At 39.3% G+C, this 922,746-nt stretch carries 815 protein-coding genes, 22 tRNA genes, 2 rRNA genes, 1 other RNA gene, 27 pseudogenes, 2 CRISPR repeat arrays, 11 riboswitches and 2 other annotated features (2 of these 882 running past the window's edge); of the genes and pseudogenes, 219 read left to right on the top strand and 648 right to left on the bottom strand.

Features of this window, described 5'->3' with window-relative positions:
• On the top strand, nucleotides 1–606 hold the end of the coding sequence (locus tag NSU02_RS07890) for an IS110 family transposase (protein WP_027725928.1). Its footprint begins 624 nt before the window's first position; the window shows 606 of its 1,230 coding nt (coding positions 625–1,230); the start codon falls outside the window, past its left edge; the stop codon is at nucleotides 604–606.
• Between the two features lie 271 nt (nucleotides 607–877).
• Here the strand turns inward: NSU02_RS07890 and NSU02_RS07885 are convergent, their stop codons facing one another.
• From NSU02_RS07885 to allC, 4 genes are all read right to left on the bottom strand, one after another.
• A complete protein-coding gene (locus NSU02_RS07885; RefSeq protein ID WP_339195139.1) occupies nucleotides 878–1,723 on the bottom strand; it encodes an ABC transporter permease in 846 nt (281 codons plus the stop codon).
• A gap of 14 nt (nucleotides 1,724–1,737) precedes the next feature.
• Nucleotides 1,738–2,460 carry an ABC transporter ATP-binding protein gene (locus NSU02_RS07880; RefSeq protein ID WP_066249032.1) on the bottom strand — a complete coding sequence of 241 codons (723 nt, stop codon included), beginning with the start codon at nucleotides 2,458–2,460 and terminating at the stop codon, nucleotides 1,738–1,740.
• 201 nt (nucleotides 2,461–2,661) lie between these two features.
• Nucleotides 2,662–3,906 (bottom strand): alanine--glyoxylate aminotransferase family protein, encoded by a 1,245-nt coding sequence (locus tag NSU02_RS07875; protein WP_339195136.1) that lies wholly within the window; start codon nucleotides 3,904–3,906, stop codon nucleotides 2,662–2,664.
• Between the two features lie 20 nt (nucleotides 3,907–3,926).
• Nucleotides 3,927–5,174 (bottom strand): allantoate deiminase, encoded by a 1,248-nt coding sequence (gene allC / locus NSU02_RS07870; protein WP_066249038.1) that lies wholly within the window; start codon nucleotides 5,172–5,174, stop codon nucleotides 3,927–3,929.
• A gap of 178 nt (nucleotides 5,175–5,352) precedes the next feature.
• On the opposite strand from allC, the gene NSU02_RS07865 reads away from it, so the two are divergent.
• The 4 genes from NSU02_RS07865 to uraH all read left to right on the top strand — a co-directional run bounded on the left by NSU02_RS07865 (nucleotide 5,353) and on the right by uraH (nucleotide 9,642).
• Nucleotides 5,353–6,969: a PucR family transcriptional regulator gene (locus NSU02_RS07865; RefSeq protein ID WP_094245587.1), complete on the top strand. Its 1,617-nt coding sequence runs from the start codon at nucleotides 5,353–5,355 to the stop codon at nucleotides 6,967–6,969.
• A 246-nt stretch (nucleotides 6,970–7,215) separates the two neighbouring features.
• Complete coding sequence (locus NSU02_RS07860; protein ID WP_339195720.1) at nucleotides 7,216–8,478, top strand: nucleobase:cation symporter-2 family protein; 1,263 nt, start codon at nucleotides 7,216–7,218, stop codon at nucleotides 8,476–8,478.
• 20 nt (nucleotides 8,479–8,498) lie between these two features.
• Nucleotides 8,499–9,008, top strand: a complete 510-nt coding sequence (uraD, locus tag NSU02_RS07855; protein WP_339195131.1) for a 2-oxo-4-hydroxy-4-carboxy-5-ureidoimidazoline decarboxylase — start codon at nucleotides 8,499–8,501, stop codon at nucleotides 9,006–9,008.
• Nucleotides 9,009–9,279: 271 nt separating this feature from the next.
• Entirely contained in the window at nucleotides 9,280–9,642 is a 363-nt protein-coding gene (gene uraH, locus NSU02_RS07850) for a hydroxyisourate hydrolase (RefSeq protein ID WP_094245585.1), read from the top strand.
• A gap of 870 nt (nucleotides 9,643–10,512) precedes the next feature.
• Here uraH and NSU02_RS07845 read toward each other — a convergent pair.
• Nucleotides 10,513–10,752 (bottom strand): hypothetical protein, encoded by a 240-nt coding sequence (locus NSU02_RS07845; RefSeq protein WP_339195129.1) that lies wholly within the window; start codon nucleotides 10,750–10,752, stop codon nucleotides 10,513–10,515.
• Nucleotides 10,753–10,788: 36 nt separating this feature from the next.
• Here NSU02_RS07845 and NSU02_RS07840 point away from each other — a divergent pair, with 36 nt between their 5' ends.
• Entirely contained in the window at nucleotides 10,789–11,037 is a 249-nt protein-coding gene (locus tag NSU02_RS07840; protein WP_339195127.1) for a hypothetical protein, read from the top strand.
• A gap of 1,220 nt (nucleotides 11,038–12,257) precedes the next feature.
• On the opposite strand, the gene NSU02_RS07835 is transcribed toward NSU02_RS07840, so the two are convergent.
• From NSU02_RS07835 to NSU02_RS07785, 11 genes are all read right to left on the bottom strand, one after another.
• The gene (locus NSU02_RS07835; RefSeq protein ID WP_082829479.1) at nucleotides 12,258–12,788 is read right to left on the bottom strand and encodes a (2Fe-2S)-binding protein; all 531 of its coding nucleotides are present in this window, start codon (nucleotides 12,786–12,788) and stop codon (nucleotides 12,258–12,260) included.
• Nucleotides 12,770–15,025 carry a xanthine dehydrogenase subunit D gene (pucD, locus tag NSU02_RS07830; RefSeq protein ID WP_339195124.1) on the bottom strand — a complete coding sequence of 752 codons (2,256 nt, stop codon included), beginning with the start codon at nucleotides 15,023–15,025 and terminating at the stop codon, nucleotides 12,770–12,772. Before pucD ends, NSU02_RS07835 begins: the two co-directional genes overlap by 19 nt.
• Before the next feature lie 50 nt (nucleotides 15,026–15,075).
• Nucleotides 15,076–15,945 carry an FAD binding domain-containing protein gene (locus NSU02_RS07825; protein ID WP_339195122.1) on the bottom strand — a complete coding sequence of 290 codons (870 nt, stop codon included), beginning with the start codon at nucleotides 15,943–15,945 and terminating at the stop codon, nucleotides 15,076–15,078.
• 443 nt (nucleotides 15,946–16,388) lie between these two features.
• Complete coding sequence (locus NSU02_RS07820) at nucleotides 16,389–17,414, bottom strand: XdhC family protein (RefSeq protein ID WP_339195120.1); 1,026 nt, start codon at nucleotides 17,412–17,414, stop codon at nucleotides 16,389–16,391.
• Between the two features lie 61 nt (nucleotides 17,415–17,475).
• Entirely contained in the window at nucleotides 17,476–18,174 is a 699-nt protein-coding gene (gene wrbA, locus NSU02_RS07815) for an NAD(P)H:quinone oxidoreductase (RefSeq protein WP_063386893.1), read from the bottom strand.
• A gap of 93 nt (nucleotides 18,175–18,267) precedes the next feature.
• Nucleotides 18,268–19,503: an amidohydrolase family protein gene (locus tag NSU02_RS07810; protein ID WP_339195117.1), complete on the bottom strand. Its 1,236-nt coding sequence runs from the start codon at nucleotides 19,501–19,503 to the stop codon at nucleotides 18,268–18,270.
• Nucleotides 19,496–20,854, bottom strand: coding sequence for an amidohydrolase family protein (locus NSU02_RS07805; RefSeq protein ID WP_339195114.1), 1,359 nt, complete (start codon nucleotides 20,852–20,854; stop codon nucleotides 19,496–19,498). Before NSU02_RS07805 ends, NSU02_RS07810 begins: the two co-directional genes overlap by 8 nt.
• Nucleotides 20,855–20,896: 42 nt before the next feature.
• Nucleotides 20,897–21,907, bottom strand: coding sequence for an ABC transporter substrate-binding protein (locus NSU02_RS07800; protein WP_311067179.1), 1,011 nt, complete (start codon nucleotides 21,905–21,907; stop codon nucleotides 20,897–20,899).
• Between the two features lie 123 nt (nucleotides 21,908–22,030).
• Entirely contained in the window at nucleotides 22,031–23,371 is a 1,341-nt protein-coding gene (locus NSU02_RS07795; protein WP_339195110.1) for an FAD-binding oxidoreductase, read from the bottom strand.
• 52 nt (nucleotides 23,372–23,423) lie between these two features.
• Nucleotides 23,424–24,266, bottom strand: a complete 843-nt coding sequence (locus NSU02_RS07790) for a creatininase family protein (protein ID WP_130158033.1) — start codon at nucleotides 24,264–24,266, stop codon at nucleotides 23,424–23,426.
• A gap of 164 nt (nucleotides 24,267–24,430) precedes the next feature.
• A complete protein-coding gene (locus NSU02_RS07785; RefSeq protein WP_063386888.1) occupies nucleotides 24,431–24,799 on the bottom strand; it encodes a Na-translocating system protein MpsC family protein in 369 nt (122 codons plus the stop codon).
• A gap of 176 nt (nucleotides 24,800–24,975) precedes the next feature.
• Here NSU02_RS07785 and NSU02_RS07780 point away from each other — a divergent pair, with 176 nt between their 5' ends.
• On the top strand, nucleotides 24,976–26,313 hold the full coding sequence (locus NSU02_RS07780) for a 5'-deoxyadenosine deaminase (RefSeq protein WP_063386887.1): 1,338 nt from the start codon (nucleotides 24,976–24,978) through the stop codon (nucleotides 26,311–26,313).
• A gap of 138 nt (nucleotides 26,314–26,451) precedes the next feature.
• Here NSU02_RS07780 and NSU02_RS07775 read toward each other — a convergent pair whose 3' ends face one another.
• Entirely contained in the window at nucleotides 26,452–27,249 is a 798-nt protein-coding gene (locus tag NSU02_RS07775) for an ABC transporter ATP-binding protein (RefSeq protein WP_339195106.1), read from the bottom strand.
• 220 nt (nucleotides 27,250–27,469) lie between these two features.
• On the opposite strand from NSU02_RS07775, the gene NSU02_RS07770 reads away from it, so the two are divergent.
• A complete protein-coding gene (locus NSU02_RS07770) occupies nucleotides 27,470–28,213 on the top strand; it encodes a DUF3784 domain-containing protein (RefSeq protein WP_242009367.1) in 744 nt (247 codons plus the stop codon).
• Nucleotides 28,214–28,393: 180 nt separating this feature from the next.
• On the opposite strand, the pseudogene NSU02_RS07765 reads toward NSU02_RS07770, so the two are convergent.
• The 11 genes and pseudogenes from NSU02_RS07765 to urtD form a co-directional block, all read right to left on the bottom strand.
• A pseudogene (locus NSU02_RS07765) lies at nucleotides 28,394–29,248 on the bottom strand (ABC transporter substrate-binding protein); the annotation flags it as partial.
• 91 nt (nucleotides 29,249–29,339) lie between these two features.
• Nucleotides 29,340–29,972 (bottom strand): urease accessory protein UreH, encoded by a 633-nt coding sequence (locus NSU02_RS07760; protein WP_339195103.1) that lies wholly within the window; start codon nucleotides 29,970–29,972, stop codon nucleotides 29,340–29,342.
• Nucleotides 29,973–29,998: 26 nt separating this feature from the next.
• Nucleotides 29,999–30,808, bottom strand: a complete 810-nt coding sequence (locus NSU02_RS07755; RefSeq protein WP_066248729.1) for an urease accessory protein UreD — start codon at nucleotides 30,806–30,808, stop codon at nucleotides 29,999–30,001.
• A gap of 2 nt (nucleotides 30,809–30,810) precedes the next feature.
• Nucleotides 30,811–31,419 carry an urease accessory protein UreG gene (ureG, locus tag NSU02_RS07750; RefSeq protein ID WP_063386865.1) on the bottom strand — a complete coding sequence of 203 codons (609 nt, stop codon included), beginning with the start codon at nucleotides 31,417–31,419 and terminating at the stop codon, nucleotides 30,811–30,813.
• A gap of 167 nt (nucleotides 31,420–31,586) precedes the next feature.
• Complete coding sequence (locus tag NSU02_RS07745) at nucleotides 31,587–32,270, bottom strand: urease accessory protein UreF (RefSeq protein ID WP_339195099.1); 684 nt, start codon at nucleotides 32,268–32,270, stop codon at nucleotides 31,587–31,589.
• On the bottom strand, nucleotides 32,263–32,712 hold the full coding sequence (ureE, locus tag NSU02_RS07740; protein WP_063386864.1) for an urease accessory protein UreE: 450 nt from the start codon (nucleotides 32,710–32,712) through the stop codon (nucleotides 32,263–32,265). Before ureE ends, NSU02_RS07745 begins: the two co-directional genes overlap by 8 nt.
• Before the next feature lie 11 nt (nucleotides 32,713–32,723).
• A complete protein-coding gene (gene ureC / locus NSU02_RS07735) occupies nucleotides 32,724–34,433 on the bottom strand; it encodes an urease subunit alpha (protein WP_339195096.1) in 1,710 nt (569 codons plus the stop codon).
• The gene (locus NSU02_RS07730) at nucleotides 34,430–34,753 is read right to left on the bottom strand and encodes an urease subunit beta (protein WP_063386862.1); all 324 of its coding nucleotides are present in this window, start codon (nucleotides 34,751–34,753) and stop codon (nucleotides 34,430–34,432) included. The genes ureC and NSU02_RS07730 overlap by 4 nt, the downstream gene beginning before the upstream one ends.
• A 13-nt stretch (nucleotides 34,754–34,766) precedes the next feature.
• Nucleotides 34,767–35,069: an urease subunit gamma gene (locus NSU02_RS07725; protein ID WP_063386861.1), complete on the bottom strand. Its 303-nt coding sequence runs from the start codon at nucleotides 35,067–35,069 to the stop codon at nucleotides 34,767–34,769.
• Nucleotides 35,070–35,275: 206 nt separating this feature from the next.
• The gene (urtE, locus tag NSU02_RS07720; RefSeq protein ID WP_066248741.1) at nucleotides 35,276–35,977 is read right to left on the bottom strand and encodes an urea ABC transporter ATP-binding subunit UrtE; all 702 of its coding nucleotides are present in this window, start codon (nucleotides 35,975–35,977) and stop codon (nucleotides 35,276–35,278) included.
• Entirely contained in the window at nucleotides 35,971–36,720 is a 750-nt protein-coding gene (gene urtD, locus NSU02_RS07715) for an urea ABC transporter ATP-binding protein UrtD (protein WP_094245566.1), read from the bottom strand. The genes urtE and urtD overlap by 7 nt, the downstream gene beginning before the upstream one ends.
• A gap of 433 nt (nucleotides 36,721–37,153) precedes the next feature.
• Between urtD and NSU02_RS07710 the strand changes: the two genes are divergently transcribed.
• Entirely contained in the window at nucleotides 37,154–38,383 is a 1,230-nt protein-coding gene (locus tag NSU02_RS07710; protein WP_027725928.1) for an IS110 family transposase, read from the top strand.
• Nucleotides 38,384–38,523: 140 nt separating this feature from the next.
• On the opposite strand, the gene urtC is transcribed toward NSU02_RS07710, so the two are convergent.
• The 12 genes from urtC to NSU02_RS07650 all read right to left on the bottom strand — a co-directional run bounded on the left by urtC (nucleotide 38,524) and on the right by NSU02_RS07650 (nucleotide 49,910).
• Nucleotides 38,524–39,561 (bottom strand): urea ABC transporter permease subunit UrtC, encoded by a 1,038-nt coding sequence (gene urtC / locus NSU02_RS07705; RefSeq protein WP_339195093.1) that lies wholly within the window; start codon nucleotides 39,559–39,561, stop codon nucleotides 38,524–38,526.
• 11 nt (nucleotides 39,562–39,572) lie between these two features.
• Nucleotides 39,573–40,475, bottom strand: coding sequence for an urea ABC transporter permease subunit UrtB (gene urtB, locus NSU02_RS07700; RefSeq protein WP_063386857.1), 903 nt, complete (start codon nucleotides 40,473–40,475; stop codon nucleotides 39,573–39,575).
• A 24-nt stretch (nucleotides 40,476–40,499) separates the two neighbouring features.
• Complete coding sequence (urtA, locus tag NSU02_RS07695) at nucleotides 40,500–41,747, bottom strand: urea ABC transporter substrate-binding protein (RefSeq protein WP_339195090.1); 1,248 nt, start codon at nucleotides 41,745–41,747, stop codon at nucleotides 40,500–40,502.
• 335 nt (nucleotides 41,748–42,082) lie between these two features.
• Nucleotides 42,083–42,880 (bottom strand): energy-coupling factor transporter transmembrane component T, encoded by a 798-nt coding sequence (locus tag NSU02_RS07690; protein WP_066248752.1) that lies wholly within the window; start codon nucleotides 42,878–42,880, stop codon nucleotides 42,083–42,085.
• 11 nt (nucleotides 42,881–42,891) lie between these two features.
• Nucleotides 42,892–44,349: an ATP-binding cassette domain-containing protein gene (locus tag NSU02_RS07685; protein WP_339195087.1), complete on the bottom strand. Its 1,458-nt coding sequence runs from the start codon at nucleotides 44,347–44,349 to the stop codon at nucleotides 42,892–42,894.
• Nucleotides 44,350–44,360: 11 nt separating this feature from the next.
• A complete protein-coding gene (locus tag NSU02_RS07680) occupies nucleotides 44,361–44,936 on the bottom strand; it encodes an ECF transporter S component (protein WP_063386853.1) in 576 nt (191 codons plus the stop codon).
• A gap of 15 nt (nucleotides 44,937–44,951) precedes the next feature.
• Nucleotides 44,952–45,632, bottom strand: coding sequence for a thiaminase II (gene tenA, locus NSU02_RS07675; RefSeq protein WP_063386852.1), 681 nt, complete (start codon nucleotides 45,630–45,632; stop codon nucleotides 44,952–44,954).
• A 17-nt stretch (nucleotides 45,633–45,649) separates the two neighbouring features.
• A complete protein-coding gene (tenA, locus tag NSU02_RS07670; protein ID WP_063386916.1) occupies nucleotides 45,650–46,327 on the bottom strand; it encodes a thiaminase II in 678 nt (225 codons plus the stop codon).
• Nucleotides 46,328–46,359: 32 nt separating this feature from the next.
• Nucleotides 46,360–47,625 carry an acetylornithine deacetylase gene (locus NSU02_RS07665; RefSeq protein ID WP_311067163.1) on the bottom strand — a complete coding sequence of 422 codons (1,266 nt, stop codon included), beginning with the start codon at nucleotides 47,623–47,625 and terminating at the stop codon, nucleotides 46,360–46,362.
• Nucleotides 47,626–47,749: 124 nt separating this feature from the next.
• Nucleotides 47,750–47,850: riboswitch (TPP riboswitch) on the bottom strand.
• Between the two features lie 65 nt (nucleotides 47,851–47,915).
• A complete protein-coding gene (locus tag NSU02_RS07660) occupies nucleotides 47,916–48,584 on the bottom strand; it encodes a DUF4149 domain-containing protein (protein WP_339195082.1) in 669 nt (222 codons plus the stop codon).
• Nucleotides 48,585–48,813: 229 nt separating this feature from the next.
• Complete coding sequence (locus tag NSU02_RS07655; RefSeq protein ID WP_063386849.1) at nucleotides 48,814–49,269, bottom strand: TlpA disulfide reductase family protein; 456 nt, start codon at nucleotides 49,267–49,269, stop codon at nucleotides 48,814–48,816.
• A 92-nt stretch (nucleotides 49,270–49,361) separates the two neighbouring features.
• Nucleotides 49,362–49,910, bottom strand: coding sequence for a peroxiredoxin (locus NSU02_RS07650; RefSeq protein ID WP_063386848.1), 549 nt, complete (start codon nucleotides 49,908–49,910; stop codon nucleotides 49,362–49,364).
• Nucleotides 49,911–50,260: 350 nt separating this feature from the next.
• Here NSU02_RS07650 and NSU02_RS07645 point away from each other — a divergent pair, with 350 nt between their 5' ends.
• Nucleotides 50,261–51,118: a mechanosensitive ion channel family protein gene (locus NSU02_RS07645; protein WP_063386847.1), complete on the top strand. Its 858-nt coding sequence runs from the start codon at nucleotides 50,261–50,263 to the stop codon at nucleotides 51,116–51,118.
• 98 nt (nucleotides 51,119–51,216) lie between these two features.
• Here the strand turns inward: NSU02_RS07645 and NSU02_RS07640 are convergent, their stop codons facing one another.
• The 12 genes and pseudogenes from NSU02_RS07640 to NSU02_RS07585 form a co-directional block, all read right to left on the bottom strand.
• Nucleotides 51,217–52,344 carry an N-acetyldiaminopimelate deacetylase gene (locus tag NSU02_RS07640; protein WP_063386846.1) on the bottom strand — a complete coding sequence of 376 codons (1,128 nt, stop codon included), beginning with the start codon at nucleotides 52,342–52,344 and terminating at the stop codon, nucleotides 51,217–51,219.
• 49 nt (nucleotides 52,345–52,393) lie between these two features.
• Nucleotides 52,394–53,104, bottom strand: coding sequence for a 2,3,4,5-tetrahydropyridine-2,6-dicarboxylate N-acetyltransferase (gene dapD / locus NSU02_RS07635; RefSeq protein ID WP_063386845.1), 711 nt, complete (start codon nucleotides 53,102–53,104; stop codon nucleotides 52,394–52,396).
• 74 nt (nucleotides 53,105–53,178) lie between these two features.
• Nucleotides 53,179–54,051: a LysR family transcriptional regulator gene (locus NSU02_RS07630; protein ID WP_063386844.1), complete on the bottom strand. Its 873-nt coding sequence runs from the start codon at nucleotides 54,049–54,051 to the stop codon at nucleotides 53,179–53,181.
• A 90-nt stretch (nucleotides 54,052–54,141) separates the two neighbouring features.
• A complete protein-coding gene (locus NSU02_RS07625; RefSeq protein ID WP_063386843.1) occupies nucleotides 54,142–55,647 on the bottom strand; it encodes an MDR family MFS transporter in 1,506 nt (501 codons plus the stop codon).
• A gap of 182 nt (nucleotides 55,648–55,829) precedes the next feature.
• A complete protein-coding gene (gene cbpB, locus NSU02_RS07620; RefSeq protein WP_063386842.1) occupies nucleotides 55,830–56,285 on the bottom strand; it encodes a cyclic-di-AMP-binding protein CbpB in 456 nt (151 codons plus the stop codon).
• Between the two features lie 218 nt (nucleotides 56,286–56,503).
• The gene (gene abbA / locus NSU02_RS07615) at nucleotides 56,504–56,695 is read right to left on the bottom strand and encodes an antirepressor AbbA (protein WP_066247994.1); all 192 of its coding nucleotides are present in this window, start codon (nucleotides 56,693–56,695) and stop codon (nucleotides 56,504–56,506) included.
• 1,051 nt (nucleotides 56,696–57,746) lie between these two features.
• Nucleotides 57,747–58,760, bottom strand: a complete 1,014-nt coding sequence (locus NSU02_RS07610) for an iron ABC transporter permease (protein WP_063389452.1) — start codon at nucleotides 58,758–58,760, stop codon at nucleotides 57,747–57,749.
• Nucleotides 58,760–59,764, bottom strand: a complete 1,005-nt coding sequence (locus NSU02_RS07605; protein WP_339195075.1) for an iron ABC transporter permease — start codon at nucleotides 59,762–59,764, stop codon at nucleotides 58,760–58,762. The genes NSU02_RS07610 and NSU02_RS07605 overlap by 1 nt, the downstream gene beginning before the upstream one ends.
• A gap of 83 nt (nucleotides 59,765–59,847) precedes the next feature.
• The gene (locus NSU02_RS07600) at nucleotides 59,848–60,765 is read right to left on the bottom strand and encodes an iron-hydroxamate ABC transporter substrate-binding protein (protein WP_066247990.1); all 918 of its coding nucleotides are present in this window, start codon (nucleotides 60,763–60,765) and stop codon (nucleotides 59,848–59,850) included.
• Nucleotides 60,716–61,561 (bottom strand): ABC transporter ATP-binding protein, encoded by an 846-nt coding sequence (locus NSU02_RS07595; protein WP_066247988.1) that lies wholly within the window; start codon nucleotides 61,559–61,561, stop codon nucleotides 60,716–60,718. The genes NSU02_RS07600 and NSU02_RS07595 overlap by 50 nt, the downstream gene beginning before the upstream one ends.
• 515 nt (nucleotides 61,562–62,076) lie before the next feature.
• Nucleotides 62,077–63,120 (bottom strand): annotated as a pseudogene (locus tag NSU02_RS07590) (IS30 family transposase).
• Between the two features lie 271 nt (nucleotides 63,121–63,391).
• Nucleotides 63,392–63,646, bottom strand: coding sequence for a hypothetical protein (locus NSU02_RS07585; RefSeq protein WP_339195072.1), 255 nt, complete (start codon nucleotides 63,644–63,646; stop codon nucleotides 63,392–63,394).
• A 709-nt stretch (nucleotides 63,647–64,355) separates the two neighbouring features.
• Between NSU02_RS07585 and NSU02_RS07580 the strand changes: the two genes are divergently transcribed.
• Entirely contained in the window at nucleotides 64,356–64,784 is a 429-nt protein-coding gene (locus NSU02_RS07580) for a hypothetical protein (RefSeq protein ID WP_311067160.1), read from the top strand.
• 843 nt (nucleotides 64,785–65,627) lie between these two features.
• Here NSU02_RS07580 and NSU02_RS07575 read toward each other — a convergent pair.
• Nucleotides 65,628–66,491 carry an SAR2788 family putative toxin gene (locus tag NSU02_RS07575; protein WP_311067159.1) on the bottom strand — a complete coding sequence of 288 codons (864 nt, stop codon included), beginning with the start codon at nucleotides 66,489–66,491 and terminating at the stop codon, nucleotides 65,628–65,630.
• An 18-nt stretch (nucleotides 66,492–66,509) separates the two neighbouring features.
• Complete coding sequence (locus NSU02_RS07570; RefSeq protein WP_339195068.1) at nucleotides 66,510–67,487, bottom strand: S8 family serine peptidase; 978 nt, start codon at nucleotides 67,485–67,487, stop codon at nucleotides 66,510–66,512.
• Nucleotides 67,488–68,711: 1,224 nt separating this feature from the next.
• Between NSU02_RS07570 and NSU02_RS07565 the strand changes: the two genes are divergently transcribed.
• Nucleotides 68,712–68,969 carry a hypothetical protein gene (locus NSU02_RS07565; RefSeq protein WP_339195065.1) on the top strand — a complete coding sequence of 86 codons (258 nt, stop codon included), beginning with the start codon at nucleotides 68,712–68,714 and terminating at the stop codon, nucleotides 68,967–68,969.
• Between the two features lie 516 nt (nucleotides 68,970–69,485).
• Here the strand turns inward: NSU02_RS07565 and NSU02_RS07560 are convergent.
• Both NSU02_RS07560 and NSU02_RS07555 read right to left on the bottom strand, forming a co-directional pair.
• A complete protein-coding gene (locus NSU02_RS07560; protein ID WP_117016837.1) occupies nucleotides 69,486–69,725 on the bottom strand; it encodes a hypothetical protein in 240 nt (79 codons plus the stop codon).
• Nucleotides 69,726–69,772: 47 nt separating this feature from the next.
• Complete coding sequence (locus tag NSU02_RS07555) at nucleotides 69,773–70,996, bottom strand: EAL-associated domain-containing protein (RefSeq protein WP_066247984.1); 1,224 nt, start codon at nucleotides 70,994–70,996, stop codon at nucleotides 69,773–69,775.
• 1,256 nt (nucleotides 70,997–72,252) lie between these two features.
• Between NSU02_RS07555 and NSU02_RS07550 the strand changes: the two genes are divergently transcribed.
• Both NSU02_RS07550 and NSU02_RS07545 read left to right on the top strand, forming a co-directional pair.
• Nucleotides 72,253–73,110, top strand: a complete 858-nt coding sequence (locus NSU02_RS07550) for a metallophosphoesterase (RefSeq protein ID WP_144598129.1) — start codon at nucleotides 72,253–72,255, stop codon at nucleotides 73,108–73,110.
• A 128-nt stretch (nucleotides 73,111–73,238) separates the two neighbouring features.
• Entirely contained in the window at nucleotides 73,239–74,510 is a 1,272-nt protein-coding gene (locus NSU02_RS07545) for an MFS transporter (protein WP_311067157.1), read from the top strand.
• Nucleotides 74,511–75,017: 507 nt separating this feature from the next.
• On the opposite strand, the gene NSU02_RS07540 is transcribed toward NSU02_RS07545, so the two are convergent.
• Complete coding sequence (locus NSU02_RS07540; RefSeq protein WP_063389325.1) at nucleotides 75,018–75,332, bottom strand: metalloregulator ArsR/SmtB family transcription factor; 315 nt, start codon at nucleotides 75,330–75,332, stop codon at nucleotides 75,018–75,020.
• 140 nt (nucleotides 75,333–75,472) lie between these two features.
• Here NSU02_RS07540 and NSU02_RS07535 point away from each other — a divergent pair, with 140 nt between their 5' ends.
• Nucleotides 75,473–75,949, top strand: a complete 477-nt coding sequence (locus NSU02_RS07535) for a YkyB family protein (protein WP_063389326.1) — start codon at nucleotides 75,473–75,475, stop codon at nucleotides 75,947–75,949.
• Between the two features lie 14 nt (nucleotides 75,950–75,963).
• On the opposite strand, the gene NSU02_RS07530 is transcribed toward NSU02_RS07535, so the two are convergent.
• Complete coding sequence (locus NSU02_RS07530; RefSeq protein WP_339195058.1) at nucleotides 75,964–76,905, bottom strand: chemotaxis protein; 942 nt, start codon at nucleotides 76,903–76,905, stop codon at nucleotides 75,964–75,966.
• Nucleotides 76,906–77,163: 258 nt separating this feature from the next.
• On the opposite strand from NSU02_RS07530, the gene NSU02_RS07525 reads away from it, so the two are divergent.
• A complete protein-coding gene (locus tag NSU02_RS07525) occupies nucleotides 77,164–77,604 on the top strand; it encodes a transporter (RefSeq protein ID WP_311067156.1) in 441 nt (146 codons plus the stop codon).
• A gap of 114 nt (nucleotides 77,605–77,718) precedes the next feature.
• Here the strand turns inward: NSU02_RS07525 and NSU02_RS07520 are convergent, their stop codons facing one another.
• Both NSU02_RS07520 and corA read right to left on the bottom strand, forming a co-directional pair.
• The gene (locus NSU02_RS07520) at nucleotides 77,719–78,276 is read right to left on the bottom strand and encodes a TIGR00725 family protein (RefSeq protein ID WP_232515513.1); all 558 of its coding nucleotides are present in this window, start codon (nucleotides 78,274–78,276) and stop codon (nucleotides 77,719–77,721) included.
• Between the two features lie 348 nt (nucleotides 78,277–78,624).
• Entirely contained in the window at nucleotides 78,625–79,593 is a 969-nt protein-coding gene (corA, locus tag NSU02_RS07515) for a magnesium/cobalt transporter CorA (protein ID WP_198318521.1), read from the bottom strand.
• 109 nt (nucleotides 79,594–79,702) lie between these two features.
• Here corA and NSU02_RS07510 point away from each other — a divergent pair, with 109 nt between their 5' ends.
• Nucleotides 79,703–80,857, top strand: coding sequence for an aminotransferase A (locus NSU02_RS07510; RefSeq protein ID WP_339195054.1), 1,155 nt, complete (start codon nucleotides 79,703–79,705; stop codon nucleotides 80,855–80,857).
• A 15-nt stretch (nucleotides 80,858–80,872) separates the two neighbouring features.
• Here the strand turns inward: NSU02_RS07510 and NSU02_RS07505 are convergent, their stop codons facing one another.
• Together NSU02_RS07505 and NSU02_RS07500 are read right to left on the bottom strand one after the other, a co-directional pair.
• Entirely contained in the window at nucleotides 80,873–82,666 is a 1,794-nt protein-coding gene (locus NSU02_RS07505) for a PAS domain S-box protein (protein WP_339195051.1), read from the bottom strand.
• A gap of 566 nt (nucleotides 82,667–83,232) precedes the next feature.
• Nucleotides 83,233–85,242: a penicillin-binding protein 2 gene (locus NSU02_RS07500; protein ID WP_082830406.1), complete on the bottom strand. Its 2,010-nt coding sequence runs from the start codon at nucleotides 85,240–85,242 to the stop codon at nucleotides 83,233–83,235.
• 411 nt (nucleotides 85,243–85,653) lie between these two features.
• Between NSU02_RS07500 and NSU02_RS07495 the strand changes: the two genes are divergently transcribed.
• A complete protein-coding gene (locus tag NSU02_RS07495; protein ID WP_339195049.1) occupies nucleotides 85,654–86,439 on the top strand; it encodes a CAP domain-containing protein in 786 nt (261 codons plus the stop codon).
• A gap of 136 nt (nucleotides 86,440–86,575) precedes the next feature.
• Here the strand turns inward: NSU02_RS07495 and NSU02_RS07490 are convergent, their stop codons facing one another.
• From NSU02_RS07490 to NSU02_RS07425, 14 genes are all read right to left on the bottom strand, one after another.
• Nucleotides 86,576–87,445 carry an NAD(P)-dependent oxidoreductase gene (locus tag NSU02_RS07490; RefSeq protein ID WP_339195047.1) on the bottom strand — a complete coding sequence of 290 codons (870 nt, stop codon included), beginning with the start codon at nucleotides 87,443–87,445 and terminating at the stop codon, nucleotides 86,576–86,578.
• A gap of 96 nt (nucleotides 87,446–87,541) precedes the next feature.
• The gene (locus NSU02_RS07485; protein WP_130158864.1) at nucleotides 87,542–88,327 is read right to left on the bottom strand and encodes an SDR family oxidoreductase; all 786 of its coding nucleotides are present in this window, start codon (nucleotides 88,325–88,327) and stop codon (nucleotides 87,542–87,544) included.
• Between the two features lie 433 nt (nucleotides 88,328–88,760).
• A complete protein-coding gene (locus tag NSU02_RS07480) occupies nucleotides 88,761–90,743 on the bottom strand; it encodes a methyl-accepting chemotaxis protein (protein ID WP_066247963.1) in 1,983 nt (660 codons plus the stop codon).
• Between the two features lie 640 nt (nucleotides 90,744–91,383).
• Nucleotides 91,384–93,099: a phosphoenolpyruvate--protein phosphotransferase gene (ptsP, locus tag NSU02_RS07475; RefSeq protein ID WP_066247962.1), complete on the bottom strand. Its 1,716-nt coding sequence runs from the start codon at nucleotides 93,097–93,099 to the stop codon at nucleotides 91,384–91,386.
• Nucleotides 93,099–93,365, bottom strand: coding sequence for a phosphocarrier protein HPr (locus tag NSU02_RS07470; protein WP_063389338.1), 267 nt, complete (start codon nucleotides 93,363–93,365; stop codon nucleotides 93,099–93,101). Before NSU02_RS07470 ends, ptsP begins: the two co-directional genes overlap by 1 nt.
• Nucleotides 93,366–93,492: 127 nt before the next feature.
• A complete protein-coding gene (ptsG, locus tag NSU02_RS07465; protein ID WP_066247960.1) occupies nucleotides 93,493–95,562 on the bottom strand; it encodes a glucose-specific PTS transporter subunit IIBC in 2,070 nt (689 codons plus the stop codon).
• Nucleotides 95,563–95,732: 170 nt separating this feature from the next.
• Nucleotides 95,733–96,572 carry a PRD domain-containing protein gene (locus NSU02_RS07460; protein ID WP_063389340.1) on the bottom strand — a complete coding sequence of 280 codons (840 nt, stop codon included), beginning with the start codon at nucleotides 96,570–96,572 and terminating at the stop codon, nucleotides 95,733–95,735.
• 216 nt (nucleotides 96,573–96,788) lie between these two features.
• Nucleotides 96,789–97,664: a cation diffusion facilitator family transporter gene (locus NSU02_RS07455; protein ID WP_063389341.1), complete on the bottom strand. Its 876-nt coding sequence runs from the start codon at nucleotides 97,662–97,664 to the stop codon at nucleotides 96,789–96,791.
• A gap of 382 nt (nucleotides 97,665–98,046) precedes the next feature.
• A complete protein-coding gene (locus NSU02_RS07450; RefSeq protein WP_044899598.1) occupies nucleotides 98,047–99,420 on the bottom strand; it encodes an IS1380-like element ISGsp2 family transposase in 1,374 nt (457 codons plus the stop codon).
• 179 nt (nucleotides 99,421–99,599) lie between these two features.
• Nucleotides 99,600–99,746 carry a YvrJ family protein gene (locus NSU02_RS07445; RefSeq protein ID WP_063389342.1) on the bottom strand — a complete coding sequence of 49 codons (147 nt, stop codon included), beginning with the start codon at nucleotides 99,744–99,746 and terminating at the stop codon, nucleotides 99,600–99,602.
• A 66-nt stretch (nucleotides 99,747–99,812) separates the two neighbouring features.
• Nucleotides 99,813–100,031 carry a DUF2922 domain-containing protein gene (locus tag NSU02_RS07440; protein WP_063389343.1) on the bottom strand — a complete coding sequence of 73 codons (219 nt, stop codon included), beginning with the start codon at nucleotides 100,029–100,031 and terminating at the stop codon, nucleotides 99,813–99,815.
• A gap of 19 nt (nucleotides 100,032–100,050) precedes the next feature.
• Nucleotides 100,051–100,269, bottom strand: coding sequence for a DUF1659 domain-containing protein (locus NSU02_RS07435; RefSeq protein WP_063389344.1), 219 nt, complete (start codon nucleotides 100,267–100,269; stop codon nucleotides 100,051–100,053).
• A 360-nt stretch (nucleotides 100,270–100,629) separates the two neighbouring features.
• Entirely contained in the window at nucleotides 100,630–101,589 is a 960-nt protein-coding gene (pfkA, locus tag NSU02_RS07430) for a 6-phosphofructokinase (protein WP_066247956.1), read from the bottom strand.
• Nucleotides 101,590–101,685: 96 nt separating this feature from the next.
• On the bottom strand, nucleotides 101,686–102,381 hold the full coding sequence (locus tag NSU02_RS07425; protein WP_063389346.1) for a thermonuclease family protein: 696 nt from the start codon (nucleotides 102,379–102,381) through the stop codon (nucleotides 101,686–101,688).
• Between the two features lie 208 nt (nucleotides 102,382–102,589).
• Between NSU02_RS07425 and NSU02_RS07420 the strand changes: the two genes are divergently transcribed.
• A complete protein-coding gene (locus NSU02_RS07420; RefSeq protein ID WP_082829436.1) occupies nucleotides 102,590–102,811 on the top strand; it encodes a hypothetical protein in 222 nt (73 codons plus the stop codon).
• A 27-nt stretch (nucleotides 102,812–102,838) separates the two neighbouring features.
• Here NSU02_RS07420 and NSU02_RS07415 read toward each other — a convergent pair whose 3' ends face one another.
• From NSU02_RS07415 to NSU02_RS07390, 6 genes are all read right to left on the bottom strand, one after another.
• A complete protein-coding gene (locus NSU02_RS07415) occupies nucleotides 102,839–104,737 on the bottom strand; it encodes a heavy metal translocating P-type ATPase (protein ID WP_063389348.1) in 1,899 nt (632 codons plus the stop codon).
• A gap of 313 nt (nucleotides 104,738–105,050) precedes the next feature.
• Entirely contained in the window at nucleotides 105,051–105,599 is a 549-nt protein-coding gene (locus NSU02_RS07410) for a TlpA disulfide reductase family protein (RefSeq protein ID WP_339195041.1), read from the bottom strand.
• Nucleotides 105,600–105,718: 119 nt separating this feature from the next.
• Nucleotides 105,719–107,044: an oligosaccharide flippase family protein gene (locus NSU02_RS07405; RefSeq protein WP_066247952.1), complete on the bottom strand. Its 1,326-nt coding sequence runs from the start codon at nucleotides 107,042–107,044 to the stop codon at nucleotides 105,719–105,721.
• A gap of 147 nt (nucleotides 107,045–107,191) precedes the next feature.
• A complete protein-coding gene (locus NSU02_RS07400; RefSeq protein ID WP_339195039.1) occupies nucleotides 107,192–108,259 on the bottom strand; it encodes a Ger(x)C family spore germination protein in 1,068 nt (355 codons plus the stop codon).
• Nucleotides 108,260–108,261: 2 nt separating this feature from the next.
• Nucleotides 108,262–109,356: a GerAB/ArcD/ProY family transporter gene (locus NSU02_RS07395; RefSeq protein ID WP_158640195.1), complete on the bottom strand. Its 1,095-nt coding sequence runs from the start codon at nucleotides 109,354–109,356 to the stop codon at nucleotides 108,262–108,264.
• A gap of 23 nt (nucleotides 109,357–109,379) precedes the next feature.
• Nucleotides 109,380–110,855: a spore germination protein gene (locus NSU02_RS07390; RefSeq protein ID WP_066248007.1), complete on the bottom strand. Its 1,476-nt coding sequence runs from the start codon at nucleotides 110,853–110,855 to the stop codon at nucleotides 109,380–109,382.
• Nucleotides 110,856–111,127: 272 nt separating this feature from the next.
• Between NSU02_RS07390 and NSU02_RS07385 the strand changes: the two genes are divergently transcribed.
• On the top strand, nucleotides 111,128–111,637 hold the full coding sequence (locus NSU02_RS07385) for a sigma-70 family RNA polymerase sigma factor (RefSeq protein ID WP_063389353.1): 510 nt from the start codon (nucleotides 111,128–111,130) through the stop codon (nucleotides 111,635–111,637).
• A 61-nt stretch (nucleotides 111,638–111,698) separates the two neighbouring features.
• Here the strand turns inward: NSU02_RS07385 and NSU02_RS07380 are convergent, their stop codons facing one another.
• Nucleotides 111,699–111,902 carry a hypothetical protein gene (locus NSU02_RS07380; protein WP_063389456.1) on the bottom strand — a complete coding sequence of 68 codons (204 nt, stop codon included), beginning with the start codon at nucleotides 111,900–111,902 and terminating at the stop codon, nucleotides 111,699–111,701.
• Nucleotides 111,903–112,037: 135 nt separating this feature from the next.
• Here NSU02_RS07380 and NSU02_RS07375 point away from each other — a divergent pair, with 135 nt between their 5' ends.
• Nucleotides 112,038–112,217, top strand: coding sequence for a DUF2187 family protein (locus NSU02_RS07375; RefSeq protein WP_063389354.1), 180 nt, complete (start codon nucleotides 112,038–112,040; stop codon nucleotides 112,215–112,217).
• Between the two features lie 130 nt (nucleotides 112,218–112,347).
• Here NSU02_RS07375 and queF read toward each other — a convergent pair.
• From queF to NSU02_RS07340, 7 genes and pseudogenes are all read right to left on the bottom strand, one after another.
• Nucleotides 112,348–112,671 (bottom strand): annotated as a pseudogene (queF, locus tag NSU02_RS07370) (preQ(1) synthase); the annotation flags it as partial.
• Nucleotides 112,672–113,054: 383 nt separating this feature from the next.
• Nucleotides 113,055–113,222: pseudogene (locus NSU02_RS07365) on the bottom strand (NADPH-dependent 7-cyano-7-deazaguanine reductase QueF); the annotation flags it as partial.
• 24 nt (nucleotides 113,223–113,246) lie between these two features.
• Nucleotides 113,247–113,975 (bottom strand): 7-carboxy-7-deazaguanine synthase QueE, encoded by a 729-nt coding sequence (queE, locus tag NSU02_RS07360; RefSeq protein WP_066247946.1) that lies wholly within the window; start codon nucleotides 113,973–113,975, stop codon nucleotides 113,247–113,249.
• Nucleotides 113,975–114,412, bottom strand: coding sequence for a 6-carboxytetrahydropterin synthase QueD (gene queD, locus NSU02_RS07355; RefSeq protein WP_066247944.1), 438 nt, complete (start codon nucleotides 114,410–114,412; stop codon nucleotides 113,975–113,977). Before queD ends, queE begins: the two co-directional genes overlap by 1 nt.
• Nucleotides 114,412–115,071 carry a 7-cyano-7-deazaguanine synthase QueC gene (gene queC / locus NSU02_RS07350; protein ID WP_063389357.1) on the bottom strand — a complete coding sequence of 220 codons (660 nt, stop codon included), beginning with the start codon at nucleotides 115,069–115,071 and terminating at the stop codon, nucleotides 114,412–114,414. The genes queD and queC overlap by 1 nt, the downstream gene beginning before the upstream one ends.
• A 185-nt stretch (nucleotides 115,072–115,256) precedes the next feature.
• Nucleotides 115,257–115,300, bottom strand: a riboswitch (PreQ1 riboswitch).
• Nucleotides 115,301–115,676: 376 nt separating this feature from the next.
• Nucleotides 115,677–116,414 (bottom strand): metallophosphoesterase family protein, encoded by a 738-nt coding sequence (locus tag NSU02_RS07345; protein ID WP_063389358.1) that lies wholly within the window; start codon nucleotides 116,412–116,414, stop codon nucleotides 115,677–115,679.
• A gap of 32 nt (nucleotides 116,415–116,446) precedes the next feature.
• A complete protein-coding gene (locus NSU02_RS07340; RefSeq protein ID WP_066247941.1) occupies nucleotides 116,447–117,481 on the bottom strand; it encodes a hypothetical protein in 1,035 nt (344 codons plus the stop codon).
• A 243-nt stretch (nucleotides 117,482–117,724) separates the two neighbouring features.
• Here NSU02_RS07340 and NSU02_RS07335 point away from each other — a divergent pair, with 243 nt between their 5' ends.
• The 3 genes from NSU02_RS07335 to motB all read left to right on the top strand — a co-directional run bounded on the left by NSU02_RS07335 (nucleotide 117,725) and on the right by motB (nucleotide 121,576).
• Nucleotides 117,725–119,845 carry an ATP-dependent Clp protease ATP-binding subunit gene (locus NSU02_RS07335; protein WP_339195035.1) on the top strand — a complete coding sequence of 707 codons (2,121 nt, stop codon included), beginning with the start codon at nucleotides 117,725–117,727 and terminating at the stop codon, nucleotides 119,843–119,845.
• A 164-nt stretch (nucleotides 119,846–120,009) separates the two neighbouring features.
• Entirely contained in the window at nucleotides 120,010–120,804 is a 795-nt protein-coding gene (gene motA, locus NSU02_RS07330; RefSeq protein ID WP_063389457.1) for a flagellar motor stator protein MotA, read from the top strand.
• The gene (motB, locus tag NSU02_RS07325; RefSeq protein ID WP_063389361.1) at nucleotides 120,797–121,576 is read left to right on the top strand and encodes a flagellar motor protein MotB; all 780 of its coding nucleotides are present in this window, start codon (nucleotides 120,797–120,799) and stop codon (nucleotides 121,574–121,576) included. The genes motA and motB overlap by 8 nt, the downstream gene beginning before the upstream one ends.
• Before the next feature lie 13 nt (nucleotides 121,577–121,589).
• On the opposite strand, the gene NSU02_RS07320 is transcribed toward motB, so the two are convergent.
• Nucleotides 121,590–122,036 carry a MarR family transcriptional regulator gene (locus tag NSU02_RS07320; protein WP_063389362.1) on the bottom strand — a complete coding sequence of 149 codons (447 nt, stop codon included), beginning with the start codon at nucleotides 122,034–122,036 and terminating at the stop codon, nucleotides 121,590–121,592.
• Between the two features lie 173 nt (nucleotides 122,037–122,209).
• Here NSU02_RS07320 and NSU02_RS07315 point away from each other — a divergent pair, with 173 nt between their 5' ends.
• Entirely contained in the window at nucleotides 122,210–123,697 is a 1,488-nt protein-coding gene (locus NSU02_RS07315; protein ID WP_339195032.1) for an ATP-binding protein, read from the top strand.
• A gap of 205 nt (nucleotides 123,698–123,902) precedes the next feature.
• On the opposite strand, the gene NSU02_RS07310 is transcribed toward NSU02_RS07315, so the two are convergent.
• A complete protein-coding gene (locus NSU02_RS07310) occupies nucleotides 123,903–124,355 on the bottom strand; it encodes a hypothetical protein (protein ID WP_094245532.1) in 453 nt (150 codons plus the stop codon).
• An 88-nt stretch (nucleotides 124,356–124,443) separates the two neighbouring features.
• On the opposite strand from NSU02_RS07310, the gene NSU02_RS07305 reads away from it, so the two are divergent.
• Nucleotides 124,444–125,175: a ZIP family metal transporter gene (locus NSU02_RS07305; RefSeq protein ID WP_063389365.1), complete on the top strand. Its 732-nt coding sequence runs from the start codon at nucleotides 124,444–124,446 to the stop codon at nucleotides 125,173–125,175.
• Nucleotides 125,176–125,197: 22 nt separating this feature from the next.
• Here NSU02_RS07305 and NSU02_RS07300 read toward each other — a convergent pair whose 3' ends face one another.
• The gene (locus tag NSU02_RS07300; RefSeq protein WP_066247934.1) at nucleotides 125,198–125,446 is read right to left on the bottom strand and encodes an aspartyl-phosphate phosphatase Spo0E family protein; all 249 of its coding nucleotides are present in this window, start codon (nucleotides 125,444–125,446) and stop codon (nucleotides 125,198–125,200) included.
• Between the two features lie 418 nt (nucleotides 125,447–125,864).
• Nucleotides 125,865–126,179: a YbjQ family protein gene (locus tag NSU02_RS07295; protein ID WP_094245531.1), complete on the bottom strand. Its 315-nt coding sequence runs from the start codon at nucleotides 126,177–126,179 to the stop codon at nucleotides 125,865–125,867.
• A gap of 179 nt (nucleotides 126,180–126,358) precedes the next feature.
• Between NSU02_RS07295 and NSU02_RS07290 the strand changes: the two genes are divergently transcribed.
• On the top strand, nucleotides 126,359–126,985 hold the full coding sequence (locus NSU02_RS07290; RefSeq protein WP_063389368.1) for a 5-bromo-4-chloroindolyl phosphate hydrolysis family protein: 627 nt from the start codon (nucleotides 126,359–126,361) through the stop codon (nucleotides 126,983–126,985).
• Between the two features lie 5 nt (nucleotides 126,986–126,990).
• Entirely contained in the window at nucleotides 126,991–128,151 is a 1,161-nt protein-coding gene (locus NSU02_RS07285; RefSeq protein ID WP_339195029.1) for a toxic anion resistance protein, read from the top strand.
• Between the two features lie 181 nt (nucleotides 128,152–128,332).
• On the opposite strand, the gene NSU02_RS07280 is transcribed toward NSU02_RS07285, so the two are convergent.
• From NSU02_RS07280 to NSU02_RS07265, 4 genes are all read right to left on the bottom strand, one after another.
• On the bottom strand, nucleotides 128,333–128,827 hold the full coding sequence (locus NSU02_RS07280) for a methylated-DNA--[protein]-cysteine S-methyltransferase (RefSeq protein ID WP_063389369.1): 495 nt from the start codon (nucleotides 128,825–128,827) through the stop codon (nucleotides 128,333–128,335).
• Between the two features lies 1 nt (nucleotide 128,828).
• On the bottom strand, nucleotides 128,829–130,685 hold the full coding sequence (locus NSU02_RS07275; RefSeq protein WP_339195025.1) for a PAS domain S-box protein: 1,857 nt from the start codon (nucleotides 130,683–130,685) through the stop codon (nucleotides 128,829–128,831).
• A gap of 298 nt (nucleotides 130,686–130,983) precedes the next feature.
• Complete coding sequence (locus NSU02_RS07270; RefSeq protein ID WP_044899598.1) at nucleotides 130,984–132,357, bottom strand: IS1380-like element ISGsp2 family transposase; 1,374 nt, start codon at nucleotides 132,355–132,357, stop codon at nucleotides 130,984–130,986.
• Nucleotides 132,358–132,440: 83 nt separating this feature from the next.
• A complete protein-coding gene (locus NSU02_RS07265) occupies nucleotides 132,441–132,668 on the bottom strand; it encodes a PAS domain-containing protein (protein ID WP_339195023.1) in 228 nt (75 codons plus the stop codon).
• Between the two features lie 174 nt (nucleotides 132,669–132,842).
• On the opposite strand from NSU02_RS07265, the gene NSU02_RS07260 reads away from it, so the two are divergent.
• Nucleotides 132,843–133,844 (top strand): acyltransferase family protein, encoded by a 1,002-nt coding sequence (locus tag NSU02_RS07260; protein ID WP_066247926.1) that lies wholly within the window; start codon nucleotides 132,843–132,845, stop codon nucleotides 133,842–133,844.
• Between the two features lie 284 nt (nucleotides 133,845–134,128).
• Here the strand turns inward: NSU02_RS07260 and NSU02_RS07255 are convergent, their stop codons facing one another.
• The 4 genes from NSU02_RS07255 to NSU02_RS07240 all read right to left on the bottom strand — a co-directional run bounded on the left by NSU02_RS07255 (nucleotide 134,129) and on the right by NSU02_RS07240 (nucleotide 138,062).
• The gene (locus NSU02_RS07255; protein ID WP_339195020.1) at nucleotides 134,129–134,848 is read right to left on the bottom strand and encodes a lactate utilization protein C; all 720 of its coding nucleotides are present in this window, start codon (nucleotides 134,846–134,848) and stop codon (nucleotides 134,129–134,131) included.
• On the bottom strand, nucleotides 134,845–136,278 hold the full coding sequence (locus NSU02_RS07250) for a LutB/LldF family L-lactate oxidation iron-sulfur protein (protein ID WP_063389373.1): 1,434 nt from the start codon (nucleotides 136,276–136,278) through the stop codon (nucleotides 134,845–134,847). Before NSU02_RS07250 ends, NSU02_RS07255 begins: the two co-directional genes overlap by 4 nt.
• Nucleotides 136,279–136,296: 18 nt before the next feature.
• Nucleotides 136,297–137,016, bottom strand: coding sequence for a (Fe-S)-binding protein (locus NSU02_RS07245; RefSeq protein WP_063389374.1), 720 nt, complete (start codon nucleotides 137,014–137,016; stop codon nucleotides 136,297–136,299).
• Nucleotides 137,017–137,315: 299 nt separating this feature from the next.
• Nucleotides 137,316–138,062, bottom strand: a complete 747-nt coding sequence (locus NSU02_RS07240; RefSeq protein WP_063389375.1) for a FadR/GntR family transcriptional regulator — start codon at nucleotides 138,060–138,062, stop codon at nucleotides 137,316–137,318.
• 491 nt (nucleotides 138,063–138,553) lie between these two features.
• Here NSU02_RS07240 and NSU02_RS07235 point away from each other — a divergent pair, with 491 nt between their 5' ends.
• Both NSU02_RS07235 and NSU02_RS07230 read left to right on the top strand, forming a co-directional pair.
• Nucleotides 138,554–140,332: a DUF4080 domain-containing protein gene (locus NSU02_RS07235; protein WP_339195017.1), complete on the top strand. Its 1,779-nt coding sequence runs from the start codon at nucleotides 138,554–138,556 to the stop codon at nucleotides 140,330–140,332.
• 112 nt (nucleotides 140,333–140,444) lie between these two features.
• On the top strand, nucleotides 140,445–142,262 hold the full coding sequence (locus tag NSU02_RS07230) for an IS1182 family transposase (protein WP_339195015.1): 1,818 nt from the start codon (nucleotides 140,445–140,447) through the stop codon (nucleotides 142,260–142,262).
• Here the strand turns inward: NSU02_RS07230 and NSU02_RS07225 are convergent.
• The 4 genes from NSU02_RS07225 to NSU02_RS07210 all read right to left on the bottom strand — a co-directional run bounded on the left by NSU02_RS07225 (nucleotide 142,215) and on the right by NSU02_RS07210 (nucleotide 146,295).
• A complete protein-coding gene (locus NSU02_RS07225) occupies nucleotides 142,215–142,364 on the bottom strand; it encodes a hypothetical protein (RefSeq protein WP_339195013.1) in 150 nt (49 codons plus the stop codon). The genes NSU02_RS07230 and NSU02_RS07225 overlap by 48 nt on opposite strands.
• Nucleotides 142,354–142,509: a hypothetical protein gene (locus tag NSU02_RS07220; RefSeq protein ID WP_094245525.1), complete on the bottom strand. Its 156-nt coding sequence runs from the start codon at nucleotides 142,507–142,509 to the stop codon at nucleotides 142,354–142,356. Before NSU02_RS07220 ends, NSU02_RS07225 begins: the two co-directional genes overlap by 11 nt.
• Nucleotides 142,510–142,905: 396 nt before the next feature.
• Nucleotides 142,906–144,891: a penicillin-binding transpeptidase domain-containing protein gene (locus NSU02_RS07215; RefSeq protein WP_339195716.1), complete on the bottom strand. Its 1,986-nt coding sequence runs from the start codon at nucleotides 144,889–144,891 to the stop codon at nucleotides 142,906–142,908.
• A gap of 48 nt (nucleotides 144,892–144,939) precedes the next feature.
• Nucleotides 144,940–146,295, bottom strand: coding sequence for a TrkH family potassium uptake protein (locus tag NSU02_RS07210; protein WP_063389377.1), 1,356 nt, complete (start codon nucleotides 146,293–146,295; stop codon nucleotides 144,940–144,942).
• Between the two features lie 234 nt (nucleotides 146,296–146,529).
• On the opposite strand from NSU02_RS07210, the gene NSU02_RS07205 reads away from it, so the two are divergent.
• Nucleotides 146,530–147,228, top strand: a complete 699-nt coding sequence (locus NSU02_RS07205; RefSeq protein ID WP_339195010.1) for a DUF1836 domain-containing protein — start codon at nucleotides 146,530–146,532, stop codon at nucleotides 147,226–147,228.
• Nucleotides 147,229–147,273: 45 nt separating this feature from the next.
• Here the strand turns inward: NSU02_RS07205 and NSU02_RS07200 are convergent, their stop codons facing one another.
• Nucleotides 147,274–147,498 (bottom strand): hypothetical protein, encoded by a 225-nt coding sequence (locus NSU02_RS07200; protein ID WP_063389379.1) that lies wholly within the window; start codon nucleotides 147,496–147,498, stop codon nucleotides 147,274–147,276.
• A gap of 89 nt (nucleotides 147,499–147,587) precedes the next feature.
• Between NSU02_RS07200 and NSU02_RS07195 the strand changes: the two are divergent.
• Nucleotides 147,588–148,070, top strand: a pseudogene (locus NSU02_RS07195) (IS1595 family transposase); the annotation flags it as partial.
• On the opposite strand, the gene NSU02_RS07190 reads toward NSU02_RS07195, so the two are convergent.
• The 4 genes from NSU02_RS07190 to NSU02_RS07175 all read right to left on the bottom strand — a co-directional run bounded on the left by NSU02_RS07190 (nucleotide 148,062) and on the right by NSU02_RS07175 (nucleotide 151,615).
• Nucleotides 148,062–148,277, bottom strand: coding sequence for a DUF6366 family protein (locus NSU02_RS07190; RefSeq protein WP_339195006.1), 216 nt, complete (start codon nucleotides 148,275–148,277; stop codon nucleotides 148,062–148,064). The pseudogene NSU02_RS07195 and the gene NSU02_RS07190 sit on opposite strands and share 9 nt — an antisense overlap.
• A gap of 344 nt (nucleotides 148,278–148,621) precedes the next feature.
• A complete protein-coding gene (locus NSU02_RS07185; protein WP_066250827.1) occupies nucleotides 148,622–149,512 on the bottom strand; it encodes a glycine betaine ABC transporter substrate-binding protein in 891 nt (296 codons plus the stop codon).
• A gap of 50 nt (nucleotides 149,513–149,562) precedes the next feature.
• Nucleotides 149,563–150,423 carry a proline/glycine betaine ABC transporter permease gene (locus tag NSU02_RS07180; protein WP_277986810.1) on the bottom strand — a complete coding sequence of 287 codons (861 nt, stop codon included), beginning with the start codon at nucleotides 150,421–150,423 and terminating at the stop codon, nucleotides 149,563–149,565.
• A complete protein-coding gene (locus tag NSU02_RS07175; protein WP_339195000.1) occupies nucleotides 150,413–151,615 on the bottom strand; it encodes a glycine betaine/L-proline ABC transporter ATP-binding protein in 1,203 nt (400 codons plus the stop codon). The genes NSU02_RS07180 and NSU02_RS07175 overlap by 11 nt, the downstream gene beginning before the upstream one ends.
• A gap of 373 nt (nucleotides 151,616–151,988) precedes the next feature.
• Here NSU02_RS07175 and NSU02_RS07170 point away from each other — a divergent pair, with 373 nt between their 5' ends.
• The 3 genes from NSU02_RS07170 to NSU02_RS07160 all read left to right on the top strand — a co-directional run bounded on the left by NSU02_RS07170 (nucleotide 151,989) and on the right by NSU02_RS07160 (nucleotide 153,534).
• On the top strand, nucleotides 151,989–152,183 hold the full coding sequence (locus NSU02_RS07170; RefSeq protein ID WP_063389383.1) for an alpha/beta-type small acid-soluble spore protein: 195 nt from the start codon (nucleotides 151,989–151,991) through the stop codon (nucleotides 152,181–152,183).
• Between the two features lie 175 nt (nucleotides 152,184–152,358).
• On the top strand, nucleotides 152,359–152,526 hold the full coding sequence (locus NSU02_RS07165; RefSeq protein WP_063389384.1) for a twin-arginine translocase TatA/TatE family subunit: 168 nt from the start codon (nucleotides 152,359–152,361) through the stop codon (nucleotides 152,524–152,526).
• A 165-nt stretch (nucleotides 152,527–152,691) separates the two neighbouring features.
• Nucleotides 152,692–153,534, top strand: a complete 843-nt coding sequence (locus NSU02_RS07160) for a Ku protein (protein ID WP_066250830.1) — start codon at nucleotides 152,692–152,694, stop codon at nucleotides 153,532–153,534.
• On the opposite strand, the gene NSU02_RS07155 is transcribed toward NSU02_RS07160, so the two are convergent.
• Nucleotides 153,531–154,058: an HAD family hydrolase gene (locus tag NSU02_RS07155; protein WP_063389386.1), complete on the bottom strand. Its 528-nt coding sequence runs from the start codon at nucleotides 154,056–154,058 to the stop codon at nucleotides 153,531–153,533. The two genes, NSU02_RS07160 and NSU02_RS07155, sit on opposite strands and share 4 nt — an antisense overlap.
• A gap of 33 nt (nucleotides 154,059–154,091) precedes the next feature.
• Here NSU02_RS07155 and NSU02_RS07150 point away from each other — a divergent pair, with 33 nt between their 5' ends.
• Together NSU02_RS07150 and NSU02_RS07145 are read left to right on the top strand one after the other, a co-directional pair.
• Nucleotides 154,092–155,891, top strand: coding sequence for a DNA ligase D (locus NSU02_RS07150; protein WP_339194996.1), 1,800 nt, complete (start codon nucleotides 154,092–154,094; stop codon nucleotides 155,889–155,891).
• Between the two features lie 75 nt (nucleotides 155,892–155,966).
• The gene (locus NSU02_RS07145) at nucleotides 155,967–156,065 is read left to right on the top strand and encodes a YjcZ family sporulation protein (RefSeq protein WP_063389388.1); all 99 of its coding nucleotides are present in this window, start codon (nucleotides 155,967–155,969) and stop codon (nucleotides 156,063–156,065) included.
• 133 nt (nucleotides 156,066–156,198) lie between these two features.
• Here NSU02_RS07145 and NSU02_RS07140 read toward each other — a convergent pair whose 3' ends face one another.
• From NSU02_RS07140 to NSU02_RS07120, 5 genes are all read right to left on the bottom strand, one after another.
• Nucleotides 156,199–157,851 carry a bifunctional diguanylate cyclase/phosphodiesterase gene (locus NSU02_RS07140; RefSeq protein WP_339194993.1) on the bottom strand — a complete coding sequence of 551 codons (1,653 nt, stop codon included), beginning with the start codon at nucleotides 157,849–157,851 and terminating at the stop codon, nucleotides 156,199–156,201.
• A gap of 94 nt (nucleotides 157,852–157,945) precedes the next feature.
• Nucleotides 157,946–158,407 (bottom strand): MarR family transcriptional regulator, encoded by a 462-nt coding sequence (locus NSU02_RS07135; protein WP_063389390.1) that lies wholly within the window; start codon nucleotides 158,405–158,407, stop codon nucleotides 157,946–157,948.
• A gap of 210 nt (nucleotides 158,408–158,617) precedes the next feature.
• The gene (locus NSU02_RS07130; RefSeq protein WP_339194990.1) at nucleotides 158,618–160,345 is read right to left on the bottom strand and encodes a methyl-accepting chemotaxis protein; all 1,728 of its coding nucleotides are present in this window, start codon (nucleotides 160,343–160,345) and stop codon (nucleotides 158,618–158,620) included.
• A 419-nt stretch (nucleotides 160,346–160,764) separates the two neighbouring features.
• The gene (locus NSU02_RS07125) at nucleotides 160,765–162,120 is read right to left on the bottom strand and encodes an aspartate kinase (protein ID WP_339194988.1); all 1,356 of its coding nucleotides are present in this window, start codon (nucleotides 162,118–162,120) and stop codon (nucleotides 160,765–160,767) included.
• A 469-nt stretch (nucleotides 162,121–162,589) separates the two neighbouring features.
• Entirely contained in the window at nucleotides 162,590–163,882 is a 1,293-nt protein-coding gene (locus tag NSU02_RS07120) for a hemolysin family protein (protein ID WP_144598471.1), read from the bottom strand.
• 768 nt (nucleotides 163,883–164,650) lie between these two features.
• Between NSU02_RS07120 and NSU02_RS07115 the strand changes: the two genes are divergently transcribed.
• Complete coding sequence (locus NSU02_RS07115; RefSeq protein ID WP_066250848.1) at nucleotides 164,651–165,232, top strand: carbonic anhydrase; 582 nt, start codon at nucleotides 164,651–164,653, stop codon at nucleotides 165,230–165,232.
• A gap of 300 nt (nucleotides 165,233–165,532) precedes the next feature.
• On the opposite strand, the pseudogene NSU02_RS07110 reads toward NSU02_RS07115, so the two are convergent.
• A pseudogene (locus tag NSU02_RS07110) lies at nucleotides 165,533–165,946 on the bottom strand (transposase); the annotation flags it as partial.
• Nucleotides 165,947–166,040: 94 nt separating this feature from the next.
• Between NSU02_RS07110 and NSU02_RS07105 the strand changes: the two are divergent.
• The gene (locus NSU02_RS07105) at nucleotides 166,041–166,616 is read left to right on the top strand and encodes a hypothetical protein (protein WP_339194985.1); all 576 of its coding nucleotides are present in this window, start codon (nucleotides 166,041–166,043) and stop codon (nucleotides 166,614–166,616) included.
• Nucleotides 166,617–167,449: 833 nt separating this feature from the next.
• Here NSU02_RS07105 and NSU02_RS07100 read toward each other — a convergent pair.
• Nucleotides 167,450–168,565 (bottom strand): IS4 family transposase, encoded by a 1,116-nt coding sequence (locus tag NSU02_RS07100; RefSeq protein ID WP_339193538.1) that lies wholly within the window; start codon nucleotides 168,563–168,565, stop codon nucleotides 167,450–167,452.
• A gap of 189 nt (nucleotides 168,566–168,754) precedes the next feature.
• On the opposite strand from NSU02_RS07100, the gene NSU02_RS07095 reads away from it, so the two are divergent.
• Together NSU02_RS07095 and NSU02_RS07090 are read left to right on the top strand one after the other, a co-directional pair.
• On the top strand, nucleotides 168,755–168,925 hold the full coding sequence (locus NSU02_RS07095; protein WP_339194982.1) for an NAD-dependent epimerase/dehydratase family protein: 171 nt from the start codon (nucleotides 168,755–168,757) through the stop codon (nucleotides 168,923–168,925).
• A 131-nt stretch (nucleotides 168,926–169,056) separates the two neighbouring features.
• Nucleotides 169,057–169,287, top strand: coding sequence for a hypothetical protein (locus tag NSU02_RS07090; protein WP_339194980.1), 231 nt, complete (start codon nucleotides 169,057–169,059; stop codon nucleotides 169,285–169,287).
• 231 nt (nucleotides 169,288–169,518) lie between these two features.
• Here the strand turns inward: NSU02_RS07090 and NSU02_RS07085 are convergent, their stop codons facing one another.
• From NSU02_RS07085 to NSU02_RS07030, 12 genes are all read right to left on the bottom strand, one after another.
• Nucleotides 169,519–169,725, bottom strand: coding sequence for a hypothetical protein (locus tag NSU02_RS07085; protein ID WP_066251081.1), 207 nt, complete (start codon nucleotides 169,723–169,725; stop codon nucleotides 169,519–169,521).
• A gap of 241 nt (nucleotides 169,726–169,966) precedes the next feature.
• The gene (locus NSU02_RS07080) at nucleotides 169,967–170,689 is read right to left on the bottom strand and encodes an AIR synthase related protein (RefSeq protein WP_339194978.1); all 723 of its coding nucleotides are present in this window, start codon (nucleotides 170,687–170,689) and stop codon (nucleotides 169,967–169,969) included.
• 158 nt (nucleotides 170,690–170,847) lie between these two features.
• Entirely contained in the window at nucleotides 170,848–171,282 is a 435-nt protein-coding gene (locus NSU02_RS07075; protein ID WP_339194976.1) for a bifunctional adenosylcobinamide kinase/adenosylcobinamide-phosphate guanylyltransferase, read from the bottom strand.
• Nucleotides 171,234–171,857: a histidine phosphatase family protein gene (locus NSU02_RS07070; protein ID WP_339194974.1), complete on the bottom strand. Its 624-nt coding sequence runs from the start codon at nucleotides 171,855–171,857 to the stop codon at nucleotides 171,234–171,236. The genes NSU02_RS07075 and NSU02_RS07070 overlap by 49 nt, the downstream gene beginning before the upstream one ends.
• Nucleotides 171,815–172,612 (bottom strand): adenosylcobinamide-GDP ribazoletransferase, encoded by a 798-nt coding sequence (cobS, locus tag NSU02_RS07065; protein WP_339194972.1) that lies wholly within the window; start codon nucleotides 172,610–172,612, stop codon nucleotides 171,815–171,817. Before cobS ends, NSU02_RS07070 begins: the two co-directional genes overlap by 43 nt.
• 1 nt (nucleotide 172,613) lies before the next feature.
• Complete coding sequence (locus NSU02_RS07060; RefSeq protein WP_339194970.1) at nucleotides 172,614–174,116, bottom strand: cobyric acid synthase; 1,503 nt, start codon at nucleotides 174,114–174,116, stop codon at nucleotides 172,614–172,616.
• Nucleotides 174,113–174,682 (bottom strand): bifunctional adenosylcobinamide kinase/adenosylcobinamide-phosphate guanylyltransferase, encoded by a 570-nt coding sequence (locus NSU02_RS07055; RefSeq protein WP_339194967.1) that lies wholly within the window; start codon nucleotides 174,680–174,682, stop codon nucleotides 174,113–174,115. The genes NSU02_RS07060 and NSU02_RS07055 overlap by 4 nt, the downstream gene beginning before the upstream one ends.
• Nucleotides 174,676–175,755: a threonine-phosphate decarboxylase CobD gene (cobD, locus tag NSU02_RS07050; RefSeq protein ID WP_339194965.1), complete on the bottom strand. Its 1,080-nt coding sequence runs from the start codon at nucleotides 175,753–175,755 to the stop codon at nucleotides 174,676–174,678. The genes NSU02_RS07055 and cobD overlap by 7 nt, the downstream gene beginning before the upstream one ends.
• The gene (cbiB, locus tag NSU02_RS07045) at nucleotides 175,715–176,698 is read right to left on the bottom strand and encodes an adenosylcobinamide-phosphate synthase CbiB (RefSeq protein ID WP_339194962.1); all 984 of its coding nucleotides are present in this window, start codon (nucleotides 176,696–176,698) and stop codon (nucleotides 175,715–175,717) included. The genes cobD and cbiB overlap by 41 nt, the downstream gene beginning before the upstream one ends.
• The gene (locus NSU02_RS07040; RefSeq protein WP_339194960.1) at nucleotides 176,695–178,158 is read right to left on the bottom strand and encodes an adenosylcobinamide amidohydrolase; all 1,464 of its coding nucleotides are present in this window, start codon (nucleotides 178,156–178,158) and stop codon (nucleotides 176,695–176,697) included. The genes cbiB and NSU02_RS07040 overlap by 4 nt, the downstream gene beginning before the upstream one ends.
• Before the next feature lies 1 nt (nucleotide 178,159).
• Nucleotides 178,160–179,221: an iron ABC transporter permease gene (locus NSU02_RS07035; RefSeq protein WP_339194959.1), complete on the bottom strand. Its 1,062-nt coding sequence runs from the start codon at nucleotides 179,219–179,221 to the stop codon at nucleotides 178,160–178,162.
• Nucleotides 179,184–180,158 carry an ABC transporter substrate-binding protein gene (locus tag NSU02_RS07030; RefSeq protein WP_339195713.1) on the bottom strand — a complete coding sequence of 325 codons (975 nt, stop codon included), beginning with the start codon at nucleotides 180,156–180,158 and terminating at the stop codon, nucleotides 179,184–179,186. Before NSU02_RS07030 ends, NSU02_RS07035 begins: the two co-directional genes overlap by 38 nt.
• A 103-nt stretch (nucleotides 180,159–180,261) precedes the next feature.
• Nucleotides 180,262–180,441, bottom strand: a riboswitch (cobalamin riboswitch).
• A gap of 195 nt (nucleotides 180,442–180,636) precedes the next feature.
• Between NSU02_RS07030 and NSU02_RS07025 the strand changes: the two genes are divergently transcribed.
• Nucleotides 180,637–182,082, top strand: a complete 1,446-nt coding sequence (locus tag NSU02_RS07025; protein WP_094245500.1) for an N-acetylmuramoyl-L-alanine amidase — start codon at nucleotides 180,637–180,639, stop codon at nucleotides 182,080–182,082.
• Between the two features lie 98 nt (nucleotides 182,083–182,180).
• Here NSU02_RS07025 and NSU02_RS07020 read toward each other — a convergent pair whose 3' ends face one another.
• Complete coding sequence (locus NSU02_RS07020) at nucleotides 182,181–182,339, bottom strand: DUF1540 domain-containing protein (protein ID WP_130156947.1); 159 nt, start codon at nucleotides 182,337–182,339, stop codon at nucleotides 182,181–182,183.
• 741 nt (nucleotides 182,340–183,080) lie between these two features.
• Nucleotides 183,081–183,642, bottom strand: a pseudogene (locus NSU02_RS07015) (FAD-dependent oxidoreductase).
• 233 nt (nucleotides 183,643–183,875) lie between these two features.
• Between NSU02_RS07015 and splB the strand changes: the two are divergent.
• Both splB and NSU02_RS07005 read left to right on the top strand, forming a co-directional pair.
• Entirely contained in the window at nucleotides 183,876–184,892 is a 1,017-nt protein-coding gene (gene splB / locus NSU02_RS07010; RefSeq protein ID WP_339194957.1) for a spore photoproduct lyase, read from the top strand.
• 139 nt (nucleotides 184,893–185,031) lie between these two features.
• Nucleotides 185,032–185,322 (top strand): DUF4183 domain-containing protein, encoded by a 291-nt coding sequence (locus tag NSU02_RS07005; RefSeq protein ID WP_339194955.1) that lies wholly within the window; start codon nucleotides 185,032–185,034, stop codon nucleotides 185,320–185,322.
• 146 nt (nucleotides 185,323–185,468) lie between these two features.
• Here the strand turns inward: NSU02_RS07005 and NSU02_RS07000 are convergent, their stop codons facing one another.
• The 3 genes from NSU02_RS07000 to NSU02_RS06990 all read right to left on the bottom strand — a co-directional run bounded on the left by NSU02_RS07000 (nucleotide 185,469) and on the right by NSU02_RS06990 (nucleotide 188,182).
• Nucleotides 185,469–185,852, bottom strand: a complete 384-nt coding sequence (locus NSU02_RS07000) for a DUF4183 domain-containing protein (protein WP_311067116.1) — start codon at nucleotides 185,850–185,852, stop codon at nucleotides 185,469–185,471.
• An 880-nt stretch (nucleotides 185,853–186,732) separates the two neighbouring features.
• The gene (locus NSU02_RS06995; RefSeq protein ID WP_063389409.1) at nucleotides 186,733–187,314 is read right to left on the bottom strand and encodes a cell wall hydrolase; all 582 of its coding nucleotides are present in this window, start codon (nucleotides 187,312–187,314) and stop codon (nucleotides 186,733–186,735) included.
• A gap of 304 nt (nucleotides 187,315–187,618) precedes the next feature.
• On the bottom strand, nucleotides 187,619–188,182 hold the full coding sequence (locus tag NSU02_RS06990; protein ID WP_063389410.1) for an FAD-dependent oxidoreductase: 564 nt from the start codon (nucleotides 188,180–188,182) through the stop codon (nucleotides 187,619–187,621).
• Nucleotides 188,183–189,182: 1,000 nt separating this feature from the next.
• On the opposite strand from NSU02_RS06990, the gene NSU02_RS06985 reads away from it, so the two are divergent.
• Nucleotides 189,183–190,574, top strand: a complete 1,392-nt coding sequence (locus NSU02_RS06985) for a polysaccharide deacetylase family protein (RefSeq protein WP_063389411.1) — start codon at nucleotides 189,183–189,185, stop codon at nucleotides 190,572–190,574.
• Nucleotides 190,575–191,278: 704 nt separating this feature from the next.
• On the opposite strand, the gene NSU02_RS06980 is transcribed toward NSU02_RS06985, so the two are convergent.
• Nucleotides 191,279–191,695, bottom strand: a complete 417-nt coding sequence (locus NSU02_RS06980; RefSeq protein WP_063389413.1) for a universal stress protein — start codon at nucleotides 191,693–191,695, stop codon at nucleotides 191,279–191,281.
• 170 nt (nucleotides 191,696–191,865) lie between these two features.
• On the opposite strand from NSU02_RS06980, the gene NSU02_RS06975 reads away from it, so the two are divergent.
• Nucleotides 191,866–192,423 carry a DUF420 domain-containing protein gene (locus tag NSU02_RS06975; protein ID WP_063389414.1) on the top strand — a complete coding sequence of 186 codons (558 nt, stop codon included), beginning with the start codon at nucleotides 191,866–191,868 and terminating at the stop codon, nucleotides 192,421–192,423.
• Between the two features lie 59 nt (nucleotides 192,424–192,482).
• On the opposite strand, the gene NSU02_RS06970 is transcribed toward NSU02_RS06975, so the two are convergent.
• The 3 genes from NSU02_RS06970 to dat all read right to left on the bottom strand — a co-directional run bounded on the left by NSU02_RS06970 (nucleotide 192,483) and on the right by dat (nucleotide 195,261).
• Nucleotides 192,483–193,295, bottom strand: a complete 813-nt coding sequence (locus tag NSU02_RS06970) for an alpha/beta fold hydrolase (protein ID WP_066251057.1) — start codon at nucleotides 193,293–193,295, stop codon at nucleotides 192,483–192,485.
• Between the two features lie 122 nt (nucleotides 193,296–193,417).
• Nucleotides 193,418–194,344: a dipeptidase gene (locus NSU02_RS06965; protein ID WP_063389416.1), complete on the bottom strand. Its 927-nt coding sequence runs from the start codon at nucleotides 194,342–194,344 to the stop codon at nucleotides 193,418–193,420.
• Between the two features lie 77 nt (nucleotides 194,345–194,421).
• On the bottom strand, nucleotides 194,422–195,261 hold the full coding sequence (dat, locus tag NSU02_RS06960) for a D-amino-acid transaminase (RefSeq protein WP_339194949.1): 840 nt from the start codon (nucleotides 195,259–195,261) through the stop codon (nucleotides 194,422–194,424).
• 147 nt (nucleotides 195,262–195,408) lie between these two features.
• Between dat and NSU02_RS06955 the strand changes: the two genes are divergently transcribed.
• Nucleotides 195,409–195,825 (top strand): DUF4395 domain-containing protein, encoded by a 417-nt coding sequence (locus tag NSU02_RS06955; protein WP_063389418.1) that lies wholly within the window; start codon nucleotides 195,409–195,411, stop codon nucleotides 195,823–195,825.
• 63 nt (nucleotides 195,826–195,888) lie between these two features.
• On the opposite strand, the gene NSU02_RS06950 is transcribed toward NSU02_RS06955, so the two are convergent.
• Genes NSU02_RS06950 through NSU02_RS06935 form a run of 4 tightly spaced genes read right to left on the bottom strand, consistent with a single transcriptional unit; the run spans nucleotide 195,889 to nucleotide 199,627 of the window.
• Nucleotides 195,889–196,395, bottom strand: coding sequence for a sigma-70 family RNA polymerase sigma factor (locus tag NSU02_RS06950; RefSeq protein ID WP_063389419.1), 507 nt, complete (start codon nucleotides 196,393–196,395; stop codon nucleotides 195,889–195,891).
• Between the two features lie 17 nt (nucleotides 196,396–196,412).
• Entirely contained in the window at nucleotides 196,413–198,371 is a 1,959-nt protein-coding gene (locus tag NSU02_RS06945; RefSeq protein ID WP_339194946.1) for a DUF6449 domain-containing protein, read from the bottom strand.
• Nucleotides 198,346–199,245 (bottom strand): ATP-binding cassette domain-containing protein, encoded by a 900-nt coding sequence (locus NSU02_RS06940; RefSeq protein WP_063389421.1) that lies wholly within the window; start codon nucleotides 199,243–199,245, stop codon nucleotides 198,346–198,348. The genes NSU02_RS06945 and NSU02_RS06940 overlap by 26 nt, the downstream gene beginning before the upstream one ends.
• On the bottom strand, nucleotides 199,238–199,627 hold the full coding sequence (locus tag NSU02_RS06935; RefSeq protein ID WP_063389422.1) for a GntR family transcriptional regulator: 390 nt from the start codon (nucleotides 199,625–199,627) through the stop codon (nucleotides 199,238–199,240). Before NSU02_RS06935 ends, NSU02_RS06940 begins: the two co-directional genes overlap by 8 nt.
• A gap of 847 nt (nucleotides 199,628–200,474) precedes the next feature.
• Here NSU02_RS06935 and NSU02_RS06930 point away from each other — a divergent pair.
• Nucleotides 200,475–200,687 (top strand): annotated as a pseudogene (locus NSU02_RS06930) (hypothetical protein); the annotation flags it as partial.
• A gap of 458 nt (nucleotides 200,688–201,145) precedes the next feature.
• Here the strand turns inward: NSU02_RS06930 and NSU02_RS06925 are convergent.
• The 10 genes from NSU02_RS06925 to NSU02_RS06880 form a co-directional block, all read right to left on the bottom strand.
• Nucleotides 201,146–202,924 carry an adenine deaminase C-terminal domain-containing protein gene (locus tag NSU02_RS06925; protein WP_339194945.1) on the bottom strand — a complete coding sequence of 593 codons (1,779 nt, stop codon included), beginning with the start codon at nucleotides 202,922–202,924 and terminating at the stop codon, nucleotides 201,146–201,148.
• Nucleotides 202,925–203,066: 142 nt separating this feature from the next.
• Complete coding sequence (locus NSU02_RS06920; protein WP_240326789.1) at nucleotides 203,067–204,635, bottom strand: long-chain-fatty-acid--CoA ligase; 1,569 nt, start codon at nucleotides 204,633–204,635, stop codon at nucleotides 203,067–203,069.
• A gap of 35 nt (nucleotides 204,636–204,670) precedes the next feature.
• Nucleotides 204,671–205,120, bottom strand: a complete 450-nt coding sequence (locus tag NSU02_RS06915; protein WP_063389426.1) for a thioesterase family protein — start codon at nucleotides 205,118–205,120, stop codon at nucleotides 204,671–204,673.
• Between the two features lie 33 nt (nucleotides 205,121–205,153).
• Nucleotides 205,154–206,737, bottom strand: a complete 1,584-nt coding sequence (locus NSU02_RS06910) for a benzoate-CoA ligase family protein (RefSeq protein WP_339194942.1) — start codon at nucleotides 206,735–206,737, stop codon at nucleotides 205,154–205,156.
• A 109-nt stretch (nucleotides 206,738–206,846) separates the two neighbouring features.
• Nucleotides 206,847–207,647: an enoyl-CoA hydratase/isomerase family protein gene (locus NSU02_RS06905; RefSeq protein WP_144598246.1), complete on the bottom strand. Its 801-nt coding sequence runs from the start codon at nucleotides 207,645–207,647 to the stop codon at nucleotides 206,847–206,849.
• A 17-nt stretch (nucleotides 207,648–207,664) separates the two neighbouring features.
• The gene (locus NSU02_RS06900) at nucleotides 207,665–208,450 is read right to left on the bottom strand and encodes an enoyl-CoA hydratase-related protein (protein ID WP_339194940.1); all 786 of its coding nucleotides are present in this window, start codon (nucleotides 208,448–208,450) and stop codon (nucleotides 207,665–207,667) included.
• A gap of 9 nt (nucleotides 208,451–208,459) precedes the next feature.
• Nucleotides 208,460–209,095: a Phenylacetic acid catabolic protein gene (locus NSU02_RS06895; RefSeq protein ID WP_066251115.1), complete on the bottom strand. Its 636-nt coding sequence runs from the start codon at nucleotides 209,093–209,095 to the stop codon at nucleotides 208,460–208,462.
• Between the two features lie 5 nt (nucleotides 209,096–209,100).
• Entirely contained in the window at nucleotides 209,101–209,331 is a 231-nt protein-coding gene (locus tag NSU02_RS06890) for a hypothetical protein (RefSeq protein WP_063388948.1), read from the bottom strand.
• Nucleotides 209,328–209,654 carry a metal-sulfur cluster assembly factor gene (locus NSU02_RS06885; protein WP_066251029.1) on the bottom strand — a complete coding sequence of 109 codons (327 nt, stop codon included), beginning with the start codon at nucleotides 209,652–209,654 and terminating at the stop codon, nucleotides 209,328–209,330. The genes NSU02_RS06890 and NSU02_RS06885 overlap by 4 nt, the downstream gene beginning before the upstream one ends.
• Nucleotides 209,654–210,589 (bottom strand): Phenylacetic acid catabolic protein, encoded by a 936-nt coding sequence (locus tag NSU02_RS06880; RefSeq protein WP_066251026.1) that lies wholly within the window; start codon nucleotides 210,587–210,589, stop codon nucleotides 209,654–209,656. The genes NSU02_RS06885 and NSU02_RS06880 overlap by 1 nt, the downstream gene beginning before the upstream one ends.
• Nucleotides 210,590–210,841: 252 nt before the next feature.
• Here NSU02_RS06880 and NSU02_RS06875 point away from each other — a divergent pair, with 252 nt between their 5' ends.
• The gene (locus tag NSU02_RS06875) at nucleotides 210,842–212,092 is read left to right on the top strand and encodes an IS4 family transposase (protein WP_339192832.1); all 1,251 of its coding nucleotides are present in this window, start codon (nucleotides 210,842–210,844) and stop codon (nucleotides 212,090–212,092) included.
• Between the two features lie 257 nt (nucleotides 212,093–212,349).
• Here the strand turns inward: NSU02_RS06875 and NSU02_RS06870 are convergent, their stop codons facing one another.
• From NSU02_RS06870 to NSU02_RS06835, 8 genes are all read right to left on the bottom strand, one after another.
• Nucleotides 212,350–213,324, bottom strand: coding sequence for an MBL fold metallo-hydrolase (locus tag NSU02_RS06870; RefSeq protein ID WP_339194938.1), 975 nt, complete (start codon nucleotides 213,322–213,324; stop codon nucleotides 212,350–212,352).
• A gap of 22 nt (nucleotides 213,325–213,346) precedes the next feature.
• On the bottom strand, nucleotides 213,347–214,222 hold the full coding sequence (locus tag NSU02_RS06865; RefSeq protein WP_066251023.1) for a PaaX family transcriptional regulator C-terminal domain-containing protein: 876 nt from the start codon (nucleotides 214,220–214,222) through the stop codon (nucleotides 213,347–213,349).
• Between the two features lie 265 nt (nucleotides 214,223–214,487).
• A complete protein-coding gene (locus NSU02_RS06860; protein ID WP_339194935.1) occupies nucleotides 214,488–215,288 on the bottom strand; it encodes an enoyl-CoA hydratase/isomerase family protein in 801 nt (266 codons plus the stop codon).
• Nucleotides 215,289–215,410: 122 nt separating this feature from the next.
• The gene (locus tag NSU02_RS06855) at nucleotides 215,411–216,895 is read right to left on the bottom strand and encodes an aldehyde dehydrogenase family protein (protein ID WP_339194933.1); all 1,485 of its coding nucleotides are present in this window, start codon (nucleotides 216,893–216,895) and stop codon (nucleotides 215,411–215,413) included.
• 6 nt (nucleotides 216,896–216,901) lie between these two features.
• On the bottom strand, nucleotides 216,902–218,101 hold the full coding sequence (locus tag NSU02_RS06850; protein WP_063389429.1) for a thiolase family protein: 1,200 nt from the start codon (nucleotides 218,099–218,101) through the stop codon (nucleotides 216,902–216,904).
• 85 nt (nucleotides 218,102–218,186) lie between these two features.
• The gene (locus tag NSU02_RS06845) at nucleotides 218,187–218,912 is read right to left on the bottom strand and encodes a 3-hydroxyacyl-CoA dehydrogenase family protein (protein WP_066251107.1); all 726 of its coding nucleotides are present in this window, start codon (nucleotides 218,910–218,912) and stop codon (nucleotides 218,187–218,189) included.
• Nucleotides 218,902–219,759 (bottom strand): 3-hydroxyacyl-CoA dehydrogenase NAD-binding domain-containing protein, encoded by an 858-nt coding sequence (locus NSU02_RS06840; protein WP_130156789.1) that lies wholly within the window; start codon nucleotides 219,757–219,759, stop codon nucleotides 218,902–218,904. The genes NSU02_RS06845 and NSU02_RS06840 overlap by 11 nt, the downstream gene beginning before the upstream one ends.
• Before the next feature lie 1,277 nt (nucleotides 219,760–221,036).
• The gene (locus NSU02_RS06835) at nucleotides 221,037–222,329 is read right to left on the bottom strand and encodes a homocysteine synthase (RefSeq protein ID WP_339194931.1); all 1,293 of its coding nucleotides are present in this window, start codon (nucleotides 222,327–222,329) and stop codon (nucleotides 221,037–221,039) included.
• Nucleotides 222,330–222,931: 602 nt separating this feature from the next.
• On the opposite strand from NSU02_RS06835, the gene NSU02_RS06830 reads away from it, so the two are divergent.
• Nucleotides 222,932–223,696 carry an IclR family transcriptional regulator gene (locus NSU02_RS06830; RefSeq protein WP_339194926.1) on the top strand — a complete coding sequence of 255 codons (765 nt, stop codon included), beginning with the start codon at nucleotides 222,932–222,934 and terminating at the stop codon, nucleotides 223,694–223,696.
• 418 nt (nucleotides 223,697–224,114) lie between these two features.
• On the opposite strand, the gene NSU02_RS06825 is transcribed toward NSU02_RS06830, so the two are convergent.
• The 7 genes from NSU02_RS06825 to NSU02_RS06795 form a co-directional block, all read right to left on the bottom strand.
• A complete protein-coding gene (locus NSU02_RS06825; protein ID WP_063389434.1) occupies nucleotides 224,115–224,366 on the bottom strand; it encodes a hypothetical protein in 252 nt (83 codons plus the stop codon).
• A 32-nt stretch (nucleotides 224,367–224,398) separates the two neighbouring features.
• Nucleotides 224,399–225,718 carry a hypothetical protein gene (locus tag NSU02_RS06820; protein ID WP_339194924.1) on the bottom strand — a complete coding sequence of 440 codons (1,320 nt, stop codon included), beginning with the start codon at nucleotides 225,716–225,718 and terminating at the stop codon, nucleotides 224,399–224,401.
• A 71-nt stretch (nucleotides 225,719–225,789) separates the two neighbouring features.
• Nucleotides 225,790–226,377, bottom strand: coding sequence for a dimethylamine monooxygenase subunit DmmA family protein (locus tag NSU02_RS06815; RefSeq protein WP_094245467.1), 588 nt, complete (start codon nucleotides 226,375–226,377; stop codon nucleotides 225,790–225,792).
• Nucleotides 226,378–226,545: 168 nt separating this feature from the next.
• A complete protein-coding gene (locus tag NSU02_RS06810) occupies nucleotides 226,546–227,277 on the bottom strand; it encodes a hypothetical protein (protein ID WP_339194922.1) in 732 nt (243 codons plus the stop codon).
• Nucleotides 227,278–227,306: 29 nt separating this feature from the next.
• The gene (locus tag NSU02_RS06805) at nucleotides 227,307–228,263 is read right to left on the bottom strand and encodes a PDR/VanB family oxidoreductase (protein ID WP_339194919.1); all 957 of its coding nucleotides are present in this window, start codon (nucleotides 228,261–228,263) and stop codon (nucleotides 227,307–227,309) included.
• A gap of 71 nt (nucleotides 228,264–228,334) precedes the next feature.
• Nucleotides 228,335–229,309 carry a DUF3445 domain-containing protein gene (locus tag NSU02_RS06800; protein WP_235600511.1) on the bottom strand — a complete coding sequence of 325 codons (975 nt, stop codon included), beginning with the start codon at nucleotides 229,307–229,309 and terminating at the stop codon, nucleotides 228,335–228,337.
• 87 nt (nucleotides 229,310–229,396) lie between these two features.
• Nucleotides 229,397–229,813 carry a hypothetical protein gene (locus NSU02_RS06795; RefSeq protein ID WP_066251087.1) on the bottom strand — a complete coding sequence of 139 codons (417 nt, stop codon included), beginning with the start codon at nucleotides 229,811–229,813 and terminating at the stop codon, nucleotides 229,397–229,399.
• 476 nt (nucleotides 229,814–230,289) lie between these two features.
• Here NSU02_RS06795 and NSU02_RS06790 point away from each other — a divergent pair, with 476 nt between their 5' ends.
• Complete coding sequence (locus NSU02_RS06790; protein WP_082830405.1) at nucleotides 230,290–231,510, top strand: acyl-CoA dehydrogenase family protein; 1,221 nt, start codon at nucleotides 230,290–230,292, stop codon at nucleotides 231,508–231,510.
• A 431-nt stretch (nucleotides 231,511–231,941) separates the two neighbouring features.
• On the opposite strand, the gene NSU02_RS06785 is transcribed toward NSU02_RS06790, so the two are convergent.
• From NSU02_RS06785 to NSU02_RS06755, 7 genes are all read right to left on the bottom strand, one after another.
• On the bottom strand, nucleotides 231,942–233,324 hold the full coding sequence (locus NSU02_RS06785; protein WP_339194913.1) for an ammonium transporter: 1,383 nt from the start codon (nucleotides 233,322–233,324) through the stop codon (nucleotides 231,942–231,944).
• A 31-nt stretch (nucleotides 233,325–233,355) separates the two neighbouring features.
• Complete coding sequence (solA, locus tag NSU02_RS06780) at nucleotides 233,356–234,513, bottom strand: N-methyl-L-tryptophan oxidase (protein ID WP_339194910.1); 1,158 nt, start codon at nucleotides 234,511–234,513, stop codon at nucleotides 233,356–233,358.
• Nucleotides 234,514–234,548: 35 nt separating this feature from the next.
• Nucleotides 234,549–235,907: a type III glutamate--ammonia ligase gene (glnT, locus tag NSU02_RS06775; protein ID WP_339194907.1), complete on the bottom strand. Its 1,359-nt coding sequence runs from the start codon at nucleotides 235,905–235,907 to the stop codon at nucleotides 234,549–234,551.
• 23 nt (nucleotides 235,908–235,930) lie between these two features.
• Nucleotides 235,931–237,289 carry an FMN-binding glutamate synthase family protein gene (locus NSU02_RS06770; RefSeq protein WP_339194904.1) on the bottom strand — a complete coding sequence of 453 codons (1,359 nt, stop codon included), beginning with the start codon at nucleotides 237,287–237,289 and terminating at the stop codon, nucleotides 235,931–235,933.
• A complete protein-coding gene (locus NSU02_RS06765) occupies nucleotides 237,271–237,978 on the bottom strand; it encodes a hypothetical protein (RefSeq protein ID WP_063389443.1) in 708 nt (235 codons plus the stop codon). The genes NSU02_RS06770 and NSU02_RS06765 overlap by 19 nt, the downstream gene beginning before the upstream one ends.
• Nucleotides 237,966–238,862 carry a class II glutamine amidotransferase gene (locus tag NSU02_RS06760; RefSeq protein WP_063389444.1) on the bottom strand — a complete coding sequence of 299 codons (897 nt, stop codon included), beginning with the start codon at nucleotides 238,860–238,862 and terminating at the stop codon, nucleotides 237,966–237,968. Before NSU02_RS06760 ends, NSU02_RS06765 begins: the two co-directional genes overlap by 13 nt.
• 172 nt (nucleotides 238,863–239,034) lie before the next feature.
• Complete coding sequence (locus tag NSU02_RS06755; protein ID WP_094245465.1) at nucleotides 239,035–239,787, bottom strand: IclR family transcriptional regulator; 753 nt, start codon at nucleotides 239,785–239,787, stop codon at nucleotides 239,035–239,037.
• A gap of 750 nt (nucleotides 239,788–240,537) precedes the next feature.
• Between NSU02_RS06755 and NSU02_RS06750 the strand changes: the two genes are divergently transcribed.
• The 5 genes from NSU02_RS06750 to NSU02_RS06730 all read left to right on the top strand — a co-directional run bounded on the left by NSU02_RS06750 (nucleotide 240,538) and on the right by NSU02_RS06730 (nucleotide 243,821).
• A complete protein-coding gene (locus NSU02_RS06750) occupies nucleotides 240,538–240,786 on the top strand; it encodes a S8 family serine peptidase (RefSeq protein WP_339195709.1) in 249 nt (82 codons plus the stop codon).
• Nucleotides 240,767–241,351, top strand: coding sequence for an SAR2788 family putative toxin (locus NSU02_RS06745; RefSeq protein WP_339194900.1), 585 nt, complete (start codon nucleotides 240,767–240,769; stop codon nucleotides 241,349–241,351). The genes NSU02_RS06750 and NSU02_RS06745 overlap by 20 nt, the downstream gene beginning before the upstream one ends.
• Nucleotides 241,352–241,434: 83 nt before the next feature.
• Entirely contained in the window at nucleotides 241,435–242,808 is a 1,374-nt protein-coding gene (locus NSU02_RS06740; RefSeq protein WP_044899598.1) for an IS1380-like element ISGsp2 family transposase, read from the top strand.
• Nucleotides 242,809–242,949: 141 nt separating this feature from the next.
• Nucleotides 242,950–243,354 (top strand): hypothetical protein, encoded by a 405-nt coding sequence (locus NSU02_RS06735; RefSeq protein ID WP_339194897.1) that lies wholly within the window; start codon nucleotides 242,950–242,952, stop codon nucleotides 243,352–243,354.
• Nucleotides 243,330–243,821 carry a hypothetical protein gene (locus NSU02_RS06730; protein WP_066246766.1) on the top strand — a complete coding sequence of 164 codons (492 nt, stop codon included), beginning with the start codon at nucleotides 243,330–243,332 and terminating at the stop codon, nucleotides 243,819–243,821. Before NSU02_RS06735 ends, NSU02_RS06730 begins: the two co-directional genes overlap by 25 nt.
• 211 nt (nucleotides 243,822–244,032) lie before the next feature.
• Here NSU02_RS06730 and NSU02_RS06725 read toward each other — a convergent pair whose 3' ends face one another.
• Entirely contained in the window at nucleotides 244,033–244,377 is a 345-nt protein-coding gene (locus tag NSU02_RS06725; RefSeq protein ID WP_311067100.1) for a DUF1653 domain-containing protein, read from the bottom strand.
• Between NSU02_RS06725 and NSU02_RS06720 the strand changes: the two genes are divergently transcribed.
• Both NSU02_RS06720 and NSU02_RS06715 read left to right on the top strand, forming a co-directional pair.
• Entirely contained in the window at nucleotides 244,378–244,950 is a 573-nt protein-coding gene (locus NSU02_RS06720) for an ABC transporter ATP-binding protein (RefSeq protein ID WP_339194893.1), read from the top strand.
• Entirely contained in the window at nucleotides 244,940–245,221 is a 282-nt protein-coding gene (locus tag NSU02_RS06715) for a hypothetical protein (protein WP_339194891.1), read from the top strand. Before NSU02_RS06720 ends, NSU02_RS06715 begins: the two co-directional genes overlap by 11 nt.
• A gap of 372 nt (nucleotides 245,222–245,593) precedes the next feature.
• Here NSU02_RS06715 and NSU02_RS06710 read toward each other — a convergent pair whose 3' ends face one another.
• The 8 genes from NSU02_RS06710 to NSU02_RS06675 form a co-directional block, all read right to left on the bottom strand.
• Entirely contained in the window at nucleotides 245,594–247,183 is a 1,590-nt protein-coding gene (locus NSU02_RS06710; protein ID WP_339194888.1) for a class I adenylate-forming enzyme family protein, read from the bottom strand.
• 102 nt (nucleotides 247,184–247,285) lie between these two features.
• Nucleotides 247,286–247,687 (bottom strand): thioesterase family protein, encoded by a 402-nt coding sequence (locus NSU02_RS06705; RefSeq protein ID WP_063386378.1) that lies wholly within the window; start codon nucleotides 247,685–247,687, stop codon nucleotides 247,286–247,288.
• An 11-nt stretch (nucleotides 247,688–247,698) separates the two neighbouring features.
• The gene (locus NSU02_RS06700; RefSeq protein WP_063386379.1) at nucleotides 247,699–248,547 is read right to left on the bottom strand and encodes a fumarylacetoacetate hydrolase family protein; all 849 of its coding nucleotides are present in this window, start codon (nucleotides 248,545–248,547) and stop codon (nucleotides 247,699–247,701) included.
• A gap of 46 nt (nucleotides 248,548–248,593) precedes the next feature.
• Nucleotides 248,594–249,709, bottom strand: coding sequence for a cupin domain-containing protein (locus NSU02_RS06695; protein WP_063386380.1), 1,116 nt, complete (start codon nucleotides 249,707–249,709; stop codon nucleotides 248,594–248,596).
• Nucleotides 249,710–250,479: 770 nt separating this feature from the next.
• Nucleotides 250,480–251,754 (bottom strand): TRAP transporter large permease, encoded by a 1,275-nt coding sequence (locus tag NSU02_RS06690; protein WP_063386382.1) that lies wholly within the window; start codon nucleotides 251,752–251,754, stop codon nucleotides 250,480–250,482.
• Between the two features lies 1 nt (nucleotide 251,755).
• Complete coding sequence (locus NSU02_RS06685) at nucleotides 251,756–252,247, bottom strand: TRAP transporter small permease (protein WP_063386383.1); 492 nt, start codon at nucleotides 252,245–252,247, stop codon at nucleotides 251,756–251,758.
• Between the two features lie 13 nt (nucleotides 252,248–252,260).
• Nucleotides 252,261–253,286, bottom strand: a complete 1,026-nt coding sequence (locus NSU02_RS06680) for a TRAP transporter substrate-binding protein (protein ID WP_063386384.1) — start codon at nucleotides 253,284–253,286, stop codon at nucleotides 252,261–252,263.
• 219 nt (nucleotides 253,287–253,505) lie between these two features.
• A complete protein-coding gene (locus tag NSU02_RS06675) occupies nucleotides 253,506–254,279 on the bottom strand; it encodes an IclR family transcriptional regulator (protein ID WP_063386385.1) in 774 nt (257 codons plus the stop codon).
• 357 nt (nucleotides 254,280–254,636) lie between these two features.
• Between NSU02_RS06675 and NSU02_RS06670 the strand changes: the two are divergent.
• The 3 genes and pseudogenes from NSU02_RS06670 to NSU02_RS06660 form a co-directional block, all read left to right on the top strand.
• Nucleotides 254,637–254,908: pseudogene (locus NSU02_RS06670) on the top strand (cupin); the annotation flags it as partial.
• A gap of 95 nt (nucleotides 254,909–255,003) precedes the next feature.
• Entirely contained in the window at nucleotides 255,004–256,194 is a 1,191-nt protein-coding gene (locus tag NSU02_RS06665; protein ID WP_339194882.1) for an FAD-dependent monooxygenase, read from the top strand.
• Between the two features lie 207 nt (nucleotides 256,195–256,401).
• Complete coding sequence (locus tag NSU02_RS06660) at nucleotides 256,402–257,622, top strand: MFS transporter (protein ID WP_339194880.1); 1,221 nt, start codon at nucleotides 256,402–256,404, stop codon at nucleotides 257,620–257,622.
• A gap of 130 nt (nucleotides 257,623–257,752) precedes the next feature.
• On the opposite strand, the gene NSU02_RS06655 is transcribed toward NSU02_RS06660, so the two are convergent.
• From NSU02_RS06655 to NSU02_RS06610, 10 genes are all read right to left on the bottom strand, one after another.
• Nucleotides 257,753–258,247 carry a hypothetical protein gene (locus tag NSU02_RS06655; RefSeq protein ID WP_339194877.1) on the bottom strand — a complete coding sequence of 165 codons (495 nt, stop codon included), beginning with the start codon at nucleotides 258,245–258,247 and terminating at the stop codon, nucleotides 257,753–257,755.
• A gap of 761 nt (nucleotides 258,248–259,008) precedes the next feature.
• Nucleotides 259,009–259,824 (bottom strand): metallophosphoesterase, encoded by an 816-nt coding sequence (locus NSU02_RS06650; RefSeq protein ID WP_327874004.1) that lies wholly within the window; start codon nucleotides 259,822–259,824, stop codon nucleotides 259,009–259,011.
• A gap of 385 nt (nucleotides 259,825–260,209) precedes the next feature.
• Complete coding sequence (gene htpG, locus NSU02_RS06645) at nucleotides 260,210–262,084, bottom strand: molecular chaperone HtpG (protein WP_339194874.1); 1,875 nt, start codon at nucleotides 262,082–262,084, stop codon at nucleotides 260,210–260,212.
• A gap of 304 nt (nucleotides 262,085–262,388) precedes the next feature.
• The gene (locus NSU02_RS06640; protein WP_063386390.1) at nucleotides 262,389–262,859 is read right to left on the bottom strand and encodes a DUF1641 domain-containing protein; all 471 of its coding nucleotides are present in this window, start codon (nucleotides 262,857–262,859) and stop codon (nucleotides 262,389–262,391) included.
• Nucleotides 262,852–265,797: a formate dehydrogenase subunit alpha gene (fdhF, locus tag NSU02_RS06635; protein ID WP_094245451.1), complete on the bottom strand. Its 2,946-nt coding sequence runs from the start codon at nucleotides 265,795–265,797 to the stop codon at nucleotides 262,852–262,854. Before fdhF ends, NSU02_RS06640 begins: the two co-directional genes overlap by 8 nt.
• A 12-nt stretch (nucleotides 265,798–265,809) precedes the next feature.
• Nucleotides 265,810–266,598, bottom strand: coding sequence for a formate dehydrogenase accessory sulfurtransferase FdhD (fdhD, locus tag NSU02_RS06630; protein ID WP_339194869.1), 789 nt, complete (start codon nucleotides 266,596–266,598; stop codon nucleotides 265,810–265,812).
• 402 nt (nucleotides 266,599–267,000) lie between these two features.
• Nucleotides 267,001–267,789, bottom strand: coding sequence for an ABC-2 family transporter protein (locus NSU02_RS06625; RefSeq protein ID WP_327863096.1), 789 nt, complete (start codon nucleotides 267,787–267,789; stop codon nucleotides 267,001–267,003).
• Nucleotide 267,790: 1 nt separating this feature from the next.
• Nucleotides 267,791–268,567, bottom strand: coding sequence for an ABC-2 family transporter protein (locus tag NSU02_RS06620; protein WP_094245449.1), 777 nt, complete (start codon nucleotides 268,565–268,567; stop codon nucleotides 267,791–267,793).
• On the bottom strand, nucleotides 268,557–269,537 hold the full coding sequence (locus NSU02_RS06615; RefSeq protein WP_063386395.1) for an ATP-binding cassette domain-containing protein: 981 nt from the start codon (nucleotides 269,535–269,537) through the stop codon (nucleotides 268,557–268,559). The genes NSU02_RS06620 and NSU02_RS06615 overlap by 11 nt, the downstream gene beginning before the upstream one ends.
• Nucleotides 269,538–269,594: 57 nt before the next feature.
• Nucleotides 269,595–269,891 carry a DUF3219 family protein gene (locus NSU02_RS06610; protein ID WP_094245447.1) on the bottom strand — a complete coding sequence of 99 codons (297 nt, stop codon included), beginning with the start codon at nucleotides 269,889–269,891 and terminating at the stop codon, nucleotides 269,595–269,597.
• 163 nt (nucleotides 269,892–270,054) lie between these two features.
• Between NSU02_RS06610 and NSU02_RS06605 the strand changes: the two genes are divergently transcribed.
• The 3 genes from NSU02_RS06605 (at nucleotide 270,055) to NSU02_RS06595 (ending at nucleotide 272,977) form a co-directional block, all read left to right on the top strand.
• Complete coding sequence (locus NSU02_RS06605; protein ID WP_311067088.1) at nucleotides 270,055–270,240, top strand: hypothetical protein; 186 nt, start codon at nucleotides 270,055–270,057, stop codon at nucleotides 270,238–270,240.
• 380 nt (nucleotides 270,241–270,620) lie between these two features.
• Nucleotides 270,621–271,961 (top strand): cytochrome ubiquinol oxidase subunit I, encoded by a 1,341-nt coding sequence (locus tag NSU02_RS06600; RefSeq protein ID WP_144597509.1) that lies wholly within the window; start codon nucleotides 270,621–270,623, stop codon nucleotides 271,959–271,961.
• Nucleotides 271,958–272,977, top strand: coding sequence for a cytochrome d ubiquinol oxidase subunit II (locus tag NSU02_RS06595; RefSeq protein ID WP_063386398.1), 1,020 nt, complete (start codon nucleotides 271,958–271,960; stop codon nucleotides 272,975–272,977). The genes NSU02_RS06600 and NSU02_RS06595 overlap by 4 nt, the downstream gene beginning before the upstream one ends.
• A 185-nt stretch (nucleotides 272,978–273,162) precedes the next feature.
• Here the strand turns inward: NSU02_RS06595 and cydC are convergent, their stop codons facing one another.
• Entirely contained in the window at nucleotides 273,163–274,884 is a 1,722-nt protein-coding gene (gene cydC, locus NSU02_RS06590; RefSeq protein WP_339194860.1) for a thiol reductant ABC exporter subunit CydC, read from the bottom strand.
• Entirely contained in the window at nucleotides 274,881–276,614 is a 1,734-nt protein-coding gene (gene cydD / locus NSU02_RS06585; protein ID WP_339194857.1) for a thiol reductant ABC exporter subunit CydD, read from the bottom strand. Before cydD ends, cydC begins: the two co-directional genes overlap by 4 nt.
• Nucleotides 276,615–276,963: 349 nt before the next feature.
• Between cydD and NSU02_RS06580 the strand changes: the two genes are divergently transcribed.
• Both NSU02_RS06580 and NSU02_RS06575 read left to right on the top strand, forming a co-directional pair.
• Complete coding sequence (locus tag NSU02_RS06580) at nucleotides 276,964–277,398, top strand: hypothetical protein (protein WP_063386401.1); 435 nt, start codon at nucleotides 276,964–276,966, stop codon at nucleotides 277,396–277,398.
• Nucleotides 277,386–277,679 carry a YxcD family protein gene (locus NSU02_RS06575; protein WP_063386402.1) on the top strand — a complete coding sequence of 98 codons (294 nt, stop codon included), beginning with the start codon at nucleotides 277,386–277,388 and terminating at the stop codon, nucleotides 277,677–277,679. The genes NSU02_RS06580 and NSU02_RS06575 overlap by 13 nt, the downstream gene beginning before the upstream one ends.
• A gap of 132 nt (nucleotides 277,680–277,811) precedes the next feature.
• Here NSU02_RS06575 and NSU02_RS06570 read toward each other — a convergent pair whose 3' ends face one another.
• The 5 genes from NSU02_RS06570 to NSU02_RS06550 all read right to left on the bottom strand — a co-directional run bounded on the left by NSU02_RS06570 (nucleotide 277,812) and on the right by NSU02_RS06550 (nucleotide 283,251).
• Nucleotides 277,812–278,450 (bottom strand): hypothetical protein, encoded by a 639-nt coding sequence (locus NSU02_RS06570; protein WP_339194853.1) that lies wholly within the window; start codon nucleotides 278,448–278,450, stop codon nucleotides 277,812–277,814.
• A 244-nt stretch (nucleotides 278,451–278,694) separates the two neighbouring features.
• Entirely contained in the window at nucleotides 278,695–280,272 is a 1,578-nt protein-coding gene (locus tag NSU02_RS06565) for a class I SAM-dependent DNA methyltransferase (RefSeq protein WP_339194850.1), read from the bottom strand.
• A 616-nt stretch (nucleotides 280,273–280,888) separates the two neighbouring features.
• On the bottom strand, nucleotides 280,889–281,197 hold the full coding sequence (locus tag NSU02_RS06560) for a hypothetical protein (RefSeq protein WP_063386406.1): 309 nt from the start codon (nucleotides 281,195–281,197) through the stop codon (nucleotides 280,889–280,891).
• Between the two features lie 218 nt (nucleotides 281,198–281,415).
• Nucleotides 281,416–281,553, bottom strand: coding sequence for a hypothetical protein (locus NSU02_RS06555; protein ID WP_311067083.1), 138 nt, complete (start codon nucleotides 281,551–281,553; stop codon nucleotides 281,416–281,418).
• A 426-nt stretch (nucleotides 281,554–281,979) separates the two neighbouring features.
• The gene (locus NSU02_RS06550; RefSeq protein ID WP_063386409.1) at nucleotides 281,980–283,251 is read right to left on the bottom strand and encodes a HAMP domain-containing methyl-accepting chemotaxis protein; all 1,272 of its coding nucleotides are present in this window, start codon (nucleotides 283,249–283,251) and stop codon (nucleotides 281,980–281,982) included.
• Between the two features lie 515 nt (nucleotides 283,252–283,766).
• Nucleotides 283,767–283,855: riboswitch (cyclic di-GMP riboswitch) on the bottom strand.
• 822 nt (nucleotides 283,856–284,677) lie between these two features.
• On the opposite strand from NSU02_RS06550, the pseudogene NSU02_RS06545 reads away from it, so the two are divergent.
• Nucleotides 284,678–284,806 (top strand): annotated as a pseudogene (locus tag NSU02_RS06545) (ATP-binding cassette domain-containing protein); the annotation flags it as partial.
• Nucleotides 284,807–284,891: 85 nt separating this feature from the next.
• Here NSU02_RS06545 and NSU02_RS06540 read toward each other — a convergent pair.
• Entirely contained in the window at nucleotides 284,892–285,086 is a 195-nt protein-coding gene (locus tag NSU02_RS06540; RefSeq protein WP_063386410.1) for a hypothetical protein, read from the bottom strand.
• A gap of 578 nt (nucleotides 285,087–285,664) precedes the next feature.
• Between NSU02_RS06540 and NSU02_RS06535 the strand changes: the two genes are divergently transcribed.
• Nucleotides 285,665–286,708 (top strand): LLM class flavin-dependent oxidoreductase, encoded by a 1,044-nt coding sequence (locus NSU02_RS06535; protein ID WP_063386411.1) that lies wholly within the window; start codon nucleotides 285,665–285,667, stop codon nucleotides 286,706–286,708.
• A 65-nt stretch (nucleotides 286,709–286,773) separates the two neighbouring features.
• Here NSU02_RS06535 and NSU02_RS06530 read toward each other — a convergent pair whose 3' ends face one another.
• Genes NSU02_RS06530 through NSU02_RS06520 form a run of 3 tightly spaced genes read right to left on the bottom strand, consistent with a single transcriptional unit; the run spans nucleotide 286,774 to nucleotide 287,760 of the window.
• Nucleotides 286,774–287,154 carry a VOC family protein gene (locus NSU02_RS06530; RefSeq protein ID WP_066249966.1) on the bottom strand — a complete coding sequence of 127 codons (381 nt, stop codon included), beginning with the start codon at nucleotides 287,152–287,154 and terminating at the stop codon, nucleotides 286,774–286,776.
• Nucleotides 287,147–287,608: an SRPBCC domain-containing protein gene (locus NSU02_RS06525; protein ID WP_066249963.1), complete on the bottom strand. Its 462-nt coding sequence runs from the start codon at nucleotides 287,606–287,608 to the stop codon at nucleotides 287,147–287,149. The genes NSU02_RS06530 and NSU02_RS06525 overlap by 8 nt, the downstream gene beginning before the upstream one ends.
• Nucleotides 287,593–287,760, bottom strand: a complete 168-nt coding sequence (locus NSU02_RS06520; protein WP_235600397.1) for a hypothetical protein — start codon at nucleotides 287,758–287,760, stop codon at nucleotides 287,593–287,595. Before NSU02_RS06520 ends, NSU02_RS06525 begins: the two co-directional genes overlap by 16 nt.
• A 1,281-nt stretch (nucleotides 287,761–289,041) precedes the next feature.
• On the opposite strand from NSU02_RS06520, the gene NSU02_RS06515 reads away from it, so the two are divergent.
• Nucleotides 289,042–289,905: an SDR family oxidoreductase gene (locus NSU02_RS06515; RefSeq protein WP_339194844.1), complete on the top strand. Its 864-nt coding sequence runs from the start codon at nucleotides 289,042–289,044 to the stop codon at nucleotides 289,903–289,905.
• 485 nt (nucleotides 289,906–290,390) lie between these two features.
• On the opposite strand, the gene NSU02_RS06510 is transcribed toward NSU02_RS06515, so the two are convergent.
• From NSU02_RS06510 to NSU02_RS06460, 11 genes are all read right to left on the bottom strand, one after another.
• Nucleotides 290,391–290,777: a retropepsin-like aspartic protease gene (locus NSU02_RS06510; RefSeq protein WP_339194842.1), complete on the bottom strand. Its 387-nt coding sequence runs from the start codon at nucleotides 290,775–290,777 to the stop codon at nucleotides 290,391–290,393.
• Nucleotides 290,767–291,021 carry a hypothetical protein gene (locus NSU02_RS06505; protein ID WP_327848799.1) on the bottom strand — a complete coding sequence of 85 codons (255 nt, stop codon included), beginning with the start codon at nucleotides 291,019–291,021 and terminating at the stop codon, nucleotides 290,767–290,769. Before NSU02_RS06505 ends, NSU02_RS06510 begins: the two co-directional genes overlap by 11 nt.
• A 914-nt stretch (nucleotides 291,022–291,935) precedes the next feature.
• Nucleotides 291,936–293,333: a restriction endonuclease subunit S gene (locus tag NSU02_RS06500; RefSeq protein ID WP_339194838.1), complete on the bottom strand. Its 1,398-nt coding sequence runs from the start codon at nucleotides 293,331–293,333 to the stop codon at nucleotides 291,936–291,938.
• Nucleotides 293,330–294,811 (bottom strand): N-6 DNA methylase, encoded by a 1,482-nt coding sequence (locus NSU02_RS06495; protein WP_339194835.1) that lies wholly within the window; start codon nucleotides 294,809–294,811, stop codon nucleotides 293,330–293,332. The genes NSU02_RS06500 and NSU02_RS06495 overlap by 4 nt, the downstream gene beginning before the upstream one ends.
• Nucleotides 294,812–298,057 (bottom strand): type I restriction-modification system endonuclease, encoded by a 3,246-nt coding sequence (hsdR, locus tag NSU02_RS06490; protein ID WP_339194833.1) that lies wholly within the window; start codon nucleotides 298,055–298,057, stop codon nucleotides 294,812–294,814.
• 449 nt (nucleotides 298,058–298,506) lie between these two features.
• Nucleotides 298,507–298,596, bottom strand: coding sequence for an ImmA/IrrE family metallo-endopeptidase (locus NSU02_RS06485; protein WP_339195707.1), 90 nt, complete (start codon nucleotides 298,594–298,596; stop codon nucleotides 298,507–298,509).
• 252 nt (nucleotides 298,597–298,848) lie between these two features.
• On the bottom strand, nucleotides 298,849–300,141 hold the full coding sequence (locus NSU02_RS06480) for a TIGR02679 family protein (RefSeq protein WP_339194830.1): 1,293 nt from the start codon (nucleotides 300,139–300,141) through the stop codon (nucleotides 298,849–298,851).
• A gap of 12 nt (nucleotides 300,142–300,153) precedes the next feature.
• The gene (locus tag NSU02_RS06475; protein ID WP_339194827.1) at nucleotides 300,154–304,305 is read right to left on the bottom strand and encodes a TIGR02680 family protein; all 4,152 of its coding nucleotides are present in this window, start codon (nucleotides 304,303–304,305) and stop codon (nucleotides 300,154–300,156) included.
• Nucleotides 304,295–305,425: a TIGR02678 family protein gene (locus NSU02_RS06470; RefSeq protein WP_117017513.1), complete on the bottom strand. Its 1,131-nt coding sequence runs from the start codon at nucleotides 305,423–305,425 to the stop codon at nucleotides 304,295–304,297. Before NSU02_RS06470 ends, NSU02_RS06475 begins: the two co-directional genes overlap by 11 nt.
• A gap of 47 nt (nucleotides 305,426–305,472) precedes the next feature.
• Nucleotides 305,473–306,969 (bottom strand): TIGR02677 family protein, encoded by a 1,497-nt coding sequence (locus tag NSU02_RS06465; protein WP_339194824.1) that lies wholly within the window; start codon nucleotides 306,967–306,969, stop codon nucleotides 305,473–305,475.
• A 926-nt stretch (nucleotides 306,970–307,895) separates the two neighbouring features.
• On the bottom strand, nucleotides 307,896–308,018 hold the full coding sequence (locus tag NSU02_RS06460; RefSeq protein ID WP_261308773.1) for a hypothetical protein: 123 nt from the start codon (nucleotides 308,016–308,018) through the stop codon (nucleotides 307,896–307,898).
• A gap of 409 nt (nucleotides 308,019–308,427) precedes the next feature.
• Here NSU02_RS06460 and NSU02_RS06455 point away from each other — a divergent pair.
• A pseudogene (locus NSU02_RS06455) lies at nucleotides 308,428–308,948 on the top strand (type II toxin-antitoxin system PemK/MazF family toxin).
• 870 nt (nucleotides 308,949–309,818) lie between these two features.
• Nucleotides 309,819–310,157 carry a thioredoxin family protein gene (locus tag NSU02_RS06450; protein WP_144597540.1) on the top strand — a complete coding sequence of 113 codons (339 nt, stop codon included), beginning with the start codon at nucleotides 309,819–309,821 and terminating at the stop codon, nucleotides 310,155–310,157.
• Between the two features lie 648 nt (nucleotides 310,158–310,805).
• Here the strand turns inward: NSU02_RS06450 and NSU02_RS06445 are convergent.
• Both NSU02_RS06445 and glcD read right to left on the bottom strand, forming a co-directional pair.
• Nucleotides 310,806–312,122: a (Fe-S)-binding protein gene (locus NSU02_RS06445; RefSeq protein ID WP_339195704.1), complete on the bottom strand. Its 1,317-nt coding sequence runs from the start codon at nucleotides 312,120–312,122 to the stop codon at nucleotides 310,806–310,808.
• Nucleotides 312,122–313,534, bottom strand: coding sequence for a glycolate oxidase subunit GlcD (gene glcD / locus NSU02_RS06440; RefSeq protein ID WP_063386437.1), 1,413 nt, complete (start codon nucleotides 313,532–313,534; stop codon nucleotides 312,122–312,124). The genes NSU02_RS06445 and glcD overlap by 1 nt, the downstream gene beginning before the upstream one ends.
• Nucleotides 313,535–313,668: 134 nt before the next feature.
• Here glcD and NSU02_RS06435 point away from each other — a divergent pair, with 134 nt between their 5' ends.
• Nucleotides 313,669–314,799 (top strand): sugar diacid recognition domain-containing protein, encoded by a 1,131-nt coding sequence (locus NSU02_RS06435; protein ID WP_339194820.1) that lies wholly within the window; start codon nucleotides 313,669–313,671, stop codon nucleotides 314,797–314,799.
• 397 nt (nucleotides 314,800–315,196) lie between these two features.
• Here NSU02_RS06435 and NSU02_RS06430 read toward each other — a convergent pair whose 3' ends face one another.
• The 4 genes and pseudogenes from NSU02_RS06430 to NSU02_RS06415 form a co-directional block, all read right to left on the bottom strand.
• On the bottom strand, nucleotides 315,197–315,769 hold the full coding sequence (locus tag NSU02_RS06430) for a DJ-1/PfpI family protein (protein WP_063386439.1): 573 nt from the start codon (nucleotides 315,767–315,769) through the stop codon (nucleotides 315,197–315,199).
• Between the two features lie 56 nt (nucleotides 315,770–315,825).
• Nucleotides 315,826–316,536: an iron-sulfur cluster assembly protein gene (locus NSU02_RS06425; protein WP_339194818.1), complete on the bottom strand. Its 711-nt coding sequence runs from the start codon at nucleotides 316,534–316,536 to the stop codon at nucleotides 315,826–315,828.
• Nucleotides 316,537–316,588: 52 nt separating this feature from the next.
• Nucleotides 316,589–317,617, bottom strand: coding sequence for an amidohydrolase family protein (locus NSU02_RS06420; protein WP_235600398.1), 1,029 nt, complete (start codon nucleotides 317,615–317,617; stop codon nucleotides 316,589–316,591).
• Between the two features lie 266 nt (nucleotides 317,618–317,883).
• Nucleotides 317,884–318,054, bottom strand: a pseudogene (locus NSU02_RS06415) (NAD(P)-binding domain-containing protein); the annotation flags it as partial.
• 408 nt (nucleotides 318,055–318,462) lie between these two features.
• Between NSU02_RS06415 and NSU02_RS06410 the strand changes: the two are divergent.
• The 6 genes and pseudogenes from NSU02_RS06410 (at nucleotide 318,463) to bioA (ending at nucleotide 323,271) form a co-directional block, all read left to right on the top strand.
• Nucleotides 318,463–319,663, top strand: a pseudogene (locus NSU02_RS06410) (GTP-binding protein).
• Nucleotides 319,664–319,683: 20 nt separating this feature from the next.
• On the top strand, nucleotides 319,684–320,226 hold the full coding sequence (gene dcd, locus NSU02_RS06405; RefSeq protein WP_094245416.1) for a dCTP deaminase: 543 nt from the start codon (nucleotides 319,684–319,686) through the stop codon (nucleotides 320,224–320,226).
• Between the two features lie 44 nt (nucleotides 320,227–320,270).
• A pseudogene (locus NSU02_RS06400) lies at nucleotides 320,271–320,485 on the top strand (30S ribosomal protein S14).
• A gap of 137 nt (nucleotides 320,486–320,622) precedes the next feature.
• Nucleotides 320,623–321,186 (top strand): biotin transporter BioY, encoded by a 564-nt coding sequence (locus tag NSU02_RS06395; RefSeq protein ID WP_063386449.1) that lies wholly within the window; start codon nucleotides 320,623–320,625, stop codon nucleotides 321,184–321,186.
• A complete protein-coding gene (bioD, locus tag NSU02_RS06390) occupies nucleotides 321,186–321,908 on the top strand; it encodes a dethiobiotin synthase (RefSeq protein WP_066249880.1) in 723 nt (240 codons plus the stop codon). The genes NSU02_RS06395 and bioD overlap by 1 nt, the downstream gene beginning before the upstream one ends.
• Nucleotides 321,898–323,271 (top strand): adenosylmethionine--8-amino-7-oxononanoate transaminase, encoded by a 1,374-nt coding sequence (gene bioA, locus NSU02_RS06385; RefSeq protein WP_339194815.1) that lies wholly within the window; start codon nucleotides 321,898–321,900, stop codon nucleotides 323,269–323,271. Before bioD ends, bioA begins: the two co-directional genes overlap by 11 nt.
• A gap of 319 nt (nucleotides 323,272–323,590) precedes the next feature.
• Here the strand turns inward: bioA and NSU02_RS06380 are convergent.
• The 6 genes and pseudogenes from NSU02_RS06380 to NSU02_RS06355 all read right to left on the bottom strand — a co-directional run.
• A pseudogene (locus tag NSU02_RS06380) lies at nucleotides 323,591–323,692 on the bottom strand (IS110 family transposase); the annotation flags it as partial.
• A gap of 235 nt (nucleotides 323,693–323,927) precedes the next feature.
• On the bottom strand, nucleotides 323,928–324,899 hold the full coding sequence (locus NSU02_RS06375; RefSeq protein WP_339194814.1) for a carbohydrate kinase: 972 nt from the start codon (nucleotides 324,897–324,899) through the stop codon (nucleotides 323,928–323,930).
• A 16-nt stretch (nucleotides 324,900–324,915) separates the two neighbouring features.
• On the bottom strand, nucleotides 324,916–326,397 hold the full coding sequence (locus tag NSU02_RS06370) for a sucrose-6-phosphate hydrolase (RefSeq protein WP_339194812.1): 1,482 nt from the start codon (nucleotides 326,395–326,397) through the stop codon (nucleotides 324,916–324,918).
• A 79-nt stretch (nucleotides 326,398–326,476) separates the two neighbouring features.
• Nucleotides 326,477–327,919 (bottom strand): sucrose-specific PTS transporter subunit IIBC, encoded by a 1,443-nt coding sequence (locus tag NSU02_RS06365; RefSeq protein WP_339194810.1) that lies wholly within the window; start codon nucleotides 327,917–327,919, stop codon nucleotides 326,477–326,479.
• A gap of 96 nt (nucleotides 327,920–328,015) precedes the next feature.
• Nucleotides 328,016–329,014, bottom strand: coding sequence for a LacI family DNA-binding transcriptional regulator (locus NSU02_RS06360; protein WP_066249868.1), 999 nt, complete (start codon nucleotides 329,012–329,014; stop codon nucleotides 328,016–328,018).
• 951 nt (nucleotides 329,015–329,965) lie between these two features.
• Nucleotides 329,966–331,339: an IS1380-like element ISGsp2 family transposase gene (locus NSU02_RS06355; RefSeq protein WP_044899598.1), complete on the bottom strand. Its 1,374-nt coding sequence runs from the start codon at nucleotides 331,337–331,339 to the stop codon at nucleotides 329,966–329,968.
• Nucleotides 331,340–331,521: 182 nt separating this feature from the next.
• Between NSU02_RS06355 and NSU02_RS06350 the strand changes: the two genes are divergently transcribed.
• Both NSU02_RS06350 and NSU02_RS06345 read left to right on the top strand, forming a co-directional pair.
• Complete coding sequence (locus NSU02_RS06350; protein WP_339194806.1) at nucleotides 331,522–333,117, top strand: hypothetical protein; 1,596 nt, start codon at nucleotides 331,522–331,524, stop codon at nucleotides 333,115–333,117.
• A gap of 12 nt (nucleotides 333,118–333,129) precedes the next feature.
• Nucleotides 333,130–333,525, top strand: coding sequence for a hypothetical protein (locus tag NSU02_RS06345; protein WP_063386457.1), 396 nt, complete (start codon nucleotides 333,130–333,132; stop codon nucleotides 333,523–333,525).
• Nucleotides 333,526–334,250: 725 nt separating this feature from the next.
• Here the strand turns inward: NSU02_RS06345 and NSU02_RS06340 are convergent.
• The 7 genes and pseudogenes from NSU02_RS06340 to NSU02_RS06310 all read right to left on the bottom strand — a co-directional run bounded on the left by NSU02_RS06340 (nucleotide 334,251) and on the right by NSU02_RS06310 (nucleotide 341,053).
• Nucleotides 334,251–335,078 (bottom strand): hypothetical protein, encoded by an 828-nt coding sequence (locus NSU02_RS06340; RefSeq protein WP_339194804.1) that lies wholly within the window; start codon nucleotides 335,076–335,078, stop codon nucleotides 334,251–334,253.
• Nucleotides 335,079–335,340: 262 nt separating this feature from the next.
• Nucleotides 335,341–335,844: pseudogene (locus NSU02_RS06335) on the bottom strand (transposase).
• A 71-nt stretch (nucleotides 335,845–335,915) separates the two neighbouring features.
• On the bottom strand, nucleotides 335,916–336,233 hold the full coding sequence (locus NSU02_RS06330; RefSeq protein WP_339194802.1) for a hypothetical protein: 318 nt from the start codon (nucleotides 336,231–336,233) through the stop codon (nucleotides 335,916–335,918).
• A 311-nt stretch (nucleotides 336,234–336,544) separates the two neighbouring features.
• Nucleotides 336,545–337,291 carry a trehalose operon repressor gene (gene treR, locus NSU02_RS06325; protein WP_063386458.1) on the bottom strand — a complete coding sequence of 249 codons (747 nt, stop codon included), beginning with the start codon at nucleotides 337,289–337,291 and terminating at the stop codon, nucleotides 336,545–336,547.
• Nucleotides 337,292–337,314: 23 nt separating this feature from the next.
• Nucleotides 337,315–339,000, bottom strand: a complete 1,686-nt coding sequence (gene treC / locus NSU02_RS06320) for an alpha,alpha-phosphotrehalase (protein WP_339194799.1) — start codon at nucleotides 338,998–339,000, stop codon at nucleotides 337,315–337,317.
• A 117-nt stretch (nucleotides 339,001–339,117) separates the two neighbouring features.
• Nucleotides 339,118–340,533, bottom strand: coding sequence for a PTS system trehalose-specific EIIBC component (gene treP / locus NSU02_RS06315; RefSeq protein WP_339194797.1), 1,416 nt, complete (start codon nucleotides 340,531–340,533; stop codon nucleotides 339,118–339,120).
• A 34-nt stretch (nucleotides 340,534–340,567) separates the two neighbouring features.
• Nucleotides 340,568–341,053, bottom strand: coding sequence for a PTS glucose transporter subunit IIA (locus tag NSU02_RS06310; RefSeq protein ID WP_063386461.1), 486 nt, complete (start codon nucleotides 341,051–341,053; stop codon nucleotides 340,568–340,570).
• A 417-nt stretch (nucleotides 341,054–341,470) separates the two neighbouring features.
• Here NSU02_RS06310 and NSU02_RS06305 point away from each other — a divergent pair, with 417 nt between their 5' ends.
• The 7 genes from NSU02_RS06305 to NSU02_RS06275 all read left to right on the top strand — a co-directional run bounded on the left by NSU02_RS06305 (nucleotide 341,471) and on the right by NSU02_RS06275 (nucleotide 346,376).
• A complete protein-coding gene (locus tag NSU02_RS06305) occupies nucleotides 341,471–343,207 on the top strand; it encodes a hypothetical protein (RefSeq protein ID WP_339194794.1) in 1,737 nt (578 codons plus the stop codon).
• An 11-nt stretch (nucleotides 343,208–343,218) separates the two neighbouring features.
• Nucleotides 343,219–343,512, top strand: coding sequence for a hypothetical protein (locus NSU02_RS06300; protein ID WP_066249852.1), 294 nt, complete (start codon nucleotides 343,219–343,221; stop codon nucleotides 343,510–343,512).
• A gap of 336 nt (nucleotides 343,513–343,848) precedes the next feature.
• Nucleotides 343,849–344,286, top strand: coding sequence for a hypothetical protein (locus NSU02_RS06295; RefSeq protein WP_232515500.1), 438 nt, complete (start codon nucleotides 343,849–343,851; stop codon nucleotides 344,284–344,286).
• A gap of 7 nt (nucleotides 344,287–344,293) precedes the next feature.
• On the top strand, nucleotides 344,294–344,575 hold the full coding sequence (locus NSU02_RS06290) for a hypothetical protein (RefSeq protein ID WP_094245393.1): 282 nt from the start codon (nucleotides 344,294–344,296) through the stop codon (nucleotides 344,573–344,575).
• A gap of 84 nt (nucleotides 344,576–344,659) precedes the next feature.
• On the top strand, nucleotides 344,660–345,121 hold the full coding sequence (locus NSU02_RS06285; RefSeq protein WP_011886783.1) for an Imm30 family immunity protein: 462 nt from the start codon (nucleotides 344,660–344,662) through the stop codon (nucleotides 345,119–345,121).
• Nucleotides 345,122–345,737: 616 nt separating this feature from the next.
• Nucleotides 345,738–346,040: a contact-dependent growth inhibition system immunity protein gene (locus tag NSU02_RS06280; protein ID WP_063389303.1), complete on the top strand. Its 303-nt coding sequence runs from the start codon at nucleotides 345,738–345,740 to the stop codon at nucleotides 346,038–346,040.
• A gap of 90 nt (nucleotides 346,041–346,130) precedes the next feature.
• Nucleotides 346,131–346,376, top strand: coding sequence for a DNA-binding protein (locus NSU02_RS06275; protein ID WP_117017593.1), 246 nt, complete (start codon nucleotides 346,131–346,133; stop codon nucleotides 346,374–346,376).
• Nucleotides 346,377–346,467: 91 nt separating this feature from the next.
• Here NSU02_RS06275 and NSU02_RS06270 read toward each other — a convergent pair whose 3' ends face one another.
• Nucleotides 346,468–346,692, bottom strand: a complete 225-nt coding sequence (locus NSU02_RS06270; protein WP_339194789.1) for a hypothetical protein — start codon at nucleotides 346,690–346,692, stop codon at nucleotides 346,468–346,470.
• A 421-nt stretch (nucleotides 346,693–347,113) separates the two neighbouring features.
• On the bottom strand, nucleotides 347,114–349,015 hold the full coding sequence (asnB, locus tag NSU02_RS06265; RefSeq protein ID WP_339194787.1) for an asparagine synthase (glutamine-hydrolyzing): 1,902 nt from the start codon (nucleotides 349,013–349,015) through the stop codon (nucleotides 347,114–347,116).
• Between the two features lie 331 nt (nucleotides 349,016–349,346).
• Here asnB (NSU02_RS06265) and NSU02_RS06260 point away from each other — a divergent pair.
• Nucleotides 349,347–350,217, top strand: a pseudogene (locus tag NSU02_RS06260) (C39 family peptidase).
• A gap of 161 nt (nucleotides 350,218–350,378) precedes the next feature.
• Here the strand turns inward: NSU02_RS06260 and NSU02_RS06255 are convergent.
• Nucleotides 350,379–351,560, bottom strand: a complete 1,182-nt coding sequence (locus tag NSU02_RS06255) for an IS701 family transposase (protein WP_063388773.1) — start codon at nucleotides 351,558–351,560, stop codon at nucleotides 350,379–350,381.
• 187 nt (nucleotides 351,561–351,747) lie between these two features.
• Here NSU02_RS06255 and NSU02_RS06250 point away from each other — a divergent pair.
• Nucleotides 351,748–352,341 (top strand): annotated as a pseudogene (locus NSU02_RS06250) (multicopper oxidase domain-containing protein); the annotation flags it as partial.
• 272 nt (nucleotides 352,342–352,613) lie between these two features.
• Here the strand turns inward: NSU02_RS06250 and NSU02_RS06245 are convergent.
• The 13 genes from NSU02_RS06245 to moaA all read right to left on the bottom strand — a co-directional run bounded on the left by NSU02_RS06245 (nucleotide 352,614) and on the right by moaA (nucleotide 368,689).
• Nucleotides 352,614–353,189 carry an HXXEE domain-containing protein gene (locus NSU02_RS06245; protein ID WP_186439287.1) on the bottom strand — a complete coding sequence of 192 codons (576 nt, stop codon included), beginning with the start codon at nucleotides 353,187–353,189 and terminating at the stop codon, nucleotides 352,614–352,616.
• A 1,037-nt stretch (nucleotides 353,190–354,226) separates the two neighbouring features.
• Nucleotides 354,227–354,604: a hypothetical protein gene (locus tag NSU02_RS06240; RefSeq protein ID WP_339194785.1), complete on the bottom strand. Its 378-nt coding sequence runs from the start codon at nucleotides 354,602–354,604 to the stop codon at nucleotides 354,227–354,229.
• Between the two features lie 684 nt (nucleotides 354,605–355,288).
• Nucleotides 355,289–355,540: a hypothetical protein gene (locus NSU02_RS06235; protein ID WP_117017505.1), complete on the bottom strand. Its 252-nt coding sequence runs from the start codon at nucleotides 355,538–355,540 to the stop codon at nucleotides 355,289–355,291.
• Between the two features lie 970 nt (nucleotides 355,541–356,510).
• Complete coding sequence (locus NSU02_RS06230) at nucleotides 356,511–357,848, bottom strand: MFS transporter (RefSeq protein ID WP_082830280.1); 1,338 nt, start codon at nucleotides 357,846–357,848, stop codon at nucleotides 356,511–356,513.
• 92 nt (nucleotides 357,849–357,940) lie between these two features.
• Nucleotides 357,941–358,729 (bottom strand): enoyl-CoA hydratase-related protein, encoded by a 789-nt coding sequence (locus tag NSU02_RS06225; RefSeq protein WP_063387541.1) that lies wholly within the window; start codon nucleotides 358,727–358,729, stop codon nucleotides 357,941–357,943.
• Nucleotides 358,730–358,759: 30 nt separating this feature from the next.
• Nucleotides 358,760–360,319, bottom strand: a complete 1,560-nt coding sequence (locus tag NSU02_RS06220; protein ID WP_339194782.1) for an AMP-binding protein — start codon at nucleotides 360,317–360,319, stop codon at nucleotides 358,760–358,762.
• A 7-nt stretch (nucleotides 360,320–360,326) separates the two neighbouring features.
• Entirely contained in the window at nucleotides 360,327–360,818 is a 492-nt protein-coding gene (locus NSU02_RS06215; RefSeq protein ID WP_063387539.1) for a (2Fe-2S)-binding protein, read from the bottom strand.
• Entirely contained in the window at nucleotides 360,805–361,692 is an 888-nt protein-coding gene (locus NSU02_RS06210) for a xanthine dehydrogenase family protein subunit M (protein ID WP_339194780.1), read from the bottom strand. The genes NSU02_RS06215 and NSU02_RS06210 overlap by 14 nt, the downstream gene beginning before the upstream one ends.
• A 586-nt stretch (nucleotides 361,693–362,278) precedes the next feature.
• On the bottom strand, nucleotides 362,279–362,734 hold the full coding sequence (locus NSU02_RS06205; protein WP_063387537.1) for a carbon monoxide dehydrogenase subunit G: 456 nt from the start codon (nucleotides 362,732–362,734) through the stop codon (nucleotides 362,279–362,281).
• Nucleotides 362,731–365,148, bottom strand: a complete 2,418-nt coding sequence (locus NSU02_RS06200) for a xanthine dehydrogenase family protein molybdopterin-binding subunit (protein ID WP_339194778.1) — start codon at nucleotides 365,146–365,148, stop codon at nucleotides 362,731–362,733. Before NSU02_RS06200 ends, NSU02_RS06205 begins: the two co-directional genes overlap by 4 nt.
• Before the next feature lie 520 nt (nucleotides 365,149–365,668).
• Nucleotides 365,669–366,757: an XdhC/CoxI family protein gene (locus NSU02_RS06195; RefSeq protein ID WP_339194776.1), complete on the bottom strand. Its 1,089-nt coding sequence runs from the start codon at nucleotides 366,755–366,757 to the stop codon at nucleotides 365,669–365,671.
• 11 nt (nucleotides 366,758–366,768) lie between these two features.
• The gene (locus tag NSU02_RS06190) at nucleotides 366,769–367,521 is read right to left on the bottom strand and encodes a helix-turn-helix domain-containing protein (RefSeq protein ID WP_063387533.1); all 753 of its coding nucleotides are present in this window, start codon (nucleotides 367,519–367,521) and stop codon (nucleotides 366,769–366,771) included.
• A gap of 148 nt (nucleotides 367,522–367,669) precedes the next feature.
• Nucleotides 367,670–368,689 carry a GTP 3',8-cyclase MoaA gene (moaA, locus tag NSU02_RS06185; RefSeq protein ID WP_339194774.1) on the bottom strand — a complete coding sequence of 340 codons (1,020 nt, stop codon included), beginning with the start codon at nucleotides 368,687–368,689 and terminating at the stop codon, nucleotides 367,670–367,672.
• Between the two features lie 460 nt (nucleotides 368,690–369,149).
• Between moaA and NSU02_RS06180 the strand changes: the two genes are divergently transcribed.
• The 3 genes and pseudogenes from NSU02_RS06180 to NSU02_RS06170 all read left to right on the top strand — a co-directional run bounded on the left by NSU02_RS06180 (nucleotide 369,150) and on the right by NSU02_RS06170 (nucleotide 371,288).
• A tRNA-Val gene (locus tag NSU02_RS06180) sits at nucleotides 369,150–369,222 on the top strand.
• A gap of 699 nt (nucleotides 369,223–369,921) precedes the next feature.
• A pseudogene (locus NSU02_RS06175) lies at nucleotides 369,922–370,749 on the top strand (ComEC/Rec2 family competence protein); the annotation flags it as partial.
• Between the two features lie 323 nt (nucleotides 370,750–371,072).
• Nucleotides 371,073–371,288 carry a DUF3006 domain-containing protein gene (locus NSU02_RS06170; protein ID WP_327847680.1) on the top strand — a complete coding sequence of 72 codons (216 nt, stop codon included), beginning with the start codon at nucleotides 371,073–371,075 and terminating at the stop codon, nucleotides 371,286–371,288.
• 818 nt (nucleotides 371,289–372,106) lie between these two features.
• Here NSU02_RS06170 and NSU02_RS06165 read toward each other — a convergent pair.
• From NSU02_RS06165 to NSU02_RS06130, 8 genes are all read right to left on the bottom strand, one after another.
• Nucleotides 372,107–374,032 (bottom strand): TRAP transporter permease, encoded by a 1,926-nt coding sequence (locus tag NSU02_RS06165; protein WP_339195701.1) that lies wholly within the window; start codon nucleotides 374,030–374,032, stop codon nucleotides 372,107–372,109.
• Nucleotides 374,033–374,069: 37 nt separating this feature from the next.
• Nucleotides 374,070–374,588 carry a DUF1850 domain-containing protein gene (locus NSU02_RS06160; RefSeq protein ID WP_339194771.1) on the bottom strand — a complete coding sequence of 173 codons (519 nt, stop codon included), beginning with the start codon at nucleotides 374,586–374,588 and terminating at the stop codon, nucleotides 374,070–374,072.
• A 74-nt stretch (nucleotides 374,589–374,662) separates the two neighbouring features.
• The gene (locus tag NSU02_RS06155) at nucleotides 374,663–375,670 is read right to left on the bottom strand and encodes a TAXI family TRAP transporter solute-binding subunit (protein ID WP_339194769.1); all 1,008 of its coding nucleotides are present in this window, start codon (nucleotides 375,668–375,670) and stop codon (nucleotides 374,663–374,665) included.
• Between the two features lie 808 nt (nucleotides 375,671–376,478).
• A complete protein-coding gene (metC, locus tag NSU02_RS06150) occupies nucleotides 376,479–377,642 on the bottom strand; it encodes a cystathionine beta-lyase (protein ID WP_339194768.1) in 1,164 nt (387 codons plus the stop codon).
• On the bottom strand, nucleotides 377,635–378,750 hold the full coding sequence (locus tag NSU02_RS06145) for a methionine biosynthesis PLP-dependent protein (protein ID WP_063387527.1): 1,116 nt from the start codon (nucleotides 378,748–378,750) through the stop codon (nucleotides 377,635–377,637). Before NSU02_RS06145 ends, metC begins: the two co-directional genes overlap by 8 nt.
• Before the next feature lie 116 nt (nucleotides 378,751–378,866).
• Nucleotides 378,867–379,004, bottom strand: a riboswitch (SAM riboswitch).
• A 1,335-nt stretch (nucleotides 379,005–380,339) separates the two neighbouring features.
• A complete protein-coding gene (locus NSU02_RS06140) occupies nucleotides 380,340–381,350 on the bottom strand; it encodes an aliphatic sulfonate ABC transporter substrate-binding protein (RefSeq protein ID WP_063387525.1) in 1,011 nt (336 codons plus the stop codon).
• 17 nt (nucleotides 381,351–381,367) lie between these two features.
• A complete protein-coding gene (locus NSU02_RS06135; RefSeq protein ID WP_094245366.1) occupies nucleotides 381,368–382,126 on the bottom strand; it encodes an ABC transporter permease in 759 nt (252 codons plus the stop codon).
• Entirely contained in the window at nucleotides 382,110–382,895 is a 786-nt protein-coding gene (locus NSU02_RS06130) for an ABC transporter ATP-binding protein (protein ID WP_339194765.1), read from the bottom strand. Before NSU02_RS06130 ends, NSU02_RS06135 begins: the two co-directional genes overlap by 17 nt.
• Nucleotides 382,896–383,070: 175 nt before the next feature.
• On the opposite strand from NSU02_RS06130, the gene NSU02_RS06125 reads away from it, so the two are divergent.
• The 4 genes from NSU02_RS06125 (at nucleotide 383,071) to NSU02_RS06110 (ending at nucleotide 385,713) form a co-directional block, all read left to right on the top strand.
• Nucleotides 383,071–383,802: an esterase family protein gene (locus NSU02_RS06125; RefSeq protein WP_339194763.1), complete on the top strand. Its 732-nt coding sequence runs from the start codon at nucleotides 383,071–383,073 to the stop codon at nucleotides 383,800–383,802.
• A 61-nt stretch (nucleotides 383,803–383,863) separates the two neighbouring features.
• Entirely contained in the window at nucleotides 383,864–384,382 is a 519-nt protein-coding gene (locus NSU02_RS06120) for a YjcG family protein (protein ID WP_094245364.1), read from the top strand.
• A complete protein-coding gene (locus tag NSU02_RS06115) occupies nucleotides 384,382–384,816 on the top strand; it encodes a GNAT family N-acetyltransferase (protein ID WP_327856660.1) in 435 nt (144 codons plus the stop codon). The genes NSU02_RS06120 and NSU02_RS06115 overlap by 1 nt, the downstream gene beginning before the upstream one ends.
• A gap of 222 nt (nucleotides 384,817–385,038) precedes the next feature.
• Complete coding sequence (locus NSU02_RS06110; protein WP_311067052.1) at nucleotides 385,039–385,713, top strand: DUF421 domain-containing protein; 675 nt, start codon at nucleotides 385,039–385,041, stop codon at nucleotides 385,711–385,713.
• Between the two features lie 7 nt (nucleotides 385,714–385,720).
• Here the strand turns inward: NSU02_RS06110 and NSU02_RS06105 are convergent, their stop codons facing one another.
• From NSU02_RS06105 to NSU02_RS06080, 6 genes are all read right to left on the bottom strand, one after another.
• The gene (locus NSU02_RS06105; protein ID WP_327874061.1) at nucleotides 385,721–385,921 is read right to left on the bottom strand and encodes a hypothetical protein; all 201 of its coding nucleotides are present in this window, start codon (nucleotides 385,919–385,921) and stop codon (nucleotides 385,721–385,723) included.
• A gap of 129 nt (nucleotides 385,922–386,050) precedes the next feature.
• A complete protein-coding gene (locus NSU02_RS06100) occupies nucleotides 386,051–386,308 on the bottom strand; it encodes a stage VI sporulation protein F (protein WP_327874060.1) in 258 nt (85 codons plus the stop codon).
• Nucleotides 386,309–387,117: 809 nt separating this feature from the next.
• Nucleotides 387,118–387,249, bottom strand: a complete 132-nt coding sequence (locus tag NSU02_RS06095; protein ID WP_063387516.1) for a YjcZ family sporulation protein — start codon at nucleotides 387,247–387,249, stop codon at nucleotides 387,118–387,120.
• A gap of 136 nt (nucleotides 387,250–387,385) precedes the next feature.
• On the bottom strand, nucleotides 387,386–387,592 hold the full coding sequence (locus tag NSU02_RS06090) for a hypothetical protein (RefSeq protein ID WP_339194759.1): 207 nt from the start codon (nucleotides 387,590–387,592) through the stop codon (nucleotides 387,386–387,388).
• Entirely contained in the window at nucleotides 387,573–387,725 is a 153-nt protein-coding gene (locus NSU02_RS06085) for a hypothetical protein (RefSeq protein WP_161939805.1), read from the bottom strand. The genes NSU02_RS06090 and NSU02_RS06085 overlap by 20 nt, the downstream gene beginning before the upstream one ends.
• 73 nt (nucleotides 387,726–387,798) lie before the next feature.
• The gene (locus NSU02_RS06080) at nucleotides 387,799–388,266 is read right to left on the bottom strand and encodes a hypothetical protein (protein ID WP_063387514.1); all 468 of its coding nucleotides are present in this window, start codon (nucleotides 388,264–388,266) and stop codon (nucleotides 387,799–387,801) included.
• Nucleotides 388,267–388,518: 252 nt separating this feature from the next.
• On the opposite strand from NSU02_RS06080, the gene NSU02_RS06075 reads away from it, so the two are divergent.
• Nucleotides 388,519–389,238, top strand: a complete 720-nt coding sequence (locus NSU02_RS06075; RefSeq protein ID WP_339194757.1) for a hypothetical protein — start codon at nucleotides 388,519–388,521, stop codon at nucleotides 389,236–389,238.
• Between the two features lie 336 nt (nucleotides 389,239–389,574).
• Entirely contained in the window at nucleotides 389,575–390,609 is a 1,035-nt protein-coding gene (locus tag NSU02_RS06070; protein WP_066248311.1) for a hypothetical protein, read from the top strand.
• Nucleotides 390,610–391,637: 1,028 nt separating this feature from the next.
• Here the strand turns inward: NSU02_RS06070 and NSU02_RS06065 are convergent.
• The 15 genes from NSU02_RS06065 to NSU02_RS05995 form a co-directional block, all read right to left on the bottom strand.
• On the bottom strand, nucleotides 391,638–391,979 hold the full coding sequence (locus NSU02_RS06065) for a DUF1360 domain-containing protein (RefSeq protein ID WP_339194754.1): 342 nt from the start codon (nucleotides 391,977–391,979) through the stop codon (nucleotides 391,638–391,640).
• Nucleotides 391,980–392,066: 87 nt separating this feature from the next.
• Entirely contained in the window at nucleotides 392,067–392,453 is a 387-nt protein-coding gene (locus NSU02_RS06060; protein WP_339194752.1) for a CotO family spore coat protein, read from the bottom strand.
• 278 nt (nucleotides 392,454–392,731) lie between these two features.
• Nucleotides 392,732–393,508, bottom strand: a complete 777-nt coding sequence (fabI, locus tag NSU02_RS06055) for an enoyl-ACP reductase FabI (protein ID WP_063387507.1) — start codon at nucleotides 393,506–393,508, stop codon at nucleotides 392,732–392,734.
• Nucleotides 393,509–393,606: 98 nt separating this feature from the next.
• The gene (gene thiD / locus NSU02_RS06050; RefSeq protein ID WP_339194750.1) at nucleotides 393,607–394,419 is read right to left on the bottom strand and encodes a bifunctional hydroxymethylpyrimidine kinase/phosphomethylpyrimidine kinase; all 813 of its coding nucleotides are present in this window, start codon (nucleotides 394,417–394,419) and stop codon (nucleotides 393,607–393,609) included.
• A gap of 14 nt (nucleotides 394,420–394,433) precedes the next feature.
• Nucleotides 394,434–395,447, bottom strand: coding sequence for a ThiF family adenylyltransferase (locus NSU02_RS06045; protein WP_339195698.1), 1,014 nt, complete (start codon nucleotides 395,445–395,447; stop codon nucleotides 394,434–394,436).
• Nucleotides 395,444–396,211, bottom strand: coding sequence for a thiazole synthase (locus tag NSU02_RS06040; protein ID WP_339194748.1), 768 nt, complete (start codon nucleotides 396,209–396,211; stop codon nucleotides 395,444–395,446). Before NSU02_RS06040 ends, NSU02_RS06045 begins: the two co-directional genes overlap by 4 nt.
• A gap of 6 nt (nucleotides 396,212–396,217) precedes the next feature.
• The gene (gene thiS, locus NSU02_RS06035) at nucleotides 396,218–396,421 is read right to left on the bottom strand and encodes a sulfur carrier protein ThiS (RefSeq protein ID WP_063387503.1); all 204 of its coding nucleotides are present in this window, start codon (nucleotides 396,419–396,421) and stop codon (nucleotides 396,218–396,220) included.
• Between the two features lie 7 nt (nucleotides 396,422–396,428).
• The gene (gene thiO / locus NSU02_RS06030; protein ID WP_339194746.1) at nucleotides 396,429–397,541 is read right to left on the bottom strand and encodes a glycine oxidase ThiO; all 1,113 of its coding nucleotides are present in this window, start codon (nucleotides 397,539–397,541) and stop codon (nucleotides 396,429–396,431) included.
• The gene (gene tenI, locus NSU02_RS06025) at nucleotides 397,528–398,142 is read right to left on the bottom strand and encodes a thiazole tautomerase TenI (protein ID WP_339194744.1); all 615 of its coding nucleotides are present in this window, start codon (nucleotides 398,140–398,142) and stop codon (nucleotides 397,528–397,530) included. Before tenI ends, thiO begins: the two co-directional genes overlap by 14 nt.
• 139 nt (nucleotides 398,143–398,281) lie before the next feature.
• Nucleotides 398,282–398,390, bottom strand: a riboswitch (TPP riboswitch).
• Nucleotides 398,391–398,444: 54 nt separating this feature from the next.
• Complete coding sequence (locus NSU02_RS06020; protein WP_339194742.1) at nucleotides 398,445–400,298, bottom strand: monovalent cation:proton antiporter family protein; 1,854 nt, start codon at nucleotides 400,296–400,298, stop codon at nucleotides 398,445–398,447.
• A gap of 25 nt (nucleotides 400,299–400,323) precedes the next feature.
• Nucleotides 400,324–401,688, bottom strand: a complete 1,365-nt coding sequence (mgtE, locus tag NSU02_RS06015; protein WP_339194740.1) for a magnesium transporter — start codon at nucleotides 401,686–401,688, stop codon at nucleotides 400,324–400,326.
• Nucleotides 401,689–401,792: 104 nt separating this feature from the next.
• On the bottom strand, nucleotides 401,793–402,692 hold the full coding sequence (locus NSU02_RS06010; RefSeq protein ID WP_066248327.1) for an RluA family pseudouridine synthase: 900 nt from the start codon (nucleotides 402,690–402,692) through the stop codon (nucleotides 401,793–401,795).
• A gap of 15 nt (nucleotides 402,693–402,707) precedes the next feature.
• Nucleotides 402,708–403,502, bottom strand: coding sequence for an NAD kinase (locus NSU02_RS06005; protein WP_066248330.1), 795 nt, complete (start codon nucleotides 403,500–403,502; stop codon nucleotides 402,708–402,710).
• Nucleotides 403,503–403,522: 20 nt separating this feature from the next.
• A complete protein-coding gene (locus tag NSU02_RS06000) occupies nucleotides 403,523–404,152 on the bottom strand; it encodes a GTP pyrophosphokinase family protein (RefSeq protein WP_066248332.1) in 630 nt (209 codons plus the stop codon).
• Nucleotides 404,153–404,165: 13 nt separating this feature from the next.
• On the bottom strand, nucleotides 404,166–404,534 hold the full coding sequence (locus NSU02_RS05995; RefSeq protein ID WP_066248334.1) for a hypothetical protein: 369 nt from the start codon (nucleotides 404,532–404,534) through the stop codon (nucleotides 404,166–404,168).
• Between the two features lie 112 nt (nucleotides 404,535–404,646).
• On the opposite strand from NSU02_RS05995, the gene NSU02_RS05990 reads away from it, so the two are divergent.
• The 5 genes from NSU02_RS05990 (at nucleotide 404,647) to NSU02_RS05970 (ending at nucleotide 407,965) form a co-directional block, all read left to right on the top strand.
• On the top strand, nucleotides 404,647–405,237 hold the full coding sequence (locus NSU02_RS05990; RefSeq protein WP_339194736.1) for a CYTH domain-containing protein: 591 nt from the start codon (nucleotides 404,647–404,649) through the stop codon (nucleotides 405,235–405,237).
• A complete protein-coding gene (locus NSU02_RS05985; protein ID WP_082829459.1) occupies nucleotides 405,237–405,839 on the top strand; it encodes a lytic transglycosylase domain-containing protein in 603 nt (200 codons plus the stop codon). Before NSU02_RS05990 ends, NSU02_RS05985 begins: the two co-directional genes overlap by 1 nt.
• 297 nt (nucleotides 405,840–406,136) lie before the next feature.
• On the top strand, nucleotides 406,137–406,547 hold the full coding sequence (locus tag NSU02_RS05980; RefSeq protein WP_063387493.1) for a hypothetical protein: 411 nt from the start codon (nucleotides 406,137–406,139) through the stop codon (nucleotides 406,545–406,547).
• 13 nt (nucleotides 406,548–406,560) lie between these two features.
• Nucleotides 406,561–407,421 carry a ClpXP adapter SpxH family protein gene (locus NSU02_RS05975; RefSeq protein ID WP_232515740.1) on the top strand — a complete coding sequence of 287 codons (861 nt, stop codon included), beginning with the start codon at nucleotides 406,561–406,563 and terminating at the stop codon, nucleotides 407,419–407,421.
• 370 nt (nucleotides 407,422–407,791) lie between these two features.
• The gene (locus NSU02_RS05970; RefSeq protein WP_162536160.1) at nucleotides 407,792–407,965 is read left to right on the top strand and encodes a hypothetical protein; all 174 of its coding nucleotides are present in this window, start codon (nucleotides 407,792–407,794) and stop codon (nucleotides 407,963–407,965) included.
• A gap of 170 nt (nucleotides 407,966–408,135) precedes the next feature.
• Here NSU02_RS05970 and pepF read toward each other — a convergent pair whose 3' ends face one another.
• From pepF to mecA, 4 genes are all read right to left on the bottom strand, one after another.
• Complete coding sequence (gene pepF / locus NSU02_RS05965; RefSeq protein WP_339194733.1) at nucleotides 408,136–409,953, bottom strand: oligoendopeptidase F; 1,818 nt, start codon at nucleotides 409,951–409,953, stop codon at nucleotides 408,136–408,138.
• Between the two features lie 84 nt (nucleotides 409,954–410,037).
• The gene (locus NSU02_RS05960) at nucleotides 410,038–411,231 is read right to left on the bottom strand and encodes a competence protein CoiA family protein (RefSeq protein WP_339194731.1); all 1,194 of its coding nucleotides are present in this window, start codon (nucleotides 411,229–411,231) and stop codon (nucleotides 410,038–410,040) included.
• Between the two features lie 291 nt (nucleotides 411,232–411,522).
• Entirely contained in the window at nucleotides 411,523–413,028 is a 1,506-nt protein-coding gene (gene cls, locus NSU02_RS05955) for a cardiolipin synthase (protein ID WP_339194729.1), read from the bottom strand.
• Between the two features lie 118 nt (nucleotides 413,029–413,146).
• Nucleotides 413,147–413,809 (bottom strand): adaptor protein MecA, encoded by a 663-nt coding sequence (mecA, locus tag NSU02_RS05950; protein ID WP_063387000.1) that lies wholly within the window; start codon nucleotides 413,807–413,809, stop codon nucleotides 413,147–413,149.
• Between the two features lie 268 nt (nucleotides 413,810–414,077).
• Between mecA and NSU02_RS05945 the strand changes: the two genes are divergently transcribed.
• Nucleotides 414,078–414,734, top strand: coding sequence for a TerC family protein (locus NSU02_RS05945; RefSeq protein WP_144596613.1), 657 nt, complete (start codon nucleotides 414,078–414,080; stop codon nucleotides 414,732–414,734).
• A 50-nt stretch (nucleotides 414,735–414,784) separates the two neighbouring features.
• On the opposite strand, the gene spxA is transcribed toward NSU02_RS05945, so the two are convergent.
• Nucleotides 414,785–415,180, bottom strand: a complete 396-nt coding sequence (gene spxA, locus NSU02_RS05940; protein WP_063387002.1) for a transcriptional regulator SpxA — start codon at nucleotides 415,178–415,180, stop codon at nucleotides 414,785–414,787.
• 340 nt (nucleotides 415,181–415,520) lie between these two features.
• Nucleotides 415,521–415,739 (top strand) — a binding site (T-box leader).
• A gap of 47 nt (nucleotides 415,740–415,786) precedes the next feature.
• Between spxA and trpS the strand changes: the two genes are divergently transcribed.
• Entirely contained in the window at nucleotides 415,787–416,779 is a 993-nt protein-coding gene (trpS, locus tag NSU02_RS05935) for a tryptophan--tRNA ligase (protein WP_066248353.1), read from the top strand.
• 115 nt (nucleotides 416,780–416,894) lie between these two features.
• Here trpS and NSU02_RS05930 read toward each other — a convergent pair whose 3' ends face one another.
• The 5 genes from NSU02_RS05930 to NSU02_RS05910 all read right to left on the bottom strand — a co-directional run bounded on the left by NSU02_RS05930 (nucleotide 416,895) and on the right by NSU02_RS05910 (nucleotide 423,961).
• Nucleotides 416,895–417,647 (bottom strand): YjbA family protein, encoded by a 753-nt coding sequence (locus tag NSU02_RS05930; protein ID WP_066248356.1) that lies wholly within the window; start codon nucleotides 417,645–417,647, stop codon nucleotides 416,895–416,897.
• Nucleotides 417,648–417,783: 136 nt separating this feature from the next.
• A complete protein-coding gene (locus NSU02_RS05925; protein ID WP_327847688.1) occupies nucleotides 417,784–419,430 on the bottom strand; it encodes a peptide-binding protein in 1,647 nt (548 codons plus the stop codon).
• Nucleotides 419,431–419,521: 91 nt separating this feature from the next.
• Nucleotides 419,522–420,301 carry a DUF2268 domain-containing protein gene (locus NSU02_RS05920; protein ID WP_339194727.1) on the bottom strand — a complete coding sequence of 260 codons (780 nt, stop codon included), beginning with the start codon at nucleotides 420,299–420,301 and terminating at the stop codon, nucleotides 419,522–419,524.
• Between the two features lie 1,413 nt (nucleotides 420,302–421,714).
• Nucleotides 421,715–422,959 (bottom strand): beta-ketoacyl-ACP synthase II, encoded by a 1,245-nt coding sequence (gene fabF, locus NSU02_RS05915; RefSeq protein ID WP_339194724.1) that lies wholly within the window; start codon nucleotides 422,957–422,959, stop codon nucleotides 421,715–421,717.
• Between the two features lie 69 nt (nucleotides 422,960–423,028).
• Complete coding sequence (locus tag NSU02_RS05910) at nucleotides 423,029–423,961, bottom strand: beta-ketoacyl-ACP synthase III (RefSeq protein ID WP_063387008.1); 933 nt, start codon at nucleotides 423,959–423,961, stop codon at nucleotides 423,029–423,031.
• 213 nt (nucleotides 423,962–424,174) lie between these two features.
• Here NSU02_RS05910 and NSU02_RS05905 point away from each other — a divergent pair, with 213 nt between their 5' ends.
• A complete protein-coding gene (locus tag NSU02_RS05905; protein ID WP_063387009.1) occupies nucleotides 424,175–424,447 on the top strand; it encodes a hypothetical protein in 273 nt (90 codons plus the stop codon).
• Nucleotides 424,448–424,502: 55 nt separating this feature from the next.
• Here NSU02_RS05905 and NSU02_RS05900 read toward each other — a convergent pair whose 3' ends face one another.
• From NSU02_RS05900 to NSU02_RS05890, 3 genes are all read right to left on the bottom strand, one after another.
• Nucleotides 424,503–425,453, bottom strand: a complete 951-nt coding sequence (locus NSU02_RS05900; protein WP_066248363.1) for a BMP family ABC transporter substrate-binding protein — start codon at nucleotides 425,451–425,453, stop codon at nucleotides 424,503–424,505.
• A gap of 274 nt (nucleotides 425,454–425,727) precedes the next feature.
• Nucleotides 425,728–426,576: a hypothetical protein gene (locus NSU02_RS05895; RefSeq protein ID WP_339194721.1), complete on the bottom strand. Its 849-nt coding sequence runs from the start codon at nucleotides 426,574–426,576 to the stop codon at nucleotides 425,728–425,730.
• 139 nt (nucleotides 426,577–426,715) lie between these two features.
• Complete coding sequence (locus NSU02_RS05890) at nucleotides 426,716–427,453, bottom strand: hypothetical protein (RefSeq protein ID WP_063387012.1); 738 nt, start codon at nucleotides 427,451–427,453, stop codon at nucleotides 426,716–426,718.
• A gap of 146 nt (nucleotides 427,454–427,599) precedes the next feature.
• On the opposite strand from NSU02_RS05890, the gene NSU02_RS05885 reads away from it, so the two are divergent.
• Complete coding sequence (locus NSU02_RS05885; protein ID WP_063387013.1) at nucleotides 427,600–427,782, top strand: YjzD family protein; 183 nt, start codon at nucleotides 427,600–427,602, stop codon at nucleotides 427,780–427,782.
• A gap of 544 nt (nucleotides 427,783–428,326) precedes the next feature.
• Here NSU02_RS05885 and clpB read toward each other — a convergent pair.
• The 11 genes from clpB to NSU02_RS05830 all read right to left on the bottom strand — a co-directional run bounded on the left by clpB (nucleotide 428,327) and on the right by NSU02_RS05830 (nucleotide 442,381).
• The gene (clpB, locus tag NSU02_RS05880; RefSeq protein WP_094245340.1) at nucleotides 428,327–430,966 is read right to left on the bottom strand and encodes an ATP-dependent chaperone ClpB; all 2,640 of its coding nucleotides are present in this window, start codon (nucleotides 430,964–430,966) and stop codon (nucleotides 428,327–428,329) included.
• A 109-nt stretch (nucleotides 430,967–431,075) separates the two neighbouring features.
• Nucleotides 431,076–431,255, bottom strand: a complete 180-nt coding sequence (locus tag NSU02_RS05875; protein ID WP_063387015.1) for a YjzC family protein — start codon at nucleotides 431,253–431,255, stop codon at nucleotides 431,076–431,078.
• A gap of 358 nt (nucleotides 431,256–431,613) precedes the next feature.
• Complete coding sequence (gene argF, locus NSU02_RS05870) at nucleotides 431,614–432,534, bottom strand: ornithine carbamoyltransferase (protein ID WP_066248375.1); 921 nt, start codon at nucleotides 432,532–432,534, stop codon at nucleotides 431,614–431,616.
• Nucleotides 432,531–435,608 (bottom strand): carbamoyl phosphate synthase large subunit, encoded by a 3,078-nt coding sequence (locus NSU02_RS05865; RefSeq protein ID WP_144596630.1) that lies wholly within the window; start codon nucleotides 435,606–435,608, stop codon nucleotides 432,531–432,533. The genes argF and NSU02_RS05865 overlap by 4 nt, the downstream gene beginning before the upstream one ends.
• Complete coding sequence (locus NSU02_RS05860; protein ID WP_063387018.1) at nucleotides 435,601–436,665, bottom strand: carbamoyl phosphate synthase small subunit; 1,065 nt, start codon at nucleotides 436,663–436,665, stop codon at nucleotides 435,601–435,603. The genes NSU02_RS05865 and NSU02_RS05860 overlap by 8 nt, the downstream gene beginning before the upstream one ends.
• A 57-nt stretch (nucleotides 436,666–436,722) precedes the next feature.
• Nucleotides 436,723–437,880, bottom strand: coding sequence for an acetylornithine transaminase (locus tag NSU02_RS05855; RefSeq protein ID WP_339194717.1), 1,158 nt, complete (start codon nucleotides 437,878–437,880; stop codon nucleotides 436,723–436,725).
• Nucleotides 437,877–438,689, bottom strand: a complete 813-nt coding sequence (argB, locus tag NSU02_RS05850) for an acetylglutamate kinase (RefSeq protein ID WP_339194715.1) — start codon at nucleotides 438,687–438,689, stop codon at nucleotides 437,877–437,879. The genes NSU02_RS05855 and argB overlap by 4 nt, the downstream gene beginning before the upstream one ends.
• The gene (gene argJ / locus NSU02_RS05845) at nucleotides 438,652–439,872 is read right to left on the bottom strand and encodes a bifunctional ornithine acetyltransferase/N-acetylglutamate synthase (protein ID WP_063387020.1); all 1,221 of its coding nucleotides are present in this window, start codon (nucleotides 439,870–439,872) and stop codon (nucleotides 438,652–438,654) included. Before argJ ends, argB begins: the two co-directional genes overlap by 38 nt.
• Before the next feature lie 18 nt (nucleotides 439,873–439,890).
• Complete coding sequence (gene argC, locus NSU02_RS05840; RefSeq protein WP_339194713.1) at nucleotides 439,891–440,928, bottom strand: N-acetyl-gamma-glutamyl-phosphate reductase; 1,038 nt, start codon at nucleotides 440,926–440,928, stop codon at nucleotides 439,891–439,893.
• A gap of 328 nt (nucleotides 440,929–441,256) precedes the next feature.
• Nucleotides 441,257–441,565, bottom strand: a complete 309-nt coding sequence (locus NSU02_RS05835) for a metal-sulfur cluster assembly factor (RefSeq protein ID WP_063387022.1) — start codon at nucleotides 441,563–441,565, stop codon at nucleotides 441,257–441,259.
• A 66-nt stretch (nucleotides 441,566–441,631) separates the two neighbouring features.
• The gene (locus NSU02_RS05830) at nucleotides 441,632–442,381 is read right to left on the bottom strand and encodes an alpha/beta fold hydrolase (protein WP_066248429.1); all 750 of its coding nucleotides are present in this window, start codon (nucleotides 442,379–442,381) and stop codon (nucleotides 441,632–441,634) included.
• Between the two features lie 129 nt (nucleotides 442,382–442,510).
• On the opposite strand from NSU02_RS05830, the gene NSU02_RS05825 reads away from it, so the two are divergent.
• The 8 genes from NSU02_RS05825 (at nucleotide 442,511) to metH (ending at nucleotide 451,825) form a co-directional block, all read left to right on the top strand.
• Nucleotides 442,511–443,320 carry a Cof-type HAD-IIB family hydrolase gene (locus NSU02_RS05825; protein WP_066248385.1) on the top strand — a complete coding sequence of 270 codons (810 nt, stop codon included), beginning with the start codon at nucleotides 442,511–442,513 and terminating at the stop codon, nucleotides 443,318–443,320.
• Between the two features lie 132 nt (nucleotides 443,321–443,452).
• Entirely contained in the window at nucleotides 443,453–443,593 is a 141-nt protein-coding gene (locus NSU02_RS05820) for a hypothetical protein (protein ID WP_063387024.1), read from the top strand.
• A 313-nt stretch (nucleotides 443,594–443,906) separates the two neighbouring features.
• Entirely contained in the window at nucleotides 443,907–444,785 is an 879-nt protein-coding gene (locus NSU02_RS05815; protein WP_339194711.1) for a DegV family protein, read from the top strand.
• Between the two features lie 31 nt (nucleotides 444,786–444,816).
• Entirely contained in the window at nucleotides 444,817–444,948 is a 132-nt protein-coding gene (locus tag NSU02_RS05810; protein WP_082829462.1) for a DUF3941 domain-containing protein, read from the top strand.
• Nucleotides 444,949–445,289: 341 nt separating this feature from the next.
• Nucleotides 445,290–445,568, top strand: coding sequence for an HPr family phosphocarrier protein (locus NSU02_RS05805; protein ID WP_339194709.1), 279 nt, complete (start codon nucleotides 445,290–445,292; stop codon nucleotides 445,566–445,568).
• Between the two features lie 161 nt (nucleotides 445,569–445,729).
• Complete coding sequence (locus NSU02_RS05800) at nucleotides 445,730–446,221, top strand: YajQ family cyclic di-GMP-binding protein (RefSeq protein WP_339194707.1); 492 nt, start codon at nucleotides 445,730–445,732, stop codon at nucleotides 446,219–446,221.
• Nucleotides 446,222–446,320: 99 nt separating this feature from the next.
• Nucleotides 446,321–446,442, top strand: a riboswitch (SAM riboswitch).
• A 108-nt stretch (nucleotides 446,443–446,550) separates the two neighbouring features.
• Complete coding sequence (locus NSU02_RS05795) at nucleotides 446,551–448,410, top strand: bifunctional homocysteine S-methyltransferase/methylenetetrahydrofolate reductase (protein ID WP_339194704.1); 1,860 nt, start codon at nucleotides 446,551–446,553, stop codon at nucleotides 448,408–448,410.
• Nucleotides 448,403–451,825, top strand: coding sequence for a methionine synthase (gene metH, locus NSU02_RS05790; RefSeq protein WP_339194702.1), 3,423 nt, complete (start codon nucleotides 448,403–448,405; stop codon nucleotides 451,823–451,825). Before NSU02_RS05795 ends, metH begins: the two co-directional genes overlap by 8 nt.
• Nucleotides 451,826–452,057: 232 nt before the next feature.
• On the opposite strand, the gene NSU02_RS05785 is transcribed toward metH, so the two are convergent.
• A complete protein-coding gene (locus NSU02_RS05785) occupies nucleotides 452,058–452,240 on the bottom strand; it encodes a hypothetical protein (protein WP_339194700.1) in 183 nt (60 codons plus the stop codon).
• A gap of 387 nt (nucleotides 452,241–452,627) precedes the next feature.
• Nucleotides 452,628–453,139 (bottom strand): annotated as a pseudogene (locus tag NSU02_RS05780) (ATP-binding cassette domain-containing protein); the annotation flags it as partial.
• A 160-nt stretch (nucleotides 453,140–453,299) separates the two neighbouring features.
• Between NSU02_RS05780 and NSU02_RS05775 the strand changes: the two are divergent.
• The 4 genes from NSU02_RS05775 to NSU02_RS05760 all read left to right on the top strand — a co-directional run bounded on the left by NSU02_RS05775 (nucleotide 453,300) and on the right by NSU02_RS05760 (nucleotide 457,901).
• The gene (locus tag NSU02_RS05775; RefSeq protein WP_158640141.1) at nucleotides 453,300–453,428 is read left to right on the top strand and encodes a huazacin family RiPP peptide; all 129 of its coding nucleotides are present in this window, start codon (nucleotides 453,300–453,302) and stop codon (nucleotides 453,426–453,428) included.
• A 74-nt stretch (nucleotides 453,429–453,502) separates the two neighbouring features.
• Entirely contained in the window at nucleotides 453,503–454,963 is a 1,461-nt protein-coding gene (locus NSU02_RS05770; RefSeq protein WP_327856681.1) for a radical SAM protein, read from the top strand.
• A 13-nt stretch (nucleotides 454,964–454,976) separates the two neighbouring features.
• Complete coding sequence (locus NSU02_RS05765) at nucleotides 454,977–456,215, top strand: radical SAM protein (protein WP_066248394.1); 1,239 nt, start codon at nucleotides 454,977–454,979, stop codon at nucleotides 456,213–456,215.
• Between the two features lie 15 nt (nucleotides 456,216–456,230).
• On the top strand, nucleotides 456,231–457,901 hold the full coding sequence (locus NSU02_RS05760; RefSeq protein ID WP_339194696.1) for an ABC transporter ATP-binding protein: 1,671 nt from the start codon (nucleotides 456,231–456,233) through the stop codon (nucleotides 457,899–457,901).
• Between the two features lie 199 nt (nucleotides 457,902–458,100).
• Here the strand turns inward: NSU02_RS05760 and NSU02_RS05755 are convergent, their stop codons facing one another.
• Entirely contained in the window at nucleotides 458,101–458,319 is a 219-nt protein-coding gene (locus NSU02_RS05755) for a GH36 C-terminal domain-containing protein (RefSeq protein ID WP_339194693.1), read from the bottom strand.
• A 584-nt stretch (nucleotides 458,320–458,903) separates the two neighbouring features.
• Here NSU02_RS05755 and NSU02_RS05750 point away from each other — a divergent pair.
• The gene (locus NSU02_RS05750; RefSeq protein WP_339194691.1) at nucleotides 458,904–459,773 is read left to right on the top strand and encodes an SDR family oxidoreductase; all 870 of its coding nucleotides are present in this window, start codon (nucleotides 458,904–458,906) and stop codon (nucleotides 459,771–459,773) included.
• Nucleotides 459,774–460,684: 911 nt separating this feature from the next.
• Here NSU02_RS05750 and NSU02_RS05745 read toward each other — a convergent pair.
• The 3 genes from NSU02_RS05745 to NSU02_RS05735 form a co-directional block, all read right to left on the bottom strand.
• Nucleotides 460,685–461,581, bottom strand: a complete 897-nt coding sequence (locus tag NSU02_RS05745; RefSeq protein ID WP_327855892.1) for a hypothetical protein — start codon at nucleotides 461,579–461,581, stop codon at nucleotides 460,685–460,687.
• 445 nt (nucleotides 461,582–462,026) lie between these two features.
• The gene (locus NSU02_RS05740; protein ID WP_066248413.1) at nucleotides 462,027–462,824 is read right to left on the bottom strand and encodes an ABC transporter ATP-binding protein; all 798 of its coding nucleotides are present in this window, start codon (nucleotides 462,822–462,824) and stop codon (nucleotides 462,027–462,029) included.
• A 604-nt stretch (nucleotides 462,825–463,428) separates the two neighbouring features.
• Complete coding sequence (locus NSU02_RS05735; protein ID WP_339194686.1) at nucleotides 463,429–468,897, bottom strand: lamin tail domain-containing protein; 5,469 nt, start codon at nucleotides 468,895–468,897, stop codon at nucleotides 463,429–463,431.
• 171 nt (nucleotides 468,898–469,068) lie between these two features.
• Between NSU02_RS05735 and NSU02_RS05730 the strand changes: the two genes are divergently transcribed.
• The gene (locus tag NSU02_RS05730) at nucleotides 469,069–470,124 is read left to right on the top strand and encodes a lactonase family protein (protein WP_066251560.1); all 1,056 of its coding nucleotides are present in this window, start codon (nucleotides 469,069–469,071) and stop codon (nucleotides 470,122–470,124) included.
• A 107-nt stretch (nucleotides 470,125–470,231) separates the two neighbouring features.
• On the opposite strand, the gene ltrA (NSU02_RS05725) is transcribed toward NSU02_RS05730, so the two are convergent.
• The 4 genes from ltrA (NSU02_RS05725) to asnB (NSU02_RS05710) all read right to left on the bottom strand — a co-directional run bounded on the left by ltrA (NSU02_RS05725) (nucleotide 470,232) and on the right by asnB (NSU02_RS05710) (nucleotide 477,717).
• Nucleotides 470,232–471,491 carry a group II intron reverse transcriptase/maturase gene (ltrA, locus tag NSU02_RS05725; RefSeq protein WP_094245397.1) on the bottom strand — a complete coding sequence of 420 codons (1,260 nt, stop codon included), beginning with the start codon at nucleotides 471,489–471,491 and terminating at the stop codon, nucleotides 470,232–470,234.
• 1,234 nt (nucleotides 471,492–472,725) lie between these two features.
• Complete coding sequence (locus tag NSU02_RS05720; RefSeq protein ID WP_130158619.1) at nucleotides 472,726–473,169, bottom strand: DUF1284 domain-containing protein; 444 nt, start codon at nucleotides 473,167–473,169, stop codon at nucleotides 472,726–472,728.
• A gap of 472 nt (nucleotides 473,170–473,641) precedes the next feature.
• Complete coding sequence (locus NSU02_RS05715) at nucleotides 473,642–475,072, bottom strand: alpha-amylase family glycosyl hydrolase (protein ID WP_144596648.1); 1,431 nt, start codon at nucleotides 475,070–475,072, stop codon at nucleotides 473,642–473,644.
• Nucleotides 475,073–475,872: 800 nt separating this feature from the next.
• Nucleotides 475,873–477,717, bottom strand: a complete 1,845-nt coding sequence (asnB, locus tag NSU02_RS05710; RefSeq protein WP_339194681.1) for an asparagine synthase (glutamine-hydrolyzing) — start codon at nucleotides 477,715–477,717, stop codon at nucleotides 475,873–475,875.
• A 137-nt stretch (nucleotides 477,718–477,854) separates the two neighbouring features.
• On the opposite strand from asnB (NSU02_RS05710), the gene NSU02_RS05705 reads away from it, so the two are divergent.
• Nucleotides 477,855–478,388 (top strand): DUF2777 family protein, encoded by a 534-nt coding sequence (locus NSU02_RS05705; protein WP_339194677.1) that lies wholly within the window; start codon nucleotides 477,855–477,857, stop codon nucleotides 478,386–478,388.
• A 756-nt stretch (nucleotides 478,389–479,144) separates the two neighbouring features.
• On the opposite strand, the pseudogene NSU02_RS05700 reads toward NSU02_RS05705, so the two are convergent.
• From NSU02_RS05700 to NSU02_RS05625, 16 genes and pseudogenes are all read right to left on the bottom strand, one after another.
• Nucleotides 479,145–479,378: pseudogene (locus NSU02_RS05700) on the bottom strand (ATP-binding cassette domain-containing protein); the annotation flags it as partial.
• 255 nt (nucleotides 479,379–479,633) lie between these two features.
• Nucleotides 479,634–479,975, bottom strand: coding sequence for a YisL family protein (locus NSU02_RS05695; RefSeq protein ID WP_063386645.1), 342 nt, complete (start codon nucleotides 479,973–479,975; stop codon nucleotides 479,634–479,636).
• Nucleotides 479,976–480,138: 163 nt separating this feature from the next.
• Nucleotides 480,139–481,047, bottom strand: coding sequence for a fumarylacetoacetate hydrolase family protein (locus tag NSU02_RS05690; RefSeq protein ID WP_063386644.1), 909 nt, complete (start codon nucleotides 481,045–481,047; stop codon nucleotides 480,139–480,141).
• Between the two features lie 3 nt (nucleotides 481,048–481,050).
• Nucleotides 481,051–481,824, bottom strand: a complete 774-nt coding sequence (locus tag NSU02_RS05685; RefSeq protein WP_339194674.1) for a TatD family hydrolase — start codon at nucleotides 481,822–481,824, stop codon at nucleotides 481,051–481,053.
• Nucleotides 481,821–482,654: a radical SAM protein gene (locus NSU02_RS05680; protein WP_339194671.1), complete on the bottom strand. Its 834-nt coding sequence runs from the start codon at nucleotides 482,652–482,654 to the stop codon at nucleotides 481,821–481,823. The genes NSU02_RS05685 and NSU02_RS05680 overlap by 4 nt, the downstream gene beginning before the upstream one ends.
• Nucleotides 482,655–482,947: 293 nt before the next feature.
• Nucleotides 482,948–483,946: an aliphatic sulfonate ABC transporter substrate-binding protein gene (locus tag NSU02_RS05675; RefSeq protein WP_186439323.1), complete on the bottom strand. Its 999-nt coding sequence runs from the start codon at nucleotides 483,944–483,946 to the stop codon at nucleotides 482,948–482,950.
• A gap of 39 nt (nucleotides 483,947–483,985) precedes the next feature.
• A complete protein-coding gene (locus NSU02_RS05670; protein ID WP_339194667.1) occupies nucleotides 483,986–484,753 on the bottom strand; it encodes an ATP-binding cassette domain-containing protein in 768 nt (255 codons plus the stop codon).
• Nucleotides 484,754–484,770: 17 nt separating this feature from the next.
• Nucleotides 484,771–485,556 carry an aliphatic sulfonate ABC transporter permease SsuC gene (gene ssuC, locus NSU02_RS05665; RefSeq protein WP_066250605.1) on the bottom strand — a complete coding sequence of 262 codons (786 nt, stop codon included), beginning with the start codon at nucleotides 485,554–485,556 and terminating at the stop codon, nucleotides 484,771–484,773.
• Entirely contained in the window at nucleotides 485,553–486,701 is a 1,149-nt protein-coding gene (ssuD, locus tag NSU02_RS05660; RefSeq protein WP_066250608.1) for an FMNH2-dependent alkanesulfonate monooxygenase, read from the bottom strand. Before ssuD ends, ssuC begins: the two co-directional genes overlap by 4 nt.
• A gap of 136 nt (nucleotides 486,702–486,837) precedes the next feature.
• The gene (locus NSU02_RS05655) at nucleotides 486,838–487,848 is read right to left on the bottom strand and encodes a sulfonate ABC transporter substrate-binding protein (protein ID WP_066250610.1); all 1,011 of its coding nucleotides are present in this window, start codon (nucleotides 487,846–487,848) and stop codon (nucleotides 486,838–486,840) included.
• Nucleotides 487,849–487,953: 105 nt separating this feature from the next.
• Complete coding sequence (locus tag NSU02_RS05650) at nucleotides 487,954–489,024, bottom strand: sulfate ABC transporter ATP-binding protein (RefSeq protein WP_339194662.1); 1,071 nt, start codon at nucleotides 489,022–489,024, stop codon at nucleotides 487,954–487,956.
• Between the two features lie 12 nt (nucleotides 489,025–489,036).
• Nucleotides 489,037–489,891, bottom strand: coding sequence for a sulfate ABC transporter permease subunit CysW (cysW, locus tag NSU02_RS05645; protein WP_063386655.1), 855 nt, complete (start codon nucleotides 489,889–489,891; stop codon nucleotides 489,037–489,039).
• A gap of 26 nt (nucleotides 489,892–489,917) precedes the next feature.
• Complete coding sequence (gene cysT / locus NSU02_RS05640) at nucleotides 489,918–490,703, bottom strand: sulfate ABC transporter permease subunit CysT (RefSeq protein ID WP_235600405.1); 786 nt, start codon at nucleotides 490,701–490,703, stop codon at nucleotides 489,918–489,920.
• Between the two features lie 87 nt (nucleotides 490,704–490,790).
• Nucleotides 490,791–491,858, bottom strand: coding sequence for a sulfate ABC transporter substrate-binding protein (locus NSU02_RS05635; protein ID WP_339194658.1), 1,068 nt, complete (start codon nucleotides 491,856–491,858; stop codon nucleotides 490,791–490,793).
• A 140-nt stretch (nucleotides 491,859–491,998) separates the two neighbouring features.
• Complete coding sequence (locus NSU02_RS05630) at nucleotides 491,999–492,178, bottom strand: YezD family protein (RefSeq protein WP_094245314.1); 180 nt, start codon at nucleotides 492,176–492,178, stop codon at nucleotides 491,999–492,001.
• The gene (locus NSU02_RS05625; protein WP_063386634.1) at nucleotides 492,159–492,611 is read right to left on the bottom strand and encodes an Rrf2 family transcriptional regulator; all 453 of its coding nucleotides are present in this window, start codon (nucleotides 492,609–492,611) and stop codon (nucleotides 492,159–492,161) included. The genes NSU02_RS05630 and NSU02_RS05625 overlap by 20 nt, the downstream gene beginning before the upstream one ends.
• Nucleotides 492,612–493,037: 426 nt before the next feature.
• Between NSU02_RS05625 and NSU02_RS05620 the strand changes: the two genes are divergently transcribed.
• From NSU02_RS05620 to NSU02_RS05595, 6 genes are all read left to right on the top strand, one after another.
• Nucleotides 493,038–493,259 carry a spore germination protein gene (locus NSU02_RS05620; protein WP_063386633.1) on the top strand — a complete coding sequence of 74 codons (222 nt, stop codon included), beginning with the start codon at nucleotides 493,038–493,040 and terminating at the stop codon, nucleotides 493,257–493,259.
• A gap of 11 nt (nucleotides 493,260–493,270) precedes the next feature.
• Entirely contained in the window at nucleotides 493,271–493,480 is a 210-nt protein-coding gene (locus NSU02_RS05615) for a spore germination protein GerPB (RefSeq protein WP_063386632.1), read from the top strand.
• 69 nt (nucleotides 493,481–493,549) lie between these two features.
• Nucleotides 493,550–494,173, top strand: coding sequence for a spore germination protein GerPC (gene gerPC / locus NSU02_RS05610; RefSeq protein WP_339194652.1), 624 nt, complete (start codon nucleotides 493,550–493,552; stop codon nucleotides 494,171–494,173).
• Nucleotides 494,170–494,346, top strand: a complete 177-nt coding sequence (locus NSU02_RS05605; protein WP_339194649.1) for a spore gernimation protein GerPD — start codon at nucleotides 494,170–494,172, stop codon at nucleotides 494,344–494,346. The genes gerPC and NSU02_RS05605 overlap by 4 nt, the downstream gene beginning before the upstream one ends.
• Nucleotides 494,347–494,351: 5 nt before the next feature.
• On the top strand, nucleotides 494,352–494,744 hold the full coding sequence (locus NSU02_RS05600; protein WP_161939795.1) for a spore germination protein GerPE: 393 nt from the start codon (nucleotides 494,352–494,354) through the stop codon (nucleotides 494,742–494,744).
• Nucleotides 494,745–494,835: 91 nt separating this feature from the next.
• Nucleotides 494,836–495,054 (top strand): spore germination protein, encoded by a 219-nt coding sequence (locus tag NSU02_RS05595; RefSeq protein WP_063386628.1) that lies wholly within the window; start codon nucleotides 494,836–494,838, stop codon nucleotides 495,052–495,054.
• Between the two features lie 841 nt (nucleotides 495,055–495,895).
• Here the strand turns inward: NSU02_RS05595 and NSU02_RS05590 are convergent.
• From NSU02_RS05590 to NSU02_RS05565, 6 genes are all read right to left on the bottom strand, one after another.
• Complete coding sequence (locus NSU02_RS05590; protein WP_339194644.1) at nucleotides 495,896–499,303, bottom strand: SMC family ATPase; 3,408 nt, start codon at nucleotides 499,301–499,303, stop codon at nucleotides 495,896–495,898.
• Entirely contained in the window at nucleotides 499,300–500,481 is a 1,182-nt protein-coding gene (locus tag NSU02_RS05585) for an exonuclease SbcCD subunit D (RefSeq protein ID WP_130157162.1), read from the bottom strand. Before NSU02_RS05585 ends, NSU02_RS05590 begins: the two co-directional genes overlap by 4 nt.
• Nucleotides 500,482–500,510: 29 nt before the next feature.
• Nucleotides 500,511–504,242 carry a helicase-exonuclease AddAB subunit AddA gene (gene addA / locus NSU02_RS05580; RefSeq protein ID WP_339194641.1) on the bottom strand — a complete coding sequence of 1,244 codons (3,732 nt, stop codon included), beginning with the start codon at nucleotides 504,240–504,242 and terminating at the stop codon, nucleotides 500,511–500,513.
• On the bottom strand, nucleotides 504,232–507,735 hold the full coding sequence (gene addB / locus NSU02_RS05575; RefSeq protein WP_339194637.1) for a helicase-exonuclease AddAB subunit AddB: 3,504 nt from the start codon (nucleotides 507,733–507,735) through the stop codon (nucleotides 504,232–504,234). Before addB ends, addA begins: the two co-directional genes overlap by 11 nt.
• A 158-nt stretch (nucleotides 507,736–507,893) precedes the next feature.
• Nucleotides 507,894–508,400 carry a signal peptidase I gene (gene lepB / locus NSU02_RS05570; RefSeq protein ID WP_063386623.1) on the bottom strand — a complete coding sequence of 169 codons (507 nt, stop codon included), beginning with the start codon at nucleotides 508,398–508,400 and terminating at the stop codon, nucleotides 507,894–507,896.
• Between the two features lie 10 nt (nucleotides 508,401–508,410).
• Nucleotides 508,411–509,028: a TVP38/TMEM64 family protein gene (locus NSU02_RS05565; protein ID WP_063386622.1), complete on the bottom strand. Its 618-nt coding sequence runs from the start codon at nucleotides 509,026–509,028 to the stop codon at nucleotides 508,411–508,413.
• Between the two features lie 152 nt (nucleotides 509,029–509,180).
• Between NSU02_RS05565 and NSU02_RS05560 the strand changes: the two genes are divergently transcribed.
• Nucleotides 509,181–509,561, top strand: coding sequence for a hypothetical protein (locus NSU02_RS05560; RefSeq protein WP_063386621.1), 381 nt, complete (start codon nucleotides 509,181–509,183; stop codon nucleotides 509,559–509,561).
• Nucleotides 509,562–509,741: 180 nt separating this feature from the next.
• On the opposite strand, the gene NSU02_RS05555 is transcribed toward NSU02_RS05560, so the two are convergent.
• Nucleotides 509,742–510,314, bottom strand: a complete 573-nt coding sequence (locus NSU02_RS05555; protein ID WP_082829581.1) for a competence protein ComK — start codon at nucleotides 510,312–510,314, stop codon at nucleotides 509,742–509,744.
• 230 nt (nucleotides 510,315–510,544) lie between these two features.
• Between NSU02_RS05555 and NSU02_RS05550 the strand changes: the two genes are divergently transcribed.
• Complete coding sequence (locus NSU02_RS05550; RefSeq protein WP_063386620.1) at nucleotides 510,545–510,766, top strand: IDEAL domain-containing protein; 222 nt, start codon at nucleotides 510,545–510,547, stop codon at nucleotides 510,764–510,766.
• A 68-nt stretch (nucleotides 510,767–510,834) separates the two neighbouring features.
• Here NSU02_RS05550 and aceA read toward each other — a convergent pair whose 3' ends face one another.
• Together aceA and aceB are read right to left on the bottom strand one after the other, a co-directional pair.
• Nucleotides 510,835–512,118: an isocitrate lyase gene (aceA, locus tag NSU02_RS05545; protein WP_339194632.1), complete on the bottom strand. Its 1,284-nt coding sequence runs from the start codon at nucleotides 512,116–512,118 to the stop codon at nucleotides 510,835–510,837.
• Nucleotides 512,119–512,147: 29 nt separating this feature from the next.
• Nucleotides 512,148–513,740 carry a malate synthase A gene (aceB, locus tag NSU02_RS05540; protein WP_063386618.1) on the bottom strand — a complete coding sequence of 531 codons (1,593 nt, stop codon included), beginning with the start codon at nucleotides 513,738–513,740 and terminating at the stop codon, nucleotides 512,148–512,150.
• Between the two features lie 388 nt (nucleotides 513,741–514,128).
• Between aceB and NSU02_RS05535 the strand changes: the two genes are divergently transcribed.
• On the top strand, nucleotides 514,129–515,580 hold the full coding sequence (locus NSU02_RS05535) for an AbgT family transporter (RefSeq protein ID WP_339194629.1): 1,452 nt from the start codon (nucleotides 514,129–514,131) through the stop codon (nucleotides 515,578–515,580).
• Between the two features lie 234 nt (nucleotides 515,581–515,814).
• The gene (locus tag NSU02_RS05530; protein ID WP_339192838.1) at nucleotides 515,815–517,017 is read left to right on the top strand and encodes a transposase; all 1,203 of its coding nucleotides are present in this window, start codon (nucleotides 515,815–515,817) and stop codon (nucleotides 517,015–517,017) included.
• A gap of 141 nt (nucleotides 517,018–517,158) precedes the next feature.
• Here the strand turns inward: NSU02_RS05530 and ytpR are convergent, their stop codons facing one another.
• From ytpR to NSU02_RS05505, 5 genes are all read right to left on the bottom strand, one after another.
• Complete coding sequence (gene ytpR / locus NSU02_RS05525; RefSeq protein WP_063386617.1) at nucleotides 517,159–517,764, bottom strand: YtpR family tRNA-binding protein; 606 nt, start codon at nucleotides 517,762–517,764, stop codon at nucleotides 517,159–517,161.
• Entirely contained in the window at nucleotides 517,761–518,579 is an 819-nt protein-coding gene (locus NSU02_RS05520; RefSeq protein WP_063386616.1) for a DUF1444 domain-containing protein, read from the bottom strand. The genes ytpR and NSU02_RS05520 overlap by 4 nt, the downstream gene beginning before the upstream one ends.
• 33 nt (nucleotides 518,580–518,612) lie before the next feature.
• Complete coding sequence (locus NSU02_RS05515; protein ID WP_063386615.1) at nucleotides 518,613–518,930, bottom strand: thioredoxin family protein; 318 nt, start codon at nucleotides 518,928–518,930, stop codon at nucleotides 518,613–518,615.
• 91 nt (nucleotides 518,931–519,021) lie between these two features.
• Complete coding sequence (locus NSU02_RS05510; protein WP_327855821.1) at nucleotides 519,022–519,543, bottom strand: DUF84 family protein; 522 nt, start codon at nucleotides 519,541–519,543, stop codon at nucleotides 519,022–519,024.
• A 24-nt stretch (nucleotides 519,544–519,567) separates the two neighbouring features.
• Nucleotides 519,568–520,641 (bottom strand): M42 family metallopeptidase, encoded by a 1,074-nt coding sequence (locus NSU02_RS05505; protein ID WP_063386613.1) that lies wholly within the window; start codon nucleotides 520,639–520,641, stop codon nucleotides 519,568–519,570.
• Nucleotides 520,642–520,786: 145 nt separating this feature from the next.
• On the opposite strand from NSU02_RS05505, the gene NSU02_RS05500 reads away from it, so the two are divergent.
• Nucleotides 520,787–521,101 (top strand): PepSY domain-containing protein, encoded by a 315-nt coding sequence (locus NSU02_RS05500; RefSeq protein ID WP_063386612.1) that lies wholly within the window; start codon nucleotides 520,787–520,789, stop codon nucleotides 521,099–521,101.
• 49 nt (nucleotides 521,102–521,150) lie between these two features.
• Nucleotides 521,151–521,933 (top strand): arginase family protein, encoded by a 783-nt coding sequence (locus NSU02_RS05495; protein WP_339194622.1) that lies wholly within the window; start codon nucleotides 521,151–521,153, stop codon nucleotides 521,931–521,933.
• 119 nt (nucleotides 521,934–522,052) lie between these two features.
• Here the strand turns inward: NSU02_RS05495 and trmB are convergent, their stop codons facing one another.
• Nucleotides 522,053–522,694, bottom strand: coding sequence for a tRNA (guanosine(46)-N7)-methyltransferase TrmB (trmB, locus tag NSU02_RS05490; RefSeq protein WP_339194619.1), 642 nt, complete (start codon nucleotides 522,692–522,694; stop codon nucleotides 522,053–522,055).
• Between the two features lie 118 nt (nucleotides 522,695–522,812).
• Between trmB and NSU02_RS05485 the strand changes: the two genes are divergently transcribed.
• The gene (locus NSU02_RS05485) at nucleotides 522,813–523,091 is read left to right on the top strand and encodes a YtzH-like family protein (protein WP_339194616.1); all 279 of its coding nucleotides are present in this window, start codon (nucleotides 522,813–522,815) and stop codon (nucleotides 523,089–523,091) included.
• Here the strand turns inward: NSU02_RS05485 and NSU02_RS05480 are convergent.
• The 5 genes from NSU02_RS05480 to thpR all read right to left on the bottom strand — a co-directional run bounded on the left by NSU02_RS05480 (nucleotide 523,075) and on the right by thpR (nucleotide 526,509).
• Nucleotides 523,075–523,869 (bottom strand): phosphotransferase family protein, encoded by a 795-nt coding sequence (locus NSU02_RS05480; RefSeq protein ID WP_082829584.1) that lies wholly within the window; start codon nucleotides 523,867–523,869, stop codon nucleotides 523,075–523,077. The two genes, NSU02_RS05485 and NSU02_RS05480, sit on opposite strands and share 17 nt — an antisense overlap.
• A gap of 198 nt (nucleotides 523,870–524,067) precedes the next feature.
• A complete protein-coding gene (locus NSU02_RS05475) occupies nucleotides 524,068–524,832 on the bottom strand; it encodes an NERD domain-containing protein (RefSeq protein ID WP_339194614.1) in 765 nt (254 codons plus the stop codon).
• A 24-nt stretch (nucleotides 524,833–524,856) separates the two neighbouring features.
• Nucleotides 524,857–525,543 carry an LrgB family protein gene (locus NSU02_RS05470; RefSeq protein ID WP_327863502.1) on the bottom strand — a complete coding sequence of 229 codons (687 nt, stop codon included), beginning with the start codon at nucleotides 525,541–525,543 and terminating at the stop codon, nucleotides 524,857–524,859.
• A 9-nt stretch (nucleotides 525,544–525,552) separates the two neighbouring features.
• Complete coding sequence (locus tag NSU02_RS05465) at nucleotides 525,553–525,930, bottom strand: CidA/LrgA family protein (RefSeq protein ID WP_311067008.1); 378 nt, start codon at nucleotides 525,928–525,930, stop codon at nucleotides 525,553–525,555.
• Between the two features lie 24 nt (nucleotides 525,931–525,954).
• Complete coding sequence (thpR, locus tag NSU02_RS05460) at nucleotides 525,955–526,509, bottom strand: RNA 2',3'-cyclic phosphodiesterase (protein WP_063386605.1); 555 nt, start codon at nucleotides 526,507–526,509, stop codon at nucleotides 525,955–525,957.
• 126 nt (nucleotides 526,510–526,635) lie between these two features.
• Between thpR and cysK the strand changes: the two genes are divergently transcribed.
• The 3 genes from cysK to NSU02_RS05445 all read left to right on the top strand — a co-directional run bounded on the left by cysK (nucleotide 526,636) and on the right by NSU02_RS05445 (nucleotide 528,428).
• Nucleotides 526,636–527,568 carry a cysteine synthase A gene (gene cysK, locus NSU02_RS05455; RefSeq protein ID WP_063386604.1) on the top strand — a complete coding sequence of 311 codons (933 nt, stop codon included), beginning with the start codon at nucleotides 526,636–526,638 and terminating at the stop codon, nucleotides 527,566–527,568.
• A 52-nt stretch (nucleotides 527,569–527,620) separates the two neighbouring features.
• Nucleotides 527,621–527,721: riboswitch (guanidine-I (ykkC/yxkD leader) on the top strand.
• A gap of 57 nt (nucleotides 527,722–527,778) precedes the next feature.
• A complete protein-coding gene (locus NSU02_RS05450; protein WP_339194609.1) occupies nucleotides 527,779–528,117 on the top strand; it encodes a multidrug efflux SMR transporter in 339 nt (112 codons plus the stop codon).
• The gene (locus NSU02_RS05445; RefSeq protein ID WP_130157144.1) at nucleotides 528,114–528,428 is read left to right on the top strand and encodes a multidrug efflux SMR transporter; all 315 of its coding nucleotides are present in this window, start codon (nucleotides 528,114–528,116) and stop codon (nucleotides 528,426–528,428) included. The genes NSU02_RS05450 and NSU02_RS05445 overlap by 4 nt, the downstream gene beginning before the upstream one ends.
• 7 nt (nucleotides 528,429–528,435) lie before the next feature.
• Here the strand turns inward: NSU02_RS05445 and pepV are convergent, their stop codons facing one another.
• The gene (gene pepV, locus NSU02_RS05440; RefSeq protein ID WP_339194605.1) at nucleotides 528,436–529,830 is read right to left on the bottom strand and encodes a dipeptidase PepV; all 1,395 of its coding nucleotides are present in this window, start codon (nucleotides 529,828–529,830) and stop codon (nucleotides 528,436–528,438) included.
• Nucleotides 529,831–529,990: 160 nt separating this feature from the next.
• On the opposite strand from pepV, the gene NSU02_RS05435 reads away from it, so the two are divergent.
• The gene (locus NSU02_RS05435; protein ID WP_063386600.1) at nucleotides 529,991–531,292 is read left to right on the top strand and encodes an NCS2 family permease; all 1,302 of its coding nucleotides are present in this window, start codon (nucleotides 529,991–529,993) and stop codon (nucleotides 531,290–531,292) included.
• Between the two features lie 455 nt (nucleotides 531,293–531,747).
• Here the strand turns inward: NSU02_RS05435 and ltrA (NSU02_RS05430) are convergent, their stop codons facing one another.
• From ltrA (NSU02_RS05430) to NSU02_RS05375, 12 genes are all read right to left on the bottom strand, one after another.
• On the bottom strand, nucleotides 531,748–533,007 hold the full coding sequence (gene ltrA, locus NSU02_RS05430; protein WP_339195682.1) for a group II intron reverse transcriptase/maturase: 1,260 nt from the start codon (nucleotides 533,005–533,007) through the stop codon (nucleotides 531,748–531,750).
• A 610-nt stretch (nucleotides 533,008–533,617) separates the two neighbouring features.
• A complete protein-coding gene (gene nhaC, locus NSU02_RS05425; protein ID WP_162877033.1) occupies nucleotides 533,618–535,048 on the bottom strand; it encodes a Na+/H+ antiporter NhaC in 1,431 nt (476 codons plus the stop codon).
• A gap of 275 nt (nucleotides 535,049–535,323) precedes the next feature.
• A complete protein-coding gene (locus NSU02_RS05420; RefSeq protein WP_339194601.1) occupies nucleotides 535,324–535,833 on the bottom strand; it encodes a methyl-accepting chemotaxis protein in 510 nt (169 codons plus the stop codon).
• Nucleotides 535,821–537,053: a HAMP domain-containing protein gene (locus NSU02_RS05415; RefSeq protein ID WP_339194598.1), complete on the bottom strand. Its 1,233-nt coding sequence runs from the start codon at nucleotides 537,051–537,053 to the stop codon at nucleotides 535,821–535,823. The genes NSU02_RS05420 and NSU02_RS05415 overlap by 13 nt, the downstream gene beginning before the upstream one ends.
• 122 nt (nucleotides 537,054–537,175) lie before the next feature.
• Nucleotides 537,176–538,612, bottom strand: coding sequence for an NAD-dependent succinate-semialdehyde dehydrogenase (locus NSU02_RS05410; protein WP_327855850.1), 1,437 nt, complete (start codon nucleotides 538,610–538,612; stop codon nucleotides 537,176–537,178).
• A 22-nt stretch (nucleotides 538,613–538,634) separates the two neighbouring features.
• Nucleotides 538,635–539,984 carry a 4-aminobutyrate--2-oxoglutarate transaminase gene (gene gabT / locus NSU02_RS05405; protein ID WP_130157138.1) on the bottom strand — a complete coding sequence of 450 codons (1,350 nt, stop codon included), beginning with the start codon at nucleotides 539,982–539,984 and terminating at the stop codon, nucleotides 538,635–538,637.
• 104 nt (nucleotides 539,985–540,088) lie between these two features.
• A complete protein-coding gene (locus NSU02_RS05400; RefSeq protein WP_339194594.1) occupies nucleotides 540,089–541,465 on the bottom strand; it encodes a putrescine aminotransferase in 1,377 nt (458 codons plus the stop codon).
• A gap of 24 nt (nucleotides 541,466–541,489) precedes the next feature.
• The gene (locus tag NSU02_RS05395; protein WP_130157134.1) at nucleotides 541,490–542,962 is read right to left on the bottom strand and encodes an aldehyde dehydrogenase family protein; all 1,473 of its coding nucleotides are present in this window, start codon (nucleotides 542,960–542,962) and stop codon (nucleotides 541,490–541,492) included.
• A gap of 218 nt (nucleotides 542,963–543,180) precedes the next feature.
• On the bottom strand, nucleotides 543,181–545,319 hold the full coding sequence (locus NSU02_RS05390) for a sigma 54-interacting transcriptional regulator (protein ID WP_339194590.1): 2,139 nt from the start codon (nucleotides 545,317–545,319) through the stop codon (nucleotides 543,181–543,183).
• 204 nt (nucleotides 545,320–545,523) lie between these two features.
• Entirely contained in the window at nucleotides 545,524–545,778 is a 255-nt protein-coding gene (locus tag NSU02_RS05385; RefSeq protein WP_082830222.1) for a hypothetical protein, read from the bottom strand.
• A 17-nt stretch (nucleotides 545,779–545,795) separates the two neighbouring features.
• Nucleotides 545,796–546,029 (bottom strand): SAV0927 family protein, encoded by a 234-nt coding sequence (locus NSU02_RS05380; RefSeq protein WP_339195691.1) that lies wholly within the window; start codon nucleotides 546,027–546,029, stop codon nucleotides 545,796–545,798.
• A gap of 66 nt (nucleotides 546,030–546,095) precedes the next feature.
• Nucleotides 546,096–547,349: a Glu/Leu/Phe/Val dehydrogenase gene (locus tag NSU02_RS05375; RefSeq protein ID WP_339195688.1), complete on the bottom strand. Its 1,254-nt coding sequence runs from the start codon at nucleotides 547,347–547,349 to the stop codon at nucleotides 546,096–546,098.
• Nucleotides 547,350–547,884: 535 nt separating this feature from the next.
• On the opposite strand from NSU02_RS05375, the gene NSU02_RS05370 reads away from it, so the two are divergent.
• From NSU02_RS05370 to NSU02_RS05360, 3 genes are all read left to right on the top strand, one after another.
• On the top strand, nucleotides 547,885–548,043 hold the full coding sequence (locus NSU02_RS05370; protein WP_165381917.1) for a hypothetical protein: 159 nt from the start codon (nucleotides 547,885–547,887) through the stop codon (nucleotides 548,041–548,043).
• Between the two features lie 296 nt (nucleotides 548,044–548,339).
• Complete coding sequence (locus tag NSU02_RS05365) at nucleotides 548,340–548,492, top strand: hypothetical protein (RefSeq protein WP_165381916.1); 153 nt, start codon at nucleotides 548,340–548,342, stop codon at nucleotides 548,490–548,492.
• A gap of 336 nt (nucleotides 548,493–548,828) precedes the next feature.
• The gene (locus tag NSU02_RS05360; protein ID WP_327855809.1) at nucleotides 548,829–549,050 is read left to right on the top strand and encodes a DeoR family transcriptional regulator; all 222 of its coding nucleotides are present in this window, start codon (nucleotides 548,829–548,831) and stop codon (nucleotides 549,048–549,050) included.
• A 179-nt stretch (nucleotides 549,051–549,229) separates the two neighbouring features.
• Here NSU02_RS05360 and NSU02_RS05355 read toward each other — a convergent pair whose 3' ends face one another.
• Both NSU02_RS05355 and NSU02_RS05350 read right to left on the bottom strand, forming a co-directional pair.
• Nucleotides 549,230–549,976 carry a pseudouridine synthase gene (locus NSU02_RS05355; protein WP_339194583.1) on the bottom strand — a complete coding sequence of 249 codons (747 nt, stop codon included), beginning with the start codon at nucleotides 549,974–549,976 and terminating at the stop codon, nucleotides 549,230–549,232.
• Between the two features lie 5 nt (nucleotides 549,977–549,981).
• Nucleotides 549,982–551,595 (bottom strand): polysaccharide biosynthesis protein, encoded by a 1,614-nt coding sequence (locus NSU02_RS05350; protein WP_066249479.1) that lies wholly within the window; start codon nucleotides 551,593–551,595, stop codon nucleotides 549,982–549,984.
• Nucleotides 551,596–551,792: 197 nt separating this feature from the next.
• Here NSU02_RS05350 and NSU02_RS05345 point away from each other — a divergent pair, with 197 nt between their 5' ends.
• The gene (locus tag NSU02_RS05345; protein ID WP_339194579.1) at nucleotides 551,793–553,067 is read left to right on the top strand and encodes an NAD(P)/FAD-dependent oxidoreductase; all 1,275 of its coding nucleotides are present in this window, start codon (nucleotides 551,793–551,795) and stop codon (nucleotides 553,065–553,067) included.
• Nucleotides 553,068–554,579: 1,512 nt separating this feature from the next.
• Here the strand turns inward: NSU02_RS05345 and NSU02_RS05340 are convergent.
• From NSU02_RS05340 to NSU02_RS05305, 8 genes are all read right to left on the bottom strand, one after another.
• On the bottom strand, nucleotides 554,580–555,206 hold the full coding sequence (locus tag NSU02_RS05340; protein ID WP_339194576.1) for an NAD(P)-binding protein: 627 nt from the start codon (nucleotides 555,204–555,206) through the stop codon (nucleotides 554,580–554,582).
• 504 nt (nucleotides 555,207–555,710) lie between these two features.
• The gene (locus tag NSU02_RS05335) at nucleotides 555,711–555,896 is read right to left on the bottom strand and encodes a sporulation protein Cse60 (RefSeq protein ID WP_063386586.1); all 186 of its coding nucleotides are present in this window, start codon (nucleotides 555,894–555,896) and stop codon (nucleotides 555,711–555,713) included.
• A 265-nt stretch (nucleotides 555,897–556,161) separates the two neighbouring features.
• Nucleotides 556,162–556,482: a rhodanese-like domain-containing protein gene (locus tag NSU02_RS05330; protein WP_339194573.1), complete on the bottom strand. Its 321-nt coding sequence runs from the start codon at nucleotides 556,480–556,482 to the stop codon at nucleotides 556,162–556,164.
• Nucleotides 556,483–556,512: 30 nt separating this feature from the next.
• A complete protein-coding gene (gene leuS / locus NSU02_RS05325) occupies nucleotides 556,513–558,927 on the bottom strand; it encodes a leucine--tRNA ligase (protein WP_339194570.1) in 2,415 nt (804 codons plus the stop codon).
• A gap of 67 nt (nucleotides 558,928–558,994) precedes the next feature.
• Nucleotides 558,995–559,215, bottom strand: a binding site (T-box leader).
• Nucleotides 559,216–559,304: 89 nt separating this feature from the next.
• Entirely contained in the window at nucleotides 559,305–560,456 is a 1,152-nt protein-coding gene (locus tag NSU02_RS05320; protein ID WP_063386583.1) for a diglucosyl diacylglycerol synthase, read from the bottom strand.
• Between the two features lie 477 nt (nucleotides 560,457–560,933).
• On the bottom strand, nucleotides 560,934–561,323 hold the full coding sequence (locus NSU02_RS05315) for a GntR family transcriptional regulator (RefSeq protein ID WP_311067003.1): 390 nt from the start codon (nucleotides 561,321–561,323) through the stop codon (nucleotides 560,934–560,936).
• A 453-nt stretch (nucleotides 561,324–561,776) separates the two neighbouring features.
• Nucleotides 561,777–562,040, bottom strand: a complete 264-nt coding sequence (locus NSU02_RS05310; RefSeq protein ID WP_063386581.1) for a YtzC family protein — start codon at nucleotides 562,038–562,040, stop codon at nucleotides 561,777–561,779.
• Nucleotides 562,030–562,155: a hypothetical protein gene (locus tag NSU02_RS05305; RefSeq protein WP_339194565.1), complete on the bottom strand. Its 126-nt coding sequence runs from the start codon at nucleotides 562,153–562,155 to the stop codon at nucleotides 562,030–562,032. Before NSU02_RS05305 ends, NSU02_RS05310 begins: the two co-directional genes overlap by 11 nt.
• 43 nt (nucleotides 562,156–562,198) lie before the next feature.
• On the opposite strand from NSU02_RS05305, the gene NSU02_RS05300 reads away from it, so the two are divergent.
• Together NSU02_RS05300 and NSU02_RS05295 are read left to right on the top strand one after the other, a co-directional pair.
• Nucleotides 562,199–563,164, top strand: a complete 966-nt coding sequence (locus NSU02_RS05300) for a TIGR01212 family radical SAM protein (protein WP_066249458.1) — start codon at nucleotides 562,199–562,201, stop codon at nucleotides 563,162–563,164.
• Nucleotides 563,161–563,748 (top strand): class I SAM-dependent methyltransferase, encoded by a 588-nt coding sequence (locus NSU02_RS05295; protein ID WP_094245288.1) that lies wholly within the window; start codon nucleotides 563,161–563,163, stop codon nucleotides 563,746–563,748. Before NSU02_RS05300 ends, NSU02_RS05295 begins: the two co-directional genes overlap by 4 nt.
• Before the next feature lie 659 nt (nucleotides 563,749–564,407).
• Here NSU02_RS05295 and NSU02_RS05290 read toward each other — a convergent pair.
• Both NSU02_RS05290 and NSU02_RS05285 read right to left on the bottom strand, forming a co-directional pair.
• Nucleotides 564,408–565,487: a tetraprenyl-beta-curcumene synthase family protein gene (locus NSU02_RS05290; RefSeq protein WP_063386578.1), complete on the bottom strand. Its 1,080-nt coding sequence runs from the start codon at nucleotides 565,485–565,487 to the stop codon at nucleotides 564,408–564,410.
• A gap of 36 nt (nucleotides 565,488–565,523) precedes the next feature.
• The gene (locus NSU02_RS05285) at nucleotides 565,524–566,303 is read right to left on the bottom strand and encodes an alpha/beta hydrolase (RefSeq protein WP_339194559.1); all 780 of its coding nucleotides are present in this window, start codon (nucleotides 566,301–566,303) and stop codon (nucleotides 565,524–565,526) included.
• A 67-nt stretch (nucleotides 566,304–566,370) separates the two neighbouring features.
• Between NSU02_RS05285 and NSU02_RS05280 the strand changes: the two genes are divergently transcribed.
• A complete protein-coding gene (locus NSU02_RS05280) occupies nucleotides 566,371–566,898 on the top strand; it encodes a gamma carbonic anhydrase family protein (RefSeq protein ID WP_094245285.1) in 528 nt (175 codons plus the stop codon).
• 172 nt (nucleotides 566,899–567,070) lie between these two features.
• Nucleotides 567,071–567,601, top strand: a complete 531-nt coding sequence (locus tag NSU02_RS05275) for a phosphatase PAP2 family protein (RefSeq protein WP_339194555.1) — start codon at nucleotides 567,071–567,073, stop codon at nucleotides 567,599–567,601.
• Nucleotides 567,602–567,650: 49 nt separating this feature from the next.
• On the opposite strand, the gene metK is transcribed toward NSU02_RS05275, so the two are convergent.
• Nucleotides 567,651–568,856, bottom strand: coding sequence for a methionine adenosyltransferase (gene metK, locus NSU02_RS05270; protein WP_311067002.1), 1,206 nt, complete (start codon nucleotides 568,854–568,856; stop codon nucleotides 567,651–567,653).
• Nucleotides 568,857–569,063: 207 nt separating this feature from the next.
• Nucleotides 569,064–569,255, bottom strand: a riboswitch (SAM riboswitch).
• 268 nt (nucleotides 569,256–569,523) lie between these two features.
• On the opposite strand from metK, the gene pckA reads away from it, so the two are divergent.
• On the top strand, nucleotides 569,524–571,113 hold the full coding sequence (pckA, locus tag NSU02_RS05265) for a phosphoenolpyruvate carboxykinase (ATP) (RefSeq protein ID WP_063386648.1): 1,590 nt from the start codon (nucleotides 569,524–569,526) through the stop codon (nucleotides 571,111–571,113).
• Between the two features lie 75 nt (nucleotides 571,114–571,188).
• On the opposite strand, the pseudogene NSU02_RS05260 reads toward pckA, so the two are convergent.
• From NSU02_RS05260 to NSU02_RS05245, 4 genes and pseudogenes are all read right to left on the bottom strand, one after another.
• Nucleotides 571,189–572,002, bottom strand: a pseudogene (locus NSU02_RS05260) (IS3 family transposase); the annotation flags it as partial.
• A gap of 411 nt (nucleotides 572,003–572,413) precedes the next feature.
• Nucleotides 572,414–572,656, bottom strand: a complete 243-nt coding sequence (locus NSU02_RS05255) for a DUF2584 domain-containing protein (protein ID WP_063386573.1) — start codon at nucleotides 572,654–572,656, stop codon at nucleotides 572,414–572,416.
• A 64-nt stretch (nucleotides 572,657–572,720) separates the two neighbouring features.
• Nucleotides 572,721–573,503: a prolyl oligopeptidase family serine peptidase gene (locus NSU02_RS05250; protein ID WP_066249449.1), complete on the bottom strand. Its 783-nt coding sequence runs from the start codon at nucleotides 573,501–573,503 to the stop codon at nucleotides 572,721–572,723.
• Between the two features lie 222 nt (nucleotides 573,504–573,725).
• On the bottom strand, nucleotides 573,726–574,976 hold the full coding sequence (locus NSU02_RS05245; protein WP_339192832.1) for an IS4 family transposase: 1,251 nt from the start codon (nucleotides 574,974–574,976) through the stop codon (nucleotides 573,726–573,728).
• Nucleotides 574,977–575,176: 200 nt separating this feature from the next.
• On the opposite strand from NSU02_RS05245, the gene NSU02_RS05240 reads away from it, so the two are divergent.
• The 3 genes from NSU02_RS05240 to NSU02_RS05230 are packed head-to-tail and all read left to right on the top strand — an operon-like array spanning nucleotide 575,177 to nucleotide 577,769.
• Entirely contained in the window at nucleotides 575,177–576,160 is a 984-nt protein-coding gene (locus NSU02_RS05240; RefSeq protein WP_063386571.1) for an ABC transporter substrate-binding protein, read from the top strand.
• Between the two features lie 45 nt (nucleotides 576,161–576,205).
• Complete coding sequence (locus NSU02_RS05235; RefSeq protein ID WP_063386570.1) at nucleotides 576,206–576,985, top strand: ABC transporter ATP-binding protein; 780 nt, start codon at nucleotides 576,206–576,208, stop codon at nucleotides 576,983–576,985.
• The gene (locus tag NSU02_RS05230) at nucleotides 576,963–577,769 is read left to right on the top strand and encodes an ABC transporter permease (protein WP_063386569.1); all 807 of its coding nucleotides are present in this window, start codon (nucleotides 576,963–576,965) and stop codon (nucleotides 577,767–577,769) included. Before NSU02_RS05235 ends, NSU02_RS05230 begins: the two co-directional genes overlap by 23 nt.
• Nucleotides 577,770–577,930: 161 nt before the next feature.
• On the opposite strand, the gene ytkD is transcribed toward NSU02_RS05230, so the two are convergent.
• The 4 genes from ytkD to NSU02_RS05210 form a co-directional block, all read right to left on the bottom strand.
• A complete protein-coding gene (gene ytkD / locus NSU02_RS05225; RefSeq protein WP_094245279.1) occupies nucleotides 577,931–578,404 on the bottom strand; it encodes an RNA deprotection pyrophosphohydrolase in 474 nt (157 codons plus the stop codon).
• A gap of 65 nt (nucleotides 578,405–578,469) precedes the next feature.
• Nucleotides 578,470–578,796 (bottom strand): hypothetical protein, encoded by a 327-nt coding sequence (locus NSU02_RS05220; protein ID WP_063386567.1) that lies wholly within the window; start codon nucleotides 578,794–578,796, stop codon nucleotides 578,470–578,472.
• A gap of 94 nt (nucleotides 578,797–578,890) precedes the next feature.
• Nucleotides 578,891–579,334: a Dps family protein gene (locus NSU02_RS05215; RefSeq protein ID WP_063386566.1), complete on the bottom strand. Its 444-nt coding sequence runs from the start codon at nucleotides 579,332–579,334 to the stop codon at nucleotides 578,891–578,893.
• A 96-nt stretch (nucleotides 579,335–579,430) separates the two neighbouring features.
• On the bottom strand, nucleotides 579,431–579,904 hold the full coding sequence (locus NSU02_RS05210) for an S-ribosylhomocysteine lyase (RefSeq protein ID WP_063386565.1): 474 nt from the start codon (nucleotides 579,902–579,904) through the stop codon (nucleotides 579,431–579,433).
• Between the two features lie 106 nt (nucleotides 579,905–580,010).
• On the opposite strand from NSU02_RS05210, the gene yidD reads away from it, so the two are divergent.
• Nucleotides 580,011–580,256 carry a membrane protein insertion efficiency factor YidD gene (yidD, locus tag NSU02_RS05205; protein WP_063386564.1) on the top strand — a complete coding sequence of 82 codons (246 nt, stop codon included), beginning with the start codon at nucleotides 580,011–580,013 and terminating at the stop codon, nucleotides 580,254–580,256.
• A gap of 58 nt (nucleotides 580,257–580,314) precedes the next feature.
• Nucleotides 580,315–580,503, top strand: coding sequence for a hypothetical protein (locus NSU02_RS05200; protein ID WP_063386563.1), 189 nt, complete (start codon nucleotides 580,315–580,317; stop codon nucleotides 580,501–580,503).
• 7 nt (nucleotides 580,504–580,510) lie between these two features.
• Here NSU02_RS05200 and NSU02_RS05195 read toward each other — a convergent pair whose 3' ends face one another.
• From NSU02_RS05195 to NSU02_RS05175, 5 genes are all read right to left on the bottom strand, one after another.
• Nucleotides 580,511–581,965: an o-succinylbenzoate--CoA ligase gene (locus NSU02_RS05195; RefSeq protein ID WP_339194546.1), complete on the bottom strand. Its 1,455-nt coding sequence runs from the start codon at nucleotides 581,963–581,965 to the stop codon at nucleotides 580,511–580,513.
• Between the two features lie 67 nt (nucleotides 581,966–582,032).
• A complete protein-coding gene (gene menB, locus NSU02_RS05190; RefSeq protein WP_063386561.1) occupies nucleotides 582,033–582,851 on the bottom strand; it encodes a 1,4-dihydroxy-2-naphthoyl-CoA synthase in 819 nt (272 codons plus the stop codon).
• Nucleotides 582,852–582,863: 12 nt separating this feature from the next.
• On the bottom strand, nucleotides 582,864–583,682 hold the full coding sequence (menH, locus tag NSU02_RS05185) for a 2-succinyl-6-hydroxy-2,4-cyclohexadiene-1-carboxylate synthase (RefSeq protein ID WP_339195685.1): 819 nt from the start codon (nucleotides 583,680–583,682) through the stop codon (nucleotides 582,864–582,866).
• Complete coding sequence (gene menD, locus NSU02_RS05180; RefSeq protein ID WP_144596700.1) at nucleotides 583,682–585,412, bottom strand: 2-succinyl-5-enolpyruvyl-6-hydroxy-3-cyclohexene-1-carboxylic-acid synthase; 1,731 nt, start codon at nucleotides 585,410–585,412, stop codon at nucleotides 583,682–583,684. The genes menH and menD overlap by 1 nt, the downstream gene beginning before the upstream one ends.
• Complete coding sequence (locus NSU02_RS05175) at nucleotides 585,402–586,823, bottom strand: isochorismate synthase (protein ID WP_339194542.1); 1,422 nt, start codon at nucleotides 586,821–586,823, stop codon at nucleotides 585,402–585,404. Before NSU02_RS05175 ends, menD begins: the two co-directional genes overlap by 11 nt.
• A gap of 241 nt (nucleotides 586,824–587,064) precedes the next feature.
• On the opposite strand from NSU02_RS05175, the gene NSU02_RS05170 reads away from it, so the two are divergent.
• Together NSU02_RS05170 and NSU02_RS05165 are read left to right on the top strand one after the other, a co-directional pair.
• Nucleotides 587,065–588,006 (top strand): 1,4-dihydroxy-2-naphthoate polyprenyltransferase, encoded by a 942-nt coding sequence (locus NSU02_RS05170; RefSeq protein ID WP_063386558.1) that lies wholly within the window; start codon nucleotides 587,065–587,067, stop codon nucleotides 588,004–588,006.
• A gap of 374 nt (nucleotides 588,007–588,380) precedes the next feature.
• Complete coding sequence (locus NSU02_RS05165) at nucleotides 588,381–589,133, top strand: TraR/DksA C4-type zinc finger protein (protein WP_339194539.1); 753 nt, start codon at nucleotides 588,381–588,383, stop codon at nucleotides 589,131–589,133.
• 82 nt (nucleotides 589,134–589,215) lie between these two features.
• On the opposite strand, the gene ltrA (NSU02_RS05160) is transcribed toward NSU02_RS05165, so the two are convergent.
• The 22 genes from ltrA (NSU02_RS05160) to NSU02_RS05055 form a co-directional block, all read right to left on the bottom strand.
• Nucleotides 589,216–590,475 (bottom strand): group II intron reverse transcriptase/maturase, encoded by a 1,260-nt coding sequence (ltrA, locus tag NSU02_RS05160; RefSeq protein WP_339195682.1) that lies wholly within the window; start codon nucleotides 590,473–590,475, stop codon nucleotides 589,216–589,218.
• Nucleotides 590,476–591,080: 605 nt separating this feature from the next.
• Nucleotides 591,081–591,152 (bottom strand) — tRNA-Asn (locus tag NSU02_RS05155).
• A 99-nt stretch (nucleotides 591,153–591,251) separates the two neighbouring features.
• Nucleotides 591,252–591,325 (bottom strand) — tRNA-Ile (locus NSU02_RS05150).
• Nucleotides 591,326–591,331: 6 nt separating this feature from the next.
• Nucleotides 591,332–591,402, bottom strand: a tRNA-Gly gene (locus tag NSU02_RS05145).
• Nucleotides 591,403–591,630: 228 nt separating this feature from the next.
• Nucleotides 591,631–591,706, bottom strand: a tRNA-His gene (locus NSU02_RS05140).
• Nucleotides 591,707–591,723: 17 nt separating this feature from the next.
• Nucleotides 591,724–591,796 (bottom strand) — tRNA-Phe (locus NSU02_RS05135).
• 110 nt (nucleotides 591,797–591,906) lie between these two features.
• Nucleotides 591,907–591,982, bottom strand: a tRNA-Asp gene (locus NSU02_RS05130).
• Nucleotides 591,983–591,984: 2 nt separating this feature from the next.
• Nucleotides 591,985–592,061 (bottom strand) — tRNA-Met (locus NSU02_RS05125).
• A 10-nt stretch (nucleotides 592,062–592,071) separates the two neighbouring features.
• Nucleotides 592,072–592,161: transfer RNA gene (locus NSU02_RS05120), tRNA-Ser, on the bottom strand.
• A gap of 12 nt (nucleotides 592,162–592,173) precedes the next feature.
• Nucleotides 592,174–592,250 (bottom strand) — tRNA-Ile (locus NSU02_RS05115).
• A 6-nt stretch (nucleotides 592,251–592,256) separates the two neighbouring features.
• Nucleotides 592,257–592,330, bottom strand: a tRNA-Met gene (locus NSU02_RS05110).
• Nucleotides 592,331–592,340: 10 nt separating this feature from the next.
• Nucleotides 592,341–592,413, bottom strand: a tRNA-Ala gene (locus NSU02_RS05105).
• A gap of 11 nt (nucleotides 592,414–592,424) precedes the next feature.
• Nucleotides 592,425–592,501: transfer RNA gene (locus NSU02_RS05100), tRNA-Pro, on the bottom strand.
• A 3-nt stretch (nucleotides 592,502–592,504) separates the two neighbouring features.
• Nucleotides 592,505–592,581, bottom strand: a tRNA-Arg gene (locus NSU02_RS05095).
• Between the two features lie 5 nt (nucleotides 592,582–592,586).
• Nucleotides 592,587–592,675, bottom strand: a tRNA-Leu gene (locus tag NSU02_RS05090).
• 7 nt (nucleotides 592,676–592,682) lie between these two features.
• Nucleotides 592,683–592,754: transfer RNA gene (locus NSU02_RS05085), tRNA-Gly, on the bottom strand.
• Nucleotides 592,755–592,760: 6 nt separating this feature from the next.
• Nucleotides 592,761–592,842, bottom strand: a tRNA-Leu gene (locus tag NSU02_RS05080).
• A 7-nt stretch (nucleotides 592,843–592,849) separates the two neighbouring features.
• Nucleotides 592,850–592,925 (bottom strand) — tRNA-Lys (locus NSU02_RS05075).
• A gap of 317 nt (nucleotides 592,926–593,242) precedes the next feature.
• A tRNA-Thr gene (locus NSU02_RS05070) sits at nucleotides 593,243–593,315 on the bottom strand.
• A gap of 159 nt (nucleotides 593,316–593,474) precedes the next feature.
• Nucleotides 593,475–593,550: transfer RNA gene (locus NSU02_RS05065), tRNA-Val, on the bottom strand.
• 96 nt (nucleotides 593,551–593,646) lie between these two features.
• Nucleotides 593,647–596,579: ribosomal RNA gene (locus NSU02_RS05060) — 23S ribosomal RNA — on the bottom strand.
• Nucleotides 596,580–596,717: 138 nt separating this feature from the next.
• Nucleotides 596,718–598,271: ribosomal RNA gene (locus NSU02_RS05055) — 16S ribosomal RNA — on the bottom strand.
• The 16S and 23S rRNA genes sit together here with 19 tRNA genes alongside, the layout of an rRNA operon.
• Before the next feature lie 656 nt (nucleotides 598,272–598,927).
• Between NSU02_RS05055 and NSU02_RS05050 the strand changes: the two genes are divergently transcribed.
• Nucleotides 598,928–599,116 (top strand): hypothetical protein, encoded by a 189-nt coding sequence (locus NSU02_RS05050; RefSeq protein WP_063387041.1) that lies wholly within the window; start codon nucleotides 598,928–598,930, stop codon nucleotides 599,114–599,116.
• A 136-nt stretch (nucleotides 599,117–599,252) separates the two neighbouring features.
• On the opposite strand, the gene NSU02_RS05045 is transcribed toward NSU02_RS05050, so the two are convergent.
• Nucleotides 599,253–599,325, bottom strand: a tRNA-Ala gene (locus NSU02_RS05045).
• A gap of 204 nt (nucleotides 599,326–599,529) precedes the next feature.
• Here NSU02_RS05045 and NSU02_RS05040 point away from each other — a divergent pair.
• Nucleotides 599,530–600,333: a protein-glutamine gamma-glutamyltransferase gene (locus NSU02_RS05040; RefSeq protein ID WP_063387042.1), complete on the top strand. Its 804-nt coding sequence runs from the start codon at nucleotides 599,530–599,532 to the stop codon at nucleotides 600,331–600,333.
• 7 nt (nucleotides 600,334–600,340) lie between these two features.
• On the opposite strand, the gene NSU02_RS05035 is transcribed toward NSU02_RS05040, so the two are convergent.
• Nucleotides 600,341–600,742 carry a secondary thiamine-phosphate synthase enzyme YjbQ gene (locus NSU02_RS05035; RefSeq protein WP_063387043.1) on the bottom strand — a complete coding sequence of 134 codons (402 nt, stop codon included), beginning with the start codon at nucleotides 600,740–600,742 and terminating at the stop codon, nucleotides 600,341–600,343.
• An 80-nt stretch (nucleotides 600,743–600,822) separates the two neighbouring features.
• Nucleotides 600,823–601,506: a zinc metallopeptidase gene (locus NSU02_RS05030; RefSeq protein WP_063387044.1), complete on the bottom strand. Its 684-nt coding sequence runs from the start codon at nucleotides 601,504–601,506 to the stop codon at nucleotides 600,823–600,825.
• Between the two features lie 263 nt (nucleotides 601,507–601,769).
• Here NSU02_RS05030 and NSU02_RS05025 point away from each other — a divergent pair, with 263 nt between their 5' ends.
• Nucleotides 601,770–602,024 (top strand): hypothetical protein, encoded by a 255-nt coding sequence (locus tag NSU02_RS05025; protein WP_063387045.1) that lies wholly within the window; start codon nucleotides 601,770–601,772, stop codon nucleotides 602,022–602,024.
• Nucleotides 602,021–603,016: a potassium channel family protein gene (locus tag NSU02_RS05020; protein ID WP_339194534.1), complete on the top strand. Its 996-nt coding sequence runs from the start codon at nucleotides 602,021–602,023 to the stop codon at nucleotides 603,014–603,016. Before NSU02_RS05025 ends, NSU02_RS05020 begins: the two co-directional genes overlap by 4 nt.
• Here NSU02_RS05020 and NSU02_RS05015 read toward each other — a convergent pair.
• A complete protein-coding gene (locus NSU02_RS05015) occupies nucleotides 603,013–603,414 on the bottom strand; it encodes a YugN-like family protein (RefSeq protein ID WP_063387047.1) in 402 nt (133 codons plus the stop codon). The two genes, NSU02_RS05020 and NSU02_RS05015, sit on opposite strands and share 4 nt — an antisense overlap.
• 509 nt (nucleotides 603,415–603,923) lie before the next feature.
• Entirely contained in the window at nucleotides 603,924–605,273 is a 1,350-nt protein-coding gene (locus NSU02_RS05010; protein ID WP_063387048.1) for a glucose-6-phosphate isomerase, read from the bottom strand.
• 180 nt (nucleotides 605,274–605,453) lie between these two features.
• Between NSU02_RS05010 and NSU02_RS05005 the strand changes: the two genes are divergently transcribed.
• On the top strand, nucleotides 605,454–605,687 hold the full coding sequence (locus NSU02_RS05005) for a DUF378 domain-containing protein (protein ID WP_063387049.1): 234 nt from the start codon (nucleotides 605,454–605,456) through the stop codon (nucleotides 605,685–605,687).
• A gap of 338 nt (nucleotides 605,688–606,025) precedes the next feature.
• Here NSU02_RS05005 and yugI read toward each other — a convergent pair whose 3' ends face one another.
• The 3 genes from yugI to NSU02_RS04990 all read right to left on the bottom strand — a co-directional run bounded on the left by yugI (nucleotide 606,026) and on the right by NSU02_RS04990 (nucleotide 608,186).
• The gene (yugI, locus tag NSU02_RS05000; RefSeq protein WP_063387050.1) at nucleotides 606,026–606,391 is read right to left on the bottom strand and encodes a S1 domain-containing post-transcriptional regulator GSP13; all 366 of its coding nucleotides are present in this window, start codon (nucleotides 606,389–606,391) and stop codon (nucleotides 606,026–606,028) included.
• Nucleotides 606,392–606,519: 128 nt separating this feature from the next.
• Nucleotides 606,520–607,689, bottom strand: a complete 1,170-nt coding sequence (locus NSU02_RS04995) for an aminotransferase (RefSeq protein WP_186439307.1) — start codon at nucleotides 607,687–607,689, stop codon at nucleotides 606,520–606,522.
• Complete coding sequence (locus NSU02_RS04990; protein WP_063387051.1) at nucleotides 607,686–608,186, bottom strand: Lrp/AsnC family transcriptional regulator; 501 nt, start codon at nucleotides 608,184–608,186, stop codon at nucleotides 607,686–607,688. Before NSU02_RS04990 ends, NSU02_RS04995 begins: the two co-directional genes overlap by 4 nt.
• A gap of 159 nt (nucleotides 608,187–608,345) precedes the next feature.
• On the opposite strand from NSU02_RS04990, the gene NSU02_RS04985 reads away from it, so the two are divergent.
• A complete protein-coding gene (locus tag NSU02_RS04985; RefSeq protein WP_063387100.1) occupies nucleotides 608,346–609,146 on the top strand; it encodes an alpha/beta hydrolase in 801 nt (266 codons plus the stop codon).
• 14 nt (nucleotides 609,147–609,160) lie between these two features.
• Here NSU02_RS04985 and NSU02_RS04980 read toward each other — a convergent pair whose 3' ends face one another.
• Nucleotides 609,161–609,424, bottom strand: a complete 264-nt coding sequence (locus tag NSU02_RS04980) for a DUF1871 family protein (RefSeq protein ID WP_339194527.1) — start codon at nucleotides 609,422–609,424, stop codon at nucleotides 609,161–609,163.
• A 75-nt stretch (nucleotides 609,425–609,499) separates the two neighbouring features.
• Between NSU02_RS04980 and NSU02_RS04975 the strand changes: the two genes are divergently transcribed.
• Nucleotides 609,500–610,666 (top strand): MalY/PatB family protein, encoded by a 1,167-nt coding sequence (locus NSU02_RS04975; protein WP_339194524.1) that lies wholly within the window; start codon nucleotides 609,500–609,502, stop codon nucleotides 610,664–610,666.
• 29 nt (nucleotides 610,667–610,695) lie between these two features.
• Here NSU02_RS04975 and NSU02_RS04970 read toward each other — a convergent pair whose 3' ends face one another.
• Nucleotides 610,696–610,893, bottom strand: coding sequence for a hypothetical protein (locus NSU02_RS04970; RefSeq protein WP_063387054.1), 198 nt, complete (start codon nucleotides 610,891–610,893; stop codon nucleotides 610,696–610,698).
• Between the two features lie 127 nt (nucleotides 610,894–611,020).
• On the opposite strand from NSU02_RS04970, the gene NSU02_RS04965 reads away from it, so the two are divergent.
• Nucleotides 611,021–611,404, top strand: a complete 384-nt coding sequence (locus NSU02_RS04965; protein WP_063387055.1) for a kinase-associated lipoprotein B — start codon at nucleotides 611,021–611,023, stop codon at nucleotides 611,402–611,404.
• 95 nt (nucleotides 611,405–611,499) lie between these two features.
• On the opposite strand, the gene kapD is transcribed toward NSU02_RS04965, so the two are convergent.
• Nucleotides 611,500–612,120, bottom strand: coding sequence for a 3'-5' exonuclease KapD (gene kapD / locus NSU02_RS04960; protein ID WP_063387101.1), 621 nt, complete (start codon nucleotides 612,118–612,120; stop codon nucleotides 611,500–611,502).
• A gap of 140 nt (nucleotides 612,121–612,260) precedes the next feature.
• Here kapD and NSU02_RS04955 point away from each other — a divergent pair, with 140 nt between their 5' ends.
• On the top strand, nucleotides 612,261–612,668 hold the full coding sequence (locus tag NSU02_RS04955; RefSeq protein WP_232515738.1) for a thiol-disulfide oxidoreductase DCC family protein: 408 nt from the start codon (nucleotides 612,261–612,263) through the stop codon (nucleotides 612,666–612,668).
• 134 nt (nucleotides 612,669–612,802) lie between these two features.
• Here NSU02_RS04955 and NSU02_RS04950 read toward each other — a convergent pair whose 3' ends face one another.
• Nucleotides 612,803–613,003, bottom strand: coding sequence for a hypothetical protein (locus NSU02_RS04950; protein WP_157727911.1), 201 nt, complete (start codon nucleotides 613,001–613,003; stop codon nucleotides 612,803–612,805).
• 170 nt (nucleotides 613,004–613,173) lie between these two features.
• Here NSU02_RS04950 and NSU02_RS04945 point away from each other — a divergent pair, with 170 nt between their 5' ends.
• The 7 genes from NSU02_RS04945 to mnhG are packed head-to-tail and all read left to right on the top strand — an operon-like array spanning nucleotide 613,174 to nucleotide 618,937.
• A complete protein-coding gene (locus NSU02_RS04945) occupies nucleotides 613,174–615,594 on the top strand; it encodes a Na+/H+ antiporter subunit A (RefSeq protein WP_339194520.1) in 2,421 nt (806 codons plus the stop codon).
• A complete protein-coding gene (locus tag NSU02_RS04940; protein ID WP_130157063.1) occupies nucleotides 615,566–616,003 on the top strand; it encodes a Na(+)/H(+) antiporter subunit B in 438 nt (145 codons plus the stop codon). Before NSU02_RS04945 ends, NSU02_RS04940 begins: the two co-directional genes overlap by 29 nt.
• Nucleotides 616,003–616,341: a Na(+)/H(+) antiporter subunit C gene (locus NSU02_RS04935; protein ID WP_066249252.1), complete on the top strand. Its 339-nt coding sequence runs from the start codon at nucleotides 616,003–616,005 to the stop codon at nucleotides 616,339–616,341. Before NSU02_RS04940 ends, NSU02_RS04935 begins: the two co-directional genes overlap by 1 nt.
• Entirely contained in the window at nucleotides 616,338–617,822 is a 1,485-nt protein-coding gene (locus NSU02_RS04930; protein ID WP_339194516.1) for a Na+/H+ antiporter subunit D, read from the top strand. The genes NSU02_RS04935 and NSU02_RS04930 overlap by 4 nt, the downstream gene beginning before the upstream one ends.
• A 5-nt stretch (nucleotides 617,823–617,827) precedes the next feature.
• Nucleotides 617,828–618,304 (top strand): Na+/H+ antiporter subunit E, encoded by a 477-nt coding sequence (locus NSU02_RS04925; protein ID WP_339194515.1) that lies wholly within the window; start codon nucleotides 617,828–617,830, stop codon nucleotides 618,302–618,304.
• Complete coding sequence (locus NSU02_RS04920) at nucleotides 618,304–618,591, top strand: Na(+)/H(+) antiporter subunit F1 (protein WP_066249245.1); 288 nt, start codon at nucleotides 618,304–618,306, stop codon at nucleotides 618,589–618,591. Before NSU02_RS04925 ends, NSU02_RS04920 begins: the two co-directional genes overlap by 1 nt.
• Complete coding sequence (mnhG, locus tag NSU02_RS04915; protein WP_063387064.1) at nucleotides 618,572–618,937, top strand: monovalent cation/H(+) antiporter subunit G; 366 nt, start codon at nucleotides 618,572–618,574, stop codon at nucleotides 618,935–618,937. The genes NSU02_RS04920 and mnhG overlap by 20 nt, the downstream gene beginning before the upstream one ends.
• A 42-nt stretch (nucleotides 618,938–618,979) precedes the next feature.
• Here mnhG and NSU02_RS04910 read toward each other — a convergent pair whose 3' ends face one another.
• The 5 genes from NSU02_RS04910 to NSU02_RS04890 form a co-directional block, all read right to left on the bottom strand.
• Nucleotides 618,980–619,618, bottom strand: a complete 639-nt coding sequence (locus NSU02_RS04910; RefSeq protein ID WP_066249242.1) for a response regulator transcription factor — start codon at nucleotides 619,616–619,618, stop codon at nucleotides 618,980–618,982.
• 66 nt (nucleotides 619,619–619,684) lie between these two features.
• Nucleotides 619,685–621,982 carry a histidine kinase gene (locus NSU02_RS04905; protein ID WP_339194512.1) on the bottom strand — a complete coding sequence of 766 codons (2,298 nt, stop codon included), beginning with the start codon at nucleotides 621,980–621,982 and terminating at the stop codon, nucleotides 619,685–619,687.
• 27 nt (nucleotides 621,983–622,009) lie between these two features.
• A complete protein-coding gene (gene comX / locus NSU02_RS04900; protein ID WP_082830253.1) occupies nucleotides 622,010–622,171 on the bottom strand; it encodes a competence pheromone ComX in 162 nt (53 codons plus the stop codon).
• 16 nt (nucleotides 622,172–622,187) lie between these two features.
• Nucleotides 622,188–623,120, bottom strand: a complete 933-nt coding sequence (locus NSU02_RS04895) for a polyprenyl synthetase family protein (RefSeq protein ID WP_339194508.1) — start codon at nucleotides 623,118–623,120, stop codon at nucleotides 622,188–622,190.
• A 117-nt stretch (nucleotides 623,121–623,237) separates the two neighbouring features.
• Nucleotides 623,238–623,378: a DegQ family regulator gene (locus NSU02_RS04890; RefSeq protein WP_063387066.1), complete on the bottom strand. Its 141-nt coding sequence runs from the start codon at nucleotides 623,376–623,378 to the stop codon at nucleotides 623,238–623,240.
• A 339-nt stretch (nucleotides 623,379–623,717) separates the two neighbouring features.
• On the opposite strand from NSU02_RS04890, the gene NSU02_RS04885 reads away from it, so the two are divergent.
• Complete coding sequence (locus NSU02_RS04885; RefSeq protein WP_232515690.1) at nucleotides 623,718–623,957, top strand: helix-turn-helix transcriptional regulator; 240 nt, start codon at nucleotides 623,718–623,720, stop codon at nucleotides 623,955–623,957.
• Between the two features lie 49 nt (nucleotides 623,958–624,006).
• Here the strand turns inward: NSU02_RS04885 and NSU02_RS04880 are convergent, their stop codons facing one another.
• The 3 genes from NSU02_RS04880 to NSU02_RS04870 form a co-directional block, all read right to left on the bottom strand.
• Complete coding sequence (locus tag NSU02_RS04880) at nucleotides 624,007–624,255, bottom strand: YueH family protein (RefSeq protein WP_327873263.1); 249 nt, start codon at nucleotides 624,253–624,255, stop codon at nucleotides 624,007–624,009.
• Between the two features lie 79 nt (nucleotides 624,256–624,334).
• Complete coding sequence (locus NSU02_RS04875) at nucleotides 624,335–624,553, bottom strand: spore germination protein (protein ID WP_063387068.1); 219 nt, start codon at nucleotides 624,551–624,553, stop codon at nucleotides 624,335–624,337.
• Between the two features lie 63 nt (nucleotides 624,554–624,616).
• A complete protein-coding gene (locus NSU02_RS04870; RefSeq protein WP_063387069.1) occupies nucleotides 624,617–625,147 on the bottom strand; it encodes an HD domain-containing protein in 531 nt (176 codons plus the stop codon).
• Nucleotides 625,148–625,426: 279 nt separating this feature from the next.
• On the opposite strand from NSU02_RS04870, the gene ald reads away from it, so the two are divergent.
• Nucleotides 625,427–626,569, top strand: a complete 1,143-nt coding sequence (gene ald, locus NSU02_RS04865; RefSeq protein WP_063387070.1) for an alanine dehydrogenase — start codon at nucleotides 625,427–625,429, stop codon at nucleotides 626,567–626,569.
• A 427-nt stretch (nucleotides 626,570–626,996) separates the two neighbouring features.
• Here the strand turns inward: ald and NSU02_RS04860 are convergent, their stop codons facing one another.
• The 4 genes from NSU02_RS04860 to NSU02_RS04845 form a co-directional block, all read right to left on the bottom strand.
• Nucleotides 626,997–628,490, bottom strand: coding sequence for a leucyl aminopeptidase (locus NSU02_RS04860; RefSeq protein ID WP_339194504.1), 1,494 nt, complete (start codon nucleotides 628,488–628,490; stop codon nucleotides 626,997–626,999).
• 90 nt (nucleotides 628,491–628,580) lie between these two features.
• Nucleotides 628,581–629,198 (bottom strand): 3D domain-containing protein, encoded by a 618-nt coding sequence (locus tag NSU02_RS04855; RefSeq protein ID WP_063387072.1) that lies wholly within the window; start codon nucleotides 629,196–629,198, stop codon nucleotides 628,581–628,583.
• Between the two features lie 222 nt (nucleotides 629,199–629,420).
• A complete protein-coding gene (locus NSU02_RS04850) occupies nucleotides 629,421–629,738 on the bottom strand; it encodes a YuiB family protein (RefSeq protein WP_063387105.1) in 318 nt (105 codons plus the stop codon).
• A gap of 827 nt (nucleotides 629,739–630,565) precedes the next feature.
• A complete protein-coding gene (locus tag NSU02_RS04845; RefSeq protein WP_327856005.1) occupies nucleotides 630,566–631,789 on the bottom strand; it encodes an NAD(P)/FAD-dependent oxidoreductase in 1,224 nt (407 codons plus the stop codon).
• A 284-nt stretch (nucleotides 631,790–632,073) separates the two neighbouring features.
• Between NSU02_RS04845 and NSU02_RS04840 the strand changes: the two genes are divergently transcribed.
• Nucleotides 632,074–633,066, top strand: coding sequence for an NAD(P)/FAD-dependent oxidoreductase (locus NSU02_RS04840; RefSeq protein ID WP_063387074.1), 993 nt, complete (start codon nucleotides 632,074–632,076; stop codon nucleotides 633,064–633,066).
• A 780-nt stretch (nucleotides 633,067–633,846) separates the two neighbouring features.
• Here NSU02_RS04840 and NSU02_RS04835 read toward each other — a convergent pair.
• The 3 genes from NSU02_RS04835 to NSU02_RS04825 all read right to left on the bottom strand — a co-directional run bounded on the left by NSU02_RS04835 (nucleotide 633,847) and on the right by NSU02_RS04825 (nucleotide 635,733).
• Nucleotides 633,847–634,209 (bottom strand): iron-sulfur cluster assembly accessory protein, encoded by a 363-nt coding sequence (locus NSU02_RS04835; RefSeq protein ID WP_063387075.1) that lies wholly within the window; start codon nucleotides 634,207–634,209, stop codon nucleotides 633,847–633,849.
• A gap of 63 nt (nucleotides 634,210–634,272) precedes the next feature.
• Nucleotides 634,273–635,145 carry a diaminopimelate epimerase gene (dapF, locus tag NSU02_RS04830; protein WP_339194502.1) on the bottom strand — a complete coding sequence of 291 codons (873 nt, stop codon included), beginning with the start codon at nucleotides 635,143–635,145 and terminating at the stop codon, nucleotides 634,273–634,275.
• A gap of 351 nt (nucleotides 635,146–635,496) precedes the next feature.
• Complete coding sequence (locus tag NSU02_RS04825) at nucleotides 635,497–635,733, bottom strand: YuzB family protein (protein ID WP_094245256.1); 237 nt, start codon at nucleotides 635,731–635,733, stop codon at nucleotides 635,497–635,499.
• 223 nt (nucleotides 635,734–635,956) lie between these two features.
• Between NSU02_RS04825 and NSU02_RS04820 the strand changes: the two genes are divergently transcribed.
• A complete protein-coding gene (locus NSU02_RS04820; RefSeq protein WP_339194500.1) occupies nucleotides 635,957–637,027 on the top strand; it encodes an NAD(P)/FAD-dependent oxidoreductase in 1,071 nt (356 codons plus the stop codon).
• A 212-nt stretch (nucleotides 637,028–637,239) separates the two neighbouring features.
• Here the strand turns inward: NSU02_RS04820 and NSU02_RS04815 are convergent, their stop codons facing one another.
• Entirely contained in the window at nucleotides 637,240–637,563 is a 324-nt protein-coding gene (locus NSU02_RS04815; RefSeq protein ID WP_066249224.1) for a YuzD family protein, read from the bottom strand.
• Between the two features lie 124 nt (nucleotides 637,564–637,687).
• On the opposite strand from NSU02_RS04815, the gene NSU02_RS04810 reads away from it, so the two are divergent.
• Nucleotides 637,688–637,948: a NifU family protein gene (locus NSU02_RS04810; protein WP_232515736.1), complete on the top strand. Its 261-nt coding sequence runs from the start codon at nucleotides 637,688–637,690 to the stop codon at nucleotides 637,946–637,948.
• 33 nt (nucleotides 637,949–637,981) lie between these two features.
• On the opposite strand, the gene thrB is transcribed toward NSU02_RS04810, so the two are convergent.
• From thrB to yutH, 5 genes are all read right to left on the bottom strand, one after another.
• A complete protein-coding gene (gene thrB, locus NSU02_RS04805; RefSeq protein WP_063387081.1) occupies nucleotides 637,982–638,902 on the bottom strand; it encodes a homoserine kinase in 921 nt (306 codons plus the stop codon).
• Nucleotides 638,899–639,960 (bottom strand): threonine synthase, encoded by a 1,062-nt coding sequence (gene thrC, locus NSU02_RS04800; protein WP_063387082.1) that lies wholly within the window; start codon nucleotides 639,958–639,960, stop codon nucleotides 638,899–638,901. The genes thrB and thrC overlap by 4 nt, the downstream gene beginning before the upstream one ends.
• Nucleotides 639,957–641,255, bottom strand: a complete 1,299-nt coding sequence (locus NSU02_RS04795; RefSeq protein WP_186439305.1) for a homoserine dehydrogenase — start codon at nucleotides 641,253–641,255, stop codon at nucleotides 639,957–639,959. Before NSU02_RS04795 ends, thrC begins: the two co-directional genes overlap by 4 nt.
• A gap of 147 nt (nucleotides 641,256–641,402) precedes the next feature.
• Complete coding sequence (locus tag NSU02_RS04790) at nucleotides 641,403–642,362, bottom strand: D-glycerate dehydrogenase (RefSeq protein ID WP_066249221.1); 960 nt, start codon at nucleotides 642,360–642,362, stop codon at nucleotides 641,403–641,405.
• A 138-nt stretch (nucleotides 642,363–642,500) separates the two neighbouring features.
• On the bottom strand, nucleotides 642,501–643,484 hold the full coding sequence (yutH, locus tag NSU02_RS04785; RefSeq protein WP_339194496.1) for a spore coat putative kinase YutH: 984 nt from the start codon (nucleotides 643,482–643,484) through the stop codon (nucleotides 642,501–642,503).
• A gap of 213 nt (nucleotides 643,485–643,697) precedes the next feature.
• Here yutH and NSU02_RS04780 point away from each other — a divergent pair, with 213 nt between their 5' ends.
• Nucleotides 643,698–644,180 carry a phosphatidylglycerophosphatase A gene (locus NSU02_RS04780; protein ID WP_063387086.1) on the top strand — a complete coding sequence of 161 codons (483 nt, stop codon included), beginning with the start codon at nucleotides 643,698–643,700 and terminating at the stop codon, nucleotides 644,178–644,180.
• A 50-nt stretch (nucleotides 644,181–644,230) separates the two neighbouring features.
• Here the strand turns inward: NSU02_RS04780 and NSU02_RS04775 are convergent, their stop codons facing one another.
• Both NSU02_RS04775 and NSU02_RS04770 read right to left on the bottom strand, forming a co-directional pair.
• Nucleotides 644,231–644,998, bottom strand: coding sequence for a TIGR01457 family HAD-type hydrolase (locus NSU02_RS04775; protein ID WP_094245253.1), 768 nt, complete (start codon nucleotides 644,996–644,998; stop codon nucleotides 644,231–644,233).
• A 27-nt stretch (nucleotides 644,999–645,025) separates the two neighbouring features.
• Nucleotides 645,026–645,463 carry a DUF86 domain-containing protein gene (locus NSU02_RS04770; RefSeq protein WP_094245252.1) on the bottom strand — a complete coding sequence of 146 codons (438 nt, stop codon included), beginning with the start codon at nucleotides 645,461–645,463 and terminating at the stop codon, nucleotides 645,026–645,028.
• A 583-nt stretch (nucleotides 645,464–646,046) separates the two neighbouring features.
• Here NSU02_RS04770 and NSU02_RS04765 point away from each other — a divergent pair.
• Together NSU02_RS04765 and NSU02_RS04760 are read left to right on the top strand one after the other, a co-directional pair.
• The gene (locus NSU02_RS04765; protein ID WP_063387089.1) at nucleotides 646,047–646,313 is read left to right on the top strand and encodes a DUF3055 domain-containing protein; all 267 of its coding nucleotides are present in this window, start codon (nucleotides 646,047–646,049) and stop codon (nucleotides 646,311–646,313) included.
• 58 nt (nucleotides 646,314–646,371) lie between these two features.
• A complete protein-coding gene (locus NSU02_RS04760) occupies nucleotides 646,372–646,653 on the top strand; it encodes a hypothetical protein (protein WP_063387090.1) in 282 nt (93 codons plus the stop codon).
• Between the two features lie 62 nt (nucleotides 646,654–646,715).
• On the opposite strand, the gene NSU02_RS04755 is transcribed toward NSU02_RS04760, so the two are convergent.
• The gene (locus NSU02_RS04755) at nucleotides 646,716–646,991 is read right to left on the bottom strand and encodes a YutD family protein (protein WP_063387091.1); all 276 of its coding nucleotides are present in this window, start codon (nucleotides 646,989–646,991) and stop codon (nucleotides 646,716–646,718) included.
• A 114-nt stretch (nucleotides 646,992–647,105) separates the two neighbouring features.
• Between NSU02_RS04755 and NSU02_RS04750 the strand changes: the two genes are divergently transcribed.
• Nucleotides 647,106–647,738 carry a YhcN/YlaJ family sporulation lipoprotein gene (locus NSU02_RS04750; protein ID WP_094245251.1) on the top strand — a complete coding sequence of 211 codons (633 nt, stop codon included), beginning with the start codon at nucleotides 647,106–647,108 and terminating at the stop codon, nucleotides 647,736–647,738.
• 93 nt (nucleotides 647,739–647,831) lie between these two features.
• Here NSU02_RS04750 and lipA read toward each other — a convergent pair whose 3' ends face one another.
• On the bottom strand, nucleotides 647,832–648,728 hold the full coding sequence (gene lipA, locus NSU02_RS04745) for a lipoyl synthase (protein ID WP_063387093.1): 897 nt from the start codon (nucleotides 648,726–648,728) through the stop codon (nucleotides 647,832–647,834).
• Between the two features lie 196 nt (nucleotides 648,729–648,924).
• Here lipA and NSU02_RS04740 point away from each other — a divergent pair, with 196 nt between their 5' ends.
• The gene (locus NSU02_RS04740; RefSeq protein ID WP_130157080.1) at nucleotides 648,925–649,902 is read left to right on the top strand and encodes a M23 family metallopeptidase; all 978 of its coding nucleotides are present in this window, start codon (nucleotides 648,925–648,927) and stop codon (nucleotides 649,900–649,902) included.
• Between the two features lie 252 nt (nucleotides 649,903–650,154).
• On the opposite strand, the gene NSU02_RS04735 is transcribed toward NSU02_RS04740, so the two are convergent.
• The 5 genes from NSU02_RS04735 to NSU02_RS04715 all read right to left on the bottom strand — a co-directional run bounded on the left by NSU02_RS04735 (nucleotide 650,155) and on the right by NSU02_RS04715 (nucleotide 656,947).
• The gene (locus NSU02_RS04735) at nucleotides 650,155–650,463 is read right to left on the bottom strand and encodes a DUF1805 domain-containing protein (RefSeq protein WP_063387095.1); all 309 of its coding nucleotides are present in this window, start codon (nucleotides 650,461–650,463) and stop codon (nucleotides 650,155–650,157) included.
• Nucleotides 650,464–650,520: 57 nt separating this feature from the next.
• Nucleotides 650,521–651,930 (bottom strand): bifunctional UDP-sugar hydrolase/5'-nucleotidase, encoded by a 1,410-nt coding sequence (locus NSU02_RS04730; protein WP_066249209.1) that lies wholly within the window; start codon nucleotides 651,928–651,930, stop codon nucleotides 650,521–650,523.
• On the bottom strand, nucleotides 651,923–652,813 hold the full coding sequence (locus NSU02_RS04725) for a DUF72 domain-containing protein (protein ID WP_066249206.1): 891 nt from the start codon (nucleotides 652,811–652,813) through the stop codon (nucleotides 651,923–651,925). The genes NSU02_RS04730 and NSU02_RS04725 overlap by 8 nt, the downstream gene beginning before the upstream one ends.
• A gap of 641 nt (nucleotides 652,814–653,454) precedes the next feature.
• Nucleotides 653,455–655,314: an IS1182 family transposase gene (locus NSU02_RS04720; RefSeq protein WP_339194490.1), complete on the bottom strand. Its 1,860-nt coding sequence runs from the start codon at nucleotides 655,312–655,314 to the stop codon at nucleotides 653,455–653,457.
• A gap of 463 nt (nucleotides 655,315–655,777) precedes the next feature.
• Nucleotides 655,778–656,947: an ISL3 family transposase gene (locus tag NSU02_RS04715; RefSeq protein WP_021292746.1), complete on the bottom strand. Its 1,170-nt coding sequence runs from the start codon at nucleotides 656,945–656,947 to the stop codon at nucleotides 655,778–655,780.
• Nucleotides 656,948–657,163: 216 nt separating this feature from the next.
• Between NSU02_RS04715 and NSU02_RS04710 the strand changes: the two genes are divergently transcribed.
• Complete coding sequence (locus tag NSU02_RS04710; protein ID WP_339192832.1) at nucleotides 657,164–658,414, top strand: IS4 family transposase; 1,251 nt, start codon at nucleotides 657,164–657,166, stop codon at nucleotides 658,412–658,414.
• A gap of 1,020 nt (nucleotides 658,415–659,434) precedes the next feature.
• Here the strand turns inward: NSU02_RS04710 and sufB are convergent.
• The 14 genes from sufB to NSU02_RS04640 all read right to left on the bottom strand — a co-directional run bounded on the left by sufB (nucleotide 659,435) and on the right by NSU02_RS04640 (nucleotide 671,173).
• Entirely contained in the window at nucleotides 659,435–660,832 is a 1,398-nt protein-coding gene (sufB, locus tag NSU02_RS04705) for a Fe-S cluster assembly protein SufB (protein ID WP_063386926.1), read from the bottom strand.
• Nucleotides 660,833–660,863: 31 nt separating this feature from the next.
• Complete coding sequence (sufU, locus tag NSU02_RS04700) at nucleotides 660,864–661,298, bottom strand: Fe-S cluster assembly sulfur transfer protein SufU (protein ID WP_063386927.1); 435 nt, start codon at nucleotides 661,296–661,298, stop codon at nucleotides 660,864–660,866.
• Nucleotides 661,288–662,508 carry a cysteine desulfurase gene (locus tag NSU02_RS04695; protein ID WP_339194488.1) on the bottom strand — a complete coding sequence of 407 codons (1,221 nt, stop codon included), beginning with the start codon at nucleotides 662,506–662,508 and terminating at the stop codon, nucleotides 661,288–661,290. The genes sufU and NSU02_RS04695 overlap by 11 nt, the downstream gene beginning before the upstream one ends.
• Complete coding sequence (sufD, locus tag NSU02_RS04690) at nucleotides 662,508–663,818, bottom strand: Fe-S cluster assembly protein SufD (protein WP_063386929.1); 1,311 nt, start codon at nucleotides 663,816–663,818, stop codon at nucleotides 662,508–662,510. The genes NSU02_RS04695 and sufD overlap by 1 nt, the downstream gene beginning before the upstream one ends.
• 17 nt (nucleotides 663,819–663,835) lie before the next feature.
• On the bottom strand, nucleotides 663,836–664,621 hold the full coding sequence (sufC, locus tag NSU02_RS04685; RefSeq protein WP_063386930.1) for a Fe-S cluster assembly ATPase SufC: 786 nt from the start codon (nucleotides 664,619–664,621) through the stop codon (nucleotides 663,836–663,838).
• Nucleotides 664,622–665,195: 574 nt separating this feature from the next.
• On the bottom strand, nucleotides 665,196–665,402 hold the full coding sequence (locus NSU02_RS04680; protein ID WP_339194485.1) for a hypothetical protein: 207 nt from the start codon (nucleotides 665,400–665,402) through the stop codon (nucleotides 665,196–665,198).
• A gap of 251 nt (nucleotides 665,403–665,653) precedes the next feature.
• Nucleotides 665,654–666,499 carry a MetQ/NlpA family ABC transporter substrate-binding protein gene (locus NSU02_RS04675; RefSeq protein ID WP_339194483.1) on the bottom strand — a complete coding sequence of 282 codons (846 nt, stop codon included), beginning with the start codon at nucleotides 666,497–666,499 and terminating at the stop codon, nucleotides 665,654–665,656.
• 18 nt (nucleotides 666,500–666,517) lie between these two features.
• A complete protein-coding gene (locus NSU02_RS04670; protein ID WP_066249196.1) occupies nucleotides 666,518–667,186 on the bottom strand; it encodes a methionine ABC transporter permease in 669 nt (222 codons plus the stop codon).
• The gene (locus NSU02_RS04665) at nucleotides 667,179–668,204 is read right to left on the bottom strand and encodes a methionine ABC transporter ATP-binding protein (RefSeq protein ID WP_063386934.1); all 1,026 of its coding nucleotides are present in this window, start codon (nucleotides 668,202–668,204) and stop codon (nucleotides 667,179–667,181) included. Before NSU02_RS04665 ends, NSU02_RS04670 begins: the two co-directional genes overlap by 8 nt.
• A gap of 265 nt (nucleotides 668,205–668,469) precedes the next feature.
• The gene (locus NSU02_RS04660) at nucleotides 668,470–668,784 is read right to left on the bottom strand and encodes an SCP2 sterol-binding domain-containing protein (protein WP_339194480.1); all 315 of its coding nucleotides are present in this window, start codon (nucleotides 668,782–668,784) and stop codon (nucleotides 668,470–668,472) included.
• Nucleotides 668,785–668,898: 114 nt separating this feature from the next.
• Nucleotides 668,899–669,210 (bottom strand): thioredoxin family protein, encoded by a 312-nt coding sequence (locus NSU02_RS04655; RefSeq protein ID WP_327862665.1) that lies wholly within the window; start codon nucleotides 669,208–669,210, stop codon nucleotides 668,899–668,901.
• A 16-nt stretch (nucleotides 669,211–669,226) separates the two neighbouring features.
• Nucleotides 669,227–669,577: a toprim domain-containing protein gene (locus NSU02_RS04650; RefSeq protein WP_063386937.1), complete on the bottom strand. Its 351-nt coding sequence runs from the start codon at nucleotides 669,575–669,577 to the stop codon at nucleotides 669,227–669,229.
• A gap of 789 nt (nucleotides 669,578–670,366) precedes the next feature.
• On the bottom strand, nucleotides 670,367–670,750 hold the full coding sequence (gene gcvH, locus NSU02_RS04645; RefSeq protein WP_063386938.1) for a glycine cleavage system protein GcvH: 384 nt from the start codon (nucleotides 670,748–670,750) through the stop codon (nucleotides 670,367–670,369).
• A 63-nt stretch (nucleotides 670,751–670,813) separates the two neighbouring features.
• Nucleotides 670,814–671,173: an arsenate reductase family protein gene (locus NSU02_RS04640; protein ID WP_066249190.1), complete on the bottom strand. Its 360-nt coding sequence runs from the start codon at nucleotides 671,171–671,173 to the stop codon at nucleotides 670,814–670,816.
• A 196-nt stretch (nucleotides 671,174–671,369) separates the two neighbouring features.
• Between NSU02_RS04640 and NSU02_RS04635 the strand changes: the two genes are divergently transcribed.
• Complete coding sequence (locus NSU02_RS04635) at nucleotides 671,370–672,551, top strand: IS701 family transposase (protein WP_311066339.1); 1,182 nt, start codon at nucleotides 671,370–671,372, stop codon at nucleotides 672,549–672,551.
• Nucleotides 672,552–672,764: 213 nt separating this feature from the next.
• Here the strand turns inward: NSU02_RS04635 and NSU02_RS04630 are convergent, their stop codons facing one another.
• The 3 genes from NSU02_RS04630 to NSU02_RS04620 all read right to left on the bottom strand — a co-directional run bounded on the left by NSU02_RS04630 (nucleotide 672,765) and on the right by NSU02_RS04620 (nucleotide 678,213).
• Complete coding sequence (locus NSU02_RS04630; RefSeq protein WP_063386989.1) at nucleotides 672,765–674,504, bottom strand: acyl-CoA dehydrogenase family protein; 1,740 nt, start codon at nucleotides 674,502–674,504, stop codon at nucleotides 672,765–672,767.
• A gap of 133 nt (nucleotides 674,505–674,637) precedes the next feature.
• Entirely contained in the window at nucleotides 674,638–675,813 is a 1,176-nt protein-coding gene (locus NSU02_RS04625) for an acetyl-CoA C-acetyltransferase (RefSeq protein ID WP_339194476.1), read from the bottom strand.
• An 18-nt stretch (nucleotides 675,814–675,831) separates the two neighbouring features.
• Nucleotides 675,832–678,213: a 3-hydroxyacyl-CoA dehydrogenase/enoyl-CoA hydratase family protein gene (locus NSU02_RS04620; RefSeq protein WP_205419943.1), complete on the bottom strand. Its 2,382-nt coding sequence runs from the start codon at nucleotides 678,211–678,213 to the stop codon at nucleotides 675,832–675,834.
• Nucleotides 678,214–678,385: 172 nt separating this feature from the next.
• On the opposite strand from NSU02_RS04620, the gene NSU02_RS04615 reads away from it, so the two are divergent.
• Together NSU02_RS04615 and NSU02_RS04610 are read left to right on the top strand one after the other, a co-directional pair.
• Nucleotides 678,386–678,649, top strand: a complete 264-nt coding sequence (locus tag NSU02_RS04615; RefSeq protein WP_198318588.1) for a hypothetical protein — start codon at nucleotides 678,386–678,388, stop codon at nucleotides 678,647–678,649.
• A 14-nt stretch (nucleotides 678,650–678,663) separates the two neighbouring features.
• Nucleotides 678,664–679,014 carry a spore coat protein gene (locus tag NSU02_RS04610; protein ID WP_063386942.1) on the top strand — a complete coding sequence of 117 codons (351 nt, stop codon included), beginning with the start codon at nucleotides 678,664–678,666 and terminating at the stop codon, nucleotides 679,012–679,014.
• A 361-nt stretch (nucleotides 679,015–679,375) separates the two neighbouring features.
• Here NSU02_RS04610 and NSU02_RS04605 read toward each other — a convergent pair whose 3' ends face one another.
• The 5 genes from NSU02_RS04605 to NSU02_RS04585 are packed head-to-tail and all read right to left on the bottom strand — an operon-like array spanning nucleotide 679,376 to nucleotide 683,278.
• Nucleotides 679,376–679,627, bottom strand: coding sequence for a DUF2573 family protein (locus NSU02_RS04605; protein ID WP_063386943.1), 252 nt, complete (start codon nucleotides 679,625–679,627; stop codon nucleotides 679,376–679,378).
• A 15-nt stretch (nucleotides 679,628–679,642) separates the two neighbouring features.
• Entirely contained in the window at nucleotides 679,643–680,407 is a 765-nt protein-coding gene (locus NSU02_RS04600) for an IucA/IucC family C-terminal-domain containing protein (protein WP_082829501.1), read from the bottom strand.
• Nucleotides 680,395–681,216, bottom strand: coding sequence for an ABC transporter ATP-binding protein (locus NSU02_RS04595; protein ID WP_063386944.1), 822 nt, complete (start codon nucleotides 681,214–681,216; stop codon nucleotides 680,395–680,397). Before NSU02_RS04595 ends, NSU02_RS04600 begins: the two co-directional genes overlap by 13 nt.
• An 11-nt stretch (nucleotides 681,217–681,227) precedes the next feature.
• On the bottom strand, nucleotides 681,228–682,280 hold the full coding sequence (locus tag NSU02_RS04590; RefSeq protein ID WP_339194470.1) for an iron ABC transporter permease: 1,053 nt from the start codon (nucleotides 682,278–682,280) through the stop codon (nucleotides 681,228–681,230).
• A complete protein-coding gene (locus NSU02_RS04585; protein ID WP_235600414.1) occupies nucleotides 682,277–683,278 on the bottom strand; it encodes an iron ABC transporter permease in 1,002 nt (333 codons plus the stop codon). Before NSU02_RS04585 ends, NSU02_RS04590 begins: the two co-directional genes overlap by 4 nt.
• A gap of 161 nt (nucleotides 683,279–683,439) precedes the next feature.
• Here NSU02_RS04585 and NSU02_RS04580 point away from each other — a divergent pair, with 161 nt between their 5' ends.
• On the top strand, nucleotides 683,440–684,432 hold the full coding sequence (locus NSU02_RS04580; RefSeq protein ID WP_066249177.1) for an iron-siderophore ABC transporter substrate-binding protein: 993 nt from the start codon (nucleotides 683,440–683,442) through the stop codon (nucleotides 684,430–684,432).
• Nucleotides 684,433–684,946: 514 nt separating this feature from the next.
• Here NSU02_RS04580 and NSU02_RS04575 read toward each other — a convergent pair.
• From NSU02_RS04575 to NSU02_RS04565, 3 genes are all read right to left on the bottom strand, one after another.
• A complete protein-coding gene (locus tag NSU02_RS04575) occupies nucleotides 684,947–685,708 on the bottom strand; it encodes a FixH family protein (protein WP_130156801.1) in 762 nt (253 codons plus the stop codon).
• Between the two features lie 589 nt (nucleotides 685,709–686,297).
• Nucleotides 686,298–687,677: a class II fumarate hydratase gene (fumC, locus tag NSU02_RS04570; RefSeq protein ID WP_130156803.1), complete on the bottom strand. Its 1,380-nt coding sequence runs from the start codon at nucleotides 687,675–687,677 to the stop codon at nucleotides 686,298–686,300.
• Nucleotides 687,678–687,820: 143 nt separating this feature from the next.
• Nucleotides 687,821–688,138, bottom strand: a complete 318-nt coding sequence (locus NSU02_RS04565) for a MerR family transcriptional regulator (RefSeq protein ID WP_063386951.1) — start codon at nucleotides 688,136–688,138, stop codon at nucleotides 687,821–687,823.
• 215 nt (nucleotides 688,139–688,353) lie between these two features.
• Between NSU02_RS04565 and purU the strand changes: the two genes are divergently transcribed.
• The gene (gene purU / locus NSU02_RS04560) at nucleotides 688,354–689,253 is read left to right on the top strand and encodes a formyltetrahydrofolate deformylase (protein WP_339194467.1); all 900 of its coding nucleotides are present in this window, start codon (nucleotides 688,354–688,356) and stop codon (nucleotides 689,251–689,253) included.
• 95 nt (nucleotides 689,254–689,348) lie between these two features.
• Nucleotides 689,349–689,621 carry a phosphoethanolamine transferase CptA gene (locus NSU02_RS04555; protein ID WP_232515686.1) on the top strand — a complete coding sequence of 91 codons (273 nt, stop codon included), beginning with the start codon at nucleotides 689,349–689,351 and terminating at the stop codon, nucleotides 689,619–689,621.
• A gap of 414 nt (nucleotides 689,622–690,035) precedes the next feature.
• On the opposite strand, the gene ssrA is transcribed toward NSU02_RS04555, so the two are convergent.
• From ssrA to rpoN, 14 genes are all read right to left on the bottom strand, one after another.
• Nucleotides 690,036–690,366, bottom strand: a transfer-messenger RNA (tmRNA) gene (ssrA, locus tag NSU02_RS04550).
• Between the two features lie 109 nt (nucleotides 690,367–690,475).
• Nucleotides 690,476–690,949 carry an SsrA-binding protein SmpB gene (gene smpB / locus NSU02_RS04545; protein WP_063386953.1) on the bottom strand — a complete coding sequence of 158 codons (474 nt, stop codon included), beginning with the start codon at nucleotides 690,947–690,949 and terminating at the stop codon, nucleotides 690,476–690,478.
• Nucleotides 690,950–691,084: 135 nt separating this feature from the next.
• A complete protein-coding gene (gene rnr / locus NSU02_RS04540) occupies nucleotides 691,085–693,367 on the bottom strand; it encodes a ribonuclease R (RefSeq protein ID WP_066249291.1) in 2,283 nt (760 codons plus the stop codon).
• 30 nt (nucleotides 693,368–693,397) lie between these two features.
• Nucleotides 693,398–694,144, bottom strand: a complete 747-nt coding sequence (locus NSU02_RS04535; protein ID WP_066249166.1) for a carboxylesterase — start codon at nucleotides 694,142–694,144, stop codon at nucleotides 693,398–693,400.
• A 154-nt stretch (nucleotides 694,145–694,298) separates the two neighbouring features.
• Entirely contained in the window at nucleotides 694,299–694,532 is a 234-nt protein-coding gene (secG, locus tag NSU02_RS04530; protein WP_063386955.1) for a preprotein translocase subunit SecG, read from the bottom strand.
• Nucleotides 694,533–694,664: 132 nt separating this feature from the next.
• Entirely contained in the window at nucleotides 694,665–695,075 is a 411-nt protein-coding gene (locus tag NSU02_RS04525) for a YjdF family protein (protein WP_066249163.1), read from the bottom strand.
• A 255-nt stretch (nucleotides 695,076–695,330) separates the two neighbouring features.
• A complete protein-coding gene (gene eno, locus NSU02_RS04520; RefSeq protein WP_066249160.1) occupies nucleotides 695,331–696,623 on the bottom strand; it encodes a phosphopyruvate hydratase in 1,293 nt (430 codons plus the stop codon).
• Between the two features lie 19 nt (nucleotides 696,624–696,642).
• On the bottom strand, nucleotides 696,643–698,178 hold the full coding sequence (gene gpmI, locus NSU02_RS04515; RefSeq protein ID WP_066249157.1) for a 2,3-bisphosphoglycerate-independent phosphoglycerate mutase: 1,536 nt from the start codon (nucleotides 698,176–698,178) through the stop codon (nucleotides 696,643–696,645).
• The gene (gene tpiA / locus NSU02_RS04510; RefSeq protein ID WP_339194463.1) at nucleotides 698,171–698,932 is read right to left on the bottom strand and encodes a triose-phosphate isomerase; all 762 of its coding nucleotides are present in this window, start codon (nucleotides 698,930–698,932) and stop codon (nucleotides 698,171–698,173) included. Before tpiA ends, gpmI begins: the two co-directional genes overlap by 8 nt.
• A 34-nt stretch (nucleotides 698,933–698,966) precedes the next feature.
• Complete coding sequence (locus NSU02_RS04505; RefSeq protein WP_130156827.1) at nucleotides 698,967–700,151, bottom strand: phosphoglycerate kinase; 1,185 nt, start codon at nucleotides 700,149–700,151, stop codon at nucleotides 698,967–698,969.
• A gap of 146 nt (nucleotides 700,152–700,297) precedes the next feature.
• Nucleotides 700,298–701,305, bottom strand: coding sequence for a type I glyceraldehyde-3-phosphate dehydrogenase (gene gap, locus NSU02_RS04500; RefSeq protein ID WP_063386960.1), 1,008 nt, complete (start codon nucleotides 701,303–701,305; stop codon nucleotides 700,298–700,300).
• Between the two features lie 49 nt (nucleotides 701,306–701,354).
• Nucleotides 701,355–702,377, bottom strand: a complete 1,023-nt coding sequence (locus tag NSU02_RS04495) for a sugar-binding transcriptional regulator (RefSeq protein WP_063386961.1) — start codon at nucleotides 702,375–702,377, stop codon at nucleotides 701,355–701,357.
• 124 nt (nucleotides 702,378–702,501) lie between these two features.
• Nucleotides 702,502–702,753 (bottom strand): glutaredoxin family protein, encoded by a 252-nt coding sequence (locus tag NSU02_RS04490; RefSeq protein WP_339194460.1) that lies wholly within the window; start codon nucleotides 702,751–702,753, stop codon nucleotides 702,502–702,504.
• 15 nt (nucleotides 702,754–702,768) lie between these two features.
• Nucleotides 702,769–704,073: an RNA polymerase factor sigma-54 gene (rpoN, locus tag NSU02_RS04485; protein WP_339194458.1), complete on the bottom strand. Its 1,305-nt coding sequence runs from the start codon at nucleotides 704,071–704,073 to the stop codon at nucleotides 702,769–702,771.
• A gap of 74 nt (nucleotides 704,074–704,147) precedes the next feature.
• Here rpoN and yvfG point away from each other — a divergent pair, with 74 nt between their 5' ends.
• Nucleotides 704,148–704,363: a protein YvfG gene (yvfG, locus tag NSU02_RS04480; RefSeq protein ID WP_063386963.1), complete on the top strand. Its 216-nt coding sequence runs from the start codon at nucleotides 704,148–704,150 to the stop codon at nucleotides 704,361–704,363.
• A 136-nt stretch (nucleotides 704,364–704,499) separates the two neighbouring features.
• On the opposite strand, the gene NSU02_RS04475 is transcribed toward yvfG, so the two are convergent.
• From NSU02_RS04475 to NSU02_RS04410, 14 genes are all read right to left on the bottom strand, one after another.
• On the bottom strand, nucleotides 704,500–705,531 hold the full coding sequence (locus NSU02_RS04475; RefSeq protein ID WP_327862679.1) for an ABC transporter substrate-binding protein: 1,032 nt from the start codon (nucleotides 705,529–705,531) through the stop codon (nucleotides 704,500–704,502).
• A gap of 296 nt (nucleotides 705,532–705,827) precedes the next feature.
• The gene (locus tag NSU02_RS04470) at nucleotides 705,828–707,201 is read right to left on the bottom strand and encodes an IS1380-like element ISGsp2 family transposase (protein WP_044899598.1); all 1,374 of its coding nucleotides are present in this window, start codon (nucleotides 707,199–707,201) and stop codon (nucleotides 705,828–705,830) included.
• 162 nt (nucleotides 707,202–707,363) lie between these two features.
• Nucleotides 707,364–708,224, bottom strand: coding sequence for an ABC transporter permease (locus NSU02_RS04465; protein WP_063386965.1), 861 nt, complete (start codon nucleotides 708,222–708,224; stop codon nucleotides 707,364–707,366).
• Complete coding sequence (locus NSU02_RS04460; protein ID WP_066249138.1) at nucleotides 708,225–709,007, bottom strand: ABC transporter ATP-binding protein; 783 nt, start codon at nucleotides 709,005–709,007, stop codon at nucleotides 708,225–708,227. It abuts the gene before it with no gap.
• Nucleotides 709,008–709,024: 17 nt separating this feature from the next.
• Nucleotides 709,025–710,449, bottom strand: coding sequence for an 8-oxoguanine deaminase (locus NSU02_RS04455; RefSeq protein WP_339194456.1), 1,425 nt, complete (start codon nucleotides 710,447–710,449; stop codon nucleotides 709,025–709,027).
• 704 nt (nucleotides 710,450–711,153) lie between these two features.
• A complete protein-coding gene (locus NSU02_RS04450) occupies nucleotides 711,154–711,285 on the bottom strand; it encodes a hypothetical protein (protein ID WP_339194454.1) in 132 nt (43 codons plus the stop codon).
• Nucleotides 711,286–711,608: 323 nt separating this feature from the next.
• Nucleotides 711,609–712,637: direct repeats of the CRISPR family, unit length 30 nt; unit sequence GTTTCAATTCCTCATAGTTAAGATAAAAAC.
• Between the two features lie 277 nt (nucleotides 712,638–712,914).
• Nucleotides 712,915–713,916: a histidinol phosphate phosphatase domain-containing protein gene (locus tag NSU02_RS04445; protein ID WP_339195674.1), complete on the bottom strand. Its 1,002-nt coding sequence runs from the start codon at nucleotides 713,914–713,916 to the stop codon at nucleotides 712,915–712,917.
• A gap of 21 nt (nucleotides 713,917–713,937) precedes the next feature.
• A complete protein-coding gene (locus tag NSU02_RS04440; protein ID WP_339194451.1) occupies nucleotides 713,938–714,723 on the bottom strand; it encodes a DeoR/GlpR family DNA-binding transcription regulator in 786 nt (261 codons plus the stop codon).
• A gap of 18 nt (nucleotides 714,724–714,741) precedes the next feature.
• On the bottom strand, nucleotides 714,742–715,761 hold the full coding sequence (locus tag NSU02_RS04435) for an ABC transporter ATP-binding protein (RefSeq protein WP_339194449.1): 1,020 nt from the start codon (nucleotides 715,759–715,761) through the stop codon (nucleotides 714,742–714,744).
• Nucleotides 715,758–716,624, bottom strand: coding sequence for an ABC transporter permease subunit (locus tag NSU02_RS04430; RefSeq protein WP_063386972.1), 867 nt, complete (start codon nucleotides 716,622–716,624; stop codon nucleotides 715,758–715,760). Before NSU02_RS04430 ends, NSU02_RS04435 begins: the two co-directional genes overlap by 4 nt.
• Nucleotides 716,621–717,475 carry an ABC transporter permease subunit gene (locus NSU02_RS04425; RefSeq protein WP_339194447.1) on the bottom strand — a complete coding sequence of 285 codons (855 nt, stop codon included), beginning with the start codon at nucleotides 717,473–717,475 and terminating at the stop codon, nucleotides 716,621–716,623. The genes NSU02_RS04430 and NSU02_RS04425 overlap by 4 nt, the downstream gene beginning before the upstream one ends.
• 97 nt (nucleotides 717,476–717,572) lie before the next feature.
• Nucleotides 717,573–718,409: an alkaline phosphatase family protein gene (locus NSU02_RS04420; protein WP_339194445.1), complete on the bottom strand. Its 837-nt coding sequence runs from the start codon at nucleotides 718,407–718,409 to the stop codon at nucleotides 717,573–717,575.
• Nucleotides 718,399–719,514 (bottom strand): extracellular solute-binding protein, encoded by a 1,116-nt coding sequence (locus NSU02_RS04415; RefSeq protein WP_339194443.1) that lies wholly within the window; start codon nucleotides 719,512–719,514, stop codon nucleotides 718,399–718,401. The genes NSU02_RS04420 and NSU02_RS04415 overlap by 11 nt, the downstream gene beginning before the upstream one ends.
• 707 nt (nucleotides 719,515–720,221) lie before the next feature.
• On the bottom strand, nucleotides 720,222–720,998 hold the full coding sequence (locus tag NSU02_RS04410; RefSeq protein WP_339194441.1) for a TM1812 family CRISPR-associated protein: 777 nt from the start codon (nucleotides 720,996–720,998) through the stop codon (nucleotides 720,222–720,224).
• On the opposite strand from NSU02_RS04410, the gene NSU02_RS04405 reads away from it, so the two are divergent.
• On the top strand, nucleotides 720,946–721,428 hold the full coding sequence (locus tag NSU02_RS04405) for a hypothetical protein (RefSeq protein ID WP_339195869.1): 483 nt from the start codon (nucleotides 720,946–720,948) through the stop codon (nucleotides 721,426–721,428). The two genes, NSU02_RS04410 and NSU02_RS04405, sit on opposite strands and share 53 nt — an antisense overlap.
• Nucleotides 721,429–721,588: 160 nt before the next feature.
• Here the strand turns inward: NSU02_RS04405 and NSU02_RS04400 are convergent, their stop codons facing one another.
• The 8 genes and pseudogenes from NSU02_RS04400 to NSU02_RS04365 all read right to left on the bottom strand — a co-directional run.
• Complete coding sequence (locus NSU02_RS04400) at nucleotides 721,589–722,386, bottom strand: inositol monophosphatase family protein (RefSeq protein WP_339194439.1); 798 nt, start codon at nucleotides 722,384–722,386, stop codon at nucleotides 721,589–721,591.
• A gap of 49 nt (nucleotides 722,387–722,435) precedes the next feature.
• Nucleotides 722,436–723,509, bottom strand: coding sequence for an ABC transporter ATP-binding protein (locus NSU02_RS04395; RefSeq protein WP_339194437.1), 1,074 nt, complete (start codon nucleotides 723,507–723,509; stop codon nucleotides 722,436–722,438).
• Nucleotides 723,506–724,405, bottom strand: a complete 900-nt coding sequence (locus tag NSU02_RS04390) for a carbohydrate ABC transporter permease (RefSeq protein WP_339194435.1) — start codon at nucleotides 724,403–724,405, stop codon at nucleotides 723,506–723,508. Before NSU02_RS04390 ends, NSU02_RS04395 begins: the two co-directional genes overlap by 4 nt.
• A 16-nt stretch (nucleotides 724,406–724,421) precedes the next feature.
• Nucleotides 724,422–725,309 (bottom strand): sugar ABC transporter permease, encoded by an 888-nt coding sequence (locus NSU02_RS04385; protein ID WP_339194433.1) that lies wholly within the window; start codon nucleotides 725,307–725,309, stop codon nucleotides 724,422–724,424.
• A 160-nt stretch (nucleotides 725,310–725,469) separates the two neighbouring features.
• Nucleotides 725,470–726,852 (bottom strand): extracellular solute-binding protein, encoded by a 1,383-nt coding sequence (locus NSU02_RS04380; protein WP_339194431.1) that lies wholly within the window; start codon nucleotides 726,850–726,852, stop codon nucleotides 725,470–725,472.
• A 6-nt stretch (nucleotides 726,853–726,858) separates the two neighbouring features.
• Nucleotides 726,859–727,764 (bottom strand): tetratricopeptide repeat protein, encoded by a 906-nt coding sequence (locus tag NSU02_RS04375; protein ID WP_339194429.1) that lies wholly within the window; start codon nucleotides 727,762–727,764, stop codon nucleotides 726,859–726,861.
• Nucleotides 727,765–727,786: 22 nt separating this feature from the next.
• Nucleotides 727,787–728,779, bottom strand: coding sequence for a LacI family DNA-binding transcriptional regulator (locus NSU02_RS04370; protein ID WP_339194427.1), 993 nt, complete (start codon nucleotides 728,777–728,779; stop codon nucleotides 727,787–727,789).
• Between the two features lie 310 nt (nucleotides 728,780–729,089).
• Nucleotides 729,090–730,265 (bottom strand): annotated as a pseudogene (locus NSU02_RS04365) (DUF2075 domain-containing protein); the annotation flags it as partial.
• A 122-nt stretch (nucleotides 730,266–730,387) separates the two neighbouring features.
• Here NSU02_RS04365 and NSU02_RS04360 point away from each other — a divergent pair.
• The gene (locus NSU02_RS04360) at nucleotides 730,388–731,569 is read left to right on the top strand and encodes an IS701 family transposase (RefSeq protein WP_339194425.1); all 1,182 of its coding nucleotides are present in this window, start codon (nucleotides 730,388–730,390) and stop codon (nucleotides 731,567–731,569) included.
• Between the two features lie 631 nt (nucleotides 731,570–732,200).
• Here NSU02_RS04360 and csx2 read toward each other — a convergent pair.
• The 13 genes from csx2 to cas1b form a co-directional block, all read right to left on the bottom strand.
• Nucleotides 732,201–733,532: a TIGR02221 family CRISPR-associated protein gene (gene csx2, locus NSU02_RS04355; protein ID WP_339194423.1), complete on the bottom strand. Its 1,332-nt coding sequence runs from the start codon at nucleotides 733,530–733,532 to the stop codon at nucleotides 732,201–732,203.
• A gap of 17 nt (nucleotides 733,533–733,549) precedes the next feature.
• Nucleotides 733,550–734,734: a CRISPR-associated protein gene (locus tag NSU02_RS04350; protein ID WP_339194420.1), complete on the bottom strand. Its 1,185-nt coding sequence runs from the start codon at nucleotides 734,732–734,734 to the stop codon at nucleotides 733,550–733,552.
• A 211-nt stretch (nucleotides 734,735–734,945) separates the two neighbouring features.
• Nucleotides 734,946–735,332: a CRISPR-associated protein Csx20 gene (csx20, locus tag NSU02_RS04345; RefSeq protein WP_339194417.1), complete on the bottom strand. Its 387-nt coding sequence runs from the start codon at nucleotides 735,330–735,332 to the stop codon at nucleotides 734,946–734,948.
• A gap of 25 nt (nucleotides 735,333–735,357) precedes the next feature.
• Entirely contained in the window at nucleotides 735,358–736,455 is a 1,098-nt protein-coding gene (gene csm5 / locus NSU02_RS04340) for a type III-A CRISPR-associated RAMP protein Csm5 (protein WP_339194414.1), read from the bottom strand.
• Nucleotides 736,452–737,504 (bottom strand): type III-A CRISPR-associated RAMP protein Csm4, encoded by a 1,053-nt coding sequence (csm4, locus tag NSU02_RS04335; RefSeq protein ID WP_339194412.1) that lies wholly within the window; start codon nucleotides 737,502–737,504, stop codon nucleotides 736,452–736,454. The genes csm5 and csm4 overlap by 4 nt, the downstream gene beginning before the upstream one ends.
• Nucleotides 737,501–738,268, bottom strand: coding sequence for a type III-A CRISPR-associated RAMP protein Csm3 (gene csm3, locus NSU02_RS04330; RefSeq protein ID WP_339194409.1), 768 nt, complete (start codon nucleotides 738,266–738,268; stop codon nucleotides 737,501–737,503). Before csm3 ends, csm4 begins: the two co-directional genes overlap by 4 nt.
• A 16-nt stretch (nucleotides 738,269–738,284) precedes the next feature.
• Nucleotides 738,285–738,869, bottom strand: a complete 585-nt coding sequence (gene csm2, locus NSU02_RS04325) for a type III-A CRISPR-associated protein Csm2 (RefSeq protein WP_339194405.1) — start codon at nucleotides 738,867–738,869, stop codon at nucleotides 738,285–738,287.
• The gene (gene cas10, locus NSU02_RS04320; RefSeq protein ID WP_339194403.1) at nucleotides 738,866–741,253 is read right to left on the bottom strand and encodes a type III-A CRISPR-associated protein Cas10/Csm1; all 2,388 of its coding nucleotides are present in this window, start codon (nucleotides 741,251–741,253) and stop codon (nucleotides 738,866–738,868) included. The genes csm2 and cas10 overlap by 4 nt, the downstream gene beginning before the upstream one ends.
• A 131-nt stretch (nucleotides 741,254–741,384) precedes the next feature.
• The gene (locus NSU02_RS04315; protein ID WP_021292746.1) at nucleotides 741,385–742,554 is read right to left on the bottom strand and encodes an ISL3 family transposase; all 1,170 of its coding nucleotides are present in this window, start codon (nucleotides 742,552–742,554) and stop codon (nucleotides 741,385–741,387) included.
• 663 nt (nucleotides 742,555–743,217) lie between these two features.
• The gene (locus NSU02_RS04310; RefSeq protein WP_339194399.1) at nucleotides 743,218–744,087 is read right to left on the bottom strand and encodes a DUF4097 domain-containing protein; all 870 of its coding nucleotides are present in this window, start codon (nucleotides 744,085–744,087) and stop codon (nucleotides 743,218–743,220) included.
• 723 nt (nucleotides 744,088–744,810) lie between these two features.
• Nucleotides 744,811–745,106: direct repeats of the CRISPR family, unit length 31 nt; unit sequence TGTTTCAATTCCTCATAGTTAAGATAAAAAC.
• A gap of 183 nt (nucleotides 745,107–745,289) precedes the next feature.
• Nucleotides 745,290–746,039: a CRISPR-associated endoribonuclease Cas6 gene (gene cas6 / locus NSU02_RS04305; RefSeq protein WP_339194396.1), complete on the bottom strand. Its 750-nt coding sequence runs from the start codon at nucleotides 746,037–746,039 to the stop codon at nucleotides 745,290–745,292.
• Nucleotides 746,040–746,054: 15 nt separating this feature from the next.
• Nucleotides 746,055–746,318, bottom strand: a complete 264-nt coding sequence (cas2, locus tag NSU02_RS04300; RefSeq protein ID WP_063386986.1) for a CRISPR-associated endonuclease Cas2 — start codon at nucleotides 746,316–746,318, stop codon at nucleotides 746,055–746,057.
• 9 nt (nucleotides 746,319–746,327) lie between these two features.
• A complete protein-coding gene (gene cas1b / locus NSU02_RS04295) occupies nucleotides 746,328–747,164 on the bottom strand; it encodes a type I-B CRISPR-associated endonuclease Cas1b (RefSeq protein ID WP_339194391.1) in 837 nt (278 codons plus the stop codon).
• A 40-nt stretch (nucleotides 747,165–747,204) separates the two neighbouring features.
• Between cas1b and NSU02_RS04290 the strand changes: the two genes are divergently transcribed.
• The 4 genes from NSU02_RS04290 (at nucleotide 747,205) to NSU02_RS04275 (ending at nucleotide 751,266) form a co-directional block, all read left to right on the top strand.
• Nucleotides 747,205–747,525 carry a hypothetical protein gene (locus tag NSU02_RS04290; protein ID WP_003352856.1) on the top strand — a complete coding sequence of 107 codons (321 nt, stop codon included), beginning with the start codon at nucleotides 747,205–747,207 and terminating at the stop codon, nucleotides 747,523–747,525.
• Nucleotides 747,519–747,875, top strand: coding sequence for an IS66 family insertion sequence element accessory protein TnpB (tnpB, locus tag NSU02_RS04285; RefSeq protein WP_339194389.1), 357 nt, complete (start codon nucleotides 747,519–747,521; stop codon nucleotides 747,873–747,875). Before NSU02_RS04290 ends, tnpB begins: the two co-directional genes overlap by 7 nt.
• Nucleotides 747,876–747,936: 61 nt before the next feature.
• Nucleotides 747,937–749,514, top strand: coding sequence for an IS66 family transposase (locus NSU02_RS04280; protein WP_094245431.1), 1,578 nt, complete (start codon nucleotides 747,937–747,939; stop codon nucleotides 749,512–749,514).
• Between the two features lie 636 nt (nucleotides 749,515–750,150).
• Nucleotides 750,151–751,266, top strand: a complete 1,116-nt coding sequence (locus NSU02_RS04275; protein ID WP_339194386.1) for an IS4 family transposase — start codon at nucleotides 750,151–750,153, stop codon at nucleotides 751,264–751,266.
• A gap of 448 nt (nucleotides 751,267–751,714) precedes the next feature.
• Here NSU02_RS04275 and NSU02_RS04270 read toward each other — a convergent pair whose 3' ends face one another.
• The 3 genes from NSU02_RS04270 to NSU02_RS04260 all read right to left on the bottom strand — a co-directional run bounded on the left by NSU02_RS04270 (nucleotide 751,715) and on the right by NSU02_RS04260 (nucleotide 755,196).
• Nucleotides 751,715–753,553: a glucose PTS transporter subunit IIA gene (locus NSU02_RS04270; protein ID WP_339194384.1), complete on the bottom strand. Its 1,839-nt coding sequence runs from the start codon at nucleotides 753,551–753,553 to the stop codon at nucleotides 751,715–751,717.
• 5 nt (nucleotides 753,554–753,558) lie between these two features.
• On the bottom strand, nucleotides 753,559–753,774 hold the full coding sequence (locus NSU02_RS04265; protein WP_339194381.1) for a hypothetical protein: 216 nt from the start codon (nucleotides 753,772–753,774) through the stop codon (nucleotides 753,559–753,561).
• A 96-nt stretch (nucleotides 753,775–753,870) separates the two neighbouring features.
• Nucleotides 753,871–755,196: a 6-phospho-alpha-glucosidase gene (locus NSU02_RS04260; protein ID WP_339194379.1), complete on the bottom strand. Its 1,326-nt coding sequence runs from the start codon at nucleotides 755,194–755,196 to the stop codon at nucleotides 753,871–753,873.
• A 157-nt stretch (nucleotides 755,197–755,353) separates the two neighbouring features.
• Here NSU02_RS04260 and NSU02_RS04255 point away from each other — a divergent pair, with 157 nt between their 5' ends.
• On the top strand, nucleotides 755,354–756,184 hold the full coding sequence (locus NSU02_RS04255; protein ID WP_242009295.1) for a MurR/RpiR family transcriptional regulator: 831 nt from the start codon (nucleotides 755,354–755,356) through the stop codon (nucleotides 756,182–756,184).
• 1 nt (nucleotide 756,185) lies between these two features.
• Nucleotides 756,186–757,313 (top strand): glycerate kinase, encoded by a 1,128-nt coding sequence (locus NSU02_RS04250; protein WP_327856537.1) that lies wholly within the window; start codon nucleotides 756,186–756,188, stop codon nucleotides 757,311–757,313.
• Between the two features lie 224 nt (nucleotides 757,314–757,537).
• On the opposite strand, the gene NSU02_RS04245 is transcribed toward NSU02_RS04250, so the two are convergent.
• The 5 genes from NSU02_RS04245 to NSU02_RS04225 all read right to left on the bottom strand — a co-directional run bounded on the left by NSU02_RS04245 (nucleotide 757,538) and on the right by NSU02_RS04225 (nucleotide 761,514).
• Nucleotides 757,538–757,666, bottom strand: coding sequence for a hypothetical protein (locus NSU02_RS04245; protein WP_261308757.1), 129 nt, complete (start codon nucleotides 757,664–757,666; stop codon nucleotides 757,538–757,540).
• A 697-nt stretch (nucleotides 757,667–758,363) separates the two neighbouring features.
• Nucleotides 758,364–759,878, bottom strand: a complete 1,515-nt coding sequence (locus NSU02_RS04240) for an acetyl-CoA hydrolase/transferase family protein (RefSeq protein WP_339194375.1) — start codon at nucleotides 759,876–759,878, stop codon at nucleotides 758,364–758,366.
• 133 nt (nucleotides 759,879–760,011) lie between these two features.
• A complete protein-coding gene (locus NSU02_RS04235; protein WP_066249117.1) occupies nucleotides 760,012–760,656 on the bottom strand; it encodes a LytTR family DNA-binding domain-containing protein in 645 nt (214 codons plus the stop codon).
• Nucleotides 760,657–761,118: 462 nt separating this feature from the next.
• Complete coding sequence (locus NSU02_RS04230) at nucleotides 761,119–761,310, bottom strand: hypothetical protein (protein ID WP_339194373.1); 192 nt, start codon at nucleotides 761,308–761,310, stop codon at nucleotides 761,119–761,121.
• 128 nt (nucleotides 761,311–761,438) lie between these two features.
• Nucleotides 761,439–761,514 (bottom strand) — tRNA-Arg (locus tag NSU02_RS04225).
• 264 nt (nucleotides 761,515–761,778) lie between these two features.
• On the opposite strand from NSU02_RS04225, the gene clpP reads away from it, so the two are divergent.
• Entirely contained in the window at nucleotides 761,779–762,357 is a 579-nt protein-coding gene (clpP, locus tag NSU02_RS04220; RefSeq protein WP_063389160.1) for an ATP-dependent Clp endopeptidase proteolytic subunit ClpP, read from the top strand.
• A gap of 732 nt (nucleotides 762,358–763,089) precedes the next feature.
• Here clpP and NSU02_RS04215 read toward each other — a convergent pair.
• From NSU02_RS04215 to NSU02_RS04110, 22 genes are all read right to left on the bottom strand, one after another.
• Nucleotides 763,090–763,347: an HPr family phosphocarrier protein gene (locus NSU02_RS04215; protein WP_063389161.1), complete on the bottom strand. Its 258-nt coding sequence runs from the start codon at nucleotides 763,345–763,347 to the stop codon at nucleotides 763,090–763,092.
• A gap of 24 nt (nucleotides 763,348–763,371) precedes the next feature.
• On the bottom strand, nucleotides 763,372–764,322 hold the full coding sequence (gene whiA, locus NSU02_RS04210; RefSeq protein ID WP_063389162.1) for a DNA-binding protein WhiA: 951 nt from the start codon (nucleotides 764,320–764,322) through the stop codon (nucleotides 763,372–763,374).
• Nucleotides 764,323–764,345: 23 nt separating this feature from the next.
• Nucleotides 764,346–765,302 carry a YvcK family protein gene (locus tag NSU02_RS04205; RefSeq protein ID WP_339194370.1) on the bottom strand — a complete coding sequence of 319 codons (957 nt, stop codon included), beginning with the start codon at nucleotides 765,300–765,302 and terminating at the stop codon, nucleotides 764,346–764,348.
• A 2-nt stretch (nucleotides 765,303–765,304) separates the two neighbouring features.
• On the bottom strand, nucleotides 765,305–766,189 hold the full coding sequence (gene rapZ, locus NSU02_RS04200) for an RNase adapter RapZ (protein WP_186439301.1): 885 nt from the start codon (nucleotides 766,187–766,189) through the stop codon (nucleotides 765,305–765,307).
• A gap of 207 nt (nucleotides 766,190–766,396) precedes the next feature.
• On the bottom strand, nucleotides 766,397–766,855 hold the full coding sequence (locus tag NSU02_RS04195) for an 8-oxo-dGTP diphosphatase (RefSeq protein WP_063389164.1): 459 nt from the start codon (nucleotides 766,853–766,855) through the stop codon (nucleotides 766,397–766,399).
• A gap of 289 nt (nucleotides 766,856–767,144) precedes the next feature.
• Nucleotides 767,145–768,092 carry a thioredoxin-disulfide reductase gene (gene trxB / locus NSU02_RS04190; RefSeq protein ID WP_339194369.1) on the bottom strand — a complete coding sequence of 316 codons (948 nt, stop codon included), beginning with the start codon at nucleotides 768,090–768,092 and terminating at the stop codon, nucleotides 767,145–767,147.
• Nucleotides 768,093–768,191: 99 nt separating this feature from the next.
• On the bottom strand, nucleotides 768,192–769,622 hold the full coding sequence (locus tag NSU02_RS04185; protein ID WP_339194367.1) for a tetratricopeptide repeat protein: 1,431 nt from the start codon (nucleotides 769,620–769,622) through the stop codon (nucleotides 768,192–768,194).
• A gap of 81 nt (nucleotides 769,623–769,703) precedes the next feature.
• Nucleotides 769,704–770,321 (bottom strand): bifunctional phosphoribosyl-AMP cyclohydrolase/phosphoribosyl-ATP diphosphatase HisIE, encoded by a 618-nt coding sequence (gene hisIE, locus NSU02_RS04180; RefSeq protein ID WP_339194365.1) that lies wholly within the window; start codon nucleotides 770,319–770,321, stop codon nucleotides 769,704–769,706.
• Nucleotides 770,318–771,076, bottom strand: a complete 759-nt coding sequence (hisF, locus tag NSU02_RS04175; protein ID WP_339194364.1) for an imidazole glycerol phosphate synthase subunit HisF — start codon at nucleotides 771,074–771,076, stop codon at nucleotides 770,318–770,320. Before hisF ends, hisIE begins: the two co-directional genes overlap by 4 nt.
• The gene (gene hisA / locus NSU02_RS04170) at nucleotides 771,073–771,810 is read right to left on the bottom strand and encodes a 1-(5-phosphoribosyl)-5-[(5-phosphoribosylamino)methylideneamino]imidazole-4-carboxamide isomerase (protein WP_066249069.1); all 738 of its coding nucleotides are present in this window, start codon (nucleotides 771,808–771,810) and stop codon (nucleotides 771,073–771,075) included. Before hisA ends, hisF begins: the two co-directional genes overlap by 4 nt.
• 4 nt (nucleotides 771,811–771,814) lie before the next feature.
• Entirely contained in the window at nucleotides 771,815–772,426 is a 612-nt protein-coding gene (gene hisH, locus NSU02_RS04165) for an imidazole glycerol phosphate synthase subunit HisH (RefSeq protein ID WP_063389170.1), read from the bottom strand.
• A gap of 2 nt (nucleotides 772,427–772,428) precedes the next feature.
• Nucleotides 772,429–773,016: an imidazoleglycerol-phosphate dehydratase HisB gene (gene hisB / locus NSU02_RS04160; protein ID WP_063389171.1), complete on the bottom strand. Its 588-nt coding sequence runs from the start codon at nucleotides 773,014–773,016 to the stop codon at nucleotides 772,429–772,431.
• On the bottom strand, nucleotides 773,009–774,304 hold the full coding sequence (gene hisD, locus NSU02_RS04155; protein ID WP_339194363.1) for a histidinol dehydrogenase: 1,296 nt from the start codon (nucleotides 774,302–774,304) through the stop codon (nucleotides 773,009–773,011). The genes hisB and hisD overlap by 8 nt, the downstream gene beginning before the upstream one ends.
• Nucleotides 774,301–774,948 (bottom strand): ATP phosphoribosyltransferase, encoded by a 648-nt coding sequence (gene hisG, locus NSU02_RS04150; RefSeq protein WP_186439300.1) that lies wholly within the window; start codon nucleotides 774,946–774,948, stop codon nucleotides 774,301–774,303. Before hisG ends, hisD begins: the two co-directional genes overlap by 4 nt.
• Nucleotides 774,945–776,117 (bottom strand): ATP phosphoribosyltransferase regulatory subunit, encoded by a 1,173-nt coding sequence (locus tag NSU02_RS04145; RefSeq protein ID WP_327847914.1) that lies wholly within the window; start codon nucleotides 776,115–776,117, stop codon nucleotides 774,945–774,947. Before NSU02_RS04145 ends, hisG begins: the two co-directional genes overlap by 4 nt.
• Before the next feature lie 176 nt (nucleotides 776,118–776,293).
• Nucleotides 776,294–776,800: an acyltransferase gene (locus tag NSU02_RS04140; RefSeq protein WP_066249061.1), complete on the bottom strand. Its 507-nt coding sequence runs from the start codon at nucleotides 776,798–776,800 to the stop codon at nucleotides 776,294–776,296.
• A 5-nt stretch (nucleotides 776,801–776,805) separates the two neighbouring features.
• A complete protein-coding gene (ppaX, locus tag NSU02_RS04135; protein ID WP_339194361.1) occupies nucleotides 776,806–777,444 on the bottom strand; it encodes a pyrophosphatase PpaX in 639 nt (212 codons plus the stop codon).
• Nucleotides 777,434–778,378, bottom strand: a complete 945-nt coding sequence (locus NSU02_RS04130; RefSeq protein WP_339194360.1) for a nucleoside recognition domain-containing protein — start codon at nucleotides 778,376–778,378, stop codon at nucleotides 777,434–777,436. The genes ppaX and NSU02_RS04130 overlap by 11 nt, the downstream gene beginning before the upstream one ends.
• Before the next feature lie 26 nt (nucleotides 778,379–778,404).
• Nucleotides 778,405–779,214, bottom strand: a complete 810-nt coding sequence (lgt, locus tag NSU02_RS04125; RefSeq protein WP_339194359.1) for a prolipoprotein diacylglyceryl transferase — start codon at nucleotides 779,212–779,214, stop codon at nucleotides 778,405–778,407.
• Nucleotides 779,215–779,239: 25 nt separating this feature from the next.
• Nucleotides 779,240–780,175, bottom strand: a complete 936-nt coding sequence (hprK, locus tag NSU02_RS04120) for an HPr(Ser) kinase/phosphatase (RefSeq protein ID WP_066249051.1) — start codon at nucleotides 780,173–780,175, stop codon at nucleotides 779,240–779,242.
• 138 nt (nucleotides 780,176–780,313) lie between these two features.
• Complete coding sequence (locus NSU02_RS04115) at nucleotides 780,314–781,231, bottom strand: metallophosphoesterase (protein ID WP_066249048.1); 918 nt, start codon at nucleotides 781,229–781,231, stop codon at nucleotides 780,314–780,316.
• 63 nt (nucleotides 781,232–781,294) lie between these two features.
• Complete coding sequence (locus NSU02_RS04110; protein WP_063389178.1) at nucleotides 781,295–781,654, bottom strand: phage holin family protein; 360 nt, start codon at nucleotides 781,652–781,654, stop codon at nucleotides 781,295–781,297.
• Nucleotides 781,655–781,891: 237 nt separating this feature from the next.
• Here NSU02_RS04110 and sda point away from each other — a divergent pair, with 237 nt between their 5' ends.
• Together sda and NSU02_RS04100 are read left to right on the top strand one after the other, a co-directional pair.
• On the top strand, nucleotides 781,892–782,047 hold the full coding sequence (sda, locus tag NSU02_RS04105; RefSeq protein ID WP_094245206.1) for a sporulation histidine kinase inhibitor Sda: 156 nt from the start codon (nucleotides 781,892–781,894) through the stop codon (nucleotides 782,045–782,047).
• A gap of 450 nt (nucleotides 782,048–782,497) precedes the next feature.
• A complete protein-coding gene (locus NSU02_RS04100; RefSeq protein ID WP_339194358.1) occupies nucleotides 782,498–784,357 on the top strand; it encodes an IS1182 family transposase in 1,860 nt (619 codons plus the stop codon).
• A 262-nt stretch (nucleotides 784,358–784,619) separates the two neighbouring features.
• Here the strand turns inward: NSU02_RS04100 and NSU02_RS04095 are convergent, their stop codons facing one another.
• The 4 genes and pseudogenes from NSU02_RS04095 to NSU02_RS04080 all read right to left on the bottom strand — a co-directional run bounded on the left by NSU02_RS04095 (nucleotide 784,620) and on the right by NSU02_RS04080 (nucleotide 787,773).
• Nucleotides 784,620–785,348 carry an amino acid ABC transporter permease gene (locus tag NSU02_RS04095; protein WP_339194356.1) on the bottom strand — a complete coding sequence of 243 codons (729 nt, stop codon included), beginning with the start codon at nucleotides 785,346–785,348 and terminating at the stop codon, nucleotides 784,620–784,622.
• Nucleotides 785,349–785,374: 26 nt separating this feature from the next.
• Complete coding sequence (locus NSU02_RS04090; protein ID WP_235600504.1) at nucleotides 785,375–786,073, bottom strand: amino acid ABC transporter permease; 699 nt, start codon at nucleotides 786,071–786,073, stop codon at nucleotides 785,375–785,377.
• Between the two features lie 86 nt (nucleotides 786,074–786,159).
• On the bottom strand, nucleotides 786,160–787,014 hold the full coding sequence (locus tag NSU02_RS04085) for an amino acid ABC transporter substrate-binding protein (RefSeq protein WP_094245202.1): 855 nt from the start codon (nucleotides 787,012–787,014) through the stop codon (nucleotides 786,160–786,162).
• Between the two features lie 63 nt (nucleotides 787,015–787,077).
• Nucleotides 787,078–787,773, bottom strand: a pseudogene (locus tag NSU02_RS04080) (amino acid ABC transporter ATP-binding protein).
• 193 nt (nucleotides 787,774–787,966) lie between these two features.
• Between NSU02_RS04080 and NSU02_RS04075 the strand changes: the two are divergent.
• Nucleotides 787,967–789,130, top strand: coding sequence for an acyl-CoA dehydrogenase family protein (locus tag NSU02_RS04075; protein ID WP_339194354.1), 1,164 nt, complete (start codon nucleotides 787,967–787,969; stop codon nucleotides 789,128–789,130).
• Nucleotides 789,131–789,976: 846 nt separating this feature from the next.
• On the opposite strand, the gene NSU02_RS04070 is transcribed toward NSU02_RS04075, so the two are convergent.
• From NSU02_RS04070 to NSU02_RS04045, 6 genes and pseudogenes are all read right to left on the bottom strand, one after another.
• Entirely contained in the window at nucleotides 789,977–791,770 is a 1,794-nt protein-coding gene (locus NSU02_RS04070) for an IS1182 family transposase (protein WP_339194352.1), read from the bottom strand.
• Between the two features lie 313 nt (nucleotides 791,771–792,083).
• On the bottom strand, nucleotides 792,084–794,960 hold the full coding sequence (gene uvrA / locus NSU02_RS04065; protein WP_094245200.1) for an excinuclease ABC subunit UvrA: 2,877 nt from the start codon (nucleotides 794,958–794,960) through the stop codon (nucleotides 792,084–792,086).
• 6 nt (nucleotides 794,961–794,966) lie between these two features.
• Nucleotides 794,967–796,949, bottom strand: coding sequence for an excinuclease ABC subunit UvrB (uvrB, locus tag NSU02_RS04060; protein WP_094245199.1), 1,983 nt, complete (start codon nucleotides 796,947–796,949; stop codon nucleotides 794,967–794,969).
• A 125-nt stretch (nucleotides 796,950–797,074) separates the two neighbouring features.
• Nucleotides 797,075–797,305, bottom strand: a complete 231-nt coding sequence (locus tag NSU02_RS04055; protein ID WP_063389185.1) for a DUF2198 family protein — start codon at nucleotides 797,303–797,305, stop codon at nucleotides 797,075–797,077.
• Nucleotides 797,306–797,442: 137 nt separating this feature from the next.
• Nucleotides 797,443–798,338, bottom strand: a pseudogene (locus tag NSU02_RS04050) (ROK family protein).
• A gap of 146 nt (nucleotides 798,339–798,484) precedes the next feature.
• Nucleotides 798,485–800,563 (bottom strand): heavy metal translocating P-type ATPase, encoded by a 2,079-nt coding sequence (locus NSU02_RS04045; protein WP_327847712.1) that lies wholly within the window; start codon nucleotides 800,561–800,563, stop codon nucleotides 798,485–798,487.
• Between the two features lie 213 nt (nucleotides 800,564–800,776).
• Between NSU02_RS04045 and NSU02_RS04040 the strand changes: the two genes are divergently transcribed.
• From NSU02_RS04040 to NSU02_RS04020, 5 genes are all read left to right on the top strand, one after another.
• Nucleotides 800,777–801,097: a PadR family transcriptional regulator gene (locus tag NSU02_RS04040; protein ID WP_063389188.1), complete on the top strand. Its 321-nt coding sequence runs from the start codon at nucleotides 800,777–800,779 to the stop codon at nucleotides 801,095–801,097.
• A 1-nt stretch (nucleotide 801,098) separates the two neighbouring features.
• The gene (chrA, locus tag NSU02_RS04035) at nucleotides 801,099–802,271 is read left to right on the top strand and encodes a chromate efflux transporter (RefSeq protein WP_339194351.1); all 1,173 of its coding nucleotides are present in this window, start codon (nucleotides 801,099–801,101) and stop codon (nucleotides 802,269–802,271) included.
• Nucleotides 802,272–802,931: 660 nt separating this feature from the next.
• Entirely contained in the window at nucleotides 802,932–803,240 is a 309-nt protein-coding gene (locus tag NSU02_RS04030; protein ID WP_339194350.1) for a metalloregulator ArsR/SmtB family transcription factor, read from the top strand.
• Nucleotides 803,241–803,254: 14 nt separating this feature from the next.
• The gene (locus NSU02_RS04025) at nucleotides 803,255–804,166 is read left to right on the top strand and encodes a cation diffusion facilitator family transporter (protein ID WP_339194349.1); all 912 of its coding nucleotides are present in this window, start codon (nucleotides 803,255–803,257) and stop codon (nucleotides 804,164–804,166) included.
• 21 nt (nucleotides 804,167–804,187) lie between these two features.
• On the top strand, nucleotides 804,188–805,234 hold the full coding sequence (locus tag NSU02_RS04020; RefSeq protein ID WP_339194348.1) for an NAD(P)/FAD-dependent oxidoreductase: 1,047 nt from the start codon (nucleotides 804,188–804,190) through the stop codon (nucleotides 805,232–805,234).
• Between the two features lie 315 nt (nucleotides 805,235–805,549).
• Here the strand turns inward: NSU02_RS04020 and NSU02_RS04015 are convergent, their stop codons facing one another.
• From NSU02_RS04015 to NSU02_RS03920, 20 genes are all read right to left on the bottom strand, one after another.
• Nucleotides 805,550–806,740, bottom strand: coding sequence for a PDZ domain-containing protein (locus NSU02_RS04015; RefSeq protein ID WP_066249828.1), 1,191 nt, complete (start codon nucleotides 806,738–806,740; stop codon nucleotides 805,550–805,552).
• Nucleotides 806,741–806,915: 175 nt separating this feature from the next.
• The gene (locus tag NSU02_RS04010) at nucleotides 806,916–808,028 is read right to left on the bottom strand and encodes an RNA-guided endonuclease TnpB family protein (RefSeq protein ID WP_003353586.1); all 1,113 of its coding nucleotides are present in this window, start codon (nucleotides 808,026–808,028) and stop codon (nucleotides 806,916–806,918) included.
• 11 nt (nucleotides 808,029–808,039) lie between these two features.
• On the bottom strand, nucleotides 808,040–808,438 hold the full coding sequence (gene tnpA, locus NSU02_RS04005; protein ID WP_094245197.1) for an IS200/IS605 family transposase: 399 nt from the start codon (nucleotides 808,436–808,438) through the stop codon (nucleotides 808,040–808,042).
• 1,287 nt (nucleotides 808,439–809,725) lie between these two features.
• The gene (locus NSU02_RS04000; protein WP_339194344.1) at nucleotides 809,726–811,171 is read right to left on the bottom strand and encodes a S41 family peptidase; all 1,446 of its coding nucleotides are present in this window, start codon (nucleotides 811,169–811,171) and stop codon (nucleotides 809,726–809,728) included.
• Between the two features lie 500 nt (nucleotides 811,172–811,671).
• Nucleotides 811,672–812,958: a peptidoglycan DD-metalloendopeptidase family protein gene (locus NSU02_RS03995; protein ID WP_339194343.1), complete on the bottom strand. Its 1,287-nt coding sequence runs from the start codon at nucleotides 812,956–812,958 to the stop codon at nucleotides 811,672–811,674.
• Nucleotides 812,959–813,030: 72 nt separating this feature from the next.
• Nucleotides 813,031–813,921, bottom strand: a complete 891-nt coding sequence (ftsX, locus tag NSU02_RS03990) for a permease-like cell division protein FtsX (RefSeq protein ID WP_094245189.1) — start codon at nucleotides 813,919–813,921, stop codon at nucleotides 813,031–813,033.
• A complete protein-coding gene (gene ftsE / locus NSU02_RS03985; RefSeq protein WP_327847704.1) occupies nucleotides 813,914–814,600 on the bottom strand; it encodes a cell division ATP-binding protein FtsE in 687 nt (228 codons plus the stop codon). Before ftsE ends, ftsX begins: the two co-directional genes overlap by 8 nt.
• Nucleotides 814,601–814,914: 314 nt before the next feature.
• Complete coding sequence (cccB, locus tag NSU02_RS03980) at nucleotides 814,915–815,247, bottom strand: cytochrome c551 (protein WP_063389198.1); 333 nt, start codon at nucleotides 815,245–815,247, stop codon at nucleotides 814,915–814,917.
• A 359-nt stretch (nucleotides 815,248–815,606) separates the two neighbouring features.
• Nucleotides 815,607–816,708, bottom strand: a protein-coding gene (gene prfB / locus NSU02_RS03975; protein WP_130158800.1) for a peptide chain release factor 2 whose coding sequence is annotated in 2 segments (ribosomal slippage) — nucleotides 815,607–816,635 and nucleotides 816,637–816,708 — 1,101 coding nt in all. Because the reading frame shifts where the segments join, the coding sequence is not laid out codon by codon here.
• Nucleotides 816,709–816,845: 137 nt separating this feature from the next.
• Complete coding sequence (secA, locus tag NSU02_RS03970; protein ID WP_063389200.1) at nucleotides 816,846–819,356, bottom strand: preprotein translocase subunit SecA; 2,511 nt, start codon at nucleotides 819,354–819,356, stop codon at nucleotides 816,846–816,848.
• Between the two features lie 189 nt (nucleotides 819,357–819,545).
• Nucleotides 819,546–820,097 (bottom strand): ribosome-associated translation inhibitor RaiA, encoded by a 552-nt coding sequence (raiA, locus tag NSU02_RS03965; protein ID WP_063389201.1) that lies wholly within the window; start codon nucleotides 820,095–820,097, stop codon nucleotides 819,546–819,548.
• Between the two features lie 172 nt (nucleotides 820,098–820,269).
• The gene (locus NSU02_RS03960) at nucleotides 820,270–820,623 is read right to left on the bottom strand and encodes a flagellar protein FliT (RefSeq protein ID WP_339194342.1); all 354 of its coding nucleotides are present in this window, start codon (nucleotides 820,621–820,623) and stop codon (nucleotides 820,270–820,272) included.
• Nucleotides 820,623–821,024, bottom strand: coding sequence for a flagellar export chaperone FliS (fliS, locus tag NSU02_RS03955; RefSeq protein WP_339194341.1), 402 nt, complete (start codon nucleotides 821,022–821,024; stop codon nucleotides 820,623–820,625). The genes NSU02_RS03960 and fliS overlap by 1 nt, the downstream gene beginning before the upstream one ends.
• Nucleotides 821,025–821,077: 53 nt before the next feature.
• Nucleotides 821,078–822,556, bottom strand: a complete 1,479-nt coding sequence (locus tag NSU02_RS03950; protein WP_339194340.1) for a flagellar hook-associated protein 2 — start codon at nucleotides 822,554–822,556, stop codon at nucleotides 821,078–821,080.
• A 15-nt stretch (nucleotides 822,557–822,571) separates the two neighbouring features.
• Complete coding sequence (gene flaG / locus NSU02_RS03945; RefSeq protein ID WP_339194339.1) at nucleotides 822,572–822,916, bottom strand: flagellar protein FlaG; 345 nt, start codon at nucleotides 822,914–822,916, stop codon at nucleotides 822,572–822,574.
• Between the two features lie 366 nt (nucleotides 822,917–823,282).
• Nucleotides 823,283–823,510 (bottom strand): group II intron maturase-specific domain-containing protein, encoded by a 228-nt coding sequence (locus NSU02_RS03940; protein WP_066249848.1) that lies wholly within the window; start codon nucleotides 823,508–823,510, stop codon nucleotides 823,283–823,285.
• Between the two features lie 149 nt (nucleotides 823,511–823,659).
• Nucleotides 823,660–823,950 (bottom strand): hypothetical protein, encoded by a 291-nt coding sequence (locus tag NSU02_RS03935; protein ID WP_242513866.1) that lies wholly within the window; start codon nucleotides 823,948–823,950, stop codon nucleotides 823,660–823,662.
• Nucleotides 823,951–824,086: 136 nt separating this feature from the next.
• The gene (locus NSU02_RS03930) at nucleotides 824,087–825,199 is read right to left on the bottom strand and encodes a cupin domain-containing protein (RefSeq protein WP_063389206.1); all 1,113 of its coding nucleotides are present in this window, start codon (nucleotides 825,197–825,199) and stop codon (nucleotides 824,087–824,089) included.
• Nucleotides 825,200–825,223: 24 nt separating this feature from the next.
• Entirely contained in the window at nucleotides 825,224–825,703 is a 480-nt protein-coding gene (locus tag NSU02_RS03925; RefSeq protein WP_339194338.1) for a DinB family protein, read from the bottom strand.
• Nucleotides 825,700–826,650, bottom strand: a complete 951-nt coding sequence (locus tag NSU02_RS03920) for a fumarylacetoacetate hydrolase family protein (RefSeq protein ID WP_094245184.1) — start codon at nucleotides 826,648–826,650, stop codon at nucleotides 825,700–825,702. Before NSU02_RS03920 ends, NSU02_RS03925 begins: the two co-directional genes overlap by 4 nt.
• Before the next feature lie 138 nt (nucleotides 826,651–826,788).
• On the opposite strand from NSU02_RS03920, the gene NSU02_RS03915 reads away from it, so the two are divergent.
• The 3 genes from NSU02_RS03915 (at nucleotide 826,789) to NSU02_RS03905 (ending at nucleotide 829,761) form a co-directional block, all read left to right on the top strand.
• Nucleotides 826,789–827,589 carry an IclR family transcriptional regulator gene (locus NSU02_RS03915; protein WP_339194337.1) on the top strand — a complete coding sequence of 267 codons (801 nt, stop codon included), beginning with the start codon at nucleotides 826,789–826,791 and terminating at the stop codon, nucleotides 827,587–827,589.
• Nucleotides 827,590–827,603: 14 nt separating this feature from the next.
• Entirely contained in the window at nucleotides 827,604–828,374 is a 771-nt protein-coding gene (locus NSU02_RS03910) for an IclR family transcriptional regulator (protein ID WP_339194336.1), read from the top strand.
• A 118-nt stretch (nucleotides 828,375–828,492) separates the two neighbouring features.
• On the top strand, nucleotides 828,493–829,761 hold the full coding sequence (locus tag NSU02_RS03905; RefSeq protein WP_339194335.1) for an AMP-binding protein: 1,269 nt from the start codon (nucleotides 828,493–828,495) through the stop codon (nucleotides 829,759–829,761).
• 283 nt (nucleotides 829,762–830,044) lie between these two features.
• On the opposite strand, the gene NSU02_RS03900 is transcribed toward NSU02_RS03905, so the two are convergent.
• The 8 genes from NSU02_RS03900 to NSU02_RS03865 form a co-directional block, all read right to left on the bottom strand.
• Nucleotides 830,045–830,617, bottom strand: coding sequence for a hypothetical protein (locus tag NSU02_RS03900; protein WP_339194334.1), 573 nt, complete (start codon nucleotides 830,615–830,617; stop codon nucleotides 830,045–830,047).
• 33 nt (nucleotides 830,618–830,650) lie between these two features.
• Complete coding sequence (locus NSU02_RS03895; protein ID WP_066248852.1) at nucleotides 830,651–831,874, bottom strand: NAD(P)/FAD-dependent oxidoreductase; 1,224 nt, start codon at nucleotides 831,872–831,874, stop codon at nucleotides 830,651–830,653.
• 759 nt (nucleotides 831,875–832,633) lie between these two features.
• Complete coding sequence (locus tag NSU02_RS03890; protein ID WP_327873236.1) at nucleotides 832,634–834,352, bottom strand: acyl-CoA dehydrogenase family protein; 1,719 nt, start codon at nucleotides 834,350–834,352, stop codon at nucleotides 832,634–832,636.
• 710 nt (nucleotides 834,353–835,062) lie between these two features.
• Complete coding sequence (locus tag NSU02_RS03885; RefSeq protein WP_044899598.1) at nucleotides 835,063–836,436, bottom strand: IS1380-like element ISGsp2 family transposase; 1,374 nt, start codon at nucleotides 836,434–836,436, stop codon at nucleotides 835,063–835,065.
• Between the two features lie 410 nt (nucleotides 836,437–836,846).
• Nucleotides 836,847–838,400: a class I adenylate-forming enzyme family protein gene (locus NSU02_RS03880; protein ID WP_066248842.1), complete on the bottom strand. Its 1,554-nt coding sequence runs from the start codon at nucleotides 838,398–838,400 to the stop codon at nucleotides 836,847–836,849.
• A gap of 164 nt (nucleotides 838,401–838,564) precedes the next feature.
• A complete protein-coding gene (locus NSU02_RS03875; RefSeq protein ID WP_063389217.1) occupies nucleotides 838,565–839,344 on the bottom strand; it encodes an enoyl-CoA hydratase-related protein in 780 nt (259 codons plus the stop codon).
• A 22-nt stretch (nucleotides 839,345–839,366) separates the two neighbouring features.
• Nucleotides 839,367–840,221: a 3-hydroxyacyl-CoA dehydrogenase family protein gene (locus NSU02_RS03870; RefSeq protein WP_063389218.1), complete on the bottom strand. Its 855-nt coding sequence runs from the start codon at nucleotides 840,219–840,221 to the stop codon at nucleotides 839,367–839,369.
• A 142-nt stretch (nucleotides 840,222–840,363) separates the two neighbouring features.
• Entirely contained in the window at nucleotides 840,364–842,583 is a 2,220-nt protein-coding gene (locus NSU02_RS03865) for a helix-turn-helix domain-containing protein (RefSeq protein ID WP_339194330.1), read from the bottom strand.
• Nucleotides 842,584–842,784: 201 nt separating this feature from the next.
• Between NSU02_RS03865 and NSU02_RS03860 the strand changes: the two genes are divergently transcribed.
• Nucleotides 842,785–843,591: a glycosyltransferase family 8 protein gene (locus tag NSU02_RS03860; RefSeq protein WP_339194328.1), complete on the top strand. Its 807-nt coding sequence runs from the start codon at nucleotides 842,785–842,787 to the stop codon at nucleotides 843,589–843,591.
• 222 nt (nucleotides 843,592–843,813) lie between these two features.
• Here NSU02_RS03860 and NSU02_RS03855 read toward each other — a convergent pair whose 3' ends face one another.
• The 5 genes from NSU02_RS03855 to NSU02_RS03835 all read right to left on the bottom strand — a co-directional run bounded on the left by NSU02_RS03855 (nucleotide 843,814) and on the right by NSU02_RS03835 (nucleotide 848,145).
• A complete protein-coding gene (locus NSU02_RS03855) occupies nucleotides 843,814–845,493 on the bottom strand; it encodes an AarF/UbiB family protein (RefSeq protein WP_339194326.1) in 1,680 nt (559 codons plus the stop codon).
• Nucleotides 845,494–845,538: 45 nt separating this feature from the next.
• On the bottom strand, nucleotides 845,539–845,829 hold the full coding sequence (locus NSU02_RS03850; protein ID WP_339194324.1) for a polyhydroxyalkanoate synthesis regulator: 291 nt from the start codon (nucleotides 845,827–845,829) through the stop codon (nucleotides 845,539–845,541).
• Nucleotides 845,830–845,977: 148 nt separating this feature from the next.
• Complete coding sequence (gene ybaK / locus NSU02_RS03845) at nucleotides 845,978–846,451, bottom strand: Cys-tRNA(Pro) deacylase (RefSeq protein ID WP_339194322.1); 474 nt, start codon at nucleotides 846,449–846,451, stop codon at nucleotides 845,978–845,980.
• A 92-nt stretch (nucleotides 846,452–846,543) separates the two neighbouring features.
• Complete coding sequence (locus tag NSU02_RS03840; RefSeq protein WP_339194320.1) at nucleotides 846,544–847,254, bottom strand: AAA family ATPase; 711 nt, start codon at nucleotides 847,252–847,254, stop codon at nucleotides 846,544–846,546.
• A gap of 351 nt (nucleotides 847,255–847,605) precedes the next feature.
• Nucleotides 847,606–848,145, bottom strand: a complete 540-nt coding sequence (locus tag NSU02_RS03835) for an O-acetyl-ADP-ribose deacetylase (RefSeq protein ID WP_339194318.1) — start codon at nucleotides 848,143–848,145, stop codon at nucleotides 847,606–847,608.
• A 334-nt stretch (nucleotides 848,146–848,479) separates the two neighbouring features.
• On the opposite strand from NSU02_RS03835, the gene NSU02_RS03830 reads away from it, so the two are divergent.
• Nucleotides 848,480–848,923: a ferritin-like domain-containing protein gene (locus NSU02_RS03830; RefSeq protein ID WP_327847693.1), complete on the top strand. Its 444-nt coding sequence runs from the start codon at nucleotides 848,480–848,482 to the stop codon at nucleotides 848,921–848,923.
• A gap of 202 nt (nucleotides 848,924–849,125) precedes the next feature.
• On the opposite strand, the gene NSU02_RS03825 is transcribed toward NSU02_RS03830, so the two are convergent.
• From NSU02_RS03825 to rraA, 4 genes and pseudogenes are all read right to left on the bottom strand, one after another.
• Nucleotides 849,126–850,730, bottom strand: a complete 1,605-nt coding sequence (locus NSU02_RS03825; protein ID WP_327847713.1) for an MFS transporter — start codon at nucleotides 850,728–850,730, stop codon at nucleotides 849,126–849,128.
• Nucleotides 850,731–850,827: 97 nt separating this feature from the next.
• A pseudogene (locus tag NSU02_RS03820) lies at nucleotides 850,828–851,962 on the bottom strand (transposase).
• A 485-nt stretch (nucleotides 851,963–852,447) separates the two neighbouring features.
• Nucleotides 852,448–853,668: an IS110 family transposase gene (locus NSU02_RS03815; protein WP_339194315.1), complete on the bottom strand. Its 1,221-nt coding sequence runs from the start codon at nucleotides 853,666–853,668 to the stop codon at nucleotides 852,448–852,450.
• A 1,100-nt stretch (nucleotides 853,669–854,768) separates the two neighbouring features.
• Nucleotides 854,769–855,257 (bottom strand): ribonuclease E activity regulator RraA, encoded by a 489-nt coding sequence (gene rraA, locus NSU02_RS03810; RefSeq protein ID WP_339194313.1) that lies wholly within the window; start codon nucleotides 855,255–855,257, stop codon nucleotides 854,769–854,771.
• A gap of 533 nt (nucleotides 855,258–855,790) precedes the next feature.
• On the opposite strand from rraA, the gene NSU02_RS03805 reads away from it, so the two are divergent.
• Nucleotides 855,791–857,488, top strand: a complete 1,698-nt coding sequence (locus NSU02_RS03805; protein ID WP_339195670.1) for an ABC transporter ATP-binding protein — start codon at nucleotides 855,791–855,793, stop codon at nucleotides 857,486–857,488.
• A gap of 40 nt (nucleotides 857,489–857,528) precedes the next feature.
• Here the strand turns inward: NSU02_RS03805 and NSU02_RS03800 are convergent, their stop codons facing one another.
• From NSU02_RS03800 to NSU02_RS03745, 12 genes are all read right to left on the bottom strand, one after another.
• The gene (locus tag NSU02_RS03800; protein ID WP_327856558.1) at nucleotides 857,529–858,644 is read right to left on the bottom strand and encodes an ABC transporter permease; all 1,116 of its coding nucleotides are present in this window, start codon (nucleotides 858,642–858,644) and stop codon (nucleotides 857,529–857,531) included.
• Nucleotides 858,641–859,906: an ABC transporter permease gene (locus NSU02_RS03795; RefSeq protein ID WP_144597369.1), complete on the bottom strand. Its 1,266-nt coding sequence runs from the start codon at nucleotides 859,904–859,906 to the stop codon at nucleotides 858,641–858,643. The genes NSU02_RS03800 and NSU02_RS03795 overlap by 4 nt, the downstream gene beginning before the upstream one ends.
• A gap of 13 nt (nucleotides 859,907–859,919) precedes the next feature.
• The gene (locus NSU02_RS03790; RefSeq protein WP_063389232.1) at nucleotides 859,920–860,852 is read right to left on the bottom strand and encodes an ABC transporter ATP-binding protein; all 933 of its coding nucleotides are present in this window, start codon (nucleotides 860,850–860,852) and stop codon (nucleotides 859,920–859,922) included.
• A 272-nt stretch (nucleotides 860,853–861,124) separates the two neighbouring features.
• Nucleotides 861,125–861,763: a response regulator transcription factor gene (locus NSU02_RS03785; protein ID WP_339194310.1), complete on the bottom strand. Its 639-nt coding sequence runs from the start codon at nucleotides 861,761–861,763 to the stop codon at nucleotides 861,125–861,127.
• Nucleotides 861,760–862,860: a sensor histidine kinase gene (locus NSU02_RS03780; RefSeq protein WP_130156720.1), complete on the bottom strand. Its 1,101-nt coding sequence runs from the start codon at nucleotides 862,858–862,860 to the stop codon at nucleotides 861,760–861,762. The genes NSU02_RS03785 and NSU02_RS03780 overlap by 4 nt, the downstream gene beginning before the upstream one ends.
• 147 nt (nucleotides 862,861–863,007) lie before the next feature.
• Entirely contained in the window at nucleotides 863,008–864,822 is a 1,815-nt protein-coding gene (locus tag NSU02_RS03775) for an IS1182 family transposase (RefSeq protein ID WP_339194308.1), read from the bottom strand.
• Nucleotides 864,823–865,185: 363 nt separating this feature from the next.
• Nucleotides 865,186–865,614 carry a DUF2935 domain-containing protein gene (locus NSU02_RS03770; protein WP_339195668.1) on the bottom strand — a complete coding sequence of 143 codons (429 nt, stop codon included), beginning with the start codon at nucleotides 865,612–865,614 and terminating at the stop codon, nucleotides 865,186–865,188.
• Nucleotides 865,615–865,846: 232 nt separating this feature from the next.
• Nucleotides 865,847–867,835 (bottom strand): sigma-54-dependent Fis family transcriptional regulator, encoded by a 1,989-nt coding sequence (locus tag NSU02_RS03765; RefSeq protein ID WP_311066882.1) that lies wholly within the window; start codon nucleotides 867,833–867,835, stop codon nucleotides 865,847–865,849.
• 518 nt (nucleotides 867,836–868,353) lie between these two features.
• Complete coding sequence (locus NSU02_RS03760) at nucleotides 868,354–868,854, bottom strand: acetone carboxylase subunit gamma (RefSeq protein ID WP_144598056.1); 501 nt, start codon at nucleotides 868,852–868,854, stop codon at nucleotides 868,354–868,356.
• Between the two features lie 4 nt (nucleotides 868,855–868,858).
• The gene (locus tag NSU02_RS03755; RefSeq protein ID WP_339194305.1) at nucleotides 868,859–871,138 is read right to left on the bottom strand and encodes a hydantoinase B/oxoprolinase family protein; all 2,280 of its coding nucleotides are present in this window, start codon (nucleotides 871,136–871,138) and stop codon (nucleotides 868,859–868,861) included.
• A 22-nt stretch (nucleotides 871,139–871,160) separates the two neighbouring features.
• A complete protein-coding gene (locus NSU02_RS03750) occupies nucleotides 871,161–873,308 on the bottom strand; it encodes a hydantoinase/oxoprolinase family protein (protein ID WP_339194303.1) in 2,148 nt (715 codons plus the stop codon).
• Between the two features lie 553 nt (nucleotides 873,309–873,861).
• Complete coding sequence (locus NSU02_RS03745) at nucleotides 873,862–874,743, bottom strand: LysR family transcriptional regulator (protein ID WP_339195665.1); 882 nt, start codon at nucleotides 874,741–874,743, stop codon at nucleotides 873,862–873,864.
• A gap of 110 nt (nucleotides 874,744–874,853) precedes the next feature.
• Here NSU02_RS03745 and NSU02_RS03740 point away from each other — a divergent pair, with 110 nt between their 5' ends.
• Genes NSU02_RS03740 through NSU02_RS03730 form a run of 3 tightly spaced genes read left to right on the top strand, consistent with a single transcriptional unit; the run spans nucleotide 874,854 to nucleotide 877,408 of the window.
• Entirely contained in the window at nucleotides 874,854–875,555 is a 702-nt protein-coding gene (locus tag NSU02_RS03740; RefSeq protein WP_063389240.1) for a CoA transferase subunit A, read from the top strand.
• Nucleotides 875,556–875,572: 17 nt separating this feature from the next.
• Nucleotides 875,573–876,226, top strand: coding sequence for a CoA transferase subunit B (locus NSU02_RS03735; RefSeq protein WP_063389241.1), 654 nt, complete (start codon nucleotides 875,573–875,575; stop codon nucleotides 876,224–876,226).
• Complete coding sequence (locus NSU02_RS03730) at nucleotides 876,227–877,408, top strand: acetyl-CoA C-acetyltransferase (protein WP_063389242.1); 1,182 nt, start codon at nucleotides 876,227–876,229, stop codon at nucleotides 877,406–877,408.
• Between the two features lie 290 nt (nucleotides 877,409–877,698).
• On the opposite strand, the gene NSU02_RS03725 is transcribed toward NSU02_RS03730, so the two are convergent.
• The 12 genes from NSU02_RS03725 to NSU02_RS03670 form a co-directional block, all read right to left on the bottom strand.
• Complete coding sequence (locus NSU02_RS03725; RefSeq protein ID WP_130156712.1) at nucleotides 877,699–879,348, bottom strand: ribulokinase; 1,650 nt, start codon at nucleotides 879,346–879,348, stop codon at nucleotides 877,699–877,701.
• 25 nt (nucleotides 879,349–879,373) lie between these two features.
• On the bottom strand, nucleotides 879,374–881,161 hold the full coding sequence (locus tag NSU02_RS03720; protein WP_094245159.1) for an L-fucose isomerase: 1,788 nt from the start codon (nucleotides 881,159–881,161) through the stop codon (nucleotides 879,374–879,376).
• 23 nt (nucleotides 881,162–881,184) lie between these two features.
• Nucleotides 881,185–882,657 carry a rhamnulokinase family protein gene (locus NSU02_RS03715; RefSeq protein WP_339194299.1) on the bottom strand — a complete coding sequence of 491 codons (1,473 nt, stop codon included), beginning with the start codon at nucleotides 882,655–882,657 and terminating at the stop codon, nucleotides 881,185–881,187.
• 30 nt (nucleotides 882,658–882,687) lie between these two features.
• A complete protein-coding gene (locus NSU02_RS03710) occupies nucleotides 882,688–883,338 on the bottom strand; it encodes a class II aldolase/adducin family protein (protein WP_339194297.1) in 651 nt (216 codons plus the stop codon).
• 146 nt (nucleotides 883,339–883,484) lie between these two features.
• The gene (locus NSU02_RS03705; RefSeq protein WP_339195662.1) at nucleotides 883,485–884,441 is read right to left on the bottom strand and encodes an ABC transporter substrate-binding protein; all 957 of its coding nucleotides are present in this window, start codon (nucleotides 884,439–884,441) and stop codon (nucleotides 883,485–883,487) included.
• A 104-nt stretch (nucleotides 884,442–884,545) separates the two neighbouring features.
• Nucleotides 884,546–885,544 (bottom strand): ABC transporter permease, encoded by a 999-nt coding sequence (locus NSU02_RS03700; RefSeq protein ID WP_063389247.1) that lies wholly within the window; start codon nucleotides 885,542–885,544, stop codon nucleotides 884,546–884,548.
• Nucleotides 885,545–885,610: 66 nt separating this feature from the next.
• Complete coding sequence (locus tag NSU02_RS03695; protein ID WP_327873231.1) at nucleotides 885,611–887,116, bottom strand: sugar ABC transporter ATP-binding protein; 1,506 nt, start codon at nucleotides 887,114–887,116, stop codon at nucleotides 885,611–885,613.
• Nucleotides 887,117–887,176: 60 nt separating this feature from the next.
• Nucleotides 887,177–887,845, bottom strand: coding sequence for a transaldolase family protein (locus NSU02_RS03690; protein ID WP_066246789.1), 669 nt, complete (start codon nucleotides 887,843–887,845; stop codon nucleotides 887,177–887,179).
• A 35-nt stretch (nucleotides 887,846–887,880) separates the two neighbouring features.
• Complete coding sequence (gene xylB, locus NSU02_RS03685; RefSeq protein WP_339194294.1) at nucleotides 887,881–889,410, bottom strand: xylulokinase; 1,530 nt, start codon at nucleotides 889,408–889,410, stop codon at nucleotides 887,881–887,883.
• Between the two features lie 66 nt (nucleotides 889,411–889,476).
• Nucleotides 889,477–889,905, bottom strand: a complete 429-nt coding sequence (locus NSU02_RS03680) for an RbsD/FucU family protein (RefSeq protein ID WP_063389250.1) — start codon at nucleotides 889,903–889,905, stop codon at nucleotides 889,477–889,479.
• A 126-nt stretch (nucleotides 889,906–890,031) separates the two neighbouring features.
• Complete coding sequence (locus NSU02_RS03675) at nucleotides 890,032–890,802, bottom strand: DeoR/GlpR family DNA-binding transcription regulator (RefSeq protein WP_066246791.1); 771 nt, start codon at nucleotides 890,800–890,802, stop codon at nucleotides 890,032–890,034.
• Between the two features lie 415 nt (nucleotides 890,803–891,217).
• On the bottom strand, nucleotides 891,218–893,287 hold the full coding sequence (locus NSU02_RS03670; protein WP_339194291.1) for a bifunctional aldolase/short-chain dehydrogenase: 2,070 nt from the start codon (nucleotides 893,285–893,287) through the stop codon (nucleotides 891,218–891,220).
• Between the two features lie 291 nt (nucleotides 893,288–893,578).
• Here NSU02_RS03670 and NSU02_RS03665 point away from each other — a divergent pair, with 291 nt between their 5' ends.
• Both NSU02_RS03665 and NSU02_RS03660 read left to right on the top strand, forming a co-directional pair.
• Complete coding sequence (locus tag NSU02_RS03665) at nucleotides 893,579–893,749, top strand: hypothetical protein (RefSeq protein WP_157727905.1); 171 nt, start codon at nucleotides 893,579–893,581, stop codon at nucleotides 893,747–893,749.
• A 257-nt stretch (nucleotides 893,750–894,006) separates the two neighbouring features.
• Nucleotides 894,007–895,632, top strand: a complete 1,626-nt coding sequence (locus NSU02_RS03660; protein ID WP_327862557.1) for a methyl-accepting chemotaxis protein — start codon at nucleotides 894,007–894,009, stop codon at nucleotides 895,630–895,632.
• Nucleotides 895,633–895,906: 274 nt separating this feature from the next.
• Here NSU02_RS03660 and NSU02_RS03655 read toward each other — a convergent pair whose 3' ends face one another.
• From NSU02_RS03655 to NSU02_RS03565, 19 genes and pseudogenes are all read right to left on the bottom strand, one after another.
• Nucleotides 895,907–897,160: an ABC transporter permease gene (locus tag NSU02_RS03655; RefSeq protein ID WP_339194287.1), complete on the bottom strand. Its 1,254-nt coding sequence runs from the start codon at nucleotides 897,158–897,160 to the stop codon at nucleotides 895,907–895,909.
• On the bottom strand, nucleotides 897,153–898,052 hold the full coding sequence (locus tag NSU02_RS03650) for an ABC transporter ATP-binding protein (protein ID WP_339194285.1): 900 nt from the start codon (nucleotides 898,050–898,052) through the stop codon (nucleotides 897,153–897,155). The genes NSU02_RS03655 and NSU02_RS03650 overlap by 8 nt, the downstream gene beginning before the upstream one ends.
• Before the next feature lie 786 nt (nucleotides 898,053–898,838).
• On the bottom strand, nucleotides 898,839–899,357 hold the full coding sequence (locus tag NSU02_RS03645; RefSeq protein ID WP_339194283.1) for a hypothetical protein: 519 nt from the start codon (nucleotides 899,355–899,357) through the stop codon (nucleotides 898,839–898,841).
• Nucleotides 899,333–899,460 (bottom strand): annotated as a pseudogene (locus NSU02_RS03640) (SAR2788 family putative toxin); the annotation flags it as partial. The gene NSU02_RS03645 and the pseudogene NSU02_RS03640, both read right to left, overlap by 25 nt.
• Before the next feature lie 187 nt (nucleotides 899,461–899,647).
• Complete coding sequence (locus NSU02_RS03635) at nucleotides 899,648–900,172, bottom strand: hypothetical protein (RefSeq protein WP_339194281.1); 525 nt, start codon at nucleotides 900,170–900,172, stop codon at nucleotides 899,648–899,650.
• Complete coding sequence (locus NSU02_RS03630; protein WP_339194280.1) at nucleotides 900,148–900,750, bottom strand: SAR2788 family putative toxin; 603 nt, start codon at nucleotides 900,748–900,750, stop codon at nucleotides 900,148–900,150. Before NSU02_RS03630 ends, NSU02_RS03635 begins: the two co-directional genes overlap by 25 nt.
• A 644-nt stretch (nucleotides 900,751–901,394) precedes the next feature.
• Nucleotides 901,395–903,167 (bottom strand): allophanate hydrolase, encoded by a 1,773-nt coding sequence (gene atzF, locus NSU02_RS03625; protein ID WP_144598064.1) that lies wholly within the window; start codon nucleotides 903,165–903,167, stop codon nucleotides 901,395–901,397.
• The gene (gene uca, locus NSU02_RS03620) at nucleotides 903,164–906,802 is read right to left on the bottom strand and encodes an urea carboxylase (protein ID WP_339194279.1); all 3,639 of its coding nucleotides are present in this window, start codon (nucleotides 906,800–906,802) and stop codon (nucleotides 903,164–903,166) included. Before uca ends, atzF begins: the two co-directional genes overlap by 4 nt.
• 43 nt (nucleotides 906,803–906,845) lie before the next feature.
• Nucleotides 906,846–907,496 carry an urea amidolyase associated protein UAAP2 gene (locus tag NSU02_RS03615; protein ID WP_094245131.1) on the bottom strand — a complete coding sequence of 217 codons (651 nt, stop codon included), beginning with the start codon at nucleotides 907,494–907,496 and terminating at the stop codon, nucleotides 906,846–906,848.
• 100 nt (nucleotides 907,497–907,596) lie between these two features.
• A complete protein-coding gene (locus NSU02_RS03610; protein WP_339194277.1) occupies nucleotides 907,597–908,310 on the bottom strand; it encodes an urea amidolyase associated protein UAAP1 in 714 nt (237 codons plus the stop codon).
• 62 nt (nucleotides 908,311–908,372) lie between these two features.
• Nucleotides 908,373–908,495, bottom strand: a riboswitch (guanidine-I (ykkC/yxkD leader).
• A gap of 136 nt (nucleotides 908,496–908,631) precedes the next feature.
• Complete coding sequence (locus NSU02_RS03605) at nucleotides 908,632–910,323, bottom strand: methyl-accepting chemotaxis protein (RefSeq protein ID WP_339194275.1); 1,692 nt, start codon at nucleotides 910,321–910,323, stop codon at nucleotides 908,632–908,634.
• Between the two features lie 34 nt (nucleotides 910,324–910,357).
• Nucleotides 910,358–911,152, bottom strand: a complete 795-nt coding sequence (locus tag NSU02_RS03600; RefSeq protein ID WP_094245128.1) for an ABC transporter ATP-binding protein — start codon at nucleotides 911,150–911,152, stop codon at nucleotides 910,358–910,360.
• Nucleotides 911,153–911,971: an ABC transporter permease gene (locus NSU02_RS03595; RefSeq protein ID WP_130156694.1), complete on the bottom strand. Its 819-nt coding sequence runs from the start codon at nucleotides 911,969–911,971 to the stop codon at nucleotides 911,153–911,155.
• 13 nt (nucleotides 911,972–911,984) lie between these two features.
• Nucleotides 911,985–913,010 (bottom strand): ABC transporter substrate-binding protein, encoded by a 1,026-nt coding sequence (locus tag NSU02_RS03590; RefSeq protein WP_339194272.1) that lies wholly within the window; start codon nucleotides 913,008–913,010, stop codon nucleotides 911,985–911,987.
• A 140-nt stretch (nucleotides 913,011–913,150) separates the two neighbouring features.
• Nucleotides 913,151–913,283: riboswitch (guanidine-I (ykkC/yxkD leader) on the bottom strand.
• A gap of 353 nt (nucleotides 913,284–913,636) precedes the next feature.
• On the bottom strand, nucleotides 913,637–915,574 hold the full coding sequence (locus NSU02_RS03585; protein WP_339194270.1) for a beta-glucoside-specific PTS transporter subunit IIABC: 1,938 nt from the start codon (nucleotides 915,572–915,574) through the stop codon (nucleotides 913,637–913,639).
• 175 nt (nucleotides 915,575–915,749) lie between these two features.
• Nucleotides 915,750–917,162 carry a glycoside hydrolase family 1 protein gene (locus NSU02_RS03580; protein WP_339194268.1) on the bottom strand — a complete coding sequence of 471 codons (1,413 nt, stop codon included), beginning with the start codon at nucleotides 917,160–917,162 and terminating at the stop codon, nucleotides 915,750–915,752.
• A gap of 56 nt (nucleotides 917,163–917,218) precedes the next feature.
• On the bottom strand, nucleotides 917,219–918,682 hold the full coding sequence (gene ascB, locus NSU02_RS03575; RefSeq protein ID WP_339194266.1) for a 6-phospho-beta-glucosidase: 1,464 nt from the start codon (nucleotides 918,680–918,682) through the stop codon (nucleotides 917,219–917,221).
• 255 nt (nucleotides 918,683–918,937) lie between these two features.
• Nucleotides 918,938–919,768, bottom strand: coding sequence for a PRD domain-containing protein (locus NSU02_RS03570; protein ID WP_339194264.1), 831 nt, complete (start codon nucleotides 919,766–919,768; stop codon nucleotides 918,938–918,940).
• Nucleotides 919,769–920,079: 311 nt separating this feature from the next.
• Nucleotides 920,080–921,072, bottom strand: coding sequence for a Gfo/Idh/MocA family oxidoreductase (locus tag NSU02_RS03565; protein ID WP_130156686.1), 993 nt, complete (start codon nucleotides 921,070–921,072; stop codon nucleotides 920,080–920,082).
• A gap of 603 nt (nucleotides 921,073–921,675) precedes the next feature.
• Between NSU02_RS03565 and NSU02_RS03560 the strand changes: the two genes are divergently transcribed.
• A protein-coding gene (locus NSU02_RS03560; protein WP_261308702.1) for an MFS transporter crosses the window boundary here: on the top strand, nucleotides 921,676–922,746 show its 5' portion. The gene runs 108 nt beyond the window's last position; the window shows 1,071 of its 1,179 coding nt (coding positions 1–1,071); the start codon lies at nucleotides 921,676–921,678; the stop codon falls past the right edge of the window.

Here is a 922,746-nt window from a genome sequence, read left to right as displayed (position 1 = left end):
CTGCGCCAAAAAGGGCGCAATCGCTTTGCCGATCCGGAATGCATCGCCAAGTCGATTCAAAAGGCGGCCCGTTCGTCGTATCGGTTGTCCAAGTGTGTCGAGGATTCCATCGACTTGCTGTTAGGGCTGTCGATTCAATCAATCCGCAGCCTGCAATCGCAGCTCAAAGAGCTCGATAAAGCCATTACCCGCCATCTTGAAGGCATTCCGAACACACTGCAAACCATCCCAGGCATCGGACCGGTTTATACCGCAGGCATCCTGGCCGAAATCGGGCAAATCGAGCGGTTTCACAACCAGGCCGCCTTGGCAAAATATGCCGGCTTGACATGGTCCAAGCACCAATCGGGCCGTTTTCAAGCCGAGGACACCTCCCTCATTCGTTCCGGCAATCGCTATCTCCGTTACTACCTAGTGGAGGCTGCCAACTCGGTGCAACGGCATGATGCGACGTTTCGTGCGTACTACCGGAAGAAGTATGAGGAAGTGCCCAAACACCAACATAAACGAGCCCTCGTCCTCACCGCTAGAAAACTCGTGCGTGTGATCGATGCGCTGCTACGCAACGGTCAAATCTACACGCCAAGAAAGGGGGAAGATCGATAAGAGGATCGATCTGGTATACCAATATCAACCTTTAGACCCAGTTTATTACATGTACCAATACTGGGTTTCTTCAGTATTGCCTTTTTTCGGATCATCGGACAAGGGAATTTCCAATTTCTATGATTTTTCACCTTGACATATTACCGCAGGACTTTATTACTATTTTCACTAGTTGTTGTCGAACTGTTTGAGCCGCACGCAACGATTGCAAACATTGTCAAAAAAACTAGGCAAAAAAGAAAAATTTTTCTCATTTATAATTCCTCCCTTATTATTTTTCTACAGCATTTTCAAATCCGCCTGTTCTCCATTTCAATAGTTTTTTCTCAATCACTTTTAATAACAAGGAAAAAAGACTATATTCAATACCTATTAAAATAATAGCTACATACATATTTAAAATTTTCATATAGTTTCGAGCGTCCACAATAATATACCCTAAACCACTTTTTGCACCCATCATTTCTGAAACCACTAATGCTGAAAAAGCCAATCCTAAACTTATTTGACATCCAGTAAAAATATTTGGTAATGTTGACGGAATAATAATTTTCTTAAATATTTGTCTATCATTTGCGCCTAAGCTTAATGCAGAACGAATATAAGAAGAATGAACACTTTTAATTCCATCAATTGTATTCGTCATAACTGGAAAAAATGTTGTCCAAGCAATTAATATAATTTTTGGAATTTCGCCAATTCCGAACCAAATAATAAATAAAGGCAGCAACGCTAAAGCTGGAATAGGACCGATCATGTTAAAGACAGGCATAAACCAAAATTCAATCTTCTCTACCCTTCCTATCAATAATGCGGCAATCACCCCGAGAAGAACTCCGATTGCAAAGCCAATTACTATTCGGATCGTACTCGACACAATACTGTCTATAATTAATCCTGAATGAAATAGTTCTACACCATTTAGAAATATAAGTGAAGGCGGTGGAAAAAAAACGGGATTTACTATGGAAAAATTTATATTTAATCTTGTAATGACTTCCCATAAAACAAAAAAAGCAATTATTGGAATAGCATGTAAATATTTTTTATTTCTAACCTTGCCCACTTTTTTCGTATAGACAGAAACTGCTTCTTGTCTGGCCGCCATATTTTTCATAAGCTTCCTCCTAACTAGCTGACAAAATGCTCTTCTAAATTCTCCATCAAAATACTAAATTCAGGATCACGATAATTTCGAGGACGGGGTAAATGAATCTCTAATTCTGTAGCAATCATTCCATTTTTCATGACAATCACTCTATCTGCAAGATAGACAGCTTCAGCTAAATCATGGGTAATAAATATAATAGTAGGCTTTACTTCTTTCCATATACGAATTAGTTCAGTTCTCATATTTTCACGGGTAAACATATCTAACGCTCCAAAAGGCTCGTCCATTAACAAAATTTCAGGTTCTCCGGCTAAAGCTCTTGCAATGCCGACGCGTTGTTTCATACCTCCTGAAAGTTGTTCAGGATAATGGTTTGCATAGTCTGATAAACCAATTAATTCTATATAACGTAATGCTTTTTCCAATGCTTTCTTTTTTGGCATCCCTTGCACGATTGGTCCAAAAGCGATATTTTCTAAAACAGTGAACCAAGGGTATAGTGCATGATCTTGAAAAACGACTCCTCTTTCCTTGGAAGGTTTTGTTACAAAAGATCCGTTTACCTTAATCACTCCTTCATCTGGTTTAATAAATCCCGCAATCAAATTTAATAGAGTTGATTTTCCGCCGCCACTGCTTCCCAATACACAAATAAATTCATGCGGTTGAACAGTAAGGTTTATCCCTTTTAAAACAAGATGATCATTATAAAACTTTTTTACATTTTCAACTATCAATGTCATATTTCTCATCCCTTTATGTAACTTTTATTAACGCAAAATGAAACTATATTGGTATATTATACGTAATTCTTTGATTTATCCACTGTCAAAATAAATAAAAATTAAAAAAGATTTTGTGTAAAATATCAAAAATTAAAAAAATCGAACAACTGTTTTTGGTAACAATTGTTCGATCAACATGTTAAAAAGTATCATAAATATCTAAGATGATACTTTACTTTTTTGTTTCCCATACATATTCAGCGCTGCTTGTGCTCCTTCACCTCTGTTTATGCGAACACCGTGATAGATGAGAACTGCCTCCAATGCTGTCAGCAGCTTGAGAATATTTTCTTTGCGGCAGCTGTAGCCCATTGTACCGATCCTCCAGATTTTTCCGTGGAGCGGGCCAAACGAGCTGGCAATTTCAATCCCGAATTCATCCAGCAGCATGCGGCGCACGGATTCTCCATCGACGCCCTGCGGTATGTTGACGCATGTGACGGTCGGCAGTTTAAAGCGTTTATCGCCGAACAATGTGAGTCCCATTGCTTCCAGCCCGGCCATTAATGCCCGTTCATGGAGGCGGTGGCGTGCAAATCGATTATCCAATCCTTCCTCCATAATAAGCCTCAAGCCTTCACGCAATGCGTAAAGCATTGATGTAGCTTCCGTATGATGATTTAATCGCCGCGGGCTCCAATAATCTTGAAGCTGGCTTAAATCAAAATAGTTGCTAATAATTGTTTGACCTGTGGCCATTTGCTGATCCAATTCCGTCCGAATTCCTCTTTCTACCTTTTTACGCGACAAAACGATTTTTTCAATTCTGTCATTATATGTGATGGGAGCCATCCCTGATGGAACCGATAAGCATTTTTGCGTCCCGCCGATCACGCCGTCAAGCTGCCATTCGTCGACATTCACGTCCGTTCCTCCAATTGTCGCAACCGCATCGACTACAAGAATTACATCCATCTCCCGGCAAGCTTTCCCGATCTCCTCAAGCGGCTGCATGCACCCCGTTGAGGTTTCCCCATGGACGATCGCGACTATTTTCGGCTGAACCTTCTTTATTTCTCTAATTACATCCTCCGGGTCAAACACCGTTCCCCATTCACGCTCAATTGTAGTGACATCAGCCCCGTAACGTTCGCATATTTCGGTTAATAAATAGCCGAACCGGCCGTATATCGGGATCAGCACTTTATCGCCCTGTTCGATAATGCTCGCCAGCATCGCTTCAATGCCCGATCTGGAGGTTCCATCGATAGGGAACGCCCATTGGTTGTCCGTACGAAATAAATAGCGAAGCATTTCCATTACTTCATTCATGATCGAAGTAAATGCAGGATCAAATTGGCCTAAAATCGGCGTACTCATCGCCTGCAAAACTCTCGGATCGACTTCAACAGGCCCCGGTGTCATGATCGTTCTATTAGGTGTCTGTAGAGGCAGAAATTTCATTTCGTCCACAATCCTTTCTTTTAATATGCCAATCTATATAAATAATGGATTAAAAACTTAACGCCGCTTTCTAAATGAGCCGCTGCGGTATATTCCTTCGGCGAGTGGCTGATTCCGTTATGACTCGGGACAAAAAAAAGCGCAGTCGGACAATAGGTTCCGAACATTTGCGAATCATGTCCCGCTCCGCTAACCAAGATTTCATGAGACAGATTTTGCTCTTCTGCAATTTCTTTTGACAGTCTCAGCAATTGTTGATCCATTTTGACCGGCTTGACGTTCAGCCATTCATTTAACAAAATATCGACATTGTATTGTGCGCTCACATTTTTAAAATGACGTGAAAATGTTGAACAAAATTGCTCCAATAGTTCTTCTTCGTGATGACGGATATCGATCGTAAAAACGACTTCACCTGCAATCACATTCGGAACGTTAGGTTCAACCTTTATTTTGCCGACGGTCACTCTTAGTTGGTCGCACACCTGTTTGGCTTGTTTCATTAAATAGGTAATCAGTTCAGAGGCAATGGCCACCGCATCTTTCCGGCAGGACATCGGGGTTGTTCCTGCATGGTTGCTTTCACCGACAACCTTTACTTGATAGCGGCGTTGACCAACAATGTCGCTGACAATGCCCAACGATTTTTTCTTTTTTTCTAACACAGAGCCCTGTTCGATGTGCAGCTCAATAAAGCATTGAATATCGTTTCGAAATGGCTGGCGAAATCTTTCCTGTCCAAAACCGCATTCATTCATTGCTTGCACAAACGAAATCCCTTTAGAATCAACAATTTTTTGTATATGTTTAAAAGAGCGCCTCCCCGTTACAGAGCCTGACCCCCAAAATGTAAGCGGAAACCGGCTGCCTTCCTCTTCACATAAGGATACGACCTCAATCGTTTTTTTTGGTGTTCCAAAACGCTTTAATAAATAATGAGTCGCCAACAAGCCGGCAATAATGCCGTATGCGCCGTCATATTTTCCTCCTTCAATAACCGTATCGATATGCGAACCAGTTAAGATTGTTTTGGAGGATGGAGATGATCCTTCTGCTCGGCCGAACAAGTTGCCGACGTCATCAAAATATGGAGCTAATCCGCATTCCTCCATTTTCTCCTTCAACGCTTCCTGCGCTGACAGCCATTGTTCGCTATATAACAGCCGGGTAACTCCGCCTTTTTCCGTTTTACCGAATGTTGCAAGCCATTCGATCAGCCTTTCAACTTCCTCTTCAAGCTGAATGGGCCCAAGTAAATGAACTGTCATATCTCTTCCCTCTTTTCTATTCAAAATGAGCAAATATCCTTGTTACATTTTGTTCCATAAAATGTGAATTTACTTTATTTTATCGTTATTCTTTTTCATATACATTGGCAATTTTGATATAAATTTCACCATCTTTTGTGCATGTTCACTAAAATTTGAAGACAAAGGGGCTGAAAAAATGAAAATTTCCGAAATATTAAAAATTCCCGTTATGAAAAATGCCAAGCTCATCGCCGGCCATAACGGAAAAGATCGAGAAGTTTTCAGCGTCAATATGATGGATGCACCGGATATCATCGATTTCCTTAAAGCGAATGAACTGCTTGTAACAACTGCCTTTCATTTAAAAGACAATCCGAATGATCTGCTCGCACTCATCAAAAATATGGCGGATCAGCAATGTGCAGGGTTGGCAATTAAAATGAAGCGATTTTTGGAAGAAATTCCGGAGGCTTGCCTGAAGTATGCAAATGAAAAAAATTTCCCAATTATTGAATTGCCGATTGAGGTTACGTTAGGGGAAGTTGTGAACCAGACATTAAGCTATATATTGGACAAACGGACAAACGAATTGCTCAATGCGATTGAAATCCATCAGCAATTTACAAACCATATTTTAAGAGGAAAAGGGCTCGTCTCATTACTGGAAAATTTGGCAAACTTGATCGGCTGTCCAATTTTACTGTTGGATCAGCACTTTCAAATGATTGCTTCTTCATCTTCCGTTACATCGAGTCTGCCGGAAATCGAGGAAATGTACACAGACGGATTTCGCTTTTTCTTACAGCCAAGCTCTTACACTTGTTTTTCCATTATTTCTAGTAAACGAACTGTTTCCGTTTTTCCCATTTACACTCATGAAAGCAACAGCGGATGTTTAATTGTTTTTGATGCCATTCCTTTTCACAGTCCTTCGCTTGTGTTGACGATTGAACAAGCGACAAATGTCATTTCATTTGAATTGATGAAAAAAAATGCTCTTAAACAACATAAACGAAAAGTTCAAAATGAATTTTTTATCAATTTTACAGATGGCGCCTTTCAATCAAAAGAAGAGATTGTCATTAAAGCAAAAGAATTTAAAATTCGCAATGATCAATCGTATTTTTGTGCAGCAGGAAAATTGGATGAAAGAAAAAAATCATTAACGTTTACACAATTCCATAAAGAAAATGAACGGATTTTTGAATTTATGGAAAAAGAAGCTGATGCGTTCCCAAATCCTGTTCATTTTTTTGTGAAGGGGAACGTAGGCATTTTGCTCTTCCCGATTCAAAAATCATGGCTGGAGCTTCATTCTTCCATCATGCCGTTTTTAAAGGAATTGCAAGCGAAAATTAGAAGCAGGTTCCAACGGACTGTCTCATTCGGCATCGGCAGTCTTTGCCAACAATTTTTAGATGTAAAAAAAGGCTATAAAGAAGCGTTGGAAGTGCTGGAAGAAGAACAGTATTCCGGAAATCAAGAATTCATTCAAATTCATAAGAAAAAAGATATTTATACGTTATTGAAAATGATTCCAAAAGAAGAGCTGATTGATTTTTACGAACAGATTTTGACAAACCTTTCAGACCCGGCAGACACTGAAAAACAGGCTCTGCTGCAAACGTTGTTTTTATTTTTGGAAAATCATTGTCAAATTTCTGAAACAGCCAAAAAGCTTTTCGTTCATCGCAATACGGTGATCTATCGATTAGAAAAATGCGAGGAGCTCATCGGAAAAAGCTTAAAGGATCCAGAAGCCACTATTAGCCTCCGCTTGGCATTCCGCATAAAAAATTTGCTTCAATTATAAAAAAATTGAGGCAAGAGCTTTAGTAAATGAAAATGTAATTTGTCTATAAAGTTTTAGATACATTAACTAAATTTTGCAAAAACGATTATGTAATTCAACCAATGACTTCACTACATCGTTCTTTTATTATGAAAAACAAATAACATCTAATGTTAGATTTTTTTACACAAGAGGAGGAGAGGTCACTTGACAAATAAAAATGGAGGAATTCATCTTTTTTCACTTGGTTTGCAGCATGTACTGGCGATGTATGCAGGCGCCATTGTTGTTCCTCTTGTTGTCGGAGGAGCGTTAAACCTTTCGACGCAGGAGCTGTCATATCTAGTTGCGATTGATTTATTGACATGCGGAATCGCCACCCTGCTGCAGGCGTTCAAAACAAAATATTTCGGCATTGGTTTACCTGCCATATTAGGTGCTTCATTTGTTGCTGTTACACCGATGATCGGGATCGGAAAAGAGTACGGCATCAATGCAATCTATGGATCGATCATTGCCGCAGGAATATTCATTATTCTTTTTGCTCCGCTCTTTGGCAAAATAACAAGATTATTGTTCCCGCCGGTCGTGACAGGTACAGTTGTCACCCTTATAGGACTGTCCTTAATACCGGTCGGGATTAAAAACATGGCGGGCGGTGCAGGAAGTCCGAAATTTGGCGATCCGGAAAATTTGCTCCTTTCATTTGGGGTTTTTCTTTTGATTTTGTTTATGAATCGATTTTTCACAGGCTTTTTTCGGGCAATCTCTGTGCTTATCGGGATTATCGCGGGTACGATCGCCGCGGCTTTTATGGGAGAGGTTGATGTGAAAGAAGTAATGCAAGCTTCATGGATTCATTCTCCGAAATTTTTGTATTTCGGTACACCTACTTTTGAGCTTGTGCCGATCTTAACAATGACATTAGTGGGCATTGTCATCATGATTGAATCGACTGGCGCCTTTTTAGCCCTAAGCAAAATTTGCGGAAAAGATCTTAGCGACCAAGATCTTGCGCGCGGATATCGTGCCGAAGGATTGGCTTTCATCATCGGCGGTTTTTTGAACGCTTTCCCGTACAACACGTTCGCTCAAAACGTCGGACTTGTGCAGCTGACAAATATAAAAACGAGAAGCGTTGCGATCGTTGCCGGCTTTATACTTGTCACCCTTGGATTTATTCCGAAAATTGCTGCTTTTGCTACGATGATCCCAACATCTGTATTAGGGGGAGCAATGGTGATCATGTTTGGCATGGTCGTTTCTTCAGGCATTAAAATGTTAAGCACTGTTGATTTTCAACAGCAAAGCAATTTGTTAGTAATTGCCTGCTCCATTTCCCTCGGATTGGGTTCCACAGTTGTTCCTGATTTGTTTGCACAGCTGCCGCCTATACTGCGAATTCTTTTTAGTGATGGGATTATAACAGGCAGTCTTACAGCCATCTTTTTAAACTTATTTTTTCACCATTTCTCACTGAAAAAATCTTCTGTTGCCGAACAGTTAAAACCGACAACGATCAAATTTTAAAAACGAAAGGAGAAAGGCGAATGGACATAGAACAAGTTAACCAACTCAGTGCGGCTGAATTTATTGAGAAGCTAGGCGGGATATTTGAAGATTCAACATGGGTGGCAGAAAAAGCAGAAAAATTCCGCCCGTTTTCTTCCGTGCAATCGCTTTTTTCCAAAATGGCTGAGATCGTGGATCAAGCTGACGAACCCGAAAAATTGGCGCTTATTCGCAATCACCCTGCTTTAGGCGCAAGAACAAAAATGACCCGATTTTCGCAAATAGAACAACAAAAAGCGGGACTGCAAAAACTGACAGATGAAGAATACGATCGATTGTTAAAATTGAACGAAACGTATATGGAAAAATTTCAATTCCCGTTTATTTTGGCTGTGCGCGGCAAAACAAAGCAGGAAATATTTGCATCGATTGAACAGCGAATCAAAAACAATGCGGAAGCAGAGATAGAGCAAGCAATAGCAGAAATTAAAAAAATTGCCTATTTTCGACTGAAGGATATAGTGAAAGAAGAGAGAAACCTATGCTGACACGTACATTCCATTTTGATAGAACAAATTGACTTTCGTTATTTTTGATCTTTTGCACAGTACGAAGCCATATTCTTTTTAAGCGCCATAAATGGCGGTACAACTGAATCTGCTGAGAAATAATAACCAAAGAAATTACACGCTTGTTAAATAGTGAAAGAAAGCCGTGATTCAAATGCCATGCCCCGTCAGACAAGCGCTTCCAAAGTAACAAAACGGGCTTCCAAAATGAAAAACGAGGCAAATAAAAAGGTCAATAAGGAGATGGAATATGAAAGGATTAACAACACATATTTTAGATTTAACTCACGGTACGCCTGCACAAAACGTCAAAATCGAGCTGTTTTCTGTTACAGATCAAAACGAAACGGAAAAACAGCTGCTCAAAACCGCATTCACAAACGAAAACGGTCGGGTTGACGAACCGCTCATCACTGAGCAGCAATTAACACCGGGAACTTATGAACTTCTGTTTTACATTGGAGATTATTTTAAAAACAAAGGTTTATCCTTGAAGGAACCGCTGTTTCTTAATCACGTCGTCGTCCGCTTCGGCATTTCTGATGCAAATGCCCATTACCATGTTCCATTGCTTATTTCACCGTGGGGGTATCAAGTGTATCGGGGAAGTTAATCGGATACAAATACTTTCTTCAACAACGTCATGAAAAAACGGGGCCTTCCAAAAGTCAGCGTTACTGACTTTTGGGAGACCCCCTTTATTTAAAAAAGCAAAAAAAATCGTCCCTTCTAGTAAAAGAAAGTTGCCTCACAATATTTCAGAAAGGACGATTTTATGAGCAACAATTGGAAGCTGGAGCGAAACAAAAGAAAAACAATCAATACAGATAAAGATGAGAACCAAACCTAGAGGAAGCCGCTAAGAAATTAGAAGAAAAAGTGGAAAAGTTATCAGAAGAAATCGAAAAGGAAACAGATACAAACATACATAAGGACAAGCAACATAAGCGCAGTCAATGAAAGAAATTTGTGAAGCAAATTCGAGAAGATTTTATCCTACGGCAGGTTAAATACAAGGAACAAAAAGAAATCTTTGGCAACCGTAACAGCTATTCTAAAACGGATAAAGTCGCAACCTTCATGCGCATGAAAGAAGACCATATGAAAACGGAACTCATCAATATATATTCAAATTTACTATTTACGTTCATCTCCTCTATAAAATACATCAGGCTATCAGCAAACAGGCTTACGCCCATAATAATGCGGTTCGCTACTTTTATTTTACATTCAACAAACACTTTGGATATGAGGATAAATTTTTTAATATTGTAAAAATGGAAAAAAGACTAGTAAATGTGTTAATATTTTAAAAAATCAGAAATAAGTAGGATTTTAAAATGCTTAAGAAAATAGGTTTATGTAATTGCATTTTTATTTTCCCTAAATTTAGTAGAATTTGCTGCAGAAAACGATGCAAATGTTAATGAAGAAAGTCTTACACAAGAAGAATTAAACTATCTGTAAATGAAGTTGGCAACACTCAAGAAGAAGCTGATGCTCTGCCCATTGAAGTTGCTAGACAATTAATTGAAGAGGAAGCTAAAGTTATAGATTCTGGATCAGAAATTATTACTATATATGAACCAAAAGATGTTAAACCAGGACAAATTAGTACTATGGGAACTATTGCTTCTTCAACTTTAAAATTAGGTGGAACAGTATATAAAGTAACTAGTGATCGTTCAAAAGAAGATAATTTTATATATATGGTAACTTTCAATGGTTAAAAACACCTTCTTTTCATTTAGTTGATAAAATGTCTATTGGTTTCCCTTCAAATTCAGGATTATATCTACCAACTAGCGGAGGAAAAGTAAAACAGCACCCACATAGATATTCTCAAGATCCTCAAGGAAATGGACGTTGGATTGATTATTCAATTAAGTATTCTCCGAGTAATTGGGAGCCAAGTGCTGGTGTGGCTGGCTCATATGATTTAAAACCTTCTACTAGTCATACAAAACACAAAGGGCATATTGGTCAATATGTATATGTTCCCAAATAAATATAAAAATAGTCATCAAAGAATTGCTGGAACACCTACTATATCAGTTTATCCAGCAGGTTTATCAATCACGCTAACTTCCACAACAGATACAAAATCATACGCATTAACTTTATCTTATTAATCTAGTTGGAGTGGTAAGTCTATGATACAAACGATTGCCAACTTTATTCTTATTCTAGTTGTATCGGTCATTTTATTTTATATACTTAATTATGATACTTCTTTAGATAGTGAATTAATACTATCTCTTTTAATTATCATTTCTCTACAAACATCATTGATATTAGCTATTTTATTAAAAAGAAAATAACTTTCTTAAAGGGATTGTCCAAAAGTTGAACTGTCCCCTGTCAAGCAGACAGTGGACATCATAAAATTGCTTTAAACGGCTTGAGCTCTAAAATCTAATGGGCTTAAGCCGTTTAATTTTTCTTGATCGCGTTTGTTATTATAAAACTCTTAATCGCTTGTTGTAACGCTTTAAACGTTTCATATCGTTTCAGATCATACCTTTCACACGTTCAGGTTGCCCAAAAAGATTCCATTGGGTCGTTTTCCATGCAGCGTCCCACTCTTGACATACTATGTGTTCGCTTTGCTTCGATTATTCGCTTCTCAAGCCCATGAGATGTACTATAAATCAAAAGTTGTTTATGTTCTTTTAAACTTGTGATAGATTAAGCCCTGAATGTTGTGTAAAAAAAAAGCGGTGATTTGCCAGGAATCTAGGTTCTGGGCAGGGAGTGTGATGTTTTACACATCATTTGGACTTGACCCTTGCGATAGCGTGATCAACTGTTTGAAACACAAGTTGATGATTGTTCGAATGCCCTAATACATAACTATACAGATCTAGAATTGCACTCAAATACGCTTTTTTACCGTTTCCTATCTTGAATTCCGTGACATCCGTCAGCCATTTTTCATTTGGCTTACTTGCTAAAAAATTTGCGATTTAATACATTCTCAGCCACATGCACCGCTGATGATGAAACGTAACGGTTCTTTTTACAACGAATTACAGATTGAATACCGGCTGTTTTCATCAGGCATACATTCGTTTATGGGTCACTTATTTTCGATGTATGACGAATTTCATTCGGCGATAGCCATAAATTTTTAACGCTGCAGACAAGGAAACAAGCCGAAAAACGCTAAAATCTATAATTTCTTTCAACTGATCATGTTAAAAAAAATCGCCGAACTGCTCCGCCTTCTTAACATTTGCTGTCTAAGCGAGATGTTTCTTTTTCAGCAAGCTTTTGAACTGCTCTAATAATACCGGAGTAGCCTGTGCATCGGCAAAGATTTCCTGATAAACCGTCAACTATTTGCTGACTAGTTGGATTCGGATATTGATCCAAAATCGCTTTGACAGCCATAATCATTCCTGGGGTGCAATATCCGCATTGGAAACCTCCCTCTTCCAAAAACGCCTGCTGAATCGGATGAAGCCCTTTTTCCGCAAGTCCTTCAATTGTAACAATTTCTTTTTCATTTGCTTGATAAGCTCTAACTAAACAGGCATTCACTAGCCTGCCGTTCATGATGACAGAGCAGGCGCCGCAGCGGCCAATTCCGCAGGAAATCTTTGTGCCAGTCAGATGCAGCTGCTCTCTTAAAATGTCAACTAGCCGAGCGGCCGGATGAATCTCAAGCTCTTTCTTTTTGCCATTCACAAAAATCGACATGCGCATTCGTTCTTCAGACGGTAATTTTATGCTTGCGCTCATTTGCTTGTCAGCCATTTGCTCATCTCCGTTTCCATCATCTTATTGACGATTTCTTCCCTTGATACCGGCAGCCTATTCACCCAGATGCCAGTCGCATCATAAATGGCCATTGCGATGGCAGGGGCAACAGCAACCGTGCCAATTTCCCCGACGCCTCTTGGCCCATAATCATCCTCTTCGCACAGTTCCTCGATTGCGGTGATGTCAATCGAAAGGGGGACATCTTTTATCGTCGGAATTAAATACGTATCAAAGTTTTCCGTTACATATGTTCCTTTTTCTATCAGCGCTTCTTCCGTTAATGTATAGCCTAACGCCATCACGGATCCGCCTTCAATTTGTCCCAAATATCCTTGCGGAAAAATAACAGGACCAGCGGCAATGGCTTGCTCTAATTGTTTTACACGAACAAATCCAGTTGCCAGATCCACTTCCACCTTAACGGCACAAGCTGCAAACGAATATAAAAAATGTCCGCCTGGTATGGAGCAAGGGGTTGCAGGAAAGTCAAATCGAGTTTCAATGATCAGCGGCTTGTCTATCGTTTGTTTTGCCAGTTCTTTGTATGAAATCAGCAGCTCATCTTGGTGCCAAACACCTTTTTCGCCTATTTTTAATTGACTGACGGGCACATCCGTACATTGTGTGGCTCTTTCCAACAGGCTGTTTTGAAACGGAGCTTTCATCCGTTGAATGGCTTGCCAAACCATGCTCGTACCCCTTGAAGCAGTTGATGATCCTGAACGCGGGACTTTGTCCGTATCGCCGATGACAATGTGTAAATCCTCTCGGGAGCAGCCTATTGCTTGAATGGCAATTTGTTCAATCACTGCGAGCAAGCCTTGGCCAAATTCTTCAAACCCAAAAGCAATTTCGATTTTTCCTTCCTCGTTCAATGAAATTCTCCCGCCAGCCGGATCTAAACGTCCATAGCCCAGCCCTCCGCCGTGCATGGTGATTGCCACCCCGACGCCTGTCTTAATCAAGCCGTTATGATCTTGTTTTCGGCGGCTGTTTAATAGTTTCGATTGGCTGATCTGTTTTAAAACTTGTTGAGCGCCGTCAGTTGGGGCGATTTTTTGCCCGACAGGCCCGGGATCATGTGCCTTGCGCAGATTTTTTTGTCTGAGTTCAAGCGGACTCATTCCAAGCGTGACCGCCAAGCGATCGATTTGCCCTTCCAATGCGAAGGTTACTTGGTTTCCACCAAAGCCTCTAAATTCACCGGCAACGCCGTTATTCGTAAAAACCGAATAGCCTTCAACTTGAATATTCGGGATCATGTATGGGCCTGCTGCATGTTCAACCGCAAAATCCAATACTGCGGGGCCTAACGTTGCATATGCGCCGGTATCCGCTATAATTCGCACTTGATGGGCGATGATTTTGCCGTTTTTTTTCGCACCTGTTTTCATTTTAATTTTCATCGGATGCCTTTTGATACCTGACCGCACCGATTCCCTTCTCGTTTGATGAATTTTTACAGGAAATCCCGTTTTCAGCGCCAATAAGGCTCCGTACGGCTGGATGTTTAATTCGTCTTTTCCGCCAAAAGAGCCGCCAAGCGGGCTTGAGACGACGCGGATGTCTTCTTCCGGCATATTTAAAATGCGGGCTAATTGATATCGGTCTTTATATCCATGCTGAGTGCCGGCATACACCGTCAAAGTGCCGTCTTTTTCCGGAACAAACACCCCGCCCTCTGTTTCCATGTACGCATGCATTTGCCTTGGAAGTTGATACGTTTCCTCTACAATACAGTCGCATGATTGAAATGCTTCTTCCACATTGCCGCTTTGATAAGATGCTTGGTGTAGGATATTCCCGTTCGGATGGAGCTGCGGAGAAGAAGGGAGCATAGCCTGTTCCGGATCATCAACAACCGGCAGCGGCTCATATTCCACTTCGATCAGCTGAAGCGCCGCTTCGGCGATTTCCTCTGTTTCCGCAGCAACAGCCGCGACAGCATCGCCGACAAAACGAACTTTATCTTTGCATAAAACAGGCTGATCAGGAAAGATTAAGCCAAACCCGTTTAAACCTAAAACATCCTTGCTTGTAATGACAGCCCGAACTCCCGGCAATTCCTCCGCTTTTTCCGTTGAGATCGAAACGATATTGGCATGCGGATATTCGCTTCGCAAAATTTTTGCAAACAGCATATTCGGAAACGAAAGATCTGTTAAAAACTTTAAATGTCCAGTTACTTTTTCTACTCCGTCCGGTCTGATGCACACTTGTTTCAATCTCAATCCCTTCCCTTCTTCATAATCCAAATTGAAAAAGCTCGTATTTGAATATATTAATCTTTCTCCTCTAATTTTTTTAGCTCTGCTATGACTATGTTGGCGGCGACCCGCCTGCGGTAATCCGCTGAAAAAAAAGCATCTCTGGCAGGTTGAAATTCAGAAAAGACCGCCTCATGCACCTTTTTTAGTAAAGCGGACTCAACCTTGCGTCCGGCCAGCAATTGCTCCGTTATTCTTAATCGCCTTGGACGATTCTCGCCTCCGCCTGCTGCCAACCGCGCAAAGTCAATTGTTCCGTTGTCATTTTGGCCGATTATCCCTGCAATGGTGACGACAGAGCCTGAAAACGCCTCTCTCCTCCCAATTTTTTGATAAAAATGGACATATGATGGCGGAGCTGAAATTTCCGGCACCACTATTTCCGTTATAAGATCATCCTTGAATTCTTCATTCAACCAATGATCTAAATCGATTTTTTTTATGTCGTCCCCATCAAAACAACCGATTTTCGCTTCCATCACTAACAGGGCGGGGATGGCATCACCAATTGTTGAGGCGACGTTTCCGCCGATCGTTCCAAGATTGCGCACGGCTGGTGCAGCAATGGTCTTGACAGCTTTGGTCAATAAAGGCCATTTCGCTTTTATAATGGGATGGCGGAGGCAGTCAGCCAATCGGATAAGCGCCCCCAAGTGAAGAAAGTTTTGGCCGCCATCTTCTTTTTCATATATCGCTTCTAAAATTTTTATGTTCTCAAGGCTGATTAAATGAGATGGCTGCGGTGCTCCTTTTTCCCATTTTGTTTGCCATAATGTTCCGCCGGCTATAAAGTGTGATTCTAATTGCAATAGCTGCCGCAATCGCCATGCTTCTCTTAAATCTGTTGGCATCCATATTTTTGAGGACAATGTTTTCAACTTCATCCCCCTTCCTTTGATAGTAAAATAACGTGCTTTTGCAACCATATTGCGATTAGAAACGGAAATGCCTTGTGGACGTCCGCATTTGACCGATTGTGCACCATTATCGCCTGTCCGCTTCCTTAAATAGGGATAACAAAATCGGCGTACTCGGCAAGCGATCCAGCTTGGCAGCATCCTCATCAAACAACTTATTGCTGCGTATCAAGTTTCGTATTGAAAAATGAGATCGTTGATGATTTCCAGTTGAATAAACGGCTGTTTTGTGCAATTGCACCGCTTGCTCTGCTATCGACTTTTCCAAGCCGACTTTAAAAGAACTCTAAAAAGGGGCTTGACAAGTTTAGATACCGCGTCGGTACATAACCATCGGTTCGTCTATTGGTCAAGTGACTTTGGCATTCCGATTAGCGCCTGGCTTTTTGTGAAATGTGATTGCGGCTTCATTATGCACGCACCTTCTGAGGAGATCGAAGCTTTGTCAATTGAATTAATTCTGCTAAAATGCTGATCGCGATTTCTTCAGGGCCTTCTGCCCCAATAGACAAGCCGACAGGTGAATGAACGTGCGGGGGAATTTCCTGGTCTCCCAGCAAGCGTTTTGTCCGTTCTTTTGAACCGATGACCCCGATATATCGCGGGTTTTGCTGCAACAACAGCTTTAAAAGCTCTTGATCCTGTTGAAATTGGTGTGTCAGCAGCACAACAAAATCGCGGGGGGAAAAAGATATTTTCGTTGCCGCTTCCCGCGGGAAAGCGATGATAAGCTGATCGGCATCAGGAAAACGCCATCTATTGCACAACGCTTCTCTCCAATCACTAACGATAACCGAAAAACCGGTCCGCGAAGCGAAATGCGACAGTGGTACAGCATCCGAACCGGCACCGAAAATAATCAATCTCGGTTTAGGCTCAAATCGCTGAACATAAACATATGAGGACAGTTCATTGACCCAAACTAATCCGCTTTTCTCTTGCTCAGCTATGGCATCGATTTGTTTCGGCACCGCACCAGCCCATTCCCCGAACGTTTCCGTGTCTTCTGTAAAAAATAAATAATTGCTTACGGAAAAATTTTTGCCGAGTTGTTTTACGATGAAAACGTCCTTGCCGTTTTGAAGCAAATCATGCAGCCGGGATAAATGCTTTCGCAAACGGTCATCGATGCACTCCAACAGGATGCGTATGACGCCGTTGCAGCCGGCGCCTTTTCCCCACGACAAGTCATCTTCGCTTTTCAAGTCATATACGATACATTGCGACTCGCCCTCAAGCAAAAGCTTCGCCCTTTCTTGCAGGTCATTTTCAAGGCAACCGCCGCTTATTACGCCGATTGTTTCCCCATCCTCCTGAATCAGCATTGCTGCTCCTTCTTTTCGGTAAGCGGAGCCTTCCACATCAATAATAGTAGTAAGCACAGCTTTTTTTGGCTCAGTTGTTGCAATCTTTAAAATTTCATGGATATAGTCCATAACAATTCCCCTCTTATGAAAGAAAAGTAATGAGAATGATTGTTTTGTTCAAACGCAATCATCAACTGTTTCTTTCTCTTTGCATACACAATGCGTTGGCAATATACGCCACGTTTCTCCCCAGGCGACCGGCCATTTTTAATTCTTCATCAGACGGCTTTCGCGAACCATCAGGGCCGGCTAAAACTGTTGGTCCATACGGAGTTCCGCCAATGGGGGCGTCCGTTAAATATTCCGGATTTTGAGTATAAGGTAATCCGATAATGATCATTCCGAAATGGAGAAGCGGTACGATGGATGTTAAGATGGCCGCTTCATGCCCGGAATGAATGGAACCAGCGCTTGTAAAGATGCCCGCGGGCTTTCCCTCCAGTACGCCTTCCACACAAAGGTCGCCGATAGTTTCTAAAAAATATTTAACTTGGGACGGCATCGATCCAAAATACGTCGGAAATCCCCATATCACTCCATCTGCCCAGTGGAAATCTTCTATTTCCGCTGTTTTAAATATTTTCTGCTTTTCGCTTTCACGCTCATAATTTTCTTTTCTTTTTCCAATTTGAAATGTTGCGGAAATTCCTTTTTTATCAATCATCAACGGATTTTCTCTAATAGCCGGAATTAAACGATCAGTAAATTCGGGAATTTTTACACATCGTACATCTGTTTTCTCAATCGCCTTTGCTCCTTCGCAAACTGATTGCGCCATTTGTCTTATATGTCCGAAAGCACTATAAAAAACAACTAAAATATTTGCCATAAAGCTTTCTGCTCCTAACCTTTTAAAATTACAAATAAAAACCGATTTGAATATTTCTATATCAGTATTGGGACAGAATCAAAGCCTTTTAAATTACATATAAAAAACGGTTTCCATCGGATTGGTGTGAAGCAAAACTCTGCCCTTCTTTATCACATAGCGGCAATGGGGCTGAAGGCGAATCAAATCAATAGCATGATCAACCGGGAACGTAATGATATTTGCTTCATTTCCTACCTTTATTCCGTAATCGTTGATTTGCAGAGCTTTAGCTCCGTTTATCGATATCATGCTAATCAATTCCTCCAATTCCTTCATTCCCGTTAAATGACCTGCATGAGCAGCCATATGTGCAGCCTGCAATATATTCCCGTTACCTAACGGATAAAACGGGGTCATGATATCGTCATGGGCGATGCAAACATTGATATTTTTTTGCAGCATCTCTTTTATTCTCGTAATCCCTCGCCCTTTAGGATAGGAATCATATCTTCCTTGCATTGCCGTGTTGATCAGAGGACAAGCTACAATATGAATTTTGGAACTCGCAATCAAATCTAATAATTTGGCAGCATAATTATCCGGATAATAGGCCATTGCACACGCATGACTTGCAGTCACTTTGTCCTCCAGTCCTGATGAAATCGCCAATGATGCAACTGTTTCAATAAACCTCGATTGCGGATCATCGATTTCGTCACAAAAGAAATGAAGAAATAGGCCGTATTTTTCAGCCAAAGAAAAGCAGAATCGAATGGATTCGATCCCTTCCTCCCTCGTTCGCTCCAAGTGAGGAACAGCACTGACCCCGTCAGCGCCCAGCTTGATTGCTTCAAGCATCCGTTCCTGATTTTCCGGACATGAGAATAAACCATTTTGAGGAAAAGCAATGATTTGCAAATGGATGATATCCTGCAAGTCTGATTTCAGCTTCAGCAATGTTTTTAAAGCAACGAGACGTTCATCGGAAATATCTGCGATCGCTCTTACATATAAAACACCGAATTTCATTAACTGATTCAGCGCCTTCCTGGCTCGCTCGTAGACATCTTCCATCGTCAAAGTTTGCTTCCGTTCGTTCCATAATAAAATTCCTTCTAATATCGAGCCGCTTTGATTCCAGCTCGGCTCTCCGGCAGTAAATGCCGTATCAAGATGAATATGTGGTTCGACAAATGGCGGCATGGCTAAATCTCCACAGCCGTCTATCACTGCTTTTCCTTGCAGGGGATAAGGGGAAATTTCAGCAATGATCCCGTTTTGAATCCCGATAAAATGATGCCTTTCTTGATTGGGCAGTCTGATATTTTCTAATACAAGGTCATACATATTGTAAATTCCTTTCAAATTTTGCATATTGGCTTTCCGTCTCGTGCTGATACATCAACAACTGGCGATCGTTCCAATGTTCAGCTTTTTTAGATTGATACAGCAGTTTTCCGTTTCGGAACACATATCTTTCAACAGGCAGATTCGTAAAGATGTCTTCTACTGATCTAGCTTTTAATAGAACGAAGCTTGCCTTCGCTCCGCATCTTACACCGTAATTATTTAAATTTAATAATTTTGCCGGATATTCGGTAATCATCCGAATAATTTGTTTTAGGCCTTCACCGCTTCCTAAATGGGCAACATATGCAGTTAGCAAACCGATTTGCAGCAAATCCGCCTTCCCGAATGGATGAAATGGATCATGAACATTATCGGAAGCAGTTGCAAGCGTCGCCCCGCTTTGCAAAATTTCATGAATTCTTGTGACGCCGCGGCGGACAATCCCTTGATCAAATCGACCTTGCAAGTACATATTGGCACCCGGCAGCGTCACCGCTCCAATTTGTGCCGCCGCCATCCGTTTAATTAAAGAAAGAGCTTTTTCTTGTTCCATTGGCGCCAAAGAGCAAAGGTGGCCGGCTACAACGCGATTGTGATATTGCCGCTCCATTGTTTTTTGGATAATATAATCCAGTGTGCATACGTTCGGATCATCACTTTCATCTACATGCAAATCAATCGGTTTGTCGTACTTTTCCGCCAATGAAAATAAACCGTCAATTTGCTTCTCAGGGTTTTCAGCTAAATGAGGAGCTCCGCCAATTCCATCAGCCCCCATTTTGATCGCTTGTTCAATCCATTCCAGCTCTCGTTTCGAATCGTCGTCAGGCAGTAAAAACATTGGAATGACTTGAATCGTAATGTATTGTTTTAATTTTTCTTTTACGTTTAAAACAGCTGTCAACGCCCGGAACACGACGTCTTCCCCTAAAGGCAATTCAAAATTGACATGTGTGCGAATGGCTGTTGTACCATGGCTTAGTGCATTCAGTGCAGTTTTCATCGCCCGATACTCAATTTCTTCCACCGTGAAATGGGGAGATTGCTTCCGGTAATTTATTACTGCTTCTTGAAGCGTCCCGCTTGCGTTCGGAACTTTCCTGAGAGAATAGGCTTTATCTAAATGCATATGAGCATCAACAAAGCCGGGCAGCAACACATATCCTTGACAATCAATGAATGAATCGGAGGATGAGTTAAGGGCCTCTAAAGTTTTAAAGTCTTCGCGCTGAAGATAAGAAGGCTGCTTTGTGATTTTTTCATATCGATCATCGTTAATGATGATTTCAAAGAGAGAACCAGGATCTTCAAGCGGCAGACAAACATTCAGCAAATGCAGTTGACTCATAGCTTTCTCCCCTTTTTGCCCAACTTGCTCCGAGGCGCATTTTTAATTTTTCGCCAAAAACTCGTTTGTGTAGGCATTGGCGATATCTTCTTTCTTTTTAATTAAACCTAGTTCATAGAGTTGATTTTGCAAGGTGTTCCACCGTTCTTGAGACATATAGCCGAAGCCGTGGTCTTTCGCATCGTGCCCGAAAATTAAGTTCAGCTGCTGTTCAGCCCCATATTTGAGCGCCTCCATTGATAAATCAGGATTATATTCATGTATAAATGGATTTACTTCATCCGAATGATCTTTATAATACTCCCACCCTTTCGTTGTCGCTTCCATAAACCGTTTGACGAGTTCAGGTTTTTCTTTGACCATTTTTTCGGTTGTAAATATTACATTGCCATAAGGCTGGTAGCCGGAATCGTGAATCAGTAAATATTTCGTTTCGATTCCTTGCTGCTTTAAAGCGAAAGGCTCCGCCGTAATGTAGCATTGGGTAACTGACTCTTTATTCTCTATAAATGGAGTCAGCTGTCCGCTATATGCCATTTCTTTCGCATTGTCGAGCTGATAAGCCTTTTTTATATATGCCCAGTACCCTGTTCCAGGTGCCGTGTACACCGTTCGCCCATTCAAATCGGAAAAATCTTTAATATTTTGATCAGCATGGTACAACAACGCCTGCGGATTCACTTGAAAAATGGCTCCGATCGCCACAATGGGTATTCCTTTATCGCGAGCTAATAAAATATCGTCAGCTTGAGTGATTCCAAAATCGGCTTCCCCAGATGCCACTATTTGAATGGGGGAAACTTGCGGCCCGCCTGGCTCTATTGTCATATCAATGCCTGCTTCTTTATAAAAGCCTTTCATCAAAGCTGCATAGTTGCCTCCATGTTCCGGTTCGGCAAACCAGTTCGTGACTTGCTTCACTTTTTCCAATTTTTCTGAGTCCTCTTTGACTTCTTCGTTATTAGTTGAAGCTGATTGGCTGCCGCATCCAGCTAAAAGAACGAGTAGAAATAAAATGAAGATTTTTGTATATCCCTTCCCTTTTGCCTGCATACGAATCCTCCTGCTATTTTTGATATTTTTCTAGTTACATTTCTGCTTCATGCCAAGAACCTAGTGCCGATAATAAGAACTTTTTTCGGTATATTTCAGCCGTTTCAATTCATTTTCCCATCGTTACACTTGTGCATAAGAGGTGACGTCCGCTATTTTTCCTGGATTCAGCAAATGAAACGGATCATTTTTTTGCTTGGTTTTTATGATTTCATCCATTCGTAAACTCCAACCGCCGAATCCCAACAAATAAGTATGCGGATCATGCACTTTAGCTCCTATATTCAGGAAAAATTGTATGATTTCATACAGCCGTTTCTCGCTTGTAAAGCGAACGACCGGCAAGGCCGTTGGAATAATTGCTCCGTTTCTTTTTATAAATTCAAAATGAAGAAGGACTTCTTCACCAAATTCCTTTTTTAACAAATGGACTTGATGATAAAGGTGTTGAATATCAAACTCAACTTGCAAGTAAGTAATATTGTCTTCATTTTTGCAGGCCCACAGCGTGGAGTGGTTCCAAGTAAAATCCGAAAGGCGGACCCCTTTTCGATACTGCTTGGCAGGAATGGTATGTGCCAATATTCCTTTATGTTCGGCAACGAGTTCGACAAATTCACTTTTTGCTTTTTCATCGACCTCAATCATCGTTAACGTTTTTTCAGGCAAAATATATTGTTTTAAAGGAGCGAAATGCTTTGTCAAAGCTCCTTCACATACTGATAAGAGCCTTTTTTTCATAGTTTCTATGCCCGAAAATTGATGGGCGAAATTTATCGCTTCATCTAAATGGTCATGAAAAACCATTGCTTGCATCCAATCTGTTTTCTCCTCGATCGGCAATTGCAGCTCTGTCATGACACCTAAAGTTCCGTAATTGTGAATATATTGCTCGAGTTTATCGCCTGAAACAACAATTTTTCTCGGCTTTTCCTCAATTGTGTAAACCGAAGCGCTGTGCACATTGCCATCCCACAAATTGCCCCATGTAATGGAGCCGATTCCTCCCGATCCTCCCGCCACAAAACCGCCAATCGTTGCTTGAATATATGTGCTCGGCATAATTCGCAGCTCTTTTCCGTTTCGCTCTAATATCCGTTCAAGCTTGCCGATTCTTATTCCCGCTTGTACCGTTACAGCGTTTTCGCCGATTTCAAGTACTTGATGAAACCTCGTCATGTTGATCACAATACCGCCTTGAAGAGGTACGGCCTGACCATAATTTCCTGTTCCAGCACCTCTGACCGTAATCGGAATTTTTCTTTTTACGGCGAATGATATTAACGAAACTAATTCCTCTTCTGACTCCGGAAAGGCGATACAATCGGCCAGTTTATCCTTTAGCTTTTGTGTGAGAATGGGTGAATACCAATAATAATCTTTAGAAAATTTTCCTCTTGAAGCTGCATCGAACAGAACTTTTTCCTTCCCTAAAAGCTGCTGTATTTCTTTTTTCCAAGCCATACTTCCACACCTCCAAAGTTTTCTTTATGTTTGAAACAATTGATCATCCTTTCTATGTCAAAGGACTGTACTGCTTTTCGGTAGAAATGTTGATGAGATCATCCATTTCGAATTCCGCCATTTCCCGCAAAACAACCGCCAGCTTTTCACCCAAACGGTTGGCGATGATTTCTCCCGTTTCTTTTGAAGCTTTTTTTGCATTTCCTAAAACCCCGGATTTCGAAATATCTTCCATCCTCCAAGCAACATAATGGCTGCCTTTTAATTGAAGATGCTTTGCGCTTTCCGGAAACTGGATGAACTCATCGGGACAAAGCTCTTTTTTCACCCAATCGGTTTTGAAGGAAAGAATGAAGGATGTTTCGATTTCTCCCCCGTGGATTCCGTATGCAGCCTCTTTTTCCTCAATGAGATCCTCTGAGACATTGAAGTCATAGCTGTTCAACCGGAAAGTCATCAAACCTGTTTCAATGCGGATATCGCGGGCAACGGAATTGAGTAAATCATGGTTTCCTCCATGTGAATTAAATAAGACAAATTTTCTAAATCCGCTTTTTTTCAGACTTGCGGCAATATCCTTGATCATTGCCTCTAAAGTGCTCCCAGATAATGAGATGGTTCCTGCATATCCGAGATGTTCGATGCTTTTGCTGTACGCAATTGGAGGCAAAATCCAAATATTATCTTCTTCTTTTAAATGTTTGCAAGCTGAATGCAAAATCCCCTCCGCTATTAAAGAATCAGTAAATACCGGTAAATGAGGCCCATGTTGTTCAACTGCACCAACCGGCAAAATGATTAAAGCATTTTGCTTTGGCAATTCAGCAATTTCCTTACTCGTTAGTCTTGCAAAAAATTTCTGTTCAAATGCTTCTCCCTGGTAGCGAAATTCCATGCCGTTTCCCCTCCGAACAAATGATTACTTTTGTGAAAAAAGAAAAGCCGCAGGAAAAGAAAAACAATAAGTTTTTTCTTTCCTACGGCTTGTTTCCATCCCGTAAACAGGATCAAAACAATACCGAATGATCTATGGATAGCCTAAAGGACGGAAAACGTCCTTCAAGCTAACTCATTTTTTTTAAGAATAATTGTCATGCATGCTGAGCCAGTGGAAGGATCATAATCTTTTAAAACCGAAAAAACGTTTAGTCCGACAATTGTTTCCATTTTATATTTAAATCGCTTTTTAAATTCATCAATTAATAACGAATCTGCCCACATTGTCAAAGCTCCATCTACTTTTTCAAGAATTTGCAAAGCAGGATCCCGTTTATGCAACCCGAAAATTAAAATTTTTTCATCCGTTACTTCAACTCGCAGTTGAATCACACCTGTTTGAAAAATTTCTTTATTTACTTCGTTGTAAATTCTCGCAATATCTTTTTTTAATGATTGCCTCTGTTCTGTCAAAAGGCTTTTGTCTTTCAAAAAACCACCTCTTTTCTTAAAAATGATTTTACAATTTTTCAAAATGTTTGATTATTTCTTTGTTAAGTTTTTTTCCACATTTTTTTATTTTTGTCATAAATTCTTACACTTTTATTGAATTTACCTGCATACATTCTTAGAATGAATTTCAATACTTATAGCAAGGAGAAAGGAATATGAAGAGCCTGTTGATCAAAAACGCACAAATTATTACGATGAATCATGCGGATGAAATTTTCACGGGAGATATTTTCATCGAAAATGGCATCATAAGCAACATAGGGAAAAATCTTGCATGTGACGCCGATCAAATCATCAATGCAGAAAATCGGACCGTCATTCCGGGCTTCATTCAAACCCATGTTCACCTATGTCAGACACTTTTCCGCTCACGGGCGGATGACTTAGAATTGTTAGATTGGCTGAAAAAACGAATTTGGCCATTGGAAGCAGCACATGATGAGGAATCGATCTATTATTCTGCATTGCTCGGCATTGGAGAATTGATTGAAAGCGGGACCACAACGATTGTCGATATGGAAACCGTTCACCATACAGAAGCAGCGTTTCAAGCGATTGCAGGAAGCGGAATCAGAGCTTTATCAGGCAAGGTGATGATGGATCGTGGCGACGATGTGCCAATGGAGCTTCGCGAAAAAACAGCTGATTCTCTCCAAGAAAGCGTTGATTTGCTTGAAAAATGGCATATGTTTGCAAACGGAAGAATTCAATATGCCTTTTCTCCCCGATTTGTCCTTTCATGTACAGAAGAACTGTTAAAAGAAGTTCAACGGCTTTCTGAAATATATCAAGTAAAAGTTCATACTCATGCAGCGGAAAATCAGGAAGAAATCATGCTGGTTGAACAGCAGACAGGGATGCGAAATATCGAATATCTTGACTATCTTGGACTTGCCAATAAACGATTGATTTTGGCGCACTGCATCTGGCTGGATGAAAAAGAAAAGAAAATCATTAAAGACAGAGGAGTAAATGTTAGCCATTGCCCCGGGTCTAATTTAAAATTAGCTTCAGGAATTGCGGATATTCCCGGGCTGATGGAAATGGGAGTTTCGTTAAGCTTAGGCGCAGACGGAGCGCCTTGCAACAATAATTTAAATATGTTTCAGGAAATGAAGCTTGCTGCCCTCATCCAAAAGCCGAAACACGGCCCTTCCGCAATGAAAGCAAAAGAGGTATTTAAAATGGCGACCATCGGCGGGGCAAAAGCGGTCGGATTGGAAAAAGAGATTGGCAGTATTGAAATCGGCAAAAAGGCAGATTTAGTGATTCTAAATTTACATCATTTTCATACTTTCCCTTCCTTTGAGGCTGATCCGATTTCGCGGATCGTTTATTCTGCTTCAAGGGATAATGTAGAAACAACCATTATAAATGGGGAGATTATAATGGAAAACAAAAAAATAAAAACACTCGACAAAGAAATTGTTTTAAGAGAAGCAGACCGCTCGATCAAAAGAATGCTCAAAAAAGAAAAAGCAGTTTTCCACTGAAATCCGAAAAAGGGTGTCTTAGAAAGTCAAAATCCATTGAAAACGAAACATCATAAACATTGATATATCAACATTTCTAAACCATTAAAGGGACGTCTATAAGCCGGAAAATCGACTTATTAGACAGCCCCACTCTCCCTATAACAATCTATTATGATTGTTTTGCAAAAGCTTCGCATAATATCGGCCATGAAAATTTTCCACCACGATGCCTGCTTCAAAAAAGTCTGACAATCGTTCACTTGAAAGCAGCTCTTCTGTTCTTCCCTCAGCAAAAACCTTTCCTTCCTTTAATAACAGGGAATTGGTGAAGCAAGGCAAAATTTCTTCAACATGATGCGTCACGTACAGGATCGTTGGCGCATTTGGCCTTTTGGCAATTGTTTCAATCAGCCCTAAAAGTTCTTCTCTCGCCAATATATCAAGACCATTGCACGGCTCATCTAAAATAAGGAGCTTCGGCTGAGGCATAAGCGCCCGCAAAATCAGCACTTTTTGCTTTTCACCTTGGGAAAGGCTGTCATATGTACGCCCGCTTAGTTTTTCCACCCCGAATAGCGTCATCAATGACCCCATCTCTTCTAAATCGTGTTCATCCGGTGTTTCATATAAGCCGATTGACGCGAATTTTCCGCTCAAAATAACTTCTTCAACAAGATCATGTCCGTAAATTTTTTCTTGGAGCGATGAGCTGACAAGGCCTATTTTTTTTCGAACCTCGCGAAAATCTGCCTTTCCAAAAGTAAATCCAATGACGGAAACCGTTCCTTTTGAAGGAAACAAATAGCCGTTTAACAAATTAAGCAATGCTGTTTTCCCCGCTCCATTTCTTCCTAAAATACACCAATGCTCGCCTTCATCAACATTCCAATTTATATTCTCCAAAATATATTTTTTGTTGCGAATGAGCGAAACATTTTCAAGTGCAATCACCATACGCTTGCTCCTCTCCATACGTTACATTATAATTATTATTCCAAAAATTTCTGTTGAAGGGAAGAGAGGATCATTGAAAAATCTGATTTTTCCATCAAAAGTGTTTTCTTCTTTCTTCAGATTGGTTTAGTTCCATTAGGTATTTATGCGAGTGAAACATTTGTAAGATAAAACCGTAGAAATAATCAAAATGTTTTGTAAAGCGTAAGGGGGAACCATTGTGTCAACAGATACGATCGTTTTTTTAATCACTATGGGGTTCACACTTATCATACACGGGGGCCTGACGTATTTAGTCGTAAAGAAGCAAGATTACAGCTTAATATCGGGCTTCTACAACAGACCAGAAGAAGAACAGCAGCAATTAATTGAAAATGGTTATCCGCAGGCAATTGGTAGATTGCTGTTTTATACGTTCATCATTTTGTTCATTTCGGTCATTTTAGCACTTTTTCAAATCCCATATGGATTTGAAATAGGCATGCTGCTGTTTCTCATCGTACTGCTCGGCGGTTCGATCTATGTACAAAAATATGAACTAAAGCATAAACGGAAAAAATATTATTGGATTACCGGAATTGTTGCGGCTATTGTGATCACATTCGTTATCGTTTTAGGCTATTTGGGACTTAAGGAGCATGATGTGATCATAAATGACCGACAGTTGAAGGTAACGGGTTTATATGGGGTGGAATGGCCGATTGATGAGATTGACCGTGTGAAGCTGTTGGATGAACTTCCCGAGGTCGTTGCCAAAAGTAATGGCTTTGCGGCTTTTGATCGTTTGAAAGGATCTTTTCGGCTAAAAGAGCCATACGGTGGAGGAGGAAAATTGTTTGTTTACAAAGGGCGTGCACCGTATGTATATATCGAAAAAGATGATGATTATATCATTTTGAATCAAAAAGACAGGGACGAAACGCAAAAGCTGTATGACCAATTACTGGAAAAGATAAGCGAATGATAATAGTGCACATGGAACCCTGATCTACAAATATATAACTGGAAACTTTACAGCAATTCTCTTTTTCATGCCCGATATCCGAATATTCATTAACAGTGCATTGGAAAATGTATTTAGAGGCTCCCCATTCAGGAAGCCTCTTAAATTTTCAATCATTGCTCAATCCGATCGGAAAACCTATTAATCTACTACCTTTAAAACAATTTGACCATCCTCTACTACCGCGATTTTTCGTTTCACTTCCAATCTTCCGTCATCACCGATTGATGGAATCTCGTATGCGCGTTTGTCTTTTGGCAGATTATCCAGTCCATCTTGCATATGTTTGCGAATAGCTTCCGCATCGTCAACAGTTTTTGCCGCTTTCATCGCTTCAACGAAAATATACGTAGCGATATAGTTGAGCCCTGATTCAGAGCTAGGTTCATCTTTAAACTTTGCTCGATAGTTTTCGGCAAATGCCGGCGCTCCCGGATCATTAGATTTTACGAGCGGCAGCACTCCAACAGAACCTTCTAATACGTCATAGGAACCTGTTATTTTTTCCATAAAATCCAGTTTTGCCTGATCCATGAATCCGCCTTTAAATCCTAGCTCTCTAGCTTGCTTTGCCACTTTTGCGGTAGGTTCTGAAGCTCCGCCTATAAATAGAACATCCGGTTTTTCTTTAAGAGCATTTGTGACAATGGTGAAAAAGTCGGTTTCCTTTGAAAAATCAATGGATGAATGATATACAACCTTTCCGCCCTTCTTTTCCCATTGTGGAAGCAAAGTTTTTGCCCAGTCTTTCCCATATTGTGTAGACGGCGGAAGAGCGGCTAATTTTTTGCCAAACCGTTTCATAGCATAATCTGTAAAAGGTTCCACGTAGCCGTCATAACGCGGCGGTATGCCGATCGTAAGGGAGTTCCCGGCATCAGTTACATCCGGTTCACTCGTATAGGCACCAATCAAAAACTTTTCAGTCTCATTAAATACTTGAAGCGCCATCACTCCACCGCTGTGCGGCGTAAAAATAATAGGTGTTTTAATAATACTTTAATAATTTTGTAAATAATCCCAATACACATGAAAAAACCCCATTTGGATGGAGTGATCCAAACGAGGTTTTAAGCAATTAATCGATTTATATAAACAATCCGTCTTTAAAGCCGATTTCATAAATATAAAAGATGCCGTATAATATACTAATTGCTCCGGCAAGCGAGCAAATGAACGGAACATATTCTTTCACTTTGCTTCCGAGAATAAACGGCAGGCCGAGAATGGTTGTAAAACAAAACATGCCGATGATCGTCCCGACTCCGAAAATGCAGATGTATAAAAACGCTTGAAAATAGCTTTCAACAGTTGTCATCGTTAACAGCACCATTGCCGCGCTTCCTGCCAAACCGTGAATAAAACCGATGATCAATGATTTAATATTTGTAAATTCCGTTTCATCGTTTCGCGCCAGTTTGTGCCTGCCATCGCGAAGACTTAAAATTCCTAAAATCACTAACATAATCCCGACGAATAATTCCAATGTCAATGAAACCTTCTCCGGAATAGCTGTTTTTAATCCGATCACGATCATCCCGATCAACAAAAGGGTAGCGGTGTGTCCAATTCCCCAATATACTCCTGTTAAACTGGATTTCTTTAAAGTTTTTGTCCTGCTGGCAATTGTGGACACAGCAATCACATGATCCGGTTCAGTTGCATGTTTCATCCCGAGAATCAATCCGAAAAAAAGCACGGATAAAAAATTGACTGACACATTTTTCACCTCTTCTATTTATCTCTTTAATATTTTCGTAATAGGATTGGAGGTTCTTTTAATAGATAAGCTCTCGCCAATCGGTGAACTTCCAAAAACAGCCCCTCAATGTGATCGGTATGGTTTCCTAAAATTCTAATCATAAAGGCAGATGGCAAAAATCTTGAAATGCCGATCCGTCCATCAAACGGTCCTCCCTGCAACTGGCATGAAATCTTTTCCATTAATTTATCATCCACTTCGTCAGAAATAACGAGGAACGAACCGTAATGTGTATAGCCTTCCATATTCAATAATTGATCAATTCCCCGATCCCCTTGTTGATAAAAATGATCGAACAAAATCAATCGATTTTCCTTATAAACTTTTAATTTTAGCCGAATTGCATCGAAACAGAACGGCTGCCCGGTTTCAGACCAGCCCGGCGTAATAATTTCTTTGTACAAAAAGGCTGCACCCTTTTCCATATGGACGATGGTTTCCTGCTCAAAGCGAGCCTGTTCATAAACGATCAACGGATCTGACAAACATTCCAGCACGCTGTCTTTTTGCAATGTAAACAAGAATTTCTGCTTGACAGGTTTTTTCGGTGTTTTATAAATTTTCGTTGAAGATTGGGACGTCACCGCAAGCCTTGCCTTTTCACCTAAGGAAATTTCTTGTGCGTATTCATCCCCGTCTACACATCCGCCGCCGACATGAATCACATAAACGATCGGTATCGACGATTCCGTATAGACCGGCTTTGTCATTTTCAAAGCTCCTTGAAAAAAGTGATCCGTAATTACGGTCCGCTCCCCTTTTTGCTCCGCGCGAATCTGCAAAATTCCTTCCATTTCTACAACCCTGCCAGCAGCGCATTTCGTTTAATCCAATTGATCACATTATCTAAACCAATTTCTTCCTTTAAATTAGTAAAAAAGAACGGTCGCTCCCCCCGCATCATTTTCGTATCTTGTTCCATGATTTCAAGACTTGCACCGACATAAGGAGCGAGGTCGATTTTATTGATGATAAACAAATCAGACTTAATCATCCCTTGTCCCCCTTTTCTTGGGATTTTTTCCCCTTGGGCAACATCAATGATATAAATGGAGAAATCGACTAATTCCGGGCTGAAGGTTGCCGCTAAGTTATCTCCACCGCTTTCAACAAAAATCATATCTAAATCCTCGTGTCTTTCTTTTAACTCATCAATTGCCGCAAAATTCATCGATGCATCCTCACGAATGGCCGTATGGGGACAGCCGCCTGTTTCGACGCCGATAATCCGATCCTCCGGAAGAACGCTGTTTTTTATTAAAAATAAGGCATCCTCTTTTGTATAAATATCATTAGTGACAACGGCAACACTGAATTCCTTTGACAAATAGCGAGTCAATTTTTCCACTAGCAGCGTTTTGCCGGCTCCTACCGGCCCTCCAATTCCGATTCGTATAGGTTCCATTATGACTGATTCGGGATTAGCCCCAAATCTTTCCCCCCTTATCTTTTGATCAAGCTTTGCAGTTTTTTTTGAAAAGAAGCAGATCGCTTCTTTCGCTTTCCAGCCTTTTCGCTTCAGCCAAGCAAGCAGAGAGTTTGTAAAAATAATGAAACTCTGAAAACAGTCTGTTAAGACATAAAAAGTCTTACATGCAATTGCTCATGCCTCATTTGTGCAATTTCAAGGCCAGGTGATTGCGCACCTAAATCGTCGATCGATAGTTTGCCAATTTTTAAAACAGCTCTCCTCACATCCTCCTGCAAATCTTTTAATAGCAGCTGCCCTTCTTTTTGACCGATCGGAATGCCGCGGACTCCGTTTTGTACAAGCGTTTGAATAGTGGAATACAAATACGTTACAAGCGTTGTTTTTTCATCCGCTCCTATTTTTATCCCGACAATGGCAAAAACGAGAGCCGCATGTCCGTAAAGCTCCTTCGCTTTTATTTTTTGAGCATATTGTTGCAGTGTTGGATGAGGGTAAATATTTAAACAAAGCTTCAGCATTTGCTCGCCAATTCTTCGGTTCCCTTCTTTCGTTTCTTTAGCCATTGAGCTGGCGTAAAGAATCTCATCCAGCTTCCAAAGCTCCTCTTGTTTCCCTTCTTTTTCAAATTGATATGCAAGCCGGCAAGCCAGTCCGTCCGTATAGACGAGCTGCTTGTCAATGTACGTTTTTAAAAAACTTTTAAATGTACTTGCATCTTTTATTTTCTGCTCAACAATATATGTTTCGAATCCGAACGAGTGGGAGAAGGCTCCGGAAGGAAAGTTTGAATCGCTTATCTGCAATAAAGGCAGCCAATCAATCATGGTGATGATGTCCGACATATCGAAAAGGTTGTTTTATTTTTCGTTTCTCCCGTTTGCAAGGAATGTTCAGCTCGTTTGCAAGTTGTTCTACAAGATGATCGTATTGCACGATCATTTCATTTCCTTCAAACTGAGCCGGCAAATGTCTGTTGCCGATTTGATGTGCAATTTCTCCCATCTCTTTCAGCGTAGCCGGACAAATGACAAGGACATCTTCTGGCAGGACAGAAATAATGATCATATTGTTTTCATCTTCATATAAAATGTCACCATCTGCCAGCTTCTTTTCCTCCTTTAAACGAATCCCTATTTCGTTCCCGTGGTCTGTTTTCACTCGTTGAATTCTTTTGAGCAGATCATCGCTTCTTAAATAGACGCGCTCCACATGTTTTTCCTTTACTGCTTTTGCATAAATATTTCCAAGTGTTTCTTTAATAATCATCCGTCTTCACCTCAAAACAGAAAATATCTTTGCGCCATCGGAACAACTTCAACCGGCTCACAATTGATCAATTCACCGTCCACCTTTACCTCATACGTTTGTGGATCGACATCGATAGAAGGAGTTTCACCATTAAAAACCATGTCCTTTTTCGTCAATGTACGAACTCCTTTGACGGGTTTCACGATTTTTTGCAACTTTAACTTTTCGGGAATGCCGGCTTCTATTGCTGCTTTTGACAAAAATGTGATCGATGTTTGAGAAACAGCTTTGCCAAATGATCCGAACATCGGACGGTAATAAACAGGCTGCGGAGTTGGAATGGATGCATTTGGGTCTCCCATCAAACTATAGGCAATCATTCCGCCCTTGATGATCATTTCCGGCTTCACCCCAAAAAAGGCCGGATTCCAAACAACTAAATCCGCCAATTTGCCGACTTCTACAGAGCCGACATATTCAGATATTCCGTGGGCAATCGCAGGATTGATCGTATATTTTGCCACATATCTTTTCACTCTGAAATTGTCATGATCTTGGCCGTCTCCCTTTAAGGAGCCCCGCTGCTTTTTCATTTTATCTGCGGTTTGCCATGTCCGCGTAATCACTTCGCCGACCCTTCCCATCGCTTGCGAGTCGGAACTGATCATGCTGAATACGCCAAGGTCATGAAGAATATCTTCCGCCGCAATCGTTTCTTTGCGAATGCGGGAATCGGCGAAGGCGATATCTTCAGGAATAGCCGGATCCAAATGATGGCAAACCATCAGCATATCTAAATGTTCCTCGAGCGTGTTGACTGTAAACGGTCTTGTCGGATTTGTCGAAGAAGGCAAAACGTTTGGCAGGCTGGCCATTTTCATAATGTCCGGGGCGTGTCCCCCACCTGCGCCTTCCGTATGGTATGTATGAATGACCCGGTCTTTAATCGCTGCAATGGTGTCTTCTACAAAACCGGCTTCATTTAGCGTATCTGTATGGATGGCAACTTGCACATCATACTCGTCAGCTACGGATAAACACTGATCGATCGCCGCTGGTGTTGAACCCCAGTCCTCATGCAGTTTTAAACCAACTGCACCTGCTTTGATTTGCTCCTCTAACGCTTTTTTTCCGGATGAATTTCCTTTCCCTAAAAAGCCGAAATTCATAGGAAAATGTTCAACTGACTCCAGCATTCTATAAATATTCCATTCACCCGGTGTACAAGTCGTTGCATTTGTCCCTGTTGCAGGCCCCGTTCCTCCTCCTATCATTGTTGTAATTCCAGATGTCAAAGCTGTTTCAATTTGCTGAGGGCATATAAAATGAATATGGGTATCGATTCCGCCTGCCGTAACAATCATTCCTTCTGCCGCAACGATTTCGGTTGAAGCTCCGATTACCATTGTGACGCCATCCATTAATAATGGATTTCCCGCCTTTCCGATCGCGGCAATTTTCCCATCCTTTATGCCGATATCCGCTTTATAAATACCTGTATAATCAATAATAATGGCGTTTGTGAGAACAAGATCCATCACGTCTTTCCTTTCGGCAAATGGATGCTGTCCCATTCCGTCGCGAATCACTTTCCCACCGCCGAATTTTACTTCATCTCCGTATACGGTAAAATCTTTTTCGATTTGAATGAAGAGTTCCGTATCAGCCAATCTAATGCTGTCTCCAGTTGTCGGGCCGAACATATCGGCATATTGTTTGCGCGGCATTTGAAAACTCATTTGTCCGCCTCCTTTGTCAACGGTCCGTTCGTCAAATTATTTAGACCGTACACTTCTTTTTTTCCCGAAAATTCAACGAGCTCTACGATTTTCGCATCGCCCGGCTCAAACCTTACCGCCGTTCCGGACGGAATGTTTAAATGCCTGCCGAACGCCAGCTGCCGGTCAAATTCGAGCGCCCTGTTTACTTCAAAAAAATGAAAATGCGAACCGACTTGTACTGGACGGTCCCCTCTATTGACAACATTGAGCTTGATCGCCTCTTTCCCTTTATTGCAAACAATCGGAGCTGATTTTAATCGATATTCCCCTGGAATCATTTTTTCACCTCTTTTACCGGATCGGATCATGGACGGTTACAAGCTTCGTTCCGTCTGGAAATGTTGCCTCCACCTGGATATTTTCGATCATTTCCGGAACGCCTTCCATCACATCATCTCTAGTTAAAATTTTTGTGCCATATTGCATCAACTCCGAAACCGTCCGTCCTTCCCTTGCGCCCTCCATAATCTCATATGTGATGATGGCCACTGCTTCCGCATAGTTCAGCTTCAAGCCTTTTCTCTGCCTTCTGCGCGCTAAATCTGCAGCAACAACGACCATCAATTTTTCCTGCTCTCGGGCTGTCAGCTTCATAACACCCTTCCTTTCTAACAGACAATCAAAAATAACACGATTTTCTTACATTCCATTTCCCTCAATGGGTTGAAGATAAAAGGTGTTTTTATGTTATTTTTTATTACAAATATAATTCACACTATGTGAAACACCAAGTGTTATGTTATATTTTTTAACATGGAAAATTTAAAAAAATTTTTCTAGGGGGAGGAGGAAGTTTTAAATTAAACTACTAAATATTGTTGAATGTCTTCAATATTTGTGTTTTTTACTACACCCTTTGATACAACAGTTCTTTTGTCCAAAATATAGTATTCATCAGAACAGGCAAATGCTGAATCTATGCTGTGCTCAACTAAAACGACGCCAATTCCTTTTTTGGACGCAATTTTTACAATGACCTCCTGTATTTGCTCTACTATAGATGGTTGAATCCCTTCCATCGGTTCGTCCAGCAATAATAGCTCGGGCTGCCCGGCAAGAGCCCTCGCAATGGCCAATTGCTGCTGCTGCCCGCCGCTTAAATCTCCTCCTTTTCTCTTCAACATTTCCTTTAAAACAGGAAAAAGCTCGAAAATTTCCTCTAAAACAAGCGTTTTTTCTATCTTTTTCGAAACAGCTTCAAAGCCTAAAATGAGATTTTCTTCCACAGTCAGCGAAGAGAAAATCTCCCTGCCTTGGGGAACATATCCGATTCCTTTTTTTGCCCTCCTTTCCGGAAGCTCATGTGTAATTTCCTGATCATTCCAATAAATAGTCCCGTCCATCGGCTTTAACAATCCAATAATCGTTTTGATCAATGTTGTTTTTCCCGCCCCGTTTCTTCCAAGAATGGAAACGACCTTTCCTTTTTCAACTTCAAGATGGACATTATTCAACACCATCGTTTCATCATATCCTGCTTTCAAACTAGATATTTTTAGCACACCTTTGCCTCCCTTCCTAAATAAACCTCTGCAACAAGCTCATTTTGCTGCACTTCCTCCATGGAACCTTCACACAAAATTTTCCCTTCATGCATAACTGTTACCTGTTCAGCAAAATTCCGAACAAAATCCATATCATGTTCAACAATCAGCACTGCGCATTTCTCAGCTATTTCTTGAATAAACAAGCCGGTTTTCTCCCTTTCCGCCCCAGTCATGCCGGCAATCGGTTCATCAAGAAGTAAAACTTCCGGTTTTTGCAGCAGCTGCATGCCGATTTCAAGCCATTGTTTCTGGCCGTGGGACAGCAAGCCTGCTGGGTCATAAGCTCGATCTAAAAGATCGGTTCTCTCAAGCATTGCCGTAATTTCGTCTTTTTCATCCGCGGTTAATTTCGCCTTCATAACGGAAACAAGATTTCTATTTTGTTTGATCGATAACTCCATGTTTTCAAATACGGTTAATTCAGTAAAAACGGACGGATTTTGAAATTTTCTAGCGATTCCATGCCGAACGATTTCGTGCTCTCTCCGCTTTGTCAAATCTACTCCTTGAAACATCACTTTTCCATCTGCTGCTTTTGTTTTGCCGCAGATGACATCAAGAAGAGTCGTTTTGCCCGCACCATTCGGACCAATTAAAAAACGAATTTCTCCGTGATGAACATCTAAATTGACACCTTGAAGCGCTTTAAAGCCGTCAAAATCAACAATAATATCATGACACGACAGAATCGGATTCACCTTTTTTCACACCTCGTATACTAAGTTTCAGAAAGTTTTTTTATCGAATTTCCAGTCCGATACGCTCCTTGACAATCGCATATCTTGGGTGGTTGCCTTTGTGGGAGGGGCGCGCCCCTCCCACAAAGGGTTCAGCGTACCGGGGTTGGACTTTTCGCAATGTTCCTGGATAATGGTCTTAGGATCATCGGGGATACTCTTCTCACTCCTGTAGCTTTGACTACTTGTAAAGTCTGTCTCCTCGGCCCCTGTTTGGACGTCTAACCCGCAGGCTGTTCCCGTTGGTTTTCCCCATGCTGGAAGGAGCAGCTTCCAGGGCAGCCCATGGTCCAACGTGAGTTCTCATATGCGAGGGTGACTGGTCAACAGGCGCGATCCGGGGGCATCCCGAAGAGTCCTACCCCTCGATCCTACAACAATAGGAGGTGATCTCATGAAACTCTACGTCGGGATCGACGTGAGCTCACGCGACTTAGCCACCTGCATTATGGATCATGAAGGAAATACGTGCGCACGCTTCAAAGTGGATAATCATCTTCTGGGCGCCACCTTCCTTCGGGATCAAATCCTCCTGTGGGCTAACAAGCGAAAGCCAACCGAAATTCTGATCGGGATGGAAGCCACCTCGGTCTACAGTTGGCATCCAGCTATGTTTTTCCACCAGCAGGAGGCCTTGCAGGCTTGGAACGTCAAGGTGTTTACGATCAATCCAAAGCTCATTCGCAAGTTTAAAGAAGCCTATGTCGACTTGGAGAAAACGGATGACATCGATGCTTGGATCATTGCGGATCGGCTTCGCTTCGGCCGTCTGAAGATGACGGCTGTCCTCAAGGAGCAGTTTCTCGCGCTTCAGCGACTGACACGCATGCGATATCATCTCGTCCACCAGTTAACCCGTGAGAAACAGTATTTTCTCCAGCACTTGTTTTACAAATGCAGTTCCTTTACCCAAGAGGTGGACAGTTCGATCTTCGGACATGCCATTCTCGAACTGCTGCTTGAGTCGTGGAGCCTCGATGACATCTGCCAAATGGATGTCAAGCAGTTGGCCGACTTCCTGCGCCAAAAAGGGCGCAATCGCTTTGCCGATCCGGAATGCATCGCCAAGTCGATTCAAAAGGCGGCCCGTTCGTCGTATCGGTTGTCCAAGTGTGTCGAGGATTCCATCGACTTGCTGTTAGGGCTGTCGATTCAATCAATCCGCAGCCTGCAATCGCAGCTCAAAGAGCTCGATAAAGCCATTACCCGCCATCTTGAAGGCATTCCGAACACACTGCAAACCATCCCAGGCATCGGACCGGTTTATACCGCAGGCATCCTGGCCGAAATCGGGCAAATCGAGCGGTTTCACAACCAGGCCGCCTTGGCAAAATATGCCGGCTTGACATGGTCCAAGCACCAATCGGGCCGTTTTCAAGCCGAGGACACCTCCCTCATTCGTTCCGGCAATCGCTATCTCCGTTACTACCTAGTGGAGGCTGCCAACTCGGTGCAACGGCATGATGCGACGTTTCGTGCGTACTACCGGAAGAAGTATGAGGAAGTGCCCAAACACCAACATAAACGAGCCCTCGTCCTCACCGCTAGAAAACTCGTGCGTGTGATCGATGCGCTGCTACGCAACGGTCAAATCTACACGCCAAGAAAGGGGGAAGATCGATAAGAGGATCGATCTGGTATACCAATATCAACCTTTAGACCCAGTTTATTACATGTACCAATACTGGGTTTCTTCAGTATTGCCTTTTTTCGGATCATCGGACAAGGGAATTTCCAATTTCTATGATTTTTCACCTTGACATATTACCGCAGGACTTTTTCAAAAAATTTCGCAATACGCTTTGGAAAAGCTTCGAACAACCCGGCAATTCCTTTCGGGAAAAAAACAACGATCAAAATGAATAGAATGCCTAAGCAGAAAAGCCAAACATCCGGATATGTTTCACTGAAAAAGCTTTTGGCTCCGTTTGTTAAAATCGCTCCAATTATGGCGCCGAATAACGAATGACGGCCGCCGATGGCTACCCATAAAACCATTTCAATTGAAGGGATAATATCCATCATCGAAGGAGAAATGAGACCGACCTGCAAAACAAACAACGCGCCAGCTATTCCGGCAAACGAAGCCGATAAACTGTAAATAAACACTTTAAAAACAGCCGGATCAAATCCTAAAAACCGAAGTCGGTTTTCGCCGTCCCGAATGGCAATTAATACATGGCCAAGTCTGCTTTTGGTAATCCAAACAGATAACATAAAAATGGCAAACAAAGCGAAAACGGTAATAGCATATAAAACAATTTGTACCATTGGTGAGGATAAAGAAAACCCAAAAACGGTGCTAAAATTGGTTAATCCGTTTGTACCGCCTGTCAAATCCTGTTTGGCAATTAAAAGTGTGACGACGACAACAACGACTGCCTGTGACAAAAGAGAAAAATAGACGCCTTTGATCCGGTTTTTAAACGTAAGCATGCCCAAAACCACTGCCAGCATTGCTGGTATGAAAATTGCTGCCATTATGGAAAAGAAAGGATTAAAGAAGGGCTTCCAAAACCACGGAAGCTCCTGCACTCCGTTCCATTCCATAAAATCCGGCAACGCTCCTTTTGAAGCCTCCAATTTTAAATACATCGCCATGCAATAAGCTCCAATCCCAAAATACACGCCGTGACCTAAGCTTAATATCCCGGTGTACCCCCAAATAAGACAGATTCCTACTGCAATGATCGCATAGCAAAGAAATTTTCCGAGCAACGCTAAGCGGAATTCGGTTAAATAAAACGGGGCCAGAAGTAAAATCAGGAAAAATAACAGATAAATCATTTGTTTTCTGCGCATAATCCGTCCTCCTAATCCAATGCCCTTGTGCGATAAGAGAAAATACCTAACGGTTTCCACTGCAAAAATAAAATGATCACTGCAAATACAATGACTTTTGCCATCGTGGCGCCGAAGGAATATTCAACAACAGTGCTAAGCATTCCAATGCCAAATGCGCCGATAATCGTCCCTTTCAATCCGCCAATTCCTCCTAAAATGACAACCATAAACGCATCGACAATATAGTACGTTCCAATTGTAGGGCCGATCGGTCCTAATAAAGTTAAGCTACAGCCAGCGATTCCGGCTAATCCAGCTCCGAGAGCAAAGCCTAGAGAATCTATTTTTCTTGTAAAAATTCCTAAACAAGAGGCCATATTTCTATTCATCGTGACCGCTCTTATTCTCAAACCGGTAGACGTTTTGTTTAAATAATAATAAAGCAAAGCGATACAAACGATTGACAGAGATAAAATTAACAACCTTTTATAAGGCAATGTAATGCCAAATATTTGCCAGCCTCCATCCATCCAAGCAGGTGCAACAACCGCAACATTCGGAGCGCCAAATATGGATCTGGCAATCTGCTGCAAAATCAAACTAATTCCCCAAGTGGCCAAAAGACTGTCTGTTGGTCGATTATATAGAAAACGAATGATTCCTTTTTCAAGCAGATAACCGATAAACGAAGCAACGAGAAATGAAATCGGTATAGCAATAAAGTAGTAATAATTAAACAAGCTTTCCGGCAAATATTTAGAAAAAATGAGCTGCATTACATAGGTTGCATACGCACCGACCATAATTAATTCACCGTGGGCCATGTTGATGACATTCATTAAGCCAAACGTTATAGCTAAGCCAAGGGCGATCAATAACATGATCGATCCAAGGCTCAACCCGTTAAACAGTTGACTGATGAAAATTGACAAGCTGTTCACTCCTATCAATTTAGATTATTCGTTATTTTTAGATAATTTTCCCGCCCAAGAATAGCTTTTTAAATACGGATCCGGCTTCACCGGCTCACCAGAATTCCAAATTTCTTTAAATTGGCCGGCCGGTTGAATTTCGCCGATTCTTACTGTTTTCCACAGATGCTGATTCTCCCCTTCTATTTTTACCGTGCCGCCCGGAGCTTTGTACTCGATTCCCTTCGCAGCTTCCTTGACCTTTTCAACCTCAAAAGATCCCGCTTTTTTTACTGCTTCTGCCCATAAATGAACAGCTATGTAAGCCGCCTCAATCGGATCATCCGTTACACGCTCTTCACCATAAGCTTCTTTATATTTTTCAACAAACGCTTTGTTTTCTGGTGTATCCGTTGTCTGGAAATAATTCCATACCGCTAAGTGGCCGGCTAATACTTCACCGCCGATTCCTCGAATTTCTTCTTCAGCAATGCTGACCGACATCACAGTAACATCCTTCGATGTGATTCCGGCATCCTTCAATTGTTTGAAAAAGGCGACATTGCTGTCTCCATTTAATGTATTAAAGACTACGTCAGGTTTCACTTTTTTCATTTTATTGATGACCGTGCTGTAATCAGTATGTCCTAAAGGTGTATATTCTTCGACAACTACCTCTCCGCCTTCAGCTTTTAATTGTGCTTTAATAATACTGTTTGCCGTGCGCGGAAACACATAATCCGAGCCAATTAAAAAAAACTTCTTCCCTTTATTGTTTAACAGCCAGCTGACAGCAGGCACAATTTGTTGATTGGTGGTCGCCCCCGTATAAAAAATGTTCGGAGAAGATTCCATTCCTTCATATTGAACGGGGTACCAAAGCAAGCCTTTATTTTGTTCGACTACCGGCAGCATGGCCTTTCTGCTTGCGGAAGTCCAGCCGCCAAAAATCGTCGCTACCTTATCCTGTTGCAGTAATTTCTTTGCTTTCTCAGCAAAAGTCGGCCAGTCAGATGCGCCGTCTTCAATAACCGGTTCAATTTTCTTCCCTAAAAGCCCGCCTGAGTTGTTAATTTCTTCAATCGCCATTAATTCTGCGTCCTTTAAAGAAACTTCACTGATCGCCATCGTGCCGCTTAATGAATGGAGAATACCGACTTTCACAACATCCGTTTCATTTTGTTCGCTATTCTGTCCATCGCTTGATTCCTTTTCCTCTAAAGCAGAAGACATGGCACATCCACTTGCGAAAATTACAGAGAAAATCGTTAGAAATAAAAAAATTTTTTTCATTATTGTCCCCCTTTTTAACACTTTATGTAATTTTATATAACAAAAATACCGATTCCCTTTCCTTCATACAACAAATACGGAAAAAATGTTAACATGATTTTTCAAAAAAATACCTCTAGGTGTTTCCCCTAGAGGCTCTTTTTCATCAAACAAACTCATTCACTTTTTGCTTCAAAATGGTTTACTTCTTGTTCCTTTTCAGAAAAAATTGTTTGACACTGTCCATCGTTTCGTAAGTTGGGACAATCACTTTACTTGGATGCTTTCGGGACTATTCAATCATTTAAATCTACCATGCAGCAATTATGAAAAAGCATTTTGCAGCCGGCTGCCATTTATTCAATATACCTTACATCTGTAACCGGGAAAAACGGAAGCATCTTAGCTGCATAGTAGCTTAACAAAATAGCGATTATAAAATAAAGGACAAAGCAAAGATCGTATTTGGAAAACCCGATTTCGTAGTAAAACGTTCTTTTTGTGTCATTCGAAAATCTTTTCGCCTCCATCGCTACAGCAATTCTGTGCGCTCTGCGAATGCTTTGCGATAGCAGCGGAATCGAGTATGCTTTCAATTTATGAAAAAAATTCGCTAAGCCTTTTCTTTGTTCAACACCTCTTACAATCATCGCTTGCCGTATTGTTTGAAACTCTTCGATCATAATAGGGATTAAACGAATGCCTGCCATAAAGCTGTAAGCATATTTAGGCTTCAACTTTAATTGCTGCATTAACGAATAAAATAAAAAAACCGGTCTTGTCGTTAACGAAAACATTAACCCAAGCAGAGCGAAGATAAGGGCACGAAATCCTAAATGAAGACCGCGATAAAAGCTTTCTTCTGTAATATGGATCAGCCCCCATTTCCACCATGTTGTCTCACCTTTTCCAAAAAAGATCATGGAGGTAGCAGTCGACACAAAAATAAGCACGAATGGAATCAGCAATAAAAGTATGCGCTTCATCGGATGACCGGTAAAAAAAGCAAATAAAAGAAAGGCGGAAACTGTGTAGTTGATTAAAAAATTAATGTTGTGAATAAACAGAACACTAATAAATAAAACGATCAGAAACAATAGCTTTAAGCTCGGGTTGATTTTATGCAGCCATGTTTCTTTTATGTCAAAATCCATTGTAGATCCCCCTATATCTGAACATACATCTGCTCATCCTCACAAGAATGAATTTCATCCTCTACGAGCTTCCCGCCTTCGATCCGCCAAACTCTTGTCGCCATATGCTTTGCTATTTGTTCATCATGTGTCACCATCAAAATGGTAGACCCTTGTTTGCGATAATGTTCTAAAAGCTCCAAGAGCTGAAACGTATTTGATGAGTCTTGCCCAAAAGTCGGTTCATCTAAAAGCATGATCGGCTGTTTTTTAATGATTGAAGCGGCAACACTCAATCTTCTTTTTTGTCCCATTGAAAGCTGATAAGGGTGTTGATGGCGGTGCTTCTGTAAATGAAATAATTCGAGCATTTCTTCTACTTTTGTTCGAATTTCTTCTTCTTTCATCCGTTCAATCCTCAACGAATAAGCAATTTCATCGTAAACTGAATTGGTGACAAATTGAAATTCCGGATTTTGAAAAACGAACGACAGCATGTTGGAAAGCTTTTTTATTTTCTTTGCTTCTTTTTCTAACAGCAAATAAGTGCCGGTCGTTTGTATAAACTGCATCAATGAATGTAACAAAGTGCTCTTTCCGGCGCCGTTTTTCCCCACTATCGCAATCCATTCACCTGCATGAACCTTTCCATATGGTACATCGATTTTGACTTCCTTCTTTCGATATCCTTTAAATTGCTCAAGCTCAATTACGACCTGTTCTTTTAAAGGGGTCTTTTTGTAATACCCCTGCTTATCACGAAGATAATCCTCCCATACACCGGGATACCAAATGCCGTCTTCGCGAATTTCTTTCCGATACCGAGAAAAAATTTGTTCTTTCGGACCGTCTGCGACGATTTGTCCTTTTTGATTAAATAAAAGTATGCGGTCGACAAAGTCAAGAACATGATCAATTTTATGTTCAACGATGATAACTGTTTTATCTTGAGCTGCTTGTTTCATCGTGTCCCATACCGCTTTTGTCCCTTCCGGATCCAGCATTGCAGTCGGCTCGTCCAAAAATAACACGTCTGGATGCAATGCTAAAACAGTGGCGATCGCCAGCCGTTGCTTCATGCCGCCTGATAATGATTGAATGCTGATATGAAGATCATCAAAATGAAGGCCGACCATTTCCAGGTAAACTCGCATTTTTTCATGCATTTGTTCTCTTTTCACTTGCAAATTTTCCATAACAAAAGCCATTTCTTCATCTACATACGGCATGCAAAATTGCGTGTCAGGATCTTGAAACACATATCCCCAAGATGACGGAGTCAAGATTTTTTCTGCTTTCATCGGAACTTCAATAGATTTTGGAATTAAACCGCTTAGCACCTGCAAAAACGTCGATTTCCCACAGCCGGAAGGACCAAGAAGCAAGACTTTTTCTCCCTTATAGAAAGAAGAGGATACATCCTTAAAAAGCAAGGATTCCTCTCCAGGATATTTTAATCGTAAATTTTTCACTTCGCATACTAGATCCATGTTTGCCACCTCTAGTTCAGTGCGTCATAATCTTCATGCGACGCAGGTCTTACTAAATTAGTCACTCCTGTTGCTTCCAAAGATTTCACTAGATAATAGGCAAACGCGCCGGCAATAATGATTGAGCCAATCAATCGAGCTCCAATGAATAATAGCAAGTTCCAAAATACTAAGTCATCTATATAGCCTTTATAAAGATCCATAATTAGCGAACCAGCTGCTGAAGCGGCTGCAGCCAACATGACAACACCGATATTAAACTTTTTATATCGAAAAATCGCAAAAATGATCTCTGCAAATAGTCCTTGGACGATTCCGTAAAGAAGAACCTCTATGCCGAATTCAGAGCCGGTTATAAATTCTGCAGATGCCGCTGCTGTTTCCGCTATCAGCGCTACTCCAGGCTTGCGAATAATAAGAAAGGCGACCGTCGCAGCAATAAACCACATACCGTATATGAGCTGGTCGACATGCAGCCCGATCGGCTTGACCGCATAGTAAAGCGGTCCCCATAGTTTATAAACAATTCCAAAAACGATCGAAATAACAATTGTTACTAGAATGTCTGTCAGTTTTAATCCTTTCATTATGATCAAACTCCTTTATTGACTGATTTTTGGTTCCACTTCCCATTTTTCTAAACGGTAAGCCATTTCCCAAAACGCTAATTCATATTGACTGCTGATGATAAAATGCTCTTCCATTCTTTTTAGATCGGCTTCTATCGTTTGTTGTGCGATTTCATCCAGCCTGTCAATTTGTTCTTCGACAAGCTGCTTAAACCAATCGCCCCCATAAGCCGCAATCCATTGTTGATAAATCGGTTCTTTTGGCTTCGCATCTTTTAATTTTTCGCCAATTTCGTAATATAGCCAATAGCACGGAAGTATTGCAGCAATAATATCGCCTAAGTGACCGTTGATCGCCGCGCGATATAAATGGGAAGTATAGGCGTACGCCGTTGGGGCCGGCTTAAAATTCGCCTTCTCCTCCTCTGTGATTCCCAGCTGTTTGGCAAATGTTTCATGAAGAGATAATTCCGCTTCAAATGTTCCTTGTGCATGCTGAGCCATTCGCGATGTCGTATATAAATCGTTTGCTTTTGCCGCTCCATACGATTGCACTTTTGCAAAATGGCTTAAATAATACGAATCTTGTAAAACGTAATAACGAAAACATTCAAGCGGCAAACTCCCATCAGCAATACCTTTTACAAATGGATGATCGAAGCTGGCCTGCCATATCGGATCTGCTTTTGTTCGAATTTTTTCAGTAAATTTCATGTTCATTCTCTCCTATATTAAGAATTGATTTCGATTGGCCACATTTCTTTTCGTTCAGACATTTCCCAAAACATATATTCGTATTTGCTCGTTGTAACAAAAATATCCTCCAGCCATTTCAATTCTTCTTCCCGTTTTCCTTCTGCAAGCTCATTCATTAAATCTTTCAGCCATTTTGCCAATTCACCGAATTCTGTTGATGCGTACATTTTTACCCACTCGCCGTAAAACTCATGTTCACTGGCACCAGGAATCTCATGTAAGCGTGTGCCGATTTCATAATAGCTCCATGTACATGGAAGGACTGCGGCAACCAGTTCTGCCAATGATCCTCGCTGCGACACATTTAACATGTAGCTTGTATATGCAACGGTTGTAGCAGCAGGCTGAACTTGTTCTAATTTTTCCTTCTCTATTCCTATTCTTTCAGCGTATTGACGATGCAAATCCATTTCCACTTTTAACGTCGAATGTAGAAGATCAGCAAAAACTGTCATTGTTTGAAGATTGTGAGCCTTTAAGCTTCCAAGGGCAAACAGGCGGCAGTATTCGATTAAATAAAGATAATCCTGCTCCATAAAAAAGCGAAATTTGTCGATATCCAGCGTCCCATTGCCGATTCCTTGAACAAACGGATGATGGTAACTCGCTTCCCAAATCGGTTTTGCAGTTTTATACAATCGGTCTGTAAACATTTGAATTACCCCTTTCGCAGCTTTTGTAATTGTCATCGTTTTTTCTGATACCAATCAAATAAAAACGCGATCAGCGATTTTGTAAATGTTTTTAATTGGGGGATGGACAGCTTTTCATTCACCGAATGTGCATCTTCAAGCGTGCCCGGTCCATATAAAACGACGGGAATTCCCGCTTCACTCAGCCAGCCGCCGTCTGTCACAGTAGGGGACATCGTCAGCTTTGCTTCCTCATTAAATGCCAGTTTATGTGCTTTTTGTAATGTTTTCACTCCGAGTGAATGTTCGTCATATGAAAAAGCTGGGAAAATTTCTCCTCGATCTTCAATCATCGATGTGCCGCCCCATTTAAATTTCGGAGGATATTTCCGAAGCCATGGATCAGCCATTGCAACATGATGGATATGTTCTTCAATTTCCCGGATCACCTCTACATAATGCTCTTCCGGGTAATAGTGAACGGTAATCCAAAGGGAACATTTATCGGCCACAAAAGCGGCGTGCCTTCCACCTTCAATCACTGCAGGATTAATTGTGGCAGAACCAGGCGGAAAGCCTTTGCTCGTTTTCATCACTGCCCAATGCTGTTCAAGCTCTCGCAGTCCTTCAATAATTTTCATCATTTTTTCAATCGCGCTTGCCCCAAAAAGCTTCCCGCCGGCATGAATCATTTGTCTTCTCGTGCCATCGTGAAATGTCTCGGGGCTTTCAATCGTAATCCAGCCCGTGATCACCCCGCCTTGCCCTTGTATTTCACAGTTACTTGAATCGACAACGATGGCAAAATCAGCTCGATATCCCCGGTCGCAGCACGATTTTGTTCCTGCTTCGCCTACTTCTTCTCCGACGACGGACTGAAAAATGATATCCCCTCCCGGCTCAATGCCGTTTTCTTGCAGCAGCTTTAATGCAAACAGACTGGCAGCCATTCCCCCTTTCATATCCGCTACACCGCGTCCGTATATGTAATCCCCTTTAACCGTTGCCTCAAAAGGAGGCGTTAGCCATTCTTCTCCCTCTTCGATTGAAGCGACATCAATATGCCCGTTAATAATTAAACTGTGGTAATTTTCTGGATCTTTTCCTTTTTTCGTTCCTACTACGACTGGATCTTGTTCATATAAATCCCATTGATCAATGGAAAAGCCGATGTCTTCCAAATATGAGGCGACATACTTTTGAGCCTCTTTTGCATTTCTTGCCGGAGGGCTCGGCGTTTCAAACGATACGAGTGTTTTTAGAAGATTCAGAAGTTCTTCTTCCCTTTCATCAATTTGCTGAAATAGCGTTTGTAACACGTTGTCTCCCCTTTCTTAACATTTTGTTTTGAAAAATGGTTTGCCAACCAGCCATGTAATGCAAAAAGCCCGTTCCCAATATAAGGGAACGGGCAAGTATATACAAAACCCATAGACAGGTTTCGATATTACTGCACCACTTCCCTACGCTAGTATGATCTAGATCAGGTTCAAAGGGTCAAGGCACACGCCTTTCTCAGCCTTTCGGCTCCCCTAGTGGTATGTTAATATTATGAAATTTTCATTTAATTTCATTAAATCATAAAATATAGAAAAATACAAGCTAACGGTTAATTGATCCTTTTTGCTGTCTTTAATAATTCACGATAACCAATTCGAGTAAATTGCAAATGTTGATCAATATAATTAGCCTTTTTCAAATGCTCGATGGATTGTTCAGAAAAACTGCCGCTAATTTCCTGAAACCTTTGATTAATTTCCACTAACGAATGATTTAATATAAAATCTGCATCAAGCAGCAGGACAATCCGCTCGATCTCAGGATCTCTTTTTAAAATCAAGTTGGCAATCCGGCCTTTCATGAATGCCAGCTCTTGTTGAAGCTTTGAAGCTTCATCCTCTTTTTCTCTAATTTTGGCTCGGTACTTTTGTTTTTCTTCCTCTTCGATACCGGCTTTTGTTAATAGCTCCTCCAACAATTGCGTTTTATCAAGCTCAAGTTTATTTAATTGCTGTTCTTTTCGCGCCATTTCTGTTTCATCAGGCAGCTTTTCGGTTTGAATAGGCTCTTTTCGATCTTCTTTCATCTTTATCATATAGTCTATTTTCCGATAGACAAGGAAGGCGAGAACAACTAAACATCCATTTAATAGCAGAGATATAAAACGCACGACGACGTCGTTAAACGCAAGCAAATAAAATAGGAAAAGGATAACGATGACAGCCAAAAGCACCTTTAATAGATTCATAATGGAAAAAATTTGTGATTGTTTTGCCATCCACCTATGCTCCTTTTTGTTCAAACTAGCATCATTTATTATAGCATGTTGTGATTTGGAATGTGAATCATTTCTTTAGGATTGAGAGCTGGAAAAAGGATGCCGGATGAATGGTAAATGGAGATGCTTATCTTTTGAAAGCTTCGAAGCAATAAAAACAAGTCCTTTCAAAGCCGGAAAGGTATTTCTAAAATGAAAAACCACCTGCAATGTTTTGCAGATGGTTGAATCATTCAGCGTTTTCTGTTTCCGCTAACACCCGATTAACACGTTTTTCCAGCATTTTCATTCCGCTTCCTCCTGCTTGGAAGTGGCGAAGAATGCCGTTTTTGTCAAAAACATAATATGCAGGTACATATTGATTTTCAAAAGCATCGGTTAATTTATGTTCGTTGTCAACAAAGATCGGTTGCGTAATCCCGTGTTCTTCCGCTACTTTTTTAATATCATCAATATCTAAATCCTTTTCGGAGCGAGGCATATGAACAGCTACTACGTTCAGTTTATCTTTATATTGATCGCGGAACTCATTTACTTTCGGCATTGCTTCTTTACACAAATGGCAGCTGATTGACCAAAAATGGATTAATGTTGGTTTTTCACCGATTAATTGCTCTTTCGTTACTTCGCCATTCAGCCAAGTTGTTGCTCCGACTAATTCAGGCATTGGCTCACGTAATTTCATTTGCGTTTCCTCCTTGAAGAATGAATATCAAAAAAATAATCGTTTGAAAAAAGGCCTAACGTACTGCTAGGCCCTTTGAATGAAAAGCTTCATTATACTTTAAGCGTTTCTTGACCAGGCTTCCAGTTTGCTGGGCAAAGTCCGCCAGTTTGAAGCGCTTGAAGTACACGCAATGTTTCATCAACATCGCGGCCAATGTTGTTATGGAATACTGTTTGATATTGAAGTTCGCCTTCTGGATTGATGATGAACAATCCGCGAAGAGCAACTCCTTCTTCTTCGATTAAAACGCCGTAGTCTCTTGATACTTGATGATTTGTATCTGCTGCAAGCGGATATTTAATATCGCCTAAACCGTTCTCTTCGCGAGGAGTTTTAATCCAAGCTAAGTGTGTGTGAATTGTGTCAGTTGATACACCAATCACTTCTGCATCAAGATCTTCAAATTCTTCATAACGGTCAGAAATAGCTGTGATTTCAGTTGGACAAACGAAAGTGAAGTCCATTGGATAAAAGAAAAGAACTGTCCATTTTCCTTGTTTCATGATTTCTTCCAAGCTTACTTTACCAAACTCTTTGTTTGGCAAAACGGCATCCATTTCAAAACGTGGAGCTTGTTTACCAACCAAACGCTCTGCCATTATGTAACCCTCCATTTTAAAATTTTATTTTAAAGGAAACTTTTTGATCGTTTCCTTCAAAAACAAATGAGAATGAATTGAGTATTTTCTCAATATCCTTCCTCCGATTACTATTATATATAACAACAAAATTTTAGTCAATTTTAAATAATAATTAATTTAAATAATCTGTTTTACATTTTCATTGCGGTGAAGAGAACAATAATACTATTTCCAATTTTCGCCGCTATCATTAAAAAAATGTAACAATCATTGAAAATTCCTTTTTCTATGCTAAACTTTCAACTGTACATTCAGTTTAACACGATCCCGTCAAATAACCAAATGATTGGCTTGAAAAGAAAGGGGAAATGGTTTTGAACTTTTTTGAATCTATTGATTGGGCTGATCTGGCTTTAAAATCAGGAGAAGTTTTGGCCAAGCTTATTGGAATTTACATTGCATATATTATCGTCAAATCAATCGGCAATAAAATTATTCACAAAATGTTTGAGGGGCTTGAGAATCGGAAGGAAATTTCCACCACGCGGGCTAAAACGCTGCAAACATTAGTTTTGAATTTCTTTCATTATGCCCTGTTTTTCATTTTTATTGTTACCGTTTTTCAAGTGTTTGGCTACAATGTCACAGCGCTTTTAGCCGGGGCTGGGGTTGTTGGTCTTGCGATCGGCTTTGGAGCTCAAGGGCTCGTCAGCGATGTTGTGACAGGATTTTTCCTTCTCCTAGAAAAACAACTTGATGTTGGAGATTATGTCACTACAGGCAATTATTCAGGCATTGTGGAAGCTGTCGGTTTACGAACGACGCAAATCCGAGGCTTTGACGGCACATTGCATTATGTTCCAAACAGGCAGATTGTCGGCCTTTCCAATCATTCTAGAGGAAATATGCAAGCCCTCGTTGATATCAGCATATCGTATAATGAAGACTTAAATCGGGTCATGTCCATTCTTCAAGAAGCTTGCGACCAATTTGCAAAAGAAACTGAAGAAGTTGTGGAAGGTCCGGACGTTTTAGGCGTGCAAAATTTCGGCTCGTCTGATGTGATTATCCGCATCATCGCCAAAACGAAAAACATGGAGCAGTGGGCTGTTGAAAGAAAACTCCGGAAATGGCTAAAAGAAGTGCTTGATGAAAACGGCATCGAAATTCCGTTCCCTCATCAAGTGATGATTCATAAGAACGAGCATCAAAAGGAAAGAGGATGATATCTCATCCCCTTTCCTTTTTAATTATGACTTCGTGTTTGTATAGAACGTATTGCTAATTTTTTTGCTCCTGCTTTATGCAGGAGGCTATGAATCTTCTATTTATTACCTTTCCATTCAAAATATTGACAAATAAGATCGACCGCTTTAAAGATTGCTTGTTCATTTGGTGAAAGCTTCGCATGATGAAGGCCGTAAGGAGAATCAACTCCAAGCCAAAACATAAATCCTGGAATTTTCGCCAGCATATAGCCGAAATCTTCCCCAGTCATCGCTTCTTTGCATACGTGGAGTTGAATTTCTGTTTCATTCTGGACAAACTCCATAAATTCTTTTGATAACGCTTCATCATTCCACACTTGATAATACATCGAACCCCAGTCAATTTCTGCTTTGCATTGGTAGCCGATTTCTATACCTTTGACCATGTCTTCAATCCGCTTTTTCACTTTTTCCATCGATTCGACAGAAAATGTGCGAATCGTTCCTTCCAATCTGGCGTGATCCGCAATTATATTTTGTATCGTGCCGCTTGCAATTTTTCCAATGGTAATTACAGCACTATCCAAAGGATCTATATTGCGGCTAACGATGGATTGCAGCTGGGTGACAAGGGAGCAAGCAGCGACGACCATATCATGTGTCGTGTGCGGAAAAGCGGCATGGCCTCCCTTCCCGGTTAAATCGATAAACAACTCGGACGTATTTGCAAAAAGTAGTCCAGGCTTCATTCCGATAGTTCCAACCGGAAGCTCTGGAGCAATGTGAAGCGCAGTGATCATATCCGGCATCCATTGTTGCATAATCTCGCTGTTTAGCATCGGCTCTGCACCGCCGGGCCCTTCTTCTGCCGGCTGAAAGATGAATAGCAGATCATCTTGAATCGGATGATAGGCGAAATGAGTTAAAACCCCCAAAGCGATCGTCATATGAAAGTCGTGACCGCAAGCATGCATCAAGCCTGGATGTTCTGATTGAAATGAAAGCCCCGTTTTTTCTTCAATCGGCAATCCGTCAATATCTGTCCGGTAGGCTATCATTTTTCGAGGATTTGTTCCATGGACCTTCACGAAAATACCTGTTCTCCATGTTTTCACTTCAAGCCTTTCGTTCGGCAGCGAATGAATATAATCTAATAAATATTTTTGTGTTTTATGTTCTTGAAATCCGAGTTCAGGTATTTTATGCAAATCACGGCGAATGGCAATAAGCGCATCCTTATTCATATGAGTCCCCTCCTAAAGGATAAGCGTGGACGCTGTCCACGCTTCGAATTTAGAGCTGCCGCAATTCTTGCTTAATTTCAATTTTCGCTTTCGTTTTTTCGTCAATATCTTTAATTTTTTTCGCAGGAACACCTGCAACAACTGTGTACGGTTCAACATCTTCCACTACAACAGCACCAGCTGCAACAACCGCGCCTTTTCCTACCCTTACACCTTCTAAAATGACGGCGTTTGCTCCGATCAAAACATCATCTTCGATTACGACAGGTTTTGCAGAAGGCGGCTCAATTACACCAGCTAAAACCGCTCCGGCACCAATGTGGCAGTTTTTACCAACCGTTGCACGACCGCCCAATGTTGCATTCATGTCAATCATCGTTCCTTCACCAATGACGGCGCCGATATTGATCACTGCCCCCATCATGATGACCGCATTATCTCCGATTTCCACTTGATCACGGATGATTGCACCTGGTTCAATTCTCGCTTTTACGCCTTTTAAATCAAGAAGCGGGATCGCTGAGTTCCGGCGGTCATTTTCAACAACATAGTCTTCAATTTTATCTTTGTTTTCTGCTAGTGCTTGTTCAATTTCAGACCATTCTCCAAAGATGATGCCTGTGTTTCCAGTAATAAATGTTTTGGACTGTTCTCCAAAGTTGATTCCTTCTAATTGACCTTTTACATAAACTTTTACAGGAGTCGTTTTTTTACTGTTTTGTATAAATGAAATAATTTCGTTTGCATCCATCATTTTCATCGCAATACTCCTCTCTGTTTTTCTGTACCCCCATTACTGTATCAAAGAAAAGAATCAATTGACAAGCAAATTTATCATTCATTAATAAATTGATGGACGATTTCCATAAACGCCTGCACTTGTTTAAGCTTTAACGATGATTCATGCCCGATCAACCAAGTATCCCTTTTAATCGGCTTTCCTTCATGATCAATGAGTGGCAGTCGAAAGATCGAACCATCCTTTTCATCAATGCTGACAGAAGGCAAAATCGCAAAGCCGATACCATGATACGCCATTTGCTTGCACGTCTCGATCTGATCAACGACAATTGTCCTTTTTGGCGGGTTTTTAAATTGCCTGTGCCACCATTCTTGTATTTCTTGATAGTATGTAGAATCACTTTTAAATTGAATAAAAGGCCGCTCTGTGTGTACTAAATCATCGATGCTTTGAATTTCTGTGTCAACTAAATACAAAGTATCTTCCAGCAAATGCTGTTTAAACCCTTTCCAATCAGGGTTTCCGCGTATGATTCCGATATGAATATCATCTTCATATAAACATTTTAATATTTCGCTTGACCACCCGGTTATAAGTGAAATTTCCGCCTGAGGGTATTTTTGTACATATTTTTTCAAAACTTTTGGAAGCCAGTGCTGGCCGATTATAGATGCCACTGCAAGCTTTAACGTCCCGTACACTTCTCCTTCCAAAACAGAGATTTCCTCTCTTACCTTCTCTTCCTTTTCAATCATTTCTTTTGCAAACTGGACAACTTTTTCTCCTGCCGGTGTAAGAGTCAATCCCTTTTGTGAGCGCAAAAAAATTTTAAATCCCCATGCTTTTTCGATCGACTGAAGACGCTGCGACAAAGCAGGCTGGGAAACAAAAAGTCGGTCAGCCGCTTTTCTCATATTTTTTTCTTCAGACAAAGTCACAAGGATTTGCAATTCCGAAATTTGCATCGCTAAACCCTTTCCTTAGTGGATTCAATAGTTCAAAAACATTATAAAATATTTTTGCTTTTCCGTCATAACAAGTTTAGCAAAAAACATTCATTTTAATTCTCTCTTCGGAAGAAAGAAAATAAAAAGAACGCTCAAAATTGCTAATAAAAAGACGACGAAATAAACATGGTGAAGAGCAATGCTCAAACCAGACTCAAGAACCTCTTTTATAGGACCGGAAAGATCTGATTCTGGATTCAATAGGTTGTTGGCCGAATCAATGTTTAAGTTTTTTCCAGCACTATGCTCCTCCAAATATGTTTGCAGCTTGCTGTTTAAAATCCCGCCGAGCAAAGCGGCGCCGACGGTGTTACCGAGATTTCGCATAAACATATTGGTGGCGGTGGCAATTCCGCGTTCTTTCCAATCAACCGCCGATTGAATCGATACAATGAACGAGGTCGATGTCAGCCCCATTCCGACGCCGAGTAAAAAAGAGCCGATCATAGCATGAACAGGTCCGTCATCTGCTGAAAGCATAACAAAGACAAGACTGCCGGCCAATAAAAAAATGCCTCCTAAAATTGATGTGGCACGAAAGCCGGCTTTTAAATAAATCCTCCCCGCTACTGTTGAAGCAATCGGCCATCCGATTGACATCGTTGTCAGCGTGAATCCAGCCACCATTGCCGATTTTCCCATAACACCTTGCACAAATGTCGGCAAAAAGGTGGAAATGCCCATAAGCATCATCCCGGTCGTCAAGGACGTTACATTCGCAAGCAAAATGGAGCGATTTTTCCAAAGCGAAAGCGGCATCATCGGATCATCGGCCCGATTTTCCTGAAAAATAAACAATATAAAGAAGCAGCATGCAACAGCTAATAACGCCGCAACCTCCCAGGAAGTCCAAGACCAGCGGACTCCTCCTTCGACAAGGACGATCATCAACAAGCTGATCGCAATAAGCATGAACATGGCGCCTGCATAATCAATGCTCGACTTTTTCTTATCAATGCGTTCATTCAAAAACAGACCGATTCCTGCCATTGATAAAATGCCTAAAGGAACATTCACCCAAAATACAAACTTCCAGCTTATGTACTCAACGAACAAGCCACCTAAAACGGGACCGATTATTGCAGAAATTCCCCATACACTGGACAAATATCCTTGTATTTTGGCTCTTTCTTCTACAGTATAAATATCGCCGACAATTGTTGTGGCGACTGGCATCACAGCTCCGGCTCCAATCCCTTGTATAAAACGGTATATAATTAAAGTTTCCATCGAATCGGCGAGACCGCAAAGCACAGAGCCAATTAAAAAAATAATGATGCCAAAAGCAAAAATCGGTTTTCTTCCAAACAAATCCGCCAATTTACCATATATTAAAATCGTTACGGAATTCATTAATAAATAGGAAGAAAAAATCCAGCTATATTTTGAAAAACCGCCAATTTCTGCGACAATGGCAGGCATTGCTGTGGAAACGATCGTTGCCTCAACTGCAGCCATAAACATCGCCAGCATGACGGCAGCTAAAACGAACGGACGCTTTGTTTCTTTATGGTCTAGTTTTCCCCTATCTTTGTCAATAAGCGCCTCTTTCATCACGATCACCTCATTTGAAAATCACTTTCAATCGTTTGTAAGCATGAATTCATTTTGCCATAGCATTCGCATTCGTTCAATTGCTTTCCAAAAAAACAATATCTATATTTTCATTATTTGAAGGTTGGATGGATTCGAAACTATTGAGCCAATATGAAATAAAAACGCCGGCAAGGGCGTTTTTATTTGGGAAACCTGGAATTTAATATCATTAGTTGTTTATGGAGCTTTTTTAAGATGACCCTTCTTGTAAAAATCCCCTCTAAAACACCGTCCTCATTCGTTATACATACAAACGTATGATTAATAACGAGCTTCAGCGCCTTCATCCAATCATCCGATACATTCAATCTGGAAACATCTTTGTTCATTACTTCTTCTACTTTCATATTTTGCAAACGCTCAAATTCGATTCGTTCCAATCCTAAAATTGAATCCATGATCAAATTCGTCGTAATCAGCCCGTGCAAGCGATATTGAGCATCCAAAACCGGAACAGCTGTATAGCCTGTTTTCGTCAACACTAATAATGCATGCTCTAAGTTATTTCCCATTTGGACATGAGCCACTTTATCTGCAGGTATCATCAAATCTTTAATCGAAATATTTGTAAATTCTTCAGAAAAAACTTTTGTCATTCGTTTCTTCCTCTCACTTTGACATTTCATTTTAATCATAACATATGATCTGGAAAATGTGTTCCATTTACCAAAAAGAAACTTCCTATTTTATGATATCATTATGTAAGCGTTTTATCACGCGATAAACTTACATTTCTGCGAAAAGCGATGCTCTTGCAAAGAGCATCGTTCAGATGCCTCTCATACTCAAAAACTGGTCCTCACAAGGATACAGGTTACGTATGCGAACGGATTTTGTCATAAAGCTCCACTAATTTTTTGTATGTACATAAATCAAACTCTTTTTTTCCGCATTCAATATCATTGATTTCGCTCACAACCAATTCAATCGCAAAATGGTTGCGAAACAAAATTGCGACAAGCAATTGCTTTTCTTCTAGAGACAATACCGGTTGAACAGCTCGCATCGTTATTCATCCTCCAGTGCCTTCATTTTAAAAAACATCCTAACCATAACATATAATGAGCAGCTTTAAAATTATGTCGAAATTTGCTTACATCATGAAAAATAATATTCCTTTTTTCGCAGCTTTCAATTACAAGAAGCTGGAAATCGAATCAGAAGCCCGAAGCTGGAGCATGTGCAGATTGTTTTTTGTTTAATTAACCAAGTCGATTAAATGACATCACCGTTCGAACCGCTGCATTCAGTTCCTCTGGCTCCGGCAATTGTGTTTATTTACACTGATTCTAAATGATAGATACGTTTCTTCGCCAATAAAGGTTGGAACTGATGCGAGGGCTTCTCCCCTTTGAAACCGTATGCTCTCTCTGTTATATGAAAAGATTTGATTGAAATGAAATGGGAAACATGGACCCATTGCTCAATAAATCGCATGAACTTAAGAGCATCTTTGAGACGGAAGCGAACAATGAAGCCAGCCAAACTTTCTCAAAAATAGTTGAGCTAGAGCAAAAGATCATGTAGAGCTGTATTTCCGTTCATTCTCTACGTCAGACAGCTCGAATTAGGACAAAGAGTTGAAAGATGCTAATCAATGCGTCATTAGGTGGGAAAAATGTTCAATTTCCAATCATCACAGTTGAAGCTCTTGGAGACAAAAATACTCTTTATGAAAGGCTGCACATAAAACGAAGAAGAAAAAGAAGCTGTCATTACCTTCAGTAAAATGTTCGATCAACTGCCAAACTTCTTGAATTCTGCTAAAAAATGAGCATTTAAAGAGAGTCTATGAGGCAAACTTTTTCACACTGACAAAGGCAGGAACGGCGGAGGGAGATTTCAGCCCTCCTGCCGCCCAATTTTTATTAAATAAGGCATCAATTTGTCTTACTTCCAGCCAGATGTATTACGAGTATCATGTAAGCAAATTAGATGCCGTCTAGCTAAAAAAGGATGAACAGCCAGCCGACACATAGGAGTAATGGAAGATTTCTAAATTACTATCAGCTATTTTATTCCTTTCCTCATTCTTTTCTAAACGAAATGTGCCTCGATTATGATGATTTTTTCAATAAAATATAGATAAAGTAGGGCGCCCCGATTAAAGCTGTCATAATGCCCGCTGGGATGCCGTCGGGAAGTGCGATGTTTCGCCCGATTGTATCGGCCAGTAGTAGAAGCCACCCTCCCAACAAAATCGCAATCGGAAGATAAAGTTGATTGCGGGGACCAATCAGTGACCGTGCTAAATGGGGTGCCAAAAGACCGATAAACGCTACACCTCCCGTTACAGAAACCGCAGCTGCGGCAAGCCCGACAGCAGCCAATAGAAGCGTAATTCGCTCCCTCTCAATCTTCAAGCCAACCCCGACAGCAGAAGGATCGTTTAAACTTAATAAATTTAATTGTTGAGCTCTGAAAGCAATAAACGAAATCAAAATGACAATCCAAGGTAAAATTGCCAAAATAAACGGCCAATCTGCCCCCCAAACGTTCCCTGCCAGCCATTTGGCGATAAAATCAACTTTTTGCCGTTCTGCAGAAGAAATAATGACGATCATGGTTCCTGATAAAGCCATGGCGAAGCCGACACCGATAAGGACTAATCGAACGGGGTTTAAACCGGCATTTCGATCATAAGAAAAAACGTAAATAGCCCCTGCCGTTAAAAGAGCGCCGATAAAAGCTGCGACTGGCAGTAAATACACAAATGAGCCGACATCAATTGGAAAAAATAAAAAGAACACTGCAATAGCTACTCCTGCTCCGGCATTAATCCCAATGATCCCCGGCTCAGCCAAATCGTTTCTAGTAATATCTTGAAAGATCGCCCCGGAAACCGCCAAAGCCATTCCTGCCAATAAGGTCACAATGATCCGCGGCAAGCGGACGGAAAATAAAACGAACTCCTCTTTAAACGTCCCGTGGCCGAGAATAGTTGGAAGCAGACGATTCATCGAGACGGAGGAGGTGCCTAATCCCATTCCGATGATGGCCGTTGCAGCAATTAAAAGAATCAGAACAAGTATGATCAGCCGCTGCTTTTTTACAATTGCCGGATGTATGATCATGTGATAGCTTTCCCCCTTTTTTGCACAATGAACAGGAAGAAAGGCAAACCTAAAAAGGAAACAATGGCCGCCACTGGTGTTTCGTAAGGAGCATTAATCGTTCTGGCAAGCGTATCAGCGATTAATAAAAAGCAGGCGCCGAATATCGCAGACATTGGGAGAATATAACGATAATCGGCCCCTACGACCGAACGGACGATATGCGGAACCATTAAACCGATAAATGCCATATTCCCAACAAGGGCTACAGATGCACCAGTAAGCAATATAATGATGATAAACAGCACCATTTTTATTTGTGCCGTTTTTTGTCCTAACCCGACTGCCACTTCTTCATTTAAACTTACAATGGTCAGCTGCCTTGAGAAAAAAAGAGAAATGGTGATCCCAACGAGAGCAATCGGTATGAGGATCTTGAGCTGTTTCCATGTTGCACCGATAAGTCCTCCAGCTGTCCACATCGAAACATTTTTGTAAATATTAAAATATAAGCTGATTCCTTCCGCGACGGCAAAAAGAAAAGCAGACACAGCAGCCCCCGCTAAAACGATTTGAAAAGGAGAAATCCTTCCTTTTTTTACCGCACCGATTCCAAAAACTAAAAAGGCGCCAGCTGCTGCTCCAATAAAGCACGCAATGGTCATACTAAAGTAATTTGCGTTTGGAAAAAGGGCAATTGTCAAAGCGAGTGCAGCATTTGCTCCGGCTGTCAGCCCTAATAATCCTGGATCTGCTAATGGATTGCGAGTCAATCCTTGCATGATTGCTCCGGCTACTGATAAAGAAGCGCCGACAAAAATAGCACCGACTTCGCGCGGAAGACGAATTTCCCGAATCATATCAATCGTCTTACCAGCCGCATCTGTCGTTAGCGCCAGCCAAACATCTTTTACACTAGTGTCTGCCGCTCCAAACACCATCGCTAGAAAAAACGAACCAATCAGCAAAATGACTGCGAATATGAATTTAAAGAAAAATGAAGCGGAATCGTTTTTTAGCATACATCTCATCTCTTCTATTTTTCTATTTTATAGATGGAAAGAAGAGAAATTCATGCCTGCTGAATTTCTCTTCTTCTAATTACTTATTTTTTTCCAAGAAATTTTTCTCGAAAGAATTCAAGCTGATATTCCAATGTCAGTCGATCATTGAAATAAAATTCATTAGCATTTACTTCAAACACGCGATTGTTTTTGACAGCCGGTATGTTTTTATAAGTATCTGTTTCTTGGAAAGAGTTATCAGCATCCGAATACTTACTGACGATCAAATAATCCCCTGCAAAATCCGGAAGCACTTCAGTCGATAAAGCATAATAACCTTGTTTTAAAGCTTTCTCTTCCACTTTTTTAGGCATTTTTAGCTTCATGGCTTGGTATAAAATTTCTGTTCCTCTTCCCCAGTTGTTCCCAAACACATATAATTGCTTATCAAAACTTTCAATGACTGAAACAGTTGCATCTTCCCCAATTTTCGCGCGAATTTCTTCTCCTGTTTCTTCAGCTCTTTTTTTGAAATCCTCGACCCACTCTCTTGCTTCTTTTTCCTTATTTAAAAGCTTGCCGATTTCTATATGCTGTGTTAAATAATCGACTTTTCCATAAGTAAACGTAACAGTAGGCGCTATCTTTTTCAGTTTATCTACATTTTTAATCGTCGATAATCCGATGATTAAATCCGGATTTAGTTCAATGATTTTTTCTAAATCTTCATCAGATACTTCTGCAACATCTTTCAATTTGTCTTTCCAGCGCGGATTCATTTTTGACCAAGAATCAACACCAACGAGATTTACTCCTAAAGACATCACATCTCCGGCAAATGACGAGAGAACAACGACTCTTTTAGGATTAGCCGGGACTTCAACAGGACCGTTTTCCGATTGATATGTAATCGTTTCAGGTTTTTCTTCTTTCTTTTCAGCGCTGTCTTCCTTTTTATTACCACAAGCGCTAACTATGAGAACCAACAAGAACAGAATTGGAATAAGACGTTTTTTCATGTTTTTCTTCTCCTTTTATTAGATTGTACGTGATGCATATTGGTTTATCTGTTCGGGGATCCCGTCCTATTACAGCATCAATTTGAAATACTTCTTTCAGCACGTTGCAGTCGATTACTTCGTCACTCGTCCCGGCTTTGATAATTTGTCCGTCTTTCAACGCTATAATATAATCGGCAAAACGAGCTGCTTGATTGATATCATGAAGCACCATGACGATTGTCCGCCCCTGCTCTTTGTTTAACTGCTGTAGAAGCTCTAGTACTTCAAGCTGATGCGCCATATCTAAATAAGTGGTCGGTTCATCCAAAAAGATGATGTCCGTTTCTTGAGCAAGCGCCATCGCTATCCAGACACGCTGTCTTTGACCGCCTGACAGCGCATTGACTGGCTGGTGTTTAAAATCGGCCGTTTTCGTAACTTCTAAAGCCCAGTTTATGACCTCAAGATCTTTTTTTGTTAATCTGCCGAAGCCTTTTTGATATGGGTAGCGGCCGTAAGATACAAGCTCTCCAACGGTAAGGCCGGCTGGACTTTCTGGTGATTGAGGAAGTATGGCCATTTTTTTCGCCAGTTCTTTCGTATCCTGCTTTAAAATACTCTCGCCATCAAGAATAATTCGACCGGATTGGTGCGGAATAATCCGAGTTATCGCTTTCAACAAAGTGGATTTTCCACAGCCGTTGGAACCGATTATCGTTGTAATTTTTTTATCTGGAATTTCAATTTTCATATCTTTCACAATCAGTCGATTGCCATAGGAAATTTGTAAACGATCTGTGTATAGGCGGATCATGGAAAACCTCCAATTTATTCCATATTGATAATGATTATCATTTTCTTACACAAATATAATATAATACCACCCTTTCTCCTTGTCAATTATCATTTTTTTAAGAGAAAGAAGAAACCCGGCCTCCAAAGCCGGGTTTCTCGTCCGAATGTGTAACAAAGGGGGAGCGGGGGTTTAGCCGCGATGTTTCACTTCAAGACGTCTGTGAACTACTTCGTCTTACATTTATAATGATAATGATTATCAATATCGATGTCAACACTTTTTATAAAAAAATTTTTCAAAACAAAATTTCCGTAAATTGCAATATTAAATGCAACACTTAATAAAAAGCCAGAAAACCTATGATTAAATAAAATGGGGAACTTCGGGCAACATCACTTGGAGTGGCGGGCATGATAGCCTTGTTAGGCGATGCCGATGTTGTGACATCTGGCTTCTCGGCTAAGGAATCATGCCCGCAGAGGCTCCATGTCAAGTTGCTAACCACTTTCCTATCGGATCCCCCTGTTTAAATATCAAGAGGCCAACAGAGCCAACTCCTCCTCCAAGCATTCTTGAGGTGTTTTATATCCTAGAATCCGCCGTGGAAGTTGATTACACCATGTTTCTGCATAGGAAATGGTTTGATCGGAAACAGCGGAAATGGCTTTCCCATTTGGAATGAAACGGCGTATTAGTGCATTGTGGCGCTCATTCGTACCCCTTTCACAGGAGGTATGGGGTGGGTGAAATAGATTTTTAGTCTCATCTTTTTCAACGATTTTACTAAGGTCGGCGAATTCAGAGCCATTGTCAGCCGTAATGGTTTTGAATATCTTTGTGAACTGCTCACCATACTTCTTCTTCAAATCGTAAACGGCCCCACGGATGGATGGAGCATCTTTGGCATTGATTCTTATGATGATCTCAGGCGTGTTTTGCGCTCCGTAAGAGTCAATAGGGCTTGATCATTTGATTTTTTGCCAATGACCGTATCGATCTCCCAGTGACCGAATTCCTGGCGATCAGCCACTTCAGCCGGGGACGTTCTTCAATACTCTTGCCTAGAACCTTTTGGTTTTGACGGGAACGCTGCTTCTTGGTGTTTAGCCGGACTTTCATGGGCAAGTCAATATTTTTAACGCCCAGAAGGTTCATATCAATATAGTTGTCAAGGGTTTTGGTGCAAACGCTGTTTCCTTCAAATAGTCCATGGTGTTTGGCATAACCAGAGACGCCATCGGGTGACCATCCTTCTTGAAGGATCTTTGCCTCGACAAACTGGATGAATTCCATAGTGTTATCTAATTTATACTTGGCACCACAGGATTTCCTATTTTTCTCGTAGATTACTGGCCTGTATCTGGAAAATAAGCTTCAAACTTTTTACCATCTGTTTTCATTTGGGTAACCGTGCCTCGCTTCAATTCCCGGGAGATCGTGCTTTTATGGCAGCCTACTGCATCAACAATGGCTTGCATGGACTTTCCCTCTGCACGCAGCGCAGCGATCTTTCCGCGGTCAAAGGATGTCAGATGTTTAAAACGTGATAGAATGGAAACTTTTGTTCTCCTTTGCATTATTTCATTTTTAGTGTACTTTGAATATTTTTTATACTTATCCTTAATTTTTTGGGAAATTGCATAAATCGTAGTAATATGCTGTTTGCACAAGATGATGTATAAAAGTTTGTGTAAAATATTTTGCTAGACCTAAAGAAAAAAGGTAGGGTATTCTCTGATTTGACCAACAACACATTCCAGAGAAAGGAGAACCCTACCTATGTCTAAAAGTATACCGAATGTAGACTGGCTCAATCAACTCGAAAGTGCGATTCGCCAAATTGTTTAGTCATTCAACAATGGCCTCTGGTCCTTCTGATATAACATTATAAGGCAGACTTTCAATAGCAGAAAGAACTTTTAAAGCGTCTTCAAGACCTTCCTCAACATCTGAATCGTTAATAAACTCTTGATCTAATTCAGAAGTTAATCCCAATTCACTCTTCGTGTCATTAGCTTTGGCTTCTGCAAAGCTTGATCGGCTCATAGATGTAAATAATGTTAAACATAGAAGTGAAACTACTAACTTGGTATAAAACTTCATTTGAATAACCCCCCTTTTTTATCTAATCAAAATAACATAATTAACCTAATTTGTAAATATTTATATTTTGTGTTATAATAGATAATGAGAGGGTTATTATGACTAAATATTCAATTATTGTTGCCCTATTTTATTAATAGCAATTAGTGGTATTTTCAATACGTTTGGAGACAATGAAATTATAAACAATGTCGTTACTTTTACTAGTTTATTCTTATGTGTAATTTTACTTCTGGTAACTAGAATATCTCGTAAGAATTTAATGAATATCTCAAGAAATTAAAAGGAAAGCAAGAGGGACTCAATTATTGAAGGTGTTGCAAAACGCATAATCCATGCATAAATGACGCAAAAAATCCACCATCTTGGAAATCATATACAGTGACTAGAAAACACATTTCCAAGGGGTGGACACTATCATGATTTCCAATATTGTCATCAAACATGCACTGTCTAGAGAAATCGATCCTCTTTTACAGGCTTTATTTCAGTACATTGACCAACTTTCTTTACCAGAAGCACCTTATGTTGTTTAGTGCAAAATAAAAATACAGAGTTCTGCAACGAAAAGTGCAGAGCTTAATGGCATAAAAAAGGCTTGCCAGCTCCTAAAATACCTTCTACTGTTTAAGGTTGTGGACGTTTTGCGACCCGAATTAATTTATCTAGCGCAAATACAGATGAAGTCATTAAATGAGAGGGGTTTTCTATGACATATTATTATTACCTTGCCTCAGATATTAAACTACCATCAGGTATATACTCTAAAAGTGGTTTTATTAATTTAAATGAGAGTAAAATAGCTCTTGATCAAACTCTTGACTTAACAGAAAGTGATGAAAAAGTAGATGGATTCGATTATCCCGTGCAAATTGAAATTGTTTATGGTTTGTGTGATCCTGAAACTTTAGAAGCATATGATGATTTTGGATTGCCACTGCTTCATAAATATATTATCGACGTATGCAGTTACTATAAGACATGTACCATTCAAATTGCTCACATTTTAAATACACACCGACACCCTTTAAAAATTGTAGAACGGAGAAAACTCTTATTGAATCAATTATCGAATCCTAAACAACTCGCTCTACATCATGGTGAATTGCTGACGATCAAGAAGATTCCGGAGTTCTAAGTTGATTAGACCGATGAATTTACGAACAGTTGCATTTTGTTATTATGGGTAAAATGAATTTTAGTTTACTTATTCCTAGTGTGTAGATCTTCCATCAAAAAACTTGGATGTCTTATCCGTTGCTAACGACAAGGGATCGATCTCCCAAGTATTCTTTGTATAATCAAAACCCTGAGAGGGGACCTAATATGTGTCTAGTTGGGATACAAATTTGAAAGAGAAATGTTCTTATTATAAAAACTGCTCCTGAGCTTTGGCCGTTACCAAGCTTAGGAGCAGTACAATCTAAATTTTATTCAGTTCTTGAAGTAATTCTAAATACTTTTGAAATTCTGGACTGTTTGGGGCTGAACTTTCTACACCTAAAAGGATAACAAGTTCCTTAATCAAAAATCAAACGCTGACATTCTCTTTGAAGCGTACATCCACTCATGGACTTTTTAAAATTTTTTCTTGTAAATTATGATGTTGATTCTTTCTCCTTCTTCAATATCATTCCACATCTTAATGATTTGATGGTCACTTTCCGGATATAATTCTATATGATCATCTGACTTTTCTTTATTGTATTTAATTTAAGCTAGATGTTCATTTTTTTCCGCACTAGTGTAGATAGAGTTTAGTATTTTCTCATCTTCAATTACAAATACCTTCTAAATCTTCTTCCTATCTTAGATATTCGGGTCTAGTTTGAAGAACTCAGGAAGTGGAATTTCCTTTTCTTTATAAGCAGATAGAAAAGTTTCTTTTATTTCTTCTAAAGAATACTTTGTTGGTAACCCACTCTGTACAAAGTCTGGTATTGGCTATTCTGAGTCAAATATTAATCCCTCCTTGATTAACTTATTGAGGATTCCCATAGAATGCATGCACACTTGGAGATCTACCATAAGGGTGATAATGATAAAACTTTCCTTTTCGGTTACTATCTATTTCAGGCCCCACAGGTTTTAAACCATTTCTCACACCTCTGGCAACTTTTTTAGCAGCCGATTTAGATGTAGACCAAGTATCATGACCTTTGCCTTTTTTAGACCAATTAACGGCAGAAGCATATCCTACCCCATTACCTATATATAACTTACCGTTATAGATAGTGGCTTTAAAGTGCTCGAATTTTCTAGACTTCTTTGCCTTAGTAAATAAAATAAATGTTGTCCCTAATATTGTTATAGCAGCACCAATAGAAATCAAGTGGGATAATAGCCAACTGCCAATACCGATACCTATTGGAATGGCCGGTGCAAATGAAGCACTGACTTCTCCAAAATTATCAAGGGTATAAGTCTCTCCTGTTGTTAAATCTGTAAATTCAACTTTCAGCAGATTATTATCTTCGACTAAAATTTCTGCGGAGTATGTAGTATCTTCAATGATTGTATTTCCCTCAACGGTTTTTTCGTGAAGTAAAATGTTATCAGTACCTTGTTGAACTTCCAATTTAACCTCTGTTGATACTTCTTCCGTCACTTCAACGATTGTTTCAAAGGTAGTTGTATCTTCTTCATGAATAACTTTTATCTTTGCGTTCTCAAATAATTCTCCGTTAACTTCAATGTCTTCAGGTATATTTTTCACAATATTTTCTAAATTATCAGTAACTTGTCTAGGCTCTTCTGCAGACACAGGTGATATAGCAAAAGATAATACCAAGTTTAATATCATAAATAATATTAAAAGTTTGGAGAAATATCTAGTCTTTATCATTAATCCTAACCCCTTTACTTATTTTTTAAATTTCACAATTCCATTTCCATAAAATTTACTAACGTTTTCAGTTTGCGAAGGCAATACAGACATAGATTTCAAATCTGAATATACTTGAGTGAACTTTGTTTTATTATCAGGATAAGAATTTTGGGAAAGTAGATTAGCTACAACCCCTGTAACAAATGCTGTTGAAAATGAAGTTCCGCTATATAACACGTATTCTCCATTATTATCTATTGATTTAATATCCTCACCAGGTGCAACAAAGTCAACTTTTCCAGAAACCCCAAATACAGATTTTTTTAAGTCCTCACCAATGGAACCAACAGAAATGACGGAATCATATTTTGCAGGGTAGTCAGCACTCAGACCGTATTTATTTCCGCTAGATGCAATAATAATAATTCCCTTTTTATTTGCTTCATTTACAGCCTTTTCTAATTTCGGATTAGACTCAGACGTTCCCACACTAATGTTAATAATATCAACATCTTGTTCTATAGCCCATTCCAATCCTTCAACAAGATTATCAACATTCCCATTTCCGTTTTTATCCAGAATTCTCACATCATATATTAAAGCTGTAGGAAAAATGCCACAAATACCTTTCTCTTTATTTTCACCTGCAATAATGGCTGCTACTGCTGTTCCGTGATTCAAAAAATCTTCATGATTTTCACTTTCAACCGTGTTGAAAGAATCTATAATTTTTCCTTGTAATTCTATGTGAGTTTGATTAATGCCGCTATCGAGGATAGCTATTGATACTTTTTTTTGATCCTTTTCTGCTGGAGAATGGCCATTCATGATTAATTCATATCCCCAATTACAACTTTTTTCATTATGTTGAGAGGGATTACCAGTAGAATTGGGTAAACTCAAAACTTCAGTGGAATTATTATGTACTTCTTCTTTGGAGCTATTTGAATTTAAAACACAACCGGTCAAGAGAAAGGCTAATAAAAAAATTAAAAAACATTTTTTTTTAGCCATATATACCCTCCTTTCAAGTTGTTTAGTATTCTACTTATCTTTCAACAATTCATTCTTTATAAAGCTGACGATATAAAAAATAATATAACCAGCGAATAATATGAAAGATATATTAATAAAACTTGGTAATTCTTCATGTCTAAATAAAACTATTAATCCCATTCCAAAAAAAGGGACGATCATATATCCATGGTAATTTTTCCACCACAAAGAAAATTTTTCTATAACAATCAAACCTTCCATTTTAAATTTTAATTTTCTTTAAATTCTCACGTTTTCTCTAAATTTTCCTAACATCTGATATTCTTTCAGATTCAGTGAAATGGTCGTGGAATCCACAATTTTCAAGCCATTCACCTGACTGGAGGAGTTCGTGGACATCTGACGGATTTGATTCACTAAATCCAGAAAGATTTCTGCAGTCATTCGGGTTTTATTTGGCGATGTTTTCGGGAAAGTTGTGAAGCATTAATAGAAGTCAATCCTAATTCTCGCTGAAAATCATCCAGTAACGCATCATCGGTGATGGCGCACAGTCCTTCTCGTTGTTAAAGTTGAGCATGTAAAAACAAAAGTAAATGCGATTTTATGGTTATTTTTTTCGTCTCTTCAATTATTTGTGTAAATTTGACAGAATTGAGAGGAGTGACCCATTTACCAAATGAAGAAAATATTGTATCCATGTCCATAGGCTTCATCCTTTATATTGGATTTGGACAGGGGCCACCTGTACCATCCATTATAAAGGATTTTTTATGATTTTTTTCAATTCGGAATTTTCGAATTAAATTTATGTAACGCTAGTGATTTATTTTATTTTTGAGATTGATCTTTCACAAATAAAGATATTTATATTAAATTACAATATTGTCATTTATTTATATATTATGTTTAAATTTACATATTTTCCAATTCTATTTTAATAACGAGTAGAAAAAAATGTCAATATAAACATATCAAAGAAAGAGAACGAAACAGGAGAGAACCCCCTTCATGAGCAAAAGGTTCTTATGGATCGTGTACTTTCCGAGTATGGAGTCCCTTACGATCCAAAAATGGAAATTGGTAGTGATGATAAAATTTCTACCCGTCCAGTATTCCAATTGATGTTAGTCCAGATTATAGACACAACGAATAGAGAAATGTACAGTAAATCTATCAATCATAGGGAGTGTCTATAATGGCTAGACGTTTTGATAAAGAATTCAAAATACATGCAGTAATGTGCAAATCGGGACAGAGAATCAGTTTATCTTGTTTTATCCCATTCATCATCAACTACCAACCGATACGCGTTGCTTTATCTCACATTTGGAGAAGCTAGCGTCCACTTCATTACCGATGCCCCAAACAGTTATTGCGGATGCAGGATATGGTAGTGAAGAAAACTATGTATATGCAGTTGGTGATGAGAAAGAGCCCCGGTTTGAATTTCTGATTCCTTATGAAAGAACAAACACGTACATACAAAAAAGACATTAAAAATGCCAAAAACGAGGCCTATTGTGAAGAGGATGATTGTTTTATCTACCCAAATGGAAGAAAAGTGACATTTAAAAAATATCAAAACAAAAGAATCCGTCTGGTTATGAACAAAGCTTCAAAAAATACGAATGTGAAGATTGTACCGATTGCCCATTAAAAGCAAAGTGCACAAAAGTAAAAGGCAACCGACAAGCTCAATGGAATATGATTTTCGAAGAAATGAAAGCAAAGGCCAAAGCAGTCCTTGAATGTGAAGAGAAAGCGATCTACGCTCGGAGCAAAGTCGTAGCAGAAAGTGCGTTCGGTCACATCAAGGGCAATTGATCTTTCCACAGATATTTTTTGGGGGGCTCGACAAAGTACATGTCGAGTTTGGGATTGCGCTTTAGCCCACAACATACTGAAAATCCGACAGCTACTTTCAGATAAAATCGAAAAAATATAAAAGCAAGTGGAGAGAAACGCATTGTTTTTCTCCACTTGCTTCATTTTAGGGACTTATCGAACAGCCCCCTACCAAGTAGTTGAAAAGCTAATATAAAAAATATAAAAAAGCGCGAATGCAATCAGCACGATATAAGCAATAAAAATCGGATTTCGAATATACGGGCGCTTTTCAACTTTTTCGCTTACTTCTGTATCATACTCGCTTTGCCTTTTTTCCATCTGGCTGCCCACTTGTAACGTATAAAACAGGCCGACAAGCAAAACTAACAAAAAAACACCGCCGATGATCAAATTAGTAAATTGCATAAAAACCCCCCTTTTTCTCTATTATTTGAGAAAAAAGGGGGGTTTATTCAAAGGAGACCGTCTTGTTCATATAAATAAGAATATGGAATATCGATAAACAAATAATGATCGTCATCAAGCGGATAGGAAAACGTGCGGATCGTCTCCCCTGTTTCGATATCACTATACAAATCACTTAAAAACCCTTTTTTGTTGACGCGCATGCGAATAATATTTTCTAAAAAGTACGGGCGCCAGCTCCAATTTTTCATATAATATTCTTTTTGAAAAATCCATCGGTCTTCTTTTCGGAAAATATTTCCTGACTTTTGAAACCCGTTTTCATCACAAATATAAATACGAAAGCTCATGTCGCCAAGCTCTTCTGCTAAATGGGTAATTAATTCGTCAAATTGGCTGACAGCTTTTTTATATTTGTTCACTAGTTGTGACACCCGCTGATGAAACTGGTCAGAATATGAATAAAGTGTTTCAAGCTTTTTCTTTTCAAATTGAATGAAATGGTTGAATTCCTGCTGCAGTCTTTCTTTTAGAACACATCGATCAATAAATTCTCTTTCCGGATAATGAAGATAATATCCTTGATAATATCTTCCGCCATTTTTCCACGCATATTGCAATTGAAAGTTTGCCTCGATGTCTTCATATAAAAGCGTCGCACCGATTTTGCGCGCAAGTAGTGAAATCGAAAATAAAACATCGAAATACGATTGGCTGGGTGAAGCTAATTTTAATGGCTGCAAATCGATTTTCAAAATATCAGGAGATAATAACCCAATGCGGTCCAAATTGCTCGATTCTTTCCCAATATTGTCAATCGCAATTTTGATTCCGTAAGTCCGGTAATAAGTGAGCAAATGATGGAGCTGTTCGATATCTCCTAAATAATTGTGTTCCGTAATTTCCAGAACAATCCGGTTTAAATCAAGCCCTTTCTCTTTTTCTTCCAGCAGCAAATTTAAAAAGCTTTCGCCGTGATCGATCATAAGCAGATTTGGATCCCTGTTTATAAAAATGAGAAGATCATCATCCAGTTCTTTCATTTCCTCCAATGCTTTTTTGACGACTGTATCATCTACTTCCATTCGGTATTCTTCAGGGATCGAATCATCATGGAAAAAAAAGCCTAAGCTTTTGTATTCCCCTTCCATATGAATTCTGCCTAAAATTTCGTAGCCAATCACCTTTTGTTCATCTGCGCTAAAAATCGCCTGATAATAAGGCACAATTTTTTCGGTATTGGTTATGACATCTAGTGGGTCCATGGGCATCTCCCCGCTTCTTGTACTCTCATATGATACATGATTATAGCATTATTTGGAACATTAGAAAATGTTGAAGAACCGTTTTTGCGCATTTGCTACATTCCCATTTTTACATAATTGGAATGAGGCCCATCCTGGATGCAACGGTTGGCCTCTCAATTGATTTTATGTTTTGCGCCCGCTTCCACAATCAACAAAGTAGTTTGTTTTTTCAATGACCATACAAGCAGAAAACCGAGCAATAAAAGAACAGAGAGCAGAAACATTCCGTTTGCAAATGAAAAATAGCCGAAAATCATCGGACCGAAGGAAAACAAAGAAATTTGAGTGTTCTGGCTAAAATACCGATAGAGATATACAGGAATGAACGAAAAACAATTAACGGCATTAATCTCAACAATTTACAATCTGTTTGAACGAGTTTCATCAAGGCTTCAGCACTGCTGCTCCGATCTACGACTTTGCAAATGAAGTGATTGCTTCCATAAGTATGACGGGTCCAGATAAAAATATTCATCAAAATGACTTTTTTCTACACGGAGAAAATCGTCTAAGCAGAAAATATATTCAAAAGGATGGAGTTTTTCTCTTGCTGATTCGAATAGGGGATTTTGAGGTGTCCTCTAAAATTATTTGAATTAGTTATTCAACATAAACGAATTTACTTTTTCTTTTTATCAATTTCAAAACTAGACTGTTGATTTTTATTGGTTTTAAATGAATCAGTATCATCATTTCATTAATAATCATTGACTCATTATTATTTTTTTCCATATCTTTTCATTCAATAGGTTTTATGAAGATATTTGTCATTACTAATACCTTCTCTTTGCAAATTTTTTATTTTATTTTTTGCTCTATCTTTCAAATGCCTGTTATTAATTTTGCTTTATTAATAAATCTTTTTGCATCATTTCCTCTTACAATAGGTTCTTCCCTTAAAGTGACACCATTTTAATCCTCCTTCCTTAATAGCAATTTTACTAGAAATTTAAATCATTACATAGCTGCCCTTTATGTTTTATGAAAATTACACCATTCATTTCTCAATTCCTAAAGACTTTCTCGCTCCAGCAGAAGAGTTAAACCTTTTTCATCATATTTTCCAAATGATTGTTTTAATGTTGTCCATAGATGATAACAAAATAGTTAATCAGAAAAAACGTGCATGTGAAGATTTGTCAAAAAACATTAAACAAGATGTTGAAAGTTTTATGTTATAATTTTTTCGATTGCTATAAAAACTGAAATGGTTGGTAAGAATGAATAAGTTGACAAGAAGACAATTTTTAAAGCATTTTTTCTGGACGGCTGCGTGCAGTTTATTCGCGAGCAGCGGTTTATACATCTACTCAAGATATATTGAACCGAGAAGACTAGAAATAAAAAAAATAAATGTTTCTCATCCAAAAATACCAAAAGGTTTTGATGGTTTGAAAATTGTTCAATTCAGCGACACACATCTAAATAACGACTTTACAATTGCAAATCTGGAACGGATCGTCAATCAAATCAATCGTCTAAACCCGGATATAATTGTTTTTACTGGTGATTTAATCGATGAGCCGAACAGTTATCCCGCTGTGCATCAGATTGCCCCGATTTTAAAACGCCTCCGTGCCGACTTCGGAAAATTTGCAATTTATGGAAATCATGATCACGGCGGATACGGCACTGATGTTTATCGCAATATATTACAAAATGCAGAGTTTCATTTACTGCAAAATGAAAAAAAAGAGATACAGCTGATTGACGGAAGCAAATTGATTGTCGCCGGCCTTGATGATGTCATGCTTGGAAGACCTGATTTTCATCAAACAATGGGCAATATTGACAAAAACTATTTTACTATTCTTTTAGTCCATGAACCTGATACAGTGCTTCAAGCAAAAAATTACAATGTTGATCTCCAATTATCTGGACACAGCCATGGAGGACAAGTAAAAATCCCTTTTATAGGTCCGCTTTACACGCCTCCTTATGCAAAATCCTTTTCGGAGGGCTTTTATACTGTTGATCATACGAAGCTTTATGTCAATCGCGGGTTGGGCACAACTAGACTGCCCTTTCGTTTTTTGGCAGTTCCAGAAATCACCTTGTTTACATTATATTCCAAATAATCCTCTCTTTTAACCGGCTTAAAAGTACTTGGCTTTCATTTCTCTAACCAAAATATGAAAAAAAGATGTTCATATTGAATTAGGTAAATTATAATAGCTACTGTAAGTGTCAGTTAAGGGGAGTCGCAATGGATATTTTTAAAAACCGCAATTTTGTCAAATTGTTTTTTGCAGCGCTTGCTTCACAAATGGGTTCAACAGTTGGCAATATGGCGTTTGCTTTTTATTTGTTGGAGCATTTTAGCAGCAAACCTTATTACGCAACTATTGCTGAGCTGATGTATTCTTTGCCGACTGTATTTGTTTTTGTCATTGTCGGTGTAGTAGCAGACCGCTTCGATCGAAAAAAGGTGGCAGAGAACTGCGACTGGATTCGTGCAATTATGACTGCATGTTTGTTTTTCGCCTTATTTACAAATTCGATTCCGCTCATTTTTTTCATCTTGTTTTTGCGGAGTGCTGTCACGAAATTTTTTTATCCAGCCGAATCTAGTTTAGTACAAGCTATTTTGCGAAAAGATCAATATGCGCAAGCTTCAGGTTTGAATCAAGTACTTTTCAGCATTTTTTTAGTGTTTGGTGTCGGATTAGGGGCATTGGCTTATCGAACAGTTGGAATTCATGGGGCCGTATTGGTTGATTTAATAAGCTTCGTTCTTTCTGCCTTGCTCATTCGCTCGTGTAAAATCCCTAAATCAGCAAGGCTACCAAACGGTCGAGTGTCATGGAAAGGTTTACATATATCATCCGCTGTTTCCGACTTTTTGGAAGGTATTCGGTACATTTTACATAATCGGCTTTTATCGCTCATTATTTTTGGTTTTTTCATTTTCGGCTTTGTTCAAGGAAGTTTTGCCGTTCTTCCGTTATTTACAATGAAATATGAGCTGGCACCGAATTCTTATGAAATGTATTCATCCTTATTTGCCATTTTTCTCGGTGCGGGTCTTTTAGTCGGCAGCACAGTTTCAACATTTTTTGCTAAAAAAATAAAACCGTTTCCAATGTTTGTTACACCGATATTTTTGACAAGCATTTTTGTTTTTCTCCTTGGTTTTGTGGATGAAGTAGAATTTTACTTGTCGATTATTTTTTTGATCGGCATGTGCATCGGTCCTGTGAACGTAGCAATTGGCGGTTGGATTCCGAATATCGTTCATCCAAAGCTAATGGGACGTGTCAGCGGATGGATCGACCCGTTAATGATGTTTGCGCAGTCTGCTACGCTTTTATGTATTGCACTATTGTTTCCAAACATCATTCGAAACATCGATTTACTTTATTACGGTATGGCTCTTATCATTCTTTTCGTCTTTTTCTTTTATATGATCTTGATGCCGAAATATTTAAACGAAAAACGGCATCGGCTAGGTAAAAACACAATCAAATCGGTTTTATAACAAAAATGTGTTTGACAGTCAGACTTATACTCCCAATCATGTGGATCATAGTGGATGAGAATTCACCCTACAACCGCATTGATTGGGAGTTTTTTTGTGATATTCGTTTGAAGGAAAGTGATAATAATAAACTTTACCGAAAAAATTCATCATTAGTTTTGCTTCTACCCTCAAGAAAACTTCTACTAAACGTATAACAAGCAAAAAAGGGGGTTCTAATAAGTCGTTTTTACGGCTTATTGACACCCCCATTAATGTTTTAGAAACGTTGATATATCGGTGTTTATGATTTTTTGTTTTCAATGGCGATTTGACTTTCTGGACACCCCCTCCCTATCATGCTCCGAAAGAAATTCGAATCTTTTACAGAATGTGAAATAAATAAATAAATAAATGAATGAAATCAGCCCCGCTGCCAATAAATTATAAAAGATGACCCCGGCTCCATACCGAGATCATCTCTTAACCGTTTAGTCCCCTGATCAAACTGCCCACTCGACGCCCATTTTAATTATGCCGAGCATGGTCAATGGTTTGCTCTAGTATTTTTTTTACATGCTCATCATCATGTGAATAGTAAACGGTCGTTCCTTCCCTTCTAAATTTGACTAAACGCAAATTTTTTAGAAACCTCAATTGATGGGACACGGTTGATTGCAAAAGCTCAAGCTCGGCAGCTATTTCATTCACAGAACATTCTTGTTTTTCCGCTAGTAAATGTAAAATCCGAATTCTAGTCGGATCCGATAACGCTTTAAACGTTTGCGACACGATAAAAAGCGTTTCTTCGTCTATATCTAGAAATTCCTCTTTTCCGCTCATGACCCACCCTGCTTTCTAAAATATTTCATAATAACTATTATAGGCATATTTAATAGACTGTAAAAACTGGTTGCATTTTCTATTCATGAAAGTATAATGTAAATAAAGATTACGGAAAATAATGAAAAAGGAGAGACATCATGGACGATATCAGTCATTATAAGCTACGGGATGAGACGCCGGAAAATATAGCACGAGCCATCTATGTTGTCAATCGGCATGCAAAAACAGCGCCAAATCCTAAATATTTATATTATTTAAAAAAGAAGGCGCTGCAAAAACTGATCGCTGAAGGAAAAGCAACAAAGAAAGGACTGCATTATTCAAAAAATCCAAAATTAAGCAAACAGCAGTCAGATGTTCTGGTGTTGGCAGGAAATTATTATTTTCATATGCCTCCTACAAAAGAAGACTTCCAAAACCTTCCTCACTTAGGTTCCTTAAATAATTCATACCGAAACCCGAAAACAAATCTATCATTGTCAAAGGCAAAAAATTTATTGGAGTATTATATCGGTATGGATAAAGCGAATCGACCGCTTTCTTCTCCCAAACGGTTCCATCGTCATACATATCAAAAACCGGTGTTTAAACGATTAGGCGAACGGTATGATTGAGTAAAAAGAGAGGCTTATTCAGCCTCGTCTTTTAATTCATCTTCTTCTTCATTTTTAAATAACAATTCATCGATTTGCTCAATCAAGTGATGGACCTCAGGTTTGCTAATTTGGGCATTTGCACCTACCTGTTGTCCTTTATGTTTTAAATCATTCGTAATCAATGAGGAAAAAATAACAACCGGAATATGATCCAGCTCTGGATTTTCCTTAATTCGCTTCGTCAAATGCAATCCGTCAAGCTGCGGCATTTCGATGTCCGTAATGACTAAATCAACACGCTTCTTAACCGGTTCGCCTTCATTTACAATATTCTCTAAATAGTCCAGTGCATCCTTGCCGTTTTCAAAAAACTCAATCTGTTGAAATCCCGCCTCCGTCAATGTGTCGTTCAACAATCTGCGCAACAGCGGGGAATCCTCGGCAACGACAATTTTTTTATCAGATCTGTCCCTCTTTTCCAGTTTTTTCGCTTTTTCCTGCTGGATTCCGGACTCAGGATTAATTTCAACAACGATTTTTTCAAAATCAAGCATTAAAATCATTTCGTCTCCCATTTTGACAACGCCGGTAATTTGAGTTTCCAATCCTTGATACATTTCAGAAGGCTTTTCAATTTGCGACCAAGACACACGATGAATTTGGGTTACTTGATGGACGCGAAACACAACTTTTTGTTGGTTAAATTCCGTTACTATCAGCTTATCTTTTTCGCTGGGCTCGCAATTCGGATCGCCGATCGCCTTCGGTACGTTAACTACCGGGAGCACTTCTCCTCTTAATTCAATAATTCCTTCAACGTATGGATGGACGTGAGGCACGCTCGTTACAGGAAGAGGCTGAATGATTTCTTTTACTTTCATCACATTTATACCGAATTTATTCGAGCCGACGAGAAACTCTACAAATTCCAACTCGTTCGTACCGCTTTCAAGCAAAATTCCCTTTTCGTTCATATCTTTCTTCCTTCCGTCTAATATTTGCGAACGTTTCTTCTTCACTTTTTTATATCGGTTTTATTCTTTGTTCATTTAATACAAATTGGGAAATAAGTCTGAACAGCGTTACTCACAAAAACGTAAATGATACATTTTATTTCGACAAAGACGACTTGATTTCCTTTTTTTATAAAAAACTTTTATGTAGGTCAAACACCTTAAAAGTGAAGTTGCATATGTTATGGTGAACAACTGAAAAGTGAAAGGAGCATGAACGTGTATCCATTCTATCGACAAATCCTCCCGGGAGTTCAACAGCCAGAATTTTTTCCGGGATTTCCAGGGATGGGTGGAGGATTTCCTTCGTTTCCTCCTACGGGGACTGGTCCCGGTTTCCCTCCATTCGGCCCTCCTGGAATCGGCGGAAGTCCGAGTGACGGTTTTGGACAGCAGCAAGGACCGCCTTCAGGACCGCCTCCAAGTTTTATTCCTCAAGAATCACCCGGAGTCGGAACATTTGCAGTTGATCCCGGAGGCATTAGAAGATGTTTACATCGTTTTACATTTATCCGATTAACAAACGGCAGAAGCTTCTGGTATTTCCCTGTGTTTGTAGGACAAAGGTCCATTGCCGGGTGGCGCTGGAGACCTCGCCAAAATCGATGGGAATATTTCGGCATTGATTTAAACAGAATCTCTTCCTTCTCATGTTTTTAAGATGACACTCGGGGCAGTCTAATAAGTCGTTTTTGGCTTATGGACGCCCCTTTACTATTTTAGAAACGTTGATATATTGTTTTCAACCGATTGGACTTTTTAAACATCCGCATGCTAGTCACCTATTAAACCGGTATTTTTATCGGGATCAACAGGGTTGTAAATGGATTGAAAAGCAAGATCTACAGCTGATTTAGCCGTTTTAGCGAACTGAATTTCGACTGTTCTCCGCTCATCTAAATAACAGCCTTCAAAGGCGATTTGCTTCACGGTGTTCGACCATCCTCCTGAATTTTCAACGATGATGACACGTTTTTTGTTCATATATGCGGCAGACAATTCTCCAAGCGTTCCATTTCCTCCTCCAATCATAATGATGGCATCTGCGGAATGAACAAGCAAAACGCTTCTGTAATCAAAACCTAATCCAGTATTAATCGGAATATCAATAAATTCGTTTGCTGCCTGTTTGTCGTCTCCAGCCAAAATACCTACGACAAGGCCGTTTGCTTGTTTGGCCCCTCGTGAAACTGCCTCCATCACTCCGCTTCCGCCGCCTGTCAAAAGAACAGCTCCTCTTTTAGCAATTTCTGAACCGATTTCTTCAGCCAGGAGGCGGACATGTTCCGGAATCAAGCCGGATTGACCAATTACTGCAATTCTCTCCATCATAAGCCTCCATTTCAAATTTTTTGCTGTTTTATATTATAGAACGAAGCTTGTGAACAGCTTGTATTGCTGTCACTGTTTAGCCTTTTATAAAAAGAGTTCCTTTTGATTGTTTACCTTACAAAAGAATTTGAGGGGGCGCATACTGAATTTTTTCTTACTCTCGCCTTTGTTTTCCTTTTTAGCTTCTATGTATGCTTGTCAAGTCTTTCAAAACCGCTGTATCGATAAATTGAAAGAGCAATTTTACGCCTTTCATTGTTAAATTTTGCGCTCTTCAAGTTTCTTTTTTATAATGTGCAAAAACTTACCCATCCTATTATTTACGAAGCAGGCCGCATTTTTTGCCCGCTACAATTTTGGACCTTTATGAAACCGGAACCAACCCATTTTATAAAAAATATAAAGCATTCCTGTTCCGATGAGAGCCATGACTCCTAATACAATATAATAGCCATACTTCATTTTCAGCTCGGGCATATATTCAAAATTCATTCCATAAATTCCTGCGATAAACGTAAGAGGCATAAAAATAGACGAAATAACCGTCAATGTCATCATAATCGTATTCATCCGGTTTGAGTTGTAAGATAAATAGCTGTCCCTTATATCAGCCGCAAGCTCCCGATTTGCCTCCGTCATCTCGACAAGCTTGAGTAAATGGTCATAAACATCATAAAAATACAAATCTTCCTCCTTCATTTCGTTCAGCCTGTTGGACGAGATGATCCGGTACATCAAATCCCGCATCGGAATGATTGTTCTTCTTATTTTTGATAATTGAGACCTGATGGAAAAAAGCTCTTTCATTAACTCATTGATCGATTTGTTTTTATTGTTTTCCTCAATTTGATTTAATAAATCTTCCAAATGGTACACGGGCGGAAAAAAATCATCAACGAGCTTATCAGTCAATTGATGCATGATTTTCATAGGCCCTTTTTTTAAAGAATCGTCTTTTTTGATTCTCAGCCAAATGTTGTTTAGATCTCGAATGGCATTTTTGTGAAATGTGACGATTCCTTTTTCGTTTACAAATAAGTCAAGCTCTTCCGGTTCCAGCGTCTGTTGATGAATTCCGTGCAACACAACAAACATATAAGAGTCATAAAAATCTATTTTCGGCCGTTCAACATTTTCGACACAATCCTCAATGGACAAAGGATGAAAATGAAAAAATTTCCCTAGCAATCTAATTTCATCTTCCGTCGCCTTGTAAAAATCGACCCAGTACCAAAGAACTTCCTTTTTTCGAATCTCTTTTAATGCCACATCATATTTAGCTTCCAAATCAGTTGTAATGACTAATGTTCGTATCATAGACATCACACTTTCTAAATTTTTTTGGACATAAATTTAGTTTACCAATAAAAGCTTGGGACAAACATGATAAAATATAAGACGACACTTATTAAAGCAGGTGATTTGTATGGAACATTTGATTAACCAAAATGTAAAAAACATTGCGATTTCCGGCATTCGAGCTTTTTTTAACATCGTTTCCAACTATGACGATGTCGTTTCGCTAACGATTGGCCAGCCTGACTTCCCAACGCCTTCACATATAAAAGAAGCGGCAAAACAGGCAATTGATGACAACTATACAACGTATACGCATAATGCAGGATTGATCGATGTAAGAGAAGCAGCATGCCAATTTGTACATAAAAAATATCATCTCTCCTATGATCCTGGTTCGGAAGTGATTGTTACAATCGGGGCCAGCCAGGCGATTGATATAGCGCTTCGAACGATTTTGGAGCCCGGGACGGAGGTAATGCTGCCAGGTCCTGTTTATCCGGGGTATGAGCCAATTATTCAATTGTGCGGAGCAATACCCGTTTATGTTGATACGACAAAAAACAAATTTAAATTAACTGCGGATTTGATTAAACAAAATATAACAGAAAAAACCCGATGCATAATTTTGCCTTACCCGTCCAATCCGACAGGCGTTACATTCACTGCAGAGGAGCTGATAGAAATTGCCGATGCCGTTCGCGGGAAGGATATTTTTATTTTAGCGGATGAAATTTACAGTGAATTAACGTATGATGCACCTCATACCTCGATCGCTTCTTTTTTGCGGGAGCAGACGATCGTCGTCAATGGACTTTCCAAATCGCATAGCATGACTGGATGGCGGATCGGATTTCTTTTTGCGCCGAAAGATATCACAAAACATATGTTAAAAGTGCATCAATATAATGTTTCATGCGCTTCGTCGATCTCTCAAAAAGCTGCTTACAACGCTTTAACGGAAGGGTTTCATGATGGTCAAATAATGAAAAAAGAATATGAAAAAAGATTGGAGTACGTATACGGTCGTCTCGTTGCAATGGGATTTGAGGTTGTTAAACCAAGCGGAGCCTTTTATTTGTTTCCTTCGATTCAATCATTTGGACAAAGCTCTTTTGATTTTGCTTTGGAGCTGGTTGAGAAGGCTGGTGTAGCGGTCGTCCCGGGGAGCGCTTTTTCCAAATTTGGAGAAGGGTTTATCCGCATCTCTTACGCTTACTCGACAAAAGAGCTGGAAAAAGCTTTGGACAGGCTTGAGCATTTTGTGCAACTGAAAAGAAAATAGAAAAACAGTGCGCTTTTAAAGCACTGTTTTTTGTTTTGGCAACTTAATTGTGAAAACGGTGCCTTTTTCGCTGCTCGACACATCGATCGTGCCTTTATGATTTTCAACAATTTTATATGTGATCATTAATCCTAGACCTGTTCCTTTTTCTTTTGTCGTTAAAAAAGGCTCCCCTAATCTTTCTAGCAGCTCTTTCGGTATCCCCTCTCCTTCATCTTTTATTTCAATCACAATGGAAAAATTTTCCGATTTAGTAGAAATTGTCACTGTTCCTCCATTTGGCATTGCTTCAATTGCATTCTTAATGAGATTAATAAAAACTTGCTTCAATTGGTTTTTATCGCAAACAACTTCTTGATTCTCATCAGAAAATTTTTTCTCAATCACAATATTTCTTAATATTGCTTCCGTTTCCAGCAGTGTAACAACTTCGAGTAAAATCGTTTTGACATTTGCTTTTTCAAAAACCGTTTCTTGCGGTTTCGCAAGCATCAGCAATTCACTCAAAATCATTTCAATTCGATTCAGCTCTGAAAAAATGATTTCAAAATATTGATTATCTTTTTCGATTTCACCATGCATCAGCTGTAAAAAACCTTTTATTGCTGTTAACGGATTGCGTATTTCGTGGGCGATACCTGCTGCCAGCTGCCCTGCAACAGAAAGCTTTTCAGAGCGAATCATCAATTCTTCCGCATGTTTATGTTCAGACAAATCTCGTAAAATTATTTGAACCGCCGGTTCGCCAAAATATGTTGTCGGAATGCAAACCATTTCGGTATGGACAATTTTTTTCGAATATGTATACCAGCTTTGCTTGGTCACGATTGTTTCCGTTCTTCCGTTCGTTATGTCATCTAATTGATCTTTGACATGCTGATGATATTCCGGGTGTAAAAAATGATAGATGCTTTTGCCCAATACGTCCGGATAATCTTGCGCACCGAAAAGCTTGATCCCCGACTCATTCATAAAAACCCATTTATCATTATGAATCACTGCAATTGTATCGATGGAATTTTGAATCAGCCTTTGATACTTTTCACTGCTTTGCTGCAAAATGCTTTGGTATATTTTTTTGGATGAAATATCGGTAATGACAAGCAGTTCTGCTTGTTCGCCTTTATATGATATAAGCACGCTCTTCAACTCAACATAGATCTTGTTCCCGTCCAAAGATGTCCAAATTTGTTCTAAAATTCCGCTATCAATTCCTTTGTGAAGATTTTCAATCGTTTCATGGACAGATTCGTGAAACATTTTGTCAATAAATTGGAAAACCATTTTTCCAACAATATCTTCACTGCTAGTCGCCACAAGCAGCTTAACAGCAGCCGTATTAGCATATTGAACTTTCCCTTTTTTTGAAATTATGAGCGGGCACGGAAGCTCGTGCACAAAATCAAGAGCACCGTCAGCACGTATCGGATTTACTTCTTTGGGAACTTCATCTATCTTGTCATCCGCCGAAGTGACAGCAAACTTTAAGACAAATTCTCTTTGATCCTTGTTCAAATGATTGTATATAACATCAACTGACGTTTTCATCCAAATATAGGATCCATTTTTCTGCAAAAAACGGAAGGAACAAGGAAAGATATCATCTCCATGATATAAAAAGCTTTCAAATATATTTATATCTTCTACATGCAAGTATTCTGAAAGATTGGAACCGATTAGTTCTTTTTGTTTATATCCGAGCACTTTCAAACAATTTGAGGAGATGTATTCAAAATAGCCTTCATTAGAAATAACCGAATAAATGATTTCTGTTTGATTGTGCACACCCTTTTGTATTTGTTGACTCATCCCTGGCCCCCCTATTACTACCCTTTCCAGAAAGAAAAAGTCTATCTTGTTCATTGACCTGCTACTTTTTGTCCACCTAAAATTTTAATATAGTTTTACAAAATAAACATCTAAAAATGTGTCAATCTTACTATTTAAAATGTTTTTTCGACTTTTTCCACTGCATTTCCTTCCCTATAAAAAATATGTATGTATCAACATTTTAAAAAATACTGGCCAAAAAAGGGCTAGTTTTTTTTGTCTTATGCGGATTTTTCGGTTATTTTGCGGTTTTTGCGCTTCCCTCAGGTTTAACAACGCACCGGAGGCATGCAAGAGGTGGTATGAGCTTTACCGATTTTGCGGCCATGTGCTGTTTTTGCGCTTTCTTCGGGTTTCACACCATTCGGAGATATGCAGATAGGACAAAAGTTTGCGGTTTTTGCGGCATGTGCGAATTTCGAACCGTTTATCGAAAAATCTTTATGCGAATGCGGCATCGTTCAATTTATATGAATGGTTTTCGATAACTAATAGAAAAGCCATCGCTCGTTAAAAAGCGACGGCCCTTCTATATAATTTATTTTTTATTGCTCGTCATCATTTGATTTTGCATTGGAATTTCCGGCGTATTCTTTCTGTAAATCGATGTATGCTTTTACAATATCTCTCGCTATACGTTTATTCACATCTTCGCTTCCGGTTCTTTTTGTCCAAGGGACGACAACACTGAAAGCAACCTGCGGATCTTTAGCAGGATAATAGCCGATAAATGTTAAATTATAAACGTCTGTCCCCCAGTATTGGCGCTTCGTACCATAATAAGTCGTTTCCGCTGTTCCGGTTTTGCCCGCAACATTTAATCCATGTAACTGAGCGTAAGCTGTTCCGCGTCGAGTATTCGTCACTAGATAAAAGCCTTGTTGGACGCGTTGAATATCCTCTTCCGTATTGTTTATTCGGTTTAACACTTTTACCGGCATTTCTTGAGCAATCGGTCCGAGCCCATCGTCAGTCGGTTCAAGAATTTCTGTTACAAGCCGCGGCTTGACACGGTATCCGCCATTTGCAATCGTTGAAACATATTGGGCCATTTGCAGCGGTGTGTACGTATCAAACTGACCAATGGCAAGGTCAAGCAATTTCCCTCTGTCAATTCCAGGATCAGATTGCTGCCCTGCAGACTCCTGCGGGAGATCAATCCCTGTCGGAACCCCTAAACCAAATTGGGCATAGTAATTCCGCATCTTTTGAAAATCTTCATCTTTAGCTGGAAAACTTCTTCCCGGATAATATTGTATACCAGCAATTTTCATAGCGATATGGAACATATAAACGTTTGAACTTCTTTGCAACGCTGTTAGGTCAGATACAGCCCCCATATTTTGATAAGAAGATTTTTCCGGAGTCCCTTTTAAACGAATTGGTGCGTCATAAAAGACGGTTCCGTGTCTAAGACCAAATTGATATCCTGCTAAAACTGTCGCACCTTTAACGGTAGAACCCATTTCATATTGCGTCCCAAATGCACCGTAATCAAAGTTCAACATCTCTCCTGAATCGTACATTCGTCCGACCATCGCCAAAACGTCTCCTTTATACGGATCCATCATGACAACGAAAGCGCGGTCAACTAAATAATTTCCACGTCCTCTTGCTGCTTTGATCTGCTGATCAACAATTTTTTCAATTCTTTTTTGCAGTTCGATATCGATGGAAAGTTTTAAATCGAATCCTCTTCTGCCGTCATCAATTTCCTTTTGTGAAATCGTATTTCCATCTTTATCAGATATATATTGAACTTTTGCTTTTCTTGGGTTTAGATAATCCTCATATTGCTGCTCCAAATAGCTTTTTCCAACTCGTTCATTTCGGGCATAGCCTCGAGCTACAAAAAATGATTTATTGTCTTCTGGTATCCCTTCTTTTGGAGATGAGATTTTCCCTAAAATCGTTTTAAATACGTCATCATAAGGGTACACCCTTTCCCAATCTGTGATGACATCGACACCCGGAAGATTTTCCAGCTGTTCCGCAACCCTTGAAACTTCTTCTTGGCTTAAGTTCGTTGCGACAATCTGCGGCTCATACGCATATCCGGATGAAAATTTCGTATATAGAGCGGCAAGCTCCAATTCTTTTGGATCCTTCTCGATTTTTTTAATTTCTTCTTCCGGAACCCGTTCAACCTGAAGTGGATATGTTTCCTTAGGTTCTAATTTTTTCTCTTTTTCCGTCAATAAGTTTTCTGCCTTTTTTGGATTTTTGGCTATCCAATAATCCCGCAAATCTCTTTCTCTTAGAAAAGATGTGTCGAGATCAATCAGCTGTGCTAATTTTTTTGCTGTTTCCAGCTTGTCTTTCGTTTTGGTCGTCTTCTCCACCGTATAGGTCACAGCAGGAACATTTTTGTTGTCTACAACGATTCTCCCGTTTCGGTCAAACATTTTTCCTCTTGGTGCAGGATATTGCGCAACATTCACTTCTGTCCGGCTGACTTCTTTCGCATATTCTTCACCCTGAACAATTTGAACGATGCCAAGGCGGACGACAAGTGCGGCAAATAAAAGAAAAACGATAAAAAAGAAAAAATTGATACGAAAAATTCTCGCTTTCCTTTGCCGTTTTGTCTCAGAAGGAGTTGTTTCCGCTTCTTTTTTCACGAAGGAATCTTCCTTTCTTTTCTAATATAAATCATGTTTCAGTCGACTCATGAACTTGTAAATATATTGTAACATACATTACAAAGTTTTGTTTTCTATACAGATTGTCAACCCCTAATTCTTATCAATTTATAGACATTTTGCTTAATTTTGTCACTTCTTGAAGGAAGTATATCATATATTCGCTCGGTTGGAACCCTATAATTTCAACAATTACATGATAATGTTTATAAACTTAAAATCTATTATTTGTCAATGGAAGGAATAGACAAAAATATGACAAAAAACGCATGTTATGATAGTTTCGTAAATTACATGAACAAATTTCAAGGAGGTAGAAAACGCATGAAGAAATCTATTATTGCTTCTATTGCAGCAGCTGCCGCCATTTTCACTGCAGGCGCCGGCACAAATGCCAATGCAGCTGAAATTCAAAACCAACCAGTTCAAATCAAAAGCTACGTACAAACTTTCGGACCTTATCATATAAACGAAGATCAATTGAAACAGCTCATTCAATCAGCTGATTCAAAAGAATTGCAAAATCTATTAAACAACTGTTTACAAAATTCAAGCATAGAAGCAAATAATGCTATAAAAGAAGCAATTAAAAGAAACATAAACCAGCCTGCGAACAAGCAAGCTGTGAAAAAACCAGCCCAAACTACTCAAAAAACAACTCAGCCAGCACCATCTGCCAATGACAAAGCAACCAACAACCAAACACCAAAACAATCACAAACCGCTTCATCCGTAAATGCATTTGAGAAAAAAGTAGTTGAACTAACAAATGCTGAGCGGCAAAAACAAGGTTTAAAGCCTCTTGTTTTAGATGAAGCTTTAAGCAAGGTAGCTCGTGAAAAATCTTTAGATATGCAAAGAAACAAATATTTTTCCCACACAAGCCCGACTTACGGATCTCCGTTTGACATGATGAAAAAGTTCGGCATTTCCTTCAGAACAGCAGGGGAAAATATTGCAATGGGGCAGCGTACTCCTGAAGAAGTTGTTAATGCTTGGATGAACAGCTCTGGCCACAGACAAAACATTTTAAATCCTAACTTTACTCATATCGGCGTTGGTTACGTAGAAAATGGAAATTACTGGACACAAATGTTTATTGGAAAATAATAGATCGGATAGTTCACTCATTTCAACTGTTCAAAAGGTGTGGGGGACATGCCCCCACATTTTTTTTGAAAATTAATTGCTGAGAAAAAGAAGAAGCTGACTAAAATTGTGTGACTTGAAAGAATGATGTGCGTTTTTATTTTTTCCACAGCTTATATAATGCATGTATTCCGCTATTTTCTTCTCCCATTTCAGCCAGTTTTTCATACAAGCTTCTCGCAAGCTCAAGCCCTGGTACGTCTAATTCCATTCTTCTTGCTTCCTCTAAAGCAATGTCCATATCTTTTATAAAGTGCTTGACATAAAATCCAGGCTCAAATTGATTCGAAAGCATTCTCGGCGCATAGTTCGACAAAGACCAGCTTCCAGCAGCCCCGGAGGAAATGCTTTTCAACACCTTATCTGGATCCAGCCCCGCCCGAACAGCGTAGGCAAGCGATTCACAAACACTAATGATGCCGGCAGCAATCGCAATTTGGTTGCACATTTTTGTATGCTGCCCCGCACCAGCTTTTCCTTGATAAACAATATTTTTTCCCATTTTCTCAAAAATTTCAAAACATTCATCGAACGTCTCTTGATCTCCTCCGACCATAATCGATAGCGTTCCATTTTTTGCGCCGACATCTCCTCCTGAAACAGGCGCATCTAAAAAGGAAATGCCTTTTTCCTTTGATTTTTCGTATATTTTTTCGGCAAGCGATGGTTTTGTCGTTGTCATGTCAATACATATAGCTCCTGGATAGGCATTGGCTAAAATTCCATGTTCACTAAAATAAACTTCTTCAACATCTTTCGGGAAACCAACCATCGTGATAATAACATTAACATCTTTTGCGAGATCTTTGATCGATTCTTTCCAAACAGCACCTTGATTGATCAAATCTTCGGCCTTTTCTTTCGTCCGGGTATAAACCGTAAGCGGATAACCCGCTTCAAGCAAATGACGTGCCATGCTTTTTCCCATTACTCCAAGCCCAATAAAACCGATTGTTTTTTTTGACATATTGTTCACCCTTTCCCCATTTCAGTGTATACGGCTTAGTAATGAAACTGTTCTGCTATGAAACGCTTGCACTTTCAGCTTTCAGTGCACACCCGATTAAATGGACTTTACTAAACCGCCGTCAATCAAAAAGGTTTGTCCAGTCATATATGTATTCAAGTCAGACAGAAGAAACAGCACATAGTTCGCAAATTCATTCGGTTCTCCGTAGCGATTGAGGGGAATCGCTTCCAAATATTTGTTCTTGATCTCTTCTTTCGGAATACCGAGTTTCGCTGCATTCCATTCTTCCAATTGATCAATCCGTTCTGTTGCAATTCTGCCGGGTGATGCCGTGTTAATTAAAATATTGTACTTTGCAAATTCTGTTGCTAACGTTTTCGTCAGCCCCACAATTCCTAAGCGAAACGTGTTGGATAAAATTAAACCCGGGATCGGCTCCTTCACGGAAGAAGAAGCAATATTTACGATTTTCCCTCCTCTTTGTTTCATATGCGGAAGAACCTCGCGAATGGTACGGATATAGCTGAGCAAGTTTAATTCAAAAGCATTTTGCCAATCTTCATCAGTCATTTGCTCAAATCCTCCTGCAGGGGGACCGCCAGCGTTGTTAACGAGTAAATCAATTTTGCCAAACTCTTTTATTGTCTGATTAATTAGCCTGCTAATTTCCTCTTTTGAAGTAATGTCTGTTTTAATAAAGGCTGCTTTTCCTTTTCCAAGCGCATTTAATTGATTTGCCACGTCTATTAGCTTTTCTTCATTTCGGCTTGTGATCATCACGTCGGCTCCTTCTTCCACAAGCCTTGTTGCAATCGCTTTACCTAATCCTTGACTTGATGCCAAAACAAGTGCTGTTTTACCTTTGAAACCGAAATCCATTGACATTCCATCCTTTCACCTTTTCTTTCATCTTATCATGATCTTATCAAAATGTGGGAACTTTCGTTTTACTCCCATTCTGAATTTTTAAACGGCATAGAGCTTCTTTTGTTTGCTCAACACTGTCAAAGGCGGCTTGCGAAGGTGCGTTTAAGCTTGTCTTCTTTCACGCAGTAGTATGTCCAAAATTCAAATTTCAAAGGGAGCTTTAAACCCATGCTTTTTCTTGACATCAACTGTTATGATTTTCTTATCTGCCTGCTCATCTAGGTGAATTGCATTCAAATCAAAAATGAAGAAGGAGCTGTCCAGAAAGTCAAATCCCTATTGAAAACAAAAAATCATAAACACCGATATATCAACGTTTCTAAAACATTAATGGGGGCGTCAATAAGCCGTAAAAACGACTTATTAGACACCCCCTGCATATTTTTTATAACTTAAAGCGTTCTACTAAGCCTTTTAAGCGGTTGCTTTCTTCGCTTAACGATTCCGCTTTTTCCGCAACCATTGAGAATGCTTTGACTTGCTCGTTCGTTGTTGCACTGACTTCTTCCGCAGAGGCAGCTAGCTGCTGGGTTACTGCAGAAATATTTTCAATCGATTCGACGACTGTTTCTTTTTGCTCATTCATCCGATCGATCGCATTTAATGTTGATTTAATGGCATTAAGCAAATCTTCCATTTTAATTGCAATTTCATGAAACGCATTGCCCGTCACTTGAACAGCTTTGTTTTGTTCTTCATGAATTTTCTTCGAACGACTCATTGCATCGTAGGCATTTTTCGTTTCAATTTGGATTCCTTCAATCATATTTTTAATGTTTTCTGTCGCTTTTGCCGATTGTTCAGCAAGGTTTCTTACTTCCTCAGCGACAACGGCAAATCCTTTACCTGATTCACCTGCTCTTGCTGCTTCAATACTTGCATTTAAAGCGAGCAAGTTCGTCTGATCTGAAATTTTGGAAATGGTCGACACGATATCAGAAATTTTTTCAACTCGATCTACAAGATTTTGTAGTACGGATTGGACCATCTCAGATTCTTTGTCAGCCTCATTTGATTTTATTTGAAGCTCATTTAGCTTTTCTAAACCATTATAGCTGGCATTTTGTGATTCGTAAGATAAATTTTCGACATTTTTTACATCATTGTTTACTTGTTGAATACAATCTTCTAATTGTTTGATTTGTCCGTTTATAATTTCCGTACTGTTTGCCTGCTCACCTGAGCCTTTTGCAATTTCCTCAATTGCAACGGAAATTTCCTCACTTGACGCAGTAGCTTCTTCCGAAACCACGTTTAATGTTTGAGCAGATTGCTGCAGCTCCTTCACGGATCCGTCCAGATCGAGGAGAATTTGTCGGATGTTATCGGTCATCTTCGTAAAGCTATTAGCCAATTTCCCGATTTCATCTTTATTTTTCACTGTTAATGTTCCGGATAAATCCCCTTCAGCCATTTTGTCGGCGTTTTTAGCCAAAAGCAAAATCGGCTTTGAAATGCTTCTCGAAACAAAACTAGTGATGAAAAATGCCACAATCAATGCAGCAATAATAATGGAAACGTTAATGCTCCGGATTGTGCGGGCTGTTTGCTCCAGATTTGCATCCGAATAGACTACACCGATTTTCCAATTTAGTTCCGTGATCGTTTCAAAAATAATGGTTGAATCTTTTCCATTTTCTTTTATAGAAGCTATACCACGTTTTTGGTTTTTAATCGCTGCCATAAGACCGTTGTTTTTATATAAATTTTTTCCGGTCATTTTCGGATGAGCGATGGCAACTCCATTTCTATCAAGCAGGAATGTATACCCTCCAAAGCCAGCTTCCACTTGCTTAACAAATTCATTAAACGTTGTTAAATTAATATCAATTCCAATAACGCCAAGCAACACCCCATCCTTTGTAATGGCCTTTGAGGCGGTAACAACATATTCTCCTTTTTCCCCATCACGATAAGGCTCTGACCACGAAACAAAGTTTGGACTTGTTACAGCGCTTTTATACCAAGGTCGTGAATTGATTATCAAATCTTCCTTTAAGTTTAACTCAGGTTCTGCAGCAACAAGAGTCTTAGTGTTGGCTACATAGACAGACCGGACCAATTGATTAGCGCTTAAAAACGATTGAAACGTTTCCTTTACGGACTGTAAAGATTGATCGTCATTTTTTTCAAGCAGCTGTGCGATTTCCGGTTCATTGCTGAAAAGCAGCAAAATTCTTTCATATTCCTGCATCTGTAAAAGCAGGTTCTTTTTCGCTTGCTTAACAATCGATTGCCCCGTATGAAACGCATCTGATTTAATGTTCTTTTGAACAAAATAATCAGACGTGAAAAAAACAACCAAAAGTGAAAAAATTAACAATATGGTGATGAGCGCTGTCAATTTCCACTGAAGCTTTTTAAACATTTGTTCCATCTCCTACATAAATCTTTATTTAATAAAAATAATTAAGAAAACTTATACGTTTTCTAATGTATATATCGGCAATCTGATTTATCTTTTTACAAAATGAAACTAATTATCTTTTTCATATTTCCAATTGGCTTTGTTTTTGGGAGCGATCTTGCATAAAAAAAAGCATAGGCTGCATGTGTTTCTTCTAAAAAAAGATACAGCCGTAGCGGTGCCGGCTGTGAAAAAGAAAAAAAGTTTTAGCAAATTGGAGGAAAGTAACAAGAAGAGATTCGGATATCGAGGGCTTCAAATTTTTGCATTTGCAAACTTATCCTAATTTATATCGTGATACCCCGTCGTTTTAGTTGCTCAAACTGCAAAAAGCTTTTTATGAACTGCAGCTGCTGTGTTTTGCTTTCTATCGTTTGCATCAAATTAGCTATACGCTCGCTGCAAATCATTTTTATATTTTGATGGACTTTATCGGGATAATAAAGCGGATGTAAAAATCAAAAAATGCTGATGCTCTGCGTTTTTCATACTCCATTTTACTTAGAGCCGAAATTCTTTTATATTCACCTTCCGTAAATAAATCGGCTCTTGCATCAAAAAAAGGAGCCGATTCAGATTAAACTGATCGGCTCCGTACCTTTTATATTTGGAACGTTTTTTTAACAAAAGAAACGACTTCTTCCGTTGTTTGCATAGAAAGAACTTTTTCTTTAAAGCTTTCTGCTTCCTGTTTTGAAAGCTTTTTAATTTGTGAACGCGCAGGCAAAATAGATGTTGCGCTCATGGAAAATTCATCTAATCCAAGTCCAAGCAGAAGCGGTATAGCAATCGGGTCTCCTGCCATTTCTCCGCACATTCCAACCCATTTTCCTTCTTTATGAGCTGCATCGATCACAATGGAAATTAATCGAAGGATGGCCGGATTATACGGTTGATACAAATATGAAACCCGTTCATTCATCCGGTCTGCTGCCATTGTATATTGAATTAAATCATTTGTTCCAATGCTGAAGAAATCAACCACTTTGGCAAATTGATCCGCCATAACAGCAGTTGATGGAATTTCAACCATTATTCCAACTTCGATATCATCAGCTACTTCAATACCTGCTTGAACAAGTTTTTCTTTTTCTTCGAGCAGAATAGCTTTCGCTTGATGGAATTCATCGATTGTCGCAATCATTGGAAACATGATTTTTAAGTTTCCATATTTGCTTGCGCGAAGCAGCGCTTTAAGCTGTGTCCGAAAAATATCTTGCTTTTCTAAACAAAGGCGGATGGCGCGGAATCCAAGAAAAGGATTCAGCTCCTTTGGAAGATTCAAGTAAGGAAGCTCTTTGTCCCCGCCGATATCCAATGTACGGACAACAACAGGTTTTCCTTCCATTCTCTCAAGAACTGTTTTATATGCTTCAAATTGTTCTTCTTCTGTAGGCATTTGGTCTCGTCCCATGTATAAAAATTCCGTACGGTAGAGACCTATTCCTTCACCGCCGTTGTCAAGAACACCTTGTACGTCATTAGGCGTGCCAATATTAGCGGCAAGCTCGACACGATGTCCATCCTTCGACAACGTCGGCTCGTCTTTTAATTTAGCCCATTCCGCTTTTTGTTCTTCATATTTTTCTCTTTTCTTTTCATATTCGGCAATACAATCTTCACTTGGATTTATGATTACTTGTCCTTCAATCCCATCAACAATGACTAAAGCACCGTTTTCAATTTTGGCGGTAGCTTCCTTTGTTCCGACAACAGCAGGGATTTCCATAGAACGAGCCATGATCGCAGAATGGGATGTTCTTCCTCCAATATCAGTTGTAAATGCTTTAACAAAATTTTTGTTTAATTGCGCAGTATCAGAGGGTGTTAAATCTTCTGCAACAATAATGACTTCTTCATTAATTAAACTTGGATTTGGGATTTGAACGCCTAATAAATGGGCTATAACCCTTTTCGTGACATCCCGAATATCCGCTGCTCGCTCGCGCATATACTCATTTTCCATCGCTTCGAACATCGCAATAAATTGATCAGCTGTTTCCCTCATCGCAAATTCAGCGTTTACAGCTTCGTTTTCGATTTTCTCTTTGACTGGATTTAACAGCTCAGGATCGTTCAAAACGAGCAAATGCGCTTCAAAAATCGCTGCTTTATCCGCACCAAGCCTTTCTTCTGTGCTGTTTTTAATTACCTCGAGCTCTGCTTTGGCGCTTTCGACAGATTGTTCAAAACGCTCAATTTCTGCTCGAATATTTTGTATTTCTTTTTTTGATACGGTTAAATCCGGCTCTTCTAGACGGTATGCCTTCGCAATAGCGATACCGTTTGATGCTGCAATCCCAGATAGCTGTATCATTATTCGCCTAACCCTTCTTTTTTGATTGTCTCTTCAATCGCTTGAAGTGCATCATTTTCATCAGCACCTGATGCTGTAACTTTAATGGTTGCTCCTTTTGGAATACCTAATGACATAACTCCCATAATAGATTTTAAGTTTACTGTTTTTCCATTGTATTCCAAATTAATGTCGGCTTCAAATTTGCTTGCCGTTTGCACTAATATAGTCGCAGGTCTTGCGTGAATTCCTGTGTCAGCGGTAATGTTGAATGTTTTTTCAGCCATTTGCATCAAATCCTTTCTGCTATTTTCTTTAAAAATTTTATCAGTGCATGTCGAGTTGTGCAAGCTGATAATCAATTATTTGTGAAACCAGCCTTGTCCGATTTAAACAAGGCCGGTTTACTAACTGCTACCGAATGGCAATAATGTTTTCTTCGCCCTTGTTTACTTTGCCTACTTTTTTCAATTCAATTGCTTCACCTTCTTTTAAATTAGTGAAGACAATCGGCGTCATAATAGAAGGAGAATGATTTTTAACATATTCAAGATCCACTTCAAGAAGTTTGTCACCCAATTTTACAGTATCGCCTTCTGAAACGAAAATGTCAAATCCTTTTCCTTTCAATTTTACTGTATCAATACCAAAATGGATCAATATTTCATGGCCAGAATCAGACTGCAAGCTAATAGCATGTTTCGTTGGAAATACATTTAACACTTTACCGTTAACAGGAGAGACGACGATACCTTCTTCAGGTACAATAGCAATCCCATCTCCCATCATTTTTCCAGAGAATACTTGATCCGGTACTTCTGTAATCGGATGAAGAGTACCTGTCATAGGCGATGAAAATGTTAAGCTTTCGCTTTGTAATTCTTCCGGCATAACATTTTCCACTTGTTCTTTAACTTCCTGCTCTGGAGAATGAACTTTTTCTGCTCTTGGAGTTCTTCCATTCATGATGTCTTGTATTTGAGTTTTTAAATTGTCCGATTTAGGGCCAAAAATTGCCTGGATGTTGTTGCCCACTTCTAAAACACCTGAAGCGCCGAGCTTTTTCAAGCGTTCTTTATCAACTTTCTTTTGATCATGAACAGATACGCGCAGCCTTGTGATACATGCATCAAGGTGCTGAATATTTTCATTTCCGCCAAGCGCCTCTAAAATGTTATATGGAAGATCTCCGGCTTTTTCGCTCTCCTGCTCATCATCAGACGTTTCAACACTTGCATCTTCCCGTCCAGGAGTTTTCAGGTTGAATTTTCGGATGGCAAATCGGAAACCGAAATAGTAAATGACCGCAAATACAAGCCCAACTGGGATAACGAGCCACCAAGCTGTTCGATTCGGAAGGACGCCAAATAATATAAAGTCGATCACTCCGCCTGAAAAAGTCATTCCAATTTTAACATGTAAAATATGCATGACCATAAAGGATAGTCCTGCAAATATCGCATGAATCGCAAACAAAAGCGGTGCTACAAACAAAAAGCTGAATTCAATCGGTTCTGTAATTCCTGTTAAAAACGATGTCAACGCGGCAGAACCCATAATCCCTGCGACCACTTTTTTATTCTCGGGTTTGGCTTCGTGATAAATAGCGAGTGCTGCGGCAGGGAGACCGAACATCATAAACGGAAATTTACCTGTCATAAACGTTCCAGCTGTCAATTCCACACCGTCCTTGATTTGGGCAAAGAAAATGGCCTGATCGCCGCGAACAACGTGCCCTGCTTCGTTTACATAAGAACCAAATTCATACCAAAAAGGAGCATAGAAAATATGATGTAATCCAAACGGAATCAATGAACGTTCAATCACACCGAAAATAAAAGCGGCGAGCGTTTTGTTCGTCTCAAGTATTCCTTGAGAAAACTGGTTTAATGCCCCTTGGATCGGCGGCCAAATAAAGTACATCGCAATCCCTAATAGAACAGCGGACGCAGCTGTCACAATTGGAACAAACCGCTTTCCGGCAAAAAATCCTAAATATTGCGGAAGCTCAATTTTATAATATTTGTTGTACATATAAGCAGCTATGATACCTACTATGATCCCGCCAAACACACCTGTTTGCAAAGTCTCAATTCCGAGAACGTTTGCAAACGCTGGATCAGAACTAATATCTTTAGGCATTTGACCCAAACCTGTTAAAATACCGTTCATTGTAACATTCATAATTAAGTAGCCGATGACTGCTGCAATCCCTGCAACTCCATCGCCGTTTGCAAGACCGATCGCAACGCCGACTGCAAATAACAACGGCAGGTTGGTGAATACAATTTGCCCAGCTTGCTCCATGACGCTTGCGATAAGCACGATCCAGTCGTTCGTTAAAGCAGGAATTCTATCTGTTAAATCCGGATTTTGCATAGCATTACCAAATGCAAGCAAAATACCTGCTGCAGGAAGAAGCGCTACCGGCAGCATAAGCGCGCGTCCTATTTTTTGTAAAACACCGAAAATTGATTTAAACATAACATGACCTCCTTATAATTATCATTTGACAAATGCAGCAAGAATAATCGATGTTTAGAAAAAACAAAAAAGGCATGGTGAAACAAGGCGTCAACTGTACGAAAACAAATCCCTATACAGTACACCTTGCTCACTCATGCCTGATCGAATCAGTAATACGTGCGCAAAATTTATTCTTTTTTTGCTATTCGATATAAATGCATCGTTAAATAAACAGCTTCTGCTTCATCAATTTGTTTTTTCAATACTTGCTGCATCATTTTAATCATTTTCCATGCAACATTATAGCATAGAGGATATTTTTTTTTCAACAATAAAGCTAATTCTTCTGGTTCTTCCGTTTTTTCCTCTTTGAGAACCCTTTCAATTGTTGCCTGAAGATGCCTTACAAGCCGCAAATAATTAAAGCTTTCTTTATCAAGCTGGATGTTTAAGGAATCTTCTGCAACTTCGATTAACTGAGCAATAAGCTGAGAATGGCGGTTCACTTCAGAAATTGATTTATGCGTTATGGCGCTGTGAATGTGGAGAGCGATGAAACCGATCTCACCTTTGGGCAGCTTGATTTTCAGCTTATCTTCAATAATGGACACCACTTCACTAGCAATATTATATTCTTTCGGATAAAGCACTTCAGTCTCTGATAAAAAAGGGTTTTTGATGTCCATCCCCTGCTCGATCCTCTTAATTGCGAACGTAATATGGTCTGTTAAAGCTATATGAATATGTTCATTCAGAGGAAGTCCGACTTTCTTTGAAATGTGGGCAATACAGTCTGAAACAACTTCTATCATCTTCTCGTTTGTATAAGGAAGAAGTTTTTTATATTGTTCCTGTTCTTGTTCGTTTTTCAGCACAAATATCTTTTCAACTGTTTCGTTGGAAATCAGCTCCCCCCTTTTTTTTCCGAAACCGATTCCTTTTCCAATCAAGACGACTTCCTGAAAGGTGTCGTGGCCAGCTATTAATACATTATTATTCAACACCTTTTTTACTTTAAAGGACCCCATGTTTAAAAAGACGCTCCTTTACCAGAAATCTATATAATCGTACAAAAAAAGAACGGGGAGGTCAATGCATTTTGCACTCAGCAAAAGCAAGAAAAAATTTACAATCGAACACCTAAGACTGGTGGTGAGGCATCTAAAATGGAAATAGAAAATTTAGTTTTTTCATCTTTCTCGGCAGTTCATACTTTCCTTTCCAAAAATGAAGAGTCCGTTTTTTCAACTGTCGCCTTTTAAAGGTTCTATATGTACATGTACGTTCGTAATATTAAATTCTTCCGTCAGCCTTCTTTCCACTTCATCACAAATCGCATGGCTTTCAACGACATTTAAATTAGAATGAACTTTAATGACAACATCAACATATACGGTGCTTCCGACATATCTGGCTTTAATATCTTCAAGCGATTGAACCCCGGGTATATTGTTAATTGTTTCTTTATATTTGTCTAACTCCTTCTCTGAAAATCCGTCCGTTAAGGAATGAACCGCTTCTTTGAAGATATCCCAAGCAGTTTTGCAAATAAGCACTCCGATGATCATCGCAACAACTGTGTCCATCCATGCGATATGAAATTGCGCCGCCAAAATCCCTAGGAATGTTCCGACACTGACATATGCATCGGATCGATTGTCCATAGCTGCTGCCATGAGCGCTTGACTTTTTATTTTTTTCGCAAGTCTTACATTAAATAAATAAACGGAAAACATGACGATTGCTGAGCCGATAGCCGTCCATGCCGCGATCAAATCAGGTGATTCTGTTTTCGGGTTTATGATTGATTTTGCTCCTTCAGTAAGAACTTCAAAACCAACCATGACCATAATCAATGATGCAATTAAAGACGCAATGGTTTCTGCCCGAAAATGTCCATAGTGATGATCTTGGTCAGGAGGACGCTGCGATATTTTTAATCCGACTAAAACCGCGATCGAAGCAATTACATCAGTCCCGTTGTTCAGTCCGTCAGCCATTAAAGCTTCCGAATGAAAAAAATATCCGACCGCTATCTTTACAACGGTCAACAAAATATAGGCTGCAATGCTAATCCATGCTCCCCGTTCACCCTTTTTTAAATTTTGATAAACTTCCACCTTCCACTAACTCCATTCGTTTAGTCTGCCATTTATACTATCAAAAAAACATGTAAAGGTCTATACATACAGATTATTTCCTTGTTACAAAAGGTTTAATATCAAAAGGTTTTTCTGAAATCAAAGCGATCATTCCAATATGGAGATTAGTAAAATAAGGAAAAATATAAAATTACCTGAATCCGTGATGAATTGAAATCGACTTTGATTTTGTTGTAATTTTGATGGATTGATAATCCATAAAACCCCTTTTATGCTTATGACCTATGTCATCTCTATTTCCGAAAATGGAACAAATCTCTTTTTTAGGTATACGAACCAAAAAAATAGACAAAAAAGCACAGGGAGTGACGTTGGACATCAGTGCCCGAACATTCGTTCGTTATCTTGCCTCTCTCCATTTCTGATAGACGTTCAGTAGGGGCTCGCTATAGCCACTCCTTCGCGTCAGTTTCATCCAGATCTGTCGTGATCGACGGACGAGTCGCCCTGCCATCGTGATCACCGTCTGAATAATCGTCTTGATGCGGCGGCGTTTCACTTTGTGGTGCAACGGATGTCTCGGATCGCTTAATAGATCTTGTCCAATCAGACGAAGAAGATTGTAAACGAAGGCTCCCATGACCAACACGAGCGCATTCGTTTTCATCTTCCCAGATGGAAGCCGCTCTAAATCTAAGTCGCTCTTCAGTTCGCTATGAAACTGTTCGCATGTCGCATGGTCATGATACAACGCGAGCACATCGCTCATTCGAACATGCTCGTATCCTTTGAGCCGCACCCAATAGCTTTCCACTTCATAATCAGGAACGAGCATCAGCTGTCCATTGCGTTCCATCGTCCGTTCCGTCACTTGGGTGACTTGAACGTACGTATACGTGTTTCCATCGATCGCTGCCTTCTGTGGAAGGCATAGCTCATAGGTTTGTACTCCTTCGCTTTGTCCATCATCGACACGTTTGCCCTTTTGCGAAGCGATCTGGAACCAAAGCGCTTTCGATTCTCGGCGTAAGTTTCGCTTGATGACAAAGTCCACGTCTTCCTTTAGGCATACGTGCACATTCGCTTCTGCATCGTTTCCTGCATCCATGCGAACAAGCAGACGAGATGAAGTCAGTTGACGAGCTCGACGGATAGCGGTGACTAAAAACGAGGGCATGTTGTCTTGCACATGTTGTTTCCCTGGACGCAACTCGGCATGAACGAGATACCCTTCCTTCCCTGCATACGCAAACAACGGTGTAAAACCGTCAAATCCTTTATACGTTCGACTGACTCCTTCTTTTTTCGTATCGGAGTTGTCAAATGGGGAACCATCTATATCAAGGGGAAGCCATGTCGTCTTTCCTTTGGTCCAACAAGGGGACAAAGTGGCATGTCGTTGAATCAACAGACGTATGGACTCCTCCCAAAGAATCGTTTCGGTCATCGGAAGACAAGCGAGCTGATCGAGTCGTTGTCGCAAGGTTGGAGAGGAAGGCACGTGCTGAATCCCCATCGATGCCGAAAAGATATCGTCCTGACGATACGCTTCGATATGATCGAAATCCGTTTTTCCTGTGGCAAGCAAGCCAATCATCGAGCGAATGACATCGCTATGGGAAATGTGCACTTCTCGACGAACCGTTGGAAGCCGAAGTGCGTTTACCCGTTTATCCAGTTTCGTTCGATGGAGTAAGTAGCCAACGAGAGCAAGCCCAGCACTTGGGGTAATCGCTTCATCTGTCAATACAAACCGAATCGGGAAATCTTTCATCACATCACCTACTTGATGAAGAATCGTCAACGTCGTTTTCCCTTATCGTATCAACGGTTTGCGACCATTGTAAAGATGTTTTGTCACGGATTCAGGAAATTATTTCATTTTTTTACATTACATTAAAAAAATATAGCAACCAAACTTTTTACAGTTTGATTGCTATCAATCGAGAGAGATTAATTTTCTTTTTGTGTCAAATAAACCGGGATCATTTGAATCGAATGGTTTAGGTCATCAAGCTTGCCTTCAATCCGGTGAAGCAAATAGAGCGTCACAACAATAGGAAAACCGACATCGCTGATAAACGACAGCCAATCGTGCAAACCAATCCCTCCCTTTATGGCATCTGAAATCCGGCCTGTTCCCGAACCGGAAACAGGCCGCTTCCGTCAGCTCATCGTATATTCTGTCACCGTTTGCTCAATAATTCTGGCTCCTTTTTTTGAAACGAGCGAACCCCCAGAAGAAGTAAAAACATTTGATTGAATGATTGTTTCCATAGCTTGACCAATTTGCTCTGCTGTTAATGAATCCTTAGGTTCATCAACATTGATTCTGACTGTCTTTCCTTCCGTATTGGCAAAAAGAAGATCGAGCGATTTAGACATTTTTTCACCCCCAGATTACTTATGCATTAATTTGATGCGTATCGTTTCGTTCCACTTTGGCAAGCGGCATTTTTTGAAGACTGGCAATTGCTTGGGCTGCTCTAAGCAAATCATCTGCACTAGCTGACGTTTTAATATTGCTGTAATTTTTATAGCGATACAGCGGCTTGCCGGAATGATCAAAACCTTCTTCAAAAACAAGACGCAATTGTGATTTGACCGGTTGAACCTCAGCCATTTGCTCGCACCTCCTTTCACCTTCTTTATATAAAGAAATGAAAAAAAAGGGGCAGCAAATATGTAAAAAGGTGAAAAAAGAAATGAAAACGGAGCCCTGTCGTTGCAGACAACGGCTGTTGATGCCGTTTTGACCATTTCCAATAAACGGAATCTCTTTGGTTTCGTCAATATTTTATTTGGATAAAACTAAATTTTAGAGTAATGAATTTCATCAAAATTAAAAAAGCATTTACGAAGTGCTCTCTTTTATTATGAAAGTGGTCAAACCCCATTAAAAAAGGAGACTTCGTAAATGCAAAACTATTGTGTATCACAAAACGGAACGGATGAAAAAATAAAAGAGCGGTGTCCGCTCTTTTTAAATAGAAAGCTGTTTTGACAACGTATATAATTCTCCGATTGGTTCGCTCTTTTCTTTCAATATCTCTTCAATATCATGATCAACGATTTGGTTTTTCTGTATTCCGACTGCTCTTCCGCCTTTTCCTTCTAACAGAAGCTCAACTGCTCTCGCTCCCATTCTGGAAGCAAGAACTCTATCAAATCCAGTTGGAGAGCCGCCGCGCTGAATATGTCCTAATACCGATACTCGCGTCTCAATGCCGTATTTTTCCTTTAAAATATCGGCAAGTTTTGATGCGCTCATAACTCCTTCAGCTAACGCAATAATGGAATGTTTTTTCCCGCGTTCAACACCATGCTCCAACCGCTTGACAATATCATCTAAGTCAAACGATCTTTCAGGGATTAAGATCGTTTCAGCGCCTCCAGCTACTCCTGCCCAAAGCGCTATATCACCAGCATGCCGCCCCATCACTTCGATTATAAAAATCCGCTCATGGGATTGCGCTGTGTCCCTAATTTGGTCCATTGCCCTTACAACCGTATTCAGTGCTGTATCAAATCCGATCGTGAAATCTGTTCCTGGAATATCGTTATCGATCGTTCCAGGCAATCCAATGCAAGGGAAGCCTTTTTCCGTCAGCTTCAAAGCCCCTCGGTATGATCCGTCTCCGCCAATTACAACAAGACCTTCAATTTCAAATGATTTTAATTGTTGAATCGCAAGAAGCTGTCCTTCTTCTGTTTTAAATTGTTCAGAGCGCGACGATTGGAGAATCGTGCCGCCGCGGTGAATAATGTCCCCTACAGAGCCAAGCTCTAATTTTTTTATGTCACCGTTAATTAATCCTTGATATCCATGGTATACTCCATAAACTTCCAACCCATGAAATATCCCTTTTCTTACAACTGCACGTATTCCAGCATTCATCCCCGGAGAATCTCCGCCAGACGTTAATACAGCTATTCGTTTCATTCCATCACCTCATTATGCAGTTCAATAATTGCTGCCATCTCATGTTTTATAAAATGTATTATATCAAAAAATTTTCCCGCTTAAATGATTTTCTCGTTATTCAGCTTTTCGAAATCCGGCTTCTTTTGCTTCCTCCTCTGTACAAAACATCATTTCTGGTTTTGTTATATAATAGTGCCTGCTGCCAGGCATATGGTATATTTTTTCACCTTTTGAATTAATGTTTCCTTTTATGTCGCAGCCCTCTTTTTTGTCGTCTTGTCCAATCTTATCATTAAATCCATCGTTTGTAACATAGTTTTCTATACTCCAGATTCCGATTTCTTTGTGCTGGGCTTTTTTTTGAACATCCAAAAAACGGTCTACATATTTTGTATTTGGCTGATGAACGTATGCGACGCGGGCTAGCCCGTTTTCAAGCAGCATTTCATTAAACATTTGTCCGTTTATATATAAATAAACAAGTAATCTTCCATACTTGTCACGTTCTCTAACGCCAAGCTCTAATTCAACTTTTTTGTCTGACAGCATTTCTTTTGCAAAATTGCTTGCTTCGATTGCAAATGGCTGCACAGGCTTCGTTGGGTGTACAGATTCAGGAGTATCGACAAGAAGAAGTCGGATTGTTTCTTTTTTATTGTTGACGATGACTTTCATCGTATCACCATCGACGACATCAATTACTTTGGCTTCCAACCGATTGTTTACGGCTGAATCATCTTTTTGCCAAAGCTCCCATCCGAAAAATAATGCAAGCAAACCAAAAAATAAAACAATCCATTTTCTCCACATGATGTTCTTCCTCTCTATTGTGTCCATTCAATGAAATATCATTTTAAGCGAAAAGAACATTCATATCAATAAGAAATGTGGAGGATTTTTCACCTTCAAAGTTATTTTAAATGTTGTTTACATTTTTCTCGGAATATTTTATAAATAAAACCATTCTAGTATAATAATAATGGTAAAGCAATCGGGGGAGTTAAGGAGTGTATTTTTTGTGACATTTATCAAAAGAAATATCGTCCCGATCCTCTGCTTGGCGGCATTTTCGTCACCCATAATCGGCATGATGTTAATTGATGTGTATTATTACAGTTCGGTAATCGGGTGGGTGGTTGGATTCATTTTTATTGTAGCTGCATACATAATTGTAACGAAACGACCCGATGACTCTGAACCAAATGACTTTTTAAAAGAAAATAAAAGGCGGATCATATAGCTTAATCCGCCTTGTTATTCTTCTTATTTATGATCTTAATAGCCGCAATCCATTTAAAATGACAAGTATGGTGCTTCCTTCGTGGCCAATGACTCCGAACGGCAAGTCAATGACTTGAAGGAAATTAGCACATATGAGAAGGGCGATGACCGATAGAGAAAAGGCAATATTTTGTTTCACAATTTTGTTCATTTTTTGCGACAATTCGATCGCTTTGATCAATTTCGTTAAATCGTTTTTCATTAATACAACATCTGCTGTTTCCAAAGCAACATCCGTTCCCTCCCCCATTGCTATACCGACAGATGCTGTTTTTAAAGCTGGTGCGTCATTGATACCGTCGCCGATCATCGCCGTTACGCCGAATTGTTTATTCAACTGCTTTATTCGGTCAACTTTGCTTTCAGGCAGACATTCACCGTGAAATTCATCAACGGATGCCTCTTTAGCAATGGCTTCAGCTGACGCTTTCGTATCGCCCGTCAGCATCACCGTATAGATGCCTTTGCTTTTCAATTCATCCATCAAATTTTTCATATCAGGTCTAAGTACATCTTTTAAAGCGATGCTTGCGGCAATTCCTTTTTCGTCTTTAACATAAACAACCGTTTTCCCTTGTTTGTATAATTTCTTGGAAACAGAGTTTTGAAATTGTTCAGCCTCTTCTTTTCCGACAAACGCAGCTTTCCCAACGAATATTTTCTGCCCGTTCCAAGAAGCAGAAACTCCAAACCCTGAATGTTCATCCACTGATACCCATTCATCTTTCAGTCCTTTTACATTTTCCTGAATATAAGCTGTAATAGCTTTGGCAAGAGGATGGGAGGATTGCCGCTCAATATTATAAACTGCTTGTAACAGCTCTGTTTTTTCGATGTCTGGGCGTACGATTACGTCCGTGACGATCGGCTCGCCTTTTGTCAAAGTTCCCGTTTTATCAAACGCGACCGCCCGAATTTTATTAAGACGCTCTAAATGTACGCCCCCTTTAAACAAAATGCCGTTTCTTGCCCCGTTAGAAATAGCGGATAACGTCGCCGGCATGATCGAGGCGACGAGCGCGCACGGGGAAGCCACTACCATAAACACCATCGATCTGTAAAAAGCTTCCTGAAAGCTCCAGCCTAATAAAAATGGAGGAGCAAACATCAAAACAGCCACTGCAATAAGCACACCTTTTACATACGTTCCTTCAAATTTTTCAATAAATTGCTGGGACGGAGATTTTTCAGATTGGGCGTTTTGCACCAGTTCAATAATTTTTTGAAAAAGCGTTTCCGATGCTTTTTTCGTTACGCGAACGGTGATCGATCCATTTACGTTTACAGTCCCTGCATACACTTCACTTCCAGGCTCTTTCTCAACCGGGATGGATTCGCCCGTTATAGCTGATTCATCCACTGTCGTATGACCATTTATGAGCTGGCCATCCACCGGAATGCGGTCCCCGGGCTTCACAATGATCAAATCTCCAATCGATAAAGTGGAAACATGCACTTTTTCTTCCCGTCCATCTACTAAAAGCAGCGCTTCTTCAGGCTGCAATTCCATCAATGAAGAGATCTCCTTGTTTGTTTTGTTCATTGTATACGTTTCTAATGCGCCGCTTAGGGCAAAAATAAAAATTAAAATCGCTCCTTCAAGCCAATGGCCGATTATTGCCGAACCGATAGCAGCAAAAACCATCAGCAGCTCTACATTCAACTTGCCTTCGCGGATCGTTTCTTCAATTCCCTCTTTAGCTTTGGCAAATCCCCCAATAACAAATGCGAAAATAAATAAAATCGTTGATATGATGTTGAAATCATCTATGCTAAGCAGCCAAGCGAAAAAAATGAGAACACCTGACACAATGGCCGCAATCATTTCAACATGCTGTTTCAACCCTTGAAATAATTCCGTATTATGAAACATCTTTGCTTCCATTCTCACTTACAACCTCCTAACTGAGAATAAAATTCAGCTTCACTTCTATTGAATTCCATATGCTATTCTTGGCGACTAGTAAAAAAACTATTAAAATATCAACATCTATATGTATATTATATATCAACAATTATTTTTTTCAAGTAATAATTATATTAATTTTAAATTAATAATTAATATTAATAATTATTATCATTCTCAATCACGGTTTTTTACAGATCAAAAACGTTGGTTGGAAAATCGGTCGATTCATATGTTAAGCATTAAAATTCTATTTTTTAAAAAAGAAAAAGCACAGAAGCTTCGCTGTGCTTTACAAATCGGTTAAACGTTTTAATTGTTCGGTTGTTACGGGACCAATGATTTTTTTAAACACCTGTCCTTGTTCATCGATTATAAAAGTAGTGGGAATGACCATAACCTTGTATAATTTCATGACTTCGCCTTTTTCATCAAAAAGCACAGGAAAATCAAATCCGCTCTTTGATAAAAAAGACTTTACTTCTTCTTTCCCCCCTTCTTCTGAAGTAATGTTAATTCCTAAAAACGCGACGTGCTCAGAATCCGCTTGTTCATAAAAACGTTGAAGCTCAGGCAATTCTTCCTTACATGGAGGGCACCACGTCGTCCAAAAATTGATCACGACCTTTTTCCCTTTAAAATCCGAAAGTTTTACCATCTTGCCGTCAGTTGTTGGCAAAACAAAATTGTTAGCGGGCACTTTCGAATCTTCTTTCGTTATTATTTCTTTCATAGTTGTTTTGCTCGGTGCATTTTCTTGTTTCAAATCGCTCTCTTGACATCCAAAAAACACACATGATATAAGCAGAAAATGAAAAAGCAAGGCAGCTGTTTTTTTCAAAACGCTTCCCCCTTCATGAGAGCACTAATTTTTTCCATTCAATGATGGAAAAATGATGACTTTCGCTATTTCATACTTTATTGCTGCGATAGATCACAGTAGAGACAACCCGGAAAATCTTAATGAACACGTTTTTCCTTCAGCGACCAATAGCCAATGCCGATTTTTTGGCATATTGTCATATAATGCATTAACAATTGCAGCAATCCTCCTGCATTGAGCCCGATAATAACTCCTGACATTTGCCATTCTGGCTGCGATCCAAGCAAAAAGATGACGACAAACGAGATAAAATGCGCCCAAACCGTATGAAACAAAGCATCCTTTATTAAGTTCAGACCGATCAAATACGCTTGCAGCGGAATGATCAAAAAGTGGGTAAAAAAGTACGGCCATAAAAGCTTTAAAAAAAGTGTTGCAGTAGTTCCGTTGACAAACAAACTTGTAAGCGGCTCAGCAAAAGCAAACATAATCACAATCGCAGGTATTCCGTAAAGCATTGTCATTCCGAGCGATTGCTGCAAAAGCTTCTTTAAAAGTTCCTGGTTTCCTTTAGCAAACGCTTCTGATACAGTTGGGATCAAAATCGTTAACAGTGCATGAGCGATAAACGCGGGAAAAAAGCCGATCGTCATCGCAACTCCGGAAAGCAGACCGAACTGTTCTGTCGCTCCAACCTCCGAAACACCTGCTGCCATTAATGCATATTTGATTAAAAACGGCTGAATCGCATGTGTCATAGAATGAAAAATGCGCAAAATTGTCGTCGGAACAGAGACACGAAATAAACTCCGCCGGATCAAAGCTGTTTTGGATGAAGCGAGCGTGCTTTTTTTTAGTTCTTGCGCCTGATAGACATAAACGGTAAGCAAATAAAGAACAATAACGGCTTCGCTTGCAATAAATGAGCTTAACCCTGCAATGACAGACATTTCAGGAGAAAATTCAAACAGGTTGAACAGCAAAATGAGCAGAATAAGCTGAACAAGCTTGCGAAATCCATTTGCAAATGCAATTTTCCCCATTTGCTGCGTGCCCATTAAATAGCCTCTAGCAATAGAGGAAAAAGAAATCATCGGAACAAGCAGTACAAATAAAACCGTAACGGAAGGATGATAGCTTTTTAGCGGCGGAAGAGCAGGAAACAGCAAAAAAACAATTAAGCTGAAGCAAATGCTGATCCACAAAGTTAGGCGAAAAGCATATTTCAACATTGGCCAATGGTACGGCTTTTCAGTTTCCGCCACATATTTTGAAATAGATATCGGCAATTCAAAGCTTGCTAACACGATAATGAAAAACATAATAGGCATGATCGACATATAGTGGCCGATGCCTTCTTCACCAAGTTCCCGCGTCAATACCATGTTAATCATAAAATCAAAGCATTCCCCTAGAAACGAAGCAACGATTAAAAGCAGAGCTCCCTTAAAAAATGTTTTCATTTTTCCTCCCTCTTTTCTTATTTCATGCATATGAGACAAGTTCAAAAACATGACAGAGGATCGGAAGAGGGAGGAAAATTTTTAGTCAGCCTTTGTTATTTCGGTTTCTCGTTTCATTGGCAAAACTAAGCAATCAAATATTTAGAATTATTGCACCACACCAGTTTCAGTAATTTTTACATCCGCATGCACATCGACTTCCATCTTGGAATAAATATCCCTCCAATTTTTCACATTTCTTAAACCTCTCGAATGGCTTAAAATTTCTTCCCCTAATCCAACCGGATCAATGTTTTTCTCTTTAAACATATCGATCATCTCCATACTGTTCTTCACAATTTCCTTTTCAAACGCTTTTTCAGCTTTTTTTAAGATTTCCGGACGAACAGTCCCTTCCGAATATTCGCGTAGATACCCTTCAATTTCCAGCTCTATCGTTAAATGGAACGGATTTTTTTCATCGATGTTCGCTCTTCTTTTCGAACGGATGCTTTCTATAGATGCTTTATTTCCATCATCCATTGTGATCGTATGAATTCCTTTAACATATCGATCGGAAAGAAGCTTAAAATAAAAAAGCTGATCATTTTCGATTTCGCCAACCATTTTGTCCTTTTGAAACAAGGCAAGTCCAGTTATTTTGACATGGTCGTTTTTCTTTTCTAATAAAGGTAAAGAAGGGTCTTTTCCTTTCATGCGAAAGTTGCGCAAATATGTGTGTAAATTGATAATCGGCAAATTTTCCCGGTGCATATTATGCTCCACTAAATTACGAAAGTACGTGGCAGTCCCCTGTTGTCCATATTTTCCTTCCAGCAAATTTTTCGCTTCACCTTTGCAGACCGCTAAAATGACCTTTGAACCGACGCTTGCATCTCGTTCAAGCGAGTCGACATATTTTTCAATTCCCTGTTTTGCTACGTCTTCACTGTAAAGAGCAAATTGCAATTTTCCATAAACTAGAGGGGCTGGCGACTCCTTTTGCAAATCGGAAATCAGATCCCTGCTTAAATCTGATTCGACCGTCATCACCTTGCTGTCGACCGGCTGCTCCTTTTTATATTCAGGAGCAACAATGGTTCCTTTAATTTTATTGCCTTCGCCGACATCGTATCCAATAACCATCACTAAATTGACATCATCAATAATTTCTTTATCCAGACATCCATAAAGCATCAGCATGAACAACATAATGAAGGAGAGAATTTTCCACATGTTTATGTTCTCCTTTTCCATAAATCCCGTACAAACGTAATGAGGTATAAAACCGGAATATAGCAAAATACAATACCAAGAGCATACGTATTGATGATCTTATTTAATAATTGAATATCTTCTTTATCAACAATGACATTGACTATAAAAAACATGACGACCAGAACAGAAATGATTGCCTTCTTTTCTGTTATTCCAAAAATTTCTGTTATACCTCTTTTGGCGCTCCACAACATGACGCAAATATTCGGCAAGATGACGAGAGACCAGGAAGCAATGCCGATATATTCGAATCTTTCAACAAAAGGAAGTTCAACAATTTTCCACATCGCTAGCGTCGCCCATTTATTGCGCAATATTTCTTCTTCCGCAGAATAATAAACGATCGAAACAATCATGATGATGATATATGAACAGGTTGTAAATAAATTTCCAATATGAGCCCATTTTTGGGATTTGTCAATATTTTTGACAAAGGGGTAATACAAAAAAAGAGTTTCAAACCCAATAACAGTTATGACCATCTGCATCGTTCCCATGAAAATTTCCTGAGGTGAATGATCCATGATTGGCAAGAGGTGCTGAAGATCTGCAAAACGAGTCGGGAAAATTAAAAATGTAAGAAAAATCCAAAGCGGCAGAACCACTCCAAAAAAAGCAAATCCGGTTACTACCCGAAATCCACCGTTAAAAATGTAATAAAGCAATCCCATAAAAATCGCGGTATAAATCCAAATATTTAAATCTTCAAACATCCACACCTTCAAAATTTCAATATATCCTATTAATATGGCGCAGCTTCCAAGAAAAAAATAGATGATCCAAACAATGTTCAATCCATTGCCGACCCATTTTCCAAACAAATCGTGCTGCAGTGTCATTAAGCTTCCGCTTGAACGTTTCAAAATTTGATAGATCATCCAAATGTACAGATGAACAATAAGACCGATCAAAATAACTGAAATCCATGAATCATGTCCCGCATACTTGACGACATTTTTTTGAAAACCTAATACACCGATGCCGAATTGAGTGCTGTGCACTAAATAAAAAACGAGCGGTGCGGAAACTTTATGACGTTCTGCTATTTGCGCCAAGTTGGATTCCTCCTCTTCCGCTGTTATTCATCAATATCTTTATTTTCCCTCGATTTCTCTTCATCCATTCGTTTCGGCTGCTCCGTCCGCAGCTGTTTCGGACGTTCATTCATCATTGAAAACGGCATACGCAGGAATGCATCCTTTAAATCGGAAATTCTCGGAGGATAGATTGGCTCCAAAAAAGGACGTCCGAGAGAAGTTAAACGTAAAAGATGGGTCGCTAAAAAACAAAAGCATAAAACGATTCCTAAAAGACCGTACATTTCGGCAAACATGAGAAAAGGAAAACGCAAAAGCCTGATCGTATTGCCCATTTTATAGACAGGTGTTGTAAATGATGCTAATGCAGCAAGCGCTACAATGATGAGCAAAATATTGCTTGTTAAACCTGCTTCCACACTAGCTGTTCCGATTACAATCCCCCCGACGATGCCGATCGTTTGTCCAACCTTTGTCGGCAGCCGGGCGCCCGCCTCACGCAGCAATTCGATCGTTCCTTCCAAAAACAGCGCCTCTAAAAAAGGCGGAACTGGGACCTCCCTTCTGGATGTGACAAAATTGTTTAGTAAATCAGTTGGAATTAACTCATAATGATAATTTAAAACAGCTACATAAATCGGTGTTGCCAATATGGAAAAGGAGACAGCAAACAGGCGGATAATACGGAAAAAGGAAGACAAAATCCAATTTAAAAAATAATCTTCAAACGATGCGAAAAATTCGACAAGAGTTGTCGGACCGATTAATACATGGGGAGAGCCGTCCACAATGACCGCTATTTTCCCTTCCGCCAAAATGGAAACTACACGGTCCGGTCTTTCCGTATCCAACAGCTGAGGAAAGGGAGAATTATGATTGTCAGAGATCATTTCCGTAATGTACGAACTATCATTCACTTGATCAATTTGGATATTAGAAATTCTTTGCCAAACCGTAAATACATTTTCCTCATCCGCTATGCCTTCTATATAGATGATCGCTAATCTCGTTTGCGTCAGCCTGCCAATTTTTAAAGTCCGAATGCGCAGTTCTTCAATCGGCAATCGTTTTCGAATTAAATTAATATTGGATTCAATGGACTCAACAAACGCCTCTTTCGGACCGATGACCGTAAATTCCACTTCCGGGAGTGTAACTTCTCTAGCTTTGTTTAATTTTGCATTAACGAGCAAGCACGGAGATCCATATTCGCTTAGCGAAATCATAACAAAGCCTTCCAAAAGCTTTTCCTTCATTAAATCCGTATCAATGGTTAAAAAAATATCTTTGACCGGTAAAATGTTTTTTAGTTCTTCTAATGACTGCCAATATTTTGAGTGAATCGGCTTTAAAATGTTTTCATTTAATATATTTACATCCACTAACGTTTCAAAATATGAAATCCAATATTTGATATGGCTTGTATTGACGTCATATTGAATAAAATCAGTAGAACTGCGGAAGACAGCAAACAATTTTTCAATTGAATCTTTTCTTTTCCAATTTTGCTTATACATTCGGCTCATTCATCCCACCTCTTTCCATTATTTTTTCAAGCCATCTTTTTATTTATTCAATTAAATTTCTTCTATAGAAATAATGAGAAAAATGGTGAAAACGGAGGAGGCTGAAACGAAATAATTGCATTTTCCTATATAGAAAATTGAATTTCCCAGACAATTGGACGCGTATCATCTTAATCATGATGATTCGCTCAAATGATTTACACCGTTTACGATTGTATTACCGCGGAAAAAAAAGAGCGCGCTCTTTGAAAGGATGCGCACACGTGGAAAAGAATCAATCATTTGAGGAGATGCTAACTGCTTTTCGCCCTTTAATTTTTCACATTATGAAAACTTTAAATATTTATACAGACCAAGACGAGTTTTTTCAAATAGCAGCGATCGCCCTCTGGAAAGCAAGCATCAATTATGACGAACAGAAAGGACGGTTTGCCACTTATGCTTATGCAACGATAAAAGGCTCGCTCATGACAGAATTAAGGAAAAAACAAACATATAAAGAAAGGCATGTTCTTCATGCGAATGACATAATAGCTGCAAAATTGGAATTTTTTCCATATACAGACATTGAAGCAAGAGATTTATATGAACGGATTGCCCCCGCTTTATCAGATGCTCAACGAATTTGGTTTACCATGTATTTTTTTGAAGGAAAAACTCAGAAGGAAATTGCAGAGGAGCTAAATGTCACAGTCAATAAAGTAAAAAATTGGAGAAAAGGAGCATTAAAAAAATTGAAGAAATATGCCGTAAAGGCACGGGAAGAACAGTGAACAGTCTTTAATAGCAGTTTTTAAGAGGAAGATGTGCCAAAAATTAAGAAGCTGACATCGGTCAGCTTCTTGGATCTTTTGTATATCGGTAAACAATGCTGCCACCGCGTTTTGCTGTTCCATGAAAATGTTTAAAATCTTCCCTTTCGATCAGCACTTTGCGAAACGCCATAAAATCTTCCTTTGATACACAATATTCTTCCAGTTCTCCATCACGAAGCTTGTTTAAAATGTCTTGTATCTCTTGATTTGTCAACTCGACCATCTCCTTTTCTATGAAAAACAGTCTACCGAGCAATGGAAACTTTTTACCTATTTTTTTGCGATTGTCCAAAAAAACTTTACAATTCTAAAGAAATCATGCAAAATATTTGAAAATCCATAAAAAAGGAGAGAACAAATGAAAATTGCTGAAGTTGGAGATGTTATTGAATTTAAAGACGGTCTCAAAGGAATTGTCGAAAAAGTAAATGAAAATTCCGTCATCGTCGATCTTACGTACATGGAAAACTTTCGGGAAATGGATCTGGAACAAAAAACAGTAGTTAATCATAAAAACTATAAAATTGTCGGAAAGTAAAACGGAGAATTGAATGCTCCGTTTTACTTTTTCTTATATTAAAGAGTTTAGTGCCATTTCAAGAATTTTTTACAATTAACGCAAGTTTCGGCAGGTTCTTTTATCAAAAAAACGCCTCAAGCGACTTGCTTTATCGGTTGTCCACTTTTTCCGGGTACAAATCATGGTTCATCATACGATACTCCGCCATTTTCTCGTATTTTGTTCCAGGACGTCCCCAATTGACATAAGGATCAATAGAAATACCGCCGCGCGGCGTAAATTTTCCCCATACTTCGATGTAGCGGGGCTCCATGATCTTGATTAAATCATTCATGATAATATTAACACAATCTTCATGGAAATCGCCGTGGTTGCGGAAGCTGAACAAATAAAGCTTCAGCGACTTGCTTTCCACACATTTTTTGTCTGGAATATAGCTGATATAAATGGTCGCGAAGTCCGGTTGTCCGGTGATTGGCCTCTGTTTTTCACAAACAGGTGGACTATATCATATTCTTATTCAACTGCGATATTGAATAAGAACCCTTGCGCTTCCACCAAGATAATATATGCTGTCATCTTGGTGTACTCTACTCTCTTCCTCCAACACTACTCTTACTCGCTTCATGCTGGAGTGATTTCGATAGTCTCTGCACCTTCCTCAAATTTAAGAAGAAGATTCCCTTAAATTTGAGGCTTGGCTCAGGGTTGGAAAGATAATGGGAATAAGAGACAAGAACATGTTTTTCTTTTATTCGATTACAATTGCCATTTTCGCTTTTTACTCCATTATCCTCTTCCCCTGAATTCACAAGGTTTATCCGACAGTGTCGCCACTGAAGTGTGCCCTTATTGACACAAGCTGGTAAACTCCGGACAATTGAACTTCACGAAATAATCGCGGTCTGGATGTTTATTATCGAATACTTCCAACACTTCTGGGCTGTATTCAAATAAATATTTTGTATTTTTGTTGCCTAACAGCGTCAGATCTTTCAATTCATCATCTTTTCTTCCAGCCATCTTTTTTCATCCTTTCCTATTAATTTACACTCCGCGCTTGTTTCCCCAAACAAGTGCATGAAGCTGCGGCAAAACTCGAGCATCGTTCATTTCTTTTGATTGAACAGTCAATTCGATCAGCCATTCTAATTTTTCTAAAAGCTGATTTCTCAGGAGGTGATCATTTTGTTCGTTTACTTGATCATTTCCAGGCTGCAAATAAAATGAAATATTTGGATAGCGAAGGTGGACGTTTTTCGCGTAATCAAAATCTTCCTCATTAAAAACAACAACTTTTAGACTAACATTGTCTTTCCGTCCGCCATCGATCAGCCGCTTCATAATGTCATCAAGCACAGTAAAGTTCGTTTTCATCCCTGAACTAGGAGGCTTGGGAGAAAGAGTTAAATCATCGATTAGTAAAAACCAATCTTGATAACGGCTTCCCTGTGTCTCCAGTGCAGTGCGAAATCCTTGCTCCCTTAAAAGGATAATCAATTCATCCAATCCTCTAATCAATGCCGGATTTCCGCCCGAAATGGTGACGTGATTGAAGCGATCGCCGCCAAGCTCAATAAGATCGTCCAAAATTTCCGCTGCTGTCATTTGTTTAATTTCATCTTTTGCTGAACCGTTCCACGTAAAAGCTGAATCACACCAGCTGCATGAATAGTCGCAACCGGCCGTTCGGACAAACATTGTTTTTTGTCCGATCACCATTCCTTCCCCTTGAATGGTCGGTCCAAAAATCTCGATGACCGGTATTTTTTTCATTATTTCATCTCCCTTTTCGGACGGTACACAACATAGCTTGTCGGCGTTTCTCTGACAAACACCTGCAAGCATTTCGGTTTATTCGGGAGTACATTTAAATGATCCTGGACAATTTCCCAAATTTTCCGCGCAACCACTTCTGTCGTTGGAAAGTCTTCGCTGTTTTGACCATTGAATACATCCGTATGGTCATTGAGCAGCGTATGGTCAAATCGATCATGAACCCATTTTTTTAAATGCTGAAAATTCACAAGGAATCCTGAATCATCAAGCTGATCACCGCAAATAGTGAGATTGACGAAATACGTGTGGCCATGTACACGGGCGCATTTCCCCGCTTTTTCATGCGGGATGTAGTGTGCAGCAGATATTTGCATATCTTTATTCAGCTCATAACTATAATTATGAAAAACTTGCGGATAAAATTGATGAAGCATCACGTATTAGCTCCTTTTTCAGCCAAATATTGTTCCAATCCCCTTTTTCTCAATAAGCAAGCAGGACATTCGCCGCATCCGTCGCCAATAATGCCGTTATAGCACGTCAACGTTTTTTCGCGAATGATATCGAACACCCCTAACTCATCGGCAAACTTCCACGTTTCCGCTTTATTGATCCACATAAGCGGCGTGTGAATCACAAAATCCTCTTCCATCGCTAAATTAATCGTTACATTGCAGGATTTTACGAACACGTCCCGGCAGTCAGGATAGCCGCTGAAATCCGTTTCACATACACCTGTCACAATATGTTTCGCTCCCAGTTGTTTCGCCAAAATGGCGGCAAATGTCAAAAAAACTAAATTCCTCCCCGGAACAAAAGTGTTGGGAAGCTCTCCTTCCTTTTGTTCAATTTCCATATTTGAACGCGTTAATGCATTCGGCGCCATTTGATTTAATAAGGACATGTCCAGCACATAATGAGGTATGCCGGCTTCGTTCGCAATGTTTTTCGCTGCTTCAATTTCCTGTGCATGCCGCTGATTATAATGAAACGTGACAGCGGTCACCTCATCAAATTGTTTCTTCGCCCAAAACAAACAAGTTGTACTGTCTTGTCCTCCGCTAAACACAACGACCGCTTTCTTATTATCCATTTGAAAACGCTCCTTTCTGAAAAAAGAAAGCCATTCACACTGCCTAGCTTAAACAGAAACTGATGCTTCTTTTTCTGCTACAGTGGCGGAAGCAAGTTGTTCAGAAGCCTTTCGAGCTCATCATAAATCTATTCAACTTCTAAACCTTTCGCAAACATTGAAAAAACTATATCCCAAGGATATAGTTTTCCTTAGTTTTTTATAGAGGGTGTGCTAAAACCTCTCCCGTTTTTTCGAAACGGATTTTTATTCAAGTTGTATCTTATTATATCATACAGAATTGTTTATGCAAACGGCATGCTCCGACTGGAGTCACTCAAGACTTTGTGGGCCACTTTTTTAATCGCTATTTTTTGATAGCGAAATCACTTTTTTCAGGGTACTCTCTTGGTAAAAAAATCTTCTTTTTTTAAAAAACAGGATTGAGCCGAGCGTTTGTGGGCAATTTTTTATCCTCTAAATGTAGTCCATGATCATTCTACCAGGAGCAGCCGCACTTTCTCATATTACTGCCACACTTTCCCTTTCATTTAATGAGCAATCAGAATTCTCATTAAATGAAGGCGCTAATTTTTGCCTACAATAATTTTACTTTTATCTCCGCATCATGCCTTTTCCAAGCCTCTATAGCGCGAGGTCGTTAATTCCTGAATATACTCTTTTAGTTCCGGCATTTCTTTTTTTCTAGCTAATTGAATGGCAAGGTCAATATCATATGGAACACGTATGTGCTGAATCGAAAAAGGAGCCCTTTTCTCCGAGTTGAACATGCCTTCCAAAATGCAGTAGGATGCTTCGGGCAGGTCCAGCGGATTACCGACACTGCCTGCATTGAAAAGCGTTTTGCCGGATAAATGCTGTATAAAGGCATTATGAACATCACCGTATCCGACAACATCCGGCTCCTTCGTTCCCAAACCGGTTTCAACGCTGTTTTCAAACATGGACAATCTTTTTTCAATCGAATCCCAAGGCTGTACCCTTATCCAGACGCTGAAAGGGGATGCATGAAAAAGCCGCAGCCGGCGGCCGCTCATATAAAAATCAATGGAAAACGGGAGGCTACGCAAATATTCTATGTCTTCTTGCGACAACTGATTTTGATGCCAGCGAACGACATCGTTTACATCTTCCCTTGTAATCAGCTCGTCCCAGTTTCCTTTTAAAACAAAATCGCAGGAGCTGCGGACGATATCGATCGCTTCTTTTGATTCAGGTCCTTTTCCGACAAGATCTCCTAAACAAAAAATTCGATCTACATTTCGCAAGCTTATATCTTTCAATACAGACGACAACGCTGGAATATTCCCATGTATATCAGAAATGACCGCGATTTTATCCAAATAAACTCCTCCTTCATTTCCCTACTATTTTATCATGATTTGTTATCGTCTGGAATTTTTTTGAACATTAATAATATGAAAAAGGCAATGCTCATATACCCGAACAGCGGATAAAGCGTGGAAATGAGCTTTCCGTATCCTATCAGGCTGACTAAATAACATAATAATAGGATGAAAATGACACCAGCGATTTTTGCCAAAGGCTTTTCCGATGATAATTGACGTTCCAAACCATACAGATTGCCGATCAACGATGAAAATATTTCTCCAAAAATAACAAGGATGTATATGTAATAAAAGCCTGAAAACAGCTGCTTGACAATTTCAGCCATTGGGATTTCAAAAAGCCCGGCGTCCGGCAAATGCAGAAGGGAGAAATAGCTGGAAAATAAAATGAAGCTTAATCCGAGACCGCCTACAACTCCGCCCAATTTAATGGCGCTTTCATCCTTTATTGCGTTTGCGAGCGGAACAAGTACAGCCTGAGCAAGAGAGAGATTAAAAGAAACATATAAAAAGCTTGATTTGACTGGTTGAAACACTCCATCCAACGATAAATCGATAAAATCACCCCTTATGATGGCTTCAATGGAGATGATCAGGCTAAACAAAATAAAAAGCGGAACAACCAATAGATTGACGGAAGACAGCCCTTTGACTCCAAACGAAATCACAGCAATGGAAAGCACAATCGTTAAAAAAATTCCAAATTGCTTTGAAAGCGACAGTTGCTCTTCAAAAATCGCCCCCGCCCCCGACAGCATGACCGATGTGATGCCAATCAGCATCATAAACATCAAGCCGTTGACTACATAAGCTGACAACGTCCCAAACAAAAATTGGTTCAACTGCAAATACGAAGATGCATTAATGCGTCTTCCGATCAACATCATTTTCGTTCCCAGCCAAACAAATAAAACGGCAGAACAAATAATTCCAACAATTCCTCCGGCGCCGTATTTTGAAAAAAACTCAACGATCTCTTTTCCCGTTGCAAACCCTGCACCGATGACAGTGCCGATATAGACAGAAGCTATTTGAAGTGCCAATACCCATTTATTGCTCATGTTTCACCCACCTTACTTTATCAACAATATATGGACAAGAAGGGAAAAAAAGACGAAAAAAATTTGTAAAAAAGACTTGAAAGTCAAAAAAGGTCAAAGTATAATAAAGTCAGAAAAGGTCAAACAGTGAATCTAACTATTGAATGATTGAGATTGTCTCTTTGATTCCAAAAGGTCAAAGAAAGTCAAAGAAGTTTCTTCTTTTGGTCAAAGTTAATCAAAGTCAAAAAGGAGGAATGTTATATGTTGTGTGAAAATTGCCAAGCAAGAAAAGCCAATGTTTTATTAAATGTACAAATCAATCACAACAAACAAGAAATGCGTCTCTGTCAAGAATGCTATCAACAATATAAACAAAAAATCCCAAGTGGTTTTTACGGATTTAGCGGTTTCGATGAATTATTTCAATCATTTATGCCAAACTCTTTTGAGAGCTTTGACCAAGCTGTTCAAGCACAACCGAAATCAGGGGGCGGAAAACAGAACGGCTTCCTCGATCAATTCGGCCGAAATTTAACGGATGCTGCAAAAGCTGGGTTGATTGATCCTGTCATCGGCCGCGATGATGAGGTAAGACGAGTGATTGAAATTTTAAATCGACGCAACAAAAATAACCCGGTTTTAATCGGAGAACCAGGCGTAGGGAAAACAGCTATTGTGGAAGGACTAGCCTTAAAAATTTCTCAAGGAGACGTTCCGCAAAAATTAAAAAATAAAGAAGTTTATTTGCTGGATGTTTCATCACTTGTCGCCAACACGGGAATTCGCGGACAATTTGAACAGCGGATGAAGCAGCTAATTCAAGAATTGCAAGCCCGGAAAAACATCATCCTGTTTATCGATGAAATTCATCTTTTAGTCGGCGCCGGTTCTGCGGAAGGTTCTATGGATGCCGGCAACATATTAAAGCCAGCGCTCGCCCGCGGTGAGCTTCAAGTTGTCGGAGCAACAACTCTAAAAGAATACCGGCAAATCGAAAAAGATGCAGCCCTTGAACGACGCTTCCAGCCGGTTATTGTGAAAGAACCTTCCATTGAAGAAGCGATCAGCATTTTAAAAGGAATTCAAGAAAAATATGAACAATACCATCAAGTCAAATATTCAGAAGATGCGATTAAAGCTTGCGTCACACTATCTCATCGATATATTCAAGACCGCTTTTTGCCTGACAAAGCCATCGATTTAATGGATGAAGCTGGTTCAAGATTAAACTTAAAAGCCGAGCCGGCTAATGAAGCAGACATCCACGAGCGGCTTAAACAAATTGCCCGTGAAAAAGAAAAAGCGCTAAAAGAAGAACGATACGAACTTGCAGCTAAGCTTCGCGATGAAGAAGCTGCCCTTGAAAAGCAGCTTGAACAAGGAAAGGACAAACAGCAAGCAATCGTTCAAGTAGAAGACATTCAAAAAATCATCGAAGAAAAAACCGGCATACCAGTCGGCAAGCTGCAAGAGGATGAGCAAGCAAAAATGAAACATTTAGAAGAAAACTTGGCGAAAAAAATTATCGGCCAAGAGGATGCTGTCCGGAAAGTGGCAAAAGCCATTCGCCGCAGCCGCGCTGGATTGAAAGCAAAAAACCGACCGATCGGATCCTTCCTGTTCGTCGGCCCGACTGGCGTTGGAAAAACGGAATTGTCGAAAACATTAGCTTTGGAGCTGTTCGGTTCAAAAGATGCCATGATTCGCTTGGATATGAGTGAATATATGGAAAAACATTCCGTTTCAAAATTAATCGGCTCGCCTCCAGGCTATGTCGGACATGAAGAAGCAGGACAATTAACGGAAAAGGTTCGTCGCAACCCTTACTGCATTATCCTGCTGGATGAAATTGAAAAAGCTCATCCAGATGTACAGCATATTTTCTTGCAAATATTAGAAGACGGACGCTTGACAGACAGCCAAGGCCGCACCGTCAGCTTCAAAGATACGGTCATTATTATGACCTCTAACGCTGGAGCAGGTGCAAAACAAGTTCACGTCGGTTTTAACAGCACGGTGGAAAAAGAATCAAGCATCCTTGAATCTCTCGGTTCATTCTTTAAGCCTGAATTTTTAAACCGTTTCGATGCCATTATCGAATTTAAGCCGCTTGATAAAGAAGATTATTTGAAAATAGTTGATTTGATGCTTGAAGAAGTTCGGAACACGTTGAAAGAACAAAACATTTCATTGGACGTAACAGAAAAAGCAAAAGAAAAATTGGTAGAAATCGGCTATCATCCATCCTTCGGCGCTCGTCCGCTTCGCCGCGTCATTCAAGAACATATTGAAGACAAAATTGCAGACATCCTTTTAGACGGTGAAGTGCACAATCATTTAATCGCCGACGTGGAAAATGAAGAAATTGTTATTCGTTCATAACAGCTGCCCTAACAGTCCATTAGGGCAGTTTTTTTATTCGGGAACAGCATCGCAAAAATCGATTCCGATGAATGTGTCGTTTATTTTTTTTATCAAATATAAAATTTTCGTCTTTCTTTGTCGATATAATAATTGAATATAGAAAGAAGAAGGATTTGATGAACATGGACAAAACATCAATTATCGGCATTTTTTTAGGAATTATGGCAATTATTGTCGGCATGGTTTTAAAAGGTGTCAGTCTTTCCGTTTTAATCAATCCGGCAGCTATCGTCATTATTATCATCGGAACGATTGCTGCGGTCGTTATTGCCTTTCCGACAAATGAAATTAAAAGAGTACCGAAATTATTCCGCGTCTTATTTAAAGACACACAAACTTATACGATTCAAGAGTTGATTGTCCTTTTCTCTGAATGGGCGCAAATCGCAAGGAAAGAAGGATTGTTGGCGCTGGAAGCTAAGCTTCAGGAAATAGATGACCCATTTTTAAAGACCGGTTTAAGCATGGCTGTGGACGGTCAGTCTGCCGAGTTCATCCGAGATGTTATGACAGAAGAAATCAATGCAATGGAAGAGCGGCATGAAGCAGGCGCCGCCATTTTTTCTCAGGCCGGCACGTATGCTCCGACTCTTGGCGTATTAGGGGCTGTATTAGGTTTGATTGCCGCACTAGCCAATTTGGAAAATATTGAGGAGCTCGGACATTCGATCAGCGCCGCGTTCGTTGCTACTTTGCTCGGAATTTTTACAGGTTATGTTTTATGGCACCCGTTTGCGAACAAACTGAAACGGAAATCCCAGCAGGAGGTGCTCGTCCGCCAAGTGATGATCGAAGGCATTCTTTCCATTTTAGAAGGACAGGCACCGCGGACGATCCAGCAAAAATTGGCATTTTATCTTCCTGAAAAAGAGCGGGCAAAGATTTCTGATGAAGGAAGTGTTGCGTCCGATGCGTAGTCGAAAAAAAAACCGCAATGATCATCATACAGATGAAAGCTGGCTTATTCCCTATGCCGATATTTTAACCCTTTTGCTTGCGCTCTTTATCGTCCTATTTGCTCTCAGTTCGATAGATGCCCAAAAATTTGAACGTTTGGCAAGAGCTTTCAATTCCAATTTTGACGGAGGCATAAGCGTTTTAGAATATCCGAGCCCTCTACCACAACAAGAAATGGAAAACATCGAAGAAAACAAACAAAATGGAAAAGTGCAAAATGAGCCTCATGACAATGATGAATCGGGAAACAGCGATCAAGAGGAATTAGCGGAAGTTCAAAATCGGTTTAATCAATACATTGAAGAAAACAACTTGAAAAACAATATTAAAACATCACTAAACGAAGAGGGTTTGTTAATCACGATTCGGGACGATATATTGTTTGATTCGGGCAGCGCCAAAGTGAGAAAAAAAGATGAAATTTTGGCTACTGACATTGCCAAAATGCTCGCCATGGGCAGTGCCCGCAACGTGGTTATCAGCGGACATACAGACAATGTACCGATTCATAATTCAAACTTTGATTCAAACTGGCATTTAAGTGTTATGAGAGCCGTAAATGTGATGAAAATTATTTTAGAAAACAAAAATCTCGACCCAAGCAAGTTCAGTGCTAAAGGATACGGCGAATACAAACCCGTCGCTTCCAATGATACAGCAGAAGGAAGACAAAAAAACAGACGGGTGGAAATTCTAATTCTTCCAAACAATAAAAAAGCGGAGCCGAATTAAGCCGGTTCCGCTTTCATTTTTCTTTCGCATGGTACCCTACTTTTTTTAATAGATTAATCGCTGTTTCCTTCTCATCTTCTGTCAAAATATTCACGATCGAATCAATCATCTCTTGATGAGAAGGAAAGATTTCTTCAATCCATTTTCTCCCCTTTTCCGTTATTGCCGCATATGTGACACGACGGTCTTTAGGGCATGCTTTTCGAACTAACAGCCCTTTTTGCTCTAATTTATCAATAACATACGTAATGCTGCCGCTAGCTAAAAGAATTTTTCCGCCGATTTGTTGAAGTGGCTGATCTCCTTTATGATACAAAAGCTCTAAAACGGCAAATTCCGTTAAGTTTAATCCATATGATTGAATGTGCTTGCTAACTTGATCATTCATTGCGCGATAAGCACGTGAAAGAACGATAAAAAATTTTAGAGATTTTTCAATACTGCTGTTTTCCTTAGCCAACTTTCATCATTCCTTTAGTATTTCAATGTCTTGAATTATAATAGTGAAACTTCTCATTATTGTCAATCACTGCATAGAAAATTTCAGAATAAAAAAACTTTTTTTAACCCGATCTTCTTTCAAAAGATCATGCTATAATAAAAAGGTTGATGAAAAAGAAGGAGTTTAAAGAAATGCTGGACTTAACACATCGCCATAAGGTTTTGCTTTACATTTTGATCGTAATCCTGCCCACTTTTCTGATTTCGTTTATCATATGGGAAAAACAAAAAAATATTCTCTTTTCGAAACATGAAAAAGAAGCCGTATATATGCTAGACATTCATCAAAGTCAAATTGACCGCTTAATCTCGGAAACAAAAACGAGAATGGAAACAATGGCGTTATTCATAGATCAAGAAAATAATCCAAACCAAATTCAAAGAGCTCTAAAAGAAACCCTACAACAAGAACCCCGCTTTACCGGCCTGTATATCGCAAATGCAGACGGAACAATAAAAATCGGCACTCAACCCGTTTCATTACATCATGACATCTCTTCGGAAAAATGTTTTCAATCTGCGCTCGCAACAAAAAAGACTGCTATTTCAGAAGTTCACGATAAAAAGCTTATCACGATCTGCACCCCGATTGTAAATCAGCAAAAAGATGTAAATGGCGTTTTATACGCCACATTAAGCATAAACTATATACAAAATATTATGAACGTACTGAGCCCAGATTTATATATCGTGGTGAGCGACACGAAGAACAACTTTCTTTTCAGTGCAGGCGAAAAAGAAAAGGACTCTTCCGAAAAATCTGTTCAAACTGATATTACCCAGCTTCCATGGGTGCTGAAAGCGTCGGTCGCTCCGGTCAAGCCGTTGGAAATCTCTCAAGTTGTTTTAACTTATGCCGCCATTGTATACATTTTTTTTAATATTATTTTTTTGTTGATCCAATATTATTTGCTGAAACGTAAAGCAAGATTGGAAGAAGAAAAAATTAAAGCGCAAAAGCTTGAACTGGTCGGTACTCTCGCTGCCAGCACAGCGCATGAAATTCGGAATCCTTTAACTGGAATTAGCGGGTTTATTCAACTGTTAAAGAAAAAATATCAATCAGAAGAAGATCAGCATTATTTTTCCGTCATAGAAAAAGAGATCGACCGAATCAATGAGATTGTGAGCGAATTTCTCGTTCTCGGGAAACCAACTGCTCATCAACACAAGCCTTATGACTTAAATCAAATTATAGACGAAGTCATGCCAATCATTAAATCGGAAATCAATCTCCATCGAACAAATTTTCAAGTTCATATGGATCGTCGCGACCCTATTCGAATTTATTGTACAAAAGACCATATTAAGCAAGTTCTGTTAAATTTAACGAAAAATGCTTTAGAAGCAATGGACATGAACGGATCATTAGAATTGATTGTCAAAAAAGAAGCAAATCTTGCAGTTATCAAAGTGATCGATACAGGGAAGGGGATTCCTGAAAAAATGATGGAAAAAATTTTTGATCCATTTTTTACGATGAAAGACAGCGGCACCGGACTTGGACTGGCAATATGCAAACGCATTGTCGATATGTATGACGGCACCATTGAGATTGAAAGCAAATTGAATGTCGGCACAACCGTGACGATAAAGCTGCCGCTATCAAATAAAAGCTGAAGCTCGATGTGATTCGTAACTAGGCGAAAAACAGCCTTCTTGTTCTAATGTAAGCCGCATCTAAAAATGCTTGATGATGCATTTGATGCAGGATTGGTAGAAACCGATGAAAGCGACGGTTTCTACCTTCTTTTATCTATTTTTGAATCAAAAACCGATTAGAGGATCGGGGCTAAAAAATGCTGAGTCGTACCCAATCATTTTCTTATGATGAATGATATCTTGACATGCGGCTTCCGCTTTTTCCTTTTCTTCCTTTTTGAGAACGTGTTTTTCCCATTATTTTTACTGCACCTTTATAAACGATATAAATGCTCAAAAAAGCGAAGAACAGAGCGAGAAATCCCCATAGTCCTTGCACAATATCTTCAAATTCCATATTTCCTCTATTCGTTATTTTTTGTTGAATCTCAATGGCAAACACTATGACAACTAGTACGGTCATTGTATAAATAAACGATATACATAAAATGCCGAATTTTGCTATATATTTAAATACCACATGTGTAATGAAAAAGATAACCATGCCGAAAATGCCGATGATCCAAAAATGCAGCTGTTTATCTGTTAATTGAAAACCAGCCATTTCTACCAAATGGATAATATTATCATGAAAATCATTAATCAGTTCTACAATAAACAAGAGCGCTTCTTTCATATAAAATCTCCTTCTATTGATAAAATAACAAATCTATTATAAAACATTATTATCAAAATTTATTTTTTCTGAAAAGGGGTACGATTTTATGTACGACGTATATATTGGGAGTTTTTTATCAGCAATGTCTACAGGTTTAGGGGCTGTCCCGATTCTTTTTTTGCAAAAAACGATTAAACATAGAGGAAGAGATTTATTATTAGCATTCAGCGCTGGAATTATGATGGCTGCTTCCATGAGGGGGTTGATACCTGAAGCATTAGCAAACGGAAATATAATGAAAATGTGCATCGGATTAATACTTGGAGTGCTTATATTAACAATTTTAGAGAAAAATATTCCTCACATTGAACTGGAGCATACGAAAGAAGGAATACAATTTGACGAAAAAGCATTGCTCATTATCTCGGCGATCACCTTACATAATCTCCCGGAGGGTCTATCTGTTGGAGTAAGTTATGCCTCAGAGAAACAAGATTTAGGTCATCTAATTGCTCTTGCAATCGGGCTGCAAAATGCACCAGAAGGCTTATTAGTTGCGCTTTTTTTAATCAATCAGAACATTTCCCGCATCAAAGCCTTTTTCATTGCAACGTTGACAGGAGCGATCGAGATTGTCACATCTCTAATAGGGTTTTATTTAACAACATTTGTTGAATCTTTAGTTTCTTACGGTCTTGCTTTTGCTGCAGGAGCAATGCTTTTTATCATTTATAAAGAATTGATTCCGGAAAGCCACGGCGATGGTCATGAATTGACTTCGACATATTCTTTTATTTTCGGAATTTTATTTATGATTGTGCTGACTGAACTTTTTTAAGCTTGTCAAATATGTGTTTTCTTTATTTTTCAACCGTTGCAACAAAAGGATTTGTTAATGTCCATTTCATAGGGTGGAAAATCGATTGATTTTTCTCATCGCTGCTTACCATTTGCTGGTATTTGTTTAAAAGCTTGTCCAGTTCTTGGCTCAGCTCAATCGTCTCTTTGCTGTTCATACCGTTTATTTGAGCCATTTCAATCATTTTTTGCCTTTTTATTATGATTTCTATGAACAGCTTTTCTTTGCGCAGCTCTTCTTCCGTTGCCATTTCTCATATCCTCCTTCCAAATCTCGCGGTCTAAAGACACGCACTCGGTTATTATTACAGATTCTACTATTTTTGTAAATAGATTCGCAAATTTAGACAATATTTTTACACAAGTATTTGACAATCCTCTTTAATATTTACGTAAGGAGGATTGTCAAAACATTCATACAGTCATAAAAAGCTTATCCAAAAGCCTTTTTAAAAGAAAAAATTCGACTTCTTTTTTACTTGCTGACAGCAGACCAAAGCTTATTGCCTCAATAACCGCTGCCGTTTTATAGGTCGGAGGACAATATTTGAGCAATGATAAGATGCTTGTTTTCTATTTAAAATATTGTCGGAAATTTCTTTCCTTTCATTAAGAAAAGCTGCGCTTATTTCTATCATCACAACGACAAGCCTAAAAAACAGCGCAATTTTATCGGATTTTTACAGCTGTTCCAGTTGCTACAACCATCATCATCCCATCTCGTAATGTTTCAAAGTCAAGATCCACTCCAATCACAGCATTGGCTCCCAGATTTTTAGCTTTCGCTGTCATTTCTTCAATAGCTACTTCCCTTCCTTCTGAAAGCTTGCTTTCATATGCGCCGCTCCTGCCGCCGACAATATCCGTAATGCCTGCCAAAAAATCGCGGACAATGTTTGCCCCAAGAATGGTTGTACCGCTGACAATCCCCAAGTATTCTTCAATTTCCTTTCCTTGCAAAGAATTGGTTGTTGTAATAATCATGGATTTCCCTCCATTATTTATTTTTGTACTTTATTACGTTTGAAAAAACGTTTCGTTCCATTCCGATTCACAAATCATTCTACTTTTTCTCTAAATTGTAGTAAAATTGTAGTAAAAAGCGAAACCTTGCTTTCCGTTTGTTCGTAAATTTATTAAACAATGCTGACAGGGGTAGGATCATGAAATCGATATTCTTGTTTTTCATAAGAAGTTTTATTGCTGTTTGTTCGATGTCTGTTCTTTGGTTTGCCTTGTTTTTAGGATTTGACCAAGCTTTCATTCAATCGTCTTTGTATGCTGTTGCAGGCGGTATTATCGTCTATTATATCACCAAATGGCTGCAAAAAAGAAATTGGCTGAAGCAAAACGGATTGACAGCCAGTGAATACAAATATGTACAGGAAAATTTAAAAGAAGCAAGACAAAAAATTGCCCGACTGCAGCGCACCTTATTTAGAGCCCGATCGCTCGGAACGATTCAGCAGCTAGTCGAAGCAATCAGACTTTCCAAACGTATATATCATGTCGTTGAAAAGGAGCCGAAACGCTTCTATCAAGGCGAATCATTCTTTTTCTATCATTTAGATTCTTGCGTGGAGCTTGCAGAAAAGTATACGTTTCTTTCCGCCCAGCCGATCCGCGATCAGAACGTTAAATCATCATTGGAAGAAACGAAACAGATGTTGAATCAAATTTGCGAATCATTGGAGAAAGATTTAATCACCGTTTTATCGAATGATATCGAACATCTTCAATTTGAATTAAATGTTGCGAAAAAACAAACAACGAAATGGAAAGATAGGTGATTACGTTGGAAGAAAAGAAAGAGTTGGATCTATTAGATGATCTATTAAAGGACCCATTTGGAGAAAAAGAAGATAAGCCCGCATCACCTTTAGCAGTCGGCGAAGAAGAACAGCCGAAAAAATTTATCGACATGCTCTCACAGGAGCATAAAGCAAAGGCTGCACAGCTGGCAGCTCAAATTGATTACAAAAACCGGCATTCGATCGTCCAATTTGGGGCTTCCGCTCAGCAAAAGCTCTCCAGTTTTTCCCACGAAATGCTGGACTATGTTCAAAAAAAGGATATCGGGCCTATAGGCGATATTTTAAAAGAGCTGATGAGCAAACTCGAACAAGTAAACCCGGAAGAATTAAAACCGGAAAAACGAAACTTCTTCTCTCGTCTTTTCAAGAAAATATCTAGTTCGATCAATGAAATTTTATCCAAATACCAAAAAATCGGGGCACAAATCGAACGCATTACAGTCCGGCTGGAAAATTCAAAAAAAGCGCTGATGTCCGATATTCAATTGCTCGATCGTTTATATGAGCATAATAAGGAATACTTTCACGCGCTAAACATTTACATCGCTGCTGGTGAATTAAAATTGGAGGAACTCCATACAAAAGTAATACCGGAATTGCAAAAAAAAGCGGAAGCAACTGGAGATCAAATGGCGGTTCAAGAAGTAAACGACATGCTTCAATTTGCTGATCGGTTGGAAAAACGGATCCATGATTTAAAGCTATCTAGGCAAATTACAATCCAAACGGCTCCGCAAATCCGGATGATTCAAAATATGAATCAAACATTAGCGGAAAAAATCCAATCCTCCATTTTGACGTCTATTCCTTTATGGAAAAACCAAATTGCGATCGCTCTCACCTTATATCGGCAAAAAGGAGCACTGGAGGCCCAAAAGCAAGTGACGAAAACGACGAACGAGCTGCTTTTGAAAAATGCAGAAATGCTGAAAGCAAACACAATTGAAACAGCCAAGGAAAATGAACGAGGCATCGTCGATATTGAAACGTTGAAAAAAACACAGGACGACCTAATTTCAACAATCGAAGAAACGCTCAGGATCCAACAGGAAGGACGTCTAAAAAGGCAGCAGGCTGAGCAAGAACTAATGCAGCTCGAGAAAGACTTAAAAACGAGACTATTGCAATTTAAACAAGAATAAAAAAGACAAACCGGGATGATTTTTATAGAGGAAAGATTTTACACATATACAGCTGTTGAGTGATTTCGTCCAAGCTTTTTTAAATGCTCATGCAGAACCGGCACGGCATTTACATCATATAAACAGCAAATTTTTTAAAAACTCTGCGCAGGCATCGCAGAGTTTTTCATTTTGAAAGGTTCTATGATGCCCAATTTTTGCATTGCTCTAATTGCAGCAAAAAAGCTTTTTTATCCGTTTGATTGCCTGCATAGCCTACAAGTGCTCCGTTTTTGCCAATCACCCGATGGCAAGGAATTATGATCGGGATAGGATTCGCTTTATTGGCTTGTCCAACTGCCCGAACAGCTTTCGGATTTCCGATCCCATCTGCAACATATTGATAGCTTCTAGCTTCACCGTATGGAATGTTCATCAACTCTTTCCATACTTTTTGCTGAAATGAAGTGCCTTTTGGAAAAATGGGAAGGGAAAATATTTTTCGTTTCCTTTGAAAATATTCCTTAAGCTGTTTCGCTGCCTCTTCCAATAGATCCGTTTTATGTTCCACAACTTTTGAAGATGCCAGAAGCTCTGTAAGCTCCTGCTCGTCCATCAACAAAGAGACAATTCGATTCTTTTCCTCTATAATCCCGATCGTTCCAATAGGGCTGTTCATTGTATGCAAAAAGTACATCCTACACACCTTCTTGACCATTGATAGGGAGCGAAATATAAAATGTCGTTCCATACCCTACTTTGCTTTTGACATCAATTTTCCCATTGTGCTCTTTAATAATTTTGTAGCTTACCATAAGACCTAGACCTGTTCCCCGCTCTTTCGTTGTATAAAACGGCTCCCCAAGCCGCTTCAGTTTATTTTTTGGAATGCCTGGCCCTTCATCTTGAATGGAAATTTGAACCCGGTGATCATCTTCTTTTGTGATCGAAACATAAATATTGCCTCCATTTGGCATCACTTCGATTGCATTTTTTAATATGTTAATAAAAACTTGTTTTAATTGATTGGGTTCGCAAAATATATCCGGCACTTCCCCGTAGTCTAAATGAATTTGCACATTTACTAGAATAGCCTGTGCATTTAATAATTCTATCGTATCTTTCATGATTTTCACAATATTTTTTTGTTCAAATCGAACAGCTTGAGGCTTCGCCAAAATAAGAAATTCATCAATGATTGATTCAATTCGCTTCAGCTCAGAAGTAATGACATTGAAATACATGGAATAATCTTCTTTTATGCTTCCTTGCAGCAGCTGGATAAATCCTTTTAACGCTGTCATTGGATTGCGGATTTCATGGGCTATTCCGGCTGCCAATTCCCCAACAATATTGAGAGTGTCCGATTTTCTCAGCCGCTCTTCGATTTCTTTTCTTTCAGTGATATCGCGAAATATAACTAAATTCATATTTTCAATAATGTGGCGTTTAAATGAACATTCGAGAATTCTTTCCTGCTTATTTTTCACCGTAATCGCAAATTCTTTCGTCAACCCATCCATTTTCCAATCACTTTTAAAATGAATGGGAAAAAATCGGAATATGCAATCACGTCCAATTTGGTCTTGTGTTAATCCTAAAATTTGCATTGCAGCAGGATTGGCATCAACAATCAACCAATCATCATTAAACAGAAGAATGCCGTCCATCGCTCCGTTAAACACATTCCGGAATTTTTGTTCACTTTCACGCAATTCTTTTTCCATTCGTTTCCGGTCGCTGATATTTCGCAATATGGTCATATGGGTTTTTTCCTTCGGGTTGTATTTTGATGTGAATTCGAGCTGCTTCTTTTGTCCGTTCGGCATGTAAAACATTAATTCTTCCCGGATGGCACCGGATTTTAAATATTCATCTTTCACCTGCAAAAACTTTGGATCATTTGCATTGATAAATCGCATTAAATTGCTTTTCAACAGTTCATCAAAGGGGAGTTCAAATATGCGGCAAGCCCATCGATTCGCGCGTATAATATTTCCAAAATGATCCCAAATAAGGATGGCATCAAGAGCATTTTCAAAAATTTCTCTAAACCTTTCTTCACTCTTCAAAATTTGCTGTTCCATAAGCCTCTTCTCTGTAATATCGCGCAATATCGACATGTAAAATCCGTGTAAAATGTTTGACGTGGTCGTAAATTCAAAAATTTTTCGCGTTCCGTCTTTTAATCGGACAGGCATTTCTCCTTTCATTTTTCCTTTTTCAAACAATACTTCATAAAAATATTTTTTCATTTTCTCATCTTCGATAAAATCTGAAAATTTATAGTTTTTGAGTTCATCACTCGGAATGCAAAAGCTTGTACAAAATGATTGATTGGCATCTATAATAAATCCTTCGTAATCAAAAATGACAATGCCGTCAACAGCACGGTCAAATAAATCCGGAAACAGCTGTTCATTGATCGATCGTTCCTGTTCAAGAATTTTTTTCGAAGAAACATCCCGAAAAATAGCAAGATTGTATGTGCCGTAAATGTTCTCAATGATGCTGTATTCAACATATTTGATTCGGCCGTTTTCCAGTTTTAACATGAGTTCCGCATATTGCTGTTTTTCATGATCAGAAAAATTTTTTATAAATTCGTTTCCTGGCAGAGCTGCTACAAAATCATCTATCGACTTCCCTGAATCCGTGATGAATTGAAATCGACTTTGATTTTGTTGTAATTTTGATGGATTGATAATCCATAAAACCCCTTTTATGCTTATGACCTATGTCATCTCTATTTCCGAAAATGGAACAAATCTCTTTTTTAGGTATACGAACCAAAAAAATAGACAAAAAAGCACAGGGAGTGACGTTGGACATCAGTGCCCGAACATTCGTTCGTTATCTTGCCTCTCTCCATTTCTGATAGACGTTCAGTAGGGGCTCGCTATAGCCACTCCTTCGCGTCAGTTTCATCCAGATCTGTCGTGATCGACGGACGAGTCGCCCTGCCATCGTGATCACCGTCTGAATAATCGTCTTGATGCGGCGGCGTTTCACTTTGTGGTGCAACGGATGTCTCGGATCGCTTAATAGATCTTGTCCAATCAGACGAAGAAGATTGTAAACGAAGGCTCCCATGACCAACACGAGCGCATTCGTTTTCATCTTCCCAGATGGAAGCCGCTCTAAATCTAAGTCGCTCTTCAGTTCGCTATGAAACTGTTCGCATGTCGCATGGTCATGATACAACGCGAGCACATCGCTCATTCGAACATGCTCGTATCCTTTGAGCCGCACCCAATAGCTTTCCACTTCATAATCAGGAACGAGCATCAGCTGTCCATTGCGTTCCATCGTCCGTTCCGTCACTTGGGTGACTTGAACGTACGTATACGTGTTTCCATCGATCGCTGCCTTCTGTGGAAGGCATAGCTCATAGGTTTGTACTCCTTCGCTTTGTCCATCATCGACACGTTTGCCCTTTTGCGAAGCGATCTGGAACCAAAGCGCTTTCGATTCTCGGCGTAAGTTTCGCTTGATGACAAAGTCCACGTCTTCCTTTAGGCATACGTGCACATTCGCTTCTGCATCGTTTCCTGCATCCATGCGAACAAGCAGACGAGATGAAGTCAGTTGACGAGCTCGACGGATAGCGGTGACTAAAAACGAGGGCATGTTGTCTTGCACATGTTGTTTCCCTGGACGCAACTCGGCATGAACGAGATACCCTTCCTTCCCTGCATACGCAAACAACGGTGTAAAACCGTCAAATCCTTTATACGTTCGACTGACTCCTTCTTTTTTCGTATCGGAGTTGTCAAATGGGGAACCATCTATATCAAGGGGAAGCCATGTCGTCTTTCCTTTGGTCCAACAAGGGGACAAAGTGGCATGTCGTTGAATCAACAGACGTATGGACTCCTCCCAAAGAATCGTTTCGGTCATCGGAAGACAAGCGAGCTGATCGAGTCGTTGTCGCAAGGTTGGAGAGGAAGGCACGTGCTGAATCCCCATCGATGCCGAAAAGATATCGTCCTGACGATACGCTTCGATATGATCGAAATCCGTTTTTCCTGTGGCAAGCAAGCCAATCATCGAGCGAATGACATCGCTATGGGAAATGTGCACTTCTCGACGAACCGTTGGAAGCCGAAGTGCGTTTACCCGTTTATCCAGTTTCGTTCGATGGAGTAAGTAGCCAACGAGAGCAAGCCCAGCACTTGGGGTAATCGCTTCATCTGTCAATACAAACCGAATCGGGAAATCTTTCATCACATCACCTACTTGATGAAGAATCGTCAACGTCGTTTTCCCTTATCGTATCAACGGTTTGCGACCATTGTAAAGATGTTTTGTCACGGATTCAGGGACTTCTCTAGTATGACTTCTTTTTCCATTTCAAAAAGGCGGCATGCTGACTGATTTACTTGAAAAAACTTGCCGTGATGATCTAAAAGCACCATAGCATCTACTGATCGATCGAAAATTTCGTAATATTTTTTTAATTTTTCATTTTCTTGTTGCGCTTTTTTTAAAGGCTTTGCCAACAAATCTTCTTCAATGGCTGCAATGTTTTGCTTCAAACTTCCCACCTCTCATTTTAACACTCTCAATATATTTACATTTTCTACAAATTACGTTAGAATCCTTCATGCACTGTCAATTTAGTCAATTCGATGTACCTTTCAGTACGACTGTTTACAAAATGTTGAATTTGTCTTATATTTTAAATCGAAACTTTTTTTGAAGGTGATAACATGAATGAGAGGAACAGCTACTTTGATAACGCCAAGTTTATATTAATTCTTCTTGTCGTGTTCGGCCATTTTATTCGATCGATGATTGAAGACAATTACATTATGATGAACATATACAAATTTATTTACACGTTTCATATGCCTGCGTTCATTTTAATTTCCGGCTTTTTTGCCAAAGGGTTTAACAAACAGGGATACGTTAAAAAAATAGCCAAAAAACTCATTTTGCCATATTTCATTTTTCATGGCATCTATACAGTTTATTATGTTTTGATTAAAGGCGACAATCTGCTCCATTCAATTGATCCTTTGAATCCGCACTGGTCCCTCTGGTTTTTAATAAGTTTGTTTTTCTGGAACGTCATGCTGATCCCGTTTTCTAAATTGAATAAATTGGTCGCTTTAGGACTTTCGTTCTTTATCGGTATTGCAGCTGGATATTTTGATTTCATCAGCAACTATTTGAGCTTGTCACGTACACTAGTCTTTTTTCCTATTTTTTTAATAGGTTTTTATTTAAAGAAAGAACATTTTGCCATGATGACGAAGCTGCCTGCAAGATCTTTAGGGGCAAGTGCTCTGTTGCTTACATTTGTGACGTATTTCTATTTGCCTTTTGAGTATGAGTGGCTGTTCGGTTCCATGCCTTATTCAGCTTTTGGCGAAACGGATATCTTTTCAGGGCTGGTGCGGCTCGGATTTTATTTTCTTACTTTGATTACGACGTTCGGATTTTTCTCGTTAATACCGAAAAAGCGTCAATTTTTCACTGAATGGGGCACAAGAACTTTTTACGTTTATTTATTGCACGGATTTATCATTCAATCGTTCAGAGACAGCGAACTTGAAAGCTGGCTTACAGAAATAGAAAGCATCACGGTATTCGCCATTGTTTCAATTGTCGTTACATTCTTGCTGTCGAGCCGCTTTGTCAAAACGATCGCACAGCCAATCATTGAACTTCGAGCGACAATGCTAAAAAAAATAGTAAAAGGCTTATAAGACCGGGGCTGACGCACACAGACAGTCACATCACATAAATAGAACGGCTTCTAATAGCTTTTCAGAAATAGGTCTTTTCTACAGTCCGAGATGCTGAAACAACAATCTAGAGTAGTTAGAGAAATAACTTCAAAGGCGTCGCAGTTCCTAAACTTTCTAACTTTAAAAACAAGTCATAAGTCAGAGGTCCTAGCGGGGTATGGAAAATTCGAACATTTGCCAAAAAAATCTGGCGAGGCCCCTCGATGGACTTCGCCAGATGTTCAATTTTTTAGTCAATCCATTCAGCAATCTTCAATAATGAGATAGGCTGTTTTAATTGGCCCATGTAAGCCAACCACTAAGTTCATTTCAATATCCGCTGAATTGCTCGGTCCTGTAATAAAATTAATGCAGGAAGAAATCGTTTCGCCTTTTTCCACCATTTGATGAAATTTTCTGGCGGCCTGTGTCATTCTAGGGAGGATCGTGCTTTTCGGAATAATGGAAATATACGTTGTCGGCAAAAGGCTGACCGCCCTTCCTTTCCCTCCCCCATTCAACAAGACAACCGTTCCGGATTCAGCCAGTGTATAATCGCTGAACGTAATTCCGATATTTGCTCTTTCCGCAATTTGAATATTTTCTTTTCCAAGCTCAGGATCCCATATATGCACGTCTGTTCCTTCGTTTGGCAATTCCTCCAATAAAAAAGGCATCAGCCCGAATGCTTCAAACCGATGATCGTCCCACGTCACAATCGGACCGCCTCCATAAAAAGCAATCACCTCTTTCAGCGTATTTTTCAATGATTTGGAAGTCGTTCTGTATACATCGACATGAACATTTTTACATTGTTTTATAAATGCATCAACCAGTTCGTCGGAAGAATAACCAGCAAGTGTTTTTTCTTGAGGGTGAAATGACCAGCTGGGCCGTTCCACCCCTTCCTTCCGGGAATTTCGTCCTAACCTTTGAGCTATCATCTGCAAAAACGAATCTCGATTTTGAATCGTTCCGTTCATGAACGATCACCACTTTCTTTTTTACGATTGTGAAACCATTCGCGAAAGCTGTTTTTTTCCGGTGCCGGGAAATCACGTATGGACGTCCAATTTTTCAAAGGACCTGGTCCATTGGAAATTTTCCCGTCTTTCGAAAACGGTTTGAGGGCTGCTGGCGCCAGTTTTGTTCCCCACTGATACAGTTTTTGATTCGATGCTCCTATTCCAAATGCCTTCATCGCCAGCTTCTCGCTTATTGGCGCTCGTCCTTCCCGCTCGACAATTACTTGCCGATGCTTATGGAGAAGTTCATGAAGCGGAATTTTTACGGGGCATGCTTCCGTACAAGCGGCACATAGTGTGGAAGCATAAGGCAATTCCTTAAAATCATCATAACCACCAAAAAGCGGCGTCAATACAGCGCCAATCGGACCTGGGTAAATCGATCCGTACGAGTGGCCGCCTATATGCCGATATACAGGACAGACGTTAATGCACGCTGCACAACGAATGCATTGAAGAACAGGCTGGAATTCAGTTCCTAAAATTTTGCTTCGTCCGTTATCAACAATCACCAAATGGAATTCTTCCGGTCCGTCAACATCCTCTTTTTGTTTCGGACCAGTTAAAACCGTTATATAGCTCGTTAATTTTTGACCGACTGCACTCCTTGTCAAAAGACTGACAAGCACATCAAGTTCTTCGAATGTTGGAACTATTCTTTCCATCCCCATGACAGTTATTTGTGTTTTCGGAATGGTCGTCACCATGCGGGCATTTCCCTCATTTGTCACTAAACAAAACGATCCGGACTCGGCAATGGCAAAATTGCATCCTGTGATGCCGACATCCGCTGTTAAAAATTCCTCCCTAAGCATTTTTCTCGCATGGAGTGCAAGCTCCTCAGGCTTTTCTGTTTTCTCATACCCAAGTTTTCGCTGAAACACATCTCGAATTTGTTCCTTATTTTTATGCAGGGCTGGGGCTACAATGTGCGAAGGCGGATCATGATCATCAATCTGCAATATATATTCGCCTAGATCCGTTTCAATAACTTCACAGCCCGCTTCCTCCAAACATTGATTCATATGAATTTCTTCCGTCACCATCGATTTCGATTTGACAATTTTGCGAGCCTTTTTTTTCTTGATAACGCTTTGGATGTAATCGTTCGCTTCCTCCGCTGTTTGAGCAAAAAAAACATGTCCGCCCCTTTTTGCAACATTTTCGCTTAACTGGTGTAAATAATAGTCCAAATTTTCCAATGTATGCTTTCTGATTTGTTCACCGAGCGATCTCCATTCTTCCCAATTGCCAAGCTCTTCAGCAGCTTCCAGACGTCTTTTTCTCAGCCTTTCTTGAGCATCTTGGACTGCATTTCTCATAAAATCGTTTTCAATATTTTTTTGCACCCTTTGATCAAACGGCTGATCCGAAATTTTCATTGCCATCCTGCTTTCCCCCCTCCATTATTCGATACTGTTTAACACCTCAGCAATGTGCATGACCTTCACTTGTTTATTTTTCCGGCTTATTCTCCCCCCGATATTCATTAAGCAGCCGCAGTCTGCCCCGATTAAATAGTCGGCATCGGTTTCCTCAATATGCCGAACTTTTTCATCAACCATTTGTTCAGATATTTGTTCCATTTTGACGGAAAACGTTCCGCCAAAGCCGCAGCAATCATATGCATTTGGAAGCGGAACCAATTCAAGCCCCTTCACGTTTGCCAGCAATTTAAATGGTGCCTCCTGAACTCCAAGAAGACGGGTCATATGACATGATGTATGATAGGTTGCTTTTCCTTTTAATGTTGCGCCCACATCTTCCAAATTTAAAACATCTACAATAAACTGTGTTAATTCATACGTCTTATTTGCAAGCTTTTGCGCCTTTTCTTTCCAAACCGGATCTTCATCAAAAATGTGCGGATATTCCTTAAACATCGTGGCACATGATCCGGAAGGTGTGACAACATAATCGGCATGTTCAAAGGTGAGAATCATATTTTTCATCGCTTCTTTTGCCGCTTGAACATATCCGCTGTTATAGGCAGGCTGTCCGCAGCAAATTTGACTTTCCGGAAATTCTACTTCGCATCCAAGTCTTTCTAAAAGCTCAACTGTTGCTTTGCCTACTGAACCGTTAAATACATCCACTAAACATGTGACAAATAATGAAACTTTCAATTTGCTCCCCCCGCCTTGTGAAACAGTTTCAACTAAGATGTAACCCTTTTCTTTTCACTTTATCGCTTTTTTTATCTTTAGTCAACAGGTCATCTGATGACTAGAAAGGAATATGCTTGCTTTATTCATAAAAAAAGCCGCCAACATCTTTGAGATGTCAGCAGCTATCCTTTGTCGAAGCGGGCCAAACGGGTTTCTCCCGAAAAATTTTTTATTGCCGCAAAAAACAATAGTTCTTTTGTCAGTTCAAGTCAGAGATGGCATGTGTAAAAACGCTTGCATCATATGTCAATTCCTAGTTAAAAAGACTCTGTTTTAGCCCCTGTTTTTATATGGGCTTTATGATGTTTTTTCAAAACCTTTTCAACATTTGTCAGGTGTGCGAGCATTAAATGCTGTGCTTCTTCCGCGTTTTGTTGTTCAATTGCTGTAAAGATGGCTTTATGCTCTTGAAAAATTCGTTCTGCGGTTACTTGCTCTGAATAAAGCCAAATTTTTCGTGTTTCCCGCATCGTTTCAACAATCATGTCGGCTACATTGTTCATTAAGCTTAATAAAATGGGGTTTTGCGTAGCGGCTGCGATCGCTTTATGAAACTTCCAATCCGCTTTTTCTCCTAATTCTTCATCGTTTATATGGATAAGCATTTCGTCAAGCGCAGCTTTCATATCATGGAGATTTTGCTCCGTCCGCTTTGCTGCAGCAGTAAATGCAGCACCGACTTCTAATATTTTTCTAACCTCTAATAAATGTTCAATATCTTTCATATTCATTAACGCCGCTGTCGAAAGAGAAAACGTGAATGACATGGGATCAAACTCTTTTACAAACGTTCCTTCCCCTTGTTTCATTTCAACAATCCCCATTGCTCTTAATGCGCTTAATGCTTCACGAATCGCTGCACGGCCGACTTGAAAATTTTCAGCAAGCTGATGAACGGATTCCAATTTTTCTCCTGGTTTTATTTCTCCTTTTTTAATCATATCTAAAAGGGCTTCCGCCACTTCTTCATAAAGCTTTCTCGGTTTGATTTGTTTATATTCCATTTGCTTCACCCCAAAGTTCAACTAAACAAAATGAAGTCCAAAATATCGGTACATTTATTTTACTGGAAAAGACTTATAAAAATCAAAGTGTTGGCGAAAAAATAACAACGTCTAACCATAAACTTTTTCTTTTTTGACAACTTTTTTGGAAGGAATCATAGACCTGTGTCTCCGAAATCGCGCAAATGACTGAATGAAACTTCATCATAAAAAAAGAGAAATTTGTCTAAACTCTTAAACAATGCTTCATCCGTTACGAACGTCTAATATGTAACTCACTTTTACTGTACCAGTTAAAATGACAAAAACACTCGACGAATATGCTTTATAGCTGTAGACTTGTTAAGGTGATTGATAGAAACGGAAAAGAACGCGTACGAAAAACTTATCAAAAGGGTGAATCCCTGCTTCTTCTTATTTGAAAAGAATATGTTACAATAATGTAGAAAATCGCTACTTCTCAATATCCATTATGAAAAAGGTGTGGAAATATGAACATCATTGTCAGTTCATTAAATGCCAAATACATTCATATGAACTTGGCTATACGTTATTTAAAAGCATATGCCGAGCCAGAATTTCAAGTTCAAATGGCAGAATATACGATAAAAGATCCCGCGATGAACATTGTAACAGATTTGTTTCGAAAAAAACCGGACATAATCGGTTTTAGCTGTTACATATGGAACATTGCAGAAACAATCAAAGTGGCGAAAATACTGAAAAAAATAAAGCCGGAAACCATCATTGTCTTTGGTGGGCCTGAAGTATCATATGATACGAAAGAATGGCTTGAAAAAATCCCAGAGATTGATTTTATTATCGTAGGAGAAGGGGAAGAAACGTTTAAGCAGTTTTTGCGGGAAGCACATGGAAACCAAGAATGGGAAAACGTGAGCGGTTTAGCTTTTCGAAAAGACGGAGCAGTCATTGTAAATCCGCAGAGGAACAAAATTGATCTGCGAATGATGCCGTCGCCTTTTCGATTTGAAGAAGATGTGCCACATCTTAGCAAACGGATTGTTTATATTGAAACGAGCCGCGGCTGCCCCTTCAACTGCCAATTTTGCTTATCTTCCATTGAGGTTGGGGTTCGTTATTTTGATCGGGAGAAAATCAAGGAAGATATTCGCTATTTAATGAAAAACGGTGCGAAAACAATTAAATTTGTCGACCGAACGTTTAACATCAGCCGGAAATATGCGATGGACATGTTTCAATTTTTAATTGATGAACATGTTCCGGGCGTCGTGTTCCAGTTCGAAATAACTGGCGACATTATGCGCCCGGAAGTGATTCAATTTTTAAATGACAACGCACCGAAAGGACTTTTCCGATTCGAGATCGGCGTTCAATCAACAAACGATTTCACAAACGAATTAGTGAAACGGAAGCAAAACTTCGCAAAACTGTCCAGAACGGTGACGATGATCAAACAAGGCGGAAAAATAGATCAGCACCTTGATTTAATTGCCGGACTTCCTGAAGAAGACTACAACTCTTTTCGCAAAACTTTTAACGATGTGTTTGCATTAAGACCTGAAGAACTGCAGCTTGGTTTTTTAAAATTGCTCAGAGGGACTGGTCTTCGAATTGGAGCTAAACATTTTGGCTACGTGTATATGGATGAACCGCCATACGAAATTTTAAGCAACAACGTTCTCTCTTTTGAAGATATTCTCAAAATTAAACAGGTGGAAGATGTTCTTGAGAAATTTTGGAACGACCATCGAATGGACGCGACAGTAGAATATTTAGTAGAAGAAGTGTTTGAGACGCCTTTTGATTTCTTTCAAGAATTTGGCGCCTACTGGGATGAACGCGGATGGGCAAGAATTGGTCATCAGCTCGAAGATTTGTTTCGAAGATTATTTTCGTTTATTCAAGAACGCAAACGAGAACATTTGCCAATTGTTGAAGGGTTTCTGAAATACGATTATTTGCGCAATCAGAAGCAAAAGCCGCGAAAGCCATGGTGGGATGAAAAGCTTAAAAAACAGGAGCAATCAGCAATCTATCAATTTATCCTGTCCAACCCTGAAATGCTTGGAAAAACCTTTTTAAATCTGTCTCTTTCGGAAAAAGATTTATATAAGCATACGGTTTTAGAAATTCTTCCATTTAATCCTGAGCTGTATTTGCAAAAAAAGATATTAGTAAAAGAGCCGGCAATTTTGTTAGTTTATTACAACTATTGCGATCACCAGCCGCATATGTTTTCTTTTCCGTATACTGCGCTGAAAAAGGGGCTGTCCAAAAAGTCAGGGTAACTGACTTTTTGGAGCCCCTCATTTTTTCACTTTTTAAAAAAAATGCACAAAAAAATCGTCCTTTCTAGTAAAATGAAGTTACCACACAACATTACAGAAAGGACGATTTTTTATGAGCAATCAAATGATTACTCGTGAAAATTATAACACACAAATGACACTTCCTCTAGATGGAAAAGAAGAAAAAACTCCTGCCAAAAGAAATTTAGCCCCTACTTTCAAACCATATGACAACCGTCAAGTTCAAATGATTTATGATATTGAATCTCTTATACCCGAACATCACGTGGCACGTGTCGTGGACGAAATGGTGGAGGCGATACCAGATAAACAATTGTTTTCTCATTATAAAGGCGGCGGCAGAAGTTCCTATCATCCCAAAATGATGCTGAAAATCATTCTGTATGCTTATTCTCAAAAGGTTTATTCCTGCCGAGGAATCGAAAAACTCGTTAAAGAAAATATTCCTGCCATGTGGCTTTCAGCGATGCAACAACCAGATTTTCGCACCATTAATGAGTTCCGAGGGGAACGGATGAAAGCTTTCATGGATGAGCTCTTTGAAGTCATGATTCTCAAATTGATAAAAGAACATTACATCACAATGGAAAACTACTTTTTGGATGGCACTAAGATCGAAGCCAATGCCAATAAGTATTCTTTTGTGTGGAAAAAATCCACTTTGAAATTCGAAGAGAAATTAAAAGAAAAAATCCAAGAAACACTAAAGCACATTCATGAATTAACCCAATTAGAAGCCGGAACAGGGCAAAAGGAAAGCGATCAACATACAGAGATCACCGAACAAAACATGGAGGAAATCGCAAAAGAAATAGAAGAAAAAGTTGAAACGCTAACGGAAGAAATCGAAAAGGAGACCGATACATCCATTCGGAAAGAGAAGCGAAAAAAACGCAGTCAATTAAAGAAATCGGTGAAACAAATTCGGGAAGATTTCCTGCCCCGAATGGCAAGATACAAGGAACAAAAGGAAATGTTCGGTGACCGTAACAGCTACTCGAAAACAGACAAAGACGCAACCTTCATGCGCATGAAAGAAGACCATATGAAAAACGGTCAGCTCAAGCCCGGATACAACGTGCAAATGGGGACAGAGAATCAGTTTATCTTGTTTTATACCATTCATCAACGACCGACCGATACACGTTGCTTTATCCCACATATGGAGAAGCTAGCCTCCAGTTCATTACCGATGCCCAAAACGGTCATTGCGGATGCAGGCTATGGTAGTGAAGAAAACTATGTATATGCAGTTGGTGATGAGAAAGAGCCCCGTTTTGAGTTTCTAATTCCTTATGGGAGCTATGTAAAAGAACAAACACGTACATACAAAAAAGACATTAAAAATGCCAAAAACTGGACCTATTGTGAAGAGGATGATTGTTTTATTTGCCCGAATGGAAGGAGAGTAACGTTTAAAAAATACCAAAACAAAAAGAATCCATCTGGCTATGAACAAAGCTTCAAAATATACGAATGTGAAGATTGTACCGATTGCCCATTGAAAGCGAAATGCACAAAAGCGAAGGGAAATCGTCAAGTTCACTGGAATCCCATCTTCGAAGAAATGAAAGCAAAGGCCAAAACAGCCCTTGAATGTGAAGAGAAAGCCGCCATCTACGCTCGACGCAAAGTCGAGGCAGAAAGTGTGTTCGGTCACATCAAGGGCAATCGGTCGTTCCGCAGATTTTCTTTGCGGGGCCTCGACAAGGTACATGTTGAGTTTGGGATTGTGGCATTAGCCCACAACATACTGAAAGTAGCCGGTATCCGCCAGCTACTTTCAGATAAAAATCGAAAAAATATAAAAGCAAGTGGAGAGAAACGAATTGTTTTTCTCCACTTGCTTCATTTTAGGGACTTATCGGACAGCCCCTTTTGTTTTTGTTTTTCTTTTGTTTTCTTCTAAAATATCGTAAATTTTCGCAGCATTAAAATCTCCCAGTTCATTGCCAAATTCCAAATCTTGTTTCACATCTTTTTTGTTCTTTACGTTTTTATTATGATCCATGTGCTTTCCCCTTTTTTGAATTTCGGTTAGCCCCTTTCATCGGGTCTTCATCTGTATAGGATGCTGAAAATTCTTTTTCAGGAAGGCTTTCTGTTGGTGTTTTGCTCGTTTTTTCTGCTTGATTATATGCTTGTTTCCTCTTCAATCTGCATCCTCCTTTCTTTTTTATCTTTTTCAGAAACAAACCATTTATTCAGCTGTTTCTATAAAAGATGGAAAAAGGGATGTGCTTCCATATGGATGCCCAATCGTCAATGTTTTAGAAGTTTTTTCGATTACTCCGCAAGGGTATTTTGTGCTTCTTTTATAACGGGTTATGCGGCAATTTTGATGTTTTATACTTCAAGCTATTCGGCAATTTTGGACCGTTTTCTGTTTTGCAGCTAAAAAAAGTGATGATTTAGCACTTTGTTTACATAAAAAAAGAACCGCTCTTATTTGGCGTAATTTCGAAAAACTGCCAAACAATGAAAGAAGCGATTCATGACATCACTGAAATTCGTTTATTCTATTCATCTTCGCAATGGATGGTTGACCTTTTTTACTTTCTAGCTTTGAAAATATTTTTTACTTTCGAAACCACGTAATGGCTTCCTCCGCGATCTTCAACACGTTCAATCATCATCGTTATTAAAAGATCTTTTTTATCCGCATCAACAGCAACAAACCAACCGTTTTCCTGACCTTTTTCTCCTTTTGCCGCTTTCAGCTCTGCCGTTCCTGTTTTTCCAGCCAGCTTCAATCCTGGAGTTCGAGGTTTATACGCCGTTCCGTTCGGATCCTCCACCACTTGAATCAAATCTTGAAAAATCAAATTCGCATGTTCCTTTGAAACAACATGGCTTTTCCAATTGGATGGTGTCTTCTCTTCTTCTTTTATTAATACGGGCTTAATCATGTTTCCGCCATTGATAAATACTGTAAAGGTGTATGATAAATGAAGAGGAGTGATTTGAATTTGTCCCTGTCCATATCCAGAATCGGCTAAAAGCACTTCATTATCCATACCGTTATTTGCAATTTTCGATGTTTCAACAGGAAACGGAAAATCAATTTTTTCATTAAATGCAAAGGACTCTAGTCCTTTTATAAATTTTTCGGCTCCAATATTTAAAGCAGCCTGAGCGAAGTAAATATTATCTGAATAGGCAAGAGCAGCGCGCAAATCAACTTGTGTTGCAGGGGATGGAACCCGCTTAATATAATAATTGCCCCAGCTCCCGTCTTTTTGCCAAGTATCTTTTGGAATGGAAATCTTTTTATTCGGATCAATCGTTCCGGTATTGAGCCCAATCGCTGCTGTGAGCGGCTTTAAAACAGAACCAGGTGTATACAAATTTTTGAACTTAGCCATAAACGGTTTATTCGGATCATCTTTTTTCTTCTTGTATTCCGTCAAAAAATCGTTCGGATCATAGGACGGTGCACTGACCATAGCCAGAGTTTCTCCGGTTTTTGGATTGATTGCGACACTTGCACCGGAATCAGTTGATAATTCTTTGTAAATATTTTGCTGAAGATCAGCATCAATTGTAAGGTAAATATCGTTTCCGTTCTCAGCTTCTTTTTTGGCGATCACTTCATCTGTTCCTTTTACTTTGATGATCCAGCCTGTCGTTCCGTGCAGCTCATCTTCAAAAACTTGCTCCAATCCAGCTGCGCCAATTTGCTCAGAAGAGCTGTACCCTTTTTCCTCATATTTCTCAAGCTCTTCTTTATACATTGACCGCAAATAGCCAGTCAAGTGGGCAGCGCTCTCGCCAAAAGGATACATTCTTCCCGTTACATTTTTTTTCTTAACGGAAGGAATGGCTAAAAGTTTGTTGACAAGCTCTGTGTCAGCCGGATTTACGATTTTCAGCGGGACGAATGAGTCCTCCTTCACCCAGCCTTGGGATAATTTTTTCTCAATTTCCTCCTTGGAAACTTCAAGAAGCTTCGCTGTTTGTTCCAAAATGGTTTCTTTTTGCTCCTTCATTTCTCCCGGTACTACACCGATTTCAAACAACAGGCCATTGATGGCAAGTCCTTTTCCATTTCGGTCAAAAATCTCCCCTCTTTCCGGCGCGATCGGCTGGATGGAAATTTCTTCTTCTTCATCAAGCTGAGGAAAAATAAAGGAAGGATTCCATTCAATTCGCCAATCGTTTCCATTATCTGTTTCTTCTTTTTTTAAAACGGCTTTGTTTTCAAAGCTTATTTTCCCCGCTAATGTTTCCATTGAAACAGCAAATGGGAATGTAATATTTCCGTTTTTATCAGGCTTTATTTCTTCTTTCGGTTTCTTAAAGTCGATTTTCAGCTGTTTCACACCTGAATCTTGATAAATTTTTTCATAGCGGGAAACAAATTCGTCTTTTTTGATATTTTTTTTCACATTGGCAGTCAATTGGTCATACATTTCCGAAAAATTTTGGTCTCTCCAATTGGCAACAAAGTCTGCAAAACGATCCTCCGGCTTTGGATCTTTAGAACATCCCGAAAAAAGCACCAGCACGACAAAAACACTAAAAAAAAGCTTTCGAATCCGCACAAAAATTCCCCCTCTCCCCTATGATTTTATCACAATTCTTTTTTATCCAATAATTACCCGTTCTTTCGGATAATGATAATTGGCTTCCTTCCTCTGTTTTCCAATTAAAAAGATAAACGATAAAATGCCGATCCGACCAATAAACATCATGATCATGATTATGATTTTTCCGATCGGACTAAGTTCAGGTGTAATGCCAAGCGAAAGCCCTGTTGTTCCAAAGGCTGAACAAACTTCAAAGATAATTTCCATTAACGTAAACCGTTCTGTTGCAGATAATATGACAATCGAAGTTAAGCACAAAATAACAGAAACTGTCATAACGGCAATTGATTTTTTTATATCATCTGGGTGTATTTCCCGTTTAAATACTTTCACCGTGCTGGAACCTTTCGCAAAATGAAAGGCAACTAGCAAAATGACTGCAACGGTAGTCGTTCGAACCCCGCCACCCACAGAGCTTGGCGAAGCACCTATAAACATAAATATGGACATAATCAGCAAAGTCGTCTCGCTGAACATGCTGACATCCATTGTATAAAGCCCTGTGCTCCTTGTGGTAGCTGATTGAAACAGAGCATAGAAGAAAGATTCGAGAAAACTTTTATCAGATAAATAATTGCCTGATTCTATTAGATAGATCAGGATTGTTCCAATAACGACCAATGCGAAAAATGTCACAGTTGTCAATTTTGTGTACAAAGAAAACCGGTATGTCCTTTTTGTTCCAATTGTCAAAATAAAGTTTTTTGTCTCAATCAAAACTGGAAATCCGATAGCTCCCAGCGTCATTAAAATAATATGAACCATTTGGACAAAATAATCATGTGCAAAAGGTACGAGCGACGAACCGCTTATATCAAAGCCGGCATTCGTTGTGGCGCTGATGGCAGAAAACATGCCATGCAAATAAGCTTCCTTCCATTCCGGAAAATATTTTAAATAATATGTGCCTAATATGATGGTTCCGATCAGTTCAATAATCAAAATCATCAACATAATTTGCCTCATTAAATTTACAATGCCGGACAAATTCAATTGATTTTGATCAACCATGATCAACTGACGTTCCCTTAAGCCTATTTTTTTGCCTAAAACGAGCCAAAACAATGTGCCCAACGTCATGATGCCGATGCCGCCAATTTGGAGAACAATCATTAAAATAAAAATCCCCGGAACGGTAAACGTATCAATAATTGAAACAGTTGTCAGCCCTGTTACACTTACTGCACTAACAGCAGTAAACAATGCATCCAAAAACGTCCATTCGGCATCCGGTTTGTGAACAAACGGCAAACTGAGCAAAATGACCGCAACTGTGATAGCTAAAAAATAAAAAATAGCAAGCATCTGAGCTGGTGATAGTGAAACTAATCGATTACGAATATTTACTAGCATCCTTGTTCAATCCTTTTTTTTACTGCTCATACTATCATAAAGAAAGTACAAGTTTTTTTAAAGAGGTTTTTCCAATTTTGATCATCGAAACTGAAAAATTTGTTATTGTGTCAATTTCTACAAATTCATACTCAAGAAAAATTTATCTGAACTTATTAATTCCATATAAAATGCTTGTTTTTTTATATCTTTTTATTAAAAATAAGGGTAGGCTGTTTAATAAAGGGGGATGTTATGGGAAAAATTCAATTGCGCCGTTCCGTTATGGTTCAATTATTACTATCTTTAAAAGGAATACACGAATTATCCCCTGAAGAAGTGATGAAACAACAATTGCCCTCTGATCAAACAAACCAAATACCTGGCTTCATCAAAAAATTGAGCAAACAAAGAGACAAAGGAGAGCTTGGACTGTCAACGAATGAAATCGTCATCTTAGGAAATTTTTGCGAACTAACTTCCTTGAAATCAACTTCCGTTCAAAATTGGGTCAAGCGTGATATAAAAGAAATCATCGGTCCTCCTGAACTTGGAAAAAAATATTCGGTCGAACAAGCTGCTTTATTGTTAATTGTAAAAGATTTAAAAACCATATTCGACTTTGAAACTGTCCGTTCCTTATTGATGAAAGTTTTTAATACGATTTCCGACCGGAATGATGATTTAATCAGTCCGTTAATGTTTTATAAATTATATACAGATGTGTTGGAACAAGTAAAAAATGTCGAGATCGACAACAACCGGCAGTTTGAAAAAAAACTTTTCGTACAAACAAAAAGGCTTCTTCAAAAGCAAACTTCTTTATCGGATGCTCAAATCGACAGCATTTGCCATGTGACGGTTGCTGCGGTATTGGCTGTTTTAACGTATCATTTTCAAACAAGGGCAAAAGCGTTCATTGATAAAGAAAGCGAATCGACAAAAAATAGATAATAACTAACTTTTAGATCGGGAATTGCGGTTGTGCAATTCCCGAAGTTATTTTCGGGCTTGACTACTTTTAGCCGAACCTTTTATGTAAAATTCGAGAGCCCTCATGTCTTCAAGCAATTCCTTTTTCATTCGTTCAAAAGCTGTATAACGCTCGTATGTAAAATCCATTTTTTCTTCCATCATCTTGACCATTTCATGAAAATGGTTTGAAATTCTTTGTAAGCTATTTTCCATCATGTTAAGATAAACATCATTTTTTTGATGATTCAAATAAGTCCCCTCCTTATAGCAGCCAATACCTATATAATAACAAAGAAACGGCAAAGGGCAACATTTTTAAGGGAGCGTAAAATCACATAGAAAAGGCGTGAAAGAAAAGAGGGATTTCTCATTTTACAATCGCAGTTGTCGCAGCACAAGATAGAAATGGCAATATGATTGCTCGAAAAACAGGAACAGGGCGTGTTAAAGCCGAAGAAATTGAACTGTGATAAGTGAGTTTATTCACCTTTCCGCTTTGCTATGCACTGATACAGCAACGAATTATAAAAAGCTTGCCAAATTGAAGGGGATGTTGGTCAATGAACGCCAAAAGCAACGTGTTAAGGAAGAAATTTATCTTATTCAACACGTTAACAATTTCCACAATCGTTTGAAAGGTTGGGTGGAAAGGTTCTAAAGGGTTGGAACTCGTTATTTGGATCACTGCCTTTATTAGTTCCGTTGATTAATAAAGAAAGGATTTAACATTTGATAAACGTGTTATTTCAGCTTGTCAAAAATCAAATTATACAACTAAGAAGTGCATAATAAAAGACCTCAAAGCACTCTCCTTACTTTAAGAATATTGATGCGGCTATAGAACCTATTATGATCGCAAGAATAGGTATTCCAGTACCCTTCCAACCTAAACTACCTACTAAATCAGCAAGGTTTCCAGTTTCAGCTCTATTAAACGCATCGTTTATATTTCCAGTTGGGTTTCGTATTAATTCTTCTCGTCTTAGTCTTTCTCTTCTTCTTCCAGGTGTTTCTTTGTCTTCGCTCATTATCACACCCCCATTTTTGTAATGCTAACATATGTTCTTCATACTCTTTACATAAATTTTACCTTAAGGTTTATAACATAATTTTAACACATTATGGTAATTTAACAAATTTTCATATAAAAAATCTTTTAGAGAACAGCCTTTACTAAAAATAAACAATGAAATGATCAAAACTAAAGACGCTCCGGACCATGTAAAAATGATAAAAGGGGGTGTCTAATAAGTCGTTTTTACGGCTTATTGACGCCCCCCATTAATGTGTTAGAAACGTTGATATATCGGTGTTTATGATTTTTTGTTTTCAATGGCGATTTGACTTTCTGTATAGCCCCTCTTAAAATAGATCATTCCACACCTTTTGTCCATTCTGCCACTTTACCTTGATTTGCTTCGACCCAATCTTCTGCTGCTTTAGCAGGATCACTGCCTTCTGAAATTTCCAACATGACTTGTTCAATATCTTCAGCAGTCCATGAGAATTGATCCAAAATTTTATATGCTTTCGGCATATCTTCTTTTAATCCCTTTCGAACGATTGTTGATATATGTTCTTCTTTCCCAAAGGAGCCTTTCGGATCTTCCAAAAATTTTAAGTCATATGCAGCAAATTTCCAATGCGGGGACCAGCCTGTCACGACAATTGGTTCTTTATTTTTATAAGCTTCCCCTAAAGCCGTTGCCATAGCTCCGCTTGAAGATGTTTGGACTTGCCAGCCTTTTAGGCTTTCATATGTTTTAACAGCGTTTTCCGCTGATTTTACAACGCCCGCTCCAGGTTCAATGCCTGTAATCGTTTTGTTTAATTTGCCAGCATATTGATCGAGCTCTTCAATTGATTGAATGTCCATATATTTCGGAACGACGAGCCCGATTTTCGCACCCTCCAAGTTTGGACCTAAATCCTCCAGCTGATCTTTATATTCTTCATATAAATCTCCGTGAGTAGCCGGCAGCCAGGCGGCAACCATGCCGTCTGCCTCACCTTTTGCAACAGATTCCCACATAACAGCATTATCAACAGGTGTAATGTCCACATCGAATCCTTGATCTTCTAAAACTTTTTTGATGACATGGGCGGAGGCGACTTCCGTATCCCATTCCACGTAAACCAATTTTATTTTTCCTTCATCTGCCGCCCCGCCTTCAGATCCCCCGTTTGATCCGCAGCCAGCCACTAAAAGCGACAAGGAAATTCCGGCAACAAGTCCTAGGCGTTTCCAAATTCGTTTAAACATAAATATCAAAACTCCTTTTTAATTTTTCAATTCGAAAAGAGACCAACTTGCTATACATGATCATGCTTCTTGTTCATGCTTTGAGTGAAGCGGTCGATAATGATGGCTAATATGACAATACCGATACCTGCAACAAATCCGGGACCAATTTGAGCGCGCTGCAAAGCGGATAACACGTTTCTTCCAAGTCCCGGCGCTCCAATCATCGAGGCAATGACAACCATTGATAATGCCAGCATGACGGTTTGATTGATTCCGGCCATAATTGTGGCTCTCGCCATCGGCAGTTCTACTTTAAATAGTTTTTGAACTGCTGTGCTACCGAATGCATCAGAAGCTTCAATCAATTCTTTCGGCACCTGGCGAATTCCTAAATTCGTAAAACGAACGGTAGGAGGTGTCGCGAAAATTAATGATGCAAACACTCCCGGCACCATGCCGATGCCAAAAAAAGCAACGGCAGGTATTAAGTAGACAAATGCAGGCATCGTTTGCATAAAATCCAAGATAGGAGTAATCATTGCTTCCGCTGTTCTGCTTTTAGACATTAAAATACCTATTGGAATACCGATGATGACGGATAATAAACTTGCGATCAAAACTAAAGTAAATGTACTTATTAAATGATCCCAAAGCTCTTGGTTGTAAATAAACCAAAGGCCGACGATGGAAAATGCCGGCAGGCCAAACTTTTTTCCGCTTATAAAAAAGGCAATAACGGCAACGATCAATATGACTAGAACAGGCGGCACAGCCCCCAACAAATCCGCCACATATTCCATTAAATCCTCAAAATATTTTTTTAACGGATCAAACAAAAACGAAAAAGAATTTGTCACCCAGTCCGTAAATTGTTTGATCTTTTCCGCAACTGGAATTTTCGGAACAAAATCCAACACATTATTCAGCACTGTTTGTGCTCACCTCGCTTTCACCTGCAAGAGCCGCGATGACTGACCCGCGAACGATAATCCCTATTAATTTTTCCTTTTCGACCACTGCTACTGGTATCGGCGAGTCGTGGATGACCGTAAAAATATCATACATTGGTGTGTCCTTTTCAACCTTCGGAACATTTGTCCGCAATATTTCTTCAATATCACGAACATCTTTTTTTCTTGCTTCTGATGCATCATCAGCTGTTACATAACCTTTTAAATTCCGTTTGCTGTCAACAACGAAAATGGTGGATATCCCTTCTTCTCTCATTCTTTCCAATGCAACACGCGGTCCATGCTTTTCAATATTGATCGTTTCGGGCCGTTTCATAATATGCTGCGCCGTCAATATTTTCGATCTGTCTACATCTTCAACGAATTTTTCGACATAGTCGTTTGCCGGATTCATTAAAATCTCTTCGGGCGTACCGATTTGAACAATCGCTCCGTCTTTCATTAAGGCAATCCGGTCTCCAAGCCGCAAAGCCTCATCTAAATCATGTGTAATAAATATAATGGTTTTCTTCATCGTCCCTTGAAGATCGAGCAATTCATCCTGCATTTCTTTTCGGATAAGCGGATCCAAGGCTGAAAAGGCCTCATCCATTAACAGCACTTCAGGATCATTTGCCAATGCTCTCGCAAGTCCTACGCGCTGCTGCATTCCGCCTGACAGCTGATTAGGCTTTTGCTCCAAATATTGTCCTAATCCGACCATTTCAAGCGCTTTGATTGCCTTCTCCCTTCGTTCTTCTTTTGGGACCTTTTGAATTTCAAGTCCGAATTCTGCATTTTCTAAAACCGTTCGGTGCGGAAATAGGGCAAATCGTTGAAAAACCATGCTGATTTTTTTTCTCCGCACCTCTCGCAATGATTTTTTATCCATTTTTGATAAATTGTCCCCGTCGATAAAAATGCTTCCTTTAGTCGGTTCAATCAACCGGTTGAGCAATCTTATCAATGTGGATTTGCCGCTTCCAGACAACCCCATAATGACGAAAATTTCTCCAGCCTCAACGGAAAAGGAAGCGCGATTCACTCCCACTGTATGTCCGGTTTTTTGTAAAATTTCATGCTTTGAAAATCCTTCATCTAATAGCTTCAATGCTTGAGCGGGGTTTTTACCAAAAATTTTTGTTAAATTTTTCACCTCAATGATCGGCATTTTTTCACCCCTTTTTATAAAATTCAATATTTTCAAAATAATACGCCGATAAAATTGTCATACTAAGCTTTAATAGCTCATAATAAAAATATGTAAACCCGAACGATTCGTTGCTTTATAAGTATAACTAATTTTTCTTGATGGATACAAACGCGGTATATAGCGGATATCTCTTATATTTAATGGTCAGCTTGTACTGAATAGTTTTTTTATATAGTTTTCTTACATTTCCTTTTATATGCTGGTAAATTCATACCAATATCAACATTTTACGGTCAACTACATTGTTTATTTTTAACCAACAAGTTCCACACATCAGATCACTTCTTTTTTGCAAACTATGCGTAAACAGGCAAAAAGGAGTTGAATTCGAATGGCAAGGCGAAATCAATTAATTGTTCCAGGAGTTGAACAAGCTCTTGAACAATTTAAAATGGAAATCGCGCAAGAGTTTGGTGTCCACCTTGGTTCAAATACTACCTCACGCGCAAACGGATCTGTTGGAGGAGAAATGACAAAGCGTTTAATTGCACAAGCTCAGGCTGATTTTAGCGGAAAACAGCCTTAAAATAGACTTTTGTAAATAATACAAACATTTTATCCTTTCCCATGTTCGTCCAAATGCTTCATTTTTCATATTGTTTAGGGTAAAATGATGTTGGATGATGTTTCATAAGTTTTATTTGTTCATGTTCCGATTGCATAACGGCATGAAATGGAACATTTTTTAGGAGGAATAGAACATGGGAATTGGTTGGACAGAATTTATTTTAATCATTTTCGTTGCACTTTTGCTTTTTGGACCGAGCAAGCTTCCGGAGCTTGGAAAAGCAGCAGGAAAAACGCTGCGGGAATTCAAGCTGGCTACAAAAGGAATTCTTGACGAAGAAGAAAAAAATGAAAAAAAATAATTGGTTCAACCGTAAAATCGGCAAATTGCCGATTTTTTCTTTTTTCGGAATTTGTATGAACCGTTTTTCGAGTATGTAACTTACATTTTTTAACACAAATCATTCTGATCCTTTCGCTAAAAATAAAGAGAAAGAAAAGGTAACTTACGGAAAGGCGGAATGAATATGCATACGATGTGGAAAGGTTCCATATCCTTCGGGCTCGTCAACATCCCGGTCAAACTGTTTTCTGCTACAGAAGACAAGGATATGAAATTTCGTCAGCTTCACAAAAAATGCCATACCCCAATTCAATACGCAAAACGTTGTCCAAACTGCGACGAAGAAGTTGGCAACGATGACATTGTGAAAGGGTTCGAATATGTACAAGGCAAATTCATTATTTTAACAGATGAGGAATTAGCAGCTCTGAAGGAAGAAAATGAAGACAAAACGGTTGAAATCGTCGATTTCGTGAATTTGCCGGAAATTGATCCGATTTATTTTAACCGGTCATATTATATCGGTCCAGGCGAAAACGGACAAAAAGTGTATGCATTGCTTCGTGAAGCATTGAAACAATCAGGGAAGATTGGAATTGGAAAGATTTCAATGCGCTCTAAACAACAATTGGCTGTCATCCGGACATATGAGGACGTCATTTTAATGGAAACAATTCATTATCCAGATGAAGTGCGAAACGCCCGTGACGTTCCCGGGGTTCCTCAAAATACCAATATTGAAAAAAAAGAGCTGGACGCTGCCATGCTGCTTATCGATCAGCTGACAACAACGTTCCAACCGGAGAAATATCAAGATGAATACCGTTTACGGATTCAAGAAAAAATTGAAGAAAAAGTACAGCAAAACGAAACAAAAACGGCTGAACCGTCTCCAAAAAAGAACGTGGTCGATTTAATGAGTGCGCTTGAGGCAAGCATCGAACGCTCAAAATCATTAAATAAAAAGGGAGAAGAAAAAAGCGGTGCAGCAGGCAAAAAAACGAAAACGACCCGCAAAAAAGCTTAGCTTTGCCGGACAATAAAGCGGGCGGCCGACAGCAAATCCGGAAAATGAAAATCAGCTATTTTTTCTTGATGGCGGCTGCCTACTAATATCGTTTTAGCTCCTGCAGCCTTTCCGGCAGCGATATCTACTTCACGATCGCCAATCATATAACTGTTCTCTATATTGATGTTATATTTCTTTGCCAAATCAACAATCATCTTCGGCTCCGGCTTACGGCAGGCGCAGCCTTCTTTAGGTGCGTGGGGACAATAGGCAACCTCTTTAATCGTTCCGCCTTTTTTTTCAATTTCACGAACCATTTTTTCATGGATTTTGTGGAGCATTTTTTCTGACATGTATCCTAATCCGATTCCGCCCTGATTTGTGACGACGAAAACGTCAAAATTGGATCTGTTCAAAAGCGCAACAGCTTCAGCTGCTCCTTTTAGCAAATAAAAATCTTCAGGCTTATTTACGAAACGGACACGATTGGTCATCACTTCATTTACAACGCCGTCTCTGTCTAAAAAAACTGCATTTTTCACAAATCTATCCTCCAATCTTTAAGGGTGAACACTATGCAACCGATGATGCCGACATTATCTTTCCATATTCCGGAAGGGGAGCAATGGCTATATGAGCCAAAATATGATGGTTTTCGCGCGATATTGCAAGCGGACGAAGACCGTATTTCTCTCATGAGCCGAAATGGAAACGATTTATCCCCATCGTTCCCGGAAATTAAACATTTTATCGAAAGACAAATAGAAAAATGGCGTCCTTTTTTTCCGCTTGTTTTGGACGGAGAGCTTGTTATGCTCAAAACAGCTTTTTCCGCTGATGTTGCCTCTTTAAAAAGAAAATGGAAAAGAAAAAGCGATGAAACGACCGAAGCATATCAGCTTCTCGTTTTCGATATACTTTTGCTGCAAGGAGAGGATATAACAAAAAAACCCCTTTCCAGCCGAAAAGAACTACTATCCTCCGTATTTCAACAACTCGGTTTACCGCTGCATGTTAGTCCAGAGAATCCGGTCCCGATCCAAATGATTCAAGCATATCATCAGTTTTCCCAATTATGGGAAAAAATTGTCCAGCATGAAGGAGAAGGCGTTGTTTGCAAACATATGTTAAGCACATATGAGAACAAGAAAAGAACATCACAATGGCTGAAAATCAAAAACTTTAAAGAAGCGCTCTTTTTTGTCACTGGATTTGATTCAAACAACGGCTACATGCATATTTCTGTTCATCATAAAGGAGCAATTGTGCAAGCCGGCGTTTTTTCTCACGGTATGCCTGACAACCAAAAACAAGCGTTGTTGGAGATTATAAAAAAGAAAGGAAAAAAGGAAAACCACCTATATACTATAGAGCCGGCCATTTGCATGAAAGTACGGTTTCTTTCCATTGACAGCGGCAGTTTAAGAGAACCTTCTTTCCATTCCTTTGCATTGGAACATGATTGGACAGACTGCACTTTTTTGCAGCTGAAAATGGCTGAAGCCAATGTCAAAGATGTTGCTGTCACACATATTGAAAAACCTCTTTGGCCGAAACATGATATACAAAAACAAGATTTTTTGCTTTATTTATTGGAAATATCCGATTATATGCTTCCATTTTTAAAAGACCGCCCCTTAACGGTGATCCGCTATCCGCACGGTTTGTTGGGAGAAGCATTTTTTCAAAAAAATTGTCCTGATTATGCCCCGGAATTTATTCAGACAAAAACAATCGACGGGATTCATTATATCATTTGCAATGATAAAAAAACGCTTATGTGGCTTGGCAACCAGCTCGCAATTGAATTTCATATCCCCTTTAATACGTGGAAGGAGAAACAGCCGGCAGAAATTGTATTTGATTTAGATCCGCCGTCGAAAAACGAATTTCATTTGGCTGTTTATGCTGCAAACAAGCTGAAGGAATGTTTAGATCGGTTTGAGATTGCCTCCTTTCCAAAGCTTTCCGGAAACAAAGGAATTCAAGTTCATATTCCGATCGGCACCAACATTTTCTCATATGAGGAAACGAGGCGGTTTACGTCTTTTTTCGCTAATTATTTAGCCGAACAGCATCCGAACGAATTTACGATTGAACGCTTGAAGAAAAACCGGGGCAGCCGCCTTTATATTGACTTTTTACAGCATGCAGAGGGAAAAACGATCATTTCACCTTATTCCGTCAGAGGAGTCGAAAATGGAACGGTTGCCGCTCCGCTTCATTGGAATGAAGTCAATGAACAGCTTGATGCTGAATCTTTTACAATGGACTACTGCATCAACAGGGTAAAATCAGGTATTTGTCCAATGAAACATTATTTTTCCATCGATCAGCATGAAAAAATTAAGGCCATCGTCGAGCATTTATTATGAAAACCGCCTATACAACTTGAGCTTCTTCAGCATAGTTTATAACTGAAATAAAACATTTCACAAGGAGGTTTTCATATGTCTGGAGTATCTGGAGGATACGGCGGAGGCTTTGCGTTAATCGTCGTTCTGTTCATTCTTCTCATTATTGTCGGAGCATCTTGGTGGGGATGGTAAATATTACATTTCGGCTTTTTCAAAAAAGCCAGAGCTAATTCGTTCGTTGAAACCGGCAAAATTGCCGGTTTCACCTGTTAAAAGCAGAATGTTTTTTTAAGAGCAATCAATCGAAATCCGACGATCAAGATTTTCAAATGAACAATTGCTTTTTCTTTTCAGGCCAATTTTGCAAAAGTTGGAATGCTTCATCAGATGAAACAGGCTTGCTGAAATAAAAACCTTGCATTTGAAAACAATGGTGGCGATTCAGAAAAAATACTTGTTCTTTTTTTTCGACGCCTTCCGCTACGATGGAAAGCTTCAAATTTTGCGCTAGAGCAATGATCGTTTTTACAACGACATTGTGGTCGTGCTCTAAATAAATGTTTTGAATAAAAGAACGGTCAATTTTAATTTTATCCAGCTTCAGCTTCGTTAAATAGCTGAGCGAACTATAGCCTGTTCCGAAATCATCGATGCTCAGACCTATATTTAGTTTCTTTAACTTGCGGATGATTTCCAAAAACCATTCAAAATTGTACATTGGGACGGTTTCGGTAAATTCAAGCTCAAAGCATTCAGGCGGAATTTCATACATCGTCAAGTAATCCGTAATCATTTTCACAACATCATGCTGGTAAAATTGTTTAATAGATAAATTGACACTGATTTTCAAGTCACGGAAGCCCTTATCTCTCCATTCCTTTAATTGCTGGCAAGCTTTTTCCATGCTCCATTTGCCGATTTCTACGATAAGCCCTGTATCTTCCGCAATCGGTATAAATTCTGAAGGGGGAATCATCCCAAGCTCTTTATGTTTCCATCTGAGCAGCATTTCAAAGCCGGTAATTTTTTTTTCTTTTGTATCGACGATCGGTTGATAATATAAACATAATTCTCTTTTTTTCACAGCTTTGTAAAGCTCATTTTCTATAAAAATTCTTCGTTCGATCGATTTGCTGTTATGATTATTAAATTGGGCAATGCGCTCGTTTTTTTCTTTCCCCATTTTGATAGCAATTTCACTATTTTTAATTAAAGTTTTCGGCGTTCTTCCATGTACCGGGTAAAACACGATGCCAATGCTGTAGTCGTAATAAATTTCCAAATCGTTGATGACAAGTATATCTTCCAGCTTATTGATACGATGCACAATATCACGAATCATCTCATCTTTATTTACAACATTGTAAACAATAACTAAAAACTCGTCATTTGACAGTCGACCTATAAAGTATGTATCGGGAAAAATATTTCTCAACTGCCTTGCAAATGACTTAATCACTTCATTACTAATATCTTTCCCAAAAATTTCGTTTATGTATTTATAGCGGTTAATTTGAAACTTCACAACTGCAGCAGGATTTTTTTCTGTTTGGCATAAATACTCTAAACGGTTGAAAGTAGCTTGTTCATTTGGCAGCTTTGTCAAATCGTCAAATTGCGTTAAATATTGAATCTTTTCATCCGCTTCCTTTACTTTTGAAATATCTCTTATAATCAGCGCATAACCATAAAAAAAATTATTGCTATATAAAGGAAGGCATAAGATGGACGAAGGCGTTTCCTCAACAACTGCCTCAAAAGTTGCAGGTTCGCCGGTTATCCTCACCTGTTCAAAAAGATGCTGAATCTCTTTTCTGGATGAAGAATGAAAAAAATGATAAATCGAACCTTTCTTTTGCAAAAAATGCGCAGCCATTCTGTTGCCTTCCTTGACCAATCCGCTTGGATCACAAAAAACGATCATATCAGGGTGAAATTGAAAAATGAGGTCATAAAATTGTTGAAAAAGGCGATCCATTATTTTAACACTTCCTCAACTATGGGTTCTCATTTTTTATATCGGTATAAACATAGCTTTATTCAATAATTACATAGAATTTCATTCATAAAAATTATCGAAACAGCACACTATTGCTGGAGTCTGCAGCTTTTTTTAACAGTTCAATCAATTGCACTTGTTCTTCTTCGGATAGGCCGGAAAAAACTCTCGCCATCCTTAAGGCGCGGATCGGATATATTTCATCAAAATATTGGCGCCCCTTCTCCGATAAATTTGCATAAACTGACCGTTTATCTTTCGGATTTTTTTCCCGATAAATCCATCCGTTTTTTTCAAGCTTGTCAATAACATAAGTTACATTACCGCTGACAAGCAATAGTTTTGACCCGATTTGCTGAAGTTTTTGCGGACCCTTTATGTACAGAAGCTCCAATACAGCATATTCGGTTGGATTCAAACCATGCTCCTTGCTGTCTCGATTGGCGTGATCCGAAACGTTTTTATACGCTTTTGCAAGCGTATGAAACAAGTTTAAAGCCCTCTCCATTTCTTCTTGAGTATAGGAAAAAAACATTTCCAATCCCCTTTTCCTTTTTTTATTTTATAATGCTCATTTTAATGGAAAAAACAGTTTATGTAAACGCTGTCATTTTAAAAGTGCGCTCTACCAAACAGTCATTCAAAATCTTTTCTTATCGAAAAAAATAAAAGCGTGCAGCAATATGCTTGCACGCTTTACAGTCCATTCATCCTTTTATTTTGTCATACGGTTCGTAAAAATTGATTATTGAACTTGAAACCTTTTCACTAAAGATTGCAAATCTCCAGCCAGATTTGACATGGATTCGGCATGTGAAGCAATGGTTGCCGCTGACTCATTTGCCGTTGCTGCTGAAGCTGATGTTTGTTCAATACCTGCAGCCGCCTCTTCCGAAATCGATGCGATGTTGGAAATCGAATCATTAATCGATTCGCTCGTTGATAACATGTCAGTTAAATCATTTTGAGCATTGTTGATTCTTTCGGAAATTTCTTTAATCGTTTCTTTAATTTGTTGAAATGCGGCACTCGTTTCGTTCATTGAATCCATTCCCGATTCTACTTGTTGAAATCCTAATTCAAAGCTTTTCGTCACTTTATTCGTCTCGCTATGGACTTCTTCCACGATTTTTTGAATATCCACAACGGAACTGGAAACTTGTTCAGCCAATTTTCTGACCTCGTCTGCAACTACTGCAAATCCTTTTCCATGTTCCCCCGCTCGAGCCGCTTCAATCGCTGCATTTAGCGCGAGCAAATTTGTTTGATCAGCTATAGATTGAATAACTTCAACGAGTTTGGAAATTTGTTTTGAGCGTTCATCAAGTTTTTTAATTTTTTTCATATTGCTTTGCATGCCTGTAAACATATAATCAAAAAGTTTTTTCGATTGATTCATCAGCTTGCTGCCATTGTCCGTCAACTCCAGCACTTCTCTCGATTTATCAAACATTTCTTTTCCATTCCTATGTATTTGATAAATCTTATCCATGTACATACCCATTGCTTCAGAAAGCTCTGAGGCAGAATTAGCTTGCGATTCTGCTCCAGCCGACAGCTCTTGCATTGTCGCAGCGATTTGGTTGCTTCCTTCTTTTAGCTCTTTAGAGGAAGAAAGCAAATCGCTGCTTTGTTTTGACATAGTATCTGAAGCATGATGAATGTCTTGCACGATCTTTCGAAGCTGATTCCCCATTTCGTTGACAGCTTCCATCAATTCGCCGATTTCATCCTTCGACTTTATTGATAACGGTTCCAACATTAGATTTCCCTTAGATATTTGCTCCATTTGGCCGGCGATTTTGATCAAAGGATTTGTAATGGAACGAGCCATTTTAAAGGACATGATGAAACCGATTAAAAGTATGGAGGCCAAAACAGCTAATATGACGATGATAGATAGATTGCTAAGTTGAATCATATTATTTCCGCTTTTGATTACATCGTTTTGTCGATCTGACGTCACTTTTTCAAATTCTTGAATAATCGTTTCCCCAAGCGGTTGTACACTTTCTTTCATTTGCTTTAAAGCATCATTCTTTTTCCCCATATCATAGTCGAATAAAACCTCGTGTCGGACAAGCAATTCCCATTGGTGGCATTTCGCAACTAAATCCTTCATTTGCTGTGAAGAATTCAATTTCAATAACTGCTTTTGAATCTCGCTGCTCTGTTTTGCCAATTCTTCGTATTTTTGACGAATGTCTCGGTCCCCATATAGAAGAAACTGGTTTATTAATGAAATGCGTTCTGCAATATTGTATCGCATTTTCTCGTTTTGGATCAGTCCTTCTACATCTTCCTTCATGATGCTTTCCGTATGATTTGTTAAATTTTTTATTACCCCAAAATTAATAACGGCCATTAAACATGTTAGCAGCATTAATATTCCAAAGCTTCTGAGCAGCCTTCTTCTCAATCCGCCTTGCTTTTTGGAAGTAGTGATCCTTGTCACTGTTTTATTCTTTTTCATATGATCTACGATCCCCTTCCCAAACCCCTTTTTTATTTATATCGGTGCAAAATTATCATTTTTAAAGAATAGTAAAATCGACCTAGTTTCATCATCAATGCTTCAGACCACTAGTTTTTTAAGAGGCATACGTCCGTTTACCATAACTTTTTCTGCAAAATCTTTTTTAATCCGCTTGAAACCGCATATGTAAAGCCGCCATATGTTTTTCAATAAATAGACTGCCCTTTTAGAAAGCAAAAAGTAAAATCGCTCGTTTTTGAAATGGAGAATGAACTTGCTATTTTCAAAGAAAAAGCCACTCATTCATCAGAAAAAAAGTCCCGGATCTCCATAAATACCTTATCTGTTCCAACAAAAAAAACAGCCTGCAGACAGAAAATACATTTTGTCTGCAGGCGTGGACAATTTTGATTAAGTTATTTAGTCCCAAAAAACTCTTCATATAACGCTTTTACGGCTTTCTTTTCATCCGTTCCTTTTACGCCAAACATCATGCTCACTTCTGATGACCCTTGATTGATCATTTCAAGGTTCACACCGCTGTTTGCAAGCGCTGTTGCAGCTCTGGCCATCGTTCCGACATTTTTCCGCATTCCTTCGCCAACAATCATGATTACCGCTAAATCATAAGCAACTTCTATATTATCGACTTCCAGTTCCTTTTTGATCCGCTCTACAACTTTCCGTTCTGTTTCCGAATCAAACTGATCCTGGCGCAAAATGACAGAAATGTCATCAATTCCAGAAGGTGTATGTTCATATGACAGCCCAAAATCTTCTAAAATTTGCATCAATCTTCGGCCAAAACCGATTTCTCTGTTCATTAAATATTTATTGACATAAATGCTGCAAAAACCGGTATCACTAGCGATACCTACGACAGGACCGTTAGAATCTGTTCGTTCATGCACGATTTTTGTACCAGGAGCCGATGGATTATTGGTGTTTTTAATATTTACCGGGATTCCTGCACGGAATGCCGGAATAAGTGCTTCGTCATGAAATACTGCAAAGCCAGCGTAAGATAACTCACGCATTTCTTTATATGTAAGCTCCCGAATTTCTTTTGGATTTTCAACAAAATTTGGATTTACAGAATAGACCGCATCTACGTCCGTAAAGTTTTCATATATTTCCGCTCCGACCCCGTTGGCCAAAATAGAACCGGTTATATCGGAACCGCCACGTGAAAAGGTGACGAGCTTTCCGTCTTTTGAATAGCCGAAAAATCCAGGAAAAATCAGAATTCCTGAGCGATCACGAAGCTTTTTTAAATTTTCATAGGCTTCCGGCAGCACTTGTGCATTGCCTGGTTCATCGCTCACAATAAGCCCTGCTTCTTTAGGATTCACATAATGGGCTTCAACTCCGCGCGATTGAAAATACGCAGTGATCAGTTTTGCATTATTATCTTCACCGCTGGCCTTCACCGCATCCATAAAACGGGCAGGATTTGATTTGTCCCCATGTAAAATTTCTTGCAAATCAGCAGAAATTCGATCAATAATATCATTAGATAATCCTAATTCTTTAGCAATTTCAACATATCTGTTCACAACAGCTTCATATGTTTCCTTTACGCTGCCATTGTTCAAATATTCTTCCCCGCACTTTATTAATAAGTCGGTCACTTTCACATCTTCTTTAAATCTTTTGCCAGGAGCCGAAACAACGACAATTTTTCTTTTCGGATCAGATGTGACGATGTCGAACACTTTTTTAATTTGTTGTCCTGATGCAACGGACGTTCCACCAAATTTTACAACTTTCATATTTACTACAACCCCTACCAATAATCTAGCAAAATTTTAAAATTTTATAAATCTTATTATCTCTTTTATACATCATTGTTGCAAGCTTTTTTTCCATTATAGCATTGAACCATGTCAAAAAAATTTTACAATACAATGCCCTTTCCGAATACATGTAAACAAATAAAGTTGTGATGCTTTACCGCCTTTATGCTTTGGCAGATAAGATTCACTTTTTATACACCCTTTAATTATGATATTCGAGCTCCTTATCCGTATTCATTAGCAGGAATGCCATCCGTATATATAGACGGCAATAAGGAAAGATTCCAAATTGCCCAAACTCGTGCACAATCGAGCAAGCGTTCCTGTAATTGATCATGAAATTTTTCTTGCGTTTTATCATAAAATTGATGGACCATTCGAATGCAAAAAACCGACCTCCTCCTTTATATAAGAGAAGATCGGTACACATCTAAGTTATTTTACATTACTTTCTTTCAGCAATTTCAACTGTTTTGACATGAAACCCATCCATGTCTAAAATTTTAAATGAATATTGATCAAAATCAATTTCATCTCCAACTTTCGCATCCATTTTCTGTGTCAAAATCCATCCGCCGATCGTGTCAACATCGGTTTCTTTAATCTGGAGACCAAAAATATCATTTACTTCCTCTATCAAAACTTTTCCATCCACAACTGTTTTGGAATCATTAATTTTCTTAATTTGCGGTACTTCATCAGCATCAAATTCATCGCGAATTTCCCCAACGATTTCTTCCAAAATATCTTCGACTGTTACTAAACCTGCTGTACCGCCATATTCATCAATCAAAATGGCCATATGGATGCGTTCCATTTGCATTTTGACTAACAGATCATGGATAGGGATCGTTTCAATAACATGAATGACTGGCCGAACATATTCGCTGACAGTTTTCTCTTCATCAATTCCTTTGACATAATCGGCGAGTACTTCTTTCATGTTCACAATTCCGATCATATTGTCTTTATCGCCATTAAATACGGGATAGCGCGTGTAATGCTCCTCCATCACAATGGGAATGCAATCTTTTAATTTCATGTCTTTATCAAAAGCGACAATTTCTGTTCTTGGAACCATGATTTCTTTAGCAATTCGATTGTCAAACTCAAAAATATTGTTGACATATTTATATTCAGATTGGTTTATTTCACCGCTCTTATAGCTTTCGGACAAAATAATGCGAAGCTCCTCCTCTGAGTGGGCAATGTCATGCTCCTTAGCTGGTTGTAATCCAAATAATCCTGTCAGCAATCGAGCGGATCCATTTAACGTTTTGATAAACGGTTTCATGATTTTGTCAAAAAGAATGAGCGGGCGGGCAAACCTTAATGTAATTTTTTCCGCCATTTGAATCGCGAAAGTTTTTGGCGCTAATTCCCCAACAACTACATGCAAAAATGTAACTACTGAAAACGCTACAACAAAGGATAATAAGGCTGTTACCGATTCAGGCAGGTTGAAGTATTCAAAAACTGGATGCAATAAATGTTCGACCGTCGGTTCGCCAATCCAGCCTAATCCTAATGCAGTAATCGTAATCCCTAGCTGACAAGCTGATAAATATTCATCTAAATTAGCGATCACCTTTTTAGCTGCAATCGCTTTTTTATTTCCTTCCATCACCAGCTGATCAATTCTAGAAGTACGGACTTTCACGATTGCGAATTCAGAAGCAACAAAAAATGCTGTAAGAGCAATTAAAAGCGCCACAAGCACTAAATTCAATATTTCCAAATATTCTCCTTACTGGTTAAAATCAGTAAGGAATACACCTCCTATTTTCTGTTCTTATTATTCTTTTCTATAGAAAAATTATATGATAAATGAAAAATGAACAGAAGCACCTTTACGAGTTTGACACTTTGTTTTGACAACTTTTTCATCACGTTTTTGTGCGCAACAAAGTAAAACTCACGCTGTTTTAGCTGTTTATGAATCATTTTCATTATTATGAAAAATTTTCCATATAAGCAAAATGATATTCTTTACTTACGTCTTAACCAGCCAATTTACAATGAATTTCTTGCATTGATTGCTTCCATTGATCAGCTGGAAAGTTTAGAATTTGTCTTTTTTATGAACAGCCAGCCTTTCATTTTTGACAATACTGTTTTATTTTTTTAAGAAAATTTCTTATGTTTTCCATTTCCCATTCATTTGTTCGTTTCCAAACTTCAAAGATGGATGTTCAGAGGCAGGAGAGTATGCAGATTTCATTGTGGCAAAAGACCTCCTAATCTAGCCCTAAATTTTCCATCATGTAGTCACTCCTAATCATTAAATTATTTTTAATGTACTAAATAAAAACTATGTAGTCAACGTTTTCGTATAGAGAAAATCGTTAAACTCCTGCAAATCATGTATAATAAATGTCAAGGACCTCGGCTCGTCTTTATAGTTAAATGCCAGAAATCTCTGAAAAACGGCTAGACAGCCGAATTCTGACTTGCCAAACATAAAAAAATTTTATACTTTAGTCAATAAAAAGAAAGGGTTGAAAACATGAGTGTATTAAACGATATTTTATCCTTCAACGAAAATTTTGTTAAAAATAAAGAGTATATACCATATGAAACATCTAACATTCCCAATAAACATCTTGTCATTTTCACTTGCATGGACACAAGGCTTGTTGAATTACTGCCAAAAGCTTTGAACATTAAAAATGGGGATGTCAAAATGGTAAAAAATGCAGGTGCCGTGTTGACACACCCTTTCGGTTCAACAATGCGTTCCATTTTAGTGGCCGTCTATGAACTTCAAGCAGATGAAGTAATGGTTATCGGCCATCATCAATGCGGCATGTCGTCAATAAATCCAGAAGAGCTAATTGCCAAGCTGAAAGAACGCGGCGTAGATGAAAACACAATTAAAACATTAGAAAATGCAGGCATCGAACTGAAAACATGGTTTAAAGGGTTTGACAAGGTAGAGGACAGTGTCGCAAAAAGCGTTGAGATCATTAAAAACCATCCGCTCATGCCGAAAAATATTCCGGTACACGGACTCGTTATTGATCCTAATACTGGAAAACTAGACCTTATTGTCAATGGTTATGAAAACGAAACCGTTGATCAACGATAATCTGCTTTGAGGGGGATGTTGAATAAGTCGTTTTTACGGCTTATAGACGCCCCATTAATGTTATAGAAACGTTGATATATCGGTGTTTATGATTTTTTGTTTTCAATGGCGATTTGACTTTCTAAGACAGCCCCTTCTTACGATTAGTCAAGAGGTTTATCAATAGTTATTTGAGATAATGAATCTTTTTTTGGCGGAAGGGGTACCCCCTCCGCCAAAAAAAGATTTTCGCATACCAAATAAACCTAATGATTTTTACTTTTTTCGCTAGATCAAACATGTTATACTTTTCCTATACAATTACGAAGATACTGAAGCGATTTCGTAATTGTAAGTTAAATTGTGTGTAATAAGGTGGAAGAGGCACTTCAATAACTTATTCACACATGCGATGGACGCAACTTTATGACATTTGTTATAGGGTTGCGTTTTTAATTTGTCGTAGTATTCTACAAAATGATTGTGTCCAAAGCGTCGCTTTTGGATCATATTTTGAATCGTAAAATAAAGGATTTTGCGCAGATGACTGTTGCCACGCTTATTGATTTTATCTTTGTAAAACAATGTGCCTGATTGAAAACGCCTTATATCAATTCCTGCATAGGCATTGAGTTGCTTATGATTTTCGAAGCGTGTCATGTCGCCTATTTCTCCAATCAAACGAACAGCTGTATTTTTCCCTATACCAAGAATACTGATTAATATTTGATATTCATTCTACAAGGGGAAATTCACCGTGTGGATCAGAACCGGTCACGTTTAGAGCGCGCAGAAGGTTATCTAAGTAATTACGAAAAGCAGCAAGCCATTGGAGCATAACCCGTTCCTAAAAGGGAAGATGCTTTTCTCAAAGTCCATCAAACAAGAGTATGAAGATGCCGTTGCTGCCCGTGACCGTTATAAATTCTACATGGAGAATGAAGGCGTTTCTAGAAGAACGGACTTTGAAAAACAAGTGGATCAGCTCGGCAAAATGGAAGCGAGAGTTCCTGAATTTAAAGGACAAATCGAATCTTTTGAAAAATGGGTCGATCCTATTAATCTTCAAGTTAATAAAGTAGAAACCGAGATGACATTTAATTATAATGGTAGTTCCGTAACTTCCTACACTGCAAGAGATAGAAGAGAATGGCTTACAGCAACTGGATGGAGTGAAAGCAGCCACAATCTTTCACATGCTTTTGTTGGTGGCAGAAATGCACAGGCAAAAACCAAATCAACTATGCGTAATAGTGCATTTTGCGTAGGTCAACCGACTACCTATGTATATTACAATACGAATAACATAACTGTTTATTACAATGGCAGTGCATCCGGTAATGTTTCAACCTATGCAAGTGGTGGATGTTCAAGTTGGTTAAGTTATAGTACTGCTCTAATTTAAGAAAATTAACCTCTTGTCAGGTAAAAAAATCGCCTTGTTAATATCAATGTCACGGTGACAGGGCGATTTTTTATTATTTTATTTATGAAATCTAAAGATGATTGTTATTTATTTCCATTTAACTTGCTAATCCATAGTTTCTTTTTTTAGATTGATAATTGCTATGATTAACTCAATTACAGCTAATAGTAACAAGATGATTCCAATTGAAAAGATTGTTGGAAACACGACGAATAAATGAGTTGCAGAAGCAATGATCTGACCAGGAACATATTTTTTGTATAGACAGAATATCTCGATTACAAGACCTAGAATGATTAAAGACCAGAAAAACCAAGCTGGAATATTAGAAAAGATATTGGTGTTCCTAAGGTAGTTAACAAAAAAGGTTAGCATTGCTACAAGCAATACCCCATTTAAAATAAGAAATAACAAAGGAAGCGAATCTTCTTTTCTTTCTTCCACTCAGGATAAAAAAAGTGGCAAATCCAATCAATAATACGGATAAAATGGGAATGATCTCTAATACCATGATTTTACCTCTTTAAAGTAAATAATTTTTATTTTTATCCTAATAATACCATATATTTGTCTTAAAATTTTGGTGATTAAGGAAACAGGCTATAATAAGATTTAAATATTTCCATAAAAAGTAAGAGAATTAGATTTTTTTACTTTAAATTATTTCATTAGCATTGCATAAATATAGTTAGAATTTTCTGTTAATTAATTTTTGTGAATTTGTGCCAAAAAGACAAAACCTAAAGAAAGGTGGCACTGCCCATTTGGTAAATATATACAGTTAAACCAGAGCGACAACGACAAAAGGGAGATTATGGACTGGCTCGCCCATCAAATTTTCGCAACCAAACATAAGCTGGTTTCCACAGAGCTCTCTTTAACCAACGAGTAATTCGAAGTAGGGATTTCTTACTTTTCATCTCCAATTGAATGAGAACATGTAAGCAATACGTGATCAGGGCTAAGAAAATTTGATTTTGAATAGCTGTTTCACTCATTCCATAAAAGTGCTTAATTTCTACGTGTTGCTTGAGCCATTTGAAAAAGAGTTCAATAGCCCAGCGAGATCGGTAAATATCACTTATCTCTTCTGGTTTTAAATCAAATCGGTTGGTGATGAAACGAAGTAAGTTCCCTTTTGTGTCCATAACTTCTAGTAGACGAAAGACATTTTCAGTACGATTTTGTGTGGTACCAATGTAGACCATTTTATCGGATAGAACGTGACAATCATCAGGAAGTGAAAATGTATAGACTTCACGAATGACTGCGTTTTTCTTCAGTCTTGAAACGAAGAAATAGCCATCATCTGTCATCCGATCAAAACGTTCATAGTCCACATAACCGCGGTCAAACACATACATGGCTTCTTGATCATCCACTAGGACTTCGAGTTGATTTCGGTCATGTTCTTTTGCTGTCGTAATCACTGCTTTTTCAGGATAGACGGTGTCTTTATCCATGAAAACGAGCCGTAAGTGTAGCTTTACACCAGCTTTTGTTTTACGGAATTTTGCCCATTTATAATGGGTCAAATTCAACGGGAGTGTACTTGAATCAATGATTTTCAGTGGCATATTCTTTCCGTTTTGATAATGGTACCGTTGAATTTTCCAAACAAGATCCAAGAACAAATTTGCAAGAATTAGTGGGTTGATCTGATTGTTTTTTCGGGATAGCTGAGAGGCACTTATCGATTCAAATCCGAGTGCTTTTTGAAGATCTTCGTCTACAAGTGCATCACTCATTTCCTCTAAGCTCTTAAATTCGAGCAGCTGGGCTACCAATAAAAGTTTAATATAGGCTTCTGTTGTCAGCTTTTTTGTGTAATAGTCCTGTTTCAATTCTTTGACTTGTTCGCTAAGTTTTTGAATATTTATGGGTGAAACCCATTTACCAAATGATGAAATTAGTGTATTCTTGTCCATAACAGTTATCCTTTACGATTGGATTTGGACAGGAACCACCTGTACTTCCATTGTAAAGGATTTTTTTGTTTCGAAATCAATAAAAAATTGAACATTCTTAGTATTTTGAATCATCAGATTTAATTACTGCAATGCTAGTGAAATTATTTAAATAATTTTGAAAAGAACATTTATAGAGGGAGGGATAAAATGAAGATCGTTATTGCTGGTGGTTCAGGATTTATCGGACAGAAATTGACTGAGTTCCTTCTTAATGAAGGACATAAAATTATTATCTTAACTAGGAAGGCAAAAAAACTTCAGGGAATGTTTATTATATACAATGGCTTGAAGAAGGGATTTCTCCTGAAAATGAAATAAGAGATGCCAATGTATTTATTAATTTAGCAGGGGTTTCAATAAACGATGGAAGATGGAATACGAACCATAAGAAAAAAATTTATAACAGTCGTCTGGTAGCAACAGATGAGTTAATACGAATAATCTCACTATTGCCTAAAAAACCAGCCATATTTATCAATGCAAGTGCAATCGGTATTTATCCACCATCAATAAATGATGTATATACGGAAGATTCGTTAGAAACATCAAATGATTTTTTAGGTAAGACTGTATATGACTGGGAAAACAAAGCTAAACAAGTAGAAGCATATGGCATTCGTACAGTGCTTATCGGATTTTTGTGTGAACAGCGATTCCATTTCTGGGAAAGTCAGTTGTAGTAAAGTGTGCATTCTACTTCGAAGCATCGCTAGTTCTTCGTCTAATTCATGATAGTATCGGGAAAGCGCACGCATTTGGTCGAAGTAGTGGTCCTGCGGTTTTTTTATGCGCCGTTCGGTTGTGGGCATCACTTTTATCGGTTTTATGAATGCGCATAGTAGCCGTTTGAATCTTTGATTCAAGGGGATTTAACAGACAGTACGGAAAACCGTGATCATTCATAAAGCGCTCTAATGGGAATACACGCCTGTTGCTTCAAATACAATGGCTGGAACTTGTCCATCTTTTTGTACTAAATCGATGATTCGTTTATTTAGCTGTTCAAAATGGGGGCGATTATGCAAAATTTCCCCCTCAAAAATACAAGAACGTGCAGCGTTATAAATCATCATATAACTTTTTCCCATACTGACATCAAAAGCAATGACGCTTTGCATATACATTCCTCCCGATTTTTATGTAGAAGTCTTCACTTCACCTTATCGATTCCCTTTTCTTATACACGATCTCAAAGATCCAACATACTGAAACTGATTCTTATAAGGGCAGTGAAGTAGGCCAGTTTTTTCATTACGAACTTAAGGTTCTGGGGCTGTCACGACCTATTCTCCACTTCTACTATAAAAAATAGTAGCACAGACCATGGCCGTGGTCTGTGCTACTTATCTTAGTATGTTTTTAATCACCTGTATACAAACGATAAAAATGCCTGCCTGCAATGGCTGCAATTTCCTTTTCCCCTGCTGGATCATAAGAGAGCAAAAAACATGTCGCAGGTCCAGCTGATTTGTTTATATCAATTTTTTTTGAAACAATCATTGAGTGATTGAGTCCATTTTCTTGACATAATTCATTCCATTCGAATTGAATTCCTTTGGAGCCGACGGGAACGATTTCATACACAGATTTATGGTCTAAAAGTTTCTGAATAAGGGAAAGCGGAGCGATTTCCTCCTTATTCTTGATGACCTCTTCCCCTACAAGCGGTCTGCCAATGCAAGCAAATTTTGCAGCTTTGGTCGTTCTTTTTATCTTCATTTCATCTTTTTTCACTTTCCCGATGACGATAATTCCAACTGCGGATTGAACCATAGAAAAATTGCTTTCTGTACTGCCCGTTATCGGGATCGGCTCCATGTCACATTCTGAAAAAATTTTGCAGCAGCCTTTTTTTAACCGATCCCATTCTTCATCACCGATAAAATTTTGGATTACAAGCGCAATCGGTGTTGCGCCTACTGCTAAACATTCTGATAAAGCAACACGCAATCCAAAATATGCAACGGTCTCGTAATCGACCTGTACGACATCGAAATCTTTTTCCCCTACTCCAGCAGAATTATCAGCCGCAATGACAAGATACTCATCGCTGACATTAGGCAGAAAAATCACATCCCGCATGATAAAAAATCTCCTTTTTTTGAATTAAAGATGTGCGATCTAACGGTCACGTGAAGTTGAAGCAGTAAGATGATAAACAAAAACGTATGCTTTTCCTAAAAAATATATGTTCAAAGAACTTTCACTACTAAATTCAGGATGGCGCGTTCAGAGCGGTTTTACTTCAGCCTTTCGTTTAATCCGTACCAGATAATGTCAAAGCGATCAGCTTTTTTGACTAAATCTTGAAAGCAAAAACCGCATGCATCTCTCCAAAGTCTTTCTTGTTGGTCAACCGGTACAATTCCTTTTGTTATATCATTGCCGATGACGACGATTGTCCCCTTCCCTTCTTTTTCCCATCCACGCCATGCCTCGACCATCATATCCCAATAGTTCCGCCATTCTGCAAATTGATTCATAATCTGAAAGATATACTGTTCAATTCCTTCAATGACCGTTATTTTTTGAAAATGCTCCGTCTCATAAATTTCAGACATTTTGGCATTATTCACGTAGCCGCAAAACCATTTGCAAGCGCCGGATTGCAGCCGGTAATGCTCTTTCACCCATTTTCTTTTTCCGTTGAACGCTCCGCCGACAACAACATGCACCGCTTTCCCCTCCTTACATCTGTTCGCTTTCCTGTCAATGAACAATACGCTCCATGATCCAAGCGCCATTGCCAATATGATGATCCTTCGGGTCCATACCGATAAAGGATCTCGCGAATGACGCCGCCATGAGTGATCATTGCAATGTGGGAAATGGTTTCATCAAAAAAATAGGTGACCGTCTTTTCCCAGCCTCTTTTGACCCTTTCTGAAAAGGTTGGATACGATTCTCCGTTTGGCACTTCAAGATGCAGCATATCGCGAAGCCAGCTTTGATAGCGGGCATCTCCTTTCAGTTCGGAATAGGTTTTCTGTTCCCAATCGCCGAAATTCATTTCCCTGAGTTCTTTTAAGGCAACGAATTTTTGTTTTGGGTAAATGATGCCGGCCGTTTCTGCGGCGCGTTGCAAATCGCTTGCTATTACCAGATCAGGAGCTTTTGGATAATGGCTTTTTTCCAAAGCTTTTTTTCCTTCTTCACACAGTGCTTCATCCGTCCAGCCGATATAGCGTTTTTGTCTATTTGCTTCTGTCAACCCATGACGTATAAGAGTAACAACCACGTTACCATCCATAAAACTGTCTCACTCCCTTCAATCACTGCTCCAAAGGAATCTCCTGTTAAGCCGCCGAACGATTGAAGGAAAAACCGGCGGGCGTACAAATAAAGGAAAATAGACGATAAGGCCATCAAAAGATAAACGGCTGGTAAACCCGGGATCATGGGGACGGCGATGAAAAAACATAACAAATAACCGATCAGAACGGCGAAATCTTTTTTGGCAAGCGTTTTAGCAAACAAGTACCCAAGCCCTTCCCGTTTCGCCATTCCCGGACCATCAATCATTAGGGCGCAAACGATGAGACGGGAAAAAAACGGAATGAACACAGCAAACCAAAAATTGTCGATTGCGCCGATGATTTCCGCCATAAACAAAAAGCGAAAAGCTAACAAAAACAGCAGCGCCAACACCCCAAACGTTCCCACTCTGGGATCTTCCATAATCTTCAGCCTTTTTTCCTTGTCGCGATAAGAAAAATAGGCATCCGCTGTATCTGTAAAACCGTCAAGATGAATGCCGCCCGTTATCGCCACAAAATAGAATAAAAGAAAAAGAGCGCAAGCCCAATTGGACAATGGTGTCCAAAATTTTGCCATATAGATGATCAAACTGCCTATCAAACCGATGAAAGCCCCGATCATCGGCATACTTAACACCGCAAATTTGAGCCGTTTCTCATCTATTGCAAACTCCTTTTGAACCGGAATGATCGTGAAAAACTGGAGCGCAAGAAAAAAACCCTCCATTATTTGTCTGGCCGTTCTCATTTCATTTCCCCCACGATTGAATGATGTTGAGCAAATCATCCATATGAATATGGTTTTGGACATGTCGGGCAATCTGTTCATACTTTTTTGTTTTTTCCTTTTTCAACCATTTTACTTGCTTTTTTTCAAGTCCTTTCCGTTCTCGAATCCTGTTGAGCCATTCCGTGCGGAATTCGTCATTGAAAAAAATATGGTGGAAATATGTGCCAATCACCCTTCCAGAGTCGATCACTGCGCCATCCGTCCCGTCCGAAAGCTTGATAAAAGGCCGCACTGCTTGCGGAACAATCGGTTCGGTTACGCCTAAATGAATTTCATACCCTTCCACGAAAAACTGGGGAAAACCTGATTGCGGATGAATAATTCCTTTGTTCCGCACCGTTTTTTTCTCATGATAAAAAGTTGTGCCCACTGGGAGGATGTTGAATCCTTCTTCATAACGTCCTTTCACCCCTGTATCCGATCCGGCTTTATCATACAAGTATCTTGAAAGCATTTGATAACCGCCGCAAATGCCGATGATCGTTCCGCCCGTTTGGTTGTATGCTTTAATCTTTTGAGCCAAGCCGCTATTTTTCAATTGTTGCAGATCGTGAATCGTGCTTCTCGTTCCCGGAATCACGAGGGCATCCGGTTCGCCGAATTCATCCGGGCCGGACACAAGTCGGATGGAAACATCTTCTTCAAATAAAAACGGCTCAACGTCCGTATAATTGGATATATAGGGGAGCTTTACCACCGCAATGTCAATTTCTCTCCTGTTTTGGTTGGCAAATCGTTCGGTGAGCGACAAAGAATCTTCGCCTTCGATCATATGTCCGGAAACATAAGGAACCACCCCTAATACTTTGATGCCCGTCCGTTCCTCCAGCCATTGCACACCGGGTTGAAACAAGCTGAGATCCCCTCGGAATTTGTTGATGATAATCCCCTTTACCCGGCTACGTTCTTCTTCGGAAAAAAGTTCAAGCGTCCCGATAATGCTGGCAAACACGCCGCCCCGATCGATATCTGCTACCAGTATCACCGGAACGTCGGCCAGTTCGGCCACTTTCATGTTGACAAGTTCCCTGTCTTTCAAGTTGATTTCAACAGGACTTCCTGCCCCTTCCATCACGAGAAAATCATATTGTTCCGACAGCTTTTCCAGTGAAAGCTGAATCGCTTCCAGCCCTTTTAGATAAAATTTTTCCCGGTAATCTTGGCCGCCTAATGTTTCATAGCTTTTGCCAAGCAAGACGATTTCCGAAGTGCAATCGTTTTTCGGTTTCAATAAAATCGGATTCATATAGACGGAGGCCGCCGTGCCGGCGGCTTCTGCCTGAATTCCTTGAGCCCTGCCGATCTCCCTTCCATCCAATGTGACATATGAGTTGTTTGACATATTTTGTGATTTAAACGGAGCAACCTTGTAGCCAAGTTTGTGAAAAATAGCACAAAATGCCGTGGCAATGAAACTTTTGCCAACATCAGAAGCCGTTCCCTGAATCATGATCCCTTTCATTGTAGTTCTCCCTTCATAGCAACTGGAATGCCGAATTCCATTCTGACCGCCAAATCCGCACGTTCAACGATTTGTTGATGGAGATGGCCGAGAAGGCGAACATATTGGAACACTGCATTTGACCGCGCTGGAAATTCCCAGTTGACCTCATTGGAGACGATGCAAAATAGCTCGCAGCTTTTTTGCAGCTCAGAAAGACCACGGATGATTTTTTCCAACACATATTGGCGAAAAGAAGCGGTCTGCCATCGTTCACCATGTTGTTCATGAAAAAAAAGTTCGTTTGTCAACAATGTTGTTAAACAGTCCAACAGCACAAAATCATTTTTTTGCAGTTTTTCCGACAACTTGCCGACATCATTTGTCTGTTCAATTGCCAGCCATTTTTCTCTGCCTTGGGCTCTTTTTAGCTGGTGTTGCAATATTCGTTTTTTCATTTCTTCATCTGATGGAAATGAGGTTGCAATATAAACAAGGCGGTTTGCCTGATTCTTTTTAGCCGTCAAATAATATTCGGCCCACGAACTTTTCCCGCTTCTCACCCCGCCGGTCACAAAGATCAACACTTGTCCTTCCACTCCTTAAGCGCTAAAAGAAGCCGGTCGTTTTCTTCTTTTCTCTTAACCGCCAAACGAATGTATTTGCCGGACAGCCCGTTGAAATTGTATGTATGTCTAGGCACTATACCTCTTTCCAATAAAAAGCGGATCAAAGGCAGCATATCTTTTTTTGGCTGCTCTCTTAACAAATAAAAGTTGACAGAGCTGTCCGCCACCACAAAACCAAGTTCATGGAGTTGTTCAAACATTCGCTTCCGTTCTTGAGAGATCATTCTTTTTGTTTTTTTAACATAGTCTTCGTCCTTTAATGCTTCTATTCCCGCCCTCTGTCCAATGGCGTTGACGCTCCAATGCACCTGAAATTTTTTTAGTCTCTGGATGACCGTCTCATCGGCAAACAAAAAGCCAAGTCTTAAACCTGCAATGGCATACATTTTGGTCAAAGAACGCAAAATGATCACATTGGAAAAAGATGATAAACAATTCAGAATTGATACGTTTTCCAAGGCGAAATCATAGAATGCTTCGTCCAGAACGACAAACGCATGCTTCTTTTTGGCATCACGAATGATTTCCAATAATGCTTCCCGGTTAAATACTTTGCCTGTCGGATTGTTGGGGTGGCAGAGGAAAACCGCTTTTTTCCCGGAAAGAGCCGTTTTTAGCTCCTCAACGTTCAACTCCCAATTGTCTTCCTCTTTTAAAACATAGGATGAAATCCTCTTTGAGAACGGTTCGCATGCTTTTCGGTATTCTGAAAATGCCGGTTCCACGATCAATACGTCTTCATTTTGCAGCAAGGCGGCTGCAATGATAAAAATAAGTTCTGCGGCACCGTTTCCAATTAATATATTTTCAGGCGAAACATTTTCCTTTCCGGCAATTACCGCTCGCAATTCCCTTATATCAGGGTCTGGATAATCGGAAACAAATGAAAAAAAGCGATGCCAATTTTTGCGGATGCATTCAGGCGGGCCGAAAGGATTGATGTTGACGCTGAAATCGATGATGTTTTCCGGCATCCGGATGTTCAATGATTTATAAAGATAAGATGGATTGGCTCCATGTGATGGCAGCATCGAAGCATACACCTCCGATCATGAAAAATAGCAAGAAAAACCTGTCTGTTTTCTTCATAATATCAATGGCCTCCGGAATATGTTTTGCTTCTAGCGAATAAACCCCGTCTCCCAATTTAGGGCGATTAGAAATTTTCCCTTGATAACGGTTGATTCCCCCTAATGATACACCCAGCAAAGCAGCCATGGCGCTTTCAAGAAATCCGCTGTTGGGGCTGGGGTGTTTGCGCGCATCCCTTTTCAGAATGGAAAAGCATTCCCGCTTTTGAATCCCTTTTGCCGGATGATTGACAAGTACCATGATGAAAGCTGTCAGACGGCTCGGAAGGTAATTCAACAAATCGTCCAGCTTGGCGGAAGCAAACCCGAATTCAGCGAACTTCTCGTTTTGATAGCCTACCATCGAATCCGCAGTATTGACGACCCTGTACAAAACCGCAAAAGGAGCTCCGCCGAACAGCGCCCAAAAAAGCGGAGCGGTAATGCCATCGCTCGTATTTTCCGCTACCGTTTCCACCGTTCCCCGAACGATTTCCGATTCTGGCAAATCTGCTGTATCGCGGCCGACAATCCATGACAGCTTTTCTCTTGCCGAAACGAGATTTTTTTGGCAAAGTGGTTCATAAACTGCCAAAGCTGCTTCCCGCAAACTTTTTTCCGCTATCATAAAAGAAATGATCACCGCTTCCGCAAAAATGCCCGCTGCTGGGTGAAGCCTAGAGAAAAATGACACAATTGAAAAAGCGGCCAGCATAAAAAATAAACCGACCAGCATGATCATCGCCATACCTTTTTCTTTCTTAAAGCGCCCTTTGTTGAGGCGCTTTTCGCAAAACGCAATAGACCAGCCAAACAAGCGGACGGGATGGGGGGCATTTTTCGGATCCCCGATGACTTGATCGATCACAAACGCCAGCATGATCGCAATTACATGTTCTGTCATGTCCTTCCCCTTCTTTTTTTATTTAGCTGAATCGCTTGAATTGTACTCTCATATACCCCCCTGCCGATCAATCTTCCAAGTGTTGTGATCGTGCCAGCGTGCTGATGAAAAATGCCCTTTTGCGTGGCCGCCACCAATATGCTGTCTGTGGAAGTGCCTGTTGCAATCGTATTGGAGACAGGATCCAACACTTTTTCATCAGCCAGAGCCTTCGTTTTGGCTTCCGTTGCCGTCATCACACTTTCAATAAATGCTTGATCAGATAACCGTCCGTTTATCAAAATCCATGTATTGATCGTCCCTGAAGCTATGCCATTCCGTTTTATACTATTTGCTGCATCCACTGCATTGGAAAGTCCTGCTGTCACAACAATGACAACGGAGACTCCTTCTGCTTCAAGCTCGCTGACTACCCCATCTTCCAAACAAGCCGCGGTCATCATGGCGACTGTTGCATGTTGATCAAACCCGTTTTTCAGCAGAAAATCGGCCATTTCCGAACGGCTGTCTTGACAATTGTAGCTTTTATCGACATGACGGTTGACAAAAGTGCTGTGCCAGCCAAATCCTCCGCCAATAATGGCAGATGAAAGGGTTTTGAGCGGCGATGCCGCTTTTAAATAGATGAGTTCCTTCGTCTGAACAATGTCCCTTTTTGTCACTTTATATGTTTCTTCCTGTTTCTGTTCGGGTAAAAGCAGCATTTGCGGGCGGGCAAGCTCCGGATGTGATTGTTTGACAATCGAAACACCATACACCTGTTCAATCGTTTTTTCGTTCATCACGACAGATGAATTATCAACGGCAACCGCTTTTCCATCTTTTAATAACAGCAGTTTGTCACAATAAAGGCTTGCTAAATTCAAATCATGAAAAATTGAGACAACCGTTAATCCATTTGATTGTGTCCAATTTTTCAACTGATCAAGCATGATTTTTTGATGGGAAATATCAAGATGGTTCGTGGGTTCATCTAATAAAAGCAAAACGGGGTTTTGTGCAAGAGCCTGCGCTAAAAAAACCCTCTGTTTTTCCCCGCCGCTTAATTCATTGATCGCTTTATTTTTTAAGTGGGAAATATTCGTCTGCTCCATGGTCTTTTGGATGATTTGTTCATCTTCTCCCGTCAACCGCTTGAAGAAACCCGTTTGAAAAGGATAACGGCCGAGCGCCACTGTCTCCCAAACGGTATAATCAAACATTTGCGTTGGGATTTGCGGCAATGAAGCGATGTTTTGCGCCAATTTTTTCGGAGAATAAGCAGAAAGAGGTTTGCCGGCAAGCTCGATCGTGCCGCTTTTAACCGGAAGAATCCCGCTGATCATTTTTAATAGTGTCGTCTTTCCACTCCCGTTTGGCCCCAAAATGCCAAATATTTCCCCTTTTTTTACTGAGAAGGAAAGGTTTTCGATAATCTTTCGCTCTTGATAGCCTCCCGAAATGTTCTTGACTTGCAGCATGTTACCCTCTTCTTTCCATTCTTTGTTTCATTAAAATAAAGGCAAAGCTGGGAGCGCCGATTAAAGCCGTGATCACACCGATCGGAAGTTCTGTCGGCGACACGATCGTTCTTGAAACGAGATCCGCCAAAATTAAAAAAGCGGCGCCAAAAATGGCGGACAGAGGGAGAAGATGGCGATAATCACTTCCCCAAAGCAGCCTGTTTACATGCGGGATGACAAGACCGACAAACCCAATCGTTCCGCTGATGGCAACGGCCGCACCGGCTAAACAAGAGGATGATGCTAAAATAAACAGCTTTCTCCTTTTTACATGGACCCCAAGCTGCTTCGCCTTTTCTTCGCCAAAGGACAGAGCGTTTAATTCTGTTCCGTTTACAAAAATCAAAATGGACCCGATTAAAAAAAACGGCAAAAGCATCAATACGTATCCCCAGCCGCGCATCGCAACGCTTCCTAACAACCAGTTGACAATTTGTCGCAATTCTTCGCCTGTCAGGGCAATCATTAATGAAATGAAAGCACTTAAAAAGGAACTTAAAATAATTCCGGTCAGCACAATCGTTTCAATCCTCATCGTTTTTTCAATGAAATTGGCGAACAAAATCACAGCCAAAATCGTTAAAAAACCCGTAAAAATGCTGACAACCGGCAAAGTGAATGAGCCGAAAAAAGGAATTTGAATGCCGAAAAAAAGAACAAGTACAGCACCTAAAGAAGAACCTGATGAAACACCGAGCGTATAAGGATCTGCCAAAGGGTTTTGCAAAAGCCCTTGATAACAAGCCCCCGCCATTGCAAGCGAGGCTCCGACAAGTCCGGCTAAAACGACACGAGGAAGTCGAATATCAAGCACAATGCTTTTCATGCTTTCATCAATGTCCGGCGCCAAACCGGTATAGAACAGTTGATTGAAAATTATTTGGAAAATATCCTTAAACGTGATGTGAAACGTTCCGATAGAAATTCCTAAAAAGACGGAAAAAATAAGAAAACAAGCGGTCGCCGTATAGGCGACCACATGTTTATTTTTTGTAGACATCCGGATAAATTGCTTTCGCAAGTTCTTCTACTCCTTCAACCAATCTTGGGCCTGGGCGGCTCACCAAGTCGGAATGCACATCGTAAACCCGTTTATTTTTCACCGCTGATACATTTTCCCATCCTTTGCGTGCCAACACCTGGTCAACAGCTTTATCGACGTAATAGCCGTATGTCGTCACAATGACGTCTGGGTTCAGTTTTACAACGGCTTCTTCCGTCATTTGCGGCCAGCCTTCTTGATCGCCCGCTGCATTTTTTGCTCCAATGATCGTTAGCATTTCATCCATAAACGTTCCTTTTCCCGTCGTATAGATTTGTGGTGCGGGATTCACTTCGACAAAAACAGACACTTTTTGATCATCCGGAATCGTTTTTCCTTTTTCTTGAATATCCGCCAGTTTCGTTTTCATCTCAGCCACAATATCTTCGGCTTTGTCACTTGTCCCTGTAATTTTGCCGATTGTTTGGATGGAGTCATACACTTTATCAAATGATTGGGCATCTTCGACTACAAAAACATTTATTCCCGCATCTTTCAGCTGCTTCAGCCCTTCCTGCGAGTTATGGGCGCTGGAAGCATGCGCTAAAACAAGATCCGGTTTTAAAGAAATAATTTTTTCAACATTAAATTCCATCCCGCCAACCTTTTCTTTGTTTTGAACATCTTCCGGATAGTTGTCATTATCACTTACACCGACAATTTGTTCACCCAACCCTAAAGCATAGGCAATTTCAGTATTGCTTGGAATTAGCGAAACAATCCGCTCCGGTTTTTCGCTTACCGTCACCTCATTTCCTAAACCGTCCTTGACCTTCACCGGAAATTGTGAAGCCGTCTCTTCCGTCTTTTGATTGCTTTTGTTTTCAGACGGCTCTGATGTATTTTGTTGGCCGCATCCAGCCGCAATTCCAAATAGAAGTAATAAGGCTAAAAATAGTGCAGATAATTTTTTCATCATTTTCCTCCTCCAATAAAAAACATCTTCTTGAATTCGATAAGAAGATGTCTGAAAACGTACATATGTATTGTTTTCAAACACCTCCCTATCCGCGTAGGGTTTTAGGTGTGCTCAAACAGGCAGGTCTCCTGGCTCATGGTCATCGCTCCCTGAACCTTCCCGTAGACACAGTGGCATTTTCAGGTTGCTCCCATTCACAGTGGCGGGACCGCGTTGGATTTTCACCAAACTTCCCTTTTAAGCGGACAAAAGTGTCCGCACCTGTTTGCTTTTGAATGAAATTGTCGACGAATGTAATTATACATCATTCAAATCCGTTCTGGTAGAAAAAATGTGAAAATGCTATGTCAAGTTTTATATTGGACTTTTTATAAGGTTTTCAATTCAACCGTGTTGATTTGAACCGATTACCGTAAAAATGAATAAAATTTTAATGGATGGGTAATTGATTTTAGGAACGAAGGAGGATCCATAAGTGACAGTCGTTCTTTTAGACCCAGGCCACGGTGGAAGTGATCCTGGTGCAACATTTAGAAGCTATGAAGAAGAAGACTTTACGCTGACTATTGCCTTAATAGCCAGAGACCATTTGCTAGAAAACTTTCAAGTAGATGTCGTGATGACACGAACGAACGATCGCACTGTCAGTTTAGAAGAAAGAACGAGTTTGGCAAACAGACTAAATGTCGATTTTTTCTGCTCCATCCATGTCAATTCAGGGGGCGGAACAGGATTTGAAAGCTATATTTACAACCGCGGTGCATCCAATAAAACGATTCAATACCGTTCCATCATTCATAATCATATTATGAGCGTAATCGGGCCAAAATATAACGTACAAGACCGCGGAAAAAAAAGCGCCAATTTTTTTGTGTTGAGAGAAACGAAAATGCCCGCGGTTCTATTGGAAACATTATTTATCGATAATCCTAACGATATCAAATTGTTAACCTCTTCTGCTTTTATAAGTGATTTTGCCGCCAGTGTGGCGGAAGGGATAGGAAAAGCCCTTAATTTAAAGAGAAAGACAAGCACAACAAAAAAGCCGTCGACAAAACCGTCGGCTCCTGCTTCAAACAACACGCTTTACAAAGTGATTGCCGGTTCCTTCAAAGAGCGTAAAAATGCAGAACAACGCGTAAAGGAACTGAAGGGAAAAAACGTGGACAGTTTTATTTCACCTGCTAATGTTAACGGCACAAGTTTTTACCGTGTTCAAGCAGGGGCTTTTCAACATTTGGAAAATGCGAAGGAGCAACTGGCAAAACTTGTGCAGCTGGGCTATAAAGATGCTTTTATTTTAACTCCCGAAGAGCAGCGAGCAAATCCGCCAAGGCAAAATCAACTAGCCAGCTTGCTGTCTACATCAGAGCCGCAAGCATCCGCTACAGAAGACATTTCTATTTTAGGAGAACCGCTTTTATCAGGAACATTGTTGGATCAGTTCGTAAAAAATACGAATCCAGATGCACCTCAACTGGGCGATTTATATATCCAATTAAGCAAACTATACGGAATACGCGGTGATATCGCTTACGCACAAGCCATTCATGAGACGAACTATTTTCGCTTCACCGGGGTTGTCGACCGCAGCCAAAACAATTTTGCCGGAATTGGAGCGACAGGCCCGAATGTCCGAGGAGCAAGCTTCTCCACACCAAGAGAAGGAGTTCTCGCTCATTTGCAGCACTTGTTTGCTTATGCGACAACAAAGCCTCTTCCAGGTGATGAGCCGCTTGTAGATCCAAGATTTCATTATGTGAAGCGCGGATCAGCTACCACTTGGAAAGAATTAAATGGAAAGTGGGCGGTTCCTGGAGATCGTTACGGAGAAATGATTTTATCGATTTACCGTTCCAACCTTCAATTCGCTGTTCAACAGCTTTCCTCCATGATTGCGGAATTAAACAAACATGTATGATCATTTTTTTAATCTATTTTCCAATAAACGTGAATAAAATTGAAAATCATTATCAATAATAAAAGAGAGCCGAAATGGAATTCGGCCCTCTCCATTATTTAGACAGTTTCCGGTTCAAATGTTTTGCAATCCGTTTCCTTTTGATCTTTGGCGGTTTTCCCCGAATGGCTGACAACATAAATGGAATCAGCTGAACATCTATTTCCATCCGCCCAATATTTGCAGTTGTTTACTTCACATAAAACGTCTTGTGCCATCGCATGTCACCTCCCAGTTATATATTTTCCTTTGGAAAGTGATTTGATACTTGTTGGTTGTGAAATGTCCATGGCAATATTTCGAACCGCAAAGACAATCGTTTTTGCATGTTTTGTTGGCTGTTTAATGAATTCATGATTATCATGTCATTGTAAGCCAAAATTCGATTTATTTTGTCGATGGACAAGCAAGGTGATCTGCTCCATACCAAAAGGTGCCTCAGAAAAAGAAAATGCAAACATTTGTAAACGCCTCAAGTCCTCCAATTGCTATGCAATTTCACTCATCCGTAACTTTCATTTAGTGATTTGGAATGACAAAAGCCGCCATTTGCGGCGGCTTTCTTTTATTTGGCAAAAATGTGATTACCGATCACTACATGTTGTTTTTGCCGGAAAACGATTCCATTTGGCAAGATCCATAAAGCTTTATTATCTTTTCGACAATCCGTCTTCTGTCCATCATGCAGCAGAAAGCTCTATTTTTCAAGAAAATCGAGGCAAAAAACAGGTTTCATCAATTTGGCAATTGTGCCGCCTCCGCTTTTGCTGCAAGCATTCGGGCTCCCTTTTCAGTACACAATTTCCTTATTTTTGCTGCTTTCTTCGCTGGTTGGCTGTTGTATCCATTTGTTTGTTCTTTTGTTGAGAAAGAAGAATCGCTTTGGTAGGTAAGTTCGCTTTTGCAATGAAATAAAAAAGGACATAGTCGCTTGATGCCTTGTCCTCATTCCTTTTTATTCATTTTTTCAAAACATCATGGTCGACGTAACGCTCGCCGTTCAGCTCACTAATAACATTGATCGCAACTTTGGCGCCGTCGCCGGCAGTGATGATCGTATGTACGCTGACACCTGCAGCTGTACCCGCAGCCCAAATTTCCGTCAACGTTTGTCTTTCCTAGTGCATCGACATCAAATATTGTTTTAATGCGGGGTTCAGTCCCGTCTTTTGTCTTTAATCCGACTTTGTCGGCCAAATCTGTCAGAACTCCTGTAGCTAATATGACGTGTTTTGTTTCATAGGATCCTTTATCCGTCTTGAATACAAGCTCTTCCGCTTGTTTTTCAATTGTCTCCACATTTTCTGCCACAATCTCCGCGCCGAATTTTTCCGCTTGTTTTTCCCTGTTTCAATTAAATCAGACCCAGAAATTTCCATAACCCATATGGTTTTCAATCCAAGCTCGTTTCGTCACGGATTTATCGTTGTCCAACACAAGCGTTTTTTTACCGGCTTTTGCCGTGAACAAAGCGGCGCTTGCACCCGCCGGACCAGCCCCGACAATGACTACATCATACATGTTGCAATTCCCCCTTTTAGGAAAACAATTGTACTTCCATCGTAAGCGCAATTAAAACGAATTGTAAAGATCTTCATCTGCCTTTTCCTTGCAAGGGGAACCGCTTTTGTAGGAATCGTCCTCTCAACATTTTATTATTTCCGCAAGCAGTTTGAAAAGAGGACGGGATAAAATCTCATGAAAATCAATAAAACGGAAGGAATATCGGCATAATAACATAGAGGTGATTGATCATGAAGCCGTTTATTCCACAACTCGTATACATTGAACCAAGAGCCCTTGAATACCCGCTTGGAGTGGAATGGAAAGAAAAATTCGAAAAAATGGGAATCGACATTCGCTATACAACTTCCCACAATCAAGTGCGTAATATCCCCGGAGAAACACCTCTCCAGAAATACCGCAATGCGAAGTCGACTTTAGTCATCGGGGTTCGAAAAACATTGAAATTTGATACGAGCAAGCCTTCTGCCGAATACGCCATTCCACTGGCAACCGGTTGCATGGGGCATTGCCATTACTGCTATTTGCAAACAACGTTAGGAAGCAAACCCTACATTCGCGTTTATGTAAATTTAGAGGAAATTTTTCAGCAAGCTAAACAGTATATAGAAGAGAGAGTTCCAGAAATAACCAGATTTGAAGCTTCGTGTACGTCTGATATCGTCGGGATAGATCATTTAACACATTCACTCAAAAAAGCGATCGAATTTATTGGAGAAACAAAGCTGGGGAGATTGCGGTTTACAACGAAATATCATTACGTAGACCATTTATTGGATGCCAAACATAACGGCAACACCCGCTTCCGATTCAGCATCAACAGCGATTGGGTCATTCGTCATCTGGAGCCGGGAACATCAAGATTGGATGAAAGAATCAGCGCCGCTTTGAAAGTCGCAAAAGCAGGATATCCTATCGGTTTTGTTGTTGCTCCGCTATATCGGCATGATGGATGGAAAGAAGGATATAGAAAATTATTCAAAAAACTGGGTGACGTAATCGAAGACGATAACTTAACATTTGAATTGATTCAACACAGATTCACGAAACCTGCCAAAAAAGTTATCGAAGCAAGGTATCCAAAAACGAAACTGGAAATGGATGAGAAAAAAAGAAAATACAAGTGGGGGCGGTATGGAATTGGCAAATATGTTTATCAAACAGAAGAGGAAAGGGAGCTGAAAGAGACGATGGAACAATATATTCACTATTATTTTCCTAACGCCATCATCGAATACTTTACGTAAAACTGTAAGGAATACAAACCTTTTCAAAATCGACGGTCAGAAATGGTTAATTCAACAAAAACATTTTCTTTTGCTAGCTCACCTTTTCTTGAACCAACATATGATAAAACAAACAGTTTACGGTAAAGGTGATACAAAAATGAAGGAAAATCACACAATCGATGTTCCCTTTTTATATGATTGGGTCCGTTCCGCCTCCCGCCTCCATATGAATGTTCGGCTTCATACGAAACGGAAACCTTTAAAAGCTGAAACATTTTACTATTATGCTTTAGCTGATGGAAAAAAGACGATCTATACGGACGCCGATCAAATCAAAGAATTTACGAATAAAGGGATCTTGGATCCAAAAGATGTATCCTATATCCGGCTTTTCATTAACGGTGTTTTACAACCGCCGAACATTTATGAAGTGAAAAAGGAATGTTAAGATTAAAATCAAGCGATGTCCCGCAAAAAGGTGTTCCTATTATTTTGGAATTTATTTCCATATATTTATAATTGAGGAAATAGGTGATGCCTGCACGGGATAAAAAAATCAGGATCCAAAAGAAGGACTTTCGGATCCTGATTTTGTTAAGCTGACACAACAGTTGTCGATTGAGGTGAATAATTGACCACTTCCAGTACAATTGGCGTGTCAGCTAAAATTGGATCTCCACCTGCAGGCACATTGATCGCAAGCGAACCGACCGTCGTTGCTCCCGGCGTATACGTACTTAGTCCGCCCATTTGAAGCACTCCGTTGACATAAACATTATAATAACTGTTGTTAGCTGCCAGTGCAGGCAATTCTGTAACAGCTGAACCATCATCTTGAAAAAAGCTGGCTGCATCAATGGTGAGCGTACTTCCCGGAGCAGTCTCTGCAGTCGTGACGTAGAAAAATCTTTGATCTTGAGGAACGACATTCGTTGTTGTGGACGCAGTGACAACCAATTTCATTAATTGCAGAGCCAATCAAACCCCTCCCTTCATACGATCTATTTCATCGTATGTAAAAATGCGGCGGAAGCTATAGACAAATACATAAATTCTATGTATAGCCGATTCCCTATTTTTAAGGGCTCCAATGGAAAATTCAAGGGCTTTTTTATTAATTGCTCTTGCTTCAGCGAATGGCAATAGTGATTATAAAGCAGCAAAATATTTCAGTTTTAGATTCGTCAAAACATTGTCACTTTTTCCGAACTTTTCTTCATATAAAATAAAACGCCAGGAGATTCTCCCGTGACAAAATCATGTCCATCAACATAGATATCCTCTCCACGTGAACGAATTCTTCTATTTGTGCCATTTTCTGCTCCCCCCTCTTGAAGTCCCCCGTGGGACTCACCACTTCCTCCTTCAAGTAAGTCCTGTCGGATTGTCTGCTTCCACACAGAAGATGAACGCCTAGTGTTTCGTTCTCCCTAATTGTTCAGTCCTTCCTCTTTCGTCTCGAGTTCGAAAGAGTACTATGACCTCTGCTGACTTCTGACTGTTCAGCTATCGATTACTCGATAGGTTACCAAGGTTACTTGGCGTGCCAGCCAGACCTCCCCGGGTAAGAGTGTAATCTTTCCTTCCATCTATCTGCTTCATGTACTCTGTATCACCTTCGGCAGAAAGCACTTCGTTTTGTTGTGCAAACTCACCCAGTGATACCTAGCCTCATATGAAGTTCGTGTTCCGAGAGACCCAAAGTTTGCCGCTCGCTTCCTTCAGATTCCGCGTCACCACGGACACCCTTGCGTTAAGCTAACTGCTACTTCTGCCTTCGCAGCTCGGGACTTTCACCCTAGATTACACATATGCCGGGCGCACCAAAAAAGAAAGCTGCCTATCTGCGGCAGCTTCCTTATTTCGCAAAGACGTGATCGCCTATCACAATTGTTGTGTTTTTAGTTCGAACCCATTGGTCGTCCGTCTTTTTCGGATTATAAAAATATAGGGAGCCTTGACCTAAACCGTGGAATGCCAAAGCTTCATTTACTGCTCTTTTGGATTCCTCACTTGCAGGCTTGTTAATCTCTCCATTTGCTACAGGAGTAAATTGGCGATCTTGATAAATAACCTCTGTAATTGTATCAGGATATAAAGGGCTGTCTACGCGATTTAATACAACAGTGGCAACCGCAACTTTTCCTTCGTATGGTTCTCCTTTTGCTTCTGCTTCTACTAATCTAGCCAATAAATCTTTTTCACTTGCTGAGATCGTTGGTGGGATCGTCAACTCTTCTCCAACATATAGTTCATCAGTTGTTTTATTGTTAACGGATTTTAGTTTTTGAACTGAAACCCCGTATTTTAGACCAATTTTCCAGAGTGTATCTCCTTCTTTCACCGAATAGGCAGCGCTTGCCTCACTTCCTTGTCCGGTGAAAACAATGGCAGCAAGAGCAATAAATGAGGAGAAGATGAATTTTTTTATTTTCTTCATAAATCCTACCTCCTTTTTTTCGCTCTCTATTACCCTAACATCTTCTAATCTAGAATTCATTAAAAAATCTTTTCATATTATTCATAAATATTCCAGCAAAGGTTCGGCGTTTACATATGTCTTTTGGAAACATTTTGCTGAATACACTGTACTTTGTTCTTTTAGAAACTCCCTGCACAAGAGATATTTTTCCATAACAATTTCCCATTGGTATAAAGTTTTACATATTTTGGACTTACACCTATATTCGAGTTTTAAATCATAAAAAAAGACAAGACAAATGAATGTCCTGTCTTTTTTGAAATTAATTTTTCAATATATCATGATCGACGTACCGTTCGCCATTCAGCTCGCTGATGACATTGATGGCCACTTTTGCACCGTCACCTGCGGTAATGATTGTATGTACACTTACGCCAGCAGCTGTACCTGCTGCCCAAATTCCGTCAATATTTGTTTTTCCATTTGAATCCACATCGAATATTGTTTTGATGCGAGGCTCTGTTCCGTCTTTTGTTTTTAATCCAATTTTCTCGGCTAAATCCGTCAATACTCCTGTCGCTAAAATGACATGCTTCGCTTCATACGAACCGCCATCGGTTTTGACGACGTGTCCATCCTGTTTTGTTTCAATTGTTTCCACTTGCTCGTTTTTTATTTCTGCTCCAAACTTTTCCGCCTGTTTTTTCCCAATATCGATTAAATCAGGACCTGTAATTTCTAAAACACCATAGTGGTTTTCGATCCATGCCCTTTTCGTCATTGATTTATCGTGATCTAAAACTAATGTTTTCTTTCCAGCCTTCGCCGTAAACAACGCAGCACTTGCCCCCGCAGGACCGGCACCAACAATAATCACATCGTACATCTTAACTCCTCCTTTGCAAAAAATGTTTATAATTTCATTGTAAGCACAATCGAAAAAAAATGTAAAGAAACTTGCTTACCAATTCTGAAAATTAAAAAATTCATATATAATCTCCCTTCTCCAGCTGAACATAAAACCTTTTGTAGGCTGGAGTTCCAAAGTAAAAACCGCTTATTCCCAACTGATCTATTTTCAGAATACAGAAAAAAAAGCTATTAAAATTCGCTATGCGGCTTCCGACACCCCAATGTGCAATGTTCCACAAAACTGCTACATAAGTTCGCCGGAGGAAGAAAAACATGAAAGTCAGTATATGACACTCCTTTGGCGATTGACATTACAAACGAAACTAAGTCGTAATCCATATTATGCAAATTCAGGTGAATTTTTTCAGCAGACTGAACCATATATTAAAGAAAGAGCGTCTAAATATATTAGTTGGAAACTTCTAGAATGGAATAAATCATCATTTACTTGAAAAAAATAGGGAAGCTTTCGTTTAGCAACAAATAATTTATTTATGAAATGAACATTACAACGGCTCTGATAGCAGCAACTCGACCATTCAACATCTTGAATATTTGATAAATATTTTACGCATTCTCTCGGCTTCTTTATTCACCGCTAGATCGTCACGAAACAGGTTGAGATAAAGGTTTCGAACGACAACTAACATTTACACTAGATCCATACCTCTTTACGAAGCTTTCAAAAAAGATTGGTGAAGCGCATATCCAAACCGAAGCAAGAATGAAATGACAAGAAGATAAAGAATCATCAAGTATATGAATCAAGCTCAAGAAAACGGACTGAAACAATATATTTATGATGATATTTCGAATTTCACAAGGATCGTAGAAATGGATGGATATAAAGGCCAATTTTAAAAAAAAATTTATTAAAAATGGAAAACGGCTTTGACATCTTTTCATCCTGATAGTACTCTATATTCGTTGACATTTTACATACGGCATTTATTTAAAGAAGGCAGTGAACATTAGTGAAATCGTTTGTATGGAAAATAAGCGGCATCGTTTTCATTTCGATCATTTTCATTTTTTTAATGTCTTTTTATTACAAAACATTAAGGGTACAGTCTGTCCCAGCAAATGGAAGCAAACAAATAGAAAAATCGCAATATGATGGAGTTGACTTAATTTCAGATATTGAGGATAAAAAAGAGTTCCATTCCGCCATACACTATCCGAGATTTCAAAGCAGCAAACTGAATGCATCCATCCAGTCTTACGTCAAAGAAGAGAAAAGACGGTTTCACGAACAAATTCAATCCCAAAAATGGCGCTTGTTTAAAGATCCGTCGAATTTTTCTCTGACTTTTCGCCTCTATCCGGTCACAGACAGCGTCTATTCTTTTGTTTTTACTTCGGAAAGCCATTCAGATGGGGAAAAAGAAAGTAAAGACTTTAAAATCTTCATAGTCGATTTGGCAGCAGAACGTTTTATAAACAGCCAAGACATTCTTGAAATCGATGAAAAAACAAAAGAAAAGCTGCATGTTCAATTGACTGACCAGTTTCTTCAATCAAAAAAATATAAAAAAAGCTTTAGCAAAAAGAAGCTTAACAAGTGGCTCAATCACCCATATAACGATTTTTCCAATATTTATTTGACAAACAAATTCATTGTTTTCAAGTTTCATAGCAATGAAGTAACAGAAGGTGCTGAAAGTCCTGAAATTTCCATTCCTTTAACGAAAGGAAAAGAGTTATTGACAGAGGAGTGGCGGAAGCGATTATGGATGGAAGAAAACAAACCAAAAAAAGCAGAACCATTGCCGAAAAAACCTCCCATCCAAAAAGACGAGCCGATCAAAAGCAAAAAAATAGTTGCTCTAACATTTGATGACGGCCCTCACCCAAAATATACAACAGAAATTTTGGATTTATTAAAATCGTATCATGCAAAAGCCACTTTTTTTGTGATTGGTCAAAGAGTTAATTTTTATCCTAATATTGTAAAAAGAATAGGTTCGGAAGGACATGAAATTTGCAACCACAGCTTTAGCCATAAAGATTTTACAACTATAAAAAAAGAGAAAATACTTGAAGAAATAAATATGACCGATCAAGAAATTTTCAAGGCATCGGGCTTAAAAGCGAATTGCGTCCGCCCTCCATATGGGGCTGTTAATCAAAAGGTCAGATCAGCTATTGAAAAGCCTATCATTCTATGGACTGTAGATACATTAGATTGGAAAACGGATGACCCAAAAAAAGTACTTAAAATCGTTCAAGCCAAGACAAAAAACGGTTCCATCATTTTAATGCACGATATTCATTCATCCACAGTAGAGGCATTGAAGCTAATCTTGCCATATTTAAAACAACAAGGTTATGAGTTTGTAACTGTATCAGAGATATCAAAAAAATGAAATCCTCGTCACATGCAGTTGGCGACCGAAATATTAAATGCATACAATGCCTATTCTTATAGTGTTGAATGCGATCCGATTCCCAAATCTATGGAAACGTTCAACAGAAATTTTGAAAGCTGAAACGTTTGATGCCTATTTTAATGAAAAAAATGATCTGTCCTGCTAAAGAAGCTTTGCAGTGGAAATGTGTGAAAAGGAAAAGGGATTTTAAAGCGATTCCCATAAAAAGATGTTCCAGTATTTTAACGTTTGCACTCATTTTTGGCCATAAAAGCAGGGATCCAAAAAGGTCAGCATTTTGGGTCCCTTTCTTTTGTCAAGTTGTAACAGCTGGTGCCGATTGATGTACACAATAGAGCAATTGATTTGCTTTTCCTTGCAGAAAGTTGATTGCTTATAAACCAGACGTCGTTGCTCTACGTTTTTCATTTAATGCACAAATACGTTTATACTGCTGTTATTCATGGGCAGTGCATGCCGCAAACCGCCTTTCTTGCCACAGCAATTGTAAAGTATTCCCAAAACAGCTTCTGCTGTAATTTAAGGCATATTGTTATTCTCTGCAGTGCCCATCCCCTCTTCATTTCATCCTATCCAGTAATGATCAAAAGCTTTGAACAATTTCTCCCTTTCACTTTATAGCAAACAAAAAAAGCCCATTTTAGCTCGTATGTAAACTAAAATGGACAAATTTCTTATTTTTATTTAATGATTAAGACTGGACAGTGAGCCTCTTGAGCTACTTTTCGGCTGACGCTTCCCAACAACGTTGCTTTCAGTGCGCCTTTTCCTGCACTCCCCATTACAATGATGGAATAGTCATGTTCTTTTGCATAATCCGTAATAATTGTTGCTGGCTCTCCTTGGAAAATATGTGTTTCATGCGGGACGTTGCTTTCAGTAAGGAATTCAATCGCTGGTTTTAAAATCGCTTCGTTCTCTTCATCAATTAATTTGGAAATATCAACAAAATAATACTGCTCTGTAAATCTTAAATTATTGACATGCAAAATCGTGATTTTTTCAGACCCAACTGTTTTGGCAAGTTTTACAGCATGCTCAAGCGCGCGTGTAGAATGGGCAGATCCATCCATAGGAACTAATATTTTTTTGTACATCCTCATCCCCTCCAAAAGAACTATTTTTTCTTTATTTCCATTTTATCAAAATTTTTCTAGAATTTAAGTAGAGATTTGTCAAAATTTCGATTTTCACCACTTTGTCACTTTTAAATCCATTTTAAAATGATAAAATATACAATGAGAAAATTTATGTTAGGAGGAAAAAAATGGACTCCATTCAAAACTATGAACAGCCTCACAACAAAAAAAATTACACCGGCATTGTTGTGACACTCTCAGTTATTATAAATGCCGTTATTTTACTGTTATTTTTCTCTCCACTCGGATATCGAGGCGAAGTCCATTTTGATTTGACGATTTTCCCAAGACTTAATGCGATTTTTAACAGCTTTACGTTCGTCTTTCTGCTCGCTGCTCTTTATGCAATTAAAAAGAAAAATATCAAAGTACACCGGAACTTTATCATCGCAGCGTTTACAACGACCACCTTATTTTGTATTTCTTATTTAACCTATCATTTTTTGCAATCTGAACCGACCCGTTATGGCGGTGAAGGATTTATGAAAACATTTTATTTATTTATTCTTACTTCCCATAGTATATTAGCAGCCGTCATTGTTCCGCTTGCATTGTTTGCCTTTTTCTGGGGAATGTCAAGACAGGTAGAAAAACACCGGAAAATTGTTCGCTGGGCGATGCCGATTTGGCTATACGTCTCATTTACTGGTGTTCTTGTATACATCTTGATTTCTCCTTATTATTAAAAAAAGAAGGTTGACCGAGCTGTCCGGTCAACCTTCTTTTTCGTTTAGAAACTCTTTCATTAAATAATCTTTTTTTTTCGATCATCGTTTAACTTTCTTTGCCGTTCAAGCCATTCTCCTGTTTGTTGAAACAATTCGGTTGAATGACAAATAGACGAAAATGTATGGTTTCCGCCGATAATGAGTGATTTTTCAACGCTGTTAGCCCTTTTTTTGAAGCTTTTTTCATACAGGCAAGCATAAGAAGGAGAAATGACTTCATCTTCTGTTCCGTGGGCAACGAATACGTCACCTGTAAACGATTTTGCCTCTTGTAAAGGAGTGTACTGTTCAAGCGAGCGGAAAAATGTTTTCGTTAAGGAATAGCCTTCATAATCAACATATTGGCTTGATTCTGCTTCTTCTAAGCCTTCCTTTCCAACTATGGCCGCTATATCTTCAAATGGCCGACCGACCGCTCCCCAAATCGCCAAATTCTTCACGCGGTCATCCCGTACAGCTGTGAGTGTCGCCACTGCTCCTCCTAAACTATGGCCAAGCAAATATAATTCATGTTTGTCGATGAAAGGAAGCTTTTCAACAAAATCGATGACATGAATCGTTTGTTCAATAAAGCGGTCGAGGCCATAAGTTCCGTAAATACCGCTGCTTTCGCCGCAGCCTTCGTAATCAAACCGCAAAACGGCAAATCCGAGCGAAGCAAAATGGTTGGCTGCTTTGACGAACAATCGGTTGACACCTATTCGGCTTCCTATAAAACCGTGACAAATAACAACAACCGGAAATTTTTCGTTTTTAGCTGGAGCGTTCGGTATATGCAATGTGGCAGCTAACGATGCCTGTTGGCTCGGAATATAGTACATTTTTTCCATAAAATTAACCACCTTTAATCGTTCGTTTTTTTTATTATAATGTTTATAATTCCGATAAGTCAAGTATGTTTTTGGGGATTTAAACCCAAAAAAAAAGCAATCTTAACAGTTTGCTTTTGCACCTATTTCGGTAAATGATTGAGAAAATTTTGATACGCAAATCCTTTCACTTCGTCCTCATTATAATATTTCAGCAGTTCATTGATCAAGTTTTGTGTTTTTGCCGCATTTTCCAATCCTATTACTTTTTGCTCAATTCCGTCAAAATCAGAGCCAAGTCCGATTTGTTTCACTCCGCCTAGCATGCAAAAATGGTCGATATGTTTGATTACATCTTTGATTGCTGCCTGATCATTAGTTGTTAAAAATTGGGGGGCGTACACGATGTGAATGGTACCGCCTTTTTGAAACATTGCCCTTGCCTGTTCATCGGTTAAATTGCGCTGATGATCACATAAGGCGCGGGCGTTTGAATGGGTCGCAATCGGATAATCCGCAAGCTCGATTACATCCCAAAACGCACGCTCGCATAAATGGGAGACATCAGTGAAAACGCGATGCTCATTGTTTGCTTTTATGATTTCCTTGCCAAATGCTGTTACACCAGCGCCTCGTTCTTCAAGTGCTCCATCAGCTGCCAGATTGGCATAATTCCATGTCAATCCAACCGATCGAACTCCCAGCTGATAAAGAAGTCGAAGTTTGTAGAGATCTCCGCCAATCGCATCAACACCTTCGAGAGTCAGCATCGCCCCAATTTCATGTTCCTCAAGCTTATAAAAATCAGACCAATCCTTTATTTGCTTCATTTCCGGATTGTTTCCAAGCACTTCTGTAAAAAACAGATCGATTTGTTCAAGCGCCGCTTGGAATTTGTATTCAGTTTTTATTTTTTGATCGATAAAAACGGCAAAGCATTGAACCTTAATTTTACCTTTGATCAATCTTTGTTTATTCGTATCCAAATACGAGGCGTTAGCAAACTTCAGCTTTCCTTTAGCATTCGCCAGCTTCATCAGCGCATCACAATGAAGATCAATAATATTCATGTTTTCCCCCTGTTTTTTATGATAAAAAAAGCCTGGCAGGAAAGATTTCTTGCAGGCTTTTACAATCAATAGGCTCGTTATTCGTTTGCGATGTTTTCTTGGAATTTTTGATAAAGTGTTGTCGCGATCTCACCCGGTTTTCCCGTGCCAATTTTTTGCCCGTCTACGGTTACGATTGGTAAAATTTCAGAAGTTGTGCTCGTAATGAAGACTTCATCGCTTTCAAGTACATCCTCTTTCGTAAACTTTTCTTCTACTAATGTTAAACCTTCTGTTTCAATGATCGATTTTACCGCCATTCTTGTAATTCCTGACAATATATGCTTTGATAGCGGCGTCGTATAAATTGTTCCGTTTTTGACGATGAATACGTTGGAGCTCGACCCTTCCGTCACATATTCATCACGGACTAAAATCGCTTCATAGCTTCCTTTTTCATGGGCGGTTTGTTTAGCTAAAATATTCGGCAATAAGTTAAGCGATTTAATATAGCAATTGGCCCACCGCTCATCGTCATGGAATATAGCAGAAACGCCGTTCTCCCGCAAATGATGGGGCAATTGCTTTGCAGGTCTTACGGTCATCGTTGTTGAAACAGAAACATCTGGAAACAAATGATTTCGAACGGCCACTCCGCGCGTAATTTGCAAATAGACGTCGCAATCTGTTAATGCTGATTTTTCAATTGCTTCTTTTATCAGCTGTTCATATTGCTCCAATGTTTGATCGAGTTTTAATTTAATCGCTTCAGCACTTGTCTGTAACCGCTCTAAATGCTCGCGCAGCATAAACGGCTTTTTGTTATAAACGCGGATCACCTCATACACTCCGTCGCCAAACTGGTGTCCTCTTTCATCAATCGGGATCACCGGTTCATTGAGGTCAACAAAGCGACCATTTACATAACCGATTGACATTTTCATATCCCCCTAATTTCCATAATATCTACCAACCATTGTAACATAATTATATGAATGGAGGTTTGATCAAAATCAAAAAAGATGCAATGCCTGCACATTTATGATATAAATATCATAAAACATATATGGAAAGGTGGGATTTCCATGGACGGCATCCCTCGTCCTCTAGTTAGAACGAATCAATGGACAATTGTTTTGTCTGTTTTGATCACTTGGATCACAAACGAGCCGCTTTTTCTTCTTATTCCGCTTATTGCTGGCTTGATTGGACTCATTTTTGGTGTCAATCCGATTATGGCGGCCGCTAAAACGTTTTTACGAAAACCACATTCGTCCTATCATTTAGAAGACAGATCTGATCAGCAATTCAATCAAATCATTGCCTGCACATGCTTGCTGCTAGCTTTTATCGGATTTTCTTTTCATATTGATGTTTTAGGATATATTTTTTCGATTTTAGTTTTTTCAGCGGCTTTCATTGCGATTTTAGGATTTTGCATCGGCTGCTTTATCCGGTTCCAATGGAAGCAGTATCAATATCGAAAAGCGAAAAATTCATAAGCTTCTCCCCTGATTTTAAAAATCTGGGAAAAGACGTAAAAAAGGGGCAAGAGCACCCGAACTTTACATCGCATCTTTCAACGACACTTTCAGCGTGCGTCTTGCCCTGTGAAGCCTAGTTTTAACTGTTCCTTTCGAAAGCTTTAGCTGTTGAGCTAATTCCTGTTCTTTTAAATCATAATACAATTTCAATTCTAAAATTTCGCGGTATTTCGGTTTTAGTTTCCGAATTTCTTGAGAAATGGTCTCTTTCAGCCATTCATATTCTGCTGTTTGTTCCACATTGCCCCCTTGACTGATAGATAATTCATCAAGGGGGCACGGCGTTTTCTGTTCCTTCCGAAGAAAATCTATCGCAGTTCTCGCTGCTACTGTACCGAGCCAACCAGAGATTTTTTCCATATCCTCAATTTGTTCAGCCTTTTGATAAAATTTCAAAAATGTTTCCTGCAATACATCTTCTGCCAAATGTACATCTTTCGTTATGGAAAAAGCAATCCGGTACACTTTTTTATAAAACATACAATAGATGTCTTGAAAGCTCTCTTGAGCGGATATTATATCATCCATAATTCTCCAATCCTTTTTTATTTTTTTGCCTGTTTCTTGATCGATTCAGCTATTTCTGGATGAACAAAGCTGCCAACCTCATAATTTCCATTTTTATAAACAATGAACATAATATTTTTTCCTGAAGTCGATTCTGTTTCATCTTGCAAGCATTGCTCAATCAACTGTTTATCTACAATTTTGACCGTTTGCGGATCTTGTTCAATTTCTTTCAGCATATTTTTATAATCCAAATCGTGATTGATGTTATTCCCCGTTATGAGTACATATTGGACATCATCAGCTGTCACTCTTGCGTTTTTAACCGTTCCGTTATTCTTCATCCACTCATCGAACTCTTTAAAGCTTTTTTTCCATGGAATGAATAATTGCTTATTATTTTTTAAAATGATTTCAATTTCTCCCCAGTCTTTTCTTTCATCGGTCATATCTTCATATGTAAGATTCTTGATGTCATTTTTTAATGCTTTTAATGCTTTTGCTAGTTGATCAGAATTATTGACAATATCCACTTTTTCAACATAGTAGTTTGGATAGTTAGAATGAAATACTATTTGTTCAACATCTTGATCGTTTACGTCTAGAACTTCATAATTTGCTTTTTTATATTCCTTCGATTCATAGATCTCCTTCAAATATCGTTCGAACGACTTCCGATCAACTTCATATTGGCGGATCGATTTGCTTCCATTTTTTAAATAATAGACGATAAACAACGGTTCAGGTTCGGAAACATCTTTGGATCTATTTTCGGCAACGATTTCTGTATGCAGCTTTTGAATTGCTTCGATTATTTTCGGTTCCTTGTAAATGAATCTATTAGTCATCTTGTCATCGAAGTACCAAAAGTTGCTGAAAAATACCGACTGTATTTCTGCAACTCTCGGAACCTTTTTCTCATATCCTCCCGCACCAGAACCGATCAAAATGAATACGAGTATCACTGCAATAGAATAAATAAACAATCCTTTTAATTTAGGCTTGATTCGCCACGTCTGCTGCAAGATCATTTCAGCTATAAAGTAACCGATAAGTGCACCTACTACATATCCGGTACAAATCCATAATAAGCTTCCTCTATAGTCAATAATGCCAAAATACATTCCGCCGAGAAGCATCGTACAAAAAGTGGCGCCATATTTAAAAACCGGTTTAAGCTTCCAGTAAATAACAGCTTGTGACACATATTCGACTGGCCGCCGTGTGTACAGAAGCAAGGAAATACAGCAAAACAAGGCTGCTAGCAATAAATAAATGGCGATCTCCCACCAAGAGAAAGGCTGGAATTCGAGGGAAATCAGCCTCGTAAGCGGTGAAAAAAATTCGATCCAAAGATTATTATTCAAATAATAGCCGCTCGGAAATCCAAACAAAATGTATTGCAAATTGTACACTATAAGTTGATAAACCCCGAAAGGAAACAATAAAATAATCAATGTCAATATGGCTTGAATCGTACTAATTCCTGTCAGCATGGCAGAGAAGGTGCCGATAGAAAACAATAATAGCGTATATGCTAAATAAGTACAAAACCATCTAACAAGGTTCAAATCACGAAAATAGCTCGACAAATCAAACACCTGTATAAAAACGGCCAATATTAGAGAAGTAATCATGACAGGTACGATTAAAAACACAACACCTGTCAGCCAGTGATGCCAAAAAAGCATTTTCCGATTCATCGGAAGACTATGAAGAAAATCGCTGGATTGCTTTACATGCAGGAACCGAAACAAAAAAATGGACATAAGCACAGGTATCACGATTAACATGAGTAATTGAAGTTCTTGTGCAATGGAAAACAAACTTTCATATATGTGCTCTTCATTATAATTCTCTCTCCCGGAAAACAACACCGCAATTTCCATCGGTACTGATAGAATTAGACCGATCAAAAACGCAAGTCCTACCCAACCGACAGAACGGAAATTTTGAATTAACAGCTCTTTTTTAAATAAGGATGTTTTCGATTGCATATCCTTTTTCCCCCATTTCATAAATAAAAATTTCCTCCAATGTAAGCGGGAGCAAATCGAATAAAAGAGGCTTAAAGCTTTTTATATAGCTGGAAAATTCATCCGCATTTCCTTTTACAATGAATAAATGCACGCTGCCTCTTTGTTCCTGATAGACAATTTGAAGCTGCTGCAGCATTTCCGAAGGAACGCTTCCTTGAAAGGCAATTTGCACTTTGTGTATATTCGACTTTAGGTCATCCAAATTCCGTTTTATTAGCAGTTCACCTTTATGCAAAATGCCGATATGGTCGCTTATATCCTCTACTTCCTGCAAGTTGTGGGAAGAGACGATCACAGTCATTTCTCTCGCTGCCACATCTTGGATGATTATATTTTTCATTTTTTTCCTCATGACCGGATCTAAACCGTCAAACGGCTCGTCTAAAATGAGCAGTTCAGGCATTGCGGAAAAAGCGAGCCAAAATGCCACTTGACGCTGAACTCCTTTTGACAGGCGATAAATTTTTTGCTTAAGATCTAGATCAAATACATCCTGCAATGTTTGAAATCGTTCTCTGCTGAAGGATGGATATATGTTTTCATAAAAATTCGCCATCTGTTTGATCGTATAATGAGGGAAAAAATAAGGAATATCTGTAAGGAATATGAATCTTTGCTTAATGTCTTCATTTTCAAATACAGGTTTTTTATCAATTAAAATGTCTCCCCTATCTTGTTTATACAAACCTGCGATCAGCTTCAACAGCGTCGTTTTTCCAGCGCCGTTTGAACCTAGAAGCCCGAAGATGGATCCTTTTTCAATTTGTAAATCGATGTTAGATAACACAGTCGCATTTTGAAATGTTTTATATACCTTTTTGACTTCAATCATCTCTTTTTCCCCCTTGATGATCTTTGATAATTTCCTCCATGATCTGCAGGAGCTCATCAGATTGCATCCCTAAAAATAATGCTTGTTGTGCTAATTTTTGCAAATTTTCTTTAACCATTTTCAGCTCTTCCTGATTAGATGCCTCAATCTTCTCCGAAACAAAATTTCCTTTTCCCTGAATCGAGTAAATATATCCGATCCTCTCCAGCTCACGGTAAGCTTTTTGAATTGTATTTGGATTCACCGTCAATTGCTGCGCAAGCACTCTGACGGAGGGAAGTTGTTCTCCCCCTTTCAGCACTCCGCTTACAATCATCTCTTTTATTTGATCGACAAGCTGTTCATAGATCGGTTTTCGGCTTCGAAAATCTATATCAAGCATTTTCCCGCAGCCCCCACATCTGTATTAACTGTATTATAATTCTTAATACAGATAAATCATACTTTATTATGAAAAAAATGACAATACTTTCTGGAAAATTTTTTTTGCGTCAAAAAAGCACAGCTTTTTACGCTGTGAAAGACTGTTGTCCTTTTTCAAAGTTTGATTTATATGATTGTGTTATTTAAAACAGTGAGTACATCTCTTCTAAACTATTTTCTGTCTGTTTGTAACTGGCAGATGTTCAAAACTTTTATTTGTTCGCCAACCAATGGACAGACGATGAGAAGCACCGCCATCAACCGAAAAATTGGATTATAGTTTTCAAGCTTTCCCCAGGAAATTTTTGCTTTTGAAACGCACCGTAAGATAATGATGAACTGAGTTTTCCGCATCTGCTATTTTTTAAACGATTCTTCCTGCCGATTTTCAAATGTTGGAACAAACGATAAGTACATCTTTTCCAAACTGCACCGGCATTCCCAGAATGTTTCTTGTTCATTTTCGTCCATCCAGCCTGCTTCCCGATTGATTAAAGTGCACCAGAAAAGGAGTTTACTATATAAAAAAACAAATAGTAGGAGATTCAGCATGTATTTATCTTTGTTGCTCTCAAATGAGTCTTCAACAATGTGAAAACCGAAAAAAACATATTAAGATTAGTAGCACAGACCACGGCCAAGGTCTGTGCTGCTATTTTTTAGTAGAAGTGGAGATAAGGTCGTGACAGCCTAAAGAACGATAGGTTCGCATTGAAATAACTGGCCTACTTCACGGACCTTATAAGAATCAGGTTTAATATGTTGAATCCATGAGATCGTGGATAAGAAAAGGGAATCGTTAATGCCAACGGCGCATTGGAAACAATCATTTTGTAGAATATTACGACAAATTCAAAACGCAACCTTATAACAAATGTCATAAAGTTGCGTCCATCGCTTGTGTGAATAAGTTATTGAAGTGTCTCTTCCATCTTAATACACACATTTTAACGTACAATTACGAAATCGCATCAGCAACTTCGCAATTGTCCAGGAAAAATATAACATATTTGATTTAGTGAAAAAAACAAAAATCGTTAGGTCTATTTGGCATGCGTAAATTTATTTAGGAGGAAGGGGTACCAATTCCTCCTAAATAAATCCACTGAAACAAATAGTTACGAAAAACTCTTGACTAATTGTAAGAAGGGGCTCTCCGTTGAGTTCCTAAAATGAAGGATTTTGGAGAAATACTGCTGTGAAGGACAAAAATAATCGAATAAAATTTGTAAATGGCCTTCATAGAGGCAATGAGGTCCAACAAGAAGCAATTGTATATGCTGAATGTCTGTCATAAAACTTTTGAAGAACCGAATATAAGAAAAGTCCTTCATAAGACTTCTGAAGGATATAAACAAGATTGGAAAAATGGCCTGTCCGATAAGTTCCTAAAATGAAGGGGCTTCAAAAAGTCAGTTAACTCTGACTTTTTGGGCTGCCCCCCTGGAGGAAACGGCTCAGCTCTCTTTTTCTAGTTTTACTTCGCGATTTGATCTTTTATTGGTTCCGCTTTAAGCAGCATTTCATTTTTCTTAACATCATACAAACCAAATGGAATAAGACGAAGACCGGGCAAGAAATCACAAGTTAAAAATAATAGCGTATATAAAATGTCATGGAATGGGAATCCTCTTTGCTGCACGGCTGCTAACAGCTCATCATGATATCGAACAGCTTGATCAAATGATGAATCGTCCGTCATCATGCCGGTAAATGGAAGAGGTATTTCAACCACAATGTCCTCGCCATCAACAATGACGATTCCCCCTCCTAGTTCATGCACTCTTTTAGCCGCCTGGGCCATCGCTTTTGGATTTCTTCCGATCACAAGCAATTCTGTTGTAGTATTGTAAGTTGACGCCATCCCATCTAGATGAACGGCAAATCGTTCTAATATCGCTTTCGACACCCACTTTCCGTTCCGGTCAATTAACGATGCATACAATAAGCCTTCTTCACCGGAAATATCTGCGAATCCCTCTGCTTCTGGAAGCTTAACATCTTTTCGCTGCGTAATGACATTGCTTTTAAAATAAGCGACCGGAACAGTTTGTTCAGTACTTGAATATGGGTAACGGTACAAGTTTAAATCGTCCAAAAGTTGCTTCGAAAACGCAAATGGCTCCCGGACAACATATTGATTCCAATTTAGTTTTGGTGTCGACACAAGCAAATTTCCTTGCTCGGCTACGACTTCACCTCTTGAAATGACGATATCCGGCCGAAAATATTTCAAATCTGGAAGAAGTAAAATGTCTGCCAATTTTCCTGGAGCAATCCCGCCGATATAATCATCTAATCGCAAATAAACGGCTGCATTGATCGTAGCCATTTGCAACGCGTTTATGACCGGCACTCCTAATTCTACAGCTCTTCTGATCAATCCATCGACAAAGCCTTCTTTTTCGATAAACCCAGGGTGCGGACCGTCGGTTGTCATCGTAATTCGATGTGTACTGACTTTCCCTTCTGTAATCATTTTTATAACTTCAGGGAAATCAGGGCGAAGCGAGCTGTTGCGTAAAGTCGTCCACATTCCCAACCGCAGCCTGTCCAGCGCCTCTTTTGCCGTTATTGCTTCATGACAAGCGCTGACTCCGCTCGCAGCAATGGAAATCAATTTTTCATATGAACAGCCCGCTGTATGACCGTCCACGACTTTCCCTTTCTGTTTTGCCACTTCAATTGTATCAAGCAAAAAGGAATCAGCCTGATACAAAAGCGGCCATCTTGTGACCTCCGCTGTTCCGACAACTTCTTCTAATTCTAAAAGCTCTTGGACATCCTTTTGATTAAACCATTCCCTTTCTCCTTTGAAATCCGCTTGCGAGACAAGCCGGACAAGCCAAAGAAAATTGCCCGGAAGGTCTTTCAAGTCTTTGACCATTTTTTTAAATCCAGCAGCTCCCATATGCAAATAAAAAAACAAATTGTCATTTACCGTTGTCGTTGTTCCAAGGGGAAGAACTTTCCTAGTCATACTAACAGGATTGTAGATGACCCACGGATGTGCATGCGGTTCAATAAAACCTGGTGAAACATACATCCCTTCTGCATCAATAATTTTTGTATGTTCATCGGAAAGGACATCCCGTTCGCCGACATATGCAATGGAGTCTTGATAAACAGCGACATTTTGCTTTAACAATTCTCCTGAATAGACGTTGATCACCGTACCATTTTTGATAATTAAATCTGCGGGCCTCCGTCCTTGAGCCACTTCAATTAATTCCGATCTTGACGCTTTTTGTCTCAACAGTTTCACTCCTACTCTTTTAAAAAATGTTATGAAGAAGCCATAGGTCATCAATCGGATGTCAAATTTTTCAGAAGGTTGATTAACTTTATGATGAAGGAAGATCAAACATTGTCTACCGTTTGATCTTCCTTGCATGAAATTATCGCAATTCTGTTTGCAAATCTTCTTTTAATTTTTGCTGAAGTTCTACTTTTTTAATTTTTCCGCTCGGCGTCATTGGCAGTTCATCGACAAAAACAACTTTATCCGGTATTTTGTAGTCAGCAATTTTTCCTTTTAAATAATTTTTCATCGATTCTTCCGTTTCCAAAGCTCCGTCTTTTAATTTTACCGCCGCACATGAAATCTCTCCTAAAACAGTGTCAGGCAGCCCGATAATGGCTACTTCTACTACATTCGGATGCTTATAAAGAATTTCTTCAATTTCTCGAGGATAAATGTTGTAGCCGCCGCGGATGATCATTTCCTTCTTCCGTCCAACGATGCGGACATAACCTTGTTCATCAAGCGTCACTAAGTCACCTGTATAAAGCCAGCCATCTTGATCAATGGCTTCTTTCGTTTTTTCAGGCATGTTAAAGTAGCCTTTCATGACATTTAACCCGCGCACAGCAAGTTCGCCAATTTCTCCAGTCGGTACAGTTTGGCGATTCACATCAACAACTTTAATTTCAACTCCTGGAATCGTTCTGCCAACCGTTTCTGAACGAATGATGTCACTGTCTGTAAAGCTTGTAATTGTCACAACTGGAGATGTTTCCGTTTGACCATAGGAAATAGTTATATTGCATCCCATCTCATTTCTAATTTTTTTCACGACTTCGACAGGGCATGGTGCTGCCGCAATAATACCTGTTCTTAACGAAGATAAGTCATAGGATTTGAATTGAGGGTGATTTAATTCCAATATAAACATTGTCGGAACTCCATGGTGTATCGTAATCTTTTCTTGTTCAATCATTTTTAATACAGCTTCCGCTTTAAATTGCTCCATAAACACCATTTTGGCACAGGCAGTCACAGCTGCCAGTATGCTTGGAACCATGCCAAACACGTGAAAGACAGGAACGACCACTAAAAATACGTCATTTTCGTCGCATTGAAGCGCCTCCACTGTACATGCGGCATTATGGACAAAATTTAAATGCGTGAGCATGGCACCTTTCGGAAGTCCTGTTGTTCCTGAAGTATATAAAATGGAAAACACATCTTCTTTCGGATCGATGGACACTTCCGGCGGCAGCTTCGACTGTCCTATTTTCAGCAAATCTTCAAAGGAATGGTGACCATCTTCTTGAAACCGCACCGTAAACACCATTTCTAAAGCGCTTTCATTACTTTCCATTAAAGATTTTACCGTATGGAAATGGCCATGCTCTTCTACCACAAAAATTGCTTTTGCACCAGAATTGGCCACTATATAAGACAATTCTTCAACACGATATCGCGTATTGCATGGAACTAATATGGCGCCTATTTTTGCAATTGCAAAATATATGGCAAGAAACTCATGCCAGTTCGGCAGGCATGCAATGATGCGGTCTCCTTTCCCTATACCGAGCTGGTGGAAAGCGGAGGCGATGGAATCGGACATTTGTTTGATATCTTTGTAAGTTAAACGTTTATAGCCATCGTAAATGAATTCTTTATCAGGATAGCGCTTATATGCTTTTTCAAACACATCATGAATGGATACGTTAAGATCCACGCTACTCTCCTCCATTACATTTTTTCAATGTTCATTTATGCGCTGAGCCATGGATTGATCTGAGCCTGTTCACCAAACCCGTCTTCTTGAAGCAATTTTTTCACCTCTTCAGGTATGGGCACTGCAAATTTTTTTCCGTTTTCTTCTTTCACCCACCCCCTGAGCTCATATCCGTGCCCGGTTCTTGTATCTTCACGATATACTTCATGCTTCAGTTTTATTGTTTTCCGGTTCACTTCCATTACTTCTGTTTTAATAGTGATAATGTCGTCATAATATAACGGCTGCTCAAACGTACAGCGGACATCAAGCAGCGGAAGAATGATGCTGTATTCTTTGATGAGTTTAGCCGGAGCAAGGCCGATACTTCTAAAAAATTGATGCCCTGCAATATCAAACCATTTAAAATAATTCGGATAGTATACAATGCCGGCTGCATCCGTATCTCCAAAGTTCACCCTGAGCTGAAATTCGTTTCTTTTCAAATGTACGTACTCCTTTCAATGCTATGTCTTAAACTATTGAGCTGAATTCGATTTTAATAATTCCCGAAGTTTAAAACGCTGAATTTTTCCTGTTGCTGTTTTCGGAAGTTCGTCAATAAATTCTATAATTCGCGGGTATTTGTAGTGGGCCAGCTGCTGCTTCACGAAGTTTTTTAATTCATCTTCCATTTCTTTGGAGGGCGTTCTATCTTTTAAAACAACATATGCTTTTGGAATGACAAGATTATTTTCATTTTGCACGCTGACAACTGCAGCTTCCAGTACATTTTCATGTTGAAGAAGGCAATTTTCGACTTCTACAGGCGATACCCAAATCCCGCCAACCTTCAGCATATCGTCGGAGCGCCCGCAATACCAAAAATATCCTTCTTCGTCTTTATAATATTTGTCACCTGTATGAAGCCATTCTCCGACAAATTTTTTCTTGTTTTGCTCATGAAGGTTCCAATATCCATGTGCGATGCTGTCTCCGCGAATCAACAAATCTCCCATTTCATTTGGAGGCAATTCCCTGCCCATTTCGTCGACAATTTTTGCTTCATAACCAGGAACGACTTTTCCAGAGCTTCCTGCCTTTACATCTCCAATCCGATTGGATAAAAATATGTGGAGAGCCTCTGTTGAACCAATTCCGTCTAAAATATCGACATTGTACATTTCTTTCCATTTGCGGTAAAATGCTTTCGGAAGCGCTTCTCCAGCTGATACACAAACTCTGAGCGAGCTCAAATCGAATTGTTTTCCCGTTCGCGACACATAATCAATCATCGCTCCATATAAAGTCGGAACCCCAAAGAAAATGGTCGGTTTGTACGTTTCAATCGCCTGAAACATCGCTTCCGGAGTTGCGCGTTCTTTCACTAATACAGTTGAAGCTCCTGCTCCTAAAGGAAAGTACATTCCTCCGCCAAGGCCATAGGCGAAAAACAGTTTAGATGCGGACAAGCATCGGTCTTCTTCACTTATATGCAATATTTTTTTCGCATATGTGCTGAAAGCATATTCCGTATCATGCTGCAAATGGATGACGCCCTTTGGATTACCGGTGCTTCCGGAGCTGAACAGCCAAAAGGCCTGATCATCCTTGTTCGTCATGGCTGCATCAAGCTTTTTGCTTGCCCTATTCATCAGTTGGAGGAAATTTAAATGTGTGCCTGATTGTTCGCTTTCACTGTCCGGAATGATAATAATATCCTTCAAAAAGCAAAACCGTTCTTTGTAAACTTCAATCTTTTCCCAAATATCTTCATGGATGATTAAGCCCTTTGCCCGGCTGTTGTTTAAAAAATATTCATAATCGGATGGCTTCATCATGGTGTTGACCGGAATGGGGACAGCACCAATTTTTATGGCGCCAAAAAATGAATAAATAAATTCGGGTGTATCGTGGCAAACCATTAAAAGGCGGTCTTCCAATTTATAACCGAGCTCACGAAGCATGTTGCCTGTCTGATTGACTTTCTCCTGCAATTCATTATAGTGTATGAGCTCATCGCGATAACAAATGGCTATTTTATCGCCCAAACCTTTCTCTACACTTTCATCAATGAACCGCACTGCCGCATTGTAAAGCAAACCTAATCCGCGGAGATCCATTTTTTCACCATCCTATATATCAATTTTTTGAATAGATGAAGCGGCATTGAAGCCGCCTGAAGAAGATATATATTCAGGAGGCTTCACAATATATATGAAAAGCTAACGTTTATATCCCTTTCCAATTTGGTTTTCTCTTTTCTAAAAATGCGCTTAATCCTTCTTTTGCATCCTCGGAGCGGAACAACAAGTTTTGCAGCTCTCCTTCGTAGCGGATGGCTACGTTCAATGGCATTTCCTTCCCGTTCATGATCGACAGCTTGATGTTGGAAACCGCATAGCTTGCGCTTTCAGCTATCTTTCTCGCATACTCGAGCGTCCGCTCTCTCGTTTCCGCCTGCGGGAACACTTTGTTGACGAGACCAATGTCCAGCGCTTCCTGCGGTGTCAGCGTTTCCCCAGTTATGTTCATATCCAGCGCTCTCGAATACCCGATCAACCGCGCGAGCCGCTGCGTTCCTCCCGTTCCAGCCAGCACCCCAAGCGATACTTCCGGCAAGCCGATTTTTCCTGCTTCATCTCCCATAAAACGCAGATCGCAGCCTAGCGCCATTTCCAATCCTCCGCCGACTGTATGCCCTTCCAAACAGGCGATATATACTTGCGGCGAACGGGCGATTTTATCCAGCGTTTCATTACAGAACAGGCAAAACTGTGTTTTATAGCGCGGATCCGCTGCTTTTAAGAAATTGATATCCGCTCCTGCCGAGAAAAATTTCGGCACATCGCTCATCAGCACGACCACTTTTATGTTTGGATCGAAGCGAAGCTCATCGATCGCTGCGTTGAATTCTTGGTAAAACTCCAGTCCATAGGCATTCGTTTTATTGATGTGAAGATGGATTTCCGCCACTCCGCTGTTTTTGACCACCGTTAAATTTTTGTTAGCAGTTGTTTCAACTGTCATCATTATTCTCCTTCCATTGTTCATTTATTATTTGAAAAATCAGGTTTGCGTTTTTCTTGAAAAGCCGCCAATCCTTCTAAACGATCCGGATGATAAATCGTTTTTTGATAACAATCCCATTCCGCTATCAGACCCTTTTCCATTAGTTCTCGAGCAAAACTGTCGACAGCCTGCTTCGCTAAACGGACAGAATGAATTGAATTTTCTGAGATTTTTTCCGCTATGTTAAGCGCTTTCAATTCTGCCTCGCCAGCTTCACAAATATATTCGACAAGTCCTATTTCATAAGCTTTTTCACCATTTATTTTTTCAGCTGTAAAAATAAGCTGCTTGGCCCTGCCGATTCCTACTAATTGCGCCAGCCGTTGAGTGCCGCCGGCTCCCGGGATTATTCCCCAAGAAACTTCCGTCAACCCGATGAGCGCCCCTTTTTCCATGACACGAATGTCACAGGCAAGAGCAAGTTCACATCCTCCTCCAAGAGCCAATCCTTTTACAGCCGCAATCGTCGGCATTGGCAAAGATGAGATATTTGTAAATGTTTTCCTGAGCAATGTGACATATTCTTCCACTTCTCGTTCGCTCATGGACTGCCTTTCTTTTAAATCCGCCCCTGCACAAAACGCTTTGCTTTCACCTCCCGTAAAAATAACTGCGCTTACATTCGAATGATCTTTTATCGTGTTTATCGCATAAGAAAGATCTTTTACTAAAAATTTGCTTAATGCGTTGGCACGTTTTGCGTTATTTAATTGAATGATAGCCACTTTGTTTTGAATTTCTAAAAGAACGCCTGATTCTGACATGAGCATCACTCACTTTGCTTGAACAAGCTGTTCCGCATTTAATTGCTGCAGCCGTTTTTCAAATTTTTCCGTGAACGAAGGAGTTTCCGGGAAATAACCTTCCTTTTTCAATTCTTCACTTTTTTCAACTTTTGCAAGCCAAGCCTTTGCTTCCTCTGCCGCCTCCCTTAATGCTTCTTGAAATCTGTAGGGGACAGCTCCTTGATCAAGAAGAAGTTGTTTTGCCCAATTTTCTGCATAGATGATATGATCGTGTTGTTCGCGGACAAGCTTTTGAATCCGTGAAGCAACCTTGGAATGACTTGTTTTTAACACCGTTTGAAAGACGATATCGATTGCGGCATTGATTGCATATAGCGAAGCAATGAGAGAAATCCAGTTTTGAACGTTTACAGCTGTTTGAAAAGCTTTTCCTGTTTGTGCTTGAATGTCAGGCTTCTTGCCTTTTACCCCTTTTAAATCAAAACACCAATTGTACAAAAGTCTTGCATGCCCCAGTTCTCCTTGAGCCATAGCTATAGCAGACAAGGTCGCTTCCAAATTCGGACCGCTTACACCAACTTCCACTAAACGGTCGCCAAGCACATATTTGTTATCCGCTATTGTCTCCAGCAATTCAATCAAAGAATGCGTTCCTTGTTCCATTACGCTCACAATGCTTCAGCTCCTTTCTCTGAAAATAGCCAATCAGGTTTTTTCACCCAATTCAGCTTGTTTCGTTCCACGACAACCATTTCGGTCCAATCCTCTTCGTCGTACGTAAACGTTGCATACACTTTTGCCAGCTCGCTGTTTTCTGCTTCTACCGTGCCGATATGCATTAAGTTGTCTCCCCGATTAATGCGGGCAAAAATATCATAGGTTATTTTTTCTGCGATCATTTTGCACTTACACCCCAATACTTTAATTTTTCCCTTCCCTCTGGGCTAAGACGGTCGACCGTCCATGGAGGATCCCATACGACATTTATGTGTACTTCCTTTACTTCCTCTTCTGCAAGAAGCCGATTTTTTATATCGCTTTCAATCCATTCCATGCAGGCGCAGGAAACGGCTGTGTATGTCATCGTCACATGCACTTCCCCGTCATTCATTTGAATGTCGTAAATGAGCCCCATATCGACAACGCTTATTGGGAATTCAGGATCCATCACCTCTTTCAACGCCTCCCAATATTTTTTCGTATCCACAGCTTGTTTTTGCATCATACCACCTCTTTTCTCAGCTGTTCTAATTCTTTTGCCCCTTTTTGAATTCTTCCTACAAACCGTTCATTTTGCGGTCCTCTTTGTTTAAATCGTTTAATGACGTTTTCCCATGTGTCCGGCTGGTCGAACAGCCATTTTTTATTGACTGGATCAAATTTACAAGGGAATGGGACATCGAGCACATATTTTCCTTGTTCTTCATCATAATGAGCTGGAACTTTTACTCCAATTGATTCACAGAATGGAACTGCTGTCGACAGCCATTTTTGACGGAGCTCATCGTTTGTTCTTCCTTTTAAGCGGTATTCAAGCTGTGCGGATCTGGATTTTAAACGGTCTTCTACACCAAAAAATTCAAGCGCCATTAAAAACATCCAATCAACCGCTTTTTGAACTTCCTCTTGCAATTTCGGATCATTCATGGCTGTTCTCATAATGATTTCACCATTTCTAAGATGGAACAATTCTTCTTTATCAACTTTCACTAATGCGCGTTTCCATGGCCCGTAAGATGTATGCTCAAACGCATCCCCAAGCAGTGTGTAGCCGGCGCGGTCAAAGAACGCATTAAACACTCCAAGCTCAATCCAATTTGACAGTTCAAAGTCAAAGGCATAAGGGTTTTTCCATTTATTTGGGGCTCGATTGTACAATAATTCGTCTGTATCTTCGCCCAAATCTTTCAGTAGCCTGAAAGCAATGTGTGCATGACCGATTTCATCCTGCATAATGGCGAGTGCTGTAATTTTGTTATTTAAAGTGGGCGCTTGATCATAAACAGTAAGGAGCGGCGGCACACTTAACAATTCTGTATCTCCGACAATAATCAACGTCTGTTTTAATGCCTTTAAATATTCCTCATTCATGTCACCGACGCCTTCAACAATAAAACCGTTTTGAATTTTTTCTTTTAAAAGGGCTGCCTGATCCATTTTTTCACCTCTTTTATATTACGTTTTTATTTATTTCGTCTGTTTAACATAATATTATTTTACAACTGCCTCTTTTGTCAAGAAAAAATAGAAAAATCAAATTTTTTTGTCAATTCAGTAGCATTGCATTAAGTTAATTTTAATTTGTCAAGCCCAATTTTATGTTAAATTTCATCTTTTTGGATATAAAAAAACTCCTTATAATTAGGATTGGCAGTCCTATCCAAATCCTAAGAATAAGGAGAAACCATTATGGATAAGAATACCACAGAATCCACAATAAATGAACTATTTAAAGAGATCGATCCAATAACTTTTTCAAAACTAATTAATGTGATTGACGTTGACAAATACATTAAAAAATTAACGGCGTATAAGTTTTTACAACTTTGTATCATCGCTCAGTTAAACGAATTGGAAAGCTTAACAAAATTGGCCAAACATTTGAAAGACAAGGAAGAGTTGCAGACATATCTGGAATTTGATGCAATTAGTACTTCGCAACTTTCTCGCAAATTAGGCCAATTATCCCCTCAACTGTTTGAAAAAGTATTTAAATATCTGGTCTTAAAGATCCAAGGGCAAATGAAAAATGCCCCGATCATCCGAAACATTGGTCGTCTTCTGGTCATTGATTCTACCACGATGAGCATGAGTTTGAGCCAATATCCATGGGCAACTTTTCGTAAGACAAAGGCTGGTGTTCGACTCCATTTAAAGGTTGTTGTAACGAAGGATATCACTGTTCCGGATCAAGGGATTATCTTACCCGCGAAACATGCCGATCGCACACAGATGGACGAACTCATTGAAATCGATCCAAATGCGATTTACTTGTTTGATCGAGGGTATGTCGATTACAAACAGTTCGACCGCTTATGCCGAGAAGGGGTGCGATTCATTACCCGGCTTAAAAAGAACGCAGAGATTGAAGTTTTATCGGAACGGATTCCCAATCCAGAACGTTTGATTTATAGGGATCAGATTGTCATTTTAGGAAATGACCGTAATCATACCAAAATGACTCATCCTCTCCGATTGATCGAAACGGTCGACAGCGAAGGGAATCCCGTGATCATCATAACCAATTGCTTTGATCTTTCTGCGGAAGAGATTGCAGATTTATACCGATATCGCTGGAAGATAGAGACCTTCTTTAAATGGATGAAACAGCACCTTAAGATAAAAAGATTTTATGGAAAAAGTCAAAATGCCGTTTACAATCAAATTTGGATCGCCCTAATCACCTATTGCTTACAGGCCATGCTCCAATTAAAAGTGAATCACGATGGTCCTTTATTAGAGATCAAGCGAACTTTACAGAATCTGCTTTTTAAAGGTTTTGACTGTTTTGTTCGCTCCCTTTTTAAAAAGCCAATTCGAACGTCCAACGGTCGGAAAAAATACCATTGGGAAAAAGATTTTGAAACCATCGTGTACCAATTTGAAGAAGGGGAGGTGGAACACCTAGACGATTTAGTTTATGATCCAATGTTTCTGTAATATATTACCAAATTGTGGAAATGGACTGCCGATTAAGACGTCATTGTCCTTTTAAGCTTGCTTAGAAAGATTGTATGTCTGAATATTCAGTTACATGAAATAACTGGAATTTTTATTGAGCTTGACAAACATTAAATTTTTTTATGCAACGCTACTGTTGTCAATTAAAAAAATAAAAGGTTTTTCTCCTTTCTTTCGTTCTTGTCGTTTTTACGACCGCAAAAAAAGCGCATAGCTTTTTGCTATGCACCTATCCATTATTTATTTTGTTTATAAAAGACAATATCGTGACGATTCTCTTTTTTAATTTGCCCTGTGAAAACTAAATACTCCAAGTGCGACAAAGTTTCTGCGATCGCAAACCGCCATTGATGCGAATTCAAGCTTTTGTGCTGAAATAAATCTTGGGCAATGTCATAGGCGGTACGGCCATCCTTCGCAAGTCGAAATATTTGATCCAATCGCTTTTGATGATGCTGGATGATTTCTGATATTCTGTCGTCAACTCGTTCGATCAATGCCCCATGGGCAGGAAGCGCCAGGTCTACCTTCAATTGCTGTATTTTTTCAAGCGAAGATATGTAGTTTCCAAGCGGATTTTTGCTTGAACCGGGCCATATGCTAATGTTCGGAGTAATTTTATCCAAAATATGATCGGCTGCAAGCAGCAGTCTTTCTTCTCTTTGATAAAAGCAAATGTGTCCATCGCTGTGACCAGGTGTCGGTATAACTTCCCATTTTCTTTCGCCTAGAATGACCTCGTCATCCTCTAGAATCGTCAATTCCGGAAACGTTACATGCTTTGCCAAACTTCTCATACTTTCTTCAATTTCATCCGCAAGATCTTCCGGTGTACCGTTTTTTTTGCACATTTCACCAATTTGCTCCGCCTGGCTGCTGTTTTTTCCCCAAACACGCTGCGCCATGGCAAAATCTTCTTTGCTTATATAAGCTTTTGCTCCTGTTCTTTCCTGCATCCACCCTGCCAATCCGAAGTGATCAGGATGAAAATGAGTGAAATAAATCGAATGAATCTGTTCATAACGAACATTCATTTGTTTCAATACTTGCTCCCAAGCTTCAATCGCTTCGGTATTATGAAATCCTGCATCAACAAGGCTCCATCCGTCTGCACCGCGCACCATATAACAATAGATGTATTTCATCGGAAAAGGGATTGGAACCGGAATGCGATATATATTTTTCCCGATTTGTTCAATATTGACCACCATTATGCACCTACTTGCTTTTATTTTAAACAATGTCCATAAAAGGGTTGATCGCTCTGTCCCGATTCGCTTCCAATTCACAATCGGGAGCTTTTTCAAATAAAGTTTCAAAATATCGAATAGCAGGTACAGACAAAAGCTGATGTACATTGAAAAACAGCTCTCTAGCTTTTAAGCCGCTCCAGTCAGCAGGCAGCAGGTCGTTCGGAAACCCCGGGTCGATAAAGAAAAAGCTGCGATATTCATGAACAAGCTTCGTTCTCTCAATAAAACATTCTTGATCTGATAATTCATTATTCCAAATGCGTTCCTTAAAATCATCATACTTTTGCCGATATTGATCAATGAATGATTCATACTCTTTGGCAATTTCGTCAAAATTCCATCCTCTATGAATCAACTCATGATTATCATGGGATACTACTGAACTGGAAGTAAATAAAATCACATACGGCTCGAGATGGTAATCTTTTATAAACTCCATCACCCGATCTTCAATAGGGTTTGGACTTGCCCACGTACCGTGCGAAATCAAGCCGAATCCCATGAGGCTCAGCTCTTTTCGAATTTGATTGCGAAGCTCCCTTTTTTCTTCCGGGACCGAATAGGTCAAAATTCTCCAATTCCCATCCCATTTGTAATTTCTCATTGAATAAACGCGGGCAAACCCGTCCATCATCGTTCTCTTCCCTTTATTTGTAAGAGAATAATAGCTTTTATTGCCAATTTTGCGAACTTTAAAAAAGCCTTGCTGAACCATTCTTAACGTGGCTCCCCGTATCGAAGATTCAGAAATGCCGAAATGGGACATCATTTGAATTAAGCTGCCAATCCAAACTTCTGTGCTGTAATGCTGAATGTACTCACCGAATAGTGTAAACATTAATGATCTTGGCTTCATTTTCTTACACCCGTCTTTTTCCTGAATTTTGCTTTTATTTTTATTATGCTGGATGGAATTCCATTTTTACAAGTTTTTTCTTCAAGATAGGGAGCCTTTTAATCTATTTTTTTATAAGTCTGAAGCTGTTTAAATCGACTCTGCCAATCAGAAAAAAAACGCCTCCTCCTTGAGGAAGGCATATGACTTGTCTTTAAATTTCCGCATGATTTTCTGGATGAAAAAATACCGGCCGTTTATGGCCGATATGCTGCGTCCTTCTTTTTTATATCCCTTTCCAATTTGGTTTTCTCTTTTCTAAAAATGCGCTTAATCCTTCTTTTGCATCCTCGGAGCGGAACAACAAGTTTTGCAGCTCTCCTTCGTAGCGGATGGCCACGTTCAATGGCATTTCCTTTCCGTTCATGATCGACAGCTTGATGTTGGATACCGCATAGCTTGCGCTTTCAGCTATCCTTCTCGCATACTCGAGCGTCCGCTCTCTCGTTTCCGCCTGCGGGAATACTTTGTTGACGAGACCAATGTCCAGCGCTTCCTGCGGTGTCAGCGTTTCCCCTGTAATATTCATATCCAGCGCTCTCGAATACCCGATCAACCGCGCGAGCCGCTGCGTTCCTCCCGTTCCAGCCAGCACCCCAAGCGATACTTCCGGCAAGCCGATTTTTCCTGCTTCATCTCCCATAAAACGCAGATCGCAGCCTAGCGCCATTTCTAATCCTCCGCCGACTGTATGCCCTTCCAAACAGGCGATATATACTTGCGGCGAACGGGCGATTTTATCCAGTGTTTCATTACAGAACAGGCAAAACTGTGTTTTATAGCGCGGATCCGCTGCTTTTAAGAAATTGATATCCGCTCCTGCCGAGAAAAATTTCGGCACATCGCTCATCAGCACGACCACTTTTATGTTTGGATCGAAGCGAAGCTCATCGATCGCTGCGTTGAATTCTTGGTAAAACTCCAGCCCATAGGCATTCGTTTTATTGATGTGAAGATGGATTTCCGCCACTCCGTTGTTTTTGACCACCGTTAAATTTTTCTTTTCTATTGCTACTGTATCTGACATTGCAATTCCTCCTTTATTTATACGTTTAATATTTTATCGTTTCATAAACATAATATACTAAATATTCTAATAATTCAATAGAAATTATATTTTTTTTAAACGATCTTTTTTTATACATATAATTAGAGTCCAAAGAGATTTAATGGTTTGCTGCCGATATAAGAAACGACGCTTTTCGTTTCCGTGTACAAATTCAATGTTTCCAATGCCAGCTCCCGGCCAAATCCCGATTGCTTATAGCCTCCAAAAGGTGTTCCGGGAAATGCAGAAATTGGCGAATTCACCATAACAATTCCTGCCTTTATTTGTGCCGCAACACGGTGTGCCTTTCCATGATCGTTCGTCCATATAGCCGAACCTAATCCAAAAATGGAATCATTTGCTTGTCGGATCACATCTTGCTCGTCGCTGAATTTCATAACAACTACGACAGGCCCAAAAATTTCCTCTTGTGCAACTCTCATATCATTTGTGACATCCCCGATAACCGTCGGCAAATACCAATACCCTTTTTCATACTCTCCGCCTTCCGGTATTTTGCCGCCGTATAAAATTTTTCCGCCCTCTTCCACCGCTAATTTCACGTAATGATCAATTGTTTGCTGATGACTTTTGGAAATGACGGCCCCCATATGCACGCCTTCATCAAACGGATTTCCTACTCGTATACGGGAAGCTTTTTCGAGAAATTTTTCCATAAATTCATCATAAATGTTTTCATGAACAAACAAGCGGGATCTTGCTTCACAAGATTGTCCTGTGTTGTAAAAAATTCCATAAAGCGAACCGTTTACGGCTCCTTCCAGATCACAATCGTCAAAGACGATGTTCGGCGATTTTCCTCCTAATTCCAAAGTTACCCGTTTTAACGTTTCAGAAGCGCGCTTCATAATGTCCTTTCCGGTTTCCGTTTCGCCTGTAAACGCAACTTTGTCGATTCCAGGATGCTCCGTCATATATGGTCCGATTTCAGACCCGCTGCCTGTAATAACGTTCAGGACTCCTGCCGGAACACCTGCTTCATGGCATATTTCCGCAAGCATATAGGCTGTAATTGGAGTGTAGCTAGCAGGCTTCAAGACAACAGTGCAGCCGGCAGCCAATGCAGGCGCCACTTTCCAAGCGGCCATCATGAGCGGATAATTCCAAGGAATAATTTGACCGCATACCCCGACCGGCTCTTTAAGAGTATAGTTAAAAAAGCCGTTTGGAACTTGATTGACATCACCTTGGAGAGTTAAGCATGCAGCGGCATAAAATTCAAAATCTTCAATCGTCTGCATAATTTGACCCTTGGCAGCAGCAACGGTCTTTCCGCTGTTTAATACTTCAACGCGAACCAATTCTTCAAATCGCTCTCTCATCATTTCCGCTATACGGTTTAACAGGCGAGCTCTTTTCGCTGCCGTCATTCTCGGCCATTTGCCCGACTCAAATGCAGCACGGGCTGCCTCCACCGCTTTGTCAACGTCCTTCTTTGTTGCTTTGGCTACCGTTGCTATGACTTCGCCGGTTGCAGGATTATGCGTTTCGAATACTTCTCCGTTTGAGCTGTCTACATATTGTCCATTAATAAAAAGCTGATAGTGTTTTTTCATATTTTTCATTCCTTTCTATATTTTTTCGACAATCGTGGCGATTCCTTGCCCGACGCCTATGCACATCGTCGCGAGTCCATATCTAACGTCTCTTCTTTTCATTTCATGAACGAGAGTGGTAACAATTCTCGCCCCGCTGCAGCCGAGAGGATGACCTAAAGCAATTGCTCCACCGTTGACATTCACCTTTTCCATATCAAATCCCAGCTCCTTAATGCAGGCAATGGATTGGGATGCGAATGCTTCATTAATCTCGATTAAATCCAGTTGGCTGATAGATAAACCAGTTCTTTGCAGCACTTTTTTCGTTGCTGGAATCGGGCCAATCCCCATATAAGATGGATTCACCCCAGCGACAGCGGAGCCGACAATCCGTGCCAGCGGCTTAAAGCCAAGTCTTTCTGCTATCGATCTCTCCATGATTAAAAGTGCGGAAGCGCCGTCATTGATTCCAGAGGAATTTCCAGCGGTCACTGTTCCGTCTTGAACAAAAGCAGGCTTTAATTTATTCAGCTTTTCCAAAGTCGTATCAGGCCTCGGATGCTCATCTGCATCTACTATCGTTTCTTCCCCTTTTTTCCCTGTTATTGTCACCGGAACAATTTCATCTTGAAAACGCCCTTCTTGTATCGCTTTTCCGGCTTTTTTATGGCTTTCCAACGCAAATTCATCTTGCTCCTGCCTCGAAATTTGATAGCGCGCAGCTACATTTTCAGCCGTCTCGCCAAGACTGATCGGCGGATACATTTCCGCTAATTTATCATTGACAAGCCGCCAGCCGAGAGTTGTATCATAAAAAGTTGGCGTGTCCCTCATTCCAGAAAGCTGCGGCTTCATCATGACATATGGAGCTCTTGTCATGCTTTCGGTTCCGCCTGCAATATAGACGTCTCCCAATCCGCCTTGAATCGCCAGCGCTGCTTGATTAATTGCTTCCAGACCCGATCCGCATAAACGGTTGACGGTCACGCCTGGAACCGTTTCAGGCAAACCCGCAAGAAGCACGGCCATTCTTGCCACATTGCGATTATCTTCTCCGGCTTGATTAGCGCAGCCAAAAATTACATCCTCCACATCGGAAGGATCAATCGGATTTCGCTTGAGCAGCTCTCTTACGACGTGAGCTGCCAAATCGTCCGGGCGGACCTCTCTTAATGCCCCGTTGAACCTGCCGATCGGGGTTCGGACAGCATCAACAATCACAGCTTCTTTCATTTTCTTACCCCCATTTTGACCGTTTTTTCAGGCATTTTGATTCATTTTGAACTTTTCCCGAAGTTACCATCATCAACCGGAATTTTTAATCATATTGATAAAAGCCTCTTCCCGTTTTCTTTCCGAACCATTTGGCATACACCATCTTTTTGATAAATGGAGCAGGCCGGTAGCGGTCCTCCCCTGTTTCTTTAAACAGTCCGGCTAAAACAGCATAAACATCATCAATACCGATATGATCCGCCCAGCGAAGGGGGCCCATCGGGTAATTCGTTCCTTTCATCATTGCTTTGTCTATGTCCTCTGCACTTGCAACACCTTCTGTTAAAGCAAAAGCAGCTTCATTAATAATTAATGATAAAATTCTAGGAAATACTAATCCTACGCCGTCTTCCACTACTTCGACCTCTTTTCCAACTTCTTCAAAAAACTGCTTAGCTTTCTCAACATTTTCTTTTTCGGTTTGCAAAGCCGGTGCAAGTTCGACAAGTTCACAATCTTCCCAAGGGAAAAATGCGGCAAATCCGACTAATCGTTCAGGATGTTGGAGCCAAGAAGCGGTTTCTGTTGCTGTTACACCAAGACATGTAGACAAAATGACCGTTTCCTTTGGCAATGTTTTTTCGATTTCGACCAATAGTTTTTTCTTTTGGTCGATGTCGAGATTTGTCGTTTCGATCACAATATCAAAATTTGAATGAACAGCCGATTGATCTTCGAGCTGATGGCCTGTTTCGCGCAATTGCGCTATGATCGAATCGGCTAAAGAGCCTTCTCCAGCTACTTTTACAGTGAATGATTTAGTTTTCATAGCGATAATATCCTTCACCGGCCTTTCTGCCAAGCTTACCTGACTGAACCATGCGCTGCTGCAAATAATGCGGACGAAATCTTTCCTCTCCGAAAAAACTATTGTAGACGGTTTCCGTTGTGGAAAAATTCACATCAATACCAATTAAATCTTGCAGTTCAAAAGGACCCATCTTAAAACGTCCAGCCTTTTTCATGATCCTGTCAATCTGTTCGGGCTTCGCCAAACGTTCACCTGCAATTTTCAATGCTTCATTGTAAAAAGGACGGGCAATTCTGTTTACAATAAATCCCGGTGTGTCTTCGCAAACAACCGGATCTTTATGAAGAGAAGAGACAAATTGTGCAAGCTTTTTCAACGTGTCCTCAGATGTTTTCACCCCTCTTACGACTTCTACTAAAGGCATTAGCGGAACCGGATTAAAAAAATGAAGACCTGCCACTCTTTCCCCTGTTTTGGTAACGCTTGCAATTTCAGTGACAGAAAACGATGATGTGTTGGTGGTTAAAATGGTTTGTTCTGGACAATGTTCATCCAGCGCTTGGAAAATGTCTTTTTTAATATTGATTTTTTCCGGAACTGCTTCAATCACAAGATCACACGCTTTCATCAGCGATAAATCGGTGCAAGTCTCAATTCGTGATATTGAATCTTGAAACGTTTGTTCCTCCATTTTTCCCTTTTCTACTAATCTGTTAAGGCGTTTTTTAATTTGAGTAAATGCTTTCTGAACGATCGCATCATTTAAATCATAAAGCAATACACGAAATCCATGCTGCACACACGTTTGGGCAATGCCAGAGCCCATCGTTCCGCTTCCTACAACTCCAACCGTTTGGATCGTCAAACAGACTACACCTCCTTGTTCAAATCATTTTGCCATCTTATAAATTCAAAAACGCTTTTACATTGGTTGCAGTAATATTGAGAAACGAGCTGAGCAGTGCCGAAAACAGCTATTTTCTTAACATTTGTAGAATCGCAAAAGGAACAGTGCACCACATATTTGTCGGACACCGGTGTCACCTCTCTGTTATATTACGTTTTTTTTACTATCGTTTATTTAACAAAATATTAATAAAAACAACAGGTTCTGTCAACGAAAAAATTAAAATGTTATTTATTTTCTGGAAATTAAAACAAAAACCCGGTTTCTCCTTAGAAATACCGGCTATAATCAACATATGTAACATTTATTCATTTTTACCTATAAATGAAACGAGAGAATTTTACAGCGAGGGGGGTTTTGACGACAGCTAAACCGCGGCAGTTTTCTTCCTAGTTTCATACTGCTATGAGCGCTGGTTTTGGGAAACGGTAATATGCAGAGGATGTCCATAAGTCCATAATCGAGTAGGAGGGAGCGATTAACTCCCGTCCTCTCACACCACCGTACGTACGGTTCCGTATACGGCGGTTCAATTAAGATAATTGACGCAAGTCTTTATAACTTCCGTGAATAGCTGTTCTCTTTATGCCAGTGGTCACTCCACCCTCCAAGAGATCTCCCACGGGATTCACCGCTTCCTCCCTCAAGTGAGGTACTACGTTTTCTGTGTTCATCATGACTCACTGAATGCCAAGGGCTATTCTCTCTTAATTGTTCGGTCCTTCTTAGTTGTTCTAGACCAACTAATACTATGACCTCTGCTGACTTCTGACGGTTCAGCTACTTATCACTAAGTAGGTTATGAAGCGTACTTCACATATCCACCAGACCTCCCCGGGTAAGTACATGCACTTTCACACCATCTATCCGCCTCATTTACTCGATATGACCTTCGACAGAAAGAGCTTTGTTTTGTTTCGCAAACTCACTCAATCATACCTAGCCTTATATGAGGTTCGTGTTCCTCGGACCGGTGTTTTGCCTCCAGCTTCCTTCAGATTCCGCGTCACCACGGACACCCTTGCTCTTGGCTAACCTCTACTTCTGTCTTCGGGGTTCGGGACTTACACCCTATAGTTCATGTACATGCCGGGCGCACAAATAAAAGTAGAGAAAAACAGTCGTTTTCCTCTACTTCTTTCGATATGAAAGCAGCTGAAGGTTGCCAGCTGCTTTTCAGTGTGAAGTGGGCTTATGCCGCAATCCCTGCAAAATTTTTAACTGGCGATACGATCTTAAACTTGGCTTGCTCGAATCGCTTGTTCCAGATCGTAAATAATATCATCAACCGATTCCGTACCGACTGATAACCGGACAAGACCAGGTGTAACACCTGTTGCCAGCTGCTCTTCGCTCGTTAATTGCTGATGAGTCGTGCTGGCAGGATGAATAATCAACGATTTCGAATCGCCGATGTTGGCAAGGTTTGAAAATAATTGAACCGAATCGATCAGTTTTCTTCCTGCATCAACGCCGCCTTTAATTTCGAATGTCAAAATGGCTCCCTGACCTTTCGGCAAATATTTTTGTGCAAGTTCGAATGAAGGGTGATTTTTCAAGCCTGGATAGCTGACAGATTCGACCGCTTCATGCTCAAGTAAATAATTCGCAACTGCAAGCGCATTTTCACTATGGCGCTGCATTCGCAAATGAAGCGTTTCAAGCCCTTGCAAGAATAAAAATGAATTGAATGGAGAAAGTGAAGCTCCAAGGTCTCTCAACAGCTGAATGCGCGCTTTCGTAATATAAGCAGCTTCACCAATGTCATCAGCATAAACGAGACCATGATAGCTTGGGTCCGGCTCGGTGAACTCAGGGAATTTGCCGCTTCCTTTCCAATCAAACTTGCCGCTGTCGACAATGACGCCTCCGATTGAATTTCCGTGTCCTCCAATAAATTTCGTAGCCGAATGAACAACTATATCTGCGCCGAATTCAATCGGACGGAGCAAGTAAGGGCTTGGAATTGTATTGTCAACGATAAGCGGAATTGAATGTTTATGAGCGATTGCTGCCACCGCTTCAATATCAAGCACATCCCCTCTTGGGTTTCCGATCGTCTCGGCAAATATTGCTTTTGTTTTTTCAGTAATCGCTGCTTCAAGATTTTGCGGATCCGTCGTATCGGCAAATTTTACCGTGATGCCAAACTTCGGCAAAGTATGTGTGAACAAATTATAGGTTCCGCCATATAAGCTAAATGAAGAAACAATTTCATCGCCGCTTCCAGCAATATTCAAAATCGAATAAAAAACAGCAGCTTGTCCAGATGAAAGCGCCAGCGCCCCAATTCCTCCTTCAAGCGCAGCTACACGCTTTTCAAATACATCAGTCGTTGGATTCATGATCCTTGTGTAAATATTTCCTTCTTTCTTTAAACTGAATAAATCTGCCCCATGCTGACTGTCTTCAAATACATACGAAGTCGTTTGGTAGATCGGAACAGCTCTCGACAAAGTCGTCGGATCAGGCACCTGTCCTGCATGTACAGCTAGCGTTTCGGGCTGAAGTTTTCTTTCGTTTGACATAGTTTATTTCTCCCTTCAATTCTAAACTTATATATTCGCAAAATTAAACCTACTAAAATAATAGGTTTAATTATATATAAATAAAATGTACTGCTTGTTCAGCCGGATGTCAATTACTTATCAAAACTTTCAAAAATTTTTTTAGACTTCTTCAGTATAGCATAAAATCTCAATTGGAAGATAAACTTTTTGGATATCATTTCATGTAATGGAATGCTTTATAAGTAACCTTTCCTCGTATTTTCATATGATAATAATTTTCCAATCTACTTATTCTTTTTTAAAGGGACTGCAGGATGAGTAAAAGGAATAAAGAATATACTGAGAGCAGTCCGAAAATGAAATTTCTTAAATTGATGCAATAAAAAAACAGTTTGCCATCATTAAGCAAATGGCGAGGAACTTCATTTTTCTCTTCAGACTTTTTTGAGAGGATTTTTCTCGCATCCCGGACAAATTTTTTATCCTTTCACACTTCATCTATTGCTAGTTTATATTTTCATTGACAAAGTCTTAGTAGTTTTTTGAAAATATAGAAAAAATTTTGTTGAAGTGGTAAAATAAGATGAAGTATGCCTATCAGTTGAAGGATGGTTTTAGCAATGACAGAAAATAAAAAACATGCACAAATTCAGTCTCTGCTTGTAGGATTCTCAATTATTGACCTGATTGCCAAAAACGGCAGTCCGATGAAATTTAACGACATTCATCATTATACTAATATAGCAAAAAGCAATTTATATAAATATTTAAATACCCTTACGAATCTCGGTGTCCTTCATCGGGATAAAGGAAGCGGCTTATACTCTTTAGGGAGCACACTCATTCAATATGGAATGGCAGCTGTCAATCAAGAGGACCTCATTGGCAAAATCACGCCATTTTTGCATGAAATCAATGCCAAATCGAAAGAAACGACTCTCCTTGCCGTATGGACAACAAACGGCCCAATGATCGTCAAAATGATCCATAGTCATTTAGGGCTTAACTTAGGCGGACAGGTCGGAACAATCCTTCCGATCTCCTCGGCAGCCGGAAAACTTTTTGCGGCATTTAAAAACGATCCAAGTGTAAACGTTTGGAAGGAATCGGAGTTGTCAAAGCTAAGCAAACAGGCGAAAGACGAGCTAATAACAGAGTTTCAGCTTATTGCTGATCAAAAAATATCGTTTGCGCAGGAAGCTTTAGCGCCAAGCATCGCTTCTGCCGCCATTCCGATTTTTAATTTTGAGCGGGAAATTTTAGGGTCTATTATTGTTGTCGGCTTTGAAAAATCGATTCCAGACACTATCGAACATGAGCTAAGCGAATATTTGCTTATAAAAGGAAAAGAAATTTCCGCCGTTTTCGGATGGAAAGAAGAATAAAAAAGAGCTTTTTGCACCCTTTTAAAGTAGAAGTGAGATGGAATTTAAAAAATAGGAATTGATTTTTACTATTTCATATGTTTCAGTAAAAAAGACGGTGTTCGCCTTCTTGTCATTTATAAGGTCAGATGTTATTTTTATCCTTATATGAAAAACCGAGCGTTAAAAAATCAACGCCCGGTTCTTTTGTGTACATACGAAGCCCTCTTTTTGATAACAGAAAATTTTTGTTATCATCTTGTCAGTACTATTCTCCCAATAATAATTGATTAATCTCCTCATTTCAGAATCCCACAGCTCTCAAGGCTGTGGCTGACACAAAACTTAATACTCTTATTGTTAAATTTAAAATAAAAAAAAAGAGTTTGAGTATGAAAACTCCTATTTTGATTAATCAGGACAGCAACCTGCTCTTATACTAGTTTACATTTTCCATTAATGGATCTGCGTACGTACCCTCTTTCGGTAAATCCAATTTTTCATCAACTGCTTTCGAAGCTAATAGATTTACTTCCGAAAAAGCTTGATTCTCATGCCGAAACATTGCGTAAATCAACGCAACACAGATGCCGATCGCAGCTATAATCGATAACACAACTCCTATAGAATGCGGGCCAAAGGTAAAATAAGCACCGACATGCTCCCAATTTGTTATAGGACTTGTATTCATTTACTATTCCTCCTTTCCATTTTTATCCTTTTTTAACTAGTTTTGCTCTTTGACATGATCATTTTTAATCTTCCATTTTCTTGAGTAGATGGAATTCCTTCCGGAAAAGCTGTTGCAGGTATTTCAGTTAAATCAATACCAAGCATCTCTGCTTGCTTTGGTATTCTCAACATATTAAGCTTTTTCAAAAGCAGTGATGTCCAGTAGCCGGGGAGAAATCCTAGAAGGATCACAACCGCTGCACATACGAGTTGTCCAATAAAAGAGATTTCCGGGCCGTTTATATTGGGATAGCCGGAGGCAAATATCCCGACTGCAAGGACTGACCAGATCCCGATAAATCCGTGGACGGTAATAGCACCTACAGGATCATCAATCCCCTTCCTTTCGAGAAAATTTCCAATGAATGGACACATCAATCCTCCAATGACAGCTATAACAAATGCAAGCGCTGGATGATATAAATCTAAACCCGAACCTACTGAAATAACCCCGGCCAGCCCGCCTGAAGCGACCCAAAACGGTTCCCCTTTTGAACCTAAATATGCCCCTATTAAACCTCCCGCTAATCCCATTAAAGCATTGAATACAAAAGCCGATAAATTGGTAGGAGTACCGTAAATCGTCATCCATTCCCCATTTGTAACAGCGATTATACAGCCTCCGAGGAAGCCGAAAAAACCAACATAAATGAGCATCAGCCCTAATAAAGTGGACGGAAGATTATGCGGCAGAATATTAACAATTTTCCCATCCCCTGTATATTTGCCGATTCTAGGTCCTAAATTGATCACGACTCCTAATGCAAAAAACCCAGCTATTGCATGAATAACGCCTGCAGCGGCAACATCATGATAACCAAATTGCGTTAAAAACCATCCTTCTCCGTGCCAGCCCCAAGAAGCAGCTAAATTCCAAATAACTGATCCAAGAATAGCGGCAAGAATAAGAAATCCACTTAATCGGACCCGTTCGATCAGCACGCCGGATAAGATGGAAGCTGTCGTAGCAGCAAACAGCGCAAAAGCACCCCAGAAAACTCCACTCGCATGATCCGTTATATTCGGACCCATATTTTCACTCCAAGGCAATGCAGCTAATGCCGCTTCACTCATTCTCGGAATCAAACCGTCTGGAAACGCATTGTATATCCACCAGCCAACAAAATAGAAAGCAGGTAACACGACTGCTAACGTCATTATATTTTTCAAAGCCGTCGCCAATACGTTTTTTACACGGGAGATGCCGACTTCAAGAGTCAAAAACCCCGCATGGATCTGCAGCATGATTGCAATGCACCACCAATAGAATACTTCTATTTGGATTGCGGCAAAGTGTTCAAAACCCTCCACATGATCATCCCCTTATTCTAAAGATTTCAAAGCCTTTAACCTACCATTTTTCAGGCCCTCCTTCTTCTGTTTCATGAAATTATTTTTAAATAACCTAAATATGCATCATGGAGCCTAGAATAGTGTCTTGAAACCTCTAACGATGCATGACACTTTTCACACGTTACTTGTTTTTGTGCTGTCAGCTTGTTCAGATGATAACACTTTACACAAAATACCCTTTCCTCTTTCTCCCCCCATCCTTGTGCCTGGATCTCATCTTCATTAAAACCGGCCCGCAATGCCAGTTTTTTCAGCTCTTTTAACATTGACCATTGAACTGAAAGAAATAGCTTTGTACCGATAAATTGACTTTCAAATATTTTGTAAATTTCCTCACTGGATGTTGATGAAAGGACAGTCGCTTCATTCGGAAAAAATTCTGTCCCCTTATACGAATGAAGGCTGCTATCATTTTTCTTCAATATATAGATTTGTTTCTTCGTCTGTTCTGGAATTTTTTTAATAAACATCAACGTTGGCAAAATCATCGGTTCATCAATGATAAACAAAAATTGTTTCCCAGTGATGAGTTGAAATAGATTGCCAGCTTGCTGATTTTGCGCAAAAAATTCATCTGCTTCAGAAGCGCTTGTTTTCCCATCTGCTGTTTTAGTCATTATTCAACCTCCTTGTTTGTTTTTCAACATGGTCGAATCGAATAAGCAATTTGTAATTTTCTCAATTCGAATTTTTCAAATATCAGGATATTCTCCAACGATAAGCTGCAGCTAGTTCGAATCAATATTAAGCAAACAAAGCATTGCCGTAACTTGATTTCTATCAAATTACAACAAAGAAAGATAACGGCTAGTTGTGAAGCCCGGACCGTTCGAGCGAGTAAGCATATAAAGAGCATCTGTTAAAGGAATCCGGCGATAAGTTTCAATAACACGCCCATTGACAAATAGATTCTCCCGTTTTTGTTTTAATTGGGCAGCCGTTTGTTGAAAAAGTTTCTTAGATCTATTAAACGAGTCAAAAACGAAGCGTTCTGCTGCTGGACAGCTTGCAATACTCACATCGCCGAAATGAACCCGTCCTGACGGTGAATATGCTATCGCACTGACGATTCGTTGCTGCGCACTGCTGATGGTTTCTTGTAAAAAAGTCGCATGAACGGGTTTGATATCTTCCACAATCAGCCGGGTGATGCCCCGATCGTTAATCGCTTCTAAAATTTGTTCAGGGTCATCCTCCACGATAACCTCTTTATGGGGCGGCCATATATCCATCCAATAATGATCTAAGTGCTGTTTTCCGACATGGAAAATGAAATAATCAGGATAAATTCGAAGTCCGCCCTCCTCATCTGTTAAATCCTGACGATAAAAATCATAAAATCTGGTGACAGCTGCCATAAGCAAGGCGCTAGCACCAGCACTTCCTGCCGGTTCCCGTACGACTATTCCTATTCGATCATATTGATGAAATCCCGGCAGCAACTCCTCAAAAGAACATTTCACGTCGTTTATCTTGAATTCAAAATCATCGATTCCGATAACCTTTGTTGTGTGCACAATTCCATTTGCTCCTTTCTTGTATGCTCTTAAAGATCTAAAACAAGACTGCCGGATTTTGCCCTTGAAACACATGTTAAAATGACATTGCTTTCTTTTTTCTCCATTTCGGTAAGAAAAAAGTCTCGGTGGTCAATTTCTCCTTTTAAAACATGCAGCTGACAGCTGCCGCATCCCCCGATTTTACATGAATATGGCGCATCAATATGATGCTGTAATAAAGTGTCCAGCAAGCTTTTCCCTTCAGGCACCTCAATCACTTTGTTGCTTTTATTGAGTTTTACCCGGAATGGCTGCATCGGTCCTGATTTTGGCGGTGTAAAGAGCTCAAAGTGGATGCTTTTTTCAGAATAACCAATGACTTTGGCAGCATCGGCAAATTCTTTGATCATGGCCTCTGGACCGCAGAAATAAACATGGGTTCCTATCGGTTGATTTTCCATTAACTTTGCTGACATTTTCTTGTTTTCCTTTGAAAAATAAAAATGAGTTTCCTCTGAAAAAAAAGTGGAGAGATGGCGATAAAAGGCACATAATTCCTTTGAAGGAGCGGCATAATGTATTTCAAATGGAGCCTTCTTCTTTTTTAATTCCTTCGCCATCGAAAGAAAAGGTGTAATGCCAATCCCAGCTGCAAAAAACAAATGGCGTTTTGCTTGAAAGCTTAGCGGAAAATAATTTTTCGGATAACTAATGGAGATCTTATCCCCTTCTTTCACATGATCGTGCCAATAAATTGATCCTCCATTTGAATCCTCATTGCGGCGAACGGCGATTCGATAGTAGCCTGTATTGTCCGGATCACTTGTAAGAGAATAGTGGCGTTCGATTAAGCCTGTTTCAGTTTGCAAATAAGTCGTAATATGAGAACCCCCACTAAAACGAGGCAATGGCGAACGGTCTGCTGACACTAGCTTAAAACTTTTAATCGCAGCTGTTTCATGCGTAATTTGTTCTACAATCACTTCAAGTGTTCGCGCCATCATGTAATCCTCCTCCTTTCATGTTTTTTAAAAACAGCTTCTTCACACGCTATTTTCTTCCAATTTTCCCAATTTCAATCTGTCAAGCTTTTTTCTAAATAGCGAATGATTTCTCCTTTGTATAAACTAAATCCTTTATATTCAGCCATATAGTCAGGTAAATCCTTTAAAACTCGAAAAAAACGTTTCAACCAATCTTCATTTTTTTTCAGCTCATCAAGTGATATTAAATGAGTATGAATACTAAATAAAATCCCATTGCTTCGCGGCATACGAAATAGCCTTTGATCCTCCACTCTTAAGTGCACAAGCTGACCGGCATTTTCTGAAGTTACCTTTTCCTTTTTTGGACCCCATTCATCAAAATTCTCAGGGAACGTGTCAAGGATTGGCTCCACTGTTAAAGTCCAGTTTAACCGTGTCCACGGTTTCCCTGCCTCGATTCTCAAAAGAAAATTGAGGACTTTTTTCGCTAAACCGCTGTCGAAAAAAACCGGTACAGGAGAATGGAACTCGGTGTAAGTCATGCCAATATCAAAGGCAATCGACCAATTGGCAGGAAAACACAATTGTCCTGCATCCATATATAAATCACCGTCTCTTTGCCCCATAAAAATGAGATCCTCTTGAACGTGTCTGCCGATAAAATCTAAAGGCTCGTAGGGCAATGTCGATAGATCGCCAAAAGTAAATGTATGTTTCTCATCCAAAAGCTTATTTTCAAACGTCCATTCATGACCATTTTTTATAACCGAGAAATACTCAGGGTAAATAATGGCAAGTTCATCTATTAAAAATTCCAGCACTTCCCACTGTCCATCGATTGAATGTTCTAAAGATTGAAAAGCACGTTCATGGTGGTTTAATAGTATTTGACGCTTTTTATCTATTTCTTCAAAATATTCGGGAGTAATATCTGCAAGTTTCCCGGATTCTAGAGGCCTCGCATTATTAGAATACCTGTAAGAGTCCTTTTGAAATGGAAATGGGAACCTTTTAATAAGCGGAATTTCTTTGATCATATGTTGGTTAGTCGTTTTTACACTCACTGCCCTCTCTCCTCCTCACGATCAAAACTGGATGAAAGAACCTCCCCATGAAGCCGCGTTACGACAAGGGGAAATTCTTTCATTTGTTTAATTTAAAAATGTTGGCTCCGGCAATCGATGTGCCGTATAAATCGCATCTCCATCGCTTTCAGCATCAAAGATCACTTTCGTTTCAGGGGTAAAGATAAAAACATCTCCCGCTTCCCCTACATATTTGTTTCCTTGTTCATCTCTGACGATGATCTGCCCCTTTATAATTACCTTTACTTCTAAGTAAGTATACAAAAATTCAAACTCTTCCGACTTTTGCATAGAGAAATATCCAATTGTTAAAGGCTTCTCTAATGGGCTAATCGGAACGTCAATAATTTGACTTTTCAAAGCCGGTATACTCAAAACATTGTTCAACTCAATTTTTTCATACGTTCCAGCTTTTATTAGCTGAATTCCTGGCTTTTGACTTAAAAATTGATGATCCATAGCTGTTACCGCTGATTCACTCATTCTTTCCACTCTCCTTTTTCAATTTTTATAATCAGAGTTATGTTATGTTTTGTAACAAAAAATGTATTATTTCATAACTCTGATGATCCTATCATAATAACAACCGTAACGTTCTCACAACCGTTTTTTCTCAAATGGCGGGAATATTCACAAAAATCTGTAAAATGTTCTGACAATTAGAGCTTTTCCTTTCGGATCATTCAACATGAGCAGGCAATGAAATTTTATTTCTTTGAGAACTTAACATTATTAGCGCCAATAATGAGATCAGCAACGATGTTTTACACGGAAAGGAGACAGGGAGAGTACCGAATCATTGTAAAATGTAATGACAAGGTTTTTGATTTATTCCCACTATTTAGGAAATCTCTGTTTCTTTGAAAGAATCGTCTATGTAAAAATAAAAGCACAATATTCATAATATTGTAATTTTTGTTAACATTCTTAACAGTAACCTTTAAAAAGGAGTGATGTCAATGGTAGTCAATCAGACAGAACTGCAGGAAGAAATTATGCAAATTCCAAAATGGTGGTCTTACCCAGAAGGATTCGAAAAACTAATTGAAAAAGCACATGAATTAGGCAAAAAGGAGCTGCTGCCCCGTGCTTCTATTTCAGACAAGGAATGCCGTTATCCTCGGGAAAGCTTACAAGCAATTGCGGATGCTGGATTTGGAGCAGTTACAATCCCTGTTGACGACGGAGGCCTTGGCGCTGGACTAACTGGATTTGCTTTGTTAGCCGAAAGTTTTTCTCAATATTGCGCTTCCACTACTATGTGTTGGGTTATGCACACTGCTGCCGTCCAAACGCTTTATACAGCTGGAACTAGAGAGCAGCGGCAGCGTTATATTCCTGGGGTGCTAAAGGGAAAGATTGGCGCATTAGCCTTTAGTGAACCAGCGACTGGAAGCCACTTCTGGAATGTTGTTAGTTCGGCTCCCCGCAAAGGAAACGGATATTTGTTAAATGCGGAAAAATCATTTGTCACCAGTGCGGGCGAGGCGGATTGGTATATTGTTTGCACCAATTATCCAAATAGCATAGAAGACGATCCATTAATGTTTTTAATTGTAGATCATAATCAGAAGGGAATCGAATATTTTCCTTTTTCAGCTATGGGGCTTCGCGGAAATTCAAGCGGACCGATGAAGTTTAAAGATGTCTTTGTCCCTATTGAAAATCGTCTTGGGACTGAAGGCGGAATGAATGTTTATAATGAAAACGTCATTGATCCGCTCTTTTTATTAGGCACAAGTGCTTGCTGGGTTGGTATTGCTCAAGGAGCCTTGAATGCAGCAATTGACCAGGCAAAGAAAAAAGTCCATAAAGATACAGGAAAATCAGTTGCCGGCTACCAAGTCATTCGCCACGAATTGGCAAAAGCGCAAATTTTAATCGATAGTGCAAGAAGCATGCTTTATCGTACAGCTGAAGGGATGGATCAATGTTTAAATAGTGGAAAAGAATTGTCAGAATGCTTATACCCGCTTTGGGAACTCAAAACTCATGCAGCAGATATAGTCATACAAGTTACAAATCAAGCATTACAAGTTTCTGGAGGAAGAGGATATCTAACCGGGCAAGTGGAAAAATTTTTACGTGACGGTCGAGCAGGTGCAGTCATGGGACCCACAAACGAAATATTGCGCGAATGGATTGGCCGCACGTTAATTGGTGTTCCTTGGTTTGAATAATTTGTATCACTTGATCTGAAATATAACTGTTTGTGCCAATAACTTGTTTCTGAAATGCAAAAAAAGAGAATCGTTAGCCGAATAAATCGCCTGACGAGAGGAGGGAGCCCTGCCTTCCGATTAGTCGAAAGATATTTCAGAAACAAGCTCCACACCCTTTTGTATATTTTTTGCTTAAAATAGTTTTAAAGAAATAAGAGAACAAAACGATCACATGACGACAGATTTTTAATCTTTTTCTTTACAGTATAAAAAATTAACAATAATCGGCTGTTTTTCTTTGTCGAAATCTACTTGTTGTGTTTTTACAAATTCATCAAAACAAACATGAATCCTCACACTGTTTATCAGGTGAGGATTCTTTTATGCGTATACAATTGAATTTGTCATAGCTTTGCCGTTTTACAACCAATGAAAAATACATTGCCATGCTAGGACATTAGAGAAGCAATATCGTTTGATTTACCCTTCTCTTCTATCGACTGATCAACATCTGAATAAGCCGGTTCTTGATGAAAGCTTAAATCAAGGCCAAGCAGCTCGTCTTCTTTTTTCACACGCAACGGTGTAAACAGCGAAACAATTTTCAAAACAATATATGTTCCTACTGCCGCAAGCAAAACAGCCACAATCACTCCTATAACCTGATGGAACAGCTGTTCAGGATTTCCATAAAACAAACCGTTATTCCCTGCCGGATTCACTGACTTAGTAGCAAAAAGTCCTGTTGCAATGGATCCCCATATTCCGCAGATGCCATGTACTCCAAAAGCATCTAACGTATCATCATATTTTAGACGTGCTTTCAAAAAATGGATAGCAAAATAGCAGATAGGGGCGGATGCAAGTCCAATAATCAAAGCTGAAGGGATTGTGACAAATCCTGCTGCTGGAGTTATGCCAACAAGACCGCCTATTGCCCCAGTGGCAGTTCCTACTAGCGTCGGGCGCTTGCGAACCATCCATTCTATGATCAGCCATCCCAAGCCCCCGGCTGCTGCGGCAACTTGTGTATTGGCAAAGGCAAGAGCGGTAATACCATTTGCACTAAGTGCACTTCCTGCGTTAAAACCGAACCAGCCAAACCAAAGAGTGGCCGCTCCAATAAGAAATAAAACAATATTATGAGGAGCATCATTTTTCTTCATATGTTCATATCTCGGCCCAATTACGAGTGCAGCTGTTAATGCGCTAACACCGGAAAGTATATGAACAACCGTACCTCCAGCAAAATCAAGTTCGCCCATGGCAGAAAGCCATCCGCCTCCCCATACCCAATGAGCCATTGGTGCATAAACAAAGGTGATCCATAAAACCGAAAACATTACCCATGCAGGAAAAGAAATACGCCCTGCAATTCCTCCGGAAATAATCGCAACCGTTATAGCAGCAAATGCACCTTGAAAAATGGCAAATATATAATGAGGGATGGTTAATGAACCAAAAGCAGCCTCTCCTCCTACTCCGTTAAATGCCAGGTAGTCCAGTTTTCCAATGATTCCCCCTACATCCTGTCCAAAGCTGAGGCTGTATCCCCATAGCACCCAAACAATGGTCACAGTTAAAAGACTGACAAAGCTGTGCATCATCGTTGATACAACATTCCGTTCACTTACAAGCCCTCCATAAAAGAGAGCCAAACCAGGTACATGCATAAAAATAACGATAGCCGCTGCTACGAGCAACCAAGTTGTATCCCCCGTATCAACCACCGGCTCGTTCTCTTGCGCAAAGGCTGAAATCGGAAAAAGGAATAAAAGATAAAGAAGAAAAACGAAAAATATTGAAGCTCTTTTCTTTACGAAACCATCCATAGGAATCCTCCTCCTTACTTTTTTCATTACTCTAGCTTTCGGTAGCGATTTGTTCAAAACGATTTAATCGAAAAAAGGAAATATCATGTTTTGTTTTCCCAAGCGTGACTAAATCTGCTAAAATGCTCCCAACGATGCTGGCAAACTTAAACCCATGTCCGGAAAATCCGCCGGCTAACAACACATTGCTGAAGTTTGGATGAAAATCGATAATAAAGTCGCTATCAGGAGTAAGTGAATATAAACAAATTTTACCATCGGTCAGCTCGCCGGCAGCCTGCGGCATATATTTTTCAAGAAATCTTCGTACATCACGTTCATCTTCACAGTAAGAACCAAATAGTCTGTTCACGGAATCTGGATCACTTTCAATCCCCATGTCATGACGTCCTATTTTTACACCTGTTTTCCGAAAATTCGGAAAACCATAATAATGACCTTCTTTTGTGTCAAAGACAAAAGCAGGAAATTGACCAAAATCATAAAGTCCATCCTCCAACGGTGCAAACCATGCAACAGGTTTTCGGATCACTTGGATCGGAAAATCGAGTTCCGGCAATAATTTCGGAATCCATGCACCAGCTGTGATCACTAAATTGGCTGCTTGAAAACGTCCCTTCTCCGTAATGACCTCCGCCATATCCGATTGAATGGACAGCTTTAAGACAGGATTGTTTTCCAACAGTTTGGCTCCCAGTTTTAAAGCTTCTTCTTTATAAGTTTGAATACATACTTCACATAACAAAAATCCTGCTTGGGGATCAAAACAGGCAGTAAAATCTTCGGGAATTTGAATGCCTTGCCATTTGTTCATCACCATGCTTGCTGTGAACATTTCAATTGGGAGGTTGTGATGAATAGAGCTTTGAATCGTTTCATTGACAAAAGATGAATCGCGTTCGCCGACAACTAAAGTGCCTGTTTGATAAAATAACGTTTTTCCTGTTTGCTCTTGCAGTTCCATCCATAACCGGTATGCTTCTTTAACTAAATCAACATATTTTTCCCCTTGGCCATAACCAAATCGCAGCATTCTTGTTTCCCCGGCGTGGCTTGCAAAGGAATTTGGAACAGAAAATTGATCAATCATCAACACGCTTTGACCATTTTGGGCTAAATAATAGGCTGCAGCACTTCCTGCAGAACCTGCTCCAATAACAATCACATCGTACATCCCGTCATAATTCATACGAATTCCTCCATATAAATCAATACGATTTGTTTTTAGTAGCCTTTTAAATATTTTTCAACTTCCCATTCGCTGACATAGTCATGATATTCTTTCCATTCAGCCCTTTTTCGTTTCATAAAGGTCTCCATAAATGTTTCCCCTAGTGCCTTGACTAACACTTCATCGCTTTCTAATGCTTCAATCGCTTCATTCAATGTAGAAGGCAATTTGTCAAATTCATTTTCTATCGAATGGAACATGTATAAATTTCCATTAAATGGCTCTCCCGGATCCATCCGCTTTTCGATGCCGTCCAATCCCGCTGCTAAAATCGCAGCAGTCGCCAGGTACGGATTACAGGAACCGTCCATGGCCCGAAACTCAATCCTTCCAGCATCAGGAATGCGAATAAGCTGTGTGCGGTTATTCCCTCCATAAGAAATAAAATTAGGAGCCCATGTAGATCCAGATGAGGAATTTAACGCTCCTAGCCGCTTGTAAGAGTTGACAGTTGGACAGACAATAGCCGTTAGAGCTTTTGCATGATGGAGAATACCTGCAATAAAATGATACGCGACGGCAGATAACCCAAAACCTTTTTGATCACGGACATCTTCAAACACATTTCGTTCTTCCCGCTCATCCCATAAGCTTACATGCATATGACAGCCATTCCCGGTCAGATTGGAAAATGGCTTCGGCATAAACGTGGCGATTAGTCCTCGTTCCTCTGCCATGGTTCTAATCATATATTTAAAAAATGTATGCCGATCAGCAGACGTCACCGCATCTGAAAAATCAAAATTGATTTCAAATTGTCCATTGGCATCTTCATGATCTGCTTGTGTGACATTCCATTTCAATTCATTCATATACTCAATCAAAGTGCCTAAAAATTCGATATTTCTCATAAGCGCCTGCTGTTGGTAACATGGTTTCAATTCTTTATCCTGTTCATCAAACGGGGCAATTTTCCCGTCTTCTCCCTGTTTCACAAGGAAAAATTCCGGTTCCACTCCCGTTTTCATCGTATATCCCATGCTTTTTGCTTTCGCCAGCACATTTAACAAAATCGTTCTCGAACAAAACGGCCAAGGAGTTCCATCTTCCGTTAAAGTACCGGCAAACCATGCAATTTCTTTATTCCACGGTAATATGGTCATAGAACGGAGATCAGGGATGCATAAAATATCAGGATCATGCGGTCCGTGGCCGAGATCGCCTACGGCAAAACCGGCGAACCCAGCCCCTGATTGGCAGACTGACTGTAAACGGGAGGTAGGAATTAATTTCGCCCGCAAAGAGCCGTTCAAATCTGAAAAGGAAGCGAGCGCCAATTTGATCTTTTTACCTTCGATAAATTTTAACGTCTCCTCCAACACCTTGTTATTGCTTTCCACTATACCGATCAATGATCATCACCATCCCTTATTTTTTACACTTTTAAAAGATCTTTAAATGAACTCCCATGGTCAAGGCTAGCAAAATACGGTTTTTTGCCCCCTAATCCTACTAGAGGAACTCCTGTAATATAGGAGGTGACTAATGTCAGCGAGCGCAAATCGGTAGGATCTAAATCACTGACTCTGCTTTTTCCGCATGATCTTGCAAAAATTTGCATTTCCATCGTGATCGAATTGATGTAATTTTCCACTCTTTCAGCGGCTTCTAAAGGATCTAATCTGGCCATTAACTCAGGATCTTGTGTCGCAATGCCTACCGGACATTTACCCGTATGGCAGTGGTGACATGCACCCGGTTCTGTCCCTAAAGCATGGTAGTCTTCTATATAAATTGGCCGCTGGCAATTAAGGGCAATTAACATTGCTGAACCCATATAAACGACATCCGCACCTAGTGCGATGGCTTTCGCTGCATCAGCGCCATTGCTGATTCCGCCGCCGATAATTAGCTTTACTTCGTGCTTCATACCGATATCGTAAAGTGCTTGAGCTGCTTCAACTACAGCGGAAATGGTCGGAATCCCTGTATGATCCAATTGGATTTCCGGTGAGGCAGCGGTTCCTCCTTCCATTCCATCAATAACGACGGCTTCCACCCCAACCTTTGCCGCCAGCTTTACATCATCATAAACGCGTCCGGCCCCAATTTTAATAAAGATCGGCACTTCATAATCAGTCGCTTCCCGAATTTGCTCTACTTTTACCCCTAAATCATCTGGCCCCATCCAATCGGGGTGCCGGCACGGGCTTCGTTGATCGACTCCTGCAGGAAGATCCCGCATTTTTGCCACTTCTTCAGAAACTTTATGTCCAAGAAGCGTTCCGCCCGTACCTGGTTTGGCGCCTTGGCTCACGACAATTTCTACCGCATCGGCTTTTTTCAAATCATAAGGATTTAAACCGTAGCGGCTCGGAAGCAATTGGTAGACCAATTTCTCCGAATATTCACGTTCTATCGGATGCATGCCCCCATCGCCCGTACATGTACTGATGCCGCATCTAGTCGCTGCAATGCCAAGCGCTTTTTTAGAATGAGCATTAATCGCCCCAAAACTCATCCCTGCAATCATGATCGGTGTTTCGAGTACGAGGGGACGTTTCACCTTTCCTTCTCCTATAACAACTTTTGTATCGCATCGCTCCCGATACCCTTCCAGCGGTACCCTTGACAGTCCTGCCGGAGTAAAGACGAGATCGTCAAAGGAAGGTAAGTCCATTCTTTTTGTAGCTTGGCCGCGGATGCGATATCGTCCAATCTGAGCTTTTTCTTGAATTTCTTCAATTTTTTCCGGACTCCACACCTTGCTTTTTCTTATAAGATTTCTTTCCATACGCGAAACTCCTTTTTATTAAAATGATGAAGCAAGCCGTTAGGAACAATTTTTTGAAAAGAGGGCGGCGGTTCTATTTGATAGAAATCAAGCAAACTCTTTATCTCATCTTTTTCCTCTTCCGACACTTCCTCTACCTTTGTTCCATTCCCCAGCTCCGCAATTTTCCCGCCAACATAGATCACTCCATCATACATGGAATCTCCCAGCGCTTTCCCAGCATCTCCACAAATAATCATTTTTCCTTTTTGCATCATAAAACCGGTCATATATCCGGTATTACCGCCAATAATTAAAGTCCCTCCCTTCATGCTGATTCCCGCCCTGGCGCCTGCCTCACCTTTGACAACTACGATACCGCCTCTCAGCGAAGCTGCACAGGAAGACGCTGCATTTCCATTTACGACAATTTCTCCGCTCATTAAATTTTCACCAACTGCCCAGCCGCAATTCCCGTTTATGGTCGCTGTCACCTTATCACATAAACTCACTGCATAGTAGCCGACATCTCCGTTATAAATGAGATGAATCGGATCTGTTATGCATACTCCAAGGTTATGGCGTGCGAGAGGGTTTTCGATGATGACCTCCTTTATATTATTTTTCGCAAAATCCCGAATCATTTGGTTGATTGAAGTCACCGTTTCACTCTTGCAATCAATTACTATACTTTCTTTCACAGATTCCATACCAATACCTCCTCTGCCCCTGGTTCTCTTACTGGCAAGCTTTCCCCAAAGCCATTTGTAATTGCTAAGCTTTCAGAAGCAAAAGCGATGAAATCATCAGTTTCCGCAAGCACAATCGGCTTCATACTAAAAGGTTCTTTTGCTAAACCGACTGCTGTCGGCGTAACAGCAATATAGCTAAAAGAGCCGTCTAAATCATGAACAGATGCTGTCATTGCTTCTTTTAAGCTGGCTCCTTTCTTCATTTCATCTACTAAATAAACGGCAATCACTTCCGAATCGTTTCCGGTTATAAATTGATAGCCTTTCTTTTCGTAGTATGCTCTCAATTTAATGTAGTTTGTCACATGTCCATTGTGAATAATCGTTAAATCTTTGAAAGAATTGCAGCAGAGCGGCTGCGAATGGGAAATATCGACTTTGCTTTCTGTCGCCATTCTTGTATGGCCTACAGCAACTTGCCCGTCATATACGGAAAGCTTAAATTGCGCATCTAAAAGATGAGCTCCCCCTAAAGATTTCAACACTTCAATCGATTCTCCGATGTTTGCGACTGAAATGTCTTCGTCCAGCTGACTGATTCCTTGAACAATATGTTGGATATCTCCTGAATGGAAAATTTTTGTTCTGACGTAATTGCCATGATCAGATGAATACAGCACATCTGCTTTATCTTTTAAGAAGGAAATGATTTTCTCCCCGTTGCCCCTTGTTTCATAATTCACATCAACATATAAGACGTTCTCTTCCTTTGGATGGAGAATGGCAACTCCTGTTGAATCAGGACCTCTTCGAAACAAACTGTCCAGCATTGCCAATATGACTTCGCCTGTTTTCCTTTTGTGATTTGGATTTTTAAAGATGACACCACTGATCCCGCACATCTTTTTTCCCTCCAGTCGTTGAAAAATTTTTGGAACTTTTTGTGAGAGGTTGTGGTTATATACAATATTCCATAATTTTTTCCCAAAAAAAAGCTCATTTTATCGAATATTGGGAAAATTACAAAAACCATGTTACCTTTTCTTCCATAGGATGGACTTTTTCATCCTTTGGTCATCTGTTTGGTACCCAGCCTAGTTCTTCGGAAATTTCATTTGCGGCTCTGATTGTGGTAGATATTAAACCGGGTAACTCATCTTTCGTAAAACGCGTTTCCGGCCCGGCAACACTTAAAGAGGCGATCACTTTATTTTCCCAAGAGAAAATAGGAGCTGCCACACTGGCGGTTCCTTCTGTTGTTTCCCCGAAAGAAATACAATATCCATGCTTTCGAATTAACATTAAATGTCGGTGAAGATGATCCACGTCTTTTATCCTTCCATTTTTTACAAGATCTTTAATCACTTGGCTTCTTGTTTTCTCTTCCAAGTATGCTAAAATCACTTTTTTCGAAGCACCTACGCATAAAGGAAGACGCATTCCAATCGGTTCGACAATTCTAAGCCAATGCGGCGAATCAACACAATCAATAAACACGCCTTCACATCCTTCCGGTACGGTCAAGTACACACTTTCCTTTGTTTTTTGGGCCAGCTTTTCCATAATTGGTACTGCAGCATTACGAACCGATAGATTGTCTCGTATGGAAAGACCTAATTGAAGCAATGTAAGGCCTAGACGGAATTTTCTCGTTTGTTTGTTTTTATACACAAATCCATACTCTTCTAAACAAGTCAGCAATCGGTGCACCGTTTGAACGGGAATACCGAGCTTTTTACTGATTTCCGTAGTACTCCACTCTTCTTTATTTTCGTTCGGCTGAATAGTTTGCAATAATAAAATCGTTTTCCGAATCACCTCTGACATCTAAACCCCTCCTATGTAAAAAAATTTACATAATGAGAATGGAATGTTTGCTTTTATATTAACGAAATAAAAAATGATACAACGTTGTTTTGTCAGATCGGCCAACATACTTTTTTATATTTTTTCCCATATAATGAGATTTTTTACCGGAAGAGGTTGAGGGAGGAATTTAATAAACGAGCAAGTTGAGTTAATTTTTCTCTTCTCCATTTTCTGTGGTTCTCTAGAGGCGAACTGGGGATGTATATCGGATCATGTAACAATTTGCGAATTTATTATCCAAGCAATATACGACAAAATAATCCGTCATTTGGATGCACTTGTTGAAAAAGCGCAAATTGCAGCTGGTTGACCTTGTATCCTGAAGGTCTCATAAAATGGGGGTGTCTAATAAGTCGTTTTTACGGCTTATTGACGCCCCCTTTAATGTTTTAGAAACGTTGATATATCGATGTTTATGATTTTTGTTTTTAATGGGATTTGATTTTCTGGGCAGCCCCATGTCTCTCTCGTGTCGTAATGAAAATACCAGCCAAAACGAATAGTACACCAGCCAGGATGCCCTTAATAGTTCTTCTTTAGTTGAATGGTTTTAGTGTACTCGATTACACTTTCGTGAAAAGTTCGTATTGACAACAAATTCCGCTTAGGATAAGGTCAATCCGTTTCGAAATTCACTTACATATTTAATTTAAACTCGATCCTTTATCCGGAGTAGGCAAAGTAGATTATTCCGCCCCAGGTGTTGAAATTATTTCTACAGATAACAAAGGATCCTACTCAACATTTTCAGGTACATCATTCGCTACAGCTTACGCTACTGGTGTTATTGCTGCAATTTTAAATGAAAGTGATTCAAATTATAATGCTAATACCATTAAAGAAAAACTCTCCAATTATGTTGTGAAACTAGGAGAAAAAGAACATTTTGGAGAAGGTTTTCTAACGTTACGAAAAGAAAAGGTAGAGGAGATTTTAAATGAAAAAGAATTTGATTAAACTATTAGTTGTTACACTTTTGTTCAGTAGTATTGCTGGATTTGCTCCATCTGCATTTGCAGAAGAAACAGAAGTTCCCTCAAATCTTGAGGAAATTTTAGAAAATGCAAAACAAATTGATGTGAATTTTAATGAAAAAATTGAGGAAGTTTCAAGTACTGATGATACAACAGTATATGAAGTAACCGCAGATGAATTGGGAGTTAACAATGATTCCTTTAAAATGGTAGTTGAAGAATTCTCTGAAAAAGAGATGACTGTAAACTCTGAGTTAGAAACAGGAGATTTGTCATTTGAATCCGAACTTTATATTAATATTGATACTGGTGAAATGTATGCTACCGAAGAACAAATATCCGAAACTGGAGAAAAGACAAAAACAACATACGATATGTTTTTTACAGAAATCGAAGGTGAAGATTTCATAGCATACTTAATTGATAGAAACTCTGGTGAGCTTTATGAAATTAACACCATTGATGCACAGGCTTCAGTTATTCCAGTTCTTAGTCTAATATTAAAAAATGGGGCAAAATGGGCAATTAAGAAATACCTGAATCCGTGACAAAACATCTTTACAATGGTCGCAAACCGTTGATACGATAAGGGAAAACGACGTTGACGATTCTTCATCAAGTAGGTGATGTGATGAAAGATTTCCCGATTCGGTTTGTATTGACAGATGAAGCGATTACCCCAAGTGCTGGGCTTGCTCTCGTTGGCTACTTACTCCATCGAACGAAACTGGATAAACGGGTAAACGCACTTCGGCTTCCAACGGTTCGTCGAGAAGTGCACATTTCCCATAGCGATGTCATTCGCTCGATGATTGGCTTGCTTGCCACAGGAAAAACGGATTTCGATCATATCGAAGCGTATCGTCAGGACGATATCTTTTCGGCATCGATGGGGATTCAGCACGTGCCTTCCTCTCCAACCTTGCGACAACGACTCGATCAGCTCGCTTGTCTTCCGATGACCGAAACGATTCTTTGGGAGGAGTCCATACGTCTGTTGATTCAACGACATGCCACTTTGTCCCCTTGTTGGACCAAAGGAAAGACGACATGGCTTCCCCTTGATATAGATGGTTCCCCATTTGACAACTCCGATACGAAAAAAGAAGGAGTCAGTCGAACGTATAAAGGATTTGACGGTTTTACACCGTTGTTTGCGTATGCAGGGAAGGAAGGGTATCTCGTTCATGCCGAGTTGCGTCCAGGGAAACAACATGTGCAAGACAACATGCCCTCGTTTTTAGTCACCGCTATCCGTCGAGCTCGTCAACTGACTTCATCTCGTCTGCTTGTTCGCATGGATGCAGGAAACGATGCAGAAGCGAATGTGCACGTATGCCTAAAGGAAGACGTGGACTTTGTCATCAAGCGAAACTTACGCCGAGAATCGAAAGCGCTTTGGTTCCAGATCGCTTCGCAAAAGGGCAAACGTGTCGATGATGGACAAAGCGAAGGAGTACAAACCTATGAGCTATGCCTTCCACAGAAGGCAGCGATCGATGGAAACACGTATACGTACGTTCAAGTCACCCAAGTGACGGAACGGACGATGGAACGCAATGGACAGCTGATGCTCGTTCCTGATTATGAAGTGGAAAGCTATTGGGTGCGGCTCAAAGGATACGAGCATGTTCGAATGAGCGATGTGCTCGCGTTGTATCATGACCATGCGACATGCGAACAGTTTCATAGCGAACTGAAGAGCGACTTAGATTTAGAGCGGCTTCCATCTGGGAAGATGAAAACGAATGCGCTCGTGTTGGTCATGGGAGCCTTCGTTTACAATCTTCTTCGTCTGATTGGACAAGATCTATTAAGCGATCCGAGACATCCGTTGCACCACAAAGTGAAACGCCGCCGCATCAAGACGATTATTCAGACGGTGATCACGATGGCAGGGCGACTCGTCCGTCGATCACGACAGATCTGGATGAAACTGACGCGAAGGAGTGGCTATAGCGAGCCCCTACTGAACGTCTATCAGAAATGGAGAGAGGCAAGATAACGAACGAATGTTCGGGAACTGATGTCCAACGTCACTCCCTGTGCTTTTTTGTCTATTTTTTTGGTTCGTATACCTAAAAAAGAGATTTGTTCCATTTTCGGAAATAGAGATGACATAGGTCATAAGCATAAAAAGGGTTTTATGGATTATCAATCCATCAAAATTACAACAAAATCAAAGTCGATTTCAATTCATCACGGATTCAGGAAATATGGAAAGAAAGCATTAATTAGTGCTTTCGGAAAATACGCATTGAGTAACGCAATTAAAAATGTTGCTAAATTAACAGTGAAGAGTAAACACTTAAAGAGTTATAAAAGAGGTTATCAAAAATTTAACACAGATAGCCAATCCACCGCTAGAGGATGGATTAAAGAAGCATTACAAAAAGCCAAAGTTTCTGATTTTAAAATAAATGATAGTGAAAAGTTATCATTTAGATTCGAAGTCAACTTAGGGAAAAAGATTGGAACTAAAGGTGAAACAAAAATAAGAATAGTGATAGGATATGATGGTAAGATATGGACAGCATTTCCAGTAAAATAACTTTTGAATACAATTTTGTAGTTGATAATGGAATTATTTCAAATAAAGATAAACGTGATGTTCCTACCATATTAGCGGTAGAAGCTACACTTACAATAAAAATCAATAATGAGTTATACTTTGAAACAGAACTTGCTATTTTAGAATTCTATAAAGCATTATACGAATGGAAAAACAGAGTCACAGATGAACATATTCCAGAATTCCATTATTATACGATTGAATATGACGATTATGAAGATGGTGCTATTCTGTCTTTAATTCCATTTTCAAATAAAGCAAGAGTGAAATCTATTTGGGCAGAGCAAGATTTGTACAATGTTTTTGATTTAGACTATATCGTAAGGGAATTTATTCAATTAGAGCAAAATCTAAAACGAGATATAGAAAATTACTTTGGAATCGAATTGAAAAAATTCATAAAACATATCCCTTTGATGAAAGGTCCTTATTCGGATGATTATTAGCAATAAAAGAGAGACTTGAATTAAACAAGTCTCTCTTGCTCTTTTCAAGAAAATATTAATATTAATAATTAATGAATTTTTCGGTTTGGTTTTTTAACTTCATTTCTTTTGCTAATTAATCCTGTCCCGCAACAGAACCAGCAAGTTTCTAATTGAAATCCTAATATTCCTGTTCCATCACAAGCTTTACATCATTCTTTATTATCTTCTGTCATATGTTTTCCTCTCCTTCTACCGAAAAATGTTTCAATGCAAACCGTTTAATATACCGCCCGTCTTTTTCTTTGTAACCAAAGAAGTCATCCACTTCCCTCGCCCAAACTTTATCTGTTCCATAATTAGCTTCGGATTGGTAAATGACATGCGGTAAATCAGAGTCGATAAGCCAAACACCATTATGAAAATATAGCGGTATGTCCCTATCGTTTTCATAATAACGAGCTGTTCCTTTAGGTACTAAACAACTCTGGTCTTCAACTTCGTTTAAAGGTAAAGCAATGCATTTGAACTGATAATCGTTTCCTTTATAATGTGTGTAAATATCGTTTCGAATCATATGAAGTCTCCTTTCTACACTATCTCTTGTTCTATCAAGCAAGGTGAATTTGTCGTATTCAGCGGAAAGAGCGGCAGCGGAAAAACGACGCTTTTAAATATAATAGGAGGGATTGAAAAGGTAGATGCAGGGAAAGTATTTATCGACGGCTTAGATCTTTCGAAAAACGATGATATTCTTAAGGCATATAGAGAGAAGCTCGGATTTCTTTTTCAAAACTTTGCATTAGTAGAAAATAAGACTGTTGAAGAAAACATTCTGATGATGGACAAGAAATATAGAAACAATACCACTGTCTCAGCAGTATTAGAAAAAGTTGGATTGAATGGTTACGAAAAAAGAAAAATATATACTTTGTCCGGTGGAGAACAGCAAAGAGTAGCCATTGCGCGTCTGTTTATGAAAAAATGCAGTATTATATTGGCAGATGAACCGACAGGAAGCTTGGATAAATATAACGCCAATCTAGTGATGGAACATGTAAAAGAACTTAATAGATTAGGAAAGACCATTATATTGGTTACACACGATGAGGAATTAAAAAAGATGGGAGATGTTATCATTGAATTATAAAAAAGTTTTTTTAAAAATAATGATTGGAATTGTTGGCATATTTGCTTTGTATTTTGGCATCCACACTTATGCCAATGGCCAATTGGTGAAAACATATGCGAAAGGATTCGAACAAAACCCATTAGGTGATTATGCGAAAAACGAATCAGATATGGTTCTTATAGTATATGAAGCCCCCCTTTTCCAGACATATACCAATTTATCAGTAAGTAATAGCAAAGATAAAGTGGATTTAATTGTTTTGACCCCTCTTTATATGGTCTTATTGTAAAAGATGATGAAAATATCGCAACTTAATCAAATTGAAGTAAATGACAGATGATGAAAAATATAAACATATTCTTCAAAAAAAGCAAAATGCTATTACGAAATAAAATCCGTGGCAAAAAAAGAATGGGGTTTAAACTTTTAAAATGAAAAAGAGAACTAGCACACAAAACATGAACTAGCACCCATTAAAAGTAGCCCTTATGCGTTTTTGTTCAGAAAATAAGATCTGCTGGTGCAAACATTGGGGCAGCTTTTTAAAAAAGGTTTCTCAGACTTTTTTATTGATCTTTTGTGAGTTCTGGTCACGTTTGACCGAACCATGTCGTTTAAAACAGGCAGACAACCTTTGTTCGTTGTCTGCCTTGATACATGCTTAATTTTCAGAAAAGGATGCTGCTTCTGCTCTGACAAGCCCTTTTGAAATTTTTCCGGACGGAGTGGTCGGCAGTTCATCTTTAATCACTAAATATTCTGGAAACTTATACTTTGCAAATCCTTTTTCCTGCAAATATTCTTTAATTTCCTCCAGATCAATCGTTTCATTTTCTCGCAAAGAGACGAAGGCGCAGCCCCGTTCGCCTAGACGAGGATCCGGAACACTGACGATTGCCACTTGTTTGATTTTCGGATGCATTTGCAATGCTTCTTCAATTTCTGAAGCATGATATTTTAATCCGCCGCGGTTAATCGTATCTTTCGTCCGTCCGACGAAATGAAGGTATCCTTTTTCATCAAGCCAGCCTTGATCCCCTGTTAAAAAATAGCCGTCTTCCGTAAACGACTGGGCGGTTACTTGCGGATTTTTATAATATTCAATAAATAAGCTTTCTCCTTTAAAAGCGATTTCTCCTATTTCGCCCGTCGGAAGCGGTTTGTGCCGTTCATCTACAATGATGACTTCCCCGACCGGTGCCGGTCTGCCAACTGTTTCCCATGTTAATGAAGCTTCATCGCCCGGACGAGTAAAGGTTCCTGCACAAATTTCACTCATGCCCCACTGAGCAGCTACATCGCAGTTTAATGTAGCCCTAAGATCTTGAACCATTTTCGCCGGTATTTTTGTCCCCCCAGTTAAAATAAGCCGAGGATTTAAACCGCTTACATTTTGCTGTTCGCACTGTCTTAATAAGTCAATTAAATGTGCGGGTGCAGCAGTCAAAAAAAATACTTGTTCTTTTTTCAATAAGTCGATAATTTCATTTGATTTATATTCTCGATAAAGTAAATGCTTCGCTCCATATCGAAGGCTAATGATAATCATCGGCAGTGAAAACATGTGGCATAATGGAGTTAAGCATAAAATGGTATCATTGTCCGTTATTTGATACTCCTTGCCATTTAGCAGATGGCACGGAACAAATGTCCGGAATGTATGAAGAACTCCTTTAGGATTGGACTCTGTACCTGATGTAAATAATATGATGCACGGATCATCAAAAGCCGGTAAGTTTTCATGTATGTCTTGATCAGAAACGGAATCAGGTTCTGATTCAAGCAAAGCTGTGATACTTATGCTGCGGTCATTCTTCTTTTCCCCTGCCACCAAAACATGCTGTAAATGAGGAAGCTGAGCCTTCAATTCATGAGCAAGTTGTTCATGATTGAATCCCTTCCAATTGTCAATTGTGACAAACGCTTTCGCTTCACAATGTGAAAGCATATATTGCAGCTCTTTTTTCCGGTAGTTTGGACTGAGCGGATTAAACACTAACCCAATTCTCGATGCAGCAAGATGTACGACAACAAATTCCCAGCAATTGGGCAGCTGTGCAGAGATGGCATCGCCTTTCTTCAAACCTAGCTGTATAAAATGCCTCGCCAATCTTAATGATAATTGATTCAAATTTTCAAAAGTATAGAAATTGTCCCCTTCTGCAAAAGCAACACGGTCTTTAAATTTTTTTGCCGATTCTTCAATCAATTCATGAATCAGCACATTTTCAGTCATCCGGTTTGCTGCCATTCAAATCCCTCCCATCAAAAGTAGACGGAAAACCGCCTTCTTACATACATGGCGGTTTTCCGATTGAGTTTATCAAAAACAACCTTTGCCTTCAGCTTAAAATTAAGACAAAAGGATGTTTTTGACATGTTCAGGAACAGGCACTGCTTTTGGCCGATCTTCTGCGACAGATGTCCATGCTCTCACTTCATGGCCTTCTGCTACAACTTGATCCCCTTTTTTAAACGTATGCTTGATTTTGAAAACTTTGTTGTTAACTTCTACTACTTCAGAATGGACAGCTACCTCATCATCATAAAGAAGAGGTGATTTAAACTGGCAAAATGCTTCCAAAAGCGGTGTAATGATCTTTTCATCCGATTGCAGCTTCGCCACAGGAAAGCCTGCGGAGCGCAACAATTCATGCGAGGCTTGATCCATCCACCGGTAAAAATTCGGGTAAAACACGATGCCAGCAGCGTCTGTATCTCCCCACACTACTCTAAACGTATAAATATTTTTCATGTTTCCACCTTCTAATTCTCATCTGCAAATTTCACGTTTACGGAAAATTCCCCCACACTTCCAACTTGAATGCGGACGACATCTCCATCACGGATCGGTCCGACACCTTCAGGAGTTCCGGTTGCGATAATATCCCCAGGGTTTAATGTCGAATAAGTCGAGGCGACTTCCAAACATTTATAGCAATCATAAATTAAATGCTTCGTGCTTCCGTCCTGGCGCAATTCTTCATTGACCCAGAGCTTCAATGAAAGATCATTTGGATTTTCAATCTCATCAGCCGTCACGATCCATGGACCGATCGGTGTGAATGTATCAAATGATTTTCTCCATGTTCTCTCTTCATTTCCCCGGATGGAAATGTCCAATAAGGCGAAATAGCCGAAAATATAATCTTTTGCATCTTCATATTTAACATTTTTCGCTTTTTTGCCGATGACATATCCGAGTTCTGCTTCATGATCTGTTCTTCTGTCTTTAAATGGAAGCAAAATCGGATCGGACGGACCTGAAACAGATGACGGAGCTTTTAAGAACAGCGCAAGTTCTTCAATCGTTCTCGGAGCGTTGTTAAATTGTTTGTTCATCTCCTCTTGGTGTTTTTTATAGTTAACAGGAGCAGCCCATATTTTGCTTGGTGAAGGGACAGGCGCTCTAAAAACTACTTCTTCAAGATCGTACTGTTTTCCTTCTTGAGCTGCCTTTTCCAGTGTATCTTTTAATGAATCAAAATTTTCCATCAGCCTTACTAATGATTCATGCGGCTTTGTTTGATCCCAGTCAGCGGTAGTTGTTACATCTGAAACTTTTTGGCCTGCTACGATTCCTAATCGATTATCATTAAAAATGGCAATTTTCATAGGCACACTCCTCACTTAAATCGCTTCTGCACAATTTTTAATCTATTTACGGGCCTGGAGTAAATACTTTTTCAATTTTTTGATGTCCTTCCGGATGGGCCTCTTCATATTCTAATCCAAGAATGTCCATAACCGGCTTATCATTGAATGAGAACAAATAGGCGTCCTCCGATCCTTCATTGACATGCTCATGCCAGCTCCACGGCGGCAGAATGAAGAAGTCTCCTCTTTCCCATTCAAATTTTTGTCCGTTAATGACTGTATATCCTTTTCCTTCAAGAACATGGTAAATGGCGCTGTGCACATGGCGATGCGCTTTCGTATGCTGGTTCGGCAGCAATCTTTGCATCATCGAACCGATTCTTTCATCTGCCGATCCTCCTGTTGTCGGATTGATGTATTCAATCGCATAGCCATCATACGGATCTTCGTTTTCCTTTGGCGATTTACTCATTTGCTCTAAAACATATTTTGCGCGCTCCCATTTGTAGCCAATAATAGGAGACGGATACCCAGGCTTTTCTTTTTTGCCTTTCGGGACGAACGCACCTTTTGCAAATTTTTCAGTTGAATAATTTTCAAGCGGCTGTTCAGGGTAAAATCCATTTTCATAAGGTTCGAAGAAAGAAGCAGCCAAATTTTTCACAAGTCCTACATCCAAACCGTCCAGCCAAATCATCGGTTCAGTTCCTTCATGTTTATGTTCATGCCATGTCCATGCAGGAGTAAGAATCATATCTCCCCGTTCCATGTACACTTTTTCCCCATTCACAGCTGTATAAGCTCCAGAACCTTCAATAATAAAACGGATCGCTCCTTGAGAATGGTGGTGCGAAGGAGCAAATTCTCCCGGCAGCAATAGCTGGATTCCGGCATACAACGTATGTGTCCCATATCCGACTAATCCATGTTTTAATAGATTAGGATTTTGCAAATAAACAACGCGCCGCTCAGCATCTTTTCCAGGTTCTAAAATTTCTCCCGCCTTCATAACATAATCGCGGATCGTTTTCCACTTCCATAAATATGGCTCCACATCATGAACAGGCTCTTTCGTCACCATGTGTCCTAAATCATACCATAGCGGACCTAAATAACTATTTTTCATCCCATCGTAATATTCTTTTAATTCTGTGTCCGTGATGACTTCTTTTTTGCTCATAGGAAACCCTCCCGAAAAATAAAATTGATCCAAAACTAATGATCATGTATGCGTTTCCACCAATCCTAAAAAAATAAAATTTTTTATTTGTTCCTGATATAGGGAACTTAATTACTTAATTCGATATTAAAAAATAAAATTAATATTGTCAATAGTCAGAATTTATTTTCTAAAAACTGGGCGGATACCTCACTCAGCAGTGCCCGTGCATTCTTTCCTCATTTCAATTCATCTGCTTAATATTTGTCATCACGCTAAAAAAAGGCTTACAGAAAGTTTCGTTCTATTAAACTTTCATGCAAGCCTCATTTGTTTTGATTATAATCTTTTCCAAATTTCTTCTCTGACCGATACTTTCCATCAACGCCAGCTTCTGCATATGACCTGCATAATGTGATGGATGCTTGATAGTTGTCATAATATGAGACGGCTCGAAATTTAGATTTTCCTCTCCCCCTTTGCTAAATGATTCGTAAAAAGCGCTTTTTATCTTGTGAATGAACCTCATACACGACAAATAGTAGGAATGGTTTTTTCCTTCAATTTGTGCAAACTGTTTAGCAGTTTCAAGAAAAACCGATATTCCTCGCTGCATCTATTTTTCTGCACAAAGGAAAATGCATCTTTAAAGAAAAACTCTCTAATACTTCCAGCTTTTTGTCTTTCCAACAAACAAAAACAAACCCGCTCTTTCTTGAATACGGGTTTGTTCCAAAATCAAACGTTTATCGAAATGTCCAGAAATCTTTGAAGCTAGAGCTAATGGGCAATTATTTGATTATATTCGGAAGCCAAAGAACCATCTGCGGCCAATAAGTAATGATGAACAATGCAATAATGGACACGACCAAAAATGGCAAAATGGCTTTCGTTAAGGCTTCCAGCTTGACATTTCCCAACGAAGAAGCAAGGTAAAGCCCCGCTCCAACTGGAGGTGTAAGGAGACCAATTGTTAAATTTATACAAATAATTACTCCGAAATGAATTGGATCAATTCCATAGTTTGCAATGATTGGCGTAAATATCGGTACAAGTATAATCAATGCAGCGATTCCGTCCATAAACATTCCTACAATTAATAGAAAAATATTAACTAATAGAAGAAACAGGAACGGATTTTCAGTTAAAGAAGTCATCCAGGATGCAATTGTTTGAGGAATTCTCTCAAATGAAAGCATCCAACCAAATAAATTTGCCATTGCGATGAGCATAGTAATGATAGCACTTGAAATAGCTGTATTAATCATAATAGTTGGAAGATCTTTAATTTTCAGTTCTTTATAAATAAAAAAACCGACAACTAACGCTACAACACATGCAAACGCTGCTGATTCCGTAGGAGTAAAAACACCGCTTAAAATACCGACAATAATTATAAACGGTACTAACAGTGCAGGAATCACATTCAAGAAAGATTGGAACATGACGGATATTTTAGCGCGTTCATGCGTCTGCCACTTCTGCTTGTAGCCTGTGTATGCAATTAGTAATATAAAGGCAATCCCCAATAAAATTCCAGGCATAATTCCTGCCAAAAACATTGAACCGATCGATGCTCCTGACGAAACGCCATAGATAATAAACAGCATGCTTGGCGGAATAATGGGACCTAAAAGACCTGCGGCTGCTGTCGTGGAGGCGCTAAATTCCCTTGAATATCCTTCCTTTTCCATTGAAGGCACCATAATTTTGCTCATCATAGCAATTTGAGCTGTAGCTGACCCTATAATGGATGCAAGCAGCATATTCGAAACGACATTCACATATGCCAATCCACCTTTAAAATGCCCAACAAGAGTCGTAGCAAAGCGAATTAAACGCTTTGTTATGCCGCCGGAATTCATTAACTCCCCTGCCATCATAAACAGCGGAATCGCAAGTAGACCGTAACTTTCAAGGCCTGAATATAACCGTTGGGGCGCTGTTGATAACAAACCCGTATTTCCAGTTAACAATATATAGAGAATCGTCGTGATTCCAAGTACAAAAGCAATCGGTACTTGTAAAAGGAGGAGAATAATAAAGATTAACAGTGCGATAGTCATATTACAATGCCTCCTTTTTGCCTTGGAAATTTTTTAAAATCAAATCGAGCGTATGAATGCTAATAAAGAAAAAACTAACAGGTACGCTCAAATATGGAATAATCATCGGCAATTGCATCGAATTGGAGCGTTGAATCATTATATTAGATGATGACAGCCACATGACAGATAAATAGAAAATATACAAGGCGAAAAGAAGGACGGAAAGCAAACTGATGCCAATCAAAACTTTTTTTGTTTTTCCATTCATTTTATCCATAAAAAGAGTAACGGCAGCAGAGTTCTGCCGTTTAATACTCATGCTTCCCCCAATAAAAGTTAACCATGCTAATGAAAAAATGGCGGTTTCGTCTGACCAGTTTAAAGGAGAGCTTAAGAAATAGCGATAGAAAACACCTAAAGATAATGAAATGAGCATAAAAATGCATAAAATGATCGCCAAAATTTTTTCAATACTGTGTAAGATTTCACTCAGGCTATGGATAAACTTCATAAAAACTCCCCCGTTATTGTTTCGCTTCCTCTAAGAACTTTTTAATAACCGGTGATTTTTCAGCATATTTGTCCTTCACTTCTTTTGCGATCGAATCAAAAGCAGAGGTATCGGTAAGTTCTTTTACTTTAACTCCATGCTTTTTTAATTCCTCCAAGTTCTTATTCTCTCGTTGAATTGCTTCTTGAACACCCCAATCTGCTGCTGCTTTTAATGCTTTTTTCACAATTTCTTGATCTTCAGTCGTTAGCTTGTCATATGTTTTTTGACTCATCACAATAACAGATGGGAACGTTATATGGTTTGTCAACGTTAAATTTTCAGCATTTTCATAATATTTTTCCGTTACTAACGCATCTAAATCAATGTCAATTCCATCGATGACACCAGTTTGCAAAGAAGTATATACTTCAGAAAGCGGCATTGCGGTTGGACCAGCGCCGACTTTTTCCCAAAATTCCTGAATAGCCGGGCTGCCAATAATGCGAATTTTTTTCCCTTTCAAGTCTTGCGGAGAAGAGACATGCCCGTTTTTCATCAAAATGTGGCGGTTTCCGGCAAAAATAAAATCAAGTCCGACAAGCCCTTGTGAATTCAGATCCTCCAACATCTGCTTTGCAGCTTCCGATTCTCTCATTTTCACCGCTTCTTCTAAATTTTTAAACGTGAATGGCATAAACCAAGCGTTTAATGAATCTTGGCGCGTACTCATATAAGCGTTTGTCAGAAAACCAAAATCTAATGAGCCAGTTTCAAGCTGCTGTGCCATATCTTTTTCCAGTCCGAGCTGAGAAGCAGGGTAAATTTCCAGTTTCATTCTTCCGTCTGAAAGCTTTTCCAGCTCTTCCCCGAATTTCAAAGCAGTTTGATGCCAGACGTGAGATTCTTGTGTCACATGGCTTACTTTAAAAGTGTATACGTCACCGCCTTTTTCAGAGCTTTTCTCATCCCCGTTTGCGTTATTGCCGCTGCATGCTGAAAGAATGATGACTAAAATGGACAGCATGACAAGCAACCTCATAATTCTCATTTTCTTCATGTAAAAATCCCCCTTTTTTAAATCAACTTTGTTAATAAAAGTTTGCAGGTACCAAAAAATGAAACGCTTTCAATAATAAACATTAAAAAACATTTATTATTGAAATAGTGAATTCGTTTCATTTATATTATAATTTATCTGCTCTCTATGTCAAACCATTTTTAATATTTATTATTTTCTAATAATTAAAAATAAAAAAGCAGCTTTCCAGCTAGAAAGCTACTTCCCGCTTTTAAATCCAAAGGATTCAGATAATTCGCGAGCGCATTTTATGACGTATTGGCTCACTTCATCCGTCGGCTTATGCGGGATCAGCTTCGTGAAGCCTACCAATGTTATGGAGGCTACAAGATCATGATTAAAATCTAAAATCGGCACACTAAATGACGAAACGTGCTCCACTAAAGGCTCTGCTGCGTAAGCAAAGTACGTTTTTTCAATTTCAACTTGCTCCTTTTCAAATTCCTTCCGTTGTTCTTCCGTCAATTTGCTTAACTCTTTTAACTTCCATTCCTTAATCTCAATTTCAGGCGTTTTGTTGAAAACAGCGAAAATTTTCCCTGTGGCAGACATTAAAGGCAGCCGTGTTCCAATTTGCGCTCCGATATTTAGACCGTAGTTGGCATTCCAAATATTTGCGATAACCGGCCCTTCATGCGTCCAAACTGTAAGCAGCGATGTTTGGGCTGTGTAGCGGCTGATATCTCTTAAGTACGGCGTCACCCTGCCGATCACATCTTTGCTGCCAATTGCAGCCGAACAGTATTGAATAAATTTTCCTCCCAATGAATATGTTCCATGTCTTTTATCCCGATACAACAATCCAAGCTGCGTCAATGTGTTCAAATATTTATAGAGGTTGCTTTTTGTAATGCCGGACAACTCCTGAATTTCCGTAAATTTTAACGGATGATCATTGTTTGCAATAATCTCTAAAATTTGCACGCCAGTTTGCAACGATTGAATGATTTGAACGTTTTTTTGCTGCTGCATTTCTCTTCCCCTTTTAATCCATTTTTTAACCCAATATCCAAATTCTTTTATAAACATGAATGTAACAAGGAACTTTGAAAAAATCAAACACAATAAAATAACTGAAAAATTTTTATTTTATTAAAGTTGACAATTTTAAAATATTTATTTATTTTTATTATTAAATAACAATGTTATCTAATAGTGGATTTTATGACCCGAAAGTGAAAGGCTAACACTACCATTTTTCAAAACATTGAATGCGCTTCCAATTTTTCATTAGTCACGTTTTCTAGTAACACAGGTCAAGAGTAGGCGCCGTTAAAAATTTAAGCAAAATGTATTGCCTAAGGAATGCTTTTAGGCCATACAATTTTCCCGACTATTGCTGCATGGATGCAAAAACTTCCGAAAGGGTTCCATTCGAACGCCCATAGACATATGCACACATCGATTTATCATGCTCCGTTATACGATCATTGACGGCACTCGATTTAACTGGGAAAAAGGAGATTTTTTCGTTGTCCCGAACTGGTCGTGGCATGAACACGTTGCAGAAGAAGAAAGCTATTTTATTCTCAACAAATGATTTGCCAATACTTGAAGAAACGTTTGAGCAGTCAAAACGGTTATCAAGAAGTAAAAGATAGTTTACACCAGCCTTATAAATTGAATTTTGTAAAAAGTGAACTTGAAGCAATTGTCGATTCATTTCATTTTTCATTCTAATAAGGGGGATCAATATATGAAAAGCAGTCAAACAGATTTAATCATTGTCGGCGGGGGGATAGGCGGTCTTTCGGCTGCTCTAGCGGCAGCGGAAGCCGGAAAAACTTCATTAGTTTTGGAAAGAGCTCCTCAGTTTGGTGAGGTCGGAGCAGGCATTCAATTGGCTCCAAATGCAACCGCTGTGCTGAAACGATTTGGAGTCATGGAGGAAATTTCAAAAGTTGCTGTATTTCCAAAACGTCTTGTGCTAAAAGATGTTTATACGGCAAATGAGTTGTCAGCAATGGACCTTGGCGAAGCATTCAAAGCCCGATACAAACATCCGTATCTCGTTTTGCACCGTTCGGATCTCCACCGAATTTTGCTTGAAGCTTGCAAGAAAACAGGTATGGTCCGCTTCAAAAACAACCAAACAATTGAGACTGTCAAGCAAGAACATGACGTTGTTTCTGTTTACAGCCAAAGCGGAGAAATGTTCACGGCTGATGCCGTCATCGGAGCAGACGGACTTTGGTCAAAGCTTAGAAAATATTTCGTTGATGACGAACCCATTTGCTCTGAATATGTTGCTTACAGAGGAACCATACCGATTTCCGAAATTTCAAACGCAAACTTAGACGATGTCGTCATGTGGATCGGCCCTTATTTGCATTTAGTACAATATCCAGTAAGATGCGGAGAGCTTTATAATCAAGTGGTCGTGTTTAAATCTTACAATTATAAGGGAAATTCCGATGATTGGGGCACACCTGAAGAAATGGACAGACGATTTAAAGGATGCCATCCGGATGTGAAAAATGCCTTAACATTTATACAACGGCAAATTCGCTGGCCGATGTATGACAGGCTGCCAATTAACAATTGGACAAAAGGGAAGGTTACATTGCTTGGCGATGCAGCTCATCCTATGCTGCAATATTTAGCTCAAGGAGGCTGCCAGGCGCTTGAAGATGCTTCTTATCTTGCAGATATGCTCAAAAAATATCCGGACAGCTATGAGCAAGCATTCGCCGATTTTCAGAAAGAGCGGCTGCCGCGCACAGCAAAAGTACAAACGAGCGCTCGGACATGGGGTGAAATTCTTCATACTGAAGATCCTGTTGCAACACTGCTCAGAAACACTATTTTTGAACAAAGAACTCCGCAAGACTATGAAGTGGCTGATTTCCTTTATAGCTATGACAAAACGACTAAACAAATCAATTAATATATGAATAGAGAAGCCTGACGAAAAAATTTGAACTTATAAAAAATATTTTAAATAGAAAGCGGTGAAAAACAATGGATAGCCTTCGTTTCACCGCTTTCTTCATACCATTTGCACGATTCTTTTATTTTTTTAAAAAAAGGTGTACAATTAGTTTGTTATTTAAAAAGTCTGAAAAAATGATTTTTTTTCAAAGAAGGGACAAATATGGAAGAAGCAAAATTATGGACGAAAAATTTTTTTAGTATTTCAATTTGTAATTTTTTTCTTTTTATAAACTATTATTATTTGCTGGTCACCTTGCCGATCTTTGTCATTCAAGATTTAAAAAGCAGCGAAGCTGAGGCTGGCTTAATAGCAATGGTTTATTTATTTGCTGCGATCGTGACTCGCCCGTTCGTCGACCAATTTATGGAGAAGCTTGGAAAACAAAAAATGTTGATTATTTCCTTGGTCATTTTCCTGATCGCCTCTATTTCTTATTTATTTGTCAGTTCAATTGTCTTATTATTGATCATTCGTTTTCTTCATGGAATTGGTTTTGGGATTGCGACAACCGCAACAGGTGCGATTGTGGCAGATATCGTGCCGGAATCGAAAAAAGGAGAAGGAATGGGATATTTTATTTTATCTTCCAATGTCGCCATGGTGATTGGACCGTTTTTAGGGCTTACCTCGTTAGATCATTGGGGTTCTTTTGTCATGCTCGTCATTGCCCTTATTTGTTCCGTTGGGGCGCTTTTGACCGGGGGAATAGTTAACCTGCATGAAATGAAGCCAAAACTAAATAAAAGAGAACTTTTCAAAGTGAATTTCAGCTTTGAAAAACTTGTAGAGGTATCAGCATTCCGCATTGCGTTGATTGCTGCCTTTTTAGCTTTTGCTTATTCGACTGTATTATCGTTCGTCTCCGTTTTTGCGGAAAAAATGAATCTTGGCGCCGGTTCGAATTTATTCTTCGTCGTGTATGCAATCGTTTTGCTCATTTCCCGGCCGTTTACCGGAAGGTGGTTTGACCGATACGGCGCAAATGTCATTGTTATCCCATGCATCGTTTCATTTGCCTTCGGATTATTTATATTGAGCATGGCAAATACATCCTTCATCTATTTGTTAAGTGCAGTATTTATCGGTCTTGGATGGGGAACCTTGTTTCCAAGCTTCCAAACAATGGCTATACAAATTGTCCCTCCACAGAGAAGAGCGGCTTCTCTCAGCACCTTTTTATCGATCTTCGACATCGGCATCGGCCTCGGATCGTTTTTAACTGGAGCAGTTGTTGTCTTTACTGGATTTGAATCTTTATATTTTTACACTTCGCTTTATGTGTTGGTAGGTTTAGTTTTATATTGCCTCTTTGTACAGCATCGTTTTGCCAGAAAGCCGAAAAGTTTGGAGCACGATCGAAAATCTTCTCTTCAACAATAGCCCCCTTTAAGCAATGGGGGCTTTATCATTGCTTTAATCCTATTTACTCTGAGGTTTTATCTAGTTGAATTAATCATCATCAGTGCTTTTTGGGGGTTATTGTTAGAAATATTGCAGCTAACCAGCCTCACTATTTTGCAGCAAAATTTTCTGATGACGCCTCCTGTTCGATATATTGTTTAACTAATTTATAGCAATCATCAATATGTTTATTTCCTAAATATTTCATCGTTGCAAAGCTAATCCCGGCCGAAACCCCTATTCCAATGAGAGGAATAAGTTTGCTCGTCTGTTTTGCCGCCATCCGGGTTGCAGCTTTTTTCACCAAGCTCAGCACCAATTTTTTGCCAATTGTTCTTCCGATGAGTTCATTTCCTAATGAAGTTGCCAGTACGATAATGAGCTCTTTTGTTTTCGCATCCAATTGATCAACTTGCTCTTTTGATAAACCAAACTTTTGATTAATTTCATTTAGCAGATCTTTCACAAGTGCAGCATCCACCGTCACATCAATACCCGGAATTGGAACAGCTGCAGCAATAGCAGAAACAGATGAACGTCTATTCACTAATTTACGGCATTCTTCCCGAATTTGATCCAATTGATCGATCGTTTTTGGCAGCATTAAAAAACCTCCGTTCCTAAATCATTTCTTCTGTCATCGCTTCAATGACTGCGTCGCTATGTAAAAAGAAGGCGACAAATTTAATCACCAGCCAATTCAAAGGGAAACGGCAATAAGAACGTTGCAGCCGCAAATATTTTTGAAATCTTTACTTTCTCCCTTTAAAGCTCCTCCTAAAGCTTGCGATTAGAAATAGTTTTTGCTTTTTCTCCATTAAATACCCCAATCGTGAAAAAAATCTTTTCTCCGCCTCCTTATAGGAAGAGTATACCATGTTTATAGGCGTTCAGAAATAAAGTCATCGACAAAAAAACCGGAGAAACGAATGAAAGGATGAAGTTAAAAAACTAATAAGCGCTCACAAAAAATTTTTTGTGAACTCAAGATCGTTGAAAATTCCGATTGATCAACACGCTGAACAATGGAAAAGCAGCAAGTATTGTTTATTCAATTTTACAATGGGAGCAAAAGGTGTGATTGCTTTATATTTTTTCATCGATTCATGCATTTCTATTAGAGGAAAAGCGTAAATTTAACTTTAGTTATTAGCAAATGTGGATCTTAGTAGATTCTGTGATTAACCTTTTATAAATAACAAATAAACGGAAAGCTGACTTTATTAAAGATACAAGAAAAAAAACTCTTTTTTGCAAAAAGAAAAAAGCAGGAGTTCATCCTGCTTTAGCTATTGAATCATCTTCAACATTGTAGGGAAAACTTCACAATCTTAACATTACAATTTTAGAGATATGTTAAAAATACTATGAAAATTGATGAAACGTAATTTCAGGGCGGCTGCCAATTCGGATGTTCACTCCTGTTTGTCCTAGGCCTTCGCTAATATAAAACGGCCGCTCGTTATGGTAATGGAGTCCTTTAATAATGTTCATTCTTGGAAGCTTGCCTTTGTAAAAAAGATGGTACGGCTTTGGCAAATTGATTTGTCCGCCGTGGAAATGACCGGACAGCAAGTAATCAAACGGAATGTTTTCCATTTCAAGAATAACGCTTGGATCATGGGTCAGCACTAATCGCATTCCTTCTTCTACTCCGTGAAAAGCTTTTTGAACATAACTGCGGTTTGTCGTGTAATCATCAATGCCAATAATATTCAAGCATTCTTCTTCAAGCTGAATGGTCACGTGCTCATTTTGTAATGTCTTTATCCCGTAATGCTGCAGCATTTTTTTCAAAGTTTCAAAGTCTTCTTCCTTTAAAACATAATCGTGATTGCCGAACACAGCATACGTGCCGTACGTTGGATTTGTTTTTCTCAATACTTCCAAGTATGCGGAAAGTTTTGGGATGCTTCTCTTCCGGTCGAGAAAATCACCTGTCAGTGCAATAAGATCAATTGGTTCTGCTGAAATCAGCTCATCTAATTCCTTTGGGCTGATCGATAAGTTTTCTAGGTGTAAATCAGATAGATGGAGTATTTTTATATTCTTTGCAGAAGCTTTCCTATCGGGGCAGCGAACTGTGATTTTCTTAACAGCTACATCCTTTGTATTTTTACTTCCTTTTATTAAAAAAAATATGAAAAGTCCAAGAAAAAATAATATAACAAAAAATAGCATAACCAAACTCCTCTCTCCCCAAAGTATAACGAACTTTCTCAAACGATCCTAGTGGGAGTTAAAGGAATTTGAAAAAAAACTCTTAGCTGCAAAAGAGCTCAAACTATTAACAAACCTGCCTTCCGCCTCTGCCGGAAAGACAGGTTTGCCTTTCTTAATTATTTTGCGCATGTCCATACGTTAAAAGCTAAAACAAGCATTCATTTTCATATCTGCGAAATTCATCCGCTGCTGCCTTGCTGCTCTTTTGCATCAGTCAATCGGTTCTTTGTGCTTCTTTATCTATAAATCGTGCACCTTTCAGCCAGCTAAGTTTTTCCGGTTGTGGCGCTGAACTCTGCAAATTGTTCAAGCTTTGACAAATCGCTAGATGTGCCCTGGATTTTTAAGAAACCATAATTTTACAAATGTCATTTGTAAACTCAACAGGATCTTGGACTGGCAGGCCTTCAATTAGCAAAGCCTGATTATATAAAATGTTTGTGAACAGCTTCAGCTTCTCTTGATCGTTTTCATACGCTGCTTTTAGCGTTTGAAAGACTTCGTGATCTGTATTAATTTCAAGCACTTTCTCCGCTTTAATGTTTTGGCTGTTCGGCATAGCATTTAACACTTTTTCCATTTCAATAGTGATTTCGCCGTCTGTTGATAAACAAACAGGATGTGTTTTTAACCGTTTTGATGCTCGCACATCCTTTACTTTATCACCCAAAATGCTTTTCATTTGTTCGAACAGCTCTTTATGTTCTTTTTCAGTTTCTTTTTTGTTTTCTTCTTCGCTAATTCCTAAGTCGCCGCTGGAGACTGATTTAAATTCTTTCTCTTTATATGTCATTAACATTTTGATCGCAAATTCATCGATATCCTCTGTCAAATACAAAATTTCATAGCCTTTATCTGCAACCAGCTCAGTTTGCGGCAGCTTTTCAATTCGTTCATACGAATCGCCCGTTGCATAATAAATATATTTTTGCTCCTCAGGCATTCTTGATACATATTCTTGTAAGGTGACAAGTTTTTTCTCCTTTGAAGAGTAGAACATAAGCAAGTCTTGCAATGTTTCTTTATTTGCGCCGAAATCGCTGTAAACGCCATACTTTAATTGTCTGCCAAATGCTTCATAAAACTTTTCATATTTTTCTCTTTCATTTTTTAATAGGTTTTCTAGTTCGCGTTTAATTTTGTTTTGAATGTTTTTCGCAATGATTTTCAATTGCTTGTCATGCTGGAGCATCTCTCTTGAAATATTTAACGATAGGTCCTCAGAATCAACCATTCCTTTAACGAAGCTGAAGTAGTCAGGCAGTAAATCCGGGCACTTGTTCATAATTAACACGCCGTTGGAATACAGTTCAAGCCCTTTTTCATATTCTGCTGTATAGTAATTAAATGGCGTTTTTTCCGGAATATATAAAATCGCCTGATAGCGAACCGTACCATCTACGCTAATATGAATATGTTTTAACGGTTTATCAAAGCCATAATGCTTTTCGGCATAAAAGTTTTCATAATCTTCATCTGTCAGTTCACTTTTATTTTTCCGCCAAATCGGAACCATGCTGTTGATTGTTTGTTCTTCAACAACCTCTTCAAATTCGTTCTCGTTCTCATTTTTCGGTTTTTGTACTTTGACATCCATTTTGATCGGATAGCGGATGAAGTCGGAATATTTTTTAATGATTTGTTTTAACCGATATTCGTCAAGAAATTCGTCATAGTTGTCATCTTCAGTATTCTCTTTGATTTTTAGTATGATCTCCGTTCCGACCTCTTTCTTCTCATATGGTTCGATTGTAAAACCATCAGCGCCTTTTGATTCCCATTTATATGCTTGATCGCTGCCCAGCGCTTTACTGATGACAGTGACAACATCCGCTACCATAAAGGCGGCATAAAAGCCAACGCCGAACTGTCCAATAATGTCATAGCCGTCTTTTAATTCGTTTTCTTTTTTAAAGGCGAGCGACCCGCTCTTTGCAATCGTACCAAGATTTTCTTCCAATTCCTCTTTTGTCATGCCTATGCCTGTATCAACGATTGTGAGCGTCCGCTTTTCTTTATTTGGAATAACTTTTATGTAGTATTGATCCTTTTGAAAGGTTAACGAATCATCAGTCAGTGCTTTGTAATAAATTTTATCAATCGCATCGCTTGCATTTGAAATTAACTCTCTCAAAAAAACTTCCTTTTTTGTATAAATGGAGTTGATCATCATTTCTAATAACCTTTTCGACTCGGCTTGAAACTCTTTTTTTTCCATGACCGCCTCTCCTTTCTAAAAAGCGTATGTGCAAAATTAAGATAAAAATTAGCACTCTAATCAATCGAGTGCTAATCATCATTTTTTTAATAACAAATATTTAATTTTATGTCAACTCCGAATGATTGACCGCTTTGCACTTTTCTTGAGTTTTTCTTTACGAACGATAGGCAACAGTCGTTTTCGAATGAGAAGGGCTTTGTCTTTCCACATAATGGTTGCAAATTTCTTTACCAATCAGGATGTTTTTCAGCACAAAAGCATTCCCTCGCAACTTTCAAGCTTCACTTTTATTGCCAATCCTTTAAGATTTCCCCATTCCTCTTAAAAAATGAAGAAGCATAGTAATCGATCGGTTGATGTCAGGATCTTTTAAAGCCGATAGCAATTGGAAAAAAGAAGTTGTTTCTTCTTTATTGACGCTTGCCGCAGCTTCTTGTATTCCAGCATTCATTCTTGTCGTCATTACCTGCAGCTTTTCGAGATCGATTGTTCCCAGCAGCATCAACAGATTGACGATATTTTTTAAAACATCAATGTTCGGTTTTCTGCTGACTTCCTTAACCACGTTTTCTAGTACTTGATCTTTCCGCGCTAAAAGGGCATTGGCGATTTCCAGAACACCTGCATCGTGAAGCTTCCGTAAACATGCTATGCCTTCTAAAACTGCCTCTTTATTGTCTGCTAACGCTTGCTCGATTTCTAATAAATTTTGCTTTCTTTTTTCTTCTTGTGACACTTCGATTTTTTTGATGGTTGTAATTGGTTTAGCCATGTATTTTCACCTTGCTTCCGGGAAACGTGTAGTCGCTGCGCTCCCATTTCTTCTCTACTTTGACCCCAATTTGCGGATTTCTTTTTCCGTTTCGATGGTTGTTTGGACGAATTGGGGAGTCTCCTTTTTCCTTCAATACGACCATTTTTACGGCAATTTCTTTATATGCCGGTGTGTTCGTATCGCGGTCAGCATGATTGCCTGTTAAACGATTAATAGCCAATTCGCCCGTATCATTCAATGGGATAAAGATTTCATGCTTTTGCACGCGATCCGTTATGTGAACAGGGCCTTTTACAGAGCCGTATTTGGAAATAAGCTTGACAATGGCTCCTTCTTGAATACGGCGTTCTTCAGCCAATTCTTTCGAAATTTCTATAAAAGCGTTCGGGGTTTTCCGGCTGATTCCTTGTGATTTATACGTCATGTTCCCTTCATGGAAATGTTCTAGCAAGCGCCCGTTGTTCACGTGAAGATCATACTCTTCATCTACATCATATAAATAATCGACTTGAAGCGGATAAAGCTGTGCCTTTCCATCGGCAAACGGGAATTGATCTTCATAAAGAAGCGGCGAGTCGGTTCCATCTTTCTCAACAGGCCATTGCAAGCTTGAAAATCCTTCTAAACGGTCATAGGAAACACCGGCAAAAAGCGGTGCGAGCGACGCCGCTTCTTCCATAATTTCTCCAGGGTGCTGATAATCCCAATTGAAGCCCAGCGCTTTCGCCAGCATACAATAAATTTGCCAATCAGGCTTCGAATCTCCAAGAGGCGGCAATGCTTCATACAATCGCTGAATCCGGCGTTCTGTATTGGTAAAAGTTCCTTCTTTTTCTAAGCTTGGACTGGCCGGCAGCACAACATCTGCATATTGGGCCGTTTTTGTTAAAAATAAGTCCTGCACAACGAAAAATTCCAGCTTTTCAAAAGCGGCGCCGACTTGATTGATATTGGCATCGACAATCCCCATATCTTCGCCAGTCACATATAATGCCTTCAGAGCGCCTTCATGAATCGCTTTAACCATTTGATGATTGTCTTTTCCCGGATTTTTAGGCAATGTCACGCCCCAAGCTTTTTCATAACGGCTGCGGACTTTTTCATCCGCTACCTTTTCATATCCCGGGAAAAAGTTCGGCATGCTTCCAAAGTCGCTGCACCCTTGAACATTGTTATGGCCGCGCAGCGGATAGGCTCCAGTGCCCGGTTTGCCGTAATTGCCTGTCACTAATAACAAATTGGAAATGGCAGTACTCGTATCACTTCCGCGCTGCTGTTGAGTGACTCCCATCGCCCAGCAAATGACCATTGTTTTAGATTGATGAATCGTTTCAGCAACCTTGATCAGCGTGTCCTTGGAAATTCCCGTCACTTCTTCCGCATATTCCAACGTAAACGGCTCTAAGCTACTTTTATATTGTTCAAAGCCGTTCACTCGTTCTTTGATAAACTCTTCATCATGCCAATTTTGGTCAATGATGTATTTCGTTACAGCTGACAGCCAAACAAGATCCGTTCCCGGCTTTGGCCTGATAAACATATCGGCCCGCTCCGCCATTTCATGCTTTCTTAAGTCAAACACGAGCAGCTTTTGTCCATAAAGTTTTTGCGCTCGTTTGATTTTTGATGCCAAAACCGGATGCGATTCCCCTGTATTGGCGCCAATAATGATGACAAGATCAGAGGAAGCTATGTCAGAAAAAGATCCTGAATCACCGCCATAGCCGACAGTACGAAATAGTCCAACCGTTGCTGGAGATTGACAATATCTTGAGCAATTATCAACATTATTCGTTCCTATCACTTGACGGGCAAATTTTTGCAGTAAATACGATTCTTCATTCGTTGCTTTGGAAGAAGCTATAAATCCTAAAGCATCAGGGCCATGTGCATCTTTTATTTCTTTAAACCGTTTTGCAACATATCGAATCGCCTCATCCCATTCAACTTCTTTAAAATGGTCGCCTTCCCGGATCAACGGTTTTGTCAGCCGTTCTTCACTATTGACATAATCCCAGCCGAACTTCCCTTTTACACAAGTGGAAATTCCGTTTGCCGGCGATTCCGGTGTTGGTTCAACTTTTAAAACTTTTCTGTCTTTTGTCCATATATAAAATGAACAGCCAACTCCGCAGTATGTGCAAACTGTTTTCGTTTTCTTGATCCTTTCCTTGCGCAGCTCAGCTTCTGTATCTGAGATGGCCATTAGCGAACCGTATCCTGTTTCCACTTCCTTCGTCAAATTAATCATCGATCGTAATGTACCAGGTTCTACATTTGTTAAAAAGCCGGCTTCCCCTAACATTGATTTTTCCATTAAGGCATTGCACGGACATACAGTTACACATTGGCCGCAATTTACGCAGCTGGACTGATCAATCGGCACATCGTTGTCCCAGATCACACGAGGCTGCTCTCTGCTCCAATCAATCGTCAATGTTTCATTTACTTGAACATCTTGGCACACCTCTACACAGCGTCCGCATAATATGCATTGATTTGGGTCATATCGATAAAATGATCCTGAATAATCCACTTCATACGGTTTTGGTTGGAACGGAATGCTTTGATGTTCAATGCCTAAAGCTTTAACCGTATTATGAATTGTACAATCTCCATTGTTTTTATCGCAAACTGTGCAATATAATTCATGATTTTTTAAAATTTGATCCATCGCTAATTTTTGAGATTCTTTTACTTTAGAAGTCTCTGTTTCAACAACGAGTCCTTCTTGGACTTTGTAGCTGCAGGCTCGTACAAGCTCCCCGTTCACTTCCACCATACAAGTATCACATGTTTGAATTGCGCCCAAGCTTTCATGATAACAAACGTGCGGTACATCCATTTCATGTTCGAGCAAAGCCTGCAGAAGATATTGATTTTCCCTTGCGGTTATTTCTCCCCCGTTGACCGTAATCGTTACATTTCCCACGATACGTTCCCCCTGTTATTTTGTTATTCTGTTGCTATGTGTATAAATGTTCATTTTATTTTCCCGTATAAACCCAACAGTTGTAATGTTTAAATCTTCTGCCAATTGAAGTGCCAAATTTGTTGGAGCCGATTTTGATAGAAGTATACCGCATCCAATTTTCGAAACCTTCAGCACCACCTCTGAGGAAATCCGCCCGCTGAAAGCGATTATTTTATCATTTAAAGAAATGCTTTCGTTTAGACAGAAGCCATATAATTTATCTAAAGCATTATGTCGTCCAATGTCAGAAAATGTCTTAATCAATCCCTCTTTTGAACATAATGCCGCATGATGAATGCCTCCAGTACGCTTAAAAGCCGATGAAGCTTCATGTAACATTTCCATTAACTGAAAGCATTGTGCGGCAGAAATCGTCATGCTGCTCAAAATTGTTTTCGCTGTTTTCACATCATTATAAAAATAAAACTGTCGGCTTTTTCCGCAGCAGGAGCCGATAAAGCGTTTGGAAACAAACTCTTTCTTATCCCCTATCGGCTGATGCAAATGAACATAGGCAAACCCCTTATCCTCATCAATTTGAAGCGCTTTCACATCTGCTTTTATGCGGATTATCCCTTCTGAAGCTAAAAAGCCCAATACAAGCTCCTCTACATGGGACGGCGAGCATACTAATGTGGCGAATTCCTCATTGTCCACAAAAATTGTTAACGGATACTCTATCGCAATTTCATCTATCACCACTTTCTTGTTTTGATGATCAATTTTGATTATTTCTCTTTTACAAATAATTTCTTTTTCCATAATGGGAACCTTCCTTTTTAATCACACCTCTAAAATAAAATATTCGACAGAAGCAGAAAAAATCCTTTTCTTCTTTTTTTCTCTATTTGTCCATACAAGGAAACTGTTTCACTGGAAAACCTAAGCGAGGTCAGGCTGGGAAAAATGAGGGGAGAAATATATATCTTTCAAGCGACATCGACTGATTTTGGCAGACTGCTTGTTCGAAAAAATCATCCATTGATCATTGTCTTTTATCGTGCCAAACAGCTGGGGAAAAGCAACTGAAAAACTGTAACCCCTCTGCTTTTTCATCTATCCATCTAATAAGCTATTCGGTCATTCCTTAACCAACATCTACCGTTTGAAATTATTAGCAAATTTTTCACATTCTCTGCTGCCATTTTTCAATGCACGGAATATTTAACTGCTTGCACTTGTGTACGATCGGAGCGCATACCGCCAGAACCGGCGCGATATCCATAAGAACAGCCCGGCAAGTACAACGGATAGGATTGTTGTCATCCCGTTCCATTTTCCAAGCAAAGACAACGCCGGCGTGCTTGTAATAAAGGCAGCTGGCAAAATGTATGTGAGCACGATGCGAAGCCAGCCTCTATACATTCCGATTGGGAACCGTGTTGTTTCAAAAAATGAATTAAAAACAAACGATAGATCATCGATACGAATAACCCAAAAGGAGGTGGTCATCAGCATCATCCACAGCGCGTAAATCAGGACAAGCGAAGATCCGATACTAATGAAAAACATCACTGCATCCATTATTGTCGGCATATAATGTTTTTGTATTAACGCATAGATTATCAAGCCGATGCCAAGAAGCACATCAATTAAGCGCCAAAACACTAAATGGCGGAAGCTGACATAAAACATGCTGTCGACCGGCTTTGTCAATACATAATCAAACGTCCCCATGCGAATATGCTGCAGCAGACGGGACATGTTGGGCCGCAGGGCAAAATCAATCAATCCTTGCAGCGTATTGAATATACCAAGAAGCAGCAGAACATCCGCATATTTCCAACCGCCGAGGTTATCTGTTTGATAAAAAAATATTTGAATTGTCAAAATAGCCATCCCAATGCCAAACAAACTCGACAGGAAATTCCCTAAAAATTCGCTGCGATATTCGAGCTCCTCCACTAAACAAGTCCGAAAAAATTCACAAAAAATGCGCCAATGTCTTTTCACATTATCCCCCCACAGCTTGGTTTTTCCTTAGACCAGCCTTCCAAAGCAACAATACTGCAAGCATAAAAAACATGCACCAAACTGCAGCCCATCCAAATCCGTACACAATATCCATCCCTTGGACGCTTCCGGTCAAAATTTCGATTGGAAACCCGACCATATATCGAAAAGGCAAATAAAAGCTGATCGTTTTCAAAAACGGCGGCAGGAGCGACATCGGTGCAATGCGGCCCGACAAAAAGAGAGACACCGCTTCAAACATGCCGTACAAAGCCGTCACTTTTGTCACCCAAAAACCTAACAGACCAAATGTGTAGCTGAATAAAAAACGAATGACCGCTGCCAATAAAAGCGCACAAAAGAATAACAGCCACTGCGCCGCACTTATTTGATCCAGCCGCAGCGCCGGAATAAAGACCGCCAAGAGGCCCCATGCCGGAATTAAAATGACTAAAAATAACGCTTTATACACAATATTTTCAGCAATGGCCCAATGTATCGGGTGAAACGGACGGACAATTTGATAAGAAAAGGTTCCCTCCCTTATTTCCCGCTCCAATTCCCAAACGTCCCAAGCGCTTGTCATGCGTTCAACAAAAATCAATGCCGCAAAGTAAAAAATAAACGCATTCTCCTGATCAGGATCAATATTCATCCAGACCATCATCGTGATCAGCGGCTGAACCATGGCTCCTGTCATCCACACGATCGTCGCCAGCCGGTAGGCAAACATCTCCACATATTTCATGCGAAGGAGAACAGAGTATTTACGAAACATGTGCATCCTCCTGAAACGCGAGCGTTATCACTTCTTCCATCGGCGGGTCTTCTATATTTAAATCGCGAACATCAAACAGCTGCAAAAATCGGGAGGATACCTCGTGAATGCGTTCCCTCGGCACACGAAGCGTTACTTTACCCTCTTTTGCATCGACTAATTCGCCGTATGCATCCCATGAAATATCGGGAATGGACGAAAGCTGAACCTCTAGCAATTTATACGGCGTCAATTTTTCCGTCAACATGTCCAATTCACCATCATACAACAGCTTCCCATGATTAATAATGAGCACCCGATCGCACAGCGCTGTCACATCGCCCATGTAATGCGATGTCAACAATACTGTCGTTCGGTGCTCGCGGTTATATTGTCCTATAAAGCGGCGGACTTTTTCCTGCGTATGGACATCCAAGCCGATCGTCGGTTCATCCAAAAATAAAACCTTCGGCCGATGCAAAAGCGCGGCTGCTAATTCGCATTTCATCCGCTGTCCGAGAGACAAACTCCGCGTTGGTTTCGTCAAGAGCTCTTCTAACTCGAGCAACTCGACAAGCTCATCCAACGTTTGCCGAAACGCACGGTCTTCTATTTCGTATATCGCTTTATTGACGAGAAACGTTTCCATCGGCGGAATATCCCATATGAGCTGGCTTTTCTGTCCCATGACTAAACTCATGATCTTCTTAAATTCCGCTTTTTGTTCAAACGGTACATATCCGGCAACTTGAATGCTCCCGGAGCTTGGATAAAGCAAACCGGCCAGCATTTTAATTGTCGTTGTTTTCCCCGCTCCGTTCGGCCCTAAAAATGCGACAATTTCTCCCGAAGGAATGGTAAATGAAATGTCTCGCACCGCTTCCACAGTACGAATTTCCCTCTTAAACAAACTGCGTACAGCCCCCGTCCACCCTGCTTGCCGAACGTGAACTCGAAATTGCTTGTACAAATGCTCTACTTGAATTGACATAGTGCCTCCCTCTGTTTCTTCGAACACCATGGGATTACGCCATTGAAACAATCATTGTTAAATCGTCTCAATTAATTCTAATCGAAAATCACCAACCTGATTTTTTTTGTACAAATTCGTCACAGAAGTGGAATAATTTTGTATCGTCCCCCTAAAGTTCAGGTCTCTTTCAGGAACTGACACATCAAACGTTTGCTGATACAGCAGCGTCGTAATATCATGATATTCATCGCTTCTCACCTTAAAAGCAAAACGAATTTTATGTAATGGCTCACCGTTTGGTTGATGAACCACTTCCTCTTCATACTCCTCAACTTGTATCTCTACACCATTCAATATTACTTTCTTCACCATACGATCCATCCCTCCTTGGCAGCTGTTTACAAAAAATCATAGCACGAATGCTTCCTGCCCACAAACTGCCCACAAACTAGCATGCTTATGAATATACAACACAAATTCGAAGCTGTCATTTTTTTGACTCTATTTAGCCTGGATGAACTGGAGCTAAAAAACCGTGCGATTTAGAACGGACTATGTAACATTTTTGATTTTATATAGTCAAGATGAACTGCAGCCGTATTTTTGCTTGCCAAAAAAATATACATTTAGAGGCGGCAGCAACAATCCGTTCGATTACGGATTCAAACGTTCTGCCAATTTCGCAGCCAAACATAAACAGAATCTTATTGGCTGCTTTTAGGCTTTTTAAAGCTAGGGAAAACATGGATTTTTTTTCACAGGACTTAACCCTATATTTTATGAACCCGGCACATGACCCGATGTTATTTGAAAATCATGTATATTCTTTAAATATTTGTACAAACATTATGTTGAGCAATGCTGATTTTTTCAGATTTTGCAGATGGTACAGGCTGCTTAAAATGCTATAATATGGTATAAACTAAGCAAAATAGCCAATGTTCACATATTGTTCATTCTCTCTATATACATTTGTCAAAGAGAATTGACAAAAAGCACATTTTTATAAAGTAAAATGAAATCATATTGTATTGGTTCATCCTGATCATATACTCATGACCGGTTTCAAAGATTTATCCCATTCAAAAGGAGGAAATAAAATTGTTATTTGAAGACCCCGTATTCAGCAGTCGAATGCTGACTATCCTTACACTTTCTTTTCACGCTATTTACGCAACCATTGGGGTAGGCGTTCCGTTGATGATCATGATTGCCCAGTGGGTTGGGATCAAAAAAAATGACGAACATTATCTTTTAATGGCTAGACGTTGGGCGCGGGGGTATGTCATCACCGTAGCTGTCGGCGTTGTAACAGGAACTGCGATTGGACTCCAGCTGTCATTGCTCTGGCCGAATTTTATGGAACTTGCCGGAAATGTGATCGCATTGCCACTTTTTATGGAAGTATTTGCTTTTTTCTTTGAAGCAATCTTTCTCGGAATTTATATGTACACTTGGGAACGATTTAAAAATCAGCGGAAGCACCTGCTCTTTCTGATTCCTGTCTCCCTTGGCGCCGCCTTTTCTGCCTTTTTTATTACCATCGTCAACTCTTTTATGAATGCGCCGCAAGGGTTTGACATTGTAAATGGTGAACTCATCAATGTCAATCCGCTGGGTGCGATTTTTAACCCGGCCATGCCGACAAAAGTCGCACACGTAGTCGCAACCGCCTTTATGACAGCCGCCTTTACGCTGGCATCTATTGCAGCATGCCAATTATTAAAAGGCTCCAACCATGTTTATCATAAAAAAGCCTTGTTTTTAACTATGAAAATAGGACTGATTTTCTCCATTGCAACAGCTGTTATCGGAGATTTTTCCGGCAAATATTTAGCTGAGTACCAGCCAGAGAAATTGGCGGCTGCGGAATGGCATTTTGAAACAGAAGGAAATGCTCCTCTAGTCATGTTTGGTATTTTAGATGACGAACAAAACATTAAATATGCACTTAAATTCCCATATTTGCTCAGTATTTTGGCGCATGGAGATCCAAATGCAGAAGTTATCGGACTAGACCAATTTTCAAATTTTGAATCTCCTCCGCTTTATATTCATTATTTTTTTGATATTATGGTAGCCATTGGCGTTTTCATGATTTTATTAGCACTTATCTATTGGATTGGAGTGAAGCGCGGATGGGCTTTCATCAACCAAAAATGGTTCCGCATGCTCATTGTGCTCGGAGGGCCTCTATCTTTTATCGCGATTGAGGCTGGCTGGTGGTTGACTGAATTTGGCCGTCAGCCTTGGATCCTTCGCGGAATTATGACAACGGGTGAAGCAGCAACTTCAAGCGGCCATGTAGGTCTTATGCTCATTCTTTTTGCCATTTTGTATTTGATTTTAGGAATCGGCACGATTGTGATTCTTCGCCGGTTGTTTAAAAATAATCCGGTGGAAAGAGAGCTTGAAAATCGATTAGGCGGTGAGCAGTCATGAGCTTGGAGATTATTGGGATATCCGTCCTTTGGATCTTTTTGTTCGGCTATGTGATCGTTGGATCCATTGATTACGGCGCTGGATTCTTTAATGCTTACAGCATTTTGAGTGGCAAGCAGCATATATTGTCCAAAATTATTCAACGCTACCTGTCTCCAGTTTGGGAGGTAACCAATGTATTTTTCGTTTTCTTCTTTGTTGGGATTGTCGGTTTTTTCCCAAAAACCGCATTTTATTATGGGACAACTCTCCTTGTTCCGGGAAGCATTGCGATTATTTTGCTTGCCATTCGCGGGTCTTATTACGCATTTGAAACGTATTCATCAAAAGGGCATAAAGGGTATGCCTTTATGTATGGATTGTCTGGATTATTGATCCCTGCATCATTATCTGTCGTCTTAGCCATTTCTGAAGGCGGATTTGTCTCGATGGTGGATGAGCATCCAGTTTTAAACTACGTAGCATTATTTAAAAGCCCATTATCTTGGAGCATCGTCGTTTTAAGTATTACGGCCGTCCTTTATATTTCAGCTGTTTTTCTTACATGGTACGCGAATCAAACTGGTGATACAGACGCAACGAATTTAATGAGAAAATATGCTCTTTTCTGGGCATTTCCTTTAATCATAACAGCTTGCGGCATCATTTATGAACTGAGCTATCACAACCAAGAGCATTTTGAACGCATCCTTAATTTATGGTGGATGTTCGCTTTATCGTTTCTTTTATATGTCGGGACTGTCTGGCTCATTTGGAAAAGAAAAAATTATGGATTGGCATTCGGATTGTTAGTAGGTCAATTTCTGTTAGCTTTCTTTGGATATGGAATCTCCCATTATCCGTACTTGCTTTATCCATATTTGTCCATTTATGACAGTTTTACAAACGAAGCTATGGCCATTTCCCTGATCATCGTTTTTATTTTAGGATTAGCCCTTTTGCTCCCTTCCCTTTATTTACTAATAAAACTGTTTCTGTTCGATAAAGATTATGTGAAAGGGCAAAACGCAAAATAAGGAGTGTGGAACGATGAAGACTTTTTTAATTACGTTTGCCCCCTTTCTCGTGCTATTCGCTGCTGCAGCTTTATCATTTTGGACAGCAGTGAAAGATGAGCTCATATCCAAAAGAGGATAAAAATTGAAGCAAGCTTAGAAATCAATCGAAAAAAAGCCGACAGTTTGCTCCATGTCGGCTTTCTTTAATTTGCTGTAAAGACACTTTGTTCAATTTGCTTCATTTGATAAAAGTATCCTTTTTTGTTCATCAATTCTTTGTAGGTTCCCGCTTCTACAATAGCTCCTTCATCCATAACGATAATTTGATCCATGTTTTCCAGACCGGCCAGACGATGACTGACAAGGATGACAGTATCATTTTTAGCAGCTTCAAACAGATGATGATAAATAGACTTTTCCGTTAAAGCATCCAAAAATGATGTCGGTTCATCAAGTATCCATAGCGGAGCTTTTTTCAACAATACCCTGGCGATCGCCAGTCTTTGCTTTTCCCCGCCCGATAAATTTCCTCCTCTTTCTAACAACGGATCTGCCAAAGAAAGATAGTCAAGCTTCACCTTTTTCAGCACATCTTCCAAATCTTCGTCAAGCACTGCATCTTTAGCAATCATTAGGTTATCGCGAACGGTACCGTAGAAAAAGTGGTTGTCCTGCAAAATAACGTTCGCATTTTTCCAAAGGCTATCGTCATCTAATTGATCGATCGGGATGCCGTTGATCCGAATCACCCCTTGAAAGTTTTTATAAATTTTTAATAAAAGGGCCAGCAAGGTCGATTTGCCCGAACCACTAGGTCCGACAATGGCTGTTTTCGATCCTGCCGGAAATGTAATTGAAACATTTTTTAAAATTTCACCAAATAAATGAAAGGTGACATTCTCCATGACAATTGATGGAGCTTGTTGACCGGGAAGCTCCTTCATTTCTTTCTCATCAGACGTTTTTACAGAAGAGTCTTGATGCGTGGCGTCTGATAGTCTTGCAGCAGCTTGACGGCTGTCCTCTAAATAACTTGGAAAAGCAGCCATCGGTGCCGCATGTTCAAAAACAGTTAATGAAATCATTACAAGCATGGCAAGAAAAATACCATCTAATTGACCGCCTGCAACGAAATAGACGCCAAGCAAAAGAATAATCCAAGAGACAATTAAAGATACAAACGTATTGACAGATTGACTGAAGAGGTTATGGATTGCTTCACGTTCCTGTTCTTTCAAATAAGCATCGGAGCGTTGGGTAAGCTTCTCTTGTTTATGCTCAAGCTGTTGATAAATTTTTAAATCGCGAAACCCATAAAAAAACTCCGTCACTTCTGTCGATAAATTCCCGCGGCTTTGCCGAACATGACGCTCTACTTTTTTTAGTCTGAAAGCAAAGTAAGCCGGAATTAGGACAGTGGTGAAAATCAAACCGATACATAACACCAAGGCAATATAAAAGGAAAAGAACGAAGTGAAAAAAATGGTCCATAAAAATATGAGAGTGGATACGATCGGCGGATAAAAAACACGCAAAAAGAAGTTTTGCAGCGTTTCCACATCGCCGACAATTCTGGAGAGGAGATCTCCGCTCCGATATTTAAGAAAAATCGCGGGCACCAATGACTCCAGCTTTTCAAAAAAAGAAACTCGCAACCGGCTTAATATATTGAATGTGGCGCGATGAGAAAAATAACGCTCCCCGTAACGGCTGCCTGCACTGATAAACCCTAACAGTTTTATACACGCTATGAAAACAGTCAGCGTGTAAATTGGCGGTGCAAGAGCTGCTTTAGAAATCAAATAGCCGCTTGAAGCAAACAAACTCACTGTCGCGATTCCTGTTATAAATCCGAAGAGAATGGACAAAAAAAGATCTTTCTTTTCTGTTAATGTCAGCTTTGTAATAAAAAGCAAATCTTTCATTTTGCCATGCCTCCCTGTTGGAGCGTTGTCATTTTCCTGTACGCTTCAACTGATTCCAGCAATTCTTTATGTGTTCCGGATGCGATGAGTTCTCCATTTTCCAAAAAAAGAATTTTATCCGCATTTATAATAGTATGAAGCCGATGAGCGACGGTAATAACGGTGGAAGATTGAGCTAATTCCTTTATGGAATCCTGCAAAATTTGTTCTGTTTGAAGATCCAGTCCAGTCGTCGGCTCATCAAACAATATAATGGATGGTTTTTTCAAAAACGCTCGTGCCAGTGCAATTCGTTGTTTTTCTCCTCCGGAAATTCCCCTTCCTCCTTCTCCAATAGGTGTATCAAAACCATTTTCAAGTGATTGGACAAGCTTTAAAATTCCTGCCTTTTCGGCTGCTTGTTCGATTTCCTCTTTCGTTGCATCGAGTTTTCCTCCCAAAGCGATATTTTCCGCAATCGTTCCAGAAAAAAGATACGGATTTTGCGAAATATAGCTGATTTCATTGAACCAGCTCTTTTCGTTCAAATCAGACCGCCGAATTCCGTTCACATAAATTTCCCCTTCAGTAAGCGGAACAAGACCTGCAATCACATGTAATAAAGTCGATTTCCCAGCGCCGCTCTTTCCGACAATTGCCACTTGCTCAAACGGGCGGATTTCAGCATTTATATTTTTTAAGGCAAACCTATCTCCCTCGTAACGAAATCCCGCTTCTTCTATACGAATGGTCGGCGGTCCTTCACCTTTTGGCAAAACTGCCTTCCCCCATTTTACTGGCTTTCCGATTGCGTTTAGCTCCTCTTCAATCTTTCTTGCCGCCCCCATACTTCCCCTGCCTGCATGAAAGGCGCTTCCTAAATCTTTCAGTGCATTATAAAACTCAGGAGCTAGAATCAGCATAAAAAACGCGGTAAAAAAAGAAATGTTTTGAAAAATAATTAAGCGAATCGCCACATCAAGGGCAATCAATCCCATACTAAGCATGGAAATGAACTCCAGTATAAAAGAAGAGGTAAAAGCAATTTTCAATACTTCCATCGTCGCATCACGAAAGCCATGGCTGCTTTTTCTGATCGCTTCTTTCTGCTGTTTCGCACGGTTGAACAGCTTAAGGGTTGTCAGCCCTTGCAAAGTGTCAAGAAAATGTCCCGATAAAGCGGTCATTTTCTCCATTTGCTCCTCCGATTTCTTTTTCGTTTTGTAGCCAATGATGATCATGAATATCGGTATAAATGGCGCTGTGATCACCATGATTAATCCAGTAAATGGATGGCTAGCAAACACAACGAAAAGAATGAGAAGAGGTATGATCGACGTTTGAACTGCCTTTGGAATATAAATGCTAAAGTAGCTGTCGATTTCATCTACCGCATCCAGCAATACACTTGCTTTTTGTCCTGTTTTCCCTTGCAGCGATACTTGCAGCGGGTTGCTTGAAAATTTATTTAATAAAGATTGGCGAAGATCTTTTTTCACTTTGGACGCTATTTTAATTCCTGTTAAACCGCTGAAATAATGGGATGCAGTTCTGGCCAAAAGAACAATGAACAAACCTAAAAGCAACTGGAAAACATCAGCAAAAGACTGTTTCTGTAAAAAAACGCGATCGACAATCGCCGCAAAAAAATAAGCTTGTCCAATAATGGCAGCACCAGAGATTAAAGCAAGCACGATTAGCAACATCAATTTTGTTTTCTGCTTAAAAGCCAATTTTTTTAGCTGAACCATCCTTTCATGCCTCCAAAAAAACACGTCCATAGATACGTTTGATGAAACTTGAAAAAACTCTTTTAACATGGCAGTCCAAACGTTTTACAGTTCGCAAATACTTTCAAACAAGTATACATGATAAAATATATTCAAGTAAAACAACGGCCTCACCATTTTTTAAAAGTCTTCTATTCCTTGTTTACAACTTTGTAATTGTTGAATAACATGCTTAGATGAAAGAAAAATTTTTATTCGTTTATTATAGAAAGATATCAAATCGTGAAACTAATTTGATTTTCTATCGTATATAACATTGAAGCTAAGTTCAAAAAAAATACGAATACTTTCATACAGGGGGAAGTCGAAATTGAAAAAATTATTAGCAGCTTTGTTTACTTTCGCGCTTATTTTTTCACCTGTTGGAAATGTTGTTTTTCAAGATCATCCAACGATAGTAGAGGCGAAGTCATACAAATCAGGGAAAAAAAGCTTCAATTTGAATAAAAATACTACAACGAACAGTTCGAATTTCCAAGATAAAAAGGCAAACACTCCAAAAAATCAATCTGCCGGCTCCAAAGGCACACTCTCATCAGGAGGATTTTTCAAAGGCCTAATGTTAGGAGGGCTTGCCGGATTATTATTTGGCGGACTGCTAGCAAACATGGGTATATTCGGTTCAATTTTAGGTTTATTCATTAATTTGCTGGCAATCGTTATTCTCATCTCGATCATTCGCAAAATTTTCGTCCTGATCAAACATAAAAAAGAAAAAGAGGCTGCAAATCCATGGAAAAGCTGATTATTCCGGAGCAAGATATTATTAACGCCATCTGCGTGTACATTTCCCGAAAAAAACAAATAAAGCCGGAAGAAGTTGTAGTGGAGCTGATGTATGACGACGATTACGGCTTTTCTGCCGAAGCGTATGTAAACGACCGAAAGCAAGTACTTATTACCGCAAACATCATCGAAGCTCTGCGTCTTTGGCTCGATGAATTTTTAAATGAAGACCCGTACGCTGGGATTGAACTTGTGTTGGATGATGAAGAAGGAATTATTGCCATCGTCAAAGGAAGATAAACGAACAATCCTTAAAAAATAATCAGCACAAATTCGGCTGACTATGGATTGCGCTGGAACATTATGAAAAATGTTTCGGCGCTTTTTCATATTTCCAATTAAAATCCACTCTGAATCTAAAAAAACTCTATTTTATTGATTTTTTAAAATGCGATGAATCTCTTTAATCTCTACCCCGTATTCAACTGAACGTGCTGACAATTCCTCAATCACACGCTGCTGACGTGCTACAAATTGTTCTAAATTCTCATAAGTTTTAGGGATTCCTGTAATTTTTCGTTCGATATTTTCCATTTTTACTTCTAATCGGGATTGTCCTTCTTTTAGTTCTTTCATCCCTACTTTTAGCTCTTTCAACTCTTCTTTTACACCTTGTTGTTCGACTGCCAAACGGTGTTGTCCTTCTTTTAGTTCTTTCAGCTCTTCCTTCATATCTTTTTGCTCAACTGCTAAACGAGACTGACCTTCCTTTAGCTCTTTCAGCTCTTCCTTCATACCTTTTTGCTCAACTGCTAAACGAGACTGACCTTCCTTTAGCTCTTTCAGCTCCTTCTTCATATCTTTTTGCTCAACTGCTAAACGAGACTGACCTTCTTTTAGCTCTTTCAGCTCCTTCTTCATATCTTTTTGCTCAACTGCTAAACGAGACTGACCTTCTTTTAGCTCTTTCAGCTGTTCCTTTACACCTTGTTGTTCGACTGCTAAACGGGATTGTCCTTCTTTCATTTCTTTTAGCTCTGATAATATTAATTTTAACGCTTCTTCCATCATATTAAACCTCCATCATGATTCATTTTATAATAACAAATATCTATCCTCTAAACGTTTCTACATAAAATAATAGAACAAATGTTTGGTTTTGTGAAGAAAAAGTTTCATATTAACTTCTGCTTTTATAATGATTATAATACACTTTTCTCTGACAGAAAGGTCTTAATACCACCTTTTTTCCTCGATTAATCTTTATTAGGAAATTTTCGAAAGCACCGATAAAAAAATTTCACATTTTCTCAGATCATTCATTTTTTTCCCTTTTGAATACTAAGTTTGACTTTTCCCCATTCCGATACATCAGCTCCTCCAGGTTTTGTTTGATTTTTTCTTGTAGTTTGTTCGATTCTTCAAATTGTTCGAGCAACCGTTTCGTTAGTTCGGCTATTTTTTGCTCAAAAGGAATGTCTTCTTCTTCTTCTTCTGCCTCTGTTCCGACGTACATGCTTGGTGTCAGTTTGTAGTCGTTTTGTTGTACTTCTTCAAGTTTTGCAATTTTACAGAAACCTTCAATATTTTCGCAGCTTTTTGCATGTTCATATTTAAATGCTCGATAAACTGATGCGATTTTATCAATTTCTTCTTTAGACAATGCTTTTTGCTTGCGGCTGACGGGCTTTCCCATTTTTCGGGCATCGATAAACAAAATTTTGTTTCTTCGAGCACGGTAACCGTTTTTTCCATCGCGATTTTTGCTTAAAAAGAACAAACAGCACGGTATGCCTGTTGTGAAAAACAGTTTTTCCGGCAATTGGACAACGCAATCGATGTACCCTTCATCCACCAATATTTTCCGCACTTCCTTTTCTTCCTTAACATTAGTTGTCATTGCGCCATTTGCCATCACAAACCCTGCTGATCCTGCATCATTTAAATGGTATAAGAAATGCTGCATCCACATATAGTTTGCATTGCTGTTTGTAACAGGCCCGATCAAGCGCGGATCGCTTTTCGATATTCTGTCCGCCCCCCAATCTTTTTGATTAAACGGCGGGTTGGCAATCACATAATCAGCCTTTAATTCAGGAAATTGATCGTTCAACAGCGAATCTCCCAGCCGTATTTCCGCATTGATGCCATGAAGCAATACGTTCATTTTTCCAAGACGTACTGTCGTGACGACATTTTCCTGTCCGTAAAATAAAAGAGACTTTTTATTCGGCGCATACCTCCCGCTTTGAATAAACATTCCACCGCTTCCACACGCTGGATCAAACACGATACCTCTTTTTGGTTCAAGCATCTCCACCAGCAATTCCACAATACAGGATGGGGTAAAAAACTCGCCGCCTCTGTTCCCTTCTGACGAAGCAAATGAACTAATAAAATACTCATAAGTACGACCGAGTATATCTATGCTGTCTTCCGAGCTGCCACTAAACACATCACGTGAAAAAATTTCAATTAATCCAGCAACATTTTCTACCGGTAAGTTCAAGCCTTGATAAATTTGCGGCAGCACCCCTGTCAATTCTGGGTTTTCTTCCTCGATTCGCTTCATCGCATTATCGAGAATTTCTTTAATATTCAGCTGTTTAGCATTTTTCATTATATAGTGCCAGCTTGCTTCCTTCGGGACGACAAACACATTTTTATCTCTATATTGATGAGAATCTGAAACGAAACCTTGCTGCATTTCTTCATTTTCCGCAAAAATTTGCTCCAACTCATTGCAGCTCTGTTCATATTTATTCGAAAGATAGCGCAAAAAAATAAGCGGCAGTACATAATGTTTATAGTCAGCTGGAGCCACGCTTCCGCGCATTTTATTAGCTGCTTCAAATAATTCTTTTTGGAAATCAATCTCTGCTTTAACCGCCATGGTTTTCCCCCTCTAAATCTTGCTGTCGATTCATTGTATTTTAAAAATATTTTAGCATAATCTGTCTTCCTCTTTTTCAAAACAAAAGAGCGGCCCATGCTTTGGCCGCAATAAGAAACAAAATAAATTTTCGAATTTTCACAATATGAACTGTCGATTGATATCCTCTTCCTGCAAACTTTTGGGCATTTATGTTCTTCATCAATTCTGAATTTGGTTGAAAAAATAATACCCTTTCTACATATGCTGCTTTAATCAAGAAAAACGTGCCAGTGCTTTTTGCTGAAGGGATAAAAAAATTTAATTTACAAAATCTTTAAACTTTCACTGCATCCATACAGCAGCTTTCTTTTCCAATCTTCTCGATCATTTACGTGCTCACCATTTTATAACTAGATCGTAACCCGGGCTGAATTCAAATAAAGGAAGATGCTTTACAGTCTTACAATTTTTTGCATTTTCACATTTTTTTAAAACGTACCGTCCCTATCATCATAACAGTTTCAGAAATGATCAAATGCTAAAATAAATCCCAAACGATAAAACTTAAAAAACTAGGTTACCTGTCATGTTTCCCTTTAAAAAAATGAAGGAAAGTAAAATCTCCTTTATTATTTTACCTTCCCCATACATTAGGATGTAACAAATTGACTCTTGAAGAACCGTCACGGTTCAGCTTTTTATACTTGTTTGTTGTCTCCAATAATTTACGTAAAGCAAACTCAAACTCTTCGTGCGATAATTGCTTAGTAGCCAATAAATAGTAAAGAACGGCAAATGCAATGGGTATCGTATCAACTTGAATATTTACATCAACATTTACATCTGAATTACCGCTCGAATCAATGGAAGATTTATTTGATTGAGGGCTTTGAGTAGAAGCATTCCGTAACCAAGAGAACTCTCCTTTATCTAAATGTTCCATAACATTCTCACCCTATATTATAGGTGGGACAAAAAAGACATCTCACCCACATTTAATTATGCTCAATTAATCTCTTTGCTCTTGGTTTTGATCTTGATCAGATTCTGCTTTCGACCGAACTTTTGCATCTGAATCGGAATCAACATGAATATCAATTTCCACTTTTGAGTTGCCGCTATTATTTACTTTTGCAATATTTGTGTTACGATCAATATTTTTTAATTATTCTCTAATTCGTTGTCCGTATCCACATCAACGTCACTTTTAAAATCTACATCAGCTTTTGCCTTTGCGTTCGCACGTTTTTCTGAATCGGAGCGTCTATTCTCTTCTTTGTCTGGATACCATACACTCATTCGTTTCACCACCTTTCTTGCTTTTGTCAATATAGTATTCATAATGAAATAATTTACTGGTCAAATATTCTAGTGAAAACATGGATTTTTTTCAAAAAGATGCGGCGGGAAAGTTAGAAAGGTCGAAATAAACGAATCACTCATGCAGAACGGCACGAATGGAATTTTTGGAGGCAAGGTGCTGGGCGATACGGAAAAGATTTCACAACATCATAAATGAGCATTCAAAAGCTGAAGTTCAAAATTCTGAAGTCCATAAAATCAGCTGAGGCAACGATTCTTTCATTGCCTAAATATTTGTTTTATATTCATTCTCAGATTTATTTGAATCATCTCGAAGGTTTATATTCTATAAACTACGGTATAACAACAGACGGCAGCATCCGGAATGCTTATGTTCTATAAAATGGGGCTGTATTCCCCATTTTATAGTTTGAATTTATGAACTAATTCTTGCATTCCTTCTGCCATTGTTGCAAGCATTTTTGCTGAAGAAGTTATTTCCTCCATCGAAGCTAATTGTTCCTCTGTAGACGCTGCTACTTGTTCGGATGTTGCTGCGTTTTCTTTTGCTATTGTTGTAAGTTCATCCGCTGTAGATGTTATTTCTTCTACTTCCGCTGAGACTTGTTGAGCAATTGAAGAAATATCCTCAATTTGCGGTGCAATATCCTTCATATTTTGGACGATTTGAGCAAATTTTTCAGATGTTTCCTTCGTGATCTCAAGACCATTTTCGACGTTATGTGTTACTTCTGTCATAGCTTTAACAGAGTTTTCTGTATCGCTTTGGATTTTTAAGATTAAATCTGCTATTTGCTTTGCTGATGCCTGAGATTGTTCAGCTAGTTTCCGCACTTCATCGGCTACGACCGCAAAACCATTTCCATGCTCTCCCGCTCTTGCTGCTTCAATTGCCGCATTTAAAGAGAGAAGATTCGTTTGATCGGCAATTCCACTAATTACATCAAGAATTTTACTAATTTCTTTTGAACGTTCATATAAAGACTTAACCATGCTATCAGTCTCTTTAACCAATTTATAGATTGAATTCATTTGGTCAACTGTACGTACAACGGAACCTTCACCATCTTCAGCTTGCTCAGTAGTTTGTTTTGCAAGCTCTGCAACCTGATTAGAACTATCTGCAACACGGATAACCCCTTGTGCAATTTCTTCTAAAGAAGCAGCATTTCGTTCTATTCCATTCGTCTGTGTTTCAGCTCCGCTTGCTACTTGTTGAATGACAGAAGCAACTTGTTCCGTTGCAACTGTTGTCTGATCGGCACTTGCTGTTAATTCTTCAGAAGATGCAGCTACTTGTTCTGCAGTGTTTCTTACTTCCCCAACAACATTTCTCAAGTTTAAAATCATTTCATTCATTGATTGAACTAATTGACCAATCTCATCTTTTGATTTTGTTTCAAGCAGCTTTGCAGACAAATCTCCTTCTGCCACCATTTTCATACGATCTACTACTTGGAAAATTGGTTTTACAATCCGATTCGAAAGAACAATCGCAATCGTCAAGCTGACAAGAACAGAAATAATAATAACAGTTAGCACAAATGTATTTCCTGTTCCTGTTCCATCTGCAGTTAAATGTCCAAGTTGATTTAAACCAAAAATTGCTGCGGTAGTAAATAATAAAATAACAACGACAAATCCACTAATAATCTTTAATCGCAGACTTTTCATTATTGTCCTCCTTACACCGTTTTATTTTAGTAATTTTTACCAATTTCAAACAAAACTGAATCAATTGGATAATTTTGTGATTTAACAAAAAATTTTTTTATAGTTTTGGGGAATAGTAGGTGTAGGGTTGGAGTTGCTCTTCGTTGATGTCGATTACTTCTTTTAATGCATGAAATATTTCCTACATCTACTTCCTTAACTATTACTACCACTAATTTGTTTGATCAGTAGATGAAATTCCGGGAAGACGTTGAAGTAAATCAATTTCAGGAATATTCCCTGGGAAATTCATACTCCCTTTTGACACAGAGGGTTTAGAACGACTGAGATGTTTTTGCAATGGGCCATTAGAATGAACTTTGCCAAATATGTATTTTTATTTTACTCCATCACCAAGCCTCCTTTCCTATGTCAAAATAAAAAAACTGCCCTTAAAAATTCTAAAGAGGGCAGTTGAATAGACAATACATCCGCTAATAACCTTCTTAAAAAGAATCAAAACCATTCTTTATAGGAAGGGCAGCTGGCTGGCATGTCTATCAAAATAGATTTAGCCCCTTTAGCTTTGCGTCCTACCCTTTCGAGTAGTTTGCCGAAACAAAATTATATTTTTGTAGAAATTTGTAGGAATTTATCAAATAATATCTCTTACTTAATTGTATAACAAATTTTATAGTGAAAATGGTATAGTTAAAATGAACTATTTTTAAAATCGATAGGTAAAAAGTTTTAATTGAATACATGACAATCGACCTGTTAATCACAAGAAATTTAGGATCAATTGATTAGTAACAAGCCAACGTGTAATAGTCAGCTTCTTGATTTCTTTATTGGTGAAGACAAAAGACCTATGGAAGGCAGTAAATTTTTCAATTTATTCTCTACATGACAGAAGCTATGACACAAAGCCAACCACTTTTAATAAAAAACAATACAAAAAGCGGACGAAGAAAACTTGTTCTTTTTCTTCCGTCCGCTTTATTTTTGTGGCTTATCGGGTAAAGCTTTTCCAGAATATTGATGATTTACATACAGACGGGGAATGACCTCTGATTATGGACTTATTTTTGTACCACTTAAAATAGAAAAATATACTCTGTTTAAGAAAAGAAAGGCAGAGAAAAATGGAACATAAATTTTTGCCTTAACCTTAAGCTTGGTACAGTTATGAATTTTAATCTATACAGGGCATATCCCAATAGAATAAGATGTCTTTCTACATCAGGAATAGTTAAAATAGTTGGACATTTTTTTAATGAAAAGCATGTAGCTGCTCTTTGAAAAGAAATAAGAAGGGCTCTTCGATGCTTTAACTTATTTCCAATGGTGACGAAATGGCTGGTACAGATAAAGCCCTCAACAATTCCTAGGAAGCCGCTCGTAAAACTGCGGAGAATTATTTTAAAAAAGCTGATTTTAGCTGAAAAAAATGAACTATTACCCAAGTCAACTTTCCGGAGGACAACAACAGCGCGTGGCAATTGCACAAGAGCTTGCTATGGAACCAAAAGCGATGTTATATGATGAATCGACATCTGCCTTTGATCCCGAATTACATCTTGCAATCTGCGGATAAAAAAAGCCGCCTTAAAGTCATTCTAAAATGACCGTTTAAGACAGCTCGTCGAAAAAATTTTCGTTTACCAATAGTACGGATAACCGCCATAAAATCCTCCGTAATACGGCGGATAAAACGGATATGGCCGCGGTCCTACCAGTGCACTACCTAAAAAGCCGCCGAGCAAGCCGCCAAAAAACGGCGCACCGAAGAAAAAGGGGTTCCGCCCTCCGAAGAAAAAGGGTCTCCTTCCGAAAAATTGACGTTCCGGGTACATTTTCCATACCTCCCGTTGTAACAATTTACATCTCAATATTTTTTATGCATTCGCCACGGCTTTGGTATGGGCATATGTTGGATATCCGGCAAACGTCAAGATTTATTTTAAATAGATGGAAGAAAGAATCCCTCCGCTCTCAGCATTCTAAAGAAGCCTCTATGAAGATACGTCATGATTTTTGGGTTCCGCAAAATGCCCGTTTCCGGGAGAAAAATGCTTTTGGATAATAGACAGGCGTTATTCCCAGTCTGGAAGCGAACAACGGATATGAAAAGCACCGTGCGGTTTTCCCGCTCCGCTAATGAATCAAAAACGTTGGGACAGCGACAAAACACACCAGCATTCCCTCTCCATAAGCGAATTAGGGAAAAATCTTGGGGCATCTCGTCTTCCCTGTCAGCTAAATTTTTTTTACGATAAAATCGCCCGAAACGAACTTCCCATCCATAGCAAAACACCCTTGAGGAAAGGCGATTGCTGCCTTAAGCCCTTTTTATTGCCTGGCTTCGAATAAATAAGGTAAGATAAATCTAACATCGGTATGAACGAACAGTAATCAAAGGAGGGGCCAACGGATGGAAATCGGCATTTACACATTTGGAGAACGGACGGTTGATCCGGAAACCGGTCAATTGATCAGCCCGGGGGAACGGCTGCAAAACTTGATGGAGGAAATTGAACTGGCCGATCAAGTCGGACTGGATGTGTTCGGCATTGGTGAACATCATCGTCCCGACTACACCGTATCGGCTCCAGCGGTAGTGCTTGCCGCTGCCGGGACCCGCACCAAACGCATTCGGTTGACCAGTGCAGTAAACGTCTTAAGCTCTGACGATCCGGTGAGGGTGTTTCAACAATTTGCCACCTTGGACCTGCTCACTCAAGGCCGCGCTGAAATCATGGTCGGCCGCGGTTCGTTTATCGAATCCTTTCCCCTTTTTGGCTACGACCTGAAAGATTATGACGAGCTTTTTGAAGAAAAGCTTGATCTACTGCTCAAACTGCGGGAATCCGAACGGGTCACATGGGCGGGAAAGCATCGTCCGTCGCTGGACAATCTAGGGATCTATCCGCGGCCCCTGCAAAATCCGCTTCCGGTTTGGATAGCCGTTGGAGGAACCCCGGAGTCGGCCGTCCGTGCAGGCATGCTCGGTCTTCCGATGGCACTGGGCATCATCGGTGGTCTGCCCGAACGGTTCGCGCCCTTTGCTCAATTACACCGGGAGGCAGCGCAAAAGGCGGGGCACGAAACGCCACACCTCAGTATCAATTCACATGGTTTTATCGCCGATTCGTCGCAGGAAGCAGCTGACATTGCATTTCCAGCGTTTAAAACGATGATGGATCGGCTGGGACGGGAACGCGGTTGGCCGCCATTGACCCGGGAGCAGTTCGAGTTCTCTCTTTCCTTACGGGGCGCCAATTTTGTCGGCAGCCCTGAGCAAGTGATCGAAAAAATCTTGTTCCAGCATGAAATTTTCGGCCACGATCGCTTCCTTCTGCAATTGACCGTCGGCACGCTGCCGCACAAAAAAGTGTTGCGTGCCATCGAACTGCTGGGTACTAAAGTGGCACCGGCCGTCAAGCGGGAAATTGCCCGCACAAATCGGAAACCGTAACCGATATCCGCTAAAAGAAGCTAGCAGCAAGAAAAGGTTTCGGCTGGGCAACAACGGGTGCTGAATCAATTTAATCGGTGGACCATTTCATACTTGTTTCCGCAAGGATCCTGAAAATAAACCGCATAATAAGTCGGGCTGATCGGGAACTGCCAGGGGCCGCTGTCGATGGTGCCCCCATATCGAACTACAAGCTCTGCAATCCGGTCCACCTCCTCCCGGTCATGCGCCCAAAACCCGATCAAATTCTCGTTTGGCTTATGATTGGGATCTTCCGTGATAGCGAAATAAGGAACGCTCGGAAGCTCTCCCTCCGCTGCAAACACTTTCCATTTTTCCGAATGGAAAGTGCGGGTAAAACCCAATGCAGGAAGAAGATTCTCATAAAACGTGCGCACTTTCTCCCATGAATTTACTCTTAAATCGATATGACTGTATCTATTCATTGCGCCCCTCCAAATAATTTTTAATTTGCTCCAGCTTGTCTGCCCAGAAGCGTCTCATCAATTCTCTTACATAGACATCATCCAGCATTTCCTGATGGATGGCGATCGTCGTTTTGCCCGAATCCGTGGGCAGCAAATACAATTGAAGCCGGGAAGGCTTTTCCCATTCCGGAAGTTTCCATTTCATGCGGAGCTTTCGAAATGGCAAAACTACCGTAAGTTTCCCGCAGATACCTTCCTTAGATTTAAATTCGTAACCCTTTTGCAGCCGAAACTCGGAGACGTCCCCGATCCATAAGAGCAAGCCATGCGGCGAAGTCAAATAGTCCCAAACCTTTTCCTTCTCCACCTTTATCGTTTTTCGGACGCCGATTTGAACGCCCGCATCTTTGGTGACACCAACAGGAATCCTGCCGAGCAGCTGTCCATACTTGACGGTCAGCCATTCCCCCATTCATCCGACACCTGAAATTGTTCGCATATGTGCTCCTTCATATGTTCGTGAGACCAAGAAGGATCCACAGCCTGTTTCAAGGTGGCAACCCATTCTTCCCAGGTAATTCCCGTCGCATCCTGAACAGCCTGTCGAAAAACGGCCCCTGGCATTTTCATTCCTCCCCTCTTTTCAGTGAAAAAAGAAACACGATAGGATCAAAATCTTTTTGACGGCATCCTGAGCGGCATGGATACTGCACGACAGGTTGTACTTCGCAACTATGCAAATAAGTCAGTTGGATGAGGCCGTTCATTTGTATTGGATGCAGCCAGCTTTTTCGTCATTATTTGAGGATAATCACTCTATTAAATGATCAAACCTTTTTCTTTCCATCAGACAAAATGAACGAACGGATGCTCTGCATTTCTGCCATCACCAACCTCAAGGGACAAAGAGTCCAAGTAGGAATCGTAGCCCCTTCAAACTTCACAAAATATACAGAATCAGGATTATCGAGATAGACTTATAACTCATGACAAAGAGAACCGATAGAAATCCTTGCCCCTGCAAACTTCGTAAAAACAAATCAGAATCATCGAAATAGACTTATAGCATACGACATTGAGAACCAATGGAAATCCTCACTCCAACTAACTTCGTAAAATAAACCGAATCAGGATTATCGAAATAGACATGTAACTCACCACAAAAAGGGCAAGTGGCAATCGGCTCCCCTGTAAACTTCGTAAAACCGGATCAGGTTTATCTAGAAGATCTATAACTTACGATTTTGAAAGACTTCCATCGATTTGTCGCTTTCAGCTATATTTTCAGTAAAGCTCCCCGTTTCAATACCTCCACCGATTTCAATATGGATCGGCAATCTGATGTTGAGCCCTCTCCTTCAAAAAATTTTATGAATTGCTCACCTACATTTTAACAGAAAATTCAGAATATTAAACCGTTGTTTTGGAGTATTTTTTCCTCAATTTAAGAACTTACCCCAGATCCCCTGTCCTTATGTGAATGTAACAAAAACTGTTTAAGAGGACAAAAAATCTCTATCATATATAAAAAAAACACGAAGCATCATAGGTTTATCTAGTTTAGGGAAAGAGAAAATAACTTTTTCATGAGTTGAACAACAGGGGCAAACTATTAAAAAGCTAAAAAGAGGAGTTGACTTGTAAGAATTTTGATTGCACGGCCTTATCTATGATAGGCGCGACAAAAATGATAGGAGGCGTTCACCTTGTTTAGCAGCACAGGCATAAGATTTGATTTACATTTCTGATGCAATTATAATGGTGGGCAAGAATGGCCGAAATACATAATAAACAGTCATTCCTCAATCCAGTCTTCAATTGCGGCCGCCTTCGTTTATTTTTGGCTTCGCCACCTAGATGATGTTATTTATTCAAAAAATCTTTAGAAAAAAAGGAGAAATGTTTATGTCAATTGCGGTTACTGGTGCTACTGGTCAACTCGGTGGGCTTGTGATTCAACATTTGCTCAAAAAAGTTCCCGCCAGTCAAATCATTGCCATCGTGCGTAATGTTGAAAAAGCCTCTACTCTTGCCGATCAAGGCGTGGAAGTTCGCCATGGCGACTATAATCAACCGGAATCTCTTCAAAAGGCTTTTGCAGGTGTCTCCAAGCTGCTCTTTATCTCAGGTCCGGATTCTGATAATACGCTTCGTATCGTTCAACATGCAAATGTCGTAAAAGCTGCCAGAGATGCGGGAGTCAAACATATTGCTTACACAGGGTATGCCTTTGCTGAGGAGTCATTAATTCCCCTTGCATACGTTCATTTAGCAACGGAATATGCCATCCGTACGACCAATACCCCGTATACTTTCCTGCGTAATGCCTTATATACGGACTTTTTTATAAATGAGGGGCTGCGCGCATCCATAGAATCTGGAGCAATTGTTACGAATGCGGGAAGCGGGATCGTTAATTCAGTAACACGCAATGAACTTGCTTTGGCTGCCGCAACGGTGCTAACAGAGGAAGGGCATGAAAACAAAACGTATAACCTTGTTTCCAATCAACCGTGGACCTTTGATGAACTTGCCCAAATTCTCTCCGAGGTTTCCGGCAAAAAAGTCGTGCATCAGCCTGTCTCATTCGAAGAAGAGAAAAATTTCCTCGTAAACGCTGGTGTCCCTGAGCCGTTTGCTGAAATTACGGCAGCGATCTATGACGCGATTTCCAAAGGAGAAGCGTCCAAAACATCAGATGATCTGCAAAAACTGATCGGATCCTTGACCCCTCTGAAGGAAACCGTAAAACAAGCCCTGAAAAATTAAAAATTGACCAAATGACATAAAATGAAAAAACAGAACATCCAATGGCTGCAAACTCATGACCTGCTTTATCTTAGTTCGGTAGCAAAAAAACAAGAGATGTCAAGAGTGACATAGCTTAAACTTTTAGGAATCAAGCTCAATTAAAAACTCGGGACGGACATTCCGTTTCGAGTTTTTAATTGAACAGGATAAAGATGGTTGCAAGTATAATCATATTTGACTTAGTGTTAACAGAAGATGTTGTGATTAGGTATTTCAATATAATTCAGATTTCGAAGTCAGTGAATCTTTACTTCACCAATTGCTAAATGCGGAATGAAGAGGAAAAAGATCGGAATTTTAAACAGAATTTTCTGAATATAAATCAAAAAAAGAGTCGGATGATTTTATCAAAGGCTCTCTTTACTGATATCTACCGCACTTTGACATATTTCGGATGATGCACAGTGGCACGAATTCTTTTTTGAATCACAGACACCTATCCTTTATTTTGGACCGGAACGGTACATTTCTAATTTGTCTAGGTCTAGAACAAGTCCAGCGTCTAGCAATATATCTAATCCTAACAAACCGTTAATCCCTTCATAGTCCATCCCACTAAAATCAATCTCATACTCTCTCAGTTGAAAAGAACCTAATTTAATAGAGTCCAATTTCTTCGTAAATGCGTGCTCTTTTCCTCCGATTCCGTAATAAGTAACAATATGATCGCCCATCTCTACTCGTAAATTAATATCCTCTACTACATTTTGAGAAATCAGTGTTTTGACAGCACCAGTATCAATGACCATATTATCAATCAACTTATACCTTCCTTGATAAACAATTTCTATCGATGTAAACAACAACCCATCACGATATTCAATCTGCATAACGAAAATTTCCCCTCAGACCAATCGTTCCACGAACTTTTAAGACAATCTCCTTGTGACTAGTGTGATAAACAAGCTGATCCCCTTTTGATTGCAGTAACTCACGAGTTGCATCCTCATCCGAAACCGTTTCAATGACAGCCACCTCTTCAATAATCTCCTGATCACCCTGTAAATGAGACTTCAATACCTGTAATTTCACAAATTGGTTCGGATACAGTGAACGCACTTCCTGCCATTCCATCTCCATCACCTCAACTTGTTCTTTTAATTGATTATATCACTACCCGAAAACTGAAAAAAGAATAGGCACCTCTGATGCAATATGCATCACTAGCGGAAAGATAAAAATTCATTTCGCCGAATGTTTTACATTTATGCATTTAACGATCGTACATACTACTTGTAGGATTCGATGTTGGTCAAAGAGTCGGAGTATATTGATAAAACCAGCGTTCTGCTGTTGTGTAAGCGAGTTATAACAAGCGAGCGACTTCTTGAATCGTTTTTCCGATACGTAACTGGGCGACCCACAATATTGAAACGATTCCGTTGCGATACTGTGAGACGGAAGCCCCGGATAGGAAACAGTAACTGTAAGGAAACAGGCTTGGCAGCGATGTCTTTCTATGGAAAGCTCAACCCAGTATAGCCATGAATCCATTGTTTTCGTTTCGATGACATGTTAGTTGTCCGTCCGAAGCAAGTCGGGCAGATCGGACAATGAGGAGGGGAAGTTCAAAAATCCAGCGTTCTCCCTATTTTCGTTCTCCTTGAATAAGAAAGCCTGTAAATTATATGCAAAAGAAGTTTGATTTATCAAGGTTTTTTAGCTGTTGAAAATTAACTCCGTTCATTAAATTTAACTTAAAAAAATAATTACGTTAGCAAATGTGTTAGCAAGAAAGTAAGTATGTGGTCTGTTGTAGTTAATATGCGTAGTACAAATAACAGAATGACGAAGACAATGTTGAATGAGTGTACTATCCCGCTTCACAACTTTGCGCAATGAAAAAAGAGGGGCTGTCCAGAAAGTCAAATCCCTATTGATAACAAAAAATCATAAACATCGATATATCAACGTTTCTAAAACATAAAAGGGGGGCCGTCAATAAGCCAAAAAACGACTTATTAGACAGCCCCTCCTACATAAATATTTTATTTAGATTTTAACACTTCCTTTAACAACTCAATCGCATGTTTGTCGGTTAGATCGTTCGTACCAAGCTCGCCGCGGAAGGCTTTGTTAAGGATAGATTGACGTAGTGAATCTATTTCTCCTTCTAATGCCTCTATTTTACTAATTTCGACTTCTTTAACATGTAAATGATCTAATAACTCAACAATTTTGTCTTGTTCTGCTTTTGGTGGCAATGGAAATAAATAATTCTCTAAAAATGATTTAGGTACACGTTGTTGTCCTACTGCTCCTGTCATTTCCTTTTTAGCTTCCATCCTAAATTTTTTAGATCGGAGTAAGTAATATATTAACTTAGTGTTAATATAAGGGTTTGTTCTAATCACGTGAAACTCAGTTGATCCAAATCCAAAACCATTTATTAAATTATGAGCAATGGCAGTTTTTCCATTTTCCATACATGGAGTTATTTTGGCAAAAAGAATGTCATTCTCAAGGAAAAATGTATAACCTTTCTTGACTTCAGCATACTTCCTAATCTCTGGATTTTCTATTTCACCTGTTTTATCATTTACAGAAGGCATAGGAATAAATGAGCAACTTTGAATATCTTCAATATCCTCTAATTTCTTCCTAGCTGGGTTAATATCGACAATATCACCTAATCTAACCCATCTCCAATTTTGAGGGATTGGAAAAGGTGGATTAATTTCGTATTCATCTCTTTTGTTCTTTTTTTTATAGACATTTTGAATTTCTTTAAAAATATCATCAGCACTTTTAATGATTGAGCTCTTAGACCGCCATTTTTTAGTTAACTCTCCTCGAAATGCCTTGTCTAAAATGCTTTCCCAGCGAAGTTCAAACGACCCTTTCACTTCCTCAATCAACCGCTTCGCTTCATCAATTTTAGCAAAAAGCTGTTCAATCTTCTCAACAATGCGTTTTTGTTCTTTGAAAGGTGGGAGCACTACTTTTTGAGTATATGCATCTTCTCGGTTTAATCCGGGAATTGCCGTGGATCTATTAAGTTTTTTTAGGTTTAAAGTTTTAAGTAAATAATACACATATTTATAATTTATTTTTTGTTTTGCAAGTACATAATAAGTAGTGTCAATAGCCCATCCTGATTCATTATACCAATTTACTTCACCATATGAGCCTTTTCGACCAACAATAATTACAGGTCCTTCTATGAGAAACTCAGAATGATAACCAACCACTCCGTTAGAACCATAAACAGGAAAACCATTTCCACTTCTTTTTTTCTCTGGAAGAGATTTTCCATAAACTAATTCAATTAATTTACCTAATCTTGTCCACACCCAATTCTCCGGCACTTTATAAGGCTGTTCTTCTTCCGGCACTAATGCTTCTTCTAGTAGTTCTTCCATCGATTTTTGTTTCTTTTTGCTCATTTTTCAAGCACCTCAGATGTTTCTGCGACTTTTAGCATTTCTTTAGAATCTGTTTGGTAGGTGTTCGGTTGTTCGACAGCTTTTAACTCGGCAATGACTTCGTTTAGTAACGAAATCGCTAGTTCTAATTTTTCCACCGCTTCTTCTGCAGATTCGATTGGGTCTGGCAGGTTTTCGTAGACGGACAAGGATTCATCAGCAATTAGACCAATATCCAAGCTGTCGCCTTTTTTCGCAATTTCTTCACGTGTGAACACATTCCAGCGCTCGTCTTTGACTTGGCTGCGATCTTCTGCCGTGTAAGCCTTGATAAATCCTTCAAAATGTTCTTTCGTTAGCGGATTCCGTTTGCCGAAGGAAGGCATGTTTGTTCGTAAATCGTACACCCATACTTCTTTTGTGTTGCCGACATCTGATGTCCCGCGGGTGAAGAATAAAACGTTCGTTTTCACTCCTTGGGCATAGAAAATGCCAGTTGGCAAGCGTAAAATTGTATGTAAATTACACTTATCCATTAAGTCGCGGCGAATGTCGGCTCCTACCCCGCCTTCAAACAAGACGTTATCTGGAAGGACAACCGCTGCACGAGCTTTGCCGTTTGCCTTGAGAGCGCGGTAAATATGCTGCAAGAAATTCAACTGTTTGTTCGATGTTGTAAAGGTGAAGTCAGTTCGTGTTGCCCGCTCGCCGCCTTTTTTTGTTCCAAAAGGCGGATTCGTTAAAATCACATCAAAATTTTTCAAACTTTCTCCTAGTGATGATAAGGTGTCACCTAACAAGATTTCGCCATGAATATCATGAAGCAACGCATTCATGACCGCTAGACGATGCGTGTCTCTGACAAGCTCTACTCCTGAGAATGCCTTGTATTTTTGAAATTCGATTTCTTCTTGAGATAAGTCAAAATAATCATCGGTTTGTTTACGAACATGGCGATCTGCCGCGATCATAAAGCCGAATGTTCCCGCAGCAGGGTCATGGCAGCGTTCGCCCGGCTGAGGATTGACAAGTTCGACAATAACATCAATAAGGACGCGAGGCGTAAAATATTGCCCCGCTCCCGATTTCACTTCGCTCGCGTTTTTTTCTAACAGCCCTTCGTATAAATCCCCTAATCCTTCTTGCTTCGCATTGTACCAATCTAAGTTATTGGTCGATTGAATAATTTTTTCTAGGTTCTTTGGTTCTCTAATATTAGATGTCGCATCTGTATAAATTTGTTTTAATAATTCATTTTCCTCTTTTCCTAAATCAAGCAACAGCTGTTGATAATGCTCTTTAAGTGCGATCCCGTCTTTTTCTACTAACGAATCCCAACGATATTTTTCAGGAATCATATATTCTTGACCGGTTTCTTTCATCATTTTTAAGAACAGCAAATATGTTAGCTCTGTCACATATTGGTGATACGTAATGCCGTCATCACGAAGAACGTTACATAAATTCCATAGTTTTTGGACGATTTCTCTGTTGTTCATCTACGCTTGCTCCTTCTTTTGGTGATAGTTATACAAATTATAATTAATTTCGCGAACAATTTGTGCTAATTGTCCATCGAAAATTTGATTTAATTGTTTAAAGCCTCCACGGCTCTTAAAAGGTTCATATTCAAAAGCCTTTTCAGGGTCCGGATGAAGAACAGATTCTTGCAGTAATTGCTTTTCAATACGTTCCAGCCATTTCTTTTGAACAGGCGGCCATGCTTTCATTTGGTAAATTTTCTTCATGGCGTGTTTAATTCGTTCTTCATGACTAATAAGCGGATCGCCTAACGCTTGCTGGCGGATGAAGGCGATGATGTCCGCTGCGATGTCTTCATTTTTCGCCTCGCGCCAAGCTGCTTGTAATTTTTTCTCGGAAAAACCTTTTTGGTCCAATTCAAGCAACAATTTCTTTAACTCTTCTCTCGTTAATTCAGTTGGACGTTGACATACAATCATTAGCGCAGGGATTTTGTTCATATTGTTTCGGATAAACTCTCCAAATGATTGTAAATAATCATCCGGTTTTTCCGCATTTCCATATCCGCGTTTAACTCCAATAAGTTCATCTTCATGCGTGGAAATATATTGTTTATTTTCCCGATAGCGATTTTCATCCATATAACGGAACATCGATTTATACTCTTTTAACTGTCCAGTTAATTCAGCAGGATTCAAGTTTTTTACCCAATCTATAAATTCATCAACTGTTTTTCCACCAGATAATACTTTAAAGTCTTGGTGCTGCTTCTCTGACCATTGGCGTTTTTTTCGTTGGATTTTGGCTATAATTTGTTCTTGTTGATGCTGAAGGTGTTCTTCTTTTTCTAAACCTTCTAATTCTTCTACTAATTGAGTCAGTGAAATATTTGGTCGAGTGACAACAGGCTTCATGCTTGTATATGGTTTTAAAGACTCATAGATTCCAACCGCATCGAAAATATTAAAGTGATCTTTTCGGATTTCTTCACATCTTCTCGTTGCTCGGCCTAGCATTTGCTCATAAAGAATCCGAGAGCGAACGCGGCGCAAGAAGACGAGATTTGTAATTGCTGGAACATCGACACCTGTCGTTAGCAAATCCACCGTCACAACAATAGTTGGATATTTTTCATTTTTAAAGCGTCGAATCGCACCTGATGGGTCTTTAATGGAGCCTGTAATTTTCATAATCGCATTGTCTTCGACTTCACCGTATACTTTTTCAAATTCTTCTTTTAAAAGACGTACGACTAAGTCTGCGTGATCATCTGTCGCTGCAAATATCAATGTTTTGCCTTCATCGTCAGGAGAAATATAATTCGTCAACTCTCGTATAATAACACGATTAAAGCTTTCTGTGATAACTTTTGTATTAAAATGTGCAACCTCAATATTCACTTCATCTTCAAGGTATTCTTGTGAAATTGTGCCGGAAACCGTATCATATACGTCGACCTTTTCACCTTTGGCCCAAGTGATTCCTTCCTTTTTTAATACCGTTTCAAATTGATACGGTGGTTCATGGTCGACTAAATATCCATCGACGACTGCTTCTCGATAAGAATAAGTGAAAACCGGCGGTCCAAAAATTTCTGTAGTATGCAGCGCAGGAGTTGCTGTTAAACCGATGCGAACGGCATCAAAGTAATCAAGTACTTTTCGATATTTGCTTACATAATCATTGTGATCTCTTATTTCAATTTCTATGTCATTCATCTCTTTATCTAGTGTATAGCCTCGATGGGCTTCATCGACAATAATGCAATCATATTGATCAATCGATGGAATGTCTTCTGTTTTCTCGTTGTAGAAAATGCGTTTTAACATTCCTTGTACGGTAGCGATATGTACTTTTGTTTCATCATCTGGTTTTTGATCGTATAACGATTGTAAGCTATAAATTTCAGTGAACGTATGGAAATTTTCCAGCTTACTTTCTTTAAATGCGCTTTCCGCTTGTTCTCCAAGAGCTTTTCGGTCGACAAGGAATAATATACGATTAAAACGCTTTGCTTTGATCAATCGATAAATGAGACCAATCGCCATTCTTGTTTTCCCTGTTCCGGTTGCCATGGCGATTAAAATGCTGCGTTTTTTCTCTTCCAATGCTTTTTCGACCGCTTGAATAGCTTTGACTTGATAGTCTCGTAATTTAAGATAATCAAATTTTTCATCACGCAAAAATTGCTCCGAACGTTCCGTATCTTTTTCTAATAGATTTTTCAGTCCTTGAGGAGTGTACCATCCTTGAAGTGGGCGCGGGTGATTCGTTGATTTCCGCGCATCTAAAAACCAAATGCCTGACTTTTGTTCTAGCTGTTTTAAAAAGGGGCGGCCATTGGTTGCGAACAAAAATGGAACATAGTAATCTCCCCATGGTTCATGGATCACTTCATGACCATGCCGAACAATAAGTTTTGCATATTCTTTTGCTTGCTCAATGTCAGATGGAATATCTTTACTAGCACGTTTCGCTTCAATGATCCCTACTAGCTCGGGGCCAATAAATAAAGCATAATCAGCGTAACCATGTTTTAAAGGCCACTCCGCAATCGCCATGTTTTTTCCTTTTTCCGGACGAACTCCTTTTGAGAAACGCAGCTTTTCTGAATCAGCCTCCCAGCCAGCATCTCGTAATTGCTGATCAATAAGAATGCGGGTTTCTGCTTCCGTCAATTCAAAGTTGGCGACTGCCCGTTGTGAGTACTCACGTCGTTTTTGTTTCTCTTCATTGCTAATATATAGCTGTTCCTTTCGGATCTTCTCAAGCTCTGTTTCCAACTGAGCAAGCTTTTCTTCGTATGACTTAACTACATGGTTCAATTCATCTTCTGATATAGATGTTTGCGGTGTCGGTTCGATATATTCTGGAGCTTGAAATGACCAATCGCCATACACTTCCATAAACCAAACCGCAATTCGAAACGCCATATGCAATAAAGCTTTTGCTTCATTTACTTCACCATAGCTCGGATTATGTACCGCTTGATTCCCTTTCAAACGAATGACCGTAAATAAGTCATATATTTCCTTCGGCAGAATTTGCTCATAAAAAAGAATTCTCAGACGCTCCTGTTGATCAGTTCTGCGTTCTTCCTTTATTTCTTCTAACGCTAAAATATATTTTGTTATAGTTTCAGCAAATTTTCTAAGCTCACTTATCGCCACATTTGGATTTTGATAGACATTTCGTTCTGCCGTTTCCCCAACACGGGCGAGAACTTCCCATTTTTCTTCTAAAAAGCGAAAATTTTGCGACATATACACACCTCACCCATAAGAACATGTATATAGTGCTATTTTATCATAAATTTTACAATATATATCATTTCCAGTCATACATCTATTTAATAGAGTTAAGTCCGTATAATTGTGTAAAAATGAATGGGTCTAAAAATACTAGCCAATTTCAAATCCGATCCTTTCAGATGCTTGAGCTTGTAAAAATTGGTTTATTTTAACCGCAAATTTTTTGAATTTCCTTGAAAGAGTTGATGCAAAATTTCTAAATCTAGGTTAATCTTGTTTTGGTACATTCAAATCTTTTCTCCATTAGAGTTTGGCGGTCCAACTTAATTTCAACTGAGTGTTTTTATTTCCTTTGGTACATTTGCTTTTGCTGGCATTGGTATTGAATTGTAACTTATTAAACATATATGATAACTTCTTACAATCATCGCATTTATAGAAACCATCCAAAATTTCTTTCATTAATAAACTCCTCTAGCTTTATATGAGTATAGGAAGAGCTTCCTCGGCAATATTAGAGCAGCTGCAAAATAATTCGCTTGTCTTTCCATTTCAACATAGGAATTATTGACCACTTGCACCAAAATGAGCAAGCTCATCATATAGAAAAAGAAATAGACATTCGAGTTAATTTAAAACCAACAAAAAGCTTAAAACCTCAAATAATGAAATATGATCATATAAACTCGAAAAGTAAGCACGTCTATCCAAACGAGTATTTTCTTTACTATGTAACCACCTGTCCCCATTCGCGCATTGTTAGCAAATCGAATGGGAACAGACTCGCAAATCATGTTTCCAGCCTAATCCCACATGTGGCGACAAATACCTTCATAAAGCTTCTTCAGGATTTCTTCTTGATACCCAGCTTTTTTTATTTCCCGCATTTTCTCTTTGATCGGCTGCAATTCTTCGATCGTAACAGTTTCTAGTTTCGCTACTCGGTCATCCGACAGCAAAACCTCTGGAGATGACGCTAAGTAATCTTCTAATTGGAAATGCCATAAATGAATATGCTCCTGATTCCGCTCCTTTAATCGCTGCGCCATTTTTAGTCCTTCAGGATCAAAATCTCCAGAATAATATATTTGACAACCTTCTTGGATGATTAAGTCTATTAACATTAGTGACGCTAGTTTAAATTGCCCATTTGTGCAAATCAGCGGCGGAAAAGCGTCAGGAAATAAATCCAACAAAGCGGAAAATACGCCTGAGTTCTCAACGACAAATACGGTCTGCCCCTTAGCAGGATATGCACGCTTTAACTTCAATATTTCCCGCAATGGCACATTGAGTACTGTATTGGTTTTTACAGCAGAAGCAAACACAGAATGAATTCCCTGTTCCGTTTCTGTCAAAATTCCCGCACATGTCACAAAGTTTAAAATATCTTCCCGTAAAATGCCAAATGATTGCAGGAGCTCATTGACTTCCTCGACTGATGATAAGTCATAGTCTTGATCAGAGTAAAATTGAAGTGCATGAAGAAATACTTTTCCTTGAAACGTATGTAAGTCAAATGCGTGCGGATCTTTTAGCACTTTTTGTGAAAAAATTGAAAGACGTTCATAATCACCTTTTTTCGGCAAATGTTGAAGCGCAGTGCACACATTCTTTAAAACAGTCTCCAAATGTTCCCGATCTTGCGAATAGGCGATATGAATAAAGCGGTTTTGGGGAGCTGATTCAGCTATAAAAGACAGAAGCCTTGCTTGTTCGGGATATTGATGAATAAGGTTTTGAAAAAATTCTTCTTTTTTCTTCCGATCTGTTTCCCTCTTCTCTTGATTGGTTGTAATGTCTTCACCAAAATAATTCTCAAGTAACGTAACGAGCGGTATACCGGCAAAGCGCGTTTTCTCTAATTGTTCGGCAAACATTTTTAATGAAACCGAAGGAGTAGATTCTTGATGAAAATCCTTCCCAAAAAACGCCCCGAGCGCTTCTTTTTCTTCAAAGGAAAAACCGTCTAATTTGACCGTTCCGCCGATTCTCCCGAGTGATTGATATTTCTTTTTCATCAGCAAAAAAAGGCGGTGAAAGCCAGGTTCACCGCGAAAAAACTCAACAGCATCCGCTACTTTTTGTTCCAACATGAACCATCCTTCCTATATGGATGATGTAAAAGTAAATTCTTCGTCCGGATTTGTCGCAAGTCGTTTCACCTTTCCATCCCAATGATAACGTATAACCGTTACGAACGGAGCATTTTTCGGGCGAACTAGCTCGCAAATAGAAAGCGATGGTACCGTGTCGTAGTCTCCCCAAAGCGCCTGAGAGTTCATGATATAGTTAAAACCAAGCTCTTCGACTAAAGCAAACATATCACGAATGTTATTTTCATCAACGCCGGCAAACGCTTCATCTAACGAAATAATATATGGAGCATCCTCTGCAGCCTCTTGATATCGTGAATATGCCGCGGCAAAAAGAGGAATATACATCGCCATCGCCTTTTCTCCGCCGCTAAATTTATAAAACTTTTGGTTCGTTAATTCCCGCTTTGGTTCATTTGTTTTTTGGTAATAAAGCGTAAACGAGAACCACTTTCGGTAATCGAGCACTTCTTTAATGACTTGGTGAAGCGTATTGCCCTGCCCACTTTCTTCAAGCATTTCTCTCGCTCGGTTGATTTTTGAGCGGAAATGCATCGTAACCCGCTGCAAATCTTCTTCCTTTAGCAGCCGCGAATTCATTCGCAACAATTCGACTAAATCTTTCGTGTCCATTTCTTCTTCGGTTTCCGCGGTCTTCGGCTTCCATTGAATTGAAAACGTCAGACCTGAAGAAGTATCACGTTTTTCCATTAATGCGTTCATATCTTTAACCCAGCGTTCGGCACGCTGTATGCGGCTTCGCAATATTCGCCCGATCGTTTTCAAAATAATATCTTCATACAATTCGCGGTCCTGTTCGTTAATATATTCTTTTTGCAGCAATATATCTTTTTCAATCTCTTTTAATACATAATATGGTGTAACGCGTTGTCCTTTGTAGTCTAGTAAAATGATGATACGTCCTGCTTTTTCCTTCAAATCGTTCGCTTTTAGCTCCGATTCCTCATCTAATGAAAGCTCGACGAACGGATTTTGTTTGTTCCAATCGGCAGGTTCCTGTGCCGGACGATATTCGATTAAATTCGGTTGTTCTTGGAAAAATATTCGGTTTAATCGTTCGGTGACAGAAAGTCGTGTATTCTCTTTTAATACAGAACCATATTTCTTGGAAATGTCTATTGCTTTGTCCAAAAGCGAGCCTGTTTCATTTTCGTCAACAAACACTAGCCCTCGTTCCAATTCTTTGGCAAATAGCTCTTCCCATGCTTGGACAAGAACCTTTGCAAATTCCAGTTTTCTCTCTAAACCGTTTATTTTGCTTTTCATGTTTGAAAGTTGATTCCCGATGTCTGCTTGTTTCTTAATTTTCTCAGGAATTTCCGTTTTTAAAAACGTTAGTCGTTCTCGAATCTGTTGAATCTCTTGACGAATATGTTCCGCTCCCATTTTCGTTAACATCAATTCGATATGCTCAAGTTCAAGTGATACTCGCTGTTGTTGATCGAGAAGAACATTGATTTCGCCTTTCGCTTCGTCTATTTCGTTTTGTAATGCTTCAAGCTGATCATTTAGGTTTTTGATCATTTCATCGGTATGCACGATGTTTCCATGCGTAATTTGTACATCATTTAACTCTTTTAAATATGATTTCATATAAGACAAAGCATCTTCGTACCCTTTTTTCGAAAACTTAAGGTCCAGTCCTTCTGTCTTGTTGCGCAAAGTATTTTTCACTTGCTGCCATTTTCGAGCAATTTGACCTAATTTTTCATTTTTCTTTTCTGTTTCTTTTTCTTTGCTCTCTACTTTGAGTTTCGTTTCCTTCCACTGGTCATAGGCATATTTGACATTTTGGTCAGTTGGAAACGATTGAAACCCTTCCGTAATATGGCGAATTCGTTCATCCACTGCCGCGAGCTGCTCTCGTTTTTCTCTTAGTTGAGTGTTTAAAAGCTGTAATTCTTCCTCAAATTGCTGAATTTTCTCAAGACGCAGCCGTTTCCGTGCGGCTCTTCCAATATACTTTGCCTTTTCCCTTTCAGGGGCATGTCCTTTTAAAAGTCCTAGTGAATATTGTCCGGCTTCGTTAATGACAAAATATTCGTTACCTTGCTGTTCGTCCGATACGATTATACTGCGCAATACCGCTTCGATTCGTTCCTTAGTAACACCTGAGTCATTCTCTACATCAGGTTTTAAATAATCCTCTAGCGTGTGTGCCATCATTGCCGGGTTTGGCATGATTACTCGATCATATTGGATATCTAAATCCGCTTCCACAATTAAAGCGTCGAGCAATCCAGCATGATTTAATGTAGATTCGATCCGTTCCCGCAACTCTTCGGACACGTGCTCTTGAAACTCCACCGCCGCATATAACGGAACAAAAGGTATTCCTTTTTCTTTTAGCGACGCCCTTGTTTGCACCGTTTGCATGTCTCGTTCTGGTTCAGGATCTTTTTGTTCCTTCCAATAACGTAATTTTTCTTCCGTTTCACGAATTTCATTTTCTATCAATTTCATTTCATGTTGTTTTTTAATTTTTTCCGCTTTCCACGATTCTAAAGATTGATAATATTGATTCGTAAACGGTTGTTTCACCTCTTCGAAATGATAGCGCTCATATAGCTCATTCAACCTTTGTAAAAATACTTGAAATGCTTCGTCATCCACCTTTATATCCGGATACATTTTGCTCCATTCAAACACGCTTTCCTGCAAACGGGATTTTTCGTCTTCAACCAGTTCATACCATTTTTTCTCTTCATTTTTTAGTTGGTCTAATTCCCTATTTAATTCGCCGAGCTCTTTATACGTTTCTTCATAACGTAATTGAATTTCATCATGTTCTTTCCAAAGTCCGTTAATTTGCTCCAGTCGATCAAAATGTGCATTAGCTTCCCGCTTCCATACGGTAAAATCAAATTCATATTCTCGGTTCCGCTGAAAATCTTCTTCGTTGATTGTATGCTCGGAAAAAGAGCTTTCTAACGCATCGTTCCGCATCATTTCTAACTGTTCTGTTAGCTTTTTCAATAACTGTTCGAAACGTTCTTCATACATGTTTAAGTTTTGTTCAATTTTCCGTTCTTGCTCTCGTTTTTCATCTATAAATCTTTCTTTCTTTTTGAGCTCTTTGTTTACATTCTGCAGTTTTTCCGCTGTTTCATTACGCTTTTCTTCTGCCTGAAACACTTCATGATTGGATAAATCAAGTTCCCGTTTACGCAGCACTTCTTGTTCAATCGATAATTGTTGAGTCTCTTCTTTCAATGTCGCAAGTGTTTCCTCATATTCACGATGTTGTGCGACAAACTGTTTCTTTTCTTCAGCTAACTTTTTAAAGCTTTTTTCCGATTTTACATATTCATTCGCTTTCTCAGCCAACATATACTCATTGTAAGTCGAATAATGCTGGCAAAGATGCTTTAGAGCCTTCTCGTCTTTTTCAAGCTGTTCTAATTGTTGTTTTGCTTGATCCATATTTTCTATCGTTTCTGACAAGTGTCGCAGCTCTTCATCTGTAAGTGCTGGCAGCGAGCTTTCTAATATTTCGTAGATCACAGTTGGCTTAAAATCTTTTGAAAGCTTCGGACTGCGTAATTGAATGAGTAATTCAATCAATTCGTGGAACGCATCAAGCGACTCAAATCGAAAAATATGTTTATTCACTAACTCCATATATTCACGTTGCGAATCAACAACCGTACCGCCTTCACCAATAACAGTGATCAACTCCCGTTTCGTTAAAGGAATTTTTTGCGTCTTCCCGTCTGTCTTTTCTTCTTTATATAAACGCAAGTCTTTGCCGATGCGCCGATTGTCAAAAACGACAAATCCCCAAAAATCCATATTTTTCTGCCGTTTTGCCCGTAAGCCGATACCCGTTGTGATATATTGTTCAGAGTTTTTTCGCTTATATTCTAAAAATAAATAGCCTGTTCGTTCGTCCCTGTCGACGAGTTCTTTTTCCCCAAGCAAGTAATCTTCCATTCTTCTAGCTCGGGAACCGAACGGATCGAGGCGATCAGGACTCTTTTTTCCATCAAGCAGAACCGGAAGAAAACTTTGCATCGTCACCGATTTGCCGGAGCCGTTGCTTCCACGCAATAGAAGTTTTCCGTCTGCGAAATGAAAAAATTCTTCATCATAATACCAAAAATTTAACACTCCCGCTCGATATAACTCCCATTTACTCGTCATCTTCATTCGTTCCTTTCATTAGAAAATCATCAGGATATGTTCCGACTAATCGACCTAAAAGGGGGTAGAGAATAATCATCCCAGTCTCCGCTTCACGTTCTGCCATTTTCCACTCCTTTAATGCACTCAATACTTCATCAGAAAGCTGAGAGATTGTCATGTCGCGGTATGTTTTACTCCATCCTTCGGAAAATTCGTCACGGCATTTTTTTAACAGACCTAAAAAATCATTTGGTGTTAAGCGGATTTGTCCATATTCATCAGGCATGTGAACATCAAGATGCTGGCGAATAATTTTGGAAAAATGAAGAATAATCTCCGAAGTACCTTTTTGATCTGGAAACAGCGTATAGCGGCTTTGACGTTCCGGTAAAGTTAAAAGTGCCGCATTTTTAAAAAGTTCATAGTGATAATCAGTATGTTTTTCAATATCTTCCCGCAAGCGATGGCGAAAGTTTCTTAAATAATAAAAGTCAGGATCGTCTTTTTGTCTTCGATAAATGGCTGGCGATAAAAATAGTTGCCGATATATCCGATGGCGGCGATAGTCTTGCGGGGACGCTTTCCATTCTTCTTCTAAAATCTCCTCTATCGTTTCATATTGAAACAAGTCTTTCGGATATGATCTCATAAAATAGCGGGATACAACGGGAACTTCATAGAGTGCTTCATGGTCTTCTTTATTTGCAAACCCTTCAAGATCCCCATCGACGCGTTTTACGATACCAATTTGCTCCGACGTCCTCAGCACCCGAATGAGCGACTTCCGATGTTGATAATTCGTCCAATCGATTGGCAGTTCCCCGGGATACATCGCTTGAATCTCTTCACATAAATCGGACAGAAGAAATTTCTCATCGACGGCTTTGCTCTCTAAATATGCTAATAAGCAGCAAAACAGGGCATAATCTAATATATCTTGAAAATCTTGAATACCCATCCACGATTCTGGCTCAGCCGGGATTTTCTCGAGCTTTGCAAAATAGCGGTGAATGATTAGCCGATATCCAAACTTTTCTTGCAAGTAACGTTTCAATACTTTTTCACGTTCTCTAATCTTTTGATAAAGCTCTGGTTCCTCTTCCCGGACAATCCAGAAGTTTTCAAACAGGGCTGTCATGGCTTCTTTCGCTTTTTCATCAAACCCTTGCTCCGTCTTTTCCAATGTTACATCTCTCCCTTTTCGAGGACATAAAGTTCATAATTCGGCATCGTAAGTGTACCGTCAGAGGCTTTCAATTGAATCGAGGAAGAGTCCTTTTGCAAGATTTTCACTTTCCACCCGTTTTCCGTTTTTACGACTCCGTCTTGTTTTGTCATTGATTTTGCTATCCAGCTTAACAATGTTTTTCGAATGTGCGGTTCGATCACCGGCAACTCTCGTAATACGATTTTATTGTCTTGAATGAGGTTCTCTAACTCTTCTTTCTCACGTTTTTTCTCCAGCAAAAATTTCACCTTCATCTCCTGTTTCTCTTTTTCATGTGTTTCGATCGCTTCCGGCTTTTTCTTTTCACGGTAATGGCGAACGCGAGGCTTTACCGTCCATTCTGTCGGCTCTTCTTCCCAAATATCGCGATAAAAGTTTTCTGTTGCATCGTTCTCTGTTATGAGATGCTTTGTATGGAAACAGCCGAAAACAACAGAGGATAGTCGGTGGGCATCTACTAAACTCGGAAGCTCGGAAAACCACTTTGCTAAATGGAGAAAATCTTTCTTGCGGCTGCGGAAATTGTGATGACGTTCCCCCAGCCTTTGCACGACCCGGGTCATGCGGCGAATGGCTTCATTCGTTTGGTGCTGAAGAAAATACAATTCACTTTCACGTCCTTCTCTGCCTAAAAACCATTCTTTTAGACCTCTCCACTTTTCGAATAAATCTTCTTCAAGTTGTTCTTTCGTCACTTCCATTTCTTCTAATCGAGGAATCGTCATTTGATAATCAGCAACAATTGCGACTAGTTTGTGAACATCATCTTCTGCGATATCTTCCAACAACTTTTCAATTTTTAACGATGTTTTCTGTAAGGCAACGATGAAATCGCGTAAATATGTCGTAAATTTTTCTTTATATACAAGAAAGGCTTCCGACATCATTCGTTCTTCCGTGTTCTCACTGTTAAGGTAAGCGATGTAATCTGCAGAATTTTGAATGATTTTTTTGAAATAATCGAATGTTTCTTCCCAATTTTGATTAATCTCTTCTCGTTTTTCTTGAAAATCGTTTTGTATAATATTTTCTATCCGAACGAGTGAAGAGTATAAACGGTCAAAACGCGTTTTTTCTAAAGATCCTCCGAATGAATCCCCTAGCTTCTCTAACGTGCGGATCATCCTCTCAATTTCAACCGTGTAAGGACTGCATTGATAACGAAACCGTTTCTTTTTAAATTCTTCGATTGTGCGAATATTCACCGTCTCTTGCCGAGCAATTAAGTTTTTCCATTTGACAAGCTGATCTAAATCCTGCTGGAGATCGTCTTCAGTATAGTTCTGAAACTCCTTATGTTCTTTTAAAAATGCAAATACTTCTTCAGGAAACAAATATTGCCGCATTCGTTCATGCTGCATATAAAAATATCGTAAAATCGCCCGATAGCGATAAGCATTGTCCGTTGCCAAATACTTTGCTTCCGAAATCGGCTTCAGCCATGAAGAATCCATTATGCATCACCTTATAAATTATGTTTTTATTTCTATTGTAATAGATTTGCAGAGAGATTGAGACAAGATTTTGATGGGGATTTTTTTGCTGTTTTGATTTTTTGGGTATATTTCGTTTTTACGATCTGTTTTGTAAGCGTTCGCCAACCATCTCATCCTGTTTGTATGTGCCTCTTTTGTTTTTTTAAATCCTTTCAACACTTTTAATGCTTGTAAATCGGTGTTCCTGCCGTTTTCCGAAATACTCCCGGCAAGCGGTGATCCACGCGGTTCTATCTCCATTGAGAAAACCAGTCCATCATCGGGTCATAGCTGTATTCTTCCATCATAAACCCTTCAAGCCCTTCCTACACCGGCTCATTTCGTCTGATGCACATAGTGACGTTTGTTTACCAAGGGCACTCATGATCGATGTACTTCAACACCTGTTGAAGCAGTTCCCCGAAGGTTTCTTGAATCATCGAAAATAATTCCATTTCGATCTCTTTTAATGTTTGCCCACCTCTCTTTTCTCCTTGTGTTTGGTTTGTGCACTTATCACAATACAGGAAGAGAGTCCTTTTTGCATTTATTTTGCCTTTCCCCCTACCATTTAAGAGAAACTCCTGCTTCTAACGGAAGGATCTTATCTTTCTCCAACAAACATTTTACTCATACAGAGCGAAGATGCATATGAATGCTAATTTAATAAATGTACAATTTTGATTCTCGCATGAATACTGAACTTGAGGGAAAAGAGGATGCATGCGAAATGAACAATCACAAAAGAGATGAAGAGACCAAAACACTTTTTCTTCTTTTGCTCTTCCTCTTTGGCCACAGTGATCATTTTGTGTGTCTCCATGGATTCCTTTAGAAACCGCGTGAGAAGTTCATCCCTTTCCTTTATGTATTTCTGTTGTTGATCTAACCTCATCATGAGTACTTTAGCAGATCGTTTTGTTTGGCACCATCACTTTTAACGTTTGTATATTATCGTTATAACGATCTAATTCCCGTTTTGTCTTCATTTCGCAAACTGCTACGTTTGATTGTCGAACACATGCCATTACTGCTTCTGCCGCTTGTTTCTGGCGTCATATCGCTGCTCTGTTTTATCTCCATAAAACGCTTCAAGAATATAATGTCTTTTCTAAATAGCCTCGCTCCCACCCGCGTCTTGCTTGGAGAATGAGAGCATACTTTCTTAAAGCAGATTCCTTCATTCTTAACTAGGTACACACGTCTCTCGGTTCAATCAATATTAGTCCTTCGTCTATATCACTAGTCAAAACACCGATACATTCTGTTATAACACTGTTATATAATCATTCTATTGATGTTTCGGCATACCCTGCAAACGACAAAATAATGGGAATGTATAGCGGAAAAAATATTGAAGCTTTAACAAACTTTAAGATCATGACGTGATACAATCATGAGTGTGACGGTATAAAACAAAGGGAAAGGGAGAAGAAGATGGAATCAGATGCAGTAAAACAGGAGCGATGATTAGTTTAAAAAAAGCTGACAAAAAAGCTAAACTAGACAAATGGTATCCCAATAAGATCACATTAGCTAATGAATGGATTGAGAATGAGCAAACGCAAATGAAACGACTGATCGTTCAAGGGGCCATTTTCACTTGTGAACTCGGGGAAAATATCGGCACAGAGCAAAACGGAGAACGACCGATGCTTGTCCTTTCTAATGACAGAATTAACCGTACATCCGTTAATGTTAAGATAGCTCCTTTGACTACAAAGTTAAAAACCAAAATTATAACAGACCGGAAAGGAAAAACAAAGGTATCGCCAAAACTTGCGACACATTATTTTCTCAAAAAGGAAGTCTATCCGTTTTTAACGCAGACTTCCGCCGTAAAGGTGGAAGAATTAACGACAGTCAACAAAGTAAGACTAAAGCAACATATCGGCAATATAAACAAGGATGATTTAAATAAGATTATGAACCGTGTAAAATGGGTATTTAATCTGTAACGTACTTACAACGTATTGACAGTGTATTAATCATGTATTGACATTTCCCAAGATTTTTCTATACTTAGAATACAAAATAAGTTGTCTGTCTCGTCACAGACCTTTTCACACGTGAAAAAACGTGGATTCGTTTGTGTTTTCTAACGGAGAGGAGCCTAAATGGTTCCTCTCCTTGCATAATATCAGCAAAAAGCTCATAACTTAATGATAAGTTGCCTGCCGCGTCGCAGGCCATTTCACCCCGTCAGCGGGGGATTCATGTTTTTTGCCCCAGTACTTAGGTGCTGGGGGTTAATGTATTTATTGGAGAAGATTTCTCTCGAAGAAAATCTACATAAAGGTCTGCGATGTTGAATGATTCCGCATCAAAGCGGCTGAATGACTTGTGTAATTCAACATAATTAATGTACGTGTTCACTTACAAGGGGTAGAAAAGAGCATCCGTTGATTTTGCTGCCAGCTGCCTAATAAATAGAAAAAGGTATTTTTGCCCAGCAGATCAACGAACAAGAACAATACAAAGGGCAATAAGTTAAAATTTCTTTGTTATATACAAGAAAGACTTCTAACATCAATTCGTTTTTCCGTGTTCTTTAATGTTAAGGTAAGCGATATCATCCGCACAATTTGAAATCATCGAACGTTTACTCTCAAATTTGATTCATCACTTCCAGTTTTTGTTCATAATCAGTTTTTCAAATATTTCTATTCAAACGATTAAAGAATAGAAGCCGTCAATACACATCTTCTAAAGCCCCTCCAAGTGAATCTCCTGCTTCTCAACGTGTGAAGCATCTGTTCAATTTCTTTATACCTTCCTATGGTATAATGTAGTAAGTTTTTTGATCATGAAAGGAGACGAAATGAATTTTGCAGACAAACCATGATTTATTTTCCATAGAAGATGTCGAGCAATTTATTAATAGTCATCATTTGGCATTTTTATATATATCCAAAACAAATTGCAGTGTTTGTCATGCTTTGCTGCCAAAGGTGGAAAAAGTGCTGGCTGAGTTTCCAAAGATTCAAATGGGCTTTATCAACGTCGATGATATTCCGAGCATAGCCGGTCACTTATCCATATTTACCGCACCTGTTTTAATTTTGTATGTCGATGGAAAAGAGGTTTTGCGAGAAGCGAGGTTTGTTCATGTTGAGCAGTTTAAGGAGAAAGTGAAGAAAATTTATTTTTTAGCGGAGCAATCGTAACTTGTTTGCGGGTGAAGGCACCTTTTGGCTGAGACGTTTCACAGAGGCGGAATGCTAACTAATGTATTCCATGAGCGGAGTCTTCTACACATAGGGGCTGTCTAATAAGTCGATTTTCCGGCTTATAGACGCCCCTTTAATATTTTAGAAACGTTGATATATCAATGCTTATGATGTTTCATTTTCAGTGGATTTTGACTTTCTGGACAGCCCCAAAAAATGTTCTTGTTCTAAAAGGGAATGAGCCTGCTTAAAGTTAGACTGGATCATCAAACGAAAGCAAACTTGCCAACGCCGCAAGAAAAATCTCCAATGATAAAAATGAGGTCTGGAATAAAAAGAGATGTTTAGTTTTTTCATGGAAAATCTAAATGTTTTGCCAACCGTAAAATCTATCTTGATGGCGGTTGAAATAACGGAATGCATGCGCGGTACATTCCGTTTCTTTTCTTCATTTTATGTTGAATTTAACTTAAAATCAGACACAGATGCTTCCGAAGGTCTGAGACACTTGAGTAGAAGCTACTTCAAACAAGTCCGCTTCTTAGAGAAAGTCCTCCCCCATAATCATCTGAACAAAAAACTGCAGCTTAGCAATTAAACATTCACATTAAGTTTCAAAATTACATCAAATATAGTGCTTGTTCGTTATTTCGCTGCTTCTAACAATAGATCCACAATATGAACAGCTTTTACATCCTTTAATCCTTCTCTTTCAATTCCTAGCTTCATTTGCATGAAACATCCTGGATTAGCTGTTACTATTGTAGTGGCTTTGGTTTTTTTCATTTTTTCCATTTTCTGATCTAAAATTTCCATGGATGTTTTCGGTTCGACAATGTTATAAATGCCTGCAGAGCCGCAGCAGCTATCGGCATTTTCCATTTCTGTGAATGTTACTCCTTTAATTGAACGAAGCAATTCTCTAGGAGCTTTTGACGTTTTCATGACGTTTCTCAGGTGACAGGAATCTTGATATGTGACGACTTGTTCAGGAAGTGAAAGGCGAAATTGTTTGTGAAAATCAAGCTCATATAAAATGGACGTAATGTCTTTTATTTTTGCAACAAATTTTTCAGCGCGCTCTGACCATTGCGGATCATCTTTTAATAAGTGATCATATTCAATCAAGAAAGCGCCGCAGCCACCTGCGTTTGTTATAATATAATCTACTTCGTTTTTTCCAAACGCTTCAATATTTTGTTTTGCTAATTCTTTCGCTAGTTCTTTTTCTCCGCTATGACCGTGCAAAGCTCCGCAGCATGCTTGTGTTTTAGGAATAACAATTTCACACCCGGCTTTTTGCAATAATTGAATGGTTGCATGATTTGTTTCGAGAAACAACGTGTCCATTAAACATCCGGAAAAGAAAGCAACAGTTGCTTTTTTCTCTCCTTTTGGCGGGAAATATTCAGATCGCTGTTTCAGTGTCTTTCTCTCAGGAACATCAGGTAATATTTTTTCCATTTCCCGGAGATGATATGGAAACAGTTTCATAAATCCTATTTTACGTGCCGCTTTTTGAAGTCCAGATTTTTGATAAAATCCAACTAAGCTAGTTATGTTGATTAAATTACTTTTTTTAGGAAATAGTTGTTTAAAAACTACATTTCGAACTGCCCGCGCAGGTAAAGAATGCTTTTTATTTTGGTTAATTATGTCTCTTGCTTCTTCTAATAAATGTCCATAATTCACACCCGATGGACAAACCGGCTCACACGCACGACATCCTAAACACAAGTTTAAAGACTTTTCAAATTCATCATCCGGTTGAAGGACCCCATCATAAACTGCCTTCATTAAGGCAATTCTTCCTCTTGGTGATTGGCTTTCTTTATATCCAGACACAATGTAAGTTGGGCAAGATGGCAAACAAAAACCGCATCTCATACAATTTAACAGCTCATCTTCGTCCATGCGTTCCTTGAAATCTCTTTGGATATTTTGCTTTTCTGATTCTGTCATCATTTTGAGATCACCACTCGTTTTCGTGTATCCTTTGCAAATAATTTCCCAGGATTCATAATATTGTTTGGATCCAATGCAGCTTTGATCGACTTCATCACATCGATGCCAGATTTTCCTAGCTTCCATTCTAAATAAGGCGCTTTCATGGCTCCTACTCCATGTTCTCCAGTAATTGTTCCTCCCAGTTCAATGGCCTTTGCAAATATTTCAGCAAAAGCTTTTTCCACCCGTTCCATCTCATCTTTCTTCCGAATATCTGTCGTGCAGGTAGGATGAAGGTTTCCGTCTCCCGCATGACCAAACGTGCATATTTTTACGTTATGTTTTGCGGCTATTTCATTAATGGCTTTGACCATTTTGGCAATTTCTGATCTTGGTACAGTCGCATCTTCTAAAATAGTAGTTGGTGCTAGTCTGGCTAAGGCGGACAAAGCGGTGCGTCTCGCTGTTCGTAAAGCTTCAGCTTCTTCTTCTGACTGGGCAATTTGTACAGATACGGCGTTTTCACTCCTGCATATTTCTTCCATGACCTTCATATCTTTACTCACATTTTCAGGCGTTCCATCTTGTTCAATCAGTAATACGGCTTGAACGTCTGTTGGCAGTCCGATTTGTGAATAGTCCTCCACTACTTTTAGCGTCGGCTGATCTAAAAACTCTAAAGTTGCCGGAATTACTTTATTGGCAATAATTTTCGATACGGAACGCGCAGCAGCTTCTAAATCTTGAAATAAAGCAAGCATTGTCTTTTTTGATTCAGGCAGTGGGATCAGCTTTAATGTCGCTTCTGTAATCACTCCTAACGTTCCTTCAGAACCTATAAATAAGCGTGTTAAATCATACCCTGCCACATCTTTCGCTAGCTTTCCTCCTGTTCGAACAATTTCCCCATTAGGAAGAACCGCCTCTAGCCCCAGCACATAATCACGAGTTACTCCATATTTCAGTCCTCTTAATCCTCCAGAATTTTCGTTAATATTTCCCCCAATTGTAGATATTTTCATTGAGCTTGGGTCTGGTGGATAAAACAAACCTTTTTGTTCCACCGCATGGATTAAATCAAGTGTGATAACTCCCGGTTGACATGTGACGGTTAAGTTTTCCTCATCGATCTCTAAAATTTTGTTCATATGTTTAAATAGAAGAACGATTCCTCCTTCAACAGGACAAGTGCCGGCGCATAAGTTCGTACCAGAGCCCCGCGGAACAATCGGTATTTTATTTTCATTACATAATTGCAATATTTTAGATACTTCCTCTGTATTTCTAGGCGAAACGACCGCATCCGGAATCGATTGAAAATTTGGAGTCGCATCATACGAATATACTAACCTTTCAACTTCCGAATCTTCAAAATTTTCTTCTCCTACAATATTTATGAATTCCCTCTTTATATCAGGAGCAATCATTCAAACCCCTCACTTTTATTCTTTTCGTTTTATTATAAAGAATGAGAGTCATATTATCTATGTATGATGATATAATTAACATACCAAAAATGCCTATTTTATTGTCTTTTTAACCAAAAGGGTGGTGATACGAGTTGCAATTATCCCCAAAGCTGGCTGCTAAAATTATTTCAGAGGTTCAGGACGTAGTCAAAGAGGATATTATATTAGTTGATATTAATGGGATCATCATATCCTCCACTGATGAGAGTCGGATCGGCTCTTTTCATGAAGGAGCTACGATTGTTATTAAGTCCAAACAAAAGCTTTACATTGATCAAATCAAAGCACAAGTGCTGAAAGGAGTCAAAGCAGGAATCAATATGCCCATTATGTTTCATAAGAAGGTAATTGGAGTGATCGGAATAACTGGCGAACCGAAACAAGTGGAGCCTTATGCGGACTTAATTAGAAGAATGACAGAGCTCATTATACAAGAAGCATATTATACTGAAAGAAACGAATGGGAAATAAGAGGAATAGAATCGTATCTTTATGAATGGATCAATGCTTCATCTGTGGATAAAGATTTTTTAGAGCGCGGGTTTATGTTAGGCATTCCTGTGTATGACACTCATGTTTGCACACTCATGGAATTGGAGATACACACATTAAATAATTACGATATTCATCGAATTCAAAAAGAAATTATAGAATTGTTTTATTCTATCTTCGGGAAAGAAAAACATTTTATTGTTCGATGGGGGCAAGAGCGCTTTTTAGTATTAAAAAAGATGGATGCTTCTTATAAACAAAATTATTTTTACAGTCAGTTAAACGATTTAAAAAAAAGATTCGAAAACAGATACAAAAGCACTTTAGCTATTGGCATAGGAAAAACAGCTTGCAAACACATGATCAATAAATCTTTTAAAGAAGCACAAAAAGCATTAAAGGTAGCGCGAAAAAATAAAGGCATTGTATTTTATGAGGATCTTATATTAGAAATCATCTTGGATGATATCCCAACAGAGATGCAAAAGGATTTTTTGAAGCGAACCATTCATATGATGGAAAAAGATCAAATTCTAATCGAAACGTTACAACACTATATGAACAATAATCAATCGATCAAAAGAACGGCAGAGGAAATGAATATCCATATTAATACACTGCACTACCGTTTAAATAAAATCGAAGAGCTGACAGGAATTAACCCAAAAACAACAGAAGGAATTGTCATATTTTATATATCGTTACTGTTATTAAATTCTTTAAACCGTTAAGTCCGTATAATTTGATCGAAACGGGAGTGAATGAAAAAAGACAATCGGCAAATGTTGTTCGGGGAGACGACCGGCAGGAAAACTTTGGGATTGCTGCCATACACCAAGCATTAATTCCATAGTGTCTTTCAATGGGCAATTTCCTTTTAGACAAGTAATTAAGAACTGCTCTAAATGTGGAGAACGTCTGGACACATGTTTGACATTCCAATGATTTTCTCTAACTGTCTCATTTGAACGTCACTCAAAATCATCCTCATTGGATTTCCTCCGCTTACATCTTGGATTCGATGATAAACGTATTTTTCCTGATGAAACAAAAAATCCCGAATATCGAACTTTTTTCAAGTATCCGATATTCGGGTTGCATTTTCAAATACATCAGCCCTTTTATGTTTTAAACAGCAGACTTTTCTCTTACATTCAACAATTTAAAGAATTCTCTCATGAATCCCGGTAAATCCGGCCAAGCGTGGCCCGATACAATGTTCCCATCCACATGAAGCATTTTTTCCACATAAGTAGCGCCTGCTGCTTCCACTTCTGGTCTACAAGCAGTGTAAGCTGTCATCTCTCTTCCTTTGATATATTCTCTTACAGTTGTTAAGACTAATTGTCCATGACAGATCACCCCAAGAGGTTTATTTTCTTTTAAAAAGTGAGCAGCAATTTCCTGAACCTTTGGATTCATACGAATATATTCAGGCGCACGCCCTCCTGGTATAATTAATCCATCATAGTCGGCAGGATTAATCTCATCTACTGATGCATGAGATTCGATTTTATATGCCCATTTTTCTGTAAAAGTCTCCATTTCAGGAAGGAAATCATGGACAACCGTCTGGAGCTTCTTTTTAACAGGTGAGGCAATTGTACAATTAATATTTTCTTCAATACAACGATAATAAGGATAAAACACTTCTAATGCTTCAGCAGCATCGCCAGTAATAATAAGAACATTTTTACTCATCTTACATCACCTTTCCTTTTATTATGAAATTATTTGTACGCTGTAAAAATTATGAATCATTTTGCCAAACTGCCTTCATAAGCAGCAGACAAATTATATCGTGCCTCCAACAATCCCCGGCAATAATGCGCATTAAACTCCATGCTCAACCTTGTCAGCTTGGCGCCTTTCAAGTAATCTGAAAACTCTTCTTCAGTCAATGGTTTCCCTTCTGGAGTTGTTATGGCAAATGTACTTGAGTGATGGAATACTTTTTTCTTCTCCAAATATTTTTCTCTTAACAGCCTCCCCTCTTCAGGCAGGGACAGTTCATTCAGTTCTTGTAGAGATAAAGACGTAATTTCTTCCTTTGACATTCCTATTTTTAGTAGATATTTCATCAGTTTCTCTTGCCTTGCATAGTAGGCTTTTATATCAAAAGTTTTGCGCAATTCTTCAAGATCTCCGTCAGATACATTATGGAAGACTTCGCGAAACGATTTTCCTGCTGATGCTCCGTGATTAATTTCATCGGATGCGCAATGATCGAGTAAATGAACTTGAACCGTTTTTACCCATTCAATCTCAGATACATATTTCCTTATATCTTCAGCCATGATGTAGGCAAAGTTAGGAGAGCACCAATAAGTTGGAAGGCGAAAGACTACTTTAACATGATTATCCTTCACTAGGACTTGATCGATAAATCCCAACTCTGTTAACGACTGATCCAGTTCAGGATCATACACTTTTTCAAGCATGCTATATACTTGCTTTTCTTTATCCATTACCTCGCTTTCACCTCCCTTTTAAGTCTTTTTATCAACTATTCTCTATTCGTCACGCTATCCGTTTGGATAATTGACAATTTTTTAATTTTTCTTTTTGTTTTTCGATATCAATGTTATATAATCTCGCTGCATTTCCTGCTAAAATCTTTTTCTTCACTTCCAAATCAAATGTAACTCCAGTCTCTTCTTGTATATCCTCTGGAAGCTCAAATTCAAGAAACTTTTCAATGATCCATTTCGGTTCCCATATAGCATAGTCACTTCCAAAAATGATTCGGTCTTCATCAAGCCAATACAACAATTCACTTATAATGTGAGCAAAATAACGAGGTCGATCATGAATTAAAGCAATGGCAACTGCCAAACCTGCATAGACATTTTTCTCTTGTGTAGCAATCCAGCAAAAATCTTCTAATCTTGGAAGCCCTACATGTTCGACAATAAAGTTCAGTTCAGGGAAACAGCTTGCTGCATCATCAACATCTGCTACGTCAAATGCATCCCGATTTAAAGGAGTGATCGTCGGCCCCTTATGAATGTGTATGTTTCTTATCCCCAGTTCTTGACATTTTTCAAGATATCTTTTTGACCAATCATCAGATAGTTTATAGCCCTTTGAATTACCATACCAATCAGCTGTATATAACTTGACCCCTTGCCAGTTGTATTTTTCTTTGTTTTCTTCTAATTTTTCTAAGCCTCGTTCGCCATGCCGGGGATCGAATGTTCCATTGCAAATAAAACGATTAGGGTACTTTTTTGAAAGCTCCTCATTTGCATCAAAATTACCAAAGCCATTTTTATAAAACTCTTTTAGAAAAACTGGCTGAAAAATCGCCATATCCACATATCCTTCCATAAACACGTCATTCACAAGTTTTTCTGGAGAATACTTTACAAACTCATCTTTCGGCCACCAATATTCTTTCGGACTTAGATTTTTGTGATAATCATAAAAACAACTAATAAATTGTTCTCCGTGGATATTCAATTGATTCTCCTTGCTTCCATCCCATAAGGCAATGTGTGCATCAATAATAAAAATTTCTTCACCATTAGATGCTTTAAACAATTTCATTCCCCCTCACATGAGATTAATTAAATAATTGAAAACGCTATCATTTTTCACGAATATCCATTGATGTTTATCAGGTAATAATACTTTATTTTCTTTTTATTCAGAAAATTTTAATCAAATTATACTTGGTTCATCCTCAATTTGATATATACACTTAAACAAAAAAACAACCATTTCGCCAGCAATTTTTTGGGTGATTAAACAAATTTTTTATAATCAAAAACAGACAGCGAAACAGCGTTTAAATCAAATGCACCAAATCCTTATCCTGTGAACGATGGCGTAATAAATCTCATCTCCTTCGGCCATTGCATAAACGATGACCCAATACGGTCACGCTCTAAAATTCCGCAATTTTTCATTCCTAATTGTTTTAATAATATCCCCATTCCAATCCCGACAGAACCCGCTCCTACGATTAGAATAAAAGGGTTCATCTCTTTTCCACTCCTTGAAAATAGTAAAAACTATACCATCTAAAACGGAATTTGTGAATGGATAATCTTTTTTCCATTTATAAAAGCATTGTGCACATTGATTTCAAGCTTCCAGAAATTGTTCATGATGTGTATTGTACGATTGTTTTGTAGAAGAAATTTCTCTGAAGTACTTTTTGGCAGCTATGGATGGATTGCACCAACCGTTCTGCTTTTGTGTATATCGTTTAATATTCGGCTTGCGGCATTCTAAATCAATACTCCCACAGTTTATTTTGCATTTACGAAAAAAATATGTTTAAATATTATATAAATCGTAATGATTACGATTTATATAAATTAGTTTTCAATTATCTCGAACCAATCTGAGGTTAAAGAAAAACTTTAATTGTTGAAAGGAAGATGGCAATGGATAAAAAAATACCTGTGACCGTTTTAAGCGGCTACTTAGGAGCAGGGAAAACTACCATTCTGAATCATATTTTACAAAATCGCCAAGGGCTCAAGGTAGCCGTTATTGTGAACGATATGAGCGAGGTCAATATTGATGCTGAATTAGTCAAACAAGGCGGAGAGCTTTCAAGAACTGAGGAGAAGCTAGTCGAAATGTCAAACGGATGTATTTGCTGTACATTAAGGGAAGATCTATTAATCGAAGTAGAAAGGCTCGCTAAACAAGGAAATATCGATTATATCATTATTGAATCGACTGGAATTAGTGAGCCAATCCCAGTTGCTCAGACTTTTTCATATATTGATGAAGAACTAGGAATCGATCTGACGCGCTTTTGTCGATTGGATACGATGGTGACGGTTGTAGATGCCAATCGATTCTGGAAGGATTACCAGTCAGGTGATCGGCTTATTAGATAGAAAGCAAGCGTTAAGTGAAGACGATACTCGTGAAATCGCAGACCTTCTTATTGACCAAATTGAATTTTGCGATGTGCTCATCTTGAATAAGTGTGACTTGGTGTCTGAAGAAGAATTGGCAAAGCTGGAAAAGGTATTAAAAACATTGCAGCCAAAAGCGAAACTTATTCGTACTGTCAAAGGTGAGATTGATCCTCGAGAGATTTTAAACACTGGACTATTCAATTTTGAGGAAGCAAGCTCTTCAGCAGGATGGATCAAGGAGTTAGAGCAAGGGCATGATCAGCATACACCGGAAACTGAAGAGTATGGAATTTCTTCCTTTGTTTATTCAAGACGTTTGCCTTTCCATTCCGAGCGCTTTTACAATTGGCTTCACTCCATGCCCGAAAATATTGTAAGGGCAAAGGGAATTGCATGGTGCGCAACTAGAAATAACCTTGCCCTTTTGATGTCTCAGGCAGGACCTTCTGTTAGTATTGAACCGATCTCTTATTGGGTCGCTTCTTTGCCGAAAGAAGAGCAGCAGCAAATTTTAAAAGAAAACCCTCATTTGCTGGACGAGTGGGATGATCAGTTCGGAGATCGGCAAACAGAATTAGTATTTATTGGAATGGATTTACGCCCTGAAGAAATTATAAAGGAATTGGATAAATGTTTACTAACCGACGCTGAGTTTGATCAAGACTGGTCTACTCTTCCAGATCCATTCCCTTGGAATTTACAAAAAGTGTAACTGGAGGAAGGAAAGAAGGAATGATTTTATCTGGAAAAACTATTCTTGAGAAAATTCAACATAAAGAATTGGTCATTGATCCCTTAACAAAAGAGCAAATTCAACCTGCTTCAGTAGATTTGCGCCTTGGAAATCATTTTCTTGTGATGGATGAGCACGCCAATGCTCATCTATCATTAGAGGCGAAAGCGAAATATAAAGAAGTAGTGGCTGAAAACGAGAAAATTGTCATTCCCCCCTTCTCTTTCTTGCTTGCTACTACTATAGAAACCATCGAGCTGCCGGAAAATCTTACTGCTTTCGTAGAAGGAAGAAGCTCGATCGGCCGCTTAGGGCTATTTATTCAAAATGCCGGTTGGGTTGACCCGGGATTTAAAGGACAAATCACGTTGGAACTGTTTAACGCGAATCGCCTACCGATCGAATTAACGATAGGAAGAAGAATTTGTCAGATTATCATTTCTAAAGTTGATCAAGAAGCAAAACCATACAGCGGAAAATATCTATTTCAAAAAGGAGCGACAGAAAGCCGAATTTTTCAAGACGATGATGTCACGCAATAATGAGGAATTTTCAATAATAAATGATATGACAGGAAGGACGAACATTGGCTAAAAAATCAAAAATAGCGAAAGAAAGAAAAAGACAAGAATTCGTTGTTAAATATGCTGAGCTAAGACGAGAGCTAAAGGAGAAAGGGGACTATGAAGCTCTTCAAAAGCTCCCCCTCCTATCCGTCTAAAAAATCGTTGTGAAATTACCGGAAGGCCAAGGGGTTATCTCCGTAAAAATGCTTCAATGACAAAATCGGTCTTTCGATGATTGCTGTTATAGTTGGCAAAATCCCCTTCATTAACCTCCTTCTTTTTTTAATATGTTAACCAAATAGAATTTTAGGTTGACATTTATATCATTCTTCTTGCATAATAAAAAACAAATATTGTATTAGGAGGAAAAGCATGAAAATCAAGTCGATGGTGTTAATTGCTCTTTTTGCGGCGTTAACGGCGATCGGTGGGTTTATTAAAATCCCTATTCCATATGTCCCATTTACGCTGCAAATTGTATCTGTTTATTTAGCTGGGTGTTTGTTAGGCCCAAAACTCGGAATGTTAAGCCAGCTTGTTTACGTTTTGATTGGACTGGCAGGTGCGCCTGTTTTTGCGGAAGGAGGAGGTCCAAGTTACATTTTTAAACCTACATTTGGTTATTTACTAGGTTTTGTGTTAGGAGCATACGTCAATGGCTGGTTGATTAAGAGATTTCAATTGGTAAAAACATTTTCTATTTTCCTCGCTAATTTCGCCTGCCTTCTTGTAGTGTATCTTCTTGGCTGTCTTTGGTTATATGCAGCAATGAAATTTATTTTCGATAAGTCGTTAACGATTGCTCAAACATTATTATTTGGTTTTGTGATTCCTATACCGGGAGATATTTTCTTATGTATCCTATGTTCCATCATCGCAGCGCAGATTCTTCCACGGACGAACTTTTTGATTCATAAACAAGGAGTTGCATCTTAATGGGAAAAGCGATTTTTATCACAGGGACCGGAACAGAAATTGGCAAAACGATTGTCACTTCCATTCTATTTCTGGTATTGAAAGAAATGGGAGTGAAAACAAAAATATTTAAACCCATTCAAACAGGTGTAGTAGAAGAGAGCGATTCTTTTGCCGATCAATATTGGTATGAAGAAGTGATTGGAGAAGAAAAAGGCTCTACGGGGATGTATTATATGGAGCCTGCTGTTTCCCCTCATTTAGCTTCAGAGATCACAAATACTACGATTCTGCCAAATGAAATAAAAAATAAAATTTTAGAATTAAAAAATCAATACGATGTTGTTCTAGTAGAAGGAGCAGGCGGACTCGCGGTTCCGCTCATTGAACATTCTAATGGATTTTATATGACAAAAGATTTAATTCAAGAATGTGAATTGCCAACAATTCTCGTGTCTTTGGCTGGATTAGGGGCTATACACCATACACTCACAACTGTAAATTATGCCGAAATGCACGACATTAAAATCCTCGGGCTTATATTTAACCATTTTGACCAATACAATATGATTCATATTGATAATGTACGGACTATACATAAGATGTTGAATCTTCCTATCATCGCTAAATTGCCAACAATGGACTCTTTGTCTAAAGACAGTCTTACTCAATTAGCCAAAACATTGATATCCAAGCAAGAACTTAAGAATGTATTGTCAGGGGGATTAGAAATTGAAGTATAGCTACGAACAGTTAGAACAACTTGATAAACAATATGTATGGCATCCTTTTACCCAAATGCAGTCTTATATCGAAGAAAAGCCGCTCATCATTGAAAAAGGAAAGGGAAGCTACCTTTATGATGTCGAAGGAAAAAAATATTTAGACGGTTATGCATCTTTATGGGTAAATGTTCACGGACACAGTGACCCTGAATTAAACGAAGTGCTTCATGAACAAATTGAAAAAATCTCTCATTCTACGCTTTTAGGGTCCGCGAATGTTCCTTCCATTTTATTAGCAAAAAAACTAGTGGAAATTTGGGGAGGAAATTTATCAAAAGTATTTTATTCCGATACAGGGGCTGCTGCCGTTGAAATTGCATTGAAGATGGCATATCAGTACTGGCAAAACATTGACCCTGTCCGCTACAAAGATAAAAACAAATTTATCTCATTAAAAGAAGCTTATCACGGGGATACGATTGGTGCTGTAAGTGTTGGTGGAATGGATTTATTCCATCGAATCTTTAGGCCGCTATTGTTTGAACGAATTGAAGTACCTTCCCCATATGTATATAGAATGGACGAATATGGCGATGAAAAGGAAATTGTGAATTATTGTTTAACAAAGCTAGAGGAAACGCTTGAACAGCATCATTCAGAAGTCGCGGGTATGATTGTCGAACCGCTCGTTCAAGGAGCGGCAGGAATCATTGTACATCCGAAAGGGTTTTTAAAAGGTATTGAAAAGCTTTGCCGCAAATACAATATTTTGCTTATTTGCGATGAAGTGGCTGTTGGATTCGGCAGAACCGGAACATTATTTGCCTGCGAACAAGAAGATGTCCAGCCTGATATTGTTTGCTTAGCCAAAGGCATCACAGGAGGATATTTACCGCTTGCGGCAACATTGACAACAGAAGAAATTTATTCTGCATTTTTAGGAGATGTTCATGAAAATAAAACATTTTTCCATGGTCATACATATACAGGAAATCAATTATCTTGTTCTGTTGCGTTAAAAAATATTGAGTTGATCGAAAAGAGAAACTTAGTTTCGGATGTCCAACGAAAAGCCCATGCGTTGGCAGGTAAATTGCAAAAGCTTTATGAACTGCCGATCGTCGGTGATATTCGTCAAAAAGGACTCATGATTGGCATCGAAATCGTCAAGGATAAGAAAACAAAAGAAATATTCGAGCGCTCGGAGCAGATTGAGCATAAAATTATTTTAGAAGCTAGAAAGCGCGGGCTTATTATCCGACCATTAGGTCCTGTCATCACGTTTATCCCTGTTTTGGCGATGACCGATGATGAGCTAAAGACCGCTGTTGATATTATTTTTGATTCGATTGCGGAAATGGTAAGCATCAAGCAGTTTTAAGATGAAGGTACTTTATCGTTGCAAGGGGATGTCTCATGTTTTGAGACATCCCCTACTTACAATTAGTCAAGAGTTTTTAGTAAATCTATTTGTTTCAGTGGATTTATTTAGGGGGCTGTCCAAAAAGTCAAAATCCACTGAAAACGAAACATCATAAGCATTGATATATCAACATTAAAGGGGCGTCTATAAGCTGGAAAATCGACTTATTAGAAGCCCCTAACTAAATAAATTTACGCATGCCAAATAGCCCCCACGATTTTTGCTTTTTTTCCTACACAACTACAAAGTTGCTGATGCGATTTCGTAATTGTAGGTGATTATGTAATATTTCCCCCTCATAAACACAAATCTGAGCAGAATTATAAATAACCATATAGCTCTTTCCCATACTAACATCAAAGGCAATGACACTTTGCATAAACCTTCCTCCATTATTTGTAGAAGCCTTCATATAACCTTAATGATTCCCTTTTCTTATCCACGATCTCATGGATCCAACATATTAAATCTGATTCTTATAAGATCCGTGAAGTAGGCCAGTTTTTCATTGCGAACTCATAGTTCTGGGGCTGTCACGACCTTTTCTCCACTCCTACTAAAAAATAGCAGCACAGACCTTGACCGTGGTCTATGCTGATAAACTTAATATGTATTTATTTACATGAAATGAAGTTAAGGATTTCTTCTTTTGTTGGTAAGGATGAAATTGCACCTTTTCCTGTTGTTGTGATCGCACCGCTTGCATTGGCAAAGGTGAGGATTTCTTGATGGTGCTCATTTAATACATCTATTAAGTTATCATGGTTTACTTCTTTTTCGAGTAGTTTATATAAAAAGCCACCGATAAAGGCATCTCCTGCACCTGTAGTATCCTGAACCTCAACTTTGAAACCAGTTGATTCATATTTGGCATTCTTCGTGTAAAGGTCGGCTCCATTAGCTCCTTTTGTGTAAATAACGGCTTTTACATCACCTGTGAATAAGTTTTCAATCGCCTCTTTTTCATTAGTGATTCCTGTGATAAACGCTAATTCTTCATCGGAAATTTTGATGATATGTGCTTTCGGAATAAATTCTAAAATCGTTTGTCGACATTTCTCTGCACTGTTCCATAGTGGAAGGCGAACGTTGGGATCAAAGCTAATGATTCCCCCATTTTCTTTAACAAGTCGAATTGCTTTTTCATGGGCTTTTTTCATTGGGCTTTCGACTAGATCGACGGAGCAAAAATGTAAAATATCTCCTTTAGCAAACCAACTTTCTTCAATTTCATCTTCTGAAAGCAAAAGATCTGCAGAAGGATTGCGATAGAAGGAAAAATCACGTTCACCATCATCGAGCAGTGAAACAAATGCTAATCCTGTATTCGCTTCCTTTGTTCGCTTTATTTTATCTGTTTTCACACCGATTTTTTGTAACTCTTCAATTAAAAAGTCACTAAAGGCATCCATTCCAAGCTTTGTGATTATTGCAGATTCTGCTCCAAATCTCGCAACAGCTGCTGCAACGTTTGCTGGGGCTCCCCCAGGTGCACGTTTAAAAGATTGAACATCCTTTAATGCTTTGCCTTTTTGCATTGGAATAAAATCAATTAACACTTCACCAATTGAAAATAAGCGCCCCATTGTCTACACCTCCCTTTTAATTCATAGTGGATAAGTTATATTTCGTTGTGTCTAATGTAACTTTTCCGTTTCGTGCAAAGAAGCGAATATCTGTGCTTTCAGGTCTTGGAAAAATTCGGCTCGTAAATACTTCAACGCCGTCATTGATAAAAATTTCGACAGAAGACGTATCAACAAACAGATGAAGCTTTAACGTATCCCCTTCAACGCTGCACTTTCTTGTTGTTCCATATTCTTTAGCTGGAACCTCGCCTGAATGGGTACGGTCTAAGGTCACCTTTTGTTCCTTTCTGTTATAGGAGATGACCGTTTTTTCATCATTACATGACCGGAATTCAATCCCGACTTCATCTGCTTCCATGTTCGTAAATTCACAAATAAGTTCATACGTCGTCCCATTGAATCCTTCATACATTTTTTTCTCATCATCGAGAATATCTTTCACATTTACCGAATCTTGTCGCAATGCTTCTAGTTCTTTTACAGGACACTGAATAAGCTTTCCATTTTGAACGGTCAACTCTCTCGGTAATGTTAAACAATGAGCCCACCCATCCTTATCAGTTGGATACTCGATTTCGGGAAGACCCATCCATCCGACTAAAAGGCGACGTCCCTTATGGTCAATTGTCGTTTGTGGTGCATAAAAGTCAAATCCACGGTCTAACTCAACAAACTCACCGTGTTCAAAAACTTTTGTCTTTAAATCTAGTGTTTTCCCTAAAAGATAACCAGATTGATAGATATTTTGAAATTGATCTCCCTTTGGTTCTAACCCTTGTGGTGAGAAGATCAGCACACCTTTTCCATCTAGTTCAAAATAATCGGGACATTCCCACATAAATCCAAATTCCTTTAAGTTTGTTTGAACCTCACCTTCAAATGTCCAATTTTTTAAATCAGGTGATGAATAAAGAACAATACAACCTGTTTTGTTTTCCCTCTGTGCCCCGATAACAGCATAAAATGTGTCATTTTCCTTCCAAACTTTCGGATCGCGATAATGATCGGTATAACCTTTTGGAACTTCTTTAATAACCGGCTCTTGTAATTTTTCAATACGACTATTTTCATTCATTACCGCTAAGCATTGATATGGATGACGAACCCAATTTTCATCTCTTGTATTTCCTGTATACATTAAATGGAGCTTACCGTCATGACAAATAGCACTACCTGAATAAGCTCCGTGAGAATCAAAATAATCGTTCGGCTTAATACCAATTCCGACATTTTGCCAATTGACAAGATCTTTTGATTTTGTGTGATACCAATATTTTAATCCATGAACAGGACCTAGCGGAAACCATTGATAAAACAAGTGATATTCTCCGTTAAAATAAGAAAAACCATTTGGATCATTTAAAAGACCCGTTACTGGTTGAATATGAAATTTCTGACGCCAAATGCTTTTGTTGACTTTTTCTTTTAATGCATTCAATTCTTCTTTTGTCGCTTCTTCGATTCGGCGATACCGTTGTTTTCTCGTCCATTCCATCTTTAAACCTCAAACTCCTTCACGATGTAAACACAGGGCCTGACCTCTTTTTAAGGATCAGACCCCAATATTTAATTTATTAAGATGCTTTTTCTGCTGCTTGTTCTTTTTTCGCTGCACGTTTCGCTAAAATGATGGTTGTTACGAATGCAACGATGAATGAAATAACCATTCCAATTACGTATGGAGCTATGGAATCTGGACGAATTGAAATAATACCTGGTAAACCAGCTGCTCCAAGCGCAACAGCTTTTACTTTAAAGATCGTAATAAATGCGGCTGATACAGCTGCACCTGTAATAGCACCAATAAATGGATAACGAAGCTTCAAGTTAACACCAAACATAGAAGGCTCTGTAATTCCTAAAAGAGCCGAAATACCAGCTGCGGATGCAATACCTTTAATTTTCTTATCATTAATAATCATAAAAACAGCTAATGTTGCTGCACCTTGAGCTACGTTTGACATAGCCGCAACAGGGAAAATAAACGAACCACCTGTTTTAGCAAATTCTGCTAACAATTGTGTTTCAACTGCAATAAAGCTATGATGCATACCTGTAATAACGATTGGGGCATAAACTAAACCGAATAACGCACCACCAATGAGTCCCGTAGTATCATATAACCAAACAAGTCCGTCTGTTAATAAGTTACCTGCAGAACGAGTAATCGGTCCTACTGCTGTAAACGTTAAAATGCCTGTAATAAAAATTGTTAATAATGGCGTTAATAAGTTATCAAGTGCAGACGGAATATATTTGCGTAAGAATTGTTCTGTTTTCGCTAAAATAAAGGATGATGCTAATACAGGTAATACGGTCCCTTGATAACCGACTTTTTCAATTTCAAATCCGAAAATACTCCAAACTGGAATTTCACCGTTCGCTAAGGCGCTACCATAACCCCAACCATTTAATAAATCAGGGTGAACCATTAACATACCTAAAGTAGCTCCTAAGTACGGGTTACCACCAAAGCGCTGTGTAGCGGAGAAACCAATTAAAATTGGTAAAAAGACAAATGCCGCATTGGCAAATGTATTAATAAGTGCTGCTAAGTCCGCTATTTCTGGATAAGCATCAATGAGGGACCTACCTTCAATAAATAGATCCTTTGCCGTTAATACGTTATTAATTCCCATTAAAAGACCGCCAGCAACAATGGCAGGAATAATCGGAACGAAAATATCAGAAAGTAGCTTCACTAAACGTTGAATTGGATTTAAATTTTTCGCTCCAGCATCTTTCACATCTTTTGTAGACATTTCTTGAAGTCCAGTTAATTTGGTCAATTCTTGATAAACTTTGTTAACTGTACCTGACCCTAAAATAATTTGGAACTGTCCACCCGTTGAAAAAGTTCCTTTTACATCGTCCATTTTGTCAAGCGCTTCTTGATTTATTTTACTTTCATCATTTAAAACTAGACGTAAACGTGTCGCACAGTGAGCTGCAGCAGAAATATTATCTTTTCCACCAAGAGCTTCTAAAATTTCTTTTGCGATTTGATTGTATTTCATAGCTTCCTCCCCCATTTATTTAGTGGAACCGGTTCCATTTTTCACGATTTAGGAACCGGTTCCAAACTTTATGAAATGGAACCGGTTCCAGTCTGATTATAAGTCATTAGGAATGATGCTGTCAACGCTTTCTCGTTCAATAATTTCATATTTTGATAATGTTCTTTTTGGAACTGACTCCTCATTGACAAGCTTTACAATGTTTTGCGCTGCCATCTTTCCAGCCTCTTTAAAAAACAGTTTTACTGTTGTTAGCCCTGGGTGAATAATTTCCGTCACATCATATCCTCCAAAACCCGTAATAGAAACATCCTTTGGAATGCTCAATCCTTTTAATTGTGCTGCCCTTAAAGCACCAAGAGCAATATTATCCGTTGCACACACAATGCAAGTCGGCTGAAATCCTTCTAGCATTTCTGTTACCCTTTGTTGAGCAGCAAACATATTAAAACCTGTTTCAAAATAACGAACCTCACATCCTTCCGCTTCTGCTATTGCCCTTTTAAATCCTTCCTTTCTTCTTACTCCAACTGCTACATCCTTTTCGGTAACACCTAAGTAAGCAATTTTTCGATGCCCTTTCTCTAATACATATTTTCCAATTGCATAGCCTGCTTCCAAATCATTATGAATCAGACTATGTACATCAGGATGTTCTTGACCAACAAGAAGAATCGGGATGTTCACCTTTTCAAATGCCTCTAAATGTACTTGTGTAATTTGAGTAGCAAGTAAAATAATTCCCGCAACTTTTTGACTAGCCAAGCTATAAATCGTTTCAATTTCACGTTCAATTTGCTGATTCGTATTGGATATTAATAATTGAAAATTCAACTCTTTTAATTGTTCATCAATCCCAATTAAAGTATGCGATGCTGCATAGGAATCTAATCGCGGAACAATCGTTCCAATAAAATATGTTTTCTTAGCCTTTAAACTTTGTGCAAAAGGATTAGGTGTATATCCTGTTTCTTTAATGGCAAGTTCAATTTTTCTTTTTGTTGCTTCACTAACAGATCCACCATTTAAGTAGCGAGATACAGTGCTTTTGGAAACTCCCGAAATTTTTGCTATATCTGCAATAGTTTTATTCATTCCTAGTCCACCTCAAAAATGAGTTCTCTTTTTTTTATTATAATATTAAACCCATTTTTAATGCATGGGGTAACAAAATAAGCATTCGAGATTTAAAATCCTTGTGTTCCGAATAATAAAGCAATCGGTCATTCACCGATTGCTGCAAATTTGATAGGTTACTTCTAGGATCGATTGATTCCTCCACTTTTGCTGGGGATTTAAATCACTTCTGGGATCTTTCCCATCACTTTGGCTAGGGATTCAATCACTTTTAAACGCCATTCCATTACTTTCCCCTAACATTTTTACGCACCTTTCCATCACTTTGGCGGGTGATTCAATAATCAATCTTTTGTTTCCACTACTCGATCGACTCTCAACTTTTGAACATGTAAATAAGTCAATGCCCTATATCTCAAGGATTTATGACTTTTCATCTCGTTGATTCCGACTGGTCTCAAACCAGCGACCTCCACCCTGTTAAGGTGTAGTAGTAGGATAAATCATAGTCTAATAGAATGCAAAAAATTTATTTTTATCTTAAACAAAAAATACGCCAACAAACATATTATAAAACCAAAAAATCGACAACAAGCTGCCGTCAAGATTACCTGCAAAACAGAATCATTTATCCCCCTTCAAATTTTAAGGGGGATTTTTATTTTGAGACAATATGATTGGTCTCTATTACCTAAATAAGAAAATAATCTAGAAACCTCTTGGTAGTTTTTTCTTAAAATTCCCTTTTTTCATTTCTATTTACCTGAATCCGTGATGAATTGAAATCGACTTTGATTTTGTTGTAATTTTGATGGATTGATAATCCATAAAACCCTTTTTATGCTTATGACCTATGTCATCTCTATTTCCGAAAATGGAACAAATCTCTTTTTTAGGTATACGAACCAAAAAAATAGACAAAAAAGCACAGGGAGTGACGTTGGACATCAGTTCCCGAACATTCGTTCGTTATCTTGCCTCTCTCCATTTCTGATAGACGTTCAGTAGGGGCTCGCTATAGCCACTCCTTCGCGTCAGTTTCATCCAGATCTGTCGTGATCGACGGACGAGTCGCCCTGCCATCGTGATCACCGTCTGAATAATCGTCTTGATGCGGCGGCGTTTCACTTTGTGGTGCAACGGATGTCTCGGATCGCTTAATAGATCTTGTCCAATCAGACGAAGAAGATTGTAAACGAAGGCTCCCATGACCAACACGAGCGCATTCGTTTTCATCTTCCCAGATGGAAGCCGCTCTAAATCTAAGTCGCTCTTCAGTTCGCTATGAAACTGTTCGCATGTCGCATGGTCATGATACAACGCGAGCACATCGCTCATTCGAACATGCTCGTATCCTTTGAGCCGCACCCAATAGCTTTCCACTTCATAATCAGGAACGAGCATCAGCTGTCCATTGCGTTCCATCGTCCGTTCCGTCACTTGGGTGACTTGAACGTACGTATACGTGTTTCCATCGATCGCTGCCTTCTGTGGAAGGCATAGCTCATAGGTTTGTACTCCTTCGCTTTGTCCATCATCGACACGTTTGCCCTTTTGCGAAGCGATCTGGAACCAAAGCGCTTTCGATTCTCGGCGTAAGTTTCGCTTGATGACAAAGTCCACGTCTTCCTTTAGGCATACGTGCACATTCGCTTCTGCATCGTTTCCTGCATCCATGCGAACAAGCAGACGAGATGAAGTCAGTTGACGAGCTCGACGGATAGCGGTGACTAAAAACGAGGGCATGTTGTCTTGCACATGTTGTTTCCCTGGACGCAACTCGGCATGAACGAGATACCCTTCCTTCCCTGCATACGCAAACAACGGTGTAAAACCGTCAAATCCTTTATACGTTCGACTGACTCCTTCTTTTTTCGTATCGGAGTTGTCAAATGGGGAACCATCTATATCAAGGGGAAGCCATGTCGTCTTTCCTTTGGTCCAACAAGGGGACAAAGTGGCATGTCGTTGAATCAACAGACGTATGGACTCCTCCCAAAGAATCGTTTCGGTCATCGGAAGACAAGCGAGCTGATCGAGTCGTTGTCGCAAGGTTGGAGAGGAAGGCACGTGCTGAATCCCCATCGATGCCGAAAAGATATCGTCCTGACGATACGCTTCGATATGATCGAAATCCGTTTTTCCTGTGGCAAGCAAGCCAATCATCGAGCGAATGACATCGCTATGGGAAATGTGCACTTCTCGACGAACCGTTGGAAGCCGAAGTGCGTTTACCCGTTTATCCAGTTTCGTTCGATGGAGTAAGTAGCCAACGAGAGCAAGCCCAGCACTTGGGGTAATCGCTTCATCTGTCAATACAAACCGAATCGGGAAATCTTTCATCACATCACCTACTTGATGAAGAATCGTCAACGTCGTTTTCCCTTATCGTATCAACGGTTTGCGACCATTGTAAAGATGTTTTGTCACGGATTCAGGTATTTACTAAAAATTCCTTTATCTGTCTTATAATGAAACAAAAAGCTTTTCCACTTGATGGAATCCATTTCGTTTCAATCGGAGGCATGGATACAGTGAATGTCAACTATATACCTTCAGAATGGGAAAGGACCAAGAAAGGCATCGGCAACCTGATCGGCGTCGGTGCATGGGGAAAAGGCATGATCGACAACTTAAAAGATATCAGTGATCTTTTGGAAGACGCCCAGTCAGACATCGCCAAATATGACAGCGATGGTGTCATCTCTTTTACCCATACCGATCGCAAAAGCCAATATCAACAATTATATGAAGATTATCTCGTCCTACACAGATTTAGCGACCGTGTCGGAGATATTGTCGACCGCACCATCGATGAGCCGTTTTATCAAGATATCGATGCTTTTGTCGAAGCGATGCGCGACTTATCGATATCAAAGATCAAGACGAAAAACCACATCGGTGTTAAAGAAATAATCGTCGTTCCAGGAACTTATGGCTCACAGGAGACGATCGAAGTGCCGAAAGCGGAAGTTGGACTGGAAGATCTGTTCAGCGGCAGCAACTACTATGCCAGGCTAATGGAACGGGAATACGCCTCATGGAAAGAACTGAACACCCGCCATGACTTTTCGAAAAAAGAATATATACAGACGACATTGAATTCCCATGCTTTTCAGTATGAATCGATCAAAGAAGGACAGTTGAATAAAGAATTCTGGGGGCAAATAGCGGCGCTCGTCGTGATTGTCGGCGTCTCATTTATTTGTCCGCCGGCAGGGATGGCATTGGGCATGGCCTATGGTACACTGGAATTAAGCTCGGCCGTTTCCGGAAAAGACTGGATTTCAGGGAGGGAACTGGGAACAGGCGAAAGAGTATTCCGCGGTGTCCTCGCCCCATTGGATATCGTCCCTGGCGTCAGCGCGCTTTCGAAATTCAGCAGCACCGCCCGGTTCGCACCTCTTCTAGAAGCCATGGATCCCAAGCTATTTACAAGCTTGAAAGCTGGCTTGCACCAGAAATCACAACGTGCCTGCGACCTGATTGTCCATGCTGAAAAAGACATCGTTGCCCGCATTCGAAATGCGAAAGCATGGGCGAAGGAAATGCCGCAGCATTTGAAAACCGGCGCAGCAAACGGTGCGTTGCAAGTCGGCCGATTCGTAGACAACGTCATAACAAATCTGAAAAATGTGATCCCTGACCGGCAAATGGGATTCGCCATGGAAGGGGTTGGGGATGTTAAGGTTCCGGTGGAGAATAAGATTCAAGCTTGGTTAAGTAAGATGGATGGGATAAATGTAGGCGGAGGTAAAGCAGGCAATGATGGCGTTGAACTTAGCACTAAGGGTATTGGTAAAGGGGAACAAGTATTAGATAAAGTCAAGACATATGAACAGGCTAGAAATAAAGCACTAGACCTAGTTGGAGATTTAGGACCAAATTCAAAGCCATATATAGGAACTCTTAAGTCAAGTGCTGGATATGGTAAAGTAATTGGTAGGCAGTCTGCTGACAGAAAAGTAAGATGGAGATTAGATTATGACCCAAATAAGGGGACACATATAAACATTGAAGATTTTCGCAATGGTAAAGGGGCTAATGCTCGAAAAATCGTTATTCCATTCGAGGGTAACGAAAGCACCTTTAAATCTTTATTAAAACATTTGAATAGATAAGGGGGAATTTGAATGAGTTTATTTGATGAATGTATTGAAGCACTAGGTGAGAATGTACACGTCTTATCTGATAGTGAGGGAGAGCAAGTACTAAGAGATTTTGAGAATTCTTTTCCATTTACTGAGTGGGGGCGTATTGAATGGGAGAAAGTGACTTATCATGCTAAAATGAATACAGTTGATGAGATCATCTCCTTTTTGAACCAAAACATTGATGAATACAGCAACGTTATATATGTTATTTGGGATGAAAGGACATTACCTATAATTCAATCTGAGTTAAATAAAGTATTTGAAGTTATAGATGATGTTACTGCTGTAAGTTTTGATACATGGATATTTTCACCATCTTCAGGATATGTTATTGAGATATTTCATGACGGTGAAGTAAGAATAGGATTGAAGTAAAATATTATTGAATTAACCCTCAAAAGGGGAATATAAATTCTCTTTTGAGGATTTTCTACTAGTGACGTAGTGCCGAACGAGCTGCTAGTGATACAATTTGTGCATGTAATCTATTCAAGTTCTATATGATAATTTTTAGAGTTATCTTGTACGCACAAAATGTGTATAAAAAAGATGCCCTATTTTACAATTTTCATCAAATATAACCCGCTGAAAAATTATCAGTTACTACCGTTTTTTTCGCCAAAAACCTTACCCTTGTTTTCCCACCATTTTATAAAAATTTTTTTCGTAACTTTTTCTTCGCTACCACCGATTACTATAGCGAGAGGATTACTCCACCTCGATTAACTCCTGGATGTCTAATAAATTTTTGATTAGGAAAATAATCTATAGACTGTTACCCATTTTCCACACTTAACCCTTGTTGCTAAGATAATTAAATGGCAGTCATTATATTTAAAATAGATTCAGGACCAATAATAAATTTAAAACATAAAAATAAAATTCCACTCTGGATTTTCAGACAAATGATGAATCGGGAACTTTTTGAAAGTATTTTGTTTTTTTCATCAAGAGAGTTAAAAATTCTTTTAGCATTTTCTTTGTTTTAATAATACTTCACATGCAAAGTAGATGTTTTTATTTGGTTATGTTAACATTTTCAGCCCCCTTAATTGACGTCTGATAAAATTATTCACACTTTTTCTTTTATAATAAATTGTCTAGACATCCATTACTGCTTCAAAAACATTTTTTGGTATTGAACCAGATATTGGATTATATTCGTTCCAATTGCCAAAATCATTTCTATAAATAACAAAAGCTTCAAGATAACTGTTTAATAAGTAGACTTCGTTTTCTATAATTTCAATTGTTTCAAATGCCTCTATATTTTCAATTAATCTATTTGCTTTCCTCTCCATTTTTTGTAATTCTTTCATATTAGTAACAGAGGAATTTAATATTTTAGGAGTAGAGTTTTCAAGTTTGTTACCACGTTTACTTGCAATCTCATTTTCCAATACATTCATTAGCTTTTGTACTTTTATTGAAAGTCTATTGATCGAATCTTCGGCAATACCAAATTTTTCTATATTATCATTTAACCAAGCAAGAAAAGTATAGCCATTTGTATTGTATGGAGAATATTTCCGATGATATTCTTTGTGTAATGTTCTATTGAGTAAAATCGCGTTATCAGGGTGGTAAGCAAGCTCAGGATATTTTCTTATACTATACAAATGATGAACCACAACGTTTTTAGTATCGTTAGTAAGTTCGCATTTCCCATCATTATATTTTTTTACTTTTTGCAAATATAAGTTATATTCTTTAGTTTTACGACTAATATTTTCATCAATCTCACAAATTGGACATTGTTTATTTTTTAGAAATTCGTCAGGTTTCATTTCAAAAAAGTGACCAGCTATACACTGATAAACAGCTTTTTCATTCGGATTATTTGGGTATTTTATTAATATGAATTTATAGTTGTGAGAATCTTCTTCAAGAATATGTACTTCTTTACGATGTTCATCTATAGTTTGCATAACCATCCTCCGTTTATATTTTTATATGATATAAAAAACAAATTTTTCACAAATATTTGTTTTATTTTTATTTTATCAAATAATTGGTGAAATATAGAAAATCTTGTAAATAAGTTTATAAAAAAAATCAAATTTTAATAGAAAAGAGAAAATTTGAATTTTACGAACATAATGTATTATAAGTCATTATTTTTGGTCTCTTCACCATTTTCTGTGATTTGTACACAAACCTTGCATCATGTTAACTGCTGAAGAAGAGCCCTTAAGCAATTTGATCAACATTCGTATTCCCTGTACATTCCAAAAATAAACGAAGTCGAAAACGCTTTAGATTCCGATATCCATAAGCCCTCCGTTTTATATGTTTGATTTTATGATTGGTTCCTTCTGTTCGGGCATTCGTGTGTGGAGATAAGAAATATTGGAGTATGGGTGCTTTCCACTTTTCTAATGTGTTGGCCACTTTATAAAAAGATTAGTAAGGACTATTCCGTGCTAATTGAATCCATTCTTCTAAAAGATCATGGGCATCATTGTAATCGGTCAATTTATAGAAATCTCGAAATAGTTCCTTTAAATCGTAAGCACAAGCAAGTTCTGGGTACTCTTCTAAGATTTCTTCCAAGCGTGCTTTCTGATGATCCTGTAGTGATTCATATCCTTTCAACAGGAGGAATCTTGCTTTTTTTAGTTTTAGTTTTGCAAATCCTTTTCTAACTTTGTCTAAGGCTTGTGTGACTTTTTGAACAACTTGGTATTGATCAATGACGATCGTCGCTAAAGGAAAGACGGATTGAACGCTTTATGATAAGGCTCCCAAATGTCAAAAACGATGGTTTAAACCGTTTGGGAGGAAAGGACATTCTGATTGAATAGTTGAATGGTGGAATCACAATCTCGGTCTTTATGCATTCCGATGACACAGCCTAATTTCGCCTCTGTCAAAACGGTTTCGTATCGATGACCTTTTCGTACAGACACCTCATCTAAACTTAAAACCAGTTCATCCTTATCTAAAGCTTCATGAATTTGTTTTTGATGAAGGGCAGCTTTTTCTTGAGCGACCGAGTAGTACATTCTCTCTAAGGTCGAATACGGAATCTTTTGTTTTCGACTTACATCTTGTATAGTTGTATCCTGACATAATTCAAACAAGTATTCACGATACCTATTCGTTTGGTGTTTATTAGGTTGAATCGACTCATAAGGCTCCGAGAATACCGATTAACAATTTTGGCATTGATATCGTTTGACCAGCACAATAAACACACAGAATGATTGAGAATAGGAAGAACTTTCAATATAATGGAAATATCAATGAAAAAATCAGTTTTGATTTCTAGGAGCCGTGCAATATAAGTAATTATAAACACCTTGAATGAGTGTTCGACACTCTTTCAAGGTCAGCTTGTCAACAAAGTCTACAAGCTGAGTGGAGAAAAACAACTCGTTTTTCTCCACTGGCTTCATTTTAAGGACTTATCGGACATCCCCGGGTGATGAGTACGCCGCGCAAAATCAACAAACCGAAATTTATCGAGCCGATGTCTCGATTCGGTATACTGAAACAAGCTCGCATCTTCTAAGTAGACAAAATTTTTCACCACTACTACATGCTCGTAGCCGTTTAAATCCATATATTTTTGATCCTCAGCTGTCACTCGGTCGACAAACATTTCTTTTTTCGCAAAGCTAATGCGAAGCTTTAATTCATTTTCGATATATTCATAAATCGAATTTTCACAAATGCCGCGCGTCAATGTTGGAACGAATTTTTGGCAAAGAAAGTCCTTGTCTAAAATAATTTTCTCTTCTTCTATTTCCCTAGCACGAATCACTTTCCAAACTTTTTCCTTATTTTCGGTTTCCAATTGTCTTTTAATATATTCATCAGGCTCGATCAATTCCAGTTCATGTACGATCGTTCTTGCCGGCTTGTTCATTTTTTGAGCCAATTCTTTAAAGCTGACAAGTCCAGAGACAGGAAAATCATATTTTCCTACATCTAACACAATCGAACCTTTTCCTTTTATTTTTTGAATATAGCCATGCTCTGATAAAAGATTGAGCGCTTTGCGAATCGTCTCACGCGATGTTTGATACCGCTGGGACAATTCATTTTCAGAAGGCAGCTTTTCGTTCGGCTGAAAAATGCCTTTGCGAATATGAAGCAAAAGGTCGTTGTAAATCGCCATAAATTTATTTTCCTTCATAGTCATCACCGAATTGTATAGTATCATTTTGTTAAATGATACACAATCGCTTCATATGGACGCAACATGATTTCTTGTACATGTTCAGAAGAGTCATTATAGTTGGAAAGCAGGATACGGCTTCTATATCCGTTTATATCAAGCTCATTCGGCAAAACAAATTCTGTTTGGTCGCCAAAAAAGTTGGCCACTACTAGAAGCTTTTCACCATCTCCATTGCGCACATAAGCAAAAATTTGCGGATGATCCTCTAACAATAGCTGATAGTTTCCTGTTGTAATAATGTCATAGTTCTTTCGCAATTCAATCAAACGTTTGTAATGGTAAAAAATCGATGTTGGATCCTCTAATGCTTTTTTCACATTAATCTCTTTAAAATTCGGCGCGACATGAATCCAAGGAGTCCCAGTTGTGAATCCGGCATGCGGACTGTCGTCCCATTGCATAGGTGTCCGTGAATTATCGCGCGATTTACATTTCAAAATTTCAAGCACCTCTGCTTCTGTTTTTCCTTGCTCAAGCAAGATTTTATACATATTTAATGTTTCCACATCACGGTATTCTTCAATTCGCTCAAACTTCGGGTTGGTCATGCCAATTTCTTCACCTTGGTAAATATATGGTGTTCCTTGCATCATATGAATAACTGTTGCCAGCATCTTCGCCGATTCTTTATGATATGCTCCATCATTGCCATAGCGCGACACAATTCTCGGTTGGTCATGGTTGCACCAGAAAAGCGCATTCCAGCCTCCGCCTTTATTCATCTCCACTTGCCAAGTAGATAAAATTCGTTTTAGAGCCAGAAAATCGAATGGAGCTGCCACCCATTTTTCACCATTTGGGTAGTCTACCTTTAAATGGTGGAAGTTAAACGTCATATTCAATTCGTTCCGTGCTGGATTAGTATATTGAATGCAATGGTCAATGGTGGTCGATGACATCTCACCGACTGTCATAATATCATATTTAGAAAATACTTCCCTATTCATTTCCTGCAAAAACTCATGGATGCGCGGACCGTCTGTATAAAATCGGCGGCCGTCACCCAATGGCAGGGATTCGTCATCATCGAGAAAACGTTGATCTTTCGAAATCAAATTAATGACATCTAAGCGAAAGCCATCAATTCCCTTTTGAAACCAAAAATGCATCATTTCATAAATCGTTTTGCGCAGTTCTTCATTTTCCCAATTTAAGTCGGCCTGAGTTACATCAAACAAGTGCAGATAATATTGTCCCGTTTGCTCATCATACTCCCAAGCCGATCCGCCAAATTTGGATTTCCAGTTTGTTGGGGCACTGCCGTCTGGTTTGGCATCCTTCCAAATATAAAAATGGCGGTAGCGGTTTTCTTTTGACGAACGTGCCTGCTGAAACCACTCATGATCGGTCGAGGTATGGTTTACGACCATGTCCATTATCACTTTGATACCGCGCTGATGGGCTTCAGCAAGCAAACGCTCGAAATCCTCCATTGTTCCATAATCTTGATGAATGCTAAAATAATCACTAATATCATAGCCGTTATCTCGCTGCGGCGAAGCATAAATAGGCGTCAGCCAAATGACGTCAATCCCTAATGTCTTTAAATAGTCTAATTTCTCGATAATCCCTTGCAAATCTCCTATTCCATTTCCCGTCGTGTCTTTAAAGCTTTTCGGATAAATTTGATAAACAACGGCTTTTTTCCACCATGGCTGCTTCAATGAATATCACCTCGTTTATAATATTGAGACTATCGGGAAAAACGATACCATTGGCGGTCATTCACCAATGGTATGAATCTTTGATTATTCATATTTATTATTTAGAACACAGTTCTATTAATTATGATCTTTGCGAATTTTTCCTAACACAAATGTAAGGGCAAATGGCAGCACAATCGCGATCGCCATTCCAATGAAAAACGGCGCCCATTTTTGCTGAACGATTGATAAAAACCCAGGAAGACCGCCAACACCAATAGAAAATGCGATCACTTTATTAAGCGTAATGAACATTCCGCCAATTGCTGCTCCTATCATCGCAGAAATAAATGGATAACGGTAGCGTAAATTCACTCCAAACATGGCCGGTTCCGTGATACCCAAATAAGCTGAAACGGCAGATGTGAATGACAGCCCTTTCAGTTTTTCATCTTTTGCTAAAAACATCATGGCTAACGCTGCCGAACCTTGAGCGATATTAGAAAGAACGAGAATCGGCCATAAAAATGTTCCGCCAGTGTTGGTGATCAGCTGCAAATCAACCGGCAAGAACGTATGATGCATCCCCGTGACAACAAGAGGGGCATATATCGCTCCATATAGAAGCCCGCCAATTGCTGGAACATTATGAAACACTGAAACAAATACACTTGTAATCCCGTTGCCGATTGCAAATGTAATCGGTCCGATCGCAATAAACGCTAAAAAACCGGTAAATAGCAGCGAAAGCGGAGCGACTAACAGCAACTGAAACGCATCGGGAATTCGTTTGCGCCAAAACAGCTCTGTTTTCGCCAGCACGTACGATGCCACTAACACAGGCAATACTTGACCCTGATATCCTACCTTTTGAACATCCAATCCGAACAAATTCCATACAGGAATGTTTCCTTCTTCTTTCGCTGCTCCCCAGCCCCATGCGTTTAACAAATCTGGGTGAACAAGCATTAAGCCTAGCACAATACCAAGCAATGGACTGCCGCCGAATTTCGTTACCGCTGACCAACCGATTAAACCTGGCAGAAAGACGAACGCCGTATTGGCAATTAAGTTAATAATGCTGGCAAGATCGGCCCACTCTTTATGCACTTCCACAAATGATTTGCCTTCATAAAAAATATTTTGGCCTGTCAGGATATTATTAATTCCCATCAACAAACCTGCTGTCACAATCGCCGGCAAAATCGGAATAAAAATATCAGCTAATGTTTTAATCGCACGCTGAAGCGGGTTTAGCTTCGCTTCCGCCGCATCCTTAATCTCTTGCTTTGTCGCGCGGCCAATCCCCGTCAACTCCACCATTTCGTTGTACACTTTATCGACAAGCCCTTGTCCAATCACGACTTGAAATTGACCGTTTGCCGAAAAGGAGCCTTTGACGAGATCAATGCTTTCCAAAGCCTCTTTATCTACTTTTCCCTCATCCTTTAATGCAAATCTTAACCGGGTAACACAATGTGTTGCCGCTACAATATTCTCTTTTCCTCCAACAGACTCAACAATCTTTTCAACTGATTGTTTGCTGATATTCATGATGATCCCCCCGTAATCGTTTACAAAACAAGTGTTATTTTGCTACGACAACCATAAATGAATCCGTTCCTGCCTGCACGCTTTCGAGCGACTTCTTTTCGAGTGATTGAACGGCATCCATATTGGTGATGACAATCGGTGTGATCGTGCTTGCTGCTTTTTCTTTGATCAATGCAAGATCGAATGTCAGTAAACTGTCGCCCGCCTTGACTTTGTCACCGACCTTCACATGTCCAACAAATCCTTCACCGTTCATCATAACGGTGTCTAAACCGATGTGGATCAATAGCTCCAGTCCCGTCTCAGAACGAATACCAATCGCATGCTTCGTATGGAAAAATTGAATAACTTCCCCATTGACCGGCGAAACGACAATTCCGTCTGCAGGATCAATAGCCACTCCATCCCCCATGAGCTTTTGGGAAAATGCTGGATCAGGAACTTGTTCGATCTCGACTATTTTTCCGGTTAAAGGTGCTAAGAGCGTTTCCTCTTTTTTTCGAAACCATTTTTTTAACATTGTGAACTCTCCTTTTAACCGCTTTCAAAACTTGTATATACAAGATGCTTTTATTTTAACCTGTATATACAAGTTCGTCAATAAAAAAGTTGCCCGTATACATCGTCACCACTGAAAAAGTACTTTATTTAATAAAAGAGTTCCTAATTTTGAACTTCCCCCTGTCAAGTTTACAGTGGAAATAATAAAAGTTGCTTTATACGGCTTTGATCCTATATTCCATAAAGGGCATTTTTATTCGAGACAATATAATCGGTCTCTATTACCTAAATAAGAAAATAATCTAGAAACCTCTTGGTAGTTTTTTCTTAAAATTCCCCTTTTTCATTTCTATTTACCAAAAATTCCTTTATCTGTCTTATAATGAAACAAAAAGCTTTTCCACTTGATGGAATCCATTTCGTTTCAATCGGAGGCATGGATACAGTGAATGTCAACTATATACCTTCAGAATGGGAAAGGACCAATAAAGGAATCGGCAACCTGATCGGCGTCGGTGTATGGGGAAAAGGCATGATCGACAACTTAAAAGATATCAGCGATCTTTTGGAAGACGCCCAATCAGACATCGCCAAATATGATAGCGACGGTGTCATCTCTTTCACCCACACGGACCGCAAAAGCCAATATCAACAATTATATGAAGATTATCTCGTCCTGCACCGCTTTAGCGGCCGTGTCGGAGATATTGTCGACCGTACGATCGATGAGCCGTTTTATCAAGATATCGATGCTTTTGTCGAAGCGATGCGCAACTTATCGATATCAGAGATCAAGACGAAAAACCACATCGGTGTTAAAGAAATAATCGTCGTTCCAGGAACTTATGGCACACAAGAGACGATCGAAGTGCCAAAAGCCGAGGTCGGACTGGAAGATCTGTTCAGCGGCAGCAACTACTATGCCAGGCTGATGGAACGGGAATACGCCTCATGGAAAGAACTGAATCCCCAGCAAGATTTTTCGGAACAGGAATATATACAGGCAGCTTTGAATTCCCGGGCTTTTCAGTATGAATCGATCAAAGACGGGCAAATGAACAAAGAATTCTGGGGGCAAATAGCGGCGCTCGTCGTGATTGTCGGCGTCTCATTTATTTGTCCGCCAGCAGGGATGGCATTGGGCATGGCCTATGGTACACTGGAATTAAGCTCGGCCGTTTCCGGAAAAGACTGGATTTCAGGGAGGGAACTGGGAACAGGCGAAAGAGTATTCCGCGGTGCCCTCGCACCATTGGATATCGTCCCTGGCGTCAGCGCGCTTTCGAAATTCAGCAGTGCCGCCCGGTTCGCACCTCTTCTAGAAGCAATGGATCCCAAGCTATTTACAAGCTTGAAAGCTGGATTGCACCAGAAATCACAACGTGCCTGCGACCTGGTTGTCCATGCGGAAAACAGCATATTGGCCCGCATCAGGAGTGCCAAGGCATGGACGAAAGAAATGACGCAGCATTTAAAAACCGGTGCAAAAAAAGGTTCGTTGCAAGTCGGTCGGTTCGTAGACAACGCCGCAACAAACTTAAGACACCTCCTGCCAAGCCGGCAAATGGGATTGGCCATAGAAGGGGTTGGGAATGTTAAGGTTCCGCCCGAAAACACCAAAGGATTGGAGAATAAAGTTCGAGCTTATCTAAGTGAGAAGACGGGGGTAAATTTAGGCGGAAGTAAAGCAGGCAACGATGGCGTTGAACTTGGCACTAAGGGTACTGGTAAAAAAACAGTTGAAAAAGGAAAAGATTACTCAACTCGTATTGACAATCAGGTAGAGGAAATTGAAAAAATGCCTTTACCTTCGAGTATTGCTACTACATTTAAAGATTCAAATTATAGAACAGTGATTACAAAAGAGAATGTTACAGTCTATAGAGTATTTGGCGGGCATGCAGATGCAGGCGGAACATTTGCTACAACTTCTCCGGCTGTAAATAGGATACAAACTAAAATTGACTTAGCTTTACTCCCAGAATGGAAAAATACGAGGAACTATGAAGCCGTAATTGAAATTCCAAAAGGAACTATATTGAATATTGGCAGAGCTGAAAAACAAATTACTAAAACCGGTAGTATTCTAAAAGGGGATGCTGACCAAATTTTATTACCTTTAAATTATTCTTTAGAATGGATAAAGGAAATTAGGCCAATACCTTCAAAATAGGAGGTTTTGTTATGCAAAACGAAGAAATGGATAATATTAAAATTCAAATACAAAAGGTTATGGATTTAGTTTATGAAAAAAAAAGTCAGAGGGAACATAAATTTTTAGATACATTAATAGATAAGTTGAAAGAATTATCAGAAACTGTAAATACCAATAGCAATATTGATGAATTAAGGAAAGATTCTAAGCTAAAAGGAGCCTTGAGAGCGTATTTTGATACCAACTTAGTTGAGAGTTACGATGAACCACTAGTAATTGAGTTAGATAAATTAGAAGTAATGTTGCAACAGAAGACGAATTAAAGTGTTTTTTTATTTAATATCTACACGGAACATATTTATTCCAAAGAATTTAATGGGGGGAAGGACCAGGAATTTTAAAAATATGTTTCCTCTAAATTTAATATTGGGTAGTATAAACAAAAAATTTACTAAGTATTTAAGAAAAAAAGAGTAAAATTATTATCTTCGTATAGTTATGACATCAAAAAATACAGTTCAAAATGCATATACAGCTAAAGATGACTCCAGTACAGTTGGGGTCATTTTTTACATAATGAACCGTTGAAGGAGAAATAGAGAAGCCAAATTAAAAACAATAATAAGGGTACTGGTAAACTTTATAGAGGAGATAGTTTATTGCATTCACCTAAAAGATCTAATGGAATTGGTAAGCCATTTATATCAGATTCAGGTAATTTAGTTCCTGCAAATAGTAAAGGTATATACAAAAATCGACAAGTTACTGTTATAGAGCATATTTTAGGAGGTTACAGAAGGGGAGCAAAATCAAATAGCCCTTATATTAGTTTCACTGGTAATAAAGGTATTATTGGAAATTATGGGGATTACTTAATAGAATTAGATATTTCTTCTTTGAGAAAAGCGATTAGATCAGGAGAAGTTAAAAATGTAGCCATTTTATCCCCAAAACAGATTCGAAAATTAATTGAGAGAGATAGCTCTTCTTCTGATTTTTGGAAAAATAGAGCGTTAACTTGGACTACAAGAGACAATGAATATTTGATCAGAGGAGAGATACCTAGCAAATTCATAAAAATTTCTCCTAAGGAGTGAGTATATTATGTTTTTATATTTCCAAGATGAATGTCTAGGCGAAATACAAGATATCAACACTGAAGGCATGTGGATGTATGGTAAACTTATACCTAATCAAAATATAGTAAAGTTTAAAGAGTTTTTTAAGGCTCTGATGGATGAAGAAAACGATTTTAAAGAGAGTGAATATAATGAAGAATGGCTGAAGGATGAAAATTGGTTTATTGTGAATGATCATCAATATAAAAGAGGAATTTATTTGCCGGCTGTGTATGAAGACTGGGAAATAAATTGGAGATGGAGGTAACTGATTTAGAACAAAAACCTTGATTGGCTACAAGCCTTTCAAGTTTTTTCTAATTTAAATCTAACAGCTAAGGAGGGAATATTTTTGGATATTAAGTCGGAAATAAAAAAGGTATACGATAACCGTCTGCTTAAGACAGAAAAACAAGTGGAAGAATTTGAGCAAGCTTTAAAAAATATATATGAATATGGTGAGGTATCAATTATTAAAGATTTAATTTTAGCTTTTGATGATAATACTGAACACCATGAGGTAATGTTTAACTTGGTGCATACTATTGAGCATTTATATAAGAATAAAATAGAGGAAGGGTTAAAACTAATTGCTACTTCTGTGCCAACGGTTATAAGTTATGGGAGGGAATGGATAGAAATTTTACATTACAGAATATTAAATCACCCCCATGTACGTACAATTTATGCAAAAGTTTTGGAGAATATCGACATCAAAACAAGAAATATTATTAAAGATTTGTTAGGAGATATAAAGAAAGAAGATCCAGAATTGTTTGGTGAGTCAGTAGATGAGGTATTAGATAATATTTAAGAACAATTATGAAAACCTTGATTGGCTTTATGCCTTTCAAGTTTTTTTATTTTAAAACTAACAGATGTATCAAATAATAAAGTGCAATTACGAGAAAATTTATATATCGTTTTTACCAACATTTTAATTCAGACTTCATAATGGTTCCGCCTACTATGAGTTTGGCTGCAATGCATGGTAAAGTGATAACGCCACTAATACCCTTCGAGTACGCTTTAAAACACGAGAGAAAGCTTTCTCGTGGCGAGAAAGAGGGTATAAACTTTTAACTGACTGTGACAATAAGAGCTGGCAAATTATTTTTGTATTGTATTTTCACTAAAGACGGTCGTATAATACTCGTCATTGTTAACAAGCGTTACGTTAATCTGAATTTGCGTAACGGAGGGGGAAGGTATCATGAATGTGATTGGATATATCCGAGTTTCCACACAAGGGTAAGCCAAAGATGGATCAGCCTTGCCTACCAAGAAGATGAAATTAAAGGCACAAGGATACACTCTCTTACGTGTGTTTAAGGATGAGGGAATGCTAACATAGTATTAAAGAAGGATGAAGCAGGGAATTTTATTTTAACTGGTTATCCAACCAAATAATGGAATGGAGGGAAAAATGCTTGTTAGTCAAAAATAATCCAGAAGATCCAGTTTTTCAGTTCTTGGCTGGGACTTTTCATCAAGATGCAGATTCACCTGAAGAGGCATTACAAGAATTGTTAACAGAGGAAAGTAAAGAATATCTTAAATCTGCTATTGTATTTTTAACAGAATTCATCAATAGTGAGTATTCGGATGATGAAAAGAATGAATACATTCAACACTGTGCAGACGGAGTATATTTTCCTGATCTTGAGCTAACTCCAATTCAATGGCTAAAAAGTGTAGTAGAACAATTAAAAGAAGCTGTAAAAGCAGAATAGAACTACAAATTCTTGAGTACCTTGATTGAGTAAAAACTCTTTCAAGGTTTTTTTCTAGCAATGGGAATTATATTGGAAAGTGGTGAAAAAATGAAACAACCAACAAAAGAAGAAATAATTAATAAATTAAAAATGATTTTACAAGGAAAGCTAACACGAGAAGAAGTAGCAGATTGGGCTTCAAAATATGTCATGCAGGATGAGCCAAATATATCAGAAGAAACTGTTTGGGAACTTTTACAAATTGTTTCCGGAATTGATTTAAAAGATAGTCCAAATGAATATCTACATGTAGAACAAGACATTATAGATTGGATAAACAAGTATAGCAATTAAAAAGCGTTAAATAACCTTGATTGGTTACAAGCCTTTCAAGGTTTTTCTATTTTAAAGCTAACTCTACAACTGCCTTCATGGTTCGTGCCTCTCACCCTATAGAATGGATCCATGCCGGACGCACAAGAAAAATGCGATTTTTGTATTTCACAAGAACCGCGTCATATTCTTTACGGATTTTATCCACTTCGCTTGAGCCTTTTTCAAAGACCATCGAGGATAGTTCTAGAAATTCTACTTTCCAACGACTGACCATGACTGGGCTTAATTCATATTTGGCGGCTATTTCATTGACGGTTTGCTCTTCACGCAACACCTCAAGAACCACCTTAGCTTTAAATTCTGCGGTATATCGGTTTCTTTTTTTCATGTATCATTATAACTTATTTATCACGCTCATGTGTCTCACCTTATGGGAGCATTATAACGATTCTAATAACTAGATAAATATATCTTAATAAATAAATTTGCAGAATTTATGTAGAGGAAATAATAAAAAATATCCCTCTTCTTTAGAAATACCGCCAATCTATTAAGTTGACGGTTCATCACTCATTTATTAATTATTTCATTGATTGCATGTAATAATCTGATCTTGTAATTCCTTGATGGGATGATGATTAACATATTTATTTTAATAATCCGTTGACAGGTACGAAAAATAAAAGAGCACCCAAAAGCTGAATTTTAGAAGCTTGGGTGCAAATAAGAAGACAGGAAATCACAAATTAATCAAATTAGATTGATAGCAGCTGCTTGTCTTTTTTATATACATTTGTAAAATCGTATTTCTTTTCCACATATACTTGGTGCCAAATCATAAAGATAAGAACGGTCCAAATTTTTCGGCTGTGATCTGCCTTATCGCTACAATGCTCGTCTAGTAAACGGTACAATAGATTTTTATTAAATAAATGATCTGTTGCACTTTCTTTTATAATATTTTTCGACCAGTCATACATTTCGTTTTTCAACCAATGACGTATTGGCACGGGAAACCCTAATTTTTTTCGATGTAAAACATGATCTGGCACAATACCCTCCGCTGCTCTGCGCAAAATGTATTTCGTCGTATTATTTGCTGTCTTCATCTCTGGAGGAATTTTTGCCGCTACTTCAAACACTGCTTTATCTAAAAATGGAACCCGCAATTCTAATGAATGGGCCATTGTCATTTTGTCCGCTTTTAATAAAATATCGCCACGCAGCCATGTATGAATATCAATATATTGCATCCGGTTTACAGGAGGATAATGGGTTGTTTCTCTATAAAAAGGAGCTGTAATATTTGTATATTCTAATCCCCTCTTATATCCTTTTAGCAGCTTTTGTTTTTCTGCCTCGCTATACATTTTCGCATTGCCGATATATCGTTCTTCCATGGGTGTTGTACCACGCTCAATAAAACTTTTTCCTTTTATTCCTTCCGGGAGTATTCCTGCAATCACTCTCAAGGCTGATTTAACTGCATTTGGCATTCGCTCAAAGAGTTCCAATGACTGCGGCTCACGATAAATATTATAACCCCCAAACAGCTCGTCTGCTCCCTCACCGGAAAGAACGACCGTTACATGCTTTCTTGCTTCCCGGGCAACAAAATAAAGCGGCACTGCAGCAGGGTCGGCAAGTGGATCATCCATATGCCACATAATTTTCGGCAATTCCTCCATATATTCCTCTGGTGAAATGACATAGCTAATATTCTCAACGCCCAACTTATCCGCTGTTTCTTTTGCCACATCAATTTCACTGAATCCTTCCCGATCAAAGCCAACAGAAAATGTCTTGATATGAGGGTTAAATTGTTTCGCAATCGCTGCAATGAAGGATGAATCAATTCCTCCTGATAAAAAAGAACCTACCGGCACATCGCTGCGCATATGCACTTGCACGGAATCGAACAGCGCGTTGCGAATTTCTTTGACAAGTTCATCTTCTGATTTGATGATAGGTTGGAATTTGACTTTCCAATAGCGATGAATGGTTAATTTTTCACCGATTTTTTTCTTAATATAATGACCCGGTTCTAACTTTTTAATACCATCTGACATCATCATTGGTTCAGGTACATATTGGAATGTTAAATAATGCTGCAGTGAATCATAGTCTAATAAATCATTTTTAAGAGCGAGCAAAATACTTTTCTTCTCGGAAGCAAAAAACGTACGGTCGCCCTGTTCCATATAGAAAAATGGTTTTATGCCAAACGGGTCACGTGCCGCAAAAATCGTTTTCTCTTGTTTGTCCCAGATGACGAAAGCAAACATACCTCGAAGCTTTTCTACAGCTTTTTCTTTTTCAGCACTATAAAGAGCAATAATGACTTCTGTATCGGAATGAGTAGTAAATTTATACCCCTTTGCAAGCAATTCTTCTCGCAATTCCACATAGTTGTAGATTTCCCCATTAAATATGATCCAATATCGTTCATTTTCATAGGACAATGGCTGGTGCCCTGTCTCAAGATCGATAATACTCAAACGTCGAAATCCAAAATTCACATATTCATCAAAAAAATAACCACCATCATCAGGACCGCGATGAGTAATGATATCATTCATTTCTTGAAACGTTTCTTTCCATTTTTCATCAATGATTCTTGGATGATCATGAATACTACAACCAATAAAACCGCACATGATATTGCTATTCCCTCACTTTATCAAATTTAAATTTTATAGATTGTATCAAGACTTGGGTTAGCAAAATATAATATTTTGATCTTATTTAAATGTAACAAACTCTATTTTTATACCATCTATAGGTTCCTATAATGAACTTTAATTATTCCTCCTGAAACCTGCTTGCGATATTTTCATTCCTTTAATATATTATAACAATAAAATGTGGAAAAATTATGGATTTTTTCGAAATTGTTACATAATTACATGATAAGAATCACCTCCATTGTTTCTGCATACTTAGTTGATAATATAAAAACAGCAAGTTTAACAAAGGGGTGCAGCTGTCATGTTAGGGATTATACTTTTTTTAGCCTTTATGATTGTTTCACTTTCTATTTTTCTTTTACGAAAGCCAACCAATGAAAAGTTATATAAACTAGCTATAGGGTTCTATACCGCTTTTTTCCTATTGTTTTTAACTCTATTTGTCCATTATGTAAATTCTTAAAATATGATCGATGCTATAAAAAATCAAGTACAGAAAACATCATATAAAAATAAAGTTGAAGAGAGAAATTCGTCATCTAATTCAAAAGAACAAGTCCCGGTTAAATCAGCTCTCATTGATGCCCCCCTTCTCTCGCAACTTCCAGAACTACCAAGGGGGTGCGAGGTAACAAGTCTGGCAATGCTTTTGAATCACGCGGGAATCAAAAGTAGACAAGATGACACTAGCGAAGCAAATAAAGAAAAACCCAACTCCTTATCGAATACATAATGGAAAAGTATTTTATGGACATCCAAATGAAGGGTTTGTTGGTGACATGTATACAAAAAAGAAACCGGGATACGGTGTCTATCATAAACCTATAAAAGAATTAGCCGAGAGTTATTTACCTAACCAAATCATTGATTTAACAGGACAGTCATTTGAAGAAATATATAAATATTTGTCTAAAGGTACTCTAGTTTGGGTTATTACTAACACAACCTTTCGTGTACTTCCTCCTTCTGAATTTATTGAATGGCAGACCCCGCAAGGTCCTTTAAAAATTACATACCGGGAGCATTCCGTGTTAATCACCGGATATGATGAGCAATATATTTATTTTAATGACCCGTTGACAGGTACGAAAAATAAAAAAGCACCTAAGTCTGAATTTATAAACGCTTGGATACAAATGGGCAAACAAGCTATTACCTATAACCACAATTAACCGGTTATAGATAGTGGTTTGTCTTTTTTGTTTCATATCCTCCATTAACATCGAATAATTATTTTCTCTAAATTACTTTGTGGAAAATTATTTATATAACTGTAGTTGAGCAATTTTCATTACAATAATTACCATGTAAAAAGAGACAAACGGAGTACCCCTTATGCCACATGAAGCTGTTTTTTAACGACATCAATGGGAATATCTTGTTTCGCTGCATCGTAAATAAACTCCACGAGGCTATGTCCTTTCTTCTTTCGAAGGAAGTCAAGCCCGGTAGAGAAATCGCTGTTGGATTCGACCATACTGTACACATAAGCGAGTTGCACCAAGATCCAATACCGTTTCACCGCCCGACGTTGACGAACGCGGTACCCATCGAGCTTCAGCTGGTCTTTCGCTTGTCGAAAAAAGCATTCGATCGACCAACGCTGGGCATAGTAGCGCAAGATCTCTTCATCGCTTAGCTCCCGGTCGGTGCTCAAGACGCAGTGAAGATGTTCAGGTGTCATCGGCTGATCGGCTTTCCAAGCCAACAACACAACGGCATCATCGAGACCTTTCAGCGCTCCCTCGTAGCGATACACGCGATAACGCTCTTCTCCCACCGTGACGAGATGGGTGTCGTTCGGTTCGATATAGCGGGCAAACTGTTTGGCTTGGATGGCGATGCCTTTTGGATAAAGAACCCGATTCGTCTTGAGCATCGCAATGACGTGGAATCCTTTTTTCAGGCAGGCTTCCACGAGTGTTTTCGATGGGTACCAAGAATCCATCAGCACATAAACAGAACCGTGCACATCCAAAGAAGAAAGCATCTCGATGGCCCATTGACCCTTGCTTTTCCCATCCGCCTTGTCGTAGAGGCGAAACGCAAAGGGAAAGGCTTGCGTCATCGTATGAACCATGAGCCAGACGAGAGAGTGTCCCCAAATCGACTTTTTGTCCGCGTGAGAATAATGCCAATTACACCCTTCAATAGCGTGTTTCGCCTGTGACGAAGGCTTCGTTTTTCGGCAGATCGTATCATCGATCGAAACAAAAATGGGGTGATTCTTTCGCTTGGCCGTTCGTTCCACATGACGAAGCATCCACTGCTGGAGTTTGCGAAGCAAGATTTCTTCATCCCAAGGGCTTTTCGTGAAAAAATGGCTCAGTGTCGTTCGATGGTTGGGATGAAAGCTCTCATGATGCAGATCGGTCAAGGTTCCCACAAATCCTTTCGTTGTCAGCGCATCGATAATATGAACGAGATGCTTCATGACCGGCTTAGAGAAATAAAGGGCCAGCCCCAACATTGCGAAAAACTTGTCGATTCCTTGGTGATGTGGTAGTCTATTCATGAGACATGAACCTCCTTGAGAATGGTTTGGTGACACATCTATTCTAATCAAGGAATCGGGTTCATGTCTCCTTTTTTGTTCGGATGTAAATTTATGTTAGTGAATTTGCTCATCTACAGTATATAACTCTTTCTCCATAAATTTTGCACATTTATTTTTTATGATGAAAGTTTATGGAGGAAAATACATGAAAAAATTATTGTTTGGAACCATTTTAGCGGGAGTCGTTGCGATTAGTGCAGCCTGCTCAAATAACGCTTCGCACAGTTCTATGCAAGGACACGATATGTCAAACATGAATAAAAATGAGGAAAAAACATCCAAAACCTCTGAAGTCAATGAGCAACTGCCTTTGGTAACAAATACAGAAGTTTTATCCGGTAAAGAAATTAATCTTACTGCTAAGGAAGCATTATTACAAATAAATGATAAAGTAAAACTTCCGGTCTACACGTACGATGGATCGGTTCCCGGAGCGCAAATGAGTATTAAACAGGGGGAGACTGTTAAAATCAATTTGAAAAATGAATTACCGGAACAGGTTACGATTCATTGGCATGGCTACCCTGTTCCAAATAGTAAGGACGGAATTCCGGGGATCACAATGGATGCAGTCAAACCGGGCGAAACCTTTACGTATGAATTTACAACTACTGTACCAGGAACGTATTGGTATCATTCCCATCAAGAAAGCGCGAAACAAGTGGACAAGGGATTATACGGTACATTAATCGTAGAACCTAAGAACGAGGAAAAAGTAGATCGAGATTATACACTTGTGTCGCCAAAGATTTCATCCTGTTCCTTGTATTGGGCTAGTCGAGGTGAAAAATTTTCTTGAATCAGTTTTAAAGTTTTTTTTCCATTTCTTGCGTTCTGTCCGTTTTTCCTTCCGAACTTTTGGTTCGGATTCCTGTTCGATTTCCTGTACAACAATTGTATTAATTTGATCTTTCTTAAGTTTTTCGATAAAATACTCTGCACATTTTGGGGTATATTTATATGAAAGTTACCCGCCTACAGTTAATCGTGTAACTTCAAATCTATCTTACATTACAAAAAATTCTTGTCGGCACCATCTTCCTCAACTTTTTTTGTAGCTTTATTTCTTTCATACACCAGAAACAGAAATAATATTGGCACGATGATAAAAGCTCCAATAGTACTCCACAATATATCTGTTCCGCTTATGACTTGTTCTTTCAGCAATCGATAGTAGGTATATGAAGAATAGGGCAACACTAGAATGATGGAAGTGATTACACCAGGAGTGTATTTTCTTAGGTAGAGTGCTTGCCCTAAATGTGTGAACACATGGGCAAAAAAGATAAACAGTAACATTAAAAAAATATAGTAAAAAGAGAAAATGACGGCTAAACATGTTGCTGTTGTAATGGTAAGGAAAATCCAAAATACATCGTTCGCAAATTGAACAGTTGTCATCTGAAAGCTGCTATAAAAATATTTTCGTATTGATTTAGGTAAAACCGCAAGAACTTGTTCTTTGTTCTGTTTGGTCCACTTCTCCACCGTAAGAATCTCTTCGAAATCATGAAACATAAACAAAATGGGAAATAACCAAAGCACGCTAATCAAATGAAGTTGAGAATCCAACCATTCTAATACCATTTCAATCACCGCTTTTCGAACGATTTTGAATTCCGCCCAAAAACATCTGTCCTACTTTACTTTTTCTCCTGTTAATAAATATCGATGTACCAATCGTTCTATAATAGCAGCGATGGACTCTGCTGCCACCTGTGTCAATTTTTTCTTTTACAATTCCGAATCGCTTGTTATTGAACAAATCAATCTTTTTCGAATCTGATCACTGTCTCCTTGTCTGATTTGTTTTTTCCTAAAAAAGTAAATAATTTGATAAACATGTTGGTTACAAAAATTTTGACATCCGATAGCGATAGTTCAACAGATTTTTCCAACATCCCTTAGTTTTATTAACTGTTGATCAAAATTTTGAAATATTTGTTGAAAGATATCTTCCTTACTTTTGAAACGCAGCTTGTGTTAAGCTTTCGTTTGCAACAAATTCGCTTCTTTTGGTACTTTGAAAACCCTTTTTTCGTAAAAAGCTCTTCTGGCATAGAAATAACTTTCTCTTACTCGCCTCGCCTTTTTTTACAGCAACAAGAACCCCCTTTTTTATAACTAACTAATTAGTTAGTTATAATTATAGGAAAAATTTGCTTTGTTGTAAATAGGTTTTCGAACAGTGAAGAATGGAAAGTACCGAAAGTAAAAAGCCTGAGGCGCTTAAAACTAATGTCAGTCTTTGCTTTCGCTGATAGAAAAAATTATTGCATTTATAATAAAAATTAATCAATAAGGTGAAAGCATAACGAGGCTGCCGCAATGGCCGTTAAACCGATGAGACAGCTGCTGTTTTTTGAATGGGACTTATCCTTTGTTGCGTCTTTTTTCTCACACTGTAGACAGCACAAGCCAGATCCTATTCCGGGGATTATGTGTTAAAAACGGGGATAGTATTAATTGGATAATAATAGGAACGAATAAAGCTAAATAGAAAACGGCGAAGAAGTTTGGACATTATTTTGAAGAAAACAGGGAGGCGAAAAGCTAATTTCAGACATCATTTTGTTTTTATCTAACGGTTTTGTCCAAAAAAAACGCTTAATAGATCAATGCGGTTAATATATGTTTAAAATATTTTTGACTCGCTTGATTTCTTTCTTATTTTCAAACAACTCTTCCACAAGAATTTTTTGACCGTTTGCTACATCAGTGAGCTGTTTGTCCATCTCCTCGATCTTTTGTTCAACTTGGTCGAGCCGCTCATTGATTTCGACCAATTGCTGCTTCGTTTGTTCAAACTGCTGATCGGTTTGTTCAAATCGTTGGTCAATTTGTTCAAACCGCCGATCAATTTGCTCAAACCGTTGGTCAATTTGTGCAAACCGTTGGTCAATTTGTTCAAACCGGTTATTCGTTTCTTCTGAATGGTTTTTTAGCTGCTCAGCCAGTTCTTTAATCGCTTGCAAAATCATTTCATTTGTAATTTCAGCCATCGGTATGCTCCTTTCTTCATTATAAATATAATTATTATTATACCATATTGCGGTCATTTCGATATCAATCGCATCAACTTTCATGTATTCACATGGTAATTGGAGTATGATGTTTAAAAACACTTTAAGCAATGTTTCGCTCAAATGGAGAAAGTTCGACACTCTCTACATTCGAAGAGCGGTTATAGATACTTTTTGTTGATCTATTAAGAATCTATCACATTATTTCAGAATAATTTTCGCTGATTTTTCCATTTTCGGTTTTCGAATGATTGTCTTTTGTTGCGTTTCATAATTTAACAACGATGTTTCGTTTATTGATCATTTAATACAATCAATGATTATTTGTAATCTTTAACCATACTTCTTTTTGCGCAAGTTCAGAAGATGTTGAGTAGAGATTTTTCTCATAACGTACTTTGCGTTTCTATCCCTTTTTTGCTCTTACTAATCGGTAGAGATCAAACGATGTCCTCGATAACAGTCCGAATGTCTTTTCGTCTTCCTCAATAATAAAAATAGAAATTTTGGAAAAACCCTCTTTCGTTTTTGAAAGGCATCGCTTAAATAGATCCAACCTACTTTCTCATTAATTTCGAAGGAGCAGTTGAGAGATTGAATAGATTTCTGAACTGTTTTCGATCCTCAATTTCCTTATATTATTAGAAAATATTCATTCCTCTTTCATATATCTCTCTTCTCGTAGTCGTAAACGACAGCTTCTCTCATTGACACTATAGTTATATGCGGGGATTTTTTTTCAGGCGATACGGGGGTACCGGTTCTGACGTCCTTTTGATGAAAAATCGGGATTATTGAATTAAGATGAGAAGCTAAAAACTTTACACACAAATATTCTCCATAAAACTCCTCCCTATCATCAAGATTACGCAAAAACCCTTTTATCATCAGCTTTAACAATACGTCCTTTTTCACCAAAGGGGCTCCTCATGATCGACAAACGAATATAAAAATGGCAGCAATATCATACCCAAAACTGACAACAACAAAAATATCAACATAGTAAACTTGAATGGAAGCCCAAATACCTGTAATGCAAAAGATATGACCAATGGTACAAAAGTTGCTATACCCATTTTTTGTCTTGATTTCATTGTTGGATACATTTTTGTTCCACACTTAGGGCACTTTATTTCTTGACTAAATTTGAACGAAGCACGAAATATGTTTCTCCAACTAAATGGATGGTTACATTTACAACATTTTGGCAATCCCATTGAAACTACCCCTTTTTACTTTATTTTACCATATGATATATATTTTCTATGATTGATAACAACAATCTTTTAGAGAATAGCTTTTATTTTACACTGTTGTAACCTATTACAAATCCATGGGGTGTATCATGTTTTCATGAGTGAAATGTTTGGATATTATGTATGAAAATAAAGGCAGAAATTACACTTATTATCGGCATATAATAAATAATAAGTGTATGTATTAAGATGAAAAAAAGGAATATTGCAAATAATCAAGAATGATCAATGCCGATCTTTAGGTGAAAAGAGTAATAATAGCATGAAAAAGATATTTTTTATGAGTCAAAAGGATTTGTTAAAAAGAAGGATTAAGCAAATATTATCGAAAGTTCGAACAAAATAATTAGGATTTAAACGCGGACTTTACTGTTAAGCTGAATTTAAAAATAATGGGATCGATATGTTTCGCGTTACAATGAATAAGTTCGGAACATGAAAAATATGATAAAGTAGAGAAATATTTATGGATAAAATCAATTAACCTCCTTCTTTTTGAACATTTTTAAGAAGGAGGTCTCAAAGCAATCGTACGATAGGCTTGTTCAAAACAGATCTTTTTCCTATCCTGTTTGTTGTTTTTAAAGGCTGTTTTCGTAAGCTTTGTTGACTTCCGATTGATTCGCTGTTTATTTAAAATTCCCTTTTGTTTCTGGTATGATGAAGCTGCCCAACAGATACAAAATGAAGAGAGCAATAAAGAAATACCCCAAGGACGATGGAATATTCGACGTTTGACCGCTGACCACTGTTACCAAAGTCGGCATCATCCCGCCTACAGCAAATCCCATATTCCAGGACAGTCCAGTACCCGTCGAACGAATAGATGTAGGAAAACGTTCATTTAAAAAGATCAGCACGGGAGCATATGAGCCATTCCCTAAAAACGACAACCCCATTGCAAAGAGCGTAATCATTGTCAGATTTTGAGCGTGTGCCAATTCTGTATACAAATACGGAAGAGCAAACAGATTTACGATGCCTAGTAAAATGAATGTTTTCTTTCTACCTATAATAGTGCTCAAATGACCGAGAACAACAGCAGCAACCAGTGCAGAAATACTGCTTACCATAAGAATAATTGAGGATTCGGTCTGCGGGATATTATTAATTACTTTTAAAAAGGTAGGCAAATACCCGCAAGTTAGGTAATAGGCTGAGCCGCCGCCGATTACAATCATTAAATTAATTAATAAAACTGACAAATATTTAGTGAATACCGTTTTCACCGGAGACTGCTGATGTTCCGGTTTCGTTTCTTGCTCCTTCTTATGCTGCACCCATAACGGTGACTCCTCAAGCTTCTTGAATACGAACAGTCCGAGAACAGAGCTCAATATGCCGGTAAAGAACATAAAGCGCCAGCCCCATTCGCTGAATTCCGGCCCAGAAAAAATATTTGACAAAACAAAATATACAATGGAGGCCAGCAATGCACCAAGAGCAGCACCGCCCCCGCCGACAAGGCCGGACATCAAGCCGCGCCATTTCTCCGGTACGGATTCCGTCCCAATTGTATGAGTGGAGGCAACAACTCCTCCGACAAATACACCTTGGATTAAACGAAGAATAATAAAGATGATTGATGCAGCGGCACCGATTTGAAGCACTGTTGGCAACGCTCCAAACAGGGCGGTAGAAATCCCTACACCAGACACGGCCACAACCATTGCTCGCTTCCTCCCATGGCGATCAGCATAGGCACCAAAAAGCGCTGAGCCGAGAGGACGCAAAAATAGTGTAACTGCAAAAGAAGCATACACAGCGGCCAACGAAAGTGTCGGTTTATCTGTCGGGAAAAACAACTTTCCTAACTCAGGTGCAACATAGAGAAGAATAAAGAGATCATACAAATCCAACGACCAACCCAACAGAGACGCCATAACGGCTATTATCATTTGCTTTCTACTAGTCGATGCTTCCAATGCTGAAGTTTGCTGAACGGTTGTCTCCATATTACCATTCATACTGCTCCACCTTTCTTTTGGAAAAATTTTTAATTTTCAGTAAATTTTAACTTCAGGAAACGGCTAGCTCGCCGTTTCCCGAAGTTTCCGTCTTATTTGCCTTTAAAATTCGGCTTTCTTTTTTCGACGAATGCTTCGACGCCTTCTTTGAAATCTTCTGTAGTGCGAAGCAATCCATAGGCTTTTCCTTCTATTTCAATTCCTGCACTAAGCGGTGTTTCATCGGCTGCATTGAGCACTTGTTTACATACTTTTAATGCAAGCGGAGAGAAGTTTACAAGCTCTTCAACGAGTGAATCGACAGCGCTTTCTAGTTCTTCCTTTGGAACAACCTTTGTGATAAGGCCCCATTGATACGCTTCCTCAGCAGGAATTCTTCTTGCACGCATAATCATGTCTTTTGCGCGAGTTAATCCTACTGCTTTAGCCACCCTTTGTGTTCCGCCGCTTCCCGGAATCATACCAAGATTCATCTCAGGCAGTGCTAATAATGTGTCGTCTGCTGCAATTCGAAAATCACATGCCATAGCAATTTCAAAACCGACTCCAAACGTATAGCCTTGAAGCTGAGCAATGACAGGCTTTGGAGAACGTTCTGGTGCTGCAACGTTTACAGCAAGATGTGATAATTCTTCTTGATGCACTTCCAAAAATTCAGGGATATTCCCTCCTGCACTAAATGCCTTATCTCCTTCACCTTTAATAATAATGACGCGAACATCATCGTCTTTATTTAACTCATCAAAAATTTCTGGAAATTGTGAGCGAGCTAGCATGCTAATATAATTCATTTTTTCTGGACGGTCGAAAACAATTGTTGCCGTCTTTTTTTCCGGATTTTTTTCAACTCGAATGTGATCATATTGTTTTACTGCTTCCATGTTTTGGTTCCCCTTTCTTTTTTGAAAAAATTAAACGATTTTTTCACTTTCATTTATATATAGTTCAAATTCTCCCGTTTTGAGTTTACGACGGAGAATTTTCCCAACAGCGCTTTTCGGTACTTCTTGAATAAATACATATTTTCTTGGACGTTTAAAGTTTGAAAGTTTTGTATTATTTTTACAATAATCGTCAAGTTCCTGTATGGTAAGTGACGGATCTTTTGGTACGACATAGGCAGAAACAACTTGGCCCCAGCGCTCATCTTCTTCACCAATTACAGCAACTTCATGCACTTTCGGATGCTTGGCTAAAACATCTTCTACTTCAAGAGGATGTATATTTTCTCCGCCGGAAATAATCATATCATCGACACGTCCGACGACATATAAATCTCCATCCTCATCTAATTTGCCAAGGTCTCCAGTAAAATACCATCCATCCCGAATGGCTTTTTTTGTTGCATCCGGTCTATTCCAGTAGCCTTTAAAGCTTTCTGGTGATTCAATATTGGCAATAATTTCTCCCAGTTCTCCTTTTTCCACCACATCCTCTGGAGTTGCATGGCCATCAGGATCTGCCTTAACAATGCGGATATTTTGATGAAAGCCTGGCTTACCAGCACATCCTGGCTTTTCCATCACATTTGGATTGATCGTAAATGTATAAATTTCAGTGCTGCCATAATGGTTCACAAACACTTCAGGCTTTAACATTTCAATACATTTTTCCGTTAAAGCTGTTGTCATGGAAGCGCCCGCATAACCGATTTTTTTCAACTTAGACAAATCGTAATTAGGAAATTCAGCGTGATTTAACATATCGTGATATAACGTAGGTACTAAGTAAAGGCATGTAATTTCTTCACGTTCTATTAATTCCAACGCTTCCTTTGCATCAAAATCAGGCAGAATAACATATTTTCCATTTAAAAACATAATAGATAGAAGGGAGCGCATTCCCATCGTATGATAAAGCGGCATTGTCCCTAATGTACTTTCCCCGTCTTGATATTGGTTTTGGATAATATGGGCTAGCGCTGCACTATATTCATTTTTGTGCGTTCGTGGAACTCCTTTCGGTTTTCCTGTTGTTCCGGACGTATAAAGCATAAGAGCGATATCGTTATCATCTATCGTTGGCTTTTCCAAGCTGCCAGGACTTCTTTCAACAAGTTCATTATAGTAGATATCAGCACCTTCCACTTCGCCAAGACCAATCAGTATTGGCTTTTGCTGAAGATTTGCTTTCAAAACGGATTCCTGGCTTACGATTTCGTATATGACAGCAGCAGCCTCAGCATCATTGACACAATACTCAACTTCTTTCACCGAAAGGCGAAAATTAATTGGAGTGTAAACGGCTCCAATTTTTTGCAGAGCCCAATAAATCACTGTGTTTTCAAGACGATTTTTTAAAAGGATCATAACGCGGTCATGCTGTTTAATGCCGATTTTTTGAAGTGAAGCAGCGACTTTTTCCACTTCGTTATGATATTGCCGGTACGTATACCTTCTGTCTCCTTCTACAACAGCAAGTCGATTTGGATGACGCTCAACAGCAAATTCAAAAAGAGTTAAAAGGTTCATATCATCATCACCTTTCCACCCGAGCATGATTACTATTTTCTTCAACTGTTTTTTGAATTGCTTCTATAATTCCAACATAACCCGTGCATCGGCATAAATGTCCTGATAGCATTTCTTTTATTTCTTGAACGGAAGGATTCGGATTTTTTTGTAAATAGTCAGTTGCTGACATTAAGATTCCAGGTGTACAGAACCCGCACTGAAGGCCGTGACATTCAATGAAATTTTTTTGTAATGGAGTTAATTGACCGTCTTCTCCCAAACCTTCTACTGTTGTGATCTCCTGCCCATCCACTTGAACCGCAAATATGAGGCAGCTTCGAACAGCTGAACCATTTAAATGGATCGTGCAAGCACCGCACACACCATGTTCACAGCCGACATGCGTGCCAGTGAGACCGCACGTTTCTCGTAAAAAATCACTTAACAGCAATCTTGACTCAACTTGTTCTTTATACTTTTTCCCGTTGATCGTCACTTCAATTTCATGAACGCTCATTGGCTTCACCCCTCGCTCGTTCGTAGGCTGATTTCACCGTACGCACTGCCAATTTTTTCGCAAGATGTCTTCTATATTCAGCAGTTGCGTGTATATCTGACTCTGGATCTACCATTTCATCCACTATATCCTCGACTTTTTGGAGAAGGGAGTCAGATAAAACCTCTCCTTTCATCCATTCGTTTGCCCCTACTATTAACAATGGCGTTGCTTCAACACCGCCTAATACAAGTCTTACATTTGTAATGCGATCTAAATGATCAATCGTTAATTGACAAGCAGAGGCAACGAGTGCAAAATCACCGTGACGACGAGAAATTTCATAAAATGAATATCCATTTCTTTCTTGTTCTATAGGAATGTGAATTTCCGTCAGCATCTCATTTGGCATTATGTCAGTTGTTAAATAAGTAATAAAGAAATCCTCGACGTTTACTTCTCGCACCTCTTCTTTAGAAGCAATATGAAGTGTCCCTCCGAGCGCCATCAATGAAAGAGGAATTTCAGCTGTTGGGTCAGCATGAACAAGACTTCCTCCAAATGTTCCCCGATTTCTCGTTTGAACGTGCCCAATAAAGGGAACCGCTTCACTTAGAAGCCCTAAATGCTTCTGAACTACATCTGATCTTTCAACTTCCGCCTGCCTCGTTAACGCACCAATTTTAACTTTGTCACTATCAAACTCAATAAATTGCAAATCATGAAGCTGATTAATGTCAATTAAACATTCTGGCGATGATAGTCTCATGTTCATTATTGGTACAAGACTTTGACCACCGGCAATGATTTTCCCGTCAAATCCTGCTTCTTCTAAAAGTGTTAAAGCTTCATCAACTGTTTTCGGGGAATAATAATCAAATTTTACGGGTTTCATATACTCCCCTCCTCGTTTAGTATTTTTAGAATCCTCTTTAGAGAGAGGCATTTTCCAGTTAGACTCTTTGATAACTTTTTCAGATAGTGTTGCTAACTGGCACTATCTGAAAAAGTTCCATTTTAGGGGTAGACTTTTCGTGATGCCCCTAGATAGTAGTATTAAGGATCATTGGGAGAAATCCATCAGCTATGACTACTTATAAAGTCTGTTTCTCCAGCTCTTGTTCGAACTTCTAACCCGCAATCTTGTTCCCTCTTGCCACCAATGCTGAATGTGACAGCTTCCAGACAGCATGGATTAGAGCAAGTTCTCGTGATTGATCAACAAGTGGACTGGGGACATCCCGAATAGTCCTTTCCACAGATCCTTACATGAAAGGGGTTATTTTCAGGAAAAGGGCAAAAATCGCTTTAAAGATGCTAAATGTAGCAAACTCCATTCAAAAGGCAGCCAGATTTTCTTATCAGTGCAGAAGACTCAATCGACCTTTTCATTTCGTCCACTCACAGTATGATCTAGCAGTTCAAAGGATTTGGAATTTCCAATTCCTTTGATTTTTGTGCTTGACTTGTATTTTCTCTATTTAAATAGATTGTTCGCTTTTCGCTAGTTCTTTATTAAACTTTTTAAAGAAGTCCTGAATGATTAATTTAGCTACACCATTTAGCATTCTTTGCCCAACCATTGCCACTTTTCCGCCAACTTCCGCTTCATACGTATAGTTCAATTCCGTCTTGTTATCGTCAATTGGAACAAGATCAACAACTCCTGCTGCTTCAACACTTCCTGGTCCGCCTTCCCCTTTTACAACGAGCTTATAATGGTTCGGTTTTTGAACATCAGCAATTTCAATGGTTGATTCATATTTTCCTTTCACAGCAGCAATTCCAATAGATACTTCCGCTTCATATTTGTTTTCATTGACAGGCTCTAATTTTTTACAGCCCATAATGCAATTTTTTAATGCCTCTGGGTCCAGCAGCACTTCCCATGCTTTTTCAATTCCTGCATTTAATGTTACGCTCCCTTTTCCGTTCATGATGAAACCTCCTGTTTTTTAGACTGATTCAAAATGTTCCATACTTTATTTGGTGTTACTGGTAATGAATCAATCGTCACACCATATGGCTTCAACGCATCATTTACTGCATTTGCAATGACAACAGGTGCACTCATTGTATTTCCTTCTCCAAGACCTTTAGCGCCTAATGGTGTAAGTGGTGACGGGGTCTCGATATGTTTGATCGTTACATTTGGTACTTCAGGCGCTGTTGGACATAAATAATCCATAAACGATCCAGTTAAAAACTGACCTTTTTCATCGTAGACGAGTTCTTCATACATGGCGCCGCCAAGCCCATGGACTAGGCCTCCCAATATTTGTCCATCGACAATAAGCGGATTTAATAGTTTTCCTGCATCGTGAACCGTGAAATAATCAAGAATGTGAATGTCACCCGTCTCTGGATCAATTTCAACTGTCACTAAATCTGCAACAAATCCATACGTAACCGATGAATTAATTAAATCCTGATCATCCGGCGGTTCAGCCTGGGCTGTATAATAGGCTGTTTCATAAATTCCAGGCTCCATCCCTTCTGGTAAAGAAAGCGGATTCCAATGGGCTGATCCAACAACCCTTTTTATAGAAATAGATTTAGATGGATCGGTTTTGGAAACAATGTTGCCTTTTTCAATTGTTAAATCTTCTTCCTTCGCTTTTAAAAAATGTGCAGCAATTTTGATAAGCTTATTTTTTACCTTATGTGCTGCGTAGTACACTGCACTTGATCCGAGTGACGCAAACCGGCTGGAATAGCTTCCAGAAGCAATGGACCATGCACTTGTTGCTGTATCAAGTTCAGCTACAACATTAATTTTGTCATGCGGAATTCCGAGAATTTCCGATACGATTTGGCTAGCGACCGTTTCATGCCCTTGTCCGGACGGTGTTGTACTAATGCGCACATTCACATTTCCCATAGGATCCATCGAAATCGTCGCCGCTTCTGAACAACCAGATTTCGGCAATCCTGCTTTTCTTTCCTCTGGAGTTAAGGCGATCGTAATGTATCCCATATTCGAACCGGATGGTTCAACGATCACAGCGAGTCCAACACCAAGAAGCTTTCCCCTCTTGCGTGCTTCAGCTTGTTTTTTTCTGAATTCATCATATTTACCGATTTTTAATAGCAGGTCAAATGCTTTTTCATAGTCGCCGCTGTCATACACTCCACCAGATGCCGTTCTGTATGGAAATTGTTCTTTTTTAATTAAATTCCGTCTGATCACTTCAGCTGGCTCTAATTTTAATTCATCTGAAATGATTTGCATGATCCGTTCAAGAGGGAAATACGTTTCTTGTCCCCCATATCCGCGTATAAGCCCTGTTGGCAATTTATTCGTCATAACGGCATACGCATCAATCATTAAGTTGGGAATATCATAGGCACCGGTTGTGTTAGCATGATTCCGGTACAGACATGCCGGCTCTGGTGCCCGGATATATGCACCAACATTGTCAATCATTTTCATTTTTAATCCGAGTATTTTTCCGTCATTTTTTACTGCTGCTTCAATATATGTGACTCGATCCGTACAGCTTGAACTAGCTGCTAAATGCTCCTGCCGGTCCTCGATCCATTTCACTGGACAGCCTACGAGACGGCTTACAACGGAACAAAGAACGATATACGGGAATATTCCTGCCTTAATTCCATAACTGCCGCCAATATCTTTTGGTATAATAATCCGCAACCGATTGCTTGGAATTTTTAATGCACCTGCCATAATCGAATGAAGTACAAACGGCCCATGAAAGTTCGCGTGAACTGTATAACTATCAGAGCTATGATCGTATTGGGCGACAATACCATATGTTTCAACTGGTGTTGCAGAATATTTCGGAAAATGAAAACGATGCTTGATGATTTTGTCAGCCTGCTCAAAAGCCTTCTCTACATCTCCATAATGAAAAGTTCGATGATTAGCGATATTTGAACCAACATTTTCATGTAAAATAGGTGCTCCATCTTCTATTGCACGTTCAATATCTACAATTGGTTCAAGATTTTCATATTTCACCTTAATTTTTTCTAACGCATCCTCCGCAATATAACGGTTTTTGGCCACGACAACTGCTACTGGCTCACCTACAAAACGAACTTTATCAATAGCAATTGGATAATAGTGTACTGGAGCACTGACGCCAACACTAAAAGGATTTAATAGAGGATGTACATCCTTACCTGTTACAACACCCTTTACTCCAGGAATTTCTAAGGCTTCCGAATAATCGATAGACACAATTTTGGCATGCGGATAAGGGCTCCTTAAAATGGCCACATGACCAGTATTCGGCGGGGTACCGATGTCATCAATATATTTTCCCTGACCAGTCAATAATCTAGCATCTTCAACACGCGTCACTCTTTTCCCAATCACTTTACTCATTTAACTTACCTCCTTCCGAAGAAATCTCTCATAATTTTGTGGTGACTCAACAACTTGAGGATATTGCAATCGCAGCAAAACAAATATCATTACGAATTTTTGCCCTTTTGGCTCATCCCTTTAAAGAACTGGATGACCTTTTTAATTCGATATTTTGCTTGAACAATAAACAGGTTCCCATTTCTTTCATAGCATTGAATCACGGCACAATAACGCAACAACGGTGTCAGTCTTGTCAGATGCATTTTTTAATCTTATTTTTAGCAATGTAATCAGCCTTGATTGGTAATATCTCCTAAAACCAATCGGTTTACTTATTTCATAGAAACTTCAGTTCTGAGTTAAGTCAGCAACAATACCGCTTAACTGAGATTTTTTACTTTCATCCACGGTATTTTGGTCAATACATTTCCAATAGATGGTATTAATAGATTGTGTTTGACCATCCGCTTTGAAAAACCTGCAGCTGATATCACTCAACAAAATATGTTTTTTCACCTTTATGACTGATGTATCTTTTTTAGGAATAAGCCATTGCCGCCAGCTCTGATAATTTCTTTCCTGTTCCGCCTCTGTACACCGTCATAATTTCAGCCAAAATACTAAAGGCAATTTCTTCCGGTGTTTTCGCTCCAATATCAAGACCGATAGGACTATGAATTTGCTGAATAGAAGGATGAGCCTTCAGAGTTTGGCTGCTTTCAATTAATTGGGCAGTTCTTTTTTTCGGACCTAATAGACCAATGTAAGCCGCATTTGAATGAATGATGGATTCTAATATTTCTTGATCGTGTAAAAAATTGTGTGTCATTATAATGACATATGTGTTTTCATTAAACGAAACGTCAGGAACAGACCCTTTAGGATAAACTTGGATAAAATCAGCATCAGGAAAATTATTTTCATTGCAATGAGTAGGACGATGGTCAAGAACAGTCACAATCCATTTCAAGCTTTTCGCCATTTTGACAAGCGGAATGGCATCAGGACCTGCGCCAAAAATCTTTAAGTGTGGTGGTGGACTTAATGATTCATAATATACGTACAATTCTTTTTCACCACCTAAATAAACCATTTCATTTTTTAAATTGTTTTTCCGATCTTGATAATCATGAGCAATTTCAGAAACGGTAATAAGTGAGTCGTCATTACTTTGCAAAGGGTCTAGGATCCACATTTTTCCTTGAAGATTTTCATCTTTCGCATTCACGATCGTGACAGCGTGTAATTGTTTTTGGAGGGATTGAGAAAAATATTGATCAATCACTTCTGTCCTTTCAGGCTGCTTTTTTGGCAGATATGGTTGTAAAAATATGTTCATTTTCCCATTACAGCCGACACCAAGTCCCCAAACAATATCCTCTTCTCCGTAAAAATCATAGTGGAGAACTGCCGGCTTACCCGTTTCGAGCACTTTTACAGCATGTTCTACAATATCTGCTTCGACGCAGCCTCCGCTTAAAAGACCTGTTATCTTTCGATCTTCTGATACGAAGCATTTTGCCCCTGTCTTTTGGTAGGTAGATCCTTTTGTAGAAATAATGGTTCCAATAACACCTGATAACCCTTCCTTTTTGCAGCGTTCCAATTCCTTTTTAATCGTAATCACGACTTCACCTCCTATTCTTTAAAATGAAACTGCTCCCGATACTCTCTTGGCGTCTTCCCAACCAATTTTTTAAAAGCGGTTGCAAAATAGCTTGCATTTGAAAAACCGGTATTGTTAGCGATAATTTCAATCGGAAGACTCGAAACTCTAAGCAGCGTTTTAGCTTTTTGAACTCTAACAAACGATAAATATTCCACAAATGTCATACCAACTTCTTCTTTAAACAATCGGCTGAAATAAGATGGACTTAAATATACTTGATTTGCCACTTCTTTTAGAGTAAGAGCATAGCCATAATTCATTTGAATAAACTGAATGGCACTTTCGATCGGATTTTTTAAGTCAGAGGAAAAATGACTTTTACCATTGATGGTTTGATTAATTTCTTTATTTAATCCTTGGGGCAAAATCCGCTCAAATGTATCAAGTAGTTCATTTTTGGAAAGCGGTTTCAACAAATAAGCTGAAAAACCTGAGTTGATCGCTTCCTGAACAAACTCGAACATTTTTAACTGAGTCACAACAATCACGGGCAAATCTGGATACAGTTGCAACGCTGATCTCCCTAATTTGATACCGTCTATATCTGGCAAGGAGATATCCACAATGAGTATAGTCGGTCGATTTTGCTTTAAAAGGATCATACCTCGTTGAGATGTACTTGCTTCATAAATGGAAAGAAAGCTGAATTTACTATCTTCAATAATTGACTTTAAATCCTTCCGAGCAGATTTATCATTATCAACAATTAATACATCAGCCAATTGCTCCCCTCCTTGTTTCTATATATTAGATAAAAATGTATTTTAATGGTTTAAAAATTTTGCGATTTCAATTTTGATTTTTTCTCTTTTGAATTTTCTAAAAAAAATAAAAAAAACAATCAGCATTTCATCACCAAACGCCGATTGTTTATCCTCCTATATATGACATCTCAATTTTATTTTTGTTCAACATACCTTTGTTTTCTGTACGTTCAACAGAATATTGATCTTTACGAGTTTGCCAAACACGTTCAATAGCCATTTTGATTTCTTCTGGACTTTTTCCTGAACGAATGAAATCCCGTAAATCAAATCCTTCGTGGGCATATAAACAAGTGTACAGCTTTCCGTCTGATGAAATACGCGCCCTCGTACAGCTTGAACAAAATGGTTCTGATACTGATGTAATAAATCCGATTTCTGAACCTGTGTCTTGATGACGATATCTCTTGGCTACCTCTCCAAAGTAGTTTTCATCAATTGGTTCAATGGAATAAACAGAACTAATCATCTTTACAATATCTTTTTTTATCAAGACATCTTTCATATTCCAGCCGTTTGTATTGCCTACATCCATAAATTCAATAAATCTTAATGGAATCCCCTTGTTTTTAAAATATTCCGTCATCGGCAAAATTTGGTGATCATTTACTCCTTTTTGTACAACCATATTTACTTTAACCGAAAAACCGATCGATACAGCATAATCAATATTTGCCAAGACCGTTTTTGCTGATACATCTCGGCCATTTAGACGGCGAAACGTATCGTCATCAATTGCATCAAGGCTGATGTTCAATCGGCGAAGACCTGCTTCATACAATTTTGAGCCATACTTTTTTAAATACACGCCGTTTGTTGTCAAACCAATATCATGAATTCCTTCAATTTTTGAAAGCATGGCAATTAGTTTATATACATCCTTTCGAAGAAGCGGTTCGCCTCCCGTCAGCTTAATTTTCTTCACGCCAAGCTCAACAAAAATTTTCGTGAGCTCGACAATTTCTTCAAACGTCAACAAGTGATCCTTCGGAAGGAATTGATAATCATCTCCGAATATCTCTTTCGGCATACAATACGTGCACCGGAAATTGCATCGGTCGGTTACAGAAATACGCAAATCGCGCAAAGGGCGGTGCCTCTGATCCAAGACTTGGTCTTTTTTCATTTTTTATCACATTCCTTTATAAGGATTTTCAAAAATGATCGATATTATAAATGTTATCCTATCAAATTATTAAAACGATTTCAAAAATATTGCATGAAAGGCAAAAGGACACTCCTTTTTCTTTCCTATAAAATTTTGTATAACAAAGAGGACTCCTTACAGATTATTTAGATAAAACGAAAAAATAACTACTGTTACACTTTGTCGTCAATCAGAAACAAAAACCGCCCGGTAATCCGGTTGGTCGTTTCGCATAATTTATAATTCTCAACATTTGTGCTTCTATTAAAAGCACTTCCTTTTATCAATTTAGATTCTAAGACCAGAAAGAGCTTATCAATGATTAAAAACTACAGCAAGTAAAAAAACTTGCATATTGAGGCTTGACATATTTTTATAACAACATTACAATAGGTATTGTCAAAAAAACGCATTAGAAATTCATCTGTTTTGTTAATATGATTCCGTAGCTCAGCAGGGAGAGCGCCACCTTGACAGGGTGGAGGTCGCTGGTTCGAGCCCAGTCGGAATCATCATTAAAAACCTTAGTAGACGTGGTTCTTGTGAAATACAAGAATCGCGTTTTCTTTTTCTCTTCTTTTTTACTGACTTTTTAACGGCGAAACATTAAAATATCAGGTTTATTCAACAGACTATTTAACTTGTAATTTTTTTTAAATGTAAATTTTGTTTACGCCTTTTATATCGTTCAAATTTTCCATTTTCTCGCGGCCATATTGTATTTTTTAATAATTTTAGTTATATTCACCTTTTTTGACTGTGCAATATGTTTTTACGCTAAATAAAGTTAGGTACAGCGAGCTAATTGGCGACAACAATAATTAGCAACACAATGTTTTATTTAATCTTCTTATCAATTGTTTTTAACAAATTACGTTTCTCCTTGTTTTAAAATATGCAAACTATTTTTTTACTTAAACTTTTTGATTCCTCCATTCACCAACTGTTGCGTTTGAAAAATTAAATTTTGGGATGACCAGATTTCAACAAAATTAAAAATGTACAGACCTTTGTCTGTTTTTAGGCCGATCCAAGCCTTTTGGGTCGGCTTCTTTTTTCGGCATGAAAAAATCGGATGAGACTTTAGTTCAATTAGACTAGAAAATTTAATTTTCTGTAAAAAAAATAAAATTTTCTAAATTAAATCTTGTAAATTTTTCCTACCACGCTGTATAATCAATTTGATCTATTCAGTACTCGGAGGGATTTTGATGAAATTACGTAAACTATTGTTTTCGATAGTGTTTGCATTTTCTTTTCTGTTGATCCCGTTTCACGAAACAACAAGCGCTCAGGCAAAAAATATGTATGTTCATTTTATTAATGTCGGACAAGGAGACGCAATTTACATAAAAGCTCCAAATGGAGAAGATATTCTCATTGATGGCGGAAATAACAATTATGGAGATGACGTTGTTAATTATTTGAAAAAGCAAAAAGTGGATGATATCGAAATAATGATTGCAACTCATCCGGACGCAGATCATATTGGCGGTTTGGACACTGTGCTATCTGCTTTTCGAGTAGAGCAAGTGTATGCGCCAAAAGTCAGTCATACAACGGAAAGCTACAAAGATTTTTTAAATGCTGTTAAGCGTGAAGGCAAAAAAATAAAGACCGCTCAAGCAAATGTTGCTTTGCCGATCAAAGGAGTTACCGCAAAATTCGTTGGGCCTGTCAAAGCATATCCAAAAAGTGACTTAAACAACTGGAGTGCTGTTTTAAAGCTTACTTACGGCAAAAAATCATTTCTTTTCACTGGCGATGCGGAACTTAAAGCAGAATCGGATATGATTAAAGCTAAACAAAATTTGCGAGCTGACGTCCTAAAAGTAGGACACCATGGCGCCAAAACATCTACAAGCACAGCGCTGTTAAACTCAGTAAAACCGACATATGCCGTCATTTCCGTCGGCAAGAACTCATACGGCCATCCTACTCAAGATGTGATCAATCGGCTGAAAGCATACAAAATAAACACTTTTAGAACGGATAAACAAGGCCATATTGTGGCAACAACGAACGGCTCCAATCTTTCCTTTAATGTAAAAGCGGCATCGTCCGGCACAGCAAGCAAACCAACTAGCTACAAATTAACAGCAAGTGTCGATAACAAAACTCCAAAGCAAAACTCAACAATAATACTGAATGTAAAAGGGCTGCCAAACGGAACAAAATATAAAGCTGTTTTTAAATACAAAAGCAAAAACACCACTTATACCGGTACTATTGGCAAGCCATTGTCGGTAAAAATCGGCCGTGCTGCAAAAGGTTATACTGTTAAAATCGATGTATCAGCCACTTATAAAAACAAAACTTATAAAGCACAAACATCTTTCACTCCTAGATAAGGTGGGACATTATGAAATTTATTATTGATCGATTTGAAAATGACATCGCAGTCTGCGAAGATGAAAACGGCAAAATAATCGAAATTTCAAAAAGCCAGTTGCCTAAAAATGCAGAAACGGGAGATGTAATTATTCAGAAAAATAACCGTTATTATGTCGATAAACAAGAAACAAGCAAACGAAGACAAGAAATTGAAGAGTTAATGGACGAATTGTTTGAAGATTAATCGTTTTTTCAATTAAGATTCCAAGCAAATATGATTGAAGTGGAAGTGTCAAATGATGCTTCCACTTCATTATTTTTTGCCGTTTTAGAATCGCGCCTATAGAGCTGATCATTCATTTTTTCCTCTATGCTTGGTTTTTATAGATTTAAATTTTCGTGTTCTATCGGATTTCATTTTGCCGTCTAGGTTGAAATGCCGCTCCATTTCCCATCTATTCGTGACATAAAGCGGTTTTTCTTAAACAACATTTTAATTTTGCAGCACAAAAATAAATCGGACTCACAATGTTCGTACCGAAAAGGGACGATCTTACTGGATTGATAGAAAGCAATTGGAAAAAATCATGCTATAAAACAATCGTTATAACCAACAAACTCGCATTTCAAATCATGCAGTCTAAAACGGAAAAATAAGTTTTCTGCAGGCTCTTTTTTTATTTATGATATAAAACTGTCCCGCTATCAACCGCTTACACACGAGCAGCCGTTCCCCAATAGATTTTTAGAAGCTTGCTGTATTTTCAATTTTGTTTGCCCCTTTTTCATTTTTACAAGCAATTCAACCTTTCAAAAAACCAGTTTTATTTTTCGCATAACAAAACAAGCTGAGTCATATCATCCTTTTGGAGAACGTCTTCTGCAAATTAATGGATTGATTCCAACACATCCTTTCTGTCTCTCCGACATTTTATCCTGATTTTGTTCGTTCCAATGTGAATTGCTCTCCGCGTTTATTCTGCGTTTCAATGATTCCGCCTGTAAGAAGACTGAATCATGTTCTAATCATTGGATCGATTCTTCCATGACAACCTGTCTTCTTTAAATGCTCTCACCCTTCACTTTTTGATCAGCTTTGTATTTCCATATATATTGAAACGCATATAATGCGATGAAAATGATGAGACCTGAAATGTCTGAAAAACGTTCTGGATAAATCAGCAACAGCCCGGCCACGACCGCGGCAATTCGTTCAATCAAATGCATTTTTCTCATCCAATATCCGATCATCCCGGCTCCAATTGCGATCATTCCGCAAAACGCCGTAAAGACTACCCATAAAATTCCAAGCCATGTCGTATCAATCATTAACATTTGCGGAGACAAAACGAAAATATACGGAATGATAAAAGCGGCGATTGCCAATTTTGAAGAGTGAATTCCCGTTCGGATCGGTTCTCCTCCTGATACACCGGCTGCGGCAAAGGCTGCAAGAGCAACTGGCGGTGTAATGTCGGCAATAATCCCGAAGTAAAACACAAATAAATGTGCAGACAGATCAGGTACCCCCAACAAAATAATCGCTGGTGCAGCAATCGTTGAAGTAATAACATAGTTCGCTGTAGTCGGCGAACCCATTCCAAGAATCAACGAAGCTATCATCGTCAGCATTAATGTCGGAATGAGATTGCCCCCGGCGATATCAAGCAGACCGTTGGCAAGCTTCAAACCAAGCCCGGTTTTCGTCACAACGCCGACAATAATTCCGGCAGCGGCTGTTGCTGCCGCAACCCCTAACGCTGTACGGGCGCCGTCGACGAGCGCTAATACAATATCCTTAAATGTCATCCGATTCTCACGATTTAAAAATCCAGCGACAATCGAAATGACTATCGAATAAATGGCAGCATGTGTAACGGTCACTCCTGACATTAGCAAAATAATAATAACAACGATCGGGGCTAACAAATGCAGTTTTTTCAAAATTTCTTTCCGATTCGGCATTTCTTCTTTTGACAAGCCTCTTAAACCGATTCGCTTTGCTTCAAAATGAGTCATGATCCAAATCCCTGCAAAATATAGAATAGCCGGAATAGCTGCCGCTTTGGCAATGTCCCAATACGTAATGCCGTTTCCGATAAATTCAACCATTAAAAACGCAGCTGCTCCCATTACCGGCGGCATTAACTGACCGCCTGTAGATGAAGAAGCTTCCACCGCTCCTGCAAAATCTTTGTTATAACCAAGCTTTTTCATCATCGGGATGGTAAACGCGCCGGATGTGACGACATTGGCAACTGAGCTTCCGCTGATCGTTCCTTGAAGAGCGCTGGAAAAAATAGCTACTTTTGCAGGACCGCCAATTCTGCGCCCTGCAACGGCAACGGCCAAATCATTAAAATATTGACCGATCCCTGTTCTGATTAAAAAGGAGCCGAAAAGGAGAAACAAAAAGATGAAGGTTGATGACACGCCTAGCGGAGTTCCTAAAATCCCTTCGGTTGTAAAGAACATAGTTTGAACAATTCGTTCAAAACTAAGACCGCTATGCTGAAGAAAATTAGGCATGCTAGGACCAAAATAGGCATACGCCAAGAAAAGCAGCGCGATGATCGTAATCGGCAGCCCAACCGCCCTCCTTGTTGCCTCTAAAACTAGTAAAATAGCTAAAATTCCGATATAAAAATCCGTTTCTGTCAATATTCCGACGCGCATTACAATGTCATCAATGAACAGCGGCCAATATGCTCCAACGCCAATACTTAAAAGCGCAAGGATGATATCATACCAAGCCACTTGAAATTTATATTCTTTCCTCTTTTTTCGATTAGCCGGAAACAAAAGAAAAATCAAAGCAAGCGCAAAACCGAGATGGACAGAGCGCTGGATTTGCGCTGTAAAAACACCGAAAATTGATGTATACAACTGAAACAGCGAAAATGCCAATAATCCGGCAAATGCGATGCCTCCCAACACGCCTTTTAGCTTCCTCGTTCCTGCTTCAGGATCATATTTTTCAAGCAGCATTTGCTGCTCTTCTTCTGACAGTACGTCAAATTTCTCTTTACTCACGAATATTCACTCCTTTCACCTGCTGCCAAATACTGATTTTTGCCGGTTTTATTCTTACCCATGAGCCGGGTCCAAAAAAATCCGCCAATTTGTAGCTGTTACCTTGATAAACGATTCGGTGATCGGCCTGTACTTGTCCAATTCTCAAATCAATATAGGAAAATTCTCGCTCCATGTTTTTTATAAAAAATTTTCCATCCTTTTCTAAAAATTTCCCCTCCCCTTCCGCATTAGAAGGCATTCCAACAGCAAAATTTTCATACTCAAGTTCTGTCTGAATGATTTTGTTATTGCGTAATGTATATGTCTCCTTCACATCCGTAAGATGGATGGAATGAGTGTACTGAATTTGAAACAAGTCATCATCACGGACAGGCAGATAACCTAATAAGTCATTCTGATCTTCATGATAAAAAGCGATGGCATTTACAATAGGAAGGAAAAATAAAAAAACGTTGATTGTCATAAAAAGGGGAAGACAGATGAACAAAGCTTTCATCCTAGCTCTCATGAAAATCCCCACCTAAAATGGAGTTACATATAATGAAATCGATAGACCGTTTAAAACGGCCTATCTTTGATGCGTTATGGCTGGATTCCTTTTTCTGAAAAATACGTTTCAGCCCCTGGATGAAGCGGCAAATTGCCTATTCCATCAAGGGCTGCCTCCGCTTTGATTAATTTGCCTTTTGCGTGAGTAATTTTATTTGTATTTTCAAAAATCGCTTTTGTAATATTGTATACGGCATCTTCATCCAATTCGCCGCGGACGACCAGCATCGCTTTTACAGCGACTGTTTTTACGTCCTCAGGAATTTTATATGTCCCCTTTGGTACTGTATCTTCAGCATAGTAAGGATATTTTTCTATCAATTGTTTGATTTTGTCATCCGCAATCGGAATTACTCTAATTTCTTTTTGTGCTGAGAGCGATTCAACTGCAGCCGTCGGTGTCCCCGCAGTAATGAATGCAGCGTCTATGCTTCCGGATTGAATGCCGTCCGTTGATTCGTCAAAAGATAAGCTTTGCGCTTTAATATCATCAAAGCTTAATCCATGAATTTCTAAAATTTGCTGTGCGTTTGCATTCACTCCAGACCCAGGGGCACCAACGGAAACCGACTTGCCTTTCAAATCTTCAACAGAATGGATGCCGCTATCTTTTGTTGTAATAATTTGTACCGTCTCCGGATATAAAGTCCCAATTGCTTTAACATTGTCGACTTTATTGTCTTTGAACATCAATTCACCGTTTAATGCATAAGCAGCAATATCAGTTTGCGAGAACGCAATATCAGCTTCACCATTTTTTAGCGCTTGCATATTTTCTGCTGATGCTCCTGAAGATTGTGCATTTGCATTAAAGTCCGTTTCTTCCGAAATAATTTGCGCCATCGATCCGCCGAGCGGGTAATAAGTTCCTCCTGTGCCTCCGGTTAAAATGCTTAACGTCTTGCTTCCTGCCTTTTCCCCGCTTTGATTGGAGCCATCACTTTTGCTGCTTCCTCCTTCGCTGTTATTTCCACACGCAGAAATGATCATTATGAAAAGAAGAGCTGTTAAGAATATAAGTCCGCTTCGCCATTTGATCATTGATACTCCCCCTTTTTAAATTCGTTTGACTTTGGGTGCATTACTATCATATTAAAGAACAAATGAAAAAATGTGGGATAATATGTCAGCTAGATTATCAACATAAATCGAGTAGGAGGGAGCGATTAACTCCCGTCCTCTCACACCACCGTACGTACGGTTCCGTATACGGCGGTTCAATTAAGATAATTGACGCAAGTCTTTATAACTTCCGTGAATAGCTGTTCTCTTTATGCCAGTGGTCACTCCACCCTCCAAGAGATCTCCCACGGGATTCACCGCTTCCTCCCTCAAGTGAGGTACTACGTTTTCTGTGTTCATCATGACTCACTGAATGCCAAGGGCTATTCTCTCTTAATTGTTCGGTCCTTCTTAGTTGTTCTAGACCAACTAATACTATGACCTCTGCTGACTTCTGACGGTTCAGCTACTTATCACTAAGTAGGTTATGAAGCGTACTTCACATATCCGCCAGACCTCCCCGGGTAAGAGTGTAATCTTTCCTTCCATCCATCTGCTTCATTTACTCTGTATCACCTTCGGCAAAAAGGGCTTTGTTTTGTCTTGCAAACTCACCCAGTGATACCTAGCCTCATATGAAGTTCGTGTTCCTCAGACCGGAAGTTTGCCGCTCGCTTCCTTCAGATTCCGCGTCACCACGGACACCCTTGCGTTAAGCTAACTGCTACTTCTGCCTTCGCAGCTCGGGACTTTCACCCTATAGATTACACCCATGCCGGGCGCACAAAAAAGACAGGAATTGTCGGTATTCGACATCTCCCTGTCTTCTATTAAGGTAAGAAAAAATTTATTGATAGGCCAAAACAGTAGAAAGACCAGACTCCAAATCATTTTTTAAGTCTTCAAAATTTTCTAGTCCTACGCTTAATCGAAGAAGACCATCGGTTATCCCTCTTTTGATCCGTTCTTCTTTCGGCATCGCGGCATGGGACATTTTAGCTGGATACGACAAGATCGATTCAACTGCACCAAGGCTGACCGCGAAAACAGGCAGCTGAACATGATCAGCAAGAATCTTGACCGCTTTTTCATCTTCTAGTTCAAACGATAAAACCGCTCCACCGTTGACACTTTGCCGCAAATGAATATCTGACCCTGGGTGATCGTGAAGACCCGGATAGTACACTTTTTTAATGGCAGGGTGCTTTTTCAAAAATTCTGCTAATTGAGAAGCTGTTTTGACGGATTGATCCAGCCGCACATGAAGTGTTTTTAACCCTCTTAATACAAGCCAGCAATCATGCGGGCCGAGAACAGCGCCGAAGGCATTTTGAAGCTTGTAAAGCTCTTCGCCAAGCTTTTCATCCTTCACAACTGCCAGTCCTGCCAAACAGTCGCTATGACCTGCCAAAAATTTTGTTGCACTATGTAAAACAATATCGGCCCCTAAATCGAGAGGCCTTTGCAAAGCCGGAGTCATAAATGTATTATCAACAAATGTTAAACAGCCGTTTTCTTTTGCAAGCTTCACAATTGCTCGAATGTCCGTCACTTTTAACAGCGGATTCGAGGGCGTTTCAATGTAAATCACTTTTGTGTTCGGACGTATATTTGCTTTTACGGCATCAAGGTCCGTCATGTCGACAAACGTATATTCAATGCCAAAGCGCGATAAAACATCGGCAACGATCCGGTATGTTCCGCCGTACACATCTTCTGTGACCAAAACATGATCACCGGAAGAAAGTAAAAGAAAAGCTGTTGATATAGCGGCCATTCCAGAAGCAAACGCAAAGCCTCTCACTCCGCCTTCCAGTTCGGCAATCGCCTCTTCCAACGCTTTTCGTGTTGGATTTCCTGAACGGCTGTAGTCAAATTCAGGAGATTCATCCAATGTTTGCTGATGGAACGTTGACGCTTGCTGAATCGCCACGCTGACAGCACCGGTTGTCGGGTCAACCTTATGTTTATTATGAATCAATTTTGTTTGAAAGCTCCATTGGTCATGCATTTAGTAAATCCCCTTTCGCAGCTGCTTGCAATGCCTGCTTGAGATCTTCCTTCAAATCCTCCACGCTTTCAATCCCTACAGAAAAACGGAGAAGCCGGTTGCATACACCGTTTTGAATTCGGATTTCTTCCGGAATATCCGCATGTGTTTGGGTAGCTGGATACGTTATAAAGCTTTCTACCCCTCCAAGGCTTTCCGCAAAACAGATTAATTTCAGATTCTGCAAAAACGGGTTGACCCATTCTTCTTTTTTCACACGGAAGGAAAGCATTCCGCCTCTGCCAGGATATAATACATCATCAATTTCAGGAAGCTCTTTTAAATATGCCGCCAGCTCCCTTGCATTTTCCTGATGTTTGGCCATTCTCAATGATAAAGTTTTCATTCCTCTAAGCAGCAGCCACGAATCAAAAGGAGATAATACCGCACCAATTGCATTTTGATGCATGGCTAATTTTTCGCAAATTTCTTTCCCTTTTGCACAGACCAGGCCGGCAAGGACATCGTTGTGACCGCCTAAATATTTCGTTGCGCTGTGAATCACGATATGCGCTCCTTCTTCAATCGGACGCTGCAAAACAGGTGTGTAGAACGTATTGTCAACGATCAGCAGCAAATTGTGCTTCCGGACCAATTCCGCCAACGAGGAAATCGATGTTTCCTGCATAAGCGGATTAGTGGGGGTTTCTAGAAAAATCGCTTTAGTATTTTCGTTTATTAATGATTCCGTATATTCGCGAGACGTAAAATCGTCATAGTGGAAGGAAAGACCGTATTTGCGCCACTCTTCTTCAAACAAGCGGTATGTCCCGCCATATAAATCTTTTGAAACGATCAGTTCATCTCCACTTTTAAATAAAGCCATAATCGTCTGAATCGCTGCCATTCCGGAAGAAAATGCAAATCCTTGATCGGCTCCCTCCAATTTGGCTATGGCGTCCTCGACAAGCTCTCTCGTTGGATTTTTTGTCCGAGTGTAATCATAACCTGTTGATTCACCTATTCCTTTATGCCGATAGGCTGTGGACAAATAAATGGGGGCGCTTACTGTTCCTGTAAGAGCTTCACTTCGATTTCCTAATTGGGCCAAAACTGTTTCAATATTCATCTTTGACTTTCCTCCTTTTTTAGTTAGTAAAAATGTGCTGCTTTCATTGCCTGTAGAGGAGGCTTTAAAAATAAAACGCCCTCTTCATAAGAAGAAGGCGTTTATTGTTTGGCTCCTTCTTATCTTCCAAGCATATCTTACGGCAAAATGCTTGCTGGATTTAGCACCTTGGTACAAAGGTTATCATGCCGCCGTCCTTGTACCGGTTGCTGAGACTTCTTCGGGCCAGTTCCCTCCGCCTCTCTCGATAAGAATTCCGATATGAACTTTTGATAGGTATAACTTTACCTCAGTTTTAAAAAAAATTCAAGACGTTTCCTGCCAACAATTCCGATAACTTTGATTTATTTTCAGTAAAACTAAAGAAAAATAAGAACTTTCTTTAAATAATCCGTCGATTCTTGAAATGTTTTTTTGCGAAAGCCAAAAGGGAAATTTTTTTGTATGGATCACCTTTGATCCTCCATCATTTCAATGAAGTGGTTTTATTTTCCCCTGAGGCTTCTCAAATTTTAATAGATTTTAAAATATAAATATTCAATTCGGAAGCTGTCGTATTTGGAGAAAAATTGTGAACGAGGTGATCTTCTTTAGAGGAATTGGAAAATTTTAAGAGTATTTAATAAACAGTGAATGAAACGATTGAATTGGCAAACTAATCGTTTGATAAATTTTTCGCCAACTTCTGTCAAACGAACCCGTACTCCATAAAGCAACTGAACAGAAAACGAAGATGCGATATTTGTTTTGCAGGTGAAGCTGGGAAGCAAAAAAGATGAACATAAACGTGCCGTTGGAAAATTTGCTGAACATTCTTTACTGATGCGCCTTCTCTTTTTTATCAATATTATGGAAAGGAAAGACTGTTTATGATGCTGTATATAATCGACAGCATACGAACCAATAATTTTCATGACGAGCAAATGATGGGGCAAATCAAAATTATGTGAGAAAACGCTTTCTAAAAACTGGAACATCATCAAAACAATGTGTACGGAATTTATTATGATTATGAAAGCGACTACAGAGGAGATTATTTATTAAGCATTGCAATTGAAGAAAATAATGGGGAAGCTTTTAATTGAAATCCCGAGGAACATGAAAATAAAGTTTTTCAAGTAGATAAAACGGACGAACAAGGCATTTTTAAAACTTGGAGTAAGATTTGGAAGCAAGAAGAAACTGGTTTAAGTAGAGCGTGCTTACACATATGATTTTGAAAAATACGGCCCAAATGGAGAAATTGAAATTCATATAGGCGCTGTCTAATAAGTCGATTTTCCGGCTTATAGACGCCCCTTTAATGTTTTAGAAATGTTGATATATCAATGTTTATAATCTTTCGTTTTCAATGGATTTTGACTTTCTGGACAGCTCCAAACAATGTGAAAAAACGGGAGCTTATTCGAGCGATTTGAATAAAAAGCTCTCACAACAACAGAATCCCAATATACAGGCATAGTCATAAACAACTTTTGGGATAAGCCCTGTTTTAACAACTGCTTCATCTTGAATTTACATCAACAAAATAACCCCCCTATCCAGAAGCCGCATAATATCAAAAAGCTTCTGTATAGGGGGTTTATTGCTTAATTCAAAAAGCTTGTATCTACAAGACCTTTAAGATCCGGTTTTTCTTTTAAAAATTTCAAGTCATAAGAAGAGTTAGAAAAGTCTTGAAGAACTTTTTCATCCACTTCGGTTGTATAGCGGACACGTTCCCAAGCGCTGTCGATAATTTCTGGGTCAAGCTCTTGATTTGTTATTTCTTTAATCGATTGAATGGCAATATCGCGTGCTTCCTCTTTGTTTTTATTGATGAAGTCGACTGCTTTTTTGTGGGCTTTGACAATATTTTGAACTAAATCTTTATTTTCTTTAATAAATTTGTTGCTCGTCACTAAAACAGTGTTCGGAAGCGTTGTGCCATAGGCGATATCTTTCGTATCGACAATCACTTTCGCCCCGTCTTTTATTAATAATGAAGCCCAAGGCTCAGGCACAGCGGCTAAATCCACTTTTCCCGATTCAAAGAAAGCTTGATATTGTGCCGGGTTTCCAGTTGTATGCTTTAATGTGCCGCCGATTCTTGATGAAGCAATGTCGTAATCTTGCAAGTACGTTTCAAATTGGACATCGTGAGTGCAGCCGACACCAGGAGTAATGAATGTTTTATTATGAATATCATCTAAGCTTTCGATTCCGCTTTTTTTGCTTGCTACGACGACAGTACCCCCAGATGACGCACCGGCAATAATTTTCACGTCTGCACCATTAGAATAGTTATTCATGACAGGAGCTGGACCGACAAGCCCGGCGTCAATTTCGCCGGTTTTCAACGCTGTCATAAAAGCACCGCCATCCGGAAAAGTTTTATATTCAATCTCTACCTGATCCCCTAGCGCTTCTTCATAGTAGCCCTTTTCCTTCGCAATCATCGCCGGAACATGGTCAATATTTGGGAAATAGCCGATGACTACTTTATTTTTTCCGCTTTTCTCTTTTCCTGATGCCTCATTCCCTCCGCCGGCTCCGCAGGCAGATAAAATCCCAATTAACAACAAGGTGATAAATGATAGCAGCAAACCTTTTCTCTTCATAATCTCAACTTCCTCCTTTATTGTTCAAGCAATCCCCATTTTTTCATCACTTTCTTTTCAATTCTGCTGAAAAAAACTAAATCTACTAAAATTCCAATTAAGGCAATGATAAATATAATGCCCATCACTAACGCCATATCGCCAAAATCTGATGCGAATTTTAACGTATAGCCTAAACCCGGGCCGGTGCTTAACAGCTCGCTACCCATCAGGCCTCTCCACCCAAACGCCCAAGCAAGCCTTGCACCAGTTACTGCATGCGGGATGGCTGCTGGAAAAATCACGTGTGTAAACAGAGAAAATCCGCTGTAATCCATTGTCCTTGCCGCATTTGTATATATTGGAGGAACGCTTTTAATCCCTGTCCGCATATTCAATGTCATCACAAGCGTTCCACCGAGCACGACAATAAAAATGATCGCTTTTTCATTTAAACCGAACCAGATGATGGCTAGAGGCAGCCAAACGATGCTCGGCACGCTTTGCAACGGCAAAATTAAAGAGCCAATGGTATCATCAATTACTTTCGATTTTGCAAAAACGACGCCTAACACTGTTCCAAGAATAAGAGCAATCACAAGCCCGATTGCCAGCCGCTGAAAACTTGCCAGCAAATCATAGACAAGAGTTAGATCAGCAAAACCGTTCCACAATGCCTGAAAAATATCGCTCGGAGCCGGAAAGACGACAGCCTTAATATTTAACAGCTTGACGATTGCTTCCCATATACCCAGTGCGGCTGCATAAAAAATGATTCGTTTAACGACCTGCTGCATAACTTTCTTCCTCTTTCACTACTTTATCAATTTCTGACTTCAACAGCTTTTGAATGCGCTCTTCATATTCAGCAAGCTGCTTTCTAAATTCATCACGTGGTCTCGGAAAAGACACTTCTATTTCATCAATAATTCTCCCAGGCCTTGTACCCATGACGATAATACGGTCCGATAATTTTAATGCCTCTTGGATGCTGTGCGTAACAAAAAGAATTGTTTTTTTCGTATCGATCCAAATTTTTTCCAACACTTCGTGCAGCCGTGATCTCGTCTGCTCATCCAACGCTCCGAACGGCTCATCCATTAAGAGCACCTCAGGATCCATCGCCAAAGCTCTTGCGATCGATACGCGCTGCTGCATGCCGCCGGAAAGCTCGTGCGGAGAATGCTTGGCATATTGGCTTAATTGAACCATGGCCAAATATTCGTGCGCCTTTTTTTTCGCTTCTTCCTTCGGCATTTTTTTCTTCAGCGGAAACATGACATTTTCCTCAACTGTCAGCCATGGAAAAAGGGCTGCCTGTTGGAACACTACTCCCCGGTCGCTTCCAGGTCCCTTTACTTCCTTCCCGTTTACCAGCACTTTTCCCGATGTGGGGGCTGTTAACCCGGCAACAATCGATAATAACGTCGACTTGCCGCAGCCGGAAGGGCCAAGAATGGAAACAAATTCTCCTTTCTGCACAGTCAAATCAATTTGGTCAAGAACCGTTTGGGAGACGCCATGATGTTGAAATGTTTTTGAAATATGCGCAATTTGGACAGACAAAGTAATTCCCCCAGTATATGATCATTCTTACCTATCTTATCGGATTAGTCGTTATCATTATATAAGCATTTTTTATTTTGTCAACCTTTTTATTTGTTGGAGACTTTTCAAAAGAGTGATAAAATAATGAGAAGTCCAGCCTAACTGGTAATTAGTCAATTTTGGAGGAATTGGTATGGCCCAAAAAGTCGCACCTATAAAAGAAGAAACGTTTTTTAGCGAAGAGCTGGGGGAAGAAGTTTCTTTGCTCATGTATTTGCCGACTTCCTTTTCTCCATTATCTCATCATCATCTTCTCATTGCTCAAGATGGCGGAGACTATTTTAAACTGGGAAGGATCGCGCGTTTTGTTGAGGAGTTAACGGAGGAGCAAACGATTGAAGATTTGATTGTCGTTGGCATTCCTTATAAAGACATTCAAGATCGAAGAAGAAAATATCATCCCGATGGAAGCCAGTTCAACAGTTATATCCGTTTTTTAGCTCATGAATTAATTCCATTTTTAGAAGAACGTTTTCCGCTTTTGCCAATAGGAAGAGGCCGCGCGCTTATCGGCGATTCTCTAGCTGCAACCGTTTCGCTTATGGCAGCGCTTCATTATCCGCATACATTTGGAAAAGTGATCATGCAATCACCATATGTGGATGGAAAGGTGTTAGAAGCGATCGATGCTTTTTCACAGCCCTCTTTACTATTTATTTATCATCAAATCGGGAAACAGGAAACGGCTGTAAAAACGACTGATGGGAAAATAAAAGATTTTTATACAATCAATCAAAAACTTCATGAACAAATGGTACATAAAGGATTCGAATGCATTTATGAAGAATTTGACGGCGATCACCGCTGGACATATTGGCAGCCGCTGCTAAAAGACATATTAAAAAAAATGTTTGCTATATCATGAAAATTGATTCTTTAAGTTGTTATAATAAAGAATACGAGTAAATATCAAGGAGGCAAAAAAAATGAAGTACGGAATTGTGTTATTTCCTTCAAAAAAGCTGCAAGACATTGCCAACTCATATAGAAAACGTTACGATCCGCATTATGCGCTTGTCCCTCCTCATTTAACATTGAAGGCACCGTTTGAAGCTGACGAAAAAGAAATTGGCGATATTGTGAAAGAACTTAGAAAAATTGCGAAACAAGTGAAGCCTTTTAAACTCTCTGTCTACAAATTCAGTTCATTTGCTCCTGTCAATAACGTTATTTATTTAAAAGTTGAACCAAATCCGGAATTAACAAAATTGCATGAACTTCTCCATCAAGGAAAATTTAAAGAGAAGCCGGAGTACGCTTTCGTCCCTCACATTACAATCGGACAAAATTTATCGGATGATGAACATTCTGACGTTCTCGGCCGTTTAAAAATGTTAAAAATTCAACACGAGGAAACGATTGACCGATTCCACATTTTATATCAATTAGAAAACGGCTCATGGACTGTTTATGAAACATTCCTGCTTGGAGAAGGACGAGATTGATGAAGGCAGTCAAAGCTATTAATGAAAAACAACGAAATGATGCTTTTTATGTTAGAAAAAAAGTGTTTGTAGAGGAGCAAAACGTTCCAATTGAAATTGAGCTCGATGAATATGAAGACTTTGCCGAGCATGTCGTGCTTTATGACGATCATCAGCCTGTAGGAGCCGGCAGGTTTCGTGTTATTAGCGACACCGGAAAGCTTGAGAGAATTTGTGTTCTGCCACAATACCGCGGAAAAGGAGCGGGAAATATCATTTTGGAAACACTTGAAAAACTCGCAGCCGAAAAAGGATTAAAGAAAATAAAATTAAACGCTCAAACACAAGCGGAAAATTTTTATAAAAAACATGGATATCAAACCGTTTCCGATATTTTTATGGATGCGGGCATTCCTCATGTCACGATGGAAAAAACGTTACATCCACATTCATAAATAAAGACAACCAAACGAGGCCGCGGATTGCGGTCTTTCATTTGGAATGGTCAGAAAGCGTGTTAAAGAGGTTAAAAATCTCCCTGTATTACATTCAGATCAATTCGAATGTTTCTCCATTTTCTCCACCGCACGACTTCCCATAGTTTTTTAAAAGAATGTACATGAATTTCGGCAGTTGGGACAACCTAACCATTACAGATCTTAGCAAAGGTGATGGAAATGGAATTTGTAGCAATTGCCACTGAACTGGTCTTCGGTTTCTTTGCCCTTTTTCTATTGACAAAAATACTAGGTAAAACACAAATTACGCAAATCACGACGTTCGATTTTATCTCTGCGCTCGTTTTAGGTGAGCTAGTTGGCAATGCTGTATTTGATGTAAAAATGGGCGTTGAAAAAATATTATTTACGGTCGTGATATGGGGAATGCTAATCTATTTATTGGAATTCATCACACAAAAATGGAGAAGAACCCGCGGAATACTGGAAGGAGCTCCGTCAATGGTCATCCACAAAGGAAAAATTATTCGTGATCAGCTGAAAAAAAACAAGCTTGATATGAACCAGCTTCAACATTTACTAAGAGCAAAAGGAGCTTTTTCGATCCGCGAAGTGGAATACGCAGTTCTTGAAACGGACGGCACGATCAGCGTATTGAAAAAATCGGAATTTGATAAGCCGACCCGAAACGATTTAAATATTTTATCTTCGCCAGCTACCATCCCCTACACGATTATTGTTGACGGCGAAGTGGTTAGTGAAAATTTAAAAGAAGCAGGTTTTGATGAAAAATGGCTTCAGCAGCAGCTTCTCGCTTACAGTGTGGAAGACGCGAAAGATGTTTTTTACGCGGAATGGGATCAAAACAACGGATTATTTGTCCAAAAATATTAGCTTGTTTCTAAACATATTCATGAAATCTTTTTTTGCTATATTTGCGCTTATTTGCGAATAAATCTTGCTTTCGCTGGAAATGCAAATATTTTTCATCCATCATAACATTGTTTCGCTGTTTGACTTTCGCATAATCTTCCTTTGGCTGAACAGCTCTGTTGACATATTCATAAAAGGCAGGAGTCTGAACGGAAAAAATATATCCCATGTTTCTCTCTCCTTTCTTGATTTGCAAAAAATTATTTTCTAAATCGATCTGTCATTCATTTTTACCCGTTTTTCTAAAAATTGAAACATCATGTAAAAAAACATCAGCGGGAGCACACCCGCTGACGCGCTATTTTTTCTTATTGTCCAACATATTGGCGATGGTGTTAAAATCCATATTTTCTTTTCCGTTTACAATCGCATTGACAATTTTATTTTCTAATTCTTTTGGAACCGGCCGATTTGCCAATTGCGCAACCCGCTTGATCACTTTTCTGACAGTTGCTTCATCATTGAAATTGGAATTTTGCAAAGAATTGGCCAGTTCGAGTACATCCTTCATATTGACGCCGGTTTTTTTCTCAATATTTTTAAAAATATGATCCATTCTGAAATTCGTCCCCTCCTAAATTGTCGAAATGTCCTGTATAACAGGCCTTAATATTTTATGAAAATGAAATGAAAACGTGATGAAGAAAATCGAGTAGGAGGGAGCGATTAACTCCCGTCCTCTCACACCACCGTACGTACGGTTCCGTATACGGCGGTTCAATTAAGATAATTGACGCAAGTCTTTATAACTTCCGTGAATAGCTGTTCTCTTTATGCCAGTGGTCACTCCACCCTCCAAGAGATCTCCCACGGGATTCACCGCTTCCTCCCTCAAGTGAGGTACTACGTTTTCTGTGTTCATCATGACTCACTGAATGCCAAGGGCTATTCTCTCTTAATTGTTCGGTCCTTCTTAGTTGTTCTAGACCAACTAATACTATGACCTCTGCTGACTTCTGACGGTTCAGCTACTTATCACTAAGTAGGTTATGAAGCGTACTTCACATATCCGCCAGACCTCCCCGGGTAAGAGTGTAATCTTTCCTTCCATCCATCTGCTTCATTTACTCTGTATCACCTTCGGCAAAAAGGGCTTTGTTTTGTCTTGCAAACTCACCCAGTGATACCTAGCCTCATATGAAGTTCGTGTTCCTCAGACCGGAAGTTTGCCGCTCGCTTCCTTCAGATTCCGCGTCACCACGGACACCCTTGCGTTAAGCTAACTGCTACTTCTGCCTTCGCAGCTCGGGACTTTCACCCTATAGATTACACCCATGCCGGGCGCACAAGTACAGTCCGCCTTCTAAAAGGCGGACATCCATCCGTGACCAGCACTCACCATTAGTATTGTAAAAGACTTACAGATTAGTATTTAAAACAGGAACAACCAACGATAATCAACAAGATGAATAAAACGACGATTAGCACAAAGCTGTTATTATGAAAACCGCCGCTATAAGGATAGCTGTATCCACCATATCCGCAACCAAAGCTCATTTTTCTGCACCTCCTCCTTTATTCATCACTATACTGTATGAAGCAATTCCTCATTTGGAGTGGACACACAAGATGGGCAAGTGCGGATTTTTTAGGTGGGGTTTCAACCTGTTTTGATTCCCTTTTCATTTTCCTATCAAATTTTTTTTTCAATCTTTTCGATCTCTTTTTCAAATTTTGCCGCCGTTTTTTCAAGGTCTAAAAGCTCCCTGTCTTTTTTCATCATCCAGCTTGAACATTTTTGCTGCACTTTGTCATGTTCTTTGTATATACCTTCGATCCATTTGACGAATTCCTTTTCGAGCTTGTTCATATTTCCCTTTTTAAAATCCTTTTTTTCCACAGCCGCAGCCACCGGAAGTCGTTGAATTGTAAATTTTTATTCCGAATGGATGTATTTTCTTTTTCATCATCTTCTTTTTGATCGCATTTTCTTTCGTCGATGAACTGGAAAAAACTTTTATGTTTTCTTTCAATAGGTTTCTCCCCTTTCCCTCAAAATAAGAACCTTATTCATCGTATGAAGAATAAGGTTGATCTGTGTTCTTTCTAATCGTTTTTGACCACATCGTCCATCATCCAAAAATGAAATTCCTTTTGGTTGTTCTGTTCGTTTTTTTCCTTCACAAAATATTCCTTCCGTTCCTGAGGTTCAACTGTTCCTTGAATGGCTTGCGTTTCCTTTAAAATTCGGAAAAACCAATCTTCCTGTTTTTGTTCGTCCTCCTTTTTTTCATTTTCATCCAGATGGTGATTTTTTTCAGCTAATTTTCTTTTTAACACTTCGATTTTTTCTAAAAGCTTTTTTCGTTCCTCCCACTTTAAATTTCGATCATTGCTCTGGCGGTGCTTTTCGATCGTTTCTTTTAGCTTTTCGTTTTCTTTGATTGCTTTTTCAAGCTCCCGCTCTTTTTCCTGCAATAATATTTCCAATTCTATCGATTCTTTTGCCTTTTCTTTATAAAACGCAAGCTCCGCTCTCATCCGTTGCAAAAATTCTTTATTGATTTGCGCCATCTACCTCACCTCTCATTGTAAATGTATGAGCTCAAATAAAAAATGTTGACAGAAGCCTACTAAAAAGATACAAATGGCTTTTTAAATGAATTTTTAAAACGGGGCAAAACCATTCTTTTAATGGAAAGAGAATTTTTTAAAAAATCAAATTTTCCGCTCCTGTCACTGCACATTTAACCAGTTTGCTCATAATATACAGTAGTCCGACACCTAAGAAGGTTTTGGAAATCAGAATGATTAGGAGGTAACAGCATGAGCCATTTGGGACATGATACAGAGAGATTATGTATTCGCGTTCCGAAAGTTTATGACTGGGTGAACCGTCAAATTGATCTTCCTCAGTTAAGCTTTAGAAAATTATCATCCATCGGTTTTAATTTCGATGGAATGGCAGGGACATCGGAAGATCCGTTTTCACTGTTTGAAGATGGGCTTTTAAATGTCAATTGCTACTTATCAGACAGCTTGGGAAATCCTGTTGATCCAAATTCACCAAATTCTATAACGGTGACAGAAATCGTTCAGCCGCAAGGTCGTCAATCGGTAGTCGTTCATTTACCAAAAGGAGGAAAAATTACCCTTCAAAAAGTAAAAGTTCTGATCAGAGGGTATATTGTCGTTGCGATCTCCGATTTGCAAGGTACTGTCACTAGTGTGTCAGATGCTATTCCATTTGCAACGGTTCAAACTTTCTTCCTATGCGCGCCGCCCGGCACAACATTAAACAGCCACGTTTCCTATTTTGAAACTGACGCTAACTTGATTTGGGATAATAAATCATTCAGCCAATTAGACATTTCTATCACGATCTGTCTAGATGTGCAAATGGAAGCCCAAGTGAAACTTGAGGTAGAAGGAAAATTTTGCAGACCTCGTCGGGAACTTCCTTCATCTCTTACATGCGCAAACCCGCAAATTCCGCCGCAATGTCCGGAAATTTTTCCAAACGACGACTACGCCTTGGAGGAATAAATTAATTGCAAAAGGGGACGCTCTCCCCTTTTTATTTTTCCTCTCATTTTTCCGGGAAAGTGTTAAATGAAGGAAACATACATATGTATAGTAAAACTGCTCTTTCAAAGCTGGCGGTAGCGGCGCTTTGTGAGTTTCCATCCTTTTATAGCAAATTGGGCTGTTTTGAAACGCTTATCAGCCAAATTCCGTACATCACGCTTATTAATGATCTGAGGTTTTATCATTTATACTATTTTCCTGTTAAATCGTTAAATAAAAATTCTTCTGTTTGGAGGAAATGGCAACAAACTGTTTTCCACTTATATTTTTTTATTTGTCCGAGGAGGAGATTCAATGAACAAAATAAAACGGAACAAACAGGATTATTTACAGCTTCAGCAGCAGCTTATCCACTATAAATCCGAAATTTCGAAATACAAAAATGAATTGGCAAGCATGCAAAATAAGCTGCTGCAGGAACAGGAAAAAACGGAATATTACAAAGCAGTCATCCGAACCAGCGAGCAATATCGCATCGCAAAAGAACAATTTGAACATGAAATCCTTTCCGTTCAATCCCAATTAAAAGAAGCTGAGAAACATGTTGAAAAGATCAGCAATCAGCTTTCCATTGTTGAAGAGGAGCGAAACGACCTATTAAAACTGCTGAAAGCATCTGTCACTGGTTTATTAAAGGAAAAGCAAGCCGCTGACAAAAAGATTCAAGACCTTTTGTTTGAAATAAAGGAAAAAGAACGATTGATCACCGAATCGAAAAAAGAGCAGCTTCGGATCGATTTATTAACTGCTGAACGAAATGAACTTTTAGATGTCTCTCAATTTTTATTCCAATCACTTTACGAAAAAAATGTCCAACGACAAGAGAATGAATCTGTCCAAAATGAAAAAAACGCCTCCATAAACGATCCGATTCGCGCTCAATTTTCGTATTCGATTGTTCTTCCTCGTGAAAGCGATGATCCGGTAACGATTCTTGGCAATGCCTTGATGGAAAACATCACAGAACAACCTTTGCATTATCCTGTATTATGCATTCACATTCATCCCCATCAGCACGTTCAATTCAGCGGAAAAATCATTACAACCAAAAATCAAAACGAAAATGATTTCAACTATAATACTCATTCTTCCTTGGAATGGGAGTATTTGCACCCGGAATGGCGAAAGCAAATTCAAGAAAAAGGGGAATACTGGCTGAAACCTAGTGAAAAATTATCGATCGAACCAAATGAAAAAATCTCTTTTGAAGGCTTTCACATTACTTTCCCATTCGATGTCTTCGATGAAGCGCTGGTGATTGAAGGGTTTGTATATTGCCAGGAGAAGAAAGAAGGCATTCCGTTTGAAAACAAAATTATTATCAATTAACAGACGGTCAAGTTTATGAAAGTTCTTTATATTCCTTCCGGTTATAAAAGAACTTTCATTTTTTGACCGTTTCTTTTTTCACGACTTTAACAATCTGTCCTTTCCACACAATCATTCGAAATTGGCTGCTTACCTTTCAGCGATAGGCGGCAAAATTCATTACAGGGTGCTAGTCAGAATAAGAACTTTGCCGCCAGAAAAACTTTTTGACGCTGAAACTTCTCGTAAAGAAATGCAGCCGCCATGTCAGTCTCATAAATCAATGAAATTGAGATGAACGGATCGAATTCGTAAAAAATTCAGGTTTTCTTACACTTTTTCCGTTTTTTTGAATCGTCTATTGCTAAAGCTTCGACTTAAGGGACATGTTCCACAGTGATGTTTGAAATCAGCAAGAAATTATTAAAGCTTCCGGCTTTAAATGTTTATTCATTTCGTTCATAAATGGGGTCAAATTGCTCCTTTTCGTTCCTGACAAAACGGCAACTTTCATCCCCTTTCCCTTTCTTAACACGCAATTCCGAGAGTGAGCCGATTCCGCTTGAGGGGCATTTTAAGCTGTAAAGGTTCATAGGTTCTATATCGTCCTGTCGTTTCTGACCAAAATGAACCCCTTTTATTTCCTTACACCCAATTCCGAGAGTGAGCCGATTCCGATTGAAGATCATTTTAAGCTATAAAGGTTCATAGGTTCTATATCGTCCTGTTCGTTTCTGACCAAAATGAACCCCTTTTATTTCCTTACACCCAATTCCCAGAGTGAGCCGATTCCGCTTGAAGATCATTTTAAGCTATAAAGGTTCATAGGTTCTATATCGTCCTGTTCGTTTCTGACCAAAATGAACCCCTTTTATTTCCTTACACCCAATTCCCAGAGTGAGCCGATTCCGCCTGAGGGGCATTTTAAGCTGTAAATTGTTCATGGTTCAATATTCGTTCCTGACGAAATGAACGCTTTTCATGTCTTTAACAAACCATTCCCTTAGTTTATTCAATTCGTGCTTGAGGGACATTGTAAATGGCGACAATCAATCAAGTAAATGTTCAATAATTCCTGCCAAGCCTGAGATCGCTAAAATAATTGTAATCGGATAGAAAATGACGTTTATATATTCATTTCCAAAAAATAAAATGGCGGCACACCATATTCCTGTGCACCAATAGCAGCTTAAAAGCTCACCGATCCACAATCGAAGCCCTTTTCCTTTCGGTCTGAAAAAAGAAACGGTTTCACCTGTCTCCGCTTTTTCCTCCACAATTGTTATAAATGGAGCGCGCAAAAAAGAAGCGATTTTATCAAACACTATAATTCTCGTTAATCGAAAAGTTGCCAATGCAATGAGAGCAAATGAAAACCAATGCCATTCCATCGGAATCAATACTCCTTTCGTTCCCCAACATAGTGAGAAGACTTGTATCGTTCAAATAAAAAACCCGGCATAACCGAGTTCTCCATTTTAATTCCCTAACACTTTTATGTCTAAAATACTTTTCGATTTTATTTTCAAAGGTTCATTTTGATCAAATGTACGGATTTGAACGACATCGTTTTCCTTTGACAAAATAATTCCTTTGTATGTTTTCTCTACTGTTTTAATTTCACATACGTTTTTATACACATGCTCCGGAAGACTTGAAAAGAAATCAATCTTTTCATGAATCGTCATATTTGCCAATTCTCTTCTTCTTTTATAAATTTCTTCCTTCGTCCATGAGCTCTTTACCGCTTGCTTAGAATTATTTGCAATTTTTTTTAATAACGTCGACTGCATGGTCACTTCAGGTTTTTTTATATTCGGCTGGACAATATACATCAAAGGTTCTAATTTTTCTTTTTTAATCAAGTTTGATCGCCACCCTCTAATATGATTTCTCTCATTATTTTATGACACGATAGAATGAAATCATGACGGAAATCTAACTTTTTCTTATGACAAAAGAGCATTTGAAATCGCTGCACATTGACACAAAAAGTCGTAACAGAACATCAACAATAAATCCAAGCTTCACGGCTTGAAATAGTGGCACCTTGAAGCTGACAGCAAAATTTCATTTTATCCTGCCATAAAAAAAGATTAATCTTGTGCGAGTAACGCACACAGATTAATCTTTTTCAGCTAACTTAATAACCTAAAATATGAAAACCTGAATCAACATGAATCGTTTCCCCTGTAATGCCGCGGGAAAGATCGCTGAACAGGAACAACGCAGTGTCTCCAACTTCTTCTTGTGTTGTGGTTCGGCGCAGCGGAGCACGTTCTTCTATTTCCTTCAGAATTGAATTAAAATCACTGATACCTTTTGCCGAAAGCGTACGAATCGGACCAGCGGAAATGGCATTGACGCGAATATTTTCTTTACCTAGATCGTTCGCCAAATATTTCACGCTAGCATCCAATGACGCTTTCGCAACTCCCATTACGTTGTAGTTTTGAACGACTCGCTCACCGCCCAAGTAAGTTAATGTAACAATGCTTCCGCCTTCTGTCATCAAAGGACGGGCTGTTTTCGCAACCGCCGTTAAAGAATAAGAACTGATGTTGTGGGCCAACAGGAAGCCGTCTCTTGTTGTGTTCAAATATTCACCGCTCAGCTCTTCCTTATTCGCAAAGGCGATACAATGAGCGATACCGTGAATCACACCAACCTCGCTTTTAATTTTTTCAAAACACTGCTCGATTTCTTCATCCTTTGTTACATCACAAGGCAGCACGAGATAATCTTCCCGTCCTAACGAATCTACAAGCTCTCGAACCGATTTCTCCATTCTTTCGCCCACATATGTAAAGATCAATCTTGCTCCCGCTTCATGCAAAGAGCGGGCAATTCCCCAAGCAATGCTTCGCTTGTTAGCAACACCCATGACCACAATGTTTCGGCCTTCCAAATTCAATTTCATGGAAAATCCTCCTAAACATTATTACAAGTTATTAATACCTGATCATAATTATAAAGGACAAAAGAGAAAAAAGCCAGAACATATATGTCCGGCTTATGTTATTTAGAAGTAGCTAAATTTCTTTTATATGCCCAATGATTGGTAGGACCGTGGCCGCCTCCAATGCCTAGTGCATTTTCTACAGCAAGATGGATAAACTCTTTTGCGGTTTTTACGGCTTCGATAACGTCTTTACCTTTGGCGAGCTCAGCTGTCAGCGCAGCAGAAAAAGTGCAGCCTGTTCCGTGCGTATGCTTTGTGTTTACATAGTTGCCTTTAAATTCATAAAAATCATACCCGTCAAACAACAAATCAATGATTTCGCTGTCCGACGGCTGATGTCCTCCCTTTATGATCACATGCTTTGCTCCCATTTGGCAAATTTTTTTCGCAGCTTCTTTCCGATCATCAAACGATTTTATCTCGATGCCCGTGATCGCTTCCGCTTCCGGGATGTTCGGCGTCACAATAAACGAAAGCGGAATTAAGTCGTTGATGAGCGCGTTGATGGCAGACTCTTCAAGTAATGGATGTCCGCCTTTTGCAATCATTACTGGATCAACGACAATTTTTTCCCATCCATGCTTTTGAACTTTATTTGAGACGATTTGGATAATTTCTTGATTAAAAAGCATTCCTGTTTTGACCGCATCTGGCGATAAATCTTCAGCAATTGCATCAAGCTGACTGATCACCCCTTCAGCCGGAACAGGGTAGACGCCATGAACACCTAATGTGTTTTGAGACGTAACAGCCGTGATCACGCTCATTCCGTATACATCCAACTCCTGAAAAGTTTTCAAATCTGCCTGAATTCCCGCGCCTCCCCCTGAATCGGACCCGGCAATCGTCAACGCTTTTCCGATGGTCATAAACACACCTCCATTTAAGCTCCGAAGTAACGTTGATAAATAGCTTTTGCTTTCTCTTCTTCCTTAGTGCCGTGAATTAATGCTCTTCCGTCTTGAAAAAGCACAACGCGGAAATCATCCGCCTGAAAGGAAATTAAATAAGCATTTCCTTTTAAGTCTTTCACGATCGGGCGCAAACGATTGGTAATTTCTGATAGCGAAATCTTCTGTTTTTGCTGCGGACGTATTTGTACGGTATTCCTTCCGCACAAAACCGCTGTTTTTAATCCATTTTCAACCGACAAATATGGATATGTCGGGTGATGTCCGCACGATGGGCAGTCGGCCTTTTTTAATTTTGTCATGTCCACTGCAGAATGCTCCCTTGTCCAAACATCAAATGAAACTAACTGCTTGGACACCTCTCCGCTGACTAAATATTTAAGTGCCTCTGCTGTTTGATAAGAGGCGACGATTTGCACCGCCGGGCTGATCACGCCAACTGTATCGCACGTCATTCCGTCAGACGGAATCGCTTGGAGCATACAATGGAGGCATGGTGTTTTTTTCGGAACGATGGAAACGGTCATTCCATAACTTCTCACTACTGCCCCATAGATCCAAGGTATTTCGTGTTTCATTGCTAAATCATTGATGAAAAATCTCGTTTCAAAATTGTCAGTTCCATCGATGATAAGGTCTACATCCTTTACATGTTCAATAAAATCAATTGAGAAATCGCCCACAATCGCTTCAATCGAAATGTTCGAATTGATTTCCTGCAAATGTTTTTTGGCAGCAACCGCTTTTGGCAGCTTTTGTTTCGCATCCTCTTCCGTATACAGCTGTTGACGTCCGAGATTGCTCCAATCGACATAATCACGGTCAATGATGGTTATTTTACCGATTCCAGCACGGGCTAACATTTCAGCGCTTGCGCAGCCGAGTGCTCCAGCTCCAACAATGAGCACATGGCTTTTCAGCAATTTTTTTTGTCCCTCTTCTCCAATAGGAGAAAACAAGATTTGGCGAGAATATCGTTCCATTATGTCGTTAACATTCCTTCCGTTGGACTGCTTGCTTGTGCATACCGTTTTTTCGGAATGCGTCCTGCTTCATATCCAAGTCTGCCTGCTTCAATCGCCAGCTTCATTGCCTTCGCCATTTTCACAGGATCTTTTGCACCGGAAACAGCTGTATTTAATAAGATTCCATCTGCTCCCATCTCCATGGCGAGTGCGCAATCTGCCGGCGAACCGATTCCGGCATCAACAATGACTGGAATATTAGCTTGCTCAATAATAAATGATAAATTGAGAGGATTGACAATTCCTTGGCCTGATCCGATCGGAGATGCTCCCGGCATGATGGCATGAACCCCTAATTCTTCAAGCTTCTTCGCCAGAACAACATCGTCTGAAGTGTATGGAAGAACAATAAAACCTTCTTCCAATAACATCTCTGATGCCTTCAATGTTTCAATCGGATCAGGGAGAAGCGTTTTATCATCTCCAATTACTTCCACCTTAATCATATCACATAATCCTGATGCTTTAGCAAGTTTAGCGATTCTGACTGCTTCCTCCGCAGTTTTTGCCCCGGCCGTGTTCGGCAGAAGCGTATATTTCGATAAATCCAACATCTCCAAAAAATTTGGCTGTGAAGGCTCGTAAATATTCATTCTTCTGACGGCAAATGTCAAAATTTCAGCACCTGAGGCTTCCACCGCTTCTTTTTGTGTCTCAAAAGACGGATATTTTCCAGTTCCTAACATTAATCTCGACTGAAATGTTTTATCACCTATTTTTAACATGAATCATCATCCCCCTCCAACAAAATGGACAATTTCAATTTGATCACCATCATTTAATGTCTGGATACTGTATTGTTCTTTTGAAACAATTTCACCATTTCGTTCAACGACAACAATTCTTTCCTGTAATTGAAAAAAGTTCAGCAAATCTTCTATGTTCCGAACACTATTCTCCACTTCCATCTGCTGGCCGTTGATGCGAAGTTTCACTGTTTAATCACCTCCCTTTCGCATCAGAAAGCAATCGGTTTAAAGAGAAGGTATGAACATAACGCTCATATTGATTCGTTTTCAAAATCATGTCTTTTACGATTAAGCTTGTAATCGGCGCTAGAAGAATGCCGTTTCGATAATGGCCGGTCGCAAAAAAGATTCCCTCATGCTCCGGGTGCTCTGCAAAATACGGCCAGCCGTCAGCTGTTTGCGGCCTGAGCGACGACCAAGCACTAACGACTGGTTCAGACCCGATTTCTGGCATAATTTTCTGAACCTTTATCATTAATTCGGATACTCCTTTGACTGTCGGGTTCGTATCCCAGTCGTTTTCATAAGAAGTTGCTCCAATAATAACGGTGCCGTCTTTTTTCGGTACGATATAACAGTGCTCGTAAAACACTGTTTTGTTGATCACCAGTTTTTTCGGTTTTATGGCTAAGCATTCTCCTTTAACAGGCTTCATTGGATTTTTCAGCCCCAGCTTTTCAAAGAAAAAGCCACTCCAAACTCCGCTTGAAACGACGACTTTTCCACATATAAAAACTCCTTGGGAAGTGACAAGCTTGTATGCTTTTCCCTCTTTAATCACGTCGAAAACAGGACATTGTTCAAAAATAGATGCACCATATTTTCTAGCGCCTTTCGCATATGCGTGGCAAACAGATGAACCTTTCACTTGGCCGTCATGCTTAAGCCAAAGAGCTCCGGCAATGTCTTCAGAAACATGTGGCTCATTTGCCAGTACGTTTTCCCTTGAATGCCATTCTAGCTCATCCTCATCTGCAAGCGATTGCAGGGATCGGCCTTCTTCCTCAGTAAATGCAAGCCGATACATGCCTTCCTGAACAAGCTCAATATCCACACCGGATTGCTCCAATAATTCTTTTGCAAGGCTCGGATATAAATTTCGGCTCTCTAAGCATAGCTCAAAAAATATGTCTCTTTTTTCATTTTCAGAATGGGCACCCAGCATTCCTGCTGCAGCGGATGTCGCTTTACCTCCGATTTCGCCGCTTTCAAACACGGCGGTCTTCAGCCCTGCTTTTGATAGCTCATAGGCGATCCCTTGGCCGATGACCCCTCCCCCGATGATTCCAACATCAAAAACGTTCATTTGAAAAAGCTTCCCCTTTCCTGAAAAGTTTGGCAGCGCTCTCTGGATCTTTCGAAGAAAAGATATAGGACATAACGGCAATACCGCTTGCTTTTTTTTCTAAAACCTTTTGCATATTATCAGGCGTGATCCCGCCAATGGCGATAATGGGAATATTGACGTGTCCAACGATTTTTCCAAGCAAATCTGTTCCCTTTGCCGGAAGTCCTTTTTTACTGTTCGTTTCAAAAACGTTTCCGAAAAAACAATAATCTGCTCCGTCTTCTTCTGCTTTTACCGCTTCATCTAATGAATGGACGCTGACACCGGCTTTTATTTGCGGAAAAGCGCTTTTCACTTTTTTTATCGGCAGGCCGGTTCCCGGAAGATGAACATTTTGAACGCCTGTTAGGAGCGCAACATCGAGCCGATCGTTGATAACAAGCTGTTCTCTCCTTATCCCTTTTGCCAAAAGCTGTTCTACGAGATGAATGATCTCACATGGTCTTTTATTTTTTTCTCGTATATGAACGTAATCAACATGATCTGATATGGACAAAATTATGCGTATTAGCTCGTTGACCGGTTTTGTTCCGTCTGTTACGGCATGAAGTTCCAACATTGTACATTCCTTTCATGAGAAAGACGCCCACACTCGTCTTTCAAGGTTCAAAACTGGAAAGCAGCTGTCCAAGGGTGAGACTGGAAACAATAAAAAACCACCTTCCTTGCTGGAAAGTGGTAATGGAATATCAGACACATGTTTCAAATTCCCACTTCCCTACGCTGGCATCATCCAGATCAGGTTCAAAGGGTCTTAAAGTCAACACTTTAATCTCAGCCTTTCCAAAGGCTCCCCTAGTGGATGCTTATTAAATTTTCATACTAATTTCATGCTATCACAATTTGTTTTGTTTGCAAATATTATTTGCTAAATTCCAGCTCATCTTTTAACTCATTTACATATTTGCGGGAACCCGTTACAATCAAGCGGTCCCCTTTTTTCAATTCGGTATCGCCGTGAGGTACAATGGAATCTTCACCGCGAAAAATCCGGACAAAGATACAATCTCCCGTAAACGGAAAGTATCGAAGCTTCATTCCATCATATTTTCGGTTATTCATATTAATTTGATAAAGAGAGTTGTCTTGGTTTGTTAAGATCCGCATAACACCAGGCGATTCAATCAAAGCCCTGAGCAGCGTTTTTGTTGACAGCATGACGGAAAATACGCTGATCCCCTTTTCTTTTAATGTTTGATCCAACTCCGGGGAAGAAATGGAGGCGATGACCTGTTCTACGCCGCATTCTTTTGCATATGTCGCAATTTCCGCATTTCTTTCTTCATCCCCAGTAGCCACTACTACTATATCAGCTTCCATTATATGGTGTTCATTCAATGATTCTATCGAATAGTCTTTCAATTCTTCAATTTTAAACACCGATTGAGCAGTCCCGTTTTCAATTTTGTCTTGCTGTGTATGATATACGGTTGCTTCATACAAATTTTTATCCAATTCTCTTGTGACTGGAAGGGTCATTTGATTTGCACCAATAAAAGCAATTTTCTTTTTTGGCTGCACCGCCATTTTTTTGGGGAATAATTTTTTAAATCCTATCGGCGTGATAATGCTTGTTAACACGGCAACTACTATTAATGCGTCAGCCATTTGCTTATCAATCAATTCGATTCGCTGTCCAATTTCAGCTGCCGCAATAACTAATGATAAAGTAGCAGTCAACAAAAACGCCGCCGCAATCGTTGTATTCGTATCATACCATTTTCTCAGCACAAAAACGGGAATAAACTTTGAGATCAAGAGGGCGAGAAATAACAAAGGAATTAACAAAAGAAGATTCGGATCTTTGATCAATTCCCATAAATCCAATTCCACCCCTACCATGACAAAAAAGATCGGGATTAAAAAACCGTAACCAAACGAATCTAGCTTTTGCACCAAGTCTGAATTAGGCGATAAAAGCGAGACTAAAACTCCCGCAAGGAAGGCGCCTAAAATATTTTCTGCCCCAAGCGTTTCCGATAAACTGACAAGCACTATTATTAACGTAAAAACCGCCCTTGTTCCAATTTGAACCGTTCCTTTTGACATCGATTTAATAAAGGATCGACTTTTAAACCTTTTGCCAATGAAGTAAAGCAGTACGCCTGCTGCAAACAAAAGAAGCAGAAGCCATGTATTGCTTTCTCCTTCGCTGTTTAAGGAGACAAAAACCGCCAGCAAAATCATGGTGACAAGGTCGGCTATGACAGCCACCAGCAAAATAATTTGGCCGATGTTTGTTTTCATAATTTGCTCGTCTTTCAACGTCGGCACTACTACTCCTATAGAAATCGTTGAAATCACTAACGTCATGAAAAAGGCATTGCGGATAAATCCCATCCACATTAACAAATACGATAAAAGTAATGAAACAACGAAAATGCCAAGAAAAACAATTGACGCAACCAAAAAAGTATGAGGAGCTTTTTTTCCGTTGGGCAGCTTTTCTTCTTTTTTCTTCCCTTTGGAGAAAATGGTGAAATCAATCTCAAGCCCGCTTAAAAACATGAGAAATATAAATCCCAGCGTTGAGAGAGTTGCCAGCCATACATCTTCCTGCACTAAATTAAATCCCGTTTTCCCGATGATTAATCCGACAATAATTTCCGCAACGACGACAGGAATGAATGTCAGTTTGAACCGATGCAGCAAAATCGGGGTTAAAAAAGCGCCGACCAGCACGATGACAAGAGAGGTTACTGCATGTGATTCCATATTGATCCTCCTTTAGCTAATTTTGTTAGAGCAAATAGTTCATAAATAATGTCGCCATGCCAAAATAAATCAAAATGCTGATTATATCATTAATCGTTGTAATAAATGGACCGGAGGCCACAGCCGGGTCAATGCGAAGCCTGTGCATGACAAGAGGAACAAACGCCCCGGCAATTGTCGCAACAGTCAGCGTTGACAATATGGAAAGACCCACTAGCAGTCCTAAGAAAAATTTCTGTTTCCAAATAAAAATTGTCAGTGCAACAACGATTCCGCATACTGTTCCGGTTATCAAGCCGGTTCCAGCTTCTTTGAGAATAATTTTCCACACTCGTTCGGAAGTGCCTTCGCCTGTTGCAATTCTTCTTACTGCAACAGCGAGAGCTTGTGTTCCTGTATTTCCAGCCATCCCTGCAATTAATGGTATAAAGAGCGCTAAAGTTGCCACTTTGTTCAACGTTTCTTCAAACTGGCCGATTAGGCCGGCGGTGAACATTCCTAAAAATAGGAGAATAATAAGCCATGGCAATCTTTTTTTGGCAGCAGAAACAGCATTCGGATCATATGAATCTACATCCGAGACAGCGGCCAGTTTCGAATAATCGTCAGAAGCCTCTTCGTCCAGCACATCAATAATATCATCAACAGTTATAATTCCAACAAGACGATGTTGAAAATCAACAACCGGAAGAGCCAAAAAATTGTAGTCCTTCATCTTTCTTGCTACTTCTTCCTGATCATCCGCCACAGATACCGAGTAGACTTTCTTTTTCATAATGTCAGCAATCAAAGTATCGTCTTCATGAACAATTAAATCTCTTAACGATAGGACGCCAACAAGATGTTTCTCTTCGTCAATCACATATAAATAATATATTGTTTCCGCATCAGGAGCTTCTTTCCGCAGCAAGTCCATCGTTGACCGCACCGTATAATTGGCATTAATGGCAACGAACTCGGTTGTCATAATACTTCCTGCGGTAAATTGTTCATAATCAAGAAGCTCGCTTATGCTTTTGGCAGCTTGAGCGTCCATGATGGTTAAATAGCTGGAAATTTTCTCTTTTGTCAGCTCACTTAATACATCTGCCGCATCATCAGCGTACATGTATTCCATCATTTTGGCGGCAAATGCCGGATGCATTTCCTCAAGCAGCGATTTGTAGCGGTTTTTATCATCCCTTATATTTTCAAAAACATTCGCCATTTCTTCCGGAGATAGAATTTGATATAAAAGCATTCTATCCGGCTGGTCAAGTTTTAGAAAAAATTTTGCCTGATCATATGGATGTAGCTCAAAAAACAGCGAACGGAATTCCTCTACATTGTTCTCTCTCAGCTTGTCAATCATCAACTGTCTGTATTCCGGTGCATCTGTTTTAGGCTGCATAAAATCTCCTCCTTTCCGGAAAAATATCGAAAAGTTTTGTGTTTTACTATATTAACAAATCTATCTGATTTTGTCGTACATTTTTTCATAACAAAAGCATGCACTTACAGGCGCGCATGCTTAATTATTTTTTCCATATCAGGAGGAAGCTTGCAAGTATACGTCAAATTTTTATGCAAAACGGGATGATAGAAGGACAGCGACTGACTGTGGAGGGCATGACGGTCAATTTCTTCTTTTTGTCCACCATAAAGCGAATCTCCTAAAAGCGGATGACCTATATAGGACATATGTAGACGAATTTGATGAGTTCTACCAGTTACAGGCTTTACCTCAACAACCGTTTTGTCAGAAAAGCGGCTTATGACCCGAAAATGCGTAATAGCTTTTTTCCCATCCTCCCTGACAGTTCTCTCGATGATGCTATCGTCCTTTCTTGCAATTGGCGCATCGATGATGCCTTCGTCTTCGCTGATCCTTCCATGGACAATTGCGATGTATGTCCGTTTTACCGCTCCTTTTTGCTGTTCCTTTGAAAAAAGAAAATGGCTGTAGCGATGTTTGGCTACAAGAAGCAGCCCGGATGTATCCCGGTCAAGCCGATTGACGATATGCACCGTAAGATTTTGCCGCTGTTGATCATAATAGTGTAAAAGCCCGTTCGCAAGACTTCCTGACGGATGCTCTCTAGACGGAATGGTGGACAAAAACGCCGGTTTATTTACAATAAGGCAATAATCGTCTTCATAAACAATGTTCAATGGTATGTTCTCTGGAATGAGCGACTGGCTTCTCTTTTCTTCCGGAAAATGGACGGTTACTTGATCGCCTTCTTGTAAGACGTATCGGACATTTTTTTCGTTCCCGTTAACGACAATTTTTCCACCGTTAAATTTAATATCTGTTAAAGCGGATTTAGAAATATGATGCTCCCGCAAAAATTCTCTAAGCAGCCAGCCATGATGTTCTTTTTTGATGTCCCAATGAAGCTGAAATGTCCCCATGTTTTTCTCTTTCCTTTATCTGTCGCCAATAAACGAGTCCCGGACCCGCTTCCAAAATGGGAAAGGCCGAAATCTCGCAAACCTTACCTTTTCCTGTGCGACCCGGCATTGGATGGACCTGACGTTTTTGTGAAGAAGTGTTAAATGATCGATTGTAATTTGAAAATCAACATCATTGACAGGCTTTAGCATACACGTATGGTGGTCAGGCAAAATTAACGGCGAGCCGATTGTCCGGAACACCCTGTTGTTTATGGAAGCCATTTCTGTTAATTGAATAGCCCGCAGTGAAGGATGAATGAGAGCACCGCCAAGCGCTTTATTGTAGGCGGTGCTTCCTGTCGGTGTTGAAATACACAACCCATCTCCTCGAAATGTTTCAAAGAGAAGCCCTTTAATTTCTATATTCATGACGAGAGTCCCTTCAATGCTTTTCACTGTGCATTCATTTAGCGCAAGGTAGGAGGCTTCACTCCCGCCATTATGCCGGACCACCACTTCAAGCAATGGATATTCAACGATCTGAAACGGTGTTTTAGCAATTGCAATCACCATTTTTTCAATTTCATTCGGGAGCCAGTCGGCATAAAATCCTAAATGCCCCGTATGAACTCCTATAAACGCTGTTTTATCCAATCGTTTATTATATCGATGAAATGCATAAAGCAATGTTCCGTCTCCCCCGACGGAAATCACGATATCCGGCTGATCTTCATCATATTGAAACTCGAAATCGAGCAAATAGGTTCTGATTTTTTGCGCCAAAGCATTAGATGTTTCATCACCTTTTGATGTGATCGAAAACCTCATTTAAGTATCATTCTCCTTTTTTATGTTGTTTCTGTTTTGCGTGAAAATATCGCCTGCGCTTCTTGAATTTCTCCCCGTATTTGCGACATTTCCTCATCCAGCCGGTAAGCAGCTTCAGCAGCGCGCTGCAAGCGGATTTTAATCTGTTCAGGTATGTTCCCGCTATATTTGTAATTTAAAGAATGCTCAATCGTCGCCCAAAAATTCATGGCAAGCGTACGAATTTGAATTTCGACCAAAACCTTTTTCAATCCTTCGAACGATTGAACCGGGTAGCGGGCCACAACATGGTATGAACGGTAGCCGCTTTCTTTATTCCGGGTTATGTAGTCCCTTTCTTCCACAATTTCCAAATCATGCCGATCTCTTAGCATTTGAACAACCAATTGAATGTCGCCGACAAATTGGCACATCATTCGGAGCCCGGCAATGTCCTGCATTTCTTCTTCTATTTTATCAAGGGGAATTTGTTTTCGCTTCGCTTTATCCAAAATGCTCGGCACAGGTTTTACCCTGCCTGTCACAAACTCAATTGGAGAATGTTCTCCTCTCAATTCAAATTGGGAACGAATCCCTTTTAATTTGACCTTTAATTCTTCCACTGCCTGCTTATAAGGCGCTAAAAATTGCTCCCATTCCTTGTAGTTCATAAAGTCCCCCCTCCTAATAAAACACGCTTTCCACCATTTTTTCCATCTCCTCGCCGTAATTTGCGTTTCCTTTTATATTTTCAAGCAAAAACTCGATCTCCTCATGAAAATGGGTAAGCAAAATTTCTTTTTCTCCCATTTTAGCATAAACAGGAAGCTCTTCATTTTTTGCTTCTTTTAAATGCGGCCAAATATCCGATGATAAATCTATGTAAAGAAAGTCAGCGCCATTATCCAATATGTAAATAAAAGAAAATTGGTCTGAATCTACCAGCATCTGTCCTTTTGCTGCAAGATTGACTGCATCTTGGACATGTTCCGTTTCGAGCAGCAATTTTTCTTCCGTTTTGCTGACAGCCAGCACTTTTATTCTTTTTTTCATGCTGTTCACCCTTCCAATCAAACATTTCAAGTTCAACTCGAATATATTTTATTGTATCATATTCATAACTGTATTACCTTATTTTGATATTAATCATAGAGAGGAATGCCCGATGGTTCAAGAGCTTGAGATAGAATTTAAAAACCTGCTTACAAAAGAAGAATTCCACCGCTTAGCTGATTTTTTTCAATTGACCGAAAAAGATTTTGCCGAGCAGGAAAACTATTATTTTGACACAAAATATTTTGCGTTGAAAAAGCATGGCGCTGCCTTAAGAATTCGTAAAAAAAAGGATCAGTATGTTTTGACATTAAAGGAGCCCTATCATGTCGGACTGCTGGAAACACACCAGTTTTTAACCGATCAGGAAGCAGTTTCAGCCATTCATGAGTCGGTCTTTCCGAAGGAGGGAGCGGTGGTCGAAAAAATCAAACAGCTCGAAATCAAGCCCGAAAGCCTTCTTTGTTTCGGTTCGCTCATTACAAACCGGGCAACAAAAAAATATAAAAATGGTGAAATTGTTCTCGATCATAGCCGATATGAAAATAGAGAGGATTTTGAAATCGAATTTGAGGCAGAGGATGAAAAGGAAGGAAAGCAGCAATTTTTGGAGATTTTAAACAAACACAACATCCCGATCCGTCAAACAGAAAATAAAATAAAGCGGTTTTATTCCGCCAAATTTTCAAAGGAGAATTTGTGATGAATACAAACTATAATTTCAATGTTCTGTTTGAGCTTGAAGTCCTTCGTCTTTTGTCAGGCCAATCTAATCGGCCGCAAACAAAAGATGCAGCCATTTCGCTGAACTTTCAGGATGTTTTAAATGCCTTCATCGAACAAGATGTACAATCTGAAACGGCCAAAGAGAATATTTCACCGTCTTCCTCCCAATCTGCCAAAAAAACAAATGAACAGAAACAGGTCTCCGCTGATCTAAATGAAATCATTCAGCAGATGGCTCAAAAATACGGCGTCGATGCCAAATTAATCAGAGCTGTGATTCAACAGGAGTCAAGCTTCAAGGCTAATGCCGTCAGTCCTAAAGGAGCTGCCGGCTATATGCAGCTCATGCCTTCTACAGCAAAAGCACTCGGTGTAAAAAATCCGTTTGATCCTGTGCAAAATATCGAGGGCGGCACAAAATATTTAAAACAGCTTTTAAACCGATATAACGGTAATGTAAAATTAGCACTTGCCGCATACAACGCCGGTCCGGGAAATGTCGACAAATATGGAGGCATCCCGCCATTTAAAGAAACGCAAAACTATGTAAATAAAATTACTCAAAAATATTTTGCGTAAAAAGGTGCAAACAAACAGCACCTTTTTCTTTTTCATTAAAAGCAGTTGGAAATATTTGTTATCCAATCGATTTCGGCTAATCTTCGATAGCTGCGCTTCAAGCCGCAAGTCCTTCTATGTTCATGTCACAGCAAGCACAACATATTTGCGGAAATAACTCCCGCTTTCGCTATTTATCCTTTTGTTTGCATTGCCTCAGCCAACTCCTTCAAAGCGATTCGTTTGAGATAAATAAGTTATGTTGATAAAATAAATGTAACATCATTATTAACGAATGATTCCAAAGGAGCTATCACCATGACAAAACCACCCTTAACTCCATATGACGCGATTGGAGAAAAGAAACTTCACGCTCTAATCGATGCTTTTTACAAAAATGTTAAAAAACATCCTCTTTTAAAACCTATTTTCCCGGAGGATTTAACGGAAACTGCCAGAAAGCAGAAACAATTTATGACACAGTTTTTAGGTGGTCCGCCACTTTACACAAAAGAACACGGACATCCGATGCTCAGAGCCCGCCATCTTCCATTCCCGATTACGCCGAGGAGAGCAGAAGCATGGCTCTCATGTATGCGAAAAGCAATGGACGAGGTCGGACTTGACGGGGAAATACGAGAGTTTTTCTACGATCGGCTTGTGGTGACCGCCCATCACATGATTAATTCGAAAGACGAAGATCAGGAGGAGTATTCAGTTGAAACCTGACAAAAAAGACGAAGTGAATGCTGCTCACTTCTTTTCTCATTGTCACAGCCATCCAAAAAAGCCGATCGAGATTTATATGTTTATTGATCCGCTATGCCCTGAATGCTGGGCGCTTGAACCGTTTATAAAAAAACTGCAAATCGAATACGGCAGGCTTTTCTCATTGCGCCATATTGTTTGCGGAAAGCTTGCTAATTTAAACTTAACAAAACGGCGGAAACCGAAAACAATTGCCCAATCATGGGAGAAGATAGCGAGCAGAACCGGCATGTCATGTGACGGCAACCTTTGGCTTGAAAACCCTATATCATCACCCTACAGAGCTTCCCTTGCTTTAAAAGCAGCGGAGCTTCAAGGGAGAAAAGCGGGCATCCGTTTCTTGCGGCACTTACAGGAAGTTGTTTTTTTAGAAAAGCAAAATGTCTCTGATCAAAACGTTCTCATACAAATTGCTAAAAATGTCGGCCTTGATGTCAATGAATTTGAGAGGGACTTATATTCCGAAAGTGCAAGAAAAGCACTTCAATGCGATTATAAAATTACAGAAGAAATGGACGTGCATGAAATTCCTTCCCTTGTCTTTTTTCATTGCCGTGAAGAGAAGGAAGGATTAAAAATTACCGGATTATATCCTTATGAAACATATGTTGATATTCTTTGCGAGCTTGTCGGAGATAAACCGAAGCCGTCTCAAGTGCCGCCAATAGAGATTTTTTTAAAGCATTATAAATTTGTCGCAACAAAAGAGATTTCTGTTGTGTATAATATGACTGATGAAGAAACGGAACGTGAAATGAAAAGACTGCTTTTAAAGCAACAAGTTGAGCGGGTGCCTGTAAAATATGGAACATTTTGGCGCTATATCGGGCAGTGAGATGAGGATTTAATTCAACGAAACGTTCCCCATCAGCATAGAAGCCGATGGGGAACGTTTTTAATCAAAAATGTAAGCGCTTTATCTTTATTAAACAATTAAAAAAAGAAACCACTAACAAACGTTTGTGGTTTCTTTTTTGTCTTATGACAACAAAGGGGATGGGAGAAATTTTTCACGGTCAAACAAAGGGGTAAATGTTTGTTTGTGATTAATTTCACGTTTTTAATATAACAAATTCCTTTTTCAGTTTGCAAGAGGGGAAAACAACAATTCACAAATTTGTCACAAAACATGAAGAACGGGCAAGCTGCATACAATATACAAAATCTTTTTCCTCGTTTTAGAACATGTGTAGGAGGGAAAAATCGTGAAAACATTTTGGCTCATAATCAGCCTGCTGCTCGTCATCTTCGCTTTTTTTTATAATCTGTTAGGATTGATGAATCTCGCACCGATTTTCGTTTCTGCCCCCCTGCTTTTTATTTCTCTTTTCATATCGTTTCTTCTGTTTAACCATCGAAAAACGTTCCGCGGATTTTAAGATAAAAAAGAGGACGGGATGATGAACTGCATCTCAATTAGTAGATACAACTGACAATTGGAGGTGCAGTTTTTATATGACCGGAAACAAAAAAGGCATGAGTCCAGTTCCAGATCGAACTCATGCCACTAATTTTTTGGATTCAGATGATGCTCCTGTTTTCTTTCACTTTACTTTAACAGCAGCTCCTCCATCTCCGTCAGCTTTTCTTCAAATACTTTGCATGCATCTTCAATCGGCTTGGTTGATGTCATATCGACCCCTGCTTTTTTCAGCACATTAATCGGATAATCAGAGCTTCCCGCTTTCAAGAAATTAATGTACCTTTCAACGGCAGTTTCTCCTTCCGATAAAATCTGCTTGCTCAAGGCGCTTGCAGCACTAAAGCCTGTTGCGTATTGATAAACGTAAAAATTGTAATAAAAATGCGGAATTCTTGCCCATTCTAAGCCAATTTCTTCATCGACGACAATGTTGTCACCAAAATATTTTTTGTTTAACTCATAATACGTTTGCGTCAAAAATTCCGGTGTGAGCGGCTCTCCGTTTTGCGCCTTCAAATGGATATAATGTTCAAACTCAGCAAACATCGTTTGCCGGAATACCGTTCCTCTAAACCCTTCAAGGAAATGATTCAGCAAGTATAAACGTTTCTTTTCATCATCGATCGTGTTGAGCAAATATTCATTTAACAAGTTTTCATTGCATGTAGAAGCCACTTCCGCGACAAAAATAGAATAATCTCCGTACGGATACGGCTGTGTTTTTCTTGTATAGTAGCTGTGTACCGAATGGCCAAGCTCGTGAACAAGTGTGAATAAATTGTTCACATTATCTTGCCAATTCAGCAAAATATATGGATTTGTTCCATAGGCGCCAGAGGAGTAAGCTCCGCTTCGTTTCCCTTTATTCTCCTTAACGTCAATCCATCTGTTTTCAAAGCCTTCTTGTAAAATGCCGACATATTCTTCACTTAATGGAGCAAGCCCCTTCAATACGATGTCTTTCGCTTCTTCATACGTGATTTTCATATCGACGTTTTGTACAAGCGGCGTATAAAGATCATACATATGAAGTTCATCAAGCTTCAGCGCTTTTTTCCGCAAATCGACATAACGATGGAGCAGCGGCAAATGTTCATTGATCGTTTTCACTAAATTGTCGTAGACTTCCTCGGGAATGTTGTTGGCGCTTAGTGCAGCCTGGCGGGCATTCTCATATTTCCGCACCTTCGCATAAAAATTATTTTTCTTAACAGCTCCGCTTAATGTGCTGGCAAACGTATTTTTAAATTTTCCATATGTTGCGTATAATGCTTGGAACGCATCGCGACGGACTCGTCTATTTTCACTCTCCAAAAACTGGATATAACGGCCGTGAGTGATTTCCACTTCTTCTCCATTTTCATCCTTAATTGCTGGAAATTCCAAGTCCGCATTATTTAATTTTCCAAACGTATTGGAGGCAGTGCTCAGGGCTTCCGCAGCTTGAGCTAAAATAGCCTCTTGCTCCGCATCGAGCACGTGAGGTCTTTGCCGGTTGATTTCGTCCAAGGCATGTGCATAAAGCTTCAATTGATCATTTTCTTTCAAAAATTGCTGAAGCTTTTCTTCTTCAATGGATAGTATTTCCGGAACGATATAGGATGAGAGGCTGGAAGCTTGAGTATAAAGATTTGCTGCCCTGTCATTCAATCCTTGATAAAAAGAATTAGTTGTATCTTGATCGTAGCGCATATGGGCATATGTATAAAGCTTTCCAAGCCTCTCCATCACGGAATCTTGATAAGAGAGCGCCTCATATAACAGATCGGAGGATTGACCTAATTTTCCTCTATATTCACCGATTTTTGGAATTAGCTGCTTTACTTCTTCAAATTCTTTTTCCCATTCATCATCAGAAGCAAAAATATCTTCTAGCCGCCAAGTATACTCAACAGGGATTTCTTCCCGTTTTGGCAGCCTTTTGACAGCTGTTTCATTGCCCATTCTCGATTTCCCCCTTTAAAAAAATCAGTCTGTTTCCATCATATTGAAATTTTTTTCAAAACGCAATAAATCACTATGCTTATATTATTCTACAGCAGAAAAAAACATACCTTCCTTGTCCAAATAATGTCCAAGACGTTGTTCACGCTTTTCCATCGCCTCCAAATGAAAAGGAGATGATGTTTTTCGAAACGAATATGGACCGATTGGCTGCAAAAATTTAAAATGGGAAAGAGTCGTTAAATATTCAATAATCGGCTTTTTTAAATCCGTTTTTACGCTACAGCTTCTTTCTTTCATCCCTATTTTCTTAAGGTGCCAAACTAGCTTTTCTGCGTGAAATACTTCATCGGCGCGCAATGTTTCAATAAATAATAAAACTGAGCATTGCCAAATATAGACCGCCTCATCAACCATATAACCGCTTTTTAAAGGGATAAAAGCTTCAACTGGCAGCTGCGATAAAGATAAGCCAACTGTTTCGTAAACCTTTTTTTGCAGCTTTCGCTCTTCGTTCGTCTTTTGAAACAGCGGCTTTAAGCGATATTGACTTATTTTCTTCAGCCAATGCTTCCATAAACCGTTTGCCGCCAGGCTCTTTCCTTGCAAACATTCTCGAAAGAAAAACGACTCTGGAGAGATCATAGCAGATGCGGCAAAAATATTCTGTTTAGAAAACGGAATCAGATGGGAAAAAAAGATGAAGGTTTTCTTATCTGAGCAATAATTGATGATAAAAGGATGATCGTTTTGCGGGGAATGAAGAAACTGACAATGAAAAGGAGTCAGTCGATATTGATGTTCACCGACTTGCTTCATTTGTTTCCAGCCTAATATCCAAATCGGTTTAATTCGTTCTTTTTTGTAGCCATTTGTCCGTTTTATCACCTGATCAGGGGGAATATTAGAGCATTGGTATTCAATCGCATACCGTTTATGCTGAAAAGATACAAACAGATCCGCTCGTTGTGCAATAGAAGGTATAAATTTTTCCACTTCCGCAGCTAACCGCTGCCTTTTCAACCAAACATACAATTGCTTTTTTCCGTTCAAATGGTACGTGCTTTCCGCTTCCGAATCAGCCTGACAAGAGGCCGTTAAGTGGGCAAAATGAGGAATTTTGATTTTGCCTATTTTTAATTTTACCGGCTCCTTGCAAGCCGGACAAAAAAAGGCGTGCTCTTCTTTCAGTTTTAGAAGCCTTTCTGTCGACCAGTACGGGGCGGCGACATTTACTTTTTCGCCGTTTCGCAAAAGGGCAACAAGCATATAAATCATCACTTCCTTTCACAAATAGAAACATTCGACAAAAGGGAAAAAAATCCTTTCAAAAGCAGCGTTTTTCATAAGTTTTAAAAGATGCCAGAAACACTTCATGGAAAAATATACTTTTTTCAAAAACGCATGCTTGCCGCTAAAGAGGCGGAAGTTAGATGTTGCTTCATTCGTTTCAATAAAGGTTCGCCATTTTACATCGTGACGGTCGGCAATTCACCTGTGGTGTTGTGAAATCCGCTCAAATAGAGCTTTATCCTAAAAAAAAAACACCGCTGTATCAAAAACGGTGTTTTATAATAAAGGAGACAAAAGCCGCGACGTTGATTCAAACAGCTTTATATATAGCGGGCGTTTTTTGAATTGTTCAAGGTCGATGACACTTGAATTTTCAATGTCTCGAATATAATCCTCTACAAGCGTTTCAATGCTATCCGTTCGGTATAAAAAAGCATTTACTTCAAAATTCAAATGAAAACTTCTCATATCCATATTCGCCGTACCGATCGATGCCAGTTCGCCATCAACAATAATGATTTTGCTGTGCATAAACCCTTTTTCATATTCGTACACTTTAACCCCGGCTTCTAAAAGCTCCGGAAAATAAGATCGCGACGCATAAAATACAATCCGTTTGTCAGGCCTTTTCGGAACGAGGAGACGAACGTCAATGCCGCTCAGCGCAGCAATCTTTAAAGCGGATTTTATATCCTCGTCAGGAATAAAATACGGAGAGGCGATCCATATCGAATTTTTTGCGGAAACGATCATCGAAAAGAACAAGCTTTTAATGACCTCCCACTTATTATCAGGACCGCCGGCGATTAGCTGAACGCCTCCTTCTTTATCGTCCATTTGAAAATGAGGCAGCAAATATCGATCGGTAAGTAGCTTCTGCCCAGTCATATAATACCAATCCTGTAAAAAAATAAGATTGAGCGTCCGTACTCCTTCCCCTTCGAGCATCATATGCGTATCCCGCCAAAAGCCGAAATACGGATTTCTTCCCAAATATTCATCTCCTATATTTAAACCTCCGACAAAGCCGACTTTTCCGTCAATCACAATAATTTTACGATGATTGCGAAAGTTAATATTGTTAGACAAAAACGGAAGCTTTACAGGTAAAAATGGAACCATTTCCACCCCGGCATCGAGGAGCTCCTTCCTGTATTTTTTGGACAGCTTCCAGCTGCCGACTGCATCGTATAAAAATCGAACCTCTACACCGTTTTTCGCTTTTTCGATCAACAGCTTTTTTAATTTTTGCCCAATTACATCATGCCGAACAATATAGTATTCAAGATGAATATGATCTTCCGCCTTTTGAAGCTCTCGAAAAATATGGTCAAATGTTTCAATGCCGTTCGTCAGCACCTTTGTATTTGTCCGAAAAGAAATCGGACTGTGACCAAGCTTATGGGCAAGCTTAAATAATAGGCGCTGGTGATTTCTCATGAATTTAATTTTATCTTCATATGTATGAAATTCAAATTGAGCATAAGCTTGCTCATCTATTAAAGCTTTTTTCTTAAATAGACGATGCTTCCGGACATTTCTTCCAAAAAATATATAAAAGAAGAAGCCTATTAATGGAAATCCTCCTAAAACAACAAGCCAAGTAAGCGTTTGAGTTGGGTGGCGGTTTTCCAAGAAAATAACAAATCCGATAAAAATGATGGATAACGTGAACAAAATGGAAACGGCTCCTAAAAACCATTCCTCCCAGATGTTCTTAGTTAAATACAAGATGATAGCTAGACCAATGGCAAAAACGATTACTTGCAGAAATTTTCTCATAAGCTTCCTCCAGGCAATCGATATTTCTTATCTCTCGATTTGGACATATCTCATTTGATCTGAGATATTAAGCGTTCCTTAAGTAAAAAAGACCGATTTCGAACATGAAATCGGCAATTTAAGAAAAGTGCGTTTCGATTTGTTCCAAGGCATTGTCCTTCATAATCAGCTTTCCGTATTCTTCAAGACGGTGAATTGTCATCCTTGATTCCTGACCGTATTCAAGCATAATGCTGAGCAAATTTTCAATTTGTTCATCGTCTTTATCCGAAAATTCAACGAATAAATAATATTTTTGTTCAAATACATATAAGCTATTCAAAAATCCGTCCAAACGATGGGATGCTAACGAAATAACGTCTTCAAAGTCCTGAAACTTTATGACAAATTGCAATTGCGCCGTTTCATCTTTCTCATCTGAGGAAGATCGTTCAGACATATTAAAATGTTTGTCCAACAAAGATTCTATATTCTCATCAACCGGGATTTCTCTTAATTTTTCATCGACTACCGGAAGCTCCAGCTTTTGTCCGTCTTTTGACAGCTGTGCTTTTGTGACAATGACTTCAAGCCCTTTGTCATTGGCATGAACTTGAATCCATAACGGACCTTCAAGCGGAAAGTCTTCTTCATCATTAATTTCATCCATCATTTCCCAAAACAGCTCTTCGCTTCTTTCTCTGTTATACCAGATTTCTTCTCGGTCAAATCCTCGTTCTTCTATGTCAACATATGAAATATAAAATTTTACTGTGTTTTCATTAATGCGTTCGATTTCCATTTGAACAACCTTCCCTTCTTTTTAAATTTTTGGAAGGGACAATAAACCCCCGAATTCGTTGCACTTTTCTTTCCTAATTTAAAAAATTTCCAAATTTTCATCGCGAGCACCAAGTTGTTCAATTCTAATTCTATTGTATGATAAATCACTTCATAAAGAAATAAAAAAAGCCTTGATTTTGAAAAAAACCGTTATTTACCTATTAAGCATAAAATATTTCGTTTTTCATATATATTGTACGAGCCATAATTTGAAAAGAGGTTGACTGATGGATGAACAATTTTTCACATCTTTATTCCTTATCATTGGCATTGACCTCATATTAGGAGGAGATAATGCCATTGTCATTGCGCTGGCATGCCGCAATTTGCCGGAAAATCAGCGGAGGAAAGGAATTTTATTTGGAACAATGCTCGCGATACTCAGCCGAATTTTGTTAACGGTACTGGCTGTCCATTTATTGAACATTCCTTTTTTACAGTTTTTTGGCGGATTATTTTTAATGTATATTGCCTTTTTATTATTGACAGGAAATGAAGGTGAGCATACTTCCGTGAAAAGCCACCGCTCATTGTGGAAAGCCATCCAAACGATTGTTTTGGCTGACCTTTTTATGGGATTTGACAATGTCATTGCGGTTGCTGGAGCAGCTGGAGGAAATATCTTTCTTGTCATAACAGGTCTTCTTATATCCATTCCGATCATTATTTGGGGAAGCAGATTCATCATGTCTGGCATGTCCCGATTTCCTTTGCTCATTTACGGGGGCGGAGGAATATTAGCTTATACAGCAGGTAAAATGATGGCAACGGATGAAAAAATGACCCCTCTGTTGAAAACTGAAGCTGTTGCACAAACTCTCCCTTATTTCACAGCTTGTCTCATCCTTTTCTTTGCCCTTTTTTACAACATAACAAAAAAATAACAGCCTTCCGCAATCTATTTTGCTTTGCGTACGGAAGGCATCATTCCCTTTTAATTTGCCATTCTCTGAGCTTCTCTCAGCTGGTAGGTGCGAATTTTTCTTGGCAGAAAGCGTCGTATTTCATCCTCGTTATAACCGACTTGAAGACGTTTTTCATCTATCAAAATCGGGCGGCGCAAAATTCCAGGGTTTTTCCGGATAATATCATACAGCTCCTGCAAAGGAAGCGATTCAACATCAACCTTCAATTTTTGAAAAACCTTTGAACGAGTGGAAATAATTTCATCTGTTCCGTCTTCTGTCATACGAAGAATTTCTTTAATTTCTTCGATCGTTAACGGCTCGGAAAAAATGTTCCGCTCTCTATATTCAATTTGATGCTTTTCCAACCAAGATTTTGCTTTTCTACAAGATGTGCAGCTCGGAGATGTATACAATATTACCATGCCAATCACTCTCCTTTTCGTGAAAAATATAGGTGTATATATAAAAACTATGCCAATCTCACATTAAAATAAATTTAAAAAAGTAATTTGTATTGATTATTATACTATAAAAAAGCAACTTCGCCTATATGTTTTTATTTCTCAAATTATAACAAAAGTGTTACAACCGGTGAATGATGATCATTTTCAAGGCCATTTTCTCAATTAACACCTCTTTTCTTTCTCTACTCTTCTTTTCCCCTTTTTTGGTTCGATCAAACGTGAAAAAGAAATTTTTTCAGAAAGACGCTGAGAAGTTGCAAAGAATACACAATTTTTTTATAATCATCTGTAAATGAATACATAGGCGATGAGAAAGAGAAGTACATGCCGAAAACAGTTTTCAGAGAGTTTGTGGCTGGTGGAAACAAACACTGTCCGGTATGGAAATGGACTTTTGAGCTCTCAGCTGAAATCAGTAAGCTGCGGCGTTTTTGTCTTGCGTTAAAAGACGAAAAGTGATTTCACATGAAAGTTTGTGAAATAATTAGGGTGGCACCGCGGTCCATTCGTCCCTATACGGACGGATGGGCTTTTTTATATATAAAAATCAGGAGGAGTTTGCACATGAAAACGATCTTTTCAGGAATTCAGCCTAGCGGCACGTTAACACTCGGAAACTATATCGGAGCAATGAGACAATTTGTAGAGCTCCAGCATGAATATAAATGCTATTTTTGCATTGTCGATCAGCATGCAATAACTGTTCCGCAAGACAGACTTCAATTAAGAAAAAACATTAAGAGCCTTGCTGCATTATATTTAGCAGTCGGCATCGATCCGGAAAAATCCACCCTATTCATTCAATCGGAGGTGCCCGCTCACGCGCAGGCAGGATGGATGCTTCAATGCGTTTCTTATATTGGCGAGCTTGAAAGAATGACACAATTTAAAGATAAATCTAAAGGGAAAGAAGCTGTTTCAGCAGGACTGTTAACTTATCCGCCTTTAATGGCCGCCGATATTCTTTTGTACAACACGGACCTTGTTCCAGTCGGCGAGGATCAAAAACAACATTTGGAATTGACAAGGGATTTAGCCGAAAGATTCAACAAAAAATATGCAGACATTTTTAAAATTCCAGAAGTCCGCATTCCAAAAGTCGGTGCTCGGATTATGTCGCTTCAAGATCCGACGAAAAAAATGAGCAAATCCGATGCGAATGAAAAATCGTTTATTTCCCTTCTCGATGATCCAAAAAAAATTGAAAAGAAAATTAAAAGCGCTGTGACTGATTCAGACGGAGTGGTTCGTTATGATAAAGAGAACAAACCTGGCATCTCCAACCTTTTATCTATTTATTCAATTTTAGCTGGCGTGTCAATTGCCGAGCTGGAAACAAAATACGAAGGAAAAGGCTATGGTGAATTTAAAGCGGATTTGGCAGAAGTCGTCATTAACACTTTAAAGCCGATTCAGGAAAAATATTATGAGCTCATTGATTCTGATGAACTTGATGACATTTTAGACAGAGGCCGGGAGGAAGCAAACAAAGTAGCATCCAAAATGTTGAAAAAAATGGAGAATGCAATGGGATTGGGAAGAAAAAAACGAAAATAAAAGCGCTAGCGAACGAATGACGATTGATGATGGAGCTGATTAAACAAAACAAATATACTAGCTTAAAAAAATATTGTTCGATAAAAAGAGGGCGGCTGATATAGTGCCCTCTTCCTTAATTTACTTTCGGTTCTTGCTCCATTTCCCAAAGCTTTTCAAAGAAAGGCTGCCCTTTTATTAATCGTTCGCATAATTGTTCATGCTTTTGAGACCATCCGACAATCGCTTCCTCATAAAGCATAGTCCAAATTTCCTCAAAACCGAGTGATTGAATTTGACCATACATGTACGGATTCCATTCCGTATACCAATATTTCATTTCCGCCGTATTTTTTGTCGATTGCAATTGATCAAGAGCCATAAACAAAAGCTGTTTCAGCTGTCTTTCTTTGCGGGTTAATCCGTGCATATATTCAGGTGCAAGGGATAAAAGATGATAATCTTTTTTGTCTTTGTCATTTGTTTGTGAGAACTCGTATGATTCCGGCTCTAAATCCTTCACCATGTCATATACAAGCTGCTCTTGTCTTGGGATAAGCCGGCTTTTGCGAATTGGCGTCGTATATCCGATCGTATCTACTGCTAAAATGCCGTTGCCATCCGAAACAACAAAGCAATAATCTAGCTGAATTCTCTCATGGTTTTTCCGGGCATATGCCTTCTGGTAAACATCCTTTAAAAGTTTTTCAGGCAGTTCTTTTAAGTCATTTTCAATATAATCATAAAGTTCTTTACTCACTTTAATCAGCGGTACTTGGTCTAACAGTTCAACCTTATCATCCTTTCTCCATTCATGAAAATGACAAACATTATAACCATTTTCTTCTCCTTCAAACCAGTTTACCCAAACATCGTACAAATTCAGCATAATTAGCCCCCTTACTACAAGACTGTTTGTCATCATTATGGTCAGTGGAGAAGGTTTTTATTCCAAATTTTTCATTGCCCAAAAAACTTTTCTTCATTACGTATTCCACTTTTGATCAATGCGGATTTCAGGCCTGTCAGCTTTCAGAAAAGGACCATTCATGCACTTTATAAAAGTAATTTTTCGGATGAAAAATATAGCCGTTTAATCGTTCAGGCAACGCCCGAAATTCCTTCGGATAGTATAAAACTGTATATGGCTGTTCATCCTCGATAATTTGAAATATCTCCTTGTAAATTTGTTTTCGTTCGCTTTCGTCCATTATTTTTCTAGATTTAGACAACAGCAGGTCGGCCTGTTCGTTTTCCCACCAAACAAAGTTCAATCCATATTCTCTCTGACTGGAATGGAAAATATCAAAATGATTCGGAAATTTAGATAACGACCATTCTAAAATCAACGCATCGTAATCCCAATTCGGCGGTGAAATTTGCTTAATTAAATCTTCCCATTCCCAAAACTCCGTTTTCACGTCAATTCCGATCTCTTTCAATTGTTTTTGCACGAGCAACGCAACTTTTTCGCGAACAACATTTCCTTTGTTCGTTTTTAGCGTAAACGAGAAATCTTTTCCTTCTCGATCCAGTATGCCGTCCCTGTCCGTATCTTCCCATCCCGCTTCTTTCAGCAGCTTTTTTGCTTCTCTCCGGTTATACTTTAATGTTTGAATTTCGTCGGTAAAAATAGAAGCAATAGGCGTTTCTGGAATATGTGCTTCCTTTCCTTGTCTGTGCAAAATCTTGCGAACGATAGCTTTGCGGTTGATCGCCATCGTCAAGGCTTGCCTTACTTTTTTATCTTGAAAAAGTTCGTTTTTTTCATTCCAGCCGATAAACACATAAGAATGGGAAATGTTCGATTGAACGTCCAATCCTCTTAACCTTTTTATTTTTTTTACGTTGGTTAGTTCTATTTCAGGGGCGTAATGAACCTCGCCATTTTTCAGCTGTTCGTAAAGAGCTTCCTGATTATGAACAATTTTATACTTGATTGATTTGATTCGAGGCTTCCCTAAAAAATAATGTTCATTTGCGGCCAGCTCTACGAATCCATTCTTTTCCCATTTTACGAACCGAAAAGGCCCAGTGCCCACAGGCTGTGATGTATTAAACTTATGCTCCTTTAATTTTGCAACCTGTACATTTTTCAACAAATGCTTCGGCAATATGCCGTATGATAATGTGACTGGAAGAAAGGAGGCGTCTTTTTCTCTTAAACGGAATTTCACTGTATACTTATCAAGCTTTTCAATGCTTTCAATCATTTCAAAGTCTGAACTTCTTTCGCCATTATAATCAGGGCTTAAAGGAATGCTGTAAGTAAAAACAACATCATCCGCCGTTAATTCTTTTCCGTCATGAAATTTGACCCCGCGCCGAATGGTGACCGTATATTCAAGTCCATTCTCTGATTGCTGAATCTTTTCAGCCAGATGCGGTTTCGGCCGCAGCTGCTCATCAACTGTCACCAGTCCATCAAAAAGCATCCCTTCTAACTGCGAGCTTGATTCATCTAGAGAATACAAAGGATTAAAAAGCTGCGGCGATTCAGTTGAACCGATTATAAATGTTTCCGGAACAATCAGCGGATCGAGCTCTTCCTCCTTTATCTCCTTAACCGTTGGTTGCGGCTTTCTATTATAATCCAGACTTGAGCAGCCATGTAGAAGCAATAAAAACAAGAGAATCGATATATACAGCCATGGTCGTTTTAATCGTGCCAAATCCATTCCCCCATCATTGGAAGTTTCGTTCTATTTTTTATTCATATTCACAGTCTGTCCAAATTATTAATAAATATAGAAACAAAGGAACCTATTCCTTTGTTTCATAGCTTTCCACGAATTGTTCGGCAGGCAAATAAAAGCTTTCTTTTGTTGAAAACGGTTTTTGTTTATAAAACGTTTGTACGATATCAAATCCAATTGCGTATCCAAGCATGGTCGGATAAAAGCCTTTTCCGAACAAAAGCTGATCGAATAACGGATGATCCCATTTTATGTCTTGATTCGGAACAATTAAATTTTTCCACCAGCTGTATAGTTGTCTCTTCGAATATTTTTTCACCCAATTTGTTACATGCTGCTCACCTATCGTTCTGTAAACCGTATGCTCCGCCAAACCTTCCAAAATAATCGCATCAAGAAGCGTATAGTCTTTTTCGTGCTTCGGATTTTTCCTAAGCCTGCAAATATGATGATATTCGTGAATCAATAGCGCAATGAGCTCATCATTTTTTACATCCGGCGATAAAAATAAAAACATTTTATCCTGAAAAGACAACCCCGAACGACCTTTAAAATCTCTCCCAAAAAAACTTTTTCGCTCTTCAACAGGAAAAATAAAAATAGGGACATCTGGACCGTTCCATCTTTTCTTTAACTTCAAAAAAATGTTATTTGCTTTTGTCCAAATATTCGAATCATCAGCCTTAACAAGCCAATGTTCATAGCCAGTTCGAAGCATGCCGTATTGTGACAGGTAGTGATGGATTTCCTCCGCTTGTAAATGGTGAAAATATTTCTCTAGCTTTTCACAAAGCTCGATTGGATTCCGGATTTCCTTCAACCAGTTTTTTGTGTCAATAACTCCCAAATCTTCGCACCTCCTTTTCTACACTATTCATTAGAAAAGAAAGATGTTTGAATTTTTTTTAAATCGAGTAGGAGGGGGTGACTAACCCCCGACCTCTCACACCACCGTACGTACCGTTCGGTATACGGCGGTTCAATTAAGATAATTGACGCAAGTCTTTATAACTTCCGTGAATAGCTGTTCTCTTTATGCCAGTGGTCACTCCACCCTCCAAGAGATCTCCCACGGGATTCACCGCTTCCTCCCTCAAGTGAGGTACTACGTTTTCTGTGTTCATCATGACTCACTGAATGCCAAGGGCTATTCTCTCTTAATTGTTCGGTCCTTCTTAGTTGTTCTAGACCAACTAATACTATGACCTCTGCTGACTTCTGACTGTTCAGCTATCTATCACTAGATAGGTTACCAAGGTTACTTGGCGTGCCAGCCAGACCTCCCCGGGTAAGAGTGTAATCTTTCCTTCCATCCATCTGCTTCATTTACTCTGTATCACCTTCGGCAGAAAGGGCTTTGTTTTGTCTTGCAAACTCACCCAGTGATACCTAGCCTCATATGAAGTTCGTGTTCCTCAGACCGGAAGTTTGCCGCTCGCTTCCTTCAGATTCCGCGTCACCACGGACACCCTTGCTCTTGGCTAACCTCTACTTCTGTCTTCGGGGTTCGGGACTTACACCCTATAGTTCATGTACATGCCGGGCGCACAATCGAGTAGGAGGGAGCGATTAACTCCCGTCCTCTCACACCACCGTACGTACGGTTCCGTATACGGCGGTTCAATTAAGATAATTGACGCAAGTCTTTATAACTTCCGTGAATAGCTGTTCTCTTTATGCCAGTGGTCACTCCACCCTCCAAGAGATCTCCCACGGGATTCACCGCTTCCTCCCTCAAGTGAGGTACTACGTTTTCTGTGTTCATCATGACTCACTGAATGCCAAGGGCTATTCTCTCTTAATTGTTCGGTCCTTCTTAGTTGTTCTAGACCAACTAATACTATGACCTCTGCTGACTTCTGACTGTTCAGCTATCTATCACTAGATAGGTTACCAAGGTTACTTGGCGTGCCAGCCAGACCTCCCCGGGTAAGAGTGTAATCTTTCCTTCCATCCATCTGCTTCATTTACTCTGTATCACCTTCGGCAGAAAGGGCTTTGTTTTGTCTTGCAAACTCACCCAGTGATACCTAGCCTCATATGAAGTTCGTGTTCCTCAGACCGGAAGTTTGCCGCTCGCTTCCTTCAGATTCCGCGTCACCACGGACACCCTTGCGTTAAGCTAACTGCTACTTCTGCCTTCGCAGCTCGGGACTTTCACCCTATAGATTACACCCATGCCGGGCGCACAAGAAAAACCGCTACTGCCTGTTTAGGCAATAACGGTTTCATATAATCCTTAATTTCCTATATGCTGACATCAGGCTTCTTCAAATTTCTTGAAAACGAGCGTGGCGTTATGTCCTCCGAAACCAAGGGAATTGCTGAGCGCCGCCCGAACTGTTTTTTGTTTAGCCTGATTAACAGCATAATCCAAGTCACAGTCAGGATCAGGTGTTTCATAATTAATTGTCGGAGGAATTATATTTTCTTTCACTGCTAAAATGGTGAAAATGGCTTCAACTCCTCCTGCTGCTCCAAGGAGATGACCTGTCATCGATTTTGTCGAGCTGACGGTTAATTGATAAGCATGGCTGCCAAAAACTTCTTTAATCGCCGATGTTTCAAATTTATCATTATATTCGGTGCTTGTTCCATGGGCATTAATATAATCGATATCTTCCGGTTTTAAGCCTGCATCTTGAATTGCCATTTTCATTGCACGTGCTCCGCCTTCTCCGCCAGGAGCCGGTTGTGTAATGTGATAGGCATCGCCTGTTGATCCATAGCCGACGATTTCTGCATAAATGCTTGCTCCTCTTTTTAAAGCATGTTCCAGCTCTTCAAGAACAAGTATTCCTGCACCTTCTCCCATGACAAAGCCATCGCGGTTTTTGTCAAAAGGACGGCTAGCAGTTTTCGGATCAGGATTTGTCGACAACGCTTTTGCTGCACTGAAACCTGCAAAAGCCATCTTGGTCAGCGGCGCTTCTGTTCCGCCCGTAATCATCACATCGGCATCGCCACGTTGAATTACTTTAAAGGCATCGCCGATTGAATTTGATCCTGTTGCACAGGCAGTGACTGTACATGAATTTGGACCTTTCGCGCCGATCGCTATGGACACCTGTCCGGCTGCCATATCAGGAATCATCATCGGAACAAAGAAAGGACTTACACGTCTCGGACCTTTTTCCAGAAAAGTTTCGAATTGCTGTTCATACGTCTCCATTCCGCCTATGCCTGAACCGATCCAAACTCCTACCCGTTCACGGTTTTCATTATTTATTTTTAAACCTGAATCTTCAAGCGCCATCAACGAGGCGGCTAATGCAAATTGTGTGAAGCGGTCCATTTTCCTCGCTTCTTTCCGATCCATAAAATCTTCAGGTTTAAAATCGTTTATTTCGGCGGAAACTTTGACAGGAAATATGTCTTTATCGACTCTCGTCAATTCTCCAATGCCTGATACACCTTTCAAAGCATTTTCCCAGCTTGTTTTCGCATCCAATCCAATCGGTGTCACGGCACCGATGCCTGTTACAACTACTCTACGTTTTTCCATATCATTACACCTCGCCTTTTTCGGTTTGTATGACGGAAAAAAAGCATTTTTATTTTTGATTGAATGATTTTACTGTCCCCATCTTAATGCAATGGCTCCCCATGTTAAACCTCCGCCGAAGCCGACCATCACAATAAGATCACCATCTTTTATTTTACCAGCTTTTACTTCTTCGTATAAAGAAATTGGTATTGATGCTGCGGAAGTATTCCCGTACTTGTGAATCGTCTTGGACATTTTCTCCTCCGGCAATTCAAGCCGTTGTCTGGCGGCTTCCATAATGCGGATATTTGCTTGATGCGGAATGAGAAAGTCAACATCTTCTTTCGTTAATCCCGCTTTTTCCAGTACATTAATGCTTGATTCTCCCATCTGCCGCACAGCAAATTTAAATACTTCACGCCCGTTCATCACAATATGGCCTTTTTCATATAAATGCTTGCCGCCGCTTCCGTCCGCTCCTAGCTCAAATGAGAGAATCCCTCTGTCATCACTTACCTCGCCTAAAACAACCGCCCCGGCACCATCCCCAAATAAAACACCTGTTGAACGGTCATTCCAATCCGTAATTTTCGAAAGCTTTTCGGCTCCAACAACAAGAATTTTTTTATAAGCTCCTGTTTGTATAAACTGCTCTGCCGTTGCCATCGCATAAATAAAACCTGAACATGCGGCGCTTATGTCCAAAGCAGCAGCCCGTTTTGCACCAAGTCTTTCCTGCAGAACACAGGCAACTGACGGAAAGGATTGATCAGGTGTTGCGGTCGCAACTATAATCATATCGATTTCTTCCGGGGAAATTTTTGCATCTTCAATGGCCTCTAATGCCGCTCTTGCGCCCAAATCCGATGTTTTCATATCATCTGAAGCAATTCTCCGCTCTTCAATGCCGGTTCTTGTTCGAATCCATTCATCAGACGTATCCATGATTTTTTCTAAATCATAGTTAGTCACAACTTTTTCCGGTATATAACGGCCTATCCCGATGATCCCAGCTCTCATCAAGAACATCTCCTTCACAAAAAATTATTATCAAATGTTATGACTTGGTACTAATTTTATATTATTTTTCTACTTATAGCAATATGCTTCATAACAGTTAACTACAGGTTTTCTTGTTTTTGACTGATAGATTGAGCTAATCGTCTATTCCTTACTCAATTTTGTTTCATAAAATAGGATGAAAAGGAAAAAAGAACGGAAGGTGAAACGGGAATGAGTGATGAAAACGTAAACGAGCGGCAGGAAGATGAAAAAGAGAAAGCAGAAGCACCAGAACCCGATTTTTTTACCCAATTTATGTTCGGCCGGCAGCTTCCGGTTCATTCTGAAAAAACTTCCGAAAAAAACGAGCAAAACGAGCAATCAGACTATCAAAAAATTTTTGAGCAAGTCGATGATATTGTGACAAAATTATCTGAGCTGAAGCCAATTATTAAAGAAATAAAGCCGTTCGTCAATCAAATTAAAAAACTATTTAAAAATTAAGGGGATGAATTCAACCATCCCCCAAAATTTTTATTTTATTTATCTCACCATAGCATTATTCGTTAGGCAATTTCCCTGTTTTCTTATATTCTTCCACATATTTTAAAACTTTATTTTTAAATTCTTTATCTACTAGAGGGCTGAACTTCCCTAAATCAATCACACCATCTTGAAAATCAAAATATAAATTCCCGCTTTCCAGTTCGCCTTTTATAAATTTTTTTGCGACTAATAAATACAACTCATCCACATGCTGTACTGTGCTTGTTAAAACCATTTGTTCGCCCAAATCACTTTGATCTGAAACAAAGCCAATTGAATATATTCCTTTTTCCTTCACTTTTTCGATCACTGGCACGTTGTATCTGTCGCCTGCCGGATAAACAACATCTACATTTTCTGCGACAAGCTTATCGAGCTTCTCAAGCGCCAAGTCAACATGATCAAACCCTTGGACATATTCAATGTGAATGGTTACGTTTGGATTTTCAAATTGCGCCCCTTGATAAAACCCCTCCACTTCAGGCTGCCACTCAAAAGCGGCAATAATTCCGATTTCGTTTGTTTTTGTCATATGTGCTGCCACCATTCCTGCGAAAAAGCCCATGGCATGCGCCTCAAAATTTAAACTTGTGGCATTCGGGCCTTTTGCATCACCATTAAAAAAAACGAAATGAATATCTGGATATTGATCCAGCAAATCTCTAAAAAAACCCTCATATTCGTGACCGTGCCCGATAATTAAATTAACTCCCTTTCCGTGAAATTCTTCGACCGCCTCCCTCACCGCCGCTTCGGAATTCATTCCTTCTTTATAAAAAACATCTACATTCAGCTCAGACTGAATTTTTAACAGCCCTTTATACCCTTTTGTCCCCCAAACTTGATCATTAATCGTTTCAGGAACGAGCAAACCCACCTTTTTCAGTTTTCCTTTTTCTGATGCTTGTCCGCAGCCAACGAGAAATAATAAAATAAAAATGATCACAAACATTTTTTTATACATACCAAGCAACTCCTTTAAACCAGTGAACTGCATCATCATTGAAATGGTGAGGTTTCTCAATAATCGAAATGATTACATATCGATCTCAGCTAAGTTCAAAACGATCTTTTGAATTTACGGTCAATTTGATTGTCACGAAATATAGCTTATGAGGCGTTTCTCTAGGAAGCTTCCTCTTTAACACGATGTATATTTAGTACTAAAATTTTCACGTTTCACTTCATTCCTCTTTTATTTTGCTATACGCCGTCAATGAAGTAAAGAAATTTTATATTTAGGTATAAAGTCTGCGTGTATTTTGCAGGAAAAAATCTTTTAATTCTTGCAAACTCTTTTCAATGTTTTCGACCGTCTTTGGAACAACTAAATGATGTTCGCTTTTCGATATAGGCTTGTAAATGTAATGAAAAATGTCAAAAAAGCTCATCACCTTCTTGATGCGCTCTTTGTCGTCGGAAATCAAGTAAATTGTTTTTTTCGCAAACAAATCTTCGTCAAATTCTGTTAACACCGGAACTATTTCATCAATATGAAGAATGTCGTGAATGACAATTTTTTCATTCGCATTCGTCTTGGAACGGCTGATGCCTGTACATTCCAACAAACTGTTCGAAATCCAATGGCCTAGCGGCTGCCAAGGTCCGAAAACGGTCGGAAGATAAACAAATAAATAAGGGAAAGTCCATTTTTGTCCTATTTGCTGCATCCAGCTGTCAATTTCTTCATCCCTATATTCCAGCGGATTTTCTCCTTCAAGAGAAAATATAAAAATAATCGGAGTCTGCTTGAGGGATGCGATTTCGACCGTTTTTTCCAATCGGTGTTTTTCAGCTTCATCGTCTATCGGTTGATGATCTGTTTGACAATAATAAATCAAATCATATTGCTTTTTGGAAGCATCCTCTATCCAGCTGTCTTCTTCCAATAAATGAAAATGTGCGTTCCGCCCGAGCCACATCATTTCTTCTTCGCATATTTTTTTTTGCAACGGATTTTTAGGAACGATTACCACTCCATCGACTAGTAATCCTTCCTCTACCAGTTTTGAACATATATGAAAGCCTTCAAATTGATGAACCCCAACAATTAAAATATGTTTACACTGCTTTAAGGCAGTTGACATTTTGAAAACCTCCTTTATGAAAAAACTATTATTGTATCGTATGCGAAAAAAGAAAAGATTAGTCCAATGCCCTTTTCAAACAAAAAGGGGGCAGCCTGCTCACTTATTGAGCATTTTCGCCCAGTCCTCAATTCCATTTCTATAAGATTCTTTCATGCTCTTTGTAAAAACTTCTTATCATATCATGGATCCGATTTATATTTTCCTGGAAATAAAATGTGAATTGAATTGGAGCTTTCAGCTGCTTTCTCCATTCCTCATATTTTTTTCCATGAATTTTATAGGAATAGCTTCCCCCGTTCATTTTCTGCCAGATGCCTACAGGTATTTTTGATACAAAGTCTTGTATACGGACAAAGGGATAATGGGTGACAGCTTTTTCATCTAATTGGTAAGCTTTTGATAGTTCTTTTATCATTTGTTTGTAAAAAAATTTATTCTTTTTCTCTTCCGCTATTTGGGCTTTTATGTCCAAACAAGGATTGATCATCACCGATGAACGGATGGAATTTGGCATCTCTTCCATCAACTGCAGCGCAACGAGTGCTCCTATACCTTCAGACAGTATATGGATTTTTTTATTTAAAATTTCTTGTTTCATGACAAGATGATAAAGCTGTTTTGCCAACAAAACGGCGTGAGGGCTGCCCCAATGGCGTCCGTAAAGATTGGAATGAAACAATGTATATCCGCAGCTTTTTAACGTATTGATCAGCTGACGCCGCCCGTAATGCTCCAACCAGTAGCTTGAACCATTTTCAACAAAATGGGTTCGATCGCCAATGATCAAGATGCCGAATCCGTTCGGCTTTTCCGGAAGATGAATGACATTCCACTCGTTTTCAATTTGAAAAAATCTTTCCGAAACACCTTCCATTTGCCCACCACCTTTCCATCGATGACCTTTTATAATGTATGTACGAAATGTCAAAAAGGCTCGCAAAAAAATCGCGAAACAACCGTTTTCATGAAAAATGTTGTATGATAATATAAGTAAAGACAGGAATAAACGAGGTGAAGATAATGAGATATTTCGCAACATTTTTTTGGACGTTTTTGCTTGTCAACATGGCCAGCTATGTTGTTTCTTCCATGACAGGCTCTGCATTCCATTTTTCAACAGCAATTATAATCTCTGTTGTTTTTACCGTACTTCTCTTTATAATTGGGGAGTTAATTCCGGCTGAACCTTCAGAAGAGCATTAAGAATTTGTTGAAATTGGCGAATTGCCAATTTCTTTTTATTTAAAACGAAAATCAGCGATTAGATGCCTGCTGCTATCGGCGAAGCCTCACTTGTTACGTCATAATATAGACAAATTCAAAAAAAAAAGGGGATAGTCTAAGTAAGTCATTTTTGGGCTTAAGACATCCCCTGTGATTTTTTGTTTTCAATGGAGATTTGTCTTTGGACAGACCCTTACCAGTTAACTATACGTCAGTATATTTAAGATTTCAGCCTAGCAAATTTACATGAAGCTGTTACGTATACGTCAGCACAACTAAGATTGGCGGAAAAAACTTATAAATCACTACGCTTTACCAATTATAGTTTTCTAGTCTTTTAGGCAGAATTAGGCTTTGCTTAGTTGTGCAAACTCCCCATGAAACTAGCCTGATAGGAATCTCGCCCTGTTTTTAGTCTCCGAATCAGATTCCCCGCCGCCAGAACACAGTTTCCTATGTCTACATGGTCCGCACAAAAAAAGACCCCTCCTCGATTGAGAAGGGTTTTAATATCCATTTATAGCTATTCTAATTTTGCTGCTCCGCTCTTCTCATGAGCATGCAAATCCGTTTTTATAACAATTTCTTCATTTTCTACCCCTAACAGAACTTGGTCACGATCATGAACGGTTCCAGCAATAACCGCTTTCGCAAGTTTTGTCTCTACATGCTTTTGAATAAACCGTTTCAGCGGCCGTGCGCCAAATACAGGATCAAATCCTCTTTTTGCAATGAATTCCTTCGCTTCATCTGTAATCTTTAGTGTAAGTTGTTTATGGGATAGGCGCGCTTGAAGCTCTTTTAAAAGTTTTTCTACTATTCCTTTTACTTCGTTCATTGTTAAAGGCTTGAACAGGATCGTGTCATCAATCCGGTTTAAAAATTCTGGCCGGAAATGCATGGAAAGCTCATCAAGAACTTTCTTTTTCGCTTCGTCTGTTATTTCCCCCTCATCATTTAAACCGGAGAGCAAATGCTGAGAACCGATGTTGGATGTCATAATGATCACTGTATTTTTAAAATCAACTGTTCTTCCTTTCGAATCGGTCACCCTGCCGTCATCAAGCATTTGCAGCAATATGTTAAACACTTCTGGGTGAGCCTTTTCGATTTCGTCCAGTAATATAACCGAGTACGGATGTCTCCGAACTTTTTCCGTCAGCTGTCCTCCTTCTTCATATCCGACATAACCCGGAGGTGCGCCGATCAGCCTTGAGACAGAATGTTTTTCCATATACTCCGACATATCAATGCGGACTATTTCGTCCTCGCTGTCAAAAAGCGCTTCTGCCAATGCTTTCGCCAGCTCCGTTTTTCCGACCCCTGTCGGACCTAAAAAGAGGAAGGAGCCGATCGGCCTGTTCGGATCTTTTATGCCTGCCCGCGCACGCAAAACTGCATCCGATACTAATTCAACTGCATCGTCTTGCCCGATGACCCTTTCTTTTAATATTTGTTCAAGCTTCAGAAGCTTTTCTCTTTCCCCTTGTACAAGCTTTGCTACCGGAATGCCAGTCCATCTTGACACAATACCGGCAATTTCCTCTTCTGTTACTTCCTCGCGAAGCATCTTGTTTTCCTCTTTCTGCTTCATTTCTTCTTCCAGCTGTTTGATTTGTTTTTCCAGCGCCGGAATTTTTCCATGGCGCAGCTCAGCCGCTTTGTTTAAATCGTATTCATTTTCAGCATCAGCTAAATCTCTGCGTGCTTTTTCCAGCTCTTCCCTCAAGCTTCTAAGCTGTTGAATACCTTCGACTTCAAGCTGCCATTTCGCCTTCATTTCATTTGCTTTCTCTTTTAAATTTGCAAGTTCCTTTTGCAACTCTTCCAATCTGATTCGGCTGATGTCATCCGTTTCTTTTTTCAATGCAGCCTCTTCAATTTCAAGCTGCATAATCCTTCTCGTCACTTCATCAAGTTCTGTCGGCATTGAATCTATTTCCGTGCGGATCATCGCGCATGCTTCATCGATTAAATCAATCGCTTTATCAGGCAGGAAGCGTTCTGTAATATAGCGGTGCGAGAGCTCACTCGCAGCTACAATCGCCGAATCATGAATTTTGACTCCATGATGGATTTCAAACCGTTCTTTTAGTCCTCGTAAAATAGAAATCGTGTCTTCCACAGACGGTTCGCTCACAAGCACCTGTTGAAAACGCCGCTCAAGCGCCGGATCTTTTTCAATATACTTGCGATGTTCATCAAGTGTCGTTGCTCCTATGCAGTGCAGCTCACCTCTCGCAAGCATCGGCTTTAACATGTTGCCGGCATCCATCGCTCCTTCTGTTTTGCCGGCCCCGACTATTGTGTGCAATTCATCAATAAATAAAATAATCCGTCCATCGCTCTTTTTAATTTCTTGCAAAACAGCTTTTAATCTTTCTTCAAATTCTCCGCGAAACTTGGCTCCCGCAATGAGCGAGCTCATATCTAAAGCAAATATTGTTTTATCTTTTAATCCCTCCGGTACATCTTTTCGTACAATCCGATGGGCTAATCCTTCCACGATCGCTGTTTTTCCAACCCCTGGTTCACCGATTAACACCGGGTTGTTTTTCGTTTTTCTTGATAAAATTCGGATCACGCGCCGAATTTCTTGATCACGGCCAATGACAGGGTCAATTTTTCCTTCTTTCACCTCTTTAACTAAATCACGGCCGTATTTCTCCAATACTTCATAAGTGCTTTCTGGATTAGGTGATGTCACCCGAGCATTCCCCCTTATTTCCTTTAACACTTTCAATATGGCAGCTTTTGTTAAGTGATATTGCTGAAAAAGCTCTCTCACTTCTTTTGAGCTCGATTCGGAAAATGCCAATATAATATGTTCAACTGATAAATAATCATCTTGAAAATCTTTCCTTATTTCGTCCGCTTTTGCAAAAGCTTCTGAAAGAGTACGGGAAATATAAATATTTACCTCACCGTTTCCGTGAACAGATATTTTCGGCTTTTTTTGTAAATACTCGTTGATCGCTGACTCAATTTGTTGTACAGGACATTTAAGTTTTTCTAAAATTCTTGGAAAAATCCCGTCAGACTGCCGCAGAAAAGCAAGTAAAATATGAAATTCATCCACTTCTTGATGTTCATGTTCTTTTGCGATTTTTTGAGCTTCTACCAGACCTTTTTGCAGCTTCTCCGTGAATTGATTTACATCCATACCGAAACGCCCCTATTTTGACTTTTTTTGACCTTTAATTTTATTATAACTTCTTTATAAATCAAGTAAAGCCATTCGTTTTCCGAATGGCTTAGCGTTGTTCGAAATATTACGGCTTGCGCTTATAGGTCCAAACCCGATTATGGTTGGATGTTTCGGGGAATCGATCTCCTGCTTTGAGTTCAACCTTTTTGGGATCGACCACCATCGATCCGGTCTCGCCGACTTCGATGTAGATTCCGTTGTTAGGTGCTTTTTGACCAGGCCTGAATTGACGATTTTGACCCATGAATCATCCCTCCTTGGACATTATTGTTGGCTATCAGAAGATTTTTCATGTATAGACAGAAACACCTTTGATAATTTTCATTATGTGATGTACTTCGAAACTTTACTCAACGCCCAAAATCGAACTCACTTCATATGGCATCCTTCTGAAAAAATCGTTTAAGCGTTCAAGCACCGAATGCTGGATCAAAAGCTCTTTTTACTGTTTCTGCGAGAATCATTATTTACAATTATTCCTAAAATCGTCTCACCTGTCGTTCTTTTTTGTCTGGATATATATGCAGTAGAGTAAAACCTTTCGCCCCGGTTTCAAAAGAAAAAAGCAGGAGATCATCCTGCTTTATCAACGAAAGATCTTGTTAAGCCATAATTTCTTTTAAAATTGCTTTTTGCGCATGAAGGCGGTTTTCGGCCTGCAAAAATACCGCTGATTGGCTTCCGTCCATCACTTCATCTGTCACTTCCAAACCGCGCGCAGCCGGCAGGCAGTGAAGGAAGCTTGCATCTCGTTTTGCTTTTGCCAGCAAGGATTGATTTACTTGAAACGGTTTAAATGCTTTCATTCTTGCTTCTGTTTCTTCTTCCTGTCCCATGCTGACCCAAACGTCCGTATAAATAATATCAGCATCCTGAACCGCTTCGTCTGGATTATGAATTAATTCGACTTTCCCGCCCGTTTCGCCAGCAATTTCTTTCGCCTGTTTCAAAATGCTTTCATTTGGCTCATAGCCTTCTGGGGCTGCGATCGTAAAATGAGCGCCAACTTTTGCGCAGCCAACCATAAGGGAGTGGGCTACATTGTTGCCGTCGCCAACATAAACGACTTTTACGCCTGAAAATTTGCCTTTCAGCTCATAAATTGTCAATAAATCAGCTAACGCTTGGCAAGGATGGTACAAGTCGCACAAACCATTGATGACAGGGACAGTTGCATATTCGGCAAGCTCTTTGACCCGATTGTGGTCAGTTGTGCGGAGAAGAATGGCATCCACATATCGCGACAATACTCTCGCTGTATCAGCGATTGTCTCACCGCGCCCGAGCTGAAGCTCTTTTGAAGAAAGGGCAAGCGCATGTCCCCCTAATTGCAGCATTCCTACTTCAAAGGAGACACGAGTTCTAGTGGATGATTTTTCGAAAATCATCGCCAGCGTTTTCCCATGAAGGACGTTTGATAGCGGATTTTGCTTTAATTTCAATGCTTCCTCGAGCAAATATTGAATTTCTTCTGATGTAAAATCAAGCAGCTTTAAAACGTTACGACCTTTAAGTGTGCTCATAAACTCATTTCGACTCCTTTATCTGACAGTTCATGTAAAGAAATAGGCGTGTATTTGCTAACTGTTAGTGCACTTAAAAATGCCTGAAATGATGCTTCTTCCGTCAATACCATAATTCCTCGTTCAAGCGCTTTTTGTCGTCTTGCCTTTGCCTGATCGTTTTCTTCCGGATTATAATAAAGCACCGCTTCTTTTTTCTCAAGCCAACTTTCAAAATTATCCGTTACCGGTTTTATATAATCGAGTACATCATCTTTCTTATCTCCATCCACAAAAATACCGTCCGAATGAATTGGAAATAAATGATCGAATACCTTCCGCATCGCTTCCTCCACAGATTTGCCGACACACATTCCTTCGCCCGTCGATTTCATTTCCGGACCTAGTTTCATATCGACATCTGAATGGGCGTGCGTTGAAAATACCGGATATTTAATAGCCACATATTCATGGGCTGCTATTTGAGGATGTAAGTCAGTTAACATTTTTCCGGTTAAAATGGTTGTCGCAAGATCTACTAACGGCACTCCGGCAACTTTGCTGACGATCGGCACAGTCCGGCTCGCACGCGGATTCACTTCCAGCACATAAACGTCCTGACCATCAATTAAAAATTGAATGTTCATAATGCCTTTATATTGCAAATGTTGAACCATTCTTTCCGCATAGTCGGTCATTTTTTCTTTTATTTCTTTTGACAACGACACAGCTGGAAAAATCGCATAACTATCGCCAGAATGAACACCAGCGGGCTCGATATGCTCCATAAATCCCGGAATAAACACATTTTTCCCGTCAGCTATTAAATCAACCTCCGCTTCCTGACCAAAAAGGAATTCATCTAAAAGAAGAGGAAAATGATTTTCGTCCGTCTGCTCCACTAACGAAAGCAGCTCTTCTTGATTTTTTACCTTCACCATGCCTTTTCCGCCAATAACATATGAAGGTCTTAACAGGATCGGATACCGCAGCTTTTTCGCTTCCGATATCGCCTCCTCTTTTGTATGTGCCATTGCTCCTTGAATGTGCGGGATATTCGTTTCGTCTAATAGCTGATAAAATCTTTCTCGATCCTCCAATATGTCCAGAAGCTCAGAAGTTGTACCAAGCAGCTTCACGCCTGCTTTTTCAAGCTTCTCCGCTAAGTTGATCGCCGTCTGGCCGCCAAATTGGACGAGCGTTACGTCAATGTTTTCATTTTCAACAACATTTAATATATGTTCTACTGTTAACGGCTCAAAATATAATCGATCCGCTGTTTCATAATCAGTGCTGACCGTCTCAGGATTATTGTTGATCATGATCGCGTCATATCCAAGCTTTTGCAATGTTTGAATGCAGTGAACAGCACTGTAGTCAAACTCAACTCCCTGTCCGATGCGAATCGGGCCGGAACCAATGACAAGCGCCTTCTTCTTTCCTCTTGTGGAGACAGCTTCGTTTTCACCGAAAACGTACGTAGAATAGAAATAATTTGTTCTCGCTTCAAATTCTGCGGCACATGTATCAACCATTTTGAATATGGCTTTAATCCCCCACTCTTTGCGGAGCTTTCGGATTTCTTTTTCTTCTGTCTTTTGCCAATATGAAATCGAACGGTCGGAAAAGCCGAAAAATTTCAGTTCTTTTAAAAGGCTTGGAGACAGCTTTTCTTTTTTCGCTTTTCCTTCAAGTTCAATTAGATGGTTGAAAACATGCAAGAAATAATAGTCAATTTTTGTCTGGCTGTGAAGCTCATCTATGGAAACTCCTCTTCTTAACAGCTCCATTAAGATGAAAAAGCGTTCATCATCTGCATGCTGGAGGCGGTTAATAAGAGCTGACGTATCTTCTTTCACAAGCTTAGGCAAATAAATGCCGATATTATTTAATTCCAACGATTCCGCAGCTTTTTGCAGAGCGGCTTCCATCGTCCGTTCGATCGCCATCACTTCGCCGGTTGCTTTCATCTTTGTTCCAAGCTTCCGATCTGCTTTTGTAAATTTATCAAATGGCCAGCGCGGAAATTTGACAACTACATAGTCAAGTGCAGGTTCAAAGCTGGCATATGTCGACATCGTTAACGGGTTCTTCAGCTCTGCTAATGAGTAGCCAACAGCTAGCTTTGCAGCCATTCTGGCAATTGGGTAACCGGTCGCTTTCGAAGCAAGTGCGGAAGAGCGACTTACCCTAGGGTTGACCTCAATCACGTAATATTGCTTGCTTTCAGGGTCAAGTGCAAACTGAATGTTGCAGCCCCCGACTACCTTTAATGCATCGATAATTTTCAAAGCCGCCTGCCGGAGCATTTGATATTCTTCATCTGTTAATGTTTGAGATGGAGCAACAACGATCGAATCCCCGGTATGAATTCCGACTGGATCAATGTTTTCCATATTGCAGACGGTAATACAAGTACCTTTTGCATCGCGCATCACTTCATATTCGATTTCCTTAAATCCGGCAATGCTTCTTTCCACAAGCACTTGATTGATTGGGCTCATTTTAAGTCCATTTGTGACAATGGAAATAAACTCTTCTCGGTTGTAGGCGATGCCTCCGCCTTTGCCGCCAAGCGTATAAGCCGGACGAATGATAATCGGAAAACCAATTTCATCAGCAAATTGAAGGGCGGACGGAACATCCTCCACAATTTTGCTTTCCGGGATCGGCTCGTTCAAATCAATCATCAGCTTTCGAAATAGCTCCCGGTCCTCCCCTTTTTGAATCGATTCGATCGAGGTTCCGAGCAGTTTCAAGCCGTATTTTTGCAAAATCCCTGCCTGATCAAGCTCCACAGCTAGATTTAAAGCCGTCTGCCCCCCCAATGTTGCCAAAAGGCCGTCTGGACGTTCTTTTGCAATTATTTTTTCAATGCTTTCCACCGTAAGCGGCTCTGAATAGACCGCATCGGCAATTTTCGTATCGGTCATAATCGTTGCAGGATTGTTGTTAACAAGTACAACTTCAAATCCTTCTTCTTTTAACGCCAAGCATCCCTGTGTCCCAGAATAGTCAAATTCCGCCGCTTGGCCGATAATGATCGGACCTGAACCGATCACTAGTATTTTGTTTAATGATGTATCTTTAGGCATAGACTTTTTCTCTCCCTGCTGCTACATATGTGTCTAAAAATTCATCAAAAATAAAACTAGCATCTTCCGGTCCTGGATGGGCTTCCGGATGAAATTGAACAGACATGACTTTCAATTTTTCATGCTCAAGCCCTTCAACTGAGCCGTCATTGACATTTGTATATCGCAATTTAAGAGGTGTTTTTTCCAAGCTTTTTTTATCCACCACATAGCTGTGGTTTTGTGATGTAATAAATACGTTTCCTGTTTTTTGATCAATTACCGGATGGTTTGCTCCGCGGTGCCCGAATCTGAGCTTTGTTGTATTCCCGCCAAACGACAGGGCAATCAGCTGATTCCCTAAACAAATCCCGAGCGTCGGATATTGCTTCATCAATTGGTTTAATGTTGAAAAATAATTTTTCATTTGCTTTGGATCGCCCGGTCCGTTCGACAGCACGATGCCATGCGGCTTGATTTCAAACACTTTTTCCATTTGATGAAACGGAACGACTGAAACTTTACAGCCTCTTTTCAGCAAAGAATTCAAAATCGATTTTTTAAATCCAAAATCAATTAGCGCAATGTGTGTCGCACCATTGCCAAACGTTTCGATTTCGCTTGCAGAAACGTCGCGAATCGGAAAATCGGAGAGCTTATCCTGAGAGTCGTATTGTTTGTCTTTTGAAATGACCGCATGCAATGTCCCTTTTGATCGGATTTGTTTGACAACAGCTCTCGTGTCAACATTTGTTAAATAAGGAATATTCCATTTTTGTAAATAGTCTTTTAATGAACGGTTCGCTTTATAATGGGAATAGTGTTCAGTCAGCTGAAAAAGGATGACCCCTTTCACCTGCGGCTTTTTGCTTTCAAAATCTTGATCATTGATGCCGTAATTGCCAATAAGCGGATACGTAAAAACGACGATTTGATCTTTGTAGGAAGGATCTGTCAACACCTCTTGATATCCTGTCATTCCTGTATAAAAAACGAGTTCCCCTTTAACAGGAGACACGATTTCATCCATCTTGCCTTCAAAAACTGTTCCATCTTCTAATACAAGATAACCTTGCATATTGAACACCTCTTTGATGTATATTTATACAACAATTTGCAAGAAAATTCTCCTCTTTTAGGAAGAGAAGATTTTTTCTTTTTTCAAAACAGAAGCAATAATGCCCAGTCCTAAATCAATTTCTTCATTCGAAACAGTGAGCGGAGGAAGAAGCCGTAACACATTGGATCCAGCTGAAAGTGCTAGAAGTCCTTCTTCTCTTAAAGAAGCAAGCACTTTATTGACCTCAATATCCAGCTCAATTCCAAGCAGCAATCCTTTACCCCGCACTTTTTTTACAGTAGGCACATCTCTCAAGAGTTCTGATAGACCTTCGAACAGCCGCTGACCTTTTTCCTGAACGCTTTGCAAAAAGCTTGGCTGAAAAACAGTTTCCAAAGTTGCTTTCGCAGCTGCCATAGCCAAATAATTCCCGCCGAACGTTGAACCGTGTGTTCCCGGTGAAAAACTTTCGATCAATTCTTGTTTTCCGATCATGGCTCCGACAGGAAATCCGCTTCCCAATCCTTTGGCGACAGTGATAATATCCGGAGAAATGCCGTAATGCTGGTAGCCGAATGCTTTTCCGGTGCGTCCGATTCCAGTTTGCACCTCATCGACGATGAATAATGCGCCGATCTCCCTGCACTTTTCTTCTACCGCCTGTAAAAATTCCTTCGTTGCAGGAATAACTCCTCCCTCGCCCTGAACCACTTCCAGCATAAAAGCAGCTATATCCTCATCATGAATGTTTTTCACCGCAGCTGCATCATTGTAAGGAAGATATTCGAACGTAGGAATGAGAGGACCGAACCCTTTATGTACTTTTTCTTGAGCAGTAGCCGTCATAGTCGCAAATGTTCTGCCGTGAAAAGACTGGTAAAATGTAATGATTTTATGTTTGCCGGTATGTTTTCTAGCCAGTTTAATGGCGGCTTCATTCGCTTCGGCGCCGCTGTTCGCAAAAAATACGGCATCTCCGCTTGAATGCTCCACCAATTGCTTGGCAACCTCTTCCTGAAGGGGGATATGAAAAAGATTAGAAGTATGCCATACCTTTTGCAGCTGTTCAGTGATGGCATCCGCCACTTGCTTCGGACAATGACCCAGGTTGCATACAGCAATTCCGGAAATAAAATCTAAATATTTTTTTCCGTTTGCATCATATGCATAGCTTCCTTCTGCTTTTTCAATCTCCACATCCCACTTCGCATAGGTTGGAAATAAATAACTCATTTGACCACGACCTCTCGTTTTTTCGTAATTTTCGTCCCGATCATTTTCCCTTCCTTAAAAATACGGTCGTTGCCGCTCACAATCATCACATGCTCAAGCTGATCAGAAAGCGCATCTAAAGCCGCCTGTACTTTCGGAATCATCCCGCCGTAAATAACCTTCTGTTCAATGAGTTTTTCGATCATCGTTTCCGTCGCTTCTTCAATAAGCTTGCCGTCATGTAAAATTCCCGGAACATTCGTCACAAACAGCAGCTGTTCCGCATTTATTTTTTCAGCAATTGCACTAGCAGCCAGATCTGCGTTGATATTTAATTTTTGCCCATCCGCCGTTATGCTGATCGGGGCAATGACTGGAACATAGTCAAGAATTAGCAGCGAACGCAATAGTTCATCATTAATCTGCTCGACTTTGCCGACAAAGCCAAGATTTTCTTCATCTAAAAATGACGAGACAATTAGCTGACCATCAGTGCCTGAAAGACCGATCGCTTTCACATTTTTTTGTGTCAACAGAGCCGTAAGCTGTTTGTTAATTTTTCCTGAAAGAACCATTTCTGCAATTTCAAGCACTTCTTTTGTCGTTTTACGCATGCCGTTGTAAAACTCGCTTTTTACATTTAATTTTGTCAACATATTGTTAATGTCCGGTCCTCCACCGTGGACGATAATGACCCGTTTCGTAGTTAACAGTTCTTTTATGCTGTCTAAAAAGCTTTCTGACAGCTGTTCCAGCATGCTGCCGCCAAGCTTAATGACAACAATCGGTTTATCATGTCCGGTAACTTGCATTGATTTTGACATACTCATATGTTAAATCACATCCCCATGCTTTTCCTTGTGCTTCACCATTATTTAACATTACCTTGATTTCTACGATTTCCTGATCCAAATATTGGATCGCTTCTTGTTCCGAAAATGAAACTGGCAATCCGTTTTTAAATAATAAGATATGGCCGAGATACACTTCCATTTGATTCGGATCGAATTCCGCTCCGCTGTAGCCGGCGGCGCACAAGATTCTTCCCCAGTTCGCATCTTTTCCATATATTGCAGTTTTGACGAGGGAGGATCCGACAATCGTCTTGGCAATGATGTTCGCTTCCTGCTTTGATTTAGCCCCATTAACAGAAACTTCAATCAATTTTGTCGCACCTTCACCGTCTCTGGCAATTTGCTTTGCTAAATCTTCGCTTACTTTTCTCAACGCCTCTTTAAAAACAGGCCAATCTGGATGCTCTTCCGTCAGCATTGAGTGTTCAGCTTTTCCGTTTGCTAAAACAAGCACCATATCATTTGTTGATGTATCGCCGTCAACGGTTATTTGATTAAACGTTTCATCGATAACTTCTCGGAAAGCTTGCTGCAGCGATTTTTCATCGATATTCGCATCTGTCGTCAAAAACCCGAGCATTGTCGCCATGTTGGGATGAATCATCCCCGATCCTTTTGCTGCTCCGCCGATGGTCACCTGTTTTCCCTCGATTTCAAATTGATAGCAGGCAGTCTTTTCACACGTATCTGTTGTCAAAATAGCCTCGGCAAAGCTTTTGGCTCCTGCTGATGAACGTTCATATTCAATATTGTTGATCCCCTCTTGGACTTTTTCCATGTTTAAATATTCGCCAATTACTCCTGTTGAAGCGACAGCCACAAGATGATCTGCAATTCCAAGCTTTTCAGCCGTCCATTTCCGCATTGCGTATGCATCGCTTAAACCTTTTTCGCCCGTACAGGCATTGGCGTTGCCGCTGTTGACAATCACCGCTTGAATTTTGTTTTCCTTTGCAATGCTCTCTTTTGTCACAAAAATTGGGGCAGCTTGCACAACGTTTTGTGTGTAAACAGCTGCAGCTGTTGCTGAAACGTCACTATAAATGATGCCGATGTCTTTTTTATGAGTGTAGCGGATGTGCGCTTCATAGCCGCCTGCATAAAAGCCTTTCGGTGTTGTAATTGAACCGTTGTCTATTTTTCTTATTTTGGTTGTCACTAGAAGTCCTCCTTGATGTTATGGATATACTGGCAAAAAGTTTAGTCCTTCATTTTCTTGGAATCCTGACATAATGTTGAAATTTTGCACTGCCTGCCCTGCAGCGCCTTTCATCAAATTGTCAATGACAGATACGACTGTCAACCGACTTGTTCTTTGATCAAATGCAAGACCGATATCACAATAATTCGAGCCGTACACTTCCTTTGTGCTTGGGAACGTTCCGTTTGTACGCACTCTCACAAATGGTGAATGTTTATAAAACGATTCATATAAATCTACTAATTTTGAAGTATTCCATTCTTCTAATAATTCAATATACATTGTCGCCATAATCCCTCTTGTCATCGGCACTAAGTGGGTGCTGAACGAAATGAAGCCGACTTTCTCGTCCCACTTATGAAGCTCCTGTTCAATTTCCGGTATGTGCTGATGCTGATGTACTTTATAAATTTTGAAATTATCTTGTATTTCAACAAAGCTTGTAGCAAGCGACGCGTTTCGACCTGCACCTGAAACACCCGATTTTGCATCAACAATGATCGAGTTCTCTTTGACGATTTTTCCCCGCACAAGCGGTGCTAGGCCAAGCAAGGTTGCAGTTGGATAGCACCCAGGATTCGCCAAAATTTTAGCGTTCTTAATATCCTCACGATACAGCTCTGTCAAGCCGTATACCGCTTCCTGCAAAAGCATTTCAGGCGCTGGTGCTTTTTTATACCATTTTTCATAATCATCACTGTTTTTTAACCTTAAATCGCCTGATAAGTCGATGATTTTCAATTGATCGTCAAGCAATTCCGGCGTCAGTGAAGCCGATATCCCCGACGGCGTCGCAAGAAAAACAACATCATTTTCTTCTTTTATTTGATCCGGCTCTAGCGGTTTTAGTTCATTTTCTTTTATATGGGATAAATGCGGATATTCGTCAATATAGCTCTTTTTTTCTGCTGAAGATGTATATAAATGAATGTTTTCGACATACCGATGATTGGCTAAAATTCGATAAAGTTCCACACCGCCATATCCTGTTGCCCCGATAATTCCTATATTCAACCTCAATCACCTTCAATTCATTCCGTTAAATTAGTTACCATTATAATACTGTATAAAAATAAAATCAATTGTATATTTATAATTTTTCTGTTCAAAAACAAGGATTCTTAATGTAGTAGAGAGCAGGGAATCCCTTGCAAATTATCCGGATATGCCATGCTGAAGAAAAAATGCAAATTATGTTTCGGGATAAAAGCTCCATTATGGTGAGAGATAAACAAAAGAAGCGATAAAGACGAAAATAAAAACATAATGACACTTGCAGCCAAATTGATAAAACATTTGCATAAAAAAAAGACTGGCCTTTTCCGCCAGTCTGCACAAGTTTTTATTGAATACCCAAGGCAATTTTTGCGTATCTGGACATGCGGTCCTTCGTCCAAGGTGGATTCCAAACGATGTTGACATCGACATCTTTGATTTCCGGAATTCCGTCAAGCGCAGCTTTTACTTGTTGAACAATTGTTCCAGCAAGGGGGCATCCCATTGCCGTCAATGTCATAGTTACTTTGAGGACTCCTTCATCGTTCAGTTCCAAATCATATATTAATCCTAAATTGACAATGTCAATGCCGAGTTCTGGGTCAATAACTTGTTCAAGAGCACCCATTATATTTTCCTTCAGCGCTTCATCCATTTCGATCCACTCCTCTTATATTCGTTAATTACATTATATCGAAGTTAATGTCACATTAAAAATTTTCTACCTCAAATGCCGTACAAACCATTCAACCGTTTCTAGCACCCCTTTTCGAGACACCTTATGCCCTGCATCCTTTTCCGCAATAAATGCCAAATGTTCCGGATTGTCAGCATACAACGGCTTTATCTCTTCATAAAATTGATAAGTAGGAGCGAATGGTACAACTTGATCCTTCATCCCGTGCCAAAACAAAAGGGGGCGGTTGCATAACGCTTCTTTATGTACGGATAAATCATACTCATACAACGCATCGAATTGCTGCTGAATTTCTTCTTCAGACAACGGAAAGGTATAGCCTGCTTTTTGATAGGAGTCCACAAGATATTTGAAAAATTCCTGATAATTTGGGCTGCCCATTAAACTGACAGCAGCTTTGATCCACGGATATTGAGTGAGCGCTCCAAGTGTAGCAACACCGCCCATGGAAGTTCCCGCTACCCCTATATTTTTCCCGTCAATCAATTCTTTTTCAAAAAAATAATTTTTTATTTTTTCGAGCTCTTTAACAGAACTGATAACAATATTCCAAAAATTTAAATTTAAGTCAGCCTCTGAAAGATTCTCATCCCTCTCTCCGTGAAATTTCGCATCAGGCAATACTACTCGTAAACCTTTTTCCGCCAAAAGATAGGCAATGTGCAAATTATGCTCTTTTGCGCTCGTAAATCCATGGATAAACACAACAAGCGGCAGCTCATCTTTTATAAAATCTTCTTTGCATACATGCAGTACAGGGATATTGTCCGCCATCGTATGCTCAACAATGACCTTCAATTAGGATGCTCCTTTCATTATTTTTTTGCTAAAATTAGTTTAACATGTGGACAAAAAAGATGGAAAAAAGATACACTAAATAAAAACAAAAAATGAGGAGAGATTATGGCCAAAAAACATTTAATCGCATTGGATTTAGACGGCACATTGCTGAAAGATGACAAAACGATTTCTCCTTTTACAAAAAATGTTTTGCAAAAAGCACAAGAAGAAGGGCATATCATATGCATTTCAACAGGAAGGCCGTTCCGCTCGAGCAAAATGTATTACGAAGAATTAAATTTAAAAACCCCGATTGTCAATTTTAACGGAGCCTTTGTCCATCATCCGCTGGATGAATCCTGGGGATTTCATCATACAACCCTTGATGTATCTGTTGTAAAAGAGATTGTAGAAATCGCCGAACAGCATCAAGTCCATAACATTTTAGCAGAAGTGCTTGATCATGTTTATTTTCATTACCATAATGAACAATGGTTGGATATTTTCAGTATAGGAAATCCGAAAATTGAAATCGGCAACTTAAAAGCTGTTTTAAATCGCGATGTCACAAGCATGTTAATCCATTCAGACGAAGAAAATGTCAAGCGGATTCGCCATTATTTAAATGAAGTTCATGCGGAAGTTGTAGACCACAGAAGCTGGGCTCACCCGTGGCATGTTATTGAAATTATCCGAGCAGGCATTAATAAAGCAGTCGGATTGCAAAAAATCGCCGAATTTTACAATATTCCTCGAGAGCAAATTATCGCTTTTGGCGACGAAGACAATGATTTGGAAATGATCGAATATGCGGGATTAGGCGTTGCAATGGGAAACGGAATTGAGCCGCTCAAAGAGATTGCTGATGAAATTACGCTGACAAATGAAGAAGACGGAGTTGCAAAATTTTTAAAGGAATTGCTGTCCCTTTAATCTTTGCAAAAGTCCAAAAGTTCGATTATCTTTTTACACCTCACAACAATTGACAAGGATTTAGATGTTTAAAAAGGGATACCCTATAATTGACGAACTCATTTCGTCAATGATCAAAAGGGGGATTCAAACTTGGGCAAACGGAATAAATCGAAACGATTCATTGAGCAAGGAAAAGGTGCTGTCAAAAAACATGATGAAAAGTTTCCATACCGTATGACGTTTGCCGAATCAGAAGCAAGAGTCAATAACGAAGCAAGCTTCGAAGGATAATGCCCTTCCGTTCATTTTCGAATCCTTTTAAGGGCTGTTTTTATAATGAACAGATCGAATTTGAACAGACCAATCTTTGTACAGCATCTGCATCGAGAAAAAATCGAGCAGGCATAACACCATCCAGAATGCCGATTGTACGGCACATTTTGAACAAGGAATAAATATGAAATGGACGAAACGAGCTCCTCTTGTTTCGTCCATTTTTTCTTTTTTTGTCCTTCTTTTTTAAATTTTCAGTTTGCAAATTGTATTGTTTTCTATTTGTGATCAAGATAGACTATATGTAAATGAAAAAAAGTAGGTGTGATTAATGAATATTCACATTATCGCTGATAGTGCTTGTGATCTGCCTGTCTCTTTTTTAAACGATCAAGGCGTTTCTTTCATCCCTCTTCGTGTCCACCTTGGCGAGAAGGACTATGAGGATCAATTGACAATCAAACCAAAAGAAGTTTACGACTATATGAGAGCTGGAAACGTTGCTAAAACATCACAAGCATCACCGGAAACAATCACCAATCAATTTGAAAAGCTGGTGAAAGACAATCAGCCGGCGCTGTATATTGCCTTTTCTTCCGAATTGTCCGGTACATATCAAACTGCCGTTATGGTTCAGCAGCAATTGCTTGAAAAATATCCGAATTGGAAACTGCAAATTATCGATTCGAAATGTGCTTCACTTGGGTATGGACTTGCTGTCCGCTACACCATTCAATTAGCAAAACAAGGACTTGATTTAGAACAAATGGCAAATGCAGTAAAAGAGTATTGCAGTCATATGGAGCACATTTTTACAGTTGATCGCCTGGAATATTTGGCTCGCGGCGGGAGAATCAGCAAAACATCTGCGTTTGTTGGCGGACTGCTAAATATCAAGCCGCTTTTGCATGTCGAAGAAGGAAAGCTGATCCCGCTGGAAAAAATCCGCGGGAAAAAGAAGCTTTACCGGAGAATTCTTGAGCTGATGGAAGAGCGTGGAGACGGATTGAGTGAACAGACAATCGCCATCAGCCATGGTGATGATGAAGAAGCAGCTCTCGAATTAAAACAATTAATTGAAGAAACGTTTCATCCAAAAGAAATTATCATCCATACGATCGGTGCTGTCATTGGTGCACACTCTGGCCCCGGCACCCTTGCTGTATTTTTTCTAAATAAACATATTCAAGAAGCTTCATGGAAATCATAAGTATATAACAGTATTGAAAGGAGCTTCCTGAATGTCCAAAACAAGCGATAATGATAAAAAAGCTGTAGACAACAATGCAAAACGACACGAAAAAAATCTATTGAAGGAAAAAAATCGAGAGCTTGGAAAACGGCAATACTCAAAGAAAACGGATCATTTATAATGCCCGCCTGTCGGGCTTTTTCTTTTTTTGAAATATCTCTAAAGGCGAGTCTTCCACCTCTTCTATCCGGACGTTCTGAAAGAAAAAGACGCTTTCTTATCTTACAGTATGCATCTTTTCTCTAGCTTTTGTTTTCATTTTTGTCTAATAAAACATGGGTGGGGCAATAACTTTCAATTTGATTAGACCATTCATTTCATTAAAAAACAGAGAAATCCAGAACGTTTCCATATTCGAAAGCGGAGGTCATTTTTTATATGTAAGAGGAAATGACAAACATATGGGAATCTATCCTTTATTAATGTAAGATATTGTAAAACAAGTATACAAGAGGTGACACAATGAAGAAACATGAAATTTCCGTGTATCTTACAAAAGAGATGGAGCCGGAATATGTCATTTCCCTTGTCCATGAAGCGATCAAATTTAACAGCTACATTTTATTCCAAACAAAAAAGCTCCAATTAAATGCGAAAAGCGTTTTAAGCATGCTCGGTTTTTCCGCCTTTTTAGAAGGTCATGTAGTCATCAGCGCTGAAGGAGAAGATTCGCTCGAAGCAGTAAAAAACTTACAAAACTTTCTTTCCCCTAAATGTTCCAAAGCAACATCTTTAGCATAATTTTATTTAAGCGCACTTAAACTTCTGCCAGCTATTATTTTCCTTACCGTTGCTTTAAGTAACGGTTTTTTCATTTAATTTGCGAGGAACCCCTAAAAGAGTTGTTCAACTGAACGACATTCACTATAATGAATGTAAATAACGTTATTGGAGGTAAAAAGTTGGCTAAGGAGAATTCATTTGACATCGTCTCAAAAGTGGATATTGCCGAAGTGAACAATTCCATTCAAATGGCGAAAAAAGAAATTGTAAACAGATATGATTTCAAAGGATCTAAAAGCGATATATCCCTAGAAAAAGATGAGCTTGTGCTAATCTCTGACGATGAATATAAACTGAATCAACTAAAAGATGTATTAGTAAGCAAAATGATTAAACGCGGTGTCGCTACCAAAAACATTCAGTACGGAAAAATCGAAAAGGCTTCAGGAGGCACTGTCAGACAAAGAGCTAAACTTGTTAACGGAATTGACAAAGAACACGGGAAAAAGATCAATGCGCTGATCAAAAATACCGGGCTGAAAGTAAAAAGCCAAATTCAAGACGATCAAATCCGGGTAAGCGGCAAAAGCAAGGACGATTTACAAAAAGTGATTGCAGCTGTGAAAAGCGCCGATTTGCCGATCGACGTACAGTTTATTAATTTTCGCTAGCTTCGTCCTGTTAAAAATTGAAACTTTATATTGATTATTTTGATAAAATTCGTTAAATTAGGATTAATCCGTTGTTTTAAAATTTCATACGGTAAAGCGTTCTTATCAAGAGAAGCGGAGGGACTGGCCCGATGAACCTTCAGCAACCGGATTACCCAAAAACTTTGGGTACCAAGGTGCTAAATCCAGCGATGCGTAAATTTGCGCTCGGAAGATAAGAAGAAGGGGAAAATGTTCAAGAAAAAGTCTTCTTCTTAGAAGGCTTTTCTTTTTTATATAGGTGTTCGCCTCCTTGCAGGCGCCTATTTTATTTGATTGGAGGACTTTTTATGGGGCTTTTACAAGATTTACAGAATCATATATTAATTGCCGACGGAGCAATGGGGACTCTACTATACTCATTCGGAATAGACAGATGCTTTGATGAGCTAAACGTTTCAAAACCGGAAGAAATAGAACGGATTCATTCAGCCTATTTAGACGCAGGCGCAACTGTTATTCAAACAAATACATACGGCGCCAATCGCATAAAGCTTGCCAGATATGGGCTGGAAGATGATATAAAGATCATCAACCAAAAAGGGGTTGAACTTGCAAAGAGGGCGTTACAAAAAGGGGAAAACAAAGGGTATGTCATCGGAACAATCGGCGGCATCCGTTCGTTTCAAAAAAGCGCCTTCACGCTATCTGACATTGCCGAAAATTTTCGTGAGCAGCTTCATGTCCTTTTATCCGAAAACGTAGATGGCATTATTTTAGAAACCTATTACGACTTGGAAGAACTGAAAACCGTTTTGCAAATAGCTAGAAAAGAAACGGATTTGCCCATTATCACAAATGTTTCTTTGCACGAACAAGGCGTCTTTCAAAATGGAACAAGATTGGCAGACGGTTTGAAAATGCTTGAAGAACTTGGTGCAGATATTGTCGGCCTCAATTGCCGTTTAGGCCCTTATCATATGCTGCAATCGCTGGAAGAAGTGCCGCTGTTTGAACATGCCTTTTTATCCGCTTTTCCAAACGGCAGCCTGCCAAGGTATGAAAACGGAAGATTAGTTTATGAATCAGATGAACACTATTTTTATGAAGCGGCTCTTCAATTCCGAAAACAAGGTGTCCGGCTTCTCGGCGGATGCTGCGGAACCGCGCCGAAACATATTCGGGCAATGGCTGAAGCTGTATCAAACCTCCCTCCTGTCACAGAGAAAGAAGTAAAAGAACGAAATGTTCCAATTCATGTTTTACCTATGAAAGAAAGTCAAGAAACTCCTCTCCCAGATATTGCAAAAAACAGACGCTCAGTGATTGTAGAATTGGACCCGCCGAAAACGCTCGGCTTGGAAAAATTTTTAACAGGAGCAAAAGCGTTGAAAAAAGCGGGGATTGATGCAATTACGCTTGCGGATAATTCCCTTGCTACACCAAGAATCAGCAATGTTGCTTGCGCAAATATTGTGAAAAGCCGTTTCCAGCTTCGCCCGCTCGTTCATTTAACATGTCGTGACAGAAATTTAATCGGCATTCAATCCCATTTAATGGGGCTGCATACGCTTGGCCTGCACGATATTTTAGCGGTCACCGGCGACCCGTCCAAAATCGGTGATTTTCCGGGTGCAACCTCTGTCTATGATTTATCATCGTTTGATTTAATCAGCTTAATTAAGCAATTTAATGAAGGTTTGTCATACTCCGGAAAATCACTTGGTCAAAAAACAAACTTTACTGTAGCCGCCGCCTTCAATCCGAACGTAAGACATCTTGATCGCGCAGTTCAGAGACTTGAGAAAAAAATCAGCTGCGGAGCCGATTATTTTATTACGCAGCCGCTCTACTCGGAGAAGCTGATCGAAGAAGTATATGAAGCAACAAAACATCTGAATGTTCCGATATATCTCGGGATTATGCCGTTAATAAGCAGCCGCAATGCTGAATTTATTCATAACGAAGTGCCGGGCATTAAATTGTCCGATTCGATTCGCGAACAGATGCAAAAAGCAGGCAATGATAAAGAAAAGGGAAAACGAGAAGGACTTGCCATTGCAAAATCGCTTATTGACGCAGCATTTGACCTGTTTAACGGCATTTACTTAATCACTCCGTTTTTGCATTATGAGATGACAGTCGAGCTGACGGAATACATTCATGAAAAAGAAAAGGCAAAACGAGAAAGGAAGATTTCCCATGTATAACATAAAGGAACAGCTTGAGAAAAAAATTCTAATACTAGACGGAGCCATGGGAACAATGATTCAAGCTGCAGAATTATCTGCGAAAGATTTTGGCGGTGAAGAATATGAAGGATGCAACGAATATTTAAACATCACTTCCCCTGAAACGATTGTCCGTATTCATGAAGCGTACCTTGAAGCAGGCGCTGATATTATCGAGACAAATACGTTTGGCGGTACAAGCATCGTCCTCGAGGAATATAACTTGGGGCACCTTGCTTTTGAAATAAATAAAAAAGCAGCGGAGATTGCAAAGCGCGCTGCAGAAAAATATTCAACACCGGATTGGCCTCGTTTTGTGGCAGGATCAATGGGGCCAACGACTAAAACGCTCTCCGTTACAGGCGGCGTCACATTCCAACAATTGGCAGAAGCTTATCAAGTTCAAGCGGAAGGACTGTTAGTGGGGGGCGTTGATGTACTTCTCCTTGAGACAAGCCAAGATATGCTCAATGTAAAAGCAGGTTACTTAGGAATTCAACGAGCTTTTCAAAAGCTCAAGAAAGAAGTGCCGATCATTCTGTCCGGAACGATAGAACCGATGGGAACAACTCTCGCCGGTCAAGATATTGAAGCGTTTTACATTTCAGCTGAACATATGAATCCAATTGCCGTCGGCTTAAACTGTGCGACAGGTCCTGAATTCATGACCGATCACATCCGCACATTGTCTGAAATCGCCAATACCGCTGTCAGCTGTTATCCGAATGCCGGACTGCCTGATGAAGAAGGTCGCTACCATGAATCACCGGAATCTTTAGCAAAAAAAATCAGAGGGTTTGCAGAAAGAGGCTGGCTTAATATGGTCGGCGGCTGCTGCGGAACAACTCCCGAACATATTCGCGCAATAAGGGAGGCAATGGAAGGCTTAACACCGCGAAAAATCGTCAAAAAGCAAAATCAACATACGGTATCAGGCATCGAGCCCCTTCGCTATGATGAATCAATGCGCCCGCTGTTTGTCGGTGAACGCACAAACGTCATCGGTTCGCGTAAATTCAAGCGTCTCATTGCGGAAGGAAAATTTGAAGAAGCAGCGGAGATCGCCCGCGCTCAAGTGAAAAACGGCGCCCACGTCATCGATGTCTGTCTCGCAGATCCGGACCGAAACGAGCTTGAAGATATGGAAAACTTCATCCGCGAGGTTGTAAAAAAAGTAAAAGCGCCGCTTGTCATTGACTCAACCGACGCCAATGTCATCAGAAAAGCGCTCGAATACTCACAAGGGAAAGCGATCATCAACTCGATCAATTTAGAGGACGGCTTAGAACGGTTTGAAGAAGTTCTCCCGCTTGTGAAACAATTCGGTGCAGCTGTTGTCGTCGGAACAATCGATGAAGACGGAATGGCTCTGACTGCGGAGCGAAAGCTGGAGATTGCCAAGCGGTCTTATGACATTTTAGTCAATCAACACGGTATAAGTCCAAGCGACATTATTTTTGACCCGCTCGTCTTCCCTGTCGGCACAGGTGATGAGCAATATATCGGATCTGCCCAAGAAACGATCGAAGGGATCCGTTTAATTAAAGAACATCTTCCCGGCTGTTTAACTATTCTCGGGATCAGCAATGTTTCTTTCGGGCTTCCGCCGGTCGGCAGAGAAATATTAAACGCCGTTTTTTTATACCATTGCACACAGGCAGGGCTCGATTATGCGATCGTCAATACGGAAAAATTAGAGCGGTACGCTTCGATCCCTGAGGAAGAGCGGAAGTTGGCAGAAAACTTATTATTTGAAACAAATGATCAGACGCTCGCACAATTTACGAACTTTTACCGCGACAAAAAGAAAGAGGAAAAAAAGCCGAAAACGGAATTAACCTTGGAGGAACGGCTCGCACAATACGTTGTGGAAGGAACAAAGCAAGGATTAATCGAAGACTTACAACTGGCACTAGAAAAATATGATGATCCTCTCGATATCATCAACGGGCCGTTAATGAAAGGAATGGAAATTGTCGGCGAACTGTTTAACGACAATCAGCTGATTGTTGCTGAAGTGCTTCAAAGTGCGGAAGTGATGAAAGCATCTGTCGCCTTTTTAGAACCGTATATGGAAAAAAAAGATGACAGCGGCAAAGGAAAAGTCATTTTAGCTACAGTCAAGGGCGACGTCCATGACATCGGCAAAAATTTAGTTGACATTATTCTTTCCAACAACGGCTACCGCGTCGTTGATTTAGGCATTAAAGTTGCGCCGCAGCAGCTGATTGAAGCGGTCAATAATGAAAAGCCTGATATTATCGGTCTTTCCGGACTGCTCGTCAAATCAGCCCAGCAAATGGTGTTAACAGCACAAGACTTAAAAACAGCCAACATTTCGATTCCGATTTTAGTCGGCGGTGCTGCATTATCACGCAAATTTACCGATCAAAAAATTTCACCGGAATATGACGGTCCTGTGTTATATGCGAAAGATGCAATGGACGGGCTGTCGCTTGCCAATAAGCTGAGAGAAAACCCGGATGCTTTCCTTGAGAAAAGAACGGTCGCAGTTGAGGAAAAACAGAATAGACAGAAAAGCAGCAAACCTGTTATGATCATTGAAAAAAAATCATCTGTGTCCAAACCGACCGTATATCATCCAGCTGACTGCAATCCACACATTATTCAAAACATTGATATTGCCCAAGTCGTCCCGTATGTGAACATGCAAATGCTTTTAGGACACCATCTCGGATTAAAAGGCAATGTCAAACAGATGCTTCTGGAAAAACAGGAAAAAGCGGTAGAACTAAAAAATGAAATAGATGAATTGCTGCGTTTAGGGAAAGAATATGGCTGGTTCCGTCCATCTGCTATTTATCAATTTTTCCCGGCCTATCGCGAAGGAAACTCCATTCACATTTTAGATCCGGCTGCAAAAGATAAAATCATTGAGACGTTTACATTCCCTCGGCAGGAAAAGCCGCCGTTTTTATGCATTGCCGACTATGTAAGCGAACGGTCAGATGAAACACCGCATGATTATATCGCCCTGTTTGCCGTAACTGCTGGAAAAGACATTCGCAGCATCGCCATGCAGTTTAAAGAAAGCGGTGAATTTTTCCGGAGCCATGCGATTCAAGCATTGGCGCTGGAGCTGGCAGAAGGTCTTGCAGAGCGGACGCACCAGCTGATCCGCGACCGATGGGGCTTCCCGGATCCGCTTGACTTCACAATGCAGGAACGGTTTGCAGCAAAATACCAAGGTCAGCGCTATTCATTTGGCTATCCGGCTTGTCCAGACTTAGAAGATCAAGCGAAGCTGTTTAAGCTGTTAAAGCCTGAAAAAATCGGCATCCAGCTGACGGAAGGCTTTATGATGGAACCGGAAGCATCCGTCTCTGCCTTCGTCGTCTCACACCCTGAAGCTCGATATTTTAATGTCCTTTAATATTTCGTCTCGCCGTTAAGGGCAAGCTATTTTCGGATGCATATGGATAACGAAGTGCTCGTTTAGCACTTCGTTATCCATTTTTTATTAAATCGCCTCAAAGCTTTTCCTAACCATAAGCTTGAATAAATTGTATTAAAATAGCCTATTGCGGCTTCCTATCCGCCCGCTGAATGAAAACAACTGTTATAAACATTAGCACGATAACGGTTATCGACAAATACCCATTTTCTCAATAAAAATGGATCCCAAACAGGCGGATCGAATAGAAAGATGTGCGGTCATGGATAAATTCTCCTAACGTAAGCACTTCTAAAACCGTGTAATTCATGATAATCGTTAGAGAAATCTCAATGTTTATAATCAGCACGATAAATGATGTGCCAAAAAGCATATAGAATAATACTAAAATCATAAAATGAATCACGTTAAGACCAGATAACGAAGTCATCCCGTATTTCATCACAAAAGCGGTACATAAATGAAAAACCCCGATAATATTGACAATCAAGTACTGGAAGAAATCCATCCCAAACCGTTTTTAGTAATATGGAACTAACGTTTCATGCGCCCCTTCTTCATACATTTCACTCAGCCGATACATAAGGCACCAGCAAGTAAACGGTATAAAAACACCTTGAATAATAATGATATTACTGTGAATATCATCTTCCTCTCTTGGAACAAACAGAATAAGCAACAGAGATAAGCTAAACATCACAGCAGGGACAAAAAAAGTGAGCCCCATCGTCTTTCGGTCAAATACAAAGGTGCATAAATGCTTTCTAAATAATCTCTCATTTTAGTTCACACCCCTAACAACGGCTAAATACCGATCAATTAGTCTTGGTGCGACTTGTTTCGCCCCTTCTTCCTCTTTTTTCGCAAACACCCGTACATTCACGCCGTCTCCCTCTTCGAGAAGCTGAATCATTTCATTTTCCGCCATGATGGTATCCAATTCATTCGGCGAGACACGATATTCCCATACATATCTTTCCGCATGGGCTTTCAGCTCGGCTGGCGTTCCTTCGAATAGGACGTTTCCGCTTTTTAAAACACCGATCTTTGTCCATAAAAACTCAATATCTTCGACAATATGCGACGAAATGATGACGTATGCTCCAAACCAAGGTTTTTTAGCAAATTGCGGAAGCGAATCCGCTCTTCAATGTCCAATCCCGCTGTCGGTTCATCAAAAATTAAGATCGACGGCTTTCTCATTAACAGCTGTGCGATTCCCACCCATTTTCTCATTCCGCCGGATCATTCCATCATTTTCTTGTTTTCATGCCCTGTCAGATTGACCTTTTTAAAAGCCTCCCATATAGTTGGAAAAATTCAAAAATATGTAAAATTTTTCTGTAAATTAATGGAGTTCATCATTTATAATTTTTGGTAGAGAGGCCTCTTCACTTTCTTCCCCTAAGATGGTTGCAACAGGGTTAACGTTAAAATTGAAAGGAGGATGACAATGGCAACCTTATTCTGTCAGGTGAAATGCATCGCAACATGCGGTGCTGCATGTGCAGCTGACACAGTCTCACCGATCGCAGACGTATTAGGGTTTGCAGCAGGGGAAGCACGCTTCTTTAAAGCTTAATATCTTAATAGGCCAAGAGCCATGACGCCTTTTGTGGCTCTTGGTACTTTTAAATAAGTGAGGAGGAAGTGAAAATGATTAAATTTTTAACTGAACCATTATTATTTGATACCGAAAAAGGTAATTATTGTTATGACAACAGTACGAGAATAGTTATTCCAGTAAATAAATCAGAAAAAAACTTTTTGTCGGCAATTAAGATAGGTGACACCATTCATGAAGAAGACTTCCAAAAAAATAATCTAAATGAATTGCTTCATAAAATTGTAAAATATAACCTCTTTCAATCAGATTTTCAATTGCCAAAAATCACTGAACAATTTATTAAAGAAAAATTACTGACAGAGGGAATATCGCATCTATGCTTAATTGTTACCGATGCTTGCAATTTCAGATGCAAATATTGTATTTACTCTGATCATTATTTTTACTCAAAGAATTTTTCAAATAAACGTATGGATTTTCAAACCGCAAAATCCGCTATTGATTACTATATGAATGTAAATATTAAAAGTATCCAATACAACCCCAATTTAAGTATATCCATTGGATTTTATGGGGGAGAGCCTTTAATAAACTGGAAACTTATAAAACAGGTTGTTGAGTACACCAACGATAATTACAAAAAGGTATTTGACAATATTTTCTTTTCAATAACAACCAATGCATATTTATTAACTGAAGACAAAATCAATTATATGTTTGATAAAAATTTTTCTATTTCTGTAAGTTTAGACGGTGATAAGGAAAATCATGATAGAAACCGGGTTACAATCAATGAAAAGGGAACGTTTGACAGAGTTTTTAAAAATCTGGCTTTAATGGATGATATATATCGGGAAAAAGTGAGACTAAATAAACCGGTACTACCTTATGGAATATTAATAACTTATGATAATTTAACAGATTTTGGTAAATTAGATAAATACTTCATGGAGCATCCTGAACTGGATAAGCGGATTCAGCGAGTAAACAGGGTAAGTAATATAAATACTGAGTACTATAAAGGTGTCCAGTTGGAGCAATCCTATTTAGAAAGAAGAAAAGATTTTATCAAAGGACTCATTGAAAGAGCGAAAGATAAACAGTTTGAAAAGAAAGCAACTAACTTTTCCAAAACAATTCTTAAAAGCATCATCTTCGATCCTATGATGAATACTGCTTATAGCAATAATGAGTTAAGAGGTACTTGCCTGCCTGGAATCCATAAATTGGCTGTAGATAGTGATGGAAATTTTCATATGTGCGAAAAAATTAATCCTCATTATCCTGTTGGAAATATAGAAACCGGCTTGGATCCAACTAAGCAAGCTAATTACATGAATAATTTTTTCTCTGCTTTAGCAGGATGCAAAAATTGTAATTTAAATAATATTTGCAACCTTTGCTATGTAATAACTGAAACTGACGGACAAGGATTTCAATTAAAAGACACTTTTTGCAAAAACTTTAGAGAAGGAATTATAAATTCTTTCTCTACATACTACTCTATTTTAGAAAATAATCCGGGAATATTTCAAGAGATTAGAGAATAAGGAGAGGAAACGTATGAACTTTAAACTTCATCCGGAAGTCATATTTTTGAAGGGAAATGAAGGGGCGGTACTTTATCACTTAATAAGCGGAAAGAAATTTCAATTTAATAAAACTGATGCCGAAGCTATAGAATCATTAAATAATAACGAACAGGATAAAGAAAACATTCCTGATAAATTAATAGATTATTTATTGGAACATGATTTAGGTGCTTATTATCGTGATGGTGTATACTTGGAAAAAATAAAAACAAGTAGAATTGCTACATTAAAATACGATAAATTAATCCCTTTTAGACTAAATCGATTGGTAATTGAGTTAACCGGGACGTGTAATTTAAAGTGTTTATTTTGTACCGAAGAAAATGTAATCTACAGATCATGCGGATGTAAAAAATGGCCGGCCAAAGAAGAGATGAATTTCAATGAGTGGAAGGATATAATTGATCAAAGCATAAAACTAGGGATACAGGAATGCTTTATAACAGGAGGAGAACCATTTTTAAAATGGCATTTATTAAAAGAACTGCTAAATTATCTTTTTAAACACAAAATCAACGTTACCATTTTTACAAATGGCACTTTAATAAATAACGATATTGGCCTGTTCTTAAAAGATCAAAATGTTTCATTAGCTTTGCAAATTTTCAGTTCCAAAAATAAACAATATGAAAAAATCACCCAAGTTGACGGCTCTTTTGAACGTATTCAGGAAACTTTTAGAATAATTGATACACACAAAATACCTCATACTGTTTCAATAATAGTCTCTTCTTTAGATGATTCTTCTTTTGAAGAGATTCAATCAAAATTTGGAAAGAGAAATTACCAAAATATCTATATATATCCTACAAATAAATATTACTCTATTAGCAGAATAGCTGAAATGATGAACCCTGAAAATAGAGAAATTCCTATCAATTTGAATTCAGTTCCCTATTTAAAAAAATATAACAACTGTTTATACGGCCAAATCTTTATTTCCTCTGACGGCAAAATTTATCCTTGCATGATGATAAGGGATTATGAGTTGGGAGATTTAAAAAAAGAGAAACTTTGGGAAGCTTTCCACAGAAAAGAATACAAAATTTTTTGGGAGATGTCTAAAACGAAAATTCAACATTGTTCAAATTGTGAGAGAAATTTATTTTGCTTTGATTGCCGTGCGCTAGATTATTTTAAATCCAAAAGGATTGATGGAATGGTCTATTGCAATAAAATAGAAAAATCAACGGTTACCTCTACTAACTAAACCGGGGCGATATATATGAACAACAGCGTAAATTTATTGTTTAGCTATTTAAAAGAATTTAAAAAGAGCTTGTCTATAGCTTTTCTTTTATTAGTTGTTCTTTCTGCAATCACTGTACTTCCAGGATTAATCATTAAGAATATTTTTGATTTTGGAATAGCAAAAAAAGATTATCACTATGTTCTTTTATTCAGTGCAATACTTGCATTAATATATGTAATTAAGAGTATGCTCAACTATTTTTCCAATGTAGTTTTTACAAAAGTAAGCCAGAATATAGTGTTGAAGCTTCGGCAAAATATATCAACAAGACTGCTGAAACTGCCTATGGAGTTTTTCAATTTTTACCCCAGCGGATATATTACATCAAGATTAAATGAGGTAAATAATATAGGGGGATTGTTTTCTGCCAACACATTTAAAATTTTGCTAAGTTTTTTTGAACTGTTTGCTACCCTTATTATTCTGGCAGCAATCAATTTCAAATTAACATTAATTTTATGTCTGCTAATGCCGGCATATTACATCATTTCAAACAAATTCTTGTCTTCAATATTTCATATATCTACTGAAACAGCTGAAAAAAGTGCCGTTTTAAACAACAAAATACAGCAGTCAGTACAGGGTATCGAAGAAGTCAAAAATCTCTCGGTAGAGGATAAGGAAACAGAAAAAATCAATTCAGCAGCTAAAGATCTAGTGGATGCCAATATTAAACAATCAATCTTTTATTCAATTGGTATGGAATTAATTGTTTTGGTTGGTTCACTGTCCTCTGTTTTATTAATCGTTATGGGTGGAAAAGATGTCATAATAAATAGTATGACAATAGGCGGGTATATGGTATTTATGAACTACCTTCCCAGACTGTATTCGCCAATTCAAAATATATCGGCTACTGTTCTAACGATCCAGCCGGCATTAGTAAGTTTAAAAAGGCTCCATATATTTATTGAACAAATAGGAGAGGACGAGGAACAGAATAAAGTCAAAATAAATGATATTAAGAGCATTGAGTTTAAAGGTGTATCTTTTAGGTATAAAGAAGACCAGCCATATATCTTGAATAATGTAAGTTTTTCGCTAGCCTCTGCTGATAAGCTTTTAATAAAGGGGAAAAATGGAACCGGCAAAACAACAATACTTAGAATATTAATGGGATTATATAATGTGCAAAAAGGAAAAGGACAAGTTCTTATAAATGGAATACCGATTGATGACATAGATAAAAAATCGCTTCGGAAAAACATTGGCATCGTATCGCAAAAAATATATTTATTTAACGATACAATTGAAAACAATATTAAATATGGTGTAGAAAACGTTGATTCGAATACTTATATGGAAGTGCTGAGAACAACTGGTTTAGATGACATTATAGAAAAATTGCCTGATAAAGAAAATACATTAGTTGGGGAAAACGGAAAAAATTTATCAGGAGGCCAAATTCAAAGAATTGCTATTGCCAGAGCCCTTTTAAAAGGGGCAAACATCATTATGTTTGATGAAGCAATTTCTCATATGGATTTTAGCGGTAAAGAAAAGATAAAGAAATTAATTGAAAACGGCTCATCAAATTCCATTTTTATCATTATAGACCATAGCAATGATTTTGACACAGTATGCAACAAAATCATTCACTTACATGATCATCCACAAGGCGAAGCAACAATCGCTGCCAATTAGCAAAACTCATGACTTCAACCTAAAATCCGTAAATACCGTTCGCATTTTGCAAATTGCCCGGATTTTGTGTACTTTGGGCAATTTGACTCTTCCCCGATCCATGCCCCAGCCTGCGGGAAAAATCCATCACTCCTTCTGGGTGTAAGGGGAAGTATTTGAGGCTCTGATGAAAAAACCGAGGCAGGCGCCCCGGTTTCTATCATTCTTTTGCTTTGAGCTTAAAGAGTTTTGAAGAAAAATCGCCCGATTCATTGACCCCGAAGCGGGCATCAAAGATATCGTTCGTCAGCTGAATGTCGACGTTCATCAGTTCATCGCCGAAAAATGTGTTTTCGACTCCTTTTATTTCATATTCAAAATCGCCATTTAACCCTTTTAACAGAATGCGTAAATATCCGTGATTTGGTTTTGCCAGCACTTAGTAGTAACCTACAAGCGCTTCTTTTTGATCTTCTGAAACAACCATACATGCCGTCACATTTCCGTTCCCGTCAAATGAGCTTATTAAGCGGTAAAATGTTCCTTTTTGAATCCATTTGCGATGATTTTTATTCGATATAATCTCGTGATATTAGTTGAAAAAGAATATATAAAATGATGAGATTCATCGAAAAAATAAGTATATCTTTTAAGATACTCAATCAAAATAATGTCTTTCCTTCTAAATATTTATCAGGAATCAGTTTTATATTCCCCCATTTATTTCCCCATCTTATCATTAATTTCCATTTAAGCCACTTTATGATAACATTTCATCACCCAAAAGCCATTTTGTTATTAACGGTTCGCTTTTTCCAAATGTCATATCAAATATTCTCCATTTTATTTTATAACCAAATACTGTTACTTCACCTAAATATAACCATAAAACAGATTGTAGTATCAATAGTTTTTTTGAAAAATCATTTTTTTCTAAAATATACCGTTAATCAATTTTTGTTTATTATCCCCGTCCACTTCCCATACTAACTGTATACTTACTTGTTTTAGGAGGAGATTTTTATGGTTCAGCAGCAAAATCAGCCAAATACACTTCCGCCTCAACAGCAAAATGTGCAGCCGGGGATTGAATCGTTTATGAATCCAAGACCAATCTTTGATGATCCTTCTTATCAAGGCAGCGGAAAGCTTGCAGGAAAGACAGCGGTCATTACCGGCGGCGACAGCGGCATCGGGAGAGCGGTTGCGGTGCTGTTTGCCAAAGAAGGTGCCGATGTGGTCATCATTTACTTAAATGAGCATGAAGATGCAAAGGAAACAAAAGGGTATGTTGAACAGCTCGGACGCAAATGTCATTTAATAGCCGGCGATCTCGGCGACGAAGCATTTTGCCAGCAAGCGGTGAAGGGAGCAAAAGATCAATTTGGAAAAGTGGATATTTTAGTAAACAACGCAGCCGAGCAGCATCCGCAGCAAGGAATTGAATTTATTACAGCAGAACAGCTTGAACGAACGTTTCGGACCAATATTTTTTCGTTCTTTTTCATGACAAAGGCTGTTCTTCCCCATATGAAGACAGGCAGCACGATCATAAATACGACATCTGTTACAGCCTATCATGGAAATGAACAGCTCATTGATTATTCGGCAACAAAAGGCGCCATTGCGTCATTTACCCGTTCTCTTGCTTTATCATTGGCCCCTAAAGGCATTCGAGTCAACGGTGTAGCGCCAGGACCCATTTGGACACCGCTCATCCCTTCTACTTTTGATCGTACAAAAGTAGCTTCTTTTGGCTCCAACACAGCGATGAAGCGGCCCGGACAGCCGATGGAAGTTGCGCCTGCTTATGTATATTTAGCAAGTGACGATTCTACTTATATGACAGGGCAAATTCTCCACGTAAACGGCGGCACGATCGTAAATGGTTAATCTGCAAAAAGGCCCCAAAATCCAATACTTTGGGGCTTTTCTATTTGTAAATAGCTCTGGCATATCTGAGAGCAATATCCACATGGCCAGATCAATACGCTAAACAAAAGTCATCGATACATGTTCGCTCCTGTCAGATGCTGATAAATGAATTCCACTGGATTATTAATTTCTGGAAAATTCTACAGACTGCATCAATCGCTTTCAAATCCAAAGTAAAGAAGAAAATTTCGTGGCATTCAATATTTTGCTTGACGGTATGTCGTGAAAAATAAGCAAAATTTTTTACAAGCCTCTCTCTTCAGCGGCTCCTTCAATGAATTAACGGGATCTGTTTCTTGTAAAGAAATGAACCAAGTAATAAAAAGCCGTGCCTGCTACAAGTGAAAGAATTAAGCCTAACCAGGTCGCTTCCGCTACAAATTTACTTCCCTCTATTTTGATGACATATAAGGGAAGGTTCAGAATCTTCGGACTTGATTCAATGTGGGTGATGCCGGATAACCGAATAATAAAAGGGGTTATTAGAACTATTAAAGCGTACAGAAAAACTAAACTGATTCCGCCCATAAGCGCTCTAAAGAAAGTTGTCATAACATCTTCCTCATTTCTTCTATTGCTTTTACAATTTTTTTCATCAGGCCATTTGAGGACAAAAAGAGCAAATTACATAACGATGTTAAAAATAACATCTTCACAAAAAAGCTGTCAGTCATATTTATTCACACTATCGACACTGCTATTGACGGGAAATGCACAAATTTATTTCAGAATTAAAATATATTACATAAAAATACTTCAAAAATTGATTATTTGCCGAAGTCCAATATATTTCATTCCCTCTTTATAATTCATTGCGATATATCCCGTCTCATGAAAAATTGGAGGCCAGACTGCTAATAGCACTTTTATCATTTGAAAACAGGCCTTCTTAAAAAAATATTTTGAGAAATCAAGTATAGAAAAATCCCGCCTGCAACATATATAAAATCAATATAATAACTTTGCGAAATGAAATAATGTAAAAAAGAATCAATGATTGCCACAATGACAAGGATTATAATTAACGCTACAGCCTTATTCCCGTCATGAATTCTTACTATAAATCCGGCAAAGGTTGAGAGCATTGTGACGAAAAAAATAGAAAAAATTCCGGTTAATTGCGGAAGAAAATCTTGATTTAATATAAAGCAATTTAAAACTACAAATAAAAAATAAATCATAAAATTTACTGCTATTGCCATGAATATTCTCGGAAAAAAATAGACGGAAGCCGGTGCATTGATCATAAATATGGAAAGATTATATTGCCTAAAATGCATCCCAATACATAAAGGCAAAACAATCATAAGTTCTTTTAAACCTAAATTCATAATAAATGAATATACAATGGCAAAGGTCATTGCATCCGAGAAAATATAAACCCCTATGGTGAGAGCGTAGAGAATCGAGAACATAAGAGCCATTTCCGCAAAAAGTCGATTTCGAAAATAATAGATTGCTTCCAATACAAAATGAATAACGTAATGATTAAGCTTAAATTCCTTGCTTTTTATTTTTTTAGGATAATTACCTGTATGGCTTTGCTGAAATAAACCAAATAAATACCTTCCCGATAAATTTTTTATCCCTATCCATAATATTAAAAGAGCGGCCAAACAACCGATCCAAAACAGAAAGCCGAAATTTCCTATACGCTCCGCCATATGTTTAGAAACAAAATGCAGCCCCCATATGATGGACATAAATAATAATGATTTGAAATAAAGTCCATCTTTATGTCTGCCCAGCCATTTTCCGACAATCAAAGAGGATAAAATCCAAATAAACAGGATGAACCAAAAAATAATAAACAACAAAAGAAGAACTAGAAAAATATGAAAGATATGTATTTGAATATGTTTTATATAAAAAGAAATGAGCAAAGGCAAAAATGTGAAAAAAATGAAGATGTTAAAAAAGACATATAACAAAAAATAGCTTCCCGCAACAAATTGACCCGAATTAATAGAAGTGTTTAAAAAGAAAAAGGCATACTCCTTTCTTTTTAACTTTTCCCTGGAAAATATCATAAGGAAACATGCCAATAAGATGCTGAACACCAAAATTGAATCAAAAGCGTCTGTCTTATTCAATGGAATGAAATCCAAATATTGAAATAAAATTAAGGCATATACGACATAAAAGAGAATCGCTCCTAAAACAACTGCCAATAAATGAGTCGGGTAGTTCAAAAAGATATTTTTTGCTTTTTTAACCTGTTTCGGAATCTCGATCCTCGCTATTATCTCGAACATCGGGGGCATTTAAAATCTCCTCTGCTTTCAAGTAATAATCCTTGTTTGCCTCTTCATATATTTCTTCCAAAGACATTCTGCCAAACTGCTCAAATACTTGATCCCGCGTACAATTTAATTTTACTTTTCCGTTTCGAAGCAAAATAACCTTGTCGTACAATTCTTCCCCAAAACTAAGGTGATGGGTGGACAATAAAATCCCGATGCCTTTTGTTTTTAAAAAATGAAGAGTTTTTCGCAAGATAATGACCATATCGGGATCCAGCCCGTTCGTCGGCTCGTCAAAGATGACAAATTCACTTCCTTTAAAAAGCTGTGAAACAATTTGTGTTTTTTTCTTATTGCCATGAGATAAATTGCTTATCGGTATATGCAGATACCTTTCAAGTTCAAAAATTTTTATAAGCTTTTCTAATAACTGATGGTCTACCTGATGTTTAAATGAGTTTTCGATTAAAGAGAAGTATTCTTTCGGCGTCAAATAATCGAAAAGAGCAATCTCATCTGAAATATAGGAAACATTTTTCTTCAAATAATCCACATCTTCAGAAACATTCAAATCAATCTTTTTGTTATTTACGGATAAAGTACCGACATAATCCATTAATCCAAAGAGTGATTTAATAATGGTTGTTTTCCCCGCCCCATTATGACCTAATAATAATGTGATTTGAGAAGGCATGATGGTCACTTCTATATTTTTCAGCTCAAATTCATCACCGTGTCTCTTGTGTTGAATATATAATGACAGCATTCTATATTCCCCGCTTTGCAGTTGATTGGAAACATTCAATTATGATAGATCGAAAGAGAGAAAACGGGATCATGTTTTCTATCCTTTTTTCTTCACGTAAATGCACTGTCCAGCGATCAACAATAACTGAAAATAGTTCTTTTATTTTGTATAAAGATACTTGTGCTAAAACCACTGCTTATCCCGATGAATAATGGAAAAATCTATTTTCTTTGTAAACTCTAAACTTCACTTTCATTTTTTTGAATATTATATTAAATTTTCCAATTCATTGGTAATTTTATCAATACTTTTTTCTTTTTGTCAATTTTAATTTCCGATCATTTACAAACTTTATAGAAATTGTTTTTTCATAATAGATATAGAAGAAGTTTTCAAATGGTCATTTTTTAATGGAAAAAATCATAGGACGGCTGACTATTCAGGCAAGAGACCCAAAGTTTGCCGCCCGCTTCCATCAGAATCCGTATCACCACGGACACCCTTGCGTTAAGCTAACTGCTGCTTCTGCCTTCAGAGCTCGGGACTTTCATCCTAGAGATTACACCCATGTCGGGCGCACCAAGAAACCCCCAAAGCACATGTGCTTTGGGGGTTTCCTATTTTATTTGTAAATAGCTTTGCGGTGACGAATCTTCAGCATCATTCCCATTGCTATCAGCAGCATGCCTATCAGCAGCCAGCGATACACGTACGTTGCTGTATCCGGAAGTGATGCCGAAGCTTGATTCTCACTCACCTGTTCAAATTTCGTTCCATCCGTAGTTCCATCCGTACCAGAAGGATTATTTGTGCCGCCTGATCCGCTACCGTTGTTTCCATTATGATTTTCGTTTTCAGGATGAACTTCGTTACCCGAATGATCTTGATCTTTTTCTTGGCCGCCGCTTTCGGAAGGTGTTTTATTGTCTTTGCTGCCACCTTCGGAAGGTGTTTTATCGCCTTGACCACCTTTATCCCTGTTGTCTTTTTCCGGATCATTTCCACCTTCTCCCGGATCAGCCGGATTTGGAACAATTTCACCTTCTTTCGTTTGGAAAGACCAAATCGATGAGCGCGTTTTACCGCCAAATTGATCTTCCGCTTCCGTGTACCAATAATACACTTGGTTTGGCTCTAAATCATGCCACATGACAGAGGCCACTTCGCCGCTCGGAACGTTTTCGACTTTGCCGATCAAGCTGTCGGTATAGACGTTGACAACAAAAGAATCTGTTGCTACTTTTTTCTCTTGCGGTTGTAAATCGGTTTCAATGATAAATTCATCTTTTCCTGGATACTGTTCCGGATCGTAAAAGTTGTAGTCGTCTAAATAAGGCGAATATGTTTTTACATAAATTTGATTCGTATCTGTATTGAAATGCAGCAAACGGATATAGCCCTGGCCGCCCTCAGGACCGCCTTGATAATCAGCAAGTATTTGATATACTTTTCGGTCAGGCGCTCCATCTCCGTTATCATCAATCTCATCGACTAATGTCTCGCTGTCATGATAATGTCCGCATAATACCGCCATCACATTTTTATTTGGTTTAACAACTTTTTCAAAAATTTGATTTCCAATCGGGCTGCGGTTTCCGCTGACTAGTAAATATTCATGGAATGCTAAAATTGCTTTCCGATCGGGATACTTTTCAAGCACCGAATTCACCCAGTCCAAATCTTCATCCGAAACGCCCCAGCCCATATACACCATAATATAATCATTACCGTTCGCCGAAATTAAATCATAATGACCGCGGTTATTTTTATAAGAACCTCCATAATAGTCACGACCTGCAAACCGATTCTCGCCGAAATATTGATAATAATTGTCATAGCTTCCGTCTTTATGGCCAACATCATGATTGCCGGCTAGAACTCCATATCTGATTCCTGCATCATCTAGCACTTTCATAGCTTGATCGGCCACTGCCCATTGATTGTGATCATCTGCTTCATCGACTAGATCACCTGTATGAAATACATACTGAATATTGAGATTATCTTTTTGATCTCGAATCCATTCGACTTGCTTTTGATAAATGTGTGGATAGCTTTCCGAATAATATTGCGTATCGCTCATCCATACAAACGTATAATCATAATCTATAGTTTGCGCGATTTGGTCTTGAACGATCACGCTCACCTTTTGGTTTTTCACATAGTCTTTCGCAATTACGCTCCCTTTCAATTGAAATCTTTCTTCACCGGCAGTTTGTGAAGCAACTTCCTTCCATTTATTTTCCATATTGTTCCAGGCATACATCGTCACTTTTCGTCCCGGCAATGAAGAACCGTTCCAAATAAGTTCTATTTCATCATTTTCATCAACTTTTTGATCAACGGTAACGTTGAAGCGATGATACGGAAACTGCTCAGTTGATGTTGTTGCAAGCGCCTCGCCATCTGCGTTTTCCAACTTCCTGCGTTCATCTTTCGAAAGAACTTTTTCGCCTTCAACTTGAAATCCAGCAGGCGGTTCTGTATCAGATGCATTTTGCAAAATATCTACATGTTCTTCATCTGATGCTTTATACTGAAAAGCTTGAAAGAAAGATACATCAAGATCGTCCATTGTCGGATCCGCCACCCTTACGGACAATTTAGCACTTAAAGCATCCTCATCTGTTTCGGAAAAATCAGGTAAGAGCGGATGTTCGTCCACTGTATAGAAAGTGACTTCGCTTTTTCCTTCATTGCCTGCCTCATCAATAGCTGTAATGACAAGTTGATGTTTGCCTGATTGAAGCTGTGCTGACGAAGCTGCAAATGGAAGATCGATATATTGATCATCTAATTTGGCAGTGATCGATCTAATTTTACTCCATTTATCTTGAATTTCAGCATCAATAACAAAAGGTCCTTTATATTTTTTTCCTTCCTCAATAGTTGGTTTAATGATTGGCATTGTGTTATCGACAATAACTGTCGATTTCACTTCATTCCCCTTTTGGTCAACTGCTTTCACTTCATGCTCGCCATCTTCTTCATTTTCGCTGTTCCATAAGTAACCGAGGGAAGTAAATTTTTCATCCGGAATATTGAACGTAAATTCGACAACCGGGCTTAATCCGGCACTGTCGCCGACGGAAATCTCCTGTTCGGGTTCTTGATACTCGCTGCTGTATAGAGCTGTGCCGTCAGATAAAACTAATCGCACATTTTTTACATAAAAATCATCTCGATTTTCTTCAGATGTTTCATCAAATGGACTGACCTTTGTGCCTGCCCTAATCGCAATTGATAAATCTTCACCGATTTTCAGCCTTTCCGACGAAATCGGAACCGTAATTGTTGTATATTGATTAATGGTGTCATCAAATATTCTCAAAATGTCATTTCCTATCGTCACACCGTTTTGAAAATAAAGATTCGTTTTACGAACATCAAAGGCAAAATAAACGTCTGATTCAATCGTGCGGAAAGTATTTGTTTGTTTTGCTCCATCAATATATAAGGAAACCTCCTCAGGTGTAAGATCGCCTGTTGCCTTCACTACGGTTTCTTTTGAAACAATTTGTCCATTTTCTACGTTTAACCGCAAGCCCTGCTTCTTATTTGCACTTTCAATTTGAACCGTAAAATGAGGAGACTCTTGGATATTCGTCCCATCGCCAGCGACAAAGTAATACTCAACTATATTTTTCCCAATTAATTCAGGCGAATAAATCGTATGTTCATATAATCTCGAATTATAGTTTTCTTCTAAATTCACTTTTTTAAATGGTTCTTGTAGTTTTGTCCGGTAGTATAAAGAAACGGTTTTGACTTCGATATTATCTTTTACTTCCGCTTTGATGAAAATATTATCCGTTTCCATAGCTTTTTCAGTATTTGTTAAATTTTCAATAGTTGGCGCCATTGAATCGGCTGGAACAGTTACTTTCACTTTCGGAGTTTGTCCGTCTTTTACCGATCCGGGTGTAGCCGCTTCAACGCCGGCACTAATTTTTTGCATTATATTGCTTCCATCCGCAGGATATTTGTACAAAATCCCTTTGTCCTCTTTAGTATCATCAATATTTACCTGATCATTATAATGAGCAACGGAAATTTCTTTTCCGCTGTTTGTGGCAATTACTAATGATCTCGCACTACTGTTGGCCATTCCGTTATTATAAATTTTCACAATGTTTTTGTTCTCTTCTAACGAAACACCATAATGTTTATTAAAATCTTCAACAGCCAACGATGCATTCCCTTGATTGATGATCCAAAATACAAGCGTCCCACCTGAAGGAATTTGCAGTGATTGATCATCATTAGGAGGTCCCCAAATAAGATCGGATTCTGCACCTTCCTGCGGATATCGATATCGGATTTTATAGTCTTTAAAATCAATAGTCTGATTAGTATTATTATAAATTTCAACAAATTCATAACCGTCCAACCCATTTATATTGGCGCTGTCCGGAACTACTTCAGTAATAAGAAGTTTTGGGACTTTTTGATAATCAATATTGGGAGCTTTAAGTTGAACATGGTATTCCTCTGTTTTGACCGTGTTTGTTCCATCTGATGCCTCTATGTAATATAGGAGTTCGCTTCCCCACATGTCTGCACTGGGAATCGCCGCCCTATATTCATTTTGATTTCCGTTTTCAGTCATTTGAAGGGATTTGTATGCTCCATTTTCCGTCAATTTATAAAATAATGTGACATAACGGACTTTTTTATTATCAGTAACTGTAGCTTTTACAATTAATGGTTCCTCGCTTTCCCATTCTGCTATTGGCTGATGTGTAATGACAGGAGCTTCTTTGTCATCAGGCTCTTCAATGGCGACAGGTGTCTTCGGCACTTGCCCTTCGATGAATGCACCTGGATTAGCTTTTTCACTTAAGCCAATTTTTTTCATTTTCGTCTCTTCCGTAAATTGATAAATGATCCCTTTATCTCTTTCAACATCATCAGCTCCATCATTATATGCTGCTGCAGATACTAATGAACCATCCTTTGAATAAACAGCTAATGTCCGGATGCCGCTGTTAGCCATTCCTTCAAATGGCAAGGCTTGGACTTCGCTTTCTTTCAAATCCGTTCCGTAAAATTGATTAAAATCTTCCAATCTTAAAGATTGATTAGAACTATTTTTCACCCAGAGAATGAAAGTTTTTTGCGGAGCTATTACTTGATTGTCCGAAAATTGAAAAACTTGATCGGCTTTTGCTGTACCCGGATATTGATAATGAAGTTCATAATTTCGCAATTCAATCGGCTTGTTGGTATTGTTGTAAAGCTCAATAAATTCATATCCGTCAGCACTTCCGACATTTGACGTGTCTGGAGCCAGTTCGGTGATTAAGATTTTCGGAACTTTTTGATAATCCGGTTCCGCATCTTGTTGAATAGCTACTGAAAATGTTTCAGAAGAATTTATTGGAAGTCTTGTTGTTTCTGTCTCATTTTTCCCTTCAAACCAATAAGAAAAAGTATAAGACCATAAGTCGCTTTCTGGTACAGTTGCCGTAAAGGTTGTATCATTTATTTTCTCCATTTTCATGCTTTTCACAAGCATACCCGGAGCTGTACGATAAAACAATGTCAACTCTGCAAGGTCTTTTCCTTCCGCATCAATTTTAAGCGGCCGGCCTTTTTGAATGACTGCCGGTGGCTGATGAACGATTTCCAGTGGCAATGTAACAGCTTGCTGTTCAAGTTGGGGGGTAGATTGTGAATTTGCTTCTGGCTCTTGTTTTGAAGTTTCGGGAACTGTATCAGTATCTTGCTGTTCTGGTTTTTGCTGCTTTTGTTCACTTTCATTAACCGGAAAAGATGGATGATCCCCTCCTTTTGCAGGTTCTTTCACTTCTTCATTTGCTGCATCAGGCTGTCTTTCATCACTTTTGTCCTGTTGAACTTCGTTTTGCTGAGAGTTGTTTTCTTCAACATTTGGCTCGTTGTCATTTTGATGAAGCGGTTGTTCTTGATTTGGTTTATCCGTTGATTTCGTTTGTTCCTCCATCTGCTGCTCGGCGTCTCCTGCAACTGTTGCTGTTGCATACGTATGTATCGGTGTTAACACGGAAACAAGAACAAGCAAAACAGCGGAAGCTCCAGCCAGCATAGAGCGTCTCTTTCTTTTTCTCAAATAAAACTCCTCCCTAAAATTTTCTAACCTCAATTATTGTAATATCGAAATATTTAGTTGATTTTAATTATTTGTAAATTTTTGTCTAATTTTTGTTCAGTTTAAAATAGAAAAATAGGAGAATTTCCATGATATAATTCTAGAAAAGTATATTTGAAAGGAGCATGTTTCGTGGCAAATCCATTCATCGGTTATATCGGTACATATACGAAAGGTGAAAGCAAAGGCATTTACAAATTTACATTGGACACTGAGAAAAAAGAGCTTAGTGAAGCTAAAGTAGCAGCAGAGCTTGACAATCCGACATATGTCGCGATTTCCAAAGACAATCAAAATTTATATTCGGTTGTTAAAGACGGAAATTCAGGGGGGCTTGCTGTTTTTTCCATTGACGAACAAACAGGCGATCTGCAAAGCATCAACCAGCAAGTGACGGAAGGACCTTCTCCGTGCCACGTCAGCGTCAACAAAGCAAACCATTTCGTCGTCACCGCTAATTACCATCGCGGAACGATCGAGGCTTACTTGCTGAATGAAGACAAAAGCGCAAATCCAGCGGCAAGCGTTGCAGAACATACAGGTTCAGGCCCTAATCTTGAAAGGCAAGAAAAACCGCACGCTCACTATTCGGGGTTTACACCAGATGAAAAGTATGTTGTAGCTGTTGATTTAGGAATTGACCAAATTATTACCTACTCTTGTGATCAAGGTGTTTTAAAGAAGGTGAGCAGCCTTTCTGTTAAACCTGGAAGCGGCCCTCGCCATATCGTCTTTCATCCAAACGGAAAATTCGCTTACGTGATGACGGAATTAAGCAATGAAGTGATCGTTCTTTCTTATAATGCAGATGAAGGAAGCTTTCAAGAGCTGCAATACATCCCAGCAATTCCGGAAGATTTCGCAGAAAACAGCCAAGGCAGCGCCATTCACATTTCTTCCGACGGCAAGTTCGTTTATGCTGCTAACCGCGGCCATGACAGCATTGCTGTTTTCAAGGTAGAAAATGATGGGGGCAAGCTTGAATTTGTTGAATGGACAAGCACCGGCGGCCATTGGCCAAGAGACTTTGTCCTCGATCCGACAGAAAGATTTGTGATCGCCACAAACCAAGAATCAAGCAACGCCGTCTTATTTGAACGCGATCCTGAAACCGGCAAATTGACACGCTTGCCATCAGAAATTTCCGTGCCTGATCCGGTTTGCGTGAAATTTCTTCATCAAGGCTAAAAAAATGTCTTTGCAATCTATTTTCACCTTTACATCGAGTAGGAGGGGGTGACTAACCCCCGACCTCTCACACCACCGTACGTACCGTTCGGTATACGGCGGTTCAATTAAGTATGACGTAGTGCTTGATATCTTTCGAATAGACTTCTTAACCCTCGACGCTTCCAATAGGAGTTGTCGAGGGTTTTGTGTAGAATGGGACTGCAGGCAATCCGCCAATATTTCTTGCGTGTATTGCCCCATTCGAATGCTTTATGGCTTGGAACTTCTAATCCTCTGAGTTTCCGAATTCTTGTTTTCGGGGTTTTCCATTCTTTCCACAAACACATCCGAAGCCTTCGTCTAATCCATTCATCAAATTCTTTGAACTTACTTGGTGTTTCTGCCAAGGCAAAATATCCGCACCATCCCATTAAATACTTATTCAGTTTCTCAATCCTTTTCTCCATTGGATACGGTTTCGACCTTGATGTAATTTCACGAATCTTGTTCTTCAAACGTTTCACACTTTCGTTCGCAATCCGTACCTTTGGAGTCTTATTGAGTGTGAAGCTGAAACCGAGAAACTTCCGTTTCCAAGGACGGTCTACCGCCGATTTCTCTTTATTTACCTTGAGCTTTAACTCCTTCTCTATAAAGTTCGTAATGGAGTTCATGACACGAATTCCTGCTTTCTTTGTTTTCACATAGATGTTACAGTCATCCGCATACCGAACAAACTTATGTCCACGTTTCTCAAGCTCTTTATCCAATTCATGAAGCATGATGTTTGATAAAAGTGGACTAAGCGGGCCGCCTTGAGGCGTTCCCATGTCCGTTTCCATTACCACTCCATTGATCATCACGCCTGATTGAAGATACCGGCGAATTACCTTCAGTAGAATTCGATCTTTGATCGTTTTCGCCAAGATCCCCATCAGTTTGTCGTGATTCACCTTGTCAAAGAATTTCTCTAGGTCTATATCGACTACCCAACGATATCCTTCTTTGATATAACCCTTTGCTTCCCTAACCGCATCATGTCCCCTTCTACCTGGTCGGAAACCATAGCTATGGTTCGAGAAGGTCGGATCAAAGATTTTCGTCAACACTTGGGCAATCGCTTGTTGGATGAAACGATCCGTCACGGTAGGGATCCCTAGAAGTCTTACTCCACCGTTCGGTTTCGGGATTTCGACTCGACGGACGGGTAAGGGCTTGTAGGTTCCTTCTCTCAACGACTGTCGAATGGAGTCCCAATTTTCGTAGAGGTGTCTTCGTAGGTCTTTTACGGACATGCCATCTACTCCGTGACCTCCTTTATTCTGTTCGACTCGTTTCAGTGCCGCCAGGAGATTTTCCCGTGACAAAATCATTTCCATCAACATTGATATCCTCTCCACGTGAACGAATTCTTCTATTTGTGCCATCTTCTGCTCCACCCTCTTGAAGTCCCCCGTGGGATTCACCACTTCCTCCTTCAAGTAAGTCCTATCGGATTGTCTGCTTCCACACAGAAGGTGAACGCCTAGCGATTCGTTCTCCTTAATTGTTCAGTCCTTCCTCTTTCGTCTCGAGCTCGAAAAGAGTACTATGACTTCTGCTGACTTCTGACTGTTCAGTTATCTATCACTAGATAGGTTACCAAGGTTACTTGGCGTGCCAGCCAGACCTCCCCGGGTAAGTACATGCACTTTCACACCATCTATCCGCCTCATTTACTCGATATGACCTTCGACAGAAAGAGCTTTGTTTTGTTTCGCAAACTCACTCAATCATACCTAGCCTTATATGAGGTTCGTGTTCCTCGGACCGGTGTTTTGCCTCCAGCTTCCTTCAGATTCCGCGTCACCACGGACACCCTTGCTCTTGGCTAACCTCTACTTCTGTCTTCGGGGTTCGGGACTTACACCCTATAGTTCATGTACATGCCGGGCGCACGAAAAGAAGGCTCGTCTGTTTGTTTTAAAACAAGACGAGCCTTTCAAATTTTTATAAAACTGGCACCTTCCATCAGACTTTTAATTTAGGAGCCTACTGGTGTTGGTCAACTTCGATCACAGTGCGAATCCCTAGTGAAAGAGTATAAAAACGGTGAAGTGCTGCTCAATCCGTTTGCCTCCAACTTATTAATTCAAATCTTATCGTCGTCCGATACAGAGCGTTTCAAACAATCTAGTTTTCCTCCAACTTATTAATCCAATTCCCGAACTCGAAAGAAAAATCGTCATGGAAGCACCCTTCTTTTAAGCTGACCGCTTATGATCCATAGGACAACAAATGTTGCAAACCTTTATGACATCTTCATTCATGATTCCTATAGAAAAGAAACAGAAACAGCTTTCTACAAAGCTTGCAGTATTATAGTGAAGAAGCATAGCCTCCGTGTTTAAAATTAGAATAGCCGAATTGTCGCTCGGCTATTTCCACGCAGAGGCTATTTCCTGCTTAACAGGGGCAAAATCTCAACATGGTTTCGCTAATACTTGGATTATGTAAAAGATGACGAAGACGAAAAAGAGTACAAAATTTCAACAAGATTGCGCCAATATGCACCAATAATTTTGAAAAGCCGTAATCAGCTACACTGACAGATTGGGCAGTGACGAAAACCGAAAAAAGCTACTTAGCTTCCTTTTGCGCAATATTCCCGTTACGGACATTGGCGATGCCTTCTTTGCATACACCGTGCGGAAGCCAGGAGCAATTCGCACATAAGTAATCTAAGTCGTCAGGGACTACTTTTTGGGCCGTGAGCCCCAATAATTCCGATTTTAAGTAAATCCCATTTTCTTCAATACCTAAATGGCGGATTACTTTTTGATCCATGGAAATCACATGCTCATTTGAATTCGGATCCGCTTGGCACGTCGATTCTCCATGGTGCGGACATGCCATGCACGCATCATCAAGTGCAGAGACGACTTGAATGGGAAAGTCTTGCTCTTCATCACGAATTTTTGTAACTACTTCCCACATCTTCTCTACAAACGATGGACTATATCCCATTCCGCGAAATCCGTGCACACATAATAAATGATGCCCCCGTAAGCGAAGCGGCTTCATACATTTCTCCTCCCCTTTTTCTATTACTCCCATCTTATGAGAAAAAGCACCAGCCTACAACATAAACGTGAAAAAACATTGCATCCTTTAAAATTAAAATACAAGCGTCACAACGAAAAAGCGAGCAAAAGCTTGTTCCAAATTCACAAGCTATTGATAAGAAGCCCTCTTTCCTAATCTGTTATCCATTGATCAATATTGTTTTACCCACTTTAAATGGAGCCGCTCCTTTTCCAGCGTCTTGATATGAGGAAGGGGCTTTTTTGCGTTCAAAAAGGAAGAATTAGGCTTCTTTTCCAACATCTCAATATGAAAAGGAAGATGTGATAGGCGAACTTTCCGCTCCGAAGCTTTCAGTTGAAAAATTCCTGTTTAAAGCCTATGTGTACATAGAAGCAGCTTAAAAATGGCAAATCAAGACGAGTTTGTCCTTTTTTTGCACCTTTAAGGGATCAGCTTTTTATTTTGCATTTTACGACGGCTGTTTTCCCTTCCCTTTTTTATATGCGGCATATAAGAAAAGGATAAACAAAACTGGGACTCCGACCAAAATGGAAATAAAAGGGATGCTCGCGCCTTTTTGTTCGTCCAGTTTAAAAATCTCCGATGTTTCCCGTTCCAAAGTGATCGTGTATCCGTCCTTTGAACTTTTTATGCTTCCCCCTTTTAAATACCCTCTCAATTCGTGATTATCCGGCAAATATCGAAATCCGATCGTTACGCTTTTTGTTTGCGATGTGTTGTTAATGGCAATAATGGATGTTTCATCACCGCTTTTTAATTGATAAACGAGCATGCCGTCCTTTTCATACAACAAATGATATTGCCCTGTTCGAAGAGAAGGCAGGATTTTGCGAATGTCGGCTAAATTTGTTATGTACTCGACTATTTCGGTGCTCGTGCGAAAATCCATCATCCGATAATTGACTGCTCCATTTCCGCCATCCAATGCAATCTCCGTCCCGTAATAAACAAAAGGAACAGCCGGTAAAGTATATAAATACGTCAAGGCAAGTTTTAATCTTGTCACTGGAAACGCTTCATTCTCAACAGCTTTTCTTGTAAAACGAACGATATCCTCGTCATCTAAAAACGAAACGACAGGCAGATTGGATTGCGTAAACCCGTCCAATCCTGAAAGCGGTTCATCCACATTCGAAAATGATTTTTGCACATTTTTCGCAAAATAGGTATTCATCACGGCATCGATTCCACTGTTTTGATATGTATTCGGATCACCCCCGCCAATATCTGCCACTAAAACGAAATCTTTTTTGACAGACTTAACTTCTTCAGCCATTTTTTTAAAAAATTGAGGTTCAGTTCGATTCGCGTCAATCAACCGATACCCGTCAATATCACTTTGTTTGATCCACCATTTAGCGACATCGATTATAAATGCTTGAACGTCGGGGCGAGAAACATCGAATGTCGTACTTCCTTCAACAAACCATTCTTTTTTAGCTGGATCAGACAGCCAAGGGTGGTTCGGTCCTGTTTCGAAAACAAAATCTATCATGACCTTTAGATCACGTTTATGTGCTTCCTTTGTCAGCTGTTTTAAATCCTGCATTGTTCCAAAATGCTCGTCCACTTTTTTAAAGTCTTTCACCCATTTCCCATGAAAGCCGTTTGCCTCATTTTGAAATATTGGTGATAATGAAACGATTGTAAAGCCCATTCCTTTTATGTAATCCAGCTTTTTGATCACCCCTTGCAAGTCACCCCCAAGAAAATGTTCAAGACCGCCCTTTCTTTCGCCGTCATTGGCCGTCGTTCCATTGTAAAAGCGGTCAACTGCTACGTGATAAATTGACTCATCCTGCAAGTTTACAGCGCTAGCAGTCGCTGAAAAACAAAAAAGCAATGAAACACACAAAATGAAGATCAATCCTTTTTTCACTCGTCAAAATCCTCCTTATGTCAGCAAAATCCATGCTTGTCGCTCAATTCATCTAAGTTCGCCGCTTCAACTCTTCCACAAAATCGGCAAGCGGTGTTGCATCTGTTTTGGTTTGCTGTCAATCTTCTCATCGAATGTATGTAATGTTTGATGGGATTTATCCCCTTTTCCGATGAGTTTTTCTTTATAAGCCTCGCGAATCACTCGCTGGCTTATCCCCGTTTCATTTGAAAGAGCCTTTATTCCTTCCATGCTAACTGAAAAATAAGTTTACATGTTTGAAATCATTGCGTTACCTACATCATTTTGCCTGGATTGCGCCACGATCAAACAGTTCGTCAACGTATTCAAAAAGTTAGGTCAGTTAATTTTTCATTCATGATCTTCTTGAGCTATTATCTTACAACATGAACCGTACCAGGCCAAATTCGGATCTTATTGTAAGCTTCTCTCCCTGCTTGATTCCTAGACATTAGAAAATTTTTTGAAAACGTTCATCATTTTCATAAAAATCTTTTTTCTACCGATGAATCATTCAGTTTCTACAAAATGTTTATATATCTCTCCCCTCCCGCTCCCCTTGCAGATCATTTTTGAATTTCATTATAAAAAACATTATAACATGCTGAACATGTTTGTCCTTCTTTATTATAAAAAGCAAGGGGGTGTCTAATAAGTCGTTTTTACGGCTTATTGACGCCCCTATTAATGTGTTAGAAACGTTGATATATCGGTGTTTATGATTTTTTGTTTTCAAGGCGATTTGACTTCCTAAGACAGCCTCATTTTCCCTAAATTCATCAAATGATATTAATCCGGTACTTTTCAAACCAAATGTGAATTTGCCAAAGATAGGCTAACAGCTGCGGTCCCGTCATCAGCTGTCCGTACCATGGGCGTTGAAAAGATGCACCGTCTGTCTCTACTAATTTATTTAATGCATTCCCATCGAAAAGCTCGTGCAATATGGAGTCTTTCATGGGCAATACGTTTTCAAGCTGTTCTTTTACAAGCTTCGTATATTTCGGATGATGTGTTTTCGGATACGGGCTTTTTTTCCTGTAGACAACCTCCTTCGGCAAAAGATCTTCTAAGCTTTTCCGTAATAGGCCTTTTTCCCGATCGCCATATCGTTTCCATTCCCACGGAATATTCCAGACGTATTCGACAAGCCGGTGATCTGCAAACGGAACGCGCACTTCAAGCGATGCCCCCATGCTCATGCGATCCTTTCGGTCAAGCAATGTTGTCATAAACCATATCATATTTAAGTAAAAAAGCTCCCGCCTTTTTCTTTCCGTTTCAGGTTCTCCATCTAAAACAGGTGTTTCTTCAATCGTTTTTTCATATTGCCTTAAAGCATATTCTTTTATATTCAGCTTTTTTTGCCAATCGTTCCGGAGCAGCTTGATCCGCTCATCTAATGAACGAATCCACGGAAATCCTTCTCTTGCCAATTCCTCAGGACGATAAAACCACGGATATCCGCCGAAAATTTCGTCCGCACATTCTCCCGACAAGCTCACGACAAAGTCCTTATTAATTTGCCGGCAAAACCAAAGAAGTGAAGAATCGACGTCCGCCATCCCCGGAAGATCACGGACTTCAACTGCTTCCTGCAAATATGAGACAAGCTCTTCCTGTGTCATGATACATTCGTGATGAATGGTTTGAAAAGATTCCTTCATTAAATGAATCCAGTAGGCATCAGCATTCGGCTGAAACTCGCTTTGTTGAAAATACTCAGAATTCCCTTCGTAATCAATTGAATAAGTATGAAGATGCCCCTTTCCTTCCTTTTCAAATGTCCTGGCGGCAATCGCTGTAATGGCGCTCGAATCCAATCCTCCCGATAAAAACGTGCATAGCGGAACATCGCTGACAAGCTGTCTTGTGACGGCATCTATTAGTAATTCACGCACTTTTTCGACCGTTTCTTCAAAAGAATCCTCATGCGGATGGCTTTTAACGTTCCAATACCTCCATATTTTTAAGCCATCTCGATTAAAACTTAGGGCATGGGCGGGTCTAAGCTCTTCGATTCCTTTAAAAACGCCTGAACCTGGAGATCTCGACGGCCCCAGCGCCATAATTTCTTGCAGCCCTTCCTGATCGAGCAAAGCATCAACTTCAGGATTGGCTAAAAGGGCTTTTATTTCAGAAGCGAACAGAAAATTACCGTTGTTTTCATAAAAAAAGAGCGGTTTAACGCCAAGACGGTCGCGTGCTATAAATAATTTTTCATCTGCTGAATCCCAAACGGCAAAAGCATAAATTCCGTTTAAATGGTGCACACATTCTTCTTTCCACTCCATGTATGAAGCTAAAAGAACTTCCGTATCTGAGTGGCCGCGAAACGTATAGCCTTTTTTCAATAATTCTTTGCGAATATCTTCCGTATTGTATAGCTCGCCGTTATAACAAATCGTGTAGGAATTATCTTCTTTTTGTTTTGTCATCGGCTGTCGACCGCATTCCGGGTCAATGACAACAAGTCTTTTATGCCCGAACAATACGTGCTTCTTTCCCCAAATATTTGTATCATCAGGCCCTCTTTTGCTTAACGTGTCAATCATGTCTTCCATTATTTCAGTATTTTGGAAAAGTGATTGTTGAAAATTTACCCAGCCAGCAATTCCACACATATGCTTATCACCCCACTATCTATAACATGAAAGATGTAGCTATTGTATGCAAAAAAAGTTCAATGTTACCTGCCCATTTGTATAAAAAGAAAGCATTTTGTCTAAAACAATCAATAAAAAGTATTGAGGTGTTCATATTGTTTTCGGACATAAAAAATGACCTTCTCCATAAACAAAAAAGGAGTTTTCGGACCGCAACCGTTGAAATGCTTCAAGCAAAACCGATTTTGATCGATGATGAAGATGATGAACAGATTTCTCTTGATGATTTAAACGATCAGCACATTGAACTTTTGAAAAACGGCCGATGGGTTGATGTTGGACATAATAAGGAAGAATACTTGCGGTCAGGCGGAAAAATTCGAATCAAGAAGACATTCCCCTATGCATTTCATTCTTTTTTAAATGAATTGAATGATGAAAGCTTTATAATGTTTGTACACCATTTAAATGCTTTATCCTTTTCCGTTTATGACATCATTTACTGCCACAATCAATTGTTGTATCACCATGGAAACAAACCGATGAAAGGCGCTTCTGTTTTTATATTTGATAATACGGATTCTCTTTGTGCGGTTCAGCATTTTTTCCATCGGGGAGACAAACAAAAAGACCTGTTTGAATTCACTGTAAGCACAGGGGAACGAAGCTTTGTCAGCTCTATTTCATAACTGCAATTCAAGGAAAAAAGGATTTAGTTAAAAAGTACTTTTAAGACAGTCGGAGTAATGAAAGCTTTGCAATTGATAGGGGGAGTGCAGAAATAGTCATTTAAATTTTTTAAGGAGACACATAAAAAACAGCTGCAGCCTGATCATGCTGGATATTCAAAAAGATGCTATTCGTTCGAATTGTCATCCTGTGGCTAAGTATTTATTCAATGATGGGCGAAACAGACCGGCTGCCCAACATCAATGTAGACTGCGCTACAGAAAAATGTTTATAAAAACAAAAATATGAACCTAAAACATTAGGATATTTACAAAAAGAAAGTAAACGTAAGGCATCGCCTGCATTGAAACTTTTTTCCAATCCGCGGAATTTCGTCCAACTTTTTGACGATTAGCAAGGTTTCAATGAACTCATATCGAATTAATATTCAAGCCTTAATAAAAAACGAGATAAGGAGAGTTTCATAATTTGAGGTGGTTATTAGCTATTCCATTTATTTTGCTTGGAGCTTTTTTATTTTCATTAACCATCGATGATATGAAATATAGGCCATATAATTCTAATAATTATAGGATTTGGATGTTTTTTTAAGGCTGGTTTTATTGTCAAATTCAAGAAAGAAAAATAATAGGGGGGTGTCTAATAAGTCGTTTTTACGGCTTATTGACGTCCCCATTAATGTTTTAGAAACGTTGATATATCGGTGTTTATGACTTTTTGTTTTCAATGGGGATTTGACTTTCTGGACAGCCCCGATTTGTGTACGCATCATACTGTGGCAATAACTCCATATTTTCTATAATGATCCCAACGCTTTGGGGGAAGGATATATCTTTATGTAATGCTTGATTATTAATTATAACCTCACCTTCAGTAGGAATAACTAATCCAGCTAAAGTACGAAGTAGCATGGTTTTACCGGATCCGTTTTTACCAAAGAGTCCGTAAACCTGTCCCGGTTTAAAAGTATAAGAAACATTTTTTAACATATAGGCCATATAATAATTCTAATAATTATAGGATTTGGATGTTTTTTTAAGGCTGGTTTTATTGTCAAATTCAAGAAAGAAAAATAATAGGGGGGTGTCTAATAAGTCGTTTTTACGGCTTATTGACGCCCCCATTAATGTTTTAGAAACGTTGATATATATCGGTGTTTATGATTTTTTGTTTTCAATGGCGATTTGACTTTCTAAGACAGCCCCTGCGAAATACGCTCCTATATTTTTGCATCAACATATTTTTTAAAAAGTAAGAGGCAGTCTAAATCCAAGCAAAATGACGAGAATCAGCACAATCCAAAAGCCGATCCAAATGCCTTTGGACGATTCGTTTCTCTTCTTTTTGCCCAAAACCATTTCCATAAGCCCGATCAAAACGATGGCAAGGAAAATTTTAGCGACATATTCCCCTACATAGTTGGCCATGCTGAACACATTATAGCGGAAAATTAATTCAAGTCCAGTTGCCAACACGATTAAATAAAAGATTCGCACAGCCATATGCAAACCTTTTGAAGGTTTGGCAAACGCAATGAAAAACAAAATCAGCAAAATGACCCATGATGTAATATGCAAATGTGTCATAAATGCCCTCCCCCATCTATACTTGCAAGTCCACATTCATCATATCAAATGATCATACAAAAACATAGCAATTACTATGATAAATAAAATGATTTCACTAAATTGACAAAGACGCACTAAAACGAAAGATTAAAGGGGCTCACTCTTGCCCGTCCTTTCGCTATTAAATTTCCTTGACTTTATTTCTCAACGTGCCAATTCCTTCTACCGTAATTTCGACAGTGTCGCCAGGCTTTAATAATTTCGGCGGATTGAAGCCTTTTCCGACTCCCGCAGGTGTACCTGTTGCAATGATATCTCCCGGTTCAAGAGTCATGCCTTGAGAAATGATGGAAATGATCCGTTTAATCGGGAAAATCATTTGATTTGTATTGGCTTGCTGCCGAATTTCGCCATTAACTTTCGTCTCGATAGACAGATGCTGTGGATTCGAAACAGCCGATTTATGTACAATATACGGTCCCATCGGGCATGATGTATCCAAGCTTTTTCCTAAAAAATATTGTTTGTGGCGAGCTTGCAAATCTCTTGCTGTGACATCATTGATGATCGTATATCCAAAAACGTAGTCATAGGCTTCTTCTTCGCGAATTTGTTTTCCTTTTTTCCCAATGACAACTGCAAGTTCCCCTTCATAATCAAGTTCGTCGGTTAAATAAAGATGAGGATCAATTTCTCCTTCATGAGCAATAACGGAAGTTGAAGGTTTGGAAAACAGAATCAAATCGGAAGGAATATCACTTTCGCTTCCCATTTCCGCAACATGGTCACGGTAGTTTTTACCGACGCACATAATGTTTTTCTTCGGTCGTGGAATCGGTGCTTGGAGTTTAACAGCTGACAGCGGATAGACATATGTCTCCCTTTCTTTTTCCTTCGCAACCCATTCCTGTAATGCTTCAATATGGCGGACAAATTTTTCACCCATTTCAATGCACGCTTGCAGCGATGCAGGCGATATTTCCGATTCATAAAGCTTCAGTTCCGCTTTTTGAATATCAATAACCGAATCTTCGTTAAAAATTAGTCCGATAAACGTTCTGTCGTGAATATTTGCAGTGACAAGCTTCATGTTCTACCCCCAATTAAGATAAAGTTTTTTCGCATTATTTGCAGTTGTGCGCACAATATCTTCACGCGGCCTCTTTTTAATATTCGCCAATTTGCAGCAAATTTCCTTTAAAAATAACGGGGTTGTGTCAACATTTTTAAACGCTCCCCCATACCGCCAAGGGCCGTCCGTCTCAATAAGCAGCTGATCCATCGGAACTTGTTCAGCAAGCTGCTGATCGCGCAGGCGGTAGCAAACTTCCGGAGTCACAGAAATATAATAGTGTTGTTTACAAATTTCCTTCACTACAGATGATGCCGCTTTAAGCCAATGAAAATGCGCTTTTTTCACTTGATGTTTTTGCAAAAGATGTAAAACTTTTTCCGCATCTTCATGAACTGCATGCAAGGCAACTGGCAGTGAATGTTCAACGCTGATTTTCAAAAATTCCTTCAAGACATCTATATAAGTTTGTTCCGAATACTTTGCAAATAATCGCTCTTTTTCATAATACGGCAAACCAATTTCCCCGACAGCTGAAATCGCCCTCTCTGTTCGAATCAGCGATAGAAGCTCTTCAAGCTCCCGTTCTTCAAGAATCTCCTGTTCAGGGTGAAAGCCAGCAGCTGCTATAATAAAATCTTCATGTTTTTGCTTCAATTCAAGCGTTTTATAGGCGGATGTTAAATCGGTTGAAACGGCCACAACATGAATAATGCCCGCTTCCTGCCACTTTTTGATTTGCTCATCAATAGTTTTTGGATCGTATTGATCCAAATGAATATGAGAATCGATCATTCTTCATGACTCCCATCGGGCGGAATGAAGCCTTGCCTAGAAATGAACAGCTGATCTTTCGCAAACACATGTAAAAATAAGTCTTTCACATATTCGAGGTTTTCAGGGGAAAACCATTCTTCTTCTCCAATTTGCGAAAAAAGCTTTGACAAACCGAGCGCCTGTGATCGTCTTCCGCCGCTTCCATCTCCTAAAAAGAAATCATCTAAACAGACTCGTTTCGTCGCATTCCGTAATAGATTCGTAAAATTCGGAGAAAAAGGCAGTACAGGAGAAACTGCCGCCTGTGACGGAATGTTCTCTTCATTTAGTTTTTTAAGCGCATTGATCCTAGCTTGAATCGGCGGCGCCTTTGGAGAAAAAATTTTGCGCACATCATCTCTGTCCGTTTCAATGGTAATGCTGACAAGCACCCGATCCCCCAATTTTTGAAAGATATCAATATCTCTAGTGACAAGCGGGCTTCTCGTCTGGACAAATAAAAAGTCCGGAGGCATTTCTGCTATCACTTCAAGGAGCCTTCTTGTTCGTAATTCCTTCGCTTCCAGCGGCTGGTAAGGGTCTGTTGAGGATGACATGAAAATCGTCACTTTCCCTTTCTTCTTGGCCCGCTTCAATTCGCCTAAAAATTGGTTTGGCTTTTCATCCTTTATTTCAACCCATGTTCCCCACTCTTTTTTCTTAAACAATGCGACTGGAAGCTTTTGTACATAACAATAATGGCAGCCGTATGAACAGCCGACATACGGATTTAAACTGTACGAATACCCTTGCAAATAGCCGTTTGTTTTCGTTAAAAACGAGTTTGGATTTTTACGGGTAATTTCCATTCATTACATCCTTTCCCGCAGCGAAAAGATTATCTCATTCAATGAAAAAAATTTTGAAAAGAAAAACGGCCTCAAGGTTCACAGACAGCCCGCTTGCAAACCGGCCATTACCGCTTCCGTGAAGATAAGGACAACTGTTCTCCACAAAAACAAATGGAGGGATAAACACCTCCATTTGTAAAAGGACAACTATTTGCGCTTGTCAATCGTTATCGCATGGATCTTTCTTTTGAACATTCCGTTTCAGGGTCATTATAACTTATAAAGCATGAAATGACCACTTTCTTGCTTCGTTAATCTGAAAGAACAGCATCTTGCACATTTATTTTCTCGTTTATCAATCCTGCCTCTAAAAAAGTATCTGCAAGCTTCTGTTGGGCATCCACCACTTCAGGTGTGATGTCAAATACTCCATATTCTCTTCTTTCCAAAGTTTGCTTCCATACATCTTTCGAAATGCCAGTTTTCTGTGAAAAGTTTTCGGCAGCCCCTTGTTTGTCTGCTTGAATCTCTTTGTGAACCTTCTCTAGTTCACTGATCACTAAATTTCGAAGTTCACGATTTTCTTGAAAATAATCGCGTCTTCCTACAATAAATCCATATTGACGCGGGAGACCTTTTGCATCGGCAATGATTCTAGCACCTCCACTTTCTTCTGCGTCCGCAAGATATGGATCCCAAATCACCCATGCATCCACATTGCCGCGTTCAAAAGCTCCTCTAGCATCTGAAGGCTGTAAATAGACAGGAGTAATATCATTCAAAGTCAGCCCTACACTCTCTAAAGCAGTAAGGAGCAAATAATGTGCGCTTGATCCTTTACCAAAAGCAACCTTCTTCCCTTTTAAATCTTCTATCTTTTGAATAGGTGAATCTTTTGGAACAACAATCGCCCGATATACTTCCGGTTCATAGGCAAGATAGGCTAATTCAGAATCTGAAACGGCTCCTGCAAGTACAGCAGGTGCTCCGCCTACATATCCTACATCAATTTTTCCTGCATTCAACGCCTCTAATAATGGCGGTCCTGATTGAAATTCATGCCATGTGACTTTAACTCCTTTTTCAGCCAAAATTTTTTCTAAGCTGCCTTTTTCCTTTAAGAAAAGCAAAATAGATGATTTTTGATAGCCAATTCTAAGTTCGTCTGGTAATGTCTCCTCTTCCGCTTTGGCATTTGATTTTTCCGCATTGGAAGTCTCATTTGCCTCCTCCTTGCTGCCGCAGCCTGAAATCCAAAGCACTAAAAGGAAAATTAAACTTAAAAACATACTTTTTCTGATAATTTTCATTAGTAAATCCCCCTTTAATGAATATATTTATTAAGCTTATTACGTTGATTGCCTTGCATAGACAGCTGGTGTGTTTTCTTCCTCACCCATTACGCGGCGCAAAATCTTTTCGACGAGGGCTGCAAATGCTGCATTACCGCGCTGCCTAGGACGAGGAAATTTAATCGGTGTATCCATCGCAATTTTTCCATCCTCTATCAACACCACTCGATCTGCCATTGCTACCGCTTCTTCCACATCATGTGTAATCAGCAAAGCTGTAAATCCTTGCTCCTTCCATAATCGTTCGATCAAACGCTGCATTTCAATGCGTGTTAAAGCATCTAACGCACCTAATGGTTCATCCAATAACAACAGCCTTGGCTTGCTGGCTAATGCTCTTGCAAGTGCCACCCGTTGTTTTTGTCCTCCTGATAAAACATGAGGCCATTCTTTTGCCCTGTCGATCAGTCCAACCTGCTTTAGAGCTAACTCCGCTTTAGGTAAATCTTCTTTTTTCATGCCAATCGCTACATTTTGAATTACGCGTTTCCAAGGCAAAAGTCTGGCATCTTGGAACATAATGCGAACCTCTGGATTTAATCCCTTCATCAATTTACTGTTAGCCTTGATCTCACCAGCTGTCGGCTCATCTAATCCGGCAATTAAACGAAGCAGCGTGCTTTTTCCGCAGCCGCTTCGGCCGATGATCGCTACAAACTCGCCAGGCTGCACCTCAAGATCAATTCCGCGCAGAACGTGCTGATTTCCGAAGTGTTTCTCTACACCATTGATTTGCAGATAAGTTCCAAAAGTTGGAGATTCCACATTTTCCCCCCCATTCTCTACAAGTTTTGATAATTTGGATTCCAATTTAAGCATTTTCTTTCAAGCCATTTTGCCATTGAATCCGCGATTTTTCCAAATAATGCATATAGAAGAATGCTGAGCAGCACTACATCTGTTTGCATAAATTCTCTCGCATTCATGGCCATATATCCGATACCAGAATCTGCGGAAATTGTTTCAGCAACAATTAACGTCAGCCACATGATCCCCAGTGCATATCGAACTCCGACTAAAATAGACGGGAGGGCGCCAGGCAACACCACTTGCCAAAAGAGAAGCCAGGAACGAAGTCCATATACCCGTCCCATTTCAATCAACCCTTGATCTACTGACCGAATGCCATGAAGTGTATTCACATAAATCGGGAACAACACTCCAGCTGCTACTAAAAATACTTTGGCTTCCTCCCCAATTCCAAACCAAAGGATGACAAGAGGAATCATGGCCAGGTGAGGAATATTCCGCACCATTTGAATCGTTGTATCGAAAATTCTATCTGCGATCGGAAACAGCCCGTTAATAAGGCCGAGAAACAAGCCAATGCTTCCTCCAATCAAAAAACCGATTATGGCTCGTTTAAAGCTGATCAGCAAATGCTGAAACAATTCACCAGAACGAATGAGCTCCACTCCTGCCATCACAACGTCTGACGGCACTGGAAGAATTTTTGTTGAAAGAATCCCTTTAGAGGATAACAATTGCCAAATGATTAAAATCAATATAGGCAAAAGCCATGGGATTAATTGTTTTTTTACTTGATCGGAAAACAACGACTTTTTCATTTTCTGATTCTCTCCATTTCTGCTGGTAAACTGTTGTTGGCAATAATTTCTCCAAATGGTCCAAACGGTTGTGGTTCACTGTTTCTTTGAACATGGCTTATCGGCAAGTGAGGAAACAACAGTTCAGCTGTTCTATATGCTTCCTCTAAATGAGGATAGCCGGATAAAATAAATGTCTCGATGCCGAGATCAGCATATTCCTTCATCCTTTCTGCAATTGTTTCCGGACTGCCGACTAGCGCCGTACCTGCTCCGCCGCGCACAAGACCGATTCCTGACCATAAATTCGGGCTGATTTCAAGCGACTTGCGGTCTCTTTTCACAAGATCTGACATCCTGCGCTGCCCTACTGAATCAAAACGGTCAAAAACCTTTTGTGCCTGAGCGACCGTTTCATCATCCACATATTTGATTAACCGTTCGGCGGCTTGCCATGCTTCTTCATCCGTTTCACGGACGATGATATGCAAGCGAATGCCGAAGCGCACGGTTCTTCCTTGTTCCTCTGCCAGCTTTTTCACCTGATTCAGTTTTTCAGCAACCTGTTTCGGCGGCTCTCCCCATGTTAAATATACATCTGCATGCTTTGCCGCTACTTGCTGGCCAGCCAATGATGAACCGCCGAAAAAGACAGGCGGATATGGTTTTTGCACTGGCGGGAACAAAAGGTCTCCTCCTTCCACCTGCAAATAACGACCTGTGAAATCGACTTTTTCATTTGCAAGCAGCTTTCGCCAAATTGTCAAAAATTCGTCAGTCACTTCATATCTTTCATCATGTGAATAAAAAATTCCATCACCCTTCAGCTCCACCGGATCACCGCCGGTTACAACGTTTACTAGCAATCGTCCATTTGAAATTCTGTCAAATGTCGAGGCCATCCTTGCAGCAGCGGAAGGAGCCATCAACCCCGGCCGAACTGCCACAAGAAACCGTAAGTTTTCCGTAACGGGAATTAAGGCAGAGGCAATAATCCAAGCATCTTCGCAAGATCTTCCAGTTGGAATCAGCACCCCGCTGTAACCAAGGCGATCCGCTGCTTGGGCAATTTGTTTGAAATAAGACAAATCGGTTGTACGTCCTCCAATGGTAGTACCTAAATAATGCCCGTCACCATGTGTTGGAATAAACCAAAAAATGTTCATTTTTCACTCCACCCATTTCGTTTTTAGATTTTCATCTGTCATTCAAGGTTTTAAATGCGCAAAAAGGCCCCTTTCTTAGCATGTTTCTGCTAAGTAGGAGCCTCCAGTTGTCTGGTCGGTTCGCTATTGTTTTCATTTAGTTGTTTGTTTCCTCCAAAGCTGCTTCTTTTACATTGATTTTTTCAGGAATTAATTTTAATTGATGAAAAGTATCTGCTATTACCTGCTGATCATTTAGAACTTGTTCGCTTATTTTCTGAACACCATATGTTCTTCTTTTAGCTGCTTTTTCAAGCGAAGCAACATCAATTCCCAATTCAGGTGACAATAGTTCTGCAACTTCTTTTGGAGCACTTTTAGCCCATTGATCTGTTTTATTGATTTCTTCCAATAACAGATCGATAACCTCTTTATGATTTTCGGCAAACTTTCTGCTCGCTAAATAAAACTCTCTATTTTTCACTAAATCCTTTCCGTCTGCCAAAACTCTGGCGCCTGTCTCCGTTTCAGCAACAGCAAAGAAAGGATCCCAAATGACCCATGCATCCACACTTCCTTGTTCAAAGGCTGCTCTTGCATCTCCCGGTACGAGATATTTAGGTTCAATATCATTTATGGTCAGCCCCGCTTTTTCCAAAGCTTTTACGAGCAAGTAATGGACGTTTGAGCCTTTGTTGAGCGCAACCTTTTTACCTTTTAAATCCTGAACAGTGCGGATGGGTGAATCTTTTGGAACAAGAATAGCTTCTGAAAGAGGGCTTTCTGGCTCATGACCAACATAAACTAAATCAGTGCCTGCCGCTTGTGCAAAGATCGGCGGCGCTTCGCCAGTATGCCCGATATCAATGCTGCCGACATTTAATCCTTCCAAAAGCTGCGGACCTGCCGGAAATTGAATCCATTCGACAGAATATCCGTGACTTTTTAACGCTTTATCCAGCGTTCCTTGTTTCTTTAAGATGTTTAATGTCCCGTATTTTTGATATCCGATTCTAACTACCTTTTCCTCTTTATCTTTTGTTTCTTGAGATTCACCGGCGCTTTTCACATTCTTTTCTTCTCCTGAGCAGCCGGATATAACAGCAAATAAACTAACAATCATGATTAAAAGCAAGGCAAGCAAAGATTTTTGATTTTTTCTCCTCATTTTGCTACCCCCTTTGTCCTTATAAAAACTATTAGTCAAATTTATTTACATTCTTTTTGAAATGCAGGCTTTTCGAGTGATAATGATCTTGGCGACATTATTTATTCATTCTACGGATGGAGAATCTGAAAAAAACTTTATTTTTTCCAAGTCAGCATAAAGAATCTCATCATTTTTCACGTTCAGTTGATTCGCCTGTTCAACACTCAAGTCCACTTCGATCAGATCATTCGTTTTCAATCTTTCCAATTCCAAACGGACAATCGGGCCATAAGATTGGATGCGGCGAACCTTTACTTGAATTGATTTTTGATGATCATTATGTCGAGTTATTCGCACTTCATGAGGACGAATATACCCGATCATTTTTTTCGTTTGAATGTTTTCATCAGGTGCAGCAAATAATGCTTCTCCGATATGTAGGCGACCATCGTTCACTTCAGCATGAAAAACATTAACACGCCCTAGAAACTGATACACGAATTTCGTTTTTGGATGTTGATATACTTCATCCGGTGTTCCGACTTGCTCAATTTGTCCATTATTTAAGATTACCACTTGATCAGCAACCTCTAAGGCCTCTTCTTGGTCATGCGTAACAAAAACAGTTGTTACATGTAATTGTTCATGCAACTGCCGCAACCATCTCCGCAATTCTTGACGCACTTTTGCATCAAGAGCTCCAAACGGCTCATCAAGCAGAAGCACGTTCGGCTCCACTGCTAACGCTCTAGCTAATGCAACTCTCTGCCTCTGTCCGCCTGATAATTGAGCCGGGTAACGGCGATCAAGACCATTTAATTGGACTAAATGAAGCAATTCATTTACTTTTCGTTGGACGTCTTGTTTGGACGGTCTGTCTTTTCGCGGACGCACTTTAAGTCCGAATGCAATATTCTCAAAAACGTTCATATGATGAAATAAAGCGTAATGTTGAAAAACAAAACCGACATTTCTTTCACGGACCGTTTTTGTCGTATAATCATGGTCGCCAAAATAGATGCTTCCGCTATCAGGCATTTCCAATCCGGCAATCATCCGCAGCAACGTAGTTTTCCCTGAACCGGATGGACCTAACAAAGCGGTAATCTTCCCTGACGGTATTGTTAAATTTACTTCTTTTAATGCTTGAAATGAGCCATAATTTTTAGAAATTTGCTTCACATTGATATCCATGATGCACACTCCTTACCCTTTTCCATCAACTACACCCTTCCATTCAAGCACCCCTTTAACAATTAATGTAACGATCGCCAACATAGCTAAAAGGGAAGCGACTGCGAATGCAGCAGTAAATTGGTACTCATTATATAAAATTTCTACATGGAGCGGGATCGTATTTGTCATTCCTCGTATATGCCCTGACACAACAGAAACGGCTCCAAATTCACCCATTGCTCTCGCATTGCACAGGATGACGCCGTATAAAATTCCCCATTTGACGTTTGGAAGCGTCACGAATAAAAATGTTTTCCATCCGCTGGCTCCTAAAGATAAAGCGGCTTCCTCCTGTTCACTCCCCTTTGCCTGCATGACCGGTATTAACTCGCGGGCTACAAACGGAAAAGTTACAAATAAAGTAGCCAAAATTATGCCTGGGACAGCAAAGATTATTTTCAATCCGAGCGAATCTAAAACCGGCGACAACAAACCTTGTGCACCAAACAATAAAACAAAGCTTAAACCAGCGATAACGGGCGATACAGAAAACGGCAAATCAATAAGCGTGATGAGCCAGGTTTTCCCGGGAAACTGAAACTTTGTGATACACCATGCAGCAGCAATACCAAAAATAAAATTTAATGGCACTACTATTGCTGCGGTCAAAAGTGTAAGACGGATCGCTGATTGAGCATCCGGTTCTGTAACCGAAGCAAAATAAACTTCTAAACCGTTTTTCAAAGCTTCTGTAAAAACAGTAATTAGCGGGATAATGAGAAAAAAACCAACAAATAATAGAGCCGTTCCCGTCAATATAAAACGAATCCACGCAGATTCTGTATGAACACCGACAAGAGGCTGTTTCTTCGTTTTAGTACCCATTTGAGGCATAACATCTCCTTAGTGACTTAATGAATAAAATATTTTCGACTCGTTCTCCATTGCAAATAATTTATAAGAAAAAGCAGGAAAAAAGAGATAATCAATACAATAGCGGCAATCGCTGTTGCCCCCTCATAATCGTACTGTTCCAATTTGGTGACGATCAAAAGAGGGGCGATCTCCGTTTTCATTGGCATATTGCCGGAAATGAAAACGACTGATCCGTATTCGCCTAACGCCCGCGCAAATGCGAGCGAAAACCCGGTGAACATCGCAGGAACAAGTGATGGCAAAATCACTTTCCAAAACGTTTGCCAACGGTTTGCACCTAAAACAGCTGCCGCTTCTTCGTACTGCTGATCTAAATCATGCAAAATGGGCTGGATAGACCGCACAACAAACGGCAATCCGATAAACGTTAAAGCAATTACGACACCGAGCGGGGTATAAACAGCCTCAATACCGAAGCGGTCCAAATACTGTCCAATAACGCCTGTCGGGGCATAAACAGCTGTTAAAGAAATTCCCGCTACTGCAGTTGGGAGAGCAAACGGCAAATCGATTAATCCGTCGATAATTCTTTTCCCTGGAAAATCATATTTCACTAACACCCAAGTAAGCAAAAGACCAAAAACTAAATTGATGGCAGCGGCAATAAATGAAGAAACAAAAGATAAACGAAGCGAGGCTGCCACCCTGTCAGTTGTGACGATTTGCCAAAATTGCTCCCAGCTGAGTGTTGAGGCTTTTAAAAAGATAACGGACAAGGGGATCAACACTATTAAACTAAGATAAGTTAGCGTAAAGCCCATCGTGAGTCCCCAACCTGGAATAACCCCTTTTCTGTGCTGTTGTTTTGTTTTGGCCACTTCCAATCCTCCATTCATCGGAACAAATCATTATTTCGGCTGATAAATTTGATCGAAAATACCGCCGTCGTCAAAATGTTTTTTCTGAGCCTCTCTCCAGCCCCCAAACAGTTCGTCAACTGTAAAGAGTTCCAATTGCGGGAATGTATCTTTATATTTTTCAGCGACTTTTGGCAATGTTGGACGATAATAATGCTTTGCTGCCAATTCCTGTCCTTCTTCCGTGTACAAATATTTCAAATACTCTTCAGCTACTTCGCGCGTTCCTTTCTTATCAACCACCTTGTCTACAACAGCAACAGGAGGTTCTGCTAAAATGCTTACAGAAGGCACAACAATCTCAAATTGATCCTTTCCTAATTCATTGATAGCTAGAAAAGCTTCATTTTCCCAAGCAAGAAGAACATCACCGATTTTTCTTTCGACAAAAGTTGTTGTAGCACCCCTTGCCCCAGAATCTAATACTGGAACATTTTTATATATTTTCGCAACAAATTCTTTTGCCTTCTCTTCGTCGCCGCCATATTTTTCCAATGCGTATCCCCATGCAGCTAAATAATTCCAGCGAGCTCCACCCGATGTTTTAGGATTTGGGGTTATAATCGAAACATCAGATCTGACAAGATCGTCCCAATCTTTAATACCTTTCGGATTTCCTTTGCGTACTAGAAACACAATAGTGGACGTGTAAGGAGAACTGTTTTTATCCAATCTTTTTTGCCAATTTTTTTCGATCAGTCCAGTATCTGCAATGGCGTCAATATCATATGCCAGCGCTAACGTTACAACATCTGCCTCCAAACCATCGATAACAGACCGCGCCTGCTTGCCAGATCCGCCATGTGATTGTTTAATCGTAACGTCTTGACCAGTTTTTTCTTTCCAATAGCTTGCGAAAGCTTTATTAAAATCTTGGTAAAGCTCCCGTGTAGGATCATAAGAAACGTTTAATAATTCGACTGCCTTTTTATCTCCCTCTGAGCTGGAGCTGGCACTTTCATTTTTTGAACCACAAGCACTTAAAACAAGAGCTACACTTGTAATAACAGATAATAGAAAAAATAGTCCTTTTGACTTGCGTTTATTTGTAATATTCATAAAATTCATCTCCCTTTCCGCTATGTTTCGATGGCGGTGTTATAAATAAAAAAAACTTCCTCGATCCGGGAATATTGAAAAGACATAGGGAGTCTTCGGTGGACCGATCGACGACCTCTTTATGATATTGTTTTATATGTTCACTTAGCCCCTTTGTTATGGCTATCCTTTCGTTCTAAAGGATAACGGAATTTTTCCAATTTTTCGATTTGTGTAATTCTTGAGTCATGTACAATAATTTGCACTGATCCGTATTCCAAATCTTCTAGTGAACGTATAATTCTTTCAATCCACTCCTGATCAATTTTCGTTTTTAACAAAGCTCTCCCCTCCAATTCCCGTTGTAATTCTTTTATTCAATAAATCATCTAAAGTTGTTTGTTCAAGAACGCGGGCAATTGTGTCACGTACAACCGTCCAAAGCGGCTTTAATAAACACTTATCTTCCAATGGACACGGCACATAAGCCGTCGTACTGGCACACCCCATTGGAGATAAAGGACCTTCAATTTGCCGGATAACCTCCCCTATGTTAATGTCAGTCGGCGATAAACGGAGCATATAGCCTCCTTGTATACCCCTTTTACTGTGCACATACCCCAATTTTCTTAATTGGAGCAAGATTTGTTCCAAGTATTTGACCGTAACTAGCGTTTGTTTGGCGATTTCATTGATCGGACAGACTTTTCCCTGTTGCTGACCAAGTACAAGCAAAGCACGTAATGCATATTCACCTCTGCTTGAAACCTTCACCAAATGCCCCCTTCCCCTGAAAGTTTACTAGATTAATCTCGACTAAAACGGTAGGGATTTTCACGACAAAAACTTTTTGATAGTTTAAGAAAATAATATTGAGTTACATTTTAATCGTATTAATCCTATATGTCAAGTAAGAATAATAATTTTTTTGTACTTTTTTCCATTATTTTTCCTTGATAAATGAAAAACAATTTGAAAACAAGAAAAGTCACCATGCTCTTCGGGCAAAAATTTTTTCGGATGCGATTATTTTATGAAATTTTTGTGTAAATGTGCTAAAAGCACCACGAATTTTGCATAGTTATTTTGTGAAATATTGAGGTATACAAAAATGCGACTCTAAACGTTTATCACAGTTTTCAAGACATAACATACACTAAAAATAGCTAAATAACTTTTAAGGTAAAGGAATGGAAAGCGATGCCTGCAATTGTTGGTGCTATGAAGGTAAATAGCGTCGGGACGGCCAGTGTCGTTCATGTCGGAGACGTCGTAAACATTTCACCATACAGTGAAGTGAAAACATTCGCAGGGGCCGGTTCCTTCAATACAGGCGACGGTCTTTACGTATTTAATCAAAACAGCATTACGAATACGTTTGACAGTGATCTCGTTGATCAGCCGCAAGTGTTAAACGCTTAGAGGGTGGTTTTATGAATTTTTATATTCAACAATCGATTCACATACAATTTATACGTATCGGAACGATCGCCAATTCATCCGTATTTCAAATCGGCAGCGCCGGAATCATAAAACCGCTGTCGAATTTATACAACACAGGACAATTTACTGAACCGGCTCCCGCTCCATCCGGCCAGGGAAACGGAGTCATTGTGCCTCTCCGTCCACCAAGCATTTCATAGCGATTCACCTTTCATTTAGAAAAGAATATAAATATGGTAACGAATGCTGATAAAGGTGGGGAGAACATCATGAATTACACTGTGCAATCATTATTGCAATATATCCTAAAATTGGAACAATATCTCCATTCCCAAAGCAAAAGAATCGACCATCTGGAAAAAGGGTTTCTTTACCTTGAAGAACAAATGGAAGAGATCAAAAACAAACCTTATACAAATATTGAAAAAGTTGAGTACAAATTTGACCAATTGAAAATCGAAACGCTCGAAGGAGTCTTGAATATCGGTTTAAATCCTGCCGATCAGGAGGCAATTGAACAATTTTCCGTAAAAAATGAAGAACTAAACGTCGATGATGTTCATCGCGAATTAAAACAGCAAATATTCGAACAATGCGTTGAAAGCATTCATAGTTATTTACAAGAAGAATGTCCGAAAAAGATTGAAGACTTTGCTAAAAACTATGAATATGAATTAGATGAAACATATAAAGCACTCATCATAGAAGACATTAGAAAACAACTTGAAGGAAGGATTACTTATTATCTACAAAGACTCCGTCTCCATGAGCAAACAGATATAAAAGAAAAAATACAATGGATTGAAGAAAAGGTAAAAAAAGATATTGATCAATCGATCGATCATTTTTTTAAACATTTCCCCAATAAAAAGAAAGGCGACGAATTGTCATGAATTTTACCGTCATCAATAACGGCTTGCATGTGGGCATGGTGAGAATCATAGGGGTTTCAAGTTCATCAGTTTTTTTAATAGGGGATGCGGATAAAATCTCTCTTTCTTCCATTTTTGATACGCCACCTGAATCACTGGTCATCGGTCCATTTGTTCCTTTGTCATTAGACTAATGTATTTGTTAAAAAGATTTGCGAACATAAGAGTGGCGTATATACACTCAGTAGACATCTGTTCCGTATTCCAAATCGGTGACGCGAAAAAAATTACCCCTAAAACGAATGTTCTGGCAGTTCAGCGGGACTATGAAAAATTTAATACAAAGGAAGGGTCGTTTCGCTCCTATCAGCTTTTCCGCGAATCCATTCCTCAGCCTTCCTTTGACGAACAATTTTCCAGCGCATATTCAAACAATTCTCCGAACATATATGTCGATCACGTAAAAATTTTGGGCATCTCATCTTCAAGCATCGTGAACTTTGGATCAGCCGAAGAAATATGCGCGGAAGCACGAATAAAACATATTCGACAATTGTCTAAAAACGTTGATGGCGACGAAAAACAACGGTAATTTCAACAAGACAAAACATATTGATGCACCTGAACAATAGATTTTCTCTACGCATATGATTTATGAGACAACAAGGAAAAGGATGTTCCTCATGCCAGCGATTGTCGGACCGATAAAAATTAATTCCGTTTCAGGAGGAGTTGTAAATTTTGGAGATTCCTTTTATTTATCTCCAAAATCAGCATCAAAATCCATCAGCGGCTCTGGTAGCAGCTGCACAGGCGATTTTCATATTAATAACAACGGTCTCAGCATAACAAACGGAATCGATCCGGACGTAAATGATCAAAACCAGACGGCAAATGCATAGCCACCTGGTTCGTTAAAAAGACTTAGTGAAAAATAACGATTGGATTTATATTATGATCCAGAAACACTATTTGCGAGCAGGACATTCAATTTGTTGTCCTGCTCAATAAAAAAAGCGCATTGTCTTGCATTTCAGATCAAAAGACTCTTTTTAGGAATGTGGATGTCCTCATGATGCACAAATAGAGTGAAACTATGAATCGGTTCAAAGAAGCTGAAAACCTGCATTAGTTTTTTCATGGACTGTTATACAGTTAGAAAGCATTCGCACTCACAACATTAACATACAATACAGTTAATTTCGTAAAGTGATTTTCATCCCGTTGTAAAAGAGGAATTTGATATTTTATAAGACTCGCCTTTTCATAGTCTTATTTTTTTGACGGAAAACTTTTACTCAACCTATTTCAAAACGGGCTAAATTGCAGATGGTACCGTTCTCCTGTTTTTAAGCTTATTTGGAAATGCTGAAACGATTTGTGCATGATGCAGCAGGCGTCACCATCGAACCTGCTTTTTTCGCTTATTTGGAGAATGCTGAAGCAGCATACATCTTGTCAAAACGATGAAAAACGGTTAAAAAAGTACGGATGAGCACAGCAATCAAAACATGCTAAGATTAGCAGGGGCTGTCTTAGAAAGTCAAAATCCATTGAAAACGAAACATCATAAACATTTGATATATCAACATTTCTAAAACATTAACGGGGCGTCTATAAGCCGGAAAATCGACTTATTAGACAGCCCCGTCATGTTGAGCGGTTAAGATCCTTTAGAGAATGTAATACTTGCTGTTAACTGGTAACGGCATACTAGGTCAGAAATATCCTTGCTTCATGTAATTAAATCGTTTCGATTCGCACGGTCGTTCCATTTCCGGAAGGTTCAGCTGGCTCAATGATCAGCCGCTTAGGCAATCGTTCCCTTAGCTCCTGCACGTGACTGATTACGCCAACGGATAAATTTTGCGATTGCAGTTTTTCCAAAGCCGATACAACCGTATCGAGAAGCTCTGCATCAAGCGTTCCAAACCCTTCATCAAGGAAAAAAAACTGAAGCGGATATTTTCCGCGAAGCTGAATTTGGGTGGACAACGACAAAGCTAAGGCTAAAGAAGTTAAAAATGTTTCTCCGCCAGATAATGTCGAAACAGGTCGTTTTACTCCGCCATTTGCATCGTCACGCATGATAAAACCGCCTTCTGAATCGACTTCAATCGCATATCTTTGTCTTGTCAATTCCCCAAGCCGCTGTGAAGCATCAAAGCTTATTTGTTGAAGCTGTTCCTCAGCCATGTATTCGACAAAACTATTCCCTTTCAGGACGGCTTGAAGTTTTTCTAACCGATTAAGAAGAAGCTGCAACTCTTCTTTCTCTTTTTCTATTTCCACATATCGTTCATGTTTTTCCTTTAACAGCTGCAAATGCTTTGCCGCCGCGCCTCTTTGTTCCATTGCTTCGTTTACTTGCTTTCTAGCTTCTTCTAAGCATTTTTTCGTTTCTTCCCATGTTTCCTGCTTAAGAACAGTTCCGCCTAATTTTTCTTCCAGACGTTCAATTGCAGATGCTACATGCTCCATTTCCTTTTTATATTGATCTAGACTCGTTTGCATAGCCAGTTTTTCTTCTTCCTGCAAAACGGAATTTCTCACTTCATGCACATTTGCAAAAGGAGTCTGCTGTTTTCGGTCGTTCCAATTTTTTTCCGCTTTTTCAAGCTTGCTTATACAGCTTGTCAATTGCTGTTTGGCGGTATGGAGCTGACTTTCAGCTTTTTGATATTCATTTGCCGTTTTTTGGAAAATATCATAAGTTGCTTGTTCATCCCTTTTTAGCTGTTCAAGGGCAAGATCGATCCTCTTAAGTTCTGTCAAAAGGTTTTCCTTTGCATCTGCTTGCGCTGTGAGCCTTTTCTGTTTATCGGCTATCAGTTCTGCCTGCCTGTCCATTTCTCCTTTTTTGGCAGCTAATTGAGTGGAAAGATTGAGTATTTCTTCCCTTAACCGCTCGATTTCCTGTTCTTTTTCTTGAATAAAGCCGACGCTTTTTTCAATTCGTTCGTGCAGTTGTTCAACGAGCGAGTCTTTTTTACTAATTTCCTTTACATACATCTCGATTTGATCCATATCGAGATCAGCAAACTCTAAATCCCACTTTCTTTTTTCTTCTTCCAGCTGCTCTATTACATTTTGCAATTGTAGCATGATTTCGGATAAGTCTTTTTCCCCAGCATCCAGCAACGGTTCTATTTGTGCTGTAATATGGTTGACTTCACGAATGTCTGCTATTGTTTTTCTTATTGCGTCTTTTATTTCTAAGTAATCTTGGTTCAAAGCTTTCCATTCGATTTTAAATTTGTCATATGCCAAAAGATCATGAGGCTTATCGTCCATCGTAATGATCGGCTCTTCGTTAGCCGACGCTATTTCTTTCACTCCGGCAAGGAATGACTGTTCCGCTTGTAAATCTTCAGACAGCTCCTGCAGCTTTTGCTTCAGCGAGGAAAACAGCTGTTCGGTTTGATCACATTCTTTGAAAATTCGTTCTAGCTGCTGCGTTGTTTCTTCTAATTTTTTTAAACGTTCAATCGAAAAATGTCTGTTCGGGGCCGGATGATGTGTGGAGCCGCAGACAGGGCAAGGCTCCCCCTCCGTCAACTGCTCGGAAATCAAAGCTGCCGCCTGATTTGTTCTTTCTTCTTCAAGCTGACTTTTTGCAGCCTGTAAATCATCCTTTACTTTTTCTTTAAAAAATTCATGCTCCCGCATTTGGCTGCATAAACGATCATAAACTTTTTGTAATTGATTGAAATTACCTGCCAGGCGTTCGTTTAATTCACTCTTTTTGCGGGCGAACTCGTCAGCCTTTTCCCGCCATTCGTTAAGTTGGTCTTCTTTCTTTTGCTTTTTGCTTTTTAATTCATATTCGTCTTTCATAAGCTGCATGATTTTCAGCTTCTGTTGATATGCTTTTTGGATTTTTTCCCGGAATTCTCTTGAAACTGTTTCTTCTTTCGCCTGCTGTTTTAAAGCCTGCTGCTTCTCTAACGCCCTATTTAATAATTCGCTCGTCTTTCTCTCTGTATGCTGTTTTTCATGCAACCTCATTTTCAATGCTTCATAGTCTTCTTTCAGCTTTGCAAACGATGCTTCATCCTCTTTGATTTCTGCATCCAATGAGATAAGCTGTTTCAATAGTTCACGTTTTGTTAAAAGCTCCGGCTCTTCAACAGCTTTTTTGGCACGAATCGCTTCAAAAGCTTTCTTTTTTTCTTTATAAAGGCTTGCTAGCTTTTTCTCTTCCTGCTGCCAATGCTCTGTTTCTTTTTCAAAACGGTCCTTTTCCGCTAAATGTTCGAGCACTGCTTCCGCATATGGTTTCAGCATCTCCGCTTGCTCCGCTTTTTTCAGCTTTTCTTCGATTTCTTGAAACCGCTCCTTTTCTTGCTCAAGCTCCTGTCGTTTTTTCTCATAAGTCGTTTTTTCCGTCTGCAAATTCCAGATTGTCTGAATCCGCTCAAATTCCTTTGCTGCCTCATCCAGCTGCTTTTCCCGTTCTTTCAGCACTGTATCACAGCGTATAAACGTTTTTTCAGCCTCTAAAACGGCTTCTTTCGAGGCATCGCCAAGACCTGCTTGTTCCGCTGACAATTCAGCGAATTGCTGTCTTGATTCCAAAAGACGTTTTTTCAGCTTTTTATTTAATTGGTCGCCGAATCGTTCCAAATTGAACAATCGTTCAAACATTTTCCTTCTTTCCGAGCCTTTTAAAGAAAGAAATTCAGCAAACTTCCCTTGCGGAAGGACAACAGCGCGGGTAAAATCCTCTATCGTCAGCCCTAAAAGCTCGTAAATCTTGTCATTTACATCATTTGTTTTATCTGCCAAAACGACCGTTTCTTCTCCTATTTCGAGAAGCCGGCACAGCCTTGTGTTGATCCTGACATTATCCACCCGCTTAAATGTTCGTTCAACAGTGTATCTTTTTTTTGATCGGCCATCTTCAAGCTCAAATGTAAAACTGACATATAATTGATCTTCCGCATGGTTCATTATCCCTTGCGTATTATTGGCCGCTCGCTCTACTTTTCCATAAAGCGCTAACGTAATGGCATCCAATATCGTTGATTTTCCGCTGCCAGTCGGACCAAATATTCCGAAGACACCGCCGTCGCATAGTGTTTCAAAATCGACCGTCTGCATCTTTCGATAGCTATTCAGTCCAGCTAAAGAAAGTTTTATCGGCTTCATGACTGTGCTCCTTCCTCTTTTAAGTCTTCAGAGAGCAATGTCATAAACAGTTCAATGAGCTCTGCCTCCGGCTCGGCGCCGCCAGTTTGTTTTTTGTAAAAACGTTTAAACATTTCATCAATCGGGAGATTTTCTCTTCTTTCTTGTTGGATCTTTTCGGCTTCTTTTTCAAAAATCGGCCGGATGTGAATAAAGCCGTCGTGCCATTTTCTCAACCGATGAATTTCTTCTAATGAAAGGCTGTCGGTCAAAAAAATTTCAAGATCAATCCATGCGTTTTTGTCTCTTCCTTCTTCAAGCCACTGGTGAACTTGAAGAAGACCGCCAGTTGCTTTCCATTTCACAAGCGGTTTTCCGCTCGACAAATAAATTTCGGAGACAACCGCGTTCTCGCCGGGTTTTGCATCGATCACTGTGACAGACTTCGTATAACCTGCCTCAGAAAAGCTATAGGCAAGCGGCGATCCGGAATATCTTGCCGGCACATTGGACTTTTTAACATTTTGCGGCCGATGAAGATGCCCCAATGCGACATATTGCGCTTTTTCCGGGAGACTTGTGGCTCGAACTGTATACGCTCCGCCGACTTCAATCGGTCTCTCCGAATCTGTCGTGCTGCCTCCGGCTACATAAAGATGGCTCATGGCAATATTCACCGTATGAGGTTCAAACTCTCTGCTCATCATTGCAAACAAGCCGCGAATTTTTTCATCGTAATGCTCTCTCAATAAGAGTTCATCATATTCGTTTGAAAGCAGTTCATTCAGCCTTGCTTCCGACGGATAAGCAAGCGCCGCCAGCTTCATTGTTTCATTTGTCCGCGGAACTTCAACCGTTAAAACATCGCCTCTTGGGTAGCCGATCAGCTCGATCGCCTGCTCCTTTGCCAGCGGAGCTGCTGCTTGCAATCGTTCCGGACTGTCATGATTTCCGGAAATGATGATAACACGTCTTTTTCCTCTATCAGAAAGTCTTGAAATACTTTCATAAAACAGCTTTTCTGCTCCTGCCGGAGGATTCACCGTATCAAAAACGTCTCCTGCCATCAAAATGACATCAATTTTCTCCTTTACAACAATTTCATACAGTTCATCAAGAAACTGTGCCTGCTCTTTTAGCCTGCTCCGACCTTCAAGCGTTTTTCCGAGATGCCAATCCGCCGTATGCAAGATTCTCAATTGCCTCACCTCTAAAATAGTCTGCAAATCTATAATTTTATGATGAGCCCTGCATCAAAAAAGAATAAATACCGATCATCGACTCGTCTTTTTAAGATTGACTCTACCGCCTTTGCATACAAGTCAATTTGAAATTCATATCGAGAAGCAAGCACCGGCTTTGCCTTTTCAATGGATGGAAAACGATCCTTTACCGCATCCGTTTTGTAATCTAACAGAACGAGCCCATCGTCATCTTCAAAAAGGCAGTCGATCACACCTTGAACGATGACCGTTTCAGTATTGAGAGAACTTCCTTTTTCGTAAATTTCGTTCGCCGGCACTGCCAAATTGAAAGGGATCTCGCGAAAAATTTTTTTTGCGCCTTTTAGGCGTCTACCTAGCGGTGATTCAAAAAATTGCACAATTCCTTCTACATTGACCGCTTCCACCTGCTCCTCCGTTAATATTTCTTTTTTCACGAGAGAATGCACGGTTTGTCGAATCGTTTGTTCCGTCAAGTCTTCACCCAATGGCAAATGCTGCATCACTGTGTGCATGGCCGTTCCTTTTTCTGCTGCTGTAAGAGATTTTGCCTGCATAAATTTCGGACGCTTGTACGAGGAATTCCCTTGTATTTTCTTCTTTATGGAAATGTCGCTGTATTCATCCGAAAATTGAAGTCTTCTTTTGATTTCCGTCACCGATTGCTTCGACCGGAGAGAGGCTGCATCTGAAAAAGGATAGCTCCAGGACAACTGATTTTGCACTTGGTTGGCGAAACTACTTGTTGACTGAACAGGAACGAAATTTCTCAAAGCGTCCATTTTTTCATCCATCATAACCGCTGCCTGCTCATTTTGCTCTTTTAATTTTTCTTCAGGAATCACATCAATTTGCAATTTCACCGGATAAGAGAAGATTTCATCCGCTGCTTCTCTTTCTTCTTCTCGTAAAATTGCCGCATCTTTATGACGGATGACAGCAGGACCGATCCAATCTAAATAACATACTGCCTTTAAACGATCGTAATCTGGAAGCAGCCATTCGCGGTGAGTGAATGATTGCTCCCATTCTTTAAACTTTTTTTCTCCGTCTTTCACTGTGCCGATTAAAAACAGCTTTTCCTTTGCTCTTGTCAAAGCCACATACAATACCCTAAGCTCTTCCGAAAGCATTTCCATCCTCAATTTCTTTTTTACAGCTACATAAGGAAGAGTAGGATACACAATCCGCTTTTTTTCATCGATAAACAGCGAGGCAAACCCTAATTCTTTATCGAGCAAATATTTTTTGGTCAAATCTTTCATATTAAATCGTTTAGATAAACCTGCACAGAAAACAATCGGAAATTCAAGCCCCTTGCTTGAATGAATCGTCATAATTCGGACAACATCTTCCTGTTCTCCTAAAGATCTTGCTGCTCCTAAATCATCGCCCCGTTCCTGCATTCTTTCAATAAACCGCAGGAATCGGAACAATCCCCGAAAGGACGTTTCCTCATATTGCCTTGCTCTGTCATATAATGCCCTTAAATTGGCCTGCCGCTGCTTTCCGCCGGGCATTCCGCCTGCAAAATCAAAAAAGCGGGTATCACGGTACAATTGCCAAATTAAATTCGAAACGGAGCTTTTTCTCGCCAAGTTCCGCCATTGATTGAGCCGGCTGACAAATTCGCTTACTTTTTGATAAAGCTCGCTATGATGGGCTTTTTCTTGCTGCAAAAATGATTCAAGTGCATCGAAATACGGACCGTTTTTCTTATAAAGACGGATGATGGCAAGTTCATTTCCGCTTAAGCCGACAATCGGCGAACGCAGCACAGAAGCGAGCGGAATATCTTGATAAGGATTGTCGATAATTTTTAAAAGCGAAAGCATAATGGCCACTTCTGTTGCTTCAAAATATCCTGTTGATAAATTCGCATACACCGGAATACCTTGCTGCTTAAACTCTTCCATGATTTGCGGCGCCCAAGGCATCGAACGAAGCAGGATCACAATATCTCTGTATGTGACAGGTCTCGTACGATCAAGTTTTCGGTCGTAAACAGGAAAGCCTTCCTGAATAAGCTCTTTTATTTTTTTCGCCATAAGGCGGGCTTCAAGCTGCACCGTTTCCAATTCTTCTTCATCAAATTCAATCATTATTTCTTCTTTTTCTGCTAATTCCTCCTTCCGGCGGTCTATTAGGAGGAGCTCTGTATTCATTCTACTGTTCTCTGGATAACGTGCGCCAAGCTTCAATTCTGCTGCCTCATCATAAACAACTTCGCCTACAGTCTCTCCCATCAATTGTTTGAAAAGAAAATTTGTGGCGTCCAAAACTTCTTTTCGGCTGCGGAAATTTTTAGCTAAATCGATGCGCAAGCCGGAATTCGTTCCGCTGGAGGTAAACCGTTTATATTTCGCCAAAAACAATAACGGTTCAGCCAGCCGGAAACGATAAATGGATTGTTTTACATCGCCGACCATAAATAGATTTCCTTCCGCTTCATGATCTTTTGACACCAGCTTTAAAATCGCTTCCTGCACCAAGTTGGTATCTTGGTATTCATCCACTAATACTTCTTGAAATTGTCGTTTGAAAAACAAAGCAGCATCACTCGGAACAACATTTCCCTTCTCATCTTTTTCTGTTAATATTTGTAAACAATAATGCTCAAGATCCGAAAAATCGACAATTCCTTTTTCTTTTTTCATTGCTTCCAGCCGGACAGCAAATTTTTTCACCAAGTCGGCTAAACAAATCATTGTGCGCTTCATTTTTTTCAAATCAAGCAGCTGGTTTTGAATATCCCTAGAGAAAAGCTCATTTTTTAATTTCTCTATTTCCTTTGTCGCTTTCTTTCTCATTTCCGTCACTTCATCAATGAGCTCTTTTCGATATTCTTCTCCCCTGCATGCCTTGGCGCGTGTCGGTTGAAAAGCTCTCATTTGCTCGGCAAGCTCCTGCCACGATGAAGCGTTTATAATGTTTTCCACCTGCTTCATGTCATCGAGTAAATTTTCAGCCCTTGGAGAAGGGCCGCCCGGCAATTTCGTAATGTCGAGAGCTCTCGCTAACAAATCCTTTATTCCGGAAAGCTGTATCGCTATATCCTTCCGTAAATATTGAAAAAACGGCAAGTCCTCGTATGATTCAGCTTGTTCTATGTCATACATTTGCACCATTTCATCAAGCCATTTTTCCGGGAATGGATTAGATCTAGCAAATTCATAAATGGATCTAATAATTTTTTTGATTTCATCATCTGAGCGATCGCCTGTATATTTGTCAACTAATTCGAAAAATAGTTCATTATGCTCCATTCCGTATTCTTCTTCTAACAATTCATCCATGCAATCTTCCATTAACAGTTCCATTTCTGTTTCGTCCGCTATTCGAAAACCGGGATCAATATCAATTTTGTAATAAAATTTGCGAACGACTTGCAGGCAAAAAGAATGCAATGTTGATATTTGCGCTTTGTTTAAAAGGGTTAATTGGCGGCGCAGATGGAGGGAAGAAGGCTGTTTTCGCAAAGCCTTTGCCAGCGCTTCGCCAATTCTGCTGCGCATTTCTGCAGCCGCAGCGTTTGTAAACGTTACGATTAACAGCCGGTCCACATCTACAGGATGCTGATTGTCGGTCAGCTTGCGAATAATCCGCTCAACTAGAACGGCCGTTTTCCCTGATCCGGCAGCAGCCGCCACTAATATATCTTGTCCGTCGGCAACAATCGCTTTCCATTGTTCATCGGTCCATTGGCCTTTTTCTAACTTTTTCAGCTCATTCTTCATCTGAATCCACCTTCTCCCTTACCTTTTGCAGCACTTCTTCCCCTTTTAAGCTTTTCAATATGCGAAAACGGTTCGTTTCAATCGATTCATCAAATTGACAGACCGATTTAAAGGAACAAAAGGTGCAAGGCGTTTTCTCTTTCATTTTATATGGCGCAATGGAAATATTTCCGTCTGTTATTTCCGTACCGATCCGCTTAAATTCGCGCCGGATATACGAGCGTAATGCATGAAATTCTTCCTCGCTGGCGATTTGAGAATTTGCATAAAATTCCCCGGTTTTCTTTATGCCGGCTTGAACGATTTTGGAATAGCCGCTTTCCAATTTTTGATCCATTAACCGCACCGTTTCTTCGTCTCCAAGCAGCAAGCCTTTCATTTTAAATTTCTTCAAAATTTCTTCTTCTATTTCATCATCCGTTAATAAATCTGGGGACTGTATGAACGGATCATGAATATGGAAATACAGCACCCCTGCTGGAGTCGCTTCTACGCCAAGCCAAGATTGAGAATTGGAAATGACAACATCCAAGTAAGTGAGCATCTGCAGCGCAATGCCGTAATACACTTCTGCCAAATTTAATGTTTTGTCGCTCGATTTAAAATCGACGATGCGAAGCAAAAGACCTTTCGAACTTTCCGCTTTATCCACTCGGTCTATCCTTCCGACGACCTCCAACGTACATCCGTTTTCAAGCTTAAATCGGAACGGGGGGAGCTTGCTTTTTTCATCAAATGATATTTCTAAACCAATTGGGACAAAACCGCTTGCTTTTGCATGTTCGCTTAAAACCTTTGATGCGCGGGCAACAATATTTTGAAGCTTGCGTTTAATATAATAGTGGCGGTTTGTGCTCATTAAAATTTCTTTTTGCAGCTTCGGCGCCAGCTGTTCGACTGCATCATGAGCAAGTCTTTCGCAGTTCTCCTTTGTTAATTCGCGCCATTCTACTTTCATGCTTTGAAGCCGGTCTGCCATCAGCTTTAATGCCGCATGGAACAATTGGCCGATATCCGGCGCTTCCAATCTGTAATACTCCCGTTCTTTTAACTTTAAGCCGTGAGAAGCAAAGTGGGCAAAAGGACATGCCCGAAACCGCTCCATCCTTGAAACGCTTCCTTGTATTTTCCGTCCATATAATTTTCTGCTTACCTCTTCGGATAAAGGTCTTTCTGTATTTGAATAAAACAGGCTGGCAATCGCCTTTTTCGCTTTGCTGCTCCATTCTTGATCATATACAAAGTAATTGTAAACATCCCACCACAGCTCATGGAGAGGATACTGCTTTTTCCAATTTTGCAATTTTGAAGTTAAAACAGACAAAGAAACATTCGGACTGACAATAAAAGAAAGCTGTTCTTCCGCCTCCTCACTTTCCGGTTCATTAAGAGAGATCATTTCCTTAGCATCTGGAAATATTTCTTTTAACCGTTTGACAATAATAGACGGCATGAGCGCTTTTCCTTCTTCATCCGCCAAAGAATACGATAAATACAGCTTTTGCTTAGCAGACGTGAGCGCTAAATAAATCAAAAAATTTTCATCCAGCAATTTTCTTCGAGCTGTCGGCGCTAGCTTCACCCCATTATGATATAGAAGCTCTCTTTCATCATCTGTTAAAACCCCGTCTTCCACCGGTTTTGCCGGAAGCACTCCGTCATTTGCTCCTGCAATAAATGCCGTCTTAATGCCATATAAACGTGACCGGTCAAGTGTTGCGACAATCACTTGGTCAATGGCCGGCGGAACGAGAGAAAATTTCATCGATTCCATTCCGGTTTCGACCATTTCCCTAAACAAATGAATGGAAATTTCCTGATCGCCCATAATTTCTACAAATTCATCCAATAGCTCTATCACAGCATTCCAAACTTGATCATGCTCCCTTGCTTCAATCAAGTTCCCTCCATTTTCCGCATCTAGACGAAGAAGCTCCAGCTTATCAGGCACTTTTGTTTGTTCTAAATACATATATAGCGCTTCGGCCATATCCCTGCCGGTTTTGGCGCGTTTCATCTTATTTTCCAATGCTTGCAGAGGCTCCACAATCAGCTTCCGTAATTGATTGATCCGTTTTTCTATTTCCTCTTCTTCATCTGTCTTTTTGTCGTTGTCATAGAATGAATGGTACTTCCTGTACGTCCAGCCGGCTTGATCCGTCCATTTTTTCCCTTGAATACCATAGGCAAGCACATAATTTTCTAATTGATCCATTTCTTTTCTCATTTCGGCTTTATCGGCATCTAGCGGGTAAAGAAATTCTGTTTTAATCGTTCTGAAAACAGCTTCATACCGCCAGTTTCCGGTTATGACTTCCAAGCTCGAGCGGATAAATTCGATCAGCGGATGATATGTCATTGAGCTTTTTTCATCTATAAAAAAAGGAATCTCGTAATCTTGAAACAATTGCTCCAGCAAATCTCTGTAATCGGACATGTTTCTAATAAGCAGTGCAATCTCCCGAAATCGCACTCCCTCATCCCGAACGAGGCGGATAATTTCTCTAGCAATCCCTTCAATTTCGGCGCGTCTATTCACCGCTTGCATAAATACAATCGCGCTGTCTCCGTGAAAAGGTTCGGGAGTATGGGAAGAGTACATTTTTTCTAGATGAACAAGTGACGGCTCTTCAATAAAACGTTTCCGGTCAGTCATATATGCTACTTCATCAATGGAAATATTATTTCGTTCAGCCATTTTTTTCAGCAAAGAAAAGGTTTCAGCCGTCATGTAAAATAAATGAAGCTCGTCGGCAACGGCCTCTTCAGGCGGTTTATCCAATGTGAGAGCAATTGTTATAGAAGAAGCTGTTTTCATCATCGATTCGATTACTTGCAATTCTTGAGGCGTAAAATTGTGAAAGCCGTCGATATAAATTTCCGCTCCGTCCATGTAGCTTGATTCATAAATCTTCTCTGAAAGAAGCTGCAAATAATCCTCTGAATCTATGTATTTATCAGCAAATAATTTTTCCACGGAACGATAGATGCCCGCCAAATCTTTCAATTTATCGGAAAGAATCCGCTCTCTATGATCATGGCTTTCCGCTAATTTTTTTACTTGATCATCCAGCATATCTGGACTGATGATATATCTTTTCATTTCTGTAATCATCTGTTCGATATGCTCAATAAAGCCTTTTTTTTCACTGGCTTTGGAAAACACTTTAAATTCGTGCTTTTTTTCTTCGATGATTTTTCGAAGAAACATGTTCATGCCTGTTTGGGAAATAAAGGTACGGCTGATGCCTCCTTCCTCCTGCAGCACCCTCCACGCCAAACGGTTGAAGCTCAATACTTGTGCTCTAATGATTCCTCCTAATTCCGGAGTTTTCATCAGTTCATATTCCATTTGAAAAGTCATTTGATCTGGAACAAGAAACAAAATAGGTTTTCCATTATACGGATCTTCTTTTAATTTTTCCCTAATTTTGTTTAAGATTGCCGTCGTTTTTCCTGTGCCGGATGAACCGACCAAAAACTTAATACCCATGAAATCTCCCCCCTTCAGAAGGCATCCAAACGGAAAATGGGACAATTTTCTTGTCCCATTCTGATTTCGTGTTTATGAATACATTTATTTTACTGTAAATGGTTTTGAAAATCCATTGATTCGGACAATCCGAATTTCCAACTAATAGGAATCATCGTTTACGGTTTTACCTCTCCGATCACATTTTTTTCATGAACAAAGCCAAAATGCCGGCTGTCCCTGCTGTTTAACCGATTGTCGCCAATGACAAAAATACATTTTTCCGGCACCGCTTCTTTTCCAGTTATTTCTTTTAATGTAAAATTCCCTGTGATCGGATTTCCATATACTTTTTCTTTATTTTTCTTTAAAAATGGTTCCGGTACATATTTCCCATTCACATATAATTTGTCGTTTCGATATTCAATTTTTTCTCCTGGAAGGCCGATGACCCTTTTAACCAAAACTTGCTTTTCGCCGGGCATCTGAAACACGACAATGTCAAACCGTTCAATTTTATTAAACCGATTCGTCAATTTATTTATATAAAAATGATGGCCTTCTTTTAAGGTGGGCTGCATCGATACGCCATCAACAGTGTACGCGGCAAACGCAATATTTTTAATTAAAACGGTTGATAAAAGAGCTGAAGTGACGATTCCCGCAATAACTCGTTTTTTCCTCACGGCTCTTCACCTACTTTTTATCTTTTCGTTTAATTAACGAAACATTTAAACGCTGCTCAATCCTTTTTCCGATAAACCACATGAGCGCCATCACAACAAACACAATGATCAACCGGACGGGCTCTTCAATCAGCTCCCGTAAATCATACCCTGATAAGCTAAGCATAAAAATCATCACGAGCTTCCCTGATAAAACAGCGAGCGCAAACTGCCACACATTGATTTTGGAAAGACCGGCTACTACATTTACAAGCGCAGAAGGCGTAAAAGGGAAACAGAGCATTAAAAATAAAGGAGCAAAGCCGTGCCGTTCGACCCAGTTCATCATTCGTCTTACTTTTTCATGTCTGCTTAAAAAATTTAAAAAACGCTTCCGGCCAAACTTTCGCACTAAAAAAAACACGAGCAATGCGCCTGCCGATGAACCGATCCACGAGTACAAAAAGCCGAACCAAAGTCCAAATGAATTAGCGTTCGCAATTACAAACAGAATAAGAGGCAAGAACGGAAAAAAAGCCTCAAGCATCGGAAGCAGAATCCCTGGAAGAGGTCCGAGCGCTCGGTATTCTTTAAAGAATCGTTCAACATCTTCTAATGTAATGGAATCGAAAAATGCAATGACATCCATATCTTAACTCCTTACTTCAACATCTCCTTTTATTTTACACCTTTTGAGCATAAGTTGAAAAATTTTGCCGAAAAAAATTAATTGAAATGATTTATTTTCCTGTTTTATAATAAAAATAGAACATATGTTCCATTTGAAGCGAGGTATTCCCTATGTCGAAAATACCAACCGACATTCGCCATTTGATTGAACAGTCGATCTACTTACCGATGACTGCTACGGTGCTGAACAAAGACATGAATGTCGTAAAAAAAAGTCCATTCAAGCTGAAAGATCCTTATTTGCATCTAATTGAAGAGGCGTTAAAGCTTGTACAAAAAGATTTGGCAGAGGTTCGCAAAGAATTGCGCAGACAAAAGGTGAAAGTTTTAAAAGCCAAACAGGATGAAGCATTCACAACGTACACTTTCTACTATAACGGCTACGAAGAACACCACAGCTACTTCAATCCAAGAATCCGAAATAAAGTAAATGAACTGATTGAACATTATTTGTTTAAAACTGAAAAAAAATCTGGCATTCCAACCTCTTAGACTTTTTATCTTAAAAGAAAGACAACGGCCAAACCGTTCGCTACAGAAGATGAGGGAACAGGACTATTTGTTTCGCCCGTTGAATGCCTGTCCCCTTATAACAGAAAAATGAAATCTCCCCCATTTTCTAACACGGAAAAAAGCACGCAAATTGACAGCTTGCGTGCCGGAAGATAAAGCTTATCCATCTTCTTTTCTGAATTCGCGAACGAGCTGTTCATAAATATATGCATGCTGCTCCTTCGGAAAAAGGATTGTGTTCATGCGGCGCTGCTCCTGCTCAATTCTTGAAGAGATAATCGTTCGAAGATGTGCCGTTTTATAAAATTGATGGGAAAAAGAAGATGGAGATATGTCAGCAACTATTTTCTGACCGTTACGGAATATGACTTCCGTACAATTCGAATCTGTTTTCATAAAGCGGGAAATGTGGGAATGGGAAAACCAGGCGCACTGATGCCTTGCGGGTGAATGAGTAGGAAAAAAATAAAGGGAATTGGCAGGATCAATGACAATCGGAAGCTTTTTTGTTATGCCAAGCAGCCCTTTTGATCCTTCAACTCTTCCTTTAAAGCTTGAACCATAATAACGGCAGCTTTGATCAATAACATAAACAGGTCGAATAGGTACTATGCGCTCTCCGCTAGTTTCCAAAATTTTAGCGTACAAGTGATGTTCTTTTCTAAAAGGCAAAATTGCCATTGTTTCCCCATTTACAATACATTTTTCTGCCTCAAACTGCTTCGTACTCACTAGAATTCTTACCTCCTAATTTTTTCTATATAATAGTTCTTTTTCACTGATTCAAATCTATCATAAAAATTCCAAAATTTCTATATTTTTTTAAAATTTTTTAAATACAAAGCATTAGATCAAGGTAAGATGTTATTGTTAATATAATTTTTCTAAAAATTACAAATTATAAGTTGATTTTTCCTTCCGAAATCCATATAATATAAAAAAGGCATCAGAGGTGATGGGTTATGGAAAACCGGAAATCTTATTCCGAACTGATGAAGACCCGTTCTGTGAAGGAAAATCCAGAAAACTTCATGATGGATGTATACATCCAAATGATTCTGGACGAAGCATGGTTCAATCATCGAAAAAAAATGCTGGAAGACAAAATTAATGATGCTCTGGACCGAAAAGATAGAGAAAAATTTATGGAGCTATCCAAAGAATATGCGAAATGGGTGCGTTAAATGATAAAAAAAGCCAATCCCAGAGGATTGGCTCAATCTATGTGAAGGTAATGATTATGGCCAGTCAATTAAGCTGTGGTAAATTGTTCAGCTTCCGTAGACCCTTTTAAAGCGGTTGTAGAAGAAGTACCTCCAGTAATCACTTGGGCAACCTCATCAAAATAACCAGTTCCAACCTCCCTCTGATGCCGTGTTGCTGTATAACCATACTGTTCGCTTCTAAATTCGGCTTGCTGAAGTTCAGAGTAGGCAGCCATTCCATGATCTTTATACTTGCGTGCAAGTTCAAACATGCTGTAATTCAATGCATGGAATCCAGCTAAAGTAACGAATTGGAACTTGTAGCCGTAAGAAGCAATTTCCTTTTGGAAACGTGCGATAGTATCGTCATCAAGCTTTTTCTTCCAATTAAAGGAAGGTGAGCAGTTATATGCCAATAACTTGCCTGGGAATTCTTTATGAATAGCCTCAGCAAACTTCCGTGCTTCTTCCAAATTAGGTTCAGATGTTTCACACCAAATCATGTCTGCGTATGGCGCATATGCCAAACCTCTAGCAATTGCTTGATCAAGACCAGCGCGAGTGCGGAAAAATCCTTCCTGTGTCCGTTCCCCAGTAATAAACTCTTTATCCCTGTCATCGATGTCGCTTGTGATCAAATCAGCCGCATTGGCATCAGTACGAGCAATGATAACAGTCGGAACATTCATCACATCAGCAGCCAGTCTTGCAGCAATCAAATTGCGAATAGCTGTTTGTGTCGGGAGCAAAACTTTTCCGCCTAAATGGCCGCATTTTTTCTCAGAAGACAATTGATCCTCGAAGTGAACAGCAGCTGCTCCTGCTTCAATCATCGCCTTCATCAATTCAAAAACGTTCAACTGACCGCCAAATCCAGCTTCAGCATCCGCAACAATTGGAACGAACCAATCAATTGAATGATCCCCTTCCATATGATGGATCTGATCTGCCCGCTGCAAAGCTTGATTAATCCGCTTTACGACATGCGGCACACTGTTAGCAGGATACAAGCTTTGATCCGGATACATTTGCCCCGCAAGATTAGCATCTGCTGCCACTTGCCAGCCGCTTAAGTAAATTGCTTTTAATCCGGCTTTTACTTGTTGGACAGCTTGATTTCCTGTCAAAGCTCCGAGGGCATTTACGTATTCCTCAGTTTTCATTAAATTCCAAAATTTTTCTGCTCCTCTTCTGGCAAGAGTATATTCGATTTCAATGGAACCTCTAAGCTTCAACACATCTTCAGCCGAATAAGGGCGTGTAATCCCTTTCCAGCGTTCATCTTTCTCCCAGCTTTCTTGCAATTGTCTCGCTTTTTCTTGTAATGTCATCTTTTCTCTCCCCTTTTTTGAAATATTTTTTAATTTAATCTTTCATAGCCTGGAAGCGTCAGAAAATCTACGAATTCATCATTTCTCACAAGCTCATCAAACAATTTCGCCGCTTCATCAAAACGCCCTTTTTGATAGGCTTCTTCACCAAACTCTTGTTTTATTTTTTCCAGCTCTTCCTGCTTAATTTTTTCATAAAGCTCTATTGTAACCTTCCGTCCGTCCTCCAACACCCCCTTTGGATGACGAATCCATTGCCATACCTGTGCCCTTGAAATTTCTGCCGTTGCAGCATCCTCCATCAAATTGTGGATAGGTGCAGCTCCTCTTCCAGAAAGCCATGATGCAAGATAACGAATGCCGACATCAATGTTCGTTCTTAATCCTTGCTCTGTAATTGTTCCTTCCGGGACTTCAAGAAGCTGTTCTGCTGAAATCTCAACATCTAGCTGTTTATCAATCTGGTTAGGTTGTTTCATATATTGGTCAAAAATTTCTTTGGCAACCGGTACAAGCGCAGGATGTGCCACCCATGTGCCATCGTGTCCATCTTTCGCTTCCCGCTCTTTATCAGCGCGCACTTTTTGGAACGCCTCTTCATTTTTCACCGGATCATCTTTAACCGGAATTTGCGCTGCCATTCCTCCAATGGCATGAACGTTCCGGCGATGGCACGTTTTAATCGCGAGCAGAGAATACGCCCTCATAAACGGAACCGTCATCGTTACTTGCGCCCGATCAGGTAAAATGACGTTTTGATCGTTTCGGAATTTTTTCAGATAGCTGAAAATATAATCCCATCTGCCGCAATTCAATCCAGCTGAATGCTCTTTCAGCTCGTATAATATTTCGTCCATTTCAAACGCGGCCAATATCGTTTCAATCAGAACGGTCGCTTTAATCGTCCCCCGCTTTACCCCCAATTCATCTTGCGCGAAACAGAAAACATCGTTCCACCATCTGGCTTCTAAGTGGCTTTCCAGCTTCGGCAAATAAAAGTAAGGTCCGCTTCCTCTTTTGATCAGTTCTTTTGCATTGTGGAAGAAATAAAGGCCAAAATCAAACAGACTGCCTGAAATCCGTTTTCCGTCCAATAGGACATGTTTTTCTTCTAGATGGAGTCCTCTCGGCCGCACGATCAGCGTTGCCGTTTCTTCATTCAGCTTATATACCTTTCCGTTTTCATTCACATATTCAATCGTTTTGTTGACCGCATCCCTTAAGTGAATTTGTCCTTCCACAATATTTTCCCAAGTCGGTGATGTGGCATCTTCAAAGTCCGCCATAAAAACTTTTGCGCCTGAATTTAAGGCATTGATAATCATTTTCCGGTCGACAGGTCCAGTAATTTCAACTCTGCGATCCTGCAAATCTTTTGGAACAGGCGGTATCGTCCAGTCCCCTTTTCGAATATGTTCCGTCTCCTTTAAAAACGACGGCTTCTCCCCTTCATTAATTCGCCTTTCCCGTTCTTTCCTCAGTTCAAGCAGCTCGATTCTTCTTGAACCAAATGTTTGTTCAAGCTTTTCGACGAACTGAAGGGCTTCGTTCGTTAAAATCTCCCTGTAAGAAGGCAGAAGAGTTCCCTTCACTTCCAGCCTAGATGCTGCACTAGCCTTCACGTTTCCTCACCTACCTTGTTATAAAACAGTTTTTAAATTACATTTTTAATATATAACAGATTAATACAGATTGGAAGACTTTTTTGAAAATTCGTTGTTTTCGTTTTCTTATCACATTCAATAAGTTTTTATTAACTTCCCTTTTTCGCTCGTACATCCGATCCATACCTCTATCTCAATCAGCACTTTTTGAAAACTTAAATAATTTTATGTTATTTTTTATAACATGATTTCGTTTTTCAAATTAAAATAATTGTAAAATTTAATAGATTTTACAAAAAAATAGTTGATTTTCAGTGAAAATAACCAATGACAGAATAGCTACCACAAATTATTATGTTATAAAAACAAACATAAAGTGTCACAAACAGAGGAGGAGGGATAAAAAATGGAAGCTGAAAAAGGTGTAAAAAATGCAGCTTTTATTAATCAAAAACCACAATTGGAGAAAAAGAAATTAAGAATGCCTCATATTTATGTCATATTGTTTGTTTTAATAATTCTTGCTACAGCCGCTACTTATTTTGTACCTGCTGGCGTTTATGAACGTATTCCAGGACCTGAAGGAAGAACAACGATTGATCCAAACTCATTTGATTTTGTTGAAGCAGCACCTGTAAGTCCTGTTGAATTTATGATGGCAGTCCCAAAAGGATTAGTTGCAGCAAGTGATGTCGTTTTTTTCACTTTGATCATCGGCGGTACATTTGCCGTTATTCGAAAAACAGGACTTATAGAAATAGGAGTAGAGAAACTAGCAAAAACATTTGCTTCCAATGGTATTGTGTTAATTCCAGTTTTAATGACTGTATTCGCAATTATATGCAGTTTAATTGGAACGCAAGAACTTAGTTTAGTTTATATACCTGTAATTCTCCCCCTATTTATTGCTTTAGGATTTGATTCAATGGTGGCGGCGGCGGTTGCTTTAGTTGCAACTACTGCTGGTTTTATGACAGGCTTTCTTAACCCGATTAATACTGGTTTAGGTCAAAAAATTGCAGGACTTCCAATATACTCAGGTATAGAATTTCGCATAGCGGCTTTCGTTGTCTTTGTTTTAGCAGGAATGATTTACATTATGCAATATGCTAAAAAAGTTAAAAAGAATCCTGAAGCAAGCTTAGTATATAAAGACGATCATGCTAAAAGGAATATGTACTTCAATCAATCTGTATCCAAAAGGAATGAAATGAATAAAAAACAAAAAGCTGCTTCTTTTGCCTTGTTATCCTTTTTTGTCTTATTAGTGTACGGTGTTTTAACTCAAGGCTGGTTTATGTTAGAAATGGCTGGACTGTTCATTATAATGGGTGTGGTTGTAGGTCTGATCGCTGGATTAACATTAAACGATATTTGCGAAGCATTTAATGACGGTTTTCGTGAAGTTTTAGTTGGGGCAATCATTGTTGGTATTGCCAGAGCAGTATCAGTAGTTATGGAAGACGGACAAATAATGGACACCATTGTCCATACACTAGGAACGATAGTAGGCGAAATACCAGGAACATTTAGTGTCATCGGGATGTTTATTGTCCAAATGCTATTTAGCTTTTTAATTCCGTCAGGCAGCGGACAAGCATTAGTTACTATGCCGATTTTAGCTCCGCTTTCTGATTTAATCGGAGTTACGAGACAAACAGCTGTTTTGGCCTACCAATTTGGAGACGGGCTAGGCAACATATTATTTCCAACTTCAGGATATTTTATGGCTGCACTAGCACTAGCTGGAGTTTCATGGCAAAAATGGGTTCGCTTTTATGTACCATTATTTTTAATTTGGTTTGGATTATCTGCTATTTTCCTGATCACCGCTCATTTCATTCAGTGGAACGGTTGAATCATGATTTAAAATGAGTCAAAAATTAATAAATCATCATATAAAAAACACGCGGCAAACAAAATGTTTTCCGCGTGTTTTTTTGAAATTTTATCGCATTTTTACTTGAGCATTTTGCATATTTTTTGACCCAAGAGCCATAAGGATTTCAAAGACATAAAAAAGGACTTCACCCCTAAAATGTAGAATTTTTGAAGTGACGAAACCACAAAAATTCAAAAGGAGGAAGTCACTTTGTATATTCTACAAGAAAGCCTATTTTCCTTTGAAGAACTGCAAAAATTAGAGTCAAAAGAGAAATTACCTATCTTTTTTAGCTCGCTTGATTTACGCCCTTATGCTAAACAGTTGAGAAGTTCTTCACCCCGAGGGGCTGACGGTCATTCCAGAGAAGGGATTCTAAGGGCTCTCATCGCTGCCCCACTCGAAGGCATCGACACCTTTACCGCCCTTCATCATCGATTGGATAAAGACCTTCGTTTCCGTTATCAATGCGGTTTATCGATTGATCGCCCCGCACCGTCTATCTCCACTCTCAGCCGGGTTTTTGCGGCACTTACCAAAAAAAAGCTGGCTGAAAAGATCTTCCTTGACTTGGTACAGTTAGCTCAGGAGGAAGGAATAATTGACGGCAGCCACCAGGCCATCGACAGTGCCGCCATTGATGCCTATGAAAAGAAACAGCCCAAAAAGCGTAGTGAACAAACGGGTAATGCCAATTGGGGCGCAAAATATGATTCCTTCGGCAATAAAATTACCTGGTTTGGCTATAAGATGCATCTTTCAGTCGATACCGCAAGCGAACTGCCAATAGCCATAAAAGTAACCCCTGCCCATGTGAACGATGGAGAAGTCGCACCAGAATTAATAGAGCAAGTGGCAGAGCGTACCAAATCCAAAATTGAATTTCTGATCATGGATGGCGGATATGACCAACTAAAAAACTATGAATCAGCCAAAAACATTGGAGCGCAAGCCATTATCCCGCTCAATTTGCGCAACGAAAAAGAGCCTCCTGAAGGGATTTCTTCCAATGGAACTCCGCGTTGTTCCATGGGTTATGAAATGACTTATTGGGGAGCTGATAAGGACCAGCTCAAGTTCAGATGTCCTCACGCAACCGGCAAAGTGGATTGCCCATTAGGAATGGCAGCCTGTTCATCTTCCAACTATGGAATGGTGGTAAAAGTCGACATCAAAAAGGATGTGCGCCGATATTCCAATCCGCACCGTGATACAAAACGTTGGAAAGAGCTTTACAACGAGAGGACAAGTGTAGAACGCTGTAATTCAAGAATGAAAAGCTACCTTACGGCGAACTCCCTACATGTATGGGGAATTGAAAAAGTAAAGACCCATATTTACCTGAACGCTATTGTATTACTTGTTTCAGCGCTAGCGATGGCAAAGGAAAATAAAGGGAAGAAAGCCGCTTAAAAAAATTCAATGTGAAAAATTCTGTAGGTATGCCCGAAAACAAGATTATTGTAATATTTTGTAAAATAACATGCTGGTAGCTATTTGCCGAGTGCTTTATTTTTTATACTTTTATCCAAAAAATCTAATTTTGCAAAATGCTCACTTAAAAAACGGCTCCCCTGGCTTTCGACTATCTTCCAATACAAGAATCCCTTTTTCTTTTGGTGCATTGGGCAGGTTTAATTCTTTTGCCGAACAGATCATGCCGCTCGAGGAAATGCCTCTTAGTTCAGCTTCTTTTATCACCATTCCGCTTGGCATAACCGCTCCTACCTTTGCAACAACAACTTTTTGTCCAGCCGCAACATTCGGTGCCCCGCAAACAATTTGAAGCACTTCATCCCCCACATCGACTTTGCATACACTTAATTTGTCAGCGTTCGGATGCTTTTCTTTTTCCAATACATGGCCAACGACAAATTTCGGTGATAAATCCGCCTCCAGCTTATCTGAAAAACCGTTTTGCGCAATTGTTTGATTGATCTTTTCCACCATTTCTGCCGTTACATCTAATTGGCCGTTTCCGTCAAGCGAAAAATAAGAAGTTGCCTGAAAAATGTTGAAGCCTGCTGTTTCATTAGTTTCAGCATCAAATATTTTTACAACATCTCCTTTTCTTTCAAACCGCTTCTGTTCATACGGTATATCTTTTAAAGAGATGATGAGTACATCGCCGATTCCTTCTTTATTGTAAAATACATTCATTGCTTGTCATCGTCTCCTTTCGTCAGTTTTCTGCGGTTTTTTGCCAAAATAAAGATCGGTTCGAGCTTTTTGTTTTCATAAATAAAGGATAAAGCCGTAATCGGCACCCTCCCATTTGTAAAAAAGCTCATCGTCAGCTGTGCCAGCACGTCATAACCCGTTTCATTTCGAATGTCGCCTATGATCAGCACGTCTTGATGAGGGACGCTGACAGTCATATCCCCTTGAACTTTTGATTCATATTCTTTTAAAATTGACTCATTTAAAATCCTGCTGGCATCGTAGCCGTCATTTGAATTAAAAAAATAAAAAACATTGCCTGCGACCTTATCTTCTTTTACTTTTGTCGGCAATGAACGCAAATTAAAGGCAGCCATTTCCTTCAATTGCTGGCGCGTCCAATTCTCCTTCTTCATCATCTGTTCATCAATTAGGCGATACGAATTTCCGAGATCAAGGGCATAATAAATTCGGGTCTCAGCAGTATGATCCTCAAAAATAAGAGGAACGCCATTCGACTCAACCGGAAAGGAAGTTGAGCGAATGACAGGATAAATCTGTTTTTCCTTGCCGCTTAATGCACCTTCATTTTTCATAGCTGAGAGAGACTCGGTTATGTAATAAACGAATTCATCAATCGCTTTTTCTTTTTTTTCGTTCCATTTTGAAATAATACCTGGCAAGGAGAGTGTCAGCCCTTTTTTCAATTCTGGATCTTCGATTCTTAACGTATCCTTTTTTCGATTAAATGAAAAGTGAAATGAGTAATCATTTAACTTCTCTTTTAACAATTCGACCATTTGTTCAGAATTCATAAGGCTGATCATCTCCTTTTTATTTTCTTTATATTAAAGATTTAAGCCATCTAAAAATTGCTGAACTTCCTCTTTTGTTTTCCGATCTTTGCTGACGAAGCGTCCGATCTCTTTTCCCTCGTTAAATGCGATAAAGCTTGGGATGCCAAAAACATTTAATTCTGCGCATAAATCGATATATTCATCCCGATCGACATAATAAAATGCGAACTGCGGATTCTCCTTTTCCAATTCAGGAAGATGCGGCTTAATAAACCCGCAATCTGGACACCAATCAGCCGAAAATACAAATAAAGCATTTTTTCCTTTCGTAAGCTCCCAAAAATGATCAACAGATTGAATGTTTTCCATCTCTAAAAGTCTCCTTTTATCTTTTTTCATTGGCATCGTAACAAATCTCAGCAAAAAAAGCTACTAACTCGCATGCCTGAGCCGATCAAAGTTAATTTTTTTTGGAAAATTGATATTGTCCTATTAACAGCTTCATGATATGTGCAAACATTTCTTTCCGGTCGATAAAGCCGTTTGTAAAGATTCCGATTGCTCCTTCTCGATGTCTCACATTTCTTTTTTTCGCATATGCATCCATTACATCTCCAAGCTCCAAGCCTTTTTTCAAAGGCTCAAGAAATTCATTCGGGAGCGGGATTCTCGCCCCTCCAGCAATATATTCATTTCCATCTTTATCAATTAATGCACCCCAATTGCATAAAAACAATCCGCGAGGTGTAACATCCACACCCCCCTCAAGACCAACCGAAAGATCCGGTTTAACTTTTTCAAAGACATTTTTTGCCCGATTTAATGCCCCCTGCAATGTTTCCTCATCGGAAAATGGCTGTGTTGAAACCCCGGATGGAACATCAACTGAGATGAATTCCATGTTCTTCTCTTCCAAAAGAGAAAAGGTCTCCTTCACCGCATTGATTTTCGCCAGGTTTTTCGATCCGATTGCGACATTCATTTTTGCCCTCCGGAATGTTTTATGTTAAACGTTTTGCTTAATTTTTTCAACAGTGGATCGATCGCAAGCTTTTATGAGCTTCACAAGCAATTCTTTTGCTGCTAAATAATCATCGACATGGATCATCGAAGCATGAGTATGAATATATCGGGCGCATATTCCGATTACCGCTGAAGGCACACCGCTGCCAGAAATATGTACTCGGCCTGCATCTGTTCCGCCTTGGGATGTAAAATATTGATATGGAATATTGTTTGTTTCAGCTGTGTCAAGAATAAATTCCCGCATTCCCCGATGAGTGACCATTGTCCGATCATAAATTCTCAGCAGAACTCCTTTTCCAAGCTGACCAAATTCGTTTTTGTCCCCGCTCATGTCGTTGGCAGGACTCGCATCCAATGCAAAAAAGATGTCCGGCTTAATCAAATTGGCGGCCGTTTGCGCTCCCCTTAACCCTACTTCTTCCTGGACAGTCGCTCCAGAATACAAAACGTTTGGCAATGTTTCATCTTTCACTTCTTTCAACAGCTCAATGGCCAGCCCGCATCCATACCTGTTGTCCCAAGCTTTTGCCAAAATTTTTTTCGAATTAGCCATCGGCGTAAACGGGCAGACCGGAACAATTTGCTGTCCTGGCTTGATTCCTATGGCTTCCGCATCTGAGCGATTATCAGCGCCGATATCAATCAGCATATTTTTAATCTCCATCGGCTTTTTCCGAACTTCCTCATTGAGCAAATGCGGAGGGATGGATGCGATCACGCCGATCACCGGACCGCGTTCAGTTATAATTTGCACGCGCTGCGCCAGCAAAACCTGACTCCACCATCCTCCCAGCGGTTGAAAGCGGATCATTCCATTTTCTGTAATAGATGTGACCATAAAGCCTACCTCGTCCATATGGCCTGCAACCATTATAGTTGGTCCATCCTCACTGCCTTTTTTCACTCCAAAAATGCTGCCGAGTTTGTCTTGAACGATCTCATCTGCATATTTTTCTAGCTCTTTGCGCATAAATGAGCGAACAGCGTGTTCATTGCCTGATGCACCCGGCAGCTCTGTTAATGTTTTAAATAAATCCAACGTTTCGTTGTTCATGTTTATATCCCCTTCTTTAGCTTAATTTAGACCATCACGTACACAAAATATGTATAAACTTATTTTAGCGAATGATGAATGTATATTCCACAAATGTAACAAAACTGCGTTATACTAATAGTAAATTGTTTAAGGAGGGAAGATTGTGAAATGGAAAAATTTCCTGATCGGCTTCGCAGCAGGGATTGCCGTCGGATATGTATTAAAAAACGAATATAAAAAGCCGTTTCTTTCGCCGGAAAAAGCACTTGAATCGGTGAAAAAAGCTTTTAAACAAAAAGGCCCGATCAACGGATCCTGGATTTACACCATCCCGCAAGATTATGAAAAAAATGATATATCTTATAAAGTGTATGAGGCAGGAATCAGCCGTTTTTATAAAGGGAAAACTGAACAGTTTGAAGTTATTGTCGATGCATCGAGCGGAACCATTTTACATGTAAATCAGCTTTCCTCTTAACAAGAAACAGAGAAAACAAATTTCTTTGTCTCTTTGGGGAGTGAAAAAAATGGGGATTGTTAAAAAAGGTGTGACGATTTTACATTTTGATGAAACATACCATTATCAAAGAAAATTACAATCGTATTCTCACGAATGCATTGATTTCACTGATTTAGAAGGAACCCGGCTGTTTTGTGACGGACAATCGTTAAAAGTAATAAAAAGAAAGCTGTTGAGCCGCAAGCAAAAAGGAATTACGTTCATCGGCAGCGGCGATTATCACTATGTTACATATCTCCTGTTGAATGAAATAAAACTTCCGTTTACCCTTCTTCTATTTGACCATCATACAGACTTAGACGATTCTGCAATCGGGAGGAACATGCCAATTTCTTGCGGCTCATGGTTATCTTTTGCGCTAAAAGACAATCCTTTTTTAACAAAAGCCATTATCATCGGTCCAAAATGGACAGAAAAACAAGAAATAGAAAAAGTCAAGGTCATCCCGTATACACCTGAAAATCATCCGTATATTTTACAACAAATTCAACAAATACAAAATGATTTTGTTTATATTAGCATCGACAAAGATGTTTTAAAAAAAGGGGAGGCGGTGACAAACTGGGACCAAGGTACAATGAGTGCTGCGACATTGCTTTTTTATTTGCGGACAATATTAAATGAAAAAAAAGTGATCGGCCTCGATGTTTGCGGCGAGGCGCCGCGTAAAAGACTGGCTTTCTCTTTTCTCGAAGATCGAATGATGAATAAAAATGAAACGATAAATCTGAACATTTTAAAAATGTGCTTACGGAATCCTCACGTGTACGAAACAAATCAATTCCCCTAAAGTTTTTGCTTAAGTAAAAGACTGAAGAGTGCAGAAGATTCATCCCTCGAAAATTCCATTTTTTATCAAAAAAACATCCCGCACACTATCGTGCAGGGATGTTTGTCTTTACCGAATTTTCACTTTCGCAATTTCACTTCCGCCCTATAAATCTTTTGTCCTTTTTTGGAAAATTTCTCTTCGTATTCCGTCATTACATTGTCTGTAAAATCACTTTGGTGAAGATCTAAACTTACCCATTTCAATAAAAATCCGTATTCGGAAAAACTGACAAGCGAATATTCAAACAGCCTTTGGTTATCCGTTTTAAAATGAATTTCACCTTCATCAGCTAAAATGCTCTCAAAAATGGAAAGAAAGGAATGATGTGTCAAGCGCCGCTTCGCATGGCGTTTTTTTGGCCAAGGATCTGAAAAATTTAAATAGATTCGCTCAACCTCGCCTTTCGCAAAAATTTCAGCTAACTGGCTCGCATTTATGTTCATAAGCTTTACATTCGGAAGTTCCTCTTCTTTTAATTTTTTTAAAGCCGAGACGAGGACGCTTTCCTGAAGCTCAATGCCGATATAATTAATATGCGGATTTTGCTTCCCCATACCGACAATAAACTGTCCTTTGCCGGTGCCGACTTCTATATGAACGGGATGCTCATTCCCGAACAAATCGTTCCATTTCCCTTTCCATTCAAAAGGCTGCTGTATAACAAATTGGGGATGATTTCTTAAAAAATCTCCGGCCCAAGGCTTATTTCTTAAACGCATATTCCACCTCTGTTTATTTTTTTACTATGTCAAAAGAGCCGTATACTGAACGGCTCTTTATTGTATAGAAATCGAAATGATGTATATTCTAATCAATAAAGAAATGGGGTGAGAATGAATGCAATTGAATTATCGTGATCAACTGATGCTTCTGAAAGATATTTTATCTGAACATGAAAGTGAATGCTGCGGATCAGTAGCGGAATATGAGCAATTAGAGCGCCTCATTCGGTCATTAATGGCCAATGCTGAAGTTAATGATCAGTTAAAGCAATCGCTTGAAACAATATATACTTATTGCAAAAACGGGAAAAATTCCAGCGATATAACCGATTTTATCGCCTCACATCAAGGGCAGTTGACTCAATGGCTTGAGGATATCAATGCCCTTTCCTAAGCAAAGCATTTAAAAATTCCAGCTGCTCCGCCATTTCTTTTTCATTGTTTTTCTTTCTCAAAAAAGAGATGGACAAAATGACTTGAGCTAACATATACCAATGCATGCGAACTTTTAAATCGTCCGTTAAATCAGCTCCGTATTTTTTCAGCCATTCATCCCATTCACTTTCATGAATGTAAGTATATAACAGCATTCCTAAATCAATCGCCGGATCGGCAATCATTGCTCCATCCCAATCGATTAAATACAATTGGTTGTCCTCAGATAAAAGCCAGTTGTTATGATGAATATCACAATGGCAAACAACAGCTTCTTTATGCTGCACCTCTGTCACGTTTTGTTCCAAATAACATAGTGCTTGTCGAATAACCGGAAGCTCCAAAAGCTCCAAATTCGCTGCTTTTTTTACATTTTCGAGCAGCGTTTCAGGCGAGAGCGGCTCTTTTCCTAAACGTTTTAACATATCAAGTAGTTCATACGACCGATGGATTTTCTTTAGGAGCTCCGCAACGTGCTCGTTTTTCATATCTTTCGGTTTTAAACCGCGCCCGTTTAGCCAATGCTGCGCCGTAATCACATCACCGTTTTCCATTCTTTTCGTCCAAACGAGCTTAGGAACAATTCCTTCCGCTGACAAAACAGCTAAAAACGGCGAAGAATTGCGTTTTAAGAACAGTTTTTTTCCATTTTTTTCAGCATAAAAGGCTTCTCCTGTCGCTCCTCCTGCCGGAGATATTTCCCAATCGCTACCTAATACGTCTTCCAACCAATTCACCTTCAATTTCAAGCCCACATTTCGTTAGTAGATTCACCCTGCGCAATAAAAAAGACAGCTATTGAATTGAATGAGATGTTTCCAATAGCTATCCATTATAAATTTTATCTTCTAACAGTCTTTTTCGTCAAGAAAAAGTAAAAACATACCCTCATACTTCCATAAAGAACAACATGTAATCGAACATTTTCAAAAAATTCATTCATTAAATCGTTTTACCGCATTTGTTGCACATGATGCTAAAAGAGCCTTTACAGCTTTTAGTTGCATATTTTTAAAAGGAGAAGGCTGGCGCCGCATATTTTGAAACCAGTCGTCGTAGCTTCTCACATCAATTATTTCAATATCTGCCGGCAGCTCTGAAGCATGTATATATCCCGTTCTGTTTAATAATATTTTTCGAATTGGAAAGTTAACCTCCGCATTTGATAAAATCTGTTTTACTATATTTGCTGTCCGCTCCAATCCGATAATGGGAGATAATATTTTTTTCTCGCCTTGATCGTCCCGTTTCAGCCAAAATTTCTGTTTTGTACCGATTAATACGTTGTTTTCTTTATATTCTAATGCGGTAAGGCATACGATATCTGTTGGCCGAATGATGATAATTTCTCCTTGGACAGAGGCTTTTTTAATAAGAAAAACCGGATAATACATGACAAAATAAGTGTCAGGAAACCGCTGCAAAAAATATTTGAGCAGCGAATCCTTTTCAAAAGCTTCATCCATCGGGGAAATTTCCCGAATGGTAGAGCTTGCCCATACAAGCTGGGAGTTGAAAATCCGATCTAAAAATAATTGTTTTTCACTATCTAAGGTTGAATGAGCAAATTGGATACTCTCAAACCTTTTTTTAATTTCTTCCCACTGTTGTTTTTTCAAGCGGATAAATTGATTGGCATAACGATTTAGATCTATTTCATACCTTGATATATAATCCTCCATTTTAATCAACTGAGCCAAGATCGCGTCATCTCCTCTTTATCTCTACAAAAATAGCTGAACAACGTACGGGCAGATAATGGAAGTAAATATAGCGCTTAACGTCATCGAAATCGAACCGATTGCTCCTTCCAGACTGCCGTATTCTGCTGCCCTCGCTGTGCCAATTCCGTGGGAAGCTGTACCATATCCGATCCCAATAGCAATTGGATGATGTATGCGAAGTAATTTCAATAAATAAGGTCCAAACATCGCACCAAATATTCCTGCTATCATGACATAAACTGCAGCAAGGGTAGGATTACCTCCAATTATGTCTGTGATATCCATAGCTACCGGCGAAGTGACCGATTTGGGCGCAAGCGAAAGAATCAGTTCCTTATCTATTCCGAATAAAACAGCCATCATAATTCCTGAACACAGCCCGATAATCGTGCCGACGACAACGCTCAAAACAATTGATACAGCGTACTTTTTCAATGTTGATCGATGCTTGTACAGCGGGAATGCCAGCGCGACTACGGCAGGGCCTAGAAGCTCATCAATCCATTTTCCTCCATACATGTACGTATGATACGAAATATGAAATGTAATCAATAAACTAATGATGACAAATGTTGAAGTGGCAATCGGAACTAATAATGGAATATGGATTTTATTGTACAATTTAACCATTAGCCAATAAATCAGCACTGTAGCAAGTATCATTAAGATGGAGACTATTATTTTCATAAGCTTTGATCACTCCCATTCTGCCCAGCAGCCTGCTTTTTTTTTGGCAGCGGTCATCTGGCTGACGAAAGATGAAATGGACATCACCAGCACCGTGCTAATAATGACAATGAATACTGTCAAGATACCTTTTGATTGGAACAGCGAAAAATATTCCATCACCCCAACTGTCGCAGGAATAAATAAAAGGGCAAGATGCTTGACTAAAAAAGAGCACCCGTCTTTCACTAAATTTTGAAAAGGCTCGTAATGCAAAAGAGCGAAAAGAATCAACATGCCTATAATGCTTCCTGGAATCATTAAATGAAACAATTTTTGAAGGAACGTGCCAATAACATAAATGACATACAACAAACCTATTTGCCATATCAAATTAAATATTTTCAATTTTTTTACCCCTTACTCCTCTCATTATCCTCCAAGTGGAATTTGTTTGATCGCTTCATATTTAGGCGTTTGGTCAATATTCGTTTGGAATAAAGTAACAGAACCCACATGAAAATGTTCGTTTAACAAATATGGGGCGCTTTTCTCCTCCAAGGAAAATGAAAGCTGTCCTTCCCATTTTCTGGCGACAGTAATATGAGGTCTAAACGGACGTTCATCTAAAGAGAAATCGAAAGCTTTGCACGTATTATAAACTTCATTTCGCAACTGGTATAATAACTCGTTTTCTTTCACGCCTACCCATAAAATTCGCGGATGTTCCCGTTTCCCAAAAATTCCTGCCTCTGAAAGTTCAAGTGAAAAAGACGGAATTTTCCGGCAGGGCTCAAGCAAGCTTTCTGACAGCAAAGCAAGCCTCTTTGCATCAACATTCCCTAAAAACACTAATGTTACATGATAGTCAAAAGGATGGACGTAACGCGAAAAGTGCCACCGATCTTGATTCGCTGATATCCATTTTGTAATACTTTTTGCCGTTTCAATCGGAACATCCAATGCAAGAAAATAATGTTTTTGCATTTTTTTCTATCCTCACTTTCGAACATATTGTAGCAAAAACTGCGCATTCTTTGTATATCCGAGTTTTTCTGTCCGTATAAATTATGATATGATATGGATGGACTATATCAAAAGGAAGTGTTTTGAATGCGCGTAGTTCATAATATCGCTGATTTAATAGGAGAAACTCCATTAGTCAAATTAAACAGAATTAGCCCGAAAAACGGCGCAGATATTTATGTAAAGCTTGAGTATTTTAATCCTACCCGCAGCGTTAAGGACAGAGCTGCTTATAATATGATCGTAGAAGCTGAAAAACAAGGTTTGTTAAAACCGGGAGCTACAATTATTGAACCGACAAGCGGCAACACTGGCATTGGGCTCGCCATGAATGCGGCCGCCAAAGGATATCGGGCAATTATTGTCATGCCGGACACCATGACAGAAGAACGGATCAATTTGCTGAAAGCATACGGAGCTGAAGTTGTATTAACGCCTGGGGACGAGAAAATGCCCGGTGCGATTAAAAAGGCGCAAGAACTGGTAAAGGAAATACCGAACAGCTTCATACCGATGCAGTTTGAAAACCCTGCCAACCCAGATGCCCACCGGAAAACAACAGCTTTAGAAATTGTCGAAGCAATGAAAGAAATAGGAAAACCGCTTTCCGCTTTTGTTGCAACGTCTGGAACAGGAGGAACAATCACCGGCACGGGAGAAACGTTAAAAAAATATTTTCCTGAGATGACCATTCACGTTGTCGAGCCTGCTGGGTCACCTGTTTTATCCGGGGGCAGTCCTGGCAAGCATAAACTTGTCGGAACAAGTCCTGGCTTTATCCCTAAAACATTAAACACGAACATTTATGATGAAATACACAAAGTGAAGGACGATGAAGCGTACGAAATCACCCGCAGACTCGCCAAGGAAGAAGCTATATTAGTGGGACCTTCATCAGGTGCTGCATGTTTTGCCGCAATTCAAGTTGCAAAAAGATTATCTCCTGATGATGTTGTCGTGTGCATGACGGCTGATACAGGCGAACGCTATTTATCAAGCGATTTGTTCTTATTTGAATAACCGTTTATAAATTGCCTTCTTGCTGTTTCTGTGAGATAATTGAATCTAATTATGTAAAGTTTTCTAGGGTTCCGCAAGTGCCGTTCGCTTGGACTGGTCCGAGAGAAAACGCACAAATTGCTGTGTACACGGAAGGATAAAAGCCTGGGAGAATGACCTTATGGTTTCTCGCAGGCTTTTTTGATTGTGATGGAAAGGGGGAATTTGTTTATGAATTGGTTTTTAATCGTTGTTTCGGCGATTTTTGAAGTGGCGTGGGTCATCGGCTTAAAGCACTCAGACAATGTTTTGGAATGGATGCTAACCGTGATCTCTATTTGCATAAGTTTTTTGCTGCTTCTTTATTTAACTAAACAACTGCCGACAGGAACAGTATATACAATATTTGTCGGACTCGGCACTTTAGGAACAATTTTATGTGAGATTATTTTATTCGACGCCCATTTCAGCCCGATGAAAATGGTATTTATTTTGTCGCTAATTTGCGGAATCATCGGGCTGAAATATCAAACAAGCAAATTGGAAGCAAAAGAAGGTGACAAATCTTGAGCTGGATATTTTTAATTATTGCAGGATGCTGCGAAGTCATCGGCGTAACAGGATTAACAAAAGTGAACTCGTCGCCAAGCTTCTCATCCTTCTTTATGCTAATTGGCGGATTTATTTTAAGCTTATATTTTTTATCGCTTTCGATGAATGAAATTCCGATGAGCATTGCCTATGCAGTCTGGACAGGTATCGGCACTGTCGGCAGCACGCTCGTCGGCATGTATGTATTCGATGAACCGAAAGACAAATGGAGAATAACATTTATCGCCTTAATTATCGTTTCTGTTATTGGGCTGAAGCTAGTAGACTAAAGGACACTTATTTGGCTAATTCATAAATCGCTTGAGCGTAGATGGCTGTCGCTTTTAACAGGTCTTCGATATAAATGTATTCGTCTTTTTGATGAGCGATATCTTCCCTTCCCGGAAACAACGGACCAAAGGCGATTCCTGCCTTGAGAGATCTGGCATAAGTGCCGCCGCTGATGGAGATGAGCTCCGCTTTTTGCCCTGTTTGCTCTTCATACACTTTTTTCAATGTTTGAATAAGCGGATGATTTTGTTCTACGTAATGGGGAGCTGAATCGGAAAAGTGAATAAGCTGGCAACCAGCTATTTTTTCTAGTTTTTCTTTAATCTCGCTCCCTTTTTTTGTTACAGGATAGCGGATATTAATGCTAACGGTTTTCTCTTTCCCCTTTTCGTAATGAATAATTCCGACATTCACCGTTAACTCACCGCTTACTTCATCTTGTGTTGAGATATCCAGCTTTTTCCCTCTTGTATCTTGATAAAAATAACGATTAATCCAATCAACAAAGCCTTTTCCTTCGCCATCCAGCGGCAATGCTGACAAAAAATTCGCCAAATATATCCCGGCATTTTTTCCGTTATCAGGCTCCATCGCATGAGCGGATATCCCTTCAAGCTCGGCGACTGCACCTTCTTCATTTTGATACATTCGACCTTTTAACTGTGATGCTGATAAAAATTGCTTAAAGCTTTTTTCAACCTCTGAGAAATTTTGGACATTTCCAAGCACAGCTTTCGCAAAATCAGGAACCATGTTAAACCGTCTGCCGGAAGAAAAGCTTTTTAACACATATTTTCCTGCTGCATGTTTATTCACGCTATTCACCGAAAACACTGCATCGATTATCCCTTTTTCTGCATGAATAATTGGAAAATCAGCATCTGGCGCAAATCCGATGTCAGGCATTTCTTCATGCTTAAAGTAATGATCGACACAGCGCCAGTCACTTTCTTCATCAGTGCCAATGATCATTCTCACCCGCTTAGATAACGGAAGACCTAATTCTTTTACAATTTTCATGGCGTAGTATACTGCCATCGTCGGCCCTTTATCATCCAACGCACCGCGGGCATATATTTTCCCATCATGGATCGTTGCGCCGTAAGGATCAAATGACCAGCCGTCCCCTTCTGGCACGACATCAACATGGCAGAGGACGCCGACGATTTCCTTTCCTTTTCCCATTTCAATATGACCGGCATATCCGTCTAAATTTTTGACTTGAAACCCGTCTTTTTCCCCTTTTTGCAAAAGATGTTCTAACGCTTGCTTAATTCCTTTGCCAAACGGTGCTCCAATTTGTTTTGTTTTTTCATCGAGCACACTTTTGATTTGTAGAAATTTTTGTGTTTCTAAAATAATTTCTTCTTTTCTTTTTAACACTTCATCCATCCAGTTCATGATACGTTCGATCCTTTCTTTCTCTTATTATTTAAGTGTAACATAAAGATTCTCTTTTTTTTCAGCAAAAAAAATGTGGTTGTCTTCTTGCAAAAAAGTCAAAAAACGAATATTATATATATGTTTTTATAAAATGTTCGTATTTAATTGGAGGTATCATATGTTTAAACTAAAAGAACACGGAACAAATGTTAAAACTGAAATTATTGCCGGTTTAACCACCTTTTTAACAATGGTATATATCGTTGTTGTCAACCCAATTATCTTATCGGAAGCAGGCGTTCCGTTTGATCAAGTGTTTACAGCGACAGTTGTTGCCACGATCATCGGTACTTTATGGATGGCGCTTTCGGCAAATTATCCGATAGCGATCGCTCCAGGTATGGGAATGAACGCATATTTTGCCTATACTGTTGTTGGGGCGGAAAAAGTTAATTATGAAATTGCCTTTTCAGCAGTATTTCTTGCAGGCATCCTGTTTATTATTCTTTCGCTAACTCCGTTTCGTAAACAAATAATCGAAGCCATTCCAAGCAATTTAAAAAATGGAATTACCGCCGGCATCGGTTTATTTATTGCGTTTATCGGACTAAGATTGACCGGGCTGATCACCGATCATCCGCAAAATTTAGTGACTCTTGGGGATCTGCATTCTCCTTCCGTCGTTCTCGCTCTTGTCGGCCTTGCTATAACTCTTATCTTAATGAGCTTGAATGTTCATGGTGCACTTTTTATCGGAATGATTTGTACCGGTATCATCGCATTTTTTACCGGACAATTATCGTTTGACCAAGGAATTGTTTCAATTCCAAAACTGCCGGAAGGCATTATAATCGCCAACCCGATTGATGCAATTGGGGATGTGATTCAACATGGTTTATTTGCAGTCGTCTTTTCCTTTTTATTAGTGACCATTTTTGACACAACTGGAACAATGATCGGCGTTGCCAAACAAGCAGGTTTAATGAAAGGGGATGAAATGCCGAACGCACGCAAAGCCCTTCTAGCTGACTCAATAGCAGCAACAGCAGGCGCTATGCTCGGAACAACTCCGACGAGTGCTTACATTGAGTCTTCTTCAGGAGTAGCTGCTGGCGGTAGAACTGGATTGACAACTTTAACCGTTGCCGTATTGTTTGGTGTTGCTGCATTTTTCAGTCCGATCGTTGCTGCTGTGTCCGGCATTTCAGCGATTACAGCACCTGCGTTAATTATAGTTGGAAGCTTAATGATGGGCTCAATTGCCGAAATTAATTGGAAAGAAATTGATGAAGCATTTCCGGCCTTTTTAGTCATTTTAAGCATGCCGCTTACATCAAGTATTGCAACTGGAATTGCGCTCGGATTTATCTCTTATCCTCTCATGAAAGTCATGAAAGGAAAATGGAAAGAGGTTCATCCATTTTTGTACATTTTCGCCGTACTATTTTTCATCCAGCTCTTTTTCCTGGGAGGTCATTAATTAAGAGGCTTTCCCAAAAGGAAAATCTATTAAAAATAAAAAATGGATATCGGGCTTTTGAAATTGGAGATGCCTCTCTAAGCTGATATGCACCCCTTAAGGTAGAGCAATCTGTTTTGCCTTAAGGGGAGTTTTTCTATGTATGTCATCCATTCTAAAGTGTCTTTCCATGTATTAAGATTGGACGCAGGCTGCACCTCTATATAGTTGGAACGAACTATTAAATTTGTGGAGCATTAATCATCATAAGGGTTTATCTAGAAATTCAAGTCCTATTAAGTCATATAAACGTCGATAGGATTGTCAATAATCCTTACAAACGACTTTTTAGGCAGCCACAGTTAAAATATCATCATGATCGTAACGGTATGAGGTGTAGGTATCGAGTAGGAGGGGGTGACTAACCCCCGACCTCTCACACCACCGTACGTACCGTTCGGTATACGGCGGTTCAATTAAGTATGACGTAGTGCTTGATATCTTTCGAATAGACTTCTTAACCCTCGACGCTTCCAATAGGAGTTGTCGAGGGTTTTGTGTAGAATGGGACTGCAGGCAATCCGCCAATATTTCTTGCGTGTATTGCCCCATTCGAATGCTTTATGGCTTGGAACTTCTAATCCTCTGAGTTTCCGAATTCTTGTTTTCGGGGTTTTCCATTCTTTCCACAAACACATCCGAAGCCTTCGTCTAATCCATTCATCAAATTCTTTGAACTTACTTGGTGTTTCTGCCAAGGCAAAATATCCGCACCATCCCATTAAATACTTATTCAGTTTCTCAATCCTTTTCTCCATTGGATACGGTTTCGACCTTGATGTAATTTCACGGATCTTGTTCTTCAAACGTTTCACACTTTCGTTCGCCATCCGTACCTTTGGAGTCTTATTGAGTGTGAAGCTGAAACCGAGAAACTTCCGTTTCCAAGGACGGTCTACCGCCGATTTCTCTTTATTTACCTTGAGCTTTAACTCCTTCTCTATAAAGTTCGTAATGGAGTTCATGACACGAATTCCTGCTTTCTTTGTTTTCACATAGATGTTACAGTCATCCGCATACCGAACAAACTTATGTCCACGTTTCTCAAGCTCTTTATCCAATTCATGAAGCATGATGTTTGATAAAAGTGGACTAAGCGGGCCGCCTTGAGGCGTTCCCATGTCCGTTTCCATTACCACTCCATTGATCATCACGCCTGATTGAAGATACCGGCGAATTACCTTCAGTAGAATTCGATCTTTGATCGTTTTCGCCAAGATCCCCATCAGTTTGTCGTGATTCACCTTGTCAAAGAATTTCTCTAGGTCTATATCGACTACCCAACGATATCCTTCTTTGATATAACCCTTTGCTTCCCTAACCGCATCATGTCCCCTTCTACCTGGTCGGAAACCATAGCTATGGTTCGAGAAGGTCGGATCAAAGATTTTCGTCAACACTTGGGCAATCGCTTGTTGGATGAAACGATCCGTCACGGTAGGGATCCCTAGAAGTCTTACTCCACCGTTCGGTTTCGGGATTTCGACTCGACGGACGGGTAAGGGCTTGTAGGTTCCTTCTCTCAACGACTGTCGAATGGAGTCCCAATTTTCGTAGAGGTGTCTTCGTAGGTCTTTTACGGACATGCCATCTACTCCGTGACCTCCTTTATTCTGTTCGACTCGTTTCAGTGCCGCCAGGAGATTTTCCCGTGACAAAATCATTTCCATCAACATTGATATCCTCTCCACGTGAACGAATTCTTCTATTTGTGCCATCTTCTGCTCCACCCTCTTGAAGTCCCCCGTGGGATTCACCACTTCCTCCTTCAAGTAAGTCCTATCGGATTGTCTGCTTCCACACAGAAGGTGAACGCCTAGCGATTCGTTCTCCTTAATTGTTCAGTCCTTCCTCTTTCGTCTCGAGCTCGAAAAGAGTACTATGACTTCTGCTGACTTCTGACTGTTCAGTTATCTATCACTAGATAGGTTACCAAGGTTACTTGGCGTGCCAGCCAGACCTCCCCGGGTAAGTACATGCACTTTCACACCATCTATCCGCCTCATTTACTCGATATGACCTTCGACAGAAAGAGCTTTGTTTTGTTTCGCAAACTCACTCAATCATACCTAGCCTTATATGAGGTTCGTGTTCCTCGGACCGGTGTTTTGCCTCCAGCTTCCTTCAGATTCCGCGTCACCACGGACACCCTTGCTCTTGGCTAACCTCTACTTCTGTCTTCGGGGTTCGGGACTTACACCCTATAGTTCATGTACATGCCGGGCGCACGAACAAGAAAAGGAACGCCCATAAACGTCCCTTTTCTTATTTTAAATAACAATCCAATTATGCTTGTACATTTACACCTTTTTCGTCTAACTCGATTTTTTTCATTTCTTCAGCAGGAAGCTTCTCAATCTTGAAACCGACGAAAGCATAAATGATGGCGATCAACGGACTGATAATATTCAAAATTGCATACGGTGCATAGCTTAATGTAGCCACTCCCAAAGTCGCAGACATAAAGGCCCCGCAAGTGTTCCATGGAACGAGGGGAGAGGTCATCGTCCCTGCATCCTCCAATGTCCTCGATAAATTTTTTGCATGCAGCCCCCGTTTTTTATAAGCAGTCAAATACATCCTTCCCGGAATTAAAATTGATAAATATTGGTCACAGGCAACAACATTTGCTGTTACACAAGTAGCAACCGTTGCTGTAATTAAGCTTCCAGTTGATTTTGCCAGTTTCAGCAAAGAGTCGACGATTGTCTGCAGCACTCCGCTTGTTTCTAAAATTCCCCCGAAACTCATGGCGATCATAACTAATGAAACCGTATACATCATTGCTTCTGTACCGCCGTTATTCAATAAATTGTCAAGGACTTCGTTTCCTGTTTCCTTCGAAAACCCATAAACCGCAATACTAAAAATGTCTGAAACAGGCACACCCTGTACGAAAATTGCAACAATTGCACCCATGATGGAGCCAATGACCAGTCCGGGAATTGCCGGAGTTTTTGCTGCAATCATGCCAAGCACAATCACTGGCACAAGAAGAAGCCATGGGCTAATGACAAACAAATCGCTCAATTGCTGCTGCAATACATCAATTTCATTTGACCCTGCTCCGTTCCCTTTATTAGCAAGCCCGATAAAGAAGTAAATAATAACTGCAATGATCAGCCCCGGGATAGTCGTATAAAGCATATGGCGGATATGATCAAACAATTGCACACCCGTTATTCCGGGGGCCATATTTGTCGTTTCAGATAAAGGAGAGATCTTATCACCAAAATAACAACCAGAAACGACTGCTCCAGCAACCATGGCTGGGTTAATCCCTAAACCGATCCCCACACCCATGATGGCAATCCCAATCGTTCCGGCAGCGGTCCACGCATTTCCCGATGCAAGAGCGACAATGCTGCATATGACGGCTGCAATCGGCAAAAAGTAAGTGGGAGATAGAAATTCCAATCCGTAGTAAATCATCGTCGGAACGATTCCCGCAGCAAGCCATGTTGCAATGATCGTCCCGATGATCATCAATATGATGAGGGCCTGTAAAGATAAGGAAACGGAACTGATGATCCCTTTCTCCAACTCCCTCCATTCATATCCTAGATACTTGGCCACTATTGCTGCAACAACAGCACTCAACAACAGCGGGATATGGGCGTCGGCCTCAAATACGAACAGCCCGACGAATAAAATGACAACCATCGAAACGATCGGAATTAAGGCGACGAATAATGAAGGCGTTTTCTTTTCTTTCATTGGCATACCTCTTTCCTATTTTTTAATCTTCTATAAACTTAAGAATGCAATTATTATGCCAAATGATAATTTTCTTAAATTTTGTATTTTTATGTGTACTTCAATACAAGAAGTTATACAATCTTGCATGCAATATTCATTTGTGCATACTTGATTGGTAAGGTTCGTGCAAACGGAATCTTTCATTTTGTTAATCTGATTCATAAATTCAAGTATGGAAAAGGAAGCTTACTGGCCGCAAAATAAGACAGTAAACTCCCTTGTTTCGATTGGTTTCATATTCTAAATTTTTGCACGATTTTCAGCAATGACTCTGACATTTCAGCCAAAGAACTGCTTGCTGCGGAAATTTCCTCTATGATGGCAAGCTGTTCCTCAGTGGAGGTGGAGACAACATTGGAAGCATTTGCATTTTCATTTGCTGTTTTGGTCAAGACTTTTGCCGACTCGGACACTGCCTGAAGTTTTTTTAACACTTTTGCGGCTTCATACGAGATTTGTTCAATTTTTGATACGATCACTTCAATTTTTTCATTGATTAAATTAAATTTTTTCTCCGTCGCTTTCGTTATCGAAATTCCTCTTTCCACATTTTCATTGACTTTTTCCATTGAAGAGACGGTCTCTTCGCTTTCCTTTTGGGTTTGATAAATTAATTGTTCGATCTGTTTTGCCGATTTTTCCGATTCTTCTGCAAGCTTCCTAACCTCCTCGGCCACAACAGCGAATCCTTTTCCGTATTCTCCGGCCCTGGCAGCTTCAATAGAGGCATTCAAAGCAAGCAAATTTGTTTGCTCCGTGATCGTCCGTATGACGGAAACAATGTCACCAATTTTCTTTGCTTATTATGAAGAACTTGCAAAGAAAGATTTGATTGCGCCACCGAATTTTTGATGAGGTTTATTTGCTCGACTGTATTGTTGACAATTTTTCCGCCATCGATGATGTCACGATATGTTTCATCTGTCACTTTTTTCGTTTCTTCAGCAATCGAGACGATCTGATACGTATGTCCGGAAATTTCGTTCAGTTTATCGGCCGCTGCTTCCATCGATGCAATTTCATTGCTTGCACTGACGGCAACTGTTTCAATCGCATTAGCCACTTCTTCTGACGCCCTGACCGATTCATCCGTGCTGCCTGATAATTGCTCGGAAGAAGATGACAGCTGCTCAGCGTTCAAGGAAATATCCCTTATGATTTGTTTTATCATTACAATCATTTGCTTAAAAGTTCGATAAAGAGAGCCGATTTCATCCCATGATTTTATATCCGTTTGCAGCGTTTGTTCCGCTTCTATAATATTGCCTTCTTCCAACTGCTTTGCTGCTTTTTCCAGATATGTAAGTGGGCGGATGGTACGACGGACGTATATCAATACCGCACTGTTAAAAAGAAAGAAAATGACTATAGAGCCTGCAACAACAATTGGGAGAACATCGAAAATAACTTCTTTTGTGATCCCATCTACCTGTTCTACTGCAAGATCTACACCGATCGCTCCTAATATTTCTCCTTCCTTATTTTTTAACGGGGCATAAGCGGATACGTACCGGCTATACTCAGGGTCATCGACGATACCTGTGCTGACGGATTCTCCCTTCAGTATGGGGCTTATATCAACCGATTCCATAATCTCCCCAATTTCTGATGCCACATCTGATCCTTCGGGCTGGCCGTCAATCATGAGAACGATATCTCCCTCTTCATTCAGCTCCACTGTATACACATAAAGAGCTCCGATTTTTTCACGGAAATCATTAAGTTCGTTCCGCAATTGCCAATACAAGTCCGATTGGGTCCGATCCTCCAAAAATGTTTCATAGTCTTCCAAATTCATATGACTGGCGATGTTTTCAGATATTTGGACGGCGAACCTAGATACGGATTTCCCTGTACTGTGGTTAATGATGGTAAATATAAGGGCAATGGTTGCAAGGGTAAACAGCAGGAGACCAATGGAAATAGCAATGGAAAATTTTCTTGAAATCGATATTTTTTTCACAGCCTTCAAACCTTCCTAATAAGGATATATGTTTTTTTGAATATTGCATCATTTAAAAGTTGAGTATGATAAAACGAAGAAAATTGGAGAGAATCTCCAACTTTCTTCCTAAAGGACATCGATCATTCATCAAAGGCAATGGAAATATATTTTGTCTCAAGAAACTCTTCGATTCCATAATGTCCGCCTTCCCTGCCCAATCCGCTCTCTTTGTAGCCTCCGAATGGCGCCTGGGCGGTGGAAGGCAGTCCGTCGTTCAACCCGACAATTCCGTATTCAAGTGCTTCACTGATTCGAATTGCTCGGTTCAGATTTTCTGTAAAAACATACGCCGATAACCCGTAAGCCGTATTGTTCGCACGAGTGATCACTTCTTCTTCCGTCTTAAACGTGATGATCGGAGCAAGAGGACCGAAAATTTCTTCCGAAACACATGTCATTTCATCAGAAACGTTTGTAACAATCGTAGGCGGATAGAAGAACCCGTTATTGGAAGCAGGTTTTTCCCCGACGTACACCACCTTTGCCCCTTTATGCAACGCGTCATCAAGGAGCTGTTCCATTTTTTGTACAGCATTTTGATCGATGAGAGGTCCGAGGTCTACTCCTTCTTCTAGTCCATTTCCCACTTTTAATTGGCTGAGCTCTTCCTTAAAAAATTCAACAAATTGATCTACAACAGATTCTTGAACGTAAATACGATTTGTGCAAATACAAGTTTGCCCAGCGTTTCTAAATTTTGAAGTAACAAGAGCCTTCGCCGCCTTCTTAAGATTTGCATCGTCCATTACGATAAATGGGGCGTTTCCACCAAGCTCAAGGGAGATTTTTTTTACGGTATCTGCTGCCCCTCTCATCAAGACTTTCCCCACTTCAGTGGAACCGGTAAAGGTAATTTTTCTTACCCTAGCATCTTTTAGCCACGCATCACCGATTGCACCTGATTTTCCAGTGACAACATTGATGACTCCTTTTGGAATTCCTGCCTGCTCCGCTAATTCCATAAGTTTCAAGGCTGTAAGAGGTGTTTGGGTGGCTGGCTTAACGACTGCTGTGCATCCAGCTGCCAACGCCGGTCCAATTTTCCGGGTGATCATTGCTGCCGGGAAATTCCACGGGGTAATTGCTGCAATCACGCCAACCGGTTCTTTGCGGACGAGAATCCGTTTATTCCTAAAGGAAGCAGGAATTGTTTCCCCGTACACTCTTTTTCCTTCTTCCGCATACCAGGAAATGAAGCTGTTTGCATAATTTACTTCCCCGATGGCTTCTTGTAACGGCTTTCCCTGTTCCATCGTCATGATCCGGCCAATTTCTTCTTTTTGCTCATCGATCAGATAGTACCATTTCATCAATAATTTTCCCCGCTCTTCAGCGGTCTTTTTCGCCCAGGATGGAAAAGTGCGAAAAGCCGCATCTACTGCTCGGACGGCTTCAGCCGTTCCTGCTTTAGGAATGGTGGCAATCGTTTTACAAGTCGCGGGATTCACCACATCAATCGTTTCCCCTGTGTCGCTGTCAACCCAATTTCCATCAATGTACATCTTGTACGATTTCACTGCTTCCATTCGTTTCACCTCTTTAAACATGCTGTTTTTCCAGTACAGTCTCAATCGATTGCTCCAGTATAGTTAACCCTTCCTCCAATTGTTCATCAGTAATGACTAACGGAACTAAAATGCGGATTACATTACTATATATACCGGCGCTAAGCAACAAGAGGCCGCGATTTTGCGCTTCTTCAATAATCCGGCCAACTGCTTCCTTATCCGGGGCTTTGCTCTTTTTATCCTTGACGATTTCGAAGGCGCACATTGCCCCAAGTCCGCGGCTGCCGTCCACTTGTTCAAAACGGCTTTCAAGCTCGTTGAATTTATCCATAATTTTTTTGCCAATTTCCTGCGCCCGGCTGTTTAAGTTTTCAGACTCGATAATATCCAATACGGCTAATGCTGCTTTACAGCCTAACGGGCTTCCAGCATACGTGCCGCCGATTTCCCCGGGTGAAGCAGCATCCATAATTTCTGCCCTTCCGATTACACCGCTGATCGGAACTCCTGCTGCCAACGACTTGGAAATCGTAATCAAATCTGGAACAACATCAAAATGATCGATGGCAAAATAACGACCCGTTCTGCCAAATCCTGTTTGGATCTCGTCAGCGACGAACAAAATTCCGTATTGGCTGCACAGCTCCCTGACTCTTTGAACAAAAGCTTTATCAGGGATGATAAAGCCCCCCTCCCCTTGAACAGGTTCCATAACAACAGCGGCGATTGTATTTGGATCTACATCGGTGATAAGGAAGTTTTCAAATTGCTCGATCACATATTGGCTGTACTGTTCTTCCTTCATTCCGTCAGGTCTGCGATAAATATAAGGATAAGGAGCACGGTACACTTCCGGAGCAAAGGGGCCGAATTCGTATTTGTACGGCTTCACTTTGCTTGTCATTGTCATCGTCATCAAGGTACGGCCGTGAAATCCCCTTGTAAAAGAGATGATCCCCTGCCTCTTCGTATATTTGCGTGCGATTTTCACCGCGTTTTCAACAGCCTCTGCCCCGCTGTTAAAAAATGCTGCTTGCTTCGGGAAATCTCCCGGTGCAAGTTCTATTAGTTTTTCGGCAAGCTCAATGTAAGAATCATATAAAAAAACATTAAATCCTGTATGGATGAAATTTTCTGCCTGCTCCTGGATCGCTTTTACCACTTTCGGATGGGAGTGTCCCACATTTATAGTTCCGATTGCGCCGGCAAAATCGATGAAAGTGTTTCCGTCAATGTCTTCAATCAAAGCTCCTTTTGCGTTCTTTGCAAAGGCTAGGCAGCCATTTGAGATTCCTTTTGGAACGTATTTCTTCCTTTTTTCCAATAGAGCTTGAGATTTAGGTCCAGGTACGGCCGTATTCACTTTTGCATATTTTCCCATGCTTCATTCTCCTTCATATATAAATTTCATTATGACCGAAAAAAGGAGGATAATCCTCCTTTTTTCGAATCCGACAAAGCACATGTTCTAAACCGTTGTTAACCTCAAGAAATTATTGTACTTTTACCTTCTAATACTTTTTTGAATGTTTGAATAACTGTATCTACCTCTTCATAGCTGATGGTTAAAGGCGGCTCGATACGGATCGTTTTTGAGTTTACGAGAGTTCCGGCGACAAGCACCCCGTTATCAAACATTCCTTTAGATACTTCATAACCAATTTCATCTTTGTGGAACTCGACTCCGATCATTAAACCTTTTCCGCGGATATCCAGAACTTTATCTTCATGGCCCTTTGCAGCCTCTCGCAAGCCATTAATAAAATATTCTCCAACTTCGGCAGCTCTTTCAGGAAGTTTTTCTTCCAATAAAATATCAATTGTTGCGATCGCTGCTGCACAAGCAATGGGGTTTCCGCCGAAAGTGGTTGTATGGACAAACGGGTCTTTAAACCAGTTCTTGAATACCTTCTCTTTTGCTACAACTGCCCCTGCAGGCATTACTCCTCCACCAAAGGCTTTCGCTAAACAAATGATATCTGGAACAACATCAAACAATTCAGCTGCAAACATTTTGCCAGTACGGCCCATTCCCGTCTGCACTTCATCAAAAATAAGAATGGCATCGTATTCATCACACAATTCTCTAACTTGTTTGAGATATCCCTCCGGCGGGATATTGATTCCTCCTTCTCCCTGAATTGGCTCTAAAATCACGGCCCCTACGTCTTCCCCAACAAGGGCACAAGTTTCAAATGTTTTTCTCATCATATCGATGTCACCGAATGGAATGTGACGGAAACCGGAAACAAGCGGCAAGAATGGTTTACGGAATACGCCTTTTGCCGTTCCGGACAAAGATCCCAAGCTTTTTCCATGGAATGCTTTTGTCGTTGAAATGATCGTCGAACGGTCGCTGTACATTTTTGCTAGTTTCAGCGCAGCTTCCACACTTTCAGTACCGCTATTGGTGAAAAATGCATACTTCAAGTCCCCTGGCGTAATATGGGCTAAAATTTTTGCCAGCATAGCACGAAGCGGATCGAGCAAATCCTGGCTATGGAGCGCCTGGCGATTCAATTGATCTTTAACCGCTTTGATCACTTTCGGGTTGCGGTGACCAACGTTATATATCCCAAATCCGCCAAGACAGTCGATATACTTTTTGCCTGTTACATCAGTAAAACAGGAACCAGAGTCGGACCACTCCACTGCAGCAAACTGCTGATCCTTTGTCACTGTTTTCCGATATTCCAAAAAGCCAGGATTAACGTATTCGCGAAAGCCGTCAACGGTTTCCCTCGTTACCCATTGTGCTTCTTCTTCCGTAATATTCTCTTTCTCTATTAAATCCAATACTTGTTTAATATATAATCTAATATCTTCCAACCCTGTCTTTTTTTGCTCTACATTCACATTCATTTTTAATCCCCCTGCTTTTTTAGTTTAGTTTGAAAACCATCTGATTGGTTCAACTTGAAGATTTATATTGATTTGTTTTGTCTCCTGATAGGTGTCAAGTCCGTAAGTGCCGAGAGCGCGTCCTATCCCGCTTTGCTTATAACCTCCCCAAGGAGCCTCGTTGTACGTATTATGGTACATATTGATCCACGTAATCCCGGCACGGACTTTTTTGATCACACGAAGCGCCTTTGCACCATCTACTGTGAAAACTGCACCCGCAAGGCCATAATCTGTGGCATTGGCAAACTGTATCGCTTCCTGTTCATCTTTAAACTTTTGAATGACGACAACAGGTCCAAAAATTTCGTCCTGAACAATTTTCATGTCATTTGTCACATCGACAAAAACAGTTGGTTCAACAAAGTATCCTTTATCCAAGCCGTTTTCAGTGATGCGGTTTCCACCGCAAACAAGCTTTGCCCCTTCCTGTTTGCCGAGTTCAATGTATCTCAATACTTTTTCCATATGCTCCTGGCTGACAAGAGGCCCCATTTCCGTATTTGGGTCGTCTCCAGGACCCACTTTGATCTTTTTCGCCCTTTCGACGAAACGGTCAACAAACTTGTCGTAAATGCTTTCTTCAACCAAAATTCTCGATCCGGCAGCACATACTTGTCCTGTTCCGCAAAAGATTCCAAACAGGGCATAATCAACGGCTACCTCAAAGTCGGCATCTGCAAAAATGATGTTCGGCGACTTTCCACCAAGCTCAAGAGAAAGCTTCTTAATATTTCCTGCAGCAGCCTTCATGATACTTCTTCCCGTTTTTGTTCCTCCGGTAAAGGACACAAGGTCCACATCCTTGCTTTCTGCGATTTCATTCCCAACAGTTGCTCCTGGTCCCATAACCATATTGGCAACTCCTTTTGGTATCCCCACTTCTTCAATTATTTCGAAAAGCTTTGTCGGTGTAACGGGAGTAACTTCCGATGGCTTATAAACGATTGTGTTCCCTGCAGCGAGGGCAGGAGCAATTTTCCAAACACTCATGAGCATCGGATAGTTCCACGGAACGATCAAGCCGCAAACGCCTACTGGCTCTTTAACTACAAGGGCTTGAGCCGGATCTGAAACCTGGTAAGTGACTCCTTCCGGCTTCGTGATGAGCCCTGCATAGTAGCGGAAGCAATTTGCCGCATCGGCCATATCAAATCTAGCTTCCCTTAGAGGCTTCCCATTGTCCATCGTTTCGAGGCGGGCAAGTTCTTCAGCATTTTCATCAATTTTGTCGGCAATTTTATAAAGGTAAGTTGCCCTCTCTGCAGCAGGAACATCAGACCAGATACCGCTTTCAAAGGCTTCCTTCGCCACTTTGATCGCTTCCCGGGCGTCTTCCACCGTTCCTTCCGCTGCTTGGGCGATTACTTCACCAGTAGCCGGATTATAAATATCCCTTTTGTTCTTTGTTTTGGAATCAATCCATTCTCCGTTGATATACATTTTTAAATCAAACATCTATACACCCCTCCTTGTTTTCTATTTTTTATTTTGCAAGAACCATGCCAAAACTCATTCCCGAAGCAATGAGCGATCCAATTGGTGATGTGGCATAAGATTTATCGAAAATTGCTCAATCAGAAGAATTAATCAATTTATTGAAAAAAGAAAAAAGTATGCAGTTTTGCATACTTTTATCTATTTGTGCATATGAGATTTTCTTTCTCGCGTCATAGTTAACTTTTTAATTGGCTTTCCTTTTCTCGATCTTTTAAAATTTTTTGATATTTTCTGCTCACCGAAGACTGGCTTACTCTTAAAGCCTTTGCAGCTTTCGTCGTCGTTTTGTACTGTTTCATCGCAAGCAAAATCAGCTGTTCCTCCACATAATCAAGGGCTTCCTGCAACGGCATCACCCGTGAGATGACAGGTTTTTCCCGTTTGAAATGGATATTCGATGAAAGGATGCGGTCGACATCTTTGGCATCAATCGTATCATTGTCAGTGGAAACGGCCAATCTTTCAATCACGTTTTGCAGCTCCCGTACGTTTCCGGGCCACGAGTATACTTCCAGGAGATTGAGAGCGTCTGGAGAAAGGTGGAAATTTCTGTTATACCTCTCATTAAACTGTTGCAGAAAGTGAAAGGCAAGAAGCGGAATATCCTCTGGGCGTTCCCTTAAAGGCGGCACCCGGATTGGGATGACATTCAGGCGGTAATAAAGGTCTTCGCGGAACTTCCCCTCTTCCACCATTTTCTCCAGATTCCTGTTCGTTGCAGCAATGATCTGCACATCAATGGGAATGGGGACGGTACTGCCGATTGGCACGACCTCCTGCTCCTGTAAAACCCTCAGAAGTTTCACCTGCAAGCTCATGGGCATTTCCCCGATTTCATCGAGAAACAAAATCCCTTTGTCCGCTTGTTGGAAATACCCTACTTTTCCGTTTTTATCCGCACCGGTAAATGACCCTCTTACATACCCAAAAAGCTCACTTTCAAGCAAATTCTCCGGAATAGCGCCGCAATTCAGCCTCAAAAAAGGATGGTTTGACCGTTTTCCCAATTGATGGATCGCCTGGGCAATGACTTCTTTTCCTACACCTGATTCTCCATAGATCAAAACGGTGGAGGAAAATTCCGATACTTTCATTACCTGATCCATGATTCTTTCCATTTTCGAACTGCAGTAAATCAGCTTTTTTGAGAGCCGGTCCTTTGTTTTGAAGGAGTCCAATTCCTGCTTGTATTGATCGGTAATTTTTTTCATTTCCCTTAGTTCCGTTTTTAGTTTTGTTGTTTCGGTAATGTCTCTTGAAGCAATGATGATCCGGTCAATCTCTCCATTTTCATCAAATACAGGATTACCGACTGCTAAAATTTTCTTCCCAGAGTTTGTTTCCTGAACGATGGATACCTTTTTCTTTTTCTCCAATACAAGGCGGGTTACTGAAGGCTTGAATAAGCCCTTGTTCTCAAGCTCCACCAGATTTTTCCCAAGTATGTCCTTCAGTTGCACTCCCCAAAAATCAGGAATAAAGCTTTCACTGTAGCGGATGAGCTCTCCTTTATTATTTACAACGAGGATTTCATCATAAATTGTTGAGAGGATCGCATTCAAATCTTTGTTTAAGTTTTTGATATGCTCTATTTCCATGGCCATTTCTTCAACCATGGGCAAGTCTTGGACAATGATGATTATTCCTTCCACTTCATCGTTGTAATCAATGATCGGGCTGTAATCGACGAGAACCCCTACATGGTCCGAAATTTGGATCTGATTCAAAATTGTGTCTCCGGTCGAAAATACCCGGTTGATATGATCTCCATTAAATATTTGTTCAGCTTTCTTTCCGAGTACATCTTCCGATTTCATTCTGATCATCTTCAGCCCTGAGTCATTGCACTGGATGATGTTTTTTTCCCGATCAACCACAAAAATCCCCATCGGAATGGAAGTCAATATGATCTTTAACAGATCAAAGCTTTTCACGCCATCATGCTTAAACAATTCCGCAAGCGCATCTTCCCTTTTGATGTAACCGGTATAGTTTCCTTCAGCATTTTTAATGATCGCAATCGGTTCTCCGATAATTTGGAAAATGTCGGGGATGGATACAGAAGATGAAAGCTTTGGAATATTGTCAAGCGGTACTGAACATTCTTCTATAACACTTACCGGTATTTTTCCATCCTTATTTGTTTTTGACAGCAAATCCTTGATCCGGATATAGGCAACCAATTCATTTCTTTTTTTTAAAAAAAGGAACGGATCGGGACAATTTTCTTTCTTGCAATGGAAAAACCCATCATCCATTCCATCAAGGTCGAGGGAAACGATCGGCCTGATTTTGTCTCCTGATAGCGAAAACATAAGCCTCTCCCTTTCTTTTTACTATTATTTTATCACCAAATGATCGTTTTTTAGGATCTTTTTCTTTTATAGAAGACGGAGAACCGACTGATCATTTGACCGACTTAAGAAAACAGCACGAAATGGAAAAGAGGAGATGTTATCATCCCCTCAACATCACGAACCCGAACCGTCCTGCATTTAAAAATAGTGATTGATTCAAAGTTAATCTGCGGCTCTTGCGTAAATTTCCTCGACGACAAAAGCAAGAACCATTCCTGGAACAACTCTGTCTCCCTTTTGTACCTCTATGGATTCTACTTTCCCGCAAATACCTACAGCGACCGTTTTCTGCTCTCCATCATCAGTTCTGATCGTAAACAGCTTTTCCCACTCATAAATCTTTTCATCCACTTGGATGGCTACTTCTTCAACTACTCCGTTCCAAGAACTCATTACGTATTCACGGGTAACGATCATTTTCCCCCTCCTTCCGCTCAATATTGTTCCGCCAGGTGGTGATTCGTCAAAATCGTCCGAAAAAAGTCTTTGCATTGCTCTGTATCCGTACAATGAATTCCCAATTTATCTGCCCAGATTTCCTCTTTATCGATATCTTCTTTACACATGAGCATAAATCTTTCCGTCTGCAAAGACATGACCATCGCTTTGCCAAAGAACTGATTGGAGAAAATCACTGCCAAATCATAACGGTAGTCATTGGAAGCGATGCAGTAAAAATAAATCGTTTGATTTTCCCTTTCTTCTAATAAAATATATCCAATTTATCCTCCCCTTTACACTGTAATCCAGCCGCGAAGACGTGACGCTTCTATTATGCTCCGTACGCCCTCAATATAAGCCGCGACTTTCATGTCCACACCGTAACATTTCATTGTTTTATAGACTTTATTGAAACTTTCGTTCATTTTTTGTTTCAGTTTTCTATCCACTTCTTCAACCGTCCAGTAGTATCCTTGATTATTTTGGCACCATTCAAAATAAGAAACGACCACCCCGCCGGAGTTTGCCAATATGTCGGGAACAACTAGAATTCCCCGATCTTTGAGAATTTGTGCCCCTTCTTTTGTTGTCGGCCCGTTAGCTGCTTCCACAACAATTTTACAATTCAGCCTGCCCGCATTTTTCTTTGTAATTTGTCCACCGGTTGCAGCCGGGACAAGGACGTCGCATTCTTTCTCAAGCAGTTCCTGGTTGGAAATGGTATGATCAAACAGATTGCTGACGACTCCATAAGAATCTCTGCAATCTAACAAATAAGGTATATCGAGACCGTTTTCGTCATAGATTCCGCCTAATACATCGGAAACACCGACGACCTTGGCACCTAACTCATGCAAATATTTCGCCAAGTATCCTCCTACATTTCCGAATCCTTGAACAATAACTCTCATTCCTTCTATCGGGATATTTTTAAGCTCGCTGACAAGCTGAAGGATATACAGCAGTCCTTTTGATGTAGCCGTCTCCCTGCCCAGCGATCCGCCAAGTGCAATCGGTTTTCCGGTAATGAAGCTGGGATTGTCAAACTCCCGGATATGATCATATTCATCAAGCATCCATGCCATGATCTGCGCATTCGTATACATGTCAGGAGCTGGTATGTCTTTTGTAGGTCCCACAATTTGGCTGACGGCTCGTACATATCCTCTACTCAATGCTTCCAGTTCGCGTAAACTCATCTCAAGGGGATTGCAAACAACCCCGCCCTTTGCTCCCCCGTATGGAAGTCCGTTGATTCCGCATTTCATGCTCATCCAACCGGAGAGCGCTTTTACTTCATCTGCTGTAACATCCTGATGGAAACGAATACCTCCCTTCGTTGGTCCGCATGCATCGTTATGCTGAGCACGATATCCTTTGAAAACTTTAATAGACCCATTGTCCATCCGAACAGGAATCGTCACTTCCAAAAACCTCATAGGTTCTTTCAAGAAGTTGAATGTCTCCTCCGAATAATTGAGAATATCGATTGCTTCCCGCAACACAGACTGAAATTCGATAAGGGGATTTTGCTCCTCCTGTTCCATATTTGATTGATTGTTATTTTTTGGTTCAGCCGTTGAAGTTGACATGATAACACCTCTTTTTTTCTTTGTAACTATGAAAATGCAAGACTCGTGCCAATGGGCCATTTAGTTTAGAAAACGTCATTTTACACAGTTATAAAGGAAATCAAATTCATAATAGAAAGTGATAAAAAATAGAATTTGAATAACTTATTCGGAATTGCATAATTTCCTATGCACCAAATAGAGTGTCCTAAAAGTGATAATAGTTGGGGGGCTACCTTCCGCATTTCCGTCATTGCGTAAATAGGATGAAATTGAAAACATGTTTGCAGACTTGCTTTTGATTCGTTCTAGGCAGGATCAACAATTTAAAAATTTATAAGCTCATAGCATTGGTCAATCAAAACGAACTCCGCAAAATCGATCGAGTGAAAAAGAGCACGAAAAAACCGCAGCACCTTTACTATCGTATCGTCCTTCTGGAACAATTTTAAAATTACATCAAGGGAAGCTCATAAAGACAAGCCATTTTGAGTTACTAAGAAATGCAAATATGAAGGAATTTATGTGTTTGATTGCGGTGACAACGATAATTGCTCAATTTGAAGGCACCGCCATTTCAGCTGCCGGAGGAAACGGTCTGAGGAAACTGCAGAAAAAAGCAGACTTTGTACGAAAACAAACGATGAGAACGGGTTTTCCTATTCAGTAATAAATAGTTAAAAAATCAAAAACCTTTCGTCACCCAATAACATATAAACGGGCAAAGATAAATTCTTGAGCAAAAGGTTTCGTTTTTCATAATTGCTTTATCTGACTACAATAGACGTTTTCTTTTAGAAAATTTCTTAAAAAATCACCAGCATCTAAAAAACGTAGAAAAGACAAAATAATGATGTAAAAAATAAGTATTTTTCGGAAATTTTCAATAGATTTTGCGTCTCTCTTAAAAAAGAGGGAGTGGTAAAATGAAAAAGATACTAATGTATCATCATTGGAGTGATTTTCTTGGAAATAATTTTTAATATTTCTTTAGGCATTGCCCTTGTATTTTACATCGTTTTTTCATTGCTTATCGATTTTAGCGGCAAGGATTTGCCTTTCATCTATTTAGGCATCGTTTTATTGTTTGCATCTGAATTGCTTAACAAAGGTATTTAAGAAAAAGATAATTTGTAGATTTTTGAAAACTCCAACGGTGGGTTTTTTTTGCATTCATCAAGCTTTCTAATCACCAATGGAACCTTTTTTAACGGTTGAAGGAATCATCACTTCACTATTTGTCTATTCGACTGGGGTCAGTTCAAGCTGTTAAATCGGCCTATGAGAGGTAAGTATTGTAAATATTATGTGAATTTTATGAACACACTGGAAAGTTTACATGTAAATTGTGTATAATGGAATTGTACCACTTTAGGAGTTTGACATCTAATGCATGGACATTGAAGAGTATGTAGGTTTGTGATTTCGATGCATTAAATGATAGGGAGTGGTTTTTTGAAACCTTCAACAAACCGTATGCTAACCCGAATCAAATCCGTCTACATGTTCATTCATGAAAGGGGTACAGTAACAACTCAAGAGCTTGTCGATGAATTTGGTATTACCCCCAGAACGATTCAGAGGGATTTAAACGTGTTAGCATATAACGATTTAGTGCACAGTCCTGCAAGAGGAAAATGGGCAACAACTAGCAAGAAGGTCAAGATGTCATCCTAGCTACTAAAAAAAGAAAATTTGGTTATTCGTTCACATACATATATGGGGCTGATCCAAAAGTTACATAACTTTTGGTCTCAGCCCCTTTTTGTCTGCTGTTGCAAGCAATTTCCACCTTTTTCGGCGCCAGTTTGTCCGCCTTTTTAAAAAACGGAAGTTCAATTTGAACGTTTTTCAAACTACAAAGGAAAATCGGCTGAATCGCCCGGCTGCCCTTGAATCGATCGCAGTTGTTCTAATTCTTCTTTTGTCAGTTCTCGATATTCCCCTGTTTGCAATGTTTGATCTAGTTCAAGCGTTCCCATTTGGATTCGTTTTAAATATTTCACTTTTTTTCCGACAGCAGAAAACATCCGCTTAATTTGATGGTATTTCCCCTCCGTTATGGTGACAAAAACTTCAGAAATGTCGTCTGCCTTAATAATTTCAAGCAAGGCAGGCTTTGTAACATAACCGTCATCAAGTTTTACACCTGCTTTGAACCGCTCGACATCTTCCTCTGCCACTAGACCAATAACTTCCGCAAAATATTTTTTAGGAACATTTTTCTTGGGCGATGTTAATTGATGGGCAAGCTGTCCGTCCGATGTTAACAGCAATAGCCCTTCGGTATCTTTGTCAAGCCTGCCGACAGGAAAGGGATTATAGCGAAGATCTTCCGGATCAAGCAAATCGACCACAGTCTTTTGGACGTTGTCTTCTGTAGCAGATAAAAAACCAGCTGGCTTGTTCATCATGAAATAAACATGTTCTTTGTACAACACCTGTTCACCGTTAATGATGATTTCTTGTTTATTCGGGTCGACATTTGTTTTCGGATCCGTCACCACTTCTCCATTAACATGAACGGCCCGTTCCTTTAGCAGCTTTTTTACTTCTTTTCTGCTGCCGTAGCCAGCATGTGCTAATAGTTTATCAATACGCATATTATCTACCCCCTTTCCTTCCTCTTACTTAAAAATCTAGTTCCAAAAATAACTTTTAGGAATCCTGATTGCTTAGCCAGCCAAAAATACGAGCCTGCTCCTAATAATGCAGCAATTCCAACCATGATGGCGGCATTTGTTTTACTTGCATGGTAATCAAAAAAGACAGTGAAGAGAGAGGAAAACGCTACAACGACAATTGACATACAGATGACCAAAATTCCCGTAAATATTGTTCTTTTCCAAAATCTTTTATACGAGTAGCCTGTATGACGGCGAATCATCATTAATCCGTATATGAGCGAGCCAAGAAACCCGATCGCAGTTGCCATAATTGAACCGTATGCACCAAACTGCGTGATAAGCCAGCTGTTTAAACAAATTTTTAGCAGAAGACCGAATGCAAGGCTGATGACAGCCAATTTTTGTTTATTAATCCCCTGCAAAATGGCGGCTGAAACAGTGAAATAAGAAAAAAGCAAAGCGATCGGTGCATAGGCAGCTAAAATGCTCGCACCTGTTTCGTTGTCATTATAAAAAAACATGTAGATTGGTTCGGAAAGAATAATGATCCCAATGGATGCAGGGAGAACGAGAAACATTAATGTTTGAAACGCTTGGTCAATTTGTCTTCTAACAAACGGAAAGTTTTGATTCGTGAACGCATTTGTAATGGCCGGCACGAGCGTTAAGCCAAAAGCAGTTGCTAAAGAAACAGGAATCATGACAATTTTATTCACTAAAAAATTGACCATGGCATATAATTCTTGCGCTCTTTCGCCTTCTCCCGCCTGAATCATAGCTTTATTAAACGTAAAAGAATCGACAAATTGATATAAAGGAATAGCTAGTCCGACAAATACAAACGGACCGGCATACCTGAACACCTCGAGAAACATTTGCTTCGTGGAAATGCCGGAAGGTTCAATTTTGTTCTCCTGCATCGCCAATAAGGAATTTTTTCTTTTCATCCAATACAAAAAAAGGACGAACAGCCCGCCGATGGCGCCAACAAAGGCGGCAAATGTCGCATAACCCACCGCTGTAATGATATCGCCATGTAATACTTTTAAAATGATATAGCTGGAAACAAGCAAAAAAATGATGCGCACTAGCTGTTCTATTACTTGGGAAACGGACGTCGGGCCCATTGACTGATGCCCTTGAAAAAAACCTCGTATTAAACTCATGATCGGAACAACTATAAGCGCAAGGCTGACCATTCGTATAACATATGTGACATCCTCAACTGTCACACCTTGCAGCTCCTGTTGGCCAAGCTGGTGTTCCGCAAAGAAAGGCGCAGTCACAAATAAAATAAAACAAGTGAAAATTCCTCCAAGAAGCATAAACAGCATCCCAGATCGAAACATTCTGCGGCTTGTCTCGTAATCACCAATGGAATTATATTTTGCGACAAATTTTGAAATGGCCATAGGAAATCCCATTGTCGCAATGCTTAAAAAAATCGTATACGGAACATATCCATATTGATACAAAGCACTTCCCGTTTCTCCAACCAACGCGAAAAACGGAATGACATAAATCATTCCTAAAATCCTTGAAATATATGTACCTAATGTTAAAATAAACGTCCCTCTTAATAATTTATCCGACATCTTTTGCTCACCATTGTTTCTAACAAAAATTTTCAACTATAACATTTTACCACATTCACTAGGAACTAAGATATAGTCATCACTCATTGAATTCAAAAATTCATCTTTTTATAATGAGATGTAGACGAAACTAGGATCAATGTAAAAGTACGAATAAATTGGACAAGCAACATCAACTTCTTAAAGGTTGTGAGAATATGAATTATGATGTAGCAGTAATTGGAGGGGGACCATCTGGATTGATGGCCGCCATCGCCGCCGCTGAAAACGGAGCGAACGTGCTGTTAGTCGATAAAGGAGAAAAATTAGGAAGAAAGCTGGCGATCTCCGGTGGCGGACGGTGCAATGTAACAAATCGCCGGTCAATTGAAGAAATTATCAAAAATATTCCCGGCAACGGACGATTTTTGTATGGCGCTTTTTCGCAATTTAATAATGAAGACATTATACGCTTTTTCGAAAACCTTGGAGTTCGTTTAAAAGAGGAAGACCATGGCCGGATGTTTCCAGTATCAAATAGAGCTCAAGACGTAGTCAATGCGCTACTTTCCGAACTAAAAAGGCTGAACGTTACAATTAAAACAAATCATCCGGTTGAAAACATCGAATACAGTGAAAGCAAAGTAAAAGGAATCTGGTTGAAAAATAAAACCTTTATTCCTGCCAAAGCTGTTGTCGTTGCTGTCGGAGGAAAATCTGTCCCTCATACCGGAAGTACTGGAGACGGATACGTGTGGGCAAAAAAAGCCGGTCATACTGTGACGGAATTATTTCCAACTGAAGTGCCGATTACTTCGAATGAACCGTTTATCCGAACAAAACAATTGCAAGGCCTGTCGTTAAGAGATGCGGCTTTAAGTGTGTTGAATCAAAAGGGCAGACCAATTATTACGCACAAAATGGATTTTATTTTTACCCATTTTGGCGTATCAGGTCCTGCTGCACTAAGATGCAGCCAATTTGTTGTAAAACAATTGAAAAAAGAAAAAACGGTGACGTTGTCAATTGACGCTTTTCCTACTGAAAATGAAGAAAATCTTTTTCAGCATATTTTGCTTAAATTGAAAGGCGAACCGAAAAAAGCTGTTAAAAATGTATTAAAAGGTCTCTTGCCTGAACGATATTTGCTATTTTTGCTGGAGGAATCCGAAATCGATCATTCGATGACATATTTCCAACTTTCAAAAGATAAGCTGCGCCAATTTGTCCACTTAGTGAAAGATTTCCGCTTCGAAGCAAACGGCACGCTTCCAATCGAAAAAGCGTTTGTGACCGGCGGAGGCGTTTCTATAAAGGAAATCGATCCAAAGACGATGGCCTCTAAACTAATGAACGGGCTTTATTTTTGCGGCGAAATATTGGATATTCACGGCTACACGGGCGGCTACAACATCACGGCTGCGCTCGTAACAGGACGGCTGGCAGGCTTGTACGCAAGCCGTTACGTAGAAAAGGGCGAACCGATAAGTTGAACTGCCTCCTGTCAAGTAGTTAGTGGAAATAATAAAAGTTGATCTAAGCGGTCTTGGCTCTATATTCCAAAGGACTGAGACCGTTTAATTTTTCTTGATAAAGATGGTAATTGTAAAATTGGATGTATTCGTCAATCGCCTTCTTTAGCTCTTCAAATGTATCGTACTTATGTAAATAATATTTTTCACATTTACTGTTCCCCAAAAGGATGCCATTGGACCATTATTCTATACATCGTCCAACACGAGACATATTATGTGTTAACCCTACTTGATCAATTCTTCCTTTAAATCCATGTGAAGTAAATTGAAATCCTCGATCACTATATAGTAAATATGCTTACCATGAATAGAAGGAATTTCTTTGACTAACGTGTAAAACACTAGCTTATTATTATTAGATTGCTAAATACATAGCTAACAATAGAACCATCAAAGGTCTAAAATAGCACTTAAATAAGCTTTCTTTGAAAAACCATATTTTAGTTCTATCACATTCGTTATCCATTTTTCATTCGGTTTACTTACTGTAAATTCACGATTTAAAATGTTATCTGCGCATGTTGGGGTTAGATGGATACAATCTGTCATTCGTAAAGAGAAAAAGCGTTATTTTAAAAACGTTGATGAGAGTTCTGTTCATGTTAACCCTGATTTTGAGTAGAAGTAGAAGCAGAGGCAAAGTGAGGTAATACAGTTCCGAGAAGTAAAAAAGTAAATGGTCAGTAAAGAGATTACTTTGAACTTCATTTCATTTTCCTCCTCTTATATTTTTAAATACAATACAATAGTATAATATCAAAAAAATACATATTTAACATTTTTTGTCTCAAAATAGTATAATAATGGTATATTTTAATATGAAAAGAGGATAATTCTAATGAATAGTAACAAATCCGTATTATTAGCAGTGTTTAGTATTCCGATTTTTATGTTAATCACATCTTTTGATTTATCTATACAGACTGATAGAATAAATGCCCTAATTTTCCTTGGATCCACATATCCGATATTTTTCCTTTTGTATTATTTATTTAGTTAAGATTAAAAATTTTAAACCAATGTTAGTTCTATCAATAGGAATATTATTATGGACTGCATTCACTAGTTTTTTATTCAAAGATACCTTTATTACAATTGGTTTATTTATAATTTCCATCTTAGTTTTAGTGACAATAACAGTTATAACTAAAGAACCTAATTAATCCGCATTTAATGTCATGGTATTAAATGGAATGTTTTGGATGGCATAGTATCAAATTGCATTTTTAAACCTTACCTTTTTAATTCAAAGCGCATAAATTGATGGGTCTGTCTAAAAAGTCAGGATAACTTACTCTTTTTTTTTTTTAAAAACACACAAAAAAACGTCCTATCTAGTAAAATGTGAGGTGACAAGCCCAATTTTACAGAAAGAACGTTTTTTATGAACTGGGCAGCTGACTTTTGGGGGCGCTTCTTTTTTTGCACAAATCGCTATCCCGTTGAACGGCCATGTGCGATCCGGTTTAGCTATTCGCTAGACCTGTTCGCATTCAAAAGCATTTCCAGCTGCTTATGCCGTTCTTCATTTGAAGCTTCTAAAAAGCTCTTGTCTAATAATTGATGTAAAACCATCCTTTTTTGCTCTGGGTCGTTGATTTCTTCTAAGACACGTTTTCGACCTTCCTTTAAAAATTCAACATAGTCAGCAAAATGTTCATCAAACTGCTCTGCCAAACTATTTTTTAATTTTCTGGCGAGCCCCGGAACTTTCCCGCTCGTTGATACACTGATGATTAAATCGCCCCTTTTAAATGTTGCCGGCATAATGATATTGCTTTTTTCAGGTGCATCCACTACATTGATCAGCTGATGTGCTTCACATGACTGGTAGACCTGCTCATTAACTTCCCTTTCATTCGTTGCCGCAATGACTAGAAACGCACCGTTTACATCGTCTTTTTCAAACGTTTTTTGTTTCCACGATATTTTTTTTTCTTGATGCATTCGAAAAAGATGATCTGATAGATCGGGACTGACAACCGTTATATCAGCACATGCATCGAGCAAAGCTTTTATTTTTCTTTCCGCTACCTTCCCTCCGCCGACAACGACTGTCTTTTTTCCTTTCATATTCAATATTGCGCTGTAATACATATGATCACCCTTTTTTGTCTTAGCGCTTACAATTTCTGGTTGATGCGAAGCGTTTTTTCCTTTCAAATCAAAAGGTTCTAGGATAACTTCAAAAAATTGGCCATCCTTTTTTTCGTGCGGTCGCTTCGGAACGGCATTGAAATCTTTTTTCCAATAAAAAAAGACCTAGATTCCCCATAAACAAGGATTTTCAAGCGGGTCCAAAGCTTGTTTTAAAAAGCTTTTTCATGAGTTAGTCCGTCTTCCATCCTGCAAAACGATGGCGACCATTTCAGTTTTATTCGACTTTCTCTCATCAGGTACAATTTATAAAGTGTTTCCTATCTGGATCAGTGCTTATAAGCTTTCAAGATCCACTGGGCATAGCAACTGCTTGGAGCGCATGCGAACATTGATGCATTGACGAAGATTCTCTGAATTACAATCAACCTGCGCTTCACGTCTAATTCTGTTTACATTCTTACTAAATATAATAGACTTTTCATTATTAATGTGAAAGTCTTCTTATTCTTTGTAAATAATCATCGCTGAAAAACAGTAAATTTGTTCACCTTTTTGATCGCATGTTACCGCTACATGATATTTTATGTCGATATATTTTTGGCTTGGAAGCGCAGTTAAAAAAGCGTTCACTTCCTCTTCTAAATCTTTTTCATGCTCTTCGTCAAAAATGGCGACTTTATAGCTCAATTTCTTCACACTCCCTTTATTTATCTCGTTGCTTCCAATATACTTTTATGCTTGTACAAATATGACACTTTTAATAAAGGGATGTCGGCAGTTTTTATGGGGATTTTGAGGGTATTACATGCGGTATGGTTTACTGTTTTGGATACAAATTTAATTTTACTTTACGCACAAGCCGAGTATTACATGCGGTATGGTTTACTGTTTTGCCACGCTAATCTTCCTTTATAAGGAAAAAACCGCGCCTACTTAAGCGCGGTTTTTCCACTTATTTTTTTATCTCGCTCTTCGGTTTGGTTTCCCCTGTCCATTCGAGCATTCCGCCAACCATATTGATGACATTAAAACCAATATCCTGTAAATATAAACAAACATTTTCACTTCTTCTTCCTGAGCGGCAGACGAAAATATATTCCTTTTCTTTATCAAATTCTTCAATGCGGTCCGGGATTTCTCCCATCGGAATATGTTTTGCTTGTGGAATCATGCCTTCTTCTACTTCTTCTTCCTCGCGGACATCAATAATGTCTAATTTTTCGCCGTTTTCAAGCTTCGTTTTGAGATCATTTGGTGTGATTTCTTTTACCATAAATGGCCATCCTTTCATTGATATTCAAGCTTAATTGGCTACGATGTTGACAAGCTTGCCAGGAACAGCAATCACTTTACGAACGGTTTTGCCTTCAAGCTGTTCTTTTATTTTTTCATCATCCATCGCGATTTTTTCCATTTCCTCTTTAGAAGCATCGTTTGGTACAAGCAGCTTTGCCCGCACTTTTCCGTTGATTTGAATGACAATTTCCACTTCATCTTCGACAAGCTTTGATTCATCCCATGCCGGCCACGATTCATAAGCAATCGTTTCAGAATGGCCGAGTTTTTCCCAAAGCTCTTCGCAAATATGCGGAGCAACCGGCGATAAAAGCTTTACAAAGCCTTCCATATATTCTTTCGGAAGAATTGTCGCTTTATAAGCTTCATTAATAAATACCATCAGTTGCGAAATAGCTGTGTTAAAATGCAGATTTTCATAATCCTCCGTTACCTTTTTCACTGTTTGGTGATAAATGCGTTCAAGCTCTTGAGACGGTTCATCGACGATTTTCGGATTCAACTCGCCATTTTCCATTACAAACAGCCGCCATACACGATCTAAAAATCTTCTTGCACCGTCGAGTCCTTTTGTTGACCATGCAATGGATGCATCAAGCGGACCCATGAACATTTCATATAAACGGAGAGTATCCGCTCCGTGGCTTTCAACAATTTCATCAGGATTGACGACATTTCCTTTTGATTTGCTCATCTTTTCATTGTTTTCGCCGAGGATCATTCCTTGGTTAAACAATTTTTGGAACGGTTCTTTCGTCGGAACTACTCCGATATCGTATAAAAATTTATGCCAGAAACGGGCATACAGCAAGTGTAAAACAGCATGCTCAGCCCCGCCGATATAAATGTCCACAGGCAGCCATTTTTTCAATTTTTCAGGATCAGCTAATTGTTCTGAATTGTGCGGGTCAATATAGCGCAAATAGTACCAGCAGCTTCCCGCCCATTGAGGCATTGTGTTTGTTTCGCGCCGCCCTTTTTTGCCTGTTTTCGGGTCAACGACATTCACCCAAGCCTCAATATTCGCTAAAGGTGACTCACCGGTTCCCGAAGGTCTAATTTCATCTGTTTCCGGAAGCACTAACGGCAGCTCCTCTTCAGGAACAGCTGTGATCGTGCCGTCTTCCCAATGGATGATCGGAATCGGTTCACCCCAATAACGTTGACGGCTGAACAACCAGTCTCGGAGACGGTATGTCACTTTTCTTTGTCCTTTTTTGTTTTCCTCCAGCCATTTGATCATCGCTTCAATTGCTTCTTCTTTATTCAATCCGTTCAAAAAGTCGGAATTTACATGCTCGCCGTCTCCTGTATAAGCTTCTTGTTCGATGTTTCCTCCAGCGACAACCTCTTTAATCGGCAGGTCAAATTTTTTCGCAAATTCATAGTCCCGTTCATCGTGGGCAGGCACGGCCATGATCGCACCTGTACCATAGCTCATTAAAACATAATCGGCAATCCAAATCGGCAATCTTTCTCCATTGGCAGGATTTACAGCATAGGCTCCGGTAAACACGCCTGTTTTTTCCTTCGCCAAGTCCGTTCTTTCGAGATCGCTTTTACTTTTAATTTGATCTAAATAGGCTTCCACCGCTTCTTTTTGTTCCTCGGTTGTAATTTCTTTCACAAGCGGATGTTCAGGCGCAAGCACTGTATACGTAGCACCGAAAAGCGTATCAGGACGAGTAGTAAAAACAGTAAAGGTTTTATCAGTTCCATCGACTGTAAAATGAACTTCCGCACCTTCCGACCGGCCGATCCAATTTCGCTGCATTTCCTTTATGCTTTCCGGCCAATCAAGCTCTTCTAAATCTTCCAGCAGCCTGTCAGCATATTCGGTGATTTTTAACACCCATTGTTTCATCGGACGGCGTTCAACAGGATGTCCTCCCCGTTCGCTTTTTCCGTCGATGACCTCTTCATTTGCAAGAACAGTTCCGAGTGCCGGGCACCAGTTGACGGGCACTTCATCAATGTAAGCAAGTCCTTTTTCATAAAGTTTTAAGAAGATCCATTGCGTCCATTTGTAATATTCTGGATCAGTTGTATTTACTTCCCGATCCCAATCATAGGAAAATCCTAGTGATTGAATTTGTCTGCGAAAATTATCAATATTTTTTTTCGTAAATTCCGCAGGATCGTTGCCGGTATCTAAAGCATATTGCTCAGCCGGAAGTCCAAATGCATCCCATCCCATCGGATGGAGAACATTGTATCCTTGCATCCGTTTCATTCGCGCCAAAATGTCGGTTGCCGTATAACCTTCAGGATGGCCTACATGAAGACCAGCTCCCGAAGGATACGGAAACATATCCAATGCATAAAACTTCGGTTTATCGGAATCATCCTCTGTTTTAAATGTTTTGTTTTTTAGCCAATAATCTTGCCATTTTTTCTCAATCTCACGATGGTTGTAAGACATGTAAAAATCCTCCTTTGCTATATATATGTATAAGCGTCAAATAATAAAAAAACTCCCATCCCCACGACGAAGGGACGAGAGACAATTTCCCGCGGTACCACCCAAATTAGCGCAAATGCACTCACTCTGTTCCGTAACGTGGAAACACGTCGGGCATTAGTCTGTACCGGAATACATTTCACACCCGCAACTCAAAGGGGAGTTCGTGAATAAACAACGATTGACTTTCACCTTCCGTCAACTCTCTAGACGCCTTTATCCACTACTGATCCTTTTCACCGTTCTTGCTTTTTCATCCACTTATCATATTGTTATTTTAATGAATTTTATGAGTTCATGCAAGTCAATGTCGAAAAATTTGGATTTCAGTCTAATAATTAATAATTGACAGACCCTTTCAAGCTTGAATCAAGCAGCATTTCTGCTTCATTTAAAATGTCCTGCAAGATCGTGTCAGCAGCGTTTGGTCTATATAATTCAGCAATGCTCATTTTCATTTTTTCCATTTTTTCAGGGTGGTTAAATAAATCATTGACCGTCTCTTGAACTTTTTCAAGCTTATTGATGACAACCGCCGCCCCTTTTGCTGCAAACAAATCGGCATTCTCCCTTTCCTGCCCCGGAACAGGTTTATAGAGAATAAGCGGAACTTTTAATGCGGCCGCCTCGCTGAGAGTAATCCCTCCAGGCTTTGTTATCATGCAGGAACAAATGCGAAAGAGCTCATCGATTCTTTCGACATAGCCAAAAACTTTTATTCGATCCGGGTGAATATACTGAAGCGGTTCAAGCTCATCTTTCAGCGATTGGTTATTTCCGCATACAACGACTATTTGCATGTCATCTCGTGTAAAAAATGATTCACACAAATCTTTTACATTTTTTAAAACTCCATGTGCGCCTGTAGCAATTAACAAAGTTTTCTTGTTCGGATCCAAATTGTATTTTTTATATAAATCGATCGTTTCCATTTTTTCTTCAAACTGCGGCCGAATAGGAATTCCGGTTACTTTGACAAGCGCTGGATGGATGTTGAGCATTGTCAGTTTTTCCTTCACATCGTCGCACGAAACATAATATTTATCAATGTTTTTATGAACCCATACTCGGTGAAGACAAAAATCGGTCAGCACATTAAATGTCGGGATGAACACGCCTGTCCGCGTGCGATATTCAGGCACAACGGAAATAGGAAATGTATTAATGATGATGTCAGGATTTATCTCCCTTACTAGCTGATTCAACTTGCGGTGTCCAAGCTTCAAATACAAATTCATAATGCGTTTGTTAGACATTTTGTCCACACTATAATAAAATAACCGATAAAATTGCTTACCGATGGAAAAACTTTTCAAATATAAATATCTTGTAATTTCCGCCATAATTGGATGAGACTCGCTAATTAAATCAGAAACTTTTACGTTGTTGATTCCCATCTTATGCAAAGACTGCTCCAATGTTTTAGCAACTTGGATATGACCGTTTCCATAATTTGCCGTTAATATTAATATCTTTGGGTCTTTTAACATTTTATTCACCTCAACTTAAAGCAGCTCAACAATTAGAACGAACTAAAATCAAAATAGTTTCACTTTAAATGTATATTTCCTTTTATAATTTTAGGAGAAAAAAATTAAGAATCCTTTATTATTTTATTACATTTACATTTCACTGGAAATTTTCGTTTTTTTTGTTGGTTGCAATAGCTAAAATGACAAATATATGGATTGGGATTTTTTAATGGTTCCAACAAAAAATAATTCTGCCCGTTTACTCGCATGGTTCATACAAGAATCTTACCGATACGCATTGGTTTAATTGAATTTATGCCGTTTTTCCGGGATTTTTTACCTAGCTAATGGGCAGCCAAAGCTGCATGAATAACACCGAGAAGAATAAGATATGCCCTCCGAACAAAGTTTTTCCTTTATCTTTTCTGAACCGTTTTAGCCAAACAAGCTGAAACTCACGCTGCAGAGATTCAAATACTTTTTCTTTGCTAAACTTTATTTATGAAAAGCATTGGCAAATTCGTTATTCATGTCTTTCATCCATTGGTATATTTGTTCAAAGCTGATTCCTGCATAAAATGCGTCGATCATAATTTGCCGCAGCTCCTCTTTAATTATTTCAATTTTCTCTTCATCCAGCTTTTTCTGCACCATTTTCGATACAAATGTCCCCCGTCCTCTCAGCGTTTCAATCAAGCCTTCTCTTTCCAGCTCTTTATAAGCCTTTGAAACCGTGTTAGGATTAGCGATAATCATGGAAGACATCTCTCTTACAGAGGGCAGTTTATCGCCAGGCTTTAACACACCTTTGATACATAGTTCTTTCATTTTTTTTATGATCTGCTCATATATCGGAGTGGCACTTCTCGGGTCAATTTCAAACATCAAATACCCTTCTTTCTTACAAAAAGGACTCTTTTGTATTATGTGTACTACATTATATAGTACACATAATACAGAAAAGATGCAATCAACATTTCTGATTCCGCATATAAAAAACACTGAATGATTTCACTCGTTCGGGGCTCTTGATCTTAGGGAAAAATTATGATGTACATAGTCGTATAACAGCTTTTGCTAGAAGTTTGACTGATGTTCAACAAACTGATCCCGATTTTGTTTTAAAATGTAATCGTTCATTCGCATTGAGCCGAGCTTTTATATCGGTAATTGCGCAATCTGTTGAAAGATATTTTTATTCTATATTTTCGTTTTTATTCCAAAAACCATTCTTTCCTTATGCAAATTTATATATAAGATCAAATCGGCTAAAGAATAAATGAAAAATCATAATTGCAATTAAAGGGCAAGCCTACAATCAGGCTTTGCCCTGGAATTTTAATGATCGAGCAAAATCATCTCATTTTGAAGGTGCTGCAGTTGAAGGCGCATGCGGTGAAGCTGCTCCCGCTGCTGGTCATTTGCGCTTAAACTGAGTTTTTCCACTTCTGCAAGCGCATCTTGAAGCTTTTGCTGTGCATTTGTATATTCTTCATCATTGTAATGCTCCTGTTTCAGTCCTTCAATATATTGCTCATTTGCATATTCCAATGCTTGCTGGCAATGTTGAATGCACTCTTCCACGGATTGTCTAGTAGCCAAACAAATCCCCTCCTTGATGAAGAATTTCTTCATCAACTGTATTTTTCGCTATTTCTGCAAGCTCCATCATGAAAAAAGCTGGTAAATTCTTATTTGAGATTGGTTTGGCAATCATGGTAAAATGTCTTGATAGTATATCGAAACAGGAGGAGTAGGAATTGGCGAACCACAATCCATTTCCGTATACGAATGACAACAAACGGTATCATACATGGAATTACCATTTACGAAATACATTTGGAGATAAAGTGTTTAAAGTTGCTTTAGACGGAGGATTTGACTGTCCAAACCGCGACGGTACGGTAGCACATGGCGGGTGTACGTTTTGCAGTGCCGCAGGGTCGGGCGATTTTGCCGGAAACAGAGCTGATGATCTTGTTACGCAATTTCACGACATTAAAAGCAAAATGCATGAGAAATGGAAAAACGGAAAGTATATTGCTTACTTTCAGGCATTTACAAACACTCATGCACCCGTGGAAGTTCTTCGTGAGAAATATGAAACGGTATTAGGTCTCGAAGGAGTTGTCGGTTTGTCCATTGCTACAAGGCCTGACTGTTTGCCTGACGATGTTGTTGATTATTTGGCGGAATTAAATGAGAGGACATATCTTTGGGTTGAATTAGGATTGCAAACCGTTCACCAGCGGACCGCTGATTTAATTAACCGTGCGCACGATTATGAATGTTATGTGGAAGGAGTTAACAAGCTCAGAAAGCACGGAATCCGAGTTTGCACACACATCATAAACGGTCTTCCGCTTGAAACGTACGATATGATGATGGAAACTGCAAAAGAAGTTGCTAAGCTGGATGTTCAAGGAATTAAAATTCATCTGCTCCATTTGTTAAAAGGTACACCGATGGTTAAGCAATATGAAAAAGGGATGGTGCGCTTTTTATCCTTTGATGAATATGTACAATTAGTTTGCGATCAGCTAGAGGTACTGCCTCCTGAAATGATCGTTCATCGCATTACAGGCGACGGTCCGATCGATTTAATGATAGGGCCGATGTGGAGCGTTAACAAATGGGAAGTGCTGAATGCCATTGATGCCGAACTCGAAAAACGAAACAGCTACCAAGGGAAGTATTATACAAAAGATCGAGTGATGTCAAAATGAACCTCATTCGCATTCTTCCATTTGCAAAAAAATTGATGGCTTCCGCTGTCCAAAACGGCGATATCGTTATTGATGCAACAGTCGGGAACGGACATGATACCGTCTTTTTAGCACAACTCGTTGGCGAACAAGGTCATGTGTTTGGATATGATATTCAAAAACAAGCGCTTGAAGAGACAAAAAAACGGTTGAAGGAATCCGGTTTAATCGACCGTGTTACTTTGTTTCATTCCAGCCATGATGACATTTTCAATACGATTCCGAAAAAACATCACAATCATATCGCCGGTGCGATGTTTAATCTCGGTTATTTGCCCGGTGGCCAAAAAAACATTGTGACAAAACCAGAATCAACTATTGAAGCAGTAAAGCAGCTTTTATCCATACTAAGACCCGGTGGAATGATCGTGCTGGTCGTTTATCACGGCCATCCGGAAGGAAAACGTGAGAGAGATGAGCTTCTTAAATTTGCCGAACAAATCGATCAACATACTGCTCATGTACTTGAATACCGGTTTTTAAACCAAAAAAATTCCCCTCCGTTTATTGTAGCAATCGAAAATCGAGTAGGAGGGAGCGATTAACTCCCGTCCTCTCACACCACCGTACGTACGGTTCCGTATACGGCGGTTCAATTAAGATAATTGACGCAAGTCTTTATAACTTCCGTGAATAGCTGTTCTCTTTATGCCAGTGGTCACTCCACCCTCCAAGAGATCTCCCACGGGATTCACCGCTTCCTCCCTCAAGTGAGGTACTACGTTTTCTGTGTTCATCATGACTCACTGAATGCCAAGGGCTATTCTCTCTTAATTGTTCGGTCCTTCTTAGTTGTTCTAGACCAACTAATACTATGACCTCTGCTGACTTCTGACTGTTCAGCTATCTATCACTAGATAGGTTACCAAGGTTACTTGGCGTGCCAGCCAGACCTCCCCGGGTAAGAGTGTAATCTTTCCTTCCATCCATCTGCTTCATTTACTCTGTATCACCTTCGGCAGAAAGGGCTTTGTTTTGTCTTGCAAACTCACCCAGTGATACCTAGCCTCATATGAAGTTCGTGTTCCTCAGACCGGAAGTTTGCCGCTCGCTTCCTTCAGATTCCGCGTCACCACGGACACCCTTGCGTTAAGCTAACTGCTACTTCTGCCTTCGCAGCTCGGGACTTTCACCCTATAGATTACACCCATGCCGGGCGCACAAGCAAAATAGCCGGGAATAATATCCCGGCCAGCTTTATCCATCAAGAAGATTTAATCAAATTCCATTTTCGGAACGTTCGATATGCCCTAGCATTCACATAAAAGAAAACGGAGGTTGTTCCTCCTTTTTTTATTAATTTTTTAGCCAGCTTTCCTAAATCTTTATGTACTAATACTTTGTCATCAGATAAATAAATGCCGAGCAATCCGCGGTTAATTAATTTATGAAAATTTTCGTTCGGAATACCTTTTAAATTTTTGTCCGCTTCATGTACAAAATGAGCTAATCGTTCCATCATTTCTGATGTGCTTTCATAAAAACTGCAAAAATTTAAATCGCCCTCCAATTGATCCTCCTCTTGATCAATAAAGTAATCCAATAAAATGTGAAGCCCTTGCACATATGGAAAGTAACCGTCTTTAATTTTTTTGGCAATCGCTTCGTTAAAGCTGGGCTGAAATGCATAGGCGACTAAACAAAAAATGCCCAATGTCGATCCAGCGCAGGCAGAAAATTCATACCACCGCATATCCGGGAGGGAAGATTTATATTGTTCGAACCACTGTACTAGCCTTGGCACTCTTTCCTCTTCTATTACATGCTTATGTACTTGCAGTTCACAATAATATTCGCAAAGCTCCATCAAATAGCCAGCTATAACCGGATAGTTCTCCAATTGGCTCAGCATTCTTTGGCATGTCATGACAAGCTCTTTTAAATATCCGCCGTCATCTTGGTCCTCACGAAATTGGTAGTAATTTTTTAATTCTGCATGAATCGACAGCGCATCCTTCATTGATTGGTGCAGCATGCGGAAATCTTCCGGATCAAAAGAAGTGCTTCTGTCGCATAAATTATCCAAGTAATCGCTAATCGTTTGATAAGCAACGATAAACTCTATGCATTCCTCTATATGAGAGTTCGACAAAAGCGCTAAAATGCTTCCTCCTTCGCAATGAAATGCCTTCGTATTTATGCTTGCAAGCGCCTGCTTTCTCAATTCAGGATTCGGTATTTCCTCAGCCTTTTTTTTCCACCCATCTAAGTAATAATGGACGGTCGGAAGAATTTCCCTATAAACTCTTGACATAAGGCTGATAGGGTGTTCAGGTATACTCAAAGATCAACTCACCTCTTCATTGTAAAATTCCAGTGTTTATGTTAAATGGCTTTCTGTAAATCTCAACGCATCTTGAAAAACAAGTTCTCTTTCCGGTTCATTAAAAATTTCGTGATATAGTCCTTCCCATTCTTTATAGCTCTTTTTCGTGAGATTCAACTGACTATACCATTTTTGAACTGCTGATTTATCAACAATTTTGTCTTCTCCTCCCTGCATGACGAAAAGAGGGACATCTGGAAACTGCGGAAGCTGCTGAAATGCTAGTTCAATAGCATGAAGAAGCTCTCTGTACCAGCGCACAGAAACTTTTCTTACGTAAAGGGAGTCGTTTCTGTTTATGTCTTGAGTTTCCTTATTTCTCGTTGCCATCTCAACTGTCAAACCGGAATCAAAGCGTACCCTAGGCGCGAAAATATTTAATCCTTTTGCCAAAAGATCGAGCGCTTTACTCGGTTTTTGCAAAATTCCTAAACATGGCGAAGATAAAATGACCCCGTTTAACGGAATTTTATTTCTCTGCAGCGTACGTATGGCTATTAAACCGCCCATGCTATGCCCCAGCAAAAAAAGCGGCAATTGGAAAGATTGAGCCTCCCTGATCCAACGGTCAACTTCATCAATATATTCATCAAACGATTGGACATGTCCCCGTCTGGAGGATGAATTTCCTTGTCCTGGCAAATCCCCCATAACAACATGGTACCCGTTTGTTTGCCACTTTTTTATCAGCCATTTGTAACGTCCATGATGTTCTAAAGCTCCATGAATGATGACAATCGCAGCTTTAGGACTAGAACTTACCCATTTCCACATAATTAACTCCTTTCCGAACATGGCGGAAAATTTGTTATAATATGAAAAAAAGAAAAGGATGGTTCCCATGGTTATTTATCCATATAAAGACAAAAAACCTATAATTAGCGATTCGGCTTATATAGCTGATTTTGTCACAATCACCGGCGATGTTCAAATAGGAGATGAATCAAGCATTTGGTTTCAGACGGTTATTCGCGGTGACGTCGCCCCAACTATTATTGGAAATCGGGTCAATATTCAAGACCAATGCTGTCTGCACCAGAGCCCAAATAAACCGTTAATTATTGAAGATGATGTAACCGTCGGCCATCAAGTTCTGCTCCATAGTGCGATTGTGCGGAAAGGAGCTCTAATTGGAATGGGTTCGATTATTCTGGATGGAGCAGAAATCGGAAAAGGCGCTTTTGTCGGTGCAGGCAGTCTTGTCCCGCCAGGCAAAAAGATACCTGAGAAAACTTTAGCATTCGGAAGACCCGCCAAAGTGATTAGAGAATTAACAGAAGAAGATCTTCAAGATATGGAACGCATCCGTCGCGAGTATATCGAAAAAGCTCAATATTATAAAAATATTGCTCGTATGAACAACATATAAATTGCTTATAAAAACATTTTAAAACTTTCTCTTTCAAATGTCATTCTTTACCGGGCAGCTTCATGTATTTTTAAAATTTTGTAAAATTTTTATTAGATTTGTTGAAGTTTACATAAATATGAGAGAAAATTTTTTATAAGAATTTTTGCTTTTTGAAAAGAGGAACTTTAACATGGGCAGACTGCTGAATCAGCTTTACCAATTTGAGTGCAAGTTGTTCAAACTGATTAATTCGCATTTTGAACGAAAAGGACTGAATGTTTATTTTCGGTATATTACTCATTTAGGAGGGGCTGTTTTTTCAATTGCAACATGTTTAATGCTGATGTTATTTTTTAATGAACCTGTAAAAACTGTTGCCTTGGCAAGTTCAGCTGCTCTTTTTTTCAGTCATATTCCGGTTTTCATTGTGAAAAGAATTTATCCACGCAGACGGCCTTATCTTACATTATTTGAAACAAAAATGTTAGAAAATCCGTTAACTGACCATTCATTTCCTTCTGGACATACGACAGCTGTATTTTCAGTGGCTACACCATTTTTGCTCTTTTTTCCAGCCTTAACATGGATTTTGCTTCCTCTCGCATTCAGTGTGGCACTATCAAGAATTTTTCTTGGCCTACACTACCCTTCAGATGTGCTGGCGGGAATAGTTCTAGGAGCTTCAGCAGGCACCATCTGTTTTGTCGCATTCGGACCATAAAAGCAAAAAGGTGTCTAATGCATGCATCGCATTGGACACCTTTTTTATTTTACAAATATTGATGAGCTTGTTCGCGCAAAGCTTCCGCTTTATCTGTGCGTTCCCATGGCAAATCTAGATCGTTGCGTCCGAAATGACCGTAAGCAGCTGTCTGTTTGTAAATCGGGCGGCGCAAGTCAAGCATTTTTATAATGCCAGCTGGGCGCAAATCAAAGTTATTGCGAATTAATTCAACTAAAACATCTTCGCTTACTTTGCCAGTACCGAACGTATCAACAGAAATAGAGACAGGTTTCGCCACACCAATTGCATAGGCCAGCTGAACCTCGCATTTGTCTGCAAGTCCGGCTGCGACAATATTTTTCGCTACGTAACGAGCCGCATAAGCTGCAGATCGGTCTACCTTCGTCGGATCTTTTCCTGAGAAAGCTCCTCCGCCATGGCGCGCATAGCCTCCGTAAGTATCGACAATGATTTTTCGTCCCGTTAATCCTGCATCTCCTTGTGGTCCGCCAATAACGAAACGTCCGGTAGGGTTGATGAAATATTTTGTTTCTTCATCGATCAGTTCTTTTGGAGCAACCGGATCAATTACTTTTTCTTTAATATCCTGCTTAATTTGTTCTAAAGTTGCCTCCGGATGGTGTTGAGTCGATATGACAATTGTGTCAATTCTAACCGGCTGTTCATTTTCATCATATTCTACCGTAACTTGCGTCTTTCCGTCCGGACGCAAATAAGGAATTTCTTCGCTTTTTCTAACTTCTGTAAGCCGGCGTGAAAGCTTATGGGCAATGGAAATCGGGAGAGGCATTAATTCCTTCGTTTCATTGCATGCAAAACCGAACATTAACCCTTGATCTCCAGCGCCAATCGCTTCAATTTCTTCATCAGTCATTTGTCCTTCTCTCGCTTCTAAAGCTTTATCCACCCCTGCAGCAATATCGGGTGATTGCTCATCAATTGATGTTAAAACAGCACAAGTTTCAGCATCAAAACCGTATTTAGCTCTCGTATAGCCGATCTCTTTGACCGTTTCTCGCACAATTTTTGGTATATCCACATACGTGCTTGTCGTAATTTCTCCACTGACTAATACAAGTCCGGTGGTGACAGATGTTTCGCAAGCTACACGTGCGTTCGGATCTTTTTCTAAAATGGCATCTAAAATCGCATCTGAAATTTGGTCGCAAATTTTGTCCGGATGCCCTTCCGTTACGGATTCAGATGTAAACAGACGGCGCTTTTTTGTCATTTACTGCTTCCTCCTCAAACTTAAAATGATGTTTATGGAGTGCTACACTCCTTGTCATTGACACGGAACTCATTCCCTCGCCACTATTGTAAACATATCAAAATATTTCGTACGATAAGAAAAACTTGGCTAAACGAGATTTCTCTTATACATAGAAAAAACCTTCCCTGCCAGAGGAAAGGTTGTTATAAACATCATTGCCTTTCACTCTTATCGTTCAAGGATATAACCTTGCATCAGGTTAGCACCATTGCTCGTCTATGAATATGGAATTCTTTCGCATCATGTTGTATGTCCATAGAATACCGGGATTTTGAAAGCCATATTCTACTGTCTTCTTTCAACGAGCCGGTTGCTGGGCTTCATAGGGCCTGTCCCTCCGCCAACTCGGGATAAGAGTATCCGTTCAAATGTATATCATACAGGAGCAAAAAAGTACTTGTCAACAATAAATAAAGCTTCTCTGTAATTTTCCAAATCATCTGATATCCATTATTTCAGTATCAGCTGATCAATCATGATTCGTATGATGCCCAAAAATGAAGGCAAAATATATAGTAAAAACATTATTTTCAGAAATCGATAAATAGGATGGATTATTTTTGCGAATGTGTTATACTATTTCTATAAAACCATTTCAAATATGCAAAAAAAGGATGGTATGTATATGAATATTGTAGATGTATCAAATGAATTAGCTTCGTTGATCAGCGGACCAAATGCATATCATAATTTACCAGTCGCACGACTTGTAGAAAAAGTTTTAGCTAGGAAAGAAGGTTTTTTAACAAATACAGGTGCAGTTTCGGTTACAACAGGCAAATATACCGGCCGGTCACCAGAAGATAAATTCATCGTTGAAGAAGATTCTGTCAAGCATTTAATTGATTGGGGACCCGTCAACAAGCCAATTTCATCAGAAGTTTTTGAAAAACTGTACTTAAAAGTCATACAATATTTAAAAAATAGAGATGAAATTTATGTTTTTAACGGATTTGCCGGAGCTGACAAAAAATATCGTCTTCCAATTCAAGTGGTCAATGAATTGGCGTGGCAAAATTTATTTGCTCGCCAACTGTTTATCCGTCCGAAAAGCCAAGACGATTTAAAGGAGCATAAAAATCCGTTTACGATTGTTTCCGCTCCTTCCTTTAAAGCAGATCCAGCTGTGGATGGAACGAACTCAGAAGCATTTATCATTATTTCTTTTGAAAAGAGAATAATCCTGATCGGCGGAACTGAATATGCAGGCGAGATGAAAAAGTCTATCTTTTCCGTCATGAACTTCCTGCTTCCAGAAAGAGATATATTTTCAATGCACTGCTCCGCCAATGTCGGTCAAGAAGGCGATGTCGCGCTCTTTTTCGGTTTATCGGGAACAGGCAAAACAACACTTTCCGCCGATCCAAAACGCCGATTAATTGGTGATGATGAACACGGCTGGTCTTCATCTGGTATTTTTAATATTGAAGGCGGCTGTTATGCAAAATGCATCGGTTTGTCTGAAGAAAAAGAACCTCAAATTTATAACGCGATTCGATTCGGTTCCGTTTTGGAAAACGTTGTGGTTGATGAATCGACACGAATTCCTGATTATGACAACTCCTTATTAACAGAAAACACCCGTGCGGCTTATCCAATTGAAGCGATTGACAATATTGCTAAACCGAGCATTGCGGGTCACCCTAACACTATTATTTTTTTAACAGCTGATGCGTTCGGTGTTCTACCGCCAATAAGCAAATTAACGAAAGAACAGGCTATGTATCATTTCTTAAGCGGTTATACGAGCAAGCTTGCTGGAACGGAAAGGGGTATTACTTCCCCTAAAACAACGTTCTCCACATGCTTTGGCGCACCATTTCTTCCGCTTCCAGCTACAAGATACTCTGAAATGCTCGGAAGAAAAATCGAAGAACATGATGTGAAAGTATTTTTAGTCAATACAGGGTGGACCGGCGGAGAATACGGAGTAGGAAAACGAATTAAACTTGCTTATACAAGAGCCATGGTTCAGGCAGCATTGGAAGGCGAACTCGATGAGGTGGAAACTGTAAAAGACCCTATTTTCGGGCTGGCGATTCCTGCTCATGTTCCAGGAGTGCCTGATGAAGTTTTACAGCCTATTAAAACATGGAGTGATAAAAACGCTTATGAACAAAAAGCGTATGAATTAGCAAAAGCATTCAAAGAGAACTTCAAAAAATTCTCGAACGTTCCGAAGGAAATTGAAGAACTTGGCGGTCCAATCATATAAAAAAATTACTTACTTTCGGCTATCGGCTTTGAACTGTCCCCTGTCAAGTAGACTGTAGAAATAATAAAAATATACCTAAGCGGCTTTAGCTCTATATTCCATGGGGCTAAAGCCGCTTAATCTTTTTTGATACCTTTCATAATGATAAAAGCGGTTGTACTCATCCATCGCAAGAGCTAATTCTTTAAATGTCTGATACTTATGTAAATAATACTTCTCGCATTTAAAGCGTTCCCCAAAAAGATACCATTGGCCCATTATCAATGCATCTGCCTACTCTTGACATACTTTGTGTCATCCCTGCTTGGTCTATCCTACGTTTAAAACCATGAGAGGTATATTGGAACCCACGGTCACTATGAATAAGTGGATGCTCTCCTTTTAAAAGTACGGTGGCTTGATCCAACGTTTTGAATACAAGATGATGATGATTGGAATGTCCTAAAACATCGCTCACAATTGATCCATCATATAGATCAAGAATAGCACTTAAATAGGCTCTCTTTGATGAACCTATTTTAATTCTGTGACATCAGCTACCCATTTTTCACTTGGCTTTTCCGCTGTAAATTCACGATTCAATATATTTTCTGCAACATGTTGAGGGAAAACGTTTTAACCACTTATAGTAAGCAGCTCGTGAAATACCGGCGATTTCACATATAAGATTATGCTTAGTTTTCTTTCTCATGAAGTTCCCGGATTGCGATATACTTGTCTTCAAAACGGATTTGGTTTACTTTCACCTCCTTTCGATTTCCTCTAACTTTTTTAAAAATAGATTCTCCGCACGTAAGCGCTCATTTTCTCTTTCTAACTTTTTCATCTCCAGTTTCATTTTCTCTTCTGGAGATAACTCTGCTTCTTCTTTTTTTCTTCCTCGTTTGTCTTTATCCATTGCCTTAAAGAATATTTAGTAATTTGATACCTTTTACAAAGCTCTTGAATAGTACATTCTCGGTTTTCATATGCAAGTAAAACTTCAAGTTTGAGCTCTGTTGTATATTGCTTATACATAGAAAAACTCCCCCTAAGGTAAAACAGATTTTTTATATTTTAATCTGTCTACCTTAAGGGGAGCATATCACTTTGTCGATAGCCTTTTAATATTTTTATGTGGTTTGGCAAAACAAATCGGCAACGCAGATTTTTAGACGAAAACCCCTTTTTCAACGAACTTTTATGAAAAAGGGGTTACGCGATTTTTTATGATAAGACAAATGGAAGCCGTACTCGAAAAAATTAAGCAAATTCCTCCTTCCACAATCCGTTCAGCAAATGAACGGAAATATGGTGACGGTTAATTGGTTGAGTACAATGAAGTGAGATTATAAGTAAGCACGGTTTTGTTATCAGCCCATTCCAATTTAATAATTTCAGCTGTTCCTGTAGGATCGCTTATCAACGTTTTTCGAACTTCCAAAGGAATATTCATAGGATAAAGGCGATAGCCATCTTTGACAAGCTGAAATACGTTTTCCTCTATCCGCTTTTCCTTCCCTTTTGTAATAATCATCGTATTTAATTCAAGCGGCATGCCCATTTCTCCAATCCCCTTTCATTTGATCGATCATTTTTTAGTATGTATCATATGAAAAATATAATGGTCAATTTTTCATCCATTTTATCATTCGTTCTAAAACCATCCGGTTATGCCGAGGCGGAAAATGATGACTAAAATGTTGGAAATACCAGCTGTCCACTTGCTTTCCCAATTCTTTCAGCCTTCTTTCCAATCGATATGCATGTTCAATTGACACGTTTTCATCTTTTCCCCCATGAATGATTAAAACGGGTGCTTGCATTTTTTCAAGGTAATACAACGGTGTCCGCCATTTATAGCGGTCAGGATATTTCTTCGGTGTCCCTCCAATAACTCTTTTCATCATCCTTCTTAAGTCCTTTCTCTCCTCATAAGTTAAAAACATATCAGACACCCCGCCCCAGCTTACAACAGATCGAACATTTGAGCATATAATCCCAGTAAGCAAGGCCATGACTCCTCCCCTTGAAAAGCCAAAAACGTGAATGCGATCCGGATTCACTTGCGGATGTTTCATCAACAAATAGAATGCATTGACCGCATCAAAACGATCATTCCCCGCAAAATCTTCATTCCCTTCTCCTCCTAAATTTCCTCGATAAAAGGGAGCCATCACGATAAAGCCTTTTGATGCAAATTGTATAATTCTTCCTGCCCGGACCATACCAACATTTTTAATCCCTCCGCGCAAATATAAAAAGCCATCATAAACACCTTCTTGAACAGGCTCTGCTAACAGACCTTTCACTTTTAGTCCTTCAGAAATATATGTCACGATGGAAAGCTTAATCGAAGGGTTCGGTGATGGGAAAATTTGTTTGTCAACTATTTCTCCGTTTCTCAGCATCTTTTCAACCTCCATTTAGGTAGGCAATCACACATTATATTTTTTTTTCATACTTTATCCTAGATCAGTAGCGTTGCATAAAAAAATTTAATGTTTGTCAAGCTCAATAAAAATTCCAGTTATTTCATGTAACTGAATATTCAGACATACAATCTTTCTAAGCAAGCTTAAAAGGACAATGACGTCTTAATCGGCAGTCCATTTCCACAATTTGGTAATATATTACAGAAACATTGGATCATAAACTAAATCGTCTAGGTGTTCCACCTCCCCTTCTTCAAATTGGTACACGATGGTTTCAAAATCTTTTTCCCAATGGTATTTTTTCCGACCGTTGGACGTTCGAATTGGCTTTTTAAAAAGGGAGCGAACAAAACAGTCAAAACCTTTAAAAAGCAGATTCTGTAAAGTTCGCTTGATCTCTAATAAAGGACCATCGTGATTCACTTTTAATTGGAGCATGGCCTGTAAGCAATAGGTGATTAGGGCGATCCAAATTTGATTGTAAACGGCATTTTGACTTTTTCCATAAAATCTTTTTATCTTAAGGTGCTGTTTCATCCATTTAAAGAAGGTCTCTATCTTCCAGCGATATCGGTATAAATCTGCAATCTCTTCCGCAGAAAGATCAAAGCAATTGGTTATGATGATCACGGGATTCCCTTCGCTGTCGACCGTTTCGATCAATCGGAGAGGATGAGTCATTTTGGTATGATTACGGTCATTTCCTAAAATGACAATCTGATCCCTATAAATCAAACGTTCTGGATTGGGAATCCGTTCCGATAAAACTTCAATCTCTGCGTTCTTTTTAAGCCGGGTAATGAATCGCACCCCTTCTCGGCATAAGCGGTCGAACTGTTTGTAATCGACATACCCTCGATCAAACAAGTAAATCGCATTTGGATCGATTTCAATGAGTTCGTCCATCTGTGTGCGATCGGCATGTTTCGCGGGTAAGATAATCCCTTGATCCGGAACAGTGATATCCTTCGTTACAACAACCTTTAAATGGAGTCGAACACCAGCCTTTGTCTTACGAAAAGTTGCCCATGGATATTGGCTCAAACTCATGCTCATCGTGGTAGAATCAATGACCAGAAGACGACCAATGTTTCGGATGATCGGGGCATTTTTCATTTGCCCTTGGATCTTTAAGACCAGATATTTAAATACTTTTTCAAACAGTTGAGGGGATAATTGGCCTAATTTGCGAGAAAGTTGCGAAGTACTAATTGCATCAAATTCCAGATATGTCTGCAACTCTTCCTTGTCTTTCAAATGTTTGGCCAATTTTGTTAAGCTTTCCAATTCGTTTAACTGAGCGATGATACAAAGTTGTAAAAACTTATACGCCGTTAATTTTTTAATGTATTTGTCAACGTCAATCACATTAATTAGTTTTGAAAAAGTTATTGGATCGATCTCTTTAAATAGTTCATTTATTGTGGATTCTGTGGTATTCTTATCCATAATGGTTTCTCCTTATTCTTAGGATTTGGATAGGACTGCCAATCCTAATTATAAGGAGTTTTTTTATATCCAAAAAGATGAAATTTAACATAAAATTGGGCTTGACAAATTAAAATTAACTTAATGCAATGCTACTGATCCTAGATAAATATATTTAAACATTTTTCCTTTAATATGAACATCATTAGGGAGGATTTCACATGAAAAAAAGGCTTGCTTCCATCGTATTGGTGATCCTTTTCATCATACCTCTTTCAGCCTGCGGCGGAGGAGTGGAAAAAATTCGGCTGGCGGAAGTCACTCATTCTGTTTTTTACGCACCATTGTACGTAGCCATTGAAAAAGAATTTTTCAAAGAAGAAGGACTGGACGTAGAATTAAAAACTACTTGGGGCGGAGATAAAACAATGACCGCCATTTTATCAAACGGCGCTGATATCGGTCTTGTCGGTTCGGAAACGTCCATTTACGTATATGCCCAAGAAGCAAATGACCCAGTCATTAACTTCGCCCAGCTGACCGAAACGGACGGCACTTTCCTTGTCTCCAGAGCCAAGTTGGATGATTTTCAATGGGAAGATTTAAAAGGAAGCACTTTTTTAGGACAGCGTAAAGGCGGCATGCCGCAAATGGTAGGGGAATTTGTGCTGAAAAAGCATAACATCGATCCGCATCAAGATTTAAACCTTATCCAAAACATCGACTTTGCGAATATTGCAAATGCTTTTGCTTCCGGTACAGGCGAATATGTTCAACTGTTTGAGCCAACCGCAAGTATTTTTGAAAAAGAAGGAAAAGGTCACATTATCGCATCCTTCGGTAAGGAATCGGGCAAAGTTCCTTATACAACATTTATGGCAAAAGAAAGCTATATTAAGAAAAATGATAAAACGGTGAAAAAATTCACAAAAGCGCTCTACAAAGCGCAAAAATGGGTGGAAGAACATGACGCCGAAACAATTGCCGAAACGATAGCGCCGCAATTTAAAGATACGCCGATCGATATTTTAATATCTTCCATTGACCGTTATAAAAGCCAAGGATCCTATGCAAAAACCCCGCTGTTAGATGAGGACGAATGGAACAATTTGCAAAAAATTATGGAAGAAGCAGGAGAACTGCCGGAGAAAATTGATTATGAACTATTAGTCAACACGTCCATAGCAAACGAAGTGGCAAAATAATGTTGTTTCAAAAGGAGTACATTTATCGACAAGGGGGGGAGGAGATTGTCATTTTTAACGATCGATCATGTCAGCCATACTTATTTTACAAAAAAATCGGCAACGACTGCTTTGGAGGATATCCATTTGGAAGTAGAGGAAGGGGAATTTATATCCTTTCTAGGTCCAAGCGGCTGCGGCAAAACAACGCTGCTTTCCATCATTGCAGGTATCATGAAACCGACAGAAGGGCAAGTTATTTTGAACGGTATGCAAATATCTTCCGCAACACCGTCTGTCGGTTATATGCTGCAACAAGATTATTTATTTCCATGGAAAACGATAGAGGAAAATATTTTAATTGGATTAAAATTATTGAACAAACTGAATGAAAATGAGAAAAAGCGGACATTTCAGCTTCTGCACCAAATGGGTCTCGAAAATGTAGAAAAGCTATATCCGAATCAATTATCAGGCGGAATGAGACAAAGAGCCGCTTTAGTCCGCACTCTTTCTACAGATCCGAAAATGCTGCTATTGGATGAACCTTTTTCCGCCCTCGATTATCAAACGAAATTAAAGCTTGAAGACTTAGTCTTTCAAACATTAAAGGATTTTAAAAAAACAGCCATTCTAGTCACGCATGATATTGGGGAAGCAATCGCCATGAGCGATCGGATTGTCCTGCTATCCAAAAGGCCTGGCAAAATTGCCAAAATATTTACTGTCCCAAAAGAATTGCGGGATACATCCCCGTTTAAAACAAGGCAGCATCCAACGTATACTTCACTTTTTGACTTAATCTGGAAGGAGTTAGATCAGCTTGAAACAAACAACAACAATTGATCTCCTCCATAAACAATATTTGCAAAGATTGCATAAAGAAAAGAAATGGATTACCTTTTATCAAATCTTAATTTTTATTTCTTTTTTTCTCATATGGGAGGTGTCATCCAGCCAAAAATGGATAGACCCGCTCATATTCAGTTCGCCGACAAAAATTTTTCACTTATTTGTTGAAAAACTGCAGGACGGTACATTACTTGCCAATTTGAACGTGACGCTTTTTGAAACGGTCTTGGGGTTTATTTTTGGGACATTATTCGGGACATTACTTGCTGCTCTATTATGGTGGTTTCCAAGGCTGTCTAAAATATTAGATCCGTATTTAGTGGTTTTAAACGCAATGCCGAAAGTAGCTCTTGGGCCGATTTTCATCGTTGTACTTGGGCCCGGATTTACCTCAATTATCGCGATGGGAACAATCATTTCGGTTATTATTACTACAATTGTAGTCTATACTTCCTTTAAAGAAGTGGATCCGAATTATATAAAAGTGCTGCAAACATTTGGGGCAGGCAAAAAGCACGTGTTCAGAGAGGCGATCCTGCCGTCATCTTTTCCAACCATTATTTCTACTTTGAAAGTCAATGTCGGGTTATCTTGGGTGGGTGTGATCGTCGGAGAATTTCTCGTTTCAGCTAAAGGATTAGGCTATATGATTATTTACGGGTTCCAAGTTTTTAATTTTACCCTTGTGCTGTTAAGCCTAGTTATCATTGCCATCTTTGCAACGATCATGTACAAAATTGTCGAACTAATTGAAAAAACATTAATCAAAAGCCAATAAGAGGCTGTCAAGAAAGTCAAATCGCCATTGAAAACATAAAATCATAAACACCGATATATCAACGTTTCTAACACATTAATGGGGGCGTCAATAAGCCGTAAAAACGACTTACTAGACACCCCCTTAAACAATTTCTAAACCGACTTTCAGGAATTTAAAAGCTATTTTATGTAATCGGCATAAATTTTGTCCAAGCTGCGTTTTAGAACATCATCTTTCATAATAAAGCTAAAGCGATGATCGTCCTCAATTTTTTCAGGCAAGTCCGCAAGCAGGACTGGACCTAACGTTTCAAAATACGTGCTCTGTTTTTCGAGCCTCTCAATTTCCGCATAATAAATATTTTTCACAATCGTTTTCTCTTTTCCTATAACCTTATATTGCCCAATATATACGATATCTTGGACAATTCCTCCCGTTTCTTCCCTCACTTCCCGGACAGCAGCTTCAACCGGCTTTTCGCCGTTCTCGACTTTTCCTCCTGGAAACTCGTAGCCCCGGTCTTCATGTAAAGTTAAAAGCCATTTGTTTTCATATCGGCAGATGACCCAGACATGCTTCGGGTAAACAGAAAAAGGGTGTTGACGGAAAGACAGGTATACATCATTGCCGTAAAAATCTTTAAAATAAAACATAATCAATCCCTCTACTCCCATTTATCTGTTTTCATCATAACATATGGAAAAGAGGATTGTATAACTTATTCTTGATTATGCATAAGACCCATTGAAGCAATATGTTTTCTAGCTTCTTCGTCGCCATGCTTATAAATGAATTCATATACTTTTTTTGTTAAAGCATCAATCGCATCATTTTCCTTGTCATAATGATACTGTATATACGGAACATGCGCCCGGAAGAAATTTTGCCAGCTGGTAGAATGAATCTGATCGAAATACTCCCGTAACTCCGTAATTTCCTCATCATTGGCAGAAATTTGAAAATCCCACGGAGATGCTTCTCTGCTTTGGGAAATCTCACCGCTAGCTACTGATATATAATAGGTTTTTTTTGGATTTTCGGACATTTATATCCCCCTCCTCTTTTTAAGTATTGCCTTATCAAAGAAAAATATTTATAAAAAAAGGCTGCCTAACGCAGCCAAAAGAGGAAGGATATAATTATTTTCCAAGGAATGACTTTAACATCCAGTTATGTTTTTCAAGATTCACTTTAATATCGAGAAGCATGTCACCAGTTGCTTCGTCATTCACTTCTTCAGCAACTTTGATTCCTTTGTCCAAATCTTGAATGATGGCGGAAAAGTCGTCAACAACTGCCTGCACCATTTGTTCTGCAGTTTCAACGCCTTCTGCTTCTTTAATAGAGGAGATTTCTAGGCTTTCTCTAATCGTAGCAACAGGTTTAGCGCCCAAAGCTAAAAGTCTTTCCGCTAATTCGTCAATATAACCTGCAGCTTCATTGTACAGCTCTTCAAACTTTTCATGTAGAACGAAAAATTGGTCTCCTTTTACATTCCAATGAAAGTTATGTAATTTTACATAAAGTACCGTCCAATCCGCAATTTGTTTATTTACGATTTGAAATAAATCTTGTTTAGACATAATCCCATCTCCTTTTTATTTAATCTTTTAGTTATACAGTACCCCTTTTTTGCACTCTTAAAACTATAAAAAAAGTTGCATCATTGCGTGTAGCTGTTAGCTGAACACTTTTTCCAAATCCTCTTTACTATGCTTTAGCCAATATTCCATGAGCTTTTTGGCGCCTTCTAAATCATGAAGCTTCGCTTGGCCGCATTGCAGTTCGTTTGCGGCAGGCACTTCTGTCTGCTCTACAGCATCTTTCATTGTCTCTTCCAATAAATCAATGATTTCTTTTACGGTCGGTTCCCCGCTAACGACTAAATAAAAGCCTGTTTGACACCCCATTGGAGAAATATCAATGATATCAAAGTGATCATATTTTTCCGCATATTTGCGAATTGTAAATGCTAGAAGATGCTCCAATGTGTGAATAGCATCCGGTTTCATTGCCTGCTTATTCGGCTGGCAGAAGCGGATATCAAATTTGTTAACTACTCCATCCGTGCCGACTTTATGTACTCCGCAATGTCTGACATACGGTGCTTGCACTTTTGTATGATCCAGTTCAAAACTCTCCACTGAAGGCATTCCCATCACTCCTTACATTTTCTTAGTTTCCATTTTAACACAAAATTTTATAACATACATTTATGTTAAAATGTTGTCAAGATTCCAGAAAAAAGAGGTGCTTGCTGTGAAATCTGTCATGATCGCCCTTATCCGTTTTTATCAAATCTTTATCTCCCCGTTAAAGCCGCCTTCATGCCGCTTTTACCCAACATGCTCTGAATACGGGCTTGAAGCAGTGAAGCGTTTCGGAGCTGTCAAAGGCGGCTTTCTGACAGTAAAACGAATCTTGAAATGCCACCCGTTTCACCCGGGAGGATTTGACCCTGTCCCGGAAATTGAAAAAGATATAAATAAAAAAACGAGTGAATAAATGAAAAATAATGCAAAATACTACAATTATCAAATAAAGCTAAAGGGGAGCAAAAGATATGGAAAATATGATCGCTCAATTTAAACATGAAGTGAATAATGCAACAGAAGAGACGTTCCATTCTTCTGTTTGTTCTTTTTTAAATTTGTGGAGCTATGAATACGGCTCGTTCGAACATTTGCCAAACGAAATCCACCACTTATTGCATATTAGCCAATATGATATTTTAACTGTCGATCATGAGTAGGCAAAAACTACAGCCATTCTTTTAGTTTTCTCCTGAGCAGCTTTTTAGATGCATTTCGTGGCAGAGATTCAACAAATGTAAATCCTTTTGGAACTTTATATTTTGCCAGCCTTTTCAAACAAAATTGCCTTAATTCTTCTTCAGACACCTCTTCGCTTCGGACGACAAAAGCATGGGGAACTTTTCCCCATTTTTTATTTTCTTTTCCTACCACTCCTACATCTTTTACGGAAGGATGCGACAAAATAACTGCTTCAACCTCCGCCGGATAAATGTTTTCTCCTCCCGAAACAATTAAATCGGATCGACGGTCCAATACATATAAAAATCCTTCTTCATCCAGATAGCCTAAATCTCCAGTATAAAACCAGCCGTCACGTATAGCTTCGTTTGTTGCGTCTGGACGATGTAAATACCCCGGTGTAACATTCGGTCCTTTTACTACAATTTCTCCTTCTTCATTAGGGGAGCAGGCCCTGCCGTCTGCTACGATCCGAATTTGAGCTGGAAACAACGGTTTTCCCGCAGATCCGAGTTTTGAAAAGCAAAATTCAGGGGCTAATGTGGCAATTTGCGAACACGTTTCTGTCATCCCATATGTTTGAAAAACGGGAATTTCTTTTTCACGGCATTGTTCAAGAATCGGCCGCGGGGCAGGACCTCCTCCTAAAAGCATGCAGCGAAACGATTTCGGATACGTGTCACTTCCTAATTCCTGCAGCATGTCATTCAGCATGGCCGTAACGACGGAAGCAATCGTAACTCCTTCATTTTTGATCGCTCTGTTTGCTTCTTTCGCTGAAAATGAAGAATGGAGAACAATTCCGATTCCATAAATGACGCTGCGCATCAAAATTGACAGTCCGCTTATATGAAAAAGAGGAACTGCCAAAAGCCAGCAATCGCCGTCCTTCAGTCCAAGATTCAGCACAGAACCGATCGCACTCCACCAATGATTCCCAAATGTTTGCTGAACTCCTTTCGGTTTTCCTGTTGTTCCAGACGTATACATAATCGTTGCCACGTCATCTAAAATAAAGCTGTCATCTAATGCTGCTTCCTTTTCATCACAAAGCTGCAACTCTGATAATGTCATAACTTTTTTACCGGGAAAATGAACCGATAATTCATCATCACAGATAACGCATTTTATATTCGCATCATTTATTTGCCATAATAATTCTTGAGCTGTTAGTCTAGTATTCAAAAGAACATTGACCGCACCGAGATACATTAAAGCATGAATATTAATGACCATTTCTAAGCTGTTTTTCATTAAAAGCCCGACTGTATCTCCACGCTTGATATCTACTTGATGCAGCTGTCTTGCTCTTTTTTCAACAAGCTGATGCAAGTCCAAAAATGAATAATTTTTCCCCTCATAACGAATAGCCAATCGGTCCGGAGTCAAAAAAGCTCGCTGTTTAAGCCAATTCGGTGTTTCATTTCGATTTGCACTCATGTCTTAACACCTCGATTATTGCACAATAAAGCAGCTCGATGCATCGCCATCAAGCTGCTTGTACTTTTTAAGGGAAACGCGGGAATTGTTTGAAATCAGGTTTTCTTTTCTCTTTAAATGCATCTCGTCCTTCTTTCGCTTCATCTGTTGTATAATACAATAATGTCGCATCCCCCGCAAATTGTTGGAGACCGGCGAGACCATCTGTATCTGCATTAAATGCAGCTTTCAAGAAGCGAATAGCAGTTGGACTTTTTTCCAAAATTTCTTCACACCATTTGACAGTTTCCTCTTCAAGCTGCTCTAATGGGACAACTTTGTTGACTAAGCCCATCTCATAAGCTTCCTGCGCATTATATTGACGGCATAAATACCATATTTCACGAGCTCTTTTCGTACCAACAAGCCGGGCAAGCAGTCCCACTCCATATCCCGCATCAAAGCTTCCAACTTTTGGGCCTGTTTGTCCGAAAATTGCATTCTCTGATGCGATCGTTAAATCACACACGACATGCAGAACATGTCCTCCTCCAATTGCATATCCGTTCACCATTGCAATAACCGGTTTTGGAATCACCCGAATAAGCCGTTGCAAATCCAAAACGTTTAATCTAGGAATTTTATCATCCCCGACGTATCCGCCATGCCCCCGCACTTTTTGATCTCCGCCTGAGCAAAACGCTTTATCACCAGCACCTGTCAAAATAATTACACCAATTTTATCATCGTCCCGCGCATAGGAAAAAGCATCGATCATTTCCGCGACCGTTTTTGGTGTGAATGCATTATGTACATGAGGACGATTCATCGTAATTTTTGCTATCCCATTATACGTTTCATAAATGATTTCATCATATTCTCGTTCTTTTACCCAAGGAAATCCCATTTTTATCCTCCTTTAATATGTAGAAAAATGTTGGAGAAACTCATCTACTATTTTACCAAAAAATTTTGACTGTTCCACATGAACTGCATGTCCGGCTTGCGGCACGACCTTTAATTCAGAGCAAGGAATCAATTGGTTCATTTCTTTCATAATTTTGCAAAACTTAAGATCCCTTTCACCGCAAATTAATAATGTAGGGATGTTGAAACTTTTTAATGCTCCCCACCATGAAGGTTGAACGCCAGTTCCCATTCCTTTTAAACTGTTTGCCAATCCAATTGCATTATTTTTCAGCCGGTCCTTTCTTATTTTGTCCTTGACGGCAGGCGGGAGAGACTTTTGCGTTAAAAACAAAGGGATATTTTCCCAATGTTGGACAAATGCCGCAACCCCTTCGTCCAAAATCATTTGGGCAAGTTGTTCGTCCTGCAGCCTTCTCGTCTCTCGTTCCTTTTCAGTTTTTAATCCAGGAGAACTGCTTTCCAATATTAAAGTCTTCACAAATTCCGGCTGTCTCATTGCAAAGCTCAATGCCAATCTTCCGCCCATTGAATACCCGAGCACATGCGCTTTTCGAATATTGAATGAAAGGAATATTTCTTTTAAATCTTCAACTGCTTCTTCCATCCGATATCTTTCAGGATTTTCAGGCGAATCTGTTTGACCATGGCCGATGATGTCGATAAGTACTAGCTGGTATTTTTTTAAACTATTTTTCAAAAATCCCCAGGTTTCTCCGCTTCCTGTAAAACCATGAAGGAGAACAAGTGGCTCCCCCTTTCCAAACGTTTCAGCCCAATAATTCACATTTCGAACGGCCAATTTTCCCATCATAACATCCTTTCTATTTCCCAGGAAACAGAACGAAGCCATTTTCTCTGTTCGTTGACTCGTGTATGTCGATTGGTCGGGATTTCAATAATATTTAATCCATCTCTATTCATGCAGAATTGAAACTCGCTTCTGAATTCTTCCCAAGTGGAAATTTTTTTATAATGTGCACTATATAAGCTGGCTGCATATTGAAAATCTAAATTGGTCGGGGTGCCAAACAATTGTTCAAAATGCGTCTTTTCATCCGCCTGCGGCAAAAATGAAAAAATGCCGCCGCCGTTATTATTAATTAATAAAACAGTTAAGTTCAATTTATTTTGTTTTGCAGCAAGGAGTCCATTTAAATCATGATAAAATGATAAATCCCCTATGATTAAAATAGTTTTTTCATGACTAGCTGCAGAAACCCCAAGGGCTGTCGAAACGACTCCGTCAATTCCATTCGCTCCCCGGTTGGCATAAACCGTAATATTTTTATCACTGTTATGGAAAAACGTGTCGACATCTCGAATCGGCATGCTGTTTCCTACAAATACATTGCAGCGATCCGGGAGCAATTTTTGCAATTCGACATATACCGTTCCTTCAAATAAAGAATCTTCCTCAATGACCGGCGTTGACAAATATTCTCGAAAGAGATTGTTTACTTGTTTCCATTTTTTACACCAGGATGTTTCCTGTTTATCTTTACATTTTTTGATCAGCATTTCACATAAATAGGCTTCATCACTGTGAACATGTTCTGCTGATAAAGTAGGATCACGATAACCGCCATCACCATCAACCACAATTTGCTTTATTTCAGGATGGTCTCTTAACAATAGAAACAGCGGTTTTGAGACGGGCATTGCACCAAAACGAAGGACGACATCAGGTTTCAGATACGCTTTCTTTCCCATCGTTTTTAAAATGGAATCATAACAATCAATAATATAATGTTTAGAATGTTCGCCAAAGCGTAAATTGGACAACGGATCCGCTAATATCGGGAATTTCAATTTCTCTGCTAGTGCCAAAACTTGTTCACGAAACTCTTTGTTATGTAATTCCCCGCATACAATAAGTCCTTTCTCGCTTGAATCGATTTCATCCACAATCCGTTCAATTTGCTCATGTTCAACCAGCTTTTTTGTTTCCACCACTGGCTCAATATGAAGAGACTTCTGCAATTGATGGATTTTCGATAGATCGGGCAAAAGCGGCTCTCGGAAAGGTAAGTTGATATGGACTGGTCCTTTCGGATTTTCATTTGCAGTTTGGACCGCCCGTTGAGCGATATTTTTTATATATAACAGCATCGTTTGACTGCTTTCAGGAAGAGCGCAATCAACAAACCATTTCACATAGTTCGAATACAGATGAATTTGATCAATTGCTTGTGGAGCTCCAATATCCCGCAGCTCATGAGGTCTGTCAGCCGTTAAAATCACAAGAGGGATGCGTGAATAATGGGCTTCTATGATAGCTGGATAATAGTTTGCTGCAGCTGTTCCTGATGTGCAAAGCAAAGCAATTGGTTTTCTTTGTTTTTTAGCCAATCCAAGAGCAAAAAAACCTGCAGATCGTTCATCAATATTAATATAAGTATGTATTTTCGGATGCTCTGCAAATGTGATCGCAAGCGGGGTAGATCGTGAACCTGGGCTAATTACAACTTCAGAAATACCTTTTGTAATTAATCCATTTACAAATGCAATGACATAGTCAGATAGATTTTTATTTTTCATTCAGTTTTCCCCCTAATGCATGCTGCATAGGTCCAAATTTGATTTCTGTCTCCCTGTATTCCTCTTCCGGCTTCGAATCTCCAACAATCCCGCATCCTGCATACAAATAAGCTTTTTGCTCATCCAGCAGACCTGAACGGATCGCAACGACAAATTCTCCGTTGTCCTGATCATCCATCCATCCAACCGGAGCAGCATACCAGCCTCTCTCTAAAGGTTCTTCATTGCGAATAAATGCTAGAGCAGCATCTTTCGGATAGCCGCCAAGCGCAGGGGTCGGATGCAATTTTTCTACAAAATCAATCAACGTAAAACCTTTTTTTACGGTTCCTTCAACAGGTGTATACAAATGTTGAATATTCGGCGTTTTTAAAATCGTTGGATTGTTTTGTAGTTGCACTTCTTGGCAATATTCACGGAACACTTTTTCGATCGCTTTGACAACAATTTGATGTTCATGAATGTTTTTTGTATCTGAAAGCAGCATCTGAGCGTATTCTTCGTCTGCCTCCACTGTTTTTCCTCTTTTAATTGATCCTGCTACACATGCAGACTGGACCTTTTGGTCTCTCTTGCTTACAAGCCGCTCAGGAGTTGCACCAACGAACGTTTTTCCTTCATTTTCAACAACAAATAAATAACAATTAGGCTGATGTTCATTTAACATTGATAAAACATAATGTATATCAATCGATCCCTCAAACTCCAGCAGCATTTCCCTTGCCAATACGACTTTCTCAAAACGGTTTTGTTTTATTTGTTCTGTTGCTTTTTCAACAGCTGCCATCCACTCTTTTTTATAAAACAAACTTTCTTTTTTGATGGTAAAATTCAAAAAAGAATTTGTGTCTTCATTTTTTTTCTTTAAGGTGTATTCATATGTATTGAAATGATTTATAATTTCATTTATATCATCAGTTGATTGAATTAACCTGTTTATAGTAGCAAGTGTGTGACGGCCAATTTTTGTAATCATGAAAGAAGGTAAAGTGAATCGTGCTTCATGAAACGGTTTCCATTTTGAAGGATTCGCATTTTTTAAAGGGTCAAAAGAAAAACCCCCAAAAAGAAGCGGACCCGTTCCAATCGGATGGGCGCCTTCAATTTGTATATGCTCTTTCCAATCTTTCCACTTTGAATAAATGTCAAAAAAACGGTTGGAAAATTTTTTGTCTGTCGTCAATTCGAGCTCAACACCAATTCCACAAAGGATAAATGTACGATCAGGTGTCGCCCAATAAAATCTTTTCCCTGCATAAGCCGATTGAAAGCTTGAGAAAATCTGGAGCGGATCTTTCTCCTTGATTTCAAATACATAACTTAAAATGATTGGATGGGAATATTTTTTGACATGATTGACAGCATTCGCAACTTTATCCCTCAATGTATCTGAACATGGAATTGAAACCAAAGATGATCCCTCCATAACCGAAAAATAGCTTATATTAAGATACACCTGTTCAAAATTTATGTCAACTATATTATAGAATGACGCAATGCAAAACAACAAGCAAACAAACTGCCTCAGCTCTTTGATGGGGCTTGAGCATTTATTCCAATGAAAAACAATTGACACTCTTTCGACATTTTTCTAGACTAGGTTGTGGGGAATAGCTTTCGTTTTCAGAATGAAATAAAGGAGAGAACATATTATGCATCCTAAAACGGAGTCACATAATGTACCCATTATAAAAGCTGAACGAGGGTTTCGGGCTTGGTGGATGCTTTTAAGACCCCATACATTAACTGCAGCATTTGTCCCCGTGATTGTCGGAACTCTTTTGGCACTGCAAGTAGGACCCATTCATATTGGACTTTTTCTTACGATGCTTACTGCCTCGTTGTTAATTCAAACAGCCACAAACTTATTTAATGAATATTTCGATTATAAACGAGGTCTTGATACAGAAGAATCTGTCGGAATTGGAGGAGCAATTGTCCGAAATGGCTTCAAGCCCCAAACCGTTTTAAATTTAGCAATCACATGTATTGTTGTCTCTATCCTATTGGGAATTTACATCTGTCTCCAGTCAAGCTGGTGGTTGGCATTAGTCGGTTCAATTTGTATGGCAGTAGGATACTTATATACTGGAGGTCCATATCCAATCGCTTACACGCCGTTTGGCGAGCTAGCTTCAGGTTTATTTATGGGAGTCGTTATTATCCTTATTTCCTTTTTTATTCAGACAGGTTATCTAACTTCAACAGCTTTCATTCATTCGATCCCGATTGCGATCACGATCGGCGCCATCATGCTTGCGAATAACATAAGAGACTTAGACGGCGATAAGGAAAACGGAAGAAAAACATTAGCAATTTTGCTTGGCCGCCAGAATGCAATTCGATTTTTAGCAATTATGTTTATTGTTTCTTACTGTCTCATTTTTATTATGATCATTTTTGATTATTCCACATGGTGGTCTATTCTAGCTTTTCTTAGCATTCCAAAAGCTATTCAGGCGGTGAAGCGATTTGTCGGCAAAACAAAGCCTATTGAAATGATGCCGGCCATGAAAGCAACATCGCAAACAAACACTTTATTAGGCTTTTTGCTTGCTGCAGGTTTGCTCATAAGCACCATCATATCTCAGTAACACGATAGTATGTTTACTATCGTGTTTTTTTATTAAGCTTTACTGTGAAATTTGTTCTGTATCATCCACTCGCAATTTCAATATGCTGAGCAAATATTTTGTCCTGAAAAAACATCTCGATAGGTCACAGCCTCTTTATCGGATAGCCAGCCTGTTTCTCAGCCGAATGATGTTGTGGTAGCCTTTCAAGTGCCATCAGCTTCAAAGCATAGCGTTAAAAAAGGCGTGGAAGCAGCAATCCTTTCCTGACATGTTTTAAAATGATGATGAAATTTATGGCTGCAAAGGTGAATTTTTTTCATGATTTTAAAGTTATAATTTATTCCTTTTCGTCCAAAATAGCTTTAGATTCTAAAAAAGAAGGTGTCTTTCATATGGACATGGACGAAAAAAAATTAAAGGAATTTCAAAAGCAATTAATATTCATGAAAAATGAGATTGAAAAACGTTGGGATAATAACGATCATTTTCAATTGGAAAAAGGGCTGGACCATGAATCAACTGGAGAGCTTTCCAGCTACGACAATCACCCCGGAGACGATGCGACCGAACTGTATGAAAGAGAAAAAGATTTAGCATTAAATAAACATTTAGAAAAAGAATATGAAGAGATCGTTGAAGCATTAGAAAGAATTCATGAGGGTACTTACGGTACTTGTTCCGTCTGCGGAAAAAAAATTGATGAAGACCGTCTCAAAGCCATACCGACAGCCAAAACATGCAAAGAACATACTCTAGTTCAAACGATTTCTCATGAAAGACCTGTAGAGGAAGAAATACTTGATGCGACTTTTCACGGATCCTCTCAAATCGACCATGAAAATACCGCTGTTACTGAACCGTATGATTATTTTCAAGATGTTATCGAATACGGAACGTCAGAAACACCGCAAGATGTAAGAACTCCACCGTTATCGTACGGAGATATGTATAATTCCGATGATGAAATTGGATATATTGAAGATATTGAAAACTTCATTTATACAGATATTGAGGGAAAAAACGTAAACGTCTATCCGTCACATGAACATAAACGATATGAAAAAATGCTTGATGAAGAGGATTTAACAGTTTTATGGGGAGATCTTCCATTAACAGAAAAAGAACCATATACGAAAAATGATTAAAATTACAAATCGAGTAGGAGGGGGTGACTAACCCCCGACCTCTCACACCACCGTACGTACCGTTCGGTATACGGCGGTTCAATTAAGTATGACGTAGTGCTTGATATCTTTCGAATAGACTTCTTAACCCTCGACGCTTCCAATAGGAGTTGTCGAGGGTTTTGTGTAGAATGGGACTGCAGGCAATCCGCCAATATTTCTTGCGTGTATTGCCCCATTCGAATGCTTTATGGCTTGGAACTTCTAATCCTCTGAGTTTCCGAATTCTTGTTTTCGGGGTTTTCCATTCTTTCCACAAACACATCCGAAGCCTTCGTCTAATCCATTCATCAAATTCTTTGAACTTACTTGGTGTTTCTGCCAAGGCAAAATATCCGCACCATCCCATTAAATACTTATTCAGTTTCTCAATCCTTTTCTCCATTGGATACGGTTTCGACCTTGATGTAATTTCACGGATCTTGTTCTTCAAACGTTTCACACTTTCGTTCGCCATCCGTACCTTTGGAGTCTTATTGAGTGTGAAGCTGAAACCGAGAAACTTCCGTTTCCAAGGACGGTCTACCGCCGATTTCTCTTTATTTACCTTGAGCTTTAACTCCTTCTCTATAAAGTTCGTAATGGAGTTCATGACACGAATTCCTGCTTTCTTTGTTTTCACATAGATGTTACAGTCATCCGCATACCGAACAAACTTATGTCCACGTTTCTCAAGCTCTTTATCCAATTCATGAAGCATGATGTTTGATAAAAGTGGACTAAGCGGGCCGCCTTGAGGCGTTCCCATGTCCGTTTCCATTACCACTCCATTGATCATCACGCCTGATTGAAGATACCGGCGAATTACCTTCAGTAGAATTCGATCTTTGATCGTTTTCGCCAAGATCCCCATCAGTTTGTCGTGATTCACCTTGTCAAAGAATTTCTCTAGGTCTATATCGACTACCCAACGATATCCTTCTTTGATATAACCCTTTGCTTCCCTAACCGCATCATGTCCCCTTCTACCTGGTCGGAAACCATAGCTATGGTTCGAGAAGGTCGGATCAAAGATTTTCGTCAACACTTGGGCAATCGCTTGTTGGATGAAACGATCCGTCACGGTAGGGATCCCTAGAAGTCTTACTCCACCGTTCGGTTTCGGGATTTCGACTCGACGGACGGGTAAGGGCTTGTAGGTTCCTTCTCTCAACGACTGTCGAATGGAGTCCCAATTTTCGTAGAGGTGTCTTCGTAGGTCTTTTACGGACATGCCATCTACTCCGTGACCTCCTTTATTCTGTTCGACTCGTTTCAGTGCCGCCAGGAGATTTTCCCGTGACAAAATCATTTCCATCAACATTGATATCCTCTCCACGTGAACGAATTCTTCTATTTGTGCCATCTTCTGCTCCACCCTCTTGAAGTCCCCCGTGGGATTCACCACTTCCTCCTTCAAGTAAGTCCTATCGGATTGTCTGCTTCCACACAGAAGGTGAACGCCTAGCGATTCGTTCTCCTTAATTGTTCAGTCCTTCCTCTTTCGTCTCGAGCTCGAAAAGAGTACTATGACTTCTGCTGACTTCTGACTGTTCAGTTATCTATCACTAGATAGGTTACCAAGGTTACTTGGCGTGCCAGCCAGACCTCCCCGGGTAAGTACATGCACTTTCACACCATCTATCCGCCTCATTTACTCGATATGACCTTCGACAGAAAGAGCTTTGTTTTGTTTCGCAAACTCACTCAATCATACCTAGCCTTATATGAGGTTCGTGTTCCTCGGACCGGTGTTTTGCCTCCAGCTTCCTTCAGATTCCGCGTCACCACGGACACCCTTGCTCTTGGCTAACCTCTACTTCTGTCTTCGGGGTTCGGGACTTACACCCTATAGTTCATGTACATGCCGGGCGCACGAAGACAAAAAAAGCGTTGCAAACTGCAACGCTTTTTTTGATTTCGAAATGACTCCGCAGGCAGGATTCGAACCTGCGACCGTTCGGTTAACAGCCGAATGCTCTACCACTGAGCTACTGCGGAATATAAAAAAAATTTAAGGCATTTTGCCAAATAGAACAGCTATTGACTGACAATTGCAGCAATGTCAATTGCCCAACTAAGCTGCTTAAAAAATAGCAATGGGCCTGAGTGGACTTGAACCACCGACCTCACGCTTATCAGGCGTGCGCTCTAACCAGCTGAGCTACAAGCCCATATTAAGCGGGTGATGGGAATCGAACCCACGACATCAGCTTGGAAGGCTGAGGTTTTACCACTAAACTACACCCGCGCGAAAATATTTATTTTTCTATTTAAATGATAAACACGCATTTTCCATGCCTCTTCCTCTTCCAGCATTGTTCGAGGATGTAAATGCGTCGAGGTAACTCGCAGATAATTCATTGAAGTGTCGCTCGTGGCTGAGGTTTTACCACTAAACTACACCCGCATAATAAGCTGATAATAGAAATAAATACTTATTTTCAATGCCATATTATCTATCTCTACTATAGGCAAATGGGGCGACTGATGGGAATCGAACCCACGAATGCCAGAGCCACAATCTGGTGCGTTAACCACTTCGCCACAGTCGCCGCAATTAATAAAACAATGGCTCGGGACGGAATCGAACCGCCGACACAAGGATTTTCAGTCCTTTGCTCTACCGACTGAGCTACCGAGCCGTAAAACTCCGATAAAAAGTTATGTACAATCCATCATTAAAGAAAGAATTCATTGACACAACCTGCTGTACTTGAAAAATTCCTCCTACAGCTGTTGAATCAATAATTAATGGCGGTCCCGACGGGAATCGAACCCGCGATCTCCTGCGTGACAGGCAGGCATGTTAACCGCTACACTACGGGACCATTGGTTGCGGGGGCAGGATTTGAACCTGCGACCTTCGGGTTATGAGCCCGACGAGCTACCGGACTGCTCCACCCCGCGATAATAATGACGGAGGAGGAGGGATTCGAACCCCCGCGCGGTTTGACCCGCCTCTCGGTTTTCAAGACCGACCCCTTCAGCCAGACTTGGGTACTCCTCCATATAATAAAGATGGTGGACCTTGCAGGATTCGAACCTGCGACCGGACGGTTATGAGCCGTCTGCTCTGACCAGCTGAGCTAAAGGTCCGAAAAATGGCGGTGGAGGGGATCGAACCCCCGACCTCACGGGTATGAACCGTACGCTCTAGCCAGCTGAGCTACACCGCCAAATTAAATATGGAGCCTAGCGGGATCGAACCGCTGACCTCCTGCGTGCAAAGCAGGCGCTCTCCCAGCTGAGCTAAGGCCCCTTTAAATTCCCTGGTCGGGAAGACAGGATTCGAACCTGCGACCCCATGGTCCCAAACCATGTGCTCTACCAAGCTGAGCTACTTCCCGATATGGCGCGCCCGAGAGGAGTCGAACCCCTAACCTTTTGATCCGTAGTCAAACGCTCTATCCAATTGAGCTACGGGCGCCAATATGGTGCCGAGGACCGGACTTGAACCGGTACGGTAGTCACCTACCGCAGGATTTTAAGTCCTGTGCGTCTGCCAATTCCGCCACCCCGGCAGAGAAAAGCGGAAGACGGGATTCGAACCCGCGACCCCCACCTTGGCAAGGTGGTGTTCTACCACTGAACTACTTCCGCGTATTATGCGGGTGGAGGGACTTGAACCCCCACGCCGTAAGGCGCTAGATCCTAAGTCTAGTGCGTCTGCCAATTCCGCCACACCCGCGTCAAAATGGTGAGCCATGGAGGATTCGAACCTCCGACCCTCTGATTAAAAGTCAGATGCTCTACCGACTGAGCTAATGGCTCATAAAAAAATTTTTTCTCCTAATCCATTTTTCATTTGTCAGATGTCCCTTCCTCTGCCAGTCTTTTCGAGGATGTTGGATGCGTCGGGACAACTCGTCGCTTATTCGATGAAGCCTTGCTCGTTGCTCTACCGACTGAGCTAATGGCTCATATAAAGTAATTTTTTCTTAAAAATCGGTCATATGCCCCTTCCTCTTCCAGTTTTCTCAAAAACGCTGGATACGTCGGGACAACTCTCTGATTGTTCGTCGAAGCATTGCTCGTTGCTCTGATGACTAATCTAAAAGTTCCTGCTCAATATGCAACACCTTTAATGATGCCGGCGAGAGGAATCGAACCCCCAACCTACTGATTACGATTCAGTTGCTCTGCCAATTGAGCTACACCGGCATGATGAATACAACAATCAATAATCAGTCTTGCTTCATTTGATCGTCGTTCCAATCTTAGAAATCTTGTCCAAGGAAAAGTTCAATTGGTACGATGAAGCAGCATGAAAGACGATATCTCGACCGTGCTTTGCCAATTGAGCTGAATCGATATACTGTATGGTGGAGGATGACGGGATCGAACCGCCGACCCCTTGCTTGTAAGGCAAGTGCTCTCCCAGCTGAGCTAATCCTCCAATTCAAAAATCACCAGAGGACATATGCAAAGTAAATAAAAGTCCATAATTCTTTCAAAACTAGATAACGGTTCCTTCACGAATAGATGCTCTTTCTTGGTTAAGTCCTCGATCGATTAGTATCCGTCAGCTCCACGTGTCACCACGCTTCCACCTCGGACCTATCTACCTCGTCATCTTCAAGGGATCTTACTCGCGTTTAGCGATGGGAAATCTCATCTTGAGGGGGGCTTCACGCTTAGATGCTTTCAGCGCTTATCCCTTCCGCACATAGCTACCCAGCGGTGCCCCTGGCGGGACAACTGGTACACCAGCGGTGCGTCCATCCCGGTCCTCTCGTACTAAGGACAGCTCCTCTCAAATTTCCTGCGCCCGCGACGGATAGGGACCGAACTGTCTCACGACGTTCTGAACCCAGCTCGCGTACCGCTTTAATGGGCGAACAGCCCAACCCTTGGGACCGACTACAGCCCCAGGATGCGATGAGCCGACATCGAGGTGCCAAACCTCCCCGTCGATGTGGACTCTTGGGGGAGATCAGCCTGTTATCCCCGGGGTAGCTTTTATCCGTTGAGCGATGGCCCTTCCATGCGGAACCACCGGATCACTAAGCCCGACTTTCGTCCCTGCTCGACTTGTAGGTCTCGCAGTCAAGCTCCCTTCTGCCTTTGCACTCTCCGAATGATTTCCAACCATTCTGAGGGAACCTTTGGGCGCCTCCGTTACCTTTTAGGAGGCGACCGCCCCAGTCAAACTGCCCACCTGACACTGTCTCCCGCCCCGATCAGGGGCGCGGGTTAGAATGTCAGTACAGCCAGGGTAGTATCCCACCGTCGCCTCAGCGCAAGCTGGCGCTCACGCGTCTCTGGCTCCTACCTATCCTGTACAAGCTGTACCCACATTCAATATCAGGCTGCAGTAAAGCTCCACGGGGTCTTTCCGTCCTGTCGCGGGTAACCTGCATCTTCACAGGTACTATAATTTCACCGAGTCTCTCGTTGAGACAGTGCCCAGATCGTTACGCCTTTCGTGCGGGTCGGAACTTACCCGACAAGGAATTTCGCTACCTTAGGACCGTTATAGTTACGGCCGCCGTTTACTGGGGCTTCGGTTCGCACCTTCGCTTTTCGCTAAGCGCTCCCCTTAACCTTCCAGCACCGGGCAGGCGTCAGCCCCTATACTTCACCTTACGGTTTCGCAGAGACCTGTGTTTTTGCTAAACAGTCGCCTGGGCCTTTTCACTGCGGCTCATCATGGCTTATCACCTTGATGAGCACCCCTTCTCCCGAAGTTACGGGGTCATTTTGCCGAGTTCCTTAACGAGAGTTCTCTCGCTCACCTTAGGATTCTCTCCTCGCCTACCTGTGTCGGTTTGCGGTACGGGCACCTCTCACCTCGCTAGAGGCTTTTCTTGGCAGTGTGGAATCGGGAACTTCGGTACTTCCTTTCCCTCGCCATCACAGCTCAAGCACACGGCAAGCGGATTTGCCTGCTTGCCAGCCCTAACTGCTTGGACGCGCACATCCAACCGCGCGCTTGCCCTATCCTCCTGCGTCCCCCCATTGCTCAAACGGTGAGGAGGTGGTACAGGAATATCAACCTGTTGTCCATCACCTACGCCTTTCGGCCTCGGCTTAGGTCCCGACTAACCCTGAGCGGACGAGCCTTCCTCAGGAAACCTTAGGCTTTCGGCGGAGGGGATTCTCACCCCTCTTTCGCTACTCATACCGGCATTCTCACTTCTAAGCGCTCCACCGGTCCTTCCGGTCCGGCTTCGATGCCCTTAGAACGCTCTCCTACCGCTGACACCAACGGTGTCAACCCGCAGCTTCGGTGATACGTTTAGCCCCGGTACATTTTCGGCGCAGAGCCACTCGACCAGTGAGCTATTACGCACTCTTTAAATGGTGGCTGCTTCTAAGCCAACATCCTGGTTGTCTAAGCAGCTCCACATCCTTTTCCACTTAACGTATACTTTGGGACCTTAGCTGGCGGTCTGGGCTGTTTCCCTTTTGACCACGGATCTTATCACTCGCAGTCTGACTCCCAAGGATAAGTCATTGGCATTCGGAGTTTGACTGAATTCGGTAACCCGATGGGGGCCCCTCGTCCAATCAGTGCTCTACCTCCAAGACTCTTCCCTTGAGGCTAGCCCTAAAGCTATTTCGGAGAGAACCAGCTATCTCCAAGTTCGATTGGCATTTCACCCCTACCCACACCTCATCCCCGCACTTTTCAACGTGCGTGGGTTCGGGCCTCCAGCAAGTGTTACCTTGCCTTCACCCTGGACATGGGTAGATCACCTGGTTTCGGGTCTGCGACCTCGTACTATTTCGCCCTCTTCAGACTCGCTTTCGCTGCGGCTCCGCCTTTCGGCTTAACCTTGCACGAAATCGCAACTCGCCGGTTCATTCTACAAAAGGCACGCCATCACCCGTTAACGGGCTCTGACTACTTGTAGGCACACGGTTTCAGGTTCTCTTTCACTCCCCTCCCGGGGTGCTTTTCACCTTTCCCTCACGGTACTGGTTCACTATCGGTCACTAGGGAGTATTTAGCCTTGGGAGATGGTCCTCCCTGCTTCCGACGGGATTTCACGTGTCCCGCCGTACTCAGGATCCACTCGGGAGGGAACGGAGTTTCGACTACAGGGTTGTTACCTTCTCTGACGGGCCTTTCCAGACCTCTTCGTCTACCCCGTTCCTTTGTCACTCCTTAATCGAGTGTCCTACAACCCCAAGAGGCACGCCTCTTGGTTTGGGCTGTTCCCGTTTCGCTCGCCGCTACTCAGGGAATCGCTGTTGCTTTCTCTTCCTCCGGGTACTTAGATGTTTCAGTTCCCCGGGTTGCCCTCCATACCCTATGGATTCAGGTATGGATACTGCCCCATTACGGGCAGTGGGTTCCCCCATTCGGACATCTCCGGATCGACGCTTACTTACAGCTCCCCGAAGCATTTCGGTGTTTGTCCCGTCCTTCATCGGCTCCTAGTGCCAAGGCATCCACCGTGCGCCCTTTCTAACTTAACCGTTTCTTCCTAACATGAGCGATCTATTCGTGAATGTCTTTCCGTTATCCAGTTTTCAAAGAACAATCAGGAAGGATATGATCCTTCAAAACTAAACAAAACGGAAAAGCGCACCCTATTTCAATGTATATATCCTTAGAAAGGAGGTGATCCAGCCGCACCTTCCGATACGGCTACCTTGTTACGACTTCACCCCAATCATTTGTCCCACCTTCGGCGGCTGGCTCCCGTAAGGGTTACCCCACCGACTTCGGGTGTTACAAACTCTCGTGGTGTGACGGGCGGTGTGTACAAGACCCGGGAACGTATTCACCGCGGCATGCTGATCCGCGATTACTAGCGATTCCGGCTTCATGCAGGCGAGTTGCAGCCTGCAATCCGAACTGAGAGTGGTTTTTTGGGATTCGCTCCACCTCGCGGTTTCGCTGCCCTTTGTACCACCCATTGTAGCACGTGTGTAGCCCAGGTCATAAGGGGCATGATGATTTGACGTCATCCCCACCTTCCTCCGACTTTTAGCCGGCAGTCACCTTAGAGTGCCCAACTGAATGCTGGCAACTAAGGTCAAGGGTTGCGCTCGTTGCGGGACTTAACCCAACATCTCACGACACGAGCTGACGACAACCATGCACCACCTGTCACCCTGTCCCCGAAAGGGGAACGCCCTATCTCTAGGGTTGTCAGGGGATGTCAAGACCTGGTAAGGTTCTTCGCGTTGCTTCGAATTAAACCACATGCTCCACCGCTTGTGCGGGTCCCCGTCAATTCCTTTGAGTTTCAGCCTTGCGGCCGTACTCCCCAGGCGGAGTGCTTAATGCGTTTGCTGCAGCACTAAAGGGTGGATACCCTCTAACACTTAGCACTCATCGTTTACGGCGTGGACTACCAGGGTATCTAATCCTGTTCGCTCCCCACGCTTTCGCGCCTCAGCGTCAGTTACAGGCCAGAGAGCCGCCTTCGCCACTGGTGTTCCTCCACATCTCTACGCATTTCACCGCTACACGTGGAATTCCGCTCCCCTCTCCTGCACTCAAGTTCCCCAGTTTCCAATGGCCGCTCGCGGTTGAGCCGCGAGATTTCACATCAGACTTAAGGAACCGCCTGCGCGCGCTTTACGCCCAATAATTCCGGACAACGCTTGCCACCTACGTATTACCGCGGCTGCTGGCACGTAGTTAGCCGTGGCTTCCTCGTCAGGTACCGTCAAGGTACCGCCCTGTTCGAACGGTACTTGTTCTTCCCTGACAACAGAGCTTTACGATCCGAAGACCTTCTTCGCTCACGCGGCGTTGCTCCGTCAGACTTTCGTCCATTGCGGAAGATTCCCTACTGCTGCCTCCCGTAGGAGTCTGGGCCGTGTCTCAGTCCCAGTGTGGCCGGTCACCCTCTCAGGTCGGCTACGCATCGTCGCCTTGGTGAGCCGTTACCTCACCAACTAGCTAATGCGCCGCGGGCCCATCCTGCAGTGACAGCTAAAAGCCGCCTTTCAACCGAAAACCATGCGGTTTTCGGTGTTATCCGGTATTAGCTCCGGTTTCCCGAAGTTATCCCAGTCTGCAGGGCAGGTTGCCCACGTGTTACTCACCCGTCCGCCGCTAACCTAAAGGAGCAAGCTCCCTTCGGTCCGCTCGACTTGCATGTATTAGGCACGCCGCCAGCGTTCGTCCTGAGCCAGGATCAAACTCTCCAAAAAAAGTTTGTCACCAAATGCTCTTGTCAGAATCAACAGGCACGCTTTTCGTTTTGTTCAGTTTTCAAAGATCATTTTCCGCTGTATTTTTACAGCGACTTTTTCAATATACAACTATTCAGAGCAAAATGTCAAGAGTTTTTTTAAAAAGTAATTTTTTATTCATGACTAATGTCTCATTGATCTTAACGACATTTGATATTCTATCACCATTAACCACTAATTGCAATATAAATTTTTATAAAAAAAGATTTATTTTTGATAGTCGTTAGACAAAAATTGATTTAGTAGACGAAAGCATACTCATTCAAATAATTATCTGTTAGAACATATTTTACCACAAACAAACGCATTGTTAAGCACCTCTTACTGTTTGTGATCCGCTAAAATTTCTATCTAACGAGCCAAAGGAAAATCGATGTCAAGCATTTGTCAGCATCACCGTTTTCATAAACACGATTTCACCGGATTGAAACCTGACACTGTGAAGCAATTTATCGATCGAGACAATAGTTTCCTCAACTTAAAAAAAGACGCGATGCAGCCAAGTACAAATAAAAGCAGAATGCTGATGCAGCCATAGCATTTATTTTTTTGTATTAAAAATGGACAAGCATGAATATATAAAATTTAGAGAGACAAAAGCGGGAGGGATAAAAATGGATCTGGCTTTCTTAATTATTGCTTATTTTTTATCCATTTTCCATTTTGCATATGGATATAAAGAAGCTATAAGAATAAGCGAAGAAAACGGAAAAGTGAACGGTTGGTCCGTCATTTTTTCGTTTCCACTCGGATTTATATTTGCATTTTTTACAAACTTTTTTTATCACAAAATATATTTATAAATTCAATCAGTAGATTTATACAATCTTTACGGAAAAGCTTTTTCCTTCATCTTTTCATTGAAGACGAATATTATCACAAAAAACTCATTTTTTATGAAGAAATAATAAAACCCTTGGTAAACAAGGGTTTTTTAAATGGAGCATAGGGGGCTCGAACCCCTGACCTTCGCGCTGCCAGCACGACGCTCTCCCAACTGAGCTAATGCCCCGTTTTTCATTTGTCACAGACAATATTATAGCGTGATGATTTTTCCAATACAAGTATAAATTTATACAAATGACGAAATTTCATAAGAGGTTTTTCTCCTGTAAAAAAGTTGATGCGGTAACGCTCTTTTCAAAGATATATCAGAATTTACATGGACCAATTACTTATCAAAATCATACGATGGTTACAGAGGGGGGAACGATAAATGATTGCAATTCAAAATAGGCCTATTACAGCTAATGAATTAAAAGAATTTTTTTCAGATGCAAAAGATCGGGAAATTATTGATTGGATGGCAAACAGCCACAAAGTTTATCGCTATGAATCCTTAAATGAATTAAAGTTTGAAATTTTATTCAGGAGAAAAACGATCGAAGCTTCGCTCGACCTTTTAAAAAGCAAAGCGCAATTTGCGACATTTGAAAATTCATACTGTCATGATCGCTTCTGGCAGCTGAGCAGTAAAGGGGCGTTTTTGTTAAAAAAAGATGTGACTCCGGCAAAAGGAATAGAGGACATTTTTATAAATGGAAATAAATATGCATTTGAATGTGCAACAGCTATAGTCATTGTGTTCTATAAAGCTGCTCTTGATTCAATAGGAGAAAAAGCTTTTAATTATTTATTTGCAGATCTTGTTTTATATGACTGGCATTACGACAAAGACCTCGGAGTCCGAACGACCGTTACGACTGATTTTGTCCCAGGAGACTGCGTTTATTTCAACAACCCGGATTTTAACCCGGAAACACCACAGTGGCGGGGGGTAAATGCGATTCATCTCGGCAATAATCTGTATTACGGTCACGGAATCGGAATTCGTGATGCAAAAGGCGTCATCGAAACGTTAAATCGATATCGAAAAAGACAAGCGGTTGAATCGGCTTATTTAAAAGATCAAGTTACAAGACCGAATTACAAGTACCTATCAACTTATCAAAACTATATTCGTGAAAATAAAAATAAACGAATTTCGGCTAGAATCGGGCAAACTTTTTATACATTTTAACTAAAACCTATCCTTTTAAAATTTTTGCATAATATGTCCGTTTTCTAGGTCCGTCAAACTCGCAAAAATAAATGCCTTGCCATGTTCCAAGCAGCAAATTTCCTTCCAAGATGATAACGTGCTGGGATGCTCCGACAGTACTTGCTTTCATATGAGCAGCAGTATTCCCTTCAAAATGCCGGTCAAGCGGATTCTCCCATGGGTACAGCTCATCGAAACGGCGAATCATATCCCGCTTTACGTCAGGATCAGCATTTTCATTGATCGTAATGCCTGCTGTCGTGTGCGGACAGTATACCACAACTATCCCTTCTGAAACGGCTGATTCATGTACAAACTGTTGAATTGACATTGTAATGTCAATCATTTCATCACGCCGGCTCGTCTGTAATATAAATTTTTTTAACATGATAAACACCGCCTCTTAGCCTTGCGCTTTTTCTAAAATGACAAGGGGCCTATTATACGAATAAGCCCCTTGTCCAACTTTTATTCTTCTTGAGATTGGAAGAAAATCATCACGAATTTCAGAAGTTCAAATAGAGATATTAAAGCTGCCGCAACATACGTTAAAGCCGCTGCATTTAATACTTTATTGACTCCGTGCTCTTCTTCGTTTCGGATAAAGCCGTCGCTTACTAAAATAGCTTTTGCTCTAGAGCTCGCATTAAACTCAACAGGCAATGTGATCAACTGAAATGCAACTGCAGCGGAGAAAAAGATAATCCCAAGCCCTAACAAGTTTAAGCTTTGTAATAAAAACCCGGCAATAAGCAAAATCGGAGCAATTCCCGATGTAAGATTGACAACTGGAAACATTTTATGTCTTAACACAAGAGCACCATACCGTTCTTTATGTTGAATTGCGTGTCCGCACTCATGCGCCGCGACGGAGACGGCCGCAATCGAATTTCCGTAATAAACCGGCTCTGATAACCGCACAACCCGATGAATTGGATCGTAGTGGTCTGTCAGCTGCCCGTGAACAGGCTCGACTGGAACGTCATAAAGTCCGTTTTGATCCAAAATTCTCCGCGCAACTTCTGCCCCTGTTAAATGACTCGAAGCGATCACATCGGAATACTTAGCAAAATTCCCTTTCACACGGAATTGCGCCCAAATAGATATTCCGAAGGCAATGAACACCAGAATGTCCATCGGATGAAAAAGCATTTTGAAAAACCTCCCGTTCTATTTTTTATAGTTAACAATAATATAACAATTTTTGAAGGAATTTGTACAGAATTTTGTATCAACGTAAAAGAACTGACACATGTCTTTACTATTCTACGATGACATGAACCATTTCATTCAGCTTTACTGTAAAATCACCCCATAATTATGAATTCAGCTGTCCAACATATTCATACGCATTTGTATACGAAAAGTTTCATTTTCAAAAAAGAATTTGCACATACTAATACAGGGGTGTTGAGATGAAACTTAATAATGAAGAGAAAAAACAACTGAGTACCGCAATTGATAACATGAACGATGCGTTAGATGTATTTATCGAGCTGTACAATGAATCAGAAGAAGATGTAAGCATTATAGAATTTGAAGATCAAACCATCAAGGCGATTAAACGCGCGGTCGATGCATACGGAAAAGAGGCCGTTTCCAAAAAAATCAATACAATTATTACAGAAATTTTCTCTTTTCTTGCCGAAACGAAAGGAAGTAAATCATGAAATCGACAAAGCTTTGGATTCAATATTTAAGGTGGCCGGTTTTTATCCGAATGTCTGTTATTGTGTTAATGATTTTAATTTTGTTTGGCACGATGATTTCTTACATAGAACCGAAGGAGTTTCCTACACCTTTTGAAGGCATATGGTGGGCTCTTGTAACAATGTCTACAACCGGTTATGGCGATTTCGTTCCAAAAACTTTTTTGGGACGTACATTCGGAATGATACTAATTTTGACCGGAGTAGCATTTTTTACATCCTATTTTACGAATTTATCAGCTGCTGCTGTAAAAAGGCAAAATGCCTATATTGACGGGGAAATTCCTTTCAAAGGGAAAAACCATTTTTTATTAATTGGCTGGAATGAAAAAACAAAGGAGATTATTGAAACACTGCGTATTATAAAATTTTACTGCCCTATTGTTCTTATCGACCAAACATTATCTGAGGCACCTTATATTGATGAAAACATACACTTTATTAAAGGAAATCCTGCCGATGATCAAATTTTAAATAAAGCAAACATTAAAGAGGCAAAAGCTGTCTTCATAACAGCTGATCAACATAGAAACGAATTGGAAGCCGACATGCTCACGATTTTAGTATTAATTACGGTAAAAGCGTCAAATCCGTCCGTGTACACCATTTGCGAAATGATGACAAAAACACAAACATTGAATGCCAAACGGGCGGGAGCTGATGAGATTATTCAATCTTTCCAGGTGGTTGGTCAAGTCTTTTTAAATAGCTTCTTATTTCAGAATGGATTTTCGAATGTTATATTAGAGCTCGGGAAAGCATACGGCGCCCGCTTAACAATTGAATCTCCAACAGACCAGGACATCGGGAAAAATTTTCAGCAATTACATAATGACCTGTTTTCCAATGGCATCATTCTTTTTGGCATCAAAAGAGGGGAAGAGATTTTTCTAAACCCTCCCCACAATTTTACAGTCGTTCAACACGATTGTTTAATAGCTTTAAAAAACTAATTTAATCTTCTTTCAAGCTCTTGAATTAGTGTCTCTCCTAATTGAACATAAGGCTCTAAAACATCGGCATCTTTTTCCGCCGGTTCGGAAAACTGATTAAAGGAGGCTTGGAAGTTTCCAATTGCCGCATGATCGTCAAGTCCCTCTTTATATTTGTGGGTTAAAATAAAAGGCCGGCCGAGTCTTACCGTTGCATTATGTGCATCCAATTGCCCGTCGACAGCACGAAACGGTATTCTTAAAAAGTGGTATCCGTCGTCATCATCCATCAGATAATCAAAATAACCGTGATCATAATCCCAATTCCCTCCAATTGTGTATCCTAACTGTTTTAATTCCAGTTCTAAATCGTATAAAGGATATTGTTTTCCTTCCAAAGATGAAGAAATTTCAATCATTACTTAAACACCTTCCTGCTCATTTTTTATTATGTTTACCCAATGGTGAAAAAGTAGTCATGAAAGATGCTCTTCAAGCTTTATGGAAAATGGCGATTTTTGCATTCGGCAAATATTCGAGCGAATTTTTCGTTTGATGGAAAGTCATTATTTTAAGTTAAAAAATTGGTTTATTATTTCGAATTTTGCTCTAACTATGCGGATCCCTCTTCCCAATAATATTCTCCACGCTCTTACAGCGGACAGATAAAAGTTAAAGGGCTTCTGTTAATGGAAGGGATATAACGTGACAGTCAAAAATATTGCGATGAAGAGCAAATTGTGTATTTATTTTTCTAAATAAAGGAATAAAAGAGCAACATTGCATTCCAATTGTCGGAAGCGGGCAGCAGATAGACAAAAATAAAACAGCTGTAGCTAGAAATAGCTACAGCTGCTGTTTAATCAAATTCTGTCTGCTTGGCAAAGGAAAATTCAGCAATTGCCGTTCTTTTTTACATGATTCCCTTTTATTTCAAGCGTTTTTCAAGCTCAGCTTTTTTCTCTTCAAAGCCTGGTTTGCCTAAAAGAGCGAACATGTTGATTTTGTATGCTTCTACGCCTGGCTGGTCAAACGGGTTAACGCCAAGTAAATAACCGCTCATTGCACAAGCTTTTTCAAAGAAATAAACGAGATATCCGAATGTATAAGCGTTTAATTCAGGAATGGAAACAATGAGGTTCGGTACGCCCCCGTCAGTATGAGCTAAGAGAGTCCCTTCAAATGCTTTTTTATTGACAAAATCAACAGATTTTCCGGCTAAATAATTTAATCCGTCCAGGTTGCTTTCATCTTCTTCAATCGTTATGTCATGCCGTACCTTCTCTACATGTAAGATCGTTTCAAATATGTCCCGGCGCCCTTCTTGCACATATTGTCCTAACGAATGCAGATCTGTCGAAAAGTTGGCTGAAGCAGGGAAAATACCTTTCAAATCTTTTCCTTCACTTTCCCCGAAAAGCTGCTTCCACCATTCCGCAAAATATTGAAGAGCCGGCTCATAATTGATGAGCATTTCAATTGTTTTCCCTTTATTATAAAGAATATTGCGCGCAACGGCATACTGGTAAGCTGGATTCTCCATTAGCTCGGAAGAAGAAAAATCTCTTCTTGCATCTTGAGCGCCCTTCATAATCTCTTCAATATCCACTCCGCTTACCGCAATCGGAAGAAGCCCGACAGCAGTTAGAACAGAATATCGTCCGCCGACATCATCCGGGATAATAAATGATTCATATCCTTCTTCATTTGCGAGTGTTTTGAGGGCTCCGCGCGCTTTATCTGTCGTAGCATAAATACGTTTTTTCGCTTCTTCTCTTCCATATTTATCCTCTAATAATTTGCGGAAAATTCGGAACGCTATCGCTGGTTCTGTCGTTGTTCCAGATTTAGAAATGACATTAATGGAAAAATCTTTTTCTTTTATAAAATCAATAACATCTTGGATATATGTAGAACTTATATTGTTTCCGACAAAAATAATTTGCGGCGCTTTTCTTTGGCTTTTTGAAAGAGCATTAAAAAATGAATGGTTCAACATTTCAATTGCAGCTCGAGCACCTAAATAAGAACCTCCGATTCCGATGACAAGCAATACATCAGAATCCGAACGGATTTTTTCGGCACATTGTTGAATCCGTGCAAATTCCTCCTTGTCATAATCTTGCGGCAAATCGATCCAGCCTAAAAAATCACTTCCTTGACCTGATTTTTCATGCAAGGAATGATGGGCAACCTTTACAAAATCTTGATAATATGTAAATTCTTGCTCACTAAAAAAAGATAAAGCTTTAGAGTAATCAAAACGTACATGTGCCATAAACCAATTCCTCCATCTCTAAAAATTTATCTGCCATGTCTTCCACTTTATCGAAAATATTTGTCGAAATCAAGAAAACAATAAACAGAAACAGGCTCATTATTCCTGCTATCAGATGTATAAATTTTTCATTTTGATACAAGTTAATAAGGAAAAATTCAACTTAAAGGAGGTAGCAACATGAGCACTTTACAGCGAATTGCACTGCTTTTTACAATAATCGGAGCCCTGAACTGGGGTCTTATCGGATTTTTTCAATTTGATCTTGTGGCAGCTATTTTTGGCGGCCAAAATGCTGCTTTATCTAGAATCATTTATGGTATAGTCGGTATTGCCGGTCTCATTAATCTTGCTCTCTTATTTAAACCTGATGCAGAATTTGCCCGTAATGAGCCTAAGACGGAAACAAGATAAAGACAACAAGCATTTCAATGAGATCAAAATTCGGAGCTTAAAAAATCGACATAATTTTCTGTAAAAAAACCTTCTATAATTTTTTTCTAAAATCGACAGAACCGAAAAGTAGGGTTCAAATAAACCGGCATAATTGCCGGTTTTTTTCATTAGCGCAGCTTGAAGGATTGCCGCTTTTCGAACTTCTATAACCGAAATGACATTCGATAAATCTTTAAAAGAATGTCCGGGCAAAGTTCGATAGCAGTCTTTGTAACACGAATAAGTATTAAAAAGCAAATTCGTGTTCTACAATAACGTTTCCGTAAAATTCCGCCATGACAGCGATGCGTATGTCTTTATTTTTTTATAATATTTTCGTGTTTTGATTGTTCAATCCATTCCTGCAGCTTTTCACGCAATGTGTTAAAGCCTCTTGACGCTTCGTTTTCTGTTTTTTGTTTAGCAATTGGTTTTGATTTTTCTTCCACTGCCTTAATGGATAAGCTGATCTTTCCCGATTCATGATCAACAGAAAGAATTTTTACATTTACTTCATCGCCGATCTTTAAGTAATCCCGGACATCTTTTACATATCCGTGGGCAATTTCCGAAATATGCACTAGACCTTGCGTTTCTTCATCCAATGCTACAAATGCACCGTACGGCTGGATTCCTGTCACTTTACCAACTAAAACAGCCCCGATAGGATATTGATTAGCCATTTAAACACTCCTAATTCATAATTTCTGCTTAAAACGAATATGCGGTGATCAATTATAACACAATGTACTCATTTGAGCAAAAATAAATAAAAAAACCTGGCCTCATATTAGGCCAGGCAATAAAAGCATTATAAAGATTGTACAAATCGTTTGATCCTTTTCATCGCTTCTTGAAGCTGCTCCATAGATGATGCGTATGAACAACGAATATATCCTTCGCCGCTTTGGCCAAAAACATTGCCGGGGACTACTGCTACTTTTTCTTCTAAAAGCAATCTCTCCGCAAATTCCTCGGAAGACAATCCGGTGCTTTTAATGCTTGGAAAAGCATAAAAGGCACCGCCCGGCATATGGCAAAATAAACCGGCTTCATTTAACGACTGAACAATGTAGTTTCTTCTTCTTTGATAGCTTTTCCGCATATATAAAACATCTTCATCATTTTCCAATGCTTCTAATGCAGCGTATTGGGCCATTGTCGGCGCGCACATGATCGAATATTGATGAACCTTCAACATTGCACGCGCAAAAACTCGGTCAGCAGCTATATACCCAAGCCGCCACCCTGTCATGGCAAAGCCTTTAGAAAAGCCGGAAATAAGAATTGTCCGTTCCTTCATACCTTCAATACTCGGCATGCTTACATATTCATCTTCATAACAGAGCTCAGCATAAATCTCATCAGCCACTACCAGCAAGTCATATCGCTTAGCAATTTGTGCAACTGCTTCCAGCTCTTTCTTCGATAAAACCGTTCCTGTCGGGTTGTTTGGCGTACAAATCATAATGGCTTTTGTCTTACTTGTAATATATTTTTCCAAAATTTCCGGATTGACTTTAAATTCTTCTTCTCCAAAGGTAGATACGCTGACAGGCTTCCCTCCCGCGAGAGTGACCAGAGGCGCATATGAAACAAAGCAAGGTTCTATTATTAATACTTCATCCCCGCTATTAATAATAGACCGGAAAGCTATATCGATCGCTTGACTCGCACCAACTGTTACAATAATTTCTTCAGCCGGATCGTACTGTAAATCAAAACGTTTGAACAAATACTCGCTGATTTTTTCGCGAAGCTCATACAATCCAGCGTTTGCTGTATAAGACGTAAATCCTTGTTCCAAGGAAAGAATGCAGGCTTCGCGTACATTCCATGGAGTGACAAAATCAGGCTCTCCTACGCCAAGTGAAATAACGCCTTCCATATTGGCAGCCAGGTCAAAAAACTTGCGGATGCCTGATGGCTTCATATTTATGACAGTTTCTGACAAATATGAATTTAACGTCTTCATTTTCATGGTGACACCACGATTCTTTTATCTTTATCTTCGTGATCAAAAATGATTCCGTCATGTTTATATTTTTTCAAAATAAAATGTGTTGTTGTAGATAAAACGGATTCAAGCGTTGACAGCTTCTCCGATACAAAACGGGCTATATCATTCATTGTTTTTCCTTCAATCACGACAGAAAGATCATAAGCGCCTGACATTAAATAAACCGATTTAACCTCGTTAAATCGATAAATGCGTTCGGCAATTTCATCAAACCCTACGCCTCTTTTTGGAGCCACCTTTACATCGATCATGGCTGTTACGCCTTCATGTCCGTCTACCTTTTTCCAATCAATGGTTGTCGCATAATTCACGATGATTTTTTTCTCTTCTAAACCTGAAATCAATTTCTTTGTCTCTTCCTCAGAAAGTCCAATCATTTTCGCAATTGTTTCAGGTGTTAATCGGCTGTCTTCCTCCAAAATTTCTAAAATTTCTGTTTCCTTTTCAGTCAATTTCATTTTTGTAAATCCCCCTAAAATGGAATCTTCAGATAATTATATCACGTTCCAGAATTTTTACATCACTATGCCAGAAAATTTTTTAAATTGATGGATAAACTAACGGTACAAAATTACTGAAAGGAGAAATAAGCATTGCTAAAGGAAATCCATCACAAGATGAAAATATTAGGAACAAATATATATTACGAATATTATCATCATCCACAACAAACAGATACGATCGTGCTGATTCATGGATTTTTATCCTCCACCTTCAGCTACAGAAAATTAATCCCTTTATTAAAAAAGCACTTTTCCATTATAGCCATTGATCTTCCCCCATTTGGGAAATCCGAAAAAGCAACGAAGTTTTTCTATTCCTATCACAACATGGCAAAAGCGGTTATAGAGCTTTTAGAACGTTTGCAAATCAAACAGGCTGTAATTGTCGGCCATTCCATGGGCGGACAAATTTCTTTATATGCAGCTAAGCAAAAACCTGATTTGTTTAAAAAAATTGTGCTCATTTGCAGCTCTGGTTATATGCAAAAGATGCCTTCCTCTCTCATATTTTGTTCATATCTCCCGTATTTTTACCTTTACGTTAAAAGACAATTTATCAGGCAAGGCGTATGGAAAAGCTTATGCAGTGTCGTGCACGACCAATCGCTCATTAACGAAGACATGATATACGGATATAGCGAACCGTTTTATGACGATAAAATTTTCAGAGCATTGACCCGAATGATTCGTGAACGTGAAGGAGATCTTTCCTCACAAGACTTAAAAACGATTGAAATTCCATGCTTATTAGTATGGGGGGAAGAAGATAAAATCGTTCCAATCGAAGTCGGATACCAGCTTCAGAAAGATTTGCCCATCTCTCGTTTTGTCTCCTTCAAACAAACAGGCCATTTAGTGCCTGAAGAGCGGCCATATCATGTTAGTAATCACATTTTTGATTTTTGTTTCGGCTAAATAGGTAAGTGTTTTTACAATAATTGGCATGACGCATTTTTTTTAATCGCCAATAGTTTTTTGGCGATTTTTTCACATTCCTTTAAAGGTATAACCTCTTCAAAAGAGAATTCGTAAATTGACTGAATCTTCCTAGCCAACTGTAAAGGGTGATCAATTGTATGAACGGCTTGAATGCAATCAACTATTTCCAGTTCGTAAGCATCATTGCCCAGTTGGAGCGGATCCCATTCACTTAACAGTTCAATCATAAATAAATTTGTCTCTTTTTGTTTCATATCGCTTCCCCCAAATTGGTACAAAATGTTTGCAATTGTATTTTAGCACATATACATTGGTATTGAGGTGAGAAGATGAGTGATTTTGATCAAGTAATAAAAAGAAAAGGAACACAATCTTACAAATGGGATTTCACAAAAGAATTGTTCGGACATGAAGATGTTTTGCCAATGTGGGTAGCTGATATGGATTTCAAATCTCCCGATGCGGTCATAGCGGCTTTGAAAGAACGAGTCGAACACGGTGTGTACGGCTATACTGGCGTCGCCTCCAAAACAAAAAAATCGGTTCAAAATTGGCTAAAAACAAGACATGGATGGGAAATTTCAGCCGATTCACTTGATTTTTGTTCAGGCGTAGTGGAAGCAATGAGCATAGCCATCCAAGCATTAACGGAAGAGGGGGATCGGATTGTGATTCAGCCCCCGGTATACAAGCCTTTTTTTGACATGGTGAAGTATAATAAACGCATTGTTGTGGAGAATGAATTAGTTTTAAAAGACGGGCGTTATTCTATCGATTTTGAAGATTTGGCGGAAAAGCTGGCAGATCCATCCGTCAAAATGCTGATTCTTTGCAACCCGCAAAACCCGAGCGGAAGAGTATGGACAAAAGAGGAGCTTGCAAAAATCGGCGAATTGTGCTTAGAAAACGGCGTGTTTGTTTTTTCAGATGAAATTCATTCAGATATTTTGCTGTTCGGCAATAAGCACACTCCTTTTGCTTCCATCAGTGAATCATTTGCTCAAAATTCCATTACAGCTATTGCGCCAAGCAAAACATTTAATCTTGCCGGCCTTCAAGCTTCGGCAGTGATCATTCCTGATAGGAAAATATTAGGTAAATTTAAACAAGTGAAAAGAAAGCAGGGGCATTTTTCTTTAAATATTTTTGGCATTACGGCAATGGAAGCAGCCTACAATAACGGACATGAATGGCTGGATTCACTTCTCCTTTACCTTGAAGAAAACGTAAAACTTGTCGAACAATATTTTGGGGAGCATTTAAAAAGTATAAACGTAATCCATCCTGATTCTACGTATTTAATTTGGCTTGATTGCCGTTCATTAAATATGACTGAACAACAATTAAAAAAACAGCTGCTTGAAAAAGGAAAATTAGCATTGGAACTGGGCAGTAAATACGGCAAGGCTGGAGAAGGTTTTGTGCGGATGAATATCGGCTGTCCGCGGCAGATGGTCCTAGATGGATTAAAGAGACTAAAAACGGCTCTTTCTTAACATTCGTTGGGAGGCATCGCCTCCCGGTTTCAGCTTCTTTTTTTCTCATTTTCTGAAAGCTTTTTCAGCAGCTCATTCGCTTTTTCTTCTTCCTTGCGGGATATTTTTTTAAAAAAAATGATCGCAACTACAGCTAAAATGATAAACGGAACCATTTGCAAAAAACCATATAAATATTCAATTTTATTTTCCGGAAAATATAGAATAAAATTTAGAAGCCATTCCATGATCATCACGACCTTTCAAATCCATTCTATCTTTTACTATAGCAAAATTTTGCTTTATCATGCCATCTGCTCTGAAAATAAAAGTGTACAATAGGTGAAAACATTACAATTGCTGGAGGGGAAAACTTTGGACATAAAAGTCGGGGATATCGTTACAGGCATTTATAAAACCGGTAAATATATCGGGGAAGTTACCGAAATTCGGGAGAATCATTATTTAGTAAGAGTAAAAGCGGTTTTAAAACATCCGATGCAAGGGGATTTGCACCAGCCGAAACAAGCTGATGTTCCGTTCTTTCATGAACGCAAAGCACTTTCCTTCAATGAACAAGCAAATATTCCAAAAAAAATGGTTCACCATTATAACGGGGAAATTCCTGATTACGAAACTTCTCTGAAAGAAGCTTCCGCTGCTTTAAAGAAGGAGCTTGAGGAAGATGGAAGCGATTGGGCATTGCGTTCTCTTGAAAACTTGAATCGATTAGAGAGAGAATATTTTAAAGCATTATGAAAAGATGGTTCCATTCCTTTAGCAATTCGAGGTTTAATCCGAGAGAATATTTTAAAGCATTATGAAAAGGCCACTACAAATTGCAGCTGGCCTTTTCATGTCGCTTGCTTTTGCCATAATTTTGTTAAATCTATTCGTTCACCAATTGTCAGCGGCTTTGGTTTCAAAAGATATTGCTTATCTTTTTCAATCAGCTTAAAAATATTAAAAGTTGTTAACGCATCGTCAAGTGCACGATGATGCTTGCCGATTCCTTTTTTGCCGTATTCCTCCACAGCTTTCCACAATCCTGTTTGATTGCGGTCGCCAAAAAATTTTTTATATTCCATTGATAAATCGATCTCCGTACCTGCTATTGGAAATGGCAGTCCATGCTCTTTGCAATTATGGCGAAGAACTTTCATGTCCATGTTGCCCCATGTCACGATCATTGTTTCTTCCCCAAAAGAAAGCTTGCGAAGAAGATGAACCAATTCGGAAAACGATAGACCGTTATCAACTTGTTCTTGGGTAATTTCCAAAAAACGCTTACATCGTTCTGTTAATTTTGGAAAAAATCTAGGTTTTACAAATGTGGAAAACGTCTCTTTAATTTTTCCCCTTTCTACCTTTACGACACCCGCTTCGATAATTTCCGGAAAAAAGCCTTCCGGATTCATTTTGTTCTCAGCCATTGTAAATTCAAAATCAATAAATAACTGCTTCTTGGCCTCCACGTTATCCTCCCCCCTTATGAATCACTGCTCCGAAAACACCGTTACTTCATTATATCATTTAACAAGAATAAATATCTTCCATTTCGGAAAATAAAAAATTTTTTATGAATTTTTTATTATAAAATAGAAGAAAGGAGTGAATATCGATGAAGCCAAAAAAAATCATTCTTTTCGACGGCATGTGCAATTTTTGCGATTCGACCGTAAATTTCATCATTTCGCACGATCCAGATGAAATTTTTATATTCGCACCGCTGCAATCAAGCAAGGGAAAGGAATTATTACAGCAATTCGGCCTTTCGACTGAATCTTTTGATTCGCTCGTATTATCGGATGGGAATCGCTATTATACAAAATCCACTGCTGCTTTACATATCGCCAAACACTTAAGCGGGCTTTTGAAAATATTTTACGGATTCATCATCATCCCGAAACCAATTCGCGATTTTTTTTATCAGATCATTGCTAAAAACCGATATAAATGGTTCGGTCAAAAAAACAAATGCATCCTTCCTAGTGAAAACATAAAAAAACGTTTTTTACAATAATCCGAGAAAATTTTAAAACTTCCTGTTCATCTCATAAATTGTTCTTCCTGTAAATAAAGAAAAAAACTGGGAAATCGCCAATTTCCTTTAAAAAACTCGATTTTACTTGTATTTTCTTAAATATTTTTGGCATTTCATTCTAAGTAATTGATGACACGAATGTATTCTCTTGGTGCAAACGTTTCTCCCTTCATATTTTTGGAAAAAGTATTGATTGGCGTCCACTCATATGATGGATGTACATACGTCTGTTTCGTTTGTTCATGCAAATACCATGAAATGCTGAATAATAAGATAAAAATTAAAATGGCTGTCATTACCTTTTTTGTCATCATACCACCTCATTTTCAAGGTGGGAAATTTCACAAAAAAATATACATTTTATGATTTTTTTGATACGATATTTGTGGTCTTATGAACTTGAAATTTAAAAAGCTATATATGCAAAAAATATTGAGAACAATAAAATACAGCTAGTCCAAAACATTGGATAAGGAGGGTTTACATGACATTTCTGCATTGGGCTATATTATTTCCATTTCTATTTGCTTTCATGGTACCATTCCTATATAAGACATTTCGGAAAATACATACTGGATGGTTTGTGCTTCCCCTTCCTATATGTTTATTCATATTTTTTCTTCAATTTTTGCCGGGAGTTAAGTATAAAGAAGGTATCGTACAAACTGTTAAATGGATTCCATCATTAGGAATTGATTTTGCTGTTTATGTGGACGGACTCAGCCTTCTGTTTGCTTTGCTCATTACCGGTATCGGCTCTCTCGTTGTTCTTTATTCGATCTACTATTTGTCGAAGGAAAAAGAACAGCTGAATGCGTTTTACGTTTATTTGTTGATGTTTATGGGGTCAATGCTTGGAGTAGTCTTAACTGATAATACTATTGTTTTATATACTTTTTGGGAAATTACCAGCTTTTCTTCTTTTCTATTAATTGGCTATTGGCATTATCGGGAAAGATCACGTTACGGGGCGCTAAAATCGATGCTTATTACTGTTTTTGGCGGACTTTCCATGCTTGGCGGATTTATCTTGCTCTACATCATGACTGGAACATTCAGCATTCGTGAAACAATTGTCCAAAGCAGCAGTATCGCCGACAATGGATTATTTATCCCAGCCCTTATTCTGCTCTTATTGGGAGCATTTACTAAATCTGCCCAATTTCCTTTTTACATTTGGCTGCCTGATGCGATGGAAGCGCCAACGCCAGTCAGTGCGTATCTCCACTCAGCAACGATGGTGAAAGCAGGCATTTATTTAGTTGCTCGATTCACACCTGTATTTGCAGGAAGTGCCGAATGGTTTTGGATCGTTTCACTTTTCGGAATTTTCACCTTATTCTGGGGATCCTTCCATGCGGTGAAACAAACGGATTTAAAAGCGATGTTAGCCTTTTCAACTGTCAGCCAGCTCGGCATGATTATGTCCCTTTTAGGTGTCGGCTCCGCCGCCCTCTTGTTTGATCATTTTGAATTTTATTCAGTTGCGATTTTAGCAGCGATTTTCCATTTGATTAACCATGCGACATTTAAAGGCAGCCTATTTATGGTTGCAGGCATTGTTGATCATGAGACAGGTACTCGAGATATTAGAAAGCTTGGCGGACTCATGTCCCTTATGCCCATTACCTTTACGATCGGTTTAATCGGCGCGTTTTCTATGGCAGGTCTTCCACCATTTAATGGATTTTTAAGCAAGGAAATGTTTTTTACCGGTATGATTCGAGTATTGAACATGGATGTATTTCAAACAGAAACATGGGGGTTTTTACTTCCAGTGCTCGCATGGATCGGCAGTGTTTTTACATTTATTTACAGCATGATGTTTGTTTTTAAAACATTTGCTGGAAAATTGCAGCTGGAAAATCTGCCTAAAAAACCCCACGAGGCGCCGATCGGAATGCTGATTCCGCCTATTGTGCTGGCATCCCTTGTTGTTATTTTTGGATTTTTTCCAAACTTGCTTGCTTACAGCTTAATCGAACCGGCAATGAAATCTGTCATGCCTAGCTTGTTGAAGGATGGAGAACATTTTCACATTCATATTTCACATTGGCACGGCTTTACTGCGGAATTTTGGATGACAGTTGGCGTAGTGATACTTGGAATATTCCTATACTTGACAGCGTCAAAATGGAAAAGAGTTTACGATCTGCAGCCGAAAAGGATGACGCTCAATCAATTATATGATCATTCTTTAAAAACGGCAGGCAAAACTTCCAACCGGCTGACAAGCTTTTATATGACTGGATTTATTCGCGACTATCTTGTCTATATTTTTGCATTTATGATCATGGCAGTTGGAGCGACAATGATCATCAAGCAATCAATCTCTTTTGCTGCTGATGATGCTGCACCTGTCGGAATTTATGAATTGATCCTGTCGATTGTTATGATAGCCGGTTCAATCACAGCTGTTTTGGCAAGATCCAGATTGACAGCCATTATTGCACTTAGCTCCGTCGGGTATTCACTCGCACTGTTTTTCGTTTTATTTAGAGCGCCGGATTTAGCTTTAACGCAGCTAGTTATTGAAACGGTATCAACTGCCTTGTTTTTGCTTGCTTTTTATTTCTTACCTGAGCTGCAGAAAAAAGATAAAACTCGAGGATTCCGCCTGGTGAATTTTATAATTTCAGCAGGCGTCGGGGGGATTGTAACGCTGCTGGCCATTTCCGCAAGCAGCGAACGCACTGGAAAAACGATCGCGGAATACTTTCTGGAAACGAGCTATAGCTTGGGCGGCGGATACAATGTCGTCAACGTTATACTAGTCGATTTCCGCGGCTTTGACACGCTGTTTGAAATAACTGTTTTGGCAATCGCAGCGCTTGCTGTCTACAGTATGATTCGCCTTCGCACAGGAGGGAAAGACGTTGAAGAAAACGGGTTTAAAAACGAATGATCTTATTTTGCAAACAATTACAAAAATCGTGCTTTTTATCGTGATCATTTTTTCGTTCCATTTATTTTTCGCTGGCCATAATGCCCCTGGAGGCGGGTTTATCGGCGGGCTCATCACATCAGGAGCAATCGTTTTATTATTGATCGCTTTTGATGTCAAAACCGTGAAAGCGATTTTGCCCATTAATTATGTTAAAGTGGCGGCGTTCGGATTATTGATTGCGATTTTATCGGGGATCGGCTCCTTTCTTTTCGGAGTTCCATTCCTTTCTCATACACATGGCCACGTTCACATCCCGGTTTTAGGCGATACGCATCTTGCGACTGCTGTCATTTTTGATCTCGGTGTATATTTTGTTGTTGTTGGCGTGACAATGACGATTATTCAAACGATTGGAGAGACGGAATAATGGAGATTGTAACTTCCATTGTTGCAGGAATTTTGTTTATGACAGCTACATATTTAATGCTTTCAAAAAGTTTATTGCGGATCATTATTGGAACAGGTCTTTTGAGTCACGGAGCTCATCTCCTCATTTTAACGATGGGGGGACTGAAAAAAGGAACTGTTCCGCTGTTAGATGAACACGCAGCTTCTTATGTAGACCCTTTGCCGCAAGCACTTATATTAACTGCAATTGTCATTAGCTTTGGAGTAACAGCCTTCTTTTTAGTGTTAGCCTACAGATCTTATCAAGAACTTGGAACAGACGATATGGATCAATTGAGGGGAAATGATCAGAAATGAATAACAATATCATTATTTTACCGATTATTATTCCTATGGTAACTGCAGTATTGCTTATTTTTTTCAATAAACAAGAAAAAGTGCAAAAATATTTAAGCGCTGTTTCTTCCGTTATAAATATCGGCATTTCCGTTTTCCTTGTTCACTATGTTCATACAAACGGAATCATTTCCCTTGAAGTCGGGGATTGGAAAGCGCCGTTTGGGATTGTTCTTGTAGCCGATATGTACGCGATTCTGCTTGTTTTAACGGCAAACATTATTGTTTTTGCCTGTTTGCTATTTTCCTACAAAATAGTAGATTATAATCGAAGCAAATTTTTCTACTATTCCGGCGTCATGTTTTTATTGACCGGAGTGTCCGGTGCTTTTCTGACAGGAGATCTTTTCAATCTGTTTGTGTTCTATGAAGTTATGCTCATGTCTTCTTATTTTTTAATTGTTCACGGAAATTCAAAGCCGCAATTAAGAGAAACTATTAAATACATTTTAGTAAATGTTATTTCATCCGCTTTATTTGTCATATCCGTTGCATTTCTATATGCTGTAACAGGTACATTAAACATGGCTGACTTGAGCCTGCGAGTCGCAGAATTAGGCTCATCCGGCATCATCGCGGCCATCTCCATCATGTATTTAATTGTATTCGGATTGAAAGGAGCCATTTTCCCGCTTTTTTTCTGGATGCCCGGCTCCTATCAGGCTCCGCCAGCAGCTGTTACGGCCCTGTTTGGTGCTCTTTTGACAAAAGTTGGAGTCTATTCGATCACAAGAGTGTTTACGCTTATATTTTTGCAGGACATTGCATTTACTCATACGTTTATCGCATGGCTGGCGGTGCTTACGATCATATTTGGCGTTATTGGCGCCATTAGCTTCTCGGATATTAAACAGATCGTGATATACAACATTTTGACAGGCGTTGGTGTCATTTTATTTGGAGTGTCCACAATGACCGAATCAGGTTTAGAGGGATCTGTTTATTACATGATCCATGATATGATTATTAAAGGGTTGCTGTTCCTTTTGGTCGGAATCGTCTTTTCGATCACTGGAACAACAAACCTTGAAAAATTCAGTGGACTAATAAAAAAATACCCAACACTTGGGTGGATGTTTTTTATCGCCGCATTAGCTTTAGCCGGCATTCCACCATTAAGCGGTTTTATCGGGAAACTGAAAATAGTCCAAGGGGGATTTGAGCAAGGTGAATTTGTATTAGCTTTCGTAGTCTTGCTTTCAAGCCTTTTAGTCCTATATTCTGTGATGAAAATATTTATTAACGGTTTTTGGGGAGAGGAAAAAATTCCGCAAGTTCGGGAAACCAGTCAAGTAAAAAGTCTTTACGTTCCAGCTGCTTTCTTACTTGCTCTCTCATTATTTTACGGGCTTGGCACAGAATTTATCTCTTCATACATCAAACAGGCAGAACAGGTTCTTCTTTCTCCTGATCTTTATATTGAAGCCGTATTAAAGGAGTAGATCACATGGCCTTTCAAATACTGTTAAATTTTATAATTGCCATTACATGGATGCTTTTGCAGGATGACTACTCATTCATCACATTTTTTATCGGATATCTTTTAGGTATTATCATTCTTTTCGCGCTGCGCCGTTTTTTTCCAAGACGATTTTATCTGTACAATATTGCCGCTGTCATAAAGCTCATATTCATCTTTTTGAAGGAGCTTGTCCTTGCAAATATTGCTGTTTTAAAAATCGTTTTGTCGCCAAAATTGAAAATGGAGCCTGGAATTTTTGCCTTTGAAACAGAATTGGAAAAAGATTGGGAAATTACGATTCTATCCAATCTCATTACTTTAACACCAGGAACATTTGTTATTGATATTTCCGATGATAATAAAACGCTTTATATCCATTCTGTGGATATAGCGAATGTCGAACAAGCAAGAAAAGATATAAAAAGCAGTTTTGAGAAAGCTATTAAGGAGGTGAGCCGTTAATGTTTGAATTTATTATTTGGATTTCTTTGGCTCTTATCGCTGCTTCCTCTCTCTTATTGATGATTCGGCTCATCAAAGGCCCATCCGTTCCAGACCGCGCCATATCATTAGATGCGATCGGCATTAACTTAGTCGGGATCACAGCGATCATGTCGATTGTTTTAGATACAAGCGCTTTTTTGGACATTATTTTATTAATTGGAATTTTAGCTTTTATCGGCACGGTATCGATTGCTAAATTCTTGGAGAAAGGAGAAATTATCGAAAATGATCGAAACAATCAGTAAGTTTGTGATCGGATATCTCATTCTCCAAGGAGCCTTTTTCAGCCTAATTTCCGCCATTGGTGTGTTGAGGCTACCAGATGTATATACGAGAAACCATGCGGCTTCCAAAAGCGCGACATTAGGTGTGCTCTCTATTTTACTAGGGGTGTTCTTATATTTTTGGGTGCTTGAAGACCATATGAATGGAAGAGTTTTGCTGGGAATCCTGTTTATATTTTTAACATCGCCTGTAGCAGGACATTTAATCAGCCGCGCAGCTTACCATACAAAAGTGAAACTATGGGAAAACAGCAAAATTGATGAGTTAAAAGAAAAAAAGAAAGCAAAGGATAAGGTTCATTCATGAGCCTTATCTTTTTTAGCAATCAAATTGGACGGGACTCCTTATTTAAAGAATGCCTTCTGACTTCGCAATTAATACGGCTTCTGTCCGAGAGCTGACGTGCAGCTTATTAAAAATGGAAGTCAGACTATATTCAATCGATCTTTTGCTTAAATGCAGCTTATCTGCTATTTCTTGATTTGTTAACCCTCTTTCGACTTCCATTAAAATCATTTTTTCCCTATCTGTTAAAGGCTCATTTGCTTCTTTCATAGATGGCGACTTTAATGTCTGTCGTTCAATCAATTTTTTTACGTAATCAAATGATAGAATAATCTCACCAAGCAACGCATGGCGAATGTGAGATAATATTTTCTCTTTTGACTCCGTCTTGCTGATTACTCCATGAATGCCTAAGGAAATCGCTTCTTCCATATAATCATTGACATCATATCCAGTATAAAGAAGGACTTTGCATTGGTGTTCTTGGGATGTTATTTGCTTTGCCAGTTCAATCCCGTTGACGTCACCTAAATTCATATCCATAAGAACTGCATCATATTGCAAAAAATCGATTTTCTTCATAAGTTCAGCCGTATAAGGAGGCTCCAGACAATCCACTTCAACTTCAGAATCCGTTTCCAATATCGCTTTTGTCCCTTCTCTCACAGCAGGATGATCGTCAATCACTAAAATACGAATCATGTTTTCCACCTCTTTAGACAAAATCTACAGTAAAATGACTTGGCAAAAGCCAAGTCAAGAATGTGATTAAATTTCAATTAAGACCCGAAATCCATTTCCCGGAGAAGTCTCAATCTTCATTTCACCATCCAAAGCTTTTACCCTCTCTCTAATTCCGGACAATCCCATGCTTTCTGTTTTCGCATACAACAGTTCTTCATCGATGCCTACGCCATCATCTTCATAGTGCAATACAATTTTTTCTCTTATATTGACGAGCATAATTAATATTTGCTTCGCGTTCGAATGCTTGCGCGCATTTGATAAAAGCTCCTGAATGATCCGGTACAAATTAAGCTGCATGTTTATATCAAGCTGCTTGTTAAAATTCCCCGTATTAAAGCGGATTTGAAAATTACACTGTTCTTCGTATTGCGCTACCAGCTTTGATACCGCCTTGACGAGTCCCAAGTCATATAAAATTTGCGGACGCAGCTCTTGACACGTTTCCCTCGTCATATGAATGATATCAAGAATGTTTTGATTCATGCTCTGAATTTTTTCGATCGTAGCAGCAGGATATTGTCCAGATTCCTCCAGAACCAATTCGCATTGCCTTTTTAACGAAATCAAATCTTGCAGCACAGAATCATGCAAATCTTTCGCCAAATTGGAGCGCTGCTTTTCTTCAATTGTAAACAGCAGTTTTTTGAGCCATGCAGGATTGCTGTTTCCCTCTTCCGCTTTTTCAAGCCTTTCCATCAATTCTTCTATTTTCAAAAAGTTTTCTACAGTTACATTCGTATAAAAAGCAAGGGAATTCAGCCAAGAAATTTCATCACGAGTCAGTTTAGGCGTTTTAATGACAGAAAGGCAAATAATAACATATTTCCTTCTATTCGTTTCACCGACAGTTAACACAAACCCTTTATCAAATTCTACAATTTTCCCTATTTCTGTTACAGCATTTAAAATATCTTTTTCGTATGGGGCAATTTCTAAAAGACCGCCATCCCCATCATCATCAACCATTTCGATCCGTCCACCCTCATGAACAACAAGGCAGTATGCACGGCTGACCTTCAAAACCTCTAAAATGGTCGATTTTAACTCAGCCATCATCTGTTTTAAACTGCCTGCTTTCCGGATCCTTGACGTATACTTCAAAATGCTGTCCTGATAATTATATTTTTCCGAAAACCGCTTAAACCGGAAGCGGAAGTCAACAATTTCTTTAAAATAAAAAACAAATATCATTAATATATATATAATAATTGAAAGTTGAATAGGGTAAATTTTGGGATTATGTTCTTTTAGCAGTATGATAAAAGCCACTAAAAAGATAGTCGGCAAAATGGAAAGGAGAGCATAATATTTGACTCTGCCTAGAATAAACTCAATATCATATATCTTTGATGATAGAAACTGATACACAAGGGAAAAAGGTACTAATAACAAAAATGACGCTAAAAGGGCAGGCGAAAAAATTGCTTGTTCCAAAAACAAATAAGGGATGACATATAGAACAATAAACGGTGAAAAAGCAATAACGTTTGTAACGATTAGTACTTTGACAGGGTATTCAATTTCAGAAAATTTAACTTTTCTTAAACCAACAATTTTGGTAACAAAGCTTATAAAAAAGACAACTAAAAAAGAAAATAAACTAAAGAATTTTGTGAATAAACTTAAATGATTATAAAAATCTTCAATGATTCTCGCAACTATATTGAGGAAAACGATAAAATACCCTGCATATATCAGTTTTTTGTTGAACAATACGTTTCCAAATTCAAGAAAATAATAATATAAAAAATGTAAATAAATGACTGGAACACTAATAAAAAATAAGAGCACTAAGTATTGTGAAACATGATCACCACGTGCCGAAGCACTGCCGCTTAAATAAGCTAAAGAAATAAACAATAAAAAAATGTTTAAAAAATATGGAGAAATACTATTTATTTTTTCATTTGATTTATATATAAAATAGCTGCAAAACAAACAAAGAAAATAAATAATTAATGGAATAATGAGCATGTACAAGGAATGTTCAGAAAAAATTAAATTTTCTACTTTTAATACTTTAATTCCATCTTGAGATTTAATCTTTAAAATACTGTCTTGTTGAAGTTGAATATTTATACCTTGAATTCTTTCTCCATTAAGTTCTAATAATATATCCCCCTTTTTCATCCCCGCTTTGCTCGCCCAAGCAGCAGGATCTAAATCAACGATTTCAACTTGACCTTTCTCATTTAATTTAAGATTAGCTCCAATATATGGAGCTTTAAAAAATAGATATAATGAATGAGAAACAATGAAAACGCTAATGATGACTAATAATTTATAAAATCTATCCATTATTTTAAACTTTTCAATCAACACTACCCACCGCTTAACGTTTTAAAATTATGATAACCAATAGCTGTAATTTGCAGAAAGCGTATCTACAAACCCATCAATTATACCCAATAATTCTTCCAATTCAACTCCAATCAAACTAGCTTGTCCATTCACGACTTTCTCCAAAACATCAGGGTTTTCGATTAAGAAATTTACGATTTCTTGCATATTGATCTCTCCTTTTTTATTTTTTGATTAAATTTGTTAATAGTTCATCCAATTTCTCAGCAGGCAGCGGAAGTTTTTTTATATAAGTTTCAGCCTTCTTAAGCGCGATGTGTTTCATCACATTTAAATATTGGGTGACTCCCGCTTCCAACAGCTTTTCTTTAAAAGCTACAATGCTTCCAAAGTATTCGTCGAAGTCTTTTCCGCTGTGCACATATTGTAAAATATCCACGCTTGTTTGATTAAATTTCCTTTGCAAATAAAGTAATGCCAGTGACGGCTTCAAAAACTTCCTGTCCTGTTTATGCGGAGTAAACAATCCTTTATAATCATTCTCAATCTGGCCGGCAATCCCTACTTGGTGCCCGTATTCCTTAACTTCCTCGTATCTTTTCCCGCATGCAAACATGACACCCGCTTCAGCTGCAAGAGCTGTAAGGGAACCTGATTTCCATCTCATCATTTGCAAACATTCTTTTTCTGTCTTCACGGCATTTGCCAAATCAATATGCTGGCCTTTCATAGCCTGCAAAGCATAATCAAGAAACAGACCAAGGATCTCAGAACGATAAGGTGATGACAGCGAATGGATATGCGATAAACTTAACGTATAAAGAAAGGATGAGCTGTTAATCGCTTCCCCTCTATCAATATCCATCCACGGTTCTGTAAAGTTGTCCAGATCCTCCAAATCATCAAACATATCAAAAGCTAGGACGAGTAATTCAACAGCTGCCATAAGCTTGTACAATTCTTCTTCATCATTTTCGCTGTTGAATACGTTCGCATGCAAATAACAAAGCTCTGCAAAAGGAAATGTTTGTTTAGATTCGATAAAACGATGCAAAAGATTCCGCAAATAAAGCCAGTCTACAGACCTTTCGACCGCATCCTTCATAAACATTGCCACTTGAACTTTGTTTAATAATAACTCACTTTTTAATGCCATCCCCTCCTTTTGATCTGATTTATATTCAGCTTGAAATCTATGGATGTTTTACAATTATTATACTATAAATTATATATATTATCATAAAAAAGGCGACCAAATTTGGTCGTCGCCTCATTATACAATTTTCGTATATTGATATTTATCGTATTTGTCAATGCTCTTATTGATATTATCAAGCGCCTTTTTCGTTTCGTCTAACTCCCTTTCAAGCATTAAGAAGATCTTGTTGATTTTTTCGATTTCTTGATGATTCAAAGTATCACACTCCCTTGAAAAGATCCTTTTTTCGATCTTTCATATTTATTTTATAGAATTTTCGATCATTTTTCACCGAAAAACTAATTTGAAGTTTTATGCGTGATACCGAAAAACACGCAATGTGATTGTATGTGTCTTTTTGCGATGTATGGCAAACTTGTTATAAAGATTGCATGATCATGATTTTTATAACAGAAGGACTCCTTCTTTCCCCCATTTGTTAAATTCATATAAAAAAGAAGGAAAATTTTGATAAAAGAGGGTTGAATGAACGAAAGAACATTGATAGAATATTTTCTAAATCCCGAGAAGATATGACAAATAAGGGTGAACATAGTGGAAAAAAAAGAATATGTTATACATATTAAATTGGACAATTTATTGAAACAAAAAAGAATGACCAAACGAGAACTTGCCCGTCAAGCTGATATTCGCCATACGCTTGTATGGGAAATGTGCCACAACAAAACGAAGCGCCTTCCTCTAGATAAGCTTGCAAAAATTTGCTCCGTATTACAAGTCGACATACATGATGTCATAGAATTAGTAGAGAGAAAAGAAAGCAATCTAATGTAACCTCCGTCTGACAGCAGAGGTTACATGTTTCTCAAATCCTCTTGAAAATTTACATTTCCTGTATCCATTGAGTAATTTTCGAAGAAAGTGAAATGGCAATGTTCTCATTCGATCTTTTTGCAATAGAATTTTGTAAATGTTCTCTTGTTTTGTCATTGATTTCTTCATATTTAATGATCTTGGACCATTCAAGCTGCGGTACAGCAACTAATATATACTCCTCTTTTTTGTTTTCATAAATATAGACGTTTCTGATCTCTTCATCGTTATGTATTATATTTGCCTTTCGTACTTTCATTGTTTCACTCCTTTTTTCCCTCTATATAAAAAAATACCTGAGTTGAAAGAAAAATCAATCTCAGGTTTTGCAAAATATTTTACCTATTCCCTATTATCGGTTGATCAAAGAAACTTTTCGAATGTTCATTCGTTTTGCTACGAACGTCAAATGTTTTTACATAGTCTCCAACATTTAAAGCTCCTGAACCAAGCGCAGATTTTAAACTCGCCTTAGGAGAAATAGAAAAGCTGTCACCCACTTTTATGATTCCTGAGTCGACTTCATTAATCTCAATTGGACCTACAAAAGAAGGCAAACGAAACCACCACTTCCATTGTTTGTTTATAGTATTGTATGATCAAACGCCTAAATTGTTCGCTTATACAATGGATTTTAACTGAGAATAGTACTTTTCAACTTTTTTATCTAGAGTCCTAATTTTCTTTAAAGCCAGCTTTTCGTCAATTTGACGGTAATGATGCATTCCGCCTGGTTCTTCATCCAATTCATCAGCAAGCCGAACTATACGCTGAAGAGGATTTTGCTTTAAATTACCATCAGGCAAATACGAATCCGTATGAAGGAGAATAGCTAAAGCAATTTGCTTGGCTGCTTCAGGCTTTTCCCCAAGCCTTATCAGCAGTTTATGCGCCCTGTTCGCTCCTTTTATTGCATGAATATCATTTTTTCGATATTTTTCATAATCCCATTTACCGTCCGTGTACCATTCATAATGGCCAATATCATGCAACAGCGCCGCCTTTGTCGCAAGATCGGGATTTACATTGAATGCTATCGCAAGACGAAAAGCGTGATCAGCCGTTTTAATCGCGTGAGCGATGCCAGATCGTTTTAAATATTTTTGTGTAATTGGATGAGTGAAGACTTCCATTAAAGTGACCCTTTTCACAGCTCATCCCTCCTAAATATTTCTGTATAAGATACCATATGTTCGAAATTTTCGCAACGGAAGTGGATTTTATAAATTTATGCAAATATACTGGCGGTTTCGCTGAAAGCTGCAGACAAACATACACCGATTTGCATATGATATAAAAACAAAAAAATTCAATGAATGATTGCCAGCAGGAAAAGAAACAATAAAATGGACAGGTACATGAAAATTCCGACTCATTGTTGGTACATATGGAATATTAAAACGAAATTATACTATACAGGAGGGATTGCAATGATAATTGGTGTACCGCGGGAAATTAAAAATAACGAAAATCGTGTAGCCATTACACCAGCTGGAGTTGTTTCATTAGTCAAGGCAGGTCACCGTGTACTCGTAGAAGAAAGTGCAGGTCTTGGAAGCGGAATTCATGATGAAGAATATATTCAAGCAGGCGCCGAAATTCTTCATGATACAAGCAAGGTTTGGGAAGCAGATATGGTGTTGAAGGTCAAGGAGCCGCTTCAAGAAGAATATAAATATTTCCGTGATGGTCTTATTCTGTTTACTTACCTGCACCTTGCAGCTAATCCTGAGCTGACAAAAGAGTTGAAGGAATCCGGTGTGATTGCGGTCGCTTACGAAACAGTTTCTGACGGTCATTCGTTACCCCTGTTAACACCGATGAGCGAAGTGGCCGGTCGTATGGCAACACTGGTTGGAACGCAATTTTTACAAAAACCGTACGGCGGAAAAGGTATTCTATTATCCGGTGTTCCAGGCGTTGAACGCGGCAAGGTCGTCATCATCGGCGGCGGGGTAGTCGGTACAAATGCTGCAAAAATGGCTATCGGTTTAGGAGCTCATGTAACGATCCTTGACGTAAGTCCTAAGCGTCTTCGGGAATTAGATGATCTTTTTGGCAACGACATTCAAACGCTCATGTCTAACTCCTATAATATTTTCGAAGCAGTAAAAGAAGCGGATCTAGTCATCGGTGCTGTCTTAATCCCCGGTGCAAAAGCGCCAAAGCTTGTGACTGAAGAAATGGTAAAATCGATGAAACCTGGATCAGTCATCGTTGATGTTGCCATTGACCAAGGCGGGATTTTTGAAACGAGCGATCATGTCACCACTCATGACAATCCGACATATGTAAAGCACGGGGTCCTTCATTACGCAGTTGCGAATATGCCGGGAGCAGTTCCGAGAACATCTACGTTCGCCCTTACTAATTCGACCATTCCATATGCATTGCAAATAGCCAACAAAGGGTTAGTAGAAGTAATCGCCAAAAACGAAGCGATCAAATTAGGTGTCAACGTTGCCAACAAAGAAATAACGTATGAGGCAGTCGCCCGCGACCTTGGGTACAATTATGTTCCTGTAGAAAAAGTTTTTGAAAAAGAGTTCGCAAATATGAATTCTGCCACATAATACACATATATATTTTCGACTTACCTTAAAAGAAGGAAAACAGTTCTTGCCGAATCTATTATCAAAAATGCAAAAAAAGCCTTCGCTCTCTTTTGAAAAGCAATAAAAAATGCGCACTTATAAACGTGTTAAGTACTGGGCTAATCGTTCACAATAAAGACCAAATCAGGATAAATGTGCAGCAATTTGTTAAGTCAGAATGTGCCGACACATTATCCTAATTTGGTGTTGCTTCCGACAACATACATGTCAGAAAGAAATCAATCCACGATTTTCAAGCATACTGAATGGGTCATCTTTTTTACAAAATAGATTCCGTCTCTCTCCTATATTGAATTGCGGCTCCTGCCGAAAAACTGAAACAGCAATAACATTTCTGACATAAAGCCAAATCTGCAATAGTTCAACCTAATGATGGATGACTCCATCATGATTTAATCGGCACGAATTTTTCCACAAAGGCCGCCAATGTTCGAGTCATCACACCAGTTGCTCCTTCAGGTCCTAGAGGGCCTTTCTTAGAAGTAGTGGATGTCCCGGCAATGTCTAAATGAACCCATGGCGTATCTTCAGCAAATTCTGCTAAAAAAGCACCGCCCATTATCGCATGTCCTTCCCGGCCAGGGGAATTATTCAAATCCGCCATTTTACTGTTTTTTACCCGCTCGCGGTCATCTTCAAAAATTGGCAATCTCCATATTCTTTCATTACATTCAACAGATGCTTTCCAAAGCTGATCATACAGTTTTTCATTGTTCGTCATCGCACCTGTTGTGTGCTTTCCGAGAGCAACAATAACTCCACCGGTTAAAGTGGCAACATCGATAATGTATTTCGCTCCATGCTGCTTTGCATAAGTGATGCCATCTGCAAGGGCTAAACGCCCTTCAGCATCTGTATTTAAAATTTCAATTGTTTTCCCGCTTAATGACACGATGACATCATCCGGTTTCATCGCTCCGCTGCCAATCATGTTGTCAGTAGCCGGAATAACGGCTACAACATTTTGTTTCGGTTTTATTTCACCGATAATTTCCATCGCTCCTAAAACGGCTGCTGCTCCTGCCATATCAGTCTTCATGTTTACTAACCCATCTCTAGGTTTTAACGAGTAGCCCCCAGTATCGTAAGTAATTCCCTTGCCGACTAAACCAATCGCATCGTCCCAAATCTTTTTTCCTTGGTATTTCAACACAATCATTTTAGGGGGTTCACTGGAGCCTTTATTTACCGCCAATATCCCCCCCATACCCATTTCCTCCATATCCTTTTTTTCAAGGATTTCGATCTCAAAAGAATATTTTTTGGCCAGTTCGATGGAATAATTCGCGAGTTCTGTCGCAGTTAATAAATTTGAAGGCATGTTCACAAGAGTTCTTGCCGAATTTGTTCCTCTTCCATAAACATAACCGGCAGTTAAGGCTGCGTTTATTTTCGCTTTATCTGCATCTGTCAAAACATGAACAGCTTCAATGCTTGATTCGCTGCTGTTTGATCGTTGTTTATAGTTTTTTATTTTGTATGTAGAAAGGGCAAACGCTTCCGCTAGTGCATGAGCTGCATCTATCTCTTCCACATCTCCTCCAATAAAGGTAGAAAGCTGTACGCTTACGATTTTCTTCTGATCTTGTTGAACAGCTTGAAACGCATGCCCAAAAGCTTCCATTGCCTTTTGGAACGTGAATTCTTTTTCTTTCCCAAGCCCGACAAAATAAATTCGTTTTACGTTTTCGGCATCAAATGTATATAGTTTTGCGACACTGTTTTTCGCAGAAGAAATTTCACCTGATTTTATAAGCTTGGTGAGTTGATTGTTCAATTTTTTATCCAGCTCCTGCAAAGCTTTTGATAAATTTCCGTTTTGCTTAAAAAGGCCAACAATTAAACTTTCCCCTTCTAAACCGTCTAGTACTTTAAACATTTTTCCACCTCCTTCAATTATTATACGAGGTCGAATAGAACTTTGCTTTATTTTCAAACCAAAAAATAAAGCCCATCCCTGTGGGATAAGCTACCGTTGTCTAAAAACTTCCATCGTTTTATTTTCGTTTAATTTTTTTAATTCCTCTTCTGTTAACGTTCCGTTTCCTTTTTTAACTAAATAAACATCCACTTTTTTCTTTCCCCACTGATTGTAAACATCTTCTACTGTTTCATAATACAAATCAAGCCGATTGCCTTTAATCGCAGCACCTTTATCTGCAACAACTCCGTAGCCATATCCGGGTACATAAAGTATCGTTCCGATCGGAAAAACGTTTAAATCTGCTGCTATAGTGGAAAAATGATCCCTTTTTACTTTAACACCTGAATAAGTAATTCCATATTCAGGGTGGCCAGGATGTTTTCCTGTCGACTCATATCCGGCTGTATATCCGGTAGCCACAACTGTTTTTTTTGGATACTTTGATAAATCAATGGATTTTTCCATCGTCTGTCCTTGATTTGCATGATTAATATTTTTTGCAACGGCTTGTTGAGAATTTTCTCTTTGATTATATTGTTTGATCACCCATTTTGTCAGTTCATCTGCTTTCACACCTGAAATGGTTTCAAAAGTTGTTAAAAACGCCCCAATAAACAACAGACTCATCATAATTCTTCTAGTCCACATTTTTATACTCTTCATTTTTTCTAATTTCACTCCTCTCACCGTCTATTTGTTTCCAAATCGTAAACAAAATATACGTTGGAGGAGCTTTTGAAAGGAGTGTATTTTTCAATACATTCCGACATGTATAAATTTTCCAATAAATTAAAAATAAAATGTAGGCACTCAAATAACATTGTTTTAACAAAAAAGCGTTTTTTTTTTTACATAAAAAAAAGCCTTCCGATTATACGGAAAAGCTTAAAACATTTGATATCCTCTTGCTCGAAGCATTCGAATGACAATCCCTGATAGAATCGCACCTACCATCCCGCTTCCTAAAATGAGAATGTCTGCTACGGCAAGAGAGGCGATTTTTTCACCCAACAGAGAAAATGAGCGGCTAGGTGATTTGAAATAATCAAAAAAATTCACTTCATCAATTAAAAAAATACATACTAACGGATAAAGTATCGCCATTATCCATGACATTCTTAAAAGCATATTTAATAAAAAACCGATTCCAAAAAATAAAACTAAGAACAGCAGCATGGAAATCAACAGCACCGGTATGTTCATCATCGTGACCTCACCCTCAGAAAACTGTCGTATTATTATTAAAAGTTTTTATGTGGTTTAATAAGGATAAAACTTGACCAGCCTTTGTTAATTTGCCAGATCTTCTTACATGTGCCAAACCTTTAAAGCAGCAAATCGATAAATTGTTACCTTAATTATTAACCTATTTATTCCAATATATCAAGTACAAGATTGAATTTAATCGGCATAAATCAGCAAAGCAAGTTTGACATGCACACAAAAAGGTTCTCAGTAGGCTCTCCAACCTTTGAGCAGTTCAAAATTTATACAAAAAAACTGGAAGTTTCCCCAAACGTTTCAAAATGCCAAAAATCACCTTTAAGAAAAATTGTCCTAATGTACAGTGCTTTGTCTGTTTTTTACTCATGTGAGACGCTTTTGTGCTAGTACCATAAAGAGGGATTTGGCTTCAACATTTAAGAGAGAACTTTCATTCCTTCAAGCACAAAAAAGACGGTGTAAACAAACAAAAGAAGCACAAGAACTTGAGAATAAAACGAAGAACTTTGAAGGAAATATCGGGTATAGCTGTCCGACAGACCAAATACATCAGGCTACTATATAATTGCAGATCAGCATGGCGATTTTATGCTGAATCGAACCCTCTAATCGCAATCAGCATAGCGAGCTCTTTAATTTAATTTGTTTAAAAGCTTATTACTACGAAAATTCAATAAATACAGAGCGGCTCCTTCTCCAAAACATTTTACTTTCCTGCTTTAAAAGAAATTACAAAAGCTGTTCATGTTTATAAAACATTATTTTAAAAGAGCAAAAGCCCTTAAGCCTTTGCTCTTTTCTTCAGCTTAAAAAAATTTGAATTTTCCTTTTTTCAACACGAGACCTGCTCCGCCAACCATATATAGCGCGCGGTTATCAATCATTTTCTTCATGAAGGATGCTTTTGTACCGACCATTTTTTTGCCTAACGCAATACCTACTGCATCATCTTCTCCTAGAGAAGCAACAGTTCCTTTAATATCTGGCTTAAATGGTTCGAGTTCTTTTTTACCGCGAATTAATGCAGCTAAATTTCTCGCGCAAACTTCTCCCTGCTGCATTGCAATTTGCGCTGTCGGCGGATATGGACGATTGATTTCCTCATTAATAATTAATGAACAGTCTCCAATAATAAACACATCATCATATCCTGGTGCGCGCAAGTCTTTCTCTACTTTTACGCGGCCCCGCATTGCCTCAAAACCAGATTCTTCAATTACACTGTTTCCGCGCACACCAGCCGCCCAAATAACAGTGCCTGCTTTTATTTCTTCCGTTTGATCGTCTTTCCCAACAATAATTCCTTGTTCAGTACATTCTTTTATCGCTGTGCCGATTCTAAACTCAACACCTTTGCGCTGCAGTTGATTGACTGCGTACTCCACAAGTTCAGGATCGAAACCTGGAAGTGCTGTCGGTGCTGCTTCCACACAAATAATACGGACTTTTTTAGGGTCAATATCATACTCTCGGCAAAGCTCAGGAACACGGTTGGCAAGTTCGCCTAAAAACTCAATTCCAGTGAATCCTGCACCTCCGACTACAATGGTTAGACGTGTATCATCTTTTTCTTCTTCTGTATTGTATGTAGCAAATTGATATTCAATATGCTCTCTAATTTGTCTAGCAGAATTAATGTTGGAAATTGTGAAAGCGTATTCTTTTAACCCTTGGATTCCAAACGTTTCCGGATGAGCCCCAAGAGCGACTACTAAGTAATCATAGTTAAGCTCGCCATTTTCAAGAATGACTTTTTTCTCATCTGTTTTAATTAATTTTACAGAATCTTGCACAAAGTTTACTTTGTTTGTATCAATTACATCTTTAATTGGATAGCGGCATCGGTCATGATGAAGGGTGCCTGCAGATGCTTCATGCAGCCATGTTGTTTCATAATGATAATCATGCTTATTGACAAGTGTAATATCAGCCTCGTTCACACTCACCATTTTTTGTAGACGTGTTACGGTCATTAATCCTCCATAACCGGCACCTAAAATAACAACTTTAGGATTTCTCACAAGACACACCAACCTTTTCCGTAATTTTTAAAGCGGTCAATTCTAGACTCACTTTTCACATAATTTGTGAAAATATTCACGTTATTGGACAAAAAATTATAAGGGCAAAATTGTCAATAAAATTTAACATCTTTTTACCTATAGTCATGATATCCGTTTGTGTCCAACTTTTCAAGTTTATTTTTAAGCTAAATGATCAACTTTATAAATCTTTAAATGACAGAATCTTTGTATTTTTACAATCTTTTTTTTATGATATGATTAATAAAGATTAACAAGAGGGGGAATCGTCTGTGAAAGAGGACAGCAAAGTCTACGATATAACGATTATTGGCGGGGGACCTGTCGGGATGTTCACAGCTTTTTACGGAGGAATGAGGCAGGCTTCCGTTAAAATTATTGAAAGCCTTCCACAATTAGGAGGGCAATTGACAGCGCTTTATCCTGAAAAATACATATATGATGTAGCGGGGTTTCCAAAAATTAGAGCTCAAGAATTAGTCAATAATTTAAAAGAACAAATTGCCTTATTCAATCCAACCGTCTGCCTTGAACAGGAAGTTCAGGAAGTTGAAAAACAAAGTGACGGGACATTTAAGTTAACGACAAATTCAGAAATACATTATTCAAAAACGATTATCATCACTGCCGGAAACGGCGCATTTCAACCACGTAAACTTCAGCTGGAAAATGCTGAGCAATTTGAAGGGAAAAACCTGCACTATTTTGTAGAAGATTTAAACTATTTTGCAGGCAAAAAGGTCGTCCTGTTTGGAGGCGGCGACTCAGCTGTTGACTGGGCGTTAATGCTTGAGCCTATTGCAGAAAAAGTAACGGTTGTCCATCGAAGAGATAAATTTCGCGCGCACGAGCATAGCGTAAATCAATTAAAAAATTCTAAAGCAAATATATTAACACCTTTTGTTCCTGTTGAGCTTATCGGCAAGGATCGAATTGAACAAGTCGTAGTCGAAGAAGCAAAAGGAGATCGGAAAGAGATTATTGATGTAGATGAAGTAATTGTCAATTTTGGCTTCGTTTCCTCTTTAGGCCCTATCAAAAACTGGGGGCTGGAAATTGAGAAAAATTCGATTGTTGTTAACTCAAAAATGGAAACAAATATTCCGGGAATTTATGCTGCCGGAGACATCTGTACTTATGAAGGAAAAATAAAATTAATTGCGACTGGGTTTGGCGAAGGTCCAACAGCTGTAAACAATGCCAAAGCTTATATTGACCCAAGCGCAAAAGTTCAGCCAATGCACAGCACAAGTATGTTTAATTGATGAAAAAAGATGTGGGTGTCTAATAAGTCATTTTTTCGGCTTATTGACCCCCTCTTTAATGTTTTAGAAACGTTGATATATCGGTGCTTATGATTTTTTGTTTTTCAATGGGGATTTGACTTTCTGAACAGCTCCCTTACAGCGGGAATAATAAGCAAAAGTAAATTTTATTGGAAAGAATAAAGGCTGTCTCGTAAAAGGTCATTTTTTATGACCTTTTGAGACAGCCTTTTTGTCAAGTACTTTTCTAAAGAAACCAGACTGCATCAAGAAGAAGGGGCTTATCGGACAGACCATTTTTCCTTTGTTTATATCCTTCAGAAGTTTTATAAATGACTTTTCTTATGCTCTCTTTCTTCATTAAGTTCTTCAAAAGTTTTATGACGGATATTCAACACATACAATTGCTTCTTGTTGGACTTCATTGCCTCTATGAAGGACATTTACAAATTTTATTCCTTTATTTTTATCCTTCACAGTAGCTCCAAAATCCTTCATTTTAGGAACTCAACGGACAGCCCTATCTTTTTTCAACTTTCATCGGTGATTCATATAGTCTTTCGCACGGTCTTCCATGATGAAAATCTGTGATCTGCAAATATCCTCATTTAATTCTCTATCACTTTTAATAAGTTGCATTTAGCCGTTTTTCCCATAAAAATATCCTAATAAAGCAGACTTTTTTTGGATTCCACTTTATTAGGATATATTTTATTGTGAGTATAGAAAAAGTTAAGGAATAAAGCGATCATTATGCTTGGCTTCAGGAAAGAATCTTTTTTAGCACTCTTCCGGTGTTCCAGCGTGTGTTGCAGTTCTAAAGGAGGCGCCGCAGCCGCAAGACGCAATCGCATTAGGGTTGTCTATTGTGAATCCTCCACCAAGCATCGATTGTTTATAATCAATCTTTGTTCCCTTTAATATAGGGGCGCTGTCTTTATCCACTAAAATTCGAATGCCGAATTGTTCAAATTCGTGATCATCTTCTTGTTTTTCTTGTTCAAACCCGATGCCGTATGAAAGTCCAGTGCAGCCGCCGCCTTTCACACCAATACGCAAATAGGCGCCTTCTTCCTCATTTTCTCTCATCATATCTTTTATTTGAAAAGCTGCCGCTTCGGTAAGCATAACAATTTCAGACATGACCCATCCTCCTTTTCATTAATTTTTGAGTCACTTTTAGTATACCTTTTCAGAAAAAAACTCTCAAATTTCTGAACCGGATTCATAATAATAGGTCCCCGTGCAAACCGTTTCAGCAGGTCCTTTCATCAAAATGTTCCCCTCGTCAGTCCATTTAATAAATAAATCGCCGCCGGCAAGATGGACAACTGTTTCTTTGCCTCTTGTTGTTTGCTCGTTTAATACGGATGCGACCACTGCCGCACATGCTCCGGTGCCGCAAGCTTGTGTGACACCTGAACCTCTTTCCCATACTCGAAAATGAAGCTCATGGTCATTGACGATTTCGACAAATTCTACATTTACCCCTTCTGGAAATCTTGCATCTTTTTCGACAACCGGACCCAATGTTGTTAATGGAGCTTTCTCAATATCGTCCACAAAAAAGATGATGTGTGGATTTCCCATCGAAACCGCTGTGACTTCATATTTCGAGCCGTTAAATTCCATGATTTCACCAATAGCTGTTTCATCTCCGTTTCCGGCCATCGGTATTTCCTTTTTTAACAGCTTAGGGTGACCCATATCAATTGTGACACATGATACTCGTCCATTTTCTTCATGGACTTCGGCTTCAACCAAGCCAGAAAGTGTTTCGATCAAAAACTTTTTCTCTTTTACTATGTTATGCTCATAAACATATTTTGCGACACAGCGCAAACCGTTTCCGCAGTTTTTTCCTTCTGAACCGTCACTGTTGAAAATTCTCATTTTCACATTCGCACGTTCAGATGGAAGAATTAATATTAGCCCATCTGAACCGATGCCGGTATGAACGTTCGCAACTTTTCGCGCAATATCTGGCAGGAGATGCTCCGGAAGCGTTTCTTCGAATCCATTTACATAAATATAACTGTTTCCTAATCCATGCATTTTTGTAAATTGAAAAGTTTCCATTTTTTCCTCCAAAACAACAAAAAATTTGTTTTTATAAGTATAAAACGTTCAAAATTTGTTGACAATAAAAATATCCCCCGTTTTCATATATAAATAAAAGCTCCTCGGGAAATATAAGAGGGGCTTTTATTTTTTATATCATCAGCCTGCCGCTTCAAACACCTTGCTCATACGTAAAAAAAAGACTCATCCGCAAAGGCAAGCGTCGTACTGAGAAACAATATTGAGATTCATACTTACATTTTATAATATGCTCTCATACCTCGAATGAAATATTTAGAGACAGGATCAAAATAAGGAGAATCAAAAGCTTGTCTCCCTTTTAATTTTATCATTCACTTTTATTTTCTATTAAAACATTGGATTTTCTTCTAAAAATTGATAAATATTTTTCACTAGCTCTTCTGCCGTTTCCCCTTCTACCGCTTCTCCGTTTACGAGGGCAAAAAGCGATTCGTAGCATTGGCCGCAATACCCTAGGCAGCTGTATTCAACTATATCTAAATTAGGATCTTTTTCTAATTGTTCTAATGCTTTTTGTGAACCGTTTGCTAAGTTGCTGACACAAAACTCTATAATTGGTTTCACGTGAATTGTCCTCCTTCTATACTCAGTAGCCTATCATAATGCTTTTTTTCTTCATTGTCAAAGCATTGAACTTCAAGGTTCATTTAACATTTTGCCATAACAATTGTGCTATTTTTCCTTAAGTATGTTGTGATTTATACATAAATTCGTTATACTTTTAGTGGCATTTGTTACGATTGTCACAGTTTTGGGGTAAACATTTGCAGGGAAAAGGGGAATCGCGATGAGAAAGTTACTGCTCCTCGGAGGCGGCTATGGCGGCATGAGAATTCTTCACAAGCTGCTTCCCAATAACTTGCCGGATGGTGTCGAAATAACATTAGTGGATAAAAACCCTTATCATTGTTTAAAAACGGAATACTATGCGCTGGCTGCGGGAACGATTTCAGATCAGCACGTGCGCGTGGCCTTTCCAGAACACCCGAAATTGAACATTCATTACGGTGAAGTCACGGACATTGACCTTGAACAAAAGCTTGTACATTTAAAAGATCAATCTCCAATCACGTATGATGATCTTATCATCGGATTAGGATGTGAAGACAAATATCATAATGTTCCGGGTGCTGACAAATACACTTGCAGCATTCAAACAATCGATCAATCACGTGAAACGTATCAAAAGCTGAACAATTTAGGAGCAGGTGCAACAGTCTGCATAGTTGGAGCCGGATTGAGCGGCGTTGAATTGGCAAGCGAACTGCGTGAAAGCAGATCCGATTTAAAAATCAAGCTGTTTGACCGCGGAAAAGTGATCTTATCAAACTTCCCGGAACGATTAAGCAAATATGTCCAAACATGGTTTGAAGAGCACGGGGTTGAAGTAATCAACAGCGCCAATATTACAAAAGTTGAGCCAAATATGGTTTATAACCATGATGAACCGATTCCTTGTGATGTTGTCGTTTGGACCGCAGGAATTCAACCGAATTATGTCGTAAGGAAATTGAATGTTGAAAAAGACCGGCAAGGACGGGTTATTTTAACAAAATACCATCATCTTCCTCAAGATGAGCATGTGTATGTTGTTGGAGACTGTGCAAGCCTTCCTTACGCACCAAGTGCTCAACTTGCCGAAGCGCAGGCTGAACAAATTGTACAAGTATTGCTCAAAAAATGGAACAACGAACCTCTTCCAGAGGAACTGCCGCCGTTCAAATTAAAAGGCGTTCTCGGTTCTCTCGGAAAAAAATCAGGTTTTGGGATGGTAGGAGATCGCGCACTCACTGGACGTGTGCCACGTCTTTTAAAATCAGGAATTCTTTGGATTTATAAATATCATAGTGGAGCATGAGAAAACCGGGCGTTCATTTGTACGTCCGGCTTCTCTTTTTCCGGAACTCTTTCACTGGAAAATATAAATCAAGAGAAATACAGTTGTCTATTATTTTGCATGCAAAAAAACGAAGCAGCGTTTTTTTTTTTTAGCGAATCTGTTCTTTTGGCTTGAAGAAATCGACAATGCACTTTTTCTTTCACAGTTCTGGATGACGAGTAAACTCTTTCTTACACAGGTTGGTAACCATGTTTTTCCATCTCTTGAAAAATCCTTTTTATCTTTGGATTTCCTTCTCCTACTACCACTCCATTTATGACAACAAGGGGATAAAAATATTCTTCCTTCACGATTTGATCGGCTATTTTCTTTTTCTCTTCATCTTCCGGAGGACAATATATATCAATATATGTGATGTCAAATGGCTGATCTGGATATTTTCTAGTCAGTGCTGCTTCCAGCCATTCAAATGTATCTTTTGCTGAAGGCGAATTTACACAGCTTGGACATAAGTTTTCTGCACCATAAACGCAAATTTCTACCGGTTTTCTCATGTTTGTTCTCTCCTATTTAATAAAATGATGATCTCCTAGATTATCCATATTAGATTTAAAAAAAATGTGATACAATGAATTTGAAACTTACAAATAGATTTTATCGCTCATTTTGAATATAATGATGGATAAGAAAGGAGTCGATAGTATGTCAGATGTTCAAATAAAAGAACAAGTACAGGAAGTTTTAGATAAGCTGCGCCCGTTTTTGCTTCGTGACGGCGGAGACTGCGAATTAGTTGATGTTGAAGAGGGCATTGTGAAATTGCGCCTTTTAGGTGCGTGCGGGAGCTGCCCAAGTTCTACCATTACTTTGAAAGCAGGTATTGAGCGGGCTCTGCTGGAAGAAGTTCCAGGCATCGTAGAAGTAGAACAAGTATTTTAATGAAACAAACCGGCGAAAAGCCGGTTTGTTTCTTTATATCAAGCTTTCAATATGAGTAAACCAAGACTTTGTCCCTTCATAATCAATTTCTAGCTGTGTTACTTCACAATGAGGAAAAGCCTCTTTTAGTTTAGGACGCAATGAGTGTCTCATGCCTTTTGGAGCAAAACACAATATCGTTGGACCTGCACCGCTCAATACAGTCCCGTACACACCGTGCTCTTTTCCTATCTTTCGAACAGCTGACAGTTCAGGAACTAGACTTTCCCTATACGGTTGATGGAATATGTCCATTTCCATCATTTGGCCTGCCAATTCCCAATTATTATTCATGATGCTCCCAACAAGCACATTGCTGATCGCACTGGCTTTCACCGACTGCTGAAATTTAAATGTCTTCGGCAAAACGCCTCTAGAATCCTTCGTATATAAATAATATGGCGGAATAACCGCGATAATATCCACATCCAGATTATCCACTTTTACAAAATATGTGTGGTCATCTGTTAAATAGCCGACCACTAGACCGCCTACTATAGAAGCTCCGGCATTATCCGGATGTCCCTCAAACTTGCTGGCAAAATGAATTTTTTCTTCATCGCTCAAATTCAGTTTACAAACACGATCGCAAAGCTCAATCCCTGCTGCAATGGCGGCCGCGCTGCTTCCGAGTCCTCTTGTCATCGGAATATCACTTGAAATTTCCACATAACATGCAGGAAGATTAACACTATGTTTTTCTGCTAGCTTGGAAGCGACTTTATAAATTAAATTCTCTTTCCCTTCCGGTACGTTTGCTACTTCTTCACTTACCGGCTTAAATGTCCAATTTTCCGCAAATGTAACGGCTAGTGTTAAATAGCGGTTTAAAGCGAGCCCTACAGAATCAAAACCGGGGCCAAGATTGGCTGTACTTCCGGGAACTTGAATTTTTAACATGTCTCCTTCTTTCATACATGCCCATCTCCCTTGAGATGGTCCATCACAGCTTTCTTTTCATTAGGCAGCACGATCGGCTGGATGGATGACACATCGATCGCAGTATTCGGATCTTTTAATCCGTTGCCGGTCAATACTGCTACAACTGTGCTTCCTTTCGGGATTTTCCCCGAATTTACATCTTTCATCACTCCTGCAATAGATGCACTTGAAGCAGGTTCAGCAAAAACGCCTTCCGTTCTTGCAATTAATTGATAAGCATCCAAAATTTCTTCATCTGTTACCATATCGATCTTTCCGCCTGATTCATTGGCAGCATTGACAGCAAATTCCCAGCTTGCTGGGTTTCCAATTCGAATGGCAGTTGCCACTGTTTCCGGATTTTCAATCACTTGATTTTTTACAATGGCTGCGGCGCCTTCCGCTTCAAAACCGTGCATTTTTGGAAGCCCTGTTTGGTGCCGCTCATTAAACTCTTTAAATCCTTTCCAATATGCTGTAATGTTTCCAGCATTTCCAACCGGAATCGCCAAATAATCCGGAGCTTTTCCCAGCTGTTCACAAATTTCAAACGCCGCTGTTTTTTGCCCTTCAATTCGGTAAGGATTTACAGAATTGACAAGAGTAATTGGCAGCTCTTCACAAATTTCACGAACCATTTTTAAGGCATCATCGAAGTTTCCTTCAATTGCAAAAATTTCTGCGCCGTACATAACTGCTTGGGCAAGCTTTCCAAAAGCGATTTTTCCGTTCGGTATAACAACAATGGAACGCAATCCTGCACGTGCCGCATATGCGGAAGCAGCTGCAGACGTATTTCCAGTTGAAGCGCACATTATAGTTGTGCTTCCTTCTTCCACCGCTTTTGCAACTGCCATCACCATACCGCGGTCTTTAAATGAACCGGTAGGATTCGCTCCTTCTGTTTTCACATACAGCTCAACGCCTAATTTTTCAGATAATTTTTCTAAATGAATGAGAGGAGTATTACCTTCGTTCAATGTCAGCATCGGTGTTTTGTCCGTTACTGGCAAAAATTCTTTATATTTTGCAATTAGTCCATTCCATTTCATAATAAGCCGTTCCCTTCTACTCGATACGTACTTTTAACTTCCTTAACAACTTGCAAATCTCGGAGCTCCATTAAAATTTCCTCAAAATCTTTTTTCGATGCTTTATGGGTAACGATGACAATTTCCGCTAAATCTTTATTTTTCAGAGGTAATTGGAGAATTTTCTCAAAGCTTACACCTCTGTCTGAAAAGAGGGATGTAATTTTTGAAAAAGCTCCAACTTGATCTTCTACGTGAATTCGTAAAAAGTATTGGGCAAAAATTTCTTCAGGTGCCTTCAATTGTTTCTGATATTGCGGGGCTACGGCGCTTCTTCCATTTACACCTAGACGCATGTTTTTCAATACGCCTACTAAATCCGAAACAACAGCGGTTGCAGTTGGCAAGCTTCCTGCGCCAGGACCGTAAAACATTGTTTCCCCTACCGCTTCGCCGTACACATAAACCGCATTATATTCATCTTGGACGGAAGCTAACGGATGATGATCGGGCAGCAGTGCAGGCTGTACACTAACTTCAATTTTATCACCGCTTCGATGGGCGATGCCGATTAATTTCATCGTATAGCCGAGCCGTTTACTGTAATCAATATCCTCTTGTGTAATATCCGTTATCCCTTTTACTTCCACATCTTCTAAATCTACTTCCATAGAAAATCCAAGTCTTGCCAAAATCGCCATCTTTCTCGCTGCATCCAAGCCTTCTACATCAGAAGTCGGATCAGCTTCTGCATATCCTAATCTTTGCGCTTCCTTCAGCACTTCTTCATAAGGGGTTCCGTATTTTGACATTTTCGTTAAAATAAAGTTTGTCGTTCCGTTAACAATCCCCATCATTTTTGTAATCCGGTCTGACGCCAATCCATCTACCAATGTACGCAGAATCGGGATGCCGCCTGCGACACTTGCTTCATAAAAAAGATCGCAGCCGTTATCCGTCGCTTTTTTGAGCAACTCAGTTCCGTACACTGCCATCAAATCTTTATTTGCCGTCACAACATGCTTCTTCCGATTTAATGCTTCAAGCAAATATTCCCGTGTCTGCTCAATTCCCCCCATGACCTCAATAATGACGTCAATATCCGGATCTTCTATTACCTCATGAACATTTGTCGTTAATTGGGAAGGTTCTACATGAACGTCTCTTTTTTTATTTGTATTTTGAACAAGAATTTTTTTTACTTTCACCGGGCACCCGATTAAATGAATGAGCTTATCCTGGTGGTCTTCAATGATTTTTACTACTCCGCTACCAACGGTGCCTAAACCGAGCAGTCCTACTGAGATTGATTCCAACCAATTCATCTCCCTTATGTTTATTTATAATAGACAATTGTCTGCCGTAAAAAGACATTAACTGTTTTATAAGACATTATAAATTTCAATGACTGATTTTACAAGAGAAATTTTCATCATCCGCATATGTAAACGCTTTTTGGGCGTTTAAACAACGGCTGTTTTCGGTTTCTCGCCCGTTAACACACGTTGAATATTTTCGACGCAAAGTTCGATCATTTTTATGCGGGTTTCCCGACTCGCGCTGCCGATATGCGGAAGTGCTACAACTTGTTTCAATGATAAAAGCGGATGATTGGAATCAATCGGTTCTTCTTTAAACACATCCAATCCACAACCAGCGATTTCACCAGTTTTTAGAGCATTATACAAAGCGTTTTCATCAACAGATGCTCCTCTGCCAGCATTAACAAATATTGCACTTGTTTTCATTTTTTTAAAGGCTTCCTCGTCAAACAAGTTTTTCGTTTCATTTGTTAATGGTGTTAAATTAACGACAAAATCGGCTTTCTCTAGCAATTCATCAAATGTGCAGTATTTCGCTCCAAGCTCTTTTTCCACTTCCGGTTTCTTTGAACGATTATGATACAAAATTTCCATATCAAATCCTTTTGCCCGTCTCGCAACAGCTTCTCCAATTTTCCCCATCCCAACGATCCCAATCGTTTTATGATGGATATCGCTTCCTGCCAACAAAAATGGAGACCACCCTGTCCATTTTCCTTCTTTTACATACTCCGCAGCTTCAACCAATCTTCTTGCCGCTGCCATTAACAAAGCAAAGGTTAAATCGGCAGTCGTATCTGTTAGTACATCCGGTGTATTAGTTACAGTCACGCCGTACTTTTTCGACGCTTCGAGATCGATATTGTCATACCCGACTGCTAAATTAGCAACGATTTTTAATTTTTTGGCTTTTTGAAGCAGTTCTTCATCCACCCGGTCTGACAGCATTGTAAGCAGAGCATCAGCTTTTTTTGCCTTTTCCAATAATACAGACCTCGGACATGGAGAATCCTGCTCCCACATGTCGACAACTCCGATGGAACGAAGAGGATCCAATAGGTTTTCTGGCAGTTTTCTTGTTACAAAAATATATTGGGTCACTGATTCATCTTCTCCTTCTTCTAATAAATAGCTATTGTTTTGAATTGATATGACAAAATCAATGCTTTGTTCGAAACAGCTGCAAGATTTTAGCTGCTTTCTTTTTTATGATACCACAACAAAATGCGACTGAACCTTTTATAACCATGTCAAAGCCGGCAAGACAATTTGCTTTTTCCTCAAATATATCATAGATGAAAACGAAGATAAAAATTGCTCATATTGCGAAGATGTTTGCAAAATTTTTTCCATTTGAAATTGCAGAGAATCCCTTTCTTCTTCCTCTGCAAGATAATAGTTTTCAACACATTCAAAATAATGAACAGGAAACAAAAGTCTGCTAAAAACTAACCGCCAAAAAAAAGAGGATAACGGAGACGCTCGGTCGTATTCTGCCAAAAAAAGCTCATCAATTGTTTGCCTTCCTGTCAGAAAATCATACCTTAAACATTCAGCAATATCTCTTCCTCCATGATCAAAAACGAAATCAACAGGCAATGAAAATGCGTTTTCCCATGTTTCTCTCGTAAAACGTTGATGACATATGGTGCCGGAATCAACCGGCAATGGTCGATCATCAAGCTCAGTATCCGCTAAATATTGGATGGCATTTTCGCCTAAGCCTAAATAATATGGAAAGGATTCAATAAATAGCTTGTCAAAGGCGTGATGAGGCTTTGAAGCAATTTGAATACTCCAAAATTGCTCCATTTGATCGATCCGCCTTGCCCATAAATTTCTCCATTGCCCAATTCGATTCGAATGAATGGGAGTAAAAGGCAGCCTTCTGCCAACTTCGTGAAAAAATGACAGCTCTTTTCCGAGAGAAGTTATATTAAGCCGCTTTGTTTGTTGAGGTATTTGAAACACAGCGTAGCGCGTTCCATTATGTTCTGCCGTAAGATCCCCATTTACAGTTAATAAAAACGAAGCAGCTTTTCTCTCGTTAGTCATAAGGAGATAACGACTCATTTCATACAGTTCATAAAGCTCCTTATGGTCAATATGTGAAACAGCAGCAATAAAACCGATATTTCTTTTTGTTTTAAACCCCTGCCATTGACCAATTGAAAAAAAGTCGAGTACATCTATTCCATAATGCTTTTTTAAAAGCTCTTTCATTCCTAGTTCCCCCTATAAATCCATTTTTCAAAAAAACACCCCAATATAAATAATGAAAAAATGCCATAAACTATAACATGTAGAAAAGCTTTTGTGTATACAATATAAAAAAGATGTTGATGCTTTTTGAAAATTTAAGCAAGAATTTATTGAAATCGGCGTCACAGCCGATTTCAGCACTTTCATATACTTGTAAAAGATAGGGTGAACGACATGGATAAAATAGAGCAAACTGCAAGAAAATGGCTGAAAGATAGAGGAGTTACACCGGATGACATCGCAGAGCTCGTCTATTTTTTACAGCAGCAATATTATCCGAACTTAACAAAAGAAGACTGTTTACAAAACGTGGAAAGAGTTCTTTCGAAAAGAGAGGTTCAAAATGCCATTTTAACCGGAATTCAATTAGATGTTCTAGCAGAAAAGGGGGGTTTACAGGAGCCTCTTCAATCGATCATCCAATCGGATGAAGGATTATATGGAATTGATGAAATTCTTGCATTTTCCATTGTGAATATTTACGGATCAATCGGGTTTACGAACTATGGCTATATCGATAAACAAAAGCCTGGTATACTTGCTCATTTAAACGATAAAAGCACAGGTAAGTGTCATACTTTTCTAGATGATATTGTCGGAGCCATTGCAGCGGCAGCTTCAAGCCGGCTCGCCCATCGATCCACTGATTCACAGTAGGGGCAGCGGAGCACCTATTGTGAAATCAGCTGGAAAAGAAAAAGGCTTCATCATAGCACATGCCATTCCGAAAGGTTATTCACTGTATAAGTCGGTTGTATTTCTTTATCTTTTAAGTGTTCTTTCGTTGTTACGCCTGTATGCACAAGAAGGGTGTCCATCCCTGATTGGATACCTGCCTTAATATCCGTCTCGTAATTATCTCCGACAAGAAGCGTTTCTTCTTTTTTCGTTTTCAGCATTTTCAGCCCTTGCTCTACAATAATTTTTTCAGGTTTTCCGATAAAAATCGGCTGAACATTTGTAGATACTGAAATGACCGATGTAATGGCGCCATTGCCTGGAAGCAGTCCTCGCTCAGTCGGCAGAGCAGTATCCCCGTTTGTTGAAATAAATGTTGCACCTGCGCGAACCGCTAAACAGGCCTTGGCAAGCTTTTCATAATTGATGTTTCGGTCAATACCCACAACGACAAAATCCGGATTTTCATCGACGAAGCGAAAACCTTTTTCCTCCAAGGCCTTTCGCAGCCCCTCTTCACCGATTACATATATAGAAGCATTTTGTTTTCTTTCCCAAATAAAGTTGGCTGTGGCAATGCTTGAAGTTAAAATTTGATGCTCTTCCGCCGGAATGCCGAGACTGATTAGTTTTTCAGCTACTTGCTTCGGGGTTTTAGAAGAATTGTTTGTCATAAATAAGTACGAAATTCCTTTTTCCTTCAGTTTTTTAACAAATTCTTCAGCTTCTTCAATTTTTTCTGTACCCCGATACATGGTGCCGTCTAAATCGATGAAATATCCTTTATATTTCTTCAATTTTTTTTCACTCCTTCAATCAATCCATTACGGCTTAAAAGCTGTAACTGGTCCAAGTTCATCTTCCAAGTAGGTTCGAACACGATGACAAAAATTTCTCAAAACTTGTAAATGGGTTGATATTGAATCATACAGTTCTTCATGCCGTATGTTTAAATAATCTTGAACGAGCATTTTTCTGTAGGAAATTAATTTTTTTAATCCTTCCGCATCCCTGCTGTCAACGACAGATTCATCTTCTAAAATGTCAATAATGTCTTCATAGCTGCCCGGGTCCCGCATAATAAAACCGTCAATAATTCCGTTTCCGATATCTAAAATCGCCTCAATCAACAATTGGGCAATCCGCTCCAACGCTTTTTTTTCAACATCAGACTCCCACTGTTGATGGCCTTCAAACATGGATACAAGATCTTCTACAAATTTTACAGTATCTTCAATCTTTTTTCTGTCCACAAAATACATATGATTTCTTTCCTTTCTTAAGGTTTTTGTATCCGTTTTTTATTTTACCATACTCGACCATTTGAACTACCTACTACTTTACACACTTTTGAGTTTTTTAAAGCAGAGACACTAAATCCTCTCGTTAGACGGATCGATTTTGACAAACAGAGCTGATGTTTCTAAAATTTGGATTTCGTGATTGAGCAGGCGTAAGCTTTCCGCGGTTTGATACATCTTGCATGCCGGGTAGAATCCGCTTAGATTTTTTCAATTTCGTAAAGAAATTCCTAAACGCGCACAAAAAATTGCTTTTACAGATGACGATTTTTCATGACAAGCAGAGGAGGATTTTGAATATGACTTTCGTGCCGATTCATGATATGTTTCTCCAATTAACTTCCCCTTCGATACAGAAATCATGGCTGATTGGCAGCAGATGTGCGGGCTGATAAAAAAATTGTGTTATTTTGCTTCTATTTCAACAGAAAAATCGCTATGCGAATCGAAACAGAGGTAAGTTTTCTCACAAATTTGCGATAATTCGTTGTGAATGCATCATCTTATGCTACAATGCAATTATAAGAAACGGAGGTAATGAACCATGGCCGAACGCTTTTTTTTGTATGATGAAACCGTCGAGACAAAAACAAGATTTGTTAGCTTTATGGGAGAAAATCAACGCTTTGATTTAGCCATTATTCAATCGGACCGCTATTACGGAAAATATCTTGTACTAAATTTGCAAAGCAACCGGTTTGCGATCATTGGGGAAGATGATCTTAAAGAACCGGGGTATTTAGAAGATGTTTATCAATTAAATGATGAAGACGCAAAAGAGCTTCGGGAGTTTTTATATGAGATCGTCTAATGTATAAATTACCTTCCATGAGGAACGATAATGGTAAAATCATGGACAGGTGAACAAAATGGACAAACAAAATGAATATACTGATTTTTCAGTAGTGGAAACAATGCGAAACTATATTATCCCGGAGGATATGCCGGAAGGCGCCTACGGAGCTCCGCGGGGAAAGGATGAACCTGTGGAGAATAAAAGCACACCTTGGGAAGAAGGTCAGCGTCCATATAGCAGTTTTAACTATGAATTCAAATCCTTGCATCAGAATTTGCCGAGACAATTTCCGGGCAGTCATCCTCCTCATGATGAACCTGATAAAAATGAAGAAGACCCGTATGAAATAAAGTAATCAGGACGGCTGTATGCCGTCCTGATTACTTTTTCACACCCAGATGTTTTTGCATCTGGCGTTTATTTTTTTATTTTCTTTAATACAAAATAAGCACAGCCGAAATTGCAATATTCATACAAATATTCATCTAATGAGCTGATTTTCGTATCATGTGTTGCTTTTTGGTTTTGATCATCAAAAAATCCTCTCAGCCGCAATTGGCTATATCCCCAATCGCCGACAATATAATCATATTTGTTTAAAATTTCACTGTACCTTGCTTTAAAAGCCTCTTCATTAAAACCATTTTTAAAATCTTTTATAAGCTCGTATGTTTGATTAAAAATTGTGATCATTTACAAATTCACCCTCTTCCATATGTTTATCATAAACAAATGATTTCCCTCCATCAATTGCCTGACAACAATTTTTTAAAAGCGGCAATCCTAAAATTATAAGGAGGTGCTGAAATGAAAAAAAGGCTTTTTACTCCTTTTATCATAGCTGCGCTTGCAGCCAGCGGGTGCCAATATGATCAAGAAGGAAAAGGTCTATATAATGAAAACGGGAATACGGTAAACGTGGCAGAAAGAAATGATAATTATAACAGCAATAAAGATTCAGACAGCTTTGGATATGTCCGGCATCAAAAAAGTCCAACAGCCGGAATAGAGAAAGCCACAGTAAAAACTCCTGTCATCAATCGGGAACAATTAGCAGACGTAATCGGAAGGCTTGCCGTCCAGCTTCCAAATGTTCATGATGCTGCTACGCTCGTAACAGATGAAGAAGTTCTTATAGCGTATAAAACCGATTCAAACAACAAATTTGAAACAGCTGACCAAGTGAAAAAGACAGCTGCATCCATTGTTCCGCGTTATTTTCATATTTATGTAACCGATAATCCTAATCTGTTTAAAGAAATCGAATCATACAGCACTCTTGATGGAGAGTCTCCAAATATTAACCGCAATTTAAACCAGACCATTCAGCGCATGTTAAAGTCTCCCCAAGGAAGAAAATTGAATGCTGGTGAAAATGCAAATGGCGAAGGATTCGGAGAAATGAACGAAAGTATTGATCACGACATAAAAGATCAATGAAATAAACGTTGATGCATAGGTGAATTTTTTAGAGGTTATTTACCTATTTTTATTAAAACGGGCCGTCAAGAAATTCTTGACGGCTCTGTGGCTTTAAGCTTTTGCCTGCCGCTGTTTGGCTGCCTCATTTACTTGTTCATCAGCATGATAAGACGAACGGACTAACGGACCTGCCTCGCAATGGCTGAATCCTTTTGACAAAGCAATTTCTTTTAATTCTGCAAATTCATCTGGATGGTAAAATTTTTGAACTTTTAAATGTTTTTTCGTAGGCTGCAAATATTGTCCGATTGTGATGATGTCAACATGATTTGCACGAAGGTCGTCCATCGCTTCGATAATTTCTTCTTTCGTTTCCCCAAGCCCGATCATAATGCTTGATTTTGTCGGAATATCCGGATTGATTTCTTTTGCTCTCCGCAAAAACTCCAAAGAACGTTCATAGGTTGCACGAGCGCGAACCCTTGGGGTTAAGCGCCGAACAGTTTCAATATTATGGTTTAAAATATCAGGTTTAGCGTCCATTAATGTTTTTAAATTTTCGTACACTCCGCCCATGTCAGATGGAAGAACTTCTATTGTAGTAAATGGATTTTTTTTGCGCACAGCACGAACCGTTTCAGCAAAAACGGCTGCTCCGCCATCTTTCAAATCATCACGGGCAACTGCAGTGATGACAACATGCTTTAAGTTCATAATGCGGACGGAATCCGCTACACGCTCCGGCTCTTGCCAATCAAGCTCGGTTGGCAGTCCTGTTTTCACTGCACAGAAGCGGCATGCGCGTGTACAAACGCTTCCTAAAATCATAAATGTTGCCGTTCTTCTCACTGCCCAGCATTCATGAATATTGGGGCATTTCGCTTCTTCACAAACCGTATGAAGCTTTTGCTCGCGCATCAATTTTTTTAACCCTGTGTAATTCTCGTTTGTATTTAATTTTATTTTAAGCCATTCAGGTTTTCGTAAACTTTCTTCTTTTTGAGCCATTTTTCATCATCTCCAATATGTAATCATTAAAAAAATAAAGATGATACACTATAGTCAATTTAACATAAGGAAAGATATTGGACAAGAAAAAGGAATTTTATATTCCTTCAATTTCCAGCCATTGAAACTTTACTTTTTTCTTACACTAAGACATGACATGATGGAAAGGAGTTTATCAATTGTGGTTCTCAGAAAAATGTTATTATTGGCTGCACTTTTATCTTTATTTTCCAGCCATGCCAATGCGTCCAGTCAATTAACTGAACAACAAATAAATCATTTGCGAATGAGCCTGTATAAAAAGGTGGAAGCCATCACCCAGATTCCTTGGTATGTATTGGCTGCGTGCGACCAATACGAACGAAACGTCAGAAAAATAAAAAATGATATCCCAAAACAAAAAGGAGTTATTGGCATTTACATTCCTCCTGATAAATGGGCTGGGACAGCCAATCCGAATTTGAACGACCAAAATCCGGTTAGCATTCAGCTATTTGGGGGAATCGGAATGGATGGAAACGGCGACGGCAAAGCGCAAATGGATCATGATGAAGATGTCTTATATAGTTTTGCACATTTTTTATCAAAATATGGTAATGATATAGAAAATTTAAAAATTGGTTTATGGTCTTATTATCACCGTGATAAAACGGTCGGAATTATTTTAGGTCATATGAAATTGTTCAAACATTTCGGGCATCTGCAATTAAACGAGCATGCTTTTCCTCTTCCCGTCAGAACTGATTACAGCTACCGTGACACATGGGGAGATGCGCGCGGATGGGGCGGCCGGAGAATTCATGAAGGCACAGATATATTTGCACATTATGGCGTACCGGTTCGTTCCACTTGCTACGGAATTGTCGAAATGAAAGGCTGGAATCGCTATGGGGGCTGGAGAATCGGTATTCGGGACATTCAGAATACGTACCATTATTTTGCACATTTAAACGGCTTTGCCAAAGACATTCACGTTGGACAAATCGTAAAACCGGGGCAAATCATCGGTTCTGTCGGAAGCAGCGGCTACGGCCCTCCAGGAACATCTGGCAAATTCCCGCCGCACTTGCATTACGGGATGTATAAAGACAACGGTAAAACCGAGTGGTCTTTTGACCCTTATCCGCATTTAAAACTATGGGAACGGCTTGAATGGCAAAAAGAAAAAAAATAAAGAGCCCGCACCAACTCAGGAACGGGCTCTTTATGAATCAATTTTATGTTTTTTACTCGACTGAATGGCAATTACTTGCGACTATATCGCTGATCAAATGATAGAAAATACTTTTTCATGTCTGTTGAAAAAAAATCCATTAAGGAATACATCTTATTTAAATTCATAGATGGTACGTTTTGGAAACTTCTTTCATCTGTACACTATAGATGAGCAATAATCATTCTTTTATAAAAAGATAATGGTTGTTTTTTATTTTTCTACCATTTTCAATAGTGCTTCTTTGCCTGTCATCCCTGCTTTAATGCCAATTGCCTCCGCTTCTGTTGTGACTGATTCCAATGGGGCTTCAAGAAGCTGCTCAATTGTCCTCACTCCGACAGCGCGGCCGGCAATAATTTTTCTCTCTTTTAATTTTTCATTCAATAAGGCTACATCAAGCGCACCGCACATAATATAACCTTTTTCGGCTGTAACAGCCATGAAATTCGTTTTTGGCAGCTGAATGGTAATGGCGGTAAATTGATGATCACCAATTTTAACCGGCGATACAGATACCATAAAATACCCTCCTTCCCTACTTCACTTTATGAAAGGAAAGGTGATGTTGACAAAAATTTATTGATGGATTTGCAGGAACTGTTTCGATAATTTCCAAGCAAGTACATCTCTTAGCAATTCAGGCATGAAGTATATTTTATTCTTTACACGGCTTAATTGCGGATATAATGGACCTAATGTAAACATATCAATAGTTGCCACTGCATACACATGATTTTGATCAAGATGTTTTCCATTTACAAAGATCTTTTTCACATGTTCCTTGCCATCTTCCAACGTTTCCATGACCGTTTCAATGCCGTCAAAAACCATACGCCCCATTACTTTGCCTCTGAAGCCTAATCCTTTAAGCTTCAATTGCTCCATTTCTTTTGTCCGTGCTTGTAAAATAACTTCTTTTAATTGATCGCCTTGAACCATGATTTTACAAGGATTAATCGGATGAGGACAAATCCGGTGCAAATCGCCTTTTGTGACGAGTCCTTTCGGAAGCGATTCAAGCAATACTCCGGCATTCACCATGGAAACTTCCCCATCGCACCATTCTTTTAAAGCGGAAGCCAACAGTTTTGCAAATGGTGAATCTGAAAACCAATCAATCCGTAATTCTTCTTTTAATTCCACAACAGCTTCGTTAAGTTTTTGAGCACTTTCAGCTTTTTTTTGATCAAGCCACTTTATAGTAAAAACATCTTCTTTTTCAATCGTTTTCGTTTCAATAATCTCCGCTTTTTTATTTACCAGCTTCTTTTGAGCAGAGTCGATCTTAAGTTCAATATGTCCAAGCCACTGTCCAAACTTTCCTGCTCCCGCCAAAAGCGTATTGCCTACAAGCTTTCCACGATCAAGCACATGATGTGTATGGGCTCCTAATATAACATCGATATCAGGAAATTGTTGAGCAATCCATTCATCATCGGATATTCCAAGGTGTGATAAAAGAATGATAACATCTGCTTTGCCCCGGATTTCCTCCAATGTTTCTTTTATATTTGCCATCGGTTCTGTTATCATCCACCCTAACTGACGGTAAAATTGCTCAAAGCAAACCGTTACGCCTAAAATACCGATTCGGACTCCATTTTGTAAATGTTTAATCACATAAGGCTTTGCCCATTTTGGTCTAGTACCGTCTAAGTAAAATAAATTAGACACAATGACAGGGAATTGTGCATGATTATACAGCCGATCCAATGCTTCAAAAGGAAGAGTAATTCCTTCATTATTTCCAATCGTTATTGCATCTGGAGTTAAATGATTCAGCAGCTCAACATTTGCGACTCCCCCGGTCGCTTCAGTAATTGGGTGAAAGCGATCGACGTGATCGCCGATATCGAATAAAAAAACAGTTTCGTTTTTACTTTTATGAATATGTTTTTTTGTTTTTAGATAATGAACGATTTTCGGCCAATTTTCAAAATGACTGTGCAGATCATTCGTATGATATATATGAACCGTCTCAATCAAAGTCGCTCTCTCCTTCAGTGGGATACTTTTCAAAACACTCAAATAAATCAAGCTGCCTTGGCGCTAAATCATGATATGTAATTCCTAACTTTTTCATCAGTTCTTTTCCATTGTCCGCCGCGTCTCCGCCCGAGTTGTTGTTGAAAATGAGATAGAGATCTTTAGTTTGCTTTTTCAGCATTTTTATGTGTCCTTTCCATTCATCAAGCTCTTGTTCATTATATCTATATAAATATCGTACTTCACGCCAATTCCCTTCTTTTGGCCTCAGCCATCCATGAACATTTCGTCCATGAAATCTTACCAAGGTCTTTTCTCTATTCGTGCAATATAATACGGTCGGAACTGAATTTTCCCCTGCCTGCGGCTCATCACAAATGGTGTGAATCCACCCTTCCTTCTCCATGAATTGAAGCGTTTTTTCATAATATGTAGGAAGGAACCAGGAGCGGTGGCGAAATTCTAGTGCACAAGGGGCATCCTTCATTTGCTCTTTGCACCATCGCAAGAAATCAACATTTTCTCTTTTGCAGTGAAACCAAGGGGGAAATTGAAAAAGAACCATTGCCAATTTATTCGCTTCTTGAAAGGGCTGAATCATTTTATAAAAAGCAGCGAACATTTCTGAGCGGCTTTCGAAAGATCCTAAGCCTGTTTCGTGTCCAGTCATTCCTTTATACGCCTTTACAATGAATTGAAAATTTTGGGGCGTCTCGTTCACCCATTTTCGAACGTTTTTCTCAGGCTGTATCGAATAAAAAGTGGAATCGACCTCAACAACAGGAAAATGTCCTGCATAAATCGTTAATTTATCATTCGATGATGTTCCGGATGGATAGAGAGAATCATGATCTCCCCAACCTGTCAAGCCTATGTAAATCATTTCTTACTCCTATCAATGTAGTCTTTATATACTCATCATAATACAGCATCGAAAAAGATTCACGATTTAAGCATTTTTTTGTTATAAAAGGCTGGCAGTATTTTTGGACATTGTATTTATAACAACAATAAAAATAAAGAGTTTTGCAACAAAAAAGTTCAAATATCTCATCCTGTACAGTTGCTGATCGAAAAAACAGGTAAAGTAAAGATGTTATAAGGATCTATGATCAGGAAATAATTCACAGATTCATCATTTACAACTTGAAAAAGCTGATGCTGCCAATTGGACTACTTCAGATAGAAAAATTACAGAAAATGGTATAATAAACATATAAGAGCACAGTTTGGCCAAATGATAAAATACACCGTATTCTACAATTTTAGTAACCTCATACAACTGTAAAAGGATTTCCACAGAAAGATTGTTAGTCCTTGTTGGATGAATGATAAAAGGAGTGATAGCCACAACATGTCAGTACGAATCAAAATGACTTTAGATGCTTTGAATAAAAGACTAGATGAAAAGAATATGCTGGTTGTTCAAAATGAAGAAGGATTTTTAGGAAAACTACAATTTCGTTTCAATCCCCCTGCAACAGAAGAAGAAATCAAGAAGCTGCCTTTTAATATTCCTAGTGACTATGAAGACTTTCTGAAAATATGTAATGGTGCTACATTATTTGATGATCCTGAAAACGGAGGTGGACTGCAATTATTATCTATCGAAGAGATACTAGAGGGCTTGTCTAAAAAGTCCATAAAAACAGAGCGAATGGAGAAAACAATGAGTTTTTCCATTCGCTCTGTTTCCTTATTTTTGAAATTGGTTTGGGAATTTGCGGCCCATTTCAGTATGTTGTGGGCCATTGCCACAATCCCGAATTCTGTTCGGACTTTATGAAGCCCCCGTAACAGAAATCGAGTGAAACGCAAATTGCCCTTGATGTTACCGAACACACTTTCGACATCCACTTTACGCTTCGCATAAAGAGCTGCCTTTTGTTCGTCACCAAGAGCTGCTTTGGCTTTCGCTTTCATTTCTTCATAAATCGTGTTCCAATATACTCGACGATTTCCTTTGGCTTTCGTACACCCATTCTTCAACGGGCAATCCGTACAATCTTCACACTCGTACACTTTCAAATCTTGTATGTATCCAGATGCATTTTTTCTTTTTTGATAATACTTGAATACGACTTTCCGATTGTTCGGACAGATAAAGCAATCGTCTTCTTCGATGTATTTCCAGTTTTGTACTTTTGATAAATCCTTTTTAAACTTTTTACTTTGTTCCTTCAAATAGGTTTGGTATGGGGCTAATAATTCAAAACGAGGTTCTTTTTCTTCGCCAATCGCATATAAATAGTTTTCTTCACTCGCATATCCTGCATCGGCAATGACATACTTGAGTTTCTTTTCCTTCGGCATCGATTCCAATAACTTTTCCATAAATGGTTGGAAACAGCGAGTATCTCCTGGATTTTGATAAATTTCAAATCCCACGATAAATTGATGTTGTGTGGCGAGTTGAACATTATAACCCGCCTTGAGTTGGCCGTTTTTCATATGGTCCTCTTTCATTCGCATAAAAGTGGCCTCATGGTCGGTTTTCGAGTAGCTATTTCGTTCACCTAGAATCTGTTTTTGTACTTTGTATTTTCGTAATCGTGGAAGATAATCCGTTTGAATCGTTTTCAGTTGTTTGGTGAGTTGGGATTTTTTAGAGCGAAGTTCTTTTTTTCTTTCTTTGTCTTCTTCCTGTTTATAATCTTTTTCCAAAGCTTCTATTCTCTCAGAAAGTTGTGCCGATGATTTTTCTAATTCTTCTTCTAATTGTTCTTCTTTTAATTCCTCCAAGGCGATTTGGTGCGCTTCTTGTAGAAACGATTGAATTTTGGCTCGTAGTTTCTGATCATATTTTTCTACGGATTTTCGCCATACAAACGTATATTTGTTGGCATTCGCTTCTATTTTCGTACCATCCACAAAAATATGGTCGAGGTCGATAAGTCCTTGTTCTACTAGTTGAAGGACAAATTGTTCAAATACAGAATCCATCATGTTTGACATACGAACACTACGAAAATCATTTATTGTGCGATGGTCAGGGGTTTGCAATCCCGCCAACCACATCATCGGAAGATTTTCTTTCACCATTTGCGCTATTTTCCGACTTGAATAAACATTTTGAGTGTACGCATATAAAATCACTTTCAATAACATTTTAGGGTGATAGGGTGCACGACCCCCACCAACATAATGAGTATACAACACTTCATCCGGAATCGATTCCACCATTTCATCCACTAAACGGGCGACATGATTTTCAGGAATATACATTTCGATATCTAAAATGCTCATGACTTGACGATTGCAATAAGGTTGGAAAACTAGTTTTTTGCGTTTCTTATTCTTTTGAACCTCTATTTTTTGAATACCCTCTAGAGTCATTTCTAATTGCGTGTTATAATTTTCTTGAATAGTCATTTGATTATTCATAAGAAATCGTCCTTTCTGTAGAATGTTTTTTGGTCAATTTCATTCTATAAAAAAGGACGATTTTTTTGTACCCTAAAAACAGAAAAAAGGGCTGAGCCCAAGGTCGATTCAATCGACTTTTCGGACAGCCCCTTCAGATTGGTTTCCTATTGGATATGGCTACGATGGCTGCCGGCTCATTATAGCTTTAGCTCCCGAAAGAAAAGGATATCTTTATTGGCTTGACAACGGCGGAAGTTTGGACGATCCGTTTGGGTTTCTAAACCTGACTTTTGAAAAATGGTTTGATTACTTTATAGTAGCCCAAGGTAGTAAGTTTTGGGAATGGACATGGGATTTTAATAGGTAAATTATCGCTTAGGGGCTAAATATATTTTGATCCAGTAGCATTGCATTAAGTTAATTTTAATTTGTCAAGCCCAATTTTATGGTTCATCACCAAAAGATGTACTTGATTTTTACGTTAAAATGTGATAGAGGTCTCTAGACGGACACGCAAAGTAAAACGCTGGATATTTCGATACCCATATCCTCGCCTTTTGATCAATTTTATTTTGTTGTTGATTCCTTCCATTGGACCATTTGAGTAAGAAAAAACGATGCAAGAAAGCACTGCGTCTCTTCGGGTGATGAGTGCCTTGGCAATACTGCGTACGGCGGCACAGTCGCTAAAAAGGTACCGGTCAAACCATTGGGTCAAACGAGTTTCGGCTTGCTTTCTTGTTTGGCTTTTGGATACGTAACGGAAATGTTGAAGTGCTTGATAGACATCACGTAAATAAGCACTTTCTTGGCACCATTGTCGAACTTCCTGTCTCTCTTCTTCTGTTAATTTTTCTGGACGTTGGCTTAACAATCGGCACACGCGGCGAACGCTTCCATGTTTGGTTCCGCCTTTGGCAAGGTATTTGCGACAACGTTCCAGTGCATCGGTGAATAACTGAATCACATGGAAGTGGTCAAGAACATGGATGGCTTTTGGACATACCTTTTCAATGGCTTTTCTCATGGCAGGAGCCAAGTCGCTGACAACATACTTCACTTTGGAGGCGACGGGTTGAAGCGCCTCCACAATGGCTTCTTCATTTTTTCCAGAAGCAATGGAAAGGACATTCCGAGTCTGTGTGTCCATCACCGCTACTCCGTAATCATGTCCCTTTCGGAAAGCGAATTCATCCACACATACTACTGTAGGATTCGATGTTGGTAAAAGAGCCGGGGCATATTGATAAAACCAGCGTTCTACTGTCGTATAGGCGAGTTGTAACAAGCGAGCGACTTCTTGAATCGTTTTTCCGATGCATAACTGGGCGACCCAATGTTGAAACGATTCCGTCGCGATACTGTGAGACGGAAGTCCCGGATAAGAAACGGTGAACGTCAGAAAACAGGCTTGGCAACGCCGTCTTTCTATGGGAAGTTCAATCCAAAATAAACCGACCGTATTTGTATAGCCATGAATCCATTGTTTTCGTTTCGATGATATTTTGGTTGTCCGTCCGAAGCAAGTCGGGCAGATCGGACAATGAGGAGGGAGGGAAAGTTCAAAAATCCATCGTTCTCCCTCTTTTCGTTCTCCATGAATAAGAAAGCCTGGTAAAGTGATCAAATCTTTGATAAACTGAGATTGCATGCGAAATTTCCTCCATGGTTGATGGTTTGGTCACCTTTACCATACAGGAAATTTCGCATTTTTTGTACCCTTGATCAGAAAACAACCTGATTGTCAAGTACATTTTGTGGTGAAGAGCCAATTTTATGTTAAATTTCATCTTTTTGGATATAAAAAAACTCCTTATAATTAGGATTGGCAGTCCTATCCAAATCCTAAGAATAAGGAGAAACCATTATGGATAAGAATACCACAGAATCCACAATAAATGAACTATTTAAAGAGATCGATCCAATAACTTTTTCAAAACTAATTAATGTGATTGACGTTGACAAATACATTAAAAAATTAACGGCGTATAAGTTTTTACAACTTTGTATCATCGCTCAGTTAAACGAATTGGAAAGCTTAACAAAATTGGCCAAACATTTGAAAGACAAGGAAGAGTTGCAGACATATCTGGAATTTGATGCAATTAGTACTTCGCAACTTTCTCGCAAATTAGGCCAATTATCCCCTCAACTGTTTGAAAAAGTATTTAAATATCTGGTCTTAAAGATCCAAGGGCAAATGAAAAATGCCCCGATCATCCGAAACATTGGTCGTCTTCTGGTCATTGATTCTACCACGATGAGCATGAGTTTGAGCCAATATCCATGGGCAACTTTTCGTAAGACAAAGGCTGGTGTTCGACTCCATTTAAAGGTTGTTGTAACGAAGGATATCACTGTTCCGGATCAAGGGATTATCTTACCCGCGAAACATGCCGATCGCACACAGATGGACGAACTCATTGAAATCGATCCAAATGCGATTTACTTGTTTGATCGAGGGTATGTCGATTACAAACAGTTCGACCGCTTATGCCGAGAAGGGGTGCGATTCATTACCCGGCTTAAAAAGAACGCAGAGATTGAAGTTTTATCGGAACGGATTCCCAATCCAGAACGTTTGATTTATAGGGATCAGATTGTCATTTTAGGAAATGACCGTAATCATACCAAAATGACTCATCCTCTCCGATTGATCGAAACGGTCGACAGCGAAGGGAATCCCGTGATCATCATAACCAATTGCTTTGATCTTTCTGCGGAAGAGATTGCAGATTTATACCGATATCGCTGGAAGATAGAGACCTTCTTTAAATGGATGAAACAGCACCTTAAGATAAAAAGATTTTATGGAAAAAGTCAAAATGCCGTTTACAATCAAATTTGGATCGCCCTAATCACCTATTGCTTACAGGCCATGCTCCAATTAAAAGTGAATCACGATGGTCCTTTATTAGAGATCAAGCGAACTTTACAGAATCTGCTTTTTAAAGGTTTTGACTGTTTTGTTCGCTCCCTTTTTAAAAAGCCAATTCGAACGTCCAACGGTCGGAAAAAATACCATTGGGAAAAAGATTTTGAAACCATCGTGTACCAATTTGAAGAAGGGGAGGTGGAACACCTAGACGATTTAGTTTATGATCCAATGTTTCTGTAATATATTACCAAATTGTGGAAATGGACTGCCGATTAAGACGTCATTGTCCTTTTAAGCTTGCTTAGAAAGATTGTATGTCTGAATATTCAGTTACATGAAATAACTGGAATTTTTATTGAGCTTGACAAACATTAAATTTTTTTATGCAACGCTACTGATTTTGATCGTATAAATGAGTTTGCTTCTTCTTTATGAAAGGATCTCATTAAAAAGGATGCGGCTTCAGAAAATGACGCGCAATACATATGTATTGAGGTGGTTGTGTTAAAGATCGTGAAAGAAGCCGTGATTGTTTCTCTTGTACTCCATAATTATATATTTTAGGAACAGTTATATTTGGCCAACATCTTATACTCCTAATATGATGAATTTTTATTAGGAGATGAAATTACTGCAAATAATATAGCATTTGGTTTTATCAATCCATTATTTTTCTTGTTATCTTTTATTCTCCTTGCAATGATTTGCGGCTCGGTTTTATATTTTGTATGAGAAGATGTTCAAGCCTCATAGAAAAACGTAAGCCATCATTTATGGTGTTCTAGAGGAGAGGGGCAAGCGAAATTTTAAAGCCTTCTGATTCTTCTTTCTCACAGCCACTATTGGCATTGGGGAAAAGCTGTTATGCAATGTAAACTTTAGAAATAGTCCGGTGAGTGACGTTTCCTGCTTGTGACCTCCACAGAAGTGTGCAAACATGCAAACTCCCTGTTTTTTCTTTACATGATGCTCTCCTTTAGCTGGAGCGAAAGATTAAGATACTAAAGCATAAAAATAACCGCTGACACATATCTCCATGTGACCAAGAAAATTGAGGACGAGGCACTGGAGTTGTATTAACGGTATACAAACATGAATATCTAATTTTTGTGGGTGAATTGTGGGTCTGTCCAGAAAGTCAAATCCCCATTGAAAACAAAAAATTATAAACACCGATATATCAACTTTTCTAAAACATTAATGGGGGCGTCAATAAGCCGTAAAAACGACTTATTAGACACCCCCTTAGTATTATAAGGATTATCCAATACTTCCTTCCATTTCAAACTTGATGAGGCGGTTCATTTCAACGGCGTATTCCATTGGCAGCTCTTTTGTGAATGGTTCAATGAATCCCATAACGATCATTTCGGTTGCTTCCTCTTCAGAAATGCCGCGGCTCATGAGATAAAACAGCTGCTCTTCAGATACTTTCGATACTTTTGCTTCATGTTCCAAAGATATATTATCGTTTAGGATTTCATTATATGGAATCGTGTCGGAAGTTGATTGGTTATCCATGATTAATGTGTCGCATTCAATGTTTGCACGTGCTCCATCTGCTTTCCGACCAAAATGGACAATACCTCGGTACGTTACTTTTCCACCTTGTTTCGAGATCGATTTCGAAACAATCGTAGATGAAGTATTCGGCGCTAAATGAAGCATTTTCGCTCCTGCATCTTGATGTTGACCTTTACCGGCAAGGGCAATGGACAATGTCATGCCGCGTGCACCTTCACCTTTCAATACGACTGCAGGATATTTCATAGTTAATTTCGAACCGATGTTTCCGTCAATCCATTCCATTGTTGCATTTTCTTCACAAACCGCACGTTTCGTTACTAAGTTATACACATTGTTTGCCCAGTTTTGAATCGTTGTATAGCGGCAATAGGCTCCCTTTTTCACAATGATTTCTACAACAGCACTGTGCAGCGAGTTAGTTGTGTAGACAGGCGCCGTACATCCTTCAACATAATGAACGTGGGCACCTTCATCAACTATAATTAACGTACGTTCAAATTGTCCCATGTTTTCTGAATTAATTCGGAAATATGCTTGCAAAGGCGTATCAACTTTTACTCCAGGCGGAACGTAAATAAATGAACCCCCTGACCAAACTGCAGAGTTTAAAGCGGCAAATTTGTTATCAGTCGGCGGAACGACCGTCGCCCAATATTTTTTAAAGATGTCCTCGTTTTCTTTTAAGGCGCTGTCTGTATCTTTAAAAATGATGCCCATTTTTTCAAGGTCTTCTTTCATATTGTGATACACAACTTCTGATTCGTATTGGGCAGAAACACCTGCTAAATATTTTTGTTCCGCTTCAGGAATTCCGAGCTTATCAAAAGTGCGTTTAATTTCTTCTGGAACTTCATCCCAAGAACGTCCTGAGTGTTCAGAAGGTTTTACGTAATAAGTAATTTCATCGAAATCTAAAGCAGACAAATCGCCGCCCCATTGAGGCATTGGCATTTTATAAAAATGGTCTAAAGCTTTCAAGCGGAATTGCAGCATCCACTCAGGCTCATTTTTCATTTTCGAAATTTGTTCAACAATTTCTCTTGTCAATCCGCGTTCTGCACGGTATATAGAAACGTCTTTATCGACAAAGCCATACTTATAATCGCCTATTTCAGGCATTTTTTTCGCCATACTTTCTCACTCCAATCTAATTTAAATTTTATCACTCGACTTCAGATCGCACACCTTTTTCCATCGCTTTCCAGGCAAGCGTTGCACATTTGATTCGAGCTGGAAATTTTGAAACGCCTTGCAATGCTTCAATATCTCCTAAATCAATATCATCATCGTATTCCTTGCCTTGCATCATATCGGAGAAGATTTTAGAAAGCTTCAGAGCATTTTCAATCGTTTGTCCTTTGATCGCTTCGGTCATCATGGATGCCGATGACATCGAAATGGAGCAGCCTTCCCCTTCAAACTTCGCATCGATGACTTTTCCATCCTCAATTTTCATTGTCAAATGAATTCTATCACCGCAGGTTGGATTGTTCATGTCAACCGTAACGCTGTCTTGAAGAGAGCCTTTATTTCTAGGATTTTTATAGTGATCCATAATGACTTGACGATACAATGTGTCAAGATTATCAAATGACATTGCCGAAATACTCCTTTGTTTTTTGAATTGCGCGAATGAATAAATCAATTTCTTCTTCAGTATTATATAGATAAAAGCTCGCCCGTGCTGTCGCTGATACTTCTAAGCATTTCATCAATGGCTGGGCGCAATGGTGCCCGGCTCGGATCGCAATACCTTCCGCATCCAGAACAGTTGCCACGTCATGAGGATGAATGCCTTCGAGGTTGAAGGTAACGAGCCCAGCCCGTTCTTTCGGTCCGTAAATTGTCATGCCTTCAATATTTGAGCATTGCTCCAATGCATATTGGGCAAGTCTATGTTCATGATTGAAAATATTCTCAAGTCCAATTTCTTCTAAAAAGTCAATTGCTGCGGCTAATCCAACTGCTCCGGCAATAATTGGTGTACCAGCTTCAAATTTCCATGGGAGCTCCTTCCATGTAGATTCATATAAACCGACAAAATCAATCATCTCTCCGCCGGTTTCAACCGGTTCCATATTTTCGAGCAGCTCTTTTTTTCCGTATAGAACACCGATTCCTGTCGGAGCACACATTTTATGTCCCGAGAAAGCAAGAAAATCACAATTTAAATCTTGAACATCAATTTTCATATGTGGTGCTCCTTGAGCAGCATCTACGACAAGAACAGCTCCGTTTTGATGAGCAATTTCGCCTATTTCTTTTACTGGATTGATCGTGCCAAGAACATTGGATACGAGCGCAATCGAAACAATTTTCGTATTGGCTGTAATCGTATTTCGAACATCACTTAACGAGATAGTTCCGTCTTCTTTTAGTGGTATATATTTTAACGTAGCTCCTGTTTCTTTTGCAACTTGCTGCCATGGAATTAAATTGGCATGATGCTCCATGTACGTAATGACAATTTCATCGCCTTCATTTAAATTGGCCTTTCCATAGCTCTGTGCCACCATATTTAGTCCTGTTGTTGTTCCCCGTGTAAAAATAATTTCCTGGACGGATTTTGCGTTAATAAATTGACGAACTCTTTCCCGTGAACCTTCATAGGCATCTGTAGCTTTTGTACCAAGTGTATGAACACCGCGATGCACATTTGAATTGTACTCGCGGTAGTATTTTGTGATTGCATCAATGACGACATTTGGCTTTTGCGATGTTGCAGCATTATCCAAATAAACTAAATCGCGGCCGTTGACCTTTTGACTAAGGATCGGGAACTGTTTGCGAATTTCTTTAATATCCATTACCGAACTTTCCTTTCAATAACCTCTGTCAATTGGTTTTTTACACTTTCAATCGGCATTTGTCTTACAACAGGATCTAAAAATCCATGAATAATTAATCGCTCAGCCTCCGATTTTGAAATTCCTCTGCTCATTAAATAATAGAGCTGAATCGGGTCAACACGTCCCACAGATGCGGCATGGCCGGCGACAACATCATCTTCATCAATGAGCAAAATCGGATTTGCGTCTCCTCTTGCCTTTTCACTTAACATTAAAACGCGGGATTCCTGCTCAGCATTTGATTTCGATGCACCGTGCTCAATTTTGCCGATGCCGTTAAAAATGGACGTCGCACTGTCTTTCATAACACCATGTTTTAAAATGTTGCCTTCGGTATGTTTGCCAAAGTGAACGACCTTCGTCGTAAAGTTTTGAATTTGGCTTCCTCTCCCAACAACAACTGTTTTTGTATCGCCTATAGAACCGTCTCCGACAAGATTTGTTGTGTTTTCAGAAATCGTATTGCCGTCATTCATTAATCCTAATGCCCAAAGAATTTTTGCATCGCGTCCAGCAACCCCGCGGCGGTTCACATATGTTGTGATGTTTTCAGTCAGATTGTCAACCGCACCGTAGGAAACTTTCGCATTAGTATTGGCGATAACTTCGGTAATTAAATTAAACACAGCACCCTCTGTTTCGGTGGTCGAGATGTAGTTTTCGACATACGTAACAGAACTATTATCATCCGCAACGATGATCACATGATTAAACAAATTGGCTTCAGGGTTTTCATGTATAAAAACCGCCTGAAGAGGTTTTTCCACTTCTACATTTTTCGGCACATACACAAAGACCCCGCCGTTTAAATAGGCTGCGTGCAAAGCTGTCAGCCGATGTTCATCAATTTTTACTCCATCTTTCATAAAATATTGCTTAAGCAAGTCTCCGTGTTCCTTCGCAGCCGTGTGAATGTCAGTAAAAATAACTCCTTTTTCTTTCAAATCTTCAGAGACTGTCAAAAAGGCAGGTGTATTGTCACGTTGTATATAAAGATTTTTATGTTCTTCATCTGCCTCAATAAGCGTTTTTACTTCTTCCGGCAGCTCATCAAGAGAAGATAGAGTGCTGCTGGAAACGACATGTTTAGAAAACTGTGAGAAATTCCATTTGTCGATTTTGGTTTTATCCGGCTTTGGCAATGGAAGCTCTTCAGCTTTTGCAAGAGCAAGCAAGCGAAGATCTTTCAGCCAGTCCGGTTCTCCTAACTGTTTGGAGAAATTTTCTATATATTTCTGGTCAAACGGTAGTTTCGTTTCTACAGTCATTTTGATCCTCCTAACGCTTACGCTTCTTGCCCTACTGTTTCGTCTTCGATGCCTAATTCCTTTTTAATCCAGTCATATCCTTCTGCTTCAAGACGCTGAGCTAGTTCTGCTCCGCCGGATTTCACGATTCTTCCTTGCATCATAACATGAACAAAATCTGGTGTAATATAGTTTAACAGACGTTGATAGTGTGTAATAATCAGGCAGCCAAACTCAGGGCTCCGCATTTCGTTGATACCTTTGGAAACAATTTTCAACGCATCAATATCTAAGCCTGAATCAATTTCGTCCAAGATGGCAATCTTAGGCTCAAGCATCATTAATTGAAGTATTTCATTCCGCTTTTTCTCACCGCCCGAGAATCCTTCATTTAAATATCGCTGCGCCATCCCTTGATCCATTTCAAGAAATTCCATTTTTTCATCCATTTTGCGAATAAATTTCATTAAAGAAATTTCGTTGCCTTCGCCTCGGCGGGCGTTGATAGCTGAACGCAAGAAATCAGCATTTGTGACTCCGCTGATCTCACTTGGATATTGCATGGCAAGAAAAAGTCCTGCACGCGCACGCTCATCTACTTCCATCTCAAGCACATCTTGTCCGTCGAGAGTTATGGATCCTTGTGTCACTTCATATTTTGGATGTCCCATGATCGCGGAGGAAAGAGTTGATTTTCCTGTTCCGTTCGGCCCCATGATCGCATGAATTTCTCCGCCTTTTATTTCAAGGTTCACACCTTTTAAAATTTCTTTCCCTTCTACGGAAACATGCAAATCTTTAATCGTTAATGTAGATCCTGACATAACCAATACCTCCATTAATCTATAGGTCAAATATTAATATCATTCTCAATTTATTCTCATTATTATTTTATAACAAATTAAAAGTGAATACAACCTTTTAATATCTCACAACATTATTCATATTACCAAATTTTTAGGAACAAAGTATATAGTCATCTTAGTATCATTCAAACAAACTTGTTGTATGTATTCAATAAAAAGAAAAACCAGTCTTTGCTGACTGGCTGATTTAGTTTAGCGTAGACAAAAACAATTTCCCTTTCAGATTAGCTGTTACAATTTGGCTGCTGCGGTAATTTCGTTCTCTTTTTCTTTCAACCTTCATTCGCTTCTTATGTGTTCTCCTATATTCGTTATATCCCATTCCGTGAAATTGATGCATTGCTTTTTCCATTTCAGACGTAAATTTAATGTCTATCATTTCTTGGTTTAAATAAATAATGAACCAATCCTTTCATTTTTTATACAATTTAATGTTAGCAATGATTACAGCTTGCAAGCAACCTGCTGTATCGCTGATTAAAACAGCTTAAAACCCATTTTAAGCCAATGAGAAAGGATTAAAGGTTCAATCTTACAAATGCTCCAAAATACTGAAAATTACATCTTTATTTGTTTTTCTTGCAAAACATTCCGTTCTAAATGCGGCCGCTAAGCTCATCACAATTCCTTCTTCGAAAGCTGGTGCAAATCCTGCTGCTTCATATATTTCCTTTCGGCTGCATTCCCGCTGGAGAGAAAAAATACAATATTCATCTTGCATTTGACACTGATCGTTCATGCTATTGATAGCTCAACCTTTTTGAAACAAGCAATTGTAAAATTATGTTGAGTAAATGCCCCATTCCCTTTCTTATGTTCTGCTGATGCGCTTAATTGAAATGAACAGCACTTTCTATTTGCTTTTTTGGCTGCATAAATTTCACCTAAGTTCGTACGATTTTTCTTAAATGAAATTTTGTCCAAACAATACCAGCTCAGCTTGATCCAAAAAAAGAAGCTGTGCGTAAATATGCACAGCTTCCCAATTGATTATTCAGCAGGAATAACGGAGCCTTGATAATTTGTTTGAATAAATTCTTTAATTTCATCTGATTGTAACACTTCTACAAGAGCTTTAATTTTTTCAGAGTCTTTATCTTCACTGCGGACAGCAATGACGTTTACATACGGATTGTCTTTTGGCGATTCAAGAGCAATGGCATCTTTTGATGGGTCAAGTCCTGCATCCAGAGCAAAGTTCCCGTTAATTAATACAGCGTCGCCTTCATTGTTTTCATAAGCTTTCGTCAACATTGGCGCTTCGATGTCTGTTTTGAATTTCAAATTCTTTTTGTTTTCTGCTATGTCATCAACTGTCGCTTTCGTTTTATCAACGCCATCTTTCAGCTTAATTAAACCTTTTTCCTCCAGCATTGACAGCATGCGTCCATGGTCAGCAACTGAGTTACTCATGATAATAGTAGCTCCATCCGGAAGCTCCTCTAAAGATTTATATTTTTTTGAATATACGCCAATTGGCTCAATATGAATTCCGCCGGCATTGACAAAATCATATCCATGTTCTTGTTTCTGTGCTTCAAGGTAAGGGATATGCTGGAAGTAATTTGCATCAATATCCTTTTCCGCTAAAGCTTTATTCGGCAATACATAATCAGTGAATTCTTCAATTTTCAATTTATATCCTTTTTTCTCAAGAAGCGGTTTTGCTTCCTCTAAAATTTCTGCATGTGGAACAGGAGATGCGCCAACTTTAATTACTTCATTTTTCTCATTGTCAGAGCCGCCGGAGCTGCCTCCCTGATTACTACCACCTCCGCAAGCAGAAGCAAATATCATCGTAGCACCTAAAACAGTCGCTAAAAGCCATTTTTTCATATTATTCTCCTCCTTCGTTTAACGCTTATCAATTGCTCTTGTAATCATATCGCCGATCAATTGGATGATAAATACAATAATCAATATGAGTACAGTTGCAACAAATGTTACATCACTATGATTACGCTGAAATCCTTCTAAATAGGCAAGGTTTCCAAGACCACCGGCACCAATGGCGCCTGCCATGGCTGTATAACCTACCAACGCAATTGCTGTGACAGTTATTCCTGAAACTAAAGCAGGCATCGATTCTGGAAGCAGTACTTTGAAAATAATTGTGCTCATTGTAGCTCCCATCGATTTTGCAGCTTCAATCACCCCCTTGTCAACTTCCCTCAGTGCAATTTCCACCATCCTTCCATAAAAAGGCGCAGCACCAATGATGAGTGCAGGAAGTGCAGCATTAGCCCCTAAAATGGTACCAACGATTGCTTTTGTAAAAGGAAGCAGCAAAATGATCAAAATAATGAAGGGAATTGAACGGAATACATTGACAACTGCTGCAACAAACGAGTGGATAAACCGATTTTCCCACATGTTCCCCTTTGACGTTAAAAACAATAAAAGACCTAAAATAATTCCGAGAAAAAATGTAGCAAATACAGAAACAGCTGTCATATAAACCGTTTCATAAGTTGCATCAATGACTTTGTCCCATTTTACATTTGGCAACAATGTCTCAAACATTCGCAATCACCTCCAGCTCCACTTGTTGATTGCGAATAAATTCAATGGCTTGTTCAACTGTAGTTTCATCTCCATCAAAATGGATGATTAACGTCCCGTAGGATCCACTTTGAGTTTGTGAAATTTTCCCTTGCAAAATATTAACCTCTACATCGAACTCTTTAATGATTTTTGAAATCATAGGCTGCTCCGCTCTGTCTCCTACAAAGGTAAGTTTGACAACCTTTCCATGCTTGTACTTTTCAAGCAGGTAATCAATCGTTTCCATTGTTTCATCAGGTTCTGTAACTTGTTTAACAAATCGTTTTGTAATGTTAGCCTTCGGATTTCGGAAAACCGTCAACACATCACCATGTTCAACAATCTTCCCGTTTTCCATCACAGCCACTCTATGACAAATTTTTCGAATTACATGCATTTCATGGGTGATCAAAACAATCGTTAAACCTAATCGCTTGTTAATATCTACAAGCAAATCTAGGATGGAATCAGTCGTTTGAGGGTCTAAAGCAGAAGTCGCCTCATCGCACAAAAGAACTTTCGGATTGTTCGCAAGAGCTCTTGCAATGCCGACTCTTTGTTTTTGTCCTCCGCTCAATTGCGAGGGATATGCATCTTCTTTTCCTTCTAAACCTACTAGTTTAATAAGTTCATCAACTCTTTTGAGCCGATCGCTTTTCTTCATGCCGGCAATTTCTAATGGAAAAGCGATGTTCTCCCGCACTGTTCTTGACCACAATAGATTAAAATGCTGAAAGATCATACTAATCTCTTTTCTGGCGGATCTCAGTTCTTTTCCTTTAATTTGGTCTATTCTTTTTCCCGCCACTTCAACTGTCCCATTTGTCGGCTTTTCAAGACCATTTAACAAGCGTATTAATGTACTCTTCCCAGCACCGCTGTATCCGATGATCCCAAAAATTTCTCCGCTCTGGATTTGAAGATCAACTTGATCGACAGCTTTTACTTGGCTATGATTCGTATGATAAATTTTTGTAACACCGTTGAGAGAAATCAAGTTTACACCTTCTTTCACACATGCAGCAGCTTCGGTTTAATACTAAAAGCCTTCCTGCACAGATGCAGAAAGGCACGATTACATTCAATTGACCTTCCTTTTTTTCAACGCAATTGTAGACAAAGCTTTATTGTACATGTGCACCCGCTATTTTTCTATTAAAACATTATTTTAAACAATACAAACTAACTGGGAGAGATTGTACCATTCAACAAACATTGTGTCAATATATTCTTTTCCGATATCTTTACTCTATTTTAACCTGTTAGGCCAATAAAGACAAGACAGATTCTAATCTTAAAATATCCCGAAATCTCCCCTCAACTTTTACTGCTTTCAATTTCATTAGTTGTTGGAGCTTTAGCTGGCCTGTAATGAGCTCTTCCATTTGCTCTTCATTTCCTATAATTTTTACATCAATGGATTCGATATTCCCATCAACTCGTCTTAATCCTTCCAAATCCAATTGATAACAATAAATGCTTTGGCCATACTCAAAAGCAATAAACATAGGATGTGCCGGAAATAAAGGCTTTAAAAAATGATGATCATTTGCCTTTTCTAATAAAAAATCAAACATTGACAACCCCCCAGCAAATATTTTATTTTACTCATTCTTTCTAGCTTTCCTTCTTCCTGCTGGGAGTTGTCGACGCTTTCTAGAAAAAACTGACATATTTCTCAGGAAATATAATTATATGGTAGAAAAACTTTTTAACTTTTGATATAAATAGTCAATAGAATGAAACGCATATATTTTTTCGGCAATTTGTCCTTTTTCAAAGATCAATAAACATGGAACACTTTCAATTTTCCATTTTTCGGCAAATTCAGGGATATAATTCAAATCTTTCGTATATATGTTTATGGAAGGAATGATTTTTTCTACAATTTCCAGCATGCTTTTAGCTAATTTACACGTCCCGCAAAAAGGTGTATATAAAAATATAATGGTTTTCTCTTCATCGCTAATCGCATCTAATTGCTCTTTTGTTATTTCAATCATTGAACACACTCCACATTTATGATAAATATCTTGCATGTACATCAATATTTGCTCTCAGCAAGACGGCGGCAATATGCTGTTCAGGTGCGGATGCAACTTGACGGTACATTTTGTCTATATATAGATGGTTGGCTTCCGGAAGCTCCCGCTTAATTTGTTTTCTCAATTTTTCTCCTGCTTCATCCGCATCGACTAAAATATAAACATCCTTGAAAAATAAGCTTTCCGCCAATTCATCGAGCTTGGACAAGCTTAACGTGCCATTTGTACAAATAATCTCAGCAGGTTCATTAATAATTTTCTCTACTTTTTTCTTATCAGACTTTCCTTCAACAATGATAACTTTCTCAATTTCTATCAGTGCCATTGTTATCACCTGCTTATAGATGCTTTTTGATATATACTTATTCTAAATGAAGTGGTTGATTCCTTCACACAAAATACTTTGATTGTCCGCACTTTTCCATTAATAAAGAAATCGAGTAGGAGGGAGCGATTAACTCCCGTCCTCTCACACCACCGTACGTACGGTTCCGTATACGGCGGTTCAATTAAGATAATTGACGCAAGTCTTTATAACTTCCGTGAATAGCTGTTCTCTTTATGCCAGTGGTCACTCCACCCTCCAAGAGATCTCCCACGGGATTCACCGCTTCCTCCCTCAAGTGAGGTACTACGTTTTCTGTGTTCATCATGACTCACTGAATGCCAAGGGCTATTCTCTCTTAATTGTTCGGTCCTTCTTAGTTGTTCTAGACCAACTAATACTATGACCTCTGCTGACTTCTGACTGTTCAGCTATCTATCACTAGATAGGTTACCAAGGTTACTTGGCGTGCCAGCCAGACCTCCCCGGGTAAGAGTGTAATCTTTCCTTCCATCCATCTGCTTCATTTACTCTGTATCACCTTCGGCAGAAAGGGCTTTGTTTTGTCTTGCAAACTCACCCAGTGATACCTAGCCTCATATGAAGTTCGTGTTCCTCAGACCGGAAGTTTGCCGCTCGCTTCCTTCAGATTCCGCGTCACCACGGACACCCTTGCGTTAAGCTAACTGCTACTTCTGCCTTCGCAGCTCGGGACTTTCACCCTATAGATTACACCCATGCCGGGCGCACAAGGAAACCCCCTTCTCAAAGGGAGACGGGGGTTTCATATTAGTCTTCTTTTACCATTTCTTCATATTCTTCAGCTGTCATTAATTTTTCAACATCTTGAATGTCATTTGGTTCAACAACAATCATCCAAGCCTTTTCATAAGGAGATTCATTTACATATTCAGGATTGTCATCCAATTCCTCATTCACTTCAACAACTTTTCCGCTGATAGGGGCATAAAGCTCAGAAACTGTTTTCACTGATTCAACGCTACCGAAAGGTTCGTCAGCGACTATTTCATCTCCAACTTCTGGAAGTTCAACAAATACGATGTCACCGAGTTCAGACTGCGCAAAATCAGTGATCCCAATTCTTACTTTGTCACCTTCCACCTTTACCCATTCATGCTCTTCAGAATAACGCAATTCTTTTGGTGTATTCAATGTCATTCCCTCCAATTATCATTTTTATATAAGAATTCTATTTAAATAGAATCTTTTCTAAATTTAATTTCCCCAAATCTTCTCAAATTCCTCTTCTTTAAAGCCAACGGTCACCTTTTCCCCATCGGTAACAATCGGCCGCTTAATGAGCATACCGTCTGATGCGAGCAAATCAAAGAGCTCCTCATCTGTTGCTGTTTTTACTTTTTCTTTTAAACCTAATTGACGATATTTTTGACCGCTCGTGTTAAAAAACTTTTTTAACTCCAATCCGCTCTTTTCATAAAAGGATTTTAACTCTTCTTTAGAAGGAGGATTTTCCACGATATGTATTTCACGAAAATCAATTCCGTGATCTTCCAGCCATTTTTTCGCTTTTCTGCAAGTTCCGCACTTCGGATACCAGTACATTGTTAAAGCCATTCCTTCTCACCTCCTTCATACAACACCAATAATATTTTATCATATCCGAATTGGACAAACATAATAACTTGATCACTGTAGATGAGCAAATTCACTAACATAAATTTACATCCGAACAAAAAAGGAGACATGAACCCGATTCCTTGGTTAGAATAGATGTGCCAACAAACCATTCACACAAGGAGGTTCATGTCTCATGAATAGATTAGCACATCATCAAGGAATCCACAAGTTTTTCACGATGTTGGGGTTGGCACTTTATTTTTCAAAACCTGTCATGAAGCATCTCGTTCATATCGTGGATGCGATGATCACGAAAGGCTTTTCTGGAACGTTGACCGATCTTCATCATTGGAGCTTTCACCCCAATCATCGAACGACACTCAGCCATTTTTTCACGAAAAGCCCTTGGGATGAAGAGACGCTGCTTCGCAAACTCCAGCAATGGATGCTTCATCGTGTCGAACGGATCGCCAAACAGAAAAATCAACCCCTTTTTGTTTCGATCGATGATACGATTTGCCAAAAAATCAAGCCTTCGTCACGGGCAACGCACGCCATTCAAGGGTGTGATTGGCACTATTCTCACACAGAGAAAAAGTCGATCTGGGGACATTCTCTTGTTTGGCTCATGGTTCATACGATGACCCAGGCTTTTCCCTTTGCGTTCCGCCTCTACGACAAGGCGGCTGGGAAAAGCAAGGGGGAACTCGCGATCGAGATGCTTTCTTCTTTGGATGTACGCCGTCCCGTTTATGTGCTGATGGATTCGTGGTATCCATCGCAAGCGCTCGTGGAAGCCTGTCTGAAAAAAGGATTTCACGTCATCGCGATGCTCAAAACGAACCGGATTCTCTATCCGAAAGGCATCGCCATCCAAGCCAAACAGTTTGCCCGCTATATCGAACCGAACGACACCCATCTCGTCACGGTGGGAGAAGAGCGTTATCGCGTGTATCGCTACGAGGGATCGCTGAAAGGTCTCGATGATGCCGTTGTGTTGTTGGCTTGGAAAGCCGATCAGCCGATGACACCCGAACATCTTCACTGCGTCTTGAGCACCGACCGGGAGCTAAGCGATGAAGAGATCTTGCGCTACTATGCCCAGCGTTGGTCGATCGAATGCTTTTTTCGACAAGCGAAAGACCAGCTGAAGCTCGATGGGTACCGCGTTCGTCAACGTCGGGCGGTGAAACGGTATTGGATCTTGGTGCAACTCGCTTATGTGTACAGTATGGTCGAGTCCAACCGGGATTTCTCTACTGGGCTTGATCTTCTCCGAACGAAGAAAGGGCATAGTCTCGTCGAGTTCATTTACCATGCAGCGAAGCAAGATATTCCCATTGATGTCGTTAAAAAACAGCTCCATGTGGCATAAGGGGTACTCCGTTTGTCTCTTTTTACATGGTAATTATTGTAATGAAAATTGCTCAACTACAGTTGATCAATAAATTTTTGGAGCTGTCCAGAAAGTCAAATCCCCATTGAAAACAAAAGATCATAAACACCAATATATCAACGTTTCTAAAACATTAAAGGGGGTGTCAATTAGCCGTAAAAACGACTTATTAGACACCCCTAAGTCCCGCAGCTATACTATATATTTTTCCTCTTCAATCACTCTAGCTGCAATTTGGCGTTTTTTCTTAATGACATTTACAGGGATTTGTCGCATCAATTTTTTTAGAGCAGAGAGAAGAATCCGCAAGTCGTCTCCTTCCTCGATCGCAACAATCGTTTCTTTTGCATTCGCCTCTAATTCCTGAAACGCTTCTTGCACAAACACTTGTGTATAAAGAAGCTTCTGTTTATTCTTTTCTTCTCCTGAGTTCACAATGGCCTTTTCTGTGCGCAAAATAGCGGATTCCATCGCATAAACGTTATTTACCGCATCCGCGATATTTGCAAGAATCTCTTGTTCCTGCTGCAAGGATTGGCCAAATTTTTGAGCTGCAGCACCTGCCAGCAAAAGCGTCACTCTTTTCGCTTGTTTCAACAAATATTTTTCTTGCTCCAATACGCCATCGCCGATTTCTTCCGGCATCCATGTCAACAGTTCTTTTTGAAGGCTTTGTGCTTTTTGAAGAAGAGGTAGCTCCCCTTTCATTGCTTTTTTCAAAAACATTCCCGGAACAAGCAAGCGGTTGATTTCATTCGTTCCTTCAAAAATGCGGTTAATTCTGGAGTCGCGATAGGCCCTTTCCACTTCATATTCCGCCATGTATCCGTATCCGCCATGAATTTGAACTCCTTCATCCGCTATATAATCAAGCGTTTCAGAACCGAATACTTTGTTTAATGAGCATTCGATCGCATATTCAGCAATCGATTGGGCAACAGCATTTCCATCCTTTTGCTCTTCAGGTGTTAAATAACTCATCCGGTCATCAAACAATCCAACCGTTCGATAGACTGAGCTTTCCATTGCATAAAGCTTCAGCGCCATATTGGCCAACTTTTCTTGGATTAACGGAAATTGGGCTATCGGCCGTCCAAATTGTTTCCTTTGCACCGCATATTTGACCGACAATTCGATGATGCGCTTGCAGGCTCCGATTGCCCCGACGGCTAATTTGTATCGTCCGATATTTAAAATATTGAAGGCAATTTTATGCCCTTTGCCGATTTCCCCTAAAACATTTTCTTTTGGCACTAAAACGTTGTCTAAGATCAATGTCCTTGTTGAAGAGCTTTTGATCCCCATTTTCTTTTCCTCAGGACCTGTTGAAACACCCGGAAAATCTCTTTCAACAATAAATGCTGTGAAATGTTTGCCGTCCACCTTTGCATACACGATAAAAACATCTGCAAAAGCTGAATTTGTGATCCATTGTTTTTCTCCGTTTAAAATATAATGTGTTCCTGCCTCATTTAGCTTCGCTGTAGTTTTTGCACCAAGAGCATCTGATCCTGATCCTGGTTCCGTTAATGCATATGCAGCGATTTTTTCACCGACTGCAAGGCTGGGCAAATATTTTTTCTTCTGTTCTTCATTTCCAAACAATACAATTGGAAGCGAGCCAATGCCTACATGGGCTCCAAATGTAATTGAGAAGCCCCCTGCGCGGGAAAATTGTTCTGCAATAAGAGCAGAGCTTACTTTATCAAGACCTAGTCCGGAATATTCTTCTGGAATATCTGCTGCGAGCAGACCAAGTTCGCCAGCTTGCTTCAGCAATTTCACCGAAATATCAAATTCATGGTTTTCAAGACGGTCAATAAAAGGAACAACCTCGTTCAGGACAAAATCTTCAGCTGTTTTCGCAATCATTTTATGTTCTTCTGTACAGTCTTCCGGCGTGAAGATCCGATCAAAAGGAATTTCTTCCATGATGAAGCTTCCGCCCTTTATATATGCCTCTGTTTTGTTTGCCACCCAATATTCCCCCTTTTGGATTCATAAATAAGTTCGAAGACTCCATGTCATTTTCCATCATGTGTAGAAAACCTAACCTTTTGGTTTTTTATAGAAGCTCGAAAACTCCCGCTGCACCCATTCCTCCGCCGATACACATCGTCACCAATCCAAATTGTTCATTTCTTCTTCTCATTTCGTGGATAAGAGTTAATGTCAATTTTGCACCTGTACATCCAAGAGGATGTCCAAGAGCTATGGCACCTCCGTTTACGTTTACTTTCTCTTCGTCTAATTTGAGTTCTCTAATTACTTGAATCGCTTGTGAAGCAAATGCTTCGTTTAATTCAATGAGTCCAATATCGGAAAGTTCAAGACCTGCTAATTCAAGCGCTTTTGGCACCGCAACGACAGGGCCTATTCCCATCACTTCAGGCGGCACTCCTCCTACAGCAAAAGAACGGAATTTGGCCAGCGGCTTTAGCTGAAGCTCTTCCGCTTTTTTTCGATCCATTACCATAACGGCAGCCGCTCCGTCGCTCATTTGCGAAGAATTTCCCGCCGTTACAGATCCGTTTACTGCAAATACCGGTTTTAAAGATGAAAGAGCCTCTTTTGTTGTTTCTGGTCGAACCCCTTCATCTTGGCGAAATATTGTTTTTTTCTCCTGCAGCTTGTTATTAGCATCAACTGTTCGGATCGTGGTTTCTACAGGAACGATTTCTTCAGCAAATGCTTCGTTTTGAATTGCTAATGCTGCTTTTTGGTGGCTCCGCACAGCAAATTCATCTTGTTCCTCTCGACTGATATTGTATTTTTGTGCGACCTGCTCGGCTGTATGTCCCATGCTCATGTAATATTCAGGCGCTTCCTCGGCAAGCTTTGCATTTGGCCGGAATACATTTCCAGTCATTGGAACAAGACTCATTGATTCTGTTCCTCCTGCGATAATGACTTCCGCATGCCCAAGCATGATCCGTTCAGCTGCATAAGCAATAGCCTGCAGCCCTGAAGAACAAAACCTGTTAATGGTTATTCCCGGCACTGTATAGGGGAGCCCTGCCAGCACCGCGATATTTCTTGCAATGTTTAAGCCTTGTTCTGCCTCAGGCATAGCACAGCCAATAATGACATCATCAATATGTCCGTCATAGCTTCCGGCCCGCTTCAATGTTTCCTTTACTACTAATGCTCCTAAATCATCCGGTCGTATGTTGGCTAATGCCCCTTTTTTTGCTTTTCCAACCGGTGTCCTAGCACCAGCGACAATGACAGCTTCCCTCATTTTTCTAACTCCTTTCTGTCAGTTGCGCAGCGGTTTTCCTTTTAACAGCATGTGCTGCATCCTGGCTTGTGTTTTCGGTTCACCTATTAAACTTAAAAATGCTTCCCGTTCCAAATCGAGCAAATATTGTTCATCTACCTTTGTCCTGTATGGAAGCTTGCCTCCCGCAATCACATAGGCTAATTTTTTAGCAATCTTTACATCGTGCTCCGAAGCGTATCCCGATAAATAAAGATTTTGTGCCCCTAATATCATGGCGGCATATCCGGTCTCGCCAACTACCGGAATTTTTTTGCGGACAGGAGGACGGTATCCGCTTTCATATAAAAACAGCGCTTTTTGCTTCGCATCATACAGCAGGTGATCTTTATTGATGGTTATGGCGTCTGTCGGTTGAAGAAACCCGTTTTGCTGCGCTTCCTGTGCGGATTTGGACACCTTAGCCATGGCGATCGTTTCAAATGTTTTATTTGCGACCTTTTGCAAATCAATTTCAATATCATTGCCGATTTGGTCAAGAATTTTTATATACAGTTCTTTGTTTCCTCCCCCGCCCGGGATCAGTCCAACACCTGTTTCAACTAGGCCAATGTAAGTTTCCATAGCTGCTTGAATGCTTGAGGCAGGCAAACATACTTCCGCGCCGCCTCCCAATGTCATATGAAAAGGGGCCGCTACAACCGGCTTCGGACTATATTTAATTTTCATCATCGCTTGCTGGAACTTTCTTATCATCAGCTCAATTTCAAAATAATTTTCATCCTGCGCCTCCATTAACATAAACGCAAGGTTTGCGCCTACACAAAAGTGTTTTCCTTCATTGCCGATGACTAGCCCTTTATAATTTTTATCAACTTCGTCGATGGCAAAATCGATCATTTGCACAATATCATAGCCGATCGCATTGTTTTTCGAATGAAACTCGAGCAGTGCGATATCATCGCCGATATCGATTAAGCTTGCCCCGTTATTTTCTTTAATGATTGATTTTCCATTTTTCAACGATTGCACATGAATTTGTTTCATATTTGTTTGCAGCAGTCTGTACTCGCCCCGATGATAAAAATAAGTGGCGCCTTCGCTTTGCTTATAAAACGTTTCATTTCCATCCTTCAGCATTTGCTTGACCCATGCTGGCACTGTTCCGCCCTGCTGTTCAATGGTTTCAACCGATCGTTTTATCCCGATTGCATCCCACATTTCAAACGGTCCAAGCTCCCAGCCAAATCCCCACTTCATCGCTTGGTCAATGTCAACGATCGTTTCGGCAATGCTGTCCAGCTGTTCTGCGGAATAAAGAAGCGTTGGAATAAGAATTTTCCAAATAAGAGTGCCTGCACGGTCGTTCGAATAAACAACTGCTTTTAACTTCTCCCCGGTGCCTTTTTCACGTCTCGCTATTTCGATAGAATCGGCACGAAGTTTTTTTCTATTTTCATATTCCATCGTATTTACATTTAATTCTAAAATTTCTTTGCCTGTTTTTTTGTAGAATCCTTGCCCGGCTTTTGATCCAATCCAGCCGTTTTCATGCATTTTCTTCATAAAATCCGGGACACGAAAAATTTCTTTTTCTTCGCCATCCACTCTTTCATATACGTTGTTTACGACATGAAAAAACGTGTCTAAACCGACTACATCAAGTGTGTGGAATGTGGCGCTTTTTGGTCTGCCGATCAAAGGTCCTGTCACGGAATCAACTTCTCCGACAGAATAATTCCCTTTCAGCATTTCACGTACGGTTACAAGAAAACCATATGTTCCAATGCGGTTGGCAATGAAATTCGGTGTATCCTTTGCGCAAACAACCCCTTTGCCAAGAACATCTTCACCAAATCTCTTCATAAATGCTACAACTTGTTCGTCAGTATCTTTTGTTGGAATAATTTCGAGCAGCTTCAAATAGCGTGGCGGGTTAAAAAAGTGAGTGCCTAAAAAATGTTTGCGGAAATCTTCTGAGCGGTTTTCTGACATCGAATGAACGGAAACTCCAGATGTGTTTGTGCTGATAATGCTGCCTGGCCGCCGCCATTTGTCCACTTTTTCAAAAACTTTCTGTTTAATATCGAGCCTTTCCACAACTGCTTCAATCACCCAATCAGCTTCAGCAATTTTCTCAATGTCATCATCAAAATTCCCGATCTCAATTCGCTCTATATTTTCTTTTGCAGTCAATGGAGCAGGAGTCTGCTTCTGCAGTCTTTGCACGGCCTTTTGAGCATAACGGTTTCGAACGATTGGATCTTTCAGCGTCAATCCTTGCTGTTTTTCTTCTGCCGTTAGTTCTGTCGGTACAATATCCAGGAGTAATACATGAATCCCGACATTCGCTAAATGTGCTGCAATTTGGGATCCCATCACTCCTGATCCGAGTACTGCAGCTTTTTTTATTTGACGCACAATTTCAAATCCCCTTTCATTTGAATGAACATTCATTCATTTTTTTCTGTTTTACTAAAGTATAAAATATTTAAAATTTTTGTTCAATATTCCTGTTAAAAAATTTTTGCATAACTCTTTAAAAATTGTGGGATATTAAATTTGTACATTTTTGAAAAAGGGGGCTTTTATGATGAATCAAATGCCAACCAATATGCAAAATATGCAGCAAAATCAAGTTTATAACGAACCGCCGCAAATTATTTCTGTAAAAGATCAACTATATTTAACAGATATGATGTCATGGAATTTAATTGCGATGAAAAAAGCACATTTTTTTGCTTCACAATGCCAAATTCCTGAAATTAAAGCTGAGTTGGAAAAGGTAGGAGAAATGCATCATCGCCACTATCAGCAGATATTAAATCAATTAAATGGCAATCCACAAATGCAGTAGAAAGGAGATTTATTATGCAAGCCCAGCAATCAAACAACACGAAAATCAGCAATCCGGAAACAACAGTTCAAAAAAGCCCGCAAATGAACGACCGCGACTTTATAAATGACTTGCTTGCAACTGAAAAATATATGACACAAGGTTATAGCACAGCTTTGAATGAGCTTAGCCACACCGTTTTATACGAAAATATTCAAATGATTTGCGACGAAACGCAAAAATGCCAGCGGCAGTTATTTAATGTCATGTTTAAAAATGGATGGTATTCCCTTGAGGCGTGCGACAACCAAAAAATACAACAAAGCTATCAGCAATATGCTAATTATTTGCAGCAGCAATCTCCTTACAATCAAAACATTCAATAAAAATGAACTTAAAAGTGTCTGACCCCATTCGAGCAGACAGCAAATAAAGAGTTAAAGCAGCCTTATTCCGGTAAACAAGCGGAGTAAGGTTTTATTTCTTTACGGGTTGAAATGTTATTCCCAATCGATTACTGAATAGGCGATCGAATGCTCATTCCGTTCTATATGATCACTATTTATCTGCTGTTTTTAAAGTAAGAAGCATTTTGCTTTAGCACAAAAAATTTTTAACCTTTATCAGCATTCCATTGTTTCGTCCAACGTCAATGCTATGAAACCTTAAAGTTATTTTGAATGATACTATTCTGTCCGCATAAAAAATCCCCCTGCTGCTTATAAGGAGGACAACTTCAAATTTAGATCAACGTTTTTTATTATTTCTATGCTGTTCATTTAATTCTTTTATTTCATTAATAATAGCTTTCATTTGTTCTTTTGCTTCTGGAAATTTTTCATTCCAATGTTTCACTAGCGGCGGCATCGATTTTGCCATGTACGTATACAACACCCAAATTTTCACTTTTTCTTTTAATTCAGGAGACGATTTTCCAAGCAAGAGTTCGGTATACTTTTCAACAAGCGCATCAATCTGAGCTTGAAACTGGTTATCCATTTTTAATCTCTCCAATTACTTTTTTATTGTACATTCACTAACATTCGGGCATGTTCTGCACTTTTTCCCTTCATCGTCTGTCAAATAAAACAGGCAGCATGTTTTTCTTTTTCGAATATAATCATCATATTGATCAGAATATGTCTTAGGACCAAAAAATTTTTTTAAAGGGTTCCGATTAAAATCCCCAAACAATTCACCTTTTGCTTCCTTCACGCAATAAATAAAATCTTCTTTTATTTTTTCATGTTTATCTTCATGCTGCTTTTCATTGAGCAATGTTTCATACATCCAAAATATATAGATCGCAACATTTTCCCAAAGAATCCATTTTGAAATTTTTGCCTCTGTTGAGACAACCTGTAAAAGACGGGTGATGTTTTCTTTAAATAATAAGGTTAACATTTCATCCCGCCATTTTTTTCTTTCTTGGGGAGCAATTGTGACTTCGTTCGATTTGAAATAAAAGCCCGGCAGCCAAAGCGGATCTTCGTCATCAGTGATCAGGACAAGATTTTTTATATCCACTTTTAAAGCTTTATCAAACATTGTCATGGTATAAAGAGCTAAAGCGGCTAAAAAAGCATATCTTTTAATAAACATTGACCCGGCTACATAAAGAGGTGCATTAAATTTAGGCTGAATATTTTTTAAAAACAGCTGCAGTTTTTCCGGTTTTAGCAGTTCCTCCATGTCAATTGATGAATCGGTTGCACGTTTTGCTTCTGAATATCGAAATTTTGACAGCACCTTTATTTCATCGAACGTCAACTTTCCCATGCCTGCATCCCTACTTTATTAATATTTCTCCCTTTTCCGAACGGAATACATAGCGGTGTTCCAAAAATCGGATCGCGAATAATTTTGCAATCCATTTCAAAAACATCTTTGACCAGTTGTACATTCATTACATCTTCCGGTTTTCCTTGTTTATAAATGTTTTTATCCTTTAATACGACGATATGATGAGCATAACGGCAGGCTAAATTTAAATCGTGAAGAACCATGATGATCGTTCTTTTCTCTTTCATATTCAATTCAAATAATAAATCGAGTATTTCAATTTGATGTGTTATATCTAAATAAGTTGTTGGCTCGTCGAAAAGAATAATATCTGTATTTTGCGCCAAAGTCATGGCGATCCATGCACGCTGTTTTTGTCCTCCTGATAAAGAGTCCACTGTTCGTTCTGCCAATTCACTCATTCTAGTTGCTTCAAGCGCTCGAAAAACTAATTCTTCATCTTCCTTGGACCATTGGTTCAGCCAATTTTGATAAGGATACCGTCCTTGTTTAACAAGCTGCAAAACAGTTAATCCTTCTGGGGCTTCAGGCCCTTGCGGAAGTATAGCCAGTTTTTTTGCCACTTCCTTTGTCGGTAGCTCGGCAATGTCCTTTCCTTCCAAGAGTACTGAACCGCCTGCTGGCTTTAAAATTCTTGCCAAAGATTTTAATAAGGTCGACTTTCCGCAACCGTTGCTTCCAATTAATACAGTAATTTCTCCCGTTGGAATAGTAAGATTAAGATCTTCAATAATCATATTCTGTCCATAAGCAAAAGTTAACTCATGAGTATACAATCTATGCATGCCATCACCTCCTAAATATTTCTGTGCTTCATTAACAAGTAAATAAAATAAGGAGCCCCGATCGCTGAAGTAAACACACCAGCTGGAATTTCATGCGGCAAAAAGATTGTTTTTCCCAATAAATCAGAAAGCATAACAATGAGTGCCCCGACAAAGGCTGAAATCGGCAGCATCAAACCAAAGCTTGAACCGACAAGCTTTCTTGCAATGTGAGGAGCAATAAGACCTACAAACCCTATCCCTCCTCCAAAAGCGACAGCAACAGCAGTCAAAGCGGTTCCTAGAAATAAGAGGAAAAAGCGGGTTAATTGTACCCGGTTTCCCATACCGATTGCGATCTCATCGCCAAAACTTTGAATATTGATCGTTCTTACAGTAACAACCGTTATCAAGAGAAGAATGATAGTTGCTGGAAACAAAATCTTTACTTGAGACCAGTTTGCCGCATAAACTGAGCCGGTTATCCAAATATTTGCTTGGGATGCTTGGTAAATAGGCCCTTTTATCATTAACAAAGTCGTTAATGCTTTAGTTAAAAAGGAGATTCCAATGCCGACCAACACAAGCCTGATGGCAGTCACACCGTTTTTCCACGACAATAAATAAACACAAATGCCTGTAACGGCTGCTCCTATGAAAGCTGCCAAAGGCATCCAATGAATGCTTACAGTTAAAGAATGATTCTTATCGGAAAACAGCATTAAAAATAGTACAACCGCTGCCGAAGCACCGCCGGTAATTCCGATAATGTCAGGGGATGCTAAAGGGTTTCGAACTAAATTTTGCAAAATTCCGCCCGCAACAGCCAAACACATGCCGACCAAAAGGGAAATAAGAATTCTCGGAAGCCTAAATTGTTTAATAACAAGCTCGTTCGTTCCATCCCCTATTCCAAAAATTGTTTGAAAAACTTGGGCAGGGCTGATCATCACTTCGCCTACACTTGCACTGACAAGGATTACGAAAAACGCCGCAAGAAAGAAAACGAACGAAAGGAAAAAGGCTTTTTTATCAATTAAAAATGAAATGACATTTCCGATCCGAAGCGAAACATATTTTTTCATGATGCACGAACCCCCTTCCTTGCAATATAAACAAAAAATGGGGTTCCAATTATCGCCGTCATGACCCCTACAGGGACTTCTTCAGGCATGACAATGAAACGGGCGCCAATATCTGCTGCAACTAGCAAAATCCCACCAAATACTGCACAGAACGGCAAAATCCATCTGTAATCATTTCCGGCCACATACTTTGCAATATGGGGCACGACTACGCCGATGAATGCAATAGGACCAGCCGCCGCAACTGCACCGCCCGCAAAAAATATGACAGCACAGGCTGCAAAAAACTTCACTGTTCCTACTTTTAGTCCTAAACTTTTCGCCACTTCTTCTCCCATTACTAAGACGTTTAATTTAGAGGCGATAAATGTACAAATAACTAATCCAATCAAAATATATGGAAGAACAGCTGTCATTACCTCCATTTTGCGGCCTTGCACAGATCCTGCAAGCCAAAATAATACTTGATCCAACGCTGCTTCATTTAAAACTAACAAACCTTGCGTAAGGGAAGAAAAAAGTGCCGCAACGGCCGCTCCTGCCAAAGTAAGCTTTACAGGCGTCAATCCATCACTACCCAATGAGCTGATCATGTACACAAGCATGGCAGCAAAAGCTGCGCCTGCAAAAGCAATCCAAGTAAACGCTTGTAAGCTGTTTACAGAAAATAAGGAAAAAGCTAGAACAATAAAAAATCCTGCACCGGCATTGATGCCAAAAACGCTTGGCGATGCAAGAGGATTTTTCGTAATAGCTTGCATCAATGCACCGGATAAAGCAAGACAAGCGCCGACTACACTCGCTATGACGGATCGAGGAAGTCGAACATTTTGTATAATAATATGTTCATTGGAACCATTAAAATGAAAAAAAGCATCCCAAGCCATCTTCCAGCTTGTATCCGTATATCCATATACAATACTTGCACACATGCAGAATAATAGAAGCAAAAAGGAAAGAAAAAGTAAGATTGCTTTACGATTACTAGATAATGACAACTTCACGTCTCTCCTAACAAGTCGAACTTCTGAACCAATTGTACCAAATCATTTTGAATGTGAAAATCATTTTCAATTAATTATTGACTTTTTATTTCTCACTGATTACTATTATTAAGGAATTGAAAATCATTTTCAACTACATTTTAGGGGGTTACATAATGAAAAAAATATCAAAATTATTATTTTCCATCGTTGCCATACTCATGCTGGCAGTAATTGCTGCTTGCGGCAACGGGGACAGTAAAGAAGCTTCAAAAGAAAAGAAAGAAAGCTCAACTGAAAGTCAATCATACAAAGTTGAGCATGCAATGGGAACAGCTGAAATTCCAAAAAAACCTGAACGTGTCGTCGTATTAACGAATGAAGGAACCGAAGCGCTTTTAGCAATGGGATTAAAACCAGTCGGAGCCGTTCAATCTTGGCTTGGCGATCCTTGGTACGATCATATTAAAGATGAAATGAAAGACGTTGAAGTCGTTGGTACAGAAAGTGAAGTCAATGTTGAAAAAATTGCAGCTCTTCAGCCTGACTTGATTATAGGCAATAAGCTTCGCCAAGAAGCAATCTACGACAAGCTCAATCAAATAGCGCCAACAGTTTTTTCGGAAACATTAAGAGGCGACTGGCAGGAAAACTTTAAGCTATATGCAAAAGCCATCGATCGTGAAGAAGAAGGACAAAAAGTATTAGATGATTTTAATAATCATGTAGAAGAAGTAAAACAAAAATTAGGAGATCAAGTGAATCAAGAAGTTTCAGTTGTTCGTTTCATGGCTGGTGTAACGAGAATATATTGGAAAGATTCATTTTCTGGTGTGATTTTCGATCAAATTGGATTTAAACGTCCTGCTCAGCAAGAAAAATTGTTTACAGATGCAAATAAATTAGGAGATTTGGCAGTTGAAGTCGGAAAAGAACAAATTCCGGAAATGGACGGTGACATCATCTTCTATTTCACCTATGCACCGCAAGGAGACAAAGAAGCTTTGCAAGCAGAAAAAGAATGGACAAACGATCCACTTTGGAAAAACTTAAATGCTGTTAAAAACGGAAAAGCTTACAAAGTTGACGACGCTATTTGGAACACAGCCGGCGGTGTGCTTGCTGCAAACCATATGCTGGACGACTTAGAAAAATTGTTAACTCAATAAAATTGAGATGGTCGAAAAGATAATTTTTTCTTACCTTGAAAATAAGCAATATGAATAAAGCCAAAGCAACCTTACTTCAAAATTCATTGGAGTAAGGTTGTTCAGCTTTTATGCACTTTTGTTTCGTTTAACTAAATTTTCGCTTTATTTTGGTTTATAAGACTACTTTGCATTTGTTATTTAACTTATGTTCGAACAAGTTATACTGGACGAATCTTCATTCATTTATAAAAAGGAATTCTTTTTCGTATTCAATGCCAATCAATTATTTCGTTTAAAATTCTTTTGCCATACATTCTCTTTTTAAGGGAAGGGCGGCTTTTCATGTTTTTAATTAATCTATTCATACGTATCGACGTTACGTGCTTCGAACATATCTGGTTCCTGCCGTTCAATTAGTTCGCCACGACTTAATTGATTTCTTTCCCCGCTCTTATTTTTGTCCATACATATACACTTTTTCAGCGATTCTTTCTCAATTCTTTTCTACCATAAACAATATCCATTCCGATCTTTATTTTTGAACCGTTACCTTCTTCGTGACATGCTCATGTAGTCCTTCATCATTGTTGACATGAACTTGGATTTGATAAGTTCCTGAGGAAGAAAATGTATATTTCGCTTCATAAGTACCTTTCTCGTCTCCTGCAGCATCTACCCAATCATGCTTATCAGAACCGTCCTTCCAAATTTCATAACGGACGTTTGCGTTTAGCAACGGAGCGTTTTCTGCTTGAATTTTTGTTTGAATCAATGTTTCCGCATTCGCCTTTACATTTGTCGGCAGCTCCAATTGGATGTCTACAGATCCTTGAGAATGTTCATGAGTATGATTTGCGGTTTCTTCGTTTTCTCCCGTTGAAGCTCCACCTTTATGTAGTTCACCAATCACAATTTGTTTTTTGGGCATATTATGCTGATTTTTCGCCGTAACGTGTGATTGAACAAAAAAAACTCCATTTTCATCAAATGTGTGTTCAATCGTATATTGGCCGTCTTTTTCATGTTTTGCTTCTATCATTTTACTTTCTTCTTTTTCTCCTTCTTTCCATATTTCAAATTTTACTTCATCAGCATCTTCAACCGCTTCTCCTCCGTAGCTCACTTCAGCAGTCAACGAAACTTTTTCATGAATATTCGCATGGTCTGGCACTTTCAAATTGACTTCGAGCGGATGAACTTCGGCACTTTCTCCGCTGTTCTCTTGTTTCGTTTCATTTTGACCGCAAGCTGCAAGAAGGAAAACGGCGGCAAGCAATATAATGATTTTTTTCACAATAAATCTCCTTTCCTCAATAAAAATTAATTGAGAACTATTAAATAAAGAATAAATTTAATACATACATATTGCAACATTGCAAAGGTGAATATTTTGTGTAGGATTCATGAAATTTTTATGTGGAGGATAATGGTTTTTGCACCTGGCAGCATTGAATATAAATAAGAAAACCGGACGCACAAATTGAACATATCCCGATCAAAGATCAAATAGACAGTATTAAAAATTCCCCCTTATTCAGCGGCTTACAGAATAGTTGTAGAAGGAATCACTGTTAAAGAAATCATCTGACAATTCCTCCCCATATAACTCAGTAGGTCTGTAAGCTGAAGAAAGAAGCACTGTCTTCGAAGATATTTTTTAACTGCTAAGAGTTTAAACTCAACTGAATAGTTTATTTTCTTGCCATAAAAAATCACCTCTTAAAGCAGTGTTGACCAAATAGGGATTTTTCAACATCTACTTTAAGGGGTGCAGTTCATAGACAGTATAGGTTTTTTTCTTTCTATCTAGACAAGAGGGATCGTATCAAGTAGTGAGTATCGGTATATATTTTCATCTCCCAGCAAAAATTCAATGTTTTCTGTTACACCATTTTCTCCGGCTGGACAATGCGGTCAAATTCTTCGGCTGACAGAAGGTTCAGTTGAACAGCTGCCTCCTTTAAAGTCAATCGTTTTTCATATGCAAGCTTTGCAATTTTCGCTGCATTTTCGTATCCAATATGAGGATTTAAAGCAGTTACGAGCATGAGCGAGTCTTGTACATATTTATCAATCACTTCTTTGTTTGCTTCAATTCCCACAGCACAGCGGTCGTTGAAGGAAATTATACTATCCGATAAAAGCCGGATCGATTGTAAAAAGTTATAAATAATAACCGGTTTGAAAACATTTAATTCAAAATTTCCTTGGCTTGCAGCAAAACCGATCGCTGCATCATTTCCCATGACTTGGACTGCTACCATCGTTAATGCTTCGCTTTGCGTCGGATTCACTTTTCCCGGCATAATGGAGCTTCCGGGCTCATTTGCTGGTATCGTGATCTCGCCAATTCCGCATCTTGGACCGCTTGCCAGCCATCTAACATCATTTGCAATTTTCATAAGATCAGCTGCCAAGGCTTTTAGCGCTCCGTGTGCATGAACGATTTCATCATGGCTAGTTAGCGCATGGAATTTGTTTTCAGAGGAACGGAATGATTCATTCGTTTGCTTGCTTATTTCATCTGCAACAAGCTGTCCAAACTGAGGATCCGTATTAATTCCTGTTCCGACTGCTGTTCCGCCGATCGCCAAATCTCTCAAGTTATCCATTGCTTCGACAATCATTTTTCTGCTTTTTCTCAGCATATGTACCCATCCGCTGATTTCCTGTCCAAGCGTGAGCGGTGTTGCATCCTGCAAGTGGGTGCGGCCAATTTTCACAAGATTCTCAAACTGCTTAGATTTCTTATCGAGCGTCTCTGTCAACAAATCAATTGCCGGCAACAGCTTGTTTTTTATCGCTATGACACCAGCAATATGCATTGCTGTAGGGAATGTGTCGTTTGAGCTTTGTCCCATATTCACATCATCATTTGGATGAATTTTTAATGATTCAAACCCATTTTCTTTCAAGTATTCATTTCCTTTAAACGAAATCACTTCATTGACATTCATGTTCGACTGCGTTCCGCTTCCGGTTTGCCATACTACGAGCGGGAAATGCTCATCAAGCTTTCCTTCTATAATTTCATCGCAAACATGAACGATCGCATCTTTTTTCTCTTTTGGCAGCTTTCCTAATTTTTCATTAACGATCGCTGCACCTCTTTTTAAAATGGCAAATGCACGAATGACTTCAATCGGCATCGTTTCAGTACCGATTTTAAAATTGTTTCTGCTCCGTTCCGTCTGTGCACCCCAGTAGCGGTCTTTGGGAACTTTTACTTCTCCCAGCGTATCTCTTTCTATACGATAGTCCATTTTCTTCTTCCTCCTTTTTAAATAATCATCTATTTTAAATATACCTCTAATATTTTGTTAAAAGCAAAAAAACTCTGATAATTTTTTATAAAAATGAAGAACTTTATTAAATCATAAAAAAAAGCGGTTTTAACCGCCCTGAACTATTGTTTTCTTATTTTGAAGTGTGCATTCAGCTGGCCTTGAATCATTTTTTTCTTATCTTCGAGCATTTTATCTCTTTCTTTTTTCAGCATTTCTTTTCTAATTTCAAACGTTTGAACGCCGTCTTCGATTTTATCTGCAATTTCCATTAATGTTTCAATATCTGAAAAGGAATATTTTCTCGTTCCTTGTTTCGTTCTTTCGGGAAAAATTAATTTTCTTTCTTCATAATATCGTATTTTTCTTGGTGATAGCCCTGTTAGTTCACTAACGATACCGATCGTAATGACTTTTTTATCCTTATATGATTCTGACATTGTTATACCTCCTTTTATAACGTTATTACGTTAAAATTTATAACATTTTCAACCATTAACTTTATTATACAATTTTTTTTCGTATTTTTTAATTTTTGTTGTAAGATTTTCTTACATTGAATACTTATAAATATTTTTTTCCTTGTTCAAATTGACAAGAAAGCAAACTATTAGTATCCTTTGTACAGATCACATTTGGGTTGGAGGAAAGGTTTATGTTACATACGAAACAAACGAATCTTGAATCTTTTTTACATCAATATAAAGATCGCGCACGTCTTCTTATTACATGCAACGACCAGCCAGGAATTGTTGCAAAAATTTCTAAAGTTTTATATGAACACGGCGCCAATATCGTCCAATCAGATCAATATTCAACAGATCCTTCAGGCGGCACTTTTTTTATGCGCGTTGAATTTGAATTACCGGATATAGAACGTAAAAAAGGCGAGCTTGAAAAAGACTTTGAGCCGATCGGAAAAGAATTGCAAATGAAATGGCAATTTTCATATATGAACCAATTAAAGCGAATGGCGATTTTCGTATCGAAACAAGATCATTGCCTTCTCGATCTTCTTTGGCGTTATCAATCAGGCGATTTTTTTTGCGAAATACCTTTGGTAATCAGCAACCATCCAGATTTGCGTGAACCAGTTGAATCGCTTGGAATTCCGTATTATTACATACCGGTCAATAAAGACAATAAGCCGGAAGCGGAAAAGCAGCAGCTTGAACTGTTGAAGAAATATAATATTGATTTCGTCGTTCTCGCCCGTTATATGCAAATTTTATCTCCAGATTTCATCAAGCATTACAGGCATCGAATTATTAATATTCATCATTCGTTCTTGCCTGCATTTGTCGGTGCAAGACCGTATGAGCGCGCATATGAACGCGGAGTCAAAATTATTGGAGCCACTTCCCATTATGTGACGGAAGATTTGGACGAAGGACCAATTATTGAACAAGGGGTTAAAGAGGTCAGCCATCGGTACAATGTTGAAGATTTAAAAAGGGTCGGAAGAACGATTGAACGCGACGTTCTCGCCCGCGCTGTACAATTGCATTTGGAAGACCGCGTGATTGTCCATGGAAACAAAACGATTGTCTTTTAATCAAAAAGCGCACTTGCTTTTCACAGCATGTGCGCTTTTTTTCAATAAGTGCTCTATTGATAAATTCAATTAACAAGGATGTGGCAAAAAAGAAAATGATGGTATACTTAAATACAAAAAATGCGGGATCATTTTTGAAAAAATATTTTGTTTTTATCATTCGTTTTCTATTGCTCTATACGGTATTTCAAATACTATCGGGTACTGTTTTAACTGCTTTTTACACGCCAAATTTTTCTGCCAAAACGGGCAGTCTTAGTCAAGAGGTAGTGTTCGGCGAGCCTTCTTCCATACCATTGCTTATATCATTGCTTATTGCTACAACAGCCTATTTTCTCGCTCAAAAAGTATTGAAAGCTGCACAATAATAAGAAAAAAAGGGCCTCAGCTTTGAACTGAAACCCTTTCCTTTAGCAAAGCATGTAAATAAAAGAAACCAGCATGTTTGCCGATTTCTTTTATTTCATTGTTAATTTTATAAAAATCACGGGAAACGTCTTTCTATAATGGAGACGGTGGGACGTGCTGATCCATGCTTTCGCAATGGCACTGACTATATCTTGAACCTAAACAGGTCCTCCGGCGTGTTATGCGAAATTTAGATTTGCCGTACGGCAGAATTTCGCATCCTAGTACTACCTTGAAGGCAGCCTATGAGTCGATACACGGCTGTTGGATTGCTCCACATACCGCTCGGTGTTGCCATATCGCAGAAACGACTTAGGTTTCACCGATTAAGCCGGATTTTCACTTGTGTGTTGCCACACAAGGCGACTATTTCCTAATCGAACCCACGTCCAGAGATATCGCCACTTAAGCATCTACGAGCGTATCCGACATATTTAACATTTCACTGTTCCTTAGCCTGTCGGCAGGCATCCGGACAGCTAGTCTGATTCGTCTCTTCCCTCTTCCTCAGACGGCGGAATCGGGCGTAGCCCACTTAAGTTGAACCCCTTTTCCTCCACATGGGCGATGGAAGAAAGGAGCCTTTAGCATTAAGCAGCTAAAGCGTAGTTGTTTTGTTTGCCAGTTATCTTTAGGCGACGTTGATGACGGAGACGATCCCTCCGGCTCGCAGCTTAAGCTCGATCTATCCCTGTCGAATCCAAAACGTCCCCGTTTTATTCGAGCTAGTGCTTGAGAAATATATTCAACTGGCAACGACATATATTATTATAACAAAAACAATATATTTTTCAATTGTCATTTATTGTTATCATTAATAGATCCCTTTTTGTTTTTGTTGAAATGCCCGTTCAATTTCTCTTTTCGCTTCTTTTCGTTTTAAATCCTCCCGCTTATCGTATTTCTTTTTCCCTTTTCCTAGCCCGATAAGCACTTTCGCAAATCCATTTTTAATGTAAAGCTTCAGCGGAACTAATGAATAGCCCTGTTCTTTTGTGGCCCCGATCAGCTTATTGATTTCTCTTCGATGCAAAAGAAGCTTTCTCGTTCTTAACGGCTCATGGTTGTATCGATTTCCCTGCTCATACGGGCTGATATGCATGTTATGAAGAAAAACTTCCCCTTTTTCCACTCTTGCGAACGCATCTTTTAAATTGGCGCGGCCGGCGCGAATCGATTTAATTTCTGTTCCCTGGAGGACGATCCCAGCTTCATACGTTTCTTCAATAAAATAGTCGTGGTGCGCCTTTTTATTTTGGGCAATCAGTTTCCCTTCTCCCTTTGACATTCTCTGTCACCCTTTCGTGAAAATTAGGGGTAAAGATAATTATAGCAAATGAACATTTTCGCCTCAATCAAGATTCTTTCTAAGTGAAATTTTGCTGTTTCAATAAGTTTGTTTTTTTAGACATCTGGCCTCGCTTTAACGCTTTTTCTTCTTCCGCTTCTTTTTCGATACGTTTTTATAAAACTTTTTCTTTTTTGATTTCGGCGGTCTCGTTGACCATTCTTCCTCTTCTTCCTGATGTTTGCTCTTAATCACCTTCACCGTTTCAGGCCGTGTTGATTTTTTTCGTTTTTTTCTCATACCGACAATTTCAAAATCGATGGATCGTTCCTCTTTATCAACATTCACAACGCGGACGGTAATTTCATCGCCGATGCGGTAAACATTTCCCGTTCTTTCGCCGATCATCGCATAATGACGTTCATCATAATGGTAGTAATCATCCGTCATATAGCTTACATGAACGAGACCTTCAACAGTATTCGGGAGCTCGACAAACATGCCGAAGTTTGTGACAGAACTGATGATTCCATCAAATTCTTCCCCAATCTTATCCAGCATAAATTCTGCTTTTTTCAAATCATCCGTTTCACGCTCCGCATCAACAGCTCGCCGTTCCATATTGGAAGAATGTTCTGCAATTTCCGGCAAAATTGATGCCCATTTCATCTGTGTCTTTTCGTCTATTTTCCCTTCAAGCAAATATTTGCGAATGAGTCGATGAACTATCAAATCAGGATAACGGCGAATCGGGGAAGTAAAATGGGTGTAAAATTCGGTCGACAATCCGAAATGCCCGACGCTTTCCGGATGATATTTCGCTTGCTTCATAGACCGAAGCATGACAGTTGAAATCACCATTTCTTCAGGTTTTCCCCGTACTTCATCTAAAATTTGCTGCAAAGCGCGCGGATGAATATTGTTTCCTGTCCCCTTCACGACATAACCAAAATTTGTAATAAACTCCAAGAAACGTCTTAGTTTTTCCTCATTCGGTTTTTCGTGAATTCGATATATAAACGGTACATTTAACCAGTGAAAATGTTCTGCTACTGTTTCATTTGCAAGCAGCATAAATTCTTCAATTAACCGTTCCGCTACAGATCGTTCCCGAATAATGACATCATACGGTTTGCCTTTCTCATCCACCAAAACTTTCGCTTCCTTAAAATCAAAATCGATAGCTCCGCGCAGCATTCTTTTTTTCCGTAAAATCGACGCAAGCTCAGCCATATCCTCCAGCATGGGGACAATTTCTTGATATTTTTCCCGAAGCTGTTCATCCTTTTCAATCAAAATTTTATTGACATTTGAATAAGTCATCCGCTCAGCGGAGCGAATAATACTTTGAAAAATATCATGCTGAACTACGTTCCCATATTCATCCACAATCATTTCGCACGATAATGTCAGACGATCCACCTTCGGATTCAGCGAACAAATTCCGTTTGATAAACGATGCGGTATCATCGGAATGACGCGATCAACTAAATATACGCTTGTCCCGCGTGCAAATGCCTCTCTGTCAATCGGAGTTCCTTCTTTTACATAATAACTGACATCTGCGATATGCACGCCAAGCTTATAGCAGCCGTTATTTAACTTTGTTACTGTTACGGCATCATCCAAATCTTTTGCATCTTCACCATCAATGGTAATGATTAATTCGTTGCGAAGGTCTCGTCTGTTCTTGATTTCCTCGCTCTTAATCTCATCAGGTGTTTCGTTTGCTTGCTTTAATACATCATCTGGAAAGCTCAATGGCAGCTGATGCTTATGAATGATTGATAAAATATCGACGCCAGGATCATTTTTATGGCCTAAAATTTGTACGACTTCTCCTTCTGCACTCATTCGTCCTTCAGGATATGACGTGAGTCGGACAATTACTTTATGACCTTCAACTGCCCCATTTGATGCATTTTTCGGAATAAAAATGTCGTTGACAATCTTTTTGTCGTCAGGTATGACAAATCCGAAGTTTTTGCTTTCCGTATATGTTCCGACAATTTCCGTTATTCCTCTTTCCAAAATGCGTATGACCGTGCCTTCCTGTCTCGCCCCGCTTGTTTTCGGGCTTAGCCGCACAAGAACTTTGTCTCCATGCATCGCATGATTCAGCTCGCCGGGCGGAATGAACACGTCATCAAAACCTGGTTCATCCGGTTCAACGAAAGCAAATCCGCGGGCATGTCCGACCAGTGTTCCGCGGATCAAATTCATTTTTTCTGGAACACCGTATCGATTTGCTCTCGTCCGCACAATGAGGCCTTTTTCTTCCATCTTATTTAAAGTAATAATCAGCTTTTTAAATTCGTCTGCGTCCTCTAGCTGAAAAGCTTCTTCTAATTCCTCCACAGTCAAAGGTTTATAAGCCTCTTCCTTCATAAAAGAAAGAAGCCTTTCAGCTAATTGCATATCGGGTTCTGCCAATACGATAACCTCCTTTTACTCCTGCCAATCAAGGCTCTCTAAAAATTCATAGACGTCCTGATGCAGTTCATCTCGCTGCTTGTCAAGCGTAATAACATGCGACGATTCTTCATACCATTTGATTTTTTTTATATTTGAGCTTACTTCGTTATAAATAATATTTGCACTATCCGGATTGATCATTTCATCGTGCCGCGCCTGAACCACAAATGTCGGGGCATAAATCATATCGACATTTTCTCTCACATCAGAAATCAAACGCTGCAGAGCTTTCAACGTTTTCATTGGTGTTTTTTGAAACTCTTCCATTTCCGCCTCAATCTGTTCTTCCGGCTTTCCTTCAAATTGTTTATATTTGCGGGCATATTTTAAAATCCCTTTATACATCGTTTCTTCGCTTTTAATATACATCGGGGCGCACATTGGAATAATTCCTTTTACAGGTACAGTGTATCCCAGTTTTAAAGAAAAAACTCCTCCAAGAGACAAACCGGCAACTGCAATTTCTTTAAAACCTAAGTCTTTCAGATGTTCGTAGCCGCCCATCACATCTTGCCACCAGTCATCGGGACCGGTATGAACCAATTCTTCCGGAGGAACCCCATGGCCTTTATATTGAGGGGCATGACAAGTATACCCTTTATCTTGCAAAAAACGCCCAAGTATCCGCACATCTGCTGAATTTCCAGTAAAGCCGTGAAGCAGCAGTACAGCACGATTCCCACCTTCAAACGTAAAAGGTTTTGGCGGTAAAACTTTCATTTTAAAATCTCCTTCTCTTTTTAAATTCTTTATTTTTTACAACGAATTGTAGTATGAAAAAAGTTTAAATTCCATTATATACCAAAAACATTATTCATTCAACAGCTTTATTTTCCCATAGAAAAAAGGCCTGTTTGACAGACCTTTCTAGCTATTATAATCCAAACCATGAAACAGCAATTGCTAAAACAAAAAATAACACAGAAAGAACGATTGTAATACGATGTAAGATTAAATCTATTCCACGCGCTTTTTGCTTCCCAAAAAGCTGTTCAGCACCGCCGGAAATGGCTCCAGATAATCCAGCACTTTTTCCAGACTGCAGTATCACCACAGCGATCAGCGCAATAGATACAATTGCTAATAGTATGACAAGCAGAGTATGCATGTCCACTCCACCTCCTAAAAAAACGCACATTACAATAGTTTTAATGTATCATAAATTGGTTCATTACACAATAGCGTATCCATTCAGAAAATACGAAAGCGGATGTCTTGAAGCAAGACATCCAACTCTGTATTACCTTCCACGATGTTTTGCCTTCGCTTTTAAACGCTTTAACTCTCTTTTTCGCTTGATGAGAGCTTCGCGCAGCTCCTTGCGCAAAACTTTTCTCTCTTTTTTACGATGCTCCAATTCTAGCTGAAGGGCTGTTTGTGCATATGTGGAAAGCGGCCTTGTTTTCATTTCCTTTGCAGCTTCACGTTGCAGTCGCTTCGGATTTTTGCGCTTTTTCATTTCAAGCGGCACGGCGGTTGTTGTGCGGCACTTGTGCAGTAACGATAGCATCGGACCATTCACAAATGCCAAAACTTCATCATCTTTTGGCTCTGAACCAAATACGTAGCGAACCGCTTTTATAGCTTCACCTTCCTTTTGCTCAACCACACCGATCCAGAATTGTCCATCGTAAAAAACCGTCAACTTCATGAAAGGTCCCTCCTTGTAAAACGTAACGACAGCGATGGACATCCCAAGGAGGGGAAGGATACTGACACTCTTTCGGAGTGCGCCCGGACTACCAACCGGGACTGTGTTTTTACGCTGTCTATGTTTTTATTATATGTTGTTTATTGGTAATAAGAAAGTATTTACACACCGTCTAGGTTATGATTTTGTGTGCTTTGAGCTTTAATTAAAAAAGGTCTAACCAAATAACTCGGTTAGACCTTTTCATAGATAGTGTTATTTTTTCAAGTTATAGAAAGATTTAATTCCTTGGTAAACTGCAGTATCGCCAAGTTGATCTTCGATGCGAAGCAATTGATTGTATTTCGCAACGCGGTCCGTGCGGGAAGGTGCGCCTGTTTTAATTTGGCCTGCGTTTGTTGCCACAGCAATGTCTGCAATGGTGCTGTCTTCCGTCTCGCCTGAGCGATGGGAGATGACCGCTGTATAGCCGGCGCGTTTTGCCATTTCGATCGCATCAAACGTTTCTGTTAACGTTCCGATTTGGTTAACTTTAATCAGAATAGAGTTGCCGACTCCTTTTTCAATGCCTTCCGCTAATTTTTTTGTATTTGTTACAAATAAATCGTCTCCGACAAGCTGAACTTTTCCGCCTAAACGTTCTGTTAACAGTTTATGGCCTTCCCAGTCGTTCTCATCAAGTCCGTCTTCAATCGAAATGATCGGATATTTGGAGACAAGCTCTTCATACCATTGCACCATTTCTTCCGACGTTTTTACAACGCCTTCTCCTTCTAGGTGGTACTTGCCGTCTTCTTTATTAAACAGTTCAGAAGAAGCAACATCCATCGCAAGCTTAACTTGTTCGCCAGGTTTGTAGCCGGCTTTTTCAATTGCTTCGATAATAGTTTGCAAAGCTTCTTCATTTGATTGTAAATTTGGAGCGAATCCGCCTTCATCACCAACAGCTGTATTATATCCTTTTCCTTTTAATACAGATTTTAATGAATGGAAAATTTCCGCTCCCATCCGCAGTGCTTCCCGGAAGCTTTCCGCGCCGACCGGCATAATCATGAATTCTTGAATATCAACATTGTTGTCTGCATGAGCGCCGCCGTTTAAAATGTTCATCATCGGCACAGGAAGAGTTTTCGCATTGAAGCCGCCGAGATATTGATACAGCGGAACACCTAAATAATCAGCTGCAGCACGAGCAACGGCCATAGAAACACCTAAAATTGCGTTTGCTCCCAGCTTTCCTTTATTTTCTGTTCCGTCAAGTTCAATTAATAATTGATCGATGGCATTTTGTTCCGTCACATCAAAGCCTAACAGTTCTGGGGCAATAATTTCGTTCACGTTTTTAACTGCTGTTAAAACCCCTTTTCCAAGGTAGCGTTCTTTATCACCGTCACGCAATTCAACAGCCTCGTACTCACCTGTGGATGCACCGCTAGGTACAAGCGCCCGTCCAAATGCACCTGATTCTGTATACACCTCTACTTCAACTGTCGGATTTCCTCTTGAATCAAGCACTTCACGTGCATAAACATCAGTAATAGCTGGCATGTTGCTTCATCTCCTTTATTTATGATTTAATAAGACTTTTCCCTGTCATTTCTTTCGGTTTTTCCAGCCCGAGCAGCTCGAGCATCGTTGGTGCTAAATCGCCTAAAATTCCGTCTTCTCTTAATTCGATTCCTTTTTTCGTTATAATAACCGGCACTGGATTTGTCGTATGTGCGGTTTGGGGTTTTCCGTCAAGTGTGACGACTTCGTCCGCATTTCCGTGGTCAGCAGTTATAATAGCTGTTCCGCCTTTTTCGAGAATCAAATCCACCACTTTTCCGAGACATTCATCAACCGCTTCGACTGCCTTTATCGTTGGCTCAAGTTTGCCGGAGTGGCCGACCATGTCCGGATTGGCAAAATTCAATATGATCGCATCATGCTTGTCAGCCTCAATTTCTTTTAAAAGCGCATCAGTTACTTCATATGCGCTCATTTCCGGTTTTAAATCATACGTGGCTACCTTCGGTGAATTAATTAAAATCCGTTCTTCGCCAGGAAACTTCTCTTCCCGGCCTCCGCTCATAAAGAACGTAACATGCGGATATTTTTCTGTTTCTGCTATGCGCAGCTGCCTCAATCCGGCTTGGGAAATGACTTCGCCAATTGTGTTGTCCAAGTTAACCGGCTTGAAGGCAACATATCCTTTCACCGTTTCGCTAAAATGCGTCAAACAAACGAAGAATAAACGTTTTGGATGTTTCGGTCCCCTATCAAAGGAACGGAAATCTTCATTTGTGAATGTATTCGAAATTTGAATAGCGCGATCCGGACGGAAATTATAGAAAATGACCGCGTCATCATCTTGAATGGTTGCAACAGGACTGCCGTCTTCTTTTGTCATAACAGAAGGGATGACAAACTCATCATAAATCCCGTGTGCATAAGAATCTTCAATACATTCGTATGCGTTTTTATAAGCTGGTCCTTCGCCATACACCATCGCTCTGTATGCTTTTTCTACTCGATCCCATCTTTTATCTCTGTCCATCGAGTAATAGCGGCCTGAAATCGTTGCGATCTGTCCTACTCCGTATTCATTGATTTTTTCATTCAGCTCATCAATATATTGCTTCGCCGTTTGCGGACCAACATCGCGTCCGTCCAAAAATCCATGAATGAACACATTTTTCACTTGCTGATCTTTCGCCAATTTTAACAAGGCGAATAAGTGGTTAATGTGGCTGTGAACACCGCCATCCGATAATAAGCCGAAAATGTGAAGGTTCGTTCCTTTTTCTTTCACGTGGTTCATAGCTGAAAGAAATGTTTCATTTTCAAAAAATTCGCCTTCACGAATCGCTATGTTAACGCGTGTCAAACTTTGGTATACAATTCTGCCTGCACCGATGTTTAAATGTCCAACTTCAGAATTTCCCATTTGACCTTCCGGCAAGCCGACAGCTTCTCCACATGCTTTTAACGTTGCATGCGGGTATGTATTCCAAAATCGATCAAAATTCGGCTTGTTCGCTTGAGCCACAGCATTTCCTTTCACTTCGTCACGCAGAGCAAAACCGTCTAATATAATTAACGCTACTGGCTTTTTACTCATTTTGGCCTGCCTCCAATAGCTGCAAGAAAGAGCGTGGTTCTAGGCTTGCGCCTCCGACTAATGCTCCGTCAACTTCCGGCTGGTTTAGAAAATCTTTAATATTTTCCGGTTTAACACTGCCGCCATATTGAATGCGAACTTCGTTTGCAACATCATCGGAATAAATATCGGCAATTACACCCCGAATATGGGCACATACTTCATTGGCATCCTCAGGAGAAGACGATTTTCCTGTGCCAATCGCCCAAATCGGCTCATAAGCAATCACTATGTTTTTCACAGCCGAAGCATCGACTCCAGCCAACGCTTTTTTGACTTGATCGCCAACAATTTCATTCGTTTTTCCAGCTTCACGCTCAGCTAATGATTCGCCTACACATACGATCGGAGTTAATTCGTGTTTGAAAGCAGCCAATACTTTTTTGTTCACGGTTTCGTCTGTTTCGGCAAACATTTCCCGGCGTTCGGAGTGTCCAATGATCACATAATCAACACCGATATCCGCCAATGCAACAGGGCTGATTTCCCCTGTATAAGCTCCGCTTTCTTCAAAATGCATATTTTGAGCGCCAATTTTTAGTTCAGAGCCTTCAGCCAATTCCACAAGCTGACCTAAAAATAAGGCAGGTGCACATATAACGGAATCAACTTTATCCTGTGGGGGAACGAGTGATTTGACTTCCTTTACAAAGCTTTTTGCTTCTTCCAACGTCTTATGCATTTTCCAATTCCCTGCAATAATCGGCTTTCTCATCTTTACACCTTCCTTTTTACGGAAATGGTTGTGGTTATTTGTCTTCCAATATTTGAACTCCCGGAAGTTTCTTCCCTTCCATGAACTCTAAAGATGCTCCGCCTCCGGTTGAGATGTGGTTCATTTTATCCGCAAGGCCGAATTTTTCTACTGCTGCTGCTGAATCACCGCCGCCGATGACCGTATAAGTATGTTCTGCTTTCGCCAAGCTTTCCGCTACAGCTTTTGTTCCCTTTGCAAAAGCATCCATTTCAAAAACGCCCATCGGTCCGTTCCAAACAACAAGCTTTGATTGTTGAATGACATCCGCATAAATTTCAGCCGTTTTAGGTCCAATGTCAAGTGCTTCCCAATCAGCCGGAATACTGTCAATATCCACTACTTTTGTATTGGCATCATTTGAAAAATCATCTGCTACCACAACATCTACAGGCATATAAAAGCGAACGCCCTTTTCTTTGGCACGTTCCATAAACGATTTTGCCAGTTCTATTTTATCTTCTTCAAGCAAAGACTTGCCGATTTCGTGACCCAGCGCTTTTACAAACGTATAAGCAAGTCCTCCGCCGATAATCAAATTATCTACACGTTCCAATAAATTTTCGATAACTCCGATTTTATCTTTTACTTTTGCACCCCCGATAATCGCTGTAAATGGGCGGTCAGGATTATCAAGCGCTTTAGATAAAACATTGATTTCTTTTTCCATTAAAAATCCTGCAACAGATGGTAAATATTCCGCAATGCCTGCGGTGGATGCATGTGCGCGGTGAGCGGCGCCAAAGGCATCGTTAACATATAGATCCGCCAATTCAGCAAAAGCTTTAGCAAGCTCAGGATCATTTTTTTCTTCGCCAGGATAAAAGCGTACATTTTCCAGAACGAGAATGTCGCCATTGTTTAACTTGTCTACTTCCGCTTTTACAGCCGCACCGTAAGCTTCATCTACTTTGACCACCTTTTTGCCTAACAGTTCTTCTAAACGCTTCGCTACAGGCGTCAATCGAAGCTCTTCCACAACCTGTCCTTTTGGTCTGCCAAGGTGGCTGGCAAGCAATACTTTCGCTCCTTGATCCGCCAAGTATTGGATCGTTGGGAGTGCAGCTCGAATGCGTGTATCATCGGTTATTTTGCCATCCTGCATCGGTACATTAAAGTCAACTCGGCAAAATACCGTTTTCCCTTTCACATCGACATCTTTTATCGTTTTCTTGTTCATGGCTCAAGCTCCTCCTTCACAATAACGATCAGGAAAAAATTCTTCCTACATGTTGAAAGGGAAAGGGGAATGTAAACGTCCCCTTCCCCTTCCCGCTTTTCATTATAGCTTTTTAAACAGGCAAGCCACAAGTCCGTATTTAAAGATTATAAACCTTGTTTTGCAATGTAAGCCGCCAAATCTACCACACGGTTTGAGTATCCTGTTTCGTTATCGTACCAAGAAACAACTTTCACCATGCGGTTTTCAAGCACCATAGTAGAAAGCGCATCAATCGTAGAAGAATGAGTATCACCATTATAGTCTCTGGATACAAGCGGCTCCTCGCTGTACGCTAAAATACCTTTCAATTCTCCTTCAGCTGCTTCTTTAAGCGCCGCATTTACTTCTTCCACTGTTACGTCTTTTTCAAGCTCTGCAACTAAGTCAACGATGGACACATTTGGTGTCGGAACACGCATTGCCATACCGTTAAGTTTTCCTTTTAATTCAGGCAATACGAGCGCAACTGCTTTAGCCGCACCAGTTGTCGTCGGAATAATAGATTCTGCTGCAGCGCGAGCGCGGCGGTAATCTTTGTGAGGCAAGTCTAAAATTTGTTGGTCATTTGTATAAGCATGCACAGTTGTCATCATGCCTCGAACAATGCCAAATTTTTCATGTAAAACTTTTGCAAACGGAGCTAAGCAGTTTGTTGTACATGAAGCGTTGGAAATGACATGATGATTGCTTGGATCATATTTGTCTTCGTTTACGCCCATAACAATTGTGATATCTTCTTCTTTAGCCGGCGCAGAAATGATTACTTTTTTCGCACCTGCTTCAAGGTGTTTTGCTGCATCTTGACGGTTTGTGAAGCGACCAGTAGATTCTACTACAATGTCAACGCCAAGGTCTCCCCAGCCTAATTGAGCTGGATCGCGCTCGGATAATACTTGAATTTCTTTTCCATCCACGACCAAGTTATTTCCGTTTACCCCGACTTCCACATCGAGTTTTCCATGAACGGAATCGTATTGTAAAAGATGTGCAAGCATGTTTGCATCTGTTAAATCATTTACTGCTACTACTTCTACTTCAGGATTTTTTAATGCTGCGCGGAATACATTGCGTCCAATACGACCAAAACCATTAATACCAATTTTCACTGCCATCTTTAAGTCCTCCTTCAATTTTAGGAATGATGTTTATATTGAGGGAGCTTTACAGTTCCCTTAATAACTCTTTAGCTGCCACTTCGTCAGTTACTAAAATCGTGGCTAATGATTGATTCATATACGCTTTGATCGCTTTTGCTTTAGAGGCTCCTCCAGCAACCGCGATCACATTTCGTATGTTTTTTAAGTCCTCCAGCTGCATTCCAACCGTTTGAACTTTATGGACGACTTCACCTTTTTGGTTGAAGTAATAACCGAAAGCTTCGCCTACTGCTTTTCCTTTTTTAATTTTTTCGAAATCTTCCTTCGGAGTCTTTCTTCGCTCCGCCATTGTTTGAGCATCCCCGATGCCATGAACAAGCATTTTCGCTGAACGTATAATTTTTAAAAGGTCTTTTATTTCCGGTTCTTCGATAATGGATTCATATGCTTCCTTGCTTAGCTGGTCAGGAACATGGAGCAGCCTGTATTTCCCATGTGCACGTTCAGCTATTTTGGCGCAAATCGTATTCGCCTGGTTTTCAACATTTTCCCCTAGTCCGCCTCTTGCAGGGACAAATAAAACATTTCGGCGATGACCTAACGGAATCATCATTTCAGCAACAGCTGCCAGCGTTGTGCCGCCTGCCACAGCAACAACCTCGTCATCCTGCAAATGATTCATAATGCATTGTGCACAAGCTCTTCCCATTTCTTTTTTCACGAGGGGCGAATGGTCGCTGTCACCTGAAACAACAATCACTTCATCTAAATGAAGCTTCTCTTTTAATGTAGTTTCCAAAAAAGTTAAACCTAAAACATCTTTCATCATTTCTTCCAATGATGAAAGAAGATCATCCCCTTCTTTCGTTAAGGTCATTCCCGAGGGGTGAATATGAATTAAATTTTGTTCTTTTAAAAATTGCACTTCTCCACGCAGAATTCTTTCACTGATGCCTAAATTGTTTGACAAGCTTCGTCTTCCTACAGGCTGCATCAGTCGAATGGACTGCAAAATTTGATAGCGCTTTTGCATAGTTTGGAGAAGATCAGGCAATAATTTTTTTTGAGCTTCAATTAATGATTGCATTTTCAAGACCCTTCAGCTCTTTCTTTCCGGGACTTTTTTTGTCCCTATAAGACAAATTATGTCCCAATTATAGCAAAAAAATTCACCCCTTGCTACATATATTATTTTAGCAGGAGCGCAAATGTTAATCAACAGAAACAAGTTCCAGCAAACGTTTTCTTAAAGAATTTTCTTCAATTTTCCCAAAAATAACAATCTTTCCATTCACTTCAATCACTGGAATCATTAGTTGATATTTTTCCAGCAGCCGGTCATCTTGATAAATATCTTTTTCTTTCAGATCAAAGGGTATTGCAGCTTGCAGCTTATACAGCAATTCCTTTGCTTCATCACATAATGGACATGTTTGCTTCGTATAAAGAACCACTTGATTCACGAATCCAATTCCTTTCTAATTATATCTTTTTCGCAAATTGGACGAAGGGATATTGAGCTGATCGCGGTATTTGGCCACTGTTCTTCTCGAAACATTCATATTATAATTCTCTTTCAACAGGTTGGCAATTTTTTGATCTGAAAGCGGTCTTTGCTTATTTTCTTGATCAATTAATTGCTGAATGACCTGTTTAACATTCGCACTTGATGTATCTTCTTCTCCCACTTTGTTAGTGAAAAAATATTTCAACTCATATAAACCGAAAGGAGTTTGAACAAATTTATCATTGACCGCTCTGCTTACAGTCGACTCGTGAATGTTAAGAGAATCAGCGATATCTTTTAATGTTAACGGTTTCAAAATGTTGTTTTTCAAATAGAAAAAGTCTTTCTGAAATCGTATAATTTCCTGCATAACTTTGACAAGCGTTTCCTTCCGCTGCTCAAGCGATTTTAACAGCCAGCGTCCTTGATGGAGTTTAGTCTGTACGTAAGATTTTACTTCTTTTTCTGTTTGTACAATCGGTTCGTAGTCCCGATTGATTTTAATTTGCGGCAAAAGATCTTCATTATAATATACAATCCAATCTCCATTTCGCTCTTCAATCATTAAATCAGGGATGATATAATTCGGGGTTTCCTCATCAAATTGCAGACCAGGTCTTGGATTCAATGTTTGAACAAAATCGAAAATTTGCTGAAGAGCATTCAGCGACAGACCTGTCTTTTTGGAAAGATCCTTCCAAGCTTTTGTGGCAAACAGATGAAAATGCTCTTTTAACACGAACTCGGAGCCTTCAGGTTTTTCCTCGATTTCTTTAGCCTGCAAAAGCAAGCATTCTTGAAGCGAACGTGCCCCGACGCCAATTGGATCTAATGATTGCAGCACAGACAGCTGTTTTTCCAAAAGATCGATCGAAATTTGGAACTTTTCCGATAGGCGGGATAAGTCTTCTGACATATAACCATTTGAGTCCACTGCATCGATTAAAATATGAATAGCACGCCGTTCGTTTTCGGTAAAACGAAATTCTACGAGCTGATTTCGCAAATGATCTTTTAGCCCCATCCCTTTTTTCGGCATATTTTCGATCCAGCGGCCATCCTCCTTGCTAGCCCTCTGCTGCTTTCTTTGATTATGATAAAATATCGGTGGATGGGATTCTTCCAATTCCACAAAGGGGTTTTCAAGCGTAATTTCCCTCAAGTAAGATACTAAATCGATTGTAGAATATTGCAAAAGCCCAATGGCTTGCTTCAGCTCTTTCGTCATCGCCAATCTCAAGGATTGGTTTTGGACTAAGTCCATTTTTATATGCATCAGAACTCCCCCCCTTTAGTTCTATTTTACATGAAGAATTTAAAAAAAGAATCTAAAATTTTGGAGGAACGAACATGACACAGCTTTTTTCTGTTTCCTATTTTAAAGAAAACTTTAAACAGTACATTGAAATGAATAAAGAAAAATCTTCAAAGATTGATGCCATGAACAGCTACTACCGATCTGTCGTCTCAACTTTAATTTACGACCAGCTAACCAAAAATGCTGAAATATTGAAAAGACTGCAAAATCTTGATCAAGCATATAATCAAGTGAAAAACGAGGAGTAAAAGGACTTTTAAATTTTAATGTATGAGATCAGTTTTTGAAGTCGGCATATAAGCCGATTTCTTTTTTTTACAGTAAAGCTTTTGGTTAAAACAAAAAACTGAGCAAATATAAGCTGCCCAGCTTTCGTTTTCGTTTTTATTTCGATTCATGTTTTGGCAAATATTCTGTCGTAAAAATTTCCTTTGCATCAAATGTTTTTTCTAATAAACCGAGATCGTGCAATTGTTTAATTAATGTTGCCCAGCGTTCTTCCGTCATATATCCGACTCCATGCTCTGCTGCATCTCCTCCATATACAAAATCCACTTGTGTTTCGGCTTCAAATTTTAATGATTCTAATTCCATATCAGCGTTGTCTTTCTGAATCACTTTATTAATCTCTTCGTAAGAATCTTTGTATAAATACCATCCTTCGACAAAAGCATCCACAAATGCTTTGACAGTTTCTTTATTTTTTTCTAAATAGTCTTTTGTAACATATAACACAACGTTATAAGGATTATAACCTGCATCAGATATGAGCTTCGTTTCTACATCTACTCCATCTTTTTTTAAGAAAAACGGCTCTGAAGTCACAAAGGCTTGGCTTACAGAATTGGGATCGCTAATAAAATTCGAATGCTGTCCTGTATAAGCCAATTCTTGTACATTACTTAAATTATATTTAGATTTCAAAAAGTCCCAATACGTAATACCAGGCTGTATATATACTTTTCTTCCATTTAATTCATCAAAATCGTCAATTCCCTTTCCTTTATGGAACATTAATGCCTGCGGGCTTCCTTGCATGGCAGCAGCTACAGCGACTAATTCAATTCCTTGATTTCTAGCAATAACCATTTGGTCAGCATGTGCAAGCCCAAAGTCAGCACTTCCAGATGCAACCATTTGAATAGACGAGACTTGCGGCCCACCCGGTTCGATCGTGACTTTTAAACCGTTTTTTTCAAACAATCCGTTTTCTTGTGCTGCATACAAACCGCCATGCTGCGCCTTCGGAAACCAATTTAATACAATTTTTACATCTTTTAAGTCTTTTTTCTCTTCATTCGAAGCGCTGTCTCCCTCGTTTGTTGAGCTGCTCGACTCTTGTCCGCCGCAGGCGGTGAGGAAGAACATGAATATAATCCCGATTAATAGAAAACTCGCTTTGCGCCATGCTTTCAATTCTTTTTCCCCCTTTTTGCACTTTTTTTGAAACTCAATAAAGCTCGTTCCCTAACGCAGCAAACCATTTTTATGCAAAAAAAATTAGCCCTGAATCCGTGATGAATTGAAATCGACTTTGATTTTGTTGTAATTTTGATGGATTGATAATCCATAAAACCCTTTTTATGCTTATGACCTATGTCATCTCTATTTCCGAAAATGGAACAAATCTCTTTTTTAGGTATACGAACCAAAAAAATAGACAAAAAAGCACAGGGAGTGACGTTGGACATCAGTTCCCGAACATTCGTTCGTTATCTTGCCTCTCTCCATTTCTGATAGACGTTCAGTAGGGGCTCGCTATAGCCACTCCTTCGCGTCAGTTTCATCCAGATCTGTCGTGATCGACGGACGAGTCGCCCTGCCATCGTGATCACCGTCTGAATAATCGTCTTGATGCGGCGGCGTTTCACTTTGTGGTGCAACGGATGTCTCGGATCGCTTAATAGATCTTGTCCAATCAGACGAAGAAGATTGTAAACGAAGGCTCCCATGACCAACACGAGCGCATTCGTTTTCATCTTCCCAGATGGAAGCCGCTCTAAATCTAAGTCGCTCTTCAGTTCGCTATGAAACTGTTCGCATGTCGCATGGTCATGATACAACGCGAGCACATCGCTCATTCGAACATGCTCGTATCCTTTGAGCCGCACCCAATAGCTTTCCACTTCATAATCAGGAACGAGCATCAGCTGTCCATTGCGTTCCATCGTCCGTTCCGTCACTTGGGTGACTTGAACGTACGTATACGTGTTTCCATCGATCGCTGCCTTCTGTGGAAGGCATAGCTCATAGGTTTGTACTCCTTCGCTTTGTCCATCATCGACACGTTTGCCCTTTTGCGAAGCGATCTGGAACCAAAGCGCTTTCGATTCTCGGCGTAAGTTTCGCTTGATGACAAAGTCCACGTCTTCCTTTAGGCATACGTGCACATTCGCTTCTGCATCGTTTCCTGCATCCATGCGAACAAGCAGACGAGATGAAGTCAGTTGACGAGCTCGACGGATAGCGGTGACTAAAAACGAGGGCATGTTGTCTTGCACATGTTGTTTCCCTGGACGCAACTCGGCATGAACGAGATACCCTTCCTTCCCTGCATACGCAAACAACGGTGTAAAACCGTCAAATCCTTTATACGTTCGACTGACTCCTTCTTTTTTCGTATCGGAGTTGTCAAATGGGGAACCATCTATATCAAGGGGAAGCCATGTCGTCTTTCCTTTGGTCCAACAAGGGGACAAAGTGGCATGTCGTTGAATCAACAGACGTATGGACTCCTCCCAAAGAATCGTTTCGGTCATCGGAAGACAAGCGAGCTGATCGAGTCGTTGTCGCAAGGTTGGAGAGGAAGGCACGTGCTGAATCCCCATCGATGCCGAAAAGATATCGTCCTGACGATACGCTTCGATATGATCGAAATCCGTTTTTCCTGTGGCAAGCAAGCCAATCATCGAGCGAATGACATCGCTATGGGAAATGTGCACTTCTCGACGAACCGTTGGAAGCCGAAGTGCGTTTACCCGTTTATCCAGTTTCGTTCGATGGAGTAAGTAGCCAACGAGAGCAAGCCCAGCACTTGGGGTAATCGCTTCATCTGTCAATACAAACCGAATCGGGAAATCTTTCATCACATCACCTACTTGATGAAGAATCGTCAACGTCGTTTTCCCTTATCGTATCAACGGTTTGCGACCATTGTAAAGATGTTTTGTCACGGATTCAGGTTAGCAAATAAATTCAGCTCTTGTAAGCAATAGTGATTATGTCAACTTAATTTTTGATCAAATTTTTTATTTTTCTCCCTTCATCGCGGATTCGTGCCATGATCTCAGCATGAAATGAGAAAACAAACTTACGAGTAAGTAAAAGACAATCCCAAAAATAGCAGCGGCAATTCCACAAGCAAATAAATATGGTGTTTTTAATTGAACGGCTGCTACCGTAATGGCATACCCTAAACCGCCTTTTCCTCCGCCAATTCCAGCTATATATTCACCCGTAATAGCTCCAACGATCGATAGCGTGCTGGATATTTTTAAGCCGGTCATCATGTAAGGCATAGCAGCCGGAATTCGGAGCTTCCACATTTTTTGCCATTTTGACGCATTATATAAAGTAAATAATTCGCTCATATTTTTATCGACTGAATTCAATCCCATTAACGTATTTGAAATAATCGGAAAAAATCCGATTAAAAATGAAATCATCACAATCGAATTGAAGCCCGAGCCGAACCAGATAACAACGATCGGTGCAACAGCTACAACCGGTATCGTTTGTAAAATAACCGCATACGGGTAAATGCTTATTTCTAAAATTTTTGAGCTTGCTAATAAAACCGCAAAGCCAATTCCAATGATGGCGCTTATTACAAATCCGATCACAGATTCAGCCACCGTTATTTGTATGGCTGGCCATAATAACTCCCAATCTTCAACCGCCGCTTGAAGGACGTCCGTCGGTTTTGGAAGTATAAACGGCTGCACGCCAACCATAATCGGTACAAACTGCCATAAAGAAAGAAAAACAACAAGCGCAGCAATCGGACCAATAATCTTCCATTTTGATTTGCTCCATATTTTCAGTTTGCCAGTATTATTTGATTGAGCGACAATTTCCTTCGTTTGAGTGGTTGCTGTTTGTACAGACATTTATACCAACTCCCTTCGGGTTGAACTATTCTCAAGACTTTGCGAGGAAATATCGACATATTCTGTAAACCGTTCATCTGTCCGCTCCCTCGGATAAGGAAGATCGACATCGATGATAGATGATAATCGTCCGGGCCGAGCTGACAACACTGCAATTCTAGTAGAAAGATAGACAGCTTCAAATACATTATGAGTAACGAACAAAATTGTCATTTTCTCCCTTTTCCATATTTCAAGCAGCTCCGTCTGCAAGGTCTGTCTTGTAATCTCGTCTAATGCAGCAAACGGTTCATCCATTAACAGCAATTTAGGTTTTGCAGCCAACGCTCGAGCTATAGACACCCTCATTCTCATTCCGCCTGACAACTGCCTAGGATATGACTTTATATGATCCTTTAGTCCAACCATCTCCAATACTTTGATCGCATCCTCTTTGCGGCTTTTTTTATCCGAACCCCTTAATTCTAAAGGCAGCATCACATTTTCCAGCACCGTTCTCCATGGAAGCAAATTGGCATCTTGGAATACAAAAGCAACATCATTTGTATTTTTTATAACTTCTTTCGGGTTTTGCCCAAATACCTCTACCTTGCCCTCAGTAGCTTCGCCTAAACCTGCCACCATTCTTAATGCCGTTGATTTCCCGCAGCCAGACGGGCCGAGGAAGCTTATAAATTCCCCTTCTGTGATGGAAAAATGGAATTGGCTTAAAGCGACTGTGCCGGTATTGTAAATCTTACTAACATGATGAAATGCGACAATCTCGTTTCGAATTGCTTCCACTGCTTATCCCCCCTTATCTAAGTTAGAATAGCTGAGTTTCTTATTCTTGGTTTTTTATAATTGACTTTTGTATGCTCAAGAGCCGTTTCCAGCATTCTTTCAGCAGCTTTTTGCGCCCGCATGGCAAATGATTCTTCATCGATATTGACAAGACGCCCTTTATCTACAACAATCTGTCCGCCAACGATAGTCATATCGACTGTCGGTGTGCCCGCTAGAATCGGAAGTGCCGTATCGTTGAAAAGCGCACCAGCAAATTCTAATCGATTCGTATCAATCATAAACATATCAGCAGCCTTGCCGACTTCCAATGAACCAATGGCATCTTCCCAGCCAAGCACTTTAGCTGAACCTCTCGTCGCAATCGACAAACAATCTTCAGCACTTAGCGCTGTCGTTCCATGCTGAAGATTATGGAGCAGGTTCATAATTTTTAAATCTAATAATAGATTGGAGGAATCATTAGAAGCTGAACCATCAACACCAAATCCCACTTTTACCCCTGCCTGCAGCATGTCCATAATTCGCATCGTTCCGGAAGCCATTTTCATATTGCTGCTCGGACAATGAGCAACTCCGCAGCCACAAGCACCCAGCTTGGCAATTTCTTTGTCATCAAACCAGATTCCATGCGCATACCACACGTCTTCGCCGACCCAACCTGTTTCTTCCATTAGTTCGAAAGGACGCATGCCAAACTTTTCTCTGCAAAAATCCTCTTCATCGATCGTTTCCGCCAAATGGGTATGCATCCGAACGCCATAACTGCGTGCTAAATCCGCTGATTCACGCAGCAAGTCTTTGCTAACCGAAAATGGTGAACAAGGTGCAACACCTACCCGCAGCATCGAAAATTTACTAGGATCATGATAGGTTTCAATAATTCTCATGGTATCTCGAAGAATAACATCCTCCGGCTGAACGATTTCATCTGGCGGCAATCCCCCTTTTGATCGTCCTAAACTCATAGAGCCTCTAGTTGGGTAAAAACGAATTCCGATCTCACGTGCTGCCCGTATTTCCTCATCAATTAATTCACAGCTGACTCCATTCGGAAAAACGTAAAAATGGTCAGCTGATGCCGTACAACCGCTTTTAAGTAACTCACCTAATCCGACAACAGCACTTAAATACACATCTTCCGGCCTTAGATGGCGCCAAATATCGTACAAAGCGATTAGCCAATCAAACAGCTCAACATTTTGCACCCAAGGGATATTGCGGGTGAAAGTCTGATACAAATGATGATGCGTATTGATTAACCCCGGATAAACAATTTTTCCGCGCGCATCAATGACAATATCCGCTGACTCACAAGGTAAATCATAGCCAATCGCTTTAATCTCTTGACCGACAACATACATGCTGCCGCCTGGGTATTCCGTTCGATTTTCATCCATAGTAATAATATTTTTGGCATTTTTTATGAACAACGTCTTCATTCATTCACCCCTTTATAATACGATCAATCCCTTTTATGTTAATTTTTATAACACAATACGTAATGTGTATTTATTATATATTCTTTTCAGTTGTTTAACATTAGCGAATATTCACAATTTTTAATGTGATTTTGTGTATTTTAACTAAAAATTTACGTATTTATGTTATATATTATGACATAATTGTCGTTTTTTTAAGAGGAGCGGTATATGGGGGAGTGGATTTGTTTCCATATTTAGGAAATAAAAAGCCCAGTTTTTCAACTGAGCTAAATAAATATTTTTCGGCAACCGTTATATATAGGGACTTCCAAACGAATAGGCAATGTTGAATGAATCCGAATGTGACAGTAAAAGAGATGACCAGATTTAAATCTTGTACTCTTCATCCGTAGTGAAATCCCTTTTGCATGCCGGTTGAAATTTTGCAATGTGACTGGTTCATTCGGATGGCCGTCATCAGGAACCGGCTTTGCCTGAATTGTTTTGTCCGAAAAGATTTCCTCCTGCAAACTCGGCTTCCATCAGAACCGTTTTATCCGATCACATATAAGGGAATACGCTAGGACGAATGATCGGTGCCGTAATAGTCAGATACCCTTGTGTCTTCGTCGTAATCTTGTATGCGTTTTTCTCTTATACATTACACCCTCTCTCAGGTAAAATAAAAAGCACTCCTAAAAGGAGCGCCAATTTTTGAAAAATTAATGGAATTCAACATCATCTATCTTCCATGAAAAACGATCAGATCTTGTATCTTCATTTTGTTTTTCTTTTTGATCATCAACAGGTTTATTTTTATTAATATCAACAGGTTCTTTACTATCCTCTTTCATTTTCTTGACCATCTCACATAAAAAATTGTGATCACTATAATCTGCTTTATTTTAAAAGTCGCTTCTTTATCCAAAAATATTTCTTCTTCGCCCTAATAAACTGATTTAGAAAAATTCTTTCACTTCAACAATGCTATTAAACGGTTTACATTCAACTTTTTCGCTTAATTCTTCATCATCAAATGCTGGGTATCGTAACGTACCTACAACCATACGGATTACCAGGAAGCCCTCCTGCAGGTGGATTATTTACTGTACAAAAAAACTTTCCATCTATTTGTCCATGATTTTCTTACTCTTTTATCGTGTGATATCGAGATTATTGTTTCAAATCTTATGGATAAGATAAAAAACGGAGAGTTGCTTCAGCTTTTCTTGCGGTCTGATACAGTTTTAATTCCTCATAGTTAAGATAAAAACGGTACATCGGTGAGCCAGAACATACCTTTTAGATTCGGGTTTCAATCCCTCATAGTTAAGATAAAAACGTTAATAACGTATATAAATAATAGCGACTATATACTATAGTTTCAATTCCTCATAGTTAAGATAAAAACGAAGTCATCAAGCGTTTGGTGCATGTTATGTATCGAAGTTTCAATTCCTCATAGTTAAGATAAAAACGAAAAAGTATCAACACAATGAATATTTTAGAGTCAAAGTTTCAATTCCTCATAGTTAAGATAAAAACGATCACTTGGATATTTTGATGACAAAGAAGATGCAAGTTTCAATTCCTCATAGTTAAGATAAAAACTTATGGGGTATCCGAAAGTTCGCGATATGAAATAGTTTCAATTCCTCATAGTTAAGATAAAAACATGGCGGTATCAGCTTCATACTCGTCGAATTTGCGTTTCAATTCCTCATAGTTAAGATAAAAACATTATCCGAGATCCAAGAAGGGAACACAGTTTTGTTGTTTCAATTCCTCATAGTTAAGATAAAAACGTTGAGTGTACGGATCATATGCCGTACACTCCACCACGTTTCAATTCCTCATAGTTAAGATAAAAACGAACTTGAATATCTCAAGCAACAAAAGCAACAAAAGTTTCAATTCCTCATAGTTAAGATAAAAACGAAGGAGTTTGCACTTCTTGGTCAAATTCTCGGCGAGTTTCAATTCCTCATAGTTAAGATAAAAACTGTTTATTGCACAAAATGAAGAGGCGAGAAAGGTCATCTCGTTTCAATTCCTCATAGTTAAGATAAAAACATATGCCCGTATATCGGCGAGGAAAAGGCGGAGCTTGTTTCAATTCCTCATAGTTAAGATAAAAACTGAGATACATTGCGATGATTAAGAATCTTTCCTGCGGGTTTCAATTCCTCATAGTTAAGATAAAAACCCCCAAAAGTTGTTGATATGACTAGATTTTGATAATAATGAAAATTTTGTTATTTCAATTTTAGCGTAAACAGGAATTTTTATCAATTCTTTGTTTTTCGTTTATTTTCTGCAGATTTTGCATCGTTACTCTAAAAAAGAAATTGTCGTCGATCCCCCGGGATTTTTGCACGATTGGAGGTCGACGACAATTTTTAAGAGGTTCCGTTATAATTGCAAGTTTCCATCTCTTTCGTACATAGTTGAAAACAGTTTATAATATCATAAGTTTTCCCGTACTACTTGTCTAAATCAATTTCAATTCTTTTCCTTTTCTCAAATGTTGCTATTTTCTTAATGCCGATTGATTTTAACAATTCTCTCGCTTCATCTAATAAATTGCCTACATCATCTGGAAAATGAGCATCAGAAGACATAGTTATAGGTACTTCATATTGAGATAAAATTTTTAAAAATTCAGGACTTGGACACATCTCATTAATCGGATAGCGGTAAGCAAGTCCTGTATTGATTTCAGTTGCCGTATCATTTTCTTTTAAGCTTTGGGCAATATGGCGGTAATAGCCTTTCAGATCTTCTTCATTTGGCCGAAATCCATATACTTTTAAATTATCAAGGTGCCCTACAATATCAAACAGTTTTGAAGAAATGGCTTGTTCAATAACTTTAAAATGTTCCTCATAAAGAACATTTAAATCAAAATGGTGAAAATACTCTTTAGTATCTGGGTTATCAAATCCCCATCCTTTATAAAAATGAACAGAACCTATTACATAATCCCACTGATATTGAGATAATATCTCTACAAGGTCCTCTTCACACCCAGGAAAGAAATCTGCTTCAATCCCAAACTTTAATCGAACGCCCTCTGCTTCCCATTTTCGCTTTTCATTTTCTATCAACTTGGCAAACTGCTCGATTGAGACACATGAAACTATATCCAACCAATTATTTTGCAATGTGCCAAGTCGATCATTTTCTAAATAAATATATTTCTTATAAAAGGATTTCATTTCTTTAAATCGATATAGATGATCAACTATTCCCACTTCCTTTAACCCGATTTTTTTTGCTTGTTTTAAATAAAAATCTAGCCAAAATGAAGAAAATGCCCCTTGTTCCATTCGATAATTCATAATTCTCGCTGTTCCCATAAGCCATTCTTTAGAATGAGGATCATATGGGATTTTCCAAAACTGTTCAATCGCTCGAACAGTTCGATTCCACCAATTTAATGAATATGGTCCTTCTTCTAAATGAACGTGGTAGTCTACTTTCATCATAAAATCCTTTCAGATTTATTAGTCTGCAGTAATCCAGTTAATACCATTTGTTTTTTTATGATTTTTCCACCCTTTTGGGATAGGTTGATCACAAACAATCACATCTACTTTTTCAAGAGGACAAATTTTACAAAAAGCATCGACACCAATTTTTGAATGATCAACAAGTAAAATAATTTCTTTTGACACATGTATCATTTCTTGAGAGACAGACGTTTCTGTCAAATCATAGTCACTTACGCCGCCATCTATAGAAACTCCTCCTGCTGAAATGAAGGCCTTATCAATATGAAATTGACTTAACATTTTTTCAGTTAATCTTCCGCCTACTGACTGCTGCTTTGGATTTAGTTGGCCGCCTAATAACAATACTTCTCCAGAAAACATTTTTTGGTTTAATAGATCAGTTAAAACTGAGGAAACTGGCAAAGAATTTGTTAAGATTGTTATTTCTTTTTTATTTTCAATAGATCTTGCCAATTCTAATGCGGTTGTTCCAACATCGATCACAATTGTGTCGCCATCTGAAATAAGCATGGCCGCTGCTTTTCCAATTTTTATTTTCGCTTCTTGGTTCACTATTTTTCTCTGTACAAATGGAGGCTCTGTTCCTTGATAAGATTTTTTTACTGCCCCGCCATATACTCGCTTTAATAGTCCTTTTTCTTCTAAAATCATTAAATCCCGGCGGATTGTTTCTTGAGAAACTTGAAATTGCTCGGCAAAATCAATGACCTTTACTTTTCCGGTTCGATCTAATTCTTGAAGTATGGCATTTTTTCTTTCCTCTGGAAGTATGGACATTAACTAAAACTTCCTCCTTTAAAACACAATGCATTCCGATTTTGGAATGATTAGATGAAGATTTTCTCCTTGTTTAAAGAAATGTTCACGAGAATGGAGATAATCTACTTTCACTAAAACTCCATTGACGTTCATTTCGTACCTAATTACATTGCCTATCATCGAAACATCCTGAACTGTCCCTTGAACAATCCATTTTTCTTCAATATTTGACACATCTGCTGTTATCTCAACTAAATCGATAACTTCTGGCCGAATAGCCACTTCTTGTCCTTCAGTAGCAAGCTCTTCTGTTTGAATCATCTTCTGAAATTGATCCATTTGCAAAACATTATAATTTCCAATAAATTTAGCCACAAATGAATTAACTGGTGAGGTATAAATTTCACTTGGAATGCCAGATTGAACAATGCTTCCTTCGTTCATAATATAAATTGTATCGGACATTGTCATCGCTTCTTCCTGATCATGTGTCACAAATATAGTGGTAATCTGAAACTCCCTTTGAATTTTTTTTAATTCTAGCTGCAAATTTCTTCGAATTTTCGCATCTAATGCACTTAATGGTTCATCTAAAAGCAATACTTTCGGCTCTAAAATAAGACTTCGTGCAAGTGCAACTCGCTGCTGCTGTCCTCCAGAAAGCTGATGAGGGTAGGAATCTTCCTTACCGATTAAATCCATCATCTCAATCATACGTTGCACACGATTTTTAATGTTTTTCTTCTTTTTCATCTTTAAACCGAATGCAATATTGTCAAAAACGGTCATGTTAGGAAAAAGGGCATATGATTGAAAGACCATCCCAATTTCCCGATTACGCGGTTCCATATTTGTAATATTTTTTCCATCTACATGAATAGCTCCTTCATCAATATCGACCAATCCTGCTATAGATCTTAATAAAGTGCTTTTACCACAACCACTTTGTCCGAGTAAAGTAGCGAACTCTCCTTGTCTAAGCGATAAAGAAATTTTATTTAAAACCGTTTGCTGCTGATAACGCTTCGTCACCTGATCAATTATTAAGTAGCTCATTTATGTTCACCCTTTAAAAATCCTTTTGTTTTTTCACCAACTAAAATCAGCTGCTTCCGTTTTCCAAATACTGACTGAAATTGCATCGGCCGTTTTTTAAGTTTTAAAATAATCCATGTTAATAGTAAAATAATGACATAATATGTAATAACAATTGCACTTGCTGTATGCCCGCTTTTATTTAACTTTTGATAAAGATAAATTTGGATCGTTTCAAACCGTCCGCCAACAAGCAAGTTCGCTAATACAAATTCACCAAACAATAATGCAATGGAAAGCAAGGTCGAAACGAAAATTCCTGACAAGATGTTTGGCACTACAATTTTTTGAAATGCTTGAAACTTGGTCGCCCCCAACAATTCAGCTGCACTGACTAATTCTTGAGCATTAATTGTTTGCAAGCTGTTCCGAATACCTTGATACATGTACGGCATTGTAATCACGAAATAAGCACCGACTAAAAGCCATGGTGTACCAGAGATTTGCAATGGACCGCTGGAATATACTTTAATCAATCCTACTGCTCCTACAATAGGCGGAATTCCGTACGGAAGCATCGCTACAGCTTGAAGAATTCTTTCAAATCTTCTAAAATAAACCGCAACAATAAATATTGTCGGGAGCATTATGATGTTGCTTATCGCCACTGTGACTAGTATGAGAAATAGGGATCGAAGCAAAGCCTGATAAAAACGTTCATCACTAAATAATTCTCCATACCACTTAAAAGTAATACTCTCCGGTAATAACGTATGATCCCACTTGCCTGCAATTGAAAATATCAAAGTAGCTGCAAGCGGCAGGAGCAAATAAATAACTAAAACAACAAGAACAGTTTTATGGAAAATTTTATTGAATTTCAAGATAAATCTCTCCTTATCCGCCGCATCATGCGGTTATTAATCCACATTGCAGCAAGCATTGTTACCGCTAAAAGAACACCAAGCGCGCTGCCTAACTGCGGCTTTAATGCAACATCACTTGCAACAAGTGATGCAATTTGCAGCGACAGTAAATTATAATTGTTTCCCACAAGAGCATAAGCTGTTGCATAGGCTCCCATAGCATTGGCAAACAAAATGCTTAATGTCCCAACAATACTAGGCAGCAAATAAGGAATGCCGATATGGAGCCAAAAGCGGACATTTGTTGCGCCTAACAAAGATGCTGCCTCCATCCATTGTTTTTGTATCCCTTTATAAGCGGGATATAATAACATAATTGCTAATGGAATTTGGAAATAAATATAGACAAGTATGAGACCTGACCATGAGTATAAGTTAAATTCGGCAAATAAATCTAAACCAAGTTCAGCAAAAAGAAGTGTAAATAACCCGTTAGTCCCTAATAAAATAATGTAGGAAAAAGCAAGCGGAATACCTTCGAAATTTGATGTCATATTTGTAATCATCAGCATGCGATCTTGAATTTTTCTCGAAAAACGGGTAATGGAATAGGCCGTTATAATTGCAATGATTATAGAGACAACTGATGAAAATAACGAAATCAAAACACTGTTTTGAACAGCTTGTAAATAATAAGAGCTATGAAACACTGTAAAATATTGAATCATTGAAGGTGTTTTACCATCATCCGCCAAAAAACTGTTATGAATCATAGCAAATAATGGCCAAAACTCAAAACTGATGACAAGCAAAACAAATGGCAAAAGCAAAACCAACAAAAATAATTTTTGTTTCTTTAATTTTCTCAAGGATTTTCGCTCCTTTAGTTTGTTCCGCCTTTAAAATCGATCTAGCAATAAAGCTAGATCGATTTTATTTGATGAACTAAATGCAAAGGCTGTCGAATTAATTGAAAACTTTTTTATTTTTTAGTCCTGGCATTTGATATGAAATCATTTCTTCTGAAGGTTCAATCCCCAGCAATTGACAAACAAGCGGCGCAAAGGCTAGTTGTGGAATCACTTCATCATACACACCAGCTTCTATTTTCTCGCTTATGACAAATAGCGGTACATCCCTTTCACAGGATGTTGTGCCACCATGATTTCCTGTTTCACTCATTCCATGATCAGATGTAATTAAAATTTGATACCCTTCCTGTCGCCAAATCGGTACAGTTTGAGCTAGCAAACTGCCTACTTTTAAAATTTGTTCCCGATATTCTTTAGATTCCGCTCCAAATTGTTCACCTTTTAAATCAACACCCATAGGATGAATGTATAAAAAATCGGGCATATATTTTCTTCTTAAATATTCTGCATCAACCATTAAATGAGAATCAGGATAATCATCTTCCCAATAAAAAATTCCATATTGAATAGGTTTTGTTTCATCCATTTGGAAACGATCTTCTACAAAATCAAATGGTGCTCGATTATAAAGCTCGCTTACCCAATAGTAAGCCGCTGCGGCATTACGAAGACCGTGTTCTTTTGTTAAGTGAAACAGACTTTTTTGCTTCGATAAGCGAACTGTCTGGTTAGTTGTTATACCGTTTGTAGAAGCAGGTGTCCCAGTCAATAAAACTTCATATAATGGCCGAGATAAACTTGGCAGTTCCGATTTCACTTTATATAATGCCGCTTGTTTTATTTCAACGAGGTGCTGTAAATATCCGAGTGCATCATATGCTTTGTCATACCGCATTCCGTCTACAACGACGACGATTACTTTATTTGACATGTACTTGCACCTCTTCTTGCCATATTTGCGGCAATTTTTTTGCTGTTTCTTCCCACACTTTATGGTCTTCAACTGGTTTTGCATTTTTGTACTGTTCTTCTGGTATCATTTTTTCAGCTACTTCTGAAGGCAGTTCGACTTTACGAATTGGTCGTGCATATCCTTTTGCTAAATTAATTTGACCTTCATCACTTAATATATACTCTCTTGTCAGCATTGCGGCATGAGGGTGTTTTGCATATTTATTAATAATCGTTGCATACCCACTGACAACAGAACCTTCTTCTGGAATAGTAATGTCAAATTGTTCACGGTTAATTTGATCAGCATAATTAAGAGCATTAAAGTCCCAAAGAATCGCTACTTCCACTTCCCCTTTTTCAATCATGGCCGGGGAAGGGTCCGTTAAACTAAGACGTCCTTGTTTTGCAAGTTTCGCGAAGAAATCAATACCAGGTTGAATATTCGATTCATTACCACCAAGTGCCATTGCCGCTGCCAAAATGGACATTTGCGCTTGTGTGGCTCTCTGAACATCACCGACTGTTACTTTGTAATCACCTTCTAATAGATCATTCCAAGATTTTGGAGGATTTTTTACAAGCTCTTTATTTGTTAAAAAAGCAATGGTTCCTTGATAGCCAACAACCCAATCACCATTGTCATCCTTCGCCCAATCAGGTATTTCATCCCAATAGGAAGTTTTATAAGGAAGTGTTAATTCTTTCTCCTCCGCTACAGGCCCAAATGAGATGCCTACATCACCAATATCTGCTGTCGCATTATCTTTTTCTGCTTCAAATTTAGCTATTTCTTCAGCACTGGACATATCTGTATCTGTATGCTTTAACCCATACTCCTCTGAAAGTTCTTGCCATGTTTCTTTCCAGTTTGCCCAAGTATCCGGCATTCCGACACTATTCACTTCACCTTCCTGTTTAGCTTTTTCAACAATTTCATCAAGAGTAAGTGATTCAGTATCGATTTCTTTGGAAGAAGATTCACTTCCGCCGCCTCCACAAGCTGCCAAACCTAATAAACTTAACCCTAAAATACAGACTTGTAATGACTTGCCAGCTTTCCCAAAATGATTTTTCCCCATCATTCACTTCTCCTTTTAATGTGAATTGTTTTTGCTTTTTGTTGATTGTTTATGATTTCAGTATAAAAATAGAATGTAAATCACATATAAATTCAACATTAATATTTTGTTAACTTATACAAGTTTCTAAATGAAACAAGAAGAATTTTTTTAATTCATATTCCTACCAAACGAGAGTTGAACTAAGAATCTTGATGAAAGTTTTTCCAACTTTCGAAAATAAAAATTTTATCTATACAAGAAAAATCAATTTCATAAATCTCTTTTAAACTTCCATTGCAGTACAATTTCATGAAAAAAATTTCTAAGCATAAAAAAAAGCTTCTCAAATTCATTTGAGAAGCACGTTATTGCTGTGTTCAAACAAATACAGACCAAACACAAAGTAATCTTCCAGATAGAATATCAGTCGGAAATCGTTTTTTTTAATCGCTAAAAGGCTGGTATTTTCTTTTGCAAAGGTCTTCACGTTTTGATGCACAAATTTTTTCTTAACATCCTTCAAACATATAATACTTGATTTGTTCTATATAAATATGGTGTTAGATAATAAAGTTGAGTGTAATGAAATCCCACCTCAATATTTGATAAAGAAACTACTTTATGAGTAAAAGTAAAATTAATCTTTTCTTAACGTTTTATAAACAAAATGTCAATTGTTTTGAATAACACTCTTTATTTTTATTATCCTTTTTCCATAGTTTATTCGATTATCTAGATGATTCCTTTTGGAAATTAGGGCGTTTTCGCAAATTATTAAAATCATAAAGAGAAGGAAGTTTACTCAGTTTTGTTTCATTTGAATTATGAAAAATATATTTTTCAACAGTATTTGCAAGTTCCAAGCTTTTTTTGATAACTTTATCATAGTCATCGTGATCCCCAAAACCAGCATGAGCAATATGATTTCGTATAATCCTTATTTCATCATAAACCTGTCCAATTTTTTGGTAATCCTTGTTTGAATCATTTTTCAAAAAATGTAATAATAGATCTTGTATCTTTTTTCGATCATTTTTGTTCTGATAATCAATGGAAGGAATTCTTTTTTTATAAATGTACTGTAAATAAGTGATAATAGATTCAGCCAAACAAATATACCCATTAGCGTATCGATTATGATCAAAAAACCATTTTGCTAGTCGGAACTGGAATTCAGCATCATTATTGACGCCTTTAAAATAATTGACAAAATCAAGTAATTCCGGTTTTAAATACAATAACATCGACTGAGGCACTGGGACGTCATCAACTTTTTCCAATTGATACCTTAATTTATCCATCTGAGAACGTAATTCTCTAATATAATTCAAGTTAGTCAGTTTGGAAATGTTTAATATCGTTTGTTTGATATCGTTATCTTCCATTAATTCAGCCATTAAGTCGACATTCCCATATGTAACAAAATCAAATACTCCCTTCGTCCACTTGGTGATGGAAAACAATGGATTTAAATCTATAATTCCTTCCCTATTTGGGATGTTCATCAATCAATTTACGAAAAAGGAAATAACAGAAAAGCTATCCACAATGCTTTCACCCTTTTCGAAATTAGGAATTGGTGCAGTTGTTGCCATCAACAGCTCAAGTATTGCCCCTTACTTTAAAGGGTTTGACGCTCAGTTAATCAAGATTATGGCCGTTGTGTTTGTGCTTTCATTAATGGCCTATGCGATCGGTTGGATCTGTGGTTTGCTTTTGAAACAAGATCAAAGTACAACCATTTCCTTAATGTATAACAACGGGATGAGAAACATTAGTACAGGAGCCGTCATTGCCATTGCCTACTTTCCAGGTCCAGTTGCTATTCCAGTCATCGCCGGAATTTTATTTCAACAAATATTAGCTTCAATGATTGGAAGTATTATAGAAAAAAAGCAGCAGCTATCGAAGAAGCCGCAAGTTTTTTCACGATAGCGATTATTATAAAAAGTCCGATTAAAAAAGGAGCACATTTTCGTGCCCCTTTTTTCTTTCGAGATTGGATGAATTAAGTTGTAGGTTTGCATTCTAAAACCTCATCATAACTTAAACAATTATGACTCCAAATCAAGTTCACAACGTTTCTGATTGTTTTTCAATCTTTATTTAACATTTCATAGAGAGGTAAATGGATTTTTGAATTACTAGCAATCATATTTCCATCCTTCATTCGATAGTCTTCATTTTTTATTCCTGATACTCTGCCACCAGCTTCCTCAACAAGTAAAACACCTGCAGCGATGTCCCAAGGTGATAAGCCCCGCTGCCAAAAGCCGTCAATTCTTCCTGAAGCAACATATGCTAAATCAAGTGCCGATGAACCAGTTATACGAATATAACGACATCTTCCATATCCCTTTTGGAATTCAGATTGAAGAGAGCTATTTACATTCCAATCGGGGGCACAAAAACCAGTATGCAATAAACTATCTTCTAACCGATCTTGCTTAGAAACTTGAATAGGTTGACCGTTTAAAAATGCACCTTTCCCTTTTTCAGCAGAAAACAACTCTCGTCGGTTTGGTTCGTAAATGACTCCAACGATTGGGTCCCCATTTTTCATCACTGCAATCGATACTGCATAATGAGAAATGTTATGAACAAAATTCATCGTTCCATCTAATGGGTCAATGACCCAACAATAATCATCATATGAAGCTAGGATGGAAAATCCATTTTGTCCATTCGCCTGCTCTTCCGATAAAATGTGATGATGTATATATCGTTCTTTTATTTTTTTCATAATGAGCTCTTCGCTTTTTCGATCGATATTTGTCACTAAGTCGGTATGATTGGATTTTAAATCAACTTTTTTAATATTTGCCCACTGTTTACGAATCCAATCCCCAACTTCAACGGCAATGTTTTCTGCATTCGTACGCAGTTGTTCCATTATCGAATCTCCCCTTCTATCCTCATGACCGTCCCTGGCTTTCTCTTTGTTATACCAGCAAATTTTCACCCATTTCTTCACTAAAAATATGGATGGCATCTGTTTTTGGGTGTAAATGAATTGGTTCGCCGATTTTTATTTTTGTTTCGTTTTCCACAAAGAATCGCACCGAATGCTTTCCAATTTTAGCAGAGATAAGCTGCTCTCGGCCTAAATGTTCGATATTTGTAACAATAGCCGAAATAGAACCCTCATCTTCTGAAACAACCTTCATTTCATGCGGACGGATTCCTAACTTTACTTTTGTGCTTGTTGGTAAATTTAAACGTTTGTTTAATTTCAGTTGAAAACCTTCTCCTCTGATAAGTTGGTCACCATTCTCAATAAATAATTCTCCATCCAAAAAGTTCATTGGCGGATTACCTAAAAATTTTGCCACAAACAAATTCTTTGGTTGTGTAAATAAACGTTCTGGTGTGTCAAATTGTTGGATTTTCCCTTGGTCTAAAATAGCAATACGGTCGGCCATCGCCATTGCTTCCTCTTGGTCATGAGTCACCATAATCGTGGTAATGTTTAACTTTTTTTGTAGCTGACGAATTTCATCACGCATTTCAATTTTTAATCTGGCATCCAAGTTTGACATTGGCTCATCTAATAAAAGAAGGTCCGGTTCTTTGACAAGGGCACGTGCCATTGCTACGCGCTGCTGCTGTCCACCAGATAATTGACTCGGTTTTCGATCAAGAAAGTTTTCTAAACGTACAAGACGTGCTGCTTCTTCCGCACGTTCATGACGTACTTTTTTCGGAACCTTTTGTTGTTTTAACGGAAAGGCAATATTATCTCTCACAATCAAATGTGGATAAAGAGCATAGCTTTGAAAAACCATTCCGATATTACGATCTTTCGGTTCTAAATGGTTTACCACTTGATCCTCAAAGAAAATATTCCCTTTTGTCGGCTGATAAAGTCCTGCTAACATCATTAAGGTCGTCGATTTTCCACAACCACTCGGCCCTAACAAACAAATAAATTCTCCGTCACGAATATCAAGGTTTAAATTATGAATTGCGAGATGATTGGAAAATTGCTTTGAAACATGTTCTAGCCGAATGTTCATACGTGCTTACTCCCCCCCATATTCATTTGCATAAGTGATTTTTGGGTAAATATAAAGAAGAAAATGACAGGTAGCATATAAAACAATCCTGCAGCTGTTAATAATCCATAGTCAACCATTTGGAAATCACCAATGATTTTCTGCAAATAAGTCGCAAGCGTAACATTCTTTTCATCAAAAATAAAGGCATAAAGAAGAAGAAATTCCGACCAACCAGCTAAAAAGGAGAAAATACTAATCGCTGCAATTCCTGGCTTCACCAATGGAATGACAACTTGATACCAAGCATTGATTCGATTACATCCATCAATGAGTGCTGACCATTCCACATCCCAAGGAACATCATCAAAAAATCCTTTAATAATATAAGTAGACATCGGAATTTGTAACGCCGCTTTGACAAGCATGACGCCCCAAAGTGTGTCAATAAGTCCTAACGTGTCTAAAACATAAAAAACGGCAATCAAAAGTGCGACACTTGGAAAAGCATGTAATAAAATGATAGAACGAAGCAAGAAATGACGACCTGGAAACTCCATACGAGAAAGGGCGTATCCAGCCATTACACTAATTATGCCTTCCATGACCGTTAACCCACTGGCAAGAACGAACGTATTCCATGTCGCTTTCCAAATGCTTGGTAATTGTTTTGAACCAATTTCGACGTTTTCCCAAAGGAAACGCCAATTTTCAAACGTAATATTGGTTGGAATAATACCAGCGATCATATCCGTACTAATGGATGAAAAAAACAACCATACATACATCAGAAAAAGTGGTAAAGAAAGAAAGGATAATATCGTATAGGAGATGATTAATTTACGACGCCTTTTTAATTTTGAAAATGTAGACATTTTCACTTTCGATTCTGTTTTAACTTCCATTTCCAAATTCAAGAACATCCCCTCCCTTTTAATCGATTCTTGATGATTGAATCATTCGATTAAATCCAAGCAGCTTTAACATCATTCCTGTCACGATAATCGCTACCACAACTAATATAAGCGAAAAAGCGGAGCCGTATCCAAATTCTAAGTTTTTAAAGGCTTTATGGAAGGCATAAAGGGCCCATACTTCACTGTCAAACATCGGTCCTCCATCTGTTAACAACAAAATATATTCATATGATGTTAACAATGAAAGAAGCTCCCATACACTGACAAACATAACAGGCCATTTGATAGAAGGTAAAATAATATCTTTAATTACAGACCATTCGGATGCACCGTCAACCTTCGCCGCCTTAAACAACTCTCTCGGAATCGATTGAATAGCTGAAGAGAAAATGACCATCCCAAATGATGCTCCGACAAACCCGTTGACAATAATGATGGCTGTCATTGGATGTTCTAAAAGCCAAGCCATGGGTTCTTTGGAAAAAAGCAAGGCATTTAGAGTATTCAATAACCCATATTCACTTGCATCAAATAACCATAACCATAATAAAATGTAGACAACTGGAGGTGTGATGCGAGGGAGCATCCATAATGCTCTAAAAAACATTCCTGATTTTTCGTGTTGAATAAAATAAGATGAAAGTAATGCTAGCAGTAATGCGAATAAAACGTTGATGAGGAGCGTTCCACCAACATAAAAAATGGTATTTGTGACTAATTGAAAAAAATTTGGGTCCGTCACCATTTTTTCAAAGTTATGGAATCCTATAAAATTCCATTCCATCGCATAGTCCATATCGGTAAAAGCCATTAAAGTTGTGATGATAACCGGAACAACAAAAAATAAAAGGACAAGAGCTAAGAATGGACTTAGCATGATATATGGTAATAACCTCTTTTTCACCTATTCTCACCCTTTCCATTGTGAATTGACATACTGACATATTTTTGGGAACGTTCCCTTTTTCTCACTTTTTCTTTGTGATTCCTTGAAAAATAAACATGACATGTCATGACCAAATAAATCTCCACCCTTTTCAGGTGGAGATTCTATTATATTTTCATTATTTCACAATAATTTCATCCCCAAGATCGTTTTGAAGTTGCACTTCCATATCTGCCAGTGCTTCTTCCGGTGTCTTCTTACCAAGCTCTACACTTTGAATCGCTTTAAAGTAAGCATCTGCGTATTTATTAAAGTCAGCATGATTTGGTAAGAACGTTGTGTAATCGAGCATATATGTGACAGTGCTTAAGAACTCATCATTTTTAAATTCTTCAACATCAGCACCACTTTTATTAATTGGTAAATGGAACGTTTCAACAGAATGTTTTGCTTGATATTCAGGTGCTGCAACAAGCTCTAGTAAACGGATGACAAGCTCCGGATGTTCCGTTTGAGAAGACACTGTATGAACAAATGGGTGTGATAGTGTCATTGGTTTTCCGCCTTTTTCTGTTGCAGGAACAAGCATAAACCCAAAATTTTTCATAATATCATCAAACTCTGCCCCTTGCTCCATGTAGTTAAAGACGTTCCAAATACCGCCATACCAGAAGAGCGCTTTTCCATCAATCATCATTTGGTGAACGTTTTTCCATTCCATTGATGTAATCGATTCTGGAGTTACACCTTCTTTTTGTGTTAAGGATTCAAAATAACGAAGTGTTTCTAAAATCGCTTCTTTATTAAATACAAGCTTGTCCACTTTTTCATCATAAAGTTCTGCTCCAAAGTTTTTCGCAATCATATGAAGCTCAGAACCATTCACGGGTCGGTGTAAAATTCCCCACTCTACAAGTCCTGCATCTTTCGCCTCTTTTGCGACACGTGTCATATCTTCAACGGTAAACTCACCGTTCTTTACTTTTTCAGGAAGTGATTCAATTTCTTCATCTGTCCAACCTAATTTCTTTAAGACATCCTTACGATAGAAGATTGGTCGCGCTTCTGTATCTTGTAAGGCACCCCAAATATGTCCATCCCAAGTGACTGATTCCCAAAGTGTTGGGTATACATCACTATATGCCTCTGAATCCTTTAGTTCATCAAGATGTAAAATATAGTTCCCTTTTGCTAACCATGCAATATCTTCATGTCCGGTTAGATAAATATCAGGCTCATTTTTCGATTTATACGCTAAGATAAACTGTTTTCGATATTCTTCCCAGCTTCCATCAAATGCATTTGTTTCAAGCTTAACCTCAATATTTTTTCCTTCAGCTTCTAATTCTTGATTTAGCTTTTTAGCTGAATCTTCCAGGTTTTCTAATCGTGTTTTTTCACTACCAAACGTTTGTACTTTAATCGTGACGACTTCTTTACCATTTTCATTTGATTCATCACTTGAAGAAGTTTTTGCTTGATTATTATTACAGGCTGTAAGTAAAACAAAGAGTATTGAAACAATGAAAACAATACCTTTTTTAAACATACGCATCATCATACCTCCTTATTTTGTTTCAAATGGCCAATCATACTTTGGATGAAAGTTATATCGTAAAAAATACTGTTGGATAACCGCATTCGACCAGTATGATTGTGCCATGAATCGTTTCTTTTTCAAAAAATCTTGGGTATCGATGACGATTGAAAAGTTCGTATAATCTTCCCATGTTCCGTCAAACCCATTCGGCCACAATCGTTTTAGTGGATGGTCGGGAATACGTCCACCTTGTTTCACATGTTCATATGTTTCTCTTAACATATCTCTAATTGTTCGACCTGTTTGTGGATCCTTTAACGATTCCCATCCTTTTAAAAGAGAAGCATGTTTTCCCCATTCGATTCGGATGAGTGGCCGACCATTATTTGCATTCGCTTCATCAGCAGATTCTTGAGTCGTAATGATACGCCCATGAACAAAACTAGAAACCTTTAGGACTTCCTCAGTCTCTTCATCGTATTCCACCCAAATCTGCTCATGGTCACATGGCTCATAATCATCGGGATAATCGTAATCATCCTCCCAAAATAAGTGATAAGCAATAAGTGGTTTAGAAGGATGATGTATCGCTACTACATCTAGTAAATCAAAGCATTCCTTCTCTGTTGTATAAAGAATAGGAGCATATTTCATCACTTTTTCTTCCTCTTTATTCGTTAGAGAGGAAGGAGGATCAAGTTCAAGTACTTGTTGATAGAAATGACCTGCTTCTCGCAACTCTCCCCGTAAATGGTAGGCTTCTGCTATTCGAGCTAATGGATATGGGTCATTCGGCTTTATTTCACTCATTAGCTTATAAATTGCAATCGCTACCTCACATAACTGTAAATCGTCGACAATTTGACCATCTGAACAATGAATGAGTTTTACCATTAATTCAGGAAATTCACTCTGTAACAACTCTTTTAACATGATTGAACTCCTTTTGTATGATTTAGGTAGACTTTCGAACAATAACTTCAGAAGGAAGGATTGTTTTTTTCATGCCAAAGTCTTCGCCATTCAGCAGGGCAAAAAGCTTGGAAACAGCAAGTCCCCCCATTTTCTTTTTGTCCACACGGACTGTTGTAAGAGCAGGAAATGTTAATTTAGCAAATTCAATATCATCAAAACCCATTAGGGCTACATCATCTGGTATTTTCATTCCCATGAAATGGATCGTTTGCATTGCACCAATTGCCATCATATCGTTACTAGCAAAGATGGCATCTGGTCGTTCTTCTAACTGCATGAACTTATACGCATATTCCATCCCCGTTTCCATCTTTGAGTCACCAATCGCTCGATGGTAATGCTTTATTTCATAACCTTTTGCAGAAAGGGCAGCTTGAAAGCCTTCCCATCGAAGGCGGTAGCTTCGATGTTCAAGAGGACCGGAAATATAGGCGATTTTTGTATAATGTTTCGATAAGAGGTGCATCGCAGCATCATACGCACCGAGATAATCATCGTTCACAATATAATTAGAATTTTTTACCATATTCGTGTTGTTTACGAGTACAAAAGGTATGTTTTGTTCTTGGAAAATCGTAATTAATTGTTCAGGTACACGGCTTAATAAAATAGCTCCGTCAATTTGATGTTCAAGAAGCTCTATTGACGCCTCTCCTGTTACTTCATCGTCTGCTAATATTAAAATACTGTAGCCAGCTTTTTTCGTTTCTGTTACGATTGCATCAAGAATTGGTCCATAAAATGGATGGGCGATGATCGGCATATGTTTTCTATAAATAATGACACCGATAATCCCTGATTTTTTCGTAACCATTGCTCGTGCTAGTCGATTTGGTTTGTAATTTAATTCTTTCGCAACTTTTAACACTTTTTCTTTCGTTTCTTTTTTGCAACTACCGTTACCGGATAAAACTCTTGATACCGTTGATTTTGATACACCAGCTGCCTTGGCGATATCAATAATCGTGACCATTTATCACATCCTCATTTCTCAATTTGGGAACATTCCCAAAACTCTTAAGTCCTGATTTCACTTTTTATTTTATAAATGAGGTGTTAAATGATTATTAATTAAAGTTTAATAATTGTAAAATCGGGATTAATATTATGAATTTTTTCGGGAACGTTCCCAAAAAAATGAACAACCTTCCTTCTATCAACATTTCAAACATTTTAAGTTCAGGATGGTCAGATATAGTGAGAAAGACTTCTAAATGTGTAAGCTAAGTAAATAAGGAGCAAATTTCAGTGGTTTGAAAATATGAAAAGGCTAATTGGGAGGAGGTGTTTCGAATGATTTCATCGGCTAGTTTTTGTGCTTTTTCTGGCTGTTCTTTCATTATTTTTTTGATGCCTTTTAATGAGGTGTCTGTTTTAGCTCGTTTTGTATAGTCTGTTTGAATCTCGCCATTACGACATATTAAGTCTTCTCCAATAATGACGCCTACATAGTCAAATTCAAGCCCTTGACAAGTGTGGATACATCATGCTTGTAATACCGAATCTTCATCTATCGCCCACGTTTCTGTGTTACCAAGATTCCAGCTCATTTTAAAGTTGTGATCTGGTAGGACAATATCATAATGATTTGGATCATTCTTACTTTCTTTTTTCCAATCCCAACAGTATCCGGCTACAATCCGTGATTTATTTCTTCCTTTATTTAGTCGTTCTATTTCTTGCCTTAATTCGTTTGGATCCGAATAAATATGGAAGTCGTAGTTCATATCAAAATAATTGGCATTTGCCGTTTTTCGAATTTGCAATACATCATCAATCCATGTTAAATAGCCATCAGACCCATTACATCGAAATTGTGACTCTAATCTGGTTCTTAAAATAACAGCACCAAACTCTTTTGCATATTGTTCAATTAACTTGGTACTACCTATATCTTTTATCGTAACCCGTTGCCTTTCGTCGATAAAAAAGATTGCTAGTTTAGAAGCTTTAATAATTTCTTTTATTTGATGCTCGCCCAAATTTTGAAACATTCCTGATTTCTCATTCAAACGATGTGCTTCATCAACAATAAGAGCATCAAATTCATTTTCAGGCGTGTTTATAAAGCTACCTGAGCCTGTAAATAAATTATCGATATGGCCTTTTCGAAAGTCTTGACGTAGTTTACGAGCATATACATTTCGTGGAGCTGCATTTTTCGTCACGTATTGACAGACTAAATTTCGATTGGTTAGCTCCACTAATAAATTAATTGCTAACACAGATTTTCCTGTACCTGGTCCGCCTTCAACAATTAATACATGTTTTGTTTTTGTTTTCTCCATTTCTTTCGCTAGCTGAAGTGCTGTTTCGTATACTACTTTTTGTTCATCAATCATTGTAAATTCTCGGTTGCCTTTTAACATACGATTAAGAGAATCTTGCAAAGATTTCGATGGACGGATTCTCCCATTTTCAATTTTGTACAGGTTTTCTTTATTGTCACCGTATTTTATATCTGTAGATGAGCAAATTCGCTAACATAAATTTACAACCAAACAAAAAAAGAGACATGAACCCGATTCCTTGATTAGAATAGATGTGTCACCAAAACTATTCACAAGGAGGTTCATGTCTCATGAATAGATTAGCACATCATCAAGGAATCCACAAGTTTTTCACGATGTTGGGGTTGGCACTTTATTTTTCAAAACCTGTCATGAAGCATCTCGTTCATATCGTGGATGCGCTGACCACCAAAGGATTTGCGGGAACATTGACCGATCTTCATCATTGGAGCTTTCATCCGAACCACCGCACGACACTCAGCCATTTTTTCACGAAAAGCCCTTGGGATGAAGAGACGCTGCTTCGCAAACTTCAACAGTGGATGCTTTGTCGTGTCGAACGCATCGCCAAACAGGAGAATCAACCCCTTTTTGTTTCGATCGATGATACGATTTGCCAAAAAACCAAGCCTTCGTCACAGGCAACGCACGCCATTCAAGGGTGTGATTGGCACTATTCTCACACAGAGAAAAAGTCGATCTGGGGACATTCTCTCGTTTGGCTCATGGTTCATACGATGACCCAGGCTTTTCCCTTTGCGTTCCGCCTCTACGACAAGGCGGCTGGGAAAAGCAAGGGGGAACTCGCGATCGAGATGCTTTCTTCTTTGGATGTACACCGTCCTGTTTATGTGCTGATGGATTCGTGGTATCCATCGCAAGCGCTCGTGGAAGCCTGTCTGAAAAAAGGATTTCACGTCATCGCAATGCTCAAAACGAACCGGATTCTCTATCCGAAAGGCATCGCCATCCAAGCCAAACAGTTTGCCCGCTACATCGAACCGAAAGACACTCACCTCGTCACGGTGGGAGAAGAGCGTTATCGGGTTTATCGCTACGAAGGCTCTCTCAAAGGTCTCGATGATGCCGTGGTGCTGCTCGCTTGGAAAGCCGATCAGCCGATGACATCGGAACATCTTCACTGCGTCTTGAGCACCGACCGGGATCTAAGCGATGAAGAGATCTTGCGCTACTATGCCCAGCGTTGGTCGATCGAATGTTTTTTCCGTCAAGCGAAAGACCAGCTGAAACTCGATGGATACCGCGTTCGCGGACGTCGGGCGGTGAAACGCTACTGGATCTTGGTGCAGCTTGCTTACGTGTACAGCATGTTCGAGTCGAACAGCGATGTTTCTGATGGGCTCGATCTTCTGCGCAAGAGAAAAGGACATAGCCTCGTGGAGTTCATTTACCGTGCAGCGAAACAAAATATTCCCATTGATACCGTGAAAAAACAGCTCCACGTGGCATAAGGGGTACCCTGTTTGTCTCTTTTACATGGTAATTATTGTAATTAAAATTGCTCATCTACAGTAGTTAAGATAAAAACTCTTTTTCTTATGGCAGATACAAATGACAACGTTTAGATTGCTCATCTACAGTAGTTAAGATAAAAACCCCAAAAGTTGTTGATATGACAAAGTTTTGATAATACTGGAAATTTTGTTATTTTCATTTTAACGTAAACAGGAATTTTTATCAATTCTTTGTTTTTCATTTATTTTTCTGCAGTTTTTGTGTCGTTATTCAAAAAAATAAAGTGTCGTCGATCCCCCGGGATTTTTGCACGATTGGAGGTCGACGACAATTTTTTAGAAATGAGATTTCATTTTATATTGGATAATGAAAGTTACTTATATTTTCATAACAAACTTTGAATTTTATTTTTTCGTTTGGACACTTGTTATTTTTAAATGCTAATTTTCTTTTAAATCTTGTTGATGGTTTAATTTGATAAAAATCTCTTTTTATTTTCCAATTGTTTTATCTCAAGAGAAACCCTTGCAGTTAGAAACCAGAGGAAAAAGAGTATTTCGACGAAAAATCTTTTATGTAGAAACAAGAAACTACCATTTTGTCAACAACCATAAATTCTATTTTTCATTATTTTAAATTGTAATTTTTCGAAGAATTTGATACTTCTTCAAAAAATGGCTTAAATTTTTGGATGCTTTCAGATAATTGTTGATAAAATTTTTGTGGAGGGCGTGCATCCGTTCTTGTGCCTGCGTGGTTAATATCATTCCGATATTCTGTGATCGGGTTGAAAGGTTTAAGTAAATCTCGATAAGGTTTAAGTTTTTCAACTATATCCGCAACAAATGAAGGATTTTTTACCTGCCAATCTTCCTCAGGAATTCGCTCCAATAAAATACGAATCGCTGAATGCAAATCGGTACGAATATCTTTGTTTGTTTCGTCCAAACGGAACAATCTGCAAATAGCTGTCACCACATTTTCCTGCAACAAAGTGAGTCCGGGTTGTATTAATTGATTTTTTTCACACCAATCGGCCATTGCAAAAAGATTCTGAAAGGGATCTTCCGTAAAATTTTCATATTTCTTTTCCATTTCATCCAACAACGGAATTAACGGTTTAACCGTGTCCGTTTCAATATTGCGAACCTTATTTAATTGCTCGCGGAATTTTTTTATTTCTTCTGCAATTTGCAAACTGCGGGCTGTTTGCATCAATTTTCCGACCATATCAAGTTGATTCGCTAATTCTCTTAATTCTGAAACTTGTTTCCTCTCTTCTATAGTAGAATCTGGATCTGTATATATTTTTTTCACTTCATTGGATGTAAATTGTTGAATGACTGTTGCATCCCCTGTCCGAATAAATTGATCCACTCCATTTGTCCAATCAAGTAGCGCTGCCATATTGGTTACATCAATTATAGGCACCAATCGTTTTTCAACTGGTATGTTATCCACTTTTCTAGGATTTCCTAACTTTTCAAAAAATCCATACATAATCTTACCAATTGATGCTTTTTTTACTAATCTTGCATAATTTAATACTATTAAAGAAACGAACGGAATAGTGCGAAAGCTATGGGTGATATCGAAATAAATGCAATCACCTTCTTGAATCTCATTCAAGATAGCATCAAATAATTGCCAATTCGCTCTTTCATCTTGTGAACTATCAATTACAACTAATTTTATGTTTGCTTTAGGATCAATGCGATGAAAAGTTGTTTTTAAACCTTCCACTAATTGATTTTCTTCATTGACCCGATCGATCCAATTATTTTTTTCCGCCTCCTTCGTTGAAAAAATTACAACATCCATTTCACCATCTTTTTTAAAAAGTTCATAAATGGCCGTTTGAACAAAACGGGTATAGGAGGAAGTTTCCCCCTGATATGTATAAAAGCAAGGTTTGTAATCACTAAGTCCTAAAAAAGAAAGCAATACATTTCTTGCCATCTTAACCACCACCATTTTTAATTTTTGATCAAATATTCCGTTATATCTTCAAAACCGGACTCTTGCTGGTAGATTCCCTTTCCTTTTGCAGCCTCCCGCTCATACAGGTTGTGATCGAGCCATAAATAGTTGGCGTATAGAACATCTTCCTCTTCCTCGTAACGATAAGCCAAGCGGAATGGGGTTTTTCCATTTCTTGCTCCTTTATAAAGATGAAAATTTATTTTTTTCGGATTCAATTGAAATTGCAGTTCATGCCTGATTTCTTCTTGCCGTGCTTCACCGTGTTTTAATTTTTTGACAAGTTCCCGCATTTGCTGATAAATAAAAATAGACTGGTGATGATTTTGTTTTGTAAAATCCCGGACTTGTTTTGATGCAACATATTTTGTTCCAAATAAATGCTCATATTTGCTGCGTTCAAACAAATACAGACCAAATGCGGTCAGACCAACAAATTCATCTTCCAAATGAAATAAAGAAGGAAATTGTTTAATAAATCTTCGTTCTGCTTTCGTTAATTCGCTTAAAGGTTGATAATTTCTTTGGCATTTGCGTAGTAGCTCCACATTTTGATGCACAAATTCATCCTTTATATCCAGCGGAATAGGCGGTATTTCATGCAACACTTGATTCGTTTCATGTAAATATGCTGTGGGATAATTTAAAAAGGAACCTACAATTGATCCAAAGGAGGTCATCACTTTATATCCTCCAATTGGCGCAAAACATGTAGAATTCGGTTCACCCTGTTCAAGTGCAATACTAAGTTTTAACAAATAATCACCAATGGTAGCATTTAATTTTGCTGGATTTGACACATCAATATCCACAAATAAAGCTTCCACATGAGCCTGAAAATATTTTTCAAACAAATAACAAAGCAATTCTTTCGAGATTTCCCCGCCAACTGTATTGGTTAAAAGAAGGATAACCTTTGGATGTTTTCCAAGCTTCCCTTTCTCCCTTAATGCATATAACATGGAATACTCTGCAGAAACTTCTGTTGGTTTTTCTAAAATCTCACTATCAACAGTTCTGGCAAACTGGAGATATTTTTCTTTTATTGAGTCAATTTGTTCCTTTTCGGCTTTTTCTTGCAACGAAACATTTATATCAGGTGTGTCATTGCTTTTTTGGCTAAATATGTTGTCAGAACCAAAAATGGAAACACCGCATGTCATAACTACTGTATGGTACATAGTATCACCCCCGCTTCTATTCATAGGAACACATTCATTGAACAATTCACCAGCGAAGACTGAGGAAATAGTAAAAAGTTCATTTCACTTGAAAGTAAGTATTCTCCGTTCTTGGTTTTCAATAAATGTTTTTCCTTTAGAATTATGCAATCAGCACCAGCACAACAATTTTTTATCAATCCACTTTTAAAAATAGCAACAACAAATCTATTTATTGTGGATACTCTCTAAAATTGACATGCTGAAAGATGCGATTCGTTCGAATGGTTCCGTCCTTTAGTTGTTCTTCTATCACTTTCCTTTCAGTTGTAGCATAATAAACAGCGTATCCTCTTTTCTTTAACCATTGAACGAGGCAAAATGTTGCGCCAAATTCCCCTTGAACAATCAGTTTGTCCCCTTTTTTCAACTGTTTTGAAAGCCAATTTTTTATTTCTCTTAAAAAATCTTCTTGCCATTCCCCTGATGGGGGAATATTGGACCATATTTTTTGCAGGGAATCCGGCAGATACACAATATCATCAATTTTAAAACGTTGGTTAATTTCTTGTATTTGTATTTCTGACAATTTATGAGACAAAATGACAAACAACTTCATCTTAAAACTCCTAAAATAAGTTTCTCTAAATCATAATATATACCCATCCTAATACCGATTCATAAACCTGACCGTTTTGAATAACAGATCTTGTTCTAGGAAAAGGAAGATAACTTCCCAAATTTGTTTTATTTCTAATCTTTTTAAGATCTTGTGGTGAAAATAAACCGGCAATTGTATTATCATAAAACGTTTTAGCGCTTCCCAGCCTCATAACAGCACCGTTTTGTTCCTTCTCAAACTGCTGTGCACTCTTCAGCAATTTTTCATATAAGTCTGTTACCAGACTAAGTTCCGGAATTTTCAATTCCTTCAGTAAATTCCATTCTTTCTCAATTAGTTGTTTATAAAAGGAATTGACCATATGTAAAATCTTCCGTTCGCCGTTTTCTCCTTCTTCACTATATAAATAAGAAAATCGTTTATCTAAAGAGTGATAGTTCCGCTTTGCTTTACATTGAAGCCGAAATGTCAATTGTGTATTTTCCGGGATGGCTTCTTTTGTAACGGGTATAGTTCCGGTTTTCTTTTTGAAATCAAACCGCAAAGTTTTCACAATCATGATTTCGTCAGGTTTTAACATCGTTGAATCGGATATATGTAAATGTTTTAATAAATCATTTTCGAATTTACCAAATAAATCCTCACCATTAGATTGTTTCATATTTTTGGGAACATCATCAAGGGAAAAACCGTCTTCTTGACGATGTACAAATAATAAACCTGTACGAACAGCACCTTTAATGCTGCTTCCCGGAATAAAAGGTCTTGCACTGCTTTTAATACACTCTTGAATTTCTTCATTTTTTACATCGGCATTCGTTTGAACGGCTGATCTTGCCAATTGCTTATAATTCAAACCATACTCTTTAAAAAAGTGTTTTAAGGTATAAACATCGTTTGTATATTTCTTTGCAGAAATCCTTTGAACAAATTCATCAATAACTTTTTCGTTATTTTCCATTTCATATAATGCCTTTTCGACCTTATGAGGATCAATAATATAGACCATTCCGGTTTCATCATCAAAAATATAATCACTATACGGAGAAAGGATGTCACCATTGCCAATATGGAGAGGAGTAACTGTTTCTAAACGGAGGGTTAAGCCATTTCCCATCATGTTTTCCCTCCAAAACCAACAAATATGCTTTTCCCATATAAATAAACGGAATGATCAAAATTTTCAGGCTCTACATTGATCATATCACCTTTTACTTTTTCCCTAAACAAACTCCCCTCATTAATGACCATGGCGCTTTTTTTCCGAACTGTTTTTCCACCTAACGAATATACAAAGCCACTTCTTTTTTCCAATTCATAAAAATACAATTTTCCTGCTTCTTCTTTTTTCGGAAAATAAGTGGAAAGATTCATAAAATATCGCCCCTTTTGCGGCAATGTATAGGAAGTTTCTTTCCATTCAATTTTATGAAAAAATCCTTTTCCTAAACTTCTTTTTCCTCCAATTCCTTCATCTGCCAATAATTGAATGGCCGCGTTTAAAAAGACAGGCAGCTTTCCGTCAATTATAAAATACATAAAGGGTTGGACACGATAATATTTTGTTTCGTCAAAGGTCACTTCCAAATGCTCTTGAAAGTAAAATTTGCCCGGCTTCTTCAAATCTCTGCTTACTTCCACTCCAGGTTTACTGTCAAAATGTAAAAAGCGCAAAGACTGTAATTCTTGTTCTGTACATTCTAAATCAGCTATTTCTTCCCGTAAAACAGCAAATTTTTTCCCGATTAAAACGATTGAGCGAAAATCAAATTTGCAAGCCTCCTCTTCTTCATTCCAACTTTTTGACAGCTTTTCCAATAGTTTTATTGAAACATAATTTATTTTTTTTATTTCCTTATAGGAAACGGAATGTTGTTCAGTGCTCATAAAATCCACTTTTGGCCGCGGAAAAAAATAGATCGTCGCACCATTTTTATGTTGTTGTTTCGGCAAAAAATCCAACCCATAAAAGATGGAGGAAAAATGAATATGATCTTCACGTAACAACGATGTAAATTCACTTAACTGTTTATCCCCATATAAAAGGACGACATTATTCATTAACGCAGAAACAAGTTGATCTGAAGAAAAATGATCCTTTAAGTCACCGCTGGAGTCGCCAAAATGAAATTTTGCATGATCATTAAGCAATAGTTTGGCTATTTTCATGCTTTCTCTTCCTCTTCTACCAAACTTTTTAATTTATTTTTTGCCTCTTCGTCCTCAAAATCCGATAACAAACCCGAAAAAATCTCTTTGCCTGTGCCTCCGCTTTCATAATCTGAGACAGTTTTCAATAAAATGGATACATTTTGAAATTGGATTCTTCCGTAGCCCCGTGAACCGTTTCCGCCCAAATAGTCATCTTCAAGCAATCTCAATGCGGTTATTACTTGATGAAAATATTCGATATCTTTTTTCGTCAAAATATTATAAATCATATTAAAATCGAATATGCTCCCAGCTGGAACCCGTTCCTGCTGACGAGGATGAGCTGCCTTTGAAGTTAATCGATTAATTTGATTTTCCCATTTTCCTTCTGTATAGGTAAGTTCTAAATTGGAAAAAATCCCTTCTTTTTTTTCCATTTGTTTTTTTGTATTCTCATTTAATTTTGCATCCCTTACGTATAAACGGGTCGGTCCCGCCGTTATGTTTTTATTTTTAGTAGGCAGGCCTGTTCCAAACACTGTGCAGATAAAGCATTTATCCGTTCCACATGAGCAAACTTCTGTACGGCCCTCACGTTTTTCGATCAAACTGCGAAGCTTTCCCTTCAATGATGAGCCTGGTATATAAGGAACACCTTCAGAATTTTTAATGACGTTATTGTCAATTCCCCCAATGGCCACATCACTTTTGGATCCTCCTATTGCCAGTCCCGTGAGCACTTCAATATGGCCTGTAATTAACAATTTTCCTAACAGTTTCACGATCCATTACCTCCGTTTATTTTAATTCTTCAGCATATTTCAAATAGGCAAGAATAGCTTCCATAAACTGTTGTATGTATTGTAAATGGAGAGTATCATTTTCTCCAGTCGGCCTTGCATGTTTCACCAAGTAATCCAATATATGCATTAATTCTCCTACTCTCGGCTTATCTGAATTCCGACCGGCCAAATAGGCAAACTGGGGGCGAAGTCGTTTCAATTCGCTAATGCTTTTAGCTCTCATGATTTGGTCATAAATTTTTCTTACCATCGAGGTAGTAACTTCCGCTTGATTCTTGGGACCTCTTAATTTTGTTGCGTATTCTAAAGCTTTATCGCAAAACTCATCATAATCACAGTTGTCCAAACGTAATACATTATTTTTAAAATAATAGGCATAAGGGCTTTCAATTTCTGAGATTTGTTCCCTGGAACCATTTCTCGTCAATAAATAATAAACTTCTTCATTTTTTTCACTGAGCGGCGGTCCCGCGAAATTTTCTCTCGTAATCTTAATTTCTTTTTTGTCAGCCGTAATCATATATCCAAAGTTGTCCCTAACGTTAAAAAACTTAATTCTTCCTTTTAATTTAGCAGTCATTCATTCTCCTCCTCCGCTTTTCTTGTCGCTAATTCCGCCCATTTCACCGCAACAGGAATGATCATAATTTTACGGATTTGATCCCTTTCTTTGGAATGAAAAAGATTATGAACAACGATTTGACGGTATTGATGGACTAATTGTTCTACGTAATCCTCGCCTGCAGCTTCTTTGCCAAACTTTTTGCAACGGTAGTTATAATTTTTCTTAATATCCCGTAAATAATAATAGAGCCTCCAAAATTTTACGTGCTGAAACTTACCCTGTGTAGAATCTTTTAAAATATGCTTAAATCCAAGTGTACTTTTATTCACTTTATACAACACGCTACGATTATCGTATTCAATGACCATTTTTTCTAAAATAGATTCAATTTCCTTTACTTGCTTAAACTCTTCCCAGTTAAACACTTCCCCCATTAATGAAACTTTGTTTTTTATAGGCGGAAAATTACCGTTTGAAATACCACTTGCTTTTTTTGCCGCTTCTAAAGAGTTTTCCGTTATATCCGCCGCACGAGTAACTGGAAATTGATAGGAAAATACATTCATTCCTGCTGAAAAGGTTATATAACGATTTTGGCAAGTAAATAATCGGAAATACTGATAAAATTTCTCTGCAAAAGCAAACACATCTTTCCAAGTTCCAACCACATATGTGTCATCTCCACCAGAAAAAACAACGTATAACGTTTCTTGCCAGCGATGTTCTTCTATGAGTTGGTTAATATAGCCTCCAAAGTATAAGCCTAGCATTCTACTTAACACGGACACTCTCGAAATGGAGCTGCGCTCCCCTAATCCTTGACCAAAAATCATCCCCAAATTATCAACATCCAGTTTTAAATGAGCAAGTTTCGCATCCCCTCTCCCATTGACGATAGCTCTTTGTGATAATTCTTCAAACGTAACTTGTCCATCCTTTCCTTGAGGTAAAAAATAAGCTCCAAATTGAAACCCATCACAATGATCCTCAACAAAATTCGTATCATTGATTTTGTACCATTGTTCCTGCTTATTAGGTGAATATTGGTTCATGTTGGAATAAAATGAAATATCATAACCGAATTGCCGAAACATATCTTGATATGTGTTATAGTCAAGGTCATTAGAGGTAGCTTTTCGAAAGACTAAATATGCAGCATCACGTAATTCATTCGTTAAATTAATAAAACTTTTGCACATTGTACAGACAGCCATAGAATCATCATCATCAAAAAATTCTTCATTTATAGGCCGTTTGCTGCCAAATGAACCGCAAACTTTGCACACATGAGATTCATCATTACCTTTATCCAGCGGTCCAAAAATCTCCTTAAACTTAGACTCAAGTCCAAGTTCACTCCATTTTCTTTTTTTCAACCGACTTGTTTTTGTTTTCGATGATTCCCATACACTTGAGAAATTTTGAAAATCGGCCATGGAAACAGGAACAAAATCTATCGCAAAGTAAATCTCACCATCATGCCCTTCAAGCAAATGCTGCAAAATTTTTTCCCGGATGCTCACAAATTTTTCTTGTTGGCAATAAGGTGCCAGAATGAAGAAATTTCCTCCGCCATTATATAAAAGGCTCGTTGAATGCAGTTCCAATTCATCAAGTATATAACGTACAATAACGTCTGAAAGCAAACTTATGTACACGGAACGTCCTTTTAAACTTTTAGCAGCTCCTTTTGAAGGGATATTAAAAATAAAGTTTTGAATCCCTGATACATCCCCATGGATTAACATAAACTGTTTAGTTGAACGATCAGACGATTCATTAAACTCTTTAATATCCAAATATCCTTTTTCATATTGCTTATAAAGAGAGCAAGCAATAGCAGCATTCGTTTTCATTAAGTCGTATAAAGAGATATCAACAGTATTGGCGTCAGCAACACTCCAAAAATATTTTTCTAGCAAAAATAGCAGCTGCTCTTTCTTATGTATTTTCTCAAGTTCTTTCAAAAAGGAAGAAAACAATTGTCCGATCGAATCGCTATGAACATTTTCGGTTGGCAAAATATTTGACAATTCAAGCGGCTTCAACGGGTACATAAAACTTTTTTTCTGCTGTTGATCAAATAAATTGGAAAATATAGACTGAAGAGGAACAAAATTATTCACTTTCGTCCCATCATGTATCCCATATTCCAATGTACTTAATTGAGAAGCCCTTCTAACAAAAAAGTTAATGATGCTAATGTTACTTTGATCGGAGGATAAGTTTTGATAATATTTTTGAAAAAAGCGGTTTTTATTACTTAAAGAATGGATCGTTTGCATATACAAAGTTTCAGTATCCGAATCGTCTATCAATTTTTTTTCGATAAACATGGGATAAAGATAATGAAATAAAGAAGCCAGCCAAATATGATTCTCCATCTGATGCTTATCCATTCCCCAACCTCCTTCTACAAAAAATCGTACTATTCTACTATATACGACAAAAATCTTACAATTCCTTTTGAAAAAACTAACAATTACACATTTTTTTGGTTCATCACCAAAAGATGTACTTGATTTTTACGTTAAAATGTGATAGAGGTCTCTAGACGGACACGCAAAGTAAAACGCTGGATATTTCGATACCCATATCCTCGCCTTTTGATCAATTTTATTTTGTTGTTGATTCCTTCCATTGGACCATTTGAGTAAGAAAAAACGATGCAAGAAAGCACTGCGTCTCTTCGGGTGATGAGTGCCTTGGCAATACTGCGTACGGCGGCACAGTCGCTAAAAAGGTACCGGTCAAACCATTGGGTCAAACGAGTTTCGGCTTGCTTTCTTGTTTGGCTTTTGGATACGTAACGGAAATGTTGAAGTGCTTGATAGACATCACGTAAATAAGCACTTTCTTGGCACCATTGTCGAACTTCCTGTCTCTCTTCTTCTGTTAATTTTTCTGGACGTTGGCTTAACAATCGGCACACGCGGCGAACGCTTCCATGTTTGGTTCCGCCTTTGGCAAGGTATTTGCGACAACGTTCCAGTGCATCGGTGAATAACTGAATCACATGGAAGTGGTCAAGAACATGGATGGCTTTTGGACATACCTTTTCAATGGCTTTTCTCATGGCAGGAGCCAAGTCGCTGACAACATACTTCACTTTGGAGGCGACGGGTTGAAGCGCCTCCACAATGGCTTCTTCATTTTTTCCAGAAGCAATGGAAAGGACATTCCGAGTCTGTGTGTCCATCACCGCTACTCCGTAATCATGTCCCTTTCGGAAAGCGAATTCATCCACACATACTACTGTAGGATTCGATGTTGGTAAAAGAGCCGGGGCATATTGATAAAACCAGCGTTCTACTGTCGTATAGGCGAGTTGTAACAAGCGAGCGACTTCTTGAATCGTTTTTCCGATGCATAACTGGGCGACCCAATGTTGAAACGATTCCGTCGCGATACTGTGAGACGGAAGTCCCGGATAAGAAACGGTGAACGTCAGAAAACAGGCTTGGCAACGCCGTCTTTCTATGGGAAGTTCAATCCAAAATAAACCGACCGTATTTGTATAGCCATGAATCCATTGTTTTCGTTTCGATGATATTTTGGTTGTCCGTCCGAAGCAAGTCGGGCAGATCGGACAATGAGGAGGGAGGGAAAGTTCAAAAATCCATCGTTCTCCCTCTTTTCGTTCTCCATGAATAAGAAAGCCTGGTAAAGTGATCAAATCTTTGATAAACTGAGATTGCATGCGAAATTTCCTCCATGGTTGATGGTTTGGTCACCTTTACCATACAGGAAATTTCGCATTTTTTGTACCCTTGATCAGAAAACAACCTGATTGTCAAGTACATTTTGTGGTGAAGAGCCATTTTTTTACATTTGTTAATTAATTTGTCACAAATAATAAAAACGTAACCTTAGAGCATATGTCCTAAAGTTACGTTCACTATCTGTGTGATTTATTATTAATGAAATTTATGTAATAAGATGAAAAATGGAACAGAACGTATTTAACAATCAGTTGAAACGGAACTTCTAAACGAAGTCATTCCGACCATTGATGTTTTACTATTGAAAATGAAATTGTTTTTCACTCAAAAAAGTCAATGCATAAAATTAGAGCTTTTCTCTCTGTTTAACGTTTCTGTTTTCTTACCAAAATACTAATACGTTCTTTGAAGGATTGTATGGATACAAAAAATAAAATAATTGGTGCTCAGCTATACAAATGATAAGACGAGGAATTTTATTTAAAAAGCAGCCTAAAACACGAATATAGAAGGTTTAGGCTGCTTCCTTTTTCTATTGACTTTTAATATTTAAGAGTGCGGCACTTGTTAAGTATTTTATTAAAGAGATAGACATCATTCTTGCTTCCCTAGTTAATCAATGAACGCTTTTTCACATCATTTTAATAAATTTTAATGTTGCCGCTTGATACGCTTACGTCGATAGGATGTTCACCGGACCCATGGGTACCTTTGATGTTTTTATTATCTATTTTTTTGCTAGTTAGCGGAAAATCACATGTTATATTGCCGCTGTTTGTCTTTCCGTTTAAAGTAAAGTCAGCATCAGTCGGAAGATTAAGATCCACCACTCCTGAACTTACTTCAATATCAACTGAATCTGTTAATTCATCCATTTGTATATTTAAATTTCCAGATGATAGCTCAGCCTCAATAGCTCCGATATAATGCTTTACTTTGAGGTTTCCAGAACTAATATCAAATGATCCTGTTTCTGTCGTTAATGAGTCTATATCGACATTCCCCGACGAACTATCATGCTCAAAATGTTTAACCGATACATTCTTCAGGTTGACGTTTCCCGAGCCTATATCTAATATTAATTCATCTAGTTTCATCGGTTCATTTTTTGAAAGGCCAGAGAAATTCAAATTCCCGGAGCCAAGATTTATAGCCATGTTTCGATCATAATCTTCAGGGATGTAAATATTCAATCTTGCCTTGTTATGAAACAACCACCCCAACCATTTCCATTTCTGTTTCGCACTTACTTTTACTTTGTCTCCATGCTGTTTAACAGTCAGCTTTCCCTTTCCATCTAAATCAGCTTTTAAATCTTCTCGACTTTCCGGAATAATCGTTGTGCTAACACCTGAGGCATCAATTTCAATCATTTCAATTCCCTCTGATGTAACGGACTGGGTTCTTTGATTTCCTAAAGGCCACCAACTAAAATTGATTGGATTCAAAAAGATAATATATAAACCAATAAATCCGATGATACCCAACAGAATCACAAAAAATCTTTTCAATGTTTTCCCTTCCTTCCCAAGAATTTTTCGCAGCTTTATCACTTGATTTGTTTATCCTTTAGCACTCCGTTCAGCAAGGAGCAACAAAGTAGCACCGATCCTCCCCTTGTATACAAAATATTTTGACTAGAATTTTACATAGTCTTCTTCCACATATTGCGAATTTTCATACTAACATGTCAATGAAACGTACTAGCTTCATTAACAAATCCCTAGTGCAAGAAGTTCGCCTAAACAAATACAGAAAAGCAATGCCTCTCCAAATCCACAGCCTTTTCGCGTTCTTATTTTAGAGAAGATTTTTAGCCTCATAAACAACTATTATCCAAAAACTTCAAGCTGGATTGATTAAATGAATTTAAAAGAAAAACAAATTCAATTACTTTTCTCTTCCTTAGAATACAGAGAAAAGTGATTTTCCAAAATGGACCTCAAATGTATATTCAACTAAGTCTTGAGACTTATTTATGATGAAATGATTATGGGGCCTGTCCCCCACTACGTGAATGTAATGAGGGAAGACCCCGTATACCGTAATTTTCTAATCCGTACAGTAAAAAATATAACCTTGATGCGTCTAAAGCCAAGTGATATTGTACTCCCATTTTTTGACTATTAGTACTTTCCTACAGGATGTCAAGCAAAATTTCATCATCATCTTGGTCATTGAAATCCAGAAGAATCAACATGTTGCGCTGGAGTCAGAACACTGTCAATGTAAAATGTTTCAATTCCTCATAGTTAAGATAAAAACAAGGATATCTATATTCCCTTTTCTCTGGATATGACGAGTTTCAATTCCTCATAGTTAAGATAAAAACTTGACGAACGGACGGGAGGATGGATCAGGAATCGATTGTTTCAATTCCTCATAGTTAAGATAAAAACCAAATTGGAAACCCTATGGACATGCAAATCGACAATGTTTCAATTCCTCATAGTTAAGATAAAAACTTTGAAGAGCAAAAACAAACTCTTGAAGATCGTTTGTTTCAATTCCTCATAGTTAAGATAAAAACCCTAAAAATTGTTGCTACATAAGTATTTGGTTTTAAATGGTTGATTGGTTATTTTTATTTTAACGAAGGAGGTAAGTTTTATCAATCCTTTGATTTAGGTGGGCTCAATAAAGATTTAAAAGAGTCGTCGATCCCCAGGGATTTTTGCACGATTGGGGGTCGACGACAAATATTTCCCTGTTACTACAATTCTCGAATAACACGGAACATTCCAAACCCTTGAGAATTTCGTCCCCCTATTCCAGTTTGCAAAAGGAAAGTAAGATACTTCGGAGAAGACCGCAAACGATACCTTCCCTGCCATGCAGTGATATAGTAATTTTTAAAAGTCGTGACGACTTTATGTCTCTTAGTAACATGTAAAGGTTCAATAAACAATCTCTCTTGTGGCAGATCTCCGTAATAGGCTTCATACTTATTGCGAAAATTAAGCTCCACTAAATGTGGAAATGCTTCATCATATGGATGAAAAAACTGTGTCTTCTGGGTACCATCCACCGTTTCATATGTGCTATAGACTGTTACTGGTGAAAGCATCTCAATTTCAATTTCAGAGCTCTTTACTTCGCTTTCCTCCATTTTTATACTTTGTATCTTCACCAATTGATTTCCTAGATGAACTTCATTTTGTAATAAAAAGTATTCTCCTAACTGCTGCGTCAGTTCAGGCAATACAGTAGAAACATGCCAAGAAATATTGTCATCGAATATAATCGTTTTCGGATCTAATTGAATTTTATGTTGCCCGAAAAGACGACTGAATGTAAATAATTTATATGTTCTCTTCCCTTTCTGGAAACCAATTTCATGCAAAAATGAAGCGAAACTTTTATCCTGTAAAGAATTATAAAGTAAACCATGCAGTAAATACTGATAATGTAATGGCAGTATCACAACATTATTTTTTGGCTTCATCGTTACCGTTAATCGCATAGCTTGTCCTTCTTTCTACAAAATAAATTCGTCGCCGCCTTTTTTTAATCCAAATTCCTCACGCGACCAATATTTCTGCGTTCGAAATGTATAAAAAATTACGGAATCTTCATCTGGATTCATAAGATTTTGCAATTCTACTTTTAGTTTTTTATAATTTGCTTGTGAAATTTCTCCTTCAAAAACAGAATTTTGTACCCAATGAAGATATTTGCGAGCAATTTTTAGCGCCTTCGCTACACGTTTCTCATTAAAATCATACACAAGTATGACAAACATGAAAATCCCCTACCATTTAGCTGTATATGGTTCATATGGCTTCTCACCAAGTAAATGCTTCTGCAATTTATACAATTCCAAACGAATCAAGCGTCGGTATGACACAGATTTGCCTAGATGGCGATGTTGGACGGTTGTTTGCATTTTTTTATCCAGTTCACTGATAAAAACCTTCCGTCCTTCCTCCGATAACAAAATACCATCGGTCAGTTTTTCAAAATGCTTTTTTGTCAGCATTTTTTTATTTACAAGGGAAAAAATTAACCGATCCACGATAATAGGTTTAAAAATTTCGGCAATATCAAGATTTAAAGAAAAGCGTCGAAAATTCGTACTATGTAAATACCCAATGCGGGGGTCAAGATACGTTTTATAAATCTCGCTTAAACACATCGTATACACTATAGAGTTCCCGAAGCTGATTAACGCATTTAATCGGTTGTGCGGTGGTCGTTTTGTTCGTTTTTCAAAAATAAAATCGGGATGTTGAATAATCGTATCAAAAGTACTGTAATACTTTTCTCGTGTATGTCCTTCTGATGCCATTAATTGTTCAACTGACTGAGCAGTTGGCAATTTTTGCAGCTCTTTTTGAAAATCTTCTAGCACTTCATCAAAAACAGCTTTTTCTTCTAAGCGAGAACGATAATATTTTAATACGCGGCTCATCTGTTGGATAGAGCCTGCAATAAATCGCTGCGCCAAATCAAGCCGCTTCCCGTCATCAAGATAGTGCTCCGCTTGTTTTAAAACAACGTGCCCAGCATTTAAGTGCTCGCGGGGATAAAATGATCCAACAAAGGTAAGCGTCAAATCTTGCACACCTTCTTGGTGTGCTAATTTCATGAGATAATCTCCTCAAGATGAAATTGAAGGAGGTTTTTTTATGCCTAAGAATCCTGAATTACGAAAGGTTTGGGAACAACGAATCGCTGACTATCGTAAAAGCGGTCAAACTCAAGTAAACTGGTGCAAGGAAAATCAATGGAGTATTCACCAGTTTAAATACTGGTTAAGAAAAATTGAAAATCCAATAAAAAATCAAGGAAAGTCTACAAAATGGGCATCCGTTACCCTAGAAGATCATTCACAAACAGTTGAAAATTCATTACGGATTGAAATTAGTGGGATTTCAATTGAAGTAAAACCTGGTTTCGATCCGGCCTTTCTTTCAGAAGTGGTTAGGACGTTGAAATCAACATGTTAGTTGGTACAAGAGCTGAACGAGTTTACTTGGCAAAAAGAAGTACTGATTTGAGAAAATCCATTGATGGATTAGCTGCTTTGGTGAAAGAGGGATTTGATTTAGATCCCTTTTCATCAAGCTATTTTGTGTTCTGTAATCGAAAGCGAGATAAATTAAAAATTCTTCACTGGGACTATAATGGTTTTTGGCTTTATTATCGTCGATTGGAAAAAGGAAAATTTCAATGGCCAAATGAAAATGACACTGGAACGATACAAATTAGTTATCGGCAATTACGCTGGTTATTGGATGGTCTTGCAATGGAGCAAAAGAAAGCACACCCAGAAGTAAAGGCTAGAACAGTTATATGAATTTTTTACTTTTAACAAAAACCTTGGAGGAAAATAGCTAAAACCGTCGAATTATTACTACATGATGAAAAATTTAAAGAATCCTAACCAAAACCCATTTGAATTAATTGAAAAACTTCAACAGCAAATCGTTGAATTGACGGCGAAATTACAATGGTATGAAGAACAGTATCGTCTTAGTCAAAAACGAAAATTTGGCTCTTCAAGCGAAAAAACAAATCCTAATCAATTAGAACTACCTTTATTCAATGAAGCAGAGGTAGAGTCTAATGTAAAAGCCGAAGAGCCAACTGTTGAAACAATTACATATCGTCGTAAAAAGAAACGTGGTCAACGTCAAGCTACGTTTGAAAACCTGCCTATGGAAACGATTGAATATCGTTTACCCGAAGAAGAGCAGGTCTGTTCGTGTTGCGGTGAAAAAACACACGAAATGAGCACAGAAGTACGACAAGAATTAGTGATTATTCCGGCTCAAGTCAAAGTTTTAAAACACGTTCGATATGTCTATGGATGCCGTCATTGTGAGCGTAATGAAATAGAGACACCAATCGTTACAGCACCTGCCCCAAAATCTGTGTATCCAAAAAGTTTAGCTTCACCGTCAAGCATGGCATATATTATGAATCAAAAATATGTAGAGGGGCTACCTCTATATCGCCAAGAACAACAGTTCAAACGATTAGGTGTGATCTTATCCAGGCAAACCATGGCCAATTGGATGCTTTATGGTGCCGAAAAATGGCTTGCGCCAATTTATCAACGAATGAAAGAGCATCTCCTCTCTAAAGACATTCTACATGCGGATGAAACAACTGTTCAGGTTTTACATGAACCTGGAAGGTCAAGTACATCGAAATCTTACATGTGGCTTTATCGGACTGGAAGAGAGGATCCACCACTTGTCCTTTATGACTATCAGGAAACTAGAGCAGGAGAACATGCCAAAGAATTCCTAAAAGGGTTTAAAGGATACCTGCATGTCGATGGATATGCAGGATACCATAAGGTATCCGGCGTAACATTAGTTGGATGTTGGGCTCATGCCCGCAGAAAGTTCGATGAGGCTTTAAACGTACTTCCTGAATCCAAACGTCATTCAGCAGTCACAGCTCGGGAAGGACTCAATTTCTGTAATCAGCTATTTGCCATCGAGCGTGATTTGAAAGAATGTACACCAGAAGAACGATATAAAAAACGACTTAAACACAGCCAACCATTGTTGGAGGCTTTTTCAGCATGGCTAAAAACAGAGAAAAGCAATGTTTTACCAAAGAGTCTATTAGGTCAAGCCATTACATACTGCCTCAACCAATGGGAAAAACTCGTGGCATTTTTAGAGGATGGACGTTTAGAAATCGATAATAATCGAAGTGAACGATCCATTAAACCATTTGTGATCGGTAGGAAGAACTGGATTTTTAGCAATACTCCGAAAGGAGCTAAGGCCAGCTCAATCATTTACAGTATTGTGGAGACAGCAAAAGAGAATAAATTAAATCCATTTTATTATCTTCGCTACTTATTTGAAAGGCTTCCCAATATGGATATAAGCAATATGGATGAGCTTGATCAACTACTTCCTTGGTCCAAAACAATTCCTTTGAATTGTCGGGTTTTTAATAACTTATCACAATAATAGTATTTAATCCCTATCATTAAAAGGTGGGGATTATTTTACGCTTACATTTATAAAAATAAGATATCTCTGAAACGATTTGGAATCAATAGAGATATGTTTCACCTAAAAAAAAGACTGAATATTCAGTCTTTATGTGAGAAGAGAAAATTTCCTTATTCCTTTATGATTAAAATATTCTTCAAACATACATACGTTGAAGGGCCTTCTGTGCTTCGACAAATCCTCTTAACTTTCACCTTACCTATTTCTCAAATCTTGGATACTACTTGATCGTTTACTCCATGGTATTGGTCGTGTACATCACACTCTGAATACTGCTTATATGAATCATAAATTTGGTCTAGCCAAATGCTTGACACAAAAATTTTTATACATCATCTTTGCTATGAAAATTATATTTAGTCCTAAGTAGGTAAGATAATAATTACATTATCAATGTTTCAATGCTTTAATAAGCTAAGATATGGAAAATGATAACTATAATATTTATTATCACTAGCATTGCAGTAATTAAATCTGATGATTCAAAATACTAAGAATGTTCAATTTTTTATTGATTTCGAAACAAAAAAATCCTTTACAATGGAAGTACAGGTGGTTCCTGTCCAAATCCAATCGTAAAGGATAACTATTATGGACAAGAATACACTAATTTCATCATTTGGTAAATGGGTTTCACCCATAAATATTCAAAAACTTAGCGAACAAGTCAAAGAATTGAAACAGGACTATTACACAAAAAAGCTGACAACAGAAGCCTATATTAAACTTTTATTGGTAGCCCAGCTGCTCGAATTTAAGAGCTTAGAGGAAATGAGTGATGCACTTGTAGACGAAGATCTTCAAAAAGCACTCGGATTTGAATCGATAAGTGCCTCTCAGCTATCCCGAAAAAACAATCAGATCCACCCACTCATTCTTGCCAATTTGTTCTTGGATCTTGTTTGGAAAATTCAACGGCACCATTATCAAAACGGAAAGAATATGCCACTGAAAATCATTGATTCAAGTACACTCCCGTTGAATTTGACCCATTATAAATGGGCAAAATTCCGTAAAACAAAAGCTGGTGTAAAGCTACACTTACGGCTCGTTTTCATGGATAAAGACACCGTCTATCCTGAAAAAGCAGTGATTACGACAGCAAAAGAACATGACCGAAATCAACTCGAAGTCCTAGTGGATGATCAAGAAGCCATGTATGTGTTTGACCGCGGTTATGTGGACTATGAACGTTTTGATCGGATGACAGATGATGGCTATTTCTTCGTTTCAAGACTGAAGAAAAACGCAGTCATTCGTGAAGTCTATACATTTTCACTTCCTGATGATTGTCACGTTCTATCCGATAAAATGGTCTACATTGGTACCACACAAAATCGTACTGAAAATGTCTTTCGTCTACTAGAAGTTATGGACACAAAAGGGAACTTACTTCGTTTCATCACCAACCGATTTGATTTAAAACCAGAAGAGATAAGTGATATTTACCGATCTCGCTGGGCTATTGAACTCTTTTTCAAATGGCTCAAGCAACACGTAGAAATTAAGCACTTTTATGGAATGAGTGAAACAGCTATTCAAAATCAAATTTTCTTAGCCCTGATCACGTATTGCTTACATGTTCTCATTCAATTGGAGATGAAAAGTAAGAAATCCCTACTTCGAATTACTCGTTGGTTAAAGAGAGCTCTGTGGAAACCAGCTTATGTTTGGTTGCGAAAATTTGATGGGCGAGCCAGTCCATAATCTCCCTTTTGTCGTTGTCGCTCTGGTTTAACTGTATATATTTACCAAATGGGCAGTGCCACCTTTCTTTAGGTTTTGTCTTTTTGGCACAAATTCACAAAAATTAATTAACAGAAAATTCTAACTATATTTATGCAATGCTAATGATTTATTATATATTAAATGAAATATTTTAACAAGCCAATCGCATACTAACAATATGACGCACATGCAGTAGGATTGGGAAATAAAATGGTACCTATTATAACTGAATACCCATGTGTTTTCAAACCTTTTATTTTGAGAAGATGAAAGTACGCCCAATCTTATTTGAAAAAGACATGTATTAAAAATCGTTTCTATAAACCTAGGTACGTTGCGGAAATACGGATGTCTCATTATTCCATATCGTTGTCATCATTGTTTTTTGTGTATAGTACCGTACTGTTATCTCCATGGATGATCGATCTTATCCTTTCTGAGCCTTGATTAATACGTCTTTTCCTCCAACTACGTTGGATGGATAACTACTATGGTCGATTTTAAACTGATCTCCGTTCAGTAAAATAATAGGAGTAATGGTGTTGTACCCTTTTTCGCCAATTTGGTCGATGGCGAATTGTGCGATAAGATCTCCTTTTTTGATTTTGTCTTTAGGTGAAACTTTTATTTCAAAGCCTTCTCCTTTTAAGTTCACTGTTTCTAGTCCCAAATGAATCAACAGCTCTGCTCCTTCATCTGATCGAAGTGTAATGGCATGCTTGGTTGGGAATACATCGACGATTTCACCGTCAACCGGAGAATAGACATCTCCGCTTGTTGGTTGAACAGCAATGCCATCGCCCATCATTTTTTGAGAGAAAACTTCATCAGGCACTTCTTCCAATGCAACAACCTTTCCTGATAATGGCGCTACAAAACTAATAGTTGATTCTTCTTTATATTCGTTTGTTTCCTGATTCATGATATCTAAAATTTGATTTTTTAACGTGTCTGAAGTAGGTCCAAATATTGCTTGAACTCCATTTCCTACCTCCAATACGCCTGAAGCACCAAGAGCTTTCAGTTTTTCTTTATTAACAGCGCCTTTGTTTTTTACACCTACTCTTAACCGTGTAATACATGCATCAAGATTATTGATATTTTCTTTTCCGCCAAGTGCTGCTAATACTTCATACGCTTTTTGATTGACAACAGATTCATCACTTTTTCTATTTGTTTTTTCTTCGTAATCTTTTCTAGTATAAAGTCTGTTCGAATCTTCATCTCCGCGTCCTGGTGTAAGAAGATCCCACTTTTTAATAGCCCATCTGAATACAACGTAGTATACAACAGCCATTGCCAGACCAACGATAATGACATACCACCATGGCTCTCCAACATCAGGTAATATACCAAATAAGATAAAATCAATGATTCCGGATCCGCCGGCATATCCAACATTCACATCTAAAACATACATCAGCATAAATGACAGCCCTGCCATTAATGTGTGGAAAACGTATAATAATGGCGCTACGAACAAGAACGTGAATTCAAGTGGCTCTGTAATTCCTGTAAAAAATGCTGTTCCCGCAGCAGTCAATAATAAGCCTGCTACAGCTTTTTTGTTTTTCGGTTTTGCCATGTGATACATTGCTAACGCTACCGCTGGCAGACCAAACAGGACGAACGGGAATTTCCCTGCCATAAATCTTCCTGCTGTTATTTCAACGGCATCATTTACTTGTTTATCCGCAAGCTGAGCCATATACATTGCCGTATCCCCGGAAACGACAGATCCAGCAAGTGTTGTATACGTTCCGCCAACTTCCGAAAAACGAATTGGAATATAGAAAATATGATGCAATCCAAACGGAATAAGGGCACGTTCTACTAGTCCATAAATGAACATGTAAAGCGGCGGCGTATTTTCTCCAGATAAGGCAGCTCCAAGTGCATAAATGCCGTCTTGTACATGCGGCCAAACAAAGGCCAAAATCAGTGCAATAATGATTGAATAACCTGCTGTTATAATAGGAACAAATCGTGAACCGCCGAAAAAGGACAGCATTTCCGGCATTTTGAAATCATGATATTTTTCATAAAGAACTGCTGCTACAAACCCGATGATGATACCGCCAAAAACACCGATTTGAAGTGTCGGGATCCCTAACTCAAGTACACGCCTTGGCTCCGATACGTTTTCCGGAGTGATTCCAAGGACAATCCCGATAACGGTATGCATAACTAAATAACCAACAAGTGCTGATAAGGAGGCTGCCGCTTTTCCACCGGTCCAGCTCCCCGCTATACCGATAGCGAACAAAACACCTAAGTTTCCAAATATGCTTTTCCTGCACCCTTCATTAAATCAGAAATCGTTTTCCAAAATCCTGAATCTAAAAAAGGCAAATATTCGATTAAATACGGAGATTGTAACGTTGTACCGATTCCCAGCAATAAACCGGCTGCAGGAAGCAAAGAAATTATAACCATAAAAGTTTTGCCAATTCTCTGAAAGAAATCAAAGTTAAATACCTTCTTCATTTCATAGCTCCCCTCCTTGATAATATATAGAAAACGGATACATTCTAGCTATTTTTCAAGCAGGGAGTCATAACGGCTCCCTGCACGGACAAGTTATTATCGCAATTCCGGCCAGTATTCTTTATTGGCTTCGATTAAGGCATCCAATACCTCTCTTGCTTTTGCTGCAGATACCACTGTACGATTTAAAGTTAAAGCTTGCAGCGCTTTGGCGTATGAGCCTTCCATATATGCTTCCACAGTAAGTTTTTCATACGCATATTGCCCTTCAATCAATCCTTTATAGAATGTTGGAATTTCTCCAACTGCGTATGGTCTAGGCCCGTTTGAGGTTATACTTGCAGCCACTTCAACCATCGCATCATCCGGCAAATTGCTGATGATTCCATCATTTTTCAAAATGACAATAAAATTGTCGCCTTTGTTGTATGCAATGGATTCTGCAACAATTAAGATAAACTCGCCATGCGCATCATTTGCTACTACGTTGGAATCTTTTGCGGTTCCTGTTTCAGCAACGCGCACACAATCTTCAAATACGCGTTTCTCTCTTCCGGCTTGTACTTCATTTGCACGCGTAAAATCCGGATTCAATTTTTTCAGCACTTTATCTGGATATAAATAATACTGTAAATACGTATTCGGCAAATAGTCCGGAAAATCTCGCACCATTTGCTGTACCATGGCATACGTTTCGAGCCATGATTTATCCCTTTGCTCGTAGTCAGCCGGACGGAAGCCGTTTTTCAAAATCATTTCCCTTAGCTCAGGCAATTTGTCATTGCCTTGCGGATCATATAAATGAGTAAACCAGCCAAAGTGATTTAATCCGAAGTATACAGGATCAAAATCACGTTCATTCATATTTAATAAACGGCCGTACGAACGAAGCAAGTTTTCAGGCTGGTCGCAAATATTGAGGATTCTTTTATCATCAGGAAACATTTGCTGTAACGCAATCGCAATAATAGCAGCAGGATTTGTGTAGTTTAAAATCCATGCGTCTTTCGTTTTGCTTCTGACATCCTTGACCAATTGAATCATATCGCGGATCGATCTCATACCGTAAGCAAAACCGCCCGGCCCGCATGTTTCCTGACCGATAACCCCTAGTTTCAACGGGATCTTTTCGTCTTTTTCACGCATTTCATAGCCGCCAGTACGCATTTGCACAAAAACAAAATCGATATCTTCCGTGAATGCTTCCTCTTTATCTGTTGTATAGCTAAAATGAATGTCAGGGTACTCTTCTTTAAAGAGCACTTTCGCAAATTCGCCAATTATTTTTTGGCGTTCGTAATTGATATCATACATGACCAATCGGTTGATCGGGAAAGTATCTTGACGCGAGCAAATTGCTTTTAAAAGCCCTGGCGTCCAAGTACTCCCCCCGCCAACAATAAGTACATTGAATTTTTTCATTGTGTTTCAGCTCCTGGTAGTAATTTTTCATGTAACTGCTTCTACCGATATCTTAACGAACGAAAAAACAAAGACAGGAAAAATTTCATTTTATGAAACTTTTTTCATGGTCATTTATAATAGAGCGTACAATAAATATGAAATCCGGAGTGATTCGATGTACAACTTTATGGCTAAATTATTAAACTTCATTGAATCTTCAACAGACCAAACAAAATCAGAAATCATTATTGCCGAATATATTTTGAGGAATGTGGAAAAAATCCCGAAAATGTCCATTTATGAATTAGCTGAAGCGTGCCATACATCACCTGCAACGATCACCCGATTTTGCCAGCGCTTTGAAAATATTACGTTTAAAGAGCTTAAAGAATATGCCAGATCATTTATTGAATTTAATGATACTGAAGTAGACTATCAAAACCTTAAAACGAAATTTAATATAAAACAAATAAACGAATATTATGACGAATTACATGCTTCTCTGAAGCAAACAGAGCAATTTCTCCGCTCAAAGGAAATCATTCAAGTTGTTCACGAAATTCATCACTCAAAAAAAGTTGCTTTTTTTGGGGTAACATTTTCGCATCTCATTGCAAGAAATGCACAATTCAAATTTATTCGTCTGGGCAAATATGCTACTGCGTACAGCAACCATGAAAATCAAATTTCCGAAGCAGAATCACTTACGCCCAGAGATTTAGCCGTTGTCATTTCTTTTTCCGGAGAAACAAGATTTATCGTTCAGCTAGTAAAGGTATTAAAGAAGAGAGGCATTCCTATCGTTGCGATTACAGGCAATGAAAAAGGCTATTTAGCACAGAATGCGAAACAAATCATCAAAGTGAGCAGCTGCAAACTAGAATCCTTTAAATCACCTATTTTGGAAGAAATCAATATGCTGAGTGTAATTAATTCCATTTATCTCGTTTACTCTATCGTTTTTAAAAATTCGGAAGGATATCAGACAAACAAAGGAGGCAGCTAAAATGAATATTGTCGTAGCACCTGATTCTTTTAAAGGGAGTCTGACCTCTTCTCAAGCAGCAAATATTATGAAACAAGCAATACTTGACCTTCATTATGGTGATACAGTAAGAACAAAGCCAATGGCTGACGGCGGAGAAGGAACAGTCGATGCATTGTTAGCCTCTTCAGCCGGGGATCGCATTGAGGTAACCTGTACAGGCCCCTTGGGCAAAAAAATAAAAACATATTATGCCATCCTCGAAAATAATACGGCTGCTATTGAAGTTGCCAATATCGCTGGGCTTGTCCAAGTGCCTCCTTCACAACGAAACCCGGATGTGACCACTACTTTCGGACTTGGCGAAGTGATGAAAGATGCATTGGATAAAGGCTGTAAATCGTTTATTATCGGGCTTGGCGGCAGTGCTACAAATGATGGAGGTCTTGGCTTTTTACAGGCGCTTGGCATGAAAGCTTGGGATAAAGAAGGAAAAGAAGCGGGGATTTTCGGAAAAGATTTATTGGAGGTCAATCAAGTAAGTTTCGACCGTTTGGATCCAAGATTGGAACATATTACAATAAAGGTTGCTTGTGATGTGGACAATCCGTTATGTGGTGAAAAAGGTGCCAGCGCAGTTTACGGACCGCAAAAAGGTGCCAGCAGCAAACAAATACCGATTTACGACGAAGCATTGGCCCGATTTGCTGCTCTTATTGAGAAGCAGAAAGGAAAAGTCTTCAATAACGTGAAAGGTTCAGGGGCAGCAGGAGGCTTGGGATTTGCATTCCTTGTACTAGGCGCAAAGCTTATATCCGGTGCTGAGCTTGTAGCAGAAGCTTCGAACTTGAAGGAAGCAATAGAGCAGGCGGATCTTGTCATTACAGGAGAAGGACAAAGCGATGAACAAACATTATACGGAAAAGCGCCCGGCTATATCGCTGATCTCGCTCAAATATACGGAGTTCCAACGATATTAATATCCGGCTCGCTTGCAGGCAATTTGGATGTGCTCCGCAGCAAATTTCACGGATGCTTTTCGATTATTACTAAACCATTGACGATTGAGGAATGTATGGATCAGGCAAAACAGCTATTGTACAACCAGACGAAGCAAGTGATGCATCTTATTCACTCTTTGAAGATATAATCGGATCCAGGTTTTCGCTTTTATAATCCAGATGGGGAAATTTTTTTCAGATGTTTATGTTGAATACTGCAAAAATAACTTTCCCCTTATTCCATCTCAATTTTATCTAGAAGATTGACCGGCAAATCTCCAAAATTCCACGTTAGAGAGGCATCTAAGATCTTGTTGAACATCTAAGATGCCTCTTTTGTAATGAAGGTAAAAGAAATAATTGATGTATTCCATTAAACACCGACAATATCTTCACAATTTTTTGTTAAATTTATCGAATACTGATCATTTTCCTCACGATCATCCATGTTGTCTTTAAACAAGTCTATAATGCTTCCTGCACTTTTAAACGGTTCTTTCAACTTTTATTCCATAACTCCGTTTTTAACCCATATACTTTTCTTCTTGGTGCTGCAAATGCTAAAGTTCTTTAATGATTTCGACTTCGATGTTAAACAACCGTTCCGTTAAACTATTTCCTTCCATTCCTTTTGGATTTTCGCAGAAAAACTCAAAATTGCCAAAAAGGTGAATGCGTATTAACTTCTCCAATCCTAGTAAGTCTTTATATAAGCGTGTTCTGAACCGAATTATTTGCCAAAACTTTGATGTCGAACGTCCTTTCTTGAAAAAACACGAGATTGACGACTTCCGGAATATCGACTTCAGTATCGAGTTTATCGGCTGATACAGCAATTTGCGTCAGAAAAATGATCAATTAACATTAGATACCAGTTGATGCTGTAATCAATAACCCTTGCAAATCCGTCCTTATTCTCAGAAAACAGTTGATCAAAGCGCTCACTATCCGTTCTGTATAATGATTTTCGCAAAAACAATCGTTTTCTGCCTTCAACTCGAATTTATTTTTTATTAAATTTTTCAGTACAGTATCAATTAATAAGTCCATTCGTTTAGTGCTTTTAACGCTAAGGGGGGTGAAAACATTTGTTGTGTGATATCCACAAAATTGATTTCTAGTTGATAAATTCCTTCTTTGATCTAGCTGTGCCGATCTCTTCGCATGTCTAGAAAATGCACGAATAAATTGTCATCCGATTAAACGCTATGTGCAATTTCTTCACGCATCGTTCCGTTTTTAGCAAAATTTATATGCCATGAAAGAGCTTTTTCTAAAACATGTGGTGTATGCCCTCCTCTTGCAAGAGCTTCCTGATAATATTCACGAAGCTGGTCGCGATACATCGGATGGGCGCAGCGTTCGATAATCAGTTCCACACGCTCTCTTGGCGCCAAGCCCCGGAGATCCGCATACCCTTGCTCGGTGACGATGACATCGACGTCATGCTCCGTATGGTCAACATGGGAGACAAAAGGAACAATGCTTGATATGTTTCCGTCTTTCGCTATTGATTTTGTCACAAAAATCGCCAGGCGGGCATTTCTTGCAAAATCACCGGATCCACCAATGCCATTCATCATTTTCGTTCCAAGTACGTGGGTTGAATTGACATTGCCGTAGATGTCCACTTCCAATGCTGTGTTAATGGAAATCAAACCGAGCCGACGAATAATTTCAGGATGGTTGGAAATTTCCTGCGGTCTCAGCACTAAACGGTCGCGGTATTTCTTAAAATTCGAGAAAACCTCCTTCATTTTCGGCTCTGAAAGGGTAATCGAACAACAAGAGGCAAAACGGACTTTGCCAGCATCTATCAAATCAAAGACTGCATCCTGCAATACTTCAGAATACACCTCTAAATCCTCAAATTCTGAATCCAGCAAGCCATGAAGAACTGCATTGGCGACGGAACCGATGCCTGACTGCAGCGGGGCCAAACGTTCCGTTAACCGGCCGGCTTTAATTTCTTTACGCAAAAACTCTATCAAATGCTGCGCCATAATGACTGTTTCTTCATCCGGAGGCACAATTGTCGACGGAGAATCCAGCTGATTGGTAAATACAATTCCTTTTACCTTCTCGATATCAATCGGTATTCCGATCGTACCGATTCGATCATTCGATTTTATCAGCGGAATCGGTTTTCTTTCCCCTTGTTTCTCCGGTTCATACAAATCATGCATTCCTACTAAGTCTGCAGGCTGTGCCATATTAATCTCTATAATGATCGATTTTGCGTGCTGGGCAAATGTCAACGAGTTTCCAATGGAGGTTGTCGGAATAACCATTCCATCTCTTGTAATAGAAACCGCTTCCAAAATTGCAAAATCGATTGGATCCATAACATTTGAGCGCACTAATTCAGCAGTATGGGACAAATGCTGATCGACAAATAAAAATTCTCCCCGATTGATTCCTTTTCTCATCGTAGGATCTGCCTGAAAAGGAAGCCTCTTGCCTAAAATGCCAGCTTCAGTGAACATTTTATCGATATCAGAACCTAAAGAGGCTCCTGTATACACATTTACTTTAAACGATTCTCGCTCTGCACGTTTTACCAACGCATATGGAACCGCTTTCGCATCACCCGCGCGTGTAAATCCGCTTAACCCTAAAGTCATCCCGTCTTTGATCCATGATGCGGCTTCATCAGCTGTGACTATTCGATCGCGCAAACGCAAATCTTCAATCCTTTCCAATTTATTGTCCATTTCCCCATCATCTCCCCTTTAATGAATTTAAAATTTATTTTACCGATAAAAGTTAATGGGGCAAGGTTTTGGGGATAAGTGACCGAAAATTCAGATAAACAACTCAATTTCCATACTAAAACAGAACAATTTTTTAAAATCCAAGCAATTTTCGAAAATAACTGGAGTAGGACTGACTGACAGGAATTTTATCACCGTTATTCATCAACAGCAAAAAAGTTGAATGCGCATCAGGGTAGATCTCCTTAATATGGTTGACATTCACAATAAAAGCCCGATGACAGCGAATAAAATAGTCCTTTGGAAGCAAGTATTCAAATTCCTGGAGAGAGTATTTATGCGTTCCTGAGCATCCTTCAGTGTACACATAGGTCTTTTTATCTTTTGCTTCTAAATACGCAACTTTCGAAAAAGGAATAGGAACCCATCCATCATCAGTTTTGACGGTCACAACAGATTTTCCATCCGTCAAAGCAGGAAAAATCGCAGTGACGCATCCCTCAAGCTTTCCTTCCCAAAAAAACGGCACAGCCATCCCGTGATAAGGAACGCCAAACACATCGCGGTTAATAAACTCAGAAACCTTTTGTTTGGTGTGCAAAGCTTTATACGCAATCGTTCCTTTTCTCACCAAGTCTCCCGGTCTGATTTTCAAATCAATCCGTTTGCTCGGCCGGTAATAGATATATTCCTTTGTATTGGAAACAGCAATCGAAACTTCATCAGAAAACAATTCACCAATAACGTCTAAAATGGAAACTACTGAAATACGTTCCATTCTTCAACACCCTTCGTTATCTATAAATCTTCAAGATATTAATATTTTACATCTTTTTTCACCCTTTTTGGCATAGTTCTTATCAAGTGCGACTAATATCGTCACCTTTTTCAAATAGTTTACGATAAAAAATACCCGAAATTTCTGTCTATTCAACTTAGTTTATCCTTTGTTCTCACTCTAACATTAGTTTAATAGCACCATAGTCACGAAATCCCGCAAATACCTATATCTTTGACGTTTCATAGCCTCTTTACTTGCGTGTCTGTAAGCACAAGATTCGTTGTTCATCCTTATTAATTTTGCCATTTTTTTGACGAGATTTTCTTCAAATAATACCGTATTTATGTATCTTTCTAAAAATCGATTTAATAGCACCGAAAAGAATATCCACGGTTACAGATGACGTATTAATGTAACGTCTAATTTGGTCAGTAGTAAGATCTCTAAAACCGACAACATCTATAAAATTTTTTCAAGAACTTCAATAATCGGTACTCGTTCGTCCTGGATAGCTTCCGTTTTGTAAATGATCTTAGCGTATTTTAATCCTTCTGCAACCGTCATATAATCGAGATTACATCTACAATCAGATAGTCTTGAAACTACCTTTCTAGCCTTTTTCGCATAATAAAAACCTCCAAAATTTTTCATTTTGGAGGCACGCGGTCTCTTTGATTCAGTGGGACGGAAACCTTGCGAAAATACGTTGTCCGTTTTTCGGTAGTTCCCGTCCGTTGAACGACTTCTAAATCGCTCAAACCCTTGTTGCTCTAGGCTTACGCGCTCGGAGGGACTCGAACCCCCGACGGACGTGGTACCGGAAACCACCGCTCTATCCAACTGAGCTACGAGCGCATTTTTCAAATGTCACGAATTATATTATAATCGAACCGAACAGTATATGCAAGAATAAATTTTGCTTAATTATCCATCGTGTCAAAATTGTTTTGAAAAATTCATTTTTCATCGTTGTTTGAAAAATGAAAAATGAGGGTATGATGGTACATGTATTGATCTTATAAATAATTATATATAAAAGTTTTTTGTTTGACCTTTATTGACCTTTTATGTATGATGGAATAGAAATGACTTTAACTTTGATGCGAGGGAGGAAACATAATGAATTTAATACCGACTGTTATTGAACAGACAAACCGTGGTGAACGTGCTTACGATATTTATTCAAGATTGTTAAAAGACCGCATTATTATCCTTGGTACGCCAATTGATGATCATGTTGCAAACTCCATCGTTGCTCAGCTTCTTTTCTTGGCAGCGGAGGACCCTGAAAAAGATATTTCCCTTTACATTAACAGCCCGGGCGGATCAATTACTGCTGGCATGGCGATTTATGATACGATGCAATTTATTAAACCTGATGTATCCACGATGTGTATAGGAATGGCTGCTTCCATGGGAGCATTCTTATTGGCGGCAGGTGCAAAAGGAAAACGTTTTGCCCTTCCGAATAGTGAAGTAATGATCCATCAACCGTTAGGAGGCGCGCAAGGTCAGGCAACTGACATTGATATTGCAGCTAGACGAATTCTCTCTTTAAGAGATAAATTGAACAGAATTTTATCTGAAAACACTGGCCAGCCTCTTGAAGTAATTGAACGTGATACGGACCGCGACAATTTCATGTCAGCTGAACGTGCAAAAGAATATGGGTTGATTGACAAAGTTTTAACAAAATAAAAGCTGCCTCAAATAGGAAGACAAAAAAAATTTAAACATATCAAGCAGACAGTATAAAAATAAACCGCTGCTTCATACCTTCACGCATTTGAATGAGGAGCAAATGTCAAGAATGATCTTGACAGCAGCTCCTCATTCAACTTTTTGGCCGGAATCGTCAGCTTTACGTTTTCGAAAGGCCGTTAACTGCCGATATTGCTTTAATCTAAGCCCAAAATGCGGATCGAGCCGGATGAAGGATTAAATATGCTTTCGGAGAGCCTGTGTAAACCGTATTTTGCTGAAGTTTTTTCTGGACACCTGCTGGCAAAAACAAGTGTTATAATCGATTTTTTCATGTTATAAAAGGGCTAGAATCTCTCTTTATCCATTCAGCTGTAAGTCATTCAAACCACAAAGCACGTTTGTTTTTTCTTGAATGTTGATCGCAGATTTATGAAAAAATAGTATTTACACCAAATATATTGCTCGGATTCGCCCCGCTCTTTCGCAATAATTTGAAATCCAAAAGTTCCAGTTAAGAACCTCACGAAGCTCTCTCCCAACATAAGATTTATCATAACTTTTCTATGAACGAATGGATCAGCACCCGAAGCCATTTCGTCTTCATATCAGTTTTAGCAAAAATAAAGCCCTCTTGTGGCTGACAGCGGTTGTTTCCTGCTTTCTCCCACAAGAGAGGCAATATCCATCCATTGATGAATTTTGTGGCAATTTTTTTGTGTGTTCACATTAATTTTCGTTTTGAATGTAGTTGATAAGCGCTTCTAATGCTTCTTCCTCATCGTTTCCTTCTGCGATCAATGTGATCTCAGAGCCGCTGTTAATAGCTAAGCTCATCAACCCCATGATGCTTTTGGCGTTTACTTTCTTTCCGTCTTTTTCGATAAAAATGTCAGACGAAAACCTGTTGGCTTCCTGAACAAACAATGCAGCCGGTCGTGCCTGCAAACCGGTTTTTAACCGAACTTCCACTTTTTTCTCAACCATATTAATCCCTCTCTTCTTAAAAATTTATTTAAATGAAATCGTTTTGCCAGCCCGCAATTTTTCAGCGATTTCATCGATTTTTCTTAATCGGTGGTTGATTCCCGATTTGCTGATTTTCCCGCTGGACACCATTTCACCTAGTTCCTTCAATGTCACATCTTGATACATAACCCGTAATTCTGCAATTTCCCTCAGCTTTTCAGGTAAGGCGCTTAATCCGATCTTTTCATCAATGAATTTTATATTTTCTACCTGCCGTAAAGCAGCTCCAATGGTTTTATTTAAATTTGCTGTTTCGCAATTGACAAGGCGGTTCACTGAATTTCTCATATCACGAACGATTCGGACATCTTCAAAACGCAGTAGAGCTTGATGGGCACCGATCAATGTCAAAAATTCCCCAATTTTTTCAGCTTCCTTTAAGTAAGTAATATATCCTTTTTTCCGTTCCAGTGTTTTTGCATTTAAATAAAACGTATTCATCAAGCTGCATAGCGAATCGTTATGTTCCTTATATAACGACGAGATTTCCAAATGGTATGAAGAAGTTTCCGGGTTGTTGACGGATCCGCCCGCTAAAAACGCACCGCGCATATACGACCGCTTGCAGCACTTTTTTTTCACAAGGTCTAAAGAGATTTGATGGTTATACATAAAATCCTTGCCTAAAATTCGCAAATCCTCCAAAATCTCTTTTACTTGTTCATTCATTCTAACAATATAGACGTTATTCTTTTTTAATCGCATCTTTTTTCGTACAAGCAGCTTGATCGGAACGTCATATTTTTTTTTGATCAGCATGTAAATGCGTCTTGCAATCGCTGCGTTTTCCGTCTGCACATCCAAAAGCAATTCCCGGTTGGAAAATGACACAGTTCCGTTCATTCGGATGAGCGCGGACAACTCTGCTTTTAAACAACATTGTTTTACTTCCAGTGTTGTCAATTCTTTTTTCGTCTCTGAAGCAAACGACATGTTTCCATTACCGCCCTTTCCGATTACGTTTCTTCCAGAAGCAAATTTTTTAAGATGTTCGCCACTTTATTCGTATCATGTCGAATAACATGTTGATCGAAGGAGACCATGTTGTCCTGCACTACTCGAAGTCCCATATCTTTTAGCGCCTCTGCATCGACTTGGACAGGAAAAGCTGATTCTTTCGCGTAGCGTTTTTGTATGTATTCGGGAATAGATCCGTTGTTCACGAGGATCACATCAATAAACGGACAGTTTAAATGATCGTAAAGAGCCTTCACATGATCGCTCGCTGTATAGTTTAGCGTCTCCCCTGGCTGAGTCATGACATTGCATATATATATTTTTTTGGCCGAGGACTTGCAAACCTCCTCGCCAATTTTCGGAACGAGCAAATTCGGCAAAATGCTTGTATAAAGACTTCCAGGCCCTAAAATGATCATATGTGCCTGTCTGATGACATCGATCGTTTCTTGAAGAGGTTTTACATTTTTCGGGGTTAAAAACACCTTTTTAATTTTTTTTCCTGAAAAAGGGATTTTCGATTCCCCTTTCACAACAGATCCATCTTCCATCTCCGCATTTAATACAACGCTCTGGTTCGCTGCAGGCAAAACAGTACCGCGAACATTTAATACTTTACTCATTTCCCGAATGGCGTGCATAAAGTCACCGGTGATATTGGTCATCGCTGCGAGTATTAAATTGCCGAGAGAATGGCCAATCAAATCGTTCCCTTTTTTAAAACGATGCTGGAAAAGTTCCTCGATTAGCGGTTCCACATCGGAAAGAGCAGCTAACACGTTGCGAATGTCGCCCGGCGGGGGAATGTTCAGTTCATCACGAAGTCTACCAGAGCTGCCGCCATCATCTGCAACTGTTACAATGGCCGTGATATCAAAAGGGAGCAGCTTTAAGCCTCGAAGCAGAACAGATAATCCGGTACCTCCTCCAATAATGACGATTTTCTTTTTATCCATAGTTATCGATAGTTTCTCCTTTCAATATCACGATGGGATACATGCACTTTGTAGTTTTTGCGGAAAAAATCCCCTAAATATTCAGCCAGAGTCACCGAGCGATGCTGCCCGCCAGTGCAACCGATTGCAATGACCACTTGACTTTTTCCTTCTCTTTGAAAATGAGGGATCATAAATGAGAGTAAATCTGTCAGCTTCTCTAAAAATTTAGATGTCTCTGTCCATTTTAAAACATATGATGAAACTTCTTCGTCAAGCCCCGTCTTAGGGCGCATATGATCAATATAATACGGGTTGGGCAAAAATCTCACGTCAAACACTAAGTCCGCGTCGATCGGCAAACCATATTTAAATCCAAATGATAAAACGTTCAAGGTAAAGGTTTGATCGCCATTTTCTGCGAACTGTTTTAAAATTTTTTCTCTTAATTCTCTTGGCTTTAAGTTGGACGTATCATATACAATTTGCGCACGTCCCTTTAATTCCTCTAGCATTTCCCGTTCAAGGCGGATCCCCTCAAGCGGAAGACCTTTTGGAGCTAATGGATGGGTTCTTCTCGTCTCTTTATACCGGTTAACTAATACTTGATCATGTGCATCAAGAAACAAAATTTGCGGTGCGATCCACGGGATATCATTGATTTCTTCAATTGCCTGATGGAAAGATTCAAAAAATTCCCTTCCCCTCAAATCCATAACTACAGCTACTTTGTTCATTTTCGTTCTCGATTCTTTCATAAGCTCTAAAAACTTGGACAAAAGAGTAGGTGGAAGATTATCGACGCAAAAATATCCTAGATCTTCAAAGCTTTGAATCGCAACCGTCTTACCTGCCCCTGACATCCCCGTAATAATAACCATCTTAATATTTGAAGTTTCACTCATCATTCAATGCCCCCCGTTTTTTCAAAAGAAAAATATTCAGTAACAGATGTTGAATAGGAAATATCGGGATTTACTTTTTTGATCTGATAGCTTTTTGATCAAGGATGAGAAGAGTCAAATCATAAATTTATTTAGCGGAAATTTTGAAACTGGCATGTATATCCTCTTCTCTGAACCTTGGCTTCGATTTTCTTGCAGCTGAAGTTTTCTTTATTGTGGATCGAGCCGATAAGACAAAAGCTCATAATCAGGTGTATAGATGAATGTTCCATACATGATTCCTGACCCTTTAATCATATATTCAATAATGTGGTAGTCGCCCGCAGCCATCGGCAACTGTTTAATTTCATCAATCGAGTGCCATTTCAGCTTTCCTTCCTCAGTTTCCAAAACATTTTCCCCGTTAAATTGTGTTGCGAAAAATGTAAACATCATCCATTCTTGAACAACCTTATCTCCATCTTTGACAATGATCGTGAAAATCCCTTTAATTTTTGGATTTATTAAATAAATTCCAGTTTCTTCTCTAAATTCTCTTACAACAGATTCTTTTATCGATTCCCCTTGCTCCATTTTCCCTCCAGGGGCTACCCACCAATTCCGGCGCGGTTTTTGAAGCAAGAGCAGCTGACCTTCATGAACAAGAACACAATTTGTAACCCTTTGCAAAGCAAGTTCACCCCTAGGTTGCGGTACATAAAAAATATTTATTCCTTTTATTATACAATTAAATGCTATAGTGTCTCAATGCGCATGCTTTCCTACTTTATCATACGTTTTTTCTCTTTTAAAGGTTTCAAAAGAAAAGGTGCAACAAAAAAAGGAGCATGGGAAGGGTTGCCCATGCTCAAAAGTATATATTATAAAAGGGGGTCAATTACTACTTTTATAGTAACTGAATTTTATTTCATTGATGTTACAGCACAATTAAATCATAGTTACGATTTTGTTAACAATTTTAGGCATTTTTTAATTTCTCTTTTAATTCTTCAATATAATGTTGAGCACTTTGGGCAGCAATGCTTCCGTCACCAGTTGCAGTTACAATTTGCCGCAAAGATTTTTCCCGAATATCTCCTGCCGCAAAGATGCCGGGAATTTTCGTTTCCATGTTTTCATTTGTTTCAATATATCCTGCTTCATTCGTAATTCCGAGATTTTCAAAAGGTTTGGACAGCGGCACCATGCCAATGTATACAAATACACCGTCTATCTCTTTTTCTGTTTCTTCATTTGTTATCGTATTTACGAGCGTGACTTTGCCAACCTTCCCGTCGACTTCATGAATTTCTTTTACTGTATGATTCCAAATAAAATCAATCTTTTCATTATCAAAGGCGCGCTGCTGCAATATTTTTTGGGCGCGCAATTGGTCGCGGCGATGAACGATTGTCACACTGTTCGCAAAGCGGGTTAAATAAACTCCTTCCTCGACAGCAGAGTCTCCGCCGCCGACAACAATCAAATCTTTTCCTTTAAAGAATGCTCCGTCGCATACAGCACAATAAGAGACGCCTCGTCCGCCCAGTTCTTTCTCTCCAGGCACGCCGAGCTTTTTATATTCGGCCCCTGTAGCGATAATCACTGCTCTTGCTTTATAATCTTTGTTGCCTGTTTTGACGATTTTATATTCGCCTTCATCGACAATTTCCTTCACATCTCCATATTCGTATTCAGCACCAAATTTTTTAGCATGTTCAAACATTTTATTTGATAGCTCTGGACCTAAAATATGATCAAATCCAGGATAGTTTTCAACATCTTCCGTATTGGCCATTTGCCCTCCAGGCACGCCTCTTTCTATCATTAAAGTAGAAAGGTTGGCGCGGGATGTGTAAACAGCAGCTGTCAATCCTGCAGGTCCTGCTCCGGCAATGATACAATCATAAATTTTTTCTTCAGACACGAGACTCACTCCTCATCATATGATCCAATAAATAATACAAAATTATTATTCCCTACAACATATCCTATATAAAATAAATGTCTCGTGCTATTTATTTGCTCACATTTTCAATTTTTTTGCGACGCGCACGTATTTAGACAGCGTAGCTTTGCTGATGTTAAAGTGATTGGCTGCGCCATCTTGTGTGATGTTTTTTCCTATCTGTTTCATCCATAAATAATAGACAGCTGCTGACCATGCGTTGACATTGCGAAATTTTATGTCGAACTTGAAGGCATTTTTGAAAAGCCGAAACCAAAATAAAACCAATTCTTTTCCTTCTGACGTTTTGTCCATTAAACTATCGGCCACATGGAAAGCGAAATGAACAGCATGAAAACCTGTCGGCCTTTTGCCATTTAAAACGCTTAAAGCATATTGAACAGCTTCTCTTTCAAGACGAGTTTCAAACTCCTGTTCATTTACTAAATACGCTCGTTCATCCATTTTCATTGCGAAATAGATAGAAAGCAGTCGCTCCGGGACTTGATTTTCCATTTCGTTTAGCCCTTTCATATTCCACGGTTCAGAGCCTTCCTTCCGCGGATTTAAATACAGAACCTTCTTCCATATTTTTTTAGCAAAGTCATAGTGTCCTATAAAATAAGAAGAGTATGCGAGCCAATAATAAAACGTGTCATCCCCCTCAAATCCCTTTCGATACAAGGCATGGAGTCTCTTGAATGCATGAGGATAAAAGCCGATGAGTGCAAACGTCGCCCCCAGTTTATATTGGTGCTCTGAAACAAGCGGATAAACCCTTTTTAGTTTTTCAACTAGCATGCTTATGCTCGTTTCATCACCTTCATAATAAAAAAATACAAGCAAATTGCATAAAGCATGCAAATTCCCTGGATTTTTCCGGAGCACGAGGGAAATCATGTCCTTCGCTTTTTCCACTTCCCCAAGGTAAAAATAGGCAAGCGCCAAATTGTTATAAGCGGACCAAAACTCTGGGTAATCAGTTATAATCTCTTTTAAAATGGAAATAGATTCTTGAAACTGTCCATTTTCAAGCAAAGAGCGCGCTTTTTCTTGCTTCACGATTAGATCATCCGAATGCTCAGCCTCTTCTTCCATTTCGATCATTTCAAGAAGATCGCTGTTTTCTACGGAAAATATGCCTTGCGGCGCCTTTTCCTTATATATCATTGCATGTTTATAAGCTTCGTGAAACAAGCCGAGATGAGCATAATTATTTGCAAGAAAATAATAGCATTCTACCGAATGAGGGTGAATATGTTCAATAATATATGTTAATAGTTCGTTTGATTTTTGAAACTTTCCTAATTCGGTATAAATGCTGGCCAGCCTGCAAATCATTTCTTCGTTATACGGATCCAGATCTACTGCCCGCTTGACGAATTTTGAAGCCGACTGCAAATCGCCTTTTTGATAAGCCTTTAATCCCCAGCGATAAAACGTTGCACTGTCTTGGAAAAACGAAACAATTTTTGAATCTTCGTCTTTTTTTACTTTACGGTTTCCCACTCAAACCCTCCATTTCACTTTATTTGCCGAGGGATAGTATACCATATCTTATAAATAGGAAAAACCTATTTTTACTCGCGATTATTTTTCATGTCTTTCTTTTAAAACTTTCAATACTTCATCGAGCGGAAGCTTTTGCTCGCGCAGCAGAACAAGTAAATGAAATAATAAATCAGCGGCTTCCCATTTCAGCTCATCATGGCTGCGGTTTTTTGCTGCAATAATGACCTCTGAAGCTTCTTCTCCAACCTTTTTTAAAATTTTGTCCAAGCCTTTTTCAAACAAATAGGTAGTATAAGAGTCTTCCGGACGCTCAGCTTCACGCTCAGCAATGACGGCCTCCAGCTTGTTAATAATATCAAAACGGCTACCGTCCACCTGGCCGCCACTTTCTTTTGAAAAACAGCTGTATTGTCCTGTATGGCAGGCCGGACCATTCGGGATTACCAGCACGACAAGCGCGTCCTTGTCACAGTCATAGCGTATCTCTTGAACAGTTTGTGTATTGCCGGACGTTTCTCCTTTATGCCAAAGTTTTTGGCGCGAACGGCTGTAAAACCATGTTTCTTTCGTTTCCAACGTTTTTTTTAGCGACTCTTCGTTCATATAAGCTACTGTTAACACTTCTTTGCTAACAGCATCTTGAACAACCGCTGGAATAAGTCCATTTTCATCGAATTTGAGTTCTGCTATGTTCACCGTATATTCACCCCTTCTTTTTGCAAAAATCTTTTTACTTCTTTGACTGATGTTTCTTTGTAATGGAAAATGGAAGCTGCCAGCGCTGCATCCGCTCGGGCATCGCGAAAAACTTCAAGAAAATGCTCAGCATTACCGGCGCCGCCGGATGCAATGACTGGGACGGGAACTGCCTTGCTTACTTTTTTGGTTAAGTCAATGTCAAAGCCGGATTTTTCTCCGTCCTGATCCATGCTAGTCAGCAAAATCTCGCCAGCACCTCTTTTTACAGCTTCCTTTGCCCATGCCACGACTTCCCATTCGGTCGCTTTTCGTCCCCCGTGCGTATAGACGCGGTAGCTTCCGAGCTGCGGATCGTATTTTGCGTCAATCGCTACCACAATGCACTGGCTGCCAAAGTAATCAGCTCCCTCCATAATCAGCGAAGGGTTTAATACAGCAGAAGTGTTAATGGAAACTTTATCCGCACCAGCACGCAAAATTTTTTTCATATCTTCCAAAGAGTTGATTCCGCCTCCGACCGTAAAGGGAATGGCTAATGTTGCCGCTACTCGTTCGACAACATCAATCATCGTTTTTCTGCCTTCATGAGATGCGGAAATATCTAAGAAGACAAGCTCATCTGCTCCTTCTTCATCATAAAATTTCGCTAGCTCCACCGGATCGCCCGCATCTTTCAACTGGACAAATTGCACGCCTTTGACGACACGTCCGTCCTTAACATCTAGACAAGGAATGATGCGTTTCGTAATCATAGCCCATTCACCTCATGGATAGCATCGCGGAGGCTGAACTTTTTCGTATAAAGCGCTTTTCCGACAATAGCGCCTTTCACTCCATCCTGTTCATATTGCTTTAACTTTTTCAAATCATCAATGGAGCTTACCCCTCCGGAAGCGATGACTGTTTTTCCAGTTGCTTTTGCCATTTCCACAATCGCCTTGACATTTGGTCCCGAGAGCATTCCATCTGTTGCAATATCAGTAAAAATAAATGTTTCTGCACCGCTTTTCGCCAGTTCTTTTCCAAGATCAACCGCTTTAACTTCGGACGTATTCAGCCAGCCTTCTGTTGATACATAGCCATTTTTCGCATCGATACCGATTGCGATTCGGCCGCCGTATTCAGCCAGCATTTTTTCAACAAATGACCTGTTTGAAACGGCAGAACTGCCTAAAATAACCCTGGAAATGCCGTTTTCCAAATATTCGTATACATCTTTTTCTGTGCGAATGCCGCCGCCAACTTGTACCTTTACTTTTAGCTCTTTTGCCACTTTCAAAACATGTTGATGGTTCACGCGGACTCCTTCTTTTGCCCCATCCAAATCTACCATATGAATCCAGTCAGCACCTTCCTTTACAAACGACTCGGCGACAGCAAACGGTGAATCTCCGTAAACCGTTTCTTTATTGTAATCGCCTTGAAGCAGCCGGACACATTTCCCTCCGCGCAAATCAATGGCGGGAAAAATAGTAAAACTCATCATTAGCTCACATCCTTGATACAAAAGTTAAATAGTTTTTCAAGATGGCTAGTCCCAGCTTGCCGCTTTTTTCCGGATGAAACTGGCAGCCGAATACATTTCCACTTCCTACAATAGCCGGAACCGTCACGCCGTATGAAGCGCTGGCGACCACAACGTCCGGATCGTTTACGACCGCATAATAAGAATGGACAAAGTATACGTAATCTTCTTGAAGACCAGTTATAAGAGGATGATCTCGTTGAAAAGCCAGCTTATTCCATCCCATATGCGGGACTTTTACATTTTCTCCTGGAATTCTTTTTACTTGGCCGTTTAAAAAGCCGAGTCCTTCAGTCCAGCCGTGTTCTTCGCTTTCGTTGAACAAAAGCTGCATGCCAAGACAAATACCTAATAAAGCCTTTCCCTTTTGCACTTCGTCCTTCAAAAATTTATCTGTTTTTGTTTCCGTTAAAATAGCCATCGCGTCTTTGAATGCGCCTACTCCTGGCAATATATAAGCTGTTGCCTTTTCAAGCTCGTTTAAATCACTTGATACAAAATATTCCGCATTCATGCGTTCCAAGGCTTTCGAGACGCTGTATAAATTCCCCATGCCATAGTCGATCACGCCAATCATTTTTACAACATCCCCTTCGTTGATGGGACCCCTTTGACTCTGGGGTCGATCATAGTCGCTTCATCAAGAGCTCTCCCCAACGCTTTAAATACAGCTTCAATCATATGATGGGTATTCATTCCATAGTGAATGATTACATGCAGGTTCATCCGTGCTTCAAGCGCCAGCTTCCATAAAAATTCATGAACAAGCTCCGTATCAAATGTTCCTACTTTCCCCTTCGGCAATTCTCCACGCATTTCAAAATGCGGTCGGTTGCTTAAATCAATAACAACCTGCGCTAAAGAGTCATCCATTGGGACAAAGGCATGACCGTACCGTTTAATTCCTTTTTTATCGCCTAGTGCTTGTTGAATCGCCTGTCCCAAACAAATGCCAATATCCTCTGTCGTATGGTGATCATCAATGTCAATGTCGCCTTCTGCCTCAATCTTTAAATCAAAATGGCCATGCCTTGTGAACAGATCAAGCATATGAGTTAAAAAAGGAACTCCAGTTTTTAGATCTGCACGGCCTTCACCATCTATTGAAAATGACAGCTGAATATTCGTTTCGTTCGTTTTTCGAGATATTGTGGCGGTTCTATTCATTTCGATCACTTCCTCTTTTTTCTAGTCGAGCTTCAATTGCTCTTGCATGCGCCTCTAATCCTTCATATCTTGCAAACTTTGCAATTTTTGAAGCATGTGCACGGAATGCTTCTTCACTGTATGAAATGATGCTTGACTTTTTCATAAAGTCATCCACGTTAAGCGGGCTGGAAAAACGCGCTGTTCCGTTTGTCGGCAAAACGTGATTGGGACCTGCGAAATAATCGCCTACAGGTTCACTGCTATATCTCCCTAAAAAGATGGCTCCTGCATGTTTAATTTTTGGCAGAACACCCGTCGGGTTTTCCGTTAATACCTCCAAATGCTCAGGTGCCAGTTGGTTGACTATCCCAACCGCTTCCTCGATTGAATCCGTTATATAAATAGCACCGAACTGTTCGATCGAAGCAGCGGCGATATCTTTTCGCGGCAATTCGGCCAATTGTGCCGCAACTTCCTTTTGAACTTCCTTTGCTAATTTTATAGAAGGCGTAACAAGGATGCTGGTTGCCAGCCTGTCATGCTCTGCTTGCGACAATAAATCGGCCGCAACTTCATGCGGAACAGCCGTTTCATCAGCTAAGACGACAATTTCACTTGGCCCGGCGATCATATCGATATCAACTGTTCCAAATACCTCCCGCTTTGCAAGAGCGACGAATATATTGCCAGGACCGACAATTTTGTCGACCGGTTCGATTGTTTCTGTACCGTAAGCTAGAGCGGCAATTGCTTGGGCACCGCCAGCTTTATATATTTCCGATACGCCAGCTTCATTGGCTGCCACCAGCACTTCCGCCGGCAGGCTCCCATTTTGATCTGGAGGAGAAACGAGCACGATTCTGCCTACACCAGCCACTTTAGCCGGCATGATATTCATTAAAACAGAAGAAGGATAGGCAGCTGTGCCCCCGGGAACATAAACGCCGACAGCATCTACCGGCGTTAATTTCTGACCGAGCATTGTTCCTTTTTCATCGAAATAAAACCATGATTCTTTCTTTTGTTTTTCATGAAAATGAAAGATATTTTCTGCTGCTTCTTGAACAATGTCAATGAATTCTTTATCTACCGCTTCGTACGCTCGACTAATTTCTTCTTTTGATACGCGCAAAGATTGAAGATCTGCCCCATCAAAACGTTTCGTATATTCGTATAGCGCCTGATCGCCTTCCTTTTTGACTCGTTCAATAATTTCCTTCACAATTTTGCGCTGCTCCTCTGTTCCAGCGTCAATCGATCTTTTCAAGGAAAGCTTTTGATCCTTAGTGATGTGAATAATTTTCAATCCGAATCCTCCTTTCCTTCTTCCACTGTTTTGGCAAGCCGCTCCACAAGCATGTCGATCGGCTTGTCCTTCATCCGATAGCTGACGGGATTGACAATGAGTCTTGAAGTGATATCAGCAATATGTTCAAATTCTACTAATCCGTTTTCTTTTAACGTTCTTCCCGTCGAAACAATATCGACAATTCTGTCAGCCAGTCCAATCAATGGCGCCAGCTCGATCGATCCATTCAAATGAATGATTTCGACCTGCTCCCCTTGCTCTCGAAAATATTTGGAAGCCACATTTGGATATTTTGTCGCCACCTTTGGAGCGATGTCATTCATTTTCGTATCAGGCAGTCCGGCGACAGCCAGATGACATTTGCTAATTTTCAAATCAAGCACTTCAAAAACATCCCGCTCTTCTTCCATCATGACATCCTTTCCGGCGATCCCAACATCTGCAACACCATGCTCTACATATGTTCCGACATCCATCGGCTTCGCTAAAATAAAGCGAATATTTTCTTCCGGCACGGTCAAAATTAGTTTTCTTGATTCATCAAATTCGTCTGGAAGCTTGTAGCCTGATTTTCTTAATAGTTCGACAGCTTCTGAAAAAATTCGCCCTTTCGGCATCGCAATTGTTAACATGCTCATCACTCTCTCACCTTTCCTGGTTTTCCGAGGAAATAATAAATATCTGTAAATTGACCTGTAAACCTGTCGATTTGATCGATACCGGAAATATCTTGCATGACAACCTGTTTTCCTTCTTTTCGCAGCTTATTGGCATACCGAAAAGCTTCTTGCCGATTCTCTCTGCTGAATATGATGCAATAGCGATCTTTATTCAAATTTAAATTCCCCAGAGCTTCCAGCAAATTATCTAACCGTATGCCAAAGCCTGTCGCCGGGGCAGGACGTTCAAATTTTTCTAAAAGATGGTCATAGCGCCCGCCGTTTCCGATCGGAAGTCCAACACCGTTCGCATATAATTCAAAAATCACGCTTGTGTAATAACTCATGTGGCTGACGATATTCAGTTCCAATTTGATATATTGATCCACTTCATAAGCTCTTAATTGGATAAGGAGCTGTTTTAAATCTTCCAGCGCTTTCTTCCCGCTGTCACAAGCAACAAGGCTTGAAGCTTCATCTGCCTTCTCAATTCCTCCTTTTAAATCAATGACTCTTAAAAGGCGTTCTTTGTCAATGGTAGAGAGAGATAATCTTTTCACATGCTCGCGGTATCCGACAAAGTTCTTTTCATATAAATAGCGGCGCAGCTTCTCCGCCCGTTCTTCCTTCCCTAAAATTTCTCCGAACAAAGCATTGATAAATCCGATATGCCCAATGGAAATTTTAAAATCTTTAAGGCCAGTATTTTTTAAGGCATATATCATTAGAGCGATCGCTTCCGCATCAGCGCTAATCGTTCCATCGCCAATCAGCTCAATGCCAATTTGTTCAAATTCTGCCGGTCTGCCGCCTTCATGCTGCTGTGCACGAAACACATTTGCAGAATAAGCGAGCCTTAACGGCAAGCTTTCTTTCATCAGCTTGGAAGCCGCAATTCGTGCAATGGGAGCTGTCATATCTGGTCTTAAAACGAGCGTATGCCCCTGCCTGTCAAGAAGTTTAAATAATTGCTGCTCTTGTATCGCCGACTGAACTCCTACCGTTTCATAAAATTCCAACGTTGGAGTCTCCAAAAATTGATAACCCCAGCTTTCAATCACATTCATCATTTTTTTACGAACGCTTTCTTTTATGACATATAAGCCCGGCAATGTATCCCGCATTCCTAAGGGCTTTTCAAACATAAACACTCACTGACACCTCCATGGCGCATTCACTTTAATCCGCTAATATGTTACCATACTACCAAAATAAAGATTTATAATCAATAAGTTTTTGATGTAAACTTCTTTCACAAAGCGCCTTTATTTCACTTTCGCTCAATCCTGCTTAATCAAAAAGCGGTAAGCGAAAAAATTGATGACGCTTACCGCTTTCTTTTTTCCATTTCTTCTTTTGTGTAGATGATTTGCATTGGATTTCCTCCTGCAAAAGAGCCTTCCGGAACATCTTTATGAACTACAGTGCCGGCAGAAACGATAGCTCGATTTCCAATTTTCACACCAGGCAAAATAGTCGTGTTTGCTCCGATCATGACTTCATCTCCAATTTCCACTTCGCCGATGCGATATTCATCGATTAAATATTCATGTGCTAAAATCGTCGTGTTGTATCCGATAATAGAATTGCGCCCAACTTTAATTTTTTCCGGGAACAAAATATCTACCATAACCATAAATGCAAACGATGTTTGCTGTCCGATTTTCATGCCAAGAAATGTGCGGTAAAGCCAGTTTTTGATAGACATAAATGGAGTGTAGCGCGCGATAAGAATCACGATGACATTTTTGACAACTTTCCAAAAAGAAACCGTCTTGTACACCTGCCAAAGGGAGTTTGCGCCTTCAACAGGAAATTTATCCGTTCTTCTCACAATCTTCACTCCATCACAATGTTCAATAAATCACTCATTTTGTCCAGCACAAAATCTGGCTTTAACGATTCTATATACTCTCTCCCTTTTATGCTCCAAGCAACTCCTGCCGTTAATGTTCCTGCATTTTTTCCCGCCTCTATATCATGAAGGTTATCTCCCACCATTAATGCATTAGACGGATCGGAACCGAGCAATTTAAGAGCGGACAAGACAGGCTCAGGATGAGGCTTCGCATGCTGTACATCATCCAGTGTGATAATTGCGTCAAAAAATGAATCCATTTCCGTTAATTTCAGCCCCATCATAACAGTGTCGCGAATTTTCGTTGTCACAATGCCCAGTTTCAATCCCTTTTCTTTTAAAGCTCGAACCGTTTCGTGCACATGATCATATTCCTTCACAAGCAGATCATGCTGGGCATGATTAAACTCCCGATATCTTCGGACCATTTCCTCCGCTTTTTCAGGGTTAATACGTTGAAATGTGTCAATAAGCGGAGGCCCGATGAAAGGAAGTATATCTTCCCGTTGATATTTGCCCGGATAATAATAGTTTAGCGTATGTAAAAACGATTCAATAATTAATTCATTTGTGTTTATTAACGTGCCGTCCAAATCAAACAATACGGTGTCAATGTTCATAAACCGTTCCCCTTTTCCCGATATGTGCTTGTTTTTTCCAGACAAAACCGATAATCATCGTTAAAAGAATGGCTGCGAACAGCCGGATGAGTAAAAGCGGCCAAACTGAACCGACGATCGGAACAAAAATCAATGTGTCTTCTATCACAGCATGGCAGGCAACGAGGAATATAAACGCCAGCGTTAAATCGCGATGCTCCACTCCATCTTCTTTTACTGCTTGCAGCATCACGCCAGCCCCGTAGGCAAGCCCGAAAATTAATCCTGCCGCAAGCGTTGTCGAAGTGTTCTTCTTCATTCCCAGCATTTCGGTTACCGGCTCCATCTTTTTTGAGAAAGTGTCGACCCAGCCTAAATCTTTCATAAATTGAATGGCAATCATTAGCGGGATGACGATGGCCGCAAGCTGAATGACTCCCATTGCCGCTTTTTCAAGCCCTTCAAGTAAGATCATTCCCCAGTCTGAAGGCACGGCATCTTGTTGAGATATAAATCCGTATTGAGCTTTTTCTCCACCGCCGTCCCAAAAAAGATTGATGATAAAAGCCGAAAAAAATGCCAGTCCGAGCCGGACGGACAAGATGATCCACAGTTTCACACCGACTTTGCTTGCTACAGTCGTTTCGATTAATAAGTTGTGGGAAAATGACAGCATGACTGCCAAAATAAAGACTTCTTTTACCGTAAAATCAATGGACAAAATGGCTCCAATCGCCGCATACAAGTTAAGAAAATTCCCAATCACAAGGGGGATAGCAGCATCTCCATTTAACCCGATCACCTTCATGACCGGCGTTATAAAATGAACCATCCAATCAATCAAAGGAGTATGTTGTAAAAATGAAACAATCAACGTTACAGGGAAAATGACTTTACCGAGAGTCCACGTTGTTTCCAATCCTGTTTGTAATCCTTTTTTCAATGTTTGTTTCAAAGTTTCACCTTCATTCCAGCAATTTATCAATATTCATCTAAATATCTTTCTACTTTTTTTAGTCTCCGGTAAATTATAAGAGCAATTGCACTAAGAATAAGTAAAATCGAAATGACCCGTGCCATTTTTACCGTTTCCGTAAGCATCAAACTATCAGTTCTCATGACTTCGATAAAAAATCGCCCGATCGAATACCAAATAACATATGATAAAAACAGCTCTCCACGCCGCAAATTAAACCTTCTTAGCAAAATTAAAATGATGAACCCAGCGAGATTCCAAATGGATTCATATAAAAAAGTCGGGTGATAATATTGTCCATTTATATACATTTGATTAATGATAAATTCAGGCAAGTGGAGATTTTCCAAAAATTCTCTTGAAACAGGTCCTCCATGAGCTTCCTGGTTAATAAAATTCCCCCATCTGCCGATCGCCTGCCCTAAAATAATACTCGGTGCAGCTATATCAGCCAGTTGCCAGAAAGATAGTTTTTTTACTTTTGCATACACAATCCCGGTTGCCACAGCACCGATTAACCCGCCGTGAATGGCAAGGCCACCATGCCAAATTTTAGGGATTTCCGAAAGATTTTCAGAATAATATTCCCATTGAAAAATGACATAATAAGTTCTGGCACATATAATCGCAATAGGAATAGCAAATAATGCAAGATCGACAAATATATCTTTATGAAGACCTCTTCTCTCCCCTTCACGCATCGCCAAATATAGGCCGAGCAATGCGCCGATTCCTATAATGATCCCGTACCAATGAACTTGTAATGGCCCTAGCTGAAATGCGATTGGATCAATGGGCTGAATTGCCTCTTTCATTCTCTCATCTCTCCTATTTCATCAATTAAAAATCATCGTGATCTCCATCTTCGATAACATCCGCCAATTTATTTGTAAATTGTTCCGCCGCATTGAATCCCATTCTTTTTAACCGGAAATTCATTGCCGCAACTTCAATAATAACAGCCAAGTTTCTTCCAGGACGGACAGGAATTGTTAATTTTGTCAGTTCCGCATCCAAAATTTTCATTTTCTCTTCATCGAGTCCTAAACGGTCGTATTGTTTGTTCGGATCCCATAATTCCAAATCGATAACAAGAGAAATTCGCTTATGACTGCGGACGGCTCCTGCACCAAACAATGTCATCACATCAATGATTCCAAGACCGCGGATCTCTAAAAGATGGCGGATCAATTCCGGCGCACTGCCGACTAATGTATCCCGATCCTCCTGACGAATTTCAACACAGTCATCTGCAATCAAGCGATGTCCTCTTTTCACCAGTTCAAGAGCAGTTTCACTTTTGCCGACCCCGCTTTTTCCTGTAATTAAAACACCCACCCCGTAAATATCAACAAGCACTCCATGTACAGCTGTCGTTGGAGCAAGCTTGCTTTCCAAAAAATTGGTTAAGCGGCTTGACAAGCGGGTCGTTTTTAATGGTGAGCGCAGCACTGGAACATTTGATTTTTCAGATGCCTCAATTAATTCCGGCGGAGCCTCCATCTCTCTTGACACAATGATTGCCGGTGTTACATCCGTACATAGCTGTTCCATCCGACTTTTCTTTTCTTCAGGCGTCAATTTTGCAAAAAACGTAAGCTCCGTTCTTCCCAGCAGCTGTATACGCTCTTTCGGATAATATGTAAAATAACCAGCCATTTCAAGACCAGGTCTGGAAAGATCACTTGTAATAATGGGCCGGCTGATTCCCTCTTCTCCGCTGATCAATTCAAGTTGGAATTTTTCGATAATATCTTTTGTACGTACTTTCGACACGAAGTCTTTCCTCCTTAGACTTAAAAAACTTTTTTCATCTTTTTATTGTAGCACTTTTCTTTTTGGCAACAAACATCTTTCATCAAAGACATTCATTGCTTAAAAGCAGAGACAAGGGCATCGGAGCGAAAGATACGGCTATTCAATCCAAAACTCTTCTTTTTTAGGAGGGAAAAAAAAATGCTTGTTGGAATAAGGTGAATATGCACGGACATAAAATTTGGAGCGACTCGGAAAATAATGGAGCAAGCGTAAAAAGCCTTCTCCTCCTTCAGGAGCCCCCTGATAGTCCGCCAATAATTCATAAACAATCCGATCAGGAGTCCCATCATGATCATCATCAATTTTTGTTTTTAATAACTCACTGTCATCATAATGGCCGCTCAAAACGATTTTTACATTTGGATTCTTTTTGACGATATTGCGAAATATACGATTTCCAACCAGCGTTCGTTTTCCATTTTTATGCAAATATTTATGGACAGCTATGATTGCTGTTCGGTCTGAATGACGTTTTAAGACTTCGTTCATCCAGCTGATGCTGTCTTTGTCAACATGCCAGCCGATATACAAAAAAAGAAAATGTTGATGTCCGAGCGTAATTAAATCGTAATGCCCTCGATTATTCCGATATCCCCCACCGTAATAAGGCTTCGTGAAAAAACGATCTTTTCCAAAATATTGATGAAACATTTTATATGATTTTCCTTTTACTAAATCGTGATTGCCCGCAAGCACTCCATAAGGAATAGACACCTGTTCCAGTTTTCGGAACATGCGGTCTGCTTGAACCCACTGCTGTTTCTTTTCCGCACGGTTGACAATATCACCGGTATGAACAACATATTGTATATTCCAATTATCACGATTTTGCACAATCCAGTCCATTTGATTACGAAAAATATGAGGGTATTTTTCCGAATAGTATTGAGTGTCTGAAAGCCATACGATCGTGTAGACGTTTGAATCATTTGGCGAAGCTGCAAGCTCAAAGCTAGGAAATGCGGGAGATAAAATCATGAAAACAAAAATAATAAGAGGAAAGATTTTTTTCATTTATATCACCTATTCGTATCATTCCCGAAACGATAGGAGATATGAATGAAAAAATCTTTTTCATTAGTCTTTAAAACGGTTCATAAACACCAATTGAATGAGCAGATTCAAAAATGAAATGAAGATGGAGGCGAGGAGGGCAGTTCCAAAGCCATCAATATTAAAGGCATCTCCCATTATTGCCTGGGCAATCATCAACGTAACTGCATTGATGACAAATAAAAATGTTCCGAGAGTAAAAACCGTAATCGGCAATGTCAATAATATTAGAAACGGCTTCACAAAAACATTTAACACTGACAAAATCATACTAGCTACAATAGCCGCTCCAACTCCGCTTAAATAAAACGAATCAAAGAACCCAGCTACAACAATCAAAATCAGTGCATTTAATAAAATGCTTGTCAACCATCTAATAAACATCGAAATTCGTCCTTTTCACTTTCTATTTACAAATTATTATAACACTTTCTATGTGAAAGTATGAAACAGATTGACATTTTTTCACTATTCTGGTAACATTCTTTACACAAATGGGAAAGGAGTTGATAGGCTTTATATTTTCTGAATTTTCATATTTTGCTTGCCCTAGACGACTCGTCTTTCTGTCCTGACGTAAACGTTTGTTTATTTTAACAGAAAGGAGGGGCAGCAGTTCAAATGAACTCATTGTATCTTTTATCTGATTACCTGTTAATGAAAGCCTATTATGAAGCCATTCAAATCGAGGCTAGTGAAGAGTTTATCGTTTTATTAGAAGAAGAAATTGTTAGAAGAGGAATTGTCCTTTCCTCTCCTAACATAAATGTACAATAAAATTAAACTCACGGAGAAAATTATACCATTTTTTCGTTATTTTGTAAAACGAATTTTTCTTGAATTGGAATGGATGTTTCATGATCGTTTATATAATTTTTTCTGAAAGGGGTTGTTACATAAGCAGAAAACTGACTTATGGACAGCCCTTCATACGTTATGACACAATGTAAGAAAAAGGCCGTTCTCCTTTCTCGAACGATGTCAGGGCATTTTTTCATGCTAAATAAATTTAATTTTTTGCTAGAGAAATATGTTTTCATTTATTCATTAGCACAAATTGTGTGCAATTAGGTGGAAACTGGCATTTGCAATGAAGGGGCTGTCCGAAAAGTCGATTGAATCGACCTTGGGCTCAGCCCTTTTTTCTGTTTTTAGGGTACAAAAAAATCGTCCTTTTTTATAGAATGAAATTGACCAAAAAACATTCTACAGAAAGGACGATTTCTTATGAATAATCAAATGACTATTCAAGAAAATTATAACACGCAATTAGAAATGACTCTAGAGGGTATTCAAAAAATAGAGGTTCAAAAGAATAAGAAACGCAAAAAACTAGTTTTCCAACCTTATTGCAATCGTCAAGTCATGAGCATTTTAGATATCGAAATGTATATTCCTGAAAATCATGTCGCCCGTTTAGTGGATGAAATGGTGGAATCGATTCCGGATGAAGTGTTGTATACTCATTATGTTGGTGGGGGTCGTGCACCCTATCACCCTAAAATGTTATTGAAAGTGATTTTATATGCGTACACTCAAAATGTTTATTCAAGTCGGAAAATAGCGCAAATGGTGAAAGAAAATCTTCCGATGATGTGGTTGGCGGGATTGCAAACCCCTGACCATCGCACAATAAATGATTTTCGTAGTGTTCGTATGTCAAACATGATGGATTCTGTATTTGAACAATTTGTCCTTCAACTAGTAGAACAAGGACTTATCGACCTCGACCATATTTTTGTGGATGGTACGAAAATAGAAGCGAATGCCAACAAATATACGTTTGTATGGCGAAAATCCGTAGAAAAATATGATCAGAAACTACGAGCCAAAATTCAATCGTTTCTACAAGAAGCGCACCAAATCGCCTTGGAGGAATTAAAAGAAGAACAATTAGAAGAAGAATTAGAAAAATCATCGGCACAACTTTCTGAGAGAATAGAAGCTTTGGAAAAAGATTATAAACAGGAAGAAGACAAAGAAAGAAAAAAAGAACTTCGCTCTAAAAAATCCCAACTCACCAAACAACTGAAAACGATTCAAACGGATTATCTTCCACGATTACGAAAATACAAAGTACAAAAACAGATTCTAGGTGAACGAAATAGCTACTCGAAAACCGACCATGAGGCCACTTTTATGCGAATGAAAGAGGACCATATGAAAAACGGCCAACTCAAGGCGGGTTATAATGTTCAACTCGCCACACAACATCAATTTATCGTGGGATTTGAAATTTATCAAAATCCAGGAGATACTCGCTGTTTCCAACCATTTATGGAAAAGTTATTGGAATCGATGCCGAAGGAAAAGAAACTCAAGTATGTCATTGCCGATGCAGGATATGCGAGTGAAGAAAACTATTTATATGCGATTGGCGAAGAAAAAGAACCTCGTTTTGAATTATTAGCCCCATACCAAACCTATTTGAAGGAACAAAGTAAAAAGTTTAAAAAGGATTTATCAAAAGTACAAAACTGGAAATACATCGAAGAAGACGATTGCTTTATCTGTCCGAACAATCGGAAAGTCGTATTCAAGTATTATCAAAAAAGAAAAAATGCATCTGGATACATACAAGATTTGAAAGTGTACGAGTGTGAAGATTGTACGGATTGCCCGTTGAAGAATGGGTGTACGAAAGCCAAAGGAAATCGTCGAGTATATTGGAACACGATTTATGAAGAAATGAAAGCGAAAGCCAAAGCAGCTCTTGGTGACGAACAAAAGGCAGCTCTTTATGCGAAGCGTAAAGTGGATGTCGAAAGTGTGTTCGGTAACATCAAGGGCAATTTGCGTTTCACTCGATTTCTGTTACGGGGGCTTCATAAAGTCCGAACAGAATTCGGGATTGTGGCAATGGCCCACAACATACTGAAATGGGCCGCAAATTCCCAAACCAATTTCAAAAATAAGGAAACAGAGCGAATGGAAAAACTCATTGTTTTCTCCATTCGCTCTGTTTTTATGGACTTTTTAGACAAGCCCAATTTTTCATTTGTCCACCAAGCAATTATCACGAAACGCGCACTGCTGTATCATATTAGTCCACACTTTGTTCGTAGCACAATTCATGACTTTATATAGGAAAAATTTCACCAAATCGTATCTTCATCTATAAAAGAAACTGAAGGACAACCGAAAATTTAAATAGTGTGGCAACTAGTCCGAAAAGCCATGAAGCGATCAATGGATAAATTTAAAACAATTAATTATCTCGACCTAATTTTTTTGTAAAAAGACCCCACAAAGTGCAATATTTACACATGTGGGGCTTCTTTTTTTCAATTGGTTCAATGTCATTTGGTGTTTTTTTAATATTTCCGTAAATTAGGAAAATTCCATCCAATTATGCAGTTGTTTTTAGATCCATCCGTTTTTCATAACGGCTCATTTTCTTTTCGAGTTTGGCAAATATGACTTCACATACCCAACAAATAATCCAGTAGATGATCGATGCAACTAAATACATTTCTAAAAATTTATATCCATTATTTGCTATAATTCTTGTAATGGCTAAAATTTCTACGACTTTTACAGCAAAAGCTAAAGATGTTGCTTTGATCAGTCCAATAAACGTATTGCCTAAATTCGGAAAAGCCACAACGAATGCTTGAGGCAGGACGATTCGATATAATCCTTGTGCAGTTGTCATGCCAACTGAGTACGCAGCTTCCATTTGTCCAGCGTTTACTGCATTGATCGATGCGCGGAATATTTCTGCCTCATAAGCAGCTGTATTGATTGTATAAGCAATTAATGCATAAATCATCGTCGGAACTTCATCCGCATTTAAATTCAATCCGAAATGACGATTAAGAAAATCAAACAATACCGGAACACCGTAGAAAAAGACGTACAATTGGACAACTAACGGTGTTCCCCGAATAAAAGAAATATAAACAATGGACAATTGATTTAGTACAGGAACTTTATATATTCTGCAAAGAGCAATAAGCAGCCCGAATACAAGTCCAAGCACCATCGCAACAATGGCAATCGTCAATGTCACTGGCACACCTTTTAACACTTCAGGCACTTGCTCTAAAGCAAATTTAAAATCAATAGTTGTTGCCACGAGTTATCACGATCCTTAGCAAAAAATTACTTAGATAAACTAACTCGACCTTTTTTAAACACTTTTTCGGCATAGCCGATAATACCTTCAATGAGGATACAAGTACCCCAATATACAAGAGAGATCACGACATAAATCTCAAACATTCCCATACCATGATTATTCCCTAAAATAATTCGAACTTGCCCCATAATATCAATAATACCGATCGAAAAGGCAAGTGATGTATCTTTTAACAATTCAATAATATTATTGCCTAAATTAGGCAATGAAATGACAAAAGCTTGGGGCAAAATAATTCTCCTTAGAGCTTGTGTATACGTCATGCCAACGCTGTATGCTGCTTCTAATTGCTCCGTGCCGACAGCTAAGTAAGCTGAACGGATAACTTCTGATAAATAGGCTGCTGTATGAAATGAGAATGTAATAATAACAAAAACAAGTCTGTTCCAACTATTAATATCAATATTAAAAACTAGCAATAATTGAGGCAGTCCGAAATAGACAAGAAACAGCTGAACTAATAACGGAGTACAACGTGTGAATGACAAGTAAAATGTTGCAATTCCATAAAGGATAGGCGGTTTTTGGATTCGAATAATCGCGATAATAACACCTAAAATTAAAGCGAAAAATAAAGATGTGACCAGCATGAACAATGTTAGAGGGAGCTTATCTAACACTTTCAAAAATAAATCTGCCCAATCTTGTAAACTCGTGTTAATTTTGCTCACCACCTTCATTAAGAAATATATACGAATTTAAATATACCGTATTGAATGATTAATTAATCATTCAATACGGTTTTTGATTATTTCTCGTATTGGAATCCTTCTTTTTTAATATAGTCAAGGTCTTTGAAAAAGTCTACACCAAACCATTTCTCAGCAAGTTTCGGAAGCGTACCGTCTTCAATCAATTCAGCAGTTGCTTTGTCAATTTTCTCAGCTAGTTCTTTATGTTTTTTGTTATAAACAATATAAACCGGCTCTTTCGAAACGATACCACCTATTTTCAAATCCAACTTAAGCTCTTTTTGAAGAGCATCAAATGTAGTTTTGTTCAAAAATACAGCATCTGCTTTTCCTTCAGCAACACGTTTTAAGTTATCTGCTGCTGATGGATTTTCCATACTTTCAATCTCGATCGGATTATCTGGATTCTTTTCATTGTACCCGTTTAAAATAGCACGAAGTCCACCGCTTGGCGCCATTGGAGCGAGTTTTTTATCAACCATATCATCTAACGATTTAATATCATTTCGATCTGATTTCGTTACTAATACAGTTAAAGAGTATCCATACTCATGTTCTGGATAAAGGAATTTCTGTTCTCTTTCCGGATTTTTGAAAAACCAGTTAATCGCAAAATCGAATTTTCCTGTGTCAACCCCGATTAAATTCGATTCTTCTTCTCCAAACGTATACTCAAACTTGTATTCTGGCAATTTCTTTTCAATTTCCGCTAAATAATCCATATCATAACCGATAGGTTTATTTTGATCATCCGTATATAAAAATGGTGGATTTACTTCATCACTTAATGCCACTTTAATCACTTTTTTGCCGTCATCAGTTTCTTTACTTTCACTGTTCGAACAACCAGCGATGACGAAAATAGATAAAATGAATAAAAAGAATTTTGTCCAAATACGTTTACGTTTCATGCAGTAATTTTCCCCCCATGTAAATTTTAAAATAGTATATTCAGGCTCTATAAGAAGCCTTTTTTAAAATAGTTTTGTACGCTCATGCTTTGGATGAACTAATATTTCTTGAGGCGGTCCCTGTTCAATAATGGCGCCGCCCGCCATGAACACAGCACGATTCGCTACCTCATGAGTTACGATCACCATTGTTTTGCCTTCATCGGCAATTTTTTTAATAATCGACAGAACCTCTCCAACCATCTCAGGATCGAGCGCAAGAAGTAGGTTCATCAAATAAAATGACGGAAGGGTTTAAAGCAAGTGTCGCGCTATACCAACACGCTGCTGTTGACCGCCGGACAGCTGGCTAGGATAGTCATTCATTTTCTCTTCCAGGCCAACTTTTTTAAGTAAATCAATGCCAATTTTACGCGCTTCGGCAGCTTTCATTTTCTTTGCAACGATAAGACCTTCCATTACGTTTTCCAGCACCGTCTTATTTTTAAATAAATTATAATGCTGAAAAACCATTGCGGTCTTTCGTCTTAGCGTTAAATGTCTTTTTTTGACGCATGTTTTCCTTCGACGGAAAACCCATCAATAGTAATAGTACCTCCGTCAGGTCTTTCTAAATCATTCATACATCGAAGAAGGGTGATTCTCCCAGATCCGCTTGAATCGATAATAACTAGGACATCCCCTTTGTTTACTTTTAAATCAATTCCTTTAAGAATTGAATTTTTTTAAAGCTTTTTGAATGTCCTTTAATTCGATTATACGAATCACCTCTCTTTATTATCAAAAATATCAAAACATTGGGTTAATTGAATAATCTAAACTATAACACAACTATTCCTAGTTGTAAAGTGTGAATTAAATTGTTATAATGGAAAATGTTCGTAAATTTAATAGTTCATTGAACCTATTAAAATATTAATCTGAACAGAGTTTGCTTAAGGAAGTGTGGAACGTGTCAAAAAAATTATTTGTGAAAACGGATGCGCAAAGATTGTGGATCGAAAAGCTGTTAAAGCATGAAAAGTCGTTTAAAAGTCATTCTAGGGAAAGCGATGAAAAGACAAAGTTTCCAAAAGAAAATATCCAAGCGCTTGTCAATATGGGGTATACGAAGCTCTCGCTGCCAAAAGAATATGGAGGCGGCGGCATTGGTGTCACAGATCTAGTTCTATTCCAAGAAACCATTGCTAGCTTTGATGGTGCTACAGGCCTAGCCATCGGTTGGCATCTGGGCGTCGTTGGGGAGTTGTATGAGAAAAAACTTTGGAGGGAAGAAAAGCTTGCCTCTTTTGCAAAAGAAATTTTAAACGGCGCTTTGGTGAACAGAGCAGTTAGTGAAGCAAAAACAGGCAGTCCAACCCGCGGCGGGCGCCCTGAAACGGAAGCAGTGAAAAGAGATGGCAAGTGGATTATTTCGGGCAGAAAGACATATACTACTATGTCACCTGTGCTGACACATTTTCTTGTATCTGCATGGGTTGAAGAAAAGGAAGGAATTGGATTTTTCTTAATTGAACGAGAAGCAAAGGGATTATCAATTGAAAAAAATTGGGACGTTATCGCCATGAGAGGAACAGAAAGTCACGATCTTGTGTTAGATAACGTTGAAGTAGCAGAAGAAAATTTTGTAGAGCTAAACCATGGACCGAGAGGAAATACAATAAATGGTTGGATTCTGCATATTCCCGCTTGTTATTTAGGTATTGCACAGGCGGCGCGTGATTATGCAGTGAAATTTGCGACAGAATATTCTCCAAATAGTATAAATGGAACCATTAGCCAATTGCCAAATGTACAAAATTTAATCGGTCAGATTGACTTAGAATTAATGAAAGCTAGACATTTCTTGTATAGCGTAGCGGAAATTTATGATGATGAAGCACGCCGTCCATACATTACAAACGAGCTTAGTGTTGCGAAGCATATTGTGACGAACTCAGCCATCAACATTGTCGATAAGGCGATGAGACTAGTTGGAGCAAAAAGCCTTCAACTGTCAAATCCGCTGCAGCGGTATTATCGTGATGTGAGAGCAGGGCTTCACAATCCGCCAATGGATGATATGACGATTTCTAAATTGGCTCAAACAGCCATTCAAGAAATGGAAAATAAATAATTTATATAATGCCTTCTTTTCACAGGGACTGATTTTAAAAAAGCTGATCCAAGGCCGTCAAATATGGTTTTTTGGGTCAGCTTTTTTATGAATTAGCAATGCATCAAAGATATTCAATACATTCGGTAATTGTAGACATCGTGAGCACAATAACTAAGACGCCGGAGAATCCGATTCATCGAGTCTTCAAAATTATGAATTTGAATGAATGATAGGAGAAACATCAGTTTATAAATCGAGTAGGAGGGAGCGATTAACTCCCGTCCTCTCACACCACCGTACGTACGGTTCCGTATACGGCGGTTCAATTAAGATAATTGACGCAAGTCTTTATAACTTCCGTGAATAGCTGTTCTCTTTATGCCAGTGGTCACTCCACCCTCCAAGAGATCTCCCACGGGATTCACCGCTTCCTCCCTCAAGTGAGGTACTACGTTTTCTGTGTTCATCATGACTCACTGAATGCCAAGGGCTATTCTCTCTTAATTGTTCGGTCCTTCTTAGTTGTTCTAGACCAACTAATACTATGACCTCTGCTGACTTCTGACGGTTCAGCTACTTATCACTAAGTAGGTTATGAAGCGTACTTCACATATCCACCAGACCTCCCCGGGTAAGTACATGCACTTTCACACCATCTATCCGCCTCATTTACTCGATATGACCTTCGACAGAAAGAGCTTTGTTTTGTTTTGCAAACTCACTCAATCATACCTAGCCTTATATGAGGTTCGTGTTCCTCGGACCGGTGTTTTGCCTCCAGCTTCCTTCAGATTCCGCGTCACCACGGACACCCTTGCTCTTGGCTAACCTCTACTTCTGTCTTCGGGGTTCGGGACTTACACCCTATAGTTCATATACATGCCGGGCACACAAAAAGGGCTTGTCTAAAAAGTCCATAAAAACAGAGCGAATGGAGAAAACAATGAGTTTTTCCATTCGCTCTGTTTCCTTATTTTTGAAATTGGTTTGGGAATTTGCGGCCCATTTCAGTATGTTGTGGGCCATTGCCACAATCCCGAATTCTGTTCGGACTTTATGAAGCCCCCGTAACAGAAATCGAGTGAAACGCAAATTGCCCTTGATGTTACCGAACACACTTTCGACATCCACTTTACGCTTCGCATAAAGAGCTGCCTTTTGTTCGTCACCAAGAGCTGCTTTGGCTTTCGCTTTCATTTCTTCATAAATCGTGTTCCAATATACTCGACGATTTCCTTTGGCTTTCGTACACCCATTCTTCAACGGGCAATCCGTACAATCTTCACACTCGTACACTTTCAAATCTTGTATGTATCCAGATGCATTTTTTCTTTTTTGATAATACTTGAATACGACTTTCCGATTGTTCGGACAGATAAAGCAATCGTCTTCTTCGATGTATTTCCAGTTTTGTACTTTTGATAAATCCTTTTTAAACTTTTTACTTTGTTCCTTCAAATAGGTTTGGTATGGGGCTAATAATTCAAAACGAGGTTCTTTTTCTTCGCCAATCGCATATAAATAGTTTTCTTCACTCGCATATCCTGCATCGGCAATGACATACTTGAGTTTCTTTTCCTTCGGCATCGATTCCAATAACTTTTCCATAAATGGTTGGAAACAGCGAGTATCTCCTGGATTTTGATAAATTTCAAATCCCACGATAAATTGATGTTGTGTGGCGAGTTGAACATTATAACCCGCCTTGAGTTGGCCGTTTTTCATATGGTCCTCTTTCATTCGCATAAAAGTGGCCTCATGGTCGGTTTTCGAGTAGCTATTTCGTTCACCTAGAATCTGTTTTTGTACTTTGTATTTTCGTAATCGTGGAAGATAATCCGTTTGAATCGTTTTCAGTTGTTTGGTGAGTTGGGATTTTTTAGAGCGAAGTTCTTTTTTTCTTTCTTTGTCTTCTTCCTGTTTATAATCTTTTTCCAAAGCTTCTATTCTCTCAGAAAGTTGTGCCGATGATTTTTCTAATTCTTCTTCTAATTGTTCTTCTTTTAATTCCTCCAAGGCGATTTGGTGCGCTTCTTGTAGAAACGATTGAATTTTGGCTCGTAGTTTCTGATCATATTTTTCTACGGATTTTCGCCATACAAACGTATATTTGTTGGCATTCGCTTCTATTTTCGTACCATCCACAAAAATATGGTCGAGGTCGATAAGTCCTTGTTCTACTAGTTGAAGGACAAATTGTTCAAATACAGAATCCATCATGTTTGACATACGAACACTACGAAAATCATTTATTGTGCGATGGTCAGGGGTTTGCAATCCCGCCAACCACATCATCGGAAGATTTTCTTTCACCATTTGCGCTATTTTCCGACTTGAATAAACATTTTGAGTGTACGCATATAAAATCACTTTCAATAACATTTTAGGGTGATAGGGTGCACGACCCCCACCAACATAATGAGTATACAACACTTCATCCGGAATCGATTCCACCATTTCATCCACTAAACGGGCGACATGATTTTCAGGAATATACATTTCGATATCTAAAATGCTCATGACTTGACGATTGCAATAAGGTTGGAAAACTAGTTTTTTGCGTTTCTTATTCTTTTGAACCTCTATTTTTTGAATACCCTCTAGAGTCATTTCTAATTGCGTGTTATAATTTTCTTGAATAGTCATTTGATTATTCATAAGAAATCGTCCTTTCTGTAGAATGTTTTTTGGTCAATTTCATTCTATAAAAAAGGACGATTTTTTTGTACCCTAAAAACAGAAAAAAGGGCTGAGCCCAAGGTCGATTCAATCGACTTTTCGGACAGCCCCAACTCTGTTTTATGCGAAAAGGGGAAAGTATGTTCATATATCAAAGAAAATCAGTATTTCCTCGATTTTTCGCTGAAAGGGCTAGTAAAAATCTACAACTCATCTCCTGAAAACCGACGGAATAAAACCATCCGTTTCAGGAACATTCTTCGTCATTTAAAAGAGACTGGCAACAGCCTATTTAACTGTTTGCCGCTGCCTCTTTTTTCAAAATGAAATTTTTCATTCTCTCCCGATCCCGATCCAAAATCGGTTTTAAATATTTTCCTGTATAAGACTGTTTCGCTTCTGCCACTTCTTCAGGGGTACCCGTTGCAATGATTGTTCCTCCGCCGTCCCCGCCTTCTGGTCCAAGGTCGATGATATAGTCAGCGGATTTAATCACATCTAGGTTATGCTCAATTACAAGAACCGTATCTCCGTTTTCAACAAGCCGATGCAAAACCTTCAAGAGCCTTGCAATATCGTCAACATGCAGCCCTGTTGTCGGTTCATCTAAAATATACAGCGATCTTCCAGTAGATCTGCGATGCAGCTCTGAAGCAAGCTTTATCCGTTGTGCTTCCCCTCCGGACATTGTCGTAGCCGGCTGACCAAGTTTCATATAACCAAGTCCTACATCGTAAATGGTTTGCAGCTTCCGTTTGATTTTTGGAATATTTTCAAAGAACTGAAGTGCGTCTTCCACAGTCATTTCTAAAATATCCGCAATATTTTTTCCTTTATATGTGACTTCAAGAGTTTCCCGGTTATATCTTTTTCCGTGGCATACTTCACACGGAACATATACATCTGGAAGAAAATGCATTTCAATTTTAATGATTCCATCGCCTCGGCATGCTTCACAGCGGCCGCCCTTCACATTAAAACTGAAGCGTCCTTTTTTATAGCCTCTTACTTTCGCTTCATTCGTCGCTGCAAACACATCGCGAATATCGTCAAATACGCCGGTATACGTAGCTGGATTTGAACGCGGCGTTCTTCCAATCGGAGATTGGTCAATGCTGATGACCTTATCTAGATGTTCAATCCCTTTCATTTCTTTATAGGCACCGGGTTTTGTTTTACTGTTATTCAGCTTTTGCGCCAAGCCTTTTTGCAATATTTCATTGACTAACGTACTTTTCCCCGAACCAGATACACCTGTTACTGCCAAAAATACACCTAAAGGAAATTTGACATTTACATTTTTTAAATTGTTCTCGCTTGCTCCTTTTATTTCAATATACCTACCATCCGGTTTTCTTCTTTCGACCGGCAATGGAATGAATTTTTTCCCTGACAAATATTGTCCTGTAAGCGAACGGTCATCATTCATCACTTCTTTTGGTGTACCCGCAGCTACAACTTGACCGCCGTGCACGCCAGCTCCCGGCCCAATATCGATCAAATAATCAGCTGCAAGCATCGTATCTTCATCATGTTCAACTACAATCAATGTATTGCCGATATCCCGCATATTTTGGAGAGCACGGATCAGCCTGTCATTGTCCCGTTGATGCAAACCGATAGACGGCTCGTCCAATATATAAAGTACTCCAGTCAGTCTTGATCCGATTTGCGTGGCAAGACGGATTCTTTGAGCTTCTCCACCAGAGAGCGTACCGGCTGATCTGCTTAATGTTAAATAATCAAGACCTACCTCAATTAAAAAATTCAGCCGTTCTTTTATTTCTCTTAAAATCAAATTGGCAATTTTCATTTCTTTTTCTGTCAATGCCAATTGGTCAAAAAACTGATAGGCTTCACGAATAGACAATTGAGTGACTTGTCCGATATGGCGTCCGTTAATAAGAACAGCCAGACTTTCCTTTTTCAGTCGATGCCCTTTGCATGTCGGGCACGGCTGATTCGTCATATATTTTTCCATTTGTTCGCGTATGAAATCAGATGTCGTTTCTTTATAGCGCCGTTCTATATTGCGGACCACACCTTCAAATTCTACATAGCCTTCCCGGATTTGCCCGAAATCGTTCTCATAGCGAAAATAAATTTTTTCCCCGCCGCTTCCAAATAAAATTTTATCGAGCAGATGTTTCGGTATATCTTTAACCGGAATGTCCATATCAATACCGTAATGGTTGCAAACCGCTTGAAGAAGCTGCGGATAATATTGAGAGCTTGTCGGCTCCCACGGTGCAATTGCGTGTTCCTTTAATGTCAAGTTTTTATTTGGAATAACGAGATCCAAATCCACCTCTAGTTTTGAACCTAAGCCGTCACAAGCATGACAAGCTCCGTATGGGCTGTTAAAGGAAAACATCCGCGGTTCAAGCTCTCCAATCGAAAAACCGCAAATCGGGCAGGCATGATGTTCACTGAAAAGCAGCTCTTCGCCATCGATGATGTCAATTATGACTTTTCCATCACCTAATTTTAAAGCTGTTTCAATCGAATCGGTCAACCGGCTTATAATCCCCTCTTTCACGATCAGCCGATCCACAACGACATCGATGGAATGTTTTTTATTTTTTTCAAGAGAAATATCATCGGTAAGCTCCATCATTTCTCCGTCAATCCGCACGCGGACAAACCCTTGCTTTTTTATTTCCTCCAATGTTTTCACATGCATTCCTTTTTTTCCAGACACAATAGGAGCAAGAACCTGCAGTCTTGTCCGTTCCGGATACTCCATAATCCGGTCAACCATCTGTTCGATTGTTTGCGAAGAAATTTCTATCCCATGCACCGGACATGTCGGCCGCCCGACACGGGCAAAAAGAAGCCGTAGGTAGTCATAAATTTCTGTCACCGTTCCGACCGTTGAACGCGGATTTCTGCTTGTCGTTTTTTGATCAATCGAAATGGCCGGCGATAAGCCTTCGATCGCATCGACATCAGGTTTATCCATTTGTCCTAAAAATTGGCGGGCATAGGCAGATAAAGACTCCACATATCGCCGCTGTCCCTCTGCATAAATTGTATCAAATGCTAAAGAAGATTTGCCCGATCCCGATAAACCTGTTACAACGACAAGCTTGTCTCTTGGAATCGTGACATCAATGTTTTTTAAATTATGAGCGCGTGCACCTTTTACAACAATTTTATCCATTGCCATATCCAATCATCCTTCCGCTTTCATCTCCAAAATTAGATCGCGCAGTTCAGCAGCTCTTTCGAAATCTAATGCTTTTGCAGCTTCTTTCATTTCTTTTTCCATACGGGCTATCAGTTGTTCTCGATCTTTTTTCGACATTTTGTTCAGCTTCACAGCCTTTTCCGTTTTATATTCTGCTTCCTCTTCCGCTGCATATGTCGCCCTAATTACATCGCGAATATCTTTTTGAATCGTTTTTGGCGTAATGCCATGTTGACGGTTATATTCCTCTTGAATCGCACGACGCCGTTTTGTTTCGTTTATGGCGATTTCCATCGATTTTGTGATTGTATCAGCATACATAATGACATGCCCGTTTGCGTTCCGAGCCGCCCGTCCGATTGTTTGAATAAGAGAACGTTCCGAACGAAGAAATCCTTCTTTATCTGCATCCAAAATTGCAACGAGAGAGACCTCCGGAATATCAAGCCCTTCCCTGAGCAAATTGATCCCGACCAACACTTCATGTTTGCCAAGGCGCAGGTCGCGGATAATTTCAATGCGCTCGAGCGTTTTAATTTCGGAATGGAGATATGTCACCTTAATCCCGATTTCCCGCAAATAATCCGTTAAATCTTCCGCCATTTTTTTCGTTAATGTGGTCACAAGCACCCGCTCATTCCGTTTAACCCGCTTTTGAATTTCGCCGATTAAATCGTCTATTTGCCCTTCAACAGGTCGGACGTCAATGGTTGGATCTAAAAGTCCAGTCGGGCGGATAATCTGTTCAACAACAACCGGCGTATGCTCCAGCTCATACGGCCCAGGGGTGGCAGAAACATAAATGACATGTTTCATATGCTTTTCAAATTCCTCAAATTTTAACGGACGGTTGTCAAGTGCTGAAGGCAAACGGAATCCATGATCGACAAGCACTTGTTTTCTCGCCTGGTCGCCGTTGTACATCCCACGGATTTGCGGAATCGTCACATGCGACTCGTCAATGACGATCAAAAAATCATCTCCAAAATAATCTAAAAGCGTATAAGGAGTCGAACCGGGCGGTCTTAATGTAAGATGACGGGAGTAGTTTTCAATCCCGGAGCAAAAGCCCATCTCCCGCATCATTTCTAAATCATATCTTGTCCGTTGCTCGAGCCGTTGCGCTTCCAAAAGCTTTCCATTCTCCCGCAGTTCATGCAGCCGTTCCTCAAGCTCCTTTTCAATATTAGCAATGGCAATTTTCATTTTTTCTTCTCTTGTCACAAAGTGTGATGCCGGGAAAATCGCTACATGCTCCCGCTCTCCAATAATTTCGCCTGTCAGCGCATCAACTTCACGGATACGGTCGATTTCATCTCCGAAAAATTCCACGCGGATACAATGTTCATCGCGCGAAGCAGGGAAAATTTCCACTACATCCCCGCGCACGCGAAAAGTTCCCCTGCGAAAATCTACATCATTTCTTTCATACTGCACATCCACTAAACGGCGCAGCAAGTCATTGCGCTCGATTTCCATTCCTGTGCGAAGACTAACGACCAGCTCACGATATTCTTCTGGCGAACCTAAACCATATATGCAAGAAACGCTTGCGATAATAATAACATCTTTCCGTTCAAACAATGCAGAGGTGGCCGAATGTCTTAATTTATCAATTTCATCATTAATGCTCGCATCTTTTTCAATATACGTATCTGTTTGCGGAACATACGCTTCCGGCTGATAATAGTCATAATAGCTGACAAAATATTCAACTGCATTGTTCGGGAAAAATTCTTTAAACTCGCTATACAGCTGTCCGGCAAGCGTTTTATTATGGGCAATGACCAGCGTCGGTTTGTTCACTTCTTTAATCACATTGGATATCGTAAACGTTTTGCCAGTTCCAGTTGCACCTAACAATGTCTGATGTTTTTTTCCTTGCCTGATTCCCTCCACCAGCTCTTTGATAGCTTTCGGCTGATCTCCTTGAGGCTGGTAATTTGAAACTAATTCAAACCGATCCATGGAACATCCTCCAATTCAGAAACTTATATTTTATTTTAACATATAATCAGGCTGAATCACCAAAAATACGAACTGACGTTTGATTTTCATAGACAATAAAAACCTGTCAATCGTGTTGAACAGGTTTAAGTAGATGTTTTCTTATCCTTTTTCATGCTTCTGGCAGCGATAAAACCAGCTGCTAAGCTGGCTACATCCAAAATGGCGATATAAATAGTATCCATATGACCTGCAAAATAAGAGGCAATTAATAAACCAGCCGTCAACAATGTCCCAACGACATGACTATATGTAACTCTTGTGAAAAATAAGACAAGCAAAAAAGGGGCGAATGCGGCAAACACAAGCTTGATCATAAAAAAACCTCTTTTCATCAACGGTTAAACGGTTATACCTTTATTATATGGAAGCCGTTCAAAAGCTTTCAAGCAAAACCACATACCGATGCTTTTTGAACAATAATGGCAATCAATGTTCTTTCACTATGAATGCTTTATTTTTGATTATGCTCCAAAAACGCCTCATATGCTAAACCGTTTGCTCCGCAAAGTCCCGCATTATCCCCTAATCCGGGCGGAACAATATAATCTGCAATGTTTTCTAGCACCACTTCATGGCGAACATAACCGTTTAATAAAGCTTGAACATTTTGATGTATAAGGGGGAACAATTGCTTTTGTTTGGCGACTCCGCCGCCAATTATTATTTTTTTAGGCGATAAAACGAGTATAAGGTTGGCAATTCCTTGTGCAATATAGTACGCTTCCAAATCCCATACTTTCTCATTTTTTTCTAATTCTTGCCCCTTTTTTCCCCAGCGTTTTTCTATTGCTGGACCGGATGCCATTCCTTCCAAGCAATCTTTGTGATACGGACAATTGCCGGCAAACGAATCTTCAGGATGGCGCCGAACAAGCATATGCCCCATTTCCGGATGGATTAGCCCGTGTACTAGATGTCCTTCAGAGATGGCACCGACTCCGATCCCGGTACCGATCGTCATATAAATGCAGCTATTCAGACCTTTCGCAGCCCCCCATTTCATTTCCCCCAGCGCTGCTGCATTGACGTCGGTATCAAAGCCAATTGGAATAGGGAATTCTTTTTTTATCGCTCCGACAAGATTTATATTCGCCCACTGTAGCTTCGGAGTAGATGTTATGTATCCGAATGTTTCGCTTGTGCGATCTAAATCAATCAATCAATCGGACCGAATGAGCCAATTCCAAGCGCTTTAATATCTTTATCCCGAAAAAATTTGACCACTTGTTCAAGCACTTCATCAGGCGTTGTCGTCGGAAAAGAAGTCCGCTCGATGATATTTCCGTTTTCATCTCCAATTCCACAGACAAATTTTGTTCCGCCCGCTTCAATTGCACCTAAAAGCATGCACAATTCCTCCCATGATTTTGTCCATAATGTTATGTCCAATTTTTCATTAGCGGCAGGTTGTCAAATTAATAAGATTATAATAAATGTCATATGTTTATGGAAGAGAAATATTAAAAAATGCAAGAAAAAAAGGCGATCAGCCATTAGCTGAAAGCCTCATTTAGAAGTTTTTTATTTCGTTCCCATAAAATCGTTAAACTAATGAGGGTCACTAAAACAGTCGCCCCCATATCAGACAGAATGGCTATCCAAAGCGTAAGCCAGCCTGGAATCGTCAGCAGCAGTGCAGCGGCTTTTAAACCTAGAGCAATCCCGATGTTTAACTTGATGATTCTGTTCACCTTTTTGGCGGTTGAAATAGCTTCAGGCAGCTTTCCTAAATGATCTTGCATTAAAACGATATCAGCCGTTTCAATTGCGCTGTCTGTTCCTTTTCCCATTGCAATGCCTAAATCAGCAGCTGCGAGCGCAGGCGCATCATTGATACCATCTCCGATCATTGCCGTTTTTCCTGAGAGAGACAGCTCTTTTACCTTTTCCACCTTTTCTTCCGGCAGAAGGTTTGCAAAATATTCACTTAAACCAACCTTTTTCGCCACTTTTTCAGCAGTTTTTTCGTGGTCTCCTGTCAACATGACAGTCCTCTTCACACCTGTTCGGTGAAGCATGCGGATCACCTGGCTGCTTTCCTGTCGAATTTCATCCGCTATACCGACCATACCGAGAACGTTTTTGTCATCTGAAACCAAAACGATTGTTAGTCCTTCCTGTTTAAAGGCCTTTATGTCTTCCTTTACATTTTCGCTGAGCGAAAGATGTTGAATCGTTTTTTCATTGCCGACACGGTATTCCTTCCCGTCTATCTCCGCTTTTATTCCCTCACCTGATGTTGCAACAACGGAGCGAGCCTCCAAAAGGGAAACGTTTAACTCATCTATTTTTTTCATAATGGCTTTAGCGATCGGATGAGTAGAGGATTTTTCAATTGATCCGATGATGCTCCAAAAAGAAGGATCATATTCTACAAACTTCTCTACATAAGGCTCCCCTTTTGTCAGTGTTCCTGTTTTATCAAAAGCTATTATTCCAATTTTCCCTAATTGCTCTAAATAAACCCCGCCTTTTACAAGAATGCCTTTGCGTGCATTTCTCGTGATTCCTGAAACGATAGCAATGGGAGAGGATAAAACTAATGCACATGGACAGCCGACAATTAACACTGCCAATCCTTGATATAAAGATGTTCTCCAATCAACTCCTAAGAAAAGCGGCGGAATAAAAATAACGACAAGAGAGATAAGCATGATCAAAGGAGTATAATATTTCGCAAACTTATTAATAAATTGCTCAGTCGGCGTTTTTGTTTCCTGCGCTTCTTCAACTAAATGCAAAATTTTCGCTAGAGACGATTCTTCATAAGGCTTTGTTATCCGAACTTTCAAAATTCCTTCATTATTAATGCTTCCGCCAAACACTTCATCTTTTGCTTCCTTTTCAACAGGGAGAGATTCTCCAGTAATGGCCGCTTCATTAACTGAGCTTTTCCCTTCCACCACTATCCCATCCGATGGAATTTTTTCACCGGCTTTGACAAGAACAATATCCCCTGCCTTGATGTCATGAATGGAAACTTTCTTTTCCTGACCATCTATAACAATCGTAGCTTCATTCGGCGCAACTTCTAAAAGCGATTCGATAGAACGACGGGCCTTTTCCATTCCCAAGCCCTCTAAATATTCGTTCACTCCAAATAAAATGGCAACAACAGCACCTTCCTTCCACTCTCCAATGCCAAAAGCTCCAATCAAAGCAATTGTCATAAGGGTGTCAATATTAAATTTCAATCGAACGAGGTTTTTGGCCCCTTTCAAAAATGTTTTATATCCGCTGATCACCGTAGCAATTATATACATTGTAACAGCGGCGGATGGTGATAATGTTTTTTCGAACACAACAGCAGCTATAAAAGCTAAAACCGAGAGCAAAACGAGCCACAATAAATAAGAATGTGTATCTTCATGTTTATTTTCTTCCTCAATATAGGCCCCATCCGATGCTAAAATTTTTTTGACTTTAGCAATATTAATTTCTTCATTGACATACAGTTTGCTAGATTGAAAATTTAATTTTGCATTTTCCCCATATTCAAGCTTTTGGATTTCCTCTTCCAGATTCTTTGCGCAATTTGCACAAGACAATCCCTTTACCCGATACTGAATCATTCTCTAATCCTCCAATGAAATAGAGTACACATTGCAGTATACAGTATATGTGTTTATATGAATAAGTGTTCATATTTTATATGTCCATTTTATGAAAAGACAATTCAATTGTCAAATATTTTCGTAAATATAATTTTGACATGTACATATGAATAACCTTACAATATTAATGTTATCGAAATTCGATATCGATTCTCAAAATGGGGGGTAAAAATGGAAGATAAAGTGTTGCGCAAGCTTTTTCTCGGTTTTATACATATTCATATTTTACATCATGCAAGCGAACATCCTATATTCGGCTTGTGGATGCTTGAGGAACTGAAAAGTCATGGCTACAACATAAGTGCAGGGACTCTTTATCCGATTCTCCACGCAATGGAAAAGGACGGACTGTTAGAAAAAACAGAACAAAATGTAGAAGGAAAAATACGAAAATATTATACAACTACACAGAAAGGGAAAGCCGTTCTGAAAGAAGCCCGGACGAAAGCGTACGAGCTTTTTAAAGAAATACATAATGAAGGTGGGGGATAGCATGAAGGAATCAAAATGGAAAACGCTGTTCGAGATATTTGCCATTTCCACAAAGCTTGGATTGACCTCATTTGGGGGACCAATCGCCCATTTAGGATATTTTCATGAAGAATATATTCGGAGAAGAAAATGGTTGGATGAAAAGAGCTATGCAGATTTGGTTGCTTTATGCCATTTTTTACCCGGACCTGCCAGCAGCCAAGCCGGGATCGGCATCGGTCTCATGCGGGGAGGAATATTAGGCGGACTTTGCGCCTTTATCGGCTTTACGTTTCCGTCTGCAATCGCACTGATGATCTTTGCTCTTATTCTTAAAGAGTTACATATTGTTGATGCCGGCTGGATTCACGGCTTAAAGATTGTTGCTGCTGTTGTAGTCGCCCATGCTGTTATTGGAATGGCACAAAAACTTGCCCCTGACCTAGGGAGAAAAGCCATCGCATTAGGCGCGCTAGTCGTTACTTTATTATGGCAACATGCTTTTTCCCAAGTCGTCGTCATGTTGCTAGCGGCTTTTATTGGATTTTTATTATATAAAAAAGTAGAAGAAGACACCCAGACTTCGTTGCAGGTGCCGATTTCAACACGATTTGCCGCAAGCTGTTTATTGTTATTTTTCGGGCTTCTCCTTTTCCTTCCTTTATTAAAAGTGTGGACTTCTTCTTACTGGATCGGCTTGTTCGACAGCTTTTACCGCTCTGGATCTCTCGTATTTGGAGGCGGACATGTAGTGCTCCCGCTGCTTGAACAGGAATTTGTTCCAACAGGAATGTTGACAGAAAAAGAATTTTTGGCAGGTTACGGAGCAGCACAGGCAGTTCCTGGTCCTTTGTTTACATTTGCTTCTTATATTGGAGCGGTCATGAATGGATGGGCTGGGGGATTCGTTGCAACTTGCGCCATCTTTCTTCCGGCAATTCTGCTCATTTTTGGTACATTACCGTTTTGGGGAAAGCTTCGAAGCAATTCCAAGATTAATGGTGCGTTAATGGGCATACAAGCTGCTGTCGTCGGAATTTTAATTGCCGCTTTTTATGATCCGATCTGGATAAGCTCCATTAATCGTCCGATTGATTTTGCTTTTGCTGCAATTTTATTCAGTATGCTCGCTTATTGGAAGATAGCTCCATGGATCATCGTCTTAACGGGCGCCATTGGCGGCTTGTTCTTGTAAAATTAGATCTGCTGACACAAAGGTCCTTCAGGTTTCATTTGATATGATCCCTCTTATGTAGACCTGTCTACCATAAGAGGGATTCCTTACGGCTAAACCGGACAAAGTATGCCCTTTTCCGACATTGTCTGATCTGGCAGAAGCTGCTATTCATGCCCGGCTTCACCCGTTCCTGTATGAAGGCTAGTCGACAGCGTGAATTAACCAAGTTAACGTTTAGGCAAGGCTGTTCAAGAACGAGAGGTTATCTTCTGCTAGTCAATGATTAAAATAAACATATTGAAATGCTCAATTTCCATGCTTGGCAGCTTCTCAAAAAGATAACTGAATCGACTTCTCAATGATTGCTCGCAAGTACCCTGAAATGTCTTTATACGATCAATTTAGAAATTCTCTCCAGCTGCAATCTACTTTGAGGCAATCATCTTTTAAAAACTGCTTCATTTATCTCATTGCTAATGTCACTTTTAAAGAGCTCTTAGATTTCTTAAGCCCGCTGAAAATGCCTCAGAACTAGTTGACCGTATTTCCAATCTGAAAGGTTCCCTCCTCATTATGTACTGTTAAACAGATTTCCTAAACTTGACAAAAAACAGAATGCAAAATATAATAAAATATGAACATATGCTCATATATAATAAAAGAACGAGGGAATTATGAATGAAGACGGAAGATCATTCTTTCTTAAAACCTGAAACAATTGAACATATATCGCAAATATTTAAGGTGTTAGCCGATCCTACTCGAATTAAAATTCTTTATTTGTTATCACAAGAAGAGTGCAGCGTAAATCATATTGCCGAAGTGTTGGAAATGTCTCAATCAGCAGTTTCCCATCAGCTTAGTATATTGCGAAATCTTAGACTTATTAAGTATCGCCGTGAAGGAAAAACACTGATTTACTCCTGTAATGACGAACACGTTTTTTCATTATTAAAACAAGCCATTAATCATTCTGAACATCAGTAAGGAGGCATTGGACCATGAACAGCCATCACCACTCTCACGACCATCACGACTTTAACAGGGAAAACAATAAAAAAGGACTTATAATTGCATTGCTCATTACTGTTGGAATTTTGCTGTTAGAGTTTTTCGGGGGGTTAATGACAAACAGTCTGGCCCTTCTTTCTGACTCTGGACATATGCTTAGTGACGCCAGTTCGCTTGCTCTTAGCCTAATTGCTATATGGTTTGCGGCCAAACCAGCCTCCCCAAATAAAACGTATGGCTTTTATCGTTTTGAAATTTTAGCCGCTTTGTTTAATGGAGTTACCTTGTTTGTTATCGCTGGATTTATCATTTGGGAAGCTGTTCAGCGTTTTTTCAATCCGCCGACTGTAGCAAGCGGCTCGATGATGTTGATTGCGTCTATTGGTCTTCTTGCTAATCTTTTAAGTGCCTGGGTGTTAATGAGAAAAGGTGATGTGAAACATAATGTCAATGTTCGCAGCGCTTATCTTCACGTTATCGGCGATGCATTAGGCTCTGTCGGAGCCATTGCTGCAGGATTCATCATGTGGCTCTTTGACTGGTATATAGCAGACCCTATTATTTCCATTTTAGTTGCTTTATTAATATTAAAAGGCGCTTGGGGAGTTTTGAAGCATAGCATACACATTTTGATGGAAGGAACGCCCGTTACCATTGATCAAAATGAAGTGAAGAAAGCCTTAAAAAGTATTGAAGGTGTGAAGGATGTTCACGACCTGCATATTTGGACGATTACATCAGGTTTAGATTCACTAAGCTGCCATATTTTAATTGAAGATCATCATGACAGTCAAAAGGTGTTACAAGCTGCCATTCACATGATTGAAGAAAAATTTAAGATTTTGCATACAACCATTCAAATTGAAACCTCTCAAATCCATCATGAAAAAATGAAAGTCTAGCTTTTTTCGGAGTTGATTGAAATGGAACAAAATGTTGATGTTCTTGTAATCGGTGCTGGCCAAGCAGGATTAGCGATGGGGTATTATCTAAAGCAACACGATATATTATTTGCCATTGTCGGCAAGGAAAATCGAATCGGAGATGTTTGGAGAAATCGTTACGATTCTTTAGTGCTTTTTACCCCTCGATCGTTTAGCTCCTTGCCAGGAATGGTCTTAAAGGGTGACCCGAACGGATATCCAACTAAGGATGAAATAGCCGATTATTTAGAGGATTATGCTCAAAAATTCGAATTGCCTATTCATCTGAATACAGAAGTCATTTCTCTTCAAAAAGAAAATGAGATTTTTAAAGTGACAACCAACCATAGGAGATATATGGCAAATAAAGTGGTTATAGCAACAGGGCCTTTTCAAAAGCCTTATCTTCCACCATTTGCCGAAAGCTTATACGATCAAGTGTATCAAGTGCATACATCCGCCTATTTGAATCCATCTCAATTGCAAGATGGCTCTGTTTTAGTAGTCGGTGCAGGAAATTCTGGAGCGCAAATTGCAGTTGAATTGTCCGAAGACAGAGAAGTTTATTTATCAGTAGGTCATAAAATGAGATTTCTTCCACTTGAAATTATGGGGAAAAGTATTTTCTGGTGGTTTCAAAAAATAGGTTTATTAGACGTCCATATCAATAGCCCGTTAGGCAGGTTGATCAGTAAACAAAGCGATCCTATTTTCGGTAGAGAGCTGAAACATTTACTACAAGAAGGCAAAATAAAAATGAAGCCTAAAACAGAGAGTGTTTCAGGAGATGTTATCTCTTTTGCAGATAACAGTCAAATTCAAGTTCAAAATGTCATTTGGGCAACCGGATTTTATTTTGATTACAGCTGGATACAAATTCCTAATGTTTTAGATCATAGAGGAAAGCCCGTTCACCAACGAGGGGTTACTCCTGTGAAAGGATTGTACTTCTTAGGATTGCCTTGGCAATATCGGAGAGGCTCCGCTCTTATCGGAGGGGTGGGCGCCGATGCAGAGTACTTGATAAATGATATTTTAAACCATTGAAGGTGCTTGCAATGTTTAGATAGAGTTTTTCTAGCCGCGGCTATTTTCATGATTAGACATATTTACTGAAAGGCTTCAAATATCATTGAACAATGTCAGTTCCTTTGTACAATGATTTCTCGAGCCTAATTCTGCTAGCTATAACATTTTTTGACGTAAAAAACCACTTAGCCAATCATTGACTAAGTGGTTTGATGTGATAGAGAAAATATACCTTTATCGTTCCGGAAAAAAATGAAACTCATTCCGAAGAATTATGGCCTATCCCTAAAAATTATGTCGCTATTCCGGTTGATTATGAACCATTCATACCGGTTAAGAGGCTTCTGACTTCCACTTCTCATCTTGCACAAAGAGCAAGCCGAGTTCATGATGCTCCCCTTCGTATAAGGCGCGTTGGACAAAACGGATTTCTTTGTTATGTCCTAGTACCTCCAACTTACAATGCGTCCTGCTTATCTGCAGCGCTTCGTAAAATTCGTACGTTGTTTTTACATTTTTTCCATTCACCTTTGTTATAACTTCTCCCGCTTTTATTCCCATTTTCTCTCCCGGGGATTGAGGAAGCGTGCCTAATACGACCAGTCCATAATCTTGTTTCGAGAAATAAAAAGCGGCCGAATTATCATTCATCCTTTGTTTTACAGTTATTAATCCCTTTCCTATCAATGCTAGAGCCGCGGCAACAAACGACAGAAATGGAGCCCACAACGAAGCAGCAGCAACAACAAGAGAAATAATTCCAAGAATCGAAATGCGCCGACCTGTTACTTGAATGCTTTCCTTTGGCAAAGACCCTTGAATTCTTTGATAAAAACCGACAAAATACGGAATCATCACGAGCATAAATGGTTCACCATTTAAAGAAATAATTGGCCACCAAGAAAAAGGAGATTCCAATGAACCGCCTGGAACTAAAAGCATTAACGGAATCATCCATGTTCTGTTCGCTACATGATTCCCAATCGGCATTCCTCTCTTGCTTTTTATGATAAATGGGGATGTATGGTAATGTGCTGTTCGATAGATGAGAATCCCTTCACAAATAAGCAAAAAGCTCAAAAATAGCGACAAGACGCTGTAGTTTGTTTTATCAAGGCTCACAAAAAATTCATCGATCCAAGGAGATTGATCTGCCACTCCATTTAATAAAGCTGTTAAAAAAATCGTTCCGCCCAATGAGATACTTGATGACAAAAAACGCGGCTGAAAAGTTAAACTAACAGCCAGCAGCCAAATAGTCAATAAAACGAGTGTTCCGAATGGAATCCACAGTCCTAGAAGCATGAAAAGAACAGAAAGGATAAGGCCAGCGATAATTCCCTTCGTATAAGTAAAACGAATATCGTCAAACACATCATATACGCGCACATGAAAAGATTTTCGTTCTCTTCTAACCCGCCAATATCCATTTAAAAAGGAAAAAATGAGAAAGAAATACAAAAGCGGATGCAAGAAAAAACGGCCTATGCTGAAAAGCAATTCTAAAAGCCATTGTCCAACCAAACGGCCCACCCCTTTTACGAATCATATGAGACTTTCCTCTATTTTATCAAATCTTGTGAACTACCCTCCACTTACCACCCTTGCGGGTCGCTTGAAGTGGGGGCTTCTCGGGTAATCCTATCTAACGATAAGAAATTGACCGAGCTTACCCTCTCGTTCCGAAAGTTATTATTCTTTATGCTAATATGCGTAATCCTTCATTTTTGATATTGATTGCTGAATTGTGATCACGATCTAATACAAAACCGCAAGAACATTCATATACACGTTTAGATAATGGCATTTCTTTTTCCTTGCCACAACAAGAACATTTCTTAGTAGAAGGGAACCACTTATCGATTTTTACAAGTTGTTTCCCTTGTTCTTTTAGCTTGTATTCTAAGAAAGTAGTGAACATACCCCAGCCATTATCATGAACACTTTTTCCAAAATTGAGGGCTTGAGACATTCCTTTCATGTCTAAGTCCTCAATGATAACTGCGTCATAGGTTGATGCTAATTCTTTTGATTTATGGTGAAGAAAATTCTTGCGTTGATTGGCAATTTTCTCTTGTAACTTTGCTACTTTCAAACGTTGTTTTTCCCAACGTGCAGAACCTTTTTTTCTGCGAGAAAGAATTCGTTGTGCTTTTGCCAGTTTGTCTAATGCTTGTCGATAGTACCGTGGGTAATTGGCTTTCTCACCCTGTTCACTCTCGACATATAGACCGTCCATAGCAAAATCTAAGCCAACTACTTTTTGAATCTTTACTGACTGAATATCTTTCTCGTATTCTGTCAAAATCGAAATATAATATTTACCTGTCTTTGTTTTAGAAATAGTACAAGATTTGATTTTATAATCAGCAGGTATTTCTCTATGTCGGTTCATTTTCATTGGCTTTTTGATTTTTGGTAGTTTGATATGACCATTTTCTAGCTTAATATTGCCGTTGACCATATTGGTTGTGTAAGATTGTTTATTTTTCTTGCTTTTGAATTTAGGAAACTCCGCACGACCTTCAAAAAAGTTCTTATAAGCATTTTGCAAATTGATCTGTGCGTTTGCTAAAGCTAAAGAATCCACTTCTTTTAGGAATGGAAATTCATCTTTGTATTTCGCTGGTGTCGGGAATGCTTGTTGTTTAAGCGTTTCTTTATCGTTTTTGAATTTCTCATACGTTTCCTTACGTTCTTCCAGCATCTTATTGTAGACAAAGCGAACACAACCAAATGTTTTGGCTAATTGGATTTTCTGTTCTTTATTCGGATACAAACGAAATTTGAAGGCTTTGTTTTGTTTGGCCATATCAAATCACCTCACTTCTGACCTTGATTTTCAATGTATTTTTTTATGACTTCTATTGGTGCACCGCCTGTTGTAAGCAGGCAAAAGCTTCTTGACCAAAACATCTCTTTCCATAGTCTTTTTCGGATATGAGGAAAGTTTTTCTTTATCAGTCGAGAACTTGCACTCTTATAAGTATTGATGAACTTCGATAATTCAGAATTAGGATGTGCTTTGAATAGGATGTGGATATGATCCTTATCATGATTCCACTCTGTCAAAGTAATGTTGTATTTTTTTCCGATCTCAATGAACATATCTTTTGCAAAATCAGATATTTCATCGGTGAACACTTCTCTGCGATACTTTACAACTAATACAAGATGATAATGTAATAGGAACACTGAATGATTATTACTATCCAATTTCATTGATATATCAATCCTTTTTTATATATAAGACTGATTATATCAAAACCTTTGGCTAAAGCCAACCGAAATTCATCTCCCACCTACTCATTGGGCTACGCCCTGCACATTCCTTGAGGATGGGAGACTTCTTTCGGAAATCCGTTAAAAAAGAAGCTAGAACGTCATATAAAAAACCGGAAATAGGCAAAAAGGCCGATTGACCAAATTCATGGAGCAGCGGCTTTTTTGGCTTCATACCGCTTTTTTCTAAAAAGCTGAATGAATCAAACTTGCAGCAAATTGATCAAAAAATTGAGCAAGGAAACAGCCACTTAACAATGCCGCTCTGTCACTTCCCAATGATTTAAATCGAGTAGGAGGGGGTGACTAACCCCCGTCCTCTCACACCACCGTACGTACGGTTCCGTATACGGCGGTTCAATTAAGATAATTGACGCAAGTCTTTATAACTTCCGTGAATAGCTGTTCTCTTTATGCCAGTGGTCACTCCACCCTCCAAGAGATCTCCCACGGGATTCACCGCTTCCTCCCTCAAGTGAGGTACTACGTTTTCTGTGTTCATCATGACTCACTGAATGCCAAGGGCTATTCTCTCTTAATTGTTCGGTCCTTCTTAGTTGTTCTAGACCAACTAATACTATGACCTCTGCTGACTTCTGACTGTTCAGCTATCTATCACTAGATAGGTTACCAAGGTTACTTGGCGTGCCAGCCAGACCTCCCCGGGTAAGAGTGTAATCTTTCCTTCCATCCATCTGCTTCATTTACTCTGTATCACCTTCGGCAGAAAGGGCTTTGTTTTGTCTTGCAAACTCACCCAGTGATACCTAGCCTCATATGAAGTTCGTGTTCCTCAGACCGGAAGTTTGCCGCTCGCTTCCTTCAGATTCCGCGTCACCACGGACACCCTTGCGTTAAGCTAACTGCTACTTCTGCCTTCGCAGCTCGGGACTTTCACCCTATAGATTACACCCATGCCGGGCGCACAAGAAAACGCAGCCATATTGTCATAAAGCTGCGTCCATCCTCTGTATGCATAAATAATTGTAAATTTCACTACGATATGAAAGCAGAAATTTTCTCAACTGAAAAGCCTGCACAAGGAAGCGAAATCTCATTTAGAGGCTGTCCATAAAGTGAAATCCCTATTGAAAACAAAAAATCATAAACATCGATATATCAACGTTTCTAAAACATTAAAGGGGGCGTCAATAAGCCGTAAAAACGACTTATTAGACAGCCCCTTAAACAAAATGCAACAGAAAAGCTGCCGTATTTTTTCAATACTTAAGAAGATCGTGTTAATAGTGAAATGGCAGTTTGCAGCTGCAAGTCATTTTGTTTTGAACGAGTTTCTTTTGTGATCAATTCATTCATTTTTATAGCTGTTTTTTGATCCACTTTCCCCGTCACGGATAAACCGTTCATTTTTTGAAACGCCTTTACAGCCAGCTCGGTTTCTAAACTGAAATAACCGTCTTTTCTCCCAGGATCATAACCTAATCCTGATAATAATATTTGTGCAATGCGAACTTGTTCATTATTCATCTCTTTTTTTAATGGCTGATAAATATCGAGCGGTCCAGCTTTAAAATAATCCGGCTGCGATATTTTTACCGTTGGTTCCACACCTTTTTCATGAATCCAATTTCCTTTAGGAGTCAACCATTTGTATAACGTCAGCTTTATGTTGCTTCCATCATCCAGCGGTATTGTTTGCTGAACTGTTCCCTTTCCAAAGGATTTTTCGCCGACAATGGCATACCCTCCTGCTTCTTTCAACGCAGCTGCCAAAATTTCCGAAGCAGATGCGCTGCCGTTGTCAATTAAGACTGCAATAGGATAATGCTTCTTTTCTTTTAATGTTGAATAATACATCTCCCTTTTTCCGTCTCTCTTTTCTATTTGAATATATGGTGCATGATTAGGGACGAGCTGCTGCAAAATTTGCTCTACAGCCTGCAAATATCCCCCCGGATTGCCGCGAACATCGATGACTAGACCGTTAATTTTCTTTTTTTCTAACATTTTTAGCTTTTGTTTAAAGTCATCAGCTGTCCTTTCAGAAAATGAAGTAATATGCAAGACGCCTAACCGCTTGTCATTTTTATTGATTTCGGAGCTGAACACTGTTTCAATCGGAATCTCATCCCGCTTTACTTCAAAAAACAATAAATCTTTACTTCCAGGGCGGCGTATCGTAAGTTTGACGGTTGTTCCTTTTTCTCCTCTGATTTTCAGTACTGCGTCATGAAGATCTGAACTGGAAACTGTTTTACCATCAATTTTCACAATTTCATCATTTGGTTTTAAGCCCGCTTTTTCCGCCGGCGAATTTTTAAATGGTGAAATAATGGTTATTTTGCCGTTGTTCATCCCGATTTCGGCACCGATTCCTTCAAATGAAGAATCAAGTGACTCTGTAAATTGTCTAACAGTTTCTTTATCCATATAGACTGAGTATGGATCGCCTAAAGAAGATAACATCCCTTGAATGGCACCTTCTAGGAGACGTTTTTTGTCGACTGGATGGACATATTTTTCAGAAATTAATTCATACGTTTTTATAAATTTCTCCAATCCTGGAATGGTTTCATCTGAACTTTGCGCAGATGCAGCAATTGTTTTATTTTCCAGCGATTCATTATTTTCAGCATGACCGTGCACATCCAAAACGACGATGGAACTGGTCACGATCCAAAACACTGTAATCAATTTTATTATTTGTTTCATATGTTTTTGCCTTCCTTTCCAACAATCCGAATTATTTATAGCGTATGCAAAGCTTGTACAAATCATGTGCGGATTACAGGAAAAGGAAAAGCAATTCAAAAAAACTTAATATACCGCCCTTTGACAAGAATTTGACCGCTTCTAGCCAGGTTCCATCAAGAAAATAGAAAAATCAGCTAACGATCATCTTTGCTTTGATAATGGGTAAGGTGTTTTGTTCTCATAAAAACGCTTTCCTTTTCTTTTAGTCAAGCAAACTGCCTACACCGGCATAATCATACGGGAGGAGTAACTATATTTTTTGTAATTATCTATCACTACATGAAAAAGAATTATTGTGAAAATCAATCCATTGAAGCTTTATGTAATCTCCCGTTTCCTCTATTTTTTGCATCGATGAAACACGATCAGAAGAAAACTGTTTTGCAATTTATAAAAAAATAACAATGCACAACAAACTCTTCTTCCCTTAAGAGCTTATTGTGCATTGTTAATAAATTTTATGGAAGAACGCTTAAAGGATTGATCGCGCTGGATTTGCCTCGCCATGTTCCGTTATGTACTTCAAAATGCAAGTGCTGCCCTGTTGATCTTCCTGTATTTCCCATATATCCAATAAACTGACCTTGGCTCACTTTTTGACCACTTGAAACGTTAATGCTTCTCAAATGCCCGTAAAGTGTAGTATACGTTTTACCGTTAATATTATGGATGATCATAATCACATTGCCGTAGCCGCTCATTTGTCCAGCATAACTAACCGTGCCGCCAGCAGAAGCGTAAACTGGAACCGTTCCCCGTTTCGCAATATCAATTCCTGCATGGAATCTGCCCCATCTCATACCCATTTTAGAGGTAAGAACACCTGAAGCCGGCCAGATAAAAGATCCGCTTCCTGCAGCTGATGATACAGATGGTTCTGGTGAAGATCCGCCATCGCTTGAAGCAACAGTTTTATCACTTGATTTAGAAGCAGATTGTGAAGCTTGAGCCTGTCTAGCCTTTTCTTCTTCTAGTCTTTTTAAATATTCTTGCTGCTGTTGTTCAATCATTTTTTGCTGCTTTGCCAGCATAGCATCTTGATGTACCAAATCTTCTAATTGATCCATTGCCTGGCCATGTTCCGCTTCCAATTGCCCCAACAATTTATCTTTTTCATCAATTTGCTTATCTAGCTCTTGTTTCAATGAAGCCAATTCAGATAAAGCTTCTTCCAAAGAGGACAGCTGCTTGTTTAATTTAGCCTCCGCTTCCTCTTTCAGTTTCATATCTCTTTCATGCTCTTCAATAATTTTTTGATCCGCATCAACGATCGTTGTAACAGCGCTTATACGAGTTACAAAATCATTGAAGCTTTTCGCACCTAAGATAACGTCGAGATAGCTGATTGTTCCTCCTGCTTCCTGCAAGGATTTTGCCCGTTCTTTTAACAGTTCATTCCGCTTTTCAATCCGTTTTTTTACTTCAGCAATTTGTTTTTTCAACTGTTCAATTTCAGCTTTAGTTTTCTTGATTTCATTCTCTTTCTCTTCGATTTTTTCACCAGTATCCAGCAATTTTTCATCTAACTTTTTAATCTCTTGATTAAGTTGATTTTGTTTTGTCTCTAATTCTTTTACTTCACTTTTCTTGCTTTCTATATTCGACTGAACATTGGACCGCTCATTTTGAATTCTTGCTTTTTTCTCCTCAAAGGATGACGCATAAGCGCTTTTGCTCAGCGGTACAAATACCCCGCTTGTCCCCAATATAGCTGTAAGACTTAATGTCACTATTCTCTTTTTCACAATCCGGTTCCTCCTCTTAATTCATGTTTTCAATCAATTCGATCTGGTATGGCAAGAGCTGCCTAAGACAAACTACACTTTCAAAAACTTTCGAACAGACATTAAGCTTCCCCAAATTCCGATTAAGGCGCCGATTAAAAATAAGATAGCCGATATTTGAAAAACAAAAGGAGAAAATGGCAACAATTCAACAAAAGATCCTTGAATGTAAGGGATGGCAAAATTAACTAAACTATTGTAGCTGACAACTAAAACTGTAATTGGTATGACAGCTCCCAGCGCTCCTAAAAACAAACCTTCTAAAAAGAACGGCCAGCGTATAAACCAGTTTGTTGCACCAACCAGTTTCATAATTTCTATTTCTCGTCTGCGGGCAAATATAGTGATTTTTATAGTGTTTGAGATTAAAAACATCGCTGTAAATACAAGCCCAATGATCAACACTATGCCGATATTTCTTGAAACGTTGACAACTTCAAACAATTTTTTCACAGTTTCTTCTGCATATTGAACATCTTCGACATAGCGCATTTTTTTAATTTCTTCCGCTACAACTGGAGTATCTTCGGGAACTTTCGTTTTGACGATGAAAACATCGTTTAAAGGATTATCCTGTTCAAATAGCTTGAATGACTCTCCTTTTTCACCGAAGCTTTTAATTAATTTTTCCAGCTCCTGGTCTTTGGAAGAAAATTGGACGTTCTCCACTTTTTCTAGATTTTTTAGTTTCGATTCAAGTTGGTTTTGAGCGTTTTGATCTGCTGTCCTGTCAATTAGCACGGTTATTTCAACATCTTCTTCAATATTGCTGGCAATATTATTTAAATTCATCATAATAACCAAAAACGTACCGACCAAAAGAAGGGTCACTGTTACGGCTGATATAGAGGCTATGGACATCCAAGCGTTTCGCCCAAGACTTTTTATCGCCTCCCGCAAATGACGACCGAGAGTTTTATTCATAAAGACCATACTCCCCTCTCGCCTCATCACGCACAATTTTGCCGTCCTCAATAGCGATAACCCGCTTTCGAATCGTGTTCACAATAACTTTATTGTGGGTGGCCATTAACACCGTTGTGCCCCGATTGTTGATCTCCTCTAGCAATCTCATAATCTCCCAAGAGGTTTCAGGGTCCAAATTTCCTGTCGGCTCGTCAGCTATTACAACAGGCGGATTGTTTACAATGGATCTAGCAATTGATACGCGCTGCTGTTCACCGCCAGACAATTCGTCAGGGAAGGAACGGGCCTTATGCTTCAATTGCACAAGATCAAGAACATTTAATACTTTCTTTTTAATGTTCTTCGGATTTTCCCCGATCACTTCCAAAGCGAAGGCAACATTCTCATAAACAGTCAATTTCGGCAATAATTTAAAATCTTGAAAGACAACCCCGATATTTCTCCGCAAATACGGCACTTCTTTTTCTTTAAGGTTTTCTAGTTGTATACCGTTTATGACAATACTGCCTTTTGTAGGCTTTTCTTCCCGATACATCAATTTGATAAATGTCGATTTTCCAGCACCGCTAGGACCTACGATGTATACAAATTCGCCTTGATTGATTTTTATTGAAATACCGTTAATGGCCAAAACACCATTCGAATAGGTTTTATAAACATCCTTCATTTCGATCATGCTATCACCTGAAGTCATTGAATTATTTCAGTACTTAGTCAAAAAAATTTTTATAACTTGAAACTAATGTTATTTTCTATTCGTCTATTAATTATGAAGCAGAAAACAAATCTTACATCCTTCCCACAAAAAACATTATAACATCATTTTTCGTCAAAAATAGACTTTTTCATATTACATTTTTGTTTCAATATCATATTTCGAGGGAAAATTTTTAAAATTCTTGTAAAAAAAACTACAAAATTTTCTATTATCTGCTATTTTTTTCTATAGCATAAAAAAGCGAGGGTGATCATGTCCCCTCGCTTCTTATGTTACTTTTGTCCTGCAAGCCACTCAGCGACAACATCTGCTTCGCTATCGTTCAATAAACCTTTTGGCATAGCGCCTTTGCCGTTTAAAATAATATCTTTTATTTCATCTTTGCTATATTTGCTTCCAACTTTCTGTAAACTCGGACCGGAAGCACCTTCAAGATTTTGTCCATGGCAGCTTGTACAATTTTGTTTTATCAGATCTTCTGCAGATGCAGTATTCTCAGCTTGATCTGTTCCGCCATTTGTTCCGCTTTCTTGGTCATTCCCGCCGCCCCCGCATGCAGCTAATACGAGTGAAAGACCAAATACTAAGATCAAGAACTTTTTCACTGCGAAATCCCCCTTCGCCAATTAGTCTCGAAGATATTATAACCTAATTATTGAGGTTTCAATCTGAAACAAATTGACCAACATTTGACAATCCTGTGAAAATAACTTGAATATTGATAAAAAAGAAAAAGGGTGTCTAATAAGTCGTTTTTACGCCTTATAGACGCCCCTTTAATGTTTTAAATGTTGATATATCAATGTTTATGATGTTTCGTTTCAATGGATTTTGACTTTCTGGACAGCCCCACAAGTTCTCTAATCAAATGGAATTTAGGGCAGTTTTTCTTCGTCATTTTTCCGCATCACAGTTCTATTCGCTCATCTTTTGTAAACGCGTCATCATCCTTTTCATAACAGCCTTAAGACAATTTTGCTCTTAAATATGCATCAATAAATGCATCAATTTCCCCATCCATTACAGCTTGGACGTTGCCGATTTCGACATTTGTCCGGTGATCTTTCACCAATGAATATGGATGGAAGACATAAGAACGGATTTGGCTACCCCAGCCAATTTCCTTTTGCTCTCCTCGAATTTCCGCTAATTCTTTTTCCTGCTCTTCAATTTTTAATTGGTATAGCTTAGATTTTAACATTTTCATTGCTCGTTCTCTGTTTTTAATTTGAGAGCGCTCCGTTTGACATGTCACGACAATTCCAGTTGGCAAGTGTGTAATCCGTACCGCCGAGTCGGTCGTATTTACGTGCTGCCCTCCCGCACCGCTTGAACGGTACGTGTCAATTTTCAAATCCTCGCTTCTAATTTCAATATCGATTTCATCATTAAATTCTGGCATCACTTCGCAGGAAACAAAGGAAGTATGGCGGCGGCCTGATGCATCAAAAGGAGAAATGCGCACTAACCGATGGACTCCTTTTTCCGCTTTTAAATAACCGTATGCATTGTGTCCTTTAATTAACAGCGTTACACTTTTTATTCCTGCTTCATCACCCGGAAGATAATCGATCGTTTCAACTTTAAATCCTTTCTTTTCCGCCCATCTCGTATACATTCGCAGGAGCATAGATGCCCAGTCCTGAGATTCCGTCCCTCCTGCTCCCGGATGAAGCTCTAAAATCGCGTTGTTTTTATCGTAAGGCTCATTTAAAAGAAGCTGTAATTCAAAATTATTCAATTCCTTCGTTAATTTTTTCAATTCGGATTCAAGCTCTCTTTGCAAATCATCATCCGGCTCTTCTTTAATAAGCTCGTAAGTTACTTGAAGATTTTCATATGATTCATTTAAATGGTTAAATTCTCCGACAAGATCTTTTAAGGCGTTTGCTTCATTAATTACCTTCTGAGCTGCTTGCTGGTCATCCCAAAAATTTGGCGCAGCCATTTGCTCCTCTAATTTTTTTATGCGTGCTTCCTTCTCTTCTAAGTCAAAGAGACCCCCTAAAATCCGCTAATCGTTTAGCCATTTTCTCCAGTTCATTCCGAATTTCTACTAAATCCATTAGTCCATCACCTCTAAAAATTTTTTGCACAGTATACTATATTTTTGCAGATTCGCTTTGTCCACTTATACATTAATTAAAAAATTTATGGGACAGGCGAGACTGACATCTCGCCACACCCATTCTATTTAAAATCGTTATCTTCCGCAACAATGTTTGTATTTTTTGCCGCTTCCGCACGGACATGGCTCGTTGCGGCCAACCTCTTTTGCTTTTCTGACAGGTTTCTTTTTCGTCTGGGCGTCTCCTTCTTTCGGCTGCACGGCTTCGCCGACCGCCACTTCCTGACGTTCCAAATTGTTTTGAATTTCAGCTTTCATTATATATTTTGTAACCTCTTCTTGGATGGACGCAATCATATTTTCAAACATTGTGTAGCCTTCCAATTGATATTCACGAAGCGGATCGGTTTGTCCGTATGCACGTAAATGAATACCTTGGCGAAGATGATCCATTGCATCGATGTGATCCATCCATTTTGTATCAACGGCGCGGAGTACAATGACTCGTTCAAATTCACGCATGTTTTCCTCGCCAAAAGCAGCTTCCTTCTCATCATAACGCTTCTTCGCTTTTTCCCAAATGATATCAATAATTTCATCCGATTCTTTTCCGCGAAGGTCATTTACATTAAAGTCATCTGCTTCATCCAAAATATTGGCTTTTACCCAGTCGACTAGTCCTTCAAGGTTCCAGTCTTCTGGAAGCTCTTCTTCAGGCGTAAATGACTGTACAACACGGGTAATCGTTTGTTGAATCATGTCTTCAACATTTTCTCGCAGATTTTCAGATTCAAGCACTTCATCTCTTTGTTTATAAATAATTTCACGCTGCTGACGGAGCACATCATCATATTGAAGAAGCTGCTTCCGCGCATCAAAGTTGTTTCCTTCCACCCGTTTTTGCGCCGATTCCACAGCACGGGTAATCATTTTGCTTTGAATCGGCTGGGAATCGTCCATTCCAAGCCGATCCATCATGCTCATCATACTTTCTGAACCGAATCGGCGCATCAGTTCATCTTCCATTGACAAATAAAACTGCGTAACACCCGGGTCTCCTTGACGTCCAGAACGTCCTCTCAGCTGATTGTCAATTCTTCGGGATTCATGGCGTTCTGTGCCGATGACAGCTAATCCACCCAACTCTTTTACGCCTTCGCCGAGCTTTATATCCGTTCCCCGTCCGGCCATATTTGTCGCGATCGTCACAGCATTCTTTTGTCCGGCTTGTTCAATAATTTCTGCTTCCTTTGCATGGTTTTTTGCATTCAACACATTGTGCGGAATTCCCCGCTTCTTAAGCATATTAGAAAGCAATTCAGATGTTTCAACCGCGACTGTACCTACTAGAACAGGCTGACCAATCATGTGCCGCTGAACGATGTCTTCTACAACCGCTTTAAATTTCCCCTCCATTGTACGGTAAACGAGGTCCGGACGATCTTCGCGGATAACCGGCTTGTTTGTCGGGATGGTAATAACCTGCATGTTATAAATGTTGCGAAATTCTTCTTCTTCTGTTTTCGCAGTACCTGTCATTCCCGCCAGCTTTTCATACATTCGGAAATAGTTTTGGAACGTGATCGTTGCCAACGTCATGCTTTCATTTTGAATTTCAAGGCCTTCTTTCGCTTCGATTGCCTGATGCAAACCGTCGCTGTAACGGCGGCCTTTCATTAACCGTCCGGTAAATTGGTCTACAATGATCACTTGTCCGTCTTCAACAACATAATCAACGTCTTTATGCATGACGACGTGGGCTTTCAGCGCATTGCTGATATGATGGTTTAGTGTGACGTTTTTTAAATCGAACAAATTATCAATATGGAAAGCACGCTCCGCTTTTTCAATCCCTTCTTCTGTAAGTTGAACGGATTTCGTTTTTTCATCATAAGTATAATCTTTATCCTTTTGAAGCGTTCTGACAAAAGCATTTGCCTGAATATACAGTTTGGTGGATTTTTGTGCTTGTCCAGAAATAATAAGCGGAGTTCTTGCTTCATCAATTAAAATGGAGTCTACCTCATCGATTACCGCAAAATGCAGAGGGCGCTGCACTTTTTGTTCCTTGTATAAAACCATATTGTCGCGCAAATAATCAAACCCAAGTTCGTTATTTGTTGAATAGGTGATATCAGCTTCGTAAGCAGCCTTTTTCTCCTCTTTTGACATACCGTTTAAATTTAAACCAACAGTCATGCCGAGAAATTCAAAAATTTTGCCCATTTCTTTTGCGTCCCGGCTTGCCAAATATTCATTGACGGTAACGACGTGAACGCCTTTCCGCGTCAACGCATTTAAGTAAACAGGCATCGTTGAGGTTAATGTTTTCCCTTCACCTGTCTTCATTTCCGCAATATTGCCTTCGTGAAGGGCAATAGCTCCCATAAGCTGTACTTTATATGGATACAGGCCGAGCACTCTGTGAGCGGCTTCTCTTACAACTGCATAGGCTTCCACAAGCAGATCATCGAGTGTTTCTCCCTTTTCAAGCCGTTCCGCAAACTCAGCTGTTTTTGACCTCAATTCCAAATCAGAAAGCTTTCTCATATCTGGACCGAGAGCATTTATTTTTTCAGCTATTTTTTCATAACGAGCTAAAGTGCGTTTATTCGGATCAAACACTTTATTTAAAAGTCCAAGCATCTTTAACGCTCCTTAATTTATTTTAATTATTTTAGTTTCTTTTAAATTTTATCACTGCTTTTCCAAGCGTACAACTTTTGCTGTGTGAAAGTCTTTCCATAAACCCGTCCCATTTGTCTACATTTTATTTGCTTGAAGGTAAAAAAAGTACAGCCAAGGTAGGCTGCACTTTTTTATATATAATAAATTTTACTCATTTGGTTCAATTAATCCATAGCGGCCGTCTTTTCTGCGGTAGACAACATTTGTTCTATTTGTATCAGAGTTCGTAAAAACAAAGAAGTTATGGCCGAGCATGTTCATTTGCAAAATAGCTTCCTCAGTATCCATCGGCTTTAAATTGAACCGTTTTGTTCTTACAAGTTCGATATCCTCTTCATTCACATCAGTGTCATCATTCGTTTCCGCATTGATGAAATATTTAGCATCAACTTGTTGTTCACGAAGCTTCCGGTTTACTCTTGTTTTATGCTTGCGGATCTGACGTTCAAGCTTATCAACGACAAGATCAATCGCAGCATACATATCTTCATGATATTCCTCAGCACGCATCACTAAATGCGTCATTGGAATCGTTACTTCAATTTTAGATTCTTTGTCATTATAATATTTTAAATTCACATTTGCATCGGCTTGTACTCCATTATCAAAATAACGTTCAAGTTTAGATAATTTTTTTTGTACATATTCTCTTAATGCTGGAGTTACTTCAATGTTTTCCCCTCTAATGTTGTATTTCATATTGAGCTCCTCCTTTTATTAAGGGATATATATATAGTTCGATGTTTCGTTCGTTTTTCCTTTCACAAAATAAAAAAAATCGTGAACATTTTATGAATGCTGATGAGCGGGGAAAACGATTTTCACCCTTTCATCCATCGCTACATGATCGTGTCTTTTTGTACATATATTGCTATTTTTTCTTATCATAAAAAATGCCATCAATAGTGGCATTCGCATAAGAGTTCATATATTTTTTTGTCATCTCTTTCTGGGCTTTCATCTTGACGATATCATGTTGTATCTCTTGTTTTATTAGTTTAAACTGCTCAACAAGAATTTGATTCAATTGGATAATTTTTCTTCCTGCTTCTTTCTCCTTGGGCGTGAAGGGAGGATTCATGCTTTTTGTTAACTCCTCCCGTTTTGCTAGCAAGTCTTCTATTTTTTGTATCACTTGATCACGGTCGCGATGTTGATCTTTAGACCGTTTTGTCAATTCCACTAACTCTTCCGTTATTTCCAACAATTTTTCCACTTCGTCCATTACGCTTGTCCGCCTTCACTATGCCGCTGTTTCCGGTTAATTTGTATTACTTCTTTCCACGTATCTCTGAACTCTGTCACATATCCTTCCACTTCTTCAATAATGGTGACATCGTTTTTAAAATTGGCTTCCACTAGCCGTCGATTCATGTACTCATACAGTGCGTACATATTTTTAGAAAGCTCAATATCCATATTTAGCGTGGCCATTAATTCACAAATGATTCTTTGGGCTTTTTGCAAATTTTCGTTTTTTTGTTGGATAGATTTTTCTTCTATTGCTTTTTTCGCAAGCTTTAAAAATTTTAAACATCCGTTATAAAGCATTAACGTGAGTTCACCTGGCGATGCAGTTTGTACGCTGTTTTCTAAATAAGATTGATAAGGATTATTCGTTGCCATTTAAGACACTCCTCAAATTTCCATTAAAAAATTAAATGAGTGAAGCGAGACGATTAAGCGCCGCCTCCGAACAATTGCATTAAATATGCTGACTGTTGGTTCGCCCGCTGAATCGCCTGTTCCATTGCCGTAAATTGCCGATAATATCTTGATTCGATTTGTATAAGCCGATCTTGAAAGGCATTGATTCGAGTATCCAAATCTTTTAAGTTTTTTCCAATCGTAAACTGGTCATTTGTAGACAAAGACGTTCCTGCTTTGTCTTTGATTTTTGTCATCATACCTTTCAAAGAATCGCGGAGACGGCGGGCAATCCCTTTATCATTGTAAGATTCACCGTCAGACATAAATAGTTTATAGATCGCTTCTGGATTTTCCTGAATTTTTTCCCGGAGTTTATTTTCATCAATTGTAAGTTTGCCTCGGTCCAAATAATTGGCTGTTGTTGAAATCCCAATATCCGTAAGCTGCTTAAACCCTTTCAAAGTATCTCCAGCGACAGGAGAATATAAATCCAACCGCATTTGATTAAGGCCGCTTGTTAAAATCGCATCGCTGCGAAGAAGGCCGCTTTTCGCTTTTTCTTCCCACAGCTCGATTTGCTTTTCCGTCATTTCCTCTTTTTGTTCATCCGTTAGAGGAGGAAAATTCCGGAAGCGCTCTTCTGTTAATTTGCCATTAATCTTTTCAATCACTTCATTATATTTATTAACAAATTTTACAATAGTATCTAGAATTGCATCAACATCTGTTGATGTTGAAATCGTAACAGGGCTTGTCGTTACATTTTTAATTGTATATTCAATCCCCGCAATCGTAAACGTATTAGATGTTTGGACAGTTTCGTAACCATTGATTTTCACTTTTGCATTTTGACCCGCAGTTTCGGGGATCAGGTTAAACGTTGTTTTATCAAGCGAAAAACCTAGGCTTTGCAAAAAATCAAATGTTTCACTATCGGCAGCTTTAATCGTTCCGCCTTCACCTGTTTTATTATTCGTTAAAACGAGCCTTTCCACACCAGATGAATCCTTTAATTTCATCCCCGTAACGCCTAGATTTGAGCTGTTGATTTTGTAGATAACGTCATCAAGCGTATCATTTTCACTAATATTAATTGTCACTTCTCTCGTTTCTGTTGAACCTGGATCGGTCACTTCAAATTTTAGCGTTCTTGCACCAGATGTAAAATTATTTAACGTTGCTGCACTATATGTGGCAGCCTTAGCTAACTGTTCGACTTCAATCGCTGTTGACGTATTGGCTGAAGCGTTGATTGCCTTTGCCACAACAGCTGACTCATCAGAGCTCGTCACTTTTTTTTGCCGGAAATTCGACAGTCTGTATACGCCGTCAAAAATTAATCTGTCCAATTCGTCCAACAGCTTGTTGATTTCCCTGTAGCTGTCTCGCTGCCATTCAAAAATTTGCTTTTGTTGGAACATTTTATCGAGCGGAATTCTTTCCGCCTTCATTAAATCTTTTACGAGAGCGTCAATGTCCATTCCACTTGCCAAACCGACAATTCGCATTGTTTCCACCCCTAGTTAAATTTTCCGATCCACGATTAGCCCCATCAGCTCTGCCATTGCCGCATATATATCAAGCATTTTTTTCGGAGGAATTTCCCTAAGTACTTCGTTCGTCTCTACATTGACAACTTGTACAAAATATTCTTCAAGTTCTTCATGAAGTACAAATTGAATCGATGTTTTAATCGGCTTCAAAAAATTGTTCAAATCCTCAATTGCTTCCTCCAGCGTAACTTTAGCTTTTTTTTCTTCTTCTTGGACAGGCTGCTGGTTTTCAGGCATTGACAATTTTTCCTCTTTTCCTTGCATATCCTGCAAAAAAGCATTATTATTAACACCGGTTATCTTTTGTATTCCCATATTCCTTCTCCTCCGAGGAATTCTTGCTATTTTATTTATCGGTAAAAAATTGCCTTGTTTTAGCATCTTTTGACAAAACATTCATAACTTTATTGAAATGATTTCTTAATTTTTAAAATATTGAGTTTATGAAATCGGTAAGCTGAAGGGCTGCTTAAAATCCACACAACCATTTTTTATTCTTCTAAAAGCTTAGGTCGTTTAAGATGGGGAAGGCTTCCAATTTACTAGTAGAGTAGAAAACTGTTTTCAAAGGGACAGCCTATGCTGTCTCTTTTGCTCTCAGCTTCCCCTCATCAAACCGTACGTGAGGTTTTCCCTCATACGGCTTTCCGACGTTCTTCTTCCTTTGGCTTTCGTTCTTGTCTAACTTGCTAATTTCACTAATAAGCCTTGTGTTAATTTTATAACTTCTTTCATTCTCGCATGTTTCTTCCTTTGGTTCTTCTTCTTATTCCAGTACAGAGTAAGTCTTTCTAATACATACCAGTCCACTTTATTTAGCCACTTCTTGGCGATGGACGAAATACTGTAGTAATTCTTAAATCCTTGTAAAATTCGATTGAGCCCTTTCACCAGTTCTTTGATGTCCATAAATAGCTTGTTCCTTGGACTCGTATATTCCTTAATCTTCATTTTCATCTTCTTCATAGCTTTCTTACTTGGAAATGTGAGACATGACATAAACTTTCGAGCCACCCTTGTTCATCACAGGAAATTTCCGATGGTGTAGATCTAGAAAGTCAAATCCGTTTGTGTCGTCCCATAGGCTGACCAGTTTGGATCTCTGTGTTGATTTCAAGGTCGAGTTTCTTCATGATGGCTTTTAGTACTTGAATGTTCTCCAGCGCCTCGTTTTTCGTGCGACACATGATCACGAAATCATCTGCGTATCGCACAGTTCTCCTAAGTGTAGGAACTTCTTCTTTCATATCGTGTCCATATAATGCAGGTAGCTGTTCGCTAAAAGAGACGAAATGACTCCGCCCTGCGGGGTTACCCTTTTCGGTGTTATGAAACTGTCCATCTTCCATTACACCTTAGCTGGGCGCGCTAAAAAACAAAAACCCCTTTTTCAACAATAGCTTTGTGAAAAAGGGGTTTTGAAAACCTCGTCAAAAGGTTCAGTTTTAATTTGGACCGTCAACTGCTCCATTATGCTTGCTAAGTTTAAACGAATACAGGTTGAAATTCATCGGTCACTTGTTGGAATCCATTATTTTCTTCATAAGCTTCTTCACGTTCCACATCAAATCTTTCCATAATCGGCAAATCATTCGCAGAGAACAGGTAAGAATCTTTTTCGGCAACATGCTCATGCCACGCCCAATTCGGAACAACGAAGAAATCGCCGCTTTCCCAATCAAAGCGCACACCGTTGATAATACTGTACCCAGATCCCTTATAGACATGGTAAATAGTTGAGTGCGTATGACGGTGAGCTTTTGAATGAAACCCTTTTGGAAGCAATTGCATCCAAGCGGAAATCGTCGGATTGGCTTGTTTGCCTGTTGAAGGATTGATATATTCAACCGCATATCCATCGTACGGATCTGGATCAAAGCGTTTTAAACCTTGAATAGCTGCTTCAGTCTGCTTCCATTTATAAGACCCTAACGGAGCGATTTTTGGTTCACGGTCAGAAATTGGACGAACCATGCCACCTTCATATCTTTGCGATGAGTAATTATCAGGAACTTTCGGTTGTTCAATTCCGTCTGGATAAGGATCAAAGAACGTGCCGCCAATCGAATAGATAGTTGGAATATCAAGACAGTCCATCCAAATCATCGGCTCATCACCCGGATGTCCATGACCATGCCAAAGCCCTTTCGGAGTAATGAGATAATCGCCTTCCTCCATAAAAATCCGCTCGCCTTGCACAATTGTATAAGCGCCTTTTCCTTGACTGATAAAGCGCAGCGCACTTTGCGAATGGCGATGCGAAGGCGCTACTTCACCGGGAAGAATTAATTGTACGGCAGCATAAAGCGTTTGTGTTGTTGATGCCCATCCCCAAGGCTTTCGATAAGTCAATCCAGGATTTTGAAAATAAATCGCCCGTCTTTCTCCGCCGCGCTCAGGAGTAAAAATTTCAGTTGCTTCCATCAATTTTTTATAAAGGGTTTTCCATTTCCAAAGATACGCTTCAGCTTGCGGAGTTGGCTGGCGATGCATTAAATCTGGAATAGCATCCCAAAGCGGTCCTAGATGGTATTGCTCAATATCTTTTGTGAAATCTCGGACAATTTTACTTTTAAAAAACTCATTTTTTTCCGCCATGATGAACTAACCTCCTCTATTCTTTTAAAGCTTTGATAAATTACGTTGAATTTGGCTATAATGCTTGCTTGCATGTTCGACAAGCAGGTGGTCGACAATAAAAGACATCGGTTTTGTTCCGAAACGAGGATTGCGGCTCGAAGCCTCTGATTTTAAATCTTCTTCTGACAGCTTGCTCAACACTTTTTCCACTTGATCTTTTACGTTTTCAAGCTTGTTTAGCACGTCTGAAACTTCACGTTTTTCTGTATTAGCAACAGCAGCAAGCCTGTTTTCATCCGTAAGTCCTCTTCCCCATTCTGCACCCGGCGACTCAAGCAGCCGCTCAATTTCGTTTAACCAGTATGGAATCGCTTCTTCAACATGGCAAAGAATTTGCATGATGGACCATTCTTCTTCTGATGGATTCCAACGAATGGTCTCTTCTGAAAGACTTTTTGTAGTTTCAATCATTTGGTCAATGGATTGTTTTATGCTTTCAATCGCTTCGTTCATATTAGTCATTCGCTGATCTCCCCCGTCACTTTTTTCACTTTATTTTCTAATGCACCGATGCCGTCTATCTCGATGCGGACAACATCTCCATCTTTTAAAAATACTTGAGGGTCTCTCGCTACACCAACACCTCCTGGAGTTCCTGTCAAAATGACATCTCCCGGCTCAAGGGTCATAAGTCCAGATAGAAATTCAACCAAGTACTGTACGGAAAAGACAAGATTTTTCGTGTTAGAACGCTGACGTTCTTCACCGTTAACCGTTAAGACTACTTCCAGCCCAGAAGGATCTGACAGCTCATCGGTTGTTACTAACCACGGTCCCATCGGAGCGCTTCCATCCACTGTCTTGCCTTGAAGCCATTGCAGCGTACGGCGTTGAAGATCCCGGTAAGTCACATCATTCACAATTGTATAGCCTGCAACATAATCCAATGCTTCTGCTTGGGAAACATTGCGCGCCCGTTTTCCAATCACAAAAGCAAACTCAGCTTCATAATCCAGCTGATCGGAAATTGGATAATGAGGAATGTCATCCTCCGGTCCAATGACAGTATTCGCGAATTTCGCAAAAACTACAGGATATGGAGGAATCTCTCTTCCCATTTCCAAAATATGCTCCCTGTAGTTATGGCCTACGCAAATCATTTTCCCCGGCGATGGCACTGGTGCTTCCACTTTTACATCTTCTTTGGAAAACACAAGCTGCTTTCCTTTATATTTTTCATGTTTTAAAGCAAATGCAACTGCTTCTTTTGCATAGTCCAAGCTTTCCTTTCCGCCTTGTAAAAATCCGTTCATATCTGCCGGCACATACGCCTCAGCAATTTGTTTGAAGCGCAATTTCCCTTCCGATTCCAGCTTTTTTTCAAATGCGGCATGCAGATCAATCACTTTTCCATCCTCAATTGCACCGATGCGTGTGACGCCTTGTTCTGTAAACGTGATCAGTTTCACTATTGAAACCCCTTTCATTGATTATGGTCTTGTTACCATCTTAATATTGAAAAAAATCTAAAAATACATTATTTTTCTTATATACAGAACAAAAATGGATTTCCTCATCAATCAAAAAATTTTTTACAGGTGATATGGATGGCTTCTCAAAGTAAAAAAAGAATTTCTTCTGTTGAAAACGCTTTAAAAATTTTAAAAAGCTTTTCAATGGACGAACCGGAACTGGGTGTGTCAGAAATAGCCGAAAAGCTAAATATCGGAAAAAGCACTGCCCACAGACTTTTAACAAGCTTAGCCAGCGAAGGATTTGTATACAAAGATATAAACACAAATCATTACAGTTTAGGTGCTTCGATCTTGACATTAACAAGCATCGTTAGCTCCCAATTGAAAATTTTAAATGAGGCGACGCCGGTTCTAAATGTTTTAACAGAGGAGACAGGCGAAAATTCGCACATTTCCATATTAGAAGGCACCGAAATTATTTATTTGCAAAAAATTGAATGCACCTATCCTTCAAAAAAAGAATATACCCATATCGGCAGAAGGAATCCTGTCTACTGCACAAGTCCCGGTCAAGCCATTTTAGCTTTTGAAGACGAAGAAGTAATCGAGAAAATTTGCTCGCAGCCCTTCAAAAAATACGGTCCGAACACGATCACTTCACCCGAGCAATTAAAAGAAAAGCTTTTGAAAATAAAAAAAGAAGGCTACGCCGTTTGCAATCAAGAGTTCCAAAAAGGGATCATCGGAATCGGTGCGCCCATTTTTAATGAACATAATAAAGTGGTTGCAGCAGTGAACATTACCGGCTCTACGAAGCGAATCAATTCCATTAACATCAAGCAGCTTATAAAAAAAGTGGTGAATGCGGGAGAAAGAATTTCTGAATTAATAAAACAGAGAAAAACGAAGCAATTGTTCGGCAATGACGACTAGACTGGAGGACTAACATGAGCGAAAAATATTGGCTGTCATCTGTGAAGAACGCAATGAAAATTCTGCGTCTTTTTACACATAAACAAAAAGAGCTAGGGATTACCGAAATATCAAAAAAATTAAATATTTCCAAAAGCAGCGCCCATCGCCTTGTTTCATTGCTTGTAAAGGAAGGATTTTTATCAAAAAATCCCCGGACAAACAAGTATCGATTAGGCCTTTCGATTCTAACATTAGGAGGCGTGATTTTCAGCAATCATGAGTTGTACAAAGAAGCGCTGCCCATTGTAAAAAGGCTTGTTCACACATTAAATGAATCCGCCCATATTTGTCTTCTGGAAGAGGATCAAGTAGTGTATTTGTTCCGAATTGAAAGCAGCCAGCCCGATCGGCTGTTAACATATATAGGGCGGAAAAATCCGATTCATTGCACAAGTGAAGGGTTATGCATTCTGGCTTATCAAAACAAACGAACAATTGAAAAAGTTTTGTCGAAAAAATTATATGCATACACTCCCTATACGATCACCGATCCAGACATTTTAAAAAATGAGTTAAAAAAAATTAAAAAACAAGGATTTGCCATATCAAAAGACCAATTTTATGTCGGGTATGTCGGGATCGCAGCACCAATTCGCGATTATTCCGGCAAAGTGGTGTCTTCACTGTCCATGATTGGCTCAACTTCCAGAATGACAGATGATCGGTTTCCAGTCTTTATTGAACATATTACGCAAGCAGCTAAAAGCATATCAGAGCATTTAGGTTATATCGACGGAAAATGAGTACATTTTTTAAAATTTTGAATTTTTTGTTTTGTATAAAAGAACTAGAATATTCCTTTTTCTTTCTTTTCTGACTATGATAAGAAACTAGCTACAAGTCTAAAAGGGAGGAATATTCATGGTTCATACAGTACAAACACAAGAAAACGAACTTAGGTCGCTGCAATTGCAAAAACTGAATCGATTGTTACATTTTGTTTTGAATCATAATGAATTTTATAAAGAAAAACTTGCCGGTTTAAAGCTTCCGCTGCAATCTTTGGAAGAAGTGAAAAAGCTTCCTTTCACAATGAAAAAGGAATTGGTCGATGATCAAAACAATCATCCTCCATACGGCAAAAACCATTCATACCCTTTAGAGGAATATGTAAGATACCATCAAACTTCCGGCACTTCAGGGAAACCGCTGAAAATTTTAGATACAAAAAAAAGCTTTGAATGGTGGGAAACATGCTGGCTGGAAGTTTATCGCTCCAGCGGAGTTACGAAAAAAGACAGAGTATTTTTCGCCTTTTCGTTCGGTCCTTTTATTGGATTTTGGGCTGCATTTGAAGGAGCAAAACGATTAGGTGCCCTTTCGATTTCATCCGGCAGCCAAACTTCGATTGAGCGATTGAGAAGCATGATAGAAAACAGAGCAACAGTACTAGTCTGTACTCCAAGCTACGCTTTACATCTGGCGGAAGTAGCGGAAGAAAACGGCATTGATATTAAAAATGGCCCTGTCCAAAAAATCATTACGGCTGGTGAACCTGGAGCCTCTGTCCCTTCTACACGAAAGCAAATTGAAAGTTTGTGGGGAGCCGTTTTATATGACCACGTAGGCATGACAGAAATGGGAGCATACGGTTATTCTTGTTCAGAACAAAAAGGGATTCATGTCAATGAATCGGAGTTTATTGTAGAAGTGATCAATCCTAACACGTTGGAGCCGGTGGAAGTTGGTGAAAAAGGAGAATTAGTATTAACCAATTTAGGAAGAGAAAGCTATCCGGTTATTCGCTATCGGACAGGCGATATCGTGATCCGGTCTGATCAGCAATGTGAATGCGGCAATTCTTATCAATTTTTCCCTGGAGGAATTCTCGGCCGCGCAGACGATATGGTCATAATACGGGGCATTAACATTTACCCGTCTTCCATTGAATCCATTATTCGCGAATTCAAAGAAGTGAAAGAATTTCGCATCGTGTACTACACAGAAAATGAAATGGATCAAATCAAAGTGGAAATTGAATCCGATTCTGAACAAATCGTGCCTATCCTCGCAACAAAATTAAGAGAACGAGTCGGTTTAAGAATTCAAGTTGAAAAAGTTCCAGACAACGAGCTGCCTCGCTTTACAATGAAAGCAAGAAGAGTTGTGGACAATCGAAAAAAAAGATAAACACATATATATTTTTGAAAACGTTTTCCGCACAACTAGAAAAGGATGAAGATTTTCTTATCTCCAAAAAATAAAGCAGCCTTGCTTCATTTGTAAGAAGACAAGGCTGCTATTTTGCATAATTTTATTCTTCAAACTTAAAAACGGCTTTTTTCTGACAAAACTTGCATTTCTTTTTCGTGTAATGACTTAATATTATGACATGCGGTGCATCTAACAGCTTCAGCGATTCCTTTACATGCTTTTCGCACGAAAATATGGCTGCCGCACACATATGGAACCCCTACATTATATAAAATGTTTGGTTGTTTGAACCTAATGGAATATGTCCCATTTCTAAAATATCAACTAAATAGGCAAATGGATTTTCTCCCCATTCGTTTATATTTGCAACCAATTCCCATGCGCATGCCAACAAGCTGATGTACATGGCATGGCCAACTAAAAACCGAATGAATGATTCATCTGAAAATGTTTTGAAGGCACCTTTATAGACTTCATGAAATACAGCTTCCGGCAAATGATAGACGATTTCGTTCAAAATTTCCTCTTGTCCGGATTGATCAATTTTCTCTTTCAGCCTGTCAGGCAGCACCTTCAATGCTTCCCATAAAGAGCTGTTAGTTAACCGAATGGTATCGTATATATTTCCAATTTCATCTTTTGAAATCCACTTAATTTCGCAATTTTCTATATTCAGTGATTGCAAAAATTTTTCTGCTTTATTCTGGACGTCATCATGAATTGTTCCGACATGCTGGTACCAGTTAATGTTTAGCAGACGATCCGCCATTTGATTGACTCGTTCATGCTTGAAATCATATGAAGCATGGTTCTCAATGAGCGTAATTGACATGTTTTCCACCCCTTTATATAAAATCAAAAGCGATTAATATTTTGTTGTTAATTCAGGCGGACCAAATTTTGGGCCATAAGGACCTTCATCAAGCCATCTTCCTAATTTCGGCACAATGGCTGTTAAAGATGCTGCAATTTCCCTTTTTAAATTCATTTCTGGAGAATTTCCTTGCAGGTGATGCAATGCAGTCGAAGAGCTGTTGCGATTCCACAAGCCTGCAATTCTCCGTTCATTTGCCGCTTTTTCAATCGCTTCGCGTCTTTTCTCTTCGCTTGAAGCATCAAGAGCCTTTTCAATTCCTTTAACAGCAATTAAAGCATCAGGAACCCCCGAATTCAGCCCTCTAGCACCAAATGGTGCAAATAAGTGGGCAGCTTCTCCTGCCAACAGAACTCTTCGTTTTTCGTCTGTATATGAATTGGCGACAACTTGATGAAATCTGTATGATGATACCCACGTAATCCGTTCTGCATATTTAGGATCCATAACTTTCGGAAGCCATTTTTTTACTCCTTCCACTTCCGAATATTCATCTGGATTATCGTCTTCCAGCAGTTGAAGGTCGATTCTCCACCCGCCTTTGAACGGTACAAACATCACATTCCGCCCGCCCATTGCCGGATGCTGATAGTGGAAAACCCTTTCAAGCGGCAGCGGATCGTTTTCATCTTCTTCAACATCAACGACAAGAAATGTATCTTTTGTTCTTGGCCCTTCAAATTTTAATCCTGCTGTTTCACGGACGACAGAACGAGCGCCGTCACAACCAATCACATATTCCGCTTCCCAAACATCCCCTTTTTCTGTCACCACTTTAATGCCGTCTTCTTCTGAAATCACTTCTTTCACAGGGGTATCCCATACAAATTCAACGCCGGCTTTTTCACAATAATCATATATAATCGATTCAATATGATTTTGATGTAATGACGTAAATGGCGGAAGCTTTGTCGGATCACTAGTATCCGTCACACCGTAATTTCTTACGTACACTTCTTTCCCTTTATAAATCGTGCGTTTTATCGGCCAGACAACACCATTTCTCGCAATTTCAAAACCAAGTCCTTCATCAATGCTTTCAAGCAGCTTCAACGTTGCGTTATGAATATAAATTGCTCGGCTTCCAGGTCTTGGCCGCCCTTTCGGCTCTGCTTCAATCACGACAGAAGAAATTCCTCTTTTTTTAAGTGCCAATCCTGCTACAAGGCCAACTGGACCGGCGCCTACAACGACAACTGTACGCTTGTTGCTCATGACATATCTCTCCTTTACATAAATGAAATGGATGGATTGATTGATTGATTGATGGAAACGCTTACTATGATTCTATTATAATGGCATTTTTTCTTTATTCGTCACTCATTTGTTCCTCTATGCGAGACAAATAAAATACCTTTGTTATTTTTTTAAATTGAATGCCCCTCGCGTCTGCAAGGTGCCAGATTTTCTTTGCGGGAGCTCGATAAGGTATATGTTGAGTTTGGGATTGCGGCATCAGCTCATACATGCTGAAAAGGGCTGTCCGATGAGTTCCTAAAATGAAGGATTTGGGAGAAATACTACTGTGAAGGACAAAATAATCGAATAAAATTTGTAAATGTCCTTCTAGAGGTAATGAAGTTCAACAAGAAGCAATTGTATGTGCTGAATGTTCGTCATAAAACGTTTGGAGAACGTAATTAAAAAAGAGAGCATAAGAAAAGTCCTTCATAAGACATCTGAAGGATATAAACAGATAGAAAAAATGGTCTGTCCGATAAGTCCCTAAAATGAAGGGGCTCCAAAAAGTCAGTTAACCCTGACTTTTTGGACAGCCCCTTCAAACAAAAATCGAAATATATTAAGGGGGCTGTCAAATAAGTCGTTTTTTCGGCTTATGACGCCCCCTTAAATGTTTTAGAAACGTTATATATGATCTTATGATTTTTGTTTTCAATGGAGAATTGACTTCCTGAACAGCCCTACTTGAATTATTTTTGGAACTTATCGGACTTCCACGTAAGAAAAAATCGATTATAGCTTGTGAATGCCTGAATAATTTCCGGCAGATATAACGGCAGATGCTATCAATCGTTTATCATGAACAAAATCATTGTTGCTTGATTGAATCGTTTTAAATAATTTTTCTTTTTGCTGCTTTATTTGTTCATCGTGTAACACACTGAACTTGAACATTTCCGACACAATTTTACTAGATGCCTCATATGCGAAAATTTTTGCCAATAGTTTCTTTTCTTTTATTTTTTTCTGAGCTTTATTTGCAAGTAATTTTTCCACTCGAAATAAATTGCTTTCAATTGCATAAATCGAAATAGCCAAATTTGCCAACCATGCTAAAATTTCTTGTTCTTCCTTATAATTTTCAGATGACTGTAAAATCATTTCCATCGCTTGTCCCGCGAGCCTTCTCAAGTTGGACAGCAGCTCCCACTCCTGCGCCATTTCTTCAGATGGACCTTCATCAAGCTTTCTGAAATCCGTCCATTCCGCTTTTGATTGCAGCAGTGTTTGGGCAATAATCATCCGGTTAATCTCGTTTGTTCCTTCAAATATTCTGTTAATCCTTGAATCGCGGTAAAGGTGCTCCACTTCATATTCGGAAATATAACCGTATCCGCCATGCATTTGCAGCGCTTCATCCACAATGATATCCAGCGCTTCGGAGGCAAACACCTTGTTGATCGAAGCTTCCACTGCAAATTGCTTTAAAATATCTCTATACGGAATATTATTTTCTTTACAGTACTGATATCCCCGATCCAACTCGCCGGCAGAACGATATACCATGCTTTCAATCGTAAATATTTTTGCAGCTATGTCGGCTATTTTTTCTTGAATTAACGGAAATTGCGACAGCAGCCGATTAAATTGTTTCCGCTCTGTTACATGCTGAACGGCGAGCTCCAATGCTCTTTTTGCCATGCCGAGGCTTGCCGCTGATATTTTATGGCGGCCGTTATTCAAAATGTTAAACGCAATCAAATGTCCCCTGCCAATTTCCCCTAATACATTTTCAACCGGAACTTTTACATCCTCCAAAATGACCGGTGTTGTTGAAGAGCCTTTTAAACCCATTTTCTTTTCTTCCGGTCCTATTGTAATCCCTTCACTGTTTTTATCGACAATAAAGGCGGTGAACTTCTCACCGTCCACTTTCGCGTACAAAATAAAGAAATCTGCAAAAGATGCATTAGTAATAAATTGTTTTTCGCCATTAATTAAATAGTATTTGCCGTCATCAGACAATCGTGCTGACGTTTTGATACTTAAGGCATCCGTTCCTGCCGACGGTTCTGTCAATGCATACGCACCAATTTTTTCGCCGCTAACTACGTAAGGCAAATATTTTTCCTTTTGTTCGTCTGTTCCATAATACACAATCGGAAGGGAGCCAATTCCAATTTGCCCTCCAAATGTTGTTGAAAAAGATCTCGTCTTTCCAATTTCCTCCATGATGATAACCGAGCTGATTTTGTCTAAATCAAGCCCTCCGTATTCTTCAGGCACATCTGATCCTAATAGACCTAATTCTCCTGCTTTTCTTAAGAGCTCAATCGATTGATCAAATTGTTGTTTTTCTATTTCCGGCAAAACAGGCAAAACTTCTTGTTCCACATAGGCTGATGCAGTGCTAGCTATCATGCGATGTTCTTCAGTAAAATTCTCCGGTGTAAATATATCATCTAAAGAAATCACTTTTTTCAAAAAAGGGTTGCTTGAAAATTGTTCCATTTTATAACACCTCTATTTTTTACCATTCATTTTTCTACCAAAGCTGCTTCACCTGTTATTAGAGCAAAAACAAGAAAAGTGCATTTGCACCAATAAGCTGAAAACAGTCCCCATAACCACCGGCATCTGTATAAGCTTGCTGAATGGAAGCGCAAAACATAATGGCATCACATACATAATGGAAAGAACAAAAGCTAAAGGCACGAAAGAATAGCGGGAAATTCCAAATCATACATCACTTTTCCTTTGCGTCCAAAAAAAGAGGCGGAGTCAGCCGAAATAACGGCTGAAAAGCTCATCAAGAGACGACAAATTATATGGAAGGTAAGTAATTGCTGCTGCAATATCGAAAAAAGACAAGAATAGAAGCAGGGAGCCGCCAAAAGATTAAGAAAATCCGGATCTCGCAAATGAAATCAAATGAGCATGCACAATCATCAAACGCTTATGAACATTTTTTGCAATCGTTTTCAAATTTCAAAAGATTGGAAGTAAAAATAATACCTGAATCCGTGATGAATTGAAATCGACTTTGATTTTGTTGTAATTTTGATGGATTGATAATCCATAAAACCCTTTTTATGCTTATGACCTATGTCATCTCTATTTCCGAAAATGGAACAAATCTCTTTTTTAGGTATACGAACCAAAAAAATAGACAAAAAAGCACAGGGAGTGACGTTGGACATCAGTTCCCGAACATTCGTTCGTTATCTTGCCTCTCTCCATTTCTGATAGACGTTCAGTAGGGGCTCGCTATAGCCACTCCTTCGCGTCAGTTTCATCCAGATCTGTCGTGATCGACGGACGAGTCGCCCTGCCATCGTGATCACCGTCTGAATAATCGTCTTGATGCGGCGGCGTTTCACTTTGTGGTGCAACGGATGTCTCGGATCGCTTAATAGATCTTGTCCAATCAGACGAAGAAGATTGTAAACGAAGGCTCCCATGACCAACACGAGCGCATTCGTTTTCATCTTCCCAGATGGAAGCCGCTCTAAATCTAAGTCGCTCTTCAGTTCGCTATGAAACTGTTCGCATGTCGCATGGTCATGATACAACGCGAGCACATCGCTCATTCGAACATGCTCGTATCCTTTGAGCCGCACCCAATAGCTTTCCACTTCATAATCAGGAACGAGCATCAGCTGTCCATTGCGTTCCATCGTCCGTTCCGTCACTTGGGTGACTTGAACGTACGTATACGTGTTTCCATCGATCGCTGCCTTCTGTGGAAGGCATAGCTCATAGGTTTGTACTCCTTCGCTTTGTCCATCATCGACACGTTTGCCCTTTTGCGAAGCGATCTGGAACCAAAGCGCTTTCGATTCTCGGCGTAAGTTTCGCTTGATGACAAAGTCCACGTCTTCCTTTAGGCATACGTGCACATTCGCTTCTGCATCGTTTCCTGCATCCATGCGAACAAGCAGACGAGATGAAGTCAGTTGACGAGCTCGACGGATAGCGGTGACTAAAAACGAGGGCATGTTGTCTTGCACATGTTGTTTCCCTGGACGCAACTCGGCATGAACGAGATACCCTTCCTTCCCTGCATACGCAAACAACGGTGTAAAACCGTCAAATCCTTTATACGTTCGACTGACTCCTTCTTTTTTCGTATCGGAGTTGTCAAATGGGGAACCATCTATATCAAGGGGAAGCCATGTCGTCTTTCCTTTGGTCCAACAAGGGGACAAAGTGGCATGTCGTTGAATCAACAGACGTATGGACTCCTCCCAAAGAATCGTTTCGGTCATCGGAAGACAAGCGAGCTGATCGAGTCGTTGTCGCAAGGTTGGAGAGGAAGGCACGTGCTGAATCCCCATCGATGCCGAAAAGATATCGTCCTGACGATACGCTTCGATATGATCGAAATCCGTTTTTCCTGTGGCAAGCAAGCCAATCATCGAGCGAATGACATCGCTATGGGAAATGTGCACTTCTCGACGAACCGTTGGAAGCCGAAGTGCGTTTACCCGTTTATCCAGTTTCGTTCGATGGAGTAAGTAGCCAACGAGAGCAAGCCCAGCACTTGGGGTAATCGCTTCATCTGTCAATACAAACCGAATCGGGAAATCTTTCATCACATCACCTACTTGATGAAGAATCGTCAACGTCGTTTTCCCTTATCGTATCAACGGTTTGCGACCATTGTAAAGATGTTTTGTCACGGATTCAGGTAATAGATTTGAGATATTGTTATTTTATCTGAATTTTCGGAAATTATAACTCGTTTATTCAGTCAATAAACCAGCTTCCAAATCGCAGCATGGACATCAAACGCATGAATAACTTCAATACCATGGCAAAACTGTCCGTTACGACGAGTTAAATAAATAATAATGCCGGCCGGCAGTGTAAAGAAACCAACAGGAAACATTATATGGAATTGATGCTTACTTCATAAGATATCCCGATATTTTCCAAATCATCGCCGGAGTTTCAATGTTTCAGCCGATAAGCTGTTCTTAAACTCTTCTTTTCAACGAACCATTTATGCATTGATATTAAATTTTTCCATCACTTGGTCTTTCAGTCTTACCTTTTGAATTTTACCGCTCGCTGTGACAGGAAAATCTTCTGTGAAAATAATTTTGTTTGGAACTTTGTATGATGCCATTTGCGCTTTAACAAACTCTTTTAATTCTTCCTCTGTGCAAGCTGCGCCTTTTTTCAGCTTTATAACAGCACAAACTGATTCGCCCATTACTTCATCAGGCAAGCCTATGACAGCTGCTTCGACAACTTGAGGGTGTTTAGTTAAAACTGCCTCGACTTCCTGCGGATAAATGTTGAAGCCTCCACGAATGATCATTTCTTTTTTTCGCCCGACGAAACGAAGGTTTCCTTTTTCATCCAACACTCCGAGATCTCCCGTATAAAACCATCCTTCTTTATCCAAAACCTGCTCTGTTTGTTCCTTCATTTTGTAATACCCTTTCATGGTGCCAAAGCTGTGGATGGCAATTTCACCAACTTCGCCTGGAGGGAGCTCCTGCCGATTTTCGTCTACAATTTTCAGCTTTACACCTTCGATCGGTTTTCCTACAGTTTCCAATATCACTCGTTCATCCTGTTCATCATAGTCAGTCGCAGTAACAGATCCCGTTTCGGTAATTCCGTATGATTGGCACAAGTTTATTCCCATCCGCTCCCGAATTTCTTTCACTTTGTTTGGTGGAATAGGTGATGCCCCGACAATACCCGCTCGCAATGAAGAAAGGTCATAATCTTCAAAATCTTCTTGTTCTAATTCTTTTATAAACATGGCGGGAACTCCTTGTTTGATCGTCACTTTTTCCTGTTCAATTAATTTTAATGTTTCCTTCGGATGATATTTCTCTTGCAAAATGATCCTTGCGCCGCAAGAGATCGCACAAAACAAGTTGACGGCCATTCCAAAAATATGGAATAAAGGAGCAGGAACGATAAACACATCTTTTTCAGTACATCTAATCGTTTTAGCTATAATATTAGCTGATTGAACAATGGCGCGATGGCTGATCATTACACCTTTCGGAATGCCTGTCGTTCCTGATGTATACAATAAACAAAACAAATCGTTGTTGACATCAAGCTTTTCAGCTGGAGCATCTTCTGACGCGGAAGACGCTACTTCTTGATAGGATAATAGATCAGGATGTTCAAAACGAACAGAAATCAAAGTTTTTACAACTTGGAACGCTTGCTTAAATCCAATGTTTTCATCAAACTGTTCCGTTACAAACAACACTTTTGGCTCCGAATTTTTGAGAATGTATTCCACTTCGTGATGCTTATACTTCGGATTAAACGGAACTAGAATGGCACCTATTTTGGCCGCTGCTACAAAAATAACGGCTGTTTCGTTCCAGTTTGGCAAGCAAACAGCGACTCGATCTCCCTTGTTGATCCCCAGCTTTTTCAAACCCGCAGCCAGCCGATTAGCTTCTTGAAAAAATTCGCCATAGGTCAATCTGTTTTTCAGGTCATAGAGCACTTCTTTATCTTTATAGGCTTTCACCGTATGTTCTACCAACTCGTACACCGAAAACAAATAATTGTTCATTGCTTCGCCATCTCCTCTTACGCAAATATTCAAACCATGTAAGACACGAAGCATCCTGAGTCATTTCATATCGGACACTTCGTGAAATTACATGATTTGTTCGTTCGATGACTTTTTCTATATAAAATAACCTTTTCTACATGAAGTCGGTTGTATCGCTTTTATTATTTTCCAACGTAAACCGGCTTGCGCTTTTCTACAAACGCTTTCAATCCTTCTTTTCGATCTTCTGTTGAAAAGGCATTGGCAAAACTAGATGCTTCAAGGGTCAATCCTGTTTCCAGATCAGCATTGCTGCCAGCATTGACAGCTATTTTCAGCATACGAAGAGCTACAGGCGGTTTTTGGGCTAGCTTTTCTGCCCATTGTTTGGCAGTTGCCAGCAGTTCCTCGCCAGGTACAACTTTGTTCACTATATGAAGCTCCAACGCTCTGTTAGCATCAAACATGTCGCCAAAATAAAGTAATTCTTTAGCAATGCCTTGACCGACAATTTTTTGCAGACGCTGGGTGCCTCCGCCGCCAGGAATAATGCCAAGACCGACTTCAGGGAAAGCAAATTTAGCTTTTTCCGAGCAAATCCGCAGGTCACAAGCCAATGCAAGCTCTAAGCCTCCGCCTAAAGCAAGACCGTTAATGGCAGCAATGACAGGTTTGGATGCGTTTTCAATTTTTGAAAAAGCTTCCCTTGACACACGGTTCATATTCATCATGCCAACAAGATCGAGATCAGCCATTTCGTTAATATCTGCTCCGGCAACAAATGCTTTTTCACCGCTGCCTGTTAAAATAATGACTCTTACTTGGCTGTTTTCTTCCAGCTCGTTAAAAATGGTTACAAGCTCTTTAAATACTTTTGAATTCAGCGGGTTGACAGGCGGGCGGTTGATGGTGACAACTGCTACATGCTGTTCAATATCGCATGTTAAAAATTCCAAGCTCATCTTCAGTCCCCCATTCTCATGATTAGTCATAGTCGTAAAAACCGGCTCCTGTTTTCCTTCCAAGTCTTCCTGCTCTTACTAATTGCTTTAGAAGCATTGGAGGTGCGAAGCGGTTATCATTAAACTCATTTTTCATATATTCCATTACGTAGTAGCCGATATCAACACCGGCAAAATCTTGAAGTGTGAACGGCCCCATAGGATAGTTCAGCCCGAGCGTAACCGCTTTATCAATATCTTCCGCTGTAGCTACCCCTTCTTCGAGCAGCTTAATCGCTTCAATAAATTGCGGAATCATAATACGGTTGACAATAAATCCTGGAGTGTCTTTTTTCACTTCCACCGGCTCTTTATTCAGCTTTTTCGCAAATTCCTTCAGTTCTACTACTGTTTCATCGCTTGTTTTATATCCTCGAACAACTTCCACTAATTTCATGATCTGCGCAGGATTGAAGAAATGCATTCCTGCGACGCGTTCCGGCCTGTTCGTTGCAGACGCAATCTCTGTTATGGACATGGAAGAAGTATTTGTTGCCAAAATCACATGGTCAGATGTAATTTGATCCAATTTCGCGAAAACGCTTTTTTTTACTTCCAAATCTTCTATAACAGCTTCAATCACAATATCAGCCTGTTTAAAATCCTCCAAATTTGTCGTAACTTGAATTCGTTCCAAAACTTCCTTTTTTTGCTCTTCGGTCATTTTTCCTTTTGCAACGCTTTTTTCCATAAATTTATTTATTCTTGATAAGCCGTTATCAAGAAATTTTTGTTCGACATCATGCAAGATAACTTGAAATCCTGAAATGGCGGCCAAATTGGCGATGCCGCTTCCCATCGAGCCTGCTCCAACTACCCCGACTTTAGATATCGTCATAGTCACAACTCCTTTTAAAAACATAACTTTATTAATATTCTGTAAATTATTATAGAAAATATAAAATGAAATAAACACCTACAAAATACGGAAAAAGCTTCTCTTCTATCAACAATTTTGTGGAAAAAACGCTGCGGCGCTTTTATATTCTTTCAGTTGTTTTTGAATAATACAGGTCATAAAGCTTATAAGCCATCATCATATTGAATCGATGATCAGCATCATTTAAATCAATTTCCAGCAGCGATTCAATCTTTTCAAGACGATAAAGAAGGGAGCTTCGATGAATAAACAGCTCTTCTGCCGAATTTTTAATATTTCCGTTGTTATAAAGGAATACTCGCAGCGTATGGAATAAATCCATACTTTTCCCTTCCGAATAATTCAATAACGGTTCAAGATGCCTTTTGATGAAAAATTCCACCGCTTCTTTATTATCTAAATGATGTAAAATAGTGTAAGCGCCCAATTCCTCAAACAAAGCAAACCCTTTTTGGCGAAACCTGTGAAACACGACATTCAAAGCTTGGATAGCCTGCTGATAGCTAATATAATAATCATTTAAATTTTCAGTTTTACCGCCGATCCCCATGAATACTTGGCATTCAATATTGCCTTCTCGAACCCAATTTTTTATATTTCTATAAAATTCTCTCCAATAGTTTTTTGGATGCTTGCCTTCTACTTTTACCGGAACAATCAATATATAGTTTCCATCGTTTGTCGCCATGATAATTTCTTTGCTGAAACGGGAAATTTGTGTTTTCAACTGGTCCCAAATCAATGTTTTTTTAGATTGTTGAACAAGCAAATTACTGTTTTCCGTTTCCTTCTTATCTAATAAAATCGACAACACCGCTAATCGGTGCTGATGAAATAAGTTCCATTGGAATAAATTCGCATATTGTAAAATCCGCTCTTGATCCTCTATACGTTCCACAAGCAATTTGCTGACAAAGCTATCCTTTACCTGCTCTTTTGTATCCAAAACAAGCTTCTGCTTGATAAATTGGATCGAACAAATATTTCTTGCCAAATCAATTGTCAGCTGGTCAAATTCATCCATGTCATTTTCGCCAATTTCAACAGCCAAAAACCCAAGCAAATTTCCTCCGCCGTTCACCTTCCACAGCCTGAAATGAAGCTCTTCCCCGTCATCCAATTGGATGTGGATTTTCCTTCCGTTTTCTATCAATCTCTCTTTATTTCCGCTGCTCATCAGCCTTTCTACATCTTTATTTGATAAATCATAATGATGGAAGGAACAAGAAATCGGCCTCATAAAACGGTCGAACAAAAGGACGGATTTGGAAAAAAGACTTCTTAAAGCAGAAGTAATACCGTCAAAATTGTCATGCTCTACTGTTTCTTTCACAAGAGCGTGCTGATAATCAAGCAGAAAGTAAAGACGTTCTTTATGCTCCTTTTCGTTTTTATATAAACGGGCATTTTCCAAAATAGCGGCAATATGATTGGAAAGCAGCTTTAATATCTCCAAATCATCTTCATTAAAAACTCCCTTTTGTTTCCCTTCTACATGAAGCACACCGATTGTTTTCAAATCAAATATTAATGGAACGGTCAGTTCAGACCCGCCTGGAGTATCCAAAAACGGAAAGTATTCTTTTAAAACATAATTTGTTTCAATATTAATCCGTTCCGGTTTTTCAAATGGACCATAGGATGGAGGCTGAAAAATAAAATGGTTTTCTTTTTCGTTATATAAATAAATACAAGCCATCCTTGCATTAGTTCCTTTTCCGGCGCGTTCCACAAGTGTTTCAATATTTTTTTCAAGCGGAACATCAAGCGACAAATTTTTGCTGATCCACTCGATCCCTTCGATTTTTTTAATTTGTGCTTCTTTTTGTTTCGCCATTGCAATCGCAACAGCTACATCTTTGCCGAATTCGTCAAAATGGGCCTTCATATCCAACAGAGGTACGTAGTCAAGATAAGCAATAATGCAAAAGCCCAAGCTGCTCATATCGTCTTTGAGAGGAACTGTAAACCACGTTTTTACTTTTTCTTTTTTCATTAAATTGGTAAACTGACAGTCGCCTGCTTGCTCTGCTTTATCATATGTTAAGCTTTGGTGAAGGAGATTCGGCGAACAGTTTTGAACCTGCAGCGGAAAGGATTCCGTTATTTTCTGCAAATCTCCGCTCCAAACTTTCAAACTCAGCTCCTCTCCCTCTTGTAAAATGATGCCGACAAAATCACATGAAAACTGGGAGCGGAAGGAATCAGCCAAAAATTGCAATGCCTCTTCCTCCGTATCAATTTTCACTAGATGTCTAGCCGTTTTTCGCAAATGATTTTCAATCTTTCTCATTAATTTTTCCCGTTTTGATTCTGTCAAAGAGAACTCCTCCTTTTTGAAGAAGCTTGTGTCAATATTTCGAAAAATGAAAAACATGCTATAATTCAATTTAAGCAAAAACAAATGCTGCGTACAAATTTTATTTGAAAAATGAAAACGTTGATGGTAATTTGTTAAATAGCTGTGGCTTTATCCACGCTTTTAAAAATTTTGCTACGATCTTTTGCGAGGATGGTACAAATGATCAATATTCTTGTCACACTGAATTCAAATTATATTCCCCCGCTGAAAGTTATGTTAAATTCATTATTCCAAAATAATATTGAAGAAAAATTTTCGATATATATCATGTATTCAAATATTTCCGATCAAGATTTATACGAATTGGATCAATTTGTAAAACGTCATAACCAAAGTTTATATCCAATATACGTAGATCCTAAGCTCTTTGAAGATGCACCCGTTTTTCGCCATTATACATCAGAAATGTATTATCGATTAGCTTCCCATCAATTTTTGCCCGACGATTTGGACCGAATTCTGTACCTTGATCCCGACATCGTTGTAATCAATCCCATCAAAGATTTTTACTATAGTGATTTTGAAAATTGCTTGTTTATTGCTTCTGAACATACACACTCTACAAAAGTTGCCAACCTTTTTAATAAATTAAGGCTTAAAACCCCGAATGCGAAAGGATATTTTAATACGGGCGTTTTGCTTATGAATTTGGAACGGATTCGGAAAGAAGTGAAATTGGAAGATATTTATGCATTTATTAATGAAAACCGTTTAAAGCTTGTCCTTCCTGATCAAGATGTGCTCAATGCTTTATACTGGGATAAAATTAAACCTGTTGATTGTTATCGATACAATTATGATGCAAGATATTATGAAATTATTAAATTGCTTCCAAATGCAAAGCATGGGATGGAGTGGATAAAAGAGAATACTGTTTTTATCCATTATTGCGGGAAAGACAAGCCTTGGCAAAAAAACTATAAAGGAGAGCTGGGAGCTTTTTATAAAAAGTACGAAATACTATAAAGAGCGGCAAAAAACATTTATCATCACATCTCCGCGTTAATAAAAGGGGCTGTCTAATAAGTCGTTTTTTCGGCTTATTGACACCCCTTTCTTACATTTAGTCAAGTACTTTTTTAAATTCTTTTGGAGATATGAATTAATGTTTTAGAAAACGTTGATATATCACCGTTAATGATTTTTTGTTTTCAATGGGGATTTGACTTTCTGGACGGCTCTTTTTGACTAAAACCGTCCTGACTTAAAAATGGAAAATAACAGCCACAAAAACATGAGCGTTGCTACGCCAAAACCGATTTCAATCGCTGGAATTTTCCAAAGCAGTGTTGATTGCCTTCCCATTGAAGAACCAATAATAATCCCTACCATAATAATACTGAATGCCAATAGCACGATGCTGAACGATAACCGATTGCTGATGCGGTCAAGTTTTTTCAGAAAAAGATCTAATTCCGGAATCGTGATCTCATGGCGGAGTCTGCCCCGCTTCATTAAAGAAGCGATCTCTGCTACATAAGCTGGAAAATCCATTAGCAGTTCTGTATAATCTGTTACGTGTTTCCATGCATTTTCAGCGATATACTTCGGATGCAAGCGCTCCTTTGCCAGCCGGTGACCAAAAGGCTCAGCAACATCGATAATTCTAAAATCAGGATTCAATTTTTCGACCACGCCTTCAACCGTCAAAAGCGTTTTTCCTAATAGTGTTAAATCAGAAGGGATTTTGATGGAATGTTTGAAAGCTGCTCGAAAAAGGTCGTTCACAGCTTCACCGATGCTGACTTGGTGTAACGGAACACCGTAATACTTTTCCCGTAAATCTTCGATGTCCGCTCTCAATTGCTTTAAATCGATATCTTCAGGAACGATGCCCATGCGCAAAATGGCTTTCATGACGCCATCCGTACTCTGTCTCATTAAAGAAATCACTAATGATGAGAAATGATGCTTCATGTCCGATGTAAGCCGGCCGGTCATTCCGAAATCAATGAAGGCAATGATTCCGCCCTGCTTAATGATGACATTTCCAGGATGGGGATCGGCATGAAAAAAACCATCTATAAATATTTGCCGGAAAATTTCTTTTGATAAAATTTCTGTAATATGATCCAAATGGTATCCATTTGTTTTTAGTTTTTCAATCTCATTTAGTTTAATTCCTTCTACATATTCCATTGTTAATACTCTTTTCGTCGAGTACTCCCAAAACACTTTCGGAATGTAGACAGCTTGTTCATTTGCACTCTGTTTAGAAAATTTGTCTGCATTTCGGGCTTCAATGGTATAATCGAGCTCAGCACGAAGAGCCTTTGAAAACTCTTCAATCATGTCCCTGACCTGATACTTTGCAGCCCATTTTAGCCTATGCTCCGCTAATACCGCTAAATCTTGAAGAATTTCTAAGTCCGTTTCAATCACATTCGAAATATGAGGGCGTTGAATTTTTATAGCCACTTTTTCACCCGAATGCAAAACGGCTTGATGAACTTGTCCTATTGAAGCAGCAGCTAACGGAGCATGATCAAAGTGCCGAAAAATTTTTTCTATTTCACCGCCCAATTCTGATTGAACAATCTCACGCACCTCATCAAAAGAAAAAGGCGGAACTCGATCCTGCAATTTTTCCAATTCACTAATAATCTCCTCCGGCAGCAAATCAGGACGGGTGCTCGCAATTTGACCTAATTTTATAAATGTCGGGCCTAACTCTTCCAATACAAGCCTTACCCGTTCACCTATCGTTTTGGAATGATGCTCAGTTTTTCTGCCAAAAAAAGCTTTTTGCGGCAAAGAAAGAAATTGCGAAATACCCATTTCCTCTACGACGAATCCAAATCCATTGCGAATTAAAGCAGATGCGATATCCCGATAACGGCCAATATGCCGCATCCTTTTTCCGACCACTTTACCGCCTCCTCAACAACAAAGGACCTTTTAACAGGTCCTCTTTTACTCATCTTCATTTTCCAATTTGCGAATCTTTTCTTCCAGTTCTCGGATATCCTCTTTCGTTGCTATATCTAGTTTGTTGATCACCTGAGCCACTTGCTCTCGAACAAGACGCTGCAGTTCAGTTTTTTCTTCTTCACCGCGCTTGATTAGCTGGTTAAAAACTTCTTTTGATTCTTCAATCGATATCTCGCCTTTTTTCACGAGTTCATCTACAAACTTTTTCACTTGTTCTTTGCTTGCTACAGCTAAACCAAGTCCGAACGCCAATCCCTTTTTGAATAAATCCATTATGCTTGCCCTCCATTTCTTTCGAATTTCAACACGAGGCTTTATCCTTGTTATCACCTTAATCTTCTATTTTATTCAGTAAAATTCCTTCACTTTCTTTTCGAAGTGTAAAACAACAACCACATCTTATAAAATTCGGCTATTTTTGTTATTTCGTCACATCTTCCAGCTTCGCTTCAGTTACTTGCTGCAAATCTTTGACGCTGAGCTCCATTTGCACGCCGATTTTGCCCCCGCTGACAATAATATGCTCGTGTTCCAATGCAGTTGAATCGATAATCGTCGAGTAATGTTTCTTCATGCCGATCGGCGAACAGCCTCCGCGGATATAGCCTGTCCATTTTTGTAAATCTTTTACTGGCAGCATTTCGATTTTTTTCTCTCCTGTTATTTTCGCAGCTTTTTTTAAATCTAATTCTGCCTCAACAGGGATGACAAATACATAAATGTTGCCGGCGCTGCTCTTAGCAACTAATGTTTTATATACTGATTCAGGGCTTCTGCCAATCATTTGTGCAACAGAAATCCCATCGACCTTCCCCTTTTGGACATCGTAAGTAATCACGTTGTATTGTATTTTTTCTTTATCAAGAATTCGCATTGCGTTTGTTTTTGTGTTCATTGTTTATACCTCTCCAAAAGCAGAATATTTCAGGGTGAGTGATGTGATGAAAAATATAAATGTACGGCATCTCCAACACAGGCTGTTGTGTCTCAATCGTTAAACAGTTCACTTAACACCTTTTTTCTATTTTCGAGAAACCGCCTAGTAATAATATAATGCATAGTTTCTTCATACTTTACTTCCTTTAGCGGATGTTCATCAAAATTTAAGATTTGGGCATTTGGATAGCCGAGTAAAATGGGAGAATGAGTAGAAATAATAAACTGCGCATCGTTTTCCAAATCTTTTATGATTCTTAATAAAGTCAGCTGTCTAGCAGGTGAAAGTGCTGCTTCAGGCTCATCCAACAGATAGATCGCTTTTTTTCCAAAACGATTTGTTAAAAGTGAGAGAAAAGCTTCCCCATGCGACTGTTTGAGAAGAGAACGGCCTCCATAATAAGGGAGACTTTCAGGAATTGTATCGAGATACGACGCAAAATGATAAAAGGTCTCAGCTCGCAAAAAAAACCCGTTCGTCACTTTTGGCATCCATGACAGCCGTATGTATTCCCCAAGGGCCGCATCGGAAGCATCTACATGAAAATTATTGTTTTTGCCTCCTCCGGCTGTATTAAAGCCACACTGATAAGCTATTGCCTCAAGGAGCGTTGATTTTCCGGAACCGTTTTCCCCGACAAAAAAAGTAATATTGGAACGAAACGAAATGGATTTTAAATTTTTTATTGCAGGAATCGAAAACGGGTAGCTATTTAAATTAATATCTTTATTTCTTAAAATTTCGAGGCTTTTCAAATACATTGAATTCATCTCCAAAGTCGTTCGTATTTTCATATTCACTGTGCACGTTTCACATAAAATAAACAACTGCCGATTGCTTGATGTTTTATGGAAAAAATTTTTTGGAATATTGCGACCTTTGAAGTTGATCGCTTTGAAAATCATCAAATGTTGTATTCCGACTTCCAAATTTCTGCATTCATTGAAAAAGTTTCATTATAAACGAAACGGGCGATGGAGATTTTCGTCTCAACGCTGTATATTTTCTTAGTTTTTGATAAATATGTCGCAAAAACTTATAGTTTACTATTAAAGCCCAACGAATAAATGCCTTTTGTATGGTGGACATCGATTCGAAAAAAGAGTTTTTTCCTATCTGATCAACGTCTTGTAAATATGATAATTTTCGTCATCAAAACAAACGAACAATATTGATTGAATGCTTCGGATGAATTGATTTTGAATACACTCCTTAACGGTCTCTAAAGCAATTTGGGCCGCTTCATGCTTTGGAAAACGATAAACACCAGTACTGATATTTGGAAATGCGATCGTTTTTACGAAATGCTCTTCCGCAAGCTTAAAGGAGTTTATGTAGCAATTTCTTAGCAGCTCCCTTTCTTGATAGGCTCCGCCCTTCCATATTGGTCCGACAGTATGAATAACGTATTTGGCGGGCAATTTTCCTGCAGTAGTAATAACTGCTTCCCCGGTCGGACATCCTCCTGTTCTTTCCCTGATCTTTTTGCATTCCTCCATAATCTCCGGTCCGCCTGCTCTATGGATCGCGCCGTCGACACCCCCGCCTCCCAAAAGTCCGTTGTTAGCCGCATTAACAATCGCGTCAACAGTACACTTTGTAATATCGCCTTTTATTACCTCCAATTCAGTATCGTTAATAACGATTTTCATTAATATCAACCTCCGTTTTTATACAAATATGAATTTGTATACTGACAGTCAGCTCCTAGTTACGGAAACCCTATTAGACGATACTTTAAACCTTATTGTGTTATATCCACGATCGTTTTTTGAACGAATTTGAACAATTCAATGATGTCTCAATTGTGCGACCTTTAGGAGTTTTCATATTGACATCATACAACCATTTCTTCTTTGTCTTATCATAACAAATATAAATCGGAAAATACATATAAGACCAACTGTTACAATAAAGCTTGCATATTTTTTTACCATACAAATCAAACTATAAATACTTTTAAAAATAAATTACGGAGGACATGAAGTGATACGTGCTATAAACAGTTTAAATGAATTTTTAAAAGGAAATTATATGGCAATTCACGCTTATAATGAATATATAAATCGTGCTAAGCAACCGGAACTTAAATTACTGTTACAACAGTTACAGCAAAATCATCAGCAACATGCGATGGAGATAACGAAAAGAATACAAGATCTTGGCGGAAAACCAGTTGATCATCCTGGAATCAAAGGGAAAAGTATGGAGATATTTAAAATGTTAACAGACCACAACAATGAACCGGACCATATAGTAAAAGATGCACTAGCTGGTGAAAAACGTGGTATTGAAATATCACAGAACATAGTAAATGGAACTTTAGATGACCAAAGCTACAGACTTGTTCAACAAATTTTAGATAAAAACATAAAACATCTTGACCTTTTGAATCAGGCTTTACATGACATACAAAAAAAAGCCGATTGAAACTAAAAAAAACAATCGGCTAAAATGTGTGTACAATGATAATGTCATATACATTTTTGTAGGTTATTTCTCTTTTGCAAGAATTTAGGAGGTAAAAGCCAACGGATAAATGTAAACCATCTTAACTAACCGAATTTCATTTCTCCTCCCGGTGATCTTCATTCTTTATGAAAAGTGAACATCTTTAAACATGATCAACTGCTTATGAAGAATGAACTTGCTTTGTCTCCCCAAGTTTTCTTTTGCGAATGGGAATTAGGATCAAAGTAACGAAAATTGTCATGATCGCTAAGGTTACGGCAGAATAAAAGAGTCCATTGTAACCATCTTGTGCTGCCATTAAGGTGATTTGATCGACACTCGATTGGATCACTTCTTTTAACCCTGGATCTTTGACTTGATTGATGATTCCCAGCATCTGATTTTCGGAAAATTCCCCAGATGACGTACCAAATTGTTGAGATAGTTGGTAAAACTCCTTCATGGCTTCCGAACTTAAACTCGTCCCTCCTATCTTTTCCTTTAGTATAATAGGAAAATGGGATTTAAATAACTCGGGAATGTGATTGAATCCCCTAGCGATGAAACCTGCGTAGATCGTTGGAGCGAGGGTCATACCGATTTGTCGGCTTAACGATAAGGTAGAAAGTGCGGAACCTTTATCCGACTTCAGCGTTTCTGTCGCTAAAATATTTAACGGGGCACCGAGAAGTATTCCCATTCCCAAACCTGCAACCGACGAAGAAATAATGAACTGCCATTTTGAATCAATCCATGTCGGGAACAAGAGAAAACCGATGGAAGTTATGATTCCCGATAATATCACCGCTGAAATTGGTCCTCTTTTATCAACGAATGCTCCACCCATAGATGCACCGATTCCCGCCATTATTGCAAGGGGTGTTAACCAATACCCGGAATTTTCTGACGCAATCCCGAGCACTTGTTCTGTAAATGCCGGGATAAAAATCATGGCTGCCAGCAACGCCCCAGAGAAAGTCCCTATTAATAAAGTTAAAAGGTACGTAGGTTTTTTTAACAAACGATAAGGAAGAACAGGGTCGCCGCCATTTCTTTCGAGTTTGCTTTCATGAAAAATCAAAGCAATGAAAAGAACAATCCCCGATAAAATAAAACCATACACATTTGGGCTCAACAAGCTGTCTACAAATTCGACACCTTCGATATTCGTCAATCCATACATGATTCCTAAAACGGAAAGAGATAGTAAAACCGTTCCGAACAAATCGAGACGCCCAGTTTCCGGGTCTTTCGTTTCTTCTAATTTTAACCATCCAAAGATAATTAAAAATATCGCTATCGGGACATTGATAAAAAATAATACATGCCATTTACCTGTTAAATCCAATAACATGCTGCCAATATTCGGTCCCAAAACGGCGGCAATCCCATTCATTCCACCCAACATTCCAAGGGCTTTTCCTTGTTTTTCAACCGGCATCGTACTTAGTACATGTGAACTACCGATAATGAAGATTCCCCCTCCACCAAGAGCCTGTAAGAATCGAGCACTTAAATAAAAAATAAAATTTGGGCTTAAAGCAACAAGTAAAGATCCCAAACCAAACAAAGCAATTTCAACAATAAATAATTTTTTCCGTCCATATCGATCCGATATTTTTCCGATGATCGGGACACTGATAGCTAATCCTAATGTATAAAGGGTAACTCCCCATGCCCCCCAATTAGCAGAAACTTCGAACGAATTGTTAATCGTTGTCAGTGCAGCACTAATGATTCCATTATCTAAAGCAGCCATAAACACGCCAATTGAAAATAATATCATTGCCCATGTTTGACTAGATGCTTTTTCTTTCAAATAAGTCACTCCCTTACTTTAAAAATACAATAAATAACTATAGTTACGCCATGTAAATTGTCATCTAAAAAAACAACAAACAAGTATCCCTTTTGCTATATGAAACTGTTTTTTGGGGAGTATCTTGCTTTGTTTCCTGATAAATAAACTCGACAAAGATGCGTCCCTTCTAGTTAAAAGTCGCTGTTGGATTTCTCGTCATACTGTACACATAAACTAATAAAACTAGAATCCAATACCGTTTCACCGCCCAACACCTGCTAATACGGTACCCATCGGGCTTAGTGGTCTTTCGCTTGATGGAAAAAGAATCGATCGACCAACGTCGACATAGTAGCGCAAAGATGTCTTTGTTACATAGCTTTCGATCGGTACTCAAAACGCAATGAAGATTGTCAAGCGTCATGGTTGATCGTCTTTTCAAGCAGAGTAGCACCACGGCATATCTGATACTTTTGTGCGCTCCTTCGTAGCGGTCAACGCGATAACATTCTTCTCCCACCATGGACGAGGTGAGTGTCTTTCAAAGAGAGTGGTCAAACTCCTTTGCCTGAACCGCCATGTCTTTTGGATAAAAAACGATTGGTCTTGAGCGTCGCAATTACGTGGAATCTTTTTTTCAAGCAAGCTTCCATGAGCGTTTGAGATTGATACCAAGAGTCCATTAGCACATAAACGGGACGGTTCACATCCAAAGAAGAAGGCATTTCAACCGCAAGTTTCCACTTTTTTCCCAAGCCGTATTGTCGTAGGGGCGAAACACGAAAGAGAAAGTCTTGAGTCATCACATGAACCGTGAGCCAAGCGAGAGAATGTACCCAGATTAACTATTTATCGGCGTGAGAATCATTCCAATCAACATCCTTGAATGATATGCTTTGTCCGTGACGAAGGATTTGTTTTTTTTGGCAAATTGTATCGTCGAGCGAAACAAAAATGGATTGATTTTCATGTTTAGCAATGCGTTCAATGCGATGAAGCATCCCCTACTGATACTGAGTTTGCGAAGTAATGTCTCTTCATTCCAGGTTTTTTTGAGAAAAATGGCTAAGTGTCGAGCGATGATTCGGTGAAAGTTCCCAGTTAGTGATCAGTAAATGTTTTAGAAAGCCTTTCATAATCATCGCATCTTCAAGATGAACGGAATGCTTCATGATAGGTTTTTAATAAATAAAGTGCCAATGTGCTAATCTATTCATAAGACATGAACCTCCCTCTATATACTTTAATTTTCTCCCGAATACTCCCGTTTTCTCTAAATTTCATTAATACCTAATAGTTGATCCACCGAAAATCATGGTGATAAATTGAATTTCTTTAAATTCCTTACAGATGGGGGACATCCTATCAACCAAACTGGTATTGTTTAGTAATAACAGTTATGACCGTGCGCAAAATCTCCACTCATCTCACGGTCGCTAACCCTCCCATGTATCACCGGATTGAGATCCATACATTCCTTCGTCCTGCGTATCCATGAGGTGGAGGTCGGATAAGCTCCTCGGCTGGGTCATAAGCCCGTATGGTAAAAATAAACTCCGACTCGGCACTATTGGTGTTTGTCTTTAGAAATACTTGAAGTATTCGATCGTAATTTAGTTAATATGTTGGTTCATAAATCGGTTTAAGCAACTTGTAAGGTAATTTGAGGTAACCCTCGCAATAATTTTGAACCATCAAATTCTCACTGTTTTTGACCAATGACAAATAAGACACGTAATAGCTTACAACACAAAGCAATGAGGGACTGTTGCTTTTTTAAAGGCCTTTCAGATCGTTTTGTATAGTATTGATGTAAAGCTTTAAAAGTTGGATTATGGGCAACGAGTGGCCGAATCGCTAAGTACATAGCTTTACGCAGCCTGCTTCGTCCCCGTTTCGTTATTCTGGTTTGTCCTTTAAATGTTCCAGAACTATGCTCACGTAATGAAAGGCCTGCCAGATTAACTAATTGCTGAGGGTGACTGTACTTTGTGAGATCACCCACTTCAGCGAAGAATAGAGCGACTGTTGTAACACCTAACCCAGGAATATTCATCATTTGCTTAGCACCTGGGATCGTTTCTACAAGAGCTTCTAGCTCCTGATCCAACTCTTCCAACTGCGTTTGATAAAGCTCATATTGGTCAATCAGATATTCCATTTCACGTTTGGTAAACTGAATCCCGATTTGAATTCCAATGCTCTTTTTGGCCGTTTCTACTAGTTTCGTTGCTCGCTTCATTCCAACTGCTCGTTGTACAAATGGCTTCCATTTTGAGAGAACCTCTTCAGGTGTCATTTCTTTCATTTGAGAAGGAAATGGAAACAGTTTTAGCGTGCAAAGAGCTGCTTTTCCTTTCCAATCTCCGAAAACATCGAAAAACTCCGGAAAATAACGTTGAATCAAATTTTGAATACGTCCTTCTGTGATGGCAAGCTGTTGAGTGAGCTGATCTCTTATTTTGACGCCTTCTCTTAGTTCCGCGTAAATACCGTCTAAGAGATTTGGTACGGAGTATCGGCCGTCTTTTATCAGCTGTGCAATCACTCTGGCGTCTTTTGTATCGTTTTTTGTTGGAGAGTTGTCATCAAGCTCTTTGCTTTTCTTTACATGCATCGGATTGACTAGCACAAAGTCATAGCCCTTTGCGGTAAGAAAATAAGCGAGATGTAACCAGTAAGGTCCGGTTGGTTCAACCCCAAAAATCACATGGTTCTTATCATTTTCTTGTTGGTGTCGATTCACCCAATCTAAAAGCATTTGGAAACCATGTATGCGATTTTCAAAGATCAAGCGTTTTCCAAATTCAATTCCTCGATCGTCTTGTGCCCGTGCCACGTGTTTGTCTTTGGCAATATCAATGCCGATTATTAATGTTGATGGTGTGATTTGCGAGATTGTTCGATTTTGAGTATAATTCATTATTGAGTCCTCCTTGGTAACTTATTAATTCGGTGTCAATGCATTGACACCCTGTACTATACCAAGAGGGCTCTTTTTGTTTCAAACCTCAAATTTCTTCATTACAGGAATGCTCCTTGTATAAATGGTTTGTTGGCACATCTATTTTAACCAAGGAGGCGAGGGCATGCCTATTTTCTTGTTTGGATGTAAATATTTGTTAGATAATTTGCTCACCTACAGATTATGTAGTTCATTTGCCCATCTACAGTAAAAAGTAAAATTACTAGCACACTGCTTTGATATTTTATGAATAAACTGTAACAATCGATAAAAGAGCTTGTCAAGTTACCCTATTAATCTACTACGAAAAGTACATAAATGGTTTCAATTTCTTCTGTTTCCCCCTAGTTTGTATATTCTTTCCTCAAACAGTAATTACAATGTTCTTTTTAGAATGTATGTGCCATCTCACCAGTATTCTCTTCTCGACTATTTGAAGCATTTTGGGCTTACCAAATAAGGATATATGCCTTTACTCTCTATAATAAAGTTGCGAACGGGCTAGTACCCGTCATATCAAGTGAAGTAGAAATCCTTCAGCTCTGAGGAGTAATTTTGTATATCACACCCCTTTTTATGGAAAATGTCTTAGTTACATTGAATTTTTTGTCAATTTGTTTTTCCGCTTCTACAGTAAAAACGACCCGAAAATCTTTTATTTCTTTTTTAAATCGTCAATACCAATAAAAAACGTACATTTAATATACATTAAATAGAATGGAGATTACAGCAACTTTACTGGAGCAACGGACATGATTGCCTGCCGATGTTTTACACATCTCCTTCTTGACAGAAGAATCACGCCCGCAGAGGCTCATTGTCGAGTGTCACTGCCTTACCACACTTATACGGACAGGAACTTCATGAAAAAATTTGTGTTCAAAAATCTGACTTATATCCATAAATCTTACATTGCTGAACTGTTGTTATTATGTATGCTGCTGTACACGCATGTATTTAGAAAAAAACATTTTTTTCAATTTGTATTCTGTATCATTTGACTGCTTATCACTTATGCGTACCTTTACTATGATTCCTACATAATGACGGTATGCGAATCAATCAAATGAATCGATATTTAGGGACTCCTCCGAAACAACAATGCCATCATTGTCAGCATACACATACGCATTTGGGGTCCAGCGCACTTCACCAAATTCAAGTGCGACATCACGGCTTCCTTTCCCTTCTTTTTTACTTTTAACCGGACAGGTGCCGAGTGCCTTTACCCCAATCGGCATCGTCGCAATTTCAGCGGAGTCGCGTATACATCCATTTATAATCACGCCAGATAATTCACGTTCACATGCAATCTGAGCTAAACGATCTCCTAAAAGCGCGCAGTTTCGTGAACCTTTTCCATCCACAACAAGAACTGAACCTTTTGGGATCGTTTCTAGAGCCTGACGAACTAGCACATTATCTTCAAACACTTCAACCGTTGCAATTGGACCTGAAAATTCCTTTTGTCCCCCATAACTGATAAGCGGCAATTTACAAACTTGAAGCTTTTCTAAATATTGATCGCATAAATCAGCAGTTTTCATGATGAATTCTCCTTCCCCATCTATGATTGATACAAAAATATATTTTGACAACCAAGAAGCAAAACCCTTTCAAATTGAAAAAATAATCAAAGGTCAAGATTCGCGCTCGCTTTTCGTTGTTTGGCCGGGCTTGCTGGATACTAGCCGGCGCAACACAAAGCCAAACTCTTCTCTCTTGCACTTAGTGATTCATTAATTCTTTCTTTAAAATATTTCGATGAACCACCCCCTCCCACTTGCTTAGAGGCGGGCTTCATGTAACCGTTTTAACGATATGAAAAGGACTGAGACGTCAAATCTGTTCCACTTAGACAGCCGCAATTCTTCCTTTCCATACAATTTCAAAATTTAAATCATTTTTTCAAAAAATATATTGATTCTAACGTTACGTCAGGTTTTAAGATAAAACTAAGAAGGAGAGAAGCTATCCAGCAATCCTGATTCAAAATGGCCCGAACGTAAAGGAGAGATTCGTTGTGGATAATTTTGAAAAAAATCAAACTTCCTGGCAAAATTTTAAAAAGCTGATAAAAATGGCTAACCCTCCTTTCTGGATTTTTGTTGCGGCAATCGCATTAAGTCTTTTGGAAGCAGCTACAGGATTAGTCGTTCCGATCTTTACACGGGATTTGATTGATCGTTTTTCAACCTCAAGTATTGAAACTCATTTAATCTTTTTATTGATTGCAGTTTTTATTCTTCAGTCAGCCACATCAGGCTTCTCCTATTATCTTATGTCTTATATTGGCGAATATATTGTGGCAAAAATCCGTTTAAAGCTTTGGAACCATGTGCTGTATTTGCCGATACCTTATTTTGACCGCCATGAATCTGGAGAATTGATGAGCCGCATAACACAGGACACTTATACAGTAAAGTCGCTCGTGACCGAGCATTTAGCTAATTTCGTTTCAGGAATTGTTACGGTCTTAGGGGCTGTCGCTATTTTAATTATCATTGATTGGAAAATGACGCTCATTCTGTTTATTTTTGTACCGCTTGCTATCGTATTGGTTCTTCCACTTGGACAGAAAATCTATAAAATTTCCATGCAAACCCAAGACGAAATGGCCACTTTCAGCGGCAATCTAGGCCGCGTGCTGAGTGATATCCGGTTGGTAAAATCAAACATTGCCGAACCTGTCGAAAAACAAAACGGAAATCAAAAAATTCAGCAGTTGTTCCGATTCGGCTTGAAGGAAGCAAAAATCCAAGCGATTATTTCACCTTTAATGACAACGATTATTATGGCGGTGTTAGTCGTCATTATCGGCTATGGAGGAATTCGTGTTGCCAGAGGGGAATTATCCGCAGGTTCGCTCGTTGCCATCATAATATATATGGTGCAAATTATTGTACCTTTTAGCCAAATGGCAGGATTTTTTACAGCTTTCCAAAAGGCAATGGGTGCGACAGAACGAATTCAGCAGCTTTTGAATACAGAAACAGAACATAATAATGGAAATACAAGAATTGATGTTCATAAACCAATCGTGTTTCAAAACATTTCGTTTGCTTATGAAAAAGGAAAAACGATTTTGCAAAACGTTCATTTTGAAGTGAAGCCCGGCCAAACCGTCGCGATCGTCGGACCAAGCGGTGCTGGTAAAACAACTATTTTTTCCCTTATTGAACGGTTCTATCAGCCAACAAACGGGGCAATAAAATTAGGGAATACCGACATTCGCGAATTTCCGCTTTTTGAGTGGCGCCAACAGATCGGTTACGTTTCTCAAGAAAGCCCGATTATGTCTGGCACGATTCGTGAAAATATTTGCTACGGGCTAAATCGTACAGTCAGCGAAGAAGAAGTGAGAAAAGCCGCGCAATTGGCTAATGTAGATGAATTCATCGAACAAATGCAAGACGGCTATGAAACGGAAGTCGGCGAAAGAGGGATCAAGCTATCCGGTGGGCAGCGTCAGCGCATTGCCATCGCGAGGGCACTGTTGAGAAATCCAAAAATTCTTCTGCTGGATGAAGCTACATCCAATTTAGACAGCAACTCCGAGCAAAAAGTGCAAAACGCTCTCCTTCATCTTATGAAAAATCGTACAACATTTGTCATCGCCCATCGACTTTCAACTATTATTAATGCAGATTTAATCATCGTCCTCGAAAATGGTAAAATTACCGGTCAGGGAACACATAATGAGCTGTTGCAGTCCCATCCGTTGTATCAAAAGCTTGTCAGCCGACAAATGCAAAATTTTGCTCCCGCCAACGATTAAGGCGGGAGCCGCATATATTTTACAAATGGAAGCTGACCGCTTAAGCCCGTTTCCGCTCCATAATGTTGATCCCTAACCCCATGAACACAACAGCCATCAAGAATAGGATGCTCATCGGATAGAGCAAATCGCTGAATGAGTAGCCGTAAACTACCGCCCCTTTTAACAGGTCCATTCCATACGTAACGGGGACAAATTTTGAAAGCAAGAGAAGTGCATCCGAAGAAACAATTTCCAGCGGCCAATAAGCTCCTCCGAGCATCGCCATGCTGACAGAAACAAGCGGAAGCACCGCATGAAACTGCTGCTCATTATTGACAATTCCTACTATAAAAATTGATATTGCGACAATTGCCAGTACATAAGGGATGAGCAATACGAGCACAAACCAAAATTTATCGCTGAAATCTACATCAAACACAAAGTGAAAGACTGCAAAAATGAGCGCCACCTGAATATAGCCGGTTGCAAAACTGTAAATTAAATTTCCGGCATACATCTCCCATTTTTTGACCGGCGACAAAATCATTCGATCCCAAATGCCGTTTCGCTTTTCCATTAATATATTGAAAACGTTGTACGCAATCGTATAAATGACAAAAAACAAGACACTGCCGAAAATCGATTGCATTTTGCTGTTGATGATAACAGTTTCATCCGCACGGAAATGTTTTGTCTCTACGGTAAACACCGGATCGTTTTTCGCTTCCGCAAGCGATTTTGCCACTTGCTTTGCGCTTGATTCTCCTTGTTTTTCCTTCACCTGATCGATGATCGACTTGGATTGTAATGCTTTTGCGTAAACTTTTTGAACCGTTTGCTGAACCAAATAGCTATTGGGGGTATTGGAAGCAACGATTATGCGGAAATCGTCCTTTTTAAGCTCCACACCTGCTTCCGCCTTACCTTCGCCAACCAGCTTTTCAACTTCCTCTTTTTTCATCCTTTTAAACGAAAATAGATTATACTGCTCAAGAGAGCGAATGATTTCCTTCACTTCACTTTCAGGCAGTGCGCTGTATACTGGGACAACTATAGTCTGTTTGTTTACGGAACTGATGAGCATAGCAAAAACGACAGAAAGGATCGACACCATTAAAAATAGCCAAGGCTTCCGGATAAAAAGACGCAGCTTTGCTGTCAAAACTCCGATCACGCCATTTCACCCCTTTTTGGGAAAACTAGCAAGCTCAATACGAACATAACAAAACCGAAAAGACATAAGTATATGACAGTCCAAATAAATTGCGACAGATCATAGCCTTGCAAAATTTTTAAATAAGCTGTCATGCCGGCTCCATTTGGCGTCATATCCCCCAATTTGTGCATAAATTCCGACATTTGCGAAACCGGGAAATAGCTGCCGCCAAGAAAAGCCAAAATAGAAACGACTCCGCTTGAGAAGAAAATGGAAACATTATCTGAATTTATTCGATAGCTCAATGATGTTAAAAAGGTTCCTATTCCTCCGACTGCCACACAAAGAGCAAGCGTAACAATGATAAACGAGACGAGATCCGGCCACTTGACACTGTAAAAAACGGCTGCTAAAGCATATAACAAGGAGAGCTGAAAAAAGGCAATGATCAAGGAAGTTATGAAAATAGCAGCCATGTATAAATTTTTCGGTACATTGGCAAGCAACAAACGATGGAATGCGTTCGACTGTTTTTCTTGCAAAGCATGAGACGAAATATACGAGGCCAGATACAACACAAACATAACGCTTATGCCGACTGTATAATAAGTAAAAGAATTAATTGGCTCCCGTTTTGTCACGGTTTCCATTTCTCCCTTTACTTTTGCGACAGGCAGTTCAAGTGATTCGTTTAAGCCAGCCTGATCCAGTTTAGAAATCAAAGAATATTGCTCTTGAAATTCAGTGATGAGCTCTTGAACAAATTGGGCTGTAATTTCTTTGCCTTCGTTGACATATATACTAAGCTTCGGCTTCGTTTTCTCGCCAAATATTAAATGGTTTAACAACGTGTATGAAAAATGCTCCGGCACTTCAACAATGACTGTATATTTGTCATTTTCACGAATTTCCTCCAATTCAGAAGGCTGAAACTCTGCCATTTGTATATACGGTTCCAGCCCTTTTGAGCCTAAAATTTCTTGTTTTAAAATGGAAATAGGCATCATTTTTTCCACTTGTTTTAATAGAAATTCCTTTTCCTCATCCGGCATTTGCACGTTTTTTACGTCGTTGGCGAATTTTTCGAAGTCCTCTTGTTCATTGCCATGTTCGACAATCGCTACTTTCGCTTGAATATCCATTTTTTTGCTGTCCATTACACTTGTGAGCGCAAAACCTAAAATAGATATAAGAGTGAACGGCATTACTAATAGAAGAAGCAATTCCTGCTTATTGCGGATCATTATTAAAAATTGTTTCTTAATAAATTGTCCAATCATGATCATCACCCTTTTAATTTCGTAATGCTCTTCCAGTTAAATGAAGAAACACATCTTCCAAAGTAGGTGTTTTAATCTCGATAGATGTCAACATTGTGTTTGTTTCCTCAGCAATTTTGAACAATATGGAAAAAGCATTCGCTTCTTTTGGCGTTAATACGGTAATTACCCGATCTTGCACAGTCACGCGATTGACAACCGGATGATCACGCAGCGCTTGAATAAATGAATCGTTCACGCGCTCGACAGTAATTTGGATTGTGTTTTCTGCCGATAAAATATTTTTTATCTCCTCTTTAGTACCGGCCGCCAAAATATTCCCTTTATCCATAATGTAAATGCGATTGCATAAAAATTCGACTTCCTCCATATAATGGCTCGTGTACAATACGGTCATTTTTTTCTCCTTATTTAACCTTTTGACCGTTTCCAAAATATAATTTCTTGATTGCGGATCAATGCCGACTGTCGGTTCATCCATAATGATCAATTCAGGTTCGTGCAGCAAGGCAGCCCCGATGTTCAATCTTCTCTTCATTCCGCCTGAAAAATTTTTAACAAGATCATGCTGGCGATCCGTTAAACCGATCATTTCCAAAACTTCCTCTACCTTCTGTTTTAATTGCGAACCTGACAGCCGATAAATTTTGCCGAAAAACAGCAAATTTTCCCGCGCTGATAAATCGGGATATAATGCAATTTCTTGCGGTACAACCCCTAAAATTTTTCTGAGTTTTTCCGGCCTTTTGATGACACTTTCGTTATTCAAACGAACATCACCGCTTGTCGGCGGAATCAGAGTAGAAATAATTGAAATGGTGGTCGATTTGCCGGCGCCGTTTGGCCCCAAAAGCCCGATGATTTCCCCTCTTTCCAAAAATAAATTCACACCGTTTACAGCATGCGTTTGTTTAAACCTTTTCGTTATTTCAACAGCTTCCAGCATTTTTTATCCTCCCTCTCAACGTTCTATTTGTATATTACAGCGTCCGCACTTTCTCACATACTATCTGCAGTCACTCTTTTCACTGAAAAACTATGACTTAGGTCATACATTTACAAAGTCTCTAGGAATAGCGCTGAAAATCAGCAAACATTCCGAGTCGAAGCAAACATTTTTCAATTATGAACGCTTCATTAACATAGAGCTTTAAAATTTCACGGCATTATTTCAATACAAAAAAAGACCGGCCTAAATAGCCGATCCTAATCAAACAGCTAGCAAATATCATGTTTAATGGCATAAATAGCGAGCTGTGTTCTATCCCGCAGCCCAAGCTTATTTAAAATTTGCGTCATATGGTTTTTGACAGTTCCGATGGACAAATGAAGGTCAGACGCAATTTCTTTGTTCGTTTTTCCTTCGCCGACAAGCTTCACAATCGCCAGCTCACGCGGTGTTAAAGGAACGTTCACCATCTCTTTTTTTGGCTTTTCCAGCAGCTTCGGTACCATTTTTGCCGCTACATCTTCATGAATGGACATTCCGCCTTTCATACAGCTATGTATCGCATCAATCAGCTTTGCCGGTTCAGATGTCTTCAGCAAAAAACCGCTTGCCCCATCCTTCAACGTCTGTACGGCATATTCCTCATCATTAAACGTTGTTAAAATAAGAATTTTCGCATCAGGCCACCGCTCTTTTATTTTTTTAGTCGCTTCTACTCCGTTCATAACTGGCATGCGAATATCCATTAAAATCAGGTCTACAATTGTCTTTTCCATTATTTCGATTGCTTTTAACCCATGCTCAGCTTCCGCGACTACTTTTAATTGCTCGTCCTGTTCGATCATCATTTTCAAGCCTTGGCGGACAATGGCTTGATCTTCAACAAGTAAAATACGGATGGTCATCATTCATACTCCTTTATTGGCAAAGTCCCATGAACAACAAACTCATCATTTGTTTGAAATATGTTCAAGCTTCCTCCAGCTTCTTTCACACGCTCTTTCATATTCGTTAAACCGAAGCCTTTTTGAAACGGTTTGGCATCCGATATCCGGTTTTTTATCGTAAATTCCAAGTCACCGATCGCATTTTTTCCTAATATGATATACACTTCCCTTGATTGCGCATGCCGCATCGCATTCGTTAGCGCCTCTTGGATGACTCGGTACAAAACGACATTTTGCTGATTAGTAAGACGGGCCGATAAAACCCCTTGCTTCGTCGTAAAATGCACCATAATATGACTTTCCGATTCCAGCTTGCGAATGAGCTGAAGCACTGACGAAATCCCTTCACTTTCATCCATTTTTAGCGCCCTAACTGCATGTCTCGTTTCCTCTAAACTTTCGCGAACTAAAGATTTTAATTCTTCATATTCCTTCCTTTTCTCTTTGATCGAAAGCATCTCAAGCTGCATCAGCAATGCCGTTAATTTATGCCCGACAGAATCATGAATATCACGGGCAATTCTCGTTCGTTCTTCCAATCTGGCCGACCGCTCGTTTTCATAGCTGATACGCTTTAATCCTCTATATTCTCCCAATAGTTGTTCATACAGCTCCCTTTGTTCCTTCCTTTCAAAGATATATTCATTTAAAACAACAGAAATGAAAGTAAATATAGCAAACGCCGTCAGCCATTCAAAAGGATTAGGAAGGAATAAGGCGATCAGGATCGAAACAGAAACATGAATGACGGCAAACAGACGAAAGGGCTGTTTTTTTAGCTGAAAAATCGCTTCGACATAAAGATATAAAATTAATAAAAGAGAGGCATGATTGCCTGCAGCAGACTGAAGCCATCCCGCTGACAAAATAAAAAGATCCACGATGATGTACAACAGAAGAGTATTTTTGACAACAGGCAGAAAAAAATAGCAGCCAATTGTACAAGCACTTAAAAATACCAATAAGGTGAGATGTGCTGAATGATCCAAAAAAGCTGAAAATAAAAAGTACGTCCATAAAACGGCAAAAACGAACACTCTGAATAAAAAAGCCTTCACTGACATCCCACCCTTTGTAATCTACTATCAACCTACTGAAACTATAAAAGAATGTCAACGGCTTTTCAAAAGAAATGTCGGACATTTCTCAAATCATGTACCAATTAATTAAAATACTGAACTTCTCCCTTATTCTCTCCAAAATAATTACCCTGTGATTTTAGAATTCAACATTTCTAAATAACAACCTCTATAATTAAAGGGCTTGTCTAAAAAGTCCATAAAAACAGAGCGAATGGAGAAAACAATGAGTTTTTCCATTCGCTCTGTTTCCTTATTTTTGAAATTGGTTTGGGAATTTGCGGCCCATTTCAGTATGTTGTGGGCCATTGCCACAATCCCGAATTCTGTTCGGACTTTATGAAGCCCCCGTAACAGAAATCGAGTGAAACGCAAATTGCCCTTGATGTTACCGAACACACTTTCGACATCCACTTTACGCTTCGCATAAAGAGCTGCCTTTTGTTCGTCACCAAGAGCTGCTTTGGCTTTCGCTTTCATTTCTTCATAAATCGTGTTCCAATATACTCGACGATTTCCTTTGGCTTTCGTACACCCATTCTTCAACGGGCAATCCGTACAATCTTCACACTCGTACACTTTCAAATCTTGTATGTATCCAGATGCATTTTTTCTTTTTTGATAATACTTGAATACGACTTTCCGATTGTTCGGACAGATAAAGCAATCGTCTTCTTCGATGTATTTCCAGTTTTGTACTTTTGATAAATCCTTTTTAAACTTTTTACTTTGTTCCTTCAAATAGGTTTGGTATGGGGCTAATAATTCAAAACGAGGTTCTTTTTCTTCGCCAATCGCATATAAATAGTTTTCTTCACTCGCATATCCTGCATCGGCAATGACATACTTGAGTTTCTTTTCCTTCGGCATCGATTCCAATAACTTTTCCATAAATGGTTGGAAACAGCGAGTATCTCCTGGATTTTGATAAATTTCAAATCCCACGATAAATTGATGTTGTGTGGCGAGTTGAACATTATAACCCGCCTTGAGTTGGCCGTTTTTCATATGGTCCTCTTTCATTCGCATAAAAGTGGCCTCATGGTCGGTTTTCGAGTAGCTATTTCGTTCACCTAGAATCTGTTTTTGTACTTTGTATTTTCGTAATCGTGGAAGATAATCCGTTTGAATCGTTTTCAGTTGTTTGGTGAGTTGGGATTTTTTAGAGCGAAGTTCTTTTTTTCTTTCTTTGTCTTCTTCCTGTTTATAATCTTTTTCCAAAGCTTCTATTCTCTCAGAAAGTTGTGCCGATGATTTTTCTAATTCTTCTTCTAATTGTTCTTCTTTTAATTCCTCCAAGGCGATTTGGTGCGCTTCTTGTAGAAACGATTGAATTTTGGCTCGTAGTTTCTGATCATATTTTTCTACGGATTTTCGCCATACAAACGTATATTTGTTGGCATTCGCTTCTATTTTCGTACCATCCACAAAAATATGGTCGAGGTCGATAAGTCCTTGTTCTACTAGTTGAAGGACAAATTGTTCAAATACAGAATCCATCATGTTTGACATACGAACACTACGAAAATCATTTATTGTGCGATGGTCAGGGGTTTGCAATCCCGCCAACCACATCATCGGAAGATTTTCTTTCACCATTTGCGCTATTTTCCGACTTGAATAAACATTTTGAGTGTACGCATATAAAATCACTTTCAATAACATTTTAGGGTGATAGGGTGCACGACCCCCACCAACATAATGAGTATACAACACTTCATCCGGAATCGATTCCACCATTTCATCCACTAAACGGGCGACATGATTTTCAGGAATATACATTTCGATATCTAAAATGCTCATGACTTGACGATTGCAATAAGGTTGGAAAACTAGTTTTTTGCGTTTCTTATTCTTTTGAACCTCTATTTTTTGAATACCCTCTAGAGTCATTTCTAATTGCGTGTTATAATTTTCTTGAATAGTCATTTGATTATTCATAAGAAATCGTCCTTTCTGTAGAATGTTTTTTGGTCAATTTCATTCTATAAAAAAGGACGATTTTTTTGTACCCTAAAAACAGAAAAAAGGGCTGAGCCCAAGGTCGATTCAATCGACTTTTCGGACAGCCCCTTTAACTAAATCCTATAACTAACAATAACAATTCCTATATCTAATTAGTTAATGTAAAAACCGCATAAAAATCAATATTCCAGCGGTTTTTATAAATAAAATTTTTTCTTACTAGTATTCCATAGTATGTAAAAATATCCTCATACTCTCGAAATTACACATAATAGATATAATAATAAAATCCAGGAAAACAAAAAGGAAACTCCTTCAAAAAGGAATTCCCTTGAAAATTTACTTGCTGCCATACAACAGCACTTGCGCTATGCCGACAAAATATTCTGATTCACGAATAATATGGTCCAAAACAACTTTGGCGGTCGGATTTTTTCGAACAGCAGCGCTTTCCGTTTTAATTTGCCGGCATAATTTAATAAAATCGAGACTTTGCTTTAAGCAAAATGACACCAAATTCAATACTCGTTGATAAAGCTTTGCTGGAATATAGTAAGGGGAGCGTATGACAGACTCAATATAGCGCACAACCTTTTGATGCGTCTTCGACAATTCTTCTTCCCAATTTAACAAAGCATCTACATAGTTTTGCTCTAAATTTGCCACCAGCTCTCGGATCACAACAGTATGCTCTTCCTCTTGATGCTTCCAAAACTCCGCTTCATCCAATATGCGAAGCGGCATTTGCTGACCGTAATAAAATTGCATCATCCATCCTCCCATGATCGTCGTTCATTTCAATTGTATGGAAGGAATGGATAAGGTATGATAGCTCATGCTATTTGAGAATCTTTTTATTTTCAACACACTAGCTTCTATTAACTATGACACCGTAAAAAAAAGCGCCTTGCCTAGGTGTTCTTTTGTTTTAAAAAATTTGAGATGTGATGACATGTGAAGAGTTTAGTGAATATGATTGGATTTACGCGAGAAAATCGGCTTATGTTTGTTTTAGCTGATATTTTTTTAACTTCCGATAAAGAGTGGACCTGGCAATATTCATTTTTTTGGCGACAGCTGATAAATTCCAGCCTGTTTCCTCTAAAAGCCTGACAAGCACTTTTTGCTCTTCGATTTCAATTAAAGATAAATCTTTAAGCTGGTTATTGATGGAGAGGCTCATTCTGTTTTCAATAAAGTATGCCGGCAAGTCTTCTATCCTAATAACAGGAGAATCACTAAATATGACGGCATACTCAATGACATTTTGCATTTCTCTTATGTTGCCGGGCCACGAATATTCTAAAAAGTAATTTAAAGTTTCTTGCGCAATGGAAAGGGATTCTCTCGCATACTTTTTTGCAAATTTTTTTAAGAAATAATCAGCAATCAGAGGAATATCTTCCCTTCGCTCACGAAGAGGAGGAATATTAACCGTAACAACGTTAAGTCTAAAAAATAAGTCTTCGCGAAAAAGCCCTTGTTTACACAAGGCATATAAGTTCTTATTCGTTGCAGCAATAATTCTCACATTAATTGGAATCGTTTGAGATGAACCCAGCCTCATAATCTCCTTTTCTTGCAGCACCCTAAGCAAATGGACTTGCAGATCTAGCGGCATCTCGCCGATTTCATCTAAAAACAAGGTTCCTTCGTTTGCTTCCTCAAATTTTCCTTTCTTCCCTTCTTTCGAACCTCCGGTAAAAGTTCCACTTTCGTAACCGAACAGTTCACTTCCAATCAATTCTTTCGGAATTGCGCCACAGTTTATTGCTAAAAAAGGTTTGTCTCTTCTCTGACTAGATTGATGTATTGATTTTGCAATTTTTTCCTTTCCTGTACCGCTTTCTCCCAACAGAAGAATCGGAACATTTGAAGGAGCAGCTTTATAACATTTGTTTAGTGCTGTTAACAATGCATCCGATGTCCCAATAATATCGTTCCATGGTTCATCCTTGAGAATGTATCGCGCAGTGGTACGGAATACCTTTTTGTTATCCTTCAACACGACCATATATCCAGCAACTTCCCCTTTAAAATGAATCGGCTCGATTGCTAAAACCTTGAAATCTCGAACCATCAAATCGCTGGAAATATCGTTTTTCGCAGAGAATTTGGACATCCTTTTCATCTCATTTATTAAAGGATGAAAATCAGGATTTACCGCCAAATCTCCTGCATGTTTCAGGTTAAATAATTCCTTTAGCTTTTCACTGCTCTTCACAACATAAAAGGCATGGTTCAGTACTAGAATATGATCGTTTTTCCATTTATTTGCGCATTGAAAAAAATAATCTATTAAATAGTTATTCACTTTCATATAGACGTATGCAAGCTGTTTTTCAATCACTTGTGCAGTGGATACAGCTAAACCAAGTGTATGAGGCTGAGCATCTTCCCAAAATCCTGTAAAATCGATGACACCGATGACCTCTTTTGTGAAGGGATGAATGATAGGAGCTGAAGAACATGTCCATGGATGACATCCTTGACAAAAGTGTTCTGCAGAAAAAATTTGAATGGGATTTTGGGTGACGATACACGTTCCAATCGCATTTGTACCTGCTGCATTTTCGCTCCAGTCCATGCCAACTGTGAAATTCATTTTTTCCGCTTCCCGCAAAACATACGGTTCACCTTTTAAATAAATTATGCAACCGTTTTCATCCGTCAGCGTGATAAGATACCGAGTACCTTTCAACTTATAAAATAAATTATCAATAATCGGTTTCGCAATTTGATATAGCTCAGATCCTTTTAACAGATGATTTAATTCGTATTCTGTTAAAGCTGCCTTCGTTTGCAATTGCATCGGGTCAACTCCAGTTTCCTGACAGCGGCTCCAAGAATCTAAAACATTTTTTCGTATTTTGCCCGATATTTTATCTTCCCACGATCTTTCCACAAACATTTCCCATAAAGTTTCCAAATCTCTTTTTTTATCTGGCAAGTTGTGCGTAGAGAAAATAGATATATATGGATTGCCCATGTACTCCCCCCTCCTCTTGGACATATTATCAAAATTTTTCGAAAATAGATTATAAAAATACTTTATTCGGGGCTTTAAAAGCAAAAAACTTACCACCCCCGTAGTTCTTAAGGAATTACACACCAGTGATGATAAGCAAGGAAGTGACAAGTGTTACCACAATTATTAACGTATTTACTCGAAGATATCAAGTGTCTAGATTCGCATTTTTAATCTTTTGAATCAAATTCATGCGTTCACCATCGCTTTATCAAAACGATGTCAAATGTTTAACGCATTTGCTCAAGTGTGCATGCGACAGATTAATTTTGAGCAATACGTTTTGAACTGCTTGTCGTGAAAAATTCTGTTTATTTATGGTATTCTCTCTAAAAATGAAATAATGTGTCAACTTTCTATAGTTTTTTTAAAACTGCTTTAAATAAAAGTGGATAACCTTTGTGATGAAAACACTAGGTTATCCACTTGCTGTTCGATTGTGTCAGACTTTAGTCAGAAACGAACTCCTGGTTGATGGTTTATTTCACTTGAGGTATCGGACGCTTCAGCCATTCATTGTAAAATGCATCAATATCTGGTTCAAAATCTTTTAAGATTGGATACCAAGGTGTTACAGCTTCTACCTCCAGTTGACTTGCACAATTTGGGCAATAGTATTCACGTATAACCTGCCACTCCGGATCTGGAGCAAGCAGCTTCGGATACAGCTCCACCATTTTTTCCTCTGTATCACGAACGTGTATAAGCGCATGAAGTTTCCAGTTGTCACTTGCCTCACAAAATTCATGTCCGCAATCACACTTTACGACTCGTTTGCCATCTGGCTTCAAAACGATATAAAGGTGAAGTCCAGCCGGCAATAGAATTGGATCATCCCATGGAACTCTTTCCTGCAAAATGCTGATATATTTATCAAATCGGTCAGTATCCTTAAAATTTGAAAGCATTTCTTTTAATTTGTAAAAATCAATTGTTCCGTCGATCAGCTCTTCAATCGTCTTACGATCATATTGTGCCATGTTCTCACCCCGTTTTTTTCTGATGATTTATTTTTGCTCCGAAGGTTGGTACACCTAACTCATCTTCTGATAAATGCCATTCTGTCGGCAGATTCCAGAACTGTTTAAACTCATTCGCAAATTTTTCACTTAAGGCAAAGCTGCCGGCATACATATGACGAACCTGTACAGCCGCTTCTTTGTTTAGAATTTTTTGTCTCTCCTGCTCCATCCATTCTTTTACAGGAACCCCGCGCTTTAGACGCTCTTTTCTCATTTTTTTGCGGCGTTTTTCTGTCGCTTTTTCATCAACGATATACTTGCCTTTTTCATTTTTGCTGACAACTGCTCCGTAAACGCTTTCTGCATAACGCGGCAGCAGCAGTCCTTCATTTAAATCATCCTCAATCATTTTCGGCTTGCGCTCAAGCGGATCCCCAAAACCAGGTCCCCCACGAAGGTAATTTAAATACAGATCGTAATTTTCAAAAATTGTTTCTGTTGTAATGGATTGCTTATCACGGATAATTTCCTTTGCTTCCATTAAAGTATCGTATTCTGGATTATCCGGATCACTGTCTCCCCCTGTAGGAATAGGCAGTCTTTTTTCGATCCGTTCTTTCAAATTCGTTCCATGTGCTTCAAAACGGTATCCTGATGCTGCTGGATAGCCTCCCATTAAACCGCAGTCACTTGACATAAAGCCATTTCCCATAAAGAACATCGTCCAGTCTTTTGCACCATATACCATCCGCAAAGTCTCGTAGCCGCTGCCTCCCCGGTATTTTCCATACCCTGCTGTATTTGGTTTTATGCTTCGTCCCAAATAAAGAAGCGGTTCTGCGAGCTCCCAAATTTCCATATCTCCCATATCACCTTCAGGGTTCCAGATGGCTGCCGCATGGTTAATACCGTCTCTTACCGCACTTGCTCCGACCCCTTCGGCTGCTGATTCGAAGCTGTTAACGGCATGATTTTCGTTAAATTGGTTATATCCTCCTCCTTGCAGCCAGTTAGAAGTGTTGGCATTTCCGGCGTTAACTTCTTCTAAATACCCGCGTGCAAAGTAGTTGCGGCTAAGTGCACGCCATAATGGACTCCATGCAGATACAAGGAAGTGCCATGCATAGCTGTGAGCGGTCCGAATATCGTCCGGATTTAGCCATGAACCGTAAGGCAAGTCGAACTGGCTCGCATAATAAGCGCCATCATTAACCCGATCGTTCGGGATGAGCGTTTGCGACATCATGACCCATATTCCGCTCGTAATCGAAACAGGTGTAGCATTGTAGCTGTGCCATCCCCATCTGTTAACGCCTTCAAAGTCGATTTGGAACTTGCCATCTTTGTGAACAGTCAGTTCTGTTGGGGCATGCATAATCGTGTTTACACGAGCGTAAGGAGGAACATCTAGGTTTTTATACGGTACGTCCACAAATGAAACTTGGCGGTATTTACCCGGAATCAGCAACGTTTTTACTTGATTGACAAAACCGCGCCGTCCATCCTCAATTACCTCGCGAATAAATTGTTTATAAGTGTCAACGCCTTCCTCCTTGACAATATCAAGGACAAGGTCTCTGATCATATGGCAGCCGGCAACGCGAGTCCGTTCATCAAGAAGCCAGTACTTTGTTGTTCGGACAGAACGCTGGCTTTCAATAAGCCAATCTTTTAAGAGCGTATCGTTTTTACCGATTTTACGGCAGGCCACTTGATAACCGTCATCGTAACGGCTAACTGGCCCAACGGTCATACTTCCTGGTGCAGTCGCCCCAACATCAATTACGTGGGTAACTCCGCCAACCCAGCCTATCAGCTCGCCCTCGTAAAAGATTGGAACAATTGTATGAACGTCACATGGGTGCACATTTCCGATCTGGCAATCATTGTTACAGAAAATATCTCCGTCTTCAATTCCCGGATTCTCTTCATAATCGTTTTTAATCATGTATTTAATCGCTGCGCCCATCGTCCCGACGTGAATGATAATTCCAGTAGAAGTTACAATCGAATCTCCTTCCGGAGTGTATAAAGTAAAGCATAATTCCCCTTCTTGCTCAACAATCGGGGAGGCCGCCACTCTTTTGGCCGTTTCCCTTGCATGCACAACTCCTCCCCGTAATTTTGAAAAGATCTTTTCATAGCGGATTGGATATGACTCTTTTAATGGCAATGTTTTTAAACCTGCGTAATGTCCTGTCTCTCGGCTGATTTCATCAATTTCTTTGCGCATTTGCTTGAGTGTTTTTCCGTGCCAACCAATATTTTTCTGGCTTTGCATTGTTTTTTCAGTAATCGTCATGAAAAAATACCCTCCTTTTTCCTTAAAGTTCTTTTAAGTGGAAAATGCGATGCTCATCAAGATATGTTTCAAAACCAGGTGGAATCACAAACGTTGTGGCTGGTGATTCTAAAATTGAAAATGCACCGATTTTGTTCCCTGGCTTCAATTTTTCCATTTCCCAAATGTTTGCTTTGATCCACTCGCCCTTCCAATACACATCACGCTGGCCAAGAAACGCTTCTGACGGCGGAGTTTCTCCAGATAAAGGCTCCTCAGGAATTTTCGGCTTTGCCACTTCAACAATACCGCGTACGATTGCTCCTGTGATGCTGTAACCGAGTTCAGGCGATTTGGCCGCTTTTGCGTAAATTCTCGCATACGTTTCTTCGAATGCTTTGACAAGCTCTTCCCAGTCGTTAATATCCTTAAACTTTTGAATCGGCGATTCAATTTCAAGGTCGTTTAACTGACCTTGGTACTGCATGCGGAAATAAAGACGGAAACTCACATCTTGTCGTTTAAAGTTATTTTTCTCAAATTCAGCTGCCACTTTTTCGATTAGTTCATCCCAAGCATCCTGCAATTCTTTACCTGCCTTCAGCTTACTGCTGTCTTCATCTCCGTTGTTTACATTGATATCAAGTGTTTTATCATAGCGGTATTCAAAGTCTGCCGCACCGCAGCCAAAAGCAGAAAATCCAGCTGCCCACGCCGGTACTAGAACATCTTCAAAGCCAAGACCTTTTGTGTAGCCGGCAGTATGAAGCGGACCACCGCCTCCATAAGAGAAGCATACATATTGAGATGGCGAATACCCTTTTCCAAGGATCATAGATTCAAGGTAATTGTGCAGTTGCGACTCAAGCAGATCGATAACACCGTATGCTGCGTCTTCAACAGATAATCCGAGCGGATCGGCGACCTGCTTCTTCAATGCTTCATAGGCTCTTTCCGGATATAGCTTAACCTCGCCGCCAAGGAAATTATCCGGGTTGATTAGTCCAAGAACAACGTGGCAGTCGGTTACTGTTACCATTTCTATACCGCCTTCCGGATAACAAACGCCGACTCTCGAACCTGCGCTGTCCGGTCCAAGTGTTAATGATTTGAAGTTCGGATCCACTCGCACAAAGCTGCCGGCCCCAGCTCCAACAGTATCCATGGAAACAAGCGGTAATGATAGTACAAGCCTTGCCATATCTGGGCTTGTATTAATACTCAAATCCCCTTGAGTAATAAGAGCCATATCAAAACTTGTTCCGCCGATATCCGAGCATGCAATATTGCGAATACCGAGTTGTTCACCAAGATATTTCGCGCCAACTACTCCCCCAATCGGACCTGAAACGAGCGTTCTTGCCAGTTCATTTGCACGCGTACTTATCGTTCCACCGTGGCTGGCCATGACCCGAAGATCAAATTTTGCCCCGTGATTTCTTAACATGTTATCAATTTTCGACAATGTCTCCCGAGACGGATCTGCTGCATATGCTTCAATAATGGTTGTATTTGTGCGGTGAGACTCTTTTCTAACAGGGTAATAATCAACCGATGCAAACACAGGCACTTCTTTTCCGACTTTCTTCATGACTTCCTTTGCAATATCCCTAATTTTTCGTTCATGCTGCGGATATTTGTAAGAATGAAGCAAACTGATCACAATTGCTTCGACATCCTGTTCCAGAAGGTCCAATACTGCTGGTTCCACTTCATGTTCATAAAGTGGAATGACAACGTTTCCAAATAAATCGACTCTTTCTGTTACGCCTCTTGTCAATTCTCTCGGTACAAGTGGAGGATCGTAACGATGAGTATTCAAGTGTAAACGGTCTGAATAAGAATATCCTAGGTAAGCCTGGATCGCCCGGCCCATTCGATGGAAATCCTCCATCCCTTTATTAACGATCAGACCGACGCGGCGTCCTTTCCTTGACACGAGACGATTCAGCATCGCTGTTCCGGAGTAGACACCCGCAAGCAATTTAGGAAATTCTTCTTCTACTGTTGTGTTCCAGTAAGTTAGTGCATCCCTTGCAGAGTTGAGAAGACCAATTGATTCATCTTCAGGTGTGGATTGTGCTTTTCCGACGACAAATTCACCATTGTCGTCAATAATGAAGGTATCTGTCATCGTTCCCCCTGCATCGATAGCAAGTATTTGTGCATTGCGAGTTGTTACTGCTTCCATCCATTTCTCTCCTTTCTTTTTTCAAAAATTGATTTTGTTTTCGCTTTTTACTTTGCAACATTCGTGCCAATATTAAAAATTATCAAAAAATTAAGGAGAGAAAAGGCTTTCGAAAATTAGAGAATGGTGAAAGAGAATGATGAATTGTAGCGAATCGCTACACTGTTTCGCTACAATTTTTTCGTACAACAATACAGCTAAAAAAGAATTTGTTGCAATTCGCCCATAGAATTTTGTTGCTTGCTCCATACAATTCGACAGACAGCTTAAGCTCGATCAAGAGATTTTTTGTAAAAAAATAGACCATCTTTTAGTCTAGTAAACATAAAAATAACGACAAGGAATTTTCCAAGGGACAACAAAGACGACTTGAATGACAAAGCCACTATTGTACCGTCCTAATTTTATGATGGAAAATTTGATGAACAAATAACTGCAGTTTCATTTTGTTTCTAAGTAAAAAACAAGTTTGAATGTTCTCAAATTTTCACCGGAAACAGTTGATACTTTGATGAAAGTCCCCATTATCGAAACGATAAATACGTTTGAAAAATCATAATGGATTTTCTTTTAGCATTTCCAGCAATTTTTTTAAAGCAAATGAGTGATATCTGCCTTTTCTCGTAATGATGCCGAGTCTCCAAAGAAGAGGCGGATCTTTAAGCGGAACAATCGTGATGTTGGGGCTGTTCTGTTTATGAAAAATCATTTTCGGCATTAAAGTAATACCTAGTTTTGATGAAACAAGCTCAAGAATTAAATCCCATTGCGAGCTTTCATATGAAACAATTGGAGTAAAGCCTGCATTTTTACATGTGTTGATGATGTAATCGTGGAGTTTGAAGTTTTTCGAAAACAATATAAACGGTTCATCTTTTAATTCATGTACTGAAACTGTTTGTTTTTGTGCAATTGGGTGGTCGCGATGAATAAACAAGACAAATTCTTCTGTAATAAACGGATGAATATGAAAAACGGATTCGTCTACAGGCAGTACAACTATGCCAATGTCAATCTCTCCTTCTTCCACTAATTGTTCGATGACCTTTGCCCCAAGCTCTATAAGTTCAAGTTTCACATTCGGATAGTTTTGATGAAACATTCTAGCAATAGAAGGAAAAAACAAAGTTCCAATGAGCGGCGGAACCCCCATCTTAATCTCTCCAGTCGCAAGATTAGAAAGTTCATCTAATAACATTTTCATTTCTTCCAACGTTTCAATCAATTTTTTTCCTTGCTGATATACAATTTGACCTGCATCTGTCAAACGGAGATGACGAGTTGACCTTTCGAGCAGTTCAACATGCAGCTCAGCTTCAAGCTTTTTAACGGCTTTGCTCAATGAAGGCTGTGATAAGTAGGAATATTCAGCAGCCTTTGTAAAGCTGTTATGATTGGCAACATCAATGAAAGATTGAATATCACGAAATTCCACCATACTCCCCCCTTATTTATTCACTATTGGAATAAATTGTATTCTTTTTATCTATTTTACTTATAGATAATGGGAATGTAAACTCTTACATAAGACAAAGAAAGGAGGAGATGTTCATGAACAAAATCATGAATTCATTTTCGGAAGCGGTTTCAGACATTCAAGACGGTGCATCCATTGTTGTAGGCGGATTTGGGTTGTGCGGAATTCCAGAAAAGACTATTCAAGCTTTACGTGACAAGGGGACAAAGAATTTGACTATTTACAGCAACAATTGTGGTGTCGATGATTGGGGACTTGGTCTTCTACTCAAAAATAAACAAATAAAAAAAATGGTCGCTTCCTACGTCGGGGAAAATAAAATTTTTGAACAGCAATTTTTAAGCGGCGATTTAGAAGTAGAACTTATACCACAAGGTACTCTTGCAGAACGAATGAGAGCAGGCGGAGCAGGAATTCCGGCTTTTTATACCGCAACAGGTGTCGGAACGCCGATCGCAAAAGGAAAAGAAGAAAGAGAGTTCAACGGAAAAACATATTTGCTGGAGGAAGCCATCGTTGCAGATTTTGCTTTTGTAAAAGCGTGGAAGGCTGATACTTATGGGAATCTTGTGTATCGGAAAACAGCGCGAAATTTTAATCCGCTTGCCGCGATGGCAGGTAAAATCACCATAGCGGAAGTGGAACAAATTGTTGAACCTGGTGAGCTTGATCCGGACGAAATTCACACACCATGTATTTATGTTCAACGCTTACTGGTAGGAACGAATTATGAAAAACGCATTGAGCGGAGAACAGTGGTTACTAAATAAGAGAAGGAGTGATCAGGATGTCTAACAATCGATTAAAGATTGTTAAGCGTGCGGTAAAGGAAATTGAAAACGGAATGATTGTCAATCTTGGTATCGGAATGCCAACACTTATTGCCAATGAGATTCCGTCCAATTTCAACATCTTATTACATTCAGAAAATGGGCTGCTTGGCATTGGACCTTATCCGGTTGAAGGGGAGGAAGATCCCGATTTGATTAACGCTGGTAAAGAAACGATTACTACAGTGCTTGGCGCTTCATTTTTTGACAGTGCCGAATCATTTGCAATGGTTCGTGGAGGACATATTGATCTTGCTATTTTAGGAGGTATGGAAGTTTCAGAGAACGGCGATTTAGCCAATTGGATGATTCCAGGGAAAATGGTCAAAGGTATGGGCGGAGCAATGGATCTTGTAAACGGTGCGAAACGTGTCATCGTCATTATGGAACATTTGAACAAGAGCGGGGAATCGAAAGTGAAGAAAGAATGTACACTTCCACTTACTGGAAAAGGGGTCGTCCATCGATTGATTACCGATTTAGCCGTGTTTGACTTTACAGATCAAGGGATGGTGCTGATTGAAACAATGGATGGTGTTTCAGTTGATGAAGTGATAGCAAAAACAGAGGCAAAATTCACAGTTTCTCCTGAACTTTCGGAGGTGAATTAAGTGGTAAAGACAGTTATTTTAGAAGGCGCGCGTACCCCGATTGGAAAATTTAACGGATCGCTTGCTCAATTAACAGCATCACAGCTTGGCGGTATTTCGATGAAAGAGGCTTTAATGCGAGCAGAAGTAAAGCCTGAAGATGTGAATGAAGTCATTTTCGGAAATGTTCTTCAGGCTGGACAGGGACAGATCCCGTCGCGCCAGGCAGCACGTGAAGCAGGTATTCCTTGGAGCATTAAAACAGAAACAGTGAATAAAGTTTGTGCATCCGGTCTTCGCAGTGTAACAATGGCTGATCAAATCATTCGGGCAGGCGACGAAGAAATCATTTTGGCAGGCGGCATGGAGTCAATGTCAAACGCTCCATATGCATTGAAGAACGCAAGATGGGGGTTAAGAATGGGTAATGCACAGATGGTTGATTTAATGATTCATGATGGCCTGTCATGCAGTTTTACTGGTGTTCATATGGGGACGTACGGAAACAAAATTGCGAAAGAGTATGAAATATCGCGTGAAGAACAGGACAATTGGGCTGTGAGAAGCCATAAAAGAGCAATTGCAGCAATCGAAGAAGGCAAGATGGCAGAAGAGATTGCAGCGGTTGAAATTCCACAGCGTAAAGGCAGCCCGCTTGTCATTTATAAAGATGAATCACCGCGAAAAGACACAACGAAAGAGATTCTGGCAACATTACCTCCTGTATTTGACAAAGATGGAACGATTACAGCCGGCAACGCACCTGGAATTAATGATGGAGCTGCAGCGCTTGTACTGATGAGCGATGAACGGGCAAAAAGAGAAGGTAAAAACGTTCTTGCAACCATCATTGGCCATGCAGAAGTTGCGGTTGAAGCAGAAAATTTTCCAATAACACCGGGCCTTGTCATTCTTGAGCTATTGAAAAAGACGGGGAAATCTGTCGATGATATCGACTTGTTCGAAATTAATGAAGCATTCGCAGTAGTTGCACTCGCTAGTATAAAAATTGCGGGAATCGATCCGGAAAAAGTGAATGTAAATGGCGGTGCTGTTGCCCTTGGTCACCCAATCGGCGCAAGCGGCGCGCGTATTCTTTTGACACTAGCGTACGAATTACGCCGTCGCGGAGGAGGGATTGGAATCGCAGCGATCTGTTCTGGAAGCGGTCAGGGAGATGCCGTGATGATTGAAGTAAAATAAAATGGATATAATTTGAAATCTATAAACAAAAAGAGTGAATTTGACCAAACTAATTATTATATTGATTTAATAGAAACATAATCGCCATTTTGCATCAAGCTTTGATTCTATTAAAACATTTAGCATCAGTAGTTTTGTGCGCCAGTGCAAAATAAAAAAAGAAGCCTCCATAAAATCAGGCCCCATTGAAAGCAAAAAATCATAAACATCGATATATCAACGTTTCAAAACATTAAAGGGGGCATCAATAAGCCGTAAAAGCGACTTATTAGACACCCCCGTATTTTGTATTAATTTTTTATTTTTTTCATCACATTGTTCGTTCCGCGGCCGAAATAGTTTACCAATTTTTTATACTCTTCATAATACAAATTATATTTTTCTACGTGATCCTGTTTCGGATAAAAAACTTTGTCTTTTAATTTGGCCATATTTGCTGCTGCTTCTTCGATCGTATCGTATCCACCTAGTTTTGATCCTGCAGCAACAGCTCCGAACATTGCAGCTCCGATGGCTGATGTGATTTTGTTAGATGCGATCTTGATTGGTCTTGCCGTTACATCTGCATATATTTGCATGAGCATTTCATTTTGATGAGGCAGTCCGCCGCATGCAACCAATTCATTAATTTCGATTCCTGCATTCTCAAAGCTTTCAATGATCAAGCGTGTCCCGAATGCTGTTGATTCAATTAATGCACGGTAAATTTCTTCAGGTTTTGTATTCAGCGTAAGACCGACTAATAAACCTGACAAATTGGCATCAACTAACGGAGTTCTATTTCCATTATGCCAATCCAATGCCAGCAATCCTTTTGATCCTGGAGGCAATGTGCTGGCTTTTTGTTCCAAATATTGATGAATAGATAGATTTTTGGCCTCCGCTTCTCTTTCGACATAACCCGGCACAAGCTCTTTGACAAACCATGCAAAAATGTCGCCAACAGCAGCCTGGCCTGCCTCATATCCGTAGTAGCCAGGGATTATTCCATCTTCGACGACTCCGCTGATTCCTTCGACAAACTCTTCTTTTGTGCTTAACAGCATATGACAGGTGGAGGTTCCCATAACCATAACCATGCTTCCAGGTGCGGTAACTCCTGCACCTGGAACAGCAGCATGAGCATCTATAATTCCAATGGCAACCGGTGTTTTTGGTTTTAGTCCAATTTTTGCTGCAAACTCTTCCGTCAGCTCGCCAGCCTTGCTGCCGATCGGAACCACTTCACCCGACAGTTTTGTTTCATAAATATTTTCCATCAATGGATGAAGTCTTTTTAAAAATTCTTTTCTTACATAGCCTTCCTGTTTATGCCACATTCCTTTATAGCCGGCAGAACAGCTATTTCGTTTCACTTCACCGACCATCAGCGACGTCAGCCAATCAGCTGCTTCAAGGAACAATGCCGCTTCATGATAGAGCTCCTCACGATCATGTATAATTTCTAATATTTTCGGCAGCATCCATTCTGACGAAATTTTTCCACCATAACGCTTTAACCATTCTTCATTCGACTCGCTTGCTAATTGATTAATTGTATCTGCTTCTGGCTGCGCTGCATGATGTTTCCATAATTTTACCCATGCATGCGGCTCGTCTTTCCATTTTTCCTGAAAACATAATGGTGTTAATTGTTCATCGACAGGCAGAATTGTACAGGATGTAAAATCAATTCCTATGCCGACGATATCATCTTTGCTCACCCCGGAATCCTCTAACACTCTCGGGATGGACGTTTCCAGCACATCTAAATAATCTTGCGGGTGCTGAAGAGCTGTACTGTTTTTCAGCTTCTTCTGCTTATGAGGAAGAGTTTCCGTTATGACTCCATGTTTATATTGTGTGGAATGAGTACCAGCAACCTCACCAGTTGCAACATCTACTAAGACAACTCTTCCAGATTCAGTCCCAAAATCTACTCCGATTGCGTATTTTTTCATAAGCATCCCGTTCCTTTGTTACTTGTTATTTATAGATCGGCCCAAAGTTTTTACATGCTCTGTAATCAGCGCCTTCAAGATCTTTTGTTCCAAACATGCTCCAAGCATCTGGTCTGAATATTTTTTCCTCAGGTACATTGTGCATATTTACCGGAATGCGAAGAATGGATGCCAGCGTGATTAAATCGGCTCCAATATGACCATAGCTGATGGAACAATGGTTGGCTCCCCAGTTATTCATAACCGAGTAAACATCTTTAAATGCACCTTCTCCGGTTAGATTCGGAACAAACCAAGTGGTAGGCCAAGTTGGATCGGTCCGTTTGTCAAGCACGTCATGAACTTCTTCCGGCAAATCAACCGTATATCCTTCTGCAATTTGCAGAACAGGACCCAGCCCTTTAACAATATTTAAGCGCGAAATCGTTACAGGCATGCCGCCTTTTGTTAAAAAGTCAGTTGAATATCCGCCGCCTCTGAAGTATTCAGTTGAAGCAGGTCTAAATTGTGTTGCTTCCAAGCATTTTTTAATATCTTCATCTGTCAATTCGTAGTATGGTTTAATAACTGGTTTGCCGTCTTTTGTTTGTTCTCCTGTTCCATCCAATGCAGCCGCTCCAGAATTAATTAAATGGATGATTCCGTTTGCCGCTCTCCCTTCAAGAGTATAGCCAGTTACCCGCTTGACAGCCTCCGGACTCCAATAAGTTCTCACGTCGGCAAAAATTTGCGCCGTATTAGTTAAAAGGTAGCCGAACAACATGGAAATGCCGTTCAAGTTATCATTTTCCGTTGCAAAAATATATGGGGCTCTTTTTCCGTTCCAGTCAAAAGATGAATTTAAAATCGTTTCCATAAAATCTCCATTTGGGAAATAGTCGGTCCATTGACGCTGTCCTTGGAAACCAGCAACAATGGCGTTTCTTCCTAGAGCTTCTTCTCCATATCCCATTTCTTCTAATTTTTTATTGCCAACCATTAAGTCGCGTGCGATAAGAGCCATTTTTACGCTGATTTCCCAATCTTTTTCCTTCTGCTCTTCTGTTCTTTTAAAGTCGTCGCGATTGTTGTCCGGACCAACTTTACAGTTTTCCTTCACCCATTTTAAGGCTCTTTCATATTCCTCTTTATCGTAAATTTCCAGTTCAATTCTGCGCACGAATTCGCTCATATCCACATATTCATTTCTCATTCCAAGATAGTTTTGGAAAAAGTCTTCTTGCACAACACTTCCTGCAATTCCCATTGATACAGATCCAATGGAGAGATAAGATTTACCCTTCATCATAGCAACAGCCAGTCCTGCTTTTGCAAAACGAATGAGCTTCTCTTTTACATCTTCAGGTATATTCGTATCTCCTGCATCTTGAACATCCTTACCGTAAATTCCAAAGGCAGGAAGTCCTTTTTGGTTATAACCTGCTAGAACAGCAGCTAAATAGACAGCGCCAGGTCTTTCTGTTCCATTGAATCCCCAAACTGCTTTCGGAATGTGAGGATCCATATCCATTGTTTCCGTTCCATAGCACCAGCATGGAGTAACAGTAATCGAAACGCCAACGCCTTCTCTTGCAAACTTTTCAGCTGCTTCTGCCGCTTCTTTTACTCCTCCAATACATGTATCTGCAATCACACATTCCACTGGCTGTCCATTATAATAAAAAACATTTTCCTCCAGTAATTTAGCTACAGCTTTTGCCATGTTCATTGTTGTTTCTTCTAATGATTCACGAACTCCTTTTCTTCTGCCGTCGATCGTCGGGCGTATTCCTATCTTTGGTAGATTTCCTACATATCGTGGATCTTTTGCCATCTTTCATTCCTCCTGTATGTTATTTATTTAATGATTGCTAGAAATGATTTATAATGTTTTTCCCAATGATCACAGTTTTCGGGTTCATATGTTTTAAAGCTAAAGGAGTTGGTAACAATTTTTCTTGCTTCTTCTAAGTCTGCAATTTCTCCAAGGGCAATTAATTGAGAAAGCATATTGCCGATTGCGCTGGCTTCCACCGGCCCTGCATAAACGGTACGCTTTGCGGCGCCAGCAATAAATCGACAAAACCATTTGTTTTGTATTCCCCCGCCTCCCATATGAATCGACCGGATGTTATGGTGGATTAAATTTTCCAGCCGTTCGATCACGAAACGGTATTGAAAAGCTAAGCTTTCCAATATACATCTCAAAAATTGCCCTTTCGTTTCCGGAATAGGCTGCGAAGTTTTTTGACAATAATCTTGAATGGCTTTCAGCATACTTGGCGGGTTAAAAAACGATGGATCATTTGGATTTATAAAAGAACGGAACGGTTCTGCTTCTTCTATCAGCCGGCTTTCTTCTTCATAGGAGATGCCTTCGCCATTATCGTTCCATTCTTTTTTACACTGTTGAATAAACCATAAGCCGGTATTGTTTTTTTGCAAACGGAACTTCCCGTCAAATGTTCCTTCATTTGTGAAGCCCCATTCATAAGCTTCATCTGAAACAACCGGCTTTTCCACCGTGACACCGATCAGCACCCATGTTCCGCAGCTCATAAAACAGCTTGTTTGATCATTTTGGATCGGCATGGCACCTAAAGCACAAGCTGTATCGTGTCCTGGAACCGCGATGACATTGGCCGGATCGATCCCTAATTCCTTATTAATAGATGCTTTCGTTTTGGCCAAAATGCGATTCGTTTCTGCCAGAGGTGCAAAATTCACCTTATCTGCAAACAGCTTATTTAAAATCGTCTCATCCCAATCTTTTTTTTCCCAATTTAATAGTTGAGAAGTCGACGAGATTGTAAATTCATTTTTGATTTCCCCTGTAAACAAATAGGCGAACAGACTCGGTGTCATTAATATATATTTTGCCTTTTCTATTAGCTCAGGCCTTGTTTTCAAAATCGCATACAGCTGATAAAGCGTATTGATGGCAGCTGGCTCTACGCCAGTCATTTGAAAAAGTTTTTTCTTATCTATCTTCTCATGGACTTCATCCATAAAGAGAACGGTATGTGTATCCCGATAAGAATACGGGTTTTCTAATAGATCTCCTTCCTCGGAAATGAGACCGAAATCTACTCCCCACGTATCAAAACCAATTCCATCGATCCTTTTTCCATAAACCTCGACAAATTTTTTTATTCCTTTTTTCATTTCAGTAAATAAGTAGTTTAAATCCCAATGCAAATGATCTCCGATCGTGATGGGGTTATTTTGAAAACGGTGAATTTCTGTTATGTTTAATTTTTTATTTTCATATTCTCCGAGTATTAATCGACCATTCGAAGCACCCAAATCAAAAGCTAGTACTCTTTTCATGTCATACGCACTCCCGTAAAATAAGCCTGTTTATGACTTCTTCTTTAACAGACTGGCCCGATACTTTTCGGATGATAAATTTCGTAAATCTTCGCACTCTTGTTCCGTTAAAATTCTCGGAGTACCGACAGTTGAAGCGATGGTAAATACTTTGGCTGATTCTTCGGTTAATTGCATATAAAAAAATGCTTCTTTCATCGTTTTGCCGACTGTGAGCACCCCATGATTCCTCATCACAATGACATCGCTGTCATGGATGACTTCTCCAACAGCTTCTGCTAAAAGATTGGTTGTAGGAATAATATAATCTAAGTAGGAAACTTTCTTTACCATTGCAGGAAAATCGGGGAAAAGCATTGGGATATCTTTCCCTGCACTAGAGACTCCAACAGAGTAGCTAGGATGCGCATGCAACACTGCATTGATTTCTGGATTTCGCCGAAAGCATTCTAAATGCATGAGCAATTCGGAGGAAGGTTTTAAATCTCCAAAAACTTCTCCAGTGTCAATTTTTACTTTAACCCATTGATCATCTTCAATCTCCTTTAAATCAAAGCCGCTTGGTGAAATGTACATGTATTCACCATCACGCATGCTGAGATTTCCACCGGCTCCAACAACTAAACCAGCATCTACAATTTTATGTGCATATTTTTTTAGTTCTCCGATTACTGATGACATTAAATTCCACCTCTAGTATATGTTTATCATCTTGAAAACAATTTTTAAGTTTCGTTTCACCCTGTTTTTATGAGCTGGTTAATCTTTTTCCCCTTCAAGTATTTGTATAACTGGGGCTGCAAAATGCATCCCCAGCTTTCAGGTTATTATTCGTAAATGGCAGATTTAATTTCTTCATTATCAAGATTGGTTTTGTCATACCAATAGAATCCTGTGTCAATAACCTTTTCTACTTTCTCGCCATTGATTGCTTGAACAGCAGCTTTTACTGTTTCATAGCCGATACCGACCGGATTTTGTGTAATGGCTCCTGCCATTGTACCGTCTTTAATCGCTTCAATTTGCTGTTTACCAGAGTCAAAGCCGATGACAACAATTTTGCCTTGTTTATTCATTTCTTTTACTGCATTAATTACACCGATAGCTGAACCTTCGTTTGCACCATAGATCCCTTTTAAGTCAGGGTGCGCTTGGATGATTGCTTTCGCTAAGTCTGTAGATTTTAATTGGTCACCGTCGCCATATTGAATGTCGACAATTTCAATATCTGGATATTTTTCTTTTATTCTCTCAACAAATCCATCTCGGCGGTTAACACCAGTTATACTTGTTTGGTCATGAACAATTAGCGCAACTTTTCCTTTGCCTCCAATTTTTTCAGCCATTTTGTCTGCCGCTAACGCTGCAGCAGCTTTGTTATCTGTAGATGCAGTTGCCAAAGGAATATCGCTGTCAACCCCTGAGTCAAATGCAATAATCGGAATACCTTTTTCATCCGCTTCTTTTAATAAAGGAATTGATGCTTGGCTGTCTAGAGCAGCAAAACCAATTGCATCCGGCTTTTTATCAATAGCTGTTCTTAACATTTCAATTTGTTTGTCGACTTGAGATTCACTTTCTGGACCTTCAAACGTAATTTTTACGTCAAAATCTTTTGCTGCTTGTTCAGCACCTTTTTTAACAGCTTGCCAGAATTGATGCTGGAATCCTTTAGAGACAATAGCGATATAGGGTTTTCCACTGTCGCCTCCTGCGGATTCAGAGCTTCCTTCGCTCTCGTTTTTCGAGGAGCTTCCGCATGCTGACAAAATGAGCGACAACATTAAAATACCGCATAGAGTTAACAACCATTTCTTCACTGAATTTTCCCCCTTATAATTTTTTTATTTTTTAACTCTAGTTTGTAACTAGAGATAAAAAACGGAATTTAACTGCTTTTGCCTCGACGGATAATATCGATATAAACTGCAACCAAAATGACAAATCCAACAACAACTGTCTGCCATTCTTGAGGGATTGACATAATTCTCAAACCGTTTGTTAATACGCTCATAATAAGAGCCCCAATAACTGTTCCTAAAATAGTTCCTTTACCACCACTTAACGAAGTCCCTCCGATAACGACAGCTGCAATTGCTTCCAACTCATACCCGGCTCCCAAAGCAGGCTGTGCTGAATTAAGCCTTGAAGCCATTAAAACTCCTGCTATTCCTGTAAACACACCTGCAACCGTGTAAATGATGATTTTCCATTTATCCGTATTGATACCGGATAATCTTGTCGCTTCTTCATTGCTTCCAATAGAAGTTGTAAAGCGGCCAAAAATAGATTTCGTTAATAAAATTCCTGCAATAATTGCCATAATAATGAAAATTAGGACACCGTTAGGCAAATTAAATCCTGGTATAATTGAACCTAATGCAATTTCACTGAAGCTAGGTTTATCACTAAAATAAATTGGAGTTGCATCTGAAATAACAAGTGCTAATCCTTTCGCGATCATCATCATCGCCAATGTTGCAATAAATGGAGGAATTTTTAATTTTGAAACACTGAATCCGCTTATAAATCCCATTAATGCACCAGTCAGAATTCCGCCTAAAATGCCGACTATAATTGGCAAATCCCAAAAGACGATAAATACCCCTGTCATAACAGCACATAGCGTCATTCCTGTACCAATGGAAAGGTCAATTCCTCCAGTCATAATAACAAATGTAGTTCCTAACGCCATGATTCCGATAACTGTCGTTGATAATAATATCCCAGTAATATTAGTCCAATTTAAAAAGTTATCGGAGGAAATGGTAAAAAACAGAATAAGTACAATTAAACTAGCAAATGCCAATATTTGTTGCAGTGCATTGGATTTTAATAGATTTCCACTCTTTTTTGTTTCTGTGTTAGGTGCAGTTCCTGTACTCATATTGATCCTCCTCGTTTTGTATTCCAAATCCTTTTGACATAAATGATACTTAAATCGGACTCCAATTTATGATCTAGTTCGTGTTGCATAATCCATAATCTTTTCTTGAGATGCTTCTTCGTTTGTCAACTCTCCGGTGATTCTTCCTTCACACATGACGATGATTCGATGGCTCATTCTTAATATTTCCGGTAATTCGGAAGAAATCATAATAATGGATTTTCCTTGCTGAGCCAGTTCATTTAGCAGCTGATATATTTCAGTTTTCGCCCCAACATCAATTCCGCGTGTAGGTTCATCAAAGATTAAAATGTCGCAGTTTTTAGCAAGCCATTTGGCAATGACAATTTTTTGCTGGTTTCCTCCCGATAAATTCTTCGCTAGCTGTTTGATGCTTGGCGTTTTAATTTTCAGCGACTTTACATACTCTTCTGATGTTACATATCCTTTTGAGTCATTGACAAAGGTCAGCCAATTCACATAATTGCTCAGTGAAGAAATTAAAATATTCGAATTCACGTCCATTTCAAGCATTAAGCCATATCGTTTTCTGTCCTCAGACAAATAGGCAATTCCGTGTTTTACTGCATCTTCAGGCTTATTGATTTTCACTTCTTTTCCATTGATAAAAATTTGCCCTTCATCGATTTTGTCAGCACCGAAAATGGCTCTTGCTACTTCTGTGCGTCCAGCTCCCATTAAACCGGCAAAGCCCAAAATTTCTCCTTTTTTCAAAGTAAAGCTGATATTTTCTAAAAAGTTTTTGGTCGATAAGTTTTTCACTTCCAGGACTGTTTCAGCCTCTTTTGAAACCGTCGTTGTAGGGCGAGATTCATCCTGGATGTGACGGCCTACCATTAACGAAATTACCTTTTTCATATCTGTATCTTTCGTATATAACGTGTCGATGTATTGACCGTCACGCATGACTGTTATTCGGTCAGAAATGACTTTCAATTCTTCCATTCTGTGTGAAATATAAATGATGCCAACACCTTTGTTTTTTAAATTTTCAATTAAATCAAATAATGTTTTAATTTCAGATTCCGTCAATGCGGCAGTTGGCTCGTCCATCACGATAATTTTCGCATTGTAAGATAACGCTTTCGCAATCTCCACCATCTGCTGCTTTGCCACTGTTAAATCTGATACTGTTTCTTTAGGATTTAAATTAATATTGAGTTTCTCAAGCAACTCGGCTGTTTTTTCATTCAATTCCTTTTCCTTCAAAAAGAAATTAAATCCGGTGCGAGGCTCCCTGCCAATAAAAATGTTTTGGGCAACCGTTAAATCAGGCATTAAATTTAGTTCTTGGTGTATAATGCTAATGCCCATTTCCTGTGCTGCTTTCGCATTAGGAATTTCAACTTTGTTGCCTTCTAAGTAGATTTCACCTTCATCTTTTTGATAGACTCCAGACAAAATTTTCATTAAAGTCGATTTCCCAGCACCATTTTCGCCAACTAATGCTAGAACTTCCCCATAATTTAAATCCAGTCGAACTTTTGATAATGCCTTTACTCCAGGAAAACTTTTGCTTATCCCTTCCATTCTTAGTAATTGAGCTGACATCCTATCACCTACTTTACGTAACTGTCATTATCCGTCCTGAATTTTTGTTCCACTTTTACATTAATAAGATTTTTCAGATTTTTTCGCGGATTGATACTGCTTCCAATCATTTAAAAACCCTTTTAACCCGATATTTGTAAGATCTGACGCAAACATTTTCTTAAAAATATAAAATGGCATCGTTACAGCATCTGCGCCTGATTTTGCAAGATCAACGACAACCTGCGGATTTCGGATGCTTGCTCCAATAACTTTCGTTTCCGCATGCATTTGATGAATAATTTCTTTTGCCTCTTTAATAAATTGCAGCCCGTCAATCGCATGATCATCCATTCTTCCGATGTAAGGGCTTATAAAATCCACCCCTGCTTTGGCAGCTAATACAACTTGAGGCAGTGTATAAATAAGAGTCATATTCACCTTTATGCCTTCCTGTTTCAATTGATAAGCTGCGGATAATCCTTCTTCAGTCATCGGGAGTTTAATGACAATATCTTTTCCCCATGTGGACATTTCTCTCCCTTCAAGGATCATTTCTTCAGCTGTTTCTCCTGTTACCTGGCACCAGACTTCTCCATTAATTTTGGAGGAAATATCCACAATAATTTGCCGAAACTCTCTATTTTCTCTTGAAATAATGCTTGGATTTGTTGTAATCCCTGCTAAAAATCCATATTTTGAAGCAAATTCTATTTCTTGTTCATTTGCGGTGTCTAAATAAATGTCCATGATTTTCCCCCTTTCTCGCACAATTGTTTGTACATTTATTCAACCCCGTTCCATTGATTAAAAATCGGCTCCACTTGTTTATAAACTTGTTCAAACGCTTTCAAAGCTGTTTGATAAGATTGATGGTTGTGTTGATCTGGTTCAAATGATTCAGCTTCAACACACCAAGCTTTCGCTGCTGTCAAATCTTTCAGAAGGCCTACTCCTACACCGCCTGCAACCGCAGCGCCCATTGAGGTCGTTTCATCCAAAATTTTCGGTATACGGATGGTAACACCGAAAAGATCAGCCAGCATTTGCCGCCATATTCTGCTTTTCGCTCCGCCTCCAAACAGCCATATGTCTTGAAATGGCCGATCATAATTTTCTTGCAGAGCATCGAAAATAAGTTTTAAATTCATTGAAATCCCTTCCAAAACAGCACGAATCAAATCAGAACGTTTATGATTGATCGTTAATCCTATGAAACTGCCTTTTGCGTTTGGATTCCACCAAGGAGACCGCTCCCCCATTAAATACGGAAGAAAAATCAATTGATTGGAGCCGATTGGTGAGCTTTCAGCCTCTTCATTCATCATTTCATAAATATGCTTCGCTGCATCCGTTTTCAAAACGTCTTGAAACAGTATGTCTCTTAACCATTGAAAGGAAGTCCCTGCTGCTTGCATCGTTCCGATGGGAATATATTTATTTTCATCCAAATGGATAAAATTGAATGTCCGCATTTCTTGATCAAAAACTGGACGAGATGACGAAAATGAGATCCAGGAAGAAGAGCCAATGTAATTAAAAATATCTCCCTCATCAATCGCACCTGCACCTAATGCAGCACAGCACCCATCTGCACCGCCCATTACAACAGGTGTACCAGGCATCAGACCTGTTTCTTCCGCCGCCTTTGAATGAACTTCACCAACAACCGCTGTTGAAGGCAAAATCTCAGGCAATTTTTCATCATCAATTTGCCATAATTTTATTAATTCTTCCGACCACTCTTTCTTTTTAATATTTAATAGATTCGTGCCGCTTGCATCAGAATAGTCGGTGGCAAATTTACCCGTTAGTTTAGCAATTATATAATCTTTTGCTTGTAAATATTTAAATGTTTCTTTATGAACAGCTGGTTCATTTTCTTGAATCCAATTAATTTTTGCTGCAGAATAGGATGGGGATAATCTGTTTCCAGTAATTTCATAGTGTTCTTTCATTCCTATCTTTTCTGCAATTGCTTCTGTTTTTTGCGCCGAACGCATATCAGCCCAAATAATTGCATTTCTTACAGCTTCTCCTTTATGATTGACTGGGACAGCCCCCATCATCTGGCCGCTGAACGTAATGCATGCAATTTGTTTCGGATCAATTTTTGCTTCTGAAATAAGTTGTTTTGATGCATTTGCCACGGCATCCCACCAATCATTCGGATTTTGTTCAACCCAATGCTGCTTCAAAAAAATGGTGGAATATTGATAGGTAGTATGAGCTATGATTTCACCGTCCGGCGATATTAATGTGGATTTATTTCCGCTTGTCCCAAGATCATGAGCAAGAATAAATTTTTGCACCATATTGTCTCCACCATCCTATCGCTTCCATCTTGAACGGAAAATGTACTAGTTTCCCAATGAAATCTATTATGAAATGACACCTTTTTTTAAAATGATATTGGCATAAAGCGCACTCTCGCTCGTTGCGATAATTGCATAAGCATTTTTGGCTCTTTCATAAAAGCTGAATCTCTCCATAAATTCTATATCCCATGGTTCGGAACATTTTTTCTCCAGAAGTTTTTTATATTCGTCCCAAATGGCCGGTTTGCTTTCATTTTGGTTTACTACTTGCATGAGAGCCACCGGTTTATCCACAAAAGTATCCAACGGAAACAAATCTAAGATAGAATCCAACAGCTCAGGAACACCATGTCCGTCAGCTCGAACCAATCTTTGAGCAAAATTTGCTGCCGGAAAATTCCCGTCTGCAATGACAATTTCGTCACCATGGCCCATTTCCATCAAAATTTTTAACAGCTCAGGAGAAAGATTCTTTGGAATACCTTTTAACAACGCTTACACAACCTTTGTTTATTTTTGTTTGTTTTTATATTATCAAATATACCAAAAAAAATAAAGAGTGTTATTATAAAAAATTTTTTGTTTTTTTTGTTTTATTTTGAAACAATTTGACTCCTTTTACGATAAAGGAACGATTGTGATTTTTGTGTTTTTTCCCTCAAACTCTTTTTTATATGCTGGATGGATATTGGAATCTGTAATAATTTCGTCCACTTTCTCAATATGATTGATTAAAGCGAACGTCCGAACGCCAAACTTGCTGGAGTCAACTAGTAAAATGGTTTTATCTGCTATCTCCATCATTTGCTTTTTTATTAATGCTTGCCATTCATTCGAATCGCTGAGACCGCCTTCAAGATGCACACCTTTGCAGGATAGGAAAGCTTTATTGACATGGTATGTTTCCAAAGATCGTTCTGCGAGAGGACCAATATACGATAACGATTTTGAAGAGAGCATTCCGCCGGTTGACATTACTTTAATTTGATCTTTGACACTTAATTCAATTGCTACTCTAATGGAATTTGTTATAACTGTTAGCGGTACATTCGGCAGTTCCTTTGCCATATACCATGCCGTCGAACTTGCATCTAAAACAATCTGGTCTCCTGGCTGTATGAGCTTAACTGCTTCTGCTGCGATTGCTTTTTTTTCTTTGGCATTTGTGACTTCACGTTCTAAATAGGACAATTCGAGCTGCTGGTCTCTTTCAATGCTGACCGCTCCCCCGTGGCTGCGCAGAAGCCTCCCTTCCTTTTCCAGCTTTTCTAAATCTCTTCGTATCGTCTCCTCCGTGACTGAAAACATTTTGCTAAGCTCCGATACTCGTACACTTAATTTTTTGTTAACGATTTCAACTATTTTCCTATGTCTTTCGGCTACAAGCACCTTGCACGTCCCCCCAATATGTTCAAAAGTTTTTCAATAGTTATCAGAAAATAATATACCACATTACCACAATATGTCCTAAAGATTTCAAGCGCTGCCAGAAAATAATATACCACATTATAAAATGAATCATTAAATCATTGTCACCAATATTTTTAGCGAATCAAACTCAAAGCAGTTTTCTCACAGCGCATCTATTATCTTTTAAAGCGGAAAAGGTTTTTATGCCCTTTTCCGCTTTCCGGAAACCTCCTGATGGTTAAGTCTCCGTACGTTGTTGAAGGGGGATGACCTGCTGCAATGATTAAATCTTTCTTATTCACGAATTCGTTATAATAACCGATAACTGTTATGTGGAGAATTTTCATGAAGAGCAATGGCCAATAGGCTATTGCTCTTTTGTATTGTCGAAAGATTATCTAGTAAATGCCGCCGGAACACCTCCGTCAACTGTGATCATGCATCCTGTTGTTTTTTCAGCTTTAGAAGATGCAAAAAATGCAATCGCCTCTGCAATGTCTTCAGGATACACATTTACTAATAATGTTGTTCGTTTTTTATAGTAATCTTCTAATTCATCCGGTGAAATTCCATAAGCTCTTGCACGCTCTTCACGCCACTTGGAATCCCATATTGCAGAGCCTTGAAGAACGGCATCCGGAAGAACGGAGTTTACACGTATTCCGTATTGGCCGCCTTCAGCAGCAATACATCTTGCCAAATGAGTTTCAAGCGCCTTTGCAGCACTGTAAGCAGCCGCATTCTTTCCAGCATAAATTGAATTTTTCGAGCCAACAAATACCATATTCCCGCCAATACCTTGCTTCTTCATTTGTTTAAACGCTTCGCGAGCTACTAAAAAGTATCCTGTACCAAGAACGTTCATATTTAAATTCCATTCTTGCAAAGTTGTTTCATCGAACGGACTGGATGTAGCAAGTCCAGCGTTGTTGACAATAATATCGACTCCGCCGAAGGCAAGGGCAGCTTCTTTAAAGGCAGCTTGCACTTCTTCCTCTTTTGTTACGTCCATTTTGACGGCAATCGCACGTTTTTCGCCATATTTTTCGTTAATTTCTTTAGCTTTTTCCTCTGCTCCTTCGATGTTTAAATCAGCAATGACAACATGTGCGCCTTCGCTGGCTAGACGTCGGCACGTCGCACTGCCAATTCCTCCTGCACCGCCTGTGACAAAAGCCACTTTGCGCGAAAATTCTGCTTCTGGCGGAGCAAGCGTTAATTTGTAGAGCTCAAGCGGCCAATATTCTACATTATAAGACTCATTTTCGTTTAATGAGACGAACTTCCCGAGCGCATCTGTCCCTTTCATGACAGCGATGGCGCGATGATAAAGAGCTCCGCTGATCCTTGACATTTTTTCGTTTTTCCCTGTATTCACCATTCCAATACCAGGAATTAAGATTACTCTAGGGGCAGCTTCAAACATTTTGTCCCCTTCGTTTTTGTTCCGCTCAAAATAAGCTTTGTAGTCTTTTTTATAATTGGAAACTCCTTCTTTTATTTTTTCCTTTAATTGCTCTTTATTTTCTGTTTGCGGATCCCATTCGATGTATAAAGGAACCCGCTTCGTGTGAACTAAATGATCAGGGCATGCTGCGCCTATTTGAGAAAGTTCTTTTGCGTTTCGACTGTTAACAAACTGAAGAACATCCTCTCCGTCATCCCAAGTTAAAATCATTTTTCTTTCATCGCTTACAGCACCGCGAATAACTGGCAGTATTTCCGCTAGGATTTCTTTTCTTTCATCTTTGGAAAGGGCTTTATATTTTAATCCGCCAAATGCTTTTTCTTCATCGATTCGCTCTTTTATATAGTTTTCTGCTTCATTAATAATAGAAATCGTTTTTGCATAGCATTCCTCTGAAGTATCGCCCCATGTGACTAAGCCGTGTTTTTCCATCAACACTAACTCTGCATTCGGGTTGTTTTTCACGCCTTCAGCAATCATTTTGGAAAGCGTAAATCCAGGACGCACGTAAGGCACCCAAACAAATCGGTTGCCGTAAATCTCCTCAGCAATTTGCTTTCCGTTGTCCGCACAGCAAATGCTGATAATCGCATCAGGATGCGTGTGATCAACATGCTTGAACGGAAGAAATGCGTGCAGCAAAGTTTCAATCGAAGGGCGTGGATGCTTGTGATCAATCATGCAATGAGATAAATAAGCTACCATTTCTTCGTCGGACATTTCATCTCGTTCTATAAGCGGGCGGATATCGTCCAATTTAAGTCCTGTAAAATTGTGCGCTTTCATTGTCGCTAAATCTGAACCGCTTCCTTTTACCCACATGACTTCAATTTCACGGCCGCGGAAATCGCTTTCAATTGTTTTCATTGAAGTGTTGCCTCCGCCCCAGTTGCATACAGCGCGATCAGCTCCGATTAAATTGGAACGGTAGACTAACTGTTCTAAACCTTCCGACAATTTCTTAGCTTTTTCTGAATCCCACAAACTTTTGACCATCTGTTGACCTCCATTTTTGTTTTTATTTATTTTAAATATAACATATGATTGTTTATTATTGAATATATTTTTTTATTTTTGTTTTTTTGTTTTGAATATTTTATTTATAGCTAAGGTTTGAAATGTATATTGTTTACTTGTTGATTTCACGTCTATTATTTTGGGATTTTTCAATCAAGGGAAAAATAAAAGGTAAATCAACATAAAAAAAGGGATCAAAATATGAAGGGAATATAATCAGGCAGGATCATATAGTGGCTCTCTTTTACAAGACGAGGGGAATAATGTATAATGAAGTTGAAAAATTGCATCAACAACCAGACGACCAAAGGTGCTGCGACACCCTTGGCCCTGCAACAGACGGTTCCCTTCAAGGGGATCAGGCAGCAGGTAAAAAATAATCCACCACTGCTATCAGCTCAAGGGTGGATTATTTTTTTTGCGGATTTGACAGCATTGTAATTATAAGGCTTGAAAAACTGATTGCAAACATTAACGCTTCGAATACTGTCATCGGCACACCCCCTTTCTGTACGGGGTAAATGCCAACCACCCTTGAGTCTACCGTTCTATTGCATTTTCATTATATCAAATACTAAATTTTGAATCTATAAAAATAGAACATTTGTTCCTTTTTTACTAGAAATTAAATTTTTAGCAAATAATTATTGAAAATTCTGTAAATGGGGTATACATTTGTAGTAAGGGGAGGGAGAAGTATGAGCCGTTTAATAAAGAAAAAAGCTGCTCAACAAGCACTCAAAAAAGTCGTTCATGTAAGCGATATCATTAAGAAACAGCTAGATCCTCAGCTTCCGCTAACCGAACAGCTCAACAAAATTCGAAAAACGTTCGATGAAAGGCTGGGCCAAGACGAATATTTTTTGGTCGTAGATGAAACAGGATATTCTCCGCTACATACCAATCGCCTTCGTGAAGGAAGAGTATTTTCGGATGAGGTCGGCAAAAAAGCCGCTACAACAAAAGAACCGCTTTTGCAGCTGTATATCCGTGATACAGGAGAAATTCTTGTTGATGCGAGCTGTCCGCTCGTTACAGACAGTACTGGAAAACGTTATAATATCCGGTTAGGAAGACTCATTCATCGCCCGTATTTGCAAATGAATTTTGCCATGCTATCGTTTTTGCCAAGCTTTCTTTGCCTCATGACAGCTTTATTTATGCAATTATCTTTTCGTCAAGCAATTATTTTATTTTTCGTAACTATTTGCGCCAGTGCAGTAAACAGCTTCTTTGTTTACCGCTCGTTCACTTCTAATCTTAGACAATGGTATAACGTCACTCGTACTGTATCATCAGGCAACCTTCATGTCGAAGTAGATATTGTCGGCAAACGCAATGAGTTTCATCAAATAGGTTATGAAATTAATAAAATTATTTTTGGAATCCGGTCGATTTTAGGCGAGTTTGCCAATGCCGTCAAAACTGTCAAGAAGGTCAGTCAAGATCAAAAAAAAGAAGCGAATCGCTTATCGGAAATTTTTGATGAAGTTGCTGCAACAATGGAAGTGTTCCGCGAAGGCTCCAAACAGCAGACCGATTCGTTTAAAAAAGTTAGCGAACTGGCAAATTCGATGATAGAAGGTGTATCAAATATGGGATCGGAAATTGAACGTGTTGTTGAATACGCTCAATCAACGATGCGTTCAGCAGATGAAGGGCAACAAATGATTGAAAAAACGGAACAGCTTATGCTAAATATTGAAAATGACACGAAAAAGGCAACTTCTCTCATCCAAATGGTATCCAAAAAAGCGGATCAAGCGATGGAAATGGCTTCTGCGATCACAGCAATTGCCAAGCAAACGAACCTTTTAGCATTAAATGCTTCCATTGAAGCAGCGAGAGCAGGTGAATCTGGAAAAGGCTTTGCGATTGTAGCTGCAGAAGTGAGCAAACTGGCAGATGATACAAATTCTTTTGCGGCTAAAATTTTATCTTCGTTGGAAGAAACGAGAAATGATTTAGCTCATGCCGTTACTGCCGTCAAAAAAAATGAAGAAAGTGTTGATCAAGCTTCCTTGTCTATATCTGGAACAAAAGAAAGCATGCAGACATTTAAGCGAATGTTTTCAGACATTCATTCTCTGTTAAAGCATAATCGAGAAAACGTCATAAACATTCGTGAAAACGGCAACAATTTAAAAGGTTTAATAGAAAATGTAAACTTAATCGCACATGATTTCACCAACACAGTCAACGAAACAACGGCAGCATTGGAGGAACATATTGAAGGGATCCATGAGCTTGCAAAGGAATCAGTTATTCTTTCCGATGCTGTCATACATCTTCAAAAAATTTTAAACCGCTTTCAATTACAATAAATGTCTTGATTGACTGGGGGTTTTCTCTTTACTATTAAAAATCACATCGTCAAGAAGCGAATATTTGCAGGAATAATCGAAAATGAAAAAGGGAGATCCCCCAACTTCGGTAGTTGAGAAAAAATACTGCGCAGAAATTGACTCATTTTCATCATTATCAGAGCTTCCAAAAAATTAAGCAGCCAAACTCCTAGTATACAGGAATCGGGCTGCTTGCTACGTTTATTATTATCTGCTCAAAATCAAAAGAAGACCACTTTGCGTAATGTCTTCTTTATTTATTTTTCGATAGCTGCAAAGCTTTTTTAATATCTTTAAGCGCATTGGATTTTCCGTACATCAATACGCCGCCTTTGTAAACTCTTGCCCCGAAGACAGCTAATATAGCAATGGATGCTATTAATAAACCGATTCCTAAAAGCGGCTCCCAAATTGGAAGATCCAGCATTCCAACCCGCAAAAACATCAGCATCGGGGTAAACGGCGGAATGTATGATGTGATCGTAACATAGGAAGCTTCCGGATTGCTCAAACCAAATATCGCTAGCATAAAGCCCGCCACAACCGTTAAAATCATCGGAGTGATCAACTGCTGAACATCTTCTATACGACTGACCAGCGAGCCTAGAAAGGCAGCCATCGTCGCATATAATAAATAGCCTAAAATAAAGAAAATGACTGCATATAGAATGGTCGACAACGACGTGTTTTGGAATCCAAAGAAAGAGAAAAATCCTCCATCCATCGATTCTAAATTTTGTTTAATGGAAACGTAGCCGACAATAAGCCATAAGGCAAGCTGCGTTAAACTCAATAGAGCAACACCTAAAATTTTCGCAAACATTTGTGTAATAGGAGGAACACTGGAAATTAAAATTTCCATCACTCTAGAAGATTTTTCTACTGCTACCTCCATCGCAATCATATTTGCATACATGATCACTGCAAAATATATTACAAATAAAAGTACATATACGAGACCTCTCGCTTGATTCAATTCTTCCACCGTTTTTGCGTTGGCATTCAACGCTTCCATTTCAAAAGATACTGGCGCATTCAGCTTCATCAGTTCCTCTTGCGTTAATTTCAATTGACCTGCTGTCCATACCATGCTCACTTGTTGGAGGGCATATTGCAAATCGTTTGGAACGGTTGAGTCTGCAAGAGACGCTGCTTTATATACCGCCATCGGCCGGTTTTCATCATTTAAAGATAAAACGAGATACCCTTTGATCTCATCATTTAATACATTCTTTTTCAGCTTTTCTTCGGAAGCATTAGTTTTTTGCAATTGAATGTCCGGATTAACTTCTTTCAATTGCTTTTTAAACGGTTCAAATAAAGAATTTGATTGATCAATGACTGCAAGGCGTTCTTGATTTTCACCAGAATTAAAAAAATCGATAATTTTTGATATGTTTCCCAAAACTAGAATAATAAGCAATGTAATAACCGTGGAAATGATAAATTGCTTCGATCTTAGTTTGGTAAAATAAGTGTGGAATAAAACAGTCCAAAAGTTATACATAGGCCGCACCCACTTTCTCTATAAAAATATCATGTAATGAAGGCTCTTCTATTTGGAATTTGCGAATAAATCCTTTATCGACAATCTCCTGTAACAATTGTTGTGCGGTCTCTTCTCTTTCAATTTGCAATTGAATCCCTTCAACTGTTGTCTTGGCTTTTACGACACCTGGGAAATTCTTCAAGAAATTGAGATCAAAATCCGCATGAATCACGAGATTTTTTTTGCCAAAGGAACGTTTAATTTCTTTGAGCGACCCATGAACTACAGGGCTTCCCCTATGTAATATGCATAAATGTTCACATAATTCCTCAACGTGCTCCATCCGATGGCTGGAAAACACAATGGATGTACCGGCATTTTTCAAATCAATGACAGCCTCTTTCAATTGCTCAACATTGACCGGATCCAATCCGCTAAACGGTTCATCCAAGATGAGCAGCTTCGGTTTATGTATGACAGCAGCAATAAATTGAATTTTTTGCTGGTTTCCTTTCGACAGCTCTTCGACTTTTTTTTCAGCGTACTCTGGCACTTTAAACCGTTCGAGCCAATTTGCCAGCTCCTTCAGCGCATCTTTTTTGTTCATCCCTCTTAATCTGGCTAAATAGACAATCTGATCCTTTACCTTTAATTTCGGGTACAATCCCCGCTCTTCGGGCAAATATCCGATATACGGGCTCGTGCTATAATCAATTTTTTCTCCATTCCATGTAATGGTTCCTTCAGTTGGTGCCAGCAGCCCTAAAATCATGCGAAATGTTGTCGTTTTTCCGGCACCGTTTGCCCCTAAAAAACCAAACATTTCTTTTTCCGGAATGGATAAAGACAGCTTATCCACAGCGGTGAAATCGCCAAATTTTTTCGTCACTTGCTCTAGCTTCAACGTCATGTATTTTCCTCCTCTCATCTTTTAATACGGATCAAACAAGAAAAAAGTTCAGTATCGTTTTAAATTTCTGTCTAACTCACAAGTGAAACATCGTTAGTGACAATGATGATATGAAAACTATGTTAAAAATATTTAAACCACATAATTAAAACAGGAGGATGCTTCACAAAAGTTGTTCAAACTTTTGGAAGCATCTCTCCATTTAATAAATGTTGAGATGAACAAAAAGGCAGAAACCTTTTTTTATTACTTAAAGGTTCACTGATTTGATTTTAGAATCCGAACTGAGATGGATTTTGAAGAAATACAACTGTGAAGGACAAAAATAATCTAATAAAATTTATAAACGTCCTTCATGGAGGTGATGGAATCCAAAAAAAGGAAATTGCATATACTGAATGTCCGTCATAACTTTTGAAGGACAGAATGAAAATGGCGTGCATAGAAAAAGTCCTTCATAAGATTCCCGAAGGACATGATCAAGATAGGGAAACATAGGAAAAGCAGTTGTCCAGAAAGCCAAAATCTTTTGGAAACGAAAAACATAAACATTGAATATTGAAAGGGCACCTATAAGCCGAAAAAATCGACTACTTTGACAGCCACTTTTGCCATTATGATTCGGCTTCTTTTCGGCAATAGGAACGCCATCCTCCAAAATCTGTAATATCCTCGAATCGATTGGCGATATACGCCTTCCAAAAGAAAGCCCGACACTTTGTTTCCGTTGATCAGTTTTACTGTTCCTACTCTAAAAGATTTGTATTCCTAATTTTTTACAAAATACTAAAACCATTTCGTCTTGCCTCTCTTTTTATCGATGACAGCTAAAGCTCTAATGGGAAATTTATCAATAAACGGTTCTACTGAAATGTTATAATGTGCCTCGATATCTTTTTTTAATTGATCGCGTAAATCTGTCAATCGGTTCACTATATAGTCCATCTTAAATACAGGATCAAACGGTTCCTTTCTCCAAATAGAAGTGAGTCGAACCTTATCGTTATTGTCAAAAGGGATGATTGAAATTAACGGCTCATCTTCGTCAATTTCAAGAGTATAATAATGAAATTCCGGGATATCATATTTGCCACTTTCGATAATGGCGAGCCATCTCTCTAGGTATAAATAAAACTCCAACAATGCGATATCATCTCGGAAATAGGAGATTCCATCTACTTTTATGTCAAAATCTCCATCAACTCTAAGTACGATAGCAGAATCTTTTTTCCACTTTTTAGGAATGTAAGATTCATCGGTTGTAAAGTGATAGACAAACTCTAATTGATTGGATATGCTGTCCATATTTCACCATCCCACCCTACTACAATTTTTATTTTTTCTGACCTTTTGTACCTATTACTTTACCAAGGTCCGCTATAACTACAAATGACAAATCCGCATTCTTTTTTTCTGCCTCTGGATTTATAGAATTGAATCCTTTTCATTCGATTGCGTACTTGGCTTTTATCTGTAGTGTTGAATTAGCATAATTCGGACACTTTTTGAAAAAATAAATGGGGCTTCAAAAATAATAGGCAGCCCCAAGAATGTTATCAACTACAAACATTGACATAGTCTTTAACAAGTAACGTTCAATGACTAAAGCCATTTCGTCTTACCCTTTTTTTGTCTACAACTGCTAAAGCTTTTATCGGAAATTCATCAATAAACGGTTCTACTGAAATGTTATAATGTGCCTCGATATCTTTTTTTAATTGATCGCGTAATTCTGTCAATTGGTTCACTATATAATCCATCTTAAATACAGGATCAAACGGTTCCTTTCTCCAAATAGAAGTGAGTCGAACCTTATCGTTATTGTCAAAAGGAATGATTGAAATCAACGGTTCATCTTCGTCAATTTCAAGAGTATAATAATGAAATTCCGGGATATCATATTTGTCACTTTCGATAATGGCGAGCCATCTCTCTAGGTATAAATAAAACTCCAACAATGCGATATCATCTCGGAAATAGGAGATTCCATCTACTTTTATGTCAAAATCTCCACTAACTCTAAGCACAATGGCAGCATTCTTTTTCAACTTTTTAGGAATGTAAGATTCATCAGTTGTAAATTGATATACAAACTCTAATTGATTGGATATGCTGTCCATATTTCACCATCCCACCCTACTACAATTTTTATTTTTTTCTGACCTTTTGTACCTATTACTTTACCAAGGTTGGCTATAACTACAAATGACAACCTTGCATTCTTTTTTTCTACCTCTGGATTTAAAGAATAAGATGCGTTCTTAGAATTTAATCCTTCTTTAACCCAATTACGTATTTGGCTTTTATCAGTAGTATTGAATTTAGAAAAATTACCTCCAGCATTTTTTAAATGCTTATTACTTACATTGAATTTGGAAACTTTACTTTTTGCTGCTTTAACGGCTGCCTTTGCAAATGTGTTAAGAACGGCTTTAGAGCTTTTTATCGACTTAACGATAAGTTTTTTTCCAAATTTTTTTATGGCATACTTGATTCCATGTTTTGCAACTACTCCGATTATAACCGCCGGCAGAACCGAAGCTTGAGCATCAATGGTATTGATCTGGTAAGATTCTCCAGTATCTTGATCAATGAGTGTTGCAATAAAATCGGTGCCGTCAATTTCTTGCAACACTACATCAAAATGTTGAGTAATGATTTCTCCATTCTCTAATGATACTAGCAACCGCTGTACCATGTCCGTATGAATCTATTTGATTATTTTTCTCGTTGAACCTTTTGATACTTTGACACGAGCCTTTTCTTCATCAATTCCACTATCAATAATGGCAATTTTTATAGGTGTGTCTGTTAAAGAGTTAGGATCAGCATATTCCTTCTGTATGGAGCATAGAGCCCAATTCTGATTACAATCAATTTTTTGATCATAGGATAATTGATGATTGCATGAAGCTAAGAAGATGAAGAATATTATAAAAAAAATAGTTTTCTTAATTTTTATAAATTCCCACACCCCCTAGTTATTTTTTACAATATATAGTAATTTTACCAAAATTGTAATTGTAATTTAAATACAATATTTTAAAATTTTATGTAATAAATCTAACTAAGAGGAAATACTATTTTTTCAAGCAATTTGGAAATGAATTGATACATTGGTATTTTCAATATTCAAGTAACCAGCAGAGGTAAAAGTCGTATGTTACAGTTTAAAAAATAAACAAAACAGAAGTATGCAGCTAACTTTCTGTCTCCTAATACACTGTACGTACACGTCGATTTTATCTAAATAGTTCAGTCACTCCATCCTGTCAATCTCTTAAAATTAGAATTTTGCGCTTGAACGTGAAAAAGCCGCCAACATGTTTGACGGCTTTTGTATTATGAATTGAGTTCTTTCAGGCAATAGGAACGCCATCCTCCAAAAGCTGTAATATCCTCCGCTTGATTGGCTATATACGCTTCACAAAGAAAGCCCGGCACTTTGTTTCCGTTGATCAGTTCTACTGTTCCTATACTTAAAGGTTCTGGAATAGATGCTGTAAAAGCACCAAATGAAGCTAATGGCATTTCCCATATCTCCAATTGAATGGAGGCGCCATTGTGGTTTGTTTTGATAAGCCCAGGTTTGGCAGGATCCGTAGGCAGCTTATACAGCCGGTAATTAGGAGCAGTTGTTGCTTCACATACGAATTTGCCGCCGAATTGATGCATTTCATTTTCGAGCGGAAACCCTCTCATATGCAAACCGCAGACGGCAACAAAAGTCGTATTTTTTTGCGGTTGAAAATTTTCTGTTAGAATCTCTCCTAAAAATTGAGAAGCAAGTCCGAATATCAATCCTTCCTGTTCTGCCAGCGAAAACATCGTCATGCCAAAAGGAACATTTGCTTCCGCATCCTCTGCCGGAATGGCGATTGCCGACAGATCCAAAAGATTACAGTGATTGGTGTATTTTCCCATTTCGTTATTTGTGCGAATCGGATCGAGCCTAACTTGTTCGCGCGTCCAAGTACCGCCACAAGTAGGCAAAACTAATACTGCATCTTTTAACAATTTTTTCACTTTATGCTTGATTGATTGGATCCTGTGCATCGCTTGAAAAGCTGATGCTGCCGTATGATCAGGAGAAGCTCCGGAAGAAAGGACTTTTTCCGTAACGGAAAACACATCTTCTGTATTTGCTTTCACAAAATCACCTAAATCCGCCCATCTTTCCGCCACCCAAGGACCTTCATAAAGAAGAGACGCCGCTTCGGAAAACAAATCATAATCGATATACTCAATCGGAAGACGCAAACGTTCCAATCTTTTCATCGTTTTCATCCATGCATTCCTATATCCTTCACGAAATGGGCCAAAAAACGAAAGCGGTTGTTTCGGCAAACAAATTTTGCTCGGACTTTTCGGCGATACGTTCGGGAAATAGCGTGACCAAGGATCTGTTTCATCCTCGCCGCGCACAATTCGATCAACTTCCAATGCATCCTGCAAATTGTGCGCAAAAACTGTCACACAATCAAGGCTTGCGCAAGCCGGAACTACTCCAGCGGTCGGCCAGGCTCCCCTGCTCGGCTTAAATCCGACTAAGCGATTTAAGGCTGCCGGCACTCGTCCGGACCCAGCAGTGTCCGTTCCGAGTGCAAACGCTGCATGGCCTCGTGCAACGGCCACCGCAGATCCAGAGCTTGATCCCCCGCTGATCAGTTCTTCTTTTAAGGCATTTTTCGTTTCTCCATAAGGACTTCTTGTACCGACAAGCCCAGTGGCAAACTGATCTAAATTTGTTTTTCCTAATGGGATCGCACCTGCTGCGATTAACCGCTCAACCACTGTTGCGCTTTTTTCTGGTATATAAGCATATTGGGGGCAAGCTGCAGTTGTCGGAACCCCGGCTAAATCAATGTTGTCTTTAATAGCAAATGGAATTCCCCATAATGGCAAGCTTTTCCGATCCAGTGAAGCAAGCCTGTCTAGATAAGGCTGAATTCTTTCCATTGCCGGAGGGGTAATCCATATATTCATATCCTCATCTTGTTTAACTCGATGAATGATTTCAACGACTACTTCTTCGGGAGTCAATTCATTGTTAAGGTACATCTCTCTCAACCGCGCAATCGTCAAAGGTTGAGGAAAATGTTTGACCGATTTCATTTGAGAACCTCCTCTCGTTCTTTCTGCTTTAAAATGCTGACAATCAATTGTCCTGATTGCACCTCGTCCCCTGGTTTCACGTAAACATTTACTATTTGTCCATCGCACGGGGCCAGCTGCGGAAACTCCATTTTCATGCTTTCTTCAATCATCAGAACATCGCCTTTCTTAACTTGCTGTCCAGGAGACACAAGAACTTTCCATACACTTCCAGGCATGGAAGAACGAACAACCTCAGCACCTGGAGGGATATTTTCCTCTTGCCCTTCTTTCATTGGTTCATGCTCTGATATATATTCCGCCAATCCTAGCTGCTTCCACCGTTCTCGCTCTGCTTGAAAAGCTTCCTGCTGCCGCATGCGGAAAGTTTCGGCACTATCTTTGATCGAATCCAAGAATTTTAAATATTCGCCAAGATCAAACGTTGTTTCTGTTATTTCCACTTCAAACCTTCCTCTAAGAAAATCTTCCCGCAATTGCAGCAACTGTTCCGCATCTACTGGGTAAAACTGAATTTGATCGAAAAACCGCAATAGCCAAGGTTTTCCTTGTTCAAAACTCTTCGTTGTCCGGAATTTATTCCACATTTGAATCGTCCGGCCGACAAATTGATAGCCTCCAGGACCTTCCATTCCATATATACATAAATACGAACCGCCAATTCCTACCGCATTTTCAGGCGTCCAAGTCCGGGCAGGGTTATATTTTGTTGTGACTAAACGGTGCCGAGGATCAATTGGGATGGCTACTGGAGCGCCAAGATAGACGTCGCCTAATCCTAAAACAAGATATTTTGCATCAAATACAATTTTCTTTACATCATCAATGCTTTTTAAGCCATTTATGCGCCTGATGAATTCCAAATTACTCGGACACCACGGAGCATCGGAACGGACGTTTTTCTGGTAGCGTTCAATGGCCAATTGAGTAGCCGGATCATCCCAGGAAAGAGGCAGCCGAACAATACGTGAAGGGACTTTTATCGATTCCAGCGGCGGAAGCTCGCGATCAATTTCTAAAATTTTTTGACAAGCCTCGCGAACGGACATTTTCGATGGGTCAATGTGCACTTGCAAAGACCGAATGCCCGGCGTTAAATCAAGGAAAGGGATGTTGCCTTTTTGTTGTATCGCTTGCATTAAAGCATGTACTTGAAACCGATACAGCAGGTCTAAATCCATTGAACCGTACTCAATCAGCAAATTTTCGTCGCCGCTTGAACGAATCGTAATTGGAATGTTTCGAGATGTTTGTTCTTGAGCCAAAATTGAATCGTCGGCTGTAATTTTTGGATTAATGGCAGGAAGTTGAGAAGGTTGAAATCCGTACAAACTGCCATTTTCAATTTTTTGCATAAACATTTCTTGTTTTTTTCGAAGTTCCTCCGCTTCTTCCAATGACAACAAATGAAACTTGACGATATCGCCCGGATGCAATTGCCCAATTTTCCAAAACTCAGCTGAAGCCGTCGTAACTGGGCAGACAAATCCTCCTAAACTAGGTCCATCAGGTCCCAGTAAAATCGGCATATCGCCTGTTAGATCAAGCGATCCCACTGCATAAGCGTTATCATGAATATTTGATGGATGCAAACCTGCATCTCCGCCGTCTTCTCTTGCCCATTTCGGCGCTGGGCCCATTAACCGGACGCCTGTGCGCGAACTGTTAAAATGCACTTCCCATTCTGTTTCAGTTAATTGCTGCAAATAATCCGGCTGCAAAAATTCGCTTGTACAATGAGGGCCCGGAATGACGCCTATCGTCCATTTATTCGTCATGATCGGTCTATATTCAGCTGGAAGCCCCTTCGTTTTTTTGACAACAGCCCCCCGGTTGACTAAAAGCACATCGCCAGTGCGCAAGGCGCGTCCGCCATGGCCGCCGAATCCGCCGAGCGTAAATGTGGAGGAGCTTCCTAAAACTTCAGGCATGTCAAAACCGCCTGCTACTAATAAATAAGTCCGCATTCCCCTTTTCGCTTCACCAAATGATAATACTTGGTTCTTTTTTGCCAAAACAGGTTCATACATCGGCACGGGCTGATCGTCAAGCTTAGCCTGCATATCGGCACCTGTAATACAAAACCATATATCATCTCGAAAACGATAAGATCCCCCGCGCAATGTCATTTCAAGACCAGGGGCGCCTTCTCTGTTCCCGAGAAGTTTATTTCCAATCCGGAACGAGAGCTGGTCCATTGGACCGGAAGGCGGCACACCTACGCTCCAATATTTAATGCGTCCGGGCCAATCCTGAACAGTTGTTTGAATTCCTCCGTCCAATACTTCCAGTGCATGTTCTCTAGGTTGAAAATGGTTTAATAAACGGGTGTATACATTTCCTTTTATAAAATCCTTTTCCTTCAATAAAGCTTTCAAGTAGTGGAGATTGGTTGTAATACCGTACAATTTCGTTTCGTTTAGCGCTTGTATGAGTTTTCCGATCGCCTCTTCCCTGTTTTTTCCACGAACAATCACTTTCGCCAGCATTGGATCATAAAGAGTCGTAACCGTGATTCCGTTTCTTACCCACGTTTCCGTTCGAGCTGTTTTAGGAAATTTTGCCTCATCAATCTGTCCGGCGCTCGGCCGAAACTCATGCAAACAATCTTCCGCATAAATACGCGCTTGAATGCTATGCCCTTTCGGCTCTTTAACCAAGGAATGCAATTCATGCAGATCATCTGCTGCTTCACGTATCATCCATTCAACAAGATCGATGCCAAAGACCTCTTCTGTTACACCATGCTCCACTTGAAGTCTTGTATTCACTTCAAGAAAGTAAAAGGAGCTTGTTTCAGGATCATATAAAAACTCAACGGTGCCTGCACTCCGGTATCCAACTTCTTCCGCCAATCGGATGGCGGCTGCGAACATTCCTTTTCTGACTTCCTGGGACAAAAGAGGGGCCGGACTTTCCTCCACAACTTTTTGATTGCGGCGCTGAATAGAGCAGTCTCGTTCACCTAAAGCTACCACTTCACCAAATCGATTTCCAAAAATTTGAACTTCTATATGGCGTGCTCTAGCGATATATTTCTCCAGGAAAACGCCTTTATTTTTAAAATTTGTTTCAGCAAGACGACGTACCGCCTCAAATGCCGAGCGCAAATGCTGTTCATTTTCGCAAACGCGCATTCCGATGCCTCCGCCTCCTGCCGTGCTTTTTAAAATAATTGGATAACCAATATGTTCAGCTTGTTTTACCGCCTCATCCAAATCGGTGATGAGGTTCGTTCCCGGCAATAAAGGAACATTGGCTTTTTTTGCAATTTCTCTGGCAGAATGCTTTAATCCGAATATCTCCATCTGTTCAGGTGAAGGTCCGATAAACGTAATTCCATTTTGTTCGCACAAGCGGGCAAAATCTGCGTTTTCACTTAAAAATCCATATCCGGGATGAATGGCATCGGCTCCTGACTCAATGGCAGCTTTTATGATTAAATTTCCATTCAAATAGCTGTCTTTGACCGGGCCTTCTCCTATTAAAATAGCTTCATCTGCTTCGTCTACATGTAAACTGTCTTGATCCGCCTTTGTATATATAGCAACCGATAGAATTCCAAGCTTGCGAAGCGTCCGTTCAATCCGGACGGCTATTGCCCCGCGATTGGCAATCAGAATTTTTTTAAACATTTTGTACTCCCCCCTGACGCATCCGTATCCTAGTTGATTCTGTTTATTTATCCCAAATCAGCACTTGTATTTTTGTTGGATTGTAAGCATTGCAAGGATTGTTTAATTGCGGGCAGTTGCTGATCAGCACCAATGTCCGCCGAAGGGATAATAATTCCACATAACTTCCGGCATAAGAGATTCCATCAGCAAATTCTAAATGACCATCTTCTGTAACCGGAACATTCATGAAGAAGTTAATATTTGGAGCCAGATCCCTTTTTGTAAAACGCTCCCCATATTTCGACAACTGCAGCATAAACGTGTCGCGGCAATTGTGCATATGCAATTTATCATGTGCATATCGGACGGTATTGCTTTGTGCTGAGCAAGCACCGCCTAATGTATCGTGCCGCCCGCATGTATCCGCTACAATCTTCAGCAATTCATTTCCTGATTCAGAACGAAGCACCGAACCTGTTGTTAAGTAAATATTTTTCTGTCCTGTAATGGTGGCTGTTACACTGTAATGATCCTCCGGATTATCTGCATCGTAAAACAATGTATCTACTGCTTGGTTTCCTTCCAAGTCGACAATTCTTAGAACTTGCCCTGGCTTTAGTTCATGCATCCAGCCTTCCCCGGCAGGGATGATTTTGTTATAGATTGCATTTTCTTCTTTTCGAGGACTTTCTACTTTTTTAATATTTTCCATGTTCCTTTCCTCCCCATATCGTATTTTTAAATCGGTATTTTCTATAATGTTGATCTTTAAAGGCATCAGCCTGGGTACTCAAACAATTTCCTGCCCAATGCTATAAAAGCGCATAATATTCCCAAGTATTTTCAAATGCCCGGCGGTTTTCAGGACGATAATTTACACAATAATCGTTCAAATCGACAGGCTCTGCCGGAAGCATTTCCATTGCCACCGGAACGGACGGATAGTTGGTTCTTGGATCAAGCGGATTTGGTGTATTAGATACAATCAGCAAAATATCCATTTCTGTTCTTAATGTTACTGTGTCATTTTTTTTGCAATGATCCAAACAATAGGTAAGGTTGCCTTTGTCGTCGGTTTTCACTTTTGAAAACAGATTGACGACAGGAGCCATGTCGCGCAGGCTGAGCCCGTTTCTTACAAGTTCCATGGCAAAGTTCTCTTCTCCGCTTCTGAGCCAGTCATTTCTTAATTCTTGATAGCTTGTTTTTCCATATTTCTCATCTGTTCCTTCCCTTGTGGTATAGCCTGAAACAGTGTCGTGCCAGCCAAGGCTGTCGCTAGTGATGCTGGCCAATACTCGGCCGTTATCGCTCATCAATACGTTTCCCTTTGTCAAGTGAAATGTGTGCTGGGCTTTTAATGTATCCGGCATGTTATAACGCTCTGAAAGATCATGTGCATGATACATCATAAGTGAAAGATTGGCTCCAGCCTCCAAGGCTGTAAAACGAATAAGCTTTCCTTTTCCGATTTTTCCTGACCATTTTCCTCCAGGTACGATCGTTTTTCTGAAAATTTTAGTCATCCAAAATACCTCCCTTGAGACTTTTCTTAATGATCGTTGTAAAAAAATAAAAGCCTAGGGAAATCTCCCAGGCTTTTATCCTTCCGTGTTTATAGAAAGACATCTTTTGATGCTTTCTATACGCTCTCTCTCGGACCAGACCTGCTGCAAACTTAAGCAGCAGCGGAACCCTAGACAGCTTTTTTGTTCCTATCGATCAGGAACCTTTATGAAATTTTTATTTAAGATTAATATAGAAAGGAGTGCAGCATTGTTCAATGATTTTGTTAGATAATATAACATGAAACTTACAATGAATGCTGGAAATAGATAAAAACAATGTTAAACATTAAATTCCCCGATCATGTTTCTCAGTTTTTTTGCTACATTTGAGAGATTTTCTGCCGTTGCTGTAAATTCTTCAATTGCAGCCAGTTGTTCTTCCGTTGAGGCTGCCACATTTTGTGAATGAGCTGATGACTTTTTGGCGATGTCAGCCAATTGTCCGATAGAAACAGCAACTTGATCAGCTCCTGTTGACATTTGCTGGACAGATGAGGAAACCTCTTGTATTTGACATGTTACTTTTTCAACTGATGTTAAAATTTTATGGAAAGCGCGCCCAGCATCATCAACAACCCTTTTACCCTCTTTTAGATCGCTTCTTCCTTTATCGATATTCTCCACGGCAGCAGCAGCAATGGAGAGGACATGCTGTATCATTTCATTTATTTGAATCGCAGATTGTTTTGACTCTTCCGCCAAGTTTCGAACTTCCGTTGCTACAACAGTAAAACCCTTGCCTTGTTCCCCTGCACGCGCCGCCTCAATGGCAGCATTTAGAGCCAATAAATTCGTCTGCTCCGCTATATTTGCCATGACATCTGATATTTTTTTTATCTCGTCGGTAAGCTTGCCAAGTTCCTCAATCTTAATAAACGCTTCATCAACGGATTTTTGTAAAAATTCCATCTGCTTGACTGCTTTGACAATTGATTTGTTTCCTTCTTCTGCGATTTTCGATGTGGTCAAGGCCGATTCTGCTGCGAAAGAAGATGACGATGCAATTTTTTGAACTTCATTGGCAATATTATTCACCGCATGTGAGCTTTCATCCGCCATGTCACCTTGATCACCGGCTCCGGAAGCAATGTCTTGAACTGCCATCGTGATCTGTTCTGTACTTTCCGCAAAGTTTTTAGTACCTTCAGAAAGCTCGAGTGCTGAAGCGGAAACTTCATCTGTCGTTTCCTTTATTTTTAGCATCATTTTTTGCAGGTTCTCCAACATTCTATTAAATGCCGTCGCCAGCTTTCCAATTTCATCTTTATTCGTGATATGGATTCTAGCTGTTAAATCTCCTTTATTTCGCGCCAATTCCTCTAATTTATTTGCAATTTTCCACAATGGCCGGGTGGTTCTTTTAGAAATAAATATTGCAATTAAAATTCCTGCAAACAGTGCTGTGATAAATACCGCTGCACCCGCCATGATTTTTTTTCTTATTAATTTTTCATCTTCCTCAATTTTCTTGGTTATCCGTTCTGTCTCAATTTGTTTGAATTCTTCCAGTTTGGAACTAAAAATAGCGCGAATATCCGCATATTCTCCATGAAAAATAGCAAGTGTTTTTTGGCGGTCTTCCCCGGCCAATTCCATCATCTGCGTTTCTAATTCAACTAATTTTTGATTGTTTATATTTAGATCGTGGAAAATTTTTTTCGTCCTGGAATCATCCAGCATCGGAGTCACTTCTTTAATATGTTGATCAATTTGCTTTGCAAACTGATTGTACTTTTCCCTTTCGGCCGTATTATCCGGTTCGATAATCACCCCTCTGACCGCATCTGTTAACGCAAGGTCTTCAAATTGAATCTGGTGGGCAAGCTGCAATTTTTTCATATCGGTATTTGCTAAATTAAAATAGGATTTGGAAACGTCCTGCAAAGTAGAGTAAACAATAAGAAAGGCGAGCAGGACAATTATCAAAACGGTTCCAAAGCTAAGGAGCAGTTTGTTTCGTATCTTCATCATCAACAGCCCTTCCGATCCTTCTGTAAGTTTTTTACTAATGCTTTAATAAAGAAATGATATGTTTTTTTACGTTCATAAATTTCTCTACATCCACAAGCTCCCCATCTTGAAATAATTGCAAATCCGCATCAATCTCTTCGAGAATTCTCCCCGGTCTTGCTTCCATGACATATATTCGCTGGGATAAGAATAAGGCTTCATCGATGTCGTGCGTTATAAACACAATGGTTGTTTTTTCCTTCTTCCAAATATCCAACAATAATTGCTGCATGGATTGCTTTGTTTGTGCATCAAGCGCTCCAAAAGGTTCATCCATTAATAACACTTCCGGATTATTGGCCAACGATCTTGCAATAGCCACACGTTGTTTCATGCCGCCGGACAATTCTTTGCCGTAGGAATCCGCAAATCTTTCCAGTCCTACCAGCTCTAAATATCGATCGGAAATTTCTTTACGCTCTTTTTGTTTCATTCCTTTTAGCTTGAGGCCAAACTCTATGTTTTCTCTTACTGTCAACCAAGGAAACAACGTATAAGACTGAAAGACCATACCTCGTTTCGCACTTGGTCCTTTCACTTCTTCACCGGATACTTGCACACTGCCTGATGTCGGCTCCTCCAAACCTGCCAAAATTCTCAAAATGGTCGACTTACCGCATCCCGACGGTCCAAGAATGGAAACAAATTCTTCATTTTTTACGTACAAAGAAACATTCTCCAGCGCTTGAAAGGAGCCATTATTCGTTTTATACACTTTCGACAAATTTTGAATGTTTATTTCAATCTTCTCTTGGCGAAGATTTTTTTCAGCTTTGACAGCATTCAACATTTAATTTCCTCCTTCCGCCCATGGAAATAATTTTTTATTAATGTAGGCAAAGCATCTGTCAATAATAAGTCCCAACAGCCCGATAACAATGATTCCGACAAAGATGGACTCGGTATCCATGAAACGCTGCGCTTTCATAATCGAATATCCAAGACCGTTGTTTGCCGCCACCAGCTCTGCTACAACTAAATACGTCCAAGCCCATCCCATAATCAGCCGCATAGTTGTCATTAATTTCGGAAGCATTGCAGGGATGATAACCTTTGAGATGACTTGCCAGCGGTTTGCTCCAAGAGTATAGGAGGCATAAAGTAGGTCTTTATGAATCCGGTTTGTGTCATCTGCCACCATTAAAACGAGCTGAAAAAAGCTTCCGATAAAAATCACTAAAATTTTTGCTGTCTCCCCAATTCCTGCCCAAACCATAATAAGTGGAATAAAAGCGGCTGCCGGCATATACCTGATAAACTCAGAGACGGGCAAAATAACCGATTCTGCAAGCTTAAAAGTGCCAGCCAATATTCCGAGCGGAATCCCTAACAGACATGCCAGTAAAAACCCCATAAAAACTCTGTAGACGCTAATCCCGATTTCTCCCCAATACTCCGGACTTGAAAGGGCAGCAAAGAAAGAGCCCACAACAGCTGCGGGAGTCGGAAGAAATACTTCATCCACAAGTTTTAAATTGCTCAGCAAAATCCAAATGAGCAATAACAAGATAAAAGCAGTTGATACCCCAGTAAAATACCATTTTTTCGGAATATCCTCGCGTATTTTGAATAATGTCCATTGATGCCTTTTTCCTTTTTGAAGCTCCATCCATTAATCCTCCTTACTTTGCCCGTTCAATTTCCGCTTTTATAAATGAGGTGTCAACGAAGCTGCTAAAATCAGGAATGTCTTTAATAAACCCTAACTCTTTTAAAAATTCAGCATTTTTTTCAGCTGTGTAATAAAAAGATTGATAGTTATCTCCCTCTTTAAAAGCGTTCAAGCTTTCTTCAGGAGAAAACAGCTTGAATCCTTTCATTCCTACATCCAGCTCTTCTTTTGAAATTCCCGCCTCGTCCGCTATTAGTTGAATCGATTGATCGTAATTTTGCGAAAGATAGTCAACCGCATCAAACCATGCTGCTACGATTTTTTGCACGTCCTCTTTCCTCTCTTTCGCAACATCTCCTCTTACAACAAATAAGTCGGAAATCAAGCCCGGAAAATCAGCGGATGTCACCAACTTATGTCCTTTTCCCTTATTCACTGCCATGCTTAAAAAAGGCTCCCACAAACCGGCTGCATCCAATTTTCCAGCTATAAATGAATTTCCCGCATCTTGAACAGATAAGTTTGTAAATTTCACATCGGATTCCTTTAATCCCGCTTCATGCAATGCCGTGAGCAGAAAAAAGTGTTCAATCGTTCCTATTTCCGTACCGACTTTCTTCCCTTTTAAGTCTTTAATCGAGCGAATATCATTTGAAGCAACAAGCCCATCGCCGCCAAGTGAATTATCTGTAATAAATACCGCTTTTAAATCAATTCCTTTTTCTAAAGGGGAGATCGAATCAAGCAAAGCTTGGCTGTTTCCATCAATTTCTCCCGTATTTAATGCAGAAAGGGAATCAGCATATACTGGAAACCAAACCAATTCGACATCCACTCCATGTTTTTCGAAAAAACCCTTTTTTTCTACGAGATGCCATAAATACCAGCTCGGCAAGGCGCTGAAACCAATCTTAATCGGTTCTTTCTTGCTTTTATTGCCGTCAGAAGTTTCATTTGCAGATTTACTTCCGCAAGCAGCCAACAACAAGCAAAAAATGATAGAAAGAACAAGTAGTGGAAGCTTCTTTTTCTTCATGTCTTTCACCTCGGCTTTATATTTTTCATCTCTTTTTGAATTTAGGTATTTCAAAATAGTGCTTAAAGAAATTCTGTTATATCCCCCTCCCCAGATTTTTAAATTTTCAGCTTTAAAAAAATAAAAGCCAGAGAGAATAGATCTCCCAGGCTTTTATCCTTCCGTGTATATAGAAGTTGCGCAATCAAACGCAGCTTCTATACGCTCTCTCTCGGACCAGACTTACCGGCGGTGATACAGCCTGCCAGCAACGGAACCCTAGACAGCTTTGATTTCCCACTTATTTCGGGGAACGATATTCACTTTTCATCATTCCAAGATACGCTGGCAAATGTCAGCTTTTCACCTTCTTTTTCCGGTTGACAGAGAATGAGAGATCACTACAAACTCTTTAGGGGGATTTTTTTATTTATTAAGAATTATAGTTTATATGACTATATCCGCAATAAATATGTAATATTTTCTAACATAATTTCTCGAAATATTCACATATTACGGAAACTATTATTACATAAAAGAATTGTATTTTTTTCAAAAAAAACAGCATGAAAAGCTGCAAAACGTTCAAAATCTTCTTAAAAAAAGCATCTGCCCTTAATCAGCAGATGCTTTTTTCTTGTGCAAAATCATTCCGAGTCATTTATAAGCGTCAATAAAGGTTCGCCAATTTTGATTTGTTTTTCTTTCGTTTCATTTATTTCTTTGTAGTGACTAGTGTTGGTTATAACAACCGGTGTCGCCAAATCAAAGCCCGCCGACTGAATTCCATTTATGTCAAATTCAATGAGCAGCTGTCCTTTCTCTACACGGGCGCCTTGAGTTGTATGAGCAGTGAAAAATTTACCTTCCAATTGAACGGTATTCATGCCAATATGAATCAAAATTTCCGCACCTTGATCAGATGTTATGCCAATTGCATGTTTCGTAGGAAAAAGAGTCGTTACTGTGCCGGATACAGGCGCTACTAATTTTCCTTCCGAAGGCTCAATGGCTACGCCCGCGCCGAGGGCCCCGGATGAAAATGCTGCATCCTTGATGTCTGATAACGGCTTTACTTCGCCGTTAAACGGGCTGAAAATAATTTCTTTTTTACCTAATAATTCTTCTTCCGCATCAGCCTCAGCTGTTGCTTGTTGGGATTGCCGATCTGCTTCTTTTGCCGATTTTTGACTGAATCCAAAAAGGAAAGTGAGGATAAAACCAAGGATAAAGGCAACGGTAATGGCAATTATAGTGCCCCATAAACCAAACGTAATGCCTTCAGTCGGACTGATAAAGGATGGAATACCAAAAATTCCGAGACCTCCCAGCATATACATTTTTGAATCAAATACTCCTATGAGTCCTCCGCCAATTGCCGCAGCAATACAGCTGATAATAAACGGTTTTTTGAGTGGAAGCGTAACACCATAAATCGCCGGTTCGGTAACCCCGAAAACTCCGGAAATAAATGCAGGGATACTAAGCGTTTTCAATTTTTGCTGTTTCGTTTTCACCATGACGGCAAGTACAGCACCTATTTGTGCAAAAGAAGGAGCAAATGCCATCGCTAGAACAGGATCTGCACCAAGTGTGCTTATATTGTTGATACCAATCGGAACAATCCCCCAATGAAGACCGAAAATAACAAATACTTGCCAGAACCCGCCAATAAATAATCCTGCAATGAGTGGCGATAAATCATAGATGGCAACGGTTCCTTGTCCAAGAAGTTTTCCTGCCCAAGTTGCAATTGGTCCAATCAATAAAAATGTTAAAGGAACTATGATAATCAGTGTAAAAAAAGGAACTAAAAATGTTTTCACGACATCAGGAATAACTTTCTTAAACCAATTTTCCACCTTTGCACTAAAATAAGCAGCCAAAATAATCGGAATAACGGAAGATGAATACGTCATTAAAATGACCGGAATGCCAAGAAATGTAATATAAATAGGCGACTCAAACATCGTGCCTGAAAACAAAGTGTAAAGCGCTTTTCCGCTAGTAAGATTAGATAGTGCCGGATAAACCAATGACGCCCCGATCGCCATACCGATGAATGTGTTGCCGCCGAATTTTTTGCTGGCCGTATAACCAAGAAAGATCGGGAAGAAGTAAAATAACGAATCGCCAATTGCATATAAAATTTGATAAGTTCCTGATTTATCTGTTATCCAGCCTAGTGATGCGAAAAGAGCGGCAAAACCTTTAATCATTCCTGTTGCAGCTAGAACGCCGAGAGTTGGTGCAAAAATTCCCGAAATAATGTCAATAAAGCGGTTGAATAAATTTTTATCCTTTTTTCCCGCTTCCGTATCGACAGGCTTTGCAGCTTCAAACCCGCCAATAGCAACGACCGCCTTATACACATCAGGCACATGATTGCCGATGACAACTTGATATTGTCCGCCGCTTTTCATAACGGTGACGACTCCGTCCATGTTTTTTAACACTTCTGTGTTCGCTTTCCCTTCGTCCTTTAATTGAAAGCGCAATCTTGTAATACAGTGAACAACACTGATAACGTTTTCTTTACCGCCGACATTTTCGATAATGTCTTTAGCCAATTGCTCATATTTCATGATTGACCCTCCCAAAAATATATTTGATATATAAAAAACCTGAACCAATTTGAACGCGCACGAATAAACGCACTGTGTTGTTCAAATCAGTTCAGGTTATGCCCGGATGGTAACATTCCTTCCTGATTTTTGACAGCTTCCCGAAAAAATTATGCAATTGTCGAATTTACTCTTTCTAATCTAAATTGGCTCCATTCGATGAGATGACTTGCTTATACCAATAAAAGCTTTGTTTTCGAATTCGGCGCAAATCTTTTAAATCAAATTCATCACGGTTAACGTAAATAAAACCGTAGCGTTTGCTTATACCTTGATGCGTGCTGACGAGATCAATAGCTGACCAAGGACAAAAACCGAACACTTCAACACCGTCACTAATCGCTAATTGCATTTGTTCGATATGGTTTCTTAAAAATTCAATTCGGTATGTGTCGTTTATAACATCGCCTTCTTCCAATTGATCGATGGCGCCTAATCCATTTTCAGTGACAATCAATGGCAAATGATAGCGGTCATATATTTCTCTTAATGTTGTCCGAAACCCGACTGGATCAATTTCCCAGCCAAATTCATTTTTCTTTAAATGCGGATTGGAGGCTCCTTTATAAACTCCCGGTTCCCCAACCGTAATATGCTGATCTCCTGTTTGGTTCACATCTTCTTCATTTCCTTCGCTTGCTGCTACTGTTTGCGAAGTATAATAGTTAAAAGCAATAAAATCCGGCTTGGCATTTTGTAAAATTTCCATATCGCCTTCAAGAATTGTTGGAGTATATCCCTTTTCCTCCAAGTAAGCCCAGGCAATATTGTTATAGCGCCCATATACAGCCATATCCAAATACAGCCAATTGCGGATGGCTGCGTAATTATTGGCAGCTAAAACATCTTCAGGTTTTGAGCTTGCCGGATTAATCGTCACAATATTCGGCGCCGGTCCGATTTTTGCATCAGGCAGCATTCGATGGCATAACGTCATTGCCTTCGCCTGAGCGACAAACATATGATGATTTTGTTGATACAATTCTTTTTTTGGATTTTTTAAGTTCGGATCAACGGTCCCGATCGCTTCGCCATGAAGGATCATCATATTTTGTTCATTAATCGTCAGCCAATATTTTACCCGATCGCCAAAATGCTCGAATAATGTTTTGCAATAATTTTCATATGCATCAATCGTTGCACGATTGGACCAGCCGCCTTTTTCCTGTAATGCATAAGGCAAATCAAAATGATAAATCGTCACAATCGGTTCAATTCCATGCTTTCTGATTTCATTGATAAGTTGATCGTAGAACTCTATCCCTTTTCGATTTACCTCTCCGTCGCCATTAGGATAAATGCGTGTCCAGGCAATGGAAAAACGATATGCTTTAAAGCCCATTTCAGCAAACAGAGTAATATCTTCTTTGTAACGATGGTAATGATCGCTGGCTACTTTAAAATCAGTTGTGCCTTCGGGGTATTTGGCCATATCGATAACGGAAGGTCCCTTTCCGTCTTCATTCCATGCACCTTCCACTTGATAGGCTGATGTGGAACCTCCCCAAAAAAAATCGTTTGGAAAAGGCTTGCGCCGCTCGTGTTTCATGCTTACTACCTCCCATTTCATTTTCAAACAGAGTGATTTCGACATCGCAATCGTTTTTACAATTCTTCTCCATTCGTTTCGATTACTTTTTTATACCAATAGAAGCTGTCCTTCCGGAGTCGTTTCAATGTTCCGTTGCCGAAATCATCTTGATCGACATAAATAAAACCATACCGTTTGCTCATTTCTGAGGTAGATGCGCTTACTAAATCAATAGGCCCCCAAGTTGTATACCCCATTAATTCAACACCGTCGCCAATCGCTTCTTTCATTTGCTCAATATGTTTGCGCAAATAGTCAATTCGGTAATCGTCATGGATGCTGCCGTCTTCCTCAACCTTGTCGTAGGCCCCTAATCCGTTTTCCACTATAAATAAAGGAACTTGATAGCGGTCATACAATTTATTTAACGTAATCCGCAAGCCGATCGGATCAATTTGCCAACCCCAATCAGATGATTCAAGATAAGGGTTTTTCACACCGCCGATTAAATTGCCTGAAACTTCTTCAGCATCATCCTTCGTGCTGGCTACAAGTGTCATATAGTAGCTGAACGAAAGGAAATCCACTGTATATTGTTTTAAAATGGCATCATCGCCTGGAAGTTTTTCAATGTGAATATTATTTTCTGCAAAATATCGTTTCATATAACTTGGGTATGCGCCGCGAACTTGAACATCTGTGAAAAATAAGTTCAGCTGATCTTCTTTTAATGCTTTAAGTACATCGTCCGGGTTGCATGTTTCCGGATATACTTCCAATCTAGCCAGCATACAGCCGATTTTTGCATCCGGAATGATTTCGTGGCATGCTTTAACAGCTAGTGCACTTGCTACAAATTGGTGGTGTACCCCTTGGAAGGCAGCTTGTTTTACATTTTCAACCCGATCGGTTAAAATGCCGCCGCCGGTGTACGGACTGAAAGTAATCATATTGATTTCATTAAATGTCAGCCAATATTTCACCTTGTTTTTATACCGTTTAAATACGGTTTCAGCGTAGTGAACAAAGAAATCTATCACCTTGCGATTCGTCCAGCCGCCGTACTTTTGCACAAGTCCGAGCGGCATTTCGTAGTGGGAAAGTGTAACAAGCGGCTCAATATTATATTTCTCCAGTTCGTCAAACACTTTGTCATAAAAGGCTAATCCTGCTTCATTTGGTTCGGTCTCATCCCCATTCGGGAAGATACGCGGCCAAGAAATGGATAAACGGAATACTTTAAACCCCATTTCTGCAAATAAGGCGATGTCTTCCTTATAGCGATGATAAAAATCGATTCCGAAACGTTTCGGGAAAATTTTATCTGATGCTGCTCCGCTTAAGATTTCCTCGATTTCTGCACTTGTCACATCTAATGAATGTCCGTTTTTACCACGTTTTTCTTTTGGTACATAAGCCACCATATCGGCAGTAGAAAGACCTTTTCCATCTGCATCAAAAGCACCTTCTAATTGGTTGGCAGCAGTTGCGCCGCCCCAGAGAAAGTTTTCCGGGAATTTCGCTTCGAAATGGCCCATTGTTCATTCACCCTCTCGTTATTATTAAAAAATTTCCAACTTTATCCTGTCGCAAAGCGCTTATACGATCAAGAAAATAAAAAAACCTAAATTGCCCGCCATAAAAATGACGAAACAATTTAGGTTTTGCCTGCATGACCAGTAACAATCCTAAATGAAATGGTTTCTATTCGATTGTTATTTACAAATTAGCATACGCTTTCATTTCCTGTCAACAGTTCATTTAAAAATTTTTACGAGAAGCTGAGATTTTGTTTAATTACGATTCACGACTCGATCAATATGAATTGTCAAATATAGTTTTTCTTCCGAAGTTATTTCATGGCCATGCACCTTTTGAATATAATCTTTTATTTTTTTCGTGCAGGCATAAGCTTCCGGATGCTTATTTTTTACGATTTCATACAATTCATCATCGTCGCTCTTCAGCAGCATGTTGTTTATGAGCCGTTGCGCGAAAAATTTCAAGTGGGTAAGGAAACGGAAATAATTTAATGAATCCTCGTCAAGCTCAATTTTAAAATGGTATTTTACAATATTCAGTATATCTTGAATAATCTTTGTCATATTGGCGACATCCGTCATTTCTTCATTCAGCTCAGCATTGACGAAATGCATCGCAATGAAACCGGCTTCATCTTCAGGCAGTTCAATCGCCAATTTGTCTTTAATCATTTTCAGTGCTTCCAAAGCGATTTGAAATTCATCTTTATATATCCGCTTGATTTCCCAAAGTAATGGATTCACAATCTTTATCCCTTGTTTTTGCCGTTCTATGGCGAAATTAATATGGTCTGTCAGCGATATATAAATAATATCATTCAGTTTTTTGCCAAGTTTATTTTTCGCGTATTGTATCATTTCCTCCGTTACTTTTACATATTCCATCGGAACCTCGTACAATAGCGATTTAAATTTACTGGCCATATCCTGATTTTCCAATTTAAAAATCTTTTCAATTCTGTCTTCATTAACCTCATCGCCAGGTCTTTTCTTAAAGGCAATCCCTCGTCCCATGATGACCAGCTCTTGATCATCTTGTATAACGCTGATCACGTTATTATTAATCACTTTTGCGATTTTCACGCGTACCCCCTGCCTTTAGTTTGATGCTATTATACCTATATATTGCAAAATGCACCCGATATTATTTATGAAAGAAGTCCTTAATTAAGAGAATTTACGATTTATTAGGATTTGTCAATACAAAAATTCGATTGCTAAAGCAGATTTTCGTTTTTTTAATAGTAAGAGAGTTTCAAAAAACTCCCCGCCACCATGCGTTGGGTACAGCCCGACGATAAGGGGAGGTGAATTCACTTCTGTCCAGTACGCTTTCTATTGGTCAAAATGATAAAAAATAACGGCGAGAACACATGCCCCGCCGTTTTGTCATTTTATTTGAGCGAAATCTTTTTTCCCTGTTTGATCGATTCATAGCAAGCTTCGATTACAGTCATATTTTGGATCATATTTTCGCTTGTGTAGGAAGGATTTTTTCCATGCAGCACCGCATCTGAAAAATGCTCAACTTGAAGAGCGTATTGATCCGCTACAATGCTTTCGATTCTCTGTTCATTTTCTTTTTCAACAATGATTAAGCCTTCTCCTCCTTGGCGGTCAGGTCGATAGGCTCTTGGAACGCGAATAGAACCTTTCGTTCCGACCACTTCATAAACATTTGAAAAACTCGCGTGAAAACTGCAGTCAAAAACGGCTTTGACTCCATTGTCAAGCTCCATATATCCGACAGCCGTCGTATCAACGCGATGAACAGGATCTATTTCAGCATCTACTCTCACTTCAGCCGGTTCGGCTTGAATAATATTTCGAATCGAATGAATACAATAGCAGCCAATATCATAAATACTGCCGCCGCCCATATCAGAATTTAAACGAATATTTTGCGAGGCAGGATCCAAATAAAACGAAAAGTTGGCTCTCATTAATTTCACATCGCCAATTTCACCTGATGCGATGATGTCTCGAACTCTTTGATGCTGTGGGTGAAATTGGTACATAAACGCTTCCATAAACTTCACATTGTTTTTTTCACAAACGGCTGCCGCTTCTTTCGCCTCCTCAGCTGTCAACGTTGCTGGCTTTTCACATAATACATGTTTTCCTGCTTCAGCTGCCTTCACAATCCATTCTTTGTGCAAATGGTTAGGCAGCGGTATGTATACAACATCGATATCTGGATCCTTTAGCAAGTCTTCATAACTTTTATAGGCTTTCGGAATATTTAATTCATCAGCCACCCCGATCACTTTATCGGATCGGCTTGCTATCGCCGCTACAACAGCATTTTTAGATCTTTGAATCGCAGGAATCAACTGCTTTTTAGCGATTTGTGCTGTGCTTATTATTCCCCAACGAGTTTTCTTCAATTTCTAAATCCCCTCCAGATCAATTTTGAAAAAACATAATCTTGTCAATTATTTTTGAAATTCTTTTGATTTTACATTAATATTTTTTGATTTTGAAAACGCTTTTTTATATTTTACCACATTTTCACACATCGTCCATACAACTTTTCAGCAGATTCCTCCACAAGAATTCAAACCGCTGCTGCCACTGTCACGGAACATTGTCCGCCTGCTAACTTTTTATGTTTGAAGTTGTTTGTTTGTACTTTCTATATTTTTGCCAACGACCAATTGGAACCATCGCATAAAATGTTTTCCCTTGGTTGTGTGAACACATAAGGGAATCGGTGCTCAAATTCCTTCAGCAGCAAATACGGCAAATCACTCGGTTGCCAAGGGAATGTAGGCTTTGACATTTGCAAGTTTTGAAAGAGGAATGTTGCTAGATTTAAATTTTTGTTTATGATTGAATTTTTGTGTTTTTTTCGACTAGTCGGCCCTTAAAAGTGATTTCGTACAGATTATCGTTCATTGTCATTCGCCTCTACTACATTCGTTGCATTAGACAGTTTAGCTTATTAGATGTATAGTATATTTGGAAATAATGGAAAGAGGCGAGTCCAATTGGTATACATAAAAATGAACAGTCCAGAATATGTAAAGGCCAGCATAGCTCTTTTTTTCGGCGGGTTTGTCACCTTTTCCATTTTGTATACAACACAGCCTTTACTGCCTGTTTTCTCAAAAGAATTTCATATCTCTGCCGCATCAGCCAGTTTAACCGTATCGGCTTCAACCGGAACACTTGCTTTTATGATGCTGGTAGCTGCTAGTTTGTCAGATGTTCTTGGAAAAAAGAAAATCATGATCATCTCGATGCTGCTTACTTCCATGCTCTCTATGTTTATTGCTATGAGCCCAAATTTTCCTTTGCTTGTTGTATTCCGAACACTGCTTGGAATTTCTTCAGCAGGCATCCCCTCTCTCGCTATGGCGTATGTAGCAGAAGAATTTCATCCAACTGCAATTGGCAAAGTGATGGGATTGTATATAAGCGGAACAAGCATCGGCGGAATGGCCGGCCGAATAATCACTGGCTTGTTGACAGATTTTTTTTCATGGAGGACCGCTTTATTTTCCATCGGAGCGCTAGCTCTTATTTTAAGCATCGTCTTTGCTTTTATTCTACCGACACCAAAGAATAGCGAAAAAAAGCCGTTTAATATAGAAGCTGTTATAAAGGCATATACTGTACACTTAAAAAATAAGCCGCTTTTATCTCTCATTTTTTTGGGCTTTTTATTTATGGGAAGCTTTGTGACATTATACAATTATATTGGCTATTTACTGAGCGAGCCTCCTTATTCATTCAGCCAATCATTGCTTGGCTTCCTTTTCATCGTCTACATTTTCGGAAGCTTCAGCTCTGTATTTTTAGGCAAAAAAGCTGATGAACACGGCCATTCAGCCACGCTAATTTTTGCCGTCGCTTTGACTATTTCCGGAGCCATATTGACTCTTTTTCCGCCAGTATTGGTGAAAATTATCGGCATTTCACTATTTACATATGGTTTTTTCGGCTGTCATTCCATTGCCAGCGCTTGGATTGGAGAACGGGCGGATAAGAATAAAGCTCAAGCATCTTCTTTATATCTTTTATTCTATTATTTAGGATCAAGCTTAGTTGGTACATTT

It is taken from the genome of Aeribacillus sp. FSL W8-0870 (assembly GCF_037963755.1).
GTDB classification, from domain to species: domain Bacteria; phylum Bacillota; class Bacilli; order Bacillales; family Aeribacillaceae; genus Aeribacillus; species Aeribacillus composti.
The sequence above is the reverse complement of the archived record's forward strand: the minus strand, read 5'-3'. Positions and strand labels throughout refer to the sequence as shown.

Bases quoted from the DNA above. Each gene is read 5' to 3' on its own strand.
- NSU02_RS07880 (WP_066249032.1), bottom strand. From the start codon at position 2,460: ATGACATTGATAGTTGAAAATGTAAAAAAGTTTTATAATGATCATCTT.
- NSU02_RS04470 (WP_044899598.1), bottom strand. From the start codon at position 707,201: ATGAAAGATTTCCCGATTCGGTTTGTATTGACAGATGAAGCGATTACC.
- NSU02_RS05280 (WP_094245285.1), top strand. From the start codon at position 566,371: ATGGTTATTTATCCATATAAAGACAAAAAACCTATAATTAGCGATTCG.
- NSU02_RS07595 (WP_066247988.1), bottom strand. From the start codon at position 61,561: ATGATCCGCCTATACACAGATCGTTTACAAATTTCCTATGGCAATCGA.
- hisB (WP_063389171.1), bottom strand. From the start codon at position 773,016: ATGAATAGAACCGCCACAATATCTCGAAAAACGAACGAAACGAATATT.
- NSU02_RS03755 (WP_339194305.1), bottom strand. From the start codon at position 871,138: ATGACGATTACTGAAAAAACAATGCAAAGCCAGAAAAATATTGGTTGG.
- argB (WP_339194715.1), bottom strand. From the start codon at position 438,689: ATGAGTATGTCAAAATCAATGCAAGTTACCGGACATGATAAACCGATT.
- NSU02_RS05775 (WP_158640141.1), top strand. From the start codon at position 453,300: ATGGCAACCTTATTCTGTCAGGTGAAATGCATCGCAACATGCGGTGCT.
- NSU02_RS04250 (WP_327856537.1), top strand. From the start codon at position 756,186: ATGAATATTGTCGTAGCACCTGATTCTTTTAAAGGGAGTCTGACCTCT.
- NSU02_RS04240 (WP_339194375.1), bottom strand. From the start codon at position 759,878: ATGGACAATAAATTGGAAAGGATTGAAGATTTGCGTTTGCGCGATCGA.
- NSU02_RS07275 (WP_339195025.1), bottom strand. From the start codon at position 130,685: ATGTTAAAACTGGAAAACGGCCGAATCAAATATGTTGAATACAGCATC.
- NSU02_RS05515 (WP_063386615.1), bottom strand. From the start codon at position 518,930: ATGGAAAACATTCAATCTGTTGATCATTTTTGGGAGCTTACGAAAGGA.
- NSU02_RS06430 (WP_063386439.1), bottom strand. From the start codon at position 315,769: ATGAGTAAAAATGTTCTTATTATTACTGGCGATGCTGCTGAAGCATTA.
- cysT (WP_235600405.1), bottom strand. From the start codon at position 490,703: ATGGGCTTTACGCTAACTTATCTTAGTTTAATAGTGTTGATCCCCTTG.
- NSU02_RS04505 (WP_130156827.1), bottom strand. From the start codon at position 700,151: ATGAACAAGAAAACGATAAAAGATGTCGATGTGAAAGGGAAAACGGTA.
- NSU02_RS06240 (WP_339194785.1), bottom strand. From the start codon at position 354,604: ATGGCTGAAATTACAAATGAAATGATTTTGCAAGCGATTAAAGAACTG.
- ald (WP_063387070.1), top strand. From the start codon at position 625,427: ATGATAATTGGTGTACCGCGGGAAATTAAAAATAACGAAAATCGTGTA.
- NSU02_RS06825 (WP_063389434.1), bottom strand. From the start codon at position 224,366: ATGAATACAAGTCCTATAACAAATTGGGAGCATGTCGGTGCTTATTTT.
- abbA (WP_066247994.1), bottom strand. From the start codon at position 56,695: ATGCGAGCTGTTCAACCGGTATTGTCTCTAGAAGAAAAGCAATTGCTT.
- NSU02_RS07485 (WP_130158864.1), bottom strand. From the start codon at position 88,327: ATGGATTTCGGTTTCAAAGGTAAAACAGCACTTGTTTTGGCATCAAGT.
- NSU02_RS05395 (WP_130157134.1), bottom strand. From the start codon at position 542,962: ATGTTTGATTTAAAAATGTATATCAACGGAGAATGGATTGATTCCAAA.
- NSU02_RS03930 (WP_063389206.1), bottom strand. From the start codon at position 825,199: ATGGCGGAAAAAAATGAGTTTTTTAAAAGTAAAATTGTCCGAGATTTC.
- NSU02_RS04835 (WP_063387075.1), bottom strand. From the start codon at position 634,209: ATGTCTGAAATTGTTATGCTTACCGAAGCGGCAGCTTTTCAAATAAAA.
- NSU02_RS06535 (WP_063386411.1), top strand. From the start codon at position 285,665: ATGGAAATCGGCATTTACACATTTGGAGAACGGACGGTTGATCCGGAA.
- csm2 (WP_339194405.1), bottom strand. From the start codon at position 738,869: ATGACTGCTAAATTAAAAGGAAGAATTAAGTTTTTTAACGTTAGGGAC.
- NSU02_RS04895 (WP_339194508.1), bottom strand. From the start codon at position 623,120: ATGGCATTAAAAAGTGAGTTATTATTAAACAAAGTTCAAGTGGCAATG.
- NSU02_RS07290 (WP_063389368.1), top strand. From the start codon at position 126,359: ATGAAATCGATATTCTTGTTTTTCATAAGAAGTTTTATTGCTGTTTGT.
- NSU02_RS03670 (WP_339194291.1), bottom strand. From the start codon at position 893,287: ATGGTCAAAAGTTTGTGGGATTCAGAAAAAGCTAAGAAATTGTCGGAA.
- NSU02_RS07150 (WP_339194996.1), top strand. From the start codon at position 154,092: ATGCAACCGATGATGCCGACATTATCTTTCCATATTCCGGAAGGGGAG.
- NSU02_RS06160 (WP_339194771.1), bottom strand. From the start codon at position 374,588: ATGAGAGCTAGGATGAAAGCTTTGTTCATCTGTCTTCCCCTTTTTATG.
- NSU02_RS07440 (WP_063389343.1), bottom strand. From the start codon at position 100,031: ATGTCTAAATCGCTCGATCTTCTTTTTGCCAATACGGAAGGAAAGACA.
- NSU02_RS04260 (WP_339194379.1), bottom strand. From the start codon at position 755,196: ATGAAAAAATTCAATGTACTTATTGTTGGCGGGGGGAGTACTTGGACG.
- NSU02_RS06370 (WP_339194812.1), bottom strand. From the start codon at position 326,397: ATGGAATGGACGAGAAAACAACGGTATCGCCGAATCGAAGAAGCGACA.
- NSU02_RS03785 (WP_339194310.1), bottom strand. From the start codon at position 861,763: ATGATGACCATCCGTATTTTACTTGTTGAAGATCAAGCCATTGTCCGC.
- NSU02_RS07775 (WP_339195106.1), bottom strand. From the start codon at position 27,249: ATGGTGATTGCACTTGAAAATGTTTCGCTCATTCGCAACAAAAAATAT.
- dapD (WP_063386845.1), bottom strand. From the start codon at position 53,104: ATGAAAATGATGGATGCAAACGAAATTATTTCATTTATACAAAACAGT.
- NSU02_RS06135 (WP_094245366.1), bottom strand. From the start codon at position 382,126: ATGCAGCAGGTCGTTAAACGAATCATTTTTTATGCAGCCGCACTGGGT.
- NSU02_RS06610 (WP_094245447.1), bottom strand. From the start codon at position 269,891: ATGGTGAAGAAAGTAATATTGAATGGTGTAGAGATACAAGTTGAGGAG.
- queD (WP_066247944.1), bottom strand. From the start codon at position 114,412: ATGCTTCATCAATTTTATCCGCAAGTTTTTCATAATTATAGTTATGAG.
- NSU02_RS05245 (WP_339192832.1), bottom strand. From the start codon at position 574,976: ATGGATAAGAATACCACAGAATCCACAATAAATGAACTATTTAAAGAG.
- NSU02_RS03960 (WP_339194342.1), bottom strand. From the start codon at position 820,623: ATGGACGAAGTGGAAAAATTGTTGGAAATAACGGAAGAGTTAGTGGAA.
- NSU02_RS04670 (WP_066249196.1), bottom strand. From the start codon at position 667,186: ATGTTTGAGACATTGTTGCCAAATGTAAAATGGGACAAAGTCATTGAT.
- ybaK (WP_339194322.1), bottom strand. From the start codon at position 846,451: ATGAACACAAAAACAAACGCAATGCGAATTCTTGATAAAGAAAAAATA.
- NSU02_RS05370 (WP_165381917.1), top strand. From the start codon at position 547,885: ATGAAGGAATTTATGTGTTTGATTGCGGTGACAACGATAATTGCTCAA.
- NSU02_RS06905 (WP_144598246.1), bottom strand. From the start codon at position 207,647: ATGATGACAGTTGAAACAACTGCTAACAAAAATTTAACGGTGGTCAAA.
- NSU02_RS04445 (WP_339195674.1), bottom strand. From the start codon at position 713,916: ATGAAAGTAGACTACCACGTTCATTTAGAAGAAGGACCATATTCATTA.
- rpoN (WP_339194458.1), bottom strand. From the start codon at position 704,073: ATGCATATAAAAATGGACTTAGTCCAAAACCAATCCTTGAGATTGGCG.
- NSU02_RS05535 (WP_339194629.1), top strand. From the start codon at position 514,129: ATGGAAGCTGAAAAAGGTGTAAAAAATGCAGCTTTTATTAATCAAAAA.
- menD (WP_144596700.1), bottom strand. From the start codon at position 585,412: ATGAAAAATAAAAATCTATCTGACTATGTCATTGCATTTGTAAATGGA.
- NSU02_RS04695 (WP_339194488.1), bottom strand. From the start codon at position 662,508: ATGGATATTAAAGAAATTCGCAAACAGTTCCCGATCCTTAGTCAAAAG.
- NSU02_RS07885 (WP_339195139.1), bottom strand. From the start codon at position 1,723: ATGAAAAATATGGCGGCCAGACAAGAAGCAGTTTCTGTCTATACGAAA.
- NSU02_RS06290 (WP_094245393.1), top strand. From the start codon at position 344,294: ATGTTTTTATATTTCCAAGATGAATGTCTAGGCGAAATACAAGATATC.
- NSU02_RS05815 (WP_339194711.1), top strand. From the start codon at position 443,907: ATGAATATTCACATTATCGCTGATAGTGCTTGTGATCTGCCTGTCTCT.
- NSU02_RS03645 (WP_339194283.1), bottom strand. From the start codon at position 899,357: ATGGACAGCATATCCAATCAATTAGAGTTTGTCTATCACTTTACAACC.
- ftsE (WP_327847704.1), bottom strand. From the start codon at position 814,600: ATGATCGAAATGAAGGATGTTTATAAAACCTATTCGAATGGTGTTTTG.
- ureC (WP_339195096.1), bottom strand. From the start codon at position 34,433: ATGAGTTTTCAAATGCCGCGCAAACAATATGCCGATATGTTCGGCCCG.
- NSU02_RS06000 (WP_066248332.1), bottom strand. From the start codon at position 404,152: ATGAACTACAAGGAATGGGAGCAATTTTTAGCGCCTTATAAGCAGGCA.
- NSU02_RS04040 (WP_063389188.1), top strand. From the start codon at position 800,777: ATGGAAGATAAAGTGTTGCGCAAGCTTTTTCTCGGTTTTATACATATT.
- NSU02_RS06865 (WP_066251023.1), bottom strand. From the start codon at position 214,222: ATGAAGCCAAGATCATTAATGTTTACACTATTCGGTGAGTACATTCAG.
- NSU02_RS07470 (WP_063389338.1), bottom strand. From the start codon at position 93,365: ATGGCTGAAAAAACATTCAACATTACCGCTGACACAGGAATTCACGCA.
- NSU02_RS07190 (WP_339195006.1), bottom strand. From the start codon at position 148,277: ATGAGCGAAGACAAAGAAACACCTGGAAGAAGAAGAGAAAGACTAAGA.
- NSU02_RS06200 (WP_339194778.1), bottom strand. From the start codon at position 365,148: ATGAGTAAAGTGATTGGGAAAAGAGTGACGCGTGTTGAAGATGCTAGA.
- NSU02_RS06395 (WP_063386449.1), top strand. From the start codon at position 320,623: ATGAAAATCAAGTCGATGGTGTTAATTGCTCTTTTTGCGGCGTTAACG.
- NSU02_RS07745 (WP_339195099.1), bottom strand. From the start codon at position 32,270: ATGATTGATTGGCTGCCTTTATTGCAGATAAGCGATTCAAACTTTCCT.
- NSU02_RS04000 (WP_339194344.1), bottom strand. From the start codon at position 811,171: ATGAAACAAATAATAAAATTGATTACAGTGTTTTGGATCGTGACCAGT.
- NSU02_RS06255 (WP_063388773.1), bottom strand. From the start codon at position 351,560: ATGAATAGACTACCACATCACCAAGGAATCGACAAGTTTTTCGCAATG.
- NSU02_RS07375 (WP_063389354.1), top strand. From the start codon at position 112,038: ATGAAAATTGCTGAAGTTGGAGATGTTATTGAATTTAAAGACGGTCTC.
- urtC (WP_339195093.1), bottom strand. From the start codon at position 39,561: ATGCGCAGAAAACAAATGATTTATCTGTTATTTTTCCTGATTTTACTT.
- NSU02_RS06845 (WP_066251107.1), bottom strand. From the start codon at position 218,912: ATGAAAACTAAATCATTCACTGTAAAAGTAGCTGGAGAAGGCTCTTTA.
- NSU02_RS06945 (WP_339194946.1), bottom strand. From the start codon at position 198,371: ATGCAATCGAAAACATCCTTATTTAAAAAAGAGCTGTTAATTCAAAAT.
- NSU02_RS05960 (WP_339194731.1), bottom strand. From the start codon at position 411,231: ATGATTTATATGCTTGTTGCCCTTTTGCGAAACGGCGAAAAAGTAAAT.
- chrA (WP_339194351.1), top strand. From the start codon at position 801,099: ATGAAGGAATCAAAATGGAAAACGCTGTTCGAGATATTTGCCATTTCC.
- leuS (WP_339194570.1), bottom strand. From the start codon at position 558,927: ATGTCTTACAACCATCGTGAGATTGAGAAAAAATGGCAAGATTATTGG.
- treR (WP_063386458.1), bottom strand. From the start codon at position 337,291: ATGAAGGAAAATAAATTTATGGCGATTTACAACGACCTTTTGCTTCAT.
- NSU02_RS04710 (WP_339192832.1), top strand. From the start codon at position 657,164: ATGGATAAGAATACCACAGAATCCACAATAAATGAACTATTTAAAGAG.
- NSU02_RS07175 (WP_339195000.1), bottom strand. From the start codon at position 151,615: ATGCCGATCATTGAGGTGAAAAATTTAACAAAAATTTTTGGTAAAAAC.
- NSU02_RS06740 (WP_044899598.1), top strand. From the start codon at position 241,435: ATGAAAGATTTCCCGATTCGGTTTGTATTGACAGATGAAGCGATTACC.
- ureG (WP_063386865.1), bottom strand. From the start codon at position 31,419: ATGGAACCTATACGAATCGGAATTGGAGGGCCGGTAGGAGCCGGCAAA.
- xylB (WP_339194294.1), bottom strand. From the start codon at position 889,410: ATGGTGCAAAAATTTATTCTTGCTCATGATCTTGGGACAAGCGGAAAT.
- nhaC (WP_162877033.1), bottom strand. From the start codon at position 535,048: ATGAAAGAAAAGAAAACGCCTTCATTATTCGTCGCCTTAATTCCGATC.
- NSU02_RS03715 (WP_339194299.1), bottom strand. From the start codon at position 882,657: ATGAAAAGAGTACTAGCTTTTGATTTGGGTGCTTCGAATGGTCGATTA.
- cas1b (WP_339194391.1), bottom strand. From the start codon at position 747,164: ATGAAATTAGCACACCAAGAAGGTGTGCAAGATTTGACGCTTACCTTT.
- thiO (WP_339194746.1), bottom strand. From the start codon at position 397,541: ATGAACGTTTTTGATGTTGGAATCATCGGGGGAGGGGTCATCGGCCAA.
- NSU02_RS06860 (WP_339194935.1), bottom strand. From the start codon at position 215,288: ATGTCAGATACAGTAGCAATAGAAAAGAAAAATTTAACGGTGGTCAAA.
- mnhG (WP_063387064.1), top strand. From the start codon at position 618,572: ATGATCGAAACAATCAGTAAGTTTGTGATCGGATATCTCATTCTCCAA.
- whiA (WP_063389162.1), bottom strand. From the start codon at position 764,322: ATGTCGTTTGCTTCAGAGACGAAAAAAGAATTGACAACACTGGAAGTA.
- sufC (WP_063386930.1), bottom strand. From the start codon at position 664,621: ATGTCAGGATCTACATTAACGATTAAAGATTTGCATGTTTCCGTAGAA.
- NSU02_RS07125 (WP_339194988.1), bottom strand. From the start codon at position 162,120: ATGAAAGTTGTAAAATTTGGTGGAACGTCCGTTGCATCAGGACAACAA.
- NSU02_RS07560 (WP_117016837.1), bottom strand. From the start codon at position 69,725: ATGCAATTTACTAATTTGATCATCGGCGGTGTTTTTTTGTTAGTTTTG.
- NSU02_RS06215 (WP_063387539.1), bottom strand. From the start codon at position 360,818: ATGAGCGTTCATGAAATTGAAGTGACGATCAACGGGAAAAAGTATAAA.
- NSU02_RS05620 (WP_063386633.1), top strand. From the start codon at position 493,038: ATGCCTGCAATTGTTGGTGCTATGAAGGTAAATAGCGTCGGGACGGCC.
- NSU02_RS07840 (WP_339195127.1), top strand. From the start codon at position 10,789: ATGTCTATTGGTTTCCCTTCAAATTCAGGATTATATCTACCAACTAGC.
- NSU02_RS07660 (WP_339195082.1), bottom strand. From the start codon at position 48,584: ATGGCAAAACAATCACAAATTTTTTCCATTATGAATCTATTAAAGGTG.
- NSU02_RS04725 (WP_066249206.1), bottom strand. From the start codon at position 652,813: ATGATTTACATAGGCTTGACAGGTTGGGGAGATCATGATTCTCTCTAT.
- NSU02_RS06305 (WP_339194794.1), top strand. From the start codon at position 341,471: ATGGATACAGTGAATGTCAACTATATACCTTCAGAATGGGAAAGGACC.
- NSU02_RS06615 (WP_063386395.1), bottom strand. From the start codon at position 269,537: ATGTCAATTCAAGTAGAGCATTTGTACAAGCAATTTCGAGTTCACGTT.
- NSU02_RS07005 (WP_339194955.1), top strand. From the start codon at position 185,032: ATGAAGGAAAATCACACAATCGATGTTCCCTTTTTATATGATTGGGTC.
- NSU02_RS05910 (WP_063387008.1), bottom strand. From the start codon at position 423,961: ATGAGAGCTGGGATCATCGGGATAGGCCGTTATATACCGGAAAAAGTT.
- menB (WP_063386561.1), bottom strand. From the start codon at position 582,851: ATGGGATTTCCTTGGGTAAAAGAACGAGAATATGATGAAATCATTTAT.
- NSU02_RS04635 (WP_311066339.1), top strand. From the start codon at position 671,370: ATGAATAGATTAGCACATCATCAAGGAATCCACAAGTTTTTCACGATG.
- NSU02_RS05375 (WP_339195688.1), bottom strand. From the start codon at position 547,349: ATGGAACAGGAGGAGCAAAATCCCCTTATCGAATTTCAGTCTGTGTTG.
- NSU02_RS05320 (WP_063386583.1), bottom strand. From the start codon at position 560,456: ATGTTAAAAGACCCAAAGATATTAATATTAACGGCAAATTATGGAAAC.
- NSU02_RS04535 (WP_066249166.1), bottom strand. From the start codon at position 694,144: ATGAAAGTTTTACCGCCAAAACCTTTTACGTTTGAAGGTGGGAATCGT.
- thpR (WP_063386605.1), bottom strand. From the start codon at position 526,509: ATGCAAAAACATTATTTTCTTGCATTGGATGTTCCGATTGAAACGGCA.
- NSU02_RS06595 (WP_063386398.1), top strand. From the start codon at position 271,958: ATGAGCTTGGAGATTATTGGGATATCCGTCCTTTGGATCTTTTTGTTC.
- ftsX (WP_094245189.1), bottom strand. From the start codon at position 813,921: ATGAATAAAACTCTCGGTCGTCATTTGCGGGAGGCGATAAAAAGTCTT.
- NSU02_RS05010 (WP_063387048.1), bottom strand. From the start codon at position 605,273: ATGGCACATGTACGTTTTGATTACTCTAAAGCTTTATCTTTTTTTAGT.
- cysK (WP_063386604.1), top strand. From the start codon at position 526,636: ATGCGCGTAGTTCATAATATCGCTGATTTAATAGGAGAAACTCCATTA.
- motA (WP_063389457.1), top strand. From the start codon at position 120,010: ATGGACAAAACATCAATTATCGGCATTTTTTTAGGAATTATGGCAATT.
- flaG (WP_339194339.1), bottom strand. From the start codon at position 822,916: ATGGGAATACAAAAGATAACCGGTGTTAATAATAATGCTTTTTTGCAG.
- NSU02_RS04740 (WP_130157080.1), top strand. From the start codon at position 648,925: ATGTTATTATTGGCTGCACTTTTATCTTTATTTTCCAGCCATGCCAAT.
- NSU02_RS05340 (WP_339194576.1), bottom strand. From the start codon at position 555,206: ATGTATTACAGCGCAATATTGAATATGAAAGGAAAAAAGACAGTCGTT.
- NSU02_RS05330 (WP_339194573.1), bottom strand. From the start codon at position 556,482: ATGGTAAAAGAAATCACACCAAATGATCTCAAAACGAAGCTTGAAAAC.
- NSU02_RS04590 (WP_339194470.1), bottom strand. From the start codon at position 682,280: ATGAAAAAATATGTTTCGCTTCGGATCGGAAATGTCATTTCATTTTTA.
- NSU02_RS06875 (WP_339192832.1), top strand. From the start codon at position 210,842: ATGGATAAGAATACCACAGAATCCACAATAAATGAACTATTTAAAGAG.
- NSU02_RS05250 (WP_066249449.1), bottom strand. From the start codon at position 573,503: ATGCTGAGAAACGGAGAAATAGTTGACAAACAAATTTTCCCATCACCG.
- NSU02_RS07825 (WP_339195122.1), bottom strand. From the start codon at position 15,945: ATGAAGTTGAAAACATTGTCCTCAAAAATATGGATGCCAACAGATTTA.
- NSU02_RS04970 (WP_063387054.1), bottom strand. From the start codon at position 610,893: ATGGAATGGCTTCTAAATTTTATTCTATATTTTCCGGAAAATAAAATT.
- NSU02_RS07800 (WP_311067179.1), bottom strand. From the start codon at position 21,907: ATGCAGGCAAAAGGGAAGGGATATACAAAAATCTTCATTTTATTTCTA.
- NSU02_RS04025 (WP_339194349.1), top strand. From the start codon at position 803,255: ATGAACAGCCATCACCACTCTCACGACCATCACGACTTTAACAGGGAA.
- rapZ (WP_186439301.1), bottom strand. From the start codon at position 766,189: ATGATGAGTGAAACTTCAAATATTAAGATGGTTATTATTACGGGGATG.
- NSU02_RS04920 (WP_066249245.1), top strand. From the start codon at position 618,304: ATGTTTGAATTTATTATTTGGATTTCTTTGGCTCTTATCGCTGCTTCC.
- cobS (WP_339194972.1), bottom strand. From the start codon at position 172,612: ATGAGAACGGCCAGACAAATAATGGAGGGTTTTTTTCTTGCGCTCCAG.
- NSU02_RS04780 (WP_063387086.1), top strand. From the start codon at position 643,698: ATGGATAAAATAGAGCAAACTGCAAGAAAATGGCTGAAAGATAGAGGA.
- hsdR (WP_339194833.1), bottom strand. From the start codon at position 298,057: ATGTCGCAAAATTTTCGCTTTTTAGAAGAAAAATGGGAAGTTCTCGCC.
- NSU02_RS03910 (WP_339194336.1), top strand. From the start codon at position 827,604: ATGAGCGAAAAATATTGGCTGTCATCTGTGAAGAACGCAATGAAAATT.
- NSU02_RS06225 (WP_063387541.1), bottom strand. From the start codon at position 358,729: ATGGAAGCAGTAAAACAATATGATCACATTCGAGTTGAAAAAAATCCG.
- NSU02_RS06890 (WP_063388948.1), bottom strand. From the start codon at position 209,331: ATGATCGCAGAAAAAATAACCTATGATATTTTTGCCCGCATTAATCGG.
- NSU02_RS06655 (WP_339194877.1), bottom strand. From the start codon at position 258,247: ATGCTGCCAAAAACGATCGATCAATTGGATCAAATTCGGGAAGAATGC.
- NSU02_RS06795 (WP_066251087.1), bottom strand. From the start codon at position 229,813: ATGAGTGAATCAGCGGTAACAGCTATGGATCATCAATTTTTAAGTCAA.
- NSU02_RS03890 (WP_327873236.1), bottom strand. From the start codon at position 834,352: ATGGAACAATTTTCAAGCAACCCTTTTTTGAAAAAAGTGATTTCTTTA.
- NSU02_RS04595 (WP_063386944.1), bottom strand. From the start codon at position 681,216: ATGCATAGATTGTATACTCATGAGTTAACTTTTGCTTATGGACAGAAT.
- NSU02_RS05165 (WP_339194539.1), top strand. From the start codon at position 588,381: ATGGACATGGACGAAAAAAAATTAAAGGAATTTCAAAAGCAATTAATA.
- NSU02_RS05595 (WP_063386628.1), top strand. From the start codon at position 494,836: ATGCCAGCGATTGTCGGACCGATAAAAATTAATTCCGTTTCAGGAGGA.
- fabF (WP_339194724.1), bottom strand. From the start codon at position 422,959: ATGGAAAAACGTAGAGTAGTTGTAACAGGCATCGGTGCCGTGACACCG.
- dapF (WP_339194502.1), bottom strand. From the start codon at position 635,145: ATGGAAACTTTTCAATTTACAAAAATGCATGGATTAGGAAACAGTTAT.
- NSU02_RS06685 (WP_063386383.1), bottom strand. From the start codon at position 252,247: ATGAAGTTTATCCATAGCCTGAGTGAAATCTTACACAGTATTGAAAAA.
- NSU02_RS06990 (WP_063389410.1), bottom strand. From the start codon at position 188,182: ATGTACGATGTGATTATTGTTGGTGCCGGTCCTGCGGGGGCAAGTGCT.
- NSU02_RS04380 (WP_339194431.1), bottom strand. From the start codon at position 726,852: ATGATGATGCGTATGTTTAAAAAAGGTATTGTTTTCATTGTTTCAATA.
- NSU02_RS06650 (WP_327874004.1), bottom strand. From the start codon at position 259,824: ATGCTATTTTTTGTTATATTATTTTTTCTTGGACTTTTCATATTTTTT.
- NSU02_RS04735 (WP_063387095.1), bottom strand. From the start codon at position 650,463: ATGGTATCTGTATCGCCGGTTAAAATTGGTGATCATCAATTTACCGCC.
- NSU02_RS04350 (WP_339194420.1), bottom strand. From the start codon at position 734,734: ATGTACCATACAGTAGTTATGACATGCGGTGTTTCCATTTTTGGTTCT.
- NSU02_RS07415 (WP_063389348.1), bottom strand. From the start codon at position 104,737: ATGGAAGCAAAGATGTTTCATAATACGGAATTATTTCAAGGGTTGAAA.
- NSU02_RS07790 (WP_130158033.1), bottom strand. From the start codon at position 24,266: ATGGAATTTCGCTACCAGGGAGAAGCATTTGAACAGAAATTTTTTGCA.
- NSU02_RS07550 (WP_144598129.1), top strand. From the start codon at position 72,253: ATGAATAAGTTGACAAGAAGACAATTTTTAAAGCATTTTTTCTGGACG.
- rraA (WP_339194313.1), bottom strand. From the start codon at position 855,257: ATGAAAACTGCTGATTTATGCGATCAATATTTAGAAAAGCTTCAAGTT.
- NSU02_RS07625 (WP_063386843.1), bottom strand. From the start codon at position 55,647: ATGAAAGAGGCGCTTATTGACAAAGATAGGGGAAAACTAGACCATAAA.
- NSU02_RS05865 (WP_144596630.1), bottom strand. From the start codon at position 435,608: ATGCCTAAAGATACATCATTAAACAAAATACTAGTGATCGGTTCAGGT.
- hisA (WP_066249069.1), bottom strand. From the start codon at position 771,810: ATGATGAGTTTTACTATTTTTCCCGCCATTGATTTGCGCGGAGGGAAA.
- NSU02_RS05985 (WP_082829459.1), top strand. From the start codon at position 405,237: ATGAATACAAACTATAATTTCAATGTTCTGTTTGAGCTTGAAGTCCTT.
- NSU02_RS04995 (WP_186439307.1), bottom strand. From the start codon at position 607,689: ATGAAAATGAAGACGTTAAATTCATATTTGTCAGAAACTGTCATAAAT.
- NSU02_RS05400 (WP_339194594.1), bottom strand. From the start codon at position 541,465: ATGAATGTGAATGTAGAGCAAAAAAAGACAGGGTTGGAAGATATTAGA.
- NSU02_RS04360 (WP_339194425.1), top strand. From the start codon at position 730,388: ATGAATAGATTAGCACATCATCAAGGAATCCACAAGTTTTTCACGATG.
- NSU02_RS05560 (WP_063386621.1), top strand. From the start codon at position 509,181: ATGTCGAAAATACCAACCGACATTCGCCATTTGATTGAACAGTCGATC.
- NSU02_RS04655 (WP_327862665.1), bottom strand. From the start codon at position 669,210: ATGATTGAAATAACAAAAGAGCAATTAGATGCGATTAGCGATGAAGAG.
- NSU02_RS04810 (WP_232515736.1), top strand. From the start codon at position 637,688: ATGGATAAGAAAGGAGTCGATAGTATGTCAGATGTTCAAATAAAAGAA.
- NSU02_RS04605 (WP_063386943.1), bottom strand. From the start codon at position 679,627: ATGGATAACCAGTTTCAAGCTCAGATTGATGCGCTTGTTGAAAAGTAT.
- fdhD (WP_339194869.1), bottom strand. From the start codon at position 266,598: ATGGAAAAAGAAATTATTTGTAAAAGAGAAATAATCAAAATTGATCAT.
- metC (WP_339194768.1), bottom strand. From the start codon at position 377,642: ATGCATGACCAATGGAGCTTTCAAACAAAATTGATTCATAATAAACAT.
- NSU02_RS04985 (WP_063387100.1), top strand. From the start codon at position 608,346: ATGAAAATATTAGGAACAAATATATATTACGAATATTATCATCATCCA.
- NSU02_RS07185 (WP_066250827.1), bottom strand. From the start codon at position 149,512: ATGTTTAAACGAATTTGGAAACGCCTAGGACTTGTTGCCGGAATTTCC.
- yugI (WP_063387050.1), bottom strand. From the start codon at position 606,391: ATGGCTAATCAATATCCTATCGGGGCTGTTTTAGTTGGTAAAGTGACA.
- NSU02_RS05215 (WP_063386566.1), bottom strand. From the start codon at position 579,334: ATGTCTAAACAAGATTTATTTCAAATCGTAAATAAACAAATTGCGGAT.
- NSU02_RS06105 (WP_327874061.1), bottom strand. From the start codon at position 385,921: ATGGGATATATTTTTTCCGTTCAGACTCCTGCCTTTTATGAATATGTC.
- NSU02_RS03610 (WP_339194277.1), bottom strand. From the start codon at position 908,310: ATGACTAAAATTTTCAGAAAAACGATCGTACCTGGAGGAAAATGGTCA.
- NSU02_RS06470 (WP_117017513.1), bottom strand. From the start codon at position 305,425: ATGACAGCCCTGTTTGAAAACTTCTGGATTGTCCGGGAAGAGGAACCA.
- NSU02_RS07495 (WP_339195049.1), top strand. From the start codon at position 85,654: ATGAAGAAATCTATTATTGCTTCTATTGCAGCAGCTGCCGCCATTTTC.
- NSU02_RS06770 (WP_339194904.1), bottom strand. From the start codon at position 237,289: ATGGAAAGAAATCTTATAAGAAAAAGCAAGGTGTGGAGTCCGGAAAAA.
- NSU02_RS05990 (WP_339194736.1), top strand. From the start codon at position 404,647: ATGGTTCAAGAGCTTGAGATAGAATTTAAAAACCTGCTTACAAAAGAA.
- NSU02_RS06115 (WP_327856660.1), top strand. From the start codon at position 384,382: ATGAAGGCAGTCAAAGCTATTAATGAAAAACAACGAAATGATGCTTTT.
- NSU02_RS06070 (WP_066248311.1), top strand. From the start codon at position 389,575: ATGAACAAAATAAAACGGAACAAACAGGATTATTTACAGCTTCAGCAG.
- NSU02_RS05485 (WP_339194616.1), top strand. From the start codon at position 522,813: ATGCAATTGAATTATCGTGATCAACTGATGCTTCTGAAAGATATTTTA.
- NSU02_RS03760 (WP_144598056.1), bottom strand. From the start codon at position 868,854: ATGGCACAATATGATCGTAAGACGATTGAAGAGCTGATCGACGGAACA.
- NSU02_RS06660 (WP_339194880.1), top strand. From the start codon at position 256,402: ATGGAAGAAGCAAAATTATGGACGAAAAATTTTTTTAGTATTTCAATT.
- aceA (WP_339194632.1), bottom strand. From the start codon at position 512,118: ATGACATTACAAGAAAAAGCGAGACAATTGCAAGAAAGCTGGGAGAAA.
- NSU02_RS05655 (WP_066250610.1), bottom strand. From the start codon at position 487,848: ATGAGGAGAAAAAATCAAAAATCTTTGCTTGCCTTGCTTTTAATCATG.
- NSU02_RS04450 (WP_339194454.1), bottom strand. From the start codon at position 711,285: ATGAAAGAGGATAGTAAAGAACCTGTTGATATTAATAAAAATAAACCT.
- NSU02_RS05200 (WP_063386563.1), top strand. From the start codon at position 580,315: ATGGAAAATATGATCGCTCAATTTAAACATGAAGTGAATAATGCAACA.
- NSU02_RS06835 (WP_339194931.1), bottom strand. From the start codon at position 222,329: ATGTCAAACGAAAGAAAACTTCAGCCCGAAACGCTAGCTGTACATGCA.
- NSU02_RS07145 (WP_063389388.1), top strand. From the start codon at position 155,967: ATGTCTGGAGTATCTGGAGGATACGGCGGAGGCTTTGCGTTAATCGTC.
- NSU02_RS03590 (WP_339194272.1), bottom strand. From the start codon at position 913,010: ATGAAGAAAAAGAAGCTTCCACTACTTGTTCTTTCTATCATTTTTTGC.
- ltrA (WP_339195682.1), bottom strand. From the start codon at position 533,007: ATGTTGATGGAAATGATTTTGTCACGGGAAAATCTCCTGGCGGCACTG.
- NSU02_RS04615 (WP_198318588.1), top strand. From the start codon at position 678,386: ATGAATCAAATGCCAACCAATATGCAAAATATGCAGCAAAATCAAGTT.
- NSU02_RS07580 (WP_311067160.1), top strand. From the start codon at position 64,356: ATGACATATTATTATTACCTTGCCTCAGATATTAAACTACCATCAGGT.
- NSU02_RS05390 (WP_339194590.1), bottom strand. From the start codon at position 545,319: ATGTTTTCGCTATCAGGAGACAAAATCAGGCCGATCGTTTCCCTCGAC.
- NSU02_RS04975 (WP_339194524.1), top strand. From the start codon at position 609,500: ATGAGTGATTTTGATCAAGTAATAAAAAGAAAAGGAACACAATCTTAC.
- NSU02_RS07575 (WP_311067159.1), bottom strand. From the start codon at position 66,491: ATGATAAAGACTAGATATTTCTCCAAACTTTTAATATTATTTATGATA.
- NSU02_RS03835 (WP_339194318.1), bottom strand. From the start codon at position 848,145: ATGAAAATCGTTATTAACGATACTGAATTGGAGGTAATAAAAGGCGAT.
- NSU02_RS04110 (WP_063389178.1), bottom strand. From the start codon at position 781,654: ATGTTTATTAGATGGTTGACAAGCATTTTATTAAATGCACTGATTTTG.
- NSU02_RS05875 (WP_063387015.1), bottom strand. From the start codon at position 431,255: ATGGGTCAAAATCGTCAATTCAGGCCTGGTCAAAAAGCACCTAACAAC.
- NSU02_RS05240 (WP_063386571.1), top strand. From the start codon at position 575,177: ATGAAAAAAAGGCTTGCTTCCATCGTATTGGTGATCCTTTTCATCATA.
- NSU02_RS06445 (WP_339195704.1), bottom strand. From the start codon at position 312,122: ATGACAGAATCAGAAAAGCAAAATATCCAAAGAGATTTCAAGGAACGC.
- NSU02_RS06220 (WP_339194782.1), bottom strand. From the start codon at position 360,319: ATGAACCTTTTAACTCTTTTTGAATTTGCTGTTGAGCGTCATCCAAAT.
- sufD (WP_063386929.1), bottom strand. From the start codon at position 663,818: ATGACTGTAGAAACGAAACTACCGTTTGACCAGAAATATATAGAAAAT.
- NSU02_RS06815 (WP_094245467.1), bottom strand. From the start codon at position 226,377: ATGACTAAAACAGCAGATGGGAAAACAAGCGCTTCTGAAGCAGATGAA.
- NSU02_RS06340 (WP_339194804.1), bottom strand. From the start codon at position 335,078: ATGCAAACTATAGATGAACATCGTAAAGAAGTACATATTCTTGAAGAA.
- NSU02_RS04860 (WP_339194504.1), bottom strand. From the start codon at position 628,490: ATGTTTAAAGTACTAGACGGTTTAGAAGGGGAAAGTTTAATTGTTGGC.
- NSU02_RS04675 (WP_339194483.1), bottom strand. From the start codon at position 666,499: ATGAAAAAATGGCTTTTAGCGACTGTTTTAGGTGCTACGATGATATTT.
- raiA (WP_063389201.1), bottom strand. From the start codon at position 820,097: ATGAAATACAACATTAGAGGGGAAAACATTGAAGTAACTCCAGCATTA.
- NSU02_RS06700 (WP_063386379.1), bottom strand. From the start codon at position 248,547: ATGAAAATTGCCATTTTTAATGATAATCGATTAGGAATCGTAGCAGGC.
- NSU02_RS05810 (WP_082829462.1), top strand. From the start codon at position 444,817: ATGTCCAAAACAAGCGATAATGATAAAAAAGCTGTAGACAACAATGCA.
- NSU02_RS06895 (WP_066251115.1), bottom strand. From the start codon at position 209,095: ATGGAACAAGGAACGCATTCTTTGATTGAATTGCTGGAGACAATAGCG.
- moaA (WP_339194774.1), bottom strand. From the start codon at position 368,689: ATGAAAAAAGACCAAGTCTTGGATCAGAGGCACCGCCCTTTGCGCGAT.
- NSU02_RS07020 (WP_130156947.1), bottom strand. From the start codon at position 182,339: ATGGCACAAGACGTTTTATGTGAAGTAAACAACTGCAAATATTGGGCG.
- NSU02_RS05520 (WP_063386616.1), bottom strand. From the start codon at position 518,579: ATGAATTCTGAACAAATGGTCGAATTGTTAAAAGAGAAGTTAAATGAT.
- NSU02_RS07380 (WP_063389456.1), bottom strand. From the start codon at position 111,902: ATGGTCGAGTTGACAAATCAAGAGATACAAGACATTTTAAACAAGCTT.
- NSU02_RS03825 (WP_327847713.1), bottom strand. From the start codon at position 850,730: ATGATATTATTTTCAATTGGCGTGTTTATGGCTGCTTTAGATAATGGA.
- NSU02_RS04640 (WP_066249190.1), bottom strand. From the start codon at position 671,173: ATGGCTTTAACAATGTACTGGTATCCGAAGTGCGGAACTTGCAGAAAA.
- NSU02_RS05785 (WP_339194700.1), bottom strand. From the start codon at position 452,240: ATGATTTTAGTATTATTCTATATGCTTTTTGGCACATCATTTATCGTG.
- NSU02_RS04600 (WP_082829501.1), bottom strand. From the start codon at position 680,407: ATGGGAAAGTTGACGTTCGATGAAATAAAGGTGCTGTCAAAATTTCGA.
- NSU02_RS05040 (WP_063387042.1), top strand. From the start codon at position 599,530: ATGATTGCAATTCAAAATAGGCCTATTACAGCTAATGAATTAAAAGAA.
- NSU02_RS07295 (WP_094245531.1), bottom strand. From the start codon at position 126,179: ATGATTATTACAACAACCAATTCTTTGCAAGGAAAGGAAATTGAAGAA.
- ltrA (WP_094245397.1), bottom strand. From the start codon at position 471,491: ATGTTGATGGAAATGATTTTGTCACGGGAAAATCTCCTGGCGGCACTG.
- NSU02_RS03700 (WP_063389247.1), bottom strand. From the start codon at position 885,544: ATGAGTACAGGAACTGCACCTAACACAGAAACAAAAAAGAGTGGAAAT.
- NSU02_RS04395 (WP_339194437.1), bottom strand. From the start codon at position 723,509: ATGAACATTCGGCTAGAACATGTTTCAAAGCAATTTTCCAATCATCTC.
- NSU02_RS06485 (WP_339195707.1), bottom strand. From the start codon at position 298,596: ATGGAAAGACAAGCGAATTATTTTGCAGCTGCTCTAATATTGCCGAGG.
- NSU02_RS06755 (WP_094245465.1), bottom strand. From the start codon at position 239,787: ATGTCAGAGGTGATTCGGAAAACGATTTTATTATTGCAAACTATTCAG.
- NSU02_RS07650 (WP_063386848.1), bottom strand. From the start codon at position 49,910: ATGGCAGAGCGTTTGGTTGGTAAACAAGCTCCACGTTTTGAAATGGAT.
- csx20 (WP_339194417.1), bottom strand. From the start codon at position 735,332: ATGAAGTTGTTTGTCATTTTGTCTCATAAATTGTCAGAAATACAAATA.
- motB (WP_063389361.1), top strand. From the start codon at position 120,797: ATGCGTAGTCGAAAAAAAAACCGCAATGATCATCATACAGATGAAAGC.
- NSU02_RS04375 (WP_339194429.1), bottom strand. From the start codon at position 727,764: ATGTTAAAAGAGTTGTTACAGAGTGAATTTCCTGAATTAATGGTAAAA.
- NSU02_RS06855 (WP_339194933.1), bottom strand. From the start codon at position 216,895: ATGAAAAATATGAAAAAACACTATCAGCTTTTTATTAATGGACAATAT.
- cobD (WP_339194965.1), bottom strand. From the start codon at position 175,755: ATGCTGCCATCACATGGAGCCAATCCATCTTATCTTTATAAATCATTG.
- NSU02_RS06995 (WP_063389409.1), bottom strand. From the start codon at position 187,314: ATGAAGAAAATAAAAAAATTCATCTTCTCCTCATTTATTGCTCTTGCT.
- NSU02_RS04400 (WP_339194439.1), bottom strand. From the start codon at position 722,386: ATGGAACAACTGCGTACGAATGCAGAAAACATTGCCGTTGAAGTTGGG.
- NSU02_RS03650 (WP_339194285.1), bottom strand. From the start codon at position 898,052: ATGACGTTGAAGCTAGAGCAAGTGACGAAAAAATTTGGCGATTTCACC.
- NSU02_RS06555 (WP_311067083.1), bottom strand. From the start codon at position 281,553: ATGAGTGTATGGTATCCAGACAAAGAAGAGAATAGACGCTCCGATTCA.
- NSU02_RS03850 (WP_339194324.1), bottom strand. From the start codon at position 845,829: ATGGATTTATTCAAAAAGGGATTGGCGTTCGGACTTGGTTTAGCTGTA.
- NSU02_RS04415 (WP_339194443.1), bottom strand. From the start codon at position 719,514: ATGATGGGGAAAAATCATTTTGGGAAAGCTGGCAAGTCATTACAAGTC.
- trpS (WP_066248353.1), top strand. From the start codon at position 415,787: ATGAAAACGATCTTTTCAGGAATTCAGCCTAGCGGCACGTTAACACTC.
- NSU02_RS06640 (WP_063386390.1), bottom strand. From the start codon at position 262,859: ATGGCTAAACCAATTACAACCATCAAAAAAATCGAAGTGTCACAAGAA.
- NSU02_RS06500 (WP_339194838.1), bottom strand. From the start codon at position 293,333: ATGAGCAAAAAGAAACAAAAATCGATGGAAGAACTACTAGAAGAAGCA.
- pfkA (WP_066247956.1), bottom strand. From the start codon at position 101,589: ATGAAACGAATAGCTGTATTAACGTCTGGCGGAGATTCTCCGGGGATG.
- NSU02_RS04580 (WP_066249177.1), top strand. From the start codon at position 683,440: ATGAAAAAAATATCAAAATTATTATTTTCCATCGTTGCCATACTCATG.
- purU (WP_339194467.1), top strand. From the start codon at position 688,354: ATGTTACATACGAAACAAACGAATCTTGAATCTTTTTTACATCAATAT.
- NSU02_RS03705 (WP_339195662.1), bottom strand. From the start codon at position 884,441: ATGTTGTCGCTCATTTTGTCAGCATGCGGAAGCTCCTCGAAAAACGAG.
- NSU02_RS05590 (WP_339194644.1), bottom strand. From the start codon at position 499,303: ATGAAGCCGATAAAACTTTCTTTAGCTGGACTGAATAGCTATCGAAAG.
- rnr (WP_066249291.1), bottom strand. From the start codon at position 693,367: ATGCAATTAGCTGAAAGGCTTCTTTCTTTTATGAAGGAAGAGGCTTAT.
- NSU02_RS03815 (WP_339194315.1), bottom strand. From the start codon at position 853,668: ATGAATTATACTCAAAATCGAACAATCTCGCAAATCACACCATCAACA.
- NSU02_RS06970 (WP_066251057.1), bottom strand. From the start codon at position 193,295: ATGGAAAAAATGTACTATATTCCGAGCCAACAGGCATCGTTAGCTGCC.
- NSU02_RS05995 (WP_066248334.1), bottom strand. From the start codon at position 404,534: ATGAAAAAAAGAATAAAAGTGCTGGCTGTCAGCAAAACGGAAGAAAAA.
- glcD (WP_063386437.1), bottom strand. From the start codon at position 313,534: ATGATTGCTCCTGATATAAAGAGGGAATTCATAAATATTGTAGGAGAA.
- NSU02_RS04435 (WP_339194449.1), bottom strand. From the start codon at position 715,761: ATGAGCTACTTAATAATTGATCAGGTGACGAAGCGTTATCAGCAGCAA.
- NSU02_RS07405 (WP_066247952.1), bottom strand. From the start codon at position 107,044: ATGAAAACATTTTTTAAGGGAGCTCTGCTTTTAATCGTTGCTTCGTTT.
- NSU02_RS06480 (WP_339194830.1), bottom strand. From the start codon at position 300,141: ATGTTGGAACAAAAAGTAGCGGATGCTGTTGAGTTTTTTCGCGGTGAA.
- NSU02_RS04020 (WP_339194348.1), top strand. From the start codon at position 804,188: ATGGAACAAAATGTTGATGTTCTTGTAATCGGTGCTGGCCAAGCAGGA.
- NSU02_RS03765 (WP_311066882.1), bottom strand. From the start codon at position 867,835: ATGGGCAATCCATATATATCTATTTTCTCTACGCACAACTTGCCAGAT.
- bioD (WP_066249880.1), top strand. From the start codon at position 321,186: ATGGGAAAAGCGATTTTTATCACAGGGACCGGAACAGAAATTGGCAAA.
- NSU02_RS03940 (WP_066249848.1), bottom strand. From the start codon at position 823,510: ATGGACATCAAAGAACTGGTGAAAGGGCTCAATCGAATTTTACAAGGA.
- NSU02_RS06790 (WP_082830405.1), top strand. From the start codon at position 230,290: ATGGTAGTCAATCAGACAGAACTGCAGGAAGAAATTATGCAAATTCCA.
- NSU02_RS05750 (WP_339194691.1), top strand. From the start codon at position 458,904: ATGGTTCAGCAGCAAAATCAGCCAAATACACTTCCGCCTCAACAGCAA.
- NSU02_RS04950 (WP_157727911.1), bottom strand. From the start codon at position 613,003: ATGATGACAAAAAAGGTAATGACAGCCATTTTAATTTTTATCTTATTA.
- NSU02_RS04630 (WP_063386989.1), bottom strand. From the start codon at position 674,504: ATGGAAGAAATTCCTTTTGATCGGATCTTCACGCCGGAAGACTGTACA.
- NSU02_RS05830 (WP_066248429.1), bottom strand. From the start codon at position 442,381: ATGGCGGACAATATCCCTGTACTGCATGTATGCAAAGAAGATTTTATA.
- NSU02_RS05315 (WP_311067003.1), bottom strand. From the start codon at position 561,323: ATGTTTGAAATTGACCCGAGAAGTGCCACTCCGATATATGAGCAGATC.
- NSU02_RS07600 (WP_066247990.1), bottom strand. From the start codon at position 60,765: ATGAAAAAACGTCTTATTCCAATTCTGTTCTTGTTGGTTCTCATAGTT.
- NSU02_RS06345 (WP_063386457.1), top strand. From the start codon at position 333,130: ATGAGTTTATTTGATGAATGTATTGAAGCACTAGGTGAGAATGTACAC.
- NSU02_RS03900 (WP_339194334.1), bottom strand. From the start codon at position 830,617: ATGTCAATTACGCTCATTGAGAACCATGCTTCATATGATTTCAAGCAT.
- NSU02_RS04750 (WP_094245251.1), top strand. From the start codon at position 647,106: ATGAAAAAAAGGCTTTTTACTCCTTTTATCATAGCTGCGCTTGCAGCC.
- NSU02_RS07540 (WP_063389325.1), bottom strand. From the start codon at position 75,332: ATGAGCGGAAAAGAGGAATTTCTAGATATAGACGAAGAAACGCTTTTT.
- NSU02_RS06910 (WP_339194942.1), bottom strand. From the start codon at position 206,737: ATGGATCTCCGCGGATTAGGTTTGCTTTACAATGCGGCAGTGCGGTTC.
- NSU02_RS06620 (WP_094245449.1), bottom strand. From the start codon at position 268,567: ATGTTTCGTAAATACTCTGTTCTCCTTCGCATGAAATATGTGGAGATG.
- NSU02_RS05720 (WP_130158619.1), bottom strand. From the start codon at position 473,169: ATGAAGCCGCTTCGCTTACGGGGGCATCATTTATTATGTGTGCACGGA.
- NSU02_RS04420 (WP_339194445.1), bottom strand. From the start codon at position 718,409: ATGTCAAATAAAGTAATCGTCGTCGTTGTAGACGGAATGCGGTATGAC.
- NSU02_RS06310 (WP_063386461.1), bottom strand. From the start codon at position 341,053: ATGTTAAAAAAATGGTTTCGAAAAAAAGAGGAAACGCTCTTAGCACCT.
- NSU02_RS05695 (WP_063386645.1), bottom strand. From the start codon at position 479,975: ATGACACATTTGCATATTACATCATGGGTCATTTTGCTGATTTTGTTT.
- fabI (WP_063387507.1), bottom strand. From the start codon at position 393,508: ATGAAATTGAATTTGGAAGGCCGAAACATTGTGGTCATGGGTGTTGCT.
- NSU02_RS07240 (WP_063389375.1), bottom strand. From the start codon at position 138,062: ATGGAATATAAACAAATCAAACCGAGAAAGCTTTATGAAGAAGTGGCG.
- NSU02_RS06100 (WP_327874060.1), bottom strand. From the start codon at position 386,308: ATGGATCATATTTTTAAAAATATTGAGAAAAAAACCGGCGTCAATATG.
- asnB (WP_339194787.1), bottom strand. From the start codon at position 349,015: ATGTGCGGTTTTATTGGTTGTAGTATTCATGATCATCCAAGAATCATT.
- cas10 (WP_339194403.1), bottom strand. From the start codon at position 741,253: ATGGATAAGCATCAGATGGAGAATCATATTTGGCTGGCTTCTTTATTT.
- NSU02_RS04495 (WP_063386961.1), bottom strand. From the start codon at position 702,377: ATGCAATCATTAATTGAAGCTCAAAAAAAATTATTGCCTGATCTTCTC.
- NSU02_RS07795 (WP_339195110.1), bottom strand. From the start codon at position 23,371: ATGGCTTGGAAAAAAGAAATACAGCAGCTTTTAGGGAAGGAAAAAGTT.
- NSU02_RS06495 (WP_339194835.1), bottom strand. From the start codon at position 294,811: ATGAACAACAGAGAAATCGTCCAAAAACTATGGAATTTATGTAACGTT.
- gap (WP_063386960.1), bottom strand. From the start codon at position 701,305: ATGGCAGTGAAAATTGGTATTAATGGTTTTGGTCGTATTGGACGCAAT.
- NSU02_RS04370 (WP_339194427.1), bottom strand. From the start codon at position 728,779: ATGGTCACGATTATTGATATCGCCAAGGCAGCTGGTGTATCAAAATCA.
- NSU02_RS06165 (WP_339195701.1), bottom strand. From the start codon at position 374,032: ATGCTGCTTGAAAAATATGATCCTGAAGCAGGAACGAGGAAGCTAAAA.
- NSU02_RS07685 (WP_339195087.1), bottom strand. From the start codon at position 44,349: ATGGATCTAGTATGCGAAGTGAAAAATTTACGATTAAAATATCCTGGA.
- NSU02_RS06980 (WP_063389413.1), bottom strand. From the start codon at position 191,695: ATGTACAAAAAAATATTAGTTCCTATGGATGGATCTGCCCATTCTACA.
- NSU02_RS05680 (WP_339194671.1), bottom strand. From the start codon at position 482,654: ATGGAAATTACCCGTAAAAATCCAAACTCGTTTTTAACGAAAACAAAC.
- NSU02_RS06120 (WP_094245364.1), top strand. From the start codon at position 383,864: ATGAAGTACGGAATTGTGTTATTTCCTTCAAAAAAGCTGCAAGACATT.
- NSU02_RS04565 (WP_063386951.1), bottom strand. From the start codon at position 688,138: ATGTCAGAATCATATAAGGATAAAAAAGTCATTACGATCGGTATCGTT.
- gerPC (WP_339194652.1), top strand. From the start codon at position 493,550: ATGAATTACACTGTGCAATCATTATTGCAATATATCCTAAAATTGGAA.
- uraD (WP_339195131.1), top strand. From the start codon at position 8,499: ATGGACATAGAACAAGTTAACCAACTCAGTGCGGCTGAATTTATTGAG.
- NSU02_RS07570 (WP_339195068.1), bottom strand. From the start codon at position 67,487: ATGGCTAAAAAAAAATGTTTTTTAATTTTTTTATTAGCCTTTCTCTTG.
- NSU02_RS05255 (WP_063386573.1), bottom strand. From the start codon at position 572,656: ATGGGCATGCCGCTTGAATTAAATACGATGATTATTACAAAAGGGAAG.
- splB (WP_339194957.1), top strand. From the start codon at position 183,876: ATGAAGCCGTTTATTCCACAACTCGTATACATTGAACCAAGAGCCCTT.
- NSU02_RS03725 (WP_130156712.1), bottom strand. From the start codon at position 879,348: ATGAAAAAATACGCAATCGGAGTAGATTTTGGGACTGAATCTGGAAGA.
- NSU02_RS03775 (WP_339194308.1), bottom strand. From the start codon at position 864,822: ATGAATAATCAAATGACTATTCAAGAAAATTATAACACGCAATTAGAA.
- sufU (WP_063386927.1), bottom strand. From the start codon at position 661,298: ATGTCATTTGATAATCTTGACACATTGTATCGTCAAGTCATTATGGAT.
- NSU02_RS06550 (WP_063386409.1), bottom strand. From the start codon at position 283,251: ATGAAAAGTCTGCGATTAAAGATTATTAGTGGATTTGTCGTTGTTATT.
- NSU02_RS05035 (WP_063387043.1), bottom strand. From the start codon at position 600,742: ATGTTAAAAAAATTTATATTACAGACGAGCCGGCGTGATGAAATGATT.
- NSU02_RS07425 (WP_063389346.1), bottom strand. From the start codon at position 102,381: ATGTGGAGAAAATGGATTGTTTTATTTTTTGGTTTGCTTGCATTATTT.
- NSU02_RS07115 (WP_066250848.1), top strand. From the start codon at position 164,651: ATGAGTGTATTAAACGATATTTTATCCTTCAACGAAAATTTTGTTAAA.
- NSU02_RS07170 (WP_063389383.1), top strand. From the start codon at position 151,989: ATGGCAAGGCGAAATCAATTAATTGTTCCAGGAGTTGAACAAGCTCTT.
- NSU02_RS06730 (WP_066246766.1), top strand. From the start codon at position 243,330: ATGGACAGCATTTCCAGTAAAATAACTTTTGAATACAATTTTGTAGTT.
- ptsG (WP_066247960.1), bottom strand. From the start codon at position 95,562: ATGTTTAAATCAATTTTCGGTGTTTTACAAAAAATAGGACGCGCGCTT.
- NSU02_RS03915 (WP_339194337.1), top strand. From the start codon at position 826,789: ATGGCTTCTCAAAGTAAAAAAAGAATTTCTTCTGTTGAAAACGCTTTA.
- NSU02_RS07210 (WP_063389377.1), bottom strand. From the start codon at position 146,295: ATGCTAGTAAATATTCGTAATCGATTAGTTTCACTATCACCAGCTCAG.
- NSU02_RS04440 (WP_339194451.1), bottom strand. From the start codon at position 714,723: ATGTCCATACTTCCAGAGGAAAGAAAAAATGCCATACTTCAAGAATTA.
- NSU02_RS07205 (WP_339195010.1), top strand. From the start codon at position 146,530: ATGGGAAAAATTCAATTGCGCCGTTCCGTTATGGTTCAATTATTACTA.
- NSU02_RS07310 (WP_094245532.1), bottom strand. From the start codon at position 124,355: ATGAAAGAAGCGCTCTTGTTTATTGTAGAACTGATTAATGATTTTCAT.
- NSU02_RS04030 (WP_339194350.1), top strand. From the start codon at position 802,932: ATGAAGACGGAAGATCATTCTTTCTTAAAACCTGAAACAATTGAACAT.
- NSU02_RS07225 (WP_339195013.1), bottom strand. From the start codon at position 142,364: ATGGATCATAATAAAAACGTAAAGAACAAAAAAGATGTGAAACAAGAT.
- NSU02_RS06420 (WP_235600398.1), bottom strand. From the start codon at position 317,617: ATGAAATTGTTTAAAGCATCTAATGGTGAAGAAATTTTTATTATTGAT.
- NSU02_RS07130 (WP_339194990.1), bottom strand. From the start codon at position 160,345: ATGAAAAAGAATAAAACAGTGACAAGGATCACTACTTCCAAAAAGCAA.
- NSU02_RS06350 (WP_339194806.1), top strand. From the start codon at position 331,522: ATGGATACAGTGAATGTCAACTATATACCTTCAGAATGGGAAAGGACC.
- ssuC (WP_066250605.1), bottom strand. From the start codon at position 485,556: ATGAAAAAGTCGTTGTTTTCCGATCAAGTAAAAAAACAATTAATCCCA.
- NSU02_RS06145 (WP_063387527.1), bottom strand. From the start codon at position 378,750: ATGAATATTGAAACAGTTTTGGCCCAATTAGGAAATCGAAGTGAAGCT.
- ptsP (WP_066247962.1), bottom strand. From the start codon at position 93,099: ATGATACAGCTATCTGGGATTGCAGCATCAAACGGTATCGCTATTGCG.
- NSU02_RS03720 (WP_094245159.1), bottom strand. From the start codon at position 881,161: ATGGCAAAAGATCCACGATATGTAGGAAATCTACCAAAGATAGGAATA.
- addB (WP_339194637.1), bottom strand. From the start codon at position 507,735: ATGGGTATTAAGTTTTTGGTCGGTTCATCCGGCACAGGAAAAACGACG.
- NSU02_RS07690 (WP_066248752.1), bottom strand. From the start codon at position 42,880: ATGGATTTTGACATAAAAGAAACATGGCTGCATAAAATCAACCCGAGC.
- NSU02_RS07655 (WP_063386849.1), bottom strand. From the start codon at position 49,269: ATGAAATTACGTGAGCCAATGCCTGAATTAGTCGGAGCAACAACTTGG.
- urtA (WP_339195090.1), bottom strand. From the start codon at position 41,747: ATGAAAAAAATTTTTTTATTTCTAACGATTTTCTCTGTAATTTTCGCA.
- ytpR (WP_063386617.1), bottom strand. From the start codon at position 517,764: ATGAATGTATTTTACAATAAAGAAGGAATCGGCGATGTACTCATCATC.
- dcd (WP_094245416.1), top strand. From the start codon at position 319,684: ATGATTTTATCTGGAAAAACTATTCTTGAGAAAATTCAACATAAAGAA.
- NSU02_RS03870 (WP_063389218.1), bottom strand. From the start codon at position 840,221: ATGACGATATCTAAAGTCGGGGTAGTTGGAGCAGGCTCGATGGGAAGC.
- NSU02_RS07400 (WP_339195039.1), bottom strand. From the start codon at position 108,259: ATGTGGAAAATTCTCTCCTTCATTATGTTGTTCATGCTGATGCTTTAT.
- NSU02_RS07865 (WP_094245587.1), top strand. From the start codon at position 5,353: ATGAAAATTTCCGAAATATTAAAAATTCCCGTTATGAAAAATGCCAAG.
- NSU02_RS05835 (WP_063387022.1), bottom strand. From the start codon at position 441,565: ATGGATGAAGCGCTGAAGGAAAATATAATGGGTGCTCTTGAACAAGTT.
- NSU02_RS03790 (WP_063389232.1), bottom strand. From the start codon at position 860,852: ATGCTGGAAGCTGTTGAAATAACGAAAAGGTTTAAACAAACGCATGCT.
- NSU02_RS05930 (WP_066248356.1), bottom strand. From the start codon at position 417,647: ATGCTGAATTTGTACGATGTTTGGGTAAACTGGTTTGAAGGAGAAGAA.
- NSU02_RS05885 (WP_063387013.1), top strand. From the start codon at position 427,600: ATGAGATATTTCGCAACATTTTTTTGGACGTTTTTGCTTGTCAACATG.
- NSU02_RS05505 (WP_063386613.1), bottom strand. From the start codon at position 520,641: ATGAACAACGAAACGTTGGATTTATTTAAAACATTAACAGAGCTGCCG.
- NSU02_RS04290 (WP_003352856.1), top strand. From the start codon at position 747,205: ATGCCTAAGAATCCTGAATTACGAAAGGTTTGGGAACAACGAATCGCT.
- cas2 (WP_063386986.1), bottom strand. From the start codon at position 746,318: ATGTTTGTCATACTTGTGTATGATTTTAATGAGAAACGTGTAGCGAAG.
- clpB (WP_094245340.1), bottom strand. From the start codon at position 430,966: ATGGATGTAAATCAATTCACGGAGAAGCTGCAAAAAGGTCTGGTAGAA.
- corA (WP_198318521.1), bottom strand. From the start codon at position 79,593: ATGATACGAACATTAGTCATTACAACTGATTTGGAAGCTAAATATGAT.
- ytkD (WP_094245279.1), bottom strand. From the start codon at position 578,404: ATGTTTTATTTTAAAGATTTTTACGGCAATGATGTATACCTGTCTTTC.
- NSU02_RS06505 (WP_327848799.1), bottom strand. From the start codon at position 291,021: ATGGAATGGCAGGAAGTGCGTTCACTGTATCCGAACCAATTTGTGAAA.
- NSU02_RS03880 (WP_066248842.1), bottom strand. From the start codon at position 838,400: ATGAACAATTATTTGTTTTCGGTGTACGAGTTGGTAGAACATACGGTG.
- hisF (WP_339194364.1), bottom strand. From the start codon at position 771,076: ATGATTACGAAACGCATCATTCCTTGTCTAGATGTTAAGGACGGACGT.
- NSU02_RS06005 (WP_066248330.1), bottom strand. From the start codon at position 403,502: ATGAGGTTTTCGATCACATCAAAAGGTGATGAAACATCTAATGCTTTG.
- secA (WP_063389200.1), bottom strand. From the start codon at position 819,356: ATGCTTGGACTTTTAAATAAAGTGTTTGATCCGAATAAACGCACTTTA.
- NSU02_RS05795 (WP_339194704.1), top strand. From the start codon at position 446,551: ATGGGGCTTTTACAAGATTTACAGAATCATATATTAATTGCCGACGGA.
- NSU02_RS06210 (WP_339194780.1), bottom strand. From the start codon at position 361,692: ATGAAACCCGTAAAATTTGATTATTATTCCCCGAAAACAGTTGATGAA.
- NSU02_RS06095 (WP_063387516.1), bottom strand. From the start codon at position 387,249: ATGAGCTTTGGTTGCGGATATGGTGGATACAGCTATCCTTATAGCGGC.
- NSU02_RS07040 (WP_339194960.1), bottom strand. From the start codon at position 178,158: ATGCTGCAAGTCAAGAACATTTCGGGAGGCTATCAAGAGCGAAAGATT.
- NSU02_RS06375 (WP_339194814.1), bottom strand. From the start codon at position 324,899: ATGGGGCGCTTATTTTCAATTGGTGAAGTGTTAATTGATTTTATTCCA.
- NSU02_RS04855 (WP_063387072.1), bottom strand. From the start codon at position 629,198: ATGAAGAGTATAAAAATGTGGACTAGAAGAATTATGATGAGTCTGTTG.
- NSU02_RS05685 (WP_339194674.1), bottom strand. From the start codon at position 481,824: ATGATCGATTCTCATATTCATTTGGATCAATACGATCCAAAAACTATT.
- NSU02_RS05495 (WP_339194622.1), top strand. From the start codon at position 521,151: ATGGGGATTGTTAAAAAAGGTGTGACGATTTTACATTTTGATGAAACA.
- clpP (WP_063389160.1), top strand. From the start codon at position 761,779: ATGAATTTAATACCGACTGTTATTGAACAGACAAACCGTGGTGAACGT.
- pepF (WP_339194733.1), bottom strand. From the start codon at position 409,953: ATGGGCAATGAAACAGCTGTCAAAAGGCTGCCAAAACGGGAAGAAATC.
- NSU02_RS04280 (WP_094245431.1), top strand. From the start codon at position 747,937: ATGATGAAAAATTTAAAGAATCCTAACCAAAACCCATTTGAATTAATT.
- NSU02_RS05030 (WP_063387044.1), bottom strand. From the start codon at position 601,506: ATGCTTTTTCATCCGATGGACATTCTGGTGTTCATTGCCTTCGGAATA.
- NSU02_RS07235 (WP_339195017.1), top strand. From the start codon at position 138,554: ATGAACATCATTGTCAGTTCATTAAATGCCAAATACATTCATATGAAC.
- ascB (WP_339194266.1), bottom strand. From the start codon at position 918,682: ATGGGCCATTTCGAAGCGAAATTCCCGGAAAACTTTCTCTGGGGCGGC.
- NSU02_RS07820 (WP_339195120.1), bottom strand. From the start codon at position 17,414: ATGGACTATATCCATGAAATTTTAAAGATTGCAACAACTGAGCCAAAA.
- NSU02_RS03600 (WP_094245128.1), bottom strand. From the start codon at position 911,152: ATGTTGAATGCTGTCAAAGCTGAAAAAAATCTTCGCCAAGAGAAGATT.
- uvrB (WP_094245199.1), bottom strand. From the start codon at position 796,949: ATGGATCGGTTTGAATTAGTTTCAAATTACCAGCCTCAAGGAGATCAG.
- NSU02_RS04650 (WP_063386937.1), bottom strand. From the start codon at position 669,577: ATGGCACTGATAGAAATTGAGAAAGTTATCATTGTTGAAGGAAAGTCT.
- NSU02_RS05275 (WP_339194555.1), top strand. From the start codon at position 567,071: ATGGGCAGACTGCTGAATCAGCTTTACCAATTTGAGTGCAAGTTGTTC.
- NSU02_RS04935 (WP_066249252.1), top strand. From the start codon at position 616,003: ATGGAGATTGTAACTTCCATTGTTGCAGGAATTTTGTTTATGACAGCT.
- NSU02_RS06570 (WP_339194853.1), bottom strand. From the start codon at position 278,450: ATGATGGAAGAAGCGTTAAAATTAATATTATCAGAGCTAAAAGAAATG.
- NSU02_RS04405 (WP_339195869.1), top strand. From the start codon at position 720,946: ATGGAAAACAATGGATTTAAATCTATAATTCCTTCCCTATTTGGGATG.
- NSU02_RS06565 (WP_339194850.1), bottom strand. From the start codon at position 280,272: ATGGCGGTTAAAGCAGAGATTGATTTCCAAAAAGAATTATTTGAAGCA.
- NSU02_RS04930 (WP_339194516.1), top strand. From the start codon at position 616,338: ATGAATAACAATATCATTATTTTACCGATTATTATTCCTATGGTAACT.
- NSU02_RS04215 (WP_063389161.1), bottom strand. From the start codon at position 763,347: ATGGTTGAGAAAAAAGTGGAAGTTCGGTTAAAAACCGGTTTGCAGGCA.
- allC (WP_066249038.1), bottom strand. From the start codon at position 5,174: ATGACAGTTCATTTACTTGGGCCCATTCAGCTTGAAGAGGAAGTTGAA.
- NSU02_RS04625 (WP_339194476.1), bottom strand. From the start codon at position 675,813: ATGAGGGAAGCTGTCATTGTCGCTGGTGCTAGGACACCGGTTGGAAAA.
- NSU02_RS05650 (WP_339194662.1), bottom strand. From the start codon at position 489,024: ATGGATATCAATGTGAAGCAAATTTCTAAAAATTATGGCTCATTTCAA.
- NSU02_RS06900 (WP_339194940.1), bottom strand. From the start codon at position 208,450: ATGTCAGAATCAGGCGTTCTTTTAGAAATTCAAAACAAAGTGGCTATC.
- csx2 (WP_339194423.1), bottom strand. From the start codon at position 733,532: ATGGCAAGAAATGTATTGCTTTCTTTTTTAGGACTTAGTGATTACAAA.
- NSU02_RS05900 (WP_066248363.1), bottom strand. From the start codon at position 425,453: ATGTATAAAAAAATGTTTGTGATCATTTTTATTTTATTATTTCTCGTT.
- NSU02_RS03690 (WP_066246789.1), bottom strand. From the start codon at position 887,845: ATGGACATTTATTTAGACACCGCAAATGAACAAGAAATAGAATTTGCT.
- NSU02_RS06170 (WP_327847680.1), top strand. From the start codon at position 371,073: ATGAAATTTATTATTGATCGATTTGAAAATGACATCGCAGTCTGCGAA.
- NSU02_RS03885 (WP_044899598.1), bottom strand. From the start codon at position 836,436: ATGAAAGATTTCCCGATTCGGTTTGTATTGACAGATGAAGCGATTACC.
- NSU02_RS04085 (WP_094245202.1), bottom strand. From the start codon at position 787,014: ATGAAACGTAAACGTATTTGGACAAAATTCTTTTTATTCATTTTATCT.
- NSU02_RS05805 (WP_339194709.1), top strand. From the start codon at position 445,290: ATGAAGAAACATGAAATTTCCGTGTATCTTACAAAAGAGATGGAGCCG.
- NSU02_RS06695 (WP_063386380.1), bottom strand. From the start codon at position 249,709: ATGAGCAAAAAAGAAGTCATCACGGACACAGAATTAAAAGAATATTAC.
- NSU02_RS07030 (WP_339195713.1), bottom strand. From the start codon at position 180,158: ATGAAAAAATTATCTGCACTATTTTTAGCCTTATTACTTCTATTTGGA.
- tnpA (WP_094245197.1), bottom strand. From the start codon at position 808,438: ATGAAATTGGATAGTAATAATCATTCAGTGTTCCTATTACATTATCAT.
- NSU02_RS03925 (WP_339194338.1), bottom strand. From the start codon at position 825,703: ATGACTAATATGAACGAAGCGATTGAAAGCATAAAACAATCCATTGAC.
- NSU02_RS06850 (WP_063389429.1), bottom strand. From the start codon at position 218,101: ATGAAAGAAGCTGTGATTGTTGATGCTGTCCGAACCCCGATCGGCAGG.
- NSU02_RS03770 (WP_339195668.1), bottom strand. From the start codon at position 865,614: ATGCAATTTTATTACGGTCAGCAAATGCCGCTTCGCATATTGGATGAA.
- NSU02_RS04770 (WP_094245252.1), bottom strand. From the start codon at position 645,463: ATGTATTTTGTGGACAGAAAAAAGATTGAAGATACTGTAAAATTTGTA.
- NSU02_RS07860 (WP_339195720.1), top strand. From the start codon at position 7,216: ATGTATGCAGGCGCCATTGTTGTTCCTCTTGTTGTCGGAGGAGCGTTA.
- NSU02_RS05355 (WP_339194583.1), bottom strand. From the start codon at position 549,976: ATGCGTATTGATAAACTATTAGCACATGCTGGCTACGGCAGCAGAAAA.
- NSU02_RS04205 (WP_339194370.1), bottom strand. From the start codon at position 765,302: ATGGATAAAAAGAAAATCGTCATTATTGGAGGAGGTACCGGATTATCT.
- NSU02_RS07300 (WP_066247934.1), bottom strand. From the start codon at position 125,446: ATGGCAACGGAAGAAGAGCTGCGCAAAGAAAAGCTGTTCATAGAAATC.
- NSU02_RS05825 (WP_066248385.1), top strand. From the start codon at position 442,511: ATGGCCAAAAAACATTTAATCGCATTGGATTTAGACGGCACATTGCTG.
- NSU02_RS04820 (WP_339194500.1), top strand. From the start codon at position 635,957: ATGAGAAAGTTACTGCTCCTCGGAGGCGGCTATGGCGGCATGAGAATT.
- NSU02_RS06885 (WP_066251029.1), bottom strand. From the start codon at position 209,654: ATGCAAAAACAAGCTGTGGATACGAAAAAATATTGGGAGGCGTTGAAA.
- NSU02_RS03605 (WP_339194275.1), bottom strand. From the start codon at position 910,323: ATGATGAAGATACGAAACAAACTGCTCCTTAGCTTTGGAACCGTTTTG.
- wrbA (WP_063386893.1), bottom strand. From the start codon at position 18,174: ATGGCAAATATTTTAGTTGTTTTTTATAGTGCTTTCGGACATATAAGA.
- NSU02_RS03710 (WP_339194297.1), bottom strand. From the start codon at position 883,338: ATGTCATCAGTAATCGGAGAACTAAAAAAATATGCACATAAAATTGTA.
- NSU02_RS03660 (WP_327862557.1), top strand. From the start codon at position 894,007: ATGAGCCGTTTAATAAAGAAAAAAGCTGCTCAACAAGCACTCAAAAAA.
- NSU02_RS04235 (WP_066249117.1), bottom strand. From the start codon at position 760,656: ATGGAACGTATTTCAGTAGTTTCCATTTTAGACGTTATTGGTGAATTG.
- NSU02_RS05005 (WP_063387049.1), top strand. From the start codon at position 605,454: ATGAGCACTTTACAGCGAATTGCACTGCTTTTTACAATAATCGGAGCC.
- NSU02_RS04055 (WP_063389185.1), bottom strand. From the start codon at position 797,305: ATGATCAAGCTTGTGTTTGCCGCATTCGCCCCTTTTTTGCTTGTCTTA.
- NSU02_RS07555 (WP_066247984.1), bottom strand. From the start codon at position 70,996: ATGCCCATGGACCCACTAGATGTCATAACCAATACCGAAAAAATTGTG.
- NSU02_RS06460 (WP_261308773.1), bottom strand. From the start codon at position 308,018: ATGGCATGTGTTCGACAATCAAACGTAGCAGTTTGCGAAATGAAGACA.
- NSU02_RS06065 (WP_339194754.1), bottom strand. From the start codon at position 391,979: ATGGAATGGCATTGGTTTTCATTTGCTCTCATTGCATTGGCAACTTTT.
- NSU02_RS05765 (WP_066248394.1), top strand. From the start codon at position 454,977: ATGAACTTTAAACTTCATCCGGAAGTCATATTTTTGAAGGGAAATGAA.
- addA (WP_339194641.1), bottom strand. From the start codon at position 504,242: ATGAAGAATGAGCTGAAAAAGTTAGAAAAAGGCCAATGGACCGATGAA.
- NSU02_RS07545 (WP_311067157.1), top strand. From the start codon at position 73,239: ATGGATATTTTTAAAAACCGCAATTTTGTCAAATTGTTTTTTGCAGCG.
- NSU02_RS06735 (WP_339194897.1), top strand. From the start codon at position 242,950: ATGGATTATCAATCCATCAAAATTACAACAAAATCAAAGTCGATTTCA.
- NSU02_RS05675 (WP_186439323.1), bottom strand. From the start codon at position 483,946: ATGAAAATTATCAGAAAAAGTATGTTTTTAAGTTTAATTTTCCTTTTA.
- NSU02_RS04815 (WP_066249224.1), bottom strand. From the start codon at position 637,563: ATGAGAAAACCGGTAGAAATTTGCGTTTATGGTGCAGAAAACTTATGT.
- NSU02_RS04410 (WP_339194441.1), bottom strand. From the start codon at position 720,998: ATGAACATCCCAAATAGGGAAGGAATTATAGATTTAAATCCATTGTTT.
- NSU02_RS06075 (WP_339194757.1), top strand. From the start codon at position 388,519: ATGAGCCATTTGGGACATGATACAGAGAGATTATGTATTCGCGTTCCG.
- uraH (WP_094245585.1), top strand. From the start codon at position 9,280: ATGAAAGGATTAACAACACATATTTTAGATTTAACTCACGGTACGCCT.
- NSU02_RS06155 (WP_339194769.1), bottom strand. From the start codon at position 375,670: ATGATCAAATGGCGAAGCGGACTTATATTCTTAACAGCTCTTCTTTTC.
- NSU02_RS06510 (WP_339194842.1), bottom strand. From the start codon at position 290,777: ATGCAGATTGAATATCGTGATGGGTTGTTGTTTACATCGATAGAAATT.
- NSU02_RS04755 (WP_063387091.1), bottom strand. From the start codon at position 646,991: ATGATCACAATTTTTAATCAAACATACGAGCTTATAAAAGATTTTAAA.
- NSU02_RS07535 (WP_063389326.1), top strand. From the start codon at position 75,473: ATGGACGATATCAGTCATTATAAGCTACGGGATGAGACGCCGGAAAAT.
- NSU02_RS04525 (WP_066249163.1), bottom strand. From the start codon at position 695,075: ATGAAGTTGACGGTTTTTTACGATGGACAATTCTGGATCGGTGTGGTT.
- NSU02_RS07095 (WP_339194982.1), top strand. From the start codon at position 168,755: ATGAAGATCGTTATTGCTGGTGGTTCAGGATTTATCGGACAGAAATTG.
- NSU02_RS06760 (WP_063389444.1), bottom strand. From the start codon at position 238,862: ATGTGCGGGATCAGTGGTGTCATCTTTAAAAATCCAAATCACAAAAGG.
- NSU02_RS07730 (WP_063386862.1), bottom strand. From the start codon at position 34,753: ATGATTCCAGGGGAATATCGATTAAAATCAGCTCCGATTGTTTGCAAT.
- NSU02_RS06540 (WP_063386410.1), bottom strand. From the start codon at position 285,086: ATGTACCCGGAACGTCAATTTTTCGGAAGGAGACCCTTTTTCTTCGGA.
- NSU02_RS05285 (WP_339194559.1), bottom strand. From the start codon at position 566,303: ATGTGGAAATGGGTAAGTTCTAGTCCTAAAGCTGCGATTGTCATCATT.
- NSU02_RS03580 (WP_339194268.1), bottom strand. From the start codon at position 917,162: ATGAAACACGAGCGGCGCAAGCCTTTTCCAAACGATTTTTTTTGGGGA.
- NSU02_RS06965 (WP_063389416.1), bottom strand. From the start codon at position 194,344: ATGAATATTATTGATCTTCATTGTGATGCGCTGATGAAGCTGGCGAAT.
- comX (WP_082830253.1), bottom strand. From the start codon at position 622,171: ATGCAAGAAATCGTAAATTTCTTAATCGAAAACCCTGATGTTTTGGAG.
- NSU02_RS05050 (WP_063387041.1), top strand. From the start codon at position 598,928: ATGGATCTGGCTTTCTTAATTATTGCTTATTTTTTATCCATTTTCCAT.
- NSU02_RS05350 (WP_066249479.1), bottom strand. From the start codon at position 551,595: ATGTCGGATAAATTATTAAGAGGGACGTTTATTTTAACATTAGGTACA.
- NSU02_RS07230 (WP_339195015.1), top strand. From the start codon at position 140,445: ATGAGCAATCAAATGATTACTCGTGAAAATTATAACACACAAATGACA.
- NSU02_RS06080 (WP_063387514.1), bottom strand. From the start codon at position 388,266: ATGGCGCAAATCAATAAAGAATTTTTGCAACGGATGAGAGCGGAGCTT.
- NSU02_RS06520 (WP_235600397.1), bottom strand. From the start codon at position 287,760: ATGCCAGGGGCCGTTTTTCGACAGGCTGTTCAGGATGCGACGGGAATT.
- NSU02_RS03895 (WP_066248852.1), bottom strand. From the start codon at position 831,874: ATGAGCAACAAGCGTACAGTTGTCGTTGTAGGCGCCGGTCCAGTTGGC.
- NSU02_RS06140 (WP_063387525.1), bottom strand. From the start codon at position 381,350: ATGAAGAGAAAAGGTTTGCTGCTATCATTTATCACCTTGTTGTTAATT.
- NSU02_RS06300 (WP_066249852.1), top strand. From the start codon at position 343,219: ATGCAAAACGAAGAAATGGATAATATTAAAATTCAAATACAAAAGGTT.
- NSU02_RS06745 (WP_339194900.1), top strand. From the start codon at position 240,767: ATGAAAAAGAATTTGATTAAACTATTAGTTGTTACACTTTTGTTCAGT.
- NSU02_RS07680 (WP_063386853.1), bottom strand. From the start codon at position 44,936: ATGAAAGGATTAAAACTGACAGACATTCTAGTAACAATTGTTATTTCG.
- NSU02_RS04945 (WP_339194520.1), top strand. From the start codon at position 613,174: ATGACATTTCTGCATTGGGCTATATTATTTCCATTTCTATTTGCTTTC.
- NSU02_RS07140 (WP_339194993.1), bottom strand. From the start codon at position 157,851: ATGGATCGCCTTTTTCAACAATTTTATGACCTCATTTTTCAATTTCAC.
- NSU02_RS07160 (WP_066250830.1), top strand. From the start codon at position 152,692: ATGCATACGATGTGGAAAGGTTCCATATCCTTCGGGCTCGTCAACATC.
- yutH (WP_339194496.1), bottom strand. From the start codon at position 643,484: ATGAAAGAGCTTTTAAAAAAGCATTATGGAATAGATGTACTCGACTTT.
- lgt (WP_339194359.1), bottom strand. From the start codon at position 779,214: ATGAAAGAGGCAATTCAGCCCATTGATCCAATCGCATTTCAGCTAGGG.
- sufB (WP_063386926.1), bottom strand. From the start codon at position 660,832: ATGGCGAAAAAAATGCCTGAAATAGGCGATTATAAGTATGGCTTTGTC.
- NSU02_RS04555 (WP_232515686.1), top strand. From the start codon at position 689,349: ATGATGGTATACTTAAATACAAAAAATGCGGGATCATTTTTGAAAAAA.
- NSU02_RS04720 (WP_339194490.1), bottom strand. From the start codon at position 655,314: ATGAATAATCAAATGACTATTCAAGAAAATTATAACACGCAATTAGAA.
- NSU02_RS06475 (WP_339194827.1), bottom strand. From the start codon at position 304,305: ATGACGAGTAAATGGGAGTTATATCGAGCGGGAGTGTTAAATTTTTGG.
- sda (WP_094245206.1), top strand. From the start codon at position 781,892: ATGAACTCATTGTATCTTTTATCTGATTACCTGTTAATGAAAGCCTAT.
- NSU02_RS04100 (WP_339194358.1), top strand. From the start codon at position 782,498: ATGAATAATCAAATGACTATTCAAGAAAATTATAACACGCAATTAGAA.
- NSU02_RS03860 (WP_339194328.1), top strand. From the start codon at position 842,785: ATGATCAATATTCTTGTCACACTGAATTCAAATTATATTCCCCCGCTG.
- NSU02_RS05690 (WP_063386644.1), bottom strand. From the start codon at position 481,047: ATGAAGCTTGTCACTGCAAATATTCACGACAGAACGTTTATCGGACTA.
- cbiB (WP_339194962.1), bottom strand. From the start codon at position 176,698: ATGACAGAACATGTAATTGCGATCATGCTGGCGTTTGTGATCGATCAA.
- NSU02_RS07645 (WP_063386847.1), top strand. From the start codon at position 50,261: ATGGTTTTGAACTTTTTTGAATCTATTGATTGGGCTGATCTGGCTTTA.
- NSU02_RS06785 (WP_339194913.1), bottom strand. From the start codon at position 233,324: ATGGATGGTTTCGTAAAGAAAAGAGCTTCAATATTTTTCGTTTTTCTT.
- NSU02_RS07315 (WP_339195032.1), top strand. From the start codon at position 122,210: ATGCTGGACTTAACACATCGCCATAAGGTTTTGCTTTACATTTTGATC.
- NSU02_RS07100 (WP_339193538.1), bottom strand. From the start codon at position 168,565: ATGGACAAGAATACACTAATTTCATCATTTGGTAAATGGGTTTCACCC.
- NSU02_RS05305 (WP_339194565.1), bottom strand. From the start codon at position 562,155: ATGATTGCCAAACCAATCTCAAATAAGAATTTACCAGCTTTTTTCATG.
- ureE (WP_063386864.1), bottom strand. From the start codon at position 32,712: ATGATTATTAAAGAAACACTTGGAAATATTTATGCAAAAGCAGTAAAG.
- NSU02_RS03695 (WP_327873231.1), bottom strand. From the start codon at position 887,116: ATGTCAGCTCAATTACTAAGAATGGAAGGGATAAGCAAAAGTTTTCCT.
- NSU02_RS07450 (WP_044899598.1), bottom strand. From the start codon at position 99,420: ATGAAAGATTTCCCGATTCGGTTTGTATTGACAGATGAAGCGATTACC.
- NSU02_RS04910 (WP_066249242.1), bottom strand. From the start codon at position 619,618: ATGATTCGTATTTTAGTGATTGACGATCATCCTGCTGTGAGAGAAGGG.
- atzF (WP_144598064.1), bottom strand. From the start codon at position 903,167: ATGAAATCGGTCAAACATTTTCCTCAACCTTTGACGATTGCGCGGTTG.
- queC (WP_063389357.1), bottom strand. From the start codon at position 115,071: ATGGATAATAAGAAAGCGGTCGTTGTGTTTAGCGGAGGACAAGACAGT.
- NSU02_RS04850 (WP_063387105.1), bottom strand. From the start codon at position 629,738: ATGAACATACCGGTGCTGTTGATTTCCATGCTGCTGTTCTTAGTTTTA.
- NSU02_RS04715 (WP_021292746.1), bottom strand. From the start codon at position 656,947: ATGCAATCTCAGTTTATCAAAGATTTGATCACTTTACCAGGCTTTCTT.
- NSU02_RS06560 (WP_063386406.1), bottom strand. From the start codon at position 281,197: ATGGAACATTTAGATAAAGGAGAGTTCTCTTGGTTACGGAATGCTTCT.
- NSU02_RS03935 (WP_242513866.1), bottom strand. From the start codon at position 823,950: ATGGAAGATGGACAGTTTCATAACACCGAAAAGGGTAACCCCGCAGGG.
- NSU02_RS07530 (WP_339195058.1), bottom strand. From the start codon at position 76,905: ATGAACGAAAAGGGAATTTTGCTTGAAAGCGGTACGAACGAGTTGGAA.
- pepV (WP_339194605.1), bottom strand. From the start codon at position 529,830: ATGAACTGGATGGATGAAGTGTTAAAAAGAAAAGAAGAAATTATTTTA.
- NSU02_RS04610 (WP_063386942.1), top strand. From the start codon at position 678,664: ATGCAAGCCCAGCAATCAAACAACACGAAAATCAGCAATCCGGAAACA.
- ssuD (WP_066250608.1), bottom strand. From the start codon at position 486,701: ATGAACATTTTTTGGTTTATTCCAACACATGGTGACGGGCATTATTTA.
- fumC (WP_130156803.1), bottom strand. From the start codon at position 687,677: ATGGACTATCGTATAGAAAGAGATACGCTGGGAGAAGTAAAAGTTCCC.
- NSU02_RS04990 (WP_063387051.1), bottom strand. From the start codon at position 608,186: ATGAAATTGACTGAAAAGGAAACAGAAATTTTAGAAATTTTGGAGGAA.
- NSU02_RS07250 (WP_063389373.1), bottom strand. From the start codon at position 136,278: ATGGCAATGAAAATTTCGGATCAGCCGTTTGATCAAAGGGTGCAAAAA.
- NSU02_RS03655 (WP_339194287.1), bottom strand. From the start codon at position 897,160: ATGTATAACTTTTGGACTGTTTTATTCCACACTTATTTTACCAAACTA.
- NSU02_RS03665 (WP_157727905.1), top strand. From the start codon at position 893,579: ATGAAGTTGAAAAATTGCATCAACAACCAGACGACCAAAGGTGCTGCG.
- asnB (WP_339194681.1), bottom strand. From the start codon at position 477,717: ATGTGTGGAATTGCTGGCTGGGTAAATTTTCAACAATCACTTTTCCAA.
- secG (WP_063386955.1), bottom strand. From the start codon at position 694,532: ATGCATACTCTGCTTGTCATACTATTAGCAATTGTATCTATTGCGCTG.
- NSU02_RS07270 (WP_044899598.1), bottom strand. From the start codon at position 132,357: ATGAAAGATTTCCCGATTCGGTTTGTATTGACAGATGAAGCGATTACC.
- NSU02_RS06515 (WP_339194844.1), top strand. From the start codon at position 289,042: ATGTCAATTGCGGTTACTGGTGCTACTGGTCAACTCGGTGGGCTTGTG.
- ltrA (WP_339195682.1), bottom strand. From the start codon at position 590,475: ATGTTGATGGAAATGATTTTGTCACGGGAAAATCTCCTGGCGGCACTG.
- NSU02_RS06125 (WP_339194763.1), top strand. From the start codon at position 383,071: ATGGCCCAAAAAGTCGCACCTATAAAAGAAGAAACGTTTTTTAGCGAA.
- NSU02_RS06110 (WP_311067052.1), top strand. From the start codon at position 385,039: ATGGAATTTGTAGCAATTGCCACTGAACTGGTCTTCGGTTTCTTTGCC.
- metK (WP_311067002.1), bottom strand. From the start codon at position 568,856: ATGACAAAAAAGCGCCGTCTGTTTACATCTGAATCCGTAACGGAAGGG.
- queE (WP_066247946.1), bottom strand. From the start codon at position 113,975: ATGAAAAAAATACCGGTCATCGAGATTTTTGGACCGACCATTCAAGGG.
- NSU02_RS06465 (WP_339194824.1), bottom strand. From the start codon at position 306,969: ATGGATTCTTCATGGCTGAAGCCGATTTCGGAAGCAAAGTATTTGGCA.
- NSU02_RS04760 (WP_063387090.1), top strand. From the start codon at position 646,372: ATGGACAAACAAAATGAATATACTGATTTTTCAGTAGTGGAAACAATG.
- NSU02_RS04275 (WP_339194386.1), top strand. From the start codon at position 750,151: ATGGACAAGAATACACTAATTTCATCATTTGGTAAATGGGTTTCACCC.
- NSU02_RS05980 (WP_063387493.1), top strand. From the start codon at position 406,137: ATGACAAAACCACCCTTAACTCCATATGACGCGATTGGAGAAAAGAAA.
- NSU02_RS06360 (WP_066249868.1), bottom strand. From the start codon at position 329,014: ATGAATAAAACTATTGCAGATATAGCAAAAATTTCGGGAGTTTCCAAA.
- hisH (WP_063389170.1), bottom strand. From the start codon at position 772,426: ATGATTGGCGTGATCGACTATGGCATGGGGAATTTATACAGCGTCTCG.
- NSU02_RS07490 (WP_339195047.1), bottom strand. From the start codon at position 87,445: ATGTCAAAAAAAACAATCGGTTTTATTGGGCTTGGAGTAATGGGAAAA.
- NSU02_RS04465 (WP_063386965.1), bottom strand. From the start codon at position 708,224: ATGTCTGTACAAACAGCAACCACTCAAACGAAGGAAATTGTCGCTCAA.
- NSU02_RS07480 (WP_066247963.1), bottom strand. From the start codon at position 90,743: ATGTTTAAAAAGCTTCAGTGGAAATTGACAGCGCTCATCACCATATTG.
- NSU02_RS04230 (WP_339194373.1), bottom strand. From the start codon at position 761,310: ATGAAAAATTTTGGAGGTTTTTATTATGCGAAAAAGGCTAGAAAGGTA.
- NSU02_RS05385 (WP_082830222.1), bottom strand. From the start codon at position 545,778: ATGATCGTTACCCGTGAATACGTAATGAGTTCTTGGAACGGAGTAGTT.
- NSU02_RS04115 (WP_066249048.1), bottom strand. From the start codon at position 781,231: ATGAAAAAAATCTTTCCTCTTATTATTTTTGTTTTCATGATTTTATCT.
- NSU02_RS03905 (WP_339194335.1), top strand. From the start codon at position 828,493: ATGGTTCATACAGTACAAACACAAGAAAACGAACTTAGGTCGCTGCAA.
- NSU02_RS07810 (WP_339195117.1), bottom strand. From the start codon at position 19,503: ATGTATGACCTTGTATTAGAAAATATCAGACTGCCCAATCAAGAAAGG.
- mecA (WP_063387000.1), bottom strand. From the start codon at position 413,809: ATGGAAATCGAACGCATTAATGAAAACACAGTAAAATTTTATATTTCA.
- tenI (WP_339194744.1), bottom strand. From the start codon at position 398,142: ATGTTGGAACTTCATGCCGTAACAGACGGAACAAAACCGGTCAACGAG.
- NSU02_RS06530 (WP_066249966.1), bottom strand. From the start codon at position 287,154: ATGAATAGATACAGTCATATCGATTTAAGAGTAAATTCATGGGAGAAA.
- NSU02_RS05635 (WP_339194658.1), bottom strand. From the start codon at position 491,858: ATGAATATTACAAATAAACGCAAGTCAAAAGGACTATTTTTTCTATTA.
- thiD (WP_339194750.1), bottom strand. From the start codon at position 394,419: ATGACCATCGGAAAAGCGTTGACGATTGCCGGGTCCGATTCAGGGGGA.
- NSU02_RS07085 (WP_066251081.1), bottom strand. From the start codon at position 169,725: ATGCAAAGCGTCATTGCTTTTGATGTCAGTATGGGAAAAAGTTATATG.
- menH (WP_339195685.1), bottom strand. From the start codon at position 583,682: ATGGGAAAATTGGCCGTTCGAAATGTGAATTATTGGGCTGAAACGTTT.
- NSU02_RS05945 (WP_144596613.1), top strand. From the start codon at position 414,078: ATGGATGAACAATTTTTCACATCTTTATTCCTTATCATTGGCATTGAC.
- fliS (WP_339194341.1), bottom strand. From the start codon at position 821,024: ATGGCAACGAATAATCCTTATCAATCTTATTTAGAAAACAGCGTACAA.
- NSU02_RS04045 (WP_327847712.1), bottom strand. From the start codon at position 800,563: ATGATTCAGTATCGGGTAAAGGGATTGTCTTGTGCAAATTGCGCAAAG.
- cas6 (WP_339194396.1), bottom strand. From the start codon at position 746,039: ATGCGATTAACGGTAACGATGAAGCCAAAAAATAATGTTGTGATACTG.
- NSU02_RS06665 (WP_339194882.1), top strand. From the start codon at position 255,004: ATGAAAAGCAGTCAAACAGATTTAATCATTGTCGGCGGGGGGATAGGC.
- gpmI (WP_066249157.1), bottom strand. From the start codon at position 698,178: ATGAGTAAAAAGCCAGTAGCGTTAATTATATTAGACGGTTTTGCTCTG.
- NSU02_RS07305 (WP_063389365.1), top strand. From the start codon at position 124,444: ATGTACGACGTATATATTGGGAGTTTTTTATCAGCAATGTCTACAGGT.
- NSU02_RS05020 (WP_339194534.1), top strand. From the start codon at position 602,021: ATGAAATCGACAAAGCTTTGGATTCAATATTTAAGGTGGCCGGTTTTT.
- trmB (WP_339194619.1), bottom strand. From the start codon at position 522,694: ATGCGTTTAAGAAATAAGCCTTGGGCCGGAGATTTTTTAAGAAATCAT.
- NSU02_RS05860 (WP_063387018.1), bottom strand. From the start codon at position 436,665: ATGCAAGGTTATCTTGTATTAGAAGATGGAACAGTTTTTGAAGGCAAG.
- thrB (WP_063387081.1), bottom strand. From the start codon at position 638,902: ATGAAAGAAGGAGACATGTTAAAAATTCAAGTTCCCGGAAGTACAGCC.
- NSU02_RS06690 (WP_063386382.1), bottom strand. From the start codon at position 251,754: ATGACTATCGCACTGTTAATCTTTATTATTCTCCTCCTTTTACAAGTA.
- dat (WP_339194949.1), bottom strand. From the start codon at position 195,261: ATGTCAATCGGTTATGTAAATGGTCGCTTTGTTGACCTCAATGAACCG.
- NSU02_RS05740 (WP_066248413.1), bottom strand. From the start codon at position 462,824: ATGCTGTCATTATATATTCAACACAAGAGACACGGTGATGAATTTGAG.
- NSU02_RS05220 (WP_063386567.1), bottom strand. From the start codon at position 578,796: ATGTCCGAAAATCCAAAAAAAACCTATTATATATCAGTAGCTAGCGGT.
- NSU02_RS03795 (WP_144597369.1), bottom strand. From the start codon at position 859,906: ATGATTGGACAATTTATTAAGAAACAATTTTTAATAATGATCCGCAAT.
- htpG (WP_339194874.1), bottom strand. From the start codon at position 262,084: ATGGAAAAAAAAGAGTTTCAAGCCGAGTCGAAAAGGTTATTAGAAATG.
- NSU02_RS04010 (WP_003353586.1), bottom strand. From the start codon at position 808,028: ATGGCCAAACAAAACAAAGCCTTCAAATTTCGTTTGTATCCGAATAAA.
- NSU02_RS07460 (WP_063389340.1), bottom strand. From the start codon at position 96,572: ATGGGGTCCTTTAAAGTAAAAAAGGTGTTGAATAATAATGTATTAATA.
- NSU02_RS04265 (WP_339194381.1), bottom strand. From the start codon at position 753,774: ATGAAGAAGGTATTTAACTTTGATTTCTTTCAGAGAATTGGCAAAACT.
- NSU02_RS07875 (WP_339195136.1), bottom strand. From the start codon at position 3,906: ATGAAATTTCTGCCTCTACAGACACCTAATAGAACGATCATGACACCG.
- NSU02_RS05565 (WP_063386622.1), bottom strand. From the start codon at position 509,028: ATGGATGTCATTGCATTTTTCGATTCCATTACATTAGAAGATGTTGAA.
- gabT (WP_130157138.1), bottom strand. From the start codon at position 539,984: ATGGGAAAATATGCAAAAGTGAATACGGCCGTACCTGGACCTAAATCT.
- NSU02_RS04925 (WP_339194515.1), top strand. From the start codon at position 617,828: ATGGCCTTTCAAATACTGTTAAATTTTATAATTGCCATTACATGGATG.
- NSU02_RS07505 (WP_339195051.1), bottom strand. From the start codon at position 82,666: ATGAGTCAACAAATACAAAAGGGTGTGCACAATCAAACAGAAATCATT.
- NSU02_RS05890 (WP_063387012.1), bottom strand. From the start codon at position 427,453: ATGGAAGGTGTTTCGGAAAGATTTTTTCAAATTGAAAACGAGTGGAAT.
- NSU02_RS05470 (WP_327863502.1), bottom strand. From the start codon at position 525,543: ATGAAAATAATAGTCTCCATCTTAATGATACTTGCTACAGTGCTGATT.
- NSU02_RS06205 (WP_063387537.1), bottom strand. From the start codon at position 362,734: ATGAACGGAAAAGGGAGCGTAACATTAAATGCAGGAATTGAAAAAGCA.
- cysW (WP_063386655.1), bottom strand. From the start codon at position 489,891: ATGGGTACTAAAACGAAGAAACAGCCTCTTGTCGGTGTTCATACAGAA.
- NSU02_RS03950 (WP_339194340.1), bottom strand. From the start codon at position 822,556: ATGCGAATTGTCGGTTTGGCAAGTGGAATGGACATTGACGCTCTCGTA.
- NSU02_RS05170 (WP_063386558.1), top strand. From the start codon at position 587,065: ATGCATCCTAAAACGGAGTCACATAATGTACCCATTATAAAAGCTGAA.
- NSU02_RS07135 (WP_063389390.1), bottom strand. From the start codon at position 158,407: ATGTTTTTTTCCTATACTCAAGAAGAAATGGAGAGGGCTTTAAACTTG.
- NSU02_RS07080 (WP_339194978.1), bottom strand. From the start codon at position 170,689: ATGCGGGATGTGATTTTTCTGCCTAATGTCAGCGATGAGTATCTTGTC.
- NSU02_RS07340 (WP_066247941.1), bottom strand. From the start codon at position 117,481: ATGAGCAATAAATGGGTATTGGCACTTCAAATAGCTTCTGTCTATATC.
- cydD (WP_339194857.1), bottom strand. From the start codon at position 276,614: ATGGTTCAGCTAAAAAAATTGGCTTTTAAGCAGAAAACAAAATTGATG.
- NSU02_RS06720 (WP_339194893.1), top strand. From the start codon at position 244,378: ATGAAGTCTCCTTTCTACACTATCTCTTGTTCTATCAAGCAAGGTGAA.
- NSU02_RS07585 (WP_339195072.1), bottom strand. From the start codon at position 63,646: ATGAAGTTTTATACCAAGTTAGTAGTTTCACTTCTATGTTTAACATTA.
- NSU02_RS07640 (WP_063386846.1), bottom strand. From the start codon at position 52,344: ATGAATAAGGATGCGCTTATTGCCATTCGCCGTGATTTGCATAAAATA.
- NSU02_RS06880 (WP_066251026.1), bottom strand. From the start codon at position 210,589: ATGGATCAGGCAGCCCTTTTAAAAGAAAAAATTCAAAACGGTTTTATT.
- NSU02_RS07835 (WP_082829479.1), bottom strand. From the start codon at position 12,788: ATGGCTGACAAGCAAATGAGCGCAAGCATAAAATTACCGTCTGAAGAA.
- NSU02_RS07725 (WP_063386861.1), bottom strand. From the start codon at position 35,069: ATGAAGCTGACAGCCCGAGAGCAGGAAAAATTGATGGTCGTTGTTGCT.
- NSU02_RS07755 (WP_066248729.1), bottom strand. From the start codon at position 30,808: ATGGAAGGAATTTTGCAGATTCGCGCGGAGCAAAAAGGGGAGCGGACC.
- uvrA (WP_094245200.1), bottom strand. From the start codon at position 794,960: ATGGCAATGGATAAAATTGTTGTAAAAGGTGCACGCGCTCATAATTTA.
- NSU02_RS05450 (WP_339194609.1), top strand. From the start codon at position 527,779: ATGAATTGGTTTTTAATCGTTGTTTCGGCGATTTTTGAAGTGGCGTGG.
- tpiA (WP_339194463.1), bottom strand. From the start codon at position 698,932: ATGAGAAAGCCGATTATTGCAGGGAATTGGAAAATGCATAAGACGTTG.
- cydC (WP_339194860.1), bottom strand. From the start codon at position 274,884: ATGAAAGATTTGCTTTTTATTACAAAGCTGACATTAACAGAAAAGAAA.
- solA (WP_339194910.1), bottom strand. From the start codon at position 234,513: ATGAATTATGACGGGATGTACGATGTGATTGTTATTGGAGCAGGTTCT.
- NSU02_RS06675 (WP_063386385.1), bottom strand. From the start codon at position 254,279: ATGCAGCAGCAAAAAAACGTTCAAATCATTCAATCGTTGCAAACTGGC.
- NSU02_RS03740 (WP_063389240.1), top strand. From the start codon at position 874,854: ATGTTCATGAACAAAATCATGAATTCATTTTCGGAAGCGGTTTCAGAC.
- tenA (WP_063386916.1), bottom strand. From the start codon at position 46,327: ATGTTTACAGACCGATTGTATAAAACTGCAAAACCGATTTGGGAAGCG.
- lipA (WP_063387093.1), bottom strand. From the start codon at position 648,728: ATGGCTCAAAAAGAAGAAAGTTTACGAAAACCTGAATGGCTTAAAATA.
- NSU02_RS05025 (WP_063387045.1), top strand. From the start codon at position 601,770: ATGAAACTTAATAATGAAGAGAAAAAACAACTGAGTACCGCAATTGAT.
- NSU02_RS06020 (WP_339194742.1), bottom strand. From the start codon at position 400,298: ATGGAATCACATGCAGTAACCTCTCTTGTCATCGTGCTGGTCGGCGCT.
- yvfG (WP_063386963.1), top strand. From the start codon at position 704,148: ATGACACAGCTTTTTTCTGTTTCCTATTTTAAAGAAAACTTTAAACAG.
- NSU02_RS06830 (WP_339194926.1), top strand. From the start codon at position 222,932: ATGACAGAAAATAAAAAACATGCACAAATTCAGTCTCTGCTTGTAGGA.
- NSU02_RS06950 (WP_063389419.1), bottom strand. From the start codon at position 196,395: ATGGATGATATAATATCCGCTCAAGAGAGCTTTCAAGACATCTATTGT.
- NSU02_RS05770 (WP_327856681.1), top strand. From the start codon at position 453,503: ATGATTAAATTTTTAACTGAACCATTATTATTTGATACCGAAAAAGGT.
- NSU02_RS04455 (WP_339194456.1), bottom strand. From the start codon at position 710,449: ATGAAGACGTTGTTCATAAAAAATGCCAAAAATATTATTACTATGGAT.
- NSU02_RS03585 (WP_339194270.1), bottom strand. From the start codon at position 915,574: ATGAAATATGAGCAATTGGCTAAAGACATTATCGAAAATGTCGGCGGT.
- NSU02_RS05210 (WP_063386565.1), bottom strand. From the start codon at position 579,904: ATGCCTTCAGTGGAGAGTTTTGAACTGGATCATACAAAAGTGCAAGCA.
- NSU02_RS07390 (WP_066248007.1), bottom strand. From the start codon at position 110,855: ATGTATAAGCAAAATTGGAAAAGAAAAGATTCAATTGAAAAATTGTTT.
- NSU02_RS06425 (WP_339194818.1), bottom strand. From the start codon at position 316,536: ATGGATAAAGAAAAGCAAGTATATAGCATGCTTGAAAAAGTGTATGAT.
- NSU02_RS06805 (WP_339194919.1), bottom strand. From the start codon at position 228,263: ATGATGGCGCGAACACTTGAAGTGATTGTAGAACAAATTACGCATGAA.
- NSU02_RS05855 (WP_339194717.1), bottom strand. From the start codon at position 437,880: ATGAGTTATTTATTTCCAACCTATGCGAAGTGGGATGTGGAGATTGAA.
- NSU02_RS07165 (WP_063389384.1), top strand. From the start codon at position 152,359: ATGGGAATTGGTTGGACAGAATTTATTTTAATCATTTTCGTTGCACTT.
- NSU02_RS05905 (WP_063387009.1), top strand. From the start codon at position 424,175: ATGAGTGATGAAAACGTAAACGAGCGGCAGGAAGATGAAAAAGAGAAA.
- NSU02_RS06355 (WP_044899598.1), bottom strand. From the start codon at position 331,339: ATGAAAGATTTCCCGATTCGGTTTGTATTGACAGATGAAGCGATTACC.
- NSU02_RS07335 (WP_339195035.1), top strand. From the start codon at position 117,725: ATGTTGTGTGAAAATTGCCAAGCAAGAAAAGCCAATGTTTTATTAAAT.
- NSU02_RS04315 (WP_021292746.1), bottom strand. From the start codon at position 742,554: ATGCAATCTCAGTTTATCAAAGATTTGATCACTTTACCAGGCTTTCTT.
- NSU02_RS03630 (WP_339194280.1), bottom strand. From the start codon at position 900,750: ATGGTACAGCGGTTGCTAGTATCATTAGAGAATGGAGAAATCATTACT.
- NSU02_RS05760 (WP_339194696.1), top strand. From the start codon at position 456,231: ATGAACAACAGCGTAAATTTATTGTTTAGCTATTTAAAAGAATTTAAA.
- NSU02_RS07510 (WP_339195054.1), top strand. From the start codon at position 79,703: ATGGAACATTTGATTAACCAAAATGTAAAAAACATTGCGATTTCCGGC.
- NSU02_RS03595 (WP_130156694.1), bottom strand. From the start codon at position 911,971: ATGGAGCTTCAAAAAGGAAAAAGGCATCAATGGACATTATTCAAAATA.
- NSU02_RS04765 (WP_063387089.1), top strand. From the start codon at position 646,047: ATGGCCGAACGCTTTTTTTTGTATGATGAAACCGTCGAGACAAAAACA.
- NSU02_RS06575 (WP_063386402.1), top strand. From the start codon at position 277,386: ATGGAAAAGCTGATTATTCCGGAGCAAGATATTATTAACGCCATCTGC.
- mgtE (WP_339194740.1), bottom strand. From the start codon at position 401,688: ATGCAGCCTAAAACAGATGCACCGGAATACAGACAGTTGATGATTGAC.
- cbpB (WP_063386842.1), bottom strand. From the start codon at position 56,285: ATGACAAAAGTTTTTTCTGAAGAATTTACAAATATTTCGATTAAAGAT.
- NSU02_RS04255 (WP_242009295.1), top strand. From the start codon at position 755,354: ATGTACAACTTTATGGCTAAATTATTAAACTTCATTGAATCTTCAACA.
- NSU02_RS05345 (WP_339194579.1), top strand. From the start codon at position 551,793: ATGAATTATGATGTAGCAGTAATTGGAGGGGGACCATCTGGATTGATG.
- smpB (WP_063386953.1), bottom strand. From the start codon at position 690,949: ATGTCAAAGGGAGAAGGGAAACTGATTGCCCAAAATAAAAAGGCGCAC.
- NSU02_RS04980 (WP_339194527.1), bottom strand. From the start codon at position 609,424: ATGAAACAAAAAGAGACAAATTTATTTATGATTGAACTGTTAAGTGAA.
- NSU02_RS03615 (WP_094245131.1), bottom strand. From the start codon at position 907,496: ATGGAAAATATTAAAAAAGTAGAAAGTCCTCGAAAAGAAGAAAATGCA.
- thrC (WP_063387082.1), bottom strand. From the start codon at position 639,960: ATGAAATGGAATGGACTAATTGCAAAATATAAAGAATTTTTGCCAGTA.
- tnpB (WP_339194389.1), top strand. From the start codon at position 747,519: ATGTTAGTTGGTACAAGAGCTGAACGAGTTTACTTGGCAAAAAGAAGT.
- NSU02_RS06710 (WP_339194888.1), bottom strand. From the start codon at position 247,183: ATGGCAGCAAACCGGATGACTGAAAATGTGCTGATTCATGAATTGATT.
- NSU02_RS07060 (WP_339194970.1), bottom strand. From the start codon at position 174,116: ATGAAAGGGATCATGATTCAGGGAACGGCTTCTGATGTTGGCAAAAGT.
- csm5 (WP_339194414.1), bottom strand. From the start codon at position 736,455: ATGATGGGAAATGGCTTAACCCTCCGTTTAGAAACAGTTACTCCTCTC.
- NSU02_RS07780 (WP_063386887.1), top strand. From the start codon at position 24,976: ATGAAGAGCCTGTTGATCAAAAACGCACAAATTATTACGATGAATCAT.
- argF (WP_066248375.1), bottom strand. From the start codon at position 432,534: ATGAGCACACTTAAAGGTCGTAACGTTTTAAAGCTGCTTGATTTTACA.
- NSU02_RS06365 (WP_339194810.1), bottom strand. From the start codon at position 327,919: ATGAAATACAATCAAATCGCAAAAGAAATTTTAGAAGCTCTTGGTGGA.
- NSU02_RS06870 (WP_339194938.1), bottom strand. From the start codon at position 213,324: ATGGTGGTCAATATTGAACAAATCGGGAAAAATATATATCGCATTCCG.
- ppaX (WP_339194361.1), bottom strand. From the start codon at position 777,444: ATGAACATTGACACCGTATTGTTTGATTTGGACGGCACGTTAATAAAC.
- NSU02_RS07710 (WP_027725928.1), top strand. From the start codon at position 37,154: ATGAAACTCTACGTCGGGATCGACGTGAGCTCACGCGACTTAGCCACC.
- NSU02_RS05435 (WP_063386600.1), top strand. From the start codon at position 529,991: ATGTTTAAACTAAAAGAACACGGAACAAATGTTAAAACTGAAATTATT.
- spxA (WP_063387002.1), bottom strand. From the start codon at position 415,180: ATGGTAATATTGTATACATCTCCGAGCTGCACATCTTGTAGAAAAGCA.
- NSU02_RS06975 (WP_063389414.1), top strand. From the start codon at position 191,866: ATGGACTCCATTCAAAACTATGAACAGCCTCACAACAAAAAAAATTAC.
- NSU02_RS04070 (WP_339194352.1), bottom strand. From the start codon at position 791,770: ATGAATAATCAAATGACTATTCAAGAAAATTATAACACGCAATTAGAA.
- NSU02_RS07260 (WP_066247926.1), top strand. From the start codon at position 132,843: ATGAATGAGAGGAACAGCTACTTTGATAACGCCAAGTTTATATTAATT.
- NSU02_RS05015 (WP_063387047.1), bottom strand. From the start codon at position 603,414: ATGATTGAAATTTCTTCATCTTTGGAAGGAAAACAATATCCTTTATAC.
- NSU02_RS06010 (WP_066248327.1), bottom strand. From the start codon at position 402,692: ATGGGGACATTTCAGCTTCATTGGGACATCAAAAAAGAACATCATGGC.
- NSU02_RS06245 (WP_186439287.1), bottom strand. From the start codon at position 353,189: ATGGTATTAGAATGGTTGGATTCTCAACTTCATTTGATTAGCGTGCTT.
- NSU02_RS06765 (WP_063389443.1), bottom strand. From the start codon at position 237,978: ATGGAATCTGTGAAAGAAAGTATAGTAATTGATTGCAAGAGTGAAACG.
- NSU02_RS06230 (WP_082830280.1), bottom strand. From the start codon at position 357,848: ATGAATGGTAATATGGAGACAACCGTTCAGCAAACTTCAGCATTGGAA.
- NSU02_RS05550 (WP_063386620.1), top strand. From the start codon at position 510,545: ATGGAAAACCGGAAATCTTATTCCGAACTGATGAAGACCCGTTCTGTG.
- NSU02_RS03840 (WP_339194320.1), bottom strand. From the start codon at position 847,254: ATGTATTTGAAAAGCCTCGAAATTTTAAGAAATAAAGATATTAATTTA.
- NSU02_RS03635 (WP_339194281.1), bottom strand. From the start codon at position 900,172: ATGGACAGCATATCCAATCAATTAGAGTTTGTATATCAATTTACAACT.
- NSU02_RS05510 (WP_327855821.1), bottom strand. From the start codon at position 519,543: ATGAATGTCGCAATCGGATCGAAAAACCTGGCGAAAATCAATGCGGTG.
- NSU02_RS07630 (WP_063386844.1), bottom strand. From the start codon at position 54,051: ATGCAAATTTCGGAATTGCAAATCCTTGTGACTTTGTCTGAAGAAAAA.
- NSU02_RS04680 (WP_339194485.1), bottom strand. From the start codon at position 665,402: ATGAACGATCAGTGTCAAATGCAAGATGAATATTGTATTTTTTCTCTC.
- NSU02_RS05605 (WP_339194649.1), top strand. From the start codon at position 494,170: ATGAATTTTACCGTCATCAATAACGGCTTGCATGTGGGCATGGTGAGA.
- NSU02_RS04660 (WP_339194480.1), bottom strand. From the start codon at position 668,784: ATGTTTGATTTTTTATTAGAAAAGGCAAATGATCATCATTTTTTAAAG.
- NSU02_RS05615 (WP_063386632.1), top strand. From the start codon at position 493,271: ATGAATTTTTATATTCAACAATCGATTCACATACAATTTATACGTATC.
- NSU02_RS07070 (WP_339194974.1), bottom strand. From the start codon at position 171,857: ATGGATGGTAACGTGGTTGTTACTCTTATACGTCATGGGTTGACAGAA.
- NSU02_RS06955 (WP_063389418.1), top strand. From the start codon at position 195,409: ATGGACGGCATCCCTCGTCCTCTAGTTAGAACGAATCAATGGACAATT.
- NSU02_RS05195 (WP_339194546.1), bottom strand. From the start codon at position 581,965: ATGAGTGCAAATCGAAATGAAACACCGAATTGGCTTAAACAGCGAGCT.
- NSU02_RS03805 (WP_339195670.1), top strand. From the start codon at position 855,791: ATGGCTAACCCTCCTTTCTGGATTTTTGTTGCGGCAATCGCATTAAGT.
- pckA (WP_063386648.1), top strand. From the start codon at position 569,524: ATGAATATTGTAGATGTATCAAATGAATTAGCTTCGTTGATCAGCGGA.
- NSU02_RS06680 (WP_063386384.1), bottom strand. From the start codon at position 253,286: ATGAAGAAAATGAGAATTATGAGGTTGCTTGTCATGCTGTCCATTTTA.
- NSU02_RS07255 (WP_339195020.1), bottom strand. From the start codon at position 134,848: ATGAACGGAACGATTCAAAATCGAGATTCGTTTTTGCAGATGATAGCT.
- NSU02_RS06705 (WP_063386378.1), bottom strand. From the start codon at position 247,687: ATGAAAAATATTTATACGTTTAGAGTAGTGTGGGGAGATACAGACGCT.
- NSU02_RS05895 (WP_339194721.1), bottom strand. From the start codon at position 426,576: ATGTCAACTGCCTTAAAGCAGTGTAAACATATTTTAATTGTTGGGGTT.
- NSU02_RS06940 (WP_063389421.1), bottom strand. From the start codon at position 199,245: ATGATTGAAGTCAAAAAGGTATATAAAACATTTCAAAATGCGACTGTG.
- NSU02_RS03875 (WP_063389217.1), bottom strand. From the start codon at position 839,344: ATGAGCTTGGAATTTTTAACATGCGATATTGAACAGCATGTAGCAGTT.
- eno (WP_066249160.1), bottom strand. From the start codon at position 696,623: ATGCCAGCTATTACTGATGTTTATGCACGTGAAGTGCTTGATTCAAGA.
- uca (WP_339194279.1), bottom strand. From the start codon at position 906,802: ATGTTTAAAAAAATTCTGATTGCCAATCGCGGGGCAATAGCCGTCCGG.
- NSU02_RS03750 (WP_339194303.1), bottom strand. From the start codon at position 873,308: ATGGAAGCAGTAACAACTCGCAATGCACAAATACTTGCTATCGATGCA.
- NSU02_RS06725 (WP_311067100.1), bottom strand. From the start codon at position 244,377: ATGATTCGAAACGATATTTACACACATTATAAAGGAAACGATTATCAG.
- NSU02_RS03735 (WP_063389241.1), top strand. From the start codon at position 875,573: ATGTCTAACAATCGATTAAAGATTGTTAAGCGTGCGGTAAAGGAAATT.
- NSU02_RS06040 (WP_339194748.1), bottom strand. From the start codon at position 396,211: ATGTTAAAAATAGGTGATAAAACATTTCAGTCGAGATTAATGTTAGGA.
- NSU02_RS04880 (WP_327873263.1), bottom strand. From the start codon at position 624,255: ATGAAAGTACGAAAGGCAAATATAATACATAACGATGAAGAGATCAGA.
- NSU02_RS06935 (WP_063389422.1), bottom strand. From the start codon at position 199,627: ATGCTTGATATAGATTTTCGAAGCCGAAAACCGATCTATGAACAGCTT.
- NSU02_RS06525 (WP_066249963.1), bottom strand. From the start codon at position 287,608: ATGGGGGAATGGCTGACCGTCAAGTATGGACAGCTGCTCGGCAGGATT.
- NSU02_RS05295 (WP_094245288.1), top strand. From the start codon at position 563,161: ATGAACCTCATTCGCATTCTTCCATTTGCAAAAAAATTGATGGCTTCC.
- NSU02_RS07805 (WP_339195114.1), bottom strand. From the start codon at position 20,854: ATGAGTCAACTGCATTTGCTGAATGTTTGTCTGCCGCTTGAAGATCCT.
- csm4 (WP_339194412.1), bottom strand. From the start codon at position 737,504: ATGAAAATAGCCAAACTATTGCTTAATGATCATGCAAAATTTCATTTT.
- NSU02_RS06275 (WP_117017593.1), top strand. From the start codon at position 346,131: ATGAAACAACCAACAAAAGAAGAAATAATTAATAAATTAAAAATGATT.
- tenA (WP_063386852.1), bottom strand. From the start codon at position 45,632: ATGAAATTTACTGAAAAAATTCGAACAAAAGCAGATCCGATATGGCAG.
- NSU02_RS07520 (WP_232515513.1), bottom strand. From the start codon at position 78,276: ATGATGGAGAGAATTGCAGTAATTGGTCAATCCGGCTTGATTCCGGAA.
- cls (WP_339194729.1), bottom strand. From the start codon at position 413,028: ATGAGAAAATTTCTGCAAGTAATCGTTTTTGCCATTGGTCTAGCTATC.
- treP (WP_339194797.1), bottom strand. From the start codon at position 340,533: ATGAATATCAGCAAACAATCAGTTGAAAAGATTGTTGAGTCTGTTGGA.
- NSU02_RS07605 (WP_339195075.1), bottom strand. From the start codon at position 59,764: ATGCTAAAAAACGATTCCGCTTCATTTTTCTTTAAATTCATATTCGCA.
- NSU02_RS07280 (WP_063389369.1), bottom strand. From the start codon at position 128,827: ATGTACTTTTTGCATACAATGAACAGCCCTATTGGAACGATCGGGATT.
- NSU02_RS07435 (WP_063389344.1), bottom strand. From the start codon at position 100,269: ATGGCTGAGGTTCAACCGGTCAAATCACAATTGCGTCTTGTTTTTGAA.
- metH (WP_339194702.1), top strand. From the start codon at position 448,403: ATGTATAACATAAAGGAACAGCTTGAGAAAAAAATTCTAATACTAGAC.